Annotated in this window: 811 protein-coding genes, 19 tRNA genes, 3 rRNA genes, 3 other RNA genes, 25 pseudogenes, 1 riboswitch and 1 other annotated feature (3 of these 863 only partly in view); of the genes and pseudogenes, 320 read left to right on the top strand and 541 right to left on the bottom strand. The window is 54.8% G+C overall.

Annotated features, from left to right (window positions below):
• The 4 genes from bglF to DAI21_RS12390 form a co-directional block, all read right to left on the bottom strand.
• Window positions 1-1,362 carry the 5' portion of a PTS beta-glucoside transporter subunit IIABC gene (gene bglF, locus DAI21_RS12405; protein WP_107703230.1) on the bottom strand. The gene continues 501 nt to the left of window position 1, outside the view, so the window shows 1,362 of its 1,863 coding nt (coding positions 1-1,362); it begins with the start codon at window positions 1,360-1,362; its stop codon lies off the left edge, out of view.
• Window positions 1,363-1,499: 137 nt separating this feature from the next.
• The gene (gene licT / locus DAI21_RS12400) at window positions 1,500-2,333 is read right to left on the bottom strand and encodes a BglG family transcription antiterminator LicT (RefSeq protein WP_100779533.1); all 834 of its coding nucleotides are present in this window, start codon (window positions 2,331-2,333) and stop codon (window positions 1,500-1,502) included.
• A gap of 292 nt (window positions 2,334-2,625) precedes the next feature.
• Complete coding sequence (gene dusC / locus DAI21_RS12395; protein ID WP_102104858.1) at window positions 2,626-3,558, bottom strand: tRNA dihydrouridine(16) synthase DusC; 933 nt, start codon at window positions 3,556-3,558, stop codon at window positions 2,626-2,628.
• Window positions 3,559-3,630: 72 nt separating this feature from the next.
• The gene (locus tag DAI21_RS12390) at window positions 3,631-3,897 is read right to left on the bottom strand and encodes a hypothetical protein (protein ID WP_100779531.1); all 267 of its coding nucleotides are present in this window, start codon (window positions 3,895-3,897) and stop codon (window positions 3,631-3,633) included.
• Window positions 3,898-4,114: 217 nt separating this feature from the next.
• Here DAI21_RS12390 and DAI21_RS12385 point away from each other — a divergent pair, with 217 nt between their 5' ends.
• From DAI21_RS12385 to sanA, 4 genes are all read left to right on the top strand, one after another.
• Window positions 4,115-4,513: a CidA/LrgA family protein gene (locus DAI21_RS12385; RefSeq protein ID WP_100779530.1), complete on the top strand. Its 399-nt coding sequence runs from the start codon at window positions 4,115-4,117 to the stop codon at window positions 4,511-4,513.
• Window positions 4,510-5,205 (top strand): CidB/LrgB family autolysis modulator, encoded by a 696-nt coding sequence (locus DAI21_RS12380; protein ID WP_100779529.1) that lies wholly within the window; start codon window positions 4,510-4,512, stop codon window positions 5,203-5,205. The genes DAI21_RS12385 and DAI21_RS12380 overlap by 4 nt, the downstream gene beginning before the upstream one ends.
• Window positions 5,206-5,333: 128 nt before the next feature.
• Window positions 5,334-6,218 carry a cytidine deaminase gene (gene cdd / locus DAI21_RS12375; protein ID WP_107703229.1) on the top strand — a complete coding sequence of 295 codons (885 nt, stop codon included), beginning with the start codon at window positions 5,334-5,336 and terminating at the stop codon, window positions 6,216-6,218.
• Between the two features lie 128 nt (window positions 6,219-6,346).
• Window positions 6,347-7,066, top strand: a complete 720-nt coding sequence (sanA, locus tag DAI21_RS12370; protein WP_100779527.1) for an outer membrane permeability protein SanA — start codon at window positions 6,347-6,349, stop codon at window positions 7,064-7,066.
• A gap of 39 nt (window positions 7,067-7,105) precedes the next feature.
• Here sanA and mglC read toward each other — a convergent pair whose 3' ends face one another.
• The 7 genes from mglC to DAI21_RS12330 all read right to left on the bottom strand — a co-directional run bounded on the left by mglC (window position 7,106) and on the right by DAI21_RS12330 (window position 15,301).
• The gene (gene mglC, locus DAI21_RS12365; RefSeq protein ID WP_100779526.1) at window positions 7,106-8,116 is read right to left on the bottom strand and encodes a galactose/methyl galactoside ABC transporter permease MglC; all 1,011 of its coding nucleotides are present in this window, start codon (window positions 8,114-8,116) and stop codon (window positions 7,106-7,108) included.
• Window positions 8,117-8,131: 15 nt separating this feature from the next.
• The gene (gene mglA / locus DAI21_RS12360) at window positions 8,132-9,652 is read right to left on the bottom strand and encodes a galactose/methyl galactoside ABC transporter ATP-binding protein MglA (protein WP_107703228.1); all 1,521 of its coding nucleotides are present in this window, start codon (window positions 9,650-9,652) and stop codon (window positions 8,132-8,134) included.
• Between the two features lie 81 nt (window positions 9,653-9,733).
• A complete protein-coding gene (gene mglB / locus DAI21_RS12355) occupies window positions 9,734-10,732 on the bottom strand; it encodes a galactose/glucose ABC transporter substrate-binding protein MglB (RefSeq protein ID WP_063143782.1) in 999 nt (332 codons plus the stop codon).
• 295 nt (window positions 10,733-11,027) lie between these two features.
• Window positions 11,028-12,050, bottom strand: coding sequence for an HTH-type transcriptional regulator GalS (gene galS / locus DAI21_RS12350; RefSeq protein ID WP_100779524.1), 1,023 nt, complete (start codon window positions 12,048-12,050; stop codon window positions 11,028-11,030).
• A 155-nt stretch (window positions 12,051-12,205) separates the two neighbouring features.
• Entirely contained in the window at window positions 12,206-13,363 is a 1,158-nt protein-coding gene (gene yeiB, locus DAI21_RS12345; protein ID WP_107703227.1) for a DUF418 domain-containing protein YeiB, read from the bottom strand.
• Between the two features lie 16 nt (window positions 13,364-13,379).
• Window positions 13,380-14,048, bottom strand: coding sequence for a GTP cyclohydrolase I FolE (gene folE, locus DAI21_RS12340; RefSeq protein WP_100779522.1), 669 nt, complete (start codon window positions 14,046-14,048; stop codon window positions 13,380-13,382).
• Between the two features lie 104 nt (window positions 14,049-14,152).
• The gene (locus tag DAI21_RS12330) at window positions 14,153-15,301 is read right to left on the bottom strand and encodes a YbfB/YjiJ family MFS transporter (protein WP_107703226.1); all 1,149 of its coding nucleotides are present in this window, start codon (window positions 15,299-15,301) and stop codon (window positions 14,153-14,155) included.
• A 138-nt stretch (window positions 15,302-15,439) separates the two neighbouring features.
• Here DAI21_RS12330 and fghA point away from each other — a divergent pair, with 138 nt between their 5' ends.
• Complete coding sequence (fghA, locus tag DAI21_RS12325) at window positions 15,440-16,276, top strand: S-formylglutathione hydrolase (protein WP_107703225.1); 837 nt, start codon at window positions 15,440-15,442, stop codon at window positions 16,274-16,276.
• 95 nt (window positions 16,277-16,371) lie between these two features.
• Here the strand turns inward: fghA and cirA are convergent, their stop codons facing one another.
• From cirA to yieE, 3 genes are all read right to left on the bottom strand, one after another.
• A complete protein-coding gene (gene cirA / locus DAI21_RS12320; RefSeq protein ID WP_100779518.1) occupies window positions 16,372-18,342 on the bottom strand; it encodes a catecholate siderophore receptor CirA in 1,971 nt (656 codons plus the stop codon).
• Window positions 18,343-18,635: 293 nt separating this feature from the next.
• On the bottom strand, window positions 18,636-20,105 hold the full coding sequence (lysP, locus tag DAI21_RS12315; RefSeq protein ID WP_100779517.1) for a lysine-specific permease: 1,470 nt from the start codon (window positions 20,103-20,105) through the stop codon (window positions 18,636-18,638).
• Window positions 20,106-20,235: 130 nt separating this feature from the next.
• Window positions 20,236-21,102, bottom strand: a complete 867-nt coding sequence (yieE, locus tag DAI21_RS12310) for a DNA-binding transcriptional regulator YeiE (RefSeq protein ID WP_107703224.1) — start codon at window positions 21,100-21,102, stop codon at window positions 20,236-20,238.
• A 121-nt stretch (window positions 21,103-21,223) separates the two neighbouring features.
• Between yieE and DAI21_RS12305 the strand changes: the two genes are divergently transcribed.
• From DAI21_RS12305 to nfo, 4 genes are all read left to right on the top strand, one after another.
• Window positions 21,224-22,270 (top strand): YeiH family protein, encoded by a 1,047-nt coding sequence (locus tag DAI21_RS12305; protein ID WP_102104866.1) that lies wholly within the window; start codon window positions 21,224-21,226, stop codon window positions 22,268-22,270.
• A 176-nt stretch (window positions 22,271-22,446) separates the two neighbouring features.
• Complete coding sequence (locus DAI21_RS12300) at window positions 22,447-23,328, top strand: hypothetical protein (protein ID WP_107703223.1); 882 nt, start codon at window positions 22,447-22,449, stop codon at window positions 23,326-23,328.
• Between the two features lie 4 nt (window positions 23,329-23,332).
• Entirely contained in the window at window positions 23,333-23,773 is a 441-nt protein-coding gene (locus DAI21_RS12295) for a hypothetical protein (RefSeq protein ID WP_107703222.1), read from the top strand.
• 74 nt (window positions 23,774-23,847) lie between these two features.
• On the top strand, window positions 23,848-24,705 hold the full coding sequence (nfo, locus tag DAI21_RS12290) for a deoxyribonuclease IV (RefSeq protein ID WP_107703221.1): 858 nt from the start codon (window positions 23,848-23,850) through the stop codon (window positions 24,703-24,705).
• Window positions 24,706-24,780: 75 nt separating this feature from the next.
• Here the strand turns inward: nfo and fruA are convergent, their stop codons facing one another.
• Genes fruA through fruB form a run of 3 tightly spaced genes read right to left on the bottom strand, consistent with a single transcriptional unit; the run spans window position 24,781 to window position 28,557 of the window.
• Window positions 24,781-26,472 (bottom strand): PTS fructose transporter subunit IIBC, encoded by a 1,692-nt coding sequence (gene fruA / locus DAI21_RS12285; protein ID WP_107703220.1) that lies wholly within the window; start codon window positions 26,470-26,472, stop codon window positions 24,781-24,783.
• Between the two features lie 16 nt (window positions 26,473-26,488).
• Window positions 26,489-27,427, bottom strand: a complete 939-nt coding sequence (gene fruK / locus DAI21_RS12280) for a 1-phosphofructokinase (RefSeq protein WP_100779512.1) — start codon at window positions 27,425-27,427, stop codon at window positions 26,489-26,491.
• Entirely contained in the window at window positions 27,427-28,557 is a 1,131-nt protein-coding gene (gene fruB, locus DAI21_RS12275; RefSeq protein ID WP_107703219.1) for a fused PTS fructose transporter subunit IIA/HPr protein, read from the bottom strand. Before fruB ends, fruK begins: the two co-directional genes overlap by 1 nt.
• Window positions 28,558-28,909: 352 nt before the next feature.
• On the opposite strand from fruB, the gene setB reads away from it, so the two are divergent.
• Window positions 28,910-30,091 carry a sugar efflux transporter SetB gene (gene setB / locus DAI21_RS12270; RefSeq protein ID WP_107703218.1) on the top strand — a complete coding sequence of 394 codons (1,182 nt, stop codon included), beginning with the start codon at window positions 28,910-28,912 and terminating at the stop codon, window positions 30,089-30,091.
• Here the strand turns inward: setB and DAI21_RS12265 are convergent.
• Entirely contained in the window at window positions 30,088-30,342 is a 255-nt protein-coding gene (locus DAI21_RS12265) for a YkgJ family cysteine cluster protein (RefSeq protein WP_100779509.1), read from the bottom strand. The two genes, setB and DAI21_RS12265, sit on opposite strands and share 4 nt — an antisense overlap.
• 165 nt (window positions 30,343-30,507) lie before the next feature.
• On the opposite strand from DAI21_RS12265, the gene yeiP reads away from it, so the two are divergent.
• Complete coding sequence (gene yeiP / locus DAI21_RS12260; protein ID WP_095282688.1) at window positions 30,508-31,080, top strand: elongation factor P-like protein YeiP; 573 nt, start codon at window positions 30,508-30,510, stop codon at window positions 31,078-31,080.
• A gap of 125 nt (window positions 31,081-31,205) precedes the next feature.
• On the opposite strand, the gene uxuA is transcribed toward yeiP, so the two are convergent.
• Window positions 31,206-32,396: a mannonate dehydratase gene (gene uxuA / locus DAI21_RS12255; protein ID WP_107703217.1), complete on the bottom strand. Its 1,191-nt coding sequence runs from the start codon at window positions 32,394-32,396 to the stop codon at window positions 31,206-31,208.
• A gap of 204 nt (window positions 32,397-32,600) precedes the next feature.
• Here uxuA and DAI21_RS12250 point away from each other — a divergent pair, with 204 nt between their 5' ends.
• The 9 genes from DAI21_RS12250 (at window position 32,601) to yejF (ending at window position 44,281) form a co-directional block, all read left to right on the top strand.
• The gene (locus tag DAI21_RS12250; protein ID WP_107703216.1) at window positions 32,601-34,067 is read left to right on the top strand and encodes a mannitol dehydrogenase family protein; all 1,467 of its coding nucleotides are present in this window, start codon (window positions 32,601-32,603) and stop codon (window positions 34,065-34,067) included.
• 121 nt (window positions 34,068-34,188) lie between these two features.
• Window positions 34,189-35,175, top strand: coding sequence for a GTP-binding protein (locus DAI21_RS12245; protein ID WP_107703215.1), 987 nt, complete (start codon window positions 34,189-34,191; stop codon window positions 35,173-35,175).
• Between the two features lie 33 nt (window positions 35,176-35,208).
• Window positions 35,209-35,922 carry a phosphatase PAP2 family protein gene (locus DAI21_RS12240; protein ID WP_107704245.1) on the top strand — a complete coding sequence of 238 codons (714 nt, stop codon included), beginning with the start codon at window positions 35,209-35,211 and terminating at the stop codon, window positions 35,920-35,922.
• A gap of 416 nt (window positions 35,923-36,338) precedes the next feature.
• Window positions 36,339-36,908, top strand: a complete 570-nt coding sequence (gene mepS, locus DAI21_RS12235; RefSeq protein WP_100779505.1) for a bifunctional murein DD-endopeptidase/murein LD-carboxypeptidase — start codon at window positions 36,339-36,341, stop codon at window positions 36,906-36,908.
• 201 nt (window positions 36,909-37,109) lie between these two features.
• Window positions 37,110-38,666 carry a cyclic di-GMP phosphodiesterase gene (locus DAI21_RS12230; protein WP_100780845.1) on the top strand — a complete coding sequence of 519 codons (1,557 nt, stop codon included), beginning with the start codon at window positions 37,110-37,112 and terminating at the stop codon, window positions 38,664-38,666.
• Between the two features lie 89 nt (window positions 38,667-38,755).
• Complete coding sequence (locus tag DAI21_RS12225; RefSeq protein WP_107703214.1) at window positions 38,756-40,561, top strand: extracellular solute-binding protein; 1,806 nt, start codon at window positions 38,756-38,758, stop codon at window positions 40,559-40,561.
• Between the two features lie 9 nt (window positions 40,562-40,570).
• A complete protein-coding gene (locus DAI21_RS12220; protein ID WP_107703213.1) occupies window positions 40,571-41,665 on the top strand; it encodes a microcin C ABC transporter permease YejB in 1,095 nt (364 codons plus the stop codon).
• Entirely contained in the window at window positions 41,665-42,690 is a 1,026-nt protein-coding gene (locus DAI21_RS12215; protein ID WP_107703212.1) for an ABC transporter permease, read from the top strand. The genes DAI21_RS12220 and DAI21_RS12215 overlap by 1 nt, the downstream gene beginning before the upstream one ends.
• A 1-nt stretch (window position 42,691) precedes the next feature.
• The gene (gene yejF, locus DAI21_RS12210; RefSeq protein ID WP_107703211.1) at window positions 42,692-44,281 is read left to right on the top strand and encodes a microcin C ABC transporter ATP-binding protein YejF; all 1,590 of its coding nucleotides are present in this window, start codon (window positions 42,692-42,694) and stop codon (window positions 44,279-44,281) included.
• A 3-nt stretch (window positions 44,282-44,284) separates the two neighbouring features.
• On the opposite strand, the gene DAI21_RS12205 is transcribed toward yejF, so the two are convergent.
• From DAI21_RS12205 to rsuA, 3 genes are all read right to left on the bottom strand, one after another.
• Entirely contained in the window at window positions 44,285-44,629 is a 345-nt protein-coding gene (locus tag DAI21_RS12205; protein WP_100779500.1) for a YejG family protein, read from the bottom strand.
• A gap of 335 nt (window positions 44,630-44,964) precedes the next feature.
• Window positions 44,965-46,161 (bottom strand): Bcr/CflA family multidrug efflux MFS transporter, encoded by a 1,197-nt coding sequence (locus tag DAI21_RS12200; protein WP_100779499.1) that lies wholly within the window; start codon window positions 46,159-46,161, stop codon window positions 44,965-44,967.
• A 15-nt stretch (window positions 46,162-46,176) separates the two neighbouring features.
• Window positions 46,177-46,884, bottom strand: a complete 708-nt coding sequence (gene rsuA / locus DAI21_RS12195; protein ID WP_107703210.1) for a 16S rRNA pseudouridine(516) synthase RsuA — start codon at window positions 46,882-46,884, stop codon at window positions 46,177-46,179.
• Window positions 46,885-47,034: 150 nt separating this feature from the next.
• Here rsuA and DAI21_RS12190 point away from each other — a divergent pair, with 150 nt between their 5' ends.
• Both DAI21_RS12190 and rplY read left to right on the top strand, forming a co-directional pair.
• Window positions 47,035-48,795 (top strand): DEAD/DEAH box helicase, encoded by a 1,761-nt coding sequence (locus DAI21_RS12190; RefSeq protein ID WP_107703209.1) that lies wholly within the window; start codon window positions 47,035-47,037, stop codon window positions 48,793-48,795.
• Between the two features lie 124 nt (window positions 48,796-48,919).
• The gene (gene rplY / locus DAI21_RS12185) at window positions 48,920-49,204 is read left to right on the top strand and encodes a 50S ribosomal protein L25 (protein ID WP_100779496.1); all 285 of its coding nucleotides are present in this window, start codon (window positions 48,920-48,922) and stop codon (window positions 49,202-49,204) included.
• A gap of 50 nt (window positions 49,205-49,254) precedes the next feature.
• On the opposite strand, the gene yejK is transcribed toward rplY, so the two are convergent.
• Window positions 49,255-50,262, bottom strand: a complete 1,008-nt coding sequence (gene yejK / locus DAI21_RS12180) for a nucleoid-associated protein YejK (protein ID WP_107703208.1) — start codon at window positions 50,260-50,262, stop codon at window positions 49,255-49,257.
• Between the two features lie 134 nt (window positions 50,263-50,396).
• Between yejK and DAI21_RS12175 the strand changes: the two genes are divergently transcribed.
• From DAI21_RS12175 to DAI21_RS12155, 5 genes are all read left to right on the top strand, one after another.
• On the top strand, window positions 50,397-50,624 hold the full coding sequence (locus DAI21_RS12175; RefSeq protein ID WP_100779494.1) for a YejL family protein: 228 nt from the start codon (window positions 50,397-50,399) through the stop codon (window positions 50,622-50,624).
• A gap of 19 nt (window positions 50,625-50,643) precedes the next feature.
• The gene (gene yejM / locus DAI21_RS12170) at window positions 50,644-52,404 is read left to right on the top strand and encodes an LPS biosynthesis-modulating metalloenzyme YejM (RefSeq protein ID WP_107703207.1); all 1,761 of its coding nucleotides are present in this window, start codon (window positions 50,644-50,646) and stop codon (window positions 52,402-52,404) included.
• A gap of 72 nt (window positions 52,405-52,476) precedes the next feature.
• Window positions 52,477-52,553, top strand: a tRNA-Pro gene (locus DAI21_RS12165).
• A gap of 122 nt (window positions 52,554-52,675) precedes the next feature.
• Window positions 52,676-52,915 (top strand): DinI family protein, encoded by a 240-nt coding sequence (locus tag DAI21_RS12160; RefSeq protein ID WP_100779492.1) that lies wholly within the window; start codon window positions 52,676-52,678, stop codon window positions 52,913-52,915.
• Window positions 52,916-53,078: 163 nt separating this feature from the next.
• Entirely contained in the window at window positions 53,079-53,723 is a 645-nt protein-coding gene (locus tag DAI21_RS12155) for a helix-turn-helix domain-containing protein (RefSeq protein ID WP_107703206.1), read from the top strand.
• A 70-nt stretch (window positions 53,724-53,793) separates the two neighbouring features.
• Here the strand turns inward: DAI21_RS12155 and DAI21_RS12150 are convergent, their stop codons facing one another.
• On the bottom strand, window positions 53,794-54,696 hold the full coding sequence (locus DAI21_RS12150; RefSeq protein WP_107703205.1) for a hypothetical protein: 903 nt from the start codon (window positions 54,694-54,696) through the stop codon (window positions 53,794-53,796).
• Window positions 54,697-55,036: 340 nt separating this feature from the next.
• Window positions 55,037-55,296 (bottom strand): annotated as a pseudogene (locus tag DAI21_RS12145) (DUF2534 family protein).
• A gap of 204 nt (window positions 55,297-55,500) precedes the next feature.
• On the opposite strand from DAI21_RS12145, the gene eco reads away from it, so the two are divergent.
• Window positions 55,501-56,010 (top strand): serine protease inhibitor ecotin, encoded by a 510-nt coding sequence (gene eco, locus DAI21_RS12140; protein ID WP_100779488.1) that lies wholly within the window; start codon window positions 55,501-55,503, stop codon window positions 56,008-56,010.
• 46 nt (window positions 56,011-56,056) lie between these two features.
• Here the strand turns inward: eco and mqo are convergent, their stop codons facing one another.
• Entirely contained in the window at window positions 56,057-57,712 is a 1,656-nt protein-coding gene (gene mqo / locus DAI21_RS12135) for a malate dehydrogenase (quinone) (protein ID WP_102104882.1), read from the bottom strand.
• 190 nt (window positions 57,713-57,902) lie between these two features.
• On the opposite strand from mqo, the gene DAI21_RS12130 reads away from it, so the two are divergent.
• A complete protein-coding gene (locus DAI21_RS12130) occupies window positions 57,903-59,204 on the top strand; it encodes a SulP family inorganic anion transporter (RefSeq protein WP_107703204.1) in 1,302 nt (433 codons plus the stop codon).
• Here the strand turns inward: DAI21_RS12130 and mgtE are convergent.
• From mgtE to DAI21_RS12100, 6 genes are all read right to left on the bottom strand, one after another.
• A complete protein-coding gene (mgtE, locus tag DAI21_RS12125) occupies window positions 59,167-60,603 on the bottom strand; it encodes a magnesium transporter (protein ID WP_102104884.1) in 1,437 nt (478 codons plus the stop codon). The two genes, DAI21_RS12130 and mgtE, sit on opposite strands and share 38 nt — an antisense overlap.
• Before the next feature lie 158 nt (window positions 60,604-60,761).
• Window positions 60,762-62,405: a multidrug ABC transporter permease/ATP-binding protein gene (locus DAI21_RS12120; RefSeq protein ID WP_100779484.1), complete on the bottom strand. Its 1,644-nt coding sequence runs from the start codon at window positions 62,403-62,405 to the stop codon at window positions 60,762-60,764.
• A 76-nt stretch (window positions 62,406-62,481) separates the two neighbouring features.
• Window positions 62,482-63,132, bottom strand: coding sequence for a DNA oxidative demethylase AlkB (gene alkB, locus DAI21_RS12115; RefSeq protein WP_107703203.1), 651 nt, complete (start codon window positions 63,130-63,132; stop codon window positions 62,482-62,484).
• On the bottom strand, window positions 63,132-64,196 hold the full coding sequence (gene ada, locus DAI21_RS12110) for a bifunctional DNA-binding transcriptional regulator/O6-methylguanine-DNA methyltransferase Ada (protein ID WP_107703202.1): 1,065 nt from the start codon (window positions 64,194-64,196) through the stop codon (window positions 63,132-63,134). Before ada ends, alkB begins: the two co-directional genes overlap by 1 nt.
• 72 nt (window positions 64,197-64,268) lie before the next feature.
• On the bottom strand, window positions 64,269-65,324 hold the full coding sequence (gene apbE / locus DAI21_RS12105) for an FAD:protein FMN transferase ApbE (RefSeq protein ID WP_107703201.1): 1,056 nt from the start codon (window positions 65,322-65,324) through the stop codon (window positions 64,269-64,271).
• A 116-nt stretch (window positions 65,325-65,440) separates the two neighbouring features.
• Window positions 65,441-66,559 (bottom strand): porin OmpC, encoded by a 1,119-nt coding sequence (locus DAI21_RS12100; RefSeq protein ID WP_107703200.1) that lies wholly within the window; start codon window positions 66,557-66,559, stop codon window positions 65,441-65,443.
• 753 nt (window positions 66,560-67,312) lie between these two features.
• On the opposite strand from DAI21_RS12100, the gene rcsD reads away from it, so the two are divergent.
• The gene (rcsD, locus tag DAI21_RS12095; protein WP_102104889.1) at window positions 67,313-69,985 is read left to right on the top strand and encodes a phosphotransferase RcsD; all 2,673 of its coding nucleotides are present in this window, start codon (window positions 67,313-67,315) and stop codon (window positions 69,983-69,985) included.
• Between the two features lie 16 nt (window positions 69,986-70,001).
• Entirely contained in the window at window positions 70,002-70,652 is a 651-nt protein-coding gene (gene rcsB, locus DAI21_RS12090) for a response regulator transcription factor RcsB (protein WP_015959795.1), read from the top strand.
• A 49-nt stretch (window positions 70,653-70,701) separates the two neighbouring features.
• On the opposite strand, the gene rcsC is transcribed toward rcsB, so the two are convergent.
• Together rcsC and gyrA are read right to left on the bottom strand one after the other, a co-directional pair.
• Complete coding sequence (rcsC, locus tag DAI21_RS12085; RefSeq protein WP_100779477.1) at window positions 70,702-73,548, bottom strand: two-component system sensor histidine kinase RcsC; 2,847 nt, start codon at window positions 73,546-73,548, stop codon at window positions 70,702-70,704.
• A 131-nt stretch (window positions 73,549-73,679) separates the two neighbouring features.
• Window positions 73,680-76,316 (bottom strand): DNA topoisomerase (ATP-hydrolyzing) subunit A, encoded by a 2,637-nt coding sequence (gene gyrA / locus DAI21_RS12080; RefSeq protein ID WP_102104891.1) that lies wholly within the window; start codon window positions 76,314-76,316, stop codon window positions 73,680-73,682.
• Between the two features lie 146 nt (window positions 76,317-76,462).
• On the opposite strand from gyrA, the gene ubiG reads away from it, so the two are divergent.
• The 4 genes from ubiG (at window position 76,463) to yfaE (ending at window position 81,337) form a co-directional block, all read left to right on the top strand.
• Entirely contained in the window at window positions 76,463-77,191 is a 729-nt protein-coding gene (gene ubiG, locus DAI21_RS12075) for a bifunctional 2-polyprenyl-6-hydroxyphenol methylase/3-demethylubiquinol 3-O-methyltransferase UbiG (protein ID WP_100779475.1), read from the top strand.
• 357 nt (window positions 77,192-77,548) lie between these two features.
• Window positions 77,549-79,834 carry a class 1a ribonucleoside-diphosphate reductase subunit alpha gene (nrdA, locus tag DAI21_RS12070; RefSeq protein ID WP_100779474.1) on the top strand — a complete coding sequence of 762 codons (2,286 nt, stop codon included), beginning with the start codon at window positions 77,549-77,551 and terminating at the stop codon, window positions 79,832-79,834.
• 118 nt (window positions 79,835-79,952) lie between these two features.
• Window positions 79,953-81,083, top strand: coding sequence for a class Ia ribonucleoside-diphosphate reductase subunit beta (gene nrdB / locus DAI21_RS12065; RefSeq protein WP_100779473.1), 1,131 nt, complete (start codon window positions 79,953-79,955; stop codon window positions 81,081-81,083).
• Complete coding sequence (gene yfaE / locus DAI21_RS12060) at window positions 81,083-81,337, top strand: class I ribonucleotide reductase maintenance protein YfaE (protein ID WP_015959801.1); 255 nt, start codon at window positions 81,083-81,085, stop codon at window positions 81,335-81,337. Before nrdB ends, yfaE begins: the two co-directional genes overlap by 1 nt.
• Before the next feature lie 40 nt (window positions 81,338-81,377).
• Here yfaE and glpT read toward each other — a convergent pair whose 3' ends face one another.
• Window positions 81,378-82,730 (bottom strand): glycerol-3-phosphate transporter, encoded by a 1,353-nt coding sequence (glpT, locus tag DAI21_RS12055; protein ID WP_100779472.1) that lies wholly within the window; start codon window positions 82,728-82,730, stop codon window positions 81,378-81,380.
• Between the two features lie 256 nt (window positions 82,731-82,986).
• Between glpT and glpA the strand changes: the two genes are divergently transcribed.
• From glpA to glpC, 3 genes are read left to right on the top strand one after another with little or no spacing between them, the layout of a single operon-like run.
• Window positions 82,987-84,615: an anaerobic glycerol-3-phosphate dehydrogenase subunit A gene (glpA, locus tag DAI21_RS12050; protein ID WP_107703199.1), complete on the top strand. Its 1,629-nt coding sequence runs from the start codon at window positions 82,987-82,989 to the stop codon at window positions 84,613-84,615.
• Entirely contained in the window at window positions 84,605-85,864 is a 1,260-nt protein-coding gene (gene glpB / locus DAI21_RS12045; RefSeq protein ID WP_107703198.1) for a glycerol-3-phosphate dehydrogenase subunit GlpB, read from the top strand. Before glpA ends, glpB begins: the two co-directional genes overlap by 11 nt.
• Complete coding sequence (gene glpC / locus DAI21_RS12040) at window positions 85,861-87,051, top strand: anaerobic glycerol-3-phosphate dehydrogenase subunit GlpC (protein ID WP_107703197.1); 1,191 nt, start codon at window positions 85,861-85,863, stop codon at window positions 87,049-87,051. Before glpB ends, glpC begins: the two co-directional genes overlap by 4 nt.
• A 29-nt stretch (window positions 87,052-87,080) precedes the next feature.
• Here the strand turns inward: glpC and DAI21_RS12035 are convergent, their stop codons facing one another.
• The 10 genes and pseudogenes from DAI21_RS12035 to DAI21_RS11990 form a co-directional block, all read right to left on the bottom strand.
• Window positions 87,081-88,280, bottom strand: a complete 1,200-nt coding sequence (locus DAI21_RS12035; RefSeq protein WP_100779468.1) for a nicotinamide mononucleotide deamidase-related protein YfaY — start codon at window positions 88,278-88,280, stop codon at window positions 87,081-87,083.
• A gap of 92 nt (window positions 88,281-88,372) precedes the next feature.
• On the bottom strand, window positions 88,373-88,915 hold the full coding sequence (locus tag DAI21_RS12030) for a YfaZ family outer membrane protein (protein ID WP_100779467.1): 543 nt from the start codon (window positions 88,913-88,915) through the stop codon (window positions 88,373-88,375).
• Window positions 88,916-89,074: 159 nt separating this feature from the next.
• Complete coding sequence (menE, locus tag DAI21_RS12025; RefSeq protein WP_107703196.1) at window positions 89,075-90,436, bottom strand: o-succinylbenzoate--CoA ligase; 1,362 nt, start codon at window positions 90,434-90,436, stop codon at window positions 89,075-89,077.
• Complete coding sequence (menC, locus tag DAI21_RS12020; protein ID WP_107703195.1) at window positions 90,433-91,398, bottom strand: o-succinylbenzoate synthase; 966 nt, start codon at window positions 91,396-91,398, stop codon at window positions 90,433-90,435. The genes menE and menC overlap by 4 nt, the downstream gene beginning before the upstream one ends.
• Window positions 91,398-92,255, bottom strand: a complete 858-nt coding sequence (menB, locus tag DAI21_RS12015) for a 1,4-dihydroxy-2-naphthoyl-CoA synthase (protein WP_100779464.1) — start codon at window positions 92,253-92,255, stop codon at window positions 91,398-91,400. Before menB ends, menC begins: the two co-directional genes overlap by 1 nt.
• Complete coding sequence (gene menH / locus DAI21_RS12010; protein WP_107703194.1) at window positions 92,252-93,028, bottom strand: 2-succinyl-6-hydroxy-2,4-cyclohexadiene-1-carboxylate synthase; 777 nt, start codon at window positions 93,026-93,028, stop codon at window positions 92,252-92,254. Before menH ends, menB begins: the two co-directional genes overlap by 4 nt.
• On the bottom strand, window positions 93,025-94,695 hold the full coding sequence (gene menD / locus DAI21_RS12005) for a 2-succinyl-5-enolpyruvyl-6-hydroxy-3-cyclohexene-1-carboxylic-acid synthase (RefSeq protein WP_107703193.1): 1,671 nt from the start codon (window positions 94,693-94,695) through the stop codon (window positions 93,025-93,027). The genes menH and menD overlap by 4 nt, the downstream gene beginning before the upstream one ends.
• Before the next feature lie 88 nt (window positions 94,696-94,783).
• A pseudogene (gene menF / locus DAI21_RS12000) lies at window positions 94,784-96,078 on the bottom strand (isochorismate synthase MenF).
• Between the two features lie 96 nt (window positions 96,079-96,174).
• On the bottom strand, window positions 96,175-96,480 hold the full coding sequence (gene elaB, locus DAI21_RS11995) for a stress response protein ElaB (protein ID WP_100780844.1): 306 nt from the start codon (window positions 96,478-96,480) through the stop codon (window positions 96,175-96,177).
• 52 nt (window positions 96,481-96,532) lie between these two features.
• Window positions 96,533-96,994 carry a GNAT family N-acetyltransferase gene (locus tag DAI21_RS11990; protein WP_100779460.1) on the bottom strand — a complete coding sequence of 154 codons (462 nt, stop codon included), beginning with the start codon at window positions 96,992-96,994 and terminating at the stop codon, window positions 96,533-96,535.
• Between the two features lie 71 nt (window positions 96,995-97,065).
• On the opposite strand from DAI21_RS11990, the gene rnz reads away from it, so the two are divergent.
• The gene (rnz, locus tag DAI21_RS11985; RefSeq protein WP_107703192.1) at window positions 97,066-97,983 is read left to right on the top strand and encodes a ribonuclease Z; all 918 of its coding nucleotides are present in this window, start codon (window positions 97,066-97,068) and stop codon (window positions 97,981-97,983) included.
• A 64-nt stretch (window positions 97,984-98,047) separates the two neighbouring features.
• Window positions 98,048-99,052, top strand: a complete 1,005-nt coding sequence (locus DAI21_RS11980) for a chemotaxis protein (RefSeq protein ID WP_100779458.1) — start codon at window positions 98,048-98,050, stop codon at window positions 99,050-99,052.
• Between the two features lie 81 nt (window positions 99,053-99,133).
• Here DAI21_RS11980 and nuoN read toward each other — a convergent pair whose 3' ends face one another.
• The 14 genes and pseudogenes from nuoN to lrhA form a co-directional block, all read right to left on the bottom strand.
• Window positions 99,134-100,591 (bottom strand): NADH-quinone oxidoreductase subunit NuoN, encoded by a 1,458-nt coding sequence (gene nuoN, locus DAI21_RS11975; protein WP_100779457.1) that lies wholly within the window; start codon window positions 100,589-100,591, stop codon window positions 99,134-99,136.
• A gap of 6 nt (window positions 100,592-100,597) precedes the next feature.
• Entirely contained in the window at window positions 100,598-102,127 is a 1,530-nt protein-coding gene (gene nuoM, locus DAI21_RS11970) for an NADH-quinone oxidoreductase subunit M (protein ID WP_100779456.1), read from the bottom strand.
• 165 nt (window positions 102,128-102,292) lie between these two features.
• On the bottom strand, window positions 102,293-104,134 hold the full coding sequence (nuoL, locus tag DAI21_RS11965; RefSeq protein WP_107703191.1) for an NADH-quinone oxidoreductase subunit L: 1,842 nt from the start codon (window positions 104,132-104,134) through the stop codon (window positions 102,293-102,295).
• A complete protein-coding gene (gene nuoK / locus DAI21_RS11960) occupies window positions 104,131-104,433 on the bottom strand; it encodes an NADH-quinone oxidoreductase subunit NuoK (RefSeq protein WP_003861496.1) in 303 nt (100 codons plus the stop codon). The genes nuoL and nuoK overlap by 4 nt, the downstream gene beginning before the upstream one ends.
• Complete coding sequence (gene nuoJ / locus DAI21_RS11955; protein ID WP_100779454.1) at window positions 104,430-104,984, bottom strand: NADH-quinone oxidoreductase subunit J; 555 nt, start codon at window positions 104,982-104,984, stop codon at window positions 104,430-104,432. Before nuoJ ends, nuoK begins: the two co-directional genes overlap by 4 nt.
• A 10-nt stretch (window positions 104,985-104,994) precedes the next feature.
• Window positions 104,995-105,537, bottom strand: coding sequence for an NADH-quinone oxidoreductase subunit NuoI (gene nuoI / locus DAI21_RS11950; protein ID WP_000172742.1), 543 nt, complete (start codon window positions 105,535-105,537; stop codon window positions 104,995-104,997).
• 13 nt (window positions 105,538-105,550) lie between these two features.
• Window positions 105,551-106,528 carry an NADH-quinone oxidoreductase subunit NuoH gene (gene nuoH, locus DAI21_RS11945; protein ID WP_095282746.1) on the bottom strand — a complete coding sequence of 326 codons (978 nt, stop codon included), beginning with the start codon at window positions 106,526-106,528 and terminating at the stop codon, window positions 105,551-105,553.
• The gene (gene nuoG, locus DAI21_RS11940) at window positions 106,525-109,251 is read right to left on the bottom strand and encodes an NADH-quinone oxidoreductase subunit NuoG (protein WP_123427200.1); all 2,727 of its coding nucleotides are present in this window, start codon (window positions 109,249-109,251) and stop codon (window positions 106,525-106,527) included. The genes nuoH and nuoG overlap by 4 nt, the downstream gene beginning before the upstream one ends.
• Before the next feature lie 57 nt (window positions 109,252-109,308).
• Window positions 109,309-110,646, bottom strand: a complete 1,338-nt coding sequence (gene nuoF, locus DAI21_RS11935) for an NADH-quinone oxidoreductase subunit NuoF (protein WP_100779452.1) — start codon at window positions 110,644-110,646, stop codon at window positions 109,309-109,311.
• A complete protein-coding gene (gene nuoE / locus DAI21_RS11930) occupies window positions 110,643-111,143 on the bottom strand; it encodes an NADH-quinone oxidoreductase subunit NuoE (RefSeq protein ID WP_095282749.1) in 501 nt (166 codons plus the stop codon). Before nuoE ends, nuoF begins: the two co-directional genes overlap by 4 nt.
• Window positions 111,144-111,145: 2 nt before the next feature.
• Window positions 111,146-112,948 carry an NADH-quinone oxidoreductase subunit C/D gene (nuoC, locus tag DAI21_RS11925; RefSeq protein WP_100779451.1) on the bottom strand — a complete coding sequence of 601 codons (1,803 nt, stop codon included), beginning with the start codon at window positions 112,946-112,948 and terminating at the stop codon, window positions 111,146-111,148.
• Window positions 112,949-113,037: 89 nt separating this feature from the next.
• Window positions 113,038-113,712, bottom strand: a complete 675-nt coding sequence (gene nuoB, locus DAI21_RS11920; RefSeq protein WP_003861482.1) for an NADH-quinone oxidoreductase subunit NuoB — start codon at window positions 113,710-113,712, stop codon at window positions 113,038-113,040.
• Between the two features lie 15 nt (window positions 113,713-113,727).
• Window positions 113,728-114,168 carry an NADH-quinone oxidoreductase subunit NuoA gene (gene nuoA / locus DAI21_RS11915; RefSeq protein WP_102104904.1) on the bottom strand — a complete coding sequence of 147 codons (441 nt, stop codon included), beginning with the start codon at window positions 114,166-114,168 and terminating at the stop codon, window positions 113,728-113,730.
• Between the two features lie 631 nt (window positions 114,169-114,799).
• A pseudogene (gene lrhA, locus DAI21_RS11910) lies at window positions 114,800-115,737 on the bottom strand (transcriptional regulator LrhA).
• An 883-nt stretch (window positions 115,738-116,620) separates the two neighbouring features.
• Here lrhA and alaA point away from each other — a divergent pair.
• Entirely contained in the window at window positions 116,621-117,835 is a 1,215-nt protein-coding gene (gene alaA / locus DAI21_RS11905) for an alanine transaminase AlaA (RefSeq protein WP_100779448.1), read from the top strand.
• A gap of 94 nt (window positions 117,836-117,929) precedes the next feature.
• Window positions 117,930-118,529, top strand: a complete 600-nt coding sequence (gene yfbR, locus DAI21_RS11900) for a 5'-deoxynucleotidase (RefSeq protein WP_107703189.1) — start codon at window positions 117,930-117,932, stop codon at window positions 118,527-118,529.
• 72 nt (window positions 118,530-118,601) lie between these two features.
• Here the strand turns inward: yfbR and DAI21_RS11895 are convergent, their stop codons facing one another.
• The 4 genes from DAI21_RS11895 to yfbV form a co-directional block, all read right to left on the bottom strand.
• Window positions 118,602-120,434: an SLC13 family permease gene (locus tag DAI21_RS11895; protein ID WP_107703188.1), complete on the bottom strand. Its 1,833-nt coding sequence runs from the start codon at window positions 120,432-120,434 to the stop codon at window positions 118,602-118,604.
• 76 nt (window positions 120,435-120,510) lie between these two features.
• The gene (locus tag DAI21_RS11890) at window positions 120,511-121,170 is read right to left on the bottom strand and encodes a sugar phosphatase (RefSeq protein WP_107704244.1); all 660 of its coding nucleotides are present in this window, start codon (window positions 121,168-121,170) and stop codon (window positions 120,511-120,513) included.
• 10 nt (window positions 121,171-121,180) lie between these two features.
• Window positions 121,181-121,675 carry a YfbU family protein gene (locus DAI21_RS11885; RefSeq protein WP_095282756.1) on the bottom strand — a complete coding sequence of 165 codons (495 nt, stop codon included), beginning with the start codon at window positions 121,673-121,675 and terminating at the stop codon, window positions 121,181-121,183.
• A gap of 90 nt (window positions 121,676-121,765) precedes the next feature.
• A complete protein-coding gene (gene yfbV / locus DAI21_RS11880) occupies window positions 121,766-122,221 on the bottom strand; it encodes a terminus macrodomain insulation protein YfbV (RefSeq protein WP_100779445.1) in 456 nt (151 codons plus the stop codon).
• Between the two features lie 337 nt (window positions 122,222-122,558).
• Here yfbV and ackA point away from each other — a divergent pair, with 337 nt between their 5' ends.
• Window positions 122,559-123,761: an acetate kinase gene (gene ackA, locus DAI21_RS11875; RefSeq protein WP_100779444.1), complete on the top strand. Its 1,203-nt coding sequence runs from the start codon at window positions 122,559-122,561 to the stop codon at window positions 123,759-123,761.
• A gap of 76 nt (window positions 123,762-123,837) precedes the next feature.
• The gene (gene pta / locus DAI21_RS11870) at window positions 123,838-125,982 is read left to right on the top strand and encodes a phosphate acetyltransferase (RefSeq protein ID WP_100779443.1); all 2,145 of its coding nucleotides are present in this window, start codon (window positions 123,838-123,840) and stop codon (window positions 125,980-125,982) included.
• An 80-nt stretch (window positions 125,983-126,062) separates the two neighbouring features.
• Here the strand turns inward: pta and DAI21_RS11865 are convergent, their stop codons facing one another.
• From DAI21_RS11865 to DAI21_RS11845, 5 genes are all read right to left on the bottom strand, one after another.
• The gene (locus DAI21_RS11865; RefSeq protein WP_100779442.1) at window positions 126,063-127,016 is read right to left on the bottom strand and encodes a transketolase family protein; all 954 of its coding nucleotides are present in this window, start codon (window positions 127,014-127,016) and stop codon (window positions 126,063-126,065) included.
• Entirely contained in the window at window positions 127,009-127,839 is an 831-nt protein-coding gene (locus DAI21_RS11860) for a transketolase (protein WP_107703187.1), read from the bottom strand. The genes DAI21_RS11865 and DAI21_RS11860 overlap by 8 nt, the downstream gene beginning before the upstream one ends.
• Entirely contained in the window at window positions 127,836-129,227 is a 1,392-nt protein-coding gene (locus tag DAI21_RS11855; protein WP_107703186.1) for a PTS ascorbate transporter subunit IIC, read from the bottom strand. The genes DAI21_RS11860 and DAI21_RS11855 overlap by 4 nt, the downstream gene beginning before the upstream one ends.
• A 27-nt stretch (window positions 129,228-129,254) precedes the next feature.
• Entirely contained in the window at window positions 129,255-129,533 is a 279-nt protein-coding gene (locus DAI21_RS11850) for a PTS sugar transporter subunit IIB (RefSeq protein ID WP_100779439.1), read from the bottom strand.
• 79 nt (window positions 129,534-129,612) lie between these two features.
• Window positions 129,613-130,056 carry a PTS sugar transporter subunit IIA gene (locus DAI21_RS11845; protein ID WP_107703185.1) on the bottom strand — a complete coding sequence of 148 codons (444 nt, stop codon included), beginning with the start codon at window positions 130,054-130,056 and terminating at the stop codon, window positions 129,613-129,615.
• 237 nt (window positions 130,057-130,293) lie between these two features.
• On the opposite strand from DAI21_RS11845, the pseudogene DAI21_RS11840 reads away from it, so the two are divergent.
• Window positions 130,294-131,312: pseudogene (locus DAI21_RS11840) on the top strand (LacI family DNA-binding transcriptional regulator).
• A 3-nt stretch (window positions 131,313-131,315) separates the two neighbouring features.
• On the opposite strand, the gene yfcD reads toward DAI21_RS11840, so the two are convergent.
• The 3 genes from yfcD to yfcF are packed head-to-tail and all read right to left on the bottom strand — an operon-like array spanning window position 131,316 to window position 133,177.
• The gene (gene yfcD, locus DAI21_RS11835; RefSeq protein WP_100779436.1) at window positions 131,316-131,870 is read right to left on the bottom strand and encodes an NUDIX hydrolase YfcD; all 555 of its coding nucleotides are present in this window, start codon (window positions 131,868-131,870) and stop codon (window positions 131,316-131,318) included.
• Window positions 131,871-131,925: 55 nt separating this feature from the next.
• On the bottom strand, window positions 131,926-132,477 hold the full coding sequence (gene yfcE / locus DAI21_RS11830) for a phosphodiesterase (protein ID WP_159075414.1): 552 nt from the start codon (window positions 132,475-132,477) through the stop codon (window positions 131,926-131,928).
• A gap of 55 nt (window positions 132,478-132,532) precedes the next feature.
• Window positions 132,533-133,177: a glutathione transferase gene (gene yfcF, locus DAI21_RS11825; protein WP_102105008.1), complete on the bottom strand. Its 645-nt coding sequence runs from the start codon at window positions 133,175-133,177 to the stop codon at window positions 132,533-132,535.
• Window positions 133,178-133,315: 138 nt separating this feature from the next.
• On the opposite strand from yfcF, the gene yfcG reads away from it, so the two are divergent.
• The 4 genes from yfcG to DAI21_RS11805 all read left to right on the top strand — a co-directional run bounded on the left by yfcG (window position 133,316) and on the right by DAI21_RS11805 (window position 135,859).
• Window positions 133,316-133,945: a GSH-dependent disulfide bond oxidoreductase gene (gene yfcG / locus DAI21_RS11820; protein ID WP_100779434.1), complete on the top strand. Its 630-nt coding sequence runs from the start codon at window positions 133,316-133,318 to the stop codon at window positions 133,943-133,945.
• A 72-nt stretch (window positions 133,946-134,017) separates the two neighbouring features.
• The gene (gene folX / locus DAI21_RS11815; RefSeq protein WP_100779433.1) at window positions 134,018-134,380 is read left to right on the top strand and encodes a dihydroneopterin triphosphate 2'-epimerase; all 363 of its coding nucleotides are present in this window, start codon (window positions 134,018-134,020) and stop codon (window positions 134,378-134,380) included.
• An 18-nt stretch (window positions 134,381-134,398) separates the two neighbouring features.
• Window positions 134,399-135,292 (top strand): TIGR01777 family oxidoreductase, encoded by an 894-nt coding sequence (locus DAI21_RS11810; RefSeq protein ID WP_107703183.1) that lies wholly within the window; start codon window positions 134,399-134,401, stop codon window positions 135,290-135,292.
• A 57-nt stretch (window positions 135,293-135,349) separates the two neighbouring features.
• Window positions 135,350-135,859, top strand: coding sequence for a GNAT family N-acetyltransferase (locus DAI21_RS11805; protein ID WP_107703182.1), 510 nt, complete (start codon window positions 135,350-135,352; stop codon window positions 135,857-135,859).
• A gap of 81 nt (window positions 135,860-135,940) precedes the next feature.
• Here DAI21_RS11805 and hisP read toward each other — a convergent pair whose 3' ends face one another.
• From hisP to pdxB, 15 genes are all read right to left on the bottom strand, one after another.
• Window positions 135,941-136,714 (bottom strand): histidine ABC transporter ATP-binding protein HisP, encoded by a 774-nt coding sequence (gene hisP, locus DAI21_RS11800; protein WP_107703181.1) that lies wholly within the window; start codon window positions 136,712-136,714, stop codon window positions 135,941-135,943.
• 7 nt (window positions 136,715-136,721) lie between these two features.
• Window positions 136,722-137,438 carry an ABC transporter permease gene (locus DAI21_RS11795; protein ID WP_100779429.1) on the bottom strand — a complete coding sequence of 239 codons (717 nt, stop codon included), beginning with the start codon at window positions 137,436-137,438 and terminating at the stop codon, window positions 136,722-136,724.
• Complete coding sequence (locus DAI21_RS11790; RefSeq protein ID WP_102104913.1) at window positions 137,435-138,121, bottom strand: histidine ABC transporter permease HisQ; 687 nt, start codon at window positions 138,119-138,121, stop codon at window positions 137,435-137,437. Before DAI21_RS11790 ends, DAI21_RS11795 begins: the two co-directional genes overlap by 4 nt.
• 85 nt (window positions 138,122-138,206) lie before the next feature.
• Window positions 138,207-138,989, bottom strand: coding sequence for a histidine ABC transporter substrate-binding protein HisJ (gene hisJ, locus DAI21_RS11785; protein WP_107703180.1), 783 nt, complete (start codon window positions 138,987-138,989; stop codon window positions 138,207-138,209).
• 211 nt (window positions 138,990-139,200) lie between these two features.
• A complete protein-coding gene (argT, locus tag DAI21_RS11780; protein ID WP_095282776.1) occupies window positions 139,201-139,983 on the bottom strand; it encodes a lysine/arginine/ornithine ABC transporter substrate-binding protein ArgT in 783 nt (260 codons plus the stop codon).
• A 290-nt stretch (window positions 139,984-140,273) separates the two neighbouring features.
• Entirely contained in the window at window positions 140,274-140,843 is a 570-nt protein-coding gene (locus DAI21_RS11775; protein WP_107703179.1) for a UbiX family flavin prenyltransferase, read from the bottom strand.
• Between the two features lie 88 nt (window positions 140,844-140,931).
• Window positions 140,932-142,449: an amidophosphoribosyltransferase gene (purF, locus tag DAI21_RS11770; RefSeq protein ID WP_100779425.1), complete on the bottom strand. Its 1,518-nt coding sequence runs from the start codon at window positions 142,447-142,449 to the stop codon at window positions 140,932-140,934.
• A 36-nt stretch (window positions 142,450-142,485) separates the two neighbouring features.
• The gene (gene cvpA / locus DAI21_RS11765; protein WP_100779424.1) at window positions 142,486-142,974 is read right to left on the bottom strand and encodes a colicin V production protein; all 489 of its coding nucleotides are present in this window, start codon (window positions 142,972-142,974) and stop codon (window positions 142,486-142,488) included.
• 234 nt (window positions 142,975-143,208) lie between these two features.
• The gene (dedD, locus tag DAI21_RS11760; protein WP_107703178.1) at window positions 143,209-143,904 is read right to left on the bottom strand and encodes a cell division protein DedD; all 696 of its coding nucleotides are present in this window, start codon (window positions 143,902-143,904) and stop codon (window positions 143,209-143,211) included.
• Window positions 143,894-145,162 (bottom strand): bifunctional tetrahydrofolate synthase/dihydrofolate synthase, encoded by a 1,269-nt coding sequence (gene folC, locus DAI21_RS11755; protein WP_107704243.1) that lies wholly within the window; start codon window positions 145,160-145,162, stop codon window positions 143,894-143,896. The genes dedD and folC overlap by 11 nt, the downstream gene beginning before the upstream one ends.
• A gap of 138 nt (window positions 145,163-145,300) precedes the next feature.
• On the bottom strand, window positions 145,301-146,206 hold the full coding sequence (gene accD / locus DAI21_RS11750) for an acetyl-CoA carboxylase, carboxyltransferase subunit beta (RefSeq protein WP_100779422.1): 906 nt from the start codon (window positions 146,204-146,206) through the stop codon (window positions 145,301-145,303).
• A gap of 154 nt (window positions 146,207-146,360) precedes the next feature.
• Complete coding sequence (locus DAI21_RS11745; RefSeq protein WP_107703177.1) at window positions 146,361-147,020, bottom strand: DedA family protein; 660 nt, start codon at window positions 147,018-147,020, stop codon at window positions 146,361-146,363.
• Between the two features lie 27 nt (window positions 147,021-147,047).
• Window positions 147,048-147,860: a tRNA pseudouridine(38-40) synthase TruA gene (gene truA, locus DAI21_RS11740; protein ID WP_107703176.1), complete on the bottom strand. Its 813-nt coding sequence runs from the start codon at window positions 147,858-147,860 to the stop codon at window positions 147,048-147,050.
• Window positions 147,861-147,862: 2 nt separating this feature from the next.
• Window positions 147,863-148,873 carry an aspartate-semialdehyde dehydrogenase gene (locus DAI21_RS11735; RefSeq protein WP_107703175.1) on the bottom strand — a complete coding sequence of 337 codons (1,011 nt, stop codon included), beginning with the start codon at window positions 148,871-148,873 and terminating at the stop codon, window positions 147,863-147,865.
• Between the two features lie 67 nt (window positions 148,874-148,940).
• Window positions 148,941-150,077, bottom strand: a complete 1,137-nt coding sequence (gene pdxB / locus DAI21_RS11730) for a 4-phosphoerythronate dehydrogenase PdxB (protein WP_107703174.1) — start codon at window positions 150,075-150,077, stop codon at window positions 148,941-148,943.
• 117 nt (window positions 150,078-150,194) lie between these two features.
• Here pdxB and flk point away from each other — a divergent pair, with 117 nt between their 5' ends.
• Window positions 150,195-151,199 (top strand): flagella biosynthesis regulator Flk, encoded by a 1,005-nt coding sequence (gene flk / locus DAI21_RS11725; RefSeq protein ID WP_102104922.1) that lies wholly within the window; start codon window positions 150,195-150,197, stop codon window positions 151,197-151,199.
• Between the two features lie 67 nt (window positions 151,200-151,266).
• Here the strand turns inward: flk and DAI21_RS11720 are convergent, their stop codons facing one another.
• Window positions 151,267-152,445 (bottom strand): MFS transporter, encoded by a 1,179-nt coding sequence (locus DAI21_RS11720; RefSeq protein ID WP_107703173.1) that lies wholly within the window; start codon window positions 152,443-152,445, stop codon window positions 151,267-151,269.
• A 206-nt stretch (window positions 152,446-152,651) separates the two neighbouring features.
• Window positions 152,652-153,869: a beta-ketoacyl-ACP synthase I gene (fabB, locus tag DAI21_RS11715; protein ID WP_100779415.1), complete on the bottom strand. Its 1,218-nt coding sequence runs from the start codon at window positions 153,867-153,869 to the stop codon at window positions 152,652-152,654.
• Window positions 153,870-154,027: 158 nt separating this feature from the next.
• Between fabB and mnmC the strand changes: the two genes are divergently transcribed.
• Window positions 154,028-156,028, top strand: a complete 2,001-nt coding sequence (gene mnmC / locus DAI21_RS11710) for a bifunctional tRNA (5-methylaminomethyl-2-thiouridine)(34)-methyltransferase MnmD/FAD-dependent 5-carboxymethylaminomethyl-2-thiouridine(34) oxidoreductase MnmC (protein ID WP_199908221.1) — start codon at window positions 154,028-154,030, stop codon at window positions 156,026-156,028.
• A gap of 44 nt (window positions 156,029-156,072) precedes the next feature.
• Here mnmC and DAI21_RS11705 read toward each other — a convergent pair whose 3' ends face one another.
• The 6 genes from DAI21_RS11705 to prmB form a co-directional block, all read right to left on the bottom strand.
• On the bottom strand, window positions 156,073-156,351 hold the full coding sequence (locus DAI21_RS11705; protein ID WP_100779413.1) for a YfcL family protein: 279 nt from the start codon (window positions 156,349-156,351) through the stop codon (window positions 156,073-156,075).
• A 9-nt stretch (window positions 156,352-156,360) separates the two neighbouring features.
• Window positions 156,361-156,909: an elongation factor P hydroxylase gene (locus DAI21_RS11700; RefSeq protein WP_102104925.1), complete on the bottom strand. Its 549-nt coding sequence runs from the start codon at window positions 156,907-156,909 to the stop codon at window positions 156,361-156,363.
• Window positions 156,909-157,718: a sulfite exporter TauE/SafE family protein gene (locus DAI21_RS11695; protein WP_100779411.1), complete on the bottom strand. Its 810-nt coding sequence runs from the start codon at window positions 157,716-157,718 to the stop codon at window positions 156,909-156,911. The genes DAI21_RS11700 and DAI21_RS11695 overlap by 1 nt, the downstream gene beginning before the upstream one ends.
• A complete protein-coding gene (gene mepA, locus DAI21_RS11690; RefSeq protein ID WP_107703171.1) occupies window positions 157,718-158,542 on the bottom strand; it encodes a penicillin-insensitive murein endopeptidase in 825 nt (274 codons plus the stop codon). Before mepA ends, DAI21_RS11695 begins: the two co-directional genes overlap by 1 nt.
• 2 nt (window positions 158,543-158,544) lie before the next feature.
• Window positions 158,545-159,630 (bottom strand): chorismate synthase, encoded by a 1,086-nt coding sequence (gene aroC, locus DAI21_RS11685; protein WP_102104927.1) that lies wholly within the window; start codon window positions 159,628-159,630, stop codon window positions 158,545-158,547.
• 61 nt (window positions 159,631-159,691) lie between these two features.
• Window positions 159,692-160,624 carry a 50S ribosomal protein L3 N(5)-glutamine methyltransferase gene (gene prmB / locus DAI21_RS11680; protein WP_102104928.1) on the bottom strand — a complete coding sequence of 311 codons (933 nt, stop codon included), beginning with the start codon at window positions 160,622-160,624 and terminating at the stop codon, window positions 159,692-159,694.
• A 157-nt stretch (window positions 160,625-160,781) separates the two neighbouring features.
• Here prmB and smrB point away from each other — a divergent pair, with 157 nt between their 5' ends.
• On the top strand, window positions 160,782-161,333 hold the full coding sequence (smrB, locus tag DAI21_RS11675) for an endonuclease SmrB (RefSeq protein WP_095282796.1): 552 nt from the start codon (window positions 160,782-160,784) through the stop codon (window positions 161,331-161,333).
• A 45-nt stretch (window positions 161,334-161,378) separates the two neighbouring features.
• Here the strand turns inward: smrB and sixA are convergent, their stop codons facing one another.
• The 4 genes from sixA to DAI21_RS11655 form a co-directional block, all read right to left on the bottom strand.
• Window positions 161,379-161,864, bottom strand: a complete 486-nt coding sequence (sixA, locus tag DAI21_RS11670; RefSeq protein WP_100779407.1) for a phosphohistidine phosphatase SixA — start codon at window positions 161,862-161,864, stop codon at window positions 161,379-161,381.
• A gap of 209 nt (window positions 161,865-162,073) precedes the next feature.
• Window positions 162,074-164,221 (bottom strand): fatty acid oxidation complex subunit alpha FadJ, encoded by a 2,148-nt coding sequence (gene fadJ, locus DAI21_RS11665; protein WP_107703170.1) that lies wholly within the window; start codon window positions 164,219-164,221, stop codon window positions 162,074-162,076.
• Window positions 164,221-165,531, bottom strand: coding sequence for an acetyl-CoA C-acyltransferase FadI (fadI, locus tag DAI21_RS11660; protein WP_107703169.1), 1,311 nt, complete (start codon window positions 165,529-165,531; stop codon window positions 164,221-164,223). Before fadI ends, fadJ begins: the two co-directional genes overlap by 1 nt.
• Window positions 165,532-165,776: 245 nt before the next feature.
• Window positions 165,777-166,061 (bottom strand): YfcZ/YiiS family protein, encoded by a 285-nt coding sequence (locus DAI21_RS11655; RefSeq protein ID WP_107703168.1) that lies wholly within the window; start codon window positions 166,059-166,061, stop codon window positions 165,777-165,779.
• A 372-nt stretch (window positions 166,062-166,433) separates the two neighbouring features.
• On the opposite strand from DAI21_RS11655, the gene fadL reads away from it, so the two are divergent.
• Window positions 166,434-167,780 (top strand): long-chain fatty acid transporter FadL, encoded by a 1,347-nt coding sequence (gene fadL / locus DAI21_RS11650; protein WP_100779403.1) that lies wholly within the window; start codon window positions 166,434-166,436, stop codon window positions 167,778-167,780.
• Between the two features lie 46 nt (window positions 167,781-167,826).
• Here the strand turns inward: fadL and mlaA are convergent, their stop codons facing one another.
• Window positions 167,827-168,579, bottom strand: a complete 753-nt coding sequence (mlaA, locus tag DAI21_RS11645) for a phospholipid-binding lipoprotein MlaA (RefSeq protein ID WP_100779402.1) — start codon at window positions 168,577-168,579, stop codon at window positions 167,827-167,829.
• A gap of 316 nt (window positions 168,580-168,895) precedes the next feature.
• Here mlaA and DAI21_RS11640 point away from each other — a divergent pair, with 316 nt between their 5' ends.
• The 4 genes from DAI21_RS11640 (at window position 168,896) to ypdK (ending at window position 171,625) form a co-directional block, all read left to right on the top strand.
• The gene (locus tag DAI21_RS11640; RefSeq protein ID WP_100779401.1) at window positions 168,896-169,837 is read left to right on the top strand and encodes a formate/nitrite transporter family protein; all 942 of its coding nucleotides are present in this window, start codon (window positions 168,896-168,898) and stop codon (window positions 169,835-169,837) included.
• Window positions 169,838-169,912: 75 nt separating this feature from the next.
• A tRNA-Arg gene (locus DAI21_RS11635) sits at window positions 169,913-169,984 on the top strand.
• A gap of 252 nt (window positions 169,985-170,236) precedes the next feature.
• Window positions 170,237-171,196 carry a kdo(2)-lipid IV(A) palmitoleoyltransferase gene (gene lpxP / locus DAI21_RS11630; protein WP_107703167.1) on the top strand — a complete coding sequence of 320 codons (960 nt, stop codon included), beginning with the start codon at window positions 170,237-170,239 and terminating at the stop codon, window positions 171,194-171,196.
• A 357-nt stretch (window positions 171,197-171,553) separates the two neighbouring features.
• Window positions 171,554-171,625: a membrane protein YpdK gene (gene ypdK / locus DAI21_RS11625; protein WP_099458937.1), complete on the top strand. Its 72-nt coding sequence runs from the start codon at window positions 171,554-171,556 to the stop codon at window positions 171,623-171,625.
• Window positions 171,626-171,688: 63 nt separating this feature from the next.
• Here ypdK and alaC read toward each other — a convergent pair whose 3' ends face one another.
• Window positions 171,689-172,924 (bottom strand): alanine transaminase, encoded by a 1,236-nt coding sequence (gene alaC, locus DAI21_RS11620; RefSeq protein ID WP_100779399.1) that lies wholly within the window; start codon window positions 172,922-172,924, stop codon window positions 171,689-171,691.
• Between the two features lie 386 nt (window positions 172,925-173,310).
• Between alaC and DAI21_RS11615 the strand changes: the two genes are divergently transcribed.
• Both DAI21_RS11615 and DAI21_RS11610 read left to right on the top strand, forming a co-directional pair.
• On the top strand, window positions 173,311-175,008 hold the full coding sequence (locus tag DAI21_RS11615; RefSeq protein ID WP_102104932.1) for a sensor histidine kinase: 1,698 nt from the start codon (window positions 173,311-173,313) through the stop codon (window positions 175,006-175,008).
• 12 nt (window positions 175,009-175,020) lie between these two features.
• Window positions 175,021-175,758 (top strand): LytTR family DNA-binding domain-containing protein, encoded by a 738-nt coding sequence (locus DAI21_RS11610; RefSeq protein WP_107703166.1) that lies wholly within the window; start codon window positions 175,021-175,023, stop codon window positions 175,756-175,758.
• 36 nt (window positions 175,759-175,794) lie between these two features.
• Here the strand turns inward: DAI21_RS11610 and glk are convergent, their stop codons facing one another.
• Window positions 175,795-176,760: a glucokinase gene (gene glk, locus DAI21_RS11605; RefSeq protein WP_100779396.1), complete on the bottom strand. Its 966-nt coding sequence runs from the start codon at window positions 176,758-176,760 to the stop codon at window positions 175,795-175,797.
• A 205-nt stretch (window positions 176,761-176,965) separates the two neighbouring features.
• On the opposite strand from glk, the gene DAI21_RS11600 reads away from it, so the two are divergent.
• Window positions 176,966-178,201, top strand: coding sequence for an ion channel protein (locus tag DAI21_RS11600; RefSeq protein ID WP_107703165.1), 1,236 nt, complete (start codon window positions 176,966-176,968; stop codon window positions 178,199-178,201).
• Here the strand turns inward: DAI21_RS11600 and ipdC are convergent, their stop codons facing one another.
• A complete protein-coding gene (gene ipdC / locus DAI21_RS11595) occupies window positions 178,202-179,860 on the bottom strand; it encodes an indolepyruvate decarboxylase (RefSeq protein ID WP_107703164.1) in 1,659 nt (552 codons plus the stop codon).
• Between the two features lie 183 nt (window positions 179,861-180,043).
• On the opposite strand from ipdC, the pseudogene mgrA reads away from it, so the two are divergent.
• Window positions 180,044-181,041: pseudogene (gene mgrA / locus DAI21_RS11590) on the top strand (L-glyceraldehyde 3-phosphate reductase).
• Between the two features lie 125 nt (window positions 181,042-181,166).
• Entirely contained in the window at window positions 181,167-181,511 is a 345-nt protein-coding gene (gene ypeC, locus DAI21_RS11580; protein WP_100779391.1) for a DUF2502 domain-containing protein YpeC, read from the top strand.
• 57 nt (window positions 181,512-181,568) lie between these two features.
• Here ypeC and DAI21_RS11575 read toward each other — a convergent pair whose 3' ends face one another.
• Window positions 181,569-182,807 carry an Nramp family divalent metal transporter gene (locus DAI21_RS11575; protein ID WP_100779390.1) on the bottom strand — a complete coding sequence of 413 codons (1,239 nt, stop codon included), beginning with the start codon at window positions 182,805-182,807 and terminating at the stop codon, window positions 181,569-181,571.
• A gap of 351 nt (window positions 182,808-183,158) precedes the next feature.
• Between DAI21_RS11575 and nupC the strand changes: the two genes are divergently transcribed.
• Window positions 183,159-184,346, top strand: a complete 1,188-nt coding sequence (gene nupC, locus DAI21_RS11570) for a nucleoside permease NupC (protein ID WP_100779389.1) — start codon at window positions 183,159-183,161, stop codon at window positions 184,344-184,346.
• Between the two features lie 40 nt (window positions 184,347-184,386).
• Here the strand turns inward: nupC and DAI21_RS11565 are convergent, their stop codons facing one another.
• The 3 genes from DAI21_RS11565 to DAI21_RS11555 all read right to left on the bottom strand — a co-directional run bounded on the left by DAI21_RS11565 (window position 184,387) and on the right by DAI21_RS11555 (window position 186,984).
• Entirely contained in the window at window positions 184,387-186,582 is a 2,196-nt protein-coding gene (locus tag DAI21_RS11565) for an EAL domain-containing protein (protein WP_199908220.1), read from the bottom strand.
• A gap of 212 nt (window positions 186,583-186,794) precedes the next feature.
• Window positions 186,795-186,870: transfer RNA gene (locus tag DAI21_RS11560), tRNA-Ala, on the bottom strand.
• Window positions 186,871-186,908: 38 nt separating this feature from the next.
• A tRNA-Ala gene (locus DAI21_RS11555) sits at window positions 186,909-186,984 on the bottom strand.
• A gap of 217 nt (window positions 186,985-187,201) precedes the next feature.
• On the opposite strand from DAI21_RS11555, the gene DAI21_RS11550 reads away from it, so the two are divergent.
• Window positions 187,202-187,564 (top strand): YfeC-like transcriptional regulator, encoded by a 363-nt coding sequence (locus tag DAI21_RS11550; protein ID WP_100779387.1) that lies wholly within the window; start codon window positions 187,202-187,204, stop codon window positions 187,562-187,564.
• Window position 187,565: 1 nt separating this feature from the next.
• On the top strand, window positions 187,566-187,961 hold the full coding sequence (locus tag DAI21_RS11545; RefSeq protein ID WP_100779386.1) for a YfeC-like transcriptional regulator: 396 nt from the start codon (window positions 187,566-187,568) through the stop codon (window positions 187,959-187,961).
• A 50-nt stretch (window positions 187,962-188,011) separates the two neighbouring features.
• On the opposite strand, the gene gltX is transcribed toward DAI21_RS11545, so the two are convergent.
• The gene (gltX, locus tag DAI21_RS11540) at window positions 188,012-189,427 is read right to left on the bottom strand and encodes a glutamate--tRNA ligase (protein ID WP_107703161.1); all 1,416 of its coding nucleotides are present in this window, start codon (window positions 189,425-189,427) and stop codon (window positions 188,012-188,014) included.
• 258 nt (window positions 189,428-189,685) lie between these two features.
• On the opposite strand from gltX, the gene DAI21_RS11535 reads away from it, so the two are divergent.
• The 6 genes from DAI21_RS11535 to DAI21_RS11510 all read left to right on the top strand — a co-directional run bounded on the left by DAI21_RS11535 (window position 189,686) and on the right by DAI21_RS11510 (window position 190,708).
• A tRNA-Val gene (locus DAI21_RS11535) sits at window positions 189,686-189,761 on the top strand.
• Between the two features lie 44 nt (window positions 189,762-189,805).
• Window positions 189,806-189,881 (top strand) — tRNA-Val (locus DAI21_RS11530).
• Window positions 189,882-189,912: 31 nt separating this feature from the next.
• A tRNA-Val gene (locus DAI21_RS11525) sits at window positions 189,913-189,988 on the top strand.
• A 3-nt stretch (window positions 189,989-189,991) separates the two neighbouring features.
• A tRNA-Lys gene (locus DAI21_RS11520) sits at window positions 189,992-190,067 on the top strand.
• A gap of 31 nt (window positions 190,068-190,098) precedes the next feature.
• Window positions 190,099-190,223: non-coding RNA, RtT sRNA (locus tag DAI21_RS11515), on the top strand.
• A 137-nt stretch (window positions 190,224-190,360) separates the two neighbouring features.
• Window positions 190,361-190,708: a FlxA-like family protein gene (locus DAI21_RS11510; RefSeq protein ID WP_100779384.1), complete on the top strand. Its 348-nt coding sequence runs from the start codon at window positions 190,361-190,363 to the stop codon at window positions 190,706-190,708.
• Here DAI21_RS11510 and DAI21_RS11505 read toward each other — a convergent pair.
• Window positions 190,705-191,640: a LysR family transcriptional regulator gene (locus DAI21_RS11505; RefSeq protein ID WP_107703159.1), complete on the bottom strand. Its 936-nt coding sequence runs from the start codon at window positions 191,638-191,640 to the stop codon at window positions 190,705-190,707. The two genes, DAI21_RS11510 and DAI21_RS11505, sit on opposite strands and share 4 nt — an antisense overlap.
• A gap of 89 nt (window positions 191,641-191,729) precedes the next feature.
• On the opposite strand from DAI21_RS11505, the gene DAI21_RS11500 reads away from it, so the two are divergent.
• Window positions 191,730-192,725, top strand: coding sequence for a bile acid:sodium symporter family protein (locus DAI21_RS11500; RefSeq protein ID WP_100779382.1), 996 nt, complete (start codon window positions 191,730-191,732; stop codon window positions 192,723-192,725).
• Here DAI21_RS11500 and DAI21_RS11495 read toward each other — a convergent pair.
• From DAI21_RS11495 to zipA, 3 genes are all read right to left on the bottom strand, one after another.
• Window positions 192,722-192,937 carry a DUF3820 family protein gene (locus DAI21_RS11495; protein ID WP_107703158.1) on the bottom strand — a complete coding sequence of 72 codons (216 nt, stop codon included), beginning with the start codon at window positions 192,935-192,937 and terminating at the stop codon, window positions 192,722-192,724. The two genes, DAI21_RS11500 and DAI21_RS11495, sit on opposite strands and share 4 nt — an antisense overlap.
• A 1-nt stretch (window position 192,938) precedes the next feature.
• On the bottom strand, window positions 192,939-194,954 hold the full coding sequence (gene ligA, locus DAI21_RS11490) for an NAD-dependent DNA ligase LigA (protein WP_107703157.1): 2,016 nt from the start codon (window positions 194,952-194,954) through the stop codon (window positions 192,939-192,941).
• Between the two features lie 68 nt (window positions 194,955-195,022).
• Window positions 195,023-196,018, bottom strand: coding sequence for a cell division protein ZipA (gene zipA / locus DAI21_RS11485; protein ID WP_100779379.1), 996 nt, complete (start codon window positions 196,016-196,018; stop codon window positions 195,023-195,025).
• Between the two features lie 230 nt (window positions 196,019-196,248).
• Here zipA and cysZ point away from each other — a divergent pair, with 230 nt between their 5' ends.
• From cysZ to crr, 5 genes are all read left to right on the top strand, one after another.
• Window positions 196,249-197,010, top strand: coding sequence for a sulfate transporter CysZ (gene cysZ / locus DAI21_RS11480; RefSeq protein WP_100779378.1), 762 nt, complete (start codon window positions 196,249-196,251; stop codon window positions 197,008-197,010).
• Window positions 197,011-197,172: 162 nt separating this feature from the next.
• Complete coding sequence (cysK, locus tag DAI21_RS11475; protein ID WP_102104941.1) at window positions 197,173-198,144, top strand: cysteine synthase A; 972 nt, start codon at window positions 197,173-197,175, stop codon at window positions 198,142-198,144.
• A 317-nt stretch (window positions 198,145-198,461) separates the two neighbouring features.
• Window positions 198,462-198,719, top strand: coding sequence for a phosphocarrier protein Hpr (ptsH, locus tag DAI21_RS11470; protein ID WP_000487600.1), 258 nt, complete (start codon window positions 198,462-198,464; stop codon window positions 198,717-198,719).
• 43 nt (window positions 198,720-198,762) lie between these two features.
• The gene (gene ptsI, locus DAI21_RS11465; RefSeq protein ID WP_100779376.1) at window positions 198,763-200,490 is read left to right on the top strand and encodes a phosphoenolpyruvate-protein phosphotransferase PtsI; all 1,728 of its coding nucleotides are present in this window, start codon (window positions 198,763-198,765) and stop codon (window positions 200,488-200,490) included.
• Between the two features lie 40 nt (window positions 200,491-200,530).
• Window positions 200,531-201,040 (top strand): PTS glucose transporter subunit IIA, encoded by a 510-nt coding sequence (gene crr / locus DAI21_RS11460; RefSeq protein ID WP_049841435.1) that lies wholly within the window; start codon window positions 200,531-200,533, stop codon window positions 201,038-201,040.
• Window positions 201,041-201,084: 44 nt separating this feature from the next.
• On the opposite strand, the gene pdxK is transcribed toward crr, so the two are convergent.
• The 10 genes from pdxK to DAI21_RS11410 all read right to left on the bottom strand — a co-directional run bounded on the left by pdxK (window position 201,085) and on the right by DAI21_RS11410 (window position 209,571).
• Window positions 201,085-201,921 carry a pyridoxine/pyridoxal/pyridoxamine kinase gene (gene pdxK, locus DAI21_RS11455; RefSeq protein WP_107703156.1) on the bottom strand — a complete coding sequence of 279 codons (837 nt, stop codon included), beginning with the start codon at window positions 201,919-201,921 and terminating at the stop codon, window positions 201,085-201,087.
• Between the two features lie 5 nt (window positions 201,922-201,926).
• Window positions 201,927-202,838: a cysteine synthase CysM gene (gene cysM, locus DAI21_RS11450; RefSeq protein WP_107703155.1), complete on the bottom strand. Its 912-nt coding sequence runs from the start codon at window positions 202,836-202,838 to the stop codon at window positions 201,927-201,929.
• A gap of 115 nt (window positions 202,839-202,953) precedes the next feature.
• Window positions 202,954-204,048, bottom strand: coding sequence for a sulfate/thiosulfate ABC transporter ATP-binding protein CysA (gene cysA / locus DAI21_RS11445; protein ID WP_100779373.1), 1,095 nt, complete (start codon window positions 204,046-204,048; stop codon window positions 202,954-202,956).
• Window positions 204,038-204,913, bottom strand: coding sequence for a sulfate/thiosulfate ABC transporter permease CysW (gene cysW, locus DAI21_RS11440; RefSeq protein WP_100779372.1), 876 nt, complete (start codon window positions 204,911-204,913; stop codon window positions 204,038-204,040). The genes cysA and cysW overlap by 11 nt, the downstream gene beginning before the upstream one ends.
• Window positions 204,913-205,746, bottom strand: coding sequence for a sulfate/thiosulfate ABC transporter permease CysT (cysT, locus tag DAI21_RS11435; RefSeq protein ID WP_100779371.1), 834 nt, complete (start codon window positions 205,744-205,746; stop codon window positions 204,913-204,915). The genes cysW and cysT overlap by 1 nt, the downstream gene beginning before the upstream one ends.
• The gene (locus tag DAI21_RS11430; RefSeq protein ID WP_100779370.1) at window positions 205,746-206,762 is read right to left on the bottom strand and encodes a sulfate ABC transporter substrate-binding protein; all 1,017 of its coding nucleotides are present in this window, start codon (window positions 206,760-206,762) and stop codon (window positions 205,746-205,748) included. The genes cysT and DAI21_RS11430 overlap by 1 nt, the downstream gene beginning before the upstream one ends.
• A gap of 308 nt (window positions 206,763-207,070) precedes the next feature.
• Entirely contained in the window at window positions 207,071-207,970 is a 900-nt protein-coding gene (locus DAI21_RS11425) for a Dyp-type peroxidase (protein ID WP_107703154.1), read from the bottom strand.
• A 93-nt stretch (window positions 207,971-208,063) separates the two neighbouring features.
• Window positions 208,064-208,648 carry an RpoE-regulated lipoprotein gene (locus DAI21_RS11420; RefSeq protein ID WP_107703153.1) on the bottom strand — a complete coding sequence of 195 codons (585 nt, stop codon included), beginning with the start codon at window positions 208,646-208,648 and terminating at the stop codon, window positions 208,064-208,066.
• Between the two features lie 61 nt (window positions 208,649-208,709).
• On the bottom strand, window positions 208,710-209,159 hold the full coding sequence (locus tag DAI21_RS11415; protein WP_102104948.1) for a DUF2919 domain-containing protein: 450 nt from the start codon (window positions 209,157-209,159) through the stop codon (window positions 208,710-208,712).
• Window positions 209,146-209,571, bottom strand: coding sequence for a GNAT family acetyltransferase (locus tag DAI21_RS11410; RefSeq protein ID WP_047624910.1), 426 nt, complete (start codon window positions 209,569-209,571; stop codon window positions 209,146-209,148). The genes DAI21_RS11415 and DAI21_RS11410 overlap by 14 nt, the downstream gene beginning before the upstream one ends.
• A gap of 214 nt (window positions 209,572-209,785) precedes the next feature.
• Here DAI21_RS11410 and amiA point away from each other — a divergent pair, with 214 nt between their 5' ends.
• The gene (gene amiA, locus DAI21_RS11405; protein ID WP_102104949.1) at window positions 209,786-210,661 is read left to right on the top strand and encodes an N-acetylmuramoyl-L-alanine amidase AmiA; all 876 of its coding nucleotides are present in this window, start codon (window positions 209,786-209,788) and stop codon (window positions 210,659-210,661) included.
• A complete protein-coding gene (gene hemF, locus DAI21_RS11400) occupies window positions 210,658-211,557 on the top strand; it encodes an oxygen-dependent coproporphyrinogen oxidase (protein WP_100779365.1) in 900 nt (299 codons plus the stop codon). Before amiA ends, hemF begins: the two co-directional genes overlap by 4 nt.
• A gap of 27 nt (window positions 211,558-211,584) precedes the next feature.
• On the opposite strand, the gene maeB is transcribed toward hemF, so the two are convergent.
• Window positions 211,585-213,864 (bottom strand): NADP-dependent oxaloacetate-decarboxylating malate dehydrogenase, encoded by a 2,280-nt coding sequence (maeB, locus tag DAI21_RS11395; RefSeq protein WP_107703152.1) that lies wholly within the window; start codon window positions 213,862-213,864, stop codon window positions 211,585-211,587.
• Window positions 213,865-214,156: 292 nt separating this feature from the next.
• On the opposite strand from maeB, the gene tal reads away from it, so the two are divergent.
• The gene (tal, locus tag DAI21_RS11385; protein ID WP_107703151.1) at window positions 214,157-215,107 is read left to right on the top strand and encodes a transaldolase; all 951 of its coding nucleotides are present in this window, start codon (window positions 214,157-214,159) and stop codon (window positions 215,105-215,107) included.
• A gap of 19 nt (window positions 215,108-215,126) precedes the next feature.
• On the top strand, window positions 215,127-217,115 hold the full coding sequence (tkt, locus tag DAI21_RS11380) for a transketolase (RefSeq protein ID WP_107703150.1): 1,989 nt from the start codon (window positions 215,127-215,129) through the stop codon (window positions 217,113-217,115).
• A gap of 51 nt (window positions 217,116-217,166) precedes the next feature.
• Here the strand turns inward: tkt (DAI21_RS11380) and DAI21_RS11375 are convergent, their stop codons facing one another.
• From DAI21_RS11375 to aegA, 3 genes are all read right to left on the bottom strand, one after another.
• Entirely contained in the window at window positions 217,167-218,210 is a 1,044-nt protein-coding gene (locus DAI21_RS11375) for a DUF1176 domain-containing protein (RefSeq protein ID WP_107703149.1), read from the bottom strand.
• Window positions 218,211-218,334: 124 nt separating this feature from the next.
• Entirely contained in the window at window positions 218,335-218,907 is a 573-nt protein-coding gene (gene nudK, locus DAI21_RS11370) for a GDP-mannose pyrophosphatase NudK (protein WP_107703148.1), read from the bottom strand.
• A gap of 65 nt (window positions 218,908-218,972) precedes the next feature.
• Window positions 218,973-220,949, bottom strand: a complete 1,977-nt coding sequence (aegA, locus tag DAI21_RS11365; protein ID WP_107703147.1) for a formate-dependent uric acid utilization protein AegA — start codon at window positions 220,947-220,949, stop codon at window positions 218,973-218,975.
• Between the two features lie 178 nt (window positions 220,950-221,127).
• Between aegA and narQ the strand changes: the two genes are divergently transcribed.
• Together narQ and acrD are read left to right on the top strand one after the other, a co-directional pair.
• Complete coding sequence (gene narQ / locus DAI21_RS11360; RefSeq protein WP_107703146.1) at window positions 221,128-222,819, top strand: nitrate/nitrite two-component system sensor histidine kinase NarQ; 1,692 nt, start codon at window positions 221,128-221,130, stop codon at window positions 222,817-222,819.
• Window positions 222,820-223,018: 199 nt separating this feature from the next.
• Window positions 223,019-226,132 (top strand): multidrug efflux RND transporter permease AcrD, encoded by a 3,114-nt coding sequence (acrD, locus tag DAI21_RS11355; protein WP_100779356.1) that lies wholly within the window; start codon window positions 223,019-223,021, stop codon window positions 226,130-226,132.
• 114 nt (window positions 226,133-226,246) lie between these two features.
• Here the strand turns inward: acrD and ypfM are convergent, their stop codons facing one another.
• A complete protein-coding gene (ypfM, locus tag DAI21_RS11350; RefSeq protein WP_100780840.1) occupies window positions 226,247-226,306 on the bottom strand; it encodes a protein YpfM in 60 nt (19 codons plus the stop codon).
• Window positions 226,307-226,695: 389 nt separating this feature from the next.
• On the opposite strand from ypfM, the gene DAI21_RS11345 reads away from it, so the two are divergent.
• From DAI21_RS11345 to DAI21_RS11335, 3 genes are read left to right on the top strand one after another with little or no spacing between them, the layout of a single operon-like run.
• On the top strand, window positions 226,696-227,043 hold the full coding sequence (locus tag DAI21_RS11345) for an ArsC family reductase (protein ID WP_107703145.1): 348 nt from the start codon (window positions 226,696-226,698) through the stop codon (window positions 227,041-227,043).
• 10 nt (window positions 227,044-227,053) lie between these two features.
• Window positions 227,054-228,181 (top strand): succinyl-diaminopimelate desuccinylase, encoded by a 1,128-nt coding sequence (dapE, locus tag DAI21_RS11340; RefSeq protein WP_107703144.1) that lies wholly within the window; start codon window positions 227,054-227,056, stop codon window positions 228,179-228,181.
• Between the two features lie 25 nt (window positions 228,182-228,206).
• On the top strand, window positions 228,207-228,404 hold the full coding sequence (locus DAI21_RS11335; RefSeq protein ID WP_059179411.1) for a YpfN family protein: 198 nt from the start codon (window positions 228,207-228,209) through the stop codon (window positions 228,402-228,404).
• 37 nt (window positions 228,405-228,441) lie between these two features.
• Here the strand turns inward: DAI21_RS11335 and ypfH are convergent, their stop codons facing one another.
• The 6 genes from ypfH to dapA form a co-directional block, all read right to left on the bottom strand.
• Window positions 228,442-229,137, bottom strand: a complete 696-nt coding sequence (gene ypfH / locus DAI21_RS11330) for an esterase (protein ID WP_100779353.1) — start codon at window positions 229,135-229,137, stop codon at window positions 228,442-228,444.
• 73 nt (window positions 229,138-229,210) lie between these two features.
• Entirely contained in the window at window positions 229,211-231,238 is a 2,028-nt protein-coding gene (locus DAI21_RS11325) for a tRNA(Met) cytidine acetyltransferase TmcA (protein ID WP_107703143.1), read from the bottom strand.
• Window positions 231,238-232,107: a neutral zinc metallopeptidase gene (locus tag DAI21_RS11320; protein ID WP_100779351.1), complete on the bottom strand. Its 870-nt coding sequence runs from the start codon at window positions 232,105-232,107 to the stop codon at window positions 231,238-231,240. The genes DAI21_RS11325 and DAI21_RS11320 overlap by 1 nt, the downstream gene beginning before the upstream one ends.
• 120 nt (window positions 232,108-232,227) lie before the next feature.
• Window positions 232,228-232,941 (bottom strand): phosphoribosylaminoimidazolesuccinocarboxamide synthase, encoded by a 714-nt coding sequence (gene purC / locus DAI21_RS11315; RefSeq protein WP_095282862.1) that lies wholly within the window; start codon window positions 232,939-232,941, stop codon window positions 232,228-232,230.
• A gap of 110 nt (window positions 232,942-233,051) precedes the next feature.
• A complete protein-coding gene (gene bamC, locus DAI21_RS11310; protein WP_100779350.1) occupies window positions 233,052-234,086 on the bottom strand; it encodes an outer membrane protein assembly factor BamC in 1,035 nt (344 codons plus the stop codon).
• A 16-nt stretch (window positions 234,087-234,102) separates the two neighbouring features.
• The gene (dapA, locus tag DAI21_RS11305; protein ID WP_100779349.1) at window positions 234,103-234,981 is read right to left on the bottom strand and encodes a 4-hydroxy-tetrahydrodipicolinate synthase; all 879 of its coding nucleotides are present in this window, start codon (window positions 234,979-234,981) and stop codon (window positions 234,103-234,105) included.
• Window positions 234,982-235,126: 145 nt separating this feature from the next.
• On the opposite strand from dapA, the gene DAI21_RS11300 reads away from it, so the two are divergent.
• Together DAI21_RS11300 and bcp are read left to right on the top strand one after the other, a co-directional pair.
• On the top strand, window positions 235,127-235,687 hold the full coding sequence (locus DAI21_RS11300) for a glycine cleavage system transcriptional repressor (protein ID WP_100779348.1): 561 nt from the start codon (window positions 235,127-235,129) through the stop codon (window positions 235,685-235,687).
• The gene (bcp, locus tag DAI21_RS11295; RefSeq protein WP_100779347.1) at window positions 235,687-236,157 is read left to right on the top strand and encodes a thioredoxin-dependent thiol peroxidase; all 471 of its coding nucleotides are present in this window, start codon (window positions 235,687-235,689) and stop codon (window positions 236,155-236,157) included. The genes DAI21_RS11300 and bcp overlap by 1 nt, the downstream gene beginning before the upstream one ends.
• A gap of 39 nt (window positions 236,158-236,196) precedes the next feature.
• Here the strand turns inward: bcp and DAI21_RS11290 are convergent, their stop codons facing one another.
• Window positions 236,197-237,258 carry an AI-2E family transporter gene (locus tag DAI21_RS11290; RefSeq protein WP_100779346.1) on the bottom strand — a complete coding sequence of 354 codons (1,062 nt, stop codon included), beginning with the start codon at window positions 237,256-237,258 and terminating at the stop codon, window positions 236,197-236,199.
• 221 nt (window positions 237,259-237,479) lie between these two features.
• On the opposite strand from DAI21_RS11290, the gene bepA reads away from it, so the two are divergent.
• Together bepA and arsC are read left to right on the top strand one after the other, a co-directional pair.
• Window positions 237,480-238,943 (top strand): beta-barrel assembly-enhancing protease, encoded by a 1,464-nt coding sequence (gene bepA, locus DAI21_RS11285; RefSeq protein ID WP_100779345.1) that lies wholly within the window; start codon window positions 237,480-237,482, stop codon window positions 238,941-238,943.
• 12 nt (window positions 238,944-238,955) lie between these two features.
• The gene (gene arsC, locus DAI21_RS11280; RefSeq protein WP_107703142.1) at window positions 238,956-239,315 is read left to right on the top strand and encodes an arsenate reductase (glutaredoxin); all 360 of its coding nucleotides are present in this window, start codon (window positions 238,956-238,958) and stop codon (window positions 239,313-239,315) included.
• On the opposite strand, the gene DAI21_RS11275 is transcribed toward arsC, so the two are convergent.
• Window positions 239,312-240,136: a hypothetical protein gene (locus DAI21_RS11275; protein WP_107703141.1), complete on the bottom strand. Its 825-nt coding sequence runs from the start codon at window positions 240,134-240,136 to the stop codon at window positions 239,312-239,314. The genes arsC and DAI21_RS11275 overlap by 4 nt on opposite strands.
• Window positions 240,137-240,294: 158 nt before the next feature.
• On the opposite strand from DAI21_RS11275, the gene celB reads away from it, so the two are divergent.
• The 3 genes from celB to DAI21_RS11260 are packed head-to-tail and all read left to right on the top strand — an operon-like array spanning window position 240,295 to window position 244,001.
• Window positions 240,295-241,614 carry a PTS cellobiose transporter subunit IIC gene (gene celB / locus DAI21_RS11270; protein WP_107703140.1) on the top strand — a complete coding sequence of 440 codons (1,320 nt, stop codon included), beginning with the start codon at window positions 240,295-240,297 and terminating at the stop codon, window positions 241,612-241,614.
• Window positions 241,615-241,617: 3 nt separating this feature from the next.
• The gene (locus tag DAI21_RS11265) at window positions 241,618-242,577 is read left to right on the top strand and encodes a N(4)-(beta-N-acetylglucosaminyl)-L-asparaginase (RefSeq protein ID WP_100779341.1); all 960 of its coding nucleotides are present in this window, start codon (window positions 241,618-241,620) and stop codon (window positions 242,575-242,577) included.
• The gene (locus tag DAI21_RS11260) at window positions 242,574-244,001 is read left to right on the top strand and encodes a M17 family metallopeptidase (RefSeq protein ID WP_107703139.1); all 1,428 of its coding nucleotides are present in this window, start codon (window positions 242,574-242,576) and stop codon (window positions 243,999-244,001) included. Before DAI21_RS11265 ends, DAI21_RS11260 begins: the two co-directional genes overlap by 4 nt.
• A 46-nt stretch (window positions 244,002-244,047) precedes the next feature.
• Here DAI21_RS11260 and DAI21_RS11255 read toward each other — a convergent pair whose 3' ends face one another.
• From DAI21_RS11255 to DAI21_RS11240, 4 genes and pseudogenes are all read right to left on the bottom strand, one after another.
• On the bottom strand, window positions 244,048-244,749 hold the full coding sequence (locus tag DAI21_RS11255) for a DnaA inactivator Hda (RefSeq protein WP_213015986.1): 702 nt from the start codon (window positions 244,747-244,749) through the stop codon (window positions 244,048-244,050).
• A 96-nt stretch (window positions 244,750-244,845) separates the two neighbouring features.
• Window positions 244,846-246,134 (bottom strand): annotated as a pseudogene (uraA, locus tag DAI21_RS11250) (uracil permease).
• 87 nt (window positions 246,135-246,221) lie between these two features.
• Window positions 246,222-246,848: a uracil phosphoribosyltransferase gene (gene upp / locus DAI21_RS11245; protein ID WP_023308769.1), complete on the bottom strand. Its 627-nt coding sequence runs from the start codon at window positions 246,846-246,848 to the stop codon at window positions 246,222-246,224.
• 196 nt (window positions 246,849-247,044) lie between these two features.
• On the bottom strand, window positions 247,045-248,475 hold the full coding sequence (locus tag DAI21_RS11240) for a 6-phospho-beta-glucosidase (RefSeq protein ID WP_107703138.1): 1,431 nt from the start codon (window positions 248,473-248,475) through the stop codon (window positions 247,045-247,047).
• A gap of 276 nt (window positions 248,476-248,751) precedes the next feature.
• On the opposite strand from DAI21_RS11240, the gene purM reads away from it, so the two are divergent.
• From purM to ppx, 4 genes are all read left to right on the top strand, one after another.
• A complete protein-coding gene (purM, locus tag DAI21_RS11235; RefSeq protein WP_102104968.1) occupies window positions 248,752-249,789 on the top strand; it encodes a phosphoribosylformylglycinamidine cyclo-ligase in 1,038 nt (345 codons plus the stop codon).
• Complete coding sequence (gene purN / locus DAI21_RS11230) at window positions 249,786-250,427, top strand: phosphoribosylglycinamide formyltransferase (protein WP_100779336.1); 642 nt, start codon at window positions 249,786-249,788, stop codon at window positions 250,425-250,427. Before purM ends, purN begins: the two co-directional genes overlap by 4 nt.
• 229 nt (window positions 250,428-250,656) lie before the next feature.
• Window positions 250,657-252,717, top strand: a complete 2,061-nt coding sequence (ppk1, locus tag DAI21_RS11225; protein WP_100779335.1) for a polyphosphate kinase 1 — start codon at window positions 250,657-250,659, stop codon at window positions 252,715-252,717.
• Between the two features lie 3 nt (window positions 252,718-252,720).
• Window positions 252,721-254,262, top strand: coding sequence for an exopolyphosphatase (gene ppx, locus DAI21_RS11220; RefSeq protein WP_107703137.1), 1,542 nt, complete (start codon window positions 252,721-252,723; stop codon window positions 254,260-254,262).
• Between the two features lie 10 nt (window positions 254,263-254,272).
• On the opposite strand, the gene DAI21_RS11215 is transcribed toward ppx, so the two are convergent.
• Window positions 254,273-256,513, bottom strand: a complete 2,241-nt coding sequence (locus DAI21_RS11215; RefSeq protein WP_107703136.1) for an EAL domain-containing protein — start codon at window positions 256,511-256,513, stop codon at window positions 254,273-254,275.
• A 365-nt stretch (window positions 256,514-256,878) separates the two neighbouring features.
• On the opposite strand from DAI21_RS11215, the gene DAI21_RS11210 reads away from it, so the two are divergent.
• Complete coding sequence (locus DAI21_RS11210) at window positions 256,879-257,049, top strand: YfgG family protein (protein ID WP_370447030.1); 171 nt, start codon at window positions 256,879-256,881, stop codon at window positions 257,047-257,049.
• On the opposite strand, the gene DAI21_RS11205 is transcribed toward DAI21_RS11210, so the two are convergent.
• Window positions 257,039-257,929 carry a LysR family transcriptional regulator gene (locus DAI21_RS11205; protein WP_107703134.1) on the bottom strand — a complete coding sequence of 297 codons (891 nt, stop codon included), beginning with the start codon at window positions 257,927-257,929 and terminating at the stop codon, window positions 257,039-257,041. The genes DAI21_RS11210 and DAI21_RS11205 overlap by 11 nt on opposite strands.
• Window positions 257,930-258,027: 98 nt before the next feature.
• Here DAI21_RS11205 and DAI21_RS11200 point away from each other — a divergent pair.
• Window positions 258,028-259,217: pseudogene (locus DAI21_RS11200) on the top strand (MFS transporter).
• Between the two features lie 265 nt (window positions 259,218-259,482).
• Here the strand turns inward: DAI21_RS11200 and DAI21_RS11195 are convergent.
• Window positions 259,483-261,819 carry a YecA family protein gene (locus DAI21_RS11195; RefSeq protein WP_107703133.1) on the bottom strand — a complete coding sequence of 779 codons (2,337 nt, stop codon included), beginning with the start codon at window positions 261,817-261,819 and terminating at the stop codon, window positions 259,483-259,485.
• A 614-nt stretch (window positions 261,820-262,433) separates the two neighbouring features.
• On the opposite strand from DAI21_RS11195, the gene DAI21_RS11190 reads away from it, so the two are divergent.
• Window positions 262,434-263,282, top strand: coding sequence for an FRG domain-containing protein (locus tag DAI21_RS11190; protein WP_107703132.1), 849 nt, complete (start codon window positions 262,434-262,436; stop codon window positions 263,280-263,282).
• A gap of 120 nt (window positions 263,283-263,402) precedes the next feature.
• Window positions 263,403-264,083 (top strand): hypothetical protein, encoded by a 681-nt coding sequence (locus tag DAI21_RS23245; RefSeq protein WP_107703131.1) that lies wholly within the window; start codon window positions 263,403-263,405, stop codon window positions 264,081-264,083.
• 454 nt (window positions 264,084-264,537) lie between these two features.
• Here the strand turns inward: DAI21_RS23245 and DAI21_RS11180 are convergent, their stop codons facing one another.
• Window positions 264,538-266,646, bottom strand: a complete 2,109-nt coding sequence (locus DAI21_RS11180) for an SEC-C metal-binding domain-containing protein (protein WP_199908219.1) — start codon at window positions 266,644-266,646, stop codon at window positions 264,538-264,540.
• A 371-nt stretch (window positions 266,647-267,017) separates the two neighbouring features.
• Here DAI21_RS11180 and DAI21_RS11170 point away from each other — a divergent pair, with 371 nt between their 5' ends.
• Together DAI21_RS11170 and DAI21_RS11165 are read left to right on the top strand one after the other, a co-directional pair.
• On the top strand, window positions 267,018-268,649 hold the full coding sequence (locus DAI21_RS11170) for a hypothetical protein (RefSeq protein ID WP_159075413.1): 1,632 nt from the start codon (window positions 267,018-267,020) through the stop codon (window positions 268,647-268,649).
• Window positions 268,650-268,756: 107 nt separating this feature from the next.
• On the top strand, window positions 268,757-269,962 hold the full coding sequence (locus tag DAI21_RS11165; protein WP_107703128.1) for an IS91 family transposase: 1,206 nt from the start codon (window positions 268,757-268,759) through the stop codon (window positions 269,960-269,962).
• A gap of 143 nt (window positions 269,963-270,105) precedes the next feature.
• Here the strand turns inward: DAI21_RS11165 and DAI21_RS23240 are convergent, their stop codons facing one another.
• The 10 genes and pseudogenes from DAI21_RS23240 to DAI21_RS11125 all read right to left on the bottom strand — a co-directional run bounded on the left by DAI21_RS23240 (window position 270,106) and on the right by DAI21_RS11125 (window position 277,105).
• The gene (locus tag DAI21_RS23240) at window positions 270,106-270,672 is read right to left on the bottom strand and encodes a hypothetical protein (RefSeq protein ID WP_234419475.1); all 567 of its coding nucleotides are present in this window, start codon (window positions 270,670-270,672) and stop codon (window positions 270,106-270,108) included.
• Window positions 270,673-270,703: 31 nt separating this feature from the next.
• Complete coding sequence (locus DAI21_RS23235) at window positions 270,704-271,093, bottom strand: PIN domain-containing protein (protein ID WP_234419474.1); 390 nt, start codon at window positions 271,091-271,093, stop codon at window positions 270,704-270,706.
• Between the two features lie 157 nt (window positions 271,094-271,250).
• Complete coding sequence (locus DAI21_RS11155; protein WP_107703127.1) at window positions 271,251-271,685, bottom strand: HigA family addiction module antitoxin; 435 nt, start codon at window positions 271,683-271,685, stop codon at window positions 271,251-271,253.
• 82 nt (window positions 271,686-271,767) lie between these two features.
• Window positions 271,768-273,158: pseudogene (trbL, locus tag DAI21_RS11150) on the bottom strand (P-type conjugative transfer protein TrbL).
• Window positions 273,159-273,160: 2 nt separating this feature from the next.
• Window positions 273,161-273,334, bottom strand: a complete 174-nt coding sequence (locus tag DAI21_RS23060; protein WP_023308170.1) for a hypothetical protein — start codon at window positions 273,332-273,334, stop codon at window positions 273,161-273,163.
• Window positions 273,335-273,345: 11 nt separating this feature from the next.
• Window positions 273,346-274,141: pseudogene (gene trbJ, locus DAI21_RS11145) on the bottom strand (P-type conjugative transfer protein TrbJ).
• 81 nt (window positions 274,142-274,222) lie between these two features.
• Window positions 274,223-274,576, bottom strand: a complete 354-nt coding sequence (gene traJ, locus DAI21_RS11140; protein ID WP_000131725.1) for a conjugal transfer transcriptional regulator TraJ — start codon at window positions 274,574-274,576, stop codon at window positions 274,223-274,225.
• A 687-nt stretch (window positions 274,577-275,263) separates the two neighbouring features.
• Window positions 275,264-276,025 (bottom strand): hypothetical protein, encoded by a 762-nt coding sequence (locus tag DAI21_RS11135; RefSeq protein ID WP_000627836.1) that lies wholly within the window; start codon window positions 276,023-276,025, stop codon window positions 275,264-275,266.
• Window positions 276,012-276,869: a helicase RepA family protein gene (locus tag DAI21_RS11130; protein WP_000055832.1), complete on the bottom strand. Its 858-nt coding sequence runs from the start codon at window positions 276,867-276,869 to the stop codon at window positions 276,012-276,014. The genes DAI21_RS11135 and DAI21_RS11130 overlap by 14 nt, the downstream gene beginning before the upstream one ends.
• Window positions 276,870-276,874: 5 nt before the next feature.
• A complete protein-coding gene (locus tag DAI21_RS11125; protein ID WP_107704242.1) occupies window positions 276,875-277,105 on the bottom strand; it encodes an AlpA family transcriptional regulator in 231 nt (76 codons plus the stop codon).
• 86 nt (window positions 277,106-277,191) lie between these two features.
• Here DAI21_RS11125 and DAI21_RS11120 point away from each other — a divergent pair, with 86 nt between their 5' ends.
• Window positions 277,192-277,941, top strand: a complete 750-nt coding sequence (locus DAI21_RS11120; RefSeq protein ID WP_234419473.1) for a LuxR family transcriptional regulator — start codon at window positions 277,192-277,194, stop codon at window positions 277,939-277,941.
• A 789-nt stretch (window positions 277,942-278,730) separates the two neighbouring features.
• Here the strand turns inward: DAI21_RS11120 and DAI21_RS11115 are convergent.
• The 4 genes from DAI21_RS11115 to guaB form a co-directional block, all read right to left on the bottom strand.
• Window positions 278,731-279,360, bottom strand: a complete 630-nt coding sequence (locus DAI21_RS11115) for a hypothetical protein (RefSeq protein WP_107703126.1) — start codon at window positions 279,358-279,360, stop codon at window positions 278,731-278,733.
• Between the two features lie 123 nt (window positions 279,361-279,483).
• Window positions 279,484-280,674, bottom strand: a complete 1,191-nt coding sequence (locus DAI21_RS11110; protein WP_107703125.1) for a site-specific integrase — start codon at window positions 280,672-280,674, stop codon at window positions 279,484-279,486.
• Between the two features lie 307 nt (window positions 280,675-280,981).
• Window positions 280,982-282,559, bottom strand: a complete 1,578-nt coding sequence (guaA, locus tag DAI21_RS11105) for a glutamine-hydrolyzing GMP synthase (RefSeq protein WP_107703124.1) — start codon at window positions 282,557-282,559, stop codon at window positions 280,982-280,984.
• Window positions 282,560-282,621: 62 nt separating this feature from the next.
• The gene (gene guaB, locus DAI21_RS11100) at window positions 282,622-284,088 is read right to left on the bottom strand and encodes an IMP dehydrogenase (RefSeq protein WP_100779329.1); all 1,467 of its coding nucleotides are present in this window, start codon (window positions 284,086-284,088) and stop codon (window positions 282,622-282,624) included.
• A gap of 159 nt (window positions 284,089-284,247) precedes the next feature.
• On the opposite strand from guaB, the gene xseA reads away from it, so the two are divergent.
• On the top strand, window positions 284,248-285,621 hold the full coding sequence (xseA, locus tag DAI21_RS11095; RefSeq protein WP_107703123.1) for an exodeoxyribonuclease VII large subunit: 1,374 nt from the start codon (window positions 284,248-284,250) through the stop codon (window positions 285,619-285,621).
• Here the strand turns inward: xseA and DAI21_RS11090 are convergent.
• The 12 genes from DAI21_RS11090 to DAI21_RS11030 all read right to left on the bottom strand — a co-directional run bounded on the left by DAI21_RS11090 (window position 285,618) and on the right by DAI21_RS11030 (window position 303,455).
• A complete protein-coding gene (locus DAI21_RS11090; protein WP_107703122.1) occupies window positions 285,618-285,833 on the bottom strand; it encodes a zinc ribbon domain-containing protein in 216 nt (71 codons plus the stop codon). The genes xseA and DAI21_RS11090 overlap by 4 nt on opposite strands.
• A 44-nt stretch (window positions 285,834-285,877) precedes the next feature.
• Entirely contained in the window at window positions 285,878-286,969 is a 1,092-nt protein-coding gene (locus DAI21_RS11085; protein WP_107703121.1) for a Gfo/Idh/MocA family oxidoreductase, read from the bottom strand.
• Window positions 286,970-287,041: 72 nt separating this feature from the next.
• On the bottom strand, window positions 287,042-288,517 hold the full coding sequence (gene der / locus DAI21_RS11080) for a ribosome biogenesis GTPase Der (protein WP_107704241.1): 1,476 nt from the start codon (window positions 288,515-288,517) through the stop codon (window positions 287,042-287,044).
• Window positions 288,518-288,627: 110 nt separating this feature from the next.
• Window positions 288,628-289,806: an outer membrane protein assembly factor BamB gene (gene bamB / locus DAI21_RS11075; protein ID WP_107703120.1), complete on the bottom strand. Its 1,179-nt coding sequence runs from the start codon at window positions 289,804-289,806 to the stop codon at window positions 288,628-288,630.
• A gap of 10 nt (window positions 289,807-289,816) precedes the next feature.
• Window positions 289,817-290,437: a YfgM family protein gene (locus DAI21_RS11070; protein WP_100779324.1), complete on the bottom strand. Its 621-nt coding sequence runs from the start codon at window positions 290,435-290,437 to the stop codon at window positions 289,817-289,819.
• A gap of 13 nt (window positions 290,438-290,450) precedes the next feature.
• A complete protein-coding gene (hisS, locus tag DAI21_RS11065; protein ID WP_102104975.1) occupies window positions 290,451-291,725 on the bottom strand; it encodes a histidine--tRNA ligase in 1,275 nt (424 codons plus the stop codon).
• A gap of 80 nt (window positions 291,726-291,805) precedes the next feature.
• Entirely contained in the window at window positions 291,806-292,924 is a 1,119-nt protein-coding gene (gene ispG / locus DAI21_RS11060; protein WP_100779322.1) for a flavodoxin-dependent (E)-4-hydroxy-3-methylbut-2-enyl-diphosphate synthase, read from the bottom strand.
• Between the two features lie 26 nt (window positions 292,925-292,950).
• Window positions 292,951-293,961 carry a cytoskeleton protein RodZ gene (rodZ, locus tag DAI21_RS11055; protein ID WP_107703119.1) on the bottom strand — a complete coding sequence of 337 codons (1,011 nt, stop codon included), beginning with the start codon at window positions 293,959-293,961 and terminating at the stop codon, window positions 292,951-292,953.
• A gap of 298 nt (window positions 293,962-294,259) precedes the next feature.
• Window positions 294,260-295,426 (bottom strand): bifunctional tRNA (adenosine(37)-C2)-methyltransferase TrmG/ribosomal RNA large subunit methyltransferase RlmN, encoded by a 1,167-nt coding sequence (locus tag DAI21_RS11045; RefSeq protein WP_100779320.1) that lies wholly within the window; start codon window positions 295,424-295,426, stop codon window positions 294,260-294,262.
• Window positions 295,427-295,591: 165 nt separating this feature from the next.
• Window positions 295,592-296,023 carry a nucleoside-diphosphate kinase gene (gene ndk / locus DAI21_RS11040; protein WP_107703118.1) on the bottom strand — a complete coding sequence of 144 codons (432 nt, stop codon included), beginning with the start codon at window positions 296,021-296,023 and terminating at the stop codon, window positions 295,592-295,594.
• 156 nt (window positions 296,024-296,179) lie between these two features.
• The gene (gene pbpC / locus DAI21_RS11035) at window positions 296,180-298,504 is read right to left on the bottom strand and encodes a peptidoglycan glycosyltransferase PbpC (protein WP_107703117.1); all 2,325 of its coding nucleotides are present in this window, start codon (window positions 298,502-298,504) and stop codon (window positions 296,180-296,182) included.
• Window position 298,505: 1 nt separating this feature from the next.
• A complete protein-coding gene (locus tag DAI21_RS11030; RefSeq protein WP_107703116.1) occupies window positions 298,506-303,455 on the bottom strand; it encodes an alpha-2-macroglobulin in 4,950 nt (1,649 codons plus the stop codon).
• A 291-nt stretch (window positions 303,456-303,746) separates the two neighbouring features.
• Between DAI21_RS11030 and DAI21_RS11025 the strand changes: the two genes are divergently transcribed.
• The 4 genes from DAI21_RS11025 (at window position 303,747) to DAI21_RS11010 (ending at window position 308,374) form a co-directional block, all read left to right on the top strand.
• Window positions 303,747-305,291 carry a PTS transporter subunit EIIC gene (locus DAI21_RS11025; protein ID WP_107703115.1) on the top strand — a complete coding sequence of 515 codons (1,545 nt, stop codon included), beginning with the start codon at window positions 303,747-303,749 and terminating at the stop codon, window positions 305,289-305,291.
• 11 nt (window positions 305,292-305,302) lie between these two features.
• Entirely contained in the window at window positions 305,303-306,670 is a 1,368-nt protein-coding gene (locus DAI21_RS11020) for a 6-phospho-alpha-glucosidase (RefSeq protein WP_107703114.1), read from the top strand.
• A gap of 88 nt (window positions 306,671-306,758) precedes the next feature.
• Entirely contained in the window at window positions 306,759-307,604 is an 846-nt protein-coding gene (gene sseA, locus DAI21_RS11015; protein WP_107703113.1) for a 3-mercaptopyruvate sulfurtransferase, read from the top strand.
• Complete coding sequence (locus tag DAI21_RS11010) at window positions 307,604-308,374, top strand: MurR/RpiR family transcriptional regulator (protein WP_107703112.1); 771 nt, start codon at window positions 307,604-307,606, stop codon at window positions 308,372-308,374. The genes sseA and DAI21_RS11010 overlap by 1 nt, the downstream gene beginning before the upstream one ends.
• Window positions 308,375-308,392: 18 nt before the next feature.
• Here the strand turns inward: DAI21_RS11010 and sseB are convergent, their stop codons facing one another.
• From sseB to trmJ, 11 genes are all read right to left on the bottom strand, one after another.
• A complete protein-coding gene (gene sseB / locus DAI21_RS11005; RefSeq protein ID WP_100779313.1) occupies window positions 308,393-309,169 on the bottom strand; it encodes an enhanced serine sensitivity protein SseB in 777 nt (258 codons plus the stop codon).
• A 93-nt stretch (window positions 309,170-309,262) separates the two neighbouring features.
• Window positions 309,263-310,549 (bottom strand): aminopeptidase PepB, encoded by a 1,287-nt coding sequence (pepB, locus tag DAI21_RS11000; protein ID WP_100779312.1) that lies wholly within the window; start codon window positions 310,547-310,549, stop codon window positions 309,263-309,265.
• Window positions 310,550-310,617: 68 nt separating this feature from the next.
• Complete coding sequence (iscX, locus tag DAI21_RS10995) at window positions 310,618-310,821, bottom strand: Fe-S cluster assembly protein IscX (RefSeq protein ID WP_100779311.1); 204 nt, start codon at window positions 310,819-310,821, stop codon at window positions 310,618-310,620.
• A 10-nt stretch (window positions 310,822-310,831) separates the two neighbouring features.
• A complete protein-coding gene (fdx, locus tag DAI21_RS10990; protein ID WP_100779310.1) occupies window positions 310,832-311,167 on the bottom strand; it encodes an ISC system 2Fe-2S type ferredoxin in 336 nt (111 codons plus the stop codon).
• Window position 311,168: 1 nt separating this feature from the next.
• Window positions 311,169-313,019 carry a Fe-S protein assembly chaperone HscA gene (gene hscA / locus DAI21_RS10985; protein WP_100779309.1) on the bottom strand — a complete coding sequence of 617 codons (1,851 nt, stop codon included), beginning with the start codon at window positions 313,017-313,019 and terminating at the stop codon, window positions 311,169-311,171.
• Between the two features lie 15 nt (window positions 313,020-313,034).
• Window positions 313,035-313,550 carry a co-chaperone HscB gene (gene hscB / locus DAI21_RS10980; protein WP_102104982.1) on the bottom strand — a complete coding sequence of 172 codons (516 nt, stop codon included), beginning with the start codon at window positions 313,548-313,550 and terminating at the stop codon, window positions 313,035-313,037.
• A gap of 76 nt (window positions 313,551-313,626) precedes the next feature.
• Window positions 313,627-313,950, bottom strand: coding sequence for an iron-sulfur cluster assembly protein IscA (iscA, locus tag DAI21_RS10975; protein WP_100779307.1), 324 nt, complete (start codon window positions 313,948-313,950; stop codon window positions 313,627-313,629).
• Window positions 313,951-313,969: 19 nt separating this feature from the next.
• Window positions 313,970-314,356, bottom strand: a complete 387-nt coding sequence (iscU, locus tag DAI21_RS10970; protein WP_005120408.1) for a Fe-S cluster assembly scaffold IscU — start codon at window positions 314,354-314,356, stop codon at window positions 313,970-313,972.
• A gap of 22 nt (window positions 314,357-314,378) precedes the next feature.
• Complete coding sequence (locus DAI21_RS10965; protein WP_100779306.1) at window positions 314,379-315,593, bottom strand: IscS subfamily cysteine desulfurase; 1,215 nt, start codon at window positions 315,591-315,593, stop codon at window positions 314,379-314,381.
• Between the two features lie 119 nt (window positions 315,594-315,712).
• On the bottom strand, window positions 315,713-316,204 hold the full coding sequence (gene iscR / locus DAI21_RS10960) for a Fe-S cluster assembly transcriptional regulator IscR (RefSeq protein ID WP_100779305.1): 492 nt from the start codon (window positions 316,202-316,204) through the stop codon (window positions 315,713-315,715).
• Between the two features lie 235 nt (window positions 316,205-316,439).
• Complete coding sequence (trmJ, locus tag DAI21_RS10955) at window positions 316,440-317,177, bottom strand: tRNA (cytosine(32)/uridine(32)-2'-O)-methyltransferase TrmJ (protein WP_107703111.1); 738 nt, start codon at window positions 317,175-317,177, stop codon at window positions 316,440-316,442.
• 137 nt (window positions 317,178-317,314) lie between these two features.
• On the opposite strand from trmJ, the gene suhB reads away from it, so the two are divergent.
• Window positions 317,315-318,121, top strand: coding sequence for an inositol-1-monophosphatase (gene suhB / locus DAI21_RS10950; protein WP_100779303.1), 807 nt, complete (start codon window positions 317,315-317,317; stop codon window positions 318,119-318,121).
• Window positions 318,122-318,203: 82 nt separating this feature from the next.
• Here suhB and DAI21_RS10945 read toward each other — a convergent pair whose 3' ends face one another.
• Both DAI21_RS10945 and DAI21_RS10940 read right to left on the bottom strand, forming a co-directional pair.
• On the bottom strand, window positions 318,204-319,184 hold the full coding sequence (locus DAI21_RS10945; RefSeq protein WP_107703110.1) for a nickel/cobalt transporter: 981 nt from the start codon (window positions 319,182-319,184) through the stop codon (window positions 318,204-318,206).
• Window positions 319,175-319,813 carry a DUF1007 family protein gene (locus tag DAI21_RS10940; protein WP_107703109.1) on the bottom strand — a complete coding sequence of 213 codons (639 nt, stop codon included), beginning with the start codon at window positions 319,811-319,813 and terminating at the stop codon, window positions 319,175-319,177. The genes DAI21_RS10945 and DAI21_RS10940 overlap by 10 nt, the downstream gene beginning before the upstream one ends.
• A gap of 125 nt (window positions 319,814-319,938) precedes the next feature.
• Between DAI21_RS10940 and csiE the strand changes: the two genes are divergently transcribed.
• On the top strand, window positions 319,939-321,216 hold the full coding sequence (gene csiE / locus DAI21_RS10935; RefSeq protein WP_107703108.1) for a stationary phase inducible protein CsiE: 1,278 nt from the start codon (window positions 319,939-319,941) through the stop codon (window positions 321,214-321,216).
• Here the strand turns inward: csiE and DAI21_RS10930 are convergent.
• Both DAI21_RS10930 and DAI21_RS23230 read right to left on the bottom strand, forming a co-directional pair.
• The gene (locus tag DAI21_RS10930; protein ID WP_107703107.1) at window positions 321,211-322,359 is read right to left on the bottom strand and encodes a 3-phenylpropionate MFS transporter; all 1,149 of its coding nucleotides are present in this window, start codon (window positions 322,357-322,359) and stop codon (window positions 321,211-321,213) included. The genes csiE and DAI21_RS10930 overlap by 6 nt on opposite strands.
• A gap of 72 nt (window positions 322,360-322,431) precedes the next feature.
• Window positions 322,432-322,635, bottom strand: a complete 204-nt coding sequence (locus DAI21_RS23230) for a hypothetical protein (RefSeq protein ID WP_370447045.1) — start codon at window positions 322,633-322,635, stop codon at window positions 322,432-322,434.
• 224 nt (window positions 322,636-322,859) lie between these two features.
• On the opposite strand from DAI21_RS23230, the gene DAI21_RS10920 reads away from it, so the two are divergent.
• A complete protein-coding gene (locus DAI21_RS10920) occupies window positions 322,860-323,282 on the top strand; it encodes a DoxX family protein (RefSeq protein ID WP_107703106.1) in 423 nt (140 codons plus the stop codon).
• 48 nt (window positions 323,283-323,330) lie between these two features.
• Here the strand turns inward: DAI21_RS10920 and glyA are convergent, their stop codons facing one another.
• On the bottom strand, window positions 323,331-324,584 hold the full coding sequence (gene glyA / locus DAI21_RS10915) for a serine hydroxymethyltransferase (RefSeq protein ID WP_100779297.1): 1,254 nt from the start codon (window positions 324,582-324,584) through the stop codon (window positions 323,331-323,333).
• Between the two features lie 304 nt (window positions 324,585-324,888).
• On the opposite strand from glyA, the gene hmpA reads away from it, so the two are divergent.
• Window positions 324,889-326,067 (top strand): NO-inducible flavohemoprotein, encoded by a 1,179-nt coding sequence (hmpA, locus tag DAI21_RS10910; protein ID WP_107703105.1) that lies wholly within the window; start codon window positions 324,889-324,891, stop codon window positions 326,065-326,067.
• 78 nt (window positions 326,068-326,145) lie between these two features.
• Here hmpA and glnB read toward each other — a convergent pair whose 3' ends face one another.
• The 9 genes and pseudogenes from glnB to purL form a co-directional block, all read right to left on the bottom strand.
• Window positions 326,146-326,484, bottom strand: a complete 339-nt coding sequence (gene glnB, locus DAI21_RS10905) for a nitrogen regulatory protein P-II (protein WP_002914032.1) — start codon at window positions 326,482-326,484, stop codon at window positions 326,146-326,148.
• A gap of 80 nt (window positions 326,485-326,564) precedes the next feature.
• Entirely contained in the window at window positions 326,565-327,902 is a 1,338-nt protein-coding gene (gene glrR / locus DAI21_RS10900) for a two-component system response regulator GlrR (protein ID WP_100779295.1), read from the bottom strand.
• Window positions 327,899-328,663, bottom strand: a complete 765-nt coding sequence (qseG, locus tag DAI21_RS10895) for a two-component system QseEF-associated lipoprotein QseG (RefSeq protein ID WP_107703104.1) — start codon at window positions 328,661-328,663, stop codon at window positions 327,899-327,901. The genes glrR and qseG overlap by 4 nt, the downstream gene beginning before the upstream one ends.
• Window positions 328,660-330,091: pseudogene (qseE, locus tag DAI21_RS10890) on the bottom strand (two component system sensor histidine kinase QseE/GlrK). The gene qseG and the pseudogene qseE overlap by 4 nt, the downstream one beginning before the upstream one ends.
• A gap of 524 nt (window positions 330,092-330,615) precedes the next feature.
• Window positions 330,616-330,900 carry a type VI secretion system PAAR protein gene (locus DAI21_RS10885; RefSeq protein ID WP_107703103.1) on the bottom strand — a complete coding sequence of 95 codons (285 nt, stop codon included), beginning with the start codon at window positions 330,898-330,900 and terminating at the stop codon, window positions 330,616-330,618.
• Between the two features lie 88 nt (window positions 330,901-330,988).
• On the bottom strand, window positions 330,989-331,516 hold the full coding sequence (locus DAI21_RS10880) for a hypothetical protein (RefSeq protein WP_107703102.1): 528 nt from the start codon (window positions 331,514-331,516) through the stop codon (window positions 330,989-330,991).
• The gene (locus tag DAI21_RS10875) at window positions 331,513-332,070 is read right to left on the bottom strand and encodes a transglycosylase SLT domain-containing protein (RefSeq protein WP_107703101.1); all 558 of its coding nucleotides are present in this window, start codon (window positions 332,068-332,070) and stop codon (window positions 331,513-331,515) included. The genes DAI21_RS10880 and DAI21_RS10875 overlap by 4 nt, the downstream gene beginning before the upstream one ends.
• A 1-nt stretch (window position 332,071) precedes the next feature.
• Window positions 332,072-334,462 (bottom strand): type VI secretion system tip protein TssI/VgrG, encoded by a 2,391-nt coding sequence (gene tssI, locus DAI21_RS10870; protein ID WP_107703100.1) that lies wholly within the window; start codon window positions 334,460-334,462, stop codon window positions 332,072-332,074.
• Between the two features lie 318 nt (window positions 334,463-334,780).
• A complete protein-coding gene (gene purL, locus DAI21_RS10865) occupies window positions 334,781-338,668 on the bottom strand; it encodes a phosphoribosylformylglycinamidine synthase (protein ID WP_107703099.1) in 3,888 nt (1,295 codons plus the stop codon).
• A gap of 251 nt (window positions 338,669-338,919) precedes the next feature.
• Here purL and mltF point away from each other — a divergent pair.
• Window positions 338,920-340,485 (top strand): annotated as a pseudogene (gene mltF / locus DAI21_RS10860) (membrane-bound lytic murein transglycosylase MltF); the annotation flags it as partial.
• Here mltF and tadA read toward each other — a convergent pair.
• From tadA to murQ, 4 genes are read right to left on the bottom strand one after another with little or no spacing between them, the layout of a single operon-like run.
• The gene (gene tadA, locus DAI21_RS10855) at window positions 340,373-340,912 is read right to left on the bottom strand and encodes a tRNA adenosine(34) deaminase TadA (protein WP_107703097.1); all 540 of its coding nucleotides are present in this window, start codon (window positions 340,910-340,912) and stop codon (window positions 340,373-340,375) included. The pseudogene mltF and the gene tadA overlap by 113 nt on opposite strands.
• A 24-nt stretch (window positions 340,913-340,936) precedes the next feature.
• Window positions 340,937-341,572 (bottom strand): phosphatidylglycerophosphatase C, encoded by a 636-nt coding sequence (yfhb, locus tag DAI21_RS10850; protein WP_100779289.1) that lies wholly within the window; start codon window positions 341,570-341,572, stop codon window positions 340,937-340,939.
• A 3-nt stretch (window positions 341,573-341,575) separates the two neighbouring features.
• A complete protein-coding gene (locus DAI21_RS10845; RefSeq protein WP_107703096.1) occupies window positions 341,576-342,937 on the bottom strand; it encodes a PTS transporter subunit EIIC in 1,362 nt (453 codons plus the stop codon).
• 13 nt (window positions 342,938-342,950) lie between these two features.
• On the bottom strand, window positions 342,951-343,844 hold the full coding sequence (gene murQ / locus DAI21_RS10840; protein ID WP_102104993.1) for an N-acetylmuramic acid 6-phosphate etherase: 894 nt from the start codon (window positions 343,842-343,844) through the stop codon (window positions 342,951-342,953).
• A 116-nt stretch (window positions 343,845-343,960) separates the two neighbouring features.
• Between murQ and DAI21_RS10835 the strand changes: the two genes are divergently transcribed.
• Both DAI21_RS10835 and DAI21_RS10830 read left to right on the top strand, forming a co-directional pair.
• On the top strand, window positions 343,961-344,809 hold the full coding sequence (locus DAI21_RS10835; RefSeq protein ID WP_100779286.1) for a MurR/RpiR family transcriptional regulator: 849 nt from the start codon (window positions 343,961-343,963) through the stop codon (window positions 344,807-344,809).
• Window positions 344,810-344,865: 56 nt separating this feature from the next.
• Window positions 344,866-345,126 (top strand): YfhL family 4Fe-4S dicluster ferredoxin, encoded by a 261-nt coding sequence (locus tag DAI21_RS10830; protein WP_100779285.1) that lies wholly within the window; start codon window positions 344,866-344,868, stop codon window positions 345,124-345,126.
• Here DAI21_RS10830 and acpS read toward each other — a convergent pair.
• From acpS to rseD, 12 genes are all read right to left on the bottom strand, one after another.
• On the bottom strand, window positions 345,123-345,503 hold the full coding sequence (gene acpS / locus DAI21_RS10825; protein ID WP_100779284.1) for a holo-ACP synthase: 381 nt from the start codon (window positions 345,501-345,503) through the stop codon (window positions 345,123-345,125). The genes DAI21_RS10830 and acpS overlap by 4 nt on opposite strands.
• The gene (gene pdxJ, locus DAI21_RS10820) at window positions 345,503-346,234 is read right to left on the bottom strand and encodes a pyridoxine 5'-phosphate synthase (RefSeq protein ID WP_107703095.1); all 732 of its coding nucleotides are present in this window, start codon (window positions 346,232-346,234) and stop codon (window positions 345,503-345,505) included. Before pdxJ ends, acpS begins: the two co-directional genes overlap by 1 nt.
• 27 nt (window positions 346,235-346,261) lie before the next feature.
• Window positions 346,262-346,969, bottom strand: coding sequence for a DNA repair protein RecO (gene recO / locus DAI21_RS10815; protein WP_102104996.1), 708 nt, complete (start codon window positions 346,967-346,969; stop codon window positions 346,262-346,264).
• A gap of 11 nt (window positions 346,970-346,980) precedes the next feature.
• Window positions 346,981-347,886: a GTPase Era gene (gene era, locus DAI21_RS10810; RefSeq protein ID WP_100779281.1), complete on the bottom strand. Its 906-nt coding sequence runs from the start codon at window positions 347,884-347,886 to the stop codon at window positions 346,981-346,983.
• Complete coding sequence (rnc, locus tag DAI21_RS10805) at window positions 347,883-348,563, bottom strand: ribonuclease III (RefSeq protein WP_095284345.1); 681 nt, start codon at window positions 348,561-348,563, stop codon at window positions 347,883-347,885. The genes era and rnc overlap by 4 nt, the downstream gene beginning before the upstream one ends.
• Window positions 348,564-348,784: 221 nt before the next feature.
• Entirely contained in the window at window positions 348,785-349,747 is a 963-nt protein-coding gene (gene lepB / locus DAI21_RS10795; protein ID WP_100779280.1) for a signal peptidase I, read from the bottom strand.
• Between the two features lie 16 nt (window positions 349,748-349,763).
• Complete coding sequence (gene lepA, locus DAI21_RS10790) at window positions 349,764-351,563, bottom strand: translation elongation factor 4 (RefSeq protein ID WP_100779279.1); 1,800 nt, start codon at window positions 351,561-351,563, stop codon at window positions 349,764-349,766.
• A gap of 185 nt (window positions 351,564-351,748) precedes the next feature.
• Window positions 351,749-352,225, bottom strand: a complete 477-nt coding sequence (gene rseC, locus DAI21_RS10785) for a SoxR-reducing system protein RseC (RefSeq protein ID WP_107703094.1) — start codon at window positions 352,223-352,225, stop codon at window positions 351,749-351,751.
• Window positions 352,222-353,175 carry a sigma-E factor regulatory protein RseB gene (gene rseB, locus DAI21_RS10780; protein WP_100779277.1) on the bottom strand — a complete coding sequence of 318 codons (954 nt, stop codon included), beginning with the start codon at window positions 353,173-353,175 and terminating at the stop codon, window positions 352,222-352,224. The genes rseC and rseB overlap by 4 nt, the downstream gene beginning before the upstream one ends.
• Complete coding sequence (gene rseA, locus DAI21_RS10775) at window positions 353,175-353,828, bottom strand: anti-sigma-E factor RseA (protein WP_100779276.1); 654 nt, start codon at window positions 353,826-353,828, stop codon at window positions 353,175-353,177. Before rseA ends, rseB begins: the two co-directional genes overlap by 1 nt.
• 31 nt (window positions 353,829-353,859) lie before the next feature.
• Entirely contained in the window at window positions 353,860-354,435 is a 576-nt protein-coding gene (rpoE, locus tag DAI21_RS10770) for an RNA polymerase sigma factor RpoE (protein ID WP_100779275.1), read from the bottom strand.
• Window positions 354,432-354,536 (bottom strand): rpoE leader peptide RseD, encoded by a 105-nt coding sequence (gene rseD / locus DAI21_RS22960; RefSeq protein ID WP_228483504.1) that lies wholly within the window; start codon window positions 354,534-354,536, stop codon window positions 354,432-354,434. The genes rpoE and rseD overlap by 4 nt, the downstream gene beginning before the upstream one ends.
• 324 nt (window positions 354,537-354,860) lie before the next feature.
• On the opposite strand from rseD, the gene nadB reads away from it, so the two are divergent.
• Window positions 354,861-356,480: an L-aspartate oxidase gene (gene nadB, locus DAI21_RS10760; protein WP_107703093.1), complete on the top strand. Its 1,620-nt coding sequence runs from the start codon at window positions 354,861-354,863 to the stop codon at window positions 356,478-356,480.
• Here the strand turns inward: nadB and DAI21_RS10755 are convergent.
• Window positions 356,465-357,202, bottom strand: a complete 738-nt coding sequence (locus DAI21_RS10755) for a tRNA1(Val) (adenine(37)-N6)-methyltransferase (protein ID WP_107703092.1) — start codon at window positions 357,200-357,202, stop codon at window positions 356,465-356,467. The two genes, nadB and DAI21_RS10755, sit on opposite strands and share 16 nt — an antisense overlap.
• Before the next feature lie 131 nt (window positions 357,203-357,333).
• Between DAI21_RS10755 and srmB the strand changes: the two genes are divergently transcribed.
• Window positions 357,334-358,665, top strand: coding sequence for an ATP-dependent RNA helicase SrmB (gene srmB / locus DAI21_RS10750; protein WP_100779272.1), 1,332 nt, complete (start codon window positions 357,334-357,336; stop codon window positions 358,663-358,665).
• 53 nt (window positions 358,666-358,718) lie between these two features.
• Here the strand turns inward: srmB and grcA are convergent, their stop codons facing one another.
• Window positions 358,719-359,102, bottom strand: coding sequence for an autonomous glycyl radical cofactor GrcA (grcA, locus tag DAI21_RS10745; protein ID WP_100779271.1), 384 nt, complete (start codon window positions 359,100-359,102; stop codon window positions 358,719-358,721).
• Window positions 359,103-359,416: 314 nt separating this feature from the next.
• Here grcA and ung point away from each other — a divergent pair, with 314 nt between their 5' ends.
• On the top strand, window positions 359,417-360,106 hold the full coding sequence (ung, locus tag DAI21_RS10740) for a uracil-DNA glycosylase (protein WP_107703091.1): 690 nt from the start codon (window positions 359,417-359,419) through the stop codon (window positions 360,104-360,106).
• A gap of 66 nt (window positions 360,107-360,172) precedes the next feature.
• On the opposite strand, the gene DAI21_RS10735 is transcribed toward ung, so the two are convergent.
• Window positions 360,173-361,270: a tRNA/rRNA methyltransferase gene (locus tag DAI21_RS10735; protein ID WP_102105001.1), complete on the bottom strand. Its 1,098-nt coding sequence runs from the start codon at window positions 361,268-361,270 to the stop codon at window positions 360,173-360,175.
• A 206-nt stretch (window positions 361,271-361,476) separates the two neighbouring features.
• On the opposite strand from DAI21_RS10735, the gene trxC reads away from it, so the two are divergent.
• The 5 genes from trxC to DAI21_RS10710 all read left to right on the top strand — a co-directional run bounded on the left by trxC (window position 361,477) and on the right by DAI21_RS10710 (window position 367,203).
• Window positions 361,477-361,896 (top strand): thioredoxin TrxC, encoded by a 420-nt coding sequence (gene trxC, locus DAI21_RS10730; protein ID WP_100779268.1) that lies wholly within the window; start codon window positions 361,477-361,479, stop codon window positions 361,894-361,896.
• A 75-nt stretch (window positions 361,897-361,971) separates the two neighbouring features.
• Window positions 361,972-362,670 (top strand): tRNA-uridine aminocarboxypropyltransferase, encoded by a 699-nt coding sequence (gene tapT / locus DAI21_RS10725; protein ID WP_107703090.1) that lies wholly within the window; start codon window positions 361,972-361,974, stop codon window positions 362,668-362,670.
• 35 nt (window positions 362,671-362,705) lie between these two features.
• Entirely contained in the window at window positions 362,706-365,369 is a 2,664-nt protein-coding gene (gene pat, locus DAI21_RS10720; RefSeq protein WP_107703089.1) for a protein lysine acetyltransferase, read from the top strand.
• A 110-nt stretch (window positions 365,370-365,479) separates the two neighbouring features.
• The gene (gene pssA / locus DAI21_RS10715) at window positions 365,480-366,835 is read left to right on the top strand and encodes a CDP-diacylglycerol--serine O-phosphatidyltransferase (RefSeq protein WP_107703088.1); all 1,356 of its coding nucleotides are present in this window, start codon (window positions 365,480-365,482) and stop codon (window positions 366,833-366,835) included.
• A gap of 44 nt (window positions 366,836-366,879) precedes the next feature.
• On the top strand, window positions 366,880-367,203 hold the full coding sequence (locus DAI21_RS10710; RefSeq protein WP_100779264.1) for a YfiM family lipoprotein: 324 nt from the start codon (window positions 366,880-366,882) through the stop codon (window positions 367,201-367,203).
• On the opposite strand, the gene DAI21_RS10705 is transcribed toward DAI21_RS10710, so the two are convergent.
• From DAI21_RS10705 to rluD, 8 genes are all read right to left on the bottom strand, one after another.
• The gene (locus DAI21_RS10705; protein WP_107703087.1) at window positions 367,200-368,495 is read right to left on the bottom strand and encodes an MFS transporter; all 1,296 of its coding nucleotides are present in this window, start codon (window positions 368,493-368,495) and stop codon (window positions 367,200-367,202) included. The two genes, DAI21_RS10710 and DAI21_RS10705, sit on opposite strands and share 4 nt — an antisense overlap.
• A gap of 260 nt (window positions 368,496-368,755) precedes the next feature.
• Window positions 368,756-368,871, bottom strand: a 5S ribosomal RNA gene (gene rrf / locus DAI21_RS10700).
• 95 nt (window positions 368,872-368,966) lie between these two features.
• Window positions 368,967-371,873, bottom strand: a 23S ribosomal RNA gene (locus DAI21_RS10695).
• A gap of 219 nt (window positions 371,874-372,092) precedes the next feature.
• Window positions 372,093-372,168: transfer RNA gene (locus tag DAI21_RS10690), tRNA-Glu, on the bottom strand.
• 85 nt (window positions 372,169-372,253) lie between these two features.
• Window positions 372,254-373,793: ribosomal RNA gene (locus DAI21_RS10685) — 16S ribosomal RNA — on the bottom strand.
• Together the 16S, 23S and 5S rRNA genes with 1 tRNA gene alongside form the textbook arrangement of a ribosomal RNA operon.
• 456 nt (window positions 373,794-374,249) lie before the next feature.
• Window positions 374,250-376,823 (bottom strand): ATP-dependent chaperone ClpB, encoded by a 2,574-nt coding sequence (gene clpB / locus DAI21_RS10680; RefSeq protein ID WP_100779262.1) that lies wholly within the window; start codon window positions 376,821-376,823, stop codon window positions 374,250-374,252.
• 129 nt (window positions 376,824-376,952) lie between these two features.
• A complete protein-coding gene (gene yfiH / locus DAI21_RS10675; protein ID WP_107703086.1) occupies window positions 376,953-377,684 on the bottom strand; it encodes a purine nucleoside phosphorylase YfiH in 732 nt (243 codons plus the stop codon).
• Entirely contained in the window at window positions 377,681-378,661 is a 981-nt protein-coding gene (gene rluD, locus DAI21_RS10670) for a 23S rRNA pseudouridine(1911/1915/1917) synthase RluD (protein WP_102105361.1), read from the bottom strand. The genes yfiH and rluD overlap by 4 nt, the downstream gene beginning before the upstream one ends.
• Window positions 378,662-378,791: 130 nt before the next feature.
• On the opposite strand from rluD, the gene bamD reads away from it, so the two are divergent.
• The 3 genes from bamD to DAI21_RS10650 all read left to right on the top strand — a co-directional run bounded on the left by bamD (window position 378,792) and on the right by DAI21_RS10650 (window position 380,918).
• Complete coding sequence (bamD, locus tag DAI21_RS10660) at window positions 378,792-379,529, top strand: outer membrane protein assembly factor BamD (protein ID WP_100779259.1); 738 nt, start codon at window positions 378,792-378,794, stop codon at window positions 379,527-379,529.
• A 267-nt stretch (window positions 379,530-379,796) separates the two neighbouring features.
• A complete protein-coding gene (raiA, locus tag DAI21_RS10655; protein WP_095282963.1) occupies window positions 379,797-380,138 on the top strand; it encodes a ribosome-associated translation inhibitor RaiA in 342 nt (113 codons plus the stop codon).
• Window positions 380,139-380,432: 294 nt separating this feature from the next.
• Window positions 380,433-380,918 carry a hypothetical protein gene (locus DAI21_RS10650; protein WP_107703085.1) on the top strand — a complete coding sequence of 162 codons (486 nt, stop codon included), beginning with the start codon at window positions 380,433-380,435 and terminating at the stop codon, window positions 380,916-380,918.
• A 28-nt stretch (window positions 380,919-380,946) separates the two neighbouring features.
• Here the strand turns inward: DAI21_RS10650 and DAI21_RS10645 are convergent, their stop codons facing one another.
• The 21 genes from DAI21_RS10645 to DAI21_RS10535 form a co-directional block, all read right to left on the bottom strand.
• Window positions 380,947-381,186 (bottom strand): DNA polymerase V, encoded by a 240-nt coding sequence (locus tag DAI21_RS10645; RefSeq protein WP_085841466.1) that lies wholly within the window; start codon window positions 381,184-381,186, stop codon window positions 380,947-380,949.
• A 1,147-nt stretch (window positions 381,187-382,333) separates the two neighbouring features.
• Window positions 382,334-383,998 (bottom strand): hypothetical protein, encoded by a 1,665-nt coding sequence (locus DAI21_RS10635; RefSeq protein ID WP_107703083.1) that lies wholly within the window; start codon window positions 383,996-383,998, stop codon window positions 382,334-382,336.
• Window positions 383,995-384,543: a hypothetical protein gene (locus DAI21_RS10630; protein ID WP_107703082.1), complete on the bottom strand. Its 549-nt coding sequence runs from the start codon at window positions 384,541-384,543 to the stop codon at window positions 383,995-383,997. Before DAI21_RS10630 ends, DAI21_RS10635 begins: the two co-directional genes overlap by 4 nt.
• Entirely contained in the window at window positions 384,536-385,225 is a 690-nt protein-coding gene (locus tag DAI21_RS10625; RefSeq protein WP_107703081.1) for a hypothetical protein, read from the bottom strand. The genes DAI21_RS10630 and DAI21_RS10625 overlap by 8 nt, the downstream gene beginning before the upstream one ends.
• 9 nt (window positions 385,226-385,234) lie before the next feature.
• A complete protein-coding gene (locus DAI21_RS10620; RefSeq protein WP_107703080.1) occupies window positions 385,235-386,677 on the bottom strand; it encodes a phage tail protein in 1,443 nt (480 codons plus the stop codon).
• Window positions 386,678-386,680: 3 nt separating this feature from the next.
• A complete protein-coding gene (locus tag DAI21_RS10615; RefSeq protein ID WP_107703079.1) occupies window positions 386,681-388,351 on the bottom strand; it encodes a phage tail protein in 1,671 nt (556 codons plus the stop codon).
• Window positions 388,341-389,522: a baseplate J/gp47 family protein gene (locus tag DAI21_RS10610; protein ID WP_107703078.1), complete on the bottom strand. Its 1,182-nt coding sequence runs from the start codon at window positions 389,520-389,522 to the stop codon at window positions 388,341-388,343. The genes DAI21_RS10615 and DAI21_RS10610 overlap by 11 nt, the downstream gene beginning before the upstream one ends.
• The gene (locus DAI21_RS10605; RefSeq protein WP_107703077.1) at window positions 389,519-389,848 is read right to left on the bottom strand and encodes a DUF2590 family protein; all 330 of its coding nucleotides are present in this window, start codon (window positions 389,846-389,848) and stop codon (window positions 389,519-389,521) included. Before DAI21_RS10605 ends, DAI21_RS10610 begins: the two co-directional genes overlap by 4 nt.
• Entirely contained in the window at window positions 389,845-391,779 is a 1,935-nt protein-coding gene (locus DAI21_RS10600; protein ID WP_107703076.1) for a phage tail tape measure protein, read from the bottom strand. The genes DAI21_RS10605 and DAI21_RS10600 overlap by 4 nt, the downstream gene beginning before the upstream one ends.
• Before the next feature lie 214 nt (window positions 391,780-391,993).
• Window positions 391,994-392,263 carry a putative phage tail assembly chaperone gene (locus DAI21_RS10590; protein WP_107703075.1) on the bottom strand — a complete coding sequence of 90 codons (270 nt, stop codon included), beginning with the start codon at window positions 392,261-392,263 and terminating at the stop codon, window positions 391,994-391,996.
• 111 nt (window positions 392,264-392,374) lie between these two features.
• Entirely contained in the window at window positions 392,375-392,767 is a 393-nt protein-coding gene (locus tag DAI21_RS22955; RefSeq protein WP_159075412.1) for a hypothetical protein, read from the bottom strand.
• Window positions 392,764-393,102, bottom strand: coding sequence for a M15 family metallopeptidase (locus tag DAI21_RS10580; protein WP_107703073.1), 339 nt, complete (start codon window positions 393,100-393,102; stop codon window positions 392,764-392,766). Before DAI21_RS10580 ends, DAI21_RS22955 begins: the two co-directional genes overlap by 4 nt.
• Window positions 393,089-393,400: a hypothetical protein gene (locus tag DAI21_RS10575; protein ID WP_107703072.1), complete on the bottom strand. Its 312-nt coding sequence runs from the start codon at window positions 393,398-393,400 to the stop codon at window positions 393,089-393,091. The genes DAI21_RS10580 and DAI21_RS10575 overlap by 14 nt, the downstream gene beginning before the upstream one ends.
• Before the next feature lie 3 nt (window positions 393,401-393,403).
• A complete protein-coding gene (locus DAI21_RS10570) occupies window positions 393,404-393,859 on the bottom strand; it encodes a phage protein (protein WP_107703071.1) in 456 nt (151 codons plus the stop codon).
• 3 nt (window positions 393,860-393,862) lie between these two features.
• Window positions 393,863-395,056 (bottom strand): DUF2586 domain-containing protein, encoded by a 1,194-nt coding sequence (locus DAI21_RS10565; RefSeq protein ID WP_107703070.1) that lies wholly within the window; start codon window positions 395,054-395,056, stop codon window positions 393,863-393,865.
• Entirely contained in the window at window positions 395,053-395,748 is a 696-nt protein-coding gene (locus DAI21_RS10560; protein ID WP_107703069.1) for a hypothetical protein, read from the bottom strand. The genes DAI21_RS10565 and DAI21_RS10560 overlap by 4 nt, the downstream gene beginning before the upstream one ends.
• Window positions 395,735-396,229: a phage tail protein gene (locus tag DAI21_RS10555; RefSeq protein ID WP_107703068.1), complete on the bottom strand. Its 495-nt coding sequence runs from the start codon at window positions 396,227-396,229 to the stop codon at window positions 395,735-395,737. The genes DAI21_RS10560 and DAI21_RS10555 overlap by 14 nt, the downstream gene beginning before the upstream one ends.
• A complete protein-coding gene (locus DAI21_RS10550; RefSeq protein ID WP_107703067.1) occupies window positions 396,226-396,699 on the bottom strand; it encodes a head completion/stabilization protein in 474 nt (157 codons plus the stop codon). The genes DAI21_RS10555 and DAI21_RS10550 overlap by 4 nt, the downstream gene beginning before the upstream one ends.
• Window positions 396,700-396,801: 102 nt before the next feature.
• Window positions 396,802-397,509 carry a phage terminase small subunit gene (gene gpM, locus DAI21_RS10545; RefSeq protein ID WP_107703066.1) on the bottom strand — a complete coding sequence of 236 codons (708 nt, stop codon included), beginning with the start codon at window positions 397,507-397,509 and terminating at the stop codon, window positions 396,802-396,804.
• 3 nt (window positions 397,510-397,512) lie between these two features.
• Window positions 397,513-398,559 carry a phage major capsid protein, P2 family gene (locus DAI21_RS10540; protein ID WP_107703065.1) on the bottom strand — a complete coding sequence of 349 codons (1,047 nt, stop codon included), beginning with the start codon at window positions 398,557-398,559 and terminating at the stop codon, window positions 397,513-397,515.
• 24 nt (window positions 398,560-398,583) lie between these two features.
• Window positions 398,584-399,639, bottom strand: a complete 1,056-nt coding sequence (locus DAI21_RS10535) for a GPO family capsid scaffolding protein (RefSeq protein ID WP_107703064.1) — start codon at window positions 399,637-399,639, stop codon at window positions 398,584-398,586.
• Between the two features lie 155 nt (window positions 399,640-399,794).
• On the opposite strand from DAI21_RS10535, the gene DAI21_RS10530 reads away from it, so the two are divergent.
• The 3 genes and pseudogenes from DAI21_RS10530 (at window position 399,795) to DAI21_RS10520 (ending at window position 402,959) form a co-directional block, all read left to right on the top strand.
• Entirely contained in the window at window positions 399,795-401,600 is a 1,806-nt protein-coding gene (locus tag DAI21_RS10530) for a terminase large subunit domain-containing protein (RefSeq protein ID WP_107703063.1), read from the top strand.
• Window positions 401,597-402,642 (top strand): annotated as a pseudogene (locus DAI21_RS10525) (phage portal protein). Before DAI21_RS10530 ends, DAI21_RS10525 begins: the two are co-directional and overlap by 4 nt.
• Window positions 402,639-402,959 (top strand): ogr/Delta-like zinc finger family protein, encoded by a 321-nt coding sequence (locus DAI21_RS10520; protein ID WP_107703062.1) that lies wholly within the window; start codon window positions 402,639-402,641, stop codon window positions 402,957-402,959. The pseudogene DAI21_RS10525 and the gene DAI21_RS10520 overlap by 4 nt, the downstream one beginning before the upstream one ends.
• Before the next feature lie 81 nt (window positions 402,960-403,040).
• On the opposite strand, the gene DAI21_RS10515 is transcribed toward DAI21_RS10520, so the two are convergent.
• The 8 genes from DAI21_RS10515 to DAI21_RS10480 all read right to left on the bottom strand — a co-directional run bounded on the left by DAI21_RS10515 (window position 403,041) and on the right by DAI21_RS10480 (window position 408,947).
• Window positions 403,041-403,565, bottom strand: a complete 525-nt coding sequence (locus DAI21_RS10515) for an RloB domain-containing protein (RefSeq protein WP_107703061.1) — start codon at window positions 403,563-403,565, stop codon at window positions 403,041-403,043.
• Between the two features lie 19 nt (window positions 403,566-403,584).
• Window positions 403,585-404,808: an ATP/GTP-binding protein gene (locus DAI21_RS10510; protein ID WP_107703060.1), complete on the bottom strand. Its 1,224-nt coding sequence runs from the start codon at window positions 404,806-404,808 to the stop codon at window positions 403,585-403,587.
• Window positions 404,809-404,997: 189 nt separating this feature from the next.
• Window positions 404,998-407,691, bottom strand: coding sequence for a toprim domain-containing protein (locus DAI21_RS10505; protein WP_234419527.1), 2,694 nt, complete (start codon window positions 407,689-407,691; stop codon window positions 404,998-405,000).
• Window positions 407,688-407,924 carry a hypothetical protein gene (locus DAI21_RS10500; protein ID WP_107703059.1) on the bottom strand — a complete coding sequence of 79 codons (237 nt, stop codon included), beginning with the start codon at window positions 407,922-407,924 and terminating at the stop codon, window positions 407,688-407,690. Before DAI21_RS10500 ends, DAI21_RS10505 begins: the two co-directional genes overlap by 4 nt.
• A 17-nt stretch (window positions 407,925-407,941) precedes the next feature.
• Complete coding sequence (locus tag DAI21_RS10495) at window positions 407,942-408,163, bottom strand: hypothetical protein (RefSeq protein ID WP_107703058.1); 222 nt, start codon at window positions 408,161-408,163, stop codon at window positions 407,942-407,944.
• A complete protein-coding gene (locus DAI21_RS10490; protein ID WP_085841438.1) occupies window positions 408,157-408,399 on the bottom strand; it encodes a hypothetical protein in 243 nt (80 codons plus the stop codon). Before DAI21_RS10490 ends, DAI21_RS10495 begins: the two co-directional genes overlap by 7 nt.
• Before the next feature lie 10 nt (window positions 408,400-408,409).
• Window positions 408,410-408,652 (bottom strand): hypothetical protein, encoded by a 243-nt coding sequence (locus tag DAI21_RS10485; protein ID WP_107703057.1) that lies wholly within the window; start codon window positions 408,650-408,652, stop codon window positions 408,410-408,412.
• Window positions 408,642-408,947 carry a Cox family DNA-binding protein gene (locus DAI21_RS10480; protein ID WP_107703056.1) on the bottom strand — a complete coding sequence of 102 codons (306 nt, stop codon included), beginning with the start codon at window positions 408,945-408,947 and terminating at the stop codon, window positions 408,642-408,644. Before DAI21_RS10480 ends, DAI21_RS10485 begins: the two co-directional genes overlap by 11 nt.
• A gap of 111 nt (window positions 408,948-409,058) precedes the next feature.
• On the opposite strand from DAI21_RS10480, the gene DAI21_RS10475 reads away from it, so the two are divergent.
• From DAI21_RS10475 to pheA, 4 genes are all read left to right on the top strand, one after another.
• Window positions 409,059-409,355, top strand: coding sequence for a helix-turn-helix transcriptional regulator (locus DAI21_RS10475; protein ID WP_085841435.1), 297 nt, complete (start codon window positions 409,059-409,061; stop codon window positions 409,353-409,355).
• A 66-nt stretch (window positions 409,356-409,421) separates the two neighbouring features.
• Entirely contained in the window at window positions 409,422-410,414 is a 993-nt protein-coding gene (locus tag DAI21_RS10470) for a tyrosine-type recombinase/integrase (protein ID WP_107703055.1), read from the top strand.
• 182 nt (window positions 410,415-410,596) lie between these two features.
• Window positions 410,597-410,722: a sequence feature (Phe leader region), on the top strand.
• The gene (gene pheL, locus DAI21_RS10465; protein ID WP_100780835.1) at window positions 410,598-410,645 is read left to right on the top strand and encodes a pheA operon leader peptide PheL; all 48 of its coding nucleotides are present in this window, start codon (window positions 410,598-410,600) and stop codon (window positions 410,643-410,645) included. Its footprint overlaps the feature before it by 48 nt.
• A gap of 29 nt (window positions 410,723-410,751) precedes the next feature.
• Window positions 410,752-411,912: a bifunctional chorismate mutase/prephenate dehydratase gene (pheA, locus tag DAI21_RS10460; protein ID WP_102105362.1), complete on the top strand. Its 1,161-nt coding sequence runs from the start codon at window positions 410,752-410,754 to the stop codon at window positions 411,910-411,912.
• Here pheA and DAI21_RS10455 read toward each other — a convergent pair.
• Genes DAI21_RS10455 through aroF form a run of 3 tightly spaced genes read right to left on the bottom strand, consistent with a single transcriptional unit; the run spans window position 411,909 to window position 415,044 of the window.
• Window positions 411,909-412,781, bottom strand: a complete 873-nt coding sequence (locus DAI21_RS10455; protein ID WP_107703054.1) for an SMP-30/gluconolactonase/LRE family protein — start codon at window positions 412,779-412,781, stop codon at window positions 411,909-411,911. The two genes, pheA and DAI21_RS10455, sit on opposite strands and share 4 nt — an antisense overlap.
• A 60-nt stretch (window positions 412,782-412,841) precedes the next feature.
• Window positions 412,842-413,963, bottom strand: a complete 1,122-nt coding sequence (gene tyrA, locus DAI21_RS10450; RefSeq protein ID WP_107703053.1) for a bifunctional chorismate mutase/prephenate dehydrogenase — start codon at window positions 413,961-413,963, stop codon at window positions 412,842-412,844.
• A 10-nt stretch (window positions 413,964-413,973) separates the two neighbouring features.
• A complete protein-coding gene (gene aroF / locus DAI21_RS10445) occupies window positions 413,974-415,044 on the bottom strand; it encodes a 3-deoxy-7-phosphoheptulonate synthase AroF (RefSeq protein ID WP_102105365.1) in 1,071 nt (356 codons plus the stop codon).
• Between the two features lie 220 nt (window positions 415,045-415,264).
• On the opposite strand from aroF, the gene DAI21_RS10440 reads away from it, so the two are divergent.
• From DAI21_RS10440 to DAI21_RS10425, 4 genes are all read left to right on the top strand, one after another.
• A complete protein-coding gene (locus DAI21_RS10440; protein WP_100779254.1) occupies window positions 415,265-415,639 on the top strand; it encodes a DUF2799 domain-containing protein in 375 nt (124 codons plus the stop codon).
• 195 nt (window positions 415,640-415,834) lie between these two features.
• The gene (locus tag DAI21_RS10435) at window positions 415,835-416,320 is read left to right on the top strand and encodes a YfiR family protein (protein ID WP_199908239.1); all 486 of its coding nucleotides are present in this window, start codon (window positions 415,835-415,837) and stop codon (window positions 416,318-416,320) included.
• Entirely contained in the window at window positions 416,313-417,533 is a 1,221-nt protein-coding gene (gene dgcN / locus DAI21_RS10430) for a diguanylate cyclase DgcN (RefSeq protein ID WP_107703051.1), read from the top strand. The genes DAI21_RS10435 and dgcN overlap by 8 nt, the downstream gene beginning before the upstream one ends.
• A gap of 15 nt (window positions 417,534-417,548) precedes the next feature.
• Window positions 417,549-418,034, top strand: a complete 486-nt coding sequence (locus DAI21_RS10425) for an OmpA family protein (RefSeq protein WP_107703050.1) — start codon at window positions 417,549-417,551, stop codon at window positions 418,032-418,034.
• 3 nt (window positions 418,035-418,037) lie between these two features.
• On the opposite strand, the gene DAI21_RS10420 is transcribed toward DAI21_RS10425, so the two are convergent.
• The 7 genes from DAI21_RS10420 to ffh all read right to left on the bottom strand — a co-directional run bounded on the left by DAI21_RS10420 (window position 418,038) and on the right by ffh (window position 423,619).
• Window positions 418,038-419,402, bottom strand: a complete 1,365-nt coding sequence (locus tag DAI21_RS10420; RefSeq protein ID WP_107703049.1) for a PepSY domain-containing protein — start codon at window positions 419,400-419,402, stop codon at window positions 418,038-418,040.
• 57 nt (window positions 419,403-419,459) lie between these two features.
• Window positions 419,460-419,864 (bottom strand): DUF2946 domain-containing protein, encoded by a 405-nt coding sequence (locus DAI21_RS10415; RefSeq protein ID WP_107703048.1) that lies wholly within the window; start codon window positions 419,862-419,864, stop codon window positions 419,460-419,462.
• Window positions 419,865-419,993: 129 nt separating this feature from the next.
• The gene (rplS, locus tag DAI21_RS10410) at window positions 419,994-420,341 is read right to left on the bottom strand and encodes a 50S ribosomal protein L19 (RefSeq protein WP_095282974.1); all 348 of its coding nucleotides are present in this window, start codon (window positions 420,339-420,341) and stop codon (window positions 419,994-419,996) included.
• Window positions 420,342-420,385: 44 nt separating this feature from the next.
• Window positions 420,386-421,153, bottom strand: coding sequence for a tRNA (guanosine(37)-N1)-methyltransferase TrmD (trmD, locus tag DAI21_RS10405; protein WP_100779248.1), 768 nt, complete (start codon window positions 421,151-421,153; stop codon window positions 420,386-420,388).
• A gap of 31 nt (window positions 421,154-421,184) precedes the next feature.
• Complete coding sequence (gene rimM / locus DAI21_RS10400) at window positions 421,185-421,724, bottom strand: ribosome maturation factor RimM (protein ID WP_100779247.1); 540 nt, start codon at window positions 421,722-421,724, stop codon at window positions 421,185-421,187.
• Window positions 421,725-421,739: 15 nt separating this feature from the next.
• Entirely contained in the window at window positions 421,740-421,988 is a 249-nt protein-coding gene (gene rpsP / locus DAI21_RS10395; protein WP_014171249.1) for a 30S ribosomal protein S16, read from the bottom strand.
• Window positions 421,989-422,257: 269 nt separating this feature from the next.
• Window positions 422,258-423,619, bottom strand: a complete 1,362-nt coding sequence (gene ffh / locus DAI21_RS10390; RefSeq protein WP_100779246.1) for a signal recognition particle protein — start codon at window positions 423,617-423,619, stop codon at window positions 422,258-422,260.
• Between the two features lie 166 nt (window positions 423,620-423,785).
• Between ffh and DAI21_RS10385 the strand changes: the two genes are divergently transcribed.
• Together DAI21_RS10385 and DAI21_RS10380 are read left to right on the top strand one after the other, a co-directional pair.
• Window positions 423,786-424,577, top strand: a complete 792-nt coding sequence (locus DAI21_RS10385; protein WP_100780834.1) for an inner membrane protein YpjD — start codon at window positions 423,786-423,788, stop codon at window positions 424,575-424,577.
• 18 nt (window positions 424,578-424,595) lie between these two features.
• A complete protein-coding gene (locus DAI21_RS10380; RefSeq protein WP_107703047.1) occupies window positions 424,596-425,885 on the top strand; it encodes an HlyC/CorC family transporter in 1,290 nt (429 codons plus the stop codon).
• Between the two features lie 49 nt (window positions 425,886-425,934).
• Here the strand turns inward: DAI21_RS10380 and grpE are convergent, their stop codons facing one another.
• Window positions 425,935-426,528, bottom strand: coding sequence for a nucleotide exchange factor GrpE (grpE, locus tag DAI21_RS10375; protein WP_142503618.1), 594 nt, complete (start codon window positions 426,526-426,528; stop codon window positions 425,935-425,937).
• Between the two features lie 121 nt (window positions 426,529-426,649).
• Between grpE and nadK the strand changes: the two genes are divergently transcribed.
• The 3 genes from nadK (at window position 426,650) to bamE (ending at window position 429,755) form a co-directional block, all read left to right on the top strand.
• Window positions 426,650-427,528: an NAD(+) kinase gene (gene nadK, locus DAI21_RS10370; protein WP_015960089.1), complete on the top strand. Its 879-nt coding sequence runs from the start codon at window positions 426,650-426,652 to the stop codon at window positions 427,526-427,528.
• A gap of 85 nt (window positions 427,529-427,613) precedes the next feature.
• On the top strand, window positions 427,614-429,275 hold the full coding sequence (gene recN, locus DAI21_RS10365) for a DNA repair protein RecN (protein WP_107703046.1): 1,662 nt from the start codon (window positions 427,614-427,616) through the stop codon (window positions 429,273-429,275).
• Window positions 429,276-429,413: 138 nt separating this feature from the next.
• The gene (gene bamE, locus DAI21_RS10355; protein ID WP_100779241.1) at window positions 429,414-429,755 is read left to right on the top strand and encodes an outer membrane protein assembly factor BamE; all 342 of its coding nucleotides are present in this window, start codon (window positions 429,414-429,416) and stop codon (window positions 429,753-429,755) included.
• Window positions 429,756-429,818: 63 nt separating this feature from the next.
• Here the strand turns inward: bamE and DAI21_RS10350 are convergent, their stop codons facing one another.
• Window positions 429,819-430,106, bottom strand: coding sequence for an RnfH family protein (locus DAI21_RS10350; protein WP_107703045.1), 288 nt, complete (start codon window positions 430,104-430,106; stop codon window positions 429,819-429,821).
• Entirely contained in the window at window positions 430,096-430,533 is a 438-nt protein-coding gene (locus DAI21_RS10345) for a type II toxin-antitoxin system RatA family toxin (RefSeq protein WP_198520732.1), read from the bottom strand. Before DAI21_RS10345 ends, DAI21_RS10350 begins: the two co-directional genes overlap by 11 nt.
• Window positions 430,534-430,695: 162 nt before the next feature.
• Here DAI21_RS10345 and smpB point away from each other — a divergent pair, with 162 nt between their 5' ends.
• The 3 genes from smpB to DAI21_RS10330 all read left to right on the top strand — a co-directional run bounded on the left by smpB (window position 430,696) and on the right by DAI21_RS10330 (window position 432,588).
• The gene (gene smpB, locus DAI21_RS10340; protein ID WP_095282985.1) at window positions 430,696-431,178 is read left to right on the top strand and encodes an SsrA-binding protein SmpB; all 483 of its coding nucleotides are present in this window, start codon (window positions 430,696-430,698) and stop codon (window positions 431,176-431,178) included.
• Window positions 431,179-431,277: 99 nt separating this feature from the next.
• Window positions 431,278-431,640: a transfer-messenger RNA gene (gene ssrA, locus DAI21_RS10335) on the top strand.
• A 99-nt stretch (window positions 431,641-431,739) separates the two neighbouring features.
• Entirely contained in the window at window positions 431,740-432,588 is an 849-nt protein-coding gene (locus DAI21_RS10330; RefSeq protein WP_107703044.1) for a hypothetical protein, read from the top strand.
• A gap of 677 nt (window positions 432,589-433,265) precedes the next feature.
• On the opposite strand, the gene DAI21_RS10320 is transcribed toward DAI21_RS10330, so the two are convergent.
• The 22 genes from DAI21_RS10320 to DAI21_RS10210 form a co-directional block, all read right to left on the bottom strand.
• A complete protein-coding gene (locus tag DAI21_RS10320) occupies window positions 433,266-434,942 on the bottom strand; it encodes a hypothetical protein (protein WP_107703042.1) in 1,677 nt (558 codons plus the stop codon).
• A gap of 2 nt (window positions 434,943-434,944) precedes the next feature.
• Window positions 434,945-435,493, bottom strand: coding sequence for a hypothetical protein (locus DAI21_RS10315; protein WP_107703041.1), 549 nt, complete (start codon window positions 435,491-435,493; stop codon window positions 434,945-434,947).
• Window positions 435,465-436,190, bottom strand: a complete 726-nt coding sequence (locus tag DAI21_RS10310) for a hypothetical protein (RefSeq protein ID WP_107703040.1) — start codon at window positions 436,188-436,190, stop codon at window positions 435,465-435,467. The genes DAI21_RS10315 and DAI21_RS10310 overlap by 29 nt, the downstream gene beginning before the upstream one ends.
• Window positions 436,180-436,602, bottom strand: coding sequence for a tail fiber assembly protein (locus DAI21_RS10305; RefSeq protein WP_107703039.1), 423 nt, complete (start codon window positions 436,600-436,602; stop codon window positions 436,180-436,182). The genes DAI21_RS10310 and DAI21_RS10305 overlap by 11 nt, the downstream gene beginning before the upstream one ends.
• Window position 436,603: 1 nt before the next feature.
• Window positions 436,604-438,583: a phage tail protein gene (locus tag DAI21_RS10300; protein WP_107703038.1), complete on the bottom strand. Its 1,980-nt coding sequence runs from the start codon at window positions 438,581-438,583 to the stop codon at window positions 436,604-436,606.
• A 10-nt stretch (window positions 438,584-438,593) separates the two neighbouring features.
• Entirely contained in the window at window positions 438,594-439,181 is a 588-nt protein-coding gene (locus DAI21_RS10295) for a hypothetical protein (RefSeq protein WP_107703037.1), read from the bottom strand.
• Entirely contained in the window at window positions 439,174-440,358 is a 1,185-nt protein-coding gene (locus DAI21_RS10290) for a baseplate J/gp47 family protein (RefSeq protein ID WP_107703036.1), read from the bottom strand. The genes DAI21_RS10295 and DAI21_RS10290 overlap by 8 nt, the downstream gene beginning before the upstream one ends.
• Window positions 440,355-440,684, bottom strand: a complete 330-nt coding sequence (locus DAI21_RS10285; RefSeq protein WP_107703035.1) for a DUF2590 family protein — start codon at window positions 440,682-440,684, stop codon at window positions 440,355-440,357. The genes DAI21_RS10290 and DAI21_RS10285 overlap by 4 nt, the downstream gene beginning before the upstream one ends.
• On the bottom strand, window positions 440,681-442,771 hold the full coding sequence (locus DAI21_RS10280) for a phage tail tape measure protein (RefSeq protein WP_107703034.1): 2,091 nt from the start codon (window positions 442,769-442,771) through the stop codon (window positions 440,681-440,683). The genes DAI21_RS10285 and DAI21_RS10280 overlap by 4 nt, the downstream gene beginning before the upstream one ends.
• A gap of 187 nt (window positions 442,772-442,958) precedes the next feature.
• Complete coding sequence (locus DAI21_RS10275; protein ID WP_107703033.1) at window positions 442,959-443,219, bottom strand: putative phage tail assembly chaperone; 261 nt, start codon at window positions 443,217-443,219, stop codon at window positions 442,959-442,961.
• A gap of 119 nt (window positions 443,220-443,338) precedes the next feature.
• Window positions 443,339-443,707 carry a hypothetical protein gene (locus DAI21_RS10265; RefSeq protein ID WP_107703032.1) on the bottom strand — a complete coding sequence of 123 codons (369 nt, stop codon included), beginning with the start codon at window positions 443,705-443,707 and terminating at the stop codon, window positions 443,339-443,341.
• Window positions 443,707-444,048, bottom strand: coding sequence for a M15 family metallopeptidase (locus tag DAI21_RS10260; RefSeq protein ID WP_107703031.1), 342 nt, complete (start codon window positions 444,046-444,048; stop codon window positions 443,707-443,709). The genes DAI21_RS10265 and DAI21_RS10260 overlap by 1 nt, the downstream gene beginning before the upstream one ends.
• The gene (locus tag DAI21_RS10255; protein WP_107703030.1) at window positions 444,045-444,341 is read right to left on the bottom strand and encodes a phage holin family protein; all 297 of its coding nucleotides are present in this window, start codon (window positions 444,339-444,341) and stop codon (window positions 444,045-444,047) included. The genes DAI21_RS10260 and DAI21_RS10255 overlap by 4 nt, the downstream gene beginning before the upstream one ends.
• Before the next feature lie 9 nt (window positions 444,342-444,350).
• The gene (locus DAI21_RS10250; protein WP_107703029.1) at window positions 444,351-444,806 is read right to left on the bottom strand and encodes a phage protein; all 456 of its coding nucleotides are present in this window, start codon (window positions 444,804-444,806) and stop codon (window positions 444,351-444,353) included.
• Window positions 444,803-445,930, bottom strand: a complete 1,128-nt coding sequence (locus DAI21_RS10245; RefSeq protein WP_107703028.1) for a DUF2586 domain-containing protein — start codon at window positions 445,928-445,930, stop codon at window positions 444,803-444,805. The genes DAI21_RS10250 and DAI21_RS10245 overlap by 4 nt, the downstream gene beginning before the upstream one ends.
• A complete protein-coding gene (locus tag DAI21_RS10240) occupies window positions 445,927-446,634 on the bottom strand; it encodes a hypothetical protein (RefSeq protein ID WP_107703027.1) in 708 nt (235 codons plus the stop codon). The genes DAI21_RS10245 and DAI21_RS10240 overlap by 4 nt, the downstream gene beginning before the upstream one ends.
• Window positions 446,631-447,137, bottom strand: coding sequence for a phage tail protein (locus DAI21_RS10235; RefSeq protein ID WP_107703026.1), 507 nt, complete (start codon window positions 447,135-447,137; stop codon window positions 446,631-446,633). Before DAI21_RS10235 ends, DAI21_RS10240 begins: the two co-directional genes overlap by 4 nt.
• Window positions 447,134-447,586 (bottom strand): head completion/stabilization protein, encoded by a 453-nt coding sequence (locus DAI21_RS10230; protein ID WP_107703025.1) that lies wholly within the window; start codon window positions 447,584-447,586, stop codon window positions 447,134-447,136. The genes DAI21_RS10235 and DAI21_RS10230 overlap by 4 nt, the downstream gene beginning before the upstream one ends.
• Window positions 447,587-447,684: 98 nt before the next feature.
• The gene (locus DAI21_RS10225; RefSeq protein ID WP_107703024.1) at window positions 447,685-447,882 is read right to left on the bottom strand and encodes a hypothetical protein; all 198 of its coding nucleotides are present in this window, start codon (window positions 447,880-447,882) and stop codon (window positions 447,685-447,687) included.
• The gene (gene gpM, locus DAI21_RS10220) at window positions 447,860-448,588 is read right to left on the bottom strand and encodes a phage terminase small subunit (RefSeq protein WP_107703023.1); all 729 of its coding nucleotides are present in this window, start codon (window positions 448,586-448,588) and stop codon (window positions 447,860-447,862) included. The genes DAI21_RS10225 and gpM (DAI21_RS10220) overlap by 23 nt, the downstream gene beginning before the upstream one ends.
• Before the next feature lie 3 nt (window positions 448,589-448,591).
• Window positions 448,592-449,614 carry a phage major capsid protein, P2 family gene (locus tag DAI21_RS10215; protein ID WP_107703022.1) on the bottom strand — a complete coding sequence of 341 codons (1,023 nt, stop codon included), beginning with the start codon at window positions 449,612-449,614 and terminating at the stop codon, window positions 448,592-448,594.
• Window positions 449,615-449,672: 58 nt separating this feature from the next.
• On the bottom strand, window positions 449,673-450,470 hold the full coding sequence (locus DAI21_RS10210) for a GPO family capsid scaffolding protein (RefSeq protein WP_107703021.1): 798 nt from the start codon (window positions 450,468-450,470) through the stop codon (window positions 449,673-449,675).
• Window positions 450,471-450,642: 172 nt separating this feature from the next.
• On the opposite strand from DAI21_RS10210, the gene DAI21_RS10205 reads away from it, so the two are divergent.
• From DAI21_RS10205 to DAI21_RS10195, 3 genes are read left to right on the top strand one after another with little or no spacing between them, the layout of a single operon-like run.
• The gene (locus DAI21_RS10205; protein ID WP_107703020.1) at window positions 450,643-452,418 is read left to right on the top strand and encodes a terminase large subunit domain-containing protein; all 1,776 of its coding nucleotides are present in this window, start codon (window positions 450,643-450,645) and stop codon (window positions 452,416-452,418) included.
• The gene (locus DAI21_RS10200; protein WP_107703019.1) at window positions 452,415-453,467 is read left to right on the top strand and encodes a phage portal protein; all 1,053 of its coding nucleotides are present in this window, start codon (window positions 452,415-452,417) and stop codon (window positions 453,465-453,467) included. The genes DAI21_RS10205 and DAI21_RS10200 overlap by 4 nt, the downstream gene beginning before the upstream one ends.
• The gene (locus tag DAI21_RS10195; protein ID WP_107703018.1) at window positions 453,464-453,787 is read left to right on the top strand and encodes an ogr/Delta-like zinc finger family protein; all 324 of its coding nucleotides are present in this window, start codon (window positions 453,464-453,466) and stop codon (window positions 453,785-453,787) included. Before DAI21_RS10200 ends, DAI21_RS10195 begins: the two co-directional genes overlap by 4 nt.
• Here the strand turns inward: DAI21_RS10195 and DAI21_RS10190 are convergent.
• From DAI21_RS10190 to DAI21_RS10155, 8 genes are all read right to left on the bottom strand, one after another.
• On the bottom strand, window positions 453,761-453,973 hold the full coding sequence (locus DAI21_RS10190; RefSeq protein WP_107703017.1) for a hypothetical protein: 213 nt from the start codon (window positions 453,971-453,973) through the stop codon (window positions 453,761-453,763). The genes DAI21_RS10195 and DAI21_RS10190 overlap by 27 nt on opposite strands.
• Window positions 453,974-454,091: 118 nt before the next feature.
• Entirely contained in the window at window positions 454,092-456,113 is a 2,022-nt protein-coding gene (locus DAI21_RS10185) for a replication endonuclease (protein WP_107703016.1), read from the bottom strand.
• A complete protein-coding gene (locus DAI21_RS10180) occupies window positions 456,110-456,967 on the bottom strand; it encodes a Dam family site-specific DNA-(adenine-N6)-methyltransferase (protein WP_107703015.1) in 858 nt (285 codons plus the stop codon). Before DAI21_RS10180 ends, DAI21_RS10185 begins: the two co-directional genes overlap by 4 nt.
• Complete coding sequence (locus tag DAI21_RS10175) at window positions 456,958-457,191, bottom strand: DUF2732 family protein (protein ID WP_107703014.1); 234 nt, start codon at window positions 457,189-457,191, stop codon at window positions 456,958-456,960. The genes DAI21_RS10180 and DAI21_RS10175 overlap by 10 nt, the downstream gene beginning before the upstream one ends.
• 67 nt (window positions 457,192-457,258) lie before the next feature.
• Window positions 457,259-457,660, bottom strand: coding sequence for a hypothetical protein (locus DAI21_RS10170; RefSeq protein ID WP_107703013.1), 402 nt, complete (start codon window positions 457,658-457,660; stop codon window positions 457,259-457,261).
• Window positions 457,660-458,088: a hypothetical protein gene (locus DAI21_RS10165; protein WP_107703012.1), complete on the bottom strand. Its 429-nt coding sequence runs from the start codon at window positions 458,086-458,088 to the stop codon at window positions 457,660-457,662. The genes DAI21_RS10170 and DAI21_RS10165 overlap by 1 nt, the downstream gene beginning before the upstream one ends.
• Window positions 458,078-458,272 carry a phage filamentation protein Fil family protein gene (locus DAI21_RS10160; RefSeq protein ID WP_107703011.1) on the bottom strand — a complete coding sequence of 65 codons (195 nt, stop codon included), beginning with the start codon at window positions 458,270-458,272 and terminating at the stop codon, window positions 458,078-458,080. The genes DAI21_RS10165 and DAI21_RS10160 overlap by 11 nt, the downstream gene beginning before the upstream one ends.
• Window positions 458,273-458,281: 9 nt before the next feature.
• The gene (locus DAI21_RS10155) at window positions 458,282-458,785 is read right to left on the bottom strand and encodes a phage regulatory CII family protein (protein WP_107703010.1); all 504 of its coding nucleotides are present in this window, start codon (window positions 458,783-458,785) and stop codon (window positions 458,282-458,284) included.
• A gap of 396 nt (window positions 458,786-459,181) precedes the next feature.
• Here DAI21_RS10155 and DAI21_RS10145 point away from each other — a divergent pair, with 396 nt between their 5' ends.
• The 4 genes and pseudogenes from DAI21_RS10145 (at window position 459,182) to DAI21_RS10130 (ending at window position 463,494) form a co-directional block, all read left to right on the top strand.
• Complete coding sequence (locus tag DAI21_RS10145) at window positions 459,182-459,757, top strand: phage repressor protein CI (protein WP_234419526.1); 576 nt, start codon at window positions 459,182-459,184, stop codon at window positions 459,755-459,757.
• Window positions 459,757-460,815 (top strand): tyrosine-type recombinase/integrase, encoded by a 1,059-nt coding sequence (locus DAI21_RS10140; protein WP_107703007.1) that lies wholly within the window; start codon window positions 459,757-459,759, stop codon window positions 460,813-460,815. Before DAI21_RS10145 ends, DAI21_RS10140 begins: the two co-directional genes overlap by 1 nt.
• Before the next feature lie 18 nt (window positions 460,816-460,833).
• On the top strand, window positions 460,834-461,985 hold the full coding sequence (locus DAI21_RS10135; protein WP_107703006.1) for a hypothetical protein: 1,152 nt from the start codon (window positions 460,834-460,836) through the stop codon (window positions 461,983-461,985).
• 369 nt (window positions 461,986-462,354) lie between these two features.
• Window positions 462,355-463,494, top strand: a pseudogene (locus DAI21_RS10130) (integrase domain-containing protein).
• 73 nt (window positions 463,495-463,567) lie between these two features.
• Here the strand turns inward: DAI21_RS10130 and DAI21_RS10125 are convergent.
• The 7 genes and pseudogenes from DAI21_RS10125 to DAI21_RS10090 all read right to left on the bottom strand — a co-directional run bounded on the left by DAI21_RS10125 (window position 463,568) and on the right by DAI21_RS10090 (window position 469,519).
• The gene (locus tag DAI21_RS10125; protein ID WP_107703005.1) at window positions 463,568-466,147 is read right to left on the bottom strand and encodes a DEAD/DEAH box helicase; all 2,580 of its coding nucleotides are present in this window, start codon (window positions 466,145-466,147) and stop codon (window positions 463,568-463,570) included.
• 1 nt (window position 466,148) lies between these two features.
• Entirely contained in the window at window positions 466,149-467,093 is a 945-nt protein-coding gene (locus DAI21_RS10120) for a DUF1837 domain-containing protein (RefSeq protein WP_107703004.1), read from the bottom strand.
• 250 nt (window positions 467,094-467,343) lie between these two features.
• A pseudogene (locus DAI21_RS10110) lies at window positions 467,344-467,640 on the bottom strand (phage polarity suppression protein).
• 220 nt (window positions 467,641-467,860) lie between these two features.
• Window positions 467,861-468,052 (bottom strand): hypothetical protein, encoded by a 192-nt coding sequence (locus DAI21_RS10105; RefSeq protein ID WP_107703002.1) that lies wholly within the window; start codon window positions 468,050-468,052, stop codon window positions 467,861-467,863.
• Between the two features lie 41 nt (window positions 468,053-468,093).
• Window positions 468,094-468,804: a helix-turn-helix transcriptional regulator gene (locus DAI21_RS10100; protein WP_107703001.1), complete on the bottom strand. Its 711-nt coding sequence runs from the start codon at window positions 468,802-468,804 to the stop codon at window positions 468,094-468,096.
• Window positions 468,801-469,191, bottom strand: a pseudogene (locus DAI21_RS10095) (amino acid-binding protein). Before DAI21_RS10095 ends, DAI21_RS10100 begins: the two are co-directional and overlap by 4 nt.
• Entirely contained in the window at window positions 469,184-469,519 is a 336-nt protein-coding gene (locus tag DAI21_RS10090; RefSeq protein ID WP_107703000.1) for an antibiotic biosynthesis monooxygenase, read from the bottom strand. The pseudogene DAI21_RS10095 and the gene DAI21_RS10090 overlap by 8 nt, the downstream one beginning before the upstream one ends.
• A gap of 242 nt (window positions 469,520-469,761) precedes the next feature.
• Between DAI21_RS10090 and DAI21_RS10085 the strand changes: the two genes are divergently transcribed.
• Genes DAI21_RS10085 through DAI21_RS23475 form a run of 3 tightly spaced genes read left to right on the top strand, consistent with a single transcriptional unit; the run spans window position 469,762 to window position 472,111 of the window.
• Window positions 469,762-470,745 (top strand): DUF1852 domain-containing protein, encoded by a 984-nt coding sequence (locus DAI21_RS10085; protein WP_107702999.1) that lies wholly within the window; start codon window positions 469,762-469,764, stop codon window positions 470,743-470,745.
• Window positions 470,746-470,775: 30 nt separating this feature from the next.
• A complete protein-coding gene (locus DAI21_RS10080; RefSeq protein ID WP_100779234.1) occupies window positions 470,776-471,807 on the top strand; it encodes a methionine synthase in 1,032 nt (343 codons plus the stop codon).
• Between the two features lie 46 nt (window positions 471,808-471,853).
• On the top strand, window positions 471,854-472,111 hold the full coding sequence (locus tag DAI21_RS23475; RefSeq protein WP_107702998.1) for a YfaZ family outer membrane protein: 258 nt from the start codon (window positions 471,854-471,856) through the stop codon (window positions 472,109-472,111).
• Between the two features lie 328 nt (window positions 472,112-472,439).
• Here the strand turns inward: DAI21_RS23475 and DAI21_RS10070 are convergent, their stop codons facing one another.
• Window positions 472,440-472,652 (bottom strand): hypothetical protein, encoded by a 213-nt coding sequence (locus DAI21_RS10070; protein ID WP_107702997.1) that lies wholly within the window; start codon window positions 472,650-472,652, stop codon window positions 472,440-472,442.
• Between the two features lie 453 nt (window positions 472,653-473,105).
• Between DAI21_RS10070 and DAI21_RS10065 the strand changes: the two genes are divergently transcribed.
• The 5 genes from DAI21_RS10065 (at window position 473,106) to DAI21_RS10045 (ending at window position 477,114) form a co-directional block, all read left to right on the top strand.
• Complete coding sequence (locus DAI21_RS10065) at window positions 473,106-474,413, top strand: hypothetical protein (protein WP_107702996.1); 1,308 nt, start codon at window positions 473,106-473,108, stop codon at window positions 474,411-474,413.
• Between the two features lie 7 nt (window positions 474,414-474,420).
• A complete protein-coding gene (locus tag DAI21_RS10060) occupies window positions 474,421-475,101 on the top strand; it encodes an OmpA family protein (RefSeq protein WP_107702995.1) in 681 nt (226 codons plus the stop codon).
• Window positions 475,098-475,949, top strand: a complete 852-nt coding sequence (locus DAI21_RS10055; RefSeq protein ID WP_107702994.1) for an HNH endonuclease — start codon at window positions 475,098-475,100, stop codon at window positions 475,947-475,949. Before DAI21_RS10060 ends, DAI21_RS10055 begins: the two co-directional genes overlap by 4 nt.
• Window positions 475,950-476,090: 141 nt before the next feature.
• Window positions 476,091-476,447, top strand: a complete 357-nt coding sequence (locus tag DAI21_RS10050) for a hypothetical protein (RefSeq protein WP_102105384.1) — start codon at window positions 476,091-476,093, stop codon at window positions 476,445-476,447.
• A gap of 112 nt (window positions 476,448-476,559) precedes the next feature.
• Window positions 476,560-477,114, top strand: a complete 555-nt coding sequence (locus tag DAI21_RS10045; RefSeq protein WP_107702993.1) for a YceI family protein — start codon at window positions 476,560-476,562, stop codon at window positions 477,112-477,114.
• Here DAI21_RS10045 and DAI21_RS10040 read toward each other — a convergent pair.
• The 4 genes from DAI21_RS10040 to DAI21_RS10025 form a co-directional block, all read right to left on the bottom strand.
• Window positions 477,109-477,888: an anti-sigma factor gene (locus DAI21_RS10040; protein ID WP_107702992.1), complete on the bottom strand. Its 780-nt coding sequence runs from the start codon at window positions 477,886-477,888 to the stop codon at window positions 477,109-477,111. The two genes, DAI21_RS10045 and DAI21_RS10040, sit on opposite strands and share 6 nt — an antisense overlap.
• Window positions 477,885-478,361 carry a sigma-70 family RNA polymerase sigma factor gene (locus DAI21_RS10035; RefSeq protein ID WP_231276845.1) on the bottom strand — a complete coding sequence of 159 codons (477 nt, stop codon included), beginning with the start codon at window positions 478,359-478,361 and terminating at the stop codon, window positions 477,885-477,887. The genes DAI21_RS10040 and DAI21_RS10035 overlap by 4 nt, the downstream gene beginning before the upstream one ends.
• Window positions 478,362-478,421: 60 nt before the next feature.
• Window positions 478,422-478,967, bottom strand: coding sequence for a tetratricopeptide repeat protein (locus tag DAI21_RS10030; RefSeq protein ID WP_102105388.1), 546 nt, complete (start codon window positions 478,965-478,967; stop codon window positions 478,422-478,424).
• A 544-nt stretch (window positions 478,968-479,511) separates the two neighbouring features.
• Window positions 479,512-479,709, bottom strand: a complete 198-nt coding sequence (locus tag DAI21_RS10025) for a hypothetical protein (RefSeq protein WP_100779228.1) — start codon at window positions 479,707-479,709, stop codon at window positions 479,512-479,514.
• Window positions 479,710-479,744: 35 nt separating this feature from the next.
• On the opposite strand from DAI21_RS10025, the gene DAI21_RS10020 reads away from it, so the two are divergent.
• From DAI21_RS10020 to nudI, 5 genes are all read left to right on the top strand, one after another.
• On the top strand, window positions 479,745-490,928 hold the full coding sequence (locus DAI21_RS10020; RefSeq protein ID WP_107702990.1) for a BapA/Bap/LapF family large adhesin: 11,184 nt from the start codon (window positions 479,745-479,747) through the stop codon (window positions 490,926-490,928).
• Between the two features lie 77 nt (window positions 490,929-491,005).
• The gene (locus DAI21_RS10015) at window positions 491,006-492,409 is read left to right on the top strand and encodes a TolC family outer membrane protein (RefSeq protein WP_100779226.1); all 1,404 of its coding nucleotides are present in this window, start codon (window positions 491,006-491,008) and stop codon (window positions 492,407-492,409) included.
• The gene (locus tag DAI21_RS10010) at window positions 492,406-494,592 is read left to right on the top strand and encodes a type I secretion system permease/ATPase (RefSeq protein WP_107702989.1); all 2,187 of its coding nucleotides are present in this window, start codon (window positions 492,406-492,408) and stop codon (window positions 494,590-494,592) included. The genes DAI21_RS10015 and DAI21_RS10010 overlap by 4 nt, the downstream gene beginning before the upstream one ends.
• Window positions 494,593-494,602: 10 nt before the next feature.
• Window positions 494,603-495,772 carry an HlyD family efflux transporter periplasmic adaptor subunit gene (locus DAI21_RS10005; RefSeq protein WP_100780833.1) on the top strand — a complete coding sequence of 390 codons (1,170 nt, stop codon included), beginning with the start codon at window positions 494,603-494,605 and terminating at the stop codon, window positions 495,770-495,772.
• A gap of 336 nt (window positions 495,773-496,108) precedes the next feature.
• Window positions 496,109-496,534 carry a nucleoside triphosphatase NudI gene (nudI, locus tag DAI21_RS10000; protein WP_107702988.1) on the top strand — a complete coding sequence of 142 codons (426 nt, stop codon included), beginning with the start codon at window positions 496,109-496,111 and terminating at the stop codon, window positions 496,532-496,534.
• Here nudI and DAI21_RS09995 read toward each other — a convergent pair.
• Entirely contained in the window at window positions 496,506-497,240 is a 735-nt protein-coding gene (locus DAI21_RS09995) for a helix-turn-helix domain-containing protein (RefSeq protein WP_234419525.1), read from the bottom strand. The two genes, nudI and DAI21_RS09995, sit on opposite strands and share 29 nt — an antisense overlap.
• Before the next feature lie 98 nt (window positions 497,241-497,338).
• On the opposite strand from DAI21_RS09995, the gene DAI21_RS09990 reads away from it, so the two are divergent.
• Entirely contained in the window at window positions 497,339-497,758 is a 420-nt protein-coding gene (locus DAI21_RS09990) for a nuclear transport factor 2 family protein (protein WP_107702987.1), read from the top strand.
• On the opposite strand, the gene DAI21_RS09985 is transcribed toward DAI21_RS09990, so the two are convergent.
• From DAI21_RS09985 to DAI21_RS09970, 4 genes are all read right to left on the bottom strand, one after another.
• Complete coding sequence (locus DAI21_RS09985) at window positions 497,759-498,277, bottom strand: DUF6622 family protein (protein ID WP_107702986.1); 519 nt, start codon at window positions 498,275-498,277, stop codon at window positions 497,759-497,761.
• Between the two features lie 78 nt (window positions 498,278-498,355).
• Window positions 498,356-499,537 (bottom strand): PLP-dependent aminotransferase family protein, encoded by a 1,182-nt coding sequence (locus tag DAI21_RS09980; protein WP_107702985.1) that lies wholly within the window; start codon window positions 499,535-499,537, stop codon window positions 498,356-498,358.
• A 100-nt stretch (window positions 499,538-499,637) separates the two neighbouring features.
• Complete coding sequence (locus tag DAI21_RS09975; protein WP_100779218.1) at window positions 499,638-500,087, bottom strand: DUF421 domain-containing protein; 450 nt, start codon at window positions 500,085-500,087, stop codon at window positions 499,638-499,640.
• A 9-nt stretch (window positions 500,088-500,096) separates the two neighbouring features.
• The gene (locus DAI21_RS09970) at window positions 500,097-500,609 is read right to left on the bottom strand and encodes a hypothetical protein (protein WP_233210372.1); all 513 of its coding nucleotides are present in this window, start codon (window positions 500,607-500,609) and stop codon (window positions 500,097-500,099) included.
• Window positions 500,610-501,029: 420 nt separating this feature from the next.
• Between DAI21_RS09970 and DAI21_RS09965 the strand changes: the two genes are divergently transcribed.
• The 5 genes from DAI21_RS09965 to DAI21_RS09945 all read left to right on the top strand — a co-directional run bounded on the left by DAI21_RS09965 (window position 501,030) and on the right by DAI21_RS09945 (window position 512,440).
• On the top strand, window positions 501,030-502,709 hold the full coding sequence (locus tag DAI21_RS09965; protein WP_107702984.1) for a ShlB/FhaC/HecB family hemolysin secretion/activation protein: 1,680 nt from the start codon (window positions 501,030-501,032) through the stop codon (window positions 502,707-502,709).
• Window positions 502,709-503,257 carry a toxin-activating lysine-acyltransferase gene (locus tag DAI21_RS09960; protein WP_100779216.1) on the top strand — a complete coding sequence of 183 codons (549 nt, stop codon included), beginning with the start codon at window positions 502,709-502,711 and terminating at the stop codon, window positions 503,255-503,257. Before DAI21_RS09965 ends, DAI21_RS09960 begins: the two co-directional genes overlap by 1 nt.
• On the top strand, window positions 503,250-511,157 hold the full coding sequence (locus DAI21_RS09955; RefSeq protein ID WP_107702983.1) for a hemagglutinin repeat-containing protein: 7,908 nt from the start codon (window positions 503,250-503,252) through the stop codon (window positions 511,155-511,157). Before DAI21_RS09960 ends, DAI21_RS09955 begins: the two co-directional genes overlap by 8 nt.
• Window positions 511,158-511,283: 126 nt before the next feature.
• The gene (locus tag DAI21_RS09950) at window positions 511,284-511,646 is read left to right on the top strand and encodes a hypothetical protein (protein WP_102105397.1); all 363 of its coding nucleotides are present in this window, start codon (window positions 511,284-511,286) and stop codon (window positions 511,644-511,646) included.
• A gap of 233 nt (window positions 511,647-511,879) precedes the next feature.
• Window positions 511,880-512,440, top strand: a complete 561-nt coding sequence (locus tag DAI21_RS09945; RefSeq protein WP_107702982.1) for an Ail/Lom family outer membrane beta-barrel protein — start codon at window positions 511,880-511,882, stop codon at window positions 512,438-512,440.
• Between the two features lie 17 nt (window positions 512,441-512,457).
• Here the strand turns inward: DAI21_RS09945 and DAI21_RS09940 are convergent, their stop codons facing one another.
• Complete coding sequence (locus tag DAI21_RS09940; protein WP_100779212.1) at window positions 512,458-513,357, bottom strand: LysR family transcriptional regulator; 900 nt, start codon at window positions 513,355-513,357, stop codon at window positions 512,458-512,460.
• An 83-nt stretch (window positions 513,358-513,440) separates the two neighbouring features.
• On the opposite strand from DAI21_RS09940, the gene DAI21_RS09935 reads away from it, so the two are divergent.
• Window positions 513,441-514,058, top strand: coding sequence for a short chain dehydrogenase (locus tag DAI21_RS09935; RefSeq protein ID WP_107702981.1), 618 nt, complete (start codon window positions 513,441-513,443; stop codon window positions 514,056-514,058).
• Here the strand turns inward: DAI21_RS09935 and DAI21_RS09930 are convergent.
• The 7 genes from DAI21_RS09930 to DAI21_RS09900 form a co-directional block, all read right to left on the bottom strand.
• Window positions 514,052-514,786, bottom strand: coding sequence for a bifunctional 2-polyprenyl-6-hydroxyphenol methylase/3-demethylubiquinol 3-O-methyltransferase UbiG (locus tag DAI21_RS09930; protein ID WP_107702980.1), 735 nt, complete (start codon window positions 514,784-514,786; stop codon window positions 514,052-514,054). The genes DAI21_RS09935 and DAI21_RS09930 overlap by 7 nt on opposite strands.
• Window positions 514,787-514,878: 92 nt before the next feature.
• Window positions 514,879-516,258 (bottom strand): amidohydrolase family protein, encoded by a 1,380-nt coding sequence (locus tag DAI21_RS09925; protein ID WP_107702979.1) that lies wholly within the window; start codon window positions 516,256-516,258, stop codon window positions 514,879-514,881.
• A gap of 23 nt (window positions 516,259-516,281) precedes the next feature.
• Complete coding sequence (locus DAI21_RS09920) at window positions 516,282-517,232, bottom strand: carbamate kinase family protein (protein WP_107702978.1); 951 nt, start codon at window positions 517,230-517,232, stop codon at window positions 516,282-516,284.
• A gap of 86 nt (window positions 517,233-517,318) precedes the next feature.
• Complete coding sequence (locus tag DAI21_RS09915; RefSeq protein ID WP_107702977.1) at window positions 517,319-518,863, bottom strand: xanthine permease; 1,545 nt, start codon at window positions 518,861-518,863, stop codon at window positions 517,319-517,321.
• An 11-nt stretch (window positions 518,864-518,874) separates the two neighbouring features.
• Window positions 518,875-520,290 (bottom strand): DUF1116 domain-containing protein, encoded by a 1,416-nt coding sequence (locus tag DAI21_RS09910; protein WP_370447044.1) that lies wholly within the window; start codon window positions 520,288-520,290, stop codon window positions 518,875-518,877.
• Entirely contained in the window at window positions 520,290-521,831 is a 1,542-nt protein-coding gene (gene fdrA, locus DAI21_RS09905) for an acyl-CoA synthetase FdrA (RefSeq protein WP_107702976.1), read from the bottom strand. The genes DAI21_RS09910 and fdrA overlap by 1 nt, the downstream gene beginning before the upstream one ends.
• Window positions 521,832-521,939: 108 nt before the next feature.
• Complete coding sequence (locus DAI21_RS09900; RefSeq protein ID WP_100779204.1) at window positions 521,940-522,545, bottom strand: ankyrin repeat domain-containing protein; 606 nt, start codon at window positions 522,543-522,545, stop codon at window positions 521,940-521,942.
• Between the two features lie 366 nt (window positions 522,546-522,911).
• Between DAI21_RS09900 and DAI21_RS09895 the strand changes: the two genes are divergently transcribed.
• Window positions 522,912-523,841, top strand: coding sequence for a LysR substrate-binding domain-containing protein (locus DAI21_RS09895; protein ID WP_107702975.1), 930 nt, complete (start codon window positions 522,912-522,914; stop codon window positions 523,839-523,841).
• A 9-nt stretch (window positions 523,842-523,850) separates the two neighbouring features.
• Here DAI21_RS09895 and DAI21_RS09890 read toward each other — a convergent pair whose 3' ends face one another.
• Window positions 523,851-524,009 (bottom strand): YqaE/Pmp3 family membrane protein, encoded by a 159-nt coding sequence (locus DAI21_RS09890; protein WP_100779202.1) that lies wholly within the window; start codon window positions 524,007-524,009, stop codon window positions 523,851-523,853.
• Between the two features lie 220 nt (window positions 524,010-524,229).
• Between DAI21_RS09890 and DAI21_RS09885 the strand changes: the two genes are divergently transcribed.
• Window positions 524,230-524,409: a hypothetical protein gene (locus DAI21_RS09885; RefSeq protein WP_100779201.1), complete on the top strand. Its 180-nt coding sequence runs from the start codon at window positions 524,230-524,232 to the stop codon at window positions 524,407-524,409.
• Between the two features lie 40 nt (window positions 524,410-524,449).
• On the opposite strand, the gene stpA is transcribed toward DAI21_RS09885, so the two are convergent.
• Complete coding sequence (gene stpA, locus DAI21_RS09880; protein WP_100779200.1) at window positions 524,450-524,854, bottom strand: DNA-binding protein StpA; 405 nt, start codon at window positions 524,852-524,854, stop codon at window positions 524,450-524,452.
• Window positions 524,855-525,499: 645 nt separating this feature from the next.
• Between stpA and alaE the strand changes: the two genes are divergently transcribed.
• Window positions 525,500-525,949 carry an L-alanine exporter AlaE gene (gene alaE / locus DAI21_RS09875; RefSeq protein ID WP_107702974.1) on the top strand — a complete coding sequence of 150 codons (450 nt, stop codon included), beginning with the start codon at window positions 525,500-525,502 and terminating at the stop codon, window positions 525,947-525,949.
• Between the two features lie 32 nt (window positions 525,950-525,981).
• On the opposite strand, the gene DAI21_RS09870 is transcribed toward alaE, so the two are convergent.
• Complete coding sequence (locus DAI21_RS09870) at window positions 525,982-526,326, bottom strand: DUF2002 family protein (RefSeq protein ID WP_100779198.1); 345 nt, start codon at window positions 526,324-526,326, stop codon at window positions 525,982-525,984.
• A gap of 160 nt (window positions 526,327-526,486) precedes the next feature.
• On the opposite strand from DAI21_RS09870, the gene DAI21_RS09865 reads away from it, so the two are divergent.
• The 13 genes from DAI21_RS09865 to leuA all read left to right on the top strand — a co-directional run bounded on the left by DAI21_RS09865 (window position 526,487) and on the right by leuA (window position 541,353).
• Window positions 526,487-526,813, top strand: a complete 327-nt coding sequence (locus tag DAI21_RS09865) for a DUF883 domain-containing protein (RefSeq protein ID WP_100779197.1) — start codon at window positions 526,487-526,489, stop codon at window positions 526,811-526,813.
• A 259-nt stretch (window positions 526,814-527,072) separates the two neighbouring features.
• Complete coding sequence (gene nrdH, locus DAI21_RS09860; protein ID WP_100779196.1) at window positions 527,073-527,312, top strand: glutaredoxin-like protein NrdH; 240 nt, start codon at window positions 527,073-527,075, stop codon at window positions 527,310-527,312.
• The gene (gene nrdI, locus DAI21_RS09855; protein ID WP_100779195.1) at window positions 527,309-527,719 is read left to right on the top strand and encodes a class Ib ribonucleoside-diphosphate reductase assembly flavoprotein NrdI; all 411 of its coding nucleotides are present in this window, start codon (window positions 527,309-527,311) and stop codon (window positions 527,717-527,719) included. Before nrdH ends, nrdI begins: the two co-directional genes overlap by 4 nt.
• Window positions 527,692-529,836 carry a class 1b ribonucleoside-diphosphate reductase subunit alpha gene (gene nrdE, locus DAI21_RS09850; protein WP_107702973.1) on the top strand — a complete coding sequence of 715 codons (2,145 nt, stop codon included), beginning with the start codon at window positions 527,692-527,694 and terminating at the stop codon, window positions 529,834-529,836. The genes nrdI and nrdE overlap by 28 nt, the downstream gene beginning before the upstream one ends.
• Window positions 529,837-529,845: 9 nt before the next feature.
• Entirely contained in the window at window positions 529,846-530,805 is a 960-nt protein-coding gene (gene nrdF / locus DAI21_RS09845) for a class 1b ribonucleoside-diphosphate reductase subunit beta (RefSeq protein ID WP_107702972.1), read from the top strand.
• Between the two features lie 390 nt (window positions 530,806-531,195).
• A complete protein-coding gene (gene proV, locus DAI21_RS09840; protein WP_102105411.1) occupies window positions 531,196-532,398 on the top strand; it encodes a glycine betaine/L-proline ABC transporter ATP-binding protein ProV in 1,203 nt (400 codons plus the stop codon).
• Window positions 532,391-533,458, top strand: coding sequence for a glycine betaine/L-proline ABC transporter permease ProW (proW, locus tag DAI21_RS09835; protein WP_100779191.1), 1,068 nt, complete (start codon window positions 532,391-532,393; stop codon window positions 533,456-533,458). Before proV ends, proW begins: the two co-directional genes overlap by 8 nt.
• 9 nt (window positions 533,459-533,467) lie before the next feature.
• On the top strand, window positions 533,468-534,463 hold the full coding sequence (proX, locus tag DAI21_RS09830; RefSeq protein ID WP_107702971.1) for a glycine betaine/L-proline ABC transporter substrate-binding protein ProX: 996 nt from the start codon (window positions 533,468-533,470) through the stop codon (window positions 534,461-534,463).
• 173 nt (window positions 534,464-534,636) lie between these two features.
• Window positions 534,637-535,821 carry an MFS transporter gene (locus tag DAI21_RS09825; protein WP_107702970.1) on the top strand — a complete coding sequence of 395 codons (1,185 nt, stop codon included), beginning with the start codon at window positions 534,637-534,639 and terminating at the stop codon, window positions 535,819-535,821.
• 381 nt (window positions 535,822-536,202) lie between these two features.
• The gene (gene mprA / locus DAI21_RS09820) at window positions 536,203-536,733 is read left to right on the top strand and encodes a transcriptional repressor MprA (RefSeq protein WP_100779188.1); all 531 of its coding nucleotides are present in this window, start codon (window positions 536,203-536,205) and stop codon (window positions 536,731-536,733) included.
• Between the two features lie 128 nt (window positions 536,734-536,861).
• The gene (gene emrA, locus DAI21_RS09815) at window positions 536,862-538,037 is read left to right on the top strand and encodes a multidrug efflux MFS transporter periplasmic adaptor subunit EmrA (RefSeq protein WP_100779187.1); all 1,176 of its coding nucleotides are present in this window, start codon (window positions 536,862-536,864) and stop codon (window positions 538,035-538,037) included.
• A 16-nt stretch (window positions 538,038-538,053) separates the two neighbouring features.
• Window positions 538,054-539,592: a multidrug efflux MFS transporter permease subunit EmrB gene (gene emrB, locus DAI21_RS09810; protein ID WP_100779186.1), complete on the top strand. Its 1,539-nt coding sequence runs from the start codon at window positions 538,054-538,056 to the stop codon at window positions 539,590-539,592.
• Window positions 539,593-539,703: 111 nt separating this feature from the next.
• Entirely contained in the window at window positions 539,704-541,353 is a 1,650-nt protein-coding gene (gene leuA, locus DAI21_RS09805) for a 2-isopropylmalate synthase (protein WP_107702969.1), read from the top strand.
• Here leuA and DAI21_RS09800 read toward each other — a convergent pair.
• The 19 genes from DAI21_RS09800 to mltB all read right to left on the bottom strand — a co-directional run bounded on the left by DAI21_RS09800 (window position 541,350) and on the right by mltB (window position 556,018).
• Window positions 541,350-542,114, bottom strand: coding sequence for a helix-turn-helix domain-containing protein (locus DAI21_RS09800; RefSeq protein ID WP_107702968.1), 765 nt, complete (start codon window positions 542,112-542,114; stop codon window positions 541,350-541,352). The genes leuA and DAI21_RS09800 overlap by 4 nt on opposite strands.
• A gap of 100 nt (window positions 542,115-542,214) precedes the next feature.
• Window positions 542,215-542,730: an S-ribosylhomocysteine lyase gene (gene luxS, locus DAI21_RS09795; protein ID WP_107702967.1), complete on the bottom strand. Its 516-nt coding sequence runs from the start codon at window positions 542,728-542,730 to the stop codon at window positions 542,215-542,217.
• A gap of 152 nt (window positions 542,731-542,882) precedes the next feature.
• A complete protein-coding gene (gene gshA, locus DAI21_RS09790) occupies window positions 542,883-544,427 on the bottom strand; it encodes a glutamate--cysteine ligase (RefSeq protein WP_107704237.1) in 1,545 nt (514 codons plus the stop codon).
• A gap of 85 nt (window positions 544,428-544,512) precedes the next feature.
• The gene (locus DAI21_RS09785; protein WP_095283032.1) at window positions 544,513-544,941 is read right to left on the bottom strand and encodes a YqaA family protein; all 429 of its coding nucleotides are present in this window, start codon (window positions 544,939-544,941) and stop codon (window positions 544,513-544,515) included.
• Window positions 544,938-545,504, bottom strand: a complete 567-nt coding sequence (gene yqaB / locus DAI21_RS09780) for a fructose-1-phosphate/6-phosphogluconate phosphatase (RefSeq protein WP_100779182.1) — start codon at window positions 545,502-545,504, stop codon at window positions 544,938-544,940. Before yqaB ends, DAI21_RS09785 begins: the two co-directional genes overlap by 4 nt.
• A gap of 258 nt (window positions 545,505-545,762) precedes the next feature.
• Window positions 545,763-545,839: transfer RNA gene (locus tag DAI21_RS09775), tRNA-Arg, on the bottom strand.
• Between the two features lie 66 nt (window positions 545,840-545,905).
• Window positions 545,906-545,982 (bottom strand) — tRNA-Arg (locus DAI21_RS09770).
• 65 nt (window positions 545,983-546,047) lie between these two features.
• Window positions 546,048-546,124, bottom strand: a tRNA-Arg gene (locus tag DAI21_RS09765).
• A gap of 64 nt (window positions 546,125-546,188) precedes the next feature.
• Window positions 546,189-546,265: transfer RNA gene (locus tag DAI21_RS09760), tRNA-Arg, on the bottom strand.
• 4 nt (window positions 546,266-546,269) lie between these two features.
• Window positions 546,270-546,362, bottom strand: a tRNA-Ser gene (locus DAI21_RS09755).
• Window positions 546,363-546,704: 342 nt separating this feature from the next.
• On the bottom strand, window positions 546,705-546,890 hold the full coding sequence (csrA, locus tag DAI21_RS09750) for a carbon storage regulator CsrA (RefSeq protein WP_000906486.1): 186 nt from the start codon (window positions 546,888-546,890) through the stop codon (window positions 546,705-546,707).
• A 241-nt stretch (window positions 546,891-547,131) separates the two neighbouring features.
• A complete protein-coding gene (gene alaS, locus DAI21_RS09745) occupies window positions 547,132-549,759 on the bottom strand; it encodes an alanine--tRNA ligase (protein WP_102105415.1) in 2,628 nt (875 codons plus the stop codon).
• A gap of 131 nt (window positions 549,760-549,890) precedes the next feature.
• Window positions 549,891-550,391 (bottom strand): recombination regulator RecX, encoded by a 501-nt coding sequence (gene recX, locus DAI21_RS09740; RefSeq protein ID WP_107702966.1) that lies wholly within the window; start codon window positions 550,389-550,391, stop codon window positions 549,891-549,893.
• 67 nt (window positions 550,392-550,458) lie between these two features.
• Window positions 550,459-551,517, bottom strand: coding sequence for a recombinase RecA (gene recA, locus DAI21_RS09735; RefSeq protein ID WP_100779179.1), 1,059 nt, complete (start codon window positions 551,515-551,517; stop codon window positions 550,459-550,461).
• Window positions 551,518-551,600: 83 nt separating this feature from the next.
• Window positions 551,601-552,098, bottom strand: coding sequence for a nicotinamide-nucleotide amidase (gene pncC / locus DAI21_RS09730; protein WP_100780829.1), 498 nt, complete (start codon window positions 552,096-552,098; stop codon window positions 551,601-551,603).
• A 132-nt stretch (window positions 552,099-552,230) separates the two neighbouring features.
• A complete protein-coding gene (locus DAI21_RS09725; RefSeq protein ID WP_107702965.1) occupies window positions 552,231-553,109 on the bottom strand; it encodes a metal ABC transporter substrate-binding protein in 879 nt (292 codons plus the stop codon).
• Between the two features lie 14 nt (window positions 553,110-553,123).
• Window positions 553,124-553,972 carry a metal ABC transporter permease gene (locus DAI21_RS09720; protein WP_107702964.1) on the bottom strand — a complete coding sequence of 283 codons (849 nt, stop codon included), beginning with the start codon at window positions 553,970-553,972 and terminating at the stop codon, window positions 553,124-553,126.
• Window positions 553,969-554,622 (bottom strand): metal ABC transporter ATP-binding protein, encoded by a 654-nt coding sequence (locus DAI21_RS09715; RefSeq protein WP_107702963.1) that lies wholly within the window; start codon window positions 554,620-554,622, stop codon window positions 553,969-553,971. The genes DAI21_RS09720 and DAI21_RS09715 overlap by 4 nt, the downstream gene beginning before the upstream one ends.
• A 295-nt stretch (window positions 554,623-554,917) precedes the next feature.
• The gene (mltB, locus tag DAI21_RS09710) at window positions 554,918-556,018 is read right to left on the bottom strand and encodes a lytic murein transglycosylase B (RefSeq protein ID WP_181826754.1); all 1,101 of its coding nucleotides are present in this window, start codon (window positions 556,016-556,018) and stop codon (window positions 554,918-554,920) included.
• 274 nt (window positions 556,019-556,292) lie between these two features.
• On the opposite strand from mltB, the gene srlA reads away from it, so the two are divergent.
• The 7 genes from srlA (at window position 556,293) to gutQ (ending at window position 561,197) form a co-directional block, all read left to right on the top strand.
• A complete protein-coding gene (gene srlA, locus DAI21_RS09705; protein WP_023333189.1) occupies window positions 556,293-556,856 on the top strand; it encodes a PTS glucitol/sorbitol transporter subunit IIC in 564 nt (187 codons plus the stop codon).
• A complete protein-coding gene (locus DAI21_RS09700) occupies window positions 556,853-557,812 on the top strand; it encodes a PTS glucitol/sorbitol transporter subunit IIB (RefSeq protein WP_107702961.1) in 960 nt (319 codons plus the stop codon). The genes srlA and DAI21_RS09700 overlap by 4 nt, the downstream gene beginning before the upstream one ends.
• Window positions 557,813-557,824: 12 nt before the next feature.
• Window positions 557,825-558,187 carry a PTS glucitol/sorbitol transporter subunit IIA gene (srlB, locus tag DAI21_RS09695; protein ID WP_100779173.1) on the top strand — a complete coding sequence of 121 codons (363 nt, stop codon included), beginning with the start codon at window positions 557,825-557,827 and terminating at the stop codon, window positions 558,185-558,187.
• Between the two features lie 15 nt (window positions 558,188-558,202).
• A complete protein-coding gene (gene srlD, locus DAI21_RS09690; protein ID WP_100779172.1) occupies window positions 558,203-558,982 on the top strand; it encodes a sorbitol-6-phosphate dehydrogenase in 780 nt (259 codons plus the stop codon).
• Window positions 558,983-559,042: 60 nt separating this feature from the next.
• Window positions 559,043-559,402: a transcriptional regulator GutM gene (gene gutM, locus DAI21_RS09685; protein WP_100779171.1), complete on the top strand. Its 360-nt coding sequence runs from the start codon at window positions 559,043-559,045 to the stop codon at window positions 559,400-559,402.
• A gap of 63 nt (window positions 559,403-559,465) precedes the next feature.
• The gene (locus DAI21_RS09680) at window positions 559,466-560,239 is read left to right on the top strand and encodes a DNA-binding transcriptional repressor (protein WP_100779170.1); all 774 of its coding nucleotides are present in this window, start codon (window positions 559,466-559,468) and stop codon (window positions 560,237-560,239) included.
• Window positions 560,232-561,197, top strand: a complete 966-nt coding sequence (gene gutQ / locus DAI21_RS09675) for an arabinose-5-phosphate isomerase GutQ (protein WP_107702960.1) — start codon at window positions 560,232-560,234, stop codon at window positions 561,195-561,197. Before DAI21_RS09680 ends, gutQ begins: the two co-directional genes overlap by 8 nt.
• Here gutQ and norR read toward each other — a convergent pair.
• Window positions 561,194-562,708: a nitric oxide reductase transcriptional regulator NorR gene (norR, locus tag DAI21_RS09670; protein ID WP_107702959.1), complete on the bottom strand. Its 1,515-nt coding sequence runs from the start codon at window positions 562,706-562,708 to the stop codon at window positions 561,194-561,196. The genes gutQ and norR overlap by 4 nt on opposite strands.
• Window positions 562,709-562,894: 186 nt before the next feature.
• Between norR and norV the strand changes: the two genes are divergently transcribed.
• Both norV and norW read left to right on the top strand, forming a co-directional pair.
• On the top strand, window positions 562,895-564,343 hold the full coding sequence (norV, locus tag DAI21_RS09665; protein ID WP_107702958.1) for an anaerobic nitric oxide reductase flavorubredoxin: 1,449 nt from the start codon (window positions 562,895-562,897) through the stop codon (window positions 564,341-564,343).
• On the top strand, window positions 564,340-565,473 hold the full coding sequence (gene norW, locus DAI21_RS09660) for an NADH:flavorubredoxin reductase NorW (protein WP_107702957.1): 1,134 nt from the start codon (window positions 564,340-564,342) through the stop codon (window positions 565,471-565,473). Before norV ends, norW begins: the two co-directional genes overlap by 4 nt.
• Window positions 565,474-565,762: 289 nt before the next feature.
• On the opposite strand, the gene DAI21_RS09655 is transcribed toward norW, so the two are convergent.
• The 4 genes from DAI21_RS09655 to DAI21_RS09640 all read right to left on the bottom strand — a co-directional run bounded on the left by DAI21_RS09655 (window position 565,763) and on the right by DAI21_RS09640 (window position 570,718).
• Complete coding sequence (locus DAI21_RS09655) at window positions 565,763-566,797, bottom strand: HoxN/HupN/NixA family nickel/cobalt transporter (RefSeq protein ID WP_107702956.1); 1,035 nt, start codon at window positions 566,795-566,797, stop codon at window positions 565,763-565,765.
• Between the two features lies 1 nt (window position 566,798).
• A complete protein-coding gene (hypF, locus tag DAI21_RS09650; protein ID WP_107702955.1) occupies window positions 566,799-569,021 on the bottom strand; it encodes a carbamoyltransferase HypF in 2,223 nt (740 codons plus the stop codon).
• A 6-nt stretch (window positions 569,022-569,027) separates the two neighbouring features.
• A complete protein-coding gene (hydN, locus tag DAI21_RS09645; protein WP_107704236.1) occupies window positions 569,028-569,573 on the bottom strand; it encodes an electron transport protein HydN in 546 nt (181 codons plus the stop codon).
• A 131-nt stretch (window positions 569,574-569,704) separates the two neighbouring features.
• Window positions 569,705-570,718, bottom strand: coding sequence for a LacI family DNA-binding transcriptional regulator (locus tag DAI21_RS09640; RefSeq protein WP_102105427.1), 1,014 nt, complete (start codon window positions 570,716-570,718; stop codon window positions 569,705-569,707).
• A gap of 215 nt (window positions 570,719-570,933) precedes the next feature.
• On the opposite strand from DAI21_RS09640, the gene ascF reads away from it, so the two are divergent.
• Both ascF and DAI21_RS09630 read left to right on the top strand, forming a co-directional pair.
• A complete protein-coding gene (gene ascF / locus DAI21_RS09635; protein WP_107702954.1) occupies window positions 570,934-572,385 on the top strand; it encodes a PTS cellobiose/arbutin/salicin transporter subunit IIBC in 1,452 nt (483 codons plus the stop codon).
• 18 nt (window positions 572,386-572,403) lie between these two features.
• Entirely contained in the window at window positions 572,404-573,828 is a 1,425-nt protein-coding gene (locus tag DAI21_RS09630) for a 6-phospho-beta-glucosidase (protein ID WP_107704235.1), read from the top strand.
• Window positions 573,829-573,872: 44 nt separating this feature from the next.
• Here the strand turns inward: DAI21_RS09630 and hycI are convergent, their stop codons facing one another.
• From hycI to hycA, 9 genes are all read right to left on the bottom strand, one after another.
• Entirely contained in the window at window positions 573,873-574,328 is a 456-nt protein-coding gene (gene hycI / locus DAI21_RS09625; protein WP_107702953.1) for a hydrogenase maturation peptidase HycI, read from the bottom strand.
• Window positions 574,321-574,731: a formate hydrogenlyase maturation HycH family protein gene (locus tag DAI21_RS09620; protein WP_107702952.1), complete on the bottom strand. Its 411-nt coding sequence runs from the start codon at window positions 574,729-574,731 to the stop codon at window positions 574,321-574,323. Before DAI21_RS09620 ends, hycI begins: the two co-directional genes overlap by 8 nt.
• On the bottom strand, window positions 574,728-575,495 hold the full coding sequence (locus tag DAI21_RS09615) for an NADH-quinone oxidoreductase subunit B family protein (RefSeq protein ID WP_100779159.1): 768 nt from the start codon (window positions 575,493-575,495) through the stop codon (window positions 574,728-574,730). Before DAI21_RS09615 ends, DAI21_RS09620 begins: the two co-directional genes overlap by 4 nt.
• Window positions 575,495-576,037 (bottom strand): formate hydrogenlyase complex iron-sulfur subunit, encoded by a 543-nt coding sequence (locus DAI21_RS09610; RefSeq protein WP_100779158.1) that lies wholly within the window; start codon window positions 576,035-576,037, stop codon window positions 575,495-575,497. Before DAI21_RS09610 ends, DAI21_RS09615 begins: the two co-directional genes overlap by 1 nt.
• Window positions 576,038-576,046: 9 nt before the next feature.
• Complete coding sequence (locus DAI21_RS09605) at window positions 576,047-577,756, bottom strand: NADH-quinone oxidoreductase subunit C (RefSeq protein WP_102105431.1); 1,710 nt, start codon at window positions 577,754-577,756, stop codon at window positions 576,047-576,049.
• A gap of 17 nt (window positions 577,757-577,773) precedes the next feature.
• Window positions 577,774-578,697 carry a respiratory chain complex I subunit 1 family protein gene (locus DAI21_RS09600; protein WP_107702951.1) on the bottom strand — a complete coding sequence of 308 codons (924 nt, stop codon included), beginning with the start codon at window positions 578,695-578,697 and terminating at the stop codon, window positions 577,774-577,776.
• Between the two features lies 1 nt (window position 578,698).
• Window positions 578,699-580,525, bottom strand: coding sequence for a formate hydrogenlyase subunit 3 (gene hycC / locus DAI21_RS09595; RefSeq protein WP_107702950.1), 1,827 nt, complete (start codon window positions 580,523-580,525; stop codon window positions 578,699-578,701).
• Window positions 580,522-581,130 (bottom strand): 4Fe-4S dicluster domain-containing protein, encoded by a 609-nt coding sequence (locus DAI21_RS09590; RefSeq protein ID WP_100779154.1) that lies wholly within the window; start codon window positions 581,128-581,130, stop codon window positions 580,522-580,524. Before DAI21_RS09590 ends, hycC begins: the two co-directional genes overlap by 4 nt.
• A 71-nt stretch (window positions 581,131-581,201) precedes the next feature.
• On the bottom strand, window positions 581,202-581,657 hold the full coding sequence (gene hycA, locus DAI21_RS09585) for a formate hydrogenlyase regulator HycA (protein ID WP_100779153.1): 456 nt from the start codon (window positions 581,655-581,657) through the stop codon (window positions 581,202-581,204).
• Between the two features lie 210 nt (window positions 581,658-581,867).
• Here hycA and hypA point away from each other — a divergent pair, with 210 nt between their 5' ends.
• Genes hypA through flhA form a run of 6 tightly spaced genes read left to right on the top strand, consistent with a single transcriptional unit; the run spans window position 581,868 to window position 587,613 of the window.
• A complete protein-coding gene (gene hypA, locus DAI21_RS09580) occupies window positions 581,868-582,218 on the top strand; it encodes a hydrogenase maturation nickel metallochaperone HypA (RefSeq protein ID WP_107702949.1) in 351 nt (116 codons plus the stop codon).
• 3 nt (window positions 582,219-582,221) lie between these two features.
• On the top strand, window positions 582,222-583,085 hold the full coding sequence (hypB, locus tag DAI21_RS09575; RefSeq protein ID WP_107702948.1) for a hydrogenase nickel incorporation protein HypB: 864 nt from the start codon (window positions 582,222-582,224) through the stop codon (window positions 583,083-583,085).
• Window positions 583,076-583,348, top strand: a complete 273-nt coding sequence (locus DAI21_RS09570; protein WP_107702947.1) for a HypC/HybG/HupF family hydrogenase formation chaperone — start codon at window positions 583,076-583,078, stop codon at window positions 583,346-583,348. Before hypB ends, DAI21_RS09570 begins: the two co-directional genes overlap by 10 nt.
• 3 nt (window positions 583,349-583,351) lie before the next feature.
• Entirely contained in the window at window positions 583,352-584,473 is a 1,122-nt protein-coding gene (gene hypD, locus DAI21_RS09565) for a hydrogenase formation protein HypD (RefSeq protein WP_102105436.1), read from the top strand.
• Window positions 584,470-585,480, top strand: coding sequence for a hydrogenase expression/formation protein HypE (gene hypE, locus DAI21_RS09560; RefSeq protein WP_107702946.1), 1,011 nt, complete (start codon window positions 584,470-584,472; stop codon window positions 585,478-585,480). The genes hypD and hypE overlap by 4 nt, the downstream gene beginning before the upstream one ends.
• 60 nt (window positions 585,481-585,540) lie before the next feature.
• Window positions 585,541-587,613, top strand: a complete 2,073-nt coding sequence (gene flhA / locus DAI21_RS09555; protein WP_107702945.1) for a formate hydrogenlyase transcriptional activator FlhA — start codon at window positions 585,541-585,543, stop codon at window positions 587,611-587,613.
• A gap of 27 nt (window positions 587,614-587,640) precedes the next feature.
• Here the strand turns inward: flhA and DAI21_RS09550 are convergent, their stop codons facing one another.
• Window positions 587,641-587,985, bottom strand: a complete 345-nt coding sequence (locus DAI21_RS09550; protein ID WP_100779146.1) for a nitrous oxide-stimulated promoter family protein — start codon at window positions 587,983-587,985, stop codon at window positions 587,641-587,643.
• A 187-nt stretch (window positions 587,986-588,172) separates the two neighbouring features.
• Between DAI21_RS09550 and DAI21_RS09545 the strand changes: the two genes are divergently transcribed.
• Together DAI21_RS09545 and mutS are read left to right on the top strand one after the other, a co-directional pair.
• Window positions 588,173-588,403, top strand: coding sequence for a SymE family type I addiction module toxin (locus tag DAI21_RS09545; protein ID WP_100779145.1), 231 nt, complete (start codon window positions 588,173-588,175; stop codon window positions 588,401-588,403).
• 113 nt (window positions 588,404-588,516) lie between these two features.
• Window positions 588,517-591,078 carry a DNA mismatch repair protein MutS gene (gene mutS / locus DAI21_RS09540; protein WP_107702944.1) on the top strand — a complete coding sequence of 854 codons (2,562 nt, stop codon included), beginning with the start codon at window positions 588,517-588,519 and terminating at the stop codon, window positions 591,076-591,078.
• A 16-nt stretch (window positions 591,079-591,094) separates the two neighbouring features.
• Here the strand turns inward: mutS and DAI21_RS09535 are convergent, their stop codons facing one another.
• Window positions 591,095-591,982 carry a LysR family transcriptional regulator gene (locus DAI21_RS09535; protein ID WP_107702943.1) on the bottom strand — a complete coding sequence of 296 codons (888 nt, stop codon included), beginning with the start codon at window positions 591,980-591,982 and terminating at the stop codon, window positions 591,095-591,097.
• A 109-nt stretch (window positions 591,983-592,091) separates the two neighbouring features.
• On the opposite strand from DAI21_RS09535, the gene DAI21_RS09530 reads away from it, so the two are divergent.
• The gene (locus tag DAI21_RS09530) at window positions 592,092-593,300 is read left to right on the top strand and encodes an MFS transporter (RefSeq protein WP_107702942.1); all 1,209 of its coding nucleotides are present in this window, start codon (window positions 592,092-592,094) and stop codon (window positions 593,298-593,300) included.
• A complete protein-coding gene (locus tag DAI21_RS09525; RefSeq protein ID WP_107702941.1) occupies window positions 593,297-593,674 on the top strand; it encodes a DUF4440 domain-containing protein in 378 nt (125 codons plus the stop codon). Before DAI21_RS09530 ends, DAI21_RS09525 begins: the two co-directional genes overlap by 4 nt.
• 49 nt (window positions 593,675-593,723) lie before the next feature.
• Here DAI21_RS09525 and rpoS read toward each other — a convergent pair whose 3' ends face one another.
• The 13 genes from rpoS to cysG all read right to left on the bottom strand — a co-directional run bounded on the left by rpoS (window position 593,724) and on the right by cysG (window position 604,726).
• Window positions 593,724-594,716 (bottom strand): RNA polymerase sigma factor RpoS, encoded by a 993-nt coding sequence (gene rpoS, locus DAI21_RS09520; protein ID WP_095283101.1) that lies wholly within the window; start codon window positions 594,714-594,716, stop codon window positions 593,724-593,726.
• 60 nt (window positions 594,717-594,776) lie between these two features.
• The gene (gene nlpD, locus DAI21_RS09515; RefSeq protein WP_100779140.1) at window positions 594,777-595,901 is read right to left on the bottom strand and encodes a murein hydrolase activator NlpD; all 1,125 of its coding nucleotides are present in this window, start codon (window positions 595,899-595,901) and stop codon (window positions 594,777-594,779) included.
• Window positions 595,902-596,017: 116 nt separating this feature from the next.
• Window positions 596,018-596,644: a protein-L-isoaspartate(D-aspartate) O-methyltransferase gene (locus DAI21_RS09510; RefSeq protein WP_100779139.1), complete on the bottom strand. Its 627-nt coding sequence runs from the start codon at window positions 596,642-596,644 to the stop codon at window positions 596,018-596,020.
• Window positions 596,638-597,399, bottom strand: coding sequence for a 5'/3'-nucleotidase SurE (gene surE / locus DAI21_RS09505; RefSeq protein WP_100779138.1), 762 nt, complete (start codon window positions 597,397-597,399; stop codon window positions 596,638-596,640). The genes DAI21_RS09510 and surE overlap by 7 nt, the downstream gene beginning before the upstream one ends.
• Entirely contained in the window at window positions 597,380-598,429 is a 1,050-nt protein-coding gene (gene truD, locus DAI21_RS09500) for a tRNA pseudouridine(13) synthase TruD (protein ID WP_107702940.1), read from the bottom strand. The genes surE and truD overlap by 20 nt, the downstream gene beginning before the upstream one ends.
• Window positions 598,426-598,905: a 2-C-methyl-D-erythritol 2,4-cyclodiphosphate synthase gene (gene ispF / locus DAI21_RS09495; protein WP_017457714.1), complete on the bottom strand. Its 480-nt coding sequence runs from the start codon at window positions 598,903-598,905 to the stop codon at window positions 598,426-598,428. The genes truD and ispF overlap by 4 nt, the downstream gene beginning before the upstream one ends.
• Entirely contained in the window at window positions 598,905-599,615 is a 711-nt protein-coding gene (ispD, locus tag DAI21_RS09490) for a 2-C-methyl-D-erythritol 4-phosphate cytidylyltransferase (RefSeq protein ID WP_107702939.1), read from the bottom strand. Before ispD ends, ispF begins: the two co-directional genes overlap by 1 nt.
• A 19-nt stretch (window positions 599,616-599,634) precedes the next feature.
• Window positions 599,635-599,946: a cell division protein FtsB gene (gene ftsB, locus DAI21_RS09485; RefSeq protein WP_100779135.1), complete on the bottom strand. Its 312-nt coding sequence runs from the start codon at window positions 599,944-599,946 to the stop codon at window positions 599,635-599,637.
• 78 nt (window positions 599,947-600,024) lie between these two features.
• Entirely contained in the window at window positions 600,025-600,348 is a 324-nt protein-coding gene (locus DAI21_RS09480; RefSeq protein ID WP_100779134.1) for a DUF3561 family protein, read from the bottom strand.
• Between the two features lie 59 nt (window positions 600,349-600,407).
• Window positions 600,408-601,013, bottom strand: coding sequence for an adenylyl-sulfate kinase (gene cysC / locus DAI21_RS09475; protein ID WP_107702938.1), 606 nt, complete (start codon window positions 601,011-601,013; stop codon window positions 600,408-600,410).
• On the bottom strand, window positions 601,013-602,440 hold the full coding sequence (cysN, locus tag DAI21_RS09470; RefSeq protein ID WP_100779132.1) for a sulfate adenylyltransferase subunit CysN: 1,428 nt from the start codon (window positions 602,438-602,440) through the stop codon (window positions 601,013-601,015). The genes cysC and cysN overlap by 1 nt, the downstream gene beginning before the upstream one ends.
• 9 nt (window positions 602,441-602,449) lie before the next feature.
• Window positions 602,450-603,358: a sulfate adenylyltransferase subunit CysD gene (cysD, locus tag DAI21_RS09465; RefSeq protein ID WP_095283121.1), complete on the bottom strand. Its 909-nt coding sequence runs from the start codon at window positions 603,356-603,358 to the stop codon at window positions 602,450-602,452.
• Window positions 603,359-603,367: 9 nt separating this feature from the next.
• The gene (gene cysG, locus DAI21_RS09460; protein WP_107702937.1) at window positions 603,368-604,726 is read right to left on the bottom strand and encodes a siroheme synthase CysG; all 1,359 of its coding nucleotides are present in this window, start codon (window positions 604,724-604,726) and stop codon (window positions 603,368-603,370) included.
• Window positions 604,727-604,966: 240 nt separating this feature from the next.
• Here cysG and DAI21_RS09455 point away from each other — a divergent pair.
• The 3 genes and pseudogenes from DAI21_RS09455 to DAI21_RS09445 form a co-directional block, all read left to right on the top strand.
• Window positions 604,967-606,009 (top strand): annotated as a pseudogene (locus DAI21_RS09455) (aminopeptidase).
• A gap of 828 nt (window positions 606,010-606,837) precedes the next feature.
• Window positions 606,838-607,050, top strand: coding sequence for a cold shock protein CspG (gene cspG, locus DAI21_RS09450; protein ID WP_100779129.1), 213 nt, complete (start codon window positions 606,838-606,840; stop codon window positions 607,048-607,050).
• Window positions 607,051-607,169: 119 nt separating this feature from the next.
• Window positions 607,170-607,286, top strand: a pseudogene (locus tag DAI21_RS09445) (AraC family transcriptional regulator); the annotation flags it as partial.
• Between the two features lie 132 nt (window positions 607,287-607,418).
• Here DAI21_RS09445 and cysH read toward each other — a convergent pair.
• The 3 genes and pseudogenes from cysH to cysJ all read right to left on the bottom strand — a co-directional run bounded on the left by cysH (window position 607,419) and on the right by cysJ (window position 611,739).
• Window positions 607,419-608,153 carry a phosphoadenosine phosphosulfate reductase gene (gene cysH / locus DAI21_RS09440; RefSeq protein ID WP_100779128.1) on the bottom strand — a complete coding sequence of 245 codons (735 nt, stop codon included), beginning with the start codon at window positions 608,151-608,153 and terminating at the stop codon, window positions 607,419-607,421.
• A gap of 69 nt (window positions 608,154-608,222) precedes the next feature.
• A pseudogene (cysI, locus tag DAI21_RS09430) lies at window positions 608,223-609,934 on the bottom strand (assimilatory sulfite reductase (NADPH) hemoprotein subunit).
• Window positions 609,934-611,739 carry an NADPH-dependent assimilatory sulfite reductase flavoprotein subunit gene (cysJ, locus tag DAI21_RS09425; RefSeq protein WP_107702936.1) on the bottom strand — a complete coding sequence of 602 codons (1,806 nt, stop codon included), beginning with the start codon at window positions 611,737-611,739 and terminating at the stop codon, window positions 609,934-609,936. The pseudogene cysI and the gene cysJ overlap by 1 nt, the downstream one beginning before the upstream one ends.
• A gap of 309 nt (window positions 611,740-612,048) precedes the next feature.
• On the opposite strand from cysJ, the gene queD reads away from it, so the two are divergent.
• Entirely contained in the window at window positions 612,049-612,414 is a 366-nt protein-coding gene (gene queD, locus DAI21_RS09420) for a 6-carboxytetrahydropterin synthase QueD (protein WP_181826777.1), read from the top strand.
• A gap of 34 nt (window positions 612,415-612,448) precedes the next feature.
• Here the strand turns inward: queD and queE are convergent, their stop codons facing one another.
• The 3 genes from queE to DAI21_RS09405 all read right to left on the bottom strand — a co-directional run bounded on the left by queE (window position 612,449) and on the right by DAI21_RS09405 (window position 615,438).
• Entirely contained in the window at window positions 612,449-613,120 is a 672-nt protein-coding gene (gene queE, locus DAI21_RS09415) for a 7-carboxy-7-deazaguanine synthase QueE (RefSeq protein ID WP_107702935.1), read from the bottom strand.
• 72 nt (window positions 613,121-613,192) lie between these two features.
• Window positions 613,193-613,882 (bottom strand): N-acetylmannosamine-6-phosphate 2-epimerase, encoded by a 690-nt coding sequence (locus DAI21_RS09410; RefSeq protein ID WP_102105452.1) that lies wholly within the window; start codon window positions 613,880-613,882, stop codon window positions 613,193-613,195.
• Window positions 613,882-615,438, bottom strand: coding sequence for a PTS transporter subunit EIIC (locus tag DAI21_RS09405; protein WP_107702934.1), 1,557 nt, complete (start codon window positions 615,436-615,438; stop codon window positions 613,882-613,884). The genes DAI21_RS09410 and DAI21_RS09405 overlap by 1 nt, the downstream gene beginning before the upstream one ends.
• A gap of 166 nt (window positions 615,439-615,604) precedes the next feature.
• On the opposite strand from DAI21_RS09405, the gene DAI21_RS09400 reads away from it, so the two are divergent.
• Complete coding sequence (locus DAI21_RS09400) at window positions 615,605-616,429, top strand: MurR/RpiR family transcriptional regulator (protein WP_107702933.1); 825 nt, start codon at window positions 615,605-615,607, stop codon at window positions 616,427-616,429.
• Window positions 616,430-616,488: 59 nt separating this feature from the next.
• On the opposite strand, the gene eno is transcribed toward DAI21_RS09400, so the two are convergent.
• The 7 genes from eno to rlmD all read right to left on the bottom strand — a co-directional run bounded on the left by eno (window position 616,489) and on the right by rlmD (window position 625,459).
• Window positions 616,489-617,784 carry a phosphopyruvate hydratase gene (gene eno / locus DAI21_RS09395; protein ID WP_100779120.1) on the bottom strand — a complete coding sequence of 432 codons (1,296 nt, stop codon included), beginning with the start codon at window positions 617,782-617,784 and terminating at the stop codon, window positions 616,489-616,491.
• An 81-nt stretch (window positions 617,785-617,865) separates the two neighbouring features.
• Window positions 617,866-619,503 carry a glutamine hydrolyzing CTP synthase gene (pyrG, locus tag DAI21_RS09390; RefSeq protein ID WP_095283160.1) on the bottom strand — a complete coding sequence of 546 codons (1,638 nt, stop codon included), beginning with the start codon at window positions 619,501-619,503 and terminating at the stop codon, window positions 617,866-617,868.
• A 224-nt stretch (window positions 619,504-619,727) separates the two neighbouring features.
• Complete coding sequence (gene mazG, locus DAI21_RS09385) at window positions 619,728-620,537, bottom strand: nucleoside triphosphate pyrophosphohydrolase (RefSeq protein ID WP_102104648.1); 810 nt, start codon at window positions 620,535-620,537, stop codon at window positions 619,728-619,730.
• Window positions 620,538-620,605: 68 nt separating this feature from the next.
• Entirely contained in the window at window positions 620,606-620,929 is a 324-nt protein-coding gene (locus DAI21_RS09380) for a hypothetical protein (protein ID WP_107702932.1), read from the bottom strand.
• Between the two features lie 2 nt (window positions 620,930-620,931).
• Complete coding sequence (locus DAI21_RS09375) at window positions 620,932-621,714, bottom strand: DUF4225 domain-containing protein (protein WP_159075410.1); 783 nt, start codon at window positions 621,712-621,714, stop codon at window positions 620,932-620,934.
• 162 nt (window positions 621,715-621,876) lie between these two features.
• Window positions 621,877-624,108, bottom strand: coding sequence for a GTP diphosphokinase (gene relA, locus DAI21_RS09370; RefSeq protein WP_102104651.1), 2,232 nt, complete (start codon window positions 624,106-624,108; stop codon window positions 621,877-621,879).
• Between the two features lie 52 nt (window positions 624,109-624,160).
• Entirely contained in the window at window positions 624,161-625,459 is a 1,299-nt protein-coding gene (rlmD, locus tag DAI21_RS09365) for a 23S rRNA (uracil(1939)-C(5))-methyltransferase RlmD (protein ID WP_107702930.1), read from the bottom strand.
• A 57-nt stretch (window positions 625,460-625,516) separates the two neighbouring features.
• Here rlmD and barA point away from each other — a divergent pair, with 57 nt between their 5' ends.
• Window positions 625,517-628,276 (top strand): two-component sensor histidine kinase BarA, encoded by a 2,760-nt coding sequence (barA, locus tag DAI21_RS09360; protein ID WP_100779115.1) that lies wholly within the window; start codon window positions 625,517-625,519, stop codon window positions 628,274-628,276.
• A 58-nt stretch (window positions 628,277-628,334) separates the two neighbouring features.
• Here the strand turns inward: barA and DAI21_RS09355 are convergent, their stop codons facing one another.
• The 8 genes and pseudogenes from DAI21_RS09355 to syd all read right to left on the bottom strand — a co-directional run bounded on the left by DAI21_RS09355 (window position 628,335) and on the right by syd (window position 636,751).
• The gene (locus DAI21_RS09355; protein WP_107702929.1) at window positions 628,335-629,474 is read right to left on the bottom strand and encodes a glycerate kinase; all 1,140 of its coding nucleotides are present in this window, start codon (window positions 629,472-629,474) and stop codon (window positions 628,335-628,337) included.
• An 88-nt stretch (window positions 629,475-629,562) separates the two neighbouring features.
• A complete protein-coding gene (gene gudD, locus DAI21_RS09350; protein ID WP_107702928.1) occupies window positions 629,563-630,900 on the bottom strand; it encodes a glucarate dehydratase in 1,338 nt (445 codons plus the stop codon).
• A 16-nt stretch (window positions 630,901-630,916) separates the two neighbouring features.
• Complete coding sequence (locus tag DAI21_RS09345) at window positions 630,917-632,257, bottom strand: enolase C-terminal domain-like protein (RefSeq protein ID WP_102104848.1); 1,341 nt, start codon at window positions 632,255-632,257, stop codon at window positions 630,917-630,919.
• The gene (gene gudP / locus DAI21_RS09340) at window positions 632,257-633,612 is read right to left on the bottom strand and encodes a galactarate/glucarate/glycerate transporter GudP (protein WP_102104656.1); all 1,356 of its coding nucleotides are present in this window, start codon (window positions 633,610-633,612) and stop codon (window positions 632,257-632,259) included. Before gudP ends, DAI21_RS09345 begins: the two co-directional genes overlap by 1 nt.
• 387 nt (window positions 633,613-633,999) lie before the next feature.
• The gene (locus DAI21_RS09330; protein ID WP_107702927.1) at window positions 634,000-634,449 is read right to left on the bottom strand and encodes a flavodoxin; all 450 of its coding nucleotides are present in this window, start codon (window positions 634,447-634,449) and stop codon (window positions 634,000-634,002) included.
• Between the two features lie 24 nt (window positions 634,450-634,473).
• The gene (gene truC, locus DAI21_RS09325; protein ID WP_107702926.1) at window positions 634,474-635,250 is read right to left on the bottom strand and encodes a tRNA pseudouridine(65) synthase TruC; all 777 of its coding nucleotides are present in this window, start codon (window positions 635,248-635,250) and stop codon (window positions 634,474-634,476) included.
• Window positions 635,247-635,576 (bottom strand): YqcC family protein, encoded by a 330-nt coding sequence (locus DAI21_RS09320; RefSeq protein WP_102104849.1) that lies wholly within the window; start codon window positions 635,574-635,576, stop codon window positions 635,247-635,249. Before DAI21_RS09320 ends, truC begins: the two co-directional genes overlap by 4 nt.
• Before the next feature lie 630 nt (window positions 635,577-636,206).
• Window positions 636,207-636,751: pseudogene (syd, locus tag DAI21_RS09315) on the bottom strand (SecY-interacting protein).
• A 69-nt stretch (window positions 636,752-636,820) separates the two neighbouring features.
• Between syd and queF the strand changes: the two are divergent.
• From queF to xni, 5 genes are all read left to right on the top strand, one after another.
• Window positions 636,821-637,663 carry an NADPH-dependent 7-cyano-7-deazaguanine reductase QueF gene (gene queF / locus DAI21_RS09310; RefSeq protein ID WP_107702925.1) on the top strand — a complete coding sequence of 281 codons (843 nt, stop codon included), beginning with the start codon at window positions 636,821-636,823 and terminating at the stop codon, window positions 637,661-637,663.
• A 109-nt stretch (window positions 637,664-637,772) separates the two neighbouring features.
• A complete protein-coding gene (ppnN, locus tag DAI21_RS09305; protein WP_100779107.1) occupies window positions 637,773-639,137 on the top strand; it encodes a nucleotide 5'-monophosphate nucleosidase PpnN in 1,365 nt (454 codons plus the stop codon).
• 509 nt (window positions 639,138-639,646) lie between these two features.
• The gene (locus tag DAI21_RS09300; RefSeq protein WP_100779106.1) at window positions 639,647-640,936 is read left to right on the top strand and encodes an HAAAP family serine/threonine permease; all 1,290 of its coding nucleotides are present in this window, start codon (window positions 639,647-639,649) and stop codon (window positions 640,934-640,936) included.
• Window positions 640,937-640,997: 61 nt separating this feature from the next.
• Window positions 640,998-642,365, top strand: a complete 1,368-nt coding sequence (locus DAI21_RS09295) for an L-serine ammonia-lyase (RefSeq protein ID WP_102104661.1) — start codon at window positions 640,998-641,000, stop codon at window positions 642,363-642,365.
• 108 nt (window positions 642,366-642,473) lie between these two features.
• Window positions 642,474-643,229 carry a flap endonuclease Xni gene (xni, locus tag DAI21_RS09290; protein WP_102104662.1) on the top strand — a complete coding sequence of 252 codons (756 nt, stop codon included), beginning with the start codon at window positions 642,474-642,476 and terminating at the stop codon, window positions 643,227-643,229.
• A gap of 75 nt (window positions 643,230-643,304) precedes the next feature.
• Here xni and rlmM read toward each other — a convergent pair whose 3' ends face one another.
• From rlmM to DAI21_RS09270, 4 genes are all read right to left on the bottom strand, one after another.
• Window positions 643,305-644,405, bottom strand: coding sequence for a 23S rRNA (cytidine(2498)-2'-O)-methyltransferase RlmM (gene rlmM, locus DAI21_RS09285; protein WP_100779103.1), 1,101 nt, complete (start codon window positions 644,403-644,405; stop codon window positions 643,305-643,307).
• On the bottom strand, window positions 644,398-644,793 hold the full coding sequence (locus tag DAI21_RS09280; protein ID WP_100779102.1) for a DUF423 domain-containing protein: 396 nt from the start codon (window positions 644,791-644,793) through the stop codon (window positions 644,398-644,400). Before DAI21_RS09280 ends, rlmM begins: the two co-directional genes overlap by 8 nt.
• Before the next feature lie 45 nt (window positions 644,794-644,838).
• Window positions 644,839-645,753, bottom strand: a complete 915-nt coding sequence (gene gcvA, locus DAI21_RS09275; RefSeq protein WP_095283191.1) for a glycine cleavage system transcriptional regulator GcvA — start codon at window positions 645,751-645,753, stop codon at window positions 644,839-644,841.
• A 349-nt stretch (window positions 645,754-646,102) separates the two neighbouring features.
• Window positions 646,103-646,330, bottom strand: coding sequence for a YgdI/YgdR family lipoprotein (locus tag DAI21_RS09270; RefSeq protein ID WP_100779101.1), 228 nt, complete (start codon window positions 646,328-646,330; stop codon window positions 646,103-646,105).
• A 191-nt stretch (window positions 646,331-646,521) separates the two neighbouring features.
• Between DAI21_RS09270 and csdA the strand changes: the two genes are divergently transcribed.
• Together csdA and csdE are read left to right on the top strand one after the other, a co-directional pair.
• Window positions 646,522-647,727, top strand: coding sequence for a cysteine desulfurase CsdA (gene csdA / locus DAI21_RS09265; protein ID WP_107702924.1), 1,206 nt, complete (start codon window positions 646,522-646,524; stop codon window positions 647,725-647,727).
• Window positions 647,727-648,173 carry a cysteine desulfurase sulfur acceptor subunit CsdE gene (gene csdE / locus DAI21_RS09260; RefSeq protein WP_107702923.1) on the top strand — a complete coding sequence of 149 codons (447 nt, stop codon included), beginning with the start codon at window positions 647,727-647,729 and terminating at the stop codon, window positions 648,171-648,173. Before csdA ends, csdE begins: the two co-directional genes overlap by 1 nt.
• Here csdE and tcdA read toward each other — a convergent pair.
• Together tcdA and mltA are read right to left on the bottom strand one after the other, a co-directional pair.
• Window positions 648,164-648,970 (bottom strand): tRNA cyclic N6-threonylcarbamoyladenosine(37) synthase TcdA, encoded by an 807-nt coding sequence (gene tcdA, locus DAI21_RS09255; RefSeq protein WP_102104664.1) that lies wholly within the window; start codon window positions 648,968-648,970, stop codon window positions 648,164-648,166. The two genes, csdE and tcdA, sit on opposite strands and share 10 nt — an antisense overlap.
• A 97-nt stretch (window positions 648,971-649,067) precedes the next feature.
• Complete coding sequence (gene mltA, locus DAI21_RS09250) at window positions 649,068-650,165, bottom strand: murein transglycosylase A (RefSeq protein WP_100779097.1); 1,098 nt, start codon at window positions 650,163-650,165, stop codon at window positions 649,068-649,070.
• Between the two features lie 208 nt (window positions 650,166-650,373).
• Between mltA and DAI21_RS09245 the strand changes: the two genes are divergently transcribed.
• The 3 genes from DAI21_RS09245 to DAI21_RS09235 all read left to right on the top strand — a co-directional run bounded on the left by DAI21_RS09245 (window position 650,374) and on the right by DAI21_RS09235 (window position 650,702).
• A tRNA-Met gene (locus tag DAI21_RS09245) sits at window positions 650,374-650,450 on the top strand.
• Between the two features lie 55 nt (window positions 650,451-650,505).
• A tRNA-Met gene (locus DAI21_RS09240) sits at window positions 650,506-650,582 on the top strand.
• Between the two features lie 43 nt (window positions 650,583-650,625).
• A tRNA-Met gene (locus tag DAI21_RS09235) sits at window positions 650,626-650,702 on the top strand.
• Between the two features lie 89 nt (window positions 650,703-650,791).
• Here the strand turns inward: DAI21_RS09235 and amiC are convergent.
• Window positions 650,792-652,045, bottom strand: a complete 1,254-nt coding sequence (gene amiC, locus DAI21_RS09230; protein ID WP_107702922.1) for an N-acetylmuramoyl-L-alanine amidase AmiC — start codon at window positions 652,043-652,045, stop codon at window positions 650,792-650,794.
• Between the two features lie 228 nt (window positions 652,046-652,273).
• On the opposite strand from amiC, the gene argA reads away from it, so the two are divergent.
• Window positions 652,274-653,605, top strand: a complete 1,332-nt coding sequence (gene argA, locus DAI21_RS09225) for an amino-acid N-acetyltransferase (protein WP_100779095.1) — start codon at window positions 652,274-652,276, stop codon at window positions 653,603-653,605.
• A gap of 50 nt (window positions 653,606-653,655) precedes the next feature.
• On the opposite strand, the gene recD is transcribed toward argA, so the two are convergent.
• The 13 genes and pseudogenes from recD to rppH all read right to left on the bottom strand — a co-directional run bounded on the left by recD (window position 653,656) and on the right by rppH (window position 671,987).
• Entirely contained in the window at window positions 653,656-655,476 is a 1,821-nt protein-coding gene (gene recD, locus DAI21_RS09220) for an exodeoxyribonuclease V subunit alpha (protein WP_107702921.1), read from the bottom strand.
• Entirely contained in the window at window positions 655,473-659,018 is a 3,546-nt protein-coding gene (gene recB, locus DAI21_RS09215) for an exodeoxyribonuclease V subunit beta (RefSeq protein ID WP_107702920.1), read from the bottom strand. The genes recD and recB overlap by 4 nt, the downstream gene beginning before the upstream one ends.
• Window positions 659,015-661,897, bottom strand: a complete 2,883-nt coding sequence (gene ptrA, locus DAI21_RS09210; RefSeq protein WP_107702919.1) for a pitrilysin — start codon at window positions 661,895-661,897, stop codon at window positions 659,015-659,017. Before ptrA ends, recB begins: the two co-directional genes overlap by 4 nt.
• A 140-nt stretch (window positions 661,898-662,037) precedes the next feature.
• Window positions 662,038-662,238, bottom strand: coding sequence for a hypothetical protein (locus tag DAI21_RS23215; protein ID WP_234419523.1), 201 nt, complete (start codon window positions 662,236-662,238; stop codon window positions 662,038-662,040).
• 29 nt (window positions 662,239-662,267) lie between these two features.
• Window positions 662,268-665,362 (bottom strand): annotated as a pseudogene (gene recC, locus DAI21_RS09205) (exodeoxyribonuclease V subunit gamma).
• 60 nt (window positions 665,363-665,422) lie between these two features.
• Entirely contained in the window at window positions 665,423-665,746 is a 324-nt protein-coding gene (locus tag DAI21_RS09200; RefSeq protein WP_107702918.1) for a prepilin-type N-terminal cleavage/methylation domain-containing protein, read from the bottom strand.
• A complete protein-coding gene (locus tag DAI21_RS09195; RefSeq protein ID WP_107702917.1) occupies window positions 665,731-666,132 on the bottom strand; it encodes a DUF2509 family protein in 402 nt (133 codons plus the stop codon). Before DAI21_RS09195 ends, DAI21_RS09200 begins: the two co-directional genes overlap by 16 nt.
• On the bottom strand, window positions 666,129-666,692 hold the full coding sequence (locus DAI21_RS09190) for a prepilin peptidase-dependent protein (RefSeq protein ID WP_107702916.1): 564 nt from the start codon (window positions 666,690-666,692) through the stop codon (window positions 666,129-666,131). Before DAI21_RS09190 ends, DAI21_RS09195 begins: the two co-directional genes overlap by 4 nt.
• Window positions 666,686-667,147, bottom strand: coding sequence for a prepilin peptidase-dependent protein (locus DAI21_RS09185; protein ID WP_107702915.1), 462 nt, complete (start codon window positions 667,145-667,147; stop codon window positions 666,686-666,688). Before DAI21_RS09185 ends, DAI21_RS09190 begins: the two co-directional genes overlap by 7 nt.
• 184 nt (window positions 667,148-667,331) lie before the next feature.
• Window positions 667,332-668,126, bottom strand: coding sequence for a thymidylate synthase (thyA, locus tag DAI21_RS09180; RefSeq protein WP_100779086.1), 795 nt, complete (start codon window positions 668,124-668,126; stop codon window positions 667,332-667,334).
• 6 nt (window positions 668,127-668,132) lie between these two features.
• Window positions 668,133-669,008, bottom strand: a complete 876-nt coding sequence (gene lgt / locus DAI21_RS09175) for a prolipoprotein diacylglyceryl transferase (RefSeq protein ID WP_107702914.1) — start codon at window positions 669,006-669,008, stop codon at window positions 668,133-668,135.
• 189 nt (window positions 669,009-669,197) lie between these two features.
• Entirely contained in the window at window positions 669,198-671,444 is a 2,247-nt protein-coding gene (gene ptsP / locus DAI21_RS09170; RefSeq protein WP_100779084.1) for a phosphoenolpyruvate--protein phosphotransferase, read from the bottom strand.
• Between the two features lie 12 nt (window positions 671,445-671,456).
• Window positions 671,457-671,987 (bottom strand): RNA pyrophosphohydrolase, encoded by a 531-nt coding sequence (rppH, locus tag DAI21_RS09165; protein ID WP_100779083.1) that lies wholly within the window; start codon window positions 671,985-671,987, stop codon window positions 671,457-671,459.
• Window positions 671,988-672,441: 454 nt separating this feature from the next.
• On the opposite strand from rppH, the pseudogene DAI21_RS23210 reads away from it, so the two are divergent.
• The 4 genes and pseudogenes from DAI21_RS23210 to DAI21_RS09150 all read left to right on the top strand — a co-directional run.
• Window positions 672,442-672,519: pseudogene (locus DAI21_RS23210) on the top strand (hypothetical protein); the annotation flags it as partial.
• Window positions 672,520-672,671: 152 nt separating this feature from the next.
• Window positions 672,672-673,358 (top strand): DNA mismatch repair endonuclease MutH, encoded by a 687-nt coding sequence (gene mutH / locus DAI21_RS09160; protein ID WP_100779082.1) that lies wholly within the window; start codon window positions 672,672-672,674, stop codon window positions 673,356-673,358.
• A 135-nt stretch (window positions 673,359-673,493) separates the two neighbouring features.
• Window positions 673,494-673,712, top strand: coding sequence for a YgdI/YgdR family lipoprotein (locus tag DAI21_RS09155; RefSeq protein WP_100779081.1), 219 nt, complete (start codon window positions 673,494-673,496; stop codon window positions 673,710-673,712).
• A 133-nt stretch (window positions 673,713-673,845) separates the two neighbouring features.
• Entirely contained in the window at window positions 673,846-674,886 is a 1,041-nt protein-coding gene (locus DAI21_RS09150) for an NADP(H)-dependent aldo-keto reductase (protein WP_102104674.1), read from the top strand.
• Between the two features lie 52 nt (window positions 674,887-674,938).
• On the opposite strand, the gene lplT is transcribed toward DAI21_RS09150, so the two are convergent.
• The gene (gene lplT / locus DAI21_RS09145) at window positions 674,939-676,132 is read right to left on the bottom strand and encodes a lysophospholipid transporter LplT (protein ID WP_107702913.1); all 1,194 of its coding nucleotides are present in this window, start codon (window positions 676,130-676,132) and stop codon (window positions 674,939-674,941) included.
• Window positions 676,125-678,284: a bifunctional acyl-ACP--phospholipid O-acyltransferase/long-chain-fatty-acid--ACP ligase gene (gene aas, locus DAI21_RS09140; RefSeq protein ID WP_100779078.1), complete on the bottom strand. Its 2,160-nt coding sequence runs from the start codon at window positions 678,282-678,284 to the stop codon at window positions 676,125-676,127. Before aas ends, lplT begins: the two co-directional genes overlap by 8 nt.
• A gap of 625 nt (window positions 678,285-678,909) precedes the next feature.
• Here aas and galR point away from each other — a divergent pair.
• Window positions 678,910-679,926 carry an HTH-type transcriptional regulator GalR gene (gene galR, locus DAI21_RS09135; protein ID WP_100779077.1) on the top strand — a complete coding sequence of 339 codons (1,017 nt, stop codon included), beginning with the start codon at window positions 678,910-678,912 and terminating at the stop codon, window positions 679,924-679,926.
• Here the strand turns inward: galR and DAI21_RS09130 are convergent.
• The 4 genes from DAI21_RS09130 to DAI21_RS09115 form a co-directional block, all read right to left on the bottom strand.
• Window positions 679,887-680,363, bottom strand: a complete 477-nt coding sequence (locus DAI21_RS09130) for a GNAT family N-acetyltransferase (protein ID WP_107702912.1) — start codon at window positions 680,361-680,363, stop codon at window positions 679,887-679,889. The genes galR and DAI21_RS09130 overlap by 40 nt on opposite strands.
• On the bottom strand, window positions 680,360-681,133 hold the full coding sequence (locus DAI21_RS09125) for a GntR family transcriptional regulator (protein WP_100779075.1): 774 nt from the start codon (window positions 681,131-681,133) through the stop codon (window positions 680,360-680,362). Before DAI21_RS09125 ends, DAI21_RS09130 begins: the two co-directional genes overlap by 4 nt.
• A gap of 95 nt (window positions 681,134-681,228) precedes the next feature.
• A complete protein-coding gene (locus DAI21_RS09120) occupies window positions 681,229-682,656 on the bottom strand; it encodes a glycoside hydrolase family 1 protein (protein WP_107702911.1) in 1,428 nt (475 codons plus the stop codon).
• A 7-nt stretch (window positions 682,657-682,663) separates the two neighbouring features.
• Window positions 682,664-684,001, bottom strand: a complete 1,338-nt coding sequence (locus DAI21_RS09115) for a PTS sugar transporter subunit IIC (RefSeq protein ID WP_100779073.1) — start codon at window positions 683,999-684,001, stop codon at window positions 682,664-682,666.
• A 401-nt stretch (window positions 684,002-684,402) separates the two neighbouring features.
• On the opposite strand from DAI21_RS09115, the gene DAI21_RS09110 reads away from it, so the two are divergent.
• Complete coding sequence (locus tag DAI21_RS09110; RefSeq protein WP_107702910.1) at window positions 684,403-685,419, top strand: LacI family DNA-binding transcriptional regulator; 1,017 nt, start codon at window positions 684,403-684,405, stop codon at window positions 685,417-685,419.
• On the opposite strand, the gene lysA is transcribed toward DAI21_RS09110, so the two are convergent.
• Complete coding sequence (gene lysA, locus DAI21_RS09105; protein WP_102104679.1) at window positions 685,411-686,673, bottom strand: diaminopimelate decarboxylase; 1,263 nt, start codon at window positions 686,671-686,673, stop codon at window positions 685,411-685,413. The two genes, DAI21_RS09110 and lysA, sit on opposite strands and share 9 nt — an antisense overlap.
• Window positions 686,674-686,795: 122 nt before the next feature.
• Here lysA and DAI21_RS09100 point away from each other — a divergent pair, with 122 nt between their 5' ends.
• Window positions 686,796-687,716: a LysR family transcriptional regulator gene (locus DAI21_RS09100; RefSeq protein ID WP_107702909.1), complete on the top strand. Its 921-nt coding sequence runs from the start codon at window positions 686,796-686,798 to the stop codon at window positions 687,714-687,716.
• Window positions 687,717-687,720: 4 nt separating this feature from the next.
• Here DAI21_RS09100 and DAI21_RS09095 read toward each other — a convergent pair whose 3' ends face one another.
• Entirely contained in the window at window positions 687,721-688,413 is a 693-nt protein-coding gene (locus tag DAI21_RS09095; protein ID WP_107702908.1) for an aspartate/glutamate racemase, read from the bottom strand.
• Window positions 688,414-688,549: 136 nt separating this feature from the next.
• Here DAI21_RS09095 and DAI21_RS09090 point away from each other — a divergent pair, with 136 nt between their 5' ends.
• Entirely contained in the window at window positions 688,550-688,873 is a 324-nt protein-coding gene (locus DAI21_RS09090) for a cupin domain-containing protein (RefSeq protein ID WP_102104682.1), read from the top strand.
• Window positions 688,874-688,920: 47 nt separating this feature from the next.
• Here the strand turns inward: DAI21_RS09090 and wzz(fepE) are convergent, their stop codons facing one another.
• Entirely contained in the window at window positions 688,921-690,051 is a 1,131-nt protein-coding gene (gene wzz(fepE), locus DAI21_RS09085) for an LPS O-antigen length regulator Wzz(fepE) (RefSeq protein WP_107702907.1), read from the bottom strand.
• 546 nt (window positions 690,052-690,597) lie between these two features.
• On the opposite strand from wzz(fepE), the gene DAI21_RS09080 reads away from it, so the two are divergent.
• The 5 genes and pseudogenes from DAI21_RS09080 to DAI21_RS09060 all read left to right on the top strand — a co-directional run bounded on the left by DAI21_RS09080 (window position 690,598) and on the right by DAI21_RS09060 (window position 696,017).
• The gene (locus DAI21_RS09080; protein ID WP_100779065.1) at window positions 690,598-691,488 is read left to right on the top strand and encodes a carbohydrate ABC transporter permease; all 891 of its coding nucleotides are present in this window, start codon (window positions 690,598-690,600) and stop codon (window positions 691,486-691,488) included.
• The gene (locus DAI21_RS09075; RefSeq protein WP_100779064.1) at window positions 691,481-692,383 is read left to right on the top strand and encodes a carbohydrate ABC transporter permease; all 903 of its coding nucleotides are present in this window, start codon (window positions 691,481-691,483) and stop codon (window positions 692,381-692,383) included. The genes DAI21_RS09080 and DAI21_RS09075 overlap by 8 nt, the downstream gene beginning before the upstream one ends.
• A gap of 12 nt (window positions 692,384-692,395) precedes the next feature.
• Window positions 692,396-693,523 carry an ABC transporter ATP-binding protein gene (locus DAI21_RS09070; RefSeq protein ID WP_107702906.1) on the top strand — a complete coding sequence of 376 codons (1,128 nt, stop codon included), beginning with the start codon at window positions 692,396-692,398 and terminating at the stop codon, window positions 693,521-693,523.
• Window positions 693,524-693,537: 14 nt separating this feature from the next.
• Window positions 693,538-694,823: pseudogene (locus DAI21_RS09065) on the top strand (ABC transporter substrate-binding protein).
• 66 nt (window positions 694,824-694,889) lie between these two features.
• Complete coding sequence (locus DAI21_RS09060; RefSeq protein WP_107702905.1) at window positions 694,890-696,017, top strand: oligogalacturonate lyase family protein; 1,128 nt, start codon at window positions 694,890-694,892, stop codon at window positions 696,015-696,017.
• A 39-nt stretch (window positions 696,018-696,056) separates the two neighbouring features.
• Here DAI21_RS09060 and DAI21_RS09055 read toward each other — a convergent pair whose 3' ends face one another.
• From DAI21_RS09055 to kduI, 3 genes are all read right to left on the bottom strand, one after another.
• Window positions 696,057-697,475 (bottom strand): sugar porter family MFS transporter, encoded by a 1,419-nt coding sequence (locus DAI21_RS09055; RefSeq protein WP_255409579.1) that lies wholly within the window; start codon window positions 697,473-697,475, stop codon window positions 696,057-696,059.
• A gap of 310 nt (window positions 697,476-697,785) precedes the next feature.
• Window positions 697,786-698,547: a 2-dehydro-3-deoxy-D-gluconate 5-dehydrogenase KduD gene (gene kduD / locus DAI21_RS09050; RefSeq protein ID WP_100779059.1), complete on the bottom strand. Its 762-nt coding sequence runs from the start codon at window positions 698,545-698,547 to the stop codon at window positions 697,786-697,788.
• Window positions 698,548-698,610: 63 nt separating this feature from the next.
• Window positions 698,611-699,447: a 5-dehydro-4-deoxy-D-glucuronate isomerase gene (gene kduI, locus DAI21_RS09045; protein ID WP_100779058.1), complete on the bottom strand. Its 837-nt coding sequence runs from the start codon at window positions 699,445-699,447 to the stop codon at window positions 698,611-698,613.
• A gap of 457 nt (window positions 699,448-699,904) precedes the next feature.
• Between kduI and DAI21_RS09040 the strand changes: the two genes are divergently transcribed.
• Complete coding sequence (locus tag DAI21_RS09040; RefSeq protein WP_100779057.1) at window positions 699,905-701,080, top strand: oligogalacturonate lyase family protein; 1,176 nt, start codon at window positions 699,905-699,907, stop codon at window positions 701,078-701,080.
• Between the two features lie 178 nt (window positions 701,081-701,258).
• On the opposite strand, the gene DAI21_RS09035 is transcribed toward DAI21_RS09040, so the two are convergent.
• The 3 genes from DAI21_RS09035 to DAI21_RS09025 form a co-directional block, all read right to left on the bottom strand.
• A complete protein-coding gene (locus DAI21_RS09035) occupies window positions 701,259-701,942 on the bottom strand; it encodes an oligogalacturonate-specific porin KdgM family protein (protein WP_100779056.1) in 684 nt (227 codons plus the stop codon).
• Between the two features lie 324 nt (window positions 701,943-702,266).
• Window positions 702,267-703,445: an acetyl-CoA C-acetyltransferase gene (locus DAI21_RS09030; RefSeq protein WP_100779055.1), complete on the bottom strand. Its 1,179-nt coding sequence runs from the start codon at window positions 703,443-703,445 to the stop codon at window positions 702,267-702,269.
• Between the two features lie 94 nt (window positions 703,446-703,539).
• Window positions 703,540-704,406 (bottom strand): LysR family transcriptional regulator, encoded by an 867-nt coding sequence (locus DAI21_RS09025; protein ID WP_100779054.1) that lies wholly within the window; start codon window positions 704,404-704,406, stop codon window positions 703,540-703,542.
• Between the two features lie 103 nt (window positions 704,407-704,509).
• On the opposite strand from DAI21_RS09025, the gene DAI21_RS09020 reads away from it, so the two are divergent.
• Together DAI21_RS09020 and DAI21_RS09015 are read left to right on the top strand one after the other, a co-directional pair.
• On the top strand, window positions 704,510-704,968 hold the full coding sequence (locus DAI21_RS09020; RefSeq protein WP_102104688.1) for a multidrug/biocide efflux PACE transporter: 459 nt from the start codon (window positions 704,510-704,512) through the stop codon (window positions 704,966-704,968).
• Window positions 704,969-705,086: 118 nt separating this feature from the next.
• Window positions 705,087-706,316: an amino acid permease gene (locus DAI21_RS09015; RefSeq protein WP_107702904.1), complete on the top strand. Its 1,230-nt coding sequence runs from the start codon at window positions 705,087-705,089 to the stop codon at window positions 706,314-706,316.
• 37 nt (window positions 706,317-706,353) lie between these two features.
• On the opposite strand, the gene DAI21_RS09010 is transcribed toward DAI21_RS09015, so the two are convergent.
• On the bottom strand, window positions 706,354-706,881 hold the full coding sequence (locus DAI21_RS09010) for a GNAT family N-acetyltransferase (RefSeq protein WP_100779051.1): 528 nt from the start codon (window positions 706,879-706,881) through the stop codon (window positions 706,354-706,356).
• A 4-nt stretch (window positions 706,882-706,885) separates the two neighbouring features.
• Entirely contained in the window at window positions 706,886-707,356 is a 471-nt protein-coding gene (locus DAI21_RS09005) for an Lrp/AsnC family transcriptional regulator (protein ID WP_100779050.1), read from the bottom strand.
• Between the two features lie 114 nt (window positions 707,357-707,470).
• Between DAI21_RS09005 and DAI21_RS09000 the strand changes: the two genes are divergently transcribed.
• The gene (locus tag DAI21_RS09000; RefSeq protein WP_100779049.1) at window positions 707,471-708,082 is read left to right on the top strand and encodes a LysE family translocator; all 612 of its coding nucleotides are present in this window, start codon (window positions 707,471-707,473) and stop codon (window positions 708,080-708,082) included.
• A 29-nt stretch (window positions 708,083-708,111) separates the two neighbouring features.
• On the opposite strand, the gene DAI21_RS08995 is transcribed toward DAI21_RS09000, so the two are convergent.
• From DAI21_RS08995 to DAI21_RS08985, 3 genes are all read right to left on the bottom strand, one after another.
• Complete coding sequence (locus DAI21_RS08995) at window positions 708,112-708,384, bottom strand: GNAT family N-acetyltransferase (RefSeq protein WP_107702903.1); 273 nt, start codon at window positions 708,382-708,384, stop codon at window positions 708,112-708,114.
• Between the two features lie 10 nt (window positions 708,385-708,394).
• Window positions 708,395-708,625, bottom strand: a complete 231-nt coding sequence (gene yjdI, locus DAI21_RS08990; RefSeq protein ID WP_100779047.1) for a 4Fe-4S mono-cluster protein YjdI — start codon at window positions 708,623-708,625, stop codon at window positions 708,395-708,397.
• A 68-nt stretch (window positions 708,626-708,693) separates the two neighbouring features.
• Window positions 708,694-709,590: a LysR family transcriptional regulator gene (locus DAI21_RS08985; protein ID WP_107702902.1), complete on the bottom strand. Its 897-nt coding sequence runs from the start codon at window positions 709,588-709,590 to the stop codon at window positions 708,694-708,696.
• Between the two features lie 86 nt (window positions 709,591-709,676).
• Here DAI21_RS08985 and DAI21_RS08980 point away from each other — a divergent pair, with 86 nt between their 5' ends.
• Window positions 709,677-710,462, top strand: a complete 786-nt coding sequence (locus tag DAI21_RS08980) for an NAD(P)H-dependent oxidoreductase (protein WP_107702901.1) — start codon at window positions 709,677-709,679, stop codon at window positions 710,460-710,462.
• Between the two features lie 37 nt (window positions 710,463-710,499).
• Here the strand turns inward: DAI21_RS08980 and DAI21_RS08975 are convergent.
• Window positions 710,500-710,573, bottom strand: a tRNA-Gly gene (locus tag DAI21_RS08975).
• Between the two features lie 80 nt (window positions 710,574-710,653).
• The gene (gene actS / locus DAI21_RS08970) at window positions 710,654-711,400 is read right to left on the bottom strand and encodes an amidase activator ActS (RefSeq protein ID WP_255409576.1); all 747 of its coding nucleotides are present in this window, start codon (window positions 711,398-711,400) and stop codon (window positions 710,654-710,656) included.
• Window positions 711,401-711,559: 159 nt separating this feature from the next.
• Here actS and idi point away from each other — a divergent pair, with 159 nt between their 5' ends.
• Window positions 711,560-712,111: an isopentenyl-diphosphate Delta-isomerase gene (gene idi, locus DAI21_RS08965; RefSeq protein ID WP_107702900.1), complete on the top strand. Its 552-nt coding sequence runs from the start codon at window positions 711,560-711,562 to the stop codon at window positions 712,109-712,111.
• Between the two features lie 48 nt (window positions 712,112-712,159).
• Here idi and lysS read toward each other — a convergent pair whose 3' ends face one another.
• The 5 genes from lysS to xerD all read right to left on the bottom strand — a co-directional run bounded on the left by lysS (window position 712,160) and on the right by xerD (window position 718,253).
• Window positions 712,160-713,677 (bottom strand): lysine--tRNA ligase, encoded by a 1,518-nt coding sequence (gene lysS, locus DAI21_RS08960; RefSeq protein WP_100779042.1) that lies wholly within the window; start codon window positions 713,675-713,677, stop codon window positions 712,160-712,162.
• A 9-nt stretch (window positions 713,678-713,686) separates the two neighbouring features.
• Window positions 713,687-714,785, bottom strand: a protein-coding gene (gene prfB, locus DAI21_RS08955) for a peptide chain release factor 2 (RefSeq protein ID WP_100779041.1) whose coding sequence is annotated in 2 segments (ribosomal slippage) — window positions 713,687-714,709 and window positions 714,711-714,785 — 1,098 coding nt in all. Because the reading frame shifts where the segments join, the coding sequence is not laid out codon by codon here.
• A 90-nt stretch (window positions 714,786-714,875) separates the two neighbouring features.
• Complete coding sequence (gene recJ, locus DAI21_RS08950; RefSeq protein WP_107702899.1) at window positions 714,876-716,609, bottom strand: single-stranded-DNA-specific exonuclease RecJ; 1,734 nt, start codon at window positions 716,607-716,609, stop codon at window positions 714,876-714,878.
• 5 nt (window positions 716,610-716,614) lie between these two features.
• A complete protein-coding gene (dsbC, locus tag DAI21_RS08945) occupies window positions 716,615-717,328 on the bottom strand; it encodes a bifunctional protein-disulfide isomerase/oxidoreductase DsbC (RefSeq protein WP_107702898.1) in 714 nt (237 codons plus the stop codon).
• A gap of 28 nt (window positions 717,329-717,356) precedes the next feature.
• Window positions 717,357-718,253, bottom strand: coding sequence for a site-specific tyrosine recombinase XerD (xerD, locus tag DAI21_RS08940; protein ID WP_100779038.1), 897 nt, complete (start codon window positions 718,251-718,253; stop codon window positions 717,357-717,359).
• A gap of 100 nt (window positions 718,254-718,353) precedes the next feature.
• On the opposite strand from xerD, the gene fldB reads away from it, so the two are divergent.
• A complete protein-coding gene (gene fldB, locus DAI21_RS08935; RefSeq protein ID WP_100779037.1) occupies window positions 718,354-718,875 on the top strand; it encodes a flavodoxin FldB in 522 nt (173 codons plus the stop codon).
• A gap of 4 nt (window positions 718,876-718,879) precedes the next feature.
• On the opposite strand, the gene DAI21_RS08930 is transcribed toward fldB, so the two are convergent.
• On the bottom strand, window positions 718,880-719,293 hold the full coding sequence (locus DAI21_RS08930; RefSeq protein WP_100779036.1) for a protein YgfX: 414 nt from the start codon (window positions 719,291-719,293) through the stop codon (window positions 718,880-718,882).
• On the bottom strand, window positions 719,274-719,540 hold the full coding sequence (sdhE, locus tag DAI21_RS08925) for an FAD assembly factor SdhE (protein WP_095283258.1): 267 nt from the start codon (window positions 719,538-719,540) through the stop codon (window positions 719,274-719,276). Before sdhE ends, DAI21_RS08930 begins: the two co-directional genes overlap by 20 nt.
• 267 nt (window positions 719,541-719,807) lie before the next feature.
• Here sdhE and ygfZ point away from each other — a divergent pair, with 267 nt between their 5' ends.
• Entirely contained in the window at window positions 719,808-720,788 is a 981-nt protein-coding gene (ygfZ, locus tag DAI21_RS08920) for a tRNA-modifying protein YgfZ (protein ID WP_107702897.1), read from the top strand.
• Window positions 720,789-720,834: 46 nt separating this feature from the next.
• On the opposite strand, the gene DAI21_RS08915 is transcribed toward ygfZ, so the two are convergent.
• Together DAI21_RS08915 and yqfB are read right to left on the bottom strand one after the other, a co-directional pair.
• A complete protein-coding gene (locus DAI21_RS08915; protein ID WP_107702896.1) occupies window positions 720,835-721,494 on the bottom strand; it encodes a hemolysin III family protein in 660 nt (219 codons plus the stop codon).
• 163 nt (window positions 721,495-721,657) lie between these two features.
• Window positions 721,658-721,969: a N(4)-acetylcytidine aminohydrolase gene (gene yqfB, locus DAI21_RS08910; protein ID WP_107702895.1), complete on the bottom strand. Its 312-nt coding sequence runs from the start codon at window positions 721,967-721,969 to the stop codon at window positions 721,658-721,660.
• Window positions 721,970-722,021: 52 nt separating this feature from the next.
• Between yqfB and DAI21_RS08905 the strand changes: the two genes are divergently transcribed.
• Entirely contained in the window at window positions 722,022-722,753 is a 732-nt protein-coding gene (locus tag DAI21_RS08905) for a MurR/RpiR family transcriptional regulator (protein WP_102104699.1), read from the top strand.
• Window positions 722,754-722,869: 116 nt separating this feature from the next.
• Window positions 722,870-724,303: a 6-phospho-beta-glucosidase BglA gene (gene bglA / locus DAI21_RS08900; protein WP_102104700.1), complete on the top strand. Its 1,434-nt coding sequence runs from the start codon at window positions 722,870-722,872 to the stop codon at window positions 724,301-724,303.
• Window positions 724,304-724,378: 75 nt separating this feature from the next.
• On the opposite strand, the gene DAI21_RS08895 is transcribed toward bglA, so the two are convergent.
• The 8 genes from DAI21_RS08895 to DAI21_RS08860 all read right to left on the bottom strand — a co-directional run bounded on the left by DAI21_RS08895 (window position 724,379) and on the right by DAI21_RS08860 (window position 734,393).
• Window positions 724,379-725,122, bottom strand: coding sequence for an SDR family oxidoreductase (locus DAI21_RS08895; protein ID WP_107702894.1), 744 nt, complete (start codon window positions 725,120-725,122; stop codon window positions 724,379-724,381).
• 68 nt (window positions 725,123-725,190) lie between these two features.
• Entirely contained in the window at window positions 725,191-728,064 is a 2,874-nt protein-coding gene (gene gcvP / locus DAI21_RS08890; RefSeq protein ID WP_107702893.1) for an aminomethyl-transferring glycine dehydrogenase, read from the bottom strand.
• A gap of 69 nt (window positions 728,065-728,133) precedes the next feature.
• Window positions 728,134-728,523 (bottom strand): glycine cleavage system protein GcvH, encoded by a 390-nt coding sequence (gcvH, locus tag DAI21_RS08885; protein WP_100779029.1) that lies wholly within the window; start codon window positions 728,521-728,523, stop codon window positions 728,134-728,136.
• A 24-nt stretch (window positions 728,524-728,547) separates the two neighbouring features.
• A complete protein-coding gene (gene gcvT / locus DAI21_RS08880; RefSeq protein ID WP_102104702.1) occupies window positions 728,548-729,642 on the bottom strand; it encodes a glycine cleavage system aminomethyltransferase GcvT in 1,095 nt (364 codons plus the stop codon).
• A 445-nt stretch (window positions 729,643-730,087) separates the two neighbouring features.
• Window positions 730,088-731,290, bottom strand: coding sequence for an FAD-dependent 2-octaprenylphenol hydroxylase (ubiI, locus tag DAI21_RS08875; protein WP_107702892.1), 1,203 nt, complete (start codon window positions 731,288-731,290; stop codon window positions 730,088-730,090).
• A gap of 11 nt (window positions 731,291-731,301) precedes the next feature.
• Entirely contained in the window at window positions 731,302-732,480 is a 1,179-nt protein-coding gene (ubiH, locus tag DAI21_RS08870; RefSeq protein WP_107702891.1) for a 2-octaprenyl-6-methoxyphenyl hydroxylase, read from the bottom strand.
• Window positions 732,477-733,790, bottom strand: coding sequence for a Xaa-Pro aminopeptidase (gene pepP, locus DAI21_RS08865; protein ID WP_107702890.1), 1,314 nt, complete (start codon window positions 733,788-733,790; stop codon window positions 732,477-732,479). Before pepP ends, ubiH begins: the two co-directional genes overlap by 4 nt.
• A gap of 24 nt (window positions 733,791-733,814) precedes the next feature.
• Entirely contained in the window at window positions 733,815-734,393 is a 579-nt protein-coding gene (locus DAI21_RS08860; protein WP_123428885.1) for a YecA family protein, read from the bottom strand.
• A gap of 166 nt (window positions 734,394-734,559) precedes the next feature.
• Here DAI21_RS08860 and zapA point away from each other — a divergent pair, with 166 nt between their 5' ends.
• From zapA to DAI21_RS08840, 3 genes are all read left to right on the top strand, one after another.
• Window positions 734,560-734,889, top strand: coding sequence for a cell division protein ZapA (gene zapA, locus DAI21_RS08850; protein WP_100779023.1), 330 nt, complete (start codon window positions 734,560-734,562; stop codon window positions 734,887-734,889).
• A 41-nt stretch (window positions 734,890-734,930) separates the two neighbouring features.
• Window positions 734,931-735,114, top strand: a non-coding RNA gene (gene ssrS, locus DAI21_RS08845) — 6S RNA.
• A gap of 24 nt (window positions 735,115-735,138) precedes the next feature.
• Window positions 735,139-735,735 (top strand): 5-formyltetrahydrofolate cyclo-ligase, encoded by a 597-nt coding sequence (locus DAI21_RS08840; RefSeq protein WP_107702889.1) that lies wholly within the window; start codon window positions 735,139-735,141, stop codon window positions 735,733-735,735.
• 108 nt (window positions 735,736-735,843) lie between these two features.
• On the opposite strand, the gene serA is transcribed toward DAI21_RS08840, so the two are convergent.
• Together serA and rpiA are read right to left on the bottom strand one after the other, a co-directional pair.
• Complete coding sequence (gene serA, locus DAI21_RS08835; protein ID WP_100779021.1) at window positions 735,844-737,076, bottom strand: phosphoglycerate dehydrogenase; 1,233 nt, start codon at window positions 737,074-737,076, stop codon at window positions 735,844-735,846.
• Between the two features lie 263 nt (window positions 737,077-737,339).
• On the bottom strand, window positions 737,340-737,999 hold the full coding sequence (gene rpiA / locus DAI21_RS08830) for a ribose-5-phosphate isomerase RpiA (RefSeq protein WP_100779020.1): 660 nt from the start codon (window positions 737,997-737,999) through the stop codon (window positions 737,340-737,342).
• A gap of 189 nt (window positions 738,000-738,188) precedes the next feature.
• On the opposite strand from rpiA, the gene argP reads away from it, so the two are divergent.
• Window positions 738,189-739,082 carry a DNA-binding transcriptional regulator ArgP gene (gene argP / locus DAI21_RS08825; RefSeq protein ID WP_100779019.1) on the top strand — a complete coding sequence of 298 codons (894 nt, stop codon included), beginning with the start codon at window positions 738,189-738,191 and terminating at the stop codon, window positions 739,080-739,082.
• A gap of 37 nt (window positions 739,083-739,119) precedes the next feature.
• Here the strand turns inward: argP and DAI21_RS08820 are convergent, their stop codons facing one another.
• Both DAI21_RS08820 and argO read right to left on the bottom strand, forming a co-directional pair.
• Entirely contained in the window at window positions 739,120-739,860 is a 741-nt protein-coding gene (locus DAI21_RS08820; RefSeq protein ID WP_100779018.1) for an oxidative stress defense protein, read from the bottom strand.
• An 88-nt stretch (window positions 739,861-739,948) separates the two neighbouring features.
• A complete protein-coding gene (argO, locus tag DAI21_RS08815) occupies window positions 739,949-740,584 on the bottom strand; it encodes an arginine exporter ArgO (protein ID WP_100779017.1) in 636 nt (211 codons plus the stop codon).
• Between the two features lie 185 nt (window positions 740,585-740,769).
• Here argO and dctP point away from each other — a divergent pair, with 185 nt between their 5' ends.
• Window positions 740,770-741,819 (top strand): TRAP transporter substrate-binding protein DctP, encoded by a 1,050-nt coding sequence (gene dctP / locus DAI21_RS08810; protein ID WP_107702888.1) that lies wholly within the window; start codon window positions 740,770-740,772, stop codon window positions 741,817-741,819.
• A 49-nt stretch (window positions 741,820-741,868) separates the two neighbouring features.
• Here dctP and mscS read toward each other — a convergent pair whose 3' ends face one another.
• The 5 genes from mscS to tkt (DAI21_RS08785) all read right to left on the bottom strand — a co-directional run bounded on the left by mscS (window position 741,869) and on the right by tkt (DAI21_RS08785) (window position 748,778).
• Entirely contained in the window at window positions 741,869-742,729 is an 861-nt protein-coding gene (gene mscS / locus DAI21_RS08805; protein ID WP_100779015.1) for a small-conductance mechanosensitive channel MscS, read from the bottom strand.
• Window positions 742,730-742,916: 187 nt separating this feature from the next.
• Window positions 742,917-743,996, bottom strand: a complete 1,080-nt coding sequence (gene fbaA / locus DAI21_RS08800) for a class II fructose-bisphosphate aldolase (RefSeq protein ID WP_107702887.1) — start codon at window positions 743,994-743,996, stop codon at window positions 742,917-742,919.
• Window positions 743,997-744,088: 92 nt separating this feature from the next.
• Window positions 744,089-745,252 carry a phosphoglycerate kinase gene (gene pgk, locus DAI21_RS08795; RefSeq protein WP_100779013.1) on the bottom strand — a complete coding sequence of 388 codons (1,164 nt, stop codon included), beginning with the start codon at window positions 745,250-745,252 and terminating at the stop codon, window positions 744,089-744,091.
• Between the two features lie 49 nt (window positions 745,253-745,301).
• A complete protein-coding gene (gene epd / locus DAI21_RS08790) occupies window positions 745,302-746,321 on the bottom strand; it encodes an erythrose-4-phosphate dehydrogenase (RefSeq protein ID WP_107702886.1) in 1,020 nt (339 codons plus the stop codon).
• Window positions 746,322-746,786: 465 nt separating this feature from the next.
• Complete coding sequence (gene tkt, locus DAI21_RS08785; RefSeq protein ID WP_102104709.1) at window positions 746,787-748,778, bottom strand: transketolase; 1,992 nt, start codon at window positions 748,776-748,778, stop codon at window positions 746,787-746,789.
• A 271-nt stretch (window positions 748,779-749,049) separates the two neighbouring features.
• On the opposite strand from tkt (DAI21_RS08785), the gene DAI21_RS08780 reads away from it, so the two are divergent.
• Complete coding sequence (locus tag DAI21_RS08780; RefSeq protein ID WP_100779010.1) at window positions 749,050-749,808, top strand: M48 family metallopeptidase; 759 nt, start codon at window positions 749,050-749,052, stop codon at window positions 749,806-749,808.
• A 107-nt stretch (window positions 749,809-749,915) separates the two neighbouring features.
• Here DAI21_RS08780 and speB read toward each other — a convergent pair whose 3' ends face one another.
• The 3 genes from speB to yqgB all read right to left on the bottom strand — a co-directional run bounded on the left by speB (window position 749,916) and on the right by yqgB (window position 753,138).
• Window positions 749,916-750,836, bottom strand: a complete 921-nt coding sequence (speB, locus tag DAI21_RS08775; protein ID WP_002434404.1) for an agmatinase — start codon at window positions 750,834-750,836, stop codon at window positions 749,916-749,918.
• Between the two features lie 185 nt (window positions 750,837-751,021).
• Window positions 751,022-752,998 carry a biosynthetic arginine decarboxylase gene (gene speA, locus DAI21_RS08770; RefSeq protein ID WP_100779009.1) on the bottom strand — a complete coding sequence of 659 codons (1,977 nt, stop codon included), beginning with the start codon at window positions 752,996-752,998 and terminating at the stop codon, window positions 751,022-751,024.
• 8 nt (window positions 752,999-753,006) lie between these two features.
• Window positions 753,007-753,138, bottom strand: coding sequence for an acid stress response protein YqgB (yqgB, locus tag DAI21_RS08765; RefSeq protein WP_129035190.1), 132 nt, complete (start codon window positions 753,136-753,138; stop codon window positions 753,007-753,009).
• Between the two features lie 663 nt (window positions 753,139-753,801).
• On the opposite strand from yqgB, the gene metK reads away from it, so the two are divergent.
• The 8 genes from metK (at window position 753,802) to ruvX (ending at window position 761,080) form a co-directional block, all read left to right on the top strand.
• A complete protein-coding gene (metK, locus tag DAI21_RS08755) occupies window positions 753,802-754,953 on the top strand; it encodes a methionine adenosyltransferase (RefSeq protein ID WP_102104710.1) in 1,152 nt (383 codons plus the stop codon).
• 437 nt (window positions 754,954-755,390) lie between these two features.
• On the top strand, window positions 755,391-756,788 hold the full coding sequence (locus tag DAI21_RS08750; protein WP_100779007.1) for a sugar porter family MFS transporter: 1,398 nt from the start codon (window positions 755,391-755,393) through the stop codon (window positions 756,786-756,788).
• A 115-nt stretch (window positions 756,789-756,903) separates the two neighbouring features.
• Window positions 756,904-757,401, top strand: a complete 498-nt coding sequence (locus DAI21_RS08745; protein ID WP_107702885.1) for a SprT family zinc-dependent metalloprotease — start codon at window positions 756,904-756,906, stop codon at window positions 757,399-757,401.
• 94 nt (window positions 757,402-757,495) lie between these two features.
• Window positions 757,496-758,203 carry a deoxyribonuclease I gene (gene endA / locus DAI21_RS08740; protein WP_100779005.1) on the top strand — a complete coding sequence of 236 codons (708 nt, stop codon included), beginning with the start codon at window positions 757,496-757,498 and terminating at the stop codon, window positions 758,201-758,203.
• An 83-nt stretch (window positions 758,204-758,286) separates the two neighbouring features.
• Window positions 758,287-759,018, top strand: a complete 732-nt coding sequence (gene rsmE, locus DAI21_RS08735) for a 16S rRNA (uracil(1498)-N(3))-methyltransferase (RefSeq protein ID WP_107702884.1) — start codon at window positions 758,287-758,289, stop codon at window positions 759,016-759,018.
• A 20-nt stretch (window positions 759,019-759,038) separates the two neighbouring features.
• Window positions 759,039-759,986: a glutathione synthase gene (gshB, locus tag DAI21_RS08730; protein ID WP_100779003.1), complete on the top strand. Its 948-nt coding sequence runs from the start codon at window positions 759,039-759,041 to the stop codon at window positions 759,984-759,986.
• A gap of 117 nt (window positions 759,987-760,103) precedes the next feature.
• Window positions 760,104-760,664, top strand: a complete 561-nt coding sequence (locus tag DAI21_RS08725) for a YqgE/AlgH family protein (RefSeq protein WP_107702883.1) — start codon at window positions 760,104-760,106, stop codon at window positions 760,662-760,664.
• Window positions 760,664-761,080, top strand: coding sequence for a Holliday junction resolvase RuvX (gene ruvX, locus DAI21_RS08720; protein ID WP_100779001.1), 417 nt, complete (start codon window positions 760,664-760,666; stop codon window positions 761,078-761,080). Before DAI21_RS08725 ends, ruvX begins: the two co-directional genes overlap by 1 nt.
• A gap of 5 nt (window positions 761,081-761,085) precedes the next feature.
• On the opposite strand, the gene DAI21_RS08715 is transcribed toward ruvX, so the two are convergent.
• The gene (locus tag DAI21_RS08715; protein ID WP_107702882.1) at window positions 761,086-762,066 is read right to left on the bottom strand and encodes a type IV pilus twitching motility protein PilT; all 981 of its coding nucleotides are present in this window, start codon (window positions 762,064-762,066) and stop codon (window positions 761,086-761,088) included.
• An 18-nt stretch (window positions 762,067-762,084) separates the two neighbouring features.
• Here DAI21_RS08715 and DAI21_RS08710 point away from each other — a divergent pair, with 18 nt between their 5' ends.
• From DAI21_RS08710 to hemW, 5 genes are read left to right on the top strand one after another with little or no spacing between them, the layout of a single operon-like run.
• Window positions 762,085-762,789, top strand: a complete 705-nt coding sequence (locus tag DAI21_RS08710; RefSeq protein ID WP_107702881.1) for a YggS family pyridoxal phosphate-dependent enzyme — start codon at window positions 762,085-762,087, stop codon at window positions 762,787-762,789.
• Window positions 762,790-762,807: 18 nt separating this feature from the next.
• Window positions 762,808-763,374 carry a YggT family protein gene (locus DAI21_RS08705; RefSeq protein WP_100778998.1) on the top strand — a complete coding sequence of 189 codons (567 nt, stop codon included), beginning with the start codon at window positions 762,808-762,810 and terminating at the stop codon, window positions 763,372-763,374.
• Complete coding sequence (gene yggU / locus DAI21_RS08700; RefSeq protein ID WP_100778997.1) at window positions 763,371-763,667, top strand: DUF167 family protein YggU; 297 nt, start codon at window positions 763,371-763,373, stop codon at window positions 763,665-763,667. The genes DAI21_RS08705 and yggU overlap by 4 nt, the downstream gene beginning before the upstream one ends.
• Window positions 763,668-763,670: 3 nt before the next feature.
• Window positions 763,671-764,264, top strand: coding sequence for an XTP/dITP diphosphatase (locus tag DAI21_RS08695; RefSeq protein ID WP_100778996.1), 594 nt, complete (start codon window positions 763,671-763,673; stop codon window positions 764,262-764,264).
• A complete protein-coding gene (gene hemW, locus DAI21_RS08690; protein ID WP_107702880.1) occupies window positions 764,257-765,399 on the top strand; it encodes a radical SAM family heme chaperone HemW in 1,143 nt (380 codons plus the stop codon). Before DAI21_RS08695 ends, hemW begins: the two co-directional genes overlap by 8 nt.
• 58 nt (window positions 765,400-765,457) lie before the next feature.
• Here hemW and DAI21_RS08685 read toward each other — a convergent pair whose 3' ends face one another.
• From DAI21_RS08685 to trmB, 3 genes are read right to left on the bottom strand one after another with little or no spacing between them, the layout of a single operon-like run.
• A complete protein-coding gene (locus DAI21_RS08685; protein ID WP_100778994.1) occupies window positions 765,458-766,177 on the bottom strand; it encodes a DUF2884 domain-containing protein in 720 nt (239 codons plus the stop codon).
• A 49-nt stretch (window positions 766,178-766,226) separates the two neighbouring features.
• A complete protein-coding gene (locus tag DAI21_RS08680; RefSeq protein ID WP_095283305.1) occupies window positions 766,227-766,553 on the bottom strand; it encodes a YggL family protein in 327 nt (108 codons plus the stop codon).
• Window positions 766,550-767,269 (bottom strand): tRNA (guanosine(46)-N7)-methyltransferase TrmB, encoded by a 720-nt coding sequence (gene trmB / locus DAI21_RS08675; RefSeq protein ID WP_100778993.1) that lies wholly within the window; start codon window positions 767,267-767,269, stop codon window positions 766,550-766,552. Before trmB ends, DAI21_RS08680 begins: the two co-directional genes overlap by 4 nt.
• Before the next feature lie 138 nt (window positions 767,270-767,407).
• Between trmB and mutY the strand changes: the two genes are divergently transcribed.
• The 5 genes from mutY (at window position 767,408) to DAI21_RS08650 (ending at window position 772,219) form a co-directional block, all read left to right on the top strand.
• Window positions 767,408-768,466 carry an A/G-specific adenine glycosylase gene (mutY, locus tag DAI21_RS08670; protein WP_107702879.1) on the top strand — a complete coding sequence of 353 codons (1,059 nt, stop codon included), beginning with the start codon at window positions 767,408-767,410 and terminating at the stop codon, window positions 768,464-768,466.
• A gap of 26 nt (window positions 768,467-768,492) precedes the next feature.
• Window positions 768,493-768,765, top strand: a complete 273-nt coding sequence (locus DAI21_RS08665) for an oxidative damage protection protein (RefSeq protein ID WP_100778991.1) — start codon at window positions 768,493-768,495, stop codon at window positions 768,763-768,765.
• 55 nt (window positions 768,766-768,820) lie between these two features.
• The gene (gene mltC, locus DAI21_RS08660; RefSeq protein WP_107702878.1) at window positions 768,821-769,897 is read left to right on the top strand and encodes a membrane-bound lytic murein transglycosylase MltC; all 1,077 of its coding nucleotides are present in this window, start codon (window positions 768,821-768,823) and stop codon (window positions 769,895-769,897) included.
• A 230-nt stretch (window positions 769,898-770,127) separates the two neighbouring features.
• A complete protein-coding gene (locus tag DAI21_RS08655; protein WP_107702877.1) occupies window positions 770,128-771,384 on the top strand; it encodes a nucleoside permease in 1,257 nt (418 codons plus the stop codon).
• A 160-nt stretch (window positions 771,385-771,544) separates the two neighbouring features.
• On the top strand, window positions 771,545-772,219 hold the full coding sequence (locus tag DAI21_RS08650; protein ID WP_107702876.1) for a class I SAM-dependent methyltransferase: 675 nt from the start codon (window positions 771,545-771,547) through the stop codon (window positions 772,217-772,219).
• Between the two features lie 36 nt (window positions 772,220-772,255).
• Here the strand turns inward: DAI21_RS08650 and citG are convergent, their stop codons facing one another.
• The 8 genes and pseudogenes from citG to DAI21_RS08610 form a co-directional block, all read right to left on the bottom strand.
• A complete protein-coding gene (citG, locus tag DAI21_RS08645) occupies window positions 772,256-773,059 on the bottom strand; it encodes a triphosphoribosyl-dephospho-CoA synthase CitG (protein WP_107702875.1) in 804 nt (267 codons plus the stop codon).
• Complete coding sequence (citX, locus tag DAI21_RS08640; RefSeq protein WP_107702874.1) at window positions 773,037-773,576, bottom strand: citrate lyase holo-[acyl-carrier protein] synthase; 540 nt, start codon at window positions 773,574-773,576, stop codon at window positions 773,037-773,039. The genes citG and citX overlap by 23 nt, the downstream gene beginning before the upstream one ends.
• A gap of 2 nt (window positions 773,577-773,578) precedes the next feature.
• Window positions 773,579-775,098 (bottom strand): annotated as a pseudogene (citF, locus tag DAI21_RS08635) (citrate lyase subunit alpha).
• Window positions 775,099-775,108: 10 nt separating this feature from the next.
• Window positions 775,109-775,984, bottom strand: coding sequence for a citrate (pro-3S)-lyase subunit beta (citE, locus tag DAI21_RS08630; RefSeq protein WP_107702873.1), 876 nt, complete (start codon window positions 775,982-775,984; stop codon window positions 775,109-775,111).
• Window positions 775,981-776,274, bottom strand: coding sequence for a citrate lyase acyl carrier protein (gene citD, locus DAI21_RS08625; protein ID WP_100778984.1), 294 nt, complete (start codon window positions 776,272-776,274; stop codon window positions 775,981-775,983). Before citD ends, citE begins: the two co-directional genes overlap by 4 nt.
• A 16-nt stretch (window positions 776,275-776,290) precedes the next feature.
• Entirely contained in the window at window positions 776,291-777,325 is a 1,035-nt protein-coding gene (gene citC, locus DAI21_RS08620) for a [citrate (pro-3S)-lyase] ligase (protein WP_107702872.1), read from the bottom strand.
• Between the two features lie 13 nt (window positions 777,326-777,338).
• The gene (locus DAI21_RS08615; protein WP_107702871.1) at window positions 777,339-778,202 is read right to left on the bottom strand and encodes a fumarylacetoacetate hydrolase family protein; all 864 of its coding nucleotides are present in this window, start codon (window positions 778,200-778,202) and stop codon (window positions 777,339-777,341) included.
• Window positions 778,203-778,219: 17 nt separating this feature from the next.
• The gene (locus DAI21_RS08610; RefSeq protein ID WP_100778981.1) at window positions 778,220-779,581 is read right to left on the bottom strand and encodes a 2-hydroxycarboxylate transporter family protein; all 1,362 of its coding nucleotides are present in this window, start codon (window positions 779,579-779,581) and stop codon (window positions 778,220-778,222) included.
• 345 nt (window positions 779,582-779,926) lie between these two features.
• Here DAI21_RS08610 and DAI21_RS08605 point away from each other — a divergent pair, with 345 nt between their 5' ends.
• Together DAI21_RS08605 and DAI21_RS08600 are read left to right on the top strand one after the other, a co-directional pair.
• A complete protein-coding gene (locus DAI21_RS08605; protein ID WP_102104727.1) occupies window positions 779,927-781,564 on the top strand; it encodes a sensor histidine kinase in 1,638 nt (545 codons plus the stop codon).
• Window positions 781,554-782,246: a response regulator gene (locus DAI21_RS08600; protein WP_107702870.1), complete on the top strand. Its 693-nt coding sequence runs from the start codon at window positions 781,554-781,556 to the stop codon at window positions 782,244-782,246. Before DAI21_RS08605 ends, DAI21_RS08600 begins: the two co-directional genes overlap by 11 nt.
• 72 nt (window positions 782,247-782,318) lie before the next feature.
• On the opposite strand, the gene DAI21_RS08595 is transcribed toward DAI21_RS08600, so the two are convergent.
• The gene (locus DAI21_RS08595) at window positions 782,319-784,454 is read right to left on the bottom strand and encodes an ornithine decarboxylase (protein ID WP_107702869.1); all 2,136 of its coding nucleotides are present in this window, start codon (window positions 784,452-784,454) and stop codon (window positions 782,319-782,321) included.
• Window positions 784,455-784,644: 190 nt separating this feature from the next.
• Between DAI21_RS08595 and DAI21_RS08590 the strand changes: the two genes are divergently transcribed.
• The 3 genes from DAI21_RS08590 to DAI21_RS08580 all read left to right on the top strand — a co-directional run bounded on the left by DAI21_RS08590 (window position 784,645) and on the right by DAI21_RS08580 (window position 786,701).
• Window positions 784,645-785,358 carry a DUF554 domain-containing protein gene (locus tag DAI21_RS08590; RefSeq protein WP_107702868.1) on the top strand — a complete coding sequence of 238 codons (714 nt, stop codon included), beginning with the start codon at window positions 784,645-784,647 and terminating at the stop codon, window positions 785,356-785,358.
• 95 nt (window positions 785,359-785,453) lie between these two features.
• Window positions 785,454-785,529 (top strand) — tRNA-Phe (locus DAI21_RS08585).
• Between the two features lie 398 nt (window positions 785,530-785,927).
• A complete protein-coding gene (locus DAI21_RS08580) occupies window positions 785,928-786,701 on the top strand; it encodes a hypothetical protein (RefSeq protein ID WP_107702867.1) in 774 nt (257 codons plus the stop codon).
• A 190-nt stretch (window positions 786,702-786,891) separates the two neighbouring features.
• On the opposite strand, the gene DAI21_RS08575 is transcribed toward DAI21_RS08580, so the two are convergent.
• From DAI21_RS08575 to tssB, 15 genes are all read right to left on the bottom strand, one after another.
• Window positions 786,892-787,371: an Hcp family type VI secretion system effector gene (locus tag DAI21_RS08575; protein ID WP_107702866.1), complete on the bottom strand. Its 480-nt coding sequence runs from the start codon at window positions 787,369-787,371 to the stop codon at window positions 786,892-786,894.
• A 21-nt stretch (window positions 787,372-787,392) separates the two neighbouring features.
• A complete protein-coding gene (locus tag DAI21_RS08570) occupies window positions 787,393-788,721 on the bottom strand; it encodes a type VI secretion system ImpA family N-terminal domain-containing protein (RefSeq protein WP_107702865.1) in 1,329 nt (442 codons plus the stop codon).
• Window positions 788,722-788,731: 10 nt separating this feature from the next.
• Window positions 788,732-792,196: a type VI secretion system membrane subunit TssM gene (gene tssM / locus DAI21_RS08565; protein WP_107702864.1), complete on the bottom strand. Its 3,465-nt coding sequence runs from the start codon at window positions 792,194-792,196 to the stop codon at window positions 788,732-788,734.
• 75 nt (window positions 792,197-792,271) lie between these two features.
• Entirely contained in the window at window positions 792,272-793,669 is a 1,398-nt protein-coding gene (gene tssA, locus DAI21_RS08560) for a type VI secretion system protein TssA (protein ID WP_107702863.1), read from the bottom strand.
• A complete protein-coding gene (gene vasI, locus DAI21_RS08555) occupies window positions 793,669-794,367 on the bottom strand; it encodes a type VI secretion system-associated protein VasI (protein WP_107702862.1) in 699 nt (232 codons plus the stop codon). The genes tssA and vasI overlap by 1 nt, the downstream gene beginning before the upstream one ends.
• A complete protein-coding gene (gene tssH, locus DAI21_RS08550; RefSeq protein WP_107702861.1) occupies window positions 794,364-797,012 on the bottom strand; it encodes a type VI secretion system ATPase TssH in 2,649 nt (882 codons plus the stop codon). Before tssH ends, vasI begins: the two co-directional genes overlap by 4 nt.
• Before the next feature lie 8 nt (window positions 797,013-797,020).
• A complete protein-coding gene (gene icmH / locus DAI21_RS08545) occupies window positions 797,021-797,770 on the bottom strand; it encodes a type IVB secretion system protein IcmH/DotU (protein WP_107704234.1) in 750 nt (249 codons plus the stop codon).
• A 61-nt stretch (window positions 797,771-797,831) separates the two neighbouring features.
• Entirely contained in the window at window positions 797,832-799,175 is a 1,344-nt protein-coding gene (gene tssK, locus DAI21_RS08540) for a type VI secretion system baseplate subunit TssK (RefSeq protein WP_107702860.1), read from the bottom strand.
• A 2-nt stretch (window positions 799,176-799,177) separates the two neighbouring features.
• Complete coding sequence (tssJ, locus tag DAI21_RS08535) at window positions 799,178-799,702, bottom strand: type VI secretion system lipoprotein TssJ (RefSeq protein ID WP_100778967.1); 525 nt, start codon at window positions 799,700-799,702, stop codon at window positions 799,178-799,180.
• Window positions 799,699-800,997: a type VI secretion system-associated FHA domain protein TagH gene (tagH, locus tag DAI21_RS08530; protein ID WP_107702859.1), complete on the bottom strand. Its 1,299-nt coding sequence runs from the start codon at window positions 800,995-800,997 to the stop codon at window positions 799,699-799,701. The genes tssJ and tagH overlap by 4 nt, the downstream gene beginning before the upstream one ends.
• A gap of 16 nt (window positions 800,998-801,013) precedes the next feature.
• A complete protein-coding gene (gene tssG, locus DAI21_RS08525) occupies window positions 801,014-802,057 on the bottom strand; it encodes a type VI secretion system baseplate subunit TssG (protein ID WP_100780821.1) in 1,044 nt (347 codons plus the stop codon).
• Window positions 802,024-803,844: a type VI secretion system baseplate subunit TssF gene (gene tssF, locus DAI21_RS08520; protein WP_107702858.1), complete on the bottom strand. Its 1,821-nt coding sequence runs from the start codon at window positions 803,842-803,844 to the stop codon at window positions 802,024-802,026. Before tssF ends, tssG begins: the two co-directional genes overlap by 34 nt.
• 4 nt (window positions 803,845-803,848) lie before the next feature.
• On the bottom strand, window positions 803,849-804,268 hold the full coding sequence (tssE, locus tag DAI21_RS08515) for a type VI secretion system baseplate subunit TssE (RefSeq protein ID WP_199908246.1): 420 nt from the start codon (window positions 804,266-804,268) through the stop codon (window positions 803,849-803,851).
• Window positions 804,269-804,276: 8 nt separating this feature from the next.
• Window positions 804,277-805,761 (bottom strand): type VI secretion system contractile sheath large subunit, encoded by a 1,485-nt coding sequence (tssC, locus tag DAI21_RS08510; protein ID WP_146003461.1) that lies wholly within the window; start codon window positions 805,759-805,761, stop codon window positions 804,277-804,279.
• 20 nt (window positions 805,762-805,781) lie between these two features.
• Window positions 805,782-806,282: a type VI secretion system contractile sheath small subunit gene (gene tssB / locus DAI21_RS08505; protein ID WP_100778964.1), complete on the bottom strand. Its 501-nt coding sequence runs from the start codon at window positions 806,280-806,282 to the stop codon at window positions 805,782-805,784.
• A gap of 659 nt (window positions 806,283-806,941) precedes the next feature.
• Here tssB and DAI21_RS08500 point away from each other — a divergent pair.
• From DAI21_RS08500 to DAI21_RS23200, 9 genes and pseudogenes are all read left to right on the top strand, one after another.
• The gene (locus DAI21_RS08500; RefSeq protein ID WP_100778963.1) at window positions 806,942-807,460 is read left to right on the top strand and encodes an Hcp family type VI secretion system effector; all 519 of its coding nucleotides are present in this window, start codon (window positions 806,942-806,944) and stop codon (window positions 807,458-807,460) included.
• Window positions 807,461-807,857: 397 nt separating this feature from the next.
• On the top strand, window positions 807,858-808,322 hold the full coding sequence (locus DAI21_RS08495) for an adhesin (protein WP_102104742.1): 465 nt from the start codon (window positions 807,858-807,860) through the stop codon (window positions 808,320-808,322).
• Between the two features lie 531 nt (window positions 808,323-808,853).
• Window positions 808,854-809,606, top strand: a complete 753-nt coding sequence (locus tag DAI21_RS08485) for a DUF4225 domain-containing protein (protein WP_159075409.1) — start codon at window positions 808,854-808,856, stop codon at window positions 809,604-809,606.
• Between the two features lie 490 nt (window positions 809,607-810,096).
• On the top strand, window positions 810,097-812,088 hold the full coding sequence (gene tssI, locus DAI21_RS08475; protein ID WP_107702854.1) for a type VI secretion system tip protein VgrG: 1,992 nt from the start codon (window positions 810,097-810,099) through the stop codon (window positions 812,086-812,088).
• Between the two features lie 9 nt (window positions 812,089-812,097).
• Window positions 812,098-813,276, top strand: coding sequence for a DUF2169 domain-containing protein (locus DAI21_RS08470; RefSeq protein WP_107702853.1), 1,179 nt, complete (start codon window positions 812,098-812,100; stop codon window positions 813,274-813,276).
• A 2-nt stretch (window positions 813,277-813,278) separates the two neighbouring features.
• On the top strand, window positions 813,279-817,649 hold the full coding sequence (locus DAI21_RS08465) for a PAAR-like domain-containing protein (RefSeq protein WP_107702852.1): 4,371 nt from the start codon (window positions 813,279-813,281) through the stop codon (window positions 817,647-817,649).
• Window positions 817,650-817,660: 11 nt separating this feature from the next.
• Window positions 817,661-818,251: a hypothetical protein gene (locus DAI21_RS08460; protein ID WP_159075408.1), complete on the top strand. Its 591-nt coding sequence runs from the start codon at window positions 817,661-817,663 to the stop codon at window positions 818,249-818,251.
• 126 nt (window positions 818,252-818,377) lie between these two features.
• Window positions 818,378-818,515: pseudogene (locus DAI21_RS23470) on the top strand (RHS repeat domain-containing protein); the annotation flags it as partial.
• A gap of 96 nt (window positions 818,516-818,611) precedes the next feature.
• Window positions 818,612-819,118, top strand: a complete 507-nt coding sequence (locus DAI21_RS23200) for a hypothetical protein (protein WP_234419522.1) — start codon at window positions 818,612-818,614, stop codon at window positions 819,116-819,118.
• A gap of 73 nt (window positions 819,119-819,191) precedes the next feature.
• Here the strand turns inward: DAI21_RS23200 and DAI21_RS23195 are convergent, their stop codons facing one another.
• Together DAI21_RS23195 and DAI21_RS08450 are read right to left on the bottom strand one after the other, a co-directional pair.
• Window positions 819,192-819,359, bottom strand: a complete 168-nt coding sequence (locus tag DAI21_RS23195) for a hypothetical protein (RefSeq protein ID WP_234419521.1) — start codon at window positions 819,357-819,359, stop codon at window positions 819,192-819,194.
• A gap of 176 nt (window positions 819,360-819,535) precedes the next feature.
• A complete protein-coding gene (locus tag DAI21_RS08450; RefSeq protein ID WP_370447043.1) occupies window positions 819,536-820,189 on the bottom strand; it encodes an alpha/beta hydrolase family protein in 654 nt (217 codons plus the stop codon).
• Between the two features lie 376 nt (window positions 820,190-820,565).
• On the opposite strand from DAI21_RS08450, the gene DAI21_RS08445 reads away from it, so the two are divergent.
• Together DAI21_RS08445 and DAI21_RS08440 are read left to right on the top strand one after the other, a co-directional pair.
• Window positions 820,566-823,583 (top strand): autotransporter outer membrane beta-barrel domain-containing protein, encoded by a 3,018-nt coding sequence (locus DAI21_RS08445; protein ID WP_107702849.1) that lies wholly within the window; start codon window positions 820,566-820,568, stop codon window positions 823,581-823,583.
• Window positions 823,584-823,698: 115 nt separating this feature from the next.
• Window positions 823,699-824,313 carry a DUF2238 domain-containing protein gene (locus DAI21_RS08440; RefSeq protein WP_107702848.1) on the top strand — a complete coding sequence of 205 codons (615 nt, stop codon included), beginning with the start codon at window positions 823,699-823,701 and terminating at the stop codon, window positions 824,311-824,313.
• Here the strand turns inward: DAI21_RS08440 and DAI21_RS08435 are convergent.
• From DAI21_RS08435 to DAI21_RS08415, 5 genes are all read right to left on the bottom strand, one after another.
• Window positions 824,289-824,936 (bottom strand): DUF1109 domain-containing protein, encoded by a 648-nt coding sequence (locus DAI21_RS08435; protein WP_107702847.1) that lies wholly within the window; start codon window positions 824,934-824,936, stop codon window positions 824,289-824,291. The two genes, DAI21_RS08440 and DAI21_RS08435, sit on opposite strands and share 25 nt — an antisense overlap.
• Window positions 824,923-825,483, bottom strand: a complete 561-nt coding sequence (locus DAI21_RS08430) for an RNA polymerase sigma factor (RefSeq protein ID WP_107702846.1) — start codon at window positions 825,481-825,483, stop codon at window positions 824,923-824,925. Before DAI21_RS08430 ends, DAI21_RS08435 begins: the two co-directional genes overlap by 14 nt.
• A 19-nt stretch (window positions 825,484-825,502) precedes the next feature.
• A complete protein-coding gene (locus DAI21_RS08425) occupies window positions 825,503-826,735 on the bottom strand; it encodes a protein-disulfide reductase DsbD (RefSeq protein ID WP_102104757.1) in 1,233 nt (410 codons plus the stop codon).
• Window positions 826,736-826,766: 31 nt separating this feature from the next.
• Window positions 826,767-827,318, bottom strand: coding sequence for a peroxiredoxin (locus DAI21_RS08420; protein WP_100778946.1), 552 nt, complete (start codon window positions 827,316-827,318; stop codon window positions 826,767-826,769).
• 93 nt (window positions 827,319-827,411) lie between these two features.
• The gene (locus DAI21_RS08415; protein ID WP_370447042.1) at window positions 827,412-829,037 is read right to left on the bottom strand and encodes an EAL domain-containing protein; all 1,626 of its coding nucleotides are present in this window, start codon (window positions 829,035-829,037) and stop codon (window positions 827,412-827,414) included.
• Window positions 829,038-829,359: 322 nt separating this feature from the next.
• On the opposite strand from DAI21_RS08415, the gene DAI21_RS08410 reads away from it, so the two are divergent.
• Window positions 829,360-830,226, top strand: coding sequence for a MarR family transcriptional regulator (locus DAI21_RS08410; RefSeq protein ID WP_102104758.1), 867 nt, complete (start codon window positions 829,360-829,362; stop codon window positions 830,224-830,226).
• Window positions 830,227-830,281: 55 nt separating this feature from the next.
• Here DAI21_RS08410 and DAI21_RS08405 read toward each other — a convergent pair whose 3' ends face one another.
• From DAI21_RS08405 to DAI21_RS08360, 11 genes are all read right to left on the bottom strand, one after another.
• Window positions 830,282-831,457, bottom strand: coding sequence for an HlyD family type I secretion periplasmic adaptor subunit (locus DAI21_RS08405; protein ID WP_100778944.1), 1,176 nt, complete (start codon window positions 831,455-831,457; stop codon window positions 830,282-830,284).
• Entirely contained in the window at window positions 831,454-833,646 is a 2,193-nt protein-coding gene (locus DAI21_RS08400) for a type I secretion system permease/ATPase (RefSeq protein WP_102104759.1), read from the bottom strand. Before DAI21_RS08400 ends, DAI21_RS08405 begins: the two co-directional genes overlap by 4 nt.
• Before the next feature lie 177 nt (window positions 833,647-833,823).
• Window positions 833,824-837,057, bottom strand: a complete 3,234-nt coding sequence (locus DAI21_RS23465) for an Ig-like domain-containing protein (RefSeq protein ID WP_370447041.1) — start codon at window positions 837,055-837,057, stop codon at window positions 833,824-833,826.
• Window positions 837,054-848,237 (bottom strand): Ig-like domain-containing protein, encoded by an 11,184-nt coding sequence (locus DAI21_RS08395; RefSeq protein ID WP_370447040.1) that lies wholly within the window; start codon window positions 848,235-848,237, stop codon window positions 837,054-837,056. The genes DAI21_RS23465 and DAI21_RS08395 overlap by 4 nt, the downstream gene beginning before the upstream one ends.
• Before the next feature lie 123 nt (window positions 848,238-848,360).
• Window positions 848,361-849,620 (bottom strand): TolC family outer membrane protein, encoded by a 1,260-nt coding sequence (locus tag DAI21_RS08390; protein ID WP_228483243.1) that lies wholly within the window; start codon window positions 849,618-849,620, stop codon window positions 848,361-848,363.
• Between the two features lie 799 nt (window positions 849,621-850,419).
• Window positions 850,420-852,291: a bifunctional glutathionylspermidine amidase/synthase gene (gss, locus tag DAI21_RS08385; RefSeq protein WP_107702844.1), complete on the bottom strand. Its 1,872-nt coding sequence runs from the start codon at window positions 852,289-852,291 to the stop codon at window positions 850,420-850,422.
• A 159-nt stretch (window positions 852,292-852,450) separates the two neighbouring features.
• Complete coding sequence (locus DAI21_RS08380; protein WP_107702843.1) at window positions 852,451-853,428, bottom strand: ABC transporter ATP-binding protein; 978 nt, start codon at window positions 853,426-853,428, stop codon at window positions 852,451-852,453.
• Complete coding sequence (locus tag DAI21_RS08375) at window positions 853,425-854,402, bottom strand: ABC transporter ATP-binding protein (RefSeq protein ID WP_107702842.1); 978 nt, start codon at window positions 854,400-854,402, stop codon at window positions 853,425-853,427. The genes DAI21_RS08380 and DAI21_RS08375 overlap by 4 nt, the downstream gene beginning before the upstream one ends.
• The gene (locus DAI21_RS08370; RefSeq protein WP_107702841.1) at window positions 854,395-855,240 is read right to left on the bottom strand and encodes an ABC transporter permease; all 846 of its coding nucleotides are present in this window, start codon (window positions 855,238-855,240) and stop codon (window positions 854,395-854,397) included. The genes DAI21_RS08375 and DAI21_RS08370 overlap by 8 nt, the downstream gene beginning before the upstream one ends.
• Before the next feature lie 6 nt (window positions 855,241-855,246).
• Complete coding sequence (locus tag DAI21_RS08365; RefSeq protein ID WP_102104765.1) at window positions 855,247-856,200, bottom strand: ABC transporter permease; 954 nt, start codon at window positions 856,198-856,200, stop codon at window positions 855,247-855,249.
• 47 nt (window positions 856,201-856,247) lie between these two features.
• Window positions 856,248-857,837 carry an ABC transporter substrate-binding protein gene (locus tag DAI21_RS08360; protein WP_107702840.1) on the bottom strand — a complete coding sequence of 530 codons (1,590 nt, stop codon included), beginning with the start codon at window positions 857,835-857,837 and terminating at the stop codon, window positions 856,248-856,250.
• A gap of 247 nt (window positions 857,838-858,084) precedes the next feature.
• Between DAI21_RS08360 and yghU the strand changes: the two genes are divergently transcribed.
• Window positions 858,085-858,954: a glutathione-dependent disulfide-bond oxidoreductase gene (gene yghU / locus DAI21_RS08355; RefSeq protein ID WP_107702839.1), complete on the top strand. Its 870-nt coding sequence runs from the start codon at window positions 858,085-858,087 to the stop codon at window positions 858,952-858,954.
• Window positions 858,955-858,998: 44 nt separating this feature from the next.
• Here yghU and DAI21_RS08350 read toward each other — a convergent pair whose 3' ends face one another.
• Together DAI21_RS08350 and DAI21_RS08345 are read right to left on the bottom strand one after the other, a co-directional pair.
• Window positions 858,999-859,682: a molybdate ABC transporter substrate-binding protein gene (locus DAI21_RS08350; protein ID WP_107702838.1), complete on the bottom strand. Its 684-nt coding sequence runs from the start codon at window positions 859,680-859,682 to the stop codon at window positions 858,999-859,001.
• Window positions 859,682-860,734 (bottom strand): ABC transporter substrate-binding protein, encoded by a 1,053-nt coding sequence (locus DAI21_RS08345; RefSeq protein ID WP_107702837.1) that lies wholly within the window; start codon window positions 860,732-860,734, stop codon window positions 859,682-859,684. Before DAI21_RS08345 ends, DAI21_RS08350 begins: the two co-directional genes overlap by 1 nt.
• A 321-nt stretch (window positions 860,735-861,055) precedes the next feature.
• Between DAI21_RS08345 and DAI21_RS08340 the strand changes: the two genes are divergently transcribed.
• Both DAI21_RS08340 and fucR read left to right on the top strand, forming a co-directional pair.
• Window positions 861,056-862,039, top strand: coding sequence for a sensor domain-containing diguanylate cyclase (locus DAI21_RS08340; protein ID WP_107702836.1), 984 nt, complete (start codon window positions 861,056-861,058; stop codon window positions 862,037-862,039).
• Window positions 862,036-862,752 (top strand): L-fucose operon activator, encoded by a 717-nt coding sequence (fucR, locus tag DAI21_RS08335; protein WP_107702835.1) that lies wholly within the window; start codon window positions 862,036-862,038, stop codon window positions 862,750-862,752. Before DAI21_RS08340 ends, fucR begins: the two co-directional genes overlap by 4 nt.
• Here the strand turns inward: fucR and DAI21_RS08330 are convergent.
• The 3 genes from DAI21_RS08330 to yghX all read right to left on the bottom strand — a co-directional run bounded on the left by DAI21_RS08330 (window position 862,734) and on the right by yghX (window position 865,856).
• Entirely contained in the window at window positions 862,734-863,021 is a 288-nt protein-coding gene (locus tag DAI21_RS08330; RefSeq protein ID WP_095283363.1) for a DUF2623 family protein, read from the bottom strand. The two genes, fucR and DAI21_RS08330, sit on opposite strands and share 19 nt — an antisense overlap.
• 98 nt (window positions 863,022-863,119) lie before the next feature.
• On the bottom strand, window positions 863,120-864,757 hold the full coding sequence (locus DAI21_RS08325) for a methyl-accepting chemotaxis protein (protein ID WP_100778929.1): 1,638 nt from the start codon (window positions 864,755-864,757) through the stop codon (window positions 863,120-863,122).
• Window positions 864,758-864,968: 211 nt separating this feature from the next.
• Window positions 864,969-865,856 (bottom strand): YghX family hydrolase, encoded by an 888-nt coding sequence (yghX, locus tag DAI21_RS08320; RefSeq protein WP_107702834.1) that lies wholly within the window; start codon window positions 865,854-865,856, stop codon window positions 864,969-864,971.
• An 82-nt stretch (window positions 865,857-865,938) separates the two neighbouring features.
• On the opposite strand from yghX, the gene DAI21_RS08315 reads away from it, so the two are divergent.
• A complete protein-coding gene (locus DAI21_RS08315) occupies window positions 865,939-866,979 on the top strand; it encodes an aldo/keto reductase (RefSeq protein ID WP_107704232.1) in 1,041 nt (346 codons plus the stop codon).
• 70 nt (window positions 866,980-867,049) lie between these two features.
• Here the strand turns inward: DAI21_RS08315 and DAI21_RS08310 are convergent, their stop codons facing one another.
• Complete coding sequence (locus tag DAI21_RS08310; protein WP_100778927.1) at window positions 867,050-867,553, bottom strand: ESA_00282 family adhesion-associated protein; 504 nt, start codon at window positions 867,551-867,553, stop codon at window positions 867,050-867,052.
• A 102-nt stretch (window positions 867,554-867,655) separates the two neighbouring features.
• On the opposite strand from DAI21_RS08310, the gene DAI21_RS08305 reads away from it, so the two are divergent.
• From DAI21_RS08305 to DAI21_RS08295, 3 genes are all read left to right on the top strand, one after another.
• Window positions 867,656-868,060 (top strand): hypothetical protein, encoded by a 405-nt coding sequence (locus DAI21_RS08305; RefSeq protein WP_095283367.1) that lies wholly within the window; start codon window positions 867,656-867,658, stop codon window positions 868,058-868,060.
• Window positions 868,053-868,517: a cytoplasmic protein gene (locus DAI21_RS08300; RefSeq protein ID WP_100778926.1), complete on the top strand. Its 465-nt coding sequence runs from the start codon at window positions 868,053-868,055 to the stop codon at window positions 868,515-868,517. The genes DAI21_RS08305 and DAI21_RS08300 overlap by 8 nt, the downstream gene beginning before the upstream one ends.
• Window positions 868,518-868,607: 90 nt before the next feature.
• Window positions 868,608-869,504 (top strand): SDR family oxidoreductase, encoded by an 897-nt coding sequence (locus DAI21_RS08295; protein WP_100778925.1) that lies wholly within the window; start codon window positions 868,608-868,610, stop codon window positions 869,502-869,504.
• 128 nt (window positions 869,505-869,632) lie between these two features.
• Here the strand turns inward: DAI21_RS08295 and exbD are convergent, their stop codons facing one another.
• Window positions 869,633-870,058, bottom strand: coding sequence for a TonB system transport protein ExbD (exbD, locus tag DAI21_RS08290; RefSeq protein WP_107702833.1), 426 nt, complete (start codon window positions 870,056-870,058; stop codon window positions 869,633-869,635).
• Window positions 870,059-870,064: 6 nt separating this feature from the next.
• Entirely contained in the window at window positions 870,065-870,796 is a 732-nt protein-coding gene (gene exbB, locus DAI21_RS08285) for a tol-pal system-associated acyl-CoA thioesterase (protein WP_107702832.1), read from the bottom strand.
• Window positions 870,797-871,047: 251 nt separating this feature from the next.
• On the opposite strand from exbB, the gene metC reads away from it, so the two are divergent.
• Both metC and yghB read left to right on the top strand, forming a co-directional pair.
• Entirely contained in the window at window positions 871,048-872,235 is a 1,188-nt protein-coding gene (gene metC / locus DAI21_RS08275) for a cystathionine beta-lyase (protein WP_107702831.1), read from the top strand.
• A gap of 142 nt (window positions 872,236-872,377) precedes the next feature.
• On the top strand, window positions 872,378-873,037 hold the full coding sequence (gene yghB, locus DAI21_RS08270) for a DedA family general envelope maintenance protein YghB (protein ID WP_100778921.1): 660 nt from the start codon (window positions 872,378-872,380) through the stop codon (window positions 873,035-873,037).
• Window positions 873,038-873,073: 36 nt separating this feature from the next.
• Here the strand turns inward: yghB and DAI21_RS08265 are convergent, their stop codons facing one another.
• Window positions 873,074-873,973 (bottom strand): AraC family transcriptional regulator, encoded by a 900-nt coding sequence (locus DAI21_RS08265; protein ID WP_100778920.1) that lies wholly within the window; start codon window positions 873,971-873,973, stop codon window positions 873,074-873,076.
• Window positions 873,970-874,188, bottom strand: a complete 219-nt coding sequence (locus DAI21_RS08260; RefSeq protein WP_102104772.1) for a hypothetical protein — start codon at window positions 874,186-874,188, stop codon at window positions 873,970-873,972. The genes DAI21_RS08265 and DAI21_RS08260 overlap by 4 nt, the downstream gene beginning before the upstream one ends.
• Between DAI21_RS08260 and yqhD the strand changes: the two genes are divergently transcribed.
• Both yqhD and dkgA read left to right on the top strand, forming a co-directional pair.
• Window positions 874,168-875,331 carry an alcohol dehydrogenase gene (gene yqhD / locus DAI21_RS08255; protein WP_100778918.1) on the top strand — a complete coding sequence of 388 codons (1,164 nt, stop codon included), beginning with the start codon at window positions 874,168-874,170 and terminating at the stop codon, window positions 875,329-875,331. The two genes, DAI21_RS08260 and yqhD, sit on opposite strands and share 21 nt — an antisense overlap.
• A gap of 104 nt (window positions 875,332-875,435) precedes the next feature.
• Complete coding sequence (dkgA, locus tag DAI21_RS08250; RefSeq protein ID WP_100778917.1) at window positions 875,436-876,263, top strand: 2,5-didehydrogluconate reductase DkgA; 828 nt, start codon at window positions 875,436-875,438, stop codon at window positions 876,261-876,263.
• Window positions 876,264-876,319: 56 nt separating this feature from the next.
• Here dkgA and DAI21_RS08245 read toward each other — a convergent pair whose 3' ends face one another.
• The 5 genes from DAI21_RS08245 to DAI21_RS08225 form a co-directional block, all read right to left on the bottom strand.
• Window positions 876,320-878,491, bottom strand: a complete 2,172-nt coding sequence (locus DAI21_RS08245) for a YgiQ family radical SAM protein (RefSeq protein ID WP_107702830.1) — start codon at window positions 878,489-878,491, stop codon at window positions 876,320-876,322.
• Between the two features lie 182 nt (window positions 878,492-878,673).
• A complete protein-coding gene (ftsP, locus tag DAI21_RS08240) occupies window positions 878,674-880,086 on the bottom strand; it encodes a cell division protein FtsP (RefSeq protein WP_100778915.1) in 1,413 nt (470 codons plus the stop codon).
• Window positions 880,087-880,143: 57 nt separating this feature from the next.
• On the bottom strand, window positions 880,144-880,881 hold the full coding sequence (plsC, locus tag DAI21_RS08235) for a 1-acylglycerol-3-phosphate O-acyltransferase (RefSeq protein ID WP_100778914.1): 738 nt from the start codon (window positions 880,879-880,881) through the stop codon (window positions 880,144-880,146).
• Between the two features lie 122 nt (window positions 880,882-881,003).
• On the bottom strand, window positions 881,004-883,262 hold the full coding sequence (gene parC / locus DAI21_RS08230; protein WP_107702829.1) for a DNA topoisomerase IV subunit A: 2,259 nt from the start codon (window positions 883,260-883,262) through the stop codon (window positions 881,004-881,006).
• Window positions 883,263-883,381: 119 nt separating this feature from the next.
• The gene (locus DAI21_RS08225; protein WP_100778912.1) at window positions 883,382-883,783 is read right to left on the bottom strand and encodes a YgiW/YdeI family stress tolerance OB fold protein; all 402 of its coding nucleotides are present in this window, start codon (window positions 883,781-883,783) and stop codon (window positions 883,382-883,384) included.
• 150 nt (window positions 883,784-883,933) lie between these two features.
• On the opposite strand from DAI21_RS08225, the gene qseB reads away from it, so the two are divergent.
• The 4 genes from qseB to DAI21_RS08205 all read left to right on the top strand — a co-directional run bounded on the left by qseB (window position 883,934) and on the right by DAI21_RS08205 (window position 887,029).
• Window positions 883,934-884,593 (top strand): quorum sensing response regulator transcription factor QseB, encoded by a 660-nt coding sequence (qseB, locus tag DAI21_RS08220; RefSeq protein ID WP_102104774.1) that lies wholly within the window; start codon window positions 883,934-883,936, stop codon window positions 884,591-884,593.
• Window positions 884,590-885,939, top strand: a complete 1,350-nt coding sequence (gene qseC, locus DAI21_RS08215; protein ID WP_107702828.1) for a quorum sensing histidine kinase QseC — start codon at window positions 884,590-884,592, stop codon at window positions 885,937-885,939. The genes qseB and qseC overlap by 4 nt, the downstream gene beginning before the upstream one ends.
• A 106-nt stretch (window positions 885,940-886,045) precedes the next feature.
• Window positions 886,046-886,627: an NAD(P)H-dependent oxidoreductase gene (locus DAI21_RS08210; RefSeq protein ID WP_100778909.1), complete on the top strand. Its 582-nt coding sequence runs from the start codon at window positions 886,046-886,048 to the stop codon at window positions 886,625-886,627.
• Between the two features lie 87 nt (window positions 886,628-886,714).
• Entirely contained in the window at window positions 886,715-887,029 is a 315-nt protein-coding gene (locus DAI21_RS08205) for a putative quinol monooxygenase (protein ID WP_100778908.1), read from the top strand.
• 92 nt (window positions 887,030-887,121) lie between these two features.
• On the opposite strand, the gene DAI21_RS08200 is transcribed toward DAI21_RS08205, so the two are convergent.
• The 3 genes from DAI21_RS08200 to DAI21_RS08190 are packed head-to-tail and all read right to left on the bottom strand — an operon-like array spanning window position 887,122 to window position 891,454.
• A complete protein-coding gene (locus DAI21_RS08200; protein ID WP_107702827.1) occupies window positions 887,122-888,309 on the bottom strand; it encodes a glycoside hydrolase family 88 protein in 1,188 nt (395 codons plus the stop codon).
• Between the two features lie 28 nt (window positions 888,310-888,337).
• Window positions 888,338-889,603, bottom strand: a complete 1,266-nt coding sequence (locus DAI21_RS08195; protein ID WP_100778906.1) for an oligosaccharide MFS transporter — start codon at window positions 889,601-889,603, stop codon at window positions 888,338-888,340.
• Between the two features lie 33 nt (window positions 889,604-889,636).
• A complete protein-coding gene (locus DAI21_RS08190; protein WP_107702826.1) occupies window positions 889,637-891,454 on the bottom strand; it encodes a DUF2264 domain-containing protein in 1,818 nt (605 codons plus the stop codon).
• A gap of 166 nt (window positions 891,455-891,620) precedes the next feature.
• Between DAI21_RS08190 and DAI21_RS08185 the strand changes: the two are divergent.
• Window positions 891,621-892,459: pseudogene (locus tag DAI21_RS08185) on the top strand (helix-turn-helix domain-containing protein).
• A gap of 21 nt (window positions 892,460-892,480) precedes the next feature.
• On the opposite strand, the gene DAI21_RS08180 reads toward DAI21_RS08185, so the two are convergent.
• The 5 genes from DAI21_RS08180 to DAI21_RS08160 are packed head-to-tail and all read right to left on the bottom strand — an operon-like array spanning window position 892,481 to window position 897,166.
• On the bottom strand, window positions 892,481-893,368 hold the full coding sequence (locus DAI21_RS08180; protein WP_100778903.1) for a MurR/RpiR family transcriptional regulator: 888 nt from the start codon (window positions 893,366-893,368) through the stop codon (window positions 892,481-892,483).
• Window positions 893,365-894,312, bottom strand: a complete 948-nt coding sequence (locus DAI21_RS08175; RefSeq protein WP_107702825.1) for an iron-siderophore ABC transporter substrate-binding protein — start codon at window positions 894,310-894,312, stop codon at window positions 893,365-893,367. Before DAI21_RS08175 ends, DAI21_RS08180 begins: the two co-directional genes overlap by 4 nt.
• A gap of 12 nt (window positions 894,313-894,324) precedes the next feature.
• Window positions 894,325-895,377, bottom strand: a complete 1,053-nt coding sequence (locus DAI21_RS08170) for an iron ABC transporter permease (protein ID WP_234419520.1) — start codon at window positions 895,375-895,377, stop codon at window positions 894,325-894,327.
• Window positions 895,374-896,357 (bottom strand): iron ABC transporter permease, encoded by a 984-nt coding sequence (locus DAI21_RS08165; protein ID WP_107702824.1) that lies wholly within the window; start codon window positions 896,355-896,357, stop codon window positions 895,374-895,376. Before DAI21_RS08165 ends, DAI21_RS08170 begins: the two co-directional genes overlap by 4 nt.
• A complete protein-coding gene (locus DAI21_RS08160) occupies window positions 896,354-897,166 on the bottom strand; it encodes an ABC transporter ATP-binding protein (RefSeq protein ID WP_107702823.1) in 813 nt (270 codons plus the stop codon). Before DAI21_RS08160 ends, DAI21_RS08165 begins: the two co-directional genes overlap by 4 nt.
• 380 nt (window positions 897,167-897,546) lie before the next feature.
• Here DAI21_RS08160 and DAI21_RS08155 point away from each other — a divergent pair, with 380 nt between their 5' ends.
• Window positions 897,547-899,688, top strand: coding sequence for a TonB-dependent siderophore receptor (locus DAI21_RS08155; protein ID WP_107702822.1), 2,142 nt, complete (start codon window positions 897,547-897,549; stop codon window positions 899,686-899,688).
• 85 nt (window positions 899,689-899,773) lie between these two features.
• Here DAI21_RS08155 and parE read toward each other — a convergent pair whose 3' ends face one another.
• From parE to nudF, 5 genes are read right to left on the bottom strand one after another with little or no spacing between them, the layout of a single operon-like run.
• The gene (parE, locus tag DAI21_RS08150; protein ID WP_102104784.1) at window positions 899,774-901,666 is read right to left on the bottom strand and encodes a DNA topoisomerase IV subunit B; all 1,893 of its coding nucleotides are present in this window, start codon (window positions 901,664-901,666) and stop codon (window positions 899,774-899,776) included.
• 27 nt (window positions 901,667-901,693) lie between these two features.
• A complete protein-coding gene (yqiA, locus tag DAI21_RS08145) occupies window positions 901,694-902,275 on the bottom strand; it encodes an esterase YqiA (RefSeq protein ID WP_102104785.1) in 582 nt (193 codons plus the stop codon).
• On the bottom strand, window positions 902,275-903,102 hold the full coding sequence (cpdA, locus tag DAI21_RS08140) for a 3',5'-cyclic-AMP phosphodiesterase (protein WP_100778895.1): 828 nt from the start codon (window positions 903,100-903,102) through the stop codon (window positions 902,275-902,277). Before cpdA ends, yqiA begins: the two co-directional genes overlap by 1 nt.
• Before the next feature lie 27 nt (window positions 903,103-903,129).
• Window positions 903,130-903,552 carry a DUF1249 family protein gene (locus DAI21_RS08135; protein ID WP_102104786.1) on the bottom strand — a complete coding sequence of 141 codons (423 nt, stop codon included), beginning with the start codon at window positions 903,550-903,552 and terminating at the stop codon, window positions 903,130-903,132.
• The gene (gene nudF / locus DAI21_RS08130; RefSeq protein ID WP_100778894.1) at window positions 903,549-904,181 is read right to left on the bottom strand and encodes an ADP-ribose diphosphatase; all 633 of its coding nucleotides are present in this window, start codon (window positions 904,179-904,181) and stop codon (window positions 903,549-903,551) included. Before nudF ends, DAI21_RS08135 begins: the two co-directional genes overlap by 4 nt.
• 202 nt (window positions 904,182-904,383) lie before the next feature.
• On the opposite strand from nudF, the gene tolC reads away from it, so the two are divergent.
• From tolC to DAI21_RS08110, 3 genes are all read left to right on the top strand, one after another.
• Window positions 904,384-905,862: an outer membrane channel protein TolC gene (gene tolC / locus DAI21_RS08125; protein ID WP_102104788.1), complete on the top strand. Its 1,479-nt coding sequence runs from the start codon at window positions 904,384-904,386 to the stop codon at window positions 905,860-905,862.
• 158 nt (window positions 905,863-906,020) lie between these two features.
• Entirely contained in the window at window positions 906,021-906,686 is a 666-nt protein-coding gene (locus DAI21_RS08115) for a DUF1190 family protein (RefSeq protein ID WP_100778892.1), read from the top strand.
• A gap of 2 nt (window positions 906,687-906,688) precedes the next feature.
• Window positions 906,689-907,849 (top strand): glutathionylspermidine synthase family protein, encoded by a 1,161-nt coding sequence (locus DAI21_RS08110; RefSeq protein WP_102104789.1) that lies wholly within the window; start codon window positions 906,689-906,691, stop codon window positions 907,847-907,849.
• Window positions 907,850-907,938: 89 nt separating this feature from the next.
• Here DAI21_RS08110 and ygiD read toward each other — a convergent pair whose 3' ends face one another.
• Window positions 907,939-908,727: a 4,5-DOPA dioxygenase extradiol gene (ygiD, locus tag DAI21_RS08105; protein ID WP_107702821.1), complete on the bottom strand. Its 789-nt coding sequence runs from the start codon at window positions 908,725-908,727 to the stop codon at window positions 907,939-907,941.
• A 196-nt stretch (window positions 908,728-908,923) separates the two neighbouring features.
• Here ygiD and zupT point away from each other — a divergent pair, with 196 nt between their 5' ends.
• Window positions 908,924-909,697: a zinc transporter ZupT gene (gene zupT, locus DAI21_RS08100; RefSeq protein WP_100778889.1), complete on the top strand. Its 774-nt coding sequence runs from the start codon at window positions 908,924-908,926 to the stop codon at window positions 909,695-909,697.
• Window positions 909,698-909,728: 31 nt separating this feature from the next.
• Here zupT and ribB read toward each other — a convergent pair whose 3' ends face one another.
• Window positions 909,729-910,382: a 3,4-dihydroxy-2-butanone-4-phosphate synthase gene (gene ribB, locus DAI21_RS08095; protein ID WP_095283406.1), complete on the bottom strand. Its 654-nt coding sequence runs from the start codon at window positions 910,380-910,382 to the stop codon at window positions 909,729-909,731.
• A 105-nt stretch (window positions 910,383-910,487) separates the two neighbouring features.
• Window positions 910,488-910,638, bottom strand: a riboswitch (FMN riboswitch).
• Window positions 910,639-910,874: 236 nt separating this feature from the next.
• Between ribB and ubiK the strand changes: the two genes are divergently transcribed.
• Window positions 910,875-911,168: a ubiquinone biosynthesis accessory factor UbiK gene (gene ubiK, locus DAI21_RS08090; RefSeq protein WP_100778888.1), complete on the top strand. Its 294-nt coding sequence runs from the start codon at window positions 910,875-910,877 to the stop codon at window positions 911,166-911,168.
• Window positions 911,169-911,307: 139 nt separating this feature from the next.
• Here the strand turns inward: ubiK and hldE are convergent, their stop codons facing one another.
• From hldE to DAI21_RS08075, 3 genes are read right to left on the bottom strand one after another with little or no spacing between them, the layout of a single operon-like run.
• The gene (hldE, locus tag DAI21_RS08085) at window positions 911,308-912,738 is read right to left on the bottom strand and encodes a bifunctional D-glycero-beta-D-manno-heptose-7-phosphate kinase/D-glycero-beta-D-manno-heptose 1-phosphate adenylyltransferase HldE (RefSeq protein ID WP_107702820.1); all 1,431 of its coding nucleotides are present in this window, start codon (window positions 912,736-912,738) and stop codon (window positions 911,308-911,310) included.
• 40 nt (window positions 912,739-912,778) lie between these two features.
• Window positions 912,779-915,634, bottom strand: coding sequence for a bifunctional [glutamate--ammonia ligase]-adenylyl-L-tyrosine phosphorylase/[glutamate--ammonia-ligase] adenylyltransferase (glnE, locus tag DAI21_RS08080; protein WP_107702819.1), 2,856 nt, complete (start codon window positions 915,632-915,634; stop codon window positions 912,779-912,781).
• A 20-nt stretch (window positions 915,635-915,654) separates the two neighbouring features.
• Complete coding sequence (locus DAI21_RS08075) at window positions 915,655-916,956, bottom strand: inorganic triphosphatase (protein ID WP_102104792.1); 1,302 nt, start codon at window positions 916,954-916,956, stop codon at window positions 915,655-915,657.
• Between the two features lie 229 nt (window positions 916,957-917,185).
• Here DAI21_RS08075 and DAI21_RS08070 point away from each other — a divergent pair, with 229 nt between their 5' ends.
• Both DAI21_RS08070 and DAI21_RS08065 read left to right on the top strand, forming a co-directional pair.
• A complete protein-coding gene (locus DAI21_RS08070; protein WP_100780817.1) occupies window positions 917,186-917,806 on the top strand; it encodes a TIGR04211 family SH3 domain-containing protein in 621 nt (206 codons plus the stop codon).
• Between the two features lie 61 nt (window positions 917,807-917,867).
• Complete coding sequence (locus DAI21_RS08065) at window positions 917,868-919,109, top strand: multifunctional CCA addition/repair protein (RefSeq protein WP_107702818.1); 1,242 nt, start codon at window positions 917,868-917,870, stop codon at window positions 919,107-919,109.
• Between the two features lie 14 nt (window positions 919,110-919,123).
• Here DAI21_RS08065 and bacA read toward each other — a convergent pair whose 3' ends face one another.
• Window positions 919,124-919,945: an undecaprenyl-diphosphate phosphatase gene (bacA, locus tag DAI21_RS08060; RefSeq protein ID WP_100778883.1), complete on the bottom strand. Its 822-nt coding sequence runs from the start codon at window positions 919,943-919,945 to the stop codon at window positions 919,124-919,126.
• Between the two features lie 105 nt (window positions 919,946-920,050).
• Complete coding sequence (gene folB, locus DAI21_RS08055; RefSeq protein ID WP_102104794.1) at window positions 920,051-920,419, bottom strand: bifunctional dihydroneopterin aldolase/7,8-dihydroneopterin epimerase; 369 nt, start codon at window positions 920,417-920,419, stop codon at window positions 920,051-920,053.
• A 107-nt stretch (window positions 920,420-920,526) separates the two neighbouring features.
• On the opposite strand from folB, the gene plsY reads away from it, so the two are divergent.
• Complete coding sequence (gene plsY / locus DAI21_RS08050) at window positions 920,527-921,141, top strand: glycerol-3-phosphate 1-O-acyltransferase PlsY (RefSeq protein ID WP_100778881.1); 615 nt, start codon at window positions 920,527-920,529, stop codon at window positions 921,139-921,141.
• 135 nt (window positions 921,142-921,276) lie between these two features.
• Window positions 921,277-922,104, top strand: coding sequence for an urease accessory protein UreD (locus DAI21_RS08045; protein WP_107704230.1), 828 nt, complete (start codon window positions 921,277-921,279; stop codon window positions 922,102-922,104).
• A 9-nt stretch (window positions 922,105-922,113) separates the two neighbouring features.
• On the top strand, window positions 922,114-922,416 hold the full coding sequence (locus DAI21_RS08040) for an urease subunit gamma (protein ID WP_039031754.1): 303 nt from the start codon (window positions 922,114-922,116) through the stop codon (window positions 922,414-922,416).
• 10 nt (window positions 922,417-922,426) lie between these two features.
• Window positions 922,427-922,746: the 5' portion of an urease subunit beta gene (locus DAI21_RS08035; protein WP_102104796.1), read on the top strand. Its footprint extends 1 nt past the window's final position; the window shows 320 of its 321 coding nt (coding positions 1-320); it begins with the start codon at window positions 922,427-922,429; the stop codon is cut by the window's right edge — 2 of its three bases fall inside, at window positions 922,745-922,746.
• On the top strand, window positions 922,740-922,746 hold the start of the coding sequence (ureC, locus tag DAI21_RS08030) for an urease subunit alpha (protein ID WP_107702817.1). 1,697 nt of this gene lie beyond the right edge of the window; the window shows 7 of its 1,704 coding nt (coding positions 1-7); its start codon is at window positions 922,740-922,742; its stop codon lies beyond the right edge, outside the window. The genes DAI21_RS08035 and ureC overlap by 8 nt, the downstream gene beginning before the upstream one ends.

The following is a 922,746-nucleotide window of genomic DNA, read 5'->3' as shown; positions in this document are numbered from 1 at the left end:
CATCCCTGCAACCAGCGTCAGCACGCAACTCAAAATCAGAGCAACCACAGTTCCGATAATGCCCCCCCACAGCGAAGCATCAATGCCGCCCGGCGGGATCATCTGCGCAATGGTGAAGATATTGGCGAACCCGAAGGAGTAAACGTAGGCCTGGCTCAGGCCCACGATGGCCCCGCCAATCGACCCGGCCACGCAGCCAAAGATGAACGGTCGACGCAGCGGCAAGTTCACGCCATACACCGCAGGCTCGGTGATGCCAAAAATCCCCGCTGTTACCGATGAGCCCGCCAGCATTTTCAGACGCGCATCGCGCGTGCGCAGGAAGACCCCCAGCGCGGCACCCACCTGCCCCATCACCGCAGGCAGCAGCATCGGCAACATTGAGTCATGCCCCAGTACCGCCAGGTTATTGATCATCAGCGGCACCAGCCCCCAGTGCAGGCCGAAGATCACGCACACCTGCCACAGCGCACCCATCGCTGCGCCCGCCAGCCACGGGGCCAGGACATAAATCACCTGATATCCGTTAGCCAGCAGTTGGCTCAGCCAGGTCGCTACCGGCCCAATCACCAGGAAGGTCAGCGGGACGGTGACCGCTAAACAGATCAGCGGCGTAAAGAAGTTTTTCATCGACGGCGGCAGCAGTTTGCCGCTCTTTTTTTCCAGCCAGCAACTGACCCACGCCGCGAGAATAATCGGAATTACCGACGCGCTGTAGTTGAACCAGGTGACCGGAATACCGAGAAAAGCGTCCGCTACGGCACCGGTTTGTTGGCTGGCCTCAAACGCCTGAATCATCATCGGATGGGTCAGCGCGCCACCGATGACCATGGTGATAAACGGATTGCCACCAAATTTCTTCCCGGCCGTGTAGCCCAGCACCATCGGAAAGAAGAAGAACAAGGCATCGCTTGCCGCAAACCAGATTTTGTAGGTTCCGCTGTCGGGGCTGAGCCAGCCGCAAACCAGGGCTAGCGCCAGCAATCCTTTCAAAATACCGGATGCCGCCAGGATGCCAATAAACGGGGTAAAGATACCGGAGACAACGTCAATCAAGCGCCCGAGAAGATGACTCTTGTCTCCGGTCTCGTCTGCTGCCACTGGCGTATCGTCATGCAAACCGGCTTCAGCCCGCACCGCTTTCCAGACATCATTCACATGGTTTCCAATCACCACCTGAAACTGCCCGCCGCTTTCGACGACCATGATCACGCCCGGATTTTTCTTCAGCCCTTCGGCATCCGCTTTTTGATTTTCTTTCAGTTTGAAGCGAAGCCGGGTGGCGCAATGAACCAGACTGATGATGTTCTCTTTGCCCCCTACGTGGCTGAGAATATCCTTCGCCAAAGCTTGATATTCCATCTCGATTTCCTTTCTTCGATGCCCGCAGGCATCTGGTGACTGAGTTTAAAAATAAAAAAAACCCGAGAACGGCATCTCTTCAGATGCCGCGCTCAGGTTTTGCCTGCGTTATGCAGTAACAATCCAGATTTTGGAGCTTAACGCCCCTCTTTTCTCACTCGTTCAATATGAATGGTGAGAAACATAATTTCTTCCGTCGTCAGCTCGCGCTGATAACTTTTCTGCAGATACTGCGCGATTTTCTCGGCGCAAATCCAGGCTTTCGCGTAGTTGTCTTTTACCGCCGTATGCAGCGTCACATCGTCATCTTCCACGACGGTGCGGGTCAGCATCCGTTGAGCAAAGAACTTCAGGTGGGTGACAAAGCGCTGATAGCTAAGCGACTCTTCATCATATTCCAGCTGAAGCTGATACTTCACCAGCTGCAGGATCTCCTGCATAACGCGGGTGACGTGCATCACTTCGGGCATTTCGCTGTTGAGTTGCGCCGTGACCAGGTGAAGCGCGATAAACCCCGCCTCATCTTCGGCAAGCTCCACCCCCAGCCTGCTGGCGATAATCGCCCTTGCTTCCTGCCCCAGCTCAAACTCCTTCGGGTACAGACGTTTGATCTCCCACAACAGCACGTTTTTGATCGCCAGGCCTTTCTTTTGCCGTTCGATGGCAAAATGGCAGTGGTCGGTCAACGTGATGTAGAGACTGTCCTGCAATTTCCCCAGCCGCTGCGCCGCCAGCCCAATAATGCGGTCGCAGGTGGTCATTACCTCAAGGGGGATCTGACTGAGTAATTCCCCTAATCGACGCGCCAGCTCATCGCTTTGCAGTGCGAAAACCTTTTCGACTTTCTCAGCGTCAAGATCGTCACCGATGCGTTTCTGGAAGGCCAGCCCGCGCCCCATAACGACCTGTTCGCGCATGTGCTCATCCAGAACAACCACCACATTATTATTGAGAATTTTGGCGATTTTCATCAGAACCCCAGAAACAAAAAAACCTGACCTCCGGCAGATGCCAGAAAATCAGGTTTTGCCTGCCGCAGCAGTAACAATCCAGTTTTTGCACTCTATCAGTTTCAATCGCAGCCTCAATGTACTACGCGTAAAAACGTGATACAGATCGTTATTGAGGCAATTTTCAGTTTCGCCACCCAGCTCTCCTGCGCCAGCGGAACATATCGCTAAACGTAGCGCACATCGCCTTTAGTGAAACGTTATATGCCCTATGAAAGCCTGCGAGGGCAGTAACGCGACGATCCCGACGCTATTATTTGGCCTGAATGACCCGCGCAATGTCGGCTGATGTCTGCAGAGTCCGAATTTCCTGAAATAACCCCAGCGCTTCGTCATATTCTTTGCGTAAATAGCTCAGCCACTGTTTGATACGTGCCACGTGGTACAACCCGGTGTCGCCCTGCTTTTCCAGACGCGAATATTTTTGCAGCAGCGTAACCACATCCGGCCACGGCATACGCGGCTCGTTGTACTTCACCACCCGGCTCAGGTTAGGCACGTTCAGCGCCCCGCGCCCGATCATCACCGAATCGCAGCCCGTCTCTTTTATACAGGCCTGCGCGCTTTCGTAGTCCCAGATTTCGCCATTCGCGATCACCGGAATAGACAGACGCTTGCGGATCTCCCCAATCGCCTGCCAGTTGATGCGATCCGCTTTATAGCCGTCGTCTTTGGTGCGCCCGTGGACCACCAGCTCCGTCGCCCCGGCCTGCTGCACCGCATCGGCAATCTCAAACTGGCGGTCGTGACTGTCCCAGCCCAGACGCACTTTTACCGTCACCGGAAGATGGGCAGGCACCGCCTCACGCATCGCTTTCGCGCCGCGATAGATCAGCTCAGGATCTTTTAGCAACGTTGCGCCACCGCCACTGCCGTTGACCATTTTCGACGGACAGCCGCAGTTGAGATCGACACCGTAGGAACCCAGTTCAACCGCTCGGGCCGCGTTCTCCGCCAGCCATTCCGGGTATTGCCCCAGCAGCTGGATACGCACCAAGGTACCGGAGGTGGTCCGGCTCTGACGATGCAGCTCCGGGCAGAGTCGATAAAACGACTTTACTGGCAACAGCATATCGACCACCCGCAAAAACTCGGTGACGCAGAGATCGTAATCATTTACCTCAGTCAGCAGCTCGCGCACTAATGAGTCGAGCACGCCTTCCATCGGCGCCAGTAAAACACGCATTCTAAAACCCTGTGAAAAAAGACCCGCTATAGTAGCCGCTCTCTATAAAGGTGCAAAGGGCTTAACGCGCGTCTATTTCATCACGACGTAGGCCACCGCCGTCAGAACGACCACGATGAGCAGTGTGAACGTCGGGCCCAGCGCGAAGGCGTAGACGTTCAGCTCATCTTCTTTTTTGATATCGTTGTAACGCGCCAGCGCACTTTGGGCATCGGGCGCCGTGATCTCTTCAAACTCCTGCTCATAGCCCTGTGCTTCCAGGTGCGATGAGCCTTCCGCATTGCCCTTCTCTACGGCGAAAATCTGTGTCCCTTTCCGGAAAAAAATGAATTCTGACATTAGAATCTCCTGATCGCGGGAATGGCTTTTATCATATCACTGCTTCAAAAATAGTCACCGCAACTACACTGTTTTGTATGGCTTTTGCTGTGAATGCTGGGGAATTGCCTAACGTTCCAAAAAGGAATGTCTGGTATGCTCAAAAATCATGATGTGATCCGTAGCACGTTTCTATGTTTAATTGTATGATGAATGCGTTCCATCAAGGACTTTCACCATGATCAAAACTCTGAATACCCTCTGGCAGTACCTGCGTGCTTTTATTCTGATCTATGCCTGCCTGTATGCCGGGATTTTCATTTCTTCCCTGCTACCGATCACCATTCCCGGCAGCATTATCGGCATGCTGATTCTTTTTCTGCTGCTGGCGCTGCAAATTCTGCCCGCGAAGTGGGTCAACCCTGGCTGCTTCGTGCTGATCCGCTATATGGCGCTGCTGTTTGTGCCGATAGGCGTTGGCGTGATGCAATATTACGATCTGCTTAAAGCGCAGTACGGCCCGATTCTGGTCTCCTGCGCGGTGAGTACGCTGGTCGTGTTCCTGGTCGTGAGCTGGAGTTCGCATCTGGTGCATGGCGAACGCAAAGTCGTTGGGCAGAAAGGAAGTAAAAAATGATGGCCAATATCTGGTGGTCGCTGCCACTGACACTGGTGGTGTTTTTCGCCGCACGTAAACTTGCCGCGCGTTTCAAGATGCCGCTGCTCAACCCGCTGCTGGTGGCGATGGTGGTGATTATTCCGTTCCTGCTGCTCACCGGCATTCCTTACGAACGCTATTTTGCGGGCAGCAAAATTTTAAACGATCTGCTCCAGCCTGCCGTCGTGGCGCTGGCATTTCCGCTTTACGAGCAGCTGCACCAGATCCGCGCGCGCTGGAAATCGATCATCACCATCTGCCTGATTGGTAGCGTCGTCGCCATGGTAACGGGGACGTCAGTGGCGCTGCTGATGGGGGCGTCGCCGCAAATCGCCGCCTCTATTCTGCCGAAATCTGTGACCACGCCGATTGCGATGGCCGTGGGCGGAAGCATTGGTGGTATCCCGGCCATTAGCGCCATGTGCGTGATTTTTGTCGGGATCCTGGGTGCGGTGTTTGGCCATACGCTGCTCAATGTCATGCGTATCCGTACCAAAGCCGCCCGCGGACTGGCGATGGGTACGGCCTCCCACGCCCTCGGCACTGCGCGCTGCGCCGAGCTGGACTATCAGGAAGGCGCGTTCAGTTCGCTGGCGCTGGTGATTTGCGGGATCATGACCTCGCTGATCGCTCCGTTCCTGTTCCCGATTATTCTGGCGGTAGTGGGCTAAAATTTGCGATGCGTCGCGCAAATTTCATTTTGTTTTCATAAGTTGCATACATAATGAGAACTAGATCACATATAAAGCGCTATTGGCTCCGTACACTACCGATCCATTAACCTTTATGAGGCATTGCCATGCACCCACGTTTTCAAACTGCTTTTGCCCAGCTCGCAGAGAATTTGCAATCAGCCCTGGCTCCGGTTCTGGCGGATACGCACTTCCCCGCCCTGCTGGCTGCGGAGCAGGTCACGACGCTTAAACAGGCTACGGGACTGGACGAAGACGCGCTGGCTTTCGCACTACTGCCGCTGGCTGCCGCCTGCGCCAGAGCCGATCTCTCCCACTTTAACGTTGGCGCGATTGCGCGCGGCGTGAGCGGGACCTGGTATTTCGGCGGGAACATGGAGTTCCTTGGTGCGACCATGCAACAGACCGTCCATGCAGAACAGAGCGCCATCAGCCATGCCTGGCTGCGTGGTGAGAAAGCGCTGCAGGCCATCACCGTGAACTACACCCCTTGCGGTCATTGCCGTCAGTTTATGAATGAGCTGAACAGCGGTCTGCAACTGCGCATCAACCTGCCAGGCCGTGAGCCGCATACGCTGGGCGATTACCTGCCGGATGCCTTTGGCCCGAAAGACCTGGATATCAAAACTCTGCTGATGGACGACCAGGATCATGGCTACGCGTTAGCGGGCGATGACCTGGCGCAAGCGGCCATTGCGGCGGCAAACAAAAGTCATACGCCGTACAGCAAGTCGCCGAGCGGCGTGGCGCTGGAGCTGCGTGATGGCAAAATCTTCAGCGGCAGCTATGCCGAAAACGCGGCATTCAACCCGACGCTGCCACCGCTGCAAGGCGCCCTGAACCTGCTGAGCCTCAACGGGTACGACTACCCGGATATTCAGCGTGCGATTCTGGCAGAAAAGGCCGATGCGCCACTGATCCAGTGGGACGCCACCGCCGCCACCCTCAAGGCGCTCGGCTGTACCAGTATCGACCGTACGCTGCTGGCGTAATAGACCTGTGCGGGCAGAAATGCCCGCCTGCTGATGAAATTCCCCCCAATCAAACCGCTGTTTCTTGCGATTACCAGGCGGGTAAAGTAGCCTGAGTGAAATTTCCCTCCACGGAACGAGCCATCTTCATGTTAAAGCGCGTGTTTTACAGCCTGTGTGTCCTGGTCGGCATTCTGCTGTTGACTGTGCTCGGCCTCGACCGCTGGATGAGCTGGAAAACCGCCCCCTATATCTTTGACGATCTGCAGGATTTACCTTATCGCCAGGTGGGTGTGGTGCTGGGGACGGCCAAGTATTATCGCACCGGCGTGATTAATCAGTATTACCGCTACCGCATTCAGGGGGCGCTAAACGCCTATAACAGCGGCAAGGTCAATTACCTGCTGCTGAGCGGCGATAACGCCCAGCAAAGCTATAACGAGCCGATGACCATGCGCAAAGATTTGATTGCCGCTGGCGTCGATCCGGCGGATATCGTTCTCGACTATGCCGGATTCCGCACCCTGGACTCCATTGTGCGTACGCGTAAAGTCTTTGATACCAACGATTTTATTATCATTACCCAGCGCTTCCACTGCGAGCGTGCGCTGTTTATTGCCCTGCATATGGGGATTCAGGCGCAGTGCTATGCGGTTCCTTCTCCGAAAGATATGTGGAGCGTACGTGTGCGTGAGTTTGGCGCACGCTTTGGCGCGCTGGCGGATCTCTATCTCTTCAAACGTGAACCGCGCTTTTTAGGCCCGCTGGTGCCGATTCCGGAGATGCATCAGGTGCCCGAGGATGCGCAGGATTATCCGGCGGTTACTCCGGACCAACTGCTGGAATTGCAGAAGAAAGAGAAGAAATAAAAAAACCCGCTCGTGAGCGGGTTTTTCGTTTTGGCAAGATTACTTCTTACGCGCGTATTTCAGGGAATCCAACGCCACCGCAAAGATGATAATCGCCCCTTTGATAATGTACTGCCAGTACGGGTTCACACCGATATAGGTCAATCCGTAGTTGATAACGGTAAAGATGATTACACCCGTCACCACGCCCACCACCGTACCTACACCGCCGCTGAAGGAGACGCCGCCCACCACACAGGCTGCGATAGCATCCAGTTCGTACATGAAGCCGAGGTTGTTCGTCGCTGAGCCGATACGACCCGCTTCCAGCAAACCGCCGAAGGCATAGAACACGCCGGACAGGGCATAAATCATCAGCAGGTTCAGGGCCACGTTAACGCCGGACACTTTTGCTGCTTCCGGGTTACCGCCGATAGCGAAGATGTTTTTACCGAAGCGCGTTTTGTTCCACAGCACCCAGACAAAGGCCACGGCGATCAGCGCGTAGAAGGTGATGTAGGAGAGGCGGAAACTGCCCAGCGCCACAAAGCCCTGCGCGAAGGTCGAGAAGCCGCTGTCGAAACCAGAAATCGGGGATGCGCCAACGAAGTCGTAGTACAGGGAGTTGATACCGTAAACGATAATCATCGTACCCAGCGTGGTGATAAACGGCGTCACGTTCAGATAGGCGATGATAATACCGTTGATCAGACCGATGATGGCACCCACCACACAGACAATCAGCACCACCACAATAATTGGCATGGTGGCCATCTCCGGGAACACCTTGTTGGCGTTTTCCATCGACTGCAATAGCGTGGCGGCCACAACCGCCGCCAGACCTACCTGGCGCCCTGCTGACAGGTCCGTACCCTGAGTCACAATCAGCCCCGCCACGCCCAGCGCGATGATGATACGCACGGAGGACTGGGTCAAAATGTTACTCAAGTTAAGCAAACTTAAGAACGTAGGGTCCTGGAAAATAATAATGGCCAGTAATACTAAAAGAACGACGTAAATACCGCCCTCTTTCAGATAAGTGAGAAAACTTTTTTTATTTAACGCACTCATGAGGAGCCCCTGATCTTAAAGGTGCAAAGACGCAAGACGGAGAATTTCGTTTTGCGTTGTCGTTTTGGTGTCAACAATTCCGGCAACGAGACCATTGCTCATAACCAGAATACGATCTGTGATCCCTAACAATTCCGGCATTTCGGAAGAAATAATAATGATCCCTTTATTCTTTTTAGCCAGTTCAGCAATCAGCTGATAGATTTCAAATTTTGCACCCACGTCAATACCGCGCGTCGGCTCATCAAGCATTAAAATTTCTGGCTGCGTTAATAACCAGCGACCAATAATAACCTTCTGCTGGTTACCGCCGGAAAGTGAACCGATTTGTGTCTGGTGCCCTGGGGTTTTTACACGCATCGAGTCGATAACCCACTGGGTATCACTTTTCATGCGGGAAGTATCCAGCAGGCCCATCTTATTTTTATAGTTACGAATATTGGAGATTAACGAGTTGAAGTTAATATCCAGATAAGCATAAATACCCGTCGAACGACGCTCTTCGGTCACCAGGGCAAAGCCGTGGTTAATCGCTTCGTTGGCGTTATGGTTATTAATGCGCTTACCGTGCAGTGTAATGGTGCCGTCCGATTTTTCACGAATACCAAATAAGGTTTCCACGATATCGGTACGTTTCGCACCGACCAGGCCTGCGATACCCAGAATTTCGCCCTTATGCAGGTCGAAGGAGACATCGCGGATAGAGGGCTGGCGCAAAGAGGTGAGATTGCGAACTTCCAGAATCACTTCGCCCGGCGTGTTCTCTTTGTCCGGGAAGCGCTGGTTCAGGGAGCGGCCGACCATCATGGCGATGATCTTGTCCATATCCAGCCCTTCGAGAGGCTGAGTGGTGATCCACTGGCCGTCACGCAGAATGGTGATTTCATCGCACAGCTGGAAGATCTCTTCCATTTTATGCGAGATATAGACGATGCCACAGCCACGCTCTTTCAGCTTACGGATAATGGTGAAAAGGTGGTTCACCTCTTTTTCCGTCAGGGATGACGTTGGCTCATCCATAATCACGATTTTCGCGTTATAGGAGAATGCCTTGGCAATTTCAATCATCTGCATTTGTGAAACGGATAAGGTGCCTACGCGGGCGCGCGGGTCAATATCAATATCCAGTTCATCAAAAATCGCTTTGGTGTCGCGATACATTTTGTCCTGATCGACAAATACGCCTTTGGTTGGGTAACGACCCAGCCACATATTGTCCATAACAGAACGCTGAAGCACCAGGTTTAATTCCTGGTGAACCATCGAAATACCATTCTCCAGTGCTTCCTTGGCGGAATGGAAGTCGATCTCTTTCCCCTGAAAAAGAATGCTACCAGAATCTTTTTGATAGATACCAAAAAGGCATTTTAATAATGTTGATTTACCCGCACCATTCTCCCCCATCAACGCATGAATAGAGTGAGGACGTACTTTTAAATTAACATTGTCGAGAGCCTTAACGCCGGGAAAAGACTTGTTAATATTGCTCATTTCTAACAAGAATTCGCCTGACGACTGAGTATTTGTGCTGACCATAATTATACCTTGACGGCCTCGCATATCGCGTTATAAAAGGGCGCAACGAATTGCGCCCTGTGAGAACATGCAATCTCTAACTTATTTACCGATAAACTCAGCCAGGTTTGACTGGTCTACGCCCACGTAAGGAACGCGAACGATTTTGTTCTCGATTTTCCAGTTGGTGCCATCAGCCGCACCTTTGCCATCGGCCAGGTTTTTCGCCAGATCGAAGGTCGCTTTAGCCTGGTTATTCGCATCGTTCAGAACGGTACCGGCCATTGCGCCAGACTTAACCAGTGCCAGCGCTTCTGGCAGAGCATCCACGCCGAAGACAGGGATAGACGATTTGTTGTGGGCTTTCAGTGCTTCAACAGCACCCATTGCCATCGCATCGTTGTTGGCGATAACCACTTCGATTTTGTTCGCGTTCGGGCCAGACAGCCATGCGTCCATCTTATCTTTCGCCTGAGCGGTATCCCACATCGCGGTATCTAACGCCAGCTGCTGGGTTTTCAGACCTTTGTCGTTCAGCTCTTTGATCACATACGTGGTACGTGCTTCAGCATCCGGGTGGCCCGGCTCGCCTTTCAGCAGAACGAACTGAATCTGACCGTCTTTGTTCAGGTCCCAGTTCGGGTTCGCTGCCCAGTGTTTCGCGATCAGATCGCCCTGAATAATACCGGACTCTTTAGAGTCAGTACCGACATAGAAGGCTTTGTCATAGCTGTCCAGCGCTTTGCGGGAAGGCTCTTTGTTGAAGAAGACGATAGGCACATTCTGGCCGCGTGCTTTTTCAATAACGGTGCCTGCAGCTGCCGGGTCAACCAGGTTGATGGCCAGGGCTTTCACGCCTTTCGCCAGCAGAACGTCGATCTGGTCGTTCTGTTTGGACTGGTCGTTCTGGGAGTCATTCATCAGCAGCTGAACGTCTGGCGCTGCTTTAGCATCTTTCTCGATAGCTTTACGAACAACAGACATAAAGTTGTCGTCGTATTTATAGATTGTCACACCAATACGGGTATCCGCAGCGTGCGCAGCTGCACCAAAAAGCATGCTTGCCATAACAGCAGACAGAGTCAACACCTTCTTATTCATGGTATCTCCGGTTTTTTTTATGCAGGGTAGTTCTTGTGAATAACGGTCGGCGGGCAGATGTTAGAAAAACGTTACTGACAGCCGAAGTTCACTTATAAAATTTCTATCTTCCGTGTTCGGTAACGCTCCAGTAATGCGTTTTATTTGTCGTTTGGGGCACTTTGGCTATAGTGAAAGTGATTAATCACCGTTACATAGCGTTTCAGCTCCTAAAACGCTGACATCATAGTCAGCGGCTTGTTAAGATACTGTGAATTTACTCACAGATTGAAAACGGTTACATCACCTGACGTAATCAGTTAGTGATCGGAGCCACAATTTGTTTAACAGCCACAGAATGGCGGCGTACTAAAGTCGGCATGAAACAGTGTGTTGCGCTCAAATCCTGCTGCCCTGCGGCGCCCTGTAACGCCAGCTCCGTTGCCAGACGGGCCATGGACGCAATCGGATAGCGCACGGTAGTGAGCTGCGGGTCCGTGTAACGGGCAATCGGAATATCATCAAAACCAATCAATGACAGATGCTGCGGCACCGCAATGCCGTTGTCTTTCAGCGCAGTAAGCGCACCGGCGGCCATGCTGTCGTTGTAGGCAAAGACGGCGGTCAGTTGCAGATTACGTCCGAGCAGTTCGACCATCGCGGCCTCCCCTCCTGGCATGTCCGGCGAACCGGTACCAATCCAGCTGTCTGACGGCACAATCCCGGCTTCTTTCAGGGCGTTTTGCCAGCCTTCCCGTCGCATATCGTCATCTTCAATATGGTGGCTGGAGGCGAGATAACCGATGCGCTGATGGCCGTTATTGAGCAGCATGCGCGTCGCCATCATCGCCCCGCTGACGTTGTCCAGCGTGACACAGCGGTGGGCGTACCCCGGCACCACGCGGTTGATGAGAACCATGCCTGGTATTTGATCCATAAACCCCGCCAGCTCCTCATCGCTCAGGGCTTTTGAGTGGACAATCAGGGCGTTACATCGCTGGCGGATCAACACCTCAATGGCGTGACGCTCTTTTTCAGCCTCGTGGTAGCTGTTACCGATCAGCACATATTTGTGGTGCTGCTGGGCGACAACGTCCACGGCTTTCACCAGCGCACCAAAGAAGGCATCCGATACATCCATCACCACCACGCCAATGGTGTCGCTCACCTGGGTGGCGAGGGCCTGCGCATTGGCGTTGGGCCGATAGCCGAGCTGCGTCACCGCTTTCATCACGGTTTCACGCGTTTCAGGGCTGACCAGCGCGCTGTTGTTCAGCACGCGGGATACGGTAGCAACAGAAACACCCGCGATGCGGGCTACGTCACGAATGGTGATCATATTCACCATCCTTTAAAGGATTGCAGCAACTCACAGACACCCCCTGTGTTTAGCAAGGAGGCTATTCTGGCAGTGACAAGGAGGGGACTACGTGAAGAAGCTCACACAGATGAAAACGTTTACATCCGTTTTGTTAATGATTGTGATCCAGATCGTTATCTGGATGTTTTAGTCAATGATACACCTGCAGCACGTGCGGTTAATTGACGCCACAACCATTCCAGCGGTCCCTGGCGGAAGAAACGCAGCCAGATGACCGAAAACACCAGATTCACTGCCCAGACCGGAATAACAAACGCCAGCAGATGAAGGCGGTCGAATTTCATAAACAGACCGAAATGATAGAACAGCGTGGTGCAGATCAGGGTTTGCACCAGATAATTGCTCAGCGCCATCCGGCCAACGCAGGCCACGGCAGCCACCAGTCTGAAACGGGCTATCTGCGGCCAGAAGCCGAAAATCAGCGCCGCATAGCCGATGGTCTGGAACGGGGCGCTCAGCTCACGCGGGGCCTGTAACAAGAACGCGCACCAGCGGTAATCCCAGTCCAGCATCCATTGCGCGACAATCGCAGGCAGATTGATGATGACACCAGTCAGCACCAGCGCACACCCAGTCCGGCGGTAATGAGAGAGACTAAATTCCCCTTTCAGCCAGCCGGTGCGCATAAGTGCTGCGCCCATCAGCATCATTCCCGCTAGCTGCCAGCCATACTGCGCGCCGAGCGCGATCAGGTTATCGCCGAGCATATCCGCGCGATTGCTGATCGCCTCCACGCCGCCTTTTAGCTTCCAGAACTGTTCGTATTGCAGATTCGCCGCATCCGGGATCCATGAGCGGTTGGTCGACCCGCCAGAGATCATTCCCAGCAGCAACAGTACGCCGATGCCAATCAGATAGAGGATCGCCCCCGTATTGAACAAATTTTTTACGTCGTGGGCATCGCGGATCATTCGCCAGCAAATCAGACCGACTAATCCATAGGCCAGCAGAATATCGCCATCCCAGAAAAACAGGCCATGGATAAAGCCGAGCAGTACCAGCAGCGTCAGCCGCGACTGGATCCAGCGTTTGCCACGTTTGAGGAGCAGTTGCAGCCCTGCGCCGAAGAGGAGCGCAAAGAGCGTGAGGAATTTAACCTGCGCGAAGAGATCGAGAATCGCCCATGTCCAGGCGTCGCTGCGGGTAATATCGCCATACCAGGCGGGATTGAGATACGCCGCTTTGGGCAGTCCAAAAGCGGCGATATTCAGTAGCAGGATACCGAGAATGGCAACGCCACGTACAAAATCCAGCGTGACATTACGCTCCATTTATCCTGCCCTGTGGTTAGTTGTGGTGACGCACGGCGCGCAGGAACTCCTGGCGGGTGTTCTGGCTGGATTTAAACAGGCCACCCAGCGACGTGGTGGTGGTCGCGCTGGTTGCATCGCGAACGCCGCGCGCTTTGACGCAATAATGGACGGCATCAATAGATACAGCCACATTGTTGGTGCCAAGCAGCGTTTGCAGCGCCGTCAGAATCTGCTGCGTTAAGCGCTCTTGTACCTGCGGACGCTGGGCAAAGAACTGCACAATGCGGTTGATCTTGGACAGACCAATCACCGTATCTTTCGGGATATAGGCCACGGTCGCTTTGCCGTCGATGGTCACGAAATGGTGTTCGCAGGTGCTGGTCAGGGTGATATCGCGCACAGTCACCATTTCATCGACTTTCATTTTATTTTCGATGACGGTGATTTTTGGGAAATTAGCGTAATCGAGACCGGAAAAAATCTCATCGACATACATCTTGGCGATGCGATTCGGAGTTTCCATCAGGCTGTCGTCGCTCAGGTCGAGATTCAGCAACTGCATGATCTCGGTCATGTGCCCGGAAATAAGACGTTTGCGTGTTTCGTTGTCCAGTTCATTAACAGGCGGACGCAGCGGGGTTTCAAGACCACGCGCGACTAAAGCTTCGTGAACGAGAGCGGCTTCTTTACTGAGTGATGGCATTATTTTTCTCCTGCAGGTGTGGCTGCCTTTTGCCCTCTTTGAAGCAAAAGTGTGCGCTCATTGTGCGTGAGGTGGCGCACATAATCCAGTATTCACAGCGATAATTATTGCAATTGCTGCTGCCTTTCGGCCTGACGATCCCAGACCAGTGCTCCGCCGACAAACAACGCCAGCCCTGCAAGGCCCAGCGCCGGCTCAAGCTGATGGGTAAGCCAGGTCGAGAGCGCCGACGTGACTGGCCCAACCAATTGACCGAGCGCATATCCCGTAGTCAGTAAACCTGCCATATAACGGGTGTGGTTCGGGGCCAGTTCGCGGCCGCACAGCAGGGAGAGCTGCACGGCACAGAGAAACCCACCGCCCACCAGCAATGCGCCCGTTATCAGGCCACCGATCCCCGGCATCAGCCAGGCGGCAAACACGCCCAGCCCCTGCAACCAGAGGACAATCGACAGACGGCGGTTCGACGTCGAGACGTGGCGCAGGGCGATACTCAGCGCGATCCCGATGACAGACGCTGCGCCAAAGACGGGCCAGACAAACTGCGCAAACAGGCTGCCAGGGAAACGCACGGCCGCCATTTGCGATAAAAAGGTGGCCGGGAGAATGTAGCCAAACCCTGCCAGGCTGTAGCTCCAGACCAGGCGGCGCAAATCGGTGGTCAGCACCAGCGGCTCCGGCGCCGTTCCCGGCCGATGCAACTGCCCGCCGCGCGGGAGATAGCGCGCCACCAGCACGATAAGAATCAGCGCCAGCACGCCATAAATCTGCCACGCCGCGCCTGCTGAAAGCGAGCGTGCCTGAATATAGACCGCCAGCAGGCCGCTTAAAGCAATGCCCGCCCCCGGCCCGGCAAAGACCGCCGCGCTAAGCCCCGGCTTACCAAAATGAGCCAGCCGTTCGTTAGTCCAGGCGGCAATCAGCACCATCGACCAGCCGCTCATGCAGCCGATCGCTAAACGAATCAGGCCATGAATGATGGCGTTATCCGCGACGGCTGACAGCAGCGTCAGCGCTACCGCGCCGAAGATCCCGAGATAGAGACGCCCTTCAACAAAGCGGTGCGCCCGCATGGCATCCCACGCGCCAACTAAATAGCCCAGATAGTTCATGGCGGCCACCAGCCCGGCGCTGGTCAGCGTCAGCTGTCCGGCCGAAATCATCAGCGGAACCTGAGGCGTAAAAGCAAAGCGCCCTATCCCCATCGCCACCACCAAAACCACAAATCCGCTGAGCGCGATACGCAGCGCCATGATTGCCCCAATTGTTAAAATTTAGTTAATTCATGATGCAGCATATCGACTTAATGCGGAAGTGAAAGTTGCTCACAGGTGAATGAATAATCTGTATTATGGATTGAGTGAATATCGACACAAAATCAGGAGCCTTGCATGGAACTGCTCGAAGAGCACCGTTGTTTTGAAGGTCGGCAGCAGCGCTGGCGGCACGACTCCACCACGCTGAACTGCGCGATGACGTTCAGCATCTTTCTGCCGCCGGTCACCGGTAACGTTAAGCCGCCGGTGCTGTACTGGCTCTCCGGCCTGACCTGCAACGATGAGAACTTCACCACCAAAGCGGGTGCACAGCGCGTTGCGGCTGAATTAGGCATTGCGCTGGTGATGCCCGACACCAGCCCGCGCGGCGATGATGTCGCTGACGACGCCGGATACGATCTGGGTAAAGGAGCGGGTTTCTATCTGAATGCGACCCAACAGCCCTGGGCGAGCCACTACCGGATGTACGAATACATTCGCGACGAGCTGCCTGCTCTGATCCAGGCGCAGTTTGCCGTTAGTGACCGCGCGGCCATCAGCGGGCATTCGATGGGTGGACACGGCGCGTTAATTATGGCGCTTAAAAATCCGGGTAAATTCACCAGCGTCTCTGCCTTTGCGCCGATTGTGAACCCGACTCAGGTACCCTGGGGGCAGAAAGCGTTTTCGAATTATCTGGGCGATGATGCCACTACGTGGCAGGAATGGGATAGCTGTGCGCTGATGCAGGCAAGCCTTCCGGAACAGGCGATCCCGACGCTTATCGATCAGGGTGATGCCGATCAGTTCCTCGCCGATCAACTGCAGCCCGCAGTGCTGGCGGAAGTGGCGCGGCAGAAAAGCTGGCCTTTGACCCTGCGTATCCAGCCGGGGCACGATCATAGCTATTACTTTATTGCCTCGTTTATCGAGGATCATCTCCGCTTCCATGCGGAGTATTTACTGAAATAACCCAGCCTGTTGCCCGGTGCGCTACGCAAACCGGGCCAATACTGAGCGCAAGCGTAGGCCGGGAAAGGCATAACCTTCACCCGGCCAGCTCGCTATCAGAAGCGGTAATCCACTGCCATAAAGTAACGACGGCCATCTTCCGTATAGCTGTAATCGTCGCGGCTGAGATCTTTATCCAGCAGGTTTTGCACGCCTGCACGCAGTTTGACATTTTTCGTTGCCTGCCACGCTGCACCGGTATTCCAGACCACATACCCGCCTGGCGTTGCATCGCCGGCGGTGATGGCACGTTTTTCGCCGGAGTAGTTACCCTGCATATAGAAGGACCAGTCCTGCGTTGCCTGCCAGTCCACGGTTCCGTTCGCGGTATGGAATGGCAGCTCGGACAGCGGTTTGTTGCCGCCGTTGCTGATATCACGTCCGTCGTTATAGGTGTAATTCAGCGTCACTTTCCAGTCTTCGGCCAGCGGGAATTTCAGCTCGGTTTCCACGCCGCGAATACGCGCTTTGTTGACGTTGTAGTAGCGGAAAATCGGCTCACCGTCGGCATTCAGCCCAACGTAGTTTGGATAGTTCTGCGCCTGATTCACATTTGCGGTGCGGAGGATGCTGATACGATCATCCACATCGTTCTGGAAGGTGGTAATACTGGCCTGAACGCCCTCTAACCAGCCCTCTTCCCCGGCATAGTAAAGACCCAGCTCGAAGCTTTCGCTGGTTTCTGGTTTCAGATCCGGGCTACCGACAATTTCACAGGCACCACGGCACGAGCCGGTGGTCCAGTCCGGGCTTAACTGCAGTAAGGAGGGAGCTTTGAACGCCGTCGCCCAGCCGCCTTTCACCGTCACGGTGTCGGTTGCGCTATAGACCAGATACGCACGCGGGCTCCAGTGGTCGCCGTAGGTTTCGTGATCGTCCATACGCACGCCAGTGGTCAACGCCAGCGGTTCAAAAATACGCCATTCGTTTTCAATAAACAGCGCGTACTGGCTGGCAGAAGTGTTGCTGCTGGAGCCGCCGGTCAGGTTCACCGGATCTTTCAGTTTGTCATGTCGCCATTCGCCGCCGAAGGTCAGCAGCTGGTTAATTTCACCAAGCGGCAGGACATATTTCCCGTCGATACTGTTGCTTTCGGAGGTAATCGGGCTGCTGTTGCCAGGATTTTTGTTATCGACTTTCTCGCCGTAGAATTTCAGCTCGCTGTTGCCGACATCCCAGCGCCCGTTGTGGCTCAGGGAGTAGTTCTGGCGTTCGAGGCGGTTCTGGTCGAGAGAGTCTGAATCGCGGTCCTGACGGTCGAAACCGTAGCCTGCGGTGAAATCGTGGTTTTGATTCGGCGTCCAGGCGAATTCGACGTTAGCGTCGCGGCTGGTGAACCCTTCGATGCGCGGCGTTTCGCCCGTCGCAGAGGTTGAGGATTCCTGCTGGTCATCCTTTTCGCGTTTAGAGAGGCTACCGTAGGCTTTCAGCCCCAGCACGCCATCCACCAGCGGACCGCTGGTAAAGAACTGACCGTTGTAGGTATCACCGCGATCGCGATGTTCCTGAATCGTGGTGTCGGCGGTGAGGGTGCCGGTCCATTTCTGGCCGATTTTTTTGGTGATGATGTTTACCACCCCGCCCAGCGCATCGGACCCGTACAGCGATGACATCGGGCCGCGCACCACCTCGATACGCTCGATGGCATCGACCGGAACCCAGTTGAGATCGAAATCGTTATGGCGGAAGACGGCGTTGCGGGAGTTGACGCGCTTACCGTCCACCAGAATCAGGGTGTAGCTGCTGTCCAGCCCACGGATACTGACCCCTTTACGGTTATCCCCTTCGTTGGTGAGTTGCACACCTGGCACGTCCTGTAACACATCTTTCAGGTTCTGAACGGGTTTACGCTGCAGATCTTCCTGAGTAATGACGCTGATACTGGCCGGTGCATCTTTGAGGTTTTGTTCAGTGGCAGACGCCGTGACAACCAGGGTATCGCCGGACTCAGCCGCAATAACCGGTAACGCCAGGGACAGTGCAGACGCACAGAGTCCTCCCCGTACGAAGGGATTTAACCTAAACATTCCATATCTCCATGAGGTAAACACAACAATATCAAATAATTATTGCTCACAGTGCATTGCATACCGCCGGCTTCTTTGGCCAGTCGGCTGTGTGTTTCTTTGCAGGTGTGGCAGTAACGTCATCGTCTTTTCAAAAACGCGACGCTGACTCCTTCATCCTTTTGATAACGGCGATAACGATAAAACAAACGATAATTATTATCAATTCAATTGTTAACAATTATATCATTTATGCATACTGTGGGGATAAAAAAGCCCGCTCGAATGAGCGGGCTAAAAGAGAGGAAGTGCAATTATTGTTTGATTCGTCCAGGGAATTCCATTTCGCTGTAGCGGACGAATCGGGTTCCTTTCGTCAGTTTGTAACCAAACCAGATGATCAGGAACAGAGGGATACCAATGTACGTCGCCATGACGCCGCCCCAGTCGATGGTGTCTGACAGGAAGGCTTCGTAGTTCTGGCCGAGCGTGATGATCAGGCACAGAATGAAGGCGAAGATTGGCCCTAACGGGAAGAAACCAGAGCGGTACGGCAGATCGTTAATATCGTGCCCCTGCTTCACATAGCCGCGGCGGAAACGATAGTGGCTAATCGCAATCCCCAGCCAGGCGATAAAGCCGGTCATACCGGAGGTGTTCAGCAGCCACAGGTAAACCGTCTGGTTGCCGAACATCGACGTCAGGAAGCAGAGCCCCGCCACCACCGTGGTTGCATACAGCGCGTTGCGCGGAACACCGCCGCGAGACAGTTTAGAGAAAATACGTGGCGCTTTACCGTCGCAGGCCAGGGTGTAGAGCATACGCGTTGAAGCGTACATCCCTGAGTTCCCCGCCGACAGCACCGCCGTCAGGATCACCGCATTCATCACCGCTGCCGCAGAGAGCAGACCCGCATGCTGGAAGACCAGCGTGAACGGGCTGACGCTGATGTCTTTAACATCGTTACGCAGCAGGCTTGGATCGGTGTAAGGAATAATCAGGCTGATAATCAGGATCGCGAACACATAGAACAGCAGGATACGCCAGAACACCTGACGCACGGCGCGCGGAATGTTCTTCTCCGGATCTTCAGATTCACCCGCCGCGATACCAATCAGCTCGGTGCCCTGGAAGGAGAAGCCGACAATCATCGCCACACCGATCATTGCCGCAAAACCACCGGCGAACGGCGCTTCGCCAATCTGCCAGTTGCTCCAGCCCGCTGGCTGCGCCCCTTTGAAGATGCCGACAATCATCGCCACGCCGACGACGATAAAGATGATAACGGTCGCGACTTTAATCAGCGAGAACCAGTACTCCGCTTCGCCAAAACCGCGCACGGAGATGTAGTTCAGCAGGAAAATCACGGCCAGGAAGAGCGCGCTCCAGATCCAGCCTGGCGTGTCCGGGAACCACCAGTTCATGACCAGCTGTGCGGCCACGAGGTCAACGGCGATGGTCACCGCCCAGTTGTACCAGTAGTTCCAGCCCAGCGCGAAACCGAAGCCTTCTTCAACGTATTTTTGGCCGTAAGTGGAGAAAGAGCCGGATACCGGCATATAGGCTGCCAGTTCGCCCAGACTGGTCATCAGGAAGTACACCATCAGGCCAATCAGCATGTAAGAAAACAGCGCGCCACCCGGGCCTGCCGCTGAAATAGTTGCACCAGAGGCAACAAAAAGACCTGTACCGATAGAACCGCCAATGGCGATCATCGTCAGGTGACGCGCCTTAAGTTCGCGGCGTAGCGCGGGCGCTTCTGTGGTTTTAGTTTCGGAAACCATATGAAAATGCTGTCCATTCAAAAAATGAGGCGAGATTGTAGCAGACGATCCGCGAACCTTCCGGCAGAAATGCTCTGTTATAAGAGAGCTTCATGACGGCTCCGGAATTATAAGTAAAGCAGAGCCTGGACTAGATTTCGCAATAGCGCAAAAACCGCTGCAACGAATTCGAAAGGTGTTTTTGGCGGTGATGAATACACCACAGGGTGCGCACCAGCTTCGGCAGCGGAACCGGAATTTCAATCAAGGAACCGCTTTCGAGCTGCTCGGCGATGACCCGGCGGGAGAGACAGCTGATCCCAAGACCGTGTCGCACGGCGTGTTTAATCGCCTCGGAATTTCCCAGCTCCATGCCCAGCTGAAACTGCGGCAAATGCGAGAGCAAAAGATAATCGACGATTTCGCGCGTGCCTGAACCGTGCTCGCGTAAAATCCACGGCGCCTGCGCCAGGCGTTCCAGCGTCACCTCGCCCTGTAATAAGGAAGAGGCGGGAGAGGCAAATACCACCAGCTCATCTTCCAGCCAGGGTTCCGCAATGATATCCACGTTATGGCACGGCCCTTCGATAAGCCCGATGTCCACGCGGAAATCAATAATCGCATTAATCACATCCTGGCTGTTGCCGACGCTCATCTCCAGCGGCAATGCCGGGAAATCGCGGCGATAGCGGGCAATCACTTCCGGGAGAATATAGTTACCAATGGTGCTGCTGGCATACACACGGATCGCCCCGTTGTCCTCCCTAAACAACTGTTCAATCTCGATAGCCTGCTCCAGTAGCGCCAGCGCGCGCGGGTAAAGCAGACGCCCGTGTTCGTTCACCACCAGCCGCTTCCCTACCCTGTCGAAAAGCTGCACCCCGAGCTGCCCTTCCAGATCCGTCAGCGCGGCGCTGACCGCCGACTGAGACAAGGCCAGCCGCTGCGAAGCCTGGGTGGTCGACCCGCTTTTCAGCACTTCGGCGAAAACTTCCAGTTGACGTAATGTTATGTGCATCGTGGCCTTCCACCCGGTAAGCGCGCTGCTTACCACTTATAAAGATTAATTATAAATATATAATCAATTTTATTTTTAAGCCAGAGCGCCGTAACCTTTTAACCATTGAAAGGAGAAGGCTATGACTGAACTCACTGTGCATCATCATCGAACACTGTGGCATTACGTTCCGGGGCTTGCGCTGAGCGCACTGATCACCGGGGTGGCATTATGGGGTGGCAGTATTCCGGCCGTCGCCGGGGCAGGATTTAGCGCATTGACGCTCGCGATCCTGCTGGGGATGGTGGTCGGCAATACGGTCTACCCAAAAATCTGGTCCGCCTGCGACGGGGGTGTGCTGTTTGCCAAACAGCATTTGCTGCGCCTGGGTATCATTCTTTATGGTTTTCGCCTCACCTTTGCGCAGATTGCCGATGTCGGCGTGAGCGGCATTGCCATCGACGTGTTAACGCTGACCAGCACCTTTATGCTGGCCTGCTTTATCGGGCAAAAGGTCTTTGGCCTCGACAAACAAACCAGCTGGCTGATTGGCGCGGGGAGCAGTATTTGTGGGGCCGCGGCCGTGCTGGCAACAGAACCGGTGGTGAAAGCCGAGTCGAGTAAAGTGACCGTTGCGGTGGCGACGGTGGTGATCTTCGGTACGCTGGCGATATTCCTTTATCCGGCCATGTACCCGCTGCTGGCACACTGGTTCACGCCGGAGGCCTACGGTATCTATATTGGTTCGACCATGCATGAAGTTGCGCAGGTTGTGGCGGCCGGTCATGCCATCAATCCGGATGCCGAAAATGCGGCGGTGATTGCCAAAATGCTGCGCGTGATGATGCTGGCCCCGTTCCTGATTATTCTGGCGGCACGCGTAAAACAACTTTCGCCAGCAGGCAAAGGCGAGAAAAGCAAAATCACCATTCCCTGGTTCGCCGTTCTGTTTATTGTGGTGGCGGTGTTTAACTCGTTCCATCTGCTGCCAAAAGCGGTGGTCGACATGCTGATTACACTGGATACCGTCATGCTGGCGATGGCGATGGCCGCTCTGGGCGTCACCACCCATGTCAGCGCGCTGAAAAAAGCCGGGGCCAAACCGCTACTGATGGCACTGGTACTGTTTGTCTGGCTGATTGTGGGCGGCGGTGCGATCAACCTGGCGGTACATTATGCGTTAGCTTAATGCATCCATTTGATGAATATAAATAAATTCTGAATTGCGACTATCTCGTATCCCACTCTCAGTTTTGCCCGGGTAACCATGTTGAACTGCCGTCTTCTTTGAAGGCGGCAGTTTTCATTTTTTACCGTCCTAACCGGGCAATGACTTGGGTATACGGAGCATAAAGGATAATCATCATGGACAGATTTATAAATCAGCCTCCCACATGGGAAAATTACCTGGGCGATTTGTTACGAGGAAACGCCCCTGTTAATCAGCTTATTCCTGACCATCCCTATTTGCTAGATACGTTGAAACTCGAAGAGATTCTGCATAAAAACACCACGCATATTATGCTTTTGACGATGGATGAGGCTTATGCTGTTGCTGATACATTCTACAATTACGGAACAACCTATGCCGGAAATATTAAAGATACCGTGTCCGGTTTAACCAATATCTTTAAATTCACCAGCTTCATCGATGCCGACAAGCTGGTGTTTCGATTAAAAGGATTGGGTATTAAAGCAGTGCCCTATTTTCACAAAGGCGTCGCCTATATAAAAATCACAGGCTACCCTTCGGTTCGAAGAATTCTCAATGGTACACGTTACGCGGTTAACCATCCCAAAATACTGGAGATCGGTATCGGACAAGCGGGGATTCAGGCAGGGATCTTAAGCGGCGCGCGTTTCTGTATCTACTTCGCGGCAGCACAACGGGTAGTTGAGTACATTTTTTCTTCTGAGCACGATGTCGCGACCTTTATCGGCAACATTACAGCGGATGTGGCGAAAGTAATTGTCAGTGTTTTTATTACTAAAATGTTGATTTCGTTCACTGCAGCTATTGCGGGCGTATTCAGTGTGGTGATACCTATCTCTGCAGGAATATTCCTTACCGTTTTACTGGGATTTATAATTACAAGAAAACTTGTTAAGCTGGACGAAACCCATCAATTGTCCAGACGCTTAATTGAAAGTATTAAGGAAGGAATCAGAGAACAGCAAAAAATATTGGAGTGGAATATGCATCACAGCAGTTCATTTCTCTCGCCCTCAATGGATGGAGGTTTTTAGCGGTATGGACGTGGTTAAACTCAAAGGTTATGTCAGTGCAATAATATGCATTTTACTTTTGTCATATGCAATAGACTTTATCTTAGAAATAGGCTTAACCTTGATCAAGGCCCTTATTAACAGTGAGGATTATATATTTTATGACCCTAAAGATATTCCTCTTCTGCTCTGCATACCTGTAGCCATTTTTTTGGAGGTCGTATGCATTTGCGCACTTTTACCTTTCAAACCCAAAACTGCCCCATTTCTACAAAAACTCATGATCCCAGTAACAATATATGGCGTTGCCTCATTTGCGATTGGCTTTATTATCTCAATCATCATCTCCTTTTACCCTCTCGGCACTGACTACTATAAGTGCCACTCGACAAGTATCATTTCCTCCGGCAGTAGCTATGCCAAAAGCAAAGAGATATGCAGGCAACGAGGGTCTGGCGGCTACTAAGATCTTCTTGTTGGGGGGCGTAAAAAATCTGTTAACCCGCTATCATAAGCGTTTCGGGTTAACAGGAGTCCCTTATGAAATACGTTGGAGCGCACGTGAGCGCAGCAGGTGGTCTTGCGAATGCCGCCATTCGCGCCGCCGAAATCGAGGCGACAGCTTTCGCCCTGTTCACCAAAAATCAGCGCCAGTGGCGCGCTGCGCCGCTCACCACTGAAGTGATTGATGATTTCAAAGCCGCCTGCGAGAAGTATCACTTCGGGCCGGGCCAGATCCTTCCGCATGACAGCTACCTCATTAACCTGGGCCATCCGGTTCAGGAGGCGCTGGATAAATCGCGCGAGGCGTTTCTGGATGAACTTCAGCGCTGCGAACAGCTTGGCCTGACGCTGCTGAACTTCCATCCGGGTAGCCATCTGATGCAGATAGAGGAAGAGGCGTGTCTGGCACGGATCGCCGAATCCATCAATATTGCGCTGGCGCAGACCACCGGCGTCACCGCGGTAATCGAAAACACCGCAGGTCAGGGCAGCAATCTGGGATTCAAGTTTGAGCATCTGGCGGCGATTATCGACGGTGTGGAAGATAAATCCCGCGTCGGCGTCTGCATTGATACCTGCCACGCCTTTGCCGCCGGGTATGACCTGCGCACCCTTGAAGAGTGCGAGAAAACCTTCGCGGAGTTTGAACGTATTGTCGGCTTTAAGTATCTGCGCGGCATGCATTTGAATGATGCCAAAAGCGCGTTCGGCAGCCGCGTGGACCGCCATCACAGTCTGGGTGAGGGCAATATCGGCCACGACGCGTTCCGCTTTATCATGCAGGACGCCCGCTTTGACGGCATCCCAATGGTGCTGGAAACGGTGAATCCGGATATCTGGGCGGAAGAGATCGCCTGGCTGAAAGCCCAGCAAACGGCTGAACAAGCCGCATAAAAAAAGCCGGGTCGCGTAAGCACCCGGCTTTTTACTTTGTCGGTCGGGTAAGCGAAGCGCCACCCGACAAGACGTTTACGCTACTTTCGCAACCACTTCTGCTTCCGGGCGTTTCAGCACCGCGTAAGACAGACCCGCCACCAGCGTACCGGCGATAATCGCGAACAGATAACCCAGTACCGGGGTAATCGCGCCAGGAATCAGCAGAACAAACAGACCACCGTGCGGCGCCATCAGTTTCGCGCCAATCGCCATAGAGATAGCACCAGTTACCGCGCCGCCTGCGATACAGCAAGGCAGAACACGCATCGGATCACGCGCCGCGAACGGAATCGCACCTTCGGTGATGAAGCACAGTCCCAGTACCAGCGCCGCTTTACCGCCCTCTTGCTGCGCCTTATCGAACTTACGGCGTGCAATAATGGTCGCCAGACCCAGCGCCAGCGGTGGCACCATACCGGCAGCCATGATAGCGGCCATCGGGGCATACGTCTGAGTACTCAGCAGACCAACACCAAAGGCGTAAGCCGCTTTGTTGACCGGACCACCCATATCAGTACACATCATGCCGCCAAGGATTGCGCCCAGCAGTACCGCGTTCGCCGTACCCATGGTTTGCAGCCAGTGGGTCAGACCTTCCAGGATACCCGCAACCGGCTTACCAATCAGGTAAATCATACCCAGGCCAACCACCAGGCTGGAGATCAGTGGAATGATAAGGATCGGTTTCAGTGCTTCCATACTTTGCGGCAGCTTCAGCTTCGAGCTGATGGCCTTCGCGACGTAACCGGCCAGAAAACCGGCGATGATACCGCCGATAAAGCCCGAGCCAGTGCTCACAGCCAGCATACCGCCGATAAGACCCGGCGTCAGGCCCGGACGGTCAGCGATGGAGAACGCAATATAACCCGCCAGAACAGGCACCATCAGCGCGAACGCCGAGCCACCACCAATCTGCATCAACGCCGCCGCCAGCGTACCTGGCTCTTTAAAGGCTTCGATACCGAAAGCGAAGGAGAGTGCGATACACAGACCACCCGCAACCACCATCGGCAGCATGTAAGACACGCCGGTCAGCAGGTGACGATAAGCGCCCGCAGACTCTTTTTTGCCTTCGCTGGCGGAGGACTCTGATTTGCCCGTTGGCTGATAAGGTTTCGCTTCAGCCAGTGCTTTATCAAATTCCTGCGCCGTTTTCTTCAGCGCCAGGCCGGTAGAGGTGCGATACATCGGCTTACCGGCAAATTTCGCCAGGTCTACTTCGATATCTGCCGCCACCATGACCAGATCCGCTTCCGCCACCTCTTCCGGGGTGATCGCATTGCCTGCGCCCACGGAACCACGGGTTTCGACCTTCACCCACCAGCCGCGTTTTTTCGCTTCGGTTTCAATGGCTTCAGCCGCCATAAAGGTGTGCGCTACGCCCGTAGGGCAGGCAGTAATCGCCACGATGCGTTTCGGGCCGGTTGCCGTCGCGACTGCTGCGGTAGCAACAGGTACGCTGTAAACAGTTGCGTGGCCTTTCGCTTCGCTCAGGAACAGTTCGGGATGTGCCACCGCGCGATTGATATCGCCCAGCCACACTTTTTTGCCGTTCAGCGCACTGTCAGCCGGGACTTTATCACCCAGAACAATCGCCAGTTCGGCGTCATTTGGGTTGTCGACGAGTTCAACATGCGCATTGTGTGCCGCCGCGCCCAGCAAGGTCTTCGCCATATAGGCGCGAGCTTGTCCAAGTCCGGAATCAATGATCAGCAGCGTTTTCATTATGCCTCTCCTGCTGTTAGTTAAAAGGTTTTAAGTCAACGCGCGCCATCATCGCGGCCAACTGGGTACGTTCGGTAATTCCAACATTGCTCTGACTCACGGCCAGGGCGGCAACAGCGGTAGCAAGACGTAAGGTATGCTCACTGGATTCACGCATCAGCAGGCCGTAGATCAGACCGCCCACCATTGAATCCCCGGCACCTACGGTGCTGACCACTTCCACCGACGGTGGCTTGGCGATCCATTCGCCAGACGCGTTAACCCACAGCGCGCCTTCTGCACCCAGCGAAATCACCACGTGAGCGATACCCTGTTCACGCAGCGCATGGGCCGCTTCAATCACATCTTTCAATTCTGGCAGCTTACGGCCCGCCCAGATCTCCAGTTCGCGGCGATTTGGTTTCACCAGCCACGGAGAGGCTTTCAGACCCGCCACCAGCGCTTCACGGCTGCTGTCGAAAATAATGCACGGGCACTGGCTACGCAGACGCAGCATCCAGTCGGTGAAGGCTTCCGGGCTGACGCCTGACGGCAGACTGCCGCTGACGCAGACCATGTCGAACTGACCCAGCCAGCTCAGAGAGTCATTCACGAAACGCTCCCAGTCCGCGCCGGTGACTTCAAAACCAGAGAAGTTCAGGTCGGTAACTTCGCCGTCTTTTTCCGTCAGCTTGACGTTAATACGGGTACGGCCCTGAACGACCTGGAAACGGTTGGCGATGCCCAGCTCGCTGAACAGCTGCTGAAAACCGTCCTGGTTGTCTTTCCCAAGGAAACCGCCCACGGTCACGTCAATACCTAAGTCTTTCAGCACTTTCGCAACGTTGATGCCTTTACCGGCCGCGTGCAGGCCGGTGGTGCGCACGAGATTGACCTCACCGCGCTCAATTTCAGGGCAAAAACCGACGAGATCGTAAGCCGGGTTCAGCGTAATAGTGGCGACACGTCTGCTCATTATGCGCCCTCCCCCAGACCTGCCGCGATGGCTTCGCCAATCGCTTTCAGCGCCTGTTCAGCATCCGCACCCTGAGCGGTAAAGCGCAGTCGGTGGCCTTTTTTCACGCCCAGCGCGACGACTTTCATCAGGCTGCGGCCATTGGCGGGTTTGCCGGACCCATCGAGGTTGGTCACGGTAATGTCACTTTCGAATTGCTTAATGGTGTTGACCAGCAGAGTGCCAGGACGGGCGTGCAGGCCATGTTCGTTACGCACCACAAACTCAGCGCTCAGCAGGTCGTCGGTCAGTGCGTCATCACTGGTCAGCAGCGCCAGCAACGTGGCGGCATCCGCTTTCAGCAAATGTTCAGCTTTGTTGTTCAGCAGCAGATCGCTCAGGCGCTTCAGCACGACAACCGGCTGTTCATCGGCCATCGCAACCGTCACCAGCAGCGCGGCATGTTCACCATCGGCTTCAAATGCGCTCGCGGCACGGCTTACAGCAATCGCGCTGCGCAGATTACCTTCCGCACTGTCGTTCAGCCAGACGCCCTGACCCAGGTTCAGCGGCTTATCATTAATCACGCGGGCAACGAAGGCGGTGTCAACAGCACCCGCCTCTTTCAGACGACCGGCGTTCAGCGCCTGCAGAGTCACCAGATCGGTGGCCACCACGTCCAGCGTCAGCGTGTCGTTATCCAGCTTCAGCGCGTCGCTCTGTTTTTCACCCATCAGCAGCGCACGCAGCTCTTCTGCGGTGGTAGCAGATTGCAGCTGTTCAGCCACGGAGTCATCGCTCAGCACGTGCGTCAGCTGACGCAGCAGGCCCAGATGCTCATCGCTGCTGGCAGCAATCCCGATGGCCACGTAAGCCACCTGCCCTTCGCCCCACAAAATCCCCTGCGGGAACTGATAAACCTGAACCCCGGTTTTCAGCACCTGGTCGCGGGTATCCGTTGTGCCGTGCGGAATGGCAATGCCATTGCCGAGGAAGGTGGAGGTTTGCTGTTCGCGCGCCAGCATGCCGTCTACATAGCCGTCCGCCACGTTGCCTGCCTGCACGAGGGCAGCGGCAATCTTGCGAATGGCCTCTTCTTTATTACCGGCCTGTTCGCCCGGATGAATATCTTGCACTGATAACTGGAACATAGTTCTCCTCTCTCGCTGAATTGAATCGTTTCAGCCTTAATGAGAAAAAATGCGCTAACCTGCTCCGTCAGTTAAAACAAGATAGCGCTGAAACGTTTCAAGAAGTCTTACGCTTAATGTTCAGCCTTGCAAGAAAAGTCGTGTTTCCTGTTTCAGAATTTAGAAGTGCAGCACATTTCTCCCACATTTGCTGACGTGACAGTCACGTACATCCTTCAGCTTCAGCACACTTCAGCCAATATGATTTTGAAATGGCATTTTGATTTTTCGTGGGGAATTTGACCGCACCACCTGTTTATTTTCTGACAAGCGGCGTAAACTCCGCGACTCTTCAAATTACCGATAGCGAACCATGCACAACTCCCCCGCTGCCGCCTCACCAAAACCCTTTGATTTGACGTCATCGGCGTTTTTGATTGTTGCCTTTCTCACCGGTATCGCCGGCGCGTTACAGACGCCAACGCTGAGCCTGTTCCTGACCAATGAAGTTCACGCCCGTCCGGCGATGGTTGGCTTCTTCTTTACCGGCAGTGCCATCATCGGCATTCTCGTCAGCCAGTTTCTGGCAGGCCGCTCCGACCGAAAAGGCGATCGCAAAAGCCTGATTGTTTTCTGCTGCCTGCTCGGCGTGTTTGCCTGCGTGCTGTTCGCCTGGAACCGCAACTATTTTATCCTGCTGTTTGTCGGCGTGTTCTTGAGTAGCTTTGGTTCCACCGCGAACCCGCAGATGTTTGCCCTTGCACGGGAACACGCGGATCACACGGGGCGCGAAGCGGTAATGTTCAGCTCGATACTACGAGCCCAGGTGTCGCTGGCGTGGGTGATCGGCCCGCCGCTGGCTTACGCGCTGGCGATGGGCTTTGGTTTCACGGTGATGTATCTGAGCGCCGCCGTGGCGTTTGTCGTGTGTGGGATCATGGTCTGGTTTTTCCTGCCCACCATGCGCAAGGAGCCAAAACTGTCGACCGGCACGCTGGAAGCGCCGCGTCGCAACCGCCGCGATGCCCTCCTTCTGTTTATCGTCTGCACGCTGATGTGGGGCACCAACAGCCTCTATATCATCAATATGCCGCTGTTTATTATTGATGAGCTGCATCTGCCGGAAAAACTGGCAGGCATCATGATGGGTACAGCGGCAGGCCTGGAAATCCCGACAATGCTGATCGCCGGTTATTACGCGAAGCGTTTCGGAAAGCGTTTTTTAATGCGGATTGCGGCCGTTGCTGGTTTGCTGTTTTACATCGGAATGCTGACAGTGCACACCCCGGCGTTGCTGCTGGCGTTGCAGCTGCTGAACGCCATCTATATTGGCATTCTCGCGGGGATCGGCATGCTCTACTTCCAGGACTTAATGCCTGGCCAGGCAGGGGCAGCAACGACACTTTATACTAATACCACCCGCGTGGGCTGGATCATTGCGGGCTCGCTGGCAGGGGTTGTGGCGGAAATCTGGAGTTATCACTCGGTGTTCTGGATTGCGCTGGTGATGTGCATCATTACCACCGGCTGTCTGACGCGAATTAAAGATGTCTAGGGCGCGGTGAGCGCTTCCAGCTCAATCAAATAGATCATCGCCTGCTCGCGCGTGCTGCCGCACATCTCTTTTAAGGGCTGAAGCGCACCGCAGACTTTCGGGCGCAGCGGCGAACCAAAGATATTGCACAGATTGGTGTCAGAAAGCTGAACGCAGCGGGTGTTGGCAGGCTTGCCCTCTGGCATGCCTGGGATCGGGCTTGAGATGGACGGCGCGGTGCAGCACGCGCCACAGTCTGGACGACAATCCATAAACCCTCTCTGTCAGTGGCGGATGCCCGTATGGTCGGGCGTGGCGCGCACAGTAACACCTTTTGTGTATTGATAGCAAAAGCCACTAATTCCGCTTGCCTGAAAGGCTGCGCGCGAGTAATTTGGCGCGATATTTTTTACCTCCCAGTAGACAGGATTATTGCAATGCCAAGAGCGAACGAAATTAAGAAAGGTATGGTACTGAACTACAACAGCAAACTGCTGATTGTGAAAGATATCGATGTTCAGTCCCCAAGCGCCCGTGGCGCAGCGACACTGTACAAAATGCGCTTTGCCGATGTGCGTACCGGTCTGAAAGTCGAAGAGCGTTTCAAAGGCGACGATATCGTTGATACCGTGACCCTGACCCGCCGTTTCGTTGATTTCTCTTACATCGACGGCAACGAATACGTGTTCATGGATAAAGAAGACTACACGCCGTATATCTTCACCAAAGACCAGATTGAAGACGAACTGCAGTTTATTCCTGAAGGCGGTATGCCGGATATGCAGGTTCTGACCTGGGATGGCCAGCTGCTGGCACTCGAACTGCCGCAGACCGTGGATCTCGAAATCGTGGAAACGTCACCGGGCATTAAAGGGGCCTCTGCCAGCGCACGTAACAAACCTGCGACGCTGACTACGGGTCTGGTGGTGCAGGTTCCGGAATATCTGTCTGCCGGCGAGAAGATCCGCATCCATATCGAAGAAAAACGTTATATGGGTCGTGCTGACTAATGGTGTTTTGCCGGATGGCGGCTTCGTCTTATCCGGCTCACATAAAAAACGCATAAAAAAACCGACGAATTCGCCGGTTTTTTTGTAGGCCCGTTCAGCGTAGCGCCGCCGGGCATTAATGCCAGTTACAACAGTTCAGGGTACTTCGTCATCTTCAGCGCCAGCTCCACGCCGCGCACTTCCGCCATGCCTTTCAGGCGACCAATCGCCGAATAACCTGGGTTGGTTTTCTTACGCAGATCGTCCAGCATCTGATGTCCGTGGTCTGGACGGAACGGAATCGGACGCAAATCACCCGCTTTCTTACGACGTTGCTCTTCACCCAGAATCGCATCAACCACCGCCACCATATTCACGTCACCGCCGAGATGCGCCGCTTCGTGGAAGGTTTTCGGGTTATCTTCGCGACAGGTCGCGCGCAAGTGGGTGAAGTGAATGCGGTCGCCGAAGGTTTCGATCATGCGTACCAGATCGTTATCCGCGCGTACGCCGTAAGAACCGGTGCACATGGTGAAACCATTGTTAATGCTGTCGACGGTCTCTTTCAGCCATTGCATATCTTCAATGGTCGAGACGATGCGCGGCAGGCCGAGAATTGGGCGCGGTGGATCGTCCGGATGAACCGCCAGACGTAAACCGCAGGCTTCCGCCACCGGCACAATCGCGCGCAGGAAGTAGGCCATGTTTTCGCGCAGCTGATTTTTGTCGATGTCGCCGTATTCCGCCAGACGTGCGCGGAACTGATCCAGCGTGTACCCCTCTTCCGCACCCGGCAGGCCAGCAATGATATTACGGGTCAGCTTCTCGATATCCGCTTCCGTCGCCTCGTTAAACCATTTCAGCGCCTGCTGCTGCTCTTCGGCGGAATAGTCCGCGTCGGCGCCCGGACGCTTAAGGATGTGCAGTTCAAAGGCGGCAAAAGCAATCTGGTCGAAACGCAGGGCTTTAGAGCCGTCTGGCATCTGGTACTCAAGGTCGGTACGCGTCCAGTCCAGAATCGGCATAAAGTTGTAGCACACGGTATCAATACCGCAGGCCGCCAGATTGCGGATGCTTTGCTGATAGTTGGCAATCCAGGTGTCAAACTCGCCGGAATGGGTTTTGATGTCTTCGTGCACCGGGATACTTTCAACGACTGACCAGGTCAGCCCTTTTTCCGCCAGCACAGCCTGGCGTTTTTTAATCTCTTCCAGCGGCCAGACCTGACCGTTCGGAATATGGTGCAGTGCCGTGACAACACCCGTTGCGCCAGCCTGACGCACATCATCAAGAGAAACCGGATCATTCGGCCCGTACCAACGCCAGGTTTGTTCCATTGCCTCACCCTCTAAAGTTGTTATACCAATATGATTGTTGCAATGACGACTACCATACATGTTTGTTTCAGACGGTCAATACAGGCGGCAGCATTGATTGATCGAACTCACAGAATCTGGATATTTACGGCTTACCAATTCAATTTGCTGTCATATAACTTTACACTGCCATTGTTAATTAATGGTTAATCAGGTGTGTATTTCATGAAGACAATTGCCTCCACCGCGCTCCCTTCTCATGTGCAACTGCCGCAGTTCGATCGTCAGCAGCTGCGCTCCCGCATCGTTCATTTCGGTTTTGGTGCCTTCCATCGCGCGCATCAGGCGTTGTTAACAAACCGCGTGCTTAACGCCAAAGGGGGCGACTGGGGGATCTGTGAAATTAGCCTGTTCAGCGGCGATACGCTGATGAGCCAGCTGCGCGCCCAGGATCATCTGTTTACGGTGCTGGAGAAAGGGGCTGAGGGTAATCAGCCGATTATCGTCGGGGCAGTGCATGAGTGCCTCAATGCCAAACTCGATTCGCTGGCAGCCATTATTGAAAAGTTCTGCGAGCCGCAGGTGGCGATTGTGTCGCTCACCATCACCGAAAAAGGCTATTGCATCGATCCGGCGACGGGCCGACTGGATACGCAAAATGCGCGCATCGTTCACGATCTGGAAAATCCGTCTGAGCCGCACTCGGCGCCGGGGATTCTGGTTGAAGCCTTATACCGTCGCCACGCGCGCGGGCTGGCACCCTTTACCGTGCTCTCCTGCGACAATATTCCGGACAACGGTCATGTCGTGAAAAACGCGGTGCTGGGGATGGCGGAGAAACGCTCGCCTGAGCTTGCCGCCTGGATTGCTGAGCACGTCAGCTTCCCCGGTACCATGGTTGACCGCATTGTTCCTGCCGCCACCGACGCATCGCTCGCCGAGATTACCCAGGAACTCGGCGTGGAAGACCCTTGCGCCATCAGCTGCGAGCCGTTTATCCAGTGGGTGGTGGAAGATAACTTCGTTGCCGGTCGTCCGGAGTGGGAACTGGCGGGCGTGCAGATGGTGCAGGACGTTTTACCCTGGGAACAGATGAAGCTGCGTATGCTTAACGGCAGCCACTCCTTCCTGGCGTATCTCGGCTATCTTGCCGGTTACGCCCACATTAATGAGTGCATGGAGGACGACGCGTTCCAAGAAGCCGCGCGCCGCCTGATGCTGGATGAGCAGGCTCCCACTCTGCGGATTACTGACGTTGACCTGACGGGATATGCCGACAGCCTGATCGACCGCTTTGCCAACCCTGCACTACAGCATCGCACCTGGCAGATCGCGATGGATGGCAGCCAGAAATTGCCGCAGCGTATGCTTGAGGGCGTACGCGTTCATTTAGCACGTGAGAGCGCCTGGCCGCTGCTGGCGCTGGGGATCGCGGGCTGGATGCGCTACGTCAGCGGTGTGGATGATAACGGCAACGCCATTGATATTCGCGATCCTCTCAGCGATAAAATTCGTGCACTCGTAGAAACCAGTAGCGAAGAGGAGCGCGTCAGCGCCCTGCTGACGCTGGGTGAAATTTTTGGCACCGATCTGCCCCAGCATCCGCAGTTCGTCGAGGCCATTCGTGAGGCGTATCAACGTATTGCTCAGCACGGGGCGCGCCAGGCTGTGATTGACGCCGTGATGATTTAACCGATCATGCGCTTAAAGCGGACGGGGGACACTCCGTTCGCTCCTGCCCTTCCCAATACTCTTTTTTTTCGCCAGGATAATAATCATTGTTCGTGCATGATGATTATCTCCTGGAGTTCACGTGACCAAAACTAACCTGGTAACCGGCTTTCTCGGCAGCGGTAAAACCACCTCAATCCTTCATCTGCTGGCTAATAAGGATCCGGCGGAGAAATGGGCCATACTGGTTAACGAATTCGGCGAGATTGGGATTGACGGCGCACTGCTGGCTGACTCGGGCGCGCTGGTCAAAGAGATCCCCGGCGGATGCATGTGCTGCGTCAACGGCTTGCCGATGCAGGTCGGTCTCAACACCCTGCTGCGTCAGGGCAAACCGGACCGCTTAATCATTGAGCCGACCGGTTTAGGCCATCCCAAACAAATTCTCGATCTGCTTACCGCTCCGGTGTATGAGCCCTGGATCGATCTGCGTGCGACGCTGTGTATCCTCGACCCACGCCAGCTACTGGACGAGAAAGTAGTACGCAATGAAAACTTCCGCGACCAGCTGGCTGCCGCCGATATCATTGTGGCGAATAAAGAGGATCGCGCATCCCAGGAGAGCCGTGACGCCTTTGACTTCTGGTGGCAGAATTTTGGTCACGATCGCCAGTTCGTGCTGGCCACCCAGGGGAAAATTGATAATACCCTGCTCGACCTGCCGCGTCGGAATTTGACAGAATTGCCTGCCAGTGCCGCGCACTCACACGCGCATGTGGCGCAAAAAGGGCTGGCAGCCCTGAGCCTGCCAGAACATCAGCGCTGGCGTCGCAGCCTCAACAGCGGGCAGGGTTATCAGGCCTGTGGCTGGATTTTTGATGCCGATACCTGCTTTGACACCATTGGCATTCTGGAATGGGCACGCCTCGCGCCGGTGGATCGCGTGAAAGGCGTGATGCGCACACCGGACGGGCTGGTGCGCATTAACCGTCAGGGCGCCGATTTTTTCATTGAAACGCAAAATGTCGCCCCGCCCGACAGCCGAATAGAGTTAATTAGTGCGGTTAATACGGACTGGAACGCACTTCAGGCCAGCTTGTTGAAGCTTCGTTTAAGTTCGAGCCACTAACGTTGCCGGGACTTAACTGCTATGCATATGACGATGATTAAAAAAATCCCCCTGATATTACTGCTTAACGCCGCCGGTCTGGCGCTCTTCTTATCCTGGTATTTACCAGTGAACCATGGTTTCTGGTTCCCGGTGGATGCCGGTATTTTCCACTTCTTCAATGAACAGCTGGTGAAGAGCAAGGTGATCCTGTGGCTGGTGGCAATCACCAACAATCGCGCCTTCGATGGCTGTTCTCTGCTGGCGATGGGCTGCTTAATGCTCTCATTCTGGCTGAAAGAAGATGCGACAGGACGCCGCCGCATCATCCTGATTGGCCTGGTGATGCTGCTCACCGCCGTGGTGATAAACCAACTGGCGCAAGGGCTGATGCCGGTCAAACGCTCCAGCCCTTCACTCTTCTTCCCAAATATTCATCGGGTGAGTGAATTACTGAATATCTCGACCAAAGACGCATCGAAAGACAGTTTCCCTGGCGATCACGGAATGATGCTGCTTATTTTTGCCTCTTTCATGCTGCGCTATTTTGGCAAAAAAGCCTTTGCGGTTGCCCTGATTATTGTTGTGGTTTTTGCCTTCCCGCGCGTAATGATCGGCGCTCACTGGCTAACGGATATTGTCGTCGGTTCACTTTCTGCTGTGCTGATTGGTGTACCGTGGGTCTTAATGACACCACTCAGCGACCGTCTGATTGCGCTATTTGATCGCTATCTTCCGGGCAAAATGCAACAAACAGAAAACAAATAACCAACCTAAATTAACATCATCCATCAGGGATCATTTTCGATCCCTGATGTTTTTCCCGCCACCGCCGCCCTATTTTGTCATCTTCTCGTAATATCATTCATCAGCTAAATGAATGCGTTGCGTGAGTTTTAACCTAAACTGCCGCTATTTTAAGCAATCCCGGTTAATCACTTTCTCTATCACAATTTCTTATAAAAAATCGGATATTTTTGCTCGCATTGACTAAGGCGATCGGGTAATCTCGAACTCGTTTTGCCTCACAGAGATAATTATTCTCAGGGTGAATAAGTTTGTGCGTTAGAGCACAGATTTGACCATAAAGAATTGTCTCATTGTGCGCAGGTATTTAGTCTCGTCACGTTTGGCATTTTTATAACGATATTTATCGTTAAGGACTTCAAGGGAAAATAATCAAAATGGTCAAATCTCAACCGATTTTGAGATATATCTTGCGGGGAATCCCGGCAATAGCAGTTGCGGTACTGCTGTCTGCATGTAGTTCGACAAACACCGCGAAGAATATGCATCCTGAGACGCGTGTTGTGGGCATGGAAGATGCCTCGTCACTGCAAGCCTCTCAGGATGAATTTGAGAACATGGTACGTAATCTGGACGTGAAGTCCCGCATTATGGACCAGTATGCTGACTGGAAAGGTGTGCGCTATCGCCTTGGCGGCAGCACCAAAAAAGGTATCGATTGTTCCGGTTTTGTACAGCGTACATTCCGCGAGCAGTTTGGCTTAGATCTGCCTCGTTCGACTTACGAACAGCAGGAAATGGGTAAATCCATCTCGCGTACAAAATTGCGTACCGGTGATTTGGTTCTGTTCCGTGCAGGTTCTACAGGCCGACACGTGGGTATCTATATCGGCAACGACCAGTTTGTTCATGCCTCCACCAGCAGCGGTGTCACGATTTCCAGCATGAATGAACCCTACTGGAAGAAGCGCTACAACGAAGCGCGCCGTGTACTGAGTCGCAGTTAATCTGTTGTGTTGTTGGTTATCCCTTGGCTGACAACACAATAAAAAATAAGCACTGCTTCGGCAGTGTTTTTTTTTGCCCGTTTAACCCCGTGCGCTCTGCCTTCACAGATGACTGGTTGCAAAAAACCAGGCTATAGTCTTGTAAATACGTAAGATTAGTCGTCCTGCCGGAATCACGACGATCCAGGAACAATGACGTTTATGCTCACTCGTTTCTTTTCCACCAGCCGCAAAGTTCTGACAGGCAGCATCCTCGCGGGCATTATCGTTGCCCTACTCTGCGGAATGTTGCAGTTTTTTCTGAGCTATCATAAGCGGGAAGCAAAATTCGATACCCTGATCGTTGACCTTCGGGTCTACATGGAGAGCTATTTCTCTGAGCTGAAAACCTCGATTGATACCCTCCAACCCTTCACGCTGAGCAGTTGCCAGGATGTGAGTGCGGAGCTAACGTCCCGCGCCGCCTTTAGCGTTAACGTGCGCGCATTTTTACTGGTCCGCGATAACACCGCATTTTGTTCTTCCGCCACCGGGCCAATGCGTGTCACGATGAAGGAGCTGATACCCGATCTGGATACCACCAAATCCGTTGATATGGTGCTGCTGCCCGGTACGCCAATGCTGCCAGACAAGCCCGCTATCGCCATCTGGTATCAGAACCCGCTGGTCAAAGGCGACGGGGTATTTACGTCAATCAACATCAATTTAACGCCCTATTTGCTCTATACCTCACGTCAGGATGAGTTTGCCGGTATTGCGGTGATGATTGGCAATAAAGCGTTATCCACCTTCTCGAACCATCTGCTGAACGTCCAGGATATGCATGAAACCGCTATCCGCACCGCCATGCTGAAAACGGTTCCGCTCACCATCAAGGTGTATGCGCAGAAGTGGACGCCCTATGAAATTCTGTTCGCCCTGCTCTTCGGCCTGATATGCGGTATTGCGGCGGGAACCCTCTCTTTTTATATTCTCACCATCCGTTTGCATCCCGGAAAAGAGATCCTTTCGGCCATCAAACACGGTCAGTTCTATGTGGTGTATCAGCCGGTTGTTGATACAAAAGAGCTGAAGATGCAGGGCTGCGAAGTGCTGATGCGCTGGAAACACCCGACGATGGGTGAAATACCGCCGGATGCCTTTATCAACTTCGCAGAAGCGCAAAGGCTGATTGTCCCGCTGACGCTGCATCTTTTCGATCTGATCATCCGCGACGCGGCGCTGCTGCAAACCGTGCTGCCGCCGGGCGCCAAGCTGGGCATTAACATCGCGCCGGGCCATCTGCATTCGGACAGTTTTAAAGATGACATGCGCAACTTCGCGGCGTCGCTGCCGCCAGACCACTTCCAGGTGGTTCTGGAAATTACCGAACGCGACATGATTAATCAGCTCGAAGCGGCCCCGTTATTCGAATGGTTGCATCATGAAGGCTTTGAAATCGCGATAGATGATTTTGGCACCGGCCACAGTGCGCTGATTTATCTGGAGCGGTTCACGATGGATTATTTGAAAATCGATCGCGGTTTTGTGAACGCCATTGGTACGGAAACGGTCACATCTCCGGTGCTGGATGCCGTGCTGACGCTCGCCCGACGGCTGAACATGGTCACCGTTGCTGAAGGTGTCGAAACACCGGAGCAGGCCGCCTGGCTGCGCCAGCATGGGGTAAACTACCTTCAGGGCTACTGGATCAGCCGCCCAATGCCGCTGGCACAATTCCTGAAATGGCAGCCCGATTTCGTCAAGGACAGTGAATAATTTCACAATGACCGTTTCGTCACTTATGATTCAGCTACACCAGACGCCTCACTATGGGTGAGCCAGAATAAAAGAGGGATACGCTGCCAATGACTATGCGCTTTGTTTTGCTGTTAATGGCGTTATTCAGCGTGACCTGCCAGGCGCAGAGTATTAAAGAGAGCTACGCGTTCGCCGTGCTCGGCGAGCCGAAGTATGAAGCGAACTTTACCCACTTCGATTACGTCAATCCTGCGGCTCCCAAAGGCGGAGCCATCACCCTCTCCGCCCTCGGGACGTTTGATAACTTTAACCGTTTCGCCCTGCGCGGTGTCGCCGCCGAACGCACCGATGCCCTGTATGACACGCTGTTTGTCACCTCGGATGATGAGCCAGGCAGTTACTACCCGCTGATCGCTGATTCCGCGCGCTACGCGGATGATTTTTCCTGGGCGGAAGTCACCCTCAACCCACGCGCCCGTTTTCACGACGGTTCCCCGGTAAAAGCCAGCGATGTGGCCTTTACCTTCCACAAGTTTATGACCGAAGGGGTGCCGCAGTTCCGCCTGGTATTCAAGGGCGCGACCGTCAAAGCCATCGCCCCGCTGACCGTGCGCATCGAGCTGGCAGAGCCGGGTAAAGAGAGCATGCTGAGTCTTTTCTCACTCCCGGTAATGCCTGAATCGTTCTGGAAAAATCATAAGCTGAGCGACCCGATCGCCACGCCTCCGCTGGCGGGTGGCCCTTACCGCATCACCCACTGGAAAATGGGGCAATATCTGGTCTATTCCCGCGTCAAAGACTACTGGGCGGCTAATTTGCCGGTCAATCGGGGACGCTGGAATTTCGATACGATTCGCTACGACTACTATCTGGACGACAATGTCGCCTTCGAAGCCTTCAAGGCCGGGGCGTTTGATCTGCGCGCAGAAGTCAGCCCGAAAAACTGGGCGACGCGCTATATAGGCAAGAATTTTTCTAACCATTTCATCGTTAAAGACGAGCAAAAAAATGAATCCGCGCAGGATACACGCTGGCTGGCATTTAATATTCAGCGTCCGGTCTTTGCCGACCGGCGCGTGCGTCAGGCCATCACGCTGGCGTTTGACTTTGAATGGATGAACAAGGCGCTGTTTTACGGGGCTTACAGCCGCACCAACAGCTATTTCCAGAATACGGAATACGCAGCCCGCCAGTATCCCGATGCCGCCGAGCTGACCCTGCTTGCGCCCCTAAAAGCTGAAGTGCCGCCGGAAGTTTTCACCAGTATCTTTGAGCCACCAACCTCAAAAGGGGATGGCTACGACCGTGACAACTTGCTTAAAGCCAGCAAACTGCTTGACGACGCGGGCTGGGTGCTTAAAAACCAGAAACGGGTGAATACGCAGACCGGTAAACCCCTCAGCTTTGAGCTGCTGCTCTCCTCCGCCGGTAATAATCAGTGGGTATTGCCGTTCCAGCACAATCTGGAGCGTTTGGGCGTCACCGTGGAGATTCGTCAGGTCGATAACGCGCAAATCACTAACCGAATGCGCAACCGCGATTACGACATGATGCCGCGCGTCTGGCAGGCACAGCCGTGGCCAAACACCAATCTGCGCATCTCGTGGGCGTCGGAATACATCAACTCGACCTACAACGCGCCGGGCGTTAAAAGCCCGGTCATCGACAACCTGATAAACCAAATCATTGCCGCGCAGGGCGATAAGACGAAGCTGGTCCCTCTGGGCCGCGCGCTCGATCGCGTCCTGACCTGGAACTACTACATGCTGCCGATGTGGTTTATGGGGGAAGATCGACTGGCCTACTGGGACAAATTCTCTCAGCCATCCATTCGCCCGATCTATTCCCTGGGGCTAGATAACTGGTGGTATGACGTCAATAAAGCCGCAAAACTGCCCGCTGAACGGCGTTAAGGAATACAGATGGGTGCTTACCTGATTCGCCGTTTACTGCTGATAATCCCCACCCTGTGGGCGATTATCACCATTAACTTTTTCATTGTGCAGATTGCGCCGGGCGGCCCGGTCGATCAGGCTATTGCTGCCATTGAGTTTGGCAACAACAGCGGCCTACCGGGCGGCGGCGGCGAAGGCCTGCGCGCCAGCCACGCACAAACCGGCACCGGAAATATCAGTGAAAGCCATTATCGCGGGGGACGCGGATTAGATCCTGAGGTGATCGCTGAGATCACCCACCGCTACGGTTTCGACAAACCCATTCACGAGCGATATTTCAAAATGCTCTGGGACTATATCCGCTTCGATTTCGGCGACAGCCTGTTCCGCAGCGCCTCGGTAATTCAGCTCATCAAAGACAGCCTGCCGGTGTCGATCACCCTCGGATTGTGGGGGACGCTGATTATCTACCTGGTGTCGATTCCGCTTGGGATCCGCAAAGCGGTGCACAACGGCAGCCGTTTCGACATCTGGAGCAGCACCTTCATCATTATCGGGTACGCGATCCCGGCGTTTCTGTTCGCCGTGCTGTTGATTGTCTTTTTCGCTGGCGGCAGCTATTTCGACCTCTTCCCTCTGCGTGGACTGGTGTCAGCTGATTTCAGCTCGCTGCCCTGGTATCAGAAAATCACCGATTATCTCTGGCATATCACCCTGCCGGTGCTGGCGACGGTGATTGGCGGGTTTGCCGCCCTGACGATGCTGACCAAAAACGCCTTTCTGGATGAGATCCGCAAACAGTACGTGGTCACCGCGCGGGCTAAAGGGGTGAGCGAAAAACAGATCATGTGGAAACATGTGTTCCGCAACGCCATGCTGCTGGTCATCGCCGGCTTCCCGGCCACTTTTATCAGCATGTTTTTCACCGGCTCGCTGCTGATTGAGGTGATGTTCTCCCTCAATGGCCTCGGCCTGCTCGGCTACGAAGCCACCGTGTCGCGCGACTATCCCGTGATGTTTGGCACACTCTACATTTTCACCCTGATTGGCCTGCTGCTGAATATTGTCAGCGATATCAGCTATACGCTGGTCGATCCTCGTATTGATTTTGAGGGCCGCTGATGCCGCATTTAAGCCCCGTCAACCAGGCCCGCTGGGCACGTTTTCGCCACAATCGTCGCGGCTACTGGTCGCTGTGGATCTTCGCCATCCTGTTTATCCTGAGCCTCTGTTCAGAGCTGATTGCCAACGACAAACCGCTGCTGGTGCATTTCAACGATCGCTGGTACACGCCGGTACTCACCAACTACAGCGAAAGTGATTTTGGCGGGCCCTTTGCCACACCGGCTGACTATCAGGACCCGTGGCTGCGCGATCAGCTCGACAACCACGGCTGGGTGCTGTGGGCGCCCATTCGCTTTGGCGCGAACAGTATCAACTTCTCCACCTCTACTCCCTTCCCTTCTGCGCCCTCCGCGCAAAACTGGCTGGGGACGGATGCCAACGGCGGAGACGTGCTGGCACGCATTCTCTACGGCACGCGGATATCTATTCTCTTTGGCCTGATGCTAACGCTGTTTTCCAGCGTAATGGGAGTTGTCGCGGGAGCGGTACAGGGTTATTACGGCGGTAAAATCGATCTGTGGGGCCAGCGTTTTATCGAGGTCTGGTCGGGCATGCCGACGCTGTTTTTAATTATCTTGCTCTCGAGCGTGTTACAGCCCAACTTCTGGTGGCTGCTCGGTATCACTGTGCTGTTTGGCTGGATGGCGCTGGTAGGCGTGGTGCGCGCCGAGTTTTTGCGCACCCGTAACTTTGATTACATTCGTGCGGCGCAGGCGCTGGGGGTGAGCGATCGCAGCATCATTTTCCGCCACATGCTGCCCAACGCGGTGGTCGCGACCCTGACCTTCCTGCCCTTTATTCTGTGCAGTTCGATAACCACCCTCACCTCTCTTGATTTTCTCGGTTTCGGCTTGCCGCTTGGCTCACCGTCTCTGGGCGAGCTGTTGCTGCAGGGGAAAAACAATCTTCAGGCGCCCTGGCTGGGCATTACGGCGTTTCTGTCGGTGGCCATACTGCTCTCGTTACTGATTTTTATTGGCGAAGCGGTCCGCGATGCCTTTGATCCTAATAAGGCGGTATAAGATGACGCAGCCTCTGCTTAGCATCGAAAATCTCTCCATCGCATTCACTCAGCAAGGTGAAACGCGCGAAGTGGTGAGCGATTTATCCCTGCAAATCCAGGCGGGAGAGACGCTGGCGCTGGTGGGCGAATCCGGCTCTGGCAAAAGCGTCTCGGCGCTGTCTGTTCTGCGCCTGCTCCCCTCCCCGCCGGTGGTCTATCCGCAAGGCGATATTCTGTTTCACAACCAATCACTGCTTCACGCCGATGAACACACCCTGCGCGGCGTGCGCGGGAACAAAATCGCGATGATTTTCCAGGAGCCGATGGTCTCCCTCAATCCGCTGCATACTCTGGAAAAACAGCTCTACGAGGTGCTATCCCTGCACCGGGGAATGCGCAAAGAGGCCGCACGCGGCGAAATTCTGGACTGCCTTGAGCGTACCGGTATCCGCAACGCCGCCAGACGCCTGACCGATTTCCCCCATCAGCTGTCGGGCGGTGAGCGCCAGCGCGTGATGATTGCGATGGCGCTGCTGACACGCCCGGAGCTGCTGATTGCCGATGAGCCGACGACCGCGCTGGATGTCACCGTGCAGGCGCAAATCCTGCAGCTTTTGCGCGAACTGCGCGAAGAGCTGAATATGAGCCTGCTGTTTATCACTCATAACCTCAGCATCGTGAAGAAACTCGCGGATAACGTGGCGGTGATGCAAAACGGTCGCTGTGTGGAGCAGAACACGGCGACCGCCCTGTTCCACGCGCCGCAGCACCCTTACACACAGCGTTTGCTCGACAGCGAGCCGTCGGGCGATCCCGTCCCGCTGACCGCGGGCAGCAAACCGCTGCTGAACGTCGAAAACCTGGCCGTCGCGTTCCCGGTGCGTAAAGGTATTTTCCGCCGCGTGGTGGCGGAGAATACGGTGCTGAAGAACGTCAGCTTTTCTCTGCGCCCAGGCGAAACGCTGGGGCTGGTGGGGGAATCGGGTTCGGGGAAAAGCACTACCGGTCTGGCGCTGTTACGCCTGATTAATTCTCAGGGGACGATTCTGTTCGACGGCAAACCGCTTCACAGCTGGAACCGTCGCCAGATGTTGCCCGTTCGCCCACGGATGCAGGTGGTGTTTCAGGACCCGAACTCGTCTCTCAATCCGCGGCTGAACGTACTGCAAATCATCGAGGAGGGGTTGCGCGTTCATCAGCCTGCGCTGAGCGCCCGCCAGCGAGAAGAGGAAGTGATTCGGGTGATGCAGGAGGTGGGGCTGGATCCGGAAACGCGCTATCGCTACCCGGCGGCTTTTTCCGGTGGTCAACGCCAGCGCATCGCCATCTCAAGAGCCCTGATCCTGAAACCGGAGCTGATTATTCTGGATGAGCCGACATCGTCCCTGGACCGCACCGTGCAGGCGCAGATTCTGGCGCTATTGAAGGGACTCCAGGAAAAGCATCGCCTGGCCTATATCTTTATCAGCCACGATCTGCAGGTGGTGCGGGCGTTATGCCATCAGGTGATAGTGCTGCGACAGGGAGAGGTGGTCGAGCAAGGGGATTGTCAGCGCGTGTTTGCCGCGCCGACGCATGACTACACGCGTCAGCTGTTAGCGCTGCGCTGACGCTCAGAAAGGATGCTGGCCGGAGAACGGCTCGGCGATCGCGACGCCAAAGTTTTTCAGGCGGCAGGTCGCCGCAAATTCATCCTGGCTGTTCACAAACAGGCAGGGTTCGCCTTCACACTCCAGCACGGAGCTGACGACTTCGATATCGGTCAGTGCCTGGCTCAAACGCTCCATCACCGGCCATGCGTTTTCATCGTCCGGGCTGAGCAATTTCAGCGCCACCAGACAGTTATCGCCCTCTTTTCCACTTTGCGGAATCGGTTCAACTTTCGAACCTGCAAAACCCGCCGACCAGCGATAGCTCTGGGGCAAGCGATGGACTATGGAGAGTTGTAATGTATTCACGTTCTTTCCCCGGAAGCCAAAAAAGCCTTCACAATTTATTTACATTTATAGTAACACATCGTTGCTAACCTGCCGTTATTTTCCTGAAAAACCGTTCACAGCCGTATGTTACGGGCTTTAGCGTCTCATTTTTCAGGGCATTATTTAGTGAGTTACAGGCTCGCTTTGGCGGTATATGTACCCGTTTCTGCGATCTAACTCAACCTTTTTAACTACAACGATGTGACTTTTTACATAAATAGATTTTACATAAAAGAAACAAACAAGGGGTAAACAAACGCAGGTTTGGTTGACGCGTATCAAAAAAAGGGGCCGCATTGGCCCCTTTTTTGTTATCAGCTTGCCGTTTTTCGCGGCCGGCTGGCGTAGAGATAGAAGAGAATGGAGCAGGTCGCGCAAAACGCGATTGACCAAATCATCGGCCAGGCGGTGTTAAAGGTCGCCATGGAGAGCAGCGCCCCGACAATCGCACCAATCCCGAAGCGGAAGGTTCCCGCCAGCGATGACGCCGTCCCCGCCATATGCGGAAACTCATCGAGGATAACGGCCATCGCATTGGATGACACCATTGACACGCAGCCAACAAACGCCGCCACGCCGACCACCAGCGCCCAGAAACCGACGCCAAAGAAGGCGCTGAGCACCATCCAGACAGCCATCACAAACTGGATCCACAGCCCGGCGCGGAACATATTCAGCGCCCCTGCCCGACGAACAAAGCGGCTGTTAATGATGGTCATCACAAACAGGAACACGATGTTCAGGGCGAAGTAGTAGCCAAAATGCTGCGGCGAAACGTGGTTGATCTCGATGTAAACAAACGGCCCGGCGCTCAGGAATGAGAACATCCCCGCAAAGCTGAAGCCGCTCGCCAGCATATAGCTCAGCACACGTTTATGGCGAAACAGTGAGGCGAAGTTGCCGATGGTGGTGCGAATATGAAACTTCTGCCGACGTTCCACCGGCAAGGTTTCGTCAATAAAGAAGAAGATCATCGCCGACGCCAGCAGCGCCGCGATCGCCAGGATCCAGAAGATGGCGTGCCAGCTAAACCACACCAGCACCGCGCCACCGATCATCGGCGCCAGCAGTGGCGCGATGGTAGTGACCAGCATGACGAAGGACATCATGCGCGAGAACTCTTCTTTCGGATAGATATCGCGCATCAGGGCGTTAATCACCACGCTCGCCGCCGCAGCCGCCAGGCCGTGGAAGAATCGCATGATAATCAGATGATCGATGGTCTGCGCCAGCGCACAGGCCACCGCCGCCCCTGCAAACACCAGCGTTCCCCCGAGGATCACCGGCTTGCGGCCAATACTGTCTGCCATCGGGCCGTACAATAACTGCCCGACGGCGAAACCGAGGATATAGGTACTGAGCGTCATTTGCGCGCTGCCTGCCGGAACGCCAAACTGCGCGGAAATCACCGGCAGTGCGGGCAGGTACATATCGATCGACAGCGGCATCAGCATGGCCAGCAGGCCAAGAATAAATACGATGCTAATTGACGAGTGTGGCCTGGTGGTCACAGTTTGCTCCTGAAATTAGCGGGAAGGCATGCCAACGCTGGCAATCTCTTCTTCCGTCAACGGGCGGTATTCACCGGGTTCAAGCTCGGGATCGAGGGCGATTTCACCAATGCGTTCGCGGTGCAGCCCAACCACACGGTTGCCGACGGCGGCGAACATACGCTTCACCTGATGGTAACGGCCTTCGCTGATGGTCAGACGCACTTCGGTCGGGGTGAGCACGTCCAGCAGCGCGGGTTTGGTCAGATCTTTTTCATTATGCAGCTGCACGCCTTTGGTAAACTGCTCGGCGGTATCGTCAGACACCGGTGATTCGAGCGTAACCAGATAGGTTTTTTCGCAGTGATGACGCGGAGACGTAATGCGGTGCGACCACTGGCCGTCGTCGGTCATCAGCACCAGACCGGTGGTATCAATGTCCAGACGCCCCGCCGCATGCAGCTTGTGCGCGACAGGTTCATCCAGGAAATAGAGCACCGTCGGGTGATCCGGGTCATCCGTCGAGCACACGTACCCTTCCGGCTTGTTGAGCATGAAATAGCGCGGGCCATTCTGCTGGGTCAGCGTGTTGCCGTCGTACTCCACCTCATGTTCTGGCTGGAGTTTGAAAGCGCTCTCTTTCACAATATCGCCATCCACGGTAACGCGGCTGGCGCGAATTTCACGCCCGGCAATAGCGCGGCTTACGCCGAGTTGCTGAGCGATAAACTTATCAAGTCGCATGAAATCTTATAGCCTTTATGGTGCTGGAAGTCGGACAACATGTCCGAAAAAGAAGCAGTCAAGAACGGTCCAGTATAGCGGTCTGGTTGCGCCACTCAAGGGAAAAAGTTTCGTGGCATACTATGTGCGTGATAACAAAATAGAGAGCTCATGACTTTTACACTTCGCCCCTATCAGCAGGAAGCCGTTGACGCCACCCTCGCCTGGTTTCGCAAGCACACTGAACCTGCCGCCATCGTCCTGCCCACCGGAGCGGGCAAAAGCCTGGTAATTGCCGAACTGGCACGGCTGGCGCGTGGCCGGGTGCTGGTGCTGGCCCACGTCAAAGAGCTGGTAGCGCAAAACCATGCCAAATACTGTGCTCTGGGTCTTGAGGCCGATATCTTCGCCGCCGGGCTGAAACGCAAAGAGAGCCACGGCAAAGTGGTGTTTGGCAGCGTGCAGTCGGTCGCACGAAACCTGGCGCATTTTCGCAGTGAATTCTCACTATTGATTGTCGACGAGTGTCATCGGATCAGCGATGACGATGAGAGCCAGTATCAACAAATCCTTAATCATCTGAAAACGGTAAACCCGCAGGTTCGCCTGCTGGGGCTGACCGCTACGCCCTTCCGCCTCGGCAAAGGCTGGATCTATCAGTTCCATTATCACGGCATGGTGCGTGGCGACGAAAAAGCCCTGTTCCGCGATTGCATCTATGAGCTGCCCCTGCGTTACATGATTAAGCACGGTTATCTGACGCCGCCCGAGCGGCTGGATATGCCGGTCGTGCAGTATGATTTCAGCCGTTTGCAGGCCCAGAGTAACGGGCTGTTTAGCGAAGCGGATATGAACCAGGAGCTGAAAAAACAGCAGCGCATCACCCCGCATATCATCAGTCAGATTGAAGAGTTCGCCCAGACGCGCAAAGGGGTGATGATTTTCGCGGCCACCGTCGAGCACGCCAGAGAGATAACCGGCCTGCTTCCGGCCGACGACGCGGCGCTGATCACCGGTGAAACGCCAGGACCCGAGCGCGACACGCTGATTAATGCCTTTAAAGCACAGCAGTTCCGCTATCTGGTGAATGTCTCGGTGCTGACCACCGGGTTTGACGCCCCGCACGTGGATCTGATTGCGATTTTGCGCCCGACCGAATCTGTCAGCCTCTATCAGCAGATTGTTGGCCGTGGGCTGCGGCTGTCTCCCGGCAAGACCGACTGTCTGATTCTCGATTACGCCGGGAACCCGCACGATCTCTATTCACCGGAAGTGGGTACGCCAAAAGGCAAAAGCGGGAACGTCCCGGTGCAGGTTTTCTGTCCGGGCTGCGGTTTCGCCAATACCTTCTGGGGGAAAACCACTGCCGACGGAACCCTGATTGAGCATTTTGGCCGCCGCTGTCAGGGCTGGTTTGAGGATGACGACGGTCATCGCGAGCAGTGCGATTACCGTTTTCGCTTTAAAAACTGCCCGCAGTGTAACGCCGAAAATGATATTGCTGCGCGGCGCTGTCGCGAATGTGACACGGTGCTGGTCGATCCCGATGACATGCTGAAAGCCGCGCTGAAGCTGAAAGACGCGCTGGTGCTACGCTGCTCGGGCATGGCGCTGCAACCCGGCGCCGACGAGAAAGGCGAATGGCTGAAAATCACCTATTACGATGAGGACGGGGCGGACGTCAGCGAGCGTTTTCGTCTGCATACGCCCGCCCAGCGCACGGCTTTTGAACAGTTGTTTATTCGCCCGCATACCCGCACGCCAGGCGTGCCATTGCGCTGGATAACGGTCGCCGACATCGTCCATCAGCAGGTATTGTTGCGCCACCCGGATTTTGTCGTCGCGCGCAAAAAAGGCCAGTTCTGGCAGGTGCGCGAGAAGGTCTTCGATTACGAAGGGCGTTTCCGTCGGGCCAATGAATTGCGCGGTTAAGGGCACTTTTGATTGATGTGACGGGCGTTTGAGTATAAAATGCCGCCCGCTTCACATCCGTGAGGCAGAACACTCACCTGCTGCTGGGTCGCCTGTAGCAGGACTTATTTACAGAGAGAAATCAATGTTTACTATCAATGCAGAAGTACGTTCTGTGCAGGGTAAGGGTGCGAGCCGCCGCCTGCGCGCAGCTAACAAATTCCCGGCTATCATCTATGGTGGCGATGCTGCTCCAGTAGCAATCGAGATGGACCAGGACAAAGTCTGGAACCAGCAGACTAAAGAAGGTTTCTACACCGAAGTTCTGACTATCGTTATCGATGGCAAAGAAGAAAAAGTGAAAGTTCAGGCTGTTCAGCGTCACCCGTTCAAGCCAAAACTGTCTCACGTCGACTTCGTTCGCGCTTAATCGCCAACAAGTTGAGAAAAACCCCGCATTGCGGGGTTTTTTTATGGCTGTTATTTACCGCCAGACGTACGGCGTTGCAGCTGGTCGCGCAGGTTCGGCGGTGTACCTTTGATGGTTAAGGTGTCCGTCGCCGGGTCCCAGAAAATGCGCTCGCCCAGCAGCATGGCATCGAAGTTCACCGTTAACCCGCCGCCGCTACCGGCAAATTTGGTGAGCTGACGCAGGGTGCTGCGATCCCCCGGGAAGCTCTCTTCCAGCTCGTAGCCTTTATCCGCCGTAAACTCGTGGAAGCTGACCTCGCTGACGCCAGAAAGCTCTTTCGACAGCGACTCCAGCTCAATCTCTTCGCCCGCCTGCAGCTGTTCGTTGCAGTAGCTGTAAACCTGCTGACGCACGTTCTGACGCTCGGATTTATCGAGCTGCGCTTCTGCGGTGAAATCATCTACGGCTTGCAGCAGCCCTTTGTTCTGCGCTTTCGCGTTCAGACCTTCGCTGGCGCCGAGGAAGTCCATGAAGAAATCGGCGACTTTGCGGCCCACGCGCCCTTTCAGGAACGTCAGATATCGCGTTGATTCCGGGTTGGTTTCCCATTCAGTCAGATCGATTCGCGCCACGATATCGGCGTGGTTGATATCCAGATAATGTGTGGAGCTGATATCCATCTGCTCGTTGACACGCATGCTGCTCAGATTGCTGAGCACCGTGACCAGCAGATACTCCACGGCGAGATAGCGGTACTGACAAAACAGTACGATACCGCCGTCAGCGAACGGATATTTTGCCAGCTCGTCACGCAGACGCCCGGTTGCCGCGCGGCTAAACGCCAGAAAATCCTCTTCGCCCTGGCGTTGCAGACGCAGGCTTTCGGCCAGCTCACTCTCGTCGTTGAACATGCCATAGGCTTTATTTTTAGCGCTGTAGACGCGGTGTAGCTCCGCCATCATTTCCGTAACGGTAGGCGTTGGTTCCAGTAACGAATCGCGAAGCACCAGCTCCAGGGTTTGCTCATCACGCTTGATAAGCTGGTGCAAGGCAATCTGGTTGATATCCAGACTCATGATAAACTCTCCTTTAAGACCGGGCGGTATTCAACCACCACCCACGCATGTGTGCAATAGAAGATAAAAAAGGGGAAAAAAAGCTGTTGCTACGGTAATATGTTGCCCTCTCATCAACAAACTGATTTCGATTTATGCCACAACATTCCCGCTATAGTGATGAACACGTTGAACAACTGCTCAGTGAGCTGGTCAACGTACTTGAAAAACATAAAACGCCGACCGATCTCTCCCTGATGGTTCTGGGAAATATGGTCACCAACCTTATCAATACCAGCGTTGCTCCGGCCCAACGTCAGGCGATCGCAAAATCATTCGCCCACGCGTTGCAGTCCTCCGTCAGCGACGACCAGGCGCATTAAGGGAAACGAACGACAGTCTATGGTGACGAATCGTCAGCGCTACCGTGAAAAAGTCTCCCAGATGGTTAGCTGGGGGCACTGGTTTGCCTTGTTCAACATTCTGTTGGCCATGGTACTCGGCAGCCGTTATCTGTTAGTGGCCGACTGGCCGACGACCTTAACCGGGCGCATTTACTCCTGGATAAGCGTTGTCGGGCACTTTAGCTTTTTGGTCTTCGCCACCTATCTGCTGATTCTGTTCCCTCTGACGTTTATCGTGATGTCGCAGAGGCTGATGCGGTTTTTATCCGCAATTCTTGCCACTGTCGGCATGACCCTGCTGCTGATCGACAGCGAAGTTTTCACCCGTTTTCACCTCCATCTCAATCCCATCGTCTGGGAACTGGTGATCAATCCCGACCAGAACGAAACCGCGCGTGACTGGCAACTGATGTTTATCAGCGTGCCGATTATCCTGCTGATTGAGATGCTGTTTGCCACCTGGAGCTGGCAAAAACTGCGAAGCCTCACTCGCCGTCGCCACTATGCCCAGCCCGTTGCGGCCCTGTTTTTCGTCGCGTTTATCAGTTCCCATATTATGTACATCTGGGCGGATGCGAACTTCTATCGCCCGATTACTATGCAGCGCGCCAACCTGCCGCTCTCCTATCCGATGACGGCACGCCGCTTCCTGGAGAAACACGGCCTGCTGGATGCGCAGGAATATCAGCGCCGTCTGGTGGAGCAAGGTAATCCGGAAGCCGTGTCGGTCCAGTATCCGCTGAGCGAGTTACGTTATCGCGATATGGGTCAGGGCCAGAACGTTCTGCTTATTACCGTCGACGGTCTGAACTACTCCCGTTACGAGAAGCAGATGCCTGCGCTTGCACAGTTTGCCGAGCAGAACATTAACTTCACCCAGCATATGAGCTCGGGAAATAACACCGACGCCGGTATTTTTGGTCTGTTCTACGGTATCTCCGCAGGCTATATGGACGGCGTGCTTTCCGCCCGAACGCCTGCGGCGCTGATTACCTCCCTGAATCAACAGGGTTACCAGCTGGGACTGTTCTCCTCTGACGGTTTCAGCAGCCCGCTCTATCGCCAGGCACTGCTGTCTGATTTCTCACTGCCGCCGGCGCAAAATCAGACTGACGAACAGACTGCCGGTCAGTGGGTAAACTGGCTCAATCGTTACGCGCAAGAAGATAACCGCTGGTTCTCATGGGTGGCCTTTAACGGCACTAACCTTGATGACAGCAATCAAAAAGGCTTTGTCCGCCGCTACAGCCGCGCGGCCGGCAATGTCGACGATCAGATTGCGCGCGTGATTAACGCCCTGCGCGAATCCGGCAAGCTGGACAATACCGTGGTGATTATCACTGCGGGCCACGGCGTGCCGCTGGGCGATGAAGCGACGGACATGAACTGGTCGCGCCCTAACCTGCACGTTCCGCTGGTCGTACACTGGCCGGGCACACCGGCGCAGCGCATCAATATGCTGACAGATCACAAAGATGTGATGACCACGCTGATGCAACGTCTGCTGCACGTCAGCACACCGGCGAATGAGTATTCTCAGGGTCAGGATCTGTTCAGCGCTACGCGTCGCCATAACTGGGTGACGGCAGCGAGCAACAACACCCTGGCAGTGACTACGCCAGCACTGACGCTGGTGCTCAACAGCAACGGCAATTACCAGACGTATAACCTGCAGGGTGAGAAGATCCACGACCAAAAACCGCAGCTGAGCCTGTTGCTACAGGTGCTCACTGATGAGAAACGGTTTATCGCTAACTGATTAATTTTAAATCAGTTAGCGTGGAACACTCTTGCATTCAGAATGCAAACAGGTAGTATCTTTTTCATACGTCGGCACGTAGCGCAGCCTGGTAGCGCATCGTCATGGGGTGGCGAGGGTCGAGAGTTCAAATCTCTCCGTGCCGACCAAAATAGTAAAAAAACCAACCTTTTACGGTTGGTTTTTTTATGCCTGAACATCCGGACTGCTTGACTCTGAAGAGCGTAACCGCGAAGATGCTGTATATAAAAACAGTTATCATGAGGCAGTTATGTTTGTTGAACTCGTTTATGACAAGCGCAACGTTGCAGGTTTACCGGGCGCCAGTGACATCATCCTGAATGAATTAACAAAACGCGTGCACCGGATCTTCCCGGAGGCAGTGGTGAAAGTGAAACCTATGCAGGCGAACGGTTTGAACAGCGATGCCAGCAAAAGCGATCGCGAGAAACTCAACCGCATGCTGGAAGAGATGTTTGAAGAAGCGGATATGTGGATGGTTTCTGAGTAACCCCCCTGCACTTCTTTCTTACGACTATGACCCCTGGCGACTCATCCCAGGGGTCATTAAACAATGCTCACCATTCGTATAGTTGTTTTATGTCGCAGTGTGAGCATGTGATTGCGCGTTTCACAGCTTCTGCGATAATTACTTAAAAACGCCGGGCACCATCATGAATCCCAAAGCTGCCATGCCAATCCACACACTGACGCGTTTTAAACCGCACGCGCAGATTGACCGATTGATCCATCGCTTTCTTCCTCACGCACAGCTTAAACAATTTTCCGCACACCGTATCCTGCATCTTGATAGCCAGGGTGAGCGTCTGTGCTTAATTCTCCTCGAAGGGCTGGTGGATATTTCTCGTATTGATAACGGAACGCTAAAAGGAACGCTGAAAGCGCCCTTTGTGGCCGGAATATCACATCCTGAATATATGGGGAATGCGTTCCGATTGATGAGCGTCACCGCGGTGAATGTCGCTATTTTGCCTTACAAAACCGCCATGACGATCATTAAAGAGCAGAAAATGTGGGAAGATTACAGTAACTATCTTCTCTACATTATGGGCCTGCACTCCGCCTTGAGTCATTACAGTATAGGGCTACGCTCACGGGAGATTATCCGTGACTGTCTGGTTGACTTAATGAACGAAAGTGAGCAATACCGGCTGAAAACAAACTCATGCAAATATATTATGGAAAAAACAGGGCTTTCCCGCAGTGGCGTAATGAGTATTCTGGCTGAAATGAAAAGCGAAAATATCATCGGTATTCAGCGAGGTGTATTGACGTTTATTAACGACACCCCTCGTTAGCCCTTATTTATTGTTTTCTGTCATTAAAAAGGCCATCAATCGATGGCCTTTTAATTTACATTGATTCCCGTTACATATGGAAGCCACCGCCCGCACCCACATGCCCGCCAAAGGCGTGGTCATGCGCATTGTCCGCACCGGTTCCGGTTCCATGTTCGGATTGGGAAGAAGCCGTATTACGGTTATTACCGCCTTTCTTCGCATGCTGGAAAGCACTGTGGAACGGGATACTTACCTGAGTGGATGGGGTCAGCGTCGAAGCCTTAACCACACTTTTATGGCCTGCCGTATCCGTAATCTGGACCTGAGTATCTGGTTTCAGGGTATTTGCCGCGACGTTAATGGTTGCGCCAGTGTTTGGGCGCGTCGACGGACCAGAATAGCTGATTACACGCGCTGGTTCCGAATAGGTGGCCGTTCCGGAGCGTTTTACACCGTAATTCGACAGCTCCGCTTCGTGCTGTGCCATCTCCGCTTTCGCCACCGCTGCCGCCTGCTGATCCGCGACACTGCTGTCCAGATGCGTCGCAGGCCCAATCTGATGCGTTGGATAACCCGCAGGATTAGACTCTTTAATGATGCCCGGTGCCATTACCCAGCCCTTGCTGTGGCTGGCAGTGGCAGACGGAGAATTTAAACGCGCTTCAGCGATTTTCGCATCACGTTCAGCATTGGCCTGCGCTTTCTCCGCAGCATCTTTTTGGTTCTGCGCTTCTTGCTCTGCTGCGCGCTGATCGGCATAAGCCTCCGCGCGCATTTGGCCCGCAACATTCATCAGATCACGATCGTCTTGCATTGTAGTGTGAGTCACACTGTGGTTATTGTGAATAACCTGATCGTGGGCTGACTCCACGGCATGCTCAGCTTGAGCGACTTCAGCCTTCGCCTCATCAACTGTCATCGCATGAGCTGAAACAGAAAAAGAATACAGGACCACCAGAGAAATAATTGTTTTTTTCATCACATCACTCACTAAATTTATTCAACAGTAAACCCCGCCTTTAATTAGCGTTACGGGTTTATGATTATTTTCGAAGCCAGAAATGTTTACATTTAATCTTTTACGAAACAGAATTAAATTTGTGTGACAAAGGCTATAGATATTAATAAAGGAAAGCAATTATGCACTCTAATACAATCAATGAAAGTTTTTTATAGGATTGACTTTATTTAATGTATACATAATACGTGTTAATTAATGATATTTTTGACATGCATGAGGTTAACGCAAACGTAACGTTTTAACATTTTCAGAACGATTCAGGCATAAAAAAACCAACCCGAAGGTTGGCTTATTTATCATGGGCGATTATTCAATGCTTATCAGGGCCACCGAGGAAAAAGATCCCCAGCGGAATCGCCAGTAAAATGGTGAAGACCATGCTGTAAACAAAAATCATCGCGGATTGCAGGACGTACATACTGGTCGTCCACTGTGAGAGCGGAATATTGTACTGCTCAATCACACCGACGATTGTTGCCCGTCCGACGCCTGCGGCGGCAATCAGAAACACCACAAACAGCGCCAGTAAAAACTTCCTGCCTTCGGGGTTTTAAGCTTTGCGCGGACCATGTCTCTCTTTCCTTTACAGATGAATAACATTATTTAGCGCTAACCCTAACACGATCTCCCCTTTCATTCCATATCAGCATTTATCTCTGCCATACAACAACAAAAGCAGTGTGATCAACCGAGTGAAATCAAAATATAGGTAAATCCCACCAGGCAGCCGTCTGCACTATGCTAATCTTGCATCGATTGTTTGACATAAAAGGAATGACTGTGAAAAACACACCTAAATTTGCCATCGCCCTTCTGGCTGCTGCCTGCATGAGCACCAGCGCCTTCGCAAGCGAAACGCCGAAAGCGCAGCCTCTGGAAAAGATTGCGCCGTACCCGCAGGCGGAAAAAGGCATGAAGCGTCAGGTTATCCAGCTCCCGGCTCAGGAAGATGAGTCCGCGTTTAAAGTTGAGCTGCTGATTGGACAGAACCTGGAAGTGGACTGCAATCGTCATCGCCTTGGCGGCAAACTGGAAAGCAAAACCCTGGAAGGCTGGGGCTACGACTATTACGTCTTCGATAACGTGACGTCGCCGGTTTCTACAATGATGGCCTGCCCGGACGGGAAAAAAACGCAGCAGTTCGTGACAGCGTATCTCGGCGATAACAGCCTGCTGCGCTACAACAGCAAATTACCGATTGTGGTTTACACGCCCGAGAATATCGACGTGAAATACCGCGTCTGGAAAGCCGACGAGAAAGTCGAAAACGCAGTCGTGCGTTAAAAAAAAGCCGGGTAGTGATACCCGGCTTTTTTGTCCTTCATAGTATTTACAGCGCGATATCCGCGACCGGTTTAGATTCCGGCTGTGGTTTTGCCTGCGGTTGCGCCTGCGGTGCCACATCTGCTGCCTGCGGTTTTTCGTATTTGAGCTGGAGAACACCGCTGGTGTATTCCAGCTCTTGTTCCGTCGCTGCCACGTTACCGTTCAGTTTGGTGCCATAAGACGGAATAATGTTTTTCAGCTTCGCCTGCCATTCCGGGCTGGCGACTTTATCTTTAAACACTTTTTCCATCAGATGCAGCATGATCGGTGCCGCAGTGGATGCTCCAGGCGATGCGCCCAGCAGCGCGGCAATGGTCCCGTCTTTGTCGCTCACCACTTCCGTACCCAGACGCAGAACGCCGCCCTCTTTCGGATCGCGCTTGATGATCTGCACGCGCTGACCCGCCTGCCATAAACGCCAGTCGGCTTTTTTCGCCTGCGGGTAGTACTCTTGCAGGGCAGCAAAACGGTCATCATCGGAGAGCATCACCTGGCTAATCAGGTATTTCACCAGATCGAAGTTATCCAGGCCCACATCCACCATCGGCATAAAGTTCGAGGTGGTGGTGGAACTCAGCAGATCCCACAGGGAGCCGTTTTTCAGGAATTTCGTGGAGAAGGTCGCAAACGGCCCAAACAGCACCACGCGTTTGCCGTCCAGAATACGGGTATCGATGTGAGGAACAGACATCGGTGGAGCGCCAACGGAGGCCTGACCATACACTTTCGCCAGATGACGGTTCACCACTTCCGGGTTATCAGAGACCAGGAACTGGCCGCCAACCGGGAAGCCCGCGTAGTCGTCGGCTTCCGGAATACCGGACTCCTGCAACAGTTTCAGCGCAGCACCACCGGCCCCGATAAAGACGAACTTCGCCTTGATCACGTGCTCGGCTTCATTGTTTTTCAGATCGGCAACGGTCACGCTCCAGCTGTTATCCGCGTTACGCTTAAAGCCGCGCACTTCGGTGCTGACCTGCAGTTTGAAGTTGTCTTTCTTCTGCAATGCGCCCACCAGCTGACGGGTAATTTCGCCGTAGTTTACGTCGGTCCCGATTTCAGTACGGGTCGCGGCCACTTTCTGGTTCGGGTCACGCCCTTCCATCACCAGCGGCGCCCACTCTTTAATCTGCGCATGATCTTCGGAATATTTCATGCCACGGAACAGGCTGCTCTGCTGCAACGCGGCGTAGCGCGCGCGCAGGAAGTTGACGTTGTCGTCGCCCCACACAAAGCTCATGTGCGGAACGGTATTGATAAAGGAGTGCGGGTCGTGCATCACGCCGCTGTTCACCTGATGTGACCAGAACTGACGGGAGATCTGGAAGGCTTCGTTGATCTCAACCGCCTTCTCGATACTAATGGAACCGTCCTTTTTCTGCGGCGTATAGTTCAGTTCCATGAGTGCCGAGTGGCCCGTACCGGCGTTGTTCCAGCCGTTCGAACTCTCCTGCGCCACGCCGTCGAGGCGTTCAACCATGGTCATCGACCAGTCTGGCTGTAATTCCTGTAAATAGGTGCCCAGCGTGGCGCTCATAATGCCGCCGCCAATTAAAAGGACGTCCGTTTCCTGCTCTTTAGGCGTATCCGCTTTCGCCGCCATTGAGATGGCGCTCAGCCCTACGGCCATAGAAAAGAGCATGGCAGTCATTTTTTTCATCATTTATGCCTTACTTGTAGTCGTGCTTTTTACGTGGAAATTGCAGGTGAAATAAGCTGCGGGGGAACGTTAACAATTTTTAAACATTGTTTAAAGGTTAAGAAATTATTGTAATTGTGAAATTAAATGTTTGAATAATTGTGTGGGTATCAGGATTGCTGGCTGGCACCGCGCGGCTTTTCTGGCTACTATGCTGCACTTTGTGATCGCGCGCACGGAAGCCTGCCCTAACCTGCGAATAGCTATGTCATTACCACACACTTCTGCCCTGACGCCTGACGATGGTCGCGTCTCGAGCGTACTGCGCTCACCTAAAATGTTGATGCGCGAAACCTTAGCCGGCGTGATTACCGCCCTGGCGCTTATCCCCGAAGTGATCTCGTTTTCCGTGGTCGCCGGAGTGGACCCGAAGGTGAGTCTTATCGCCTCGGTGGTGCTCTGTCTGGCGATGTCCTTTTTAGGCGGCCGTCCGGCGATGGTTACCGCTGCTGCCGGTTCCGTCGCCCTGGTGATCGGCCCAATGGTGCATCTGCACGGGGTTCAGTACATTTTGCCCGCCGTGATCCTCGCCGGTCTCATTCAGATCCTGTTTGGCGTGCTCGGCATGGCGCGTCTGATGCGCTTTATTCCCCAGTCGGTGATGACCGGGTTTGTGAATGCCCTCGGCATTTTGATTTTCTTTGCCCAGGTGCCCCATTTCTGGACCAAAAGCCCGCTGATCGTCGGCCTGTTTGTGCTGACGCTGCTGATAGTCCTGTGGGCGCCTCGGGTTATCAAAAGCGTTCCCTCCCCGCTTATCGCCATTGTCGTTTTGACCCTCTTTACCGTGACCAGCGGGCAGATTCTGCCGACCGTCGGCGACGAAGGCTCCATGAGCGGCGGGCTACCGTGTCTGACGCAGCTGCTGGTGCCGCTGGACCTGCACACCCTGAGCATTATCTGGCCCTGCGCGCTCAGCATCGCCTTTGTCGGTCTGATGGAATCGTTGCTGACGGCAAAACTGGTGGATGAACTCACCCTGACGCCGTCGAGTAAACGCCGGGAGAGCATCGGGCTGGGGGTTGCGAATATGATGTCCGGCTTTTACGGCGGTATCGCCGGTTGCGCAATGATTGGGCAAACCATCGTTAACGTGGAGATGGGGAAAGGACGCAGCCGCATATCTACGCTGGCGGCGGGTGTGGTTTTGCTGATTCTGGTCACCGGCTTGAGCGAAGTCATGGCGCACATTCCGATGGCGGTGCTTGCCGGGATTATGGCGATTGTGGCGTTCAAGACCTTCAATTGGCATAGCATTCAGCCGGGAACCATGAAAGACGCGCCGATTGCTGAAACCCTGGTTATGCTGGTGACCGTTGCGGCCACCGTCTCAACCGGCAATCTGGCAATTGGCGTACTGGGCGGGATCATCGTGATGGTGATAATCCCTGCCCGGTTGAAGCGCAAGCACGCGGTTACAGCAGGAAAATCGTCGCCAGGCCAAGGAAAATAAAGAAGCCGCCGGTATCGGTAATGGCGGTGATCATCACGCTCGACCCCACCGCGGGGTCGCGCCCGAAGCGGGTCATCGTCAGCGGAATGATCACCCCCATCATCGATGCCACCAGCAGGTTGAGCACCATCGCCAGCATCATCACGCCACCCAGCGCCATATCGTCGTACAGCCACCAGGTAATGCCGCCCATAATCCCGCCCCACACCAGGCCGTTAATCAGCGCCACGCCCATCTCCCTGAAGATCAGGAACGTAAAGTTGCCGGGCTGGATTTTCTCCAGCGCCAGGGCGCGCACGATCATGGTGATGGTTTGATTCCCGGTGTTACCGCCAATCCCTGCCACGATTGGCATCAGGGAGGCCAGCGCCACCAGCTGTGAAATCGTGTGTTCAAAGCCATCGATCACCCGGGAGGCAATAAAAGCGGTGCAGAGGTTAATCGCCAGCCACGCCCAGCGCGTTTTGACCGCTTTGCCGACGGAGGCATGGACATCATCTTCGGCGCTCAAACCGCCTAACGCGCGCAGATCGTTGTCGGTCTCTTCATACACCACGTCAACGATCTCATCGATCGTCACGCGGCCCATCAGTTTGCCGACAGAATCCACAACTGCGGCGCTGATCAGGTTGTCACGTTCGAAGGTACGCGCCGCCTTTTCAGCGTCATCTTCCGGGGAGAAGACCATTGGCTCGTTATTCATGACCTCACTCACCCGACGCTGTGCATCGTTGAGCAGGATGGATTGCAGCGACAGCTCGCCAAGCAGGGTTTTGTCGCGCGCCGTGACAAACAGCTTATCGGTGTTTTCCGGCATTTTACCTTTGCGGCGCAGATAGCGCTGCACGGTGGCCAGCGTGACGTCCGGGCGCACCATGATCACCTCGAACTCCATGATCGCGCCGACGCTGTCCTGAGCGAAGTCCATTACCTGGCGTACGCGAGCACGCTCTTCCGCCGGGAGCGATGCCAGCAGGCGGCCCGTCAGGTTACGCGGCAGGTGTTGAACCAGGTAGATCTGCTCGTCAATATCCAGCGTCTGCACGGCATCGAGCAGTTCGCGGTCGCTCATATCATCGATGAGATCATCCCAGACGTTCTCCGAGGCCTCCAGGAGTACCTGACCACGCTCATGATCCTGCACCAGTCGCCACAGGGCGTGACGCTCTTCCGAAGGGAGAGACTCGAGGGTATCCGCCAGGTCCGGCGGTGGCAGATGGGCAACCAGCGCCCCTACCTCAGCAATATCGTCGGACAAGGTACCGACGTCATATTGCTCAGCCAGGGTTAATTTTCCGAGTAACGCCGACGTGACCGCTTTATCAGTGGTCAGAAGCCAGATAAGTCGGGCACGCTCCTGATCGCGCAGCCTTGCGCTGTTTTTGTTTATCAACGACATCAATCATAAATCCATGAAATAAGGTGATATCAAGCATAGCGTGGGGGAATGTAAATGATAATAAACAAATGGGCGGAATGGATAAAAAAGGAGCGGATAGCAGGTTTTGTCGTAAAACATGCCGGGTAAGGCGTGGCCGCCACCCGGCATGTTTACCTTTACGCGGTACGCGCCACGGCATCTCGCGAGGCGGCATCGCGCTCCTCGCCGGTCAGCTCGCTGAGCTGTCCGTCACGCATCTCCAGCAATCGGTCGGCGTGAATGAAGTAGTGATCGTCGTGACTGATGGCGAAAATCGTTTTGCCCATCGCCTGCATCAGCGGCAGCAGCACCTGATAAAACTCGCGGCGGAAGTGAGGGTCCTGGTCGGCCGCCCATTCATCCAGCAGAATGATGTCGCGCTCTTCCGCTAATGCCAGCAGCAGCGCCACGCGTTTTTTCTGCCCTTTCGACAGTTTGAGATTGAGGATTTTGCCGTCCTGAAGCTCCAGCTTGTGCGACATTTTCAGCTGTTCCAGCCACTTCGCGACCAGCTCAGGATTTGCCTGTTTGCCTTCCGGCCCTAACAGCTGATCGAACAGCCAGACATCCGTAAAGACTGCGGAGAAGAGCTTGCGATAATCTTCCGGTTTCTCAACGGACAGCGCTTTTCCGTCCAGCAGGATCTCACCCGACTGCGGCTGATACAGCCCCGTCAGCAGCATCGCCAGCGTGGATTTTCCGCTACCGTTGCCGCCAATCAGGAACAGCAGTTCGCCGCGATGGATGGTCAGATTGACCGGGCCGACGGCAAAGTTGTTATCCTGATAATGGAAAGTGACGTTACGGAGTTCCAGCGTTTTCCAGTCCGGGAAGGCGTCCGGGCGCGGGAACTCAGGGCGGAACGGCGCCAGCGCAAACTGATTCAGTTTTCTGAAGGCCACCTGTGCACTGAGCAGCGTTGGCAGCGCACCCACGGCGGAGAGCAGCGGCGTACGCAGGAACAGCAGCGTCAGGGAATAGGTCGCCGCCACGTTAGTGTCGGCCCAGCCGAGGCTGTTTGCCATCCAGAACACCAGACCGATCGCGCCCAGCATCATGATATTCGACCAGTTCACGGCGCTCAAGTGGAAGGTATCGGCGCGAATGATGTGATGGCGATATTCGCGCGCATCGGGAATATAGAGGTTGTTAAAGATGTGCTCGGCGCGCTCGCGGTTGAGGGTCAGCTCTTTGCGCCCTTCCAGCACTGTCTGGTAGTCGTTATAGAGCTTATCTTCTGTTTCACGCAGCACCGCCATGTGCTTATACACACGTGCCACCAGCAGGTAACCGCCCCAGATGGTGACCACAATCCATATCGCGGTCACGGCCAGCATTTTGGTCGACAGCCACGCAAGATAGGCGGCTGAGCCAAAGGTCAGAATGATACCCTGCACCAGCTCCGGCAAACGCACAAAGGCAATCGTAATCGCCCGCACATCGCTGGTCAGACCCGCCAACAGTGACGCACTGCCCAGTTGCTCGATGCGTTCAACCTGCGTATCGAGAATACGTTTGATAAATTCGCCGCGCAGGCGATAGACGAAATGGTGCCCCAGGGCCGTCAGCGCCAGCTGCGAGGCCAGCGTGACCGCCATCAGCAGCAGCAGCAGGCCGAGAAACTCTGGCAATACCGACAGTTTCGTATCGACCATTTCAATCAGACGGACGTTAATAAAGGCGATAAGCCCAATGCCCAGCGCGGCGCTGGCAAGGCTGAGCGCCATAACCGCGACAAACGGCCAGCGGTACTGACGCCAGACAAGGAGAAGTAGTTGCATGCAAAGCAATCCGGACAAGAAAAAACAGCCAGCAGTGTAAACTGCCCGACGGTTACATCAAGAATAATTCTTATTTTTATTCGCTATCCGACGCCTGGCGGAAGGTCAGGTTGTAGCGGTACTCCCCCGCCAGTGGATGAATGCCAGGTTTAAGGGGTTGAATCCCGTGATAAAAAAGCCGTGATTCCCCGCCCCACACCACCACGTCACCGTGCTCAAGCATCAGCCGCTTAAGCGGATCGCTGCGCTTCAGGCCGCCAAACTGGAAGACCGCAGGCAGGCCCAGCGAAACAGACACAATCGGCGCACGCAGATCCGGCTCGTCTTTGTCCTGATGTAGCGACAGCTTTGCTCCCGGCGCGTAGCGGTTGACCAGGCAGGCGTAGGGCTGAAAGTGCGGATAGCCCGCCGCGACTGCCGCGTCATGACAGAGCGAGCTGAACGCTGCGGGGATTAACGGCCAGGGCTGGCCCGTCACAGGATCGGTAGGTGAATAGAGATAACCGCGATCGTTTGTCGTCCAGCCAAGCGATCCGCAGTTCGTCATCGCCACGGACATGGTGTATCCGCCCGGCGTGACCATATGGCGGAACGGCGATAGCGCAGCGACCTCAGCAATTGCCTGAAACAACGCTTCGGCGCGCGCTAAAGCGAAGCGGCGCAAAATGGTGGCACCGGGCGCCAACGGTTCTTGCCAGGGATCGCTATCCGCAAACAGATCCAGCATTACTCCTCCTGATTTTTCGCTTCACGCTGCAGCAACTGCGCTTTGCGCGCCGTTCCCCAGCGATAGCCGGACAAGGCGCCGTCGTTTCGCACGACGCGGTGACAAGGGATAACGATCGCCAGTTTGTTGGCCGCACAGGCGCTTGCCACCGCCCGCACCGCGTTAGGTTTGCCGATGGCACTGGCGACCTGCTGATAGCTCGCTGTTTCACCGCAGGGGATCGCGCGCAGTGCCTGCCAGACCTGCTGCTGAAACGCGGTACCGCGAATATCCAGCGGCAGCGCCAGCGCCGTGCCGCTGTTATCCAGACTCGTAATCACCTGATGAAGCCTGCCCGCAAAGGTCCCCTCGGGCGTTTCCTGCTGTGCGTGCGGGAAAAGCGTATGAATCTCTTCTGCCAGGGCATCGTCATTATCGCCCAGTAAAATCGCACAGATCCCGCGCTCACTTTCCGCCACCAGGCAACGGCCCAGCTCGCAGTCGCTAATGGCGTAGCGCACGGTCACATCACTCCCGCCATTGCGATACTGTTTTGCGGTCATGCCCAACACGTCGTCTGCTTTTCGGTAGTAGCTGCTGCTGTCGGGGAAACCCGCGGCCAGTACGGAATCGGTAATGGTATCGCCCTGCGTCAGTGCGGCCCGTAAACGTCGCGCGCGCGCCGCCTGCTGCCAGGATTTCGGCGTCATCCCGGTGTGGGATTTAAACAACCGGTGAAAATGGAACGAACTCATCGCCACCGCTTCTGCCAGCGCAGTCAGGGTCAGCGTGGAGTCCTCTTCTAGCAGGCGGCAGGCTTGTTCGATTTTGGCCATTTTTGCGGCCTGAGGATCGGCTTTGTCCGGCGCGCAGCGTTTGCAGGGGCGAAACCCGGCCTGTTGAGCATGACGGGCATCGGGGAAGAAATGGACATTCTTGCGCAGCGCGTGGCGCGCCCGGCAGGAAGGGCGGCAAAAGATGCCGGTTGTCTGGACGGCAAAGACAAACTGGTTATCGGCACTGGAATCGCGGGCCAGCACTGCCAGCCAGCGTTCTTCATCGGTATTCAGGATCAGGTTTTTCATCATCGGCTCCTCTTACAAGCATACTCACACAATGCCGGAGTGCCACTGAACAAAAACCCGCAACCTTGCTTTTTAATTTTGTTCGCTAATTAAGAAGCTCTGGAACTGCGGCGACATCCAGGTTTTAAACGTCTCGCCCTCGCGGGTGATCATATACACTGCCAGCCCTTCCTGGCGCACCACCTCTTTCGCCTTCTCTGGCCCCAACACCATCAGCCCCGTATCCCAGGTATCAGCTTCCAGCGCAGTGGGAGCGATGACGGTAACGGAGACCAGGTTATGTTCGATCGGGCGACCGGTCTGCGGATCGATGACGTGAGAGAGGCGTTTCCCGTCCAGTTCGTAATAATTCCGATAGCTTCCGGAGGTACTGATGCCGTGGCCGTTAATATCCACCACCGCCTGGACTGCGTTCTGGGTGTCGGTCGGTTTTTGGATCGCCACGCGCCAGGGCTTATCGCTGGCATTCAGTCCACGGCTGACCAGCGCGCCACCGACCGAGACCAGATAGCGTGAGATCCCTTCCTGGGTCATCAGTGCGGCCAGATGATCCGCCGCGTAGCCCTCCCCGACCGTTGAAAGATCCACAAACAGATCGGGAATGTCTTTTTGCAGATACTGCTGACCGTATTGGTTGATCACCGTCAGATGCTGCAAACCGGTGCGGGCGCGGGCATCGTCGATTTGCGCCTGATCGGGGATTTTCTCCGGCTGTTTCGTCGGGCCAAAGCCCCATAAATTCACCAGCGGCCCGACGGTAATATCCATCGCCCCGTTGGTTTTATAGCCAATATGCAGCGCCTCGGTGACGATGTCGGCCATCGCCTCGCTTACGGGCCACAGGGAGGTGCTATTGGACAGATTGAAGCGCATCAGCGCAGAGTCATTTTTATAGGTCGAGAGCAGCTGATCGTCAGCGTCGAGCTGAGACTGAATTTTACCGCGCAGTTCGTCCGCGCGTCTGGCGTCAACATTCATGATGCTGACGCGCCAGAAGGTTCCCATGGTTTTCCCTTCCAGCACCGTAGCTGCAGGCGCAGCGGGTTTCACCGAAGGGGTGGAAGAGTCGCATGCCGCCAGTAAGAAAAAGCTCGCCAGAATGCCAGCGCGCCAAAAAGTCATGTCCATTCGTTATCATCCTCATGCCTGGGCGGCAAGAGTATATCAAACCCGGTCGCAGGTAAGACCCTAAAAAGAGAATAGAAAAAGGGGCCATAAGGCCCCTTTGTGTTACTGAGCGTATCTTAGAACTGGTAAACCAGACCCAGAGCGACGATATCATCAGTACCGATACCAGCCTGACGGGTGAAGTTGTTTTCATCCAGCAGGTTGATTTTGTAATCCACGTAGGTGGACATGTTTTTGTTGAAGTAGTAAGTCGCGCCAACATCAACATATTTCAGCAGATCCTGATCGCCGAAGTTGGTGGTGTTGTTGCTTACGTCCTTACCTTTAGACTGCAGGTAAGCCACGGATGGACGCAGACCGAAGTCGAACTGGTACTGAGCAACCACTTCGAAGTTCTGTGCTTTGTTAGCAAAACCGTAGATGTTGCTGCTGCTCTGGGAGTCGCCGAAACGGGTTGCGTTGTAAGTCTGGGAGTACTGTGCTGCCAGGTAAATGTTGTTGGCATCATATTTCAGACCACCGCTATACACTTCTGCGTGATCGCCTTCGCCGAATACGTCTGCTTTATTCTGATCAGCAGTACGTTTAGAGGAAGACATCGCACCACCCACGCTGAAGCCTTCGCCCAGGTTGTAGGTCAGGGATGCGCCGTAGCCGTCGCCGTTCTGTTTCAGAGTGCTACGACCGGTGTCGTTTTCGCCGTCAACGCTGCCGTTTTTACCCTGATACTGCAGAGCAAAGTTCAGGCCATCAACCAGACCGAAGAAGTCCTGGTTACGGTAGGTTGCAACGCCGTTAGCACGAGACTGCAGGAAGTTGTCAGCACCGTAGGTGTCGCCGCCGAATTCTGGCAGTACGTCAGTCCAGGAGGTGACATCGTAGATAACGCCGTAGTTACGACCGTAGTCGAAAGAACCTGCGTCAGCGAATTTCAGACCCGCGAAGGCCACACGAGTCCAGGACTGGTTGTCGCTCTCGTCGGTGTTGCCCTGAATCTGGTATTCCCACTGGCCGTAACCGGTCAGCTGATCGTTAACTTGAGTTTCGCCTTTGAAGCCGATACGCATGTAGGTCTGATCGCCATCAGCGCCTTTGTCATCGGAGAAATAGTGCAGACCGTCGACTTTACCGAACAGATCTAATTTGTTGCCGTCTTTGTTATAAATTTCAGCCGCATTTGCTGCGCCTGCTACCAGCAGAGCTGGTACCAGGAGGGACAGGACTTTAACTTTCATTTTATTAACCCTCTGTTATATGCCTTTATATGCCTTATTATTACCACTGCTTACTGATTAACCCTCTTAACCAGTCGGCAACTTCATTCTCCGCAAAATTACAGAATAATCCAATAAGAATATGATACGAAAACTTTGAAGATGTTTCATTCATCTACAAACATGTTTCAATTTGTAAATAAAGGGGAACTTTTTGATAGCACTAAGAGCTAAAAAATAAAGCACATTAAATCAAAACGTGAAAATAGATGATATATATCAGATAGATAGCCAAAGTAATCATTACCGCACTGATTGTCAAAACAAAAACCGTCGAGATCACTAAAATAACTCCCGCTATCATCATTAACTTTATTTATTACCGTCATTCAGTTTTGAATGTCTGTTTATCCCTAATTCAGCCGAGTGCACTGCATTCGGTTTTTTTTTACGCTTCTTTACGTAAACTGAATTTATCTGTGCTACCGCACTGAAATTATAACAACTATTAATTAATTCGATTATGTCCCTAAATTTCCTTTCCCGTCGCTTTAACAAATTTTAATTTCTTGTTAATTAGTGCTATTTTTCACATTCATTGCCAATTATTTGTACAATCCGATCGCGTTTGTACACTTTTAAATCTGCCTCGCCCTGCGCTATTTAAAGTCGAAAAAGTCCCGTCTGCTCTGGCTACGATGCTGGAAATTCAGGTATTACCCTTTATACTGCCCACTCCCCCTTACGTGCGGCCATATCGGGTTAAACATATCAATGAGTCAGTCTGAAACCACAGCAACAGGTAAGTTCTCCCTCCTTCCGGGGAGCATCACCCGCTTCTTCCTTCTCTTAATCATTGTGCTGCTGGTGACGATGGGAGTGATGGTGCAGAGCGCGGTCAATACCTGGCTGAAGGACAGGAGCTACCAGATTGTTGATATCACCCACGCGGTGCATAAGCGCATTGATACCTGGCGTTACGCCACCTGGCAGATTTATGACAACATTGCCGCCGCACCGGGAACCTCGTCGGGTGAGAATCTGCAGGAGACGCGTCTTAAGCAGGACGTGTATTACCTCGAAAAAACGCGCCGTAAAACCGAGGCCCTGATTTTTGGTTCGCACGATAGCGCCACGCTTGAGATGACCCAGCGGATGTCGACCTATCTCGACACGCTGTGGGGCGCAGAAACAGTGCCGTGGTCGATGTATTATCTCAACGGTCAGGATAACAGCATGATCCTGATCTCCACGCTACCGCTGAAAGATCTCTCGTCCGGGTTTAAAGAGTCCACCATCGGCTCGATCGTCGATTCCCGTCGCGCCGAAATGCTCCAGCAGGCCAACGCCCTGGATGAGCGCGAAAGTTTCTCCTCTCTGCGCCGCCTGGCGTGGCAGAACGGGCATTACTTTACCCTGCGCACCACCTTTAACCAGCCGGGACATCTGGCGACCGTCGTGGCCTTTGATTTGCCGATTAACGATCTGATCCCGCCTGACATGCCGTTGGACAGTTTCCGTCTGGAGCCAGACAGCTCCGCACAAAATCTGCGCGCATCAGCCGATAAGAAAGAGGGCCCGGAGAGTGCCACCATTACGTTCAATGGCTCGAAGATTGAGATCGCCTCTGCGCTGAACTCCACCGGGATGCGCCTGGTCTGGCAGGTGCCGTTTGGTACATTACTGCTGGATACTCTGCAAAATATTCTCCTGCCGCTGCTGCTGAATATCGGCCTGCTGGCGCTGGCGCTGTTTGGCTACAGCACCTTCCGCTTCCAGCCTGGCCGTCAAAGCGAAAGCGTGTCGTCATCCGGCTCAGGCAACGAACTGCGCGTCCTGCGGGCGCTGAATGAGGAGATTGTCTCCATCCTCCCGCTCGGGCTGCTGGTGCATGACCAGGAAGCCAATCGCACCATTATGAGCAACAAGATTGCCGATCATCTTCTGCCACACCTGAATTTGCAGAACATCACGGCGATGGCCGATCAGCACCAGGGCGTCATTCAGGCCACCATTAATAATGAACTGTATGAAATTCGTCAGTTCCGCAGCCAGGTTGCTTCCCGCACCCAAATCTTTATCATCCGCGATCAGGACCGTGAAGTGCTGGTGAACAAGAAACTCAAGCAGGCCCAGCGGCTGTATGAGAAGAACCAGCAGGGCCGCGCGGTCTTTATGCAAAACATCAGCGATGCGTTTAAGCGTCCGCTGAAAGCGCTGGCGAGCCAGGCCGCGAATATCAGCACGCCAGAAAGCCATCAGCTTGCCACTCAGGCGGATACGCTCGTGCGGATGGTGGATGAAATTCAGCTGGCTAACATGCTGGAAAACGACTCCTGGAGAGGGAACCCTACCCTGTTCTCGATTCAGGATCTGATCAACGAAGTGGTGCCTGAAGTCCTGCCGGTGATTAAGCGTAAAGGGCTGCAGCTGCTGATTAACAACCATCTACCCGCCAACGATAAACGCCACGGCGACCGCGATGCCCTACGCCGCATCGTGCTGATGCTGATTCAGTACTCCGTCACCACCACTCAAATCGGCAAAATTACGCTGGAAGTCAGCGCAGACGAATCCGCTCAAGACCGCCTGACGATCCGTATCCTGGATACGGGCGAAGGCGTGACGCTGAGCGAAGTCGACAATCTGCACTTCCCGTTCCTCAACGATACTCAGAGCGACAACTACGGCAAAGCCAATCCCCTCACCTTCTGGCTGTGCGATCAGCTGGCGCGTAAACTGGGCGGGCACCTGAATATCAAAGCCCGCGAGTCCCTTGGTACGCGCTATTCCCTGCACGTCAAAATGGCCGCGACCCCAGAGGAAGAGGACGAAGAGCGTCTGCTGGATGATGTGGTGATCATGGTGGATGTGACCTCGAACGAGATCCGCAACATTGTGGTTCGTCAGCTGGAAAACTGGGGCGCGTCCTGCATCACCCCGGACGACAGGCTCACAAGTCAAGAATATGATCTGTTTTTAACTGATAATCCGTCTAATCTTACTGCCTCGGGCTTGCTTTTAAGCGATGATGAGTCTGGCGTGCGCAAAATCGGCCCCGGCCAGATGCGCGTCAACTTCAATATGAGCAATGCGATGCAGGAAGCTGTACTACAACTAATAGAGGAACAGCTGGCACAAGAAGAGATCCTGGAGTCCCCGTTGGGTGGCGATGAAAATGCCGAACTCCATGCCAGCGGATACTATTCCCTCTTTGTAGATACAGTACCAGATGATGTTAAGCGGTTGTATACTGAGTCCGCTGCGAAGGATTTCGCGGCGCTGGCGCAGACAGCACACCGGCTTAAAGGGGTGTTTGCCATGCTTAATCTGGTTCCGGGCAAGCAGTTATGTGAAACGCTGGAACATCTTATTCGCGAGAAGGATGCTTCTGGCACAGAAAAATACATCAGCGACATTGACGCCTACGTCAAAAGCTTGCTGTAGCAAGGTAGCCTTATACATGAACAATATGAACGTAATTATTGCCGATGACCACCCGATTGTACTGTTCGGTATTCGCAAATCACTTGAACAGATCGAGTGGGTGAATGTTGTCGGTGAATTTGAAGACTCTACAGCACTTATCAATAACCTCCCGAAACTTGATGCCCATGTCCTCATCACCGATCTCTCCATGCCGGGAGATAAATACGGCGATGGGATCACGCTTATCAAATACATCAAGCGCCACTTCCCGAGCATTTCGATCATTGTTCTGACTATGAACAACAACCCGGCGATCTTAAGCGCCGTGCTGGAACTCGACATTGAAGGGATCGTGCTGAAACAAGGCGCGCCAACCGATCTGCCGAAAGCGCTTGCCGCCCTGCAGAAAGGCAAGAAATTTACCCCGGAAAGCGTCTCCCGTCTGCTGGAGAAAATCAGCGCCGGTGGTTACGGTGACAAGCGTTTGTCCCCGAAAGAGAGCGAAGTGTTGCGCCTGTTCGCGGAAGGTTTCCTGGTCACCGAGATTGCCAAGAAGCTGAACCGCAGCATTAAAACCATCAGTAGCCAGAAGAAATCGGCGATGATGAAGCTGGGTGTTGAAAATGACATCGCCCTGCTGAACTATCTCTCTTCTGTGACGCTGAGCGCGGTCGACAAAGACTGATTGCTCTTCGCTTAAAAAACCCGGCAGCGCTCGCGCTAGCCGGGTTTTTTTACGCCCTGTTTTTGCGCACGCGATCCGCGTAGACCGTCAGGGTCTGCTTGATCACATCCAGCGTCACCGGTTTCGACAGACAACTGTCCATTCCCGACTCCAGGCAGCGCTGCTTCTCTTCGGCCAGCGCATTCGCCGTCACGCCAATCACTGGCAGAGTCAGCCCCTGCTCGCGGATACGCTGCGTCAGGCGATAGCCATCCATGTTCGGCATGTTGACGTCGCTGAGCACAATATCAATATGATTTTTGCTGAGCACGTTAAGCGCATCGACGCCGTCGTTGGCCGTCAGACATTGATATCCCAGCGATCCGAGCTGATCGGCCAACAGACGCCGGTTAATCGGATGATCGTCGACCACCAGTATCATCATATCGTCATTCATTGCGACGGAAGAGTCCGGCGACGGCAGCGCTCTCACGCCGTCGCGCTCATCCACTTCAACGCGATAGATATGTGCCAGCAGATGCATCAGCTCGTGCGGCGTGGCGACGCTGTGCGTCCACTCTCCCGGCACACGCTCCTGCGGAATACCAATATGACGACGACAGAAGATAATCGCGGCTCTGCCTTTCCAGGACGGGTCCAGCTCTACGTCCGTAATCAGCGTGTCGTCGGCATCGGCGGGTTGCCCCTCGTAGCGCATCACGTGAAGGCCACGGTTGGTCAGCATCGACTCGAGGAAGGTATAGAGCGAGGCGTTATGCACCGCCAGCCAGATTGTTTTACCGCTCAAGCCATCCGCCGGGGCTTTCACCGGATACTTCGCCGAATAGAGCGGAATACGAATCGTAAACTGGCTGCCCATACCCGGCTCGGTGTCCACCGAGATATCGCCGTCCATCATGCTGATCAGCTGCTCGCAAATCGCAAGCCCAAGGCCTGTGCCCTGGAAGTTACGCTGTACGCCGGTTCCCACCTGGAAGAACGGGTCAAACAGTTTGACCACCTCTTTGGCCGGGATCCCGGTCCCCGTGTCGCGAACGCGAATACTCAAATAATCCCCGGCGCGGGAAACATGCAGGACGATACAGCCGATGTCGGTAAACTTGATCGCATTGCTCAGCAGGTTGGAAATTACCTGCTGCAGGCGCATCGGGTCGCCCTGCAATGTCACCGGCACATCCGGCTCGATAAAGCAGTAAAGTCCCAGCTGTTTGCGCACCACCAGCGGCATATAGTTAGCGCTGATGTGGTTCATCACCTCACGCGGCGAAAACTCGCTCGGCTCGATTTTCAGCTGCTCAGATTCAATTTTGGAGAAGTCAAGAATGTCGCTGATAATTTTCAGCAGCAGGCTCGACGAGTTGTTCATCGCCGTCACCAGACGGTCGACGCCCTTCGGCAGCTCTTTGGTTTGCAGCAGATCGAGGTTACCGATGATGCCGTACAGCGGCGTGCGCAGCTCATGGCTGACGGTGGCGAGGAACATGGATTTCGACTGGCTGGCCTGTTCTGCCGCCTGCGCCATTTCCTGCAAAGACTCTTCCATTTTCACGCGCGAGGAGACATCCACCAGCACGCAAATCGCCACGTTTTCGTTGCGATAGCGCGAGTGAACAAAACTGATCTGCAGGTTCGTGTGGTTGCTGGTGAGCACATCGACAAAATTGACCTGCTGCCCGCAGATGATTTGCGTCAGCCGCTGCCGGTCTTCGTGCGTCAGCATGTTCAGATAGTTATGCGCCAGTTCATTACTGAGAATATTCGTTCCGTCCTGGGTGCGCAGAATACAGATGCCGACGGGCGCCGAAGCGACGATTTTGCGGTTGAACTGCTCGTGCTCTTCCAGCCGCTGGGCGTCGCTCTCTGCCGGAATGAAAATCTTGCGCTCATACATCCGCGCCAGCGTAAACAGCGCAATGCCTACCAGCACGTTCAGCAGGATTGCGTTGAGGATCAGCATCCGGATGCGTTCCAGCACCATATCGACCGGCACGGAGTAGACAATACTCAGTGAAGACGGCGGCAGGCTTTTCTTCAGCACCAGGTCGCGGAACCCCGAGGTATAACCAAACCAGGAACGCTCCTGCATCCAGCGCGGATCGACTTTTAAACGATCCTCAGGACCGGTGAGTGAAATCAGCTTATGGCCATTTTCATCGAGAATGGTCACGCCCATCGGCAGGCTGCCCGGCGTGAAGAAGTTCTCCATGCGAATCGTCTGTTCGGTGCCCAGCAGCGCCTGCAGGCGGTTAGCCAGATAGACCGGCGTCAGGCCATAGAAATAGCCCACGCCTGGACGCGGACCCTGGCTAATCCAGAAAATATTGTTGCCGCGCTCATCCTGAGGGGCGTTATGGTATTTGAGAATACGTTCGTGCAGCTTTTTCAGCGCATCCTCGCGCTCGACGGGCATATCCCGCAGGCCAAAATCGGCCATGCAAAGGTTTTCGCTACCGATGAGGAACACGCGGTTAAGATCGTAGGCCGCAGAGAAATTATCGCGCCAGTAGCGCATAAACCAGGCCAGCGATTCGAGAGAGCCTCGCCAGGAGTTGCCCATCGCCGAGCAGTCGGAATCCGGGAACAACGGCTCAAAGTCCGGGACTTCCGATTTATCGTCGCGCCCGCGGGACGCCATAATCCCGTTTTCCGCCGTCAGACGGTTCTCCGCAATGTACTTCAGCTCTTTCATCACGTCGGACGTGCGCTGGATATAGCGCTGGGCCTGATCGGAGCTTAGGTTGAACTCCTGACGGATCTCGGACTCCTTTTGGTGCAGCGTGTTGACGATGTAAAACACCGAAAACAGCGCGACCAGTAACCAGAGCAATAACGCCAGCGCCCGGAATAAATAGCGAGAGACTTTAAGCGTGGTACGAAAGGAGACGAGGTATTTCAAGGGGGCGAAGCTCCGCCATCAGGGTCAAAAAGAATGTGGTTAAGGTAGCGGTAAACGCCGCTTGCCGCAATGTTCGCTTGTCTGCAAAAAAGAAAGGGCCGGAATCCGGCCCTTTTTTCTGTCAGGAGACATTACTCTTCGGCATCATCAGCCGCATCGTCGTCGGTGTCAGCTTCCGGCGCGATTTCGTCATCGCCTTCTGCCACACTTCCGTCGATGGAATCGAGCTCTTCGTCATCCACCGGCTCTGCAACACGCTGCAGGCCGACCACGTTTTCGTCTTCCGCTGTACGGATGAGGATCACGCCCTGGGTGTTACGACCCACAACGCTAATCTCAGACACGCGGGTACGCACCAGGGTGCCTGCGTCGGTGATCATCATGATCTGATCGCAGTCATCAACCTGTACCGCGCCGACAACGGAGCCGTTACGTTCGGTGACTTTAATGGAGATAACGCCCTGCGTACCGCGAGACTTGGTTGGGTATTCCCCTTCCGCCGTACGTTTACCGTAACCATTCTGCGTCACGGTCAGGATTGCCCCTTCGCCACGTGGAATAATCAGGGAAACAACGCTGTCTTCGCCTGCCAGTCGGATACCGCGAACACCGGTCGCGGTACGACCCATCGCGCGCACGGCGCTCTCTTTGAAGCGCACCACTTTACCGGCGGCAGAGAACAGCATGACATCGTCAGTACCGGAGGTCAGATCCACGCCGATCAGTTCATCGCCTTCGTTCAGGTTGACGGCAATGATGCCGGCAGAACGCGGACGACTGAACTCTTTCAGCGCGGTTTTCTTCACGGTCCCGCTGGCGGTCGCCATAAAGACGTTTACGCCTTCTGCGTACTCGCGGACCGGCAGAATCGCAGTGATGCGTTCGTTCGGCTCCAGCGGCAGCAGGTTGACGATTGGACGACCACGCGCCCCACGGCTCGCTTCCGGCAGCTGATAGACCTTCATCCAGTACAGACGGCCACGGCTGGAGAAGCAGAGGATCGTATCGTGGGTGTTGGCCACCAGCAGGCGGTCGATAAAGTCTTCTTCTTTAATACGTGCAGCTGATTTGCCTTTACCACCACGACGTTGTGCTTCGTAGTCGGTCAGCGGCTGATACTTCACGTAGCCCTGGTGAGACAGGGTCACAACCACATCTTCCTGGTTGATCAGATCTTCGATGTTGATATCCGCGCTGTTGGCGGTGATCTCAGTGCGACGCTCATCACCAAACTGATCGCGGACCAGTTCCAGCTCTTCACGAATCACTTCCATCAGACGATCTGCGCTACCGAGGATATGCAGCAGTTCAGCAATCTGCTCCAGCAGCTCTTTGTACTCGTCGAGCAGTTTTTCATGCTCAAGGCCAGTCAGTTTCTGCAGACGCAGATCCAGAATCGCCTGTGCCTGCTGTTCGGTCAGATAGTACTGACCGTCACGCACGCCGAACTCTGGCTCCAGCCACTCAGGGCGCGCAGCATCATCGCCAGCGCGTTCCAGCATGGCCGCGACGTTACCCAGCTCCCACGGACGGGCAACCAGGCCCGCTTTCGCTTCGGCAGGCGTTGGCGCACGACGGATCAGTTCGATGATCGGGTCGATGTTAGCCAGCGCAACAGCCAGCGCTTCGAGGATGTGGGCACGATCGCGTGCTTTACGCAGTTCGAAAATAGTACGGCGAGTCACCACTTCACGGCGGTGACGCACGAACGCGCTCAGAATCTCTTTCAGATTCATGATCTTCGGCTGACCATGGTGCAGTGCCACCATGTTGATACCGAAGGAAACCTGGAGCTGCGTCTGGGAGTAAAGGTTGTTAAGAACAACTTCACCCACCGCGTCACGTTTGATTTCAATCACGATGCGCATACCGTCTTTATCAGACTCGTCACGCAGCGCGCTGATACCTTCAACGCGTTTATCTTTTACCAGTTCCGCGATTTTCTCGATCAGGCGCGCTTTGTTCACCTGATACGGAATTTCGTGGACGATAATGGTTTCGCGACCCGTCTTCGCGTCAGCTTCCACTTCCGCGCGGGCACGAATATAAATTTTGCCACGACCGGTACGGTACGCTTCTTCGATACCGCGACGACCATTGATAATGGCGGCAGTCGGGAAGTCCGGGCCAGGGATGTGTTCCATCAGCCCTTCAATGCTGATCTCTTCATCGTCAATAAAGGCCAGGCAGCCGTTGATCACTTCCGTGATGTTGTGCGGCGGAATGTTGGTGGCCATACCGACGGCGATACCGGAAGAACCGTTCACCAGCAGGTTCGGGATCTTGGTCGGCATCACGTCTGGGATGCGCTCGGTGCCGTCGTAGTTATCGACGAAATCTACCGTCTCTTTTTCCAGGTCGGCCATCAGCTCATGGGCGATTTTCGACATACGGATTTCCGTATAACGCATCGCCGCCGCGGAGTCGCCATCGACAGAACCAAAGTTACCCTGGCCATCTACCAGCATGTAACGCAAGGAGAATGGCTGCGCCATACGCACGATAGTGTCATAAACGGCGGTATCACCATGAGGGTGGTATTTACCGATTACGTCACCAACGACACGGGCAGATTTTTTGTAGGCTTTATTCCAGTCATTGCCCAATACGTTCATGGCGTAAAGTACGCGACGGTGTACCGGCTTCAGGCCATCTCGGACGTCTGGCAGCGCACGGCCAACAATGACCGACATCGCATAGTCCAGATAGGAGCTCTTAAGCTCTTCCTCGATGTTAACCGGTGTAATTTCTCTCGCAAGGTCGCTCATCTAACCGCTATCCCTCTACTGTGTCCCGGATTCAAAGGTCGCAAATTATAACACAACCGCTATGAGACAGGTAAACCTGTATGCTTTATTCGCGGGGAGAGCCTGATATACTCGATCCTCTTGCGAAATAAGGAGTAAAAGCGCCCATGAATGCCGAAAAATCCCCGGTAGCTCACAACGTCGACCACGAAGAGATCGCCAAATTTGAAGCGGTGGCATCCCGCTGGTGGGATCTCGAAGGTGAGTTCAAACCTCTGCACCGTATTAACCCGCTGCGTCTGGGCTATATTGCGGAGCGTTCCGGCGGTCTGTTCGGTAAAAACGTGCTCGATGTCGGCTGTGGCGGCGGCATTCTGGCAGAGAGCATGGCGCGCGAAGGGGCTACGGTCACCGGGCTGGATATGGGCTTTGAGCCATTACAGGTCGCGCGTCTGCATGCGTTAGAAACCGGTATTCAGGTGGATTACGTTCAAGAGACGGTCGAAGAGCACGCGGCGAAGCACGCCCATCAGTATGACGTGGTCACCTGCATGGAAATGTTAGAGCACGTTCCTGACCCGCAGTCGGTGGTCAAGGCCTGCGCTGCGCTTGTCAAACCCGGTGGACAGGTCTTCTTCTCGACCATCAACCGTAACGGCAAGGCGTGGCTGATGGCGGTCGTAGGGGCGGAATATGTCCTGCGCATGGTGCCAAAAGGCACCCATGACGTGAAGAAATTTATCAAACCGGCTGAATTATTAGGCTGGGTCGACGGTACCTGGCTTAAAGAGCAGCACATCACTGGCTTGCACTACAATCCGCTAACGGACAAATTCAAACTCGCGCCGGGTGTAGATGTTAACTACATGTTGCACACAACCGCAAAAAACGACTAACGTCATCAACTATTCTTATAAAGATTGCGCGGCGTCATGTTGCGCAATTTTGACCTCTCGTTGAAGAAATCAGCACTCGATCAAATTTTGAATTTTTTTTCTTAATTATTGACATGTCGTCCAGGCCTTACAGCACGAGGACTTAGGCTTTTTTACCCTTTCACAACCTCAATTTAACCTCAAAATCAACCCTTGTACTGAAATGATTCGATACTAGAATACTCACCATATAGCGTTCTTTTAATCGCAAAACCCCTACATGTAGTATTTATCCACAGAGTTAGTCACAAGACCATTCTGTGGATAAGCGGGGGATATTTCTATTTCACGGTAATTCACGGACAGGTAAAAACCCACATGAATCAGAGTCTGCTGGTGACAAAGCGCGACGGTACCACTGAGCGTATCAATCTCGACAAAATCCATCGAGTTCTCGACTGGGCAGCAGAAGGACTGAATAACGTATCTATCTCCCAGGTTGAGCTGCGTTCTCACATTCAGTTCTACGACGGCATCAAAACCTCTGACATCCACGAGACCATCATCAAGGCGGCTGCTGACCTCATCTCCCGCGAAGCGCCTGATTATCAGTATCTCGCAGCACGTCTTGCCATTTTCCATCTGCGTAAAAAAGCCTACGGCCAGTTTGAGCCGCCAGCGCTGTATGATCACGTGGTCAAAATGGTTGAGCTGGGCAAATACGACACGCATCTGCTGGAAGACTATACGGAAGAAGAGTTCGAGCAGATGAACGGGTTTATCGATCACTGGCGTGACATGAACTTCTCCTACGCCGCGGTCAAACAGCTCGAAGGCAAATACCTGGTTCAGAACCGCGTAACGGGTGAAATCTACGAAAGCGCGCAGTTCCTGTACATTCTGGTCGCCGCATGCCTGTTCTCCGGCTATCCGCGTGAAACTCGCCTGAGCTATGTGAAGCGTTTCTATGATGCGGTTTCTACCTTTAAAATTTCTCTGCCTACGCCGATCATGTCTGGCGTGCGCACCCCAACTCGCCAGTTCAGCTCTTGCGTTCTGATCGAGTGCGGCGACAGCCTGGATTCCATTAACGCCACCTCCAGCGCCATTGTGAAATACGTCTCCCAGCGTGCCGGTATCGGTATCAACGCGGGCCGTATTCGTGCCTTGGGTAGCCCAATTCGCGGCGGTGAAGCGTTCCATACCGGCTGTATTCCGTTCTACAAACACTTCCAGACCGCAGTGAAATCCTGCTCTCAGGGCGGCGTTCGCGGCGGTGCAGCCACGCTGTTCTACCCAATGTGGCATCTGGAAGTAGAAAGCCTGCTGGTTCTGAAAAACAACCGTGGCGTTGAAGGCAACCGCGTTCGTCACATGGACTACGGCGTTCAGATCAACAAACTGATGTATACCCGCCTGCTGAAAGGCCAGGACATCACCCTGTTTAGTCCGTCCGACGTCCCAGGCCTGTACGATGCGTTCTTCGCCGATCAGGATGAGTTCGAGCGTCTGTATACCCAGTACGAAAACGACGACAGCATCCGCAAACAGCGCGTCAAAGCGGTGGACCTGTTCTCTCTGATGATGCAGGAACGTGCCTCAACTGGCCGTATCTACATTCAGAACGTGGACCACTGCAACACCCACAGCCCGTTTGATCCGGCCATCGCGCCCGTGCGCCAGTCTAACCTGTGCCTGGAGATCGCCCTGCCGACCAAACCGCTGTACGACGTTAACGACGAAAACGGTGAAATCGCGCTCTGTACTCTGTCTGCATTCAACCTGGGCGCAATCAAGAGCCTGTCCGAGCTGGAAGAGCTGGCTGTGCTGGCGGTTCGCGCGCTGGATGCCCTGCTGGATTATCAGGACTACCCAATCCCTGCGGCAAAACGCGGTGCCATGGGCCGTCGTACGCTGGGTATTGGCGTGATCAACTTTGCCTACTGGCTGGCGAAAAACGGTAAGCGTTACTCCGACGGCAGCGCCAATAACCTGACGCATGAAACTTTCGAAGCCATTCAGTATTACCTGATGAAAGCCTCGAATGAGCTGGCGAAAGAGCAAGGCGCGTGCCCGTGGTTCAACGAAACTACCTACGCGAAAGGCATTCTGCCGATCGATACCTACAAGAAAGATCTGGACGGTATCGTCAGCGAGCCGCTGCATCTCGACTGGGAAGGTCTGCGTGAATCGATCAAAACGCACGGTCTGCGTAACTCCACCCTTTCTGCGCTGATGCCGTCCGAGACCTCCTCGCAGATCTCTAACGCCACCAACGGCATTGAGCCGCCGCGCGGTCACGTGAGCATCAAAGCCTCGAAAGATGGCGTGCTGCGTCAGGTCGTGCCGGATTACGAAACGCTGGGGAATAACTACGAGCTGCTGTGGGAAATGCCGAATAACGACGGTTACCTGCAGCTGGTGGGTATCATGCAGAAGTTTATCGACCAGTCGATCTCTGCCAACACCAACTACGATCCGACGCGCTTCCCGTCAGGAAAAGTGCCGATGCAACAGTTGCTCAAAGATCTGCTGACCGCCTACAAGTTTGGTGTGAAAACCCTGTACTATCACAACACCCGTGACGGTGCAGAAGATGCGCAGGATGATATGGCGCCTTCAATCCAGGACGATGGCTGCGAAAGCGGCGCATGTAAGATCTAGTTTTGCCTTTTGCCGGATGGCGGCGTAAACGCCGTATCCGGCCTACATAATTTCGAGGTGTTGTAGGCCGGATACGCAAAGCGCTTTCCGGCATTACACTCCTACAGGACTCACTTCAATGGCATATACCACCTTTTCACAGACGAAAAACGACCAGCTCAAAGAGCCCATGTTCTTCGGGCAATCGGTCAACGTGGCACGCTACGATCAGCAAAAATATGACATCTTCGAAAAGCTGATCGAAAAGCAACTCTCCTTCTTCTGGCGTCCGGAAGAAGTGGATGTTTCACGCGATCGTATCGACTTTCAGGCACTGCCTGACCATGAAAAGCACATTTTCCTCAGCAACCTGAAGTATCAGACGCTGCTGGATTCCATTCAGGGTCGTAGCCCGAACGTGGCGTTGCTGCCGCTGATCTCTATTCCTGAACTGGAAACCTGGGTCGAAACCTGGGCGTTCTCCGAGACGATCCACTCGCGCTCCTACACCCACATCATCCGCAACATCGTGAACGATCCGGCGGTGGTGTTTGACGATATCGTTACCAACGAGCAAATCCAGAAACGTGCAGAGGGCATCGCCCACTACTACGACGAGCTGATCGAAATGACCAGCTACTGGCATCTGCTGGGCGAAGGCACCCACAACGTCAACGGTAAAACCGTGACCGTGAATCTGCGCGCCCTGAAAAAACAGCTGTACCTGTGCCTGATGAGCGTCAACGCGCTGGAAGCGATTCGCTTCTATGTCAGCTTTGCCTGCTCATTTGCCTTCGCCGAGCGCAAGCTGATGGAAGGTAACGCGAAAATTATCCGTCTGATCGCTCGCGACGAAGCCCTGCACCTGACCGGCACTCAGCACATGCTGAATCTGCTGCGCAGCGGCGTGGACGATCCGGAAATGGCAGAGATTGCCGAAGAGTGCAAACAGGAGTGCTACGACCTGTTTGTGCTGGCCGCTCAGCAGGAAAAAGAGTGGGCAGATTACCTGTTCCGCGACGGTTCCATGATCGGTCTGAACAAAGACATTCTGTGTCAGTACGTGGAGTACATCACCAACATCCGCATGCAGGCGGTGGGCCTTGAGCTTCCGTTTAAAACGCGTTCTAACCCAATTCCGTGGATCAACACCTGGCTGGTCTCCGACAACGTCCAGGTTGCGCCGCAGGAAGTGGAAGTGAGTTCTTACCTGGTCGGTCAGATTGATTCCGAAGTCAATACTGACGACCTGAGCGATTTCCAGCTCTGATGAGCCGCGTCACGCTAAGCCTTTCCGGCACAGAAGTTCTGTGCCGCGAAGAGCACCCTTCTTTGCTGGTCGCGCTTGAGTCGCATCAGGTGGAAGTCGAATACCAGTGTCGCGCCGGTTACTGCGGCTCCTGCCGCTGCCGTTTAGTGGCAGGCCAGGTCGACTGGCTCACCGAGCCGCTGGCGTTCATCAATGAAGGAGAAATTTTGCCCTGCTGTTGCCGGGCAAAAGGCGATATCGAAATCGAGATGTAATGCCTGCACGCACTAAATGCCCGCTTTCGCGGGCATTTTTTTATCCGCGTTTCTGCATCATCTCCGCGTGATGACGTTTTTCACCGAACATCACTACAATCAGCAGCAATACTGCCATTATGCTGCCGCCAATCATCACCATAAAGCCACCGTCCCAGCCGAAGAAATCTACCGTGTAACCAACGATAGCGCTGGCGGCGACCGATCCGCCAAGATAACCAAACAGACCGGTAAAGCCTGCGGCGGTCCCTGCTGCTTTCTTCGGCGCCAGTTCAAGGGCATGCAGGCCGATCAGCATTACCGGGCCATAAATCAGGAAGCCAATCACGATCATACAGGCCATATCCACGCCCGGATTTCCCGGAGGGTTGAGCCAGTAAACGATCGTGGCGATAGTCACCAGCGTCATAAAGAACACGCCCGTTGCACCGCGGTTGCCTTTGAACACTTTATCCGACATCCAGCCGCAAATCAGCGTGCCCGGGATCCCGGCATATTCATACAAGAAATAGGCCCAGGATGACTTATCCAGCGCGAAGTGCTTCACCTCTTTCAGATAGGTTGGCGACCAGTCAAGGATGCCGTACCGCAGCAGATAGACAAACACGTTCGCCACCGCGATGTACCACAGCAGTTTGTTCGGCAGGACGTATTTCATGAAGATTTGCTTCGCCGTCAGCTCCTCTTCGTGCTGTTCGCTGTAGTCGTCCGGATAGTCGTTTTTATACTCTTCAATTGGCGGCAGGCCGCAGGATTGCGGGGTATCGCGCATCAGCGCAAAAGCAATCATCGCCACCAGAATCGCGCCAAATGCAGGCATGTACAGCGCCGCTTTCCAGTCGTTAAACCACGCCATCCCTAACAGGAACAGCAGTGGCGGAATACCGCCGCCGACGTTATGGGCGCAGTTCCACACCGACACAATCCCGCCGCGCTCTTTCTGCGACCACCAGTGGACCATGGTACGTCCGCACGGTGGCCACCCCATACCCTGGAACCAGCCGCAGATAAACAACAACACAAACATCACTGCGATGCTGGAGGTCGCCCAGGGCACGAAGCCCATAAACAGCATTACCGCCGCAGCAAGAATCAGGCCTGCCGGTAAGAAGACGCGCGGATTCGAGCGGTCCGAGACCGACCCCATGATGAATTTCGAAAAACCGTAGGCAATTGAAATGCCGGATAGCGCGAAACCTAAGTCACCGCGCGAAAAACCCTGTTCAACCAGGTATGGCATCGCCAGGGCGAAGTTTTTGCGCACCAGATAGTAAGCGGCATAGCCGAAGAAAATTCCGAGGAAGATTTGCCAGCGCAGGCGGCGATAAAGCGGGTCAACTTCTGCCTCTGGCAGACGTGCCCGATGCGGAGCAGGTTTGAAGATACTGAGCATAACAGCCTCCGTGGCCATATTGTAAATTGCCAGGGCTTTTACTGCACCCCAGCTCCAGAGAGGTTGGGGATGTTAAATAATCACGATGATTGTTACTGTGAATCAACGCACGAATTGTTACAGAAATATGACACAGTGCGCAAAAAGGCGCACGGAATCACGTTTCATTTTCGAATTGCGCTCGTTTGTGTTCGAAATCAAACAAACCACATTTTTGATGTGGCTAAATGGTAAAAAACGAACATGAGGGAAGACAATGGCAATCCGCGATCCCAGTTATAGCGATGTGATTATCATTGGCGGCGGCGCAACGGGCGCCGGGATGGCGCGGGACTGCGCCCTGCGAGGCTTAAGCGTTACGCTGCTCGAACGTCACGATATCGCCACTGGTGCCACCGGGCGCAATCACGGCTTATTGCACAGCGGCGCGCGCTACGCCGTGACCGACAACGAATCCGCGCGCGAGTGCATCGCCGAAAACCAGATCCTCAAACGCATCGCCCGCCACTGCATTGAACCCACAGACGGCCTGTTTATCACGCTGCCAGAGGACGATCTGGCGTTTCAGAAAACCTTTATTACCGCCTGCACTAACGCGGGTATCAATGCCGAAGCGATAGATCCTCTGCTTGCCCGGCGCATCGAACCGGCGGTAAACCCGGCCCTGCTGGGCGCAGTGAAAGTGCCCGACGGCACCGTGGACCCCTTCCGCCTGACGGCGGCCAATATGCTCGATGCCCGCGAACACGGCGCGACCATTCTGACCGCGCATGAAGTTACAGGGCTTATCCGTGCAGGCGACTGCGTACGGGGCGTGCGTGTCTATGATCGCCTGTACGGGGAACACAGTGAGCTGTACGCAGGTGTGGTGGTCAACGCTGCCGGGATCTGGGGTCAGCACATTGCGGAGTATGCAGAGTTGTCCGTTCGCATGTTCCCCGCGAAAGGCTCGCTGCTGATCCTCGATCACCGTATCAACAATCACGTCATCAACCGCTGCCGCAAGCCGTCCGACGCCGACATCCTGGTGCCGGGCGATACCATCTCCCTGATTGGTACCACCTCCACGCACATTGATTACAACGATATCGACTGTAATCGGGTGACCGCCGAAGAGGTAGATATCCTGCTGCGTGAAGGGGAAAAACTGGCGCCTGTCATGGCGCAAACCCGCATTCTGCGCGCCTATGCCGGGGTACGCCCGCTGGTCGCCAGCGACGACGATCCGAGCGGGCGCAACGTCAGCCGTGGCATTGTGTTGCTCGATCACGCCGCGCGCGACGGGCTGGAAGGTTTCATTACCATCACTGGCGGCAAACTGATGACCTACCGGCTGATGGCGCAGTGGGCCACCGACGCCGTGTGCCGCAAACTCGGGAATACGCAGCCCTGCACCACTGCTGAGCGCCCGCTGCCAGGCTCGCAGGAGCCAACCGAAAAAACGCTGCAAAAAATCATCTCCCTGCCCGCGCCGCTGCGCGGATCGGCCATCTACCGCCATGGCGACCGCACGCCCGTCTGGCTGGGCCAGGGCCGCCTCAGCCGCAGCCTGGTGTGCGAATGCGAAGCCGTCACTGCGGGCGAAGTGCAGTATGCGGTGGAAAATCTGGCGGTTAACAACCTGCTCGATTTACGCCGCCGCACCCGCGTTGGGATGGGCACCTGTCAGGGCGAGCTGTGCGCCTGCCGCGCGGCGGGCCTGTTACAGCGTTTCAATGTCACCACCTCCGCGCAATCACTGACGCAGCTCAGCGAGTTCCTCAATGAGCGCTGGAAAGGGGTGCAGCCTGTCGCCTGGGGCGATGCGCTGCGCGAAAGCGAATTTACCCGCTGGGTCTACCAGGGGCTGTGCGGACTGGAAAAGGAGCAGCACGATGAAATTTGATACGGTGATTATTGGTGGCGGTCTCGCCGGGCTGCTGTGCGGCCTGAAGCTGACGCAAAGCGGCCAGCGCTGCGCCATTATCAGTCGCGGTCAAAGCGCGCTGCATTTTTCGTCCGGCTCCCTGGACCTGCTCGGCGCGATGGCCGACGGTTCGCCCGTCCAGAATCCGCTCACGGCGGTGCAAAACCCGGCGGCGTTGCCGCCTGAACACCCTTACCGCCGGGTGGGGGTTGAAAATATTGCCCGCTTCGCGCGAGAAACCGAAAGCCTGCTCGCCGCCAGCGGCGCGCGCTTAAAGGGCAATGCCGGGCAAAATCACGCCCGCGTCACGCCGCTCGGCACCCAGCGCAGCGCCTGGCTCAGTCCGGAAGAGGTGCCGGTCGCCCCCAGCCAGAACCAGCGCGTCTGCGTCATTGGCATCAGCGGATTTCTCGATTTTCAGGCCCATCTTGCCGCTGCGTCGCTGCGACACCAGGGTATTCACGCGGACACAGCGGAGATCGAGTTGCCGGAGCTGGATGTCCTGCGGGATAACGCCAGCGAGTTTCGCGCCGTGAATATTGCCCGGCTGCTGGACAACGACGTTCACTGGCCGATGATTTTTGACGCCTTACACCCTCTGGCGCAGGGCGTCGATGCCCTGTACATGCCGGCCTGTTTTGGCCTGACGGATAATCGTCTGTGGCGCTGGCTCAGCGATCGCCTCCCCTGCCCGCTCTGGCTGCTGCCGACGCTGCCGCCATCTGTGCCAGGAATTCGTCTGCACAATCAGCTTCAGCGGCAGTTTATCGCTCAGGGCGGCGTCTGGATGGCGGGGGATGAAGTCAAAAAAGTGTCACTTGAAGCGGGTAACGCCCATGCCGTCTGGACGCGAAACCATGAGGATATTCCGCTGCGTGCCCGTTTTGTGGTGCTGGCGAGCGGCAGTTTCTTCAGTAACGGGTTAATCAGCACCCGCGAAGGGATCCGCGAGGCGGTGATGGGGCTGGACGTGCGTCAGAGCGCCTCCCGCGCCGACTGGTATCAGAGCGATTTCTTCACACCCCAGCCGTGGCAGCAGTTCGGTGTCATCACCGATGATCATCTGCGCCCGCAGCTTTCCGGCGTGGCGATCGACAATCTTTACGCCATTGGCTCGGTGCTGGGCGGTTTTGACCCGATAGCCCAGGGCTGCGGCGGCGGTGTCTGCGCCATCACGGCGCTGGCCGTTGCCGAACAGATTTGCCAGCGAGCGGGAGAACAACCATGAACGATACCCGTTTTGAAAGCTGCATCAAATGCACCGTCTGCACCACCGTTTGCCCGGTGAGTAGCGTGAATCCGCGCTACCCGGGGCCGAAACAGGCCGGGCCGGACGGCGAGCGTCTGCGCCTGAAAGATGGCGCACTGTACGACGACGCACTGAAATACTGCATCAACTGCAAACGCTGTGAAGTCGCCTGCCCCTCTGATGTTAAAATCGGGGATATTATCCAGCGCGCGCGGGCGCAGTACAGTACGCAAAAACCGACCCTTCGTGATGCCATTTTGAGCCATACGGATCTGATGGGCAGCGTCTCCACGCCGTTCGCTCCGCTGGTGAATGCGGCGACCTCGCTGAAACCGGTGCGAAAGCTCCTCGACGTGGCGCTCAAAATCGATCATCACCGCACTCTGCCCAAATACTCCCACGGGACTTTCCGCCGCTGGTATAAAAGCGTTGCCGAGAGACAGGCGCAGTACACCGACCAGGCCGCGTTCTTCCACGGCTGTTACGTGAACTATAACCACCCGCAGTTGGGCAAAGATCTGGTCAGCGTGTTGAATGCAATGGGCACCGGCGTGCAGTTGCTGAATAAAGAGAAGTGCTGCGGCGTGCCGCTGATTGCCAACGGCTTTACCGACCGGGCGCGTAAACAGGCCCGGCACAACGTCACCTCCCTGCGCGAAACGATTGTCGACAAAGGGATCCCGGTCCTCGCCACGTCATCCACCTGCACCTTTACGCTGCGGGATGAATATCCGCATCTGCTGGACGTCGATAACAGCGGTTTGCGCGAGCACATCGAGCTGGCCACCCGTTTTATCTGGCGCAAACTGGATAGCGGGCAGACGCTGCCGTTGAAGAAATTACCGCTGAAAGTGGTGTATCACACACCCTGTCATATGGAAAAAATGGGCTGGGCGATTTATACGCTGGAGCTACTCAGGCTGATTCCGGGGCTGGAACTGACGGTGCTGGATTCGCGCTGCTGCGGGATTGCAGGGACCTACGGCTTTAAAAGCGAAAACTACCCGACGTCGCAGGCCATTGGTGCGCCGCTGTTCCGCCAGATCGAAGAGAGCGGCGCGGACCTGGTGGTGACCGACTGCGAAACCTGCAAATGGCAGATCGAGATGTCCACGAGCCTGCGCTGTGAACATCCAATCTCCCTGCTGGCGAAAGCGCTCAGCTAATCAGACCGGGGCGTTTTGCCCCGGTTTTTTCACTCGATAAACAGTGTTTCCACCACCTCAATCCAGCCATGATCGCTGGCGACCTCTTTGCCATTCAGCCAGCGGCGCAGCATATTCAACGCCATCATCGCGCACACCTCCTGGCGCACCTGCAGGCTGTAGCGCGTGGCGCTCATTTTTACGCGCAGAGCGTGAGTGCCCTGCGGTGTGGCGAGGGCAAAGTTGAGATGCTCATCTTCAAGGCCAGTCACCGCCAGCGCCAACCCGGCGAAATGGTTGACCCGACGATCGGCCGTCCAGTGGGCAGTTTGCGCGAGCGTCTCTTCCTGCGAAGGCACCACTTCACTCGCCAGCAGCGAGGCGTTAGCCCGCGAGAGTTGCAGCGCCAGCAAACCACCGGTGAACTGCTCGCTCAGGGTCAGGCTCAATTGACGCTCCTGAAGATGACGGGCGATTTGCGCCGGTAATCCTTCGGTGCCTTCAAAGATCAGATTCTCACCCGCTACGCGCTGCACCTCAGGCCATGCCGCCAGCATCGCCGCTTTTTGCGTCGCCGGGCCGGTCAGTTTCAGCTCGATTATGGGCATTGAGGAGCGGTAGCCCATTGATACCCCTTCCGGCAGCTCAAGGGGATCGAGGCTTTGCGCCAGATCGCTTTCCGAACGGCCAAAGGTGGTGAGGCGCAGGCAAATCGGCGGCTCCGGCAGTGTGAACCGCTCGCGCAGGCGCGGCATAATTTCCTGCTCGACCATCACTTTAAATTCAGAGGGAACGCCGGGGGTAAAGAACATCAGGCAGCGGTTAAGCTTGACTGCAAAACCGCAGGCCGTGCCAACTGGATTATTAATAAACTCGGCGCTGGCGGGGATTTCCGCCTGCTTGCGGTTGCTGGGCGCCATCACCCGGCCACGCTCGCTGAAGAAGCGCTCCATCTGCACCAGCCACTCTTTATGCAGCACCAGCCCTTCGCCTTTGGCCGTCGCCGCTGCCAGTGCGCTGAGGTCGTCGCTGGTTGGCCCGAGGCCACCGTTGACGATCAGGACATCCGCATGTTCGCTGCGCTCACGCAGCACGTTGACCAGCGACTCGAGGCTATCGCCGACGGTATTACGGCGCGTTAACGGTAATCCCTGCTCAAAGAAAAAATTGGCCAGCCAGGCCGCATTGGTATCGGTAATTTGTCCATGCAGCACTTCGTCGCCAGTGGACAACATTTCCACGCTTATCATCGTGTTCTCCCACTTATTTAGTGGAAACACTATAGCGCAATCAGATGTGGGGGAAGAGAGAAACAGGTGCGGCAGGACGCCGCACCCTAAAATCAGAATCCTGCGCTCACGCCCACGTACGGGCCATCGGCCAGCGCGTTGTCGCGGTTGCCGTCTTTACCGGCGAGGTTCAGGTAGCGATAACCGGCTTCGATGGTGATCGGACGCATGATCGTCCAGCGCGCACCGGCGTTGGCTTCTTCATAGCTGTCGATACCGCTGGAGAGGGAATCCGGAGAGTAGTAGTACTCACCAAACAGACCGAAGCTGTCGCCGATTTTCCACTGCAAACCGCCGCCCACTGCTGCTGCGTAGCCTTCGTCGCCGTCGTTCGGGTTAGTGTAGATACCTTTCCCGCCAACGGTCGCCAGGAATGGACCCAGCGGAATGTTCAGGCCCAGACCGAGGCTCGCGGCATCGCCGTCGTCATCGTTGTGAGTCCAGCCGCCGGTCATCGCCAGGCCAGACGTCTCTGTGCCCATGCCAAAACCGAGGTGGGTGTAATCCTTACCCGCCTGGCCGCTAAAAGAGATTGCATTTGCCGCCGCAGATACAAACATCAGGCCGCTCAGGCCCAGTAATGCCACTTTTTTCATTGTCGTGATCCCGCACTCATTTAAAATAGATATCCCAAAACCGCGCGATTTTAACCCGAGAAATCCAGGGATCAATGCGCTATCGGTGCGTATGACGTTTAGATTGTAACGATTTGAAACTTTCTGGCGTTAGCCCGCCGCAGCAGCTGCCTGAAAACGCTAGCCTTTCAGAAAAGCGTTCACCCACTGCTGCAGCGCCCGACGGGAGATTTTGATCCCACCGCTTTTCAGCTCAGCGGGCAGAACCAGCCAGTGTCGCGGCTGCTGGAAACGCGCCAGCTTATCGCCCACCCACTCCGGGAAGGTCGTGATATCCGCGTTTTCTGCGCATTCGACCACCGCCACCGGTCGCTGACCAAATTCGGCGTCGTCCAGCGGCACGATGAAAACCTGATGAATCAGCGGATGCCCGCTAATGACGCGCTCCAGCTCTTCCGGCTGAATGCCTTCTCCGCCGCTGAAAAAGAGATTATCCATGCGCCCGACAAGGGTCAGACGGCCGTCATGTAACTCTCCACGATCGCGGGTAGCAAACCAGCCTTGCGCATTGGCAAGCGGCGCTAATCCGCCGTCGCGCCAGTAGCCGCTGGCCATACTTTTGGCCCGGAGCCAGACCTCACCTTCAACAATCTGGACCTCGCGCCCCGGTAGCGCACTCCCGACATCCGGTTGCCCGTCGGCTTCTTTCGCACAAACTGTCGAGGCGAATTCCGTCAGCCCGTATCCGCACCAGGTTTTGATCCCCTGCTCTTGCGCCCGAAGGGTTAACTCAACGGGGATCGCCGCACCGCCCAGCAGGACGGCCCTAAGAGCGACAGGATCAGGGTGATTCAGCAAACGCCAGAGCTGCGTCGGCACCAGCGAGGCATGCGTGCAGCCCTCCAGCATCCGCTCAAGGGGCTGTTTTTCACGCACGGTTAATCGCGCGCCGGCCAGCAGCCAACGCCACAAAATCCCCTGTCCGGAGACATGAAAAAGAGGCAGGGAAAGCAGCCAGTCATCATCGTCGTCATAAGGCATCAGAGAGAGCACCCCCTGCGCGCTGGCAAGATGCGCGTCGCAGGTATGTACCGCCGCTTTTGGCAGACCGGTGGACCCGGAGGTGAGCGTCATGGACGCCAGCCGCGCAGGTTGCCAGGGGGCGGCGTAGTGACCTGCTGATTCGCGCATCAACACCGGTGGCAATCCGTCGAACTCGCCATCCAGCACCAGCGCAAAACGCAACGTCATCTGGGGAATTAATACATTCAGCAGCGGACGTGGAAGCTGCGGGTTGACGGGTAAAATCCGCGCGCCGCATTGCAGTAATGCCAGCCAGGCCAGCAGAGTGCTGGGATGGTTTTGCGCCATCAGCATTACCCCGTCGCCATCCTGCACGCCCTGCTGACGGAAGCCGCTTGCCAACGCATCAACGCGCTGGCACAGCTGATGCCAGGTCAGCGTGTCACTGTTCAGGCGCAGCGCGGGTTTGTCGGCTTTTTGCTGACACCAGTGCCGCCACGGCCAGTCGGTAAAGCTCATAGCAGTGGCTCCAGCGCCTCAACGTCCACCAGCGGGAGCGTATTCTCCGGCCAGCGACGCACCAGCTGGGCCTGCATCAGATTGAGCGTGTCCAGCCCCGGAATGGTCTGCGGGGTGAGCCACGCGGCAATCCGCGCCAGTTGCGTCAGGCCAAGGCTCGACTCAATGGAAGAACTTATCACCGCCGTCAGGCCGAGAGCGTGGGCCGCAGCCACCTGCTTGCGCACCTTATCCAGGCTGCCCGTCAGCGTCGGCTTGATCACCACCGCACTTACGCCCGGCTCGGCGAGAAACTGGAAATCCGCTTCACGCAGGCTTTCATCCCAGGCAATGGCAATTCCCGTCTCCTGCGCAAAGGCGCGCGAGTCGTCGCGGGTTTTGCACGGCTCTTCCATAAATGCGATGCGATCGCGATACGCCGGATTGACGTACTTCGCGAACTGCTGCGCCTTGAGCGGCGTCCACGCGCGGTTTGCATCCAGACGCAGACGCAAATCCGGAATCGCTTCGAGCAGCAAATTGACCACCATGCCATCGCGTACCGCTTCGTACAGGCCCACTTTGACCTTGGCGACTTTCTCGCCGGGCATAGCGCTAAGGGCGGCAAACAGTTCGTCCGGATCGCCCGAGCAGAGCGGCGCGGCGCGGTAATCCGCCGCGTCCGGCAGCGTGCCGTCCAGCTCGGCCAGCGCGCAGCTAATACCGAAGGCGGCAGAAGGCACCTCCGGCAGTGCCGGAGAAGCCCCTTCGCGCCAGGCATTCACCCAGCTCAGCAGCGCGGCCTGGGCGTCCTCAAGGGACTCAAGGCTAAAGCCCGGCAGAGGCGAGATTTCGCCCCAACCCTGCTGTTCGCCCTGCTGCAGATGGACGAAGAGACCGTCACGGGTTTTTAACCGCCGTTCACGCAGCACCACGCCCGCGTCCATGGGTATCTGCCAGCGGTAAACCTGCGCGCGACGCATTACGGATTCCGTTTGTATTTGCTGAAGTCCGGCTGGCGTTTTTCGTTAAACGCGTTGCGGCCTTCCTGCCCTTCTTCGGTCATGTAGAACAACATAGTGGCGTTACCCGCCAGCTCCTGCAGACCGGCCTGACCGTCGCAGTCGGCGTTCAGTGCCGCTTTCAGGCAGCGCAGCGCCATTGGGCTGTTTTGCAGCATTTCGCGACACCAGCGAACGGTCTCTTTTTCCAGATCGGCAATCGGCACCACCGTGTTGACGAGGCCCATATCCAGCGCCTCTTTGGCGTCGTACTGACGGCACAGGAACCAAATTTCACGCGCTTTTTTCTGACCGACAATGCGCGCCATATAGGACGCGCCCCAGCCGCCGTCGAAGGAGCCGACTTTCGGACCGGTCTGGCCGAAAATGGCGTTCTCAGCGGCAATCGTCAGATCACACATCATGTGCAGCACATGGCCGCCACCGATGGAGTAGCCAGCAACCATCGCCACGACCGGTTTTGGACAGGTGCGGATCTGGCGCTGGAAATCGAGCACATTCAGGTGATGTACGCCGGAGTCATCCTGATATCCGCCGTAGTCGCCGCGCACTTTCTGATCGCCGCCCGCGCAGAAAGCTTTGTCGCCTTCGCCGGTCAGAACGATCACGCCGACGTTATCGTCGTAACGTGCATCGGCCAGCGCCTGCATCATCTCTTTCACGGTCAGGGGACGAAACGCGTTACGCACCTGCGGACGGTTGATGGTGATTTTGGCAATGCCGTCCGTCGATTTGTGGTAACGAATATCCGTATAGCCTTCGGAGCAGTCTTGCCATTCAACGGGGGCATACAGCATTTGTTCATCAGGGTAGATCATAGGATGTCCTTTATTCGAAAACGCAGTATCTGCGCCAGACTCGCGGCAACCGCAGCGGGATTGTCCCGGTGGGCGTTGTGTCCGGCATTGGGAATCACATGGCGTTCGGCGTTAAGTTCAGCCGCGAGGGCTGCAAACTTCTCGTCGCGCTCGCCATACACATAGTGAAAAGGCGTCGTGCGGGCGTTCAGCGCCGCGCGTAAATCAGGTTGGTTCGCCAGGGATGTGGCCTGCAGCATGGCGGCAAGCGTCGCGCCATTATTTTGGCTGCGCAGGGCAATGAGTTCGTCACGCTGCGCGTCAGTCAGTGAGGCAAAAACCGGCTGCTGATACCAGGCACGAAACACTGACGGCAGCGGTTCATCGCGAAAACGTTGCGCCCAGCGGCGGTCAGATTCGGCTCGCGCCTCTCGCGCTGTCGCATCGCACAGGCCCGGATGACCGCCCTCGACAATCAGCCCCGCCAGCCCTTTCGGCTGCCGACAGGCATGAACCATCGCGACGCGGCCGCCGAGAGAGTACCCCACCAGCCAGTAGTTAAGCATGTTGTAACTAAGTAGAGTATTGGTCAGCAGCTGGCTCACGTCGCTGAACCCAGAGACGGCAATATCCTGTGAACCGCCGTGCCCTGGGAGATCCAGATACAGCTGCGGATGATCGGGCAACTTAGCGCCCACCGTCTGCCATTCGCGACAGTCGCCGGAAAAACCGTGCAGGAAGACCAGCCAGGGCAACCCTGGCTTACCGGCACGCCTTTCACCGGCCAGAATCATAGATGGCTCACCTGGGCGAGCAGGCTTTGCAGCGTCTGCGCGCCGTCGGAATCGTTGACCACCAGCTCAATCAGCGTGGTGCCCGGCTGCCGCCAGGCGCGACTGAGCGCGTCGTCAAGATCGGCCCAGCTCTCCGGGCGATGGTATTTGAGGCTAAACATCGCCGCGGCGTGTTCAAACTGCACGTTTTGCGGCATCAGATAGAATCGCTCGCGCTCGCTTTGCGGCGTCGGCAGCAGGGAGAAAATCTGCCCGCCGTTATTGTTCACCACAATCAGCACAAACGGCGCAGAGACCTGGCGCAGCAGTGCCAGCGCGTTCAGGTCATACAGCGCCGATAAATCCCCGACAATCGCCAGGGTCGATTTCGCGCTGGCGCGCTGCACGCCCGCCGCCGTAGAGATTAAACCGTCAATTCCGCTGGCGCCACGGTTGCTGTAAACCGGATACCCGGCCGGCAGTTTTGACAGGGCATCAATCAGACGCACCACCAGGCTGTTGCCGACAAACAGCTGGCCCTGCTCCGGCAGATAGTGGCGGATGCGGTGCGCCAGCTCAGCCTCGCCAAAGCCTTCGCACTGGCGGGAGGTTAACTCCCAGGCCTGGCGCGACAACGCCGGAATATCCGTCGCCCACGGCTGACGTTTTTCCGCCGGATGCGCATCCAGCCATTCGTCGATGGTGCTGACCAGACGACGCCCGCGATGGTGCGCCGGATCCAGCCGTCCTTCCAGCGGGTCCACCAGCCAGTACTCTTCCGGATCGCAGGTGGCCTGCCACTGTAACAGGCGCTTACCCGTAAGGCTTGAGCCGAGCTGAACCACGATTTGTGCCTGCGACAGTTCCGTTACCGCTTTGGCATTTCCCAGCCAGAGATCGGCGCACGGCAGCGGCTGCCCGGTTTGCGAAAGCACATCGCCAATCAGCGGCCAGCCCAGGTTTTGCGCCCATTCGGCCACCATCTTGCCTTCGGCGGCGCTCATGCGCCCGGCGAGAACGACGCCGCGTTTTTGTCGCCAGAAAAACCAGTCGCGCTGTCTGGCGCTTTCAAGATGCGTTTGTACGCGCAGCCAGGGTTTATCGCTGCGCCACCAGTTGCCGAGGGCTTGCTGCCACTCAACGCCGGTGTTGTCCATTTCGCCGTACAGCGGTTCGGCGAACGGGCAGTTGATATGCAGTGCGCCACTGCGCAGGGAGCCGAGCGCGTTATCAAGCGTCGACACCAGCCAGCTGGCGGGAATGTCCTGAGTCGGGCGCGGTAACGCGATCGACTGGGATGGATGAGAAGCAAAGATACCCGGCTGGCGGATCGCCTGGTTGGCGCCGCAGTCGATCAGCTCTGGCGGTCGGTCCGCGGTGAGGAGAATGAGTTTTTCGCCCGTCAGCCCGGCTTCAATCAGAGCCGGATAGAGATTTGCCACCGCCGTACCGGACGTCACAATCACCGCCACGGGTGCCTGGCTGACTTTTGCCAGCCCGAGCGCCAGATGACCAAGACCGCGTTCATCAAAATGGGTGTGATGAATAAACGCCCGGTTTTCTGCCGCCGCCAGCGTCAGCGGCGTAGAACGTGAGCCCGGCGCAATACACACATGCCTGACGCCATGGCGCGTCAGGGCTTCAAGAATGACCGTCGCCCAGCGGCGGTTAAAAGAACTTACTGACATGAAATTGTCCGGTATCAATATTAAGACACAGTATAAATAATAGAGAGTGATTGAATTTTGATATGAATCGGGAATGTGCGACTCAGTATTAATCCATAAGGAGCAGTGTTCTCAGCCCTGCGGCTTTGTTTTCTATCTCCTGCCACTCGTCCTCAGGCACGGACCCACTGACAATCCCTGCCCCGGCGTACAGTCTGACTGCTGAATCACTGACGCGCGCGCTGCGAAGCGCCACGCAAAACTCGCTTTGTGCCAAAGAGAGATATCCGGCCGATCCGGCGTACCACTCCCGGTCGAACGGTTCATGTGTATGAATAAAATCGCGCGCTGACAGGCGCGGCAAACCGGCGACAGCGGCCGTCGGCTGCAATAGCTGGAGGCACTGCTCGTCATCGGGGTGTTTTAACTCGGTCCAGATACAGCGGCGCAGATGCTGCACCTTGCGCAGACGAACGATTTGCGCCGGAAGCACTTCCAGCGCCTGGGTATGGTGCTGTAGCCGCTGACAGATGTCTTCCACCACCAGCATGTTTTCACGCTGGTTTTTGTCGTCGGCCAGCAGCCATTCGCCCAGATGCTGAGCCTGGCGATCGTCAGGATGGCTGGCCACGGTGCCCGCCAGCGCTTCGGTGCGAAGGTGGTTGCCGCGTCGACGCCATAAGCGCTCCGGCGAGGAGCCCATAAACGCGCTGTGGGCGTCGAATACCATGCAGAAATGGTAGCAGTTGAAGTTCAGCCGACGGCTGGCAGCCATCAGAGCGATAGCATTGATGCCCCGATCGAAGTGCAAATCCGTCGCCCGCGCCAGCACCACTTTTTCGAATGCACCGCTGGCAATGGTCTCGGTGGCCTGCGAAATCAGCCGCAGCCACTCCGGTTTTTCAGGCAGGTGCGTTTCGCGTACCTTGTGCGGAGCGAGCGGGGTGATTGTTCTGGCGGGTGAGAGCTGCTGTAAAAAGGCTCTCGCCTGCTGCACATCATCCGCAAGCGAATGGTCGCTCGACAGGTTCAGTCGCAGTGTCGCCACGCCCCCAGCCGCAGCCAGAGCAGGCGCGGCAGAAACAGGTGGCTCTTTTCAGGAGCAAACGCATTCAGGCCGCAAATGCGGGTGTCATCGGAAAGTTCGTGAGTCTGGAGAAACTGGCGGGCGAGCGAGAGTGACGAGAAATGGTGCACCGCGCCGAGGGCGGCCAGCTCTTCCTCACCACTACGCTGTTGCCAGTAAAACTGAGGATAGGCCACCTGAGCACCCAGCCAGGCAAGGGGATCGAAGGCATCGTTTAACGGGAAAGAGACGTCAACATGACGCGTGCCGGGTGTGGGCGGAAACGCTTGAGCCAGAAACTGACCAAGACGTTCAATCGCAATTGAAATCGAATGCACGCTGACCTCTCCCTGTTAAAACCTCACATTATACGGGGTACTTACCGTAAAAAGCAGTACCCACGTTTAGGGAGGGGTCACCGTTTTTGCATAAACTTAGCGGCGGGAGAGCAGAAGCCCCAGCACCAGGCCGGCAGCCGCCCCTACGCCAATGCCCTGCCACGGTTTTTCGTGCACGTAATCATCGGCACGATAGACCGCTTTTTTGGCGCGGTAATAGTAGTTGTCGGAGGCATTGCTGACGCGGTGTTTGACCTCTTCCAGCGCCTGTTCAGCACGCGCTTTCAGCTCAATATACTTTTGGTCTGCCGGGTCGCCTGAAGAGCGCAGCACCTCTTCCAGTGTTTCACTAAGCAGCGCCAGGTCGTCGTCGATACGGGAATCCCAGGATTGAAATGACATATTTTTCTCCATGTGAGTGCTTCAGTCCCTAACTATAGACAACGACAGGCTATTACGCCTGTTTCGCTTCCCTCGCCATGCCGATATGCGGAATACCGTCTTCGTCGTACACCTCTGTTACCGGGGCGAACCCAAAGTGGGCATAGAATGGCTGCAGATGCGCCTGTGCGCCGAGATATAACGCCTTGTCTGGCCACTGTTTTTTGCAGGATTCGAGCGTCTGTTCCATCAGCTTATAGCCGAGTTTTTCACCTCGCGCGTTGCTGCTGATGATCACCCGACCAATCACCACCGGGTCGAAATCGTCTTCACTTTTCAGAATCCTCGCATACGCCACCAGCGCGTCATCTTTCCAGCCGAGGATATGGCGGTTCTCACCGACCAGGTCATCGCCGTCGATATCCTGATAGGGGCAGGTCTGCTCGACGACAAACACTTCGCAACGTAATTTGAGTAACGCGTAAAGGGCGGAAACGGTCAGTTCACTGTGATGTAAATCTTGCCACTGGATCATGTCAGGCTCCTTCTTAAGTATCATCCCGTTATACTAAACACTTCTCGTGAGTCATAGAGTCTGATGATGTTATGGAACTGATTTTTCTCGGTACGTCCGCCGGTGTGCCAACCCGATCACGAAATGTGACGGCAATCCTGCTCGATTTACAGCACCCGACGCATGCGGGTTTATGGCTTTTCGACTGTGGTGAAGGGACGCAGCATCAGCTGTTACACACCGCGTATCACCCCGGCAAGCTGGATAAAATTTTTATCACTCATCTACACGGCGACCATCTGTTTGGTCTGCCAGGGCTGCTGTGCAGCCGCTCGATGGCCGGGAACGCCAGACCGCTGACGATCTACGGTCCGAAGGGCATTCGGGCGTTTGTCGAGACTACGCTGCGCCTGAGCGGATCGTGGACCGATTATCCGCTGGAGGTGATCGAGATCGCTGAAGGCGTGGTGTTCCAGGACGCGCGTTTTACGGTGACCGCGCAGCCGCTGAATCATCCGGTGGAGTGCTACGGCTATCGTGTGGATGAACACGATAAACCCGGCGCACTGGACGCCGCGGCGCTGATTGCCGACGGCATCAAACCAGGCCCGCTGTTCCAGCAGCTGAAAAATGGCGAAACCGTGACGCTGGATGACGGCCGCGTTGTTAACGGTCAGGCCTATCTCGCGGCCCCGGTTCCCGGTAAAAAAGTGGCGATCTTTGGCGATACGGCGCCCTGCCCTGAAGCGCTGCTTCTGGCGCACAACGTTGATCTGCTGGTCCACGAGGCGACGCTTGAGACGGCAATGGAAGAGAAAGCCAACAGCCGTGGGCACAGCTCTACGCGTCAGGCGGCAACCCTTGCCAGAGACGCAGGCGTGCAGAAACTGATCGTCACCCACGTCAGCTCTCGCTACGATGCCCAGGGCTGCGCGGCGCTGCTGGCGGAGTGCCGGGAAGTGTTCAAAGAGTGCGAGCTGGCCCACGATTTCATGCAGGTTTGCGTTTAGCCCTTCACTTTTCCCTCGGCGTGCCGATAACGATTAAAAGGCAAGCATCTCACTTGAGGGTAAAATGGATAATTTCCAGAAAGATATTGATGACAGGGCCAATCTGACCCTGTCGAACCGGTTTGAACTGTTGCTGTTCCGCCTCGGTACCTCGTTGAATGAGAACAAGTCTGAGCTGTTTGGCATTAACGTTTTTAAGCTGCGTGAAATTGTACCGATGCCGGAATTCACCAAGCCCGCGGGCATGAAGTCGCCGCTGATGGGTATGGTGAATATTCGCGATCAGGTGATCCCGGTCATCGATCTTTCGGCGGTGGCCGGCTGTAAACCCGCCACCGGTTTGAACATTCTGCTGATCACCGAGTACGCCCGTAGCGTGCAGGCGTTTGCCGTGGAGTCGGTAGAAAACATCATGCGTCTGGACTGGAAGCAGGTCCATGCAGCGGAAACCGCCGTCAGCGGACGCTACATCACCAGCATCGCCTGCCTCGATGAAGAGACGGATACCAACGATCTGGCGATGGTGCTCGACGTTGAGCAGATTTTGTATGACATCACCCCGGCGAACCACGATCTGCACGCCAATAATCTGAAAATCAGCAAATTCAACATCAAGCCTGGCGCGGTGGCGATTGTGGCGGAAGATTCTAAGGTTGCCCGCTCCATGTTGGAAAAAGGGCTGGAGGCGATGAACATCCCGGCCCAGCTGCATATCACCGGCAAAGAGGCGTGGGAAAAAATTGGCGTGCTGGCTGCACAGGCACAGGCCGAAGGCGTGCCGATCACCGATAAAATCGCGCTGGTGCTGACCGACCTCGAGATGCCGGAGATGGACGGGTTTACGCTGACGCGCAAAATCAAATCCGACGAGATCCTCAAGCATATTCCGGTGGTGATCCACTCCTCACTGTCCGGAAACGCCAACGAAGACCATATCCGCAAGGTGAAGGCCGATGGCTATGTGGCGAAGTTTGAGCTTAACGAGCTGTCATCGGTGATTGAGGAAGTGCTGGATCGGTCGATGAAGAAGATTGATGGGCCGCTGATTAGCCGCAAACAGCTGGCTTGATTTGAGTCTGATTGCCGGGTAGCGCTTTGCTCACCCGCAATAAAAAACCCGCCGAGGCGGGTTTTTTTATGTCTGAGACAATTACATCAGCGGCATCGCATGCTGCACCAGGGTGATCAGCGGCTGCGGATAGATACCGAAGATCAGTACCAGCAGCGCGGAGATCAGCACCACAATACCGCCGGCGCTGTACTGCCAGTTGGTTGGTGCATCGCGGTTCAGCTGCTGTGGCGCCGACAGATACAGGCTCACCGCCACACGCAGATAGTAGTACAGACCGATTGCGGAGCCGATAACCACCGCAGCCGTCAGCCACCACAGGCCAGACTGCACACCGACGGCCAGCACGTAGAACTTACCGATAAAGCCCAGCGTCATCGGGATACCCGCCAGTGACAGCATCATCACCGTCATTACCGCAGACAGAATCGGACGGTGCCAGAACAGACCACGGTAGGAGAACAGTGAATCGGCATCCGGACCACGGTATGGGCTGGACATCAGACTCACGACGCCGAACGCGCCGAGGCTGCTGAACAGGTAACCGGCCAGGTAAACACCGACGGTTTCCATCGACATGGAGCCGCTCTGCAGGGCAATCAGCGCCACCAGCAGATAACCCAGGTGGGAGATAGACGAATAACCAAGCAGACGCTTGATGTTGGTCTGGCTCAGCGCCATCAGGTTACCGAAGATGATGGAGGCGAAGGCGATAATGCCGAGCACCACGCGCACCGCTTCGCTGTCACCCACTGGAGCGTACAGGAACAGACGCATCACCACGCCGAAGATCGCGATTTTACTCGCTGTCGCCAGGAAGGTGGAGACAGGTGCCGGAGCGCCCTGATACACGTCTGGCGTCCACAGGTGGAACGGAACCAGAGAGAGTTTAAAGCCAAGACCGACAATCATCATGCCCAGACCCGCCAGCAGCAGCGGTTCGTGCAGCATGTTGTCGCCGAGGCTCTTACCGAGCGCCACAAACGACAGGTTACCGGACTGTGCGTACAACAGCGCCATACCAAATAGCAGGAAAGACGAGGCGGCAGCAGACAGAATCGTATACTTGATACTCGCTTCCAGAGAGCGCTTCTGACGGAACGCATAACCAATCAGGCCGAACAGCGGCAGTGAGATCAACTCAATACCGAGGAACAGGGCCGCGAGATGGTTCGCGTTCGCCAGCAGGATCCCGCCGAGGGCGGCAATCAGAACCAGCAGGTAAAACTCTTCTTTGTTGTCGTTGTAGCCTTCGAGCCATGGATACGCAAAGGTGCAGGTCGCCAGGCTCGCCAGCAGGACCAGCCCGGTGTACAGCATCGCAAAACCGTCAACGCGCATCAGCGGGGTGACATCCATTGCGCCCGCCTGGCCAACAAACCAGAGGGAGACTAACGCAGCGTTCAGACCTAAAACCGACAGTGTGGCATTCAGGAAGTGATTGCGTCGCCACGCAATGGAGAGCATCACAACCACCACCGTCAATCCGACGATCAGCAGCGGTAGCAGCGCGATCAGTTGTTGTGGAGTTATTGTCATGGCGATTTACAGCCTTGTATTAGAAGCAGAATTAACAAACCACTGCTGGATGTTACCCATCGCGGAATGCGAGGTATCCAGAATCGGCTGCGGATAGAAGCCCAGCAGCACCAGCAGTACGACCAGCAGCAGAACGATGAACAGTTCGCGCAGCGACATTCCCGGCAGTTCTTGCGCCGCAATTTGGCTCTTCGCTTTACCGAAGTAAGCGCGATGCAGCATCGCCAGCGAGTAAACGGACGCGAAGACCAGGCCGAAAGTGGAGATAACCGTAATGACCGGAACCACTTTAAAGCTGCCGAACAGAATCATGAATTCGCCGACAAAGTTACCGGTACCCGGCATACCCAGCGTCGCCACTGCGAAGAACATCGACAGGGCTGGCAACCACTTAATTTTGCTCCACAGACCGCCCATCATGCGCATGTCACGGGTATGCAGACGTTCGTACAGCTGACCACAGAGGATGAAGAGACCCGCCGCAGACAGACCGTGTGCAATCATCTGAATCACCGCCCCCTGGTACGCCAGCTGGCTGCCGGTGTAGATGGCAATCAGCACGAAGCCCATGTGGGAAACGGAGGTGTACGCGATAAGACGTTTGATGTCGTACTGCGTGAAAGCCATCCATGCGCCGTAGAAGATACCAATCACACCGAGCCACATCGCAATCGGTGCAAACTCCGCGGAGGCGTTCGGGAACAGCGGCAGCGCAAAGCGCAGCAGACCGTAGGCCGCGGTTTTCAGCAAGATCCCCGCCAGGTCAACGGAACCCGCCGTGGGTGCCTGAGAGTGCGCGTCTGGCAGCCAGCCGTGCAACGGAACCACCGGCATTTTCACCGCAAACGCAATGAAGAAGCCCAGCATCAGCAGGTATTCAACGCCGTGAGACATTGGCGTTTTCAGCAGGTCCTGATAGTTGAAGGTCCAGACACCGGTCGCGTTGTAGTGCACGAACACCAGCGCCAGGATAGCAATCAACATTACCAGACCACTCGCCTGGGTGTAGATGAAGAACTTGGTGGCCGCCGTGATACGCGTTTTACCGTCGGATGCCTTATGGCCCCACAGCGCGATCAGGAAGTACATCGGCACCAGCATCATCTCCCAGAAGAAGAAGAACAGGAACATGTCGATGGCAAGGAACACGCCGATAACGCCGCCCAGGATCCACATCAGGTTCAGGTGGAAGAAGCCCTGGTATTTTTGAATCTCGTTCCAGGAACAGAGCACCGCCAGAACGCCGAGCAGACCGGTCAGCACCACCATCAGCAGCGACAGACCGTCGATGGCGAGGTGGATTGTGATACCAAAGCGCGGTATCCATGGCAGGATAAATTCAGACTGCCACTGCGGAATACCCGCAGACTGCGTCAGAGAATAGCCGCCCTGCAACCACAGTTGCAGACCAAGCGCGAGCGTCAATCCCATGGTGATCAGCGCAATCCAGCGCGGCATCTTCACGCCAAAGCGTTCGGTCTGCCAGCACAGGAACCCACCAATGAAGGGAATTAATATTAGCCAGGGTAGTAACATGGCGATTTTTATTCCTTTTTAAGGCCCCAGCCGGGGCCGATTTTCAACGAATTCTCACGGAACATTCACTTCGGACTGGGTTTGTTATGTCGGGTGGCACTCACGCTTATCCGACCTACGCTCTTGTAGGCCCGGCTTGTACCACCGGGCAAACCCAATCTCAGATCAACGCAACACCATCAGCAGCGCCAGCACGACGACCGCACCAATGCTCATGGATGCCACATACCAGCGCAGATAGCCGTTCTCGCTCAACAGCAGGCCTTTACCTGCAAAGCGGGACAGCACTGCCGGGATGTTCATCATGGAGTTCATCGGATCGCGTTTCAGCAACCATGCAACGCCCAGGAACGGCTTAACGAAGATCATGTCGTACAGCCAGTCGAAGCCCCACGCGTTATACCACCAGGTGCCCAGCAGACGGCCTGGCGCACTGTTAGCAACAGCCGTCACCAGAGTACGTTTGCCCAGCCACAGCCATGCAGCAATCAAGATGCCTGCGATAGCGACCACACCGGAGGTGATTTCAAGCGTCAGAACGCGACCGTGCTCAAGCTCGGTAGTATCCGGCAGTACGCCCTGCAACGGTGGCACAATCATCGCGCCAACGAAGGTAGAGAGCACCAGCAGAACCAGCAGCGGCAGGTGGTGAGTAATCCCCTTCCCTGCGTGAGCGTGAATTTGTTCTTTACCGTGGAAGACGATGAAAATCATACGGAAGGTATACAGGGAGGTCATGAACGCACCGACCAGACCTGCCACCATCAGATTGATATGACCATTTGCCATGGCGCCCGCAAGGATTTCGTCCTTACTGAAGAAGCCCGCAGTGATGATCGGCAGTGCCGACAGCGCCGCGCCGCCCACCAGGAAGCAGACATACACCAGCGGAATCGATTTGCGCAGACCGCCCATCTTGAAGATGTTCTGCTCGTGATGGCACGCCAGAATGACGGAGCCGGACGAGAGGAACAGCAGCGCTTTAAAGAACGCGTGCGTCATCAGGTGGAAGATCGCTGCGTCCCATGCCTGCACGCCCAGCGCCAGGAACATGTAACCAATCTGGCTCATGGTGGAGTAAGCGAGAACGCGTTTGATGTCTGTCTGAACCAGCGCGGCAAAGCCCGCCAGCACCAGAGTTACCGCACCGACGATACCGACAAGATGCAGAATTTCCGGCGTCATCAGGAACAGGCCATGCGTACGTGCAATCAGGTAGACACCGGCGGTCACCATGGTCGCGGCGTGGATCAGCGCGGAGACAGGCGTTGGGCCTGCCATCGCGTCCGCAAGCCAGGTCTGCAACGGCAGCTGCGCGGATTTACCCACGGCACCACCCAGCAGCATCAGCGTTGCCCACGTCAGCATGTTGTTGCCTGCTTCGAAGTGCGCTGGCGCCAGTTCCACCATTTCGCGGAAGTTCAGCGTGCCCAGTTCGTTGTAAAGAATGAACAGTGCGAAAGCGAGGAATACGTCACCCACGCGGGTCACGACGAACGCTTTCATGGCGGCTGCGCCATTCTTCGGATCGGTGTAGTAGAAACCGATCAGCAGGTAAGAACAGAGACCCACGCCTTCCCAGCCGAGATACATCAGCAGCAGGTTATCACCCAGCACCAGAACAACCATGCTGGCGATAAACAGGTTGGTGTAGGCGAAGAAGCGGGAGTAACCCTCTTCACCGCGCATATACCAGGAGGCGAACATGTGGATCAGGAAACCAACGCCGGTGACCACGGAGAGCATGGTCAGGGAGAGACCATCCAGTACCAGGCTGAAACCGATGTTGAAATTGCCGACCGACATCCAGGTCCACAGCGGCAGGCTGAACACCTGCTTGCCGTTGTTAAAGAAGTCGATACCCGCGTAAGCGGTGACCAGCGCAGCTAGGCCGATAGAGCCGATGCCCACGGTGGCTGACAGATTTTCCGACCAGCGACCGCGGGAGAAAGCCAGCAGCACAAAGCCGATCAACGGGAAAATAATGGTTAAGGCAAGCATGTTCATCCACGCAACTCACTTACTGAATCGATGTTCAGGTTCTGGCGGCGACGATGGAGCTGCAGTAACAGCGCCAGGCCAATACTCGCTTCGGCAGCCGCAAGGCTGATGGCGAGAATATACATCACCTGACCATCGGTCTGGCCCCAGTAGCTACCGGCGACCACAAAGGCCAGCGCGGAAGCGTTGATCATGATTTCCAGACCGATCAGCATAAACAGCAGATTGCGGCGGATAACCAGACCGGTTAAGCCCAGAACGAACAAAATCGCGGCGAGGATCAGTCCATGTGTTAAGGGGATCATGCGCGCTCCTCCGTTTTTCTTTTCGCGCTGTCATTCGCACGGTTGCTCAGCACTTCGCCGGCACGATCTTCGCGGCCAACGTGGAAGGCAACGACCAGACCCGCCAGCAGCAGCATCGACGCCAGTTCAACGGCCAGTACGTACGGACCAAACAGCGTGATACCGACCGCTTTCGCGCTGATCGGCGTACCGTCGATACCCTGATCGTTCACGCCGAGAATCGCGTAAACGATCACTGCCAGCATGATGGCCGACAGAATCGCCGGGCCAATCCATACCTGCGGTTTCAACCACTGACGCTCTTGTTCAATTTCAGAGCCGCCCAGGTTCAGCATCATGACGACGAACACGAACAGAACCATAATGGCCCCGGCGTAGACGATGATCTCCAGCGCACCCGCAAAGTGGGCGCCCAGCGCGAAGAACACGCCGGAAATAGCCAGAAGCGAAATGATTAAGTAAAGCAACGCATGCACCGGATTGGTGTGCGTAATCACTCGCAGCGTGGCCAGGATGGCGATAAGGCCACAGATATAAAAAGCGAATTCCATTGCCCTCTCCTTACGGTAACAGGCTCTTGACGTCGATAGGCTTAGCTTCGTTCTCTGCTTCGCCCTTATCTTTGCCGTCGATTGCCATACCCGCCATCCGGTAGAAGTTATATTCCGGGTATTTGCCCGGACCGGAAATCAGCAGATCCTCTTTCTCGTACACCAGGTCCTGACGCTTGTACTCACCCAGTTCGAAATCTGGAGTCAGCTGAATCGCCGTGGTTGGGCACGCTTCTTCACACAGACCGCAGAAGATGCAGCGTGAGAAGTTAATGCGGAAGAACTCAGGGTACCAGCGGCCGTCTTTGGTCTCTGCTTTCTGCAAAGAGATACAGCCAACCGGACAGGCTACCGCACACAGGTTACAGGCAACGCAGCGCTCTTCGCCGTCCGGATCGCGGGTCAGCACGATACGGCCACGGTAGCGCGGCGGCAGATAGACCGGCTCTTCCGGATACATCTGGGTTTCGCGTTTTGCAAACGCGTGCAGGCCGATCATCCAGATACTGCGTACCTGGGTGCCGAAACCTACCAATAATTCTTTTAAGGTCATGGTCTATTGCCCCTTATGGCTGCTGCCAGAGAATGACAGCTGCCGTTACCAACAAGTTGACTAGCGTCAGCGGCAGGCACACTTTCCAGCCGAAGGACATTACCTGGTCATAACGCGGACGCGGTAATGAGGCGCGAATCAAAATGAACATCATCATGAAGAACGCGGTTTTCAGCGCGAACCAGATGAACGGCGGTAAGAACGGGCCATGCCAGCCACCAAAGAACAGCGTTACCATCAACGCGGAAATGGTGACGATACCGATGTACTCGCCCACAAAGAACAGACCGAATTTCATACCGGAATATTCAATGTGATAACCGTCGGCCAGTTCCTGCTCGGCTTCTGGCTGGTCAAACGGGTGACGGTGACACACCGCCACGCCCGCGATAGCAAAGGTGACAAAACCAAAGAACTGCGGAATAACGTTCCAGATGTCGGCCTGGTTGTTGACGATGTCGGTCATGTTGAATGAACCTGCCTGCGCCACCACGCCCATCAGGGAAAGACCCAGGAACACTTCGTAGCTCAGGGTTTGCGCAGACGCACGCATCGCACCGAGCAGCGAGTATTTATTGTTACTGGACCAGCCCGCAAACAGCACCGCGTACACCGCAAGACCCGCCATCATCAGGAAGAACAGGATCCCGATGTTCAGGTCAGCAACCACCCAGGTCGGACTGACCGGAACGATAGCAAAGGCCAGCAGCAGTGAGGTAAAGGCGATCATCGGTGCCAGAGTAAAGATGACGCGATCCGAGAATTTCGGGATCCAGTCTTCTTTAAAGAACATCTTGATCATGTCCGCGACCAGCTGGAGTGAACCACCCCAGCCCACGCGGTTCGGTCCGTAACGGTTCTGGAACAGACCGAGCAGACGACGTTCACCAAAGCTCATGAACGCGCCGCAGGTGACAACCACCAGCAGAATGACCACCGCCTTGAGAATGCTTAACAGAATTTCGATGAGATCCGGCGTTAACCAACTCATGCTTGTGCCTCCTGCAGATTATCAAGACGCGCGCCCGCCAGTACCGGAGCGATGCCCGGCAGACCCATCGGCAGACCCACCTGCCCTGCTGTCAGACCTTCGGCGATAACCAGCGGCAGACTGATGGTCTGGCCTTCATAGCTAAAGGAGACCTGGCTGCCCGCGTTGACGCCAAGCTTCGCGGCATCCGCCGGATTGAGCTTGATGTAAGGCTGCGGCATGCGCGTCTGGAATACCGGAGAGCGCTGGGACATCTCGTCGCTACCGAACAGATGGTAGTACGGCGCGATACGCCAGTTGCCTTCCTGCGCTTCGAAACTTGCCGGAACGGTCGTGAAGTACTCCAGACCCGTTTCGCTCGCTTCGATCAGACGAACACCTGGGTCACCGTGGCGCAGAGAGCCGCCCACTTCCGCCTGGAACTTGTTCCATGCCTGCGGGGAGTTCCAGCCTGGTGCCCATGCGAACGGAACCTGAGAGCGCGGTGCAGACGGCTGGTTGTTCCCTTCCATGGAGAAGGCGAACATCGTGTCTTTATCCTGCGGCTGACGCGGTTCGTGCACGCTGATGTTCGCGCGCATGGCGGTACGACCACTGTAACGGTGCGGTTCACGGGCCAGTTTCTGGCCGCGAATGCGGAAGCTCGCGTCCGGCGCGGCTTCTTTAATGCCCGCCAGCTGCGGCAGTTTTGCAACTACGGCATCGATCACATCATCGAGCTGCGTCCAGTCCACCTGACGGTTTTCTACGGTGCTGTGCAGCGAGTGCAGCCAGCGCCAGCTTTCCAGCATCACGGTGTTGCTGTCGTAATAAGACGGGTCATAAACCTGGAAGAAACGCTGTGCGCGACCTTCGTTGTTGATAACTGTACCGTCGCTTTCGGCGAAGCTTGCCGCAGAGAGCACGAGGTGCGCTTTGTCCATAATCGCGGTGCGCTGATGGTCGATTACCATCACCAACGGCGCTTTAGACAGAGCGGCATCCACGCGAGCCGCAGAAGCATGACGATGCAAGTCGTTCTCAAGCACGATAACGCCGTCAGCCGCACCCGATTCGAGTTCGCTTAACGCCGCTTCCAGAGAACCGCCGCCAATCAGTCCCAGACCGACGCTGTTCACTGCGCGCGCAATCATGGTCACACCCACGTCTGCCCCACGCCCTTTCAGCGCTTTAGCCACGTTTGCCGCAGCCTGAATCACATCAGGACTGCCGGCGTTGGTGCCGGAAATAATCAGTGGTTTTTTCGCACCGGCCAGAGCTTGAACGATCACGTCGATCTTGTTTTGCAGGTCACGATCCAGGCCTTCAACGGCCGGAGCACTGTTATCCAGCGCGTGAGCAATAGCAAAACCGAGGCGCGCCTGATCTTCCACCGGTGCGCGATAGGTCCACGCCGCGATGTCGTCCAGACGGGTGTTGTCGACGTTCGTCACAAACAGCGGATGTTTGGCACGCTGGCCGATGTTCAGGATTGCCGCAATCTGCCAGTCAGCCACTTTCTGGGCCGCTGCCATTTCACGTGCTTTACCTTTCACCGCCTGACGAACAGCCAGCGCAACGCGCGCACCGGTCTGAGTCAGATCTTCGCCCAGCACCAGCACCGCGTCATAGGATTCGATTTCGCGCAGCGCCGGGGTACGAATACCGCCTTCACGCAGCACTTTCAGCACCAGCTGCAGACGTTCCTGCTCGCCGTTGGCGATACCGGTGTAGAAGTTATCCGCACCCACCAGCTCACGCAGCGCAAAGTTGCTTTCGACGCTGGCGCGCGGGGAGCCGATACCGATCACTTTCTTCGACTGGCGCAGAATATCTGCCGCGCCCTGCATCGCTTGTTCAGCGTTGAGGGTGATCAGGTCATCGCCACGACGCTGAACCGGCTGACGCGGACGGTCTTTCAGGTTCACATAGCCATAGCCGAAACGACCACGGTCGCAGAGGAAGTAGTGGTTTACGGTACCGTTGTAACGGTTTTCGATACGACGCAGTTCACCATAGCGCTCGCCCGGGCTGGTGTTACAGCCAAGAGAACACTGCTGGCAGATGCTTGGCGCAAACTGCATGTCCCACTTACGGTTGTAACGCTCGGAGTGCGTTTTGTCGGTGAAGACGCCGGTCGGGCAGATTTCTACCAGGTTACCGGAGAATTCGCTTTCAAGCGTACCGTCTTCCGGACGACCAAAGTAGACGTTGTCATGTGCGCCATACACGCCCAGATCCTGACCGTCTGCGTAATCTTTGTAGTAACGCACGCAGCGGTAGCAGGCGATGCAGCGGTTCATTTCGTGAGAGATGAACGGCCCCAGATCCTGATTACGGTGGGTACGTTTGGTAAAGCGATAGCGACGGAAGCTATGACCGGTCATAACGGTCATATCCTGAAGATGGCAGTTACCGCCCTCTTCACAAACCGGACAGTCGTGCGGGTGGTTGGTCATCAACCATTCCACGACGCTCTCGCGGAACTGTTTCGCTTCTTCGTCTTCAATCGAAATAAAGGTGCCTTCGGTCGCTGGTGTCATACAGGACATCACCAGGCGCCCACGCGTGTCTTCCGCGTTTTGATATTGCTTCACCGCACACTGGCGGCAAGCACCGACGCTGCCCAGCGCCGGATGCCAGCAAAAATACGGAATATCAAGGCCGAGAGACAGACAAGCTTCTAGCAGGTTGTCGGCCCCGTTGACCTCGTATTCTTTGCCGTCTACATGAATCGTAGCCATTAGCATGCTTCCAGTTGGCTCAGTCAGGGACTGAGCGTTAATCAAAATTCAGTATCGCTACCAGCGCGCTTTCAGCAGGTTCGGCTGAATACCATTAATCAAATGGGTATTGCTGAACTGCTGCTTGATGCCTGCTTCGAATTCGTCGCGGAAATATTTAATCGCGCTCTGCAATGGCTCAACGGCACCTGGTGCGTGGGCACAGAAGGTTTTGCCCGGACCGAGGAATCGACACAGTTGCTCAAGTGTCTCGATATCGCCCGGCTGGCCTTCGCCGCGCTCGATAGCGCGCAGAATTTTCACGCTCCATGGCAAACCATCACGGCATGGCGTACACCAGCCGCAGGATTCGCGCGCGAAGAACTCTTCCAGGTTACGCACCAGCGACACCATGCCAATTTCATGGTCCACGGCCATCGCCAGCGCCGTACCCAGACGGCTGCCTGCTTTACCAATGCTTTCAAATTCCATTGGCAGATCGAGGTGGGCTTCGGTCAGGAAGTCGGTCCCTGCCCCACCCGGTTGCCAGGCTTTAAATTTCAGGCCATCGCGCATCCCGCCCGCATAGTCTTCGAGGATCTCGCGTGCGGTAGTACCGAACGGCAGCTCCCAAAGGCCAGGATTTTTGACGCGGCCGGAGAAGCCCATCAGCTTGGTGCCCGCGTCTTTGCTGGTCGAAATGTTCTGATACCACTCCACGCCGTTGGCGAGAATAGCCGGTACGTTACACAAGGTTTCGACGTTGTTGACACAGGTCGGTTTACCCCAGACGCCGGAACTTGCCGGGAATGGCGGCTTGGAGCGTGGGTTCGCGCGGCGGCCTTCGAGGGAGTTAATCAGTGCGGTCTCTTCACCACAGATATAACGCCCTGCGCCCGTGTGCACGAACAGCTCAAAATCAAAACCGGTGCCGAGAATGTTTTTGCCCAGCAGGCCCGCTTCGGTCGCTTCTGCAATCGCGCGGCGCAGGTGCTCTGCCGCTTCGATGTATTCGCCGCGCAGGAAGATGTAACCACGATAGGCTTTCAGCGCGAACGCGGAGATCAGCATGCCTTCCACCAGCAGGTGCGGCAGCTGCTCCATCAGCAGGCGGTCTTTATAGGTGCCTGGCTCCATTTCATCGGCGTTACACAGCAGGTAACGGATGTTCATGGATTCGTCTTTCGGCATCAGGCTCCACTTAAGACCGGTGGAGAAACCTGCACCGCCGCGCCCTTTCAGGCCGGAATCTTTAACCGCGTTAACGATCTCATCTGGAGCCATGCCTGAGAGCGCTTTACGCGCCCCTTCGTAACCGTTTTTGCTCTGGTATTCTTCGAGCCAAACTGGCTGTTTGTCATCGCGCAGACGCCAGGTCAGCGGATGGGTTTCAGCAGTGCGAATGACTGTTTTCATTTGTACCGCTCCAGCAGGTCAGGAATTGCTTCCGGCGTCAGATGGCTGTGAGTGTCCTCATCAATCATCATGCTCGGCCCCTTGTCGCAGTTACCCAGGCAGCAGGTTGGCAGCAACGTGAAACGACCGTCAAAGGTCGTCTGTCCTGGCTTGATATCGAGTTTCTTCTCGAGTGCAGCCTGGATGCCCTGATAACCAGTGATATGGCAAACGACGCTGTCGCAATAGCGAATAACGTGACGGCCCACCGGCTGGCGGAAGATCTGGCTGTAGAATGTTGCCACCCCTTCCACGTCGCTTGCCGGGATACCCAGCACGTCGGCGATCGCATAGATCGCGCCATCAGGTACCCAACCACGCTGTTTCTGGACGATTTTCAGCGCTTCAATGGATGCCGCACGCGGGTCTTCGTAGTGGTGCATTTCGTGCTCAATTGCCGCACGTTCTGCCGCACTCAGCTCAAAAGCCTCGGTTTGTGGTTGTTGATTCTCGTGCATAATTAGCGGTCCACATCTGACATAACAAAATCGATACTACCCAGATACACAATCAGGTCGGAGACCAGACTGCCGCGAATGGCGGACGGGATCTGCTGCAGGTGCGCATAGCTCGGCGTACGGATACGCGTACGGTAGCTCATGGTGCTGCCGTCACTGGTCAGGTAGTAACTGTTAATACCCTTGGTCGCTTCAATCATCTGGAAGGATTCGTTGGCCGGCATGACCGGGCCCCAGGAAACCTGCAGGAAGTGAGTGATCAGGGTTTCGATATGTTGCAGCGTGCGCTCTTTCGGTGGCGGCGTTGTCAGCGGGTGATCCGCTTTGAACGGGCCTTCCGGCATGTTGTTGAGGCACTGCTCAAGGATGCGCAGACTCTGGCGCAGCTCTTCTACTTTCAGCATCACGCGGGTGTAGCAGTCGGATACACCGCCGCCAACCGGGACTTCGAAGTCGAAGTTTTCGTAGCCAGAGTATGGACGGGCTTTACGCACGTCGAAATCAATACCCGTCGCACGCAGGCCAGCACCGGTGGTGCCCCACTCCAGCGCTTCTTTCGCGCCGTAAGCGGCCACGCCTTTGGAACGGCCAATCAGGATGGTGTTACGCAGCGCGGCTTTCTCGTAAGAGGCCAGACGCTTCGGCATCCAGTCGAGGAATTCGCGCAGCAGACGATCCCATCCGCGCGGCAGATCGTGTGCCACGCCGCCGATACGGAACCAGGCCGGGTGCATACGGAAACCAGTAATCGCTTCAACCAGATCGTAGATTTTCTGACGGTCGGTAAACGCGAAGAACACCGGCGTCATCGCCCCGACGTCCTGAATGAACGTGGAGATGTAGAGCAGGTGACTGTTGATACGGAACAGTTCTGACAGCATCACGCGGATAACGTTAACGCGATCCGGCACGGTGATACCTGCCAGTTTCTCAACGGCCAGCACGTAAGGCATTTCGTTCACGCAGCCGCCGAGGTATTCGATACGGTCGGTGTACGGAATGTAGCTGTGCCAGGACTGACGCTCGCCCATCTTCTCAGCACCACGGTGGTGGTAACCGACATCAGGCACGCAGTCGACAATCTCTTCGCCGTCGAGCTGAAGAATAATACGGAACGCACCGTGCGCAGACGGGTGGTTTGGACCGAGGTTGAGGAACATGAAGTCCTCGTTGTCGGTACCGCGCTTCATGCCCCAGTCTTCCGGCTTGAAAGTCAGCGCTTCCATCTCCAGATCCTGTTTGGCTTTGGTCAGCTCAAACGGGTCGAATTCGGTGGCGCGCGCCGGATAGTCTTTACGCAGCGGGTGGCCGGTCCAGGTCTGCGGCATCATGATGCGCGTCAGGTGCGGGTGGCCATCGAACGTCATGCCGAACATTTCCCAGGTTTCACGCTCATACCAGTTGGCGTTAGGGAAAAGTTTGGTGAGCGTCGGCAGATGCATGTCGTTTTCAGACAATGCCACCTTGAGCATGATATCCCGATTGCGGTCTATTGAGATCAGGTGGTAGAAAACGGAAAAATCCGCCGCGGGTAAACCGTGACGGTGGGTGCGAAGACGCTCATCCATGCCGTGTAAGTCAAACAGCATGACGTAAGGTTTAGGTAATTTCTTTAAGAAATCAACTGCTTCCAGCAATTGTTCACGCTTCACCCAAACAACGGGTACCCCGGTGCGGGTGGCCTGAACAGTAAAGGCATCCGGCCCAAAACGGTTGCGCAGTTCGCCAATGACCGGGTCATCGAGATGATCCCGGGTTTGCCATGCGGCATCTTGCGCGGTTAAGTCGGTCATATTGTTCACCATTGCAAATGGTCCGTGGTGACTGTTAAGCCTGGCTTCGCGCTATTTGTATAGTGATATGCGAAGGTTTGCCCCAGGCCCACAGGCGCAAATTAAATTTCGTCAGGCGTACGCAGATTGGTGACTGCAATACGTTCTCCGCGTTTACGCTCGCGCTCAGACTGCATATTGGCGCGGTACACGCCCTGGTCGCCCACGACCCAGGAAAGCGGACGGCGTTCTTTACCTATCGACTCCTGCAGCAGCATCAGCGCCTGCATGTAAGCTTCCGGACGCGGCGGGCAGCCAGGGATGTAAACATCCACCGGGATAAACTTATCGACGCCTTGCACAACGGAATAAATGTCGTACATACCACCTGAGTTTGCACAGGCACCCATGGAGATAACCCACTTCGGCTCGAGCATCTGGTCATAAAGACGCTGAATGACTGGCGCCATTTTGGTGAAGCAGGTTCCGGCCACCACCATCAGGTCAGCCTGACGAGGGGAAGCACGCAGTACCTCGGCACCAAAACGCGCAACGTCATGCACCGCAGTGAATGACGTCACCATTTCAACGTAGCAGCAAGAAAGACCAAAGTTGTATGGCCAGATAGAGTTCTTACGACCCCAGTTGACCATATCGTGCATGGCATGTTCGAGCTTGCCCATGTACACGCTTTTGTTGACTTCTTGCTCCAGGGGGTCGGTTACGATCTCCTGTTTTTGCAGGGGGTAACGGTCATTCTCACCGTTAGGATCTATGCGGGTGAGCGTATAATCCATCTTATTGCCTCGCTGTTACTGCTGACGATTAGAGTTACTGTTTTCCGGATTAACCAGTTCACGGCGTGAACGCACAGGTGTCCAGTCCAGCGCGCCGATGCGCACCAGGTACACCAGACCGGCCAGTAGCACTAAAATGAAAATTGCGGCTTCGACAAAGCCAGTCCATCCACTTTCGCGGATTGACGTTGACCATGCGAACAGGTAGAGCGCTTCAACGTCGAAAATGACGAAGAACATGGCCACCAGATAGAACTTGGCGGACAGGCGTAAGCGAGCAGTACCTACCGAATCGATACCCGATTCAAATGGGGTGTTTTTGTGCCTTGCGCGGGCGCGACCGCCCAGGAACCAGCCGCCGATTAACATCAGGCAGCACAGGCCAATGGCAACAATAAGAAAGATTGCGAATGCCCAGTGATGAGCGACGACTTCTGTGGATGTTGACATACTCATTGCTTACTCATCAAAAGTGATATCTACAGCTCTGCTCTTGCTGGCAGATGGACATCACATCGATTCATGGGGAGGAACAAATAACCTTACACCGACTGTCAGAAATGAGACATAGACAGCAAAATGATGTGGTTTTTTACTCCTTTCTATAACCTTTTGTCAACTTTAACAAAGGTTTCTTCACATTAAATCACATAGATCGATTCTCATTAACATTTCATGCCCTTTAACCCTGGTGGGTCGATGACTTTACGTCAACTGCATGCTGTTGAATCGTGTCCGTTTTGAAGTAAAAGAAATATTACCCTCCTATTTTGACAGGATTTGCTGCTGATTCCTCCCCCCAAATGGGAGTATTTTCTTGATCTGAGACACGCTTTTGTTAATCCAATCAAAAAAACGGCAACATTTTTGCTGGTTTTTTAACATCAGTGCCGCAGAGAAGATAACAAAACGCATTACGTTCAAAAATCGAGCAGAACCATACATCGCGATGATAATTAAGACTTATTTACAATAACCTCAAAGAGTATGGCGCTATTGTTGTCAAAAAAAAACCACTCCGCGGAAATACCGCACGAGTGGTTCTTTTTTACACTTACAAATTGTTACGACAATTATCGGATCGGGATCACTCAAAATCCCCTTCAACCACCAGGGAATCGCCCCCCCTTCGGGAGTAACATTCTCGAATTGCCATGGGTTGTGGTAGTTCACCATCGCTTCAAACACGATTTTTGCCAGCTCGTTGTTGCTGGATGAGTTATGGCAAAGCAGATATTCCGTGTCCGGCAGCGCAGGTAAACCATTAGATTTACCTAAGACGCGTAAATCCGGGCTCATCATCTCAACAGGGCGAGCGGTCACACCAAGGCCGGCTTTAACGGCAGCACGCACTGCAGGTAATGTGGAAGCCACGTACGCTAAACGCCACGGAATATTCGCTTCATTCAGAGCGGACAACACCATATCGCGGAACGGACTAGGATCGTCCAGCAATACCAGCGGAATAGGCTCGCCTTTTTGCAGCACATATTCTGCCGCGCAATACCAGTGCGTTGGCGACGTTCGCAATGTCAGACAATCAAATTGTCCAGGACAGTGCGTGGTAACAACCAGATCAACTTCATGGTCTTTAAGCATATCAATCATGAAGGCATTTCGTTTTACGCTGACATCCAGCGCAAGCTTCGGATAAACCGAACTGATCCGATTAAGTAAAAACGGCAATATCGTATCAGCAGATTCATCAGAAGCGCCTAACGTTAAAACGCCCTGAAGATTGCTAAACATTAATGACATACATGCTTCATCGTTGAAGCGTAAAATCTTCCTGGCGTAACCCAGTAACTGGATCCCGTGCTCAGTTAACAGTTTATTACGACCGTGGCGTGCAAAGAGCTCTTTGCCCACCAGTTGCTCCAGTCGCTGCATCTGTTGGCTGACCGCCGATTGCGTACGGCAGACAGCGGCAGCAGCGGCTGCAAAGGTGTTGAGATCAGCGACCGCAACAAACGTTCTCAGCAGATCGAGATCGAGATTTAGTATCGGACGATTTGCATTTATCATATCTATTCACTTACAAGTTGCTCGTGCGGAGCTGCCGACCGGCAGACTACCTGACAGATAGTTATTGGCTGGTGTATAGCAGAAGTCAGAAACAACGTTCCATGACGATATTTTTATTCTCTTAAATGTTCAGGATATTTTTAGATTTTGCTGATTTCAGTAAATTCCATTAAAGAACTTACTCATCATCACTCTTTTACTCGCAACACGGGCACAGCAGTAAAGGTGTTGCCTATCCAGTATAGTAGAGATAATTCTAACAATAACAATCAACTAATTCAGAAAAATCGAGGCAAAATACACAGTAATGTAAACATTCCTCTCTTTTCCTGAGACAACATCTTAACCCAAATCCACTTTATTTATAAGTATTATTACACCATTACTGATTAATCCATGTTGATTAACGGCTAAACTAATTTTATTAAAATTAACGAAAGTTAAGATTTAGGCATCATTAATAAATAAACATTAATGTAGATTAGGTTTATCCATTAATATTGCTTAACAATATTTTCACACGCGCAACCTCTGGCAGAATCCATCATTCACCAAAGATATTAAGAAGCATTCCGGTTTTACGAAAGGTCACCGGGAGAAATCATTGCGATCTCATCGTTTCTCTATCGTACAGCGGTTTTTGGCAGGGTAAAATACATTAAAAACCACCTGGTGCGAGATAATAAACTGCACACACCTCTCAACGCAACGCTTTACACGACCAAATCCCCTTTCTGATAGTTAAAAAGATTACCTCTTATTTTCGCATCCCGGCAAAATCTTCTTCTGTACACCCTTCAAAACGCAGCGCGGTGGGAGTACATTGTTCCGTGCTGACTTCCACGGCAGGGAGTGGCAATAACAGCTAAAAGGTCAACGATTCATGTCCCCTATCGAAAAATCCAGCAAATTAGATAACGTCTGTTACGACATCCGCGGTCCGGTTCTTAAAGAGGCTAAGCGCCTTGAAGAGGAAGGCAACAAAGTCCTGAAACTCAACATTGGTAACCCCGCGCCCTTTGGCTTTGACGCGCCGGATGAAATCCTCGTTGATGTGATCCGTAACCTGCCGACGGCGCAAGGCTACTGTGATTCTAAAGGACTCTACTCCGCCCGTAAGGCCATCATGCAGCACTATCAGGCCCGTGGGATGCGCGATGTCACCGTTGAAGATATCTATATTGGTAACGGCGTTTCTGAACTGATCGTCCAGGCGATGCAGGCTTTGCTTAACAGCGGCGATGAAATGCTGGTGCCTGCGCCGGACTATCCGCTGTGGACAGCGGCCGTTTCCCTTTCCAGCGGCAAAGCGGTGCACTATTTGTGCGATGAATCGTCCGACTGGTTCCCGGATCTCGACGATATCCGCGCCAAAATCACCCCGCGCACGCGCGGTATTGTGATTATCAACCCGAACAACCCAACGGGTGCCGTCTATTCCAAAGAGCTGTTGATGGAGATCGTTGAGATCGCCCGTCAGCACAACCTGATCATCTTTGCCGATGAGATTTACGACAAGATCCTCTACGACGCGGCGCAACACCACTCTATTGCTACGCTGGCTCCGGATCTGCTGACCGTCACCTTTAATGGCCTGTCGAAAACCTACCGCGTTGCCGGTTTCCGTCAGGGCTGGATGGTGCTGAACGGCCCGAAAAAACACGCCAAAGGCTATATCGAAGGGCTGGAAATGCTCGCCTCGATGCGCCTGTGTGCTAACGTTCCGGCGCAACACGCCATTCAGACAGCGCTCGGCGGTTATCAGAGCATCAGCGAATTTATCGTACCCGGCGGGCGTCTGTATGAGCAGCGTAACCGCGCATGGGAGTTGATTAACGATATTCCTGGCGTCTCCTGTGTGAAGCCGAACGGCGCGCTGTATATGTTCCCGAAAATCGATATTAAACGTTTCAATATTCACGACGACCAGAAAATGGTGCTCGACTTCCTGTTGCAGGAAAAAGTGCTGCTGGTGCAGGGAACCGCGTTTAACTGGCCGTGGCCGGACCACGTTCGTATCGTCACCCTGCCGCGCGAGGACGACCTCGAAATGGCGATCAGCCGGTTCGGACGCTTCCTCTCCGGTTATCATCAGTAAACCTCCATCAGGCTGCCGCGGGCAGCCTGATTTGCATCTTGCCTCCCCTCGCCGCACAATGAAATCTGTCGCAGTGCAAGACAAAAGGTTATCTATGAGTCAGAGTCATTTTTTTGCCCATCTCTCCCGCCTGAAGTTAATCAACCGCTGGCCGCTGATGCGCAACGTGCGCACAGAGAACGTGTCTGAACACAGTTTGCAGGTCGCCATGGTCGCGCACGCGCTGGCCGCTATCAAAAACCGTAAATTCAACGGGCAGATGAATCCTGAGCGCATCGCGCTGCTGGCGATGTACCACGACGCCTCTGAAGTTCTGACCGGGGATTTACCGACACCGGTTAAATATTTCAACTCGCAGATAGCGCAGGAATATAAGGCCATCGAGAAGATCGCCCAGCAAAAACTGGTGGATATGGTGCCGGAAGAACTGCGGGATATTTTTGCGCCGCTGATCGACGAACACCAGTGCACGGAAGAGGAAAGATTGCTGGTGAAACAGGCGGATGCCCTGTGCGCCTATCTCAAGTGTCTGGAAGAACTCTCCGCCGGCAATAATGAGTTTTTACTGGCGAAAACGCGGCTGGAAAAAACCCTCGAATCGCGTCGCAGCGAAGAGATGGATTATTTCATGGAGGTGTTCGTGCCGAGCTTCCATCTGTCGCTGGATGAAATCAGTCAGGATTCGCCGCTGTAAGCCTTTGCCGGGTATACAGCTGATACGCAAATGGAGCCGGGTCAGGCGAAGACGCCGCCCGGCGTAAAGTGGTCAGAACGGGAACAGCACCGGAATCAACACCACGCACACCAGCATTACCAGGATAGTGAACGGCACGCCGAGCTTCACGAAATCGCTGAATTTATAGTTCCCCGGCCCCAGCACCAGGGTATTCACCGGTGACGAAACGGGCGTCATAAACGCCGCCGACGCGGCCATTGCGACCATCATCGCAAACGGATACGGCGACACCCCCATCGATTTAGCCATCGCCAGCGCAATCGGCGCCATCAGCACCGCCGTCGCGGTATTGGAGATAAACAGCCCGATGGTGGCGCACATGACAAACAGACAAATCAGCATCATGTACGGGCCGTATCCCCCGCCGACGTCCATCAGCCCTTTCACCACCAGATCCACGCCACCCGTTTTTTGCAGCGCCAGCGCAAACGGCATCATACCGACGATCAGAATAATGCTCGGCCAGTGAATGGCTTTATAGGCACTTTCCGCGTCGATGCAGCGGAATTTCCCCATCAGCAGACAGGCAATAATGGCCGCGATCGGATTCGGAATTTCGTCCGTGAGCATCAGTGCGACCATCAGCACCAGACAGAAAATGGCATGCGGCGCCTGGCTGTGGGCCGGTGACGCGTCGCTCTCTTCGATGGGCATATTGAGCACCACAAAATCACGCCCTTTTTGCCCAAGCTGGCTGATCAGTTTCCAGTTGCCGACCACCAGGAAGATATCGCCCAGCTGCAGCGGCTCATCCACGACCGCCCCTTCCATCGCCACCCCGTCGCGTTTCAGGCCAACCACGTTCAGCCCATAGCGGGTACGAAACCCTATCTCTCGGACGGTTTTACCCAGCAATTCCGATTCGGGGATAAGAGAGACTTCCGCCATCCCCACGTCCAGCGCCTGGTCGGAGAAATACTCACCGCGAAGCACCATGGGCTCCAGCAGTTGTTCGGTGCAGAACTCACGCAGATCGACCTCCGCCGTCGACATATCAATCAGCAGAACATCGCGGGCACGAAACTCAGACACCCCGTTCACATTTACAATCACGCGACGGAACCGGCGCCAGCGCTCGACCCCGATGATATTCGCGCCGTAGCGCTCGCGCAGCTTGAGATCGTCAAGACGCTGACCAATTAGCGGCGAGCCGGGGCGAATCGCCAGACGACGCGCGCGTCCGGTAAGACGATACTCTTTGATCAGATCGCGAAAGGTGCGTCTGCGCCATCCATCGCGGTGTTTATGCTGGTTATCGCCCTTCAGGGCAAAGCGGGTCAGGAGCATATAAATCACCCCGAGCACCAGCACCACCAGCCCAATCGGCGTCACGCTGAAGAAACTGAACCCGGCATAGCCTTCGCGCAGCAGTTCACTGTTAACCACCAGGTTCGGCGGCGTGGCGACCAGAGTCATCATGCCGCTAATCAGCCCGGCAAAACTCAGCGGCATCATCAGTCGCGACGGTGAGGTCTGCATGCGCATCGAGACGCTTAACACCACCGGAATAAAGATCGCAACGACGCCGGTGGAGCTCATAAAGGCACCCAGCCCGGCGACCGTCAGCATCAGGTAGATGAGCATTTTGGTTTCGCTGCTGCCCGCCACTTTCACCAGCCAGGCCCCCATCACCGTGGCGACGCCGGTGCGCACCAGCCCGTCACCAATGATAAACAGCGCGGCAATCAAAATAACGTTGGGATCGCTAAAACCCGAGAAGGCTTCCGGGAGCGTTAAGGTGCCGCTCAGAACAAACGCGACGATAACCAGTAAAGCGACGGCGTCCATGCGCACTTTGCCGGTTGCAAAGAGAATGATGGCGATAGCAAGCAGGCTGAGCACCCAAATCAGTTCACCGTTCACAACATGTCCTTGTCAGGGAAAGGGAGTGGAATTTTGCCATAAAAAGGCCCCAACAATGTGGGGCCAAATCATGGGATTACATTTTTAAGGAGACGGTAACATTTCCGTCTGCGCCCTTGTGAACGGACAGCGCGGCAAGCGACGTGAGCACAAAGTCGACCTCGTCGAGCCGGGGCGAACCGGCGGGCACATTCACGGCAACCACATGGCTGCCGGCATTCAGCCCAGCCAGTACACCGGCGGCGGCATCTTCCACCACGACGCACTCGGCCGGATGGATGCCCAGCAATTCCGCGCCTAATAAGAAGGCGTCCGGTTCCGGTTTCCCGCGCTTCACGCGTTCGGCGGTGACGAACACTTCAGGCGTCGGCAGACCGGCAGCCTTATGGCGGGCGTGGGCGACGGGAATCGAACCTGAGGTCACGATAGCCCAGGGGATCTGCGCCTCTTCAAGATGATTGAGCAGCTCAAGCGCGCCCGGCAGGGCGACAATCCCTTCGACATCTGTTGCTTCGATCTGCTCCAGATACCTGAACTCCGCCTGAATCTCTTCTTCGGTTCGTCCGGGCAAGAAGTGACGTAAAGAGGTAATGGCCTGTTTGCCATGGATGAAATTCAATACGTCCTGATGGTCAATGCCATGCCTGTCGGCCCAATGGCACCACGAGCGCTCGACTACCGGCAGCGAATCCACCAGCGTACCGTCCAGATCAAACAGAAAACCTTTACACTGCACACTTACCCCCTCAGGCATTGATAATTTGCTGAATTTCGTTACTGCTTAAATGGTACTGACGCGGGCAAGCGTGCCACGCGCTTAACATACGCTGATATTTTTCCCACATCGGCGTCTGGGAATTAAAGCCATGGGTTCCGGCATCAAAATGGGTGTAACGCCCTTCGGTGTTGACCATGAAGCGAACATAGCTCAGGTAACGCGATTCGGTCGCCACGTCAAAACCGAGGAACGTCACGCGACGCTCATCAATGGTTTGAGCATCTTTCAGATTGGTCCAGGAAACATGCAGCGCGTGGTACATCTCCATAATGTCGATGACGGTGCGGCACGTCTCTTCCTTCAGTTCGCCAAACTCGCGGTCCAGCTCGCGCATCTGCAAGCCGAAGCCACGTTCAACGATAGTCTGCAGGCGGCGATAGCGCTCCGCGTTGTCGGGATCAAGCATAGTCATCATCTTGTACTGATTGGACAAAATCAGACGTTGAGCGTTGGTCATTTCCATCTTTCGACTCCTGTTGCGCGTTGCACTAAAAAAAAGACACGGTAACTGGTGGTTACTGTGCCTTCTTTTCGTGACCGTTTCGATGATCAATCACAAGTCATCAAGGAATGTTTTATCAAGTTGCTTGAAAGCCCGCTTGAGCGTATCCGCCAGCGCCTGATAATCCGGTTTGCCTTCAACCGGGGCCAGCGCCTGACCTGCTTCCTGAAGTTTCCCGCGCACTTCATAAAACCAGTGTAAAATAGTAGGTGGCAGCGGCGTGACAGAACGTTTACCCAACCACCACAATCCCTGCATCGGGAGACTGAGCGCAAACAGCGCGGTTGCCACTGCTGGGCCAAGCTGACCACCCAGCGCGATTTGCCAGCACAAGGTAAAGACGGCAATCGGCGGCATAAAACGGATCGCATAGCGGGTGATGCGGATAACGCGGTTATCTACAAACACTGGCGCAAGGCGCTTCTCCAGGGGCCACGTCTTTGCGTAATGCTGGCCCCGACGAAACAGACTCAAGAAGCTCACGGAGGGGTTCTCAGGTGTCGACATGGCTGTACCTCAACTTCACATATAAAAATTAAAATTTTCGTGCAAATCCACAACAAGCCATGACAACGTTCAAAATATTTTGTCATCGCTACCCAGTATCGGGTATTCTGTGCCAGCCTGATTGGGCCTTAGACGAGAATCGTTAACTCGTCAAATTATCGCATATTATGCCATTGTCTGAAAATCGTTCAAAATGGCATAAAATCATATGGATTTCTTTCATCATGCCAGAAAGTTCGTTTGGCATGATGTTAATCATAAATGTCTGGGTCATCTTGCGCTACGCTACGAGACTCACTGACGTTTTTTTAGCCACGTATCAATAATAGGTACTTCCATGTCGAGTAAGTTAGTACTGGTTCTGAACTGCGGTAGCTCCTCACTGAAATTCGCCATCATCGATGCGCTCAACGGTGAAGAGTACCTCTCTGGTTTGGCCGAATGTTTCCATCTTCCTGAAGCACGTCTGAAATGGAAAATGGACGGCAGCAAACAAGAAGCGGCTTTAGGTGCAGGCGCCGCTCACAGTGAAGCGCTGAACTTTATCGTTAACACTATTCTGGCACAAAAACCAGAACTGTCTGCTCAGCTGACTGCGATCGGCCACCGTGTAGTTCACGGCGGCGAGAAGTACACCGGCTCTGTAGTGATCGACGATTCCGTTATTCAGGGTATCAAAGACGCAGCCTCTTTTGCACCGCTGCACAACCCTGCACACCTGATCGGCATCGCGGAAGCGCTGAAATCCTTCCCGAATCTGAAAGACAAAAACGTCGCTGTCTTCGACACCGCGTTCCATCAGACCATGCCAGAAGAGTCTTACCTCTATGCCCTGCCGTACAGCCTGTACAAAGAGCACGGCGTTCGTCGTTACGGCGCACACGGCACCAGCCACTTCTATGTTACTCAGGAAGCGGCCAAGATTCTGAACAAACCTGTTGAAGAGCTGAACATCATCACTTGCCACCTGGGCAACGGTGGTTCTGTTTCTGCTATCCGCAACGGCGAGTGTGTTGATACTTCTATGGGTCTGACCCCGCTGGAAGGTCTGGTGATGGGTACACGTTCCGGTGACATCGACCCGGCGATCATCTTCCATCTGCACGACACCCTGGGCATGAGCGTTGATGCAATCAACAAAATGCTGACCAAAGAGTCTGGCCTGCTGGGTCTGACAGAAGTCACCAGCGACTGCCGTTACGTTGAAGACAACTACACCACCAAAGCTGACGCTAAACGTGCAATGGACGTTTACTGCCACCGTCTGGCGAAATACATCGGTTCTTACACTGCACTGATGGATGGTCGTCTGGATGCGGTTATCTTCACCGGTGGTATCGGTGAGAACGCGGCAATGGTTCGTGAACTGTCCCTGGGCAAACTGGGCGTTCTGGGCTTCGATGTTGATCACGAACGTAACCTGGCTGCCCGTTTCGGCAAGTCTGGCTTCATCAACAAAGAAGGCACCCGCCCGGCTCTGGTTATCCCAACCAACGAAGAGCTGGTCATCGCGCAAGACGCGAACCGTCTGACTGCCTGATTCCACACCGCCAGCAATGCTGGCGGTGCTGTTTTGTACCCCGCCCACTGCGGCGGTAACCAAAAGAGGATAAACCGTGTCCCGTACTATTATGCTGATCCCTACCGGAACCAGCGTCGGCCTGACCAGCGTCAGCCTTGGCGTTATCCGTGCTATGGAACGCAAAGGCGTTCGCCTGAGCGTCTTTAAGCCTATCGCCCAGCCTCGTGCCGGTGGCGATGCGCCAGACCAGACCACCGCCATCGTGCGTGCGAATTCCGGTCTGCCAGCGGCTGAACCGCTGAAAATGAGCCACGTTGAGTCTCTGCTCTCCAGCAATCAGTCCGATGTGCTGATGGAAGAGATCATCGCTAACTACCACGCGAACGCGAAGGACGCGGAAGTGGTTCTGGTTGAAGGTCTGGTTCCGACGCGCAAACATCAGTTTGCTCAGTCTCTGAACTACGAAATCGCCAAAACCTTGAACGCTGAAATCGTGTTCGTGATGTCCCAGGGTACCGATACCCCGGAACAGCTGAACGAGCGCATTGAGCTGACTCGCAGCAGCTTCGGCGGCGCGAAAAACAGCAACATCACCGGCGTTATCGTTAACAAACTGAACGCACCGGTTGATGAACAAGGCCGTACTCGCCCTGACCTGTCTGAAATTTTCGACGACTCTTCCAAAGCGAAGATCGTGAAAGTGGACCCTGCTCAGCTGAGCGCAAGCAGCCCGCTGCCAGTGCTGGGCGCGGTGCCGTGGAGCTTCGATCTGATCGCTACCCGTGCGATCGACATGGCGCGTCACCTGAATGCGACCGTGGTTAACGAAGGCGACATCAATACCCGCCGCGTGAAATCTGTGACCTTCTGTGCGCGCAGCATTCCGCACATGCTGGAACATTTCCGTGCAGGTTCCCTGCTGGTGACCTCCGCTGACCGTCCTGACGTGCTGGTTGCCGCCTGTTTGGCTGCGATGAACGGCGTTGAGATCGGTGCGATCCTGCTGACCGGCGCATACGAAATGGACCCTCGCGTAAGCAAGCTGTGCGAACGTGCGTTCGCCACCGGCCTGCCAGTATTCATGGTAAACACCAACACCTGGCAGACCTCTCTGAGCCTGCAGAGCTTCAACCTTGAAGTCCCGGTTGATGACCATGAGCGTATCGAGAAAGTTCAGGAATACGTGGCAAGCTACATCAACGCTGACTGGGTTGAGTCTCTGACCGCGACCTCCGAGCGTAGCCGTCGTCTGTCTCCACCAGCATTCCGCTACCAGCTGACCGAGCTGGCGCGTAAAGCCGGTAAACGCGTTGTTCTGCCAGAAGGCGACGAACCGCGTACCGTTAAAGCGGCTGCTATCTGTGCAGAGCGCGGCATCGCGACCTGCGTGCTGCTGGGTAACCCAGATGAAATCACCCGCGTTGCAGCGTCTCAGGGCGTTGAGCTGGGTTCAGGTATCGAAATCGTCGATCCAGAAGTGGTTCGCGAGAGCTATGTTGCCCGTCTGGTTGAGCTGCGTAAGAGCAAAGGCATGACCGAAGCCGTTGCGCGCGAACAGCTGGAAGACAACGTGGTACTGGGTACCCTGATGCTGGAGCAGGACGAAGTTGACGGTCTGGTTTCTGGTGCAGTTCACACCACCGCGAACACCATTCGTCCACCGCTGCAGCTGATCAAAACTGCACCAGGTAGCTCGCTGGTCTCTTCTGTGTTCTTCATGCTGCTGCCTGAACAGGTTTATGTTTACGGTGACTGTGCGATCAACCCAGACCCAACTGCAGAACAGCTGGCTGAGATTGCTATCCAGTCTGCGGACTCCGCAATTGCCTTCGGTATCGAACCGCGCGTTGCGATGCTCTCCTACTCCACCGGCACCTCTGGTGCAGGTAGCGACGTAGAGAAAGTGCGTGAAGCGACGCGTCTGGCGCAGGAAAAACGTCCTGACCTAATGATCGATGGCCCGCTGCAGTACGACGCCGCCGTGATGGCTGACGTTGCGAAATCCAAAGCACCGAACTCTCCGGTTGCAGGTCGCGCGACCGTGTTCATCTTCCCGGATCTGAACACCGGTAACACCACCTACAAAGCGGTACAGCGTTCTGCCGACCTGATCTCCATCGGGCCGATGCTGCAGGGTATGCGCAAGCCGGTGAACGACCTGTCCCGTGGCGCGCTGGTTGACGATATCGTCTACACCATCGCTCTGACCGCGATTCAGTCTTCACAGCAACAGCAGTAATGTTCTGAACGTTCTGTAAGCCCGGTAAGCGTTTGCACCACCGGGCAACAAAAAGGCGACCCTCTGGTCGCCTTTTTTAATTACAGCAGCTCTCGCGCCGCCGAGACAATATCGTGTGCCGTCAGGCCATACTCTTTCTGCAGGAAGTCCTGCGTTCCCACCTGACCATAACGCTCTTTCACGCCGACACGACGCATCGGGACCGGACAGGTTTCCACCAGCACTTCCGCCACCGCAGACCCCAGCCCGTTGTGAATACTGTGGTTTTCACAGGTCACAATCCGCCCGGTTTTCTCGGCGTAGTTTTTCACCAGCATCCGGTCGATAGGTTTCAGGGTAAACATGTCGATCACCGCCGCGCTGACCCCCTCCTGCTCGAGCTGACGGGCCGCTTCCAGCGCTTCTGCCACCATGATGCCGTTTGCAATCAGGGTGATATCGCTCCCCTCACGTAAAACGTTCCCTTTGCCAATGGTAAAGGTCGAACCCGGCGCATAGACGCTTGGTGCCTGCTTACGAATCGTACGCACCCAGTAGAAACCCTCGAGATCGATCAGCTGGCGCAGCACATCTTCGAACATCACCGCATCGGTCACTTCCAGCACCACCGAATGCGCCAGGCCGCGCACGATCCCCATATCCTCAAACGACATATGGGTGCCGCCGTTGTGACAGGCCGTGACACCGGCATCCGAGGCAATGACTTTGACGTTATTGCGCTGATAATCCAGCGACATAAACAGCTGGTCAAAGCAGCGGCGGCTGGCAAAGGCCGTAAACGTATGCACAAAGGGTTTGCGCCCGGTAAGCGACAGCCCGGCGGCCGTACCGATGACGTTGGCTTCCATAATGCCGCAGTTAATCACATGCTGCGGGTAATCCCGCGCCACGCCATCCATTGCCATTGAGCTCATCAGATCGGCTTCGAGAGCGATAATCTCACTTCCGGCTTCAATCTGGTTTGCCACGAAACCGGCGTAGACTTTACGCATCTCGATGGCATCTTTTTGTCCTGCGGGTGCAACCTTAATCATGTGCGGCCTCCAGTTGGCGAATCGTCTCATTCAGCGCGGCTTTGACGTCATCCGTCAGTCGCAGGTGGTGGGAGTTGCTTAGCTGCTCCAGATACGGCACGCCCTGCCCTTTGATGCTGTCGAGGATCACCACCAGCGGGCGGGCACCGGCGGCAGGCGGCAGTGAAACCGCCTCAAGCAGTCCGGCCACGTCGTCCCCCTTGACCGTCACCACGTCAAAGCCAAAGGCGCGGAACTTCCCTTCGAGATCGAACGCACAGATGATCTCATCCAGCTCGCCGTCGAGCTGCTGTTTGTTCCAGTCGACAAAAATGGTCAGATTGGTCAGCTGGTGGTGGGCGATAAACTGGAAGGCTTCCCAGCACTGCCCCTCGTTTAGTTCGCCGTCACCGACGATACTGAACACCCGGTTAGGACGCCCCGCCAGCTTATGCGACAGGGCCATCCCGCCAGCGATTGAAATTCCCTGCCCCAGCGAACCGGTAGTGGCATCCACGCCGCGCGTTTTCAGGCGATCCGGGTGGCTCGGCAAACGCGTGCCGTTCTGGTTCAGCGTGCTCAGTTCTTCCACCGGGAAATAGCCTTTGATCGCCAGCGTGCTGTAAAGCGCCGGGCCAGCGTGCCCCTTGGAGAGCACGAAGTAATCGCGCTCTGGCCAGTCGGGATCGGCCGGGTCGATTTTCATCACCGCGCCGTAAAGCACCGCCAGCGTTTCCACCACCGACATACTGCCGCCGTAATGACCGAACCCCAGCTGCGTTAAGGATTTGAGCGTTTCCAGGCGGATCTCACGCGCCAGTCGGGTGACTTCTTTCACATTCATGATTTAGCTCCGGTGTTTTCCTGCGCGTTACCGCCCGCAGAGTTGTTTTTAGCGAACACGTTGTAGGCCACCAGCGCGGCGAACAGCGCAACGACGAGACCGGTAATGGCGAACGGAGACAGATAGCGCGCCAGATTGCCCAGCACGATGCCCACTGCGCCAAAATCGGCGTCTGAGAAGGTGGTGTTAGCGAAACCAATCGCCCCCAGCACCGGCAGCAACATCACCGGCAGGAAGGTAATCAGCAGGCCGTTGGCAAAGGCCCCAATCATCGCACCGCGACGCCCGCCCGTAGCATTCCCGAACACCCCGGCAGTGGCACCGGTGAAGAAGTGAGGAACCACACCCGGCAGGATCAGCACCCAGCTAAACTGCCCACACAGGAACAGACCGACCAGACCGCCAAGGAAGCTGAACAGGAAACCAATCAGCACGGCGTTAGGCGCATAGGGATAGACCACCGGGCAGTCGAGGGCCGGACGCGCATTCGGGACCAGTTTTTCGGAAAAGCCGGTAAAAGCCGGGACAATCTCCGCCAGAATCAGACGCACACCCTGCAGGATGATGAACACCCCTGCCGCGAAGGTGATCGCCATGATAATTGCGTAAACCAGGTAGTTTTGACCGCCGCTGAAGGTCGCTTCGACATACTCACGTCCGGCGCTGACGGCCATAATCAGGTAGATGATCATCATGGTCAGCGAGATAGAGATTGAGCTGTCGCGCAGGAAGCTGAGGTTCTTTGGCAGATTCATCTCTTCCGTTGAGCGCGAGCCTTTCCCGCATTTGCTGCCGATCCAGCCGGAAAGCACGTAGCCCAGCGTACCGAAGTGGCCAAATGCGATATCGTCATTACCGGTGATGCGCTTCATGTAGCGTTGCGCCAGCGCCGGGAAGAACGCCATGACCAGACCGAGAATCAGCGAGCCGGTAAAGACCAGGCCGATACCCTCAAACCCGGCGACCGTCAGGATCACGCCGATCATGCAGGCCATGTAAAACGTGTGGTGCCCGGTCAGGAAGATATACTTCAGTCGGGTAAAGCGAGCGACAATAATATTCGCTACCATCCCGAAGGCCATAATCAGCGCCGTAGATGCGCCATATTTCTCCAGCGCAATGGACACAATAGCTTCGTTATTCGGAATAATGCCCTGAATATTAAAGGCGTGTTCAAACATTCCCCCTAAGGGATTTAAGGAGCCGACCAGCACCGTAGCACCGCCGCCCAGAACAATAAAACCGAGAATAGTTTTAATGGTGCCTTTCACCACATCCGAAAACGGTTTTTTCTGGGCTACCAGTCCAATTAAGGCAATTAATCCCACCAGCACTGAGGGTACTTTTAAAATATCAACAACGAAATTCAACGTTTCGAGTATAAACATATCCACCTCACCGTTTACAGGGTGTTATCAGGATGATTGTTTTGCGAACCAGGCGCTGAGTTGCGCTTCCAGTTCATTGATATCAATAATGTTGTTGATGACCACCAGCTGGCTTTCCGGCACGCTCGCACTGGCAGCGATATCTTTCGCCATCACGAACACATCGGCAGCACCCGGTGTGGCCGAAGAGAGATCGGAGTGTTCAACCTCAGCCTGGATATTTAATTTTTTTAGCACTTTTTTGATATTCATTTCGACCATGAAACTACTGCCCAGGCCGGAGCCGCAAATCGCCATAATTTTCATTGTTATGCCTTTTTTGAGTAGAGTGCGCCCGCATCACGCCTCAGCGTAATGAGTAAATTAATCGGAATGGGTAATAACGTCAGAAGCGCTCGATAATGGCTTTTATTTCCTCCCGCGTATTTACGTTATGCAGTTCGGCCAAATCATCGTCACTGGAAAATAACTCGGCCAGCGCGGAGATCATTTCGATATGGCTGTGTTTATCGGGTGCAGCCAGCATGATAATAATATCTACCGGATCAAACTCTCCGGCACCGAATGCAACTCCCTGCTTAAGTTTTAATAATGAGAGGCCAAGCCCTTTCGCCCCTTCTTCTGGTCGCGCATGCGGCATAGCCAGCCCTGGTGCCAGCACGTAATACGGTCCTAACTTATGATGCTGTTCGACAATCGCCGTCACATACTCCGGGGAGATCACGTTCATCTCCAGCAGCGGTCTGGCGCAAAGCTCCAGCGCCTGCGGCCAGTTTTCAACGCTCTCTTCCAGGGTGATGGTTGCATCATGTATCCATTTTTTGAGCATGTTTTCCTCCCGGCCTGATATCAACAATGAGCAAACTTTATGCAAGGCTATCACGGATAGCTGCGATCAAGATCACAAAGATAGCGCTACCAATTTCTAACATTCAAAATTGTGATAGCGCTATCAAATTACAAACCGCACCTTAAATCACAGTAAAAAAAGGGAGTTAAGGCGTATACTGATTTTTACGTGAAGTGAAGGAAGATAACAAAACGCGACTGGTCACCAGGAATTTGTATGTCTCTAACCCGAAAACGACGTAGTACCGGCAAAGTGACAATCTCTGATGTCGCTCAGCTTGCCGGAGTGGGTACTATGACGGTGTCCCGCGCATTGCGCACGCCAGAGCAGGTTTCCGATAAGCTACGAGAAAAAATTGATGCGGCGGTGCAGGAGCTGGGTTATATGCCTAATCTTGCAGCCAGCGCGCTGGCGTCAGCATCATCCAGGACCATTGCCATGGTCGTCCCCAATCTTGCAGAAGACGGGTGTTCCGATATGTTCGCCGGACTGCAGCAAATCCTGCAACCGGCCGGATACCAGATTATGCTGGCCGAATCTCAGCACCGTCCTGAGCAGGAAGAGAAACTGCTCGAAACACTGCTCGCCTCTAACATTGCGGCCGCCATTTTGCTCAGCGCGGAACACACGGATACCGTCCGCCACTGGCTGAAAAACGCCTCTATACCGGTGATGGAAATGGGGCGATGCGCGCCGATCCGCTGGATATGAATATTGGAATCGACAACGTCGCGGCGATGTACGAACTCACCGAACTGGTGATTCAGCGCGGCTATCAGAATATCGGGCTGCTGTGTGCCAATCAGGAGCAGTGGATTTTCCAGCAACATCTGCAAGGCTGGTATAAAGCGATGTTGCGCCACCATATGTCGCCGAATCGGGTGATTAATGCCGCACTGCCGCCAAATTTCTCCACGGGTGCGTCGCAACTGCCGGAGTTTTTACTCGCCTGGCCAGAACTGGATGCGCTGGTCTGCGTCTCCGACGAACTGGCGTGCGGCGTGTTGTATGAGTGTCAGCGCCGGCGCATCAAAGTACCGGATGACCTGGCGGTGGTGGGTTTTGGCGATAGCGACGTCAGCCGTGTCTGTCAGCCGCCGCTGACGACGATGGCGGTGCCACATCGTAAGATTGGTGTTGAAGCGGGACGCGCGCTGCTGGAGCGCTTGAATGACAGTGACTGGCGCGATCAGAAACCGATCGCCTCCAGTCTGTGTTTGCGGGAGAGCTGCTGAGGTTTACTCAGCCTGCTCCTGCTTCTCAGGTTTTGCGGACTCGTTTTTGGCGTTGCGGCTCATCCACAGCGCCAGAGCTTTCAGTGAATCCGGAGTGAACTCATCACAACGTGCGGTGATCTCTTCTGGCGTCATCCAGCTTACTTCGCTCACCTCTTCTTCCTGAAGCGCGAAGGGACCGTGGGACACGCAGCTAAACAATCCGCCCCACACGCGACAATGCGGGTCTTCAAAGTAGAACAGACCGTGCTCGGCAAAAGGCACACCGGCAATGCCCAGCTCCTCTTCTGCCTCACGACGCGCAGAGTCCAGCAGAATTTCATCGGCCTGCACTACGCCACCTGCCGTAGCATCGAGCATGCCCGGGAGAAAATCTTTCGTGTCAGTACGTCGCTGTACCAGGATCTTGCCCATTCCATCGTGAACAACGATGTAAGTTGCGCGGTGACGCAGACGTTCAGCCCGCATTTGCTCGCGGCTCGCCTGTGCAATCACTTCATTGTCTTCGCTGACAATGTCAACCCACTCTGTACTTGCCAAATGACTCTGCTCCACCATCGGGAACCCTTCTCGTTAAGCGCTCTTTTGGCGCGTTTGACTTTTGAGGTGTAACTTACGGATTAATGCTGACCTGCGCAATAACTTGCTGATCATTAAGTGCGATTACGCGTAATAGATTCTCCTCCAGCATGCCGTAGCTGGGGACATTCCCCCCTTTCGGAATACTGACGGAGCCAGGATTGAAATGCACGGTATCTCCGTGCCTCGACGCCACCGGAATATGAGTATGACCGTAAACCAGCACATCGCCAGTCGAGAGCGGCGGCAAATTATCCGGGCTAAAAAGATGTCCGTGGGTCAAAAACAGGCGGTTCTGACCCAGCAACACCTGCTGCCAGGGAGCAGTCATCGGGAAGTGAAGTAACATCTGATCAACTTCACTGTCGCAGTTGCCGCGCACCGCGATGATTTTATCCGCATACTGATTCAGTTTGTCCGCCACCTGCGCGGGAGCGTAGCCGTCCGGAAGCGCATTACGCGGCCCGTGGTTAAGCACATCGCCGAGGATAATCAGCCACTGCGCCCCGCTTTGCACAAAGCGTTCAAGCACGCGCTCCGTCGCGGGCAGCGATCCGTGAATATCCGATGCAAACATGAGTTTCATCAGTGACTCCTTTCAAATGATCACGGCCCTATCATACCTGAACCCACGGGGTTTATCAGCCTGCACGCTTTGCCGACAGCGCGACAAAACGCTGCACGGAGGCGCGCTGCCACTGGAAGGAGGCATAGTCGGCCAGCGCCTGCGGAACGGCGTCGCCATTCAGTACCAGGCGGTTAAGCATCAGCGCCAGATCCGCATCGGCAATACACCATTCGCCAAACAGGTTCGGGTTGCCGTGTTCCAGCAGTTTAGTGGCCGTTTCGAAGAGCTTACTGGCGCTCGCCTCACCCGCTTCGTTGAGCGCAGGCATTTTCGCGCCGCCAAAGATCACGTCCGTCGCACGCTGCTCACGAATCGGCACCAGATCGCTCCTGAGCCACGCCTGGATCTGTCGCGCCCGCGCGCGTTTTTGCAGATCGTGGGGATAGATACGCTCCCACTCCGGCGGCGCAAAGCGGTCTTCGAGATACTCATCAATGGCTGAGGATTCACTCAACTCAAACCCGTCGATTTCCAGCACCGGCACACGACGCGTCAGCGCATAACCCTGCCACTGCGGTTTAAGGTGATCGCCGCGATCCAGATCAACGGTTTTGAGGTTGAACGTCAGCCCCTTCTCCGCCAGCGCGACATACACACTCATAACATACGGCGAAAAAAAGTTGGCATCGGACCACAGGGTAATCGCAGGTTGGCTCATAACATCCTCATCGGCTGAACGGTTTTCATCCAACATATAATCTCTTTGCGTTCCTGTCACTTGATGAAAACTCACGATTTATGCGCAGCGCCTATACTCGTTTTTAAGGCCTGAAATAATCTAATGACAGGAGTTGAGATGATAGACCTCTATTTTGCCCCGACCCCTAACGGTCACAAGATCACGCTCTTTCTGGAAGAAACTCAGCTGGATTATCGCATTATCAAAGTGGATATCAGCAAAGGCGATCAGTTCCGGGCTGATTTTCTGGCCATTTCGCCCAACAATAAAATTCCCGCGATTGTCGATACCTCCCCTGTGGATGGCGGCAGGCCGCTGAGCCTGTTTGAATCGGGTGAGATCCTGCTCTATCTGGCGGAAAAAACCGGCAAATTGCTGAGCGGTGAGCTGCGTGAGCGCCACCACACGCTGCAATGGCTGTTCTGGCAGGCGAGCGGTCTGGGGCCGAGCCTGGGACAAAACCACCACTTTAACCATTTTGCCCCGCAGCCCATTCCTTACGCCATTGAGCGCTATCAGGTGGAAACACAGCGTCTTTACGGGGTGCTGAACAAGCGGCTGGAAAAATCACCGTGGCTAGGGGGCGACCATTACAGCATCGCGGATATCGCCTGCTGGCCGTGGATCAACGCCCATCTGCGTCAGCGAATCGATCTGGCCACTTACCCTGCCGTGAACAACTGGTTCGAGCGGATCCGCACCCGCCCGGCGACGGAGCGCGCGATGCAGAAGGCTCAGCAAATTTAGGTACCCGCCGGATTGGGCGCGCCCAAAATCCTCATGTATTATGGTGCGAATAACAAACAGAGGAAGCCTGCAATGTCTCAGCATGACGCTATTATTCGTATAAAAAACTTACGCTTACGCACTTTTATCGGTATCAAAGACGAAGAGATCGAAAATCGTCAGGACATCGTGATTAATGTCGTTATTCACTACCCGGCCGACAAGGCCCGCGCCAGTGAAGATATCAACGACGCCCTGAACTATCGCACCATTACCAAGAACATCATTAAGTACGTTGAGAATAACCGTTTCTCTTTGCTCGAAAAATTAACTCAGGATGTGCTCGATATCGCACGCGAACATCACTGGGTCACTTATGCTGAAGTAGAAATCGACAAACTTCACGCGCTGCGTTATGCCGACTCGGTCTCGATGACCCTAAGCTGGCAACGCTAAGCGCCTCCAGGAGGTGGTATGAAGATTCTGGTGACTGGCGGTACCGGCCTGATTGGCCGTCATCTCATTTCGCGCTTGCAGGTGCTGAAACACGACATCACCGTGGTGACGCGCAACGCGGATAAAGCGCGTCAGGTGCTCGGCAATAACGTCAGTATCTGGAAAGGGCTGGCTGAACAGCAGAATCTGGACGGTTTCGACGCCGTCATCAACCTCGCCGGTGAACCTATCGCCGACAAACGCTGGACCGAAGAGCAGAAACAGCGGCTGTGCGACAGCCGCTGGAACATCACTCAAAAGCTGGTCGATCTGTTCCACGCCAGCGCAACGCCTCCGTCGGTGCTGATTTCCGGCTCGGCGGCAGGCTATTACGGCGATCTCGGCGAAGTCGTCGTTACCGAAGAAGAGCCACCGCATAACGAATTTACCCACAAACTCTGCGCCCGCTGGGAGCAAATCGCCTGCGGGGCGCAGAGTGACGCCACCCGCGTTTGTCTGCTCAGAACCGGCGTGGTGCTAGCACCGAAGGGCGGAATTCTGGCGAAGATGCTCCCGGTGTTTAAACTTGGCCTGGGCGGCCCGATGGGCAACGGGCGCCAGTATCTGGCGTGGATTCATATCGACGATATGGTTAACGGTATTCTGTGGCTGCTGGATAACGATTTGCGCGGCCCGTTCAATATGGTTGCGCCCTACCCGGTGCGAAACGAACAGTTTGCCCATGCGCTGGGCCACGCCCTGAAACGCCCGGCGGTGCTTCGCGCCCCTGCGACGGCCATCCGCCTGCTGATGGGGGAATCATCGGTGCTGGTGCTGGGCGGGCAGCGCGCCCTGCCAAAACGGCTGGAGGCGTCGGGATTTGCCTTCCGCTGGTACGACTTAGAAGAAGCCCTGGGAGATGTGGTGGGTTAAATCTGCCGTGTCGCTTATGGTAGAGTCGTACGTCAGACTCCCCAGAATGGCGACACTATGGCGACAATCACCACTCCCCGACTTCAGCTTTCCCCCTTTAAACCCTCCGACTGGGCGTTCTTCCGCTCCCTGCGCGAAGATCGTGCGATCATGCGTTATATGGCGGCCATTGCGCCTGAAAAAGAGACCCGACGCCTGTTCGCCATTCGCCTGGCTGCGCCCCACACCTTTGTGATTCGCGCCCACGGCAACGACACACCGCTCGGCGATATTGGCCTGCAAATCAGCGCGAAGTTCCGTGAAGAGGCGGATATTGGCTATACGGTGATCCCTCAGGCCCAGGGCAAAGGCTATGCCAGCGAAGCGCTGCAAGCAGTGTGTGACTATGCGTTCAGCCAGGCGGACGTGAAAGCGATTAATGCCTATGTGCTGGCGGAGAACGCCGGTTCGGTGCGGGTGCTGGAGAAGCAGGGATTTGTGCGTACTCAGGTGCTGGAAAAGGCCTATGAGATTAACGGCGTGCGCTATGACGACTGGGTGTATCGGCTGGAGTGTGGTGCGGTGTGAATTGCCGGGCGGCACGGTCTTCGCCCGTCGATGATACGCGTTTTGCAGGCCCGGTAAACTCAACGCCACCGGGCAACGACATTACTTGAGCGAGCCTTTCAGGAACTGCTGCAAACGCGGGCTTTTCGGGTTCGCCAGCACCTCATCAGGATGCCCTTGCTCTTCGATGACACCCTGATGCAGGAAGATAACGTGGTTCGAGACGTTACGGGCAAAGCCCATCTCGTGCGTCACCACCACCATCGTTTTCCCCTCTTCGGCCAGCTTCTGCATAATGCGCAGCACTTCGCCCACCAGCTCAGGATCGAGCGCCGAGGTCGGCTCATCAAACAGCAGAACTTCCGGCTCCATCGCCAGCGCACGGGCGATGGAGACACGCTGCTGCTGACCGCCGGACAAATGCACCGGATACTTAATCTGCTGACGTTCGTCGATACCCACTTTCGCCAGGTATTTCACCGCACGTTCACACGCTTCCTGTTTGCTTAAGCCCAGCACCTGAATCGGCGCTTCCATGACGTTCTCCAGCACCGTCATATGGCTCCAGAGGTTAAAGTGCTGGAACACCATCGTCAAACGCGTGCGCAGCAGACGCAGCTGATTTTTATCCGCCACTTTCAGCTGCCCGTCTTTATCGCGCACCAGGTTAATATTTTGCCCGCTGACGATAATCGACCCTTCGCTCGGCTTTTCGAGGAAGTTAATGCAGCGCAGGAAGGTACTTTTTCCCGAACCGGATGAGCCAATAATACTGATCACATCGCCCGCATTCGCCTGCAGCGACACCCCTTTCAGCACTTCATGTTCGCCGTAGCGTTTGTGCAGATCGATAACGTTTAATTTATTTTCAGACATCGTTTTCTCAGTGCGTCGAAGTAGGTTTCATGTGCTGCAACCAGCGTTTTTCTGCCTTGCGGAACAGGCTAATCAGGACGTACGAAATAATCAAATACAGCACCGCGGCGATGCCGAAAGCGGTAAAGGGCTGGTAAGTCGCCGAGTTAATATCCCGCGCGATTTTCAGCAGGTCCGGCACCGTCGCGGTAAACGCCAGCGCGGTGGAGTGCAGCATCAGGATCACTTCGTTGCTGTATGCCGGCAGCGCGATACGCAGTGCGGAAGGCATAATAATGCAGCGATAGAGCTTCACCGATGAGAAACCATAGGCGCGCGCCGCTTCAATCTCACCGTAAGGCACAGAACGAATGGCACCGGCGAAGATTTCTGTGGTGTACGCGCAGGTATTTAGCGTCAGCGCCAGCACGGTACAGTTCAAGCCGCTGCGAAAGAACGCGTTCAGCATTTCTGTACCTTTGACTATTTCCAGCGTGTACATGCCGGAGTAAAAGACCAGCAGCTGGACGTACAGCGGCGTGCCGCGAAAAATATAGGTAAACAGCCAAATCGGGAAGCGAATGTATTTGTTTTCCGATACGCGGCCAATGGATAAAAACACCGCCAGAATCCCGCCCATCACCACAGACGAAATCAGCAGCCACAGGGTAATCGCCACGCCGGTAAAGCGATAGCCATCGGTCCACAGCAGCGATTTCCAGTATTCCTGAATAATCTCAATCACAGGTCAGCCCTCTTCACACCCACGGAGTAGCGACGTTCGAGAAGAAGCAGCACACCATTGGAGACGGTAGTAAACACCAGATAAATCACGCCGCACACGACGGCAAAATAGAAGGGTTCCCAGGTGCTCTTACCCGCAAGCTGCGTAGCTTTGACCACATCTTCCAGACCGAGGAGGGAAACCAGCGCCGTCGCTTTGAGGATCACCTGCCAGTTGTTACCGATGCCCGGTAAGGCAAAGCGCATCATGGCCGGGAACATAATCCGACGGAAAATTTGTGAGGAGGTAAAACCGAAGGCGGTGGCCGCCTCGATATGGCCTTTTGGTACGGCCATGTATGCGCCGCGGAAGGTTTCCGTGAAATAGGCGCCGTAAATAAAGCCAAGGGTGATAATACCGGCCACCATCGGGTCGATATCAATCTGCGACATTCCCACGGCATCCGTCACGCCGTTGAGCGCAATCTGCAGACCATAGAAAATGAGCAGCATCAGGACCAGATCGGGCACACCGCGAATCAGCGTGGTGTAGCCTTCAAAAATTAACGCCAGTACCCGATTACTTGAGAGTTTCGCTCCCGCACCCGCCAGGCCTATCAGCACCGCCAGCACCACTGAACTGATGGCCAGTTCGAGAGTAACAAGCGCGCCTTGTAAAATAACGCCAGAAAATCCGTACAGCATAAGGCCTGCCCTGTCGTGAGTGGTCACACCGTGTCTTTTCCCCTCCCGGAACGCGGGAGGGGCCGCACGTTATTTAACGGGGCGATTAGCCGCCGTAAACATCAAAGTCGAAGTATTTCTTCGCCAGTTTTTCGTAAGTGCCGTCTGCGCGCATTTCGGCAAAGGCTTTGTTCAGTGCTTCGCGCAGTTCGTTGTCCTCTTTACGCAGGCCCATGCCGGTGCCAACGCCAAAGAGTTTCTCGTCCTTAATGGACGGACCGCCGAACTTGTAATCTTTCCCTACAGGCTGCTTCAGGAAACCTTCGCTGGCGGCAACTTCGTCCTGGAACGCCGCGTCGATACGGCCAGCAGTCAGGTCAGCGTAGATATTTTCCTGGCCCTGGTAGGAGACGATCTCAATGCCTTTCGGCGCCCAGTGCTCATTGCCGTAGGTTTCCTGGGTGGTGCCCTGCAGCACGCCCACGCGTTTGCCTTTCAGTGACTCAAGCGTTGGCTGAATGTCAGAAGACTTAGCGACCACCAGACGAGAATCCGCCGCATAGAGTTTGTCGGTGAAGGCAATCTCCTGCTGACGTTTTTCGGTGATGGAGAGTGAGGACATAATCACGTCGATTTTCTTCGCTTTCAGCGACGGGATCAGCGCATCCAGTGGGTTCTCAACGTAGGTGCATTGGGTTTTGATGCGTTTGCACAGCTCATTGGCGATATCGATGTCAAAACCGACCAGTTCACCTTTCGAATTCTTCGATTCGAACGGGGCATAAGTCGGATCGGTACCGATACGGATTTTTTGTTGAATGGCGGCAAAAGCTGCGGTAGTGCTGGAAAACGCCAGCACCAGAGAAAGCGACAACACCAGTTTTTTCATGTTTATCCTCAACAGACTGTCTTCTTACGGGATTTTACAACGGGGGAGTGCCATTAATGTGCCATTAATCCCCCTGGCAAGGCAAAGTATAAAGCCCGCCAGATGGAAATTTTTGCATCATAAATGCTTAACTATGCACTAGGCGACCCAAAATGGTGCGTCTTTTGCACCATTTTGGATCATGCAGAGCGCAGTGCCCCGTCAGTGACGATTAATCCCCGTAGACGTTGAAGTCGAAGTACTTCTTCGCCAGCTTGTCGTAGGTGCCGTCTTTGCGCAGTTCAGCAAAGGCTTTGTCGAATGCCGCTTTCAGCTCTTTGTCGTCTTTACGTAAGCCAATCCCGGTGCCATCGCCGAAGTATTTTTTGTCTTTCACCGACGGGCCGGCAAAGGCGAACTCTTTACCTGCAGGTTGTTTCAGGAAGCCTTCGCTGGCGGCCACTTCATCCTGGAATGCGGCATCCAGACGCCCTGCTGCGAGGTCAGAGTAGATCAGATCCTGGTTCTGATAGGCAACCACATCGACGCCTTTTTCACGCCAGTCAGCATTAGCAAACCCTTCCTGAGTGGAGCCTTGCAGCACACCCACGTGTTTGCCTTTCAGCGACTCGATGGTCGGCTGAATCGGAGAGCCTTTCGCGGCAATCAGACGGGAATCTGCCGCGTAGAGCTTGTCAGAGAAGGCAATTTCCTGCTGACGTTTTTCGGTAATGGAGAGCGAGGAGATAATGGCATCGATTTTCTTGGCTTTCAGCGACGGGATTAACGCATCAAAATCGCTGCCCACCCATGTGCATTTCACCTGCATGCGCTTGCACATTTCATTACCCAAATCGATATCAAAGCCGACAAAGTCGCCTTTCGCATCCTTGGACGAGAATGGCGCGTAAGTGGCGTCTGTACCGATGCGCACTGTCTGAGGAAGTGCTGCATAGCTGCTCGCTGCCGCACTTAATCCCACCAGCAGAGACAGAGCCAGAACCGTCTTCTTCATACATTTACCCTCAAGTGTCGTGATTTTATTATGGTTTGTGTTGTGTGTTGGATAGCAGGCGTTCTCTTGCAGGTCTTATGCCATATTGCCGACTGGTCAAAAAATCGACGTTAAATATGTTAATAAAACGTTGCGATATTGCCTTAATAGTGAAGATAGCAGGTCTGCCAAACGAACCGGAGGGGGAAAAAGGGAAAAAAGGAATTAAATGTCGAGGATATGATCGCGGTTGCATAATTGCCCCGAGAAGGGGCAACCAGGCTTATCATGCACCCAAACGGGGCAACGGGTTATGCGCCGTGCCAGCGCGCGAAGAGATCTTCCGGCAGGTCGATATCAAACTGATCCAGTACGCGGTTTACGGTCTGGTTAATGACGTCGTCGAGGGTTTGCGGGCGATGATAGAACGCCGGAACCGGCGGCATAATGACCGCGCCCAGCTCCGCCGCCTGCGTCATCAGACGCAAATGGCCGAGATGCAGCGGCGTTTCGCGCACGCACAGCACCAGCATGCGGCGCTCTTTCAGCACCACGTCGGCCGCGCGGGTCACGAGAGTGTCCGTATAGCTGTTGACGATGCCTGAGAGGGTTTTAATGGAACAGGGCAGGATAACCATGCCGGCAGTTTTAAACGAGCCAGAGGAGATGCTGGCGGCGATATCGCGGGCATCGTGCACCACGTCGGCCAGAGCCTGAACATCGCGCAGAGAAAAATCGGTTTCGAGGGAAAGGGTCTGACGCGCCGCCTGGCTCATCACCAGATGGGTCTGGACATCCGCCACGTCGCGCAGCACCTGGAGCAGACGTACGCCGTAAATGGCACCACTGGCACCGGAGATCCCTACAATGAGTTGTTTCATGATTTCGCCCTTTCTTGCTTCAGGGCAGACTTTGCAGGATTTTACGTGGAGTTGCAAGTGAGGGCACCCGCCCTCACTTGCCGGGGCGTTAGCCTTCGTTGTGCATCTCTAAGCTTTCGAGATCGTTTTGCATCTGTACGGCTTTGGCATCGTCGTTACGCAGCGAGTCAAGGTAGTCGAGATACTGCTGATCGACGTCTTTGGTCACATAGATGCCGTTGAACACGGAGCACTCGAACTGCTGAATGTCCGGGTTTTCGGCGCGTACTGCGTCAATCAGATCGCTGAGATCCTGGAAAATCAGGCCGTCAGCGCCGATGATCTGGCGAATCTCGTCCACTTCACGACCGTGTGCGATCAGCTCGTTGGCGGTCGGCATATCGATACCGTAGACGTTCGGGAAACGAATTTCCGGCGCAGCAGAGGCCAGATAAACTTTCTTGGCACCGGCTTCACGCGCCATCTCGATAATCTGCTCGGAAGTGGTGCCACGTACGATGGAGTCATCCACCAGCAACACGTTCTTATCGCGGAACTCAGCGCGGTTGGCGTTGAGCTTACGACGCACGGACTTACGACGCAGCTGCTGACCAGGCATGATAAAGGTGCGGCCAACGTAGCGGTTTTTCACAAAGCCCTGACGGTACGGTTTACCCAGAATACGGGCCATCTCCAGTGCGATATCGCAGGAGGTTTCCGGAATCGGGATCACCACGTCGATATCCAGATCGTCCCACTCACGGGCGATCTTCTCACCGAGCTTGGTGCCCATATTCACGCGCGCACTGTACACGGAAATTTTGTCGATGAACGAGTCCGGGCGTGCAAAGTAAACATATTCGAACAGGCACGGATTGCTGACCGGGTTTTCCGCACACTGACGGGTAAACAGCTGGCCTTTTTCGGTGATGTAGACGGCTTCGCCCGGGGCGACATCGCGCAGGAACTCAAAGCCCAGGGTATCCAACGCCACGCTCTCGGAGGCGACCATATACTCGGTACGGCCATCACCCAAATCACGCTTACCCAGCACCAGTGGACGGATGCCGTTAGGGTCGCGGAATGCCACCATACCGTGGCCGATAATCATCGCCACGCAAGCATATGCGCCACGGATCTGGCGGTTTGTCGCGGCAATGGCGGCAAAAATGTTGTCTGCTTCCAGCGGATAATGGCGGAAGTTATCCAGCTCGCTGGCAAAGATATTGAGCAGGATTTCAGAATCAGAGGTGGTGTTAATGTGGCGACGCTTCTCTTCGAACAGCTTTTTACGCAGCTCATGCGCGTTGGTCAGGTTGCCATTGTGGGCAAGCGTGATGCCATACGGTGAGTTGACGTAGAACGGCTGTGCTTCAGAGGCGCTGGAACTGCCAGCAGTAGGATAACGAACGTGGCCAATCCCCATATTGCCTTGCAGGCGCTGCATATGGCGGGCTTCAAATACATCGTTGACCAGGCCATTCGCTTTGCGTAAACGGAAACAGTTGTTGGCATCAATGGTGATGATGCCTGCTGCATCCTGGCCACGGTGCTGAAGCACCGACAACGCGTCATAAATAGACTGGTTTACCGGCATGAAACCGGCGATACCGACAATACCGCACATTCGTCTTTTCCTCGTTAAGCCACATCTCAAAGCGTTTTACACTTTGGGCAAGAAACTCGACGAGCTTTGCAGATAGTCAAAGAACCATCTGATGATGAAGCTGAACTGTGGAATCAGCTGGGACTTGCTCCAGTCTTCGCTTTTTGAAAACCCGGTAAAGGTATCAAGGAAGAACAGTATCGCAGCCACGATCAGCGCGCCTCGCAGCGCACCAAAACAGATCCCCAGCACCCTGTCCGTTCCTGACAGACCGGTTTTCTCGACCAGCTGACCTATCACGTAGTTCACGATAGCGCCGACGATTAGCGTCGCGATAAACAGCACCGCGATGGCGATTCCATTTCGGACCAGTTCATCTTCAAAGCCCGTGAACCAGACAGACAGGTAAGTGTAGTAATGACTGGCGACAAAGAAAGCACAACCCCATGTCACCAGCGATAACGCTTCACGAACAAAGCCACGGATCAGGCTAACCAGACAGGAAAAACCTATCACCGCAATGATGGCGTAATCAATCCAGACCATATGTGTCCCACGATTAAACGCCCTGTCATCCAGTTCGGGGCGAATTCTAACAGAAAAAGAAAACGTTTGCGTAGGGATTTCCTTCCCGCGCGTAAATAAAAAAGGCGCTGAAAAAATGTTCAACGCCGCTGGGTTATTGCGCCTCTTTGGACGAATTCCCGCCTCTCATCCCGGCCCTCAAGACCGTATGGAGCAATCCCCTCACCCGGTGGGACGAGGGGGAACGCGCGCGCATCAGTTCGCGCTATAACTCATCACCACACCGCTCAGCCCGGAAATCTGCTTCAGCTCGCCGAGCGAGCCTTTCAGCTTATCTTTCGACGCATCCGGGCCCACCAGAATGCGGGTAATTTTACCCTGCACCGGGGTGGAAGGTGAAGTGTAAACCCGATATCCGGCACCGCGGAGTTTACCGACCACTTCATTGACTTTATCGGCATTTTTTAGCGCACCAAGCTGCACCACATACGCTTTACCGGTTGGCGCAGGCTTCTCTTCCTGAACCGGTTTTTCCGGTGGCGCTTCCGTCGCGGCGGCGATCTGCTCGCTGGCTTTATCGCGCTGCGGTTTCGGCTGCGGTTTTTCTACCGGTTTCACGGCAGGCTTTGGTTGTGCAACGGGTTCTGGAACCGGGTCCAGCTCACCGGCGTTACTCGCCACCAGACGAGAAGGATCGAGCGACGGCGCCGCCGCATCACCGGCGCGCACCTCTTCCGCCGCTCCTTCAGGAGGCTGAGCGGGTAGCGCCTGCGTGGCCGCAGGCAGCATGTCTGGCTCGTCGCGATCGCCGGGTTTTGGCACCAGCGGGATCGCCGCAAATTCATCCTGATAATGTTTTTTCTGCCCGTCGAGCAGTCCAGGGAGGAGAATCACTCCCAGCGCAACCAGCACAATGGTTCCTGTTAAACGGTTCTGAAACTTACTTGCCACCGGTTCTCCCCGCCTCCATTACTTCCATGACATGTGCCACCGTGTGGAATGATCCACACACCAGCACGGTATCTTCAGGTTTAGCATCCGCCATCGCGGCGCGCCATGCCAGCGCCACGTTTTCATAAGCTTCGCCCTTCGCGAGATGTTCCATCAGCTGCTCAGCCGACGCGCCTCGAGGCCCTTCCAGGGGAGCACAATACCAGCAATCGACCACAGTCTCCATGCAGGCCAGTGTGCCCGCAATATCTTTATCATGAAGCATACCGATAACCGCAAGTACGCGCCCGGTTTTTGGCAGGGATTTGAGGCGCTCAGCAAGATAGGCCGCTGCATGGGGGTTATGCGCCACGTCCAGAATCAAACGCGGTGATTCGCTGACAATCTGAAAACGCCCCGGCAAAAGCGCGTTCTGAATGCCGTCTCGTATCGCCTGTTCGCTCACCGCCAGACCACTGGCGCGGATAGCCGCCAGTGCGGTAGCCGCGTTCGGTTGCGGCACCTGTGGCAGCGGCAGATTGTCCAGCTCGCCCTGCGCGTCGCGAAAACGCCAGCTGTCGCCCGTTACGTCATATTGCCAGTCAACGCCACGACGCATCAGCTGTGCGCCCTTCTCCTTCGCCACGTCGGCGATAGTGTGCGGCATATCCGGTTCACCGACTACGGCAGGTTTGTTGGCGCGGAAAACACCTGCTTTTTCGCGGCCAATGCTTTCGCGGTCCGGTCCCAGCCAGTCCGTATGGTCGAGTGCAATACTGGTCACCACCGCGACATCGGCATCAACCATGTTAGTCGCATCTAAGCGTCCCCCTAAACCGACTTCGAGAATGACCACATCCAGCTGCGCCTGCTTAAACAGCCACAGGGCGGACAGCGTGCCGTATTCAAAATAGGAGAGCGAAATCTCGCCGCGCGCCGCTTCGATTTGCGCAAAAGAGGCTGTGTGGGCGGATTCCGGCAGTTCGCTATTCTGCACGCGCACACGTTCGGTGTAGCGGACCAGATGCGGCGAACTGTAAACACCCACCTTGTAACCGGCGGCCATCAGCATGGACTCCAGCGTGCGACAGGTGGTGCCTTTGCCGTTCGTTCCCGCTACGGTGAACACAAAGGGCGCGGGCTTGAGGACATCAAGACGCGCTCCCACCTCGCTCACGCGATCGAGGCCCATATCGATGGTTTTACTGTGCAGATTTTCCAGATAAGAAAGCCACGTGACCAGGGGTGACGTGGCTTGGGGAAGAGTATTTTTTTCCATGATACGCACTTTCATTTATGTATACACTTCGGCCTTTAAGCGGTCTCTGCGTTGGCGACGCCCTGATACTGCTCTGCTGGCTCGTGTATCAAATAAGTGAAAAGGGCAGCGCCATCTGGCCCTGCCCTTTTTGAGTTATCAGGCTTCGGGTTCCTGATCCGGCACAACCACGCCTTCACGCGGCTCGTCCGGGCTTGGCGACGGCAGATTCATCAGCTTCGCCAGGATGCTCGCCAGTTTCAGGCGCATTTCCGGGCGGCGAACGATCATGTCGATAGCGCCTTTTTCAATGAGGAACTCACTGCGCTGGAAGCCCGGCGGCAGTTTTTCACGAACGGTCTGTTCGATAACGCGTGGGCCGGCAAAGCCGATCAGCGCTTTCGGTTCAGCGATGTTCAGATCGCCCAGCATCGCAAAGCTCGCAGAGACGCCACCCATGGTTGGGTCGGTCAGCACGGAGATATACGGCAGACCGCGCTCCTGCATTTTGCCCAGGGCCGCAGAGGTTTTCGCCATCTGCATCAGGGACATCAGCGCTTCCTGCATACGTGCACCACCGGAGGCGGAGAAGCAGATCAGCGGGCAGTTGTCTTCCAGCGCCTGTTCAACGGCACGGATGAAACGCGCGCCGACGACAGAACCCATTGAGCCGCCCATAAAGGAGAACTCAAAGGCCACAGCGACAACCGGCATCTCGTGCAGAGTGCCTTTCATCACCACCAGCGCGTCTTTCTCGCCGGTCTCTTTCTGAGCAGAAGCCAGTCGATCTTTGTATTTTTTGGAGTCACGGAACTTCAGCACATCTTTTGGCTCAAGTTCGCTACCCAGTTCCACAAGCGAACCTTCGTCCAGCACGCTATGCAGGCGATTACGCGCCGACATACGCATGTGGTGGTCACACTTCGGGCAAACCTCAAGATTGCGTTCCAGCTCAGCGCGGTACAGGACCTGGCCGCAGCTGTCACACTTGGTCCACACCCCTTCAGGAATACTCGCCTTACGGGTTGGGGCTATGTTGCTTTTAATTCGTTCAATCCAGCTCATTGATAACCTTTCTGCCTGAACCTGGTCGTATGCCAGTTTTGCTGTAAGCGGCGCATAATGCCATTTTTGCCGCAAACAGACCATGAATGTTGCACATTAAAACATAACAGCCCGAAACTTTGGATAAAAAAGTGGTCGAACCGCAAATGCGTCTTTATTTTGCTTGCTTAGCCGCCGCGCGTTTGTGACGAATAATTTCAATCACACCCGGCAAGACTGAGAGCACAATAATGGCAACAATCAGTAACTTAAGATTTTCCTGCACAATAGGCAGATCGCCAAACAGGTAGCCCGCGTAGGTAAACAGCAGCACCCACAGCAGCGCGCCAATTACGTTATACGCCGCGAAATGACGATAGGACATATGCCCCATACCTGCCACAAACGGTGCAAAGGTGCGGACGATCGGCACAAAACGCGCCAGAATGATGGTTTTGCCACCATGACGTTCGTAGAACGCGTGCGTTTTGTCTAAATAGCTGCGACGGAAAATCTTCGAGTTCGGATTACTGAAAAGCCGTTCACCGAATACCCGCCCAATAGTGTAGTTCACCGCATCGCCGACGATAGCCGCAATGATCATCAGCACCACCATCAGGTGAACGTTGAGATCGTTGGTCGGCAGCGCAGAGAGCGCGCCCGCGACAAACAGCAGCGAATCGCCCGGCAAAAACGGCGTGACGACCAGGCCGGTTTCACAGAACAAAATCAGAAACAGAATGGCATACACCCAGACGCCGTACTGCGCGACCAGCTCCGCCAGATGAACATCGATATGCAGGATGAAATCAATGAGAAATCGTATTAAGTCCATATTGTCTAAGCCTTAATTGCAACTGCGTTAGTCCGCTAAAAACAGCGGGCCCATTGGCGGTTTTGGAAGGTCAAACCGATCCGGATAATCCACCGAGACCAGATACAGCCCTTCCGCTTTCGCCGTTGCTGCCGCAAGCGTTCTGTCCTTCGCTGCCAGCAGTTCTGCAATCCAGCTCTCCGGCTGGTGTCCGGCGCCTACTTCCATCAGGCTGCCAACGATATTCCGCACCATATGATGTACAAAGGCATTCGCTTTGATGTCCACCACCACATACGCGCCATAACGACTGACGTTAATGTGCATCACGTTTCGCCACGGGGTGCGCGACTGGCACTGAACCGCACGAAACGAGGTAAAGTCATTTTCGCCGAGCAACTGCTGCGCGGCACGGTGCATACGCTCTGCATCCAGCGGCTCATAAAAATGGGTCACGCCCTGGCTTAACACCGCCGGACGCAGACGCTGATTGTAGATGATGTAACGGTAGCGACGCGCCGTGGCACTAAAGCGCGCGTGAAAATCATCGGGCACATCTTTGACCCAACGCACCGCGATGTCACCAGGCAAATTCGCATTTACGCCGAGCGTCCAGGCCGCGTCTTTACGCACCGCAGTGGTTTCGAAATGCACCACCTGGCCCGTGCCGTGAACGCCCGCATCGGTACGACCGGCACACAGCACGTTGATCGGTTCGTTCGCCACCTGAGAGAGCGCTTTTTCCAGCTTTTCCTGAACGCTGCGCACTTCATTCTGACGCTGCCAGCCATAATATTTGCTGCCGTCGTATTCTATTCCGAGGGCAATTCTATGGACTGGCTTTTGCTCCACTTCAGACATCCTTACAGATACTCCTGCACCAGCTTCTCAGCGATTTTAACCGCCATCAGCGCGCCGCCGAAACGGACGTTGTCCGCCACAGACCAGAACTGCACCTGTTCAGGCATCCCGTAATCGTTACGCACGCAGCCGATGGAGAGACGCGCATTGCCCGTCGCATCGCCCACCTGGGTCGGGAACTCTGTCTCTTCGCTGAGGGAGATATCTTCGCCGCGCTCAAACGCATAGCGCGCCTCTTCCGCCGCCAGCGGGCGCAGAGCCTCAAAGCTCACCATCTGCGCGTGCCCGTAGAAGACCGGGGAACGCACGCAGCTGGCAGAGATCATCAGGCCGTCGTCCTGCAAAATTTTGCGGGTTTCGTCGACGATACGACGCTCTTCGCGCACGCTGCCATCACGATCGGCAAGCATTGGCATCAGGTTGAAAGCCAACTGGCGACCGAAGAAGTCGTCATCGTCCACCGGGATACCGTTCAGCAGTTTCGCGCTCTGCCCTGCCAGCGCGTCGACCGCTTTTTTGCCCTGCGCGGAAACAGAAAGCAGACTGGTTACGCTAATGCGCGACAGACCACCGTCGTCGATCAGCGGTTTCAGTGCCGTCAGCAGTTGGCTGGTCAGGCTGTCCGGGACAGCAATAATGTTGCGGTTGCGGTAGTCGGCCAGCACGAACGGGTTCACATCCGGCACCACCAGCGGCACGTCAGGCTCGAGGGCAAACAGACCGCTCAGGTCGATCACCAGGCAACCGGCGTTCGCCGCTTCTTCAGCGTAAGTCGCCGAGGCTTCAACGCCTGCCGCAAAGAACGCCAGTTGCACCTGCGTCCAGTCAAATTCTGCTACGTCCTGCGCGCGAACGGTTTTACCTTCGTAGCGCAGAGAGGTGCCCGCGCTTTCGGCGCGCGCCAGAGCATAGATTTCTCCCACCGGGAACTGACGCTCCGCAAGTGTTTCGAGCAGGGCTTCGCCCACAGCGCCAGTGGCACCCAGTACGGCAATATTCCAGCCTTCAGACATGGTGGTTTACTCCAGAAATGAAACAGCGTCCCTGCCAGATTATCCGGCAGAGAGCATGAGGAAAACATTAACGCGCCGGGTTATGCGTGGCAGTAAAACCCAGTTTATTCAGTAACGCCGCCGCATCAGTGTCGTCACAGATGACATACAGGGAGGACCACTCACGGCGCTCAAGATAATTCTTGCGAAGCCGGTCGAATTCACCCGGAATGCCGGCCACTTTTCGCAGCAGCGCGTCATCGCGGCGCACATCATACACTAAATGCACCAGCCTTTTTAGCGAAGACTCATCAAGCGGACCGTGCAGCGTAATGCGGCCAAATTCCGGCGCAGGCAGCAGCGTATCCAGCGCCACCTGCTGCGCCTGGCCGATAAAAGCGCTATAGGCTTCAAACACCTGCGTCGTACCGCGCGCTTTGCCTTCAAGCGTATAGCCCGCGATGTGCGCGGTAGCGACATCCACGCGATTCAGCAGCGCCACGTTGAGATCCGGCTCCGGCTCCCAGACATCCAGCACCACGTTCAGCTCCTGCCCCTCTTCCAGACATTTCAGCAGCGCGGTGTTATCCACCACCGGGCCACGGCAAGCATTTATCAGAATAGTGCCAGGCTTCAGGCGGCGAATTAACGCTTCATCGGCCAGATGCAGGGATTTGTACGGTCCGTCTTTAAACAGCGGCGTATGGAAGGTGATCACATCCGCCTGCTCGACCAGTTCATCCAGCGCGCGGAAGTCGCCTTCATCACCGCGATCGGCGCGTGGGGGATCGCACAGCAAGGTGCGGATACCGAGGGCTTCCAGACGTTTTTGCAACCGCCCGCCGACGTTACCGACGCCAACAATACCCACCGTGCGATCTTTCAGCGCAAAGCCGTCGCGCTCGCCCAGCATCAACAGTGAAGAGAAAACGTATTCCACCACAGCGATAGCGTTACAGCCCGGCGCGGCCGAGAATCCGATACCGGCCTGTGCGAGCCAGGCATCGTCCACGTGATCGGTTCCCGCCGTCGCTGTCCCTACAAATTTGACGTTTTTACCCGACAGCAGCGCCTCATTCACTTTGGTGACCGAGCGCACCATCAGGGCGTCAGCATCGGAGAGTTCTTCAAGGGGAATGGGACGACCGGGAACGGCCTTAACGTCGCCCAGGCGGCTAAACAGCTCACGGGCGTAAGGCATATTTTCATCAACGAGGATTTTCACGACAGAGTACCTGTTTGAGAGGAAGTTAACCGGCCAAGTGTGCCATAATCTCGCCGCCAGGCATACCCGAACGCTTTGCCTGGTTTACGGTGAGTAATGACTTTAAGGATTTTGACGATGCAGCCCATTTCAGGTACGCCGCCGCGCCCTCCCGGTGAAGGCCCAGTAACACCTTCCGCCATTGGCGAACAGCCGTTATCGACGCAGCAGCGCACGGTGCTGGAGCGACTGATCACCCGCCTGGTTGCGCTTACGTCGCAACAGAACGCGGAGGTGTGGGCGGGAGTGAAACATGATTTGGGGCTGAAAAACGACACGCCGCTGTTATCGCGCCACTTCCCTGCCGCCGAGCAAAACCTGAATCTGCGCCTGAATACCGCGCAGCAAAATCACACCACCCGCCAGATGGTGTCACAGCTCACCGAACTGTTAGGCCAGGGAAATAATCGTCAGGCGGTGAGTGATTTTATCCGTCAGCAGTTTGGTCAGACGGCCCTGAGCCAGCTCACACCGGACCAGCTGAAAACGGTGCTCACGCTGTTACAGAGCAATCAGCTCTCTATTCCGCAGCCGCAGCAACGCCCGGCGACGGAGCGCCCTCTGCAGCCTGCTGAGCATAATACTCTCAAGCAGATGGTCACCCGGCTGGCTGCTGCCACGGGCGAGTCAAACAAGCTTATCTGGCAATCCATGCTGGAACTTTCCGGTGTGAAAGCCGGTGAGTTGATCCCGGCGAAACAGTTTACCCATCTGGTGACCTGGCTTCAGGCGCGTCAGACGTTGAGTACCCAAAGCGCACCCACGCTCCATACCCTGCAGGCGGCGCTTAAACAGCCGCTGGAACCACGAGAATTTGAAGCGGTGCGTGAATATGCGCAGCAGAACTGGCAGGTAACGCCGCAGACGGTGCTGACCCCGGCCCAGATTCAGGATTTACTGAACCAGATCTTTATCCGCCGCGCCGAACGTGACGGCGGTGTGCCAGAAGCGCGCAATATTCAGCCGATCTACAGCCCGCTGTTCGCCCCGGTGGTGGACACCATAAAATCGATGTCTGCCCGCCCCGGCCTGATGTTTATCGCGCTGATGGTGGCGCTGGCATTGTTCTGGCTGGTTGCCTGAGTCGAAGTATCGCCACCCGACCTGCTAAATTACGGACTTTGCAGATCGGGTTACTCGACAATAACGTTTACTGCTTCCGGAATGCGATAACCGTTACCACTATCCCCACCACCGCCGATACGGCCCCTGCCAGAAACACCGACGGATAGCCGAACGACGTCGCCAGTACCCCTGCCAGCGGGCCGGTGATACCGTACGAGATATCCTGGAATGCCGCATAGCCGCCGAGTGCAGTTCCACGAACCTGCGGAGCCACGCGTTTCACCACCTCGACGCCGAGCGCCGGGAAGATTAGCGAGCAGCCGCAGCCGGTTAACGCCGCGCCCAGCAACGCAATCCACGCCACCGGTGCCTGCCACAACAGCAGCAGGCCGAGGGTCTCAATCATTAGCGAAACCACTGCCACTTTTACGCCGCCAAAACGGTCCGGCATCCAGCCGAACAGCACGCGCATCAGCACGAAGGCCCCACCGAATGCGGTTAAGGTGAAACCGGCCATTGCCCAGCCCCGGCTCATGAAGTAGAGCGAGACAAAGGTGCCAATCACGGCAAATCCAACGCCCTGCAGCGCCAGACCGAGGCCCGGTTTCCAGATTTGACCGACCACGCTCCACAGTGATGGGCGATCGCCTTTGTGAGCTGGCACTTTACGCACCGTGCCGTTAAAGGCCCACGCCACCAGCGGCAGCACCATGGTCGTCCCCGCCAGCGCGGCGAAACCGAAATGGCTGTGGATCAGCAGACCCAGCGGTGCGCCTGCGGCCAGTGCGCCGTAGATCGCCATCCCGTTCCAGGACATCACTTTCCCGGAACGCGTCGGCCCGACCAGCCCCATTCCCCAGGTGAGCGTCCCGGTCAGCAGTTGGCTTTCGCCAAAACCGAGAATTAAGCGCCCGACAATCAGCAGTGCGAATTTATAGATGGCGTCCACCGGCAGCAGCGCGGCCAGCAGCCATGCCCCGCCCGCCAGTCCGCAGGCAAACATACCCTGTAACGCGGAACGCTTAGCGCCATGCTGATCGGCCAGGCGTCCCGCATAGCCACGGGTTAATACGGTCGCCAGAAATTGAATCCCCACGGCGACACCCACCAGGGTATTGCCGTAGCCCAGCTCCTGATGCACAAACAACGGGATTACCGGCAGCGGCAGGCCGACGGTCATATAGGTAAGAAACACCGCGAAGGCGATGCGAAACAGCGAGACATTCGCTGAAGAGGTTTTTTCTGTTTGGGTTACTGCGGTCATGCATTACTCCGAAAATGAAGAGTAAGGCGGGGAAATGCCACGCCCCCTCTACCTGAGGATCAGGATTAAGGTGCGTTGGTTGACGTTAAACGCTTACGCATTATCAAAGTGATAATGTTGAAGCCGAAGTTTGCCTTTTCAGTCAATCAATTGTCAACGCATAAAAAAAGGAGCCATCAGGCTCCTTTTTTTCATCAACGGAAAACTTACGCTTTCAGCTTACGCATTACCAGGGTGGCGTTGGTGCCGCCGAAGCCGAAGCTGTTGGACATCACCGTCGTCAGCGCTTGCTCAGTCGGCTTGGTCACGATGTTCAGGCCAGCAGCCTGCTCGTCCAGCTCTTCAACGTTAATGCTTGGGGCGATAAAGCCGTGTTCCAGCATCAGCAGAGAGTAGATAGCTTCCTGCACGCCAGCGGCGCCCAGAGAGTGACCGGTCATCGCTTTCGTCGCGGAGATCGCCGGGCTGTTGTCGCCGAAGACTTCACGGATAGCACCCAGCTCTTTCACGTCGCCGACCGGAGTCGAGGTACCGTGGGAGTTCAGGTAGTCGATTGGGGTATCAACACCGTTCATCGCCAGCTTCATGCAGCGCACTGCGCCTTCGCCTGATGGAGCAACCATGTCTGCACCATCGGAAGTCGCGCCGTAGCCCACAACTTCAGCGTAGATGTGCGCGCCACGTGCCAGCGCGTGTTCCAGCTCTTCAACCACAACCATACCGCCGCCGCCTGCGATGATGAAACCGTCACGGTTCGCATCATAGGTACGGGACGCTTTTTCTGGCGTTTCGTTGTATTTGGTGGACAGTGCGCCCATCGCGTCGAATTCACACGCCATTTCCCAGCACAGCTCTTCGCCGCCGCCAGCAAATACGATGTCTTGTTTACCCAACTGGATCTGCTCTACCGCGCTGCCGATACAGTGTGCGGAGGTCGCACATGCGGAGCTGATGGAGTAGTTCACACCGTGGATTTTGAAGGGGGTCGCGAGGCACGCGGACACCGCTGACGCCATCGCTTTGGTCACAACGTAAGGACCGACCGCTTTCAGGCCGCGCGGGCTACGCATTGCGTCTGCGCCGAACACCTGAGATTTAGAAGAACCACCGGAACCTGCGATCAGGCCCACGCGTGGGTTGTTCTGATAAACGTCTTCTTTCAATCCAGCATCTTCTACAGCCTGCTGCATTGAGAGGTAAGCGTAGATAGAGGCATCGTTCATGAAACGGACCACTTTGCGGTCAATCAGACCGGTGGTGTCCAGTTTGACGTTACCCCACACGTGGCTACGCATACCAGAATCTTTGAATTCTTGAGAGAAAGTGATCCCCGAGCGTCCTTCACGCAGAGATTCCAGGACTTCCTGCTGGTTGTTACCGATGCTGGAAACGATGCCCAGGCCAGTAATCACTGCACGTTTCATTCAATACCTCTGTAAGTCATACTATATTAAGTTTCGAGTCGCACAATAGCGTACACTTGTACGCTGAACAAGTCCGATCAGCCAATTTCTGTGGAAATTTGCACCATCGAACACACATCGCTAAGATCCTGCCACTGCCTGTCAGACGAGTAACTTACGTGAAACAAAACGCCATACAACCCGCCAACCTTGAGTTCAACGCTGAGGGTACACCTGTTTCCCGAGATTTCGACGATGTCTACTTCTCTAATGATAACGGACTGGAAGAAACCCGTTATGTTTTCCTCGACGGAAACCAGCTCAACGCGCGTTTCCCTGTCCATCCGCGCAGCCAGTTTGTAGTGGCGGAGAGCGGTTTTGGCACCGGATTAAACTTCCTCACCCTCTGGCAGGCGTTTGTTCAGTTCCGTGCGGCGCACCCTGACGCTACGCTACAAAGATTACATTTCATCAGTTTCGAGAAATTCCCCCTCACCGCCCACGACCTGACCCTGGCCCATCAGCACTGGCCGGAACTTCGCGTCTGGGCCGAGCAGCTGCAGGCCCAGTGGCCACAGCCGATCGGCGGCTGTCATCGTTTGGTGTTAGACGGCGGTCAAGTCACACTGGATTTGTGGCTCGGGGATATCAACGAACTAACGGACAAACTCGACGATTCTCTGAATCAGAAAGTCGACGCCTGGTTTTTGGATGGTTTTGCCCCCGCGAAAAACCCGGACATGTGGAGCCCGCATCTGTTCGCGGCGATGGCGCGTCTGGCGCGTCCTGGCGCTACGCTCGCGACCTTTACCTCCGCCGGGTTCGTGCGCCGTGGTTTGCAGGACGCCGGTTTCACTATGTACAAAACCAAAGGATTTGGCCGCAAGCGAGAGATGCTGACAGGGGTGATGGAGCAGGATAATCCCCTACCTGAGCGGACCCCCTGGTTTGCCCGCAGCGGTGCGGAAAAACGTGAAACGGCGATTATTGGCGGTGGTATCGCCAGCGCACTGCTGTCACTTGCCCTGCTCCAGCGCGGCTGGCAGGTGACGTTGTACTGCGCTGATACCGCCCCCGCCACGGGTGCCTCCGGCAATCGCCAGGGAGCGCTGTATCCTCTGCTGACCGCCCACGATCCGGCACTTAGCCAGTTTTTCCCGGCCGCCTTTACCTTTGCCCGGCGTCTTTACGACAGCCTGCCTGTCACCTTTGACCATGCATGGTGCGGCGTCACACAGCTCGGCTGGGACGAAAAAAGCCAGCGCAAGATCGACCAGATGCTGAGTCTGGAATTACCGGCGCACATCGCGGAAGCCGTGGACGCCGAGCAGGTGCAGGCGTTAAGTGGCCTGGAAACGAACTGCGGCGGCATTCACTATCCGCAAGGCGGCTGGCTCTGCCCGGCGCAGCTTACGGCAGCGGCCATTGCGCTGGCCCAGTCGCAAGGGCTGACCGTGCATTATGAACATCAGCTGGAATCCCTGGATCGCATCGAAGGCGACTGGCAGCTGCGTTTTGCCCATGGTGCACAGGCCCGACACGCCGGAGTGGTGCTGACCAACGGCCATCGCATCAGCGATTTCCCGCAAACAGACAATCTGCCGGTCTATCCGGTTGGCGGACAGGTGAGCCATATTCCCACGACAGCCCAGCTCGGCAAGCTGCGTCAGGTCTTGTGTTACGACGGCTATCTGACTCCGCAAAACCCGACCAACGGTCATCACTGCATCGGAGCCAGCTATCATCGCGGCGAAGCGGACATTTGCTATAGCGAAGCGGATCAGCAGCAAAACCGCCAGCGCTTGATCGACTGCTTCCCCGGGGCTGAATGGGCGAAAGAGGTGGACGTGAGCGGCAGCGACGCGCGCTGCGGCGTGCGGTGTGCCACCCGCGATCACCTGCCGATGCTCGGCAATGTACCGGACTACGACGCGACGCTTGCGGCCTATCAGGATCTGGCAGAATCCAAAGAGAATGCCGTGCGTTCTCCCGTCTATCCAAACCTGTTTATGCTCGGTGCGCTCGGGTCGCGGGGATTGTGCACCGCGCCGCTGGCCGCTGAAATTCTGGCGTCGCAGATGAGCGATGAGCCGATCCCGATGGACGGTGTTACGCTTGCAGGATTGAACCCAAATCGGCTGTGGGTACGCAAATTACTGAAGGGTAAAAAGATAGGATAAGTTTTGGAGGCCCGGTAAGCGCAGCGCTACCGGGCAAAAAGCCACTACTTCAGATTAGCCTGCTGGAACAAATTGTCCCACATCCCCAGCACCAGTGACTGGTCGCGCGGAGAAAGCTCCCCCGCCTGAATAGCTTTTTCAAGACCACGGCTCACTTCAGCATGGACCGCTTCAGGTGAGTGATCGTCGCCCGCTTCCAGCTCGGCAACAGCAAGCGTCAGGTGACCACGCAGATAACCGCTGGCAAACAGTTCATCGTCACTGGCGTGTTCCACCATGTCATCAATTAACGCCAGGATGCGTGATTCAAATTCTGCGATCATCTTTTTTCCTCAGTTGAGATCTTCCGGCCACGGGAAGCATTCCGCCGTTATTGCCGGCGTGTGGTAATAATTCTGTAGTGCCTTGATAAAACGCGCCGGTCGCTCCGGGATGCCTTTCTCAAGATATTCCATCACCTGCGCGTGAACGCGGCGCTGGAAGGTAATACGATCCGGCTCGCAATCGCCTTCGAGATTGTCGCAGCTGACGTTGAACGGAAAACCTGCCGCCACGCAAAACAGCCAGTCGAAGGCCTGCGGTTTGACTTCCACATCTTCAAACTGCCCTTGCGTCGTGGCATCTCGCCCGTCCGGGCAGTACCAGTAACCGAAATCGACCAGTTCGCGGCGCGCTTTCCCGGCAATACACCAGTGGGAAATCTCGTGCAGACCGCTGGCATAAAACCCGTGGGCAAACACGATCCGGTTGTATGGCACATCTGCATCAGCAGGAAGATAGATCGGTTCGTCGTCGCCTTTAATCAGACGGGTATTAAAATCATCCGCAAAACAGCTGTCGAAGATCTCAATCAGCTGTTCATATTTATGCGTACTGTTCATTAGTTCATCCCCAACCAGTGGAGGATCTCCTGTCCGTGGCTGTCATAAAGTAGTTTGGCACTCATCACCGCCGACACAATCACAATCATCGGACGAATCAGTTTTTGCCCTTTGCTCAATACCAGACGCGAGCCGACGCGCGCGCCTAAAAACTGTCCGACCATCATCACAAAGCCGGTCGCCCAAATCACTTTCCCGCCAATGATAAACAGCAGCAGACCGCCCAGGTTTGAGGTGGCGTTGAGCACTTTTGCGTGGGCGGTGGATTTGGCGAGGTTAAAACCGGCCAGCGTCACAAACGCCAGGGCATAAAAAGAACCGGCACCCGGCCCGAAGAAGCCATCGTAAAAACCGACGCAGCCGCCCGCAATCAGGGCAAACGGCAGACCGTGCAGACGGCGCTGACGATCCTCTTCCCCTAATTTTGGCATCAGCAAAAAGTAGAGACCAATGCAGATCACGAGGATTGGCAAAATCTGGCGCAAAATATCCGATTGCACGTGCTGCACCAGCAGCGCGCCGCTGGTGGAGCCGATAAAGGTCATCAGAATATTGAGCTTTTGGTCGGCAAGACTGACCACTTTACGGCGAATAAAGTAGATGGAGGCAGAGAGCGAGCCGCCGCAGGCCTGCAGCTTATTGGTCGCCAGCGCCTGGGCCGGGCTCATGCCCGCCGCCAGCAGCGCAGGCACAGTCAGCAGGCCGCCTCCCCCCGCCAGCGCATCGATAAATCCCGCCAGCATCGCAACAAAAAACAGCACCGCCAGCAGCAGCGGTGACACCATAAACAGATCGACGAAATTATCCATTAAAGTACATGCTCATCCAGTAGCGCCTGGCAGGAAGGCGGCAACGGAGGCGGTGTCTTCTTCTCAGGCTTGGTGGTTCCAGGTTTTGCTGGCTCAAACCAGCTCTGGAGTTCTGCCCCGCAGCCATCTCCCGGCGGCGGTAACGGCTGATCTTCACATTCGAGGCTGTTGGCCGGGCAGCGCAGACGCACGTGCATATGCGCGCGATGCTGGAACCACGGGCGCACTTTACGCAGCCAGTCACGATCCGTTCCGGCGTCCAGACAGAGCTGCTGCTTGATCGCTGGATTGACGAAGATGCGCGTCACATCGTTATCTTTTGCCGCCAGCTTAATCATGCTGGAGACATCTGGCGACCACAGAGACGGCACCACGCTTTTGCCGTCACGGGCGACGAGATCCAATGCCTGGGGTTTAAGCAGCTGCGCCGAACTCCAGCGGGTTTTCGGCAGTTGCAGGAAAATATCCGCATCCAGACCCGACTGATGGCTGGCGTGTCCGCCATTGAAGCGACCGCCCGCTGGCATCCCCATATCGCCGATCAGCATCGTCCCCAGCCCCAGGTTATGCACCTGATTGCCCAGACGCTGGATAAACAGCACCAGATCCGGATGACCAAAGTAGCGACGCTGGTCGGTACGCATCACCTGATAGGTGTCGGATTGCAGCGGCAGATCCTGCGCGCCAACGATGCAGCCGTTAGCAAACGCGCCGATCGACTGGGCGCTGCCCGCGATCGGGTGGGTGATTTTTTGCCACGGCGTGGCTGCCAGACTGGCTCCGCTGGCAAGCAGAGCCAACAGAGCAATAGCGGTTTTTTTCATGTTTACCAGCGTGGAATGGTGGTCGTCACGTCCGCATTCTGCGCGCGCTGGCGCAGGAAATGATCCATTAGCACAATGGCCAGCATCGCTTCAGCGATCGGCACCGCACGGATACCCACACAAGGATCGTGACGCCCTTTGGTGATCATCTCAACTTCTTCGCCGAAGCGGTTAATGGTGCGCCCCGGTACGGTAATGCTGGAGGTCGGTTTCAGCGCGATGTTGGCCACAATCTGCTGACCACTGCTGATGCCGCCAAGAATGCCGCCCGCATGATTGCTCTGGAAACCCTCTTTCGTGATTTCGTCGCGGTTCTGGCTGCCGCGCAGCGCTACCACGTCAAAACCATCGCCAATTTCCACGCCTTTCACCGCATTGATGCTCATCATTGCGTGGGCGATATCTGCATCCAGACGATCGAAGACCGGCTCGCCCAGGCCCGGCGGAACGCCGTCAGCCACGACGGTCACTTTCGCGCCGATGGAGTCGCCCTCTTTTTTCAGGCCGCGCATCAGTTCGTCCAGTGCGTCAATTTTGTCGGCATCCGCGCAGAAGAACGGGTTCTGTTCAACCAGATCCCAGTCTTTGATCGCCAGCGGAATGTCGCCCATCTGGGTCAGGCAGCCGCGAATCACGATGCCAAATTTTTGCGCCAGATATTTTTTAGCGATAGCGCCCGCCGCCACGCGCATGGCTGTTTCACGCGCCGATGAGCGTCCGCCGCCGCGATAGTCGCGAAAACCGTATTTTTGTTCGTAGGTGTAATCGGCATGACCGGGGCGGAAAACATCTTTGATGGCGCCGTAGTCCTGCGAGCGCTGATCGGTATTTTCAATCAGCAGACCAATGCTGGTGCCGGTAGTGCGGCCTTCAAAGACACCGGAGAGAATTTTGACCTGATCCGGCTCGCGACGCTGCGTGGTGTAGCGCGAGGTGCCCGGACGGCGGCGATCGAGATCGTGCTGTAAATCCGCTTCGGTCAGTTCGATACCAGGTGGCACGCCGTCGACGATGCAACCCAGCGCCAGACCGTGTGATTCGCCGAAAGTCGTTACACGGAATAATTGTCCAATACTGTTTCCTGCCATCACGGCTCCGTTGTCGTTGTTCTGTGTTTGAGCAATGTGAAACGGGCCGAAGCCCGTTGGATTAATCTTTGTAAATGCTGAAGTGTTCACGCGCGGCGATGAGCTGCGCTTTGGTCAGCATGAAGACGCCTTCACCACCGTTGTCGAATTCAAGCCAGGTGAACGGCACGTCCGGGTACTGCTCCATCAGATGTACCATGCTGTTACCGACTTCACAAATCAGAATACCGTCGTCAGTCAGATAATCCGGCGCACAGGCCAGGATGCGGCGCGTCAGTTTCAGGCCGTCAGAACCGGAGGCCAGACCGAGTTCCGGCTCGTGGCGATATTCATTCGGCAGATCGGACATGTCTTCTGCATCCACGTACGGCGGATTGGTGACAATCAGATCGTATTGCAGTTTTGGCAGGTCGCGGAACAGGTCGGAGCGAATCGGCGTCACGTGGTGAATCAAACCGTGCTCTTCGATGTTGTGTTCGGTAACGGCCAGCGCGTCGGCGGAGATATCAACCGCATCCACTTCCGCTTCCGGGAAGGCATACGCGCAGGCAATCGCGATACAGCCGCTGCCCGTACACATATCCAGAATGTGCTGCGGTTGGTGGTCGATCAGGCCTGCAAAGTGGTTGTTGATCAGTTCGCCAATCGGCGAGCGCGGCACCAGCACACGTTCATCAACGTAAAATTCGTGACCGCAGAACCAGGCTTTGTTGGTGAGATAGGCGACCGGGATACGCTCGTTGACGCGGCGAATCACGCGCTCAACGATACGGTGTTTTTCGCTGGAGGTCAGACGCGCGGTGCGCATATCTTCAGGGATATCCAGCGGCAGATACAGGGATGGCAGCACCAGCTGAACCGCCTCATCCCACGGGTTGTCCGTTCCGTGGCCGTACCAGATGTTGGCGGCGCTAAAACGACTGACGGACCAACGCAACATGTCCTGAATGGTATGCAGTTCGTTTACTGCTTCATCGACAAATATTTTATCCATTATTCTCTCCAGGGCATGCTTGCATAATTTTCGGCGGCTAGTTTGCCATGAAGACGGCGATAAATCAGCATCGGGACGGCGTGGGAGAGGTGAAAAAATGCGTTTTGCTTGCGCCTCCCTCAGGTAAACTAAGGGAAATAAGAGATGAGACGGACTAATGAAAAAGAAAATGCCGCTTAGCGAGGAGGATCAAACGCTGTTTCGCCAGCTCATGAGCGGGACGCGCAAAATCACCCAGGACACCATTGTCCATCGCCCGATCCGCAAAAAAGTGACTGAAGTGCCGGTCAAACGGCTGCTGCAGGAACAGGCGGATAACAGCCACTATTTTTCAGACGAATTTCAGCCGCTGTTGAACACGCAGGGGGCAGTGAAATATGTGCGGGAAGATGTCAGCCATTTTGAGCTGAAAAAGTTACGTCGCGGGGATTATTCGCCGGAGCTGTTTCTCGATCTGCATGGTCTGACGCAAATGCAGGCGAAACAGGAGCTGGGCGCGCTCATTGCCGCGTGTCGTCGCGAGCACGTGTTCTGCACCTGTGTGATGCACGGCCATGGAAAGCATATTCTCAAACAGCAAACGCCGTTGTGGCTGGCTCAGCATCCACACGTGATGGCTTTTCATCAGGCGCCAAAAGAGTACGGCGGAGATGCCGCGCTGCTGGTGTTGATTGAAGTAGAAGAGTGGCAGCCACCGGAGCTGCCCTGACAGGCAGGCGGGTGGCACAGGCTACCCGCCAGATCATTCGTCACGTCAGATAGCTTTTGCCATCTTCAGGTTGCACGGACTCATTTGCCAGTTGAATACCCCTTTGCCCGCATCGTCGAGGGTGACGTTGGCAATTGCGGAGGTGGTGAACATCGGAGGCGTTTCGCCAGGGCACAGTTCAGACACCAGGTAGCCGACCAACGGCAGATGGGAAATCACCAGTGCGGAAGAGACACCTTCATTGCACAGCGCCTGAAGATACGCGCTGACGAGGCCCACATCCCCGCAGGGAGTAAGCTCAGGGAGAACATCGACGCTCTTCGGCAGGTTCATACACTCCCCTACCACATCCAGCGTCTGTTCGGCCCGCAGGAACGGACTCACCAGCACACGATCGATATCCACTTTTTGGCCTTTGAGCCAGGTCGCCATTTGACGGGATTCGTCACAACCACAGGTCGTCAAAGGACGAACAGAGTCACTGGCAGCATCGAGTGCCGCGTCGCCGTGACGCATGATAAAAACTTGCATATTGCACCGCTTTTGTTAACCAGGATCACCGGCGTTCACTACCCGCGAAAAGATCAAAAAGGTAGAAAACCCGATGGCCGGGCATTGTGCCTGATCCATCTGATGAATGAAACGCTGTTTTTTACCTTAATGGCGTAAGTATAGTCAATATCTGTTTACAAAATAGCCAAAACAGGTTCATTCACCGTCAGATATACTCTTGTTTGACCTTAAGTTACGAGGTCAGTTTCCTCTGCTGGCCAAAAGTGCAGGTTATTTTCTGCCATGCGCATTAATTGTTCACACGGGGTAAACCGTGGACCATAAAGCGAAGCCAGACGCTGCAATATTGCCACCACTTCACCCGCGCCAAGACTATCCATATAGCGGAACGGGCCACCCAGGAAAGGTGGAAAACCGATACCAAACACGGCACCAATATCGCCGTCTCGCGCACTTTTAACGACCTGCTCGTCAAAACAACGAGCCGCTTCGTTGAGCATCATCATGACGCAGCGCTCAGCGCATTGCTGTGCTGACAACTTCCCCTGGCCGCTGGCGTGAATAAGCCCATAGACCGAGGGGTCGACCTGTTTCTTGCTTTTACGCCCTTTAACTGCGTAAAGATAGAAGCCCCGTCCATTTTTTCTGCCTTTGCGATCATCATTCAAGATCGTAGAAACAATGTTTGCAGGCGGGCTAAAACGTTCTCCATAAGCAGCTTCCAGCACAGGTATAATTTTAGTGCCTGTATCAATTCCAACCTCATCCAAAAGTTGGATTGGGCCAACTGGAAAACCAAACTTGACCAGCGCATTGTCAATGTGTTCGATTTTCTCGCCTTCCGTCAGCAGGCGCATCGCCTCATTAATGTAGGGCGCAAGAATGCGGTTAACGTAAAAACCGGCCTTGTCGGCCACCACAATCGGTGTTTTGCCCTGCCGTTTGGCGAGCTTCACCACCGTGGCCACCGTTTGAGCGTTCGTCGAAGCGTGAGGTATGACCTCCACCAGCGGCATTTTTTCCACCGGACTAAAGAAGTGCAAACCGATCACCTGCTCCGGTCGCGCGGCACGTGCGGCGATATCGCCAATCGGCAGCGACGACGTATTTGAGGCAAAAATGGTGTGCGGCGCGCAGTGCTGTTCCACGTCGGCGACCATCTGCTGTTTCAGCGCCAGGTCTTCAAATACGGCTTCAATTACCAGGTCACGATGGTGAAAACCGCTGTAATCGGTGGTGCCTGAAATCAGCGCCAGCTCTCTGTCGCGCTCGCTGGCTTTGATATGGCGGCGTTTAACCTTTTGATCAAGGAGCTGCCAGCTGTATTGCAGCGCGTGATTAATGCCCTTTGCGTTGATGTCTTTGATTCGTATCGGCAATTTGCCTTTGCTTGCCGTGACAAACGCAATGCCACCGCCCATCAATCCCCCGCCCAAAACGCCTACAGAGGCCAGCGGCGCCGGTGACGCCTCGCTACCAGGATCTTTTTTCACGTCGGTACTGGCAAAGAAGATGCTGCGCAGTGCCTGCGACTCGGGCGTCATCGCCAGTTCGCCAAAGGCTTTGGCCTCAGCCGCATAACCGCTGCTGCTCCCTTGCGCCAGGCCGGTTTCAATCACCTCGAGAATGCGTTTGGTCGCCGGGTAGTTGCCTTTGGTTTTCTGTTCCGTTTTCTTACCGACCACATTAAACAGCAGCGCGCGCCCAAGCGGGCCGGCGAGAATACGCTCGCGAACCGGCAAATGACGGCTCGTTTGCCGCCCTTTTAATGCCAGCTCAACGGCCGCGTCCAGCAAAATGGAATGGGGAACCACTTCGTCCACCAGCCCGGCTTTCAGAGCCTGACGTGGTCGAAGCTGTTTACCGGTGAGTATCATTTCCAGCGCGGTACTCACGCCAATCAGACGCGGTAAACGCTGGGTGCCACCGGACCCCGGCAGTAGACCGAGCTGCACTTCCGGCAGACCGAGCACGGTTTTCGCATCATCCGTACAAATACGGCTGTGACACGCCAGCGCCAGCTCCAGGCCGCCGCCCAGGCAGGCACCGTGGATCGCTGCGATCACCGGGATCGGCAACGCGTGGATCTCGGCCATGATCTGCTGTCCCTGTCGGGCCAGCTCTTCCGCTTCCTGCGCGCTGCTGGCGCGGGCGATCATGTTGATATCTGCACCAGCGATAAAGTTATCGGGTTTGGCTGAGATAAAAATCAGCCCGCGAATGTCTTTGTTTTCGCGGATTTGCCTGAGGATCGCGCGCACCTGAACGCCGAATTCGGCCTTCAGGGTATTCATCTTTTCGCCCGGCACATCGATGGTGACGACGGCAATATTGTCCAGCCGGACCTTCAGGTCAAAAGCGGAAGGGGTTTCCATTATTCAGCCTCCAGAACCATCGCCGCGCCCAGTCCACCCGCCGCACAGGCGGTGACCAGACCAAAACCTCCGCCGCGACGGCGAAGCTCATGCAGCGTTTGCGTAATCATGCGTGCGCCGGTGGCAGCAAACGGATGGCCGTATGCGATAGATCCGCCCAGCACGTTAAATTTGCTCTCGTCCACTTCGCCCGTGGCATGCGCGCGGCCCAGCACATCGCGGGCAAAGCGTTCGCTGGCCAGCAGTTGCAGGTTGGCAAGCGTCTGCGCGGCAAAAGCCTCGTGCATATCTATTAAGGTTAAATCAGACAGCGTTAATCCGGCGCGCTCAAGCGCCAGCGGCGTGGACCAGGCCGGTCCCAGCAGCATATCCTGCCAGACATTGATAGCGGTAAAGGCGTAGCTGCGCAGGTAGCCCAGCGGCACCAGCCCCAGCTCTTTTGCCCGCGACTCGGTCATCAGGATCACTGCCGCCGCACCATCGGTCAAAGGCGTGCTGTTCGCCGCCGTGACGGTGCCGTGCTTGCGGTCAAACGCCGGACGTAATTTTGCATAATCAGCCAGCGTCGAACTGCCACGGATATTGTTATCTTCACTGAGCGGTTCGCGATACGGCGGGATATAGGCCGTCATCACTTCATCCGCCAGTTTTCCCTCGGACCACGCCAGCGCGGCACGCTGATGCGAGCGATGTGCCAGGGCATCTTGCTGTTCGCGGGTGATGCCGTAGGTTTTCGCCATTTGCTCTGCGGTATCGCCCATTCGCAGGCCGGTAGAATATTCCGCGACCGCTGGCGGCACCGGCGCCAGATCGCGCAGACGCAGGCGGGAGAAAAGTTTGAGACGCTGCCCCATGGTGCGGGCTTTGTTGACGTCCACCAGCACACGGGCCAGCTTTTTACTGACGCCAATCGGCAGAACGGAAGAGGAGTCGGCCCCGCCTGCAATACCGGCGCGAATGGTGCCGGTCATCAGGCTTTCCGCTACGTTAGCGACGGCCTGGAAGCTGGTCGCACAGGCGCGACTGACGCTGTAGGCATCGGTATGGACGTTCATTCCCGTCCCAAGCACGATTTCGCGGGCGATATTGGGTGCTTCCGGCATCTGGACGACCTGGCCAAAAACCAGTTGTTCGATGACCTCTGGGGGTATTTCGCTGCGAGCCAGCATCTCCCCCACTACCATTTTCCCCAGATCGACAGCCGGTATTCCGTGAAATGCCGTCGCCTGACGTGCAAACGGAGTACGTAATCCGCTGACAATGGCAATGCGGTCACCCTGGCGGGTGACGAGCGGTAGTGCCTGACTCATAAAAGTCCCCTGTAAATGACATAAGCGCAAAGTGGTCTGACCTGATAACAGTTTTAACCATTTTTTTACATAGAGCCAATCGGGGAAGCGAAAAAGTGCGAGCTAAGACACAGAGAAGAAAAGAAAATGCCCCTGGGTCACAGGGGCATTTGAGGTATTTTTTGCGGGTCGCATCTTTGCCTTACCCGGACTACGAAACTGCAGGTCGGGTAAGTAAAAAATCATCCGGCAACTTTACGGAGAAATTAACGCAGACCGAGCTGGAAAATCAGGGTTTCAGCTTCACACGCAAAGATAAAATCGATATCAAGCTTCACGCCACCGTCCACTTCAGTAAGGGTGGATTTGATTTCACAGGGATCGGATTCCACGTCGCGCGCGCGTTTGGTCAGCGCGGCTAAGGTTTCTTCTGCATCCGAACGTTTGCTAAATACGCGGCTGTAAGACGCGGTGCAATCGGTGTTATCCATAATGGTACCGACATCCATACAGCAGCAAACCGGGGTTTCATCAGCACTGCATTTACTCATAGCTCAAGTTCCTCTGCATTCGCGCACGGCGCGAGATAAACACGTTGCTGATATTTTACGCCCTGGCCGTGGGTCTCTCCAGCCGTTAATGGCGCAAACGGGGATAAGTGACCGTTATCACACTAAAAAATGATCTAACGCAAAAATCACCCTTTCTACTGAGTGCCGGTGGTCGCATTTTTGCCACAGAGATCTCGTTTCAAAAAACATCTTTGAAAAACTTCAGAAACATACTTGCAACATCCCATCTGGTCCGACCTATACTCTCGCCACTGGTCTGATTTCTAAGTGTTACCGCAGACCCTACACTTCGCGCTCCTGTTACTCTATGTAACATATATTGCATAAAAATAACTCAATGAGGTTATGGTCATGAGCCAGAAAACCCTGTTCAAAAAGACTGCGCTGGCAGTCGCAGTGGCAATCGTATCAACCTCCGCCTGGTCAGCGGGCTTCCAGCTTAACGAATTTTCTTCCTCTGGCCTTGGCCGTGCATATTCTGGGGAAGGTGCGATTGCCGATGACGCAGGCAACGTGAGCCGTAACCCGGCGCTGATCACTATGTTTGATCGCCCGACCTTCTCAATGGGTGCCGTTTATATCGATCCCGATGTGAACGTTACCGGGAAATCCAATTTAACCGGACAGAGTGCTAACCAGGACAATATCGCGCCCGTGGCGTGGGTACCTAACATGCACTTTGTTATGCCAATCAACGATCAATTTGGCTGGGGCGCATCCGTCACATCCAACTATGGTCTGGCAACAGAGTTTAACGACAGCTACGCGGCCGGCATTTATGGCGGTAAGACTGACCTGCAGACCATCAACCTCAACCTGAGCGGCGCCTATCGTCTGGACAGCAACTGGAGCTTCGGTGTGGGCTTTGATGCGGTTTACGCGAAAGCCAAAATCGAGCGCTATGCGGGTTCACTCGGTCCACTGCTGGCAGGCCAGCTGCAGGGGATGGTGCCTCCATCCATGCTGGACGGTATTAACTCCCCTGACGACCAGATTGCATATCTTAAGGGTGACGAGTGGGGCTTCGGCTGGAACGCCGGTATCCTTTATGAACTGGATAAAAACAACCGTTGGGGTCTGACCTACCGTTCTGAAGTGAAAATCGACTTCGACGGCGACTATAAAAGCTCCATTGACCCGAACCTGAGCAACATCTTCGCCAGCATGGGCCTGACCGGTCTGCCAGCGGGCACCGGCGGCAGAACCCAGAGTGGCGCGCTGACGCTGAACCTGCCAGAAATGTGGGAAGTGTCTGGTTATAACCGCGTGGCACCGCAGTGGGCTGTCCACTACAGCCTGACCTACACCAGCTGGAGTCAGTTCCAGGAACTGAAAGCCACCGGCAACGACGGTCAGACGCTGTTCTATAAAGATGAAAGCTTCAAAGATGCTTATCGTATCGCGCTGGGTACGACCTACTACTACGATAAGAACTGGACCTTCCGTACCGGTATCGCGTTCGATGACAGCCCGGTTCCTGCGGACAAACGCTCCATTTCTATCCCGGATCAGGACCGTCTGTGGCTGAGCGCCGGTATGACTTATGCGTTTAACGACGATGCGTCTATCGATGTGGGTGCTTCTTATATGCACGGTCAGAACGTCAGCTTCACCGAGGGTGAAGGCCCTGCTGCGTACACCTTTAAATCTGAAGGTAAAGCCTGGCTGTTCGGTACCAACTTTAACTACGCGTTCTAATCGCGTCAGCATTAAAAAAGGTGAGCATTTGCTCACCTTTTTTAATTTATTCTTTATCTATCTCTGAAAGTTCATTCTCGATAGCTTTGGCATTTGGATTGTCTTCCGGTTTCAGCTTACCGCCGTTGGCAATAAAGTCGTGATTCTGGAAGTAGGCTTCACGCACCATAATGTACGGGTCGGAAGACTGTCGGAGCAGGCCGTCGGAATCCAGCAACTGAGCGCGTGTCTCAATCCCTTCCACGGTCCATTTACCAATGGACAGCGGCCAGGTCAGCCAAGAGAGCACCGGATAGAGGGTATCGACCATATCGCCACCGTCGTCACGAACGGTAAAGCTGCCGTAGAATGGCAGATGCATATACGGACCATAGCCCACGCCATAACTGCCCAGCGTGCTACCAAAACGGTGCGGCTGTTCACGCTGCAGCTTCGGATTGGCCATTCCCGCCACATCAATAAAGCCACCCATCCCTAACAAGCTGTTCAGGAAGAAACGAGTGAAGTGCACCATCCCCTGATACGGGTCGCCCTGCAGGAAGAAGTTCACCATCACAGCGGGTTCTTCCAGGTTACTGGTGAAATTGCTCAAACCATTACGAGCAGGTTGCGGAACGTAATCACGCCATGCCACAGCAACCGGGCGGACCAAATACGGGTCCAGCACGTTGTAGTTAAAGCTATACATGGATCGGTTGAATCCTTCTAAAGGATCGGAGCGCCCCGTTTGCTCTCCAGAGCTGGCACAGCCCACGAGCAACGTCGTGCCCAGCGCAAGCGCCGACAGCCGAAATTTCATATATTTCTCCCTGTTAGTATGGCTATCGTTGACTGCCATCCGCGACAGAGCGCCTGGCGCTCTATGAATAGTCGTGCAAGTGATTGTAACAGCACGTTTCGGGATGTCCACGCACACAGTGACAGGCAATCATCTGCCATCACTCTGATCTCAGCATAGCCTGCTTTATCATTTCTTTTCGTCGGCAATTTTATCCTGTGTCAGAAGGTGATGTATCGCCTTTATTGCCATTGCCGGAAAAATAAGAGCTTCCCCACGGGCATTATCCGGAAAACCGCTACGATTATGGTAATGACAACGAAGCGAGACACCCCAGATGGATGAACTAAACGCAGAAAAAATTGATAAACATACTGATGAGCTGGAAGTGGAAAGTGAAGAAAAACAGCGGGGTGGCAAAATCGAAGTCGATGAAGACCATCTCCCCTCACGGGCCATGGCTATCCACGAGCATATCCGTCAGGACGGTGAAAAAGAGCTTGAGCGCGATGCGATGGCACTGTTCTGGTCAGCGATCGCCGCCGGATTATCGATGGGTGCCTCCCTGCTGGCAAAGGGGATCTTTCACGTGCAGCTGGAGGGGGTTCCGGGTGGATTCCTGCTTGAAAACCTTGGTTACACCTTTGGTTTTGTCATCGTCATTATGGCGCGTCAGCAGCTGTTCACGGAAAACACCGTGACGGCGGTGCTGCCGGTGATGCAAAAACCGACGTGGGGAAATTTTGGCCTTCTGATGCGCCTGTGGGGCGTGGTCCTGCTGGGGAATATTATCGGTACCGGCGTGGCAGCCTGGGCGTTCGAATATATGCCGATATTTGATGAACCCACCCGGGACGCATTCATTAAAATCGGTATGGACGTGATGAAAAATACCCCGGCTGAGATGTTCGCTAACGCCATTATCTCAGGCTGGATCATTGCCACTATGGTCTGGATGTTCCCCTCTGCGGGTGCGGCCAAAATCGTGGTAATTATCTTGATGACATGGCTTATCGCGCTGGGCGACACCACCCACATTGTCGTTGGTACGGTGGAGGTGCTGTATCTGGTGTTTAACGGCACCCAGCACTGGAGTGATTTCTTCTGGCCGTTCGCGCTGCCGACACTGGCAGGAAATATCTGCGGCGGGACCTTTATTTTCGCCCTGTTGAGCCATGCGCAAATCCGCAACGACATGTCCAACAAGCGTAAGGCCGAGCTGAAGGAAAAGGAAAAAGCCCGACAAAACAAGGACGAGAATCCAAAAAAAATCGACTAAATGGCGACACTTTAAGCAGTCAGGCGGTATCGAGCTTAACGCCCTGTGTAAATGAGGCTATACTCGTGCCGCTTCGTCCCCTTAGTTAAATGGATATAACGAGCCCCTCCTAAGGGCTAGTTGCAGGTTCGATTCCTGCAGGGGACACTTTCCTGCCCAGATCAATGCACGCCCATGAAATATCCACCGCCACGGCTTTTCCCCCATGAGATACACTTAACTGAAACGATTCCTGATTCGGCCTTTTTCCAGTAAAAACAAGTCATAGAAAAGCGCGTATAAGGGTGCTAATCTACGCAGCCCGCCTTGTACCGGAAGTGGTCTGGCAGCGCCGTAAAGTTGGGTAAGGCCTGCAACGATAATCCAAAACTACGGTCTAAATCAGCACGTTGTAACGCAATGTTTGCGCTACCTTCTCTGGCTTCACATAGGTTCACTACTTTGTCTCAATGCAAATTCGAAAGTGCATTTTTACACCCACGTTACTGGCTCACATGGTTTGGCCTTGGCCTGCTTTGGGTGCTCGTTCAATTGCCCTACCCCGCTATACAAATTCTTGGCTCAAGTTTAGGCAGCGCTTCCCGTGTTTTTCTGAAGCGTCGGGAGTCTATTGCCCGCAGAAACCTTGAGCTTTGTTTTCCTGATTACAGTGTCGAACAGCGCGAGAAGCTGATCGCCGAAAACTTCAAATCCATCGGAATGGCGCTGCTGGAGACCGGTATGGCCTGGTTCTGGCCGGACGAGCGCGTGCGTAAATGGTTCGACGTTGAAGGGCTGGAAAACCTGAAACAGGTTCAGGCACAAAATCGTGGCGTCATGGTGATCGGCGTACATTTTATGTCGCTTGAACTGGGGGGCCGCGTGATGGGTCTTTGCCAGCCCATGATGGCGACCTATCGCCCGCATAACAATTTACTGATGGAATGGGTACAGACGCGCGGCCGTATGCGCTCGAACAAAGCGATGATCAGCCGCAACAACCTGCGTGGGCTGGTGAATGCCCTGAAGAAAGGGGAACCGGTATGGTTCGCGCCCGATCAGGATTATGGGCGTAAAGGCAGCAGTTTCGCCCCGTTCTTCGCGGTGAAAGATGTCGCCACCACGAACGGGACATTCGTTATCTCGCGTCTTTCTGGTGCGCCGATGCTGACGGTGACCATGGTCAGAAAAGCCGATAAGTCTGGCTATCGTCTTTTTATCTCACCTGAGCTGCATAATTACCCACAGGATGAGCGCGAAGCCGCGACGTACATTAATAAAGTGATCGAAAGCGAAATCATGCGCGCGCCGGAGCAGTATCTGTGGGTGCATCGCCGGTTTAAGACCCGCCCTGTCGGCGAAACCTCGCTCTATATCTAGTCTCTTTATCAGGTTAGTTTCCCTAAGAAACTAACCTTTTCAGTCACCTGTAATCACCTGCCGTTACTTTCCATTCTCGCCTTCGCTCAACCTGTTTTATTACGCTGCGAAATTATACTGTCGCCGTTCCACGACACTCGTAAGTTACGGAAATGATACAAAAAAATGCCTCTTGTCACCCCCCATATTTAGGCGTACATTAGCGCCGTCTGGCAATAGGAACGCACAGAATTCTGGGCTGATGTCATCGACGTAGCGGGATAATTCTTATTTCCGGTCTGGTCTGATTTCAGCTCTCTATACTCAGTTGGACTCTGTTTTTTTATGGCGTATCTATTGATGCGCGGAGCGATGAACGTGAAATATTTCTTTATGGGCATTTCGGTGATTGTTTTAGTGTGGGCCGGAACCTTTGCCCTGATGATCTGAGCGAAGAAAATACAGTTAAAAAAACAGGAGCCATTGGCTCCTGTTTTTTTATGCAAAATCCGCCTAGTCAGATTCAGTCGAACTCTTCTTTTCCACCGGCAATAACCCGTCGGCGCGGAACATGCTTTTAATGCCTCTCACCGCCTGACGAATACGGTCGCTGTTTTCGATAAGAGCGAAGCGAACATGGGTATCGCCATAGTCACCGAAACCAATGCCCGGCGAGACGCAGACTTTGGCATCCTGCAGCATCTTTTTCGCAAACTCCAGCGACCCCATTGCTGCATAGTGCTCGGGGATTTTGGCCCAGACGTACATAGAGGCTTTCGGCACCTCGACCATCCAGCCCGCTTCGTGCAGGCCTTTCACCAGCACATCGCGGCGGCGTTTGTACTGTGCGGCGATGTCATGCACGCACTGCTGATCGCCTTCCAGGGCAGCAATCGCCGCGACCTGCAACGGCGTAAAGGTGCCGTAGTCGTGATAGCTCTTGATTCGCGCCAGCGCGTTGACCAGCGTTTTATTGCCGACCATAAAGCCGATACGCCAACCTGCCATGTTGTAGCTTTTTGACAGGGTGAAGAACTCCACGGCCACGTCGCGCGCACCTGGCACCTGCATTATGGAAGGCGCTTTCCAGCCGTCAAAAACGATATCAGCGTACGCCAGATCGTGCACCACCAGCACATCATAGCGCTTCGCCAGCGCGACCACTTTCTCGAAGAACTCCAGCTCGACGCACTGCGCCGTTGGGTTCGACGGGAATCCAAGGATCATCATTTTCGGTTTCGGGTAGCTCTCACGAATCGCGCGTTCCAGTTCGTTGAAAAAGTCGACGCCCTCCACCAGCGGCACGGAGCGAACCTGCGCCCCGGCGATCACCGCACCATAGATGTGGATTGGATAGCTCGGATTGGGCACCAGCACCGTATCACCGTGATCGAGCGTCGCCAGCATCAGGTGCGCCAGCCCCTCTTTCGAACCAATGGTAACGATGGCTTCGCTTTCAGGATCGATATCCACATGATAGCGATCCTGATACCAGCGGGAGATTGCCCGACGCAAACGCGGAATCCCGCGAGAGGTGGAATAGCCGTGTGTATCCGGGCGCTGCGCCACGGTGCACAGTTTTTCAACGATGTGCGGCGGCGTTGGCCCGTCAGGATTACCCATGCTGAAATCGATAATGTCTTCGCCGCGCCGACGCGCAGCCATTTTCAGTTCAGCAGTGATATTAAAAACATAAGGGGGGAGACGATCGATACGCGTAAAACGGCGTTCAGGACTGAATTCAGCCATAGATTCCTCAGATTCACGTTAGCGCCCGGACCGTCCGAGCGACGCTGCCACGAATGTGGCGTGCTTAGAAAATAGCCTGATTCAAATCCGGCTGTCGAGAGGGGAGTGAAAAAATAATGAGTCCCTTAAAACAGGAAGGGTGTTTCGGCTAAAAGCGGAAGTCGATTCAACAAAACCGTGTTGGCGATACCATTTTTTAACTCAATGATATCAATGGAGTTACAAACAGCCTGCCGCTGATGGCTAACCCGCGACGTATCCAGGCAAAAAAGTGCAATCCCCTTTGAAATGGAGGGCTTTTCCTCATTTGAGAAATCAGAGGGATGTCTGGTCATTGTGCGCAAGGTTTCCTATCATAGATTTTTCCCGTTTTCCCAGGTTCACTCGTGCACGAAATATTCAATATGCTGCTGGCGGTCTTCGATCGCGCGGCATTAATGCTGATTTGTCTCTTCTTCCTGATCCGCATCCGGCTCTTTCGCGAGCTTCTGCACAAATCCGCCCACTCACCGAAAGAGCTGCTGGCCGTCACGGCGATCTTCTCTTTGTTTGCCCTGTTCAGCACCTGGTCCGGCGTACGGGTGGAAGGTTCGCTGGTTAACGTGCGCATTATCGCCGTCATGTCGGGCGGCATTCTGTTTGGCCCGTGGGTGGGAATTATCACCGGCATTATTGCCGGTACGCACCGCTATCTGATTGATATCGGCGGCGTCACGGCGATCCCCTGCTTTATCACCAGCATTATCGCAGGTGCTTTGTCCGGCTGGATCAACCGTAAAATCCCGAAAAAACAGCACTGGCGAGCGGGGATCGCCGCCGGGATGCTGTGCGAAACCCTCACTATGATCCTCGTGGTGGCCTGGGCGCCCACGGTTGAGCTGGGGCTGGATATCGTCTCCAAAATCGGCATTCCGATGATTCTTGGCAGCGTCTGCATTGGCTTTATCGTATTGCTGGTGCAGAGCGTCGAGGGGGAAAAAGAGGCCAGCGCCGCACGTCAGGCAAAGCTGGCGCTCGATATTGCCAATAAAACGCTGCCGCTGTTCCGCCATGTCAACGCGGAGTCGCTGCGTCAGGTCTGCGATATTATTCGCCGCGATATCCACGCTGATGCGGTCGCCATCACCAATATCGATCACGTTCTGGCCTATGTCGGCGTGGGGGAAGATAACTACCGCGATAATGACGATACCATCAGCCCGACCACGCGCCAGGCGCTCAATAACGGTAAAATCATTATTAAAAACAATGATGAGGCACATCGAACACCTGAAATTCACTCCATGCTGGTCATTCCACTGTGGGAGAAAGGCGTGGTGACCGGCACGCTGAAAATTTATTACTGCCACGCGCACCAGATCACCTCTTCCTTACAGGAGATGGCGATTGGCCTGTCGCAGATTATCTCCACTCAACTGGAGGTGTCGCGCGCTGAGCAGCTGCGGGAAATGGCAAATAAGGCAGAACTGCGCGCGCTGCAAAGTAAGATCAATCCCCATTTTCTGTTTAACGCCCTGAACGCCATCTCTTCGTCGATTCGCATGAATCCGGACACCGCCCGTCAGTTGATTTTCAATTTGTCGCGCTATCTGCGCTACAACATCGAGCTGAAAGACGATGAGCAGATCGACATCAAAAAAGAGCTGTACCAGATTAAAGATTACATCGCGATTGAGCAGGCGCGCTTTGGCGATAAGCTCACGGTTATTTACGATATCGATGAAGAGGTGCACTGCGTGATCCCAAGCCTGCTGATCCAGCCGCTGGTGGAGAACGCCATAGTTCACGGTATCCAGCCGTGTAAAGGCAAAGGTGTGGTGACCATTAGTGTGGAAGAGTGCGGGAATCGCGTGCGGGTGGCGGTGCGGGACACCGGTCACGGCATCGATCCCAACGTGATTGCACGCGTGGAATCGAACGAAATGCCAGGCAATAAAATTGGTCTGCTGAATGTGCATCACCGCGTAAAATTACTGTACGGCGAAGGGCTGCATATCCGTCGCCTGGAGCCTGGCACGGAAATCGCTTTTTACGTCCCTAATGAACGGCTTCCCGTTCATACCCAGACGCTGTTGTTGCCTTAAACGGAGTGACCGATGAAAGTCATCATTGTGGAAGATGAGATCCTCGCCCAACAGGAATTAAGCTGGCTGATCAAAGAACACAGCCAGATGGAGATCGTGGGCACCTTTGAGGATGGCCTGGACGTGCTGAAGTTTTTGCAGCATAACCGCGTTGACGCCATTTTTCTGGACATCAATATCCCGTCGCTGGACGGCGTGCTGCTGGCGCAAAATATCAATCAGTTCGCCCACAAGCCGTTTATTGTGTTTGTCACCGCGTGGAAAGAGCATGCCGTTGAGGCCTTTGAGCTGGAAGCGTTCGACTACATTCTGAAACCCTATCAGGAGTCGCGCATTGTCAGCATGCTGCAAAAACTGGAGCTGGCCTGGCAGCAGCAAAACAGCCCGGCTGTCAGCCCTACGCCCGCCGCCACGCGCGAAAATGACACCCTGAATCTGATCAAGGATGAGCGGATTATCGTCACGCCGATGGATGATATTTATTACGCGGAAGCGCATGAAAAGATGACGTTCGTTTATACCCGCCGGGATTCATTTGTCATGCCGATGAATATCACCGAGTTTTGCGCCAAACTCCCCGCCTCGCACTTTTTCCGCTGCCACCGTTCGTTCTGCGTCAATCTCAATAAGATCCGCGAAATCGAACCCTGGTTTAACAATACCTATATTTTACGGCTGAAGGATCTGGATTTTCAGGTGCCGGTGAGTCGCAGCAAGGTGAAAGAGTTCAGGCAATTAATGCATTTTTGACGCCCTCTCCAGAAAGAAGAGGGCGGCGAGAGGTAATCAGAGATACTGCCCCAGCGTTTGACGCAGATGCGCGCCGGAACCCAGCAGGCCTGGGTTGTCATGCACGATCAGGAAAACGGGGATATCCTGCACGTAAGACTTGAAACGCCCTTTGTCTTCAAAACCGCCGCGGAAACCAGACGCTTTAAAGAACTCGAGGAAGCGCGGCACTATTCCACCGGCGATATAGACACCGCCAAAGGTGCCGAGATTCAGCGCCAGGTTGCCGCCAAAGCGCCCCATGATCACGCAGAACAGCGACAGCGCACGACGACAGTCGGTGCAGCTATCGGCCAGCGCGCGCTCGGTGACATCTTTCGGCTGCAGGTTTTCAGGCAAACGCCCATCGGATTTCACAATCGCACGATAAAGATAAACCAGCCCAGGACCGGAGAGCACACGTTCGGCGGAGACGTGCCCCAGCTCGGCGCGCAGCTCCTGCAGAATAATGCCCTCTTCTTCGCTGTTTGGCGCAAAGTCAACGTGACCGCCCTCGCCCGGCAGGCTCACCCAGCGTTTATCGACGTGAACCAGGTGCGAAACGCCCAGCCCGGTACCCGCACCGTAAACGGCAATCGGCTTACCTTCGACCGGCTCGGCCCCGCCGAACTGAATCAGATGTTCAGGCTTGAGCATCGGGATCGCCATGGAAACGGCCGTAAAATCGTTAATAATTTCCAGATGAGCGAAACCGAGATTCTTTTTCATCTCGGCAATGGAAAAGGCCCAGGTGTGGTTGGTCATCGCCACCCAGTCACCGGTAATCGGGCAGGCAATGGCGATACAGCCATCCTCGACGCTGACCTGACGCTCATCCAGATAGACGCGAACTACCGCTTCGAGGCTTGGATAATCCAGCCCTGAATAGGCCTTTGCCTGAGAGATTTCACCGGTATTAATATCGCATAGCGCCAGCCGGGCATTGGTGCCGCCCACATCGCCTACTAAAGCATATTTTGTCATTCTTCTACTGCTCCGCTAAAGTCAGAATAAATCTTTGGAACACTGTAAGTTCAAGGCGTGATAACAACAACGGCCTGAAGGCGAGTGGCCCAGGATTATCGATCTTCGTCACAGAATAACTTTACCGTTTCAGCACCTTTTGCACTATTGCCGTCAACCTGATTGTGCAAAGTCATGCTAATTATTTTTGTACAAGGAAATCATCATGCTCCATCCGCGCGCCAGAACCATGCTGCTGTTAGCAATACCTGCGCTGATTATTGGTATTGCGTCGAGTCTGGTGTTAATCGTGGTGATGAAAATCGCCTCGGTGCTGCAGACGTTATTGTGGTCTACGCTTCCGGGGCAGCTGGGTGTTGATGTGAGTTCTCCGGCGTGGATCATCCTGATGTTAACCCTGACTGGGCTGGCAGTCGGTCTGGTGATTCGCTTTAGTCCAGGACATGCCGGTCCCGATCCGGCGCTGGAGCCGCTGATTGGTGCACCGGTCAATCCGATGGCGCTGCCGGGCCTGATTCTTGCGCTGGTGATTGGCCTAGCGGGCGGCGTGAGCCTCGGGCCGGAACATCCCATTATGGCGGTGAATATCGCCCTTGCGGTGTACCTCGGCGCACGCATCCTGCCGCGCGTCGGCGCGCTGGACTGGACCATAATGGCGTCAGCGGGAACCATTGGTGCATTGTTTGGCACCCCCGTCGCCGCCGCGCTGATTTTTTCTCAAACCCTGAGTTCTGATAACGACGTGCCGCTGTGGGATCGCCTTTTCGCTCCACTGATGGCCGCCGCCGCCGGGGCACTGACCACCAGCCTGTTCTTCCAGCCTCACTTTTCGCTACCCATCCCCCACTACGGACACATGCAGCTGGCCGATATTTTCAGCGGCGCGATTGTTGCCGCCATCGCCATCGCGCTGGGTATGGTCGCCGTCTGGTGCCTGCCGCGTCTGCACCTGCTGGTGCACAAGCTGAAACACCCGGTGCTGATTCTGGGCGTGGGCGGTTTTTTGCTGGGCATTCTGGGGGCAATTGGCGGGCCTATTACCCTGTTTAAGGGGCTGGACGAGATGCAGCAGATGGCGTTCAGCCAGGTGTTTAGCGTGTCAGACTATTTCCTGTTTGCCGTAGTGAAGCTGGCTGCGGTGGTCGTGGCCGCCGCGTGCGGCTTTCGCGGCGGGAGAATTTTCCCGGCGGTGTTTATCGCCGTGGCATTGGGGCTGATGCTGCATGAGCACGTCGATGCGGTTCCGGCGGCAATTACCGTTTCCTGCTCGATTCTGGGGTTTGTACTGGTCGTCACGCGCGATGCGTGGCTAAGCCTGTTTATGGCGGTGGTCGTGGTGCCGGATACCAATCTGCTGCCGTTGCTTTGCATTGTGATGTTGCCCGCCTGGCTCCTGCTGGCGGGCAAACCGATGCTGATGGCCTGGCGGCCCAAGAAATAGTCAGGCGTTATTTCGCGCCTCCAGTGCCTGAGTGATGGCGCTCAACAGCGGAGGGATATCCTCTTTGGGCAGCATCACTTCGATCAGCGACAATTTTTCGCTATGCGCGACCTTCTCAAGGATCTCCGCCAGCTGGACCGTTTCGCTCACCCGCCAGCACTCAGCCTGACCATTCTGGCTCAGGGCTTGCGGGAGCTGCGTCCAGTTCCACAGCGCGATATCGTTATAGGGCTGTTTCGGCCCGTGGATCGCCCGCTCAACGGTGTAGCCTTCGTTATTGAGCACCAGAATTACTGGATGCTGATTATCGCGCAGCATCGAACCCATCTCCTGAATGGTCAGCTGCGCCGCGCCGTCGCCGGTCAGGACGATCACCCGCCGGTCCGGACACGCCGTTTGCGCGCCGAAAGCAGCCGCCAACGTGTAACCAATCGACCCCCACAGCGGCTGAACGATAAAGTTTACATCTGTAGGCAGGCGCAGCGCAGCCGCACCAAACGCGGAGGTGCCCTGGTCGGCGAGAATAATGTCGCCGGGGCGAATGAAGGTTTGCAGCGTGTGCCAGAAATTATCCTGCGTGAGCGTGCCCTCATGATAGTGATGTTCGAGCGGCGCCTGGCGAGACGGCGCGGCGTGATCTTTGACGTGCTGTTTACACAGCGCGGATAAGATCTCGACCGCTTTGCTCATCGGAATCCCGGTGAACCATCTCTCGCCCACGCGGGCGGCGTGCGGCTGAACTTCGATAGTGCGGGCCGCAGGAAGATTGTGGGTAAATCCGGCTGTCAGCGTATCGGTGAAACGCGTGCCGACGCAGATGACAGTCTCGGCCTCTTCAATCGCCTCTCTCACCCCCTCCGCGCTCGCCGAGCCGCTGTAGGTGCCGTAAAAACCGGGCTGACGTTCGTCAAAGATCCCTTTGCCCATCAGCATGGTGGCGTGGGCCATCGGGGTGTCATTCACCCATTTCTGCAGCGGCGCTTTCAGGCCGTAACGCAGTACCAGGAAATCGGCTAACAATGCGGTACGTTTGCTGCCAGCGATGCGTGCTTCCGCTGCATCGCGGAAGGCTTTAAGACAGGCGCTGTCGGGGTGAGAGGTGCGCTCAGTGAGAGCGTTTACAGGCGGTGTGGCCGGTTTTTTTGCCACGTCAGCAGGCAACATCAGGTACCCCGGACGACGCTCCCGCAGCATGATCGATAATACGCGATCGATTTCATAGCAGGCGTTTTGCTCCGTGAGAATGGCCTGCGCCACAGTCACCGGCTCACTCATCCGATAGAAATGACGGAACTCTCCGTCGCCCAGCGTGTGGTGGAGCAGTTCGCCTTTTTGCTGGGCGGCACTCCCCGGCGCGCCCACGATATGCAGTACCGGCACATACTCCGCAAAGCTGCCGGCAACGCCATTCATGGCGCTTAACTCCCCCACGCCAAAGGTGGTGAGCAATGCGGAAAAGCCCTTACAGCGAGCATAGCCATCGGCGGCATAGGCGGCGTTTAATTCGTTGGCACAGCCCACCCAGCGGATGTCGGGGCTGTCGATAACATGGTCGAGAAACTGCAAATTGTAGTCGCCTGGCACGCCGAACAGATGTTCAGCGCCGCAGTGTTTTAGTCGTTCCAGCAGGTAATCGGCGACGCAATAGGGGGTTCGCATAACAGGTGTCCTTCTGACGTTGACCTCACTTTGAGTATTAAAGAAGCGTGATGACTGTCCAGGAATGGCAGTAAGAAGGCACTGGAAAGAATGTTTTACGGAAAATGGCGGTGTAATCTGATTTACTGCGCGTGAGTGTAAACGTATACACTGATGGATTATTTCCGGTAAGAGGGTCTGAGCATGGTTTTTGATGCGGATAAAATGCGTTATCAGTCAATGCAGTATCGTCGTTGCGGCCAGAGCGGTCTGAAGCTGCCCGCCATTTCACTCGGCTTATGGCATAACTTTGGCGATACCACCTTAATTGACACCAGTCGTCAACTTTTACAGCGGGCCTTTGAGCTTGGCATCACCCACTTCGATCTGGCTAATAACTATGGCCCACCTCCCGGCTCCGCAGAATCAAACTTTGGTCGCATTTTTCGGGAGGATTTTCAGCCTTACCGCGACGAATTAATTATCTCGACGAAAGCGGGATACACCATGTGGGATGGTCCCTACGGTGACTGGGGCTCGCGTAAATACCTGATTGCCAGCCTCGATCAGAGCCTGAAACGTATGGGGCTGGAATACGTGGATATTTTCTATCACCACCGTCCGGACCCGGAAACACCGCTGCGAGAGACGATGAAAGCCCTCGACCACGTCGTGCGACAGGGAAAAGCGCTGTACGTCGGCTTGTCAAATTATCCGGCAGAACTGGCGCGACAGGCGATTGAGATCCTGGACGATCTCGGCACGCCGTGCCTGATCCACCAGCCTAAATACTCGATGTTTGAGCGTGCGCCTGAACAAGGGCTGCTGTCCGTACTGCAGGAAAAAGGGGTCGGCTGTATTCCGTTCTCTCCGCTGGCCGGGGGCAACTGACGGACCGTTATCTGAATGGGATTCCAGCGGATTCACGCGCCGCCAGCGGCAGCCGGTTCCTGAACCCGGATCAGATCACCGAAGAGAAAATCAGCCAGGTTCGCGAGTTGAACGCGCTGGCCGAAAGCCGGGGCCAAAAACTCTCGCAGATGGCGCTCGCCTGGGTGCTACGCCATGACGCAGTTACCACGGTACTGATTGGCGCCAGCAAAACGGCGCAAATCGAAGATGCGGTCGGCACACTGAAAAATCTCCACTTTACCGCTGACGAGCTGAATACGATTGACGTGATCCTGAGCCGGTCAAAATAAAACCGTTTTTAGCAAAAAGTGCTCCCCTCCATGAATTAGGAGTTGAGGCGATTAAACGGGGCTTTACGGCCCCGTAATATTGCGTTAACAGGCCGTCTACGGCCCCGATCGTGAAGGAGAAGAGAATGTTCAGGTCACTGATTCTTGCAGCTGTATTAATGGCTTCAGCACCGCTGGTCGCTAATGCGGGCGAAATCACCCTGTTGCCATCAGTAAAATTACAAATTGGCGATCGTGACAATTATGGTAACTACTGGGACGGCGGTGGCTGGCGCGACCGTGATTACTGGCACCGCAACTATGAATGGCGAAAAGACCGCTGGTGGAGGCACGATAATGGCCGTCACCGTGGCTGGGACAACCGCAAAGCCTATGAACGCGGCTACCGCGAAGGCTGGAGCGACCGGGACGATCGTCGTGGCCGACCGGGTCATGGACGCGGCCACGGACACGGTGGTCACCATCACTAAGTACACATCACTCAATACAAAAAGGAGCCAACTGGCTCCTTTTTTCATTCTGATAAATTACAGGCCCAGCGCGGTCCCAATCAGCAGCCACAGGTTCAGGGCCACCACCAGCACCACGATAACCCAGCCGATACGTTTGACCAGCCGGGTATTCACCAGATCGCCCATTAACGTCTGATTACTGGTAAAGATCAGCAGCGGCACCAGCGCCAGCGCGATACCGAAGCTCAGCAGCACCTGGCTCATCACCAGAATGCGCGTCGGGTCCAGTCCCATCAGGATCACAATAAACGACGGCATCATCGTCACGGAACGGCGCACCCACAGGGGAATATGAAAACGCACAAACCCCTGCATGACCACCTGCCCTGCCAGCGTCCCGACCACCGTTGACGAGAGGCCCGCTGCAACCAGGCTCAGACCAAAAATAGTCGCCGCCGCGTGGCTGAGAAGCGGTTCGAGCGTCAGATAAGCCTGGTCGAGATCGGCGATACCGGTGTGGCCGCTGAAATGGAAAGCCGCCGCTGCCGTCGCCATCATCGCCAGATTCACAAACCCGGCGATGGTCATCGCGATACCAACATCCCACTTGGTTGCCGAATAACGCTCCCGGCGTGAGCCCTCGTGGGCGTGCTGCGTCAGCGAGGAGTGCAGATAAATCACGTGCGGCATAATGGTCGCACCCAGTACGCCCGCCGCGAGGAAGACCGCTTCTGACGTCGGCAGAGTAGGAATAATCATGCCTTTACCCAGCTGCGCCAGATTTGGCTGGGAGAAGATCAGCTCGACAATATAGGCCGCGGCGACAAACAGCAGCAAGCCGCCAATCACCAGCTCAAGCGGTTTTTGACCACGGCGCTGAAGCATTAAAATCAGGAAAGTGGCGATCCCGGTGAGCACCGCCCCCTGGAGTAGCGACACGCCCAATATCAGTTTAAAGCCGATGGCCGCGCCGATAAATTCCGCCAGATCGGTGGCCATGGCGATAATTTCGGCCTGCACCCAGTAAAACCACACCACCGGACGCGGATAGTGATCGCGGATCTGTTCAGCGAGGTTTTTCCCCGTCGCGATCCCCAGTTTTGCGGAGAGCACCTGAATGAGCATCGCCATCAGGTTTGCCCAGACCACCACCCACAGCAATTTGTAGCCAAAGCTCGCCCCGGCCTGAATGTTGGTCGCAAAATTACCTGGATCGATATAGCCAATGGCAGCGATGAACGCAGGTCCCATTAACGCAAACCTCAGCTTGCGCGCTGCTCTGCCACTGCTACCCTCTACGCGACTGTTTGTCATTTCTGCCTCTGGAAATATAGCCTTTGCTATGTTTCATGCTATCAAAATGAGAATGATTATCAAGATCATTTAGAAGGTTTACAGTGATTTCTCTGATAGCTCTGAACGATAGGTGGGGCGGATGCAATGAAACGATCTCACAGAGCGTGAAATCGCGCAGTCATTTGTGAAGCGTAGCACACAAACGTAACTTTTCACTCATTTACATAACATAACGGAAATGTATGGTTGATCACTATTTTTGAGACTCGTCACAGGATGTAACTATAGTGTGGTCTTGATCTCGTTTTCTTTGTGCTTGTTACATAGAATGTGCACGGAAATTAAACCTGCCTCATATTTGGAGCAAATATGGACCGCGTCCTTCATTTTGTCCTGGCACTTGTTGTCGTTACTGCACTTGCATTGCTGGTCAGCACAGACCGCAAAAACATTCGTATTCGTTATGTTGTACAGCTGCTCGTCATTGAAGTTTTACTTGCGTGGTTCTTCCTGAACTCCAACGTAGGCCTGGGCTTCGTGAAAGGCTTCTCCGAGATGTTCGAAAAACTGCTCGGATTTGCTAACGAAGGGACGAACTTTGTCTTCGGCAGCATGAACGATCAAGGCCTGGCGTTCTTCTTCCTGAAAGTGCTTTGCCCAATCGTCTTTATCTCTGCGCTGATCGGTATCCTGCAGCACATCCGCGTTCTGCCGGTTGTGATTCGCGCGATCGGTTTCCTGTTATCCAAAGTCAACGGCATGGGTAAACTGGAATCTTTCAACGCAGTCAGCTCCCTGATTCTGGGTCAGTCCGAGAACTTTATCGCGTATAAAGATATCCTCGGCAAAATGTCCCGCAACCGCATGTACACCATGGCGGCTACCGCAATGTCTACTGTATCCATGTCTATCGTGGGCGCATACATGACAATGCTGGAACCAAAATACGTGGTGGCTGCGCTGGTTCTGAACATGTTCAGCACCTTTATCGTGCTGTCACTGATCAACCCGTACCGCGTTGACGCCAGCGAAGAAAATATCCAGATGTCTAACCTGCACGAAGGCCAGAGCTTCTTCGAAATGCTGGGCGAATACATTCTGGCAGGCTTCAAAGTGGCGATTATCGTGGCCGCGATGCTGATCGGCTTCATCGCCCTTATCGCTGCACTGAACGCCCTGTTCGCCGCTGTGCTGGGTATCTCCTTCCAGGGCATTCTGGGCTACATCTTCTACCCTGTTGCATGGGTGATGGGTGTTCCGGCTCACGAAGCGCTGCAGGTGGGCAGTATCATGGCCACCAAACTGGTTTCCAACGAATTCGTTGCCATGATGGATCTGCAGAAAATTGCCAGCACGCTCTCTCCGCGCGCGGAAGGCATTCTGTCTGTGTTCCTGGTTTCCTTCGCTAACTTCTCATCCATCGGCATCATCGCTGGTGCGATTAAAGGTCTGAACGAAGAGCAAGGTAACGTGGTTTCACGCTTCGGCCTGAAACTGGTTTACGGTTCAACGCTGGTGAGCGTACTGTCTGCGTCTATCGCTGCACTGGTACTGTAATCAGCATTAAAAAAGCCGGGGGTTTGTGCCCCCGGCTTTTTTACGCCTCCAGTTCGGCAAGCGGCTGCGGTTTCCCAATCAAATATCCCTGCAGATAATCGACCCCGATCTCAAGCAACAGCTGTCGCTGCGCCGGTGTTTCAACAAATTCGGCCACCACATACAGGGATTTGGTCTTCGCCAGATTGCAAATCGACGCCACAATCGTCGCGTCCATGCTGTCAGTACAGATATCTTTTACGAAACATCCGTCGATTTTGATGATGTCAGCCTGCAGGCGTTTTAGCCGTTCGTAGTTAGCGTACCCCGTACCAAAATCATCAATCGCAATTTTAAAACCATACTCGCGCATCTGCTGGATATTCTGGATGCTGGATTCTGAGTCCGAGAAGGCCTGCTCTTCCGTGACCTCCAGAATGACTGCCTGCGGCGCGATGGCGTAGCGCTCAAACAGGGCAATGATTTCGGCGGCGACGTCTTTTTGATTGAGCGTCATCGGCATCAGATTGACAGAAAAACGGGCACTGTTTGGCGGCGTGGCATGGGTGCTCAGCCAGATCAGCACCTTTTCTACCACGCAGAGGTCAAAACGATGGCTCAGGTTGAACTGGGCAATCAGCGGGATGAAACGATCGGGGGTAATGATTTCGCCGTCGCTCTCCAGTCGGGTGAGAATTTCGTGGTAGCCCTCACCCGCAGCATTCTGGATGGGCTGAGCATACAGACGCACGCCCCCCTCCTCCAGCGCCCGTTTTACCCGGCTCAGCATTAAGACGCGCTCCGTCGTTTGCCCTGAAACTCTCTCAACGCTATTCGTCAGCGCCAGCACTCTGTGCGTGACGCAGGATTGCTCTGAGAGCCAGCTCAGTTGTCCAAGCGTATGGTGAAGGTTTTCGCCATCCTGCCCTTCCAGCTCTCCCCAGGCTGCACCAAACTCGATGTCCAGCCCGGTGTTGTTCCAGTAAATCTTGCGGCTGTTCAACCGATCGACGATGTGCTGGAGGCGCTCTCCGGTGTCCGGGCCTGACAGCACCAGAATCAATTCACTGCCCGGCAGTTGGAAGAATTTTTCGTTCGTCTGCAATAACGGCTGAACTGACGAGGTAATGGCTCGCTTACAATAGATGCGCATCAACATCCCGTAATGGCGACTAAGAAACCCCAGATTTCCCATACGCAGACAGCAGATTTTGGCATCCGGATAGTGCTGCAAATAGTCTTCCAGGGCGCGCATATTGGCTAAACCTGTGAGCGGATCGGTTAGCGCCCTTTCGTGCCAGCCTTGCTTCAGCCACTCACTGCGATGATAGATTCGCGACATGTACATTAAACAGATCGCGAAAGAGATCAGGACCGACAGGACAAATGCAAGCGCATAGCCGTTTTGCACGCCGTTAAGAAAGTTTTTGTTATAGGTCAGCAGCAAGAAAACGGAAATTGCCCAGCTCAGGGAAACAAGCGCATAGCTCATCCGACTAATCGCGACGGTAAAAAGAATAAATATGAGGGGGACCAGATACCCGGAGATATAGTTTTCTTCAATCGGCGCGCACAAGATCAGCATCACCAGCGACAAACTCATCAGCCAGAGTAATGCAAATACGGGATTATTTTGAATAAGATACGGCTTAATGCTTCGTAACCAGAAGGTACGGGCATAGCGGGGATTAATTATCATTCTTAAGGGGTAATAGAACATCATCGTAAATATCAGGCTGGCACAAAACAGGCTCTGTATATCCACAATGTTATAAATTGGTGTCCCATCGCCAAAGAAGTTTGAAATGGAAAGCGGGAAATCAAAGAAATAACCGGCTAAGTACATCGACACTTTTATGCCGAGGGGAATGGCGAATCCCAGCCAGAAAATGCGTATCCCGATATGCTGGTTAGGTAGCCCGAATCGCCAGCGCCTGCCCAGCAGGACGCGCACCACGGCGCAGGCTGTAAACACCGACGCCGTCTGACAGAAGAGGATAACGACCTGCTGGAGTATCGTTAACTGAAACTGATAAAGATTCGTTAACGCAAAACTGAAAATAATGGGAAGCATAGCATGACGGCCAAACAAGAAGATCACTGCCAGCATCACGCTCAACGGCAGCCAGGCTAAATAGACGTAATGGCCATCCAGAAAGGTTTTCGGGGAAATGTAGCGAGAAAAAGGAACAATCACCAGGCACAAGATTTGCGCTAGCATAAATAATTGTAAATTATTACGTAGGTGACTTTTCATTCTTAGCAAGGCGCTATTTCCCAGGCGAATAATTGGCTGAATGAATGGTAAGTTTATTAATTGAGCGAATCAAGTTTCCGGGTTTAAATGCTCCGATTTATTGATTTCGATAAAGGTCTGAGAGCTAAACATACACGTGTGGCAACAAAAAAGGCAGGAGTTGATAACAAACGCATAAAAAAACCCCCGCCTTTCGGCGAGGGTCTGAATTTTGGTGGAGCTAAGCGGGATCGAACCGCTGACCTCTTGCATGCCATGCAAGCGCTCTCCCAGCTGAGCTATAGCCCCACAGTTCTTTACGTTCCAAACTCTCCTGGATAAGAATTTGGTGGAGCTAAGCGGGATCGAACCGCTGACCTCTTGCATGCCATGCAAGCGCTCTCCCAGCTGAGCTATAGCCCCAACGTAAAGCTGTCGTGTTGACGGGCGGCATAATATGAATTCCACCGCAGAGTGTCAACGGCAAAATCAGCCCTTCCCTTTCAATCGTCGAAAAATCAGGCAAATGAATCACATTGCGAAGCTGCTCGCAGCCAGTAGTTAAACCTGTCACGTTTTCGCATAAAAGGGTGCTATAACATGAAGCACTCATTAACCCTACTAATATTCAGGTAATTGCATGATCAAGGAACGAATGACGCCAGAGGAGTTATCCCGGCTCACTGGTTATAGCCGACAGACCATCAATAAATGGGTACGAAAAGAGGGTTGGAAAACATCACCAAAGCCAGGTGTTCAGGGCGGTAAAGCGCGTCTGGTCCACGTTAATGAAAAGGTGCGCGAGTTTATCCGCAGCGCGTCTCGCATTACTGAGGACTCTCAGCCCGCTGAAAACGTGTCCGACACGAGTTCGCTCACTTCTCTCCTGCTGACCCTGGCCAATGAAATGACACCGGATGAGCAAAAGCAGCTAACCACTTTACTACTGCGGGATGGGATTACCGGATTGCTACAACGTTTAGGGATACGCGACCAGAGTTGATATGAAAAGATTACGGAGCAAGATGACCACGGAAGAGCTGGCTGATAGCCTCGGGGTCGCCAAACAAACAGTAAACCGCTGGATACGTAAACAAGGATGGAAAACGGAAGCGCTGAACGGCGTGAAAGGCGGCCGGGCCAGGCTCATCCATATCGATTCCCGCGTGCGTGAACACCTTATCAGTCTCCCTGCGATGCGTAGCCGCCAGGCTATTTATCAGCTCGCTGAAGCGTCCGTTGAGTATGGCGAGGTGAAAACGACCAGCCTGTTGCGTCAGGTGACGGCTCCCCTGGAGAACATGACGCCACTCGAACAAGAGAGGCTCGCTGTATTGCTGGCACGTGAAGGTATTCAGGGATTCCTTACCCGGCTCGGTATTGCTGAAGAAGAGGCATAAAAAAACGGCAGGATAACCTGCCGTTTTGCCGCTCGTCTGTTGCAGGGTGATTACTGCTGGCTTTCGCGCTCAGCAATAAAGCCCAGGGCTTTGTTAATACGCGCAACGCTGCGGGTTTTGCCAATCGCGTGGACAGTAACATCCAGGCCCGGTGACTGACCCGCGCCGGTCACCGCCACACGCAGTGGCATGCCGACTTTACCCATGCCCACTTCCAGCTCATCGGCCGTTGCCTGAATCGCATGATGAACGTTTTCTGCGGTCCAGTCGGTCAGTGCCGCCAGCTTATCACGCACCACTTCGAGCGGCTGACGCGCAACCGGACGCAGGTGTTTTTTTGCGGCGTCAGCATCAAACTCGTCAAACTCTTCATAGAAATAACGGCAGCTTTCCGCAATCTCTTTCAGGGTTTTGCAGCGCTCACCCAGCAGTTTGACCAGATCCGCCAGTTCCGGACCGGTACGGGTATCAATATTTGCCTGCTCAATGTGCCACTGCAAATAGGTCGCAACGTACTCGGCTGGCATGGTGTTGATGTAGTGGTGGTTCAGCCACAGCAGTTTATCAGTGTTAAACGCACTGGCAGATTTGCTCACGGCATTCAGGGAGAACAGCTTGATCATCTCTTCACGGCTGAAGATCTCCTGATCGCCGCTGGACCAGCCCAGACGCACCAGGTAGTTAAGCAGTGCTTCTGGCAGATAGCCATCATCACGGTACTGCATCACGCTCACGGCACCGTGACGTTTGGACAGTTTTTTACCGTCGTCACCGTTAATCATCGACACGTGCGCATAAACCGGCACAGGCGCATTCAGCGCTTTCAGGATGTTGATCTGACGTGGCGTGTTGTTGATATGGTCTTCACCACGGATAACGTGAGTGATTTCCATATCCCAGTCATCCACTACAACGCAGAAGTTGTAGGTCGGTGAACCATCGGTACGGCGAATAATCAGATCGTCCAGCTCCTGATTGCTGAACTCAATCGGGCCACGGATCTGATCGTCAAAGATCACAGAGCCTTCCTGCGGGTTAGCAAAACGCACTACGCATGGTTCATCAGCAGCATGATGCTCATGGCTGTGGCGGCAGCGGCCATCGTAGCGAGGCTTATCGCCGTTCGCCATTTGCTCTTCACGCAGCGCTTCCAGACGCTCTTTGGAGCAGTAACATTTATACGCGGTGCCTGCGACCAGCATTTCATCAATGACGGCGTTATAGCGATCAAAACGTTTCGTCTGGAAATACGGGCCTTCATCCCACTCCAGGTTCAGCCAGTTCATGCCATCCATAATGGCTTCGATAGCTTCCGGTGTGGAACGCTCGAGATCGGTGTCTTCAATACGCAGCACGAACTCACCGCCGTGGTTACGTGCAAAAAGCCAGGAATAAAGAGCAGTACGGGCACCACCGACGTGCAGATAGCCTGTCGGGCTGGGCGCGAAGCGAGTTTTGATTTTCATGAAATGGCCTTACGTTATAAAGATGCCGACGACCGGCAAATGCTGGGAAAAAAACAATGGGCAATATTCTATCACTGTGGGGCGATTCCTCAATGATGTTGCCTGAATGACATGCAGGTTTGCGAAATTTGTTTAGAAATCATGCTGCGCGGGACATTTTGTGATCCGTTTGTTTAATTTTACGACGAACAAACAAAATCTTTAGAAAAGGCGTTGACTCATTTTCAACTCTCCCTATAATGCGACTCCACACAGCGGGGGTGATTAGCTCAGTTGGTAGAGCACCTCCTTTACACGGAGGGGGTCGGCGGTTCGAGCCCGTCATCACCCACCATCTACTTTACGTAGATACCGCAGTGTAGATAAGAATTTAAGATTGGGCGATTAGCTCAGTTGGTAGAGCATCTCCTTTACACGGAGGGGGTCGGCGGTTCGAGCCCGTCATCGCCCACCATTCTTAAATCTTGTTTTAGTAGTACCGAAATGGGTGATTAGCTCAGTTGGTAGAGCACCTCCTTTACACGGAGGGGGTCGGCGGTTCGAGCCCGTCATCACCCACCATTCGGGTCGTTAGCTCAGTTGGTAGAGCAGTTGACTTTTAATCAATTGGTCGCAGGTTCGAATCCTGCACGACCCACCAATGTAGAAAGGCGCCCTAAAGGCGCCTTTTTGCTATGCGCAATTCGGCAGGATGAGAACCTGCTGCAGGTTCGAGCCGAACGAAGTGAGACACCGGAGCCGCCTGCGGCGACGGCCCGAAGGGTGAGCGAAGCGAGTCATCCTGCACGACCCACCAATGTAGAAAGGCGCCCTAAAGGCGCCTTTTTGCTATCTGCCCTATTTTACACGCATCTCCCCTCCCAGATCTGGCAGGTTCCCTCAAGCTATGGATTTTTATGCCGATATGCTTGTTTTATGGCGAGAGGATTTAAAATGACAACAATCCAGGCATCAACTCCATCAGTGCAGACAGGCAGCACAAGCAGCGGCGGCGGTAGCTCCGGCAGCAGCGATATCGCGTCGCAAATCAGTCGTCTGACGTCGCAAATCACTAAGCTGACTCAGCAGCTGAAGGATGTTGCGAACGGCAGTGGCAGTACCGAAGACAAGAAAAAGCAGCAGGAACTTCTTCAGTCGCAAATCAAAATGCTACAGGCTCAGCTGGCGCAGTTACAGCGTGAGCAGGCCGAAGAAAGCCAGAAAAAACAAGAGCAAAAACAGGCCAGAGCAGAAGGCGTAAACTCACCTTCCGCAGAGCATCAGATCGATATCTACGTCTAATCGTTCGGCGCGTTAAATAACGGATCGCGTATGCGGGCCTCCATTAACCGCTGTGCCTGCATACGTACCACCTCCCAAAGCGCATGAGCCGCACCAGAGAGCGAGCGATTTTTTCGTCGCACCAGCATCAGCTTACGTTCAATACAGGGCGTGAAACGCTTCACGACTAAGCGGCTGCCCTGCGGCAGCGGTAAGGCCAGCGCAGGTAACACGCTGATCCCAATCCCGGCCTCCACCATCGGAAAGAGCGTGGCGGGATGACCAATCTCCTGAACGATCGTCGCATTCACCCGCTGCTGTGCCAGCGCCGCATCAATCAGCGGACGGCTCCCCGATGCATAATCCTGCAATACCAGATTTGCCCCCTGCAACGTCTGCCACGTCACTTGTGCCATTGCGGCCAGCGGGTCATCTTCGCGACACAGCAGTAAAAACGGCTCCGACAGCACCACTTCGCACTCCAGATCCGTCACCGGACCGGGATCGATCACAATCCCAAAATCGACGTCGCCTTGCCTGATACTCTCCAGAACCCACTGCTGCGGCCTGTCGTGAAGTACAAAATCGATATCGGGATAGCGACGGTTACTTTCAGCGATACATTGCGGGATCAGATGCGCTGAAATGGTCTGACTGGCGGCGACGCGCACCGTCCCGGAAAGTTGCTGCCCCACTCTGCCCACATCGCGCAAGGTGCTGTTTAGCTCATCCAGCAACCGTTCCAGACGCGCAGCCAGCTGTTGCCCCGCCTCGGTGAGCACCACCTCGCGGGTGGTGCGATCAAGCAGGCGCACGCCCGTCTGTGATTCCAGCTCTTTCACACTGTGGCTAACCGCCGACTGACTCAGGCCGATCATCTCTCCGGCGCGGCTAAAGCTGCGAGCCTGAGCGACGGTGACAAAAACGCGAAGCTGACGCAAAGAGTAATTCATCTGTTTAATTCATGAATGGATGCAATAAATCGATTTTATTTCTCAAAGGGAACAAAGCACAATAGCGAAATCTGATTTCAGGAGCATTTATGAAACTGTTTCGTGTTCTCGATCCCTTTACCCTCACGCTGATTGCTGTCGTTCTGCTGGCCTCTTTCTTCCCGGCACGCGGCAGTTTTGTTCCCTTCATTGAAGGCCTGACCACTGCGGCCATCGCCCTGCTGTTTTTTATGCACGGCGCAAAGCTGTCTCGTGAAGCCATTATCGCCGGGGGGAGCCACTGGCGGTTGCACCTGTGGGTGATGTGCAGCACCTTCATCTTGTTCCCGGTGCTGGGCGTGCTTTTCGCCTGGTGGGCGCCGGTCAACGTCGATCCGGCTCTCTATACTGGCTTCCTGTATCTGTGCATTCTGCCCGCGACCGTGCAGTCTGCTATCGCATTTACCTCGCTGGCAGGCGGTAACGTCGCCGCGGCGGTCTGTTCCGCCTCTGCGTCGAGTCTGTTGGGGATTTTTGTGTCACCGCTGCTGGTGGGCCTGCTGATGAACATGCACGGCGCTGAGGGCAATCTCGAGCAGGTCGGGAAAATCTGTCTGCAACTGCTGCTGCCGTTCGTGCTGGGACACCTTTCTCGCCCGTGGACGGGGGATTTCGTCGCCAGAAACAAAAAGTGGATTGGCAAAACCGACCAGACCTCCATCCTGTTAGTGGTCTACTCCGCCTTTGGCGAAGCCGTGGTGAACGGCATCTGGCATAAAGTTGGCATCGGCTCGCTTCTGTTCATCGCGCTCGTGAGCATCGTTCTGCTGGCGATTGTGATTGCGGTGAATACTTTTGCCGCCCGCAAGTTTGGCTTCAATAAAGCGGATGAAATTACCATCGTGTTCTGCGGCTCGAAGAAGAGTCTCGCCAATGGTATTCCGATGGCGAATATTCTCTTCCCGACGTCGGTGATTGGGATGATGGTGCTGCCGCTGATGATTTTCCACCAGATCCAGCTGATGGTCTGTGCGGTGATGGCGCGCCGTTACAAGCGCCAGACGGAAAAGCTGGCGCAGGAAGAGACCCGCGCCGCGAAAGCTTAAGGACGTTTGAGGGGCTGAACCAGATGGCTCAGCCCTTCGGTTTTGATGAGCAGCGTAATCGCCATCAGCTCACCCAGTCGCCCTGCCGGAAATTCATCTTTCCGCGCGAACCACAGCAAATACTCTTCCGGCACATCAATCAAACGACGGCCTTTGTATTTCCCGAACGGCATTTCGGTGTTGGCAATGTCGATGAGCTGTTTTTTCTCCACGTTACTCTCCTAACAGGCGCAGCATTTCCGCTTCGTCAATGACGTCAATGCCCAGCTCTTGTGCTTTCGCAAGCTTAGAGCCAGCCGCTTCGCCTGCAATCACCAGATCCGTTTTCTTCGACACGCTGCCCGCCACTTTTGCTCCCAGCGCCACCAGACGCGCTTTGGCGTCGTCACGGGAGAGCTGACTCAAACTGCCGGTGAGTACCACGGTTTTGCCAGCAAAGGGGCTGTCGATTTCGTCGGCGTTAACCACCACCGGGGCAGGCCAGTGAATGCCCTCCTCCAGCAGCTTGCCAATCACCTCACGGTTGCTCTCTTCCGCAAAAAAGTTAAAGACATGCGTCGCGACAACGATGCCTACGTCCGGTACTTTTTGCAGATCCTCAATCGAGGCTTTCTCAAGCTGCTCCAGGGTGCCGAAATGGGCTGCCAGCCCGGCGGCTGTCGCTTCACCAACTTCACGGATACCCAGCGCGTAAAGGAAACGGGCGAAGGTCGTCTCTTTGGCTTTTTCCAGCGCATTGACCACGTTTTGCGCCGATTTTGGCCCCATGCGATCCAGCCCGGTCAGCTTGCCCGCCGTCAGGCGAAACAGATCCGCAGGCGTGTGGACGTACTCTTTTTCGACCAACTGATCGATAATCTTATCGCCCATCCCGTCCACGTCCATCGCTCTGCGCGAGACGAAATGCTTGAGCGCTTCTTTGCGCTGCGCCCCACAAATTAACCCGCCGGTACAGCGCGTGACCGCCTCGCCTTCCACGCGTTCGACGTCGGAACCGCATACCGGGCAGTGGGCCGGGAATTCGATGGCGCGCGTGTCGTCAGGGCGCTCAGACTCGACGACGTTAACCACCTGCGGGATCACATCCCCCGCGCGGCGAATCACCACTTTATCGCCAATCCGAAGACCCAGACGCGCGATCTCGTCGGCGTTATGTAAGGTGGCATTACTCACCAGTACACCCGCAACCTGAACCGGCTCCAGACGTGCAACCGGCGTAATCGCCCCCGTACGCCCGACCTGGAACTCAACGTCGCGCACGAAGGTCATCTGCTCCTGAGCAGGGAATTTAAACGCCACCGCCCAGCGCGGCGCTCGCGCCACAAAACCTAATTGTTCCTGAAGCGCCAGCGAGTTCACTTTGATGACCACGCCATCGATATCAAACCCCAGCGTTGGGCGGTCTTCTTCAACCTGACGATAAAATGCCAGTACCGCTTCCGGTGAGTCGCAGAGCTGCACGCGATTGCTGACCGGCAGGCCCCACTCTTTAAACTGCAGCAGACGGCCCAGATGGGTATCAGGCAATTCGCCGCCTTCAAGAATCCCCACTCCGTAGCAGAAGAATGTCAGCGGTCGCTTTGCCGTGATGCGCGGATCTAGCTGGCGAATTGAGCCAGCAGCCGCATTACGCGGGTTAGCAAAGACTTTGCCACCGGTGCGGCGCGCTTCATCGTTAATCTTCTCAAAGCCCGCCTGCGGGAGGAACACTTCACCGCGCACTTCGAGTCGCGCCGGGATTTTATCGCCGCGCAGCTTTAACGGAATGGCGCGGATAGTACGTACGTTAGTGGTGATATCCTCACCCGTAGTGCCATCGCCGCGCGTAGCGGCCCGCACCAGAATACCGTTCTCATAAAGAATGCTGACCGCCAGGCCGTCGAGCTTCAGTTCGCAACACCAGGTCAAAACGTCGGCGCTTTTCAGGCGGTCCTGAACGCGCTTGTTGAACGCGAGAAAGCTCTCTTCGTCGAAGACGTTATCCAGCGACAACATTGGCACTTCATGACGTACCTGGCTGAAAGAGGCCAGCGGAGCGGCGCCGACGCGCTGCGTCGGTGAATCAGGGGTGATGAGATCGGGATGTTCTGTTTCCAGCTCGCGCAGTTCGCGCATCAGGCGGTCATACTCCGCATCCGGAACCTCCGGTGCGTCCATCACGTGATACAGGTATTCATGATGGCGAAGTGTGGTTCTTAGGTGAGTAATTTTTTGTTCGATTGAGTCCATAGCGCACCATCAATGAGAAAAACCCCCGACAGGCGGGGGTTGAGGAGACGTGGAAGAGAACGCAGAGATTACGCGTTAGCTTCCTTTACTTCGCGGATGCGATCCTGATATTCGCGCAGTTTCTGCGGCGTCATCATTCGACGCTGATCGTCGAGTACCACGCCACCGACTTCATCGGCGATATGCTGGGCGGATTGCAGCATCAGCTTAAAGTTTTGCAGTTCGTCCCCGTAGGACGGCACCTGCATAAAGATTGTGATGCCCGGCGTGGTGAAATCACCGGTCATTTCCGGATCAAAGGTTCCCGGATTAACCATATTCGCCAGACTGAACAGCGCAGGGCCACTTCCGTCCGGGCTAAGATGACGGTGGAAAATGTTCATGTCACCAAACTTGAAGCCCGCCTGCTGGATACTGTTGAGCAGCACGTCGCCATTGAGCTGAGTTCCGTGATGCGCGGCCACGTTCATAATGATGACCGTTTCCTTACGCTGCGGTTTTTCGACCACTGGCGCTTCTTCGATCACCGGTTCCGGTTCAACAAACGGCTCCGGTTCCGGCTGCGGCGCAGGTGGAGTATGAACAGTCTGCGGCGGCATTTCTGGCGTCAGCGGCTGAGCAGGACGCGGCGGTTGCACGGGTTGCGAAACGGGCTGAGGCTGCACCGGCTGCTGCACGGGTTGCTGTACAGGCGCTTGCGGTTGCGGCTGACGCACCGGCTCCTCCACAGGCTGTGGCGCGGGCTGGCGCGGCTGAGCTGACGCGTACGGCGGCTGATACTGATGCTGCGGAGGCTGACGAGGCGCTTCATGCTCCCCATGGCCTGCGGCAGGCGCAGCAGTATTGACGCGATGAACGCGCACTTCACCCACGCCTTCGTCGTCGTTATCGTCAATGACGTCATCGCCATCATCGTCGTGACGACTGGACTTCATGCGCTTCAGTGGGCGATCGCGAAACATCGAGGAGCGTTCTTTACGGCTGGTCCAGAAACCATGTACCAGTAAAGCGAGTATGGCGATCGCGCCAACAATGATTAATATCAGACGCAAATCCTGCATCATTATATTCTCTGTTGTTCTAACACCTTGCCACCACGGCAAACATTTACTCACTAAGAGTATTTGCCGATTACGTCAAGTGCAAGTGCGTGCAGAGCATTCAAAGCATAAAGATGAACGAAATCGTGCTTTTTGCTGTTTTTTCGAACATTTCCGAACTGGTTATTGGTCCACAACCCGATAATATAGGCGTGTAATTCCACTGGTTGTGAAAAAAGGAGTACAGCCTGGTTATGGTTTCGACATCAACAACGACTCCGCGCAGCGGTATCGGCTATTTTTCTCAGGGATGGAAACTGGTCACCCTGCCTGGGATCCGCCGCTTTGTGATTCTGCCTCTACTGATCAATATTTTACTGATGGGCGGCGCATTCTGGTGGCTGTTTACCCAACTCGAAAGCTGGGTTCCCTCTATCATGAGTCACGTCCCTGACTGGCTACAGTGGCTGAGCTATCTGCTGTGGCCGATTGTGGTCCTCTCCGTGCTGCTGGTTTTTGGCTATTTCTTCTCGACCATCGCCAACTGGATAGCCGCGCCGTTTAATGGGCTGCTGGCGGAGCAGCTCGAAGCACGTCTGACGGGCGCAACGCCACCAGACACCGGCGTGCTTGGTATCATGAAAGACGTACCGCGTATCATGAAACGTGAATGGCAGAAATTTGCCTGGTATCTGCCGCGCGCCATTGTTCTGCTCATCCTTTACTTTATCCCCGGAATTGGCCAGACCGTGGCGCCTGTGCTGTGGTTCCTGTTTAGCGCGTGGATGCTGGCTATCCAGTATTGCGACTACCCGTTTGATAACCACAAAGTGCCGTTCAAAGAGATGCGCACGGCCCTGCGCACGCAAAAAGTCACCAATATGCAGTTTGGTGCCCTGACCAGTCTCTTCACCATGATCCCTGTCCTGAACCTGTTCATCATGCCCGTCGCGGTCTGCGGCGCCACGGCGATGTGGGTGGATTGCTATCGTGCTAAGCACGCGTTATGGAAGTAATGCAAAACTGTGTAAACAAAGGGTGGCTTATGCCATCCTTATTCCATACTGATAGCCATTATTTCCTTGCAGCATATAGATATGCGATTTCCTTACTTCCCCATACTTATCCAACAGGTATGCTGGGACGGTATCCCAATTTCATACAGTTAAGGACAGGCCATGAGTAAGATTTACGAAGACAACTCGCTGACTATCGGTCATACGCCCCTGGTTCGACTGAACCGTATCGGTAATGGACGCATTCTGGCGAAGGTAGAATCACGTAACCCGAGCTTCAGCGTAAAATGCCGTATCGGTGCAAACATGATTTGGGATGCCGAAAAACGCGGTGTTCTGAAGCCTGGCGTCGAACTGGTTGAACCGACCAGCGGCAACACCGGGATCGCTCTGGCCTACGTCGCCGCTGCCCGCGGTTACAAACTGACCCTAACAATGCCAGAAACCATGAGCATCGAACGCCGCAAGCTGCTGAAAGCGCTGGGCGCGAATCTGGTGCTGACCGAAGGCGCGAAAGGCATGAAAGGTGCCATTCAGAAAGCCGAAGAAATCGTCGCCAGCGATCCGGCGAAATACCTGCTGCTGCAGCAGTTCAGCAACCCGGCAAACCCGGAAATCCACGAGAAAACCACCGGTCCGGAAATCTGGGAAGATACGGACGGCCAGGTTGATGTGTTTATCTCAGGCGTGGGTACCGGTGGTACGCTGACCGGCGTGAGCCGCTATATTAAAGGCACAAAAGGTAAAAAGGATCTGATCACCGTTGCCGTTGAGCCAACGGACTCCCCGGTTATCGCCCAGGCGCTGGCCGGCGAAGAGATCAAACCCGGTCCACATAAAATTCAGGGTATCGGCGCGGGCTTTATCCCGGGTAACTTGGATCTGAAGCTCATCGATAAAGTCGTTGCGATCACCAACGAAGAGGCGATCTCCACGGCGCGTCGCCTGATGGACGAAGAAGGTATTCTGGCCGGTATCTCCTCCGGCGCGGCAGTTGCTGCTGCCCTGAAGCTCCAGGAAGATGAAACCTTTACCAATAAGACTATTGTGGTTATTCTACCGTCCTCGGGTGAGCGTTATTTAAGCACTGCATTGTTTGCCGATCTGTTCACAGAAAAAGAACTGCAACAGTAATGCCAGCATGTTAATAACGCGTAAAAAAGCACCCAAACGGGTGCTTTTTTGTGGCCTGCGTCAAACTTTTACTCCTCCTGGCATTGATTCACCCCGTCGGGTCTGGTATTTAACCTGACAATTATTTTGAAGCGCGAAATTAATCAATGTGGGAAATACAGAAGCTGAATCGATTTTATGATTTGGTTCAAGTCTCGCTTTCACTGCATAATGTTTAATGACGAGCGAAACGTCAGCGCTAACAAGACAGGCTAAAGTTAAGCCTCCAGGCTAGACTTTAGTTCCACAACACTAAACCTATAAGTTGGGGAAATACAATGTTCCAGCAAGAAGTTACCATTACCGCTCCGAACGGTCTGCACACCCGCCCTGCTGCTCAGTTTGTTAAAGAAGCTAAAGGCTTCACTTCTGAGATCACTGTGACCTCCAACGGCAAAAGCGCTAGCGCGAAAAGCCTGTTCAAGCTGCAGACTCTGGGCCTGACTCAGGGTACCGTCGTTACCATCTCCGCAGAAGGCGAAGACGAGCAGAAAGCAGTTGAGCATCTGGTAAAACTGATGGCTGAGCTCGAGTAAGTTACGGGTTCTTTTCAATATCAGTCACAAGTAAGGTAGGGTTATGATTTCAGGCATTTTAGCATCCCCGGGTATCGCTTTCGGCAAAGCACTTCTGCTGAAAGAAGACGAGATCGTCATCGACCGGAAAAAAATTTCTGCCGACAAGGTTGATCAGGAAGTTGAGCGTTTTCTGAGCGGTCGTGCCAAGGCATCAGCGCAACTGGAAGCGATCAAAACTAAAGCTGGCGAAACTTTCGGTGAAGAAAAAGAAGCCATCTTCGAAGGGCATATCATGCTGCTCGAAGATGAGGAGCTGGAGCAGGAAATCATAGCCCTGATTAAAGATAAGGGCATGACGGCCGACGCGGCTGCACATGAAATTATCGAAGGTCAGGCGACTGCCCTCGAAGAACTGGATGATGAATACCTGAAAGAACGTGCGGCTGACGTACGTGACATCGGTAAGCGCCTGCTGCGCAACATCCTGGGTCTGGCGATCATCGACCTTAGCGCCATTCAGGACGAAGTTATCCTGGTTGCCGCTGATTTGACGCCGTCTGAAACCGCACAGCTGAACCTGAACAAGGTGCTGGGTTTCATCACCGACGCCGGTGGCCGTACCTCCCACACCTCTATCATGGCGCGTTCTCTGGAACTGCCTGCCATCGTGGGTACCGGTAGCGTCACCTCTCAGGTGAAAAACGACGACTATCTGATTCTGGATGCCGTAAATAATCTGGTTTACGTCAACCCAACCAACGAAGAGATCGAAAAGCTGCGTGCCGTTCAGGAGCAAGTTGCTACTGAGAAAGCGGAACTGGCTAAACTGAAAGATCTGCCAGCCATCACGCTGGACGGACATCAGGTTGAAGTGTGCGCGAACATCGGTACCGTACGTGACGTTGATGGGGCTGAGCGCAACGGCGCGGAAGGTGTTGGTCTGTACCGTACAGAATTCCTGTTCATGGACCGTGATGCACTGCCTACTGAAGAAGAGCAGTTTGCGGCATACAAAGCGGTTGCCGAAGCATGCGGCTCTCAGGCTGTTATCGTGCGTACCATGGACATCGGTGGCGACAAAGAGCTGCCGTACATGAACTTCCCGAAAGAAGAAAACCCATTCCTGGGCTGGCGTGCAGTGCGTATCGCCATGGACCGTAAAGAGATCCTTCGCGATCAGGTTCGTGCGATTCTGCGTGCTTCCGCTTTCGGTAAACTGCGCATCATGTTCCCAATGATCATCTCTGTTGAAGAAGTGCGTGCACTGAAGAAAGAGATCGAAATCTACAAACAGGAACTGCGCGACGAAGGTAAAGCCTTTGACGAAACCATCGAAGTGGGCGTGATGGTGGAAACACCAGCGGCAGCAACGATTGCTCGTCATTTGGCCAAAGAAGTCGACTTCTTTAGTATCGGCACCAATGATTTAACGCAGTACACCCTGGCAGTTGACCGTGGTAATGATATGATTTCACATCTCTACCAGCCAATGTCACCGTCCGTACTCACGCTAATCAAGCAAGTTATTGATGCTTCTCATGCTGAAGGTAAATGGACTGGCATGTGTGGTGAGCTTGCAGGCGACGAACGTGCTACACTTCTGTTGCTGGGTATGGGTCTGGACGAATTCTCTATGAGCGCCATTTCCATCCCGCGCATTAAGAAGATTATCCGTAACACGAACTTCGAAGATGCGAAGGTGTTAGCAGAGCAGGCTCTTGCTCAACCGACAACGGACGAGTTAATGACGCTGGTTAACAAGTTCATTGAAGAAAAAACAATCTGCTAATCCACGAGATGCGGCCCAAATTACTGCTTAGGAGAAGATCATGGGTTTGTTCGATAAACTGAAATCTCTGGTTTCTGATGATAAGAAAGACACCGGAACTATTGAGATTATTGCTCCGTTGTCTGGCGAAATCGTCAATATCGAAGACGTGCCGGATGTAGTTTTTGCCGAAAAAATCGTTGGTGATGGTATTGCTATCAAACCAACTGGTAACAAAATGGTTGCGCCAGTTGACGGCACCATCGGTAAAATTTTTGAAACCAACCATGCGTTCTCTATCGAATCTGATAGCGGTATCGAACTGTTCGTACACTTCGGTATCGACACCGTTGAGCTGAAAGGCGAAGGCTTCAAGCGTATCGCTGAAGAAGGCCAGCGTGTGAAAGTAGGCGATCCGGTCATCGAATTCGACCTGGCGCTGCTGGAAGAGAAAGCCAAGTCTACCCTGACTCCGGTTGTTATCTCCAACATGGACGAAATCAAAGAACTGATCAAACTGTCTGGCAGCGTTACCGTGGGTGAAACTCCGGTCATCCGCATCAAGAAGTAATTCTTGCCGCACAGAAAAATGGCGCCTTCGGGCGCCATTTTTGTTTATGCGGGGAGGATTAGCTCATCAAAGCCTTTTTCCTGGGTGTACTTCATCACCTCCGTCACACGGTCGCCTGCACGGCGTATCGCTTCAGCGACGTCCCTGCCCTGCACAATGCCGCTTACCAGCTCAGAGCAGAACAGATCCCCGGTCCCTTTCAGGTCGGTTGCGACGCGCGGATGATTCGTCACCGTCACACCATCCTTCGTTACCAGCACCACGTGAATGTTCTCAGGATCAGATTCCACCGGCGCACTGGTGATCGCCACCCACTTCAGTGAGTCAGACAGCAGACTTTGTGCAGCAGTAATTGCGCTCTCCGGCGTCCGGCACGGCTGACCGCTCAACACTTCAAGCTCAAAAACGTTCGGCGTAATACCCTGCGCCAGCGGCAGCAAATGCTCGCGATAGGCTTGCGGAATTTCGGGCTTCACGTAGATCCCGCTGTCGATATCACCAATGACCGGATCGACCAGCACGAGCAAATCAGGGTGTTTTTCTTTGATGGCTACCAGCCACTCAGCCAGAATGGCAATCTGGCTGGCACTGCCCATATAGCCCGTGGTCACCGCTTTCAGCTCGCGCAACACATCGCGCTCTTCAAGAGCTTTCAGATAGCCGCTGAACCAGTCGTCGGGGATTACACCGCCGTAAAAGGTGTCGTAATGCGGGGTATTGCTGAACAGCACCGTCGGAACGGCTGTGACGGTCAGCTGATGTTGCCTGATATTAGGCACCGCAATGCTATTGCCTACGCTGCCATATACCACCTGCGACTGCACCGCGACGATATCCGTCTGCTGCGCACGGGTTTTATCCCGAAATAAAATCATCTCCATGACGCTTAAATCCCCGCCCCCTGCGAATAACTCTCTTCACCAAAGACGCCAGTAGTCAGATAACGGTCGCCACGGTCGCAAATAATCGCTACCACAACCGCCCCCGGACAGGCCTGCGCCACGCGCAATGCTCCAGCTACCGCGCCACCCGAACTGACGCCACAGAAGATGCCTTCCCGCACCGCCAGTTCACGCATGGTATTTTCCGCTTCACGCTGATGAATATCCAGCACCTGGTCCACAAGCTGGGCATTAAAAATCCCCGGCATGTACTCCGCTGGCCAGCGGCGGATCCCCGGAATGCTGCTCCCCTCTTCCGGCTGCAGGCCCACAATGGTGACCGGTTTTTCCTGCTCACGCAGAAAACGGGAGACGCCGGTAATGGTGCCCGTGGTGCCCATACTGGAGACGAAGTGGCTGATGCGCCCTTCGGTCTGGCGCCAGATCTCCGGCCCGGTAGTGGTGTAGTGCGCGTAAGGGTTATCGGGATTATTAAACTGGTCCAGCAATGTGCCTTCGCCGCGCTGAGCCATGTCGAGAGCCAGATCGCGCGCCCCTTCCATCCCCTGCTCTTTGGTGACGAGGATCAGCTCAGCGCCATACGCGCGCATTGCGGCACGCCGCTCCTGGCTCATGTTGTCCGGCATCAGCAATTTCATGTGATAGCCTTTCAGCGCCGCAATCATCGCCAGCGCAATGCCGGTGTTACCGCTGGTCGCTTCAATCAGCACGTCGCCGGGCTTAATCTCCCCGCGCTTTTCCGCCTCAACAATCATCGACAATGCCGCGCGATCTTTAACGGAACCGGCAGGATTATTCCCCTCCAGTTTGACCCAGATTTCGCTGCCATTATCGGGATTCATGCGTTGCAGCCTGACCAGAGGGGTGTTGCCGATGGTTTGTTCTAATGTGTTCACGAATTCTGTCCAATAAAAAGCCCGGTGGCGCTTTCGCTTACCGGGCCTACAGGGATCGTTTTGTAGGCCGGGTAAGCGCAGCGCCACCCGGCAAATACCACGTCACTTTAACCTATCAGGCTGACTCCGCCAGAGCAAGATCCTCGCGCGACTCGATACGCTCGTTGCCGTGATAGATACGCGCATGCTGCAGGCCGACAAACAGGCGATCGCCCCGCGATGGCGCCTCTTCATCACGCATCACTACCGTCAATGGCTCGGTATACCAGCCCAGGGGTTGTACCACTAATTGGGTGTAATGCCCTTTAGGGCTAGCCTCAAGCACCTGCACCGGCAAAGGGGAATCGAGGCTGGTGCGGCGACTGACGTCTACTTCCCACGGGCGCAAGAACAGATCGACCGGTCCCTGATGGGCAGGCGTGTAACCCAGCGGCCAGCGGTGGGCGCCGACGTGGAATTGTCCACCGCGAATAGTGCCCTGCATGCGGTTCACTTCGCCCATAAACTCCAGAACGAAACGGGTCGCAGGCTCACGCCACAGCTGTTCCGGCTCATCAACTTGTTCGATATTCCCCTGGCTCATCACCACCACGCGATCGGCCACTTCCATCGCCTCTTCCTGGTCGTGCGTCACAAAGACGCTGGTAAATTTCAGCTCCTCGTGAAGCTGACGCAGCCAGCGACGCAGCTCTTTACGCACCTGCGCGTCCAGCGCGCCAAAAGGTTCGTCGAGCAGCAGGATTTGCGGCTCAACTGCCAGAGCACGAGCCAGCGCCACGCGCTGTTTCTGCCCACCGGAAAGCTGTGCCGGATAACGGTCGGCGAGATGGGCCAGCTGCACCATCTCCAGCAGTTTGGTTACTTTCGCTTTGATCGTCGCGGCATTCGGACGCTCGCGACGCGGCAGCACGGTCAGGCCAAAGGCGATGTTATCGAACACCGTCATATGGCGGAACAGGGCGTAATGCTGGAATACAAAACCGACTTTACGATCGCGAGCATGCAGGCGGCTGACATCGGTTCCGTGGAAGCGAATATGGCCGCTGGTCTGATGCTCAAGACCGGCAATAATACGCAGCAGCGTGGTTTTACCGGAGCCGGACGGCCCAAGTAGCGCCACCATCTGTCCGGAAGGGATATCCAGCGAGATATCGTTCAGCACCTGGGTGCGGCCGAAAGACTTCTTAATATTGGCAATCTCAATGCTCATGATTTCCCTCCTGCTGCAGGCGTTTCTCTTGATTCTCTAAACGCCACTGCACCACACTCTTTAAAAACAAGGTCAAAATAGCCATCAGCGTCAGCAGGGCTGCGGCGGTAAAGGAACCGACGGTGTTATAGTCCTGCTCCAGCAATTCAATCTGTAGTGGCAGCGACAGGGTTTCACCGCGAATGGAGCCGGAAACCACCGACACCGCGCCAAACTCACCAATCGCACGCGCGTTGGTCAGCACTACGCCGTACAGCAATGCCCAGCGGATGTTCGGCAGCGTCACGCGCTTGAACATCTGCCAGCCGGACGCGCCCAGCAGGATCGCCGCTTCATCTTCGTGGCTGCCCTGGCTCAACATCACCGGCACCAGCTCACGCACCACGAACGGACAGGTCACAAAAATCGTCACCAGCACCATGCCCGGCCAGGCGAACATGATTTGCAGGTTGTGTTCGTCCAGCCAGCCGCCCAGCGGACCGTTAGAACCGTAGAACAGGAGATAGATAAGACCGGCAACCACCGGCGATACGGCAAAGGGAATATCCAGCAGCGTCAGCAGGAGCTGGCGGCCAGGGAAGTTAAACCGCGTCACCAGCCACGCCAGCAAAATCCCGAACACCAGATTCACCGGCACGGTAATCAGGGCGATCATCACCGTCAGCCAGATCGCGTGCAGCATATCCGGGTCGGCCAGATTCTGCAGCGCGGGCATAATCCCTTTGCTGAACGCCTGCACGAAGATGTAAACCATCGGCACAACGAGAATAAAAGCCGACACCAGCACGCCGGTGCCAATCAGAAACCATTTTCCCCAGTTAATGCGGGGAGCGTCGTAGCGCTTCAATTGAGTAACTTCCGCCATCAGTGACCTACCACACGCCGACCAAAGCGACTTTGCAGAGTGTTAATCGAGAACAACAGCAGCAGCGACGCGGCCAGGATCACCGAGGCAATCGCGCTCGCCGCCGGATAGTCAAACTCCTGCAAACGAACAAAAATCATCAGCGAGGTCACTTCGGTTTTCCACGCGATGTTGCCCGCGATGAAAATCACTGCGCCAAATTCGCCGAGACTGCGGGTGAACGAAAGCGCTACGCCTGCCAGCAGCGCCGGAGAAAGCTCCGGTAACACCACTTTGCAGAAGCTCTGAATACGCGTCGCGCCGAGGGTTTCCGCGGCCTCTTCATATTCCGGGCCAAGCTCTTCCAGAACCGGCTGCACGGTACGCACGACGAACGGAATACTGGTAAAGGCCATCGCCACCGCGATCCCAAGCCAGGTATAGGTCACTTTGATGTCAAACTGCGCGAGCCACTGGCCGTAAAAACCGTTCACCGAAAACAGCGACGCGAGGGTCAAACCCGCCACCGCCGTCGGCAGCGCGAAGGGTAAATCCATCAGCGCGTCCAGCAGCGTGCGGCCGGGGAAACGATAGCGGGTTAAGATCCACGCCATCAGCAGGCCGAATACGCCGTTGAAAATCGATGCCACAAACGCCGACAGCAGCGTGACCTTATACGCCGCCACAACCTGCGGGTTAGTGATCACTTCCCAGTACTGGGCCCAGCTCATCTCAGAGAGCTGCATCACCAGCGCACTTAACGGCAACAACAAAATCAGACAGACGAACAGCAGGCTGGTCCCGAGGCTTAAGGTAAAGCCGGGCAGCACACGTCTGGAGGAGACTGCAAACATCACTTACGCCCCGCCGCCAACAGTTTGTCCAGCTCACCACCGGTGGTGAAGTGGGTTTTCATCACCTCAGGCCAGGAGCCAAACTGGTCTTCTACGCGGAACAGATCGGTCTGCGGGAACTTGTCTTTCAGCTTGTTCATCACGTCCGGGTTCGCCACGCGATAGTAATAATCGGTGATGATGGTTTGCGCCTGCGGACTGTAGAGATAGTTCAGGTACGCCTTCGCCGCTTTCTCCGTACCGTTGGCTTTGACGTTCTTGTCCACCCACGCGACCGGGAATTCAGCAAAGATATTGACCTTCGGCACCACCACTTCAAAGCCCTGGGCTTCGTACTGTTTACGGATGTTATTCACTTCCGATTCGAAGCTTATCAACACATCGCCCAGCCCGCGTTCCACGAAGGTGGTGGTCGCACCGCGACCGCCAGTATCGAACACTTCCACGTTTCTCAGGAACTGTGTCATAAACTGCTCGGTTTTGGCTTTATCGCCGCCGTCCGCTTTGTCGGCTGCACCCCAGGCCGCCAGATAGGTATAGCGCGCGTTACCGGAGGTTTTTGGATTCGGGAAGATCAGCTTCACGTCTGAACGCACCAGATCGTTCCAGTCATGGATGTTTTTCGGGTTGCCCTTACGCACCAGGAACGCCATGGTCGAGTAGAACGGCGAGCTGTTATTCGGCAGACGACTCTGCCAGTCCGCCGGGATCAGGTTGCCTTTGTCATGCAGAATCTGCACGTCAGTAATCTGGTTGTAGGTCACCACATCGGCTTTCAGACCCTGCAAAATCGCCAGCGCCTGCTTGGAAGAGCCGGCGTGTGATTGCTTGATGGTCAGCTTGTCGCCGTTGTTTTCTTTCGCCCACTGTTGTTCAAACGGCGGATTCAGGGCGGCAAACAGTTCGCGGGAGACATCATAGGAACTGTTAAGCAGCTCAGTCGCCTGCGCCTGCGCGACCAGCAACAGCGAAGCTGCCAGCGCCAGATATCCTTTTTTCAGTACAGTAACGGCCATTGCGCACCCTTCTAAATGTGATGACGTAGAGCGATCCCATCAGGCGTGATTGTTGCAGTCAGTTGGGCATGGACAGCGCGGAAGAACCGGAGCATACACGGTGTGCGTGAGGATTCTGAGCGCTGCCCGGGCCCAAACTGACAACTAAAATAGCCTGATGGGATGGCTCTTTCTTATAGCCATAATATTTATAACGAGTACGAAAGGAGTAACGGTTTTATATACCGTTTGGTGATTTACCAGCAGAAAAGGGAATAAGGGGCGGGGGTGAGTGCCGGGTGGCGCATGCGCTTACCCGGCCTACAGTATTACAGAGCCAGCAGACGCTCAACGGATGGCGCGAAGTAGTAGCCGCCGGTCACCGGTTTGGTGAAGCGCAGCATCGCGTCGCGCTTGCCATCGGTATCCCCAAACATGCTCAGAAGCTGCTGCTCGATGTTGTACAGACGCGCGCAGTAGGCGCAGAAGTACAGGCCGTGAGTGCCGCTCGCCGTTCCGTACGGCAGGCTCTGGCGCACTATCTTCAGCCCTTTACCGTCTTCTTTCAGATCGACACGGGTCAGGTGAGACGTTACCGGACGGGCATCGCCGTCGATCTCGTCATTGGCCTCTTTGGTTCGGCCAATCATCATCTCCTGGTCGTGAACACTCATGCGGTTAAGCTGCTTGAGGTTATGCTCCCAGCGCTGCACAAACACGTAGCTGCCGCCTGCGTCCACGCCGTCTTTGATTACCGCCACATCGCGACGCGTCTCTTCGCCCGCCGGGTTTTCGGTGCCATCAACGAAACCGCTCAGATCGCGCTCTTCTACCCAGCGGAAACCATGAATCTCTTCCTGCACCTTGATGCTGTCGCCAAAGGCTTCCACCGCCGCCTGCGCCACGGAGAAATTGACGTCATGACGCAGAGACAAAATATGGATCAGCACGTCGTACTGGGTAGCCGGCGCCAGACCTTTCCCGTAAGGGATAAAGTCTTTCAGCTCTTCTGCGCCTTCGCCGCCGCTCAGCTGACGCCAGACGTTATTACCAAAGGCAACTACCGCGCCGAGGTGCGCATCCGGGAATTTGGCCTGGAAGGTGGCCAGTTTATCGACAAATACTTTGCTGGCCGCACGCAGGGCATCCACATCCCCGTTAACATTGGCTTCAATCCAAATCGCCGCGCGGCAATGTTCTGGCAAAATGCCACTCTGAACCTGAGACATCGCTCCTCCTGAAAAAAAAGATGCCACGCGTTCGTGGCATTGATGGCGGCTATTATACCTGGATTTCAGCGAGGCGGTTTGTTCAGGCGCAAATTACTGCTGCCAGATAATTTTGCTCACGGTCCAGTTTTTGAGAGTGTCATCCGCCGGCATCAACCCTTCCGGGCCGCTCCACTCGCCGGTGAAGAGATAGCGAATATGCTGGCTGTCTTTGGCTTTACACTCCACCGCGACTTTCTCATCCGCAACCGCGCTTTCACAGTTGCCGAATGCTTTCTGATACAGCTCGCTAAATGGCGTACCGACTTTCACGCCGCTGTCAGTCTCCACATCGCGGTCCAGCACTTCAACGCGATTTACGGTGCCTTTATCGCCATTGATAATCAGCGCCAGCTTGTCGTCTTTCAGCGCTTCGAAGTAGTGCACAATGGCACCATTCTCCGTTTTCATGCCGCTACGCAGGCGGTAATCACTGCTTAAGGCGGATTCAATCGCGTCCTGATTCAGCGGCGTTGTCGCGTTAATATTTCCGACGCCCTTCTCAGTCACTTCGAATGAGGAGCCGAACCAGTTCCACGGATAGGCCGCCGACCAGTTAATGGAGGAGATTGACGAGAGCGTTGAACATCCGGTTAACACCAGCGGCAAAGCGCATAAAACTAAACGCAGCGATTTCATTGAAACGTCCTTTCTTGTTAATTCAACGCTTGTTGGAGTCCAGCATCGATAAAAAGTGCCTTTAATCTTTTTCTATCGTGAAACTGGCGCGCAGACGCGGGTGCGTCAGCAGCCACAGCAGCGCGACAATATCCGCCACGACCAGCGCAATACCGATTCCGCCGAGAGGCTCGCCGTAAAACCACAGCAATGGCTGCCAGCACAGCAGCACCACCTGGGCGAGAATCAACAGCCAGCGCAGGCTGTACCAGATGCGCGGAAAAAGCTGTCGCCGTCCGCTGAGTAAAAAGGCCAGCACCGCCGGGACGCCGGGCAACAGCCCGAGCCAGAAGTTATCGCGATCGGGATAAAACAGATTCAGCAGCGTACTTCCCTGATCGCGGGACGCCCCCGCCACCACAAACAAAACCCAGGTTCGAGCCTGAAGCAGCAGCACACACCAGAATAAAAAGGGCAATTTGACGCGGCCCTGACTGTCATAGTGGGCCGGGTGAAACTCAGTATTCTTCATCTTCGATCAGGCGCTTCCCTAAATTCAGGACATCGGCGTGCTCATATCCAAGACGCTCGTACATCCCCAACACCACATCATTATCTTCGCGCACCATGATCTGAATCTTAGGGCAGCCGCGGGCAATCAGTTTCTTTTCCAGGCGGTTGAGCAGCGCGTTGGCGATGCCGCGACCCCGATATTCCGGGTGAACGCCGAGGTAATAGGCCGAGCCGCGGTGGCCGTCGTAGCCGCCCATCACCGTCCCCACCACTTCACCGTTGACTTCGGCGACCAGGAACAGGCTGACGTCGTGATTGACCTTACGCTCGATATCCATTTCCGGATCGTTCCACGGACGCAACAGATCGCAGCGTTCCCAAAGGGTAATCACCTCTTCGAAATCTTCCTGGCGAAAAACGCGTATCTCCATGGTATTAACCGCCTTTTTGGGTTTAAAAACAGTGATTATGGCGCGAACGCCGCCAATAGCCAATAAGCGGCGAAAAATGTGCGAAAATTTGGCATAATGTCACTCTGTCACGTATTGAAATGAAAAGTAAAACAATTCTCAACAAGGACTGTCGTCACGCTAAACGCGATACGATATAACACCAGGACCCCCAATTTTTTACAATTCAGGCCGCATGAGCACATTCAAACCTTTAAAAACACTCACATCGCGTCGTCAGGTTCTCAAAGCGGGGCTGGCGGCCTTGACGTTAACAGGCATCGCACAGGCACAGGCTAAAGACGATAGCACCCTGAAAACCAGCAATGGACACAGTAAGCCCAAGGTAAAAAAAGCCGGGGCAAAACGGGTGGTGATGCTCGATCCGGGACACGGCGGAATCGACACCGGCGCAATTGGTCGCAACGGCTCGAAAGAGAAACATGTGGTGCTGGCGATCGCCAAAAACGTGCGCTCGATTCTGCGCAGTAACGGCATTGACGCGCGTCTGACGCGCAGCGGCGATACCTTTATCCCGCTGTATGACCGCGTAGAGATCGCCCACCAGCACGGCGCGGATCTGTTTATGTCGATTCACGCCGATGGATTTACCAACCCGAGCGCCGCGGGTGCGTCGGTATTTGCCCTCTCCAACCGCGGTGCGAGTAGCGCCATGGCGAAATACTTATCCGATCGCGAGAACCGCGCGGATGAAGTGGCGGGCAAAAAAACCACCGATAAAGACCATCTCCTGCAGCAGGTATTGTTCGATCTGGTTCAGACCGACACCATCAAAAATAGCCTGACGCTCGGGTCGCATATTCTAAAGAAGATCAAACCGGTGCATCGCCTGCACAGTAAAGGCACGGAACAGGCGGCGTTTGTGGTACTGAAATCACCGTCAATTCCGTCCGTGCTGGTCGAGACATCGTTCATCACAAACCCGGAAGAAGAGCGTCTGCTCGGCACCACCGCGTTTCGCCAGAAGATCGCCAACGCCATTGCCTCCGGAGTGATCAGTTACTTCAACTGGTTTGATAATCAAAAAGCGCATTCGACGAGACGTAAATGAAACCGAACTCTCAGCAGGTCAAAGCGTTTCTGCTGCAACTGCAGGATCAGATTTGCCAGAAACTGGCCGCCGTCGACGGGGGCGAATTTCAGGAAGACAACTGGCAGCGCGAGGCTGGCGGCGGCGGGCGCAGCCGCGTGCTGCGTAACGGCGGCGTGTTTGAGCAGGCAGGCGTTAACTTCTCTCACGTTCACGGCGACGCCATGCCGGCCTCAGCCACCGCACATCGCCCGGAGCTGGCCGGACGCAGTTTTGAAGCCATGGGCGTCTCATTGGTCGTTCATCCGCACAGCCCGTTTGTGCCCACCAGCCACGCCAACGTGCGCTTTTTCATCGCCGAGAAACCGGGTGCCGATCCGGTGTGGTGGTTTGGCGGCGGCTTCGATTTAACGCCCTACTACGGCTTTGAAGAGGACGCCGTTCACTGGCACCGCACCGCGCGCGATATTTGTCAGCCCTTTGGCGAAGAGGTTTATCCGAAGTACAAGAAGTGGTGCGATGACTATTTCTATCTCAAGCACCGGAACGAACAGCGCGGCATTGGCGGCTTGTTCTTTGACGATTTGAATGCGCCCGATTTTGATACGGCGTTCAGCTTTATGCAGGCGGTTGGCGAAGGCTATACGGACGCGTACCTGCCGATTGTCGAGCGGCGCAAAGGGACGGATTACGGCGTGCGCGAGCGTGAGTTCCAGCTTTATCGTCGCGGGCGTTACGTGGAGTTCAACCTGGTGTGGGATCGCGGCACGCTGTTTGGACTACAAACCGGCGGGCGCACGGAGTCGATTCTGATGTCGATGCCGCCGCTGGTGCGCTGGGAGTATAATTTCGAGCCAAAAGAAGGCAGCCCGGAGGCTGCCTTGAGTGAGTTTCTGAAAGTCCGCGAGTGGGTTTAACACCCGACAGCACAGACGACGCCGCGCTTACAGCGGCTGCGTCTGTGCTTCGACCACCGCCAGCGCAACCATGTTGACGATACGACGCACGGACGCAATCTGCGTTAACACATGTACCGGTTTTGCGACGCCCATCAGTACCGGCCCCACGGTCACCCCTTCAGAACTGGAAACACGCAGCAGGTTATAGCTGATACGCGCCGCTTCCACGTTCGGCATAATCAGCACGTTCGCCGAGCCTTTCAGCGGACTGTCCGGCATCCGCTCGTTACGGATACTCTCAACCAGCGCGGCATCGCCATGCATCTCACCATCAATCATCAGCTCCGGGGCGCGTTCACGCACCAGCTCCAGCGTCTGGCGCATTTTGCAGGCCGCCGCAGATTTGGATGAGCCAAAGTTAGAGTGCGACAGCAGCGCCACTTTCGGTTCGATACCAAAACGACGGACGGTTTCCGCCGCCATTACGGTGATTTCCGCCAGTTCCTCCGGCGTCGGATCGTCGTTGACGTAGGTATCGGCAATAAAGGTGTTACCGCTTGGCAGCAGCAGCGCATTCATCGCCCCCGCCGTATGCACGCCATCGCGATAGCCGAAGATCTCCTGCACCACGCTGAAGTGCTCGTGATAATCGCCAATCGTCCCGCAGATCAGGGCGTCAGCTTCGCCACGATGAACCATGATCGCCCCGATCACCGTGGTGTTGCTGATCACCGCGCGTTGCGCCTGCTCCTGGGTGATCCCCCGGCGTTTCATAATGCTGTAGTACTCGCTCCAGTACTCTTTGAAGCGCGGATCCGATTCGTTGTTCACGATCTCAAAATCGACACCCGGTTTGATCTGCAGACCAAGTTTCTGGATGCGCATTTCGATCACGCTCGGACGACCAATCAGGATCGGTTTCGCCAGCCCTAAGGTGATCAGCTCCTGCGTCGCATGCAGCACACGCGCCTCTTCGCCTTCGGCCAGCACCACGCGTTTAGCGTCGGCGCGCGCCTGCGAGAAGATCGGCTTCATGAACAGGTTCGTTTTGTAGACAAACTCGGTCAGCTTATCGATATAAGCGTCGAAGTCCTCAATCGGGCGCGTCGCCACGCCGGAATCCATCGCCGCTTTGGCAACGGCCGGGGCGATTTTGACGATTAAACGCGGGTCGAACGGTTTCGGAATGATGTAGTCCGGGCCGAAGCTCAGATCCTGATCGCCATACGCCGAGGCCACCACTTCGCTCTGCTCCGCATGGGCCAGCTCCGCAATCGCATGGACAGCCGCGAGCTTCATCTCTTCGTTAATCGCCGTGGCACCCACGTCCAGCGCACCGCGGAAGATGAACGGGAAGCACAGCACGTTGTTAACCTGGTTTGGATAGTCGGAACGGCCAGTACAGATAATGGCGTCTTCACGCACGGATTTCGCCAGCGGCGGCAGGATTTCCGGCTCCGGGTTTGCCAGCGCCAGAATCATAGGCGCACGCGCCATTTTCGTGACCATTTCCGGGGTCAGCACTTTCGGGCCAGAGCAGCCGAGGAAGATATCCGCCCCTTCAATCACATCGTCCAGCGTGCGTTTGCCGTCATCCACCACCGCGTAGGTGGCTTTGGTTTCCGCCATGTTCGGCTCGCGATCTTTATAGATAACGCCTTTCGAATCACAGACCACGATGTTGTGTTTCTGCATGCCCAGCGCCACCAGCAGGTTCATACAGGCAATCGCTGCCGCACCCGCGCCGGAAACGACCATGCGCACATCGGAGAGATTTTTCTCGACCACGCGCAATCCGTTCAGAATGGCCGCCGTGCTAATGATCGCCGTGCCGTGCTGGTCATCGTGGAACACGGGAATGTTCATACGTTCACGCAGTTTCTGCTCAATGTAGAAACATTCCGGCGCTTTGATGTCTTCAAGGTTGATGCCGCCAAAGGTTGGCTCCAGCGCGGCCACAACGTTAATAAATTTGTCCGGGTCCAGCTCATCCACTTCAATATCAAACACGTCGATACCGGCGAATTTCTTGAACAGTACGCCCTTCCCTTCCATCACCGGCTTACCGGCCAGCGCCCCGATATTGCCAAGCCCGAGCACCGCGGTGCCGTTGGAAATGACCGCCACCAGGTTGCCTCGAGCGGTGTATTTGTAGGCCGCTAACGGATCTTTTTCGATCTCAAGGCAAGGCGCGGCAACGCCGGGTGAATAGGCCAGCGCCAGATCGCGCTGGGTGGCGAGTGGCTTAGTGGGGGAAACCTGGATTTTGCCCGGTACAGGGAATTGATGAAAATCGAGGGCACTCTGTCTTAACTGATCATCCATCTTATTGTTCCTTTCACGTATCGATCAAAAAGGGTGGCGTACTCACGTTCCTGATGCTCACCCTGGAGTGGCGCATAGTATCGCCCCTGCGGACGGTTCAAACTTTGAAGGCAGCCAAACTCTCACCATCGCAGGGCAAAATTTGTTATCAATTTATAACAACCATGTTACCCACTCCCGAAAGCAATGCCTCCCCCGTCTGCTATGCTTTTTTGTTAAGTACGTCATGTATTTCGCAGAAGTGTGAACGAACGCACTCGCTTAACTCTGTTTTTTCTAAGGAGTCATTTCCATGAATCAATTAGACGGCATCAAACAATTCACCACGGTTGTCGCCGACAGCGGCGATATCGAGTCCATCCGCCACTATCAACCGGAAGATGCGACCACCAACCCGTCACTGCTGCTGAAGGCGGCCGGCCTTGCGCACTTTAGCCACCTGATCGATGACGCCATCGACTACGGCAAACAGCGCGGCAAAACTCAGGAGCAGAAAGTGGCGGAGGCCAGCGACAAACTGGCGGTCAATATCGGTGCGGAAATTCTGAAAAGCATCCCGGGACGCGTCTCGACGGAAGTGGACGCACGCCTGTCGTTCGACAAAGAAAAGAGCATCGCCAAAGCGCACCGCCTGGTGGAGCTGTACCAGGAGCAGGATATCGATAAATCGCGCATTCTGATTAAACTCGCCTCCACCTGGGAGGGCATTCGCGCCGCCGAAGTGCTGGAAAAAGAGGGGATCAACTGCAACCTGACGCTGCTGTTCTCCTTTGCCCAGGCACGTGCCTGCGCCGAAGCGGGCGTGTTCCTCGTCTCGCCGTTTGTTGGCCGTATATACGACTGGTATCAGGCGAAACAGCCAATGGACCCGTACGTGGTGGAAGAAGATCCGGGCGTGAAATCGGTGCGTAATATCTACGATTACTTCAAACAGCACCGCTATGAAACCATCGTGATGGGGGCCAGCTTCCGTCGCACCGAGCAGATCCTGGCGCTGGCAGGTTGCGACCGTCTGACCATCTCCCCTAATCTGCTAAAAGATCTGCAGGAAAAAGAAGAACCGGTGGTGCGTAAGCTCATCCCGACCTCAACCGTCCTGCCAAAACCGAAGCCGCTCACCGAAGCGGAGTTCCGCTGGGAACATAATCAGGACGCGATGGCCGTGGATAAACTGGCCGAAGGCATCCGCCTTTTCGCCGTTGACCAGCGCAAACTGGAAGATCTTCTCGCCGCCAAACTTTAATCATGCCATGGAGTGAATTATGTCCCGTAAAGAGCTAGCCAATGCCATTCGCGCCCTCAGCATGGATGCGGTACAAAAAGCCAATTCTGGCCACCCCGGCGCGCCGATGGGCATGGCCGATATCGCCGAAGTGCTGTGGAATGACTTCCTGAAACACAACCCGACGGACCCAACCTGGTATGACCGCGACCGCTTTATTCTCTCAAACGGTCACGCCTCGATGCTGTTGTATAGCCTGCTGCACCTTTCCGGCTACGACCTGCCGCTCGAAGAGCTGAAAAACTTCCGTCAGCTGCACTCTAAAACGCCGGGCCACCCGGAGTTGGGCTATACGCCGGGCGTGGAAACCACCACCGGTCCCCTCGGCCAGGGGCTGGCGAACGCCGTCGGGCTGGCGATTGCCGAACGCACGCTGGGCGCGCAGTTCAACCAGCCGGATCATGAGATTGTCGATCACTTCACCTACGTATTTATGGGCGACGGCTGTCTGATGGAGGGGATTTCCCACGAGGTCTGCTCGCTGGCGGGGACGCTTGGGCTTGGCAAACTGATCGGTTTTTACGATCACAACGGCATTTCCATCGACGGGGAGACCGAAGGCTGGTTCACCGACGATACGGCAAAACGCTTCGAGGCCTATCACTGGCATGTGGTGCATGAAATCGACGGCCACGACCCGGAAGCGATCAAGAAAGCGATTCTCGAAGCCCAGAGCGTGAAGGATAAACCGTCGCTGATTATCTGCCGTACGGTGATTGGCTTCGGCTCGCCTAACAAAGCGGGCAAAGAGGAGGCGCACGGCGCGGCGCTGGGTGAAGAGGAAGTGGCGCTGACGCGGCAGAAACTGGGCTGGAAGTACCCGGCCTTTGAGATCCCGAAAGAGATTTACAAAGCCTGGGACGCACGCGAGGACGGCGAAAAAGCCCAGCAGGCGTGGAATGAAAAATTCAGCGCTTACAAAAAGGCGCATCCTGATTTGGCGGCTGAGTTCTCACGACGCATGAGCGGCGGCCTGCCTGACGAATGGGAAGCGAAAACCCAGGCGCTGATTGACGATCTCCAGGCCAATCCGGCGAAAATCGCCACCCGTAAAGCGTCGCAAAATACCCTTAACGTCATAGGCCCGATTTTGCCGGAGCTGCTGGGCGGCTCGGCGGACTTGGCCCCAAGTAACCTGACAATCTGGTCCGGCTCGACCTCCCTGAAAGAGGATATCTCAGGAAACTATATCCACTACGGCGTGCGCGAGTTCGGGATGACGGCCATCGCGAATGGTATCGCCCATCACGGCGGATTTGTCCCTTACACCGCCACCTTCCTGATGTTCGTTGAGTATGCCCGTAATGCGGCGCGTATGGCGGCGCTGATGAAAGCGCGGCAGATTATGGTCTACACCCACGACTCCATCGGACTGGGGGAAGACGGCCCGACGCACCAGGCGGTTGAACAGCTCGCCAGCCTGCGCCTGACGCCAAACTTCAGCACCTGGCGGCCTTGCGATCAGGTCGAAGCGGCTGTCGGCTGGAAGCTGGCGGTGGAGCGCCACACCGGGCCGACGGCGCTGATCCTGTCGCGTCAGAATCTGGCGCAGATCGAGCGCACGCCGGAGCAGGTAAAAAATATCGCCCGTGGGGGTTACATCCTGAAAGACAGCGGCGGTAAGCCGGATGTGATTTTGATTGCGACAGGTTCGGAAATTGAAATCACGGTGAAAGCGGCGGAGAAGCTGACCGCCGAAGGACACGCTGTTCGCGTGGTGTCTCTGCCTTCGACGGATATTTTTGATGCGCAGGATGAGGCCTACCGGGAATCCGTGCTCCCTTCAAACGTCGCCGCGCGCGTGGCCGTGGAGGCGGGGATTGCCGACTATTGGTACAAATATGTCGGCCTGAAAGGGGCTATCGTCGGGATGACGGGGTACGGTGAATCGGCCCCAGCGGATAAGCTGTTCCCGTACTTTGGCTTTACGGTTGAGAACGTGGTCGAGAAGGCGCTCGGCGTGCTGTAGTTCGCACTGAAGCGCGCGCTGCTGCACGACAGTAAGACCGTACCGAGCAGATTAGCGCGTAATCCACAACGTGGGCCAGGCATCTGGCCCATGCCAGTTATCGCAGCTCGGCTCTTCGGCATACCGCACCAGACGAAAACGCTGGCCGTCAAAACGCCAGCGGGTCTGGATACCGCAGTCGCCCATGCCACGCCCTAACGCCAGCGTCGTCAGTTCACGCGTTTTCTCATCAAAGCGGGCATTCATCAGCTCCATCTCGCTGCTCTCGCTCGACGAGACAAACGGTAGACGCAGCCGCACGGTTCGGGCTGCAAACGGCTTTTTACGCGACACCAGCCACGCCAGATCCACCGTGTTGTAGGCCCCCGCTTCGCAGCTTATCATCAGCAACGCTTTGTCATCCGTTAAGGCCATCACCCGCACTTCGCGACGGTTAGGGTCGAGCGAGCACTGGCTGTTGTTCATGCGCCAGCTGCCGTAATCCAGCAGATCGTTCAGCTCTTCATGCGTCAGGGGCGTCGGCGTCGGATTGACCACTGCGACCTCTTTTAGCGCCGGAGCCGGTGGCACGCTCAGCGGCGGTTCGTCGCCCTTTTTAATCCACGCGGTTTCGTTTCCCACACGCTTTTGCTGGGAATCAATAAAAAGTAATGCCGCCTTCAGCCCGGCCAGAGAGACAATCTGTTTTCCGCCTTTGAGCGTCAGCGCCTCCCCTTCCTGAATGGTTTTCAGAAACGCGGCGATAGTCGCAGTATCATCGGTCACCAGATGCCATGGCGACAGCTTCCAGCGCTGCGCATCCAGCGACAACGGCGCACCGTCCAGCAGCAGACGCGGCGCGATGGGCGCTTCTTTCACAGGCGACGTTTCCAGCCCCCCCAGATCAATCCGCAGATTGGCATCCGTTTTGGCCCCCGCGCTGCGGCTTAGCGTCATCACCAGCCCCTGATGCTCACCGGTATTGCGCGCGACGCAAAAGTTCTGGTTGTTGCAGGTGACCTGCCAGTCAGAAAACGACTGCTGTGCAGGCGCCGCCCAAACCAGTGGCAGAGGCAGTATGCTGAGGAATAAAAAAAGAAGAATGCTGTGACGCATGGAAGGCACAATCCCGGAAGCAGAAACTCGAAAACTGGCTGTATCTTCGTGTTCTGTCCGGGGTTGCTCAATCGGATTTATCGGATAGATTTATCTGGATTATGATTTAGCGATAGTTTATTAATCAAGACATTAGGCCAGATAGCTGTAAATACTGGAGCAGTATCAACGCCTTACCATCACGAATTTCACCGGTTTTTACCATTTCCAGCGCCTGCGTATAAGGAATTTCCAGCACGTCGATGGCTTCGTCCTCAACGCCGCCGCCCGCGTTGCTGCGCTGTGCGTCGGTGTATTCGGCGATAAAGAAGTGGATAAGCTCCGTCACGCCGCCGGGGGACATGTACAGCTCGAACAGCTTCGTGACGTCTCCCACTTCAAAGCCCGTCTCTTCGATGGCTTCCTTGCGGATACAGACTTCGGGTTCGTCGTTATCCAGCAGCCCGGCGCAGGTTTCGATCAGGCGCCCGTCCGGGTTGCCATTCACCCAGGTCGCGATGCGGAACTGGCGGATCAGCACGACGGTTTGCTTTTCACGACTGTATAACAGGATGGTGGCACCGTTGCCGCGATCGTAGACTTCGCGCTTGTGGCGGACGACGTCGCCGTGATGAGTTAAATCGTAGGTAATGTTGCGCAGGACAAAATAATTTTCTGAGAGGATTTTATCTTTGATGATCTCAATTTTCAGGCTCATACGGGCTCCAGGACGTAATGAGTGATTCATAGTACGCCGAGAAGCCCGCTTTGTCGCCCCGCTGATTAGTGGGAGTTTGGCCATCTGATTTGCAGCCAGTCCATCATCCCTTGTGCGGCGTGACGCCCTTCGGCCATCGCCGTAACCACCAGATCAGCACCGCGCACCGCGTCACCGCCGGCAAAAATCTGCGGATGGCTGGTCTGGTAGCGATAGGGGCTGTCCACGCTCGCCACGATACGCCCCCAGTCGTCAACGTTCACCCCCTGCGCCTGTAGCCACGGCATCGAGTGCGGGTTAAAGCCAAACGCCATGATCACCGCATCAGCGGGCATCACAAACTCGCTCCCCTCGACAGGCACCGGACGCCGCCGCCCCTGCGCATCCGGTTCACCAAGCCGGGTGCGCAGCAGGCGAATGCCGTTCACCTTGCCCGACGCATCCAGAACCAGTTCGACGGGCTGCACGTTGAATTCAAAGTGCGCCCCCTCCTCTTTGGCGTTCTTGACCTCTTTTTTCGAGCCAGGCATGTTGGCCTCATCCCGACGATAGGCGCAGGTTACTTTTGCCGCCTGATGGCGCAGCGCGGTGCGCACGCAGTCCATCGCCGTATCCCCGCCGCCGAGTACCACCACGTTTAATCCGGCGACATCGATAAAGGGTTCGGACGCTGAGGGCGCCAGCCCCATCAGATGGCGGGTATTCGCCACCAGGAAAGGTAAGGCGTCGTACACGCCCGGCGCATCTTCGTGCGGAATGCCCGCTTTCATCGAGCGATAGGTGCCCACGCCGACAAACACCGCGTCGTATTCGCCGAGCAGCTGAGACATCGGCAGGTCTTTACCCACTTCACAGTTGAGTTCGAACTGTATTCCCATGGCGGTGAAAATCTCCCGTCGCCGTGCCAGAAGGGATTTATCCAGTTTGAACGCCGGAATGCCAAAGGTGAGTAATCCGCCGATCTCCGGGTGCCGGTCGTAGACCGTGACGCTCACGCCGTGGCGGATCAGCACGTCGGCACAGGCCAGCCCCGCCGGGCCTGCGCCAACAATCGCAATACGCTTATCGACAGGCGCGACGCCGGTCAAATCGGGCCGCCAGCCTGCCGCCAGCGCCTGGTCAGAGATGTAGCGTTCGATATTGCCAATGGTTACCGCGCCGGATTCATCGCGTACCGTGCAGGCCCCTTCGCACAACCGGTCCTGCGGACAGACGCGCCCGGTGATTTCTGGCAAACAGTTGGTCTGATGGGACAGTTCCACCGCCGCGTCGATATCCCCGGCTTTTACGCGCTCGATCCACTGAGGAATGTGGTTGTGCAGCGGACAGGTCCATTCGCAGATGGAGTGCTCTCCGCATTTCAGGCAGCGTGCCGCCTCGCGGCGCGCCTGCTCTGCACGAAACGGCAGATAGATTTCATCGAAATTGTCTGCACGCGCCTGCGGGCTGAGCTTGTCCGGCTCGCCGCGCGCCGTGAGGGCCTGCATTTGCTGGATTTTGGTGTGCGGTGACGCAACCGGCGTTGCCTCGCTGTGCCACGGCTGAGCCTCCTGGCAGGCAGCGCGCAAACGGCGGGCTTTCGCCAGACGATGCAGCACGTCTGGCGTCACCAGCGTCAGGGCATCTGCCGGACAATTCTCCACGCACGCCGGCCCCTGCGGCCTGTCGTGGCACAAATCGCATTTGTGTGCCGTGGCTTTGACCTGTCCGTCGGACACGGGCGTCACTACGATCTCCATCGTGCCAAACGGACAGGCGACCACACAGGCTTTGCAACCAATGCATTTTTGCTGATTCACCTGTACGCTGTCGTGGCTTTTAGCAATCGCCCCATTGGGGCAGCTTTGCGCGCAGGGGGCGTTTTCGCAATGATGACAAGTGACCGCGCTGCGCCGTTTACCCTCTTTCAGCACCGTAATGCGCGGGATAAACTGGCGCTGGCTTAAAACATGTTGTTCATGATTGTGCGCCATCACGCAGGCGACTTCGCAGGCATGACAGCCAATACATTGCAGGTTATCGGCCATAATAAAACGATTCATAAAGGCACCTGTTCTGGTAGCATTAACCCTATTTTTTATAAGAATATTGACGACCCCGATAGTCCCAGGCAATGGTCATTTGCCCAAGTTATGGGACTAATGACGACATCCCTGCGGCAGATCAATTTATTTCATCGCAGGTGAAATTGCGTTTCAGTTACATTCAGGAAGCCGAGTTGTGATCGTTAAACGTCCTGTATCAGGAAGCCTGGCCCGGGCTTTCATCTCCATTATTTTGCTCTCCGTTCTGACCAGCGGCATTGCGTTGATGACGCTTGCCAGCAGTCTGCGCGATGCCGAAGCCATTAATATTGCAGGCTCTTTACGCATGCAAAGTTACCGGCTCGGCTACGATCTGGAGCGCAACAGCGCTGATTTTTCCGCCCACCGTCTCCACTGGCAAAACACCCTGAACTTGCCCGTCCTGCAAGAACTCGATCGCTGGTATGTACCGGCGTCGGTGAAAACGGGATATCAGCAGCTGCAGCTGGCGTGGGCCGAGATGGACGACCATCTCGAAGCGGGAGATAAAACCTGGTATCAGGACCATATTCAGCAATATGTGGAGCGTATAGACACCTTCGTGCTGGCTCTTCAGCACTATGCAGAACATAAAATGCAACTGGTGGTCGCCATTTCCCTGGCGGGCGGCGTGGGGATTTTGCTGCTGGTGGTTATGACCCTGCGCGGGATCCGCCGGGAGGTGGCCGCACCGCTCAATCATCTGGTGTTCGCCAGCCAGAAAATGGAACAGGGGAATTTCGACATTCAGGCCGAGGACACGCACCTGCCCAACGAGCTGGGGCTGCTCTCGCGCACCTTCAACCATATGTCCGCCGAGCTACATAAACACTATCGCTCGCTGGAAATTACGGTCGAAGAGAAGACTCGTCACCTGAACGAAGCCCACCAGCAGCTCGAAATGCTGTTCAAGTGCTCTCAGGCGCTGAATACCAGCCAGATAGACCCCCATAGTTTCCGCCATATCATCCAGATGGTTCAGGAATACACGGGAATGAGCTATCTGGAACTGCAGGCCAGCGATAACTGGCAGCTGTGTGAAGGGGTGAAAAAAGCGGAACAGCAGACCTTCACCCTGCCGGTGGTTATGCAGGAGACGCGCTTCGGTGAGCTGCGCTGGCAGAGCGAAAACATCGTGCCGGAGCCGCTGATGAAAAACGTGGCGACGATGCTTGGGCGCGGGCTCTATTTCAATCAGGCGCAAAAGCATTTCCAGCAGTTGCTGCTGATGGAAGAGCGCGCCACCATTGCCCGCGAACTGCACGACTCGCTGGCGCAGGTGCTCTCCTACCTGCGCATTCAGCTGGCGCTGCTCAAGCGTGCGGTGCCGGACGATAACGTCCCGGCGCAGACCATCATCACCGACTTCTCGCGCGAGCTGAACAACGCCTGGCGCCAGCTCCGCGAGCTGTTGACCACCTTCCGCCTGACGCTGAACCACTCCAATCTTCCCGCGGCTTTGCAGGAGGCACTCGAAGGGCTACAAAGCCAGACCCGTGCGAAACTGGAGCTGGACTGTCGCCTCTCGTCCCTGGCGCTGGATGCGCAAAAGCAGGTTCATCTGCTGCAGATCGTGCGTGAGGCGGTGCTGAACGCCATCAAACACGCCGACGCGACGGTGATTACGGTCAGTTGCGTGACTGCACCGGATGGCGAGCACACGGTCTATATTCGGGATAATGGCATTGGGATTGGCGACGCCAGCGAACCGCCAGGACACTACGGTCTGAACATTATGCGCGAACGTGCGGAGCGACTGGGTGGCACGCTCGATTTTTCGCAGCCGCAAAACGGCGGGACGCAGGTGTGTATTCGTTTTCGCACGCCGGAACCTGAAGCGGGTAAATAACGGTAAATTGCCGAAAACCGTCATGCCGATGCGACGCCACCAGGTAATAATCGACAGGGCGGAAAGTTAACAAGGCGCTGTAAATGCGCATGATAATTTACACTATCTCCTTTTTTTCTCCACGTTTGGCATCCGCCTTGCCGCTAGAGTTAAGCGGGCAATAAACAACAACGATGCAAGCTTACGAGGTCTTACTTTAATGGCGAATTTTTTCATTGATCGCCCCATTTTTGCCTGGGTGCTGGCAATTATTTTATGTCTGACGGGCACTCTCGCTATTTTGTCTTTACCTGTGGAGCAATACCCCGACCTGGCTCCGCCGAACGTGCGTATTACCGCGAACTACCCGGGCGCATCGGCGCAAACGCTGGAAAATACGGTCACTCAGGTGATTGAACAGAACATGACCGGGCTGGATAACCTGATGTACATGTCGTCCCAGAGCAGCGCGACTGGCCAGGCGACGGTGACGTTAAGCTTTACCGCCGGTTCCGATCCCGATGAAGCGGTGCAGCAGGTACAAAACCAGCTGCAGTCGGCGATGCGTAAGCTGCCGCAGGCGGTGCAGAACCAGGGCGTGACGGTGCGTAAAACCGGCGATTCCAACATCCTGACCATCGCCTTCGTTTCGACCGACGGCTCGATGGATAAGCAGGATATCTCGGACTACGTTGCCAGTAATATTCAGGACCCCTTAAGCCGTATCAACGGCGTCGGCGATATCGACGCCTATGGCTCACAGTATTCCATGCGCATCTGGCTGGACCCGGCGAAGCTGAACAGCGTGCAGATGACCGCAACCGATGTGACTAACGCCATCAAATCCCAGAACGCGCAAATCGCCGTCGGGCAACTGGGCGGTACGCCGTCGGTGGATAAACAGGCGCTGAACGCCACCATCAACTCGCAATCCCTGCTCCAGACGCCGCAGCAGTTCCGCGATATCACCCTGCGCGTGAATCAGGACGGTTCCGAAGTGCGACTCGGCGACGTCGCCACCGTCGAAATGGGTGCCGAAAAGTACGACTACCTGAGCCGGTTTAACGGCAATCAGGCGTCGGGTATCGGGGTGAAACTGGCCTCCGGCGCGAACGAAATGGCGACCGCGAAGCTGGTCATCGACCGTCTGGATGAGCTGTCCCAGTATTTCCCGCATGGGCTGGAATACAAAGTTGCCTATGAAACCACCTCCTTCGTTAAAGCCTCGATTGAGGACGTGGTGAAAACGCTGCTCGAGGCCATCGCGCTGGTCTTCCTCGTGATGTACCTGTTCTTGCAAAACTTCCGCGCCACGCTCATTCCGACCATCGCCGTTCCCGTCGTACTGCTCGGCACCTTTGCCGTGCTCTATGCCTTTGGCTACAGCATCAACACCCTGACCATGTTTGCGATGGTGCTGGCGATCGGCCTGCTGGTGGACGATGCCATCGTGGTGGTGGAGAACGTCGAGCGCATCATGAGCGAAGAGGGGCTGTCGCCGCGGGAAGCGACGCGCAAATCGATGGGACAAATTCAGGGGGCACTGGTCGGCATCGCGATGGTGCTCTCCGCTGTGTTTGTGCCGATGGCCTTCTTTGGCGGCACCACCGGCGCAATTTACCGCCAGTTCTCGATAACAATCGTCTCGGCGATGGTGCTGTCGGTGCTGGTGGCGATGATCCTGACCCCTGCCCTCTGCGCAACCTTGCTCAAGCCGTTACACAAGGGGGAACAGCACGGGCAAAAAGGGTTCTTCGGCTGGTTTAACCGGATGTTCAACCGCAATGCAGCGCGATATGAAGCGGGTGTGGGGAAAATCCTGCACCGCAGCCTGCGCTGGATGCTGATTTACGTTCTGCTGCTCGGCGGGATGGTCTTCTTATTCCTGCGCCTGCCAACCTCGTTCCTGCCGCTGGAAGATCGGGGAATGTTTATCACCTCCGTGCAGCTCCCGAGCGGGGCCACCCAGCAGCAGACGCTGAAGGTGGTTGAGAACGTCGAATCCTATTTCTTCACCAAAGAGAAAGACAATATTGTGTCGGTGTTCTCCACGGTCGGTTCCGGCCCCGGCGGGAACGGGCAGAACGTCGCCCGTATGTTCGTGCGCCTGAAAAACTGGGACGAGCGCGACAGCACGACCGGCTCCTCTTTCGCCATTATCGAGCGTGCCACCAAAGCCTTTAGCCACATCAAAGAGGCGCGCGTTTTCGCCAGCAGCCCGGCGGCGATCAGCGGCCTCGGCAGTTCAGCTGGCTTTGATATGGAATTACAGGATCACGCCGGAGTCGGACACGATGCGCTGATGGCCGCGCGCGACCAGCTGCTCGAACTGGCGGGGAAAGATAAATCGCTTACCCGCGTGCGTCACAACGGTCTGGATGACAGCCCGCAGCTGCAGATTGATATCGATCAGCGCAAGGCGCAGGCGCTGGGCGTGTCTATTGATGATATCAACGACACGCTGCAAACCGCGTGGGGCTCCAGCTATGTGAACGACTTTATGGACCGGGGCCGCGTGAAGAAGGTCTACGTTCAGGCCGCCGCGCCGTATCGTATGCTGCCGGACGACATTAATCTCTGGTATGTGCGTAACAATTCCGGCGGCATGGTGCCCTTCTCCGCCTTTGCCACCTCTCACTGGGAGAGCGGCTCTCCACGACTTGAGCGTTACAACGGCTATTCGGCGCTCGAAATCGTCGGCGAAGCCGCGCCGGGCGTCAGTACCGGTACCGCCATGGACACCATGGAAAAACTGGTACAACAGCTACCGGCCGGTTTTGGCCTGGAGTGGACGGCCATGTCCTATCAGGAACGGCTGTCTGGCGCACAGGCCCCTGCTCTGTATGCCGTCTCATTGCTGGTCGTCTTCCTGTGTCTGGCCGCTCTGTATGAGAGCTGGTCGGTGCCGTTCTCGGTGATGCTGGTGGTACCGCTGGGTGTGATTGGCGCGCTGCTCGCCACCTGGATGCGAGGGCTTGAGAACGATGTCTACTTCCAGGTGGGGCTGTTGACGGTGATCGGGTTGTCGGCGAAGAACGCCATTCTGATCGTTGAGTTTGCCAATGAGATGAATTCGAAGGGCCACGATCTGCTGTCGTCCACGCTGCACGCCTGCCGTCAGCGTCTGCGCCCAATCCTGATGACCTCGCTGGCGTTCGTGTTTGGCGTCCTGCCGATGGCCACCAGTTCTGGCGCAGGTTCGAGCAGCCAGCACGCGGTCGGGACCGGCGTGATGGGGGGCATGATCTCCGCGACCATTCTCGCCATTTACTTCGTACCGCTGTTCTTTGTGCTGGTGCGCCAGCGCTTCCCGTTAAAAGAAAAGCCGGAGTAATCAGGCAATAAAAAAGGCGGCTTTGATAGCCGCCTTTTTAACGTGTGATTTGTTTGATACCTATCACATCATTTTTATAACTAAATTAAGTGCTCTTGCAGTTCTTCCTGAAGATCATTTACGAAGCATGTCTTCGATAAAATCTTTCCAGTTCCCCAGTTCACGTTCAATCATAACAACCTCTCTTATTATTATGCGTATTCTATGAGAATATATCGTCATTGTGAAGATAATTTAATCAATGGTTACGATTGTGTCCCCCGCTCCTGTGCTGGCCCTGAGACAAATATGGCGCGATTACCTTTAATTTTATGTGACCAATAGCAATATTTAGAAACAACCATACGAGCGGGTGATAATCTTATTCTGGACTGACTTTAAAAGAAATTTTACACGGCTGGACTTTTATGCGTAAAAAATGAAACACTATTCAGCGAACAGTTGTACGTTGAATTAATCGGCATAGCAGAATTAACGATAAGCTGAATGTGTTATATTTCTCTGAACAATTTAAAGTCGAAAAAATTGAACATTTGTTATTAATAAAGACAAAAGGATTCACGATGATTGTGATGTACGGCATTAAAAATTGCGACACCATCAAAAAAGCACGCCGCTTCCTTGAGGCAAACCACGTTGATTATCGCTTTCATGACTATCGCGCAGATGGCCTTGATGCGGAATTTCTGCATAGCGCCATCGCAGAACTGGGCTGGGAAGCGCTGCTGAATACCCGCGGGACCACCTGGCGAAAACTCGATGAATCAGTACGCAATACCATCACTGACGCCGACAGCGCAGCGAAATTAATGCTCGAAATGCCTGCGATCATCAAACGCCCATTGCTCTGTGCGCCTGGGCAGCCTATGCTGCTGGGTTTTAGTGAATCCAGTTATCAGACTTATATTTGAGGTGTAGTCTATGTCATGCCCGGTCATTGAGCTGACTCAGCAGCTTATTCGCCGTCCCTCCCTTAGCCCGGACGATGCAGGTTGTCAGGCATTAATGATTGAGCGCCTGCGCGCCATTGGTTTTACCGTTGAGCGTATGGATTTTGGCGACACCCAGAACTTCTGGGCATGGCGCGGCCAGGGCGAAACGCTGGCTTTTGCCGGACACACCGATATCGTCCCTGCGGGTGACGCCGATCGCTGGATCAATCCTCCTTTCGAACCCACTATCCGCGATGGCATGCTGTTTGGCCGCGGCGCTGCTGACATGAAAGGCTCGCTGGCTGCGATGGTGGTGGCCGCCGAACGCTTTGTCGCCCAGCACCCGAACCACAAAAATCGTCTCGCGTTTTTGATCACCTCCGACGAAGAAGCCAGCGCCAAAAATGGCACGGTGAAAGTGGTCGAAGCGCTGATGGAACGCCGCGAACGCCTGGATTATTGCCTGGTAGGCGAGCCGTCGAGCACGGAAGTGGTCGGTGACGTGGTGAAAAATGGCCGTCGCGGCTCACTGACCTGCAACCTGACCATCCACGGCGTGCAGGGCCACGTGGCCTATCCGCATCTCGCTGATAACCCGGTACATCGCGCGGCGCCAATGCTGAGCGAGCTGGTGGGGATCGAGTGGGATAAAGGCAATGAATTCTTCCCGCCGACCAGCATGCAGATCGCCAACGTCCAGGCGGGCACCGGCAGCAACAACGTTATTCCGGGCGATCTTTTCGTGCAGTTCAACTTCCGCTTTAGCACGGAACTGACCGACGAGATGATCAAATCCCGCGTGATTGCTCTGCTGGATAAATACGAACTGCGCTACACCCTGGACTGGTGGCTTTCCGGCCAGCCGTTCCTGACCCAGCGCGGCAAGCTGGTGGATGCGGTGGTAAACGCTATCGCGCACTATAATGAGATCAAACCGCAGCTCCTGACGACCGGTGGCACTTCAGACGGACGCTTTATCGCCCGCATGGGTGCGCAGGTTGTCGAACTGGGCCCAGTAAACGCCACCATTCATAAAATCAATGAATGCGTGAACGCGGCTGATTTGCAGCTACTGGCTCGTATGTATCAACGTATTATGGAGCAACTCGTCGCCTGACGACTGCTCTGAGAAGGAATAGCGAATGGACTGGCTGGCAAAATATTGGTGGATTCTGGTGTTGGTGTTTCTGGTAGGCGTGCTGCTGAACGTGATCAAAGATCTGAAGCGCGTAGACCATAAGAAGTTCCTCGCCAACAAACCTGAGCTTCCCCCGCATCGTGATTTTAACGATAAGTGGGACGATGACGACAACTGGCCGAAGAAAGACCAGAAGAAATAGTTTCAAAAACCCTCTCCCACGGGAGAGGGGTTTGAACTTACATAAACTCGACAATATCGTCGTCGTTTGGCTTGCTGCCGCTTAACGCTTCGTCGAAATAGTGCTTCGGAACGGTAAAGCGCAGGTGATCCAGCGCGAACTGCATGCTGCGATCGTCAATGGCGTGACCCAGTTCATCAACGATATCCAGCGTCACATCTCCCCCTTCACGAATCAGCGCTTCCTGAGCCGCCACCGCATGGGACAACTCAATCACGCGGTCTTCACCGCCGTGAATCAGGTGGATGGTGGTTGCTGTCGTGGCACTCTGTGGCAGAGTTGCAAAGCGGCCATTAAAGGCAATCACACGCGAGACCAGTCCGGGCTGTGCTTTCACGCTCTCCAGCGACATAATCGCCCCCTGCGAGAAACCAATCAGCGCGGTTGCTCCGGCACTTACGCCGCTCTGCTGTTGCCAGTAGCGTACGGTGTCGATAAAGGTCGGCATGATGGCATCGATGCGTGCCTGACGGTTCTCTTCCGTCACGCCCTGCACAGAAAACCACTGACGCCCCTGTGGGCCGCAAGGCTCTACGCCGCCAATGCTGACGATGAGTGCGTCGGGAAAAATCGGCGCAAACCAGCTGCCGATTTGCCCCATATTCACTGCATTATCACCGACGCCATGAAACAGCAGCAGCAGTTGTTGCGCTGGGGCAGAAGGGCTTTGGACAACAAAATGGTCATGTTTCATGGCAGTCTCCTTAATTGATAGTCAGGATTTTACGCCTCTGCGGGGTAATGACCATGCCACTTCATTGAAGAAGTCATTGAAAAAATTGCCATTGCAAAACGTCACTTTTGAGCCGCTCGCAGCGGCAGCGATCAAGCGATTCAAGGGCCTGCGCGGCCTCCTGGCGCTGTCGTATGAGTAACGTCTTACGTCCGTGAAGTGCCAGCTCGGCGCACAGTTGCGCGTCTTCTTTGCCCTCTTCCAGCCTGCCGCGCAGGGCCTCCAGCGGTATAGGTACCGCCAGCAGGAGGCGCGTGAGCGCTGCTGCAGACGTCGAGAGAGGACGATGGGCAAAGGCGAAACCACTTAACTCCAGCCAGTCATCATCATTAAGGGTAGTCTCCCAGCGATCGTCTACCGGGATCTTTTCGCCGTTCCAGCGTTCAATGATCCGCGCATCGCGGCACAGGCGCTGATGTTCCTGTGCGCACAGCGCCTGCCCCGCCTCGCTGATGGGCCGTAGCGCCATCGCCGTATAGCAGCCGCTGCTGGCCTCGCGATGACTGCCCATACGCACCAGCACAAAGCCGCAGCGCTGCCAGAAACGCCACAGCCCCTCGGTATAGCCAAAGCTGACGGAGAGATAATCCTGCTGTCGGTGCGCACCTGCGCTGCCCGTCAGCGCCTGGCCGATGCCCTCGCGCTGACGCGCCGGATGGACCGCTACGCGGGTAACGCGCCGCCCGACAAGTGTCGCCGCAAGCGGTGATCCTCCGTGGGCGGCAAGAGATTGCGCCACCAGATTGCCGCGCGGGCGTCGGTAGCCTGCCCACACGGCCTGGCTCAACGCCGGCGTTAACCCACCCTCGTCTACCAGCCACAGCGCCCCTGCCAGCGCTTTCCCGGTGCGGGCGACGGCAAAATGCTGGCCCGGTGCGTCCATCATCCGGCGCAAATCCAGGGGTGAGGTGCGGTAGTGCGCTGAGCACAAGAGCCGGTAGATATCAGCGGCAAGCTGCGGCTGGCTCTCCCAGGCGTTTTGTTCCAGGGAAATGATCTCGGGTGTACCGCCGGGTATCGCGTCGACGATGTCGTCATCAAATAACAACGCATCCGCTATCACGCGCTCAAGGGGGCAACCCGCCGCCCAGCGAATGGGGGCCGAGAGCGTGAAAGAGTGCAGGCCGCTAAAACGCGCGCAGAATTTGAGTAAAAAGCCGCGCCCCGTACCTTCGTAACCCTGCACTGTCGTCGTGAGTAATACGCGCGGAAAACGCGACACCAGCTGTTCCAGCAGCGGCCCGGGAATGGCGGCGGCTTCATCAACCACCAGCCAGTCGGCCTGCTGGTCCGAGGCGAGCAACGCATCCGGGGCCATAAAGTGATAGTGATTTTCCGCGAAGCGGGCGATGACGTCTGTTGCCCCTTTCGCAGGCGCAGTGACGATAGCCCGCCCCGAAATACGGCGTAACAGCATCCCTGCGAGCGCGGATTTCCCCCGCCCGCGCGGTGCCGTCACCACCGCTACGCCGGTTTCCATCCCGGTTAGTGCCGCCAGAATGTCAGCCTGTTCGCGCTGCGGCTCGCCGCTGGCAGGCTGCCAGTCGGGTGCCGAAGGCAAGGGGAAATCAGGTAAGGGCTGGTGTTCATGCCAGATCAACGCATCGGGATCGGCGCTCACCACCCGACAAAAATGGTGAACAAAATGCGGCGTCGCGATGGGGATATCGCTGTCGCTCCAGCGAAGCGAATCACTGTCGGTTTGACCGGGCCAGACGGCGAAGGGAGGCGTAAGTAACACCAGCAGGCTGCCCGCGCGTAATGTGCCGCTCAGCGCCGCAAAGGCTGCGACATCAAAACCGCAACGGGCATCGAAAATCGCGTGACGATACTCGCGTCCGAGCAGATTTTTTAGCGCTTGCGGCGCGCAGTGCGGCTCAACGGGCGCGTCGTTTCCAACCCACAGCCAGTCGCCGGAAAGCGCGTCGCGAAGCGTCAAAGCCTGTGTCTGCGACCACGTGTCGCTACCGCTGAGCACCAGCAACCGACGATGACCTTCCTGCTGTAACTGTGCGGCCAGTGGTTCAAACCAGGTGACCGCCTCTTCCCTGCCGCGCAACATCACATGGCTTTACCAAAGGTATTGCACTGAGCCGGATCGCCACTCGCAAAACCACGTTTAAACCAGGTGTAGCGTTCTTCGGAAGTGCCGTGGGTGAAGCTGTCTGGCACCACGCGCCCCTGGCTTTGCTGTTGCAGACGGTCGTCACCGATAGCCTGTGCGGCGTTGAGCGCCTCTTCCAGATCGCCCGACTCCAGCACGCCCTGTTGCTGCATGCTATGGCCCCAGACGCCTGCGAAGCAGTCGGCCTGCAGTTCCATACGCACGGACAAGCGGTTGATTTCGGTCTGGGAGGCGTTTTGCTGCAGCTGACGCACTTTCGGTTCGATGCCGAGCAGTTTTTGTACGTGGTGACCGACTTCATGCGCAATCACGTAGCCCTGGGCAAAATCGCCGTCAGCGCCAAGTTTGCGTTTCATGTCGTCATAGAAGGAGAGATCGATATAGACGGTGCTGTCTGCCGGGCAATAGAACGGTCCCATTACAGACTGTCCGGTGCCACATCCCGTGCGCGTCGCGCCACGGTACATCACCAGTTTTGGCTGCTGGTAAGTGCGGCCCATTTTTTCAAACTGCTGGCTCCACGTATCTTCAGTGGTCGCCAGAATGACAGAGGTGAATTTTGCGGCTTCATCTTCGTTCGGACTGATGGAGCGCTGAGATTGCTGTTGTTGTGGAACCGGCTCTCCGGTCATTAAACCGGTCAGATCGACACCGTAGTAGCCCGCCACCAGCACGATAATCAGCAGAACAATGCCACCTTTACCGCCGGGAAGTCGCATCCCGCCACCGCCCATCGACGGCCCCATGCCGCCACTGCTGCGCCTGTCTTCTACATTGTCACTTTCACGACGCCCTTGCCAGCGCATAACCACCTCGAAACTTTCTCAATATGAATAGAGTGATCGTAGGCGGTTAACGGACGGATTACCATAGGAAACAATGGTAACAAGCCAAAGGATGTTTCCACCCTTTGGCCCGCAAGGGAATTAATCGAGTTTAACGCCCAGACGATGCGCGACGGCTTCGTACGCTTCAATCAGGCCACCCAGGCTCTGACGGAAACGGTCTTTGTCCATTTTATCCAGGGTCTCTTTGTCCCACAGACGGCTGCCGTCCGGGGAGAACTCATCCCCCAGCACCACTTCACCTTTATACAGACCGAACTCCAGTTTGAAGTCGACCAGGATCAGGCCCGCGTCATCAAACAGCTTTTTCAGCACGTCGTTGGCTTTGTAAGTCAGCTCCTGCATGCGCGCCAGGTTCTCTTTGCTCACCCAACCGAAGGTTTCGCAGTAGGATTCGTTGACCATGGGATCGTGCATTTCGTCATTTTTCAGGAACAGGTCGAACAATGGCGGGTTCAGTTCGATGCCTTCTTCAATACCCAGACGTTTCACCAGGGAGCCTGCCGCGCGGTTACGCACCACGCATTCGACCGGGACCATATCCAGTTTTTTCACCAGACACTCCGTATCGGACAGCAACGCTTCCATCTGAGTCGGGATACCAGCTTCGGCGAGTTTGCTCATAATGAAATGGTTGAACTTGTTGTTTACCATGCCCTTACGATCGAACTGCTCAATGCGTGCGCCATCCCCTGCTGACGTATCATTGCGGAACTCGAGCACCAACAGATCCGGGTTTTCGGTGCTGTATACGGTCTTCGCTTTGCCACGATACAACTCAGCTTGCTTCTGCATCTTCATTACTCCTGGTGTGATGATATGTACAAAAATCTCGGGATATTATGCCACGCACACGTTTGCGTAGCACGAAAATAAAAAGGGCTGGATTAACCAGCCCTGTTTTTTTATTTGCTGAATGCAGCCTGGAAGACCGCGACCAGCGCATCGTTCTGCGACTGGGTCAGCGTGTGACCTTTCGGATCGATGAACTGCAAGCTGCTGCGGTTATCGAGGTCACCGACCTGAATTTTGTAATCGCCGGACGCGAGGCCAGGATCGCTGGCACCCAGTTCCTGCCATGCGCTATCGGAAAGCGGTTTGTAAGTGGCCGTGATGCTGCCCGTTGAACGGGTGCTGTCGGTCACTTTCATACCGGCTTTTTCAAGCACGGCTGGCAGACGCTGCCAGGTTTGCTGGAACGGTGCACGCACTACCAGCATTGGCAGACCGGTGTCATCCGCTGCGCTCTGCACATCGAAGGTCACGCCATTGCGGCTCTGCGCGGAGTTCGCTGCATCGGTCGCGTTTTTATCGAGACCAGAAGCAATCACGTTCAGCATTTCAGTGCTGTAGCGCTGCAGCGAGGCCGCATCCGCCACTGGCTTGCCAGCCTGCTCCAGGTTCAGCAGTTTGACCGTGACGGCCTGCTGATAACCCTGCGGTTTGACAGAGACTTGATAACGACCACGGTACTGCTGATCTTCATCCAGACGGTTCCATTCGATCCAGTCGGTCGTCAGACTCTGACTGGCGTCGTCACGCTTATCAATCGCGTAGTTCTTCGACTGAATCACGCTGACCACCTGCGGCCACAGGGTGTTGCCACGACCGTTTTCGACCAAAAGCGTAGCCGTGTCACCCGTAAACTGGGTGCGGGCACCGCTCACCAGCGCCAGTGGCTGTGCCGGTGGACGAATGTCCAGCGCTTTGCCTACTGCGCCACTGCTGTTAGTGACAGGAATGTTGTAATCGCCGTTTTGAATCGGCAGGATCATACCCGCTGGCGCATGAAGTTCAGCAAGCGGCGTTGCATCCAGATAGGATTCATCACCGCTCACCTGGCGCTTGTAGCGCGAGTCTGAACTACAGGCTGCGAGGAGCATAACAAGCGAAACACCCGCAACCTTCGCCAGGCGCGACTTCTGTACTGAGTAAGCCATCAAATCTCCCTAAACTCTACAGCAAACCGGCATGCTTCAGCGCCCCGGTGACCACTTCGCGACCGTGGTCGGTAATGGGGGTCATCGGCAGACGCAGCGTGTCGGTCGCTACAAGTCCCAACTCCTTACATGCCCATTTCACTGGGATCGGATTGGGTTCGACAAATAATTTTGTGTGCAGCGGCATCAGACGCTGGTTAATCAAGCGAGCTTCGTCGAAATGACCCGCCGCAGCCAGTTTGCACATTTCGGCCATATCGCGCGCGGCTACGTTAGACGTAACGGAAATCACGCCATGACCACCGAGCTGCATGAAGTCCAGCGCGGTCGCGTCATCACCACTGAGCAGGATAAAGTCGTCTGAAACCAGCTCTTTGATCTGGTGAACGCGGCTTAAGTTCCCGGTCGCCTCTTTAATTGCGATAATATTTTTAACTTTCGAGAGACGGCCTACGGTTTCCGGCAGCATATCGCAGCCAGTACGCGACGGCACATTATACAGAATTTGTGGCAAGTCAGTATGTTCAGCGATGGCTTTGAAATGCTGGAACAGACCTTCCTGCGTTGGGCGGTTGTAGTACGGGGTCACCGTCAGGCAGCCTACAATGCCGCTGTTGTTAAAACGCTGGGTCAGGCTGATGGCCTCGGCGGTTGCATTTGCACCCGTTCCGGCGATAACCGGGATACGCCCGTCAGCCAGTTCGACGGTCATCATCACCACATCGCCGTGTTCTTCATGGCTCAGGGTGGCAGATTCACCGGTAGTCCCTACGGAAACGATCGCCGACGTCCCGTTGGCGACATGGTAATCAATCAGTTTTTTCAGGCTTGACCGGCAGACATTACCTTTCTCATCCATCGGCGTAACAAGCGCAACAATACTTCCCGTGAACATGGGCCATCCTCTGTGCAAACAAGATTCTCAATGGTACGTTTGGAACTGTAATAAAAGCAAGCGACGTAAGGCGTCCAGGCTGTTGTATGCATGTTTTTTTTATGCTTTCCTTAGGATGACTTAACCACGCAAAGGAAGAACAGGTTTGACAACCTCATCACAACATTACCTGGTTATCACTGCGCTGGGTGCCGACAGAGCCGGTATTGTGAACACCATCACCCGCCACGTCAGCAGTTGCGGCTGTAATATCGAAGACAGCCGCCTTGCGATGCTGGGTGACGAGTTCACGTTTATCATGCTGTTGTCCGGGACATGGAACGCGATTACGCTCATTGAATCCACGTTGCCGCTGAAAGGCGCGGAGCTGGATTTGCTGATCGTGATGAAACGCACAACTGCGCGCCCGCGCCCGGCCATGCCGGCGACCGTCTGGGTGCAGGTTGAAGTCACCGATTCCCCGCACTTAATCGAACGTTTCACCGCACTGTTTGACAGCCACCAGATGAACATCGCTGAGCTTGTGTCCCGCACACAGCCCGGACCGCTGCCAAAATTATTTATTCAGATCACGGCACACAGCCCTGCCTCGCACGATGCGTCAAATATTGAGCAAGCGTTCAAAGCACTCTGTACAGAACTCAATGCACAAGGCAGTATAAACGTCGTCAATTATTCGCAGCACGAACAGGATGGAGTTGAGTAATGAATCCACTGAAAGCCGGTGACATCGCACCGAAATTTAGCCTGCCCGATCAAGACGGCGAGCAAGTAAATTTGACCGACTTCCAGGGACAGCGTGTTCTGGTCTATTTCTACCCGAAAGCCATGACGCCAGGGTGTACCGTACAGGCGTGCGGTTTACGCGATAACATGGATGATTTGAAAAAGGCCGGCGTAGACGTGCTGGGAATCAGCACCGACAAGTCAGAAAAACTGTCACGCTTCGCTGAAAAAGAGCTGCTGAACTTTACGCTGCTCTCCGATGAAGACCATCAGGTTTGCGAGCAATTTGGCGTCTGGGGTGAGAAGACCTTTATGGGCAAAACCTACGACGGCATTCATCGCATCAGCTTCCTGATTGATGCCGATGGCAAAGTTGAACATGTGTTTGATGATTTCAAAACCAGCAACCACCACGACGTGGTGCTCGACTGGCTGAAAGCGAACGCCTGATTAAACGAAAAATCCCGGTTCATTGAACCGGGATTTTTTTTATTCTTCCACCGCAGGCACATCCGGCCACGCATGCACGACCGCTTTAATCAGCGTCGCCAGCGGGATGGCAAAGAACACCCCCCAGAAGCCCCACAGCCCCCCAAAAATCACCACTGACAGGATGATCACCAGCGGGTGCAAATTCACCGCCTCCGAGAACAGCACCGGCACCAGCAGGTTGCCGTCCAGCCCCTGAATAATCAGGTAGACTGCGAAACAGCTCCAGAACTCTGTTCCCAGACCAAACTGGAACAGGGCCACGCCGACCACCGGAATCGTCACCACGAATGCGCCGATATAGGGAATCAGCACCGAGAAGCCCACCAGCACCGCCAGCAGCAGTGAATAATTCAGACCAAAGATCACAAACCCAATCCAGGTCGCGACGCCGACCACAATCATCTCCAGCACTTTGCCGCGAATGTAGTTGGTGATCTGCTGGTTCATCTCTTTCCACACCTGGCCCGCCAGGCCGCGATTGCGCGGCAAGATGCGGCGCACGGCGTTGAGCATCTGCTCTTTGTCCTTCACGAGGAAGAAGACCATCAGCGGCACCAGCACCAGATAGACCGCCAGCGTCAGCAGGCCCACCAGCGAGGCGAGGGAATATTTCACCACCGAATCGCCCATCGTCATGATGCGGGCGCGCATATTTTCCGCCATCGCATCAATAATGCCCGCATCCATCAGCGCCGGATAACGGCGTGGCAGCGTGGCGGCAAAATCGGAGAGTTTATTGAGCATCCCCGGCATATCGCGGATCAGGTAGATCCCCTGCTGCCAGGCAACCGGCATCACCACAAACGACATCAGCAACAGAATGCCGACGAACAGGATCAGCACAATGCTGGTTGCCCAGCGGCGGGAGCAGCCAATTTTTTCAAGACGCACTGTCGGCCATTCGAGAAGATAGGCCAGTACCAGGGCAACGAGCAGCGGCGCCAGCAGGCCGCTGAAGAAGAACAAAATACCGAACCCGGCGACCAGAATAACCAGCAAAGCAATAGCTTCGGGGTCGCTGAAACGGCGCCGATACCACTGCATTAACATTTCGAGCATACAACCCTTCCCTGAATCTGATGGCTGGAGCGAGAGGCGAATTGTATCTAACTGTCACACAAAAGACTTTCCATTTTTGACGCTGCGTCACGAAACGCAAAAGGCGGGCGTTTGGGATTTTCTTCAGGCCGTAACACGGCTACACTCGCAGAGCAGCAGAAGGTGAACGATATGCACGTTCTTCGGTCAAATGGGTACATCCAAAATACAGGGCAGAGGTTATGTTCAGGCAGTTGAAAAAAACTCTGGTTGCAACGCTTATTGCCGCGCTGACTGTCGGTCAAATGGTGCCAGCTTTCGCTGACACATCCGATACATTGCCGGATATGGGTACCTCAGCAGGAAGCACGCTCTCCATCGGACAGGAAATGCAGATGGGTGATTACTACGTGCGTCAGCTTCGCGGCAGCGCGCCGCTGATTAATGACCCGCTGCTGGTGCAATATATCAACGGCCTCGGCATGCGCCTTGTGGCCCACGCCGACTCCGTCAAAACCCCCTTCCACTTCTATTTAATTAATAACGACGAAATCAACGCCTTCGCCTTCTTCGGCGGTAACGTGGTGCTGCATTCGGCGTTATTCCGTTATTCCGACAACGAAAGCCAGCTTGCGTCGGTAATGGCGCACGAAATCTCCCACGTCACTCAGCGCCATCTGGCGCGTGCCATGGAAGATCAGAAAAAAAATGCGCCGCTGACCTGGGTCGGCGCGTTAGGTTCGATCCTGCTGGCGATGGCCAGCCCGCAGGCCGGGATGGCCGCCCTGACCGGGACGCTCGCGGGGACGCGTCAGGGGATGATCAGCTTTACCCAGCAGAACGAACAGGAAGCAGACCGCATCGGCATTCAGGTGCTCCAGCGCTCTGGTTTTGATCCGCAGGCGATGCCGACCTTCCTCGAAAAATTGCTCGATCAGGCGCGCTACTCCACTCGCCCACCGGAAATTCTGCTGACCCACCCCCTGCCAGAAAGCCGTCTTTCCGATGCGCGTAACCGTGCCAATCAGATGCGTCCGGTCGTCGTTCAGTCGTCGCAGGATTTCTACATGGCGAAGGTCAGAACCCTCGGCATGTATAATTCTGGCCGCAACCAGCTGACGAGCGACCTGCTCGATACGCTGACGAAAGGCAATGTGCGTGAGCAGAATGCAGCCCAGTACGGTCGTGCGCTGCAGGCGATGGAAGCCAGCAAATACGATGAGGCGCGCAAAGCGCTCCAGCCGCTGCTGGCCGCCGATCCTAACAATGCGTGGTACCTGGATCTCTCAACCGACATCGATTTGGGCCAGAAGAAAACCGCCGATGCGATTAACAGACTGAAAAACGCCAAAGATTTGCGCACCAATCCGGTGTTGCAGCTCAACCTGGCGAATGCTTACTTACAGGGCGGCCAGCCGAAAGAGGCGGCAACGATTCTGAATCGCTATACCTTTGACCATAAAGACGATCAAAACGGCTGGGATTTACTGGCGCAAACCGAAGGACAGCTTGGTAACCGCGACCAGGAGTTAGCCGCACGTGCCGAGGGCTTTGCCCTTGTTGGGCGCCTGGACCAGTCGATTTCCCTGTTAAGCAGCGCCAGTTCGCAGGTGAAACTGGGCAGTCTGCAGCAGGCGCGCTACGACGCCCGAATCGATCAGCTGCGCGCGCTGCAGCAACGGTTCAAGCCGTACGAAAAGATGTAATAAGGAGAAGTCATGTCAGACAAGGTTAAAATTTATCACAACCCTCGCTGCTCCAAGAGTCGCGACACCCTGAGCCTGCTGAAAGCGAACGGCATTGATCCCGACGTGGTGCTCTATCTGGAGACGCCGCCGGACGCCGCCACTCTTCGCCAGCTTCTGAGCATGCTGGGCATGGCGAGCGCACGTGAGCTGATGCGCCGGAAAGAAGATCTCTATAAATCCTTAAACCTGGACGATAGCCACCTCACGGAAGATGCGCTGATTCAGGCGATGGTTGAAAATCCAAAGTTGATTGAGCGCCCGATTGTGGTCGCTAACGGTGAAGCGCGCATTGGTCGCCCACCGGAAGATGTCCTCGAAATCCTCAACTAAAGGGTGCGCCGCAGTGCTTCAAGAAAGGCCTGCGGCGTACTGTCCCCCAGCTTTTTCTGCGCTTTGCCCTGATTATAGAATTCACAGATTCGCATCAATAACTCCCCTGCCGGTTCCACATTCACTCTGGGAATGATTTCACCCAGCGGGATCGCCACCTGTACGGCGCAGTGCTGTGCCGGGCTGTGTTTTATTGCCATCCCCTCAAGGCTCAACGACGCAGAAAACCCGAAAGTCTCAACAGATTGAATATCAGCCGGACAGGCTTCCAGCAGCTCTCTTGCCCAGTTTGCCACCAGCTGCGGTGAAATCCCCGCATAAAGCCTGGCAAAACACCAGCCGCTGACCGGCTCCCGCGCCCACAGCAGATGCTGTTCCCCACCGTCGTCCATATGCAATGAGAGCGGCAGATGGTGCAGTTCAAGCCGCTGCGGTAAGAGACCGGCTTTCAGCGCTTTTTTGCCCTGCAGTGGCGCGCCCTGACGCGAGGATGCAGCAGGTTTCAGATAGCGATTCAGCGTCGCCCGCGAAACGCTAATCCCCAGCCCTTCATTCACCAGCAGCAACAGTTCGTCCAGCGGCGCACCGGTGGCGTCACGCAGGGCGTTAATCAATGAAACCTGCTCTTGTCTCATCGCTTTGTATATCACTTTAGGCGTCGTGTGGTTGTCGGATATCTGCTCACGCTTGCGCCAGCGCCGGACGGTGGTGACTGAAATTCCCAGCTCCAGGGCCAGCTCTCTGTCGCTTTTATCAGACTGCTGAAGATAGCGACGGGTACGCGGTGTCGTGGTGGCATTGGCGTGCAGTTTGATTTCCATCGCGAGGCCTCAGTCAAATTTCTTATAACCAATCTTGTGAGATTTATATTAACAAAGCGATTACATTGTGACCTGATTCACCTTTCGGTCGCAACGCTTCACTGATAATCCTCAGACATAACATAAACAACGTCACACGATCTTGTACGGAGTTCACAATGAACAATGTTCTGGGATTTATGGAAGCAAAATTGATGCCGCTGGCAGCCAAAACGGCTCAGCAGCGCCATCTGGGTGCCATTCGTGGTGCATACGTTTCATTCATGCCGTTTATTATCGTCGGCTCGATCTTGCTGGTTATCTCCTCGTTCCCGAATCAAACCTATCAGCAGTTTATGTCGTCGGCCTTTGGCGAAAGCTGGAGCGCGATTATCGAGATTCCGTTTAACGCTGTTTTCTCGACGATGTCTCTGTTTATCAGCTTCCTGGTCGCCTTCCGTCTGGCGGAGCACTACGACGAAGACCGCATCTCGTGTGGGATTCTGGCGCTGGTCAGCTTCCTGATCCTCACGCCGTTTATCAAAGTGGCGGAAAACGGCGGTATTACCGTGATGCCGGTGGAGTGGATTGGCAGTAAAGGCCTGTTCGTGGCGATGATTGGCTCGCTGTTATGGACGGAGCTGTTCTGCTGGCTGAAGCGTAAAAATCTGGTGATTAAAATGCCGGAGGGCGTTCCGCCTGCAGTGCAGGAGTCGTTCGCCGCGCTGATCCCCGCCCTGGTGGTGATGATTCTGGTGCTGGTGATCCGCATTGGGTTTGAAAACACGCACTATCACACCATCCATCAGTTCATCTATGACGTGGTCGCAACGCCGGTGCGTCACTACGGCACCTCCTATTTCGGCGCACTGATGACGGTGTTCAGTATCACCATTTTGTGGTCAGTGGGCATTAACTCCGGTTCGATGATTAACGGCATTATCCGTCCGCTGTGGATGGAGAATCAGACCGACAATATCGCCGCCATTCAGGCGGGTGTGACGCCGCCGCACATTATTACCGAGCAGTTTTTCGACATGATCTGGATGGGCGGCGCGGGTGCCACGCTGTCGCTGGTCATCGCGATGCTGATTTTTGCCCGCAGTAAAAATATGCGGGAAGTGGCGCGGCTCGGCGCGGGCGCATCGGTGTTCAACATCAACGAACCGATTCTGTTCGGACTGCCGGTGATCATGAACCCGATCATGCTGATTCCCTTCAACCTGGTGCCGCTGGTGTTAGTCACCGTGCAGTACGCGGCCATGAAAATCGGCGCGGTCGCCGTGACCACCGGGGTGTTTATTCCCTGGACGCTGCCGCCGGTCATCAGCGGCTTTATCGTCACCGGGCATCTTAGCGGCAGCGTGATGCAGCTGCTCAACCTGCTGATCGGCGCGATGCTCTATCTGCCGTTTATGCGCATTCTGGACAAACAGTACCGCGCTGCGGAAATCGCTACCGCGACGCCAACCGAAACCACGCTGGCAAAACAGGAGTAAACCATGTGGGGAATTATCGCAACCTGGCGAATGGCGCTGGAAGGAGTGACGGAGTCTGCGTCTGCGCTGGCTGCGGGGAAGCCTGTCGCATCGGCAGTCGTGGATGCCGTTGCCGCCGTTGAAGACTTTCCGTATTACAAGTCCGTCGGCTACGGCGGGCTGCCCACGGAGAATGGCGAGGTGGAACTCGACGCCGCCTATATGGACGGCGACACGCTGGCCTTTGGCGCAGTGGGCAATCTGGTGGATATCGCCAACCCGGTGCGGGTGGCTCAGGCCTTGAGCCGTCAGCGCTATAACAGCCTGCTGGTGGGCCAGGGGGCGCGCGAGTGGGCGTTAAGCCAGGGCTTTAGTGACAAAACCATGCTCACCGACCGGGCAATGCAACACTACCGCAAGCGCTGTCGTGAAACGCTGGACAAGGGGCTCAGCCCGTACGACGGTCACGATACTGTCGGCATTATCGGGCTGGATAAGCAAGGCTCCATGAGCGTCGCGACCTCCACCAGCGGCCTGTTTATGAAAAAACGCGGGCGCATCGGGGATTCGCCGATTATCGGCTCCGGTTTTTATTGCGACAGCGAAACGGGGGCCGCCACCGCCACGGGCGTGGGCGAGGACCTGATGAAAGGCTGCACCAGCTACGAAATCGTGCGCCGCATGGCGCAGGGCATGACGCCACAGCAGGCGGCAGATTCCGTCGTCTTTGAACTGGAAGACAAGCTGATGTCACGCTTTGGCCGCGTGGGCGATCTTTCCGTGGTGTGCATGAATAACCGAGGCGAATTTGGCGCGGCGACCAACATCAAGACGTTCTCTTTTGTGGTCGCCACCGCCCGGCAGCCCCTGACCGTTTTTCGCACCGAACGTCTGCGTGAGAAAACCCACTATCAGGCCGTGGATGACGACTGGATGCAGGCCTATGCCACCCGCATTCGCGCGCCGATTGAGGAACAACCATGATTACCTGCCAGCTGATTACCTCCCTTGCCGAAGCCCGCCCACACAGCCATCTTCTGGCGCGCCACGCCTGTGCGCAGCTGCCGGAGACGGCGCTTATCAATGAGATGCGTGCACAGACAGGCGTAGCAGACACACGCTTCGGCTGTGCCCCTTTTGCCCGTATCACTCTGTTGCCAGAAGCGCTGTGGCAGGATTCCCTGACCGACGGTTTAGTGGCCGCGCTACGCCCGCTATTTGCCGCGCCCGTCAGCGAAAGCCTGGTGATTGATCTCTGCGATATTCACGACACCGTTCTGGGCCAGTTGCTGCGTTTCCTGTTCAATCAGGCGCATAACCTCAGCGATTTGCAGCTCAAGAAAACGGACGGTTCCGCCGTGCGGATTCGCCACATTGCCGCCCTGTGCCTGCCCGAGCAACGAGAGCGGTTAGCCAGCATCATCGAACAACAGCAGGCGGTTGCCAACGGGATGATTGCTGCACGGCGTCTGGCAGACACCCCATCCGACCGCTGTACACCACAGTACGTGGTCGACGAGGCGCAGACCCTGTGTGCCGCCTTCCCTGCCCTGCGCTGCGAGGTGCTTGATGAACAACAGATCGTCGGGCAAAGTCTTGGGCTGCTCCATGCCGTTGGAAAAGGCGCCACCTGCCCGCCGCGCCTGCTGGCGATTCATTACGACGGCGTCAGCGACGGTCCGGTTCGCTGCTATGTGGGCAAAGGCATTACCTTTGACACGGGCGGTCTGTGGCTGAAGGAAGGCGCAGGCATGTACACCATGAAGTACGACATGTGCGGCGCGGCCAACGTTTTGGGCCTGATGCTGACGGTGGCGGAGCTGAACCTGCCCGTGCGGATCATGGGCGTGCTGGCGCTGGCGGAAAACGCCATCGGCCCGGACGCAATGCAGCCGGGGACGGTAGCGCGGGCCTGTAACGGCCTGACGGTGGAGATCAATAATACCGACGCCGAAGGACGTCTGGTGCTGGCTGACGCTATCGCCTGGGCGAGTCAGCGTCATCCGCAGGCGCATTACATTATCGATATGGCGACGCTGACGGGTGCGGTGGTAAAAGCGCTGGGGTATGAGCTGAGCGGATTGATGACGCAAAGCGAAACCCTGCGGGAGCAGCTGACCCGCGCCGGGATCAGGAGCGGCGATGAGGTGTGGTCTCTGCCGCTGGATGCGCGGCTGAAAAAACAGACCGAAAGCACGATTGCCGATCTGTGCAATATGCCGACCAATAACGCGGCGATCAGTGCGTCAGCCGCATGGTTATTACACCATTTTTGCCCGCCAACGATTCCGTGGGCGCATCTGGATATCAGCGGAACGGCGTTATGGCGTGAAGGCGGAAGGAGCGTGGCGTCGGGAAGACCGATTCCATTATTGGTGGAGCATTTATTAGCAGACGTAAAACTGTAAGCCCGCACAAGCGACACGCCGCCGGGCCAGAAGGCCTGGTGGCGAATTAGAGCTTCAGCGTCTCTTTCACAAACGGAATGGTCAGTTTGCGCTGGGCAGTTATGGACGCATGATCGAGCTGATCCAGCGTATCAAACAGGGTGCGCATTTCCCGATCCAGCCGCTTTAACAGGAAACGCCCCACGTCTTCCGGCAGCTCAAACCCACGTAGCCGCGAGCGTAACTGCAGTGCCTGAAGTTTGTCTTCATCAGACAAGGGTTGCAGCTTGTAGATTTGTCCCCAGTCGAGACGAGACGCCAGATCCGGCAACCCCAAATTCAGCTGGCGCGGAGGACGATCGCCGGTGATCAGCAACCGGGTTTTCCCCGATTCCAGAATGCGGTTGTAGAGATTAAACATCGCCATTTCCCACGGCTCATCTCCGGCAATGCATTCAATATTGTCGATGCAAACCAGTGAAAGATGTTCCATACCGTCGAGCACTTCCGGGACAAACCAGGTGCGTTTATCCAGCGGCACGTAGCCTACCGCGTCACCGCGCTGGGAAAGTTCCGCACAGGCGGCGTGCAGCAGATGGCTGCGTCCCGCGCCTTCGCGTGACCAGATATAAATGTATCCGCTGTGCTCCTGGCGCAACACGTTTTGCAGTGCAGCCAGTAAAGAGGGGTTATCGCCCGGCCAGAAACTCGCGAAAGTTTCGTCGTCAGGAAGATAAAGTGGCAGAGAGAGCTGTGCCGGTCCGTTCAGAAATACCTCGATCAAGGTCTCACATAAAATCGGGAGGGAGTTTATCACGGAACCTGCAATGAGAGAACCGGGCGGATCGTCCGCCCGGTTTAACGATCAATGTGACGCTTTTTCGCTGTCAGCGGCGTCGAGAACTTCTTCTTCCGGGCGCAGCACAGAGATCAGTTTGAAGATCAGGCTCAGGCCTACGCCGACGATGGTGGCCAGCGCCATGCCTTTCAGCTCAGCGGCACCGATGTGCACTTTCGCGCCGCTCACACCGATAATCAGGATCACCGAGGTCAGGATCAGGTTCTGCGTTTTGTTGTAATCCACTTTGGATTCAATCAGCACGCGAATACCGGATGCGCCGATCACACCGTAGAGCAGCAGTGAGACACCGCCGATGACCGGGACCGGGATAATCTGGATCGCCGCCGCCAGTTTTCCGACGCAGGAGAGCAGAATCGCAAAGATCGCCGCCCGCCGATCACCCAGGTGCTGTAGACGCGAGTAATCGCCATTACGCCGATGTTCTCGCCGTAAGTGGTGTTTGGCGTGGAGCCGAAGAAGCCGGAAATCATGGTCGAAAGGCCGTTAGCAAACATCGAACGGTGCAGACCTGGGTCGCGGATCAGATCTTTTTTGACGATATTCGCCGTTACCACCAGGTGCCCAACGTGCTCGGCAATCACCACCAGCGCCGCTGGCAAAATGGTGAAGATCGCAAACCACTCAAAGCGCGGCGTGTAGAAGGTTGGCAGTGCAAACCAGTGCGCCTGTGCAATCGGAGTGGTATCCACCACACCCATCGCGAAGGAGAGCGCATAGCCCGCCAGCACCCCGATCAGAATCGGGATAATCGCCAGGAAACCACGGAACAGCACCGAGCCGAACACCGTCACGCCCAGGGTTACCAGCGAAATAATAATGGTTTTGGACTCAGGCGATTGCCCGTCCGCAGGCAGCAGCCCGGCCATATTGGCCGCCACGCCCGCCAGCTCCAGACCGATGACGGCAACGATTGCGCCCATTGCCGCAGGCGGGAACATCACATCCAGCCAGCCTGTCCCGGCTTTCTTCACAATGAAGGCCACCAGGCAGAACAGCGCACCGCACATGATAAAGCCGCCCAGCGCCACTTCGTAGCCTAATGGCAGCAGCAACAGGACCGGGGAAATAAACGCAAAGCTGGAACCCAGATACGCCGGGATTTTGCCTTTACAGATGAAAAGGTACAGCAGCGTGCCGACACCGTTGAACAGCAGCACGGTAGCCGGGTTAATGTGAAACAGGATTGGCACCAGCACGGTCGCACCAAACATGGCAAACAGATGCTGCAAACTAAGCGGGATCGTCTGCAAAAGCGGCGGTCTTTCACTCACCCCGATAGTACGGCGCGTCATAGTGTTTTCCTCTAAGTATTGTGAGTTGTTTGTGTTTTATTCAAAAAAAAGCCGACTATCAAAGTCGGCTTCTTTTTCGTTATTCGATTATTTCGTACCAAAAATCTTATCGCCGGCATCGCCCAGCCCCGGGATGATGTACCCGTGCTCGTTCAGCCCCTGGTCGATGGATGCGGTATACAGCTCAACGTCCGGATGCGCTTTTTCCAGCGCCGCGATACCTTCCGGTGCCGCAACCAGTACCAGCACTTTAATGCTGTTGCAGCCGGCGTTTTTCAGCAGGTCGATAGTGGCGATCATCGAGCCGCCGGTGGCGAGCATCGGGTCAACGACCAGCGCCATACGCTCGTCGATATTGGAAACCAGCTTCTGAAAATACGGAACCGGCTCGAGAGTCTCTTCATTACGGTAGATACCGACAACGCTGATACGCGCGCTCGGTACGTGCTCCAGCACGCCTTCCATCATGCCCAGACCTGCGCGCAGGATTGGCACCACGGTAATTTTTTTGCCTTTGATCTGCTCAACCTGGACCGGGCCGTTCCAGCCTTCGATGGTCACTTTTTCAGTTTCCAGGTCAGACGTTGCTTCGTAAGTCAATAAGCTTCCAACTTCAGAGGCCAGTTCGCGAAAACGCTTCGTGCTGATGTCATGCTCACGCATCAGGCCCAGCTTGTGTTTAACGAGTGGGTGTTTCACTTCCACAATCTTCATTCTCATTCTCCTCTGAGGTGGCTACCGCAAAAAAAATCGCCGGATTATACCGCTTTTTTCCAGGTTCGCCATACCCATCTTGCTTGACGTTGATCAATCAAAGTGGATTAGGGAGCGTTAGAGAGTATAAAACAGGAAAAAAAAGCCGGAGGGGAGTCCGGCTTTTTCGGGGGATAGTTACCGTGCGGTGCTGCGCTTACAGGTCTGCGCCGTTAGTGGCGATAACCTTCTGATACCAGTCGAATGATTTTTTCTTGCTGCGGTTCAGGGTGCCATTACCTTCGTTATCTTTATCGACAAAGATAAACCCGTAACGTTTTTTCATTTCGCCCGTGCCCGCCGACACCAGATCGATACAGCCCCACGGGGTATAGCCCATCAGATCCACGCCATCTTCAACGACCGCTTTTTTCATCTCACGGATGTGCGCATCGAGATAATCGATGCGGTACTGGTCGTTCACCGTGCCGTCGCTCTCCTGCACGTCGATGGCGCCAAAGCCGTTCTCGACGATAAACAGTGGCAGTTGATAGTGATCCCAGAACCAGTTCAGGGAGTAGCGCAGGCCCACCGGGTCAATCTGCCAGCCCCAGTCGGATTTCTGAACGTACGGGTTGGAGACCAGGCTTTTACTTTCGTCATAATCAAGCTGCGGGTTGTCCGGCGTCGCTTTGGTGGCGAAAGACATGTAATAGCTGAAACCGATGTAATCAACACAGCCCTGCTTCAGTGCCGCAATATCTTCTTCGGTAATATCCAGCTCAAAACCGCGACGCTCAAAGTAGTTAAGCAAGTGCTGCGGATATTTCCCGCGCACGTGCACGTCGGTGAACCAGTAGCGACGATGCATGGCGTTCATCGCCATCATGATGTCGTTTGGCGCGCAGCTCAGCGGATAGATTGGGCACATGGCAATCATGCAGCCAATTTGCAGGGACGGATTGATCTCACGCCCGGCTTTCACCGCCAGAGCGCTGGCCACCAGCTCATAGTGCGCGGCCTGGAACATCACCGGCTCGCGATCTTCGCCCGGCTCGTACTTCAGGCCGGAGTTAGTGAATGGCGCAAAATCTTCGTGGAAGTTAGCCTGGTTGTTGATCTCGTTGAAGGTCATCCAGTACTTCACTTTGTGCTGGTATCGCTTGAATACCACGGTCGCGAAACGCACAAACATGTCGATCAGCTTGCGATTACGCCAGCCGCCATATTCAGTCACCAGATGGAAAGGCATTTCGAAGTGCGAAAGAGTAATCACCGGCTCAATGCCATATTTCAGGCACTCGTCGAACAGGTCGTCGTAGAATTTCAGACCGGCTTCGTTCGGCTCCAGCTCATCGCCTTTGGGGAAAATACGCGTCCAGGCAATCGATGTGCGGAAGCATTTAAAGCCCAGTTCGGCGAAAAGTTTGATGTCTTCTTTGTAGCGATGGTAGAAGTCGATGGCTTCGTGGTTCGGATAGTTTTTACCCTGAATGACGCCCTGAGTGATTTCACGCGGGACACCGTGCGCGCCGACCGTCATTACGTCCGCAACGCTGATTCCTTTACCGCCCTCTTTCCAGCCACCTTCCAGCTGATGCGCCGCCACCGCGCCGCCCCACAGAAAACCTTCTTTGAATCCTGGCATGCCTTTTCCCTCATTCTGCGTTATTTTCTGCAAAAACAATTACAGAAACCGGTTTCAGTGAAATCATGTGCAATGCTCCTGGCGGTTGCAAGCACATTACCGAAACCGGTTTCATTTTCGTGAACGGTATCAAGTTTGTCGCCGCCCGATGTATAAATGTGTAAATTTTCAGCGACTTTTCATGACCGCAGAATAGGCTCGCAAACGTTTGCCTGGACTGTTAGAATTGCGCCGATTTTTCTTACTATGCAATGCAATCGCGTGGGGACTTAAGCCGTGACCAACAAAACTTCTCTCAGCTATAAAGATGCCGGTGTTGATATTGACGCAGGTAATGCGCTGGTTGACCGAATCAAAGGTGTGGTCAAAAAGACTCGCCGCCCTGAAGTGATGGGTGGTCTGGGTGGATTTGGCGCACTGTGCGCACTGCCGCAAAAATATCGTGAGCCTGTTCTGGTTTCTGGCACTGATGGCGTGGGAACAAAACTGCGTCTGGCGATGGATCTCAAACGCCACGACACCATCGGTATCGACCTGGTGGCCATGTGCGTGAACGACCTTGTGGTGCAGGGTGCTGAACCCCTCTTCTTCCTCGACTATTACGCGACCGGAAAACTTGACGTGGATACCGCATCCAGCGTGATTACCGGTATCGCTGAAGGCTGTCTGCAGTCCGGCTGTGCGCTGGTCGGCGGCGAAACGGCAGAAATGCCGGGGATGTATCACGGTGAAGATTACGACGTCGCAGGCTTCTGCGTCGGCGTAGTAGAAAAATCAGAAATTATCGACGGCAGCAAAGTGACCGATGGCGATGTGCTGATTGCACTCGGCTCCAGCGGCCCGCACTCCAACGGTTATTCCCTGGTGCGTAAGATCCTCGAAGTGAGCGGCTGCGATCCAGAAACCACGGAACTCGACGGCAAACCGCTGGCCGATCACCTGCTGGCTCCGACCCGCATCTACGTGAAAAACATTCTTGAGCTGATTGAGAACGTTGACGTGCACGCCATTGCACACCTGACCGGCGGCGGCTTCTGGGAAAACATCCCACGCGTTCTGCCTGACAATACTCAGGCGGTGATCGACGCGTCCTCCTGGCAGTGGCCAGCCGTGTTCAACTGGCTGCAAACTGCAGGTAACGTCAGCCAGCACGAAATGTATCGCACCTTCAACTGCGGCGTCGGCATGCTGATTGCTCTGCCCGCCAGCGAAGCAGACAACGCCATTGAGCTGATGAAGGCGAAGGGTGAAAACGCGTGGAAAATCGGTATCATCAAAGCTTCTGATTCCGAACAGCGCGTGGTCATTGAATGAAAAATATTGTGGTGCTCATTTCCGGTAACGGAAGTAATTTGCAGGCCATTATCGACGCCTGCAAACAGAAACAGATCAATGGCACCATTCGCGCAGTATTCAGCAACAAGGCCGATGCGTTCGGCCTTGAGCGTGCGCGGGATGCCCATATCCCGGCGCACGCGCTGGAAGCCTCTCAGTTTGCCAGTCGAGAAGCCTTCGACCGAGAGCTGGTGCAGGAGATCGACGCTTACGCGCCGGATGTCGTGGTGCTGGCCGGCTATATGCGTATCCTCAGCCCGGGGTTTGTTTCCCACTATTCCGGCCGTCTGCTGAACATCCACCCTTCTCTTCTGCCGAAATATCCAGGCCTGCATACCCACCGTCAGGTGCTGGAAAATGGCGATGAGGAGCATGGAACTTCCGTGCATTTCGTCACCGACGAGCTGGACGGCGGGCCGGTCATTCTGCAGGCAAAAATCCCGGTGTTTGACGGCGACGATGAAGACGACATCACCGAACGCGTTCAGTCGCAGGAGCACGCCATTTACCCGTTAGTGGTAAGCTGGTTTGTCGATGGACGTCTTGAGATGCGCGACAACGCCGCCTGGCTGGATGGCGTTAAGCTGCCCGCTCAGGGCTATGCGGCCGACGAGTAATCTGTTTTTCCCGGCGGCGCTGCGCTTGCAGAGCCGACGTTTTTGTCAGTCGGGTACGCGCCGCGCCGCCCGACACATCTTCATCCGCACCAACCCCTTAAAATCCCCCAGAAAAAAAATTAACTGTCATACTTTTCTGGCACAGTTGGACATCTCGTGTCAAAGCTCGCCATAATAGAATCGAGACGGATTTGCTGCGTCCCGTGATTGAAACGGAGTGTAAGTTGTAATGGGTCAGGAAAAGTTATACATCGAAAAAGAGCTAAGCTGGTTAGCATTCAACGAACGCGTGCTTCAGGAAGCGGCTGATAAAAGTAATCCGCTGATTGAGCGGATGCGTTTTCTGGGTATTTATTCCAATAACCTGGATGAATTTTATAAGGTCCGTTTTGCCGAACTGAAGCGGCGGATCATCATCAGCGAAGAGCAAGGCCTAAACTCCCATTCACGCCATCTGCTGGGTAAAATCCAGGCTCGTGTTCTGAAAGCCGACCAGGAATTTGACGGCTTGTATAACGAGCTGCTGCTGGAGATGGCGCGTAACCAAATCTTCCTGATTAACGAACGTCAGCTCTCCGCCAACCAACAGACCTGGCTGCGCCACTACTTCAAACATTATCTGCGCCAGCACATCACCCCTATTCTTATCAATCGCGAAACGGATCTGGTGCAGTTCCTGAAGGATGATTACACCTATCTGGCGGTGGAGATTATTCGCGGCGACTCCATTCGCTACGCGCTGCTGGAGATCCCATCGGATAAAGTGCCACGCTTTGTGAACCTGCCGCCGGAAACTCCGCGCAGACGCAAGCCGATGATCCTGCTGGATAACATCCTGCGCTACTGCCTCGACGACATTTTCAAAGGCTTCTTCGATTACGATGCGCTGAACGCCTATTCCATGAAAATGACCCGTGATGCCGAGTACGATCTGGTGCACGAGATGGAAGCCAGCCTCATGGAGCTGATGTCCTCCAGCCTGAAACAGCGTTTGACGGCCGAGCCGGTGCGCTTTGTTTATCAGCGCGACATGCCGGACGCCATGGTGGAAATGCTGCGCGACAAGCTCACCATCTCCCGCTACGACTCCATCGTACCGGGCGGACGCTATCACAACTTTAAAGACTTTATTAGCTTCCCGAACGTCGGCAAAGCCAATCTGGTCAACAAACCGCTGCCGCGCCTGCGCCATCTCTGGTTCGATAAGTTCCGTAACGGATTCGACGCCATTCGCGAGCGCGACGTGCTGCTTTACTATCCGTACCACACCTTTGAGCACGTACTTGAACTGCTGCGTCAGGCGTCGTTCGATCCGAACGTGCTGGCGATTAAAATCAACATCTACCGTGTGGCAAAAGACTCGCGCATTATCGATGCAATGATTCACGCCGCGCACAACGGTAAAAAAGTGACGGTGGTGGTTGAGCTGCAGGCGCGTTTCGACGAAGAGGCAAACATTCACTGGGCGCGTCGTCTGACGGAAGCCGGTGTGCACGTTATCTTCTCGGCGCCGGGGCTGAAAATTCACGCCAAACTGTTCCTGATCTCCCGTAAAGAAGGTGATGACGTGGTGCGCTACGCCCACATCGGGACCGGTAACTTCAACGAGAAAACCGCGCGACTGTATACGGACTACTCGCTGCTGACCGCCGACGCGCGCATCACCAACGAAGTGCGCCGGGTGTTTAACTTTATCGAGAACCCGTATCGTCCGGTGAGCTTCGACTATCTGCTGGTCTCCCCGCAGAACTCGCGCCGCCTGCTTTACGCGATGATCGACAAAGAGATTGCCGCCGCGCAAAAAGGCGAGCCGTCGGGCATTACCCTCAAACTTAATAACCTGGTCGACAAAGGCCTGGTGGATCGGCTGTATGCGGCCTCCAGCACCGGTGTACCGGTGAATCTACTGATTCGCGGCATGTGCTCGCTGATTCCAGAACTGGAAGGCATCAGCGAAAATATTCGCGTGACCAGCATCGTTGACCGTTATCTGGAACACGATCGCATCTATATTTTTGAAAATGGTGGCGACAAACAGGTGTATCTCTCTTCCGCGGACTGGATGACGCGTAATATTGATTACCGAATTGAAGTCGCGACGCCGCTGCTGGACCCACGTCTGAAGCAGCGGATCCTCGATATTATTGAGCTGCAACTGAGTGACACCGTTAAGGCTCGCTATATCGATAAAGAACTGAGTAACCGCTACGTGCAGCGCGGCAATCGCCGTAAAGTGCGCTCACAGCTGGCGATTTACGACTATATCAAATCACTCGAGCAACCTGATTAACCTATGCCGATAAATGATAAGACCCCACGCCCGCAGGAGTTTGCTGCGGTCGATTTAGGTTCTAACAGCTTTCATATGGTCATCGCCCGCGAGGTCGACGGCGCCATGCAGATCATCGGGCGCCTTAAGCAGCGCGTTCATCTTGCCGATGGTCTTGACGACAAAAACATGCTCAGCGAAGAGGCGATGGAGCGCGGTTTAGCCTGCCTGTCGCTGTTTGCTGAACGCCTGCAAGGGTTTTCCGCATCGAGCGTGTGTATTGTCGGAACGCACACGCTGCGCCAGGCGCTGAATGCGCCAGAGTTTCTCAAACGCGCGGAAAAAGTGATCCCCTACCCGATTGAAATCATTTCGGGTAACGAGGAAGCGCGTCTGATTTTTATGGGCGTGGAACATACCCAGCCGGAAAAAGGCCGCAAACTGGTAATCGATATCGGCGGCGGGTCGACTGAGCTGGTCATCGGCGAAGACTTCGAACCCAAACTGGTTGAAAGCCGCCGTATGGGCTGTGTCAGCTTTGCGCAGATGTATTTCCCTGGCGGCACCATTACCCGTGAAAATTTCCAGCGCGCGCGCATGGCGGCCGTTCAGAAACTGGAATCGCTTGCCTGGCAGTATCGTATTCAGGGCTGGAATGTTGCCCTCGGCGCGTCCGGTAGCATCAAAGCGGCACACGAAGTGCTGCTGGCGATGGGTGAAAAAGACGGGATTATCACTCCGGAACGGCTGGAAAAACTCCGCGAAGAGGTGCTCAAACACAAAAGTTTTGACTCCCTGAGCCTGCCGGGCTTGTCCGACGAACGTAAGGCGGTCTTCGTGCCTGGGCTGGCGATTCTGTGCGGTGTCTTCGATGCGCTGGCGATCCGCGAGCTGCGCCTGTCCGACGGGGCGTTGCGTGAAGGCGTGCTTTACGAAATGGAAGGTCGCTTCCGTCATCAGGATATTCGCAGCCGTACCGCGCAAAGCCTGGCGAATCAGTACAATATCGACCGTGAACAAGCGAAGCGCGTTCTGGAAACCACCACCCACATTTATGAACAGTGGGAAACGCAAAATCCGAAACTGGCGCATCCGCAGCTGGCTGCCCTGCTGAAGTGGGCGACGATGCTGCACGAAGTGGGCCTGAATATTAACCACAGCGGCATGCATCGCCACTCGGCCTATATTCTGCAAAACAGCGATCTGCCGGGCTTCAATCAGGAGCAACAAACGATGATGGCGACGCTGGTGCGCTATCACCGTAAGGCAATCAAACTGGACGATCTGCCGCGCTTTACGCTGTTCAAGAAAAAGCAGTTCCTGCCGCTCATTCAGCTTTTGCGCTTAGGCGTTTTGCTGAATAACCAGCGTCAGGCGACGACGACGCCGCCAACGCTTACCCTGAAAACCGACGACCATCACTGGACGCTGAGTTTCCCGCACGACTGGTTTAGCCAGAATGCGCTGGTGCTTTTAGATCTTGAAAAAGAGCAGCAGTACTGGGAGGGTGTGACCGGCTGGTTGCTTAAAATCGAAGAAGAGCAGTCGCCAGACGTGGCGGCGTAACCCTGTGTTCTCAGGCGTCCAGTGGTGACGCCTGAGAATCGAGCAGCTGTTCCAGCGGCTCAGGTTTACCAATTAAATATCCCTGCAGAAAATCTATCCCCAGCGCGCTAAGTGCGCTGCGAATCGCTTCACTTTCCACATATTCGGCCACCACCAGCATTTTCTTCATCCGCGCCAGATGGCAAATCGACGCCACAATCTGATAGTCCAGGCTGTTGTCAGCGATGTTACGAATAAAGCTGCCGTCAATTTTCAGGATATCGGCATCAACGCTTTTCAACCGGGCATAGCTGGCATAGCCCGTTCCAAAATCGTCGATGGCAATCAGACACCCTAACTTCTGCAGCTGTTTGACCATCTGATCCGCCAGATCCGCATTGCCAAAGCCGCTACACTCGGTAATTTCAAAGATCAGCTGCCAGGCTTCGATGCCGTATTTCTCCAGCAAACGGTGAACCTCAATGGGGAATTGCGATCGGCAGATGGTTGAAGACATGAGATTAATGGCAAAACGCTTGCCGGGCAGCCTGCCGCGATGCGCCGACATAAACTTCAGCGTACTTTCCAGCACCCAGAGATCCACGCGCGATGACAAGCCAAACTCCTGCGCCACGGGCAGGAATTTATCCGGCGTAATGAGTACGCCATTTTCGTCGGTCATGCGTAAGAGGATTTCGTGGTAGTGATCGCCGCGAACGCCCTGCACCCGTTGCGCCATGAGCTGAAATTCATTGTGCTCAAGCGCCCGCTGCAGTCGGTTCATCATCGCCACTTTATCCCGCAGGCTACGCTGTAAATTAGCCGCGCCGCGCTGTTTTAGGTTCTCAGGATGGTTGGTGAAGAGCGAGAAATCCGCAATGATGCTCAGCTCGCCCAGCAGCAAATAGAGATGGGTCACTGGCGAACGGACACAACAATAGCTGATACCCACCTGCGGTTGTAGCGGCACCCCGTCCCAGATAAAACGAAACTGTTTAATGAGTTCGTCGAGCGCTTCAATGCGCGCTACGTGTGACTCAGTGTTCAGCCGTATCGCCAGATCGCATCCGGACAGCTGATAAACGCACTCATTGGGCTGCAGGAAACTCTTAAGCCACTCCGCCAGCTTCTGTTTGTACTGAATTCGAAGCAGCACGCCGTAGTTGCGGCTCAGAACTTCAAGTTCCGGTACGCGCAGCATACAGAGCGTTGACCAGGGTGATTTAGACAACGCACGCGATAACGCCCGCAGATTCGGCATGTGCACAACCGGATCGAGAAAAGCCAGACGTCTGGCATGGCGCGTGATCACCCGCTGGCGCGTAGCCAGCATCGCCATGTAAATCACCACAAAAGAGAAGACCAGATAACTCGACGACGTAATCGCCAAGTGAATATCGTAGCCCTGGCCGAGCGGAATATAGTGGTAAAAATAGTGAATTGAGACCATCAGCACCGGCGTCCAGATGATCGACATCAGCTTATAGCCAAACCGCATTGAGCCCCACAGCATCACCGGCATCATCAGCGACAGCGTGTAGTTAGTGCTAAAAATTGAGCTGCTGTCGCTCATGGGTACCAGCAGCAGTGAAAGCAGGCCTGCCAGCGCGGCAAGCCAGAGAACAAACTCCGCCGCAGTGACTTTCTTATCAATCTGCGTTCGGATCTGTGATATGAGCGCTTTGAGATAACGCGGATGGCGGAACACGCGAATCACCAGATAGCTGAACGGCACTCCCGTCAATCCGCCGACCAGCAGCCCCTGAAAATTGATCAGGGTGCGAATGGTCAGCGGATTTAGCCCGGCCACGCTCTGTCGGGTTTCATAGACGCCGAGGTAAACGGCAAACTGGAACAACACTAAAAATAGCGTCGACGGGCACAAAACCTGCCAGAAAATACGTTGCGCCATCAGCTTTGTATTGCCGTATGCAACCATATTTCGCCGGGGAGCAAACACCCGGTATCCGCCCCAGCTCAGGGTGAGCGGAACGATAAAATGGCAGATGAGCGCCACGGTCTCATAGAGGCTGACAGTGTCGTAGTAACGTAAAAACAGCGCCAGAATGATGCCCGGCAGTGCTGCGAGGCCGAAAAACAGCATTGCGGAGAGCAGAAACGACAACGGCATGTAATAGAGTACGATGCTTCCGCCGTTTAACTGGGTATAAGTGCTCGCAACGTTCAGCAGAGGCAGAAAAATAACAGGCAACAGAAGGGGGAGCGCCCACCAGCGATCTTTGTTTTGCTGTAAAAAAGAGAGAATGTTCATAGGCGCCTGGTTAAGCCCCTTCATCCATAGGGTAATTTCAGACAGGCATCCAACCTGACATTTTGACGCACAGTATTTTCATGAGAAAACACCATGGAGGGAGGATTTTAGTGATCAATGCCGCGCAAGAATTGACCTAACGCAAGAATATGAATTCAAAAAACCAATTATTACAATTTTCTCGGGTGGTTTTCTGTTTTCTATCAGCCCGGTAAATTATTGAATTAATATCGATAACATCAACGAATCATTACATTGACGATTTTTTACACACTCCGAATTGACCCTTGCTTCCCGCTGTGACTTAATAGTCCCATCGCCCAAAAGGGTATACCCAGGAAAACACAGTGAGCCAGGCAACGCGTATGCACAAACGACATCGATTTAACACTCGAATGACCCGCATTATCTTGCTTATCAGCTTCCTGTTTTTCTTCGGCCGCTTCGTGTACTCCTCCATTGGCGCCTGGTATCACCATCAGGACAAAATTCAGTCTCAGCAAGTCACCCAGCCGCTGGACTCCGTTAACCATTAACCTTCTCGCGCAATAAACGAATCACTTCGGAAATTCCCTTACTGAGAATTTTGTCTTGCCGCATGACGATACCTAACTGACGATGCAAAATCGGGTTCAGCGACCGCACGCACAGCCCTTCGCGATCCGCTACGGTTTCGACCGCCATACGCGGGACAATGCTGTATCCCAATCCTGCGCGAACCATGCGTTTAATGGCTTCGATACTGCCCAGCTGCATCACAGGGCAGACCTCCAGATCGCATGTGTTAAACCAGCCATCGATTAAATCCCGCGTGCCACTCCCCGATTCGAAGGCTATCAGGGGAAGTGCGTGCAATATTTGCGGGCTAAACTGCGCTATCTCCTCGTCCTGCACCTGGGAAATTATCAGGACAAACTCTTCATCGAGTAGGGGCATCACCTCCAGCGCCCGACCGCTTGCCGGAAGGGTCACCAGCCCGATATCCAGACGGTTCTCCTCCACGGCGCGCACCACATCCAGCGTGTTTCCCGTCGTCACGCCGACGCGTAATAGCGGATGCTCCTCACGCAGCTGCTGTAGCAACGGCGGCAAAAGGTGAATACAGGCCGTGGCCCCCGTGCCCAGCGTAATAGTGCCACTGATCTCATGGCTAAACTCGCTGACCGACCGGATCGCCTCTTCCACTACCTGCTCAATACGATTGCCATGCTCAAGTAGCGCCAGCCCCGCAGCGGTGGCTTTGACCCCACGCCCGGTACGTTCGACCAGACGCGTTCGCAGAAATTGCTCAAGCTGGCGTACCTGCAGGCTCACCGCTGGTTGAGAAAGGCCCAATATATCCGCCGCAGCCGAAAAGCTGCCGCGCTGGATCACCAGCCGGAAGGTCGCCAGATTGCCCAGATTCAGCGTCGTCATCGCAAAGTTTCTCTTATAGGAGTCATAAACACAGAGGCCTGCCAGCACCTTACCGTGCGCAGTATGGTGATCACAACTGCCTGACGGAATGAAAAATAATGAAAACACCTGCCCTCCCCCGCCTGCTTCCTGTTGCTGCCGGAGGCAATCAGCTGATCAACTGGGGAATTACCTTTTACATGCCAGGGACCTTTGCCCACGCGATCGCCGCGGACATGCGCTGGTCGTCACCACAGATCTACCTTGGCCTGACCCTCGCCATGCTGGTGATGGCGACGGTGTCGCCTTTTGTCGCCAGGCTGCTGGCCCGATTTGGGGGGCAGCTCGTGGTGATGAGCGGCACGCTGATGCTCGCCGTGAGTTGTGCCGTCATGGCCTGCGTGCACGCGTTGCCTGGCTGGTACGCGGCGTGGCTACTGGCAGGGGTCGGCATGCGCCTGTCCCTGTACGATGCCCTGTTCGCCTCTCTGGTGAATCTCTACGGCCAGGGTGCCCGACGGACGATTTCACACGTCACGCTGGCGGGCGGGCTGGCCTCTGCCGTGTTCTGGCCGCTGGGCGCGAAACTGCTTACATTTATGAGCTGGCGTGACGCACTGCTGGTTTACTCCCTGGCTGGCCTGCTGAGTGCGGCGCTTATCCGCGTACTTCCAGGCCACAGGGTGCCGGTCGGCACAATGCGAAAAGCGACGGCGCCCGCCATTCATCAGGATCGCCGCAATGGCCTGAACTACGCCGCCTTCATTGCGCTCATTACCTTTGTTTCGAACGGCACATCCACGCACTTACCGGAATTTATCGCAAGTGTAGGGCTTCCGGCGTCCGTGGGGATGCTCTGGGGCATTGGCCAGACGGGCGCGCGATTTACGGAGGTGGTCGCCGGGTCACATCTCTCGCCGCTGCGACTGACGCTGATCACTGCCCTCGCCATGCCCTCTGTTTTTTGACCGGGCTCAGCGCCAGCACCTTTATCTGGGCGGCTGCCGGATTTGTGCTGGGCTATGGTGCCATCAACGGGCTGGTGACCATCGTAAAAGCCACGCTGCCGTTGCAGCTTTTTCCTGCTGAGGATTACGCGCGACGCACGGGCGTCTTGCTCATTCCGGCGCAGGTCATGGCAGCGGTATCGCCCTTTGCTTACGCATGGCTGAATCGGGAACTGGGTGTGTTCGGGGCAATGTGGGTGTCATGTGGATTGACGGTGATAATTGGGGGGCTGGCTGTAGGGCTTGTGGTTGTGCAGCGCCACAATAAAAAACCCTCTGGCGAGGCAGAGGGTTTTGTGTGACTAGAGGGGGAAAATTATTCCCACTCCATTATCAATTAAATTAAAATTATTCCAAATAACAGCCACTTAGAAAGTCGATCTTTCTCGATACCACAATCTATACCATGCGGAGTTTTTTTATTTTTTCTGTTCATCGACGTTTATTAAGCTCAGGCTCATGCTGAGAATACTCTCGCACAACATGAATAAAATCTTTAGTTAAAGGTAAAAATCAGGAAGTTACAAAAATTTATGCACAACCTCCTTTTGAACTCCTAAGCAGATTCTACCGTCCATGACATCTCTTGTATTTCATGCCACTGCCACATGGACAAGGGACATTACGGCCAATCTTTTTGCTCTTGCGACCAAAGTGGACTTGTTTTTCCCGTTCGAGATTGAACGTACGTACAGGATTGCCCATTCTCGCCGCGTCTTCATAAATGTGTGCGTTTTCTGCTGTTTGCTCCGTCGGTATGTAAACTTTGAAAGACCGCGCCTGGACATAAGTACCATCGGCACTAACTTCAGCCACAACGCCAATGATGTTAGTAGCCTTGACGCTCAACGCACCTGCGCTGGCCTTATTGTTCACCTTAGTCCAGTCAATTAGATGGCCATGCCGTTGAAGCCAAACGAAGAGCGGCACACCGTCCCCGCCCAGAACAAAGTAACGAACGGGATGCTGAATCAGTGTTTTGCGAAGATCGGTCAGCATCTTGGCCAGATTATTCCGGCCTTCCTCTCCTAGGTCACGGATATAACTCTCTGCTGAAAGCCAGCCGCTAGCTCGAGTGCTATCGAGTGCTCCAAGAAGCTTCAGAACCTCCTCCGGGAACTTCTGACTTGGGAACGGTTTACTTTCCCACTCTTCACCTTCGAAGGTCCTGTCAACGATGTCACTCATGCCATCCCAGATAACCATGTTCGCTTTCTCTTCCTTCAACTGCTCGATAATATCCTGATCGAAACGGTTCTTCTGCAGGTAAGAACCCAAGTGATCGAACTCGTCGAAGAGATGAGCCCCGCGAATTCCAGCCACGGCTTGCCGCACCTCCAAGTAATGGGCGAACTCCCCGGGTGTGGGCAAGAGTCGCTTGAGCACAAACAAATCGTCGATGGACAGCGAAATGAAAGCATGCTTTCCAAGTAAAGGCTCAACCTGCGGTAATTCTTTACAGTACGTGGAAAAAGGCGAGAACGACTCGACTGTCAACCCAATCGGCACCATCACCCGATAGTCAGAGCGACGCACACGGCAACACTCTTCGTATTTGCCATTCACGAGGTGATAGAGGGACACTTCATCCGCCGAATTCATATAATTGAAGAAGCGCGCACATTGTTTATATGCCTTGAGTACTAAGTCCTGCACTGATTGAGCATGGCGGCCAAAATCAAGCGCCGGTGATGCAATGGTGGCAGCTGCACCAGCCTTGGCCTCAACTAGTAACAGCACATCATCGACCAGGATTAGAGTATCGTTTTCGGACCACTGCTTGCTGTCAGGATCCTTGTAGTAAACCTCCTGGAGAACTGTGGCTCCCGGAAGCTGGGCATAGAGAATGTCAGCAAAGGCTGCTTCGCTCATCATTTTCTGCCGATCTTTAAAGGCCTTATTGTAATCCGGCTTTCGCTGAAGGAGGTTAAATAGGAGCGCACGATACCCCGCATCGCGAGCAAAACAGGGATCTACTGCGTAGTAGTCCGACCCAAGCTGAATTAGAGGTTTCTTACGTGCTGGCAGTGTCCGAAAGGGTGTCCCCTTAAAATCACCCGCGGCGAAGAACTCAGTATCTTCTCCTCGCTGGTATGACAAGTCTGCTAGCAATGTCGGTGGCAACTTCGTGTGACGGCTTACATTGGCAATACCACCGCGAAGCATATCCTCCATCGCCTCTCGTGCCGCTTTGGACTGCTCCTCATGTTCAGCAACCCATAACTCCATAGCGTCTTCCATAGACTTACCTTGCTCTATCGAAAAGGCCTTTGCCGCCTCAAACTGCTTCTTCATCTCCATAATTGCGTTGGCGTGCCCGGTACGAGTGGCGTCGGCCATAGCCTGAAAGCCTTCTGCAATATCGGTTGCACCAACACCATACACCTCCTCCAAAACATCATTGTGAGATGCTAGAACGTATCGATAAAACTCGCCTTCCAAAACTTGATAACGATTCCCACGGATCATGACCCAGGTGGATTTCGCACGGAATTCAATGTCGGCCGTGTTAGGACCGAAGATGCCATCTTTGGTACCAGCGGAGGTGAACATAGCAAAGAACATGGCCTGTTCTCTTAGTTTTCGGCCAAGTTCAAACAGCTCAGTGCACCGTACTTCGTCGAATTCCATATCCGCAGGTGCGGCATCAGATGCCAGAACAGCGTGAACATACTCCAGTAAGAACTGGGTTTCATTAAACTCGTCATCGGGACCATCCTCTTGAACTTGCTTTTCACCCCCAATTTGGTTGCCCATTATCTTCATCATGTGCTGAGCGTAGATGTATCCGAGCAAATCATGCGGAGGCATTTTTGCAACCAACTCACGCATTCGGGCAGCGATGGACTCCATATCCTTCAATAAAGAAGCAGCACCCCTCTTTCGATCTTCTTCCATATTCATTCTTATCACCCCGTTTTGAACTACGATCTTTCGAGCACCATAATGCCCACTCGTCAATCATATCAGCTCAGTCCTGCATCTTGGCTTTACGCTGTTCACGATAATCAGCTTTCTTGTAGATGGTCCTTGAACTGGTTACGTCGAGGTTTCGACTCATCTGTAGTGGATAATTTTTGTCGGAATTATCCGTGACGATTCATCCTTGACCTGCTTTCCCTAATAGCAGGTTGTGAGCATCGTTGATGCAAGAGTGCTTATGCATTCATAGCCTAGCACCACGCAATCTCAAGTCTTGCAGGTTATAAGAGCTTAAAAATTTATCCCAATGCCGAGTCAAAGTAAGTTGCACTGACTTTTGTTGCTAAAAAGCCAACTTACGGCTCCCCCAATATCGTATGGTTCCAGCTTCTTGACCATTTTTTTTACAAGTCCTTGACCTACTATGCCTAATAGCAGATTATGAATCTTGTTGTGTATTTATGGTTATATGGAGATGCTCTGCAATATGCTTGAAGTGGAATTGAAGGCTCCTGAGCATAACAAGGATTAAGTATGCATTTCCAAAAAATATTGCATCCACTAAAAAACACTGCTATAAAAAAATAGGATTACCAATGGCATTTGAAAATGTTAATATTGTCGGTTCGAGATGGATACATGAGAATAACTTTAAAATCTTAGATGTAGAAGAGTCTCACGCCTTAATAATGGCTGCTGGCTATTTAAAACATAACTCGCTTGAAGGCATTTATTTTAGAGGGCAAGGATTTATATATCCTAGCCTACGCCCTTCCTTGTATAGAAATATTGATTCTGACTCTGCGAAATATAATCGTGAAACCAGGATGAATGCCAAGATAAATGAATATCGCGAAGCATGTAATATATTTTCAAGATTCGGTGATTATGCAGCCGAACCGCTGTTACAACATTATGGATTGCAAACAACTTGGCTTGATATCGTTGATAACATTTGGGTTGCATTATGGTTTGCATGCTATGAGGCAAAGTGTACTCGAGATGGTCATTTCATACATTTTCAAAAGAGAATAATTAATGATAATAATAAATATGCATATATCTATCTTATAGGTGCAGATTTAGATTATCGCACGAAGGCTAAACCTGGATATTGGCATGGTCCAAATACTGAGTTAGTTGATTTAAGAATAGCTGCGCCATCGTATTTCTTAAGACCGCATGCCCAGCATGGTTTATTGTTTCGTTGTAAAGGTTCTGAGGGTATAGGGCGTCCATTAGATTATTCTCGACAAATAAGAGGTGTTGTAAGAATCCCGCTAGAGAAGGCATTTGACTGGTTAGGAAATGGGCATACTGTAGGTATTCACTCCCTGTTCCCTCCAGCATTTTATGACAATGGTTACAAAATTCTCCTACAATCTGGGGTTACATTTGACCCTCGTGATAAAGTAATTGGCGTTGTTCATTCAGTGGGTGCTTAATTAATGACAAAGTAAACGAATGGACGTTCAACGATTCAGTTTGGTATTTTTAAATTATTTATATATTACGACATCGTACTTAGTGCTACTGTTTTCGATGTTATCAATAAAAGAGGTCGTATGGAAAAGTGCTATATGTGTGACTCTGAAGGAACTACAAATGAGCATGTTCCTCCAAAATGTATATTTCCTGAAAAAAAAGACATTCCTGATGGAGAGGATTATAAAAAAAACCTTATAACTGTACCTTCTTGTGAACAGCATAATACGCAAAAATCAAAAGATGATATGTATCTTTTGTTTTTCTTAGCTGTAAATATCATTTCAAATGAACTTGCTCAGAAGCAATTCGGCACGAAAATCATGAGAGCGATAAATCGGTCCCCCCATGTATTTACAGAATTCACCAAGAAAAGTACGCCTGTTATCTTAAAAGAAAAAGATGGTGAAATTATTCATACAACTGCTATAGAAATAGATCGTGAGCGATTTGACTCTGCAATTAAACATATTTCCCATGCTTTGTATTACCATAAATTTAGAGAAACATTCATTGGTGACATTCAAGTTATTACTAGTGGCTTGGTAGATTTATCAAATGAAGACAGTGTTGAGGTTAACGATAAAATTCAAAACCTTGGTCAAATGGTCGATAAGTTTTTAACTAGCGTGCCCTCTGAAGGTGATAACCCTGAAATATTTAATTATAAATTATTAAAAGAAGATGAGTTCCAACAAGTGATTATTCAGATGAATTTTTATTGTAACTTCAATGTCGTTTCTATAATGAGATACTCCTAATCGATATTGATAATACCGTGCAGAAACTGGCAAAATATATCAACATATATTTTGTCAGTCCTCACCACCATTATAAAGACTGTTTTTACACCTTATAACTTTCAACCAATCAAATCATAAACAGTATGAAAACACATTCAAATTTTTTCGTAAATTGGCAGATCAATTAATTCACAACAATACACTTTATTTAATTCATGATATCAAAGATGTTAATTAAGAATGCACAAAAAATTCACGCGATACTTTCAGTTATACCTAAAGCCCCACAAAAACACGAGAATACGCAAACTAAGATGTATTTCATCTGCCTATCATAACCAAGCACACCTTAATGGAAAATCACCTTACCAAAAACATCAACAATAAAATAAAATTTAAATTTAAATTTAAATTAAAATAGTTAAAAGTCAAATCACAATTAATAAAAATTAAAAACTCATATTCTACCAACCTATTTTAAACAGCATTTTTTGTACTTGATTCCACTTCCGCAGTGACACGGTTCATTTCGCCCAAGCTTCATTCGCCAACCTTCTCGTAAAAATTGAGGAAGAGCATCACTTACTCTAGTTGCCGGCTTCATGTCAGCTGTAAGTCGTTCCATTTCGTCAGACGCCACCCATGGATAATCCAACGTCACGCCGAACTGGACTTGCCCATTCGGACTTACAGAAACGCCAAACCATTGAGCTGCCTGTTGCTGATACTTGCGTTTTGCACAGTGAGCTTCCAACACAGCAATCGCTTCATGAGATGTCCTTGGATTACAATGAAAGCTGACTCCACAAGGTGGAGTGCTCGAGGCAAGAGTAACATCATGCCGCTTACCATCGAACTGCGCTTTCCGCATGATAGTTTCAAGTATGCGGTGAACATTTCTACAAGCATCCTCATTCATTGAAAGCAAGTGGAACCCGAGTTCAAGTGTTGCCGGGTCTGCTCTATTCTCTATTTCTTTAATCAAGTCCTCATAACGTGTTCGTCGCATTTTCGTGAGTATGCCTGCCGGGGTATAATCACCTTGAAGATTATCCCTGCGAACTAACATCGCCGCATCTAAATCTTGTGCTACTGAATCTTCAAGCATCACTAGGTCGTATTTTTCATCTAGCCAGAGATTCTGCTTAAGATGATAGCCAAGCACGGTTAACTCGTGCCCACTCATCAACTTATCCGATACTGCCACTCTTAATTTCACATAGCTAAGAAAACGCAATGGCGTTGCCAGCATTTCCGTCAACGTATCTAGGAGGAAAACGTCCATTACGAACGGAGGACGGATGACATTGGTGGTCTGGAATTTCAATGACTGACTTGCCTGAAAGGCAAGTGCAGGATAGTGCTCCGACACAAGGCTGAACAAAAAGATATCTTTGATGCTAGTCGGAAGAGCTATGTCTTTCTTGTTGTCATCCACCAACCGGCATCCTCCAGCAAGCAGTTCATTCGCACACACCCACCCCTGATTATACGAATCCTGAATGGCGGCAGCGAAGTCGGCCTTTAGCTGGTTATCGTTGCCCTTGCGTGCTGCGATAGTTAGCTTTTTAGCCTTAGCCTGCAGAACGATGAGTCGATCTCCGTATATGACCAGAACATCAACCTCAGCAACAATATCTTTACCACGATATAGGTTTACATTCGCATGAACATGTTCACTGCCGAAGACCCTAGATAGGCGGCGTGCAGCAAATTGTTCAGTAAAAGCTCCGCGATGCTCAGCAGCTTTCGGGCGATAAGCCTTGTCGTCCCACATCCAAAAGAATGGAGATTCGTATAATGCCTCGTAAATGGCGTAATGTGAAAAGAGAAGCACAGTTCCATGCCCGGTCGGTATGAGCGGTCGGGCAGCGACCTCATTGAAATCCCCAACCTCCTTAAACCCATCGTTATGCCCTGAAAAGAGAAATGCAGCAAAGAAGGCTTGAACTATATTTGCCTCAACACCACTGTGGAATACTACTTCGTCTAGCGAGAACTCGAATGCTGGCAACCAAGTCGGTAGAGAACCTTCATCTGCTCGAAAATCCGCGAGAAGTTTCGTTCCCTTCTCATCCATCAAAGTGCACATTGTCTTCGCTATGGTGCGCGCCTGACCAGAAGTGAAACCTTTGTTCTTAAGTAGCCATTCATCATCCGCCCCAAATTTTTCTGGCACTAAGTCTCTATACTGGAAAGCATAAGCTGATTCTGTACCGTAAAAGATTGGTTCTCGCATCCCTGGCCCATGCCACGGGTTTGGAGGCTCCCCTCCCTGCGTTATCGCTTCAAACATAGAAGCAAAGATTGGATAGGACATTGCGTTGTGAAGCTCCTGCATAAGCGCATCAGTACGCTGGACATAGCCATCAATTACAGCTTTAGGTTGCTTGGTTAGGTCCAACGGTCCTTTTACCACGAGACCAAGCAACGTCGTAAGCTCCGTCCGTATAAGGCGCTCATCACTGAACAATCGATCCATGTCAGATGGCTTTAGCGTTCCCTTAATATGAATGGCGTTATCGCGATTACAAATTTGCGCAATCGCATGAACGTAGCGCCCTTGCAGGGCGAGCGTCACGGCTCTGCCGTTCCGATGGTGTTCATGCCCTGAGCTCCGTTTTATACTCTGCGGCATGTATATTCCGCGTCCCACAAAGTTGCTCTTCACCGTCGATGACGCCTGGAACCTGTTCCTCGTCAGGTTCCGCGACAACGTCACTCCCTGGACCCGCCTCTGTGTCGAGCACATGCTCGCCTGCGGTAGGGGCGCTACGTTCTGCAGGAGTCCGATGACAGTCGCCGGCCGACGGCGCGCTGACGCATTCGGCGGACGGGATTAAGAAGTGGCTGGCCCGCTCCATACCCAAAAAGTTTCGGCGGGAGGCTGGAAACAGTGTTATTAATCATCTCGGTGGGTTTAACAGATAAAGCAGGCCACAGGGTTTATCAATGAATGCAGGTAAAAATGGAGTTTTTATGTCAGAAAGTAACGAGTGCAAAAACGACAGTGCTGATGAGTTTGCGAATAAGAATATTCTTTTATCGCATAAAGAATATTACGGTAAGCCCGGTTCTGCAGATGAAATACTCAAGAATAAGGTCAGTAAAGAAACTCTTTCACAGCTTTCAATATTGTCATTTTTGAGCAATGAGGAAAAAAAGTTCAGGCGCTTTTGCTTAGGGAATTTATCGGGGAAGAGAGGTGATTTCAGCAATGGTTTTATATATGGCAGGATTCAGGTGCTTGAATGCTGGAAGCTGATTCTCTCCAGTGAAAATCCTGACAGGTGGGCTGGAAATAGCATGAGTGCCAGCGATTCATTAAATGCCCTGCATCAGTTATTAACGCATATAAATGATTACGACGTTCATGAGGATACTGGAACTTACTTTGTAAAGAATGCCATTCAAACCGCCAGAGATGATTTCAAGTTTAAATTGTATCGGGCGCATAAGATATTTTGCAGTGGGAAGAATATCGCCAGTTATGTCAGTGCGTATGAAAGAGACACCGGTTTTTCTGTAGAAGCTTACGTTAATGTAATTTTCGCTATAGTTCTTCGGATCCGGATGATGCGTAACTCCGAAGACTTCAGGGTACTGGAATTTTCAGAGTGGGTTATAGATCTGCACCAGTTCAGTCATGACACGGGCGTTGAGCTTAGTTTACTGACATCCATCATGGAGTCGGTATCCTTCGACCTTCGGGAAGGGGCTGAATTTTCTGTCTCCACTCTCAATAACCTGAATGACTATAGTCTTTTCAGAAATAAACCTTTTCTGAGGCTTTCGCCAACAGAATATTTACCCGTTGAAGGGCGCCTTGTTGAAGAACTGGTTTTCGATAATCTCTTTCATAAGGTTCATCTTCACTCAGGGAAAAACGAAGGGTTCATGAAGGACTTCGGGGCTGATTTTGAACATTACGTTCAGGGATTATGTAGAGATGCCTGCGCTATAAAAGGGGATGGTCGGTATGAATACATTCCTGAGTTTTCGTATGGTAAATCTAAATCAAAATCACCGGATGCAATGATCCTGTGTCCTAAGAATAAAACGCTTCTTGCCCTTGAGGTGAAATCGGCAAGATATTTAGATGTAATACTTACTGGTGATAATCAAACTGAAGCTATAGAGAAAAGTTTAGATAAACTATTATTTACACCGTGGGAGCAAGTTTATAAATCTATAGGCAAGATAGTAAAGCAAAAGCGTCATCCTAAAATAACACAAGGCAATGCCTATATGTTTGCCATCATAACAATGAATGAAATCCCGCTGTCTTACATAACGCCTAGAATGATTTTTAATAGTGTAGATAGTAGTAGAAGCTTTTATTCTCTTGGCATTCATACCTTTGAGTTGCTTTTAGCAATTTTGACTCAGTCGCACGATTATAATATATATGATCTTTTACTTTACGCTTACGATCAAAGGTTCAAAGATAAAGAGAAAGTATCCATAAAAACAACGTTATTGAGAATTTACAGATCTTATGACGACTCAAGCTTACTTGACGCTGCTGTTGCAAAGTTTATAGTCGAAAAACAAGAAGAATTTTTTGACAGCTACAGGCCATAAGGGTTCTGTTGCATTAAGGCTTCGTCTGGTGCCACTGCTGGACGAGCGTCACCGCTTCGCGGTTCCGGGGGTTTGCATGTCCCGAGCCCGACTTTATACTCTGCGGCATGTATATTCCCCGCCCTGCCAAACTGCTCTTCACCGTCGATGACGGCTGGAACAGGTATCTCGGTTCGAATGGCGACAGCATAACGCCCTGGACCCGACTCTGCGTAGAGCGCATGCTCGCCTGCGGCACCGCCGCCATGGGCGTTCGCCGCTACTGCTGCGCATCGGCAGACTGCACCCACTCCCGCTTTTTCTGCCAGAGCTGCAAGTCAAAGGCCTGCAGCTCCTGCGGCTTCAAAGCCACGGAGCAGTGGGTGTCGCAGCAGAGCCACATCCTCCCCGACTGCGACTGGCAGCACATTACCTTTACCATGCCCCATCTGCTATGGCCGTTTTTTAACAACCACTGGCCCCTGCTCAACCAGCTTTTTCAGGCCGCCACCCGGGCCATGCTCCGCTGGGCACGTAAGCAGGGCGTGGAAGTCGGCATCTTCTGCGCCCTGCATACCTACGGCCGCCAGCTCAACCAGCATCCGCACATTCATGTCTCCGTCACACGCGGCGGACTTGATGTAAAACACGGCGTCTGGCGAGACCTCTTCTTTAAAAAGCATGCCGTGGAGGAGATCTGGCGCGGTGCCGTCATCCGCCTGCTGCGGGAAAGTTATGACCAGATCAACCCCGCCAGCCTGCCCGGCTATGGTCACCTCCGGGATGAAAAACAGTGGCGCCGCTATCTGGATGCGCAGTACGGGCGCTACTGGAAGGTCCACTTCGCGAAAAAGACCCGGGGTGCCTGGCGGTATCTCGGGCGGTATCTGAAGCGGCCACCGGTATCGGCGGCGAAGCTGAGACACTACAGCGGCGGCGCCGTGGTGCACCACTATTACGATCACCGCACGCAGCAGCACCGGAAACAGACGCTGACCCAGGAAGAGATGCTCAGGCGCTACATCAGCCACGTGCCGGCGAAGCATTTTAAAATGGTGCGCTACTACGGCTTTTTGTCCAACCGGAAACGGGGCGAGCTGCTGCCGAAGGTGTATGACGCCCTGCAGATGGAAGCGCGGGAAAAACCAGAGCAGCCGGGCTTCGCCGCGCTGATGAAGGAATTTCTGCGCACAGATCCCTACAAATGCATTCTGTGCGGTAACCGGCTGCGCTTCAGCGGCGCAGAGGCTGGTAGGCATGCGACCGAATTAGTGGCAGAAAGGCTGCACGGCATCGACCGGAAACGATGGCTTCTGGCACAGGCTGCAGGATAAGTGCGCCTGAAAAATGGGTGTCAGGTCAAAAAGTCACCGAAAACCGCATTTTATCGCCATAAGTGGCATTATCGCCCGCTATCACTGCTCTCCAGAATACTATGTTGATGGTCAGGATATTTTTAAAACGCTTTTCCAGTCTCCTAACCATCAAGCATGTCCCACTCATCCCCCAAGACCCACCGCAAGGCAGAGAGCTTCCCATTGAGCATCCCCCATTCAAAGTCGCTCCAAGGCCCAGTATCTTCATATTTATCCCTGACCCGTTGAGCTGCAATCTTTGCTTGGTCGAGGATATCTTCGTGAATCACATCATTGCCGTGGCGTTTTGTGCCAGCAGGTACTACCTCTATATCACCATTATCTAGGTGATACATCATGTTCATATGCCGGTTGTACCAAACTTTATCGAAGAGCTCGTCCATCGCAGACATGATTTCCTGAAGCCCACGAGTTTCGTCCTCCCAAGCAAAGCTATTCTCATAGTGAAATTCTTCAAGATCGAGCAGATCCTCGATGGCAGAGCTTGTGGCGTTAAAGAATAAAGAGCTGTTGCCGTCAAAAATATCTGCGAAATCGTCGTGTGGCTGCCTGTGGTCTTTGCCGGAAAAATCCGTCACATTGTGAGTGACAAATCTAAAGGTTTCGTACTCACTTATGTGCGACAGCCGAAACTCCTGGAAAGTCTCTGCTAACATTGCATCAGCCACACTATTCTTCTGCTTATGGAACGGTGCCTTCTTAGCGATAGCCCGCTCTGATTTTTGCGGTATGAGAGATTATAACTTCGTGGGCCATGTCAAAAAGTTTGGTAACACGATTTACTGTATTTTGATTAACTTCGGAAAGGATAGGCAATCTGTGATTAACATCATCCAAGGTCCTGAGCGCAGTATCTTTACCATCACCGCCAAAAGACTCAACTACCCCTTTAATTACTCGGAATTCACTGGAAAGTCGTTTGCACGTAGCCTCAATCACCCTATCTTTATTTCGTTCGAACTCGGCACGTATCAGATCGGGCAGTAGTATTTTGATACTCCCATCCTCTACCAGATGTTCGATGGCAGTAAGCATTGGCAATTCAGCTTTTTTAGAGGAAATATCAAGCCAAACACATGTATCGAGCATTATTAGATGCATTGAAACTCCCAGAAGTTATGAAAGTCAAAGACCTTTATTCTATAAGATCGTTACCTAATAATCTAAGGTGTTTCAAGATGCTATGACTTGAAGAACTACTTTCAGACACTTGAGGGGCTGCGCAGATATTATGGCATATGAGTTATTATTTCTGCCGTCGTTCCTTCCGATCTTGCAACATCTGCAGATTGCTCCAAAAATCCTCGTCAGTACCAAATATGACAGCAAGAACGCGAGCCTCATCATCCGTAAGACGACGCAAACCGCAGATAATATCGTCAATATACTGCTTGCAGATACCCATAGCTTCCGCCAATTCATCATGAGACATGTTCAGCGGTTTCAAAAATTCCTCTACCAGCATCTCTCCCACTGTCACAGGCCCGACGTTATCTGATTTTGTGTAGTGCGCAAAAATCTCAGAACGCCCCTGCTCATACGTCAGCTCACCTGAAATAATACGTGCCTTAATGGACTCATAGAGCGCAGTACCACTGGGGTCCATTCCTTCAAGTCTCAGGGAAGCCTCTGCTTTGCGAAAGCCCTCAATACGTAACTGTGAATCGGGAGTCCTGGACATATTTTTTCCTTTTAGTTCCGTGAGTTAGGCTAGCTCAGTGAAAGCGTCAGCTCACGCTACCTCGTTAACTGACGCGCGCGATTCAAGATTTATTATTGCCGGATAAGCTATCTCCGGCAAAATCATCATGTTCGCGGTTATCCCGACGAGTAGCTGTTTGTTTACGTATCTGAGTCGCCAACTCCCCTCCAAAAGTCTGTTGAGCTCGGGAAGAATTGCTACTTCGCTTCATTTTCTGGTACTCAGCAGCTCCGTTGGCCATGATGCTTCCCATATGGCTTGCCATGCGACCAGCTCGTGAGAATGAAGCAAACCCCTGACTTCCTCCGCTGGCGCTAACTGAATTGCTCCCTGCTGACGAACCACCGGAACTGCCTGAGGGTTGGCCTCCAGAAGTATCTACAGAACCGGTATCTTCCCCGCCGCCAAATCCTCCACCGGAACCGCTTCCACCGCCTGAGCCAGATTCCTCGGCCATGGCAGCTTGCGCAGACTCAAACGCTGCCTTTAATGCAGAGGCTCCGCCGCTGACTTGAGCTGATGCCCCCATTGCCATTGCTCCTGCACCGCTGATGGCAGTAGCGGCAGCGCCGGTAATCATACCCGCCCCAAATCCACCAATCCCTTGTAAAGAAGCCCCTCCTACAACACCTGATAACAACAGTGGTAGCTTATTCGTTAATACTAACAGGATAAATGACGCCAGAAGCAAAACGATAAGACTATTAAGATCAGGAACATCATCTCTAATAAGAGAAAAATATTGATCTATAAATGATTGTCCAATCCCAATAATTAATGTCATCGTGAATAATTGAAGGCCAATCGATAAAACAGTTCGTAAGTAATTAATTGCTATATCAGAGGTCCATTTCGAACCACCAAATCCAAGCAATATAACTCCTGCATAACATAACACCCATGCAGAAACCAACATGATTAGCATATTTACCGCTATAAGGGACATCACTACCAAAACGATTATCGCGACTGTTATCATAATGGTGGATATCATTGGCGACCAAATTGATGCGGCTGAACTGACCTTGGTTAATATTGCAAACGCCATATCAACTATACTTGAGGGCGAAATACCAGTACTTATTCCTAAAGCGTTTGCTGCAAGTTGTCTCATTGAATTAATGATGGATTGCGATATGGATGGGCCGTTGATTAAAAGATAATAAAAAAACCAATGACGGCAAAAAAGCGAACTATTTCAGCAAGTACGCCTGTCAACCCTTCCCCTTGCATCGCCATCATACCAAATGTCCAAACCATACTTATTAATACCAGCCCCCAGAAGAGCCAATTTGCATAGTCAGCAATTACTGTTGTCCATGTACTGGCTACTTGTTGAAACTTATCTAATAAAGAATCAAGTAGCCCGCTACTATCTAATTGACCAGCATAGGCATTTATAGAAAAGAAAAGTATGATACCTAAAAAGGTGAGCTTACTTACTATTTTCATGATTACCATTCTCGTTTAGGGCTTGGTTTATTATTACTCCGTAGAGCACATTTATCGTATTTATTTTCATCAAATTTATTATCTGGCGTCGATAAACAATCTTTATCATTTTTATCGCAAGAACATATGGCCAATAAACTGATCAGAATAAATACAATCAAAAGATTATCTTTCATTCTGCGTTTCCTCACCAAATTCGCTTCGGGCTTGGTGTATTCTCTCCAGCTAACGCTTTTTCATCAGCGGCTATCTGTTGTGATTCTTTATCTGCCTGAGTCTGTGCCAGCCGTTGCTGCAGCGTTTTGCTGGGCTACCAGGAGAGAGCGGATTTGCAGTAACTGGTTTGTCTGTGCACTGGCAAGCTGGTTTGCCGCCTGAATAGCTTCCATTTGCCCTTGTGCGCCGGTTGCCTGAGTTTGCAAATCTGCCAGGTTATCAGCATCGCTTTGCAGTGTTTCTTGCTGTTCATCAAGAGCCTTAAAAACGGCGTCATTGGCCTTTTTACGCGCCTCAGAGCTGTTCTGTTCTGCTTTACGCAGTGCGCTGATTTCATCTGCAGTACATTCAACATTACTGTTAAAGCACGGTGATGAGCGGTAGTAATTCACGTCCTGATAACGTTTCAGATATGAATCAAGACTCCCGGCCTGATTTTTGTAGTAATTAAGAGTGTCCTGCGCCTGCAACAATTTGTTGATGGTTGAATTGGCCTGATCCCAGATATAGGCTGCAGGTGCGACGGTATTTTTGAGCATGTTTTCATACTGCTGCAGCTGCGTCTGGTACTGCTGGATCTGTTTAGTCACAGCCTGAACGTTGTTAACTGCGCTGATTGTGGTCTGAACCACATTAGTGCCATCAATAACGGGAATTCCGGCTTTAACCGGTAATGCCATGACGGACGCCACGAAAGGAACTATTAAAGCTTTTTTAGCGGCTAAAATCCCTCTTTCTAATGAAACCACTCGGAACATTAAATTCATTTGCTCACCTCTTTTTCATCAGTTCAGTAATATTTAACACACTGTCTTTTAACAGACGCAGGTATATAGGAAACCACACATTTATTTATCCAAGATTTTATCCATAATGTTCCTTAGTTCTTGGCGAGTTGATTCTATTTTCGCAAGCAAGGTTCTTATCAGTGTGGGTGAAAAATCAACTGTTCGAGGATCATTTGCGAGCCATAATTTAAGTAATCCGCCAAGTCTTCCAAGATCAGCATTTACTCGGCTAAGTTCATTAACCTGTTCTATATCAACCATTGACTCCACATCGTAACCCATACCGACTTTACGCAAATAGGCCGCGACACTCAGACCGGCAGCGGCGGCATTTGCTTCAATCTGCATCTTCTCTTCCGGTAAGCAGTAAACCTTGATCGGTGTGGAATTTTTCCGCGTCTGATTGTCAGTCATCTCGTCTCCATATAGGCGGTAGCCGATTAGCCTCGCAGAGCAGGACTCCCGTTGAGCAGCCCCGCTGCGAATAAGGGAAGGTAAAGTAGAAGCACCGTTTACGGTGGGCCTACTTTACATGTCCTGCCCTCCAGTTGCCGTAGTATATCTGTGCACATCAATGTGTATTTCAGTGTACAGGATGTGTTTTCTTAGCGTATTAATATAGGATTACTCGAGTAAATTTCTGCAGCAAATGTGTTTTTTGCAAGGAAACTATATTCCTCCCTTTTGAAAATGACCTTTAGTAGTTATAAATGGACGTCCACCAACTGTATTTATGTTTCGATATATTGTAAGAAGTCTTTTATTTTCTGATGCACTTTTTACTTACCTTGTCAGAGCATGTGCATTGCAGATTTTAGCGGCTAAAATCTGCCTCCCTATGCCTAAAGCTAGGGGCGTACCTCATATGTCATAAAATCTACCTCAAGTGTCAATATACCAAACGTGTAAGTAATCTCTTCTTCTGGCGTACAACCATCGGCCTTTGGCCGATTCTAGATTTGAAAGCGCCTGCTCAGGCAGGTGATTTCAAAGCCTGAAGATACTGATTGATCCTGAATAACCTGCACACCAGTTAAAAAATCAGGCCTCTGTAGCACACTGGCGGGCCGTTACAGCACATCGCCGGGCCGTAACGACACGCTACCGGGCCGTTGTAGCTCGTTTTATCCTAGAATTTTGTATCTCAATGCCAATCGCTAGAAATTGTTTGCTATCTTCTTTTAATCTCCGCCGATAGTTACGTAATGTCATATTATTAGTACCTTCACCACTGACAGCTAAAATTAATGTATCAATATGCCAGCCGCCTTTAGGATCGTGCTTATGTGTTAATATATGACGTGCAACTGCTTGGCTAATACCATGCTGGAGACGAGCAATAGGACCTGGATCATGATGAAAATGCAAATCTCGCTTCAACAACATTACCAATGCAACACCCAAGCGTACTCTCCATAGGTTACGTTCACCACCAGTTAGAGGATTACGCCTAGTCATTGGTGAGGGTACGACATGGTCAATTAAACCGCCTAGAATGCAATAACCGTTTTTTTCTAAATCTGGCGTTACTATTTCAACAGTTGCCACACGAAGATCAACAAGTAGTTTTTTAATTCGATCATAACTGTATTGTGCATCGGATAGAGTTCGGCGTACTTTCGCTGGATCTACTAATAACTCGATTCCTCCATCAGAAATTTCTCGACGTTTCTCGGCCACATAGAGCATTGTTTCCACAATATCCGCATGACGTTGTCCTAGTCTTCCGGTAACTCGACAACGACCAAAACTAGTCTCCATCCACTGCCCCTTCAGCGCCAAGGGACGTTGACTTGGTTGGTACAGAATGACTCTAGCCTGCAGAGCTGTGCTAGTCGGTGTAACTTTATTACCAGTTATCATTTTCTGCACCACTCAATGAAGACATACATTCTTTTGCTATTTGTTTTTTATTCTTCGATTTGAGTTGCGTTATCCTTAACACTCCCCCCTCATGTCTCTGTAACCAACGATCTGGCGTACGTTCTCCATAATTCGCTTTATTTATTCCAAATCTAACAAATTGACCTCGAACATCATCAGAAATACCATACGTCTTCGCTTCTAAGGCGGTCATGCCCGCCAGATAAGATTGCCACCGTATATTATCAACCAGGACGCTACTACCCCTGCTTGCCTGCTGTATATCACCAACTCCCATCGTGGCAGAGCCTTTGTTTGAATGGTGTAGAAATATAATCGAACACCCAGTATCAGCAGCAATACCTTCTAGCTTTCCAATGACTTTGGACATTGCTCCGCTATTATTTTCATCTTCCTGGTGGAAACGGCGAAGAGTATCCAAAATTATTAACCGTCTACTTTTTGAAATCTCATTAATCAAGTTGCTCCAACCTGGCGAGAAAATATTTGGACACTTCCCTACCAAAGGTTCGACAAGTAGCTTATCAGCAACAATCTGCTGCTGACGTGCTGTTAGATATTTTCCCAAAAAATATAGACGATGGTGAATGATGGTTGCAGAGTCCTCCACAGGTAAATATGCCACTAACCCCGTTGGATATTCACCAAAGTTTAAAAGATCTACACCACAAGTAATCTGCACAGCCAGTTGTAATGCCAGCATTGACTTTCCAACGCCTCCCGGAGAAACAATCGCTCCGATAGTACCAATAGCCAAATTAGGCAAGACGTAATCAATTGGTTGCGGCTTAGCTTCAAATGCTTCCATTATGTTCAATGACATTGCTGTTACCTACCTAAAACAATACCGGGTCTGGCTGCTTTAAACATTGCTGATTTACGATCCGCAATCCACTGTTCCACTTCGGATAACTGCCATGCAACATTTCGGCTAGTAAGTGCTATACGGCGAGGAAACTCGCCTCGCTGTTCAAGGTTATAAATAGTGCGGGTTGACAATGGGATCATTTCCAGAAGTGTTTTTCTGTTAATGAGCGTGCTATGTGCCTTTGTTTGCATCTGCCTTCCTCCTGTTTCCAATCAGGCCTATACAATGCCAAGCATTACCACTTGCTAAAACCTATTCATTGGCTAAAATGGTTGACATGAAAATTACTATCTGGGAAGGCTGTGACCTCACAGTTGCAGCTGCAATTAAATTATTTGTAGAGCGTAGTTCTCCGTACTCCATATTTTCACGGAGGTATCCAATACTGCGTCTCATACAGGAAGTTATTGATCCAGCAGTAGCTGATTATGTAAATTCCCTGCCACCAAGTCATAAAGACTACATTTCTGGAGTAAATCTAGGATTTAGTGAAGTACTTAAAAAATTGGGTTTAAACGTCGTAGCACAGGCACAAAGACTTCTTTTGCGTAATTTCGTTCTGACTTTAGATCAACAAACTTCTCTTGATAAATGCTTTACCGCTACGATTGAGTCTCTTATTGAATTAGTCAGTGAATGCGCATCCAAGCGGCCGAAGAAATCCTCTCCTGCAAAAGGAGTAACTATAAATTCACAGCGTAAGCTCGGTTATTGCGAGTTCTGCGGTAATCTAACCGAATTTTCCAAGTTGATCAGTGAGATATCAGAATTTGTTGCTAACGATACTGAGTTCCCCGTTCATGAAAAACAGGTCCTTAGTCATCGATATTGTTCTGACCATAGGCCCAAACTCACCAATGGTCTATGGAATCCCAAATACAGACAAGGAAAGCGGTCTCTCGAACAGTTCAATAAAGAATTAATAAGGCTTAGACGGCAATGCGCTAAACCTCATAAAGCTAACGCAAACACAGGGAATATATTGATTGATACATATTTCATGAGTGGATGCAGGGTCAAACTTTAACCCCAGCAGATCTAGATAAACTTAGGAATATCGCCAGACGAATGGTTGACTCCAAATTCACTGATACTAAGAAAAAAATAATCATATTAAAACACCAAGGTTTTAACCAGTTTGAAACCGCACAGGTTTTAGAAAAAAATCACTACACAACTATGACAAAGCAGGCTGTGTCCAAGGCCTTAGCGTCTGTGAGGAAAGAATTTTATATTTAAAATAGTATATCCACGAGCTATTATGGTGGCAGTTTAAGTCTTAATACCATCCACTTTATTGAATTATAACCAGCCACTTACGAAGGTTTTTCGCGATTACCCTGCTTCAAATTGATGATTTTGAAAATACAGTATTATAGTTTATTGTTTGTAGCGCAGCTGTAAGCGTTATGCAAAACGGATCACAGTGATACGACCTCACCAGTAAATCACTGAAGCCGATCTGTAATGACATAGAACGAATTGGTTTTATGGTTATGCAATGGCTCATCCCCTTACTTGTCCCTGACCATAAAAAGCATTCGCTTTCCTGAAAGCAAGTCTAAGCCAAGGGGCGTTTACAGTTGTCTTATCTTGACTCATTAGGTACTGGCTTAATGATTAGAATCATGTCGGTGGCATTTAGGTCCAAATATGCCCAAAATTTTAGCAGCTAAAATTCGTCTTCTCATGTAGGGTCAAGAAGCTTATGACTTAACCTATTGATTATGTGAATTACCTTGTGAGTAATACTAGTAGGATGGAATCTTCCAAAACTCTGACAATTCACTCTGAATGCATGGTAACAAAGAACAGTTTAAACCATGGTCTGTTCAGCGTTAAATTTCTCAAGATAGACTTCCATTTCGCGAGTCCACCTGGGGGTAGGTACCGAGGTGATCATTAGCCAAGGAAACCACCATACAAGCATGAAGAGTAACATAAGCGGTGCGATCATTTCGACCGAAGAATGAGAAACTATATACATAATGAATAATATTAGTAGAACTGTGTTTACAATCTGACCTACCAGAAAAAGACGCCAGCGAAAACAATGCCATTTCCTGTTGAACACAATCCGTCCATCCCGTTCTTCGAGCCAGTTACGCCACGGCTTGAGATAACCAGCCCGCAACCCATAACGATCACACATTATTACAGCCAAATCCTGCAGCCGATAATTATACAAGCCTGTGAGCCGATAAAGGCTGCGCTGACGAAGCTCAAGCTTTGCCAGACGGACCGCATTTTTATTCAAATATGGCTGTGTCAGCATTTGCTCTAGCCGGCGCTTCCTAAGATTGAGTAGTCCACGAAATACACTTCCAGATTCAGCATTAATTACTCTGTGACGAACTACACCGAGTGCAATATAGATACACAGCAATAGCCAGCCGGTCTTAGGGTATTGATTCATCCATTGTATAATTACAGACAACTCAGGCACTTTTATTTTTCCTTTTTATGCAATCCAGATAAAACCAGTAAAGATTCAGTAAATTTTAGCGGCTAAAATTGCTCTCCTAGCGTAGAAAAAAGAAGCACACCCACTTAACTTACTGATTATTAACTACTTACTAGTCCATTCATCAATCATATTCGCCCAATCTTGTAGCATCTCAGCCCTCTGCTCACGATATTCTGCCTTGTTATAAACAGCTCGTACCCCTTTTTGTTCATGGGCAAGGCTCTTCTCAATCCAGTCAGTATTGTACCCGGCCTCATGTAGCAAGGTGCTGGCTGTACGCCGTAAGTCATGGGGACCAAACTTAGGCAACAACTCCCCTTCTTTCTGAGCCAGGCGATACGTCAGTGTCAAAACCCGGTTTAAAGTAGCGCTACTCATTGGCGCATCGGAATCGTACCGCGAAGGAAGGATAAAATCAGAGCTACCGGCAAAGGTTTTGAGAGCAATCATAATATCCATTGCCTGTCTGGAAAGAAAAACCAAATGTGGATTACGTCGTTTCATCCTTTCCTTTGGTATCGTCCATAATGCCTCACTAAAATTGATCTCGTTCCAGGTTGCGTTAGTAAGCTCACTTTTACGTACCATCGTTAACAGCAAAAGTTTAACCGCTGCTCTGATTGATGGCGTCGTTCCTACCCGTTCCATGTACCGATACTTCAGACCAATTTCAATTGGCGTCAATGCCCTGTCACGAGGCTCAAATTTCGCTATGCTTGCAGGCCGCACCAGATCAGCGGGATTCTCAACCTTCTGACCGCGCTCAATAGCCCAGCGATAGACTTGCAATACAATCTCTCTGACGTGCACAGCTGTCGCCGGTGCCCCTCTCTCGACAATGTTATCGGTTAATGCGCGTAAGTCTTCATGTGTAATCTCGGTCAATTTCTGCTGCGCAAATTTTGACTTCAACTCCCTTTGATATACTGAACGCCGCATATCACGCGTCGATTCAGCCATTTGATAGCCGCGTAACCATTTCTCAGCCCATGCACCAAAAGTCTCCGCATCTTTGATACGCGCTTTATCTCTAGCTTTTTCCCTCGCTGGCGATCTTCCACCGGCAACCATTTTTTTGGCTTCATTGAGCCGTTCACGCGCTTCTGCAAGCGTGATCCCTCCCACACCATAGCGGCCAAAAGTAACGGTCTCCTGTCTTCCGTTTATTGAATAGTTATAACGAAATGAGATCGTTCCAGCCGGAGTGACCGCAACATACAGACCATCACGGTCATTAACTTTATAGAGTTTCTCCTTCGGCTTAAGGTGACGCAGCCTAGTGTCAGTCAACATGGTTTATTGTTTTCCTTTATCAAAAAATACCATGTTGTAAAAAATCCAGAAAAGTTGTTTAACTCTCTGTTTTTAATTGAGTTATAAAAAACAAATACCATAACTCAACCGAAATTTATTACATGGTACTTTTTCAAACCTGAATTCAAAACCAGAGAGTACCATCAAAAATTCCATTGAAAAAACCGTGCTTCCCGTTGCTAACAGCTGCCAGAAAGTGCCAGACATAAAAACAAAAAAGCCCGCAGTTACGCGGGCTTAGAGGTACTTTACTGCTTTTACGTGCAGGCTGTTGCCAGACGCGAAATCATTCCCACTCAATTGTCGCCGGTGGCTTACCGCTGATGTCATAAACGACACGAGAAATCCCGTTCACTTCGTTGATGATGCGGTTAGAGACACGGCCGAGGAAGTCATACGGCAGGTGTGCCCAGTGTGCGGTCATAAAGTCGATGGTTTCGACGGCACGCAGGGAGACAACCCAGTCGTACTTACGGCCATCACCCATGACGCCGACGGAGCGTACTGGCAGGAACACAGTGAACGCCTGGCTCACTTTGTTATATAGGTCGGCTTTATGCAGCTCTTCGATGAAGATTGCATCCGCACGACGCAGCAGGTCGCAGTACTCTTTCTTCACTTCGCCCAGCACGCGCACGCCCAGACCTGGACCCGGGAACGGGTGACGGTAAAGCATGTCGTACGGCAGGCCCAGCTCCAGACCAATTTTACGCACTTCGTCTTTGAACAGCTCACGCAGTGGTTCAACCAGACCCATCTTCATCTCTTTCGGCAGGCCGCCCACGTTGTGGTGAGATTTGATGACGTGTGCTTTACCCGTTGTGGAAGCAGCGGATTCGATCACGTCCGGGTAGATGGTGCCTTGCGCCAGCCATTTCACGTCTTCCAGGCGCAGCGCCTGTTCGTCGAACACTTCAACAAACACACGGCCAATGATTTTACGTTTGGCTTCCGGATCGTTTTCGCCCGCCAGTGCGGACAGGAAGCGCTCTTCGCCTTCAACGTGAACGATGTTCAGACCGAAATGGTCGCCGAACATGTCCATCACCTGCTGGGCTTCATTCAGGCGCAGCAGACCATTGTCCACGAAGACGCAGGTTAGGTTTTTGCCGATAGCACGGTGCAGCAGCATCGCGGTCACGGAGGAGTCAACGCCACCGGACAGGCCAAGGATCACTTTATCGTCGCCAACCTGTTTGCGGATACGCTCTACGGCATCGTCGATGATTTTCGCCGGGGTCCAGAGCGCTTCACACTGGCAGATATCGCGAACGAAGCGGTCCAGCATACGCATACCCTGACGGGTGTGGGTCACTTCTGGGTGGAACTGCACGCCGTAGAAGCGTTTTTCTTCGTTCGCCATAATGGCAAACGGGCAGCTTTCGGTGCTGGCAACGGTTACGAAATCGGAAGGAATCGCGGTCACTTTATCGCCGTGGCTCATCCAGACGTCGAGCAGCGGTTTGCCTTCAGCGGTCAGGGAATCTTCGATACCGCGAACCAGGGCGCTGTCGGTCAGCACTTCGACCTGCGCGTAGCCAAACTCACGTTCGTTAGAGGATTCAACGTGGCCGCCCAGCTGCATTGCCATGGTCTGCATGCCGTAGCAGACGCCGAAGACAGGAACACCGGCTTCAAAGACGTATTGCGGGGCGCGCGGGCTGTTATGTTCGGTGGTGCTTTCCGGGCCGCCGGAAAGGATGATGCCGCTTGGATTGAATTCACGGATTTGTGCTTCCGTGACATCCCACGCCCACAGCTCACAGTAAACGCCAAGTTCACGCACGCGACGTGCCACCAGCTGAGTGTACTGAGAACCGAAATCCAGGATAAGAATGCGATGTTTATGAATGTTTTCCGTCATTGACGCTAATTCCGAGGCAAGTGAAACAAAGCGCCCGGCATTGAGCCGGGCGCGGAAACTTATCAGGAGCCCAGACGGTAGTTCGGGGACTCTTTGGTGATCGTCACGTCGTGAACGTGGCTTTCCTGGATACCCGCACCGCTGATACGTACAAATTCCGCTTTAGTACGCAGCAGGTCGATAGTACCACAGCCGGTCAGGCCCATACAGGAACGCAGGCCGCCCATCTGCTGGTGGATAATCTCTTTCAGACGGCCTTTGTACGCCACGCGACCTTCGATGCCTTCCGGTACCAGTTTGTCGGCTGCGTTATCCGTCTGGAAGTAACGGTCTGAAGAACCTTTGGACATCGCGCCCAGGGAACCCATACCACGGTAAGATTTATAAGAACGGCCCTGGAACAGTTCGATTTCGCCCGGAGACTCTTCGGTACCGGCCAGCATAGAGCCAACCATCACCGCCGCTGCACCTGCCGCGATGGCTTTCGCGATATCGCCAGAGAAGCGGATACCGCCGTCGGCGATAACCGGAATACCGGTGCCTTCCAGCGCTTCTACCGCGTCAGAAACGGCGGTGATCTGCGGAACGCCCACGCCAGTTACGATACGCGTCGTACAGATGGAGCCAGGGCCGATACCCACTTTGACAGCGCTGCAACCGGCATCAGCCAGAGCACGGGCACCCGCGCCGGTTGCGACGTTACCGCCGATGATCTGCAGATCAGGGTATTTTGCACGGGTATCGCGAATACGTTGCAGAACGCCTTCGGAATGACCGTGAGAGGAGTCGATCAGCAGAATGTCAACGCCCGCAGCGACCAGCGCATCAACGCGCTCTTCGTTGCCAGCGCCTGCACCCACCGCAGCGCCTACGCGCAGACGGCCACGCTCGTCTTTACAGGCGTTGGGTTTACGTTCTGCTTTCTGGAAATCTTTTACGGTGATCATGCCACGCAGGTGGAAGCTGTTATCCACAACCAGCGCTTTTTCAACGCGTTTTTCGTGCATTTTAGCCAGCACGACTTCACGGGTTTCGCCTTCACGCACGGTCACCAGACGCTCTTTCGGCGTCATGTAGACGCTGACAGGCTGGTTCAGGTCGGTCACGAAGCGCACGTCACGGCCAGTAATGATACCCACCAGTTCGTTGTCTTCAGTCACGACCGGGTAGCCCGCAAAGCCATTACGCTCGGTCAGCGCTTTCACTTCGTGCAGGGTAGTGGTTGGCAGAACGGTCTGGGGATCGGAAACAATGCCGGATTCATGTTTTTTCACGCGGCGAACTTCATCCGCCTGACGCTCGATAGACATGTTTTTGTGAATAAAGCCGATGCCACCTTCCTGTGCCAGGGCAATTGCCAGGCGCGCTTCAGTCACGGTGTCCATAGCCGCAGAGAGCATAGGAATGTTCAGGCGAATGGTTTTAGTCAACTGCGTGCTGAGATCGGCAGTATTCGGCAGAACGGTGGAATGAGCGGGAACGAGGAGGACGTCGTCAAACGTCAGTGCTTCTTTAGCGATACGTAGCATGGGCAATATCTCTGACCTGGGTGGTTAAATATTGCCGTGGCATTATACAGAGCGTAACCGATTGCATCCACACTTTTTTATAAAAAATGCTTGCGATTGCCTCCGGGCAGGTTACTATCGACTGAATAACTTGCTGATTTAGAATTTGATCCCGCTCACATGTTATCCTCCCAAAGCCCCTCAATTTTTACCGTTAGCCGCCTCAATCAATCGGTTCGTTTGCTGCTCGAGCAGGAAATGGGACAGGTCTGGATCAGCGGAGAGATCTCTAATTTCACGCAGCCGTCATCCGGGCACTGGTATTTTACGCTGAAAGACGACACCGCTCAGGTGCGCTGTGCCATGTTCCGCAACAGCAATCGTCGGGTGACGTTCCGCCCTCAGCACGGCCAGCAGGTTCTGGTTCGCGCCAATATCACGTTGTATGAACCGCGCGGTGATTATCAGATCATCGTCGAGAGCATGCAGCCGGCGGGTGAAGGCTTGCTGCAGCAGAAATACGAGCAGCTGAAAGCAAAACTGTCAGCGGAAGGCCTGTTCGATCAGCAGTTCAAGAAATCCCTGCCCTCTCCCGCCCATTGCGTCGGGGTGATAACCTCTAAAACCGGTGCGGCGCTGCACGATATTTTACACGTGCTGAAGCGTCGCGACCCGTCGCTGCCCGTTGTGATTTACCCGACTGCCGTGCAGGGCGACGATGCGCCGGGCCAGATTGTGCGCGCCATTGCGCTGGCAAACGCGCGCCAGGAGTGTGACGTGTTAATCGTTGGGCGCGGCGGTGGTTCTCTGGAAGATCTGTGGAGTTTCAACGACGAGCGCGTGGCGCGGGCGATTTTCGACAGCGTTATTCCCATTGTCAGCGCAGTCGGACACGAAACTGACGTCACCATCGCTGATTTTGTCGCGGACATGCGCGCGCCAACGCCATCTGCCGCCGCCGAAATCGTGAGCCGCAACCAGCTAGAACTATCGCGCCAGTTGCAGAACGGCCAGCAGCGTCTGGAAATGGCGATGGACTATTTCCTCGCCAACCGTAATCGGCGTTTTACCCAATTGCAGCATCAGCTACAGCAGCAGCACCCGCAGCTGCGTCTGGCACGTCAGCAAACGGTGCTTGAGCGTCTGCACCAGCGGATGAATTTTGCTCTGGATAATCAACTCAAGCGCGCGGTTTCGCGCCAGCAGCGGATAACCCAGCGCCTGAATCAGCAAAACCCGCAGCCGCGCATCTATCGCGCGCAGACACGCATGCAGCAGCTTGAATATCGTCTGGGTGAGAACATCCGCGCACGCCTGAGCAGTACCCGTGAGCGTTTTGGTAACGCGGTGACGCATCTGGAAGCCGTTAGCCCGCTTTCAACGCTGGCGCGCGGCTACAGTGTGACCACGGCGACAGACGGCACGGTGCTGAAGCAGACCAAACAGGTGAAAGCCGGTGACGTGCTGACAACCCGCCTGGCCGACGGCTGGGTAGAAAGTGAAGTGAAAGGTATCACTCCCGCGAAAAAGACACGCAAGAAAAAGCCGGTTTAAACCGGCTTGAATTCAACGCGTTTCTTCGAAATCAGGCCGTGCCCGTTCTGGCAAAAATAATCGACCGCACCGCAGGCTTTCAACACCTGAAGCGGCTGATGGCAATCAGGGCATAGCGCTTTCAGCGCGATATCTTTATCGCAGCTCTCGCAGTGCACCATTCCGTTTACGGGTTCCAGCTCTGCATGGCAATCCGGACAGATGATAGACATCGTGACTCCTTAAAAAGGTTTTGAGGTATTTTACCACGCCGCGATCAGTGTGGGCCACGCAGCTGTTGCTGTAATTTCAGCAGGAGTTCGACCTCTTCCAGTCGCCGCTGCGTGGTCAATGTCACCTCTTCTGGCGCCCTCTCGTACAGGCTCTTTTCCCCCAAAATATGCTCTGCCAGACAGTGGGCGTAGATGGCCCCCGGAAGCGTCCAGCGCTGCACGTTTTTGCCGTCAATCAGTTCGAGAACATCCTCGGTGCCGCGTCGGTCGTGGCTGATAATGCGCCCGTCGCGTAGATGCAGCCGAAGCCCTTTTTGCCCACCGGCAGGCCCGGCATATTTGTTCAGCCAGATATCCACCGGAGTACCGCTCACATGACCCTGAAGATGAGCTTCGCCTTCAGCAGTGAGCAGATCGCCTTTGGCAATTGGGCGGCCGAGACGATCTGTCGCGGTTATCACCTGCAAAGACAGTGCGTGATTTCCGCCGAGCGCGCGCACGGTTTCTCGCATCATCGCCAGCACATGGGTACCGATATCAATGATGACACCGTCCGGGTGGCGAAGCTGGCGGGTATCAGGCTCACCGGTGGCAAAATTCAGCGCGACAGGTTCTCCCGCAGCGTTGAAGCCGCTAGGCTCCTGAAGAAATCCTTCGATTTTGACGATCTCATCAAGTGAATTGACCACCCGGCCTGCCGTCTGATTCTCCCGTTCCGGCTGCCAGGCCGGGTTCAGAATGCCCAACGCGAGTTGCATGGCACCGCTTCGCGCCATCCAGTGATCGAGCGCCAGCACGCGAGCAGCGGCTTCAGGTTTTGCGAGCAGTGTTTTGAGTCTTTCGATTTGGGAAAGCGTCGCGACAACCGGTTTTTCCACCACGATACGCGGAATCGGTGAGGATAAGGCCAGCTCAAGCGCATCGAGGTGATGCAATGAAGAGGTGGTGACAAACAGGGTGTCTATCGGACTGGCCAGCAGTTGCTCCAGGGACGTGCAGCGCACCACGCCCGCAAGCTCGCGCTCGGGGCGAAGATCGAAACCGACGCAATGTAAGGGAGTATCGAAAATCTGTCGCAATGCCGGTAAATAGGCCGTCTCAACCACGGCACCAAGCCCAATAAACCCTAACTGCATGTTCCACTCCGTTCATGAGTTGTGGAGGACAAAAGGCAAAAAACCCGACTCAGTCGGGTTTTTAGTGTGCAATTATTTGCCTTTCTTGATGTGTTTAATCAAGCGCTTACGCTTACGCATCTGGTTCGGCGTTAGCGTGTTGCGTTTGTTCGCAAACGGGTTATCCCCTTCCTTGAACTGAATGCGGATAGGTGTACCCATCACATCCAGCGATTTACGGAAGTAGTTCATCAGATAACGCTTGTAGGAATCCGGCAGATCTTTCACCTGATTACCGTGAATCACCACGATTGGCGGGTTGTAACCACCGGCGTGGGCGTATTTCAGCTTCACGCGACGGCCTCGCACCAACGGCGGCTGATGGTCTTCCGCTGCCATAGTCATGATGCGCGTCAGCATGGCGGTACTTACACGACGGGTGGAACTGTCGTAGGCTTCGCGAACGGATTCGAACAGGTTGCCCACGCCGCTGCCGTGCAGCGCAGAGATGAAGTGCACACGGGCAAAGTCGATGAAGCCCAGACGGAAGTCCAGCATCTCTTTGACTTGCTCACGCACTTCGTTGCTCAGGCCGTCCCATTTGTTGACGACGATAACAAGTGAGCGCCCACTATTGAGGATAAAGCCCAGCAGCGACAGGTCCTGATCGGAGATGCCTTCGCGCGCGTCGATGACCAGCATCACCACGTTCGCATCTTCAATCGCCTGCAGCGTTTTGATAACGGAGAATTTTTCCACTACATCGGTGATTTTCCCGCGCTTACGCACGCCCGCGGTGTCGATGAGCACATATTCGCGCTCGTCACGTTGCATCGGGATGTAAATACTGTCACGCGTGGTGCCCGGCATGTCGTAGACCACCACGCGGTCTTCGCCGAGAATACGGTTGGTCAGTGTGGACTTACCTACGTTCGGACGACCGACGATAGCGAGTTTGATCGGCAGATCCTGCGGATTAAAATCATCCTCAGGTTCTTCTTCTGCGCCCTCTTGATCGGCTTCGAACTGCGCCCAGTATTCAGCGTCTTCGTCCACTTCTTCCGGCGGGTTTACTTCGTCAACCCACGGCAGCAGAACGGTTTCGAGCAGGCTGGTGACACCGCGGCCATGAGACGCGGCAATCGGGTAGATTTCACCGAGGCCCAGGGCCCAGAAATCCGCTACCGCCTGATCGGCATCAATACCGTCAGTTTTGTTCGCCACCAGGAAGGTTGGCTTTTCGCGAGAACGCAGGTGTTTGGCGATAGCCGTATCGGCAGGCATCAGGCCCGCACGTGCGTCTACCATGAACAGAACAATGTCCGCTTCTTCAATCGCCAGCAGAGATTGCTCTGCCATGCGCGTTTCCACACCGTCTTCTGTACCGTCGATACCACCCGTATCGATACAGATAAACTCGCGACCTTCCACTTCAGCACGACCGTACTTACGGTCACGAGTCAGCCCCGGGAAATCCGCCACCAGCGCATCACGGGTGCGTGTTAAACGGTTAAAAAGAGTGGATTTTCCAACGTTCGGGCGCCCGACAAGCGCGACCACAGGTACCATGTTTGAAGCCTCATAAAATTCAAATAAACGTCGCAGTTGCGGCGTTTTTATAAAAGTCAAAACGGCCCCTGAGTTAACAGGAGCCGTTTATTATACTACAAACGAGACGATTAACGCGTGATCGCGTAGAGCGTACCGTCTTTTGCCTGGATCAGCAGTTTGCCGTCAGCCACAACCGGATCGGTCAGGAAACCAGAGCTGTCGACTTTTTCCTGCGCCACGAAGCGACCCGTTTCCGGATCAATCCAGTGCATATAACCTTCGCTATCGCCTACGACCAGGCTGCCATTGTACAGCGCAGGTGCGGTCAGTAGACGGTGCAGCAGATCGCTCTGCGTCCACAGCGTGACACCACCGTCGGTGTTCAGCGCCAGCAGACGGTCGTTCTGATCCACCAGGTAGATGCGGTTGCCCTCGACCACGAAATCGTTCACTGAACCCAGCTCACGTTTCCACATAACCTGGCCGCTGCGCAGATCCAGCGCCGTCAGGTTGCCGTTGTAAGCCAGCGCATAAACCACGTTGTCCACGATAACGGGCGTGGTATCGACGTCGCTCAGACGGTCAATTTCAGTCGGACCGGTTGCCTGGGAGATACGCTGCTGCCAGATCATCTGACCCTGCTGCATCAGCACGGCGCTGACGCGACCGTTATCACCGCCCACGATAGCCGCACCAAACGCGGTCGCAGGGGCAGATTCGCCGCGCAGAGACAGAGCAGGCATGTCCAGGTTCACAGTCCATTTCACGGCACCGTCAGCTTCGTTCAGCGCCTGCAGCTGGCCGTTGCTGGTATGAATCAGCACCAGGCCGTCGCTCACAACCGGACGAGACAGGGCTTCACCCGCTACGCGAGTTTGCCATGCAATAGAACCGTCGCTGGCGTTCAGCGCATAGACCTGCGCTTTTTCGCTACCGATATAAACATGACCACCGGAAACGGTCACGCCGCCCGAGAGCAGTGCCGGCGTACGGGAGAACCAACCGTCTTTTTCGGCCAGATTGACCGACCAGACTTCTTTCCCGTCATCGGCGTTGAACGCGCGCACGGTGCCTTTGCGATCAGCCGCATAGACAACGCTATCGGCATACGCCGGATGCAGGTTGGAATAGAAATCACCGATTCCATCACCCACGGAAGAGCTCCACGCGGTTGACGGGGTAAACTGATTTTCAACAGTCGGCAGCGGGGACATTTTTACAACATCTTCTTCGCCACTGAACAGTGAACAGCCACTCAATAACGCAACAGAAAGCAGTCCTGGCAGAAGTAATTTACGCAATTGCATCGGGTCCCTCTCAGACGGACAAATTATTTATTTTCATCTGCATCATTTCGCTCAGCGCAGGTGAGGCGTTACTTTTCACGCCCGCTTCCCACGCGCTGCGCGCGCCTTGTTTGTCGCCTTTGCTCAGCAGAGCTTCACCACGCAGGTCGGCAACGATGGCTGCAAAACCTTCACCTTTGACAGTGTCGAGGGTTTTCAGCGCGTCGTCGGCTTTGTTCTGCTGTACCTGAATACGCGCCAGGCGCAGATTAATCACCGCTTTCAGATTGTCATCGCTGGCTGCTGCGAGACCCTGAGTCAGCTGCGCGGCGGCTTTATCCAGTTCATTTTTATCAACGAACTGCTGAGCCACTTCGAGCGATGCCAGTGCACCGTAAGTATTTTTGTTGTCAGCAGCAAATTTCTCCGCAGCAGCCAACGTTTGCGGCTGATCGGCACGAATTGCGCTCACGGTATTTTCATAGGACAGGGAAGCATCACGCGCGGAATCAGCCTGATGGCTATTCCAGTAACGCCAACCCATCAGCGCGCCCACACCCAAAATCACCCCAACGGCCAGGGCTTTGCCATTTTCGGCAAAGAAGCGTTTAATCGCATCAACCTGGTCGTTTTCGTTCTCGTACATTTCCACGCTGTTCTTCCCCTTAGCCCAGTAAAGTGCGCAAGTGCGCGGCAACGCTATCCTGCGTTACGGTTGTTTGCTCACCAGAGCGCAGGTCTTTTACCACCACTTCGCCAGCAGCCACTTCGGACTCGCCCAGCACCAGTGCGATACTTGCGCCCCATTTATCGGCACGGGCAAACTGCTTTTTGAAGTTGCCACCACCATGGTTAGTCATCAGCTTAACGCCCGGCAGCGCATCGCGCAGACGTTCGGCAAACTGCATTGCCGCAGACTGCGTATCCGCACCTGAGGCCACCAGGTATATATCGACAACGGAATCTGCTTTAAATTCCGGATTAACTGCCTGAACCAGCAAAACAAGTCGTTCAAGACCCATTGCGAAACCTACTGCAGGTGCAGCACGGCCACCCAGCTGTTCCACCAGACCGTCATAACGACCGCCTGCACACACGGTACCCTGAGAACCCAGGCTGGTGGTGACCCACTCAAATACCGTGCGGTTATAGTAATCCAGACCGCGCACCAGACGCTGGTTCACGGTGTAAGCAATACCGGCCGCTTCCAGCAGTTTGCACAGGCCAGCGAAATGCTCGCGAGAATCGTCATCCAGATAGTCACCCAGCGCCGGGGCATCGTTCAGCAGCGCCTGCACTTCCGGGTTCTTGGAATCCAGAACGCGCAGCGGATTGCTGTACATGCGACGCTGGCAGTCTTCATCCAGCTTATCTTTGTGCTGTTCCAGGAATGCAACTAACGCATCACGGTAGTTCGCGCGCGCTTCCAGGGAACCAATGGAGTTCAGCTCCAGCGCAACGTGCTGGGAAATCCCCAGCTCACGCCACCAGCGTGCCGTCAGCATGATCAGCTCAGCGTCGATATCCGGACCTTGCAGGCCAAAGACTTCAACACCCAGCTGATTAAACTGGCGATAACGGCCTTTTTGCGGGCGTTCGTGGCGGAACATTGGGCCGATATACCACAGACGCTGCTCCTGATTGTACAGGAGACCATGTTCGATGCCGGCGCGTACACAACCTGCCGTACCTTCCGGACGCAGCGTCAGGCTATCGCCGTTGCGGTCTTCAAAGGTATACATCTCTTTTTCAACGACGTCGGTCACTTCGCCGATCGCGCGTTTAAATAACGGGGTCTGCTCTACAATCGGCAAACGGATTTCGCTGTAACCGTAGCTGCCGAGCACCTGTTTCAGAGTGCCTTCAATGCGCTGCCAGATGGCGGTTTCGCCAGGCAGATAATCGTTCATGCCGCGGATGGCTTGAATGTTTTTTGCCACGTTTATTCTCTTTCTATATACAAAAAAAACCCAAAGAATGGGTTCAATCATACATGGGAAGCCTGACGCTTCCCATCACGTTATTTTTCAACTTGCTGAATGCTGATGCGCTGAGCTTCGTCCAGCATCGTCGCTTTTGCGCGGATGCGGGCTTCCAGCTGATCGATCATGTCGTTGTTGTCCAGACGGTCTTTACGGATCCCATCTTCATAGAGGCCGCTTTTCTTGTTGCCGCCGGTCACGCCAAGCGTTGACACCAGCGCTTCACCAGGACCGTTCACCACGCAGCCGATAATAGAGACATCCATCGGCGTGATCAGATCTTCCAGACGCTGCTCCAGCGCGTTGACCGTACCGATAACGTCAAATTCCTGACGCGAACAGGTTGGGCACGCAATGAAGTTAATCCCGCGAGCACGAATGCGCAGGGATTTCAGAATGTCGAAACCGACTTTGATCTCTTCCACCGGATCGGCTGCCAGCGATACACGCAGCGTGTCGCCGATCCCTTCGGAAAGCAGCAGCCCAAGGCCGATCGCCGACTTCACAGAACCACTGCGCAAGCCACCGGCTTCGGTGATTCCAAGGTGCAGCGGCTGATCGATTTGCTTCGCCAGCAGGCGATAGGATTCAACGGCCAGGAAAACGTCAGACGCTTTCACACTGACTTTGAACTGATCGAAGTTGAGACGATCGAGATGATCCACATGGCGCATGGCTGATTCCAGCAGCGCCTGCGGCGTCGGTTCGCCGTATTTTTCCTGCAGATCTTTTTCCAGCGATCCGGCGTTAACGCCGATGCGGATAGGAATATTTTTATCGCGGGCGCAGTCAACGACCGAACGAATACGCTCTTCGCTGCCGATGTTACCTGGGTTGATACGCAGACAATCCACACCATATTCCGCGACTTTCAGCGCGATTCGGTAATCGAAGTGGATATCGGCAACCAGCGGAACATTAACCTGCTGCTTGATGAGTTTGAATGCCTCGGCGGCATCCATGGTCGGCACGGAGACGCGGACAATATCCGCACCTACGCGCTCTAATGCTTTGATTTGATTGACCGTCGCCTCAACATCCGTGGTACGGGTGTTGGTCATCGACTGAACGGCGATGGGTGCACCATCACCAATCGGCACATTCCCAACGTAAATCCGCTTAGATTTTCTACGTTGAATCGGAGCCTGATTATGCATGAAAAGTCTCCCGCGTTACTCGCCTGTTACTGTGCTGCTGATTGTTCGGCATTAACGGTAAGACGCGCAACCTGGTTAGTTCTGATAAAACGGCTCAGATCGACAGGTTTTCCTTGATACTGGATCTGCACCGCAGCCGGAGCACCGATTTTAAGCTTATACGGAGCCTGACCGGTTAGATTTAATGTGCCATCTTTACGCTGCAGGCCACTGAACAGTTTTTTACCTGTTGCATCCGTCACTTCCAGCCAGCAGTCGGCAGAGAAGTTCATCACCAGCGCGTTAGGATCGGCAGTGGTTGCCCCTGCGACGCCAGCCTGGTCGGTTGGCAGCGGCTGTGTAGCGTTCGCCGTAGCGGCAGGCGTTGTCGCCGCTGGAGCGTTATCCACATTCGCCTGAGACGGTGCGACAACAGCATTTTGCGCTGTTGTCTGGTCCGGTGTGGTGGCCGGGGCTGGCGTTTGGGCAGGTTCAACAGCCTGAGAATCGGTAGCAGCAGTTTGCGGTTCGCCGGAAGTGGCGCTGCTGTCGGTGTTTAACGGCACGCTTTGCGCGCCGTCGTTACCGGAATTGTTTAGCTCGGCAGAGGACTGGTCAGCCATTGTAGTGATCTCTTCCTGCTGCGCTTTGTGGTTTTGCCACCACCATGCGCCCGTCAGACCAATTACCACAAACAGTACCAGCCAGGTAAAGCTCATCAGCCAGCCATCACGTTTTTTGCGACGTTTGCCCAGAGAGAAGGTCTGCATTGGCGCGACTTTCGCCGCACGTACCGGTGCCTGTTTTTCCATCATTGGCAACAGTTCTTCTTCAGGGATATGCACCAGTTTTGCATAAGAGCGGATGTAACCACGCAGAAACGTTGAAGCAAGATCGGCCGGAGCCTTGTCTTCTTCAATATCGCGAACCGTGGAAACCTTCAGGCACAAGCGTTCTGCAACAGCTTGCTGGCTGAGTCCGAGTTGTTCACGGGCATTGCGAAGACGAACGCCCGTGGAGAGTGCTTCATTTTGGTCGTGAGTGGCTTCAGTATTCATTCGCTACAACTACTTACTGGTACGTGTAAATTAGGGTTCAGGCGCCGGTGAGTCACAATGCCACCCGCACCGCGAAACTTCTGGTCATTTAACCTTGGACAGACAGTTAGTATAAGACTGTCCGGCTTTAGTTGACAGTGCAGCGCTACTCATGAGGCTAAACTGTTGTTGCGACGTTACATACTGCCTTAAAGTCGTCTGAAACGCACCGTAATTATTCAGCAATCACAATCTACGTGGCTGAATATTCAGTAAGCTAATGCGTCACGGTACAAACCTGCACCGCGACGCATACAAATCACACAGCTTTGACCTCAATCGCCTCACCCTGCATGCGCTTACGCAGCGTACGCTTGGTACGGTCGATCACATCACCGGCCAGCTGGCCGCAGGCGGCATCGATATCATCACCACGGGTTTTACGCACGATGGTGGTGAAACCGTACTCCATCAGTACCTTGGAGAAACGATCGATACGGCTGTTAGAACTACGGCCATACGGCGCCCCCGGGAACGGGTTCCATGGGATCAGGTTAATTTTGCACGGCGTGTCTTTCAGCAATTCAGCCAGCTGATGCGCATGATCGGTTTCGTCATTCACATGATCCAGCATCACATATTCGATGGTCACGCGGCCCTGGTTGGCGTTGGACTTTTCGAGGTAGCGACGCACGCCCGCGAGGAAGGTTTCGATATTGTACTTTTTGTTGATCGGCACAATTTCGTCACGAATTTCGTCGTTCGGTGCATGCAGGGAGATCGCCAGCGCCACGTCAATCATGTCGCCCAGTTTATCCAGCGCAGGCACAACCCCAGAGGTGGAGAGGGTCACGCGACGTTTGGACAAACCAAAGCCGAAGTCATCAAGCATGATTTCCATCGCCGGAACGACGTTGGTCAGGTTCAGCAGTGGCTCGCCCATGCCCATCATCACCACGTTGGTGATAGGACGTGTGCCGGTCACTTTTGCCGCGCCGACGATTTTCGCCGCGCGCCATACCTGGCCGATAATTTCAGACACGCGTAGGTTACGGTTAAAGCCCTGCTGCGCCGTCGAGCAGAATTTGCACTCCAGTGCACAACCAACCTGAGAGGAGACGCACAGAGTCGCGCGATCTTCTTCCGGGATGTACACGGTTTCAACGCGCTGATCGCCAACTGCAATCGCCCATTTGATGGTGCCGTCAGAAGAACGCTGCTCTTCCACCACTTCCGGTGCGCGGATTTCAGCGACTTCTTTGAGTTTGTTACGCAGCACTTTGTTGATGTCAGTCATGTCATCAAAGTTGTCGCTGCAATAGTGGTACATCCATTTCATGACCTGATCGGCACGAAACGGCTTCTCGCCCATCTCTTTGAAAAACTCGCGCATCTGCTGACGGTTCAGATCCAGCAGGTTAATTTTTCCATTTTTATTAGGAACCGCGGCAATGGCGACTTCAGAGGTGTTAACTAGTTCAGACATAATATTTTCCGGCCTCGTTGTTACACGTTATGGCCCGTGGAGGGTTGAAAAGAAACGCCCCGGTGAGCGCTTTGCTCTTCCGGGGCGTTGCATTGTACAAAGTCTGGCGCAGGGATGCCACGTTTGCACGCGACTTTTACCAAATTTATACCCTTCCCTGAGGAATTAGCGGGTACGAGCGCACACTTCGCCTTCGGCGAAGAAGTAAGCGATTTCGCGCGCAGCAGATTCTACAGAGTCGGAACCGTGGGTGCCGTTCTCGGTGAAGCTGTCCGCGTAATCTGCACGCAGGGTGCCAGCCAGTGCGTTAGCCGGGTTAGTTGCACCCATCAGATCGCGGTGACGCTGTACTGCGTTTTCGCTTTCCAGTACGGAAACCACGATTGGACCGGAGGTCATGAACTCAACCAGGCCGTCGAAGAAAGGTTTGCCGTCGTGCTCAGCGTAGAAACCGCGAGCCTGTTCAACGGTCAGATGCAGCATTTTGGTGCCAACGATTTTGAACCCTGCAGATTCAAAGCGAGCAAAGATGCTGCCAATAACGTTTTTTGCCACCGCGTTTGGTTTGATGATGGAAAAAGTACGTTCAATAGCCATGATAACCTCTGTGTTATGTTCTGTTGTTTTGCATACATCTGTATAAGATGGCGCGGATTATAGAGAGCAAAAACGCCATTGCCTATGGTTCAACGTAACATTTTTTTAAAATAAGACGAGTTTTAGCAACAGCTCACATCCCGGATGGGTTTTTCGCTACTGCAGGGTGAAATTGACCGTAGCGACTTGCCCCGTCTCATCCATTACCAGTAACTGGTAATCCCCTGCTTTATCAAGCTGTAAAGTGTAAGCGCGCCCTTTCACATTCAGCGGTTCGCCATTCAGGAACCACCAGCGCTCACTGTCGCTGCCAATTGCCTGTAGCGGCAGCGATACGCGTGACTCACCGGGCAGGCGTTTGATCAATGCCCCCTCACGTACACCGGAGAGCATCAACGGCGCAGGGGAATCTTGTGCCAGCGGAGGACAGGTGGTTGACGGTGCCGGAACGCCTACCGCCCGGCGTTCAGAAGCGGGAAGCCAGGGTTCAAGCGGTAGCGGCCAGACGTCGAGGATTTTCTCCTGCGCGCCGGGGCAATCAGCCGCGACGCGTTTGCCCTGGTTATCCAGCCAGACCGGAAAGCGAATCCCGCGAATCCCCTCTTGCTCTGGCAATAACAGCGTGGGCGGCTGACTGCCGTCAAGCAACCAGGTCGCGAGCCTGCGACGGCAGTTCTCACTCCCTTCAGGCAGGGATTGCCCGCCGGGCCAGCAGATCACACCGCGACTGACCGAAGCCGGGCGCGGATCGCGCGGCAAGCGCCCTTCATCCACCGTTGAACTCGACTGCAGCATGTTATTGACCTGGTTCAGCAATGGCACGGCGCTGGCGAATCCAAACTGCCCGGCAACGGGTGTCCCGTCCGGGCGTCCGGTCCAGATCCCAATGATGTAGCGCGCGTTCAGGCCAATGGCCCAGGCATCACGATAGCCATAGCTGGTACCGGTTTTCCACGCCAGCGGTGCAACCTGCGGCAGTGCGCTATCCGGCAGCGGCTGCGCTTCGTTGCCTAAAATTCGACGAATGATCCACGCCGCGCCAGGCGAAAGCAGCGGACGCTCAATCAACGGATCGCCCGGCTGCAGGCGTAACCGACCCGCTTTCCCATGACGGGCAAAGGCGCTGTAAGCGGCGGTAATGTCTGAGAGCCGCGCCCCCGCACCGCCCAGGATCAGCGATAAATTAGGCTGTGCGCCAGGCGGAAGGATCAGGCGTAAACCGACATTGCTCAGCATTCCGGTGAAACGTTTTGGGCCATAAGCCTCCAGCACTTGCACGGCGGGAAGGTTCAGGGAGCGCACCAGCGCCTCGCTCATGCTGACGGGGCCGTGAAAACCACTGTCGAAATTACCCGGTCGGTAATCTCCCGTGCGCCGCGGAACATCCTGTAACAAAGAGGCAGGATGGATCAGGCCTTCATCGAGTGCCATTCCGTAGACAAAGGGTTTCAGCACCGATCCCGGCGATCGGATCGCGCTCACCATATCGACATGGCTAAAACGACTGTCATCATTAATATCCACCGAGCCAACCCAACCGCGAACTTTCATTGTGGTGTGATCAACAACGATCATCGCCAGTGAGCTACGCGGCGGAAGCCTGGATTTCCAGTTCATCGCCAGTTCTTCCATCTGACGTTGCAGCGAAGCATCCAGCGTAGTGACAATTTTGTTGTCGCGACTTTTACTCAGCATCATGCGGGAAAATAGCGGAGCCAGCTGCGGCATTTGCCGGGGAGCAAGCCAGACCGGCTCTTCACGCGACTCTTTAACCTGCTGCGCACTCCAGACGCCCTGCGTCACCATGCGCTCGAGCACTTTATTACGCGCGGCCTCCGCGCGCTCTGGCCAGCGGTCCGGACGCAGACGGCTCGGTGCCTGAGGAAGAACGGCCAGCAACGCAGCCTCTGAGTAGCTTAACTGCGCCGGTGATTTCCCGAGATAGGCCCAGCTGGCCGCACCGACGCCCTGTAACGTCCCCCCAAAGGGCGCACGGTTGAGATAGAGCGTGAGGATCTCGCGTTTTGACAGGTGCCATTCCAGCTGCATCGCCCGCCATAGCTGACGCACTTTACCGCCAAAAGTACGTGGATGCGGATCAAGCAGTCGTGCCACCTGCATGGTAAGGGTACTGCCGCCCGAAATCACTTTACCAGAACTCAGATCCTGCCAGGCTGCACGCAAAACGGAGAAGGGATTGACGCCGGGATGATCCCAGAACCAGCGATCTTCATACTGGATCAGGGCTTCGAGGTAGCGCGGAGAGACATCTTCAATGGTGACCGGATAGCGCCAGATGCCGTCGCTATCGGCAAAACGCCAGAGGGGTGTACCTTTCTCATCGACCACCACCCGCGCAGGGTTGACCTCTTTTAAAGGCAACGGCCACAGGCGATCGGCGACAACAATCAGCGCCCATACAATAAGAATCGCTCCCGCCAGCCAAAGCCAACGGGAGCGAATGAGTCGAGATAACGTCACCTTACGGAACAACAATCAGCGGGCCGCTTGCTGCGCCCGTTGCCCGCCACTGCGGAACATACATGGATTCCACCATCGGTACCGGTACCTGATACGTTCCCGGTGTAACGGCACGCGCCAGATACACCAGCGTCACAGGCTGCCCTTCATTCACGGGCACCGCAGCAACAAAGCGGTCGTCGCGGAACTCCATATGCTGAATGTCCGCCTGTTGCATCTGGTTGAGCAGGTTCTGTACTTCGCTGCCGCTATCCTGAAGGCTGGCGCTGCTGCTGGCCAGGTTCTGGTTTTCCAGCTCAAGCCCTGCCGGAAGTAAATCGACCACCAGCGCATCCGGGACATTCTGATTTGCCTTCACTTCCAGCCACACCAGCACCAGCTCACCGCTCTTCAGAGAAGAGAGCGATTTGCTGCTGCCATCGGTTGCGAGAATATGACGCTCGATTTGCAGGACGTTGGACGATGGCTCCGGTGCATAATCCGGATAGCCCGTGCTGTCGAGACGGACCCACAGCGGCGTGGTGCCACTGTTGGTGACCTGCAATGCGCCCAACTGATCGCCACTCACATTTTGTGTCTGAGCCTTATCGCCGCTCAGCGCTTTATCCGAGAGGCTGGTGGTTGCCTGCCAGGCACCTGAAAGTGTCGGCAATAGACGACCGGCCAGGAACAGCGCGTTGCTTTCCTGTGTTGAGAGCCAGCGCTGGCTGAACGCCTGCTGAGACAACGTATTCAGCAGCGTGTTCTGCGCATCCGGCAGCAGTTTGTACTCTTCCAGCAGGGAGAGCATCAGAGCGTTGTCACGCAGCTGGCTGCCATAATCCGCCATCCAGTTTTTGCTGTCACTCCGCGAAGTTTTCAAGGCTAGATCCAGCGCCTGCTGGCTGCGTGGCGCATCCCCCATCAGTTTCAACGCCATCCCCAGCTGCATCAACGGCAGACCCGAACCGGTCTGCGCACGACGCTCCCAGATTTCACGCAGTGCACCCAGCGGTGCTTTTTGCTGGCGGGCCAACACCAGTGCCGCATAGGCCTGAACTGCAAATTTACTCGCCTGCGTATCATCGCTGTAGCGAATAGACATCATGCCAGGATCCTGCAGATAGCGCAGAAGACGGTTGTTGGCATTGTTCACCGCCTCGGCCGGAACGCTGTAACCCTGCTCACCCGCACGGACCAGGAAATCGGTGACGTAGGCCGTCAGCCAATACTCTTCCGGGCCATTTTTATCCCACAGGGCAAAACCGCCGTCATCACGCTGCATTTGCAGCAAACGGGAGATGCCGATATCAATAGCCGCACGGCGTTTGTCATCCGTATCGCCTTTGATGCCGAGGGCAGTCAGCTGCGCCGCGTTGGTATAGAGCGACGGGAACAGACCGCTTGCGGTTTGTTCCAAGCAACCGTATGGATAGGCCTGCAATTCGCGGATATAACGCGCCAGGTTCAGCGGCGGTTTACCGCTGAGCAGCAGTTGACCTTGCAGGGTAGCCGGTGAGAATCCCGTGATGTGCTGAGCCGGTGCCGTCCAGCTTTCGCCTGGGTTTAGCATGGTTCCCGTATTCACTGTTTGTGCCGGGAACGCCGGACGCACGCCAATTTTCCAGCTCTTGTTCTGCGGTGCGAAAGTTTCTCCTGGCAACTGAAGGCCAGTCACCTGCGCGGTGATTTCACCATCACCGTAACCGTCCAGGGCTCTCACCGGAACAAACAGCGTGGTTCGCGTGCCCGGTTCAAGCTGAACGGGCTGCGGTTGTGCGCCTTCAAGCTCCATCAATCCCGATGCGCTCAACGCGACGTTTAGCGTCTGCGGTTTGTCGGTGAGGTTAGTCAGATCCAGCGTCAGCCTTGTTGCGTCACCACTGGCCAGGAAGCGTGGCGTGTTGAGTTCGGTAATCACCGGCGCGGCAACAATCACTTTGCCCTCGCTGCTACCAAAATCATCCGCCGTCCAGGCCTGCGCCATGACACGCAGCTCGCCGTTGAAGTCGCCAATCGGCAGAGTAATCGTCCCTTCGCCATTGGCATCCAGCGCCACAGGCTGCGCCTGCTGGGCAATAATGGTGACATGATTCACCGGCGGTTTACCGCCGCGTTTCAGCTCATCTCCGTCACCACCAAAGCGCAGCGCCGCCATCCTTCCCTGCCCTTCAATCACCTGACCGTAAATGTCGTAGATATCTGCGCCGTAACGCTTCTGACCAAAGAACGCTTCCCACGGATCGGGCGTGACATAATCGGTAATGTTCAGTACGCCGCTATCAACAGCGGAGACCAGCACGTTCACTTTCTGTGGCACGCTGCCGTCTTTCACGCTGGCTTTGACCTTCACTGACAGCGTCTGATTCGGGCGAATTTTCTGCGGTGTATCCAGAGCCAGCGTCAGTCGACGATTTTCATCGCCCATCGGCAGATGCAGAATGCCCACCGCGCGTTTCGGCGTGGCGGATTTGGATTTATCCCCCGGGCGTACCACCAGGGTGCTGAGGTAAAGATCGTGACGCTTCCAGGCTTTATCGACCGGAATGGAGAGATCCAGCCCGTTCGCAGGGACGTCGATCTCTTTCCACCATAGCGGACCTTCGTTGGATTCGATCATCGCGTAGCCTTTACCCGCTGCCGGTGCTGCAACATGCAGTTTAATGGTGTCACCAGGCTGATAAGCGGGTTTGTCGAGTTTCAGCATGACGCGGTCAGGGCGCGCGGCCCCGGTGCCGTCACTGTTATCCTGCCAGCTGTAACCGGCCCAGAAACGCACGCTGCTGACCATATCGTCAGGGGCTTTGACTTCCAGACGGTAAGAACCCCACTCAACGGGGAAGGTCACTTTGCCCGTTTCGTCGGCCTTGAGCGTCAGTGTCTGCTCGCCCTCCACCAGATCTTTCTGATCGAACTGAGACAACCAGCCGTCGCTTTCAGACCAGTTCCAGTAGTAGTCGCGGCGCTCGCGGATCAGGCGCACCTGAAGATCCGATACGGCTTTTTTCGCGCCGCTGGCGTCGGCATAAACAATGTCAAAACTGGCGTTACCGTTTTCATCGACAATCGGCTGGTTTACCGTGGTGTCCGTGCGATAGTCATACACCGCTTTGCTGGCGAACTGAGGGCGGATACCCGGCAGCGCAGCAGCAGGCCAGATGGCCTGTTCTGCACGGCGCGTGATCGGCCTACCACCAGACTCCAGCAGGCTGGCCTGCAGAATCAGCTGCAGCGGAGAATGCACCTCCTTCCACTGGCTTTCCGTGGCAACCTGACCGCGCCCCTGCTCGTTCAGCGTCAATTGCACTTCATCGAGGCTGCGGCTGAGATTCTCCTCCGCAATATCACCGAACTGGAATCCCGGCAACGCGCTGACCGCTTCACGCAGCGGACGCAGGAAAAGCTGGCCCTGCAGACTGTTGCCGTTAGCCGGTGCACCATACAGGTAGTAGCCGACAACGTCGAAATTGACCTCATCCTGTACCGAAACCGGCGTTTTCTGCCCGGTCAGATTCAGTGCCATACGTTCTGGCATGAAATCTTCGACGTGGAAATCCCACAAACGCTGCTGATTGTCGCCCGTATTCGCACGCACATGCCACATGCCGGTCTGGGCGCCGCTTTCCAGCGGATAGTTGAAGCGATAAAGACCATTTTCAGGCTGGCTGACGACGGTTCGCGCCACCTGCCCATCTGGGCGCAGCACTTCCAGCTTCACAGGCTGATCGGCCAGCGGTTTGCCGTCGCTGTCGCGCAGCAGACCGTTGAGGATCACGGTCTCCCCCGGACGATAGAGATCGCGCGGGCCAAACATAAAGAACTGCTTGCTGTAACCAGGCCCGCCTGCGATATCAAATTCCGCCAGATCCAGCGCCGGGAGTTTAAGATCCAGTAGCGTCGTCTGGCCGTCTTTACGGGCCAGAATCAGCGCCGCCTCTTTGTCCGTTTCGAGTTTCGCATGGCCGTCGCCATCGCTGGTACCCTGCGCCAGCGTCTGGCCTTTGTCATTCAGCAGCAGGACTTCAACACCGGACTGCGCCGCGCCGTTTTCTAAGCTCTGAGTGAAGATATCGAGACGATTGTGATAGCGGTGCGCAGACAAGCCCACGTCACTGAGGGTGAAGAGCGTGGCAGCATTGCTGTAGTTGTAATGCCCCGCCTGATTCATCACCGCGATATAGACGCCGGACTGCTGCAACGGTTTGATATCGCGCAGCGGCAGCAGAAGTTTTTCGCGGGTATTGCGCGCCGGATTGAGATCGAAGCGCCCGGTATAGACCAGCTCGGCCATCTTAAGCAGATTATCTGATTCCCAGTTGCTCAGGGAGTTACGGTACTCCCACTGGCTCACAAATGAGGCCAGCGATTCCGGCTTCACGCGGTAGAAGTTTACATCCACGTTGTTGACGTTCAGCGCCATCACCGGCAGGCCTTCGACCACTTTACCCGGCAGGAGCGAGCCCCTGCTGGCAAAGCCGACAGTCGGTTCAATATCCCGAGTGGTGATCGCTTTTTCGTAGTCGATGCCAAAGGTCGCTTTGTTCAACGCCTGCAAATCGCGCTCCACGGTGACCACCAGATTGCGATTCGGCTCCAGATGGCGCAGGCGCAGCTCTTTCAGATTTGGCGCGAGCTCCCAGGCACCGTCCACTTTGCCGCTCTTTTTATCGACGACGTGAACCGTGCGGGCAAAATCCTGATCGGGGTTGAGCGGAACCGAAAACGTCAGAACCAGAGTGGATGCGCCATCGAGCTGAACTTCCGAGGCATCGAGCAGCGTGAGCGCTTTGCCCTCACTCTGCGCGGCGAGTTTCGCGAGCTTATCCGCATCCGGTTTGGCGGGCGCTTCTGATGTGGTGGTGGAAGCCGCGGGTGCGGCCGCCTGAGGTTTATCGTCGTTGTTATCGCAACCAACGAGCGTAAACGTAGTGAGAAGCGCGAGCGAGAGCGCAGCTAAGCGAAACGGTGTCATCCTTTATCCCTGTTCGTGGAACCTGTTAGTCGTCATCCGAATAAGTATTATCCGCAAGTTTCACGAATACAAAAGTCCAATCTTAGAATCTGGAAAGCGCCTCGCAGATTACTCCGACTCACCTGCGGCTGCGATACCGATCATCGTTCAGATCACAGTGCTAAAGGTTACATGTAACCTTTGGCGTCATTTGTTTTTAAAACAATAAGATAGCTAGATATCCAGACAGATCACCTGCTAATTTACATCTTAGACGCACGCTGAGTGCGCGGTTCACTAAGAGAGATAGCCATGAAACGAGCCGTGAACGCCCTACAAAATTTCGGAAAATCACTTTACGGACCGGTACTTATCTTACCGATTGTCGGGCTGTTTATCGCCTTCGGCAACGTGCTGGGTAACGGTAATCTTGCCGAGTATGTGCCGTTTCTCGGCCATCCTCTGATTCAACACATTGGCCAGCTGATTGCTAAATCGGCGGTCTCGGTGCTGGTCAATCTGGCGCTGGTCTTTGCAGTAGGCATTCCTGTTGGCCTCGCCACGCGGGATAAAGGTTACGCGGCGCTTATCGGTCTGGTGACTTTTGTGGTGTTTATCAACGCCATGAATGTGACGCTCCAGCTACAAGGGCATCTCGCCCCCGCCGATCAGATGAAAGCCGCCGGACAGAGCATGGTATTAGGCGTGCAGGTTCTGGAGATGGGCGTTTTCGCCGGTATTCTGACCGGTGCCCTGTCTGGATATCTGTACAACAAATACTCCGGCGTACAGTTTAACGGCGCTATGGCGATCTACTCCGGGCACTGTTTCGTGGCGATTATCATGCTGCCTGTGTCGATGCTGCTTGGCGTGGTGATGAGCGAACTGTGGCCATTTGCCCAGCACGGCATTAGCGCCATGGCGTTAGCCATTAAAGGTTCTGGTCCGTTTGGCGTGGCGATTTACGGTTTCCTTGAGCGCATTCTGGTGCCAACCGGCCTGCATCACCTGGTCTATACGCCGTTCCTGTACACCGAACTGGGCGGGACGCAGGAGGTGTGCGGCACCGTCTATCAGGGCGCACGGAACATCTACTTCGCCGAAATGGCCTGCCCGGAAGTGAAACAGCTCAGCAGCACGGTTGTGTGGGATGCACGCGGAATAAGCAAAATGTTTGGCCTGCCTGCCGCGGCGCTGGCGATGTATATGACTGCCCGACCGGAGCGCAAAGCGCTGGCGAAAGCCATCCTGATCCCGGCAGCGCTGACCTCTCTGCTGGTCGGCGTAACCGAACCGCTCGAATTCTCCTTCCTGTTTGTCGCCCCGCTGCTGTTTGTGGTGCACGCGGTGCTGACCGGGATTGGCATGATGCTGTTCTATCTGTTTGGCGTTCATGCCATCGGCGCCAACGGCATTATCGATTTCATTCTCTACAACCTGCCGCTGGGCACGGAGAAGTCCAACTGGCCGATGTATATCGTCGTCGGGCTGATTATGTTCGCGCTCTATTTCATCGTGTTCCGCTTCCTGATCCTGCGTTTCAACATGAAAACGCCGGGCCGTGAGGACGACGAACAAGAAACTCGTCTGTACAGCAAGCAGGAGTATCAGGCGAAAGGCAGCAACGACGGGCTGGGCGAGTCCATCGTGGTCGGTCTCGGCGGGCGAGAAAATATTGAAGTGGTGGATAACTGCTACACCCGACTGCGCGTCACCGTGAAAGATGTCGAGATCATTGATGAGCCACGGCTCAAGGCGACGGGTGCAAAAGGAATTATCAAACAAGGTAACAACGTTCAGGTGGTCTACGGGCTGCACGTCAAAAAAATGCGAGAAGCCGTTGAGACGTTTCTCTGAAGGAGCCAAACATGTTTAAACCTCCCTTTATTCTCTCCATTGCCGGTGGTGGCAGCACCTACACACCCGGCATTGTGAAAAGCCTGATGGTCCAGCTGCAGGATTTCCCGCTGGCGGAAATCCGCCTCTACGACATCGACGCCGCGCGCCAGGACACCATCGCGCCTGTGGTCGAGAAAGTAATTCGCGACCACAGCCAGAGCATTAAATTCACCGTGACGCACGACCCGGAAGTGGCCTTCAGCGGCGCCCATTTTGTGTTCGCCCAGATGCGCGTCGGTCAGTATAAAATGCGCGAGCAGGACGAGAAGATCCCCTTGCGCCACGGCGTCGTCGGGCAGGAAACCTGCGGCCCAGGCGGGCTGGCATACGGGCTACGCACAATTCTGCCGATGGTCGAACTGATCGATCTGGTAGAGCGTTATGCACACGAGAAAGCGTGGATCGTGAACTACTCCAACCCGGCGGCAATTGTGGCTGAAGGCGTACGCCGCCTGCGTCCTAACGCGCGCGTGCTGAACATCTGCGATATGCCGGTGGCAGCGATGCGTAATATGGGCGCGATTCTGGGCGTCGATCGTCACAAGCTGGAAGTGGACTATTTCGGCCTGAACCACTTCGGTTGGTTTACTCGCGTGCTGGTCGATGGCGTGGACAGATTGCCTGAGCTGCGCCGCCACATCGCAAAATATGGTCTGCTGACGGAAGATGCAGCCAAAACCGACCCGCAGCACTCAGATCCCTCATGGGTGAAAACCTGGCGCAACATCAAGCCGATCATGGATAACTTCCCGGAATATCTGCCGAACCCGTATCTGCAGTATTACCTGATGCCAAATCAGATTGTTGAGCATCAAAACCCGGATTATACCCGTGCCAACGAAGTGATGAACGGGCGCGAGAAAAAGCTGTTTGCCGCCGCCGAAGAGTATAAGCGTACCGGGATTTTGTCCGATGCCTTCCACGTCGGCGTGCACGGCGAGTTTATTGTCGATGTGGCCCGTTCGCTGGCGTTCAACCTGCGTCAGCGCCATCTGGTGATGGTCGAAAACCGAGGGGCGATCACCAACCTGCCGTACGACGCGGTAGTGGAAGTCCCGGCCTATATCACCTCCGAAGGGCCTGAGCCGATCCGTGTGGGCCAGGTGCCACTGTTCCATCAGACGTTGCTGCAACAACAGCTCGCCTCTGAGCAACTGCTGGTGGAAGCGACCATCGAAGGCAGCTACGAAAAGGCGCTGCAGGCATTCACCCTGAACCGCACCGTGCCGACGATGGAACATGCAAAAGCCATTCTCGATGAGATGATCGAGGCCAACCGCGACTACTGGCCCGCGCTGCAAAAAGCCTGGCAGGACGGCGAAGCGGTGAAAAAATAGGGGGTTGCTCGCGAGTTGAACGTGGTTTGCTTGTCGGTGTCAGATAAAACACCGACAATCCTTTTTTAAGGAAAAAATGGAGGCACCCATGTCCACCTCATATTTTGTCGCAGCCGACTGGCTTCTCGAACATAGCGACGATCCGGAAGTGCAAATCCTCGACGCGCGCATGGCCCCGCCAGGGCAGGAGCATCGCGACGTTCCCGCTGAATACCGCGCCGGACATCTTCCGGGCGCGGTCTTTTTTGATATCGAAGCCCTCTCCGATCACACCTCTCCCCTGCCCCATATGATGCCGCGCCCGGAAGCTTTTGCCGTGGCCATGCGTGAGCTGGGCGTGAGCGGCGATAAACATCTGGTGGTTTACGATGAGGGCAATCTGTTCTCCGCTCCGCGCGCATGGTGGATGCTGAAAACCTTCGGCGTAGAGAATGTGTCTATTCTGGCCGGTGGCCTGGCAGGCTGGCAGCGCAATGAACTGCCGCTTCAGCAAGGGGACGTCTCTCTACCAGAAGGCGACTTTGACGCGACGCTGGACCCAAACGCCGTGAAACGTCTCACCGACGTTCTGCTGGTGAGCCACGAGAAAACGGCGCAAATTGTCGATGCCCGACCGGCGCCACGCTTTGCAGCCCAGGCTGATGAACCCCGTCCAGGCCTGAAACGCGGACACATTCCCGGCGCACTCAACGTGCCGTGGGGCGATCTGGTGTTTGAAGGCGAGCTGAAAACCACCGATGAACTGAGCGAGATTTTTGCCCGCCAGGGGGTGGATTTGCATAAGCCTGTGGTTGCCAGCTGTGGCTCCGGCGTGACCGCCTGCGTGGTGATTCTGGCGCTGGCAACGCTCGGCGTGACCGACGTGACGCTGTACGACGGTGCGTGGAGCGAATGGGGCGCCCGGGACGATCTGCCGATTGAACCTGCTCAGTAATGGATAACCGACTGGCAACACTGCTCACGCGCGGGGAATCCCTGACCCGCGCGGAATATCGCGTCCTGGCCCACCTCACGGAGCATCCGCTGCTGGTGGGCAATATCACGGTACGCGAGCTGGCGCAGGCGACCTTTGTCTCGACGGCCACCATTATGCGCCTGTGCCAGAAGCTGGGGTTTAGCGGTTTTAGCGAGTTTATCTGGCACTGCAAACAGCTGCTGACCGACACACCGCACATTGCGGCGCAGGCGCAGGATTTGCCTCACCTGCCCGCCCTGTTCAGCCAGTTTATCGCCAACTATCAGCAGACGTTTCAGTGGGTCACGGAAGAGAAGCGCCGTCAGTTTGCCACGCTGCTGCGCGAGAAAGAGAGTTTCTTTCTCTACGGTGCCGGGTTTTCCTATTTGTTCGCGGAGTACCTGACGAAAAAACTGCAGGTGCTGGGCAAAACGGCCTTTATCTCCGGGCCGGGCGACAGCCGGAATATTTTTCTGAGCAACGCCGCGCGTTACCAGGTGTTTATCGCGGTATCGCGCAGCGGTGAAACAGAGCAGGTGCTGGATAAAGCGCGGATCGCCAAAAACGTCGGCATGACGGTGATTGCCTTTACCCGCGCGTCAGCGAATACGCTTGCCGGGATAGCGGATTTGCATTTCGCATTGTATGACGAAGCCGTGCATTATGCCGCCGAGGCCGCAGGCGTGACGTCATTTGAATCGAATCTGGTTTTGCTGATGGATTTGTTACTGCTGGAAGCAACGGGGTGAGTGCTCACCCCGAGAATATTAAATAATGCGGGTGGTTTTCAGATCGCGCAGGAATCCGCCCCAGCGACGTTCATAGAACGGCGTGATGTGCTCGGTAATAAAGTGGCTAATGCCCTTCTCACCTTTCACGACCTGGCAGATATCAATCGGCTCATCGCCCGGCAGCGTGTCGGTCGCAACGCTTCCCGCCGCCTGAATGATCTCGTCGATGTCACCATCGGCTTCAATCCCAATCAGTAGCACGGGCTGTTCTTCTGCGCTCTCTTTGATAGAGCACAGAAACGCGCGTTTCACCGGCTTGATGGTTTTGAACAGAGTGGTCAGAGAGTCGATCATCTGCGCCGGAGGCTCAGCCACTTCAGACAACAGCAGCGTTTCGCCACCCTCCAGCACTTCCTGCGTGCTAAGCGGGTTGCCCTCTTCGCCAATCAGATGGCTGATTTCACGCGGAGTAAACTCTTTCCCGGTCGGCAGTTTTGCATTGAGGAAGAGCGTTTCACCGAGAGTCATTTCAAACAGCGTGCGCACGGGCATGACGACAAACGCCTGTTCGTCTTCCACCGCTTGCTGCAGGGCTTCCAGCGAGGTGAAAAACGGGATAACAGACGTGCCGTCGTCCTTTTCCCAGTGCAGCAGATCCAGCGCGCTGTCTTCCACAACCTGCTCGCCTTCAGCCGCCGTTCCCGGAACCCAGACGGTGGACTCCAGCAGGGTGCGGAAAAATGCCGGACGGTGGGCTGGCTCAGTGGCCGCCTGCTCCAGCAGGGTTTCTAATTCGTTTTTGGTTTCGGACATAGTTTCGTTACGTTAATCGCCCGGCGGCGCAGCGCTTGCACGGGCCTACGGGGTTTGTAGGCCGGGCAGCGGCTACGCTACCCGGCAGGAGGACTACTCAGCAGTCAACAAATTCGCAATCGTACGTACACCCAGACCGGTAGCGCCCGCAGACCACTGTTCCACGCCCGCTTTGCGGTAGGTGGCGGAGCAGTCGATGTGCAGCCAGCCTTCGTGATAGTTCTCAACGAAGTGGGACAGGAAGCCTGCGGCGGTGCTTGCGCCAGCCGGATACGCTGCGCTTGCGGTGTTGTTCAGCTCGGCAAAGTTAGACGGCAACTGGCTGCGGTGGAATTCCGCCAGCGGCAGACGCCAGAAAGGTTCGTTCTCAGCGGCGGCGCTCGCCAGCAGGCGTGCGGCCAGTTTGTCGTCGAAGCTGAACAGCGCGTGATAGTCGTTACCCAGAGCGGTTTTCGCCGCACCTGTCAGGGTCGCCATATCGATGATCAGCTCAGGTTTCTGCGCAGAGGCGTCAATCAGACCATCCGCCAGCACCAGACGGCCTTCGGCGTCGGTGTTCATCACTTCGACATTTTTACCGTTACGGTAGCGAATGATATCGCCCAGCTTGAACGCATTGCCGCTCACCATGTTGTCTGCACAGCACAGGTACAGTTTTACGCGCTTGTTCAGACCGCGGGTGATAGCGAATGCAAGTGCGCCGGTAATGGTTGCCGCGCCCCCCATGTCGGACTTCATCGAGTCCATAAACGCGCTCTGCTTCAGGCTGTAACCGCCGGTATCAAAGGTAATGCCTTTGCCGACCAGACACGCGTAAACCGGCGCTTCTTTGTCGCCGGTCGGGTTGAAATCGAGAGCCAGCAGCACCGGTGGTCGCTCAGAGCCGCGCCCTACAGTGTGAATTCCCATGTAGTTTTGCTCGCGCAGATCTTCACCTTTGGTGATGCGATAAGACATTTTATCGCCCGCGACTTTGCACAGCAGATCGACTGCGCGCTGCGCCAGCTGTTCAGGGCCCAGCTCTTCCGCCGGAGCGTTAATGGTGTCGCGCACCCAGTCGATGATGGTCAGACGGTTTTCCAGCTCTTTCTGCGCGGATTCGTCGAGGTTTGCCCACTCGACTTTACGGGTGCCTTTCGGGCCTTTGTAACCCGCCCAGAATGCCCAGCTGCGATCCGTGTCCCAGCCTTCTCCGGCCAGAGTGACGTGCTTGATGCCCAGGCCGTCAATTTTACGCGCGGCGCGCTGGATCAGACCCAAATCGTCGGAATCGTTCAGGTGCAGGGTGATGCCGTCATTGTTAATGCTGTAGGTGGCTTTGTCGCCCCAGCGTGCGTCAGCAGGCTGTGTAGAGAGCGTAATTTTCATCGCTTCGGTCATTTTATTTTTCCTTATTCGCAACGAGCAAACGGGCCGCCAGAAGGCAGCCCGTATGATCTTTCTTTCTGTTAAACGTCTGCTTCATCTAACCAGACTAACAGAATCGCCTCCAGAATTTTTTCATTGGATGCGCTGGGATCATCGTCAAAATCTTCCAGATCGCAGATCCACTGATGCATATCGGTGAATCGTACGGTCTTCGGATCCAGATCCGGGTTGGCGTCGTACAGCGCCTCGCCGATTTCGCGGCTGTCGGTCCACTTCAGTCCCATACTACCCCTGTTAATGCTCACGCGCATGGTTGATAGTGTAACGCGGGATTTCGACCACCAGGTCTTCATCGGTGACGCGCGCCTGGCAGCTTAAACGGCTGTCTGGCTCCAGACCCCATGCTTTATCCAGCATGTCGTCTTCGTCTTCGGTGCTTTCCGCGAGGGAGTCAAAACCTTCACGCACGATGCAGTGGCAGGTGGTGCAGGCACAGGATTTTTCACAGGCGTGTTCCACTTCGATACCGTTGCGCAGGGCAACGTCGAGGATGGTTTCGCCGGTCTCAGCTTCCAGAACTGCGCCATCCGGACAGAGGTCCGCATGAGGCAGAAAAACAATCTTTGGCATATTAAACCTCGTCCACGGACTGGCCTTTCAGCGCGACACGGACAGACTGATCCATGCGGCGAGCGGCGAAATCCTGGGTTTGTTTATCAACGTTTTTAATCGCTTGTTCTATTGCGTCAGCGTCATCGCCAACCGCCACTGCGCGTAGCTGCGCAACGGCGTCGTCAATGGCCTGGCGCTCTGCGGCACTTAACAGCGCGGCATCGGCAGTGAGTGCGCCTTCCAGACTTTCCAGCACGCGCGCGGCTTCCACTTTCTGTTCCGCCAGCATACGTGCCTTAACATCCTGTTCGGCATAGCTCATTGAATCCTGAATCATGGAGGCGATTTCGCCGTCGGTCAGACCGTAAGACGGTTTCACCTGGATGGATGACTCCACGCCGGTCGATTTTTCCATCGCCGTGACGCTGAGCAGACCATCGGCATCCACCTGGAAGGTGACGCGGATATGCGCCCCGCCTGCTGGCAGCGCAGGAATACCGCGCAGCGCGAAGCGCGCCAGCGAACGGCAATCCTGGACCAGCTCGCGCTCGCCCTGCATCACGTGGATAGACATCGCAGTCTGGCCATCTTTGAAAGTGGTGAACTCCTGCGCGCGCGCCACGGGAATGGTGGTGTTACGGGGGATCACTTTCTCGACCAGGCCGCCCATGGTTTCCAGCCCCAGAGAGAGCGGAATCACATCGAGCAGCAGCATTTCGCTGTCCGGCTTGTTACCGACCAGAATATCTGCCTGAATTGCGGCCCCAATCGCCACCACTTTATCCGGGTCGATGGAGGTGAGCGGCGTGCGGCCAAAGAATTCGCCCACGCGTTCACGTACCAGCGGTACGCGCGTTGAACCGCCGACCATCACCACTTCCAGCACTTCGCTCGCGTCGACGTTGGCGTCTTTCAGCGCACGACGACAGGCCAGCAACGTGCGTTTTACAAGCGCAGCAATCAGTTCGTTGAACTGCTCGCGGGTGATTTCGCCGCGCCAGCCCGCCACGTCAACGGTGACAGACTGTGCGTCGCTAAGCGCAATTTTGGCGTCGATAGCGGCATCCAGCAGTTCGCGCTGAACGCGCACGTCGCTGCGATCGGGAATACCCGCCTGCTCGCGAATGTAATCCGCCAGCAGGTGGTCGAAGTCATCGCCGCCGAGGGCTGAATCGCCGCCGGTCGCCAGCACTTCAAACACGCCACGGCTGAGGCGAAGAATGGAGATATCAAAGGTGCCGCCGCCGAGATCGTAAACGGCAATCACCCCTTCCTGGCCGGAATCGAGACCGTAAGCAATCGCCGCAGCGGTTGGTTCGTTGAGCAAGCGCAGCACATGCAGGCCCGCCAGACGCGCAGCGTCTTTCGTGCCCTGACGCTGTGCGTCGTCAAAATAGGCTGGAACGGTGATAACAACGCCATCCAGTTCGCCTTCGAGCGTCTCGGTCGCGCGTGCCGCGAGCGCTTTGAGAATATCGGCAGAGACGCGAACCGGGTTGAGCAACCCAGCGTCGGTGGCAATCATCGGCAGGCCGTTAACACTGGCCTGCAGCTGATAAGGCAGATGCGGGTAACGCGTTTGAATATCGGCCAGCGAGCGGCCCATCATCCGTTTTACCGAGCTGATGGTATTGGCCGGATCTTTCGCGGCATTGGCGCGCGCGTCATATCCCACCGAATGGCCCTGCTGCTGGTAGTAAACGACAGAGGGCAGCAGATGACGCCCTTCGGCGTCTGCCAGCGTTTCCGCCTGGCCGCTGCGTACGGTCGCTACGAGGGAATTGGTGGTGCCTAAATCAATGCCCACCGCCAGACGACGCTGGTGCGGTGCGGCGCTCAGACCAGGCTCACTAATTTGTAATAAGGCCATGTTAAGCTTCCAAAATCAGAAATCGAGCAGCTTTTCTTCGAGTTGTTCAGCACTGCTTCGCAGTTTATCGAGAAAACGCAGCTTGCGTACAGTATCTGCCGCCACGTCCCACGTCTCGTTATTCAGTTGTTCAACCATCTGCTGATGGCGGGTATCGAACATCGCTTTCACCCGTTTGATGAAGCTTTCAAGACGCACTTCGTCTTTCGCCTGTTCGATCTCATCCAGCTCTTCGCGAAGCTCCAGCTGTTCCATCAGGAAAGCGGTGTCGCGTACCGTGTGTTGTTCACTTGCCAGATCAAAACCGTGCAGCGAGAGCAGATATTCCGCACGCGCTAAGGGACTGCGCAGCGTTTGCCACGCCTGATTAATGGTGGCTGACTGCGAAACGGCAGCCAGTTGCTCCGCCTGGGACCCGCTGGCAAATTTATCAGGATGGAATTGACGTTGCAGATCCTGAAAACGAACCGTCAGGGCCTGGATATCGATCGGGTACTGGGCGGGCAACCCGAAGAGGGTGAAGTAATCCATAACAATCTCAGGGTTAGCCAGTTAGAACAAACCCCACACGTAGCCAGGCCACGGTGGGGTTTCGGTTAACGCGCAGTTAAACGTGGAAGCTTTCGCCGCAACCGCACTCGTCTTTTACGTTCGGGTTAGTGAATTTAAACCCTTCGTTCAGGCCTTCTTTGACGAAGTCCAGCTGAGTGCCGTTGAGGAATTGCAGGCTCTTGCCATCGACTACTACCTTCACGCCTTTGTCTTCAAACACGGTGTCATCAGTCGCCGGTGCGTCAACAAATTCCAGTACATAAGCCATCCCGGAACAACCGGAGGTACGTACGCCCAGTCGCAGGCCAAAGCCTTTACCACGGTTCGCCAGGAAGGCGCTTACTCGCGCGGCAGCGCTGTCGCTAAGGGTAATCGACATAACAAAACCTCAACTCTTCTTATTTCGCTTCACGTTTGCTTTTGTAATCCGCAATAGCGGCTTTGATCGCGTCTTCTGCCAGAATAGAGCAGTGAATTTTCACCGGTGGCAGTTCGAGTTCGTCAGCAATATCGGTATTTTTAATTGCCTGTGCTTCGTCCAGAGACTTGCCCTTCACCCACTCAGTGACCAGGGAGCTGGAAGCGATAGCAGAACCGCAACCGTAAGTCTTGAAACGCGCGTCTTCAATGATACCTTCATTGTTGACTTTAATCTGCAACTTCATCACGTCGCCACACGCTGGCGCGCCAACCATGCCGCTACCAACGCTTTCGTCGCTGTTGTCGAAAGAGCCAACGTTGCGTGGGTTCTCGTAATGATCAATAACTTTTTCGCTGTAAGCCATGTTGAATTCTCCTTCGTACCGATTAGTGATGTGACCATTCAATGCTGTTCAGATCCACGCCCTGTTTGAACATTTCCCACAGTGGAGAAAGGTCACGCAGACGGCCAATGGAGTTACGAACCAGCTTGATGGTGTAGTCAATCTCTTCTTCGGTAGTGAAGCGACCTAAAGAGAAACGGATAGAACTGTGTGCCAGCTCGTCGGTCATGCCCAGTGCACGCAGCACGTAGGATGGCTCGAGGCTTGCAGAAGTACAGGCAGAACCGGAAGAGACCGCGAGGTCTTTCAGCGCCATAATCAGCGATTCGCCTTCAACATAGTTGAAGCTGACGTTGAGAATGTTCGGAGCGCCCTGCTCGAGATCGCCGTTCAGATAGACTTCTTCCATATCTTTCACGCCGTCCCACAGACGGTTACGCAGCGTGCGCAGGCGCGCCATCTCGCTTTCCATCTCTTCTTTCGCGATACGGTAGGCTTCGCCCATGCCCACGATCTGGTGAACAGGCAGAGTTCCTGAACGCATGCCGCGCTCATGACCGCCGCCGTGCATCTGTGCTTCGATGCGGATACGTGGTTTACGACGAACGTACAGCGCGCCGATACCTTTCGGGCCATAAATTTTGTGGCCGGAGAAGGACATCAGGTCCACTTTCAGCTGGCTCAGATCGATAGGCAGTTTGCCCACGCTCTGGGTCGCGTCAACGTGATAGATGATGCCGCGCGCACGGCAGAGTTCGCCGATAGTCGCGATATCCTGAACCACGCCGATTTCGTTGTTAACGTGCATGATGGACACCAGAATGGTGTCGTCACGCATGGCCGCTTCGAGCTCTTTCAGGTCGATAATACCGTTGCTCTGAGGGGCGAGATAGGTGACGTCAAAACCTTCACGCTCAAGCTGGCGACAGGTGTCCAGCACGGCTTTGTGTTCGGTTTTGCTGGTGATAATGTGCTTGCCTTTTTTCTGATAGAAGTTGGCAGCGCCTTTGATCGCCAGGTTGTCGGATTCGGTTGCACCGGAGGTGAAAACAATTTCACGCGGGTCGGCGCCAACCAGCTCAGCAATCTGATTACGGGCGATATCAACCGCCTCTTCAGCATGCCAGCCAAAACGGTGAGAACGGGAAGCTGGGTTACCAAAGTTTCCGTCCAGGGTCAGACACTGCATCATTTTCTCGGCAACACGCGGGTCCACCGGCGTGGTTGCGGAGTAATCGAGATAGATCGGTAATTTCATTGCTCTATAAACTCCGTACATCGCTTCAATGCAAGGAATCAGGCTAACCGGCTGGATGTACGGCCGAGTACACGGGGCAACGGGTGCCCCGGCCTGATTCGAAAAATCTTATCGTTTTTTTACGCGCGCAGTTTAACGTCGATTGCGTCTTGCGCGCGGGTGCTGCGTTGGTTTTCGTGATTATGCTGGCGGCCAGACACTTCCATAACTTCCTGGTTATTAACCAGTTCACCGAGGGTGATGTTATTCAGGAAGCCGGTCAGACGGTCGCTCAGATCGCGCCACAGCGCATGGGTCAGGCATTTATCGCCGCCCTGACAGCCGCCTTTGCCCTGGCAACGGGTCGCATCAACAGACTCATCAACAGCACTAATGACTTCGCCAACTGCAATACTGCCCGCGTCTTTACCCAGCAGATATCCGCCGCCTGGGCCGCGAACGCTGGAAACCAGTCCATTTTTACGCAATCTGGAGAACAGCTGTTCCAGATAAGAGAGGGAAATACCCTGACGTTCAGAAATATCAGCCAACGGAACCGGGCCCGATTCAGAGTTGAGCGCAACGTCCAGCATCGCGGTCACAGCATAACGCCCTTTAGATGTCAGTCTCATGTCTTACTTAACCTCAAACTCGCCCCTGCCCGGGGTTTTTTATTGTAAAATGGGGGGTATTGCATAGCAGGGCCAAGTCTGACATTCCCGACTAAATTGGTCAACTATTTACTTGACTGTTTTAGTCAAGTATTTAGCCTTATGTGCGCTCTAAGCCTTGTCGGGTGGCGCTTTGCTCACCCGACTGACCAGAACGTCGGCCCACTCAAGCGAAGCGCAGCCGGGCAATCAGGCGTTACGGTTGCTTATTCTTCTGCTCAATAATCGACGCCAGCATCCCGCGCAGAATGTTCAGCTCCTGCGTTTCCGGGCGGGCGCGGGTAAACAGACGGCGCAGCTTGTTCATCACCTGGCCTGGATGCGACGCGCGAATAAAGCCCGTCGTCAGCAGCGTTTGCTCAAGGTGTTCGTAGAAACGCTCTAAATCGTCCACCAGCGGATACGCAGCGTCTTCTTCCTGCTCCGGGGTGACGCCTTTTTCCTGGGTCGCCAGCCACGCCATACGCACTTCGTAGGCAATAACCTGCACCGCCATCGCCAGGTTCAGGGAGCTGTATTCCGGGTTCGCGGCAATCGCCACGTGGTAATGACACTTCTGCAGCTCGTCGTTGGTCAGGCCAACGCGTTCACGACCAAACACCAGAGCGATCGGCGCCTGCTGCGCTTCAGCAACGCTTTTCAGGCCGCATTCGCGCGGATCGAGCATCGGCCACGGCAGCGTACGTGAACGTGCGCTGGTGCCGACGACCAGGCTACAGCCCGCCAGCGCTTCATCAAGGGTATCGACGATCTGAGCATTGCCGATCACGTCGCTCGCCCCTGCTGCCAGTGCAATGGCCTGCGAGTCTGGTTTAACCAGCGGATTGACCAGCCACAGATTGGTTAAACCCATGGTTTTCATTGCGCGGGCGACAGAGCCCATATTGCCGGTGTGCGATGTTTCGACCAGTACGATTCGGATGTTTTGCAGCATAATTAGTTTTGTCTGAAGCCAGTGTCTGAAGAATATTCGGCCATATTATCATAAACGAGAGACATGATCCGAACTCGCTGCTATACTCTGGGCCGTTTTCGTTTCCCCTGTTCTTTAACATCCAGTGAGAGTAACCGATGCAACATCCTATGTTGACCATCGCCGTGCGCGCAGCGCGCAAGGCGGGTAATGTAATTGCCAAACACTACGAAACTCCAGATTCTGTAGAAACCAGCCAGAAAGGCAGCAATGACTTTGTGACTAACGTCGATAAAGCCGCAGAAGCGATTATTATCGAAACCATTCGCAAATCTTACCCGCAGCACACCATCATCACCGAAGAAAGCGGTGAACACGCAGGCGAAGATCAGGATGTTCAATGGGTAATCGATCCACTGGATGGCACCACCAACTTCGTTAAACGCCTTCCTCATTTTTCTGTTTCTATCGCTGTACGCATCAAAGGCCGTACTGAAGTGGCCGTTGTTTACGATCCAATGCGTAACGAACTGTTCACGGCTACCCGTGGTCAGGGCGCACAGCTGAACGGCTACCGTCTGCGCGGCAGCAACTCTCGCGATCTGGATGGCACGATTCTGGCGACCGGTTTCCCGTTCAAGGCGAAACAGCACGCTCAGACCTACATGAAAATCCTCGGCAAGCTCTACACCGAATGCGCGGATTTCCGTCGCACCGGTTCTGCTGCGCTGGATCTGGCCTACGTTGCCGCTGGCCGCGTTGATGGTTATTTCGAAATCGCGCTGAAGCCGTGGGATTTTGCTGCAGGCGAGCTGATTGCCCGTGAAGCAGGCGCACTGGTATGCGATTTCACCGGCGGTCACAACTACATGCTGAGCGGTAACATCGTGGCCGGTAACCCGCGTGTGGTGAAAGCTATGCTGGCAAACATGCGTGACGAACTGAGTGAAGCGCTGAAGCGTTAATTCCGTCTGTTGTGCCCGGTGGCACTGTACTTCCCGGGCCTACGATCCTGTAGGCCGGATAAGTGCAGTGCCATCGTTCGTTTTAGAACGGCCGTAACCCCCGCCCTACCGGCACCGCACTGATCCACATCGTCACCGCCGCCACCAGTAAAATCACCCCGCCCGCTAACGCCAGCGTCGTCCAGCCAATCTGCCGCCACAGTACCGGCGTTGTGTTGCCGCTCAGTTTGACCGCCAGCTGACGAAAACTGTGGACCAACAATGCCAGCGAGGTAATCGTCAGTGACGTTCCCGCCGCCATCGCCAGAGCGGATACTACGCCCCAGCTAAATACTCCAATCACCTTACTGAACAGCAGCACCATGATCGCCCCGGAACAGGGCCGCATTCCCATCGACAGAATAATCATCAGCCGCGCGCGCCAGTCATCTGTGCTCTGTAGCTGCTCCTGCGTCGGCAGGTGTTGATGCCCGCAGCCACAGTGTGCGTCGTGAACATGATGCGCCGTGAAGGCTTTAAACGTTGGTTTTCGAAGTAATGCCCGCAGTTTTTTGATCGCCCGCCAGCAGAGCAGCACCCCCAGCACGCCCACCAGTGCATAACTGCCCTTCTCCAGCCAGAAGCTGCTCATGTGCAGCTGTCGGGCAGGCAGTTGCAGCACCGTCAGCACCACAACCACCAGCGCAATCGCCACCAGCCCCTGCAACAACGAAGAGGCAAGCGTTAAACCGATACTGGATTTGAGCTTTGAAGGGTGAGTCGCAAGCCAGGTGGTGATGACGATCTTGCCGTGCCCTGGCCCCAGCGCATGCAGCACACCGTACAAAAAGCTGAAGATCAGCAGCGAGCCGCCCGCTTTGGTCGGGTTTTCCGCCACGGCCTTGAGCAGCCCGCTCATTTGCTGATTCACGTCGCGCTGCCAGAGGATGCTTTTCATCATCACCTGCGGCCACGCCTGCCAGAGCCATAACGCCCCGATGGCCGCTAAGATCAGAAACAGTGCCAGCGGCCACAGGTGCAGCCAGCGGCGTTTTTTGCTGAGTGAAGTGGAGATCACTGACATTGCACGATCACCTGCTGCGCAAACTGTTTACCCAGATCCATGTCTTCCGGCGGCGCATCCGCTTTATCGAGAGAGAGCGCAAAATTCATCGTCTCTTCGCTGGGTTTTGGCGTATGAACCGCAATCGTGCAGCGCTTTTGCAGCACCGCGGGCAGCGTTGCGTCTTTGTCTTCGGCATAACTCATGTCGACGTAGTAGCTCGGGTCAAATGTTGAAAACGTATACTTCTGCCCTGCCAACGGCTGAGGTTCGGCCAGCGGCAGAATAAAGGTTAACACCGCCTGGTGTCCGTCGCGCTCCATGCCGTAGGTCGTGGGGCGATTAAGAAATTTCACTTTCTGGCCGTTGTGCCAGAACTCGGTGAAGTAGTGCTGACCGAGTACGTTGGCCATCACTTCCGCCGCCAGTTTTTTCCAGATCTCATCGCCCGGTTTCGCATCGCCCGCGTCATAGAGTAGATCGGCTGATGTAATTTCATCCATCGTCCAGCGCATTTTCAGCCCGCTCAGGTGCGTATCGTCTGCGACAATCTCCGTCTGCAGGCTGATAAAACTGTGAGGATGCGCGACGGCGGCAGAAGATAAAACCGCCAAAAATAGCGCCGTGGCGCTGTGTTTAACTATTTGCATCGATTCCTCACGTCAAAAATTCTGTGATGTTCTCCCGCATTCCTGACGGAAAGACCCACGGGTGCGCTTTCCTGCGCACATCCTTTAGCTATTCTTATCGAATACTCCTACTGGATACTCGACAGATGATGACGACCCTCGAAAACCCATCTGTGCTTTCCAGTTCGCAGCGCCGCTGCCAGGTGCTTTTGATGCTTTACCTGCCAGGTATTGCCGTGACCCCGCAAAGTATTGTTGATATCAATGGGGTGGACGACGACATTGCACGGCAAGATATAGCCGAGACACGCGATGAGATCCAGCGCTATCACCGGCTGAACATCGTGACGCATCATGACGGCAGCTACCGAATTGAAGGTACGACGCTCGATCAACGTTTATGCCTGCTGCACTGGTTGCGACGGGCATTGCGGCTGTGTCCGCATTTTATTACACAACAGTTTACCCCGGCGCTCAAAACCGAGCTTAAACAACTCGGCATTGCGCGTACGCTGTATGACGATACCAATTTGCGCGCGCTGATCAACTTCTGTTCGCGCCGCCTGCAGCGCCACTTCGAGTGCCGCGACGTACAGTTTTTGCAGCTCTATCTGCAGTATTGCCTGATCCAGCATCATCTGGGGCAGACGCCGCAGTTCTCCGCTGTTCAGCGCCACTGGGCGCATTCGCGCGGTGAATATCTGGCAGCACAGGAGATCGTCCGCCACTGGCAGCGCCGCGTGCGGCAAAGCCCCCATGCCGATGAGCCGCTGTTTCTGTCGCTGCTGTTTATGATGCTGCGCACGCCCGATCCGCTGCGCGATGCGCATCAGCTGGATCAACGCCTGCGCCACGCCATCTCTCGAATGATTGGGCGCTTTCGCGGGCAAACAGGAATGCGTTTTAGCGACGAACAGGGGCTGACGGATCAGCTGTACATCCATCTTTCCCAGGCGCTGGACCGCTCGCTGTTTGGCGTTGGTATCGACAACAGTCTGCCCGAAGAGATCGGTCGCCTCTATCCGCGCCTGATGCGTACTACCCGGGATGTGCTGTTTGAAGTGGAGGCAGAATTTGGCCTGCGGTTTTCCGATGAGGAGATGAGCCTGGTGGCGGTGATTTTCGGCGCCTGGCTGATGCAGGAGACCGACCTGCATGAAAAACAGGTGGTGCTGTTAACGGGCGATGATAAAGCCTGCGAAGTGATGATTGAAGAGCAGCTGCGCGAGCTGACGCTGCTGCCGCTGAATATCCGCTATGTGTCGCTCCAGACGTTTCAGAAGGACGGCGCACCGCGCGAAGCGGCGCTGATTATTACTCCGTACCCTACCGCCCTGCCGCTGTTCTCGCCGCCGCTCATTCATGCCGTTGAGACGTTGAATGCGCAGCAGCAGGAACATATTCGCGCCATGCTGGAATCATAACGCTTCGCTGCGCGCTGCCACTTTGGGACGAACCACCATAGCCGGCAGCGCCACGAGCGCCATCACCCAGAATACGCCGTGGCCGAGGTGCTGATAGAGGAAGCCCGCAAACACCGTCATCACGGCGATACTGCCGCCCATCGCCACCGCCGAATAGACCGCCTGGATACGAATCACTTCGCTGCCCTGACGCGCAGCGATGTAGCGCATCGCCGCCAGATGGCACACGGTAAAGGTACCGCAGTGCAGGATCTGAGCCACAATCAGCCAGGGGAGATCGGTGGTCCAGCCCATAATGCCCCAGCGCAACACGCCACAGACGGCGGAGAGCAGCAGCAGATCGCGCGCACCAAAACGGCGGAACAGCTTCTTGCTGAGAGCAAAGATAATGACTTCCGCCACCACGCCCAGCGACCAGAGATAACCCACCGCCGACGCGGAATACCCCGCCCCCTGCCAGTAAATGGCGCTAAAACCGTAGTAGGCCGCGTGAGCGCCCTGCAACAGACAGACGCAGGCCAGAAAACGCCAGCTCTGTTTAATCAGTGAACGCCAGGCGGCCCAGCCGGTGCTCTCCTGGTGACGGCTTTCGCCCTGCGGTTTCACCGACGGCTGCAGCAACATCCCCAGCAGCATTGAGGCAATACCGACGCTTAACAGCGCCAGAATGGCCCGATAGTCGTAAAGACTGACCAGTTTGCCCACCAGCGCCGAGCCAATCACAAAGGCGATGGACCCCCACAGGCGCACGCGTCCGTAGTCCATCGTCACCTGTTTTTGCCAGGTGTTCGCCAGTGCGTCCGTCAGCGGTACCAGCGGCGAGAAGAAGAGGTTAAAGCCGACCATCACCACCATCAGCCACGCAAACTGCTGATTCACCCAGAAGCCCGCGAGGAACACCAGCGTCAGTAGCGCGAGGATGCGCATGGCCTTAATCAACAGAGAGGGATCGCTGACGCGTGGCGCAATCAGCAGGCTGCCCAGGAATCGCGCCACCAGGCCTGCACCCAGCAGAATGCCGATGGTTTCCGGCGTCAGGCCGATACCTTTGAGCCAGACGCTCCAGAAAGGCAGAAAAATACCGTAGCTAAAAAAGTAGGTAAAATAGCTGAGCGCCAGCCAGCGCGTGGAATGCAAACCCATGAATCCCTCCCGTTTTGGAGGCGCTAGTCTGGCGCTAAAAAGGGGCCGACGCAAGCGGCTATTAACAGCTGATTAACAGGAATTTGCCGTTGATTCGGCGGCAATTTCTGTGGCTAAACGGGTGCGCTCATCCAGGGCTAACGCTGCTAAACCTGGTTGTCCGGCCTGATGACGGGCATTCACCGGATGGCGCTGAGGTTCGAGGCATAAGCGTGGTTCACCCGACATTCGAAACAGCATCAGCCACGGAGTTTGCGATGATATTGTGATAGCCATCACATTACCTCTGACAGACAGCGGCTGTTTATTCGCTCCTGAAACGCTTACGCCGACGGAGTATCGAGATTGCATTCAGGCCGCCCAAAGCGGGAACGGGGCGAAATGCACGGGGACCTGGAGCAGACTTGCGAAGGGTTAAGCGGCTGATAATTTGGTCTTATGGCGGAGTTACCGGTTGTGTATTAGCTTTATGATAAGCCCCATCCAATAACGAGCCTGCCATGAACACTCTACGCTATTTCGATTTCGGACAGTCCCGCCCGCTGGTACTGCTGATTGCACGTATCGCGATTGTTGTGTTGTTTATTATTTTTGGTATTCCGAAAATGACCGGTTTTGATGGAACGGTGCAATATATGACGTCGCTCGGCGCACCGATGCCGATGCTGGCGGCCATTATTGCGGTGATTATGGAAGTGCCCGCCGCGATTCTGATTGTGCTCGGGTTCTTCACCCGGCCGCTGGCGCTGCTCTTTGTCCTCTATACGCTTGGTACAGCGGTGATTGGTCACCACTACTGGGATATGAGCGGTGATGCGGTTATGCCTAACATGATTAACTTCTACAAGAATATCAGCATTGCCGGCGCGTTTTTGTTGCTGGCCGTGACCGGGCCGGGGGCGATATCCATCGACCGTCGCTAGATAACATAAAGGCCGCTTACGCGGCCTTTATTATTTCTGCGAGCAGAATTACGCGTAGACAGGGAAACGTGCGCAGATATCCAGCACTTTACCTTTAACACGTTCGATCACAGCTTCATCGTTGATGTTGTCGAGAACATCACACATCCAGCCAGCCAGCTCTTTCACTTCCGCTTCTTTGAAACCGCGGCGAGTAACAGCCGGAGAACCGATACGGATACCGGAGGTCACAAACGGGCTCTTCGGATCGTTTGGTACGCTGTTTTTGTTAACGGTGATGTTTGCACGGCCCAGCGCGGCGTCGGCTTCTTTACCGGTCAGGTTTTTATCAACCAGATCCAGCAAGAACAGGTGGTTCTCAGTGCCGCCAGAAACCACTTTGTAACCGCGGTTCAGGAACACTTCCACCATCGCTTTCGCGTTTTTCGCCACTTGTTGCTGGTAAACTTTGAACTCTGGCTCCATCGCTTCTTTCAGGGCAACGGCTTTTGCTGCGATAACGTGCATCAGCGGGCCGCCCTGAGCGCTTGGGAAGACGGCAGAGTTCAGTTTTTTGTACAGATCTTCGTCACCACCTTTCGCCAGGATCAGGCCGCCGCGCGGACCTGCCAGGGTTTTGTGGGTCGTGGTGGTGACAACGTGTGCATGTGGAACCGGGTTCGGGTAAACACCTGCTGCAATCAGACCGGCGACGTGCGCCATATCAACGAACAGGTATGCGCCGATGCTGTCTGCGATTTCACGCATTTTTGCCCAGTCAACCACGCCGGAGTAAGCAGAGAAACCGCCGATGATCATCTTCGGTTTATGAGTCTGCGCCTGCTTCGCCATGTCTTCGTAGTCAATTTTACCGGACTCATCAATACCATAAGGGATGATGTTGTACAGTTTACCGGAGAAGTTAACCGGGGAACCGTGAGTCAGGTGGCCACCTTGCGCCAGGTTCATACCGAGAACGGTATCGCCCGGCTGCAGCAGCGCGGTGTAAACCGCGAAGTTCGCCTGAGAACCAGAGTGCGGCTGTACGTTCGCGTAGTCAGCGCCAAACAGCTCTTTAGCACGGTCAATCGCCAGTTGTTCAACGATATCAACGTATTCGCAACCGCCGTAGTAGCGTTTGCCCGGGTAACCTTCTGCATATTTGTTGGTCAGCTGAGAACCCTGCGCCTGCATTACGCGCGGGCTGGTGTAGTTCTCGGAGGCGATCAGTTCGATGTGCTCTTCCTGACGTACTTTTTCCTGCTCCATAGCCTGCCACAGTTCGGCATCATAATCGGCAATGTTCATTTCACGCTTTAACATCCGCATCTCCTGACTCAGCTAACAATAAAATTTTGGCCTGAAAAGGCTGTCCTGATAGACGACGGGCAACAGTATAACCGAATAGTGTTGCGATAACAGGTCTTGACAAAGGATTTTACGCAAACGTTTACCTACCCGCCACGCAAGGGTTTGAGGAATAAAGACCTCGCGATTTTCAATGGATTTCTTTTCAGGTTTGTGATGCAACTATTTCATCATGCAAAGAACCATTTACAAAGCAGGGCTATTTTTTATAAGATGCATTTGAAATGCATCATTAGAGTAACAATCGAAGGAAGTTGCTATGTTAGACGCTCAAACCATCGCTACCGTTAAAGCCACTATTCCCCTGCTGGTCGAAACCGGACCGAAACTGACCGCACATTTTTACGATCGTATGTTCGCTCACAACCCGGAGCTGAAAGAGATTTTCAATATGAGCAACCAGCGCAACGGCGATCAGCGCGAGGCGCTGTTTAACGCCATCGCCGCGTATGCCAGCAATATTGAAAATCTGGCCGCGCTGCTGCCTGCGGTTGAGAAAATTGCCCAGAAGCACACCAGTTTCCAGATTAAACCTGAGCAGTACGATATCGTCGGCAGCCATCTGCTGGCGACGCTCGACGAGATGTTCAGCCCAGGCCAGGAAGTGCTGGACGCCTGGGGCAAAGCCTATGGCGTGCTGGCGAATGTGTTTATCAATCGTGAAGCGCAAATCTACAGCGAACACGCGACGAAAAACGGCGGCTGGGAAGGTACGCGCGCGTTTCGTATCGCCGATAAAACCCCGCGCAGTGCCCTGATCACCAGCTTTGAATTTGAACCCGTCGATGGGCTTCCGGTTGCAGATTATCAGCCGGGTCAGTATCTCGGCGTATGGCTAAAACCCGAAGGGTTCCCGCATCAGGAAATTCGTCAGTACTCTCTGACCCGTAAAGCGAATGGAAAAGGCTATCGTATTGCGGTGAAACGTGAAGACGGCGGTCAGGTTTCTCACTGGTTGCACAATCACGCCAGCGTCGGCGACGTGGTGCATCTGGCGGCACCAGCGGGTGATTTCTTTATGGCGGTAGAAGCGAACACGCCTGTCACGCTGATCTCTGCGGGTGTCGGTCAAACGCCGATGCTGGCGATGCTCGATACCCTCGCAGCGGCAAACCACAGTGCGCAGGTGAACTGGTTCCACGCGGCGGAAAACGGCCAGGTGCATGCCTTTGCGCAAGACGTTAAAACGCTGGGTGCCACGCTGCCGCGCTTCACCTCTCACATCTGGTATAACAAACCGGAAAGCGATGACGTGTTTGATAGCGCAGGGCTGATGGATTTACGGACTCAGGAAGGGGCGTTCAGCGATCCGGCCATGCAGTTTTATCTTTGCGGTCCGGTCGGCTTTATGCAGTTTGCCGCGAAGCAGCTGGTTGAATTGGGCGTTAAAGCAGAGCAGATCCATTACGAATGCTTTGGTCCACACAAAGTGCTGTAACGCAAAAAGCCCCTTTCAGAGGGGCTTTTTATTACGCCTGGCAGTTCGCTCTACCAGGCCTGTGACATCGACGCCGTCTTAAATCGCCGCGTCGTCTTCTTCACCGGTACGAATACGGATGACGCGCGCCACGTCGAAGACGAAGATCTTGCCGTCACCGATTTTACCGGTCTGCGCCGTGCGGATAATAGTATCCACGCAGGTATCGACGATATCGTCAGTCACCACAATTTCGATTTTCACTTTCGGCAGGAAATCCACCATGTACTCTGCGCCACGGTACAACTCGGTATGACCTTTCTGGCGACCAAAGCCTTTCACTTCGGTGACTGTCATCCCGGTGATACCGACTTCCGCCAGCGCTTCACGCACATCATCCAGTTTGAAAGGTTTAATAATCGCATCAATCTTTTTCATGGTGGGTCCTTAAACGCTCGCCTGTCTGTAGCCTCGTAATCGATTGCTCACAGTATCATAGTCAGTCAAATTTTGCGGTACTACTCTTTAAAATCGTTCGCTTCCAGCTCATGCCGCGACAGCAGTTTGTAGAACTCAGTGCGGTTACGCCCGGCCATGCGCGCAGCGTGGGTGACGTTACCCTTGGTAATCTGCAACAGTTTGCGCAGATAGTTGAGTTCGAACTGGTTACGCGCCTCGACAAACGTGGGCAGCGCGGTGTTTTCCCCTTCCAGCGCCTGATCCACCAGCGCATCGCTGATCACCGGCGAAGAGGTCAGCGCCACGCACTGCTCAATCACGTTGACCAGTTGACGCACGTTGCCCGGCCAGCTGGCGGTCATCAGGCGTTTCATGGCGTCGGTGGAGAACGCGCGCACGAAGGGTTTGTGGCGATCGGCTGACTGGCGCAAAAGATGGTTCGCCAGCAGGGGAATATCTTCGGAACGTTCCGCCAGAGCGGGGATTTTCAGGTTTACGACATTAAGACGGTAGTAGAGATCTTCACGAAACTCTTTGCGCTCCATCGCTTTCGGCAGGTCGCGGTGCGTGGCCGAAATGATGCGCACATTAATATCGATATCCCGGTTGCTGCCGAGTGGGCGCACTTTGCGCTCCTGTAACACGCGCAGCAGCTTGACCTGCAGCGGCGCAGGCATATCACCAATTTCATCAAGAAACAGCGTGCCGCCTTCCGCCGCCTGGAAAAGCCCTTCACGACTGCTGACCGCGCCGGTAAAGGCCCCGCGCGCATGACCAAAGAGTTCAGACTCCAGCAGCTGTTCCGGCAACGCGCCGCAGTTGATGGCGATAAAGGCATTTTTACTGCGCGGGCTGGCGTTGTGGATCGCCTGGGCCAGAATCTCTTTCCCGGTACCGCTCTGGCCGTTAATCAGCAAGCTGACGTCCGACTGGGCCACCATCCGCGCCTGCTCCAGCAAGCGCAGCATCACCGGGCTGCGGGTTACAATGGATTCGCGCCACTTCTCATCCACCGACGGGGCTGAGTGTTCCAGCGCATCGTCGATGGCTTTGTACAGCGCGTCTTTGTCCACCGGCTTGGTCAGGAAGCTAAACACCCCCTGCTGCGTGGCGGCGACCGCGTCAGGTATCGAGCCGTGGGCGGTGAGGATAATCACCGGCATCCCAGGCTGCAGCTTCTGAATTTCCACAAACAGCTGCATCCCGTCCATCTCGTCCATGCGCAGATCGCTAATCACCAGATCGACCTTCTCGCGCCCCAGCGCTTTCAGTCCTTCAGCGCCGCTTTCGGCGGTGACCACGCTGTAGCCTTCGCTGACCAGACGCATTCCTAGCAGCTTGAGCAGGCCGGGATCGTCATCCACCAGCAGGAGATGGGCAGGTTTGCGGCTTGTCATGGCTTCACATCCTCTTGTTTCGGCGTCTCGCTCTCCTGCTCCGGCGTTTTGGCGGGCTGCGCAGTGCCTTTCGTATTATCCGGCAAATAGTTGCTGGACGGCTTGCGGGTGGAGAGCTGACGTTCGATATCCGTCAGGTTTTCCAGCTTGCGGGTGGTCGTATCAAGCTGGGAACGTAAGTATTGCTGCTGCTGGCGCAGGGTATCCAGTTCGCCGTCTGCGGACTGTTGCAGTTTGCTGTAGCGGAAGCGCTCTTCGGCGAGCTGCAGCTGTAGCACCTGCCCGTCACGCCACAGCTGATACAGAGGGCGGATCTGCGCCGGGATCTGCGGGCTGAGCGCATCCATCCGCGACGTATTGTTGCGACGCTCTACGGGATTAATTTTGGCATTGGCCAGCAGAATGCCGCGCTTAAAGGTGTCCTGCCAGGTGTCGTCGGCCCACTGATGCGCCTGCGCGCGCGCCACAGCTGGCGCGAGACGCTCGGCGCAATCCATGCCGCGCAGCCAGAACAGCGGGTTCGATTCGACATCATGGCCGTTGAGCTGCCAGATATCATCGCAATCGGTGGAGAGGAAATCCGCCAGCTGATGTTCAGGTAATTTATCTTCTTGTTTATCGCTGATCGCACTTTTTGGCGTGTGCGCCACGCAGCCCGCCAGCAGCAGGCATGGCAGACCTAAGCGTAAAATTTTACTGGAAAACGTCGCGTTAACCGCGCGGAAAAAGACGTGTGACATACTCACCAGACTTAGATTCATTTCATTGATTTTTCCGGCTCAAGGGGCAGCTCAATGCGAAAACAGACATCAGCGCGATCGTCGTGGGAGATATATAACTCCCCGTGCATCCGCCGTATGCAATCGCGGGCAATGCTTAAGCCCAAACCGCTCCCTTTAACCGCACCTTTTCGCTGATGACTTCCCTGGAAAAAGGGCTCAAAAATCATCTTCTGTTCGTCATCCGGGATGGGACTACCGGTGTTGGCGACGTCAATACAGACCCGTGAATTGTGGGTAAAACTGCGAATATAAATGTTACCGGATTCAGTACCATAGTGCACCGCATTGGAATAAAGATTATCCAGCACACTCATTAATAGCATAGGTTCGGCAAAACAGACCGGCTCCTGGAGATCCAGGTCGGTATGCATCATTTTAGCTCGCGCAGGCAGGCTGTGGGCAGAGAGCACCATATCCACCAGCGGCTCAATCTCGACGTTTTCCAGCTCGACGGCACCGTCGGCCAGTTTGCGATTGTAATCAAGCAGTTGCTCAATCAGCTTCTGCAGATTGCGGCTGCTGTCATCGAGAATCTCAACAATTTCTTTTTGCTCGGGGTCAGCGGCCCCGCCACTTCGTCAGCCAGCAGCTCGGTGCCTTCGCGCATACTGGCGAGCGGCGTTTTCAGCTCATGGGAGATATGACGTAAAAATTGATGGCGCTGTGATTCCAGCCACTGTAGGCGCTCGGAGAGCCAGATGATGCGCTGACCGACGGATCGCAGCTCTCGCGGGCCTTTAAACACCACGGTGTTGCCGAGGGATTTGCCCTCCCCAGACGGTTAATCATCCGTTCGATGCCCTTCACCGGGCCGATGATCATGCGGGTAAACAGCAGCACCAGACCGAGGCTGACCAGAAACAGCACCAGCGCCTGCCAGCCAAAGAACTGACCGCGTTCGGCGATCTCCTGCTGCAGCTGTTGTCCGCGAGAGAATATAACGGTGCGCGTGGACTGCACCATCTCGGTATTGGCGTTAGCAAAGGCTTCGAGGCGTGCGGTCGCGACCTCGTCCGGCCCGCTGTTTTTGCACTGCAGTTGCGCCAGATCGTTAAGATCCTGGCGCAGCGCCTGATAAAGTTTGTCGTCGGGGAGAACGCCCGCATGTGCGTCCAGCATTTCGCTGTAGCGCTTGCGCTGGTTCTGATAGACCTTCGCCAGCGTGCGGTCGTCGAGCACGCAATACTGGCGGTAGCTACGCTCCATTTCCAGCGCGGCATTGGTCATCGCCTCGCTGCGGCGGGCATCGATCAGCGTTGTGCGGTTGGTTTGCGCCGCCTGAGCGCTGAGGGCATTGAGGCTCTGCCACGCCTGCCAGGCCAGAACCAGCAAAGGTAACAGGATCAGCAGGAATGCCATCATAACGAGCTGTCGCAGGGAGCGAGGGAAAATTGACCAGCGTTTCAACGCATGACTCTCTCAATGTGGGTGTTGAGTGATGCTAACTGAGTCAGCCCGTCAGATACAACAAAGCCGGGTAAAAACCCGGCTTTGTTGCGAAAAGAGGCGGTGCCTTACTCGACGTTTCGCCCTGGGTCTGATAAAGCATCGCTATAATCAGTAGTTGGACGGCAGGCACCTTGTTGTGCGTCATTCGAAGTTTATGTAGCGCGTCCCGAAGGGGCTGACATAAGAGGGTGAATGAGCCACTGGTTAATATTATGCAACAGCCATGCCATAATGCAAAACAAATTATTAACCACATGATATACTTTAATATTTATATCTGTCTTCGAGCTCTCAGTTCTGATTATTTTTCCACCACCCTGTCACCAAAAAGAGACACATCTAAACCATTAAAAATAAAACCATTATAATCAACACCATAAATGTCTCCTTCTGAAGACACCTCAAATACACGGCTGTCGCCTTTTTCCGACACCATTGATGATGAAAATCACATTCCATCTCTAAAGTGCCGCCTTCAGCGGTTAACCGATATTGACGGTTCCAGTACTCACTATCACTCCTCCACAATCTACAGCATCGCCAGCCCGCGCCGCAGGCATTCCATCAATAAACACTGTCGCAGAACCAGTAGAAATTTGACGCGGGTGGGGTGGATGATCTCGTTTACTATGAGCTGTCAAAGGATCTCCCAGTCGGGCAGCGGGTAGACCATCGACAAACACCGTTGGTGACGCTGCTGTAATAGCCGTTTCATGATAACCATCGTGCTTAGTCCCTTTATCACCTAGTTTGGCTGCGACAGGCATATGTATATTCCTTATTCGTTGAAATTATTATTCATTGAGTTTGTATAAATAGCCATTATGTTGAATACAATTTTTACTTAAGTCGGTTTTATTTAACCGGATAAATGTCATAACCCTCTTTCTTTGGCAACTCATTTGACGTATGAGCTTCTTTATTCTTACTGTCGTAAATTATATACTTACCATTCCACTCACCAACATTATTATCATTCCTAATGATTATTAATATTTCATCTTTTCCGAACCAAATAGACTCAGGCGTATTTCTTTCTGAAAAACAAAGACCCTCAAATAAAACACTCGATTGATGATTTTTTTTCAACCCCGTAACCAAACATCCTTTTAGATAGGGAGAACCATAGTTTAAATTAAAAATCATAGTGTGGTTTATACATTTTGAAAGTACTAGCTCACCATAATAATCACTGTCAGTATCTAAGAAAGCACTAAACATACGATTTTCAAAAGTGAGATAAGGTCTATCTCCGTCAACAGTATTTAGTGCAACCAATTTCACAACATTACCGCTATTTAGCTCACATTTTGCCATTGTTTTGATTGATTGAGAATGGCAATAAAACGAAATAATCCATAGCAGAGCTATATAAATCTTCATTTCACCATATCCCTAAGCAATTGCATATTATCAGGTTGAAGTTCTAATTTGTCTGCGCAGCTCTTAATTTTTTTATAGTAAACGCCATTTTCTTTTCCTCGAAATTTTTTGTACGCTTGAATCAAGTCCCCATTAGCTTTATCAATCCAATATTGCATATACTCTGTACCTAGCGTAACATTATCATTTTCATTATATATCTTTTCTGATTCATAAAAGGAATCGGCCTCAGAAAATGCTTCTGCAGCTCTTTTATCACTGGGCATCTTACCTGTATTTTTTTGCAGCCTATATTTATATACCTGTCTGACAGCATTTTTTTGCATCTGCATTAACCCTTTGGCACTGTGAACACCCTCACCACTCCGTTCGTTAAACCTTGATTCCATATATATCTGGCAAATTATCAAATCATCACTAAGAGAAGAGCTGTTGTTTGCTTTGACAATTTCCCTAATTTCTTTCAATCGAAGGGCATCATCAACTATTATTTCTTTGGGGCTTGTACTTTTAACGAACACTTCACTCTGTTTTTTTAGAACTTTACTTTTCATATCATTCATCCCACTCAGGATTAATCGGCGTCACATGTGGCTCATATATAGAGATAGTTGCAATATACTCACTATCGGAAGTCATTAAATCTGTACATCCTCTTTCATCAGTTACTCCTTTAATACGACTTCCATTTTCCATTACAATTTCATAAGGAAATTCCGCTAGCGGTTTACCATCGTTCTCATTAATAATGGCAAAGTGAAGGTTATATAATTCATCATTACTTTTTGAGTAATACTTTTCCCCATCATCCTTGCCGCCAGGCGAATCACTCTCGCCCTCTTTTTCATCCCATGGTGAGTCAGTTGATGTAGAATTGCTATCCGCAATTCTACCAATATAATCAGGAGCTATCGTCCGCACAATATTTCTGGCACTCCCTCCACTATTTAGGTTTATTTTCGGCCCATTAATGTCCACACCGCCTGCGTGAATTACGATGAATGAACTACCGGCGTTTAAGCTAATACTGCCACTGCTCTTCAGTACAATATCCCCTTGCACATGTATCCCCAGCGCACCGCTGATTTTCTGTGCAAGATCGCCCTTCACTTGCAGACTGCATTTTCCCTCAACCAAGCTTGAATGGTTGCCAGAGGTTTTATGGTGCTGAGTGCCGTCGACTGTCACTTTCCGGTCGTTCACCACGTAGAGTACGTCGTTGTGATCAATACTCATCACTCGATCATTTGTGATTCTAACCGTCTGATCGTTGTGAACGGAGATTCTCTGATTATGCGCTACTGTGATGTTTTGATCGTGCCCATCGGCATTTTTTTTACCTACCTGAATAGTCTGGCCGAGGCCCACATTAATACTTTGGTTGTTACCGATCGTTTCGGTATGGTCCACTTTTACATCTGTGGTGCGATTATGCAGAACATCCGTATCCATATTTTTCTGCGCATGGATATATACAAGCTCCCGACCGGTCGCATCGTCAAATTTCAGCTCGTTAAAACCATCTCCCTTATAAGTTTTTGAGCGGACGATCATCTGCGTCTTCGTCCCGGGCAGGAGACCCGGCGTTCTGTTGTTGTTGTGATAGGTGCGCCCCATTATGATCGGCTGATCAGGATCACCGTTGAGAAAATCAACTATTACCTCATGCCCCACGCGCGGGATGGCAATGTTCCCGTAATTAGCACCAGCCCAGGCCTGTACGACCCGTATCCAACATGAGCTGTGTTCGTCTGACCGATTATATCGATCCCAGCGGAAACTCACTCGAACCCGCCCATGCTCATCGCAAAAGATCTCCTCACCTTCCGGACCGGTGACAATAGCGCTCTGAGGGCCATCTACAGACGGTTTAGGTAGTGGGGCCGATCGCCATGTACGATCCGCAGGGATCACTTCAAGCCGATTTTCTAATGTTGTACCCTCACCTGTACTTCCGAGCAGAGCCTGGGGCTGGCTGCCGCGCAGCCAGCTTCTCACCACCTGCCATTCCCGATTAAGCGACTTAGAGGGGTGTTTGTTCAGCGTGAAACACTTACCGGGGAAAAGAGCAGGTGAGTTACTGGTGCAGAGGGCGGTCTCTGCGTCGCTGCGCCAGCCTTCAAGTTGATAGCGGGCAAAATCCGCTCCGTGTTGTTCGTCCTTAAAGCGACCCGGATAATCAAAGATTTCATACTGCCAACGCTGGCCATTCAATGGATCACCATGTTGTTCATAAAAGGCTGACCAGATGGGACATTCGAAGGTGTAATCTTTTGTCGCTACAGAAGAAGGACGAATCTGCGCACGATAACGAAATTCGCTGATGCAAGCAGCAATAGTGGCCACGCTATTCGGGTTAAAAGATAGGGCGTCTAGCTTATCTACCGCAAACACATCATCAATTAAAGAAAGCACATTCTTTCCGCTCTGTGTCTGATCAAAGTAAAAAATCCCTTCCTCCGCCCACAAACGTGTCAGAAACGCGAGATCGCTTTCACCATATTGGACGCAAAACTCTCGTGCAGGATGAACTTCATGAAAAGTTGATTGCCAGCCAGTGATGCCATTTTCTCTTAGTAAAGTGGCAGTTATAGTCTGGATATCCTGTTGTTGAAAAATCCGAAAGTTCTGCCGCAAGCTGGCACGCCAGAGTGGTGGATGAATACGAAGGCTATACTGCTGCTGCCATTTATTACTTTCTTTCATGCCAAAGAGGGCTATCAAGCCGCAGACTTCATGCAGTTTGTCACTACCCTGCCAGATTGTGAGAGTGGCCTCTTTTTCCAATAACTGCTGGGCCGTAAGATCAAATACCTTACTGGTCAACTCAACATCCAGAACAAAAGGTAAAGAATAATGACGGGACAACGAAAAGCTGTAAACGGCAAAGACCCATGATTTCTGCCCCTCCACTTCCAGTGTAAAGCGCAATCCTTGCTCTGACATAAGCATCCTCCTGATGAATTCGAAAATCCGTAGCATTTTTGAGGAAGTTAGAGATAAAGGTTTTATAAAGTCATTTTTGTGATTGGCGTCGGGAAGAGTAAAAAAAATTTATTTATTTTCAGACAGTTAATTCATTTTACATATAAGAAAGAAATTTTAATCCAGTGGGTGAATGATTTAGATCTACGTTTGAGCCTTGAAAAAAGCTCTCCTTGACAGAGAGCTTTGAAGGGATTGTCCGGGAGCGCTCACCGGGCCTCCGATTTAAGCCTTTTGAAGGCCGGGCAAACACAGTGCCGCCAGGCATTGACAGGCTGATTAACCTAACTGCTTACGCGCATTGCGGAAGATACGCATCCACGGGCTGTCTTCGCCCCAGTTTTCCGGGTGCCAGGAGTTGCTGACGGTACGGAATACACGCTCCGGGTGCGGCATCATGATGGTGGCGCGGCCGCTTTCGCTGGTCACGGCGGTAATACCGTTTGCTGAGCCGTTAGGGTTTGCCGGGTAGGTTTCCGTCACTTTGCCGAAGTGATCGACGAAGCGCAGTGCCACCAGCCCTTTGCTTTCGAGCGTAGCCAGATGCGCAGCATCGCGCACTTCCACCTGCCCTTCACCGTGTGAAACCGCAATCGGCATCTGCGAGCCCACCATTCCCTGCAGCAGCAGAGACGGGCTTTGGGTCACTTCAACCAGGCTAAAGCGTGCCTCGAAGCGGTCGGACTGGTTACGCACAAAGCGCGGCCAGGCGTCGCTGCCAGGGATCAGCTCACGCAGATTCGACATCATCTGGCAGCCGTTACACACGCCCAACGCCAGCGTCTGCGGACGGTGGAAGAAGGTTTCGAACTCATCGCGCACACGATTGTTGAACAGAATGGATTTCGCCCAACCCTCACCTGCCCCCAGCACGTCGCCGTAAGAGAAACCGCCGCAGGCGACCAGTGCCTGGAAATCGTCCAGCCCGGTGCGCCCAGCCAGCAGGTCGCTCATGTGGACGTCGATAGCATCAAAGCCCGCACGGTGGAACGCTGCCGCCATTTCCACGTGGGAGTTCACGCCCTGCTCGCGCAGAACCGCCACTTTCGGACGCGCGCCGGTCGCAATGTAAGGTGCCGCCACGTCTTCGTTAATGTCGAAGGAGAGCTTCACGTTCAGACCCGGATCGCTGTCATTTGCTTTGGCTTCATGCTCCTGATCGGCGCACTCAGGGTTATCGCGCAGACGCTGCATCTGCCAGGTGGTTTCGGCCCACCACATACGCAACGTGGAGCGGCTTTCGCTGAACACCGCGTGACCGTCCGCTTCAATCACGAAGCGATCGCCGCTGACGGCTTTCCCCAGATAGTGTACGCAATCCGCCAGACCATGCTGCGCAAGTAGCGCTTCAACGGCATCGCGGTCAGCAGCACGGACCTGAATGACCGCGCCCAGCTCTTCGTTAAACAGCGCCGCCAGACGGTCGTCGCCCAGCGAAGCGATATCTGCTTGCACACCGCAGTGGCCGGTGAAAGCCATCTCGGCCAGTGTCACCAGCAGGCCGCCGTCTGAACGGTCGTGATAGGCCAGCAGTTTGCGATCGGCTACCAGCGCCTGAATAGCGTCGTAGAAGCCTTTCAGCTGCGCCACGTCGCGCACATCTGCCGGTTTGTCGCCCAGTTGACGATAAACCTGCGCCAGCGCGGTCGCGCCGAGAGCGTTTTGGCCTTTACCGAGATCAATCAGCAGCAGGGCGTTATCTTCCGTAGCCAGCTGTGGCGTGATGGTGTGACGCACATCTTCCACGCGGGCAAAAGCGGTGATAACCAGCGACAGCGGAGAGGTCATTTCGCGCTGCTCGTTGCCCTCCTGCCAGCGGGTTTTCATCGACATAGAATCTTTGCCGACCGGAATGGTGAGACCCAGCGCCGGACAGAGTTCTTCGCCGACCGCCTTTACGGCTTCATACAGACCCGCGTCTTCGCCCGGGTGCCCGGCTGCGGCCATCCAGTTTGCGGAGAGTTTGATGCGTTTGATATCGCCAATCTGGGTCGCAGCGATGTTGGTCAGCGCTTCGCCGACCGCCAGACGGGCAGAGGCGGCGAAGTCCAGCAGTGCAACCGGGGTACGTTCGCCCAGCGCCATCGCTTCGCCGTAGTAGCTGTCGAGGCTCGCTGTGGTCACCGCGCAGTTCGCCACCGGGATCTGCCATGGCCCAACCATCTGATCGCGGGCCACCATACCGGTCACCGAGCGGTCGCCGATGGTCACGAGGAAGGTTTTTTCCGCTACCGCCGGGAGGTGCAGGACGCGATTCACGGCATCAGCAATGGCGATCCCGCGCACATCCAGCGCTTTGCCTGCGGCTTTACGGGTTTGCACGTTGCGGGTCATCTTCGGCGTTTTGCCCAGCAGCACGTCAAGCGGCAGATCAATCGGCTGATTGTCGAAGTGCGGATCGTTCATGGTGAGATGCAGCTCTTCCGTCGCTTCACCAATGACCGCGTACGGTGCGCGCTCGCGGCGGCACAGTTCGTCGAACAGCGGCAACTGGTCCGGAGAGACCGCCAGCACGTAGCGTTCCTGAGATTCATTACACCAGATTTCCAGCGGACTCATGCCTGGCTCATCGCTCAGGATATCGCGCAGGTTGAAACGCCCCCCACGGCCGCCGTCGCTCACCAGCTCCGGCATGGCGTTAGAGAGACCGCCCGCACCGACGTCGTGAATGAACAGAATAGGGTTGGCATCGCCAAGCTGCCAGCAGCGGTCGATCACCTCCTGGCAACGACGCTCCATTTCAGGGTTGTCGCGCTGTACGGAAGCAAAATCGAGGTCTGCGTCAGACTGACCAGAGGCCATCGAAGAGGCCGCCCCGCCGCCCAGACCGATGTTCATTGCCGGGCCGCCGAGAACGATCAGTTTCGCGCCGACGGTGATCTCACCTTTCTGCACGTGATCGGCGCGGATGTTGCCGATCCCGCCTGCCAGCATGATGGGCTTGTGGTAGCCGCGCAGCTCTTCGCCGTTGTGGCTGTCGACTTTCTCTTCATAGGTACGGAAGTAGCCGTTCAGCGCCGGGCGACCAAATTCGTTGTTAAACGCCGCGCCGCCCAGTGGGCCTTCGGTCATGATGTCTAGCGCGGTGACAATGCGCTCTGGCTTGCCGAAATCTTCTTCCCACGGCTGTTCAAAGCCAGGAATACGCAGGTTAGAGACGGAGAAACCGACCAGGCCCGCTTTTGGTTTTGCCCCGCGTCCGGTTGCGCCTTCGTCACGGATTTCTCCGCCGGAACCGGTCGCTGCGCCCGGCCATGGCGAAATCGCCGTCGGGTGGTTGTGCGTTTCCACTTTCATCAGGATATGCGCAGGCTCCTGATGGAATGCATAGCGCCCTGCTTCGCGATCGGCGAAGAAGCGGCCCACCTCAGAACCTTCCATCACTGCCGCGTTGTCTTTATAGGCAGACAAGACGTGGTCAGGCGTTTGTTCCATGGTGTTTTTAATCATTTTGAACAGCGACTTCGGCTGTTCTTCGCCGTCGATAACCCAGTCGGCGTTGAAAATCTTATGGCGGCAGTGCTCGGAGTTGGCCTGCGCGAACATATAGAGTTCGATGTCGTTCGGGTTGCGGTTCAGCTTCACGAACGCATCCTGCAGGTAGTCAATCTCGTCATCTGCCAGCGCCAGACCCAGACGCAGGTTGGCATCAATCAGCGCCTGGCGGCCTTCACCCAGCAGATCCACGCTCTGAACGGGCGCAGGCTGATGGTGAGAGAACAGCTGTTGTGCATCATCCAGCGACGCGAAGACGCTTTCCATCATGCGGTCGTGCAGCTCAGCGGTAACGGCCTGCCATTGTTCAGCGGTCAACGTCGAGGCTTCAACGTAATACGCCACGCCGCGCTCCAGACGATTAATCTGGCTCAGGCCGCAGTTGTGGGCAATGTCAGTGGCTTTAGAAGACCAGGGGGAGATGGTGCCAGGGCGAGGCGTCGCAAGGATCAGTTTGCCGGTTGGCGTATGGCTGCTCAGGCTCGGGCCATACTTGAGCAGACGTTCAAGCTGCTCGCGCTGCTGCGCATCTAAGGGAGCATTCAGGTCAGCAAAATGGACATACTCAGCGTAAATATTGCTTACCGGAAGGTCGGCAGCCTGAAAACGTGCCAGCAGTTTGTTAATACGGAAGGCAGACAGTGCAGGCGAACCACGCAGAATTTCCATCATAAGTCTCTCGTCTTCGAAGCGCCTGAGGCGCTTACAGTGTGCGCAAGGGGAAAACGGGCGTCATTATAGAGAATCCTGAGCGCCGACGAAACCGTTTGCGTCGAAATAAAATCATCTCGCATTTTTATCCATAGGTGTGACCTGTCTCTCTAATTTGTTGCCAACTGTCGTAAGTTTGCGCAAAATGCCGCTCAATCAATGGCAAACCTTATTCTTAACATGGCTACAGCACACTGAGGCAACGCACGGCGCAGAGAATTAACTAATTGAAAAAATTAAAGATTAATTATCTGCTCATCGGCATTGTAACCTTGCTGCTGGCAGCGGCCCTGTGGCCTTCAATCCCCTGGTTCGGCAAAGCCGAAAACCGTATCGCCGCGATCCAGTCGCGGGGGGAGCTGCGTGTCAGTACCATCAGCTCTCCACTCACCTACAACAACGTTAACGGCAAAATTACCGGTCTCGATTACGAACTGGCGCAGCAGTTTGCCGACTACCTTGGCGTGAAACTCAAAATCACCGTTCGCCAGAATATCAGCCAGCTGTTTGACGACCTGGATAATGGCGATGCCGATATGCTCGCCGCCGGGCTGGTCTATAACAGCGAGCGCAGCAAGAACTATCAGCCAGGGCCGACCTACTACTCCGTTTCTCAGCAACTCGTCTATCGCGTGGGCGGTGTGCGCCCGCGTACGCTTGCTGCCCTTAACGATCAGCAGCTCACCATCGCGCCAGGCCATGTGGTGATTGACGATTTGCGCTCCCTGAAAGAGAAGAAATACCCGGATCTCAGCTGGAAGGTGGATGACAAACTCGGCACTACGGCACTACTGGAACAGGTAAAAGATAAAAAGCTGGCGTACACCATCGCCGATTCCGTGGCGATCAGTCTGTTCCAGCGCGTGCATCCGGAGCTGGCCGTGGCGCTGGACGTGACCGACGAACAGCCCGTCACCTGGTTTAGCCCTCTCGACGAAGATCAAACCCTCGCCGCCGCGATCCTTGATTTCTTCAATTCGATGAATGAAGACGGCACCCTCGCGCGGCTTGAGGAGAAGTATCTCGGTCACGGCGGTGATTTCGATTACGTCGATACCCGCAGCTTCCTGCGCGCGGTCGACAGTGTGCTGCCGGAACTCCAGCCGCTGTTCGAGAAATACGCCCAGGCGATCGACTGGCGCCTGCTGGCGGCGATTTCTTACCAGGAATCTCACTGGGACGCCCAGGCGACCTCACCCACCGGCGTGCGTGGCCTGATGATGCTCACCAAGAATACGGCGCAAAGCCTCGGCCTGACGGATCGCACCGACGCGGAACAGAGCATTAGCGGCGGCGCGCGTTATCTGCAGGATATGATGGCGAAAGTGCCGGAAACGGTGCCGGAAGAGGAGCGGATCTGGTTTGCACTGGCGGCCTACAACATGGGTTACGCGCATATACTCGACGCCCGCGCGTTGACCGCCAAGACCAAAGGCAATCCTGACAGCTGGTCTGACGTTAAACAGCGTCTGCCGTTGCTGAGCCAGAAGCCCTGGTACAATAAACTCACGTACGGATATGCGCGCGGGCACGAAGCCTACGCGTATGTGGAAAATATCCGCAAGTATCAGATAAGCCTGGAAGGTTATCTGCAGGAGAAAGAGAAGGAAGTGATGGAGGCCGAGCAGCTGGCGCAGAGCTATCCGGTGGTATCACCGAATGAGCTTAATCACCCGACGACTTCAATTCTGCCTTTTGTTGCTTTTTCTGCTGACGGCGCATTCGAAAGAAATCGCTTAGTAGCCCCGAACACTCTGGTGCAAGTACCCCACCGATAATCTGGACCTGGTGGTTCATGCCCGGATGACCGAGTACGTCCATTAAGGAACCCGCCGCGCCTGTCTTTTCATCCCGTGCGCCATACACCAGCGTCCCGATGCGGCTGTGCACCATCGCACCAGAACACATCACGCAGGGTTCCAGCGTGACATACAGCGTTGTATCCAGCAAACGGTAGTTCTGCAGTACCAGCCCGCCCTGACGCAGAGCCATGATTTCGGCATGCGCAGTCGGATCGTGGCGCCCTATCGGACGGTTCCACCCTTCGCCAATCACCTGATTGTTATGCACCAGAACGGCACCCACGGGCACTTCGCCCTCATCCCAGGCGCGTTTTGCAAGGGAGAGCGCATGGCGCATCCAGTATTCATGATTGAGTTCAAGGTCAGACAACGAAAGGTACTCCAGTCGGAAAGCGGGCGGCATTATACACACCCGTTATGATTAACACTATTCCAGTTGCTGAAGTTCGCCTGAAGGGGTGACGCGCCAGCGGTGCTGGCAGAAATAGAGCAGCGGGTTGTCCTGCTTGCTGTCGCTGTAGCCACTGTAAAGGCGCAGCGGCGTGCCGATTTTTTTCTCGAGCTGCACCACTTTCTCGTGCCCCAGACAGCGCAGCGTCAGCACCCATCCGCCGTAGGCGCGCCCCATTTGAGTAGCAATCAGATTCACGCGCGGCAACCATGGCGTGTCAAAATAGACCTGCTCCACCAGCGGCTGCGGCGAGCCGGTGATAAGCCAGATATCGGCGTCACTGGCGTTGAGGTACTCCGTCAGCCGGTCCTGAACCACCGGAAACGCGGTGACGTGCCCGCGAAACCAGTGGACGAAATCCTGTTGCAGCTGGCTGAGCCGCGCGTCGCTGTGCCCAAAGGTGCAGCCCCATAACAGCAGGCTCATTGGCCAACGCGCCGCGCGCCCTTTTATCAACAGTGCGATCCCGATAATCGGCAAAAGTGGCAGCACGAGCAGTGCGTTCAAGGGCTGGCGACGCAACAGATAGCGCATAAAACTGCCAAACATATCCTGCTGATGAAGCGTTCCATCCAAATCGAAAAAGACAACGCGGCGCTCGTGATTAACCAAACCTTACTCCTCTGGATCGTGGAATCCTAACAGCCAGGTAAACAAGAACCCGGCGATAATCGCTACCAAACAGCCTAACAGATAGAGCATGACTTTTCCGGTCACGATGGTTAATGCCAGCGGTAAACCGGAAATCCCGAAAGTAATAACGGTAGCCACTTTCCAGTAGCTGATCAACGCCCCACCCATCGCGCCCCCCAGACAGGCCGCGAGGAATGGTTTGCCAAGCGGCAATGTGACGCCGAAAATCAGCGGCTCACCGATGCCCAGCAATCCAACCGGCAATGCACCTTTGATCACTTTTTTCAGCCGGTCGTTGCGGGTTTTCAGCAGGATAGCAATCGCAGCACCGACCTGCCCCATCCCCGCCATCGACAGAATCGGCAGCAGCGCGTTGTAGCCGTGCGCCTGCACAAGCTCCACGTGAATCGGCACAAGCCCCTGATGCAGCCCGGTTAACACCAGCGGCAGGAAGGTCCCGGACAGCACCGCCCCCACCAGCAAACCACCACGATCGATAGCCATCGACGCCCCGTGCGCAATCGCCTCGGAGATCCAGCCGCCTAACGGCTGCAAGGCCACAATCGCCACCGTACCGGTGATCAGGGTGGTCAGCAGCGGATTGAGTATCAGCTCAATCGAACCCGGCAGCAGGCTGCGCAGACGCTTCTCGACCCAGCACATCAGGGCGACGACCAGCAGCACCGCGATGACACCGCCGCGTCCGGGCTGGAGCGCTTCGCCAAACAGGGTGATTTGCGCCAGCTGCGGGCTGGAGAGGATCCCCGCCATCACGCCGCCCATCGCCATCGAACCGCCGTAGACTTTCGCCGCGTTGACGCCCACCAGAATGTTCATGATGGCAAACACCGCGCTACCAAAGATGCCCAGAATCCCGAGCAGGTTTGGATATTGGGTCGCAAAATCGCCGACGATATCCGGGCGTTTGAGGATATTGATAATCCCGGTAATCAGACCCGACGCGATAAACGCCGGGATCAGGGGAATAAAGACGTTGGCCAACTGGCGCAGCGCATCGCTCATTGGGGCTTTGTATTTGGCTTTGGCCTGCGCTTTGTTGCGATCCACATCGCCTAAAATCTCAGCGCTTTCACCGATCATCAGCGCACGCATCGCATCTACGACCTGCGCGGCTTTGCCTGGTCCGACAATCAGCTGGTGCTGTGCGCCCTGCTTTACGTAGCCGCTGACGCCGGGGAGCTTTTTCAGACGCGCCAGATCGAGCTGGCCGTCGTCCTGAACTTCGACCCGCACGCGCGTCATGCAGTTTTCGAGACGGCGGATGTTTTTCTCCCCGCCAATCCCCTGCAAGATGTCGCTGGCGAGCGCTGCTGTTTTTTCCATATACGCCTCAGTTTTAGTTTTGTAATGCAGCCCGCAAGAATCCCTGATGGGCTTCCAGTTTTGCGCGTGCTGCTGTGGCGTCCAGTCCGCTCAGAATCATCAGAATGGCCGGTTTAACGTCGTGATCGGTTTGTTGGAGAACAGCTTCAGCTTCTTCGCGGCTGGCGCCGGTGGCTTCCACAACCATACGGCAGGCACGATCCACCAGCTTGATGTTGGTGGCTTTCATGTCCACCATCAGGTTCTGGTAGACCTTGCCGAATTTCACCATTGCCCCCGTGGAGATCATGTTGAGTACCAGCTTTTGCGCGGTGCCCGATTTCAGGCGCGTCGATCCGGTCAGCGCTTCTGGCCCCACGACAGGAGAGATGGCAATCGCCGCAACCTGTGCAATCGGCGAACCGGGATTACAGGAGATCGCCACCGTCGTGCAGCCCAGCTGTTTGGCGTATTCCAGACCGCCGATGACATATGGCGTGCGCCCGGATGCCGCCAGGCCGACCACCAAATCGTTTTTGGTCAGGCTCAGGGCGGCGAGATCATCCGCGCCCAGCTGTTTATCGTCCTCAGCCCCTTCAACCGCTTTCAACAGCGCCCCCGGCCCACCGGCAATCAGCCCAATCACCAGACCGTGCGGCACGCCAAAGGTCGGCGGGCATTCAGAGGCATCCAGTACCCCGAGACGTCCGCTGGTCCCCGCCCCCATGTAAATAATGCGTCCACCGGCTTTCAGCGCGGCGGCGGCGGCATCAACCGCTTTTGCCACCTCAGGCAATGTCTCTTTCACTGCCAGCGCGACCAGCGTATCCTGTTGATTAAAACGGTTAACAAGATCGAGTGTGGAGAGCGCATCGAGATCCATGGTTTGCGGATTACGGGTTTCTGAAACGAGTGAGCCAAGATTCATTTTTTGTCCCTCAGGAATTTTTAATTCATATTAACCGTACTATAATGGAATATAAAATTCATTCAGGCGAGCAAAATTCTGTTTTGCAGCAGCAATCACATTTCGCCAGGAGGCGTATGAACTGTTTAATTCGTATTCGCCAGCGGTACGCGGGCTTTGCCCAGAGCGATAAAAAACTCGCGGATTTCCTGCTTTCCCAGCCCGATCATGCGCGTCATCTTAGTTCTCAGCAGCTGGCAAGTGAAGCGGGCGTGAGCCAGTCCAGCGTGGTGAAATTCGCGCAAAAGATTGGTTTTAAAGGTTTTCCGGCACTAAAACTGGCGATCAGCGAAGCGCTGGTCAACAATCCAAATCCGCAATCGATGCCGTTGCACAATCAGATTCGCGGCGACGATCCGATGCGTCTGGTCGGTGAAAAGCTGATCAAAGAGAACGTGACGGCGATGCACGCTACGCTCGACGTGAACAGCGAAGAGAAGCTGCTTGAAAGCGTGGCAATGCTGCGCGCGGCGCGGCGAATTATTCTGACCGGCATTGGCGCGTCGGGGCTGGTGGCGCGTAATTTTGGCTGGAAACTGACTAAGATTGGCTATAACGCCGTGGTTGAACAGGACATGCACGCCCTGCTGTCTACCGTGCAGGCGATGGACCCGAATGATTTGCTGTTAGCCATCTCCTATTCGGGAGAACGCCGGGAGATCAATCTGGCGTCTGATGAAACGCTGCGCGTCGGGGGTAAAATCCTGGCGATTACCGGTTTTAACCCGAATGCCCTGCAGCAGCGAGCCACGCGCTGCTTGTACACCATCGCCGAAGAACAGGCCACCCGCAGCGCGGCGATTTCCTCTACCAGCGCCCAGATGATGCTGACGGATCTGCTCTTTGTGGCACTGGTACAGCAGGATCTGGAACATGCGCCGGGACGCATTCGTCACAGCGAAGAGCTGGTAAAAAAACTGGTTTGAGCAGGGAATGAGCGTATAATGCCCGCCCTGTTTGTGATGTTTCTGAGATTTTCCTGATGGCGCTGTTAATCACCAAAAAATGCATCAATTGCGATATGTGCGAACCCGAATGCCCTAACGAGGCCATTTCGATGGGTGATAGCATTTATGAGATTAACAGTGATCGCTGCACCGAGTGCATCGGCCATTACGAAACGCCGACCTGTCAGAAAGTGTGCCCGATCCCTAACACCATTCTCAAAGATCCGGCCCATGCCGAATCAGAAGAGCAGCTGTGGGATAAGTTCGTGCAGCTGCATCACGCGGACAAACTCTAGCTTTCGATGATCACCGTGGCGCAGGCGTAATGACGTTCATCCGCCAGCGTAACGTGCATATGGTTCACACCGAGTCTTTCTGCAAGCTTTTGCGCCTCGCCCCATAACCGCAGACGGGGTTTGCCCAGCTCATCGTTAAACACTTCGAACTGATTAAACGCCAGCCCGTTACGAATCCCGGTCCCGAAGGCTTTCGCCGCTGCTTCTTTTACCGCAAAGCGCTTCGCCAGAAAACGCACCGGCTGTTGGTGCGCTTCCCAGATGGCCCATTCGTTGTCGCTGAGCACCCGTTTTGCCAGGCGATCGCCACTACGGGCGATCACCGCTTCGATACGGGCAATCTCAACGATGTCCGTGCCTAAGCCCAGAATCGCCATTACTGACGCGCTTCCAGCATCAGACGTTTCATCTCGGCAACGGCCTCTTTCAGACCGCTCATCACCGCGCGACCGATAATCGCGTGGCCGATATTCAGCTCATGCATTGCCGGGATCTGAGCGATCGCCTTGACGTTATGATAGGTCAGGCCGTGACCGGCGTTGACTTTCAGGCCCAGGCTCGCGGCATAGCGGGCTGCGTTGGCAATGCGATCCAGCTCTTTGGCCTGGGTGTCTTCGTCTTTGGCATCCGCGTAGCAACCGGTGTGAATTTCGATGTACGGCGCACCGACTTCCGCAGCGGCCTTGATCTGTTCGACATCCGCATCGATAAACAGAGAAACCAGGATACCGGCATCGGCGAGGCGTTGGCAGGCATCCTGCATTTTGTCACGCTGACCGGCGACATCCAGCCCGCCTTCGGTGGTCACTTCCTGACGTTTTTCCGGCACCAGGCAGCAGAAATGCGGCTGGGTTTCACAGGCGATCGCCAGCATCTCTTCCGTAACCGCCATCTCCAGATTCATGCGCGTGTCCAGCGTCTGGCGCAGGATGCGTACGTCACGATCGGTGATGTGGCGGCGGTCTTCACGCAGGTGAACGGTAATGCCGTCGGCGCCAGCCTGCTCGGCGATAAATGCCGCCTGAACCGGATCAGGATAAGCCGTACCGCGCGCATTACGCAGCGTGGCAATGTGATCGATGTTGACGCCTAACAGTAATTCAGCCATGACAATCCTCGGTTTTCTCATTGTTCATTAACGCTTTGGCACAAACTGCCTGAATAATTCGCGGCTCTTTAAGGGCTTGCCTCCAAGATACGGCTTGAGGGCAATTCGGGTAAAGCGTTTTGCCGCGCGTAAGGTATCCTGGTCAGGAAATTCTCGCTCATAGAGCGCCCTGAGATGCCGCCCGGTGAACGTTGTGTTGTCGATCACCACGCTGGCAATAAACCCCTTCTCTTCGCGATAGCGATAGGTCATGGCGTCCTCTACGGATTCGCCGCTTCCCGCACAATGCAAAAAATCGACGCCGTAACCGAGGTGACCAAGCAGCGCCAGCTCAAACCGGCGTAATGCGGGTTCGGGTGTGCCTGTTGCGCCAGCCAGCGCCTGGATGCAGTGCAGATAATCGAAAAAGAGTTCGGAGAAGCGTGTTTCGTGTTCAAGGACGCGTGAGATGAGTTCGTTGACGTACAAACCGCTATAGAGCGTGATGCCTGACAGAGGAAGCGCCAGGGAGACGGCTTCGGCACTGCGCAGGGTTTTGACTTCGCCGCGTCCGCCAAAGCGAACCAACAGCGGGGTGAAGGGTTGTAACGCGCCCTTCAGGTTAGAGCGTTTGGAACGTGCGCCTTTTGCAACCAGGCGCACGCGACCCGACTCTTCCGTGAAGACGTCCAGCATCAGGCTGGTTTCGCTCCACGGACGGCTGTGAAGGACAAAGGCTCGCTGCCATCCATCCACGATGTTGTGTCTTAGACGTCGTCGCCGTAACCGAGACTACGCAGGGCGCGCTCGTCATCAGCCCAGCCTGATTTCACCTTCACCCACAGCTCCAGGTGAACCGGTGCTTCAAACATCTCCTGCATGTCTTTACGCGCTTCGATGCCGATGGTTTTGATTTTGGCGCCTTTGTTGCCAATCACCATCTTCTTCTGCCCTTCTCGCTCAACGAGGATCAGCCCATTGATGTCGTACCCGCCACGCTCGTTGGTCTGGAAACGTTCGATTTCCACGGTAACGGAGTACGGCAGTTCGGCACCGAGGAAACGCATCAGTTTTTCACGGATGATTTCAGAGGCCATAAAGCGCTGGGAACGGTCGGTGATGTAATCTTCAGGGAAGTGATGGATCGCTTCCGGCAGATGTTTACGCACGATACCGGCGATGGTATCGACGTTCATGCCCGTTTCCGCAGACAGGGGAACGATGTCGAGGAAGTTCATCTGGCTTGCCAGGAACTGCAGGTGCGGCAGCAAATCGGCTTTTTCCTGCACGTTGTCAACTTTGTTGACCGCAAGAATCACCGGCGATTTGCCATCGCGCAGTTTGTTCAGAACCATCTCATCGTCTGGCGTCCAGCGGGTGCCTTCCACCACGAAGATGATCAGTTCAACATCACCGATAGAGCTGCTCGCCGCTTTGTTCATCAGGCGGTTGATGGCACGCTTCTCTTCCATATGCAGGCCTGGGGTATCGACGTAAATCGCCTGATACGCGCCTTCCGTGTGGATGCCGACGATACGGTGACGCGTGGTTTGCGCCTTACGGGATGTAATGGATATTTTCTGCCCAAGCAGATTGTTCAGCAGGGTTGATTTGCCGACGTTAGGACGTCCGACAATGGCAACAAAACCGCAGTAACTCTTTTCTTCGCTCATTCCAGCTCCAGCATTTTTAACGCCTGTTCGGCGGCAGCCTGTTCCGCCTTGCGACGGCTAGAACCTGTGCCAACCACCGGTTCACTCAGGCCGCTAACCTGGCAATGGATGGTAAATTCCTGATCGTGTGCTTCGCCGCGCACCTGCACCACCAGATAAGATGGCAGAGGGAGGTGGCGACCCTGCAGATATTCCTGCAAACGAGTCTTAGGATCTTTTTGTTTATCGCCTGGGCTTATTTCGTCCAGACGCGTTTGATACCAGTTCAGAATGAGTTGCTCTACCGTCTGAATATCGCTGTCGAGGAAAACACCACCGATTAATGCTTCGACAGTATCCGCGAGAATTGATTCACGGCGAAAACCACCGCTTTTCAGTTCACCCGGCCCAAGTCGCAGGCATTCGCCCAGTTCAAACTCGCGTGCAATCTCGGCAAGCGTGTTGCCGCGCACCAGCGTAGCGCGCATACGGCTCATATCACCTTCATCCACACGAGGGAAACGGTGATAAAGCGCATTTGCGATCACGTAACTTAAAATGGAGTCACCTAAAAACTCGAGGCGCTCATTGTGTTTGCTGCTGGCACTGCGGTGGGTTAATGCCTGTTGCAACAACTCCTGATGCTGAAAAGTGTAGCCCAGCTTCCGTTGAAGCCGATTAATTACGATGGGGTTCATGCGATACCAGTAAATGAATGCGTCAAAAATGCAGCACACGAAACCGACCTGATAAGACCAACGCGGTTTCGTGTGCCGTGGCACTGAGTCAGCGCCAACCTTAAACTTCGGGGGAATATTCTATACGCAACGACAGGGTATGTCGTTAGCCAGGAGAGATTATCTCTTAAATAATTCACGTAACCCTCATTTATGAGGGTCACGTGTGCAATTATCAGGAATTAATGGATTCCGCCAATGCGATTCAGACGAACGCCGGTCGGCCACTCCCCTTCCTGTTTTTCGAAGCTCATCCAGATCGCGGTCGCTTTACCGACCAGATTCGCTTCCGGAACAAAGCCCCAGTAACGGCTGTCCGCAGAGTTGTCGCGGTTATCACCCATCATGAAGTAATGTCCTGGCGGAACGATCCAGGTGGCGAGCTGCTGGCCTGGCTGCTGGTAGTACATACCCAGCTGATCCTGCGCGATCGGAACCGTCAAAATGCGATGCGTCACGTCACCCAGGGTCTCTTTACGCTCAACCAGACGAATTCCGTTCTCTTTGGTTTCGCCTTTCGGCATCTGGAAGAAACCGCTGGTCGCTTCGCCGCCGTTACGACGGGCAAAGGTCTGCACAAAGTCGCTCGGCTCCACGTTCGAATAGGTGATCGGCAGCGCATTTTCACACGCCGTACCGGAGCTACAGCCCGGCTGAACGGTCACTTCTTTCGCGACAGGATCGTAACTCACTTTATCGCCTGGCAAGCCGACGGCACGCTTGATGTAATCCAGACGCGGATCTTCAGGGTATTTGAAGACCACAATATCACCGCGTTTTGGATGACCGGTTTCGATTAACGTTTTCTGATAGATAGGATCTTTAATGCCATAGGCATATTTCTCTACCAGAATAAAATCGCCAATCAGCAGCGTAGGCATCATCGAACCGGACGGGATCTGGAAAGGTTCGTAAATAAACGAACGCACCACCAGAACAATCGCCAGAACCGGGAATACGGAAGCCCCTGTTTCCAGCCAGCCCGGTTTCGGGCTGACTTTCTTCATGGTTTTCGCATCCAGCTGTTCACCCGTAATAGACTGACGTTCGCGACGTTTCGGGGCGAAGATAAACTTATCCAGACACCACAACAGCCCCGTCACCAGGGTCGCTATGACCAGGATCAGGGCAAACATGTTCGCCATGCCAACTCCTTAAGGATTATTTTCCGTCTTTACCCACGTGCAGAATGGCAAGGAACGCTTCCTGCGGCAGCTCAACGTTACCGACCTGCTTCATACGTTTTTTACCATCTTTCTGTTTCTGCAACAGTTTCTTCTTACGGCTTACGTCGCCGCCGTAGCATTTCGCCAGGACGTTTTTACGCAGCTGTTTCACCGTAGAGCGGGCAATAATGTGGTTGCCGATGGCGGCCTGAATCGCGATATCAAATTGCTGACGCGGGATCAGCTCTTTCATTTTCTCGACCAGTTCACGGCCACGGTACGGCGCATTATCGTTGTGGGTGATCAGCGCCAGCGCATCAACACGCTCGCCGTTGATCAGCACATCCACACGCACCATGTTGGACGCCTGGAAACGTTTAAAGTTGTAGTCCAGCGACGCATAGCCACGAGAGGTAGACTTCAGACGGTCGAAGAAGTCGAGCACCACTTCCGCCATCGGGATTTCATAGGTCAGCGCCACCTGGTTACCGTGGTAAACCATGTTGGTCTGCACGCCACGCTTCTCGATACAGAGCGTAATGACGTTGCCCAGGAACTCCTGTGGCAGCAGCATGTGACACTCCGCGATCGGCTCACGCAGCTCTTCAATATTGTTCAGCGGCGGCAGCTTGGACGGGCTGTCGACGTAGATAACGTCTTTGTTGGTGGTCTGGACTTCATACACTACGGTCGGCGCCGTGGTGATCAGATCCAGATCGTATTCACGCTCAAGACGCTCCTGAATGATCTCCATGTGCAGCAGACCCAAGAAGCCACAGCGGAAGCCGAAGCCCAGCGCAGTAGAGCTTTCTGGTTCATAGAACAGGGAAGCATCGTTCAGGCTCAGCTTGCCGAGCGCATCACGGAAGTTTTCGTAATCGTCAGAGCTGACCGGGAACAGACCTGCATAAACCTGAGGCTTCACTTTTTTGAAGCCTGGTAGCGCTTTATCAGCCGGATTACGTGCCTGAGTCAGGGTATCGCCTACTGGCGCACCCAGGATGTCTTTGATGGCGCAAACCAGCCAGCCAACTTCGCCGCATTTCAGTTCAGTACGATCAACCTGTTTCGGTGTGAAGATACCCAGACGGTCAGCGTTGTACACCTGACCGGTGCTCATCACTTTGATTTTGTCGCCTTTACGCATGGTGCCGTTTTTAATACGCACCAGCGATACCACGCCAAGGTAGTTATCGAACCAGGAGTCGATGATCAGCGCCTGCAGCGGCGCATCTGCGTCACCTTCTGGTGCCGGGATATCGCGCACCAGACGCTCCAGCACATCAGGAACACCGACACCGGTCTTCGCCGAGCAGCGCACTGCGTCTGTGGCGTCAATACCGACAATGTCTTCAATCTCTTCCGCCACGCGCTCTGGATCTGCAGCCGGCAGGTCGATTTTGTTAAGCACCGGCACCACTTCGAGATCCATTTCCATCGCGGTGTAGCAGTTGGCCAGGGTCTGAGCTTCTACGCCCTGCCCGGCATCAACCACCAGCAGCGCGCCTTCGCAGGCTGCCAGCGAACGAGAAACTTCATAAGAGAAGTCAACGTGGCCTGGGGTGTCGATGAAATTCAGTTGATATGTTTCACCATCAAGGGCTTTGTAGTCGAGCGTTACGCTCTGCGCTTTGATGGTGATACCACGTTCGCGTTCCAGGTCCATGGAGTCCAGTACCTGGGCTTCCATTTCACGATCAGACAGGCCACCGCAAATCTGGATAATACGGTCAGAAAGCGTCGACTTACCGTGGTCAATGTGAGCAATGATCGAAAAGTTACGTATGTTCTTCATATAGTTAAATAATTATGCCTTACGAATTCCTGGAGGCCGCTGTTCTTAGCCTGACGTTTTTCAGTGCGAAAACGCAGCATTCTACACTACATCTTCGTCACCAGGAAATGCTGTTAAAGCCAAGCATAGCGTCAGAGAAGGACGTTTTGTTTTATGGGATGTAAATAAAGATAAAGCCCGATGAATTATCGGGCTTCTGAAGAGAGCGTTTCCACACGCAGCATGTCTGGCGGAAGCCCCACGCTGAGGATAACAGGCTGCCAGGCTTCTTTCTCAGCAAGCTTTTGAGAAAAACCGCGCGCCAGCATAAACCCGCCCACGCCGCCCAGCACACCGCCGCTCATTGCCGCGAGATCGGTGCCAAACAGCATCTGGAAAATTCCGGCGACCACAAACAAGCCCACCAGCGGGGAGAGATACACCAGCATGGCGGACCCCAGCAGGCTGCCTTCAGCAATCCCCAGTTCCACCTTTTGCCCAACAGTAAGCGGTTCTGCACTTTGCACAGAGATGGTGTGCGTGGTTTGCGGCCCCAGCTTATTCAGCACCCGGCTACCGCAGCCAGCGCGCGAGGCGCAGCTGTTGCATGACGCTTTCACGTCACAGCTCACTAGCGCAACGCCATTTTGCCACGAGACAACGGTGGCCCATTCTTTGATCATTGTGCGGCCCTGAATTTAATGCTGTCAGCAATGCGTTTCGCCGTCTGCGGTGGCAGTTCACCCACAATCGTGATTTCGGCGTTATCCCGCAGCGTAGTACTCACGGTCCGGCGTCCGGTACGAAGCATTTGCTCGCTGCTGTTGGCAGACGCCCGATTGATGTTCACCGAGAAGCTGAACAAGCCGTCAGAATAGAGACGCGACTCGACCGGCGTTTCAATGGTCGGAAGCTGACGACGGCTACTGGATATCTCGCTGAAACCTTGTGGGATCCACGCTGGCACCCAGTTGAAATTCACCGTATCGCCCGCAGGCACTGACAGAAGCGGCGGAAGGCTCGCTTTCGCCAAATTCTGCATGCTGTTACCCACCTGGCCGTTCACCGTAAAGGAAATCACGCGGAACTGCTCCAGCGTTTCGCCGTCCCGATCGAGGAGATCGACACGCATCGGCAGTTTGCTCTCCGCATCCATCCACACGATGTAGCTATAGCGTGTGCCGTCTCTTGCCACGACACGAATCACTTCACAAAGCCGGTCCGCAATGCGCGTACGGCCAACGGAAATGAAATCGTAGTAAGGCGACAGACGTTTGAAGTCGGTATAAACGAGGGCCGGGAGTGAGTCGACAATGTAATCACCATTAAGCGTAAACGGCTCAAGGCCTGGCTCAAAGTAGCTGATTTCATTACCGCGCTGTACAACCTCACGGCGCGGACCGTCGAGTTGTAAAAGCTGGGCGAGCGGCTGGTTATCAAGACGGGCATGGCGGTAGCGTAACGACTCTACACCTTGCTTGTTGATACTGATAAAGGCCAACTCGTAGTTGAGTGACTGGCTCGCCATATTCATCTGCTGCAACAACGCCCCGGACGATAAATCAGCCGAGGCGTTGGTAGAGAAGAACAGGCTACCCGCCACTAAGGACATGGCGCACCAAAGTTGCTTCATTACTGCGATTGCGTTCCTAAAGTTTGGTTTCCTGGCACTTGCACACCAGCCTGCTGGGTCTGTGCCTGCTCAAACTGGAGCTGCTCAGAGTGCAGACGACGCTGCAACTCATAGTCCTGCAGCATCGCATTAATGCGACGACGCTGTTCCTGGACCTGCTGTTGCTGGCCCGGGCTGACTGAGGCATCGGCAGATGGCACACCCAAGCTAACCGGACTTGCTTTACCCATCATCGGCAGTGTATTGAACACTGGCGCTTCAGGCTGCTGGTTAGCTTCTGATTGACCGTTATAGTGCTGGACGCCAACGATAACTGCAAGCGATACGCATGCAGCCACGCCCATTTGGGTTAATTGGCTCGCCCACGGGCGCACTTTTTTCCAGAATGGCATCTTCTGCCATTGATGTGGCGCAGGTTGAGCTTCAGGGATCAGCGGAGTGGTCTGATGTACAGGCTCGTTCTCAATTGCCGCCATTACGCGTGCTGAGATATCGAAATGGAGAACATCGCCCGTATCACCACGCATAGAGTCGCGGATGAGATGGTAACTCTCCCAGGTCTTTTGCATCTCGGGAGAGTGAGAGAGCTCGTTAAGCAGCTCACTGTCCAGCGTTTCACCATCCATTAAAGCGGAAAGTTTTTCTTTCTGCATGCCTAATACCTTTTCCAGTATCCCGCTATCGTCAACGCCTGATAAGCGGTTGAACTTTATTATCAATAGCTTCTCGCGCACGGAAGATTCGCGAACGAACCGTTCCGACCGGACAGTCCATGATAGCCGCTATCTCTTCATAGCTAAGTCCATCAAGCTCCCGCAAGGTAATTGCCATGCGTAAATCTTCCGGGAGTGCCTCGATCGTGCGAAAAACGATTTGTCTCAGTTCTTCTGACAACATTAAGTTCTCAGGGTTCGAAATTTCTTTCAATGCGCCGCCGCTTTCGAAGTTTTCAGCGTCTATTGCGTCAACATCTGTTGAAGGCGGACGACGGCCCTGAGCGACCAGATAATTCTTTGCTGTATTGACTGCAATACGATACAGCCAGGTGTAAAAAGCACTATCCCCCCGGAAAGAATCCAGCGCGCGATAGGCCTTTATGAAAGACTCTTGCACTACATCAGGAACATCTCCTGACGGTACATAGCGGGATACCAGACTCGCCACTTTATGCTGATAGCGAACCACCAGTAAGTTAAAGGCTTTCTGATCTCCCTTCTGGACCCGTTCAACCAGGACCTGGTCCGTTAACTGCTCGCTCATCCGAGGTAATGTCTCCCCAAACCTAAATTCCACGCGTTATCGAAACGCCACTCTAAAAACACTGCAATGTGAGCAAGCACGAGGTTAGAGGGTCTATTCATCATTAAGTTCCGTTACGCGTCTGTTTTTGTCCATCGTGTCGCAGACTGTTCATTTTCTCTCATTATAAGTCTGTTAACGATACGTACCCAATTTCTGATGAGAAATGGTATTTTTGCTGCCAGAAGAGTACCGCAACACAGGGTTTATTTCACCACATAATCTGAAGCTAACGATCTGCTTCGCAAAATATTTTCGTTCTTTTACGCCTTTTTTGAGGTTGTGTTTAAGTTTAGGCTGCGCAACAGCATTCAAAAAAAACGTGCGATTCATCGCATTCGGGTGCTATTCTGGCCAAACACTGTTTAGTAAATTAAACAAACATCATGAACACAACTCCAGAACTGCATTGTGATGTACTGATTATTGGCAGCGGCGCTGCCGGGCTCTCTCTGGCGCTTCGACTGGCCTCGCATCAGAAAGTGATCGTACTGAGTAAAGGGCCGATGAGCGAAGGCTCGACGTTCTATGCTCAGGGCGGTATTGCTGCGGTATTTGATGAAACCGACAGCATTGCGTCGCACGTGGAAGACACGCTGATCGCTGGCGCAGGCATTGTCGATGAACACGCCGCAGAATTTGTGGCCAGCAACGCCCGTCACTGTGTGCAATGGCTTATCGATCAGGGCGTTTTGTTCGACACGCACGTTCAGCCGAATGGCGAAGAGGGGTATCACCTCACCCGTGAAGGCGGTCATAGCCACCGCCGCATCCTGCACGCAGCAGATGCAACGGGCAAAGAGGTCGAAACCACTTTAGTCGCTCAGGCACGTAATCACCCCAATATTCAGGTACTTGAACGCAGCAATGCGGTGGACTTGATTATCTCCGATAAAATTGGTCTACCTGGCACGCGACGCGTTGTGGGAGCGTGGGTCTGGAACCGGAATAAAGAGACGGTTGAGACCTGTCAGGCTAAATCGGTGGTGCTGGCAACAGGTGGCGCATCGAAGGTGTATCAGTACACGACGAATCCGGATATCTCTTCAGGAGACGGGATCGCCATGGCGTGGCGTGCAGGTTGCCGCGTCGCCAATCTGGAGTTTAACCAGTTCCACCCGACCGCCCTGTTCCATCCGCAGGCGCGTAATTTTCTGCTTACCGAAGCCCTGCGTGGTGAAGGCGCGCATCTCAAGCGCCCCGACGGCACGCGCTTTATGCCAGACTTCGACCCGCGTGGTGAACTGGCCCCGCGCGATATCGTCGCTCGCGCCATTGACCACGAAATGAAACGTCTCGGCGTCGACTGTATGTATCTCGACATCAGCCACAAGCCCGCCGATTTTGTGCGCCAGCACTTCCCGACTATCTATGAAAAATTGCTGGGGCTTGGGATTGATCTCACCAAAGAGCCGGTGCCGATCGTCCCTGCGGCGCACTATACCTGCGGCGGCGTGATGGTGGACGATCATGGCCGTACGGACGTGGATGGTCTGTACGCCATCGGTGAGGTGAGTTATACCGGGCTTCACGGTGCGAACCGTATGGCGTCAAATTCGCTGCTGGAGTGCCTGGTTTACGGCTGGTCTGCCGCAGAAGATATCATCAAACGGATGCCCTACGCCCGTGAGGTGGCACACCTGCCTGCCTGGGATGAAAGCCGGGTGGATAATCCGGATGAACTGGTGGTCATCCAGCACAACTGGCATGAACTGCGGCTCTTTATGTGGGATTACGTCGGAATTGTACGCACCACCAAACGTCTGGAGCGCGCCCTACGCCGGATTACGATGCTGCAGCAGGAAATTGACGAGTATTACGCCAATTTCCGCGTGTCTAACAATCTGCTGGAGTTGCGCAATCTGGTCCAGGTGGCGGAGCTGATTGTCCGCTGTGCGATGATGCGAAAAGAGAGTCGGGGCCTGCATTACACGCTGGACTACCCCGATCAACTGGAGGAGTCTGGTCCGTCGGTGCTGTCCCCTCTCGTTCACATAAACAGATAAAACGCCTGGGTCAGCGCCGTGTAGGCTTCGGAATAACGCTGATCTGGCCCGCGAATCACCATCCTGTCGCTAAAGCACTCACCCTCTTTTGGGGAGAGTGCTAATAAAACGCGGTGCGGAAGTCTTGCATCGTTATCGGCGATATCCGTTCGCAGGCGTAAGTACCAGCCGATATCGAGCGCTTTTTTGATAAACGCGTTACCGGTACTTTCAGGCAGAACAACGCAGAAAAATCCCTCTTCTGAGATCAAATTCGCCGCCGCCATTAACAGGGCGGTGTGATCCAGCGAACCGGTGTATCGCGCCTGATCGCGTTCCGGTGTCGCGCATTCGACACCAGGCTCAAAGTAAGGCGGGTTGCTGACTATCAGATCGTAGCGCGCCGTTTGCTCCGGCGCCCATGTGAGGATATCGGCGCATTCCACCTGAACGCGAGACGCCCAAGGCGATTCGGCGGCATTCTCGCTGGCCTGACTGGCGGCCTGCGCATCAAGTTCAACAGCATCGATAGTGACGTGCTGCTCCGTGCGTTGCGCCAGCATCAGCGCCAGTAATCCACTTCCACTACCAATATCCAGAATTCGCTTAACCTTCGCGACGGGCGCCCACGCTCCCAGTAATATACCGTCAGTGCCGACTTTCATCGCACAGCGATCATGGGCTACAAAGAACTGTTTAAACGTAAAACCATCGCGGCGCAGCTGCGCTTTGGGTTGAGACATGTCAAAGCAACCTTCTTAAATAAAACCGGATTAGCATAGGGGAAAGCGAAGTGGTGGAAAAGGGATATCCACAAACAGATGAAGATTGCAGCCATAACGTCTATAATCAGCGCCCCACACAGAGGTAGAACATGACTGTAACGACTTTTTCCGAACTTGAACTCGATGAGTGCCTGCTGGAAGCTCTCCAGAATAAAGGCTTCACACGCCCAACTGCCATCCAGGCGGCTGCTATTCCGCCTGCGTTAGAAGGCCGTGATGTACTCGGTTCTGCGCCGACAGGCACCGGTAAAACGGCGGCATACCTGCTGCCCGTCTTGCAGCATCTGATCGATTTCCCTCGCAAGAAATCTGGCCCACCGCGCATTCTTATTCTGACCCCAACACGTGAACTGGCCGTGCAGGTGGCAGAACATGCGCGTGAACTGGCCGCGAATACGCATCTGGATATCGCTACCATCACCGGCGGTGTTGCCTATATGAACCACGCCGAAGTGTTCAGTGAGAACCAGGATATCGTGGTGGCGACAACCGGACGCCTGATGCAGTACATCAAAGAAGAGAACTTTGACTGCCGTGCGGTGGAAACGCTGATCCTTGATGAAGCTGACCGCATGCTGGAACTCGGTTTTGCGCAGGACATCGAACACATTGCGGGCGAAACGCGCTGGCGCAAACAGACGATGCTGTTCTCCGCCACCCTGGAAGGTGATGCAATTAAAGACTTCGCTGAGCGTCTGCTCAACGAACCAGCGGAAGTGTCTGCGACGCCATCCACGCGCGAGCGCAAAAAGATTCACCAGTGGTATTACCGTGCCGATAACCTTGAGCACAAAGTCGAGTTGCTGAAACATCTGCTGAAACAAGATGATACCACCCGTACCATCGTGTTTGTGCGTAAGCGCGAGCGTGTGCATGAGCTGGCGAACATGCTGCGTTCAGCCGGTATCGATAACTGCTATCTTGAAGGCGATATGCCGCAGGCGAAGCGTACCGAGGGGATTAAGCGTCTGACTGAAGGTCGCGTCAATGTGCTGGTTGCCACCGACGTCGCAGCGCGCGGTATCGATATTCCTGATGTCAGCCATGTCATTAACTTCGACATGCCGCGTACCGGTGACACCTACCTGCACCGTATCGGTCGTACCGGCCGTGCGGGTCGTAAAGGGATCGCTATCTCGCTGGTAGAAGCACACGACTACATGCTGCTGCTGAAAGTTGGGCGTTATATCGAAGAGCCATTGAAAGCTCGCGTCATTGACGAACTGCGTCCGACCACGCGCCCACCGAGCGAAAAGATGACGGGCAAACCGTCCAAGAAAGTGCTCGCGAAACGCGAAGAGAAGAAAAAAGAGCAGGCGAAAGAGAAGCCGCGCGTGAAGAACCGCCATCGCGATGCCAAAAACATTGGTAAGCGCCGTAAGCCAAGCGGTACGCCGCCAACGTCGCAGAACGAAGAGTAAAAAAAAAGCCGGGTTAATCACCCGGCTTTTTTATTCCCCCAAAACCTCAAGCCTTACAAGCTTTCAGTAAAGGTACGCGCGATAACGTCACGCTGCTGTTCTGGGGTCAGAGAGTTGAAGCGTACCGCGTAGCCAGAAACACGGATAGTCAGCTGCGGGTATTTTTCTGGGTTCTTAACCGCATCTTCCAGGGTTTCACGACGCAGAACGTTAACGTTCAGGTGCTGACCGCCTTCCACGCGAACTTCCGGCTGGATGTCCATTGGGATTTCGCGGTATTCGATTTCGCCCAGTTTGTTGACCGGAACGATTTCGTCTTCAGCAAAACCGGCTTTAGCAACCACACAACGTGCTTCGCCTTTTTCGCTGTCCAGCAGCCAGAAAGAGTTCAGCAGGTCGTCGTTAGCAGCTTTAGTAATTTGGATACCTGTAATCATGTCATGCCTCCAGGGCTACATTAATTAATGAATGTCGGCCTCTCGCGGCCAATTGGTAAAACCATTGTTGCTTGAGTGTATATATATCAGCCGGCACCCCATGATTCTTTGATTTAAATCAACAAAAACCGCAACCACACAAATAGTGTGGTTTGATTTTGTTGTTTCAGATCAATTTTACCGAGCCAACTTCCTGCCCTGATTTGAGTATTTCAAATTAAATTGAAAGACTTAGCTGTAAATGTCGCGCGGAATTTTGCTCCCTTACCTGAAAAGGTTAAGCTAGGCGCAATTGAGATATGCAGGAGAGCATGATGACGACCCCTTTGACATGGCATGACGTGCTGGCAGATGAAAAGCAACAGCCTTATTTTGTGAATACGCTCAGTACCGTCGCGCAGGAGCGGCAATCCGGTCAAACGATCTATCCTCCCCAGAAGGATGTGTTTAACGCCTTTCGTTACACCGAACTGAATGATGTGAAAGTGGTCATTCTGGGTCAGGATCCCTACCACGGCCCTGGACAGGCGCACGGTCTGGCGTTTTCGGTTCGTCCTGGGATCGCAACACCCCCTTCCCTGCTGAATATGTATAAAGAGCTGGAAGGCTCGATGCCAGGCTTTACCCGTCCGGCGCACGGTTATCTTGAAAGCTGGGCGCGTCAGGGCGTACTGCTGCTCAATACCGTGTTAACGGTTCGCGCGGGACAGGCTCACTCCCACGCCAGTCTTGGCTGGGAAACCTTTACGGATAAAGTCATCAGCCTTATCAATGAACATTGTGAAGGCGTGGTGTTTTTACTGTGGGGCGCACATGCGCAGAAGAAAGGGGCAATTATCGATGCCCAGCGTCATCATGTTCTGAAAGCGCCGCATCCCTCTCCACTGTCGGCTCACCGCGGATTTTTTGGCTGTAACCACTTTGTTCTGACCAATGAATGGCTGAAAAAACGCAATGAAGCGCCAATCGACTGGATGCCCGTGTTACCGGCTGAAAGCGAGTGATTTTTCGGAAGGGATAAAAATAATTATGCCCGGCTATCACCGGGCATAATTGTAGACAACGCAATATTATGCTTTGTTCTGACGCCACCATTCAGCCAGCAGGACGCCGGTTGCAACGGAAACGTTGAGGCTTTCTACTTTACCTGTTCCGTCGATTGAGACGCTCAGATCGGCAGTAGAGAGCGCGGCATCGGACAGACCATCACGTTCCTGACCCAGTACCAATACCATTTTGCGCGGCAGCGTCGCTTTGAACAGCGGCGTACCTTTATGACTGGAGGTGGTCACGATGGAGTAACCCGCCTGGCGGAACTCTTCAATGGCATCCAGAACGCTTTCGCCAGTAATCGGCTGCACGTGTTCCGCACCGCCTTCGGCTGTACGAATCGCGGCACCGGATTCGACAATCGCCGCATCCTGCAACAACACACCTTTCACGCCGAAATGGGCACAGCTACGCATCATCGCACCCAGGTTGTGCGGGTTGCCCACATCTTCCAGTGCCAGTACGCAGTCATCGGCATCAGCCTGGCTGACCCATTGCTGCACCGTAGTGCCGTTACGTTTTTTGATCAGGAAGCAGACGCCGCCGTGATGTTCAGTACCGGATGCTTTGGTCAGCTCCGCGTCATCTACCACATGGTAGGCTTTGCGGTTTGCTGCCATCCAGCGCAGGGCCTCTTTGAAACGCGGCGTGACGCTCTGGATAAACCAGGCGCGAACGATGCATTCAGGACGGCTCTGGAACAGGGCCTGACAGGCGTTTTCGCCATAGACACGGGTCTCTTCCGCGCGTTGACGGCGCAGGACTTCCGGATCGATAAAGCTCTTACCACTGATTCCGCCGTGATCGGCTTTTGCCGGTGCCTCTTCACCCGGTGCACGGGAAACGGTGCGCCATGGGGATGCATCACGAGGGAAATCATCGCGTGGACGGTCATCGCGACGGCGATCGTCACGCTTACGGTCATCACGTTTGCGGTCATCACCGCGGTTATTTCTGTCATCGCGGGCGGGGCGACGGCCACCGTCTGCACGAGATGGTCCCGGACGGCCCCCACCCTTTCCGGTACGCGGATTTTGGGTGCGTTTGTCAGAATCATCATCACTGCGGACATACATCACTTTGACCTTGCCGCTTTTATTCTTCAGTTCGTCGTTCATGCTTTTCTCCACCAGCGCTGCGCGAAGCGCGCAGATTACCCGATGTGTCAGCGCATAGCCATTATTTCATACAAAAGCCTGTGACTATTGTTCCCATTGAATAAAACGCATTGTCGTTTCAAACAAGCTCAATGATAATATGTAACATATCAGAAACATTATCGGCGCTTTGCCGCTTTGTCCCACTGCTCTATCAGAGGTTAGTTATGAATACCGTATGTGCCAACTGCCAGGCTCTCAATCGCATTCCGGATGACCGAATTGATGATGGAGCGAAATGCGGGCGTTGCGGTCATGAGCTTTTCGATGGCGACGTGATTAACGCAACCGGTGAAACCCTCGATAAATTACTGAAAGACGATCTGCCGGTAGTCGTGGACTTCTGGGCACCCTGGTGCGGCCCATGCCGTAACTTTGCGCCTATTTTTGAAGATGTCGCCGAAGAGCGCAGCGGTAAAATGCGCTTTGTGAAGGTCAATACAGAAGCGGAACGCGAGCTGAGTGCGCGATTCCGTATTCGCAGCATTCCCACCATCATGATTTTCAAAAAGGGTGAAGTCGTGGATATGCTCAACGGTGCCGTACCAAAGGCACCTTTCGAAAGCTGGCTGAACGAAACGCTCTGACAATCACAATCACGGGGCACTGCTTGTGCCCCGCTGTTCCCTCTGCGAGAATGGCGTTTTTTCTGCGCCTCTTCCATGACAGATAACGCCGTACTTCAATTGCGCGCCGAACGCCTGGCGCGTGCGACCCGCCCTTTTCTTGCCCGTGGCAACCGCATTCGTCGCTGCCAGCGCTGCCTGTTGCCGCTAAAACAGTGTCTGTGTGAGACGCTGGCTGCGAGCCACGCACAGAGCCGTTTCTGCCTGGTGATGTTTGACACCGAGCCGATGAAACCCAGCAATACCGGACGGTTAATCGCCGATATTCTGCCGAATACGGCCGCGTTTCAGTGGTCCCGCACCGAGCCGCCGCAGGCACTGCTCGATCTGGTCGCCAGTCCCGATTATCAACCCATGGTGGTGTTTCCCGCCTCCTATGCCGGTGAAAGCCGCAGGGTGATCGCCGCGCCGCCCACCGGCAAACCGCCGCTGTTTATTATGCTGGACGGTACCTGGACCGAAGCGCGAAAAATGTTCCGCAAAAGCCCGTATCTGGATGCACTGCCGGTGATCTCCGTCGATCTCTCCCGCGTGTCAGCCTATCGCCTGCGTGAAGCCCATGCCGAGGGACAATATTGTACGGCGGAGGTGGCTATCGCCCTGTTAGATCTGGCGAATGACACCGAGGCTGCCAGCGCCCTGGGCCGCCATTTTTCCTGTTTCCGCGAGCGTTACCTGGCAGGAAAACCCACACATCAGGCCAGCATCACAGCAGAAGAGCCGGAAAGCGTTTAAAATCATCAGGTCACTCGCGTTAACAGGAGACTTGTATGAGCCAGCGAGGGCTAGAAGCGCTACTCCGCCCTAAATCCATCGCCGTGATCGGAGCCTCGATGAAGCCCGATCGCGCCGGATATTTAATGATGCGCAACCTGCTGGCCGGGGGCTTTAATGGCCCTGTCATGCCTGTCACTCCCGCTTATAAAGCCGTTCAGGGCGTCCTCGCATGGCCGGACATACAGAGCCTGCCGTTTGTCCCCGATCTTGCCATCCTGTGTACGCACGCCAAACGCAATCTCGCCCTGCTGGACGCGCTGGGTGAGAAAGGTTGTAAAACCTGCATTATTCTCTCTTCGCCGCCAGAACAGCAGGCCGAACTGCTGGCTAGCGCGAGCCGGTACCAGATGCGTTTGCTTGGGCCTAATAGTCTTGGGTTGCTGGCGCCGTGGCAGGGACTTAATGCCAGCTTTTCTCCAGTGCCGATTCGAAAAGGCAAACTGGCGTTTATCTCTCAGTCTGCCGCCGTGTCCAACACTATTCTTGACTGGGCGCAGCAGCGTGAAATGGGCTTTTCATATTTCATCGCGCTGGGCGATAGCCTGGATATTGATGTCGACGAGCTGCTCGATTTCCTCGCGCGCGACAGTAAAACCAGCGCGATACTTCTCTATCTGGAGCACTTAACTGATGCCCGACGTTTTGTTTCTGCTGCGCGTAGCGCATCACGTAATAAACCGATTCTGGTGATCAAAAGTGGCCGTAGTCCCGCAGCGCAGAAATTGTTGCACTCTCACTCAGGCATGGACCCGGCCTGGGATGCGGCCATTCAGCGCGCCGGTTTGCTGCGCGTGCAGGATACCCACGAGCTTTTCTCGGCCGTAGAAACCCTGAGCCATATGCGCCCGCTGCGTGGCGAAAGGCTGATGATTTTAAGTAACGGTGCAGCCCCCGCAGCGCTCGCCCTCGATGAGCTGTGGTTGCGTAACGGGAAACTTGCCACCCTGAGTGATGAGACGATTCAGAGGCTTAAAGAAGCGCTGCCTGCCAGCGTCACGCCGGGAAACCCGCTGGATCTGCGGGATGACGCCAGTAGCGAGCGCTATGTCAACGCTATCTCCCTGTTGCTGGATAGCCAGGATTTTGACGCGCTGATGGTGATTCATTCCCCCAGCGCCGTCGCTCCCGGTAGTCAAAGCGCACGCGCACTGATTGATGCCGTCAAAAACCATCCACGTGGCAAATATGTCACGCTGTTAACCAACTGGTGCGGAGAATACTCTTCTCAGGAAGCGCGGCGTTTGTTCAGCGAGGCAGGACTGCCCACCTACCGCACGCCGGAAGGCACCATTACTGCGTTTATGCATATGGTGGAGTACCGCCGCAACCAAAAGCAACTGCGTGAAACGCCCGCATTGCCCGGCAATCTGGCCGCTAATGCGACCGAAGCGCACAACCTGTTACGCCAGGCCATTGAGGACGGTGCGTCTTCTCTGGATACCCATGAAGTACGCCCCATTCTGGATGCCTATGGTATGCAGACTTTACCGACCTGGATTGCGAGCGACAGCGCCGAGGCGGTGCATATTGCCGAACAGATTGGTTATCCGGTGGCGTTAAAACTTCGTTCGCCAGATATTCCGCATAAGTCGGATGTGCAGGGGGTGATGCTTTATCTGCGCACCGCCGCGGAAGTACAACAGGCCGCCGAGGCGATTTTTGACCGCGTAAAAATGGCCTGGCCGCAGGCGCGAGTTCACGGGCTTCTGGTACAAAGCATGGCGAATCGCGCCGGAGCGCAGGAATTACGAGTCGTGGTCGAACATGATCCGGTCTTTGGCCCGTTGATTATGCTGGGTGAAGGCGGTGTTGAGTGGCGACCGGCAGAACAGGCCGTGGTTGCCCTGCCGCCGCTGAATATGAATCTGGCTCGCTATCTGGTGATTCAGGCTATTAAGAGCAAAAAGATCCGCGGTCGCAGCGCGCTCCAGCCTTTAGATATTATCGGGCTGAGCCAGTTTCTGGTCCAGGTCTCTAACCTGATCGTCGATTGTGCTGAGATTCAGCGGCTGGATATTCATCCGCTGCTGGCGTCGGGCAATGAATTTATCGCGCTGGATGTCACACTGGATATTGCGCCCTTTACAGGTGATCGCGAAAGCAGACTGGCTATTCGCCCGTACCCTCTGCAACTGGAAGAGTGGGTGGAGATGAAAAATGGCGAGCAGGTGCTGTTTCGCCCGATCCTGCCCGAAGATGAACCTCAGTTGCGAGCCTTTATCGCTCAGGTGACGAAAGAAGATTTGTACTATCGCTACTTTAGCGAAATCAGCGAATTTACCCATGAAGATTTAGCCAATATGACCCAGATCGACTACGATCGGGAAATGGCGTTTGTTGCCGTTCGCCATCGTGATGAAGGCGATGAGATCCTGGGTGTCACGCGGGCAATTTCCGATCCTGACAACGTGGATGCCGAGTTTGCCGTGCTGGTCCGCTCCGATCTGAAAGGCCTTGGTCTCGGTCGGCGTTTGCTGGAAAAACTGATTGGCTATACCCGAGATCACGGTTTGCTCTGCCTGAATGGCATTACTATGCCGAATAACCGCGGCATGATTACCCTGGCGCGTAAACTTGGATTCGACGTAGATATTCAGCTGGATGAGGGAATTGTCGCCCTCTCGCTCCGCCTGGCATCGACGTCTGCTCAAGAGTAAGGTACTGGAAATGTTGACCACTTTCGTCAGTTCTGGTGGTATCATTGTCCGCTTATGTTGTCTGCAGATGCCAGATAACCCTTCAATGAACAGAGAAGATACGCACTGTGATGTTGTCAAAATTTAAGCGTAATAAACATCAACAACACCTTGCTCAACTACCGAAGATTTCTCAGTCAGTTGATGATGTCGAGTTCTTTTATGCTCCCGCCCATTTCAGGGAGACGCTTCTGGAAAAGATTGCGAGTGCCACGCAACGTATTTGCATTGTGGCGCTTTATCTCGAACAGGATGAAGGTGGACGCGCGATTTTAAGCGCGGTCTATGAAGCTAAACGCCAGCGCCCGGAACTTGACGTTCGTATACTGGTTGACTGGCACCGTGCACAGCGCGGACGAATTGGCGCTGCCGCATCCAACACCAATGCCGACTGGTACTGCCGTATGGCACAGGAAAACCCAGGCGTTGACGTCCGTGTGTATGGTGTTCCTGTCAATACGCGCGAAGCCCTGGGCGTTCTGCATTTCAAAGGATTCATCATTGATGACAGCGTGCTGTACAGCGGCGCCAGCCTCAATGACGTTTACCTGCATCAGCTCGATAAGTATCGCTACGACCGCTACCATCTGGTTCGCAATGCACAGATGGCGGACATCATGTTTAACTGGGTCGATCAAAACCTGGTTCATGGTCGTGGCGTCAATCGTCTTGACGATCCGAATCGTCCAAAAAGCCCGGAAATCAAAAACGACATCCGCCTTTTCCGTCAGGAATTGCGCGATGCGGTTTATCATTTCCAGGGAGACGCAAATAATGAACAGCTGTCCGTTACGCCGCTGGTCGGGCTAGGAAAATCCAGCCTGCTGAACAAGACCATCTATCATCTGATGCCGTGTACTGAGCAGAAGCTGACGATCTGTACGCCGTACTTCAACTTACCGGCAATCCTGGTGCGTAATATTATCCAGCTGCTGCGCGATGGTAAAAAAGTCGAAATCATCGTTGGGGATAAAACCGCAAATGACTTCTTTATTCCGGAAGATCAGCCGTTCAAAATTATCGGTGCGTTGCCCTATCTTTATGAAATCAACCTGCGTCGCTTCCTGAGCCGCCTGCAGTATTACGTCAACACCGATCAACTGGTGGTGCGCCTCTGGAAAGACGAAGACAACAGCTATCATCTGAAGGGGATGTGGGTTGATGATGACTGGATGCTGCTGACCGGGAATAACCTCAACCCGCGCGCCTGGCGCCTGGATCTGGAAAACGCCATTCTGATCCACGATCCGCGACATGAGCTTTCAGCCCAGCGTGAACGTGAACTTGAGCTGATTCGTACCCATACGACTACCGTTCGCCATTACCGCGATTTGCAAAGTATTGCGGACTACCCGGTGAAAGTGCGTAAGCTTATCCGCCGTTTACGCCGTATTCGTATTGACCGTCTGATTAGCCGCATTCTGTAACGACCAGGCCCTGTCAGTGACGGGGCTTTTTTTTGGAGTCTGTTATGCGCGTTTTGCTCCTGCTCATTTCCCTATTACTTTCAGGCTGCAGTCATATGGCTAATGACAGCTGGCAGGGTCAGGATAAAGCCCAGCACTTTATCGCCTCAGCGATGCTTTCCGCCGCCGGTAATGAATACGCGCAGCACCAGGGTGTGAGCCGCGATCGCAGCGCCGTCTACGGATTCATGTTCTCCGTCAGTCTTGGCGCATCGAAAGAGTTATGGGACAGCCGCCCTGCAGGGAGCGGCTGGAGCTGGAAAGATTTTGCCTGGGATGTTGCCGGTGCCACCACCGGCTATGCGGTGTGGCAACTGGCACATTATTAAAGACGAATGCCTTTCCCTTTGCGGTGTAGCATCAGTGAGACAATAAACGCCAACGCCCCCATCACGGTGACATACCAGAAAAAGGTGTTTTCACTGCCTACCGATTTCAGTGTTAACGCGACATATTCTGCCGAACCGCCGAAGAGTGCATTAGCAACCGCATACGACAATCCCACTCCCAGAGCGCGGACCTGAGCAGGGAACATTTCTGCTTTCAATATTCCGCTTATCGACGTGTAAAAACTCACGATAATCATCGCTACCATCACAAGTGCGAAGGCTGCATAGGGAGATGATACATGTTGCAGCGCGGACAAGACTGGGACTGTACAAAGCGCGGATAACCCACCAAAGATGAGCATGGATGTCCGCCGCCCGATTCTGTCTGATAGTGCGCCAATCAATGGCTGAATCAGCATGAACACAAATAAAGCCGCCGTCATGACGATACTGGCCACATTGGCGTGCATCCCAGTGGTATTCACCAGGTACTTTTGCATATAAGTGGTGAACGTGTAAAAGCTCAGCGAACCGCCAGCGGTAAACCCTAACACCATGACAAATGCTTTTCGGTTACGCCATAACCCTTTCAACGAACCTGCTTCTTTCAGCGCCCTCACCTCTTTTTGCGAGGTTTCATCAAGCTGTCGGCGCAGCCACAGAGCCACGACCGCCAGAACCGCTCCCATCGCAAAAGGTATGCGCCATCCCCAAGAATGCAATTGCTCATCCGTCAGCACCTGCTGCAGAACAACCACCACTAAAATAGCCAGCAACTGCCCGCCGATCAGTGTGACGTACTGGAAGGAGGCGTAAAAACCTTTCCGCCCTTCCACAGCAACTTCACTCATGTAGGTAGCACTTGTACCGTATTCACCGCCGACGGAAAGGCCCTGGAACAATCGAGCCAGTAATAACAGCGCAGGTGCCCACGTACCGATCGTGTCATATCCCGGCAGACAGGCAATCACCAGCGATCCGAGGCACATCATGCAGACAGAGATCAGCATTGAGGTTTTACGCCCTTGTCTGTCTGCAATTCGGCCAAACAGCCAACCGCCAATTGGACGCATCAGAAATCCTGCAGCAAATACCCCTGCGGTTTGGAGCAACTGGGTAGTCGTGTTGCCGGACGGAAAAAAGATATGAGCAAAATAGAGGGAACAAAACGAGTAAACGTAGAAGTCGAACCATTCAACCAGGTTGCCGGATGACGCGCTGACAATCGCCCATACTCTGCGCCGGGTATCGCTGTCAGCCAGCGTCCCGTGCGATGTGATACCTTCGGTCATTTAAGTGTGCTCCTGCCATAAGACTTAAGCGTGTTGGACGCTAAGATCCAATCATTTAGTAAATGAAATGTTATATTTTTGTTATATTTAACATTGTGATTTGAATCACACATTTACTTAGCAGGGTAATCGATTAGGAGGAATACCAGGAATGGAACTGAGTGGTGAGAAAGTTTCACGGAGGGAAGCAGAGGAACAAATAAGAAAGGACAAAAACGCAAAAAGGCCATCCTTGCGGATGGCCTCTTCACTTAATTGATGCCTGGCAGTTCCCTACTCTCACATGGGGAGACCCCACACTACCATCGGCGCTACGGCGTTTCACTTCTGAGTTCGGCATGGGGTCAGGTGGGACCACCGCGCTAAAGCCGCCAGGCAAATTCTGTATCAACACGCATTCCTGCGCATTAATTAATCTGTATCAGCTGAAAATCGACTGTCTCTGCTTCGCCAAAACATCTTCGGCGTTGTAAGGTTAAGCCTCACGGTTCATTAGTACTGGTTAGCTCAATACATCGCTGCACTTACACACCCAGCCTATCAACGTCGTAGTCTTCAACGTTCCTTCAGGACTCTCAAGGAGTCAGGGAGAACTCATCTCGGGGCAAGTTTCGTGCTTAGATGCTTTCAGCACTTATCTTTTCCGCATTTAGCTACCGGGCAATGCCATTGGCATGACAACCCGAACACCAGTGATGCGTCCACTCCGGTCCTCTCGTACTAGGAGCAGCCCCCCTCAATTCTCCAGCGCCCACGGCAGATAGGGACCGAACTGTCTCACGACGTTCTAAACCCAGCTCGCGTACCACTTTAAACGGCGAACAGCCGTACCCTTGGGACCTACTTCAGCCCCAGGATGTGATGAGCCGACATCGAGGTGCCAAACACCGCCGTCGATATGAACTCTTGGGCGGTATCAGCCTGTTATCCCCGGAGTACCTTTTATCCGTTGAGCGATGGCCCTTCCATTCAGAACCACCGGATCACTATGACCTGCTTTCGCACCTGCTCGAGCCGTCACTCTCGCAGTCAAGCTAGCTTATGCCATTGCACTAACCTCCTGATGTCCGACCAGGATTAGCTAACCTTCGTGCTCCTCCGTTACTCTTTAGGAGGAGACCGCCCCAGTCAAACTACCCACCAGACACTGTCCGCAACCCGGATCACGGGTCTACGTTAGAACACCAGCCATTAAAGGGTGGTATTTCAAGGTTGGCTCCACGCAGACTGGCGTCCACGCTTCAAAGCCTCCCACCTATCCTACACATCAAGGACCAGTGTTCAGTGTCAAGCTATAGTAAAGGTTCACGGGGTCTTTCCGTCTTGCCGCGGGTACACTGCATCTTCACAGCGAGTTCAATTTCACTGAGTCTCGGGTGGAGACAGCCTGGCCATCATTACGCCATTCGTGCAGGTCGGAACTTACCCGACAAGGAATTTCGCTACCTTAGGACCGTTATAGTTACGGCCGCCGTTTACCGGGGCTTCGATCAAGAGCTTCGCGTTGCCGCTAACCCCATCAATTAACCTTCCGGCACCGGGCAGGCGTCACACCGTATACGTCCACTTTCGTGTTTGCACAGTGCTGTGTTTTTAATAAACAGTTGCAGCCAGCTGGTATCTTCGACTGGTTTCAGCTCCGTCCGCAGGGACTTCACCTACACACCAGCGTGCCTTCTCCCGAAGTTACGGCACCATTTTGCCTAGTTCCTTCACCCGAGTTCTCTCAAGCGCCTTGGTATTCTCTACCTGACCACCTGTGTCGGTTTGGGGTACGATTTGATGTTACCTGATGCTTAGAGGCTTTTCCTGGAAGCAGGGCATTTGTTACTTCAGCACCGTAGTGCCTCGTCATCACACCTCAGCGTTAAAAAGGTACCGGATTTACCTGGAACCTCCGCCTACATGCTTAAACCGGGACAACCGTCGCCCGGCTAACATAGCCTTCTCCGTCCCCCCTTCGCAGTAACACCAAGTACAGGAATATTAACCTGTTTCCCATCGACTACGCCTTTCGGCCTCGCCTTAGGGGTCGACTCACCCTGCCCCGATTAACGTTGGACAGGAACCCTTGGTCTTCCGGCGAGCGGGCTTTTCACCCGCTTTATCGTTACTTATGTCAGCATTCGCACTTCTGATACCTCCAGCATGCCTCACAGCACACCTTCAACGGCTTACAGAACGCTCCCCTACCCAACAACGCATAAGCGTCGCTGCCGCAGCTTCGGTGCATGGTTTAGCCCCGTTACATCTTCCGCGCAGGCCGACTCGACCAGTGAGCTATTACGCTTTCTTTAAATGATGGCTGCTTCTAAGCCAACATCCTGGCTGTCTGTGCCTTCCCACATCGTTTCCCACTTAACCATGACTTTGGGACCTTAGCTGGCGGTCTGGGTTGTTTCCCTCTTCACGACGGACGTTAGCACCCGCCGTGTGTCTCCCGTGATAACATTCTTCGGTATTCGTAGTTTGCATCGGGTTGGTAAGCCGGGATGGCCCCCTAGCCGAAACAGTGCTCTACCCCCGAAGATGAGTTCACGAGGCGCTACCTAAATAGCTTTCGGGGAGAACCAGCTATCTCCCGGTTTGATTGGCCTTTCACCCCCAGCCACAAGTCATCCGCTAATTTTTCAACATTAGTCGGTTCGGTCCTCCAGTTAGTGTTACCCAACCTTCAACCTGCCCATGGCTAGATCACCGGGTTTCGGGTCTATACCCTGCAACTTAACGCCCAGTTAAGACTCGGTTTCCCTTCGGCTCCCCTATACGGTTAACCTTGCTACAGAATATAAGTCGCTGACCCATTATACAAAAGGTACGCAGTCACCCCATAAAAGAGGCTCCCACTGCTTGTACGTACACGGTTTCAGGTTCTTTTTCACTCCCCTCGCCGGGGTTCTTTTCGCCTTTCCCTCACGGTACTGGTTCACTATCGGTCAGTCAGGAGTATTTAGCCTTGGAGGATGGTCCCCCCATATTCAGACAGGATACCACGTGTCCCGCCCTACTCTTCGAGTTCACAACGTGTGCATTTTTGTGTACGGGACTTTCACCCTGTATCGTGCGACTTTCCAGACGCTTCCACTAACACACGCGCTGATTCAGACTCTGGGCTCCTCCCCGTTCGCTCGCCGCTACTGGGGGAATCTCGGTTGATTTCTTTTCCTCGGGGTACTTAGATGTTTCAGTTCCCCCGGTTCGCCTCATGCCACTATGTATTCATGACATGATAGTGTGTCGGAACACACTGGGTTTCCCCATTCGGGTATCGCCGGGTCAAAGGTTCATATCACCTCGCCGACGCTTATCGCAGATTAGCACGCCCTTCATCGCCTCTGACTGCCAGGGCATCCACCGTGTACGCTTAGTCGCTTAACCTCACAACCCGAAGATGTTTCGTAAAACACCCTCGTGTCGCGAAAATTTGAGAGACTCGAACACACCGTCATCCTGTTCTTATTACGGAGAACAGACGCAGCGTGTCGTTTCAATTTTCAGCTTGATCCAGATTTTTAAAGAGCAAATATCTCAAACATGATTCCTGAGAATCAGTTTTGAGATATTAAGGCAGGTGACTTTCACTCACAAACCAGCAAGTGGCGTCCCCTAGGGGATTCGAACCCCTGTTACCGCCGTGAAAGGGCGGTGTCCTGGGCCTCTAGACGAAGGGGACACTGAAGTCTCAATCGCAAGACGCCTTGCTATTTACTTTTCATCAGACAATCTGTGTGGACACTACAAAGGCAGGTTCTTTCAGGTAAGGAGGTGATCCAACCGCAGGTTCCCCTACGGTTACCTTGTTACGACTTCACCCCAGTCATGAATCACAAAGTGGTAAGCGCCCTCCCGAAGGTTAAGCTACCTACTTCTTTTGCAACCCACTCCCATGGTGTGACGGGCGGTGTGTACAAGGCCCGGGAACGTATTCACCGTAGCATTCTGATCTACGATTACTAGCGATTCCGACTTCATGGAGTCGAGTTGCAGACTCCAATCCGGACTACGACGTACTTTATGAGGTCCGCTTGCTCTCGCGAGGTCGCTTCTCTTTGTATACGCCATTGTAGCACGTGTGTAGCCCTACTCGTAAGGGCCATGATGACTTGACGTCATCCCCACCTTCCTCCAGTTTATCACTGGCAGTCTCCTTTGAGTTCCCGGCCGAACCGCTGGCAACAAAGGATAAGGGTTGCGCTCGTTGCGGGACTTAACCCAACATTTCACAACACGAGCTGACGACAGCCATGCAGCACCTGTCTCAGAGTTCCCGAAGGCACCAAAGCATCTCTGCTAAGTTCTCTGGATGTCAAGAGTAGGTAAGGTTCTTCGCGTTGCATCGAATTAAACCACATGCTCCACCGCTTGTGCGGGCCCCCGTCAATTCATTTGAGTTTTAACCTTGCGGCCGTACTCCCCAGGCGGTCGACTTAACGCGTTAGCTCCGGAAGCCACTCCTCAAGGGAACAACCTCCAAGTCGACATCGTTTACGGCGTGGACTACCAGGGTATCTAATCCTGTTTGCTCCCCACGCTTTCGCACCTGAGCGTCAGTCTTTGTCCAGGGGGCCGCCTTCGCCACCGGTATTCCTCCAGATCTCTACGCATTTCACCGCTACACCTGGAATTCTACCCCCCTCTACAAGACTCTAGCCTGCCAGTTTCGAATGCAGTTCCCAGGTTGAGCCCGGGGATTTCACATCCGACTTGACAGACCGCCTGCGTGCGCTTTACGCCCAGTAATTCCGATTAACGCTTGCACCCTCCGTATTACCGCGGCTGCTGGCACGGAGTTAGCCGGTGCTTCTTCTGCGAGTAACGTCAATCACTGTGGTTATTAACCACAATGCCTTCCTCCTCGCTGAAAGTACTTTACAACCCGAAGGCCTTCTTCATACACGCGGCATGGCTGCATCAGGCTTGCGCCCATTGTGCAATATTCCCCACTGCTGCCTCCCGTAGGAGTCTGGACCGTGTCTCAGTTCCAGTGTGGCTGGTCATCCTCTCAGACCAGCTAGGGATCGTCGCCTAGGTGAGCCGTTACCCCACCTACTAGCTAATCCCATCTGGGCACATCTGATGGCAAGAGGCCCGAAGGTCCCCCTCTTTGGTCTTGCGACGTTATGCGGTATTAGCTACCGTTTCCAGTAGTTATCCCCCTCCATCAGGCAGTTTCCCAGACATTACTCACCCGTCCGCCGCTCGTCACCCGAGAGCAAGCTCTCTGTGCTACCGCTCGACTTGCATGTGTTAGGCCTGCCGCCAGCGTTCAATCTGAGCCATGATCAAACTCTTCAATTTAAGTTTGATGCTCGTGAATTAAACTTCGTAATGAATTACGTATGTTCACTCAGAGACTTTGGTATTCATTTAGCGTCTTTCGACGTTTAGAATCCATGTCACTTTGAGTGCCCACACAGATTGTCTGATAAATTGTTAAAGAGCAGTGCAACGCGGCTTTCGCTCACCGTTGCGAGGTCCCGTATAATACGTTTTCCTCATTCAGAGTCAAGCGTTTAATTTCGCTTTTCGCTGTCGGCGTTCATCGCTGAACCCCTGCTGTCCCGGCGGCTTGCGTGCCGTTGTTCCGTGTCAGTGGTGGCGCATTATAGGGAGTTATTCTGAGGCTGCAAGTCTAAATCAGAAAATAATGACTGACTGCTCACTTTCCAGGCAAATTAAACCTCGAACGCTAAGTCTTGCCTGGTTTTTAAACAAAAACGAGCCCCGAAAGGCTCGTTTTTGATGTTTTGTGACTTACTGCACTGCCACAATTTTGTCTTCGTTGACTTCCAGACGAATCACTTTCCCTGGGACAAGCTCCCCAGAAAGGATTTGCTGCGCCAGCGGGTTTTCGATCTGCTGCTGGATAGCACGTTTCAGAGGACGTGCCCCGTAAACCGGATCGTAACCATTTGCACTCAGCAGCTTCAGCGCGTCGTCAGAGATGTGGATTTCATAGCCACGATCCTCAAGACGTTTATACAAACGCTGCAACTGAATCTGGGCAATAGACGCAATGTGTTTTTCCCCCAGAGGGTGGAACACAACAACTTCATCTATACGGTTAATGAATTCCGGACGGAAGCTCTGGCTAACCACGCCCAATACCAGATCCTTCATATGACCGTAATCCAGTTCGCCGAAACGTTCCTGAATCAAATCGGAACCCAGGTTCGAGGTCATGATGACCACAGTGTTGCGGAAATCGACCGTTCTCCCCTGCCCGTCAGTCAGACGTCCATCATCCAGAACCTGCAACAAGATGTTGAAGACATCCGGATGCGCTTTTTCCACTTCATCTAATAAGATGACGGAATAGGGGCGACGACGCACTGCTTCAGTTAAGTAACCGCCCTCTTCATAGCCGACATATCCTGGAGGCGCACCGACCAGACGCGAGACGGAGTGTTTCTCCATAAACTCGGACATATCAATACGCACCATCGCGTCGTCGCTATCGAACATAAAGTTCGCCAGTGTCTTACACAGCTCGGTTTTACCAACACCGGTCGGCCCCAGGAACAGGAACGAACCGATCGGGCGATTAGGATCCGATAAGCCCGCACGGCTACGACGAATCGCATTTGATACGGCTTCGACGGCTTCATCCTGACCGATCACACGATGGTGCAGATCATGCTCCATCCGCAGCAGTTTTTCGCGCTCCCCTTCCAGCATGCGAGCAACCGGAATACCCGTCCAGCGCGCCAGCACATCGGCAATTTCCACGTCCGTTACTTTATTACGCAGCAGACGCATGGTTTTGCCTTCTGACTGGGTTGCCATCTCCAGCTGTTTTTCCAGTTCCGGAATTTTGCCGTACTGCAACTCAGACATACGTGCCAGATCGCCCACGCGACGCGCCTGCTCAATGGCGATTTTCGCCTGCTCAAGCTCAGCCTTGATCGTCTGCGTGCCAGAAAGCGACGCCTTCTCAGCTTTCCACTCTTCTTCTAATTCAGAATACTGACGCTCTTTGTCGTCCAGTTCCTCATTAAGCATATCCAGACGCTTTTTACTCGCTTCATCAGACTCTTTCTTCAGCGCCTGCTGTTCAAGCTTGAGCTGAATGATTCTGCGGTCGAGTCTATCTAACTCTTCCGGCTTGGAATCAATCTGCATACGAATGCTGGACGCCGCCTCATCGATCAGGTCGATGGCCTTATCCGGCAGCTGTCGGTCGGCAATATAACGGTGAGACAGTGTCGCCGCCGCTACGATAGCCGGGTCAGTAATCTGCACATGGTGATGCAGTTCATAACGCTCTTTCAGGCCACGTAAGATGGCAATGGTGTCTTCCACCGTCGGTTCCGCTACGAACACTTTCTGGAATCGACGTTCCAGCGCAGCATCTTTCTCGATGTACTGTCGATACTCATCGAGCGTTGTCGCACCGACACAGTGCAGTTCACCACGCGCCAGAGCTGGTTTCAGCATGTTCCCGGCATCCATGGCCCCGTCGGCCTTACCGGCACCGACCATGGTGTGCAGTTCGTCGATAAACAGGATGACATTGCCTTCCTGTTTCGCCAGGTCGTTAAGCACGCCTTTTAAACGCTCTTCGAATTCACCGCGGTATTTCGCCCCCGCCACCAGCGACCCCATATCCAGGGCCAGCACGCGACGGCCTTTCAGCCCTTCCGGCACTTCGCCGTTAACAATTCGCTGCGCCAGACCTTCAACGATGGCGGTTTTACCGACACCGGGTTCACCGATCAGTACCGGGTTGTTTTTGGTACGACGTTGCAATACCTGAATAGTGCGGCGAATTTCTTCGTCGCGGCCAATCACCGGATCAAGCTTGCCTTGTTCCGCACGCTCAGTCAGATCGACCGTATATTTTTTCAAAGCCTGACGTTGGTCTTCGGCTCCCTGATCGTTCACGCTTTCACCTCCACGCATTTTTTCAATCGCCTGAGTCACATTGGCGGTTGTCGCACCGGATGATTTCAGCAGATCGGTCAGCGTACCGCGTGATTCAAGCGCCGCCAGAACAAACAGTTCTGACGAGATAAAGTTGTCCCCACGTTTTTGCGCCAGCTTGTCGCAAAGATTCAGCACGCGCACCAGATCCTGAGACGGCTGAACATCCCCACCGGTGCCTTCCACCTGTGGCAAACGACTCAGCGCCTGATCGACGGCTGTGCGCAGTTCGCCAGCATTAATGCCAGCAGACGTGAGTAAAGGACGTACCGATCCCCCTTCCTGATTCAGCAAGGCGCTCATTAAATGAAGAGGTTCGATAAATTGGTTGTCGTGCCCCAGTGCGAGAGACTGGGCATCGGCGAGAGCAAGCTGGAATTTATTAGTAAGACGATCCAGACGCATAACTCCTCCCATAACAGGTCAAATTTGCTACTGGAGATTAAATGAGGTCATCCCTCAATTATTCAAGGTTAATGACCTGAATTATACGAAAAGAAAACAGCGCGTTCCGGATCGTCTTGATTCGTTAGGTTATATCAGCCAAATGAAACTTGCCATACGACCTGTCGTGTTGTCGCGACGATAGGAGAAAAAATCACCCTTTTCGGTGAAGGTACAGCGATCGCCACCGAAGATTTGCGTCACACCGACATTGCCAAGCCGCTGGCGGGCAAGCTGATAGATATCGGCCAGGTATTTATCCCCTTTCGGCTGAAACGCACTGACGGCCTGCGAGTCTTTGTCGATAAAGGCGTCACGCACTTCTGGCCCGACTTCAAAGGCCTGTGGCCCAATCGCCGGACCGAGCCAGGCAATAATATTGCCCGGACGATCGCCAAAACACGCAACCGTCTCTTCAAGTACGCCCGCACACAGCCCGCGCCAGCCAGCATGGGCTGCTGCCACTTCGGTACCCGCGCGGTTGCAAAACAGAACAGGCAAACAATCGGCGGTCATTACGGCACAGACTGTCCCGGGAGTCTTACTGTAAGAGGCGTCGGCACGTTTTGAAGCATAGGGTTCGCCCGTCAGCCTCAACACATCTTTGCCGTGCACCTGCTCAAGCCAGACCGGTTTTGATGGCAGATTTCCTGCCGCAAACATACGCTTGCGGTTCTCTTCGACATGTTCCTGGTTATCGCCACAGTGGGCACCAAGATTTAATGACGCCCACGCGTCGTGACTGACGCCACCTACACGGGTAGAGCTACAGGCTGCCACGCCTTCAGGAATTGGCCACTCCGGGACAATCAGTTTGGTCATAACCAGTCCACTTTATCCTTATGTTCTTCAAAGTCCGCACGCATCGCGTCAATCAACTCGACCATATCCTGAGGAATTGGTGCATGCCATTCCATCTCGATACCTGTGATCGGGTGATAGAGACGCAGCATGGTCGCGTGTAATGCCTGGCGATCGAATTTACGCAGAGTGCTGATAAATTCTTCCGACGCGCCCTTCGGCGGACGCGGACGACCACCGTAAACCTGATCGCCCACCAGCGGATGGGTAATGTGCGACATGTGCACACGAATCTGGTGGGTACGGCCGGTTTCCAGACGCAGACGCAGACGCGTATGAATGCGGAAATGTTCCATAATGCGGTAGTGCGTTACCGCAGGTTTCCCCATCGGATGCACTGACATATGGGTACGCTTGGTCGGGTGACGGCTAATCGGCTCTTCAACCGTGCCGCCAGATGTCATATGACCAATCGCGACGGCTTCATATTCACGGGTGATTTCACGCAGCTGCAGCGATTCCACCAGACGCGTCTGGGCAGGAACCGTTTTCGCGACCACCATCAGACCGGTAGTGTCTTTATCCAGACGGTGAACGATGCCCGCACGCGGAACGTCAACAATCGGCGGATAATAATGAAGCAGCGCATTCAGTACGGTGCCGTCAGGATTACCGGCGCCAGGATGCACGACCAGGCCGCGCGGTTTGTTGATCACCAGAATGTCATCATCTTCATAGACGATTTCTAACGGGATCTCTTGTGCCTCAAAGCGGACTTCTTCTTCTATTTCAGCATTGATGGCGACGGCTTCCCCACCTAACACTTTCTCTTTTGGCTTGTCCCATACTTTGCCGTTAACCAGCACGCGCTGGTCAAGAATCCATTCTTTTATGCGTGAACGCGAATAATCAGGGAACATTTCGGCCAAAGCTTGATCTAAGCGTTGACCGAGCTGATTTTCGGAGACTGTTGCGGTGAGTTCTACTCGTTGTGCCATAGACTGCTTCTTCGTTTAACGTTGGGTTTTACGGCTTTGCCGTATAATATAGTGTGCTATTGTAGCTGGTCTTAATCGGGAGCAGGAAAGAGATTCTCCCGGACAAACATTTGAGGAAAGTCAAAACGTCATGACGCGCATGAAATATCTGGTGGCAGCGGCCACGTTGAGCCTGGCTTTGGTGGGCTGCTCCGGTTCAAATGAACAGGTCCCTGACAATCCGCCGAATGAAATCTATGCGACTGCACAACAAAAACTGCAGGACGGTAACTGGAAACAGGCGATAACGCAACTGGAAGCGCTGGATAATCGTTATCCATTTGGTCCGTATTCCCAACAGGTACAATTAGATCTCATCTACGCCTACTACAAAAATGCCGATCTGCCGCTGGCTCAGGCTACCATCGATCGCTTCATCCGTCTGAACCCGACTCATCCGAACATTGATTATGTCATGTACATGCGCGGCCTGACCAACATGGCTCTGGATGACAGTGCTCTGCAAGGTTTCTTCGGTGTTGATCGTTCTGACCGCGACCCGCAGCACGCGCGTGACGCATTCAATGACTTCTCCAAGCTGGTGCGCGGCTACCCGAACAGTCAGTACATCACCGATGCCACCAAGCGTCTGGTGTTCCTGAAAGATCGTCTGTCCAAGTATGAGTACTCCGTTGCCGAGTACTATACGCGTCGTGGCGCATGGGTGGCAGTGGTTAACCGTGTCGAAGGCATGCTGCGTGATTACCCGGACACACAAGCCACCCGCGATGGTTTGAAGCTGATGGAAAACGCGTACCGCCAGATGCAGATGAACGCACAGGCTGAGAAAGTGGCGAAGATTATCGCCGCGAACAGCAGCAATACCTGATCGTTCCCAAACGTAAAACGGCAGCCCAAGGGCTGCCGTTTTTTTATCCATTTCGCCATCCGCTGAAGCGGTTTGATGCCGACGAATCCTATCAACTATGGCTGCAATTCCTGAGTTCGACAAGGTAAAAATCACCTGTTCCTGTCTTTCCTCACAAAAAAGCTTCCTTGACAAAAAGTGACAAAATAACGTGATTTAGATCACACATTTTGACATTAGGACAGGTATGCTGGAATCACCAAGACGGAAAGACAAGAGGTAAAATTTATGACAATGAACATTACCAGTAAACAAATGGAAATTACTCCGGCAATTCGCCAGCACGTCGCAGACCGTCTCGCCAAACTGGATAAATGGCAAACTCATTTGATTAACCCGCATATCATTCTGTCTAAGGAACCACAGGGTTTTACCGCTGACGCAACTATCAATACTCCTAACGGCCATCTGGTCGCCAGCGCTAAACACGAAGATATGTACACCGCTATCAACGATTTGATCAACAAGCTGGAACGGCAGCTCAATAAAGTGCAACACAAAGGCGAAGCCCGTCGCGCCACCACCTCGGTGAAAGACGCAAGCTATGCCGAAGAAGTTGAAGAAGAGTAATCCTTTAAATTGAGTGTACCGCCAACGCGCCTCCGGGCGCGTTTTTTGTTTGGTTAAGAGATTGATTATTAATCACTTTTATTTTCCAGTGTCCAATTAATGCCACGTCTGTGCCATTTGCTTACCCGTTTTTCCCCGAAACATCCTAATGATGTAGCCCATTTAACCAACGTTTAAATTAGATTGCTCTTTTTTTGATCTAACTCTTTCCTTATAACGGTTGTTTTCCTAACTCTTGTAGCGAATAAAATAAATTCATAAATTTCAACTCCCTATATCAAAAGGAGTTGTTTTATGGCGCTTTCGAAATGCAAAGAGTGCAAAAAAGAGGTTTCAAGTGAGGCTAAAGCCTGCCCGCATTGTGGTGTCTCCTCCCCCGTACCAAAAAAGGGCGGTTGCCTCGTTCTTATAGTCTTAGTTGGAGTGATAACGTTTTTGATTTCCCGTTGTGGTGAGAACGATGCAAAGGAGAAGAAGCAGGCATGCGATGCAGGAGATAAGGCATGTATCTCAGAGAAATATAAGCGAGAGGCGTGGAATTTATGCAAGCCAATCATTGAACGCTCAGCAAAATTTGATTATGAGTTTACGGATAATTGGCTTGATGGAGGTTTTACACGCTATGTAGTGCAGGACGATCAAACTATCCGGTATTACGGCGACAAGGTTAAGTTTGCAAATGGCTTTAACGCTAAAACACCAATGACTTATCTCTGCCATTACGACATCAAAGCTAAAAAAATCACTGACTTTTCAATATCACAAGGGCGAATTAACTAAATTTGAGGAGTGGCTCGTTAACGAGCCACTATAATCCGCCGTTAGGATTGAACAGCATAAATAGCCGATCTTCCCCCTCCGTGGTTGAGATATCCTTAAACGTGGTGATGTATACCTCGATCCACTGGTTTGCCTGTCGCGGTGTCCAATCCCAATTAAAGCGCCTGAGCTCGCGTACAAAATCACTGGTCTGCACCGTTCTGCGGCCGTTCTGCTCTATCTTAATGGCTTTCTTAAAAGCCCCTTCTATCTCGTATGTGCGCGGCATAAATCCCCCCTCATCAAGCACTGTATATAAACACAGTATAAATCATGACAATCTGTCGGCATAGCCTGCCCGGGTGATTATCTGCCAACCGTCTGAATTGTTAACTAATTTGATTCCCCTCCGGGCATTGAGCGGGTGGGGGCGTCGGAAAACCATCACAACAATCACAGGCCTGCAAAACAGAATGTAAGCCTATGATTTTATATGCTTAATCTTGTGATGGTCATTTCATCACAAACCATCACAGAACCATCACCAAAACATCACAGCCTTTAAAATCAGTCAGTTATAAGCAGCCATTTGTGAGAGAAAAAAACATCACAACGTGATGATATTGTGAGGCTTTTGTGATGTTTTCAGATTTAGATATTTATTAATAATATCAATAATATAATTAATATATTTCTTCGTTGTGATGTTTGTGATGCTTTTCCGATACCCTCCCCCTCTACTTTTTAAAGGCTCTCTATAGGGTGCTTTTTGGCCTGTTTTGTTGGTGTATCTGTTACATAACCGTTTATATGCTGTGGTCATTGTCATGGTGATTAAGGCGAGGTTACCGTCACAAGCAAAATCACCGGCGAACCGACGCAATGCTGGATTTTCCGCTGCCGCCTGGCCGAGCCTCAGACCGTTGCACGCCAGAATTAACGCCGCACTATTTTGCCACCGCTCAGCACCCACCTATCCAGTGCTGGCGCGGTGTGCCGCCCTCGCGTGATTTATTACCCGTTATGGCCAGAATGACGGAATTATCATTTCTGTAAATTTAATCAATCACTTACAAAAATCATGGATCCGTGGCGACCAGTGATAACCGGCAAGGCGTGGCAAAAACGTGCAAACGTTGCCAAACGGGATTGGGCGCAGCGCCCCTTATACCGCGCGGCCTGAGCCCATGAATGGCACAAAAAAAATATGGCAAAACAATCTGCACGCGAAAACCGCAGGCGCGGGGGGCGTAGCGCCTTTTCCGTCTGTCTCGGCGATTACGCCGCGCGTTTCTGCGGCCTCAGCTGCGCACTGTTAAACGCAACGTAACGAGGTGGTGTAAATGCGTGTGCGAATGAAGTGACGCACCACAGGCGCGCTGAGGGCGTTGCCAGGAGGGGGCAAAAGAAAGCCCACCGAAGTGGGCTAGTGAGGGTCAGGCGATGAGCTTTTTATATTTCGCTGAGAGCTGCCCGGGTCGCTGGGCGTTGGCGCTTATTGCGCCTGAGTTGGTCGGCGTGCCCGTATTGCTGTGCGCGTGCTGCGCGGTGAGCTCTGCCAACTCCTGCAGCACGTCGAGCGTATCGGTGAGGCAGTCGAGGATATTGATCTCCCCGTCGCCTATATTGACCGTCTGGCCATTGATAACCTGAGCGGCCGCCACGCTTTTTCGAATGCCGGTTATTTTCTCTGTCAGCGCGCCCCCGACCGTCAGGACGGCATCGCTTTCAATATCCTGCTGCAGTTGCTTCGCCTGTAGCGCGAATTTGTTCTCAGCGCCGATACAGTAATCACCATCCGAGAGCTGCAGAACGGCACCGGCCATTAGCGTGACCGAGCCCAAAACGGTGAGCGAATCGTTGCCTTTCACGGTTGTGGTGCGCGTGGTGGTCTGTCGGCTTTCGCTGTCGCTCACCACCACTCTGCTAGCGCTGCTCTCCTCAATCGCCTGGTCTGTCTCACGTTGCCAGCTCCCTTCGCGGGTGATTCTCTGGCTCACGCCGGCGCGCTGCTGCTGCAGCTGCTCGCCGGGTTGTATTGCTGGCAGCGTCTGGCCATCCTGCAGCGTCTGCCGAATCATCGGCTTATCTGGCCGACCGTCAGAAAATCCCACCTCAACGATGGCACCCTCTGCAGGGAACTGAAAAAGGCCGCCCTCGTTGCCGGCGAACGGTACCGGCAGCGGCACGGCAATGAGCTCAGGCATATCGGCATCATTGCCGTCAGCGTCAAGCAGCTGCAGATTGGCGGCATAGCGCGGCCGGAATGGATCGTGAACGTCACCCAGCGCCGCCGCATCAGGCGAACCGGTTACGCGCGCGCGCCGTGGCAAATGCAGACCGGCAGAAAGCTCGGGATAGGCTTTATCAATCTGCCGCTTTTCTGGGGATTCCCATGCAGGCTGACCGGCGCTGTTTTTTGGCGTCCAGCGCAGCTGCATGTCGCCGTTCTCAATCTCCACCTGGGTGATGCGTTGCCCGTTCACCACCACGCCCGGACGAATTGCGGGAATGATGGCCAGCTTCACGCCGTTGCCGGCGCTGCCCATTTTGATAAAGTCCGTCGGGATCTCAACGTCTGCCCGGGCAAAACGTGAATCGTTATAACTCCCGACGTAAATCACGCCGTCAGGCAGCTGCTGCCAGCAGTAATCAGGGATCGAGAATGCCCCGCCGAGGCTGTCGAGTAGCGCAAACCCTTTGCCTGCACTTTTGAAGTGGGGGATTTTGGTATCAGCATACTCCGCAGCCGGTACCGAAAACTGCAGGTCTGTGAGCGCTGAGAGAGCCGCGCAGACTTCCCGCAGCGTCGGGTGCTGCAGCGACACCGGCCAGACTTTGTTTAGCGAGCCAGCCAGCTCGCGCACAAACAGGCGTTTAAAACCGCGCTCGGCATCACCGCAACGCTCCACGTATCCGGTAAACCAGCGATAAACATTCTCACCCACGCCCAGATCAAAGCGAACCAGCGAGCCGGTACAATCTGCATCGAGCTCAGCCGTGAGATATCCCCGGCCGCACGCACCGAGTTCAAGTAGCAGGTGATAGTCAGAAACATGCACCAAATCAGCGCCAATCTTTAGCGCTGCAGTCGTTTTCATACCTCACCCCCGTCATATGAACCGATGGCCGTATCGACCTTTTTGAGCACCTTCTCAAACCAGCTGAGCTCCTCCGGTGTATCGGTCGCGGCCGTTGTTCCCTGTGTCGTCTGCACCTTTGAGCCGTTACTACCGGCGCGCATTTCGGCTTTTTTCTCTGCCACACTGAAATATTCGCGCAGGCTGAATGACACCTGCCAGGCAAGCAGGTCGGATGCCTTTGAAGCCGAAACATCACCGGTGAAAGTAGCCTCACGAAATTTTATCTTTCTGGCCGTATCATGGTTGACGCGATAACGCGCATTATTGCCGGCGCTGTCCTGCGCCTCTGCCAGCGCATACAGGAGGGTGAGCTGCTCCTCGTCGTCGTAAGGGATCAAGCCTGTCACCTTCAGCTCTTTGGCCTTAATCCCCTGTTGCGCGCTGGCCGTGCTCGATGCCTGCCCGGACTGGTCTTTGTCCTGAATGCGCATCGACACGGACACCTCAAGATTTTTCATGCGAATGGCCTGGCCGCTGAGGGCAAAATCAATCCGGTCATTCATCTTTCAGCATCCCCCGCAGCATTGATAAATCGTCACCCGCAAACACCAGGCACAATGTAAACACGTGGTCTGGTGCGGGAATATCATCACGCATTTCACGTATGGCGCCGGCCGAATTGCGAACGGTCGACACCGTTCGAACGGCCAGACTCTGGCCAGAAAGCTGCTGCAGCTGCTGTTGCGCGTCGGCCAGAAGATTCGCGCGCTGCGTTTTAAAGGCTGCGAGCGCCTCACCGATGCCCGGGAGTGAACCGCCTGCAGCTGAAATGAGTGCCTGAGCCGCGCCGGCCTGGCGCATTGTTGGCACCGAAAGCGCTGCGGCTGCAGGCAGACCGCCCGCCATTGCGGGGATCTGCATTCGCGTTTCAAGGAGGTTTAAGGCCGAACCGGCGCGCCGCCAGACCTGCGTGAGCTGGGTGACGGGAAAAATGGCGGCGGCAGCTGCCAGCACATCAACAAACGCCGGCAGCGTTGGTGCACTGAATAACATTGCGGTCACGTCCAGACTGGATGGCGCACCGGCCAGCTTTTTGGCCGCCCATTCGATGGCGTTCTCTGGGCTCAGGTACACGCCAGAGCTTTCCTTTTTTCCCGCGCCTGGCGTCCACGGGCTTATGGCCAGCACGCTGCAGATAATTGCCCCGGCGTCGCCGGTCACGGTTAGTTTTTTTGATTGCCACATACGCCGCCCTTATGCCGTTCTCAGCCAGCCGCGCAGCGTGACGAAGCTGCTCACCACGGAAAAAGGTTTATCACCGCCAGTTTTGCCGATTTCCCCCTCAAGCTCATGGTCATGCTCGCCTGCTTCCTGGGTATCATCCTGCTCAATACCGAGGCGCGTGTTGTCCACGGAAACCCTGGTGGAATCCTGCGTACCTCCCTTCTGATATTTATCGTATCCGTGTTTATGCCCGCCGGCTTTTTTGGTTTTTAAGCCAGTGAGGGTGTGACCGTGTGAGGGGATATTGTCAACGGACAGCGTAACGTTGTCGCTGCCGCCAGTCTGCAGGGGCTCTGCGCCAATCATGATAGTTCTGGCGCTATAATTGCCGCTCATATCTGACCATTGGGTGCCCGGCCAGCTCTCGGCAGGGTTTACAGCCGAACTGGTGAGGAATACATCACCCACGCGATGCGGGCATCGCTTATCAACTTCCTCGGCTGAATAAATACCGAGGTTTTCCCGCGCTTTCTGCTTGTCATCAATATCCGAGAGGTTATTCGCCCGGTGCAGATATCGCTTATCCGATTCTTCCTTGCTGTAGACGTCGAGCTCATCAACGACCTGCTCAAGCGCCTGCAGGGGAAACGGCGGGCGCAGGTCGGTAATGTTGCCGGCAGCATCAGTCTGAGCAATCGCAAACACATAATGCTGAAAGCCGTCTTTTTCGTATCTTTCAAGCTCAGGCGCGACGCGCAGCGAATACGTAACGGACCAGGCCCCGGTCGGCGTTCCCTGCCAGGTTGCATCAACCCAGACTTTAGTCGCGTTCGCCAGCGGCCCCGGTGAGGTGACTGCAGCGGCATGGCACCGCAGGCCGTGAACGTAGCCCAGCCCCGGCGCGACGTTAAATTTCCCGTCTGCAGCTGTCACCAGAAAGCCGTCACCGTCAAACGCAGCCACGCCGTAAACATCGATATTTTCTGCGCGCACGCGCTCATCAGAGCCGGCGTGACGCTCACTGTAGTCAATCTGCCAGGTTTCCTGTGTGACGCTGATTTGCGTGGCCTCTGCCGCGCCGGCAAACTCCATCACCATGTTACGGATGAGGCTGTTACCCTGCTGGCCACCGCTGGTTTTGATTTTCTGCTGCTCCTCGCAGTGCACAATCATCAGTACCGTGCCGGTGACGCTGTCAGCCAGCCCCACCCAGTTATATGACCAGTTGCCAATTGAGCTATCGAGGACAACGGAGTACACCACGGCATTTTCACTGACCTTTCCCATTCGGGTGATAGTGTGCGCGTGGGATATGTGCGCATCAGCGGGCATCCCTTCGCCCGGATCAATCTCTTCGCTCGCGTCCAGCCCGGGGATGAGAGCAAAAATCATCTGGTCGGGCACGGCTGGCTCACTGGCCAGAATCTTGTTTACGTTCCATTCCTGGAACGCATCAGTAATTACACTCGACATTAATTATTCTCCTGTTCCCTGGCCAGCGGCGGGTGACATTCGCCAGCCGGATGGAATCTCACTGTAATCAGACAGACTGGTGCACCAGGTAAACATCTGGTTGTGTACGGTAATGGCTGGCATTTTATTCATTAGTTCCGTCCCATAGCCGGTGACCAGTACGCAGCTGTAAAACAAAAGACCTGCATTCGTAATACGGGGGTAACTCTCCGCGCTGAAAATATCGTTAATGTCAGTGGTCAGCTGGTCGCAGTTCATAAAACACGCGTTAAGGTTGGTGAGCGTTTCGCTGCAGGCAGCCATGAGCCCCTTTTCCACGACACTGAGAGGGCAATATCCAAAAAGACGATAGGCATTACTTAGCCGCCTGGCTCCGCTCAGAAACCCGGCCGGCAGGCTTGCCAGATTTGTCTGCCTGAATGCCCCCTCCATGTTGGTTACGGGTGTGTCACCCGTCAGGAAATCATCCGGTAGTGCTTGGACGTTCGAACATTCGGAAAGGAAATAACTCAGATCGGTTGCATTTGGCAGCACAAAAGCACCAGGGGAAATGTCACTGAGCAGGCTTTGCCTGTAAAAGGCATAACTGGCACTGGATCGCGTGCCGCAAAAATGGTGAATTTTTTCTACCCTGTTGGTATGGCTGATTGTGGCTTGCCGGCTGAAGGTTACCGTTTCGCTGTTGTAAACTGTCAGGGTATGAGTCTCGCCAGTGGTCAGCCTGTCAGGATCTGGCGCGTACCCCGATTGTATTGACGTCGTTGAATAATGTTCGCCGATATCGCCATCACCCCAGTCAACCAGCACGCCGTTAGAAGCGGTCATGTAAAAGACTGGTGAAGTGGCAGAGCTGAGAATAAAGTCGACCTTTGCACCAGCCACCACTCTGGCCGTAATGGTCGCCGTTCTGCCGCCCTCAGTGGTTTTGAGCGTGACCGCCGCGGTACCGAAATCCAACCCCCTGAGCGTCACAAACCCGTCGCCCACCTCGGCAGAGCAGAAACCCGGCTCATCAACGTCGGCGGTAAACGTGGCGTCATCCACCCCGGCGGGCAGCACGTCCACGCGGATCGTTTTCACCTCCCCGGGCAGCAGCCAGACCTCATCAAGCTCGGGCACAATGGCGCTCGGCCTTAATGTGAGCTTGTAATAATCAAACCAGGTCACGCAGTCAAAATGCCCGGGGTGAATGTAATCCGTGTTCTCATTCATGACGTCGAAAAAATAACGCCTGCAGGTGCGGCCATACTGCCTAACCAGGCGCATCATGAGCGTGTTGTCGCGGCTCAGCTGCTCGTCGTTAATGCGTATCAGGATCACATCCCATTCATCCTGCAGCTGGCGCTCGAGCTGCTCAATCTTGCCAATCTCAAGGCGCTCAAATATCCGGGAAAAGCCCGCCATGCAGCCGGCGTCCCGCGCATTCACAAAGGCATATTTCACGCGCAGACGGAAAAGGCTCAGCGATTCGCCCGGGAAGCGCTCAACGTCGCGCTGGTAGGCAAGCAGGGCGAGCAGCTGCTCGTCGCAGGTATCAACGTCAATCTGCGCCAGGGGGAACATGAGCCAGTCGCGCACGCGCTCCCACCACGTTTTTGAGGCGTGGGCGAGCGTCAGCGGCTCGCCTTTATTCATCCAGACCGGCAGATTGATATCAGGAAATTTATTCTCCATAGCCCACCTCAAGCGCGCCGAGGCGCGGCACGTTCAAATCACTGAGAATGTCGCCGGCGTCAAACACAACCGATTCAACGTCTTTAAAGGTCTGGTGGATTTCTTCGCCCAGACGCGACATCGAGAAGCGCGAAAAAGGCCAGGTTTTCTGCACGTCGTAATCATTATTTTCGCGGAACGCGCAGCGAATGAGATCGGCAATATCGAGGCGCAGCCGCTCCAGCGCCTCCTCTTTGAGCAGTGACGAACTGTAGAGGTAGATTGTGGCGCTCAGGTTGTGGACGGTTTCAGGCAGCTTCAGCGCGAGAACGTCATCACCGTGGCCGTGATTGCCCTGCGTCATCACGTAGTCATTCACCGTTTCGATGAAGGGCTCGCTTGACACGCCGGCATCGAGCAGCAAAAACACGTTGGCGGTACCAGGACCGCGCGGGGCGTCATGCTGAAAATAAATGCGGTCGGTAGTGATGCCGGCAATGCCGCTAATCATCCCACGGTAAACGGCATCAATATGATACTGCCCCACCAGGTTAAACTGGTTTTTGGTGCGGTCGCGCAGCTCGTCGTCGCTCTCCTCATCCGCGCCCGGGGTAATGAGCCAGTTTTCTTCGTTGACCACGCTTGCGATCCCATCGATGGCCACCGGCAGAATGCGGAAATATCCCGGCGCAAGGTTGCTCGCCGCGCCCTCATCGGTTGCCGTGACCGGCACAAGCGCGCTGGCCGCGCCAGCTGAAAGGGTGAAATCCTCCGACGTTTCGAGCTGGTGAACCCTGCCGTTAATGCGCTCAGTCTGAATGACCGTTCCCGCCGGTACCGTGATTTCACGGTCGGGATCCGATTTAGTGAAACGAATTACGCCGGCCGCTGCCGTGGCATCCTTGCGGGAAAGATTCACCGCCCAGGCGAACAGGTCCAGAAACATGCCCGACGCCGAGGCCAGAAACATGTTGGCCATAACGATATTGACCAGCGCATCCTTGAGCCACATCACCGGCGCGGTAACAATGGCCGTGATAAGTCGCCAGAACGGACTCATGCGCGAGGTGTTCGTAATCAGGCCGGCGTCTTTAACGATCTCATTAAACTCATCGCGCGCCTGCGCCTCGGTAACGGGCATTCCGTTCTGCGCCAGAATGCTTTCATAATCCGGGTCTGGTCTGTTGCTCATAGCGTCAGTTCCTTCTCAATGCAGCCAAAATCTCGCGTCGTGGCGGTGATGAAATATTTCCCGAGTTTCAGCTCAGTCAGCTGCGCCGTGCCTGGCACAAGGCGATCATCTGACTCAACAAGCAGCTCCAGCTGCTGCGCGATGTCGTAGCGCAGCGTTGGGCTGCGCTCACCGACGAGCAGCTTCGCCAGCTCAGACTCAATAATCATGTGCACCACGTCCTGCGCGATACTCTCGCGGTTATTGCAGCGCACCGGCTCATTGCCCGAGTCGAGCACAAAATTGCCGTCGATGATTTTGAGGTCGAAATAGAGTTCTTTACTCATCCTGCGTATAGCTCCCGGGACTCAATCAGGGAGTCGAACGTTTCGCGGTTCTGCGGGTACACGTTGACCTGTCCGATGGTTTTGCTGTTGTCGGTTTTCACAGTGCTGCCGCCCATTGTCTTACCCGCGCCGCCCTGGTCGAGCTGTGGCGGGGTGAGGCCAGCGACCGGCGACAGTTTTGGCGGCTCAATCTCCGCGTCACCGCCGACGGTATCGATATTCACCCCAGGAATTTTGTTAAGCTTCCCGATCATCCAGTTTATTGAGTTCATCGTGGTGCCTTTGAGCCATGCCCAGAGCCCGGTAAAAACGCCCTTAACCTTGTCGACGGCCGTGCCGGCCATCGTGCCGAACGCGTCAAGCACGCCAGAAATAAACTGGAAGGGCGCGCTGTCCATAATGGCGGCCTTGAGCTCATCCCAGTGGCTCACGGCGTACCAGATACCCGCCGCCAGCGCGGCGATGGCCAGCACAATCAGCGTGATCGGACTCATTAAGAACTGCATGGCCACGCCTGCAAACATCGTTGCCGCGCCATACACCTTCATGGCGATGGCGCCCACGCCGAGCGCCGCGCTCCAGGCCAGCGTGGCGACCTTGCAGACGCCCGACCAGAGCATAAAAGCTTTGGCCTGCACGCCGAGTGCCAGTAATCCGATCCGCGTCGGCAGCAGGCTGAGATTGAGAAGCGAGAAAGCCTTGCCCATGCCGAGTAACGCCGCGACGGCTTTCACACCGGACATCAGCGCGAAAAGAGAAGTGATTGCAGTCAGCGCTGCGATGCCAGTCACCAGATAACCCAGCCAGCGGGTGATATTCGGGAACATCTCAAGCCAGCGGGCAAAACCGCTGGCCAACTGGGTGACTTTGTTGATAACCGGATCAAAGACCGGCAGCAGCGCACCACCAAACGCGTTTTTAATACGATTGCCACTCTGATCTAACTTGTCCCAGGTATCGGCCACTTTCTCAGCCATCGTTTTTGCGCCACCCAGCCCCTGTGTGCCGGCAAGCGCCTTAATCTGTTTACGCAGCTTGTCAGCCGTTCCCCACGAGCGAATAAGCGCCGCAGAGCCCTTGCCAAAGGCCTTATTGAGTTTTTCCTGCAGGGGAATGTTGCCGGCTACCGTGTCGCCATATTTGGCCTGCAGCCGGTCGAGGATGTCAGGGAACGCGAGCAGCTGCCCCTGCGCATCGGTGAAGCTCACGCCCAGCTCTTTGGCACCGGCTTTAGCGTTTTTCAGGAAAGCGTCATACACGCCGCCGGCATTGCTGCCGAGGCTGTTGCCGAGATTGCCCAGCACGGCAAACTGCTCGTCCATGCCGATGCCGTAGCCCGTGCCGGTTCCTTTCGCGCCCTGCAGCAGCGCCTGAATGTGCGCCATATCCTGCCCGGTGTTCTGCACAAGCCAGGCTGTTTTTGAGGCGATATTCTCAGCAAAGGCCACGTTGCCCATGCGATCCACATCTGAGGTAAATTGACCGGCCAGCGCGCCAATGTAACCGGCCGCGTCATTCGCTGAGGTCTTGAGTGCTGCAGCAAGGGTGTTAGTGGCAAGCGCGACGCGCGGAAGCTCGGCATCGCTGAGGCCACCGAGTACCGAGCGGATTTCTGTCACCGAGTCGATAAAACCGACGGCCGACACGCCGAATTCAGTGCTGAACTGCGCCGCTTCCTGCCGGATAGCTTTCAGGGCATCCGCGCCCACATTGCGCGTGGCAAGCATATCGAGCGCTGACTGCACCTCATTGGCGGGCAGCAGCAAGCCATTCAGCGCCTTTGCCGTTCCCCATACACCAAACGCGCCACCGGCGACGCGTTTTAGTGCTGCAGAGGTACTTCTGGAAAACTTATCAACGGACTGCTGCGCCTGCCCGAGCGGGGCAGAGAGGCCGTTTCTGAGGTTCAGGGCAAAGGATAATTCTTTCATGAGCTGCGCTTCCCGGTGAGAGCGAACGCGACGCCCTCGGCGGTTGCGTTAACGTTTTGTTCATACAGCCATTCAGCAAGCCAGGCCGCCCGGCCGAGATTAACCGCGCTGTCGGGGGGCTCGTCGTCATAGTCTGCCGGCACCGGTAAAAGATGCCGGCGCAGGCAGACGCGCTGCTCGTAGCTGTTTTCTCTGATATGAGCGGTTATTCGCTCTATTTCTTTACTTCGATATCAAGCGCCGGCGCGTATTCATCATTGACGACCTGCGAGATTTGCATCCCTACGCCCGGGCGTTTCAGCAGCTCTTTGAGCGCGTCACGCGAGTCTGGCGTGACAATCTTCACGAGGTACTCATTGACCACGCCCACCGCATTTTTTTCACGCGCGCTGGAGTTAATCAGCTGGTTATAGGCGGTCAGATTCGGCTCGAAATGCAGCTCGGTGCCAGCAACGGTCAGGGTAATAATTTGCTTATCGGCCATGGGATATTCTCTCTTTGTTTAATTTCACGTACTAACTGGTTATGACGCGCCGCGCAGTCGGTGTACATGCTGCGCAGCGGGCGCATCACGCCATCAAAATCAGCCCCGGTTTTACCGTTTAATCTCGGCAGCGTTTCCGGGCATTCCTGTGTCAGATTCGCCTGATAAGGCGCGCTCGGCAGCTTCACTGGTTTCATTGAACAGCCGCATATAATCATCAGTAGCGCACTCGCTACCGAAAATCGGATTGTTAATTTCCAGGCTAAAAACACGCTCCCCCCGTAATTCATTGGCATGCAGCTGCTGCAGGCGTTTTTCCAGCTTGTTGGCTGAGGCATCGGAAATGTCATTGATAAGGCGCTGGCGCTCGCTCTCAGAGCTCAGGATTGCCCCATCAAGACGGTGCTCAAGTGCGCTCTCAACTTTCCAGGTTGCCGCCGCGCCGACCGTCAGGCCGATGATCAAGGACGGCAGAAGATTCGAAAGCCAGCCCCTAATCATCATTTCACCCCGTTGTGCTCAAGGCTGAAGTGGTTGCCGTCAGGCTTGCTGAAACGCCCGCCCCAAACGCCGCCCAAAGACTCCCAGTATTCACCCAGCGGCCTGTAAGCCTCGGTTGACTCCTGGTATTTCCCATCTATAAAAAGATTGAAATCAATGGCCAGGCGCAAAATATGCAAGCTGTTGACGATGCCTTTCCCGGCCTGCGCATTAAGCTGTGCCTGGGTCGGTGTTCTGTAGGCATCCCCAAGGGTCAGGCCGTAGCCGTTCTTATCTGCCCACCCAATGAACTGGCCGATCATCACGGTGAATTTTTGCTGTTTTTCACTCAGTGTCATCGCGTTTGCTCCCGTCAAAAAGTCGTTTAAACAATCCCCTTACGCCGGCTTTAATGGGCTCCTCCAGAAAGGAGTAACCCAGCACGGCGACCAGTGAGGCGAGCCCCACAAGAGTGACATCTTCCACATCAGGCTTGTGCGCCCTTGCCGCCAGTACGGCCAGCGATGCCAGCGCACCCAGCAGGCACCGGCTGACAAGCACGCGCGGGGTAAGCTTTTCGTCGCTGTTAAGTAACCGGTAAAGCTCACCGGCCACGCCGATGGCGACAAGCAGCGCGATCAACGTTGCGCTGCTCACGGTTCACCCCACAATGCCGCGCAGGTCGCTCTCGCTCAGGATTGGCACGCCATCAATGCGTACAAACTCCGGGGCGGTCACGAGGTACTTGAGTTTTTTCGTCGCCTTTTCTCCACCTTTCGGATCAAAGTTAAGCGGCGCAGTCACGATCAGCTTGCAGCCGAACGCCTCCACCTTTGTTGATAGGCCGCCGGCGCTGGCATAAAAAAGCATGTCGAGCGGCTGAAGGGCGCGCCAGCCACCTGCCGCGCGTGCCTGCTCATTGAGGGAGGCAAAATTTTTCTCATCGAGCTCAATTTCACCCTCTGCGGCCACGTCCCCGTTAACATATCCATCAGGCACGCCACGAGACTGCGCCACGGCCGTGTTATCCGTGATATCCAGTGATACAGATTCAACATGGATCAAATCCGTGCCGACCGTGACATCGAAATCCATGCCGCCAATGCGCTGTGTCATTCGTTACTCCTCCAGTGAACGATCAAGGCCGATATTGACGGTGATTTGCTTAGGGCAGCCGTAAGGCGTCGCCATAATGCCAATCACCACATGCGTTTTTGTGAGCCAGGTAATGGTCACATCACCCTCTTTAGGCGGCTCAACTTCGCCCGGGAAGGTCACGCCGCCGAGCTGGGTCGTGCGCGACATCTCGCGCAGCGTCCTGCCGAAATAGTTTTTGTGCGTTTCAATGCTCACCGGCGTGGTATTGAGCGTGCGGTTGGCCACCTTTGGAATGGCTAACAGGCGAGTGCGGCGCGCGACCTTATCCATGATCCGCAGATGCTCAATCGCCTCGTAATCGCCGCCCTTTGCCTCCAGCGTGCGGCCGTCAGCCCAGTACATGCCCTCATAGTCTGCCCACCACATCGGCACGCTGTAGCGAATGGCCTCAAACGCCTTGAGATAGGCGAGGCTGATTTCCACCCCGTCCTTATCGACCGGCAGATCGCTGCTGCCGATGCCGAGCCCCAGCAGCTCACCCGTTGCCACGCGCGCAGGGCTGTCTGCGACCGTGACGGCGCGATTACACAGGCGACCGGCCAACACGCCCGCTTCGTTACCCCAGAGCGACGGCACGAGCTGCACGGCGTCGGCTTTGATACCTTCCTGCAGGTCGTTTAAAAATTCCCGATAACCCGCCCAGTCGAGCGGTTTTTCGAGCGCCGTCGGGCTGGCCACTGTGGTGATAAACCAGACGCGACGCCCGAGCGAACTAATAACCGAGGCGCGCAGCGCCTGCAGCGCATTGATGCGGATCTGACCTGCAGATTTGTCTGTGATGTCATCACACAGCAGCACGCCCTCAACGCCGACCTTGCTCAATGCCAGCTCGATGCCGCTGAGCCAGTCGGGTGCTGTCAAGACTGGCTCGTCGGGGTTCTCCGGGTCGTCTTCGGTTTCGCCCTCAGCCAACAGGACGTATGCGCCCCAGTTCTGGCCACCGTTCAGCTGTGCCGCACGTACCTGCTCCAGCAAATTCGGTGAGGCCTTTTCCAGCACGTCGTCAATATCGGACTCTGCACTGACGGCGAGCAGCGGGTGAGAATTCCCGAGAGGCTCGCCTGCCAGGCCGACGAACAGCATGATCTGCTCGACGCCAGACACCTCGCCCGAGTTGCCGTTAATCGCGTTAATGTCCACGCTTGGCCATGTCATGAGTTTTTCCCCTTAATGTCCTGCGCGTTAACCTGCCAGCCGAAATCAATGGCCTGCAGCTGCCGCGCCATAATCTTGTTAAATTCCGCATCGCTGACGCCCAGAAAGGCGCGAGCGGGTAAAACTATCTTCCAGGTGCTCTTTGGCGTACCGCCGCTTAATTTGCGGATAATCAGCCCGGCCTGAGCACGGGAAAGGTTCTGCACTATCCAGGAGGCTGACGCCTTAACCCAGCGCCCGCCCTCGCGGCGTTTATAGCCGAGCTTTCGCAGTGCGCTTGCCTGCTTGCGGGTCGCCTGGCCGTTCTGTACCGGCGTGGGCAGATTCGCCGCGCTCACGGTTGTGGTTGCGCCCTGCGCATGAATGCCACCGAGAACGCCGGCCGAAAGCGCCTTGCCGCCTTTGCCCCTGAGGTAAACCACAACGGCCTCACGCTCGGGCATGTCGCGCACGGCCAGCAATCGGGGCAGGCCGCGCAGCATTTTTTGCTTGCCGCGCTTACGCTTTGGCCACGGCGTGCCGTCCGGGGATTGCTGCTGACGCTGGTTGCGTTTTGCGGCCGTAATAATCCCGTTTTTGGCAATACGCCAGAGCAGGCGCTGGCGCTTGCGTGGGGGTAAATCCCGCCTGGCCAGCTCGCGCTTTAACTCGCTCAGCTGGCGACGATCAAGACCGCCGTCAATCTTCAGCATCACCGCCGCCCTTAATGCCGGTCATGACCTCAAACGTTTCTGCCGTCCAGACCTCCGGGCAAACCGGCGTCCAGCGCCTGCCGTAGAGCTCGATTTCACCCTGCGGGTGCTCCTCGATAACAAGTTCCTCGGCCAGCTCAAGGGTGATCGTCACATCGCCGCGCCCCTGCTCGGTATCGAGAGAGGGGTCAACGGACGGTGCCGGCAGCTGCAGCTCGTCATGAAACGCGTTTGCATAACCCTCGATCCATGCCATCACCAGCGTGTAAAGCAGTACCGGCGGGTATTCACGGTACGGATAGGCGTACCAGCTGAGCTCAATTGTTTGCCGCGCAAGGCCGCACCGGCGCTGCCCCGCGCCCAGGTCTTTTGATGAATAGACAAGCTGCACGTCCACGGTTTCGGACTGAAATGTGCCGTGTATGCGCGCAGGCATTGTCCTGAGCAGATACCCGGTAAGGCTTTCAAGCTGGCCACTCATATTTTGTAAATCCCCACGCGCCCGTAACCCTGCATATTGCGCAGCACAAGCGAGGCCTCAGCCAGCAGGCTCTCGCGCGTGTCGCTTCCCTCCTGCCCGGGTATCGTGTCGCGCCGGCCAATGGTCTGAAATTCCCCCATCAGGTCGGCTTTCGCCCGGGCGTAAACCGCTTTTTTGTACTGCGCAGTGAGCTCGTTTTCGTCGCCGGCGCTCGCGCCCGGCACATCCTTCGCCGTCGCATAACCTTTGGCGCTATGGGTGCGCACAACATCGCCCAGGGCGTCGTTGATTTCCTTCACGCTGGCAAGCAGTGCAATCACCATCACGCTGTTATCCATGTTTGGCGGCAGCGCGCGCTGCTTCTGAAACTCTGCGAGATTCAGGTCAGGCCAGAAAGAGATGCCGTTTTTAACGGGGACGTTCTGGTATTCAATTCCCCGACCGCTAAACGGCATTGACGGGTGATTCATCGCTTACACTCCTGTTAGAAAGCGGGCTGACCGGTTTCCACGGCCCGAAAAGCTCCTCAGAGCTCAACACCTCCACCGCGCCCGCTCTGCCGGGGGCAGTCGTTACTCGCGACTGAGCGCACGAATGCGCGCGGTCACTTTATCCAGCAGGGTGCCAACCCCTGCCTTTTTGCTGGTTGAACTGGCCTTCTGCAGCAATTCCTGCGCGAGCTCCAGCGTATCGAGATTGCTGAATGCTGCCGGTTTGGCCTGCAGGCCATCTTCACCGCGCAGAACGAGATGCGCGGCCAGCTTGTAATATTTGGCTGTGATTTCTTCATGCAGCTGCCAGGACTCGACCACGAGTTTGAACACACGCGAGAAATACGGCTCGACGCTGCGGCCGGCGGCATACTCCGACTCTGCCCATTCGCGCATGGTATCGGCCACGAACGCGCCCATTGAGCTGGAAAAGTTATCCGGCATAGGCTGCTGCTGCTCGATGGCCTTGAGCGCGTAGTCGATGCCGGCATCAAAATCGCCAACGTCAAAGAGCCAGATTGCACACCCAACAAGCGGGGGATACGGGTAAACCTCACCGGCATCGAGATAGCGTTTAACCTGCGGCAGCCACTTTGGCAGCAGCCTGTCGCGCTTGATTTCGGCGCGTACTGCAAAAGACTCACCCGCCTCACTCAGAGAGCGACGGTCGAGCTCAAAATCGAACTCGGCCGCGCGCCGGTCCTGCGCTGAGCAGCTCATCTGCTTACCTTCCCGCAGCCGTTTGAGCGCCTGCTGGCTTTTTTGCCAGCGTTTTGCCGGTGTAACCATGTTTTACTCCTCGCCGCCCGGTGTCGGTTCTGGCTCTTTTTCTGCATCAGGATCCAGCACTTCGATGTGGTCAAACGAGGCATAAAGCTCGTCGTACTCAACGCCAAAACCTTCATAACGCAGATAGTTGTTCTCAAAGCGCTTGCGGTCGTCGTTCCAGTCGGCGCGGCGGTAGCCGGTGCCTTTCTGGTTGTAGACGTGCAGGTTCCAGAGAGTCGTGACAATCAGCTGCCCGTCCGGGATAAACGGCGGGGAGTAGAGCGTCATGCCCGCCACTTTGCGGTTAATCAGCTGTGCGGCCACCTTCTCGCTCGGGGCGTCAATCTCGTTGAGCAGAGAGGTGGTATCAGCAGCGATAAGGTCGCGGCCGGCGAGCACAACTAAATCAGGGCGGTTGCGGAATGCAGGATGAATAAGCGTCTGGCGCAGGTCGTTCGCTGCAGCGTCCAGGCCGATAAAATCAGCGCCGTTGCGTGGTCGGGCAATCGTAATGTCATCAGTGATAACCTGGCCCGGTGAGCGCTCCTTGACGATGGCCTGCCAGCCCTTGTTGACGTCCTCGCCGTTCGGGTATTTCTCTGGATCGGTATCACCTTCCGAAACGTGCGTACCGTTAAAGCCCACACGCAAAATATCGTGCCCAAAGGAAACGTTGACGAATGCCTGAATTTTCTGGAAAAACTCGTCCTCGCTGCCGGCGTTCGCCCACGCAACAATCGTGGAATAATCAAGGTGCGCGCCCGAATCAGTCTCAACCAGCTGGTATTTATTCCCGCTGTTATCGAGCCTGCGACTAAAGCGCCCCTCAGCCTTGCGGCCAGTAAACAGACCGGGGTTGCCGGTGGCCACCACCTGCCCGGTGATATTGTTTACCGTGAGCATATTGAGCAGCGGCAGAAACTCACTGCTTTCGACAACGGCCTTACGCAGGTTCGTGTCCATTGGCGGGGTGATCGAGAACATCTGGCGCGAATTTTTCACGCCGTAGGTTTCCGCCATCGCTACAGTAAAACTTTCCAGTAGCGATCTTGTTTCGGGGGTCAGTAACATTGTTTACTCCTGGGTGTAATCCGTTTACAGCACGGTGCGTTTAGCTTCAGAACCGCCAGGGGCATTACCCGGCAGCGGCGTTTTGCTGGCTCCGACCGCAGCGGAAAGCAGAGTAATGACCTGATCGAGCTTGTCGTCCTGGCTCCCTGCAGGCTTTTCAGACGGCTTTTGTGCCGGTTTACGGTTAGCGCTGAACGCCAGCATGGCGCGACGACGGCGCGCTGAGAACTGCCGATTGCCTTTGCCCATATCGTCAATCAGTGCGGTGAGCTCGGCGCGGCGCGCGGTGAACTCCTCTTTTGCTACCTCATCCTCAGGGTTCTCGGCCACGTCTTCGGCAAGTACCACCACTTCTTCAGCCAGCAGGGCAATATCTTCCGCCTGCTCGCGCACCTCGTCGGCGGCCTCATCAACATCGCCGGTTGTGCGCCCTTTGGCTGCATCGGTCATAGCCTTTGCGGCCTTCAGCATTTGCTGCAACGTATCTTTCAATTCTTCCGCATTCATCGGATCCGTCTCCTCGGCTGGTTTTTCAGGTGTATATTTACGGGTAGTCATTCCAGAAATAATCCGGTCAATTAATGACGGCTGTTTATCCGGTAATAACTCACCGAGAGAAAATTGATTTGAATTACCAAACCGTATGCCCTGATTACGCATCTGGGCACTGAATTTCATCATGTCCGTGCCAACGCTTGCCGGCACATCGGTGGCGGCGACCGCCTGCAAATAAGTGAACCCCTGCCCCTGAAAGTTTTCCCAAAACTCGCAGGAGGTGAAAAGTTTCTGAGATTCCTTATTCGCATTAATTAAAAACTGGTTTGGAGCAAATTTCGCGTACAGCTTTAAATCACCGTCAACGCGCTCAGTTTTAAGCTCTTTAACGATGCCGTAATTAGGCGTATAAAATTCACGCTCTTTGAGCGACTCGGTATGATGCGGCCAGATGAGCGCCACGTAAAAGCTGGTGTCGTAGCGTTCTGCCGCTTCAAGCAGCCAGGACTCTTCAATCGGACGCCCGTCGATAGACGTTCCCGCCGTGCATATACAAATCCAGTCAGAGACTAATTGCGTCGTCATAACTCAGCCCTTATTCATTCAATGGTTGAATTATTTATTAATTATTACCAACACGCACCGCATTTAATTCGTAAATATTAGGATAACCGCCATTAACTTAATTAATCCAAACAATAGTTAGCAATTACGAATGAAATAATCGACATAATAAGCGCATGGCAAAATATAAAGAAGAAATCAGATTTGCGGCAAAAACTCTTTATGTCAGGCGCATGACGCCTGCGGAAATATCAAAAGAGTTAAATATACCGCAGAGAACTATCTATAACTGGGCGGAAAAATTCGGCTGGGCAGACCTGATCGCGCACGATTCCATTGAGGAGGCCATTTCTCGCCGTTATATCGCGCTGAGTGATAAGAGTAATAAAACCGAGCTCGAGCTGCAGGAGCTGCGCGACCTCATCGCGCATCACGTAAAAATCATCGGGCAGCGCAATAAACACGCCGAGCGCATGGCTGAGATAAACGCCAGGGCGCAGCGCGACACCCCGGGCGCCACCGATGAGAGCGGTGAGCGTAAGCGCAAGAAATACCGCAAAAATGACGTGTCCGGGCTCACGGCCGAGCAGCTGGACACCTTCGCGCGCGAACATCTTTTCGATTACCAGCTCTACTGCCGCAACCACAAGTATGAGGACTGGCGTTTTATTCTCAAATCTCGCCAGATAGGCATGACTTACTACTTTGCCTTTGAGGCGTTCGAGGATGCGGTCACAACGGGCGATCACCAGGTGTTTTTTTCTGCATCTAAGGCGCAGGCAGAGATTTTCAAACAGTACATTTTTGAGATTGCTGAGCAGCATTTCGGCATCACGCTGAGCGGCGCCGGCAACAAGGTGAAACTGAGTAATGGCGCGGTTCTTCGCTTTCTCTCAACCAACTCAAGCACGGCTCAGGGATTTAACGGCCACCTTTATGGTGATGAGGTGTTCTGGATCCCGCGCTTCAAAAAGCTGCACGACGTGGCCAGCGCCATGACCACGCAGTCACGATTCAGGACAACGTATTTCTCTACCCCGAGCGCGAAAACGCATGAGGCCTATGACGTCTGGACGGGCGACCACTGGAAGGACGGCGATCCGAAACGTAAGGTGATCCCGTTCCCGACCGACAAAGCGCTGCAAGGTGCCGGCCAGCGCTGCCCGGATACGCTCTGGCGATACGTCATCACGATGGAAATGGCCATCGCTGGCGGTCTCGGTAAGCTGGTTGATATTAAGCGCCTGCGAAATCGCTACAACGAAACCACATTTAACATGCTCTACATGTGCGTTTTCGTTGACAGCAAAGACGCCGTTTTCAAATTCACAGAGCTGCAGCGCTGCGCCGTTGATGCGGCGCGCTGGGGAGACTATGACCCCACGGCCGACCGGCCGTTTGGTGATCGTGAGGTCTGGGCAGGGTTCGATCCGGCACGAACGGGCGACAACTCCACCTTTGTGCTGATTGCTCCGCCCTTATATGCCGTGGAGCGGTTCAGGGTGCTGGCGGTCTACCACTGGCAGGGGTTGAGCTTTTCGCATCAGGCGAAACAGATAAAAGAGATTATGCGGCGATTCAATATCACGCATATCGGGATTGATATCACTGGCATCGGGCGCGGCGTGTATGAGCTCGTTTCAAAATTCGCTCCACGCGAGGCAAGGCCGATTCACTACACCCTGGACAGCAAAAATGATCTCGTTCTGAAGATGATCGACACGATTGACCGTAACCGCATTGAGTGGGGGGCTGATGCCATTGATGAGGTGAGCGGCGACCGCGCAGAGATTATTCCGAGCTTTATGGCCATCAGACGAGCAATAACGAAAGGCGGAGGAAAAATGACATTTGTCGCCGAGCGCTCAGAGAAAACCGGCCACGCCGACATCTTTTTTGCCATCTCACACGCAATGATTAACGAGCCGCTCGATTATGAATTTGAGCGCCCTTCCACCTGGACTTTTGGAAAAGCAGCATGAAGAAGCGGAACAAAACACATAAGGTGCAGGTAGCAGCTGCGCCGGCACAAAAACAGGAGTTATCCCTCGGACGCAGTAGCGTGATAACGTTCGGCGAGCCAGAGCCCATCCTCACCACCGGCACCGACTATTACAACATCTGGTATGACAACAAGGCTGACCACTGGCGACTCCCTATCGACCGTGTTGCGCTTTCGCAGCTGGTCAATCTCAACGGCCAGCACGGTGGCGTTATGTACGCCAGGCGCAATATGTTTACGTCCGGCTATGTGAGCGGCGGCCTCAATCATGACCAGATTGAGGCGGGAATATTCGACTATCTGCTCTGCGGGGATCTGGCTATCGTTAAACTGCGTAATTTCTTCGGCAACGTGATTGGACTGCACCCGCTGCCGTCGCTGTACTTGCGCAGACGAAAGTCCGGTGATTACGTGGTTCTGCAGGAAGGTGAGCCTCTGATCTACCCGACCGAGGATATCATTTTCATTAAATCGCATGACCCGCTGCAGCAGGTTTACGGCCTCCCGGATTACATCGGCGGCATTCACTCCGTACTGCTTAACTCAGAGGCCACTATCTTTCGTCGTCGCTACTACCACAATGGTGCGCATATGGGCTTTATTCTCTACACCAACGATCCGAATATCACCGCCGAGGTGGAGGATGAGATCAAATCCAAAATTGAGCAGTCAAAAGGCGTAGGCAACTTCTCTAATCTCTATGTGAATATCCCCGGGGCAACCCAGAGGGCGTGAAACTCATCAACATTGGTGAGGTGACGGCCAAAGATGAATTTTCGAACGTCAAAAACATCACGGCGCAGGACGTTCTGACAGCTCATCGCTTCCCTGCTGGCATTGCCGGCATCATTCCGCAGAACGCCGCAGGCCTGGGCGATCCGGTAAAGGCTGAGGCAACATACAAAAAGAATGAGATCGCGCCACTGCAGCGAAAATTCATGCGCGCAGTGAATGACGATCCAGAAATCCCACAAAGATTGCATTTAACTTTCGCAATTGACGAGGAAAGCAGCGAAAAATGACCGAAGAGGCGCTAAAATCGTGGGATTGTGTAAGCGATCACGCAGGAGCGATAAATATGCGCGTTTTGAAACTATTTTGCCCTGAGTGCAAATCCCCCGCGGTAATTCGCAGGTCAGTGTCTAAGGATGACAAATTCAGTGATCTGTATTGCGCGTGCTCAAACGTTGAGTGTGGCCATACCTACGTCTTAAATCTGACGTTTTCACACACTTTGAGCCCCAGCTCAATGGCAACGGACAGGCTTGTAAAAGAGCTTGTTGGCCAGTTGAGCCCAAAGCAGCGACAATTTGCCCTCGATTTGCTACAGACCAGTTAACAAAAAAACCGCAGCTGCGGTTTTTTTCATTCTAAAAGTCTATTCGGTATGTAGTTGTGAAAATTCATTGTGGTTTTTAATTTATATAACGTTGGAACGTTGCTCTTTCCCTTTAAGCGAATCGATAATAAATTGAATTTTAGAGTTTGTTGTGCCTGTAAGCAAAGCGTGTGTATAGACATTTGCGTAGCTATCACGCTCAGTGCAAGATCCTGAAAGGACTGGATGAAGTAATTTTTTACAGCCACTGTTAGTAGGCGACTTTACTTTTCCAATCACATCGAGCAGTAATCCCTCAAGACATGGATCAGAACCCACAAGATTTAAGCCAGCAGACATAGCTTTTTGTACATATGTTCTTGGCCATTGAATGTCCGTATCCAGTAAAACAATTACAAAATCATATCCATCACACTTTTTACAAGAAATTGCATGTGAAATTACATGTTCTGGACCTTTACCTCCGGCCGTGACAATAGTTATTTTGAAAGCTCCATTTGAAAAGAGAGATTTTAGGTGCGAAAGGAATGCTTTCTCGGCATACCCTTCGCCTACCAATAACAAGGTTTTACTAATGGCGCGGCGCACCACTTTCTTCTTAGCCATTTCAAAATCCCTTTTTGCTTTAGAAGTTAATGTTTGGTACACCGCCCAATGCACCTGTTATGTACTTAGAGTACAGGTTATCTTGACTTCTTAAACCCTGAACATCATCTAAGCGCCATGCCTCACTTACACTATCTGTCTTTTCGACCAAGTAAACATTGTGTTTTTTTACAGACTTAAGTATCTCTGCTGTATGGCAACTAAAGATTAGCTGCGATGCACTTTTGTTAGTGCCATCATTGGCAAACATGTCAAGCAACTCTCGAATCATATATGGGTGAAGGTCACTATCCAGCTCATCTATAACAGCTACACCACCATAATGTAGCGCAGAAACAAGTTTATAAATGAAGTAGTAACAGGCCTGAGTACCAGTTGATTCCATTATAAATGGCACCTCAAACTCTTCACCATCATGCGAATGAATACCATATGGCAATACTTTAGTTTCAGACTCACCCGTTACCTTATCAATTACTTCCTCTTTTTTTATTCTGATATCCTTTAATCCAAAATCCATTCTTGTAAGATATTTTTTTGCTTTTTCGAAAACCTCAGGCTCGGCGTTATAACACTCTGTAGCATTTAAGACTTTGCCATAATCAAAACTAGACTTACCAAAAACATTCAAGTTGTTTTCGATACTGTAAAATATATAACTCATTGCACCAGCCAGAATGTTATTTTCTTTTCTTTGAAAGTAAGATATAGCTGATGCATTCTGTGGTACAGTTTTCAACTCACTAACTGGAAAATCACTAGCGTTACTTTTTACTTTGTAACCCTTCAATTCTTCGTCATATTTTCTAGAAAAGACAGAAGAAAACAATCTACTAGATTTATATTTTAGCTCCTCATGCAAAACTCTTTTCTTATTGAAGCTTAAGAAATATTTAAACTCTGTATGATCTGCATCTTCTTCAGTTATTCTGCTATCAACAAAACAGATTTCAATTTCTGATGGCTCCTTTTTATTGCATATATGAGGATAAATAGGTAGCAAATCCGAGTTATCCATAGATTTAAATGATTCGCTGCAGAACCAACTAAGAAATGCAAGAGGCTTAATCATATTTGATTTGCCTGAACCATTAGCACCCATAACTGCAAGAACCTTGGTAATCCGGTCTTTACCCCAATGTTGATCAAGAGGTGACTCTGAAGAGTTTTCCTTTAAAGTTAGATCAACAAATTGCTCATCTTTGAATGAGTAGAAGTTTTTAAAGCGATACCATTTGATCATACTCGCCCCACTTAGACTTTTTTTTGTTTAATATGGCCCACTATCTCAGTTTAGTAAGTGAATGTCCATCACTAAGTAGGGGTAGCACAAAATGTCAACTATTTTTGCATACACTTGAGAAAACCTGCCTGACAGCTGCTTATGCTGCAGTAGTCAGACAGCCTATCTTCGAAAAAAAGACACTGCTTTCTACGCTTTAATTCTGAATATCCAACAATGATAAAATTCAGGCTTGCGCATCTCTTTTGATTTGCCGGTGTTGTAGCTATCGCTCACCGAACTGCGCACTGAGGCTGTACGAACGAATTCACGCTCGCGGCCACTTTTGAGTAATTTTTTAATCTCTGACAACGTGAACGGCAGACGCTGCCGGTAGGTGTTTGCCACCTCCTCAAAGTGGTTGAAGTTAATCGCTACCTCATCAACCTTGTCTACTGGCGCGTGGTTAATTCCGTGCTGCTCCTGGTCATTGAGGTAGTCGAACAGTTCCCAGAACTCCTGTACCAGAGGATGATCGAGACTCAGGGCGCGCTGGCGTTCTGCAGCAAGGGTGAAGATGTAATTGCGCGTCTGCTCGATATGGGATGGGTGAACCGGTACAACTTGCGCCAGAGCCATCAAAAAGCCGATTACCTGCGAGTGGGTTTTAATGACACGCCGGTGTCTTATGTCTGCATGGATGGCCATATCGGCCATCGCCTTGCGATAATGATGATCGTATTCCTGCAGGACTGCTGCCTCTTTTTGTGTGGCCTCAATGAAAAATCCCGAAACATCGCTCATAGGCATCTGCTCGAGTCGCTCCGCGGCCGCCTGGGTGATATCAGTCTGGTTTGATTTGTCGGTAAACATACTGACAACACGCGACATCATGGCTTCTGAGGCATCAATGGCAGCATTCTGAGCAAAAAGCAGTGCCGCTCTGAATGGTGGCTCATATGTTTCGTTGTTGTTGGTTTTAATACCCAGAGCACGGGATGCGCGGCCGTTATATAGGGGTTTCAGTTCGTCGTAATCAAAGGTGCGCAGCTTGGATGGCTTATCGTTTGAATTGTTGCGATCCCCCTCAATTAGCACCACCGGCAAATTGGCGACCTGAGAGAAGTTTCGGCCGCGAGCTGCAGACGTGGAATTACTCGGATCAAACCCTTCATATTCCTCACGACCGCAGAGCTTCCAGAGAAACTCGATAAGCGTACTTTTACCAGCGCCAGGCTCGCCATGTATCTCAAGGAACGGGAAGGATTTATGCATTTCACGCGCCTGCTCTGCGAACAGGGAGCCGAGCCAGAACGCCAGAGCGGTGTAACCCTTGACGCCGAACGCCGCCCAGATATCGTTGAGCCAGCCGGTCGTAAATTGGCTCAGGTCGGTATTGATAACGAGTGAGGGGGTTAAGCTCAGGCTTTTGACGCTGGCCTTTTGGATCTCGAAATAATCCTCATCATTAAGGTGAAAAACTTGGCCGCCGCTCACCGCTGCGCCATTCATAATCCACGCGCAAAACTCTTTGTTATAGCCGATGAAATTCTGCGTTTTAACTTCTTTTATCATCTGCAGTGAGCGCAGCAGGGTGTCCAGCTGCTTGGTGCTGCCGGTATAAGTGCCGCCCTTAGCGATATGCAGAAGGCGTTTTTTAAACTCGGCAGAGCTAGCAAGCTGGTTGGCGGTAAAGGTGCCTTTAATGGCTGGGGCATGGGGCATATTGACGCGCAGATAGTACCAGGATTCATCGGTGGGCTCTGAGCGCTGGAAATAAAGCGGCCTAAATTCGCAGTTTGATATCTCCTCGATCATGCCGGTTTCTTTAATGGCTTTTCGCCTCGCATCCTCCTCATTTGCGCATTTCGCATCGTACTCAAGAATGCGCTCAAAGGCGCTCATATACTTATTGAAATCAAGCTGAAACCAGTAGGTGCGAAACCCATAATTGAAATGAAACGATGTGCGCTCGGTATGCTGATAAATCAAAAGCGCCTTTGCACTCGGTGAGTCAGCCAGTAACAAGCGACCATTATGGCGGTATTGCTTCCAGTCTTTAGGTGTAAGCCTGTCGCGCTGTAGTAAGTCATTCCAGTCAAGATGGCCGCCGTTCTCCGTGGGCAGCGCCGCGCTAACTTCCCAGCCATCCTCTGCAGCTCGCTTTGCAAACTTAACGATGTGACTGCGGCCTGCCCTGTCGTCGTCAAAAGCCCAGATAAGCCGAGGGCGCTTTTTTGGGTCCGGGATTGCATCGGCCAGCATGCTGAGCAGCATTGACGGGTAATTATTGCTGCTGAGCGTCGCAACGGCATAGAGCCCGGCCTGCACCAGGCTCATGGCATTAAAAATGCCCTCTGTGATAAATATCTTGTCAGCCTTGCGCAGATCCATTCCTGGCGACTCCCACCAGTAGCCAGCATAAGACCCGATGAAATTGGCTTTTTGGTCAAACCGTTCTGGCTCATCAATGATGCGCTCCCATTTCTTGCCGTTGGCCAGCGTAAACCTCACCGTGGCGCTGCCCATGCCATCACGCGCGAATGATTCCTGCGTGTAACAGCCTTTGAAAGCGACTAAATCGAGGCCTCTGGCATCGCGCAGGTATGCATCAGCAGCTGCGTGGGGGTTTTGTGGGGTTGACTCGAAACGGCGCGACCAATTTTCAAAGAGATCGGGGTAAAGGCTGCGCACGGTTATCTCTTTGCCGCACTTATTTTCTCGGCCACACTTAATCAGATAAGGACGCTCCGTGCTTATGTACATTTCACGCTTATTGCAGTCAGGGCATAAGCCCTGCTGCAGATACTTCTCACGTTCTTTAAAGTCAAAATCCTGCACCAGACGCCGCAGAGCCTCAGCTCTAACATGCTCACTCATTGTTGTTAATGGGATGCCGGTCATAATTTTGACTCCTTGTTATATGTTTCATGCGTCATTAGCTGCCAGTGGCGGCCATTGTCCTTGCTCAGAATGCGCCAGCGTTTACCTAAGCGAATAACGAGATAATGGTGCGGTTTAATTCTTGAGTAGTTTTTGCGACCACGTATAAACGCGCTGAGCTCAATGCTGGCGCTTTTCCATATGCGAGCTGGCGCCGTGCGCCCTGAAAGTGTTGGTAAACTAAAATCAGACATAAACCGCCCTTATTTATTTACAAAACCAGATTCCAGAAATAAAGCGCTGAATAGTAAGACCAGCCAGCAGCGAGAATAAAAGCATCAAGCAACACAACAAAAACCACTGCAGAATAACCAGAGCATTTGGTTGAATCCTTAAGCGCCCCGCCATATCTGAAACGATGATAAATAAACAACGTAATAAATAAGCCGGCGAATAAGGCAAAATTTAATGATGTGATTTGTACGATTAACATGCGCACTCCGTCAGGTCGATGGGTTGCGGCACCTCGCCATCAATAACCTGCATCAGTATTGGCTTTAGTGCTGCTGTTGCCTCATCATCACCTGAGCAGAATGCCGTGCCATAGACGTGATGAATGCCATTTTGCAAGACATTGAAAGAAAGCGAGCGACTACTGCTTTCAAACTCATTATTAAAATAAAAGTCCTCAAGCAGTTTATTAACCTGCTCGGCGTAAATCCTTTTCATGGCTTTATCTCTATTGCAATATTGAGTCAGGTTTATTTCCGGTTTGCTTCCAGTAGTCGGCAGCCGCTTTAATTATTGTGGCCTCCTCGCTGCCTGCATATGCAGCAGCGCTAGCAACATTAATTAACTCACAACAAGCGCAGTCTATTTCTGCTGGGGAGTTTGCTAAAAATCTTGGGCGGTGCTGCCTTAATTCGTACATTTGAATAACAGCATTTGCTGCTGCAATAAAATGCTTTTGATTACTCATCATCAGCTTTTCCTTTTCCCGGATTCCATTGTGATTGCTCAGTCGATAACCGGTCTTTCCACGCATGCCATTCCGCATTGGCCGCACTAACCAAATGCCGTGCGTAGCTGTTCCATTCTGAGAGCACGATATACACCTCGCCTTTCCCCTCCGGCTTGGCGGGATCGCGCATACGGATCACCGGCAATTTTCCCTCCTGAGCCATCCGGCGAACTGCTGCGGGGGTTTTCCCAATACTGCTGGCAAAAAGCTCCGGTGTGACGAGGTCAGCAGCGGCGCTTTCCGTGGCTTCTTTCATCTGTGTTATCCTTCGTCGGTTTAGGTTCCCAGAACGTTGTAGAGTGTTCTGGGGTGTATTTCTAATGGGTAACATATTACCCATTTGAAGAATAGGTGAGATGTTACCCATATGTCAAGTTTAGGCATTAAGATCCGAGAGATGCGAGAGAGTGAGGGGCTTACAAGGGCGGCTTTGGCAGAGCTGTTGGATGTGCCTTACGAAACATTAAAAAGCTATGAAACGAAAGGCGTTCAGCTCACTGAGGGGGTTATCAGTAAAATCACTAATCACCCAAGATTTGAGAAGTACACTCTCTGGCTAATGACAGGTAAAACAGCACCTTCTGCGGGGCAAGTCTCTCCGCCTCTCTCCCCTGATGGGCAAGGCAAAATAAAATCATCCCGATCAGGTCGGAAAGCTGGTTAAAAATCTGGTTTTTGTGGGCGATAGCTCAAAATTTAAAAAACGATGACTACCAGAAAGGATGGGCTTATGTCGATTAAAAAACTAGAGGATGGCCGTTATCTGGTAGATGTGCGCCCAAAAGGGAGCCTCGGCAAAAGAATCCGCAAAAAGTTTAATTTCAAATCTCAGGCTCAAAGTTATGAGCGCTACGCCCTAACAACCATGCATTCGAAAGAATGGATCGGAAAACCACCAGACCGACGAACCCTGCTCGAACTAATAGAACTGTGGTGGCGATACCACGGCAGTAGCCACAAATATGGCGATGACTATAAAAAGCGGCTTGAAAAAATAGACAGGGATATGGGGCACCCTCGCGCCTACATGCTCACTAGGGCTTTTCTTGTCGAATACAGAGCGACGCGATTACAGAGCGGCGTTACACCGAAAACAGTTAACCGGGATTTGGTCATTTTGTCCGGCGTGTTCCGTGTGCTTAGCGAGGTTGACGAGTACCACCACGATAACCCCATAAGCGGCCTAAAAAAACTCAAGGCGCCCAGCAAAGGTATGGGTTTTCTATCTCAGGATGAGATCGAAATGCTTCTCTCTGAACTGGATGAGGAGGACAGAAAGATAACTCTATTCTGCCTGCATACGGGCGCGAGGTGGGGTGAGGCTGAAGGTCTGCGCGTCGAACATGTGATCGGCAACCGCGCAATCTTTTTAGAAACAAAGACTGACAAAGAGCGGGCTGTGCCAATCTCGCAGGAATTGGCGGATCTCATTTTAACCAAAAAATCCGGCCGTGTATTTGAGTCGAATTACGCAAAGGTTAGAGAGGTCATTAAGCGAGTAAAGCCTGACTTACCAAAGGGCCAGGCAGTGCACGTTCTGCGCCATACTTTCGCCACTCACTTTATGATGAACGGCGGCAGCATCATTACGCTGCAGAGGATCCTCGGCCACAAGGATATCAAGCAAACTATGGCCTATGCGCACTTTGCGCCTGACTACCTAACCGATGCCATCAGGTTTAATCCGATGCGGGGGAGTGTCCAGATAGTGTCCACCGACTAGGAATTAATAGGATGTTTTAGGGCGTATTTGGATAAATTACAAACGAGATAAAATTTTAACTAACTGATTTAAATGCATTTTATATTTTTTTATTTTTTCCAGTACGCCCCTCCGGGCGCGTTTTTTATTGACAGCATCAAAACAGTACGGGTACTTTAACGGTATCAACAACAGGATGAATTCATGAACCAGACCCCGTTTTTCTTCGCATTCTTTTTTACCTTCCCCTGAATGGGAGGCGTTTCGTCGTGTGATAAAGAATGCGAAGACGAACAACAAGGCCTCCCACACCGGGGGGCCTTTTTTATTGATAACAATAAACGAAATAGGCAACGCTATGACATCGGAAAACCCGTTACTGGATCTGCGAGTAAAAATCAGCGCGCTGGATGAGAAATTACTGGCGCTGCTGGCTGAACGCCGCACGCTCGCCGTTGAAGTGGGTAAAGCCAAGCTGGACTCCCACCGCCCGGTACGTGATATCGACCGTGAGCGCGATCTGCTGGAGCGCCTGATCCAGCTGGGTAAAGCCCATCACCTCGATGCACACTACATCACTCGTCTGTTCCAGTTGATCATTGAAGATTCCGTTCTGACCCAGCAAGCGCTGCTGCAACAACATCTGAATAAAACCAATCCGCACTCCGCGCGCGTCGCATTTTTGGGACCTAAAGGCTCTTACTCGCACCTGGCTGCACGCCAGTATGCCGCCCGCCATTTCGAGGAGTTTATCGAGAGTGGCTGCGCCAAATTCGCCGATATCTTTAACCAGGTTGAAACCGGTCAGGCAGACTACGCCGTGGTGCCGATTGAGAACACCAGTTCCGGGGCGATTAATGACGTCTACGATCTGCTTCAGCACACCAGCCTGTCGCTGGTCGGCGAAATGACCATTCCAATTGATCACTGCGTGCTGGTCTCAGGCTCAACCGACCTGAATCAAATTGATACCGTATACAGCCACCCGCAGCCATTCCAGCAGTGCAGCCAGTTCCTGAACCGCTATCCGAACTGGAAAATTGAGTACACCGAAAGCACCTCAGCGGCGATGGAAAAAGTGGCGCAGGCCAACTCTCCGCGCGTGGCGGCTCTCGGTAGCGAAGCCGGTGGCGCGCTGTATGGCCTGCAGGTGCTGGAGCGCAACCTGGCTAACCAGACGCAGAACATCACCCGCTTCGTGGTGCTGGCACGTAAAGCGATTGATGTGTCCGAGCAGGTCCCGGCTAAAACCACTCTGCTGATGGCGACCGGCCAGCAGGCGGGTGCGCTGGTTGAAGCCCTGCTGGTGTTACGTAATCACAACCTGATTATGACCAAACTGGAATCCCGCCCGATCAACGGCAATCCGTGGGAAGAGATGTTCTATCTCGATATCCAGGCCAACCTCAAATCAGCGTCCATGCAGAAAGCCCTGCGCGAACTGGGCGAGATCACCCGTTCGATGAAAGTGCTGGGCTGTTATCCGGGCGAGAACGTGGTCCCGGTCGATCCGGTTTAACGCTCAATAAACGGGCCTTTCTTCATTCCTGCCACACTGACGGGCAGGGTGAAGATGGCGCCCGATAGCGGATATTTCGTCACTTCGTCACGATCCATATTTTCACGCGTGGTGGTGATAAACAGGGTTTTCATATCATCCCCGCCGAAACAGACCATCGTCGGACAGCGCACTGGCAAGCGATACTCTTCCAGCTGTTCCCCATGCGGAGTAAACCGCGCAATACGCCAGCCATCAAACAATGCGCTCCAGTAGCAGCCTTCAGTATCCATCGCGGCGCCATCCGGTATTCCCTCGCCCTGTTCGAAGCGGCGGAACACTTCGCGGGCACCCGGCTCCCCCTTTTCGTCCAGCGGTGTACGGTAAATCACGCGGTTCGGCGTATCTGAAGTCATCATCCACTGCCTGTCCGGACTAAAGGCCAGGCCGTTGTGCCCGTGGATATCACACTGAATGACTTTCGGCGTCAGATCGTTATCAATGCGCATCAGCATCGCGCCATTGTAATCCCCCGGTCCCCAGAATGTTCCCGCGTAAAAACGCCCGATATGATCGGTGCCGCCGTCGTTAAAACGCGCCAGTTGAGGATTAGACGGGTTATCGCAGACTTTTCGCTGGAGCAGGCCGTGCTTATCCGTTAGCCAGATCGCGTTACGCATCGCGACGATAAAACCGCCCTTCTCGCGTAAGGCAAAACACCCGACCTCCTCATGAAATGAGAGAACAGAATGTTGACCCGAAGAGAGATGATAACGATGAATTTCACCTTCCAGAATATCGGCCCAATAGAGCGCGTTTTCGCTTTCGCTCCAGGTCGGGCATTCCGGTAAGTGCCCGGTGTAGTCGAATAAAACCTGCGGTTCAGCCATGACAAATCCCCAAAATGAAAAAAGCCAGCAGTGCTGGCTTTTAGTATATACATCATCAGATTACTGGCGACTATCGTTCGCCTGACGCAATAAGGTGCGGCTCTCACTCTGGAAACGCTTCGCGTAATCCCCAAACCAGTGCTCAACCTTACGGAAACTGTCGATAAAGGCCTGCTTATCGCCATGCTCCAGCAGCGCTATCGCTTCACCAAACCGCTGGTAGTAGCGCTTGATCAGCGCCAGATTATTTTCTGACGACATAATGATGTCAGCATACAGCTGCGGATCCTGCGCAAACAGACGCCCAACCATAGCCAGCTCCAGGCGGTAAATTGGCGAGGAGAGTGCCAGCAACTGCTCCAGCTGGACGTTCTCTTCCGCCAGATGCAGGCCATAGGCAAAGGTCGCAAAGTGACGCAGTGCCTGAATGAACGCCATATTCTGATCGTGCTCCACCGCGCTAATACGATGCAGACGTGCACCCCAGACCTGAATCTGTTCCAGGAACCACTGGTACGCTTCCGGCTGACGACCATCGCAGTAGACCACGACCTGTTTCGCCAGGCTGCCGCTATCCGGGCCGAACATCGGGTGTAAACCCAGTACCGGTCCGTTATGGGCCGCCAGCATCGCCTGCAGCGGACCATTCTTCACGGACGCCAGATCCACCAGAATACAATCTTCCGGCAGAGACGGCAGTTTGCCGATAATCTCTTCGGTCACATGAATCGGCACGCTGACGATAACCATGCCTGCGTCGGCCATCAGCTCTGGCGCACGTGCCCAGTCCTCTTTTTCAAGAATGCGCACCTGATAACCAGAAAGCGTCAGCATCTTCTCAAACAGACGCCCCATCTGGCCGCCGCCGCCAACGATCACCACCGGTCGCAGCGACGGACAGAGGGTTTTAAAGCCCTTATCGTTTTCGCTGGAGTAGGACTCACGCATCACGCGGCGCAGCACATCTTCAATCAGATCGGGAGAGACGCCCATGAGCTGTGCCTCATCACGCCGGGAGGCGAGCATCGACGCTTCACGCTCTGGCACGTAAATCGGCAGGCCGTATTTACTTTTCACTTCCCCGACTTCGGCAACCAGTGACATCCGGCGCGCCAGCAAATCCAGGAGCGCCTTATCCACCTCATCTATTTGATCGCGCAGTGCGGTCAATTCTGCAACCATAACTAACCTCTTAAGCCAGACGCGTCGCCAGCTGGCCGTTCAAATCTTTGTGGATCTCACGCAGCAGCGCATCCGTCGCTTCCCAGCTGATGCAGGCGTCGGTTACTGAGACACCGTGTTTCATTGCGCTACGCGGCTGTTCAGATGACTGATTACCCTCGTGGATATTACTCTCAATCATCAGGCCGATAATCGAACGGTTACCGTCTTTGATTTGTGCGACAACGGATTCCGCTACCGCAGGCTGGCGACGGTAATCTTTGTTGGAATTACCATGGCTGCAATCTACCATCAGAGCCGGGCGCAGTCCTGCCTGTTCCATCTCTTTTTCGCACTGGGCGACATCCGCCGGGCTGTAGTTAGGTGCTTTACCGCCGCGCAGGATAACGTGGCCATCCGGGTTGCCCTGGGTCTGGAGCAGACAAACCTGACCGGCCTGGTTGATGCCGACAAAACGGTGCGGCATCGCCGCAGCGCGCATGGCGTTAATCGCGGTCGCAAGGCTTCCGTCGGTCCCATTTTTAAAACCAACCGGCATCGACAGGCCAGACGCCATCTCGCGGTGAGTCTGTGATTCTGTGGTGCGAGCACCAATCGCGGACCAGCTAAACAGATCGCCCAGGTATTGCGGGCTGTTCGGATCGAGTGCCTCTGTCGCCAGCGGTAGCCCCATGCTCACCAGTTCAACCAGCAGACGACGCGCAATCTTCAGACCGGCTTCCACATCAAACGAGCCATCCATGTGTGGATCGTTAATCAACCCCTTCCAGCCAACGGTGGTACGAGGTTTTTCAAAATAGACGCGCATGACCAGGTAGAGGCTATCGCTGACCTCCTCTGCTAATGCTTTAAATCGACGAGCATATTCAATCGCAGTTTCAGGATCGTGAATGGAGCATGGCCCGCACACCACCAGCAGACGCGGATCGCGACCGGCAATGATGTCAGAGATAGTCTGGCGGGAGTGCTCAATCTGCGCCTCCTGTTCAGAACTCAGCGGGAATTCCAGCTTCAACTGATCTGGCGTGATCAAAACCTGTTCGTCGGTAATATGTACGTTATTCAGCGCGTCTTTTTGCATGATGGCGATCCTGTAATGCTCGTTTGCGATAGTGGTTTCCTCGATGAGGTGAACACACAATATCACATCAAGTAAAGATTTCAATCCAAAATTCGTAAACATTACTTTACAATCGCCATTTTCAGGCAAAAAATGTCCGCTTATTTCGTAAATATAAAATTACACTCTGATTGTTGATTGCCAGGCTATGCTGAAGAAAAAGAAGAAAAGGCGAATCACTATGCGTTCAATTGCTCTCGCGCTGCTGGCGATATTATTGACAGGCTGTCAAATCAACCCTTATACCTTCCAGCCCACCTGGACCGGCACCAGCTGGTTTACCGCCGGCAAAGAAGATGCCATGAATGGTGTATCAATAAAAAGTAACGAAACTCTCGCGGATAATTTTAACGATCCTGACGTCGATCGCAGTGAATACCTGCGCGGTTATGCTGATGGTCAGAAAAAAGTCTGCACCGAAGATTTTGTCTATGCGTGGGGTCTGTCCGGTAAAATATTCCCAGCCAGTTGTGATACGGCAGAAAATGCCGACCTGCTGCGTAAATCCTGGCAAAAAGGTATGGATGAAGGTATGCGCGGCTCGAGACTTAATTAATTTAATAACTTAATAATTTCATTCAATTACAACTCAGATTTAGCTTAAGTCACAACAAATTCCACATAATGACTACTCAGGTAAACAATGGTATTCTTCCTGCAATATTTAAGGATATATATTTCCAGAGTGGTATGGCGGATTCTGGTGAGACATTTTTTTACGTTCCCTTTGTGCCATCTGATTCTGGCACTCATGCTGTGCATTATCTGCGGGCAAAGTTTCGCGACAACATTGACAGAAAAAGAGAAGTCAGTGCGTTCGATCGTCTCTGGCATCGTCAGCTATTCCCGTTGGCCTGCGCTTTCTGGCCAGCCTAAACTCTGTATTTTTTCGTCTTCTCGTTTCGCCCAGGTACTGAGTGACAGCGGTTCTGCTGCTTTACCCTACACACCCTTGATTGTGCAAAATGAGTCTGAAGCATTACATGCCACCTGCGATGCCGTTTATTTTGGAAACGAGTCACCTGCTGCTCAACTTGAATTATTCAGGAATTATCAGGGCCGCGCGTTACTATTAATCGCCGAGCAAAACCTGGAATGTGTTATTGGCAGTGCTTTTTGTCTGATAATTAATGAAGAAACAGTGAGATTTTCTGTCAATCTGGATGCCCTGTCTCGCAGTGGCGTAAGAGTGAATCCGGATGTGTTAATGCTTGCCCGGAATAAGAAGCATGAATAAGGAACTTTCTTCAACGCCACGGCCGACGTTTAAAAGAACGTTGCGGCGCATCAGTATGATTAGCGTAGTAATTACCATGACGCTGATATGGTTATTATTGTGTATTGCGTCAGTGGTTACATTAAAACAATACGCACAAAAAAACCTCGAATTAACCAGCGCGACCATGAGCCGAAGCCTGGAAGCCTCATTAGTATTTAATGATGCCACCGCCGCCAATGAAACGCTTGCCACACTGGGTAGACAGGGGCAATTTTCCGTTGCCGAGGTGCTCGACATCCATCAGCAGCGTTTTGCCTACTGGTCGTGGACCCCTGATGATGATACCGACACCCTGAGCACGCTGGTCAGTCGCATGCTGTTCCCCGTCCCTGCCGCACAGCCCGTGGTGCATAACGGCAAGGTGATTGGTGAAGTGCGCATTACCGCGCGCGACAGCCTGATTAGCCATTTCCTCTGGACGTCTTTTGCCGTGCTGACAGGCTGTATTCTTTTCGCCGCTTTTGTGGCGCTGACCATTACCCGTTCATTGCACAACGGAGTCGTCACCGCACTGCAAAATATCACCGACGTGGTGCATGACGTTAAAACGAACCGTAATTTCTCGCGCCGCGTCGAAGAGGAGCGTATCGAAGAGTTCCATCGCTTTGGGCAGGATTTCAACAGCCTGCTCGACGAAATGGAGGAGTGGCAGCTCAAGCTGCAGGCCCGGAACGCACAGCTGATGCGCACCGCGATGCACGATCCGCTCACCGGGCTGGCGAACCGCGCTGCATTCCGCAGCAGCATCGCGGCGCTGATGAATGACGCTTCTGCACAGATGAATTCCGCCCTGCTGTTCCTGGATGGCGATAACTTCAAGCAGATCAACGATACCTGGGGGCACGCGGCAGGTGACTGCGTGCTGATAGAAGTCGCCAGCAGAATGGTGGAATTTGGCGGGAAACGTTATCAGTCATACCGTCTGGGCGGCGATGAATTTGCCATGATCCTGTATGGCATTCACTCTGCGGCAGACGTTCAACAGATTTGCACTGCGCTTTCGCAGCAGTTTCTCCAGCCGTACGACCTGCACAACGGACATACGGCACACATGTCACTCAGCATTGGCTTCGCTCTGGCGTGGGAAAATACCTCGGTAGAGGCATTACTGGAGCAAGCCGACCGCAATATGTATCAAGTGAAAAACCAGCGTCCGACAATAATTTTGTAATAAAAGGAACACGTTATGTTAAGGCGATATCTCGCTCCAGTTTTACTGGCTACAACGATTCTGGCAGGCTGCCAGGCACCACCTCAGGGGAAATTCACCCCGGAACAGATTGCGGCAATGAAATCCTACGGTTTTAACGAAACGAACGGCGACTGGTCCCTCGGCCTGTCGGCGAAGATTTTATTCGGCAAGAATGAATATCAGCTGCGTCCGGAAAGCGAGCAACAGATCCAGACCATGGCGACACGTCTGGCCGCAACCGGACTGGTCCATGCCCGTATGGACGGGCACACGGACAATTACGGGGAAGAAAGTTACAACCAATCCCTCTCGCTTAAACGCGCGAACGTCGTGGCTGATTCCTGGGCAAAAGGGGCGAATATCCCGCGCAGCAACCTCACGACTCAGGGCTTAGGTAAAAAATATCCGGTCGCCAGCAATGCTACAGCTCAGGGGCGTGCTGAAAACCGCCGCGTTGCAGTGGTCATCAGCACGCCTTAATCACTATTTGGTGGATTCCGACAGCGTCAACAGGCACTGCGCGCGCCAGCGCAGCCAATCAATCAGCACGAAAAATGCCAGACTGACGCCCATCACCGGCATCATGATCCCCAGCATCACGCCGATAAAGAGCGTGACTCCTCGCCCACTGGCGGGGAGAGCAAGCCAGCACTGACAAAGCGTGAGCACCGGATTGCCGGTGGCCTGAACCGGACGACGCATCCACCACATCCAATACCCCCACGCGATCAACACGCACAGCGCTACGCCGAAAACGATCAGGATCAGCTGATTCACCAGACCGAACAAAATCCCCATATGGAAATCCACGCCCCAGCGGGTCAGCTTCGCCATCAGCGGGAAGTCCGCGAAACGCGTCCGATCGAGGATCTGCATTGAGTGCGGATCAACGGCAACCGCGTCCACCTGCGTGGGCCAGCCACGATCGATTTCCGTGACTGTCCAGGCCTGTTCAGCCATTTTAGCGGGGCGAATTTCCAGCTTGTTCGCATTAATCCCCTCGCTCCTGGCCGCATGCAGGACGCTGTCAAAGAGCGTCAGATCCATGGCCATATCCGGCATCATCGCATCGTGGTGGCCGCGATGTTCAGCATGAGGATCGACTTCTGCCGCGGGACCGCGCAGCTGTGTATTGACCTGCGGCGTCAGCCAGTTCATCTCTTTACGTAGCTTATCGACGTTGCCACCCGCCCATTGTGACCAGGTAAGCCCGGTCGCAGAAAATAGTAACATTCCCCCCAGCAGACCCCAGCCGAGCGCGACATGCACGCGACGGCGGTTCTGGAATCGATTATTGATACGTCGCTTCGGGCGGGTATAACACCACAGCGCAATCCCGCCTATGGCGGCGATCCACATCCAGGACGCGGCCAGCTCACTGTATAAACGCCCGATATCCCCCAGCATCAGGGAGCTATGCAGATAGTCAATGGTCTGGCGCAGCGGCAAAATTCCGCTGGTGCCGTAGACCGTCATATCGCCGCGTACCTCCAGGCTCACGGGATCGATAAAAATCGCCCGATTCTCCGACGGCCCGAGCATCGGGTCGGTAAACATCACGCGCGTGGTTTCACCGGGGATCAGCCCCGGTCGTACGGCCTGTAGACGAAGTTGGTCCCCAATGGCTTTCTCCGCGACTGCAATTTGCTCGGCCAGAGGTTGAGCTTCACCAGTGGTATCGCTAAACAGCGCATGTTTGTACAACATGTTTTCGAGCTGCGGTGTCGCCACGTAGAGCGTTCCCGTTAGTGCAGCGAAAAAAATGAACGGGCCAACAAACAACCCGATATAGAAATGAAGACGTCGCAGCAGGTTTCCCCATGCTGCGCGTGGCGTGCTGACAGTCATACTTTTCCTTTTTGCAGGCAAAACGTTATCGATGCGCAAAAGCGCATTCTTTATGATTTAAAGGGAAAAAGCTGACCGCTGCGGTGGCGCGCGGGTATCAGGATACAACCAGGGGAAAAAGTGCCAGTGGCTCACCGCCTGTCGCGACGGTTTAACGCGATGTCGCAATAGCACAGCGCACAACAGCACGCTCAGCGCCAGCATCAGGCCCGGCACATGGGCCATTAGCACACAATAGCCACAGGCTTCGGCGTGATCGACAGGCATTGATTGCGGCGACTCACCATGATGTTCTGCCATCGACGTCTGGCTCATATCATGATGCATCCCCGGCATTGCGCTCATGGGATCTTTTTGTAGCGAAATGGAGATCAGCGGCGCGACCACGATCAGCAGGATCGCAAACAGCGCGGTCCAGGCCGCTGTGCGTTTCAAGGCTGACTGATGCAGTGCGTTATTCACTTACCCTCCGCTAGAGAGCGGCTATTGTAAATGATTTATGAAACGAAGGTTAACAGGCGGCGCGGATTTACATAAAAAAGGGCCGGCCTTGCGGCCAGCCCTTTTAACAGGATGTTGCTTAAGCGAGTCTTAGTTCAGACGCTCTTTGATACGAGCAGACTTACCAGTACGCTCACGCAGGTAGTACAGTTTAGCTTTACGTACAGCACCACGACGTTTGACAGTAATGCTGTCAACTACTGGAGAGTGAGTCTGGAAGACACGCTCAACACCTTCGCCGTTGGAAATTTTACGAACAGTGAATGCAGAGTGCAGACCGCGGTTACGAATAGCGATAACCACGCCCTCGAATGCCTGCAGACGTTTTTTGGAACCTTCAACAACCCATACTTTCACTTCCACGGAATCACCCGGACGGAATGAAGGTACGTCCTGCTTCATCTGCTCTTGTTCAATTTGCTTAATAATGTTGCTCATAATTTAATCTCTTATCCTGGGTAAACTGATATATCGGGAGCGTTTTACGCTTGCCCATCATGTTTATGTTGCTGTTGTGCGTGCTCTTTTTGGAACTCCGCCAGCAACCTTACTTGCTCTTCAGTCAGAGCCAGGTTTTCCAGAAGTTCAGGTCTTCTAAGCCAGGTTCGGCCCAGCGACTGCTTCAAACGCCAGCGACGTATCTCGGCATGGTTCCCCGACAGCAATACCGCCGGTACTTCCATCCCTTCTAACACTTCAGGGCGGGTATAGTGTGGACAGTCCAGCAATCCATCAGCAAAAGAGTCTTCTGTTGCTGAAGCTTCATGGCCCAGTACACCCGGAATAAACCGGGCAACGGAGTCAATCAGCGTCATTGCCGGTAACTCACCACCGCTGAGAACGTAATCGCCGATTGACCATTCTTCATCAATTTCGGTCTGAATTACGCGCTCATCTATCCCTTCATAGCGACCACATACCAGAATCAGCTTTTGATTCGTGGCCAGTTCGCTTACGCCTGCTTGATCAAGCTTGCGTCCCTGAGGTGACAGATAAATCACCTTTGCGCCTTCACCTGCCGCGGCTTTTGCTGTATGGATGGCGTCCCGTAAGGGTTGCACCATCATTAACATCCCCGGTCCGCCGCCGTAAGGACGTTCGTCCACGGTACGGTGCCGGTCATGCGTGAAGTCACGAGGACTCCAGCTTTCGATGTTCAGCAGGCCTTTTTTTACTGCCCGGCCAGTTACCCCGTAATCAGTAATCGCGCGGAACATTTCAGGAAACAGGCTAATTATGCCAATCCACATAGCGCCGTCTTTTACCGTTTATCCGGAGAATTTAAAAACCAGGATCCCAATCTACTTCGATAGTTCGCGTAGTGAGATCGACTTTCTTGATAACCTGCCCATCGAGGAACGGAACCAGCCGCTCCTTGATGCCAAACGCATCTTTCAGGTTTGCCTTAATGACGAGAACGTCATTTGACCCGGTTTCCATCATATCGATGACTTTACCCAGGCCATAGCCTTCAGTGGTGACAACCTGGCAACCCATAAGGTCTTTCCAGTAATAATCACCCTCTTCCAGCGAAGGCAGCTGCGATGAATCGACGACAATTTCGCAATTAGTCAGCAGATTCGCCGCATCGCGATCGTCAACGCCTTTCAGCTTGATCACGATATCCTGATTGTGGTGGCGCCAGCTTTCCAGCTCGACCGCTTCCCACTTACCACCTTTCTGGATAAACCAGGGCTGGTAGTTAAAAATGCTTTCAGCGTCTTCAGTGGAGGAAAACACTCTGAGCCAACCACGGATACCGTAGCAAGAACCCATTTTTCCCAATACGATCGGTTCAACAGGTGCTTTATTGCTCATCATGACCACCGTGACAGATTAAGCTGCTTTGTTTGCTGCTTTGATAAGCGTAGCAACGCGATCGGAAACAGTAGCGCCCTGGCCAACCCAGTGAGCGATACGATCCAGATCCAGACGGGTTTCTTCTTCAGAACCGCTAGCGATCGGGTTGAAGAAACCAACGCGCTCGATGAAGCGACCGTTGCGTGCATTACGGCTGTCAGTCACAACAACCTGGTAGAACGGACGCTTTTTTGCGCCGTGACGTGCTAAACGAATAGTTACCATAACATCCTCTTGTGTGAATAAAACACAGGGCCCCATCGAGGAACGGAGCCCAGTGTCATATTAAAAGCCCGAAAATTTTACTGATTTCTGGGGAAAATGCAATCAGCATATGCTTCACATATGCCAAACAAGGGTTATAAGGCGTATATCGGTGCAGCCAGTTTAGTTTCGGCGTGCGCGCAGAAAGCGGAGCGTACACGTAGTACGTGAGCATTTCGAGCACACCCCGGAGCTAAAATGGCAAACAAGATAGCCTTATATCCCTTGTTTCAGCGGCCTGGGAATCCCGGCGGCATCATGCCCTTCATCCCACGCATCATTTTCGCCATTCCACCCTTCTTCATTTTCTTCATCATGCGCTGCATGTCGTCGAACTGCTTCAGAAGGCGGTTTACATCCTGCACCTGCATCCCGCAACCAGCGGCGATGCGGCGTTTGCGCGACCCTTTGATGATTTCAGGCTTCGCACGCTCTTTCAGCGTCATCGAGTTGATGATCGCCTCCATCCGAACCAGCACTTTGTCATCCATCTGCGCTTTTACGTTATCAGGGATCTGGCCCATGCCCGGCAGCTTGCCCATCAGGCTGGCCATGCCGCCCATGTTTTTCATCTGACGGAGCTGTTCCAGGAAGTCGGTCAGATCGAAACCGTCGCCTTTTTTCAGCTTGCTCGCCAGCTTCTCAGCCTGCGCGCGGTCAACTTTGCTCTCGATATCTTCGATCAGCGACAGCACGTCGCCCATGCCCAGAATACGGGAAGCAATACGATCCGGATGGAACGGCTCCAGCGCTTCGGTCTTCTCGCCGACGCCGAGGAATTTAATCGGTTTACCGGTGATATGACGAATCGAGAGCGCCGCACCACCGCGGGCATCACCGTCGACTTTGGTCAGCACGACACCGGTTAATGGCAGCGCTTCGTTAAACGCTTTTGCGGTATTCGCCGCATCCTGACCGGTCATTGCATCAACAACAAACAGGGTCTCTACCGGATTAATCGCGGCGTGAACCTGTTTGATTTCGTCCATCATCGCTTCGTCGACGTGCAGACGACCGGCGGTATCCACCAGCAGCACGTCGTAGAATTTCAGCTTCGCTTCTTTCAGCGCCGCATTAACGATATCAACGGGCTTCTGCGCGACGTCGGACGGGAAGAAATCCACACCAACCTGCTGAGCCAGTGTTTCAAGCTGTTTGATCGCCGCCGGGCGATAAACGTCGGCAGAGACGACCAGCACTTTTTTCTTATGCTTTTCACGCAGGAATTTACCCAGCTTACCTACGCTGGTGGTTTTACCCGCCCCCTGCAGACCGGCCATCAACACCACCGCTGGCGGCTGTGCGGCCAGGTTCAGCACCTGGTTCTCTTCGCCCATTGCCGCAACCAGCTCGTTGCGCACAATTTTGACGAACTCCTGACCTGGGGTCAGGCTCTTATTCACTTCATGACCAACCGCTTTCTCTTTTACGCGGCTGATGAACTCGCGCACAACGGGCAACGCCACGTCGGCTTCGAGCAACGCCATGCGCACTTCGCGCAGCGTTTCTTTCACATTGTCTTCGGTAAGGCGCCCACGGCCGCTGATGTTGCGCAGCGAGCGCGACAAACGATCGGTTAAATTATCAAACATTGTCTCTCGCCTGAGGTAGAAACGTTAGGTCGCTAGCGCGACACGTACACAGAATTTTGCCGCAGTATAACATGAAGGCGCCTTTGTTGTTATGCAACGGTTGGAGCGCGCGTCACGTAACGTTATACTGCTTATCTTTCTTATTAAGACAACTGTCGACGCCTATATGCCTGTTTTCGCACTGATCGCCCTTGTTGCCTACTCTTTCAGCCTTGCGCTGATCATTCCCGGCCTGTTGCAAAAAAACAGCGCCTGGCGACGGATGGCTATTTTGTCGGCAGTTATCGCACTGGTAAGCCATGCGTTCGCACTGGAATCACGTATTATTCCGGGCGACGGCAGCGTACAAAATCTGAGCGTGCTGAACGTCGGCTCGTTGGTCAGCCTGATGATTTGTACGGTGATGACCATTGTCGCGTCGAAGAATCGCGGCTGGCTGCTGCTCCCCATTGTCTACGCTTTCGCGCTGATCAATCTGGCGTTCGCGACCTTCGTACCAAACGAGTTCATTACGCATCTGGAAACCACGCCGGGCATGATGGTCCACATCGGCCTGTCGCTGTTCTCCTACGCCACGCTAATCATTGCGGCGCTGTACGCCATGCAGCTGGCGTGGATCGACTACCAGTTGAAAAACAAAAAGCTGGTTTTCAACCAGGAAATGCCACCGCTGATGGTCATTGAGCGTAAGATGTTCCACATCACTCAGATTGGTGTGGTGCTACTGACGCTGACGCTCTGCACAGGTCTGTTTTATATGCAGAACCTGTTCAGCATTGAGAATATTGATAAAGCCGTTCTCTCTATCATCGCGTGGTTTGTCTATATTGTCCTGTTATGGGGCCACTATCACCAGGGCTGGCGCGGTCGTCGCGTCGTCTGGTTTAACGTAGCTGGCGCTGGCATCCTGACACTGGCCTACTTTGGTAGCCGCGTCATACAGCAGTTCGTCGGCTAAGCAACAAAGGAGTTCCCCCTGGAACACATCTCCACCACCACGCTGATCGTCACCCTGATCGTCATGGTGGTCATCTCCGCCTACTTCTCCGGCTCAGAAACCGGCATGATGACCCTGAACCGCTACCGGTTACGTCATCGCGCCAAACAAGGCAACCGTGCCGCCCGACGCGTTGAAAAGCTGCTGCGCAAGCCCGATCGTCTGATTAGCCTGGTGCTGATCGGCAACAACCTGGTCAATATTCTCGCCTCCGCGCTGGGCACTATTGTTGGGATGCGCCTCTATGGCAACGCCGGTGTCGCGATTGCGACCGGTGTACTGACGTTTGTCGTCCTGGTGTTTGCTGAAGTCCTGCCGAAAACCATCGCCGCCCTCTACCCGGAGAAAGTCGCCTACCCGAGCAGCTTCCTGCTCGGCCCGCTGCTGATCCTGATGATGCCTCTGGTCTGGCTGCTCAACATGGTTACCCGCCTACTGATGCGCATGGTCGGTATAAAAGCCGACGTGGTGATCAGCAGCGCACTGAGCAAAGACGAGCTGCGCACCATCGTGCATGAATCCCGCTCGCAGATTTCGCGCCGGAATCAGGACATGCTGCTGTCGGTGCTGGATCTGGAAAAAGTGAGCGTTGACGACATCATGGTGCCGCGTAATGAAATCGTGGGTATCGACATCAACGACGACTGGAAAGCCATCGTCCGCCAGCTGACCCACTCTCCCCATGGCCGCATCGTGCTGTACCGTGATTCACTGAATGACGCCATCAGCATGCTGCGCGTGCGCGAAGCCTATCGCCTGATGACCGAGAAAAAAGAGTTCACTAAAGAGGTGATGCTCCGCGCCGCCGATGAACTCTATATCATTCCGGAAGGCACGCCGCTGAGTACGCAGCTGGTGAAATTCCAGCGTAATAAAAAGAAAGTGGGCCTGGTGGTCAACGAATATGGCGATATCCAGGGGCTGGTGACGGTTGAAGATATTCTGGAAGAGATCGTCGGCGATTTTACGACGTCAATGTCGCCATCGCTCGCGGAAGAGGTCACGCCACAAAACGACGGTTCGGTGCTGATCGACGGCAGCGCCAACGTGCGTGAACTCAACAAAGCCTTTAACTGGCATCTGCCGGAAGACGACGCTCGCACCATTAACGGTATGATTCTTGAAGCACTGGAAGAGATCCCGGCATCCGGCACCCGTGTGCGCATCAGCCAGTACGATATTGATATCCTGGACGTGCAGGACAATATGATCAAACAGGTGAAGGTTATCCCGGTCAAACCACTGCGGGATAGCGTAGCCGAACGCTAGTGTGTAGGCCGGGTGAGGCAATGCCGCCACCCGGCACTACAGAGGCAAATTACGCCTTCGCTTTCGCGACAGTAACCATCGCAGCACGAATAGTACGGCCGTTCAGCGTATAGCCTTTCTGCATCACAGCCAGCACGTTGCCAGCAGTAACATCTTCAGATTCAACCATCGCAATCGCCTGGTGGACGTTAGGGTCCAGCGCTACGTTGGTATCAGCAACCACTTCAACACCGAACTTACGCACCACGTCGAGCATGGATTTCAGCGTCAGCTCAAGGCCTTCGACCATCGCCGCCATGTCCGGGTTAGCTTTATCAGCCACTTCCAGCGCACGATCCAGGCTATCAATCACCGGCAGCAGCTCGTTGACGAATTTCTCCAGCGCGAACTTATGCGCCTTTTCCACGTCCAGCTCGGTACGGCGACGCAGGTTTTCCATTTCCGCTTTGATACGCAGCACGCTTTCGCGCTCGCGATTCTGGGCTTCAGTTAACTGAGCTTCCAGATTCGCAATTTTTTCATCGCGCGGATCCACCTGCTCAGCAGAAGCATCCGGCTCTACAGCCTCAACTTCTTCGTGCTGTTCCATGATAATTTCTTCCGGGGCTTGCCCCTCAGGCGTTTTCTGTTCTTTACTACTCATGAATTTCTCCGCGTTTTTCTGCATTCATCTCGCTAACTTCGCTTATTATGGGGATCAGTTTCCGGGATTCAAGGGAACAAAGCATATTGTCACCATCAATCGGCACAAGGACCTCCAGAAAATGAATAATCATTTCAAGTGTATTGGGATTGTCGGACATCCACGTCACCCTACGGCGCTGACGACACATGAAATGTTGTATCGCTGGCTGTGCGCAAAAGGCTACGAAGTGATGGTGGAGCAGCAAATTGCGCAGGAATTGCAGCTCAAAAATGTGAAGACCGGCACGCTGGCGGAAATTGGCCAGCAGGCGGATCTCGCCGTAGTCGTCGGCGGTGACGGCAACATGCTCGGCGCGGCTCGCACTCTGGCACGCTACGATATTAAAGTTATTGGTATCAACCGCGGTAACCTGGGCTTCCTGACCGACCTCGATCCCGACAACGCCCATCAGCAGCTAGCCGACGTTCTGGACGGCCATTACATCAGCGAAAAACGCTTTTTGCTCGAAGCGCAGGTATGCCAGCAGGACTGTCAGAAACGGATCAGCACGGCCATCAACGAAGTGGTCCTGCATCCGGGAAAAGTCGCCCATATGATTGAATTCGAAGTCTATATCGATGAAGTCTTCGCCTTCTCCCAGCGCTCTGACGGGCTAATCATCTCGACGCCAACCGGCTCGACCGCCTATTCCCTCTCCGCTGGCGGGCCTATTCTGACCCCCTCGCTGGATGCCATCACTCTGGTGCCGATGTTCCCGCATACCCTTTCGGCCCGCCCACTGGTTATCAACAGCAGCAGCACCATCCGCCTGCGCTTCTCGCACCGCCGCAATGATCTCGAAATCAGCTGCGACAGCCAGATTGCGTTACCGATACAGGAAGGCGAAGACGTGTTAATTCGGCGCTGTGACTACCACCTGAATCTGATACATCCGAAAGACTACAGCTATTTCAATACATTAAGTTCTAAGCTCGGCTGGTCAAAAAAATTATTCTAAATTTGCATCCAGCACTTTACTGGATAAAAAACCAGTTTATACTGTATGAAAACACAGTTATGGTTTTTCATACAGGAAAACAATTATGCTGGCACAACTGACCATCAGCAACTTTGCCATTGTTCGTGAGCTTGAGATCGACTTCCAGAGCGGAATGACGGCCATTACCGGTGAAACCGGTGCAGGTAAATCTATTGCCATTGATGCGCTCGGCTTGTGTCTCGGCGGTCGCGCAGAAGGCGACATCGTGCGCACCGGCGCTAGCCGCGCCGATCTCTGCGCGCGCTTTTCCTTAAAAGATACCCCTGCCGCGCTGCGCTGGCTTGAAGTCAATCAACTCGAAGATGGACGTGAGTGTTTACTTCGCCGCGTCATCAGCAGCGATGGCCGCTCTCGCGGCTTTATTAACGGGACTGCGGTTCCCCTTTCTCAGCTGCGTGAGCTGGGCCAGCTATTGATTCAAATTCATGGCCAGCACGCGCATCAGCAGCTCATTAAACCGGAACAGCAAAAAGCCCTGCTAGATGGCTATGCCGGTGAGTACGCGCTCACTCAGTTGATGGCTGAACACTATCGTCAGTGGCATCAAAGCTGCCGCGAACTGGCACAGCATCAGCAGCAAAGTCAGGAGCGCGCGGCGCGCGCCGAACTGCTGAACTATCAGTTGAAGGAACTCAACGAATTCAACCCACAGCCGGGTGAGTTTGAGCAGATCGACGAAGAGTACAAACGGCTCGCCAACAGCGGGCATTTAATCTCGACCAGCCAGCAAGCGCTGAATCTGCTGGCTGATGGCGAAGATACCAACCTGCAGAGCCAGCTCTACACTGTGCGCCAACAGGTTACCGAACTGGTCAGTCTCGACAGCAAGTTGTCTGGCGTGCTCGACATGCTGGAAGAGGCGGCGATTCAAATTTCAGAAGCCGGTGAAGAGTTGCGTCACTATTGTGAGCGCCTGGATCTCGACCCTAACCGCTTATTCGAGCTGGAGCAGCGCATCTCCCGGCAGATCTCCCTGGCACGTAAACACTACGTCACACCAGAAGAGCTGCCGAACTATCACCAGTCGTTGCTGGATGAACAGCAGCAGCTCGACGATCAGGCCGACTCGCTGGAAACGCTGTCCCTGGCGGTGAATGTCCATCATCAACAGGCGCTGGCCACGGCGAAGCAGCTTCACGATGTTCGCCAACATTATGCTCAGGAGTTGGGTCAGCACATCACGGACAGCATGCATGCGCTGTCTATGCCACACGGTGTCTTCACCATCGACGTGAAATTTGAAGTCAATCATCTCACCGCCGAAGGGGCAGACCGCATTGAGTTCCGCGTGACCACCAACCCAGGCCAGCCTTTACAGGCCATTTCCAAGGTCGCCTCTGGTGGGGAACTCTCGCGCATCGCTCTGGCGATTCAGGTGATCACGGCGCGTAAAATGGAAACCCCGGCGCTGATCTTCGACGAAGTGGACGTGGGGATCAGTGGCCCGACCGCCGCCGTCGTTGGCAAATTGTTACGTCAGTTAGGTGAATCCACTCAGGTCATGTGTGTCACCCACCTGCCGCAGGTAGCCGGTTGTGGGCATCACCATTTCTATGTCTGCAAAGAAACCGACGGTGAAATGACGGAAACGCATATGCACCCGCTGGATAAAAAGGCGCGCCTGCAGGAGCTGGCACGTCTGCTTGGCGGGAGTGAAGTGACGCGCAATACGCTGGCGAATGCGAAAGAACTGCTGGCCGCATAAACTTTTTCGGGATCTCAGGGTCATACAGAACAACAAAAACGCCGTCAGACCGGTTTCAAAGTGGGGCAAGGTCTATTATCATCGGCATATAACATATGAGCCGCGTATTGCTCGGGCCCGAAAAGGAATCAAATCACTATGCGCTGTAAAACGCTGACCGCTGTCGCAGCGGTTCTTCTGATGTTGACCGCAGGTTGTTCCACTCTGGAGCGAGTGGTTTATCGTCCTGACATCAACCAGGGGAACTACCTCACACCTAACGATGTGTCTAAAGTTCGTGTCGGTATGACACAACAGCAGGTCGCTTATGCACTGGGAACCCCGATGATGTCCGATCCGTTCGGCACTAACACCTGGTTCTATGTCTTCCGCCAGCAGCCTGGCCATGAAGGCGTTACGCAGCAGACGCTGACCCTGACCTTCAACAGCAGCGGTGTGTTAACCAACATTGATAACAAACCGGCGCTTACCAAACAGTAAGGTCTCAGAAATGCAAAAAGGTGCTCACTGAGCACCTTTTTTGTATCTTAACGTCGCTTCGCCCTACTTCCCGGCCTTCTCCGCACGCTGACGGCGCAGCTCTTTCGGATCGGCAATCAATGGTCGATAAATCTCAACGCGATCGCCATCATTCACAACATCCATCAGTTTAACCGGACGACTGTAAATACCGACTTTATTCTGCGAAAGATCGATATCGCTGCGCAGTTCCAGCAGACCAGAGGCACGAATCGCTTCTTCAACGGTGGCCCCCTCGTCCAGCTTCACCCGCTGCAGGTATTGTTTTTCAGGCAGGGCGTAAGCCACTTCCACCGTGATTTTAGGCGACACTGTAAACCTCTTTGGCGCGCACGGTGAATGCCTGAACCATATTGGAGGCCAGCTCTTTAAAGATGCGGCCAAACGCCAGTTCAATCAGCTTATTGGTGAACTCGAAATCCAGATGAAACTCGATGCGACAAGCATCAGCGCTCAGTGGCGTAAACTTCCAGCCACCCATCAGGGTTTTGAACGGCCCATCCACCAGTTGCATCAAAATACTTTGATTGTTGGTCAGCGTATTACGGGTCGTGAACGTTTTGCTGATCCCCGCTTTCGACACATCCACGGCGGCAGTCATCTGCGTCGGGCCAGCATCCAGCACCCGGCTACCGGTACATCCCGGAATAAACTGCGGATAGGACTGGACGTCATTCACTAACTGGTACATTTGTTCCACGCTGTAGGGCACAAGCGCAGTACGGCTAATCTGAGGCATAGCATTTTCCATGGTCACACAACGGACAAATAATAACATTTATCCCCTGTTAAAAAAACGCTAAGCCTTATCTCGTGCTAAGATAGCGCGTTGGACCTCACAGGATGCAATCGCAATGAGGTTACTTTTTGAACTCAGATTACCTATGGCTTCACGACACTTATGACGAAGAAAAAAGCACATAAACCTGGCTCGGCAACCATTGCGCTGAACAAGCGTGCCCGCCATGAGTACTTCATTGAAGAAGAATTCGAAGCTGGCCTTGCGTTGCAGGGCTGGGAAGTCAAATCCCTGCGCGCAGGTAAAGCCAATATCAGCGACAGCTATGTGATTCTGATTGATGGCGAAGCCTTCCTGTTTGGCGCAAACTTTACGCCGCTGGCCGTCGCCTCTTCTCACTACGTTTGCGACCCGACGCGCACGCGTAAACTGCTACTCAATCAGCGCGAACTGGCTTCACTTTTTGGCCGCATTAACCGCGAAGGTTACACCGTCGTCGCCCTGTCTCTGTACTGGAAAAATGCCTGGTGCAAAGTGAAAATCGGCGTGGCGAAGGGTAAAAAACAGCACGACAAGCGTGATGACGTGAAAGACCGTGAATGGCAGGTCGACAAAGCGCGTATCATGAAGCACGCAGGCCGTTAATTTCTGCCTGAATTTTGTACTTTTCACACTGATTTAAGAACTTATCGTTCCACGCTGGCATCACCGATGCCAGTTCTGGTATACTGGGTTCAACACATTGGGGCTGATTCTGGATTCGACGGGATTTGCGAAACCCAAGGTGCATGCCGAGGGGCGGTTTGCCTCGTAAAAAGCCGCAAAAAAATAGTCGCAAACGACGAAAACTACGCTTTAGCAGCTTAATAACCTGCTAAGAGCCCTCTCTCCCTAGCCTCCGCTCTTAGGACGGGGATCAAGAGAGGTCAAACCCAAAAGAGATCGCATGGATGTCCTGCCTGGGGCTGAAGTGTTAAAACTAATCAGGCTAGTCTGGTAGTGGCGTGTCTGTCCGCAGGTGCCAGGCGAATGTAAAGACTGACTAAGCATGTAGTACCGAGGATGTAGGAATTTCGGACGGGGGTTCAAATCCCCCCAGCTCCACCAAATAAAACAAGGGGTTACGTGAAAGCGTAGCCCCTTTTTAATGTCCATTGTCCACTTAGCGTCCACCTGTGTTCTGGTTCCACCTGTAAGGATGAAGATATGAGCTTTCCAGATACGCTGTTCAAGGCATTAGATTATGTAACCACTTCTCGCCGGGCGCTCAGGCTGGTTTTCATATTGTTAGGAATCGCTCTTGCCTTGAAATTCATCTTCCCTCAGCTAAGTGCTTTGGTCCCGATGTCAAATCAACAAATTGGTGGGATATCCATTAATGTTCACTTTTTCATCAGCGGCGCGTTGGGAATGTGCTCTGGCGCTCTTACCTTCAATTTATTCGAGTGGCTAATACGACGAGCAATTATATTTCGTGATAACCGCGAGTTGGTAAAAGAGAATCTGCGACACCTTGAACTTTCAGCGCAACGTGATGAGCAAAAGAAAAAAGAGTTTACGGAATCGTTCCGAACTGCCTATCCAATGCTAGACAATGGATGCAAACTCATTCTTAATTCATTACGCCGCAGTCCTGAGAGTCTGTATCCTAGAGATGAGTCTACATTTTATCTGAAACAAAATGGCTGGATTGAACCAACGATCTCACTGCCGAATGGCTATTTCATTTTCAAAATAAACAAAGACATATCATCTACAATTGATCAAATGATTTCTGAAGAAATTGAAGAATATTCAATCGCATTTATCAATTCTCATAAAGCAGGTTGTCAAAAAATCCTTGAACTATTGAAAATACGATCATCAAACAGTGAAACAAGCCCATTACCCTACGTAGAATACGTAGAATGCTGGAATGAAATAAATCATTGTTTTTCAATAACAACAGGAAGTTCTACTATTACCCTTAGTTTTCGCCCTAGTTACCATGAAAAATTCGAAAGTAAATTAAAAATACCTATATCCAAGCAAGTAACATTCAACATCATAAAATAAACATTCAAAATGCATAGATTGCTATCTGAGCCGAATCCCAATAGATTCGGCTCGCTCATTGAGCCAAACAAACCTTAGACTTCAAGCAAAGCCTGCTGCCTGATGTTATGCGTTCAGCTTTTTTCAGTACAATTTAGTTCTGCATTTCATGGCCAGCCCACGTCCAATCTGACTTCTATCAACTTTCCACAGTTACGTTTGCATAATGAATTTGATTTTTCCACTTCACACAAAATAAAAAATATCTTTTTTATCTGATAGTTACGACTTTCATTAGATCCTCCATAGATCCTTTTTACTGAAAAACACTGAAATTCTTTTCAATCTTTTCAGTTTGAGTTTAACGCAAAGCCTCCAGCACTGGCGCGGTCTGGCTATCCGGTTTGTAGAAAAATAAAACTGAAAAATTTCTACGATCCAAAAACCGCAGGCGGGTGCGGTGTAGTGCGATTTTGGTCTGCGGAAGATTTATTTTGTCATGCTGTGACGCTCTCAGCGCCCCGCTGTGGGTACGATCTATTTTGACTGCTGCGGTTGCTGTCGTAAGGAGAGGACGCGGCAGAGCGCTGCGGGTTGGGCGTGATGCTATCCCCGCAAGGGGATAAAAAAAGATTATCCCCGGCAAGGGATAAAGGGCATAAAAAAACCCGCTTGCGCGGGCTGTGATGGGAGGGCAGTTACTTACCTATGACAGGTGAATATTTCGTGTTGAGGGTGTCAGCTTTTGTTCCGCTGTTCCGAATGGCGGCCGCATTGGTCGGCGCACCCGTATTACTGTGGCTGTGGCTCGCTGTCTGTTCTGCCAGCTCTTTCACCACATCCAGCGTGTCCAGCATCAGCTGCGCCACGTTGATACTGCCGGAACCAATCCAGACTACCGGGGCAATAATCTGCTGCTGAACTGCTGCCACGCTTTTACGTATCTGGCCAATCTTCTCGATCAGGTCTTTGCCCGTTGTCACAGTCTGAGTCCCGGCAATATCGGCTTCATCATCGCCGCCCACGCTGGCCACCCGGTTATTCACTGCCTGGCTGTAATCGCCAGTGCATACCTGCTGAATGGCTCCGGCCATAAGCGTGGACGTTCCCAGCACAGTGACTTTATCCGTGGCCTTAATCGTGGTTTCCCGGCTGACCAGCTCGCGCTGTTCAGTATCGGCTTTGACAACCCGCGCCATTGACGCTTCGCTGATCGTCTGGTCAGTCTGCCTCACCCAGTCACCCGCCTGGGTGACACGCTGCGAAACTTCCGCACGCTGCTGCTGTAACTGCTCGCCAGGCTGAATATCCGGGAGGCTGGTTCCGTCCGGGATGGTCTGGCGTACAAACGGTTTATCTGGCCGTCCGTCTGTAAATGCCACCTCAACCAGCGTTCCTTCAGGCGGAAACTGGAACATGCCGGAGTCATTACCGGCCATCGGAACCGGCAGCGGAACCGCCGAATACACAGGCGTGTTTTTATCCGGTTTGCCGTCAGCGTCAAGCAGCTGCACGTCGACGGCATAACGCGGACGGAACGGATCGGAGAAATTCCCGCTTTTCACCGCCTCCACGGGATTCATGACACGGGCAAATTTGGGCAAATGCAGACCGGAAGCCAGCTCCGGGTAATGACTCTCAATCTGGCGCTGTACGGGTGTTTTTTGCAATGCCTGACCTGTGGCGCGGTTGCGCGGTGTCCACGTCACGGCCATCGTGTCATTTTCCAGGTGGACTTTCGTCACCCTCTCACCGTTCAGCTGCACACCTGGGCGCAGACTTTGCACCACGGGCAGTGTCATGGAATTGCCCCCGGCCACTCCCTGACTAAATTTGTGGGGGATCTCAACCGGGCGATCAGCAAACAGCGCCTTTTCTGCCCCGCCAACATACACACCGCCATCCGGCAGCTGATACCAGATGTAATCCGTGATACCGAAAGCTTTGCCCAGATTGTCCAGCAACTGATAACCCGTCCCACTGTGCGTCAAGTGCGGAATCGGACGATCTGAATAGTCGGCATCCGGCACGCTGAAGGTCAGCCCGCTATGTTCCGTCAGCCAGCTGGCCACACTGCGCAGCGTGGGATGCTGAAAGGAACATGGCCAGAGGCGTTCGAATACGCCAACCAGCTCACGAACAAACAACCGCTGAAAACCATTTTCCGCAGGCTGCGAGCGCTCCACATACCCGGTGAACCATCGCAGCACCAGATCGGTATACCCCACATCGATGCGAACCAGTTTCCCGGTATAGTCCTGCGTCGTCCCCGCCGTGATAAACCCCCTGCCGCAGCTGTTCAGCTCCAGCACCAGGCTGGCATCAGCCAGATGGATTTCATCCGTTGAAAGGTACAAGCGTTTAATGGGCTTCATTTTTACCCCAGTGCTTCATTGACGGGTTTAAGCACCTTACGCTCAAACCACGTCATTTTTTCTTCATCTTCGCCAGCTGCCTGGCTCCCGTTCTGGCCAGCACCGCTTCCCGCCGTTTGTTTTACTGCCGTGGTTTTGCCGCTCGCCCTGGCCTCACGTTTTTCCTGCACGCTGATATGTTCCGAAAGCGTAAACGTCACCAGCCAGGACATGCGGCCATCCTGTGGCGGCGCATCCAGCGTTCCGGTAAACGTCGCCTCACGAAAATTCACGGCGCGTGCTGCCTCATGCGAGACACGGTATTTCTGGCGCTGGCCGCTGGCATCCGTCGCGCTGCCCAGCTCAAAGATGCGGCGCAGGATCTCAGGATTTTTGAAGGGAACCTCCCCGGACACACGCAGCTCTTTCCCCTTAATGCCCTGCTCTGATTTGGTCGTGGCGCTGGTCTGGCCGGACTGGTCTTTATCCTGAAATTGCTGGGAAACCGTGACGCGCATGTTTTTCAGCAGAACGGCTTCCCCGTTAAGCGCCAGTGTCGGATTCGATGTCATGGATCATTCCTTTTATGCCGTCGAGATTGTCGCCAACCAGCATCATGGCAGCGGTATAAATTGCTGACTGAAGCGGAATCCCCTTCACCAGCTCCGGGAGTGTGGACGGCAGATCGCCGCTGGCCGTGAACACCCACGCCCTGGCGCTTTTTCCCTGTAAATCAGACAGTCCACTGGCAATGCCTGAAATCAGGCTTTCACGCTGCTGCTGAAAATCCCCCATCAGCTTTTTGACCGTGGATATATCAGCCGTGGCGGCTGCTTCCTGCCGGGCTTTTTGTACCGCTGCGGCGGCCAGCGCCGTGCGGCTGGTCGGAACGGAAAGCGGGATCGCAGAGGGCAAACTCTGGCTGTATTTCGCCGGGATTTGCATTTTCTCCGCAGCCAGCTGCGCGGCAGACTCTGCCAGTCTCCGCACCTGGGTAAAGGCCGGACTGGGGAACACGTCCACCAGTTGATTCAGGCTGGCCATGAAATTGTCATGTGTCTGACCAGACACCATCATGATCACGATATCCGCCGCCCCGCCCGTCCCGGCCAGCTTTTCAGCCAGGTAGCTGATGGCATTCACCGGGCTGAGGTAAGCACCGTTCTCTGTCTGTTGCCCCAGTCCGTAAACCCACGGGTGGGCCGGGATCACGGAACAATTCAGCGCCCCTACTGAATCACTGAAGGCAATACGGGCTTCACGCCACATCAGAAGGCACCTCTGGCCAGACCGGGCGACTCAGATCGACGCGGTTCAGCATGACGCGGTATTTTTTCCACGCCATAAGCAGCGCGGATTCAGCATCAGTCGCAACCTCCAGATCAGCAGCATCCTGTAACGGTGCAATCTTCTGGCTGGCCGTTTTCATAAGCGCTAATTTTTTTTCTTCGGCAATAGACATTAGTTCTTCAGCGGTGGGTACAGATATACTTTTCAATACTGGCCGCCCGTACTCGTCAGGCGTAATTTCTTTCCCATTACCCTGATTATTAATCAAATAGTTATACCAACCCTCTGACACCTCAACGCCATCATGAGGCCAGCACCCCGCCTGTTCATAAGAGGCTTTCGCGCTGTAAGGGTAAAATCCGTTCGTGGCCGCACTATAAAAAATCGTCATATCATTTACCCATCGCTATAAAGCCAACCGTATTTTTTGCCGCAGCTTTGACCACAAACCCTGTGGTACTGACACTGGAAGCTCCCACGTCACCGTATGCGCCGCCGTTGACTGTAAGCGCAAGCGAGGGAACCAGGCTAAAGGCCACCGGGAATGTGAAACTCTGCCCGTCAGTGCTTACCGCGACTTTTCCATACTGAATCAGCATTCCGGTGTTCGTATCCCGAAACCATCCGTTTGCCGCCAGTGAGGCGGAGTTTATTTTCTGAAAACGCGCATCTGATTCGGTTTTGGTGTAGGCCTGCCCTGCCGGGGTATAGCTGCCTTTTGGCTGATATTTATTATCACCTTCAGCCTTTGTGTATGCCCCGACGTTCGCGGCAGGGATGGTGATATCAGCCGTACCGTCAAATGCCACACCTGCAATTTTGCGGGCTGTCTGCAACTTGGTTGCAGAAACAGCATTGCCATTACTCGCTAACGCTCCAATTTCGGCAGGAGTCGGTTTGTTCGCACCATCATATTGTTTGGTCCATGCGGTCCAAACACCGCCATAAATAGTGCGGATATAGCTGCGGGAATTGTTATAAACACGGTAAATCTGAGTAAAACCAGCGTGCTTATAAACTTCCAGCGACCCGGCAACCGCTTCGGGATAATTTTTCCCTGCTGAAGCCTGCGCGTTAGCTGCCTGGAAATAGAGGCCTGGCGTGGTGTAGGCGTTTAAATCAGCGGCATTTCCAATCGCCTCAGCCTGGCCGTTGAAAATATCCTGCGCGGTCACGCTAATGTCAGCTGTCAGCGGCCGACCATTCACTTTACGGCCAGAGGGTACACGCCCGTTGGCATTATCATTTACCGCCTTAATCGCCTTAGGCGTCGCAGCAAAAGCTTCAGATGTGCTATCCGTCACGCTGGTAAGCTGGACAATGCCCTTTTGTGCGGTAGTGGCATCCTGTGCGGTGTATTTACCAGAGGCCAGATCAAAGACAGCTTTCACCGCCTTGGGTGTTGCAGCCATAGATTCAGATACGCTGTTTGTGGCGCTGCTTAACTGGGTAAAGCCTTTCGCTGCCGTGGTTGCATCAGGGTGATTCCGTGACTGCTCATGTTTTTTTAGCGCATCACTGGCGGTCTGATCGTTAAGCGTCCCTTTCGGGCGCAGATCGGTAATGTTGCCATCTGCATCAATGCTGGCTACCGCAAACACGTAATGCTGCACCCCGCTCTGGACGTAATCCGCAAGGTTTGCCGCCAGGGTAATTTTAGTGGTAACACCCCAGACGCTGGTCAGCGTTCCCGTCCAGGCCACATCCAGCCAGACTTTTACGGGCTTAGTTGTCACAGTAATATTCTGGTTAGCGGGCAGCTGCGCACGCAGACCACGGACATATCCCGCCCCGGCAGTTACAAAGAACTGCGAACCGTTTTTCGCAACCAGATAGCCATCCTCCAGAAATGCTGCAACGCCGTACAGGTCTGTATTTTCCAGACGCTGGCGTTCATCAATCCCGGTCATTCGGGCGGTAAAATCAATTTGCCAGGTTTCAGCTGGCGTGTTGATTGCGGTTTCTGCCTGTGCGCCGTCGAACTCCATCAGAAACGAACGGGTAAGTACGTTCCCCTGCTGGCCATCTTTCGTTTTCAGCTTTTGCTGAACCGGGGCATGAACAATCATGGCCAGCGTGTTACTTGCCTTGTTAATCAGTCCAACCCAGTTAAACGAAAAATCACCCACTTCTGCACCCAGTACAACGGAATGCACCACGGCATTGTCGTTTACCACCCCTTTACGGGTGACTGCCTGGCGGTGAACGATTTGCGCAGCGGGCGGCAGCGTTTCATTGCGGTCAATCGGTTTACTGGCATCCAGCCCCGGCACATTGGCAAAAACAAATTCATCCAGCAGGACGGCTTCGCCCGTTACTGCCTGGCTGGCTTTCCACTGCTCAAAGGCCAGTGTGATCACAGTCTGTGACATATCTTGCTCCCTATAAACTTGCGCTAAACGTTGCGCTGCTGGCGTCCGTCGCATTCAGGCGAGCCGGATACACCACATATTCCCCCTGATCCCATCCCGCATGGATAGCCAGGCTTTCAGACGTGATCACTTCAAACTGATAACGGCGGCAGGTTCTGCCGTACTGGCGGATAATCTGAATCATCAGTTGCGTGTTATCCGCCACCTGGCTGTCTGTCACTCGCACCAGGATCACATCCCAGTCAATCTCTGGCTGGCGTTCGACCAGCTCCACATACCCAATACCCAGCCGCGCAAAAATGTTAATAAATCCCTCAACCGAACCCGCATCACGGGCATTGATAAAGGCGTAGGCCACCCGCTTGCGGTACAGCGATAAGGGTTCACCGCTGAAGCGGGTAATGTCCCGGTCATAGGCGATTAGATTCAGAATCGGTTCAATGCAGGTCAGCGGATCAAATTGCCGCAGCGGCCACGTAATCCAGCCGTACACATCCGCCCAGAACGTCCGCGCGGTTTTCAGTAACGCCAGCGGCTCGCCCTTGTTCATCCAGGACGGCAGCGCCAGACTGGCCAGTTTCTTCAGAAAATCAGTCATCTTTCAGGCTCACCGTTAATGTGTTCAGACGTGGCACACTCAGATCGCTGGTAATGTCTTTCAGGGAAAACTCAATCGAATCCGAATCCGGGAAAGTTTTATGCACCTCCCGCGCCAGCTGCGAGAAGGAAAAGCGGGAGTATGGCCACGTTTTTTTCACGTCATAATCGGTGTTTTCCCTGAAGGCGCAGCGGATCAGGTTTTCAATACCTTTTCTCAGCGCGTCCTGTTGCTCCGTTACAACGTTGCTCAGATTCCGCACGTACACCGTGACACTCAGATCGTGACGGGTTTCCGGCATGGCAAAGCACTGCATATCATCCCCGTGGCCGTGATGGCCCTGCGTGTTGATATAGTCATTTACCGCTTCAATAAACGGCTCGGACGTTACCCCGCTGTCCAGAAGCAGATACGCGTTCGCAGTGCCTGGACCACGGGGCGCATCGTGCAAAAAGAAAATGCGGTCAATACTCAGCCCTGCCACACTGGCAATCATCGAACGGTAAACCGCATCCGTGTGATAATTCCCCACCAGGTTGAACTGGTTCCGGCAGCGTTCGCGCAGCTCGTCATCGCTCTCCTCATTCGCCCCCGGCACGGTCAGCCAGTCCTCTTCGCTGGCCACATGACTGATACCGTCAACGGCCACGGGTAAAATACGAAAGTAGCCGGGCGCAAGGTTGTATGCGCCGCCCGTTCCGGTGGCCTTAACCGACAGTAACGCGCTGGCGGTCCCGGATGGGATCACCACATCGGCCACGGTGGCAACGGCGTACACTTTGCCGTTTATCCGTTCGGTCTGGATAACGGTTCCCGCTGTCACTGTGACGGCCTGGTTTACATCTTCTTTGTAAAAGCGGATCACCCCTTCCGCAGCGCTGGCGGGTTTCGCCGTGACGTTCACCGCCCACGCCAGCAGACGCAACATCTGCCCCCCTGCCGTGGCCACAAACATATTGGTCATGACCACAGACACCAGTGCATCCTTCAGCCACATCACCGGTGCGGTGACAATGGCGGTGATAAGCCGCCAGAACGGAGACATGCGCGAGGTATTCGTGATCAGCCCTTCCTGCGCGGCAATGGCGTTAAACCGGGTGCGCACCGCCTCTTCAGTGACGGGCATCCCGCTGGCCTTCACCACCTCTTCAAAATCCACCTGCGGCTTTTCTGTCATAAGTCCACCTGCGCTGAAATTCCGCCAAAGTCATATGTGCTGGCCGTTACCCATAATCGCTTCTGGCTTTCCTCACTGACTTCCACAGTGCCAGGCACAATCCGTTCATCGCTTTCGATCATCAGCTCCAGCTGCGTGAAAATATCAGCGCGTAAAGTCGGGCTGCGCTCGCCAATTAACTGCGTGGCCAGACCGCTTTCAAGAATGCTGTGAATAATGTCCTGCCCGATACTTTTGCGGTTATTACACAGTTCAGGCTCTTTTCCGGTATTCAGAACAAAATTACCGTTTTCAATCAGCAGATCGATGTAAAGCAAATCACTCATGGGTTTAGCTCCTGCCATTCCTGCAATTGTCCCGGCGAAAATGTTTCTTTTGGATAGATATTTACCGTTTCAATTTTTCGGCTGTTATCCGTCACAGATTTAGAATTACTATTAATCGTTTTACTGATACCGCCACGTTCAACGCCTTTCAGCTCACCGCCAGTCAAAAGCGTATTTGGTGCAAATGCTGGCGGCGGCATTTCCATTACGGGCTGTTCAATATATTTCACGTTATAAGGCACTGAAGGCACATTCACAGCCGAGGCGCTTTTGTTAACAACTGTAGGCGGCAGCGCTCCTTTTTTATTATTCGTTCCGGACTCAGCAGCCAGTGCAATATTCACACCTGGAATTTTATTGAGTTTCCCTACTATCCAGTTCCATGACTTCAAAAAACTCCCTTTAATGGTCTGCCAGACATTATCAAACATCGTCACTATGCCGATTGCCATTCCGCTTAACACTTCAGATGGAGAAAATCCGGAGAGGAGAGCAATAAATCCATTCCAGCCGTCACTGATAAACTGCCAGGCACTGGAAAAAATACCCGCCAGCCACTGCACCACAGAGGCCACCATTGCAAAGGCTTCCGTATTCATGACCGCAGATTTAACAGCATCCCAGTGTTGAATCAGGAGGTAACAACCCGCAGCCAGCAAAGCAATCGCCCCGATAATCAGCAGGATCGGCCAGCTCATGAGATTGATACCTACCCCGGCCATAATCGCCGCCATGCGCACCGCCAGCAGAATGCCGCGTAATGCCCCCAGTGTCGCGTTCCAGGCCAGAACGGCCTTCTGTGCCAGCCAGATAGTGGCGGTATAAATACGGGTGACGGAAGCGAGGACAACCCAGATACCCCGCAATCCGCCCATGACAAAGGCAGATACCCCCATCAGGATATTCACGATAGCGCCCACAGCGGCAAACCCCAGCAGCGCCATAGTGGCGTACCCCACAGCCCGCGCGATATTTGGAAACATCTGCATCCAGCGTGCAAAGGTCTGCCCCATATCTGCCAGGCGATTCAGCAGCGGATAAAGCACCGGGATCAGCGTCAGGCCGATAACGGTTTTAATGGCCGTCAGAATCGCGATAAACCGATCCCAGGGTTTCACCATTTTCGCCGCCATTTCCTGCGTGCGCTTCAGCCCGTCAGCCCCGCCCAGCTCAGTGATATTTCGCTGTAATAACGCCACATTGCCGTAAAGGTGTTTAACCACTGCCGAACTGTCACCAAAGGCGGCATCCAGCTCCGCCTGGGCTTTCAGGTTCCCCTCCAGGCTCTTGCCATATTTGGCCTGTAGCTTTATCAGCATTTCGGGCATGGACAGCATTTTTCCGGTCGCGTCGGTAAAGGACAGCCCCAGTTTTTTACCGCCTTCAATCGCGCCCGTCATAAAGCCTTCGTAGGCGCTGCTCGCTTCCGTTCCCAGTGTGCGGCTCAGCTGCCCCAGCACGGCCAGCTGTTCATCCAGTCCGACACCGTAGTTTGTGCCCACCCCGCGCGCGCCTTCCATGAGGTCTTTGATAGTGGCCATTTCCGCGCCGAACGTTTTACGCATAAACACCATCTTGCCCGCCAGTTGCTCTGCAAACTGGACTTTTCCCAGGCGCTCCGCATCAGCGGAAAAGTTACCGAACATCTGCCCCATAAATTCCGACGTTTCAGCGGCGGTGGATTTCAGGGCAAACGCCAGCACGTTGGCGACTTTGGTTACTTTCGGCAGCTCACTGCCCGTCAGCCCGGCAATGGAGGCGTTGATTTCTTCTGTGGATTTCACGAATTCCACGGCGCTGGCGCCGTAGGTTGTGCTGAATGTCAGCGCGTCACGCTGTACGGTTTTGAGCGTGGAATTGTCGATACCTTTTGCGGCCGCATCATTCAGCGCGTCATACATCTCGATGGCCGGAGACAGCGCACCTTTGATGGCCATCCCCGTTCCGGCCAGCGCCAGCGCACCGCCGCCAATCTGCATAAACGCTGCTTTTGATTTTTCCGCAAAGCCTGTCACATTGCCCTGCACCTGTTTTAGCGGGCGAGACAATTTATCGATCAGGCTTAATGTAAAATCTAACTGTTTCATTCTGTGCCTTTAAAAGCAGTGCTTATTCCACTTGCCGTAGCAATACGCATATTTTCCCAGAAACGATTATCCAGCCAGACGGCGGCGGCGATATCGTCAATAGAATCTTCCCCGTGGGGTAAATAATGGCGGCGTAAAATTAAATACTGGTCGAGTCCATTTTGCTCAATTGCCCGGACTCGCTTTGTCAGTTTTTTACTTCAATTTCCAGCTCAGGCGCGTAAATTTCATTTACTTTACCTGCCAGTTGCAGCGCTGCGCCCGGACGCTTTAAGAGTTCAGCCAGCGCCTCTTTACTTTCTGGCTCCACAATACGGGTGAGATAGTTGTGCGCCGGGGCGACTTTGTTATCCATCGCCATTTCATTAATGAATTTGTTATAGGCGGTCTGGTTAGGCGCGAAAATAATCTCTTTACCGCATACAACGAATTTAATCTGCTGTTCCATTTAATACACTCTCTCGTTTATTCATTTCGTCAATCAGCGCATTATGACGCGCTGCGCATACAGAATATAAATCCTGATATTCAATTGCCGGGGCGGCGATATCCGCCCCAGTATTCCCTTTAATACGCGGAAGATTTTCCGTTGGGCATTTTCGCTTCAGGCTTTCCTGATAGGGTATGTTCGGTATTTTCGACGGTGGCGTTAAACATGCGGATAAAGTCAGCAGACACGCACACATTAGTAAATACCGGCTTAACAATTTCAGTCCTGATTTCTTTAGGTCTGCCACTTTCCAGCGCCTCCAGTTTTTCTTCCAGTTCCCTGGCGGAATCGCTGGCAATACCCTGCATGGCCACACGGGACTTTTCCCCCGCAACCTGGGCGGCAGAATTGATCGCCAGCTCCAGACTGTCACGCCGCCAGTCAGCGGTCAGCCAGCCCCAGACAAACGCCAGCGCAACCACAACAAGCCACTGGCCGTTTGTCATCAGCGCACCCCGTTATGTTCCAGGCTGAAGTGGTTGCCGTCCGGGCGGGATTTGAATCGTCCGCCCCATGTACCGCCCAGCGATTCCCAGTATTCACCCAGTGGCAGGTAATCTTCTGTCCTGGTCTTGTACTGACCATTCACGAACAGATTTAAATCCACGGCCAGGCGCTGCGTGTGAAGACTGTTTGCAATACCAGTGCCCTTTTTGGCGTTCAACGCTGCGCATTCCGGCGTTCGCTGAACTTCACCAAACGTCAGACGATAACCATGCTCATCCGCCCAGTGGATCAGATTGGCCACCATGACGGTAAACAACTGCTGCTTTTCACTCAGTGTCATTTCGTCGCTCCTTTCCCAAAAATCCCGGCAAAGCCCCTTTTACGCAGCCAGGCCTCAACAACGTTCTGGCCCAGAATCCCCAGACCGGAACCAAACCCCAGCAGGGCCAGCGGGTGAATATCCGGCACAAAATAGAGCGCCACTCCGGCAACCAGTGACAGACCGCCGCCAACAATTACGCGTCCCAGCACCAGACGAACCGTGATCGGTTCATCGCTGTTAAGCATCTTGCCCAGGGCAATCAGTGCCCCCATGACAACCAGCGCGATGAACCCCTTTTCATAATCCTGCATCCCTGCCCCTTACCCGATCAGGTTTTCCGTGGCTTCCGCTTCCAGATACGGAACCCCGTTGATATTTACGAATTTCGGACTGGTCACGAAATATTTGATTTTATGCGTGGACACGCCGCCACCCTTCGGATCGATATCCAGCAGATTGCTCAGTTGTAGCTTGCAGCCGAACGTTTCCACCTTGACCTCTTCACTGCCCGCTTTGGCATAGAAAAGGAAATCCACTGGCTCAATACCGCGCCACGAACCCGCCGAACGCGCCTTTGCAGTCAGTACGCCCAGCACTTTGGAACTGACTTCAATCTCACCCTCTGCGGACACATCACCATCAACATGACCATCCGGCACACCGCGAGTCTGCGCAGCGGCGCTGTTGTCCGTGATATCGAGCGAAATTTTTTCAATGTGGATCAAATCGCCGTCAACGTAAGAATCAAACGACATCCCCGAAATACGCTTACTCATGCGGTGGCCTCCAGGCTGGCATCAAGTAACAGGCTGATCGTGATTTGGAGCGGCACTTCCCACGTGCGCACCACAATGTAAATTTCCACGGCCTTTTTGTTCTTCCAGACTATGGTCACATCGCCATCCTGCGGCGGCTTCACTTCCCCAGGGAATGACACGCCGTTAATGCTGGCCGCCGTGGACATTTCACGCAGTGGACGTGCAAACAGCGTCTGGTGTGCGGCAATGCTGCCCGGCGTGCTGTTCAGCGAACGATCCGCAATTTTGCCAATGGCCAGCAGACGGACGCGGCGGGCCGCTTTGTCAGCCACGCGCAGCGTTTCAATAGACTGATAATCACCGCCTTCCACATCCAGCGTGCGGCCGTCAGACCAGTAAAAGCCGTCATAATCCGGATACCACATCGGCACACTGAATCGCTGCATTTCCAGCGCCTGAAGCGTGGCCAGTTCCAGCACAGCACCCGTACCATCCAGCGGCAGTTCATCACTGCCCAGGCTAATGAGTGCCCCGGTTTTCACCCGCGCGGGACTGTCCGCAACGGTCACGGCGCGACTGCACAGCCGCCCGGCCAGCACACCCGGGTCATTTCCCCAGAGACGGGGAACCAACTGCACCGCTTTCTCCGCAATGCCTTCCTGAAGCGTGGACAGGCGAGTGAGATAGTCAGCCTGCGCCTCTTCATCCTGCATTCCCTGCGTGGCCAGAATGAACCACACCCAGCGGCCATAATTGGCGATAAGTTCTGCGCGTAGCGTGATGGCCTGGTTAATTTCCGCTTTCGTTGAAATGTCATCACTCAGCACCACACCTTCAACCGAGCACGACACCTGCGCGGCCTTGACGGCTTGCGCCCACGCACCCGGCTCGCTGTCAGCAGCCAGCACGTGAACAAATCCCCACCAGTTCTGGCCAGCGTTCGCCATTGCCGCCAGCACATCACTTTTCAGCTGGCTGTCATCCTCACCAAGCAGCGCATCAAAATCGCTCTGGGTGTTAATGGCCAGTGTCTTTCCTGCGTTTTTGGTTCCCGTTCCGATAAACAGCACCGAGCGTTCCACCTCATTGGTTTCCCCCAGTAGCTGGTTTACCTGGTTCACGGTCACATTTGGCCAGGTCATGTTCTCCCCCTGATATCCTGCGCATTTACATCCCAGCCAAAGCCAATGGCCTGAAGCTGGCGTGCCAGCGCCTTGTTAAAGTCTTCATCACCCATTCCCAGAAATGCACGGGAGGGGAGATCGATAGTCCAGCTTGTTTTCACGGCCTTACCACTTAACTTGCGAATAAGTAAACCTGCCTGTCCGTAGGGCATTTCACTGGTAATTTCCCGGATAGTGGGTTTTTTCCAGCGCTTACCCCGGCGCACCCGGTAGCCCAGGGCACGCAGTTTTTTGCCCTGCGCGGCGGTGGCCATCTTCCCTGGCTGCGCTTTGCCCGGCTGGCTGGCGCGACTCACGCGCACCCGCATTCCGGCTTGCTGTGAGTACCCCACCGTGCCAGCAGGTACAGGGGTTTCACCGTTCCGGTAGCCACCACCCTGCAAATAGATCCGCACGGCCTGAATCTCCGGCATTTCCCGCACATGCAGCAGTTTCGGCATGTTGCGCAGCATCTTCCCTTTGCGCTTCGTTTTACGCCCTGCCCAGGCTCCGCCGTCCGGGTCTTCCTGATTGCGCACGTTGCGTTTAGCGGCGGCGATCACGCCATATTTCGCCATGCGCCACAGCAGCCGCTGGCGCTTTTTGGGCGGCAACTCCATGCTGGCCAGCGCTTCCTTCAGCTCTGCCAGCTGGCGTTTGTTAAGCTCGCCCCCGGCAATCACGGCACTTCACCCACGGGCGCACCCGATTCATCCACGCCGTAAATGGTGGCGGTCAGCGCCGTCCAGATTTCTGGCTCAACCAGCGACCAGCGTTTGCCCTGCCAGGGGATTAGCCCTTTTTCGTCCTCACGGATCACCAGCTCCTCCGCCATTGGCACTGTCAGCACGATATCGGCAGTTTCTTCATCGGCCACCGACACATCCCACTGCGGATCGGCTTCAGTGATACCGATATCATCCAGCAGTTCCCTGTCTGCCTCATCCAGCCAGGCGGCCATCAGGGACATCAGCAGCTGCGGCGGACACAGGCGATACGGGAAACGCTCCCAGCTCAGTACCGCGTCATAACGGATCACCGCCTGGCGGTATTGCCCCATGCCAATATCTTTTGCAGCCGGTACGAACTCCATTTCATCCAGCACGCTGCTAAAGGACTGCATCGCGCGGGCGGGTACGTTGTCTGTAAAAAACGCCGTCAGGTTTTGAAGCTGCGTCTGGCTCATACTTTTTTCACCGTTGCCCTTTTCAGTCCTTTCATGCGGCGGATAACCACAGAGGCTTCAGTCAGCAAACCTGCACGGGTTTCCGTGCTTTCCTGCCCAGGGTGAGAATCACGCCGCCCCACGGTGGCAAACTCCCCCATCAGATCGGCCTTTGCTCTGGCAAATACGGCTTTGATGTACTGCGCACACAGAGCATTTAGCTGCCCCATTCGCGCCCCCGGCGCATCCGCTGCGCTCAGAACTCCCTTCGCCTTCCAGCTGGCTTCCACCGTTTCTAGCTCCGCATTGACTTCCGCCACCGCAGCAAGAACGGCCTGGGCTACCGTGTCCGCGTCAACGTCTGCCGGGATAGCCCGCTGCGCCTGAAAATCTTTCAGATTCAGATCAGGCCAGAATCCTTCGTTTTCCAGCGGTGCATCCTGGTAATCAATTGGCTTTCCGCTAAACATGGCTCCCCCGAATAAATAGGCGGGCTGTCCGGTTTCCACGGCGCAGCGTCACGTCGTGTTGCTGCCCTCCACCGCGCCCGCCTGGCCTGCGGTAGTCTTTAAGGCTGAACGGGTGTCAGCTCGTTTTCATCAAACCAGGAATCCACGGCGCGGCCATCAGCGGCCAGATAGTGGATCAGGTACTGATTGCGGCAGTTGGTGTATTCAGCGCGGGCTTTAACATGCCCCGCTTCACCGCTGATAGTGACTTTCACCTGCTGCCCCAGCGCGTGTTTAAACTTGATGACTGTTCCCATCTTTAGATTCCTTTTCGAGGCGTCGAATACGAGCGGCAATGGTCTGGCGCTGTGTCTTGACGCTGATTTTTAAATAATGCTTTTCAGCAGTGGCCAGCAATTCATCGGCTTTTTTCAGCGTGTCGATATCGTCAACGCTTGCCGCTGTTTTCTGCCCGTCATCGCCGCGTAACAATTCCAGCCCGGCGAACTTGAACCACTTCGCAGTCACCTGCTCATGCAGCCGCCATTTGGTTGTTACGTTCTCAAACGTGCGGGAGAAATACGGCTCAATGCTTTCCCCGCGCCCCGCAGACTCCTCCGCCCAGGCCAGCATCGTATCGGCCACGAACGTTGGGAAATTGCTGCGCAGTCGCTCTGGCGTGGCCTGTTGCTGCTCGATAGCGATATCAGCCCAGTCGAGCGCCTTATCGAGATCGTCCACATCAAACAGCCAGATCACGCACCAGGCCAGAACCGGATTCGCGAACACCTGGCCGCTGGCCAGATACGCTTCCACAGTCGGAACCCATTTCGGCAGCAGCACGTTACGCTTATGCTCAACGCGATCAGCAATCAGCGGGAGGCTTCGCAGCTGCTCCACATCCGTTTCCAGCGCCTTAATCAGCAGGTGCATACTTTCCGTAGTTCCAACGGCCAGGCTCTGCTTCAGCTTCTGTTCCATGGCAATGCGCTGGCTGTGACGTTGCGCGGGAGAAAGTGACATTGATTAGCCCTCCCCAGGCTCTGCGACTTTGCCGATGGTCACGGCATCTTCATCAATCGCCGCATACAGTTCCGGCACTTCAACCGCATAGCCTTCGTTACGCAGATAGCTGTTCTCAAACTGCTTGCGATCATCTTCAAAGCGGGCTTTACGCTGACGCGTATTGCGCTGGGTGTAGATGTGCAGGTTAGAAAGCGGTGTCACCACCATGCGTTTGCCCGGCATAAACGGCGGGATAATCGCCTGACGGCCAGCAATGGTGTTACCCAGCATCTGAGCCGCAATCTTTTCAGTCGGGCGGTCAGCAGCCTGGAAAAGGCGGTACTGTTCAGCAGCAACCAGGTCAGCGCCTACCAGCACCACCAGGCGCGGGTCATTGCGGAACTGTGCCGGGATTTTGGCGTTAATCAGATCAGAGGCCATCGCATCCAGTGATTTGTAATCACCCGCTTCATCCAGCACCACCGGATCGGTCATGATTTGATTGCCATCCAACAGCGTTTTCATGCGCTCATGCCAACCAATGTTCACATCTTCGCCGTTTGGATTGGCATCTGGATCAGTGGTTTTGGCGCGGGATTTACCGTTAAAGCCAACACGCAGCATATCCATGGCAAACGCTTGGGTGCTGAAGGTCTGCACCAGGTTATAAAACTCGTTTTCTTCTTTCCCGGCGTTCGCCCAGACGGAGAGTAGATCCCAGCGCAGTGCCGCACAGCTGTCTGTTTCAACGAGTGAATAGTCATTGCCGTCAACGCCAACCTGGCGCACGAAACGGCCTTTCTCACTGCGCCCGGTATGAAGTGCGGATGCGCCGACAGAAATCACCTGGCCGCTCAACTGGTCAACGTCCAGCGTAGTAATCCAGTTCAGGAACTCGACGGACTCCAGCAACGCCAGACGTAAAGCATTTTCCTGCGGATCATTCAGGGCAAAATAACGGCCTGGATTTTGCGTACCAAACTGCTGCGCCATCCCCGCCGAATATTTATCCAGTAATTCCCGCGCACGGTTATTCAGTAACATAAGACTCCCTCGCAATTAAGCGATATTAAAATTGCAGTGCTTAGTCGCGTTGCGTTAATTACAGATATTTAAACTGACCGGATTTAGCTGGAAGCTGACGCTGTTTGCGTTGGCCCCCTTTACCACCCAGATCGTTAAATCGGGTAACAATTTCTTTGGCATTATCACGAATAGCGGCAAATTCTTCCGTATCGACCACTTCAGTAATAGTGTCAACATCGTCCTGCACGGTACTAAGCTGGGTTTCAATTGCCCCTACGCGCGCTTCCAGATCGTTCAGTGCGCTGGCCAGCGCCTGTAATTTATCGTCATCCGCTGGCGGGTTATCCTGCGGGTCTTGCTCTTCAAACTTCGGTTTCAAACCAAAATATTTTTGCCAGCCTTTCATATTTTCTTCCTGTGTAATTTTACCGTTACGGGAAATCACACAACTGTAATATCCCTGTTTGTTTAATTTGCGCCGACTAAAGCGCAGCCGTGTAGTTCCTACGCTTGCCGGGTTGTCAGTAACGGCCAGCCCTTTCAGATAGGTTTGCTCCCCTCCGCGCCAGTTCAGTTCTGGCTCTACGGAGAAATAAAGCAACTGACCTTCATCATTGGCGTAAATCAGACGCTTATTAGGACACAGGCTGACAAACAGCCGCGCCAGTCCGTCTTCACCGTCCTGCCACATCGCTTCAAGCACTTCGCCAAAATTCCCGGCATAGCGCTCATGTTCTGGCCAGAGTAGTGCGGCATAATGTTTAGCGTCATAGGTTTCCCCCATGTCGATAATCCATTGCCGTTCCAGGATTCGCCCGTCAACCGTATCGCCTTCGGTAGCAACACACAGCCAGCCAGTTTTTAAATGCGACACATATTTCCCCCTCTGTCGATTAACTGTTTCCCTTGCTGTGGATTTGATTATTGCTAATTAAACGCACCCCCGCATTACGCTTTATTCTGTTCAGTTCGGTTATAAGCCATTGCCGAACTAACACGAATTAACCCCGCCGTTTTTTCATCAGCAGCACGGCATAATTAAATCTATGGCTAAATACTCAGACGAATTAAAAGGCGTTGTTCGCGCACTTTACCTGCGCCGCTATACGCCAAAAGAAATTGCATCAGAATTAAATCTGCCGAATGCGCGGATCGTTTACTACTGGGCTGAAAAATACAAATGGGCTGATTTACTCAGTTTTGAAAGCACAGAGGAAGCGATTGAACGCCGCTACCAGCTGTTGGCCGGGCGTGACAATAAATCGGATGTGGATTTAAAAGAAATGGATTTGCTGATTGCACACGCCACGAAACTGCGTGCGCAAAGCAATAAGCATAAAGAGAAACTGGCCAGCAGCCAGGGGGAACGGCAGGCAGCTGCGCGAGGGGATAACGAGGATGAACCCCGCACCAAACGTAAGTACAAGAAAAACGATATCTCGTCACTGACTCAGGAAGATTTTGACTCCTGGGCAGAAGAGACACTTTTCGGGTATCAAAAACATCTTCGCCTGAACATCAGCCAGCAGGTCAGAAACATTCTCAAAAGCCGTCAGATCGGTGCGACCTGGTACTTTGCATTTGAGGCGTTTGAAAACGCCGTCATGACGGGCGATCCGCAAATCTTCCTGTCAGCGTCGAAAGCACAGGCTGAAGTGTTCCGATCTTACATCGTCAACATTGCAGAGCTGTATTTCGGTATCGTGCTGACAGGGAACCCGATCCGCTTAAGCAACGGCGCAGAGCTGCGTTTCCTCTCCACCAACAAGAACACCGCGCAGTCATACAGTGGCCATCTCTACTGTGACGAATATTTCTGGGTTCCCAACTTCGCCAGACTGAACGAAGTGGCCAGTGCGATGGCCACACACGACAAATGGCGTACCACGTACTTTTCCACGCCTTCAGCCAAAACCCACCAGGCATACCCGTTCTGGACAGGTGAAGAATGGAAACAGGGCAATAAGAAACGAACCGGCATTAAATTTCCTGGCTTTGACGAAATGCGCGACGGTGGCCGAATTTGCCCGGATGGCCAGTGGCGCTATGTCATCACAATGGAGGATGCCATTGCGGGCGGCTTTAACAGAGCCAGCATTGAGAAACTGCGTAACCGCTACAACACCGCCACATTCAACATGCTCTATATGTGCGTGTTCGTGGACAGTAAAGATTCTGTGTTCAGCTTTTCCGACCTGGAAGCGTGCGGCGTGGAGGTGGACACCTGGCAGGATCACAATCCAGACGCTAAACGGCCATTTGGAGACAGGCCTGTGTGGGGAGGGTTTGACCCGGCACGCAGCGGTGATTTGTCGTGTTTTGTGATAGTCGCGCCGCCGATGTTCGCCGTGGAGAAATTCCGCGTGCTGAAGGTGATTTACTGGAAAGGCATGAACTTCCGCTACCAGGCAAAGCAGATCAAACAGCTGTTTGACCAGTACAACTTCACTTATCTGGGCGTGGATGTCACCGGGATCGGCCAGGGGGTGTTTGACAACATCCAGCACTTTGCCATGCGCGTAGTCGTCCCTATTCGTTACGACATGAACACCAAAAACCAGCTGGTACTGAAAGCCGCCGATGTGGTGGAAAGCCAGCGCATAGAGTGGGACAAAAATCTGAAAGAGATCCCCGCCAGTTTTATGTCAGTACGGCGCACCACGACACAGAGCGGTAACGCCATGACCTTTGTTGCAGACCGCAGCCAGGACACTGGCCACGCAGAGGCGTTTTGGGCGATTACGCACGCCCTGCATAACGAACCCCTCAACTACGAAAACAAACCACAATCCCGCTGGGGTGTAAGGAAACAGGCAGCATGAGCAAAAAGAAACGCTTCGTTAAACGTGAACAACGCGGCGATAAATCAAAAAAGATGAGCATCATCAGTTTCGGCAAACCAGAGCCGGTACTGACAACCGGAACCGATTACCGGGAAATCTGGTACGACAACGCCGCCGATCACTACACCCAACCGATTGACCGTCTGGCGCTGGCGCAGCTTATCAACCTGAACGGCCAGCACGGCGGGATTATCCACGCTCGTAAAAACATGGTGACGGCGGATTACCTGGGCGGCGGCCTGACGTATGACGAGCTGGAGGCAACGGTGTTTGATTACCTGACGTTCGGGGATATTGCTGTGGCCAAAATTCGTAATGGCTGGGGTGATGTGATCGGGCTTCAGCCGCTGCCGGGGTTGTACCTTCGCCGCCGAAAAGAGCGGGAAAACGCAGAGACAGTGCCAGGCGACTACGTAGTTTTACAGGAAGGTGAACCGCTGGCCTTTCCGCCTGAAGATATCATTTTCATCAAAATGTATGACCCCCAACAGCACATTTATGGTCTGCCGGACTATATCGGCGGTGTTCACTCCGCGCTGCTGAACAGTGAGGCGGTTATTTTCCGCCGTCGCTACTACCACAACGGCGCTCACACGGGCGGGATTCTTTACACCCGCGACCCCAGCATGACGGATGAAATGGAAGAAGAGATTGAACAGCAGCTGCGTGACAGCAAAGGGATCGGCAACTTCTCCACCATCCTGGTAAACATTCCGGGCGGGGACGGTGACGCGATCAAGTTTATTGAGATGGGGGATATTTCTGCCAAAGATGAATTTGCCAGCGTGAAGAACATCAGCGCCCAGGACATTCTGAACGCGCACCGCTTTCCTGCCGGGCTGGCGGGTATCGTTCCGCAGAACACTGCCGGACTGGGCGACCCGGAGAAGGTTGAACGCACCTACAAAAAGAATGAAGTTCTGCCGATTCAGCGCCGCCTGGCAATGGCCATCAAATCCGATCCGGAAGTTCCGGCACATCTGCATTTGAATTTTGCTGTGGAAACAACAGAGAAGGGTGCAGCATGAGGCAAAAAAGGCTAAAATCCAGGCATTATTTAACAGCCGGAGAGCGGAATATGAGAGTCCTGAAGATTGAATGCCCGGAGTGCGGCTCAAAGGCGGTTATTCGTAAAACGAACCGAAAACATCGCCAGATTGCAGATATTTACTGCGCCTGTGCTGATGTGGAGTGTGGGCACACCTTTGTTATGAATTTGACGTTTTCCCACACTCTTAGCCCCAGCGCTAAAACGGGTGACGCTTTAGTGCAAACCTTGCTCCAGAATCTGTCACCCGGTCAGAAACAAATGGCTCTGGATTTACTGAAAGCTGCACCCGCTGCCTGAAACGCCCCCTGACTGGGGGTATTTTTTTTCATATTCATCCAGCTTTCTTCCCAGCTCCGCTGTCATTTCACCTAACCAGGCAAGCGCAACATCTTTTTCATCTTCAGAGCAATCTGCGGTTGCCATAAGTTTTGCAACCAAAGCGATCCGTTGAAAGGCAACGGTCTCGACAAATAAATCCTGCACAGCATCCTCCCACGCAAACAACTGTATAGATACACAGTATACATAAAAGCACGATTTGTGAAATGATAATTCACGTGAATAGAAATTTACGTATTACATATCACGCACTTACAGACCCTCATTGCCAGCCTGGCCATTGTTCATCTTCTGGCTTACTCCTTTTTTCCTGCAATCGCCCTTCTCTATAAATCAGGGCTGAATGTCCAAACCTCAGTCCACCGCCACGCTTCAGAATATCTAATTCTTCATCTGTTCCGGCAAATCCTCTCTGGTTCAGTTCCAGTTTTAACCGCCTCCGGTTTCCACCCTCCGTACAGTTATTGACAGAACTCCAAGGGTATTTAAGGTCAAAGGAAAAACCCGCCTCCGCTGGCGCTTCGGCCAACTTCGCAACCTTCTGCCATTTCACCAGACGGGTACAAATTTCCGAGTCTGGGATTAAAGGCGAATAGATACCCTGTATGCGCTGAACATCTTCTGCGTACTCATTACCCTGCTCTGTGATTTCATAGGCCAGACGAACAACCAGATCACGACGCGCAACCAGTGCGCCGCCCTGCAACTGTGTATAGGCAGCCCAGTCCCCCACATCTGCCGCCGCCAGTACCGCATCCATTCTGCGATCAGTAAGACGCTGATCACCCAGGCGGCGGAGTTCGCGCCAGACGGTTACAGGCGCACCGCCAATCTGTTGGAACTGACGAATACGCCAGCGGGAAGCCCATGCGGTCACAGATTTGGCCATTTCACGCAGGTTTTCCCCGGTTTCGTCATCCTGTTCGCCATCCAAAGAAAAACCGTCGATATTTTTGGAAATGTATTTGGCGATGTAACCCGTAGCCGACCCCTTAGCGGGATCGATAGGCTCAACGTGAAAACGCGCCTTAAGCGCGTTGGGTGTCTGCAACTCTTCAGAGTCGGCAAGGCGGGCGTGATAGCAAAGAATATCGCGCACAGCTTCCACATGTTCCGGGCGCATAAACAGCAGCATGTGCCAGTGCGGTGTACCATCGTGGTGGGGTTCCACTACACGGAAACCAAAAACATGAATCCCGGCGCGTGAGATTGCCGCGCGGACTTTCGCCCAGACGTTGCATAGATAGCGCTGCGTGTCCTGTGGGCTGGCACCGTTCCACTGAGAAACAAAACCTCCCTTACTGTGTACTGCGTGATAACGCGATGGCGCAGTGATAGTGTAGAACTCTCCCGCCAGCCCCTCTTCATTTGCTAAATCTTCAAACCCACGCATACGCACCATCAGTTCACAGCGACGGATCGCCGGGTTAGCAACACTGCGGTGCACCATGCTGTCCAGTGCAATACGGTTGCCTTCATCGTTCATCAGATCAAACTTTTTGAAGAACTCCAGATTGCGCTTTTTCTGTTCAACCCATTCCCCCAGGGTTTTACGGGAAACATACGCGCTGGCTGACTTCTGCACCTGGCCAACGGCGATGGCCAGATGTTCACGTTGCAGATCACGGGCACGTTTCAGACGTTGATACCACCACTCTGGTGCCATCATTCGCAAAATGCCGGACTCTGCTTTACGGGTTTCCAGTTGGCCTTCGTTTGCCTCATGCTCTGCCCAGTAAGGCGGCTGATTGTTCAGCATGAGAGAGAGTGAACACATGGCGCGGTAAGCCTCCAGCGTGCGCTGGTGCATTTCCCTTTCGTCTTTTGGTTTGCCTTTCAACTGGTCGGTGAAGTCATAAAACATTTGAGCCATCCAGCCAGACACCTGGCCAGACAGCTTTTTGAGTTCGGTGCGGTCAAGCGACGGTAAACGTTGCAATAACTTACCAAAGGAGAGATCGCTTACATCAGCGGCCAGTTGGTAACGCGCGGCCACTTTCCGCAGACGTGGCAATACATTCCCGCCGATGGTTTTACGCAGGAATGTATTGGCACGGCGGCGGCCATCACGGCCAGCCAGTAGCTTTTCGTAACGGTTGCCGAAATACCCGCCCAGCCAGTCTGGTATCTCATGAAGGTATTGTGAGCGCCATTCGTAATCCTGCGGATTAACCGCCCACAAACGGCGCTCTGTAATCGTCGCATCAGCTGGGGTTCCCGGCGCAAAGGTATCACGCCGCCAGGTATTGACGGCGTGATGCTGGCCATTAGCAACGAGCGTCATGCGCAAGCCTTTGCAATGGAATCCAACGGGGATTTCAGGATTAGTTCTGCGGCAGATTTCTGGCTTGCAGCTGCGGCACCAACACTGCGGGGCGCTTTGACTTTCACCACTTCAAATCCGGCGTACAGGTAATGCACCATTTCCAGATCGCTGTTTGACGCAACAACACTCACGCCCTTTTCAGCGAGGCGGCGCAGCTTTCTGGCCAGCCGCCCCTGATCAAGATGTGAAAAGCCGTTTTCCGTGTATGAGGTGAAATTTCCTGATTCCGTCAGGTATGGCGGATCGCAATAGACCACATCCCCAGCACGAACCAAGGCCAACGTTTCGGAGTAATGCGCGGTGATAAACGTCGCGCGCTTCGCCTTTTCAGCAAATGCGCGGACTTCATCAAGCGGGAAATAGTTTTTCTTGTACTTCCCGAACGGAACATTGAACTGGCCACGGCGGTTGTAACGGCAAAGCCCGTTAAAGCCGTGGCGGTTCAGGTACATGAAACGGGCAGCGGCTTCAACGCTTTCAGCGCCGAAAGCTTTTCCTGACAGATTGAAAGCATCCCGGATGGCATAGTAGTAAACAGCGCGACTTTCCTGATCGCCCACTGCCCCGGCAGAAAACAGGATCTCCAGTTCATTCAGAAATGCGTCTGTGTGGTATGCCATCGCCTTATACAGATTGACTAAATCCGGGTTCAGGTCAGCAATCAGGTATTCGTCATAGTCCGTATTCATCATGACGGCGCATGAGCCAGCAAATGGCTCAACCAGTCTCTTGCCTTCCGGAAAGTGGTGACGTAGCTGCGGCATCAGGCGGACTTTGCTGCCCACCCATTTAAGAGGGGATTTTACTGCCATGCCGCACCGCCTTTGCTGCAAATTGCCAAAGCCTCTTCACGAATTAGCTCAACGATTTCAGCGGCGCTCAGACCTTCATTTGCAGCATACGTGGCCAGCTTATCCAGACGGGTTGAACACAAATCAGCGGATGCCGCCTTGCCCTCTTGCGTAGCTTTCGCCAGCATCGCCAGCAGGTCAGTGCCAGCTTTTGTGGCGGGCAGATCAGAACGTGTCATTTGCATTTTGGTTTCCTTAAGGCAAAAGAATCCCCGGCCACCGCAGGGATGGCAAAAAAATTCAGGCGGTGAATTAGTGGAAAGAGACTGTAACGGGCGCGGCTGAGTAGCTCGGCGCGGGTATCTGGTGCAGCTCGTAGGTATTGCGCCACCACTCCTGGATCAGCGCTTTGACTTCCCCGGCACCCAATGACCCGGCGATGTAGTACATGGAACGAATGCCAGCCAGTGCTTCAACCTGCTGGTACCGGCTTTCCGCTTCACGATAGACACAGCACCAGTACGCAACATTCACGGCCAGCCAGTGGCGTTTGTTTGTCATATGCTCAGTGTCGTTAAAGAAAAACGGATGTAAGGCCACACGGCCATTTTTAACGGTACTTTTCTCCATAAAGAGAATGGCGTAATTGTGTGGAACACCCCACGCAGCCAGCTCCTGTCCCAGTTCTTTGGCGTTTACAGAGATAATGGACATTAATGATTCTCCTGCTGTTGCATCTTATGAACGATATGAGGCGCGATAATCATCTGCACTCCATTACTGCTGTGGATCGGATTCGCCTTTTTCACCTGGCTGTTAGCGCTGCGCTTTGAAAAATCGCTGTCGCTCAGACTCCCGAACCCTTCAAACGTCAGACGCGCCCTGGATATGCCCTGGCGCAGCTGAATCATTGCCCGATAGTCCAGGCGTTCGAATAACTCTGACCAGTAGCATTTGCATAGATGGGCTTTGAAAACGTCCATCCCGGAAGCAACTGCGGCCGCATGTAAAACAACCCCGCGCCATTCTGGTGTTAACTTGTCCCACCATTCGGCGGCTTCACTTTTCTCACTCCAGTATTTACGGCGGATATTCCCCAGCCACTTAAGGCCAATTTCCTGCTGCTTTTCGCTAATGGCCATAACGCCCCCTGACAATCCCGAACAAACGAAACCACCACGAACGACGAGACGAACGGGTATTAAATTTGTATTGGTGGCCTGGGTTCCAGCGCTGGCCGTTTGGCAGTTCAATCCAGCCAGTTGAGCCGCTGGCCAGTTGCACGGCCGGAGACTCTTTTTTCAGGTAAGTAACGAACGCTTTCATGGTTATCCCTCACATCATGCTGCTGGCGCTGGTAGTTACTATATCGACGGCAGCAGCAAGAACCGGCGCGGACTGGAGGCGGCTTTCTACGGTGTAAGCCAGAACGGAAAGGGAACGGATAGCATCACGGGCACGATCAAGAATTTGTGTGCGGCGCGCGGCGGTCATGTGCTCAGTTGAAACAGCTTCCCCAGCAATCGCGCCCACATTTGCAGTGGCGCTCAGTGCACAAAATTGCATATTTGCTTCAGTAGCGTTATTGACCGGAACGGATGGTAAACAGTTAATCTGCCCCAACATCCCATCCAGTAAACGGGCATCTTCCGTGTAATCAGTGATAGCCAGCAACTCGTCACAGGTCAGGCGGTGCGGCTGAACAGGGTTCAACTTATTGCGCAGAATTTGCGGACGAATACCAACAGCAGCGGCCACATCTTCAAGGTTGTGTGCCAACGCAAACGCTCGGCAAGCTGCATCAAAGTGAGCATGTTTAGAAGTCTGATAATCAAACATTGTTTCAACCTCACGCCATATACAAAATGAACATTGAAATTCGCTCAAAATGAGAGTTAGTTGTCTGCATTCCAGGCGTGCCAATCTACAAAGACGTGTTCCTTTGGTCGGATTTTTGGTTTGATTTTCAGTTTCCCGGAATGAACCCAGTATCGCGCCGTGCGTAATTTGATGCCTACTCGGTCGCAAAAAGCCGCAATTGGCACCCAGCGGCTTTCTGTATAGGTTGCGGAGGTAGTTTTCATAAGGCAAAATCTCACTTTGAAGTACCCACCATTTGCAGATGGTGGCAATGGTTAACAAAAAACGACATTTAATCACAGCAACGAACTACAAACGAGCACCGCAAATGCTATGTGTGCGTTTGTAGTTTGTCAACCATTAAGAACTACAAAGATGCAAAACTACAATATCAAGACAGGTGCCAGAGAAGCTGTAGCCCGTATCTGCGAGGTTTACGGGTTCACCTCCCGCCTTCAGCTAGCTCAGTATCTTGAAATGTCACCGAGTGCCTTAGGCACGAGGATAATGCGAGACAATTTTCCAGCAGACCTCGTTTTAAGATGTGCTTTAGAAACAGGGGCTTCTATCTACTGGCTTACAACCGGAGAGGGGGCTACATTCGACCATTTGGCTAGCGATACAGTTAGAATTCCAGCGTATAAAATTATCAGCAACGAATTATCGCGCCAGCCCTCGTACATCTTCGACAAGGTACTTTTACCGAACTACACAGGCGAACTACAAATAGTTATTGATGACAAAATAACCTACTTTGTAGATTCCGGAACCCATCAAGTTAGTGATGGTAAGTATCTGATCGAATATTCAGGTACTAAGAGCATTAAGGAATTGACTCTTTTACCAGGCAATAAACTGCGTATTGATTGGGGTAAATATCCCGTGGACTGTGACGTGACCGACGTTACATTGCTGGGTAAAGTTGTTGCCATATACTTGGTTAACGAATAATGGCAGTACGGAAAATTGACAGTGGGGAATGGCTATGTGATGTGCGCCCAAACGGTGTACAAGGCAAACGCATCAGGAAAAAGTTCGCCACTAAGGGTGAAGCACTAGCATATGAAAAATATATAGCTTCTGAACTTGAGGAAAAACCTTGGCTGGGCGAGAAACAGGACAATAGAAGATTAGCTGATCTTATAGAGCAGTGGCATGATTTATATGGCCGTACCCTCACCGACACTGAACGTATGATGTCAAAGCTCAAGGCCATTTGCGCTGGTATGGGTAACCCAATAGCCGCAAACATAACTGCGGCTGATTTCAGTGAATATCGAGAAGGCCGATTAAAAGGAGTGATTCCGGATATAAATGGAAGATGTATGCCGATCAGACCTCAGACTGTTAATCATGAGCAACGCAATCTTTCTGCCGTTTTCGGTACTTTAAAAAAGCTTGGGCACTGGGCACTACCTAATCCTCTATCAGGCATTCCTACATTTAAAGTTAATGAGAAAATGGTCTCATTTCTCTACCCTAATGAGATTTTAGAACTGTTGAATCTTTTAGCAGAATCAAGTAGCTCAAGTGTATTGTTAGTAGCAAAAATTTGCCTAGCGACTGGCGCAAGATGGAGCGAAGCTGAAGGTTTGGAAGGTTCACAAATTACGCCTTATAGGATTACTTATCGGAATACCAAAAATAAGAAGGTTAGATCCATCCCTATATCAAAAGAACTATATGATTCGATTCCAAAAAAACGTGGTAAATTATTCACACCATGTCGAAAGACATTTGAACGAATTGTAGATAAATCAAACATAGAGTTACCTGAAGGTCAGTGTACACATATTTTACGCCATACTTTTGCAAGTCATTTTATGATGAATGGTGGCAATATATTAGTATTAAAAGAAATACTCGGTCACTCAGATATAAAAATGACAATGGTTTATGCTCATTTTGCTCCAACACATTTGGAAGATGCAGTAGCGAAAAACCCACTCGCAAATCTGGATAATAGTAATTCAAATAAAACACTTTCTGTCCAATCAAATTTAATCTAACTCAATATGGAGCATGTAATGATTAGCTTCACAGAACCATTGGTAAAACGTAAATTCAACCAAGCTTATGACTACATCCTAGAGAATCATGAAAAAAAATATAAGGATGCACTGTCCCAAAGAAAACCGAATGATAGTGAATTTATAAGTTTGATGTATGTCTCAGTTTGGAAGGAATTGAAAGAGTTTTACACTAATGCAGAACTTTTTGATCGTAGGACGGAATTCTCACGAGAATATGTTGATGATCTTTTACTTGATGAAGAAATATACAAATCAGATATTAAGTATCATTTACATAATTCCTTAAGGTTTGTTTGGGAGTATCATCTATCAATTCACAGCACTACAACTCCTCTTGGGAAAATATGTTTTGATAGTGAAAAAATACGTTATCTTGATAGTATAAATGAGATCACATGGAATGTAGCAAGCGGCGGATATACCCCAGCTTTTAGTTGGATTGTGGATATAATGCCTTATGATATATATAGACAATTTATTGCATCCTCTGACTTCCAAAAGGCCAGAAGTTTAACATCCGATATAGATTTAGAGAAAGCAAAATTAAAAAATGAAGTCGAAAATATCATTTTGCAAGCAGGAAGCAGCATCGAATATCTCGACAATGTACGACAAGAGGCAAAAGATTTAGGAGAGCGTTTAACGAATATTAAAAGAGAAGGCAATTTTAAACTCTTAGCCAAGGCTTTTTCTACATTAAGAACAGGAAAAAGCTCTGAGGTTGTATATGCACAACTCAGAATGTGGACATTTGTTGCATTTCTTATTTTATTGCCTATGTTTTCTTTTTGGCATTTTCAACAAAAACTAAATAACCCTGATTTCTTCACTCTAGTGAAATATATCCCTTTAATCAGCCTAGAGATTTTATTTTTTTACTTCATGCGTCTTTTTTATATCGAAGTTAAGTCACTTAAAAGCCAGTTAGTTCAGATTGATCTCAGGCTTAATCTTTGTGAATTCATATATGATTACATTGAAACCAGAGGTAAAACACACTCTGATAAAGTTAATGACTCCTGGAAGGCATTTGAATCACTCATATTCAGCCCAATTCAGCCAAATGAAGACAAAATCCCCTCAGTGATGGATGGAACGGATGTTTTGGCTGATCTGGCTGGTAAAATTCTAAAAGCCAGGCAGTGAGTGTCTAATCTATATAAAAGATCCACAAAATGACCACTCAGGCTGTCAAAGGCTGTTAAAGCGTGTCAGTCACTGTCAGATATGTTATTGAAATAACATGTATATTCTTGTTTTTACATATCCTATTGGAGAATGTAGGAATTTCGGACGGGGGTTCAAATCCCCCAGCTCCACCAAAATTCTCCATCGGTGATTACCAGAGTCATCCGATGAAGTCCTGAAAGCCCGCACGGCGCAAGCCCTGCGGGCTTTTTTGTGCCTGTAATTGTCCGGGACGATCCGCCTGAATCCAGTAAAATTGGTACACCTTTAGGTACACGCTATACAGTGGTCCATTAATCGTGTACCAATTATGGAAGAGATCCAGACATGGCGCGCATCACACGCCCCCTCACTAATAATGAAATTCTTAAAGCTAAACCCCGCGAAAAAGACTTTACCTTGCACGATGGTGATGGCCTGTTCTTACTCGTTAAAACCTCTGGTAAAAAACTTTGGCGTTTTCGCTACCAGCGACCACGCAGTGCCAACCGCACAAATCTGAGCCTTGGCGCATATCCTGCCCTTACGCTTGCAGCAGCACGCCAGATACGCGATCAGCATTTGTCTCTCTTAGCTCAGGGCATCGATCCTCAGCAGCAACAAGAAATTGTCTCAGAGCAGCGCCAAATAGAGCTAGACAGCGTTTTCTCTACAGTTGCTGCCAATTGGTTCCAACTTAAGAGCAAAAGTCTCACATCGGATTATGCAAAAGATATTTGGCGCTCTTTAGAAAAAGACGTGTTCCCTGCTATTGGGGAGATACCAGTTCAGGAGATCAAAGCCAGAACGATTATTGAAGCACTGGAGCCAATCAAAGCGCGTGGAGCACTGGAGACGGTTCGCCGTTTAGTTCAGCGTATTAATGAAATTATGATTTATGCAGTTAAAACTGGTTTATTGATGCAAATCCCGCATCAGGGGTCGGTATGGCTTATGAAAAACCCAAAAAGCAGAATATGCCAACACTACGACCGGAAGTACTGCCAAGACTAATGCGCTCGTTAGTTATTTCAAATCTGTCTATTTCAACTCGCTGTCTGATTGAGTGGCAACTCCTTACCCTCGTTCGCCCTTCCGAAGCCCTGGATCACGATGGGTAGAGATCGATCTCAACGCGAAAATGTGGACAATTCCAGCTGAAAGGATGAAGGCGAAACGTGAACACATCGTTCCATTATCTCCACAAGCAGTAGATATTCTTGAAGTGATGAAACCTATCAGCGCAAGCAGAGAATATATATTTCCGAGCCGAAACGATCCAACGCAACCTATGAATAGCCAAACAGCAAACGCTGCGTTAAAGCGGATGGGATATGGTGGAAAATTAGTTGCCCATGGATTACGTGCTATAGCAAGTACGGCATTAAATCAAGCTGCCTTCAATTCTGATGTTATTGAAGCCGCGTTAGCTCACACAATAAGAATGAAATACGGCGTGCTTATAATCGTTCTACTTATATTGAATAAGGAAAGGAGCTGATGCTTTGGTGGGGCGACTTAGTCCGAAATAAAAATTAAAGGAGGGTCCCCCCTCCTTTAATTATAACGTAACACCATTTACTACGGCATAAATTTCAAGTTTCACCAATGCCGGCAACTCATCTAATACATTAGTATTTTCAGTAATCCACTGCATACAAGATAATTCATCTAAACTATCGCTCGTTATATACTCAGAAATCATAACAGCAGAAGTTCGCGAAAAACCAAGACTAATCAAAGAAATTTGCGTCTTGATACTTACACCCAACTCTAAAAATACACCTACATCATCAATATATTCTAAAAGATCAGCTCGGCCTTGTGTAATATAGAAATGTCTTAATAGGTCGTTATAACAAGAGAGTAATTTTGGTGCTTGATATCTAGCAACCTTCTCAACATCTTCCATAACACCTCTTATAACAGCAGGTTCCTTATATTCTTTCTTTTTCTTTTTTAAATAAGAGATTCTTTCTGAAATAAGCCTAGCAAGGGGATACCCACGCATCCAATTAATTACAAGAAGAGCAAGTACAAATGCACCTTTAGAATTATAACCCAAGTCTAAACTCATCGTATCAGATATTCGAGTAAAAGCAGCTATATATGATGAAAGTGCATCATCACTTGATGGATCTGCTAAAAGTAAATTTTCATATGAATCCTTGTCGCAACTTTTAAACCTCTCCCATAAACTTTGCATTAATATTGGGCTGATTCCTGGATTACGGGATACAATATCGAGAGGAAAACTGAGGCAATCTAACACATCCGTAATTTTTGAATCTAGTTCATCTATTTTCTCTAATTCATACTTCTCAATATACGGGTTATTTATCAGCCCATCGTGAAGATAATGAGAAATACACAAATAACTAAACAATCCTTGTAATTTAGGATTTGCTCGAGTCATTCCATAATGATGGGGGGAGTCGATATAACTGTATATTTCATCAATATCATCATTTAAAGAGTCAGTAGCACGTGTTATTTTAATGTTTTTCTTATTGATTGGTGGCGTACCATTCCAAATTTTTTCATTATTAGTGTCAACACATATTACATTTCCTTGGAACTCTTTTCCCCAACGACCGGCCCTTCCAGCAAGATTCCAAAAGTCCTCTTCTTTCATTGGCTTACCACTTCCTTTTTTGGGACCGCGAATGAAAATGTTTTTACATGCCATATTTACACCTTCAACAAGTGTTGAAGTACAAATCAAATATTTTATTTTCCCTTTACTAAATAACCTTTCAATCTCTGTCTTTATTATCAATGGCATATTGCCGTAGTGAAAAGCCACCCCTTTTTTTAAGGTAAAGTTTAGTGCAAACCTTTCATGAATAACCTTTTCGCTCAGTTCGATTAAGTTCAGAAGTTCCTCATCTTCATAATTTTCAGTAAGGCCGTCTGCGATCTGCTTGGCTGTTTTTTCTGCATCTGCTGCGCCATTCACGTAAACAACATTTCCTGACGCATGATAGCCAAGACTTAAAGCAATAAAGGAGAGCCTTTTACTATCTGCAGAGGGTATATTTTCTAAATCGAAGTCGCCTATAAACTCTCTTTCTCCACGAAAGAAAAAAAACATTTTCCATTTCTTAGGAGTATTAGGTCGCTGCTCTACCCAAATTAAATTCTGATTAACTGTGACATAGCTACTTTTTATTACACTTGTTTTTCCATTATAAGGAGCATCTAATAACAATAATTCTGGATTGGATGTGAATGGGCTAGCAAAAATCACTTTTAAATGCCTATTTCTTGCACATGTCATTTCCAATACATATTGCAAGAAAATACCCCGAAGTGAATCACCTATTTTGTGCGCCTCATCTATTATTAACAAATCAACAATCGGGCATTCATTGAGTGCGTTATAGAATATATTTAACCGTTCTTGTGTAAAAATATAAATATTAGTTTTCGAACTATCATAAGATGTCTTAAGCGGTAATGTCTGTATGTTAACACTACCAGTCCGATATGGGTCAATTCTAGTTATAATTGATTCGTATACTTCACTTATGAGCGCTCTCGTCGGCACAAGATAAACAACTAAACTTTTTTCCTGCCTAGATATATAATCCTCAACCCATGACTCTAAAATAAATGATTTACCAACTGAAGTAGGGGCAGAAACACTAATCCATTCATTTTGCTGTGCTCGCTCCCAAAACTCAGATTGAAATTTATTTGCATAAATATATTTATCGTTCCCAACTTCAATTGTATGTTCTATTTTTCTCTTTGTTGTCTCTAACTGTCCTGCTAAAGGTAGTCGCCTCTCAAAACCTTCATTCAAATAACCTTTTTTAACAGCTAGCTCAACTGTAGCGTTATTAGCTAGCGTATCTAAAATCAATGCTGCACTATCTTTCCTTTGCTCACTACTTTCATTGATTAAACAGTATTGTGATATCCTCAGAGCAGAATCTTGGCAAAGTTCATCATTTGAACGAGATAAAATACTTCCACAAGTTAATAAATAGCCAATATCTGTTTCAGCTAAACACTTTTCATCAACTGCTCTTACCGCTGGAAATTGGCTCACAACTGAATCAATCGTGAGTTTCTTCAACCTTTTAATAAAACCATTATTATTTACTAACCAATTAGGGAGTTCTTTCATGCTCATGTTACTCTCCAACCAAAGTTTCCAATAAAGCCGTTCTGAAGCTATCGACAGATGGAAATGGGACTAAAAAAACATGCAATGAAATCCCATGTATACTTTCTTCTATTATTCTTTTCTTTATCCTATCTCTCCAACCATCTATCTTTTCGCTGAAGCATTCAGCTAACCCATCAATATTTAATCTGTTCGGTTCTGTTGGATAGTCATTTATATCAAATCCAACCAAGCAGATCCCTCTGTACTCTAACTTATTAAAATCTGGTTCATCTGGATCTAGAAATCTCTTTAGAGCACTTTCTAAAACTGGATCGTCAACATTCATGAAATCGCTTAAAAGTTGCATATCCCTTTCTTCTGAGCTACCAGATCCATATGAACTCATTATTATGGGGGAAATACTTTTCATGCACTGATAGATAGCTTGTGTTAGATCCGAGTATAGCTTTGACTCTCCCCAGTATAAACATAGTTTTTGGTTTTCCTTATCAACACCTATGTGTACGCCATCAGCTCCGTGGTAATGCATTTCAGGATTAGTTTTAAGGTTCATCTTGCATATGATTTGGGGGAGTTTTAAAAATTTTTCCGCAAACAAAAATAATATTAATTCCCCACCCTCACCGCTATTTGAGAGGCTAGTGAAAAGCCCCATTGCCTGCATGAACAACTTAGTAATTTTCAGCGTCGAACCTGTCTCCTGCTGATACTTAATAGCTTCATTTATTTTTTTACGTGGAATGGAATAGTCAATAACTTTACCCACAAGAAATTGAACTAATGCGTCTACTTTTGGGCGACCATTTCCATCCAAGTTTATACAATGAAAATGACATGCAGCCGAAGTCCCTTCAATTAAGTAATCAGATTTAAGTTCATGAAAGTAGCTATAGATAGTCTCACCGTCATTTCTTACTAATTTCTCTAAAGCAGTTTGTAACGCGTCCATATCGTATCCTGTGCTGAAGTCGCAAATTTTGTTTTAGAAGATAACTCTTATTGCTTTTTTATGAAATACCTTGCGCGCAATGCTCTCCCCGCCACGCCTGCCCGCTTGAGGGGCCGCTTTTAATGCAGGTGCATCAGCAACCTCAGGCAGCGCCAGAACTGGTGCTGCCGGGGGAAGCGGGAGTGTGAAAACGCATGCAAAACCATGCACCTTACGCATGCATGGCTTAATTCAGGGAAAATGGCGGGATTTACGGGGATTTTCTGACGGGCTGCTGCGCGGCCAGTTCTGCGCGTTTATTCACGTAATTCTGGTTTTGAGCGGGTGTGTATTTTTCAGGATTATCATCCCGCGAAACCGCGTCAGGCCTGAATCCGGTGGCCTTTAGAGTGTCATTATCCTGTGCGCAAGAATTAATTTTTTCACCGGCGGCCAGCCACACCGACAGCGCCTCACGCAGATAATCGACACGCAGCGTGTGATGGCGGGATTCTCTCTGTCATAACCCATTAATTCAGGCGGCTAGCTCTGCGCCGTGCACCTGCATAAGATCATTCAGCCGGTGACGGATACTGATGGGCTGCATGTTTCATGCGAGCGAACATATCGACCGGCCCCCTGATTAATTTCCTACCTTTTCATGTCGATAACATCGCGCAGTCTTTACAGACTCCGGCCACAACTGTCATCAATGGTGGCAATGAGTGCGTGGTGTTCCTGCTCGGCTTAACTAACACTCCAAAATCTTCAATCGATGATTACCAGAGTCATCCGATGAAGTCCTGAAAGCCCGCACGGCGCAAGCCCTGCGGGCTTTTTTGTGCCTTGAATTTGTCCCAAGACGTCCGAAGAAAACGAATTAAATCCGACCCTTTTAGGCCCGATAAGCCTTGCTGCCCCCCTATCTCCAATCCTGTCTTCTCCCCCATCGCGCAAAAAGAAAATCCTGCGATACCCATAAACGCCCCCGCGTCACTCCATCCTTTTATCCAGAATGGTGCTACTCCAGATCCAAACTAAACAGTCGACTCAGAGCGGTCTTGCCGCTGCGGGTTACGGTCACTTCGCGATAGCCCTGCGTGTGGGTGATCCACTTTTTCTGCAGTAACAGTGTCATGAGTGCCTGCCCCGCATCCCCGCCCAGATGAAAACGTCGTTCGCTCCAGTCGAGGCACGGGCAGCAAGGCTTGCGGCGCGGACGCGGATTAAGCACTGCGCCAATACGTTGAAAATGCGCTCTCCCGGCGGGCGTCAGCGCATTGCCGTCAGCCTCAATCCAGTGGTCATGAAGCATGAAATCATAGATGTTTACCGCCAGTTCGCCGGCCAAATGGTCATAACAGGTTCGGGCGTAACGTAAAACGACCGGCGTAGTCGGGGTAAAAGCAGTCTGGCTGCGCATGGAAACGCTCATGAGGTTTTCCAGCAGCCCGGCGATATGATGGCCCGCCAGACTGTAATAGCGGTGGCGTCCCTGCGTCAGGCAAATCACCAGCCCGTTGCTGAGAAGCCGGGCAAGATGTCCGCTGGTAGTGGAGGCAGCGATGCCCGCCACCGCACTGAGTTCCGTGGCTGTCCACGCGCGCCCGTCCATCAGGGCGCACAAAATAGTGACCCGTGACGGGTCAGAGATGGCGGAAGCGACCAGTGACATGGATTGTTCAAGAGACGCATCCGGCCCACTGTCGTGTTCGTTGTGAAGAACTTTCATGCAGCGTGTATTGCCCATTTTTGGGTGACTTCAGCCGCCCGGATATCGTCATCCGTGAGCAGAATAAGCCGGTTATCGTGATCGCTGTACTGTACCAGAATGCGAATGCCATTCTGTGCCAAAGTATCCGCGATTTCTCCCAATTCGCCCGGCTGCTTCTGGGGTAATTTCCTTATCAGCGGACGCGACAATTTTCTCACGTTAAAGCCTGCGTCAGTCAGAACCTGGCGGGCTTTCTCGCCGTTTTCTATCAGAAAATGCGCGTGCCCGCCGTCCGGAGTGGTAAATACCCCCCCCTTCCAGCCCGACACCGTTAAGACCGAGCACGCGTCCGAAGGAAGCCAGAGAATACGAAGTATTATCGAGAACAACGTGAATGTCATACATGCTGTTGCGCTCCTTTGCTCGAAGATGTCTCAGACGAGTAATCACGAAATACCCGGGCCACGCGTATTCTGTAGTATGAAAAAATCGACTGTTTGCCCTCTTTCTGGGCTGCCAGATGCATCATATTCTGCTTCCATCCGGCGACCGCCTCCTCATCTTCCCACCATGATAACGAAAGAATTTTTCCGGGCGTGCTCAGGCTCTGGAACCGTTCAATGGAGATAAATCCCGCTGTGTCCGACAACAACGGCTTCAGTTCTGCTGCCAGTTCAAGATAGCGCTCACGCGCTTCGGGTAGTGCGTCTGCCTCAAAAAGTACTGCGATCATCTTGCTGCCCTCTCATGAATTTCACTCAGCATATTGCCGGTAAAAAGGGGATGCTTCGGCCAGCGCCGAAGTATCCCGGTGAAGCGCAGGCAGGATCATGAATTTGTCTCATGTTTGGTGAATTTAAATCACTGTTTTTCACTCAATGACTCAGGCATAAAAGATACATCGCAATGTATCCATAAAAATTCGAAGACTACTGAAATATTATTAATTTTCAGCAGCCAGGACACCTGATAAAAATGAAAAAAGACATTACATTCACGCTTAAGACAATTCGTTTTGACGAAGATTATAACCCTTCAAAAAATACGCGTATTACCACTAACTTTGCCAATCTGGCCAGGGGTGAGAAACGTCAGGAAAACCTTCGCAATACCCTGGCGATGATCGATAACCGCTTTAATTCTCTGGCGCAATGGGACAACCCCACAAGTGACCGCTACACCGTTGAGCTGGACATCATTACGGCTCAGCTGAATATCAAGGGCGAAGGAGTGTCCGACGCCTTCCCGGTGATTGAAATTTTAAAAACCAGTATCCTTGATAAAAAAACCAATCAGCGTTTTGAAGGCATTTTAGGAAATAATTTTTCCTCGTATGTGCGCGATTATGATTTCAGCGTGGTATTGCCTGAACATAATAAAGACAAAGCAGGATTTAGCCTGCCGGATAACTTTGGCGTATTACACGGTGATATATTTAAACGTTTTATTAGTTCTGATACTTACAAAGCGCGCTTCAGTAAAACGCCGGTTATTTGCCTGAGTGTGTCGAGCAAAAACACCTATTATCGCACCGGTACTCAGCACCCGGTTCTAGGCATCGAATATCAGCAGGATGCCCCTTCCCTGACGGATGACTACTTCGCCAAAATGGGGTTGCGCGCCCGCTACTTCATGCCTGAAAACAGCGTTGCGCCATTGGCATTTTACTTCAGTGGCGATTTACTCAGCGATTACACCAATCTTGAGCTGATCAGCACCATCAGTACGATGGAGACTTTCCAGAAGATTTATCGCCCTGAAATTTACAATGCTAATTCCCGGGCGGGGAAACAGTATCAACCAAGTTTGAATTTCCAGGATTATTCATTAACCCGCATTGTTTATGACCGGGAAGAGCGTAGCCAGCTGGCTGTTGAGCAAGGGAAATTTACCGAAGAACAATTTATTAAACCTTATCAAAACGTTCTTAAACAATGGTCTGCTGAACCCGTTATCTGATTTATCCATAAAAATATAAGGTCACCTGTGATGAAAAAATTATTACCCACATCGACTGCGGGCAGTTTGCCTAAGCCCTCCTGGATTGCGCAGCCAGAGACACTCTGGTCGCCGTGGAAGCTGGAAGGTCAGGAATTAGTTGACGGTAAACTCGATGCCCTGCGTTTATGTCTGGAAGATCAGCAACAGGCAGGCATTGATATCGTCAGTGACGGCGAGCAAACGCGCCAGCACTTCGTCACGACATTTATCGAGCATCTCGAGGGCGTGGATTTCGAGAAGCGTGAGATCGTGAAGATTCGCAACCGCTATGATGCGAGTGTGCCGACCGTCGTGGGCCCGGTGAGCCGCAAGAAATCCGTTTTCGTTGAAGATGCGAAGTTCCTGCGCAAGCAAACCACCCAACCGATCAAATGGGCCCTGCCGGGACCGATGACCATGATCGACACGCTGTATGACAATCACTATAAAAGCCGCGAAAAGCTTGCCTGGGAATTCGCTAAAATTCTCAATGAAGAAGCGAAAGAATTAGAAGCGGTGGGCATCGATATTATCCAGTTTGATGAGCCGGCCTTTAACGTATTTTTCGATGAAGTAAATGACTGGGGTATCGCCACATTAGAAAGAGCCATTGAAGGGCTGAAGTGTGAAACGGCTGTCCACATCTGCTACGGCTACGGCATTAAAGCCAACACAGACTGGAAAAAAACGCTGGGCACTGAGTGGAGACAGTACGAAGAGATTTTCCCGAAACTGCAAAAATCGAATATCGATATTATTTCTCTGGAGTGCCATCACTCGCATGTTCCGATGGAGCTGATGGAGCTTATTCGTGGCAAAAAGGTGATGGTCGGTGCCATCGACGTGGCTACTAATACGATAGAGACGCCGGAAGAAGTCGCTGCTACGCTTCGAAAAGCGCTGCAGTATGTTGATGCCGACAAACTTTATCCGTGCACCAACTGCGGCATGATCCCGCTACCGCGTGGCGTCGCACGAGGCAAGCTGGATGCATTAAGCGCCGGTGCAGAAATCGTGCGCAGAGAATTGCAGGCGAAATAACGTCGCCGGAGAGCACAAAGCTTAAAAAAACTGTCTGAGTTGAGCGATCCCACAGTCGCCAACTCACCCCTCCCGATATCTCTTTTTACCTCAACTTTTCCCTGATGAATTAAGACATCGTGTAAAATTTTATTACGAAGCAGATACCGGGTTGAGTTGCATGCCTTTCACACTTATAAAACTCAACGCTTGTTATCGATATATTGTCATTGACGGCACAGCAGAAAACCCAAATAAGAATATTAACAATGGTGCATATTTACTTGCTACAATAGATTTGCAATTGAATATTTCCTCCTGCTAAAAGCATACTTTAAAGTTATATTAACAATGCACCATCATATAATCCTCAGAGTTCTAAAAAATGCAATTTTTATTACATTTTCTCGTTTTCACCACATTAGGATGCTTACTGACCGGTTATGTGATTGCTGGCCGTACGATCATTATTATCCAGATATGCTATGATAGATTCCGGTTCGATATAACTATGTTCCTGAAACCCACATCATATCCACGATCAACAATGTGCGTCGAGGCTGCAAATCTGGCGGCAATATCTCCTTTCAACGTATGGAGATGATTAATGATATTGCTGTCCAGCTCGTTATGAATTACACGGGCATCCGGTTTCATCGCCTCTTCAGGAAAGATAATTGACCCCCAAGGGTGTAACTGACGTTAATTTTGTCGACTGTGATATCGGCGGATTCATAGGATTCTGCGGCGACTACGGCAATCACTTTGCTGCGATAGGCGATCTCATTATGAATAATCTCCGAGATAATCGCAGAGTAGTCAGGAACGATCACTCCAGGCAGCGCTGGACGGGAATAGCTTTCCATGGCGCAATCTGTGGCTGTGCCATCTCTTATGGAAGCGGGAATTTATATGACGTTATGTGAAGTCAATTCGGAGAACGCCATACAGAAGGGAGAAGTGAGATTGAAGGGTGAGACCAGTGTGTATCAAAAAGATAAAGGAAGTATCACTCTGATAACCCTTTGAGGTTGTAAAGCATAATTTAACTCATCTCAAAAAAATGTTAACTATGGCTAAACTCTACTATTCCCTCATAGATCATTATCACCAAAAATACGGAATTAATAAAAATTGAAAAAAACTAATGTGTCTATTTCTTAACCAACTTCAATAATTCTTAGATTCAAATACATTAGACGTCATTAAAGAGAGGGAGTATCATTGATGCGCTGGATGAGACACACCCAATCAGCTCAATTAACAACCATGGTTTATCTTCATCCCTTTAATGTAGACATTAACCTTAAGCCGAAATAATGAATAAAAGATATTCCCTTCTGCTATTGCTTGCAACTCTCACCCCCTATACAGCAAGTGCTGGAACCTTTAGTACCATCACTTCTGACCCTATCACAAATGTTTTCCTGGTAGTGAATATCGTATTGACGTTTATTTTTGCGTTTATCCGCTTCGACAGGTTTGCTGTTGTGCACGGCCCTGAAGTTCTTACGACTGTAGGGATCCTCGGATGCTTCACGGGAATTGCAGCTTCGCTTCTAAATTTTGATGCTTCAAATGTGGCAGAGAGTGTGCCTCATTTACTCGAGGGTGTAAAAACAGCATTTCTTGCCTCACTGAGTGGTGTGGGTGGCTCTTTAATTATTAGGATGCGCCATTATCTTCAAAAAAAACCTATCAAACAGAGTTCAGGTACACCCAAGGCAGCAAGCCTGGATGATGTGGTTGCCGCGACACAGGCCCTTCAACTCAGTCTTTCCGGAAGCGAAGAAGGTAGCTTGCTGACACAACTTAAACTGATGCGTCAGGAACAAGTCGATGAATTACGTTCGCTCAGAACTTCTTTTGAGACATTTTCCCAAAAAATGGCTGAAGACGGTTCTAAAGCGTTGATTGAAGCCCTCAAAGAAGTCATACGGGACTTCAACACGCAAATTAATGAACAGTTTGGTGAGAACTTTAAACATTTAAATGCCAGTGTGGAAAAACTCGTTATCTGGCAACAGCAATATAAAGAGGAGCTGGATAAGCTTCAGCTCATGCAAAAATCATCAGCAGAAGATCTCAACAACGCTGCTTCTGGTCTGTCTTTATTTATCGATAGAGCCGCTAATTTTGCTCAAACAGCAGACGCGCTCGAAATAACACTCAAAGGGTTGGCTCAGCAACATCAGCAAATCGAGGAATCGCAACTGTCGATGATTGAAGTCTTGTCGCAGATGAAAGATATTACGCCGCAATTTTCGCAAAAAATTGATGATATGACGGAATCTATGTCGAAAGGAGTCATGAAAATCCAAGCGGATGTTGGCGACGTAGTGAAAAACTTCGGCGTACAGGTCCAGTCTTCGTCATCAGAAATGAAGCAGCTACTAACTGAAACACTTCGAAAATCACAATCTGATGTCAACGAAGAACTCAAAAAATCGATGGATTCTGTCCGTCAGAGCGTTATTACGCTCGATAAAGGTTTACAAGAAGAGTTGACCAAAAGCCTTGAATCTCTTGGTCGTCAGCTTGCATCTCTCTCAGAGAAATTTGTTTCCGACTACACCCCTCTAACTGAACGTCTGCGCGAAGTGGTTCGTATCGCCGCGGTTAAATGAGATATACATGAATATCGAACAGAGCAATCAATCCTATTGGATACCGCTGGCTGACCTTATGACTGGACTGATGATGGTATTCATGCTGTTAACCGCCGCCTTTATGCTTCGCGTCGAGCAAACAACAACCCTTGTCGTTAAAGAATATGAAATGACCAAACGGGATATGCAGCTTGCTTTGCAAAAGGAGTTTTCTAAAGATTTAAAACAGTGGAATGCTGAGATATTAGGGGATATGACCATACGTTTTAACGATCCCTCTGTGCTGTTTGCAACAGGCTCATCCGAACTTCGTCCTCGTTTCAAACAAGTACTTGAGGAGTTTTTTCCACGCTATATCGCATTGCTCAATTCTGGCCAGTTTAAGGATGCCGTTAAAGAGATCCGAATTGAAGGACATACAAGCGCGTTCTGGGGTGGAGCCTTAGATGAGAAGCAGGCTTATTTTCGAAATATGGAATTATCTCAAGCCAGAACAAGAAGCGCGCTCGAATATCTGATGTCATTACCTAAAGTGCAAAATAACGAAAAATGGCTTGTGCAGCATATGACAGCAAACGGGCTCTCATCCTCTCATCCTCTCTCAGCAGAAGCCTCTGAAACGGCAAACCAACGTGTCGAGTTTCGCATTGTCACGAATGCGAGCGAGAAAATGGATTTAATTGCAGATAAGTTATCGAAGAAATGAGTTTCAAACTGCCGAATTTCCTTAACTGGGCATTACTAAATACTTTGCGTAATGAGATGAAGGCTCCGCTCTCGGAGAATTTTACACCGGACCCAGAGTTTAAACCGATCGATCTCACCATCCCTGAGCTCCTCAGGAGCACTGGTGTTGACATTAATATCGATGAAATCAGTATCCTTGACGATGGAACGTTAACATACAAGGGTTATCGGGTCTTACTCTACATCAGGGATATTCCGTCTATAGCCGGGCGAGACAATATGCCGAAATATCATCTGACATATTGTAAGACACTAGAAACTATGCATAAGAATTCCCGATTTAATCGATACGTCGTCGCAAATAGTGATAGTGGTGAATTTCAAGTTAATATCATCGATAGCGGGATTCAAAGTCAGACTGTGAGATTGAACGTCTGCCAAAACTGCCTTGATAAGATTCACTGGCAGGGATTTGACATACAAAAAGTAGCTCGCACAAAACGTCTACAACTTGTATCCCAGTTTGCACTCGTTGATTTCTTTAAAGCATACCCGCGAGACCTAATTTCTGTAAAACCATCACACACCTCAGATACTGCGCCGCTGAATGACTACACAGTAGACTGGCCTAACATATCAAAAAGCATCAAGATAAAGCATGGATACCAATGTGAAACTTGCAATGTTGTCCTCCGGAATAGTGAGTCCAAATATCTTCACGTCCATCACCGAAATGGTCAAAAAAATGACAACCGAGATTCAAATCTTGCGGTGATGTGCGTTGCCTGCCATGCCGAACAACCCATGCACGGGCATATGAAGTTTACCCCTGATTATAAAGCCTTTATAGCGCGACGCCCCTTATGATGAAGGCATGAGATTGTGAGCAAAGAAAACTGTATTTCCAACACCCTTGATCCACTTACAGTTTTTTCCTAGAGCCATGCCGCTTCGCTCGTGCCATTCTTAATCACGCTCATAACATGAATAACGTGAATTGAGGATATTATGAAAAAGACAATTATTGCATTATCTGCACTTCTGCTGGCTTCACCAGTTTTTGCCGCAACCACACACGCAACCGACGACACCGTTGCCGCCGCGAAAGCGAACGCCAATGATGCGAAACAAAAACTGCATGAAGAGCAGAACAAAGGTGAAGAGCTGAAGCTCAAATCCAAACACGCCGCTGAAGGTAAAAGCGAAAGCTTCGGCAGCAAAGTGAGTGAAGACTCCCAGAAAGCCTGGCATAAAACCAAAGAAGGCACCGAGAAGGGCTGGGATGCCACTAAAGAAGGGACGGAGAAAGGCTGGAACAAAACCAAAGAAGGCGCTTCGTCGCTGGAAAAGAAAGTCACTGAATAAGTTTTCTCCCCCCTATAAAGGCCGCCCTCGCGGCCTTTTTTATTTCTGATCCCTTCGAATAAATCTCCCGCCCTGCGCGTTTACACCTTGCCCGCCTACTGGAGATCGCCTCATGATTCGCTCTGTCACCCTGCTCATGGTTATGCTGCTGTGCCCTGCCCTCTACGCAATGCCGGTTACTTATGCCATTAACAGCGAAAAAACGCCCATTACCCTCTCGTGGCATGCCTTTGGCGGCATCCTTTCCTGGGCGAATCTCAATGGCGTGACGGGAAACGTCACCCTGGACCCGACCAATGAGTTTGCCGATCGCATTGATGTCACCATTCCCGTCGCCACGCTGGTGGCCTCCAACCGTCTGCTCACCTGGCAGCTCAAGAGCGATATGTTTTTCGATGCCGCACGCTACCCTACGATCAGGTTCAGCAGTACCCGGGTGGTGGCGCTGGGCGATGGCCATTACAGAGTGTTTGGCTCGCTAAAGGTCAAAGACATTCAGCGCCCGGTGATCCTGGAAGCGACTCTGGATGAAGACAACGCGGCGGAGGCAATCTCCCTTAATGCCACCACCGCCATCTCACGCTCCGCCTACCACATGGATAAATTCGCGATGGTGGTAGATGACCGCATCGCGATAAAAATTGCGATCGACGCCCACGCGTCATAAAAGTCTTAATTGCAGCTGGCGTGCGTTGGCGGTGAGCGCCTTCGACGGGGTGCGACCAATCAGCACATACTGATAGTCACTGTCGTTCCACCAGGCAATATTCATGCTGTGCCGCTGCTCGTTTTTGATATCCGTGACAACGGCCTTCTCAAGGGGCGAAATGCACAGCGCCAGCGGGCCGAAATCCGCGTGCAGCCAGACGATCTGCGCGATAGCGGTGCTGTCATAGCGCAGCATCCGCACCATCTTCAGCTCGGCGCCCGCAAGTGCCAGCTGCTGCTCATTCACTTTGAGGCCGATATCCTGGGCGGTTCGCTGGAGCCCCTGGGCAATCACCGGCGGCGAGTTGTCGACATCCAGCAGGGTTTCAGCGCTGTAAAGCGACATATACTGAGCCTCAAGATCGCGAATCTGCTCGTTCTCACTCATTATCACCGCCATAGGGCGCGCCAGATATCCCAGCCCGGAACCGATCGCCAGGAAACTCAGTGAGGCGGCAATCAGCGCGCGTCGGCTGACGCCTGCGCGCGCGCCTGCAAGATAGTTATCCAGCCGCTGCTGCATCTGCGCTTCAGGTGCCTCTTTCAGCAACGGGGCAAACGCCTGCTTATAGTCCTGATGGCTGTTTTTCAGTGTCTCCATGCGCTGTGCCAGGGAGGTATCGCCACACAGTTGCTCTTCAAAAACACGGGCGTCGGCGCTCTCCATCTCACCATCCAGCCAGGCGATAATCGCATCGTCGTGATAAGGGGGCGTAAAACGTAACGAGTTCATGAGCGTTTCTCCTTCGCCACCGGACGGACATCCACCGTTTTGGCGAGCCGCGCCCGAGCCGTTGCCAGTCGGCTCATGATGGTGCCGATGGGAACCGACAGCGTATCCGCCGCCTCCTGGTAGGTAAATCCTTCGACATAGACTAAAAACAGCGTGTTGCGCTGGGCTTCCGGGAGGTCATTCACCCGCTGCATGATTTGCTGATAATGCAGACGATCGTCATCCTGCCCGTGGGTATCCGGGGCGATCAGATCTTCGCCAGGGACAAACCCCTGCCCCTGGCGGACGTGGCGCGCGCGCAGTTCCGAGATCCAGATCGAGTGCAAAATCGAGAACAGCCAACGGTCGATCCGCGTGCCCGGCGTATATTGCGCGCTCCTTTCGAGCGCGCGGACGCAGGTCGACTGAACCAGCTCTTCAGCCAGATCCCGGTTACGCGACAGCACCAGTCCGTAGCGCCAGAGACGCGTCAGATGTACCGCCAGCTGTTGGCGAACGTCACTGGTTGTGATTTTCTACCCCTCCCGCAGAGATCAGGACTCCGGATGCCCGTCGATTGCTGCCTGCAGATCGCGGTACTCTTCGCAATCCTGGCCGCAAATCCCGGCAATGACTTTAAGCTGCTCTTTCGCCAGATCCGGGCGACCTTTTACCATCCATGCTTCCCCCAGATACTCCCGCGCTTTGGCATAGTTGGGCTGCAGGGCGAGCGATCGCTGGTAATAGCCAATGCCTTCATCCGTGCGCCCCAGTTTGCGGGTCGCATAGCCACGGTAGTTCCACGCCTCGGCCGTGTTGGCGTTTTTTAACGTATCCAGCAGGTTCAATGCCGCCTGATACTCGCCTTTTTTCGCGAGGTGGTACGCATAATTGGTTTTGTCCTCATCGCTGAGGCTGCTGGTTTTCTCCGGGACACACTTCTTACTCACACTGTCGTAGACCTGCCCTGAGGGGCAGTCCGGCGTTTTGCTTTCAGTATCAGTATTGCCCATGGCAAAGCCCTGCGGGGTCTGTAACAAAAATAACAGCACCGGGATAGCCAGAGGACGGGTGAAGGTACGGACTGAGGATGCGTTCATTTTGTACTCCTGGTGAAGGTTGGCAGGTCAACAAGGAGTAAACGCCCGAGCGTCCGATTCTATTCGCAGAAAATGCAGTTGAAATGACAGCCGAAATCATACTTATGGCCTATGCCATCCGTAATAAGTGAACGGTAGATTCAGATAATAATTAACGCAGGCTTAATTCCTGTCTCTAATAGCACACTCTTCACCGCCCGCCATTTTTATTTTTAATTCGGTCGCAAACATAATATATCGTATAAATAATTTCTTAACCCCACCTGAATTAACAATTAAGCCCACCTTAATTAAATACCCATTTACATTCAAAAATATCAAATATATTCAAATAAATGCTTTGGTATTATATTTAACAAATGACAGGCGAAAAACAGCAAAGCCTTATACCGCAAGGCCCAGCACCCTCGCACGAGCTGTACAAACCGGCAGAAAACTATTCAATTCAGAAGGGGTTAACTTGTCCATAATTGGCGCTTCATTTGCATATTCCGTTATTTATAGCTATATCATTTTCAGACCATTCAAATAATATCTTTATAAATCACAGGGCTTTATATAACACAAAAAACGCCGAATACAAGTTAACCCATAGCAAATAAATCGATTCATCTGATGTTGCCACTAATTGCTGGCGGGCATCGGCCGCTCTGAAGATAACAACGGTGAGCACTATTTTAAAAATAGCGACTCCGCCGGGGGCGCTCTGTACCCGCAGAAAGATGATGGCTTCGTCTTGCACGCCATATCAATAAAAATCTGTTGGGAGTCATCAATATGAGCCAAATCTCTGTCATTTCGAAACTTACTGGCGTGGAAACCACCACCGAAGGCACTCAGGTTACTCTGGATCACTCCTCTATTGTGAAGCTCCACGTGGGGCGAGGCGACATTTCACACTACACGCGCAGCGGCGAAGACCTGATCGTGACCCTGAATTCGGGCGAAACCATCACCCTCAAAAACTTCTACGTCGGAGACGCTCAGGGTGCCAGCCAGCTGGTGCTGGAAGAAGGCAACGGTGCGCTGTGGTGGATTGAAGATCCCACCGCCGCCACAGAACACTATGAAGCGATTTCATCGATTGATGCGCTGATGGCCTCCTCCGGTGATACGGGCGGCGCGGCGATCTGGCCATGGGTGCTCGGTGGCGTCGCTGTCGCGGGTGGGATCGCGCTTGCCGCTGGCGGCGGCGGTGGCGGAGGGGGTGGCGGAGACGATGATAACGGCAACGGCAACCCAGGCAATCCGGGGAACCCGTCTGACCCGGATACCACGCCGCCTGACGCGCCGACCAATCTGCAGTTCTCGGCAGACGGCAATATCGTCACCGGGACGGCAGAACCGAACAGCACCATCACCCTGAAAGATGCGAACGGAAACCTGGTCGGCACCGGTAAAACCGGCAGCGACGGTAAGTTCACCATTGAACTGGGCACCCCGCTCAACAACGGCGAGCAGATTACTGCCACCGCGACCGACTCCTCCGGCAACGTCAGTAAAGAGGCCCATGCCACCGCCCCGGACCTGGTCACGCCCGACGCACCGGACATTTTAATCGTTAACGACGATGTCGGCAGCGAAACCGGCCCGCTGGATAACGGGCAGCGAACCGATGATGCGCGCCCTACCCTGAGCGGTATCGGTGAAGCCGGAACCACCATCACCGTCTTCGATAACGGCACCAAAATCGGCACCACCAAAGTGGATGCCAACGGCAACTGGAGTTTCACGCCGCCTAGCGCGCTGGCTAACGGCAGCCACACCCTGACCACCACCGCGACCGATGCGGCAGGCCACACCAGCCCGCCTTCTGCGGGGATCACCATTGTGGTGGATACCGTCGCGCCAACGGCCCCTGTGATCTCCAGCGTCACGGATGACGTTAATCCCGTCACCGGGCCGGTGAACAATGGCGGCAGCACCAACGATCAGCGCCCGCAGCTCACGGGTACCGCCGAAGCCAATTCAACGGTCACGATCTACGATAACGGCATTGCGATTGGCACCGTCACCGCTGCCGCGAACGGCAGTTGGAGCTTTACCCCGTCGGTCAATCTGAGTGAAGGCAGCCATGTGCTGACGGTGCGCGCCACGGATGTGGCGGGCAATACCGGCCCCGCCTCACCGGGCTTTACGATTAATGTCGATGTGACTGCGCCCGCCGCGCCATCGGCCTTTGTGGTGAACGATGAAGTCGGCTCCATACGCGGCGCGGTTACAGCAGGCCAGACAACCGACGCCAGCCAGCCGAGGCTCACGGGCCGTGGCGATCCGGGCAGCACGATTATTATTTACGATAACGGCGTGGAAGTGGGCAGAGTCACCGTCGGCCCGAACGGGCTGTGGAGCGTAGCGCCTGACGGCCCGCTGGCGGAAGGCCCCCACTCCGTCACCGTGCTTGAAATTGACGCCGCCGGTAATCAGAGCGGGTTGTCCCAGCAGATTAACTTTATCGTCGACACGATCGCGCCAGGCCAGCCGACCGTCACCCTCAATCCTGCCGGGAACCAGGTCACCGGTACGGCTGAACCGAACAGCACGATCACCATCAGCAACGGCACCGGTGTGATCGGCACAGGCGTTGCGGATGGCAACGGCAACTACACCATCACCCTGAATACCGTACAAAATAACGGGCAAACCCTCTCGGTCGTCGCCTCCGACGCTGCCGGAAATGCCAGTATCCCGGGCACGGTCACCGCCAGTGACAGCATTGCGCCTAACCCGCCAACAGGGCTGACGGTCTCAGGTGACGGAACCAGCGTTAGCGGAAACGCCGAGCCAAACAGCACCGTCACCATCAAAGACACCGGCGGCGGCGTGATTGGCACCGGCACCACCGATGCTAACGGCCATTTCACCGTCCCGGTCTCCCCACCGCAAACCAATGGCGAAGTGCTGGATGTGATCGCAAGCGACGCCGCGGGTAACGACAGCCAGCCAGGGCACGCCGACGCGCCGGATACAACCGATCCGCTGGCACCAACGAATCTGGTGGTTTCTGACGATGGCACGACCGTCACCGGCCAGGCCGAACCGGGCAGCACGGTAAGCATTAAAGGGCCGGATGGCGTGGAGATCGGCAGCGGCAAAACGGGCGACAACGGCGATTTTTCCGTTACCCTTTCGCCGCCGCAAGTTAACGGCGAAAAGCTGACGGCTGACGCCACGGACCTTGCCAACAACACCGGCCCCACGGCTCCGGTAACGGCACCGGATACCACCCCGGCGCAAACGCCGGAGATCACCTCGGTCTACGATGACGCCCTCAATGTTGTGGGTGATGTCGCCAACGGCGGCCTGACTAACGACCCGACGCCGACCATTCGCGGCACCGGCGAGCCGGGCACCACGCTCTATCTGTTCAGCGGTTCCGATCAAATCGGGACCCTCGTCATTCCCCAAAGCGGTAACTGGGAATTTACGCCATCGGTGCACCTGCGCGAGGGCGGTCACGTCCTGACGGCCACCGCCATCGACGCCGCCGGAAATGCCAGCGGCACGTCGAACAGCTGGAGCATTACGGTTGATAGCGTGCTCCCTGCCGCACCGGTGATCACCTCCGTCGTTGACGATGTCCCGGGCAGAACCGGCCCGCTGGATACGGGTGAAATCACAAACGACTCCCGTCCGACGCTCAACGGTACGGGCGAACCGGGCGCCACCATCAGCATTCGTCTGGACGGCGTGCAGATTGGCACCGCGCTGGTCAGCAGCGGCGGGGCATGGACCTTTACCCCGACGCTGGCGCTCCCACAGGGCGGGCCGCATACGTTGACCGCCGTCGCTATCGATCAGGCTGGGAACGTCGGCACGGTTTCAAACGGTTTCCAGATCATCGTAGACACCACGCCACCACCGGCGCCGTCGATCGGTACGGTCACAGATAATTCCGGCGCTGTCACCGGCCCGGTCACCAGCGGAACACCGACGGACGAAACCCTTCCTGCAATGACGGGGACCGCCCCGCCGGATACGATTATTACCGTTTACGACGGCACGACCCTGCTCGGCACTGCCACGCTTGACGGTAACGGTGGCTGGAGCTTTACCCCCACCACTCCGCTCACCAACGGCACTCACTCCCTGACGGTGGTCGCAACCGACTCCGCAGGCAACGCCACCGCCTCACCGCCGTTTAGTCTGGTGGTGGATACCGTGGCCCCTGCGACGCCAGATTCTCCGGACGTCACCGTGAACCCGGACGGCCTGCCGACCGGCACTCCGCTCAATCCGGGCGAAGCCACCCGCGACACCACGCCGACCTTAAGCGGCACCGGTACGCCGGGCGATACGGTCACGATCTACATTGATGGCGTCAAACAGCCCGATGTGGTTACCGTTCAGCAGGACGGAACATGGAGCTGGACGCCGACTCAGGCGCTGCCAAACGGCTCTTACGATGTCGCCCTGACGGTCACCAATCAAGACGGCGCGGGCAACGAAAGTGCGCCATCCCAGCCGGTCACCATCGTGATTGATACGGACCCGCCTGCCACGCCAACCGCACCGGTCGTCACCGATAACGTCAGCCAAATCACCGGGCCGGTCGATAACGGCGACAGCACCAACGATTCGCGTCCGGTGCTGAGCGGCACCGGTGTGGCGAACGACGTGATTATTATTTACGACAGCGTCGGCGGTGCGCCGAAGCAGGAGGTCGGGCGCGTCACCGTTGGCGCGGACGGCAGCTGGAGCTGGCGGCCAGACACCCCGCTGACGCAAACCACCCATGCCTTCACCACCACCGCCACGGACGAAGCGGGGAATATCTCGGACGTCTCCCCGGTGGTGACCATTACCGTGGATACCACGCCTCCGTTGACGCCGGCAATCACCGCAGGCACCGTCGCGAGCGGCGGTTCGACGTCAGACACCACGCCGACCATCAGCGGAACGGGCACCAGCGGCGACACGGTAATTATCTATAACAACGGGGTCGAAGTTGACCGCGTCAATGTCACCAACGGCACCTGGACCTGGACCAGCCCAACCGTCGCTGACGGCGCGCTGAACCTGACCGTCTCCTCCGTCGATGCGGCGGGTAACGTCAGCGGCACCAGCCCGGTGTACACCATCACGGTGGATACGGTCGCCCCGACGACGCCGCAGATTGATACTATCTCCAGCAGCACGCTGGCCAACGGTGTGCTGTACACCAATGACAACACGCCAACCATCAGCGGGAAAACAGAGGTCGGGAGCACCATCACCGTCTCTGTTGACGGGGGTGCGCCGCTACAGGCCACCGTGGATGCTAACGGCAACTGGACACTGACGCTGCCAGACGGCTCGGCGCTAAGCGATGCGCCTCATACCATTATCGTCACGGCCACTGACGCCGCCGGGAACGCCACCCCAAGCGCGCCGGTTACCGTAACCGTTGATACGGATGCGCCAGACGCGCCGGTCGTCAGCAATCTCGCAATCGAAGGGACACCGTTGACCGGGACCGCAGAAGCCGGTTCCACGGTGATCGTTAAAGGGGAAAATGGCGTTGAACTAGGCCGTGGTGTGGCCGATGCGGGCGGCAATTACTCCATCGCCCTTTCACCGGCGCAGACCAACGAAACCACGCTCACCGTCACGGCCAGCGATGCGGCAGGCAACGTCAGCGGCCCAACGGATTATCAAGTTACAGACACGCCGGATCTGCCACCCGTCCCGACCATCACGTCGATCATTGATGACAACGGTACGAATGGCACCGTCGAAGTGAAAGGCGCAAGTTCCAACGACACCACGCCAGTCCTGAGCGGGACCGCACCGCCGAACAGCATTGTGACCCTCTACCTTGACGGGGGTCTGGTGCCGTACGCCGTCGTCACCGCCAGCCCAACCGGCGAGTGGACGGCCAGCTCGCTGATCCCGCTCGGCGAGGGGCCACACAGCTTTGCCGCCACCACCACCGTGGGCGGTTTGACGAGCGGTCTCTCCCCGGCGGCTACCGTCACCATCGATCTCACCGCGCCTGGCACACCGGTGCTCGGCGCAGTGACCGATGATGTCGGTCCTGGTACCGGGCCGCTGACCAGCGGTCAAACCACCAACGACAGTCGCCCAACCCTGAGCGGCACCGCAACGGCGGGCGACACCATTACCATCTACAACAACGGTACCGCCATTGGCACCGTTGTTGTCGGATCGACGGGCACCTGGAGCTTCACGCCAGGCGGTGCGCTGGGAGAAGGCAACCACGCCCTGACCATTTCCGCCACCGATCCGGCGGGGAATGAAAGCGCACAATCACCGGCATTCAACATTGTGGTCGATACTGTCTCCACCACGCCGGTCATCGTCGGGGCAGACGATAATGTCGGCACCGTGACCGGGAATGTCCAAACCGGTGGCACCACCAACGACACCACGCCGACCCTTTCGGGCACGGCAGAAGCCAACAGCAGCGTGGCGATTTTTGAAGGCAGCAACCAGATTGGCACTGCCACCGCCAACAACCTGGGGAACTGGACCTTCACCCCCACCACGCCGCTCTCCGAAGGCTCACACACCTTTACGGTGGTCGCGACCGATCCACAAGGCAACGTCAGCACCAGCTCCAACAGCTATAACGTGATTGTCGATCTGACCCCACCTGCGGTGCCGGTGCTCAGCACCGTCGCCGATGATATTCAGGGCGGCGTGGTCGGGAACCTGACCGCAGGACAGGTCACTAACGACGCCACGCCAACCTTCACCGGCACGGGCGTCACGGGCAGCACCGTTCATATTCTGAATAACGGCGTAGAAATTGGCACCGCAGAGGTCATTAACGGTTCGTGGACCTTTATGCCGCCAAACGGGCTGACGGATGGCCTGTACAACATCAGGGTCAATGCCACCGATGCAGCGGGTAACGTCTCCGCTAACTCGCCGGTCTTCTCCTTCACCGTCGACACCACGCCGCCAGATGCGCCGGTGCTTACCACGGTGCAGGATGACGTCGGCCCGGTCACCGGCACGATTCCTGAAAACGGCACCACCAATGACAACCGTCCAACCTTCAACGGTACCGGCGAAGTCGGGGCGACCGTCACCCTGCTCAACGACGGACAACCCTTCGGCACCGCAGTGGTGAACGCCCAGGGGAACTGGACCTTCACGCCAACCGCACCGATGGCTGACGGGCCACACACCATCACCCTCAGCACCACCGACGCGGCGGGCAATACCAGCACCACCTCCACCACCTTCGATCTGACGGTGGATACCCAGCCGCCAGCGGCACCGACCATTATTAACGCCACCGATGACGTCGGCAGCGTGCTGAACCCGGTTCTGTCCGGGCAGACCACCGACGATACCCGGCCTCAGCTGAACGGCTCGGCGGCGAACAACGCCACGATCATCATCTATGAAAACGGCGTACAGGTCGGCACCGTACAGGCTAACGGCTCGGGCGAATGGAGCTTCACCCCGCCGAACCCGCTGAGCAACGGCAGCCATACCTGGACTGCCACCGCGACCGACGCGGCGGGCAACGTCAGCGTGGCCTCGCCAGGCTTCACGGTGATCGTCGATACGGTTGCACCGCTGGCACCGGTTATCACTCAGGCGCTTGACGATGCAGGAACCGTCACTGGCCCGCTCGGCAGCGGCCAGACCACCGACGACACGCTCCCGCGCCTGATCGGGACCAGCGAGCCGAACGCCAGCATCAATATCCTTGAAAATGGCCTGGTGATCGCCACCACCACGGCGGACGCCAGCGGGAACTGGGCGGTGACGCTCACCACCGCACTTGGGGCGGGACCGCATACCTTTATCGCCCAGGCGACCGACGCGGCGGGCAACAACAGCGATCCGTCGGCAACCTTTACCCTGAATGTCGACCTCACGCCGCCGGCCGTTCCGGTACTGGTTTCCGTGGTGGATGACGTCGGAACCGTGACCAACCTGACCAGCGGCCAGCTCACCAACGATGCACAGCCGACGCTCACCGGGACAGCCGAAGCGGGATCGACGGTGAAAATCTTTGATAACGGCGTGCTGATTGGCACCGTCACGGCCACCGGAGGTGCGTGGTCCTTTACGCCGTCACCGGCGCTGGGCGACGGGCTGCATCCGCTGACCATCACCGCCACCGACGCCGCGGGTAACGCCAGTGGCCCGACAACGGCCTTTGTGGTTAACGTCGATGCCACTGCACCAACCGCGCCGGTGATCGCCTCTGTCGTGGATGATGTCGGTACTGTCACCGGGCCGGTGATTAACGGTAACCCGACCAACGACACCCAGCCGACGCTGAGCGGGACCAGTGAGCCTAACGCGGTGGTGCGGATTTATGACGGCACGACGCTGGTCGGCACCGTCACCGCTGACACCAACGGCAACTGGACTCTGCCACAGACCACCACCACGCTGACCAACGGTCAGCACAACTTTACCGCGACCGCCACCGACGCGGCGGGCAATACCAGCGCTCCATCGTCCATCACCTCGATTGTGGTGGATACGGTTGCGCCGGGGCTGCCGGGCACGCTGGCCGTAATCAGTAACGGCACCCACGTCACGGGCCTTGCGGAAGCGGGCAGCACTGTCACCATTACCAGCAGCACCGGAACAGTGCTCGGCACGGCGACGGCGGACGGCAGCGGGGCCTTCAACGTCACCATTTCACCGGCGCAGACCAACGGCGAAACGCTGCTGGCCTTTGCCACCGATAAAGCCGGGAACGCAGGCAATACCCAGAGCGTCACCGCGCCATTCACCAACCTGCCGAATGCGCCGCTGATCACCACCGTCAATGACAACGTGGGGACCATTACCGGCAATCTGACCAACGGCAAAGCCACGGATGACACAACGCCAACCCTGAGCGGGACGGCGCAGCCTAACTCCACCATCACCCTGTATAACAACGGCGTGGCGATGGGCACCACGACCACGGATATCAACGGTAACTGGACCTTCACTACGCCTGCACTGAGCGAAGGTTCTCACGCGTTTACCGCCACGGCGACCAACGTCATCGGCGGCACCGGGCCGGTCTCGATTCCGACCACCGTTATCGTCGATACCGTCGCACCGAATGCGCCGAACGGAACCTTTAACGCCGACGGCAGCGTGCTGACGGGCAGCGCAGAAGCGGGCAGCACCGTGACGATTCGCCTGGCGGATGGCACCCTGGTGACCACCACGGCGAACGCCGGAGGCACCTACAGTTACACCTTCCTCAATAAACAGACGGAAGGCCAGACCCTGCAAATCACCGCCACCGACGCGGCAGGCAACACCTCGGCGCCAGGCTCTGCGCTGGCGCCGGTTGTGCCGCTTTCGGCCAGTTCCAACGTTGAGGAGCTGGCGCTCACCTCCGACGCCACGGTGACCAACGCCCAGTACAGCGATTACGGATTCCTGCTGGTCGGGGCGCTCGGTAACGTGCTCACCCTGCTCGGCAACGATACGGCGCAGGTCGGCTTTACCGTGGGTGCAGGCGGGAATGCGGATATTTCGATTAACGCCGATGCTACAGGCGTGGTGCTGTCGCTGCTCAACACCCTGGAAGTGGTGGTGCAGCGCTGGGATGCGGTCAACGGCACCTGGACCACGGTGGTGGATACCGGTCTGCCGCAGTTCGCCAACCTGCTGACACTGGGCGCCAACGGCGTCACCCTTAACATGACCGGGCTGACCGAGGGCCAGTACCGCGTACTCAGCTACAACACCAACCTGCTGGCGACCGGGTCGTACACCAGTCTTGACGTGGATGTCACCGAAACCAGCGCCGGGACGGTAACGGGGGTGACCACCCAGTCCGGTAACGTCATTCTGGACAATGACCCAACTACCGGCAGCGACAACGCCCCGGCAGGCACTCGCATCACCGCCGTCACTGATTCCCAGGGTCACACGGTTAACGTGACGGCGGATGGCACGGTGATCCAGGGCCAGTACGGTACGCTGACGATTAACCTCAACGGGAGCTACACCTACACCCTCACCAACACCAGCGCCGCGATTCTGGGCCGGACCGAGAGCTTCACCTACACCATCGGGCATAACGGTTCCACCGCCTCGGCGCAGCTGGTGATCTCCCTTGGGGCCAACACCGTCACCAACAGCGTCACGGCGGTCGATGACTCTGCGAGTTTCACCTTCGACACCAGCGTTCACGCCATCAACAACGGCACGTCGTCCCAGGGCGGCTTCACCGTGGTGGGCGTCAATCTGGGCAACACGCTGAGCCTCAATCTGCTCGATGATTTGAGCAATCCGATCATCTATAACGTGGCGGAAGGCACCACCCGCACCATGACCATCCAGGCCTCCGTCGGCGGCGTGGCGCTGGCTTCGGTGTTCGATCTCTACGTCTATAAATTCAACGACGCGACGCAAACCTTCGAGCAGATGCGCGTTCAGCCAGGCTGGCTGCGCGCGCCGCTGCTCGGCGGTACGTCGGGCACCCTGACGCTCAACCTGCCGGCCGGGGAGTACCTGTTCCTGCTGAACACCGCAGCCGGGATCACGGCGCTGACGGCCTACACCCTTAACGTGCTGGAAGACCATGTCTACACCGTCTCGAGCGTCGGCGGCAGCACCACCGGCGACGTGCTGGCGGATGATATTATTCCGGCGGGTACCCACGTCACGGCGGTGAACGGCGTGGCGGTCAACGGTACGGGCGTCACCACCATTCAGGGGGAATATGGCACCCTGACCATCAATGCGGACGGTAAATACACCTATACCCTGAACAGCGGCGTTGGGGCCGATCACATCAAGACGCCGGACACCTTCGTCTATACGGTGACCGCGCCAAACGGCGATAAAGACACGGCGTCCCTCAACATCACTCCAACCCCACGGGCGATGGATGCGGTCAACGATGTGAGCGCGGTGATGGATGTGACGTCGGTGCACCATACGGCGGCCTACTCGGACACCACCGTCGGCAACGCCACCTGGACGGCGGCTCTGCTGGCGGCTACCCAGGGCAGCGGCAGCGGCACCTTCGTGGTCGACGCCAACACCGCCCTGCATAACGTGGTGCTTCACTTTAACGTCGCCTCGCTGCTCTCGCTCGGCGGCCTGACGGTGGACTGGGTGCTGTCGAACGGTGCCACCACCGTGCGCAGCGGTTCGTTCAACGGCGGATTACTGCTGGGCGGCACCGCAACCATCAACCTGAACGGGCTGGATCTGGAGGCGGGCACTTACACCCTCTCCTACACCGGGAAGATGGGCGCGCTGGCGGTGGGGCAAATCACCATCACCCCGGACGTAGTGGGGACCACCTACTCGCTCAATCAGTTCGATTCCACTAGCGGACACACCGTTAACGGCAACATCTTTGACGGCACCGATTCGCAGGGGGCGATGGATCAGCTGCACTCGGTGGATACCCGTCTGAGCATCACCGGCTACAACGGCGTGACCACCACCCTCGACCCGTACACCACCAGCGCCGCGAATGTGACCATTCAGGGGCACTACGGCACGCTCTCCATCGGCGCTGACGGTCATTACACCTACACGCTCAACACCGGCGTGTCGCTCTCCAGCATCACCTCGAAGGAGGTCTTTAACTACACCCTGACGGACACGGCAGGGAAAACGGACAGCGCGTCGCTGACCATCAACATGGCGCCGCAGTTCATCAGCTCTGAGCATAACGACGTGATCAATGGGACGGCCTACGGCGATACCCTGATTTATCAGGTGCTGAACAACACCGTGGGTAACGCCACGGCGGGCAACAGCACCGGGGATCACTGGACCAACTTCTCCATCAGCCAGGGGGACAAAATTGATATCGGCGATCTGCTGGTGGGCTGGAACGGACAGGCATCCACGCTTGGGAACTACGTGCATGTCACCACCAGCGGTAACAACACTGTGATCTCCATCGATCGTGACGGTACGGGGAGCACCTACACTAATACGACGCTGGTCACTCTGGACAACGTACAGAGTAGCTACGACGAACTGGTTAATCAGCACCACAACATCATTACCTGATAGCACAACACAACTGACCCGGGCGTTCAGCGCCCGGGCATCAAGAATAAAAAGTACAAATTTATTAGGGACATGACATGGGAAAGAAGATGCCTTACTGGTGGCTCTCGTGCTGCCTGATATCTGTGCCCGTTCTCGCGGCTAATCCTGCGGGCGTAATCAACACCGGCCTGCTGAGTGAAGAACAGGAGCTGCCGTCCCTGAATGGCCGCGTTGCGCCCGTCGCCAACAAAGCCGCTCCGGGTACGCTGCTGCTGGGCGATGCCGTAAACCGCGCCGTCAGCTGGCATCCGACCATCAGCGAAGCGGTCGGTAAACTCTACGAACAATCAGAACAGGTCGACGTCGCCAAATCGAAATACTATCCGCAGGTCAACGCGGGAATGGACGGCGGCTATACCCACGACGGCAGCGACAACGGCTTTACCCCGTCGCTGGTGCTCTCTGTTTCACAAATGCTTTACGACTTTGGCAAAGTGGCAAGCCAGGTGCGAGCCGAAAGCGCGGGCGTGGCGCAGCAGCAGGCCAACGTGCTGGTGAGCATTGATACCATCGCCCACGATACCGCCCTGGCAATGGTGCAGGTGCAGACCTGGCAGCAAATGGTGGAGACCGCCAAAGAGCAGCTGGATGCGCTGTCGTCCATCGGCTCGCTGGCGCGTCAGCGCAACGACGAAGGGGCAAGCTCCCTTTCGGACGTGGTGCAGACCGATGCCCGTATCGAAGGCGCGCGGGCGCAGCTGATGCAGTATCAGGCCAGCCTCGACAGCTCCCGCGCCACGCTGATGAGCTTTCTCGGCTGGAACAGCCTGAACACCATCAGCAACGATTTCCCGGCAAAACTGGCCCGCAGCTGCGACGTCGCCGAGCCGGACGACCGTCTGGTGCCCGCCGTGCTCTCCGCGTGGGCGCAGGCCAACGTCGCGCAGGCCAACCTCGACTATGCTAACGCGCAAATGACGCCGACCGTCTCACTGGAGCCGGAAGTGCGCCACTACCTCAACGACCGCTATGCGGGCAACGATTCGCTGGATCGCACCCAGTATTCCGCGTGGGTCAAAGTGCAGATGCCGCTCTATCAGGGCGGTGGTCTTACCGCCCGCCGCAACGCCGCCGGACATGCCGTCGAAGCCGCGCAGTCGACCATTCAACGCACCCGCCTTGACGTGCGCCAGAAGCTGCTTGAATCACGCAGCCAGGTGATGAGCCTGCTGAGCACCCTGCAAATCCAGGCCCGGCAGGAGGCGCTCAGCGTCCGCACCCGCGAACTCTATCAACAGCAATATCTCGATCTCGGCTCACGGCCGCTGCTCGACGTGCTCAACGCCGAGCAGGAGGTGTATCAGGCGCGTTTTACCCAGCAGCAAACCGCCGGACAGCTCCACCAGCTGGAGCTGAGCTGCCTGTACAACACGGGCCTTTTGCGTCATTCGTTCGATCTTGAGAACCGCACCATTCAGACTGTGGAGATCCAGCCATGAAGCAAACCGATAATCCGCAGGACGAAAGTATTCCCGAAGAGACGCTGGAGCACTGGGCGCAGGCGTTTGGCTACGTCGCCAGCCGCTATCGCGTGGCCTGCTCCCCAGGCGCACTGGTGGCCGGGGCGCCATGGCTGAAGGGCAAACCCATGGTACCGGCGCTGACTCAACTGGCGCGCGAGGCAGGACTTTCCTTTCAGTTGCTGACCGCCACGGAGCAGTCCATCAACAGTTGGAAACTGCCGGTAGTGGTGGAGCTTAACGAGGGCAAAATCGGCGTCATTGAACATTTCGACGGCGACGACACTCTTGATATCAACTTCATCGACACCACACCGCACAACAACCGCGTGTCGATGACCGCTCTGCTGCCCGCCATTCGTCACGTGGTCGCCCTGCGCCCGCTGGCGGCGCTAAAAGACAGCCGCGTGGATGCCTATATTTCCAAATACCGCCCCGACTGGCTCTACCGGCTGGTGATGCGCGACATGCGTCCCTATACCTGGGTGATGCTGGCGGCGCTGTTCATCAACGTCCTCTCCCTCTCCGGGATCGTGTTCTCAATGCAGGTTTACGACCGGGTGATCCCCGCCCAGTCCTATCCGACGCTTTACGTGCTGACCATCGGCGTGCTGATCGCCACGCTGTTTGGCTTTGTGCTGCGTGTCGCGCGCGGTCATATCATGGATCTGCTGGGAAAACGCGCCGATCTGCGGGTGTCGGATCGGGTGTTTGGCCACGCCCTGCGCCTGCGTAACAGCGCGATCCCGCGCTCAACCGGGAGCTTTATTTCGCAGCTGCGCGAGCTGGAGCAGATCCGCGAGATGGTCACCTCCTCTACCATCTCCACCATCGTCGATCTGCCGTTCTTCTTCCTGTTCGTGGTGGTGCTGGCGATCATCGCGCCGCAATTAGCCTGGATCGCCCCCGTCGCTGCCGTGCTGATGGTGCTGCCCGGCCTGCTGCTGCAGAAAAAACTCGCGGCGCTGGCGAAGCAGTCGGCCCATGAATCGACCCTGCGCAACGCGGTGCTGGTCGAGAGCGTGCAGGGGCTGGAGGACATCAAGCTGATGCAGGCGGAAAACCGCTTTTTGCAGCAGTGGAACAGCTATATCCAGATCACCGCCGAGTCCGGCCTGCGCACCCGCGAACTGACGCAAAACCTGATCAGCTGGGGGATGACCATTCAAAGCCTGGTGTACGCCGGGGTGATCGTGGTCGGCGCGCCGATGGTGATCGACGGAACCTTAACCACCGGTTCGGTGGTGGCGGCCTCGATGCTGGCGTCGCGAATGATCGCCCCGATGGCGACCCTGTGCGGCGTGCTGGCGCGCTGGCAGCAGGTGAAAGCCGCCAAAGAGGGGCTGGACAGCATCATGCAGTTGCCAACGGAAAACCAGCGCGAAGAGACGCCGATCCGCCAGGACGTGCTGCGCGGGCACTACCTGTTCGATCAGGCGCAGTTTCGCTATCACCCGGAAGATCCGCGTATGGCCCTGCGCATTAACCGCCTGGAGATCAAACCCGGCGAGAAAGTGGCGATCCTCGGGCGTAACGGCGCAGGGAAATCCACCCTGTTACAGGCGCTGTCGGGCGGAATGGATCTGGCAGGCGGCGAGCTGCGGCTCGACAACCTTAGCCTGCCGCATCTGGACGTCGCGGACCTGCGGCGCAACGTCGGCTTTATGACCCAGAACGCACGGCTGTTCTACGGCACTCTGCGAGAGAACATCACGCTTGGGATGCCGCGCGCCACGGATGAAGAGATCTTCGCCGTGCTGGAGATGTGCGGCGCGGCGAGCTTTGTGCAAAAGCTGCCGAAAGGTCTCGACTATCCGATCATGGAGAACGGCGTGGGGCTGTCCGGCGGGCAGCGTCAGTCGATTTTGCTGGCGCGTATGTTCCTGCGCGATCCCAATATCGTGCTGCTCGATGAACCGACCGCCTCGCTGGATGAGCACACGGAGCGCGAGTTTCTTCAGCATCTCGGCGCGTGGCTCGGCAACCGGACGCTGATCGTCGCCACCCACCGCGTGCCGGTGCTGGAGCTGGTGGAGCGCGTGGTGGTGCTGAAAGAGGGCATGCTGGTGATGGACGCGCCAAAAGCGCAGGCCCTGAGCAACAGCCGCATGCAGCAACAGGCAAACGGACGGGAGTGGAAAAATGAAAATCAGTCAGCGTGATGTCGCGGCGATGGACGATCTCGATAACGCTCTCGACTCCGAAAGCGGTTACTCCGGCGCGCGGCGCATCGTGATCCTCTCCCTGCTGCTGTTTATTATCGTCGGCGTGTGGGCGTGGTTTGGCATTCTCGACGAGGTTTCAACCGGGACGGGGAAAGTGATCCCCAGCTCGCGCGAGCAGGTGTTGCAGTCCCTCGATGGCGGGATCCTGACCGAACTGAACGTGCGCGAAGGCAACGTGGTGCAGGCGGGCCAGGTGCTGGCGCGACTCGATCCCACACGTTCAGAATCTAACGTCGGTGAAAGCGCGGCGCGCTATCGTGCATCGCTGGCCTCCAGCGTGCGCCTCACCGCCGAAGTGAACGATCTGCCGCTGGTCTTTCCCCCCTCCCTGAAACAGTGGCCGGAGCTGATCGCCGCCGAAACCCGGCTCTACACCTCGCGCCGCGCGCAGCTGGAGGACACTCAGCGCGAGCTGAAAGCTGCCCTGAGCCTCGCGAACAAAGAGCTGGCTATCACCCAGCGGCTGATCAAAACCGGAGCGGCCAGCCACGTGGAGGAGTTACGCCTGCAGCGGCAAAAAAGCGATCTGGAACTGAAGCTGACGGACGTGCGCTCGCAATACTACGTGCAGGCCCGCGAGGCGCTGTCGAAAGCCAACGCGGAAGTCGATATGGTTTCGGCGGTGCTGAAAGGCCGCGAGGATTCCGTGACGCGCCTGACCGTACGATCGCCGGTGCGTGGGATCGTGAAAAACATCAAGGTGACGACCATCGGCGGGGTTATCCCCCCGAACGGCGAGCTGATGGAGATTGTGCCGGTGGACGATCACCTGCTGATCGAAACCCGCCTGTCACCGCGCGATATCGCCTTTATCCACCCGGAGCAAAAAGCGCTGGTTAAAATCACCGCCTACGATTACGCCATCTACGGAGGGCTGCACGGCGTGGTCGAAACCATTTCGCCGGACACCATTCAGGACGAAGCCAAACCCGAAGTGTTCTATTACCGGGTGTTTATCCGCACCAGCCAGGATTATCTGGTCAATAAAGCGGGCCGCAAATTCTCGATTGTGCCTGGGATGATTGCCACGGTGGATATCAAAACCGGAGAGAAATCGGTGATGGATTATATGATTAAGCCGTTTAACCGGGCGAAAGAGGCGCTGCGGGAGCGGTAGAGTACCAGCATTAGTTTGTGCATATTCGATCCCCTCATCCCCACCGGGAGAGGGGTTCAAAGAGAGAAAACCTGCGCCAGGGGGGATAAACCAATTCACCTTGGGTTTCTTGCTTCTCTGTCACGACGATACCCGTGAATGTGCAGAGTAACGTTTAAAGATATTTAAACGTATTGATATGTCGGCCCCCTCCCTCAAAACGTATCGGTGACATTACGCTTACCAGGCCTACATGACTCCGCATATCGGGGAAGCGCAGTAACATCCGACACGTTTTATTTTTCCCCCCTGAACTCTGCTACAGTAGCGCCAACATAAAAAATTCAGGGAGTGAACATGCGCCAGAGAACGATTGTTTGTCCGATTATCCAGAATGACGGGGCTTATCTGCTGTGCAAAATGGCGGCGGATCGCGGTGTGTTTCCCGGCCAGTGGGCGCTGTCGGGCGGCGGTATGGAACCGGGTGAAACCATGGAGCAGGCGCTGCGGCGCGAAATTCGCGAAGAGCTGGGCGATGCGCTTGAGATCACCGCCGTCAAACCCTGGGCGTTTCGCGATGATATCCGGGTGAAAACCTATGCCGACGGCAGTAGCGAAGAGATCTATATGATTTACCTTATCTTCGACTGCGTCAGCGCCAACCGCGATGTGACCTTTAACGAAGAGTTTCAGGAGATCGCGTGGGTGCAGCCGGAGGCCATAAAAACGCTGGATCTCAACGAAGCCACCCGTTTTACGTTTGCGCAGAAGGGTTTGTTGTAACCCCCCACTGTCCCGGCGTTCTGCCGGTGTAGGTGCGAAAGACCTCAATGAATGCGCTGACGCTGTTGTAGCCGCACGACAGCGCAATCCATCCGACGGGTTTTCCCTCCTCCAGCCACTCCATCGCCCTGATCACACGGGCCAGCTGCCGCCAGTTCACAAAATTCATGCCCGTCGCGGCGCTAAACTGCCGGTGAAACGTGCGCACGCTCATCCCGGACTGGCGTGCATACTCTTCCACCGGGAGCACATCGTCCACGGCGTTCAGTAGCGTGCGCGCGATTTTCAGTAAACGCGGGTGAGCGGGCATCGGCAGCCGAAAGCGATCCTGCCGGGACAGAGCCAGCTCGCGGGTGAGCATGGAGATCATCAGCGGATCTGCGCCCTCGCCCGCCAGGCACAGCCGCAGGAACAGCGCCTCGCACAGCTTTTCCGGTTCGAAAACCGCCGGTTGCTCGGGCAGGGCTGAACAACAGGCTGAATCCAGATACAGAGACTGGCCCTCAATGGCGCTTTCCGACAGCGCGGCATGACGCAACCCCGGCGGGATCCAGCCGATATGCTCTCGCGGCACCACCCAGCGCCCCTTTTCGGTCTCGATAATCAGCAGGCCCGAGGTCATACGGCAGAGCTGGCCGGTGGCGTGAGCATGCCAGTCGGTTCGATAGCCCGATGGATGGCGAAGAGGTTCAGCGGTCATCAACATAGTTTGGCCGAAAATCGTTATTGATTGCCTGATTACAGAAACTACGCCAGATTCTGTCAAGGATAATGTGCTCTCACCCCCTTTAAAGGAGCACAACAATGTCCCTTATTACTGACCTGCAGGCTGCCACTGACGAACCATCCTGCCGCGCCCTCACCCAACGGCTGTTAACCGATCTTTTCGCGGGAACGCTGGCTCCGGCAGAGATTTTCTCGAATGACTACCAGCAGCATACGGACGGTAACGCGCTCAATTTCGCTGAATTTGTACGGCATTTAGATCACGTCCGCACGCAAACCAAGAGGATCACCTTCAAGGTCGAGCAGGCATGCTGCACGCCGCATCTGCTGGCAGACCGCCATATCGTCACCGTAAGCAAAACGGACGGACAAACGTCAGAAATTGAGGTGTACCTGTTTGCCCGCCTGCGCGAGGGGAAAATCTGGCGGATAGATGAAGTGACCCGAGTGATAAAGGGCGACCACGCCGACAAATCCCTTGCCAGCGCGACGTCGTAGTTAACTCACTTGCTGCTGTGAAGTGAAGCGATACACGCGCACATAGCGGGTAAATTTTCCGACAAACACGCCCGCAAAAACGCCCCCGGAGATAATCGCAAATGCGCTCATACCGGGCTGCTGCAGCGTGGTGGGGGAGACGGTAGTCATCACCCCCAGCACATATTTCACGCCAAACGCCAGCATCATCAGCGGCAGCGCCGAGTAGTCGGCCTGCCGGTACAGACTGCGCGGAGGTTCCGCGCGCGTTACCGCCGTCTGTTTGATGAGTAAATAGCCCAGCGCTGCGCCTGCCAGCAAACCGGCGATCCACAGGGCGCTGCTGGCGACGGTGAGTTTGCGGAACACCACCAGATCGTAGATATCCCAGAAAAGAAAAATGGCGGGGATAATCGCGAGCTTTTCCAGCGTCACGATGGCGGGTTTGCGTGCTTTAATGCCGCGAGTGATGAGAAAGACAAACAGCACCCACACCCAGACGGGCGTATGGGTAACCACACCGGTGAGGAATTCAGTCATGGGTTTTACCGTCAGTGATATTTCGCACCGGGTAATTATTACGCATGATAGCGGCTACGCCATCATGCGTAAGGCTGTTCAGAGCGAAATTTTCAGGCGGCGAACCGCCTCTTTCAGCTGCTCATCCGTGGCCGTGACAAACGACATGCGCAGCGTCGCGCGGTCGGGTTCGCTGCAATAGAAGAACTCACCGGGCACGAACACCACGCCGTTCGCCAGCGTCTTCGCCAGCCATTCGGTGGTATTAAGACCGTTGTTGAATTTCGCCCACAGGAACATCCCGCCCTTCGGTTTATGGAAGGTCAGCACATCACCCAGCTCTTTTTCCAGCTCATTTGCAAAGGTCTGATATTTCTGGCGATAGGCATCGCGAATCAGCGCAATCTGCCCGGCCAGACGCCCGGTTTGCAGATATTCGTAAGTCATCAGCTGCGACAAGGTGCTGGTATGCAAATCAGTGGTTTGCTTGAGATTCACCACCGCCCGTTTCAGCCACTCAGGCACCACCAGCCAGCCGACGCGCGTGCCGGGTGCGAGGATTTTGGAGAACGTCGAGGTATAGACGACGTTATCTTCGTTGCCTATCGCTTTGGCATGGGCCATCAGCGGGCGGAACACGTCAGAGGTGTAGTTGATTTCGCTGTAGGGGTCGTCTTCGATAATCACGAAATCATAGCGTTTTGATAGCTCGACCAGCTGTTTGCGGCGGTTTTCGGAGAGCGTCACGCCGCCTGGGTTGCCAAACGTCGGCACGATATAGACGGCTTTGATGGTTTTGCGGCTGACCAGGGCTTCCAGTTCATCAACTTTCATCCCTTCCCCATCGGTGCCGACAGATTCAAGATGGGCCTGCGCCAGACTAAAGACCTGCAGCGCGGCAAGATAGGTCGGACGCTCCACAACCACGGTATCGCCGGGATTGATCAGCGCGCGGGCCAGAATATCCAGCGACTGCTGGGAGCCGGAGGTGACCACCACGTCATCGGCCTGACAAGCGATTCCACGGTCGGCGCAGATCTGCCCGATCGCGTCGCGCAGTCCCGGATAGCCTTCACTCAGACCGTACTGGAATGCTTCGCCGAAATGGCGGGATAACACGGCATCTGCCGCAATCTGTAACCCTTCGTGATCGAAAAGATCGGGATTGGGAATGCCGCCGCCGAGGGAGATCACACCCGGCATTTTGCTGTGTTTTAATAATTCACGGATGGCGGAGGATTGCAGGCTCTGCACGCTGCTGGCGAGTTTGTTTTTAGACATACTGTCGATACCCTGTTTTTCTGTTTTTTTAGTGACTACATGGTGTTAGTAACACATCTGCGGGGCAGTGATCATCACATTTACTGCTTTTTTGCCCGGATTAATCACGCTCTTGCGGAATGATTGAAATGTGACCGTTGCGCTCCAGAATGGCGTATTTGATTTTGCTGAACTCGGTGATGCCCTGGTTCTGCCGCGCTGCAACCAGAATATCATCGCAGGAGACATCCACTTTCCGCAGCTTATCCGCCAGGGGCATCCCATTTTCCACCAGGATCACCGGAGAGCCATCGAGCACGTCCTCCGCCCCGGCAAAGGTTTTCTTCATCAGGCCAAAGAGAATATCCACCACCACCAGCGTCACGATGGTGATCATCGCGCCAGTCACCGAAAAATCATTCCCCAGCAGCGCCTGCTGTGTGGCTTCGCTGATAATCAGCAATAAGATCAGATCAAAGCTGGTCATCTGCAATAACGCCCGACGCCCCGCCACTTTAAACACCACCAGCAAAATCAGGTAGATCGCCAGTGCCCGAAAGACCATCTCCATATTGCGCTCCTAGGGATAAATAAACTGCCAGAAAGCGATTTCCGGCTCATCGTTAACGGTTATCCGGTTCACCGCTTTTCCGGGCGTCGTGGGCGTGAGGTACAGGGTCACAGAGAAATCACGCTGACTTTTGATTGTGTTGTAAACCAGGACGAGGGCTTTTCCCTGGCTGTACATCCGATCGGGCTGGGGTGAGAGGGTGCCGGGCTGGAAATTATCCCTGACATCGCCGTCGAAACGAAAAATATAGTGTCCGGTATTTGATGGGGGGACTGTTGCCCTAAGTTTAAATTCTGTTTGCAGACGCCCAAAACGCTCGTAATAAAGGTGTAATGTCTGGTTATTATTTGTTTTTTCTGCCGAACTGAAATATCCCGTAGAAAAGAAACCGCCCAGCGCCAGCAGTAAAATAAGTAATAAAACCGCAAATCCCACCTGGCGAAATCGCGCCTCCAGGGTGAGGGCAAAACGATTTTCCTTCACGCCAGGTAATGCCTCTTGTTCGTCTTTCAGACTCGACATTTATCACCTCAACCGTTTCGCCTGCCTTTTATGGGCCATTGAGTATTAAGCCTAATCCTCTGTGCCCCTCGTCTTCTATGCCGGAAGAACGCACGGAAATCTGCCTTAATAGTAAGTCAGATCCGCCGTTTCGGGAGGGCAGCCTGCATTTATCTCTTTCCCCTGCCCGCTATGTGTGTCGCAGGCATTCAGAATAAAGGGATTTATTTCACTTAACGTGACCAGGGGTATATAGCGATATCGTTCTTCTCAATCCTTTTTATTCCCGCGCGCAGACTCACCTACCAGAATTAGGGATAACGCACACCGGTATATCCCGTCCTTTAGGATTAATCCCCCTTTTATTCACTCTTCAATATTTAAACAATCTTACACAAATTCACATTGCATCCATTTTGCTTACACAGCACGGAATGTCCGATGATAGCCCGATCCCAATTCGCCATAATAATATCAACCGCCGCAGGGTTGTCTTTCCTGCTTCCTGCTCACGCCGCCGAGCCGGATAATCAATTTATTATTCAGCAGCAACGCCAGAAAGCGCTGGAACAGCAACTTACCCCGCCCGTGCCCGATGTGCGTCTCTCCGAGCCGTCATCCAGCTTTGGCAAAATCGCCTTTCCTGTCGAAACGCCCTGCTTTCCCATTCGCAATGTGACCCTCACCGGGCAGGACGCGCTTCCCCGCTGGCTACCGCTGCAGCGAATTGCCGACCAGGCGCAGGGCCGTTGTCTGGGCGGAAAAGGCATCAACCTGCTTATGAGCACGATGCAAAACCGCCTCGTCGACCACGGCTGGATCACCACCCGCGTGCTGGCGCCCACTCAGGATCTTAAGAGCGGCACGCTGAAGCTAGCAATTGTGCCGGGCTATATCCGCCACGTCCGGCTCACAGAGGACAGCGACGATTATATTCAGCTCTACAGCAGCTTCCCGGCGCACGAGGGTAACCTGCTGGATCTACGCGATATCGAACAGGGGCTGGAGAACCTTCAGCGCTTGCCGACCGTAGAAGCCAGCATGGAAATTGTTCCCGGCGAACAGCCCGGCGAAAGCGACGTGGTGATCACCCGCAAGCAGTCAAAAATGTGGCGGCTGGGCTTGTCATTGGATGACGCGGGCACCGAGACCACCGGGCGCTATCAGGGCGGCGTGACGCTGTCGCTGGATAATCCTTTCTCACTCAGCGATCTGCTGTACGTCTCCGCCAGCCACGACCTCAACGATCGCGGCGGCAAAGGCAGCAAGAACTACACTGGCCACTATTCTGTGCCGTTTGGCTACTGGACGCTGGGCGTGACCGGCAGTGATTACGATTATCACCAGACCGTTGCAGGCCAGAATCAGGATTACCGCTACAGCGGTAAAAGCAAAAACCTGGACGTACAGCTCAGCCGCGTGCTGCACCGCAGCGGTTCACAGAAAACGACCCTGACGGCGGACGTGCTGGCGCGAGAAACGCGCAACTATGTGGATGACACGGAAGTGGGCGTCCAGCGCAGGCAGACGGCGGGCTGGCGTCTGGGGTTACAGCACCGCCACTATATCGGCCAGGCCAGCGTGGATGCGGGGGTGAGCTATCAGCGCGGCACCCGCTGGTTCGGCGCTCAGCCGGCACCCGAGGAGGCGTTTGGCGAGGCCACGGCGCTCAGCAAAATCCTCCAGCTCAACGCTCAGCTCGATTTGCCGTTTGAAATCGGCACGCAGCAGTTCCGTTACAACGTTCAGTACCTGCGCCAGATAAGTAACACACCGCTGACGCCGCAGGATCAATTCGCCATCGGCAACCGCTGGACGGTGCGCGGCTTTGACGGTGAGCGCACCCTAAACGCCAGCCACGGCTGGTATGTGCGTAACGATCTGGGCTGGAGCACGCCGCTGCCCAATCAGGAGCTTTACCTGGGTGCCGACTACGGTGAAGTCGGCGGCTACAGTTCGGACCCGTTGATCGGCAAACATCTGGCCGGGGGCGTTGTGGGGCTGCGCGGGAGCGCCTTCAACACCGGCTATGACCTGTTTGCAGGCACGCCATTCTCAAAACCTGACGGGTTCCACACCAGTTCCCTCACTCTGGGGTTCAACCTCAACTGGAGCTGGTAATGCGCATAGGCAATCTGGATATCAAAGCCCCGCTGCTCCTCGGGGGCGAACAAAACGAAGCCGAAGTGTTGGGGGCCACAGTCTGGCTGTGGATGCACTCGCCCATGCACCGGGATGCGCCGCTGCATGCCCTGCCGACGCTCCTGCTTCCCATCATCAAACGCCAGCAGTACGTGCTGGTGGTGGAGAACGAACGCCCGGTGTTCTTTCTTAGCTGGGCGTGGCTGAACGAAGAGGCGGAAGCCCGCTTCCTCACGCGTCCGTCCATTGAGATGAAAGAAGAGGACTGGGATAGCGGCGACCGCATCTGGTTTTGCGACTGGATTGCCCCCTTCGGCCATACCCGCGCCATGCAAACCTTGATTCGCCACGACCTCTTTGCCGAACACTGCTGGCGGGCGCTGTATCACCGTGGTGCCGAGCGCGGCAAGCGCGTCGTGATGTTCCACGGCAAACACGTCACCCGAGAAGCCGCACAACGCTGGCAACTGAACCACCCGCTCGCCGCCCCGCTGCCGCAAGCGTTTAAAGGAACGACCCATGAATAAGAATCTGTATCGTATCGTCTTCAACAAAGCGCGCGGCATGCTGATGGTGGTGGCGGATATTGCCCGTTCGGGTCGCGCCGGGACCACGCGGGCCGCCGGGATTGGCCATACCCACAGCCAGCTTATCGGTAAAATCAGTGCCATGAGTCTGAGTCTCTGGCTGGCGATGGGTGCGATACAGACGGCGCAGGCCAACATTGTGGCCAACGCGGGGGCGCCAAAAAACCAGCAGCCGACGGTGATCACCAGCGCCAACGGTACGCCGCAGGTCAACATACAGACCCCTTCCAAAGCCGGGGTGTCGCGCAATAACTACACCCAGTTTGACGTCAGCCAGAAAGGCGCAATCCTCAATAACTCGCATAAAAATACCCAGACGCAGCTGGGCGGCATGGTGTCGGGCAACCCGTGGCTCGCCAAGGGCGAAGCGAAAGTGATTCTGAACGAAGTCAGCTCCCGCGACCCGAGCAAACTGAACGGCATGATTGAAGTCGCAGGGAAAAAAGCGCAGGTGGTGATCGCCAACCCGTCAGGTATTACCTGTAGCGGGTGCGGGTTTATCAACGCCAACCGCGCGACGCTCACCACCGGCCAGGCGCAGATGACCAACGGCAATCTCACCGGGTATAACGTGGAACGCGGTGAAGTGGTCGTTGACGGTGCCGGGATGGACACCTCCGGCGCGGATTACACCGATATCATCGCCCGCTCGGTCAAAGTGAATGCCGGGCTGTGGGCCAAGGATCTGAAAGTCACCACCGGGCGCAACAACGTCGATGCCGCGCATGAACGCATTGAAAAAGGCGCCGATGACATCGCCACGCGACCGCAGCTGGCGGTGGATGTCGCCAGTCTCGGCGGGATGTATGCCGGTAAAATCCGCATGGTCGGGACGGAAAAAGGGGTCGGCGTGCGTAACGCCGGGGCGATGGGTGCCCAGGCCGGTAGCGTGACCCTCACCGCCGACGGGCGCATCGAAAACAGCGGCGTCATTCGGGGCAGTGAAAACGTGGCGGTGCAGACCGCCAGCGAATTCGCTAACCGGGGCGCGCTCACGGCGGGCAATAACGCCCAGGTGAAAGCCGCTACGCTCACCAGTGAGAAAAACAGCGTGCTGGCCGCCGGGGTGAAAAACAACGGCAAACTGGCAAGCGCAGGGAATTTAACCCTGAGCAGCAACGGTCAACTGAACGCCCACGGCCAGACGCTGGCAGGCGGCGATATCAGCGTCACAGGTCAGGGGGTAGATATCAGCGGCAGCCAGACCCAGGGCAAACGGGTATTGCTCGACGGCGGCGCAGGCGATCTCAGCACCGCCAGCGCGCAGGTCAGTGCCAACGAACTCACGGCCCGGGCCGGAAAACGCCTTAACAACAGCGGCGGTTCCCTCAGCGCCGAGACGGTTACTCTCAGTGCGCATGACCTCTCCAACCAACAGGGAAAAGTGATTCAGAGCGGGAAAAACGCGCTGGCGATGGATCTCAAGGGCGAGATCGATAACCAGCAGGGGCAGATCGCCGCGACGCAGGGTGTGTCGCTACACGCGCAATCGCTGAACAACACGGGCGGCCAGGTGGTTGCTGTGGCGGGGAAAACCCGCATCGATACCGGCTCCCTGAATAACGAGCGGGGGCTTATCTCCGCCGCCGCAGGCGACGGTGAGATCCACAGCGCGCAGACGCTTCGCAACACCGGAGGGCGCATCGAAGCGGCGAAAAGCCAGCACATCGACGCCGCCGGAGTCGATAACCAGCAGGGGGTGATTGTGGCCGATGGCGCGACAATCGCGCTGAACGACGGCAGCCTGAACAACCAGTCCGGCGCCCTGCTCTCCCACGGCGCGCTCAGCGTCACCAGCGGCGCGCTGGATAATCAGAACGGTTTTCTCGCCAGTCAGGGTGCCTTAACGCTGGACGGCAGCGACATGGATAACCGCTCTGGTCAGATCGGTTCTAACCAGAGTGTCACCGCCCGCTTTAACACGCTGGTGAATCAGGGCGGTGCGATAAAAGCCGTCGATGCGATGACGCTCACCGGCGGAGTGCTGGATAACAACCACGGCGAGACTTTCGCCGGGAAAAGCCTCGCCTTCAGCGGCGAAACGCTCAACAACGCTGGCGGGCAGCTGGCGGCAGGTGAAAGCCTGACGCTCGCGCCTGCCAGCCAGTTACTCAATCAGGCCGGACTGTTGCAGGGCGATGGCGTTCAGATCACCACGGCCAGCCTGAGTAATAACAGCGGGACGCTCAACAGCCTGGGATCGCTTGATCTCTCCACCGGTACGCTCGATAACCAGGCGGGTACGCTGGCGGCGAAAGGTGCGGCAGACATCGCCACACTCCAGATGGACAACCGCAGCGGCGGGCGCGTGATTGGCGAATCCGCCACTGCGCTGCACTCGGATAACCTGCAAAACAGCGGCGGGCAGATCCAGTCGGTGGGCGATCTGCTGCTCGACAGCGCGCGCGGCGTGGTGGATAACGTCTCCGGTTTGATTCGCGGCGGGCAGAGCGTGACGCTAAATGCGATCACCTTCGTCAATCAGAACACGCTGGCTGAAAACCAGGGCCTTGAAGGCCAACAGGTGACGCTGAACACCGACGCGATCGCCAACCAGAACGGCAGCCTGCTGGCCGACACGACCCTGACCATTCGCAATACCGGTACGCTGGACAACAGTTCCGGCGCGCTGGCGTCATCCGGCTTGCTGGATATTGCCGGTAGTGGACTGAACCTCATCAACCAGGGGGGAACGGCGAAAGCAGGTCAAACGCTGAATCTGCATGCGCAAACTATCGACGGCAGCGGCCAGTTGCTCTCGCTCGGGAATATGGATCTGAGCAGCGAAAACGGCCTGAACAACAGCGGCGCGGTCATCGCTAACGGCAATCTCACCTTCACGACTCCGGGCGCTCTGAGCAACAGCGGGAAACTGCTGGCGGGCAGTGCGCTCAACGTGCAGAGCGCCAGTCTCACCAATAGCGCCAGCGGCGAAATCAACGCCGGCACCAATACCCTGACCACCACCGGCACGCTGGTGAACTACGGCCTGATCGATGGCATCCACACCCGCATTAATGCCGAAACGCTGAATAATATCGGCACCGGGCGTCTCTATGGCGATGCGGTGGGCGTTAACGCCATCACCTTTAACAATCTGGCGGAAAACGGTACGGCGGCAACGCTTGCCGGACGCGAGCGCGTGGACCTCGGCGTGCAGACCCTCAACAACCAGGCGCACGCCCTGATCTACAGCGCCGGCACCCTGTGGGTCGGCGGCGCGCTGGACGAGAGCGGCGCCGCGATCGGACGCGCGGCGGCAATCAATAACCACAGCGCCACCATCGAGTCCGCCGGGGATATGTCGCTCGCTGCCGGGCAGATCAACAACATCAATGACGATTTCGCGACCGAGATCGTGCTGGTTTCTCAGGAGCCGTTAACCGAGTACCAGCACTCAGGCTCCACCAACCGCTGGAAAGCCGGCGATGAGGGTGTCTGGATAGATGGCAACTCCTCAGACGGCCTGCGCAACCTCAATACGCCGGAGCTGAGCGGCCACGGGCACGACGATTTCAACGAGTATAACTACACCCGCACTATCGAAGAGACCCGCATCAAACAGAGCGATCCGGCGAAAATTCTCTCGGGCGGCAACATGACGCTGACGGGCGATCGGCTGTTTAACGATAAGAGCCAGGTTATTGCAGGCGGAACACTCTCGACCGACGCCATGGGCACGGTGCTCAACGACGATGTCGCGGGCGAGCGGCACACCACCGACGCGGGTTACGTGACGCATTACTACCGCATCCGCCACAAAGGTGACGACGAACAGGGGCGTCGCAGCACTCTCTACACCCCGCCGACCGCGATCCAGAGCATTGCCTTAAAGCCTGGCCAACTGGTGAGTAACGGCAGCGTCGAGGGCAGCAACCTGAGCATCACGCCGCTGGTATTGCAGGGCACGGATACGGCGATCGGCCAGGCGGGAGGCGTCAGCGCGTCGCCGCAGCAGACCGTATCCCCCGGCGAGCCGGTCACGCCACCGGCGGGTCAGCAGTTTGAAGTGACGCCTGCCGACGGTGCCATTCGCATTATCGGTCCAAACACTACCCTGCCGGATAACAGCCTGTTTAAGGTCAATCCGTCATCGGACGTGCCTTATCTGGTGGAAACAGACCCGCGCTTCACTAACGAAAAGCAGTGGCTCGGCAGCGACTATATGCAAAACGCCTTAACCGGTGACAGCGACAACACCCTGAAGCGCCTGGGCGATGGGTATTACGAGCAGCGTCTGGTGCGCGAACAGGTGATTGGCATCACCGGCCAGCGCTATCTGGACGGGTTTAGCAACGACGAAGAGCAGTTTAAATCCCTAATGGATAAAGGGATCACCTTCGGGAAACAGTATTCGCTGAAGCTCGGCGTGGCACTGACACCAGAACAGATGGCGCTCCTCACGGGCGATATCGTCTGGCTGGTGAATACCCGGGTGAAAATGCCGGACGGCTCGATGCAAAACGTGCTGGTGCCGCAGGTCTACGCCAAAGTGAAACAGGGTGATATTGACGGCTCTGGCGCGCTGATTGCCGGGAACAACGTATCGATGAAGCTCAATGGCGATCTGTTTAACAGCGGTACCATTGCCGGACGCAAAGTGCTTCAGCTCGATGCGAATAACATCACCAACCAGACCGGCACCCTGCAGGCGGCAGACGTTAACCTCAACGCCCGTACGGATATCAATAATATTGGCGGGGCCATCGTGGGCGGCAGCAGCCTGCAGGCCACGGCGGGCCGGGATATCAACGTCACCAGCACCGTGAACAGCGCAGAGAGTGTTAACGGTGAAAACCGCTTTACCCGCACCACCATCGACAGCGTATCCGGCATCTACGTTCAGGACGATGACGGCAAACTGGCGCTGCAGTCCGGGCGCGATATTACCCTGACAGGCGCGCAGGTGATCGCCAGCGGCGAGAACGGCAAAGCGCAGCTGGTGGCCGGGCGGGATCTGAATTTGAACACGGTCACCACCGCCCGCAGCGATAGCCTGATCTGGGATGCAGACAACACCCTCAACCAGCGCAGCGTCGATCAGACCGGTAGCAGCATCAGCGGTACCGGCGGCGTGACGCTGGCGGCAGGAAATGACATCAACGCGCGCGGAGCCTCGGTTAAATCCGACGGGGCGCTGGCGCTCGGTGCAGCACGCGATATCAATATCGAAGGCGTGCTCAACGAAAGCCAGCTCGACGAGCGGCATAAAGTGGTGGGAGGCAACGGCTGGATGTCGAAAACCACCACCACGACCCGCGACACGGTGGACAAACAGACCGTTCAGGGCAGCGAACTGAGCGCCAATACCGTGCAAGTCATCGCCGGAAATGACCTGACGGTCGCGGGAAGTAGCGTCGTCGGCAGCGGAAACGTTGCGCTTAAAGCCGGTAACGATCTGACCCTCACCAGCATGGGCGGACGCAATGACCAGACGCATCTCAGGCAGGAGAAAAAATCGGGGCTGTTAAGCTCCGGTGGGATTGGCTTTACCGTCGGCTCCCATAAAGAGACCACCGATCAGGCCAGCCAGGCGCTGGCGGGCCAGGGGGCGATGGTGGGCAGTCTGCAGGGCGATACGGTGATGCTGGCAGGCAACGACTACCGTCAGACCGGCAGTTCGGTCTCCTCCCCTAACGGCAACGTCGCCATTCAGGGGAAAAACGTCACCATCGAGGCAGCGCAGGACACCTATGCGTCACAGTACAAACGGACCGTCGAGCAAAAAGGCTTTACCCTGGCCGTTAACGTGCCGGTGGTGATGGCGGCTCGCGGCGCGCTGGAAACCGCGCAGGACGTGGGCAAAAGCAACGACGACCGTATCAACATGCTGGCTGCCGCCAATGCGGCATGGGACAGCGCCCGTGCTGCCAGCGCAATGATGAACACCGCGCAGGGGCTGATGGCAAACGGCGCGCAGGCCGTGGCGCAGAACGTGAGCGTGTCGCTCACCTATGGCCAAAGCAAGCAGACCAATACGGAAGAGGTCAACAGCACCAGCGCGCTGGCAAGCACCGTTAACGCCGGTAAACAGGCGGTGGTGGTGGCAACCGGCGGCGAACAGTCGAATATCAATATCGTTGGCTCCGATGTCAGCGGCAAACAGGGCACCACCCTCTTTGCCGACAACGACGTTAATATTGTGGCGGCAAAACAGGAGCGCCACGAGCGGGACGATAACCAGTCCAGCGGCTGGAATGCCGGTGTGGCAGTGAGCTACGGCCAGGGCGGAGCCTCGTTTGGCGTCACCGCCGGCGCGAACGTCGGCAAAGGCCACGGCAACGGCGATGAGGTCTCCTGGCGCAACAGCCATGTCGGTGATATGGACGGTCAGACCCAGATCATCAGCGGCGGCACTACCACCCTGCGTGGCGGCCAGCTGCTGGGCAAAGGGGTGGATATCACCGCCGACAACCTGAATATCGAAAGCCTGCAGGACACCATGAAATACGACGGTAAGCAGATGAATGCCGGGGGACAGGTCACAGTGGGCTTCGGCTTTGCGGCATCAGGCAATTACGGGCAGTCGAAGGTCAATGCCGACTACGCCTCGGTGCAGGAGCAATCCGGCGTGTTCGCGGGGACCGATGGCTATCAGATCAACGTGAAGGATCACACGGACCTTAAGGGGGGCCTGATCACCTCCAGCGAAAGCGCAGAGCTGGCGGGAAATAACCAGTTCAGCACCGGCACGCTGAGCTGGAGCGATATTCATAACAGCTCGGAGTACGAAGGCAACGGGTTTGCCGTCGGGGGAGCCACCAGCATGAATACCGATTTTGGGCTGGGCGATAACGCCACGCCGCAAAGCAGCAAAACCGTACGCACCGACGATGGTTCTTATGTCCCGGCGCAGGGCTATGCCTCCCTCAACAAGAGCACGAGTTTTGGGATTGGGCATGACAGCGGCAGCGACAGCTCCGTCACCCGTAGCGGGATCAACACCGAGAATGTCACAATCACCCGCCCTGACGGGCAAACACAGCCGATCGACGGCATTAAAACGGATATCACCACCGAAACGGCGGCGGCGAATTCCGGTCGCCTTGAGAATAACTTCGATAAAGACGACGTGTTTAAAGAGCTGAATTTGCAGGTGCGCGTGACGCGTGATTTCAAAGAAAATGCGAATAATCAGATTGGGCAACTGCTGGACGCGCAGCAGGCGACGGCACAAGCGGCGTTGAAACAGGCTATAGATTCGGGCGATAAAGCGAAGCAACAAGAGGCGCTGACGGCAGTCTATAAACTGCAATATCAGCGACGCTTCCTGCAAACCCTGGTGGGGATCGTCGCCGGATCGCCGGATACCGCCATCACTCAGGGCACGCTGGCACTGGCCGCCACAAAAATGCGTGAAGAGACCATCAAAAACTCCCTGATCTTTGAGGGTATAGCAGACACCGAAAAGTCCTACAGCAACGTTTCAGGCGAGAGCAATGGTCTCTATGATGGCATTAAAGCCGGCGGTGTCAGGGTTGGTCTGGACGTGATCTGTGGTACAGCCAATGAACGCTGCTCGACGGCTGATGACGCGGGCAAAGTGCTTCTGCGTGATGAAAATGGCAGGGTCATTTATAAAGGCAATGCCGAATATCCGACCATCGATGCTTTCCTGAAAAAAAGCCCTGAAGCGGCAAGCCTCTTTGGACCTACGGGTGGATTCCAGGGAACCGGAGGATTATTGGTCCCATTCGGCGAATACAAGCCGGGCACATTCTGGGGGATATTGGTGACACCATCGTCGAGTCTTATGCCGGTACGCATGATTATATCGGCGGTCAAGTGCCTGGTTTTTATGACAGCGAAGGGAATACTTCCCGCGGGCGCAACCCGTTAACGGAAACCGCGGCAAATACCTGGACCGTTGTCGCGATTCCTCTGGCCACGCCTTTCGCCATGTCCGAAATGGTTTCGCCTGAGTTGCTGGACTTTATCTTTAATGCATCCAAATGAGGTTAAAACAATGACATTACGTCGCGGCTTACTTTTACTTTGTCCTCTTTACTTAACCGGATGCGTTGTTGCCGATCTGGATTCGACGAATTATCAGTACGTCCCCTATGTCCAGACCATCCAGAAAAAAGGCACTCTCGGACATACCAATACGGCGCAGCGCAAACAGGATCTTTACGCCTGTGGTTTAGACAAAAAAATTGATCCTGACACGCAGCCATTTAACCGTAATCAGCTTGTCGGAGGCGAAACGATGGCACAGCACGACAAGCGAATCGCCCATCTTGAGAATTGCATGATGGAAAAAGGCTATGTGTTACTCGATTTTGGTCAATGTGGCCCCTTAAAAGCCCCGACCGGAAAATGTAATTAACGAAATAAAAGCGCCAGCGGATTGCGCCCTAAATAAAACCACTCCCTCCCCTACCAATATAGGGGAGGGAAACACCAGGAATATTCCGGGCTTTAGGATTAATCCCCATTTCATCACCTGCCAAAAAAACCAACAATTTTAACCGTTTCATTTGCCATGGAATGTCCATGACATATTTGCCGGATGACACCGGCGTGACCCACAATAAAATAACGGCACAAGGATTACGGAAAATGAAAAAAATATCTCTGGCGGTATTCGTGGCGGCAAGCCTTGCCAGCGGCGCAGCTCTTGCGGATAACCAGACGGTTTCTCTTGGCTATGCGCAGAGCAAAGTTGAGAACTTTAAAAATATTCGCGGTGTTAACGCGCAATATCGTTACGAATGGGACTCCCCGCTCAGCGTCATCGGTTCTTTCACCTATATGAGCGGCGATGACGACCAGAAATATTATGTCGATTCTGATTCCGTCAAAAATCATATCGACGTGAAATATTATTCCCTGATGGCCGGTCCGGCTTATCGCATTAATGAATATGTTTCGTTATATGCGCTGGGCGGGGTGGCACATACCAAAGCCGATGTGGATACCAAATGGGTGAACGCGGGCGACGGCTATACGCAAAAAGACAGCCTCTCTGAAAAATCGACCTCTTTTGCTTACGGCGCGGGGGTGCAATTTAACCCAACCGATGAACTGGCGGTTAACGTCGGTTACGAAGGGACGAACGCCGATATCGACGGCAGCCACTCGATTAATGGCTGGAACGTCGGCGTCGGGTATCGCTTCTAATTCTGCCCTGCCCCTCTCTACGGGAGAGGGGCTATTGTCGACACATGCTGAACAAGGTGTGCAATAAACTGCGTCAGTTTCGGCAACGGGCGTAAATCCTGGCGCCAGAGAAGGTGCACTGGTCTCGGCTGCGGTGTGAAAGGCGCCAGCACGCGGATCAACCGCCCACTCGCCAGCTCGTCGGCCACCAGCACTTCCGGTTGTAATAACAAACCCGCCCCGGCCACCGCCGCCGTGCGTAACCCATATCCGTCGTTACAGCGCAGGATCGCATCGCGCTTCCAGCGCACTTCCCCTTCCACGCCCGGCAGCCGCCACTCGTTGCGCGCGGTCCAGACCGTATGCGACAGGCACAGATGATCGACCAGATCGGCAGGCGTTTGCGGCGTGCCGTGGCGCGCCAGATAGTCCGGCGCCGCGCAGATCACCATCCGGTACGGACAGAGATATTTCGCGACCAGATCGTCGTTACGAATATCACCGATACGGATCGCCAGATCGAAGCCCTCGTTGACCATGTCCACCATCCTGTTAGTCAGATCCAGCTCGACGCGCACCTCCGGCCACGCCTGAAGAAAGGTCGCCGTGAGCGGCGCGATGACACACCCGCCAAAGGAGGTCGGCGCGCTGACGCGCAGCGTGCCAGCCGGGGCTGCACGCAGGCGCTCCACGGCGCTTTCGGCAATCGACACCTGCTCCAGCACCCGTTTCGCCTCGTCGTAAAACACCCGCCCGGCGTCTGTCAGGCTCTGGCGGCGCGTGTTGCGCTCCAGCAGACGCGTGCCAAGCTGCGTCTCCAGCAGGGCAATGTATTTTCCAACCATCACCGCCGACATCTCCAGCCGACTCGCCGCCAGCGTAAAACTGCCGCTTTCGACCACGGCGATAAAAGTCTCCATGCCGCGAAGCTTATCCATATTGCAAACCCCTGGTTAGTAATGCTCTAACTTTAGCCCAGTTTATCCGAATTCTGTTTTATTAAAGAATGGAGGCTCACAACATGAAGGAGTCTGCTATGAAAATCGTCATTATTGGTGCCAGCGGTACGGTTGGCCGCGCCGTGACAGAAGAGCTCAGCCGTAAACACGAGGTCATTCGCGTTGGCCGCACGCAGGGTGATGAGCAGGTGGATATTACCTCGCAGGAGAGCGTGCAGGCCCTGTTCGAAAAAATCGGCCCGGTGGATGCGATTGTCTCGGCCAGCGGCGGGCTGCACTTTGGCCCTCTGGCGACCATGAAAGACAGCGACTTCAACCAAGGTTTGCAGGACAAGCTGCTGGGGCAAGTGCGCCTGGCGCTTACCGGACAGCACTACCTGAACGAAGGTGGGTCCATTACCCTGATCAGCGGGATTGTCGCCCACGAACCGATTGCCCAGGGGGTGAACGCCACCACCGTGAATGTGGCGCTCGAAGGGTTTGTGCGCGCTGCGGCTTGCGAACTGCCGCGCGGCATTCGTATCAACCTGATTAGCCCGACGGTGCTGACCGAATCCGCCGAAGCCTACGATGGATTCTTCCCCGGCTTTGAAAGCGTGCCTGCCGCCACCGTCGCGCTGGCCTATCGCCGCAGCGTGGAAGGCGTGCAAAGTGGTCGGGTCTATAAAGTCGGTTACTGAGGCTTAACGGCGGCGATCAACACCAGCATCGGTCGCTCCGCTTCTTCGGCCAGCGCGGGCCAGGCGTCAATCTGCGCCTGCGTTGGACCCCACTCGTTGACTTCGCGAAGGCTTAAACCTGCATGAATCAGCGCATTCAGCGTCGTGCCAAGCGTGCGGTGATATTTGATCACGCCGTCCGCCAGCCAGTTGCTGACGCGCTGTCCCTCCTGCTGATACTGATTCACTCCCCAGAACCGCCCGCCGTTGTCATCCGTCAGCCAGCCCTGGCGCGAAGCACAGGTGTAGATCGGATGCTCCATCGAAAAGACCAGGCTGCCGCCGGGTTTGAGCGCGCGCTGAACATGGCGAAAAAGTGTATCGAGTTCCGGCAGATAGTGCAGCGCAAGCGAGCTGTAAACCAGATCGAGGCTGTTGTCTTCCAGTTTCACATCCTCGAGATCGCGGCGTTGATACGTGATGGCGGGATCGGCGGTAAGCTCGGCGGCACGGGCGAGCATTTTCTCGGAGATATCGACGCCCGTCACCTGCGCCGCGCCGAGTTCACGCGCGCAGCGGCAGAACCAGCCGTAACCGCAGCCCAGATCGATGACCGTTTTACCGGCCAGATCGGGTAGCATGGATTTGAGCGTCGGCCATTCGGGTGCGCCGTCCAGCCCCTGCACCGAACGCGGAAGCTGGGCGTAGCCCTCGAAAAACGCCGGATTGTCGTAGATATTTTGTGCCATCGCAGATCCCTCTTGGTGAATATGCGTAGCAGTATATCGCAGGGTTTGGGTTTTGTTGGCCGGGTAAGGCGTAACCGTCACCCGGCGCACTGTTAGCTCACGGTGCCCCACACCAGGTTCCCGTTATGGAACGTCGCGGTTCGCGGGGAAATGCGCGCAACGGCTTCTGCCGAGCAGGAGGCGTCCACCAGCACAAAACTCGCGGCATCCTGCGCTTTCGGCCACACGCGTTCGCCTTTGTCGTTCAGTGGCAGTACGTTGCCAGTCGCAATGCCCAACGCGCGGGACAGCGTTTGCTCGTTCGGACGGATGTAGAGCTGCGCATACAGGTTCGCTTTTTCCAGCATGTCTCCCAGACCGTACGGCGACCAGTGGTCGATCACGCTGTCGGTGCCCGTCATCACAAATACGCCTTTGTCGCGCAGCTGTTTGAGCGGCATGTGTAAGGTGCCAATCGGCACGGTCGAGGCGACGGTGATTTGCTGCGCCGCCATGCGCGTGGCGAGGGCATCCACTTGCTGTTCGTTAAGCGTCGCCAGCGCAAAGCCGTGGCTGATGGTCAGCTTTCCCTTTAACGCTGGGGTTTTCTCGACCGTCTCCACCATATAATTCACTGCCGCCACGCCTGCGGGGCTGGTCTCATGCAGGTGGATATCCACCCCTTTGTCATAATCCAGCGCGATCTGGAACATGGTATCGAGAGATTTTTCCATCGCGCCGTCGACGTTAGTCGGGTCCAGCCCGCCGACGTAGTGCGCCCCGGCCTGCATCGCTTCACGCATCAGCGGTTCGCATTTTGACAGCAGCAGCCCATGCTGCGGGAACGCAACAATTTCGCAGTCAAAACCGGGCTTACGCCGCGCCAGCACCGCCTGCAGGTTTTCCAGATTCTTCAGGCCGGAGGTCGGTTCGATATTGCAGTGGCTGCGGGCGATGGTCGAGCCTTTGGACTGAATCAGGTCAATCAGCTTTTCCGCACGTTCCTGCGTATAAGGCTGTAGCTCGGGCAGCAGTTTTTGTTCGAGGCGGATCATGTCCTGAATAGTGGTGCCCGCCGGGCGATTCAGCGAGCGCCACGGGCCGCCGTAGAAGGTCTTGTCCAGATGGATGTGCATGTCGCGCATCGCCGGGAGCATCAGCTTGCCTCCCGCATCGTAATGGGGCAGCGCGCTGTCGGCATGGCTTTTGTTGTCACGCAGGGCGACGATTTTGCCGTCCTGGATCTCCAGGGTTTTAAGCTCGGTGCGGGTGCTGGTTGCCACATCGCCGTCGACGTTAAATCCGGCCTCCAGCAGCACGTTGTCGAGGTAGTAATGTTTCGCGGTGATGTTCATCGTTTTGCCCGTCTCGCAGGTGTTCTTCGCTGTCTCAGCAGCATACGCGACGGAGCCGGTCGCGCCAAACAGCGCGCAGGCAGTGACCATTTTGCCGCTCTGGCTGATAAACTCACGGCGGCTTTTATTCTCTTTCATCGTATCTTCCTTTTAGTGCTCTTTTACGCATTCACAATGTGAGTGCCGGTCTCACCGCGCAGCGCCGCAGGCAGGCAGTCTGGCGAGGTAATGATGACCCGTTTGCCGCCCTGTTTCAGGAACGCCAGACTGGCGACTATTTTCGGCAACATACTGCCCGCCGGGAAATGGCCCTCTTCCATGTAGCGCGTCATCTGCGCCACGCTTACGGTATCCAGCGCCTGCTGGTTCGGCTTGCCAAAGTTGATGCACACCTTCTCAACGCCGGTGGTGATCACCAGTACATCGGCGGCGATTTCGCGCGCCAGCAACGCGGTGGAGAGATCTTTATCAATCACCGCGTCGACGCTCTGATAGTCCCCCTCTTGAGTGCGGATCACCGGAATCCCGCCGCCACCGGCGCCGATCACCACAAACCCTTTTTGCGTCAGCGCTTTGATGGCGTCGGCTTCAACGATGCGCACCGGCTGCGGCGAGGCGACCACGCGACGATAGCCGCGCCCGGAATCCTCGACAAAGTGCCAGTCCGGATGGGCGAGCTGCAGCTCATCGCGCTGGGCTTCGCTGAAGAAGGCACCGATAGGTTTAGTCGGATGAGTAAAGCCGGGATCGTGTTGATCCACTTCCACCTGGGTGACCACCGTCACCGCCTTTTGCTCCCCGCGCGCTGCGAGACGGTTGTTCAGCGCCTGCTGGATCAGATAGCCGATCCCGCCCTGCGTGTCGGCCACGCAGTTGGCGAGCGGCGTCAGGGGCAGCCCTTCGCGCTCGTGGGCAATCTCTGCACGCCTGAGATCAAGCCCCACCTGCGGGCCGTTGCCGTGGGTGAGGGCGATGTCGTAGTCGGAGGCGAGCATCTCTAATACCGATTCCGCCACCGCTTTGACCGCCTGCGCCTGATGCTCTATCGACTGACTGGCGTTATCTTTGATAATGCTGTTACCACCGATGGCGACGACCATGAGTTCTTTCATTGTGTTTCCTTTATGGGTGCGGTCTGGCCCCCTCACCCGGCCCTTTTCCCTCTGGAAGAGGATAAGGGTGAGGGGATCAGGCATTATCAGGACTCAGAAACCGGCGCGACCGACCGCGCGACTTCGCGGCTGTCCAGCACATGTTTCACCACGAACATCCCGCTCATCATCAGGTACGCCGTCACAAACATCAGCGAACTGCCTTCGGCAAATCCCACCACCGGCGCGTGAATCACGCCGAACAGTGCCAGCAGCGCCCCCACCGCCGCGGCAATCGCTCCGCGCAGAGGTTTATTGATGATGGCGAAGATCGCGATACAACCCCAGAGCATGCTGGCGAGCGGTGCGCCGTTGCCCAGATGCACCAGCCCTTCGTAGTAGATGCCTTTGCTGTGCAGCACGTCGGTGCCGATTTTTGTCGCATTGGTTCCCGCCGCCCCCATCACGCTGTTCATCATGGTCAGCGCCCAGTTGGCGATCCACGGGAACAGACAGATAAAGATGACGGGCACCTCCACTTTGGGCGTTTCCCTCACCACCTGGTTGGCGGTGACGACGCCGATAAACACCAGAATCGGCACGATGGCGGTCATCGGAATGATGGCGAGCATAAATGCCCCCAGCCCGAACAGCGGTACGATGAACATGGTGACGCCCGACGCCAGGGTGTAGCCAATGCTTGCGCCCATCGCTTTCCAGCCTGCGTGACCGACGTAGACCGTCACCGGGAACGGGTTGCCCATCAGACAGCCGAGCATGGAGGCCAGACCGTTCGCCAGCATCACCTTGCGGGTCGGGTATTCGTCCCCCGCCGCGTGGGCGCTTTCGATGTTTTCGAGGTCAAAGATATAGTTCGCCAGCCCCAGTGGAACCGCCGAGGCCAGATACGGCAGGGCGTGCGGCAGACCTTGCATGAAACTGTCAACGTGGATTTCCGGCGGGTTAAAGCCGAACGATGACATGGACGCTTTGATCGCTTCCGGGCTTTGCAGACCGGAGATCCACGCCAGTGCCGTCCCGGCGATCAACAGCAATAGACCGGTCGGGATGCGGGCGAAGATCGGTTTTTTGCCGAACCAGTTGATGAAGATCAGCAGCAGCACGATGAAGGAGACCGTCGGCGCTTCGAACGCCTGCAGCATCGGGTTCATCGCCAGCAGCAGCAGACCTAAACCGGACAGGCACGACAGCAGCACGGTGCGCGGGATCATCTTGCGGATGGTTTCGCCTAAAAATGAGCCGCCCGCCAGAATCATCGCTTCAACAAAGCACCACACCAGACCAATCTGAATGGCGAAATCCGCATCGCCGGTCTGCTGATAAACCGGCATCAGCACCAGGAACGTCACCGTGAAAATGGACGGCGCGCTTGGGCCAGAGGGCAGAGCCGTCACATCCGTGCGCCCGGTCTGGCGCTGCATCTGCAGGCCAAACCACGCGTAGCAGATGCTGGCGACCAGCACCGCCAGCCCGAAGGCTGGCGCGATACGTCCATAAACAATCTCTTTCGGGATGCCAACGACAAAAATGAGCAGCCCCATCATGGTCAGCAAATTGGTCAGGTTGTTGGTCATCAGGCCGAAATAGGCCGCCCAGTCACCTCTTTTCCACTCCAGTTTCATGCTTTTCATGGATGCTTGCCTTATAAAAAGTAGCGATCGCGGAAGGTCAACAGCGCCTTTTCAAAACAGCTAAATGGCGGGTGAACGATGCCCGCCCCAATCATGCCGATCCCGGCGTCTTTGTGGGCAATGGCGGTGTTGATCACCGGCAGGATGCCGCTGGCGGCAACTTTAGTGATATCAATCGCCGTCGGGATGCCCATAAACGAGAGCAGCGGAATGGTGACGTTCGGGTTTTCGCCGAGGGTGATTTCGCGCATCTGACGCGAGAAGTCGATGGCTTCGTCCACCGTACCGCCCACCAGCGCGACAATTGCCGGAGCCGTCGCCATCGCGAACCCGCCGATGCCGTAGGTTTCGGTGATGGCGCTGTCGCCGATATCCAGACCGGAGTCCTCCGGCTTGTAACCGGCAAACATTGGGCCGATCACCTGCTGCGCCGGGCCGGTAAACCACTGCCCCGGCAGGCCGGAAATGCGCAGGCCGAATTCATAGCCGTTGCGCGCCATGGTGGTGACGACGGTGCTGAATTCGATACCGTGCGCCGCATCCAGCGCGGCTTTGCACATTGCCATCCACGTCGGGCCGGAGAAGTAGTCGCTGCTCGCCACGAACTCGAACACCTGACGCTGCTGCTCCACCGGATAACCGGCCTGAATCAGCCCCGGCGTCAGGGCCTGGATCAGCAGCGTGGTGCCCGCGTTATTGCGGTTGTGGCACTCGTCGCCCATGTGCAGCGCCTGGGCCAGCATTAAGCGCAGATCGATTTCGCCGATGATTTTCATCGCATCGCGCAGCATCGGGCCGAGCACGTCGCGCATCCAGTTCAGACGGTCGATCACGCTCTGATCGTTGGCCCCCATGCGCAGGATTTTTGCCATCTGCTCACTGAGGTTGGTGAACGCGCGATTACCGTAGGTTTTGTTCTCGACGATGTGCATAAACATCGACGCCGACGTGACGCCCGCCATTGAGCCGACGCAGTCGTGTTCGTGGCACGGCGAGAACGTGATTTTCCCGGAGGCCGCCAGGCGTTCGGCGTCGCTCAGAGAATCAGCCAGCCCTTCAAACACCAGCGCCCCCGTCACCGCACCGCGCATCGCGCCGCACATGTTTTCCCACGCCACCGGTGGCCCGGCGTGCAGAATGGTCGTAGGGGTCATGCCAGGCACCACGTTGATGGCCTGGTCGAAGCCCACCAGCACCGGATGGGACTGAATAATCCGCTCCAATGCCAGTTTGTTGGCGGCGGCAATTTTCCCGGCAAGGGTCGGCTGTGCCAGCTGATCCAGCGCCTCGACCACCTGCAGATTGCCCTGCCCCGGCGGCGTCCAGTCGAGCTGCGTGACCGGGACGTGCTGTTTTTTCAGATCGTCGCTGAACAGGGCTATGCCTACGTTAATGACGTTCAACGGCTGGTTAAATAAGGTTTTCATCAGGCTTTCTCTCCTTTGCAGACAAATTCACGCGCCAGTAATCCGGTGTTAGTGCTGCTGCTCGCCCAGATCACACCTGCGTCTGTCAGCAGCTGGCACTGCTGCGACAGGGACGGAGTATCCAGGTCGGTGCCCAGCACGTAGCCGAGGATCTCGAGCGGGCGGTTGTCCGCTTTGGCGATGGCCTGCGCCTCTTTGATGGCGTCGATCATCACCCCGACCGGATCCTCGTGAGAGCCGAAACCGAGCACGAAATCCATCACGATGACGCCCACTTCCGGGTCGCGCGCCTCCTGCAACAGGCGGCTGATGCGGTTGGTCGGATCGATCATCGGGTGCGGTTTGCCGTTGGTGAAATCATCGTCGCCAAAATCGAGGAAAGTGTGGGCCTGGCTGACGTTGAGATCCGCCAGACGTTTGGTCGGGTCCGGCTGAATGTTACTGTAGACGTCGTCGAATTTTTCCAGCGCCGCGAACATCGCTTCGTCACACAGGGTGCCGCCGCAGAACAGACCGCGAATGTACTTTTGCTGTGGCGTGAGGCGAGCGCGTACCTCTTCAATTAATGGCCAGTTGAGCGGGTGGAGATCGAGAGACTCTTTTTTGATGCCCGTGAGCAGAACCGCTTTCAGGGCCGCCTCTTTGGTGCCGCGCGCGAACTGCAAACCCGCTTCATCGGCTGGCGGTTCGTTGCGACCGAGGAAGCAGACAACTACCGGTTTGCGGCAGGCGCGGGCGCGGGCCAGCACGTTTTCGGCCACCTTCTGCGCAGGCGGTTTGGAGATGAGCGCGATCACTTCAGTGGCTTCGTCGGCTTCCAGCATATCGATGGCGTCGAGCATCATCAGGCCGCCGATCTTTTCGCTCAAATCGCGCCCGCCGGTGCCGATCAGCTGTGAAATTCCGCCGCCAAACTCATGAATTCGCGCGCTCAGCTCCTGGCTGCCGGTCCCCGACGCGCCGACGATGCCAATCGGCCCGCGACGAACCGCGTTGCCAAAGCACAGTGCTGCGCCGTTGATAATGGCGGTTCCGCAGTCGGGTCCCATCATCAGCAGACCTTTCTGGTGCGCCAGCTGCTTGAGGGCCAGTTCGTCGTCGAGGCTGACGTTGTCGGAGAAGAGCATCACGTTGAGATCGTTTTCCAGCGCCTGGCGTGCTTCGCGGGCGGCGAACAGGCCGTTGACGGAGATCACCGCCAGGTTACTGTCGGGGCGATGCGTTTTGGCGCTGGCGAGGGTAGCGAAACGGGCTTCGTGCGCGCCGCCGCTCTCTTTACGAGTAAATAAGGTTTCGATGGCAGCCAGCGTTTCGTCACTGGCGGCCTCGCCTTTAATCACAATCATCAGGTCGCCGTTTTTAGCGTCCTGCAATTCCGGCGTTAATAATCCCAGGTTTTTTAATACGCCTTTATTCATTTCAGTCGCCATCGCCACAAACGCCTGTTCCACACCGGGCAATTTATTGGCTTTGGTCGAGACCGACATCAGTGAGACAGAATCAAAATAGGTATTCTTTTTAATAACGATTTTGGTGGGCATGTTTTCCTCCCGAATGCGGGCAAAAGGGGGCCGCCATCATGATTAAGGCATGATGGTAAACGTGAAAAAATTCAGGTCAGGCAAGCCCGAAACGGCTTGCCGAATACATTACGCGCCGGCGGCTAACAGCAGTTCAGCAATCGCGTGATAGCCTTTTTCGCGCGCCAGTTCGAGCGGGGTTTTCCCGTATTTGTCGGTCATGTGCGGATTGGCGCCGTGGTCGAGGAGTAATTTGACGATCTCCTGCTGTTTCGCCCCGCCGTCGTTGAGGACGATGGCTTCCAGCAAGGGCGTCCAGCCGACAAAGTTGGTGTGGTTTACGTTGATATCCGTATGCGCCAGCAGTTCACGGACAATCTCCACGTGGCCTTTTTCGCTCGCAGGGGTAATCCCCACGCCGCCAAAGCGTGACAGGCGATCGAGATCCGGATTGGCCGGCAGGACGATGCGCAGCAAGGTGAGGTCATTCGTCAGACAGCTAATTAAGAACGGGTTAAAACAGGTCTGGTCCTGTTTATCGATATCCGCACCGGCGGAAATAAGGAATTCAACGCAAGGATAATGCTTTTTCAGGCTGGCAATAATAATGGCGGTTCTTTTCTGGCGATTGGTGGCATTGATGTCCACCCCTTTTTCCAGACAGGCTTTGAGTGCATCCAGATTGCCCTGCTCTGCCGCCAGCAGAAATTCAGTAACGAGTTCATTTGCAGACATATTCAGACTCCGATGTTTTCATTTCTGATGACCTGAGAATAGCAACAGCCCCGTGATAAAAGAATCCGCTTAAATTTCATTCATCGTAAGGACAGTGATTATTGAATGGAAATCAACAGTCGGGCCAAAACGTGCGTCGGTGCAATGTTTTTCTTATCGTTGACGCCCTTTTCCGCCGTAAAAGCGCATTCTGCTTATATCTCGACACGCCTTGCCTGGCGCGGCCTGAAACAAAATAGCAGAAGTGTGATAGTGCTCAAATGAGATGTAACTGCAGTGTTAAATATTGTTCAAAACTGATTGCCGTTGCGGGCGATTACAAATAGATTCAACAATACCGCTGGGGCTTATGTGAGGGGCTGCGCCATGAATTCGATATTTACCGAAGAGAACCTGCTGGCCTTTACCGCCGCCGCACGCTTCGGCAGTTTTAGCAAAGCGGCCGAAGAGCTGGGCGTGACCACTTCTGCCATTAGCTACACCATCAAACGGATGGAGACGGGGCTGGACGTGGTGCTGTTCGTGCGCAATACGCGCAGCATCGAGCTGACGGAGTCCGGGTTTTACTTTTACCGTAAAGCGACGGATTTGCTCAATGACTTCCACGCCATCAAACGCGGGATTGATACCATTTCACAGGGTATCGAAGCGCGGGTGCGGATCTGTATCAACCAGCTGTTATACACACCGCGTCATACCGCCCGGCTGTTGCAGGTCTTAAAAAAACAGTTCCCCACCTGCCAGATCACCGTCACCACCGAGGTGTATAACGGCGTGTGGGATTCGATCATTAATAATCAGGCCAATATTGCGATTGGCGCGCCGGATACGCTGCTCGACGGCGGCGGGATTGATTACACGGAAATCGGCGCGATTCGCTGGGTTTTTGCTATCTCTCCCCAGCACCCGCTGGCGTTTTCCCCCGAGCCGATTGCCGAGAGCCAGCTGCGCCTCTATCCCAACATCATGGTCGAAGACACGGCGCATACGATCAATAAAAAAGTGGGCTGGTTGCTGCACGGGCAGGAGGCGATTCTGGTGCCGGACTTTAACACCAAATGTCAGTGTCAGATTTTGGGCGAGGGAATTGGATTTTTACCGGAACATATGGCGCGCGAAGCGGTAGAAGATGGATTACTGGTGACGCGACGCATTAACAATCCGCGCCAGGACTCGCGCATGCTGCTGGCTACGCAGCATGCGGCGACCGGCCAGGTGACCCGCTGGATCAAACAGCAGTTTGGGTCTCAGGGGGTACTGACCGGGATATATAGCGATTTACTGTGGCGTGATTAACGCGCGTTTTTAATCGCGGCTCTGCACCCAGAAGGCGTGAATAAGCCCCGGAATGTAACCCAGCAGTGTCAGAATGATATTCAGAATAAACGCCCAGCCGAAACCTTTACCGAGCAGAACACCCAGTGGCGGGATCAGAATAGTAATAACGATACGCCAGAAACCCATACTTTCTCCATTCAAGCTAAAAAAAGAACATTGTTAAAAAAAGTTTTAACGTTAAGCGTAGCGAGTTTACCGTGTCGTGCCATTCCTTAAGCCTGCTTTTACGCTCCTTTACCCTTTTTACAATCACTTAGACTAACGATTAAGGGGTATTCACGCGTTACACCTGTACCCGGCTGATGACGTGGGCTAAGGTAAGAAATACCAAAACGAGGAGGACATTATGTTTACTGTTGGAGATGTTGTGCAGCCACGTATGGGCGGGCCAAAGCTGAAAGTCGTTGAAGTGCATGACGATCAAATTGTTGCCGTGCAGGCGAGCAATGAGCAGGGAGAGAAGTTTACGCTGAAGGCGGCGGATGTGGCTTTATATAAAGAAGACGGCGATTTCGGCGTCTGCTGAAAGCTCAGGGCGGTGAGATACCGCCCTGATGTGAAATCACTTAGATTAAGAAATCATCCAGTGACTGGCCATTTGCCAGCGCAGTGGCGATTGGCTTAGGCGTACGGCCCTGGCCGGTCCAGGTTTTCACTTCGCCGTTTGCGTCAGTGAAACGGTACTTCGCTTCACGCGCCTGACGTTTTTGCGGCTGGCTGGCACCTTTCAGAACGTCTTTACCCAGCAGATCTTCTGGAGAAATACCGTCAGCTTTCATCAGCTCTAACAGAGCATTAATTTTCTGCTGCTGTTCAGCCTGCTGACTCTGCATTTCATCTTGCTCATTACGTTTTTCTTCCGTAACAATGCGGAATTTTTCCAGCATTTCTTCAAGCACATCAACAGAAAACTCGCGCGCCATTGCGCGAAGGGTACGGATATTATTAAGATTTTGTAACATTGAAGACATATTACTGAAGACCTTTTATGAGTTGATTCAATGAGCAATAGTTCAATATGGTAATCCACTTTACTTTGAATATCCAGCGAGATTCCTCCCAGACTTTTATTAAGGATATTCAACAATATTTAATTAATTATCCTTACCTTTATTTGCATTGCATTCAATATTGCTTTTGTTTATCTCACACTTTCTATTTCTTCTGAGCAGGTTTTTGACCAAACGCTGCCCCTCTCTCGCGCAATGCTGAATAATCACTCAACTGTTAAGCATAACTAAACAAGATAACGATCAGAACAATTCACCACTAAACAGGCGAAAATAGAACATTAATAACACGTCGCGACGTTTTTACCCGTTCGGAAGTTGAGTCTGCTGAGACGATAATTTTCTCGAATACATCTCATTGATCGCACTCACTCATTTAATTGATTTACAAGCATATTTACAAGATAAAAACAGAAAGCACCGCCGCAGTGAAAAAGCGGGATGTTTTAGAGCATTTCATGGACAAAAGGCCATTAAATAAATATTTTTCACTCATTGTGACTTTTAAAGCAGAGAGATACTCTATACACATTCAACAAACCAACCTAAAGCACCACACGCTGCAGGTAAAATCGATTATTTGTGTTCTTTTCAAGGAGTTCGGACATGTTCTCACCGCAGTCTCGCCTGCGCCATGCAGTTGCAGACACTTTCGCGATGGTCGTCTACTGTTCCGTAGTGAACATGCTGATCGAGATATTCCTCTCCGGAATGTCTTTTGAGCAGTCCCTTTCTTCCAGACTGGTGGCCATTCCGGTCAACATTCTTATTGCATGGCCGTATGGTTTTTACCGTGACGCCGTTATGCGCCTGGCGCGCCGTTTTAGCCCGTCGGGCTGGCTCAAAAATCTGGCAGACGTGCTGGCTTACGTCACCTTCCAGTCACCGGTGTATGTGGCGATTTTGCTGACCGTCGGCGCAGACTGGCATCAGATTGCGGCTGCCGTCAGCTCGAATATTGTGGTGTCGATGTTGATGGGTGCGGCCTATGGCTACTTCCTGGACTACTGTCGCCGCCTGTTTAAAGTCAGCCAGTATCATCAGTCTCAGGCGTAAAGTGCTGCGACTGGCCGCTGCCAGTCGCACGTTTATTGCGGTTCGCCAAACAGACCTGTCAGAAATCGCTCCAGCGCCATGCGGGAGCTAAAACCATGCGGAATACCGTAATGCTGGTGCCGTTCTCCGGCTAAATACAGCGGAAATTCCTGATAATGATCGCAGGTTTTGATATCCGTGGCAGGTTCAGCAAACGACAAACTACGGTCTTTTAGGGTGGGGTGAATAATCAGCGCAGTGCGTCCCATTCGGGCTTCGCGGTTAACATAGACATAATTATCGCCACGGCGATATCCGTATGTTTTTTGAGTCACTGCATCCATGATGAAACCCGCTTTTTCAAGAACGCGCGCCACCTCATCGGGTCGTAAATACATATTTTATCCTCGTTATCTTTTCCTGCGGGCCAACCTTACAATAATCATCGTTGGCAACGCTTTCAGATAAATCCATAAAGGCCACGATAAGTCGTGACTCGCTTCAGATATTAAAAACCTGGACTAAACTGTGTGTGAACGCAAAATTATGGAGGATCGTATGTTTAACAGACCGAACCGAAACGATATTAATGACGACGCTCAGGATATTCGTAACGATGTCAGCCAATTAGCCGACACACTGGAGGATGTATTGAAATCCTGGGGCTCTGATGCAAAGGATGAGGCGGATGTCGCCAGACGTAAGGCTCAGTCTCTGCTGCGTGAAACCCGCGCCCGGATGCATGGCCGCTCACGCACCACGCAGGCCGCCTGCGATGCGATTGGCTGTGCCAATACCTTTATCCGTGAAAAACCGTTGTACGCTGTGGGGACCGTTGCCGCAGTAGGGATTTTTATCGGTGCCTTGCTGACGCTGCGTAAATAACCTTAAAACGCGTCATTTGCTGACCCTCGTTCGCCTCTGCGATCGGGGGTTTTTATTTTTACGGTCAAAAAAACGCCAGAAGCCGCGTGCAGCCTGCCCCTCCTCGCATCGCTCATTATCAAGGCAAAATCAATTGATAAATCCCATATCTTGTATGGTTGAAACTTACATCAACTACATCTAGTATTCCCTCTAACAAGACACACAACCCGACGCGCTCATTCGCGCCGCTCCTTCATTCTAAATGGAAATACGAATCATGAGCATTACTATTTACACTCGTAACGACTGTGTTCAGTGCCACGCCACGAAACGTGCAATGGAAAACCGTGGCGTCGCGTTTGAGATGGTGAATGTGGACTTGCAGCCCGATGCGGCAGACGCCCTGCGCGCGCAAGGATTTCGTCAGCTTCCGGTGGTGATCGCCGGGGAAACCAGCTGGTCAGGCTTTCGCCCGGACATGATTAATCGCCTGCAAACGCAGGCCGTCAGCGCATGAGCCTGCTCGTCTACTTCTCCAGCAGCTCGGAAAATACGCTGCGCTTTATCGAGCGTCTCGGGCTGCCCGCCGTGCGTATTCCGCTTAACGAGCGCGAGCGCATTCAGGTAGACGAGCCTTATATTCTGGTGGTCCCCAGCTATGGCGGCGGTGGAACGGCGGGCGCGGTGCCCCGTCAGGCAATCCGCTTTCTTAATGATCCCCACAACCGGGCGCTGATTCGCGGTGTGATCGCCGCAGGCAATCGCAATTTTGGCGACGCGTTCTGCCGTGCCGGGGATGTTATCTCTCAAAAGTGCGGCGTGCCGTATCTCTATCGTTTTGAACTGATGGGGACACAGCAGGACGTAGAGAACGTGCGTAAAGGAGTGAACGAATTTTGGCAACGACAACCGCAGAACGCGTAGTGCAAGGCTCAACGGATTACCATGCCCTGAACGCTATGCTGAACCTCTACGATTGCGAGGGGAATATTCAGTTTGGCAAAGACCACGAGGCGGTGGAGGCCTTTTTTGCCGCCCACGTCCGCCCGAACACGCTCTCTTTTGCCAGCCAGCAAGCGCGCCTCGACTATCTGGTCAACGAAGGTTATTACGAAGCGCGAGTGCTGACGCGCTACGATCGCGACTTTGTGGTGAAACTGTTTGAACGCGCCCACGCCAGCGGTTTCCGTTTCCAGACGTTCCTCGGCGCCTGGAAGTATTACACCAGCTACACGCTCAAAACCTTCGACGGCAAACGCTATCTGGAAAGTTTTGAAGATCGCGTCTGTATGGTGGCCTTAACGCTCGCGCAGGGTGATGAAGCGCTGGCACAACAGCTGACGGACGAGATCCTCTCGGGCCGCTTCCAGCCCGCCACGCCGACATTCCTCAACTGCGGGAAAGCCCAGCGCGGTGAACTGGTCTCCTGCTTCCTGCTGCGCATCGAAGACAATATGGAGTCGATTGGCCGGGCGGTGAACTCGGCCCTGCAGCTTTCCAAACGCGGGGGCGGCGTCGCGTTTCTGCTGTCGAATCTGCGGGAGTCCGGCGCGCCGATCAAGCGCATCGAAAACCAGTCTTCTGGCGTGATCCCAGTGATGAAAATGCTGGAAGATGCGTTTTCCTACGCTAACCAGCTGGGGGCGCGTCAGGGCGCGGGCGCGGTGTATCTTCACGCCCATCACCCGGACATCCTGCGGTTTCTCGATACCAAACGCGAAAACGCCGACGAAAAAATCCGCATCAAAACGCTGTCCCTTGGGGTGGTGATCCCGGATATCACCTTCCAGCTGGCGAAAGAGAATGCCGAGATGGCCCTCTTCTCGCCTTATGACATTGAGCGCATCTACGGCAAGCCATTTGGCGATGTGGCCATTAGCGAGCTGTACGACGAACTGGTCGCTGACGATCGCATTCGCAAAAAAACCATTAATGCCCGCGACTTCTTCCAGACTCTGGCCGAGATCCAGTTCGAGTCCGGCTACCCGTACATTATGTATGAAGATACGGTGAACCGCGCTAACCCGATTGCCGGGCGCATCAACATGAGCAACCTGTGCTCGGAGATTTTGCAGGTCAACAGCGCGTCGACTTACGACGAGAATCTGGATTACGCTGAAACAGGCAAAGATATCTCCTGCAACCTTGGCTCACTGAATATTGCCCACACCATGGATTCCCCGAATTTTGGCCGCACTGTGGAAACCGCGATTCGTGGCCTGACGGCGGTGTCGGACATGAGCCACATCCGCAGCGTGCCGTCGATCGAAGCCGGGAATGCCGCGTCTCACGCCATCGGGCTGGGGCAGATGAATTTGCACGGCTATCTGGCGCGCGAAGGCATTCCTTACGGCAGTGCCGAAGGGCTGGATTTCACGAATTTCTATTTCTACACCATCACCTGGCATGCCCTGCATACCTCAATGATGCTGGCCCGCGAGCGTAACCAGCGCTTCGCCGGGTTTGAGCAGTCGCGCTACGCCAGCGGAGAGTATTTTAATCAGTATCTTGAAAGTGACTGGCAGCCGAAAACCGAGAAAGTGCGGGCGTTGTTTGCCCGTGCCGGGGTCCCGATTCCGACGCGCGAGATGTGGCAGCAGCTGCGTGCCGACGTCATGCAGCACGGCATCTACAACCAGAACCTGCAGGCGGTGCCGCCTACCGGATCGATTTCCTATATCAACCACGCGACGTCGAGCATTCACCCTATCGTCTCAAAGATTGAGATCCGCAAGGAAGGCAAAACCGGACGCGTCTACTATCCCGCGCCGTTTATGACCAACGAGAACCTGGCGCTCTATCAGGATGCCTATGAAATCGGCCCGGAGAAGATTATTGATACCTACGCCGAGGCGACCCGCCATGTGGATCAGGGGCTGTCGCTGACGTTGTTCTTCCCCGATACCGCCACCACGCGCGATATCAACAAGGCGCAGATTTACGCCTGGAAGAAAGGCATCAAAACTCTGTACTACATTCGCCTGCGTCAGCTTGCGCTGGAAGGCACCGAAATTGAAGGCTGCGTGTCCTGCGCGCTGTAAGGAGAAAGGATGAAACTGTCACGCGTAAGCGCCGTTAACTGGAACAAAATTCAGGACGATAAAGATCTGGAGGTGTGGAACCGCCTGACCAGCAACTTCTGGCTGCCGGAAAAAGTGCCGCTTTCCAACGATATTCCGGCGTGGGCCACCCTCAGCCACGCCGAACAGCAGCTGACCATCCGCGTGTTTACCGGGCTGACGCTGCTGGACACTATTCAGAACACCGTCGGTGCCCCGGCGCTGATGGCGGATTCGCTGACGCCTCACGAAGAGGCGGTGATGTCGAATATCAGCTTTATGGAGGCGGTCCACGCCCGTTCCTACAGCTCGATTTTCTCGACGCTGTGCCAGACCAAAGATGTGGATGCGGCCTATACCTGGAGCGAAGAGAGCGCCCCGCTCCAGCGCAAAGCCCAGCTGGTGCTGGAGTATTACCAGGCCGATGAGCCGCTGAAGAAGAAAATCGCCAGCGTGTTCCTGGAATCTTTCCTATTCTATTCTGGCTTCTGGCTGCCGATGTACTGGTCGAGTCGCGGCAAGCTGACCAACACCGCCGATTTGATTCGCCTGATCATCCGCGACGAAGCGGTTCACGGGTATTACATCGGCTATAAATATCAGAAAGGGCTGGAGAAAATTAGCGACGCAAAACGCGAGGAGCTGAAAGGTTTTGCGCTGGATTTGCTGATGGATCTTTATGACAACGAGCTGAGCTACACGGAAGAGCTGTATGCGGGGACCGGCTGGGAGGAGGATGTCAAAGCGTTCCTCTGCTACAACGCCAACAAAGCGCTGATGAATCTCGGCTACGAGGCGCTGTTCCCACCGGAGATGGCGGAGGTGAATCCGGCGATTCTGGCGGCGCTCTCGCCGAATGCCGACGAAAACCACGACTTCTTCTCCGGGTCCGGCTCATCCTACGTGATGGGTAAAGCGGTGGAAACGGAGGATGAGGACTGGGATTTTTAGCGCGGTATTTTCCCCTTCATTTTAACCCTCTCCCTTGCGGGAGAGGGAATCGTCAAATCGCCAGACCTAACGCTCGTTAATTTAATATAAATCCCATTTTCTCCCCACAAATATTCCCTGTAATCTATACTGTAATTTCAGCGTCATATTCTCCTGAATCATTCCGATCCAGAAGAAATTCCCCGACCGCGCGGCAAAAATCTCAGAAAAATTCGACACCCGCTCAGCCCTTACCTCATGGGAAATTCAGCCATTTCACCACGGGCAAAATTCGTGCCACGCGCGGCACAAGGGTTGTCTCAGATTCTCAGTATGTTAGGGTATGGCCAGTTCATTATTTTTAATGGTATTGATATCGACGCTAATAAATAACGGGAATTACTCTATTGCATGGCAATTAAATTAGAAGTTAAAAATCTCTATAAAGTATTTGGCGAGCATCCACAGCGCGCGTTCAAATATATTGAAAAAGGACTTTCAAAAGAACAAATCCTGGAGAAGACAGGATTATCCCTTGGCGTTAAAGACGCCAGTCTGGCAATTGAAGAAGGCGAGATTTTCGTCATCATGGGGTTATCCGGCTCGGGTAAATCCACTATGGTTCGCCTTCTCAATCGCCTGATTGAACCCACCCGCGGACAGGTGCTGATAGATGGCGTTGATATCGCCAGAATATCTGACGCCGAGCTTCGTGAGGTGCGCAGGAAAAAGATTGCGATGGTCTTCCAGTCATTCGCGCTAATGCCACATATGACGGTACTGGATAATACCGCTTTCGGTATGGAATTAGCGGGAATCCCTGCGGCGATTCGCCAGGAAAAAGCGCTGGATGCATTACGCCAGGTGGGACTGGAAAATTATGCCCACGGCTATCCGGATGAACTTTCTGGCGGTATGCGTCAGCGCGTCGGTTTAGCCCGCGCATTAGCCATCAATCCCGATATTTTATTAATGGATGAAGCCTTCTCAGCGCTCGATCCATTAATTCGTACCGAGATGCAGGATGAGCTGGTAAAACTGCAGGCAAAACATCAGCGAACCGTGGTCTTTATTTCCCACGATCTCGATGAAGCGATGCGTATTGGCGATCGTATTGCCATTATGCAAAATGGCGAAGTGGTGCAGGTCGGCACGCCGGACGAAATTCTGAATAATCCGGCCAATGATTATGTGCGCACCTTCTTCCGGGGCGTGGATATTAGCCAGGTGTTTAGCGCGAAAGATATTTCCCGCCGTGCGCTGGATGGCATTATTCGCCGCACGCCAGGTTTTGGCCCGCGCTCGGCGCTGAAACTGCTGCAGGACGAAGACCGCGAATATGGCTATGTCATTGAGCGCGGTAATAAATTTGTAGGTATTGTCTCCATCGACTCTCTGAAAAAAGCGCTTAGCGAAAACCAGGGAATCGATGCGGCGTTACTCGACGCTCCGCTTGCCGTGGACGCCGAAACGCCGCTCAGCGAGTTGCTCTCTCACGTCGGCCAGGCACCCTGCGCGGTTCCGGTCATTGGAGAAGAACAACAGTACGTCGGCATCATCTCAAAACGCATGTTGCTGCAGGCTTTAGATCGCGAGGGGGCAAACAATGGCTGATCAATCTAATCCGTGGGGAACCACAGAAGCGGCAGATAGCGCCGCACAATCGGCAGACGCATGGGGAACTTCTGCGCCCGCGCCCGCTGACGGCGGTAGCACCGCCGACTGGCTCAACAGCGCTCCGGCGCCCGCACCAGAACATTTCAATATTATGGACCCGTTCCATAAAACCCTGATCCCGCTGGACAGCTGGGTGACCGAAGGCATCGACTGGGTGGTAACCCACTTCCGTCCGGTGTTCCAGGGCATTCGCGTCCCGGTGGATTACATCCTCAACGGCTTCCAGCAGATGATGCTCGGAATGCCCGCGCCTGTTGCCATTGCGCTGTTCGCACTCATTGCGTGGCAGTTCGGCAGTGCAGGTATGGGGATCGCCACGCTCATTTCACTGATTTTGATTGGTGCTATCGGTGCCTGGTCTCAGGCGATGATTACTCTGGCGCTGGTGCTCACCGCCCTGCTGTTCTGCGTAGTGATCGGTTTGCCGATGGGCATATGGCTGGCACGCAGCCCGAGGGCGGCGAAAATTATTCGTCCGCTGCTGGATGCGATGCAGACCACGCCGGCGTTTGTCTATCTGGTGCCTATCGTAATGCTGTTCGGGATCGGTAACGTACCGGGCGTGGTAGTGACCATTATCTTCGCCCTGCCGCCGATTATCCGTCTGACCATTCTGGGGATTAACCAGGTGCCAGCCGATCTGATCGAGGCGTCACGCTCGTTCGGCGCCAGCCCGCGTCAGATGCTGTTTAAAGTGCAGCTCCCGCTGGCGATGCCCACCATTATGGCAGGCGTGAACCAGACGCTGATGCTCGCCCTCTCGATGGTGGTGATCGCCTCAATGATTGCCGTGGGTGGCCTCGGCCAGATGGTACTGCGCGGTATCGGTCGTCTCGATATGGGACTGGCCACCGTGGGCGGTGTCGGGATCGTGATCCTCGCCATTATTCTTGACCGCCTGACTCAGGCAGTCGGTCGCGATTCACGCAGTCGCGGCAACCGTCGCTGGTACAGCACCGGCCCGGTCGGGTTGATTACCCGTCCATTCATTAAATAAGGAACAACGATGCGACATAACATCCTTTTTGCCACAGCGTTTGCCACCCTTGTCTCTACCAGCGCATTCGCCGCTGACCTGCCGGGTAAAGGCATTACCGTTCAACCGGTACAGAGCACAATTTCGGAAGAGTCCTTCCAGACCATGATCGTCAGCCGCGCCCTGGAAAAATTGGGTTATACGGTCAATAAGCCGAGCGAAGTGGATTACAACGTCGGTTACACCTCGATTGCCTCTGGCGATGCGACCTTCACCGCCGTGAACTGGCAGCCGCTGCATGATGATATGTATGCCGCCGCCGGCGGGAGTAAGAAGTTTTACCGCGAAGGGACCTTCGTGACCGGCGCTGCGCAGGGCTATTTGGTCGACAAGAAAACCGCCGACAAATACCACATCACCAATGTTGAGCAGCTTAAAGATCCGAAGATCGCCAAACTGTTCGACACCAACGGTGACGGCAAAGCCGACATGATGGGCTGCTCGCCGGGCTGGGGCTGTGAGGCGGTGATTAACCACCAGAACAAAGCCTTCGATCTGGAAAAGACCGTCGACGTGAGCCACGGTAACTACTCCGCGATGATGGCAGATACCATCGCCCGCTTTAAAGAGGGTAAACCGGTGATCTACTACACCTGGACGCCGTACTGGGTGAGCGACGTGCTGAAGCCAGGTAAAGACGTGGTGTGGCTGCAGGTGCCGTTCTCTTCTCTGCCAGGTGAGCAGAAAGATATCGACACCAAGCTGCCGAACGGCATGAACTACGGTTTCCCGGTGAATACCATGCATATCGTTGCGAACAAAGCCTGGGCTGAGAAAAACCCGGCGGCGGCGAAGCTGTTCTCGGTGATGAAACTGCCGCTGGCTGATATCAACGCGCAGAACGCGATGATGCATGAAGGCAAATCGTCTGAAGCCGATGTCCAGGGTCACGTTGACGGCTGGATCAAAGCCCACCAGCAGCAGTTTGATGGCTGGGTGAACGAGGCGCTGGCAACGCAGAAGTAACGCTTTTCCCTTACCTCGCCCTCTCCCGTCGGGAGGGGGTTAGGGTAAGGGCATCAAACTCCCCCCAGGCCTAAACCGCACAAACCACCACGCAACAAATCCCCAACATTCACATTCATCCGTTATGATGGTTTCTGAAAAAATAATCACTTAACTCACGATTCCTGACTCTCATGACGAAAACTTCTCAAGGGCTTAGCCCGGCACTTATTCTGCTCATGTCTGTGGCTACCGGCCTTGCGGTGGCCAGTAACTACTATGCGCAACCTTTGCTCGACACCATCGCTCGCGCCTTTTCGCTCTCCGCTAGTTCCGCCGGTTTTATTGTAACGGCCGCCCAGCTCGGCTACGCCGCGGGCCTGCTGTTCCTCGTGCCGCTCGGCGATATGTTTGAACGCCGCAGACTGATCGTCACCATGACGCTGCTGGCAGCGGGCGGGATGTTAATTACGGCCTCCAGCCAGTCGCTGGGGATGATGATCCTCGGTACGGCGCTGACCGGATTGTTCTCGGTCGTGGCCCAGATCCTCGTGCCGCTGGCCGCCACGCTCGCGGCACCAGAAAAGCGCGGCAAAGTGGTAGGAACGATCATGAGCGGCCTGCTGCTGGGGATTTTGCTGGCGCGAACCGTTGCCGGGCTGCTGGCAAGTCTTGGCGGCTGGCGCACGGTCTACTGGGTCGCCAGCGTGCTGATGGTCGTGATGGCCTTTGCCCTGTGGCGCGGCCTGCCAAAAGTGAAGCAGGAGAACCATCTTAACTACCCTCAGCTTCTCGGCTCGGTGTTCAGCCTGTTCACCCAGGATAAACTTCTGAGAACGCGCGCGCTGTTGGGGTGTTTCACCTTTGCCAACTTCAGCATTCTGTGGACCTCAATGGCCTTCCTGCTGGCCTCGCCGCCGTTCAACTATTCCGAAGGGGTGATTGGCCTGTTTGGTCTGGCGGGTGCGGCCGGTGCGCTGGGCGCTCGCCCTGCCGGTGGTCTGGCGGATAAAGGCAAATCCCATCTGACAACCTCCGCCGGGCTGGTCATGCTGCTTCTCTCCTGGGCGGCGATCTGGTACGGGCATATCTCGGTGCTGTCGCTGATTGTCGGGATTCTGGTCCTCGACCTGACCGTACAGGGCGTGCACATCACTAACCAGACGGTGATCTATCGCGTGAAGCCCGACGCACGTAACCGCCTGACTGCCGGTTACATGACCAGCTACTTTATCGGCGGTGCGGCAGGCTCCCTGATCTCGGCGTCCGCGTGGCAGCATTACGGCTGGACCGGCGTGTGCGTGGTCGGTACCCTTGTTGCAGCCGTTAACCTGCTCATCTGGTGGCGCGGCTATCACCTCCAGGAAGCCATTATCTAAGCTTTACATCGGTTTGGGGCTTCTTAGGGTGTTAAGCAGCCCCGCACTCTGTTAAGGTGAGCGTAATTATTTATCCCAGAAATTTTACTGTGGGTGACATATTAGAATACCGCATGAATAGTTCAGACCTACTGGCTGCTCCCGGCCCCATCAGATTGCCGACATTTCCGTTCTGTTTGAAACCTCATGCTGTTTCTCATCACCCGACCCCGTCTTTCGTGGGCGTTAGCCCTTTCATTTCTGTGCTTACCGGGTCACGGATTCGCCCGGCACTTTCTGACAGTGATATCAGTTTGGCGGATATAACCGCACAAATAATTCATTTACATTATTTGTCACTGTCGTTACTATATCGACTGTAATTAATGAGGTCATGCCCAAATGGATAGTTCGTTTACCCCAATTGAACAAATGCTTAAATTTCGCGCCAGTCGCTACGAGGACTTCCCGTATCAGGAGATCCTGTTAACCCGTCTTTGCATGCACATGCAGGGTAAGCTGCTGGATAACCGCAATAAAATGCTGAAAGCTCAAGGGATTAACGAGACGTTGTTTATGGCGTTAATTACCCTGGAATCTCAGGAAGATCACAGTATTCAGCCCTCTGAATTGAGCTGCGCCCTGGGTTCTTCTCGTACTAACGCGACCCGCATCGCGGATGAGCTGGAAAAACGCGGCTGGATTGAACGCCGTGAAAGCGACAACGATCGCCGTTGCCTGCATCTGCAACTGACCGATAAAGGTCATGAATTCCTGCGTGGGGTGCTTCCACCTCAGCACAACTGTCTGCATCAGCTCTGGTCTGCCCTGAGCACGACCGAGCGCGACCAGCTAGAGCACATCACTCGCAAGCTCCTCACCCGTCTGGATCAGATGGACGAAGAGGGCGCCATTCTCGAGGCGCTAAGCTAACGCGACGACACGCTCAACCATCCAGATTACATAAGAAATACTGATAGGCCAGCACGTTACACTGCTGGCCTTTCTGACAACAGGTCGGCCCAGCCGATGTGAAAATAAGAAGATCGTGGAGAACTACAATGAGCGCAAATGCGGAGAACACTCCCCCGCAGCAACCGGTCAACACTAAGAAAGGCAAACGCAAAAGCGCCCTTCTGCTGCTGACTTTGCTCTTTATTATTATTGCCGTGGCATATGGGATCTATTGGTTTTTAGTACTGCGTCATATTGAAGAGACCGATGACGCATACGTGGCAGGGAACCAGGTTCAGATTATGGCGCAGGTGTCGGGCAGCGTGACGAAAGTCTGGGCTGACAATACCGACTTTGTGCAAAAAGGAGATGTGCTGGTCACGCTCGACCCGACCGATGCGCAGCAGGCGTTTGAAAAAGCGCAGACGCAGCTGGCCTCAAGCGTGCGTCAAACCCGTCAGTCGATGATCAACAGCAAGCAGTTGCAGGCGAGCATCGACGTGCAGAAAACCGCCCTGGCGCAGGCGCAGAGCGACCTGAATCGTCGCGTACCGCTCGGCACCGCCAACCTGATTGGCCGTGAAGAGCTGCAACACGCGCGTGACGCCGTGGCCAGCGCGCAGGCGCAGCTTGACGTGGCAATCCAGCAGTACAACGCCAACCAGGCGATGATTCTGGGTACTCATCTTGAAGAGCAGCCTGCCGTTAAACAGGCGGCAACCGAAGTGCGTAACGCCTGGCTTGCCCTGCAACGTACTAAAATTGTCAGCCCGATGACCGGTTACGTCTCCCGTCGTTCCGTTCAGCCTGGCGCACAGATTAGCACCACGACGCCGCTGATGGCGGTGGTTCCGGCGAACAATCTGTGGGTAGATGCCAACTTCAAAGAGACGCAGCTGGCCCACATGCGTATCGGCCAGACCGCGACTATCGTCAGTGATATTTACGGCGACGACGTGAAGTACACCGGTAAAGTGGTCGGTCTGGATATGGGTACCGGCAGCGCGTTCTCCCTGCTGCCTGCGCAGAACGCCACCGGTAACTGGATCAAAGTGGTTCAGCGTCTGCCGGTTCGTATTGAACTGGACGCGAAACAGCTGACGGATCACCCGCTGCGTATCGGTCTGTCGACCCTGGTAACGGTAGATACCGCTGACCGCGAAGGTCAGATGCTGGCGAATCAGGTCCGAAACCATCCGGCCTATGAAAGCAACGCCCGTGAAATCAGCCTTGATCCGGTCAACAAGCTGATTGACGACATCGTGAAAGCGAACGCCGGTTAATCCGAAGGTGAGCGGTATGCAACAGCAAAAACCGCTGGAGGGGGCGCAGCTGGTCATTATGACCATTGCGCTGTCGCTGGCGACATTCATGCAGGTGCTGGACTCCACCATCGCAAACGTGGCGATCCCGACCATCGCCGGTAACCTTGGCTCGTCTCTGAGCCAGGGGACCTGGGTGATCACCTCGTTTGGGGTCGCGAATGCGATCTCCATTCCGATTACCGGGTGGCTTGCGAAACGCGTCGGGGAAGTTCGACTGTTCCTGTGGTCAACGGTGTTGTTCGTCATCGCCTCCTGGGCGTGCGGCATGTCCAACAGCCTGACCATGCTGATCTTCTTCCGTGTGATTCAGGGGATTGTCGCCGGGCCGTTAATCCCGCTCTCCCAAAGCTTGCTGCTGAATAACTACCCGCCCGCCAAGCGCTCAATCGCTCTGGCGCTGTGGTCGATGACCGTGATCGTCGCGCCGATCTGTGGCCCGATCCTCGGTGGGTATATCAGCGACAACTACCACTGGGGCTGGATCTTCTTCATCAACGTGCCAATCGGTGCGTTAGTGGTGCTGATGACGCTGCAATCCCTGCGCGGTCGGGAAACCAAAACCGAGCAGCGGCGAATCGACGGCGTGGGCCTGGCACTGCTGGTGTTAGGGATCGGCAGCCTGCAGATCATGCTGGACCGGGGTAAAGAGCTGGACTGGTTTGCGTCGCAGGAGATCATTGTCCTTACCGTGGTCGCCGTGGTGGCAATCAGCTTCCTGATTGTCTGGGAGCTGACGGACGATAACCCGATAGTCGATCTGTCGCTCTTTAAGTCGCGAAACTTCACCATCGGCTGCCTGTGTATCAGTCTCGCCTATATGCTCTATTTCGGCGCGATTGTTCTGCTGCCGCAGCTGTTGCAGGAGGTATACGGCTACACGGCAACCTGGGCGGGTCTGGCTTCGGCACCGGTCGGTTTGATTCCGGTCCTGCTGTCGCCGATTATTGGCCGCTTTGCCCATAAGCTCGACATGCGTCGACTGGTGACCTTCAGCTTTATTATGTATGCGGTGTGCTTCTACTGGCGTGCGTACACCTTCGAACCGGGAATGGACTTTGGCGCGTCCGCGTGGCCGCAGTTTATTCAGGGCTTCGCCGTGGCGTGCTTCTTTATGCCACTCACCACCATCACGCTCTCTGGCTTACCGCCGGAACGGATGGCGGCGGCATCGAGCCTGTCGAACTTCACCCGTACGCTGGCAGGCTCCATCGGGACGTCTATCACCACGACCCTGTGGACTAACCGCGAGTCGCTGCACCATGCGCAGCTGACGGAATCGGTGAACCCGTTTAACCCGAACGCCCAGCAGATGTACTCCGAGTTGCAAAGTATGGGGATGACGGAGCAGCAGGCGTCTGGCTGGATTGCCCAGCAGATCACCAACCAGGGATTGATTATCTCTGCCAACGAAATCTTCTGGATTTCTGCGGGTATTTTCATTCTGTTGCTGGGGTTGATCTGGTTTGCCAAACCGCCGTTCGGCGCGGGCGGTGGCGGCGGTGGCGCGCACTAACGCGCCGCTTCGCCGGGAAAGTTGTCCATTTCTCTACAGCTTCTGTCAGTCCTGATAAAGCAGCGCTCCTGAAATCGCTTCACGATAGTGAAAAGACAACAGGAGCGCATCATGCTGAAAAACCCCGCACAAAAATACCAACCCTATACGCCTGTCTCCCTGCCCGACCGTCGCTGGCCGGAGCAACGCATCACCCAGGCACCGCGCTGGCTCTCCACCGATTTACGCGATGGCAATCAGGCGCTGGCTGAACCGATGGACAGCGCGCGTAAACTGCAGTTCTGGGATTTGCTCCTCGGCTGTGGTTTTAAGGAGATTGAAGTCGCCTTCCCCTCCGCCTCGCAGACCGATTTCAATTTTGTCCGCCAGCTGATTGAAGAGAACCGCATTCCCGATGATGTCACTATTCAGGTGCTCACCCAGGCGCGGGAAGAGTTGATAACCCGCACTTTCGAATCCTTACGCGGGGCAAAACAGGCAACGATTCATCTGTATAACGCCACCGCGCCCCTGTTCCGCCGCCTGGTGTTTGGCATGGATAAAGCTCAGATTATTGCACTGGCCGTGCGCTCAACGCGCCAGATCCGCACCTTGTGCGAGGAAAACCCGCAGACACACTGGCAATACGAATACTCCCCGGAGACCTTCTGCTTTACCGAGCCGGAATTTGCGCTGGAGATTTGTGAAGCCGTTGCGGAGATCTGGCAGCCGTGCGCGCAAAGGCCGATGATCATCAATCTGCCAGCAACCGTGGAAGTCAGCACGCCGAACGTCTACGCCGATCAGATTGAGTATTTTTGCCGCCACTTTAGCCGCCGCCGCGATGTGTGCATTAGCGTTCACCCGCATAACGATCGCGGCACGGGCGTGGCAAGCGCAGAACTGGCGGTGATGGCAGGGGCCGATCGCGTGGAGGGCTGTCTGTTTGGCAACGGCGAACGCACGGGGAATGTCTGTCTGGTCACGCTGGCGATGAATTTATACAGCCAGGGTGTTAGCCCTCACCTCGATTTCAGCAACATGACCCAGGTCGTCGAGGTGGTGGAGAGCTGCAATCAGCTGCCCGTTCATCCGCGCCATCCATGGGCTGGGCGTCTGGCGTATACCGCCTTTTCCGGCTCCCATCAGGATGCGATCAAAAAAGGCTTCGATGCCCGTAAACCGCATGAACGCTGGGAGATGCCCTATCTGCCGGTCGATCCGCAGGATATCGGCTGTTCCTACGAGGCGGTTATTCGCGTCAACAGCCAGTCGGGGAAAAGCGGCAGCGCATGGCTGATTGAGCAAAATCACGGACTCAAACTGCCCCGCGCCCTGCAGCAAGATTTCAGCCAGCACGTACAGCAGGAAACAGACAGCCACGGCAAAGAGATGACACAAAACGCGCTGTGGCAGCTTTTTCGGGCGCGTTACGGCCTGGTGGCAACGCCCCATTTTGCCCTGCAAAGCTACCGCAGTGAGAGTCAGCAGGACGGGCAGCTGCGCTTAACCGCCACTGTCGCCGTAGATGGCGGGACGCGCCAGCTTGAGGGCCAGGGCAACGGTCTGTTATCGGCGGCGGCCAGCGGGATGCGTCTCTGGCTGAGTGCGCCGTTTGTGATTAAGGATTATCACGAACACTCGCTGGGCGAGCGCAGCGATAGCCGCTCGGTGGCCTATATTCGCTGTCTGTTTCAGGATGGCAGTAGCCGCTGGGGTGTGGGCATCGATAACGACGTGGCGCGCGCCTCGCTTCAGGCGCTGTTAAACGCGGTCGGTTAAGCGTCTTTGAAATAGTCGCTGGGTGAGATCCCTATCACCCGGCGGAACATCGCCGTGAACGCGCTGTGGCTGCCGTAGCCCAGATCGAGCGCCACGCGCAGCACCGGCTGGCCCTGCGCCAGACGCACCAGCGCTTCCAGCAGGCGCGCCCGCCGCGTCCATTCCCCGTAGCTCAACCCGGTCTGCTGCTGAAAATGGCGGTTCAGGGTACGTTCGCTCATGCTGGTGAGGCTGGCGGCCTGCGCGCTGCTCCAGTTATTCTCTGGCGCGCGGCGGATTTGCTGACAGAGCTGGCGCAGCGTGTCCGTCTCCGGTTCAGGCAAACAGAATGGCAGCACCGGCATCAGGCGGATTTCGTCGAGGATCAACTCATAAACGCGCTCGTCGCGGCTACCGGGAGAATACGATTCAGGCAGATCGAATGCGCTGACGATCAGTTCACGCAGTAATGGGGAGATCTGTACGATCTGGCACGAAGCGGGGAGATCGGCGCGGGCCAGGGGATCGATAAACAGCGTGCGTGCCGCCACCTTACCGGTGATACGGATGGCATGCTGTGTTCCGGCGGGCAGCCAGACGCCACGCCCCGGCGGGACCACCCAGCAGCCTGCCTTGGTATCGACCCGCACTACGCCACTCAGGCTGTGCAACAGCTGGGCACAATCGTGCTGATGCCACGGCTCGCTGTCGCCGTGCTGATAGTCATGGGCGAAAGGAACCAACGGGCGATGGGTAAAGGAGAAGGTTGAGGTTGTCGTCATAGGGTCTTGCCGGATGGCAGCTGCGCCGTATCCGGCCTACCTGTCGATATTTCGGTAGGCCTGGTAGACACAGCGCCACCGGGCATCTGCGGGCATCATGCTAGATGTGCAGTTCCTGCAGAGTTTCTTTCGGCAGCGCCAGCTCTTCATTGCTGTTCACGCGAACGTCACGATCGATGATGTGACGCGCGATTTCCTGCGCTTCTTCCAGAGAGTGCATCTGATAAGTGCCGCACTGGTAGATGTTCAGCTCAGGGATCTGGTTCTGCTCTTTCACTTTCAGCACGTCGGCCATCGCCGCTTTCCAGGCATTTGCCACGCGCGTTTCATCTGGCTGGCCAATCAGGCTCATGTAGAAACCGGTACGACAGCCCATTGGAGAGATGTCGATGATTTCCACGCCGTTGCCGTTCAGGTGATCGCGCATGAAACCGGCGAACAGGTGCTCCAGAGTGTGAATGCCTTTTTCTGGCATCACTTCTTTGTTCGGCACGCAGAAACGCAGGTCGAATACGGTGATTGTGTCGCCGTGCGGGGTATGCATGGTTTTCGCAACACGTACTGCAGGTGCTTCCATACGGGTATGGTCGACAGTGAAGCTATCTAATAACGGCATACGTCACCTCCGATAGTGATTATTTTTAAAATAAAATGAACTCTTTCTTCCACTGCGCGTCTGAGTATATGAAAGACGCGCATTTGTTATCATCATCCCTGATTTCAGAGATGTATATTTTGGCCACAGCGATGTGGCCTTTTTCTTTTCTGTCAGGCGTTCTTCGCCAGAAACTCTTCAAACGACTCGGTATCCGCAGCTTCGATTTCACGCTGACGCACCACCGATGCCTCACGCTCCGCCACGAAATCCTCTTCGCTTAAAACTTCCAGCGGCTCCTGCTGCAGCATGTCGCGATACTGTGCGGCAAGCGAACGGCCGGTTCCACCGATACCTTGATCAATCATAGAACGCAGAATGCGCGCTGAGAACGTCAGTTCCGGGTTATCAAACGATTCGACCAGCTGATCGCACACCTTTTGATACTCCTCGCCGCCGTAAACGCTGTCCATCGTCTGCGCTACACGTTTGAGATCGCGGAACAGATCTTTGCCGACTTTCGCCAGCGGGAATTGCGCCGTTTCACAGCCGATACCCAGCGTCAGGCCAGGCTTGCGCCCTTCCAGGATCACACGATTCCAGTTGGTGCGCGTACAGAGCAGTTCATCAGAACTCATCTCTGGCGCATCCGCGAGTACGCACCAGACCATAAACAGATCCAGGAAACGCACCTGCTGCTCGTCGACGCCAATAGGCGAGAACGGGTTGATGTCCAGCGAGCGCACTTCAATGTACTCAATGCCGCCGCGCTCCAGCGCATCTGACGGCGCTTCGCCGCTACGCGTAACGCGTTTCGGGCGGATCGGTGCGTACAGCTCGTTTTCAATCTGCAGCACATTGCTGTTGATCTGCAGGCGCTTACCGTCTTTCTCAAGGCCGATTTTCTCGTACTCTTCCGACGGTGTTTTGATCGCTCGCTTCAAGCCTGCCACATATTCGTGCAATTCGTTAAACGTAATTCCGAGATTGCTTTGCGACTTATTGGTATAACCAAGGTCACTCAGGCGCAGAGAGGTGGCGTACGGCAGGTAATACATGCCGCAATCGGTCTTCTCAAACGGCAGTGTGGTCGGTTTGCCCTGCAAGAACGAGGAGCAAATCGCCGGTGAGGCACCGAACAGGTACGGAATCACCCAGCCAAAGCGGTAGTAGTTGCGGATCAGACGGAAATACCCCGCCGAGATCGCCTCTTTATCCGTTTCGCCGCACTTCGCCTGCCAGAACGCCATCGGCAGCGAGAAGTTGTAATGCACGCCGGAGATGGTCTGCATTAGCGCGCCGTAGCGGTTTTTCAGACCTTCGCGATAGAGCGTTTTCAGACGGCCAATGTTCGAGGTGCCGTATTGCGCCAGCTCAATATCCTGCCCCTGCTCGATATAACACGGCATGCTCAGCGGCCACATGCGCTCATCGCCCAAATGACGGGCGGTAAAGCGGTGAACGTCACGCATCAGAGTCAGCATGTGGTCAATGTCGCCATCGACGGGCGTAATGAACTCAAGCAGCGCTTCGGCGAAGTCGGTGGTGATCCATTTATGTGTCAGCGCAGAGCCTAGCTCTTTCGGATGGCCGGTTGTTGCCAGACTGCCATCTTCATTCACGCGCAGTGTTTCGCGCTCAAGCCCACGCTGAATCCCCTTCAGGGCCTGAGGGTGTTTTTCCAGCCAGGCCAGCGCCTGTGATACGTCCGGGATCAAATTGACCTCCCGCCTGTCAAAATAAGAGTTATCCAGCATAAATTGTAATGGTTGACGATTGAAGGTCGCTTTTTCATTCCACCAATTAGTGCCACCACGTCATGCCCTGCAGGGTTGCCAGTGCCACGAGGACATAGCGCAACGCCTTGCCAAGGCATAAAAAAAAGAGCACTGGTCCCCAGGAGATGCGCATCCATCCCGCCAGCAGACACAGTAAATCGCCTATAACAGGCATCCAGCTTAGTAAAAGCGTGGCAGCACCATAGCGTTTAAGCCAGCCTGCTGCCTTTTCCTGCCAGCGTGATGTTTTACGCAGCGGAAAGAAACGCCCAAGAATAACGTTAGTCAGCCCTCCAAGGCTATTACCCATTGTTGCTATTACTACCAACAGCCAGGGCTGACTCACACCAGATAACAGCATCGCGACCAGCACAACTTCCGAATTACCCGGTAAGAGTGTGGCACTTAAAAAACTGCTGGCAAATAAAGAGGCGAGTGACAGCAGGTCACTCACAGCAGGCGAACATCCACAGCATCCATTCCGGCGTCACGCGCGGCCTGAATGCCAAAGTCTGCATCCTCAAACACCACGCACTTATGCGCCGGAACGCCCATCAGTTCCGCGCAAAGCAGAAAGGTGTCCGGAGCGGGTTTGTGGTTTTGAACATGATCGGCGGCGACAACCGCTGAGAAATAGTGACGCAAGCCCAGATGATTGAGCAGCGCTTCCGCAACAGCACTTTCACTTCCCGTGCCAACGGACATCGGACGACGACCGTGCCACTCTTTGACAACGTCAATTAGCGGAAGCGGACGAACGGTGTCTAAAAGCATGGCTTTGACGGCATCGGTTTTTTCACGGGCCAGCAGATGGGGGTCGAGATCGGCGTGGTTTAGCTCAATCACGGCCTGAGCGATTCGCCAGGTGGGTGAGCCATTCAGCGCAACCATCGCCTGTAAGTCGAACGTCATGCCATAACGACCCAGAACGTCATTCCAGGCTTTACGGTGTGTGGGTTCGGTATCCAGGATGGTGCCATCCATGTCGAAGATCAGACCGTCATACTGTGCGTACATCGTGCTCTCGCCAAACGATTAACAAGACATTACTTTATCGTAAACGAGGATTTTTGTCGCTGATTCTGGTTGTAATACAAAGGGGATGGTGAGTAATTGAACTGTGGGGGAGATACTGAGGAGAAATGGTGCATCCGGGAGGATTACTCGGCTGCGCCTCACCCGACGGGCCGTTGCTAAAGCAACGTTATCCTCCCTGGTACTCGCGAGCATCTCGCAGACCTTGAAACAACAGCGTGGCTGCTATCTCGGAGAATATGGTGCATCCGGGAGGATTCGAACCTCCGACCGCTCGGTTCGTAGCCGAGTACTCTATCCAGCTGAGCTACGGATGCATCAGGGTGTACTGCTTTTACTGCTTGATACGTCATATCACTTCTAAAGCAATATGAAGTAATAGATGGTGCATCCGGGAGGATTCGAACCTCCGACCGCTCGGTTCGTAGCCGAGTACTCTATCCAGCTGAGCTACGGATGCATCGGGATTTACTATTTTACTGCTTGATACGTCATATCACTTCTAAAGCAATATGAAGTAATAGATGGTGCATCCGGGAGGATTCGAACCTCCGACCGCTCGGTTCGTAGCCGAGTACTCTATCCAGCTGAGCTACGGATGCATCAGGGGGTACTGCTTTTACTGCTGATTCAATGTCACTCAACAAGCCGCAACACTGAGAATGATGGTGCATCCGGGAGGATTCGAACCTCCGACCGCTCGGTTCGTAGCCGAGTACTCTATCCAGCTGAGCTACGGATGCAAAATGGCGGTGAGGCGGGGATTCGAACCCCGGATGCAGCTTTTGACCGCATACTCCCTTAGCAGGGGAGCGCCTTCAGCCTCTCGGCCACCTCACCACACAACGCCTCTTTCGAGTGCTTCGAGTAACTCGTTAAGAGCTTCTCGTCGCTGCGTGGCGCATATATTACTTTCTGGGACTTATAAGTCAAACAATTTTCCACAAGCTTTTATCGTTTGCACAAATCACACTCAATTCGCATGTAAAAGCCGCAAAGAGGGTGTTTTATAAACGGATTTTGCGGGCATCAGCACAGAAATCCTCGGGCAAAATTGCGGTCTTTGAGCGAGATAAGGGTTTGAGAGAGACAAAAAACGGAAGGAATGAAATCGAACGGTAACTTTATGCAGGAAGAATATCGAGAGCGTTGCGTCTCGCCGGGCGGCGAGACGCGATAATATCAGTAACTGGACTGCTGGGATTTTTCAGCCTGGATACGCTGGTAGATCTCTTCACGATGGACAGAGACTTCTTTAGGGGCGTTCACACCAATACGTACCTGGTTACCCTTCACCCCTAAAACTGTCACGGTGACCTCATCCCCAATCATGAGGGTCTCACCAACTCGACGAGTCAGAATCAGCATTCTTTGCTCCTTGAAAGATTAAAAGAGTCGGGTCTCTTGTATCCCGGCATTATCCATCATATAACGCCAAAAAGTAAGCGATGACAAACACGTAATGTGTAAGCAGTCACGGCATCACATTCTGTTAAACGTAAGTTTAGCCGATATACACAAACTCAACCTGACTTTATCGTTAGCGATAGCGTAGTGATAAAAACGCCATAACGGTGAGGTTATGGCGTTTTTTTACGCTTTGTAATTATTACAGTTTAGCGCTTACCCAGCTTTCAACGCTGGCCAATGCTGCTGGAAGTGCTGACACATCCGTACCACCGGCTTGTGCCATGTCGGGACGACCACCACCTTTGCCACCCACTTGCTGAGCGACCATACCAATCAGTTCCCCTGCTTTCACGCGGTCAGTCACATCCTTAGAGACGCCCGCAATCAGAGAAACCTTACCTTCAGCCGCTGTCGCCAGAACGATAACCGTTGAACCGAGCTGGTTCTTGAGATCATCAACCATGGTACGAAGCATCTTAGGTTCAACGCCTGCCAGTTCGCTGACTAGCAGTTTAACACCTTTAATTTCAACCGCTTTGCTGGAGAGATTTGCGCTCTCCTGCACCGCAGCCTGTTCTTTCAACTGCTGCAGCTCTTTTTCCAGCTGACGAGTACGTTCCAGCGCGCTACGTACTTTCTCACCCAGATTGTGGCTGTCACCTTTAAGCAACTGGGCAATGTCGTGCAGTTGGTCGCTTTCAGCATGCAGGCTGGCGATCGCACCTTCACCGGTCACGGCTTCGATACGACGTACGCCAGCGGCAGTGCCTGATTCAGACAGGATACGGAACAGGCCGATATCACCCGTACGTGAGGCGTGAGTACCGCCGCACAGTTCGGTGGAGAAATCACCCATGCTCAGGACGCGAACGCGCTCGTCGTATTTCTCGCCGAACAACGCCATCGCCCCTTTCGCTTTCGCTGCTTCGAGATCCATGATGTGGGTCTCGATTGGCAGGTTACGGCGAATCTGGGCGTTGACCATATCTTCCACCGCGCGGATTTCGGACGGTTTCATCGCTTCGAAATGCGAGAAGTCAAAGCGCAGCACTTTGTCATTCACCAGAGAACCTTTCTGAGCAACGTGCGTACCCAGCACATCGCGCAGGGCGGCATGCATCAGGTGCGTTGCAGAGTGGTTCAGACGAATGCGCGCGCGGCGAGCTTCATCCACTTCGGCTTTCACGCCAGCGCCGACTTTCAGGGAACCTGAAGCCAGTTTGCCGACGTGACCAATTGCCTGGCCGTATTTCTGGGTGTCAGTGACGGTGAAGGCAAAATCGCTACCTTTTAGCTCACCTTTATCGCCCACCTGGCCGCCAGACTCCGCGTAGAACGGCGTTTTATCCAGAACGACAACCGCATCCTGGCCTGCGCTGATGCTGTCCACGGCTTTGCCGTCAACAAACAGTGCGGTCACTTTACCGGTCAGTTCCAGATGGTCGTAGCCCTGGAATTCAGAAGCGCTATCGACGCGAATCATCGCGTTGTAGTCTGCGCCGAAACCGCTGGATTCACGCGCACGGCGGCGCTGCTCTTCCATTGCGGCTTCAAAGCCCGCTTCGTCGACTTTAATATTACGTTCACGGCAGACGTCAGCAGTCAGATCGACCGGGAAGCCGTAGGTATCGTACAGACGGAATGCGGTGTCGCCATCCAGCGTATCGCCGGACAGTTTAGAGAGTTCTTCGTCAAGCAGCGCCAGACCGCGCTCAAGGGTACGCGCAAACTGCTCTTCTTCGGTTTTCAGCACCTGCTCAACCTGCGCCTGCTGGCGTTTCAGTTCGTCGCCCGCCGCACCCATGACGCCAATCAGTGGCCCCACCAGTTTATAGAAGAAGGTGTCCTTCGCGCCCAGCATGTTGCCGTGACGGATCGCACGACGAATGATACGACGCAGCACGTAGCCACGGTTTTCATTCGACGGGATAACGCCGTCAGCAATCAGGAAGGCACAGGAACGAATGTGGTCTGCAATGACGCGCAGAGATTTGTTGCTCAGATCGGTCGCACCGGTCACTTCAGCCACGGATTTAATCAGGGTGCTGAACAGATCGATGTCGTAGTTGGAGTTCACGTGCTGCAGAACCGCGGCGATACGCTCCAGACCCATACCGGTATCTACGGATGGCTTCGGCAGTGGCTCCATGGTGCCGTCAACCTGACGGTTGAACTGCATGAAGACGATGTTCCAGATCTCAATGTAGCGATCGCCGTCTTCTTCTGCGGTGCCCGGAGGTCCACCCCAGATGTGGTCGCCGTGATCGTAGAAGATCTCGGTACAAGGGCCGCATGGACCGGTGTCACCCATCTGCCAGAAGTTGTCAGACGCGTATGGCGCGCCCTTGTTATCGCCGATGCGAATAATGCGCTCACGCGGGATACCGACTTCTTTTTCCCAGATTTCGTAAGCTTCATCATCGGTTTCGTAGACGGTCACCCACAGACGCTCTTTCGGCAGGTTGAACCAGTTTTCACCGGTCAGCAGTTCCCACGCGTATTGAATGGCATCGTGTTTAAAGTAGTCGCCGAAGCTGAAGTTACCCAGCATCTCGAAGAAAGTATGGTGACGTGCGGTGTAACCGACGTTTTCCAGATCGTTGTGTTTACCGCCCGCACGCACGCAACGCTGTGACGTTGTGGCGCGGGAATAATTACGCTTGTCGAGACCAAGGAAAACATCCTTGAACTGGTTCATCCCGGCGTTGGTAAACAGAAGAGTCGGGTCATTGTTCGGTACCAGGGAGCTGCTGGCAACAACCTGGTGTCCCTTACTATGGAAAAAGTCGAGAAACGCCTGACGGATCTCAGCGGTGCTCTTGCTCATAATTATCCTGAAATCAAGCTAACGAAATGTCGCAGCCAGCCTGTCTCTGTTGATGCCTGGACGGACTGACTACTGGAAAAAGTGGGAATAAGATAAGTTTTCTTGCAAGGGAAGTAAAATCCCGCATGCGCTCAATCGGCAAAATTACGCCATATATCCTGAATATCTTCCATCAGGAAGCCGCGGTACAACAAAAATCGTTGGATTTTAACTTTTTCTGAAAATTCACGCGGCAGGGGTTCACCGTATTTACGAATCGCCTGCTCGCGGGCCAACTCACACCAGTCAATGTCGCACTCACGCATGGCCTCATCGATGGCCGCACGCGCGATACCTTTTTGGTTTAGCTCCTGACGGATCCTTGCCGGGCCATAACCCTTGCGGCTCCGGCTGGCGATGAAGCGCGTGACAAAACGACTGTCATCGAGATAGCGGTATTCATAGCACCAGGCAATGACGCGATCATAATCTTCTGCCGTAGCGTCGATTGCTTCCGGGCCGTTTTTTCCCATCACGGGCGCGGAGAGTTTGCGGCGCAGCTCTTGCTCGCTGTTATCGCGTACTGCAAGAATGCGCACAGCTCGATCCAGTAAACGGGCGTAGGCAGGGCGGCGCGAGGTGTTTTCACTCATAACAAACCAGCTGTTTTATAAATGCAAAAAGGGCCGCAATCGCAGCCCTTGTTTTTAGACGAAGAGATTAGAAATCTTCTTTGGTTTCTTCAGCATCAGCGCTATCGACAACGAAGTCAGGCTTAGAGTCCTGGTTGTTGAGAAGCAGTTCGCGCACTTTCTTCTCAATTTCTTTCGCTGCCGCCGGGTTTTCTTTCAGCCAGGAGATTGCGTTTGCTTTGCCCTGACCAATTTTGTCGCCGTTGTAGCTGTACCAGGCGCCCGCTTTTTCAATCAGCTTCTCTTTCACGCCCAGATCCACCAGCTCGCCGAAGAAGTTGATGCCTTCGCCGTAGAGGATCTGGAACTCAGCCTGCTTGAACGGCGCAGCGATTTTGTTCTTCACGACCTTCACGCGGGTTTCGCTACCAACGACGTTATCGCCCTCTTTCACCGCACCGATACGGCGGATATCCAGACGGACAGAGGCGTAGAACTTCAGCGCGTTACCACCGGTAGTGGTTTCCGGGTTACCGAACATGACGCCAATCTTCATACGGATCTGGTTGATGAAAATCAGAAGCGTATTGGATTGCTTCAGGTTACCAGCCAGTTTACGCATCGCCTGGCTCATCATACGTGCCGCGAGGCCCATGTGAGAGTCGCCGATTTCGCCTTCGATTTCCGCTTTTGGCGTCAGCGCAGCAACGGAGTCGACAACCAGTACATCTACAGCACCTGAACGCGCCAGGGCGTCACAGATTTCCAGTGCCTGCTCACCCGTATCTGGCTGAGAGCAGAGCAGGTTGTCGATATCAACGCCCAGTTTACGTGCATAGACTGGGTCCAGCGCGTGTTCGGCGTCGATGAACGCACAGGTTTTACCTTCGCGCTGTGCGGCTGCAATGACCTGCAGCGTCAGGGTCGTTTTACCTGAAGATTCCGGGCCGTAGATTTCTACGATACGGCCCATTGGCAGGCCGCCCGCACCCAGTGCGATATCCAGAGAAAGCGAACCGGTGGAGATGGTTTCCACGTCCATGGAACGGTCTTCACCCAGGCGCATGATGGAGCCTTTACCAAATTGTTTTTCAATCTGGCCGAGTGCTGCCGCCAACGCTTTCTGTTTGTTTTCGTCGATAGCCATTATTACTCCTGTCATGCCGGGGATGTGCGCCGGATAGTGAATTCTGTTCTGTTGGTGCAATTATACTGTATGGTCATACAGTATCAAGTGTTTTGTAGAAATTGTTGCCAGAGCATTTTTAACGCATATTCCGTCGCCTGTCGGCGCACGCTTTCACGATCACCGCTGAAGCATTCGCGGAAGGTGAGGCCCTGCCCCTGGGAAGTGGCAAAACCAAACCAGACGGTGCCCACAGGTTTGACATCACTGCCACCGTCCGGCCCGGCAATACCGCTGATGGCGATCGCGTAGTCCGCACGCGCCGCTTTGAGCGCGCCAATCGCCATTTCCACCACCACCGGTTCGCTGACAGCGCCATGCTGTTCCAGCGTCGATTCGCGCACGCCAATCATCTGCGCTTTGGCTTCGTTACTGTAGGTCACAAAACTGCGTTCGAACCAGGCGGAGCTTCCCGCAATATCCGTAATCACTTTTGCCACCCAGCCGCCGGTGCAGGATTCAGCCGTCGTCAGCGTCGCGCCGCGCTGCTTCAACGCCAGGCCCACAACTTCGCTCAGCTGCATCAATTCATGGTCAGTCATCATCGCTTTAGGCTCCTGAAAAACATGCAGCACAAGATAGCACTTTCTCATGGGATATGGGGATGAGGTTCCGGTTTTACGAGGAGGCTTCAGAAAAAAGCCGATGCGGTCGCATCGGCGTGGAAAGGCTGATTATTTCATGCTGTCGGCGAGGGTATTGACGTTGTGGCGAAACGCATTCACGTAAGTATCCGCCACGCCGCCTTTGGCGGAAAGCGCTTCGGGATAAAGCTCTCCACCCGGCTGCGCGCCCGTCGCGCTGGCAATCTGCTTCACCAGACGCGGATCGAGCTGGTTCTCCATAAACCAGGTTTTGACGCCATCGGCTTTAATCTGGTTGATGATCTCCGCCACCTGTGCGGCGCTGGCTTCGCTCTCAGAGGAAAGGCCTTGCGGGGCCATAAATGTCACGCCGTAAGCGCGGCTGAAATAGCCGAAGGCATCATGGCTGGTGAGGACTTTGCGCTTCTCCTGCGGGATCTGGCTGAAGCGCGATTTCGCCCATCCGTCGAGCTGTGTCAGCTGCGTAATATAGGGTTTGCCCGTGGCCTCCAGCGCCGCTTTCTCATCCGGATCGGCACTGACCAGCCCTGCCAGAATATTTTGAGCATACAGCGCGCCATTCGCAGCGCTATTCCAGGCATGCGGATCGGTCACGGTTTTGCCGTCCTCCTCCAGCGTATGGGTTTCCACCCCTTTTGATGCCACGACCAGCGTGCCTTTAAAACCTGACGCTTTAACCAGGCGATCCAGCCACCCTTCCAGCCCAAGGCCATTCACAACCACCACGTCCGCTTTGCTGAGCGCCGCGCTGTCTTTTGGCGACGGCTCGAAGGTGTGCGGATCGCCGTCCGGCCTCACCAGCGTCGTCACTTTTACATGGTCGCCGCCCACTTCTTGCGTGATGTCACCCAAAATAGAAAAACTGGTTACCACGTTCAGCGTTTTTGCCAGCGCGCCTTGCGACAACAGCCCCAGTGCAAGCGCCATCATTACCCCTGTCTTCTTCATCATTTCCCCTTGCGTTAAAAATGCGCGCGCAGCCTGCTGCGCGAGCCACATAAAACCGAAATAAGGAACCAGCCGCTGGCCGTCAGCACAATGGAAGGCCCGGCGGGGAGGCTCACTGCCCACGACAGGCTCAATCCGAGCCAGGCGCAGAACACGCCGCTGACGCCTGCCATCAGCAGAAGCCCCGGTAAGGTGCGCATCCAGCAGCGAGCGGCAACAGCAGGCAGCATCATCAGCCCTACCGCCATCAGCGTGCCGAGGACCTGGAATCCGGCGACCAGATTCAGCACCAACAGCGCCAGGAATAAACCGTGGAGTAGCGCGGGCAGCCAGCGTTTGTTGGCCTGCAGCCACGCGATGTCAAACGCCTCCGTGACCAGCCCGCGGTAAAACAGGGCCAGCAGCATTAAGGTCAGGGCGCAGACACCGGCGACAAACAGGGCCGCGCTGTTATCCACCGCCAGAATCGAGCCAAAAAGCAGATGCAACAGATTGACATTCGAACCGCGCAGCGAAACCAGGGTCACACCCAGCGCCAGTGAGCCCAGGTACAGCCCGGCGAAACTGGCATCCTCTTTCAGGGGCGTGCGTCGGCTGACTAAACCTGCCACCAGCGCCACGACGATCCCGGCGAGAAACCCGCCGATACTCATCGCCAGCAGAGACATTCCATTGACCAGATACCCCACCGCCACGCCCGGTAAAATGGCGTGCGACAGCGCATCGCCCATCAGACTCATACGCCGCAGCAACAGAAAAACACCGAGCATTGTGGTGCTGACGGACAACGCCAGGCACACCACCAGTGCGCGGCGCATAAAGCCGTATTCGATAAACGGCTGGAAGAAAATATGCCAGATCATGCGACTCTCACCCGCTCCGCGCCCCAGTGGGGTACCGCCGTATCCAGCCGCAACGTCTGCGGGAAATGGCGCGATACACGCTCGCTGTCATGCAGCACCGCCAGCACCGTTTGCCCGCTCAGATACATTTCCAGCATCAATTCCATCAGCACATTACAGGTAGCTTCATCGACCCCCGTGAACGGCTCATCCAGCATCACCAGCGGCGCCTCCTGCACCAGCACTCTGGCGAACAACATGCGCTGAAACTGGCCGCCCGATAGCTCGTCGATGGTGGCGGCTGCAAGATCCTGCAGGCCGACGCGCTCCAGGGCATGGGCGATTTTCAGACGGGTTTCGCGTCGAAAAGCCGCCAGCAGCGAAATCTGTGGCCAGCAACCCATACTCACTACGTCCTGAACCGTCAGGGGGAACTGCGCCTCCAGCATATGACGCTGCGCCAGCCAGCCGATCGTCGGGCGTTTCTCGCGCCAGCGAAATCCCCCGCTAACCGGCGGAATAAATCCCGCCAGGGTTTTGAGGAGTGTCGATTTGCCGCAGCCGTTCGCACCGACAATCGCCGTCATACTGCCGCGTTCGATCACGCCATTCAGCGTCTGCGTGACGGGCTGGCGGTCATACCCTGCCACCAGATTTTGCAGTTCAATCATGGGAGAACCACCGCCCAGCGCACCGCCAGGCCAATCAGCGCAATCAGAATCGCCGCGAGTAACAGGCGATTGAGCGCAGAAAGAGAGAAGAGAGACATCGTTGCACCACCATTAAATGTTATAACATAACAATAATGAAATGCGATGCAGATGTAAACGCGAATAAAAGAGTGGGAGTGTGGCGAAATGTTTCTGTCGAAAGCGAGTGTTGCCCGGTGACGATTCGCTTAACGGGCAATACTCGTGGAGGGTGCGGGCCGGGTAAGACGAAACCGCTACCCGGCAAAATGCAAGATTACTGACTAAACGGTGATGCCGCCGGTACGCGCGCCAGCGAAACCGCCTGGCCCAGCTGCCACACCGCCATCGCGTAGTGCGTGCTGTGGTTGTAACGGGTGATGGTGTAGAAGTTCGGCAAACCGTACCAGTATTGGTAGCCAGTGCCGATATCCAGACGCAGCAGGCTGGCCGTCTGATGATCACCCAACGGCTGCATCGGCGTTAAACCCGCCGCTGCCAGCTGCGACACGCTGTATTTCGTTTTGAAACCATTCTCAAGCCCAGGCGCCTGGCCGTTCGCCTGCACCGCCACCGGATCGCCCTTCACCCAGCCGTGCGCTTTGAAGTAGTTCGCCACGCTGCCAATGGCATCCACCGGATCCCACAGGTTGATATGCCCGTCGCCGTTAAAGTCGACGGCGTACTCTTTATAGGAGGACGGCATAAACTGGCCGTAGCCCATCGCCCCCGCAAAGGAACCTTTCAGATCGAGCGGATCGTCCTGCTCGTCACGCGCCATCAGCAGGAAGGTTTCCAGTTCAGACTGGAAGTATTCCGCGCGACGCGGATAGTTAAAGGAGAGCGTCGCCAGCGCATCGAGAATACGGGTTTTGCCCATCACGCGGCCCCAGCGGGTTTCCACGCCGATAATCCCGACGATTATTTCCGGCGGTACGCCGTACACCTGCCACGCGCGCGTCAGCGCATCTTCGTATTGATTCCAGAACGCCACGCCGTTTTGCACGTTATCCGGGGTAATAAACTGTTTGCGATAGCGCAGCCACGCGCCGTTTGGCCCGGTCGGCACTTGCGCCGTCGGTGCCTGGCGGTCCATCAGACGCAGCACATAGTCCAGACGCTTCGCCTGAGACAAGATCTCGTGGAGTTGCTGTTTATTGAAACCATGTTTGTTCACCATTTTATCGATGAACTGCTCGGCGGCCGCGTTGTTGGCGAAATCCCCGCCCATCTGCATCATGTTGTGCTGCGGCTCAAGGAGAAAACCACCCGATGGGGCGCCCGCCGTCTGTTGAACTTCCTCTGTTTTCGGCTTACTGCTACAGGCAGCAAGCATAATCAGCGCGGGTAAGAGCGCTGCGTAACGACGCTTGACCATGAGACATCCATTTAACGAATTCGATAAGTGGCAAGTATGGTAAAGCATCCGCAATGCCTCAAGGAAGCGGTACTCACCTCCCCCGCAAAATCTTTACGCTCCCCCACGCAAATTGGTGTTTTTTTCATCCAAAAAGTCGTCTCCCCATCAATTAACTTTCAAAATAATCCATTTTTCTTTCATTGTGAGATCTAATTAACACTTTAAAACCTTTCAAAGTGATTATTATTAGCCGCAGTCAGACAAAAACAAAAAAGCCCCACAGGAGAGAAGAATGATAGAAACCATCACCCACGGCGCCGAGTGGTTTATCGGGCTGTTTCAGAAAGGCGGAGAGGTGTTCACCGGTATGGTGACCGGCATCCTGCCCCTGCTGATAAGCCTCTTAGTGATCATGAATGCGTTGATTAACTTTATCGGCCAGCAGCGTATCGAACGCTTCGCTCAGCGCTGCGCCGGAAACCCGCTGTCCCGCTATCTTGTTCTGCCCTTCATCGGAACCTTTGTTTTCTGCAACCCGATGACCTTAAGCCTCGGCCGCTTTATGCCAGAAAAGTACAAGCCGAGTTATTACGCCGCCGCATCCTATAGCTGCCACTCCATGAACGGCCTGTTCCCACACATCAACCCCGGCGAACTGTTTGTTTACCTCGGCATTGCCAGCGGCCTGACCACACTTGGCCTGCCGCTCGGCCCGCTGGCGGTGAGCTATCTGCTGGTTGGCCTGGTCACCAACTTCTTCCGCGGCTGGGTGACGGATCTCACCACCGCCATTTTTGAGAAAAAAATGGGCATCCAGCTTGAACAGAAAGTCCATCTTTCAGGAGCCACAGCATGAGCCGTATTCGTATTGAAAAAGGTGAAGGCGGCTGGGGCGGCCCGCTGGAGTTCGATGCCGTTGCAGGCAAGAAAATCGTCTATATCACAGCAGGCACGCGCCCGGCGATTGTCGACAAGCTGCGCGATCTGACCGGCTGGGAAGCGGTCGATGGCTTCAAAGAGGGCGAGCCGCCTGAAGCGGAAATTGGGATAGCGGTGATCGACTGCGGCGGCACGCTGCGCTGCGGCATCTATCCGAAGCGCCGTATTCCGACAGTGAATATTCACGCAACCGGTAAGTCAGGCCCGCTGGCGCAGTACATCCTCGAAGACATTTATGTGTCCGGCGTCAGAGAAGAAAACATTAGCCTGGTTGATGGCTCCCCTGCTCAGCCAAAAGCCGCGCCGCGGGATTACGACACCAGTAAAAAAATCACCGAGCAGAGCGACGGCCTGCTGGCGAAAGTGGGTATGGGAATGGGGTCGGCCGTCGCGGTGCTGTTCCAGTCAGGGCGAGACACCATCGACACCGTTCTGAAAACCATTCTGCCGTTTATGGCGTTCGTTTCGGCGCTTATTGGCATCATCATGGCGTCCGGTCTGGGCGACTGGATTGCCCATGGCCTCGCCCCGCTCGCCAGTCATCCGATTGGGCTGGTGACGCTGGCGCTGATCTGCTCCTTCCCGCTCCTGTCGCCGTTCCTCGGGCCGGGTGCGGTGATTGCACAGGTTATCGGCGTGCTGATCGGCGTGCAAATTGGGCTGGGCAATATCCCTCCACACCTTGCCCTTCCGGCTCTGTTTGCGATTAACGCCCAGGCGGCGTGCGACTTCATTCCCGTTGGGCTGTCCCTTGCGGAAGCGCGTCAGGACACCGTGCGCGTGGGCGTGCCGTCCGTGCTGGTCAGCCGTTTCCTGACGGGGGCCCCGACGGTGCTGATTGCCTGGTTTGTCTCCGGCTTTATTTATCAATAAGAGGTTCCTGCGATGACCGTGATTTACCAAACCACCATTACCCGCATCGGCCAGAGCGCAGCCGATGCGTTGAGCGACCAGATGCTGATTACCTTCCGCGAAGGGGCGCCTGCGGATATCGAAGAGTTTTGCTTTATCCACTGCCACGGCGAGCTACAGGGCGAGCTGAAGGTCGGCAGCCAGCTGGAGCTGGGTGACGCGCGCTATGCCGTTACCGCCGTCGGCGACGTAGCCGAACAAAACCTGCGCGAGCTGGGGCACATCACGTTGCGTTTCGACGGCCAGCCGCAGGCGGAATACCCCGGCACGGTTCACGTGGATGGCCCGGTGCCGCAGGCTGTTACCACCGGCTGCACATTAAAATTTGTTGCGTAATTTAAGGAGAATCACATGAGTCAGGTTGCCGTTGTCATTGGTGGAGGCCAAACCTTAGGCGAGTTCCTCTGCCGTGGGCTTGCTGCAGAAGGGTACCGCGTGGCGGTTGTGGATATTCAGAGTGAAAAAGCCGCCCGCGTGGCGGACACCATTAACACTGAGTTTGGTGAAGGGATGGCATATGGTTTTGGTGCCGATGCCACCAGCGAGCAGAGCGTGATGGCGCTCGCCCAGGGCGTGGACGAGATTTTTGGCCGCGCCGACCTGCTGGTTTACAGCGCGGGAATAGCGAAAGCGGCCTTCATCAGCGACTTCGCGCTGGGGGATTTTGACCGTTCGTTGCAGGTAAACCTGGTGGGCTATTTCCTCTGCGCACGCGAGTTTTCCCGCCTGATGATCCGCGACGGCATTCAGGGGCGCATCATTCAGATCAACTCAAAATCCGGCAAAGTGGGCAGCAAGCATAACTCCGGCTACAGCGCGGCGAAATTTGGCGGCGTCGGGCTGACCCAGTCTCTGGCGCTGGATCTGGCCGAATACGGGATTACCGTGCATTCACTGATGCTTGGCAACCTGCTGAAATCGCCAATGTTCCAGTCTCTGCTGCCGCAATACGCTACCAAGCTTGGCATTAACGCTGATGAGGTGGAGCAGTATTACATCGATAAAGTGCCTTTGAAGCGCGGCTGCGACTATCAGGACGTATTAAATATGCTGCTGTTTTATGCCAGCCCGAAAGCCTCTTATTGCACCGGGCAGTCAATTAACGTTACCGGCGGGCAGGTGATGTTCTGATTAAACAGGCTAGCGCCCCCTCTCCCCTCAAAAGGGAGAGGGAATACCAAAGGAGCTAAAATGGTTACCGCACTCATCACCGTCGCTGCCATCGCCTGGATCTGCCAGATGGCGTTTGGCGGCTGGCAAATTCACCAGTTCAACCGGGCGTTCGATGCCCTGTGTCAGAAAGGCCGCGTGGGCGTTGGGCGCTCAGGCGGACGCTTCAAACCCCGCGTGGTGGTGGCAATTGCGCTGGACGAAGACAACAACGTCTGCGACTCACTGATCATGCGCGGGATGACTGTATTCGCCCGACCGGCGAAAATCCAGGCAATCAACGGCATTTCATTGCAGGAATTACAGCCTGATGTGATCTTTCCCCATGATTCACTCTGTCAGAATGCACTATCATTAGCGCTTAATCTGAAACATGGATAATTTCGTTTTGAAAGCTATAGGCTTGCGAAATTATCATTTCGCAACGTAAGGAACGAAGCGCCTATGAAACCACGTCAGCGGCAGGCGGCCATTCTGGAGCATCTGCAAAAGCAGGGAAAATGCTCGGTAGAGGATTTGGCCCACTACTTTGACACCACCGGCACGACAATACGCAAGGACCTGGTATTGCTCGAAAACTCTGGCGCAGTCATTCGAACCTATGGCGGAGTAGTACTCAACAAAGACGAAGCCGATCCGCCGATTGACCATAAAACTCTGATCAATACCCACCAGAAAGCGCTGATTGCCGAAGCCGCCGTCCAGTTTATTCACGATGGCGACTCTATCATTCTCGATGCGGGCAGCACTGTCCTGCAGATGATCCCGATGCTCAGCCGCTTTAATAACATCACGGTGATGACCAACAGCCTGCACATCGTCAATGCCCTGTCCGAGTTTGACAGCGAGCAAACCATCCTGATGCCTGGCGGCACCTTCCGTAAAAAATCGGCGTCTTTTCACGGCCAGCTGGCGGAGAACGCCTTCGACCATTTCAGCTTTGATAAACTCTTTATGGGCACGGACGGTATTGATCTGAACGCGGGCGTGACCACCTTCAACGAGGTGTTCAGCGTCAGCAAGGCCATGTGCAATGCCGCACGGGAGGTGATCCTGATGGCGGACTCGTCCAAGTTTGGTCGCAAAAGCCCCAATATTGTCTGTAGCCTTGAAAGCGTCGATACGCTGATTACCGACGCAGGCATCGACCCGGTGTTCAAAAAAGCGCTGGAAGAGAAAGGAATCGACGTGATCGTAACCGGAGAGAGAAATGAGTGATTTTCTGCTAAACACAGGCCGTCAGACGTTAATGCTGGAGCTTCAGGAAGCCAGCCGCCTGCCGGAAAGGCTGGGCGACGATTTTGTGCGCGCGGCCAATACCATCATCCACTGCGAAGGCAAAGTGATTGTCGCGGGCATCGGGAAATCCGGTCATATCGGTAAGAAAATAGCCGCCACCCTCGCCAGCACCGGCACGCCCGCGTTTTTTGTTCATCCCGCCGAAGCGCTGCATGGCGATCTGGGGATGATTGAAAGCCGTGACGTGATGCTGTTTATCTCCTACTCCGGCTCAGCGAAAGAGCTGGATCTGATCATTCCGCGTCTTCAGGAAAAATCGGTCGCCCTGCTGGCAATGACCGGAAAATCGCGCTCGCCGCTGGCGCTGGCCGCCAAAGCCACGCTGGATATCTCCGTGGAGCGCGAAGCCTGCCCGATGCACCTCGCGCCAACGTCCAGCACCGTCAACACCCTGATGATGGGCGATGCGCTGGCGATGGCAGTCATGCAGGCGCGCGGTTTTAACGAAGAAGATTTTGCCCGCTCACACCCAGCCGGCGCCCTGGGCGCACGTTTGCTGAACAAAGTGCATCATCTGATGCGTACGGACGACGCCATCCCGCAGGTAAAACTCACCACCAGCGTGATGGACGCAATGCTCGAACTGAGCCGCACCGGGCTGGGGCTGGTTGCCGTGTGTGATGACAACGGGCTGGTCAAAGGGGTCTTTACCGACGGCGACCTGCGTCGCTGGCTGGTGGGCGGCGGCAAGCTGGAAGCGGTCGTCAGCGATGCCATGACCACCGGCGGCCTGACGCTCAACGCCGAGAGCCGCGCGATCGAAGCCAAAGAAGTGCTGATGAAGCGCAAAATCACCGCCGCCCCGGTGGTCGATGACAGCGGCAAACTGTGCGGCGCCATCAACCTGCAGGACTTCTATCAGGCCGGAATTATCTAACCCTTCAGCCCAAGACGTTTCGCCAGCCGGTGCAGGTTGGCGACGTCCGTCTCTAACGCCCGCGCGCAGGCCGCCCAGCTACGGTTATTCTGCTCCAGCGCGCGGGTAATCATCTGACGTTGAAACGCTTCCGTGGCCTCACGCAGGTTGGCATTGCTCATCGCTGGCACGTCCGGCTGCGAGACAGGCACCGCCTCGTCGTGCAACGCAAAATGCGCCGCGTGGATCACCACCTCATCGCCGATGCGCGTCGCGCGCGCCAGCACCACCGCACGATGGATCGCATGCTCCAGCTCGCGCACATTGCCCGGCCAGCCATAATTCAGCAGATGCCTGCGCGCTCCGGGGCTTAACACCACGCGCGACAGTCCCATTTTCAAGCGGCACTGCTCGCAGAAATAGCCCGCCAGCAGAACCACATCCTCGCCACGCTCGCGCAGCGGCGGCACGAAGAGCGGGAACACGCTTAAGCGATGGAACAGATCGGCGCGGAAATTGCCCGCCAGCACCTCTTCGCGCAGATCGCGGTTGGTCGCCGCCAGCACGCGCACATCTACCCGCAGGCTGTGGTCGTCACCCACGCGCTGAATATCGCCGTACTGCAACACGCGCAGCAGTTTGGCCTGCAACGCCAGCGACAGCTCACCAATTTCATCGAGGAACAGCGTGCCGTTGTCGGCCATTTCAAACTTACCGCTGCGGTTGCTGATGGCCCCGGTAAACGCCCCTTTCACGTGGCCGAACAGCTCGCTCTCCGCCACGCTTTCCGGCAGCGCGGCGCAGTTCAGATACACCAGCGGATTAACCGCGCGCGGCGAGCCTTCGTGGATCGCCTTCGCCACCAGCTCTTTCCCGGTGCCGGTTTCCCCGCTGATTAAGACGTTCAGATCCGACGCCGCGACAATCTCGATCTCTTTTTTCAACTGCGCCATACCCGGCGACAGGCCAATCATTTCCGTGTGCGCGACCTGCTCAAACACCGCCGGACTGCCCGGCAATATGTTCTGGCTCTCCAGCTGCTCAATCAGCAGCGCGTTATTAAGCGCCCCGGCGGCCAGCGCGGCAATCAACCGCAGCTCTTCGTCGCTGAAGGTATCGAACTGATCCGGCTGCAGGCCGTCGAGGGTCAGCGCGCCAATCAAATTCTGCCCGGCAAACAGCGGCAAACCGATACAGGCATGGACCTTCAGGCTCTCCTGGCCGGGAATCAGGCCGTCGTAGGGATCGGGCAGATCGCTGTCCGCCGGGAAACGTACCACGTCACCCGCACGGGCGATGGTCTCCAGACGCGGATGGCCCTCCAGGGTAAAGCGCCGCCCCAGCACGTCCTGCGCCAGCCCGTCGATCGCCAGAGGAATAAACTGTCGCCCTTCGTAGCGCAGCAGCGCCGAGGCATCGCACTCCAGCACATGACGCAGGGTTGAAATTAACCGCTGGAAACGATCCTGATGGCCGATACCGGTCTGTAATTCAATGGCGATCTTCGCCAGCACATCTACGGAAAAGCTCATTTGCGCCTCGCTGTCATTTTGACAATTCATACTGTCATATTCACCATAAAACAGATAGTCATTCTGACTACCCCTTGCGAGTAATATTTTTAAAAACCATTAAATATCAATAACTTTAAAAACTGGCACGCAACTTGATATATGCACATCAACTTATCGAAACACACTGTATTTATTGAGGTTGCTATGTCTATTCTGGTTAAAAATAATATTCATTGGGTGGGTCAACGTGACTGGGAAGTGCGCGATTTTCACGGCACCGAATACAAAACCCTGCGCGGCAGCAGCTATAACAGCTATCTCATCCGCGAAGGCAAAAACGTCCTGATCGATACCGTTGATCATAAATTCAGCCGCGAGTTCGTGCAGAACCTGCGCAGCGAAATCGATCTGGCTGACATCGATTACATTATTATTAACCATGCGGAAGAAGACCACGCGGGCGCCCTGACCGAGCTGATGTCTTATATTCCCAACACGCCAATCTACTGCACCACCAACGCCATCGACTCCATTAACGGCCACCATCACCACCCTGAATGGAATTTTCATACGGTGAAAACCGGTGACTCGCTGGATATCGGCAACGGCAAACAGCTGATTTTCGTCGAAACCCCGATGCTGCACTGGCCCGACAGCATGATGACCTACATGACCGCCGATGCGGTGCTGTTCAGCAATGACGCCTTTGGTCAGCACTACTGTGATGAACGTCTGTTTAACGACGAAGTGGATCAGACTGAACTGTTCGAACAGTGCCAGCGCTACTACGCCAACATCCTGACGCCGTTCAGCCGTCTGGTAACGCCAAAAATCACCGAAATCCTCGGTTTCAATCTGCCAGTCGATATGATCGCCACCTCGCACGGCGTGGTCTGGCGCGATAATCCAACCCAAATCGTGGAGCTGTATCTGAAATGGGCGGCGGATTATCAGGAAGATCGCATCACGCTGTTCTACGACACCATGTCCAACAACACCCGCATGATGGCGGACGCCATTGCCCAGGGCATTAACGAAGTCGACCCGAACGTGGCGGTGAAAATCTTCAACGTGGCGCGCAGCGATAAAAACGAAATCCTGACCAACGTCTTCCGCTCCAAGGGCGTGCTGGTCGGCACCTCCACCATGAATAACGTGATGATGCCGAAAATCGCCGGTCTGGTTGAAGAGATGACCGGTCTGCGTTTTCGTAACAAACGCGCCAGCGCGTTTGGCTCCCACGGCTGGAGCGGCGGTGCGGTAGATCGTCTCTCCACGCGTCTGCAGGATGCCGGTTTTGAAATGTCGATGAGCCTGAAAGCCAAATGGCGCCCGGATATCGACGCACTTGAAGTCTGCCGCCAGCATGGCCGTGATATCGCACGTCAGTGGGCGCTCGCTCCACTGCCGGAAGCAACAGCGAAAACCCCAGAACAACAAGAAGCCTGCGCCTGTGCCGCCGCACAAGCCGCCGATCTTGGCCCGAGCATGCAGTGCAGCGTCTGCCAGTGGATTTACGATCCTGCCCTCGGCGAACCTTTGCAGGATGTCGCTCCAGGCACCCCGTGGCGCGACGTGCCGGATAATTTCCTGTGCCCGGAATGTTCCCTCGGGAAAGACGTGTTCGACGAACTGGCGACGGAGGCAAAATGAATCACGGCATTGTCATCATTGGCTCGGGCTTTGCCGCCCGGCAGCTGGTGAAAAATATCCGAAAACAGGATGGGAACGTGCCGCTGACGCTTATCGCCGCCGACAGCATGGACGAGTACAACAAACCCGATTTGAGCCATGTTATCAGCCAGCATCAGCGTGCCGACGACCTCACCCGCCAGACGGCGGGGGAGTTCGCCGAACAGTTTAATTTGCGACTGTTTCCGCATACCTGGGTCACGGAGATCGACGCCAGCGCCCATGTGGTGAAGGGCAAAGATAATCAGTGGCACTACGACAAACTGGTGCTGGCGACGGGGGCATCCGCCTTTGTACCGCCCGTTGAGGGACGCGAGCTGATGCTGACCCTCAACAGTCAGCAGGAGTACCGCGCCTGTGAAACCCGGCTTCGTGACGCAAAGCGGGTGATGATTGTCGGCGGCGGTCTGATTGGCACCGAACTGGCGATGGATTTTTGCCGCGCCGGGAAAGCCGTCACTCTGGTCGATCACGCAGCGAGCATTCTGTCTGCGCTGATGCCAGCGGAAGTGAGCAGTCGCTTACAGCATCGTCTGACGGAGATGGGCGTCCATCTGCTGCTGAATTCTCAGCTCCAGAGCCTGACGACAACCGACAGCGGCATTCGCGCGACTCTCGATCGTAAGCGCAGCGTTGAGGTCGATGCCGTGATCGCCGCGACGGGCCTGCTTCCGGAAACGGCGCTGGCCCAGCACGCCGGGGCAGAAACGGGGCGCGGAGTGAAGGTGGACAGCTATTTACAAACCAGCCAGCCCGATGTTTTCGCCCTGGGTGACTGTGCGGAAATCAATGGCCAGGTCCTGCCGTTCCTGCAGCCGATTCAGATCAGCGCAATGTATCTGGCAAAAAACCTGCTGGGGAATAACACGCCACTCAAACTGCCGGCGATGCTGGTGAAGGTCAAAACGCCTGAACTGCCGCTGCACCTCGCGGGCGAAACGCAGCGACAGGATTTACACTGGCACATGGCCATTGAGCCACAGGGAATGGTCGCAAAAGGCGTTGATGGCGACGGTGAGCTGCGCGCCTTTGTGGTCAGCGAAGATCGGATGAAGGAGGCTTTCTCCCTGCTGAAGTCGTTACCCGTTTAACCCTCACACCTCTGCCACGCTGACTTAACCTTAGGATTTTATTATCCGCAGCCCCGATGTCCCGGGGCTTTTTTTTGCGCATTCTATTCACAAGGTAAATACATAATAGATAAATCATCGCCATCAATCCCTATTTCATTATTTATATGAATATATAAACCCGAGCGAATGAATATATTTATGATAGATATTCATTCGGCTTGGAATATATAATTATTTTATTAATGATAAATAAATCATCAGGGATAATTTAATTTAAACAGCGATAAAAAAGCAATTTTTGCTTAGATTATTTTTTTAAATAATGCTCGGAAGCGTCAGAGACCCCCAGCGCGTCATAGCCGCGCCAGCGGTAGTTCAGCATTGACAGACACCAACAGACAATAAACAAACCAATAACAATAAAACCGGCGTTACCGAGATTATTATTAACACTACCCACCAGGCTCCAGACGCCCCCACTTAATTCAAATTTATCTTTTATTAGCCCGAGCGCTTCCAGCCCGCCAATAAAGAGCGCGACGACAACCGACGTGCCGGTAATGGTCATATTGTAATAAAGTTTGCGCTGCGGTTTATTGAATGCCCAGCCGTACGCGCCGATCATCAATAAATTATCCAGCGTATCCACTAACGCCATACCGCTGGCAAACAGCGCCGGGAAAATCATGATCGACCACACCAACATACCGTTCGAGGCGCTGGCGGCAGAAATGCCCAGCACGCCAATTTCAGTGGCGGTATCAAATCCCAGGCCAAACAGAAAACCGACCAGGTACATCTGCCAGCTTTTGCTTACCAGACGGAACGTGGCGCCAAACAACCAGCTCATGATCCCACCCGACACCGGCGCGTCCCCCTCGCCGCCCGTCGTATGACCGTTTTTCAGCGCCTGAAAGCTGCGCCAGACGCCGAGCAAAATCACCGTGTTGATCAGCGCCATCGCCAGTAAAAAGGTCGCGGAAACGGCGGTGCCAATGAGACTACCGGTCTCATGAAACCACGCCATGTTCTTTTGAAACGCCGTCGCCGTGGCGGCAATGGCGACGGAGGCCAGCACCACAATGGTCGAATGGCCCAGCGAAAACCACGCCCCCACGCCAGACGGGCGTTTGCCCTGCTGCATCAGCTTGCGGGTGACCGTATCGATCGCGGCGATATGATCCGCATCGACCGCATGCCGCAGACCGTAGCACCACGCCAGCAGGCTTGCCGCCATCAGCGTGGTACTGCCGCTAAACGTGTGCCAGGCCCAGCCCCAGGCCAGACCATTCGCGGCCAGCAGGATCATCAGAAGCGGTTCGTTGCGAATCCGTCGTTGCATGTCAGTTCCTGTGAGAAAGGGTGCGGGCGGCAGCGACGACCGCCTGCCCGAATGAAATGGCCCCGTCGCCTGCAGGCAATTTTTCAGGGAACAGAAGCGTGAATTCAGAAAGATAAAACTGCAGGCGCGCCCGCAGCAGCCGATTGTGCAGCACGCCGCCGCTGAAGCAGAGCGTCGATATCGCCAGACGTCGGGCGTGATGAGCCATCAGTGCCGCCAGCCCTTTCGCCAGCGCGTCATGGAATGCCCACGCCCGTTCGGCGGGCGCCGCCTGCCAGTCGAGCCACTGCTGCCAGAAGGTGGACAGATCTCCCACATCCAGCGTGACCGGATGCTGCACACCTGAACAGGTCGCGGCCAGTGCTTCAAGCTGACAGGCCGCTTCGCCTTCGTAATGCTGCCTGTCGGACACGATATCCAGCGCACAGGCCACGGCGTCAAACAGTCGCCCACAGGATGAGGCCAGCGGCGCGTTGATTCCACGCGCCACCGCCGTCGCCAGCAGTGTCCAGTTGTGCGCCAGAACGGCGCGCATTTCCGCGCGCTTTTGCCAGTCAGGAATAAACGCCAGCCCCTGTGCAAGTAAATTCCGCCACGGTTCGACCGCGGCCAGATCGCCGCCGGGCAACGCCACGGCGGGCAACCCACCGAGGTGCTCGCATGCCAGATAGTTCACCCGCAGGCACTCGCCGCCCCACAGCGCGCCGTTTTCGCCCATCCCGATGCCGTCAAGCGTCAGCGCAATCACATCGCCTGCGTTCAGCGGCCAGCCATTTTCCGCCAGGCATGCCGCCGCGTGGGCGTGGTGGTGGAGCACCGTCTGTTTCGGCAGCGCCAGCGCTTCGGCCCACTGGGCAGAGCGGTAGCCCGGATGGGCATCGTACACCACAAATTCCGGGTGGAAATCATACATTTGTTGAATGACCGCCAGCGCGCCGCGCCACTGATGCTCCACGCCGTCATCACTCAGATCGCCAAAATGCTGGCTGATAACCGCCTGCCCGCCGCGCACCAGACAGAAGGTATTTTTCATCTCCGCGCCGAGGCACAGCATCGGCGGGATATCCTTAAATCCTTCAGGCAGCGGAATGGCGTCCGGCACGTAACCCCGCGCGCGGCGAAGCATTGCGCCCTGCTCGTCCAGAACCGAATCATCCATGCGTTGCAGAATGTCGCGGTTATGCAGCAGAAAACCGTCGGCGATATCGCGCAGGTCATCCAGCGCCTGATCATTGCTCAGCGCGGGGGGTTTACCGCTGAGATTCCCGGAAGTCATCACCAGCGGGCGCGCGCAGTCGTCCATCAGCAGATGTTGCAGCGGGCTGGAGGCCAGCATCACGCCGATGCAATCCAGGCCCGGCGCAATGTTCTGCGGCAGTTCCGGTAGCAGGCGCTTTGCGGTCAACACGATGGGGGCGGCGGGCGATTGCAGACACTCCCGAAGGGGCACAGGCAACTCGTCAATACAAGGCAGCATCACCGCTAATGGTTTGGTCGGGCGACGTTTTCGCTCGCGCAGCCGCGCCACCGCCTGCGCGTTTTGCGCGTCGCAGGCTAGATGAAAACCGCCCAACCCTTTGATTGCCACGATCCCACCGTTTTTCAGCATCTCAACGGCTGCGGATAACGCGGCATCTCGTGTCAGATGGACGCCCGCTGCACGCCACTCCAGCTGCGGCCCACAGTCCGGGCATGCCACCGGCTGGGCGTGAAAGCGCCGATCCGCCGGATTGCGGTATTCGCTCTCACAGGGGGCGCATAACGGGAAAGCGGCCATCGCCGTATCCGGTCGGTCATAGGGCATGGCGCGAATAATGGTGAAACGCGGGCCGCAGTGGGTGCAGTTGATAAACGGATAGCGGTAGCGGCGCTCGCGCGGATCGCGCATCTCAGCCAGGCAGGCCGGACAGGTCGCCGCATCCGGCACGATTTGCGTCGCCATCGCCCCGCCCGCGCTGTGGCGGATGGTGAATTCTGTCGGCATTTCGGGCCAGGTCAACGGCCGAGTTTCAATGGTATCAATGCGCGCCAACGGCGGGCACTGTGCTAACAAACGTGTCTGAAACGCTGTCGGATCACCAGCCAGACGCACCAACACGCCTTCGCCGTCGTTACAGACGTCACCGCGAAGGCCAAGCTGATTAGCCAGCTGCCAGACAAAGGGGCGGAAACCCACCCCCTGCACTTTTCCGCGCACCCGCAGCTGCGCGCCGTTACAGCTCATCGCGGCTTAAAACAGCATTGATGACGATGTATCGAACGCCGCGCGACGGCGCTTCTCGGCACTCATCTGTTCAAGCTTGTTACGATCGACGCAGACCAGAGCGTGCGTCGGGCAGGCTTCGATACACGCCGGGCCGCTTTCGCGATGGTTGCACAGGTCGCATTTGTTCGCTTCGGCTTTGTCGGCACGCACACTCAGGCCCGCACCGCTGTTGCGTACCACCGGGCGCACAACCACTTCCATCGCACCATACGGACAGGCCACCACGCAGGTTTTACAGCCGATGCAGCGCTGCTGCATCACCTGCACAAAGCCGTTTTCGCGGCTGATGGCACCGTTAGGGCAGACATTGGCGCAGGGGGCGTCTTCACACTGGCGGCAGATGGCCGCCGTTGAGATATTCACGCCCTTAATGACATGAATACGTGGCAGGAAAGATTCTGGGGTCAGGGAGGCGCAATCCTGCTCCGCCTGATGGGACACAACACACGCCACCTCACAGGTGCGACAGCCAATACATTTACTGGCATCGGCCATAATAAAACGGTTCATCTGCTTCTCCAGCATTAAGTTATGCGGCGAAACATACATAAAACGTGCCACATTTTAATTAACTGATTTCACTGAATTTAATCAGTGTCCCTCGGTGTCATCGACACGAATGACGATGACACCTGTCGACGTCAGACGCGAACGTTGGCGATGACGGAATCACGCAGGATCAGCTCACCGGGGAAGGCTTGCTGATAGCTGAACTCGCCGCCATCGAGCATAAAAATCAGGCGGCTGATGGTCTCTTTGATCATCTCCGTCACCGGAATGCGCACGCTGGAGAGCGACGGCACGATGTAGGGCGCGATCGCGACATCATCAAATCCCACCACCGACACTTCGCCCGGCGTGGCGATCCCGCTGTCGTGAAGCTGCTTCAGCGCACCAATGGCCATATCGTCATTGCTGGCGACCAGCGCGGTGAATTGCGCTTTGCGCGCCAGCAGCGTGGTGACTCCCGCCGCCCCGCTTTCCGGAGTCCATTTCCCCTCCACCAGCAATTCGTCGCGCAGCGGGATCTGATGCTGCGCCAGCGCCGCTCTGTACCCAGAAAGACGTTCGATACCGGTGGGAGAGTCGAGCGAGCCGGTGATAAACGCGATATCACGATGGCCCATTTCAATCAGCTGTGAGACCGCATCCTGGCAGGAGGCTTTATGATCTGACCAGACGCACTGGCTGCTGTTTTTACGCAGACGACGGTTAAGCACCATGATCGGCTGCTCCTGTTTTTCGATGATCTCATCCATCTCATCAACGCTTAAAAAACGCGGATAGATGATGATCGCGTCGCAGCGCATATCGAGCAGATACTGGATCGCCTCGCGCTCTTCATCGGCGCTGTGCTTGCCGTCCGCGAGGATCAGCTGACGCCCTTTTTCTTCCGTCATGCGTGCCGCGTGGAACAGCAGTTCGCTGAAATACACGCCGTGGTAAAGGGTGTTCGTCACTACCAGCCCCAGGGTTTGGGTGCGTTTGGTCGCCAGGTTTCGCGCCAGCAGATTGGGGCGGTAGCCGCTCTCTTCAATCGCCTGAAAAACCCGGTCTTTTGTCTCCTGGCTCACGTAGCCATTGCCCGAAAGCACCCGAGAAACCGTTGCCTTCGACACCCCTGCCCGCTTCGCCACTTCAAGCATCGTGGTCATCTGATTATTCCCTTTAAACCTGATGCGCCGAAGTGTACTGCACTGCACGAAAATTGTCGCAGCGCGAATCTCACGCTTTTAAACACTCAAAGTGATCGTTATCACGAATGTAAAAAATGCACGAATCACCATCTTGTTTCATACAAAGAAACTCATCATGATTTTGTGGAACCGGTTTCCTACATGTTCTCACAACTACAACAGGATCACTTCCGATGGCCAAAAATTATGCCGCGCTGGCGAAAGACATTGTCAACGCGCTCGGCGGGAAAGATAACATCGTCGCCGTCACCCACTGTATGACGCGCCTGCGCTTTGTGCTGCAGGACGAAAGCGCCATCGACAGCGCCACGCTCAAAAGCCTCTCCGGCGTGCTCGGCGTGGTGCGTAACGATAACCAGTGTCAGGTGATCATCGGCAACACCGTTTCTCAGGCCTACCGCGAGGTGGTGAACCTGCTGCCTGCCGGGATGCGCCCTGCCGAGCCGCAAGGCCCGCAAAAACTGACACTTCGCCGCATCGGCGCTGGTGTGCTCGACGCACTGATCGGCACCATGTCCCCGCTGATCCCGGCGATCATCGGCGGCTCGATGGTGAAACTGCTGGCAATGATCCTGGAGATGACCGGCGCGCTGCCGAAAGGCGCCCCGACGCTCACGATTCTGACGGTGATCGGTGACGGAGCCTTCTTCTTCCTGCCGCTGATGGTGGCCGCGTCTGCCGCCGTGAAATTCAAAACCAACATGTCGCTGGCGATTGCCATCGCTGGCGTGCTGGTGCATCCGAGCTTTATTGAGCTGATGGCGAAAGCCGCCCAGGGCGAGCACGTCGAGTTCGCATTTATCCCGGTGACGGCGGTGAAATACACCTACACGGTGATCCCGGCGCTGGTCATGACCTGGTGCCTGTCGTACATCGAACGCTGGGTGGACAAGATCACGCCAGCGGTCACCAAAAACTTCCTGAAACCGATGCTGATCGTGCTGATTGCCGCCCCGCTGGCGATTGTGCTGATTGGGCCGCTGGGTATCTGGATTGGTAGCGCGATTTCGTCGCTGGTCTACACCATTCACGGCTATCTGGGCTGGCTGTCGGTGGCCATTATGGGCGCACTCTGGCCGCTGCTGGTAATGACCGGTATGCACCGCGTCTTTACGCCAACGATTATTCAGACCATCGCCGAAACCGGCAAAGAAGGGATGGTGATGCCGTCGGAAATCGGCGCGAACCTCTCTCTTGGCGGTTCTTCGCTGGCGGTGGCGTGGAAAACCAAAAACCCGGAACTGCGCCAGACGGCGCTCGCCGCAGCGGCGTCTGCCATCATGGCGGGGATTTCTGAACCGGCACTTTACGGCGTGGCGATTCGCCTGAAACGCCCGTTGATTGCAAGCCTGATCAGCGGCTTTATCTGCGGCGCGATCGCCGGTATGGCGGGGCTTGCCAGCCACTCAATGGCGGCACCGGGCCTGTTCACCAGCGTACAATTCTTCGATCCAGCCAATCCGATGACCATCGTCTGGGTGTTTGGCGTGATGGCCCTGGCCGTGGTGCTTTCGTTTGTTCTGACGCTGATCCTCGGCTTTGAGGATATCCCGGTGGAAGACGAGGCCGAGAAAGCACGCGCCCTGCAAACCGCACCGGTTCCGGCACAAGAAGCACGAGCATAAATGAATAACGAGGTAAAAATGTCTGTTTTTCCAGAAGGATTTTTATGGGGCGGCGCACTGGCCGCCAACCAGAGTGAAGGTGCTTACCGTGAAGGCGGTAAAGGGCTGACCACCGTCGATATGATCCCCCATGGCGCAAACCGCATGGCGGTGAAAGTCGGTAAGGAAAAACGTTTCTCGCTGCGCGACGACGAGTTTTACCCAAGCCACGAGGCGATAGATTTTTACCATCGCTACAAAGAAGACATCGCACTGATGGCGGAGATGGGCTTTACGGTGTTCCGCACCTCGATTGCCTGGAGCCGCCTCTACCCGAACGGCGACGAGCCGCTGCCGAATCAGGCCGGTATCGCCTTTTACCGCGCGGTGTTTGAAGAGTGCAAAAAGTACAATATCGAGCCGCTGGTGACCCTGTGCCACTTCGATGTGCCGATGCATCTGGTCACCGAATATGGCTCCTGGCGCAACCGCAAAATGGTCGATTTCTTCGCCCGCTACGCGCGCACCTGCTTTGAAGAGTTCAATGGTCTGGTGAAATACTGGCTGACCTTCAACGAGATCAACATCATGCTGCACAGCCCGTTCTCGGGCGCGGGGCTGGTCTTTGAAGAGAATGAAAACGAAGATCAGGTGAAATACCAGGCCGCACACCACGAGCTGGTGGCGAGCGCACTGGCGACCAAAATCGCCCATGAAGTGAATCCGGAAAACCAGGTCGGCTGTATGCTGGCAGGCGGCAGTTTCTACCCGTACTCCTGCAAGCCAGAAGACGTGTGGACGGCACTGGAAAAAGATCGCGAAAACCTGTTCTTTATAGACGTTCAGGCGCGCGGCACCTATCCGGCTTACTCGGCGCGCGTGTTCCGCGACAAAGGGGTGACGATTGTTAAAGACCCGGCCGACGACCAGATCCTGAAACATACCGTCGATTTTGTGTCGTTCAGTTATTACGCGTCACGCTGCGCCTCAGCGGAGATGAACGCCAATAACACCAGCGCGGCAAACATCGTTAAATCCCTGCGCAACCCGCACATTGAGGTGAGCGAATGGGGCTGGGGCATTGACCCGCTGGGCCTGCGCATCACCATGAACATGATGTATGACCGCTACCAGAAACCGCTGTTCCTGGTGGAAAACGGCCTCGGGGCGAAAGACGAGATCGACGCCAGCGGCGAGATCAACGACGATTACCGCATCAGCTATCTGCGCGAGCATATCCGCGCAATGGGCGATGCGATTGAAGACGGCGTGCCACTAATGGGCTACACCACCTGGGGCTGTATCGATCTGGTGGCAGCCTCCACGGGCGAGATGAGCAAGCGCTACGGGTTTGTGTATGTCGATCGTGACGACGCAGGCAACGGTACGCTGGATCGTAAACGCAAGAAATCGTTCTGGTGGTATAAGAAAGTGATTGCGAGCAACGGGGCGGATTTAGCGTAACGGAGTTATGCCCGGTGGCACGTCGCGCACCGGGCATTCACTTCTCAGAGCTGTGCAAACCCCCCGTCCCCTGCCCATCCTGCAAGCCGGGAATAGACCGTTTCTACCGCCGCTTTTATCGCGGGAGTCATCGGATAATAAAAGCCGACAATATCCGGCTGAATGCCCAAAAACAGCACCTCGCCCACGTCGTCTTTAATCTGATCGACCAGATAGTTGAGCGGCATATTGTGGGTGGTCATCATGAACATCTCAGCAATATCGTCCGGGTCGATGAGGCGGATTTCGCCCGGGTTTAGCCCCATGTCGGTGGCATCGACAATCAGCAGCCGGTCCGGGCGCAGCTCGCGAAGGGCAACCACGTCATTTTCCGGCGCGCTGCCGCCGTCGATCACCTGCCAGTTACCCTGCGGATTTGCGAAGCACATTTCCGCCAGCAGCGGGCCTGCGCCGTCGTCGCCCATCATGCTGTTACCCACACACAGTAAAACGTCAGTCACGTAATCTCCTCACCATCAGGTAGATGGCGCTCTCCTGATGAATATCATGCAGCATACTGAGCACCGTTTTGCTCCACGCCTGCTGCTCAGGGGTTTGCACTGCGAGCGCCGCATCGAAGGCATTCGCCAGCATGGCGATATGATTGCTGTCGATGATGATCTCGCCATACTTCGGCACACCTTCCATTTTGCGTCGTGCCGTGCTGCCCGCCTCCAGCGTGCCGATCCACGCCAGATAGTCCTGCCACGGACAGCTCAGCGCCGCCTCTAAACAGTCGATCACCCCGAGATGGTGGCCAATCGCCAGGCTGTAATAGACCACCTGCTGGGCCGCATCCGGCGTCGCGTCGTTCTCATCGATAAATTTACGGCTCAGCTGACTGAACACCACCTTTTCACTCATCGGATACGCGCCTCATCCACCACCTGGTCCAGGTTTGCCACGATCTCGTTCAGACGCGGATCTTTCTCCGCCTCCAGCCAGCGTGCCACCTGATGCTCGCCCTGGCTCAACAGACGGAGATAGTCATCAGCAATCTGGCGGCCATAGCGATACCCGGCGAGGCGTCGCGCCGTGCGATCGACCTTCACGCGCAGAGGCTGCACCATATCCGGATGCAAAATCTGCGCGGGCTGATTGTCCAGCTCACCCGGGGCGCGAGCGTGAATTTTCTGCTCCAGCAGACCCAGCGCCATAGCAAAACCGTACAGCGTCGCCGCGGGCGTCGGCGGGCAGCCAGGGATATACACATCCACCGGCACGATTTTGTCGGTGCCGCCCCACACGCAGTAGAGATCGTGGAAGATCCCGCCGCTGTTGCCGCAGGCGCCGTAGGAGATACAAATTTTGGGATCCGGCGCCGATTGCCAGGCGCGCAGCGCCGGAGATCGCATCGCGCGCGTCACCGCGCCGGTAAACAGCAGAATGTCCGCATGGCGCGGGGATGGCACCACTTTGATACCAAAACGTTCGGCATCAAACAGCGGCGACAGGGTGGCGAAGATTTCGATTTCGCAGCCGTTGCAGCCGCCGCAGTCCACGCGGTAGACGTAGGCGGAACGTTTGATGTTTTTCAGCAGGGAGGCTTTCATGCTCGCGATGGATTCGTCCACCGTCATCGGCACCGGAATGCCGTTATCGTCGCGCGGGCCGAGTAAATTATTCATCAGCTGGCTTCTCTCATGTGGCGGGTGATATCAATGCGGTCGGACGGCAGCAGGCATTTCTGACGCTTGCATTCCGGGCAGGTTTCAAACCCTTCCCGGTGCATTTCGGCGCGCGCATCACCGTTGTGTTTCAGCAACGCAATGGCGTAGTCGATCTCTTTTTGTACGGCGAACGGATGCTGGCAAACGCGGCAGTGGCACAGGTCAAAACGCGACTGCTGGAGGAAATCCTCTTTTTTCCACACCGCCAGCTCGTACTCCTGCGACAGCTTAATCGCCGCCGTCGGGCAGACCTCTTCACAGCGGCCACAAAAAATGCAGCGCCCGAGGTTGAACTGCCAGGCCAGCTGATTCGTTGCCAGATCTGTCTCTACCGTCAGGGCATTCGACGGGCAGGCGTTAACGCACGCCGCGCAGCCAATGCACTGCTGGGGGTTGTGCTCTGGTTTGCCGCGAAAGTTTTTGTCGACCGGCATCGGCTCAAGCGGATAACGGCTGGTGACCGTACCGGTTTTGATCACTTTTTTGATAAAGGTAAACATGACGGTTCCTTATTTCAGCGGCGAGTTCTTGCGCTCGATGCTGTAGCGTTCAAGCTCTTTGTACGGCACCACCTGGCTTTTCTTCTTGCGCACATCCACCACCGTCATGCGGTCGGTACAGGAGTAGCAAGGATCGAGGCTGCCGATGATCAGCGGCGCATCAGAGACCGTATTGCCGCGCAGCATGTAGCGCAGGGTCGGCCAGTTGGCGTAGGTCGCCGCACGGCAGCGCCAGCGGTAGAGCTTCTGGTTGTCGCCAGTCATGCTCCAGTGGATATCATCCCCGCGTGGCGCCTCGGCGAACCCGAGCGCAAAACGGTTCGGGATGTAGGTAAAGCCTTCCACCGCCAGCGGACCGCCGGGCAGATTATCCAGACCAAAGTCGATCATATTCAGGGCGGTAAAGACTTCGTTGATGCGCACTTTCAGACGCGAGATAACGTCGCAGCCCTGCTCGCTGTGTACGGTCATCGGCAACAGACCGTAACCGACAAACGGGTGATCGGCGCGGGTATCGCGGGCGTGACCGCTGGCGCGCACCATTGGGCCGACGTTGCTGAAGTCGCGGGCGATCTGCGGATCGAGACGGCCCACGCCGACGGTGCGCTGCTCGATATTCGGCGTGCTCAGAAGCATATCCACCAGATCCTGCACATCGCGGCGCATCTGCTGTGCCAGCAGGCGGGTCTGGATCATGTCGTCTTTCAGCAGATCGCGGCGAATCCCGCCGATCAGGTTCAGGCCGTAAGTTTTACGCGCCCCGGTGAGGATTTCCGCCATCTTCATCGATGCTTCACGCACGCGGAAGAACTGCATAAACCCGGAATCAAAGCCGACGAAGTGACAGGCGAGGCCGAGGTTCAGCAGGTGCGAGTGCAAGCGTTCGACCTCCAGCAGAATGGCGCGGATCATCTGCGCCCGCTCAGGCACCACAATGCCCATGCCGTTTTCCACCGAGGTGGTATATGCGGTGCTGTGGGCAAAGCCGCAGATGCCACACACGCGATCCGACAGGAAGGTGACTTCGTTGTAACCCATACGGGTTTCCGCCAGTTTTTCCATGCCGCGATGGACGTAGAACAGGCGGTAATCGGCGTCGATAATGTTTTCGCCGTCGACAAACAGGCGGAAGTGGCCCGGTTCATCGGAGGTGACGTGCAGCGGGCCAATCGGCACCACGTTGTTCTTTTTGCTGCCGAGTTCGTTGATGAACTCGTAGGTTTCGCTGTCGGTCGTCGGCGCCGGACGCTGGCGATAATCCATGCTGTCTTTGCGCAGCGGATAGAGTTCATCCGGCCAGTCGTCGGGCAGCACCAGACGGCGTTCATCCGGCAGGCCAACCGCCACCAGGCCGTACATGTCGCGCACTTCGCGCTCGCCCCAGACGGCGGCAGGCACGCGCGGCGTGACGGACGGGTATTCCGGTTTATTCGGATCAACTTCGACGCGCACCGTGAGCCAGCACTTCACTCCCTGCTCCATCGACAGCACGTAGTAAACCGCGTAGTTGCCGCACAGCTGACGCTCATCGTTGCCGAACAGTACCGATAGCCAGCCGCCCTGCTGGTAATAGAGAAACTCCACCACTTCCGGCAGGTAGTTCACCTTGATGGTGACGGTGATCTGGTCTTTGGTCTGCCAGCTCTCCTCCAGCACCACGCCGGGAAACGCCTGATGCAGTGCGGCAAGATACTGTTGACCTACTTTTTCTTCAGACATGCTAAGACTCTCTGTAATCACGCCACCAGCAAGGAGACGAAGGCTAAAAATGCGAACCCAAAACCGGCCCAGGTGATGCGCGACGTGGCGTTGAAACGCAGTCGCGCCATGCTGTTTTCAAACAGCGCGATAATCAGCACCCCCGCCACCAGCTTGAGCACGGCGATAACCACTGCCAGCAGCAAACCCGCCGCCGAGAAATGTGTCATCTGCCCCCACGGGAAGAAGACGCCGACAAACATTTGCAGGACCACCAGCTGTTTAAGGCTGATGCCCCACTTCAGCACCGCAAAGCCGTAGCCGCTGTACTCCGTGAGCGGCCCTTCCTGCAGCTCCTGCTCCGCTTCCGCGAGGTCAAAGGGCAGCTTTCCCATCTCAATAAAGGTGGCGAAAGCACAGGCGCAGAGCGCCAGCAGCAGCGGAACGGTGCGCGTAACCGGCCAGTGATAAACCGTGTCAGTGATAAAGCTGATATGGGTGGAACCCGCGACCTGCGCGGCCACCCACAGGCCCAGCAGCAGGATCGGTTCCACCAGCACGCCGAGCATCGCTTCACGGCTGGCGCCGATACCGGTAAACGGACTGCCCGTATCCAGCCCTGCAATCGCAAAGAAAAAGCGCGCGATAGCGAAGAGGTAGATCAGGGTGATCAGATCGCCGAGCACCGGCAGAGGCGACGCGACGGTCACCACCGGCAGCGCGGTGGCGATGGTCAGCATCACGCCGACCATCACGAACGGCGTCAGGCGGAACACCCAGCCGGACGCATCCGGGGCGATGCTCTGACGGCCCATCAGTTTGATGAGATCGCGGTACTCCTGAAGCACGCCCGGACCACGACGGTTGTGCATCCGGGCGCGGGCCACGCGGGTAATGCCCGAAAGCAGTGGCGCAACGGCGAATAACACCAGCGCCTGAAGTAATGCCAGTAACAGACTCATGTCAGGCTCCTCGTGAAATCACAATCACCACCAGCACCGCCAGCTCGATCACGGCGAGACGACGGAACAGCGTCGGCGCAGCCGCGCTTTGCCAGCCGGGAATCACTTTCACCGGGTTCAGCGCGTGGCGCAGTTTCAGGACAAAGGCGAAGTTCTCTTTCACCGGCATTGCAAAACCGTGGGCGGTGATGACCATCGATTGTTCATGCTCGTACCCGCATGCCCATGCCGTACCGCGTGAGCGCGCAGGCAGACGGTCGCGTTTGAAGAACATCATCAGCACCAGCGGCAACAGCGGCGCGGCGATCAGCAGCAGGGCAATCATCGGCTGGGAAACGGCGGTGTGCGCGGTCGTGAGCGGTAGCGGAACCGCACTCCCCAGCAGCGGCAGCAGCCACGGCGCGGCAACCCCACCCGCGATGCAGCACAGGGCCAGCAGAACCACGCTTGCGGTCATCAGTGCCGGTGCACTGCGGGCATTTTCTGCCTCCGGAGTACGCGGTGCGCCAAGGAAGGTGACGCCGTAGACTTTCGCCATACACATCACCGCCAGCGCGCCGGTGATCGCGAGGCCGACCGCCAGCATTGGCCCGAGCAGACGAGCAATAAAGAGGTCGCTCTGACCCAGCGCAAAGAAGGACTGATAGATCACCCACTCACCGGCAAAACCGTTGAGCGGCGGAAGTGCGGCCATCGCCATCAACCCCACCAGCATCGCGAGCGAAATCAGCGGCATTTTTTTACCGATACCGCCCAGCTTTTCGATATCGCGATGCCCGGTGCGGAACCAGACGCTGCCCGCCCCCAGGAACAGAGTGCTTTTAAACAGGCTATGGTTAACCAGATGGTACAGCCCGCCGATAAACCCGGCGGCGACCAGCGCCGGATGGTTCAGTGCCAGCCCCGTTACACCCGCGCCTAAGCCAAGCAGGATGATGCCGATGTTTTCCAGGGTGTGATACGCCAGCAGACGCTGGATGTTGTGCTCCATCAGGGCGTACAGCCCGCCGACAAAAGCGGTGATCATCCCGGCAATCAACAGCACCACGCCCCACCACAGCGGCGGTTGGCCACCGATAAGCGAAAGCGTGAGGATGCCAAACAGACCGACTTTCATCACCACCGTCGAGAACAGCGTCGCGGCGGGCGCTGACGCAGTGGCGTGTGCCTGCGGCACCCAGCCGTGCAGCGGAATAATCCCCGCCAGCAGACCAAAGCCGACCACGCCAGAAAGCCAGATATCGGCCCCAAACGGCAGCAACTGCGCGCGGGCACTCAGCAGATCCAGGTCAAGCGTGCCGTAGCGCTGCCACACCAGCCAGCAGGTGAGCGCCAGCAAAAGGGTGCCGAGACGCCCCAGGAAAAACCACAGTTTCCCGGATGGGCTGCATCCCGTTAGGAACACCCCGCACAGCGCCATGATCTCCGCCATTACGACCAGCGCGGCCAGGTTGCTGGCCACCACGGTACAGACGGCGGCGGCGAGCAGCAGATTGACCAGCAGGCCGTTCGGTTTGGTCTGCGGGTGACGGTGCCAGTCAATATTAAACAGACTGACAAACAGCCCGCACAGGCCAAAGGTCACCAGCCAGATCGCATTCAGCGGCGTGAGCTGAAGAGTGTGGCGAATCAGCGGCATCACGCCTTCTGCATGGACACCCTGCGTCAACACCATGAATCCGGCTATCGCCGTGATGACACTCCCCGCCGCGCCGCCGATTCCGGCAATCCATCCGCTGAGGGGTTTGTGAAAAGAGAAGACCAGCGCCAGCACCGCCGTCGCAGCAAAGCAGGCTACGGCGCTGTTAATCAGATAGACAGCGTTCATTTCGCCCCCTCGTTTTGCGCCTGAAACAGCGACAGATCGCCAAAGTCGGTATTAATGGTCAGTTCGCGTTTGCGCTTACTGGTGCGAGCGATATCGTGGATATTGACCAGAATCAGCGCTTTAGTTGGGCAGGTGCGTACGCAGGCGGGGCCTTGTTCGTCAAAGCTGCACAGATCGCACTTCACCGCCACGGCGCGCACGCCCGGCACCCAGTCCAGCAGGGTACTGACGCGAGCCGGTGCGGGAGGCGCTGGTGGCGCTTTTGGCGAATTGGCATTGGCCGGAATATGCAGCGGGCGGCTGCCAGAAAATTCAATCGCGCCAAACGGACAGGCGATGCCGCACAGTTTGCAGCTTACGCACAGGCTTTCGTTCAGCTGAACAGCGCCATCGATACGGTTGATGGCATTCACAGGACAGACGCCCGCACAGGGGGCGTCCTCACATTGATGGCAGAGCTGCGGGGCAGACTCTTTTTCATTACGCATAACGCGCAGGCGCGGCATGGACTGCAGCCCGTGCAGGCGGTGTGTTTCGGAACACGCCGCTTCACAGGTGTGGCAGCCAATACAGACCGTCGAGTCAGCAATTACAAAACGGTTCACCGGGTAGTCCTCAGGACAGTGTCATTTTTGACGACGGACGTGCCATATCGACACATCTCGACACGCAAGCATCAGGCCGTGTGCGGTTCGCTGGTAAGCGACTGCAAATTCACCGGCAAATTGTGCTCGACCGCGGAATAGAGGCCGTTGTAAACCGGCGCGATTTTTTCCAGATAGTGTTCAAGCACCTGGTGGCGATCGCGGGTGCTGACGTGGCCGTCAACCATGCCGTCGATCATCAGCTGCGCCTGTGCAATCCGCTGTCTGTCGCCGTCTTTGGTCTCGACGTGATACTCAATGACGTGGCTGTTAAAGGCATCGGCCAGGGTGACGTAAATCGTAAAGTGGCCGAACAGGATGAAGCACAAATCCTCTTGCGCCGCACAGCTCATCGCGTGGTGCAGATGGGCTTTTGACAGGGTGATGCCCTGAACCAGTGAGTTGCAGTAGAGGTGCCACTGCTCCTGTAATTGTTGATGGCGTTGCGCAATGTAATCCGCTTTTTCGCTAAGTTCCCAAATAGTCATCTCAGGTATCCGGTTAATGGAGATAGCGGCTGTTAAGCAGATTTTGTGCCAGTTTTTATCTCACTGATAATTAATGATTTATAAATAAAACAGACTGTCAAAATGCGTGTGTCGACGTGTCATTTCGTCAGCGCCGTCATCGACACTCCCTTTCCTAAATTAGGCTGGCATCGTTATTGCATCACCGCCCCAAATCACCGAGGAGGCGTCATGCACGAAATCACCCTCTGCCAGCGAGCGCTGGAACTTATCGAACAGCAGGCGAAGCAGCACCACGCAAAACGCGTCACCGGCGTATGGCTCAAAGTCGGGGCATTTTCCTGTGTCGAACCGGGTGCCCTCACCTTTTGCTTTGAGCTGGTGTGTCGCGACACGCTGGCAGAAGGCTGCGAGCTGCATCTCGAAGAGCAGCAGGCCGAATGCTGGTGCGAGACCTGCCAGCAGTACGTCACGTTGCTGTCATCGAAAGTGCGAAGCTGCCCGCAGTGTCAGAACACCGGGCTTCGCATCGTCGCGGACGACGGTTTGCAGATCCAGCGCCTCGAAATAGACCAGGAGTAAATCATGTGTAGTACCTGCGGTTGCGCCGAAGGCAACCTGTATATCGAAGGGGACGAGCATCGCCCCCACTCCGCGTTTCGCTCCGCGCCCTTCTCTCCCGCCCCGCGCAAAGTGGCGGCACTGACCGGCATCACTTTTGCCCCGAAGCAGTCTGACGCGGGCGATCTGCACTACGGCCACGGCGAAGCGGGCACGCATGCGCCGGGCATGAGCCAGCGCAAAATGCTGGAGGTCGAAATCAACGTGCTGGATAAGAACAACCAGCTCGCCGCCTGCAACCGTGCGCGTTTCGCCGCTCGCCAGCAATTAGTGCTGAACCTGGTGTCCAGCCCCGGTTCCGGTAAAACCACGCTGCTGACGGAAACCCTGAAGCGTCTGAATCACCGCGTCTCCTGCGCGGTAATCGAAGGCGATCAGCAGACCGTTAATGACGCGGCGCGCATTCGTGAAACCGGCACCCCGGCCATTCAAGTGAATACCGGCAAAGGCTGTCACCTGGATGCGCAGATGATTGCCGACGCCGCGCCGCGTCTGCCTCTTGCCGATAACGGCATTCTGTTTATCGAAAACGTCGGCAACCTCGTCTGCCCGGCCAGTTTTGATCTCGGCGAACGGCATAAAGTGGCGGTGCTGTCGGTGACGGAGGGCGAGGACAAGCCGCTGAAATATCCGCATATGTTTGCCGCCGCCTCGCTGATGTTGCTTAACAAAGTCGACCTTCTGCCCTATCTCAATTTTGACGTTGAGAAGTGCCTGGCCTTTGCCCGGGAAGTAAACCCGGAGATTGAAATTTTGCTGGTTTCCGCCACCAAGGGCGACGGCATGGAGAGCTGGCTGGCCTGGCTGGAGAACGAACGATGTGCATAGGCGTTCCGGGACAAATCCGCGATATCGACGGTAATCAGGCCAAAGTGGACGTCTGCGGCATACTGCGCGATGTCGATTTAACGCTGGTGGGCACTGTAGACGAAAACGGTGCCTCGCGCCTCGGCCAGTGGGTTCTGGTGCACGTCGGTTTTGCCATGAGCGTGATTAACGAAGCCGAGGCCCGGGACACCCTGGCGGCGCTGCAAAATATGTTTGAAGTGGAGCCAGACGTCGGCGCCCTGCTGTTTGGCGAGGAGCGATAAATCATGCGCTACGTTGATGAATATCGCGCGCCGGAACAGGTGATGCAGCTTATCGCGCACCTGAAAACGCGCGCTGCCCGGCTGGATTACACCGCAGAGCGCCCGCTGCGCATCATGGAAGTGTGCGGCGGCCACACCCATGCGATCTTTAAATTCGGTCTCGATCAGCTCCTGCCCGATAACATCGAATTTATCCACGGCCCTGGCTGTCCGGTGTGCGTGCTGCCGATGGGCCGCATCGATAGCTGCATTGAGATTGCCCGCCAGCCGGACGTCATTTTTTGCACCTTCGGCGACGCGATGCGCGTGCCGGGGAAAAACGGTTCGCTGATGCAGGCCCGCGCACACGGCGCGGATGTGCGTATTGTCTACTCGCCGATGGATGCCCTGAAGCTGGCGGCAGAGAATCCGGCGCGCAAAGTGGTCTTTTTCGGCCTGGGGTTTGAAACAACCATGCCTGCCACGGCCATCACCCTACAGCAAGCAAAAAAGCAGAATCTGACCAACTTTTTCTTTTTCTGTCAGCACATTACGCTTATCCCGACCCTGCGCAGCCTGCTGGACGAACCCGACAACGGGATCGATGCGTTTCTGGCACCGGGCCACGTCAGCATGGTGATAGGCACCGAGGCCTATGGGTTTATCGCCGCAGAGTATCATCGCCCATTAGTGGTAGCTGGATTCGAACCACTTGATCTACTACAAGGCGTGAACATGCTGGTTGAGCAGAAAATAGCAGCCTTGAGTTCGGTAGAAAATCAGTACCGCCGCGTGGTCCCCGATGCGGGCAACCGGCTGGCGCAGCAGGCCATCGCCGAAGTGTTTAGCGTCGAAGGCGACAGCGAATGGCGCGGACTGGGTTTGATCGCGCAGTCCGGCGTGCATCTGACCGCCGCGTATCAGGCATTCGACGCCGAAGCGCATTTCCGCCCGCAGCCGCAGCAGGTGTGCGACGATCCCCGTGCCCGCTGTGGGGCGGTGTTAACCGGCAAATGCAAACCGCATCAATGCCCGTTATTTGGCAACACCTGTAATCCGCAAACGGCGTTTGGCGCGCTGATGGTCTCGTCCGAAGGGGCCTGCGCCGCGTGGTATCAGTACCGCAATCAGGAGTGTGAAGCATGAAGACGGTGGAAATGGCCCACGGCAGCGGCGGCCAGGCGATGCAGCAGCTAATTGGGCGGCTGTTTATGGCGGCCTTCGATAACCCCTGGCTGGCTGAGCAGGAAGATCAGGCGCGTATCGCGCTCTCTTCCCTCACCGCGCAGGGTGACCGGCTGGCGTTTTCCACCGACAGCTACGTCATCGACCCGCTGTTTTTCCCCGGCGGTGATATCGGCAAGCTGGCGGTGTGCGGCACGGCGAATGATGTGGCGGTAAGCGGGGCAATTCCACGCTATCTCTCCTGCGGCTTTATCCTCGAAGAGGGTCTGCCGATGGAAACGTTAACCACCGTCGTCAACAGCATGGCGCAGACCGCACGCGACGCAGGCATCGCCATTGTCACCGGCGATACCAAAGTGGTGCAGCGCGGTGCGGCAGACAAACTGTTTATCAATACCGCAGGCATGGGCGCGATCCCGGCGGAGATCCACTGGAGCGCGCAGCAGCTTACCGTCGGTGATGTGCTGCTGGTGAGCGGCACGCTGGGCTGTCACGGCGCGACGATCCTGAATCTGCGCGAAGGGCTGGGGCTGGACGGCGAACTGCGCAGCGACTGCGCGGTGCTGACACCGCTTATCCAGACTTTGCGCAACTGCGCAGGCGTAAAAGCCCTGCGCGATGCCACGCGCGGTGGCGTAAATGCGGTCGCCCATGAGTTCGCAGCCACCAGCGGCTGCGGCATTGAGCTGGTAGAAAGCCAACTGCCCGTCAAACCGGCGGTGCGCGGGCTGTGCGAACTGCTTGGCCTGGATCCGCTAAACTTTGCCAACGAAGGCAAACTGCTGATTGGCGTTGAACGCAGCGCAGCCGAAAACATACTGGCACAGCTGCGTAGCCATCCGCTGGGGCAGAACGCCGCGATCGTTGGGGAGGTGGTGGAGCGCAAAGGGGTGCGACTGACCGGCCTGTATGGCATCAAGCGCACACTGGATTTACCACACTCAGAACCGTTACCCCGAATTTGCTAGAACCGCGCGAAAAGCGGTCAGCACTGTTTCTCTTTTTTTGCCAGTTTCTTTGGAAGCGATATGTCGTATACACCGATGAGCGATCTTGGACAGCAAGGGCTGTTTGATATTACGCGTACACTTTTACAGCAGCCCGACCTGGGTTCACTGAGCGATGCCCTCACACGGCTGGTCAGGCAGTCAGCCCTCGCAGACAGCGCCGCGATTGTGCTCTGGAACAGCACCAGTCATCGCGCCAGCTACTATGCTACGCGCGATAACGGCAAGCCTGTCGAATATGAAGATGAAACGGTGCTGGCGCACGGCCCTGTGCGTCGTATTCTGTCGCGCCCGGACGCTCTGCACTGCAATTTCGACGAGTTTCGCCAGGCCTGGCCACGGCTTGCAGAAAGCCCGCTGTATGCGCCCTTCGGTCATTACGGCCTGCTGCCACTGGCGGTGGATGGGCGTATCTTTGGCGGCTGTGAGTTTATCCGTAACGCCGATCAGCCGTGGAGCGAGGCGGAGTACGAGCGCCTGCATACCTTTACGCAAATTGTCAGCGTGGTGGCGGAGCAGATCCACAGCCGGGTCACGGATAATGTCGACTACGATCTGCTGAGCCGCGAGCGTGATAACTTCCGCATTCTGGTCGCCATCACTAACGCGGTGCTCTCCCGGCTGGACATGGACGAGCTGGTGAGCGAAGTCGCCAAAGAGATCCATCACTACTTCAAAATAGACGCCATCAGCATCGTGCTGCGGGGTCATCGTAAGGGCAAACTGACCATTCATTCCACGCACTATCTGGATGAAACTAACCCGGCCCATGAGCAGAGCGAAGTTGACGAAGCCGGAACCTTGTCCGAACAGGTGTTTAAAAACAAAGAGATGCTGCTGCTCAATCTGAGCGAGCGCGACGAACTGGCCCCCTACGAGCGAATGCTGTTTAACTCCTGGGGCAACCAGATCCAGACCCTGTGCCTGCTGCCGCTGATGTCCGGCAACACCATGCTCGGCGTACTGAAACTGGCCCAGTGTGAAGAGCACATCTTTACCACCACCAACTTAAAGCTGCTGCGCCAGATTGCCGAGCGCATCGCCATCGCCCTCGATAATGCGCTGGCGTATCAGGAGATTCACCGCCTGAAAGAGCGGCTGGTGGATGAGAACCTGGCCCTGACGGAACAGCTGAACAATGTCGACAGCGAATTCGGCGAGATCATTGGCCGCAGCGACGCGATGTTCAGCGTGCTCAAGCAGGTGGAGATGGTGGCCCAGAGCGACAGCACGGTGCTGATCCTCGGCGAAACCGGCACCGGTAAAGAGCTGATCGCCCGCGCGATCCACAATCTGAGCAACCGCAACAGCCGCCGAATGGTGAAAATGAACTGCGCGGCGATGCCGGCAGGACTGCTCGAGAGCGATCTGTTTGGTCACGAACGCGGGGCGTTTACGGGCGCAAGTACCCAGCGCATCGGTCGTTTTGAACTGGCCGATAAAAGCTCGCTGTTCCTCGATGAAGTGGGCGATATGCCGCTGGAGTTGCAGCCAAAACTGCTGCGCGTGCTGCAGGAACAGGAGTTCGAACGCCTCGGCAGTAACAAACTGATCCAGACCGACGTGCGCCTGATCGCCGCCACTAACCGCGATCTGAAAAAGATGGTTGCCGATCGCGAGTTCCGTAACGATCTCTACTATCGCCTGAACGTGTTCCCGATTTGCCTGCCTCCCTTGCGCGAACGCCCGGACGACATTCCGCTGCTGGTCAAAGCTTTTACCGCCAAAATCGCCCGCCGGATGGGGCGCAATATCGACAGTATTCCGGCGGAAACCCTGCGCACGCTCTCCGCGATGGAGTGGCCGGGTAACGTCCGTGAGCTGGAAAACGTTATTGAGCGGGCAGTGCTGTTAACGCGCGGCAACGTGTTACAGCTCTCTCTGCCGGAGCTGATGGTTGCAGAAAATCCGCTGCCTGCGGCAGAACTTCCGCAGGAGGGTGAGGACGAATACCAGCTGATTGTCCGCATTCTTAAAGAGACCAACGGCGTGGTCGCCGGGCCGAAGGGTGCCGCCCAGCGCCTGGGGCTGAAGCGCACCACGCTGCTTTCACGCATGAAACGGCTGGGTATTGAGAAGGATATGCTGGTCTAGACGAAATATGCCGTGCCCGGCACGGCATCACGTCTTCGGACGATATTTTTCCGGCAGCTCTGGCACCGGGCGGCGATCGTCAATCAGATGACGAATCGTCAAAATCGGGTGACGCCACAGCATTCGCGGCCCTGCCCAGCGCATAATCTGCTTCATCTCTTCGCGTTTTGCGGGCTGGTAACAGTGCACCGGGCATTGCTTGCAGGCGGGCTTCTCTTCACCAAACACGCATTTATCCAGACGTTTTTCCGCATAGGCTTTCAGCGCCTGATAATGCCCTGCCTCATGTGTGGCCGCCGGGCATTGCTGTTCATACAGCGCAATCATTTTCCCGATAGTCTCTTTTTCGCGGGAGAGGCGTTTTCCTGACATGTCACGTTACCGGTTAATAAAGTGCATTTATAATACATTTTTATATCCCCTGTTTCAGCCCGATTTCATCATTTGCATTTCATTTTCTGAAGGCCGCTTCCAGTTTTAAACCGACTCCCGGCGCATTTTACTGGTATTTTATACAGGTAAATCTAAAGCCATCCTGGCCGCTGTTAAGGGAGTTTTTATGTCTGACATGATCATTGCTCAACCCCATCGCCATCTTAAAGTGGGCTACTACAGAAAGCGTCACGAAGATCGGAAGACCAAAATTCCGAAGCGCTACAGCGTACATCCCGCCCTCAGCCTGAAAGGCGACTGGCTGGAACAGGCAGGATTTAAAACAAATTCGCAGGTGCGGGTGAGGGTCGAACACGGGAAATTGCTCATTGAGCTGATGGATGAAGCGGCGGCGTAAACTCGCGACTTTTTACTGCTCCACGCCATTTTTTCATGCGACAATAGAGGGAATTAACGAGCTGTGGGTCGCTCAAAACGCAACAATTTCAAAGAAATGGATATCATAACTCCATGAGCACAATCGACAATTTAACCGCGCATACCCCGATGATGCAGCAGTACCTGAAACTGAAAGCTCAGCATCCGGAAATTCTGCTGTTTTATCGTATGGGCGACTTTTACGAGCTTTTCTATGACGATGCCAAACGGGCGTCGCAGCTGCTCGACATCTCTCTGACCAAACGTGGCGCGTCAGCAGGTGAACCGATCCCGATGGCCGGGATCCCGCATCATGCAGTGGAAAACTATCTGGCGAAGCTGGTGAATCAGGGTGAATCCGTTGCCATCTGTGAACAGATAGGCGATCCGGCGACCTCCAAAGGCCCCGTCGAGCGCAAGGTTGTGCGCATCGTTACGCCGGGTACCATCAGCGACGAAGCGCTGTTACAGGAGCGTCAGGATAACCTGCTCGCCGCCATCTGGCAGGACAGCAAAGGCTACGGCTACGCCACGCTGGATATTAGCTCCGGGCGTTTTCGCCTGAGCGAACCCGCCGACCGTGAAACCATGGCGGCAGAGCTGCAACGCACCAATCCGGCGGAACTGCTTTACGCCGAAGATTTCGCCGAGATGGCCCTGATTGAAGGGCGTCGTGGTCTGCGCCGTCGACCGCTGTGGGAGTTCGAAATTGACACGGCTCGCCAGCAGTTAAACCTGCAGTTTGGCACCCGCGACCTGATTGGCTTTGGTGTAGAGAACGCCCCGCGCGGTCTCTGCGCTGCAGGCTGCCTGCTGCAGTATGTGAAAGACACGCAGCGCACCACCCTGCCGCACATTCGCTCAATTACCATGGAGCGTCAGCAGGACAGCATCATCATGGATGCCGCTACGCGCCGTAATCTGGAGATCACTCAGAATCTGGCCGGTGGGGTTGAAAACACGCTCGCGGCGGTGCTCGACAGTACCGTCACGCCGATGGGCAGCCGTATGCTTAAACGCTGGCTGCATATGCCGGTGCGCGATACGGCAGTGCTGAAAAGCCGCCAGCAGACCATTGGCGCGCTGCAGGACCGCTTTACAGAACTACAGCCCGTGCTGCGCCAGGTAGGCGATCTGGAACGTATTCTGGCCCGTCTCGCGCTGCGCACTGCGCGTCCGCGCGATCTGGCCCGTATGCGCCACGCCTTCCAGCAATTACCTGAACTGCGCGCGCAGCTGGCGGAAGTCGACAGCGCGCCGGTGCAAAAGCTGCGCGAAAGCATGGGTGAATTTACCGAGCTGCGCGAGCTGCTGGAGCGCGCGGTTGTGGAAGCACCGCCGGTGCTGGTTCGCGACGGCGGTGTGATTGCCCCGGGTTACAACGAAGAGCTGGACGAATGGCGTGCCCTGGCAGACGGGGCCACTGATTATCTGGATAAGCTTGAGATCCGCGAGCGTGAGCGTCTGGGCCTGGATACCCTGAAAGTCGGCTACAATGCGATTCACGGCTATTACATTCAAATCAGCCGTGGACAGAGTCACATGGCGCCGATTCACTACGTTCGTCGCCAGACGCTAAAGAATGCTGAACGCTACATCATTCCAGAGCTGAAAGAGTACGAAGACAAAGTTCTCACCTCAAAAGGCAAAGCCCTGGCGCTGGAAAAACAGCTTTATGAAGAGCTGTTCGACACGCTCCTGCCGCACCTGGCTGATATGCAGTTGAGCGCAAGCGCGCTCGCCGAGCTGGATGTGCTGGTGAACCTGGCGGAACGCGCTGATACGCTCAATTACACCTGTCCAACATTCAGCGACAAACCAGGTATACGCATTGCCGAAGGGCGTCATCCGGTGGTTGAGCAGGTGCTCAACGAGCCGTTTATCGCCAACCCGCTGAACCTCTCCGCCCAGCGTCGCATGCTGATCATCACCGGCCCGAACATGGGCGGTAAAAGTACCTATATGCGTCAGACTGCGCTTATCGCCCTGCTGGCTTATATCGGCAGCTATGTTCCGGCGCAGAGCGTGGAGATCGGTCCTATCGATCGCATCTTCACCCGCGTGGGCGCAGCGGACGATCTGGCCAGCGGCCGCTCGACCTTCATGGTCGAGATGACCGAAACCGCCAACATTCTGCACAACGCGACGGAAAACAGCCTGGTGCTGATGGATGAGATCGGCCGTGGTACCTCTACCTACGATGGTCTTTCCCTTGCATGGGCGTGCGCTGAAAGTCTGGCTAATAAGATCAAAGCCCTGACCCTGTTTGCGACGCACTACTTTGAACTGACGCAACTGCCAGAGAAAATGGAGGGTGTCGCCAACGTTCATCTGGATGCGCTGGAGCACGGCGATACCATCGCTTTCATGCATACGGTGCAGGACGGAGCGGCCAGCAAAAGCTACGGCCTGGCCGTTGCCGCGCTGGCGGGCGTGCCAAAAGAGGTGATTAAACGCGCGCGCCAGAAACTCCGCGAGCTGGAAAGCCTGTCGCCGAACGCTGCTGCGACGCAGATTGACGGCTCACAGATGTCGTTGCTGACGCTGGCAGAAGAGACCTCCCCGGCGCTCGAAGCGCTGGAGAATCTCGATCCAGATTCTCTGACACCGCGTCAGGCGCTGGAGTGGATCTATCGCCTGAAGAATCTGGCGTAAATTATCTCAGGCAGCATTAACCGGCTCGGGTGCGCAGATAGTCGATAAACACGCGCACCTTAGCCGAGACATGCTGCGCATCGGGATAGACCGCATAAATGCCCTGCTGCGCAAAGGTGTAGTCGGGTAAGACGTGTATCAGCCGCCCCTTTTCCAGTGCGCTTTTTACCAGCCATTCTGGCAGCAATGCCACGCCCGCTCCCGCGAGCGCAAAGGCCATCAGCGCCTGGGCGCTGTCGGCAAACAATCGCGCAGGGCGCGTGATCTCTAACAGCGCTTTTTTCCCACAGGCATCCGTCACCTGCCAGCGTAATGGCGCAGGAAGGCGGTCATGAATCAACCACTCGGCCTGCGCCAGTGCGTCCAGCGAATCAACCGGGTGTGCAGAGAGCCATTCAGGGGCAGCCACGGGCAAAATCGCGAAACGGGAAATCTGCGCGGCGTGATAGCGAGAGTCGGCCAGCGTCCCCAGTCTAATGGCGACGTCAAAACGTTCTGCAATCAAATCGGCATGATGCGACGACGCAACGTGGCGTATCCGTAAATCCGGATGAAGCCGACTGAACTCCGCCAGAACCGGGATAATCACCTGCGCGCCATACTCCGGCGTGGAGGTGATTCGCAGCTCACCGCTCAGCCCTACGTGGCTGGCCCTGACTTCATCCTGCAAATTCTCCGCCGCTTTTAACAGCTCGACACCGCGCTGATAAAAGAGCGCGCCCGCTTCCGTGAGGGTGATTCTACGCGTAGAGCGCAGGAGTAACGTTACACCCAGCTCATTCTCCAGCTGGCGAATATTAAAACTGACAACGGCTTTGGTTTGCCCAAGCGTAGTGGCCGCCGCGGTAAAACTGCCGGTATCCACCACCGCCACGAAAATCGTCATTCGTTGTAGATTGAGCATTGCTGAGTGCCATTACTGTCAAAATTATTTTGACAGTATATCGCCAGCGATGCCGTTTATCCCACGCTTTCTGGCAGATACATTACCGCTCCTTAACAGAGGGTAAATCATGACGTATCGCCATAAAGTCGCCATCGTGTTTCTGCTGGGCTTTTTTCTCGACCTCATCAATATGTTTATCGCCAGCGTCGCCTTCCCGGCGATGGCGGTGGAGCTAAACGCATCCGCCCCTGCGCTGGCATGGGTCAGTAATGGCTACATTGCAGGCATGACGCTGGTCATCCCTTTTAGCGCCCTTATCACCCGCAGGATTGGTGCAAAGCGCCTTTTTATTCTCTCCCTGACCCTGTTCTGTGCTGCGGCGTCCGCCGCCGGGCTGGCGGAGTCACTGAGCCATCTTATCTTCTGGCGGGTGATTCAGGGAGCGGGCGGTGGTCTGCTGATCCCGGTTGGGCAGGCCCTGGCGTGGCAACAGTTTAAACCCCACGAGCGGGCCGGATTATCGACAGCGGTGATGCTGGTCGCTCTGCTCGCTCCCGCGAGTGCGCCGGCGCTGGGTGGAGTGCTTATTCAGTTCTTTAGCTGGCGATGGATCTTTTTTGCACCGCTGCCGCTTGCGGTCGTCACGCTGCTGCTGGCCTGCCTGTGGCTCAAAAACGACACCACGCCATCAGGGCCTGCTCGTTTACTGCATTTGCCGCTGCTGTCCGACCCGCTGCTACGCTTCGCGATGCTGATCTATTTATGCGTTCCGGGGATTTTCATTGGCGTGAACGTGGTCGGCCTGTTTTATCTGCAGAGTGTGGTGAAGATGACCCCGGCGGCAACGGGTGCGCTGATGCTCCCCTGGTCGCTCGCCTCGTTTATCGCCATTTCCGCTACCGGCAAATATTTCAACCGTCTTGGCCCACGCCCGTTGATAATCACCGGCTGTCTGCTGCAGGCGGCGGGAATCGCGGGTTTAGCAGTAGTATCAGCGACAACCCCTGAATACATCATCATCGCCCTCTTCGTACTGATGGGAGCTGGTGGCAGTCTGTGCAGCAGCACCGCTCAAAGCACCGCTTTTCTCAACGTGGCCTTTGACGAAATGCCGGACGCCAGCGCGCTGTGGAATATCAATCGCCAGCTGAGTTTCCTTCTGGGGGCTACGCTGCTGGCCGTGATGTTGAGCACTCTGCAACAGATTTTCACCCCCCTTCAGGCCTGGCACGGGACATTCATTCTTGCAGGCCTCATCACGCTTGTACCGCTGTTTAGCGCGATCCGACTGAACAACCAGCAGGTACTTATCCACCTTCATAAGGAACCATCATGAATCTGTTTAAAGATGAAATCATCGACGCGCACATTGCCATTGAAAACTGGCTCGGCAAAGGCGAAGGCGATCACGACGCGCTAATGGCGCATTTCTGCGAGGGATTTACCATGGTGACACCGACCGGGGCATGCCTGGATTATCCTGCCCTGAGCGCGTTCTTTCTGGCACAGCGCGGCAGCCGTCCGGGGCTTTCCATTTTAGTCGACAATGTGGACGTGCTGGAGGCGTGGCCGAATGGCGCAGTGCTACGTTATCGCGAAGTGCAGCATCAGCCTTCAACGCCAACGACCCCGAGATGGTCAACCGTGGTATTACGTCAACAAGGGGATAGCGTGCTCTGGCGCCATCTTCACGAAACAGTCGAACGTTAGAAAAGAAAAAGGCCCGTCTCTCGACGGGCCTTTTTTGATGAAAAGGTGCTTATTCGCGGAACAGCGCTTCGATATTCAGCCCTTGTCCCTGCAGGATTTCACGCAGGCGACGCAAACCTTCTACCTGAATCTGACGAACACGTTCACGAGTCAGGCCAATCTCACGGCCAACATCTTCCAGTGTCGCAGCTTCATACCCCAGCAGACCGAAACGACGTGCCAGCACTTCACGCTGTTTGGCGTTCAGTTCGAACAGCCATTTGACGATGCTCTGTTTCATATCATCGTCTTGCGTGGTGTCTTCCGGGCCGTTGTCTTTTTCATCGGCCAGGATGTCCAGCAGCGCTTTTTCGGAATCGCCACCCAGCGGGGTGTCGACGGAGGTAATGCGCTCGTTAAGACGCAGCATACGGCTTACGTCATCAACCGGTTTATCGAGCTGCTCGGCAATCTCTTCCGCACTTGGCTCGTGATCCAGTTTATGGGACAACTCACGTGCAGTACGCAGATAGACGTTCAACTCTTTGACGATGTGAATCGGCAGGCGGATCGTACGGGTTTGGTTCATAATCGCCCGTTCGATAGTCTGACGAATCCACCAGGTCGCGTACGTAGAGAAACGGAACCCACGTTCTGGGTCAAACTTCTCAACGGCGCGGATCAGGCCCAGGTTGCCCTCTTCAATCAGATCCAGCAGTGCCAGACCACGATTGCTGTAACGACGAGCAATTTTCACCACCAGACGCAGGTTACTTTCGATCATGCGGCGGCGTGAGGCTACATCTCCACGCAATGCGCGACGCGCGAAATAGACTTCTTCTTCGGCCGTTAACAGTGGGGAATAACCAATCTCCCCAAGGTAAAGCTGAGTCGCGTCAAGCACACGCTGTGTGGCGCCCTGCGATAACAGCTCTTCTTCAGCTAAATCGTTATCACTGGGTTCCTCTTCAACCAAGGCTTTCTCATCAAAAGACTCGGCTCCGTTCTCATCAAATTCCGCATCTTCATTTAAATCATGAACTTTCAGCGTATTCTGACTCATAAGGTGGCTCCTACCCGTGATCCCTGAACGAGACACCCTGAAGTGGTATGTCCCGTCAAATTATCGCTGCGGTAAATATTGCAGCGGGTTTACGGATTTCCCCTTGTAACGAATTTCAAAATGCAAGCGTGTAGAACTGGTGCCGGTGCTACCCATGGTAGCGATTTTTTGCCCCGCCTTGATTTCTTGTTGTTCCCGGACCAGCATTGTATCGTTATGGGCGTAGGCACTCAGGTAATCATCGTTATGTTTGATGATAATAAGATTACCGTAACCGCGCAGAGCGTTACCGGCATATACAACGCGTCCATCTGCGGTCGCGATGATTGCCTGTCCCTTACTTCCTGCGATATCGATCCCTTTGTTTCCCCCCTCGGAGGAAGAGAAGTTCTCGATAACCTTGCCATCAGTCGGCCAACGCCAGGTTGAAATTGGCGCACTGGCGGTTTGACTGCTGGCAGTCGGTACGGAAGAGCTAACCACAGGTGCCGTAACCGGTGCTGTGACGACAGTCGCAGACGGCTTATTATTCGGCAACATTTTGTTAGCACTCTGTTCACCTGAGTCTTCAGAATACGTAATTGTTGGTTGTGAAGCAACCACCGCGCTGGTATTTTGCGCAGGTTTCACACTATTGTTTTGCGCGGTGACATCCGCGGCTGAAACAGAGTTGCCTGGGGTCAGCGGCGTACCGGTCGCATTACCAACCTGCAGCGTCTGGCCGACTTCCAGGCCATACGGGGCTTGTACGTTATTTCGCTGGGCGAGGTCACGGAAATCGTTCCCGGTGATCCACGCGATATAGAATAGCGTATCGCCACGTTTTACGGTGTAGGTGCTGCCGCCCGTATAACTTCCTTTCGGAATGTTCCCATACTTGCGGTTATAGACTATGCGGCCATTCTCGGTCTGCACAGGTTGTTGCACTGGCTGAATCTGAGTTGGCTGCGTGATCGGCGTTTGAACAGGCTGGATCTGCGGAGTTTGCTGCGGTGCCGCAGTGCCCATTTTAGGCGGAGGCGTAATCAGCATTCCACCGGAAGTATTCCCCGAATTGCTGCTCCCGCCAACTGAGCTCACTGGCGCAGGGGGGTTATTAGAACTCGTGCAACCTGCCAGCCAAAGCGAAACCAATGACAATGCCGCGACACGGCTGATGGTGAATTTCGGGCTTCCCGCGCTCATTTATCCCCCAGGAATGTGTTAACTACCAGTGACTTAAAATTAACCGTGATGGCTCGAACCTTTTGCGCCACACCATACGCTGAATTTTTCCGAATAACCCTGGAAAATTCCGAGTATCAGGCAAGCTCTCCCTTAACAAGAGGCACAAAACGCACGGCTTCAACGGTATCGATAATGAACTCGCCGCCCCGTCGACAAACACGCTTCAGAAGCTGTTGTTCATCGCCCACCGGCAAAACGAGAATACCGCCATCGTCCAGCTGCGCCAGAAGCGCGGCCGGGATCTCAAGCGGTGCTGCCGTCACGATAATGGCATCAAATGGCGCACGGGCCTGCCAGCCCTGCCAGCCATCGCCGTGACGAGTGGAAACGTTATGTAAATCAAGCTGTTTAAGGCGACGACGGGCGTGCCACTGCAAGCCTTTAATTCGCTCGACGGAGCAGACGTGATGGACGAGATGGGCCAGAATCGCCGTCTGATACCCTGAACCAGTGCCGATTTCCAGCACCCGGGATTCCGGCGTCAGCTCCAGCAGCTCCGTCATGCGCGCAACCATATACGGCTGTGAAATCGTCTGCCCTTGCCCGATCGGCAAGGCTACGTTTTCCCACGCTTTGTGTTCAAACGCCTCATCCACAAATTTCTCACGCGGAACCTGTGAGATTGCCTCAAGCACACGCTCGTCGGTGATGCCCTGAGTGCGTAATTGAGTCAGAAGAGCTTGTACACGTTTACTTACCATTGTGTGTTCACCCCGGCACGTTCCAGCCAGCCTGAGACCACATCTTGCGCGTTATAGGCGGTTAAATCTACGTGCAGCGGCGTAACGGACACATAGCCTGCATCCACCGCCGCAAAGTCCGTATCTGGCCCGGCGTCGCACTGCTCGCCAGGAGGACCAATCCAGTAAAGCGTATTTCCGCGCGGATCTTGCTGAGGGATAACCTGATCGGCTGGATGGCGACTGCCACAGCGCGTCACACGAATACCTTTGATCTCGGCAAGAGGCAGATCCGGCACGTTGATATTCAGAATGCGACCGGTGCGCAGCGGCTCACGGCTGAGGGCGCGCAGGATCGAACAGGTGACGGCAGCAGCCGTATCGTAATGGGTGTAACCATTGAGCGAGACCGCCAGCGCCGGGAACCCGAGATGACGCCCCTCCATCGCTGCCGCAACCGTTCCGGAGTAGATCACGTCATCGCCCAGATTTGGGCCAGCGTTGATGCCTGAGACCACCACGTCCGGGCGCGGGCGCATCAGTGCGTTCACGCCGAGGAAAACGCAGTCCGTTGGCGTCCCCATCTGCACCGCGATATCGCCGTTTTCATAGGTAAAAGTGCGAAGGGACGACTCCAGCGTTAATGAGTTGGAGGCACCGCTGCGGTTACGATCGGGAGCAACAACCTGCACCTCGGCAAACTCGCGAAGGTGTTTAGCCAGCGTCTGAATTCCAGGCGCATGGATCCCATCATCGTTACTCAGCAATATTCGCATAGTCACCCGACGTATTGATTAGTTCCCTGACAACACTGGTGGCAAAGCTCCCTGCCGGCAGCCAGAAACGTAACTCTACGGTTACGTCATCCCACCAGTTCCAGCTTAGCTGCTGCGGATAGAGCAGCATCGCGCGGCGTGCCGCTTCAACTTTCTCCCGCACCAGCAATGATTGTAATTCTGTCGCCTCTGCAACCGCCGCCTGCTCCGCGACCAGCGCGTCGCCCTGCGTTCCCCACTCTCCCGAGCCGGGCAGCGCGGCGGTAATCAACAGCGTTTTATTCTCGACGCGTGCCTGCAGATCGGCCATTTCATCGCTTGTGGCGACGAACCAACTGCCGCGTCCCGCTAATTGTAGCGCATCGCCGACAACAACTTGATTCGCGTCCGTTTTTTTCAGTCGTTCGCTCACAATCTGATTAAACAACGCACTGCGGGCTGCAGACAACCAAAAACTGCGTTTATTCCTGTCGCGAACCGGGGCATTGCTCTGCGCCCAGCGCAGCGCGCCCTGCAAATTGCTGCCGCCAATCCCGAAACGCTGGGTACCGAAATAGTTCGGCACGCCCTGCTCGTTAATGGCCGTCAGACGTTTTTCGACGTCATCACGGTCTGTGACTTCACGCAGCACAAGAGTAAACGTATTGCCCTGAAGCGCCCCCAAGCGCAGCTTGCGCTTGTGGCGGGCGTACTCCAGCACTTTACAGCCTTCAAGCTCAAATTTGCTTAAATCAGGCATCGCATTGCCCGGCACGCGCGCGCACAGCCACTGTTCCGTGACCGCATGTTTGTCTTTTTGCCCCGCAAAGCTCACTTCACGGGCATGAATCTTGAGGAATTTTGCCAGCGCATCGGCCACAAAACGGGTGTTGCAGCCGTTTTTCAGAATACGCACCAGAATATGCTCGCCTTCGCCGTCCGGCTCAAAGCCGAGATCTTCCACGACCACGAAATCTTCTGGGCTGGCTTTCAGCAGGCCATTTCCCTGTGGTTTGCCGTGCAGATACGTCAGGTTAGCAAAGTCGATCATTTGGCCGCCTTCACCAGCAGCGCCACAGCCTCACAGGCGATGCCTTCGCCGCGACCGGTAAAGCCGAGCTTCTCGGTGGTGGTCGCTTTGACGTTAACGTCATCCATATGGCAGCCGAGATCTTCAGCGATAAAAACGCGCATCTGCGGAATGTGCGGCAGCATTTTTGGCGCCTGAGCGATGATCGTCACATCGACATTACCGAGGGTATAGCCCTTCGCCTGAATCCGGCGCCAGGCTTCACGCAGCAGCTCGCGGCTGTCCGCGCCTTTAAACGCCGGATCGGTGTCCGGGAACAGTTTACCGATATCGCCCAGCGCCGCCGCACCGAGCAGAGCATCGGTTAAGGCATGCAGCGCAACATCGCCATCAGAGTGCGCGAGCAAGCCTTTCTCGAAGGGAATGCGTACGCCGCCAATGATAATCGGGCCAACGCCGCCAAAGGCGTGTACGTCAAAACCGTGTCCAATTCGCATTATGCCTTCTCCTGAGGGATCGTACGGGTAAGATAAAATTCCGCGAGCTGTAAGTCTTCCGGGCGCGTCACTTTTATATTATCAGCGCGCCCCTCAATCAGCTCAGGGTGAAAACCGCAATACTCCAGCGCCGAGGCTTCGTCGGTGATGGTGGCGCCTTCATTGAGGGCGCGGGTTAAACAGCTTTTGAGCAGTTCGCGGGGGAAAAACTGGGGGGTCAGCGCGTGCCATAAATCGACGCGCTCAACGGTATGAGCGATAGCTTGCACGCCCGGCTCTGCGCGCTTCATGGTGTCGCGCACGGGCGAGGCCAGAATGCCACCCGTGGCGCTGGTTTCGCTGAGCTTAAGCAGACGGGCCAGATCGTCCTGATGCAGGCAGGGGCGTGCAGCGTCGTGCACCAGCACCCACTCGGCATCACCCGCCGCGCGAAGGCCTGCAAGAACGGAGTCGGCGCGCTCTGTGCCACCATCAACGACGGTAATCTGTGGGTGATTTGCCAGCGGTAGATCGGCAAAACGGGCATCGCCCGGACTGATGGCGATCACGACGCGCGTCACCCGTGGATGCGCCAGCAGCGCCGCGACGGAGTGTTCAAGGATCGTTTTATCGCCAATGGAAAGGTACTGCTTAGGACACTCTGTTTGCATGCGCCGACCGAAACCTGCTGCCGGTACCACAGCGCATACATCCGAAAAAGTCACTGCCATGTCGTAATCCTGGGCCTGATTATCGATTGTTTTGTGCTGAGCCCTGACTGCGTTTAGACGCATCCGGCACCAGACGATAAAAAGTCTCGCCCGGCTTAGTCATACTGAGTTCGTTGCGTGCGCGTTCCTCAATCGCTTCTTGCCCGCCATTGAGGTCGTCAATTTCGGCAAAGAGTTGATCGTTTCGCGCTTTGAGTTTTGCGTTTGTTGCCTGCTGTGCCGTGACGTCATCATTGACGCGACTGTAGTCGTGAAGACCGTTCTTACCGAACCACAGCGAATACTGTAGCCAGACCAGCAAAGCCAGCAACAGCAGTGTTAATTTACCCATCCAGCCCCCTGAAAAACGGCATCATCATCCCATAACTTTCCGTTCGACTCTACTCTGGGGTTTTAATTATGTCGCAAGTTAGCCCATCAGCCATAAAAACAGCAGGCCGAAAATGATGACCACGGTGGCAATGGTGATAATGGTGCTGTAGAACAGGCGGCCATTCAGCAGCGAGTGCAGCGCAATGCCAACCACAACCGCGACGGGCATCAGCGCGAGAAAGAAAGGCCAGGTGTAGAGGAAGAAAAACAGCGTATTGCGGCCATAGATCAGAAACGGGATGCCGAGCGCCAGCAACCACGAGACGAAGCCGACCACGGCCCCAGGAAGTGACCAGGTCGTGTCGTCATCAGTCGATACGGTGTCCGACGTGGTGATAATGTAATTCTCACTGTTACGCATAGCAGATCCTGTGACCATGACACATCTTACGGGCAGCGAGCTATCCGTTCGATACCGTCTCAGGATCTGATAATATCGCCCTGTCTGAGCAGGTCTAATAATTGGCCTACTAAATTTGTTACCAATTGTTGACCTTCCAGGTGAATCTCTGGTGATTCAGGGGCTTCGTAAACCGAGTCAATGCCGGTGAAATTACGCAGCTCACCCGCACGGGCCTTTTTATAAAGCCCTTTCGGATCGCGCGCTTCGCACACCTCAAGCGGCGTATCGACAAACACTTCGATAAACCGCTCGTGACCCACGCGCTCGCGCACCATCTGTCGCTCGGCGCGATGTGGCGAGATAAAGGCGGTTAATACGACCAGCCCTGCATCAGCCATCAGGCTCGCCACTTCCCCTACGCGGCGAATGTTCTCTTTACGATCGTCATCGCTAAATCCCAAATCGCTGCACAGGCCGTGGCGCACGTTGTCGCCATCGAGCAGATAGGTACTGACCCCCTGCTGATGCAGCGCCTCTTCCAGCGCCCCGGCCACGGTGGATTTACCGGAACCAGACAGCCCGGTAAACCACAGCACAACCCCACGATGACCGTGGAGTTGTTCGCGCGCGGCAACGGTTACCGGATGAGGATGCCAGACGACGTTCTCATCGTGCTGCGCCATTATTTTCCTCCCAGCAAATCGCGTGCGCCCCAGTGCGGGAAGTGTTTGCGGACCAGCGCGTTCAGCTCCAGCTCAAAGGCGCTAAATTCAGAAGGCGCTGCGGTTGCCTGCTCGTGCGGCTCGCGCACCATCCCGGCACCCACGGTGACGTTAGTCAGTCTGTCGATAAAGATCAGGCCGCCCGTCACTGGGTTTTGCTGATATTTGTCGAGCACCAGCGGCTCATCAAAAGTGAGATCCACCAGACCAATACCGTTCAGCGGCAATTCTGAAACCTGGTGCTGCGCCAGATTGTTGATGTCCACCTGGTAATGAATGCTATCGACGCGCGCACGGGTTTTCTTGCCCGCGATTTTGATGTCATAGCTTTGGCCCGCTGTCAGCGGTTGCTCCGCCATCCACACCACGTCCAGGGACGCGCTTTGCACGGCCGGCACGCTCTCCTGCGCATCCAGCAGCAAATCACCGCGGCTAATATCAATCTCGTCCTTCAGTACCAGAGTCACCGCTTCGCCCGCGCCCGCTTCCGGCAAATCGCCGTCGAAGGTGACGATACGGGCAATGGTCGATTCCACACCGGACGGCAGCGCTTTCACGCGCTGGCCAACCTTCACCACGCCGGAAGCAATCGTCCCGGAGAAGCCACGGAAATCGAGGTTTGGACGGTTGACATATTGCACCGGGAAGCGCATCGGCTGGCTTTCCACGGGGCGTTGAATTTCGACGGTTTCCAGCACTTCCAGCAGCGTCGGGCCGCTGTACCACGGCATGTTCACGCTCTGGGAGGCCACGTTATCGCCCTCCAGCGCGGAGAGCGGCACAAAGCGAATATCCAGATTGCCCGGCAGCTGCGCGGCGAAAGTCAGATAGCTCTGGCGGATCTCCTCGAATTTTTCTTCGCTGAAATTCACCAAATCCATTTTGTTGACTGCCACCACCAGGTGTTTGATGCCGAGCAGCGTGGAGATAAAGCTGTGGCGACGGGTCTGATCGAGCACGCCTTTGCGCGCGTCCATCAGCAGGATTGCCAGCTCACAGGTCGAGGCGCCCGTGGCCATGTTACGGGTGTACTGCTCATGCCCTGGGGTGTCGGCAATGATGAATTTGCGCTTTTCGGTAGAGAAATAGCGGTACGCCACGTCGATGGTAATCCCCTGCTCGCGTTCAGCCTGCAGGCCATCCACCAGCAGCGCCAGATCGAGTTTTTCGCCCTGGGTGCCGTGACGTTTGCTGTCATTGTGCAGGGAGGAGAGCTGGTCTTCGTAAATCTGTCGCGTGTCATGCAGCAGTCGTCCAATCAGGGTGCTTTTCCCGTCATCGACGCTGCCGCAGGTCAGAAAGCGCAGCAGGCTTTTGTGCTGCTGGGCGTGCAGGTAAGCTTCCACGCCGCCTTCATCAGCAATTTGTTGTGCAATAGTGGTGTTCATGGCGGCTCCTTAGAAATAACCCTGACGTTTCTTCAGCTCCATTGAGCCTGCCTGGTCGCGGTCGATCATGCGCCCCTGTCGCTCACTGGTGGTGGAGACCAGCATCTCTTCGATAATCTCCGGCAGCGTCTGCGCGTTTGATTCCACTGCACCTGTCAACGGCCAGCAGCCCAGCGTACGGAAGCGGACCATCTGTTTTTTGATCACTTCGCCCGGCTGCAAATCGATACGATCGTCGTCGATCATCATCAGCATTCCGTCGCGTTCCAGCACCGGACGCTCTGCCGCCAGATACAGCGGAACGATTTCGATATTTTCCAGATAGATATACTGCCAGATATCCAGCTCGGTCCAGTTGGAGAGCGGGAAGACGCGGATGCTTTCGCCTTTATTAATCTGGCCGTTGTAGTTGTGCCACAGCTCCGGGCGCTGGTTTTTCGGGTCCCAGCGGTGGAAGCGGTCGCGGAAAGAATAGATTCGCTCTTTGGCGCGGGATTTCTCTTCGTCACGGCGCGCGCCGCCGAAGGCCGCATCAAAACCGTATTTGTTCAGAGCCTGCTTCAGCCCTTCGGTTTTCATGATATCCGTGTGTTTCGCGCTGCCGTGGACGAACGGATTGATGCCCATCGCCACCCCTTCCGGGTTTTTGTGCACCAGCAGCTCGCAGCCGTAGGCTTTGGCGGTACGGTCGCGGAACTCGTACATTTCGCGGAATTTCCAGCCAGTATCCACGTGAAGCAGCGGGAACGGCAAAGTGCCCGGATAAAACGCTTTACGCGCCAGATGCAGCATGACGCTGGAATCTTTCCCGATCGAGTACATCATCACCGGGTTCGAAAATTCGGCAGCCACCTCGCGGATAATATGGATGCTTTCCGCTTCAAGTTGCCGCAGGTGGGTAAGTCGTTTTTGGTCCATAACCATTCCTTAAGCCAGATTCACCACAGAAGAGTTGAATCCCTCCTGCTGTTGGTTGTGTTGAAACCAGGCGAGCGTCTGATGCAGCTCCACCACCTCTCCCACCACAATCAGGGCGGGCATGGGGGCATTTTTCGCCAGGTTTGCAAGTTGTTGTAAGGTTCCGGTCGCGACGTGCTGGTCGACGCGTGTCCCGCGTGAAATCACCGCCACCGGCGTCGCTTTATCGCGCCCATGACGAATCAACTGTTCGCTGATGTCAGCGGCTTTCAGAGTGCCCATGTAGATCGCCAGCGTCTGACGGCTTTGCGCCAGCTGGGCCCAGTCAAACGGCGCGCTGTCTGCTTTGTAGTGTCCGGTAACGAACGTGACGCTCTGGGCATAATCGCGGTGAGTGAGCGGGATACCGGCGTAGGCGGTGACCGCCGATGCCGCCGTGATACCCGGGACCACCTGAAACGACACGCCCGCCTGCGCGGCTGCCTGCAACTCTTCGCCGCCGCGCCCGAAAATAAACGGGTCGCCGCCTTTGAGGCGTACCACGGATTTCCCGGCTTTCGCGGCATCAATCAGCATCTGATTGGTCTCATGCTGCGCCACTGAGTGTTCGCCCGCGCGTTTGCCGACGCAGATTTGCTCGGCATCGCGACGGATAAGCTCACGCACCTCGTCGCTTACCAGATGATCGTAAAAGACCACGTCGGCCTGCTGAATAACCTGCAGACCGCGCAGCGTCAGCAGCCCGGCGTCACCCGGCCCGGCACCGACTAAAATAATTTCGCCCTGCTGCTGATGTGAAGCGTGAAGGGAGTCCTCCAGTTCGCGTTTGGCAGCCTGTTCGTTTCCCGCCGCCATCAGGCTGGCAAAACGCCCGCGAAAGGCTTTATCCCAAAAACGACGGCGATCGGCGGTAGTGGTACGGTACGCTTTCAGTCGTTCACGAAAGCCACCCGCCACTTCAGCCATACGCCCGAGGCTTACAGGTAATAACGCTTCCAGTTTTTCACGCAGCATGCGCGCCAGCACGGGCGCGTTGCCGCCGGATGAGATTGCAATCAGCAGCGGGGAACGGTCGACAATCGACGGGAAGATAAATGAGCACAAGGGCTGATCGTCCACCACGTTCACCAGCCGATGACGGGCATTGGCCGCCTCGAACACCCGACTGTTCAGCGCCGGATCGTCCGTCGCCGCGATGGCCAGCACCACCTGATCAAGCTGTGATTCATCGAATTCTGACGCCGTAACACTCTGCACCTGCGCGCCGGCCCGCTGTAAAAAAGCGATTTTGCGATCGGCGATTTCGCCCGTCCCGACAACCAGCACCGGACGGTCTTTCAATAAAGCAAACAGCGGCAGATAGTCCACGATGCGGTAACTCGTCTCAACAACAGGAATAGTGGGACTATAGGGGGCGGCTTAGAGTGAATGAAATTACGAATTGGAATGAGTAGTTACTCAATGGAATAACGAGTTGAGAAAGCTAATATCAAAAAGTGCTTAACCTGCGAAATAACGGGCATTTAAGAGCAAATGAAATTGTGTAAGCGCCGTCACAGTTTCATACTAGGCAGGTTAAAATTTTGTTCGATTTTTTAAGGACTCACTATGTTTTGCGCAATGCGCCACCGTATCGCTGCCCTGGCGATCGGCGTTTGCTGTATCCTCCCGGCTCAGGCAACCACTCAACCTTTGGGTGAAATCGCATCCACTCAGGCGCGCCATATTGCCACGGTATTTCCAGGACGAATGACGGGCACGCCTGCAGAGATGCTGTCGGCAGACTATCTGCGCCAGCAGTTTGCACAGATGGGCTACCAGAACGACATTCGGGCCTTCCACAGCCGCTACATTTTTACGTCGCGCAATAACAGCAAAAACTGGCATAACGTGACCGGCAGTACGGTTATCGCGGCCCACGAAGGCAAATCGGCGCAGCAAATTATTATTATGGCGCATCTCGATACCTTCGCCCCCAGAGCGATGCGGACATTGATAATAATCTCGGCGGCCTGACGCTTCAGGGTATCGACGATAATGCGGCTGGCCTTGGCGTGATGCTGGAGCTGGCCGAACGGATGAAAGATGTTCCGACCCAGTACGGGATTCGCTTTGTCGCCACCAGCGGCGAAGAGGAAGGCAAACTCGGGGCGGAGAACCTGCTCAACCGCATGAGCGCGGCGGAAAAGAAAAATACCCTGCTGGTGATCAATCTCGATAATCTGATCGTCGGCGATAAGCTCTATTTCAACAGCGGCAAAAGCACCCCCAACTCTGTACGCAAACTGACGCGCGACCGCGCGCTGGCCATTGCCCGCAGCCACGGTATTCTGGCGGCAGTCAATCCTGGGCGCAATCCGGCTTACCCCAAAGGCACCGGCTGCTGTAGCGACGGCGAAGTGTTTGATAAAGCGGGCATTCCCGTGCTGTACGTCGAGGCGACGAACTGGAACTTAGGGGACAAAAACGGCTATCAGCAGCGCGCTAAATCGAAAGCCTTCCCGGATGGCACCAGTTGGCACGATGTGAGACTGGATAACCAGCAGCACATTGATAAAGTGCAGCCTCAGCGCATTGAGCACCGCAGCCGTGACGTGGTGAAAGTGATGCTGCCGCTGGTGAAAGAGTTGACGAAAGCGGGTAAAGCGTAAACGGAAAGCGAAAGAATGGGGGCAAGAGGTCATATACTGCCCCCCAAAAAAGCTGGACAGAATAGTCGAGGCATTAAAGAAAGAGTCCATGTGATATACGGGCTCTATTTTGTTTCCTGCCTATCTAAAAAATCAATTCTGCAACCGTATCTTCCATTCCGCTGGTTGCTGACTTTTCTGCTTCAGCAATAACTTTGATGGATTAACACCCTTCATACACTCTCCCGAGGATGTTATGTCTGAAAAGAGTCATTTACCGCTGCTGGACGATCACAAGCCGTTACGATGAAGAGAAATAGTTGCTGGCGCTCGAAGCACGAAAACCGCCCCTACTTAAGCCATAAAACGTGTCGAATGTTTCAGGACGTGAAGCGGACGTTTCCAGTAGATTGGTACAATAAATAATGGGAGGCTTTTTAGTATTAATGCCCAATATTATCTGTAGTGAACGGGTACATTTGAAAGCAGTATAAATAGCAGTATCACTTTATAAGCCCATTAATGTTAAATCAGAAGTCTGTAGTATCTTAAAAGCCCTGTCTGTAATGGTCAGGGCTTTTAAGATGACTGCCCTTTTGAATTGTAAATTTCCCCAACAGATTACTGACAAAAATAATCTTGCTTATCAAGTCATATGAGCCCACTATGCGTCATCGGTTTGGCATACAGACCTTATGAAAGCAGTTTTAGTAAAGCAGTCCTCATTTCAAGCGTGTTCCTTAGATACTCTTCTGCATGAGCCTCCTCCTAAGTGCCCAATAAGTCCTCATCTGCAAGCAGGCCATGTTTGCCACCGCGTGTGGCTTAAGAAAATTTAAGGAAGTAAATATGTCTAATAAAATGACTGGTTTAGTAAAATGGTTTAACTCTGAAAAAGGCTTCGGCTTCATTTCGCCAGAAGACGGTAGCAAAGATGTCTTCGTACATTTTTCTGCTATCCAGAGCAACGATTACAAAACACTAGATGAAGGGCAGAAGGTTGAGTTCTCAATTGAGAATGGTGCCAAAGGTCCTGCAGCTGCCAACGTTATCACGCTGTAATAGCTGATAATGACACGAATACTTACGATAGCGATGACGGCATCAGCCTGAGCAGATAAGTTAACGTGATAAAAAAACCCGCCTTGAGCGGGTTTTTTTATGTTTCAGGCATAAGGGGGGCGGTGGTAAAAGTGGGCTATGAGAGTGCGTCCCAGTTTAGCCGCGAGTACAGCAGGGAGTTTGGTGAGTCGCCGCAACGAGATATCAGACGTCTGCGAGGAGAAATAAGCCAGTAAAATCCCCTCAGCACCTGTTTATAAGGATTCTTACGTCTCCTCTGTACGCAGTCATCCTTTACGGAATGAGTCTCGCAATAAAAAAAGCCCCTGCTCGTGACAAGCAGAGGCATATGACAGCGGACCGGTGAATCAGCCTTCGTGCAACCCGCACTCACGCTTAAGCCCAAAGAATCGCGTCTCTTCTTCCGCCATTCCTGGCTCCCATTTGCGGGTGGTGTGGGTGTCGCCCACCGACAGGTAGCCCTGATCCCACAGGGGATGGTATTTCAGCCCGTGCTGCTGCAGATACTGATAAACGGTGCGGTTATCCCAGTCGATAATCGGCAGGACTTTAAATACGCCGCGCTGGATCCCAAGTACCGGCAGACTGGCCCGGCTACCGGACTGTTCGCGGCGCAGGCCGGCAAACCAGGTTTTCGCATTCAGCTCGCTGAGCGCCCGGTTCATCGGCTCAACTTTGTTGATCTCATTGTATTTCTCAATGCCCTCAACACCCTGCTCCCACAGTTTGCCGTAGCGCGCTTCCTGCCACGCTGCGCTCTGCTCCGCACGATAGACCTTAAGATTCAGCTGGAGCTTATCCGTCAGCTCATCAATAAACTGATAGGTTTCCGGAAACAGATAGCCGGTATCGGTGAGGATCACCGGAATGTCCGGGCGGATCTGATTCACCAGATGCAAACTCACCGCCGCCTGAATGCCAAAGCTCGACGAGAGCACATAGTCGCCCGGCAAATTTTCCAGCGCCCACGCGACGCGGCCCTGCGCATCGCGTTTTTCAAGCATGGCGTTCGTTTCCGCCAGCGCCAGGATACGTTCCACTTTGGGCAGATCGTTAAGGGCGTTTAGATCGAGTCTGGACATAAGTTCCTCACTGTTTGCCTTGCCTCATGGCGCTTCGCTTATCAGGCGCGCGCCACCGGGCGATCAGGATTACTCCCAGAAATCTCGCGCTGGATCGAGCACCGGGCGAATAATGCCCGCGCGTACCGTAAAGTCGCCGAAGCCTTCACCCGCTTCGCGCTCTTTCGCCCAGCGTCCGACCAGTTCATCGATGGAATCGAGAATTTCCGGCTCGGTAATGTTTTCGCGATACATACGCGGAATGCGCGTCCCGCTGCGATTCCCGCCAAGATGGACGTTGTAGCGGCCCGGCGCTTTACCCACCAGCCCCAGCTCCGCCAGCATCGCGCGGCCACAGCCGTTCGGGCAGCCCGTCACACGCATCACAATGTGTTCGTCGCCGATGCCGTGTTTCTCCAGCACCGCTTCCACTTTGTCGGTGAAAGAGGGCAGGAAGCGTTCGGCCTCAGCCATCGCCAGCGGACAGGTCGGGAAGGAGACGCAGGCCATTGAGTTTTCACGCTGCGGTTTAACCGCATCCATCAGCGTATGCTCGCGCGCCAGCTTCTCGATCTTCGCTTTCTGACTTTCCGGCACGCCGGCAATGATCAGGTTCTGGTTCGCCGTGATGCGGAACTCGCCTTTATGGATCTTAGCAATTTCCAGCAAACCGGTTTTCAGCGGACGGCCTGGATAATCCAGAATACGGCCATTCTCGATAAACAGCGTCAGGTGCCATTTATTGTCGATGCCTTTTACCCAGCCGATGCGATCGCCGCGACCGGTGAACTCATACGGTCGGATTGGCTCAAATTTGATCCCTGCGCGACGTTCCACTTCCGCTTTAAATGTCTCAACGCCGACGCGCTCAAGGGTATATTTGGTCTTCGCGTTTTTACGATCCGTACGGTTGCCCCAGTCGCGCTGGGTCGTGACTACCGCTTCCGCCACCGCCAGGGTGTGCTCCAGAGGCAGATAACCAAACTCGCTCGCCGTGCGGGCGTAGGTTTTCTTGTTGCCGTGCTCAATCGACAGCCCCCGCCCACCAGCAGGTTAAAGCCCACCAGTTTTCCGTTCTCGGCAATCGCCACGAAGTTCATGTCGTTGGCGTGAAGATCGATATCGTTCTGCGGCGGGATCACCACGGTCGTTTTGAATTTACGTGGCAGATAGGTCTGGCCGAGGATCGGCTCCTCGTCAGTGGTCGCGACCTTTTCCTGATCGAGCCAGATCTCCGCATAGGCGCGGGTGCGCGGCAGCAGATGCTCAGAGATCTTTTTCGCCCATTCGTAAGCTTCCGCATGCAGCTCAGACTCGAACGGGTTCGAGGTGCAAAGCACGTTACGGTTCATGTCGTTGGCGGTCGCCAGCGCGTCCAGGCCTACGGAGTGCAGCATCTGGTGAACCGGCTTCACGTTCTTCTTCAGAATGCCGTGGAACTGGAAGGTCTGACGGTTGGTCAGACGAATGCTGCCGTAGATCGTGTTGTCATGAGCAAATTTATCAATCGCCTGCCACTGTTGGGTGGTGATCACCCCACCCGGCAGACGACAGCGCAGCAGCATCGCGTGACGCGGCTCCAGCTTTTGCTCAGCACGCTCGGCGCGAATATCGCGGTCGTCCTGCTGGTACATGCCGTGGAAGCGGATCAGCAGGAAGTTGTCGCCGTTGAAACCGCCGGTCAGACCGTCATTTAAATCTTCGGCAATGGTGCCGCGCAGGTAGTTGCTCTCTACCTTCATGCGCTCGGCGTCCGTCAGTTTGCCTTCGACCACCAGTGGGCCAGGGTGTTTTTCGCTCATTAGTAGACATCTCGCTGATAACGGCGCTCTACGCGCAGCTCACTTAAAAATTCGTCCGCCGTTTCGGCATCCATACCACCGAATTCGGCAATCACTTCCAGCAAAGCCTGCTCGACGTCTTTCGCCATGCGATTTGCGTCGCCACAGACATAAAGATGGGCACCGTCATTGATCCAGCGCCACAGCTCTGCGCCCTGTTCGCGCAGTTTGTCTTGTACGTATATTTTTTGTTGCTGGTCACGGGACCAGGCCAGATCGATGCGGTTCAGCACGCCCTCTTTGACGTAGCGTTGCCACTCGACCTGGTAAAGGAAATCTTCGGTAAAGTGCGGATTGCCGAAGAACAGCCAGTTTTTGCCCGGCGCTTCATCTGCCGCGCGCTGCTGAAGGAAGGCGCGGAACGGGGCGATGCCGGTGCCAGGACCAATCATGATCACCGGTGTTTCCGGATTGGCCGGGAGGCGGAAGTTGTCGTTGTGCTCGATGAACACACGCACTTCGCCCTCTTCTTCCACACGATCGGCGAGGAAACTGGATGCCCCACCCGCGCGGGCGCGGCCTTCGATTTCATAACGTACCGCGCCGACGGTGATGTGTACCTCGTTTTCCACTTCGGCCTGTGACGAGGCGATCGAGTAGAGGCGCGGCGTCAACGGACGTAGCAGGCCGATGAGCGCCTCTGCATCCAGCTGCGCGGGCGCGAAACGCACCATATCCACAATTGGCGTGGTCGCGGCGTACTGCTGCAGTTTGGCTTTATCACCCACCAAAGGCAGCAGGGTTTCGCTGCGCGTCAGCGTGGCGTAGTTCTCAACGATATTGGCGGTATTGACCGTCAGTTCAAAGTGCCACTGCAGCGCCTCGGAGAGCGGCAGGGATTTGCCGTCCACGGTGACAGTTTCAGTGCCTTTCAGCCACAGCAGCTCCACCAGCTCTTTGACCAGCAGCGGATCGTTCTGATACCAGACGCCGAGCGCATCGCCGGGCTGGTAGCATAAACCGGAATCACCCAGATCGATTTCGATGTGGCGCACGTCTTTTTCGGAGTCGCGGCCGGTGATTTTCTGGTTCACAGACAGGCTCGCCGTCAGCGGTTCTTCTTTAGTGTAAGGGCTGGTCAGTACCTGATTCACCGCACCCGATGCCGTTGCAACGGCCTGCGCGGGGGAGTCTTTCGGCACGCGAGCTTTCAGCACTTCCACAATGCGCGCGCGCCATTCAGCGGCGGCAGGCTGGTATTCAACGTCAGCGTCGACGCGATCCAGCAGGCGCTCCGCGCCCAGCTCCGCGAGCTTATTGTCAAAATCTTTGCCGGACTGGCAGAAGAATTCGTACGAGGTATCGCCAAGGCCAAAGACGGCAAACGCGGTGCCATCGAGTTTTGGCGCTTTTTTCGAGAACAGGAATTTATGCAGCGCGACCGCTTCTTCGGCCGGTTCGCCTTCGCCCTGCGTGGAGGCGACCACAACCAACAGTTTTTCTGACGCGATTTGTTTGAATTTATAATCCCCGGCGTTGACCAGGTTCACGTTCAGTTGGGCGGCCAGCAGATCGTCGCGCAGTGCTTCCGCTACGCGCCGGGCGTTGCCGGTCTGCGAGGCAGAGATAAGTGTTATCGCCGGGATTTCAACGGCGGCAGGCGCTGCGGTGACAACAGCCCCAGGTTGTTGATTGAGCATCCCCCAGAAATAGCCGGAGACCCAGGCAAGCTGAACAGGTGAAAAATCGGTGGTGGCCGCCTGAAGGCGCGCCAGTTGCTCCGGGTTCAGGGGAAGCAAATTCGAAGGTGGGGCCTGTATTGTCATGCGTTGTTATGTTCCAGTAGCAAAGCGGAATTTATGCAAAAAGACCAAACTAGAGATAAGGTTAACGGCGGGGATAATAACAATTAAAGAAGGGATGGAAATAATAAATAACCAAAAGAACTAACCGCTTTTAGTCATGGTTCTTAACATTAAAACCGATAAAGCAAGCCACTGAATTTATTAAATTTAATGAGCATAAGCGATGAGAAAATCTCTCATCCGGGACAAGGGCCGTTTTAGTTAATGCTAAAAAAGGGTCTTTCCGGTACTATGCGGCGGTTTTTTCCGCATTCGTATTACTGAGAGCACATGATGTCCACCACACTGTTTAAAGATTTCATCTTCGAAGCCGCCCATCGCCTGCCGCATGTTCCTGAGGGACATAAATGCGGTCGTCTGCACGGACACTCATTCATGGTGCGTCTTGAAATTACCGGTGAAGTCGATCCGCATACTGGCTGGATCATGGACTTTTCCGAGCTGAAAGCCGCCTTCAAGCCGACCTACGATCGTCTGGATCACTACTACCTGAACGATATTCCGGGGCTTGAAAATCCAACCAGCGAAGTGCTGGCGAAATGGATCTGGGATCAGATGAAGCCACTGGTTCCCCTGCTGAGCTCGGTGATGATCAAAGAGACCTGTACAGCGGGCTGCGTTTATCGCGGCGAGTAAGACAAAAAAGCCCGGATATCCGGGCTTTTTTATATCAGGCAATATTCAGATACTTATGCGTCTGCATCGACAAACGCCAGTTGCGCGCGATACAGGTTTCGATGCATAGCCGAGTGGCGTCCTCTTTCTGACTGATTGGCTGCAGGGCGATAATGCGCTGCTTTTCATCCGTCAGGGTCGCCAGCAGTTCATCCAGCGCTTCAATGTCACGCACGCGCCCTACCGGGTGTTTAATCTCATCCGCGCGCTCCAGCGCCTGAGAGAGCACGTCATATCCGCCGCGCATATTCACTTTTGGCGATACGGTCACCCAGGTCGAGTGCGAGCATCTGACTTCATGGGTACCGCTGGTTTCGATCTGGCAGCTGTAGCCGTTCTTCTCCAGCAGCTCCGTGAGCGGCATTAAATCGTGGATGCAGGGTTCACCACCGGTAATCACGATGTGGCGCGCGGTCCAGCTCTGACGGCCAATGATCGCCAGCAGATCTTCGGCACTCCCGGCACCCCATTTATCGCTCTCTTTGGTTTTTGCCAGAATACTAAACAGCGACACTTCCCGATCTGCGAGTTTATCCCACGTATGTTTGGTATCACACCAGGCACAGCCGACCGGGCATCCCTGTAAACGAATAAAAATAGCAGGAACGCCGGTGAAGTAACCCTCGCCTTGCAGGGTCTGGAACATCTCGTTAATCGGGTACTGCATAGTCATCTCAGTTAAGGGGATAAACGTTAAGTATCGCAGATCCCCGCCTAAGTATCATGCCCGATCGGTGCTTTACGCCTCAATCGCCGCCACAAAGCGCGCCGTAATCTGCTGAGGACGGGTGATTGCACCACCCACCACCACGGTATGCGCGCCCAGGGCGAGGCATCGTGCGGCCCGTTCTGGCGTGTCGACATTCCCTTCGGCCACCACCGGCACCGTCACTGCCGCAAGGACGTCGCGTAAAAAGGCGCAGTCGTTATCTGGCAGAGACTGGCCTGCCGTCTGCGCCGTGTAGCCGTGAAGGGTAGTGCCCACGCAGTCGAAGCCCAAATCCTGCGCCGTTTTGGCCTCCGCAACGGTGGCGATATCCGCCATCAGCAGCAGGGAGGGATAACGCGCACGAATCTGTGCGACGAGATCGGCCAGCGTCTCTCCGTTCGGACGCGGGCGCGCGGTGGCGTCGAGGGCTATAATTTCCGGTGTCACCGTCATCAGTTCGTCGATCTCTTTCATGGTCGCGGTGATAAACACCTCGCTGTCCGGATAATCACGCTTAATGATGCCTATCACCGGTAAAGAGACGCTCGCCTGGATTGCCGCGATATCCACCACGCTGTTGGCGCGAATAGCGACCGCCCCACCCTGCGCCGCCGCCAGCGCCATGCGAGACATGATAAACGGGCTGTGCAGCGGTTCATTTTCCAGTGCCTGACAGGAGACGATCAATTTGCCTTTCAATACATCCAGTATCGTTTTCATTACGCTAAACTCTCTTCGACTTCGTTTTTAATGATGGTGACGTGCGGACCGTAAATCACCTGAACGCCGTTCCCGCGCACAATCACCCCGCGCGCGCCGGTCGCTTTTAGCGCCGCTTCGTTGACCTTACCGCCGTCCTTCACGGTGACGCGCAGACGTGTGGCGCAGCAGTCCACCTCTTCCAGATTTTCCCGACCGCCTAATCCTGCAATCACCGCCGCTGCGCGTTCGCTTTGTGGAAGCGCACTCTCAACCACGGCCTCTTTCTCACGGCCCGGCGTGGCGAACCGGAAACGGTTTATCAGGTAACGGAAGGTGAAGTAGTAGAGGAAGAACCACGGAACGCCGACCAGCGGGACGTACATCCAGTGGGTTTTGGCTTCGCCTTGCAGAACGCCAAACAGCATGAAATCGATAAAACCGCCCGAGAAGGTCTGCCCGATGGTGATGTGCAGAATATGGGCGATCATGAACGCCAGCCCATCAAAGAAGGCATGGATGACGTATAACACCGGCGCGACAAACAGGAATGAGAACTCAATCGGCTCGGTGATCCCGGTCAGGAAGGAGGTCAACGCTGCCGAGAGCAGAAGCCCGGCTACGCGCTTTTTGTTCTCCGGTTTAGCCGTGTGGTACATCGCCAGACAGGCGCCCAGCAGGCCGAACATCATCGTAATAAAGCGCCCGGACATGAAGCGCGAGGTGCCGATATAAAACTGCTGGGTATTCGGATCGGCGAGCTGCGCAAAGAAGATGCGCTGCGTGCCTTCCACCAGTTGGCCGTTGACGATTTCGCTCCCGCCCAGTGCGGTTGTCCAGAACGGCAGATAGAAGATATGGTGCAGACCAAACGGGCCGAGCATGCGCAGGATAAAACCGTACAAAAACGTGCCGAGATAACCCGTCGCGTCCACCAGCCCGCCCAGTCCAAATATCATTTTCTGGAAATGAGGCCACACAACCGTCATCAGCGCGCCAACCACAATCGCCGCCAGCGAGCTAATAATCGGCACAAAGCGGGAACCGCCGAAGAAGCCGAGGAACTGCGGCAGAGCGATTTTATTAAAGCGATGGTGTAGCGTGCAGGTCACCAGGCCAATCACCACGCCGCCAAAGACGCCGGTTTCCAGCGTCTGGATCCCGAGCGTCATCCCCTGTCCCACCGCGCCGGGATTTTCATGGGCCAGCGTGCCGGTGAGGATCAGCAGCGCATTGATGGTGGCATTCATCACCAGGAATGCGAGCAGCGCCGCAAGCCCGGCGGTGCCTTTATCCGTTTTCGCCAGCCCGACCGCAACACCCACCGCAAACAGCACCGAGAGGTTGGCAAAGACAATCGATCCGGCGCTACTCATGATGGTAAAGATGGCCTGAAGCCAGCCGACATCCAGGAACGGATATGCCGTCAGCGTATTGGGGTTGGACAACGCCCCGCCAATTCCCAGCAGCAAGCCCGCCGCGGGCAATACCGCTATCGGCAGCATGAACGATTTACCGAACCGCTGCGCCTTTTCAAACCACGCCCCTGAAGAGGCACCACTAAACATCTGCATCATATTTTCACTTCCCCCGAGTAATGATGAAAATTTTTACCACATAAATTATATAAACTGAAAATTATCACCAAAGATCGGGAAGCGGATCATACTTTTTTAAAATGACTGGCATCTCTCCCCCGCTTTCCGCCACACTAGCCGCAGAGAAACGCATTAAGGATCTTGCATGTCAGAAAATGAAAATCTGCTGCTGAGGCTGCGCCAGAGCGTCTCGGGATACAGCCCCACTCAGCAAAAACTGGGAGAGTTCGTCTTAAACGATCCCGCGAAAGTGCTTTATCTGACGATCACCGAACTGGCGCGCGAAAGTGAAACCAGTGAGGCGAGCGTGACGCGCTTATGCCGCGCGCTGGGCTGTAAGGGATATACGGAATTCAAAATGGCGCTGGCGCTGGATGTACAGCGGATCCAGGCACCTGCCAGAAAAGGCGATGAGATCGACGAGGTGGTGGAAGAGTCGGTGCAGGCGCTGCGCGATACCGCCCAGTTGCTCGACAGAGAGGTGCTGCTGAAGGCGGCGCAGGCGCTTCATCAGTCGCGGTCAGTCTACATTTATGGCGTCGCGGCCAGCGCCATTATCGGGGACTATCTGCACTACAAATTATTGCGGCTGGGGAAACCGGTGCAACTGTTCAGCGATATGCATCGGGCATCAATGAACGCGACGACACTCACTCAGGACGATCTGGTGGTGGCGATTTCAAGTTCTGGTTCGACGCGTGACTTACTGCATGTGGTGAAGCTGGCGCGTAAGCGTGGAGCTAAAGTGCTGGCGCTGAGCAACACGCCGCGCAGCCCGCTGGCATCGATAAGCGAAATGCTGCTGGTGGCAGCGAAACCGGAAGGGCCGCTGAGTGCCGGGGCGTTAAATGCCAAAGTGGGTGTGATGCTGCTGGTGGAACTGCTGGCAACCAGTCTGATTACCCTCGACGATCACTATGGCGATGTCAGTCAGCAGACGGCCAGTGCCACTCTCCCCTTGCTGCTGTAAATCAGACATAAAAAAACCCGCCGAAGCGGGTTTTTTCTTAAGAGTGAAAGCTCAGTAGATTACTGACCTTTGATCTCTTTACGACCGTTGTACGGAGCTTTTTCGCCCAGTGCTTCTTCGATACGAATCAGCTGGTTGTATTTAGCTACGCGATCAGAACGGCTCATAGAACCTGTTTTGATCTGGCCTGCAGCGGTACCAACAGCCAGGTCGGCGATGGTAGCGTCTTCAGTTTCGCCTGAACGGTGAGAGATAACGGCAGTGTAGCCAGCGTCTTTCGCCATTTTGATCGCAGCCAGAGTTTCGGTCAGAGAACCGATCTGGTTGAATTTGATCAGGATGGAGTTAACGATGCCTTTGTCGATACCTTCTTTCAGGATCTTGGTGTTGGTTACGAACAGATCGTCACCAACCAGCTGGATTTTGTCGCCCAGAACTTTAGTCTGGTATGCGAAACCGTCCCAGTCAGATTCGTCCAGACCGTCTTCGATAGAGACGATTGGGTACTGTTTGGTCAGATCTTCCAGGAAGTGAGTGAACTCTTCGGAGGAGAATGCTTTGTTGCCTTCGCCAGCCAGAACGTATTTACCGTCTTTGTAGAATTCAGATGCTGCACAGTCCATCGCCAGGGTGATGTCGGTGCCCAGCTCGTAGCCCGCTGCTTTTACTGCTTCAGCGATAACAGCCAGAGCTTCTGCGTTAGAACCCAGGTTAGGCGCGTAGCCACCTTCGTCACCAACAGCAGTGTTCATGCCTTTAGCTTTCAGAACTTTAGCCAGGTTGTGGAACACTTCAGAACCCATACGAACCGCTTCTTTCAGGGATTTCGCGCCAACTGGCTGAATCATGAATTCCTGAATATCAACGTTGTTGTCCGCGTGCTCACCACCGTTGATGATGTTCATCATCGGAACCGGCATGGAGTATTTGCCTGGGGTGCCGTTCAGTTCAGCGATGTGCTCATACAGCGGCTGACCTTTAGACGCTGCAGCCGCTTTGGCGTTAGCCAGAGACACAGCCAGGATTGCGTTCGCACCGAAGTTAGATTTGTTTTCAGTACCGTCCAGGTCGATCATGATTTTATCGATGCCAGCCTGGTCTTTGGCGTCTTTGCCAAGGATTGCCTGAGCGATAGGACCGTTAACCGCGCCAACAGCTTTGGTTACGCCTTTACCCAGGAAACGGGATTTGTCGCCATCGCGCAGTTCCAGCGCTTCGCGGGAACCAGTAGAAGCACCTGACGGAGCAGCTGCCATACCGACGAAACCACCTTCCAGGTGAACTTCGGCTTCAACGGTCGGGTTACCACGGGAGTCGATGATTTCACGACCGATGACTTTAACGATTTTGGACATTAGATTTTCCTCAGTACAAGTTAAACTAAAACTCCAGACAAACAACGCGTACCGATGGTACGCGTTGCCGTTCTAACTTTTTTACTTCGCCTGACGCTTCTGGTATTCGCTCGCGGCTTTCACAAAGCCTGCAAACAGCGGATGTCCGTCACGCGGCGTTGAAGTAAATTCCGGGTGGAATTGACAGGCGACGAACCACGGATGGTTTGGCACCTCAATGATCTCGACTAACTGATCATCCCCGGAGCGGCCCGCGATACGCAGACCCGCAGCTTCGATTTGTTTCAACAGCATATTGTTGACTTCGTAGCGGTGACGATGGCGTTCAGTGATGGTTGGCGCACCATACATTTTGCGAACCAGACTATCGTCAGACACCTGGCAAGCCTGAGCGCCAAGACGCATCGTGCCACCCAGATCGCTCTTCTCAGTACGGACTTCGACGTTGCCGTCTTCATCACGCCATTCTGTAATAAGCGCCACAACAGGGTACTTACAGTCTGGCACAAATTCCGTAGAGTTCGCGTTTTCCATCCCGACTACGTTACGAGCGAACTCGATCAACGCAACCTGCATACCCAGGCAAATGCCGAGGTAAGGAATATTGTTTTCACGCGCAAAGCGTGCGGTAGCGATCTTGCCTTCAACACCGCGGTAGCCGAAGCCGCCAGGGATCAGAATAGCATCCAGATCTTTCAGAATTTCGACACCGCGGGTTTCAACATCCTGCGAATCAATCAGCTTGATGTTAACGGTTACGCGATTCTTCAGACCACCGTGTTTCAGCGCTTCAATCACTGACTTATAGGCATCCGGCAGTTCAATGTACTTGCCGACCATACCGATAGTCACTTCGCCTGCCGGATTAGCTTCTTCGTAGATAACCTGTTCCCATTCTGACAGATTAGCTTCCGGACAGTTCAAGCTGAATCGTTTACAAATATAATCGTCCAGACCCTGTGATTTCAACAGGCCCGGGATTTTATAAATGGAATCGACGTCTTTCAGAGAAATCACAGCCTTTTCAGCAACGTTACAGAACAATGCAATTTTCGCGCGCTCGTTGGCCGGAACGGCACGATCGGAGCGGCAGATCAGGATATCCGGCTGGATACCGATAGAGAGCAGTTCTTTCACGGAGTGCTGCGTCGGTTTGGTTTTCACTTCACCGGCCGCCGCCATGTATGGCACCAGCGTCAGGTGCATGAACAGCGCGTGTTCACGACCAATATCAACCGCCAGCTGACGAATCGCTTCCAGGAATGGCAGAGATTCGATATCACCCACGGTACCGCCAATTTCAACCAGCACAACGTCGTGGCCTTCGCCACCTGCGATGATGCGCTCTTTGATAGCGTTGGTGATGTGCGGGATAACCTGAACGGTTGCGCCTAAGTAATCGCCACGGCGTTCTTTACGCAGAACGTCAGAGTAGATACGACCCGTGGTGAAGTTGTTGCGGCGACTCATTTTAGTACGGATGAAGCGCTCGTAGTGACCTAAGTCCAAATCGGTTTCAGCGCCGTCTTCGGTAACGAACACTTCGCCGTGCTGGATTGGGCTCATGGTGCCTGGATCGACGTTGATGTACGGATCCAGTTTCATCATAGTCACATTGAGGCCACGGGCTTCAAGAATGGCCGCGAGAGAGGCTGCGGCAATGCCTTTACCCAGAGAGGATACAACCCCGCCGGTCACAAAAATATAGTTCGTTGTCATGCTGAACCTGAGAAGTTAGGTTGGAACGATGGAATAACCAAGACGGGAAAGTAGTATACCCGAACACGGCGAGCGCCACAAACTTTCATTCTCCGTCTCCTGTCTCAGGCTTTGACAAACATAGGGAGTGAGAAAATAGCCCCTTTTGGGTAAATGTTTTTGACGCAAATCAAGCGCTTGTCATTTAAAAAATCACACAAATTGCGCTTGATCGCAAAAATCCGTTAGAGATCATGTTCCTGGCGTTTTACTTCCTGCCATACCTCTTCCATCAAATCGAGGTCCACGCCGGTCATTTCCAGGCCTCGTGCCGCAACAATCCGCTCGACTTCGCGGAAGCGACGTTCGAATTTGAGGTTGGCTTTTTGCAACGCCGTTTCGGCTTTGACGCCCAAATGGCGCGAGAGGTTGACCGTGGCAAACAGCAGATCGCCCATCTCCTCTTCCAGGCGAGCTTCATCCACCACCGCCTGCTTAGCTTCATCCATCACTTCGTCGATCTCTTCGTACACTTTGTCGAGCACCGGGCCAAGAGAGGTCCAGTCAAAGCCCACGGCGGAGCAACGCTTCTGAATTTTATGCGCACGCATCAGGGACGGCAGACTTAATGGGATATCGTCCAGCGCGGAGTGTTGTGCTTTTTCAGCGCGTTCAGCGCTTTTGATTTGCTCCCAGCGAACCAGCACTTCTTCACTGTTGCCAGCGGTCGCGTCGCCAAAAATATGCGGATGGCGACGTTCGAGTTTGTCGCTGATGGCGGCACAGATATCATTAAAATCAAAGCGCCCCTCTTCCTGCGCCATCTGCGCATAAAACACCACCTGGAAAAGGAGATCACCCAGTTCACCGCGCAGATCGTCAAAATCTTCGCGCGAGATAGCGTCCAGCACTTCGTAGGTTTCTTCGAGGGTGTAAGGGGCGATGGTGGCGAAGGTCTGCTCTTTATCCCACGGACAGCCGTTTTCCGGGTCACGTAAACGTTTCATAATACCGAGCAGGCGGTCGAGTTGGTTTTTATTGGTGGTGACAGTCATACGGCCTCTTTATCATCTTCACTTTCGCTAATGATAACGTGTTGCCAGATGACTGCCATCCCCTCGCACTATATTCGGCAGATTAATAATCCATTCAGGGTGACGAACAAAATAACACCGTAACGGATCGTTTCGTAATCAGCTATGTAGTGCGCACGCAAAATACTATAGCCATAGCCGTGATAACCCACCACGTCGTAGTATCCTGTGACAATGTGAATAGCACAGCAAAGCGTTGTGACAATAATCAATAAAAACCGACAGAGTGTACTCGAATTACCTTTCACCAGACGATACAAAAAATAACAACCAATAAAAACAACCGCCCCCATTAAATAATACACTATGACTGGAAACCAGGGTTTTGATAAAAGAATGAAATCTTGATCCATGCTTAATGCCTCACGTCATTTTCATTGTAAGCAGGCATCAATGATAAAACAGTCACTTCATCGCTAATGATCTCAAGCATAAAAACAGGTTTCGTCATGTCAGTCACTCCTCTGACATAGTCTGTCTGGTGTAATCGAATGCCAAACAGACTCCATGACTTTTCTCTCGGCGTAGGAATTTTTCTGGCCATGCCATATCCGGACAGGACAAGATCGATTGTGCCGTATGCAATGTCCCCTAGAGTCTCATTAAAGCCAGTCTTTTTCGCTGCATAATGATATGCGTCTCTGAGTGGGCCGGACGCCTCTTCATAAGCAACAAGATAATAGCCGTTCTCATAGGTATTGTTCAGTCCTTGCAGAATCATGGCAGCTCCAGGTACTGTTGCACCTCCAACCGTTGATACACATAGCCCCACACCGCTAATAACCTGACCTATACCTGCCAGAAAACCTATTATTTTGGTGTATAACTTATATAACTCCGCTGCTCTTTTATCTTTATACTCTTGTTCAGCCATCCACCGTGAATAAATTTTATTATTCATAATCACCGAACGCTGATAATTAAGAACATCCGATTTATATTTTAATATTTCCTCACCACCCGACCATGAAAGGCAATCCATCTTAATTTCAATTTCTATCTGTCGGACCACATCGTCAATTCGGCTAAAATAGTCTGTATCTTTAAAGTAAAAAGGTTCTGTCATCCATAAATGCTGTGCTATCGAAAAAAATTTATCTTTCTGAGTTTCAAACTCTTCCTTTGATCCATAAAGCATAAGTGCCTCCACTGCGGTTAAACAACAATTACACATTTAAATGTAAATACCGGAGAGAGTTTACTGCGCATACGCGTAAATTTGAGTGTTGAGGAAAAAATTCGGAAATGTGCCCACCTCAGCGGAGAGGCCACCGAAAAAAATTCAGTGGCCTCTGGCTTATTACCCGCCGTGCAGACGTCGAGCGTCAATCACATCCGGCACCTGATTCAGCTTGCCAAGCACGCGGCCCAGCACCTGCAGGTTGTAGATTTCGATAGTCATATCGATAGTCGCAAGCTGCTCGCGGGTATCGCTGCGGCTGGCGACGCCAAGGACATTAACCTTTTCGTTGGCGAGGATGGTGGTGATATCGCGCAGCAAACCGCTGCGATCGTTGGCGGTGACACGCACCACCAGCGAGTAGCCCGCGGAATAGCTTTCGCCCCACACCGCATCCACAATACGTTCTGGTGCGTGAGACTGCAGTTCTGCCAGCTGTTCGCAGTCGGAGCGGTGAATGGAGATTCCGCGCCCTTGGGTGATAAAGCCCACGATATCATCACCAGGTATTGGCTGGCAGCAGCGAGCGATGTGGTGCATCAGATTGCCGACGCCCTCCACTACCACGCGGCCATTGTCTTTGCTGCGATGCTGCGGAGTATAGGTTTTCTGCTGAAGCTGTTTCAGTGCCGCCGCATCCTGCTCCTCCGCGCTCGGTTTGTTAAACTGAGACTGCAGGAAGTTCACCATCTGGTTGAGGCGAATATCGCCCCCGCCGATAGCCGCCAGCAGCTCATCAAGCTCATTGAAGTTGTAGCGCGGCAGCAGGTGCTTTTCCGCCTCTTTGATGCTGATACCTAAATGCTCAAGCTCATCATCGAGGATCTGGCGACCCGCCAGGATATTCTTGTCGCGATCCTGTTTACGGAACCACGCGTGAATTTTGGAGCGTCCACGGCTGGTGGTGACATACCCCAGGTTCGGGTTCAGCCAGTCGCGGCTCGGGTTTGGCTGTTTCTGGGTGATGATTTCAATCTGATCGCCCATCTGCAGCTGATAGGTAAAGGGCACGATGCGCCCGCCGATCTTCGCGCCGATGCAGCGATGCCCCACGTCGCTGTGGATGTGGTAGGCAAAATCGAGGGGAGTAGACCCGGCAGGCAGATCGACAACGTCGCCTTTTGGCGTAAAGACGTAGACCCGATCGTCGAAGACCTGGCTGCGGACTTCGTCGAGCATTTCGCCGGAGTCGGCCATCTCTTCCTGCCACGCAATCAACTTACGCAGCCACGCAATGCGGTCTTCATGGCCGGTGCGCGTTCCGCTGGATGGGCCTTCTTTGTATTTCCAGTGCGCCGCGACGCCCAGCTCGGCGTCTTCGTGCATTTGTTTGGTACGAATCTGAATCTCGACCGTTTTCCCGCCCGGCCCGAGCACTACCGTATGAATCGACTGGTAACCGTTCGGTTTCGGGTTCGCCACGTAGTCGTCGAACTCATCAGGCAGATGGCGGAAGTGAGTATGCACTATCCCCAGCGCGGCGTAGCAGTCCTGCAGGCGATCGGCAACGATGCGCACTGCACGCACGTCGAACAACTCGTCAAAAGCGAGATGTTTTTTCTGCATTTTGCGCCAGATGCTGTAGATGTGCTTCGGACGACCATAGACCTCCGCCCGCACGTTCTCTTCTTTCATCGACTGGCGCAATCCGCCCACGAACTCGTCGATATAGTGTTCACGATCGATACGGCGTTCGTGCAACAGTTTGGCAATGCGTTTATATTCTGCCGGGTGCAAGTAACGGAAGCAGTAATCCTCAAGCTCCCATTTCAGCTGGCCGATACCTAAGCGGTTCGCGAGGGGCGCGTAGATATTGGTACACTCTTTCGCAGCCAGCACGCGTTCATCTTCCGGCGCGTCTTTCACTTCACGCAGGTGTGCGATGCGCTCGGCAAGCTTAATCACCACGCAGCGGAAATCATCCACCATCGCGAGCAGCATGCGACGGACGTTATCTACCTGTTCCGAGGAGACGGAATCTGTCTGGGCGGCTTTTAGCTGGCGGATGGCGGCCATATCGCGCACGCCGTGAATAAGCGCCACAACCGGCTTACCGACGCTGTCACGCAGCACGTCTTCGCTCACCACTTCGGCATCCGCCAGCGGGAAGAGCAGCGCGGCCTGCAGCGTTTCGAGATCCATGTTGAGCATGGAGAGGATTTCAACCATCTCAATGCCGCGCCACAACAGCAGTTCGGCATCGGCATGTCCCTGCGTTGTGCGCAGACAATAGGCCCAGGTTTCGGTTAAGCGTTCACACGACTGCTGGCTGGAAATCCCCAGACTTGCGATCCATTTTTGTGGGTCAAACTCACCAGCTTTATTGAGATGTGCACTTCTTACCGCAACCATCGTCCTCTCCTTTAGGGACAAGGGCCTGTCGAATTCGACAAGCCGAAATTCGTTAGTTCTGCTCGAACAACACCATTGATTCCAGATGCCCAGTGTGCGGGAACATGTCCAGCATTGCCAGACGCTGAATCTGGTAACCCGCGCCCAATAAAGCCTCGCTGTCGCGGGCGAGCGTGGCCGGGTTACAGGAAACATAGACCACGCGTTTTGGCGCGAGTTTAATTATATGCTGCATTACGCCAGGCGCACCGGCGCGAGCCGGATCGAGCAGGATTTTATCGAAACCGTGCTTTGCCCACGGCTGCCGGGTGACATCTTCTTCCAGATTTTCATGAAAAAATGTCACATTGTGCAACGCGTTGCGCTGCGCATTTTCCTGCCCTTTTGCCACCAGCGCCTCGACGCCTTCTACGCCGACAACGCTGGCCGCCCGTTTTGCAAGCGGCAGGGTGAAATTCCCCATCCCGCAAAACAGATCCAGTACCCGGTCACCGGGCTGAACATCCAGCCACGCGATTGCGGTGGTGACCATCTGCTGGTTTACGCCGTCGTTTACCTGAATGAAGTCGCGCGGACTGAACGTTAAGCGTAGCCCGTCCGACAGATACCAGGGAGTTTCACCTGTAACCTGCTCAAGTATCTCGCTTTGTGGCGCAAGAAAAAGCGCCAGCTCGTGAGAATGCGAAAAGCGTTCCAGTTTTTCGCGGTCTTTGGCAGAAAGTGGCGCAGTGTGACGCAGCACCATCAGCGGGCCGTTATCGGCCAGTACCAGTTCCACATGCCCCAGCGAACGCACGCTCTGTAGATCAGACAGGCAGTTGCGCAGGTCCGGGAGCAATGCTTCAAGACGGGGCACCAAAACGGGGCACTGATTCACGTCAACAATGTCACTGGCGCTGCTCTTGCGAAAACCCATCTCCAGCTTTTGCGTTTTCGGTTGATAGTTCAGGCTCAGACGAGCGCGACGGCGGTAGCCCCATGGCTCGCCGGCGATGATGTCGTTCACATCATGCTTGATAAGGCGTGCCAGCGCGGTGCTTTTGCTGCGCTGTTGCAGGGCAACGCTGGCATGCTGCTGTTGACAGCCGCCGCACACGCCAAAATGCGGGCAGCGGGGCGCTGTGCGTTCCGCGCTATCATTAAGGCGACGCTTCACTTTGCCGCGAGCAAACTTGTTCTTGTCTTCCGTCAGGGTGACTTCGGCACGCTCAGTGGGTAATAATCCGGGGATAAACACCGTCTTACCATTATGACGCGCAACGCCCTGGCCGAAGGGGTCAAGGTCGGTGACATCAACAGTTATGATCTGACGCGTCGTCACGCGTCGCTTTGCAGAGTAGAATTGCGCCATTGCCGAGAATTTTCTCAAATAAACATAATGACTCTAATTGTCCCATAACGGAACTCCATGACCAACTACAGCCTGCGCGCGCGCATGATGATTTTGATCCTCGCCCCGACCGTTTTAATCGGTTTGCTGCTGAGCATCTTCTTCGTTGTGCACCGTTACAATGACTTGCAGCGTCAACTGGAAGATGCGGGAGCCAGCATCATCGAACCGTTGGCCGTCTCCAGCGAATACGGTATGAACCTGCAAAACCGTGATTCCCTCGGCCAGTTAATCAGCGTTTTGCATCGGCGGCATTCAGAAATCGTGCGCGCCATTTCGGTCTATGACGAGAATAACCGGCTGTTTGTCACGTCGAATTTTCATCTCGATCCCGGCGAGCTTAAAATCCCCGACGGTACGCCTTTCCCGCGCCATCTGAGCGTGGTGCGACGCGGCGACATCATGATCCTACGTACGCCCATTATCTCGGAAAGCTATTCACCTGATGAATCGGCCATATCAGATGCCAAGGCCAGTAATAATATACTGGGATATGTGGCGCTGGAGTTGGATCTCAAGTCGGTGCGCCTGCAACAGTACAAAGAAATTTTCATCTCCAGCGTCATGATGCTGTTCTGTATCGGCATTGCGCTGATTTTCGGCTGGCGATTGATGCGTGACGTCACCAGCCCGATTCGCAATATGGTAAACACCGTCGACCGTATCCGTCGCGGGCAGCTCGATAGCCGCGTCGAAGGGTTTATGCTCGGCGAGCTGGATATGCTGAAAAACGGCATCAACTCGATGGCAATGTCGCTGGCGGCCTATCACGAAGAGATGCAGCACAACGTCGACCAGGCGACCTCCGATCTGCGCGAAACCTTAGAGCAGATGGAGATCCAGAACGTCGAGCTGGATCTGGCCAAGAAACGCGCCCAGGAAGCGGCGCGTATTAAATCTGAGTTCCTGGCGAATATGTCCCACGAGCTGCGTACGCCGCTGAACGGGGTGATTGGCTTTACCCGCCTGACGCTCAAATCGGAGCTTAATCCGACCCAGCGCGATCACCTGCACACCATCGAGCGTTCCGCCAATAACCTGCTGGCGATCATCAACGATGTTCTCGACTTCTCCAAGCTGGAGGCGGGCAAGCTCATCCTCGAAAGTATTCCCTTCCCGCTGCGCAGTACGCTGGATGAGGTGGTCACTCTGTTGGCCCACTCCTCCCATGATAAAGGCCTTGAGCTAACGCTGAACATCAAAAACGACGTGCCGGATAACGTCATCGGCGATCCTCTACGCCTGCAGCAGGTGATCACTAACCTGGTGGGCAACGCGATCAAATTTACCGAGAGCGGCAACATCGATGTGCTGGTTGAGCGCCGGGCGATAAGCAATAACAAAGTGCAGATCGAGGTGCAGATCCGCGATACGGGCATTGGTATTCCCGAGCGCGATCAGTCGCGGCTGTTCCAGGCGTTCCGGCAGGCTGATGCCAGCATCTCGCGTCGCCACGGCGGGACAGGTCTGGGGCTGGTGATCACCCAGAAACTGGTGAAAGAGATGGGTGGCGATATCTCCTTCCACAGCCAGCCGAATCGTGGCTCGACCTTCTGGTTCCATATTAATCTCGATCTGAACCCGAACGTGGTGACGGACGGACCGATGACGGATTGCCTGCGCGGTAAGCGTCTGGCCTATATCGAACCCAACGCCGCAGCCGCGCAGAGCACGTTGGATGTGCTCAGCACCACGCCGCTGGAGGTGATTTACAGCCCGACGTTCTCGGCGCTGGCAGTCGATCATTACGATATTCTGCTGATGGGCATTCCCGTGACGTTCACCGGTGAGCTGACCATGCAGCAGGAGCGGCTGGCGAAGGCCGCATCGATGACCGATTACCTGCTCCTGGCTTTGCCGTGCCACGCGCAGCTTAACGCGGAAGAGCTGAAAAACGACGGTGCAGCCGCCTGTCTGTTAAAGCCCCTTACCGCCACGCGCCTGCTGCCTGCGCTGACGGAATACTGCCGTATTAATCATCAGGCGATCCCTGTCTCGAGTGACGATCACAAGCTGCCCATGAGCGTGATGGCGGTGGATGACAATCCGGCTAACCTGAAACTCATCGGTGTTTTGCTGGAGGATCAGGTACATCACGTTGAGCTGTGCACCAGCGGCCCGCAGGCGGTTGAACAGGCCAAACAGATGCAGTTCGATCTGATCCTGATGGATATTCAGATGCCGGGCATGGACGGCATCCGCGCCTGTGAGCTGATTCGCCAGCTGCCGCATCAGCAGCAGACGCCGGTGATCGCGGTGACCGCTCACGCCATGGCCGGGCAAAAAGAGAAACTGCTCAGCGCCGGGATGAATGATTATCTGGCTAAACCGATCGATGAAGAGAAGCTGCACAGCCTGCTGCTGCGCTATAAACCGGGCTTCGCAACCGGAGTGTCTTTAGCGACGCCAGAACCGGCAGAGTTCAGCGTAAACCCGAACGCCACGCTCGACTGGCAGCTGGCGCTGCGTCAGGCGGCCGGAAAACCCGATCTGGCTCGCGAAATGCTGCAAATGCTGGTCGCGTTCCTGCCGGAAATCCGTAACAAAGTGGAAGAACAGCTGGTCGGGGAACACCCGGACGATCTCCTCGAAGCGATTCATAAACTGCACGGCAGCTGCAGCTACAGCGGGGTTCCGCGTCTGAAAAGCCTTTGTCATTTGCTGGAACAGCAGCTGCGCTCGGGCACAGCGGAATCTGAGCTGGAGCCGGAGTTTCTCGAGTTGCTGGATGAGATGGATAATGTGACGCGGGAAGCGAGGAAAGTATTAGGGGGGTAGTTTTCTGCTTTAGACCCATCTGCCCGGCCCTCTCCGTGTGAGAGAGGGCCGGGAAAAACTACGCGCTCATGCCCATTTTCAACACTGCAGCAATATTCCGCGCTGCCATCCGCACATTCTCTTCTGCATTTTTCAGCGCCTCTTCCAGCGTACAGACGGTGTAAATCACGCTAAATACCGCGTCGATACCGTGCTCATGCACCACGCCGACATCTGCCGTCAGACTGCCCGCAATTCCAATAACCGGCTTGTTGTAACGTTTGGCGACTTTCGCCACGCCGACGGGAACTTTGCCATGGATCGTCTGGCTGTCGATGCGTCCTTCGCCGGTGATCACCAGGTCTGCATCGGCGACGTGGTTATCCAGATGCAGCGCATCGGTGACAATCTCAATGCCCTGACGCAACTCTGCGCCGCAAAACGCATACAGCGCAGCGCCCATTCCGCCAGCCGCCCCGCCACCTTCCAGATTGAGGACGTCGATGTCCAGGTCGCGGGCGATAATTTTCGCGTAATGGGCCAGAGATTCATCGAGCCGGGCGATCATCTCCGGCGTCGCCCCTTTTTGCGGGCCAAACACCGCCGATGCCCCTTCTTTGCCCGTCAGCGGATTGGTTACGTCGCAGGCCACTTCAATGCGACAGTTAGCCAGGCGGGTATCCAGCTCGCTGATATCAATCCGCGCAAGTTTCTCCAGCTCGCCGCCGCCCATGCCAATAGGATTATCTTCGGCATCCAGTAGCTTCGCACCGAGTGCCTGCACCATTCCGGCTCCGCCGTCGTTGGTGGCGCTGCCGCCGATGCCGATGATGATGTGTTTAACGCCTGCATCAAGGGCGTGGCGAATCAGTTCGCCTGTCCCCCATGAAGTGGTTTTTAACGGATTGCGTAAGGAAGGCGCCACCATCTCAAGGCCGCTCGCCGCCGCCATTTCAATGAATGCGCTCTGCTCGTCGCCGGATAACCCGTAGAACCCTTCCACGTTTTCGCCTAAGGGGCCCGTGACCCGCACCTTGATAATACCGCCCTGTGTGGCTGCGACCATCGCCTCCACCGTCCCTTCGCCGCCGTCGGCAACGGGCAGTTTGACGTAGTGCGCGTCGGGGAAAATCTCGCGAAATCCCTGCTCGATTGCCGTCGCCACTTCAAGAGCACTCAAACTCTCCTTGTACGAGTCCGGTGCGATTACTATTTTCATAAGCCATCCTTACGCCTGTTGACTGGATTGAGCATACACCCGCGCTGAAAACAAAAATGCCGACTCCCGCAGGAACCGGCATTCACACTTAGCGCACCATGCACGGTCGCTTGTTGTTAAACGTCCAGTCCGGGATGAGATACTGCATCGCCATCGCGTCGTCGCGCGCGCCCAGGCCATGCTTTTGATACAGTTCGTGCGCTTTCATCAGTTGATCCATATCCAGCTCTACGCCCAGACCCGGCGTGGTCGGCACTTGCACCATTCCGCCTTTGATTTCGAACGGCTGTTTGGTCAGGCGCTGATTGCCCTCCTGCCAGATCCAGTGAGTATCAATCGCCGTAATGTTGCCCGGCGCGGCGGCGGCCACATGGGTGAACATTGCCAGTGAAATATCAAAGTGGTTGTTGGAGTGCGAGCCCCAGGTCAGCCCGAACTCATGGCACATCTGCGCCACGCGCACGGAGCCTTGCATTGTCCAGAAGTGCGGGTCCGCCAGTGGAATATCGACGGACTGCAGCGACAGCGTATGGCCCATCTGACGCCAGTCGGTGGCGATCATATTGGTCGCCGTTGGCAGTCCGGTGGCGCGACGGAACTCGGCCATCACCTCACGTCCGGAGAACCCCTGCTCCGCACCGCACGGATCTTCTGCATACGCCAGTACGCCTTTCAGCTGTTTGCCAATGCCGATCGCTTCATTAAGGGACCAGGCCCCGTTCGGATCCAGCGTTACGCGCGCCTGCGGGAAGCGTTTCGCCAGCGCGACAATCGACTCGGCCTCTTCTTCGCCCGCCAGCACGCCGCCCTTCAGTTTGAAATCGTTAAAGCCGTATTTTTCGTAAGCGGCTTCCGCCAGGCGTACCACCGCATCCGGCGTCATGGCTTCATCGTGACGAAGGCGATACCAGTCGCATTTTTCGTCCGGCTGGCTCTGGTACTCCAGCGGCGTGAGTTTGCGATCGCCGACGAAGAACAGATAGCCAAGCATTTCGACTTCACTGCGCTGCTGGCCTTCCCCCAGCAGCGATGCCACGTTAACCCCTAAATGCTGCCCCAGCAGATCCAGCATCGCGGCTTCGATCCCCGTCACCACGTGAATGGTAGTACGCAGATCGAAGGTTTGCAGCCCACGTCCGCCCGCATCGCGGTCCGCAAAGGTGGCGCGCACGGCGTTTAAGACATTTTTGTATTCGCCCAGGGTTTTGCCCACCACCAGCGGGATCGCCTCTTCCAGGGTTTTGCGGATCTTCTCGCCGCCAGGGATTTCGCCCACGCCCGTGTGGCCGGAGTTGTCTTTGATAATCACAATGTTGCGGGTAAAGAACGGAGCATGGGCGCCGCTCAGGTTCATCAGCATGCTGTCGTGGCCCGCGACGGGAACAATCTGCATGGCAGTGACGACAGGTGTAGAGAAAGTGGTCATGGTGCAATCCTTTTAATTAGTGACGACCAAACGCCGGGCGTTTGCGGTCAAATGTCCAGCCGGGAACGAGATACTGCATTGGGCCTGCGTCGTTGCGCGCGCCACCTGGCAGTGTCTTATACAGTTCGTGGGCCTTGTGGATCTGATCCCAGTCCAGCTCCACGCCCAGCCCCGGCGCATCCGGGACGGCAATCTTGCCGTCTTTTATCTCCAGAGGATTTTTGGTCAGGCGCGCGTCGCCCTCCTGCCAGATCCAGTGCGTATCGATAGCCGTGGGTGTGCCGGGAGCCGCGGCCCCCACGTGAGTAAACATCGCCAGTGAGATATCGAAATGGTTATTCGAGTGACAGCCCCAGGTCAGGCCCCAGTCGTCGCACAGCTGCGCGACACGCACCGCGCCGGAGAGCGTCCAGAAGTGCGGGTCTGCCAGCGGAATGTCCACGGAATTGAGCATCACCGCGTGGCCCATTTCGCGCCAGTTCGTGGCGATCATATTGGTTGCCACTGGCAGCCCTGTCGCGCGGCGAAATTCCGCCATCACTTCGCGACCAGAGAAACCCTGCTCGGCCCCGCACGGATCTTCCGCGTAAGTGAGCACGTCGTTAAGGCCTTTGCAGAGCGAAATCGCCTCGTCCAGTCGCCAGGCACCGTTAGGATCAACGGTGATTCGCGCATCCGGGAAACGCTTTTTCAGGGCTCGGGCGCTGTCGATCTCCTGCTCGCCAGGCAGGACGCCGCCCTTGAGTTTGAAATCCTTAAAGCCGTAGCGATCCTGTGCCGCCTCGGCTAAGCGAACCACCGCCTCGCTGGTGAGCGCTTCCTGATGACGCAGGTGATACCAGTCATGATTGCCTGGCGTGCTGGAGAGATAGGGCAGATCGGTTTTCTTGCGATCGCCCACGTAGAACAGATACCCGAGCACGGTGACGGCATCACGCTGTTTGCCCGGCCCCAGCAGTTCGCACACCGGCACGTTCAGCGCTTTGCCGAGCAGATCGAGTAGCGCCGCTTCGAGCGCAGCCACTGCATTCACCCGCAGCTCGAACGTCCAGGCCCCTTTGCCGAAGGTATCAAAATCGGCGGCCTGATTGCCTTTGTGTACCTGCTGCACCACCTTGTTCAGTCGCGCGACCTGTTGGCCGACAACCATCGGAACGGCGTCCAGCAACGTCTGGAGAATCACCTCACCGCCAGGCGCTTCACCTACACCAGTGTTCCCGGCGTTATCCGTGAGCACCACAATATTGCGCGTAAAGTACGCGTTATGGGCACCCCCGATGTTGAGCAGCATGCTGTCGTAACCGGCCACCGGAATGACCTGCATGTCGGTAATGACTGGACTTGACTGTGTATTCATCATGCACGCCCCGCGACCGGTTTCAGCTCAACGCGTTTGATGTCGCCCACCAGCACCAGATAGCTGAGAACCGCCACCAGCGCATGAACGCCTACGTAAATCAGTGCGCCATTGAAGGAGCCGGTGGTTCCGACGATATAGCCGATGGCGATAGGGGTAACGATGCCGGAAATGTTACCGAACATATTGAATAGACCGCCACTCAGGCCGCTGATCTCTTTCGGCGCGGTATCTGCCATCACCGCCCAGCCCAGCGCACCAATTCCTTTGCCAAAGAAGGCCATCGCCATAAAGCCAATAATCATCCATTCGGCACTCACATAGTTGCAGAACACCATCGTCATGGAGAGCAGCATGCCCAGTACAATCGGGGTTTTACGCGCGATATTCAGCGAACCGGTGCGGCGCATCAGCCAGTCGGAGATCACCCCGCCCAGCACGCCACCGATAAAGCCGCACACCGCCGGAACCGAGGCCACAAATCCCGCTTTCAGAATCGACATTCCGCGCGCCTGCACCAGATAGACCGGGAACCAGGTGATGAAAAAGTAGGTTAAGGCGTTGATGCAGTATTGCCCAAGGTAGATGCCAATCATCATCCGTGAGCCAATCAGCTGTTTGATCTGGCCCCACTTCTGGCTGAACGGCACTTTGGCTTTGTCATTTTTCTGATCCATGTTGATCAGCGCACCGCCTTCAGCGATGTACTCCAGCTCTTTCTTATTCACGCCCGGATGTTGATTCGGTTCGTGGATCACTTTTAGCCAGACAAAGCTGATGATGATCCCCAGTCCGCCCATAAAGAAGAAGACGTGTGACCAGCCCACTTCGTGGGTCAGCCAGCCCATAATCGGTGCGAAGATGACCGTCGCGAAATACTGGGCGGAGTTAAAAATGGCCACCGCCGTGCCCCTCTCCTGCGCCGGGAACCAGGCCGCGACGATACGGCTGTTGCCAGGGAAGGAGGGCGCTTCTGCCAGCCCGACCAGGAAACGTAAGGTAAAGAGGGCGACGATAATGCCGAAGCCGCTGAAAATATCGACGAAGCCCTGCAGCAGCGTAAACATCGACCAGATAAAGATGGACCAGAAGTAAACGCGTTTGGAACCGAAGCGGTCAAGCAGCCAGCCGCCGGGGATTTGGCCAATCACATAGGCCCAAGAAAATGCGGAGAAGACATATCCCATGCCGACCGGGTCAAGCCCGATGTCTTTTGCCATTTCAGAGCCGGCAATCGACAGCGTGGCGCGGTCGCCATAGTTGAAGGACGTGACGATAAACAGCATCACCACTATCCAGTAGCGAGCATTGGTGCGCTTCTCAGCGCTGCTCGCCGCTTGGCTTAATGTACTCATTGTTGCACTCCTGAATCTTGGCTTGCGCCAGGTTCATTCTGTACGACATAACCTGTAGGGTAATCAGAATGAGAGGTTAGTGTTTTGCAGTTTTGGTACGGCATTTCTGGTACGGATCAGAGCCGTTTTATGGTTTCTAACTGCTTTTTTTGGTAACTGACGGGAAAAGTATATGTAAGAGGAGGCAGCAGCCTCACCGTGCATCAACACAACATTGGCGCACGAGTTAGAGGTTGTTTGTGGCAAAAGCCCAGGGGAGTGGAAGATGGTTCACGAAAATGGGGAAGAATGTGAGCCAGATTACCTGGCGGCGCTGCGCTTGCACAGGCCTACATTGTAGGCCGAGGTTTGAGGCCGGGTAAGGCGTTACAGCCCCCCGGCGAAGGGTTATTTGAGCAACGCGCCCCACTGCTCAACCCACGGATTAGATTCGCTTTCTGGCTCCGGGTGTTCAACGGCGTCGATCAGCAGCATCTCACCCACGCGCTGCGCGCTTTGCTCCTGCAGCAGAGCGTCAAACTGCTTACCGCCCCCGCAGAAATGGGTGTAGCTGCTGTCACCGAGGGCGATAATGCCGTAGCGCGTATCGGGCTGATAGCCCAGCGTGTCTTTGATTGCCTGGAAGAGCGGCACAATGCTGTCTGGCAGATCGCCCTGCCCGGTTGTTGACGTCACCACCAGCACGTACTGATCTTTATATTTTTCCCAATCGGAAAGCGTGGGATCTTCATAGACCGTCGCTTTGTGACCCTGACTTAACAGAATCGCCTCGGCCTCCTCGGCCACCAGCAGCGAGTTACCGTACATTGTGCCGACAAAAATGCCTACTTCAGCCATGCTTCACTCCCTTCATTATCGCTATTACTGTTCATCCTGAACGTTGCTCGCCACAAACTCAACCCTTTCATTTTCGGGGAGTTGTCCCATCCAGCCAAACTGTGACAGCGCCTGCATCCAGACGTCATCCAGCCCCGCACGGATCACCAGCGGCTCGCCGGTGAAGGGGTGGGTCAGGCTGAGTTGGCTGGCGTGCAGCATCAGGCGGTTGCAGCCAAAATGCTCGGCGGCGCTGCGGTTCTGGCGCAAATCGCCGTGCTTGCTGTCGCCAATGATCGGATGACGCAGATGGGAGAGATGGCGACGCAGCTGGTGCTTGCGCCCGGTATGAGGCTCAAGCTCTACCAGCCCGTAGCGCGTGGTCGGGAATTTACCCGTGGCAACGGGCATTTCGACCGTCGCCAGACCGCGATAATCTGTCACTGCTGGCTGCGGCTCTTTATCGTCACGGGCAAATTTATCGGCGATTTTATCCAGCTCTTCGACCAGCGGATAATCAAGCGTCGCTTCGTCCATTAGCCAGCCGCGCACGATGGCGTGATAACGTTTTTGAATCTGATGCTGTTCGAACTGCTGAGACAAAAGGCGTCCGGCTTCGCTGGAAAGCCCCATCAACAGGACGCCTGAGGTAGGCCTATCAAGACGGTGGACGGTAAACACGTGCTGACCAATCTGATCACGCACGGTTTGCATCACCACGACTTTCTCGTCGCGATCCAGCCAGCTACGGTGAACCAGCCAGCCAGACGGTTTATTGACCGCGACCAGCCACTCGTCCTGGTAGAGGATCTCAATGGTCATGCCTGGCCGCCGGAAAACAGCGTGTCCAGGCGTTGCAGTTCAATCAGCACGACATCGCGCGCCGGGTGCTGCGCATCAAGCGCCATTTCATAATAGGGGCAGATGGCAAAATCGTGGGGCAGCGGATGGCCGCCATCCAGCAGCGCGTGCAGGCGCGGGATGAGCACCCACTGCAGCCATTCAAACGGCTCTAGGGTGTCCAGACAGAATGGCTGGGTACTGGCGAAGGCCTCTTGCTGCGGCGCCGTTTCCTGCCACAGCTGATGGAGGCGCATCAGAGCTTCGATAGCGTGCAACTGCGCACGAACGCTGTCGTTATGCGTCATAAAAACCTCAACTGAAAAACTGAACGGCGCGCAGCATAGCATTCCGGGGCGCAGAAATAAAAAAAGGGAGCACTGTATAAACAGTGCTCCCGGTTCGTTTCGCAGCATTCCAGCTACAATTTGTGCTCCCTGCTCGTCCGTGACAACTTTTCCAGTGGCCGTGAGGCCTGATCGTCCGTAACCGCGCATCCTGCTCACATCATCCTGATGTGAATGTTTCATCCTGAAACGTCCTGGCCTTCCTGACCCACCGGGCATCATGTCCGGTTCTCATTCTCCGTCCTGGAGGTGTCCCTTACGCATCCTGCGTGATCCTTTTGCTTCAGTCCTGAAGCCTTCCTGCCGCGCCATCCTGACGTGTCCTGTGTGAGTAACGTCATCATCCTGATGTTCGTTTCTCGTGTCGTCATCCTGTCGACGGGATATAGAATCCCCTATTACGCTTCGTCTTACAACCCACCTAATCAGGCTTACCGTTATCACTGTTGCGATGACAACGCGGCATTTACAATCTAACCATATGAAATAAATCGTTATTAAATGAATAACTGATTACGTCATGCGGTTATATGACGGCGATCTCTCACAAGCCTTGTAAGAGATCTCTCACAAAGTCTGTAGCATAACGGATTACAAAACGGGGTCGAGCTGATTAAGGAATTCCGCAAGTGAGGGGCGAGAACATCGCGTTTGCGGGTGCCGAGCGTCTCTTTGATCACTTCGCCGTTCAGGTTAGCAACAGCGATCACATCCAGTTCGCTGTCGAGCGTCGCGATAAACAGCGTCGGTGGAAGCTTCAGGCGTTTTTGCGTAACGAGATGTCCAATCAAGTTCTCCTGAACTCGCTGGAAATCCTCTTCGCTCCAGGTCTGTAGCAGCGTCATCGTTTCATTGCCGAAACGGGCGCGCATATCCCCGGCAAACTGTGTGGTGTAAAACGCATGAACGGCTGGTTGTACCACAATGTCCATGGCGCGCTCAACCGCATTTACATTCTGCTGTTCCGTGAAGGGCTGTGGCTGCCAGATGATTTTATCGTCGAGCGTCGTAATAATGCACGGTGATGGCACGCCGTATAACTCTTCACTTTGCGGCCATGTGTCATGCTGTTGATGCCATGCATCGCAGTAGCGCGTCGTGAACGCTGTCAGGGCATTTGCAGTCTCAATATCCACCGATTTCTCTCTTCACGTAAGACAGGATAAACTTGTGCCTATAGTTTACCTGCAAAGTGACAATGAAACATGTCTTACGAAAATCATCAGGCGTTATCAGGCTTAACGCTGGGCAAAACCACTGATTACCGCGATACCTACGACGCCACCCTGCTACAGGGCGTTCCACGCAGTCTAAACCGCGATCCACTTGGGCTGTCCGCGAATGCACTGCCGTTTGTCGGCGGTGATATCTGGACGCTTTACGAACTCTCCTGGCTCAACGCGCGCGGTTTGCCGCAGGTCGCCGTGGGCCACGTTGAGCTGGATTACGCCAGCGTGAATCTGGTGGAGTCCAAAAGCTTTAAGCTCTATCTCAACAGCTTTAACCAGACACGTTTTGACTCCTGGGAAGAGGTGCAGCGCACGCTGGCGCGCGATCTGAGTGCCTGCGCGCAGGGTGACGTGACCGTGGCGCTGTATCATCTGAATGAACTGGAAGGTCAGCCGGTGGCGCATTTCCACGGCACCTGCATTGACGATCAGGAGATCGAGATTGAGAGTTACGAATTCAGCACCGATTATCTGCAAAACGCGGCGGGCGAAAAAGTCGTTGAAGAGACGCTGGTCAGCCATCTGCTGAAATCCAACTGTCTGATCACCCACCAGCCTGACTGGGGCTCAGTGCAAATTCAGTATCGCGGCCCGAAAATTGACCGGGAAAAACTGCTGCGTTATCTGGTGTCGTTCCGCCATCACAACGAGTTTCACGAGCAGTGCGTCGAGCGCATCTTCAATGATATCCAGCGCTTCTGCCAGCCGGAGAAACTGAGCGTGTACGCCCGTTACACCCGTCGCGGCGGGCTGGACATTAACCCGTGGCGCACCAATACCGACTTTGTTCCGGCCACCGGACGCCTGGTTCGTCAGTAAATTTGTGAAATATGCGGGCTGTATTCCGCGTCTAAGGTTGTGAAACGTCATAAGCCAGGGCTATTGTAATCAACAGGGAAAGAAGATCTTTATCCCGTAAGGAGCTCACTTGATTACACATATTAGCCCGCTTGGCTCAATGGATATGTTGTCGCAGCTGGAAGTGGACATGCTTAAACGCACGGCCAGCAGTGACCTGTATCAACTGTTTCGCAACTGTTCACTTGCCGTTCTGAACTCCGGAAGTCTGACAGATAACAGTAAAGAGTTGCTGTCTCGCTTTGAAAGCTTTGATATCAACGTGTTGCGCCGCGAGCGTGGCGTGAAGCTTGAAGTGATAAATCCGCCGGAAGAGGCCTTTGTCGATGGGCGGATCATTCGCTCTCTGCAGGCCAACCTGTTCGCCGTGTTGCGCGACATCCTGTTTGTTAACGGACAAATTCACAATGCCGGGCGCTTCCAGCACCTTAATCTGGAAAGCTCGGCACACATGACCAACCTGGTCTTTTCCATTCTGCGTAATGCTCGCGCCCTGCACGTTGGCGAGGCACCTAACATGGTTGTCTGCTGGGGCGGCCACTCCATTAACGAAACTGAATACCTCTACGCACGCCGCGTAGGCACCCAGCTCGGCCTGCGCGAACTGAATATCTGCACCGGTTGTGGTCCTGGCGCGATGGAAGCGCCAATGAAAGGCGCAGCGGTCGGCCACGCGCAGCAGCGCTATAAAGAAGGCCGTTTCATTGGTATGACGGAGCCTTCCATTATCGCGGCCGAGCCACCGAACCCGCTGGTGAATGAGCTGATCATCATGCCGGATATCGAAAAACGTCTCGAAGCCTTCGTGCGTATCGCACACGGGATCATTATCTTCCCGGGCGGTGTCGGAACGGCGGAAGAGCTGCTTTATCTGCTGGGTATTCTGATGAATCCGGCGAATAAAAATCAGGTCTTGCCGCTTATCCTCACCGGGCCAAAAGAGAGCGCTGATTACTTCCGCGTGCTGGACGAGTTTATCGTGCACACCCTGGGCGAAGCGGCGCGTAGCCACTACCGCATTATCATTGACGATGCGGCAGAAGTGGCGCGTCAGATGAAAAAGGCGATGCCGCTGGTCAAAGAGAACCGCCGTGATACGGGCGATGCGTACAGCTTTAACTGGTCGATTCGTATCGCGCCAGACCTTCAGAAGCCGTTCGAACCATCCCACGAGAATATGGCAAACCTGAAACTGTATCCGGATCAGCCCGTTGAAGTGCTGGCCGCGGATCTGCGTCGTGCGTTCTCCGGCATCGTGGCCGGTAACGTAAAAGAGGTAGGCATTCGCGCCATCGAAGAGTACGGTCCGTACAAAATCCACGGCGACAGCCAGATGATGCGCCGCATGGACGATCTGCTGCAGGGCTTTGTCGCCCAGCACCGTATGAAGCTGCCCGGCTCGGCCTATATCCCCTGTTATGAGATTTGCGCCTGACCGTCAGTTGCTTTCACTCAATTTAAGCCGGGCACTGCCCGGCTTTTTCATTTCTTCTGATAAAACATAGGCATTACTTATCTTATTTACATTTCCGACTCGAACGCAAACGATTACCTTGATTTTCAAACCGTGATTTATCAGCCTTAATCCAAATTACCTGCAAGAAAAAACTAAAAATCGCCATCTTTACAGCGGAAGCCACGTATCTCGCTGTCCGATCTTTCACGCCGTATGTCGTTAATGGTAGCCTTCGCGCCCGTAAATCCGCTTTGACGTTTTATTAACAGTTTTTTGGTCTAAATATGCCCACTTCAAAAGTGGATTATTGCATTTGGGATCAGGATCACTGATACATTCATTACTTAAATGTATCTTTCCGCCCGCCAATAGTTACGGGCAAAAATTATAAAAAAACCGTCATTGAACGAATTTCATATTACCGTCGGGCCCTTTTTCATCGGAATTGACTAAAAAGCCTGACTAATTGCTTCCTCCAGGAGAAATAGATGGAAACCACTCAAACCAGCACCATTGCTTCGACAGAATCCCGAAGTGGATGGCGCAAAACGGACACCATGTGGATGCTGGGCCTGTACGGTACAGCAATCGGCGCAGGTGTCCTGTTCCTGCCGATCAACGCAGGCGTTGGCGGTCTGATTCCGCTGATCATCATGGCTATCATTGCCTTCCCGATGACTTACTTTGCACACCGCGGCCTGACCCGTTTTGTGCTGTCCGGTAAAAACCCAGGCGAAGACATCACTGAAGTTGTTGAAGAGCACTTCGGCGTTGGCGCAGGTAAACTGATTACCCTGCTCTACTTCTTCGCGATTTACCCGATTCTGCTGGTTTACAGCGTGGCGATTACCAACACCGTTGAAAGCTTCATGACGCACCAGCTGCACATGACGCCGCCACCGCGCGCTATTCTGTCTCTGATCCTGATCGTGGGTATGATGACCATCGTTCGTTTCGGCGAGCAGATGATCGTTAAAGCGATGAGCGTTCTGGTCTTCCCGTTCGTGATTGCCCTGATGGTGCTGGCTTTCTACCTGGTTCCACAGTGGAACGGTGCAGCGCTGGAAACCCTCTCCCTTAGCAGCGCATCGGCAACCGGTAACGGCCTGTTGATGACTCTGTGGCTGGCGATTCCGGTGATGGTCTTCTCCTTCAACCACTCCCCGATCATCTCCTCTTTCGCTGTGGCGAAACGTGAAGAGTACGGTCAGGGCGCAGAGAAGAAGTGCTCCAGCATCCTGGCTCGCGCTCACATCATGATGGTTATTACCGTAATGTTCTTCGTGTTCAGCTGCGTACTGAGCCTCTCCCCGGCGGATCTGGCAGCAGCGAAAGCACAGAACATCTCGATTCTGTCTTACCTGGCTAACCACTTTAACGCACCGCTGATTGCCTGGATGGCGCCAATCATCGCGATTATCGCTATCACCAAATCCTTCCTCGGCCACTACCTTGGCGCACGTGAAGGCTTTAACGGTATGGTGATCAAATCCCTGCGCGGTAAAGGCAAAAGCATTGAAGTTAACAAACTGAACAAAATCACTGCACTGTTCATGCTGTTGACGACCTGGGCTGTGGCGACCATGAACCCGAGCATCCTCGGCATGATCGAAACCCTGGGCGGTCCAATCATCGCGATGATTCTGTTCCTGATGCCGATGTACGCGATTCAGAAAGTCCCGGCAATGCGTAAATACAGCGGCCACATCAGCAACGTCTTCGTTGTGATTATGGGTCTGATTGCCATCTCCGCGATTTTCTTCTCTCTGTTCAGCTAATACCTCCTGCGCCGTCTTCGGACGGCGCACTCCTCCTCTGACTGATAGCAAGGGACGCATCATGATTAGCGTATTCGATATCTTCAAAATCGGTATTGGACCTTCCAGCTCTCATACTGTCGGGCCAATGAAAGCCGGTAAACAATTCACGGATGACTTGATTTCACGCGGCATTCTGCACGACGTCACACGCGTGGTTGTCGATGTTTACGGCTCCCTGTCTCTGACGGGTAAAGGCCACCATACTGACATCGCCATTATTATGGGCCTGGCGGGGAATCTGCCGGACACCGTTGATATTGACGCAATTCCTGGATTCATTCAGGACGTGAATACTCATGGCCGCCTGCTGCTGGCAAACGGTGACCATGAAGTCGAGTTCCCGGTTGATAAGTGCATGAACTTCCATGCCGACAACCTCTCCCTGCACGAGAACGGTATGCGTATTACCGCGCTGGCAGGCGAAAAGGCGATTTACAGCCAAACCTATTACTCCATCGGCGGCGGTTTTATCGTCGACGAAGACCACTTTGGTCAGGCCAGCAACTCTTCCGTTGAGGTACCTTACCCGTACAAAAATGCGGCGGATTTACAGCGTCATTGTCAGGAAAGCGGCTTGTCACTTTCTGGTCTGATGATGAAAAATGAGCTGGCGTTGCACAGCAAAGAAGAGCTGGAACAGCACTTCAAAAACGTCTGGGATGTGATGCGCGGCGGTATCGAGCGCGGCATCACCACCGAAGGCGTGCTGCCGGGCAAACTGCGCGTACCGCGTCGTGCTGCGGCGTTGCGTCGTATGTTGGTGAGCACCGACAAAACCACCACCGACCCGATGGCGGTCGTTGACTGGATCAACATGTTCGCGCTGGCGGTTAACGAAGAAAACGCCGCAGGCGGACGTGTGGTCACCGCACCGACTAACGGCGCGTGCGGTATCGTTCCGGCGGTGCTGGCGTACTACGATAAGTTTATCCGTGAAGTGAACGCTAACTCGCTGGCGCGCTATCTGCTCGTCACCAGCGCGATTGGCTCACTGTATAAGATGAATGCCTCGATCTCTGGCGCTGAAGTGGGCTGCCAGGGTGAAGTCGGCGTGGCTTGTTCCATGGCGGCAGCGGGTCTGACGGAACTGCTGGGCGGTAGCCCAACGCAGGTCTGTATCGCGGCGGAAATCGGCATGGAGCACAACCTCGGACTGACCTGTGACCCGGTTGCTGGTCAGGTGCAGGTACCGTGCATCGAGCGTAACGCGATTGCCTCCGTTAAAGCGGTGAACGCCGCGCGTATGGCCCTGCGCCGTACCAGCGAGCCGCGCGTTTGCCTCGATAAGGTTATTGAAACCATGTACGAGACCGGCAAAGATATGAATGCCAAATACCGCGAAACCTCTCGCGGCGGGCTGGCCATGAAAATCGTGACCTGCGATTAAACCTGTGCGCCTCGCTTTTGCGGGGCGCCTTCCCATTTCCCACGCCTCTCGTAGTTTCATCCTGCTGACAGTGTTACCCTTTATTCATTAAAAGAAGGGAGATTATCTGTGGCTGTTCATTTGCTTATTGTCGACGCGCTCAACCTGATTCGCCGTATTCATGCGGTGCAAGGCACACCCTGCAAAGACACTTGCCTGCATGCGCTGGAGCAGCTTATTCGCCACAGCCAGCCCACTCACGCAGTGGCCGTTTTCGACGACGAAGCGCGTAACACAGGCTGGCGGCACCAGCGTTTACCGGATTACAAAGCCGGACGCGCACCGATGCCCGACGATCTCCACGCCGAAATGCCCGCCATTCGCGCCGCCTTTGAAACGCGCGGTGTACCGTGCTGGGGCGCGCATGGCAACGAAGCCGACGATTTGGCCGCGACGCTGGCGATAAAAGTTGCGGGCGCCGGGCATCAGGCCACCATCGTCTCCACCGACAAGGGCTACTGCCAGCTACTCTCACCGACCATTCGTATTCGCGATTACTTTCAAAAGCGCTGGCTCGATGCCCCTTTTATCGCCAGTGAATTTGGCGTCTCGCCGCAACAGCTGCCTGACTACTGGGGGCTTGCCGGGATCAGCAGCTCAAAAGTGCCGGGCGTGGCCGGGATTGGCCCTAAAAGTGCAGCGCAGCTGTTAACGGATTTTCAGGATCTGGAAGGGATTTACGCCCATCTGGAGAATGTTCCCGAGAAGTGGCGCAAGAAGCTGGAAGCGCATAAAGAGATGGCGTTTATCTGCCGGGATGTGGCGCGGTTACAGACGGATTTGCAGTTAGACGGGAATTTGCAGCAGTTGCGGCTGGAGCGGTAGGTTCAGGTCAGAAAGTTGCCGGAGGACCTGGAGTGTGCCCGATAAGCATAGCGCTACCGGGCACACAGACAGGCGTTATCGCTCGTCGCGACGTCCACCCACGGCAGCCCACCAGCGGCGGACGTGCACGGTCACTTCTTCACGGTCGTGATAAAGCTGACGCGCTTGGATTTCAGCATTGATCCCTTGGGCATTCAGCTGTTCCTGGATATACGCCAGATTCTGAGAGACCTCTTCATAGCGCTTTTTCATCGGCAGCTTAAGGTTGAAGATCGTCTCGCGGCACCAGCCGTTCACCAGCCAGGTGGCCATCAGCGCGGCCACTTTCGCCGGTTTCTCCACCATATCGCACACCATCCAGGTGATGTTGTTACGGGTTGGGCGATAGCGGAAACCATCTTCACGCAGCCAGGTCACCTGCCCGGTATCCATCAGGCTTTGCGCCATAGGGCCGTTATCGACAGACGAAACCCACATGTTGCGTTTGACCAGCTGATAGGTCCAGCCGCCAGGGCAAGCGCCCAGATCCACGGCATACATCCCGTTCGCCAGGCGCTCATCCCACTCATCGGCAGGAATAAAGACGTGGAACGCCTCTTCCAGTTTGAGCGTAGAACGGCTTGGCGCATCGGACGGGAATTTAAGACGCGGGATACCCATATAAAACGGCGAGTTGTTCGTCGTGTAGGAGTAACCGGTATAACAACAGCCCGGCGCAATAAAGAAGACATGCACCACCGGACGTTTTGGCGTCTCGTAGTTTGTCAGCACGCCCACCTCACGCAGCGCAGCGCGCAGCGGAACGGTGAACTTGCGGCAAAACTTCATTAGCTCTTTGCTTTCGTTGGTGTCAGCCACTTCAACACGCAGATCGCCGCCCTTCTCCACCACGCCCTGCAGCATGCCGGAGATAGGGGAAATACGATCTTCTGGCGGCAAATCGGTCAGCAGTTCGCCCGCGGCAAACATCTGACGGGCAAAAATCAACGAGCTGAACGGTAACTTGCTAACGATCTTATCCGCATCGTCAGGCTGATAGCATTCGAACACCACATAGCCCGAGTGCTCTTTGACGCGGGCAAAGCCGAAGACTTCCAGACGTGACGCTTTGTCAGTAATTTCCGCGGCGCACTCTTTCTCAAACCCCGGGCGACAATATAAAACAACCTTACTCATGAACAACGCCCCTGCGTTTCAGACGGATAGCTCCGATAAACATCAATACCCACCCGGCGAGGAAACTGACGCCGCCGACGGGTGTAACAAACGCCCAAAGGCGCAAATGTGAAAGTGCGAGGCAGTACAAACTGCCGCTGAACAGAACGGTCCCCAGTGCCAGGAAAACGCTGCTCCAGTAGAACCAAATGCTAATGCGACGCTGCATTGCCACCGCCAGCCCAAAAATAGCCAGCGTATGAAATGCCTGATACTCAAGGCCGGTTTGAATCCAGCCCATTTCGACGACCCCTAAGGTCTTGCTCAACACATGCGCGCCGAACGCGCCCAGTGCGACAAAAATAAAGCCACTCACCGCGGCAAAAATCAGCATGAAACGGCTGGTCATGTTTCTGTCCTAAAGTTATGCGTGCCCGGCACACAAAAGAGATGATTACTCATAACGAAAGCGGAATTTTTCTTGTTCATGTGCCGCCTTCGCCAGTATCCACTGCCGGAAGGCGGCTATTTTACCCAGTTCTGCCTGACTGTCATGACAAACCAGATAAAACGCATTCTTGCTGACCAGAACATCATTAAACGGGCAGACCAGGCGGCCTGCCTCAATTTCGGACTGCGCCATCACGTTGTTTGCCAACGCCACGCCCTGTCCGTGAATGGCAGCCTGTAACACCATCGCGCTGTGGCTAAAGATGGGGCCATGCTGCACATTAATATGATTAAGACCCAACTGGCGGGTATAAGTTTGCCAGTCGCGGCGAGAAGCATCATGTAAAAGTGTATGTTGCGCCAGATCGGCAGGCGTTTTCAACGCTTTGTCGCCCGTCAGCAGCAGCGGCGAGCACACCGGCAGGAGATATTCTGCGTATAATTTTTCAACACGCAAGCCCGGCCAGTTGCCGCGACCGTAAAAAATAGCGACGTCGACATCGTCCGCCAGTTTGTCTTCCTGACGGTCCACCGCCTGGATCCTGACGTCGATTCCCGGATAAGCTGAGTTAAAGCTAGAGAGTCGTGGCACCAGCCAGTGAATGGCAAAACTGGGCAATAAACTGACCGTCAGCGCACCTTTAGCGCTTCGCGCCTGCAGTTTGCGCGTCGCCTCAGTGAGCTGGGAAAAAATGTCTTTGATATCCTGAAAATAGCTCTGCCCTTCTTCCGTCAGAAGCAGGGAGCGGTTGCGGCGGCGAAACAGCTTAAGCCCCAGGAAATCCTCCAGAGACTTGATTTGATGACTTACTGCGGCCTGCGTCACAAAAAGCTCATCGGCCGCGCGCGTGAAGCTCAGATGGCGTGCTGCAGCATCAAAAACGCGTAATGCATTTAGGGGTGGTAATCGCTTCGACATGGGTATTAGGCTTAGATGTTAAAGGTATTTAACACATAGGAAACAACGTTTAACCTATTAGTTTTTTTTATCTGAGCCATTATAATTTGTCCGTTGAGGAACTACCAGCAAATACCTATAGTGGCGGCACTTCCTGAGCCGGAACGAAAAGCTTTTTTTGGAATGCGTGTTCTGAAGGGCTTTTGGCTTACGGTTGTGATGTTGTGTTGTTGTGTTTGCAATTGGTCTGCAATTCAGATCACGGTAGCGAAGCTACCCTTTTTTCACTTCCTGTACATTTACCCTGTCTGTCCATAGTGATTAATGTAGCACCGCCTATTTGCGGTGCTTTTTTTTGGTCTAAAATCTGTTACTTATCCAGTTCAACCATCTCTTTCACGTCAGTACGGTTGATCTGCTGCTTGTTCCCGTTCGCATCTTTATACGAGATCATCCCGGTCTCATTATCGGTTTTTGGCTTCCCGTCAGAGACGATAGTTCGGCCATCATTGGTATGCATCACGTAGTTGTTACCAGAACATGCGCTCAGGGCAAAAGTAAATACACAGGCAGAAATGATTGCGGCAGTCTTGTTCATAATTTTCTCCTTTAGCAATTAATGCTATTCAATCCTAGTTTTAAAACAGGCTAAAACATTCACCTAACACTATTCAGCATAACCTGCTTCTCAAGACCTGCCAGGACAAACAGACAATTCCGATAGCGATCAACAACCTTGCCCTGCCGCCGAAATTGCGCGACGATCTCCATATTGATATGAGGAATTCCATGAACGCTTTCAGTCCTGCGCATTTTCGCGCACAGTTTCCGGCGCTGGCCGATGCCGGTGTTTATCTCGACAGTGCCGCCACAGCGCTCAAGCCGCAGGCCGTGATTGACGCGACAAATCAGTTCTACAGCCTGAGTGCCGGGAATGTGCATCGCAGCCAGTTTGCCGAAGCGCAGCGTTTGACCGCGCGCTACGAGGCCGCCCGCGATCAGGTCGCGCGTCTGCTCAACGCCGAAAGCGGTAAAAATATCGTCTGGACGCGTGGCACCACCGAGGCAATCAATATGGTCGCCCAGTGCTACGCTCGTCCGCTCCTGCAACCGGGCGACGAGATTATCGTGAGCGAGGCCGAGCACCATGCCAATTTAGTGCCGTGGCTGATGGTCGCGGAACAAACGAGCGCCCGGATCGTAAAACTGCCGTTGGGCGCGGATTTACTGCCCGATGTCGGGCGTTTACCCGAGCTCATCACCCCGCGCAGCCGAATTCTGGCCCTCGGGCAAATGTCGAATGTCACCGGCGGTTGCCCGGATCTGGCCCGTGCCGTTGAAATGGCACACCGCCACGGCATGGTTGTGATGGTCGACGGCGCGCAGGGCGTTGTGCATTTCCCGGCTGATGTCCGCAAACTGGATATCGACTTTTACGCTTTTTCCGGTCACAAGCTTTATGGCCCAACCGGGATCGGCGCGCTGTATGGCAAACCGGAACTGCTGGCACAAATGACCCCGTGGCTGGGCGGCGGAAAGATGATCACCGAAGTGACCTTTGACGGTTTCAAAACCCAGGAGATCCCTTACCGCCTCGAAGCCGGTACGCCAAACGTGGCGGGCGTGATAGGGCTGAGCGCCGCACTGGAGTGGCTTGCAGAGACGGACGTCGAACAAGCCGAAAGCTGGAGCCGTGGGCTGGCCACACTTGCAGAAGAAGAGTTAAAAAAACGTCCCGGATTCCGCTCGTTCCGCGTCCAGGATTCCAGCCTGCTGGCGTTTGATTTTGCCTGTGTTCACCACAGCGATATGGTGACCCTGCTGGCTGGATACGGTATCGCCCTGCGCGCCGGACAGCACTGTGCACAGCCGCTGCTTGCGGCACTCGGCGTCAGTGGCACGCTGCGCGCCTCGTTTGCCCCCTACAACACGCAAAGCGACGTTCATGCCCTGGTGGCGGCCGTCGATCGCGCCCTTGAACTCCTGGTGGATTAATGACGAGCTCATCCTTAGCCGGACACCCTTTCGGCAGCGTGATCACTGAAGAGACGCTGAGAAAAACGTTCCTCCCGCTCACCCAGTGGGAAGATAAATACCGTCAGCTGATTTTACTGGGCAAGCAACTCCCCACACTTTCTGATGCGTTAAAAGCGCAGGCGAAAGAAATTCCAGGCTGCGAAAATCGCGTCTGGCTGGGTGTGACGACATCCGGGGAGACGCTGCATTTCTTTGGCGACAGCGAAGGGCGTATCGTGCGCGGTTTACTTGCAGTGCTGCTCACCGCCGTGGAAGGCAAAAGCGCCCGGCAATTGCTGGATGGCGATCCGTTGGCGCTGTTTGACGAGCTGGGGCTGCGCGGACAACTGAGCGCCTCACGCAGCCAGGGCCTGTCCGCACTCAGCGAAGCGGTGCTGAACGCCGCCCGTCAGGTTCAGGCCTGACGGTTGGCTTTGGCCATCATTTTCTTCAGGGCGTGAGAGACAGCGACAAAACCAAAGGTTGCGGTGACCATTGTCGCCGCGCCAAAGCCTGAGGCGCAGTCCATTCGTTTCGGCCCTTCCGCGGTGCTTTTCATGGCACAGACGGAGCCATCTGCCTGCGGATAGACCAGCGCTTCAGTTGAGAACACGCAGTCTACCCCCAGCTTACCTTTACTGTTTTTCACCACGTTAAAATCGTTTTTCAGCCTTTCACGCAGTTTAGCCGCCAGCGGATCCTGAATGGTTTTCGCCAGATCCGTCACCTGGATCTGCGTCGGATCGATTTGACCGCCCGCTCCGCCTGTGGTCACTAATGGGATCTTGTAGCGACGGCAATAGGCAATCAGGGCCGCTTTCGGACGTACGCTGTCGATTGCGTCAATCACGTAGCTAAAGCCGGTGCCCAGGTATTGCGCCACATTATCGGCGGTGACGAAATCATCAATCACCGTGACACGACATTCCGGGTTAATCAGGCGGATGCGCTCTGCCATCACTTCTGCTTTCGCCAGGCCAACGTTATCGCGCAGGGCGTGGATCTGACGGTTGGTGTTGGTGACGCACACATCATCCATATCAATAAGGGTAATCGCGCCAATACCGGTACGCGCCAGCGCCTCGGCCGCCCAGGAGCCGACTCCACCAATACCGACCACGCAGACGTGCGCATCCGCAAACAGTTGCAGGGCTTTTTCACCATATAAACGCGCCGTACCGCCAAAACGTTGACGCCAGGCATCGCTGATTAACGCAGACATAAGACCTCAGGATGTAAAAAGGGTGAGGTTTTATCCTCACCCTGCCCTTCTCCATCACAGGAGAAGGCGGTAAATATTACGCGCTAGATTACCACAATCAGCCGCTGAAAACGTTGCCAGCACTTGCTGCGGGTTTGAGCACCCATACGCGTCCATAATGGTTATACCAGCCCGCACGATGGCCCGCATCCGCACCAATGCCCTGATAAATATCGAAGTGCTGGCCTTTAATGGCCCCACCGACATCCAGCGCCACCATCAGGCGTAATTCATACTGACCGCTGAATTTGCCGTTGTTGTCCAGGGTCGGCACTTCTGCCAACAGCGTGGTGCCCGGCGGAATAATAGAACGATCGGAAGCCACGGATGCACGTCCAATCAGCGGAACCGCGCTGGCCCCTTTCACCGGTGCGTAATTTTGCGGTTTAAAGAAGACGAAGGACGGGTTCTGCTCCAGCAGCTCACGCACTTCCGCTTCGCTGTGCTTTTCGCCCCACTCGCGAATAGCCTGCATCGACATATCTTCTTTCTTAACTTCCCCGCGATCGATCAGCACTTTGCCGATACTGCGATAGGCGTGGCCATTTTTACCGGAATAGCTAAAGAAGTTGAGAGGTGAACCATCACCAAAATCTATATACCCGCTGCCCTGCACATCCATGATGAAGTTATCCATCAGCGAGTTACTGTAGGCCAGCACATACGTTTCATTCAGCGCACCGGAATAGATCTCTGCGCGAGACGGCAGGCGGCCACGTTTTGGCGGCATGCGGTAAATAGGATACTGGAACTCGCCCTGACGGGTGTGTCGCGCCTGAACCACCGGCGTGTAGTAACCGGTGAACTGGACGTTACCGTAGTTATCGGCCCCTTCCATCTGCCAGGCATCAATGCCGTACTGGCGCATGGTGCGCGTATCCCCGCCTGCACGCAGCCAGTCCTGAACGGCGTTGTAGACGCTGTTCTGCGAGCCATACAGACGCGGTGACGCGGTGCGGATCTGGCTGACCTGCTCAGCGAAGTCACCCGCGTTGATCGGCGCACCCACGGCATCCGGCTGGTTAACTAAAGAGAAAGGCTGGGTGAATTTCCCGTCTTTATATTGCTGACCGCGATCGGTCGGTTTAGAGGAGCAGGCCGCAAGAATCGCTACCATTGCGCCCGTCATCAGATACTTCGCCCATCGTCCTTTCATTATATCTCGTCTTAAAGTTGCCCTGAGTCTCTATAAAGAAGATAACAAACCCCTCAGGCTATTGAAATCTGATAGCGCATCCTGAGGCAGGATTTGCGCATTAATCGTCCGAACAGGGCGATGTCGTTCATTTTACATACTAATTTTGGTATTTATGAGAAAAAGGGTTGCATCAAAAACCTATCCGAGTATAGTGCGCATCCACGGACGCGGGGTGGAGCAGCCTGGTAGCTCGTCGGGCTCATAACCCGAAGGTCGTCAGTTCAAATCTGGCCCCCGCAACCAATTAAAATTTGATGCAGTAAATTTCTACGATGTTTTTGCTCAGTAGAAAGACGGACGCGGGGTGGAGCAGCCTGGTAGCTCGTCGGGCTCATAACCCGAAGGTCGTCGGTTCAAATCCGGCCCCCGCAACCAATCAAGTTTTAAGCAGTAGTACGTAAAATAGAAGAAAGACGGACGCGGGGTGGAGCAGCCCGGTAGCTCGTCGGGCTCATAACCCGAAGGTCGTCAGTTCAAATCTGGCCCCCGCAACCAACTCTTCGAAAAACAATAGACACCCTCAAGGGTGTTTTTTTGTATCTGCCGTTTGTGGATTTGCCGGGCGTGAACCCGGCTCATAACATCTATCCTCTTCTGGCCAGCGTCGCGCCATCCGAGAAATACGCCTTAATCCCCGCCAGAATCGACTCTGCCACTTCCTGCTGGAATTTCGCGGTCTTGAGCTTACGCTCCTCTTCGACGTTACTGATAAACGCCGTTTCGACCAGAATCGACGGGATATCCGGCGCCTTCAGCACCGCAAAGCCCGCCTGCTCAACGCTGTTTTTATGCAGCTTGTTCACATTCCCGAGTTTACTCAGCACCGCTTTACCAAATTTCAGGCTGTCGGTGATGGTGAGCGACTGCACCATGTCGAACATCGTGTGATCGACATAGCGATCGCCACTCTTGCTCACCCCACCAATAAGGTCAGAGGCGTTCTGGGAATCCGCCAGCAGTCGCGCCGCGGTACTGGTCGCCCCTTTGGTCGACAGGGCAAAGACCGACGAACCGCTCGGCTGTCTGCTGGTAAAGGCATCGGCGTGAATAGAAACAAACAGGTCAGCGCGCTGTTTCTGCGCTTTCGCCACGCGCACTTTCAGCGGAATGAACACATCTTCATTACGCGTCATGTACGCCCGCATGTTGCCCTCTTTATCGATCAACGCCTTCAGACGGCGGCCAATCTGCAACACCACGTCTTTTTCACGCGTTCGATATTTCCCGACCGCTCCGGAGTCTTCTCCGCCGTGGCCCGGATCGAGCATGATCACAATCGGGCGATCGCGCCCCGCTTTACCCGGCTGCGGGCCACTCTGCGCAGGAGGAACCTGCCTCTCAAGATCGCCTTTGTTGTAATCTTCCAGCAAGGCGAGGAGTGGATCCTGAATGTCCGTCGCATTAGCCGGATAGAGATCCATCACCAGACGCTCCTTAAAACCGGCCACCGGTGCCAGGGCAAACAGCTGCGGTTTAACGTTCTGCTTCAGCTCGAACACCATGCGCACGGTTTGCGGATCAAACTGGCCGACGCGGGCAGATTTAATGTAAGGATCATCGCCACGGATCTGCGCTCCCATGCCTTTCAGCACCGAGTTCAGATTCACGCCCTCGATATCCACCACCACACGCTCAGGATTGCTCAATGCAAACTGTTTGTATTTCAGTACCTGATTAGACTCTACCGTCACGCGCGTATAGGTCGAAGACGGCCAGACACGCACCGCCACCACCTGACTGATGGCGGCGAATGCAACCTGGCTGACGCTCAGCAACCACATCGCCCCGGCCCCTTGTAACAAGCGGCGGCGGCTTATTGTTGATTTGGATCCCGACATGCTTCTCCCGAGCAAGAAAACGAATTTATCTACAAAACGTCCAAATTGACCGAAAACTTTAGCGAATGATGCATAACCTGTCATCTATAAAAGGGTAAACAATCATGCAGTAAGGCACGCATCACTTAATTTTTTCTCTGGTTTGCACTGAATTTAGGGTTGCGCGCGCGGCAATAATCGAATAAAAATACAGAAAATACGAATAAACATTCACTGAGGGGTTGTGCCGTGGTAAAGGAACGTAGAACCGAACTGGTCCAGGGATTCCGCCATTCTGTTCCCTACATCAATACCCATCGGGGAAAAACGTTTGTCATCATGCTGGGTGGCGAAGCCATTGAGCATGAGAACTTTTCCAGTATTGTCAATGACATCGGCCTGCTGCACAGCCTCGGCATTCGCCTGGTGGTCGTCTACGGCGCGCGTCCCCAGATCGACGCCAATCTGGCGGCCCACCACCACGAGCCGATTTATCACAAGCACACCCGCGTGACTGACGCCAAAACCCTGGAGCTGGTTAAGCAAGCAGCCGGGCTTTTGCAGCTCGATATCACTGCGCGTCTGTCGATGAGCCTCAACAATACGCCGCTTCAGGGCGCGCATATCAACGTGGTCAGCGGCAATTTTATTATTTCCCAGCCGTTGGGCGTGGATGATGGCGTGGATTATTGCCACAGCGGGCGTATCCGTCGTATCGACGAAGAGGCGATTCATCGCCAGCTCGATAACGGCGCGATTGTGCTGATGGGACCAGTTGCCGTCTCCGTGACGGGCGAAAGTTTTAACCTCACCTCCGAAGAGGTGGCAACGCAACTGGCGATCAAACTCAAAGCCGAGAAAATGATCGGTTTCTGCTCCTCGCAGGGCGTGTTTAACGAACAAGGGGATATCGTCTCGGAGCTTTTCCCGAACGAAGCCCAGGCGCGCGTCGAAGCGCTGGAAGCAGAAGGCGATTACCACTCCGGCACCGTGCGTTTCCTGCGCGGGGCGGTCAAAGCCTGTCGCAGCGGCGTGCGTCGCAGCCACCTGATCAGTTATCAGGAAGACGGTGCCCTGTTGCAGGAACTGTTCTCGCGCGACGGTATTGGTACGCAGATTGTGATGGAGAGTGCGGAACAGATTCGTCGCGCCACGATCAACGATATTGGCGGGATTCTGGAGCTTATTCGGCCGCTGGAGCAGCAAGGGATTCTGGTCCGTCGCTCCCGCGAGCAACTGGAGATGGAGATCGACAAGTTCACCATCATCCAGCGCGACAACCTGACTATCGCCTGCGCGGCGCTCTATCCCTTCCCGGAAGAGAAAATCGGTGAGATGGCCTGCGTGGCAGTGCATCCAGATTACCGCAGTTCCTCGCGCGGCGAAGTGCTGCTTGAGCGGGTCGCCGCCCAGGCACGTCAGATCGGCCTGAATAAATTATTTGTCCTGACCACCCGCAGCATTCACTGGTTCCAGGAACGCGGCTTTACACCGGTCGATATTGATTTGCTGCCGGAGAGTAAAAAAGAGATGTACAACTATCAGCGACGTTCGAAAGTGCTGATGGCGGACTTGAGTTAACCCTACAGGCCATGCGCTTCCCTCTCCCGAACAGAGAGGGAGCCAAACAATCAGGCAGATTCAAACACCGCGCTTAACCCGCTTCGCCGCTCGGTACGCGTCGTCACGGCTTGCGCCAGCACACGCTCGTCGGCATACAGCGACAGCCTTTTCCGCGCGCGGGTGATGGCGGTATACACCAGCTCGCGCGTCACTACCGGCGACATTTGCGCGGGCAGAATCAGCACCGCGTGATCAAATTCCGAACCCTGCGATTTGTGCACCGTCATCGCCCACGCCGTTTCGTGTTCCGGCAGACGGCTTGGCTGCACTGATTTCACTGTACCATCCGGCATCTGGAACCAGACGCGCAACCCCTGGCCGCGATCGAGCGCAATGCCGATATCACCGTTAAACAGCCCAAGAGCGCTGTCGTTACGGGAGATCATCACCGGGCGCCCCTCATACCAGCGGGAATGCGGCTGGCGGAAGATTTTCCGCTTCTGCGCTAACGCCAGCTCCAGCCGTTCATTCAGCCCGGTGACGCCAAACGGCCCTTCGCGCAGCGCGCACAAAAGCTGATACTCACCGAAGGCCGCAATCACAGCTTCGGGTGCATCTTGCTGCTGCACGCTCAGAAGGAAACGCTGATAACCCTGCAATGCATCCTCGAGCATGGCGAGATACTCTTCGCCCGTCTGGAGTGGCTTTTTCTCAATGTCGTCAAATGTGCCGTTAAATACCGTTCTGATGGCCGCACGATCGCCGCGGTTAACGGCGGCGGCGAGCTGGCCGATACCGGAATCGCTGCCAAAACGGTAGCTTTTTTGCAACAGGCACAGGCTGTCGCGCAAGGCGCCCGCCCGTTCTTCTGTGTGCCCTTCTATCGGGCAGCCGGTCAGGTGCGACAGCTCCTGCGCGCGCGTGAGGGTATAGCCTGCGCTGGCATAATTGCAGATATCCCCCAGCACGGCTCCCGCCTCAACCGAGGCCAGCTGATCGCGATCGCCCAGGAAAATCACACGAGCGTGCGGCGGTAGCGCGTCGATCAGGCGCGACATCATCGTCAAGTCGATCATCGAAGCTTCGTCGACCACCAGCACATCCAGGTGCAGCGGATTCCCTGCATGATAGCGCAGACGCTGGCTGCCCGGCTGGGCGCCAAGCAGGCGGTGCAAAGTGCTGGCCTCATTCGGGAACAGCTTGCGCTGGGCATCATTCAGCGGCAGTTTTTGCAGCGTGCTGCCCAGTGATTCCGTCAATCTTGCCGCCGCTTTGCCCGTGGGAGCAGCCAGCCGGATACGGCATTTCTGCTCGCCCGCCATCTGAATCAGCGCCGCCAGCAGTTTTGCCACGGTGGTGGTTTTCCCCGTCCCTGGCCCGCCAGAAATCACCGAAATGCGCCGCGTCAGGGCTACCGCCGCCGCCACTTTTTGCCAGTTCATCGTTTCTGAGTCACCGAACAGGTCATTCAGGGTTTGAATCAATGCCCTATCGTCATAGGGCAGCGGCTGATTAGAATCATTAAAGAAATGCGCAATCGCCAGCTCGTTACGCCACATGCGATTGAGATAGAGCCGGTCATGACAAAGAATTAAGGGCGTCGGGATATCACCGTGACTGACGGCGTCAGAGCGCAGTAGCACGTCTTGCCAGTCCGTCGTTTCGCCGAGGAGCGCGAAACAGGCCTGCAGCGGAGCGGGCATTTTCTCATCCGGTACCAGGCGTGACAGGGGCAAGCACACATGGCCTTCACCGGCATCTTTGCTGAGGATCGCGGCGGCCAGCATGACCGCAGCATCGTTATAAGCCACCATCATGGCAAACTGCGCGTCCAGAGGGCGCAGCGCACGCTGCTCTACCGCCTCAAGTAACCGATCTTTCATAGTCATTGGGCCACCTCTTCCGTGCTCGCGGCAAACAGTCTGTCCATTTTATCAACCAACAACGGATCCGGGCGCGTGGTAAATATCCCCGACTGCGGATCCCGGGCGTCAACGCCACGTAAAAACAGATAAATCACACCGCCGAAATGGTCTTCATAGTTGTAATCCGCGATGCGGTGGCGCAGGTAGCGGTGCAGCGCCAGGGTATAGAGTTGATACTGCAAATCATAGCGGTGCGACTGCATTGCGGCGGCCATTGCCTGGCGGGTATAGGCCTCGCTGTTTTCGCCCAGCCAGTTGGATTTGTAATCCAACAGGTAGTAGCGCCCCTCATGGCGGAACACCAAATCGATAAAGCCTTTCAGCATCCCGCTCACCTGGCGGAAATTGAGCGCCGGGCTGTTCTTCGACAACGGATCGTGCTCGCGAATAATCGCATCCAGTGCGTTCGCTGTCAGCGGCCCGGCAATCGGGAGATAGAACTCCATCTCAACCTGTTTTTCTTTTGCCGTGAGTTGGCTTAGGGAGATCCCCGAATCATTAAGCGGCGCCTCTAAAATCGCCGTGATCCACGCGGTAAGTACCGGCTGCCACTGAGCGTCGTACCCGCCTTTTTGCAGCATCTCCAGCACCCACTCCGGCGACACCGGCTGCGTAAAATCGAGCGTTTCAAACAGGCTATGTAAAAACGTGCCTGGCGACGCACCGCGCGGGAACTGATGCGGTGTAAGCTCGGGTTCTGCCGCAACCTCACCCACGCCCGACGCATCTACGTCGAGTTTAGGCATCAGATCCTGCGCAATGTTTTGTCCGTGCTGCTGGAGACCGGAATAGCTGGTGACTCGCCAGTCGTCCATCAGCGCACGCGTAATCTGCCGCGCGCCTAAATCGGGCACCGATGGCTCTGGCATCTGCCAGCGGGAAAGATCGGGCTGACCGGGGATCTGCAGGGCAATATTTTCATCACATAACGCGTCGAGACACTGGCGCAGCCCGGCGGCATCTTTGGGCTCACCTTTTTGAATCAGCCTCCCGAGCGCACTTTGATGGAAATCGCTCTCCCCCGCCTTCTCGCCGCGACGGCGGAACAGCGGCGCAATGCCCAGGCTGCAATGCCAGACGGAGCGCGTCAGGGCGACATACAGCAGGCGTAAATCTTCCGCCAGACGCTCCGCCTCGGCAAGCTCAATACTAGAATCGGCTTTGCTGAGATCGAGCACCGGCTCAAACGACACGCGATCGTGATAGAACGCCTGATCCTGCGCACGATAGTTGGCGATAAACGGCAGACAAACCAGCGGATATTCCAGCCCTTTTGATTTGTGGATCGTCACGATTTTTACCAGATGTTTGTCGCTTTCGAGACGCATCTGCTGACTGGCCGCATTGCTGTTAGGATCGGCGATATGCTGCGACAGCCAACGCACCAGCGCATGTTCGCTCTCAAGCTGCGATCCCGCTTCCTGTAAAAGCTCGCTGATGTGCAAAATGTCGGTCAGGCGGCGTTCACCGCCTGCGGTCGCCAGCATATTTTCAGCGACATGACGCTGAGCCATCAGTTCGCGCAGCATCGCCATGACGCCGCGTTTTTGCCAGCGCTCACGATAATGCGCAAACTCCTCAACCACCGCATCCCATGCGCTTTCGTCGTTATTCAGCGCATCAATATCACGCGCGTTAAGACCGAGCATTGAGCTTGCCAGTGCACTGCGCAACGTACTCTCCCGCTCAGGCGTCAGCACGGCCTGCAACAGCCATAGCATCTCCTGCGCTTCGAGCGTTTCAAACACGCTGTCGCGATTAGAGAGGTAAACAGAAGGGATCGCGAGCAGCGTGAGGGCATCGCGCACCAGCGACGCCTCCTGACGACTGCGCACCAGCACGGTAATGTCCGAGGCGCTGACCGCTTTAGCGGTGTTACCTTTCCACAGTAGCGCTTCGCCCTGCGCACCGGCGCTGAGCCAGTCGCGGATCTGCGCCGCGCACTGCTGCGCCATCACGTTCTGATAATCACTGACGCCACAGCCTTCGCCGTCCATCAGCCAAAAGTTCATCGCAGGCTGAACGTCGCCACGGAGCTCAAAGCGCAGTGCGCTGTTTTTCTCAGCCGACTTAACGGGCGAAAACGGAATTTCCTTGAACATGAAAGCCGCATCCATACGCTCAAAAAGCGTATTTACGCTCGCCACCATTCCCGGCGCGGAACGCCAGTTGGTGTCCAGCGTATAGTGCGCTTCGACCTCTCCGCGGGCTTTCATGTAGGTGAAGATATCCGCGCCGCGAAAGGCGTAGATGGCCTGTTTAGGATCACCAATCAGTAACAGTGCCGTTTCGGGCTGTCTGCGCCAGATACGGCGAAATATACGGTATTGTTGCGGGTCGGTATCCTGGAATTCATCGATCATTGCTACCGGGAAGCGGGCGCGGATCGCCGCTGCCAGCGCGTCGCCATTTTCACTGCCGAGTGCCGCATCCAGACGGCTTAGCATATCGTCGAAACCCAGCTCGCCACGACGACGTTTTTCACGCGCAACGGTTTCGCGGATCTCGGCCATCGCACGGGTGATCATCAGATCGTTAAGGGTCAGCGGCTGCGCCAGCAGCGTTTCTATCGCGACAAATAACGGATGTTCAGGGACGATACCGTCAGCTTTGGTGCGCTCCACCAGGAAGCTCTGAGAAAATTTCTCCAGCGCATCGGGCAGCTGATAGCTGCGCGTCTCCTCCTGCGCCCAGGCGCTGATTTTTTCGATCCATTTCGCCTGATTGCCACGGTTAAATTTGCGGCGGTCAATGCCGGAATTTTCAAGAATAGCGTCAATATCGGCAACCGACTCGCACCATTTTTGCTTCAGGGCGGCTATCAGCGAAATAATTTTCTCGTGCCGTGCAGCCAGCGTTTCATCCGCAGGCGGCGGGGATTTTATCGCCGGTGCTTCGCCTTGCAGGTAGCGTTCGATAGCGCGTAAAAGTTCTTCCGGCCCTTTCCATAAGGCATGCACCGCTTCGGCGATATCACGCGGGAGCGGATAGCAATGGCGGCGCCAGAAGTCCGCGCACGCCCGGTGGCGCAGTTCCGATTCATCCTCAATGAGTTGCTGTTCAAAGAGCATGCCCGATTCAAACGCATTCAGGCTCAGCATGCGCTGACAAAAACCGTGAATGGTAAAGACGGCGGCTTCGTCCATTTGACGCTCGGCCAGAAGCAGCCATTGAGCGGCCTGCTGTTTGTCAGCGATCTCTTCAAGGAGGCGAGCGTAAAGTGGGTTGTCTGTGGTCTGGCGCAGGCAGGCGATGCGCAGTTCGTGTATGTTCGCACGAATACGTCCCCGCAGCTCAGCGGTCGCCGCTTCGGTGAAGGTCACCACCAGCAATTGTTCCACGCTGAGCGGGCGCCCAAACGCAGCATTGCCGCCCAGTCCTAACAGAAGGCGCAGGTAGAGGGCAGCAATGGTGAAGGTTTTTCCCGTTCCCGCTGAGGCTTCAATCAATCGTTCGCCCTGTAGCGGCAAACGTAAGGGATCAAGGGACTCAGCGGTATCGGTCATTCTTTCTTACTCCAGGGCATCGATTTCTGCAGTGCGCTGACGCTCTCCCAGACTTTCCAGCCCTGCGGATTCACATAATCCACTTTCCCGTTCTGGCTGCCGGAAACCTGAGACAAGCATGCCATGCCTTGCGGCTTCACCACCGCCTGGTGGAAGAAGTCAGCAACCTTTTGAGGCGTCAGCAGTTTTATCTCGGCCACTACTTTATCACGTGAATCAAAGGTCATATTACCCTGATCGAAATCTTTGCTGAGCTGAGACGCTTCTTCGCCCAAGGTTTGCGGAGCCTGCTGCACCTGCGCGATCACGGCCTGCTGAATTTGAGCAAACTCTTCCGGCGTCATTTTGCGCAGTTTCTCTTCAGCCTGTGGGAAAAAGGCCTGATACCGCTGCCAAAGATAAGCGGGCTGTTTATCGCTGCTCTGCAACAAGAAGCCCAGTCCCCACTGGCGACCCACATTCATCGAGAATGCAAACACCGCATAGCCAAGCTGCTCTTCAGTACGCAACTGATTGTAGAACCACGGCTGGATGATCTGCCCCAGCACCGCGCTGTAGGCGGAGCTGGCATACTCATCGTAGCCGGTCGGCACAAATACTGCGGCCAGCGCAGAGTCCGTGCTGCTCCCCGCCTTTTCAAAGATCACATTCTGCTGTTTTTCTACCAGCACATTCTGGTTACGGCACCACTCATTGCCGTTGGCACCCAGCTGTTTGCGAACATTCTGCGCGAGAGTTTTAGCCTGATCTTCGCTCATGTTGCCGACAACCAGAAACTCGGGGCGCGAATGGGTTTTCAGGGCCGTCCGGTAATCCATCACCTCTTTCAGGGTGATTGACGGCAGCAACGCGCGGCGCGTTTCACGCTGGAAGTACGGAATTTGCGACAGCATCTGCACAGGCATAATCGCCTGGTCAAAGGCTTTGCCTTTTTCCGCCGAATCCATCATCTGCGCATACCAGGATTTGGCCTGCTCCAGCTGCTCTTCGGTCGCCGTGTAGCTGAAATACCCCTCCAGCAGCGCCTGGAAAAGCTGCGGTAAACGCTGGGTGTAACCGTTAGCATTGACCATTAGCCCGTTGTTGGCGTTGGTGGAGAAACTGATCCCACCGACAGCCGCCTGATTGCTGAGCTGATCCAGGGCGATCCCCGCCAGATAGTCATTGAGCGCAAACATCACCTGGTTTTTGGCGCTGTCCATGGCCTGCGGATTGCGCAGCACCACGCTGACATCGGCTTTCGGCTCACTGGCAAAATAGCGGCTTGGGGTGTAAACCACACGTAACGTCGGTTCGTTAACGATCAGTTCCGGATGCGGGTATTCCTTTGCAGGCTTGATGAGCGTGAAATCGTCAGGAATGTACGGATTGAGTTCAGGCAATTTCAACGCAATCTGGCCGGACTCTTTCTGCCAGTCAGCGAAGGTTTGCGCGCTGATTTTATTCACCTGATACGGCGCATCGACAAAGTACGCAGTTTTGTTGTGCGGCTCTTTCGGGCTGATATACCAGATGCGGGCGTTCTGCGGGGTCATCATCGCCAGACGCGCTTTGATGGCATCAGCGTCATAACGATCGGCAATGTTCACCGCATCCAGCGTATTTTCCACCGGAACGCGAATCATGGTGTCAGCCAGCCATTCAACATAGTCCATATCGCGGGTGATCGACGGGTAGCGGAAATCGAGATCCAGCACGTGGGCCAGTTCGTCAAAGTAACTTTTATCCACACCGTTATCGCGCAGCAACGACAGATAGCTGAAGATCGCCGCAACCACTTGATCGCGGTGCGCAAGGCCTTTGTCGGTCAGGGTTGCCGAGATCGCGAGAACACCGCTGTTGCCGTTGACGACAGGATCGGAATCAGCGCGGATCCCCTCTACCAGCCCCTGCTTCTGCAGCCAGTCAGAGAGCGTGCCCGGGCTGCGATTACCGATCAGATAGGTGAGGAGCTCATCCGTTTTGCTGCGAAACTGTGCGGTATTGTTATCAATACGGAACTCGACACGCAGCACTTTACGCGGCATTGCAGGCACATAGTGAATGATGATCCCTTTTTGCTCATCCGTGACCACTGGCGTGGTGATCTCCGGCTTTTCAATATTTTTATTCGGCACACGACCATAGGTTTGTGCCGCAAGACGCGCCAGCTCCGGCAGCGGTTTGTTGCTGTAGACCACCGCTTTCATCAGATTGGCGGAATAGTATTTATCACGAAAGGCGTGTAAGGCATCGAGAACCGGGCTGCCGGGTTTATCGCTCAGGGTTTCCAGGTTACCCCCTGAAAAACGCGAGCCTGGGTGCGCCGGGTTAATTGTTTCGGCACTGACCTGCGCCATGCGCATACCGTCTCGCGTGCGCGCCATGGTCAGTTCGGCATTGACGGCGTTACGCTCGCGATCGGCATACTTTTTATCCAGTAAAGGCGACGCGATAGCATCGGCGAGACGGTCAACCGCCCCTTCCAGCGCATCGTTTTCGACTTCAAGATAGAACGCAGTGCGATAAGGTGCCGTGCTGGCATTGTGGCTGCCACCGTGCATTTTGAGGAATTCAGAGAGGCTATCCGGCTGCGGATATTTTTTAGACCCCATCAGCGTCATGTGTTCAAGGTAATGGGCAAGACCTGGATGCGAATCGGGGTCTTCCAGCGAGCCGACGGGTACGACCAGCGCAGAGAGCGATTTAATCGCCTGCGGATCGGAGACCAGCAGCACGGTCATCCCGTTATCAAGACGAATAGCCTGATACTGGCGGATGTCTTTTTCGCTCTTATGGATTTTTTCCTGAACGGGCTGCCAACCGGTATCTGCCTGAGTGAGGGGTGCCCAGAGGGCGACAAACAAAACAAACGCTTTTAACAAGGTGCTGCCTGGCATTCACTACCTCTTCATCACGGCTACATCATTAACAATTTGCGTGCTGGGCACGCCAGCATCTTTTTATGTTGGTACATCAGTCCGTGACAAGATGGGCATAATAAATGAACGCTTTCTCCTGCGCAATTTTTATACAATCATCAGGACTGATTATATTTAAACAAAGGTAACAGATAGCGTTGAGCCTCTTGTGTAATGGCGTCGAAATACTCCGGCTCAAGGGTTCTCCATAACCGCTGATACCAGACATCATCACCCTCTCCGCACACCATCATATTTCCTTCATACGCCTGTAAAAACTTGCTGCGCGCTTTTTGCAGCGAGGCGTCATCCGTTAACATGGCATCATTCTGCGCGTCGTAACAGGCTTTTATCCACGCCCCCCACTTTCTGGCAGCAACAGCAGCGGCTTATTCATCCCCTGGCGATAGCCCTCGATATAGGGTTCGAGACAGGCCAGAGCCTGATCGGACGCCATTGGTGGGAAGCGCCATTCGCCGTCTTTACGGACGAATAAACGGCTTTCACCTTCGTTACCGCCCGCACAGTAGACAAGATGTTCGAGCCAGAGTTGCAAACCTTGTGACACACTGAGCATGGCAGGACGCCAGCGCAGTAGCCCGTCCGGCTGCACCTGCTGTAGCCAGCCCGTGAGCTGAATACCGTTGCAGGTCAGATCGATTTCAAGGCTTTTTCCCGGCTGACGGAATTCAATGACGCGGTCGGCCAGAGCCTGCATCTCCTGACACTGCATATCCCAGGCGATCTCCCCGAAGGCGCCATACGGGAGCTGGCCTGCGGCCCGATAGCGACGAAACAGCGTTTGTGCATTTTCCTCTTCAACCAGCGCATTAAGCAGCTGTTGATTCAGCTGATAGCGGCTTAATCCATTGAGGGTGAAAGGTTCTGCATCAGGGATCTCGCTCTCTTCGGAGCGGAAATTCACCTGCAACCGCTGCTGGAAAAACGCGCGTACCGGGTGCGCCCAAAACCGTTGCAACTGCTCAAAAGTGAGCGTCTCAAGCAAACGAGGCTCAAGCTCCTGAATGAAATCCGTATGGGCTTGCCCCTCTTTCCTCGCAGCGGGCAGCCATTCGCGGGCATAGCTTTGCTGTTCGTTATCGACGTAGTTAGCCGGATCGAACGGCATGCGGGTGTGGAGACAGGTGATGTGAGCTTTTACCCGCTGTTCGCTTTCGTCGCAATTAAGCGCCTCATCACCCGGTAGATAGTGGCTTTGCCCAATGTAATCGACCAGTTCCTGCACCAGTACTGACGGGAAGCGCTCGCTGTTATCCTGAATGGAATGCCCGATATAGCTGATATAGAGCTTTTGCTGGGCCGAAATCAACGCCTCGAGGAAGAGGTAACGGTCATCGTCACGTCGGCTACGGTCACCACGCTTCGGCTGCTGGCTCATCAGATCAAAGCCCAGCGGCGCCAAAGCACGCGGATAGATACCATCGTTCATTCCGAGCAGGCAAACGACTTTGAACGGAATCGAACGCATTGGCATCAGCGTACAAATATTGACGGGACCAGCAAGGAAGCGCTGGCTAATACGTTCCTGATCCAGGCGCTGCGTCAGTTCATCGCGTAGCAAGGAGAGCGGAATAGCCTCGCCATAATGAGATGAAATACCTTCGTCGATAATGGCCTGCCACTGCTGTTCGATAAGCGCCATCGCCGCTTCGGTGTCCGTGTCGGGCAGGAAGAAATCATTCAACATTTCCCGGCACAGTGGCTGCCATTCATCCAGAGTGCGGGACTGCATCAGTTCGCGCCGCCAGCGATTAAGCTGCATTAACAGTGAAGCCAGATGGCCGACCAGTTCGGCAATCAGCCCTGAGGATTCATCGTAAGGCAGGACCTCATTCCACTCCCCCTGATGGCTCTCCATTGCATAGCCCAGCAGCATACGCGTCAGGCCGAACTGCCAGGTGTGTTGCCCCGTCGGCGGGAGCTCGAACTCCTGGACGTTATCATCGTCAATCCCCCAGCGAACGCCCGATTCATTGACCCACTGGCGCAGATAGCGCAGCCCCTCTTCGTCGATGTCGAAGCGAGCGGCCAGCACCGGAACATCCAGCAGCGCCAGTACGTCTTCCGAAATAAAGCGGCTATCGGGCAGAGCAAGCAGGCTGATAAACGCCTGCAAAGCCGGATGCGACTGGCGCGCCCGGCGGTCGGAAACGGCATAAGGCAGATATCGCTCGCCGGTGGCGCTACCAAACACCGCCTGAATAAACGGGCTGTAGCTGTCGATATCCGCGACCATGACCACAATATCGCGCGGCGTCAGTTCAGGATCGTCCTGCAACATCGCCAGCAGCTTGTCATGAAGCACTTCAACTTCGCGCTGCGGGCTGTGGCACACATGTACGGTAACGCTGCGATCCTCTGGATCCAGTTTTCGCTTCTTATCGCTGCGGGCAAACTCTTCGGCGGTGATCCCCGCGATGGCGCGGTTCTCCAGATCGAGAATATCCAGTTGCACGTTATGCAGCAGGCTGTCAGGAGTGATCTCCGCAAAGGCATCCACATCGCCTTCTCCGGACGAGGTGATATCGGACAGCATGTGAATGTAGTCACGCCCCAGTTTTCCCCAGGAGGCCAGCAGCGGATTCGGTAAGTTTTGAATGCCTTCTTCATCAAAGAGCTGCGCGGCATTGTCGCTGTCTTTGAAGAGCGGGATCGCGCGCTCTTCAAAGATCCGCCGCCGTTGGCGAGCAACAAGACGAGCGAGCCATTTAGGGTCCTGAATATCCCCCAGTAATGGCGACACGGGTTGGTGAACAGAATGTGGATATCGACATGCTTACCCAGGGCTTTTAACGCGCTCAGGTAAACAGGTGGCAGAGCGGAAATCCCGCATATAAAGACGCGCGACGGTAACCCGGCAGGCGGTTCAGAGGCCTTTTCGAGGGTTGAGATAAACCGCTCGTATAGGTTGGCACGGTGCCACTGTGGCTGGCCCAGTTTTTCGGTGTGTTCCACCAGCGCTTTCCACAGCGGGGCCTGCCAGATTTGCGCCTCAGGCAGGCCGTCAATCAGCTCACCCTTTTCCCAGGACGTCAGCCATTCCGGGCGATAGACCAGATACTGGTCATACAGATCCGCCGTCCGCGAGGCCAGCTGGAACAGTTTACGTTTGTCGGTATCATCGCTCAGATAGTGGCGCAGCATGGCGAACGCATCGCTCGCCAGCATATCCGGCAGCAGCGACATTAGCTTCCAGCTCATGCTTTGCTTATTGAATTCGCTTTTTTTGGGGATGTCAGGCAGAACGCGGACAAACATCTCCCAGATAAAACTCGCCGGAAGCGGGAACTCGATATTTGCCGCAATACCGAATTTTTGCGCCAGGGACATTTGCAGCCACTGAGCCATACCGGTGCTTTGCACCAGCACCATTTCTGGCTCAAAGGGATCGGCAGAATGCTCGCGCTCGACGATAAACTCCATTAATGCTTCCAGCACATCCAGACGATTTGAGTGGTAGACCCGTAACATAGACGCTCCCGACTACTGACTAAGCGGGCAATGCAGGCGTGTCATTTGACCCTGCCGCCCCAAAGGCGAAATTATAGTGACCGAGATGCTGACACATCCAGCCTGTATTGTCTGCCCCCTGTTAATCCGCCAGCCATCCGGCAACGTCCCCTGTGACAGCTGGGTCTGGCTCCAGGCAGAGTGCCAGAGCTGGCGATACTGATTGAAAACTGTAAATCGCGCTGCCAGCGCCCGATGATAGCCAGACAGCGCAGTAATGACGATAACCATCAGCATCATCGCTAACAGCACTTCCACCATACTAAATCCCCTTTGCCGGGCTAAGGTAGCTGACACAATGCGCTCTCCTTCAGTGGACAAAAATCGCTCCAGCCATGGCGGGAAAACACTACTCGCCCGTCCTGGATTATCCCGCCGCGCCACAGCAGCAGCTCACCACTCCCCGCAATAAGCAGGACGCGGTTGTCTTCAGTAACGCGCAGACAGACTCGCCCTTGCAGCCCTTTTTTGCACTGAATACCTGGCCCCACCGGCCAAAGCTGCCTTTTGCCCCACTCCAGCGCCGACTGGACGTTGGCCTGCTGTAAAATCAGCTGCCGCTCACGGCTCACCATCCGCGTAAAAGCATCGAGCTGCAGATTAAGGCCGGTAAGGATCAGGCTGCCGATCACAAGGAGCAACAGGACCAGCGCAAGCGATGACATCCCCCGCTGACGTTTCACAGATTAAATCCTGTGACGCGATGCGTGACCTGTATTGGCTCGGCGTGTGGACGTGCTGTGGAAACTGCCAGCTCGATACTTAGCTCAGGCGCAAAGCCAGTGTGCTCAATTTTGCTCACCATGAAGTGAGTCACCAACACACGTTCAGGTTCGGTTAGTTTCTCCCAGCCTTTTCCTTCGCAGCTTGTGGCTCCCCGCTGAGTTTCAAGTGCGCCAGCTTCCAGGCGAAACCCTGTTTGCTCCGCCTCTGTCGAGGGGGCATTCTCCCAGCGGCCATTGCTGTTGGCATCCCATTGCACAATGACACAGCGCCCTGCCCTACCCATCGTCAACGCGGGCCCCTGACAAGAGCCGTTGCAGTATCCGGCCCTTTGCAGTTGCTTGCCGATAGCAGTGGCTCTGAGCCAGACCTCTTCTTCTAGCTCCTGCTGTTGCTCTTGCTTGAGAATGGCTCGCTGTAACGCCGGCATAAAACGCGCGGTACTCAGCAGCAAAATACTGCTAATTGCCATCGCGATGAGTACCTCGGTCAGCGAGAAGCCGCGCTGGTTTTTTAACATGTTCCCTTCCCTGTGCTGTTGCACATCCTGATACGCCCGGTGTTCGACACGATAATCAGCCATTCTCCCGCTGGGCTTTTGATGCGTATCCTCCCAGGCCAGGCGGTATCCCGTAATCCATAAAACGCCAGGGATTTCGTCAGTTCTGCAATCGTGACTTCAGGCCATGGCAAATTGAGGACCAGCCCGCTCTGAGTCTGGCAGTCCGCACTTTTCGTCGTCGCAAGACATGCCTTTTCGCCGTCCTTATTCACCACGATGAGATGATCCCGGTTATAGCCGTTCGCATCGTTGCGAAGCTGTACCAAGTAGTCACGTACCTGATGGGCGGTTTGCCACAGGCGTTGCTGTTGCTGCCAACTCTGCCAGCCCGACAGCCCTGTGGCGCTGAGAATGACGACAAGGGAAATTGCCACCATGGTTTCGATAAGCGTAAAGCCGCGTTGTTTTTTCATGCCCGCAGTGTGGCGGGAAGCGCCCAGAAAAACGACAGCAGAAAGTGAAGATTACGAGGCGCTTTCCTGTGAAAAGCATCCGTTGCATTACGTTGCAAAAATGCTGGAAAGCCGCTCGTAAATGTGAAATCTGGGCAAAAAAAACCGGCGCTAAAGAGCACCGGTTGTGTCAGGATTTGATCTATCAGATAGCGACAGGAGCTTTGATACCTGGGTGGGGATCGTAGCCTTCAATCTCGAAATCGTCGAAGCGATAGTCAAAGATGGATTCCGGCTTACGCTTGATAACCAGCTTCGGCAGTGCGCGCGGTTCGCGAGTCAGCTGCAGGTGTGTTTGTTCCATGTGATTGCTGTACAGGTGCGTATCGCCACCGGTCCAGACAAAATCACCGACTTCAAGGTCGCACTGCTGCGCCATCATATGAACCAGTAATGCATAGCTGGCGATGTTGAACGGCAGACCGAGGAACACGTCGCAAGAGCGCTGATAGAGCTGGCAGGACAGTTTGCCGTCAGCGACATAGAACTGGAAGAAGGCGTGGCAAGGCGCCAGCGCCATTTTGTCCAGCTCGCCGACGTTCCAGGCTGAGACGATAATGCGACGTGAATCGGGATCGTTTTTCAGCTGGTTCAGCACGGTCGTAATCTGGTCAATGTGGCGGCCATCTGGCGTTGGCCACGCGCGCCACTGTTTGCCGTAGACCGGGCCGAGGTCGCCGTTCTCATCTGCCCATTCGTCCCAAATCGAGACGTTGTTTTCGTGCAGATAGGCCACATTGGTATCGCCTTGCAGGAACCAGAGCAGTTCATGAATGATCGAGCGCAAATGGCAGCGCTTGGTCGTCACCAGCGGAAAACCTTCCTGCAGGTTAAAGCGCATCTGGTGGCCAAAAATAGAGAGCGTTCCGGTGCCGGTGCGATCGTTTTTTGGCGTGCCCTCGTCGAGCACTTTTTTCATCAATTCAAGATACTGTTTCATGGTTCCTCAGGAAAGCTGTTGCTGTGGACGACGACGATACGCCCAAATCATCATTATGATACCCGCGACAATCATCGGGATGGAGAGAATCTGCCCCATGCTGATGTACTGTACCCATTCACCGGTGAATTGCTGATCCGGCTGGCGGAAGAATTCAACGATGATCCGGAACGCACCATAACCAATCAGGAACAGCCCGGAGACGGCACCCATTGGACGCGGTTTGCGGATAAAGAGATTCAGAATGATAAACAGCACCACACCCTCAAGCGCCAGCTCATACAGCTGAGACATGTGGCGCGGCAGTGAGCCGTAGGTGTCGAAGATAGACTGCCACTCTGGGTGGGAAGGCAGCAGCGCAAGGTCTTCCGCACGTGAGTTCGGGAACAGCATCGTAAAGGAGACACTCGGATCGACACGACCCCACAGTTCTCCGTTAATGAAGTTGCCGAGACGACCTGCGCCCAGACCAAACGGGATCAGTGGGGCAATAAAATCAGCCACCTGGAAGAAGTTGCGTTTGGTGCGTTTGGCGAAGATGACCATCACCAGAATCACACCTATCAGACCGCCGTGGAAGGACATGCCTCCGTCCCAGACGCGGAATAGGTAAAGCGGATCGTTCAGGAAAATCGGGAAGTTGTAGAACAGCACATAGCCGATACGCCCACCGAGGAATACCCCGAGGAACCCGGCATAGAGTAGGTTTTCAACTTCGTTTTTCGTCCATCCGCTGCCCGGACGACTGGCGCGACGACCCGCAAGCCACATGGCAAAGATGAAGCCGACCAGGTACATAAGACCGTACCAGTGAAGCGCAACGGGACCGATTGAGAAAATGACCGGATCAAATTCCGGAAAATGCAGATAACCACTGTTCATCTGTCACCACAAGATGTTGTTATTCCGCTGAAAGTGGACAGCGAAAAATAAGCGCGCGCAGGGTTAACCCACGCTCCAAAGTTGCGAATCATAGCACAAGGCAGGCGCGGAGGATGCGCCTGAGATGTAAAAGATGTGTATAGAGAATGGAGCAGAGTGTCGCTCCATTCGTGTAGTGAATGGGAAAGGTTAGCGACCACCGCGGATCAAACCGCCCATGCCGCGACGCTCCATAAAGGCCGCGACCTGGTGACGGACTTCCGTCGCCAGCTGTGCCTCAAGGCTGCGTTTTGCCAGTTCCTGAGCATCTTCGATTTCGATGTGGCGCAGCAAATATTTCACACGCGCCACCGAGCGACCGTTCATCGACAGATGACGGAAGCCAAGACCGATCAGGATCGCCACACACATGGAATCCCCTGCCATTTCACCGCACAGGCGCAGGTCGATTCCGTATAGTTCGGCGTCACGCGCAATCATCGCCAGCGCACGCAGCATCGCCGGGTGCAGGCTGTCGTAAATGCTCGCGACGCGCGTATTGTTCCGATCCACCGCCAGAATGTACTGGGTCAGATCGTTCGTACCGACCGAGATGAAATCCACACGGTTGGCCAGCTGTGGCAGCATAAAGACCATCGATGGGACTTCAAGCATCACGCCGAGGCGCGGTTTGGGAATCGCATAACCGATCATCTCTTCCACTTCGCGCCCAGCACGTTCGATCAAGCGACGCGCTTCGTCGACTTCGTCCAGACTGGTCACCATCGGCAGAAGAATGCTGAGATTTCCGGTGGCCGCGTTAGCACGCAGCATGGCGCGTACCTGCACCAGGAAAATCTCCGGCTGATCGAGCGTAATGCGGATCCCACGCCAGCCGAGGCACGGGTTTTCTTCACTGATGGGCATGTACGGCAACTGTTTATCCGCGCCAACATCCAGCGTTCGCAGGGTGACGGGCTTGTCGTTAAACATCTGTAACATTCCCTGATACTGCGCCACCTGCTCCTCTTCGGAAGGGAAGCCGCTTTGCAACATGAACGGAATTTCAGTGCGGTACAGGCCAATGCCGTCGATACGGCTGCCGAGCTTCTCTTCGTGCGCCGGACTAAGGCCCGCGTTGAGCATCACCTTAACCCGCTCGCCGCTTTTCAACTGCGCGGGCAGATCGACGTCATCTTCCGCCAGGCGGCTTAATTCATTTTCTTCACTGATTAATCGCTGATATTCCTGCAGCAGTACCGGCTCAGGATCGACCAGCAGCTCACCGCGATAACCGTCGACCACCAGGGTGCGGCGTTGCAGCACCGAAGGCTGAATATCCGCGCCCATGACGGTGGGAATACCCAACGCGCGCACCATAATGGCCGCGTGGGAGTTGGCCGCGCCATCGCGCACCACGACGCCTGCCAGCCGGTCATGCGGCAGTTCGGCGAGAGTGGTTGCCGACAGTTCATCGGCGACCAGCACAAAGCGTTTCGGCCAGGCATTTTCGCCCTGAATGGTGTCGTCGAGATGGAACAGCAGACGCTGGCCCAGACTTCGCAGATCGCCCGCACGCTCTTTCAGATAACCGTCTGTCAGGGAGGCAAACTGCTCGGCGAACCGTTCGATGACCTTTTTCACCGCCCATTCCGCCACCGATCCTTTGTCTACTTCGGCGAAGAGTTCGCGGCGCAGGCGCGCATCGGACAGCAGGTGGGAATAAAGATCAAAAATCGCTGCCGTCTCTTTCTGCGCGCCTGCGGCAAAACGCTTACTGTAGCGGCGGAATTCGTTGGAAGCCTCTTCCAGTGCACCGGTAAGGCGTTCGCGTTCAAGGGCAGCGTCCAGCGTGGAGGCTTCGTACACCTGCTCCATGAGCGGCAACGTGGCGTCCATCCACCCTTCGGCGATGGCCACGCCCGGCGATGCGGGCAGCGCACGGATACGCGTCTGGCGATACTGGCCAAACAGCGCAGCTAACTGAGACTGGGAGAGGATTGCGGCCATTTGCGTGGCCAGCGTCACGAGGAATGACTCCTCGCTTTCGTCAAACTGGCGAAGCTCACGCTGCTGCACCACCAGTATTCCAAGAAGCTGGCGGCGCTGAATGATAGGGACACCTAAAAACGCGCGAAAACGCTCTTCCTTGACGGAAGGGATGTATTTAAAGCTGGGGTGTTTTTGCGCATCGGCGAGGTTGATAGGTTCCGCCAGCCGTCCAACGAGGCCAACGATCCCTTCATCAAAGGCGAGCGCAACGGTGCGACCACGCGGTTTTTTCAACCCACGTGTCGCCATCAGGTAATAACAGCGTCGATCGTGGTCGGCCAGATACACCGAACAGACTTCGGTTTCCATCGCAAGACAGATGTCGGTCACCAGAATGTCCAGCGCCTCATTGAGGCGCGGAGCACTGGCAACCTTTTCGACTATTTCTCGCAAGCGGGTGAGCATGATGTGCGTTGCTTAACCTCTTTTACGTCGCCAGGCAGGTGGGCTTTGCGGTTTAGGAGGGGCCTCCTGAAACGCAATCACCACACTTGCAAACTCTTTCATCACCCTGCGGTAAACGTCGCGCTTAAAGGACACGACCTGACGAACGGGATACCAGTAGCTTACCCAACGCCAGCCATCGAACTCTGGCGTACTGCTGGTTTGCATATTGATTTCCGAGTCGTTGCTCACCAATTGCAGAAGAAACCACTTTTGTTTCTGGCCGATACAAACCGGCTTTGTGTCCCAACGCACCAAACGTTTCGGTAACTTGTAACGCAACCAGTTGCGGGTCGAAGCCAGGATGCGAACATCTTTTCGGCTTAAGCCGACTTCTTCGAACAGCTCCCGATACATCGCTTGTTCTGGGGACTCTCCTGGATTGATCCCGCCTTGCGGGAATTGCCAGGAGTGCTGACCATACCGTCTTGCCCACATAACCTGGCCCTGACGATTACAAATTACGATACCTACATTCGGGCGGTAGCCATCGTCATCAATCACCGGACTACCTCAAACTAAACCTTATATATGATCGATTGTTTCATACTCCTGTGAGGCGGTAAACCACTCTCTTACAGGGCTGCGAACGAATAACATTTGAATAACTCACAATTTTCACTCAAGTTATAAACAGATGACGGACGCAAAGGGCCATTTTATTCACTTTTTCTGTGGATATAGTTGTGAAGAAGTATGGAATTACCGCTGGACAACATTGCAGGAAGGAAATCACCTCGCAATCTCACTGCTAAATAAATCACTATATTTCATTACCTTAACGGGTAACACCAGTGAATAACACGCCATAACGTGACGATCATCACATGAGAGATCCGCGTGCTGATGAAAGATCGAACAGCGTCGGTTTTATCCACAGATTGTGCCAATAACTTAGACACTATTTGTGTGAAAATTCGATTTTCGTCGCACGTCAAGGCTGTAAATTGAAACAGTAGTGAGGGTTATTCCCAGTTATCCCACTTTTCTGTGGATAACATGGTGTAAGATCCTGTTCATTGTCAGTGACCAGTTTTGAACAACCCGATTTTACCCTTTTTATCCGGCAGTGGATTTGTCTTAAAAACGCTGATAAATCATAAGCCTGCCATATCGCCAAAGAAATAGTTAAACTCTATCCACAAGGTCTGCTTTTACGGTTCATTTTTTAATCAAAGGTTTAACGTTATGCTTCCGCTCCTTCCACTCACCTCCCCTCCGGCTACAGAAGCGCAGTTGTTGCAGCAGGCGCAACGCGTCGCGGGCTACTCGCTCGGCGAGCTGGCGGCCATGGCGGGCTTGCCGATTCCTGCGGATCTGAAACGGGATAAAGGCTGGATCGGTGTGTTGCTGGAGCGCTGGCTTGGCGCGAGCGCGGGCAGTAAGCCCGAGCAGGATTTTGCCGCACTGGGGGTGGAGCTTAAAACCATCCCCATTGATCGCCAGGGAAAACCACTGGAAACCACCTTTGTCTGCGTTGCGCCGCTCACCGGGAATACGGGTGTGACCTGGGAAATGAGCCACGTACGCCATAAGCTCAAGCGCGTGCTGTGGGTGCCCATCGAAGGCGACAGAGCTATTCCCCTTGCGGATCGCCGCGTGGGTGCGCCACTGCTTTGGAGCCCAAACGAAGAGGAAGAGCGGCAGCTTTCGCAGGACTGGGAGGAGCTAATGGATATGATCGTGCTGGGTCAGGTCGAGCGGATTACCGCGCGTCATGGCGAGGTGATGCAGTTACGCCCGAAAGCCGCTAACAGCAAGGCGCTGACCGAGGCGATTGGCGCTCAGGGAGAACCGATCCTGACGCTGCCGCGCGGCTTCTATTTAAAGAAGAACTTCACCGGTGCTCTGCTGGCCCGTCACTTTTTCGCTTAAACGCGGTTTTTAGCCGAAGTTTGAACTGAATCAAACACATTCACCTGATGTTTAAGATTTTACTGCTTCCTCCTGACGCTTTCTCAGGTTATTACTACACTATGATGTGATACGAGCCAGGTGAGGATGATAACGATGAAAAAATGGGCAGTGATAATCTCAGCGGTGGGTTTAGCGTTTGCGGTTTCAGGTTGTAGTAGTGATTACGTTATGGCGACAAAAGACGGTCGAATGATACTGACTGACGGCAAACCTGAAGTCGACGACGATACCGGCCTTGTAAGCTACAACGATCAGCAGGGCAATAAGATGCAGATCAATCGCGACGAAGTTTCGCAAATCATCGAAAGATAAACAGTTAAAGGTCAGTTGCTTACTGGCCTTTTTGATTTTTTTCTTCCCCTTTTGCTCCCCCTCTGCCATGTTTATAGTCCTTCGTCGGGGAGAGTCCTGACGCCGTCAATTTACACAGTATAGGAAGCCGGCTATGCATTATCACCGTATCCCCCACAGCACTCTGGAGATCAGCCAACTGGGGTTGGGCACGATGACATTCGGTGAACAAAACAGCGAAGCCGATGCCCATGCGCAACTCGATTACGCCGTCAGCCAGGGGATCAACCTGATTGATGTGGCCGAAATGTACCCGGTGCCCCCGCGCCCGGAAACCCAGGGATTGACCGAAACCTACGTTGGCAATTGGCTGGCGAAAAACGGCAATCGCGAAAAGCTGGTGCTGGCGTCGAAAGTCAGCGGCCCGTCGCGCAATAACGACGCGGGCATTCGTCCGAATCAGATTCTGGATCGCAAAAATATCCGCGCCGCGCTGGATGCCAGCCTGAAGCGCCTGCAGACCGACTATCTCGATTTATACCAGGTTCACTGGCCTCAGCGCCCGACCAACTGCTTCGGCAAGCTGGGCTATACCTGGAGCGACAGCGCGCCGGTGGTGACCCTGCTCGAAACCCTGGAAGCTCTGACCGAGTGTCAGCGCGCCGGTAAGATCCGCTACATTGGCGTCTCGAACGAAACGGCGTTCGGCGTGATGCGCTATCTGCATCTGGCCGATAAGCACGATTTGCCGCGCATTGTGACCATTCAGAACCCTTACAGCCTGGTTAACCGCAGTTATGAAGTGGGTTTGGCGGAAGTGACGCAGTATGAAGGCGTTGAGCTGCTGGCTTATTCCTGCCTCGGCTTCGGGACGTTGACCGGGAAATACCTCAACGGCGCAAAACCTGCCGGGGCACGTAATACCCTGTTCAGCCGTTTTACCCGCTACAGCGGTGAGCAAACGCAGAAAGCCGTTGCGGCGTATGTTGATATCGCGAAACGTCACGGTCTGGACCCGGCACAGATGGCATTAGCCTTTGTGCGTCGTCAGCCATTCGTGGCAAGCACCCTGCTGGGTGCCACCACAATGGAGCAATTGAAAACGAACATCGACAGTTTCCATCTGGAGTTGAGCGAAGAGGTGCTGGCGGAGATTGAGGCGGTGCATCAGGTTTACACCTATCCGGCACCGTAACGCGTTTTGATCTGGGATGCCGGGTAAGGCGAAGTCGCCACCCGGCAATCCGTTACCGACGACGCTGCCAGAGCCACAGCCCGGCAATTGCCAGCGCAAACAACCCGCCGAACCCGACACCGATGCCCACGACCGGTAATCCCACTTTAACCGCCAGGGAATACAGCCCCAGCATCAGCAGCATCGCAGTGTTTTCACCGAGATTTTGCACCGCAATCGCATTACCCGCCCCGACGGTCTGTTTACCACGCTCCTGCAGGAGTGCGTTCAGCGGTACCACAAAGAAACCACCGAGCATCCCAATCAGGATCAGCAGCACGTAAGCCGGCAGCAGCGCATGTTGTAGGGAGAAAAACAGCACGCCGACGCCAATCAAAATCCCCGCAGGCATACAGCGCGATACGGTTTCCAGGGTGACCAGCTTCGCAGCCACACCGGCCCCGACCACAATCCCCACAGCGACCATCGCGTTGAGATAGGTGGGCGTGGCGTTATCGGTGATCCCGAGCGCCGTCGGCACCCACAATACCAGCAGGAAGCGCAGCGTCACGCCCGCGCCCCAGAACATGCTGGTGCCCAGCAGTGAGAAGCGTGTTTCGCCGTTACGCCACAGCACGCGGCAGGCATTGAAGAAACTGGCCGTCATCGGCGTAAAGCGCCAGGATTGCCCCGGACGCGCCACGGGCAGCGTCGGGATAAACAGGTTCGCCACGACTGCGCCCGCATACACCAGCGCACACACGCCCAGCGCGGCCAGCACATGCCAGTCAGCCAGCACGCCGCCGGCGACGGAGCCGAGCAGAATAGCGGCAATCGTCGAGGACTCCATCAGGCCGTTGGCTTTGACCAGTTTGTCGCCGGTGGTCAGCTCCCCCAGAATCCCGTATTTCGCCGGTGAATACGCCGCAGCACCAATCCCCACCAGCGTATAGCCGAAGAAGGGATTAAAGCCGAAGCAGATACTCGCCGCGCCCAGCAGTTTGAGACTGTTGGCGAACATCATCACGCGCCCTTTAGGGAAGCTGTCAGCCACCTGCCCGACAAACGGCGCAAAAATGATGTAAGCACCCACAAACACCATCTGCAGGATGGGCTGGCTCCAGTCCGGATAAAACTCGGCTTTCAACAGCGCCAGCGTAGCAAACAGCAGCGCGTTATCGCCAAAGGCCGAAAGGAACTGAGCGCTGGTCACTGCCATCATGCCCTTCGACCACAGGGAGGTGTTAGTGTGTACTGACTCACGCATTATGCTGTTCCGCCTCATCAACCATGCCTTTCAGCGCGACAAAATCGGGTTTACCGCTGCCGAGCACCGGTAACTGCTTCAGATAACGAATATCGCGCGGCACGGCCAGCTCAGGCACGCCATGCTCGCGGGCGTAGTGCAGAAGCTGCTCGCGTTTCAGTTCGCTGTCGGTGGTAAAGAGCACCAGCGCTTCGCCTTTGCTGGCGTCGCTCTTAATCGCCGTGGCATGCATTTTGTCGGCAGAGACTGCCGTCGCCAGCTGCTCTACCATTTCCAGTGAGACCATCTCCCCGGCGATTTTGGCAAAGCGTTTGGCGCGGCCTTTGATTTGCACGAAGCCCTGCTCATCAAAGCGCACAATATCGCCCGTGTCATACCAGCCGGTTTCGACCTCGCCCTGCGCGTTTTCCGCCGTCGGCGCTTCAAGCACGCCTGGGTTTTCCACACGCAGATAGCCATTCATCACGTTTGGCCCTTTCAGCTGCAGGCGACCGCCATCTTCAATGCCCGGCACCGCTAACAGACGTGCGTCCATGCCCGGCAGAATGCGCCCGACCGTGCCAGGCTTCGCCGCCATCGGCACGTTAATCGATACCACCGGGGCACACTCTGTCACGCCGTAACCCTCAAGAATGCGCAGACCAAACTTGTCCTGCCAGATTTGACGGGTGCTGTCCTGCAGTTTCTCTGCTCCTGCCACCACGTAGCGCACGCGGAAGAAATCATACGGATTGGCGAAACGCGCATAGTTGCCAAGAAACGTTGAGGTGCCAAACAGCACCGTACAGTTACGGTCATACACCAGTTCCGGTACAACACGGTAATGCAGCGGGCTGGGATAAAGGAACACCTCGGCGCCCGTGAACAGCGGCGTAAACAGACCGACCGTCAGGCCAAAGGAGTGGAAAAGCGGCAGCGCCGACATAAAGCGATCGTTCGCGGTGAAGTCGGCAATGGTTTTGATCTGCTCGACGTTCGCCAGAATACTTTTATGCGAGTGAACAACCCCCTTCGGATTGCCTTCAGAACCGGAGGTAAACAGAATAATGGCCGCATCTTCCGGCTGCTGTTTAACCTGCGCCAGACGTGGCGCCAGCAGATGGGCAAAGATCCACAGCTTATCGGCAAGGGTAACGTCAGCTTTCAGATCTTCGAGGAACACCCAGCGCACCTGCTTGAGCTGCTCCGGCAGATGCCAGAGTTTGCCTTTGTCGAGGAACTGGCGCGAAGTGAAAACGGTTTTGATCTCCGCAGCCGTTATCGCGCTGGTCAGCCCTTTGACACCCGCCGTGTAGTTCATCATCGCCGGAATGCGTCCGCGCGAGACCGCACCGAAAATCACCGCAGCGCTGATCCCGGCGTTAGGCAGCATCAGACCAATTTTTTCCCCGTGCTGGCTGTATTTTTCCAGAATACGGCCCACAAACAGGGTCTTGGTCAGCAGCTTGCGGTAGGTATCGGGCGTGAAATTGATATCTTCAACGCAGTTTTTCTTCGCGCCAAAACGGTCCTGCGCTGAGAGAAGCGATTCATATAAGGTTTCGCGCGGGCGCACGGCCATGCGCGCTTCCATCATAATTTGATGGAGCATTTCGCCTGCGATCTTGCGGCGATCCCGTGCGCGCGGTGCTTCAGGCATCGGCAGCGTGGTCGGAGGCAAAATGTGGAGGGTGATTTGCGGGAACAGGCGCTGCTTCACCAGCCCTTTCAGACGACTGAAATAGGTCAGCTCTGCCCCTTCGATGCGAAGCGGCACCACGGTGGCTTTTGATTTCGCTGCGACAAACCCCGCGCCGTCGTAGATTTTCATCAGCGAGCCGGTCACGGTCAGACGCCCTTCCGGGAAGATCACCACCGGACGGCCCTGCTCGATCAGGCGCACCAGATGTTTAATCATCATCGGTTTGGTCGGATCGAGGGGAACAAAATCAATCAGCGGCGCCAGCCAGCGCATAAACCACTTCTGGCTGATGGAGCTGTAGACCGCGAAGACCGGGCGGCCAGGCAGGAAAAGTGCCAGCAAAACGCCATCAATAAAGGAGACGTGGTTTGGGGTGATGAGCACGCGCTCGCCGCGCAATGACTGAGTGTCCCCCGTCAGGCGGACGCGAAAGAGGATACGAAACAAGGTACGGAAGAACCCAAATAGCATTTCAACTCCCTTTGCCTGTTAAATTTTAGGGTTACGCTAAATTGTGGCAGATTACACGAGAAGTGCAGGCGGGAGGAGAGGTAGCGTATTTCAGGCGAAAAAAAACCTGCGCATCCGCGCAGGCTGGTGCAAGAGATGAGTACGAAACCGTACCAAGAATTCTCACCAATCAATACCTCTGGGATCTTGATTGTGGCTGCTGGCAATCCGCTTCGCCAGCGCGAAAACGCAAGGGAATGAGCCTAAGTGCAACCAGGTGTGAAAAATATCGATTGCTGTTACATGTTGAAGTTACAGACAAAAAAAACCTGCGTATGGACGCAGGTTGGTGTAATTCGTGTTAATCAACCGGAGTCGATTTCACCTATCAATACCTCTGGGATCTCGACTTTAGCAATCTGTTCACATTCTCCACCAGCAGACAATCGCAACAGCCTGCCGCAAAGTGTAAGCAAAGGTTCGCTTTGACATTATTCTGACACGCTTCCCCGTGTAACGATTACACTGTTTTCCCATGTTCTGCGTCACGTTTGCGAGGTGCATTGCGGGCCAGCCCTTGAATGCACCTCGGTTTTCCGCAACACTATTGAGTGTGTAAACGCTTACCCCCTAAAGAAGGTATTTAATGGCGACAATTAAGGATGTGGCTCGTCTGTCGGGTGTTTCTGTGGCGACCGTCTCTCGCGTCATCAACAATTCACCCAAAGCCAGCGATGCGTCCCGTCAGGCCGTGCAAAGCGCCATGGAAACCCTGAACTATCATCCCAACGCCAACGCGCGCGCCCTGGCGCAGCAGTCGACGGAAACCGTGGGTCTGGTGGTTGGCGACGTGTCGGATCCCTTTTTCGGCGCGATGGTCAAAGCGGTTGAACAAGTGGCGTACCAGACCGGCAATTTCCTGCTGATCGGCAACGGCTACCATAACGAACAAAAAGAGCGCCAGGCCATTGAGCAGCTGATACGCCATCGCTGCGCCGCCCTGGTGGTTCACGCCAAAGTCCTCCCTGACGCCGAACTGCTGCATCTGATGAAGCAGATCCCCGGCATGGTTCTGATTAACCGCATTATCCCCGGCTATGAGAAACGCTGCGTGGCGCTGGACGATCGCTACGGCGCCTGGCTTGCCACACGTCACCTGATCCAGCAGGGTCATACGCGCATTGGTTATCTCTGTTCAAACCACCAGATTTCCGATGCCGAAGATCGTCTGCGCGGCTATTACGATGCCCTGCGCGAAAGCGGCCTGCCGTGCAACGACCGTCTGGTCACCTATGGCGAACCGGACGAGAGCGGCGGCGAGCAGGCGATGACGGAGCTGTTAGGTCGTGGGCGGAATTTCACCGCCGTGGCCTGCTATAACGACTCGATGGCCGCGGGTGCGATGGGTGTGCTGAACGATAACGGTATCGACGTACCGGCAGAAATTTCGCTGATTGGTTTCGATGATGTGCTGGTCGCGCGCTATGTGCGCCCGCGCTTAACCACCGTGCGCTATCCGATTGTGACTATGGCAACGCAGGCCGCAGAACTGGCGCTGGCGCTGGCCGAAAAACGCCCGCCGCCAGATATCACTCACCTGTTCAGCCCGACGCTGGTTCGCCGTCACTCCGTGGTTGCCCCCGCAGATCCGGTCAGCGAATAGCGATAGAGATGGACGGTTTTATTCGGGTATTCCAGCGCATCGCCGATGTACTGCCAGCCGTAGCGCTCATAAAAGTCCCGGCAGGCTGACCAGAGATGCAGCTCGGAATACCCGGCTTTTGCGGCATAGCCCATCACATGCTCCTGCAACTGCCCCGCCAGCCCTTTCCCGCGCGCGGCGTCGTCAACGTACAGCGCCGCCAGCCACGGAAAGAGATCCTGGCGCGTCATCAAATCACAGCGCCATAATCCGACCGTGCCCAGCAGTGTTTGGCCCTCGACCGCCACAAACGTGAGCGGCAGTGCGCCCGGCGTCTGGCTATGTTCGATGATGCTGGCAAAGAATTCACGCGGTAAACCGTCACCAAACGCCTGCCATAGCCAGTCGGTTACGCGCTGGGCATGGTGCGCAGCGGCATAAAGGGGAATGATCTTCACACCAGTTTTCCCTGGAAAAGCGGGACAGATTCAAAAAGATAGCCGTCAAAATCCGGCGCGTCTTCATCCGACAGCTCCAGCAGACTTTTTTTGACGTTTTCCAGGTGCTGGAACATGGCCTGCCACGCCCCCATCACGTCGCGACGACGCAGGGCCGCGAGAATGGTCTGGCGATCGCCAAGCCACTTCAGGCGATACGCGCGGCTGGCGATGTGAACGTTGAACTGCTGCCACAGCGGGCTGCTGTCCATGTGGTGCCAGACGCTCTCGACAGTCGCCAGCAGCATCTGGTTTTGCGTTGCGCCTGCCAGCACCAGGTGAAACATTTTGTTGTTATCCTGGCTGTGATCGTCGGCGGCAATCGCGCGCTGCTCCTGCTCGATGATGCGACGCAGATTATCAATATCCGCGCGGGTCGCCATTTTCGCGGCAAAGGCGGCAATATTGCTTTCGAGCAGCTGGCGCGCCTGTAAAATCTCAAACGGGCCGACGTCGCTATTTAAAAAGCGCTCTTCCTCGTTTTCGTGCTCTTCGGGGATGCGCATCACGTAAACACCGGAACCCTGACGGATATCGACGGTACCCTGCAACTCCAGCATGAGTAAGGCTTCGCGCACGATGGTGCGGCTGACGCCGTACGTCTCGGCGATATTGCGCTCAGGCGGCAGACGGGACCCCACAGGATAGTGACCGTCGATGATTTGCGTGCGCAGATCATCGCCAATCTCCTGGTACTGTTTTTTTTCTGGCGGAACGACGGCCTTCTCCACGATTTCACCTGTACTGACAGTTGAGTTGACGCTCGGGCCGGGCATCCTCCCGGCCAGTTGGCGGCTATTTTACCAGAACCTGCGTCGTGATTAGCCTATTTCCATTCATCATCGACAGTCAGCGTCAGCGTGCGTTCATCGCGCAGCTTTCGGAACCACGCCGCCGACTTTTTCGCCCGGCGGGCGCGGTTATCGGCCAGATCGATTTCAATCAGGCCATAGCGGTTTTTGAACGCGTTCATCGGCGAGACGTTATCGGTGAACGCCCACAGCATGTAGCCGTGGCAGTTCGCTCCCTCTTCGCGCGCCAGTAGCGTGTAATAGAGGTGCTCGCTGATAAACGCGATACGATAATCGTCGGCAATAACCCCGTCGCCGCCCCGGAACTGCCCTTCGTTTTCCACCCCCATTCCGCTTTCCGCCACAAACCACGGGATGTTGCGATAGTCGTTTTTGATACGCATCGCCATGTCGTAGATGATTCGTGGATAAATTTCCCAGCCGCGCGAGGCGTTCATTTTGCGCCCCGGCAGCTCGAACGGTTCGTAGTAGTAGGCCGGATGGAAGGGCGTTTCCGGATGCCAGGCCCGCGACGGGGCTTTGACCCGGTGCGGATAATAAAGGTTGATCCCCAGCTCATCGACGGTGTTTTCGGCAATGATTGCCAGCTCATCCGCGCTGTACTCCCACTGCACATGGTGCTGCTCAAGTAAGGTAAACAGCGCCTGTGGATAGCGCCCATGTACCAGCGGGTCGAGAAAGACGCAGTTATAGAACAGATCGTAGATCTCTGCCGCGCGCACGTCATGGGGCGCTTTCGAGCGCGGATAGGTCACTTCCGGATTCAGGATACAGCCCACGGTTCCCCGGTAGCCTTTCTCACGGAACAGCTTCACCACTTTCGCCGTCGCCAGCACTTTGTGATGGTTCCACTGCATCCAGGTGCCTGTGTTCTGCTCGTAGGGCCAGCGCAGCGCGTCGAGATAAACACGCGTCTGCACCACAATCGGCTCGTTGAAGGTGAACCAGCGCGTCACTTTCCCGTGATAACGTGCAAACACTTTTTCGGCGTAACGCACAAAGAGTTCCACCACCTGCTTTGAGGCCCAGCCGCCGTAGGTTTCCAGCAGCGCGCCCGGTAGCTCGTAGTGCTCCAGGCAGATCATCGGCTCGATGCCCTGAAGGTGCATTTCGTCGAACAGAGCGTCGTAATACGCCGCGTACTCTTCATCGACGGTCACGTTTTCGTAATCGGTCAAAAACCGCGACCAGTTGATAGAGGTGCGATAGTGCGTCAGCCCGGCCTGTTTCATCAGCGCCACGTCTTCGCGGAAGCGGTTGATAAAATCGGTCGCCACCGCCGGGCCGTAGCCGTTATGCCAGACGTGACGATCGTTTTTGTACCAGAGATCGATCCACGAATCCTGCCCCTCTTTTTTGCCGCTCCAGCTTTCCGTTTGCCAGGCCGACGCAGCGGCACCCAGAATAAAATCCTGCGGGATCGAGATGTGTTTTGTGCTCATGAGATCCTCATACGTTATTTGTCGCTTGCTGGCTTTGCGCCTGCAGGGCCGCCTGCTCCGCGCGGCGTGAGGCCATTTTCACGAACGGCAGATAGATCAGCACGGCGGTGACGATACAGATCAGCTGGGTGATCACCGCTCCCATCGATCCCGCCGTCGACAGCCAGGCGTTAATCAGCGGAGGCGTAGTCCACGGCACCATCACCACGGCTTTTCCGGCGAAACCGGTGACGGTCGCGAAATAGCCAATCGAGCCGGTCACCAGCGGAGTGATGATGAACGGGATCGCAAGGATGGGGTTGAGCATAATTGGCATACCGAAGATCACTGGCTCGTTGATGTTAAAAATCCCCGGCCCGATAGAGAGCTTGGCGATCTCACGCATCTCTTTGCGCTTCGTGCCAATCATCACCGCGATCAGCAGGCCGATGGTCAAACCCGATCCGCCGATGCTCATGTACACATCCCAGAACGGCATGGTAATGATGTTGGGGATCTCTTTGCCCTGCTCAAAGGCGCTCATGTTGACGGTGATCGCCCCCAGCAGCAGCGGCTCGCGGATCGGTTTGATCATCTGATTACCGTGGATGCCGATCACCCAGAAAAGCTGCGCGACGAACATCAGCAACAGAATACCCGGCAGGCTCTGCACCACGCGCTCAAGCGGCTGCTGCACCACCTGATAGACCGCGTCATACAGGTACATACCGGTCAGTTGATGGAAGATAAAACCGAAGGTCGCTATGGCGGTGGTGGTGATAATCGCCGGGATCAGCGCCGAGAACGACGCTGAAACGTTTGGCGGGACCGTATCAGGCATTTTGATTTTCAGCCCTGGACGGTTTTCCAGCCAGCAGTAAACCTCTACGGAGAGAATGGCAATAAACATGCCGAGGAACAGGCTGCGGGTATCCGAGAACTGGCGTAGCAGCACATCTTTCACCACGTGCATCTGCCCGTCGACCAGCATTTCGACGGTGGTCGGCGTGACACAGATAAAGCAGATCACTGCCAGCAGGCCCGGAAACAGCGATTTGATACCGTTGATACGCCCAAGCTCAATACCAATTAAGAACACCGCGCCAATGTTGAGAAAATTCAGCGTGGCGTAGTTTATCGCGCTGGTGATCGGCTTAAGCGCCGCCAGAAACGAGAGGGACTGGAAGCTCGCGAGGCCGTTTTTTGGGTCCAGCACCATGTTGGAAATCAGCACCGAGAAGGCGCCCACAATGATGACTGGCATTAAGGTAATGAACGAGGATTTTATCGCCATGATATAGCGATAGCTGTTGAATTTAGTGGCGAAACTGCCCAGAGCGTCGATCAGTTTTTCCTGCACTGCCATAAGGTAATACCTCAGTAAAAGGGCTTTTATACCCGTCGCCTTTCACGTTGCAGGCTTTTGGCTGCACCCACTCACCCAAACCGCTGCCTAACGTAAGTGCATCGGGATGGGTACGGGTGCCGCCTTCCTGCCACATGAAGCCGCCTGGATAGAGAATAAGGTGTACAGCCGGATACTATTGGCATACCAAAAATAGCTTCAGGTCGCTCAGGGTTCTGTGATTCAACTCTCAATGCGGCCAGAGGTATTCCAAATCATGATTTTTCACCACTTTGGTATGCCAGTTACCCCGTTTTATGCTGAACCGTGATCGCGATAGGGATTTTCCCCTCGCCGTCTCGCTTATGCGCCTGAGGGTCTGTGATAAACTGCGGACGATTACGTGAATGCAGGAATGTCTAATGGCAACAATGCTGGATGTCTCACTACGCGCGGGTGTGTCGAAAGCCACGGTTTCGCGCGTGCTGAATGGCACAGGTCAGGTCAAAGAGAGTACGCGTCAGCAGGTATTTAACGCGATGGAAGAGCTGGGCTATCGCCCAAATTTCCTCGCGCAGTCGCTGGCGAACCAGACCAGCAACAGCATTGGTCTGGTGGTCTCAACCTTTGACGGTTTTTACTTTGGTCGTCTGCTGCAGCAGGCGTCGCGCCAGACGGAAACGCACGGCAAGCAGCTGATCGTCACCGACGGCCATGACGCGCCTGAGCGTGAAGAGCAGGCAGTGCAAATGCTGGCAGACCGCCAGTGCGACGCCATTGTGCTGTACACGCGCTATATGAGCGAAAAAGCGATCATGAAGCTTATCAACAGCGTGAAAATGCCGCTGGTGGTGATTAACCGCGACGTCAGTCTGGCGCGCGATCGATGCGTGTTTTTCGAGCAGCAGGAAGCGGCGTTTAAAGCGGTCGATTATCTGATTAGCCAGGGCCATCGGGAGATCGCCTGCATTACAGTGCCGATTCATACGCCAACGGGTAAAGCACGTCTGATGGGCTATCGTCAGGCGCTGGAAAAACACGGCATTGCCTGGGACGATCGTCGGGTGAAGTATGGGGATGCGGGCATGACGCGGGGATATGAGTTGTGCAACGAGCTGCTCAGCGAGAAAGTCCCGTTTACCGCCCTGTTCGCCTGTAACGATGATATGGCGCTCGGATCGTCCAAAGCGCTGCATCAGGCCGGGCTGCATATTCCGCAGGACATTTCGCTGTTTGGTTTTGACGACGCGCCGAGCGCCAAATGGCTGGAACCCGCCCTCTCCACTGTCTATCTGCCAATCGATAATATGATCGTCACGGCTATAGATCAGGCGGTTCGGCTGGCTAACCACCAGCCGATCGAGACGATCCCGCCGTTTACCGGCACGCTCATGTTGCGCGATTCGGTCACGACAGGGCCGTTTTACACCTCAAAATAGTTCGAGCGCGAGCAGCTCTTCAATGGTCTGGCGACGGCGAATCAGCCGCGCCACGCCGTTATCGAACAGCACTTCTGGCAGCAACGGACGGCTGTTGTAGTTAGACGACATCGACGCGCCATACGCCCCCGTATCGTGCAGCACCAGGTAATCTCCCGGCGCAACGACAGGCAACGCGCGAGTTTCCACTTTACCCCCTTCCTGCTGGGTAAAGACATCGCCCGATTCGCACAGCGGACCGGCGACCACGGTATCAACCCGCGGCGCCTGCGTTAAATCACGACCATCCGCCGCCAGCGCGGTAATGTGGTGATAGCTGCCGTACATCGCCGGGCGCATCAGATCGTTAAAGCCTGCATCCACCAGCACGAAGTGTCGGCTCCCCATCGCCTTCACGCTGCGGACCTGAGTAACCAGCACACCGGACTCTGCCACCAGGAAACGTCCCGGCTCGATTTCCAGTTTGACCGCATGGCCCAGATGGGCGGCAATTTTATCGCGCGCCGCGCTCCAGAGGCCGTAGTAGTGATCTGTATCGATCGCCTCTTCCCCTTCGCGATACGGGATCGACAGGCCGCCACCGGCGGAGATCGCCTCCAGATCCTGACCGAATTCGATCACCTGGCGCACCATCGCGCCGCACACCTGCTCAAGATGACCGTAGTCGACGCCGGAACCGATGTGCATGTGAATGCCCACCAGCGTCAGGTTGTAGCGCTGCAGCACTTCCAGCGCCGCAGGGAGGTCGGTATACCAGATGCCGTGCTTGCTGTTTTCACCGCCGGTGTTGGTTTTCTGGCTGTGCCCGTGACCAAAACCTGGATTGACTCGCAGCCACACGCGGTGGCCCGGCGAAACTTGCCCCAGCTGTTCCAGCATATCCACCGAACCGGCGTTGACCGGGATCTGCAGCTCATGCACGCGGGCGAGCGTCGCGCTGTCAATCACGTCAGCGGTGAAGACAATCGCTTCGCTGTCGTGCTTCGGATCATACCCCGCCGCCAGCGCACGTTCGATTTCACCCAGCGAAACGGAATCCACTTTCACGCCCTGCTCGCGCATCAGACGCAGAATATGGATATTAGAGCAGGCTTTCTGCGCGAAACGCACCACGTCAAACTGATGCAGCGCCGCAATCTTTTCGCGAACGATCTGCGCGTCATAAACCCAGACCGGGCAGCCAAACTCAGCGGGTAAGCGCAGCAGGTTCTCGGCATTCAGATCGGTATCGGTACTGTTCAGTGGGCGTGGCATGGTGTTCTCCGGGTAACGTCATTTTTTTAACATTACGCCACAGCGCGAAGAGAATAAAAAATATCGTTTTATCGCGAGTCTATGCAAAAATGATATGGCTTACCGATCAAAACAGGTGCCCTATGCCCGCCGTTAACCTACGCCATATCGAAATTTTTCACGCGGTGATGACCACCGGTAATCTGACCGAAGCCGCGCAGATGCTGCACACCTCGCAGCCCACGGTGAGCCGCGAGCTGGCGCGGTTTGAAAAAGTGTTAGGGCTTACGCTGTTTGAGCGTACGCGCGGCAGGCTGCATCCGACGGTGCAGGGTTTGCGCTTGTTCGAAGAAGTTCAGCGCTCGTGGTACGGCCTGGACCGCATCGTCAGTGCAGCGGAGAGTCTGCGGGAATTCCGCCAGGGCGAGCTGTCGATTGTCTGCCTGCCGGTCTTTTCCCAGTCGTTCCTGCCGCCGCTGATTCAGCCGTTTCTCGCCCGCTATCCCGACGTCAACCTCACTATTGTGCCGCAGGAGTCGCCGCTGCTTGAAGAGTGGCTCTCGGCACAGCGCCACGATTTAGGCCTGACCGAAACCCTGGTCACACCTGCGGGAACGGAGCGCACTGAACTGCTGTCTCTGGATGAAGTCTGCGTGCTGCCTGAGGGCCACCGCCTTGCCAGCAAAAACGTGCTGACACCGGCGGATTTCCACGGCGAAAACTATATCAGCCTGTCACAGACCGACAGCTACCGACAGCTGCTGGATACGCTGTTCCAGGAACATCAGGTGAAACGACGGATGGTGGTGGAGACCCACAGCGCGGCGTCCATTTGCGCGATGGTGCGGGCGGGCGTGGGAATTGCGGTGGTGAATCCGCTCACGGCGCTGGACTATGCCGCAAGCGGGATTGTGATCCGCCGTTTTAGCATTTCCGTTCCCTTTACCGTGAGCCTGATTCGTCCGCTGCATCGTCCGGCGTCTGCGCTGGTCGATGCATTTACGGCGCATCTGGTGGAGCACTCCCACCGGGTGGAGCAGCAGTTACCGGACCTGCAAAACTAGCCACTTACGACAGCATAAACTCGACGGCATCGGCGGCATGAATTGCCGTGGTGTCAAAGACCGGGAGCGCGCTGTCGTCAGCCGGAACCAGCAGGCCAATCTCGGTGCAGCCAAAGATCACCCCTTCAGCGCCCTGCTCCTCGAGTTTATCGATCACGCCGAGATAATAGTGGCGGGAGGCGTCGCTGAAGGTACCGAGGCACAACTCTTCAAAGATGATCTGGTTGATGCGTGCCCTGTCGGCCTCGGAGGGGATCAGACTTTCAATGCCGAACTGTGACTCCAGCCGCCCGCGATAGAAATCCTGCTCCATGGTGTAGCGTGTCCCCAGGAGCGCCACGCGCGTCATCCCGCCGGCGGTTATGGCCCGCCCGGTGGCATCGGCGATATGCAGGAACGGCAGCGAGCAGCTTTCCTCAATATGTGACGCCACTTTGTGCATGGTGTTGGTACAGAGCAAAATGCCATCCGCGCCCGCACGCTCCAGCCCGAGGGCGGCTTGTGCGAGGATCTCCCCCGCTTTATCCCACTCGCCGCTGGCCTGGCAGGCCTCTATCTCATGGAAATCGACGCTGTGCAGCAGCAGGCTCGCCGAATGCAGGCCGCCGAGACGTTGTTTGATGCCTTCATTAATCAGGCGATAATAAGGAATGGTGGACTCCCAGCTCATTCCTCCCAGCAGACCAATCGTTTTCATATGTTCTCCTGTTCAGATTTCTCCAGTGAAGCAAACTTGTGATCCTGTTTCCAGTTATTTGGCTTGCCGTTTCCTTTTCACTCGCGCTGATATAAATTAATTAAAACAATGTTTCACTAATTAACAGGACACCACGATGTTTATTTTCCACAAAGAGACACAGCTTGAGGATCTGGGCAATGGCGTGACGCGTCGTATTCTGGCGCATGACGGCAAGATGATGGCGGTGGAAGTCAATTTTGAGCAGGGCGCGATTGGGCCGATGCACAACCATCCGCACGAACAACTAACCTACGTGCTCTCCGGCGAATTCGAGTTCACCATTGGTGAAGAGAAGCACGTGGTGACGGCGGGCGACACTCTCTATAAAGAGCCGCACGTGATGCACGGCTGCGTGTGCCTGAAACCTGGCACGCTGCTGGATACCTTCACCCCCGTGCGCGAAGATTTCCTGAAATAAATAAAAAAGGGCGGTCGTTACCCCGCCCTTCTCGTCATCAATGCGATTTAGTTCGTCGCCAGTTCATGCTCTGGTAGCGGTGAACGTGCATGCATTGCCTCACGAATCAGCACGCTGCCACAAGCCACGATTCCGCCGATCAGAGCGGCCAGGATAATGATCAGTGCCTTGCCCGGTCCGTCTTTTTTCACCGGCATCGACGGCGAAAGCTGATACTTGAACGGTTCGAAATTCACATCATTGATGGAGAGCTTCTCCAGCTGAGCCAGATGGTATTCGCGGTTCTGGAAATCGGCATTCAGCTCGGCCACATCTTTCAACGATTTCTCAATTCGCAGCTTCTGCGCAATCCCGTCCGCGCCCAGCGCGATGGAGTAATCAGGATCATCTTTTACCGCCTGACCGTTGCTGTAGACCGGCTTTTTGATTCCGGCGGCGTTCGCCACTTCCAGAGAGTAGTTAAGGCGCTGAAGATTGGTGTTATGGATCGTCGTCAGACGGACACGGTCCAGCTCCAGCCGCTCTTTTTCCATCTGCGTTTTCAGTTCCAGCGCGTTACGCACGTTGAGCATCGTCTCTTTCTCAACTATGGCAGAGATGTAATCGATGTACCCTTTCAGGACGATCTGCGCGTCTTGCGCCGTCGGCGCGCTAAAACTCAACGTCCATGACGCGTAGGGCGCTTTATCGGAATTTTTGGCTGCTGCGTTGTCGGTCGCGGTCATGCGTTCGGCAATATTCACCGCCGCGCGATGCAAGTCTTGCGGATCGATCTCAGCATCTTTTAACTGCGCCATCACGAAGGGGGAGGTCTTCAGATACTCTTCCAGCAGCGACTGAGACTGAAACTTTTTGATAAACAGGTTAAAGACGTCCGAACGCTTAACGCTGACATCGACATCCAGCACCTGCAGCGCGATCAGCATTTTCTGCACGTCACTCCACTGGGTTTGCTCCGCGGGAGTCACTACCGCTTTACTGGTCCACTTTTGCGGCATCAGGAAGGCGGCGATAAGCCCCACGACAGCAAAAGCGAAAACCACAGCGATAATCCGCTTTCTGGCGGCAAATAAGATTTCGAAGAGCCCCAGGAGGTCAATTTCTTTCTGGGCAACGACCGGGGGTGGATAACTGGCAAAATGCAGCTCCGTGCTTTTTTTGATATCCATAGCAGACATTCTAATTCTTCTGGTTGAGTTGCAGTGAAATCCTGCCAATCACAGTTAGGGGAAATGGATGATACCCGAAACTAAGAATCATCTGAATGCGCGTTAGCAAAAAATGAGGAATGCGCTACGAAATTTAGTAGTTAGTCGCAATGAGTTATTGAATGTTACAAAGACACATGTTTCACCCGTCACCGATCTCCTCCTTCGGCTTTTCTTCTGTCTAAAAGTCAAAATTGCCAGCCACCTCACCTTATTGAAACAGCGTTTCGACAGCGATCACATTTCCATCATTAATAGAATGACGCAGAAACAAATCGCAATAAAATAAATTAAAACGATGTTTTACAAATCAAGAACAACGGTTCGTTTGTTTTTGAAACCCAGACAAGGCGTGTCCAAATGGAATGATAAAACATCTTATTTATCAGCAGGTAAATGGAGTAGACCTCGTGCGACGCACACCGAACACTCGCTTCCCCGTCTCGTAAAACCGATGCGGGTAGCAGCACCACCAGCAGATTCCGTTTTAAACCATTGATTGCCAGGTAGGTATGTATGAATGAAAACAAAATGCTGGGGCTAGCGTGGATATCACCCTACATAATCGGGTTGATAATCTTTACCGCGTTTCCCTTTGTTTCATCTTTCTTTCTCAGTTTCACTGATTACGATCTGATGAGCCCGCCGGTATTTAACGGCATTGAAAACTACCGCTACATGTTTACAGAAGATACCCTCTTCTGGAAATCCATGGGCGTCACTTTTGCCTATGTATTTTTGACCATCCCGCTGAAGCTGGCCTTTGCGCTGGGAATTGCGTTTGTCCTGAACTTTAAATTACGCGGCATTGGATTCTTCCGAACGGCCTATTATATTCCGTCAATCCTCGGCAGCTCCGTCGCTATTGCCGTTCTGTGGCGCGCGCTTTTTGCGATTGATGGCCTGCTGAACAGCTTTATCGGCGTATTTGGTCTGGACCCGGTGAACTGGCTCGGTGAACCGTCTCTGGCGCTGATGTCCGTCACCTTACTGCGCGTCTGGCAGTTTGGTTCCGCGATGGTCATCTTCCTGGCTGCTCTGCAAAACGTTCCGCAGTCTCAGTATGAAGCGGCGATGATCGACGGCGCTTCCAAATGGCAGATGTTCATGAAAGTGACCGTGCCGCTCATTACGCCAGTGATCTTCTTCAACTTCATTATGCAGACCACCCAGGCGTTCCAGGAATTTACCGGTCCGTACGTGATAACGGGCGGTGGACCAACCTATTCGACCTATCTGTTCTCGCTTTACATCTACGACACCGCCTTCAAGTACTTTGATATGGGTTACGGCGCAGCGCTGGCCTGGATCCTGTTCCTGGTCGTCGCGGTCTTTGCCGCTATCGCCTTTAAATCTTCGAAATACTGGGTGTTCTACTCTGCCGATAAGGGAGGCAAAAATGGCTGATATTCAGGAACTCTCCACGGCGAGAAGCATCGCGGAACGCGAAGTGGCCCGCACGCTGCGCAAAGAGAAAATCAACGCCAGTATCCGCTACGTGATCCTGCTGTTTGTCGGCCTGCTGATGCTCTATCCGCTGGTGTGGATGTTCTCGGCGTCGTTCAAACCGAACCACGAGATCTTCACCACCCTGAGCCTGTGGCCCGCACACGCCACCTGGGACGGCTTTATCAACGGCTGGAAAACCGGTACCGAGTACAACTTTGGCCATTACATGCTGAACACCTTTAAGTATGTGATCCCGAAAGTGATTCTGACCATTATCTCCTCCACCATCGTGGCGTACGGCTTTGCCCGCTTCGAGATCCCCTGGAAGAAATTCTGGTTCGCCACGCTCATCACCACCATGCTCCTGCCGAGCACCGTACTGCTGATCCCGCAGTACCTGATGTTCCGCGAAATGGGCATGCTGAACAGCTATATGCCGCTGTACCTGCCGCTGGCGTTCGCCACCCAAGGGTTCTTCGTCTTCATGCTGATTCAGTTCCTGCGCGGTGTTCCGCGTGACATGGAAGAGGCCGCACAGATCGACGGCTGCAACTCCCTGCAGGTGCTGTGGTATGTGGTGGTGCCGATTCTGAAACCGGCCATTATCTCCGTCGCATTGTTCCAGTTCATGTGGTCAATGAACGACTTCATCGGGCCGCTGATTTATGTCTACAGCGTGGATAAATACCCGATTGCACTGGCTCTGAAAATGTCCATCGACGTCACCGAAGGTGCGCCGTGGAACGAAATTCTGGCAATGGCGAGCATCTCCATTCTGCCATCCATCATTGTCTTCTTCCTGGCACAGCGCTACTTCGTACAGGGCGTAACCAGCAGCGGAATTAAAGGTTAAGAGGGAAATATCATGGCTGAAGTTATTTTCAACAAACTGGAAAAGGTTTACTCCAACGGCTTCAAAGCGGTACATGCTATCGACCTGAAAATCGCTGAAGGGGAATTTATGGTGATCGTCGGGCCATCCGGCTGCGCCAAATCGACCACTCTGCGTATGCTGGCGGGTCTTGAGACCATCAGCGGTGGCGAAGTCCGCATCGGTGAGAAGATCGTCAACAACCTCGCGCCAAAAGAGCGCGGAATTGCGATGGTGTTCCAGAACTACGCGCTCTATCCGCACATGACCGTGCGTGAAAACCTGGCCTTCGGTCTGAAGCTCAGCAAAATGCCGAAAGATCAGATTGAAGCACAGGTCAACGAAGCCGCGAAAATCCTCGAACTGGAAGAGTTGCTGGACCGTTTACCGCGCCAGCTCTCCGGTGGTCAGGCACAGCGTGTGGCCGTGGGTCGCGCCATCGTCAAAAAACCTGACGTGTTCCTGTTCGATGAACCGCTCTCCAACCTCGACGCCAAGCTGCGCGCCTCGATGCGTATCCGTATTTCTGACCTGCACAAACAGCTGAAGAAATCCGGTAAACCGGCGACCACCGTTTACGTCACCCACGATCAGACGGAAGCGATGACCATGGGCGACCGCATCTGCGTGATGAAACTCGGTCACATCATGCAGGTGGATACCCCGGACAACCTCTACCACAAACCGAAAAACATGTTCGTGGCCGGGTTTATCGGCGCGCCTGAGATGAATATTCGCGCCACTCGACTGGTCGATCAGCAGGGCCGTCTGGCGCTGAGCATCGGCGATGAAACGATGCCATTAAGCGAAACCCTGCACGACAAAGTGGTCGGCCATCAGGCGCAAGACACCTTCTACGGCATCCGCCCGGAATTCGTCTCTGTCTCTGACGAGCCGTTCGCAGAAGGTAGCTGCAGCGGCGAGCTGGTACGCGTAGAGAACATGGGTCACGAGTTCTTCGTCTACCTGAAAGTCTCTGATTACGAACTGACTGCCCGAATTCCTTCCGATGAAGCTAAGCCTATGATTGATAAAGGACTTCATCGTAAGGTGTATTTCAAGTTTGATATGAATAAGTGCCACATTTTTGATGCAAAAACTGAACTGAACATCTCAATCTAACTGGAGTTATAAAAATGAAAAAAGTGCTTTTAAGCGCAGCAATCTCCGCTACCCTGGGCCTTACTGCTTTGCCATCGATGGCGCAAGATGTTGATTTACGTATGTCCTGGTGGGGGGTAATGGCCGCCATCAGGTTACCCTGAAAGCGTTAGAAGAGTTCCACAAACAGCACCCGGACATTAACGTCAAAGCCGAGTACACCGGCTGGGACGGCCACCTGTCGCGTCTGACCACCCAGATTGCAGGCGGCACCGAGCCGGACGTCATGCAGACTAACTGGAACTGGCTGCCGATCTTCTCGAAAACCGGCGACGGCTTCTACGATCTCAACAAAATGAAAGACGTGATCGACTTAAGTCAGTTCGATGCCAAAGAGCTGCAGTCCACCACTGTCGACGGCAAGCTGAACGGTATCCCGATCTCCGTGACCGCGCGCGTGTTCTATTTTAACGATGAGACCTGGAAAAAAGCGGGCGTCGAATACCCGAAAACCTGGGACGAGCTGAAAGCCGCCGGTAAAGCCTTTGAGAGCAAACTGGGTAAACAGTATTACCCGGTGGTCCTGGAACATCAGGACACCCTGGCACTGCTGAACTCCTACATGATTCAGAAATACAACGTTCCGGCCGTTGACGAAAAAGCGAAAAAATTCTCCTACAGCAAAGAGCAGTGGGTGGAATTCTTCCAGACTTACAAAGATCTGGTGGATAGCCACGTGATGCCAGACACCAAATACTACGCGTCATTCGGCAAGAGCAACATGTACGAAATGAAGCCGTGGATCCAGGGTGAATGGGGCGGTACTTACATGTGGAACTCCACCATTAACAAGTATTCCGACAACCTGAAGCCACCGGCGAAACTGGAGCTGGGCAGCTACCCAATGCTGCCAGGCGCAACGGATGCGGGCCTGTTCTTCAAACCGGCGCAGATGCTCTCCATCGGTAAATCGAGCAAAAACCCGGAAGCCGCAGCAAAAGTCATTAACTTCCTGCTGAACAGCAAAGAAGGGGTGGATACGCTGGGTCTGGAGCGCGGCGTGCCGCTGAGTAAAGTGGCGGTGAAATACCTGACAGAAGACGGCACAATCAAAGAGAACGATCCGGCCGTCGCGGGCCTGCGCCTGGCGCAGTCTCTGCCAGCTAAACTCTCTGTCTCGCCATACTTTGACGACCCGCAGATCGTGGCGCAGTTCGGCACCTCCCTGCAGTACCTCGACTACGGTCAGAAATCCGTGGAAGAGACCGCAACCGACTTCCAGCGTCAGGCTGAACGTATCCTGAAACGCGCGATGCGCTAATTCCTGTGACCTTCCCTACCCTGCTACCTCCGGTGGCAGGGTATTTTTTTATCCGGAGAACACGCTATGAAAGGCAAAATCATCCCGCTGAATTTTCGCACGCGCCAGGACAGTGTAACGGGGCACGAGGTGATACGGATGACGCCCCCGCACATCATTTGTCATCGCAACTACTTCTATCAAAAGTGTTTTACTCAGGACGGCAGCAAGCTGATTTTTGGCGGCGCGTTTGAGGGCCACTGGAACTACTACCTGCTGGATATCGCCAGAGAGCAGGCCACCCAGCTCACCGACGGGGCGGGTGATAACACCTTTGGCGGGTTCTTATCTCATGATGATAACGCGCTGTGGTATGTGAAAAACAACCGCGAACTGCGGCGCGTCTGTCTCGACAGTTTCGAAGAGCAGATTGTGTATGCGGTCGACGACGAGTGGGTGGCGTATGGCACCTGGGTCGCGAATTCAGACTGCACAAAACTGGTCGGGGTCGAAATCAAAAAGCGTGACTGGCAGCCGTTGACCGACTGGAGCAAGTTCCGCGCGTTTTACTTTACCCAGCCCGAATGCCGCCTGATCAATATTGATCTACGCACCGGCGAGCAGCAGGTGATTTTGCAGGAAAAACGCTGGCTCGGGCATCCGATCTATCGTCCGTTTGACGACAGCACAGTGGCGTTTTGCCACGAAGGACCGCGCGATGCCATCGACGCCCGCATGTGGCTCATCAAACACGATGGCAGCCAGCTTCGCAAGGTGCGCCAGCATGCGCCGGGGGAAAGTTTTACCCATGAATTCTGGGTGCCGGATGGTTCCGCACTCTATTACGTCGCGCACAAGGAGAACGATCCTCAGCGCTATCTTTGCAGCGCCGATCCGCTGACGCTGGAAAATCGTCAGCTGATGGCAATCCCGCCCTGTTCGCATCTGATGAGTAACCACGACGGCTCGCTGATCGTGGGCGACGGCGCGCCGCACAATACGGGTGATATCAGCCTGAACGATCCTTTTATCTGGGTATTTAATATTGCGACCGGAACGCAATACGCCGTTTGCCAGCATAACACCAGCTGGAAAGTGCTTGATGGGGACCGCCAGGTGACGCATCCACACCCGTCGTTTTCGCCGGATAATCAGTGGGTGTTGTATACGTCGGATGAGGAAGGGATGCCGGCGTTGTATTTAGCGCGAGTGTAAAAAAAGCCCGGCAGGCGTAGCGCCGCCGGGCAGCAAAAATCAGACGCCGATATTGCGTAACTTCTCCCCCGCCATCAGCTTGCGTTCGATATGTTCCAGCGTGACGTTTTTGGTTTCAGGAATCAGCCAGAAGGTGATGCCGATAAACGCCACATTCAGCACCGTATAGAGCCAGAAGGTTCCCGCTGCGCCGATGGAGTCGAGCAGCGTCAGGAAGGTCGCGCCGATAATCATGTTCGACACCCAGTTGGTGGTAGTGGAACAGGTGATACCAAAGTCGCGGCACTTCAGCGGTTGAATTTCCGAGCACAGGATCCACACCACCGGCGCAGCGCTCATCGCGTAACCCGCGATGCACATCATGGTCATGCCGACGGAGAGCCAGGAGAGACTGCTGGAGGCCGTGCCGTTATCGAACTGCATCAGACAGTAGCCGAGGATCAGCGTTCCGAGCGCCATCACGCTGAAACCAATTTTCAGCGCCGGTTTGCGCCCCGCTTTATCGACGGTAAATACGGCGATAAAGGTGGCGAACATAAAGGTCAGGCCCACCACCAGCGTGGCGATCATCTGCTGTTCGGTGGTGGTAAAACCGGCCATTTTGAAAATGCGCGGCGCGTAATACATGATGATGTTCATCCCGGTAAACTGCTGCATCGCCTGCAGCAGCATCCCAAGAAATACCGCGCGGCGCACGTTGCGGTTGGCTTTAAACAGCGACCAGCCGCCCTGCTTCAGCTTCAGGCTTTCGCGGATTTCATTCAGCTCTTCGCGCGCTTTTTCCGAGGTATCGCGCAGCATCCGCAGCACTTCTTCCGCCTCCACGTGGCGCCCCTTTTGTGCCAGCCAGCGCGGGCTGTTTGGCAAGAAAATCACCAGCACCATCAGCAGTACGGCGGGGAGCGCCAGCACGCCCAGCATTGCGCGCCAGTTGCCGCTATAGCTGAAATAGGTATCCGAAAGAAATGCCAGCACGATACCCAGCGTCACCATCAGCTGGTACATGCTGATCATTTTACCGCGCACGTTTTCACTCGCCATTTCAGAGAGGTAGAGCGGGGCCGTGTAGGATGCAATCCCCACCGCTACGCCCAGCAGCACCCGGGAAAGCAGTAACGCTTCAACGCCTGTGGCAAACGCGGAACCGAGCGAACCGGCGACAAACAGCACTGCCCCCACCATCAGGCTGTATTTGCGCCCCAGCCGGAAAGAGAGCCAGCCGTTGAACAGGGCACCCAGCGCCGCGCCGAGCATCATGCTGCTCACCACCCACTCCTGCAGACGGCTGCTAAGCGTAAAGTGGTCGGTGATAAACGGCAGCGCACCGGCGATCACGCCGATATCCAGCCCAAACAGTAAACCGGCCACCGCCGCTGAAACGGACACGAACAGATTCATTCTGCGGGTATCGCGCAGGGCGCGGGGCATAAAGGTAGAGTCATTGATAGATGTCATAATTTCCTGCCTGAACAGCGTTAAGACGTTAACTGAAATTACGAGAAAGCCAGCAAAAGTGTCAGGCTGTTAGACGCGAAGTTATGGATTATTTGGCTGGGCAGTAGCGATCTGTGATGGACATTACAATTTCAACTCTGGGTAATTAATCACCATTTATTATTAATGCATTAATTTATAAGCAATAAAGTTGTGATATGCATCCATCATGGATTTTCACTATGGATTTTATGACTTTGCGAATATGGACAAGCTGATTTTTTGGCAAAAAAAACCTCCGCACCAGGCAGAGGTTTTCTTTATAAGGCGAGAATTAACGCGCCAGCCAGCCACCGTCCACCGCAACGGTGTAGCCGTTGATGTAGTCAGATGCCGGGGAGGCCAGGAAGACAATCGGCCCCATCAGATCGCTTGGCAGACCCCAACGGCCCGCCGGGATGCGGTCGAGAATTTCCGCGCTACGCTGTTCATCCGCACGCAGCTGCTGGGTGTTGTTGGTCGCCATATAGCCTGGTGCAATCGCGTTGACGTTGATGTTGTGCTTCGCCCACTCGTTTGCCAGCAGACGGGTCACGCCCATCACGGCGCTTTTTGACGCGGTGTAAGACGGCACACGGATGCCACCCTGGAAAGAGAGCATGGAGGCGATATTGATGATCTTGCCGCCGTTACCCTGGGCGATAAAGTGTTTCGCCGCCGCCTGAGACATGAAGAACACGCTCTTAATGTTCAGGTTCATCACGTCATCCCAGTCGCGCTCGCTGAAGTTGATCGCGTCTTCACGACGAATCAGACCGGCGTTGTTGACCAGCACATCGATATGACCAAATTCAGCCACGGCGCGATCCAGCAGTTCAGGGATCACGTCGATTTTGCGCAGGTCCGCAGTCAGGCTCAGGAAGCGACGACCCAGCGCAGTCACGCGCTCGATGGTTTCAGTCGGTTCAACAATGTTGATCCCCACGATATCACAGCCCGCTTCCGCCAGACCCAGCGCCATACCCTGGCCCAGACCGGTGTCACACCCGGTTACGACCGCTACTTTACCCTGCAGAGAAAATGCATCCAGAATCATGTTTGTTCCTTAATCTTTCAGAGCCTGTCACGAACAGGCAGGTTTATGCTTCACTGCCCGCGACTAGCGCAGATCCTTAACAGCGACGTGGTCCATGTCATCGAAGACCTGATTTTCACCGACCATACCCCAGATGAAGGTATAGGCTTTGGTGCCAACACCGGAGTGAATGGACCAGCTCGGCGAAATCACGGCCTGCTCGTTTTGCATCACGATATGGCGCGTCTCTTGTGGCTGCCCCATCATGTGAAACACGCAGGCGTCTTCGTCCATATTGAAATAGAAATACACTTCCATGCGGCGCTCATGGGTATGGCACGGCATGGTGTTCCACAGGTTGCCTGGGTCCAGTTCGGTCAGGCCCATGCTGAGCTGGCAGGTTTCCAGCACATCAGGAACGAAGTATTTGTTGATGGTGCGGCGGTTGCTGGTGAGGTTGTCACCGAGGGTGACTGGCGCAACATCCGCTGGAGTGACTTTTTTGGTTGGGTATGCCGTATGCGCCGGTGCGCAGTTGTAGTAGAACTTCGCCGGTTTGCTGCTATCGATGCTTGCGAACACCACTTCCTGCGCGCCTTTGCCGACATACAGGGCATCGCGGTGACCGATTTCATAGCAGGTGCCGTCTACCGTGATAGTGCCCGGTCCGCCGATGTTAATCACACCCAGCTCGCGACGCTCCAGGAAGTAGCTGACGCCCAGCTGTTTACCCACTTCGCCACCCACGGAAACGGTTTTGGTGGTTGGCATGATCCCGCCGACGATGATGCGGTCGATGTGGCTGTACACCATGGTGTATTCATCAGCCACAAACACCTTCTCAACTAAAAACTCATCGCGCAGACCCTGAGTATCCAGTGTTTTAGCGTGCGCGCTGTGGATGCTTTGTCTGACGTCCACATTTACCTCCAGAATTGATCGTGCCCGAGGGCAAGGATGATTAACGAAACAACGTTCCGTTTTCTCTATGAGCACATAGTATCCGCTGCGAAATGGGTTTTCAATTACATTTAAAACGATGTTTCACTTTTTCTGCATCTTAATAACAGAAGTGTAGTTTGGATCACGATTGTTAAGCGTTGACAGGGATACAGAGGTGGCACACGGAAAACAGGTGCAGAATATTTATCATAGTAAACAATCAATTATAAAACCTTTAAGATTTGACCGCAGAGAAAACATTCCAGGTTCAAAATCAAAGATAGCCCTCACGACAAACAATTATTCTTACAAAGTGCGCCATCAGTCACACACATTGAAACGATGTTTTGATAATTTAACACTCAGTTTTTAACTTATCTCACATTCAGATCTGACTGGCAGAAAGTATCCTGCGGTCATATTAAAGGAGCGCATCATGGCTAAAGGTATGCGGGTCAAGCTGAACTATGACGTCAGCCGCGATCCGGATACAGGCGTGGAAATTACCCGCCTGACCCCACCGGAAGTAACCTGTCATCGAAACTACTTTTATCAGAAGTGCTTCTTTAATGATGGCAGCCATCTGCTGTTCGCCGGAGAGTTCGACGGCCACTGGAACTACTATCTGCTGGATCTGAAAAAAGCCGAAGCGGTGCAGCTGACGGAAGGCGCGGGTGACAATACGTTTGGCGGTTTTCTCTCGCCGGACGATAAGTCCCTTTATTACGTCAAAAACGACCGCACTCTGCTGGAAGTGAATCTGGACACGCTGGTCGAGCGCGAAGTGTATCGCGTCTCCGACGAGTGGGTCGGCTACGGCACCTGGGTCGCCAACAGCGATTGCACCAAACTGGTCGGGATCGAGATCGCCAAAAGCGACTGGACGCCACTGAACGACTGGAAAATTTTCCATGACTTCTTCCACAAAGGGCCACACTGCCGCCTGCTGCGTGTGGATCTGAAAACCGGTGAAAGCGCGACCATTCACGAAGAGAAAAACTGGCTCGGCCACCCTATCTATCGCCCGTTCGACGACAATACTGTCGCCTTCTGCCACGAAGGCCCGCACGACCTGGTGGATGCGCGGATGTGGATGGTGAACGAAGACGGCAGCAATGTGCGCAAAGTGAAAGAGCATGCCGAAGGCGAAAGCTGCACGCACGAATTCTGGGTGCCAAACGGCTCTGCGCTGGTGTATGTCTCGTATCTGAAAGGTCAGCAGGGTCGCACCATTTACAGCTTTAACCCGGACACCGGCGTCAACGACGCGGTCATGCAGATGCCAGCCTGTTCTCATTTGATGAGCAACTTTGACGGCACGCTGCTGGTCGGCGACGGTTCTGGTACGCCGGTGGATGTGAAAGACACCAGCGGTTACACCATCGATAACGATCCTTATCTGTACGCCTTTGACGTGGCGAAAAAAGCGCACTTCCGCATCGCCCGTCACGATACCTCCTGGGCCACCGTGGCAAACAGCCGGCAGGTGACCCACCCGCATCCATCCTTTACTCCGGATGATAAAGCGGTGCTGTTCAGTTCCGATAAAGACGGCAAACCTGCTCTCTATATCGCGAAACTCCCCGAGCAACCTGAAATGTTGCATGCATGATTTAAGTTAGTGTTTCTGTAACTGGCCTTGCCCTCCTCCTGGAGGGCTTTTTTTTGGTTTGAAGAACATCTGTTTGCTCGTGATTTCGACCCGACCAGGTGAATTCCCCCTGCCGATAGGCATAAAAAAACCGGCTCATGCGAGCCGGCTTTTTCCCGGAGGTACTGTTTATTATTTTTTAGAAGGAATATGCAACACCTAAACGGAAACGCGTCTGACGTTCGTCGGTCTCTTTCACGCCCACGTTGCCCACTTCCACATATGGCGCCCAGTTTTTATCCCATTTGTATGCCAGCTTAGCGTTATATTCGTTGGAGTAATCTTTATTATTATTACGAATCATCCCTTCTGAACTCTTCGCGTAGACATAGTTCAGCTCGGTACGGAAATCACCCATTACCCAGCCTACCCACGCATCGCCACGGTTAACTTTATCGTCGTCTTTATTTGAGCTTGAAGGATAGCGCGTATATTCGTAACGATAACGGGCCGCCACATAGAAGCCACTGTCGAAACTGTATTGCAAATGCAGATTCGGTTTATAGATGGTGCGGCTGTCATTACTTTCGATGGTAAATGCCGGTGTCAGCGCAATATTGTCGGTGGCTTTCCAGCGCCAGCTAATCTGGTCTTCGTGGCCGTTACCGACGACATCCGCAAAAGGCTGGTCGGCTTTATCGCCGCCTGATTTCCATTTTGCTTCAACGGAAAAACCTAAGCCATTGGCGAAGCGGTGTGACACGGAAACACGGTCGGCGTTTGAGCCGCTGTCGATGTATTCGTGACGTAAATCTACGGTAACAGCCTGAGCTGCGAAAGACGCACCAACGAGAGAAGCAAGGACCAGAGATTTTTTAAACATGACAAAACCCTCAAATAAAATTATGTTTCGTTTTTATGAAATTGCATTTTATTTTTTAAATAACGATATTTTAGTGATCGAGATCGTAATTATTTGTTTCAATTTTTTTGGCAAAGATCGACGTGACACCCATCAACAAACATCGGGTATTAAAAGGGAATTTCAGGTTTAAGATCACAAAAAGAGGATATTTGATCAGAATATGAAATTTCTGGATTTAACTGGAGGCTTTAGAATCATCTCATAAGCGTAAAAATAGATTTCAGCGCACACAAAAAAGCCTCCAATAAGGAGGCTTCTAAAAAGAGACCTATTTCAGTCCGGTTATCTTTCGATGGCGAGCGCCACGCCCTGCCCGCCACCAATGCACAAGGTCGCTAGCCCTTTGCGGGCATTGCGCTTGGTCATCTCATGCACCAGCGAAACTAAAATACGGCAGCCGGATGCGCCAATCGGGTGCCCAAGCGCAATCGCCCCACCGTTGACGTTCACCCGGCTCGGATCCCACTCCAGCATTTTCCCCACCGATATCGCCTGTGCGGCAAACGCTTCATTCACTTCAATCAGATCCACATCGCTGAGCTGCCAGCCCGCGCGCTCAAGACAGCGGCGCGTGGCATATACGGGAGCGATGCCCATCAGGGCAGGATCGACGCCCACGCTGGCGAACGCTTTGATGCGCGCCAGCACCGGCAGATTCAACTCTTCGGCTTTGCTTTCGCTCATCATCATCACCGCCGCTGCGCCGTCGTTGATCGACGAGGCGTTGCCCGCCGTTACCGAACCGAGCGTTTCAAAGGCAGGATTGAGTTTAGCCAGCCCTTCCGCGCTGGCATCCGTGCGCGGCTGTTCATCCGTATCGATAATCAGCAGCTCGCCGTTGTGGCGCAGAGTGTCCACCGGCACGATTTCATCGCGAAAACGCCCTGAGTCGATGGCGGCACGCGCTTTTTGCTGTGAACTGAGCGCGTAGGCATCCTGAAGCTCACGGCTGATGCCGTATTCCCGCGCCAGGTTTTCTGCGGTCACGCCCATATGGTAATCATTGAATGCATCCCACAGGCCGTCATGCACCAGGCTATCGAGCAGCTGGCTGTTGCCGAGCTGTGCGCCGGTGCGGCTGTCCGTCAGGACGTGCGGCGCGCGGCTCATGTTCTCCTGGCCGCCGGCGATGATCACATCGGCCTCGCCGCACTGAATCGCCTGCGTCGCCAGATGCAGTGCTTTCAGACCCGAACCGCAGACGTCGTTGATGGTGATCGCCGACACGGTATTCGGCAGCCCGCCTTTCAGTGCCGCCTGACGCGCAGGGTTCTGCCCGGCACCCGCCGTCAGCACCTGGCCCAGGATCACTTCATCTATTTCATGGGCGGGAATTCCACTGCGTTCGACCAGCGCCCTGACGACCACGCTCCCCAGCTCCACTGCAGAATGGCGAGCCAGCGCGCCCTGGAAACAGCCGATTGCCGTACGCAACGCCCCCACGATCACGACCTCTTTCATCTCTACCTCTGCGCAAAATGACACCGCTGATAGTAGATGCATTGTTATCAACAATTAACGTAATTGTTTAAAAAAAGTGAGTTTTGTCACAGGATTAGCGCGCGTCCTGCAGATACTGGCGCAGCCAGCTTCCGGCGACGCCTGGCGGGCTTCGTTTGTTCCACAGAAGATCGATGGCGATGGTGCGCGGCCAGCCGGGAACGTTGATTTGTACCAGGCTTTTCGCCGCGGCGAACTCTTCCACCAGCGCACAGGGCAGCGCGCACCAGCCGAAGCCCTGCACCGCCATGCTGAGGAGCAGCAAATAGTTAGGCGCAGACCAGATGGGGCCGCGCACCTGGGTGGTTTCCCGTTCCAGATAAGTGCTCAGCTGCAGTTCGCGCCAGCCGTGCAGCTCATCCACCTCCACTCTTCCCTGCGCCGCTAGCGGGTGGGTGGTGGCAACATAGATCGCCATCTGGGTTTGCATCGGCAGGCGGATCACGCCGATCCCGGTGGGATAAATATCGCGCGCTTCCGTAAGGCCGACCTGCGCACGCTCTTTTTGCAGCAGATCGATGACGTCCTCTTCCTCGCCAATCAAACACTCAAATTCCGTGTGCGGAAAGCGCTTGTCGAACTGGATCATCAGATCCTCCAGCACGTCCGGGTTGAGCGTGTCCGAGAGCACAAAGGTCAGCCGCGCTTCCGTCTGGGCAGTCAGGGAGACGGCCAGTTCGTCCAGACGCGCACTGGCGGCCAGAATCGACTGCACGTAACCCAGCACCTGCTCGCCCTGTTCGGTTAACACTGGCTGACGGGCGGATCGGTCAAACAGGGCAAATCCCAGATCTGCTTCCAGATTGGCAATCGCGGTGCTGACAGTGGACTGGCTTTTGCGCAGGCGTCGCGCCGCAGCGGAGAACGAACCGGTAGCCACGGTTTCGACAAAAGCGGTAAGGGCTTCGGGAGAGTAGCGCATGATGTATCTATTTTATCGATGGATAGTATCTTTTATATATCACAAATTACGATAAAAATAGGCCACATCAACGCCCATTCCGGCGAATTCATGAGGTCAGGTTATGCAACACAATGTACAAAAACGAAAACTGCCGGAGCGTATCTTCCACGCGGTGTGCTTCGAAGGGATTGCCACGGCAATTCTGGCGCCTACCGCCGCCTGGTTAATGCAGCGTTCGATGATGGAAATGGGTGGACTCACCATCATCCTGGCGACCACAGCGATGGTCTGGAACATTATCTATAACTATGGATTTGACCGTTTGTGGCCCGTTCACCGCGTAACCCGCACGGCAAAAGTGCGTGCGTTCCATGCTCTGGGCTTTGAGTGCGGCTTTATCGTAATCGGGGTGTCGATCGTCTCGGCGGTGCTCGGCGTAACGCTCCTGCAGGCATTTACCCTGGAGATCGGTTTCTTCCTGTTCTTCCTGCCGTACACCATGTTCTATAACTGGGCGTACGACACGCTGCGCGAAAAAGTCATCAAGCGCCGCCAGCAACGACGCGCCCTGGCGAACTAATCCCTCTAAGGCCGGAATTTTCTTCCGGCCTGACCTGCGACGTCAACTGCGCCTTCAACGCATAATTATGGTAAATTACCCTCCTTTTTGTTCGTTTTATAGTTGATACGTTGCTCTAATGTCGAAAATTTGGTCAAAAGAAGAGACTCTCTGGAGTTTCGCCCTCTATGGCACTGCCGTGGGCGCAGGAACCCTGTTCTTGCCCATTCAGCTCGGCTCCGCAGGCGCGATTGTCCTGCTCATTACGGCCCTTGTGGCTTATCCTTTAACCTACTGGCCGCACAAAGCGCTGGCCCAGTTTATCCTGTCGTCAAACGCCAAAGGCAGTGAAGGGATCACCAGCGCGGTGACGCACTACTACGGCAAAAAGATCGGCAACCTGATCACCACGCTCTATTTTGTCGCCTTCTTCGTGGTGGTGCTGATTTACGCCGTGGCGATCACCAACTCGATAACAGAACAGCTGGCGAAACATCTGACCGTCGACACCACCGTGCGCGTGCTGGTGAGTCTTGGCGTGGTGATGGTGCTGAATCTGATCTTCTTAACGGGCCGTCATATCACCCTCAAGGTGATGGGTTTTCTGGTCTTCCCGCTGATCGCCTACTTCCTGTTTGTGTCCCTGTATCTCACCGGCAGCTGGCAGCCGTCGCTGCTGACCAGCCAGATGGCGTTCGATCAGCACACGCTGCACCAGGTATGGATTTCTATTCCAGTGATGGTTTTCGCTTTTAGCCATACGCCAATCATCTCCACTTTCGCCGTCGACAGACGTGAAAAGTACGGTGATGCGGCCATGGGTAAATGCAAAAAAATCATGAAGGTCGCGTACCTGATTATTTGCCTGAGCGTGCTGTTCTTTGTCTTCAGCTGCCTGCTGTCGATTCCGCCGTCGTACATTGTGGCGGCCAAAGAAGAGGGCGTGACAATTCTCTCGGCCCTCTCGATGATGCCATCTTCCCCGGCATGGTTGGGTATTTCGGGCATTGTGGTGGCGATTGTGGCGATGTCGAAATCTTTCCTCGGCACCTATTTTGGGGTCATTGAAGGGGCGACGGAGATCGTTAAATCGTCGCTGCATCAGGTGGGCATTAAGAAGAGCCGCGCCTTTAACCGCGCGGTATCAATCATGGTGGTGTCGTTTATTACCTTTGTGGTCTGTTTCATCAACCCGAACGCGATTTCGATGATTTACGCCATCAGCGGGCCTTTGATCGCCATGATTCTGTTCATCATGCCGACGCTCTCCACCTATCTTATCCCGACGCTGAAACCTTATCGCTCTTTCGGCAATCTGCTGACGCTGATCGTCGGCGTGCTGTGCGTGTCGGTCATGTTTGTCGGTTAGCCCTCATGCAGGCCCGGTGAGCGCTTCGCTTTCCGGGCTACACTTGCCGCGCTATGCGATAGAGTACATGCTCCGCCAGACGATGATCGGGGGCGAGCGCAGGATGCAAAAACTCGCCCTCTTTTATCATCCCCAGGCGTTTCATCAGGTTCTCTGACGGCGCATTCAGCACCGAGGTAAATGAGACCACCTCGCTCAGCCCCAGCGTTTTAAAGCCATACTCCAGCGCCGCCGTGGCCGCCTCGTACGCCAGCCCCTGATGCCAGAACGGTTTTGCCAGACGCCAGCCAATCTCCGTGCAGGGTGAAAAGGCAAAACGGTCAGGCTGAGGGTGCAGCCCCAGACTACCGACAAACTCCCCCGTCGCGGTTAACTCAACGGCCCAGAACCCCCAGCCGCGTTCGGCGATGCCTTCTTGAAATCGCGCGGCAAGATTGTCGCTCTCTTCCCGCGTCAAGGTCGCCGGGAAAAATCGCATGACGTCGCTGTCGCCATTGAGTGCCGCAAAAGGGGCGAGATCTTCTGGCCTCCACTGCCGGAGCAGCAGTCGTGGTGTCTCTATCATCGGGTTATCCTTGTTTTAAGGTGTCGAGGGGGAAGGGCCGGTCCTGCACGACGGTTTTCATCACCAGCGTCGAGCGCAAATGCTGCACGCCAGGCATTGCCGATAATTTCTCATCGTACAGTTTCTGGAACGCGGGGAGATCGCGCGTGACCACATGCATTAAATAGTCAGGATCGCCGAACAGACGCTGCGCCAGCACGATCTGCGGGATCTCTTCCACCGCCGCCTCAAAGGCGCTGACGGCCCGCTTGTCGCCCTCTTTTAACGTCGCAAAAACAATCGCCACAAAATTGAAGCCCATTTTCGCGGGATCGAGATTTGCGCGATAGCCCGTAATCGCCCCGCTCTGCTCAAGGGCGCGCACGCGTCGGTGACAGGGCGAAAGGCTTAAGTTTACCCGTTCGGCCAGTTCCGTAAGCGACAGACGGCCATCCACCTGTAGCTCAGCAAGTATTTTTCGATCGATGCTATCCATTTAGAAGAGTTTCTCATTTTAGCCCTGTTTTCAGCATAACATTGGAAGCTCATTTCGCCTGGATGTCGATATTCTTTCTTTCCGCTAATATCGTTTTTGAAGAGTGATCAAAGAATGGAAATGAGTATCGTCGTCGGGTTCTGGCTGGTCTCTTTTCTGCTGATAATGACGCCAGGCGCCGACTGGGCTTATGCCATCAGCGCGGGGATCAACGGGCGGCGCGTGGTACCGGCAGTGATGGGGCTGATGTCCGGGCATTTGCTGGCGACGGTTATTGTGGTGGCGGGTGTCGGGGTGTTGATCGCCGGGCATCCTCTGGCGCTGTCGCTGCTGACCGTCCTGGGTGCCGTCTATTTGCTGTGGCTGGGCGTGACGATTTTGCGCCATCCGGCCACGGTCAGCGCCGCTGAGCAGCAGGACGGAAGCTGGAACCAGTGGGCGCTTAAAGGGCTTTGTATCAGCGGACTGAACCCGAAAGTGTTCCTGCTGTTTCTGGCGCTACTTCCGCAATTTACCGACCCCAAAGGCAGCTGGTCGGTGCCTGTACAGATGTCCGCGCTGGCGATGATGCACCTGCTCACCTGCACGCTGATCTACCTGCTGGTGGGCTACGGTTCACGGGCGCTATTAGCCACACGCCCGCAGGCGGCGCGGGTAGTGGGCATGATTTCCGGTGGGGTGATGGTGGTCATATCCGTCATTCTGATTTACGGACAGTTCAGATAAAAAAACACCGGCGGGAGCCGGTGCTGAAGTCAGGCGCGGATATCGTCGTATTCGCGCGTTTTATCAAACTCGTGTTTGGCAAACGGGCACAGCGGGATAACTTTGCGTTTCTCCGCGCGCATTTTCTCGACCACTTTCGCCACCAGCTGTTTACCTACGCGCTGCCCTTTCAGGCTGGCATCGACGTCCGTGTGCTCGATAATGCTTAGATGTTCCCCGGTCGGAACAAACACAATTTCAGCAACCTGATTCCCTTGTGCATCGTTGACGTAAAACTTGTTATGGCCTTCCAGAATATCCATGGTTCCTCGCTTATTTCTGGCGGTACTTCAGGGCACCGCTCGGGCAGGTATCAATCACTCTCTTGACCGTCTCGACATCCACTTCATCCGGGATGATCCACGGCTTACGCTTCAGATTAAACAGCTTGCTGCTGCCGCGCACGCAGTTTCCTGAGTGCTGGCATATCCCCGTATTGAAGTAGACATCGATCTTTTCCCCGGTATAGGCCCGGTATCCCGCGTCCAGTAAATCCTTATCCATGACATTGCCTCTGTTATTGTTATGCGTTCGGGATAAGCATAGCGCTGATATCACGAGGTGACTATGGCTCAGCCGAGCTGTGTCATCAGCATCTGACGCAGCCAGACGTGGCCCGCATCGCGATGCAACCGTTCATGCCAAAGCATCAGCATATCAAAGCCTTCCACGTCGACAGGCGGCGCTGAGACAGTTAATCCCGCCACATTACGCGTGAGCCTTTCCGGCACCACCGCCACCAGATCGGTTTTCAACAGCGCCTCGACCAGGAACAGGAAATGCGGCACCGACAGCACGACTTTTCGCGCCAGCCCGCTGCGGGCCAGCGCCACGTCAGTCGCAGCCCAGAAGCCGCCGCCATCCGGAGAGACTATCGCGTGTTCGAGCTGTGAAAACTCCTTTGCCGTGACGCCCGTTCGGAGCGCCGGATGGTCGCGACGCCCTGCCAGAACATAGCGCTCGCTGAATATCACCCGCTGATGCAGTGACGCGGGCGCCCCCTCCCGGGTATGAAAAATCAGATCGATATCGCCCTGCTCAGCCTGCCGCAAAATCCGCTGAGGATTAAGCTCATACACGGCGAGACGCGAGAGCGGCGCTGCCTGTCGGAGCGCTTCCAGCGCGGGCAGCAGGATTGCCGTCGCCATGTAGTCCGTTGCCGCTACGCGCCAGGTATTCTCCGTTTTCTCTGGTTCGAACGATGCCGCCGGGGCGACCACCGACTCCAGAGCTGCCAGCGCCTGACGCAGCGGTTCCCGCAGGGCGTCGGCTCGGGCCGTTGGCCTCATCCCGCGCGGCCCCGGCAGAAGCAGCGGATCGTTAAAAACATCCCGTAACCGGGCCAGCTGGACGCTGACGGAGGGCTGGGAGAGGTTCAAGCGCCTCGCTGCCCGGGTCACATTCAGCTCGTCGAGGAGCACCTGCAGCGTGAGGAGGAGATTGAGATCGAGCTGCGAGAAATTAATCATGGCAATACCTGTCATTGCGGTAATCAATTTTTACTATAACGGAGATTTCCCTATTCTGACGGGACTTTCTCTATCAGGAATCGCTCATGAATGTATTAATTGTCTTTGCCCATCCCGAACCTCGCTCGCTTAACGGACAGCTGAAAGATGAGGCTGTCAGACATCTGCAGCAGACCGGTCATCAGGTGCACGTTTCTGATCTCTATGGCATGAAGTGGAAGACCGTCCTGGATACCGAAGATTCACTCGCCCCGTTGCGCGGTGAACGTTTTGATCCTTCCGTAGACTCCCGCTTTGCCTACGACAACGCCCTACAAGCAGCGGATATCGCCGCTGAGCAGGAAAAATTACGCTGGGCCGATGCCGTGATTTTCCAGTTTCCGCTGTGGTGGTTCTCAATGCCTGCCATCATGAAAGGCTGGTTTGACCGGGTGTACGCCAACGGTTTTGCCTACGGCGTGGGCGAGCACAGCGACCACCACTGGGGCGATCGGTACGGCGAGGGGAATCTGTCCGGTAAACGCGCGATGCTGTTGGTCACCACCGGCGGCTGGGAATCGCACTACGCTCCGCGCGGCATAAACGGTGCTATCGACGATATTCTGTTTCCAATCCAGCACGGGATGCTTTTCTACCCAGGCTTTACGGTGCTGCCGCCAATGCTGATTTACCGCACCGGGAAAACCGACGACGCTAAGTATGCCGGTTACCGCCAGCAGCTGACTGACAGGCTGGACACCTTATGGCACACAGAGCCGCTGAATTATCGTCGTCAGAACGCCGGAGATTATGAGATTCCTGCGTTAACCCTACGTCCGGACCTTGCGAAAGGAAAAACGGGACTGGGAATACATTTGCAAGACAGTGATTGATGCTGGTGTGAGTGTTTTGAACTGGGTGGGGTAGAGCTGGAGCGGGCGAAGGGAATCGAACCCTCGTATAGAGCTTGGGAAGCTCTCGTTCTACCATTGAACTACGCCCGCTTTGAGGTGCGTAAGGCATTATAGACCTTACGCATGTTCACACAAGCCTCCCGACTGCTAACCGGTGAATAATTAACCGCTTAGCATTTCGGTTTGCTGCCCTGCGCCGGAAGGTAGCGCTGGGGATCAATCGCCGTTGCGCGATAGCGAATCTGGAAATGCAGCGCAACGGAACTGGCTCCCGTGCTGCCCATGGTCGCGATTTTCTGTCCGGCTTTTACGTTTTGTCCGTTATTCACCAGCAGCGTATCGTTGTGCGCGTAAGCGGTAATGTAGTCCTCACCGTGCTTAATCATGATCAGGTTGCCGTAACCGCGCAGCTGGTCACCCACGTAAACCACCTTCCCTGCACCCGACGCATAGACCGGCGTTCCGCGCGCATTCGCAATATCAATGCCTTTGTTGCCACCTTCTGCGGTGGAGTACGGCATAATCACTTTCCCACTGGCAGGCCACACCCAGCAGCGTTGCCCGACCGGCGGCCAGGACGATTGCGGCACCGCGTAAGACGGCGTCACTTTGGCGGTTTTACCTTTCGAGGAAGAGGATTTTTTCGCCGTAGAGCTACCGCTATTGAGCCTGAGCTTTTGCCCTATCTCGATGGTATAAGGTGCAGAAATATTGTTCAGGCGAGCCAGGTCTTTCACGCTCGTTCCGGTTGAGCGCGAGATTTTATAGAGTGTGTCGCCGCGCTTAACGGTGTAGACCGCGCCGGAGTAGCTTCCCGAATCCGCTGATTTACTGCCCGAACAGCCTGCCAGCATGAGCGTCAGCATCAGGCAAAAAAGGGCAATCAGGGGATTTCTTGTCAGGCTTCCTGCAAACAAAGCGGCTCCTCGGTCAGCGTAAATGGCGTCCTATGATAGCAGCCTGAATTCTGTTGCCAATCTTTGCTGTAAAGACTCTTTCCGCATTCAGCATTCAAGCCGCCAGCCAAAGAGTGAGATATAATGTTGCCATCCCGTCGTTCGGGTACTGGAGTCGGAATGAGCACACAAGAACACGTCATTTTGGTTAACGCCCAGGGAGAGGTCATCGGCACTCAGGAAAAGTATGCCGCCCACACATCGCATACCCCTCTGCATCTGGCTTTCTCTTCGTGGTTGTTTAACACCCAGGGGGAGTGCCTTGTCACACGTCGCGCCCTGAGCAAAAAAGCCTGGCCCGGCGTCTGGACCAACTCCGTCTGCGGCCACCCGCAAACCGGCGAACGTACCGAACACGCGCTTATTCGCCGCTGTCGGTATGAAATTGGCGCCGAAATCACAGATCTGACGCCCATCGCGCTGGATTTTCGCTACTGCGAAACGGACCCCTCAGGGATCGTCGAAAACGAAATTTGCCCGGTATATGCCGCAAAGCTGGTCAGCCCGCTGAATCTCAATCCCGATGAAGTGATGGCGGTTCAGTGGGTTGATCTGGAGTCGCTGTTCCACGCTATCGCCGCGACGCCGTGGGCCTTTAGCCCATGGATGGTGTCGCAGGTCGCCATCGCCCATAAAGCACTCAGGCAGTTCGCCGCCGATCTAAGGTCATAAAAAAAGCCCCGACGCGATGAACGCCGGGGCTTTTTGCATCTCAGTGACTTATTTTACCGGGCGCATCGCCGGGAACAGAATCACGTCGCGGATGGTGTGGCTGTTGGTGAACAGCATGACCATACGGTCGATACCGATACCCAGACCTGCCGTTGGCGGCAAGCCGTGTTCCAGCGCGGTTACGTAGTCTTCGTCGAAGAACATCGCTTCGTCGTCGCCTGCGGCTTTCGCATCAACCTGATCCTGGAAGCGCTGCGCCTGGTCCTGCGCATCGTTCAGCTCGCTAAAGCCGTTACCGATTTCGCGGCCACCGATGAAGAACTCAAAGCGATCGGTGATTTCCGGGTTTTCGTCGTTACGACGCGCCAGCGGAGAGACTTCTGCCGGATACTCAGTGATGAAGGTTGGCTGAATCAGGTGCGCTTCGGCCACTTCTTCGAAGATCTCGGTCACGATACGGCCCAGACCCCAGCTCTTCTCAACTTTAATACCGATGCTGTCAGCGATAGCTTTAGCGGAATCGAAGTTATCCAGATCGGCCATGTTGGTCTCTGGACGGTACTTCTTGATAGCTTCGCGCATGGTCAGTTTGACGAACGGCTTACCAAAGTCGAACACTTCGTCGCCGTAAGGCACTTCAGTGGTGCCGAGAATATCCTGCGCCAGGGTACGGAACAGTGACTCAGTCAGCTCGATCAGATCTTTGTAATCTGCGTAAGCCATGTAGAGTTCCATCATGGTGAACTCTGGGTTATGGCGAACGGAGATGCCTTCGTTACGGAAGTTACGGTTGATTTCGAACACGCGTTCGAAGCCGCCAACCACCAGACGTTTCAGGTACAGTTCCGGCGCGATACGCAGGTACATGTCCAGATCCAGCGCGTTGTGATGGGTGATGAACGGACGCGCAGACGCGCCGCCTGGGATCACCTGCATCATTGGCGTTTCAACTTCCATAAAATCACGGCCAACCATGAACTGACGGATACCCGCCATAATCTGGGAACGGATTTTGAAGGTTTTACGGGATTCATCGTTAGAGATGAGATCCAGGTAACGCTGACGGTAACGCGCTTCCTGATCCTGCAGACCGTGGAATTTATCCGGCAGCGGACGCAATGCTTTGGTCAGCAAACGCAGTTCGGTACAGTGGATAGACAGCTCGCCCGTCTTGGTCTTGAACAACTTGCCTTTCGCACCCAGGATATCGCCCAGGTCCCACTTCTTGAACTGCTCGTTGTAGATGCCTTCTGGCAGATCGTCACGGGAAACGTACAGCTGAATACGGCCGCCGACGTCCTGTAAAGTCACGAAAGACGCCTTACCCATCACACGACGAGTCATCATGCGGCCTGCAACGGACACTTCTACGTTCAGCGCTTCCAGCTCTTCGTTTTCTTTCGCGTCGAAGTCAGCGTGCAGCTGGTCTGAGGTATGATCGCGACGAAAATCGTTCGGGAATGGGATACCCTGCTCACGCAGTGCAGCCAGCTTCTCGCGACGGGTTTTCAGTTCGTTATTAAGATCGACTACCGCGTCAGTGCCCTGTGCTTGTTGTTCAGACATGTTGGTTCCTCATAACCCTGCTTTCAAACTTGCTTCGATAAATTGGTCCAGGCTGCCGTCCAGCACCGCCTGCGTGTTGCGGGTTTCAACCCCGGTACGCAGATCTTTGATACGGGAGTCATCGAGGACGTAAGAACGAATCTGGCTGCCCCAGCCGATGTCAGATTTGTTATCTTCCATCACCTGTTTCTCAGCATTCTTCTTCTGCATTTCCAGCTCATAAAGCTTCGCTTTCATCTGCTTCATGGCCTGGTCTTTGTTCTTATGCTGCGAACGGTCGTTCTGGCACTGTGTCACCAGTCCGGTTGGAATATGGGTGATACGCACCGCAGATTCCGTACGGTTAACGTGCTGACCACCCGCACCGGATGCGCGGTAAACGTCGATACGCAGATCGGCCGGATTGATTTCGATGTCGATATCATCTTCCACTTCCGGATAAACAAACGCGGAGCTGAAAGAGGTATGACGACGGCCGCCGGAATCGAACGGGCTTTTACGTACCAGGCGATGAACGCCCGTTTCGGTACGCAGCCAGCCATAAGCGTAATCACCGATGATTTTGATGGTCACAGATTTAATACCCGCGACTTCACCTTCAGACTCTTCAATGATTTCGGTTTTGAAACCGCGCGCTTCTGCCCAACGCAGATACATACGCATCAGCATGCTCGCCCAGTCCTGGGCTTCTGTCCCGCCAGAACCGGCCTGGATATCGAGATAGCAGTCGGCGTTGTCGTACTCGCCAGAGAACATGCGGCGGAATTCGAGCTGCGCCAGTTTATCTTCCAGCACGTCGAGTTCGGCGATGGTTTCGTTAAAGGTCTCTTCGTCGTCGGCTTCGACGGCTAATTCCAGCAGGCCGGACACATCTTCCAGCCCCTGAGACATTTGATCCAGGGTTTCAACGATGGCTTCGAGGGAGGAACGCTCTTTACCCAGCGCCTGTGCGCGTTCAGGTTCGTTCCAGACGTCGGGCTGTTCCAGCTCGGCGTTTACTTCTTCAAGACGCTCTTTCTTGGCATCGTAGTCAAAGATACCCCCGAAGAACGCTGGAGCGCTCCGTGAGGTCTTGAATGCGGTTTTTTACCGGATTAATTTCAAACATGGTCTTTTTTCTTTATTGGACTAGTCAAAATGCGGTGATAAGAGCGGGATTGTACCGAATCCACGCCCTTTTTTATAGAGAATAGTGACGCTAAATTGGCCAGATATGATCGATGATAATCTGCAAACTGCGATTGCCGCGAAACTCGTTAATATCCAGTTTGTAGGCCAGTTCGACCTCGCGCACGCCGCTGTCGGGCCAGACGGTGGTATCGACGTTAAAGGCGATACCATCCAGCAGCGGACCGCCGTTCACCGGCTCGACCATCACTTTCAGATGGCGCTCGCCCACCAGACGCTGTTGCAGCAGGCGAAAACGCCCGTCGAACAGCGGCTCCGGGAACATCTGCCCCCACGGCCCGGCGTCGCGCAGCATCTGCGCCACGTCCATGGTCATCTCCGCCGCAGACAGCGCGCCGTCAGAGACCACTTCACCCTGCAGCAGTGACGGATCCAGCCAGTCGGTCACCAGCGCGCTGAACAGGCGCTGAAATTCGTCGAATTTCGCCTCTTCCAGCGATAAACCGGCCGCCATCGCGTGGCCGCCAAACTTGATCATCAAATTGGGATGGAGTGTGTCGAGACGCTCCAGCGCATCGCGCATGTGCAGCCCCTGGATGGAACGGCCTGAGCCTTTCAGCGTGCCGTCTCCCGCAGGTGCAAACGCGATCACCGGACGGTGAAAACGCTCTTTGATGCGCGAGGCCAAAATCCCGACCACGCCCTGATGCCACTCCGGGTGGTACATCGCCAGGCCGCCGGGTAGTGTCTCGGTGCTGCGCTCAAGTTTTTCGCACAGGGTCAGGGCTTCGGCCTGCATCCCCTGTTCGATCTCTTTGCGCGTCTGGTTCAGCGCGTCCAGCTCATTGGCCAGCACGCGCGCTTCGCCGATGTTGTCACAGAGCAGAAGCGCCACGCCAACGGACATATCATCGAGCCGCCCTGCCGCATTAAGACGCGGGCCGAGCGCAAAACCGAGATCGCTGGCCGCCAGCTTGAGGGGATCGCGATTGGAGATTTCGAGCAGCGCTTTAATCCCCGGACGGCATTTCCCCGCCCGGATACGCCCCAGCCCTTGCCAGGTCAAAATACGGTTATTGGTATCCAGCGGCACCACGTCCGCCACCGTGCCGAGCGCCACCAAATCGAGGTATTCGGCCAGATTCGGAATCGCAATTCCGCGCGCCTCAAACCAGCCCTTATCACGCAGCAGCGCGCGCAGGGCCAGCATCAGGTAAAAAGCCACACCTACACCTGCCAGCGATTTCGATGGGAAATCACAGTCGCGCAGATTGGGGTTAATGATGGCTTCAGCTGCCGGCAGCGTTTCACCCGGCAGGTGGTGATCGGTGACGATAACCGGGATCCCGAGATCGTGTGCCCGATCGACGCCGGCATGGGATGAGATCCCGTTATCGACGGTCAGGATCATCTGCGCGCCGCGCGCGTGCGCCTGATCGACCACTTCCGGGCTGAGACCATAACCGTCTTCAAAACGGTTTGGCACCAGATAGGTGACGTTATCGCAGCCCAGCGCGCGCAGGCTGAGGACGCTCAGGGCGGTACTGGTCGCGCCATCGGCGTCAAAATCGCCGACCACGACAATACGGGTCCCTTCACGCAGTGCGTCATAGAGCAATTCTGTCGCTTTTTCGACGCCGCTGAGCTGCTGCCACGGCAGCATCCCTTTGACGCTGCGCTCCAGTTCGCTGGCCGCGCGAACGCCGCGCCCCGCGTACAGACGGCGCAGAAGCGGCGACAGGTCAGCTGGTAAATCAACGCTTTCATCCACCTCGCGGCGGCGCAATTTTGTCTTAGTTTTCACGCGGATTATTTACCGCCAAACTGTTTTTGATGGGCGTCGAGGAACTCTTTCATCTCTTTTGGTCCCTGATAGCCCGGCACGACGTACCCGTTGCTCAGCACAATGGCTGGCGTGCCGGTGACGCCAAACTGCACGCCCAGCGCGTAATGGTTGGCGATATCAATATCGCAGGAGGCCGGTTTCACGCCTTTACCGTTCATGGCGTCATCAAAGGCTTTGTTACGATCTTTCGCACACCAGATGGCTTTCATATCCTGCTCTGGCTGGCTCTGCACGCCCGCGCGCGGGAACGCCAGATAACGCACGGTGATCCCCAGCGCGTTGTAGTCTTTCATCTCTTCATGCAGCTTGTGGCAGTAGCCACAGGTGATATCAGTGAACACGGTGATCACGTGTTTTTCCTGCGCCGCTTTGTAAACGATCATCTCTTTTTCCAGCGCGTTCAGGTTTTTCATCAGCAGCTGGTTGGTCACGTTCACCGGCTGCGCGCCGCTCACGTCATACATTGGGCCCTGAATGAAGTGCTTGCCGTCTTCGGTCACATACAGCACACCGCTGTTGGTCAGCACGGTTTTCATTCCGGCAACGGGCGCAGGCTGGATATCACTGCTGGTCACGCCGAGTTTTGCCAGCGACTGTTTGATCGCTGCGTCATCAGCATGGGCAAAACCGGTAAAAGAGGCTGCCAGCAGGGAGAACAGCACTAAAGATTTTTTCATTTTCAATCCTATCACTATGGTTCGGCACTCACGCTCGTGGGTGGTGCTGTTGGTGTAGCTGCCGCAGGCGTTCTGTCGCTACATGGGTGTAGATTTGCGTCGTAGAAAGATCGCTGTGCCCCAGCAGCATCTGCACCACCCGCAAATCGGCGCCATGGTTGAGCAAATGCGTCGCAAAGGCATGACGCAGAACGTGCGGCGAAAGTTTTTCACTGTCGATGCCTGCCAGTGTGGCGTAATGTTTAATGCGATGCCAGAAGGTTTGTCGCGTCATCTGCTGCGCGCGCTGGCTGGGGAACAGAACATCAATCGATACACCGTTCAGAAGCCACGGGCGTCCGTGCTCCAGGTAGTTTTCCACCCAGTAGACCGCCTCTTCGCCGAGCGGCACCAGCCGTTCTTTATTTCCCTTGCCGATCACCCGCACTACGCCCTGACGCAAGCTGATGTCGCTCATGGTTAAACCGACAAGTTCCGAGACGCGCAGCCCGGTGGCATACAACACCTCAAGCATGGCTTTATCGCGTAACTCCAGCGGGAGGTCAACCGCCGGGGATTGTAAAAGCCGATCGACCTGGGCCTCGCTGAGATCTTTCGGGAGACGCTGCGGAAGCTTGGGCGACGCCAGCAGCGCGCTGGGATCGTCCGCACGCAGCTTCTCGCGATACATATGCTGGAACAGGCGGCGCATCGCACTCAGCAAGCGGGCAGAGCTGGTGGCTTTATAGCCGCCCTCCATGCGTTCGGCCAATAAGGCCTGGAGATCGTCGTGCTGCGCCTGTTCAAGGGACAGGTCACGGTGCGCCAGCCACTCCACCAGCAGGGTTAAATCGCGGCGATAAGCGCTGAGCGTATTCTCCGCCAGATTTTTTTCCAGCCACAGCGCATCGAGAAATTGTTCGATGAGGGCGAGATCCTTTTCCACGTCTGCTCCTGTGATTCTGCTATCGGCCATTATGACGTAATGGTACAGGTTTCTGGTACACTACGCGCAAAGTCAAAGCAAGTATTGAGAAGTTTACGCGATGAATATTGGTCTGTTTTATGGTTCCAGCACCTGCTACACCGAAATGGCCGCGGAGAAAATTCGCGACATCATTGGCCCGGAACTGGTGACTCTGCACAATCTTAAAGACGACGCGCCCACAGAGATGGAGCAGTACGACGTTCTGATCCTTGGCATTCCGACCTGGGATTTTGGTGAATTACAGGAAGACTGGGAAGCCATCTGGGATCAGCTCGATTCGCTTAATCTTGAAGGCAAAATCATTGCGCTGTACGGCATGGGCGATCAGCTGGGTTATGGCGAATGGTTCCTGGATGCGCTCGGGATGCTGCATGATAAACTCGCGCCGAAGGGCGTCACGTTTATCGGCTACTGGCCGACAGAAGGCTACGAGTTCACAAGCGTCAAACCGATCATTGCTGATGGCGAACTCTTTGTCGGACTGGCGCTGGATGAAACCAACCAGTACGATCTCAGTGAAGATCGCCTGCAAAACTGGTGCGAGCAAATTCTGGGCGAAATGGCAGAGAAGTTTAGCTGATTTCTTAGCGTCCTGGCGTCGGCTGCTGCATCACCATCCGGCGCAAATCTCGCCACTCGCTGGCATCCATACTGTCTGCTGACAGCCAAAGATGCTGGCAACGCGCCCCTTCCTCTTTACGCAGGCGGAACATCATCCCGGAATTCAGCATCCAGGGTGTGCCGACGATCTCCCACTCTTTGCCCTGCCAGCGCAACCGCGAGTCCATCAGCAGTTTGATCTCACCCTGACGGGCGTTGATACGCCGCTGACTGCGCACACTGTCGAACACCACCAGCGAAAGAAGCAGCATCCAGAGCGGTGTATAGCTAAGCGGCCACGGCATCAGCAAAATAAAAGCCGCCACAATGCCGTGGAGTAAAAGAGACATCCACTGTGAGCGCCACGAGACGCGCAGATCAGATTGCCACAGGACCACGTTCCCGATTCCGTGTTTGAATTAATTGCACCATCCGCTGCAACTCGGTGTCGGCGGGTTTGCCATGATTCATCAGCCAGTTGAATAAATCCGGATCGTCACTCTCCAGCAGGCGGATAAACAGACGTTTATCATCATCGCTTAAGCTGTCGTACTCATATTCGAAGAAGGGCATGACGGAAATATCAAGTTCACGCATGCCGCGACGGCACGCCCAGTGGATACGGGCCTTGTTGTTAATGTCCATGTCGATTTCCTGCTTAACGTTTCTTCTACCTCTAAGAGGGACGATTTCTAGTGTAACGTGTTTTTTGCTGTTTCATTACTGGAATATGAACAACTGGAAGCACGCTTCCAGAATAAACCCTGCAATCTAAGCGGATTACTCTGTTCTGCGTAGCGCTACGCAAGAACAGCGATAAGGCACAATTGGGCTGCTGAAAGCGCTTGCAATGACTACAGTCTCTTTTACCATTAGGCATTATCGAAGCGTTATGCAATTCAGGACATCACTATGGCTTTTACTCCATTTTCTCCTCGCCAGCCTGTCGCCTCTGCGCGTCTGCCGCTGACGCTGATTTCTCTTGATGACTGGGCGCTGGCGACCCTCACCGGCGCGGATGCCGAAAAGTATCTGCAAGGCCAGGTGACCGCCGACGTGGGCCAGATGACTGAGCACCAGCATCTGCTGGCGGCGCATTGCGATCCTAAAGGTAAGATGTGGAGCAATCTGCGCCTGTTCCGTCGTCAGGACGGTTTCGCCCTGATCGAACGCCGCAGCCTGCGCGATGCCCAGCTCACTGAGCTGAAGAAATATGCGGTGTTTTCCAAGGTCACTATCGCCGCAGATGACGAACACGTTCTGCTGGGCGTTGCCGGTTTCCAGGCGCGCGCGGCGCTGAAAAATCTGTTCAACGAACTGCCGGATGCGGAAAAACAGCTGGTGAGCGAAGGCGTTACCTCGATTCTGTGGTTTGAACACCCTGCCGAACGCTTCCTGTTGGTCACCGATGTGGCCACCGCCGAGCGCGTCACGGAAGCGCTGCGCGGTGAAGCGCAGTTCAACAACAGCCAGCAGTGGCTGGCCCTGAACATCGAAGCCGGGTTGGCGGTTATCGATGCCGTTAACAGCGCGCAGTTTATCCCGCAGGCAACGAACCTGCAGGCGCTGGGCGGCATCAGCTTTAAGAAAGGCTGCTACACCGGTCAGGAGATGGTGGCGCGTGCGAAATTCCGCGGGGCCAACAAACGCGCCCTGTGGTATCTGGCAGGCCACGCCAGCCGCGTACCGGAAGCCGGAGAAGATCTGGAGCTGAAAATGGGCGACAATTGGCGTCGTACGGGCACCGTGTTGGCCGCCGTTCAGTTGGATGATGGTCGTCTGCTGGTGCAGGTGGTGATGAATAACGACATGGAGCCGGACAGCGTGTTCCGCGTGCGTGACGATGCCAACACCCTGAGCATTGAGCCGCTGCCGTATTCGTTAGAAGAGTGAGTGTTTAGTTTTTTTGCCCGGCAAGCGTAACGCCGCCGGGCACAAATCAAACCTGTCCGACGTACAGATAAATCGCCAGGAAGTGACACACGCTGCCGCCTAACACAAAGCAGTGCCAGATAGCGTGGTTGTAAGGAATGCGTTTGCAGACGTAGAAAATCACCCCCAGGGAATAGACCACACCGCCCACCGCCAGCAGCGTTACGCCGCCCGCCGCTAACTTCACCGCCAGCTGATAGACCACAATCAGCGACAGCCAGCCCATCGTCAGATAGGTCACCAGTGAAAGCACTTTAAAACGGTGCGCAATGGTGAGCTTAAACAAGATCCCCAGCAGCGCCAGGCTCCAGATGACAATCATCAGGCCGCGCGACAGAGGCGAGTTTAACCCTACCAGTAAAAACGGGGTGTACGTCCCGGCAATCAACAGATAGATCGCGCAGTGGTCGAATTTCTTCAGCCATCGTTTTGCCCGCTGATGCGGAATGGCGTGATACAGGGTCGAGGCGAGGAAAAGCAGGATCATACTCCCGCCGTACAAGCTGTAGCTGGTGATCGCCATCGCGTTCGCGTTGGTGTCGAAAGCCTGAACCAACAACAACACCAGGCCCACAATGCCGAACACCAGGCCGATGCCATGGCTGATACTGTTGGCTATTTCCTCAGCCAGTGAATATCCCTGCGCAGTTAATGGTTTGCTAACCATAGAGGACTCCGGGAAAACATAAGATCATGATGTATCGCTTAACTATGCTAACTGAGAATGATTTCAGTGAACACCTGTTAGCTAAAATAAATCCAAATCCCAGATTAGTCCTTAAAAATCATTAAATTAAAAACGATTTTCACCTAACAGATGTGAGTTTTAATCAAAGGCATTTAAAATCAATCACATAAAACTGACTTTGATTCGGATAGATCTCTGCAATCACCTGTTTAAGCGCCCCAAGTGACATATTCTCCTGCTGCGCATGTTTTTCCGTTAGCGTATCCAGCGTGACGGCCGATGTTCCCACCACTTCGATGGTGCAAAAATAGGCGTCGTCTTCAAAGCGTCCGACGCGCAAAATATCACCCGTTTTAAAATGTGATTCAGACTCGTCACGAATGGTGATGGTTTTACGTCCGCCCAGAATGTCATCCTGGAAGCGCTGAAAAAAAGTGATGTCGTTAGGCTGCATGTTATTATTCCCTGAAGATGAAGTCTGATGAGTGAGTTTAGCCACTGTGAGCATGTTCTCCCATTCCGCCATTGCCAGTCTCAACAATCTGGAGATGATGGTCTACAACTATGTCATCAAAAACCGCGACAAGGTGACCTACATGACAATCCGCGAGCTGGCGGATGCGGCTGGCGTGTCCACCACCACCGTGCTGCGTTTTTGTCGCAAGCTCAACTGTGACGGCTATTCCGAATTCCGCGTGCGGTTTAAATTATATTTAGAACAAAACGAACCGCAGCAGGCGAATTTCGGCACCAGTGAAATTATCAGTTTTTTTAAAAGCGTTAACAACGAAGAATTTGATGCGTTATTAGAGCAGGCGGTCGATATTATATTATCGTCAGAGCGTATTATTTTTGTCGGCGCGGGCACGTCCGGATCGCTTGCAAAATATGGCGCGAGATTCTTCTCAAACATCGGTAAATTCAGTAACCATATCGACGATCCTTATTTTCCGGTAACGAACGATATGGCGAAAAATGCGCTGGCGATTGTCTTGTCCGTCTCAGGCGAAACGGAAGAGATCCTGCGCTTCGCCAGCCAGTTCAGCCTGCATCACTGTAAAGTGCTCTCTATCACCAGCCACGAGCACTCGCGCCTGGCAAAACTGGCGGACTTTAATCTCTCCTGGCATGTGCCGCAAACCCGTATTGCAGGCGTCTACGATATTACGACTCAAATTCCGGTGATTTATATTCTTGAATCAATTGGCCGTAAACTGGCGAAGAAACTGGCGGAATAAAACGCCCTGTTTTTTTGATGTAACATATTACATTCCAGGCTAATTGTTATATCGTGACATTTAATTCTGCTTTGCTAGACTCGAAATCAATAGATCCTAAGACGAGCATAGCAAACATGAAAAAACTCACCTTACCAAAAGATTTTTTATGGGGCGGCGCGGTAGCGGCGCACCAGGTTGAAGGCGGCTGGAATAAAGGCGGCAAAGGGCCAAGCATTTGCGACGTGCTGACCGGCGGCGCCCACGGCGTTCCGCGTGAAATCACTCAGGAAGTAGTACCGGGCAAATATTATCCGAACCACGAAGCCATCGACTTCCACGGTCATTACAAAGAAGACATCAAGCTGTTTGCCGAAATGGGCTTCAAATGTTTCCGTACTTCTATCGCCTGGACGCGAATCTTCCCGAAAGGCGACGAAACTCAGCCGAATGAAGAAGGGCTGAAGTTCTACGACGACATGTTCGATGAGCTGCTGAAGTACAACATCGAACCGGTCATCACCCTCTCCCACTTCGAAATGCCGCTGCATCTGGTGCAGGAATACGGCGGGTGGACCAACCGCAAAGTGGTGGATTTCTTTGTACGCTTTGCCGAAGTGGTCTTCGAGCGCTACAAGAGCAAGGTCAAATACTGGATGACCTTTAACGAAATCAACAACCAGCGTAACTGGCGCGCACCGCTGTTCGGCTACTGCTGCTCCGGCGTGGTCTATACCGAGCATGAAAACCCGGAAGAGACCATGTATCAGGTGCTGCACCATCAGTTCGTTGCCAGCGCGCTGGCCGTGAAGGCCGCGCGTCGCATCAATCCAGAAATGAAAGTCGGCTGCATGCTGGCGATGGTGGCGCTCTATCCGTTCTCCTGCAAACCAGAAGACGTGATGTTCGCTCAGGAATCCATGCGTGAACGCTATGTCTTCACCGACGTACAGCTGCGCGGCTACTACCCAAGCTACGTGCTGAACGAGTGGGAACGCCGTGGCTTTACCATCAACATGGAAGCGGGTGACGAGCAGATCCTGCGTGAAGGCACCTGTGATTACTTAGGTTTCAGCTACTACATGACGAACGCCGTCAAAGCCGAAGGCGGAACCGGTGACGCGATTTCCGGCTTCGAAGGCAGCGTGCCGAACCCGCACGTGAAAGCCTCCGACTGGGGCTGGCAGATTGACCCGGTCGGCCTGCGCTATGCTCTTTGCGAGCTGTATGAGCGCTATCAGAAACCGCTGTTTATCGTTGAGAACGGCTTTGGCGCGTACGATAAGGTCGAAGAAGACGGCAGTATCAACGATGACTACCGTATCGACTATCTGCGCGCGCACGTGGAAGAGATGATGAAAGCCGTGACCTATGATGGCGTGGACCTGATGGGATACACCCCGTGGGGTTGCATCGACTGCGTCTCCTTCACCACCGGCCAGTACAGCAAGCGCTACGGCTTTATCTATGTGAACAAGCACGATGACGGCACGGGCGATATGTCCCGCTCCCGTAAGAAGAGCTTTGCGTGGTACAAAGAGGTGATTGCCAGCAACGGCGAGAACATCTAAATACCCGGTCGGCGCTTAGCTTGCGCCGACCAGCACTCTCCAGCCCGGTCAGCGCAACGCCACCGGGCATTATCACTACTTCCCGCCCGCTAACTCGATAAAACTGCCCGTCACATACGACGCTTTCTCGCTGAGCAGCCAGACAATCGCCTGTGCTACCTCTTCCGGCTGGCCGCCGCGCTGCATCGGTAAAGCGGATTTCACCCGATCCACACGACCTGGCTCACCGCCGGACGCATGGATATCGGTGTAAATCAGGCCGGGACGCACGCCGTTGACCCGAATACCGTACGCCGCTACCTCCAGCGCCAGCCCGGTCGTGAGTGAATCCACCGCCCCTTTCGACGCCGCATAATCAACGTACTCGCCCGGAGCCCCCAGACGCGATGCTGCCGAGGAGACATTCACAATCGCCCCGCCTTTGCCTTGATGTTTGAAGGACATGCGTTTTACCGCTTCACGACAGCAGAGGAAATAGCCCGTAACGTTGGTCGCCAGCACGCGGTTGATGCGCTCGGCCGAGAGATTTTCGATGGTGCTCTGCTCACACAAAATCCCGGCGTTGTTGACGAGTGCCGCCAGCGGCTCTCCCTCGCGGTCAATGCTGTCAAACATCGCCAGCACCTGCGTCTCGTCGCTGATATCCGCGCGCACGGCAAAGGCTTTGCCACCTGCATCGGTAATCTGAGCGATCACATCCGTCGCGGCCTTAATATTGTGGTGATAATTCACCGCCACGGTGTAGCCTTCGCCTGCCAGCTGCAGGGCTGTCGCTCGGCCAATTCCCCGGCTCGCGCCGGTAACCAGTGCAATTGCCATATATTTCTCCCAATAAAAAAGCCGGGTGGCGGCTACGCCTTACCCGGCCTCCTGTCAAAGCTTAAGTATTACTGATATTCGCTCATTGGCACGCAAGAACAGAACAGATTACGATCGCCGTAGACATCGTCGAGACGTTTCACGGTCGGCCAGTATTTGTTCGCCACACCTGCCGGGAAGACAGCCTGCTCACGGGTATAACCGTGGTTCCACTCTGCCACCAGCTCGTTTTGAGTGTGCGGGGCGTTCACCAGCGGGTTATCTTCCAGCGGCCATTGGCCCTGTTTCACACGGTCGATTTCCGCGCGGATCGCCAGCATCGCGTCGATAAAGCGGTCCAGTTCGACTTTGCTTTCCGATTCAGTTGGTTCAACCATCAGCGTACCCGCCACCGGGAAGGACATGGTTGGCGCGTGGAAGCCGTAGTCGATCAGGCGTTTAGCAATATCCAGTTCGCTAATCCCGGTCTCTTCTTTCAGCGGACGAATATCGAGAATACATTCGTGCGCCACGCGGCCATCGCGACCGGTGTAAAGCACCGGATAAGCGTCTTTCAGGCGAGTTGCGATGTAGTTCGCATTCAGAATCGCCACCTGGCTTGCCTGCTTCAGCCCTTCCGCGCCCATCATGCGGATATACATCCAGCTGATTGGCAGAATGGATGCGCTACCAAACGGTGCCGCAGAGACCGCGCCCTGACGGGTCAGCATGCCTTCAATCTGCACCACGCTGTGCCCTGGAACGAACGGTGCCAGGTGCGCTTTCACGCCGATTGGTCCCATACCCGGGCCGCCACCGCCGTGCGGAATACAGAAAGTTTTATGCAGGTTCAGGTGCGAAACGTCCGCGCCGATGAAACCTGGAGAAGTAATGCCCACCTGCGCGTTCATGTTTGCGCCGTCGAGGTAAACCTGACCGCCAAATTGATGCACCACTTCGCACACTTCGCGGATGGTCTCTTCGTACACGCCGTGAGTGGACGGGTAAGTCACCATGATGCAGGAGAGCTTGTCACCCGCTTGCTCTGCTTTCGCACGCAGATCGGCCAGATCGATGTTGCCGTTTTTATCACAGGCAACAACGACCACTTCCATTCCCGCCATCTGCGCAGACGCCGGGTTAGTGCCGTGGGCAGAGCTTGGGATCAGGCAGATATCACGATGCCCTTCGTTACGGCTTTCGTGATAGTGACGAATCGCCAGCAGACCGGCGTATTCACCCTGCGCGCCGGAGTTTGGCTGCATGCAGAGCGCGTCGTAGCCGGTCAGTTTCACCAGCCAGTCGGAGAGCTGACCGATCATCTGATGGTAGCCTTCCGCCTGATCGGCCGGGCAGAACGGGTGCAGTTCAGAGAACTCAGGCCAGGTAATCGGGATCATTTCCGCAGCGGCATTGAGCTTCATGGTACAAGAGCCCAGCGGGATCATCGCCTGGTTCAGCGCCAGATCTTTGCGCTCCAGAGAGTGCATGTAACGCATCATCTCGGTTTCGCTGTGATAGCGGTTAAACACCGGATGGGCCAGGATCGCGTCATCACGCAGCATGCTTTCCTGAATGGAGCGGCTGTCGTGCGCCACCTCTTTATCCAGGTTAGCGACGTCCAGACCGTGGTCATCACCCAGCAGTACGCTGAACAGCGCCTGGATGTCTTCACGGGTAGTGGTTTCGTTCAGGGTGATACCCACTGCGTTCAGAATATCGCTACGCAGATTGATTTCGGCAGCTTCGGCACGCGCCAGCACGCCCGCTTTGTCAGCCACTTCCATACACAGGGTGTCGAAGAAGTGTGCGTGACGCAGCTTGAGGCCTTTCTGCTGCAAGCCCGCCGCCAGAATATCGGCAAAACGGTGAATGCGGGTAGCGATGCGTTTCAGGCCGACCGGGCCGTGGAACACGGCGTACAGGCTGGCGATGTTGGCCAGCAGCACCTGAGAGGTACAAATGTTGGAGTTCGCTTTCTCGCGGCGGATATGCTGCTCGCGCGTCTGCATCGCCATGCGCAGCGCGGTGTTACCGGCAGCGTCTTTCGACACACCGATAATACGGCCTGGCATGGAGCGTTTGAATTCGTCTTTCGCGGCGAAGAAGGCCGCGTGCGGACCACCGTAGCCCATCGGCACGCCGAAGCGCTGTGCTGAGCCGAAGACAATATCTGCGCCCTGTTTGCCAGGGGCGGTGAGCAATACCAGCGCCATAAAATCAGCGGCCACGCTGACCACAATTTTGCGGGATTTCAGCTCAGTAATCAGGCTGCTGTAGTCGTGAACTTCACCGGTGGTGCCAACCTGCTGCAACAGCACGCCAAACACATCCTGGTGATCCAGAACCTTTTCCGCATCGTCAACAATCACGTCAAACCCGAAGGTTTCCGCACGGGTGCGGACCACGTCCAGCGTCTGGGGATGAATGTCTGCCGCCACGAAGAAGCGGTTAGCGTTTTTCAGCTTGCTGACGCGCTTAGCCATCGCCATCGCTTCAGCAGCGGCGGTCGCTTCGTCAAGCAGAGATGCAGAGGCAATATCCAGCCCTGTCAGATCCAGCGTCACCTGCTGGAAGTTCAGCAGCGCCTCCAGGCGGCCCTGAGACACTTCCGGCTGATAAGGCGTGTAGGCGGTGTACCAGCCTGGGTTTTCCAGCATGTTGCGCAGGATCACCGGCGGTAACTGCACCGGGGTGTAGCCCATGCCAATGTAAGACTTAAAGCGCTTGTTGAGACCGGCGATTGCCTTCAGCTCTGCCAGCGCGGCGTATTCAGTGGTCGCGTCACCTACCTGCGGCGGCGTGGCGAGCTGAATGTCTTTGGGCACGATCTGGCCGATCAGTGCGTTTAACGAATCCGCGCCAACTGTCTTCAGCATCTCCTGCTGTTGCTGAGCATCCGGCCCAATGTGACGTTCAATGAAGGCGCCACGGTTTTCAAGCTGGCTTAAAGTCTGTGTCATGAGCGATGGTTCCTAAACGTGCGGTGATATTAGGATCCCCTCCCCCTTTCGGGAGAGGGTGAAAAGCAATTACTCGTCTTCTAACAGTGCTGCGTACGCGGTTGCATCCAGCAGAGCTTCAACTTCTGCTTCGTCGTTCGCTTTGATTTTGAAAATCCAGCCGCCGGTGTACGGCTCGCTGTTAACCAGCTCCGGGGAGTCGCTCAGGGCGTCGTTTACGGCCACGATTTCGCCGCCCACTGGCGCGTAAATGTCAGACGCGGCTTTCACCGACTCTGCAACAGCGCAGTCGTCGCCCGCGCTCACGGTCGCGCCGACGTCCGGCAGGTCCACAAACACCATGTCACCCAGCAACTCTTGTGCGTGCTCGGTGATCCCAACGGTGTAAGTCCCGTCGGCTTCTTTGCGCAGCCATTCGTGTTCTTTGCTGTATTTCAGTTCTGCTGGCACATTGCTCATTGGAATTCTCCTGATAAAAAATGATTAGGCGACCGGTTTACCGGCGCGAACAAAAATCGGTTTAGTCACGCTGACCGGCATTTCACGGTTGCGGATCTGCACCACGGCAGTCTCGCCAATCCCGGCCGGTACGCGCGCCAGCGCAATGCTGTAGCCCAGCGTCGGTGAGAATGTGCCGCTGGTAATGATGCCTTCATGAAGATTGCCGCTGGCATCGGTGAAACGCACAGGCAGCTCGTTACGCAGCACACCCTTCTCTTTCATCACCAGGCCGACCAGCTGATCGGTGCCTTTCTCACGCTGCAGTTCCAGCGCTTCACGGCCAATAAAATCGCGGTCAGCCGGTTCCCATGCGATGGTCCAGCCCATATTGGCAGCCAGCGGAGAGATACCTTCATCCATCTCCTGACCGTAGAGGTTCATCCCGGCTTCCAGACGCAGCGTATCGCGCGCGCCCAGGCCCGCAGGTTTGACACCGGCTTCAACCAGCGCACGCCAGAAATCGGCGGCTTTCTCGTTCGGCATCGCAATTTCATAGCCCGCTTCACCGGTGTAGCCGGTCGTCGCGATGAACAGATCGCCTGCCTGAACGCCGAAGAACGGCTTCATACCTTCGGTCGCTTTACGTTGCTCTTCGCTGAACAGAGAAGCGGCTTTAGCCTGCGCGTTAGGACCCTGAACGGCGATCAGAGAAAGATCGTCACGTACGGTGATATCAACGGCGTATTTGGCGGCGTGTTCAGAAATCCAGGAGAGGTCTTTTTCGCGGGTGGCGGAGTTAACAACGAGGCGGAAGAAATCTTCAGTGAAGTAATAAACGATCAGGTCATCAATCACGCCGCCGGAGGCATTCAGCATCCCGGTGTAGAGCGCTTTGCCTGGCGTTTTGAGTTTGGCGACATCGTTCGCCAACAGATAACGCAGAAACTCCCGGGTGCGACTGCCGCGGAGATCGACAATGGTCATGTGGGAAACGTCGAACATCCCGGCATCGGTGCGCACGGCGTGGTGCTCATCGATCTGCGAGCCGTAATGCAGCGGCATCATCCAGCCATGGAAATCCACCATGCGCGCGCCGCATAACGTGTGTTGTTCGTACAAAGGAGTCTGTTGAGCCATCTTGTCCTCGTTGATTTAGCAGAGCGGGGCAATCTTGTGTTTCGCGCGAAATTTCACCACGAAACCCGGCGTCGGTATCACTCCTGGACGCCGACGCAAACGTTCTCTTTCCCCTGAACTTACCACCGAAATCGGCGATTAACCATAAGCTAAAGCGGGTCATCACATTAGCTTATGACCAAAAAACGCTGAAAAGCCTACAGAGTTATTCACTGGCAAAATGCGATTTACCCCGCATTAAATTAACTTTAATTTCACAATATTTAGCACAGGCTGATATTTTCTGTGGAAAAACGCGGCTAATTTCCGTCATGAGAAAAACACGACATTAGATAATCTAATGCGAAAAGAGGCGTGGAATTAGAATATTTCAAACGAGGGAAACATCCCGGCACAAAGGCCGGGAGAGGAAAGTGTGATGGGGGTCTAATTTAACGTTTAGTGCTTAACGCAGCCACTCAGGGAGATCGTTTAACCCCATCGCCTGGCGAAGGAGCTGCGGTTTGACGCCGGGAAGCGTATCCGCCAGTTTCAGTCCAACATCGCGCAGCAGTTTTTTCGCCGGATTGTTACCGGCAAACAGCTCGCGGAAGCCCTGCATCCCCGCCAGCATCATCGCCGCGCTGTGTTTGCGGCTGCGCTCGTAGCGGCGCAGGTACAAATGCTGACCAATGTCTTTGCCTTCACGATGCAGACGACGCAGTTCGTCGATAAGTTCTGCGGCATCCATAAAGCCCAGATTCACGCCCTGCCCGGCCAGCGGATGAATAGTGTGTGCGGCATCGCCCACCAGCGCCAGACGGTGCGAGGCAAACTGCCGCGCGTAGCGTCCGGTCAGCGGGAAAAGCTGGCGTTCACTTTCCAGCGTACACAGCCCAAGACGGTTATCAAAGGCCATGCACAGCGCCTGATTAAATGCGTCAGGCGTCGCCGCCTCCATCTGCTGCGCTTTTTCCGGTACCAGTGACCAGACGATGGAGCACAGATGCGGATCGCTTAACGGTAGAAACGCCAGGATGCCGTCATTGTGGAAAATCTGACGCGCGACACCGCCGTGAGGTTCGGTCGTGCGGATCGTGGCCACCAGCGCATGATGACGATAATCCCAGAAGGTGAGCGGAATATCCGCTTTGTTACGCAGCCAGGAGTTTGCGCCATCGGCACCCACGACCAGCCGCGCGGTCAGCATATCGCCGCTTTGCAGTGTTAGAAACGCCTCGTTTTCGCCCCAGGCGATCTGTTGCACCTGCGCGGGCGCCATCAGGGTGACGTCGGAACAGCTCTGGGCTTTACGCCACAGAGCGTGGTGAATCACCGCGTTTTCAACGATATGGCCCAGATGACTGTAGCCCATGCTTTCATCGTCAAACGCGATATGGCCGAAGCTGTCTTTGTCCCACACTTCCATCCCGTGGTAGCAGCTGGCGCGAAACGCGGTGATCTCTGACCAGACGCCGAGATGCGTTAACAGCTTTTCACTGGCGGCGTTAATGGCCGACACGCGTAGCTCTGGCGGTGCGTCCTGCGCAACAGGCTGCGGCGGCTTATGTTCAAGCACCGCCACACGCAGGCCGCTGCCCTGTAAACCACAGGCCAGCGCCAGCCCCACCATTCCGCCGCCGACAATGGCAACATCAACATTCTGCACTTAGTAACTCCTTAACGAGCGACCCAACCGAGAGTTCGCTGCGCCAGCACGTCGCGTGCCGGAATGAATAGTTCCATCGCCATCAGGCCCGCGTTGCGCCCGGCTACCAGCGGCGCCCAGCGATTCGCGAACAGATGCACCAGGCCATCGGTCACTCCGATGGTCGCCTCTTTATCTGCCTGACGGCGTTTCTGATACTGACAAAGCACGGAGTAAGCACCGCAATCGTCGCGATCCTGCCATGCCTGCGCCAGCGTCTCCGCCAGGCTCATGACATCGCGTAATCCTAAGTTAAACCCCTGCCCGGCAATCGGATGCAGGGTTTGCGCCGCATTCCCGACTAACGCCACACGATGAGACACGGAGCGCGATGCGGTGGTCAATGCCAGCGGATAGGCGGCGCGTTTCCCGGCGTGGGTGATTCGCCCTAAACGCCAGCCAAAGGCTTTTTGCAGCTCATCGCAAAAACGCGCATCTGACCAGGCCATCACGTCATCCATAGCATCCAATGCGTGGCACCAGACCAGCGAACTGCGGCCAGCCGACATGGGCAGCATCGCCAGTGGGCCGTGCTCGGTAAACCGTTCAAAGGCGCGGCCCTGATGAGGCACAGCGGTGGAAACATTGGCGATCACCGCCGCCTGACCATAAGGCTGCTGCTGCCATTCGATACCGCATTGGGTGGCAAGTGCAGAACGGGAGCCGTCTGCGGCCACCAGCAGTTTGCCGTCCAGCACGTTGCCGTTATCCAGCGTCACACTCACCCCAGCGTCACTGCGGGTGAAGCTTGCGACGCGCGCCGGGCAGTGCAGCGTCACGCCAGGCGCATCCTGCAATAAGCGGAACAGGCGCTGCCCCACGTCGTGCAGTTCGACCACCTGCCCGAGGGCATTAATGTGGTAATCCTGGGCATCGAGCGTAACAAAACCGGCGTGGCCGCGATCGCTGACGTGAACGGTTTTGATTGACGTCGCACACTCGGCAATCGCCTGCCAGATACCCAAGCGCGACAGGTGCTGGCAGGTCCCCTGCGCCAGCGCAATCGCGCGGGCATCAAAGCCTGGATGCTGCGCCGTCTGCGGCGCAACGGCTTCAACCAGGTGAACGGGGAGCTGGCCGTGCGTCAGCTGTGAGATGGCCAGCGCGAGCGTCGCCCCCGTCATGCCACCGCCCACAATGATCACGCTCATACGCGCGCCGCCGCCATCAGAGCTTCGATCTCATCGGCCTTTTTGACCACGGAAGCCGTGAGGTTTTCGTTGCCGTTTTCGGTGATTACGATGTCGTCTTCAATACGAATACCAATCCCGCGATACTCGGCAGGGACATCCGCATCGGGCGCGATATACAGGCCCGGTTCGACGGTTAACACCATGCCCGGCTCAAGGGTGCGCGAACGCTCCGGACCGTAGCCGCCGACATCGTGGACATCCAGCCCCAGCCAGTGGCTCAGGCCGTGCATAAAGAACGCGCGGTGGGCGTTGTCGGCAATCAACTCTTCCACGTCGCCCTTGAGGATGCCCAGTTTCACCAGCCCGTTCACCATGATGCGGATCACCGAGCCAGTCACGTCCTGAATGGAGGTTCCCGGACGGAACAGCGTTAACGCGGTTTCCAGTGATTCCAGCACGATGTCGTAAACAGCGCGCTGCGCAGGGCTAAATTTGCCGTTCACCGGGAAGGTGCGGGTGATGTCACCGGCGTAACCGCGATATTCACAACCGGCGTCGATCAGCACCAGATCGCCGTCGCGCAGTTCGCTTTCGTTTTCGGTGTAGTGCAGGATGCAGCCATTTTCCCCACCGCCCACAATCGTGTTGTAGGACGGGAAGCGCGCCCCGTGGCGGTTGAATTCATGAAGAATTTCGCCTTCGAGCTGATACTCGAACATCCCCGGACGGCACTTTTCCATGGCGCGGGTATGGGCCAGCGCACTGATTTCACCCGCGCGGCGCATCACATCCAGCTCTTCCGGCGATTTAAACAGCCGCATTTCATGAACGATTGGGCGCCAGTCCGTCAGGGACGCGGGTGCCGATAAATTCTGACGAGAGCCTTTACGCAGTTTTTCCAGCGCCGCAAACACCAGTTCATCGGCGTAAGCGTATTCGCCCTGAGCGTGATACACCACGTCCAGACCGTTGAGGAGTTGATAGAGCTGCTCGTTGATTTCGCTGAAAGCCAGCGCGCGTTCCACGCCGAGTTTCTCTGGCGCGGCGTCTTGCCCTAAGCGGCGGCCAAACCAGATTTCGGCAGTCAGATCGCGAACGCGGTTAAAGAGAACGCTGTGGTTGTGGGTGTCATCGCTCTTAATCAGCACCAGTACCGCTTCAGGCTCATTAAAGCCGGTGAAGTACCAGAAATCGCTGCTCTGGCGATAGGGATATTCGCTGTCATTGCTGCGTGTGGCTTCCGGTGCGGCAAAAATCAGTGCCGCGCTGCCCGGCTGCATGTGGGCTAAAAGCGCCTGGCGGCGGCGAAGAAACTCCTGTTGAGTCATGACACCCTCCTGTGCGTTCTTTTTTTAATGTAAGGTCGGTTTGCGGACTTCCGGTGCGGTCGGCTGTGAGCGCGTAAAAGTGTCGTGGCACAGCAGCGCCGCGACGCGTACGTACTCGATAATCTCTTCGACGGACATTTCCAGCTCTTCCTGATCTTCGTCTTCGTCGTAGCCCAGCTGCGCGATGTTGCGCAGATCGTCGATCGCTTCACCCGCTTCGCCAGTGACTTTATCGAGCTTAGGCTGCGTAACGCCCAGACCCAGCAGATAGTGGTTTACCCAGCCTGCCAGCGCATCGGCACGATCGAAGACGCTAACGTCGTCGCCATCAGGCAGATAAAGCTGAAAAAGGAAGCCATCGTCCTCCAGAGAATCACTGGTCGCCGAGTGCATTTTGCGCAGGGCTTCAGCAAGCTCGTGACCAAAGGCCAGACCTTCGTTCGTCAGGTCATGAAGCAGCGGCTGCCATGAGCTGTCGCTGTTTCCGCCGCACAGCATGCCACTGATCAGACCGTGCATTTCAGCAGGGGTCAAACCCACGCCCTGCTGGTTAAGTAACTGGCTTACTTCGTTGTAACCAGGCATTTCGTTCTGTATAGACATGCGCATTCGTCATCGTTGGAGGAATATTCATGATATGCTACCACTTTGGACCCTGGAGATACCAGAAAAGGGCTTGTATCTTCATATCAGGGTAGCTATAGTGTCGCCCCTTCGCAGCCCCCGGGCCATGTGCGAAGGTCGCGCAGTCAATCAGCAGGAAGGTGGCATGTCTGCACAACCCGTCGATCTCCAAATTTTTGGCCGTTCGCTGCGAGTGAATTGTCCGCCTGAACAAAGGGATGCTTTGAATCAGGCTGCGGATGATTTGAATCAGCGGTTGCAAGATCTAAAAGAACGCACTAGAGTCACAAATACTGAGCAGCTGGTTTTCATCGCCGCGTTGAACATCAGCTATGAATTAACTCAGGAAAAAGCGAAGACCCGCGACTACGCGGCGAGCATGGAGCAACGCATTAAAATGCTCCAACAGACCATTGAACAAGCGCTGCTTGATCAGGGTCGCACTCCCGAAAGGCCGGTGCAAAAGTTTGAATAACACTTTGCAGTTGACTATGGTAGAGTGACTGTGAAGACAAAATTTCTCTGAGATGTTCGCAAGCGGGCCAGTCCCCTGAGCCGATATTTCATACCACAAGAATGTGGCGCTCCATGGTCGGTGAGCATGCTCGGTTCGTCCGAGAAGCCTTAAGACTATGACGACACATTCACCTTGAACCAAGGGTTCAAGGGTTACAGCCTGCGGCGGCATCTCGGAGATTCCCCTTCTTTACTACCTTCAAGCATCATGACTCAATTTCCTGAAGTCCCTGCTTCCCGACAAGACATCCGTCAGTTAATCCGCAAACATCGTCGAGCGCTTTCGCCCGAACAACAAACGCATTTCGCCCAGCTCGCTGCCGCCCGTATGATGGCGTATCCCCCTGTGGTTATGGCCCATACCGTCGCCCTGTTTCTGTCGTTTGACGGCGAGCTGGATACCCAACCGCTGATCGAACAACTCTGGCGCGCCGGGAAAAAGGTCTATCTGCCGGTGCTGCACCCGTTCAGTCCGGGCAATCTGCTGTTTTTGCACTACCATCCGCACAGCGAACTGGTGGTGAACCGTCTGAAAATTAGCGAACCCAAACTCGATGTGCGCGATGTCCTCCCCCTGAGCGAGCTGGACGTGCTGATCACGCCGCTGGTGGCTTTTGATGAAAGCGGTCAACGTCTGGGGATGGGCGGAGGATTTTACGATCGCACGCTGCAAAACTGGCAGCAGTATGGTTTGCAGCCGGTGGGCTATGCCCATGATTGTCAGGGCGTAAAAGCGCTGCCGGTGGAAAAATGGGATATTCCGCTGCCCGCAGTGGTGACGCCTTCGAAAGTGTGGGAGTGGTGAAATAAACAATAAAGCCGGGTGGCGGCTACGCCATACCCGGCTTACGATTTGTATTCGCCAGAGAGGTCGGGTAAGGCGTCAGCGCCACCCGACACAGCAAACCGCAGATTAGTACAACAGACGCGCGCGAATCGTACCCGGGATCGCCTTCATGCTCAGCAGCGCTTTCTCCGCCACATCTTCATCTGCTTCGATATCAATAACCACATAGCCCATCTGCGAGTTAGTTTGCAGATACTGCGCGGCGATGTTGACGCTCTGCTCGGCAAAAATCTGGTTAATCGCGGTCAGCACACCTGGACGGTTTTCGTGGATATGCAGCAGACGGCGACCGCCGTGCAGCGGCAGAGACACTTCCGGGAAGTTCACCGCAGACAGCGTAGAACCGTTATCGGAATACTTGCTCAGTTTACCCGCCACTTCCAGACCGATGTTCTCCTGCGCTTCCTGAGTCGAACCGCCAATGTGCGGCGTCAGGATCACGTTGTCGAATTCACACAGCGGAGAGGTAAACGGATCGCTGTTGGTGGCAGGTTCTGTCGGGAAGACGTCGATAGCCGCGCCCGCCAGATGCTTACGCTTCAGGGCATCGCACAGGGCAGGAATATCCACTACCGTACCGCGAGCGGCATTGATCAGCAGTGCGCCCGGTTTCATCAGCGCCAGCTCTTCCGCACCCATCATATTTTTGGTGGAGGCGTTTTCCGGCACGTGCAGGCTCACCACATCGCTCATGTTCAGCAGATCGGAAAGATGCTGCACCTGGGTCGCGTTACCCAGCGGCAGTTTGTTTTCGATATCGTAGAAGAAGACATTCATGCCGAGAGATTCGGCCAGAATTCCCAGCTGCGTCCCGATATGGCCGTAGCCGATAATCCCCAGCTTTTTACCGCGCGCTTCGAACGAGCCGGACGCCAGCTTGTTCCACACACCGCGGTGGGCTTTGGCGTTCGCCTCCGGAATACCGCGCAGCAGGAGCAGCAGCTCGCCAATCACTAACTCCGCCACGGAACGGGTGTTGGAGAAAGGTGCGTTAAAGACCGGCACGCCGCGTTTGGCTGCCGCATTCAGATCAACCTGATTGGTACCGATGCAGAAGCAGCCGATAGCCACCAGCTTCTCAGCGCAGGCAATAACCTCTTCAGTCAGGTGAGTACGGGATCGCAGGCCAATGAAATGGGCATCACGGATGGATTCTTTCAGCTGCTCAGTATCCAGCGCGCCTTTGTGGAATTCGATGTTGGTGTACCCTGCTGCACGAAGGTTATCGAGTGCTTTCTGATGCACCCCTTCGACGAGCAGAAACTTAATCTTGTCTTTTTCCAGTGATACCTTTGCCATTTACCCGACCCTGTTTTGTCTGAACTGATGTTGTGCTGGATTTAAATCCGCTCCCGCCAACATATCAAAAAAAACTATTGCAGCAATATGAACGTTTGCGTCGTCACTCTGAAGAAAAGTCATCCAGGGCGAAATGTCAGAGGAAAATGCTGTGGATAATCAGGAAAGCGGCAGGATCGTCAGAACAGGTCAAAAAACGTGACACAAGTCACCGAATTTCGCTTTTGAAAAAATATTTAGCGGGGGAACGCTCCCCCGTCAGATCATTTTACGATGGTTTTCACGCCGTCAGCGGTGCCAATCAGCGCCACATCCGCGCCACGGTTGGCGAATAGCCCTACCGTCACTACGCCTGGGATGGCGTTAATGGCATTTTCCATCGCCACGGCGTCCATGATCTCCATACCGTGAACGTCGAGGATAACGTTACCGTTGTCAGTCACCACGCCCTGGCGATATTCCGGACGACCGCCCAGTTTCACCAGCTGACGCGCCACTGCGCTGCGCGCCATCGGAATGACTTCAACCGGCAGCGGGAAGTTACCGAGAATATCCACCTGCTTAGACGCATCCGCGATACAGATGAATTTATCCGCGACGGAAGCGATGATCTTTTCACGCGTCAGGGCAGCACCGCCGCCTTTAATCATCTGCATATGGCCGTTGATCTCATCAGCGCCATCAACGTAAATCCCCAGACGATCGACTTCGTTAAGATCGAAGACCGTAATGCCGAGACTTTTCAGCTTTTCCGTGGAAGCATCGGAGCTGGATACTGCGCCCTCGATCTGCCCTTTCATCGTGCCGAGCGCATCAATAAAATGTGCGGCGGTCGAGCCAGTACCGACACCGACAATGGTACCGGGTTGTACGTACTGGAGAGCGGCCCATCCTACTGCTTTTTTCAGTTCATCCTGCGTCATGATCTTTTTGCCTGTGGTGTGAAAACTCAGGGCGTATTATAGAACAGGCAGGCAGGGAATGTCCCTGTGACCGGTGTCACATTACCGAGCAAAGCCCTGACAGATCCGATGTGGTCGGAATTGGTCTGTCACAAAGGTAAATTTGTGTCATAGTGCAGAATCAGCAAAATTCAGGAGTACTGCCCCGCAATGAAACGTCCGGACTACAGAACACTACAGGCGCTTGATGCCGTCATTCGTGAACGAGGTTTTGAGCGCGCAGCGCAGAAGCTGTGCATCACTCAATCCGCCGTATCACAGCGAATCAAACAGCTTGAGAATATGTTCGGACAACCGCTGCTGGTGCGTACCGTTCCGCCACGTCCGACGGAACAAGGGCAGAAGTTGCTGGCCCTGCTGCGTCAGGTTGAGCTGCTGGAAGAGGAGTGGCTGGGCGATGAACAGACCGGTTCCACGCCGCTGCTGCTCTCGCTGGCGGTGAACGCCGACAGTCTGGCCACCTGGCTGCTGCCCGCCCTCTCCTCGGTGCTGGCCGATTCGCCTATCCGCCTCAATCTGCAGGTGGAAGATGAAACCCGTACTCAGGAGCGGCTGCGTCGTGGCGAAGTGGTGGGTGCAGTCAGTATCCAGCCACAGGCGTTGCCAAGCTGCCTGGTCGATCAGCTCGGTGCGCTGGACTATCTTTTTGTCGGCTCAAAAGAGTTTGCTGAGCGTTATTTCCCGAATGGCGTCACCCGTGCCGCGCTGCTGAAAGCCCCTGCCGTGGCCTTCGATCATCTCGACGATATGCATCAGGCGTTCTTACAACAGAACTTCGACCTACCGCCGGGCAGCGTGCCCTGTCATATCGTGAATTCGTCTGAAGCCTTCGTGCAGCTGGCCCGTCAGGGGACGACCTGCTGTATGATCCCGCATTTGCAGATTGAGAAAGAGTTGAAGAGCGGTGAACTTATCGACTTAACGCCGGGGCTGTATCAGCGTCGGATGTTGTACTGGCACCGTTTTGCGCCGGAGAGCCGCATGATGCGCAACGTCACCGATGCACTGCTGGCCTACGGGCATAAGGTGTTGAGACAGGATTAATAAAAAAGCCGGGTTACCCCGGCTTTTTTGTCATTGATTACTGCGCAGGCGCCTGCTGTTGCTGCTGGCCCTGTGCCGGTTCCAGCTGGAAGACCACATCCACCTGATCGTCGAACTGAATGGTCGGCTGCTCGTAAGTTTCCTGAGCGGAAACCGGCGCAGCATCGGCCTTCATCATGCGAACCATTGGGCTTGGCTGGTAGTTAGAGACGTGGTAACGCACGCTATACACCGGGCCGAGCTTCGATTTGAAGCCAGAAGCCAGCTGCTCTGCCTGACGTACTGCGTCGTCAATCGCCGCTTTGCGCGCTTCGTCTTTGTATTTCTCCGGTTGCGCAACGCCCAGTGACACGGAGCGGATTTCGTTCAGACCCGCTTTCAGCGCGCCATCCAGCAGCGAGTTCAGCTTATCGAGCTGACGTACAGTCACTTCCACCGTACGCACGGCGCGATAGCCTTTCAGAATGCTTTTACCATTCTGATAGTCGTAATCTGGCTGGGTGCGAAGATTCGCCGAGTTAATGTCTTTCTTAGCAACGCCGTTCTGCTCAAGGAAAGAGAGATATTGCGCAACGCGATCGTCGGCCTGTTTCTTGGCTGACGCAGCATCTTTTGCCGCCACGTTCACTTCAATCGCAAGGGTTGCAACATCGGGAGCAGCGTCCACGCTTGCTGTACCGGAAGTGACAATGTGCGGTCCATTTGGCAATTCGTTTGCCTGTACCGATACTGCACCAAAACTGACTAATGCCGCCAGGGCCATCACTTTAAACTTCACTGTTATTCCTCCATGTTGCGAAGTGCCCACCTAAGGGCGCATGCCAGCAAGCTTAGCGCGTCTGCTTCAGTTGTCCATAAGACAACGCTTAGTTGAACAATACCTGTACGTGACTAATGCCCTCTTTCGCCAGCTGGAACGCGATAAACCACATCACCACGCCGACGAGAATATTAATGATGCGCTGCGCTTTGGCGGTGCGTAAGCGCGGAGCAAGCCAGGCGGCAAGTATCGCCAGACCAAAAAACCACAGGAAGGAAGCGCTCACGGTTCCCAGCGCGAACCAGCGTTTAGGTTCGACATCCAGCTGACCGCCCAGGCTGCCGAGCACCACGAAGGTATCCAGATAAACGTGTGGATTAAGCCAGGTCACCGCCAGCATGGTGGCGATGATCTTCCAGCGTCCCTGCTTCATCACTTCTGCGCTGGCAAGTTCCAGGTTACTGCTCATGGCGGTTTTCAGAGCGCCAAAACCGTACCACAGCAGGAACGCTACGCCACCCCAGGTCACCAGCGCCAGCAGCCACGGCGATTGCATCAGTAGCGCGCTGCCGCCAAAAATCCCGGCGCAAATGAGCAGCAAATCGCTGACGGCGCAGAGCATGGCGATCATCAGGTGATACTGTCGACGAATCCCTTGGTTCATGACGAACGCATTTTGGGGACCGAGCGGTAAAATCATGGCTGCGCCTAGCGCAAGACCTTGAAAGTAATAAGATAACATGGAGAAATACTCTTACACGATTGTCGTTACGGCAGACTATACTGCGAGATCTTCATTAGAGGAAATTGATAATATTAATCCCTAATTAGCCACCCTAATGATGCCGTATTGAGATTCTGACAAACGTTTTAACTCCGGATTTAGCGTATGCTGAAGGTATCAGCAACCGTACCAAAGGAATGGATATGAAGCATAACGCGAAGGCTTTACTTTACTGCGCCGCATGGGTGTTTACCTGCTTGTGGGCTGCCACCGCCAGCGCGACCACTACCTTACGCTATACCGATCATGAACCGTACGGAAACATGCGTACCCGGCTCATAAAAGAGACTTTTTTTAGAGCGATTGAGACGGAATCCCTCGGTCGCCTGAAAATCGACGCCCACTGGAACGGCGAGCTGTCCACCAGCTATAACGCACTAACGACCATCAGCCAGGGCGGTGTTGCGGATATGGGCACTGTCGTCCCCGAATACACGCCCGATCTCCTTCCACGGCACCAGATATTTAAGAGCTTCCCTCTTGGGCCTGCCAGCGGTAATGCCCAGGCTGCCGCCTTTCAGCGCATCTTCAAGGATTATCGCCAGTTCGGGAACGAGCTTGAAAAAAATAACGTGATAAACCTGCAGTTTTTCCTCGGGTATCCGGTAGGTTTTTTCACCACCCAACCCAATGTGAAACTCGATCAGTTGAACGCAAGTAAATGGCGAACGGCCAGTTTCTGGCATCAGTCATTTTTACGTAACGCGGGTGGCGTTCCGGTGAATATGCCGTGGAATGAGCACATTACCGATGCGCTGAAGGGCGGGCAGCTTGACGGCCTGATGGTTAACCTCGACAGCGGGCACGATATTCACGCCGAGCGGACCGCGCCTTATATTCAGCTTTCTCCTTCCCTGTGGCTCGGACACGTATATCTGCTGGTGATGAATAAAGCGGTGTGGGACAGCCTCGACGTCAAGGATCGCGGTGCCATCAGACGTGCGGCCGCCGCTACGCAAAAACGTCTTGGCGCAGCGCAAGAGGCTAATCTGGCCGAGATGACCAACGCGATGAAACGAGAAGGCGCGACCATTCATTACCTGACAAACGACGAGCTGAAAGCCTGGCAAACCGCCACCGGGTACCAGCAGGTTCAGGCCGAATGGGTCACTCAGCAGGAAAACAAAGGAATCAGTGATGCGGGACTGTTGATGCAGGGCGTCAGCAGCATTATTAACCAGACACTGAGATAAAAAAACGCCCGCCGGTATTCACGCGCGGGCGTTGTTTGTCAGAACGGGTTTATTCGCTCGCGTGTTCTTTCACGCGCTTGAAGTTCACGTCCATCTGCGGATACGGGAAGCTAATACCGTTGGCGTCAAATTCACGCTTAATGCGCTCCAGCACGTCCCAGTAAACTTCCTGCAAGTCGCTGCTTTTGCTCCAGATGCGTACCACGAAATTGATCGACGAAGCACCGAGTTCGTTCAGACGAACAGTTCTCTCGCGGTCCTGGATGATACGAACATCCGACTCAATGATATTCGTCAGCAGCGCTTTCACCTTATCGATATCGGAATCATACGCCACGCTGATCAACAGTTCGTTGCGACGTACCGGTTCGCGGGAAAAGTTAATGATGTTTCCGGCGATGATTTTACCGTTCGGCACCACAACGATACGGCCATCAACGGTGCGCAGGGTGGTGGAGAAAATCTGCACCTGCAGCACGGTCCCGGCAATGCCGCCTAAATCGACGTATTCACCGGAGCGGAACGGGCGGAAAGTCACCAGCAGCACGCCTGCGGCGAGGTTCGACAGTGAACCCTGCAGGGCCAGACCGATAGCCAGACCCGCAGCACCGAGTACCGCGATGACGGAGGCCGTCTGTACACCGACGCGCCCAAGCGCAGCAATCAGCGTAAAGGCAATCAGGCCGTAGCGCACCAGCGCGGAGAGGAAATCTGCCACCGTGGCATCAATCTGACGCGCGCGCATCACGCGGTTGATCGCATTGGACACCACGCGTGCCACGATCATCCCGACGATAATAATCGCAATCGCCGCCACGATATTCACCGCATAACTCAGCAGTAGCGCCTGGTTGCGCACCAGCCAGGTGCCCGCGTTGTTGATGCCATCTACTACACCGAGATCATCCATTCATTCTTCCTTTTGCTAATCCAGACAAAAAATCCATCTCACTGGGAGACAGGCAGGTCAGTAAAGGGTAAACAAAAAGTGCTGATTATGCCAAACAGATCACACAATCGGCAGTGGCAGCCCGTTGAAAAGGCATAAAAAAAGGCCCGCAAATGCGGACCTTTTTAACGCTTTTCAGCAACTCAAATTACAGAACGTCAACCGCGTTCAGTTCTTTGAATGCCTGCTCCAGACGGGTAATCATAGAAGTCTGGGCAGCACGCAGCCATACGCGTGGATCGTAGTATTTCTTGTTCGGCTGGTCTTCGCCTTTCGGGTTGCCCAGCTGGCCTTGCAGGTAAGCTTCGTTGGTTTTGTAGTACTGCAGGATGCCGTCCCAGGTTGCCCATTGGGTATCGGTATCGATGTTCATTTTCACTACACCGTAGCTTACGGAATCTTTGATTTCCTGAGCAGAAGAACCGGAACCGCCGTGGAAGACGAAGTTCAGGCTGTTGTGCGGCAGGTTGTGTTTCTTAGAAACATATTCCTGAGAATCGCGCAGGATAGTTGGAGTCAGAACCACGTTACCTGGCTTGTAAACGCCGTGTACGTTACCGAAAGATGCCGCGATGGTGAAACGTGGGCTGATTTTGCTCAGCTCGGTGTACGCGTAATCAACATCTTCTGGCTGGGTGTACAGTGCAGAAGCGTCCATGTGGCTGTTGTCCACGCCGTCTTCTTCACCACCGGTGCAACCCAGTTCGATTTCCAGGGTCATGCCCATTTTGGACATGCGCGCCAGGTATTTGGAGCAGATTTCGATGTTTTCGTGCAGTGACTCTTCAGACAGGTCGATCATGTGAGAAGAGAACAGTGGCTTACCGGTTGCTGAGAAGTGTTTTTCACCCGCGTCCAGCAGACCGTCGATCCATGGCAGCAGTTTTTTCGCGCAGTGGTCGGTGTGCAGGATAACTGGAACACCGTAGTGCTCAGCCATCTGGTGTACGTGGTGCGCACCAGAGATAGCGCCCAGGATTGCTGCGCCCTGAGGAACATCAGTTTTAACGCCTTTACCCGCGATGAACGCAGCGCCGCCGTTAGAGAACTGTACGATAACCGGAGCTTTAACTTTTGCAGCGGTTTCCAGTACGGCGTTAATGGAGTCGGTACCCACGCAGTTAACTGCCGGCAGAGCAAAGTTGTTTTCTTTTGCTACCTGGAACACTTTCTGAACGTCATCACCAGTGATCACGCCAGGTTTTACGAAATCAAAAATTTTAGACATGTTACGTAGTCCTGTATCTTCGGCCGTTAGAAAAGGTGCGAGCTCTAAAAAGCACGCTGAAATTTGGGCAGGTTTCCCTGCCCATGAATGGCTTACTTCTTAGCGCGCTCTTCGAGCATTGCTACTGCTGGCAGAACTTTGCCTTCCACGAATTCGAGGAATGCGCCGCCACCAGTGGAGATGTAGGAAATTTTGTCGGAAATACCGAACAGGTCGATAGCCGCCAGAGTGTCGCCGCCGCCTGCGATGGAGAACGCTTCGCTGTCTGCGATTGCGTTAGCCACGATTTCAGTCCCTTTACGGAAGTTAGGGAATTCGAACACGCCAACCGGGCCATTCCACAGAATGGTTTTCGCGTTTTTCAGGATGTCAGCCAGTTTCTGTGCAGACACGTCGCCCAGGTCCAGAATCTGCTCTTCATCTTTGATGTCGTTAACAGACTTCAGCGTCGCGGTCGCTGTTTCAGAGAACTCGGTTGCTACGCGCACGTCAGTTGGGACTGGGATATCGCAAGTGGTCAGAAGGCGTTTAGCTTCGTCAACCAGGTCTGCTTCATACAGGGATTTACCCACGTTGTGGCCTTGAGCGGCAACGAAGGTGTTCGCGATACCACCACCAACGATCAGCTGGTCAGCGATTTTAGACAGGGAATCCAGAACGGTCAGTTTGGTAGACACTTTAGAACCACCAACGATAGCAACCATTGGACGTGCGGGTTCTTTCAGTGCTTTACCCAGTGCTTCCAGTTCGTCAGCCAGCAGTGGACCTGCGCAAGCTACGTCTGCGAATTTACCGATACCGTGGGTAGAAGCCTGAGCACGGTGAGCCGTACCGAATGCATCCATCACGAAGACGTCGCACAGTGCAGCGTATTTTTTGGACAGTGCTTCGTCGTCTTTCTTCTCGCCTTTGTTAAAGCGAACGTTTTCCAGAACAACCAGTTCACCTGCAGCCACTTCAACGCCGTCCAGGTAGTCTTTAACCAGACGTACCGGGCTGGACAGTTTGTCTTTCAGGTAATTAACAACCGGCAGCAGAGAGAATTCTTCGTTGTACTCGCCTTCGGTCGGACGACCCAGGTGAGAGGTTACCATCACTTTCGCACCCTGTTTCAGTGCCAGTTCGATGGTTGGCAGAGAAGCACGAATACGCGCATCGCTGGTCACTTTGCCATCTTTAACAGGTACGTTCAGATCGGCACGGATGAAAACGCGTTTACCTGCCAGATCCAGATCGGTCATCTTAATTACAGACATGGTGAATCCTCTCGTTGATTCTTAAAGTTTTGCATGCGCACTTTGCGCCCTACCTGAAACCTTGTGCGGCCATGGCTAACGTGGTGTCGAGCATCCTGTTAGCAAAGCCCCATTCATTATCGCACCACACCAGCGTTTTGATGAGGTGAGCACCGCTGACCCGCGTCTGTGTACCATCGACAATGGCACTGTGCGGATCGTGGTTAAAATCTACTGAGACCAACGGTAATTCCGTATAGTCAACTATACCATGAAATGCACCCTGTGCCGCTTTTTGCAGCAACAGGTTGACTTCACTGGCTTTTACCGGTTTTTTAACCGTGACACTGAGGTCAATCGCGGTGACATTTATGGTCGGCACGCGAACCGCAATGGCTTCAAAACGGTCGTTAAACTGCGGAAAAATTCGGGTAATTCCGGCCGCCAGTTTCGTATCCACCGGAATGATTGACTGACTCGCCGCACGTGTGCGACGCAAGTCCGGGTGATACGCGTCGATAACCTGCTGATCGTGCATGGCGGAGTGAATCGTGGTTACTGTGCCCGATTCGATGCCATACGCATCGTCTAGCAGTTTGATGACCGGAATAATGCAGTTTGTGGTGCAGGAGGCATTAGAGACAATACGGTGTTCGGCTTGCAGCTCAAGATGGTTCACGCCGTAGACGACGGTTGCGTCGAGATCGTGACCACCGGGATGGGAAAACAGGACTTTCTTCGCGCCTGCTGCCAGATGCGCCTCGCCGTGTTCGCGATTGCCGTACACGCCGGTACAATCCAGCACCACATCCACACCCAATTCACGCCACGGCAGCGCGTCAATGCTGCGCTCATGCAGGACGCGAATCACATCATCGCCGACGAACAGTTGCTCTCTTTCCTGGCGTACATCCCAGGCAAAGCGCCCATGGCTGGTATCGTATTTCAACAAATGCGCCATACCCGCCGCGTCTGCCAGTTCATTGACAGCCACTACGGTGATTTCCGCCCGACGTCCTGATTCATATAATGCGCGAACCACGTTACGTCCGATGCGACCAAAGCCATTAATCGCTACGCTTACGGTCATAGGTCTCCTGCAAGGCTATCCCTGAGATTGAGGTGGCTGAAAGAGTAATCCAGCTACGCTCAGAGGGGAATCCTTGCCTGTCACAAACTGCGACTGATTGGTCAATTGTCGAACATTTAATCGACTGAAACGCTTCAGCAAGAATAAGCGAAACGGGGAATAAAAGGAACGTTCGCCCGGAGGGATTCGCCATTTATCTGACTTGCGTCACATTTCTTCGGCCATTTTCCGCGGAATTATTCCACTCCGGCGAAAACATATTCGCCCTGGTCGTCATCCGTGGCGTCAGGTCCACTGTGCGACTATCGCAAAGTACAGGCGCCACGTTTGGACCCTCAGTGCGCAAATTAAAGGCTACTCTCTTCCTTCGGCAGTTTTTCCCCATAAAAAAACCAGGCGGTATTGCTACCCACCTGGTTTTTTTATAGCGCCCGGCAAGACTCTCGCCGCCGGGCGTTTACGCGATTACAGCAGTTCTTTCGCTTTCGCGACTACGTTCTCAACGGTGAAGCCAAACTCTTCGAACAGCAGTTCTGCAGGTGCAGATTCGCCGAAGGTGGTCATACCGACGATGGCGCCGTTCAGGCCCACGTATTTGAACCAGTAGTCAGCGATACCCGCTTCCACAGCCACGCGCGCAGAAACGGCTTTCGGCAGTACGGATTCACGGTAAGCCGCATCCTGTTTGTCGAACGCGTCGGTAGACGGCATGGAGACCACGCGCGCTTTCACGCCTTCTGCAGACAGTTGATCCCACGCAGCAACCGCCAGCTCAACTTCAGAACCGGTCGCGATGATAATCAGCTGTGGCTGACCTGCGCAGTCTTTCAGCACGTAACCACCGCGAGCGATGTTAGCCAGCTGCTCTTCGGTACGATCCTGCTGTGCCAGGTTCTGACGAGAGAGAATCAGCGCGGTTGGACCGTCCTGACGCTCAACGCCATATTTCCACGCTACCGCAGACTCAACCTGGTCACATGGACGCCATGTGGACATGTTCGGGGTCACGCGCAGAGAAGCCACCTGCTCAACCGGCTGGTGAGTCGGGCCATCTTCGCCCAGACCGATAGAGTCATGGGTATAGACCATTACCTGACGCTGTTTCATCAGCGCAGCCATACGCACGGCATTACGCGCATATTCTACGAACATCAGGAAGGTAGAGGTGTACGGCAGGAAGCCACCGTGCAGAGAGATACCGTTCGCAATGGCGGTCATACCGAATTCACGCACACCGTAATGGATGTAGTTACCGGCGGTATCTTCGTTGATCGCTTTAGAACCAGACCAGATCGTCAGGTTAGACGGTGCCAGGTCAGCAGAGCCGCCGAGGAATTCTGGCAGCAGTGGACCGAAAGCTTCGATCGCATTCTGAGACGCTTTACGGCTGGCAATTTTAGCCGGGTTAGCTTGCAGCTTAGCGATGATCTCTTTCGCTTTCGCGTCGAAATCTTCCGGCATGTCACCTTTCATACGACGGGTGAATTCTGCCGCTTCCTGCGGGAAGGCTTTTGCGTAAGCTGCGAATTTCTCATTCCAGACGGACTCTTTCGCCTGGCCTGCTTCTTTGGCATCCCACTGAGCGTAAATCTCAGACGGGATTTCAAATGGCGCGTATTTCCAGCCCAGCTGTTCGCGGGTCAGTGCAATTTCTGCGTCGCCCAGCGGTGCGCCGTGAGAATCGTGAGTACCCGCTTTGTTTGGAGAACCGAAACCGATGATGGTTTTGCACATCAGCAGGGATGGTTTGTCAGTCACGGCACGCGCTTCTTCTACTGCACGTTTAATCGCGTCTGCATCGTGGCCGTCAACACCACGCACAACGTGCCAGCCGTAGGCTTCGAAACGTTTTGCGGTGTCGTCAGTGAACCAGCCTTCAACGTGACCATCAATGGAGATGCCGTTGTCGTCGTAGAACGCAACCAGTTTACCCAGTTTCAGAGTACCGGCCAGGGAGCACACTTCGTGAGAAATGCCTTCCATCATGCAGCCGTCGCCCATGAAAGCGTAGGTGAAGTGATCAACGATATCGTGACCTGGACGGTTGAACTGCGCCGCCAGCGTTTTCTCTGCAATCGCCATACCGACCGCATTCGCAATACCCTGACCCAGTGGACCGGTTGTGGTCTCAACGCCCGCGGTATAACCCACTTCCGGGTGACCTGGGGTTTTGGAGTGGAGCTGACGGAAGTTCTTCAGCTCTTCGATTGGCAGCGCATAACCCGTGAGGTGCAGCAGGCTGTAGATCAGCATAGAGCCGTGGCCGTTGGACAGCACGAAGCGGTCGCGGTCAGCCCAAGATGGGTTCTGCGGGTTATGGTTCAGGAAATCACGCCACAGGACTTCGGCAATGTCAGCCATACCCATAGGGGCACCCGGGTGACCGGATTTGGCTTTCTGTACTGCGTCCATGCTCAGCGCACGAATAGCATTAGCAAGCTCTTTACGTGAGGACATTTTAACTCCAGATCGGACTGTTAAAGGCCGCGCCCTTGACGACAGCGCGTTTTGGGCTATGCCAGAAAAAAGTGCCAACAATGTAACCCAAGCGACAAAGCATGTACATGGAGCATTCTTTTGCCCTTTAAGAAATCTCTGGATCACGCTCGCATGTTGCGCAATCTACTCGCCCGGGGCTCCAGATATTCCTTATACTTAGCGCGACTGCGGCTTCGCTGCCGGAGCATTTTTCAGACTTTTTTCAGTTAACGAGTACGGAAGCAACATCATGAAAATGCGTGCAATAGTGCTGGCCCTGGGTACGACGCTCCTGCTGAGCGGTTGTCAGAATATGGATTCAAACGGTCTGATGAGCTCTGGCGCAGAAGCCTTCCAGGCTTATTCCCTGAGCGATGCGCAGGTCGTCGCGCTGAGCGACCAGGCGTGTAAAGAGATGGACGGAAAAGCGACCATCGCACCGGCCAGTAGCACTTACGCGCAGCGTCTGAACAAGATTGCCGCCGCGCTGGGCGATAACATCAATGGCCAGGCAGTGAATTACAAAGTCTATATGGCGAAAGACGTGAACGCGTTTGCGATGGCGAACGGCTGTATCCGCGTTTACAGCGGGCTGATGGACATGATGACGGACAACGAAGTCGAAGCGGTGATCGGCCATGAAATGGGCCACGTCGCACTCGGCCACGTGAAGAAAGGTATGCAGGTGGCGCTCGGCACCAATGCCGTGCGTGCGGCGGCAGCCTCTGCAGGCGGTATCGTTGGCAGTCTGTCCCAATCCCAGCTGGGCGATGTGGGCGAAAAACTGGTTAACTCCCAGTTCTCCCAACGTCAGGAATCAGAAGCGGACGACTACTCCTACGATCTGTTACGCAAACGCGGGATCAATCCGTCAGGCTTAGCCACCAGCTTTGAGAAACTGGCAAAGCTGGAAGAAGGCCGTCAAAGCTCAATGTTTGACGATCACCCGGCGTCCGCAGAGCGTGCGCAGCATATCCGCGATCGCATGGCGGCAGACGGGATCAAATAATCCCCTTCAGAAAAGCCAGTAACGACACGGGCAGCGCACCGTCACCCGGGAGTACGTGAGGGTGACGGGCACTGCCCGGTTTCAAAATGGCGAGTCAAACAGCCCGATTACTCGCCTTTTTTGGCTGCCTGAATGTACAGCATTTCCAGCGCCAGTGTTGCAGCGGCCAGAGCCGTGATTTCAGACTGATCGTACGCTGGCGCCACTTCTACCACGTCCATCCCCACGATGTTCAGGTCTTTCAGGCCGCGAACCAGTTTGATCGCACGGTCAGACGTCAGGCCACCAATGACCGGCGTACCGGTGCCCGGTGCAAACGCGGGGTCCAGGCAGTCGATATCAAAGGTCAGGTAGACAGGCATGTCGCCGACAATCTGCTTCACCTGCGCGATAATGTCGTCCACGCCGCGATCGTTCACCTGGCAGGCGTCCAGCACGGTGAAGCCGTTGTCTTTGTCGAATTCAGTACGGATACCGATCTGCACAGAGTGGTTTGGATCGATCAGGCCTTCGTTCGGCGCGGTGTAGAACATGGTGCCATGGTCAAACTCGCAGCCGTTCGCGTAGGTGTCGGTGTGGGCATCGAAATGCACCAGCGCCATTTTACCGAAATGTTTCGCGTGCGCGCGCAGCAGCGGCAGCGTCACAAAGTGGTCACCGCCGAAGGAGAGCATGCGCTTACCGGCAGCCAGCAGTTTTTCTGCGTGCGCCTGCAGTTTTTCGCTCATTTCACGTGCGTCGCCGAAGGCATACACCAGATCGCCGCAGTCGACGACGTTCAGGCGCTCACGCATATCGAAGTTCCACGGGAAACGGTTGTGCTCCCAGGCCAGGTTGGTAGAGACCTGACGAATGGCCGCCGGACCGTGACGGCCACCGGCACGACCGGAGGTTGCCATATCAAACGGAACGCCGGTGATCACCCAGTCAGCGTCGCTGTCGTACGGCTGGAAGTTCATCGGGAGACGTAAAAAACCAAACGCGTTAGATACCAGAGAGTTGTCGTACTGATGACCTAAAGTGCTCATGTCCTGACCTCATGTAGAGTCGATGCATTAAAAATAGATGAAAAAAAATCCCCTCCGCGTCGTTAAACCCGACGAGGAAGGGATTGATTCGGAAACTGCATGTTGGTGCGAATTATCGCCGTTAATTCGTACAGGTTCAAGTATCCCGTAGGCCCGATAAGCGCAGCGCCACCGGGCATTAACGGTTACTCGTCTTCCAGATAGGTATACCCGTACAGACCCGCTTCAAACTCTTCCAGGAACTGTTGCTGCAGCGCAGCGTCCAGATCGGTGTTTTTCACCTGATCGCGGAACTGAGTCAGCAGTTTTTTCGGATCCAGCTGCACGTATTCCAGCATGTCCGCCACGGTGTCGCCCTCGTCGGAAAGCTCCACTTCGACGTTGCCGTCAGGGAAGACAAAGACGTCAACCGCTTCGGTATCACCGAACAGGTTGTGCATGTTGCCTAAAATTTCCTGATACGCACCGACCATAAAGAAGCCCAGCATTGGCGGGTTCTCAGGATCGTACTCCGGCATTGGCATGGTGGTGGCAATCCCGTCGCCGTCCACGTAGTGATCGATAGCGCCGTCGGAATCACAGGTGATGTCCAGCAGCACTGCGCGACGTTCCGGCGCATGATTCAGCCCTTCCAGCGGCAGTACCGGGAACAGCTGATCGATACCCCAGGCATCCGGCATCGACTGGAACAGCGAGAAGTTGACGTAAATCTTATCCGCCATACGTTCCTGCAGTTCGTCGATAATCGGACGGTGCGCACGGTTGCTCGGGTCGAGCTGTTTCTGCACTTCGTGGCACATATTCAGATACAGCTGCTCTGCCCACGCGCGTTCCTGCAGGCTAAAGGTGCCTGATGAATAGCCGACGTGAATGTCATGCAGATCCATCTGGCTGTCGTGCAGCCATTCACGCAGGGAGCGACGGGTGCCCGGCTCATGCATCTCCTGCCAGGTTTCCCACATGTTTTGCAGAGCACGAGGCGCATCGTCCTGCGGTGGCGTCGCTTCCGTATTCTCGCTGCGTTCAACACCGATAATATTGGAAACCAGCACCGTATGGTGCGCGGTAACCGCACGGCCAGACTCGGTGATCACCGTTGGATGCGGCAAACCGTTCTCTTCACAGGCATCACCAATCGCCCAGATAATGTTGTTCGCGTACTCGTTCAGGCCGTAGTTCACGGAGCAGTCAGACTGCGAGCGCGTTCCTTCGTAGTCCACACCCAGACCGCCGCCGACATCGAAGCACTCAATGTTGACGCCAAGCTTATGCAGCTCGACATAGAAGCGAGCCGATTCACGTACGCCCGTGGCGATATCGCGAATATTGGCCATCTGCGAACCGAGGTGGAAGTGCAGAAGCTGGATACTGTCCAGACGCCCGCGTTCGCGCAGCATTTCCACCAGCTGCAGAACCTGCCCCGCCGCCAGACCGAATTTGGATTTTTCGCCGCCGGAGGACTGCCATTTACCGGAGCCTTGCGAAGCCAGACGCGCACGCACGCCCAGGCGCGGCACCACGTTCAGACGCTCGGCCTCTTCCAGCACAATGGCGATTTCCGTCATCTTCTCGATAACCAGATAGACCTTGTGGCCCATCTTCTCGCCAATCAGCGCCAGACGAATGTATTCACGGTCTTTATAACCGTTACAGACGATCACCGAGCGCGTCATACCGGCGTGCGCCAGTACCGCCATCAGTTCCGCTTTAGAACCGGCTTCCAGACCCAGTGGTTCACCGGAATGGATCAGCGATTCAATGACACGACGGTGCTGGTTTACCTTGATTGGATAGACCAGGAAGTAGTCGCCCTTGTATCCATAAGACTCACGCGCGCGCTTGAACGCCGCATTAATGGAGCGCAAACGGTGTTGCAGGATCTGCGGGAAGCAGAACAGTGCAGGCAGACGTTGCCCTTGCGCTTCGCGCGCTTTCACCAGTTTGGCAAGATCCACGCGAGCTTCCGGTACGTCAGGATCAGGGCAAACGCTGATATGGCCCAGTTCGTTGACGTCGTAGTAGTTATTACCCCACCAGGCAATATTGTATGTGCGCAGCATCTTGCTGGCCTCTTCGGAGCTCATCGCAACCTCCTGCATAGAACGTAGTACACCCTGTCCGCCCGCTGACGAAGGCGAAACCGAAGACATGTCGTCAGACATAGCGAACCTCAACTCTTTGTATTAAGTGTAAAACAGTTGACTACTATCGCAGTGTCACACCGCGATAACAACCCATAAACGGCCCCGCATTCCAGCAGAGTGTGCTGAAATTCAGACCGTGCGACCGGTTTCTTATTCATATCATTGTAAAACACGTAACCGAACTCTGTATGACAAGGTTCGGCGAAACCACGAGATAACTCCTGAATTAACAAGAGCGCCCTTGTTCAGTTTTCACAAAGCGGATGACCGGCCCTGGAATCCTGAGAAGCACCGAAATGGGTATAACATCGGCAGGTTTGCAGATTAGAAATGCGAGTTGCGGGAAACAGACGCACGCCAGAACAGCGTAACTGAGTTAGCGGAAAACGAGAGTTCATTATCGGGTATCACCTCCACGGCCGCCTTCAGAAGACGAACCTCAAGCCAAAGCTAAGTGTTCACTGCTCAACCCGGCTGGAAGTGGCGACACGATGAAATCATCGAGCGCTTTTTTGTATGAGCCGCGCGCCGCGTTTTATACCCACATCACTCCCAAAATGCAAAGTATAAATGCGCGCCTTGCCAGTCCCGTCAGGAAAAATTTCCACCTGCGTTTTCAGCACAGTGAGACCTTAGTCAAAAAAAACTGGAAATCGGGCGAAGAAGTGACCTAAAATAGCCGTCCAGATGTTAATCCATCTATACTGATTAACACTCAGACTGCCGGTGTCATTTACCTGCCGGTCTTGGTAGAATCGTCTTCTACGGCCATTCCGCACAGCAGTTTGAGCTTACCAAATTATCCTTAGGTGAAATAAAACATGGCAAAACACCTGTTTACGTCCGAGTCTGTATCAGAAGGGCATCCTGATAAAATCGCTGACCAAATCTCCGATGCAGTGCTGGATGCGATCCTGGAGCAGGATCCTAAAGCGCGCGTGGCGTGCGAAACCTATGTCAAAACGGGCATGGTTCTGGTAGGTGGTGAGATCACCACCAGTGCATGGGTTGATATCGAAGAGATCACCCGTAACACCGTGCGTGAAATCGGCTACGTGCATTCTGATATGGGCTTTGATGCCAACTCTTGCGCCGTATTAAGCGCAATTGGCAAACAGTCCCCGGACATCAATCAGGGCGTCGATCGTACCGATCCGCTTGAGCAAGGTGCTGGCGACCAGGGCCTGATGTTTGGCTACGCAACCAACGAAACCGACGTGCTGATGCCTGCACCCATCACTTACGCGCACCGTCTGGTGCAGCGTCAGGCTGAAGTGCGTAAAAACGGCGCGCTGCCGTGGCTGCGTCCGGATGCAAAAAGCCAGATCACTTTCCAGTATGACGACGGCAAAATCGTCGGTATCGACGCGGTCGTACTGTCGACTCAGCACTCCGAAGACGTTTCGCTGAAAACGCTGCAGGAAGCGGTCATGGAAGAGATCATCAAGCCGGTTCTGCCTGCAGAATGGCTGAATGCCTCCACCAAGTACCACATCAACCCAACCGGCCGTTTTGTTATTGGTGGCCCAATGGGCGACTGCGGTCTGACCGGTCGTAAGATTATCGTTGATACCTACGGCGGCATGGCTCGTCACGGTGGCGGCGCGTTCTCCGGTAAAGATCCGTCTAAAGTTGACCGTTCTGCTGCGTACGCTGCACGTTATGTGGCGAAAAACATCGTGGCTGCGGGCCTGGCAGATCGTTGTGAAATTCAGGTTTCCTACGCAATCGGCGTGGCAGAACCTACCTCCATCATGGTTGAAACGTTCGGTACCGAGAAAATCTCTACCGAACAGCTGACCCTGCTGGTGCGCGAGTTCTTCGACCTGCGTCCATACGGCCTGATCCAGATGCTGGATCTGCTGCACCCAATCTACAAAGAAACCGCTGCATACGGTCACTTTGGTCGCGAACATTTCCCATGGGAAAAAACCGACAAAGCCGCCCTGCTGCGTGACGCTGCCGGTCTGTAATTAGCGACTGATAGCGTTTTTAAAGGCCAGCCTCGTGCTGGCCTTTTGCATTTCTGCTCCCGGAATTTTGCCCGCCCGCGCTTCGCTTTTGTGAGCTACATTTCTTTAACGCCTGTACGCGTTAGAGACCGCCGCCACCCGGCAAACCACTCCTATTGAAACCGCTTACACCACGCGATAAAAGCACTTCTTTCAGAATAATCTCTTTGCATGTTCTGCCTTCATCTGCTGTTACATTTCATTTCAGTTAAGTCTGAAACTGCGTTAAACGGGATGCACATCAACAGAATTAACACTATATTTTCAGAGCTTTAATAAAACTGACAGTTATAAGTGAGTGTAACCGATTACACCAATGTGAGTAGCGTCACATATTTTTACGCCGTACTAACCTACCCTTTACATCGATAAAACTGATAACCCAACTGGAGGGCATAATGCCTGACAATAATAAACAGGGGCGTACGTCCAACAAGGCGATGACATTCTTTGTCTGCTTCCTCGCAGCCCTGGCAGGACTTCTTTTCGGCCTGGATATCGGCGTCATTGCCGGTGCTTTACCCTTCATCACCGATGAATTCCAGATCAGCCCACATACCCAGGAATGGGTGGTGAGCTCCATGATGTTCGGCGCTGCCGTCGGTGCCGTTGGCAGCGGCTGGCTCTCCTACCGTCTCGGACGTAAAAAGAGCCTGATGATCGGCGCGATTCTGTTTGTCGCCGGTTCACTCTGCTCCGCCGCCGCACCTAACGTCGAAGTGCTGATCATCTCCCGCGTACTGCTCGGTCTGGCGGTTGGCGTGGCGTCGTACACTGCCCCACTGTATCTGTCTGAAATCGCGCCAGAGAAAATTCGCGGCAGCATGATCTCCATGTATCAGCTGATGATCACCATCGGTATTCTTGGCGCGTACCTTTCCGATACGGCCTTCAGCTACAGCGGCGCCTGGCGCTGGATGCTGGGCGTGATTATCATCCCGGCCATTTTGCTGCTGATCGGTGTCTTCTTCCTGCCGGACAGCCCGCGCTGGTACGCCGCGAAACGTCGCTTCCATGATGCGGAACGCGTTCTGATGCGCCTGCGTGATACCAGTGCTGAAGCCAAAAACGAGCTTGATGAGATCCGCGAAAGCCTGAAGGTCAAACAGACCGGCTGGGCGCTGTTTAAAGAGAACAGCAACTTCCGTCGCGCGGTGTTCCTCGGTGTGCTGCTACAGGTGATGCAGCAGTTCACCGGGATGAACGTCATCATGTACTACGCGCCAAAAATCTTTGAGCTGGCCGGGTATACCAACACCACCGAGCAGATGTGGGGCACCGTGATCGTTGGTCTGACCAACGTGCTGGCGACCTTTATCGCAATCGGTCTGGTTGACCGTTGGGGCCGTAAGCCAACGCTGACCTTAGGTTTCCTGGTGATGGCTATCGGGATGGGCGTGCTGGGGACCATGATGCATATGGGCATTCACTCCGCGACCGCGCAGTACTTTGCCGTCGCGATGCTGCTGATGTTTATCGTCGGTTTTGCGATGAGTGCCGGTCCGCTGATTTGGGTGCTGTGTTCCGAAATCCAGCCGCTGAAAGGGCGTGATTTTGGTATCACCTGCTCAACGGCCACGAACTGGATTGCCAACATGATCGTCGGCGCAACGTTCCTGACCATGCTGAATACCCTCGGCAATGCCAATACCTTCTGGGTATACGGCGGTCTGAACCTGTTCTTTATTGTTCTGACACTGTGGCTGGTTCCGGAAACCAAACACGTCTCTCTGGAACATATCGAACGCAACCTGATGAAAGGCCGTCCACTGCGTGAGATTGGGGCGCAGAACTAAGATTATTGTGGCCTGATGCCCTCCCCCATTACACGGGGAGAGGGTAATACACGAAAAGCCTTCTCCACCGGAGAAGGCTTTACTGTTTATATCCACCGCATTATCCTCTGGCCCTATGAAAACCCCACGTCTTCCCATCGCCCTCCAGCAAGCCGTTATGCGCGCATTGCGGGATAAACTCGCGCAGGCCAACCTGAAGCTCGGGCGAAATTACCCTGAACCTAAACTGGTCTATCAGCAGCGCGGGACGTCGGCGGGCACCGCCTGGCTGGAATCCTACGAGATCCGTCTCAATCCAGTGCTGATGATGGAAAACCAGCAGGCATTTATCGACGAAGTTGTCCCTCATGAGCTGGCGCATCTGCTGGTGTGGAAACACTTTGGCCGCGTGGCTCCACATGGCAAAGAGTGGAAATGGATGATGGAAGCGGTGCTGGGTGTTCCCGCCCGCCGTACGCACCAGTTTGAGCTGGAATCGGTGCGGCGAAATACCTTCCCCTACCACTGCCAGTGCCAGCAGCACCAGCTGACCGTTCGCAGACATAATCGTGTGGTACGCGGCGAGGCCATCTACCGCTGCGTAAAATGCGGCGAGCCGCTGGTCGCAGAATAATCAATTGAACAATCAGGAACTTTCCTGATCTGACTGATTGCATACTGGAACATCTTTCGCTACGTTGCGGGCTCGTTTTGACACGGAGTTTGAGATGTCCCGTCACTATTCTTTCGCTGTTGCCTTTCTGGCGACGGTGCTCGCAGGCCCTGCGCTGGCCGAAGGTATTAACAGTTTTTCCCAGGCAAAAGCCGCAGGCGTCAAAGTGAACGCCGACGCGCCGGGTGATTTCTACTGCGGATGTAAAATTAACTGGCAGGGCAAAAAAGGGGTCGTTGACCTCGAATCCTGCGGCTACAAAGTGCGTAAAAATGAAAACCGCGCCAACCGTATCGAATGGGAACACGTGGTGCCGGCATGGCAGTTCGGCCATCAGCGCCAGTGCTGGCAGGATGGCGGGCGTAAAAACTGCGCCAAAGATCCCGTCTATCGCCAGATTGAAAGTGATATGCACAACCTGCAGCCCGCCGTGGGTGAGGTCAACGGCGACCGCGCCAACTTCATGTACAGCCAGTGGAACGGCGGCGAAGGTCAGTACGGCCAGTGCACAATGAAAGTCGATTTCAAAGAGAAAGTGGCCGAGCCGCCAGCCCGCGCGCGCGGCAGTATCGCCCGCACCTACTTCTATATGCGCGATCGCTACGACCTGAACCTCTCCCGCCAACAAACCCAGCTTTTTAACGCCTGGGATAAGCTGTATCCGGTCACCGACTGGGAGTGTGAGCGCGATAACCGCATCGCCAAAGTCCAGGGGAATCACAACCCGTACGTGCAGCGGGCTTGCCAGGCGCAAAAGAGCTAACCTACACTAGCGGCAATTGCTATTTTACCCCTCACTTCGCCCACTCTTTAAGGGAGTGGGAAGTTTTAGATGGAATACTGACTATGCGCATCCCTCGCATCTATCACCCTGAACCGATCACCGCAGGCCACGAAATCGCCCTCTCCGACGAAGCCGCGAACCATGTAGGCCGCGTATTGCGCATGGGCGCGGGCCAGGCCGTGCAGCTTTTCAACGGCAGCAACCAGGTGTTCGACGCCGAAATCACTCGCGCCGATAAAAAGAGTGTGCAGGTGAATGTGTTGCGAGGCGAAGTGGATGACCGCGAATCCCCGCTGCATATCCATCTGGGCCAGGTGATGTCGCGCGGTGAAAAAATGGAATTCACCATTCAGAAATCGATCGAACTGGGTGTAAGCCTCATTACGCCACTTTTTTCTGAGCGCTGTGGCGTTAAACTGGATGCTGAACGTCTGAACAAAAAGATTCAGCAATGGCAGAAAATCGCCATCTCCGCGTGCGAACAGTGCGGCCGCAACCGCATTCCGACGATCCGCCCGCCCATGGATTTAGAGGCGTGGTGTGCCGAACAAGAGAGCGGCTTAAAGCTTAATCTTCACCCGCGCGCCAGCGCCAGCATTAATACGCTGCCGCTGCCGGTGGAAAGCGTGCGACTGCTGATCGGCCCGGAAGGCGGGTTGTCGGCAGACGAAATTGCCATGACCGCACGTTATGAATTTACTGATATTCTGTTGGGACCTCGCGTTCTACGTACTGAGACGACTGCACTCACAGCCATCACTGCACTCCAGGTGCGTTTTGGCGATCTGGGTTGAAGCATTAACGGAGAAGAACAATGATCAAGCTCGGCATCGTGATGGACCCCATCGCAAGCATTAACATCAAGAAAGATTCCAGCTTCGCTATGCTGCTGGAAGCACAGCGTCGCGGCTACCAGCTTCATTACATGGAGATGGCCGATCTGTACCTGAATAATGGTGAAGCCCGCGCGCGGACGCGCATCGTGAACGTCGAGCAAAATTACGATAAATGGTACGAATTCGGATCTGAGCAGGACATTCCCCTCGCCGAACTCGATGTGATCCTGATGCGTAAAGATCCCCCGTTCGACACCGAATTCATCTACTGCACCTATATTCTTGAGCGCGCAGAAGAGAAAGGCACGCTGATTGTTAACAAACCGCAGAGCCTGCGCGACTGTAACGAGAAGCTTTATACCGCCTGGTTCTCTGACCTGACGCCAGAAACGCTCGTCACCCGTAATAAAGCACAGCTGAAAGCTTTCTGGCAGAAACATGGCGATATCATTCTGAAGCCGCTGGACGGAATGGGCGGCGCGTCGATCTTCCGCGTGAAAGAAGGCGATCCAAACCTCGGCGTTATTGCTGAAACCCTGACCGAGCACGGCACCCGCTACTGCATGGCGCAGAACTATATACCGGCTATTGTGGACGGCGATAAACGCGTGCTGGTCGTTGATGGCGAGCCGGTACCTTATTGCCTGGCGCGTATTCCGCAGGGCGGCGAAACGCGTGGCAATCTGGCGGCCGGTGGCCGTGGCGAGCCGCGCCCGCTGACGGAAAGCGACTGGGAAATCGCGCGCCGCGTCGGCCCGATGCTGAAGGCCAAAGGGCTGATTTTTGTCGGTCTGGATATTATCGGCGACCGTCTGACGGAAGTGAACGTCACCAGCCCGACCTGTATCCGCGAAATCGAAGCCGAGTTCCCGGTCTCGATTACCGGTATGCTGATGGACGCGATTGAAAAACGTCTGAAGCAGTAACGCTCTCGCACATGCCGCCGGTCATTCACCTGCGGCGATGTCAATAGTGACAAGGCCCAGCTTTCTCCGCATACTGGGCCTTGTCGCTTTTTAAACCAGGAATCAGAACCTCTGACAATGAATTTACAGCATCACTTTCTTATTGCCATGCCTGCTCTCCAGGACCCGATTTTCCGTCGAGCTGTCGTGTATATCTGTGAATACAGCGAAGACGGCGCAATGGGGATTATCATCAACAAACCGCTGGAAAACCTGCAAATCGAGGGCATTCTTGAGAAGCTCAAGATCACGCCTGAAGAGCGCGCCCCGGAAATCCGCCTGGATAAGCCGGTGATGCTCGGTGGCCCGCTGGCAGAAGATCGCGGCTTTATTTTGCATACGCCTCCGGGTTTCTCCTCCAGCATTCGCGTTTCCGATAATACGGTGATCACCACTTCGCGCGACGTTCTGGAAACCCTCGGCACGCACAATCAGCCTTCCGAAGTGCTGGTCGCGCTGGGCTACTCCTCCTGGGAGAAAGGCCAGCTTGAGCAGGAAATTCTCGATAACGCGTGGCTCACGGCCCCGGCGGATCTGAATATTCTGTTTAAAGCCCCGATCGCCGATCGCTGGCGTGAAGCGGCAAAACTCATTGGTATCGACATCCAGACCATGCCTGGTGTGGCGGGGCATGCATAATGAGCGGAACGCTTCTCTCCTTTGATTTCGGCACCCGAAGTATTGGCGTGGCGATTGGTCAGCGCATTACCGGCACGGCACGCCCCTTAACGGCGATCAAAGCTCAGGACGGTACCCCCGACTGGGCCATTATCGAGCGCCTGCTGAAAGAGTGGCAGCCCGAAGCCGTGATCGTTGGGCTACCGCTCAACATGGACGGCACCGAGCAGCCGCTCACCGCCCGTGCGCGCAAGTTTGCAAATAAGATCCATGGCCGCTTTGGCGTCGTCGTTAAGCTGCACGATGAACGTCTGAGCACCGTTGAAGCCCGCGCAGGTCTGTTTGAGCATGGCGGATTCCGCGCGCTGAACAAAGGTAGCGTCGATTCTGCCTCAGCGGTGATTATTCTCGAAAGCTACTTCGAGCAAGGGTTTTAATTTCGCTAAAGCCTTCCCTGCGCTTTGCGCTCTGCAAGGCTTTGGTCGAAATTCTGCATACCCGCCTGCTGCCCGGTCTGGATTACACCGGGCAACTGCCAGGTTTTCCCTTCGCGGATAAGATTGGCCGACGCCGGTGTGTTCACCAGCATCTCAAACAGCGCTAAGCGCCCGCCCTGAAGGTCCCGTACCAGTTTTTGTGCCAGCACCGCACGCAGGCTTCCTGCCAGTTGGTTTCGCACCGGATCTTTCTCTTCAGCCGGAAAGGTGTCCACCAGCCGTTCAATGGCCTGAGCCGCCCCGCGCGTGTGCAGCGTCGCCAGCACCAGATGCCCGGTCTCCGCGGCCGTGAGCGCCAGGCGGATCGTTTCGCTATCGCGCAGTTCACCCAATAAAATGACATCCGGATCTTCACGCAGCGCCGCCCGCAGCGCCTGAGCAAATGACGGGCAGTGCAGGCCAATTTCCCGCTGCTGAATCAGGCACCGCTGGCTTTGATAGACGTACTCCACCGGATCTTCCAGCGTCAGAATATGGCCGTCGGAATAGTGGTTGAGATAATCCACCATCGCCGCAAGCGTGGTGGATTTGCCGCTGCCGGTGGCTCCCGTCACCAGAATCAGGCCATTGTCACTGGAGAGCAGATCGGGAATGACGCGCGGCGCGCCAAGCGTTGAGAGCTGCGGGCACTCCTCCGGCAGAAGTCTCAGCGTCAGCGAGACGCCATGGATATGCACAAACGCGCTGGCACGCAGACGCTTGCCACTGAGCAAGGTCACCGCGAAATCCACGTGTCCATTTGCCCACCAGGCGCCCTGCTGTTCGTCATTCAGCCATGTTTTTAACAGCTGCGCGACATCAGGCGGAGGAAAGGGTGCCGGCTCAAGTTTGCCTAATCTACGCCAGCGCGGTGGCGAATCGCTGCACAGGTGTAGATCCGAGACATTATGCTTTACACTAAGGGCCACAATTTCTTCCATATCCATACAACCATCCTCGGACTCATGAACGACATTGCGCATAACCTGGCACAGGTCAGGGACAAAATCTCAGCCGCTGCAACGCGTTGCGGCCGTGCTTCAGAAGAAGTTTCGTTGCTTGCAGTGAGTAAAACGAAGCCTGCGAGCGCCATCGCAGAAGCCATCGACGCAGGGCAGCGTGCTTTTGGCGAAAACTACGTTCAGGAAGGTGTGGACAAAATTCGCTATTTCCAGCAAACCGGGAATACGAATCTTGAGTGGCACTTTATCGGCCCATTGCAGTCGAACAAAAGTCGGCTGGTTGCTGAGCATTTTGACTGGTGTCATACGGTCGATCGTCTGCGCATTGCAACACGGTTGAGCGATCAACGCCCTGCCGACATGGCACCGCTTAACATCCTGATTCAAATCAATATTAGCGATGAGAACAGTAAGTCTGGTATCACTTTGGCTGAGCTGGATGCGCTGGCCGAACAGGTGTCTGAGCTGCCCGGTTTGACCCTGCGCGGGCTGATGGCGATTCCGGCGCCGGAAACGAGTTACGACAGGCAGTTTGCCGTAGCACAGCAAATGGCTGTAGCATTTGAGGCGCTTAAAGCGCGCTACACGACCGTAGACACGCTTTCACTGGGCATGTCGGACGATATGGAAGCCGCCATCGCGGCAGGCAGCACTATGGTGCGCATCGGTACAGCCATTTTCGGTGCGCGCGATTACACCCCAAAATAAGGAAACCTGAGGAACGCCATGAAGACGTTGACTTTCCTGCTCTCAACGGTCATTGAGCTGTATACGATGGCGCTGCTGTTACGCGTCTGGATGCAGTGGGCTCGTTGTGATTTTTATAACCCATTCTCACAGTTTGTCGTGAAAATCACACAACCTGTTATTGGGCCGCTGCGCCGCATTATCCCACCGATGGGGCCGATCGACAGCGCCTCTCTGCTGGTGGCGTTTGTGCTCAGTATCATCAAAGCTATCGTGCTGTTTATGGTGGTCACCTTCCAGCCGATCATCTGGATCGCAGCGGTGCTGATTCTGCTGAAAACCATTGGCCTGCTGATCTTCTGGGTGCTGCTGGTGATGGCGGTGATGAGCTGGGTGAGTCGCGGTCGTAGTCCGGTTGAATACGCCATGATTCAACTGACGGAGCCGCTCCTGCGCCCTATTCGCAATCTGTTGCCAGCCATGGGCGGGATCGATTTTTCGCCGATGATTCTGGTGCTGCTGCTGTATGTCCTGAACATGGGCATCGCTGAACTGTTACAGTCAACGGGCAACATGCTGCTGCCGGGGCTGTGGATGGCGCTATGAGTGCCGTCAGTCACCTCGCCGACGGGCTGGTTTTGCGGCTGTATATTCAGCCTAAAGCCAGCCGCGACAGCATCGTGGGATTACATGGCGACGAGCTAAAAGTCGCCATTACCGCCCCTCCCGTGGACGGCCAGGCGAACGCGCATTTGACCAAATATCTGGCAAAACAGTTTCGCGTCGCCAAAAGCCAGGTCATCATTGAAAAGGGTGAGCTGGGGCGTCATAAACAGGTAAAAATCCTCAACCCGCAACACATCCCGACGGAAGTCGCGGCACTGTCACAACAGGATTAACGTATGCAGAAAGTTGTTCTCGCGACCGGTAACGCCGGTAAAGTGCGCGAGCTGGCCTCGCTATTAAATGATTTTGGTCTGGATGTGGTCGCGCAGACTGAGCTGGGCGTCGAGTCCGCGGAAGAGACCGGCCTGACGTTTATCGAAAACGCGATTCTGAAAGCGCGTCATGCGGCACAGGTCACTGGCCTTCCGGCTATCGCGGATGATTCCGGGCTGGCGGTGGATGCGCTGGGCGGCGCGCCGGGCATTTACTCTGCACGCTATTCTGGCGTAGACGCCACCGACCAGCAGAATCTGGAAAAGCTGCTGGAGACGCTGAAAGCGGTGCCGGACGAGCAGCGCCAGGCGCAGTTCCACTGCGTGCTGGTCTATATGCGTCATGCGGAAGATCCCACGCCGATTGTCTGCCACGGCAGCTGGCCTGGCGTGATTGCCCGCGAATCATCAGGAAATGGCGGCTTTGGCTACGATCCGATTTTCTTTGTCCCCTCTGAGGGCAAAACCGCAGCGGAACTGACCCGCGAAGAAAAAAGCGCGATTTCCCATCGTGGACGCGCGTTGAAACTGTTACTGGAAGCATTACGTAATGGCTAATTTGCCACCTCTGAGTCTTTATATTCACATCCCGTGGTGCGTGCAGAAATGCCCGTACTGCGATTTCAATTCGCACGCGCTGAAAGGCGAAGTGCCGCATGACGACTACGTTCAGCATCTGTTGACCGATCTGGATGCCGACGTACCTTACGCACAGGAACGTGAAGTTAAGACCATTTTTATTGGTGGCGGTACACCGAGCCTGCTTTCTGGCCCGGCGATGCAGACGCTGCTGGACGGCGTGCGTGCGCGCCTGAATCTGGCAGCCGATGCGGAAATCACAATGGAAGCCAACCCCGGCACCGTTGAAGCCGATCGTTTTATCGAGTATCAGCGCGCCGGAGTGAACCGTATCTCGATTGGCGTACAGAGCTTTAGCGAGCCTAAGCTCAAGCGTCTGGGGCGTATTCACGGCCCGGAAGAGGCGAAACGGGCGGCGCACCTGGCAACCGGTCTGGGGCTTCGCAGCTTTAACCTCGATTTGATGCACGGCTTGCCCGATCAGTCTCTGGAAGAGGCACTGGACGATTTGCGCCAGGCTATCGAGCTGAACCCGCCGCATCTCTCCTGGTATCAGCTGACCATTGAGCCAAATACCCTGTTTGGTTCGCGCCCGCCGGTCCTGCCCGACGACGACGCCCTGTGGGATATTTTCGAACAAGGCCATCAGCTGCTGACGGCTGCGGGTTATCAGCAGTACGAAACGTCCGCCTACGCGAAGCCCGGCTACCAGTGTCAGCACAACCTCAACTACTGGCGCTTTGGCGATTACCTGGGTATCGGCTGCGGTGCACACGGCAAAGTGACTTTCCCTGACGGGCGTATTTTGCGTACCGCGAAAACCCGTCATCCACGCGGGTATATGGAGGGGCGCTATCTGGAACGTCAGCACGACGTGGCGGTAGACGATAAACCCTTTGAGTTCTTCATGAACCGTTTCCGTCTGCTGGAAGCGGCCCCACGCGCGGAGTTTTCGCTTTATACCGGCTTGCCGGAAAGCGTGATTCGACCACAGATTGATGCCGCGCTGGCGAAAGGGTATCTGACGGAATGCGACGCGTACTGGCAGATTACTGAACACGGGAAACTGTTCTTAAACTCCCTGCTCGAGCTGTTCCTCGCCGAAGAGTCCTGACGCGCAGAATCAAAAGCGTAAAGAGATCCACTCCCGGGGAGGGAGTGGATACGAATAATTACTTCAGCGTACTCACCAGCGCCTTCCGGCTGTCTTCCAGGGTTACCACGCGTTGACAGACGTCTTTGCCGAATTTCTGGAAATCCGCTTCCTGATTCTTCCATTCGTTCTGGATCGAGGTCTGCAATCCGCCCAGGCTGCCTAATACGCCCTGCAGTGGATTACCGCCGCCTTTCAGCACGGCTTTCGCCCCCATCTCATTGATGCTGTCCTGCAGAATGCCGCCCATCGCCTGATTCACCAGGTTCTGTCCATCTGCGCGCACCTGATCGATGGCTTTATAGTGGAACGTCAGACCATCCGTGCGGTGCTCGATGATACGGTTCATCTGCTCTTTCAACTGGGCGTCCAGCTTGGTCAGACGGGTGCGCATATTGCTGCTCTCACCCACCTCTTTGGCGATGATCTTATCCAGCGCCACACGGCCTTTCTCAACGCGCGTCAGGGCGCCTTCGTCGATCCAGGGCAGCGCTGAGCGCAGATCCGCCTGATAATCTTTCGCCTGCTCGCGTTGGGCCGCGCTCAGGGTGTATTGCTTGCCGTTGTACATCACGTTGCCATCCGGCGTGATCACCAGATTGCCGTTCTCACCTTTTACCTGAACGGTTTGCGGGCTGAGAATCACATCGTCGCGCGGTGTGACTTCACATTTGTAGTCCGCATGGGCAGTTAACGCGGTGGTCATCAATGCCACAGCCAGCAGCGTTTTGCGCATCATAATTATCCCTCAAGACAAAACGGGCCGGCATTTGCCGGCCCTTTGCTAGTTAGTCCCACCAAATGTCGAAAAGTTCGCTAACGCGGACCTCTTCGAATTTGCGGTCTTCCAGCCATTTACGCACAAGGGCCTGCTGCTCTTCGGTGCACTTACCGATCTCTTGCTTGCAGATCAGCCCTTCCCAGGAGAGATAGCCGCTGCCATCAAACGCCAGTTTGTTTGGCTCGATCACTTCATCGATAAAGGCGTCAACTTCCTTATCGATGGTTTCTACGCTAGTACCTTCCGGGAAACGCCATGCGACGGAAAAACCAACTTCCTGGAATTCCTCGATGTGCATTTTTTTACGCAGACGACGGCTACGGTTTGCCATTATTTAACCCTCTCGAACATTAAGTCCCATACACCGTGACCAAGACGATGGCCACGCTGTTCAAATTTCGTTACCGGACGTGAATCCGGTCGCGGTACATAGTCGTTGCTCTCAGACTGGTTTTTATACCCGTCGAGCGACGACATCACTTCCAGCATGTGTTCCGCGTAAGGTTCCCAGTCGGTGGCCATATGGAAGACACCGCCCAGTTTTAGCTTACTTTTCACAAGCTCAGCAAATTCTGCCTGAACGATACGGCGCTTATTATGACGTGCTTTGTGCCACGGGTCAGGGAAAAAGAGCTGAACCATGTTCAAAGAATTGTCAGGAATCATTTTGTGCAGCACTTCGACCGCATCGTGGCACATGACACGCAGGTTCTCTACGCCCTCTTCGTGCGCGGTCGCAAGGCATGCGCCCACGCCCGGTGAGTGCACTTCAATGCCAAGAAAATTTTGCTCCGGACGCGCTTTCGCCATGGTCACAAGCGATGAGCCCATGCCAAAACCGATCTCCAGCGTGATCGGCGCATCGCGGCCAAACAGGGCGGCGAAGTCGACTGGCTGTTCGCTGAACTCAACGCCCATCACCGGCCAGTAGTTATCCAGCGCATGTTGCTGCCCTTTTGTCAGGCGCCCCTGACGGCGGACAAAGCTGCGAATACGGCGCAGTGGGCGACCGTTTTCATCAAATTCCGGTGAAATGACGTCGTTTTTCATAAAAGAGTAGTCTGCTTGTGAGAATGTTCGGGAAACGGGCATTATCCAAAGTTAAGCCCTGTATGCAAGCATGGGAAAGATCCGGTTTACAGTCGCATGGCGCTGTGCTGCAATCTGCGTCCCTGATTAAGCGAATCGATGACCATGCAAGCCTCTCAATTTTCAGCCCAGGTGCTGGACTGGTACGACAAATACGGGCGTAAAACCCTGCCCTGGCAAATTGAAAAAACGCCCTACAAAGTATGGCTCTCCGAGGTGATGTTGCAACAAACGCAGGTCGCGACCGTGATTCCCTACTTTGACCGTTTTATGGCGCGGTTTCCGACGGTAACCGATCTCGCCAACGCGCCGCTCGACGAGGTGCTGCACCTGTGGACCGGCCTTGGCTATTACGCCCGTGCGCGCAATCTGCATAAGGCAGCGCAGCAGGTCGCGACTCTGCATAACGGTAAATTCCCGGAAACCTTCGACGAAGTGGCCGCCCTGCCCGGCGTCGGGCGTTCCACGGCGGGCGCGGTGCTTTCTCTCTCCCTAGGCAAACATTTCCCGATTCTCGATGGCAACGTCAAACGCGTGCTGGCCCGCTGCTATGCGGTCGGCGGCTGGCCGGGTAAGAAAGAGGTCGAGAAGCGCTTATGGGAGATCAGTGAAGCGGTGACGCCCGCGAAAGGCGTCGAGCGTTTTAACCAGGCGATGATGGATTTAGGGGCAATCGTCTGCACGCGTTCCAAACCGAAATGCGAGCTGTGCCCGGTCAATAATCTTTGCGTGGCCTATGCCAATCATTCATGGGCGCAATATCCCGGCAAAAAACCGAAGCAGACCCTGCCAGAACGTACCGGCTTTTTACTGCTGATGCAGCATGGCGACGAGGTGTTTCTTGCGCAGCGTCCGCCGAGCGGTTTATGGGGTGGGTTGTACTGCTTCCCGCAGTTTGACAGCGAAGAGGGGCTGCGTGAGTGGCTGGCGCAGCGACAGATAAGCGCCGATAAACTCCAGCAGCTGACGGCGTTTCGCCACACGTTCAGCCATTTCCATCTGGATATTGTGCCAATGTGGCTTCCCGTGTCCTCCTTCGCCTCTTGCATGGATGAAGGCGTGGCTCTCTGGTATAACTTAGCGCAACCGCCATCCGTCGGGCTGGCAGCTCCCGTGGAGCGCCTGTTACAGCAATTACGTGCCGGAGCAGTCGTTTAGCTTCGACAAGACAACGAGGAATCAGAATGGCCAGAACAATTTTTTGTACCTATCTGCAGCGCGACGCCGAAGGGCAGGATTTCCAGCTCTATCCGGGTGAACTGGGTAAGCGCATCTATAACGAGATCTCCAAAGAGGCGTGGGCGCAGTGGCAGCAGAAGCAGACCATGCTCATCAACGAGAAAAAACTCACCATGATGAACCCGGAACACCGCAAACTGCTGGAACAGGAGATGGTGAACTTCCTGTTTGAAGGCAAAGATGTGCACATTGAAGGCTACACGCCGCCGGAAAAATAACAGCGTGCGGGGGTAACCCCGCAGTTTAGCAAACACAACACGCAATCCCGGAATGATGAAAAAATTACTAGCGCTAGCCCTTGTTGCGCCGTTGCTTGTCTCTTGTTCCAGTAAAAAAGGCGATAGCTATAACGAAGCCTGGGTTAAGGACACGAACGGTTTTGACATTCTGATGGGGCAGTTTGCCCACAACATCGAGAATATTTGGGGATTTAACGAAGTTCTTATCGCGGGACCGAAGGACTACGTTAAATATACCGACGCCTACCAGACCCGTAGCCACATCAACTTTGATGACGGTACGATCACGATCGAAACCATCGCGGGAACCGAACCTGCGGCGCACTTACGTCAGGCCATCGTCAAAACCCTGCTAATGGGTGACGACCCTGGCACTATCGATCTCTATTCCGATGCCGACGATATCACCATCTCCAAAGAGCCGTTCCTGTACGGGCAGGTCGTTGACCAGACCGGGCAGTCGATTCGCTGGGAAGGCCGCGCCACCTCTTTCGCCGATTACCTGCTGAAAACGCGTCTGAAAAGCCGCAGCAACGGCCTGAAAATTATCTACAGCGTGACCATCAATCTGGTGCCGAACCACCTCGACAAGCGTGCGCATAAGTACGTGGGCATGGTGCGTGAGGCGTCGCGTAAATATGGCGTGGATGAGTCGCTGATTCTGGCGATTATGCAGACCGAATCCTCCTTTAACCCGTACGCGGTGAGCCGGTCCGATGCGTTAGGACTGATGCAGGTTGTCCAGCACAGCGCCGGGAAAGATGTGTTCCGTTCGCAGGGCAGATCCGGCATGCCTAGCCGCAGCTTCCTGTTTGATCCGGCCAGCAATATTGATACCGGCACCGCCTATCTGGCGATGCTGAGCAATGTCTATCTGGGCGGGATTGATAACCCGACGTCGCGTCGCTATGCGGTGATCACCGCGTACAACGGCGGTGCAGGCAGCGTACTGCGCGTGTTCTCGAATGATAAAATTCAGGCCGCGAACATCATCAACAGCATGTCGCCAGGGGACGTTTACTCAACCCTGACCACTCGCCACCCGTCTGCGGAATCCCGTCGTTATCTGTATAAGGTGAATACGGCGCAGAAGAATTATCGTCGCCGCTAGTTTTCCCCTGCCCCTCTCCCGTCGGGAGAGGGGCAATAATCCCCATACTGCCGCCCCATCCATACGAAAATGTTATTTGCATCACAATCTAAACTGCAAATTAATGAGGATTGCATTTTTTTGCGGGAGGTAACAAAACATAACCTCGCCTGCTGATAGAATTGCATCAAATAACAACCCTGAATGTTCCCATAACAACATATCTCCCGCTCAATTGTGAGGAAAGTAACATGAACCTTAAGCTGCAGCTTAAAATATTGTCGTTTCTGCAGTTCTGTCTGTGGGGTAGCTGGCTAACCACGCTCGGCTCCTACATGTTTGTGACGCTCAAGTTCGACGGTGCGTCTATCGGTGCCGTATACAGCTCGCTGGGTATTGCAGCGGTCTTTATGCCAACGCTTCTGGGGATCGTGGCGGATAAATGGATAAGCGCGAAATGGCTTTACGCGCTCTGTCATCTGGTAGGGGCGGGTACGCTATTTATGGCGGCCGGAGTGACCACGCCAGGGGCGATGTTTATGGTGATCCTGCTGAACTCGCTGGCCTATATGCCAACGCTTGGCCTGATCAACACTATCTCCTACTACCGCATTAAGTCTGCGGGCCTGGATATCGTAACCGACTTCCCGCCAATCCGTATCTGGGGCACCATCGGCTTTATCATGGCGATGTGGGGCGTGAGCTTCGCAGGCTTTGAACTGAGCCACATGCAGCTCTACATCGGTGCTAGCCTCTCTGTACTGCTGGCCCTGTTCACCCTGACGCTCCCGCACATTCCGGTTTCTAACCAGCAGCAAAAACAGAGCTGGAGCTCCATGCTCGGCCTGGATGCGTTCGCGCTGTTTAAAAACAAACGCATGGCGATCTTCTTTATCTTCTCCATGCTGCTGGGCGCAGAGCTGCAAATCACTAACATGTTCGGGAACACCTTCCTGCACAGCTTCGACAACAACCCGCTGTTCTCCGGTAGCTTTATCGTTGAGCACGCGTCGGTAATGATGTCGATTTCACAGATCTCTGAAACCCTGTTCATCCTGACCATCCCGTTCTTCCTGAGCCGCTACGGTATCAAAAACGTGATGCTTATCAGTATCTTTGCGTGGATGTTGCGCTTCGGTCTGTTCGCCTACGGCGACCCAACGCCGTTCGGCACCGTGCTGCTGGTTCTGTCGATGATTGTTTACGGCTGCGCCTTCGACTTCTTCAACATCTCCGGTTCGGTGTTTGTCGAAAAAGAAGTTAAGCCTGAAATCCGCGCCAGTGCTCAGGGTATGTTCCTGATGATGACCAACGGTTTCGGCTGTATTCTCGGCGGCATCGTGAGCGGTAAAGTTGTTGAGATGTACACCACCAACGGGATTACCGACTGGCAGCCAGTGTGGCTGATCTTCGCCGGTTACTCTCTGGTGCTGTTCTTCGCCTTCATCGCTCTGTTCAAATACAAACACGTCCGCGTTCCGAATGGCGCACAGCCAATCGCGCATTAATCCTCCCTTCCCTCTCCCAAACAGGGAGAGGGTTCCCCCCTTCTATCCTGATAAATACCTATAAAAAAGGGACCTATTTAGCGCCTCATTTTTAACCTATTGTGGCAAATTTGTTGCTATCGACATTCCGTCATTCCTGATGCACAAATAAGGTTAAAAGATGCTAGATATCGCTGACTTGAAAGTTTTCTTCCAGGACCCTGAGATAAAAAAAATTATCGATACGACCTGGGATAGTGTTGGCGACACGCTGGCGCGGGCACAAGCCGAGTTGCCGGAAGAGCTGGCCATGGCGCGTCGGGAGCTTTCATTTCACGACCACGTGAAATGCCTCGGTTATCTTTGCTGGCTGCTTGAGCATAATAATGTTGCGGGCGATATCATTGAGATTGGCGTCTGGAAGGGCAAATCCACGTCGTTTATGAACGAAATTTGTCAGCATAAACGCCGCATGATCGGCATTGATCCGATGGAATTAACCTGTCAGGAAAGTGAGCTGCGCTTCTATCACGAGCGTCTTTTCCCGGAAGTAAACCTGATACGCGGATATTCGGAGCTGAGCATCGAACGCGTTCTGGCACTCAATCCTCAGACTGTACTTTTGCACATCGACGGCGGCCATGAAGGGCGTCACGTCCTGATCGACTTCCTGCTCTACTCCCCAACCGTAGTGCCTGGCGGCTTTATTGTCTTTGACGATTATCGCGATCACCAGTACTCGCCACAGGTCGGCCCGGCGGTCGACTTACTGCGTGCGGGTGGTTACTTCAACGGCTTCGACGTGATTGGCAGCCTGCCTGGATTTGAAAACAGCTATCTGCTCCAGAAGCGCTAATCCCTTGACTCATCTCCCGTCGGGAGATGAGTCTTTTCATCCGCACCCATCCAGAACAATTCCCACCGACAGTAAATCTGCGCTGCCTCCAGGGCTTAGACGGCGGGCGATCAGCGCGTTATCCATTTCATTCAGAATCTTTCGATCCCAACCGTTCGCCAGCACATCTTTCGCGTATCCCTGGACATAGCACAGCCCGTCCAGGCCGCCGCGCGACACCAGATTACTGTCCTGATTCACCGCCATTAACCGCAGCAGCAGATCGTGGAGTTGATGACGATTCCACTGGGGCAGAACCTTCCTGACCGTCGCGAATCCGCTTTGAGCCTCGCCGCGCGCCCCCGTTAAGCCCAGCTCCTGGTACTGGCGCTCACCGGCGGTTGCCCTCCCGCTGCGCCCGGCCAGTTCACGTTCCACCAGCCCCTGGCAAATGTTACTTATCTCACAGCAGAGACTGTCTGAAGTGACAGGGTTTACGCGCCCGGCTGCAAAACAGAGCAGCCCCAGCGCGAAAATCCCGCCTTTGTGGGTGTTAACTCCGCCCGTCGCCGCGTACATCGCCTGCTCACAGGCGATTCCCATCGGGCGAATCAGGCTCAACTGTTCCGCCGCGGGTTTTCCGGCATGTTCCGCGCCCAGTTCCGCAAAGCGCGAGAACCACGGCACTATGGCGGCGATGCTGCGGGTAAAAAGTGCGTGATCCATATCGCGATGGGAGCCGTTATTGCGCTTATCCACCAGCCCCGGTTTTGGCGTGAGTTCCAGTTCCATCCACAGAGCCTCCTCTGCGAGCTGCGGCACATCTGTGACACGCGGTTTAGTCGCGAGCAAACCAGTCATCGATCATCTTCTCCACGCGGGCCACCACCTGCTCCACCGGATGCTGACGCGAGCGGGAACAGGCGTGCGCCGGTTCATCGCAGATCAGGCAGCGGCGCATGTTCTCACCGAGCGAGCGCCGTCCGACATGCCCGGCGTTGGGGCAGATCACATCCAGATCCCACAGTCGTCCGAGAGGATGCGTCTGTTCAAGCTCGGCACAGTGAGCTTTAATTTCTGGCGCCTGATGCGCCACGCACCACATGGCTTCTGGTCCCGTGGGCAGCCACAGCACCTGGCGGTCCAGCACCTGCCAGCGGTGCTCCCACAGCAGTTGATCGCACATCTGCAGCGCCACGCCCATGGTATTGCGATAGCGCAGAGAGTCTTTGATATCACCGGGCGTTACCAGCGTCAGGGAAATCACCGGTTGTTGATAATGTGTAAGCCAGTCAGCCTGACGCGCGGCGCGATTCTCTTTCGCCGCCAGCATCTGCGTAAGGCTGACACCCGAATGAACGGGTGTCGCGATGGTCATGATTATGACTCCTTAACCTGTCGGACGGTGTCGATCACGCTGCCGTCACGGTAGCGGATCACCCCGACGATTTTGTCGGTAAATTCGATGGGTTTGGGTTCGCCGGTCAGCGAAATCGCCCGCGCGTACAGGGCCTCGATATCGACAATTTTCAGCCCCGCCGCTTCCAGCCGTTCGCGAATTTCCGCACGCGCAGGATTGACGGCGATACCGTGATCGGTCACCAGCACGTCGATACTCTCCCCCGGCGTTAAGCGCGTGGTCACCCGTTTCACCACCGTCGGAATACGGCTGCGCAACAGCGGTGCGACGACAATGGTCAGATTCGCGGCGGCGGCCACATCACAATGTCCGCCCGATGCCCCGCGCATTACCCCATCAGAGCCGGTAATGACGTTGACGTTGAAATCCACGTCGATCTCCAGCGCGCTTAAGATCACCACATCAAGCTGATCGCAGCTCGCCGCCTTGCTGCCCGGATTGGCGTAAACGTTAGTGGAGATCTCCACGTGATTCGGATTGCGAGCCAGTGAAGCCGCGGCCTGTCCGTCAAAGCACTGGGTATCGAGCAGTTTTTCGATCAGCCCTTTTTCATGCAGATCGACCAGACTACCGGTGATCCCCCCAGCGCGAAACGCGCTTTCACGTGGCTTCGCGCCATCTTTTCGCCCATAAAGCGGGTGCAGGCGGTGGCCGCCGCGCCGGAGCCGGTCTGCATCGAGAAGCCGTTTTTGAAATAGCCGGAGTGCTCGATTACATCCGCCGCATAGCGGGCAATCATCAGCTCACGCGGATTGCTGGTGACGCGCGCCGCGCCGACGCTGATCTTCTCCGGATCGCCGACACTCTCAACCTGCACCACATAGTCCACCCGATCCTGCACCAGGCTTGCAGGCATGTTCGGGAACGGCACCAGATCTTCTGTGAGCAGCACCACCTTGCGGGCAAAATGGGCGTCGACCATCGCATAGCCCAGCGAACCGCAGCTGGATTTGCCGTGAGTCCCATTGGCATTGCCAAACTCGTCGCTGCACGGCACACCGAGAAACGCGACGTCGATATTCAGCTCGCCGTCCTGCAGGAGCTTCACGCGTCCGCCGTGGGAGTGAATTTGTACCGGTTCTTCCATCAACCCGTGAGAGATGGCATCCGCCAGTTTGCCGCGCATCCCGGAGGTATAAATACGGGTAATTACACCGTTTTTGATATGTTCGATCAGCGCATCGTTGCAGGTCATCAGGGAGCTGGACGCCAGGGTCAGGTTTTTAAAGCCCATGTGCGCGAGCAGCGCGACCACGTTGTTGATGACCCGGTCGCCTTCGCGAAACGCATGGTGGAACGAAATGGTCATCCCGTCCTGCAAACCGCTGCGCTTCACCGCCTCTTCCAGGGTTTCGCACAGTTTGCGGCGGTGTTTGGCGTCGACATCCGCCAGCCAAGGCGTATCACTGTGGGCGGTATCAAAAGGTTTAAGTTCCCGCAGATGAGGGAAGTTCAGGTGGAGCAGTTCTGTCTGATTCATTGTGTCTTCCTTAGCGACGCACGCCGGAGGCAGCCGCGCGTTCCAGCACCATTTGCGCATGGTTAATAATCGGCGCATCCACCATTTTGCCGTTGAGCGACACCACGCCCAGACCGTTGCGTTCGCCCTCTTCTGCCGCTTCAATCACTAATTTCGCGTGATCCACTTCCTGCTGCGTCGGCGCGTAGGCGTTATGCAGCAGGTCTATCTGGCGCGGGTTAATCAGGGACTTGCCGTTAAAGCCCATCTTGCGGATCAGATTGACCTCGCGCAGGAACCCGGCTTCGTCGTTTACGTCCGACCACACCACGTCGAAGGCGTCGATCCCGGCGGCGCGTGCGGCGTGCAGCACGGCACAGCGGGCGTAGAACAGTTCGGTGCCGTCGCCGCGTTCGGTTTGCATATCCATCACATAGTCAAACGCCGCCAGCGCAATGCCGATCAGGCGCGGTGAGCTGCGGGCTATGGCCACGGCGTTAATCACCCCAATCGCCGATTCAATCGCCGCCATCACGCGGGTCGAACCGATTTCGCGGCCGCACTCGCGCTCAATGCGTTCCAGATGGCCTTCCAGCTCAAAGATATCTTCCGGGGTGTCAGTTTTTGGCAGGCGGATCACGTCCACGCCCGCACGAACCGCCGCCTCCAGATCCAGCAGGCCAAACGGCGTGCTCAGCGGATTAATACGCACCACGGTTTCGATATCCTGATACATCGGGTGCTGCAGCGCATGGAAGACCAGCAGCCGCGCAGTGTCTTTTTCGCGCAGGGCCACCGCATCTTCGAGGTCAAACATGATGGAGTCCGGACGATAGATAAACGCGGTAGAGAGCATGGCGGCGTTGGCGCCGGGTAAAAACAGCATACTGCGACGGAGTTTGTTCATGACATTTTGCTCCAGTCGATCTGCTGCGAGTCTGAAGCGCGGATCACCGCACTCTGCAGGCGGGCGCGGATCACACAGTCCAGCGCACCTTTATCCTCAACGATAATTAACCCCTGGCGCACATCCATGGCGCGCAGCGTTTCGTCGACCACCTGGCGAATTTGCTCGCCAAACTGCTTAATCACTTCACTGTGGATGACAATCTCCAGCTCGCCGTCGGCGGGGGCGATTTTCACCATCAGGTCGCTGGACTCCTGCGTTCCGGCCAGCGCCTCCCTTACAATATTCATGATAAATTCCTGATAGTTATGCGACTTCCGCGCGCGCGTGATCTTTCACGTAGTGCGCTTTGAGATGCGCGAAAGTGGATTCCGGGACAATCTCCCGGATACGAGAAAACTGCTGTGTTTTGAGCAAGCGGCGCACTTCCGACGCCGAAATGGTGTTGCCTGTTACCTTGATGCGCGGCATCTCCACTACTTCTATCGCCGGGGCCAGCAGCTGATGCAGCGTCTGGTTGTACTGGCGGGTGATGTCGCAAAACGGCTCCGAGCCGATAAAACGATGGGTGATCCCAAGCGCAGGGGCGATAAAGTCGCGGAAGATCAGCACGTCGATTTCACTCCACGCCTGCTGCACTTTGCCGCTCTCTTTAAGGAAATAGGCCGGGAACGTGGCGCGGGAGATGATGTACTGCGATCCCTCATGCACCGAGACATTCGGCAGATGTGCCACACCGGCGCGCACCATCTCCAGACGGGCGCAGAACGGGAAGAACGAAGCGTCCTCGCGCACCACGAAGAGGTGCAGCCAGTCACACTGCTTCGCCGCCTGCTCCACCAGATGACGATGGCCGAGGGTGAACGGATTGGCGTTCATCACAATCGCGCCAATCGTCTCCCCGCATCTGCGGCTGCGCTGCAGCGAGCGGCAGTAGCGCTCGATCCCCTGTGGGGTGTTCTCCAGCAGCACGGCGTTATTGCCGCTCTGGGCAATCGGCCAGAAACCGCTGCGGGCGAAGCGCTCTTTATTGCACGGGCGGGTGCAGAGAAAGAGATGAAAATGACCACGCGCCAGCGCGGCATTTTCCACTTCCGCCAGCAGGCGGGCGCTGAGATTCGCGCCCCTCAGCTTTTCATCCACCGCCACGCACTTGATGACGTTGGCAGCCAGCCCCGCACATCCCACCAGCTGTGAACCGGACCAGGCCTCTATAAACAGCGTAATGTCGTTGTCCAGCCCCAGGCCGCTGTCCGCCAGCAGATAACGGATCTGGCTTAAGCGTTCCGGGTGTTGCGCGACGATCGTCTGACGAAAGTCGATAGGGAGTTGCGAGTGCATGCTGCCGCCTTGATCAGTGCGCTGCCGCCAGGGTTTGCGCGGGTGCTTCCATAATCACATTGCTCAGATGACCGATGTTTTCGATCTCAACCTCAATGCGATCGCCCTCTTGCATAAACAGCGGCGGAGTACGTTTTTTGCCGACGCCCCCCGGCGAGCCGGTGATGATCACGTCACCCGGGCTGAGACGGGTAAAGGTACTGATGTACTCGATCAGCTCCGCGACTTTGTGGATCATGCTGCTGGTGTTGTCTTCCTGCACCATGCGGCCATTGAGCCAGGTGCGGATTGCCAGCTGGTGCGGGTCCGGGATCTCATCGGTTGTCGCCATCCACGGGCCAAACGCTCCGGTCTGCCGCCAGTTTTTCCCGGCGGTGAACCAGGTGTGCTGCCAGTCGCGGGCGGAACCGTCCATGTAGCAGCTGTAACCGCCGACGTGACTAAGAGCGTCTTCGCGAGGGATGTTCTCGCCGCCTTTGCCGATGATCACCGCAAGCTCACCTTCGTAGTCGAATTCGCACGAGTGGCGCGGTTTTAATACCGGTGAGTTATGTCCGGTCTGGGAATCGGCAAAGCGAACAAACAGCGTTGGTGCCGGGTTGTGCTGGTCAAACTCCTTGCGCTTGTCGGCGTAATTCATCCCCACACAGAGGATTTTTTCCGGCTGCTCAATCACCGGCAAAAAGGTGATGGCGCTCATCGGGATATCTGCAACATCGTTGAGATAGCGCGTGGCATCCGCCAGGCCGTTGCCCTGCAACAGCGCCTTGAGGTCGCTGTAGCGATCGCCCAGACGGCGACCTAAATCCACCACACCTTCGGCCTGCACGATGCCGTAGCTGCGTTTACCCTGATACAGAAAACTTGCGAGTTTCATTGTTCTTTCCTGAAGACTTAGACGAGGAAGTTGCCCAGAACCAGCAGCGAGATAGAGACGTTAATCGCGCCGCCAATTCGGGTAGCAATTTGGGCGAACGGCATCAGGCTCATACGGTTGCCTGCGGTCAGAATCGCCACGTCACCCGTACCGCCCTGCCCGCTCTGACAGCAGGAGACGATGGCGACATCAATAGGGTGCATACCAATCTTTTTACCGACGAAGAACCCGGTGGCCACCAGCGCCGAGACGGTGCTGACAATCACCAGCAGATTGCTCACAGTGAATGCGTTCACCAGCTCTTGCCATGGGGTGATCGCCACGCCAACGGCAAACAGAATTGGGTAGGTCACGGAGGTCTGGAAGAATTTGTACACCACCTGCGAACCTTCCAGCAGGCGTGGAGAGGCGCCGTTGCAGAGCTTAACCAGTACCGCCACAAACAGCATGCCAACCGGAGCAGGCAGGCCAATTAGCTTGTGACCGAGCATACCCAGCATATAGAGCAGCACCGCCAGCAGCGCACCGGAGGCAATGGTGGTCACATCCGCTTTGCCGGAGAAGGCTGGCTGCGACACACTGGCGTCTGCATTGGCGCGGTTTGGCATCAGCTGGCCTTCTCCCGTGAGGTGCGGATAGCGTTTGCCGAGCTGGTTCAGGCAGCCGGAGATGATGATGGCGGTTAAGCCGCCGAGCATAACCATCGGCAGCACACGGCCAAGGGCAACGCCCTGATCCATATGCAGCAGCGTGGCGTAACCGATGGAGAGTGGGATCGCCCCTTCACCGACGCCGCCCGCCATGATCGGCAGAATGATAAAGAAGAAGATCTGGAACGGCTCAAGGCCGAGCGCCATGCCGACGCCCATCCCGACGATCATGCCGACAATTTCACCGCACAGCATCGGGAAGAAAATGCGCAGGAAGCCCTGAATCAGCACCGTGCGGTTCATGCTCATGATGCTGCCGACAATGATGCAGCAGATGTAGAGATAAAGAATGTTGGTGGATTTGTAGAATTTGGTCGTGGACTCGACCACCACATCCGGCAGCAGACCGTAGTACACCATCGCTGACGGAATAAAGGTGGCGCAAATTGCCGCCGCGCCGAGTTTGCCGACAATCGGCAGACGCTTGCCGAACTCACCGCAGGCAAAACCGAAGAACGCCAGCGTGGCGACCATCACCACGATATCGCTCGGCAGTTTACCGCCCAGACAATCCACGGCGATCAACGCACCGGCTAACACAAACAGCGGCAGGGGAATGATCCCGACTTTCCAGGTATCCATAATGTGCCACCAGCGCTCTTTAAGCGACGGCCGCTGAATTTCAATCGGGTCGTGGGTAACAGAGAAAGAATCGTCAGTAGTGCTCATAATTAAGCCTCTTGGTTATTTGTGCGTTCAGCTTAGAGTCACAAAGGCTTACTTTATGTGAGGAAAGGCATATTAAAACCGAAGTTTTTATGGCCTCTATGGTTTTAATGGTTTCTTTTATTTAATGTGATTAACACCTTATTTATTGCCGTGGTTTTTATGGTTTCTTTTCCGGAATGTACAAACAAATAACATTGATTAAATTAGCCTTAAGACAAGCCTTATTTTGACATTTTCTTTTGCTGGTCGCGCTGTGCAAGGGATCACAAGTTTCGGGCAAAGCCCGCATCAGGCCGGGAAAAGATGATATATTGGCAAAACCCATTGATACCCTGCGTGATAGTCATGAAAGTGTCGTTTCAGATAAAGCTATTTATTTCGCTGGTCGTCTTTTTCTCAGTGCTGTTTGCATTACTGGGCGGATATTATTATGTCGACGTCGGCAGACAGCTATATCAGGAAATGAGCACGCGCGCCAAAATACAGGCGGAGGAGATTGCGCTTATTCCTAATCTGCGTAAAGAGGTGGAAGAAAAGGATATCAAAGCCATCCATGATTTTATGCACCAAATAGCCTCCCACAGCGATGCCAGTTTTATTGTCATTGGTGATAATAAAGGGCTGCATCTGTTTCATTCGGTGTTTGAAGACCGCATCGGTAAAACGCTGGTCGGTGGGGATAACGACGCCGTGCTCCACGGGAAAAGCACCACCACCATCCGCAAAGGGGGTTTAGGGATTTCCCTGCGCAGTAAAGCGCCAATTTTCAACGATGCCGGGCAGGTGGTAGGGATTGTCTCCGTGGGGTATCTCACCAGTTACCTCGACACCATTACCGTGAGCAAAGTGGTGAACATCCTGATTGCCGCGGTGCTGCTGCTGATCGCCCTGTTCGTCTTCTCGTGGTTTTTCACCCGCAGTATTAAGAAACAGATTTTCTCTCTTGAGCCGCGCGAGATCGGCCTGCTGGTGCGCCAGCAAAAGGCAATGATGGAGTCGATCTACGAAGGGGTGATCGCCATCGACGATAACTATCGGATCGAAGTGATCAACCAGGCGGCGCGCACGCTTCTCGGTTTGCCGCAACCGGCGCGGGAACTGCGCGGGCAGCTGATTAGCCAGGTGATCGCCCCGGTGGCGTTTTTTACCCCCCAGACCATGCTGGCGAAGGATACTCACGATGAGATCTGCCGCTTTAACGATCTGACGGTGATCGCCAGTCGCGTGCGGATCATGCTGGAGGATTCCCTTCAGGGCTGGGTGATCACCTTCCGCGATCGCAACGAGATCGACTCCCTGAGCGCCCAGTTGAGCCAGGTAAAACGCTACGTCGATAACCTGCGGATCATGCGCCACGAGCAGTTGAACCGCATGACGACGCTCTCCGGGCTGCTGCATATGGGGCGCTACGAAGAGGCGATTGGCTACATTCAGGCGCAATCAGAACATGCCCAGGAGCTGCTGGACTTTATCTCCTCTCGCTTTAGCTCGCCGACCCTGTGCGGCCTGTTGCTGGGGAAAGCGGCGCGGGCGCGTGAGAAAGGCGTCGAGCTAAACTTCGATCCCGCCTGCCGGATGGACAAGCCTTTCGCTCCGCTGCTGGAAGCAGAGCTGATTTCTATCATCGGTAATCTGCTCGACAACGCCATCGAAGCGACCCAGCGCGCCCCGCTCCCCCACGATCCGGTGGAAGTGCTGATTAAACTCAACGATCGGGAGCTGATTATTGAAGTGGCGGACCGCGGGGTCGGCATCCGGCCTGAGATCCGCGAGCGGATCTTTGAGCGCGGTATTACCACCAAAACGCGTGGCGATCACGGTATCGGCCTGTACCTGATCGACAGTTATGTCACCCAGGCTGGCGGCTCCATTGAGGTTGCCGATAACACGCCCCGGGGCGCTATTTTCTCGCTGTTTATTCCCGCCACGGGCACTCCCCCGCGCCCTGTTCAGGAACTGGAAGAGACTGACTATGCAACATGAACATATCGACGTACTGATCGTTGAAGATGAGAACGAGCTGGCACAACTTCACGCAGAGCTGATTAGCAAACATCCGCGCCTCAGACTGGTGGGTATCGCGTCATCCCTCGCCGAGGCGCAGTCCCTGCTTTGCAGCCTGCAACCACAGCTGATTTTACTGGATAACTATTTGCCCGACGGCAAAGGCATCACCTTGATCAGCAATCCTCTACTGGTGCACGCCAACTGCTCGGTGATTTTCATTACCGCGGCCAGCGATATGGACACCTGTAGCCTGGCGATCCGCAACGGCGCATTCGACTATATTCTGAAACCGGTGTCGTGGAAGCGGCTGAGCCAGTCCCTGGAACGCTTCGTGCAGTTTGCAGAGCAGCAGCGGGTTTGGAAGATTGTCGATCAGCAAAACGTCGATTCGCTGTATCAGCTGCAGGCCAAAAACTACCGCCAGGATAACGGCAGCAAAGGAATCGAAGAGAACACTCTGGCGCGGGTACAAACGCTATTCAACGACAAAGCGACACACTGTTTTTCCGTCGACGAGGTGGTTAACGAGACGGGATTAAGCAAAACCACCACGCGGCGCTATCTGGAACACTGTGTGGAAGCGGGTTTTTTGAGCGTGGAGATGCTCTACGGGAAGATTGGCCATCCGCGGCGGATGTACCGGCGGAGTGTGGAGTGAAAGAAGCCGGGCGGCGCTTGCGCCTACCCGGCCTGGTATCATGCTCCCGCCCCCGAAAGGGAGAGGAAAAATCTACTTCAACACATACCCGTACAAGCGCTTGATCCCGTCGGCATCCTTCTCGCTGTACACGCCCTGGAGTTCTGGCGAGAAGCCCGGCAGCAGATTCACGCCCTCTTCCAGCGCCAGGAAATAGCGCTGGACCGCTCCGCCCCATACTTCCCCCGGAACCACGCACAGCACACCCGGCGGATACGGCAGCGCGCCTTCGGCCGCAATGCGCCCTTCGGCTTCGCTGATGCGCACCAGTTCCACGTCGCCACGAATGTAGGCCTGATTGGCATCCTGCGGATTCATCACTACCGCAGGCAGGCTCGCTTTGCGGAACATCGCTTTTTGCAGATCTTTAACGTTGAAGCTGACGTACAGATCGTGCATCTCCTGACAGAGGTCGCGAATCGAATAGTCACGATAGCGGACCGGATACTTGTTGAAGATGGTCGGCAGGACCTCGGCAAGCGGCGTGTCGTCTTCGATATGCTGCTCAAACTGCCCCAGCATCGCCACCAGCTGCGCCATCTTCTCCGCACTCTCAGCCGGTGTCAGCAGGAACAAAATCGAGTTCAGATCGCACTTCTCCGGCACGATGCCGTTTTCACGCAGGTAGTGAGCAAGGATCGTGGCTGGGATGCCGAAATCCGTGTAATCACCGGTTTGTGCGTCGATGCCCGGCGTGGTCAGCAGCAGTTTGCAAGGATCGACAAAATACTGCTCGTCAGCATAGCCTTCAAAACCGTGCCATTTCGCGCCCGGTTCAAAGCTGAAGAATCGACGCTCGCTGGCAATGGCGTGCGTCGGATGATCCTGCCACGGACGCCCCGCCACCACCGGTGGAATAAAGGGTTTGATCATCTTGCAGTTGGCAATAATCGCCTTGCGCGCGTCGATGCCAAGCTCAACGCACTCCGCCCACAGCCTGCGCCCGCTCTCCCCTTCATGGATTTTGGCGTTGATATCCAGCGCAGCAAACAGCGGATAAAACGGGCTGGTAGAGGCGTGCAGCATAAACGCATTGTTCAGGCGCTTGTGCGGGCAGAATCGCGCCTGGCCACGGATATGATTATCCTTTTTATGGATCTGCGACGTTTGCGAGAACCCGGCCTGCTGCTTGTGCACCGATTGGGTCACAAATATTCCAGGATCGTTCTCGTTCAGTTCCAGTAACAGCGGCGAACTGTCGGCCATCATCGGGATAAACTGCTCGTAACCGACCCAGGCGGAGTCAAACAGGATGTAGTCGCACAGATGGCCGATCTTGTCGATCACCTGACGGGCGTTGTAGATCGTGCCATCGTAGGTGCCGAGCTGGATCACCGCCAGGCGGAACGGACGCGCATCCTGGGCCTTATCGGGCGCCACTTCGCGGATCATTTCACGCAGGTAAGCATCGTCAAAACAGTGCTCGTCGATGCCGCCGATAAAACCAAACGGATTACGCGCGGCTTCCAGATACACCGGTGTGGCCCCCGCCTGAATCAGCGCCCCATGGTGGTTAGATTTATGGTTATTGCGGTCGAACAGCACCAGATCGCCGCGCGTCAGCAGCGCATTGGTGACCACTTTATTGGCGGCAGACGTTCCGTTAAGCACAAAGTAGGTTTTATCCGCGTTAAAGACTTTTGCCGCGAACTTTTGCGCATCTTTGGCAGAACCTTCATGAATAAGCAGATCCCCGAGTTTGACGTCTGCATTGCACATATCTGCGCGAAAAACGTTCTCACCAAAAAAGTCGAAGAACTGACGTCCTGCCGGGTGCTTCCTCAAAAAGGCACCATGCTGATGACCCGGGCAGGCGAAGGTGCTGTTGTTCATCGCCACATACTGACTCAGGGTGTCAAAAAAGGGTGGCAGTAAGTTCTCTTCATAGCCACAGGCTGCTGCTTCCAGTTCCAGGAACTCCTGTGCTTTACCGCTAATCACACCGGTTACACCGTCTGGCGCGACATCTGGCTCTTGCGAGAAGATGAATACCGGAATCTGGAATCCCGTACGTTTCAGTAACGCGAGAATACCGCTGCGGCTTTCGGCCAACGTCATGACGACTGCCGCCACGTCCGTAAAATCGGTGTTATCCAGCGTCACCTTTTCCCGGTGAGTGGACAGCGCGGACACCAGCTCATGGCTGACGGCAATTTTTAGTGATTTCATAGGCGTAAATACCCGTTTCAAGGGGAGAAGAAATCCAGACAGGAGGGGAAAATTCGCGCAATAATGTCACCTTTCATTTTGAGGTGCAAGAAACAAACTTTATGCACTTCTCAGTGGGAAAGCAGGCAGCTTATGGCCTCCATCATGTAATAATAATGCAAGATCAATGATTAAATAGCGGGAGTGTATTTTGGTTATTGGACCCTTTATCAATGCCGGAGCCGTACTGCTGGGTGGCGTGCTGGGCGCGGTATTAAGCCAGAGATTACCTGAACGTATTCGCACTTCGATGCCCTCCATCTTTGGACTGGCATCCCTCGGAATCGGTATTTTGCTGGTTATCAAGTGCGCCAATTTACCTGTGATGGTGCTGGCGACGCTGCTCGGCGCGCTGATTGGTGAGTTTTGCTATCTGGAGAAAGGGATTAATGGTGCCGTGAGTAAAGCCAAAAATCTCATCTCCCGCCCGGGGAAAGTGGCTAGCGGTTCCCATGAGACGTTTATTCAGAACTATGTGGCGATCATTATTCTGTTCTGCGCCAGCGGCACGGGGATTTTTGGCTCGATGCAGGAAGGGATGACTGGCGACCCCAGCATTCTGATCGCCAAGGCTTTTCTCGACTTCTTTACCGCCACCATTTTCGCTACCACGCTCGGGATTGCCGTCGCCGCGATCTGTGTGCCGATGCTGATGATTCAACTGGCGCTCGCCACCTGTGCCGCGCTGATTCTCCCGTTAACGACACCAGCGATGATGGCCGACTTCACCGCCGTGGGTGGCCTGCTGCTGCTGGCAACGGGGCTTCGCATCTGCGGCATTAAGATGTTTGCGGTGGTGAATATGCTCCCCGCGCTGGTGCTCGCCATGCCGCTCTCCGCGCTGTGGACCCACTTTTTTGCCTAAGTTGCCAGCAAACTGGTGAGAGAGTGTGCAGTCCGTTGCGAAATCGATAAATTTCGTTGACGGAAGGGCCCCAATCGGGTTTAATGCGCCCCGTTGCCCGGATAGCTCAGTCGGTAGAGCAGGGGATTGAAAATCCCCGTGTCCTTGGTTCGATTCCGAGTCCGGGCACCACTATTTAGAAAAACCAGCCTTAGGGCTGGTTTTTTGCTTTCTGGGGTTTAGAAGCCCCCATCCTGGTCGATCCTTTCATGTTCACGCTGCCATGTTGGCGCTATCTAACAATGCCGATCATCGGCTGATGGATGCGGGTATGAAAACGGATGCATCCCGCGGGCGCGAAGTCACCCCACTGGCGAAGAACAGGCGTCATTTGCCGCCGCTTATGTTGCTATGAGTTATTTTTACCCTGGTAAGAATCAATAATATTTAAGACCATAATAAAAACACCCCGCACAATAAATATATTGAGCACATGAATATATATTATGTTTTATCCTGCTCTGTCACAGGTATATAATCAGTAAAATATCACCGCCACATAATTTCATTGTAAATCAGGGAGCGAATACATGAATTTCAGGACAATAGCACTCTTATGCGCGTCAGCCTATTTTCTATCGGGTTGCGCGCCACATTCCCCTATTGATGAAAAGAAAACGGGGACCACGGGGAAAGAGAGCGCCACCAGTAAAAGCGCTTCCCTACAGCTGACGGACAAAGATATTTTTGGCAATGAAACGACGCTTGCGGTTTCTGAAGAGGATATTCAGGCTGCGCTTGAGGAAGATGAATTCCGGGTGCCACTCAATTCAAGAGTTATTCTCGTACAGTCCGGCAGTCGTGCACCAGAGACGCTTATGCAGCAGGAGATGAGTCAATATTATTCCGTGGCAACTTTTTCCGGCATTCCTGACAGACAGAAAGTGGTTTCCTGTAACAAAGAAAAAGATGAGAACAGTGAAGCAACGATTGCAGAAAACATGAACTGGATGCAGGCACTTCGATATATTGCTGCAAAAGGCCATCAGAAGGCCATCATCGTTTATCAGGATCTCCTGCAGTCAGGAAAATATGATCCGACAACAAAAAACATAATCTGGTCGGATTACAAAAACGAAAAACTAACAGAGGCGACCTCACTTCGTTACCTGGTGCGTTTCACGCTAGTGGATGTGGCGACGGGCGAATGGGCGACCTGGTCACCGGTCAATTATGAGTACAACGTTACGATCCCTCAGACTAACAAGAAAGAAATTATTGATACCACCGACCAACAGGTATCCCAACTTAAGCAAAGAACGTACGCGTTAATGGTTAAAAATCTGGTGAATCGTTATCAGTAGACAGGCTATATCTGCCGCCAGAAATTTTCTGGCGGCAGGTAAAATTATAAATATTCTCCAGCTCAGTAATTAAAGACTGATAAAACAACCCCGCCATAATAATAAGATGTAAGAATAGATATTTTTATTAAACAACAACAGCTTTGAGTTTCACTATTCCACGCGACCAATATACCTAATTTAAATTTTGTTAAAAAATCCTTTCTTCCCACAAGCTATATGCACTGGTTCCCGCTATGCAGTGTTCCTGGGTAATACTTTCATAAGTGAAGGATACCGACTCTTCTGGCTGGCCCTGACTGTTGTTAATAGTGTGCGGCAACTCACTATGTATGCTTGAGATGCGGGCCTTAATCAGTTTTACTTTGTAATACAACTCATTAATACCAAAACGGTTAGTGCGATAATATTCAAAATCGCATGTCAGACACTCATTTTCAGTAATGGACTTACTCAGCAAAGGGGATGATTTATCTACCGGCTTCTGAATGCTTAATGCGAGATGATTAACATTCTGCGCCCTGGTCAGACCGTGATTAAGCGCCAGCACCATAATCTGATCCGTGTGCGCTAATTGCGCCTTATTTCCAATGGAGTCCAGCGAAGAACAGCCAGCCGAGATCAGCCCCTGAAGTTCACCGTTAAGAGTTAGATAAACAAGATTTGCCATAATAAGTTCCTCGGGTCCGGATTATTTCCCGGCACTGGTTTCGTTAGCTGCCGTTTCTGGCAGAGAATGATTTTTTAGCAATAGCCAGCGGCTTGCTACGCCCTCCAGCCGCTCGTTAATTTCTGTTTCCAGCGCTTGCGTATTCTGCCCCTGCGTCTGGGCATCCTGATATTGCGTGAGCAAGGACTCCAGAGGAGTTTCCTCACCTAGCCCTCGCTCTGCCTGCCAGACCACATTTTTAATGTAGGAGAGTGTCAGCCCCTCCTTTTCGCGTTTCATCACCAGATCAGCAAAGGCGCGTAAATCCTGTCGCGTCTGCAGCCAGCCCCGCAGCTGCGGGCTGCTACTGGCGCGTGTTTTCACCGTCTCATTCCACCACGCGGTAGCCTTTTGCTGCTGCTGACTCTCCGGCCAGCGGCTACTCGCAGTGCGAGCCATCAGCATTCCTGTTTCCAGCGGTTGCAGTGAGGAAGTCCCTAACTGTTGTTGCAGGCGATGCTGATAGCTATCCAGCATGGGCGAAACCAGCCATAGCGATGCGGCTCCTGGCCCGCTATCCTTAACCTGCGAAAGGATCTGCTGCGACGGATAAAACTGCCACCAACAGAGCGCAACAACGATCGCTGCGCTACAGGCGATACCCGCAATAAACCCTTTAATCGCGCTGCCCGTTTTTTTTGCCGGACTGCGCACCGCCACCGTGATTTCCGGCAGTTCGGGCAGCGGAGGCATCGCGTCTGTCGAAGCTGACGAGATGCTCTCCGGCGCGTAAACCAAAGTTCTGACCGTGTTCTGCGTCTGGGTTTCGGCAATGCTCTTAGGCTGCGGCTCCAGCCGTTTACGCGTGTTCTGCACAAAATAGAGCAGATTCTCAACGCGTGGCTGACGCTTAAGCTCCACCTGCTGGAGTTTGTCGCAGATGAGCTGCAACGCACGTTCCGCGCGATACAGCAGTGGCAGATCGGCTGGCGCGAAGGACATTTGCTGTCGCAGAATATTGCCGGTGCGAATATTCAGCCAGTCGAGCATTTCTGTACGTGCTGCACCGCCCTGCGGCCAGAATTTGTCCCACTCGTGGCAAATCATCGCCGCCAGCAGTTCCACGCCCTCACAAAAGCCTGCCAGACCCTGAGTGCGGGTTCGCGCCAGGGTGAAGTAGGTTGCCGTATGCAGATCCACACCGTTGGTTTTGAAAATCGACAATGCCAGAGACGCCACCAGCCGCCAGTTCAGCTCCGGCTGTGACGGATGATTCGCTTTATTAATCTCCTCCCGGATTGCGCTGAACTCGGGCAGGTCACGAGGATCGCTGCCTGTAACGATGGTCTGTGAGAGTACGTCATTCTTCATCCCTGCCTCCTTAGTAGAGCGTGTCCGGTAACGCGAACTGACTGAACAACCCGCCTGCGAATGGATTGTCCTCCGTATCTGTGTGTACGCGATAAACCATCGCCCCGCCGTCTACGGTAAAGCGGATGCTGAACGTACCGTCCTGCACACCCGTTAGCTGCCCCGCCCCGAACAGGCGGAACTGAGCCCACGGACCGCTGAAGCTGATGCTGCGAGGGGAATTGCCGCTGGTGCCGATAAGCGTCAGTTTGCTTTCATTGCCTTCACGCATATTGTTCGGCCACACCAGATGCGCGGTGGAATTGCGCCCCTGGCTGTAATCCACTAACTGGCCGTCGAGATTCAGCACGCTGCGGCGTTTGTTGCCGGATAAAGACACGGTCTCTACCGCAAATTGCGCACCTAAGCCGTTCTGTTTGCTGAAGAAAATATCGCGAATTTTTTGTGCGGCTTCCAGTTGCTGGCGGATATCCTCTCGGATGATCACCGCACTGTCACCGTCTTCCAGGCTGAGGTCGTTTTCCATAAACAGGCGCAGATTCTGCTGATAAAACGCGTCCAGCACGCCATCCGGTTTAAAGAAACGTTCAAAGGCATCCAGTGAGGCGTCCTGCTGCGCACCCGGATTGAACGGATAGTTGTTCGCCAGCTGTTCGTTGAAGGGTTTCACTACGGTGTCGCGCCAGTCCACTTCCATGTAGTGAACGGCTTCCACCATCACCACATGCCAGGCCTGGTCAGCGAGTTTACCCACCCAGCGGTTAAGCGGCGCGGGCAGCGTTTTAGCCATCTGACGGGTGGCAAAAATCGGGTCGCTGCTGTTCTGATCCAGCCGAAGCTGTACCGCTTTGAGCGCCGATTTTCCGGGGACCGGTGCATTCTGTATTGCCAGCAAATAACGATGCAGTTCCGTTAATTGCTGATAGACCGCCTGCATCGTGCTTTCTTTCTCTTTCTGCACCGCCAGCGCGCTGTTTTCCGGCGCGAATTCATGCCCGAGACGGGTCAGCAGACGGTAATCCGGCTCAGCCAGCGCCTCTTCCCGCTCTTTATCGGAGAGCTTTTCTGAGAGGACTGCGGGTTGGGTGTTGTCGCGCAGAGCTGTCAACGCCCGCTGGAGGGGCTGATCGCCACTGATCACCTGCTCCAGCGCACCCGTCAGCTGCGCGATAGATTCATAATCGCGGACATTAAGGTTATCCATTCCAACCCGCCAGGTGGCGGTGTAATCGCTGAGGTATTGCTCCGTAAGCTGACGCTGGATTTCCGTCCTGTCAGCCTGGCTGTACTTAACGCTGCGGGTGAGGTTCAAAACCCAGCTATCCATCGCTGTGAGTTCCACCAGTTCGTCGCGCTGTTTCACAAAGTAACTCTGCAAGCCATAGCGGGTGAGGAACTGCGGAACGATCAGCTTGTTATCGTCAGCCGAGGTAAACACCCGCTCAAAGCTTGGCCCTACCTGATCGCGCAGGTTCAAATCTGCAGGTAACACCCCCAGCGCACGCGTTTTCAGGCTTTGATAAACGCGCTGGTATACCGGAAGTTTGCTGAGTTCTTTTTGTGCACCAGCAACAGGACTGCCATAGGGTGCCCATCGACTGATGGCATCGCTATCGCCCTTCTCCCGCTCTGCATGCCAGTCGGTATGCGCCAGCGCATAGTCGAGATGGGACATTAGCTGCACCTGGATATCGCGCTGACCGTGGAATTTTTCACTCCAGCGCTTCGCCATATATTGCTTCACCACTTCATCGCTGCGCCCACTTTTGTCTTCCAGCATGCGGATCACACGCAGAATAGCGAGTTTCTCCTCGCTTTCGGGTGGCGCCGAATTCATCTCTTTGACCAGACCGTTCAACAAAGAAGGCAGATAGCGCTGCTCAAGCAGTTGCAGATAGGTCTGCTCCACATAGGGACCAATACGTCTGCCCTGATACAGACCCAGATCCGCCAGACGACTGCGATCGCCCCAGTCGCCGTAGGCCAAAGTGGCATCGCGTACAGGATTAAGCAGAGGCAATTGCAGATTGCCAAACTCATCCATCCCCTGCGGAGGCTGCACGGCCATAAAGGCTTTCGCCTGCTTCAGCACCTGAATGCCGGAGGCGTAGTTGGCATTGTAATAGTGATGCCAGCCTGTTATCAGCAGTATCACTCCCGCGCCGCCTGCGACAGAGAAAATCGTCAGGCGACGGCGAGCGTTGATAAGCCAGGCATGGCTTTCGCCCGCCAGGTTTGGCTCCGCCAGCAGCACCTGTGGGAACAAATTACGGGTAAAATAGGGGGCTGTATCCACCAGCGGCCAGGCGCTGAGTGGGCTACTCCCAAGCCCGTATTGACGGGCTGCGGACTGCATAAAAATGTCATCCATCTGGCCACGTTGCAGTGACGACGTGAGATAGACACCGCGCAGCATAACGTCCATGTTTTCGCCGTCCAGCAAGCCGTCAAGCAGTGCAACAAGAGGAGCCAGGCTCCCTTGCATCTGACGAGCAAAACTGAAAAGGGAGCTGCGGTCATGGCTCTGCGCCAGCATCAGATCTGGCAGAGCATGATTAATCAGGTCGCCCCATACCTGCCAGAAGTTGTCCAGCTCGGCACGCCAATCGTCACTCTCATGGGCGCCACGCGTAAACGTCACCCCAAGGATGCTGTCGCGGCCCTGTTTATCCAGCGACTGAAATAGCGCTGCAAAACCATGTAACAAATCGAGCCGGGTGAGGACAACATACACCGGCAGCTGGCAATGAAGGTGCTGGCGCACATCCTGTAAACGACTGCGCAACATCTGCAAGAGGTATTCACGGCGGCGCTTATCAGCCGTCAGGAGATCGAGAAAATCGAGAGTCAGAATGAGGCCATTGAGGGGCTGGCGGGCGCGTTTCTGAACCAGCCAGTCAAGCATATGCTCCCATAAACGGCGGTGCAGCACATCCGCCTCAGGCTGCTCACAGAGTGAACCGCTGACGTCAAAAATGACCGCCTGTTTTCCGACGTGAGGCGTGAGATACAACCGCTGTTCGGCGCCGCGTGCGGTTTCCGGAGTATAAATAACATCCGACGCAAAGCCTTCGCGAAGCAGCGCGGTTTTGCCACTTCCTGCAGGACCGATAACCATATACCACGGCAGTTGCCAGAGATAACGACGACTGTCGAGATGGCGTTGCAGGCGCAGTAGCCAGCGATCGAGGTAGCGCTGCTGAGCATTCAGCTCCACGCTTATCGGATCCTGAGTTTCCTCACGCTGCTGTTTCTGCTGTCGCTCAAGCTGTTGCAAACGTTTCATCACCCTTATAGTGAGCCATGCCAGCGCGATAAATCCCCATACGGCTGTCGCCAGCCAACGGCGGGTCAGCGGCTGCAGCCAGTGCTCTTCGTAGAGTGTCCATGTCGGGCCTTTCCACCAGATCCATACCAGTAGAAAAATCCACGCCAGCACCAGTAACCAAAAGGCGGAAACCTTAAAGCGAGGCATGGCCGGTCTGAGGGCAGATTTCAGCCCGCTGAAGAGTCGGGGTGTTGGTAATCTCACAAAAGCTCCTGTTTATTCTTACTTTTCTGCCATGAATTTATGTTCTAGCTGCTCCAGCAGGGAGGGTTCCCAGTCTGTAAGCCGCATTTGTGATCCCGCGCTGAACAGCATCCGATACTGTTGCTGCGCCAGTTTGCCCATCCCGGCCTCTTCCATAAACTGTGCTCCAAAGTACTGACGGTAGAACTGTTCGCGAGGCGACCCTTCGGGCAGCGAATCCAGATACTGCAGCGCCGTTTCCAGCCCCTGATCGGCAAACAAGGTCCGGGCGGCCTGAAGCTCCTCGCCGTTTTCTGAGACATACGCGCTCTGGCTGGCAGAAGCAGGAACCAGCCACTGCTTCGTCTGTTCGCTCATAAAGGGCGTGCGGTCGTTAAACAGCAGCTCCGAAAGCGAAGGAAGACGCGCAACAAAACGGGTAACTTCGTCGAGGATGGCTTCTGCCACTGCGAGATATCCGAGGCGCAGTGCAATCTGCGCGGAGAGGTAATGGCCATCCAGCCAGTATGGCGCGAGTAATATGCTTTTCTCGACCTGCAGCCAGAGCGCGAAATCTGCGTTGCCAAAACGGGTCTGATAATCGGCAACCCTGTCCGCCGGAATGGCCGCCAGCGGCGTTCGACCGTCACTTTCGGCCTGCGGCGTAGCCGTAATGGTTTGCCAGATCGCGTGACGTCGCAGACGATAGCCGTGCGGTGAGTCCGGCTGACGTTCACAGAGAATATCGGCCACCTCCAGCAGCGTGCTGCGCCAGGCATCATCGTCATGGGTTTTGATGGTCACCCGCGGTGCCGGAGTGCTGACCGGAGCGGTATCGGGCGAAGCGGCGTGGGGCGCGTTCGATGCAGCGCGTGCGGATGTATCCGCAGCAGCGTCGCGACACTCGCGCTGGTAGAGGGCAAAGAGTTCATCCGTTGCCTGCGCCAGTTCAGGCGCATGCTGTGTCTGCCAGCACTGCGCCAGTTTTGCCAGCTCGCCCAGAAGTTCGTCACGCTGTTCGGTGGTTGCACGGCCAGCAAAGCCTGCGACGCCCGCGTCAAAACGTTTTATGACCTGCCCGGCAAAGCGCTTTTTATGCGCCATATTTTGCGGTGCCGCCACGGCCCAAAAGTGCTCGACATAGAGAGCCAACAGGCGCATCGCCAGCAGCGGATCGCCCGCATGCTGAAGGGTTCTGAGCAGGTGCGCCAGTAGGCGGAAATCTTTGCTTTCGCATGCCAGCAACACCAGCCCCCGACGCTGAATATCCGGGATATCCAGCTGGCTATGAGCCAGCGAGCCGAGTTTAACGATCTCACCCTCGATAAACTCCCACTCCGGGTTATCGTCTTTCAGGCCCTCACTCAGCTTGTCTCCCGGCAGATTTTCCAGCAGATGCGAAATCCAGGTCTGTGGATTATTCAGATCTAAAGGCATTAATAATCTCCCGCCCAATGGCACGCATCACGCAGTGGTGCGATGGCCTGTGCCAGCCCGTTAATGTCAAAGGTCAGCTTGCCGGCGGGGCTCCCCGCCCCCGTATCCAGGGTCAGTGTTTTGGCGCTAAGCAGCTGTTTGATTTCACTAATCCCGGACAGCCCCCGACTGGCTTCCAGCAACACGCCGTTCTCACGGACAAACCAGTGGCTGTTGAACGTCCTGCCATCAGCATTCAGGGTGACCGCGATGTCATGAACATCCAGCGAATGCATCAAAGCCACCTGCATCCGGGTGATGTTATCCATGCAACTGAACATCAGTACCGGACGCGGCGGGACGCTGCCGATAGCCGGGGTCGTGATAACAACGGTTGGATGCTCGCCCGGCGTTTGCACGACCAGCAATGAAGTGGTGTTACCGTCGCGGTGTTTTTCCTGCTCCGTGGCGAGCATCCAGGCTTCTCCCTGATAGCGCGCTTTAACCAATGCCCCCTCGAAGCCTCCCGGCGAGACGGGCGCGAGCAGATGGTCGTAGCAGTCAAGACGCTCCAGAGCTGCCTTTTGTTGACGGCAGGACTGCATCGCCTGCAGGGTTACCTGAGCATCAGACATGGGCACCGTTTCCGCATGTGCAAATCCCGCACAGCTTCCCACCAGCAGAGCCGCAATCAGCCAGGGAAGGCGTGGCTGGCTCATATAACGACACCATCCTCAGGCAGGGTAGATACGGGATCGCTGTCGCACGATGCATCTTCCACACAAGTGGTAAACGCGCCATTCTCAGCCGACAGTCGGATCAGGGAAATCGCGGTGTTGGCCGCCATTTTCTGTAGCAGCAGCAGCGAAAGCGGCGGCAGCAACTCGCCGTCGATCACGGATTCCAGCATTCTGGCGCCATTCTCGGCGCGGGTGACGCGCTGCATAATTTCATCGGTCACCTCCGGTTCGATAATGACCTCAGCATCAAAGCGGCTACGCAGAACGCTGTCCAGTCGCGCAAGCTTTCCGGCGATAATCGTGATAAGTGTCTCTTGGGTCAGCGGCAGATAGGGCACCACTTCCATGCGTGCAAGCAGAGCGGGTTTGAAGAAATCTGCCAGCACTGGATATAACGCGTCCTGCATCAACGCCGGGTTATCAGCATGTTCGACAATCACCTGATAACCGAGGTTGGAGGTGAGGAAAAATACGATGTTTTTGCAGTCAATCAGACGGCCTTCACCGTCCGCCATTTCGCCCTTATCAAACGCCTGATAGAACAGATTCAGCACGTCCGGGTGAGCCTTTTCTACTTCGTCAAGGAGCACGACCGAGTAGGGTTTCTGACGAATGGCTTCGGTCAGCACGCCCCCTTCTCCGTAGCCCACGTAGCCAGGAGGCGAGCCGATCAGCCTTGAAACCGTGTGCTTTTCCTGGAACTCCGACATATTGATGGTCGTGAGATACTGACGTCCGCCGTAGAGTAGCTCCGTCAGTTGCAGCACAGTTTCGGTTTTGCCTACACCGCTCGGACCGGCTAACAGGAACGCCCCCTGAGGCCGCCCGGGACGGCGCAGGTCAGCACGGGCGGTCAGCAGATGTTTATGCAAACTGGCAATCGCCAGCTGCTGGCCTTTTATGCTTTCGCCCAGCCAGAGCGGAAGATCGGTAATCACCGACATCTCGCTCTGCGACAGGCGGTTAAGCGGCACGCCGGTCCATTCGGCTATCACCGCTGCAATCTGCTTTTTATCGACGTGGGGCGAAACCAGTAGCTGATCGTTATGCAAGGCGTCCAGCTCTGCCGTCAGCCGTTTCAGGCGCTCGGCGTGAGACGGCGTTTTCTCCTCGGTAGTGAGTAATTGCTGACGCAGGGCAATAATCTCCTGCACCAGCGTCTGCTGCTGGTGCCAGGCGTCCTCCAGCGTTCGCAACGCCTGCTGCGCATTCTCATACTGCGCTTGCACCTCATCTCGGCGCGCCGTCTCGGTGCGTAGCCCGATGCGGATTTCGCGTTCAAGCTGGCAGATTTCCGCCTCACACTGGTGGCATAACGTCGTCAGGGCAGAAATTTTTTTTGGCGGCGAAGAGAGATTAATCGCCACCCTTGCACAGGCGGTATCCAGCACATCGATAGCTTTGTCAGGTAACTGACGCCCGGAAAGATAGCGCTCGCTTAACGTCGCGGCCGCCTGAAGTGCCTCATCGTCGATCAGTACACCATGCGATTGTTCATATACGGCCGACAGACCGCGGAGAATGATCGTGGCTTCGGCCGCATTCGGCTCACTGACCTTCACCAACTGAAAACGACGCGACAGTGCAGCGTCCTTCTCAAAATATTTTTTGTATTCGCCCCAGGTCGTTGCGGCGATAGTTTTCAGCTCACCACGCGCCAGCGCTGGTTTGAGAAGGTTAGAAATATCCAGCCCGCCCTGCTGGTTGCCGGCACCTATCAGCGTATGCGCTTCATCAATAAACAGAATGACTGGAACGGGGGATGAAATGACTTCAGCCATCAACCCTTTGAAGCGTTTTTCAAACTCACCTTTCACGGATGCTCCAGCCTGCAATGCCCCAAGATCCAGATTCATGATGCGGGTGTTTTTGAGTTTATCCGGGACCTGGCCTGCAACAATGCGCAGAGCCAGCCCTTCGATTAACGCGCTTTTACCCACACCGGCCTCACCCACCACGACAGGGTTGTTCTTGCGGCGACGGCTAAGAATATCGATCATCAGATCGATTTCGTGATCGCGACACAGCACCGGATCAAGCCGCCCCTGACGGGCGTCCTCGGTCATGTTCCTGGCATAACGCGCAAGCAAGCTATCGCTGGCATCCGTCGCCACGCTGACGTTTTTTCCGTCGTCATCCTGTATCACGGTTTCAGCAGACTCACGCGTCCACTGCGAAAAATCCTGCTGCAAGCGATCGCGGTTAATACCGGTCAGTTGCCGGGCAGCCGCGGGAGGGACGTAACGTAGCGGCGAGTGCAGAAGCGCCAGCAGCAGCACGCCGCCCCGTAATTCGCTCATCTGCATTTCCGTTGAAGCCAGCAGCCAGGCCTCTTTTAACCACTCCACAAGCATAGGGGAGAAGGCCGGATAGCTGTCTGTAGAGCGCACGGTGGCATAATTTTCGACCGTTAACGCCTGACGCAGTGTCGCCACATCAAGATCGGCTTGTTCCGCAATCACTCGCAGATCGCTGCGAACAGATGACAGCATTTGCAGGAGCACATGTGCCACGGTGATTTCCGCCGCCTGCTGGGTCATACACTCTGCCGCAGCGGCCTCCAGCGCCTGTCGTGAAAACAGATTCAGCCGCTTTACCAGCACGGGAAGATCAATCTGGATCATAGACGTCCTTATCGCAGTAATTTATTTAACTGATGCAAAATGTCCTGCGTCTGACTGTCGAGGCGCAGTAAATAGAACAGATAAAACAGTGCCAGCACGGCAATCCCGCCGAACAACACCTGTTTAATGGTCAAGCGCTTAATAAGCTGATAACGCCCTCCCTGCGTTTTTTTGTCCTGATGTAGCAGTGGGAAAGCCGCGTCGCCGCGAAGTTTATGAAGGACGTGATACAGACGGCGGTATATCTGTTCAAATTCGCCCTGATTCTGTACGGCAACCTTGTAGCGCCCACGGAAACCCAGCGAGAAACAGAGGTACAAAAATTCGAGTAAATCCTGGTAGCGTTTGGGCTCGCGAATCAGGCGTTCGAGCAGAATAAACACCTTCTCGCCGCCCCAGGCTTCATTATGGAAATGCACCAGCAGGGACTGCTTTATCCACTCGTTCTTGTTCGACCAGCCATTGCCAAGCGCCGCCTCGTCAATAAATGTGCAGAGCACATAGCGAAACGAGACGATCACGCCTGGCTCATAGCCCTGCTCTTGCAGCAATTGCTCTACCGCCTGAACGTCCGTCACAACCCGGGAAAAGAGGTGTTCAGGCATCGACTGGCTGTTCATCCCCGCCACGCGCATCACCATTCCCAGCAACGGGGTGGCCGCATCGATCATCGGATTGAGACTGTTACCACGCAGAGCGAGCCGGTACTGGCGATGGGACGTTTCCCCGCCAGCCTCATGCGAAATCGCATTGCCCATTTCCTCGGGGTAGACCGAGTTATTGCTGCCGGAATAAAAGTCAGGCTGTTCGCTCATCGTCTCAACCTCTTATCGCCCACAGCTGCATATCCAGTTCCGGGAAGGTGCCGGAAATGTGCAGCGCCATCGCCCCGGCTTTCGCCACGTCCTGCCAGGCCGCGGCCCCTTTATCCAGGTCGAAATAGACGTAACCATCGTGATAAGGAAGCTGGCGAGGCGCTGCAGTGCGAGGCGACAGCGGTACGCCAGGCACCTGGACACTGACCACATTGCGGATTTTGTCGGTCGCAGCGATTTTCGACTGCTGAGTGAACTGGAGAATGATCTGGTTCTGCGGCATCCGCGCGCGGACGGCCAGTACGAAGGAGCCCGACTGCAGCAGCGTCGGATCGTTAACCGTGGCGATATACACCCCATCGGAAAAGATCAGCGGCAGGTTCTGAGCCCGTGGCATCAGCACGGTGTTAAGCGCCCGACGCAGCTCCAGAATCACCGTTTTAAAAGACTGCGTGAGATTCCGGTGGTTGTAGACATCGACCGGACACGGCAGACGGCTGTTCTCGGTAAAGGTCATCAGCTCACCCAGCAGACGCACCAGATCCAGATAAAAGGTTTCCGGATGCAGCGTATGCAGATGGGTGCGATGGGTGAAGTGCATCTGGCTGCGGTTCAGCATCTGCAACATCATAAATTCTGCCACATCGGCGATACCGCTCTGCTCCGGCGAGCCAATGCGCTTTGCCAGTTCGCTGGCGCGGTTACTGATTAGCCCCTGAACGTCCCCGGCAAACCCGTTCAGCACAGGGCTCACCCGAATCGCCTGACAAGTGGGGATAAAGCCTTCATCCAGTACCAGCGCACCATTGGGCTGCTGACTGCGAATGCGGCATAACGGTAAGGTGACCATCGCGCTGAGATCGTCCGCGCCGCTCACAATTTTTGGCGCCAGCTGCCCCAGAACAAGCTGCTGGACATCGCCATCATCTGAGTGCAAATCACGAATATCGCTGCGGGCCAGCCGGTAACGCTCCGTGCTTTGTCCAGCACTCTGGCGGCTCTCAATTTCGCAGGTGATATCACTGATGACCGGCAGTGCGAGGTAGATGTCATGGCTTCCGGGCTTTGACAGATCGACAGGATGGTAGGGCAAAGGAAGCTGGTCCTGCTCCGGGATACTGAACACCGTGCCATCAGGCATGCAGCCGCTGGCAAAGTCGAGCATCAGCTTCCCCTGAGCCAGCAACTCTGAATTCACTGACAGCGCTGTAAATCCCCAGCTAAAGTCAGCCTGTGCATTGATGCGCTGGTTCAGCAGATATTCCTGATTACGCTGCTGTTGCTGGAAGTGCTGCGGCAGGGCGAATAATCCCTCTTGCCAGATCACCTTATTTTTCATCGTCGCCATCGTCAGTCTTCCTCTTTTTTCATTTCGATACTGCTCTGCCGCACATGCACCAGCACACGGTATTGGTGGCCCGTACCTTCCACTGGTTCGATCTGCTTCCATTCGGAGGACTGGTCATCCGAGAAGTAGGCAACAATGCCAATAAACTGCGTTTTTTCGTCCAGTTTCACCGGCGGCAGGGTTTTGAGCGTGTCCGGCAGCAGGCTGAAATCCTGGTGATCGATATAGTTTTTCCCTAACACATCCGGTAACGGTGTGCTGGCTATCTGGTCATAGTCAGCGGCCTGCAGCTTTGAATCGTCGCTGAGGTAGACCAGTTGCACATCCACAGGGGCGGCTTCCCCCTCTGCGTTGGTATTGGTATCCGGTTCAGTGAGAAGCGTGACGGTCACCTCCGACGGTTGTACCGCCTGCTTTCCGACCTGAATATCCGGATTACTGATCACCTGGCCGAGTTTTTTCGCCGTTTCGCAGCCGGTTAAAACCACGCTCATTAGAACGCAGGCCAGAAACGCCCTCCTGATCATGCTTCCGACTCCCGTTGCTTCTCTCTCAATACCCGGTCATAAACCTGGGCATACACTTCGTTAAACAGCATCTCGAAACCCTGCTGACGGCTGGACGCCAGTTCGTCGTAGTAGTGGCTATACATTTGCCATGCGCCGGCATCGTCCAGCGGCTGGCGCAATTCATGGCTGCGACGATACTGAACAAAACGGCGCATCAGACTCTGGGGAGAAAAGGCGTCAAGCAGGACACGCAGAGATTCGATAATAGCCCCGCGATTGGCTTCTTCATGATGGCGAATGTTGCGCAGGCTTTCGCGTACTGCGGCAGGAGCAGCAAGGTGAACGGGGCTTTTACCCTCGGCAAACATCACATCCAGCACCGTGGTGTAGTCCATATTCAGACGCAACGGGTTATCTTCCAGCGGACGCAGATGCTTGTCAGACAGGCTGTTACGTTGATGTTGAAGCTCAAGCAGCCCTTGTAGTGCGGCCTGCAATGTCCTCCCAGCCTCTTCCAAAAAATCATCCGCCTCCTGTGAATTGCGCACAGAAAGCGAGCAACCTAACCCACGCATAAGCGGCGTGACGGCGAGATGGCGATGTGTCATTTCACCCTGCGCGCCCGCTTCATCATGACTCTCGTGAGAATCGGCATACATCGGCGGCAGATCCATAAACTGATTTTCCAGCCCGCTATTACTGGGCGGAGCGGAAAGCGTGGCGGTGGTTCGGAGAGGAGCCGATCCCGACAGCAGATCACCCGCAGTGGTCAGACTTTCTGTTTGCAACGCCTGAAGAGGATCGGTAGAAAAGCCGTTCACTACAGTGTCTGCGAGCTGATGTCGGTGAGGCATTCCCGGATACGTCGGTTGCCCGTCAGTGGTGAGTAGCGCATCAGCCAGGCGATCGCGGTTAGTCACGATGGTTTCCGGGGCGGCCATCTGCTCGCTATAGCTGACGAGTTTTCCTTCGTGCAGGAACACTTTTAATGCCAGCGCCCCAAGTCCAATCTCATCGCCCTGACGCAACCGCACTAATCCAGATTCCACGGACACCGGAGCCAGATTGATCATCAACCCTGGCATCAGGCTACGAAGACAGAAGGTGCCATCATGGAGAACCACTTCGCAGGCACGGCCAGCGATAGATCCTGCTCGATCCTGTACCGGCCAGCGGCACGCCGTAGCGTGGCCGATATCTCCGCCCTCGGCAGAAAACAGGCATTTTGCAGCCCTTCCACTCTCCAGCTCATTGCCGTTCATGACCTGCAACGTGAGTGACAGCACGGAAGAGTGCTTTTTCTCCTCAGCCATATGCGATTCCATAAAATTAATCCCTGATATGAAGGGTGATAGAGGGCGGCACTTTCGGCTGTCCGATAAACGCCGTGCGCCCGATACAGGATCGGGCGCTGTCGCCTAACAGCATGCCTTTCGCCTGCTCGGGAGCCAGATCCAGACGCAAATCCCAGGCGAACTGATCGCGCAGTAAAAAAGAGACAAACATTGTCAATGCCTGGTGATTTCCACCGTCTGGCAAAAATGAGAGATAACGCTCCATCGAGAGATTGCTGATCCGCAGAAGAAATTTTCCGCTGCGATCGGGCACTCTGGCTCCGAGGGTAAAATTGACACCGATGACTGAGCGCCCCGGCACATATCCGGCGGTTCTGTTTTTGGGATTTCGCACACCCAGCCGATTCTGCTGGGCAGGATCGACAGGCACTTTGCGTAGCTGCCAGCTCTCGATACGGACCTCCGGCAGATCAAAACAGTGAGAAACCAGATTGCACACCACGTCCGGCGAGCGCCCCGGCGTAGCAAGTATCCCGGCGTAGGCCAGCATCTTGCTATGGTTGATGGCAAGCCTGGCGCGCACACTGGGATTGCCCAGCCCTACAAGGGCATACATACGCTGCGAAAAAGTGTCCGTGCCACCGTTACGAAAACAGATGTAATAGCGGTACTTACGCCAGGCATGATAGGCAAACTGCGTCCATCGATGGCTGAACAGATCGAGAAACTCTTTCAGCCCCTCTTCATTTTGTGCCGACTCCTGCGCCATTCTGTCCAGGTAGTAACCGGGCAGTGGCGACTGGCTACCGGAGAAACCCAGGAATTTGGTCGTCAGGTTGAACTGCCCGGTCTCGTTACGACTGAGCGTACTCAGGTCACTTCCAGGGAAAGCAATACTGGCATCGGATTTGAACAGCGCCACTTCCTGTTCCGGTTCCGTACGCAAGGATGGCTCCTGGTCCGTACCGCCATACCGCCGATATAACGATTCCATCAGCACAAAAAAGTTTGTCCCGCGCACATCCGGGAGATTTGCTGTTTCCCTTACATCAGGGCGTGCTGGCCGGTATGTTGCCATTCCCAGGACTCCTGACTTTCGGTGTTGATAATTTTGAGGCAGTGAAACGAATTGATGCTGGCATACAGCGCAAAGAAATAGGACAGCACCGTCCCCAGCAGATAGATCTCACCTTCACAGACAAAGGGGGCCGGATTTATCCACAGCGTGGTGGACAACCCTCGAACCGGCACGCCCTTAAACAGGCGGTCGACCGGACGGGACGCCATTTTTTCAATAGCATCCAGTTTCTGCGAAGAGAGTCGGGCCTGCTGCGGGTGGTGAATACCGGGTAAATCAAACGTGCGCAGAACCTGAATCAACGCTTCCCTGTCCAGCAGCGAGAGATAGTTCAGATTCATGCAGGAGATCAGCGACCAGTGCATATTGCCGTCCGTCATCGGATAAAGCGGACGGGTTGGCCGCATCACATTACTGAAGGACGCAACGGCTGGATTCTTATTAACGGCCTCGCAGATATCACCGATATGCAACGACGCAGGTAACATGCGATTGGTGCAGACAAGCGAGGCCGTGAAAACTTCGCCATCCAGTCGGGTGTGTTCTGGTATGTCTCCGTTCGCGTGAACAAATGCAATCGAATGCTCCAGACCTTGATGAAATAATGACGTTTTTGTTCGGTGGTGCCAGTAAACGACTTCACGCTGACGGTTGTACTCTATCTGGTGCTGAAATCCCTCAAACTCAGGCCAGAGGCGAAACTTTCTGCTCTGTCCGGAACCGCTCTCTTTGCTCGAAACCGAGGTTATCTGGAAAATATCATAGGATTCCGGGTTCTGTTGACTGGCGCGCAACGGGTACTGCGGCGCACTGTCATCCGGTCTGACAGGTTCAGAGTGGTGCGCGAAAAGATTGACCGCAGGCGTACAGTAGGGACGTAAAGAAGCCTTGCGCAGCTTGATATCTGCCGGTAGTGGCAGATTAAAATGCAGGCGCAACGTAAACGCACCGACCGGAAAATCGTCTGGCAGTGGCGCGGCATCCTTCACGTGGAAGAAGAAAAAGCTCTCCGGATAGCAGAAATACTCCTGCAGTACCCGGTAACCGACATGAACGTTTTTCGGCCATGGCAACAGCGCATCTTCTGGTTCAAATCCGGCGGCCTCAAGCCACAGATCCGATAACGCTAAACGCCGCTCACCGGCAACCAGTTCGGCATCCACCAGATGTTCACTGAACCATAAATAGAGCTGATGACGGGTGTAGTCGTCTTCATTACCCAACCAAAAAGTCAGTTTATTCAGATCAATCGCGCGGGGAGAAATGTTGCCTTCGGTGAAAAAATCAATCTCAATGGCACCTGCTTTTAGGCTGCTGGTGTTTCTCACATCCTGAACCAACAGAGGTTGTAGCCAGGTATCACGTGCCAGAGTGAAATGACAAACCGGCAACGAGGTGTTCTCTCCGCTGGTCAGTGCGCCCTGAGCACCAGTCTGCGAGCGGTCACTCTTTCCGGTTTTAATCAACTCATCGCGGCACACCTGAACGAATGTTTGCAGCTCTTTACGGGGCTGATATTCAATGACCGTCATCGCCGGCACCGGACGCAGATAATTTGGCCACAGCATGTTGATGAGCCCATGCGTGAACTCGGGGAATTCATCTTCCAGCTTTTGCCGCAGGCCACCTGAGAGGAAGGCGAACGCTTCCAGCAGACGTTCCACATCCGGATCGCCCTCTTTCTCGGCCAAAAAGCGAGCCAGGTAGGGTTTCTCCTGTGCCAGCAATTTGCCGAGCTGACGCAGATAATCCAGCTCTTCGCGGTAGTAACGCTCTTCAAAGGCCATCGGGTTACTCCACTTTCCAGTGCCGGTGGTTATCCAGTAGGATGTCAAACTCCAGGACATCCTGGCTGTTGCTGAAATCTATCGTTGCCACAATATGAAACCGCAGTTCCAGCGGCAGGCAGGCATCCTCTGCGATAGCCGCCACTACCACGTCCGAAATCCGCGGTTCATAGCCCAAAATAGACTCCCTGATCGCCTTAACCATCCAGTCGCGAATGTTCAACGAATCGGGGGATTGACTATTAAAATCATCAATCCCCAGATCCGGCGAACCGTAACAACTGCCGGAACGGGTATTGAGGACGTTACGAAGGGTATCGCGCACCGAATTTAGCAGCGACGCCTTAGGTCGCTGGCGCAGAGGTGGATTCGCCGCCTCGCGGATACGCTCAAACAAACTGCCCCCAGATTCCCGTTCCATTATCATGGTGCTTAATCCCTGTCTAAGCGGCCGACTAATGACAGCTCAAACGATGCTCCCATGTATTTGAAATGCGGACGCACGCTAAGCGCCACCTGGTACCAGCCCGGCTCCCCTTCCACATCCGATACCTCAATTTTCGCCTGACGCAGCGGTTTGCGACTGCGAACTTCAGATGGCGGATTTTCCTGATCGGCCACGTACTGGCGAATCCAGGTATTGAGTTCACGCTCGAGGTCGCCACGTTCTTTCCATGAGCCGAGCTGTTCGCGCTGAAGCACTTTGATGTAATGAGCTAGTCTGTTGATAACAAACAGGTAAGGCAGCTGTGTTCCTAACTTATAGTTAGTTTCCGCTTCCTTTCCTTCCACTGTGTTAGGGAACACCTTTGGTTTCTGAACTGAATTAGCCGAGAAAAAGGCAGCATTATCAGAACCTTTACGCATCGTCAGCGTAATGAACCCCTGCTCTGCCAGTTCGTATTCACGACGATCGGTAATCAGAATTTCGGTCGGCACTTTTGCCTGAAGTTGCCCCATGGCTTCATACAGATGCACCGGTAAATCTTTCACCGCGCCGCCGCTTTGTGGGCCAACGATATTCGGACACCAGCGGGTCGATGCAAAACTCTCCGCCATGTTGGCGGCCAGAAGAAACGCCGTGTTACCCCAAAGATAGTGTTCGTGGCTCTTGCTGACATCTTCGTGATAGTTAAAGCTTTTGATGGGATTTTCATTCGGGACATAAGGATGTCGCAGCAAAAAGCGCGGTGCCGTCAGACCAAGATTTCGGGCATCTTCTGATTCACGCAGCGATCGCCATTTGGTGTATGCCGGCCCTTCAAAAATGGCAGCAACATCCTTGATCCCAGGCAGTTCGGTAAACGAATCAAGTCCGAAAAATGTCGGAGAAACGGATGAGAGGAATGGGCTGTGCGCCATTGCACTGACGGCGCTGATATATTGCAGCAGCTTCATATCGGCCGTCGTGTTATCGAAGCTATAGTTGCCGATAACCGCCGCGACAGGCTCGCCGCCAAACTGCCCGAAACCACTGGAGTATACGTGGCGGTAGAAACCAGACTGGGTAATTTCCGGCGCAAACGAAAAATCGTCCAACAGCTCTTCTTTTGTGACGTGCAGCAGATGAATTTTGATGTTTTCCCGTGGATCGGCATGATCCACCAGGAGTTTCAGTGAGCGCAGAAACGACTCCAGCTCCTGGAATTCTGGCGCATGAAGGATCATATCCATCTGACGCCCCATGCGCTCATCAATATCAGCAATCATGCCGTTGACGGCCAGGATATCGACGGATTCGGCCTCTTCATCATTCTGTAGAAGAGCCGTAATAAAGGCTGTTACGCCCTGGCGCGCAATATCGTAACTTTCTGACTCCGGCTTGAAACGGGTCTGCGCCATGATGTCATCCAACAATGTGGGCGCGGCGACCTGTACAGAGGAAGCAGAGGCTTCCGGTAAGGTGATATCTGACATAGTGAAATCCTTGTACAAAGTTATTTCCGACCTGCGATGCCCAGTTCCGCAATCAGTTGTTCACGGCTTTGTTCGTTATCCAGTAGAGCTTTTAGCTGCGCGCGGAAAGCCGGGATATTTCCCATTGGGCCGCGTAACGCCACCAGGGCCTCGCGTAGCTCAAGCATTTTTCGCATTTCGGGTATCTGGGCAGCAATGTTGTCTGGTGCGAGATCGGACAGTGATTTCACTTTCAGCCTGACGCCCATGCGCTCATCGTGATTTTCACTGAGCGTGGAGGGAACGGCGAACTCACGGCCAATACCTGCTTGTTCTAACACCGCATTGAAATTGTTACGATTGATGGCAACAGGCTGCCGCTCATCAAGCGGCGTCTCATCCGAACCGCCTGTCAGATTACCGGTGACCAGCAGGTTAAGCGGCAGCTCAACTTCAGCTGTCTGGGAGCCTGTTTTGGGGGTGAATTTAATATTAATGCGCTCCCGTGGAGCGATGCTGCCGTCATTTTTTTGGCTGCTCATAAAAAATAGTCCTTCAGGTTATCGACCAGGCCATCAATGCAGCATATTCCGCACCACTAAAAACACCGGAAATGCCGCCGAAGTGGCGGTTAAATAGATTAAAACGCCTTATCAACCCATATCCTACGCGAAAACAACATTCCCGAAATACTTCGATTCCGGATAATTCCGCTCTATATGCCAGATATAAAATGCGTGCTACAAAGGTTCAAGATACAATGCGAAGCGTAAGAGCACAACCTAATAGGTAATAGATTTTCACAGTACAACTCACATTTATAATTTCGCTAAATGATTGATATAAAATGCATTCATGGATTAATTGGAATATTTGCGAAACTTGAGAATTGCCTTATAAAAGCCCAACAACAAAATAAACCAGGAGATTGACTTACCATTGCCCATGATTCAATCTGCTCATTAATTTCATCGCAGCGAAATATACTAAAGAATTATACATAGCGATAAACCATATAATCAAAATAATGAATTAAACATAGCTAAAAATTATTTGATGGCTACTACTTATTTGCATCGCCGGTAGCAGGGATGTACGAACATGGCAGATGTCGGGTAAGAGCCGTTTCAAAATTTGCCTGTCGAGGACTAAAGGCAGGTGATTGTCAGCAGTCATTTATACATTAACAAGGAGTTTAAAAATGCCTACACCGTGTTACATCTCAATCACGGGTCAGACCCAGGGAAATATTACCGCAGGTGCATTTACTGCCCCTTCGGTTGGTAACATTTACGTGCAGGGCCACGAAGATGAGATGCTGGTGCAAGAATTTCATCATAACGTGACTGTCCCTACCGACCCTCAGTCCGGCCAGCCATCTGGTCAACGTGCCCACAAGCCGTTCATCTTTACCGTGGCACTGAACAAAGCTGTACCTTTACTGTATAACGCGCTGGCTTCCGGCGAAATGCTGCCAACCACCGAGTTGCACTGGTGGCGTACTTCAGTGGAAGGCAAGCAGGAACACTTCTTCACCACTCGCCTGACCGATTCCACCATTGTGGATATCGACTGCACTATGCCTCACTGCCAGGACGCGGAGAAGCGCGAGTTTACTCAGCTGATTAAGGTCTCCCTCGCCTACCGTAAAATCGAGTGGGAGCATGTTAAGTCTGGCACTTCTGGTGCTGATGACTGGCGTGCGCCGCTGGAAGCATAAGTTGATACCCAGCATCCGGTTCTTAGGGACCGGATGCTGTTTTTGTATTGCACCTCAAAAATGGTTGTCAGTAATAAGAAACGCTTTTTGGGAGATGGCGGATGCCGGAGACTTTGGCGGTAGCGTGCTTAAAGACAAGTGAAACAGCACCTTCAACATGGAGAAATTCGAGTAGTTCATACTTGATCGGATAGTTTATAAAAAAGCAGTTAATTGCCAGAAGAGCTGTTACAAAGTGACCCGTCTATGTTTTTTCTTGAGTCTTGTAAAAATGAAGCATCAACGATTAACTGGGATAGTGAAAGCCTAACAAAGACGTTTCGATATAAAAAGCCTAGCCTCTTACCATACTATTTTAAAAAACACATTTAGCCTTTAAATCTAAAGACTGGTATCTATGTTCAAAAATATAGTGTTTTTTGTCACCATGTTCGTGCTGGCTCCTATTTACTGCATTGCAAATGAACCCGAAGTAAATTCTTTAGATGACCTTATTGTGAATAGTTTTAAAGTGGATGAAATTCCTGATCTAGGGCATCCAGTTTGCACTCTCAGCCTCTACGACATTAAGAAAGATGATTATTACAACTATGTGGAAGGAAGTATTTGTCCTGTCGGTGGAAAAATCTGTAAATACTCAGCCATTATGAAAATCAATAACAAAATAAACATACTTAAAGAAGTACCGTCAGACAAAAAAGGTATAACATTTCAAAACTCACAATTTTATATAATCTCAAAACATACTGAAGTTAAAGAGTCAGAAATGAACCCTGAAGGAACCAACATTGAATCCATCATTTCTATTAACATCAAAAATAGAGTTAAAAAATTTAATATGACTGGATATTGCGGGATTTAAATACAGTCAAAACACTGAATAAAAACATAATGGACAATAACGATCCCTCGATTTTTTAACGGGCGCGTAGTCGCATTATCGTTTCTCAATGCTCAAAAATATGCATTTTCAATTTTTTAAATTCAGTGAACTTAAAAAATGCAAAAATACAGCTTACGCATGAAAATATCTCAAACTCACAACTGGGTGCTAGAGTGAATTAGGATAACTAAATAATAAAAAATTCAACAGAATTCTTATTAGTGCTAATGCATAAAGCAGTAGGTATTCTCTCAAACGATAAATAATTTTAAGCTTGACAATAAATATGTCAAAACCGGTGGTGGGCAGGAAATGTATTTCCACGTTCCTTGCGACAAGCGAAAATTTGTAATACCACTTGATACCCCTAGCTATAAATATGGTCATCTTCAGTAGATATCTGTTTATTAAAAATATTCTTACACATGTAGCATGCGATATTGCATTAACTACATTATGCACAAATTCTTTTTATCCATATAAAACAGTGGACAAGTCACAATGATCATTATGGAAAAACAAAATGAACTTATTCAAGTGATGAATAATGTTGCAAATAAGTACATGAAATGGAGTCTTGCAAAAGATCATTTTATCAGTGATACCATTAATTTTTCCTCACAGATTGATAGTGATTTATTTTCTGGGAAACTATCACAATCCGAGGCAAGAGAAGCTTTGGATAATGAAATAACATCACTAAGAAAACAAAACGATGAACTAGAGAAAAATCAGGTTAGGCAAGCCATTATCCTTCGCCCTATAAGCCAAGAGAAAGTCAGAGGAAGCGGTGGAAGAGAAACTATTAATGTTGACCTATTTATTGCAGGGGCGGGATTTATTGCAGGGGGCTTACAGATTGTCACTGGTGTTGGAATGATTAGCACTGGTGCCGGAGCGATCCCTGGAACATTACTAACAGCTCACGGGGTTAACAACCTTATTGAAAATGGTTATTACTTGCTTTATCGAGAGAGCTGTACCGGTCCAGTACGCTTTATGTACGAAGAAGCGGGAGATTTTTTTGGAATAGATATTAAAGATTCCGATGTTATTTATACTTTTGTTGACGTGGCATTATCGATGAATGGTTTACTTGAGTATAAATTACCAGAAGAAGCACAGAGACTTTACCGTTACATTAACGCAGATTTGCTATGGGGTATAAAAAAGATGGGGATTACTCTTATGGGCCCTGGCGATTTATTTATAGAGATCACGGGTGATATAAATACCGTAGTGGGTCAATGGAGGGCATATTAATGGAAGTTATCATTGAGGCTGCAGGATACAAGTTAAACATTTTATATATTGCTCTATCATGCCTAGGGTTACATATTAATTTCACTGTCGTAAAAATTTTATTAAAGTCCCAAATGACGACACATCATTTTTATGCCATAACAACATCGACAATATTACCTTTTTTTCACTTCTACGTTTTTAACTTTGGAAGAATACCTTTTTGGGATATAGACCTTGGTAATAACATCCCACTCTATTACATTTCTTTTGGATTAGCATGGATTAGTTCACTTCCTTACATCATCGCAAGAAGGCTGTACAGTTAAAGCCTATCATAAAACCACTATAACACAATAAATATAAAATTATTGACCCAGCATCAAACAAAGATTAATGCTAAATAACACACTTACAAACCTTACACTTCATCAAAGCATTTCAAAACCCGACAAATTAACCCCGCTATATTTACCGTTATTATAGAAAATCATTTGAAAGGGAGACAAATATGTCATTAAAAGGACTACGTTTCACGTTTGACGTGGATGGACAACCTTCTGAAACATTTGCAGTCGTGAGTTTCTGGTTGAAACAACGTCTTTCTTTTCCATTTATGTTGGATGTAGATGTTGCCAGCAAATCCTTCAATCAGGAAGCAAACAACCTACTAGAAAAAAAAGTCACCCTCACTATTTGGCAGGGGTCAGAGGCGCTGCGTTATGTCACTGGAGTAGTTTCAAGTTTTGGGATGAAAGAAAATAATCGCTGGCAGATGCTGTATCATTTTTGTATTCAGCCGCCACTCTGGCGCTGTGGACTACGGCAGAATTTCCGCATATTTCAGCAACAAGATATTGAAGCTATTTCATCAACACTTCTCAGTGAGAACGGTGTTATCGACTGGGCACCCTCTTTTAATGCGGGCCACTCTTCTCGTGAATTCTGTGTCCAATACGGTGAAAACGATCTGGCATTTTTATCCCGTCTTTGGGCGGAAGAAGGGATCTTCTTTTATGATAAACACGCACCAGATGGACCTAATCAAAAATTGATGTTATGCGATGATACTGCTGGCCTGTCCCCACTCAACGACACGATTATCTTCAATCCGAATATAACTACAGAAGTGAATAGTGAGTGTATCAGTGCATTTCAATACGATGCAGGAGTACGTGCCTCATCAGTCGTAAGTAAAGATTATACATTCAAAGTACCCGACTGGGAGGGAACGTTTAATCAGCAAGGCGAAAACCTGAATAATCAGCTCACGCAATATGAAGTTTATGATTACCCTGGTCGTTTTAAGGATGAGCAGCACGGACAGGATTTTAGTCGCTATCAATTGGATGGTTTTCGTAATAGCTCTGAGACTGCCGGAGGGATCAGTAACTCACCCAATTTGTGGCCAGGAACTCGCTTTATTCTCAAAAACCATCCTCAGGAAACCCTCAACCGAGAATGGCAGGTGATCAGAAGCACGCTGGTGGGCCAACAGCCACAGGCATTGCATGGGAGTTCAGGCACAGGCACCACATTGACGAATCAATTTTCGGTCATCCCTGCTGACCGAACCTGGCGGCCCCGTCCCCTGCCTAAACCCAAAGTCGATGGCCCACAAAGTGCGATCGTCACTGGACCGGCTGGTGAGGAAATCTTCTGCGATGAGCATGGACGTGTCCGCGTGAAGTTTCACTGGGACAGATATAACCCTAAGAATGAGAGCAGTTCATGCTGGGTACGCGTGTCGCAGGCATGGGCCGGTACCGGATTTGGCAACCTTGCCATTCCGCGCATCAATCAGGAGGTCATTGTTGATTTCCTGAATGGTGATCCTGACCAACCTATCATTATGGGTCGAACCTATCACCAGGATAACCGCTCTCCTGGCGGCCTGCCCGGTACGAAAACGCAGATGACCATCCGCTCAAAAACCTACAAAGGTGAAGGTTTCAATGAACTGCGTTTTGAGGATGCGACAGGGAAAGAGCAGCTCTATATGCACGCACAAAAGGACATGCAAACAGAGGTGTTGCATGACCGAACGACGACGGTTAATCACGATCACACTGAAACCGTATCCAATAACCAGACTGTCACCGTAGGCGTCGGACAGACGATAAATGTGGGTGGCAAAAATGAAGGTGGACACGACCAAAAGGTCACCGTCGCCCATGATCAGACGATCACCGTGCAGAACAAGCAGACGCTAAATGTCACGCAGGATCGTGAAAAAAGCGTCGGTGGCGACCACACAGCCACAATCACCGGCAACGACACCGCGACCGTCAAAAAAGATCAGTCCGTGACTGTTCACCAAAACTACACCCTCGATGTCGCGAAAATCACCACCATCAAATCAGGCGAGAAAATCGAACTGATCTGTGGAGCCAGTTCCATCACCCTTGAACAAGGTGGAAAAGTGACGATCTCCGGCACGGAATTTGATTTCACTGCCGGTGGCATTGTTCAAATCAAAGGTAAAGACGTCAATCTCAACTGAGGCACGAAAATGGAATTTCGTAATCTGACGCCGTTTTCAGTGATGGAATATGCGATGGACGACAAGCATAACGAACGTCATCGCGTCGTCGCCATGAAAACCGGCTTCCGGCTTGTCCAGGATGATAATGGTCAGTGGCAGATGCAATTAATGGAAAACCCACCGATGCCATTATGCATCGAAGATGAGTTTGCCGGTGAAATGAACTGCTCGCCTGTCCTGCGCGAGAGTGACCTCGCCCCCCTGAAACCCGCTTGCGACATCATCATTAACGGAACGGCCCATACCCCAGACGGAATCCCTGCCGCTGAAATGACGGCAGGAGTACTAATACGCGCATCGTCAGGTGACATTGTATTAGATAAGAAACTACGGGTGACGGGTCGGCGTTTCTACCAGCGCCAGGCTTTAACCGGGCAATGGTACGAAACAGAACCAGAGCCATTCAACTCACTACCGCTGGACTACCGCTTTGCATTTGGCGGTGAATGCAGGGTGGATACTGACAGCAATTTCGCCGAGCGCATCCCTGAAAAATATCACCTAAATGAGGAGCAGCGACGTACCCACCCAGACCAGAAATATCCTCCGCTGGCACACACTGCCTGCCTGTCGAATCCATTGGGAATGGGATATACCCAGGCGTGGTATCTGCGCGCCGCTGACATTCAGCAGATAGAAGCCCCACGCATTATGAGGCTGGATAGCCCGTTTACCCTTAGCCATTTTATGGCCTGTCTGGACGGAAAAGCCGACTGGTTTACTCAAGAATTTCAGCCTACTGGTTTTAACGCTGTTGGGCGTACATGGTTGCCACGACTCGCACTGGCAGGTACCTACGATCAGGCGTGGCTGGAAACGCAGCACCCTGCCCTGCCAAATGATTTTGAATTCGGTTACTGGAACTACGCTCCTCATGACCAGCAAATACCTTACCCCACGCAGGGTATGACAATCACCCTTAATGGGCTGCATCCGAATGGCGATATAAACTTCACGTTGCCTGCAAACCAGGCCGTTATTTTGCTGCGAATGCATACAGGCGCGTGGGTGCCGCAGAGGATGTGGGTTGACACCTTACACATTGATACTCAGGAGCTCACCGTAGCACAGACCTGGCGATATCTACTGCCATCCAATTCAGCGGTTCGGGTCATGGAAGCCCGTTACAGTATCTCAGGAGAATAATCATGGCCCGGAATTATATGGCCCGCCAGGATGGAACATGGATAGTGGTCAGTGTCAGTCCAGATGTGTGTAAAACCCCGATTGGTCCCTCCACGCCGCCCATCCCCTATCCAGTGACAGCAAATCTGGGAAATGCCGTACTCGTCGTACCGTCAGTTAAAGCTAACGGATGTCCAGTTGTGGTTCTGGAGCAGAGCTTTGTCCCCTCTACCAAAGGAGATGAGGCTGGAGTCGCTAAAGGAGTTCAAAGCGGTACGGTTGGCGATATCTGTGAACCACTGGAGTCAAGTACTACCGTACGCGCAGGGGGGAAACTCGTTCTAAGACACAATGATATGTTCTGGATGAACGCGCGAAATACGACCGGGATCATTATAGGCCAACCTCCTGCGGCCAATGTTATGGCGAGTGAAGCAGACCCGGAAGTCAAACCCGAAACACCAGATGAGCAGAGTTTCATGAATGCCTTGTTTAAGGCATATCGATATGAGGCAAATTCCCGACACCTGGCAACACAGGATATGGCTGATTCCGCAAAGGCCGTGAAGGACATTTTTGTCGATCACACTCCAGATAATGTGATGAACAGCCAGGCCATCGGCGGAATGCTCAATGGTTCCAGTTATTACAACACCACCCCAGAAGCTGCCCGAAATATGGCCGAGCAAATCGGAGGTGAAGCGCTCGATACCTTTAATACCATGGATACACCGGAGAACAGAGCGCTGATGACAGCCGCTCAAGGTCTATTCATGGCTTATGCGCTAAGAACAGCGGGTGGCGCAGATATGGATGGAGCCATCATTAAAGGAGAAACAGTAGCTAACAAAGGTGAAGGTCATACTCCAGAATTTTCATTATGTACACGTAAGGGCGATCCAGTAGATGTAGGCAGCGGTGATTTTATTCAACATCACAGCGTATTGGCCTTGCCGGGAACCTTGCCCCTGAATCTCACGCGACTCTATCGTTCTCGCACCACTACCTCCGGACTGTTTGGCGATAAATGGGCTGATGACTGGTCATCTTCTCTGACTGTCCATGATAAAAATCTTCATTTTTCCGATCACAAGGGTTCCGTACTTTACTATCCCATCCCAAAGGACGGACTTTTTCATGCCGCAGTAAACTCCCGCCAGTCCCGTTACCGACTTTCCGGTGATATGCGGAGTGAACTGACTGTCTTTGACCGTCGCACGCAGCAGACGCAGTTTTTTTCCCCCGCTGCTGATGACCTCTGGTTACTCTCCGCTCTAACGGATAATTACGGCAACCGAATTGATTTTCTCCGCACCGATGGCCTGCTGACCGAGATCCGCCACAGCGACGGCTACACGCTCGCCCTCGAGTGGCAACATCAACAGCTGATGAGCATTGACCTGGTGACCCCTCAACACCAGCGTCTCGTGACCTGTCAGTATGACCGCCATGGCTTCCTGACCGAATGTGACACCTTCCAGTTCACCCATTTATGGCATGAATACTCTACTGAAGGTTACATGACCCGCTGGCGGGATACCGACAAAACTTGCGTGAATATCCTCTACGATCCGCAGGGCCGCGTCATCAGCACCGTCTCCACGGAAGGCTATTACGACGATCGCTTTATCTACAAAGATGACGAATGCTGCACCCTCTACCAGGACGCAGAGGGAGGCGAGACGCATTTCTGGTACAACGAAGATGGGCTCGTCACCCACAGTACTGACCCGCTAGGGCGGGAAGAGCACTTTCAGTGGGAGAATACACGACTGCTATCCCGCACCGACGCCCTCGGACGCACCACGGAATATCAGTATAACGATGAAGGCGATATCAGCCATGTTGCCCTCCCCGGCGGCTACAGCCTCTGGTATGAATATAACGTTGCCGGGCAGCTAACTCGCCTGACCGCTCCGGGCGAGCAGATCTGGCAGTGGGCTTACGACGACCACGGTAGCATGGTCTGCCTGACTGACCCACAGGGACGCGTCCAGCAGTTCAGTTACAGCGACCAGGGTGATTTGCTGCAACGAATTATGCCCGGCGGCGCAACCTGGCGCTGGAGCCATGACGCGCTACATCAAGTGCGAGAAACCCTCGCCCCGAATGGCGGTATCACGCACACCGAACAGGATTTTCTCGGGCGGCTGTTAAGTGTGCAGGACCCGCTCGGCTTCACCACCCAGTTTCGCCACAGTAAACATCACGCCGGGCCACAGGGCAGCGTGGAAGAAATCAGCCGCCCGGACGGCGTCCGGGAGCTGATTCGCCATAACAGCGAAAAGCTCCCGGAGCACTTCACAGACGGTGAAGGCAAAACCACTTCTTACGAATACGGTGCCTTTGACCTGCTCATGGCGATGACCCGCCCCGATGGCGAACGCCTGGCATGCCGGTACGATAAACTCACTCGCCTGACTGAAATCATTAACGCCGAAGGCGAACGTTACCGACTCACCTATGACAAAGCCGGACAGCTGATTGCTGAAACTGACTTCACTGGGCGCACGCTGACGTACGAATACGATAATGCAGGTCGCTGTATCCGCACCCGCTTCCCGGACGGCACCTGCCTGAACCGCCGCTACAATATCACCGACCAGGTCACAGATGAGCAAGTGACGCGGGGCGATAGCAACCACACTCTCAGCACCACCACTTTTCGCTATGACACTCTGTGCCGTCTGGTAGAGGCAAAAAATGATGCGGCGACGGTCACGTATGATTATGACGGCGCAAGCCGTCTCATCGCCGAAACCCTCAACGGCAGACGCACGGAGTACCAGTATGATACTGATCGTGACACGGTATCTCATCGCATCACTGGCGGACTGACTGAACTCTTCACCCGCGGCGTGACGGGTGAGCTGAAACAGTGGCAACTTAACGGCCATGCTCCCCTGACATTCACCCATGATCTGCGCGGCCAGGAAACGTCCCGCCAGAGCGACGCCGGGTTTTACCAGCAACTCAGCTACACGCAGACCGGCATGCTGACAAAGCAGAAAGCCGGGAATCAGAACACCAGACCGGATGAGCTTAACAGCAGTCTGGCGCGGGAATGGCTGTACGACAAAGCCTACAACCTGACCATGATTGCCGACTCCCTGCGCGGCACTGCGGTGCACAGCCTGACGGCAAACGACCAGATAAGCCATGCCACCTGGACCGGCAGCCAGTGTATGCCGATGCGCGAAGAGCGCTTCACCTACGACAAAAATCTCAACATCACCCGCCGCCAGACCTGGATAAACGAGGTGATGGAAAGCGAAGCACACCAGCAGCAACGGCATGGTCGGGTATCATTCCGGGAACACAAGGCCTGGCGGCATACCACTTCACGTATCAACCCGGATACCGGAAAACCGGAGGAAGGAAAATTTGTCCGGGTGGTAAACGCGCATAACACCAGCTGGAAGTACGATGTGAACGGTCGTCTGGTGGAGAAACTGGTCGATAAAGGCGGCTACCGCCCTCTTCTCTGGCGCTACCGCTGGGACGCCCGGAGCCAGCTCTCAGGTATCGAAACGCCGGATGGCGAATGCTGGGAATACAAATACGACCCGTTCGGCCGGCGCATCAGTAAACGCTGCACCAGCCACAACAAACCAGGGATGGATTTTCACTGGAACGGCGACCAGCTCACCGACGAAATTCCGGTCGGTTCTGACGGTAAAGCGGATGATGAAAACGCCATTCGCTGGATATACGAACCAGGCAGCTTTACACCGCTGGCGCGCTACGAAAGGGGAAATCTGTACTATGCGGTAACGGATACGGTCGGGCGCATCCAGGAACTGCTGACCGAAGACGGCACCATCGTCTGGCGGGGAAAACAGCAACTGTGGGGCCGGGAAGAGAGTGCAAATGATGCCAACGTCTCATACAGACTGCGTTTTCCGGGTCAGTACGAGGATGAAGAATCCGGGTTGTATTACAACCGGTTCCGGTACTATGATTGTGAGACTGGGCAGTATATAAGTCCGGACCCGATTGGGTTATTGGGTGGGGTAAATCCTTACGGGTATGTTCATAATCCGTTGGGGTGGATTGACCCGCTGGGGTTGGCTTGTTGTGCAATAAAAGCTAGAAGCCGGAATGAAGCTTTCAGACTTGCTAAAGAATATGCCCAAGTTCCTCGTATTTCTCGTGGTGGCCTTAATATTTCATTAGACGACCTGAAGGTGACCAGTCGTGGGGAAAATTGGGAGAAAATGAAAGCTGCTGGCGGTCAGAAATTGGGACGCAGAAATCCATCGGGTAAAAATGAATGGTTTGAGCATCCCGACGGACACCCAGATGCGGGAGAGCCGGGCATTCCAGATTATCATTCAGGCGGTCATATACATGCTATTGATCCACAAGGCAATGAAAAGGTATTTACATGGTAAGGTGCAAGTCTATGTCCATTGAGCGAGTAATTAAATTCCCTCTTCCTATTTGGATGGCAGATAATTTTATACGAGCAAAAGAATTATGTACCGAACCATACTGTATATGCTATCAAAGGGATGTGGACAATAACGGTTTTGGCCCTTACGGTTTCTCTACAGATAAGTCACAAAAAATAATATCCGGTGTCTTTAGTAACATTTCCCATTTGGATGCCGAGCGAAATAGTATCAAAGAACAAAAAAACATTAATATTGACGGAGTCTATTTCTATGGCGAAAGAAGCAATAACCTGATACTTGAACATAATAAATTCCACTCATTCAAAGCCAAGAATAAAATGAGAACAAAAAGAGGGCTAAGTGCAGAACCATTACCTGCAGAGCCATTTCTCTTTAATTTTATCAAAGATGGAATTTATGACTCCAACAAGCTCAATTATTTAATAATTAATGGCTATAACTTCTTTTTGAGTAAGTTTAACACGCCTCAAGCAGGGCAGACTCTATGTTTATTTGAACCAAATGTTTGGCATAAAATAAAACTACACTGTGAATTGAATGAGGTGCATACGCAAGAGTTTAACTCCCCGAACAATTAAATCATTGGTAATAATCTTACACGTTATGAATAATGACCGAAACGGTCTTACATATATACGCGGCCATTTTAAACTTAGCAGCTATTACAAACGCACTTAGTCACTTAACGCCACACCGGCGAACGCCTGGCATGCCGGTACGATAAACTCACTCGCCTGACTGAAATCGTTAACGCCGAAGGCGAACGTTACCGACTCACCTATGACAAAGCCGGACAGCTGATTGCTGAAACTGACTTTACTGGGCGCACGCTGACGTACGAATACGATAATGCAGGTCGCTGTATCCGCACCCGCTTCCCGGACGGTGCCTGCCTGAACCGCCGCTACAATGTCACCGACCAGGTCACAGATGAGCAAGTGACGCGGGACGATAGCAACCACACGCTCAGCACCACCACTTTTCGCTATGACACTCTGTGCCGTCTGGTAGAGGCAAAAAATGATGCGGCGACGGTCACGTATTACTATGACGGCGCAAGCCGTCTCATCGCCGAAACTCTCAACGGCAGACGCACGGAGTATCAGTATGATACTGATCGTGACACGGTATCTCAGCGCATCACTGGCGGACTGACTGAACACTTCACCCGCGGCGTGACGGGTGAGCTGAAACAGTGGCAACTTAACGGCCATGCTCCCCTGACATTCACCCATGATCTGCGCGGCCAGGAAACTTCCCGCCAGAGCGACGCCGGGTTTTACCAGCAACTCAGCTACACACAGATCGGCATGCTGACAAAGCAAAAAGCCGGGAATCAGAACACCGGGTCGGATGAGCTTAACAGCAGTCTGGCGCGGGAATGGCTGTACGACAAAGCCTACAACCTGACCATGATTGCCGACTCACTGCGGTGCACTGCCTGACGGCAAACGACCATATAAGCCATGCAACCTGGACCGGTAGCCAGTGTATGCCGATGCGTGAAGAGCGCTTCACCTACGACCAAAATCTCAACATCACCCGTCGCCAGACCTGGATAACAGCCATACTTTCGTTACCACGAATGGGAAAAATACAGCCTTCTGAAATTTTAACGGTATAGGCCATATCCATATCAAATCCAACATCACGCAACTCTTTATCTATGAAATGAATCTTAGGCATGCAATTGTCGCCCTGATATAGAAATATCACATGTATCTTCCGGGCCGCATATGAGCAGGCGCTGAAAACGACATACCTACGTCAACCAGACAGCAAGCATTGCAGCAGTCGCAGGTTGAGGGGGCAGGAAAACGTATCGATAGCGTTCTCAAAATTTTATTTAATTAAACGCTCCATTAACAGGCTGGCACGCCTTTCGCCACCCATTGCGGCCAGAGGGCTGCCCAGTCGGAGCCATGCGCCATGCCGCTTACCACTGCCGTGTGGGCGCAGGTTCCGCCTGTCGCCTGCACAAAACGACGGGCGACCTCGGGGGGAACTGTTTCATCCGCGTCGCCGCTAAGATGTAGCTGCGGAATGTCCCCTAACCTGCTGGCATGGTCGATAGCGCTCAGTGCGTCAGGCATCGCGCTCACATTATGCAACTCGTTGACATAATTGACATCGAGATTACCCGCCACGGTGCGCAGCACCCGGACATCTCCACGCCGTTCGGCCAGTAGCGCCGCGATATTACCCCCGCCAGAATATCCCGTTAATTCAAGCGTCACGCCTGGATAACGCGCCGTGAACTGGCTTAGCGCCTCGTCAATCGCCTTCAATACCTGCGGGGAGAAACGATCGGCGGTCCACCAGCGAACACTGCAATACGCAGGCAACGGCGGCCCTATAAACTGACATGGCCGGCCCAGATAGAGCACGCTGGCGTGAGTATCAGCGGCAGCCAGCTTCAGGCCAACGGGATTACGCGGAGTAGGATCCTCCGAGGGCCGCGTGCGGCTTTGCCAGGCAAATCCATCCCCTTCGATGTAGACATGCAGTGACGTCACGGTGGGTGCAATTCGACTCCAGCTGGCAATCAAAAAGGAATCTGTCTGAACATTTTCTCTGGTAAGACCTGCATCCTGCGCAATCTGGCTTGCCGTCTCCCGGGGTTCGACAGAAACGCAGCCCGTGAATAAAAAAGATAAATTAATCAATAAGGCTGCAAAGAATATATTCTGTTTAACCCGCAAAGCCATATCTCACCCTAAGTTAAATTAAAAACAACACAAAATTTATGGAATTATTTCTCGATGAAATAATTAAGCAAAGCTTATTGTTTTTTGCAACAAATTGTATATTCTGCGCCCGAACAATATCGGATTAATCCGAAGTTTCTCCATCTGCATTTTTACAACAATCGCAACTTTGTGACGGCTCACCATGAGAAAAAAATACCTTAGCCAGCTGATTTCTTTGCTGGTGGCTTCAACAGCGGCACAGGGGCTGCTGACGACCCATTCTATTGCAGCATCAGAAGTTATCATCGACGCACCAATGTCCGGCCTTCAGGTGCTCGGCTCAAACGATGTTATTCGCGTGACCAATACCGGCTCCCTTAGCGGCGCACCCACAACCGCGTTAACGCTGCAACAGGGGGCGACGGTCACTACATTCACCAACGAGGGCCTGATCACTGATATTAGCGATAATAATCTGCCCTTCAGTATGAATGTGGTTCAAATTGACGGTGCGGCCGGTACGTTTGAAAATAACGGCATCATCCAAAGCGTTAATCAATACCATTATGGCAGCATCGTCGAACTGAGTGCGTCGGGCGTCGTGGATAATTTTATTAACCGTGGCACGATTCAAAATTCGCTGAATAATTTTAATATGGGGATGGATAATACCGGCTCCGTCGAAAATAACGGCCATATTCTTAATCTGACGAACACGGAAACCGGAACCATTACCGGCTATCGCGGTATTAATAACCTCGGCACTATTGATAGTCTCACCAATGCCGGCGTAATTACCGCTGCGAATAACAATTTTATGCCGATGCCCGGACAAAACGGCGCGATTTATAATCGCGGGATCATTGGTACGCTACATAATACAGGCACGCTCCAGACCGGCACCCTCAATTATTTCGGCAGCGCCGGGGTGATTAACTGGGGAACGATCAACACCCTTATCAATGACAATCTGATTAGCGGTAGCGCAGACGCCATTACCAACTATGGCACCGTAGGCACCCTTGAAAACAATGGCCGCATCGCTGCGATCAACAATGGTATTTTCGCCAGCAGCTCCGACGGCAACGCTATCGCCGAGATCGTGAACAACGGCGAAATCTCGGGCGGCTATTACGGTATTTACCTTGCCAGCTACAGCAACCAGAATCCAGCCACTCAAATCATCAATAACGGCACCCTGAGCGGCGGCAACACCGCCCTGTATATCTACACGGATACCAACGCCAGCGCGGATATTACGCTGACCAACAACGGTGTGGTGAAAGGCGATATTTACTCCCAAAGCGCAGCACCGTTACTCATCAATGGCGGTAGCACGACCACGGGAACCTTAACCGGCCAGAACGGGACAGGCACCCTCACCAGCCAGCACTCAGACGTCATCTTTGGCACCGGTTCACTGCTGCTGAACGATAACGTGAATGCGGCCACGGTCCAGAACCGTGGCGCGTCCTTGCAGGTCAATACAGACATAACAATTGCAGGGGATTACCACCAGAAAGCCGCGGCAGCGCTGATTTCAGGTATCTCCGATCTGGCAACCCAGAACGGCACGCTGATGGCCGACAGCGGCTATGGTCGTCTGAATGTTACTGGCAATGCGACAATCGAAGAAGGTTCCAGCATCAACCTGGTCCGCACGGGTGGCACGTATCAGTTCGCGGAAGGCCAGCGCTATGTGGTGATCAATGCCGCGGGATCGGGCACCGATTACAACGCCGATAAGCTGAACTACAGCGCGATCGGCTACCGTGGCGCCGTGAGTGGCTCCGTTTATGAGACAGGGACGGACAAAGCGCTGGTCTTGACCGTGGGCGCCGAGCCTCCGGTTGTGACGCCGCCTGTTGTCACGCCACCTGTTGTGACACCACCGGTTGTAACACCGCCAGTTGTAACACCACCGGTTGTAACACCACCCGTTGTGACACCACCGGTTGTAACCCCACCCGTCGTGACGCCACCGGTTGTAACACCACCCGTTGTGACGCCGCCGGTTGTAACACCACCCGTTGTCACACCGCCAGTGGTGACGCCGCCGACTCAGCCAACGCCAAAACCTGCGCTGGCGACGATCCCAAGCGCCAGCGCGGCATTGGGCGGTCTGGCGAACTACATCGGGATCTCCTCTCCGCAGCTGTTGGATCTGTATAACGCCTCGTTAGCCATCCAGGGCAAAGACGAAGCCAACCGCGCGGGCGAGAAACTCTCCCCAGGCCAGAACATCAACACCAGCTCTGCCGCCGCCGTGGCGACCTCTACCGCTCAGGCGGTTGTGGGCGCGCACATTGATGCCGTGCGTAATCCGCACACCTCCGGCACCAGCGGCGTCGCGACCGGTGATGACTACACAAGCAACTGGATTGTCTGGGGTCAGCCGTTTGGCGGCTATGCGCGTCAGGACAGCAGCGCTGAAATCAGCGGCTACACGGCGAAATTTGGCGGCCTGATTCTGGGCGCCGACCGCTCGCTGGGTGACGACTGGCGTCTGGGCGCGGCCGTGAACTACAGCAACACCTCCGTGCATGGTAAAGGCAATCTGAGCGGTAACACCTCCACCGCCGACAACTACGGCATCATCGGTTACGCCGGGTACACGGGCGATCCGTGGTATCTGAACCTCTCTGCCGGTGTAAACCGCCAGAACTACAGCTCGGTTCGTCGCGCAGACTTCACCGGCTTCTCCGGCGCTGCGCAGGGTAAATTCAACGGTCAGTCCGTCACCCTGCAAACGGAGTTCGGCTATCCGGTCACGCTGCCTGCCGACGTTGTCGTCACGCCGATTGCCAGCCTGACGTACGGGTATCAGCATGTGGATGACTATAAAGAGACTGGCGGTAACGGCATGGCGCTGGATGTGGGCAGTACCCACTCCCAGTCTGTGGTGAGCGATATCGGTGCCCGCATCGAGAAAACCTTCGCAACCGGTCTCGGCAGCCTGACGCCGTTCGCGCAGGTCTCGTGGATTCATCAGTACGATAATCGTCAGGTGAGCAGCCATGCGACCTACGCTGCCGATGCCGTCGGTGAAACCAGCTTTATCACCAAAGGCGCATCGCCGGTGGAAGATATGGCGGGTGTGGCGATCGGCAGCACGCTTTACGACGCCAACGATCTGAGCCTGGACGCGCGCTACGATCTGCAAGCAGGCGAGCGCTATCAGGCGCATACCTTCAGCCTGCGGTTGCGTAAGATGTTCTAATTGCTGTGAATAAAACGGGGCCGCACATGGCCCCGTTTTTTTATCATGCGCGGCAAAACATTGAGTTTTTCATCGGGCGCGTTAATAGTAGTTCTTTTCCTGATAAGAAAATGCCATGAGCCAAACTGCACTCTCCTCTGCATTAAAGGGCGGCGCGCTGCTCCTGCTGCTGATCTTGATTTATACCGGCCTGTTTACCGGGGACCGCGTCACCTGGCTGATGGAAGTCACTCCCGTGGTCATCGTGGTGCCACTGCTGCTCGCTACCCAAAAACGCTACCCGCTCACTCCCCTGCTTTACACGCTGATCTTCTTCCACGCGATCATTCTGATGGTCGGCGGAATGTACACTTACGCCAAAGTGCCCATCGGTTTTGAAGTTCAGGAGTGGCTGAATCTGAGCCGTAACCCGTACGATAAACTCGGACACTTTTTCCAGGGGCTGGTGCCTGCCCTGGCGGCGCGTGAGATCCTGGTGCGCGGCGGTTACGTGAATGGCCGTAAAATGACGGGCTTTCTGGTGTGCTGCATCGCGCTGGCCATCAGCGCGACCTACGAGCTGATCGAATGGTGGGCGGCGCTGGCGATGGGACAAGGCGCGGATGATTTTCTCGGCACGCAGGGCGATCCCTGGGACACCCAGTCAGATATGTTCTGTGCCCTGCTCGGCGCGCTCACCACTGTCCTGCTGCTGGGGCGTTTTCATCAGCGGCAGCTGGAACGCATCTGAGGAATCGCCACCCATCTCCACCCCAAGCCGACCGTGGCGACCACAATTGTCAGGGTCGCTGCCATGTGCAGGGCGAAATCGAGGGGATGCACTTCGACGGAATGGCAAAACGACAATAGCGTCAGCGCCATGCAGGCGACGCCGGCCCCTGCCGAGGCGAGACTTTGCAGGGGATGGAGGCTGCGGGTACGGCGCAGATAGCCGATAACCAGCAGCATCATCGGCGCGCTGACGGTCATCATAAAGACGTAGCAATTCACCGCGTCACGGTGGTGAATCTGGGACGACTGGCCCAGGTTCGCCAGCACGCAGCCCAGCCACACGATCAGCAGCGGCATAAACCCCTTCCAGCTCAGGGGACGACGCCCGGCGATGCTGAGTAAAAACGCATTGCGGATCGCCAGCACCCCCATCACAAACGTCAGCCCCAGTTGCAGCAGGGCCAGCAGTGCGCCCTCCTGGGACCAGTCCGTCGCCACACGCTGCAACAGCAAACTGCAAAGCCATCCGCTCGGCAACGCCATTAACGTCCACGCCAGCACGCGCCAGCCATCGCGCCACGGGCGGGTGACGGGCTGCGCCTGCCGAGTCAGTTTTTCGATTAACAGCTCATGATCGGTCATGATTCGCTCCCATCCGGCGAAGATTGGTAATAGCCCTGTGCAGCAGGGATTTCACCGCAGAGATCGTCAGATTGTGACGGCTTGCCGCCTGCGCAAGCGTCATCTCCTGCAGATGAATATGTTCCACGATTTGCCGCTGGTGGGCGGGCAGCCTGTTGAGGATCAGCGCCAGCTCCTCCTGCTCGTCCTGATGTTCCACGCTCTCGACAGCCGCGACGTTGGCCAGCGCCTCTTCCGTATCCGTTTCCCTGCGTAACTTCCGCCCCTGATGGCGCAGCGCATCGACCGCCCGAGCCTGAGTAATCGCCATCAGCCAGGGTAAAAAGGGGCAGTCTGGATCGTAGGTATGGCGAACCCGATGCACCGTCAGCAGCACATCCTGGATGACATCTTCCACCAGCGCCGGATCGAACACCTGTCGGCGCACTATCGCGCGGATAGCCGGAACGATCGCCCGCAATAACTGCGTATAGGCGTGACGATCGCCAGCCTGCGCTTTTGTCATCAGCTCAGGCCAGGCCTCGCGCGGGGCAAGTCCGTTATCCATGTTCCGCCATGACGTTACCTCATGCTTTTTTGCCAGCCGCCTGATTCAGGGCATTCACCACGATTGAGGGCGTCAGCACCTGCGGGAGCACGTGCGGCGCGCTTCCGTCTGCCGGATAGACCACGTACAGCGGCAGACCGCCCTGGCCGAACGTGTTCATCGCATCATCGATGTCCGCGTTAAATTTGGTGGAGTCTGCCACCATATACACTGCGCCAGTGCGGGCCATCGCCTCTTTCACCGCCTGCGTTGAGAGCGAAGTGCGATCGTTCACCTGACAGGTGATGCACCACGACGCGGTAAAGTTTACGAAGATCGCTTTGCCGTGACCGCGCAGGGCCTCCACGTTCTGCGGAGACCACTTCACGGGCGCCGCGTTATCCGCCACTGCGGTCACAGGCGCCGTTGATCCTGCGTTGATCGCCCTCGGTAACGGCACGATGGCGACAACAAAAAACGCCACCGTGATAGCCAGCAGCACTTTGTAAGAGTGACCGAGATAACGTCTGCGCTGCGCGATACCGTACAGCCACGCGGCAAAGCTCACCACCACTGCGCTCGCCAGCATCACCGCCAGCGCCGTGGTGCCAGCCTGCTGCGCCAGCACCCACACCAGCCAGGCAAAGGCGCCCAGCATCGGAAACGCCAGCCCACGCTTGAGCACATCCATCCACGCACCAGGGCGCGGCAGGCGACGGGCAATTGCCGGGAACAGGGAGACGAGGGTAAAGGGGGCGGCAAAACCGAGCGCCAGCGCGAAGAAAATGGCCAGTGAAACCGCAGGCGGCTGCACCAGAGCGTAGCCCACGGCACCCGCCATAAACGGAGCGGAGCACGGCGTGGCCACCACAATCGCCAGCGCGCCGGTCAGGGCAGAACGAACAAACGCTCCGCGACCGACAGAGATCTCCCCTGCCCGCTGCAGCGACAGCCCGACCTCAAATACACCGAGCAGGTTGAGCGCAGCCCCGAGAATAATCAGCGCCAGAACCGCAATCACCAGCGGCGACTGCAGCTGAAATCCCCATCCCACGGCGGTGCCCCCGGCGCGCAGCGCCAGCAGCAGCGCCGCCAGCGCCATCATGGTGAAAATCACCCCGAGCAGAAAACCCAGCCCTTCGGTTCGTGCGCTTTTCGTGTCGCCCTGATGGCGCATGATCCCCAGCGCTTTCAGGGAGATCACCGGGAAAACACAGGGCATGAAATTCAGGATCACGCCGCCCAGAAAGGCGGCAAAAATGGCGGTTAACATAGCAAACCTCGAATGCGAACGTCGGCGTTAATCAGGAGTGCGATTTCGCATATTGCTTCACGGCGTCCATCGTTTTCTGAATGTGCGCATCCGGGTTGCGGTCGGTGTAGCTCAGCAGAATTTTGCCATCCGGGGCGATGACGAATGAGGTGCGATCGGAGAGGGTTTTACCGTTCATCTGCATCAGCGTTTCATACTCGGCCGCCACTTTCGCGCCAGGATCGGCTGCCACCGCAAACTTATCGCGGCACTCCAGTTTCGAGAATTCATCCACCTGGTCGACGTTCCCGGCGGTTACCCCCACCACCGTGGCGCCCAGTTTTTTGAAGTCATCCGTCGCTTCGGCGAAGGCGTGGGCTTCCAGCGTGCAGCCCTTGGTAAACGCCGCCGGGAAGAAATAAAGCACCACCGGCCCTTTTTGCAGCGCCTGCTGTAAGGTGAACGTCAGCGGTTTACCGCCGAGCGCGCCCTGAAGGGTAAAATCGGGCGCTTTCGCTCCGGCTTCGAGCGCGGCCTGGGTGTTCATGGAAAACAGTGAAAGGGTCAGTACGGCGGCGGCAGACGCGATTTTCAAACGTTTCATGGTCAACTCCATCAGGGAAAAGGGGGCTATCTGAATAATAGTTCGTTAGCCCGCGAGCAAAAGTTTCGCCCGACCATAAAAAATGTATCGCTGTTAGCTAAATTTACGCACCAGAAAATCGAGATCCTCTTCTTTTACCGCTCTGGCAAGGTAATACCCTTGAAAACTTTTGATGCCAGCGGCGGATAAGGTATTAAATTTTTCCTCGCTGTCCACCCCTTCGGCGACACAGGCAACGCCAGTAATATCGCTGTAATACTGCATCGCTTTAATCAGACTGAAATCACTGTCATTTGCGGCAAATTTATCAACGATATCTTTATCCAGTTTCAGGCCATCAAAGGGAATTTGTCTCACCGGGAACATAACGTGATCGCTTGAAAAACAGTCATCTAAAAACAGTCTGCACCCCGTTTGGCGCAGGCGCTGCATAGTGTCCGCAATCCCTTTATCCAGCGTTACATCAATCGTTTCGGCGAACTCAAACACCAGTTTTTCTGCCCAGTGTTCATCACTTAACATTTCAACGGCTTTTTTTGCCATCCCTGGTAAGGCATTTCCGGATGCCAGTTCAGGAGGAATATTAACGGAGAAATAATATTTTCCATTATATTTGTTAATCCCGCGAACGGCGGCATCAATAACCAGAGCCATCAGCTGCAACCAGATATTTTTATCATGCAAGTTCGCCAGAAAATCTGCTGGTTTAAGGATGACGCCTTTACGATTCCAGCGCAGTAATATTTCAAAGCCAACGCCTCTTTTATCACTGTCGGTAATAATCTGATACACCGGAAATATTTCTTTATTTATCAGCGCGGTGGTGAAACGCCCGTCTAAATAAGCATTATCATGACTCACAGGCTCGCCTGAAACAGCGAATGTCGCCCGAAACAGCGCGCCACGGCTTAAAAAGGTATTGATCAGCTGTAATTTTCGCAGGCCCTCTTTGCGATAAACGTATATCGTTTTGATCGCCAGACCACAGGCTTTTGCCTGGGCTTTGACCGACACGCCACGATAGAAAGAGAGCACAGAATCTAACTCCCGGCTCGTCAAACCCTTTTCAAAACAATCTTTTACTTTTCTCTCAAGGAACGCGGCCTCTTCCAGCGGCGGGAACACTGCCGTCACAATATCCTGACAGGGATGCGATAAATTCGCGACGCGTATATTTCTGAGTTTATTTTTATCCCTGATCAAACTGTACAATGTGCGGTAAAGCCAGTTTGCCGGTAATTGACTGTAAATAAGGACGGTGACTTTCGCAGGTTTGGCGTTGAGCAAGACGATCATTTTTTTCAACGAACCTAAAATTTCGCAGATATCTCCTTTAAGGAATACAGAAATCGTAGCACCTGCACTGGCGTACACCGCATTCAGTTCTTCCTGGGATGGCTCATCACCATCGACCATAATACGGTAAGCGCAGATCCCGCTGTTATTCAGAAGCATTTCATACCCTTGCCAGGCATAGCTGCAGGAAGAAATGACGTATCGATTCTGAAAACGTTTCAGGTAGTTGGCACGTGCATCCCAGGCCATGATAATCTCCAGCGAAATATAAATGAGGGTAAAAATGTTTATTGCGAAAAGACGATAGCTGTCAAAATCAATGACCAGAAATAAAAAAGAATGATGTTTGCGAACGCCTTTGACACCTTCACCACTGCGTCTCTGAATAGCGAGATCATAACAAACCAGGAATGTTATCACCATAGATTTAATATCGTATTTTTGTATAAAACAGGTGTCTCCTGTGTTTTTTGTTTAAAACAAAAACATTACTCATCGCGACAGGTGGACATATTTACGTTAATTACCCAACGTATTTAACGTAAAGATGTTCATTCAGTAAACATCCACACATTCATTCAACTTCATTTCTTCATCATCTGCCCACCACGCAAATACACACTTCCTGAATATTATTCATAAATACCAAAAGTAAATTCCACTTATCACATGTATAATAGTGACGCTAAACATTCAATAGAGAAATGAATACCCCCATTGGCTCGTCTCAACATAGGACAACCGTATGGATATCCATATATCATCAAGGGCTTTACTGCTTCGAAGGGATGTGATTAAAAATAATCCAAGATTCAGCGAAGCAATAAAACAACACTTCACCATTAATGATGCCATCTACAAAAAACAACCGCTGTTCTACAAAACGATGCTCCAGGAGTCACGGTTCAATATTGTGTTATCGATGTGCTGTTTTGTTTTTGGCGATCAGGCCTCTTCAGTATCAGAAATAAAAGAGTTATGTACCCGATATAAAATTGCCAGTCCAAACAGTGTCATAGCCATCATCACTTTACTCAGAACCACCAACAGAATTAAAACCTGGCGGTGCACCGAGGATCGGCGCAAGACCATCATCGAACCAACAAAAAAAGGATTAGACGAACTTAAAAATTATATGTCCGGGGCCTTTTTACCCGTAAGCACTTTATATCCTGATTACAACGTCAATATTAACCTGCTGGATAATGATACGCTCAGACACAGTTTTTTCCGGCGGGCCGCAGAATATCTTTTTCGTGGTGTTACCTTTAAAAAGATTTTGCCAGAGGTAGGATTATTTATTGAGAAAGATGGCGGGCGCATGATCATGCTGTATCTTTATCTGCAGGCGATGAAGAATAAAAATGCTCACGGTGCAACTATTGATTATTCAGCCAGCGTGCTGGCAAAAGAGTTTTTCGTTTCCAGAATTCATGTAAATCGGATCATGAAATCCGCTCAGGAGGCCGGGTACCTGAAAGAGAGAGAAGATGGACGCATCAGTATTTATCCAAACTTCTTACAGCTGGTCGAAAACTATGCCGGACTTTACTTTGCCTACGTCACGCATTATCTGAACATACATCCTAAAGAGCGACTGTCTTCTGTCTGATTAAACTCCACCGGAAAATTGAACTGGCGAGCGGTTTTCCGATCGCCAGTATTCATTATCTTTCGCGCAGAGCCTCTTTGGTTTTATTCAACGGTTTCAGCAGGTAGTCAATGATGGTTTTACTGCCCGTTTTAATATCCACCGTCGCAATCATCCCCGGAAAAACAGGAAATTCTTTCCCCTGCTTATTCGTCAGGTGATTACTCGTGGTTCTGATATAGACCCGGTAATAGTAAACATCTCTTTTAACATCATCCTGAATCGTATCAGGAGAAATCATGGTCACTTCGCCTTCCAGCCCGCCATAGATGGAGTAGTCATAGGCCGTCACTTTGACCAGCGCTTTTTGCCCCGGATGGATAAAGGCCACATCGCGCGGGGAGATTTTGGCTTCAATCACCATCTGATCGTCGAGCGGCACCAGGCTCAACAATTTTCCATTTGGCGGGATCACGCCCCCGACGGTGGTGACATCAATATCTTTAACAATTCCGCGAACCGGCGCGTTGAATGTCAGACGGGTGAGGGAATCTTCACGCCCTTTCATCACCGAACGCTGGGCTTCGATTTCGGCATTCGCCTTGGCTAACTCTTCACGGGCGCGAACGTAGTACTGGTTTTGCATTTCCGTGATTTTATTCTCAAGCTCATTTTTTTGACGCTCAAGACGCAGAACTTCCACCTTGCTTGCCGCCCCCTGGGTGACCAGCGGTCGGGTCAATGATAGCTCGCGCTGGATAAGCGTGACCCCCTGACGCAAACCGGTAAGCCCTTTTTCCAGGCTGTCGCGACGAGAGTGATACAGCGCGGTCTCCTGTTTGACCAGCTCAACGTCATCGTCCAGCTCTTGCGGGAAGACCAGCGCACTTTGATTGGCCTCCGCGTTCAGGCGCGCGGCCGTTGCCATCGCGGCATTCAGCCGGGATTCACTCTCCAGCACGCTGGACTCGGTTTTGGTGCGATCCAGCTGCGCAAGCTGTTGCCCACGCTCGACGATATCCCCCTCGCGCACCAGCAGCTTATGAATAATCCCCCCTTCCAGCGACTGAATAACCTGCTCATGCGAAGAGGGGATCACTTTACCGCTCCCGGTGGTCACTTCATCAAGCTGGAACATACTTGCCCAGATCGTAAAGAGGGCAAAGAGCGCAAACAGAGACCAGGCAACCAGCGTTGAGCGCGGGAGTTTAGGCTCCTGCAGACGGCTGTTGAAACGAGAAAAATCACTCATGCCATCCCCTCCTCGGTTGCGGCCTTCGCGGGAGCGGACGGCTTCATTTTCACGGTGCGCTGCGCCGCCTTCTGCGGGGCCATACCATGGTTATTCAGGATCTTATCGCGCGGGCCATCCATAATAATTTTGCCGTTTTCCAGCACGATGATGCGATCGACCAGTTCCAGAATCGGCAGACGATGCGTGGCCACCACCAGCGTTCGCCCGTCGCCGAGCCAGTTTTTGAGATGATGGATAAACTGCTTTTCGCTCACTTCATCAAGCCAGGCGGTCGGCTCATCAAGCAGCAGGATATTCGGTGCGGTGAGTAACGCGCGCGTCAGCAACAGGGCCTGTCGCTGGCCGCCGGACAATCCGGCCCCGCCTTCGCTGATCACATAGTTCAGCCCCATTTTTTGCTTGCGAACAAACTCCAGCGCCCCGCTGACGGTTAATGCCTGATGAATCTCCTCGTCAGTCGCCAGCGGATTCCCCATCACAATGTTGTCGCGCACGGAGCCAAAGAACAGGCGCGCCTGCTGGCTGAGGAACTGCATATCGCGGCGCAGATCGGCCGTGTCGAGGTGATTCAGCGCCACATCATCGAGCAAAATGGTGCCCTGCTGCGGTTCCTGCATCCCCGCCAGAAGCTGTAACAGCGTGCTTTTGCCGGAACCATTGCGCCCCAGAATCGCAATCCGCTCGCCCGCATTGATGGTCAAACGGGGGATGTTCAGGACGTTTTGCTTCTCTTCTTCGTCATAATAAAAGCCGACCTCCTCCAGCACGTAGTGGCCGCGCAGATGGGCTTTATGCACCTTTTTACCCTGCAGGGGATCGTCAATCGGACGCTGCATCAGGTCGTCCAGCCCCTTGCGGGCCACTTTTGCCGACTGCCAGCGCGACAACACGCCGGAAATTTGCGACAGCGGCGCGATAGTGCGCGAAGCGAGAATCGATGTCCCCACCAGCGCACCGGTGGTCATGTCACCGCTGATCACCAGATAACAGCCAATCAGCAGGACCACAGCATAGACAATCGACTGAACTTCCTGCGTCCACGTCAGAAGCAGGCCGGTGAGCCAGCGCTGTTTCATCCCGACGCTCGCGGCCACGTCGTTCGAATTGTTCCACTGGTTCTGAAAACGCTGCTCCGCGCGCATCAGTTTGATGTCTTCGATGCCCTGCACCGCCTCGACCAGCGTGGCGTTACGAATGGCCGATTCGCGCATCCCTTCCGTGGAGAGCTTTCCGAGCGGACGCTGGATCAACAGACCCGGAATCAGCAGCAGCGGCACCGCAAGCAGCACCACCAGCACCAGCGGGCCGCCGATCATCCACAGAATGAAAACGAACAGCAGGAAAAACGGCAGATCGGAAATCGCCGCAATCGTCGTGGAGGTGATCAGCTCACGAACGGACTCCAGCTCGCGGATCTGAGCGATAAAGGAGCCGGTTGATTTTGAGCGGGCGCCGTTTTTAATGCGCAGGGCATGGGCGAATACCCGCTCCGAAATACGCAGATCGGCACGCTTCCCGATCACGTCTGAGATGTGCACCCGCAGCATACGCATCACAAACTCGAAGGTGATGGCGAGCATCACGCCGCCAAACAGCACCCACAGGGTGGCCTCAGACTGGGACGGCACCACGCGATCGTAAACCTGCATGGAAAACACCATCCCAGAAAGGGCCAGCACGTTCGCCACCAGCGCCACCAGCATGATGTCGCTGTAGCGACGCCAGTCTTTCAGCGCCAGCTGCCAGAACCAGTTCTTTTCATAAGGTTTGATGTAGTCATCGACCCTCGCGTCGGGCGTCGATTCCAGCGGGCGCAGCACGATTAACCCCGTCAAACGGGTACCCAGCGCGTCGCGCGTCAGGCTCGTTTCCAGTCCACCGTCACCGCTGAACTGCAGGCTGACGTTGCCCTCTTTGTCCATCCGGTTGATGACCGCAACTTGCCCGCCATCAAACTCCGCTAACAGCGGCAGTCGCCACGGATCAATCAGTGCTGCATCCGCCGGCACAACGCGCAGCCTAAGCCCGAGCTGGCGTGCCATATCGTTGAGCACCTGCTCTCGCGGAGAGTGGCTCTCGTGATGAATCGTGACCCGGACGTGTTCTTGCGAATAGTCCAGCCGGTAATGTTTTGCAACGAGCACCATGGCTTCAAGCCAGGGTTCGTACTGCGGGTGAGTCTTCATTTTGCAACGTCCTGTTCAGGGCGGCGATGTCGCTCTGAAATGATATCCCTGTGGAACGGCCAGAATGTAAACCCTTTCTGAACGCGTCGACAAAAATACCTTAATATTTATGTGGTTAGTCGTATTACTGTAAAGATACGAAAAATGCCGCGAGAATCGCTTCTCGCGGCCTGAGGTTTACGCAACTAACAGCTGATGGTTTGCCAGCAGGGTGGCCAGATCCGTCTGTACCCCGTTCAGAGTGACCACCGTGGTCGGATCGAACTGGCTGCCCGTTCCGTCGCGGTCGATCTGAATTTCGGTGTTACTGCCGTTCTGCACCACGCGCAGGTAATCCGTAATATTCCCTGCGCTGCTGTCCAGAGTGGCGACACCGTTGACATAGCTCGCCGAGGCGGTGCCGGTATACCCGCTGTCGGATAACAGCTCGCGCAGGTCGATACGGTCGGTATCCGCCGTCCCTTCCCAGGTCCCGACGGTAAAGCCGTTAACCTGATCGCTGCCGTTACCGCCCGTGGCGTCTGCGGCGTTGATGAGCTTGTACAACAGCGTGTCGTGCCCGCCGCTGCCAATATTGAAGGTGTCGTTCCCGCCACGGCCTTCGAACTGGTTATCCCCGCTGTTGCCGGTGATCACGTCGTCGAAGTCTGAGCCAGCAATCCCTTCAATATTCTTCAGGGTGGTGGTGTTAAACCCGGTGTTCTGGGCCGTCGTGACGCTCAGGTCCACCGTGATGCCCGCGCTCGCATTGCGGTAATCGACCACATCCATCCCGCCGGTGTTGCTCCAGGTATCGTGATCCGACGTGGTGCTCCAGCCGCCGGAACCGTTGTAGGTATAACTTCCTTCTTCGGCGATAAAGGTGTCGTTATAGCCGGTCCCGGTCAGCGTTCCGCTGTGACCACCCGTGGCGGCATCGGCTGTCAGCACATAGCCTTCTTTGCCGTTGCCTGCTTCCAGTCCGTCCCAGGTCACGTTGGCGGAAGCACCGTTGGTGAACTTCACAATCTCTGCGGAGTAGGTTTCATCCGGATTCAGGCCGTAGAAACTGACCAGCGCCGAGCTGTCATTCACCCCGAAACCAGACTGGGCGTTGATGATTTGCGACGCCACCAGCTCACCGCGCGCGTTGTACAGATTCACGGTGTTGCCGTAATAGCTGTTGATGCCTTCGCTATCGACAATACGCAGGTGCATGGCCGTGCCGTCTGCAATGGTCTGTTTGTTCTGCACATAGACCACTTTGCCGTTCTGCTGAGACACCAGCAGATCCTTCGCGCCATCCCAGTTGTAATCCACCGCCGCAATCCCGGTGACATTCACCAGGCCAGTTGCCAGCTGGCTTGACGTCCACGTCGTTCCGTTATTGTTGTTGGTGAACAACGTCGCGGTTTGCGAGCCGCCGTAGGTGCTGAACTTGATCACGTCCATTTGGCCGTCACCGTTCCAGTCCACCGCCGCTGACAGATAACCCGCCGTGGCGTTTGAGGCTTCCACCGCACTCTTCGAGGCCGACAGCTGGCCGTTACCGTCGTTGTAATAGATCACACCACCGGTATTGCCGTAGCTGCTGCCGAGATAGAGATCCATATACCCGTCGCCGTTGAAATCAGCCCAGGTCATCGACGCCGCCGTGGTGGTGTTTGCCGCGTTCACCACAAACACGTTGGTGATGTTTTGCCCGACCGTGAGCGTGCCATTCCCGCCGTTGTTGATGACCGTCATCGAGTACGCACCGCTGCGGTTGGTGTGCTGGACGATATCCACGGTGCCGTCGTTGTTAATGTCCACCCCGGAGATTTCACGTCCTGAGTCAAACTGGCCGTAGAAACCGCCTTCCCCGCCAGTTCCATCCGGTGTCAGCGTCCCGTTGTTGTTGATCAAGTAGGTCAGGGAGTCCATCCCGGCATCGCCGTAGGCCATGTCCAGATAACCATCACCGGTCTTGTCGTAGGCAATCACGCCGCCGTACCAGATAGTGGTGCCCATCGCCAGCTGGCTGGCGGTGTAGCTAGTGCCGTTGTAGGTCCACATCACCTGCGTTGAACCGGCGTAGGTGGTCTCGGTGGCGAAAATATCCGCGGTACCGTTTCGGTCAAAATCTGCCGCCGTCTGGCTCACCACGTTATAGCCACGGGTGTTGGTCAGGGCGGTATTGCTGTAGGTCGACATATCGCTGCTGGAATAGGAGCGTCCGTTGGCGATGATATTCCACAGCCCGCTGCTGTTCATGCCGAGCGTCATAGTGGAGTTGTCGCTGCTGCCGGTGGTGCTGGCCCAGTCGGTATTCACCGAGTCGGTTCCGATGGTCAGGCTGCCGGTGGTGGTGCCTGTCGTGTTGCCATTACCCGCGCTGCTCTTCACCTGCGCCGTCACGCTGTAGCTGCTGGCAGCCAGCGCATCGCCGTCCGGTATCTGCACATACCAGGTGTTGTGATTCGGGTCGACCACCACCGCACCGCCGGTTTCGGAGGTGTAGGTTTTGCCGTTAACCGTGACCACCAGATACTCGCCGTTGGTCAGATCAGCGGACAAGGTGCCGCTCAGGATCGGCGTGGTGTCCGACGTGGTCTGCCCGGTAATCGCCGCCGTAGTGGTCGGAATGCTGGTATCGACGCGCAGCACGAAATCATCGGAATCCGTGGTGTTCCCCGCCGTGTCGGTGACACGCAGCACGTAGGTGTGGTTTCCGTCAATCAGACCGCTGTCCTGGAAGTACCAGCTGGTCGCCCCGTTCATCGTGACCTGACCCAGCTTCACGCCGTCGCGGTACAGTTCGGCAACTTCCCCCGCCGCCAGGGCCTGATTCAGCGTCCCGTTGATCTGTGGCGTGGTGTCATCGGTGGCGACAGACGACCCGAAATCGCTCTGGCGCTCACCTTCGTTGTCCGTGTAGCTCACCACGGTACCCTGCGTGACAGGCGGTGTGGTATCAACCGTCACCACCTGCTGCGCGGTCGAGCCGACGTTGCCCGCCTCATCGATAATGCGCACCTGGTAGGTGTGGTCACCTTCCGGGAGCACGCGAGGATCGGTGTAGCTCCACTGCGTCTGCGTCACCGTGGCATCGGTCCAGGTGGCACCGCCATCCATACTAATCTGCACGCGCTCGTCGCTGGCAAGCGCTCTGCCAAGCGATCCGCTGACCGTCAGGGTGGTATCGTTGGTGATAAAATCACTCGCGGATTGCCCGGTGTCATCGCTGATGGCATCAACCGTAATGCCGTATTGCGGTGCCTGGGTATCGACAGTCACCACCTGCGAGGTGGTCGCGCCCACGTTGCCCGCCTGATCCACCACGCGAACCTGATAGCTATGGTCGCCATCCCCCAGCGTACGCGTGTCGGCATACTGCCATTGGGTGCCGTTGACCGTGGCATAGACCCAGGTCTGCCCACCGTCGAGACTCACCTGGACAAACTCATTCGCCCCGAGCGTTGCCCCAGCGTGCCATGCAGCGTGTAAGAGGTTTCGCTGGTCAGGAAGTCATTGTTATCAAAGCCGGTATCGACGGTGATGTTATCCACCGTAACGGTAATCGCCGCATCAGGCGCAATCGTATCGACGGTCACCTGCTGATGAGCGGAATCGCCCACGTTACCCGCCGTATCAATGACGCGTACCCAGTAGTCGTAAGTCTGGTTTTGCAGCGTGCGACCGTCCGCGTAGTACCAGCTATTGCCTACCACGGTGACGTTCTGCCAGGTATTGCCGCCATCGAGGCTAATCTGCACGTACTCGCCGTCCGACAGCGTCGCGCCCAGCGAGCCGTGCAGGGTCAGGGAGGTATCCTGGGTGACAAAGTCACTGTTGCTCAGCCCGGTGTCGTCGCTGATGCTGTCGATGGTGACGGTTTTACTCGCGTCCGGCACCACCGTATCAATGGTCACCACCTGGCTGGTGGTGGCGCTGATGTTGCCTGCGTCGTCAATCACGCGCAGCTGATAGTTGTAATCGCCGTCGGCCAGCGTGCGGCCATCGACCCAGGTCCAGCCCAGGCCGCTCACGCTCACGTTGGTCCAGGTCACGCCGCCATCGATGCTGATTTGCGCATGTTCGCCGTTGCCCAACGCCGCGCCCAGCGTCCCTTTCAGGGTGATCTGGTTATCGCTGGTAATAAAGTCGCTGCCGGACAGCCCCGTATCCTGGGTCACGGAATCCACGGTAATGGTGGTGGAGGCCGGTGCGGTGAGATCGACCACCACGTTCTGGCTGTCGGTCGCGCCCACGTTACCCGCGTTATCCACCACCCGGACCTGATACGTGTAAGTCCCGTCCGTCAGCGTGCGGCCATCGGTATAGCGCCATTGCGTGCCGGTGACCGTCAGATCGCTCCAGGTCACGCCGCCATCAAGGCTAATCTGCGCCTTCTCGTTATTGCCGAGCTGCGCGGTCAGGGAGCCGTTGACGATAACCTGATTATCGTTAGTGATGAAATCGCTGCTGCTCAGGCCGGTGTCGTTGTGCAGAGAATCAATGCTGATCCCCATCGACGGCGCAGTCAGATCCACCGTCACGTTATGGCTATCGCTGGCGCTGTTGCCGATGGTGTTGCTGACCTCGGCTTGAATGACATACGCGCCACCGTCGGCCAGAGCGGTCACATCCGCGCTGCCCAGGGTGTATTCCCAGCTGCCGTCGTTTTGAACGGTTGTGGTGTAAGTTTTACCGTTCAGCGTGAGGGTGACCGTCCGGCCCGCAGGCGCGTCGGTGGTGCCGCTGATCACCAGCGGGGTGCCGTGCTCTGCGGCGTTGACAATGTCATCGTCGGCAAAGGTGTTGATGCTGATGGTCGGCACGTCACCGTTCAGGGTCACGTCATGCGTGGTGCTGCCAGGGTTTCCGGCTTTATCGCTGACGGAGGCGGTAATGGTGTAATCACCGTCGCTCAGGCCGAGGAAATCGCGCCCGGAGACAAACACCGACCATTTACCGTCGGCGTCAACCATCGCCTGATAGCTGTGGCCGTTGAAGGTCACCGTCACCCTCTGGCCCTGTTCGGCGGTCGTTGTGCCGCTGAAGGTTTGCCCCGCCAGCTGTTCGCTGTTGTTCACGATATCGTCGCCCGCCACGGTATCAATGGTAATGACCGGCGCAACGGTATCCACCGTCAGGGTATGGGTGGTCTGCCCGCCGTTACCGGCTTTATCGCTTACCGACGCAGTGACGGTTAACGCCCCTTCGTTCAGCGCCGCGAGATCCGTTGCCGGAACATTCAGCGTCCAGGTTCCGTCGCTGGCGATCTGGGCGGTATAGGTCTTGCTGCCCAGCGTGACGGTGACCATTTGTCCCGCTTCCGCGCTGGACGAACCGTGGATCGTCAGCGGCTGCTGCTGCTCGACGGCGTTCAGAACATCGTCGCCCGCGAGCGTGGCGATACTGATCACCGGCGGCGTGGTATCGACGCTCACCGTGTGGGTGGCTGACGCACTGTTACCCGCGCTGTCCTGGGCGGAGACGGAGACCTGATAGTGTGCGCCATCCGCCAGCCCCGCGACGTCTGCCGCAGGAACAGTGGTCGTCCAGGAGCCATCGCTCTGGATGTTCGCCGTATAGTTTTTACCATTCAGCGTAACGGTCACCTGCGTCCCGCTGGCGAACTGGGTGCTTGAGCCGCTGATGGTCAGCGCGCTGCCCGCTTCCGCCGCGTTAATCACATCATCGCCGCTGATGGTCGCCACCGTCAGCGAGACGGAAGCGGTGTTCACCACCACGTCGTGCGTCTCGGTGCTGCTGTTACCCGCGCTGTCCGTCACGGTGGCGCTGATGGTCACCGTACCGTCCTGCAACGCTGAAATCACGCTGGCTGGCACACCGACGCTCCACTTGCCGCTGGCATCCACCGTGGTGATGTACTGCTGGCCGCCGATCGTGATAATGAGCTTATCGCCCACCGCCGCGCCCGTCGCCGTACCGCTGACAATCTGCGCCTGTCCGTGCTCAACGCTGTTGATGACGTTATCGCCCGCCACCGTATTGAAGCTGATAACGGGCGGCGTGGTATCGAGAGTGATCGCCTTGCTGGCGCTGCCTGGGTTTCCGGCGTTATCGCTCACGCTGACCTGCACCGAATAGCCGTTATCCGCCATCGCCGCCAGATCGCCCGCCGGAACAGAGAGGTTCCAGCTACCGCCAGCCTCTACCTGGGCAGTGTACGTTTTACCGCCCAGCATGACGGTCACCGTCTGGCCCACTTCTGCGGTAGTGGTTCCGGAAATCACAACCCCTGCGGCGGCTTCGCTACCGTTAATGACGTTATCCCCGGCGACCGTATCAATCGTGACGGTCGGCGCAGTGCTGTCGACGCTGTACTCGCGTCCCGCCGAGGCGCTGTTGCCGTTAACGTTGGTGACGCTCACCTGCACGCTGGCGTCGCCCTCTTTCAGTCCGTTCAGATCCGCCGAAGGCACCGTGACGGTCCATTTACCGTCCGCATCCACCTTCGCGGTATAGGCTTTCCCGCCAAAGGTGATGTTGACCGTCTGATTCGCTTCGACGTTCGTGGTGCTGCCAGAGAGGACAAGGTCCGCCCCTTTTTCCGCCGCGTTGATCACATCGTCTGTCGTAATGGCATCGATACTGATCGCCACGTCCGCCAGATCGACTTTCACGTCATGGTTGATCGAGACCGGATTCCCGGCGCTGCTCTGGCCGGCCACCGTAATGGTGATATTGCCTGCCGCCAGCGCACCGACATCTGCCGCAGGGACAGCGGCGCTCCAGGTGCCGTCCGCCAGCACCGTCGCCGGATAGGTTTTGCCGTTGACGGTCACGGTCAGGGCGCTGCCCGCCGGGAGGCCATCGCTGTCGCCGGTGATAATCAGGTTCTGCCCGTGTTCGATGCGGTTGATCACGTCATCGCCCGCCACGGTATCCACGCGCAGGCCCGGCAGGCTGGCGTCGATGGTGATGTCACGCTCGCCGGAACCGCTGTTACCCACGCCGTTAGTGACGGAGGCGGTGACGGTCAGATCGCCGTTGCCCAGCGCAGTCAGCACGTCCGCCGGGACGTTCACCGACCAGCTCAGATCGTTCTGCACCGTGGTGGTGTAGGTGTTGCCGCCAATGGTGACGGTCACGGTGTTGCCCTGCTGCGCGTTCACCACCGTGCCGCTGATGGTCTGGCCCGCCGCCACTTCGTCGGCGTTGATCACGTTGTCCGTAGCAATCGCATTAATAGTGACGCCTGGCAGCGCCGTATCCACCTGCAGGTTTGCACTGCCGCTGATGCTGTTGCCCACGCCGTTGGTGGCGCTGGCGTTAAGGGTATAGTTTGCTTCGCCGAGACCCGCGAGGTCGGCTGCCGGTATTGTCAGGCTCCAGCGGCCATCTGCGGCCGTTGTGGCGGTGTACTGCTTACCGTTCAGCGTGACCGTCACCCGTGTGCCTTCGGCCAGGTTTGCGCTGATCCCGTCGACGCTCAGGTCGTTACCTTTTTCTACGGCATTCAGCACGTTATCGCCGGAAATGGCATTGAAGCCCAGAGACGGCAAACCGGTATCGACAGTTACGTTATGGCTGCCGCTGCCGGTGTTGCCTGCTGCATCGGTGACGTTCACGGAGACCGTCACCGTGCCATCGCTGAGCGCAGAAATCACGCTGGCTGGCACGCCAACACTCCAGTTGCCGCTGGCATCCAGCACCGTGGTGTACGTCTGGCCGCCGATGGTCACAGTGACGCTATCGCCTGCCGCCGCGCCGGTGGCTGAACCACTGATGATTTGCGCCTGAGCGTGCTCGGCCACGTTAATGACGTCATCGCCCGCGATGGTATTGATGGTGATCACCGGAACGGTGACATCCACCGTCAGGTTGCGATCAACCGACGCCGGGTTACCGGCTTTGTCAGCCACCGAGGCGTGGATCGTGGTAACGCCGTCCGCCAGACTCGCCACATCCGCCGCCGGAACGTCCAGCGTCCAGCTACCGTCTGCGCCCACCGTGGTGGTGTAAGTTTTATTGTTCAGCGTCACGACGACCGGCTGGCCCGCTTCCGCCGTGCTGGTGCCGCCGATCGTCAGATCAGCTTGCGCTTCTGCCGCGTTGAGAATGTCGTCCGCCGCAACAGTGTTGATCGTCACGCCCGGCGCGGTGCTGTCGACGCTGTATTCGCGTCCCGCCGAGGCGCTGTTGCCGTTAACGTTGGTGACGCTCACCTGCACGCTGGCATCGCCCTCTTTCAGACCGTTAAGATCTGCCGAAGGTACCGTGACGGTCCATTTCCCGTCCGCATCCACCTGCGCGGTATAGGCTTTCCCGCCAAAGGTAATATCGACCGTCTGGTTCGCTTCGACGTTCGTGGTGCTACCGGAAAGCACCAGGTCCGCCCCTTTTTCCGCCGCATTGATCACATCGTCTGTCGTAATGGCATCAATGCTGATCGCCACGTCCGCCAGATCGACTTTCACGTCATGGTTGATGGAGACCGGATTCCCGGCGCTGCTCTGGCCGGCCACCGTAATGGTGATGTTGCCTGCCGCCAGCGCACCGACGTCTGCCGCAGGAACGGCAGCGCTCCAGGTGCCGTCCGCCAGCACCGTCGCCGGATAGGTTTTGCCGTTGACGGTCACGGTCAGGGCGCTGCCCGCCGGGAGGCCGTCGCTGTCGCCGGTGATAATCAGGTTCTGCCCGTGTTCGATGCGGTTGATCACGTCATCGCCCGCCACGGTATCCACGCGCAGGCCCGGCAGGCTGGCGTCGATGGTGATGTCGCGCTCGCCGGAACCGCTGTTGCCCACGCCATTGGTGACGGAGGCGGTGACGGTCAGATCGCCGTTGCCCAGCGCCGTCAGCACGTCCGCCGGGACGTTCACCGACCAGCTCAGATCGTTCTGCACCGTGGTGGTGTAGGTGTTACCACCAATGGTGACGGTCACGGTGTTGCCCTGCTGGGCGTTCACCACCGTGCCGCTGATGGTCTGGCCCGCCGCCACTTCGTCGGCGTTGATCACGTTGTCCGTAGCAATGGCGTTGATGGTGACGCCTGGCAGCACGGATTCCACGTTAACCGTATGCACCGCGCTCCCGCTGTTGCCTGCGCTGTCGGTTGCCGACGCGCTAATGTCATACAGCGCTTCGCCCAGCGCCCCGACCTGATCCGCCGGAACGGTGGTGGTCCATTTACCCTCGCCATTGACGATGGCGCTGTAGGCTTTGCCATTGAGCATCACCGTCACCATCGCGCCAGCCGCCAGGCCCGTCGCGGTACCACTGATCGTCAGCTCCTGGGCTTTTTCGGCGTTGTTGATAACGTCGTCACCGGAGACCGTATCAATGGTCAAGACCGGCGCAGTGAGGTTGACCGCCACGTCATGGGTGGTGGTGTCGCTGTTACCCGCTTTGTCCGTCAGCGTTGCCGTGAGGGTATGATCGCCCGCGATCAAGGCTCCCACGTCTGCCGCCGGAACGCCCACGATCCAGTTGCCAGAGGCATCCAGCGTGGCGGTGTAAGATTTGTTGTTGAGGGTGACGGTCACGACATCGCCCGCTTCAGCGCCCGTCACGTGGCCCGTGACGATCAACGCCTGGCCGTGCTCGGTGCTGTTGATGATGTCATCGCCGGAAAGGGTATCGATGGTTAACTGCGGCACCGTGGCGTCCACCAGCACGTCACGATCGGCGCTCGCCGGGTTGCCCGCTTTGTCGGCCACGGATGCGGTCACGGTGTACTGACCGTCGCTGATTCCGGCCATATCGGCCGCCGGAACGGTGACGCTCCAGTTGCCCCCCGCCAGAACCGTGGTGGTGTACTCTTTTCCGTTCAGCGTGACGGTTACGGGTTGACCCGCTTCGGCGTTGGTCGTCCCGTTCACCACCAGCTCCTGCTGCGCTTCCGCCGCATTGACGATGTTGTTATCGCTGATGATCTCGATAGAAAGTGACGGCGCGGTAGCATCGACGCTGTACTCGCGGCCTGCCGAGGCGCTGTTGCCGTTGACGTTGGTGACGCTCACCTGCACGCTGGCATCTCCGTCTTTGAGACCCGCCAGATCCGCAGATGGCACGGTGTACGTCCAGTTGCCGTTGGCATCGACGGTCGTGGTATAGGTTTTGCCCCCAAAGGTCAGGGTGACCGTCTGGTTCGCTTCGACGTTCGCCGTGGTGCCGGAGAGCACCAGATCGGTCCCTTTCTCCGCCGCGTTGATCACATCGTTGCTGGCAATCGCGTCAATACTGATTGCCACATCCGCCAGATCGACCTTCACGTCATGGCTGATGGAGACCGGATTTCCGGCGCTGCTCTGGCCTGCCACCGTGATGGTGACGTTGCCTGCCGCCAGCGCACCGACGTCAGCCGCAGGAACGGCGGCGCTCCAGGAGCCGTCCGCGAGGACCGTCGCCGGATAGGTTTTGCCGTTGACCGTTACGGTCAGCGCGGAGCCTGCCGACAGGCCGGTACTGGTGCCCGTCACCATCAGGTGCTGGCCGTGTTCAACGATGTTAATCACATCGTCGCCCGCCACCGTGTCCACGCGCAGCCCCGGCAGATTGGCGTCGATAGTGATATCGCGCTCACCCGTACCGGTATTGCCATGACCATTCGTGACCGACGCTTCTACCGTCAGATCGCCGTTGCCGATTGCGCTCAGCACGTCTGCCGGGACATCCACAGACCAGCTGAGATCGCTTTTAACGGTCGTGGTGTAAGTATTGCCGCCGATAGTCACCGTAACGGTATCGCCGTTCGCCGCGCCGCTGACTTTACCGCTGAGGGTCTGCCCGGTCGCCACTTCCGAGGCGTTAATAATATCGTCGCTGGCGATGGCATTGAGGGTGATCACCGGCAGGGCGCTGTCGACCAGCACGTCGTGCGTGGTGCTGCTGTTATTGCCCGCACTGTCCGTGACGCTGGCCGTCACGGTGTAATTCGCTTCACCCAGCGCGCTGACCGCCGAGGCCGGAACGGTTACCGTCCAGTTCCCGCTGTCATCGGCGATGGCGGTGTATTGGATGCCGTTGAGCGTGACGGTGATCACCGTGCCCTGCGGCTGGTCGCTGGTGCCAGAAAGAGCCAGATCTGCACCTTTTTCAGCCGCATTGATCACGTCGTCATCGGCAAGCGTGTTAATCGCAATCACCGGTTTTGCAGTGTTCACCACCACATCCACCGAATTACTGCCCGTATTGCCGGCACTGTCAGTCACGGAGACGTCGATTGTCCAGGTTCCGTCTGCCAGCCCCTGAATCACGGAGGCGGGCAGGCCCAGGCTCCAGTTGCCCGCCGCATCCACTGCGGTGGTGTAATTCACGCCGTCAATGGTGACGGTCACCAGATTGCCTGCGGCCGCGCCCGTCACCGAGCCACTTAAAATCTGCGCCTGCGAGTGGGCGGTGTAGTTCACGGTGTTGGTGTCGGTGACAAAATCATTAATCGTCACCTGCGGAACCGTAGCGTCGACCAGGCCGATTCGGTCGGTGCTGGCGCTGTTTCCGGCCACGTCGCTGACGCTCGCGTTGATCGTCACGTTGCCGTCGGCGAGGGCACCCACATCGGCGGCAGGAACGCTCAGCTGCCAGCTGCCGTCATTCTGCACGATAGCCTGATAGGTTTTGCCGTTCAGGGTGAGGGTCACGGTCTGGCCCGCTTGCGCACTGGTGCTGCCGCTTAAAATCAGATCCTGCTGCGCTTCTGCAGCGTTGATGATGTTGTCGTCCGTCAGGTTGTCGATAGCAATCGTCGGTGGCTGGGTGTCCACCGTGATCACGCGTGACGCATCGGCGCTGTTGCCGCTGGTGTTGGCTACGCTCACGCTAACCTGCGCGCGCCCGTCGCTCAGCCCGTCCATCGCACTGGAAGGGACCGTCAGGCTCCAGGAGCCGTCCTGCTGAACCTGGGCCGTGAAGGTCTGATCGGCAAATTTCACTACCACCGTCTGGCCCGCTTCGACGCCCTGCGTCTGGCCGGAAAGGGTAAGATCAGCCGCTTTCTCGGCGGCATTCAGCATGTCATCAAGGGTCACCGTGTCGATGGACACGGCGACAGGAGAGAGATTCAGTTCAATGGGATGTTCAGCAGAAACGGTATTGCCCCACTGATCCTGCGCGCTGGCCACAACCAGAATATCGCCCGCGGTCCAGTTTTGCAGGTCAGCCGCCGGGACACCGATCTGCCAGCTGCCGTTGGCGGCAATGACCGCCGGATAATCGATATTGTTGATGGTGACGGTCATCTGTGAGCCTGGCGCCAGGTGGCTGCTTGAGCCGGTGACAGTCAGATCCTGGTGCTGCTCGATGGCGTTAATAACGTCGTCGCCAGAGATGGTGTTGACGCGCAGGCCCGGCAAGGCGGCGTTAATATTAATATCGCGCTCGCCGGTGCCCGTATTGCCGTGGGCGTTGGTCACCGATGCCGTGAAGGTCAGATCGCCGTCGCCAAACGCGTTCAGATCGGCGGACGGAATCGATACATTCCAGCTCAGGTCGTTGCCGACGATGGCAGTGTAGCTTTTGCCGCCGACGGTAATGGAGACGGTGTCGCCCGCAGCCGCACCAACGACGCGGCCACTGAGCGTCTGGTCAACGGCGACTTCCGCATTGTTGACCAGATTATCGCCCGCAAAGGTATTGATGATCACCTGCGGCAGCGCCGTATCCACCAGCAGCATGGCGTCCGCGCTGCCGACGTTGCCCACGCTGTCCGTTCCGCTCACGCTTACGGTGTAGAGGGTATTCGCCAGATTCAGCACATCGGCCACCGGCACCTGCACCGACCAGACGCCGTTCTCCACGGTGGCCTGGTAGCTGATGTTATTCAGGGTTACGGTTACCGCGCTGCCGTTCGGCAGATTACTGGTGCCGCTGAGATCGAGTGGCAGCATCGCTTCCTGGGCATTCAGCACGTTGTCCTGGCTGATAGGGTCGATCGTTAACTCAGGTGCTGCACCGCTCAGGGTAAAATCATGAGTGGCATTCCCGGTGTTACCGGCCGCATCCGTCACCGCGACGGAGAGCGTAAAGTGGCCTTCGCCGAGCGCACGGATGTCGTTCGCCGGAACGCCTACGCTCCAGCTGCCATCGGCTTGCACGACGCCCGTATAGTGCTTACCGCCCAGCGTCACGGTAACCACGTCACCTTCGGCTGCGCCGCTCGCGCGACCGGAAATAATCTGCGCCTGACCCTGCTCATCGGCATTGATCACGTCATCACCCGCGACGGCGTTCACCGTCACGACAGGGGCTACGGTATCGACGCTGAAATCAGCGGTGGTGGAGGTGGGATTTCCGGCTTTGTCGTTGACGTTTACCGTGACCGTATGGGAACCCTCAGCGAGTGCGTTGACGTCGCTGTTATTCAGGGTCAGGGACCATGTGCCGTCACTGCCGACGGTGGTGGTGTAGTTTTTACCGTTGAGGGAGACCGTGACAATTTGCCCGGCCTCGGCGTTGGTTTTACCGCTCAGCGTTAACGGCTGGCCGTGCTCGGCGGCGTTGAGAATGTTGTCCTGCGAAATGGCATCCACGGAGAGCGTCGGCGCGTGGGCATCCACGTTCAGCGTCTGATTTCCGGTGACGGTATTGCCCGCCGCGTCTTTGCCGGTCACGGTGACCGTCCAAGTGCCGTCCGCCAATGCCTTCGCATCAGCCGCCGGAACTTTGACGCTCCATGCGCCGTTCGCGCCCACTTCGGTGGTGTAGGTCTTGCCGTTCAGCGTGACGGTCAGGTCGGTGCCCTGCGCGAGATTTTTGCTGCTGCCGGACAGGGCAAACCCAGCGGACTGCTCACTGGCATTGATGACGTTATCTCCGGCAGTGGTGCTCAGCGTCACGCTGGCATCGGCGGTGACCACATTCACGGTGATGCTGCCCGCAGAAGTCGTTTTGCTGCCGTCGATTTGCACTACCGACCAGGTGTGTTCGCCATCGGCTTGCGTCGGCAGTTTTACCGTCCAGGTGCCATTGGTGCCGACCATCGCGCTGGCGATGGTGTTGCCGCTGCTGTCCTTGATCTGAATGGTCGCGCCCGGCTGGCCGGTGCCGCTAAAGGTCGGGGTGTTATCGTCCGTGACCTCTTTTGCACTCAGCACACCCTGCTTGTCACCCTGTTTATCCGTCACGAGGAAGGTCGGCGTCGCGCTTTCGACCTCTTTGGTGTTGTCGATGACTTTGGTTTTGGTGTCACCATCACCGCCGTGCGCCAGCAGCGCGCCAATCGCCCCGCCGCCTAACGCGGCCCCTGCGATCCAGCCCCATGGGGCATCGCTTAAGCTACTGGCCTGCTCCAGGAATGGCTCGATGGTGGAAATCGGCGTGGCCTGCGCGCTTAATTCCACCGCCGCCATCCCCGCGGCCTCTTCCGTCTCTGCAAAGGTGATATGAGTCAGTTCCTGCTGGTCGTTAAACACCAGTTCGGAATGGTTTTTACCCTCGGGATCGTCGAGAAAATAGTTATTGCATCGAATCACGCTGCCATCTTTCATGTAAATCAGCAGATCCTTACCCTGGCGCATATAACGTGCGACATCCTGGGCCGATCCGTGGATTTCAATGACACTGGGTGCAGAAACAGATACCGAGAGATTTCCCTCTCCGGTCAATACTGTTTTCTCAGCGGTTTTGCGAATAATGACATCGACAATCTTAGCGTTACTCATATTTCTCTCCTTGCAGGTACACGGGTGCCTGTGAGTATTTCTATCCTGAGGATGTGACTATCCCCGGGAATGAAAATCTCCCATTCTTCTTGAACTTATATCCGCAGCGTCAGCCGCGTTTCTCTAACTTAAATCAGGTAATTTGGCCGCAGCGTTTTTTTCAATTCCAATACGTTGCATGAGATTATCAACGGCTGACGCATAATTAACTGCACTCGCCCAGCTATCATATTCTGCTGATATTTTGGAGGAGGTTGCCTGCCAGACATCTTGTTCGACGCTCAGGAGATCGTTAATACTTCGCTTACCGAGGGTATATTCATTTTTATAAACTTCACGGGCGCGTAACGCATTTTCCAGCTGGACATTTCCGGCCTCCATTCGGCCACGCGCCCCGCTCCAGTCTGCCATTGCGACTGAGGCTTTTTGCAGGACATCAAAGCGAGCCTGATCCACCTGCGAAGCGGCCATAGCACGCGCCCCTTCAGCCTGGCGAACCCTGGCGGACACCGCGCCGCCCTGGTAGAGCGGAGCATCAATATTCAGCTGGATCTGGTCGTCCCAATAGGAGCGATTATCCGATTCATAGCGCGTTCTTCCCCCTTTCAGGCTCAGGGTCGGCCAGTGCTGGGATTTCGCCCGTTCAATGCCGTACTGGGCAGAACTCTCCATGGTTCTCGCCGCCAGAACGGAGGGGATCAGCGTGTAGTCGATGCTATCAAGGGAATCCTGCTGCACCTCAAGCGTGGCCGGTAACGGGGAGAGCTGTTGTGCATCAATCCCCGTCAGAACCGACAGCCTGGCGCGGGCACTTTTCAGCGCCGCGTTGTATTGCTCAAGGGTCGCCTGCATTCCCGCCACGCGGGTTTGCGTTTGCAGCTCATCAGAGGTGGAGCTAAGGCCCGCACTGGAGCGTAATTTCGCCAGCTGTTGCACATTTTTCAGGGCGAGGATGTTCTCCTGCGCGGCCTGGGTCAGGTCTGTATAGCGTTTCACGTCCACATAGCTCAGCGCAGTTTTCTCTGCGACCGACGATAACGTCGCCATCAGCTGATACCGGTAGCTGTCGTGCTGGGCGGAAGACTGGCTGATCGCGCTATTGGTTTTGCCAAAGTCGTACACAAGCTGCGTCAGGCTCAAGCCCCACGCCGCCGAATTTTTCAGCGAACCGCTGGAGTCCGTCGTCTGGCTATGGCCCGTATTGCCGTTCAGTGAAATTTGCGGCATCCACCCGCTTCGGGCTTCATCAATCTGGGCCTGACCAATCCCCATCTGAGCGGCTTGCTGGCTCACGGAGGGATCGCGATCGAAAGCAAAAAGAATGCTCTCTTTTAATGACGTGCGTGCGACGGGAGCGCTGCCAATCGTCCCGTTATTTGCCATCGATGTGGACATCGTGGCCGCAAATAAAACAAGGGCGGCAGGTATCTGGGTATATTTAAACGCTCTCAAGATAGATCTCCCTTACTATTCCACCCCTGAGGATGGTGTATATCGTTTTCTTCGCCTCCCCCACTTAGCCAGTGGTAAAAATCTTACACGTAAGAATTTTTCAACGTTTAATGAATGTGCGAAAAAGCCTAAGCACCAATTTTCACTAACGGAAATCAGTAGCAGATAATCGTTTTTAAGAATTTACTTATTCAACATTTCTTAACGGCGAGCATAACAAAATGTCTTAAGTGGAACTATACCCACAATGTTAACAAGGTGTTAATGCTAAGAGAAAAAATGCGGTTTCCAGACAAACCGTGAAAATAGGGCCTAAATCGGCCTGGAATAAACGCATTGTTATTTAAGAAAATATTTAAAATACCTGCCTGTACATTTTTGCGTTTATTTCTCAATGAATATGACACAAAGATTTTCAAAGAAATGTCAGTTTTAGTGCCGTGGTTATTATTTAAACAACAAAGAAAAAATAATCCCTTAAGAAACAGGATACTGCGCCATCAATTGTTAATAATTGGCATTTAACACCAGTAATTTCTTTATAAGCAGTCATTCAATCTAAATGTGAAAAAATAAACAGAACAATAACAATATATCAGGTGAATTATTAGCACATTCGGGATAACTCATTACGTTTATTCATCAATCGATGGCATCAGCCCCAAAACGGCAATAAAAAACCCGCAGGAGAATCTGCGGGTTTTACCGTTTCGACGCGCGTTGTGCCGGATTAGCTCTCCTTATCCTTCTCCACAATCAACGGCTCGATATCGCTCTCTTTCTTGATCACCAGCGAATCATCCCCGCGCAGGCAGGTGCCGCCGTAGTTGCCGCCGACGGTAAAGGTGCAGACCTGGATGTATTTCCCGTCCACTTTCGGCAGGCACCACAGCTGCTGGTAGATATTTTTACGATCCGTGAATTTACCGCTGGATTTATCCAGCAGCTCCTCTTCGGCGCTGATCAGATCGATATTGCTGCCGCAGCGACCGGCGATAGGTTTCACCGCATAGCCGGTTTTGGTGAGCAGTTCGTTGACTTCGAAATCCGTATCCAGCAGGTAACGGTGGTTCGGGAACAACTGCCACAGCACCGGCAGAATCGCTTTGTTGCCGGGGATCACGGTCCACAGCGGTTCAAATACCAGCACTTCCGGGCGCAGCAGTACGTCAATTAAACGCACCTCTTGCTGGGGATGACCGGTGCGAATCGGCACGGCGGCGTATTCGGTTTCGCTCACTTCACGCACCTGCTCGATCGCCGTTTCCCACGCCCAGGTTTTCCAGACACAGTTCACCGCGCGACCTTCGTCATCGATAAGCTGCCCTGCCGCATCCCAGCTCAGCGCTTCCAGACCGTGCAGAATTTTGGTGTCAAAACCCGCCTGCATCAGCGAGCGCTGGATAAAGAGCGCGTGATAATCCTCTTCGATATCGTTGTCCTGCATGATATGCACGAACGGACGCGCGTGGCTGTGTTTCCACGCGCCGGTCAGCTCTTCGAGCAAGCCTTCCGCCGGGTTATGCCCGGTGCCGCGATAGCCATTTTTCACCCACTCTTCGAGGATCAAACCGCCTTCCGTATGGCAGGAGGCGGAATCGGCGTTGTACTCGTACACCTTCAGCCCGCGCTCATCCATACAAAAATCCATACGACCGGTGATCATATGGTGACGACGCCACTGCCAGGAGAGGCGCAGGCGCGGCCAGAGGATTTTCGGGATGTCGAAAAGCGCGAGTAAGTTGTCGTCTTTCAGCACTTTATCGGTGGCGTGGAGATACATCAGATGCAGCTCGTTGGTGGCCTTGATCAGCTCCTGCTCGGCACTTTCGGTGATGGTGAAATACTGGCAGGGATCTTTATTGATCACATGCCCGTTGGCGCGAACGTAAGCCTGCTGGAGAGCATCCTTTTCGTTGAGCCATTTCCCGTCGAACTGGCGCTTGTTGGGCAGTCGCGCCCCGCTGATTTTCAGCTGCTCACCGCCGATTTCCGGCTGCGGCAGGCTGTACTCTGTGTCGTCGGTCTGGATCATCCAGCCCAGAATAGTGGTATCCGTGAAGGTGTCGTGCAGGGTGTAGCAGCCTTTTTCGACGGACAGGCGCAGCTCGCGCGTCCACTGCTGCCCGACCGGCAGCGGCGAATGGAGTACGTTCTGCTCGGCAATGCGCACTTTATCGCCCATCAGCTGAGTGATAACGGCCACATGGCCGGTCTCATGAAACTCACCGCCCTTTTGCCAGATGAGCAGCGAACCGGCTTTTGGCGCGCGTTTCGATCCGTTAGCAAACGCCTGCAGCGGCAGGATGGTATCGTTCACCACGGCGCGCAGGAAGCGCAGGGAGAAGATTTCCCACGCCATGCCGACGTCGGTAAATACCATGCCGTAGTTGAGGAACAGGAAGCGGCGCGCGAACTCCACGCACTGCCATTTGTGGCCCATGTATTCGTTGCCGATATAGCTACGAAACTCCGCGTCTTCGGGGTACTGGCGCGGGTCAAGACTGCTGTAGTTCGAGGAGTAAATTGCCACGCCACCCGGCGCATAACCTAACAACGTCCCAAACGGAGCGTCACTGCTTAGCTTTCCATTATTTCGCATGAATCCAACCTAAAAAGGCAGGCGGCAAGATGATGAGGGTTGTCGTCTGCGTGTTGACATGAATCAGACAGAAGAGGATTTATCATACACCTGATAAAGAGACAATTCACAGTGCGAGCCGGGCACGCCTTCGCGCCGCCCGGCGTTGTTCGCGGCACCTTAAACCTTAAATAACCAACAGGCCGCAAAATGCCCCGGCGAGATCTCCTGCATCGCAGGCTCCTGCGAGCGGCAAACCGGCATGACGTTCGGGCAACGGCTGCAAAATTTACAGCCAGGAAGTACCGACGTGGGGCCGGGGATCTCCCCGCGCAGGGTTGCCTGCTCAAGATGGCGGATGCGCGGATCGGGCAGCGGAACGGCGGCCAGCAGCGCGCGCGTATAGGGGTGCGCCGGATGGGAATAAAGCTCGCCCGCCGGGGCCACTTCCACCAGCTTTCCGAGGTACATCACCCCGATACGGCTGGAGATATGGCGCACCATCGACAGATCGTGGGCGATAAACAGATAGGTCAGCCCCAGCTCCTGCTGCAGGTCCTGCAAAATATTCACCACCTGCGCCTGCACCGACACATCCAGCGCCGAGAGCGGTTCATCGCACAGCACAAACTCCGGGCGTACCGACAGAGCACGCGCAATGCTGATGCGCTGACGCTGACCGCCGCTGAATTCATGGGGGAAGCGCTGCAGATGTTCCTGTTTAAGCCCCACTTTATAGAGCAGGGTTTCCGTACGTTCCCGCTGCTCCTCGCGGCTGTAACCGTGGATCTGCATCGGTTCGGCCACCAGCTGCTGCACCGTCATACCCGGATTGAGCGACGAGTACGGGTCCTGGAAAATGGCCTGCATTCTTTTACGCAGCGGCTTGAGCTGTTTTTCGCTGGCCTGCGCAATCTCCTGTCCGGCAAAGTGAATTTCGCCGGAGGTGATATCAAACAGGCGCAGCATTGCGCGCCCAAGCGTCGATTTTCCGCAGCCTGATTCGCCCACCAGACCAAAGGTTTCTCCGCGCTGAATATCAAAACTCACGCCGTCGACCGCTTTCACCGCCACGCCTTTGCGCAGCAGCCCACCCTGAACCGGATAGTGTTTACGCAGTTCACGTACGCTCACTAAAGGGGCATTTTGCTCGCTCATGCCTGAACCTCCTTATCAGCCCATAACCAGCAGGCCGCACGGTGGCCCTCGCCAACGGAATAAAATGCGGGTTGTCGCTCACATTGCGGCATCCGTTTCGGACAGCGCTCGGCAAACGGGCAGCCCGGCGGCGGATCGAGCAGGCCAGGCGGCGTTCCTTCAATAGGTGACAGGCGGTGATTTGCCTCGTCCGCGCGCGGCAGGGAGGCCAATAACCCCTGGGTGTACGGGTGCGCCGGACGATAAAAAATATCCTCCACACTCCCCTCTTCCATCACCTGCCCGCCGTACATCACCACGACACGGCTGCACACCTGCGCCACCACGCCGAGATCGTGGGTGATCAGCAGAATGGCAGTCTGAGTCTGTTGTTGCAGGCTTTTCAGCAGGCGCAGGATTTGCGCCTGAATGGTCACATCCAGCGCGGTTGTTGGTTCGTCGGCGATCAGCAGTTTCGGGTTGCAGGAGAGCGCAATGGCGATCATCACGCGCTGGCGCATCCCGCCGCTAAACTCGTGGGGAAACTGATCGTAACGGCGCTCCGCTTCGGCAATCCCCACCTGATCGAGCATGGCAATGGCCGCCGCTTTTGCCGCCTTTTTGGACAGCCCTTTGTTGCGAATGAGGATCTCCGACATCTGCCTGCCGATGGTCACCACCGGGTTTAGGGCGGTCATCGGGTCCTGGAAAATCATCGCAATGTCGTTGCCACGGATCTTGCGCATTTGCTCGGGGGTCTTCTTCGCCAGATCGTCATTCTGAAAGCGAATACTGCCGCCGGAGATGTGCCCGTTGCTGCCGAGCAGCTGAATGATCGATTTGCAGGTGACGCTTTTCCCGCACCCGGATTCGCCGACGATGCCGACCAGCTCCCCGGCCTGCACATGAAAACTCACGCCGCGCACCGCCTGTACGTTACCGTCGCGGGTGCGAAACGAAGTGTGCAGATTATCGAGTTCTAATAAGTTATTCATCGCGGTTCGCTCCCGGCTCAAAAGCGGTGCGGAATACGTCACCGAGCACGTTAAAACTAAACACCGTCAGCAAAATCAAAATGCCGGGGAACATCGCCAGCCATGAGGCTTCGCCGATGTACGACTGGGCGTTGTTGAGCATACTTCCCCACGACGCAGCGGGCGCCTGCACGCCCAGCCCGAGGAAACTGAGGGTCGATTCCATCAGAATGGCCGATGCGATATTCAGCGTCGCCGCCACAATAATCGTCGGCAGCACGCCGGGAATAATATGGCGCAGAATAATGCGCAGCGGATGCTCGCCGGACGCGCGGGCATACAGAACATACTCACGCTCTTTGACGCTGAGCGTTTCGGCACGCACCAGGCGCGACATGCTCATCCAGGTCAACAGGCTAATAATCAGGATGATGTTATCCACGCCCGGCTTGAGGTAGGCGTTCACCACCAGCAGCAGGAAAAACGCCGGAATGGCCATCAGAATATCGACGACGCGCATCATCAGGTTATCGAGCCAGCCGCCAAAATAGCCGCTGATGGTACCGACAAGCGTGCCGATCAGCGTGGAAAAAAGCATCGCCAGAAAACCGACCATCAGGGAGATCTGCCCGCCGTACAGGGCGCGGGTGAAGTAATCGCGCCCGTATTCGTCGGTGCCAAACCAGTGCGCCGCGTCAGGCGGCAGAGTGCGCGCGCCAAGGGACATCTGATCCGGATCGTAAGGGCTTAGCCCTGCGCACAGGGCGGAGACGATAAAAATAAAGAGAACAAAGAGTGAAAACTGCGCCGGACGGTTGCGGCGCAGCTGGTGGCGTACTTGTTGCCAGCGTCTGCTCATCCGGGGTTACCTCAGGGTACGAATACGGGGATCGGCGAAGCGATAGAGCAGATCGGCGATCAGATTGCCGACGATCAGCATCATCGACGACAGCATGATGATCGCCATGATCAGCGGGTAGTCCAGCGAGGTGATCGACTGAATACCCAGCAGCCCCATCCCCGGCCACGAAAAGACGCTTTCGGTTACGTAGGCCCCTACGACCAGCTCGCCAAACGACAGGCCAAACAGGGTGATCACCGGCAACAGTACGTTTTTCAGCACATGGCGGAACAGGATACTGGTGCGCGTGGCGCCATACGCCAGCTGGGTTTGCACATAGTCGGCGGAGAGCTGCGAAATGGTGTTCGAGCGGATATAGCGCACGTAGCTGGAGAGGTTATAGAAGGTCAGCGCAATGCACGGCAGCACGCCGTGACGCACTACGTCCAGCCAGTTGTCCTCCATACCGATAGTGCGCATCCCCATGCTGGGGAACCAGTTCAGCTGCACGGCAAAAATGGTGATCAGCAGAATACCGAACCAGAAAATAGGTACGGAAATACCGATATAGGCGAATAAGTTCAGGATGTGATCCAGCCAGCGGTGTTTGAACGCGCCCGCGAGCAGCCCCAGCGGAATGGCGAGGAGGATCGCCATCACCAGCGACGCACCCATCAGCCCAAGCGTGGCCGGAATGCGTTCGCCGATCATCTCCAGCACCGGGCGATGGTAAATCAGCGAATAGCCCAGATCGCCCTGCAAAACGTTTTTCAGCCACAGAATGTATTGCGTCACCAGGGGCTTATCCAGCCCCATGCTCTGGCGGATACGTTCGATATCTTCCGGGGCCATTCTCGGCGTGATGTACGCCGCCACCGGATCGCCGGGCGCGAGTTTGACCAGCAAAAACGCCACCAGCGAAATAAAGAAAAGCATCGGCAGCAGTTGCAGCAGCCGACGCGTCAGTAATGTGTTCACGACATGCCCTTAAAAAAACACCCCGACCAGTTGGCCGGGGCAACGACTTATTTTTGATAGATTTTTGAAAGGTCCTGGAACATATAAACCGGTTTCGGTTCGGCTTCCTGCGTCCCGCCAAAGCGTTTGTCCACTGCGACTGTCGCATTGGTGTAGGCGATGGGGTAGTAGGTCATGTCGTTGGCGACGGTCTGCTGAATTTGCTTGTAGATTTCAGCACGTTTGCCGCTGTCGGTTTCTACTGCGCCTTTGTCCCACAGGGCGTCGAACTGCGGGTTTTTATAGTGCGCATAGTTGTAGGCTTCGTTGCTCATGAACAGGGATTTGTAGCCATCCGGCTCCGCGCCCATGATGTAACCGCCGAGGTTCAGCTCCCACGCGGTATTGTTCATATCCAGGCTGCGCTGAGACATGGCGTTGGAGTCGAGCGGCATCAGTTCCACATTCACGCCAATGCCTTTCAGCTGCTGCTGAATGTAGAGCGCCATGCTCTCCTGGGTTTTGTTGGTGTTCACATAGGCCAGGCGCAGCTTGAGATCGGCTGGCGCGCCGGACGCTTTCAGCAGTTCTTTGGCTTTTTGCTGATCGAACGTGTACTGCTCAACGTCGTTGGTCTGATAAAGCGTGTCCGGCGTCAGGAATGAGCTGGCCGGTTTAGCATAATCCAGCGAGGTGAACGCGGTTTGGGTCAGTTCGTCTTTGTTGATGGCATAGGCAATCGCCTGACGAAGCGGTTTGCTTTTCATCACCGGCACGTTCTGGTTGAAGGTCATATACGCCAGACGGCCTTCCGGATAGACCACAAAATCAAATTTGCCGGTATTCTTCAGGCGGCTGACGTCCTGCGGGTCCACCATCTTCAGATTGATTTCGCCGTTTTGCAGCGCAAGGTTTGCGGAGTTGCTGTCTTTGGCAAAGCGATAGGTCACGGAGTCGAGCTTCGCTTTTCCGTTCCAGTATTCGTCAAAACGGGTCAGGGCGTAATATTGCCCCGCGCGGTACTCTTTAAACTTGAACGGACCGGAACCTACCGGCGCATCGTTTTTGGTGCTCTTTTCCAGATCCGCTTCTTTTGCGAACACGTGTTCCGGAATCGGGTAGATCTGCACCAGCGTTCCGGTAAAGGCGGCGCTGACCTGCGGCAACGTGAACTTCACGGTGCGATCGTCGACTTTACTCACTTCGACAGGCTTTCCGCCGTAGGTGAACATGCTGCGGAAGAAGCTGTGCTGCTTGGCTTCGAGGAGCTTATTAAAGGTGAAGACCACGTCGGAGGCGGTCAGCGGCTGGCCGTCCTGCCATTTCAGATTCGGTTTTAAGGTCAGGGTATAGCTGAGATTATCGGCGGACGGCATCAGGCTTTCGGCCAGGCCCCATTCGATTTTTCCGTCGTTAAAACTGTAGAGTGGCGCGTACAGCGCCTGCATGATGGTCAGCGTGGTACGGTCGCTGGCGTAGAGTGGGTTTACGGCCAGCGGGTCGCCGGACGTGATACCGATAATGAGCGAGCCACCCTCTTTTGGCGCATCACTTTTTGCTGCTGGCGCGTTCGCCGTTTCATTCTTTTTAGCATCGTCACAGCCCGCTGCGGCCAATGCCATGGACACCAGAACAGCAGATAACAGTAGCTTGCGCATATCTCACTCACTCCTTGCCTCAATAATATTAAATACTGAAAAGTTCTTTTTATTCAGGAGCATCATATTCAGCTTTGTCATATTGCGCATTAACAATGAAAATGCGATTTTCGATTAAGCTTATAACCAATTTGATATATATAAGCGCCAGAAGGAATAGGGCCTAATCAATTGCGCTCGCAACGTTAAAGGGTTCACGAATCTCCTGCTACACTGCCTCAACACATCACTAAAAAGGCAGATCAACATGTCAGACAACACCTACCAGCCACCGAAAGTGTGGGAATGGAAACAGAACAGTAACGGCGGCGCGTTCGCCAATATCAACCGCCCGGTTTCTGGCGCGACGCATGAGAAAACGCTGCCAGTGGGCGCGCATCCCCTGCAACTCTACTCCCTCGGCACGCCAAACGGCCAGAAAGTGACAATCATGCTGGAAGAGCTGCTGGCGCTTGGTGTGACAGGCGCGGAGTATGACGCGTGGCTGATCCGCATCGGCGAAGGCGATCAGTTCTCCAGCGGGTTTGTGGACGTGAACCCAAACTCGAAAATTCCGGCACTTCGTGACCACTCTGTGAACCCGCCACTGCGCGTATTTGAATCCGGGAATATCCTGCTTTATCTGGCAGAAAAATTCGGTCACTTCCTGCCAAAAGATCCGGCGGGACGCACCGAAACCCTGAACTGGCTGTTCTGGCTGCAAGGCTCTGCCCCGTTTCTTGGCGGCGGTTTCGGCCATTTCTTTAACTATGCGCCAGTGAAAATTGAGTACGCGATTGACCGTTTCACCATGGAATCAAAACGCCTGCTCGACGTTCTGGATAAGCAGCTGGGGCGCGGTCGTTTTGTCGCGGGAGATGAGTACAGCATCGCCGATATCGCCATCTGGCCATGGTTCGGCAACGTGGTGCTTGGCAACGTATACAACGCCGCCGAGTTCCTGGATGCAGGCAGTTACAAGAACGTTCAGCGCTGGGCGAAAGAAGTTGCCGAGCGCCCGGCGGTGAAACGCGGTCGCATCGTCAACCGTACCTTTGGCGAGCCGAGCGAACAGCTGCATGAGCGCCATGCCGCCAGCGACTTCGACACCCAGACCGAAGACAAACGTCAGGCGTAATGCGCTGACAGATTGCCCGGTGGCGCTGCGCTCACCGGGCAAAATTACACGCCGAAACCGCCCTGCAGCAAAATCGCTTTTGCCTGATCCGACTGTAAATAATCCGCCAGCACCAGCCCCTGGGGCGTCATTACCGCGCTTGCATATTCCGCTTGCGGGTTAAAAGGCGCAGGTATGTTCAGCACGCTCAGGCCGGCAATCTGACGAAGCGCGGGCGCGTAGCTGGCGTAGCCGATAAACAGATCCGCCTGATCACTTTCAATGATCCACTCTGCCGCCAGTTTACCCGGCGGAACCGGCGCAGACGCGCGCCCACCGACCAGCGCCATCGCCCGCTCCCGCACAGGGATGCCCGCCTCGCCCATACGTGTGAACAGCTCCTGGGTGTAGTCGCCGGAGGGATCGCACCCCGCCGTTGAGGTGCCGAGACGCAAATCTGGACGCGTAAGCAGCGAGAACCAGTCATCGTCGTCGCGAAGCACCTCACTGCGCGCTGTCAGGCAGAGCTGATTGCGGGCAAATACCGCTACGGAAGATGCCAGCCCCTTTAAGAGCAACGCCTGAGGATGGGCGACATTTGCTGACGCAAACAGGTCACACGGCTCCCCGGCTTCAATCCGTTCCCGCAGCAATCCGGCCGGACCAAACTGCGTCTCAACCGGATGCGGGAAATGGGCCAGTAGTTGCGGCCATATACCGCGCAGGCTGCCCGCTGCCAGCACGCGCATCAGTCGATACCCTGGTAATGGGTGCGGTAGAAACGCTGATACCATTCGTCGGCGATTTTGCGCATATCAACGTCTTTAAACTTCTCAGGATAGAGTTTTTTCGCCATCCACAGTTCGCCAATGCCCATTGCTTCCGGCATCGGGTAGCCCCAGGCTTTGGCGTAGTCCGGCATCAGGTAGACGCGATGATTTTTCACGGCGTCGATCACCTGCCACTGGGCCGAACCCTTGATTTCATCGACCACCGATGGATAGCGATCCTGCACAAAGATGACCTGCGGATCCCAGGCGATAACCTGCTCCATCGCCACGGTTTTAAAACCCTGAATGGTCGCTGCCGCCACGTTGACTGCGCCCGCATGAGCCATCATCAGGCCGGTGTATTTCCCCGAACCGTAGGTGGTGAGTTCCGGATTGGCCATATAGGCGCGAATACGTTTCTCTGCAGGGATATCTTTCAGACGGTCGCTGACCATCTTGCGCCCTTTATCGGTGGCGGCGATCAGATCGTTGGCTTCCTGCGGTTTGTTGACGATCTCACCGATCAGGGTGATCCCCTCGCGCAGACCCAGATCGTAGGCTTTTTCTTCGTCGGCGATAGTTGGGTTCAGCTTCGCTTTTTCGCCCGGCGCGTCGTGGCGCAGGGAGATGGCGATCACCGGGATACCCAGGCTGCTGATTTTGTCGATCATCTCCTGCGGCGCATAGTTGGTGACAAACACCACCTGTGGATGCAGAGCGATCAGTTTTTCCGGGTCCACATGGGTGAGATCGCCGAGCGTCGCTTTCTGGTTTAGCTCAGGTGCCAGGCGGGCGTAGCCCTCGCCAAGCTGCTGTTTCCAGTTCGCCATCACGCCGACAATTTTGTCGGTCGCGTTCATTTGCACCAGTAAGTTCAGCGTCTGATGCTGAAGCACTACCACGCGGTCAACCTTATCGGGAACGGTGACGGTGCGGCCAATTTGATCGGTTATCTGGCGGGATGCCTCAGAAGATAACGGGAGTAAAATCAGTAAACTAAAGGTAACTGCCTGCCAAAATCGATTGTTCATAATGCCCTCGCACTTTCGTTATACACCGGATTATATAACGATTTGTGACGCAGATCTTCGCCTGCTTTGTGGGTAGGCATTATTGCCATGAAAAAATGAACACCCCGGCATTAAATAATTCCCGGACCGGTGATGTCTTTTGCAAATAAAATGCAAAGGGCGAGAGTGAAAAAATAATCCGCTGCGAAAAATTATTTCACCGCTATTTTCTTAAAAGAAAACAGATGTACTTATTGCAAATCACGCTCTTTTTTCAACAGCATATTTACAACCGACGCTAAACTGGCAAGAATAATTTTTATTTCCCCTAAGAAACGTCCCATGTCAGAACAGGCGCTACGACAGCAGATTCAGAATCTGAAAAAGCATAACGCCCGGCTTGCCAGACTGGCGCGTGACGCCCGCAGTAAGCTTAGCGCTGCGCTGGACGGCACGGGCCTGTGTCTGTGGCAGCTCGACGTGCCCAGTGGGAAGCTAATTATCTACAATCGCCGCTGGGGCTCGATGCTGGGGTACCAGCCGAAAGAGCTGAGTGCGCAGTTCGACGTCTGGCGCGAGCACCTTCATGCCGATGATAAACAGATGGTGTTGGATGCGTTTTATGACCATCTCCACGGCAAAACCCCGTTCTACGAAGCCCTGCACCGCATGCAGCATAAAAATGGCACCGTCAGTTGGGTGCTCGATCGCGGGCGTGTCAGCGAATGGGATGAGCACGGGAATCCGCTCAAGGTCACCGGCACCCACATTGATATGACGAAGGAAAAGCAATACGAGGAGCAACTCGCGCTGCTGGCGAACCACGATCCGCTGACCGGCCTTGCCAATCGTCATGCGCTAATCAAACAGTTCCGAGCTCTGAAAGAGCAGGGTCCACTCTGCGTGGCTTTTATCGATCTGGATGATTTCAAAACCGTTAACGACACCTTTGGCCATCGCAGCGGCGATGAGCTGCTGATTCAACTGAGCCAGCGTCTGCGCGAAACCTGCCCGCAGGGTTCTGTCGTCGGGCGTCTGGGCGGCGATGAGTTTGTTCTGCTGTTGCCCTTCCCGCTCTCCAGTCTGTGGGTGAACAGCACCGCGCACAGCTGTTTGCGCGCGGCGCTGACCCCTTTCGAGCTGGATAATGGCCAGGCGCAGGTGGGGGCGTCGATTGGAATAGATGAGGTTCAGCCGCAGGATGATTTCGTTAACGCCCTGCGCCGCGCCGATCAGTCGATGTACCAGATCAAACACACCGGAAAGAACGGCGTGGCGATCGGCTCCACGCTTATCTCGATTTCCCGTACCGGAACAGACGCGTGAAGGCCAGCCGCCAGCAGAGCATTATCCAGCTACTGAGTGATTGCGACGGGCTGACCACCGACGCGCTGGCAGAACAGCTGGCGGTCAGCAAAGAGACTATTCGCCGCGATTTGAAAGGGTTGCAGCAGCAGGGGAAAATTGTGCGTCACCATGGCCGCGCGCGGGCCATTCACCCGGACAACCGCGACGGCGGTGAGCCGTTTGGCGCACGCCTAAAGAGCCATTATGCCGATAAAGTGGATATCGCCCATCGCGCGCTGGACTGGGTCAGCAGCGGAATGACTCTTGCCCTCGACGCCAGCTCGACCTGTTTTCATCTGGCGCGCCAGCTTCCGGACATCGACCTGACGGTGTTCACTAATAGCCTGCCCATCTGCCACGAAATGGCGAAACGCGAGCGCATCACGCTTATCTGCACCGGCGGCACGCTGGATCGTAAGTATCGTTGTTACGTCAATCCGGCGCTGATCTCCCTGCTGAAAGGCGTGGAGATCGACCTGTTTATCTTTTCCTGTGAGGGGGTGGACGAACAGGGCGATATGTGGGACCCGGCCGAACACAGCGCGCTCTTTAAAACGCAGTTGTTACGCCGCGCCAGCCAGTCGCTGCTGTTGATTGATAAGAGTAAATTTCAGCGTGCGAGCGAAGTCAAAATCGGCTCGCTGTCGCAGGTGACGCAGATGATTACCGATGCTCACCCTTCCAGACGGTAGCCCGCCATAAAGTAGCGCAGCGTGGTACTCGACTGATTTTCTTTGAAAAAATCCATCACCATATCGCGGTCCAGCCCGTAGCGGCGTGTCAGGATACCGGCCTCCCACGCACTGAGCTGGCGATCCCCGGTTTTCTCAAACATCCGGTGCGAAAAACCGAGCACAAATCCCCGTTTATAGTCAGAGCAGAAATGCGCGACGTTCTTTGCGGTATCCGCCTGCGCCGCGCGCATCCCCGCCATCAACCCTTTGCCAAAATGGTTTTCCATTGATTTACCCTCAATCGCTATATATTAAATTATATAGCGATATTTTGAGCGATGGCTAGTGGAAATTAAGGCCGCACGGGGCGGCCTTTAGGGATGAATCAGAACGAAACCCACTCATCGGGCGTACCCGATGCGTTAGGCCGCATGGGCGCTTTCGGCGACGCGGCAGGCGCACCGTTTTGCGGTTCCTGCGCAGACAGGCGGAATTTCTGCACTGAGCGTTGTAACTCTTCCGTCTGACGTTCCAGCGCCGAGGCGGCGGCGGAAACCTGCTCCACCAGGGAGGCGTTCTGCTGCGTTACGCCGTCCATCTGGGTGATCGCCACACCGACCTGGGAAATGCCTTTGCTCTGCTCTTCCGACGCCGACGCGATCTGCTTCATGATGGTGGTCACTTCGGTCACGGCACGCAGGATCGCTTCCATGGTGGTCCCGGTATCGCTGACGATTTTCGAACCCTGCTCGACGCGTGAAACGGAATCGGCGATCAGGCCTTCGATCTCCTTCGCCGCATTTGCGCTTCGGCTGGCCAGGTTACGCACTTCGCCTGCCACCACGGCAAATCCACGGCCCTGTTCACCGGCACGCGCCGCTTCAACCGCCGCGTTGAGTGCCAGAATATTGGTCTGGAACGCGATGCTGTTGATGACGGTAGTGATCTCGGCAATCTTCTTCGAGCTGGCGGAAATTCCGCTCATGGTGGTAACCACGTCATCCACCAGCGAACCGCCACGGCTTGCGGTAGTGGAGGCAACATCGGCCAGCTGGCTCGCCTGACGCGCATTTTCGGCGTTGAGTTTCACCGTGGCGGTGAGCTGTTCCATGCTCGCGGCGGTCTCTTCCAGTGCGGCGGCCTGCTCTTCGGTGCGTGAAGAGAGATCGTTATTTCCGCTGGAAATTTCAGTGGCTCCGCGCCAGATATTCTCGCTACCGGAACGGATCGAGCTGACCGCTTCGCGCAGGCTGTCCTGCATCGCGGTTAACAGAGGCACCAGTCGGCCCACGCAGTTACGCCCAAATGGCGTAATGGGCTGGCTGAGATCGCCCTGCGCAATCTGGCGGAAATGCTCACGAATGCGATCCAGCGGTTTCACCAGCATCGCCACCAGGTAACGGTCGGTGAAGAGGAGGATCAGCAGACCGATAATCGTCGCGGCGATAATCACAACGCGCGTCATGCTCGTCAGGCTGTCCACCACGTCACGCGTACTGTCGAGCGTGCTGGCGGCGGAAGTATTGAATTTATCCGCCGCGGCACCGAAAGCGCGGCTCAGCGGTGGCGTGACGTTGTTGGCCTGCTGACGATATCCCTCGATCGTCCCCTGTTGCGCCTGCTGCATTTGCAGGGCAATCCCCTGATCCAGTAACGCCTGCCAGCTGCTAATCACTTCAGCAGAGACGCTTTCGTCCATCGGGCCTGGCGAGATGGCCTTCATCTCGTTCAGCTTCTTGCTCATATTCTCCAGCGCCTGCTGCGCGGGGGCTAAATCGGGATTTCCACCCGCAACTTTGGCTTCCATTGCGCGGCTGAGGCGCGTGACAAAGCGGAAATATTGATCGTTACCCTGACTCAAAATAGTCATTTGTTTCACGATCTGGCGATCGATGTCATTACCGTCTGAGACCCTGGAAAGTGACCAGGTGCTGTAAAGCCCAACCCCTGCCCACATCAAACAAAAAATACCCAGAATCGTCAGCATGACGAACCGGATAGTAAAATTACGAAGCATTTGCATAAAAGTATCCTTGCCGTTAGGGAAAACTCGCTTGAGACGAGTCTTATCTTCGTTATCGGCAATGCCTACACTTTAAGGAGTATTTTTATAAAAACTTGCACATCTTAACTTTTAAAAAAATAGTATTGCCTAATACCCTTATAATTAGCACGCAAATATAATAGAAAAAGACCGGAATTTTCCGGCCCTTTTTTGAAACATTAAATTCATATTACTTCAAATATTTCTCAAACCATCCCAGAGTCCGTTTCCATGCCAGCTCCGCTGCGGGCTCGTCATAACGTGGGGTTGAGTCATTATGGAAGCCATGATTTACGCCGGGGTAAATATAGGCTTCATAGACTTTATTATTCGCTTTCAGAGCGGCTTCGTACGCTGGCCAGCCTTCGTTGATGTTTTTATCCAGCTCGGCATAGTGCAGCAGCAGCGGCGCGTTGATTTTCGGGACATCCGCCGCGGCGGGCTGGCGGCCATAAAACGGCACCGCGCACTCCAGCTCCGGATAGGCCACCGCGGCGGCATTCGAGACGCCGCCGCCGTAGCAAAATCCGGTAATCCCCACGTTGCCCGTCGCATCGGGATGCTTTTTCATAAACTCCACGGCGGCAAAGAAATCGTTCATTAATTTGGTGGGGTCCACTTTCTGCTGCAGCACTTTCCCCTCTTCATCATTCCCAGGATATCCGCCGACGGAACTTAATCCATCCGGTGCCAGCGCAATATATCCCGCCTTCGCTACCCGGCGAGCAACGTCTTCGATATACGGATTTAAACCGCGGTTTTCATGGACAACGACCACCGCTGGCACTTTTCCCGTCGTCTTCGCAGGCTTCACCAGATAACCCCGCACTTCACCGTGTCCGTTGGGTGAAGGGTAGTGGATGTATTCCGGCAAAATATCGGGATCGGTAAATTTCACCTGTTCGGCAAGGGCGTAATTCGGTTTGAGCATATTGAATAACGCCAGCGCCGTGACACCGCCTGCCGCGTAGCGCGCCGCAAGATTGAGAAACTCGCGTTTGGTTATTTTGCCGTGGGCGTAATAGTCATAGTAATCGAGCAATTCTTGCGGAAAATCTTTCGCGGTCAGCCGGGTCATCGCATATCTCCAGGAATTGTGATTTTATAAGGATAGAATGAAAACGCTGTTTCGAAAATTCATCACTAAAAAAGGAGATATCATGTCCTGGACCCCTACTTCAAGCCGCTACGACACCATGCAGTACCGTTACTGCGGGAAGAGCGGCCTGCGTTTGCCCGCGCTATCACTTGGATTGTGGCACAGCTTTGGTCACGTTCAGGCGCTGGACAGCCAGCGCGCACTGCTGCGCAAAGCCTTTGATTCAGGTATTACCCATTTTGATCTCGCGAATAACTACGGTCCGCCTCCAGGCAGCGCGGAAGAGAATTTTGGTCGTCTGCTGCGCGAGGATTTTGCCGCGTATCGCGATGAACTGATTATCTCCACCAAAGCCGGGTACGACATGTGGCCTGGCCCGTACGGGTCTGGCGGTTCGCGGAAGTATCTGCTCGCCAGTCTCGACCAGAGCCTGAAACGCATGGGCGTAGAGTATGTCGATATTTTCTATTCCCACCGCGTTGACGAAAACACGCCGATGGAAGAGACCGCCGCCGCGCTGGCACAGGCTGTTCAGAGCGGGAAAGCGCTCTACGTGGGGATTTCCTCTTATTCGCCGGAACGCACGCAGAAAATGACTGAACTGCTGCGCGAGTGGAAAATTCCGCTGCTGATCCATCAGCCGTCCTACAACCTGTTAAACCGTTGGGTGGATAAAAGCGGCCTGCTGGATACCCTCGTGGCAAACGGCACCGGCTGTATTGCTTTTACGCCGCTGGCGCAGGGGCTGCTGACGGGCAAATACCTGAACGGTATTCCGGATGGTTCGCGTATGCAGCGTGAAGGCAAAAAGGTGCGCGGGTTGACGGAGAAGATGCTGACCGACGCGAACCTGAACAGCCTGCGACTGCTCAATGAAATGGCGCAGGCGCGCGGGCAGTCAATGGCGCAGATGGCCCTGAGCTGGCTGCTAAAAGATGAGCGCGTGACGTCTGTGCTCATCGGTGCCAGCCGCCCTGAGCAGATCGAAGAGAACATTCAGGCGCTGCAAAATCTGCACTTTAGCGACGATGAGTTGAAGAGGATTGATCAGCATGTCGCGGATGGAGAGTTGAATTTGTGGCAGACATCGTCAGATAAATAGAGAACGCGGCGTGATGCCCTCCGTCGCCTCTCATGGCCCGGTAAGCGTCGCGCCACCGGGCCTGCAAAGCCTACACCGTCGCAGGATCCACCACCGGGCGCTCGTACTCCGGCCAGACCAGCACCACCAGCTCCGGATAGGCTTCCAGACTGAATTCGCGGAAACACTGACGTAAATTCAGCACGTCCAGATCGGAATGCGAGACCTTCTCACCATTCAGGCAGCGCTTTTTGATATTGTCATAATATTTATAGACCGCCGAGTTCAGATCGCTGCAGCGACGCTGGGCTTCAAAAAGACCAGGTCTGTCGTTTATTTCCGTCATCTTCATCCGCTTAATTGTGGCATGAAGAAAGTCGATATATTCATGATTGACGCGCCAGTACCATACCGGCGTTATCGCATTCATCAGCAGTGAGAAATGGTCCTCACCCTCTTCTTTGGTCATCGGAATCGGCTGGGATGACTCGCCAGTTTGCTGTAAGTCTTTCGTTTTATTGAACTCACGCATCAATAAAAGAACACCAGCGGTAAGCAATAGCAATGTAATGACAGAATAAAAAATGCTGTTCATGGGATGGCTCCATTTTTTTTGATTTTAAATTTGCCTCATGTTATTGTCAACGAATCTCACGCCCTATTTGAACCTACCCTGTTGAAATTAAAGGATATTAAAATGCTGCCCGACAATCTTGTGCCGGTCCGGTACCACATCGCCTCTGTGGTCCCTAAATCGGCGGAAGCAGAAAGCAATGCTAATTTCACTCAGGGAAAAAGAAAACTATCCGATTTTGAGGCTGACATATTAATTGGTGTTACCCGTACCGGTAAATCACGTAATATGCTGTTAGAAGAGCATGACCGCCATATAAAAGATCGGCTATTTCGCGTGGTGAAGATTGAAGCCTTTGCCCACCTGCTTAACGACCTGCAGGCCGAGGGAGAAATAGACGCTCAAACATTAAGTCAAATAATGGCTGAAAAAACCGAAGAAATAAACGAAGCTGGCAACGAAATTTGGCTTAATCTAATTACCCGAGAAAAAAACAACCCTATTTTTTATAAACTAGAGGATGATTAACGTGAAAGAAGTTGAAGATAATAACGTTTATTTGACTTTAGATAACCATAAAAGCGATGAGTTTATCTTAAAGCAAAATCTCGACGCATTAATAAAACATAAAAATGACGAGATGACCCGCATTGCGCAAGATATGGTATCGATCCCGGCCGCGCTGGTTCGCCTGAAGTGGGAAAATCGCCGCGAGATCTACTCGTTGCAGGTGAAAGAAGAGATTTATGGCGCGATGATTAACGCGGTCATCTCCCTCAAGCCCGAACTGAAAGATAAAATCATGGGCCGCATTGAGAGTAACTACCAGCATCTGCTCTCCAGAGAGGCCTCCACGCTGCGTTTGACGCGCAAACTGGCTGACGGTGGCTATCACACCTCGAACGTCACGACCGTCGCTCTCGATGAAGATGCGCTGGCGGCAAAAGTGGACGCCCCTTCCCACGCGCCTGCAGAGCCGAAATAGCCTCACCAGTCAGATTCCCCCGAATACGACAACCTCCTCCTCTCGCTCTTCTACACTTAATGGCCTAACTCACCCAACAGGAGAGGCCTTATGTCAAAACATCAGACACATATCCAGGACCCAACCACCCAGTACTACACCGGCGACTACCCTAAGCAAAAGCAGCCAGCGCCTGGCGTGCAAGCGAAGATGACGCCCGTGCCCGACTGCGGCGAGAAGAGCTACAAAGGTAGCGGCAGGCTCCAGGATCGTAAGGCACTGGTGACAGGGGGTGATTCCGGTATCGGGCGCGCCGCCGCCATTGCTTACGCGCGTGAAGGCGCTGACGTGGCGATTAACTATCTGCCAGCGGAAGAAGAGGACGCCCAGGAGGTCAAACAGCTGATCGAAGAGGCGGGCCGAAAAGCGGTGCTGATTCCAGGCGATCTGAGCGATGAGTCCTTTGCCCGCTCGCTGGTGCATAAAGCCCGCGAAGCGCTGGGCGGGCTGGATACGCTGGCGCTGGTTGCCGGTAAACAGGTCGCTGTCGAGAAGATTGCCGATTTGACCACCGAACAGTTTACGCAAACCTACGCGGTGAACGTGCTGGCACTTTTCTGGATCACACAGGAGGCAATTCCCGTCCTGCCAGCCGGTTCCAGCATCGTGACCACCTCGTCCATTCAGGCCTATCAGCCAAGCCCGCATCTGCTCGATTACGCCTCGACGAAAGCGGCGATACTGAACTACAGCCGTGGGCTGGCAAAACAGGTGGCAGAGAAAGGCATTCGCGTAAACGTGGTTGCCCCTGGCCCGATCTGGACGGCACTGCAAATTTCTGGCGGCCAGACGCAGGAGAAAATTCCGCAGTTTGGTCAGAAGACGCCGATGAAACGTGCGGGGCAGCCTGCTGAACTGGCTGGAGTGTATGTCTATCTGGCGAGTCAGGAGTCGAGCTACGTTACGGCGGAAGTGCACGGCGTGTGCGGTGGGGAGCATTTAGGATAATGCTGTCGGTCTGCCCGGAGGTGCTACGTAAATGGCGCCTGCGGGTTTGTCCCGCCTGATACTTTCTCTTACACGTTACTCACGAAAGAGAGAAAACAAAACGGCAACTTGCGTTGCCGTTTTTACGTTTATTTCGCCACCGTTTTCTCTTCGCCGACCAGTCCGATTTTGAGATAGCCCGCCTGGTGCAGCGTATCCATCACTCTCATCATGGTTTCGTAGTCGACGGTTTTATCCGCGCGGAAGAAGACGGTAGTGTCTTTTTTGCCCTGGGTCAGCGCATCCAGTGCCGGAATAACGGATTGATCGGTGACCGGGTCGTTGCCCAGGAACATCGATTTATCAGCTTTCACCGACAGGTAAATCGGTTTTTCCGGACGCGGCTGCGGCTGGCTGGAAGAGGCCGGCAGATTCACCTTCACGTCCACCGTCGCCAGAGGCGCGGCCACCATGAAGATAATCAGCAGAACCAGCATAACGTCGATAAACGGCGTTACGTTGATTTCGTGCATTTCGCCGTTATCGTCCAGATTTTCATTAAGACGCATTGCCATAACGTATCAACCTACACGCAGTTTCGAAGCAGAATGTACCGGCTTAACGGAGCTGGCGCTGAGGTCGAGATCGCGGCTTTGCAGCAGCAGAACCTGTGCGGCAACATCACCGAGCGTGGCTTTGTAGCTGCCAATCATACGCGCGAAGATGTTATAGATAACCACCGCCGGAATAGCAGCGATAAGGCCGATAGCCGTTGCCAGCAGCGCTTCCGCGATGCCCGGTGCCACTACGGCGAGGTTGGTGGTTTGCGTCTGAGCAATACCGATGAAGCTGTTCATGATGCCCCACACGGTACCAAACAGACCCACGAACGGGGAGATCGCACCGATAGTTGCCAGATAACCATTTCCGCGGCCCATGTGACGGCCCACGGCGGCAACGCGACGTTCCAGGCGGAAGCCCGTACGCTCTTTAATGCCTTCGTTATCTTCACTGCCTGCGGAGAGTTCCAGTTCGTTCTGAGCTTCGTTGACTAATTGGGTGGTCAGGCTTTTCGCATGGAACGCGGAGGTGATGTCAAGTGCCTGATTCAGCGAGCGTGCTTCAGCCAGCTGCTGTTGCTCGCGCTTGAGGCGGCGCTTTTGAGAAATCAGCTCAACGCTTTTGCTGAAGAAAATTGCCCAGGTGATCACGGACGCCAGAATCAGGCCGATCATCACAATCTTAACCACGATGTCAGCATGTTGATACATGCCCCAAACGGAGAGATCCGTCTGCATCAAATTATTACCCACTCTGTATCTCCAGGACGCAAATCACAAATTCTGAGCATAATAATATCAAAACCACGTCGAATTGATAGTAGTTCTCATTAGTATTTGCATAGTGCCGTAAATTTCGCTCATTTTCCTTGCGCTTACGCAGTAAAAATTTCTTATGCGTATTTTTCATAAAATATTGTGCTTATTCGCTAAGCATCCGGGTGCAGATTTTCGCAATCGTGGTAGTCTGGACGTCCAGACGGATAAAAACAGGTTTAGCGAACATGACAGAGAAGCATCTTGATACCACGCTTGTGCAGGCAGGACGCAGTAAAAAGTACACTCAGGGTTCGGTAAATAGCGTGATTCAACGCGCCTCCTCGCTGGTCTTCGATACTGTTGAGGCCAAGAAACACGCCACCCGCAACCGCGCGAAAGGCGAGCTGTTTTACGGGCGTCGCGGCACTTTGACCCATTTCTCATTGCAGGAAGCGATGTGCGAGCTGGAAGGCGGCGTCGGCTGTGCCCTGTTCCCGTGCGGTGCTGCTGCGGTAGCGAATACGATTCTGGCGTTCGTTGAACAGGGCGATCATATCCTGATGACCAACACCGCCTATGAGCCAAGCCAGGATTTCTGCACCAAAATTCTGACCCGTCTGGGTGTCACCACCGGCTGGTTCGATCCGCTGATCGGCGAAGGTATTGCGGAGCTTATCCAGCCGAATACGCGCATTGTGTTCCTGGAATCTCCCGGCTCTATCACCATGGAAGTGCATGACGTTCCGGCGATTGTCCGCGCGGTGCGTCGCGTGGCGCCAGAAGCTATCATCATGATCGATAACACCTGGGCGGCGGGCGTGCTGTTTAAAGCCCTCGATTTTGACATCGATATCTCGATTCAGGCGGCAACGAAATACCTGATTGGCCACTCAGACGGCATGATTGGCACGGCGGTGTCTAACGCCCGCTGCTGGGATCAACTGCGCGAAAATGCGTACCTGATGGGGCAGATGGTAGATGCTGATACCGCTTATATGACCAGTCGCGGGCTTCGTACGCTGGGCGTGCGTCTACGTCAGCATCACGAAAGCAGTCTGAAAGTGGCCGAATGGCTGGCGCAACATCCGCAAGTCGCTCGCGTGAATCACCCTGCACTACCGGGCAGCAAAGGCCACGAATTCTGGAAACGTGACTTTACGGGCAGCAGCGGTCTGTTCTCATTTGTTCTCAATAAGCGACTGAGTAACGACGAGCTGGCCGCCTACCTGGATAACTTCTCGCTCTTTAGCATGGCTTACTCCTGGGGCGGCTTTGAATCGCTCATTCTGCCGAATCAGCCTGAACAACTTGCCGGTTTGCGCCCGGGCGGAGAAATCGACTTTACCGGCACACTGATCCGACTGCACATCGGTTTAGAAAATGTTGATGATCTGATCGCGGATTTATCGGCAGGTTTCGAACGCATCGTGTAGAGTGCGGGCTGTAAATGTACTCCCGGACCGTTTTACAGACACGTGCAGCAGAAAAGACTGCATTTGTTGGGTCCCCGATCAACCCCACTGGGCGAAATCAGGAGTACAATAGCCACATATCAGTTGTTCCACAGGAAAGTCCATGGCTGTCATTCAAGATATTATCGCTGCGCTCTGGCAACACGACTTTGCAGCGCTGGCGGACCCGCACGTTGTAGGTGTTGTTTATTTCGTTATGTTCGCCACGCTTTTTCTGGAAAACGGTCTGCTGCCCGCCTCGTTTCTTCCGGGCGACAGCCTGCTGTTATTAGCCGGGGCGTTAATCGGTAAAGGCGTTATGGACTTCGCCCCCACGATCGTGATTTTAACGTCAGCCGCCAGCCTCGGCTGCTGGTTGAGCTATGTGCAGGGCCGCTGGCTCGGCAATACGCGTGTGGTAAAAGGCTGGCTGGCGCAACTGCCCGTGAAATACCACGAGCGCGCCACCTGCATGTTTGACCGCCACGGCCTGCTGGCTCTGCTCGCCGGACGTTTTCTGGCGTTTATTCGCACCCTGCTGCCAACGATGGCCGGGATTTCTGGCCTGTCGAACCGCCGCTTCCAGTTCTTCAACTGGCTGAGCGCCCTGCTGTGGGTCGGCGTTGTGACCTCTTTGGGTTATGCCCTAAGCATGATCCCGTTTGTGAAGCACCACGAAGATCAGGTGATGACTTTCCTGATGATCCTGCCGATTTTCCTGCTGGTTGCAGGCCTCGTCGGGACGCTGTTTGTGGTGATCAAGAAGAAATGCTGTAACGTCTAATTTCTTCCGCCCTCTCCCTCCCAGGGAGAGGACGCTTTACATTCCCTGCATCGTTCTGATACGCGCCGCATCTTCCCCCGGCGTCACGCCAAAATAGCGTTTAAATTCACGGCTGAACTGCGACGCACTTTCATACCCAACGCGCATCGCCGCAGCGCTGGCTTTCATCCCATCGTGAATCATCAGCATCCGCGCTTTGTGCAGGCGATAGCTTTTCAGGTACTGCAACGGCGACGTGCTGGTGACGGATTTAAAGTTATGGTGGAACGCCGAGACGCTCATATTGGCCTCTGACGCCAGCTCATCCACGCTCAGGTTTTCGGTGTACTGGCTCTCAATACGTTTTAATACGCGGCTGATGAGGCTGAAATGGGTCTGACGGCTCACCAGCGCCAGCAGCGCCCCGCCTCCCGGTCCCATCAGAACGTGATAGAGGATCTCGCGGATTATCTGCTTGCCGAGAATACGTGCGTCGAGCGGGCGTTCCATAACGTCCAGCAGGCGCTCAATGGCGCACAGAATCTCATCGGAGAGCGTCGCGGAGTTAATGCCGCTCGCCGCCATCGCGGGCTGGAACAGTTCGTCTTCGCCGATATCCATCAGCAGTTCCTGAAGCTGGAGAATATCGACGTTGACGCGAATGCCCGCCAGCGGAACGGCCTCAGTCGCATAGGTTTCACATTCAAAGGGTAAAGGTACTGTGAGGAGTAAATATTCGTTGGTGTCGTAACGGAACACGCGCTCATTGATATAGCCAATTTTATGGCCTGAAAAGAGAAATACGATGCCGGGCTGGTACATCACCGGCGTGCGCGTGCCGGGCTGTGTGCCGTATAAAAGACGGATATCCGGCAACAGCTCAGTGAGCGTATTTTCTTTATCTTTCAGTCTGTTAATTTGCCCCGTCAATTGCAGGCAAATCTCATCGCGGTTCATTCAGGTTTACTCCCGATACGGTTTCCATTGTTGCCAGTTTGCGCACCTTTTCGCATTTTCTCCAGCCCTCTGTAGAAATGGGCAAGACAACGGCAGGAATGTGCATTGAGAGGCGTGCCTTCGATGGCCACAATGGGCACCATCAGGCAGCCATCGACGCCGCCACGTTTTTCACCCACATAAGGGAACGAGCAATGAATAATTTTAATCTGCATACCCCAACCCGCATTCTGTTTGGTAAAGACGCCATCGCCGATCTGCGCGACCAGATCCCAGCTGGGGCGCGCGTCCTGATCACTTACGGTGGCGGTAGCGTCAAAAAAACCGGCGTGCTGGACCAGGTGTACAGTGCGCTGGAAGGCGTGGACGTACGTGAGTTCGGCGGCATCGAGCCAAACCCGTCCTACGAAACGCTGATGAACGCAGTTAACATCGCCCGTGAAGAGAACATCACCTTCCTGCTGGCGGTCGGCGGCGGTTCAGTTCTCGACGGCACCAAGTTCATCGCGGCTGCGGCCCATTACGCCGACGGCGTGGACCCGTGGGAAATCCTGCAGACCGGCGGCAGCAAAATCACCAGCGCCATCCCTATGGGCTCTGTACTGACTCTGCCTGCGACCGGTTCTGAATCCAACAAAGGCGCGGTCATCTCCCGTAAAACCACCGGTGACAAACAGGCCTTCATGAACGAACACGTTCAGCCTGTGTTTGCGGTGCTCGACCCGGTTTACACCTACACCCTGCCGCCACGTCAGGTGGCTAACGGCGTAGTGGATGCCTTCGTTCACACGGTTGAGCAGTACGTCACTTACCCGGTCAACGGCAAAATTCAGGATCGCTTCGCGGAAGGCATTCTGCTGACGCTGGTAGAAGACGGCCCGAAAGCGCTGCAAGAGCCAGAAAACTACGATGTGCGCGCAAACGTGATGTGGGCCGCGACTCAGGCGTTGAACGGTCTGATTGGCGCAGGCGTGCCGCAGGACTGGGCGACCCATATGCTGGGCCACGAACTGACCGCGATGCACGGCCTCGATCACGCCCAGACGCTGGCGGTGGTTCTGCCTGCCCTGTGGAATGAAAAACGCGACACCAAACGTGCCAAACTGCTGCAGTATGCAGAGCGCGTATGGAACATCACTTCCGGTTCTGAAGACGAGCGTATCGACGCGGCAATCGCGGCGACCCGTAACTTCTTCGAGCAGCTGGGCGTGCCGACTCGCCTCTCCGGTTACGGCCTGGATGGCAGCTCTATCCCTGCCCTGCTGGCCAAACTCGAAGAGCACGGCATGACGCAACTGGGCGAGAATCACGACATTACGCTGGACGTCAGCCGTCGCATTTACGAAGCGGCCCGCTAAGCGTTTTTGTCATCCCGCCTTTCGTTTTTTGACATTTCGTCCAGACTTAATGCACACCACATCACCGGGGACACCCCCGGTGATGAGCAAATGGAGGAGGAAAAATGGCAAACCAAACCGTAATTAAGCTTCAGGACGGCAACGTCATGCCCCAGCTGGGACTGGGCGTATGGAAAGCCGGTAATGACGAGGTCGTGTCCGCCATTCACAAAGCACTGGAAGTCGGCTATCGGTCTATCGATACCGCCGCCGCGTACAAAAATGAAGACGGCGTCGGCAAAGCGTTGGCCAGCGCCAGCATCCCGCGCGATGAGTTATTCATCACCACTAAACTGTGGAACGACGACCAGAAACGCCCACGCGAAGCCCTGCTGGAAAGCCTGGAAAAACTCCAGCTCGATTTCGTCGATCTCTATCTGATGCACTGGCCAGTTCCGGCAATCGATCACTACGTTGAGGCCTGGAAAGGTCTGATCGATCTGCAAAAAGAGGGGCTGGTGAAGAGCATTGGCGTCTGTAATTTCCAGATCCATCATCTGCAGCGGCTGATTGATGAAACGGGCGTCGCGCCGGTGATCAACCAGATTGAGCTGCATCCGCTCATGCAGCAGCGTCAGCTGCACTCCTGGAACGCCACGCACAAAATTCAGACCGAATCCTGGAGCCCGCTGGCTCAGGGTGGCGAAGGCGTGTTCGATCAGAAAATTATTCGCGACCTGGCCGAGAAGTACGGCAAAACCGCCGCGCAGATCGTCATTCGCTGGCATCTGGACAGCGGTCTGGTGGTGATCCCGAAATCGGTCACCCCGGCGCGTATCGCCGAGAACTTCGACGTCTGGGATTTCCGCCTGGATAAAGAGGAGTTAAGCGAGATAGCGAAGCTGGATCAGGGCAAGCGGTTGGGGCCAGATCCGGATCAGTTTGGGGGGTAACACCCTCGTTCAAAAGCCCGACAAACGTCGGGCTTTTTTATTGCCGGACGACAGGCTTAGCGCCCTGCCACTTTCCCGCGTTTTTTGTTCGCCACCGGCGTCTGGCGCTGATGCGCAACAGGCGTGTGTTTGGTCAGTGCCGGACGCGTATTGCGGTTCTGGCGACGCGCTTCGCGCATCTCATCGAGCGTCGGCGCAGGCACCAGGCATTCGCGGCGCGAGCCAATCAGATGCTTTTTACCCATATCTTCCAGCGCCTGACGGATCAGCGGCCAGTTGGCCGGATCGTGATATCGCAGCAGTGCTTTATGCAGTCGACGCTGTTTGTCACCTTTCGGCACCACCACATCTTCACTCTTGTAACCAATTTTACTCAGCGGGTTCTTGCCGGTGTAATACATGGTCGTCGAGTTAGCGAGCGGCGACGGATAAAAGTTCTGCACCTGATCGAGACGGAAACGACGCTGCTTCAGCCACAGAGCCAGATTCACCATATCCTCATCGCGCGTACCAGGGTGCGCAGAGATGAAATAGGGAATCAGGTACTGCTCTTTACCCGCCTGTTTCGAATAGGTGTCAAACAGCTCTTTAAAGCGATCGTAGCTGCCCATGCCCGGCTTCATCATTTTCGACAGCGGGCCTTCTTCCGTATGCTCAGGGGCGATCTTCAGATAGCCGCCAACGTGATGGGTCGCCAGCTCTTTGATGTAGCGCGGATCTTCCACGGCGATGTCGTAACGCACGCCGGAGGCGATAAGGATCTTCTTGACGCCTTTCAGATCGCGGGCGCGACGATACAGGTTGATCGTCGGCTGGTGGTTGGTGTCCATGTGCTGACAAATATCCGGATAGACGCACGACAGACGGCGGCAGGTCTGCTCCGCGCGCGGTGATTTGCAGCGCAGCATATACATGTTGGCGGTCGGGCCGCCCAGATCGGAGATCACGCCGGTAAAGCCCGGAACCGTGTCGCGAATGGCTTCGATCTCGTTAACGATCGAATCCTCAGAGCGGCTCTGAATAATGCGCCCTTCGTGCTCGGTGATCGAACAGAACGAGCAGCCGCCGAAGCAGCCGCGCATGATGTTGATCGAGAAGCGGATCATCTCGTAGGCAGGAATTCGGCTATTGCCATAGGAAGGATGCGGCACGCGTTTGTACGGCAGTGCAAACACGCTGTCCATCTCTTCGGTTGAGAGCGGAATGGCTGGCGGGTTAACCCAGATATAGCGCTCGCCGTGCTTTTGCATCAACGCTCGTGCGCAGCCTGGGTTAGTTTCATGATGCAGAATGCGTGACGCGTGCGCGTAAAGCACCTTGTCGCTTTTCACTTTTTCAAAGGACGGCAACAGAACGTAGGTTTTTTCCCACGGTTTTGGGCGCGGCGGCTGCACGACTACGGCTTTGGCTTCGGCTTTCTTCGGTTCGACCGGTTTGTTGTCCGCACACGGCAAATCTTCGCCATACGGGTGCGGGATCGGGTCGATTTTGCCCGGCATATCGATGATACGGGAATCCACCCCGCTCCAGCCCGGCAGCGCTTCTTTCACCATGATCGCCGTGTTACGCACATCGCGGATGTTACCGACAGGTTCGCCCTGCGCCAGACGGTGCGCCACTTCCACCAGCGGACGCTCGCCGTTGCCGAAGATCAGCATATCGGCTTTGGAATCCACCAGCACCGAACGGCGCACGGTATCAGACCAGTAATCGTAGTGCGCGGTACGGCGCAGGCTCGCTTCGATTCCCCCCAGGATGACCGGCACGTCTTTCCATGCTTCTTTGCAGCGCTGGGTATACACCAGCGTGGCGCGATCCGGACGCTTACCGGCGACGTTATCGGCGGTGTAGGCATCGTCGTGGCGCAGTTTGCGATCGGCGGTGTAGCGGTTGATCATCGAGTCCATGTTCCCGGCAGTAACACCGAAGAATAGGTTGGGTTTGCCGAGGCTCATGAACGCATCTTTGCTGTTCCAGTCTGGCTGGGAGATGATCCCTACGCGGAAGCCTTGCGCCTCCAGCATACGGCCACAAATGGCCATGCCGAAGCTCGGGTGATCGACGTACGCATCGCCCGTCACCAGAATAATATCGCAGCTGTCCCAGCCCAGTTGGTCCATCTCTTCGCGGGACATCGGCAGGAATGGCGCCGGTCCGAAGCAGGCTGCCCAGTACTGGGGCCAGGAGAAGAGGTCTCGATCCGGCTGGATCAGGGATATTGCGCTCATAATGCTTCCGAAGAAAAAATAGACAAAGGGCGGGGATTATACGCTGGATTTATACATGAAATGAAGGGGTATTATGCGGGCATTTTCGCCGCTCGCCCGGTAGCGCTGCGCTTAGCGTGCCTGGGTTCGCGGATTCTGTAAGCCGGGTAAGGCGAAGTCACCGCCCGGCCTGTAAAAGCGTGCTACACCAGCGGATTCACCAGCAGCTGCCCTACGGAACCGCGATCCGACATCTCCAGCGTCTGGCTGTGGAACAGGAACGGGAAGTGCGGCCACGAAGGCTGTCCGTAGTAGACCAGCAGCTCTACCTGCCCATCGACCCAGACCGTGTCTTTCCAGCCGCGATCTTCCGGGAACGGCATCGCGCCGTTGACGTTACGGATCAGGAAACTCACCCCTTCGATATGGAACGCCTGCGGCATCTCCGCACGCACCGTCCAGCGCTCCCAGGTGCCCTGCTGCGCTGTAATATCGATACGATTGACGTCCCACAGCGCACCGTTGATCCCCGGATCGTCGCCGAGGCTGATATCACGACTGCGCACCGGCGTCCCGCTCAGGATCTCCTCCGGCAGCAAACGCATCGGCAGGCTGTCCGTCACCAGCGGTAACAGGCCCGTCGGACGCAGGGTCAACACCAGCGTAGACACCAGAATGCTCGACGGCTCGAAGAAGCCGCGAATACGATCCACGATGCTCGCCGCCTCGCCGCAGGTAATCGACACTTCATCCCCGTTGGTCATATCGACGAGGATTTCACGCCGTTCACCCGGCGCCAGCGCCAGCTGTTTGACGGAAACTGGCGCAGGTAAAAAGCCTTGATCGCCGGAGATCACATGCAGCGCGCGGCCATCGCTCATCTGCAGCTGATAGCGCCTGGAGTTGGACGCATTCAGCAGACGCAGACGGACCCAGCCGCGAGAGACTTCGACGTACGGGCTTTGCGCGCCGTTCACCATCAGCGTATCGCCGACAAAACCGCCGCTGCCCGGCTCGCTGTACTCCGGCGAGCCAAAGTTATCGAGGCGTTTGTCCTGAATGATGACCGGGAAATCATCGACACCGTAGTGGTTCGGGATCGGCAGCGATTTACTCACATCGTCTTCCACCAGCCACATTCCGGCCAGACCGTTGTAGACCTGCTGCGCCGTGCGGTTTGGCGTGTTCGCGTGATACCACAGGGTCGCGGCACTCTGGCGAATCGGCAGTACGGGTGCCCAGTCCGCGCTCGGCGTCATCATGCGCGCCGCGCCGCCCATCAGTGGGCCGGGGACCTGCAATCCGCTGATGGTCATGGCGACGTTTTCCGCCAGGCGGTTGCTGTAAATGAGCTTTACATCATCCCCGCTCCAGACGCGGATCGTCGGCCCAAGATAGCGGCCATTCACCCCCCAGACCGATGCGCGCGTGCCTTGGGTAAAGGACCAGTGCGTGCGCTGCATGGTAAGGAAAAGCGGTTGCCCACGACGAGATTCCAGTAACGGCGGAATAGGCAGCGGCTGTTGCTGCCCGGCGGCGTTGGCTGTCAGCGGAACCGCGCCAGCACAAAGGGCGATTCCCGAAGCCTGAATAAACTGACGCCGACTGAGTGACATATTTGCTCCATGTGAAACGACGATAAAACGCGGGAATTCATTTCCCTGAAACTCCGGTTAAATCTTGCCGGAGGCTTCTCTCTCTGCGACTTCTTTGTCGAGCACTTCGATTTGACGCGCCATCAGCTCACGGCAATGGGCAGCCAGTTCACGCACCTGGTCTTTACCGTATTTGCTGGTGTCCACGGGTGGCAGCATCTCAACAATTACCAGCCCGTTTTTCAGGCGGTTAAGGTTAATTTTATTCGAAGTATTGGAAACACACACAGGAATAATTGGCACACCTGCAGCAATTGCGGCGTGAAACGCGCCAGTTTTAAACGGCAGCAGGCCGCGACCACGGCTGCGCGTCCCTTCCGGGAACATCCAGATAGAGATTTTGCGTTTCTTAAAGTGATTGACCACTTCGGCAATGGTGCTGTGCGCTTTGGCGCGGTTATTACGATCGATCAGCAAGTTACCCGTGAGCCAGTACAGCAGGCCGAAGAACGGCACCCACAGCAGGCTCTTTTTACCCACCGTGACCGTTGGCGGCAGCACGATGTTCGCGGCGGTGACCATATCGTAGTTATTCTGATGATTACCGATATAGATGGCGTTGCCGAAATTTTCTGCGCCTTCCGGCAAGCGGGTTTCGACCTTCAGGCCATACAGCGGCGCCAGTCGACCAAACATGCGGCCAAAGGTGGAGACATGCTTCGGGTTGCGCGGGCTGAACAGGCAGTAAATGCAGCCGAACACGCAAACCAGAATGCAGTAGATAACGGTGAGAATTGCACGAACAATGAATAGCATAGCGACCTCAGAAGCCCTAACAGCTGACAATTATATACTCCAATGCCAGCCAGGTAAGGACTTTGTGTAAAGACAGATAATTTTAGCGAGAACCCCCTCCCGAACAGAGGGGGAGAGGCACATTACTCTTCGCTATCGCCCGATTTCGCACGCAGTGGAGAGTCAATCTCCACGCGGTCGATACGCTGCAGCCCGCGCATCAGCGAGCCGCGACGCCCGCGCTCGCCCACCACTTTCTGCAACTCTTCCGGACGCAGTTTGATCTTACGCTTGCCGACATGAATGGTCAGCGTGCTTAGCGGCGGCAGAATGAAGAGATGCGCCAGACCGTCTTCGCCTTTTGCGGCTTCCGCCGCCGGGATATTGATAATCTTGTTGCCCTTGCCTTTCGACAGCTGCGGCAGGTCGCTGACCGGGAACATCAGCATCCGTCCAGCCTGGGTGATCGCCAGCAGCATATCGCTGTCGTTCTCAATCACCAGCGGCGGCATAACGTGGGCGTTATCCGGCAGGCTGATCATCGCTTTACCCGCGCGGTTACGGGCAATCAGATCGTTGAAGGTACAGATGAAACCGTAACCGGCATCGGAGGCCATCAGCAGCTTCTGCTCTTCACCTTCCATCAGCATATGATCAACGGTCGCACCCGGTGGCAGCGTCAGCTTGCCGGTGATCGGCTCGCCCTGCCCGCGCGCCGACGGCAACGTGATCGGGTCGATGGCGTAGCTGCGCCCGGTGGAATCAAGGAACACCACCGGCTGGTTACTCTTGCCTTTCACCGCCGATTTGAAGCTATCGCCGGATTTGTAGCTCAGGCCCGGCGCGTCGATATCGTGGCCTTTCGCGCTACGCACCCAGCCGCTCTGGGACAGCACGATAGTCACCGGCTCAGACGGCTGCATGTCGTGCTCGTTCATCGCTTTCGCTTCTTCGCGCTCCTGCAGCGGTGAACGACGGTCGTCGCCGAAGGCTTCCGCATCCGCCTGCAACTCTTTGTTCAGCAAATTGCTCATCTTGCGTTCTGACGCCAGAATCGCCTGCAGCTGATCGCGCTCTTTCGCCAGCTCATTCTGTTCGCCGCGAATTTTCACCTCTTCCAGTTTGGCGAGGTGGCGCAATTTCAGTTCGAGGATCGCTTCAGCCTGGGTTTCGCTAATGCCAAAACGCGACATCAGTGCGGGCTTCGGCTCATCCTCGGTGCGAATGATCTCAATCACTTCATCGATATTGAGGAACGCCACCAGCAAACCTTCGAGGATATGCAGGCGCTTAAGGACTTTTTCCAGACGATAGTTCAGACGACGGCGTACCGTATCGCGACGGAACGCCAGCCACTCAGTCAGGATCTCCAGCAGGTTTTTCACCGACGGACGACCATCCAGACCGATCATGTTCAGGTTGATGCGGTAGCTTTTTTCCAGATCGGTAGTGGCGAACAGGTGGTTCATCACCTGGTCCATATCGACGCGGTTAGAGCGTGGGACAATCACCAGACGCGTCGGGTTTTCGTGGTCCGATTCGTCGCGAAGGTCGTCGACCATCGGCAGCTTTTTATTGCGCATCTGGGCGGCGATCTGCTCCAGCACTTTCGCGCCGGACACCTGGTGCGGCAGCGCGGTAATGACCACGGCGCCGTCTTCTTTATTCCACACCGCGCGCATGCGCACAGATCCGCGACCGTTCTGGTAGATTTTGCGGATTTCAGCGCGGGAGGTGATGATCTCCGCTTCGGTCGGATAGTCCGGCCCTTGCACGATATCCAGCAGTTCATCCAGCGTGGTTTTCGGCTGTTCAATCAGGGTAATGGCGGCTTTCGCCACTTCGCGCAGGTTGTGCGGCGGAATATCCGTCGCCATGCCAACCGCGATGCCGGTGGTGCCGTTCAGCAGGATATTCGGCAGACGGGCAGGCAGCATTTTCGGCTCCTGCATCGTGCCGTCGAAGTTTGGCACCCAGTCCACCGTGCCCTGGCCGAGTTCGCCGAGCAGCAGTTCTGCATATTTTGATAAGCGCGATTCGGTGTAACGCATCGCGGCGAAGGATTTCGGATCGTCCGGTGCCCCCCAGTTTCCCTGGCCATCGACCAGCGGATAACGGTAGGAGAACGGCTGCGCCATCAACACCATCGCTTCGTAACAGGCGCTGTCGCCGTGCGGATGGTATTTACCCAGCACGTCACCTACGGTACGGGCGGATTTTTTGAATTTGGCGCTGGCGTTCAGGCCCAGCTCAGACATCGCGTAAACGATGCGACGCTGAACAGGTTTCAGGCCATCGCCGATAAACGGCAGTGCCCTGTCCATGATGACGTACATGGAATAGTTCAGATAGGCGTTTTCAGTGAATTCATGTAGCGCGAGGCGCTCTGCCATATCGCTCATTAAATGTCATTCCTCAACTCAGAAACCTGTGGGTTTCAGGCAATATTGCCGCAGATACTACCCTATCTGACGAGTTGAGTCACAAAGAAAAAGGGCCGCAGAATCGGCCCTTTTCGTCATTATTTGTTCAGTTTGATAACTTGTTTGACGTCGATTTCAAACTCATTCCACTCTTTATCGACCTTACCCTGAATCTCGACCTGATCCTGCGGGGTGATGGTCTGTCCGTTCCAGCGTTTGTGGTCAATTTCCACATTCACCGTACCGGTGGTGTCGCGGAACAGGTAGCGGTCGTCGGACAGGCGCTCGGTAATGTTACCGCGCAGTTTGACCCAGCTGTCGTCCTTCTGATCTTTGACTTTGGCCGCGGTGGTCAGGTTAGCGTTATTGTCCACAAATCCGCCCTGCTGGGTTTGGGTTTGTGCAGGCGTTGCAGATGGACCGTTAAAGCCGCCTTCTGCAGCAAATACCGGAGCCGTGGTCATCATCATGATTGCCGTAATAGCTGCGAATTTTTTCATCGTTATCTCTCCCTTTAATGTTGTTTAGAACGCCATTAAACAGGGTAAACCTTAACAACTTCTTAAGGGGAAAATTTAAATTTTTTTGCTGTACAGCATGATGTCACAGGGGGTTTACTGCACATAAACCGCAGCATCAAGGAGGGGAACATGCGCATCTTACTGGTAGAAGACGACAGGCTGATTGGCGACGGCATCAAAGCGGGCTTAAGCAAAATGGGCTTTAGCGTTGACTGGTTTACCGACGGCAGCACAGGCAAGGCCGCGCTCTATACCGCCCCTTTCGATGCGGTGGTACTCGACCTGACGCTACCGGGCATGGACGGCCTCGACATCCTGCGCGACTGGCGCGAAAACGGGCGCAGCGAGCCGGTGCTGATCCTCACCGCGCGCGATGCCCTCGATCAGCGCGTCGAAGGTCTGCGTCTCGGCGCCGACGACTATCTGTGCAAACCCTTTGCCCTGGTCGAAGTGGCGGCGCGGCTCGAAGCACTGCTGCGCCGCAGCCACGGCAAATCCCGCAGCGAACTGCGCCACGGCAACGTGACGCTGGACCCCACAAGCCTGGTTGCTACGCTTAATGGCGAAACGCTGGCCCTTAAACCGAAAGAGTTCGCCCTGCTGGAGCTGCTGATGCGTAACGCCGGGCGCGTGCTGCCGCGCAAGCTTATCGAAGAAAAGCTCTATACCTGGGACGACGACGTCTCCAGCAACGCCGTCGAAGTCCACGTTCACCATTTACGCCGCAAGCTCGGCAGCCATTTTATCCGCACCGTTCACGGCATCGGCTATACCCTGGGTGACGCATGAAGCTGACACAACGCTTAAGCCTGAAACTGCGCCTGACGCTACTTTTTCTCGTGCTGTCCCTCGGCGCATGGCTGGCGGCAAGCGTGGTGGCCTGGCAGCAGACCACTCACAAGCTCGATAAACTGTTCGATACCCAGCAGATGCTGTTTGCCAAACGGCTGATGACCATGGATCTCGACGAGCTTAACGCGCCGGTGCGGATGAGCGATGTGCCCAAAAAAGCCAAACACGGCCATCTTGATGACGACGCGCTGGCGTTTGCCATCTACGCCAGCGACGGGAAAATGCTGCTGAACGACGGTGAAAATGGCCGGGATATTCCTTATCACTACCGTCGCGACGGTTTTACCGACGGGCGGCTGAAGGATGATAACGACGCGTGGCGTTTCCTGTGGCTGACCGCGCCGAACGGGAAATACCGGATTGTCGTCGGGCAAGAGTGGGAGTATCGCCAGGAGATGGCGCTGGATATTGTCACTTCGCAGCTGACTCCATGGCTGGTGGCGCTGCCGCTGATGCTGCTTTTGCTGATTGTTTTACTCGCGCGCGAACTGCGCCCTCTGAAAAACCTCGCCCTGACCTTGCGCCGTCGTTCGCCCGACGCCACTGACCGGCTGGCAACCGATGGGCTGCCGACGGAGGTGCGCCCGCTGCTCGACGCCCTGAACCATCTTTTTGCCCGCACGCAGGAGATGATGACCCGCGAGCGGCGCTTTACCTCCGATGCCGCCCACGAACTGCGCAGCCCGCTCACCGCTCTGAAGGTGCAAACCGAAGTGGCGCAACTGTCGCTGGACGATCCCGAGGCGCAGGCGAAAGCGCTCAACCAGCTTCACGCAGGCATCGACCGTGCCTCGCGGCTGGTGGATCAGCTCCTCACGCTGTCGCGCCTCGACTCACTGGAAAACCTCGATGATGTCCAGACGATCGCGATGGCCGATCTGCTGCAATCGTCGGTGATGGACAGTTACCATTCGGCGCAGCAGGCGGGCATCGAATTGCGCCTCAACATTCACGCGCCTCAGGTGGCGCGTTCGGGCCAGCCGCTGCTGCTGAGCCTGCTGGTGCGCAACCTGCTGGATAACGCCGTGCGCTACAGCCCGCGTGGAAGCGTGGTGAATGTCACGCTGGATGCGCAGAGTTTTACCGTACGCGACAACGGGCCGGGGATTTCGCCGGACGCGCTGGCGCGCATCGGCGAGCGTTTTTATCGTCCTCCGGGTCAGGAGCAGACCGGCAGCGGGCTGGGATTATCCATCGTCAAACGCATCGCGACGCTGCACGGCATGCGGGTAACGCTCGCCAATGCGCGCGAAGGCGGGTTTGAAGTGACAATAGGCTGGTAGTTGGATTATTGCGCTATAAGCAAAAGACTTTGCACATTTTGCTCATTTTTCCGCACCGTTATTACGGGTAACATGACTGCCAAACTTGCCAGTCTGAGGACAAATTATGAGCAATATTCTGATTATCAACGGTGCGAAAAAATTCGCCCACTCTAACGGCCAACTGAATGACACCCTGACCGAGGTCGCGGATGGTTTCCTGCGCGACGCCGGGCATGATGTTAAAGTGGTTCGCGCCGACAGCGATTACGACGTCAAAACCGAAGTGCAGAATTTCCTGTGGGCCGACGTGATTGTCTGGCAGATGCCAGGCTGGTGGATGGGCGCGCCGTGGACCGTCAAAAAGTACATGGACGATGTCTTCACCGAAGGTCACGGTTCCCTGTACGCCAGCGATGGCCGTACCCGCTCCGACGCCTCTAAAAAATACGGTTCCGGCGGTCTGCTGCACGGTAAAAAATACATGCTGTCCCTGACCTGGAACGCGCCGCTGGATGCCTTCACCGATGAAGATCAGTTCTTCCACGGCGTTGGCGTGGACGGGGCTTACCTGCCGTTCCATAAAGCCAATCAGTTCCTGGCGCTGGAGCCACTGCCGACCTTTATCGTCAACGACGTGATTAAAATGCCGGACGTGCCGCGCTATATCGCAGAATATCGCAAGCATCTGGCTGAGATTTTTGCTTAACTGGTTATTCAATTAAGACCCAATTAATTCGAGTTGCAGCCAACGCAGCTGCAACTTGAAGTATGCCGGGTAGAGAAGGAGTTAACCATGCTTACCGTTATTGCTGAAATTCGCACTCGTCCAGGTCAACATCACCGTCAGGCGGTGCTGGATGAATTCGTGAAAATTATCCCGACCGTTCTGAAAGAAGAAGGCTGCCACGGCTATGCGCCGATGGTGGACGCTGCCGCAGGCGTAAGCTTCCAGACCACCGCGCCCGATTCGATCATCATGGTTGAACTGTGGGAAACCGTGGCACACCTGGAAGCGCATCTGCAAACCGCGCACATGAAAGCGTGGAGCGAAGCGGTGAAAGGGAACGTTCTGGAAACGCATATCCGTATTCTGGAGCAAGGGGTTTAAGTTTTTGTATTTTGCCGGGCGACACCGCGTTTACCCGGCATTCAAAACCTGAGCCAGAGGCCCGGTAAGCTTAGCGCCACCGGGCTTTTTTATTACCAGTACAACTTCCAGCTTTGGGTAAAACGCACCAGCGCCTCCACGTAGAAGTAATCCCCCCAGCTCGCGCACTCATCCACGCCCTTATTGCTCGCCAGATGGTAAACCGAGTGCTTCAGCAGCCCGTTACCCTTCTCGTCTTTGCCCATCAGATAGTGACGGGTCAACGATGACATCATCCCTTTCGCCCACTCCAGATAGCGCTCGCGATCCGGGTCCGTCACCGGCAGGTGCTTCACCAGTTCCAGCAGGCCGCACACCGCAATCGCCGCCGACGATGAATCGCGCAGGGCATCGGTGCCCACCAGCGCCAGATCCCAGTGACAAACGTAATCCTCCGGCAGGCGGTTCAGGAAATAGTTCGCCAGCCGTTTCGACAGGGCGATCATCGTCTCGTCGCCGGTATAGATGTAGCTCAGCAGGAAACCGTAAATTCCCCACGCCTGGCCGCGCGACCAGCAGGAGTCATCCGCGTAGCCCTGCTGCGTATTGCCGTAGCGCGGCGCACCGGTTTTGACGTCCATGTAGTAGGTGTGGAACGTCGACGCGTCCTCGCGGATCAGGTAGGTCGCCGCCTGCATCACATGCGCTTTCGCCGCGTCGGCAAAGCGCGGATCGCCGGTCTGCTCCGTCGCCCAGTAGAGCAACGGCAGGTTCATGTTGCAGTCGATGATCATTCGTCCGGCCTGCTCCGGGTCGGACAGATCGCCCCACGCCTGGATGATCTTCGCCTTCTCGTGGAAGCGCTCAAGCAGCGCTTCGGCGGCCAGCAGCGAGAAACCACGCGCTTCGCGATTGCCCGTCAGACGCCAGGCCGCCACGCACGACAGGGTATAGAGGAAGCCTAAATCGTGGGTATTGGTATCATGGCGCCCGGCGATGCGCAGGCCAAACGAGCGGACGTTTTTCTCGGCCAGCGCACGGAATTTCTCGTCACCGCTCATCTCCCACGCCAGCCAAAGCTGCCCGGTCCAGAAACTGGTGGTCCATTCCACGTTTTCCGTCAGGGGATAAAAGCCCTCTACACAGGTTTCAGCCGGAAATTTTTCACCGAACTCCGTTAAATGACGGCTAATCAGTTCGAGGACATGATTCCGCGCCGAGCTTAGTTCATCACTGAACACGCGCGCATCAACGGGTGCAGGAATATCGGACAGGCGTTCCTCTGCGATACGATTTAACATATTTCGGTTCCTTCTTTGACAGCAAAAATTAGCGTGATGGATTTTGTTCTGCGATGTTGATGGCCTGCGCGCCGCGCCATTTGCTCTGGCAGGCAGATAAGGTAAAGGCAGAAATAAGGGTAAATGTCAGCGCCGTGGCACCCATGATGATATAAGTCTGCTCAAAGCCGATACGGTCATACATATATCCGGCAGGCGATGACACCACCACATTTCCGACATACAGCATCGCCTGATAGCCTAATAAATACATGGTAGCGTTGACGCGTTTGTCGAAATGCTCGGCGATATATTTAAATACCGACACTAGCAGCAGACAGATTTCCAGACCGTATAACGGTTTCAGAATCGAAATTAACAGGTGGGAATCGCACATGCCGGAAATAATCAGGCGTGCGCCCACCACTAATCCCACAATTAATAATCCGCGTTTGGCACCTATAAAGTTAACGAACAGCGGGATCACCATATACATCAGGAATTCCATCCCCGACTGTACCGTGCCCAGATAGCCAAAGACCGCGTTGCCCTGATGCACATCGTCGAAGAAGGTGACGAAGTAGCGCGAGAACTGCTGCTCAGCAATAAACATCATCCACGCCACGCCAGCCACATACAGGCAGAAGGCCCAAAACTTGCGGTTACGCAGCAGCGCGTAGACGTCCGACGGCGCGATTTTCTCTTTGGTCAGCACTTCCCCGGCATGAACGGAGTTAGTGTTCACTTTCAGGTTTAGCAGGACAATCAGCATGATGACCGAGGCGACGCTGCCCATAATAAAGTTATACGCCGGAGAGAGGTTAAACAGCAGGCCGGAGAAGGATGACGCTACCGCCCAGCCGAGGGAGCCCCACATACGAATCTGACCAAACTCCATGCCGTTCAACCGGCTAAAGCGATCGGAATAGGATTCGCACGCCGCCACGCCCGCATACCAGGCAAAGCTTAAATAGAGCGCACCGATAATAATCCCGAGCAGTGTGTTGGACATCAATAGTGGCTGGTAGACGTAAATAAAGAACGGTGCCATCAGGGCCGACATGGCCACTACAAAATAGAGTAGATATTTGCTCATCCCGATTTTATCGAGAATATAGCCGTAAATAGGTTTCAGAATAACGGAGAAGACACCGTTAACCGCAAATACCGTACCAATCACCGAACCGCTCAGGTTCGCTTTTTGGCCGAGCCAGATGGCCAGCAGGCCAATACTGGCCGACCAGGTAAAGAAATAGAGAAAAATAAAGGTACTAATTTTGTAGTATTCGGTTTTATTCGTTGAGCTGATTTTCATAGAATCCTCGCCAACAGGTAGGGTCCAGAGTGTTTATATAAAGAACGACAACTGACGTTCGCTGCCCGGTTCGTGAATCACGACCTGGTTATTGTTTATTTTCAGCCGCGGCGTGACCGCGTAGTTTTTCTGCTCCCCGGAAGCGGTGACAGCGCAGCAGAGCCAGCTTTCCCCGACCGGAATTTGTGTGGCAAGCACGGGAATCGATGCGCATTGCGCAAACATCACGCTGCTGTTCGGCGGCGTAACAATGCTGTCGGGCTGGCGCGAAAGATTGGGCGACAGATCGACAATCACGCTGCTGCCAATTTCCGCATTCAGAACACAGCCGCGCGCCTGCAGGCGATGCGCCGTTTTGATCACCGCAAAGCCCCCTTCCACCGTCTGCAAGGTGCGCGCGCTATTGATGCGATGCAGACGCAGATGCCACTCGCCGAACGGCACCAGCCAGGTGTCGATCTGCACGTCGTGCCACGGCGACCAGCGCGAGAAAATGAAGTTCTCATCAACGCGCACCGCGTCGCAGTCGCGCCGACCCCGGAAATAGTTATCGCCATCACTGAGCAGCAGCATCGAGTCGCAGGCCGCGTGTTTGATGCCGTAGCGCCCGCGTTCAATGGTGAAACCAAAGCGGCTTGAGTAGGCAAATTTGGTGTACTTCGCCTCGGTGTTGACGTAATTGTTCAGCTCCAGCTGCCCGGCGGTGAGCAGGGTCGCGTGCTGTGAATTGTCGGCGTGGATCAGGATCTGCTGCGCGTTGGGGATAACGTGTTTTTCAGCGCGTTCCGGCAAAGGCTGTTCCTGTGCCTGCCAGAACGGATGATCTTCACCCAGCGCCAGGATCAGGTAGGTTTTCAGCGCCCAGTACGGCGATCCCGGCGAGTTGTAATCCTCGCACATCGCCAGATTGGGATAGGCAAATCCGAGCGTCAGAATACCGTCGCGATCGAGGATCGGCTGCTGCTGCCACCAGCGCAGATGACGCAGAATGATCCCTTTCACAATGCCCGGTGTGAATACATCCAGCTCAGAAAACGCCACCGCGCTCCAGAACGCGACCATCGCAAAACGGTAGGTCAGGCTGCGGCCAAAGGGGATCGATGCCCCGTCGGCGGCAGACATAAAGATAAAATCGTCGGCAAACTGGCGTGCGCGATCGCGCAGCACTGCGGCCCGCGCCTCGTCGCCGCTCAGGGTGGCGTAGATCAGGCCATAGAAGTGGAACGCCATCGAGATGTAATAGTCTTTCGGGCGGCCCACGCCATCGGAATACCAGCCGTCGCCGAGGTAGTAAGCGTCCATCAGCGCAAAGCGACGATCGATGGCAGACTGGTCGAAAGGCAGTCCGGCGCGTTTAAAACCAAGCTGGACCATAATGGCAAAATAGTTCCAGTTGCTGTCCGGCATCTGGGCATCAGTGATCTGATTCAGCCAGGCGTGCAGGTTCTGCACCTCCCGCTCGCTGAAGAGATCCGTGAGCCGGTTCTGCAACAGCGCGAGCCCAAGGCCATAGGCCGCCATCTCCACCAGACGCTGATCGTAAGGCGCGGTTTCGCCCCAGTAACCGGCGCTTTGCGGGTCCGTCCCCTGTTTAATCGCAGTGATGTATTTCTCGCTGTAAGGCGTGCGCTCGCCGGAAGCCAGCAGTGGAAACAGCCCCCACAGGGCACGCGACAGCCCTTCCATTTCGGCAATATCCGTCGCGTAGTGCGCGCAGGTATCACCCAGCGAAATGCGTGAACTGCCCGGCGCAAACTGCTTGTCCAGCGCGCCTAACAGGGTATTTAGCTCCGCCACCACATCCTGACGGGAAGACAACGGATTTGATGTTTCTTTCTTTGCCGCCCACATACGCTCGTCCTCGTAATCATCTGCGGCAAAGAATAGTGAATGCATAACCCTCAGAAATGTTAGCCGTGTCACAGGGAAGAGAGATAAATAAACCTGAAGTTGAGAAAATTTAAAAAGGTGGTTTATAACGAGAAAGAGACGGGGAAAAGTTGAGTTTTATTGCACTATGCGCGACACGCCAAAATCCGACCATCTGGAGCTGATCGCCCTGAATGACACCATCGTGTCGTTCAGCCGCCTGTTCGCCAATACGGTGCGCTACCACCACTGGCATCAGTGTCTGGAAATTCTCTATGTCGAAGAGGGATTTGGCGTGGCGATTGTCGATAACCGCCACTACACCATGCGCCCCGGACGGCTGTTTTTTTTCCGCCGTTCACCCTGCATAAGGTGATGGTGGATGAACAGGCCGAAGCGATTTATCGCCGCACCATTATTCATCTCGATCATCACGCCGTACTGAAAGTGCTGCGAGATTTTCCGCAGGCGCAGCAGCGGCTGCAAAAACTGTCGCGACGCGGCGGGCCGGCCTGGGTCGCTGATGTTGCTCACTGTCAGGTGCACATCCATCACCTGCTGAGCTGCTACCAGCCGCCGATGAACAGTGAAAGCATCGCCAGCCTGCTGATTGCGCTGTTTGCCATGCTGCCGGACGACAGCGACGGCGCGCCCGGCAGCAGCCACGGCATCGCCAGCCAGGTGATGTTCTGGCTGGATGAGAACTATCAGGTTAAATTTAGCCTCGATGCGCTGGCGGCGGAACTGGGTAAATCCCGCAGCTACGTTTCCCGCAAATTCCATCTGGAAACGGGCGAGAAAATTCATGATTACCTGAATACGCTGCGGCTGCGAAAAGCCTGTGAATGCCTGTTACACAGCGAAGAGAGCGTGCGGGATATCGGTGCGCGGGTCGGATTTTCTGACGTGACCTACTTTATCAGCGCCTTCAGGAAGGGCATCGGCGAGACGCCCCTTCAGTACCGAAAAAATCATTCGGGCCGTTGAGCGGTATTTTGCCCGGCAGCTTCACGCGCTTTTCTTCCCCGGCTTTAATCCACGGTGAAATTCATTGATGCGCTTCATGGACTTAATCGTGCGCTGCGGCGCGGTGGAGGCCACCGACAGCACAATCATCTCCAGGCACAGCATCACCGTACCATGCAGCGGGATTTTGCCTTTTTCATTGCCGCGCGGAACGTGGATCACCACGCTCGCCTCTTTGCTGAAACGCGAATCGACGGCGTTGGTGAGCAGGATAGTTGGGATCCCCAGACGCCGGGCTTCGCGAAGGGTCGTCTGCCCTTCCCGGTGCGCGGATTTTTGCGCCATCATCACCAGCACATCCCCGCGCTGGAGTTCGATCAGCTGCTCGGCAAGGTTAATTCCGGTGCGGTTCAGTGCCGTCGCTGGCAGGCCAATGCGGCTGAACAGTCGCGCGGTATATTCCGCCAGAATTCCCGACGCGCCGATGCCAAAAATCGCCACCTGCCGCGCTTCGCCCAGCAACGCCACCGCCTGCGCCAGTGCGTAGCGGTTGGCCGGTTCAGACAGCACTTCGCAGGTGTGCTGATGCCCTTCGAGGACGAAATCGATACTGGAATTGACGTCGCTGGTCAGCGCTTTCACCGTGGTGGTGATCTTTTCGCTGGAGCTGAGCGTGGGGCCAAACCAGTGCTCAAGCGTCTGTTTGAGGTCGCGTAAACCGGCAAAACCCAGCGCCTGAATCGCCCGCACCACGGTGGCGTCAGAGGTTTTCAGCAGCGCGGCAATCTCCATCGCCGTCTGCTCCATCACCGCTTCGCGATTATCGTTGATGTAGCTGGCCACCAACAGCAGACGCGGCGTCAGCTGATGCCCGCGAGCACGAAAACGCTCGCCGTAGAGATCGACCCGCGATTTATCTTTTCTGATCATTTCGCCTCCGGCAGCGGACGCCCGGCGATTTGCGACTGCACCTGCGCCGCCATTAATCCCAGCGAGGCAAAGGAGTTGGAGATCGCCTCCTCGCGTGAGATCAGCACGTAATGCCCGGTGCGACAGGCATTAAGGAACTGGCACCAGCCGGGCATCACCGCCTCCATCGCTGCCAGCTCATCCTGCGGTTTACCGCCCGTATCGCCACGCCAGGTGGCGAAGACGAAATCCGCATCCAGCTCCGGCAGACGCTCAGCGCTGACGTCGATACGCCCGCCTTCAGGAATCGCGTCGATGAGTTTCGGGAAGGTGAATCCGGCATCGCGCAGCACGCGCCCTAAAGAGTGATAGCTGTGCATCACGGTGATTTTGCCCTGATTAGCCTGAATCACCGCGACGCTGATTTTATACGTATCAATCGTCGCTTTTAACGCCTTGATCTGCTCCTGATAGCGACGTTCAAGAATTTTCAGCCGTGCCTGCGTGCCGGTTAACTGCGCCAGCTTGCGGTAGATTTCCGGCGCCCCGCCGTCGAGGTGATCGATGCTCACCGTCGGCGCGATTTTCTCCAGCATCGCGACAGGCGTATTGCGGGTTGGTTCGGTGATGATCAGATCCGGCCTGGCGGCGGCGATGGCTTCAATATCGATATCAGCGGTGCCGATAAACTGAATCGCAGAGTTATCAAAATCCACGCCGGTCAGCAGCCCGCCGGAGCGAATAAAATGGCTGCCGTCCGGGCGCGTACGTCCGTGGCTCGCCACCGGCGGCACGCCGAGTTCAATCAGCGGAATGGTGATGTCAAGATCGTGCAGCGAGATGATGCGTTTCGGGTGCAGCGGCACCGTGACCGTGCGCCCCAGATCGTCAGTAAAGGTTTGAACAGGCTCAGCGGCGCTTGCGGAAAAGCCCGCCAGCAGCAACAACATTAACACTACGCGCATAACACTCCCCTTTTAAAACCGGTCCCGGCGCGCCCAGAGCAGCACCAGGAAAAACGGCCCGCCAATCAGCGAGATAACAATGCCCGCAGGCAGTTGCAGCGGCAAAAACGCCAGCCGCCCGACATTATCTGCCAGCAGAACCAACAGCGCGCCCAGCGCCGCACTGCCCACAAGCAACGTGGTCTGGCCGCCGCGCAGCAGAAAACGCGCCATGTGCGGCGCAATCAAACCGACAAATCCAATGCTCCCGACGCATGACACACAGGCGGCTGTCAGCAGCACCGGGGCCAGCACGCGAATCAGCGCCAGACGTGCGGTGCGCACACCCAGCCCGGTGGCCGTCTGGTTACCGAGCAGCGCGACATCTGCCGCGCGGGCCGTCAACAGCAGCAGCGCAAACCCGGGCAGCGCCCAGCCTGCCGCCACGCTCACCAGCGACCAGCTGGCGGCATGCAGGCTACCAGCCAGCCACAGCAGCGCGGTCTGCACGTCGCGCACGTCTGCCGTCGTCATAAAGACGCCCATTCCAGCGGCGAAGGTCCAGGAGACGCCGATGCCAATCAGGATAAAACGCGGACGAGAAATATCGCGGGCGAGCACCACCACCAGCAGCGCCGTCAGTAGCCCGCCCGCCATCCCCACGACCGGACGCCAGAACACTGACATCGCCGGGAACTGGAAAATCAGCAGCAGTACCGCCACGCTACATCCCTCTTTCACGCCGATCAGCCCCGGATCGGCCAGACCGTTGCGGGTGATGGACTGCATTGCCGCGCCCGCCATGCCCAGCATCGCCCCGCAAAGCACAGCCATCAGCAGGCGCGGCAGACGGATATCCTGCACAATGTAGCGCGCGTCGGGGCTAAGAGCGTCAGGAGAAAACAGCGCGCGGGCCACGTCTGAAGTGGGAACCGGAAGCGTGCCGTGGGTCAGGCCCATGACCAGCAGCGCGGAGATCAACGCGGTTAAAACGGCTAACCACGCCAGCGCTTTGGGGCGGATTAGGGTTGAAAATCGGCCCCAACGCAGCGGGCGCAATTCGGCGCGCAGCACGGCCCGGCTCATCGGAACATCCTCGCGGCAATCAGAATAAACACGGGCGCACCCACCAGCGCGGTCATCACGCCGGTCGCCAGTTCGTGGGGCATAAACAGGGTGCGCGCGGCGATATCTGCCAGCAGTAACACCAGCGCGCCGCAGCAGGCCGAGAGCGGCACCATGACGCGCAAATCCACCGACACCAGACGGCGAATCAGCTGCGGAACGACGAGGCCGATAAACCCAATCGGCCCGGCGATCGACACGGCGGCACCGCACAGTAACGCGATGGCGATCAGCGCGAGTATCCGCGTGCGGATAAGGGACACGCCTAGCCCCTGCGCCATGCGATCGCCCAGCGCCAGCATGTTCAGGGAAGGTGAAATAGCTATGGAAAGGGCCAATCCGCCCGCCGCGACCCAGGCGGCGTTTTGCGTGGCCGCCCAGCTTAACCCTGCCAGATCGCCCGCCAGCCAGGTGCGCATCGCCAGCAGGGTTTGTTCATCAAGGATCAGCACCGCTGCGGTGATGGATGAGGCGAACGCCGACAGCGCTACGCCGCAGAGCGTCACTTTCATCGGCGTCAGGCCAGTGCGACCGGCAGACGACAGCGTGAGCACCAGCAGGAACAGGAGTGCCGCGCCCGCCGCCGCAATCAGCGGCCGCCCAAACGGCAGCGCCAGCCCGAGGGCGCTGGTTAAAACCACTGCCAGTGCGGCTCCGGCGTTTAGCCCCAGAATATGCGGTTCACCCAGTGGATTGCGGATCACCGCCTGCAGCAGTACACCCGCCACGCCGAGTGCAGCGCCGGTAGTAAGTGCTGCCACCAGACGCAGCAGGCGCAGGTTGATGATCACATTGTGATCGAAGTTGCGCGGGTCAAACGCCAGAAACGCCTGCACCACGGTCTGCGGGGCGATAAACCGCGCGCCGAGGCCCAGATGGATAATCGCGCCCATAAGCAGCAGCGCCAAAAACAGGGCAGAAGTCAGTCCTGTGCGCATCATGCTTTTTCGCTACCGCGACGAAACGGGATAAAGAACGGTTTGCCGGTCATCGGGTTGATCGACATTTGCACATCGACGTCAAACACCGTTTTGATGAGTTCCGGCGTGCAGACGTCGCCCTCATGAAGCACGCCCTGCACTTTGCCTTCGCGTAAGAAAACCAGCGTATCGCCGTAGTTCACCGCAAAATTAAGATCGTGGAGCACCACCACCACCGTACGGCCGTGGTGACGGGTGAGATCGTGCAGGAGTTCGAGGATCTCCACCTGATAGCGCAGATCGAGAAAAGTCGTCGGCTCGTCCAGCAGAATCACTGGCGTTTGCTGCGCCAGTGCCATTGCGATCCAGCAGCGCTGGCGCTGACCGCCCGAGAGACTCTCGACGGGCAGATGGGCGAAGGCTTGCGTGCCGGTCAGACGCAGCGCCTCTTCCACGGCCTGTTCGTCGGCATCGCTCCACTGGCGCATAAAATTCTGCCAGGGAAAACGCCCGCGCGAGATCAGCTCAAATACCGTTAGCCCTTCCGGCAGCAAAGGCGATTGCGGCAGAATGCCCAGTTCGCGTGAAACTGCTTTGGTTGGCTGGTCGTGCAGGACTTTGCCGTCGAGCAACACCGCGCCGCCCATCGGCTGCAACAGACGCGCCATCGTACTAAGAAGCGTCGATTTCCCGCAGCCGTTCGCCCCGACCAGCACGGTCATTTTTTCAGAAGGGATAGTGAGGGAAATATCATCGACGATGATTTTTTTCTGATAGCCAGCAGAGAGGTTTTCGACAACCAACCCCTGCTTTGTCGCGTTATGAGCCACGTGTGCGCCAACTTAATCAAATAACAAATAAATAAAAATAAATCTCATTCTCTTTTGTGAGTTTGCCGCTGCGCCATGTAGTAGTCAAGGGGATAAACACCCTGAAAAAACCAGGGATTAGTCGATCGATACGCATGTTCCACGAAAGTCATTAATTGATTATTTTCAGTCAATTACATTTTTTAGCAGCATCCCAGATCAGGCGATTTTTTGCTGTAGCCGAATTTTGCTTTTTTCCATTTACTACTACATTCCTGCATGATTGAATGATTCTCAATTACATACCCGACTCCGCACAGGCAAACGGGTAGCGCTTTACGGGCAATGACACACCATCTTCACCCGCGACCATGCGCGGGTATTTCGGGAAAACAGATCCAATGGCTATGTACACACCTTCATTCTCTGGGATTAAAGGGCGCGCGCTCTTTTCACTGCTGTTCCTCGCGCCACTGGCGCAGGCGGCTGACAGCACCACCGCGAAAGACGGCGAAACGCTGACCGTCACCGCCGATCCTTCCGCGAAAACCGATGCCACTAACGGCTATCAGCCGCTGAACACCTCCACCGCCACGCTCACGACTATGCCGATGCTGGACATCCCGCAGGTGGTCAATACCGTGAGCGATCAGGTACTGGAAGATCAGCACGCCACCACACTCGACGAGGCGCTGTACAACGTCAGCAACGTGGTGCAAACCAACACCCTCGGCGGGACGCAGGATGCGTTTGTGCGCCGTGGTTTTGGCGCAAACCGTGACGGGTCGATCATGACCAACGGCCTGCGCACCGTGCTCCCGCGCAGCTTTAATGCCTCGACGGAGCGCGTCGAAGTGCTGAAAGGCCCGGCGTCGACGCTGTACGGCATCCTCGATCCAGGCGGGCTGATTAACGTGGTAACGAAGCGCCCGGAAAGAGAGTTCGGCGGTTCGATCTCGGCGACCTCCACCAGCTTTGGCGGCGGCACCGGGCAGCTCGATGTGACCGGCCCAATTGAAGGCACACGTCTGGCGTATCGCCTGACGGGTGAGTATCAGAGAGAGGATTACTGGCGTAATTTCGGCAAAGAGCGCAGCACCTTTATCGCGCCGTCTCTGACCTGGTTTGGCGATGATGCTACCGTCACGGTGCTCTATTCGCATCGCGATTATCAGACGCCATTCGATCGCGGAACGATCTTCGATTTAACGACCAAACAGCCGGTCGATGTGGATCGCAAGACGCGCTTTGACGAACCGTTCAACATTACCGACGGTGAATCCGATCTGGCCCAGCTGAACGCGGAGTACCGTCTCAACAGCCAGTGGACCGCCAAATTCGACTACAGCTTTAGCCAGGATAAATACACGGATAACCAGGCGCGCGTGATGGCCTACGATTCCGCCACCGGCAATCTGACCCGCCGCGTGGACGCCACGCAAGGCTCGACTCAGCGCATGCACTCCACCCGTGCGGATCTGCAGGGGAACGTGGATATTGCCGGGTTTTACAATGAGATCCTGACCGGCGTCTCTTATGAGAATTACGATCTGCTGCGCACGGATATGATCCGCTGTAAGAACGTTAAAGATTTCAATATCTACAACCCGTCCTACGGCAATCTGAGCAAATGCACGACCGTGTCGGCGTCGGACAGCGATCAGACCATTAAGCAGGAGAGCTATTCCGCCTACGTGCAGGATGCCCTCTATCTGACGGATAAATGGATCGCCGTCACCGGCCTGCGCTATCAGTCCTACACGCAGTATGCGGGGAAAGGCCGTCCGTTTAACGTCAATACCGACAGCCGCGACGACCAGTGGACGCCGAAAGCGGGGCTGGTTTACAAGCTCACGCCGTCGGTGTCGCTTTTCGCCAACTACTCGCAGACGTTTATGCCGCAATCGTCTATCGCCAGCTACATTGGTAACCTGCCGCCGGAAACATCCAATGCCTACGAAGTGGGCGCGAAGTTTGACCTGTTCGACGGAATTACCGCTAATATCGCGCTGTTTGATATCCATAAACGCAACGTGCTTTACACTGAGAGCGTCGGTGATGAGACGGTGGCGAAAACCGCCGGACGCGTGCGTTCGCAGGGCGTGGAAGTGGATCTGGCAGGCCGGTTAACCGAGAACACGAATGTGATCGCCAGCTATGGCTACACGGACGCGAAGGTGCTGGAAGATCCGGATTACGCCGGTAAACCGCTGCCAAACGTACCGCGTCACACAGGTTCTCTGTTCCTGACTTACGACATTAACAATGTGATCGGCGGGAATACCCTGACGCTCGGCGGCGGCGGGCATGGCGTGAGTCGTCGCTCCGCCACCAACGGCGCAGATTATTATCTGCCGGGCTACGTGGTGGCCGACGCTTTTGCAGCATACAAACTGAAGCTGCAGTATCCGGTGACGCTCCAGCTGAACGTGAAAAACCTGTTTGATAAGACCTATTACACGTCGTCGATTGGCACCAATAACCTGGGGAACCAGATTGGCGATCCGCGTGAAGTGCAGTTTACGGTGAAGATGGATTTTTGATGTAAAAAAGCCCGGTAGCGCGCTACGCTTACCGGGCTTAGAATTTATTCCCACTCCCTTTCGGGAGTGAGTCAGCATGAGAACATCAGGCCTCAATATCCGCCATATCGCCTTTTTCCTGCAACCAGTTGCGTCGGTCTTCGGAACGCTTCTTGGCTAACAGCATATCCATCATTGCGTTGGTCTGCTGCTCGTCTTCGTCGCTGATAATCAGCTGCACCAGACGGCGAGTATTGGGGTCCAGCGTGGTTTCACGCAGCTGCATCGGGTTCATTTCGCCCAGCCCTTTAAAGCGCTGCACGTTAGGTTTGCCTTTCTTGCGCTTCAGTTGCTCCAGCACACCCGCTTTCTCTTCTTCCGTCAGGGCGTAATAGACCTCTTTGCCGAGGTCGATACGGTACAGCGGCGGCAGCGCAACGTGAACGTGACCGTTCTTCACCAGCGCGCGGAAGTGTTTCACAAACAGGGCGCACAGCAGCGTGGCGATGTGCAGACCATCGGAGTCCGCATCCGCGAGGATACAGATCTTGCCGTAACGCAGCTGGCTTAAATCGTCGCTGTCCGGATCGATGCCGATCGCAACCGAGATATCATGCACCTCCTGAGACGCCAGTACCTCATCGGAGGAGACTTCCCAGGTGTTTAGGATCTTACCCTTCAGCGGCATGATCGCCTGATATTCACGGTCGCGCGCCTGCTTGGCTGAGCCGCCCGCCGAGTCACCTTCGACGAGGAACAGTTCGGTGCGATTCAAATCCTGCGCCGTGCAGTCGGCCAGTTTACCCGGCAGAGCCGGACCGCTGGTCAGCTTTTTACGCACCACTTTCTTCGCCGCGCGCATACGGCGCTGGGCGCTGGAAATCGCCATTTCAGCCAGCATTTCTGCCGTCTGAATGTTCTGGTTCAGCCACAGGCTGAAGGCGTCTTTGACCACGCCGGAGACAAAGGCCGCGCATTGGCGCGAAGAGAGACGCTCTTTGGTCTGACCGGCAAACTGTGGGTCCTGCATTTTGACCGACAGGACATACGCGCAGCGATCCCAGATATCTTCCGCCGACAGCTTCACGCCGCGCGGCAGGATATTGCGGTATTCGCAAAACTCACGCATCGCATCCAGCAGCCCCTGACGCAGACCGTTGACGTGCGTACCGCCCTGCATCGTCGGGATCAGGTTGACGTAGCTTTCTGTCAGCAGCTCGCCGCCTTCGGGCAGCCACAAGAGCGCCCAGTCGACCGCTTCCGTATCACCGGAGAAGTTACCGAGGAACGGTTTTTCTGGCAGGGTTGGCAGGCCGTTAATCGCTTCGCCCAGATAGTCGTTCAGACCATCCTGATAGCACCAGCGCTGCTCGCTGCCGTTCACTTCGTCTTTGAAGGTAATTTCAACGCCAGGGCACAGCACCGCTTTCGCTTTCAGAATGTGCGTTAAGCGCGAAACGGAGAAACGTGGGCTGTCGAAGAAGCTTTCGTCGGGCCAGAAATGGACGCTGGTCCCGGTATTGCGTTTGCCGCAGGTGCCGATGACCTGCAGGTCCTGAACTTTGTCGCCGTTTTCAAAGGCGATGTTGTAGACCTGGCCGTCGCGGCGCACGGTCACTTCCACGCGCTTAGAGAGGGCGTTGACCACGGAGATCCCCACGCCGTGCAGGCCGCCGGAGAACTGGTAGTTTTTATTGGAGAACTTACCGCCCGCGTGCAGACGGCAAAGGATCAGTTCAACAGCAGGGACACCCTCTTCCGGGTGAATATCGACAGGCATACCGCGCCCGTCGTCGATCACTTCGAGGGACTGGTCGGCATGCAGGATCACATCGATGCGTTTGGCATGGCCTGCCAGCGCTTCGTCCACACTGTTATCAATAACTTCCTGGCCCAGGTGGTTTGGGCGAGTGGTATCGGTGTACATCCCAGGGCGGCGGCGAACCGGCTCAAGCCCGGTGAGTACCTCAATGGCATCAGCGTTATAGGTTTGCGTCATGATTTAGCTAGCAATTCGCATTGGTTGTCAGAGGCTGTGCAGCCCAAGAAAATCGACAATCTGGGTGAAATGATTCTCAAAGTCCGTGAAAGCATGGTTTCCGCCTTCTTCTACAGTCTGGCGGCAAGAGGCGTAATACGCCACCGCCTGGCGGTAATCCAGCACTTCATCACCCGTCTGTTGCAGCAGCCAGAGGAGATCTGGCGCGTCAAGCGGGTCTATTTGCATCACTTTGAGGTCGTAAATATGGCGAGACTCTAGCACATATTGCTGCCCGGTGTAGGGGTTCTCGTTCTGGCCGAGAAAGTCCGTCAACAGCTCAAACGGGCGTACCGCCGGGTTGACGACGACCGCTGGCAGCATAAAGCATTGGGACAACCAGGTGGCGTAATAACCGCCGAGCGACGAGCCAACAACGCCGAAGGATTCGCCGCCGTGTTCCATCACGATGGACTCCAGCATCTCTGCCGCATCCGCCGGATACGGCGGCAGCTGCGGGACAATCATCTCGATATGCGGATGATGTTCGCTGAGCCACTGGCGAAACTGGGTCGCCTTTGCGGAGCGCGGCGAGCTGTTAAACCCGTGCAGATAAAGGAGCGTAGACATCAGTATCCTTCTGAAGCAGTGTCAGGACGGAACTGTGCCCCTTCCAGACGACACACTTCCGTGGTCAGCCGGCCATCCGCATGGAGTTCCAGCCAGCGCCATCCCGGCGCGATGGTATCTAAGGTGAAGTTGGCGCAGTGCGGTTTAAACTGCACGCAGGTCGACGGCGTCGCCAGCAGACGGCGGCCATTCCAGTCGAGATCCTGTTCCTGATGAATGTGTCCGCACAGCAGATTGTTCACATGGGGATATTTCGACAGCACGCGGTCGAGCGCGGCAGAGTTGCGCAGGCTGTGCTGATCGAGCCAGCTGCATCCCGCCGGGAGCGGATGGTGATGCAGCAACAGCAGGGTATGGCGTTCAGGTGCATCAATGAGTTTGCTTTCGAGCCACTCCAGCTGGAAATCGCTCAGCTCGCCGTGCGGTACGCCGAAGACCTGGGTATCCAGCAGCAGAATTTGCCAGTGATCGCCCACGAACACACGCTTGGCCGGTGAAATACCCGCGTCCTGAAGCGCGCTGTACATGGCGGGCTGAAAGTCATGATTACCCGGTAACCAGACGCAAGGCACGCTGAAGCTCGCGATCCCTGTAGCAAAATGCTGATAGGCCGCGGCGCTTTGATCCTGTGCCAAATCCCCCGTCGCAACGATCAAATCACAGTCGCGATTTTCGAGGTGAATGGCATCAAGTACAGCCTGATAACTCTCCCAGGTATTCACACCCAGCAGCGTTTCATGCTTTTCGGCGAACAGGTGAGTATCAGTAATTTGTAATATCCTGACTGGCGCCCCACCAGCAACAGTCAGGTTCAACAGGCTTTCCAAATGGTGTCCTTAGGTAGGTTTATGACGCTAACAAACCGGAATCGCCATTGCTCCATGTGCTAAACAATATCTTAGCCAGTCAGCTAAAAACTGGTTAATTTGATGCTTTTCGTCGCGTTGATGCAACTTTTTATTAGGATAATCATATCGCGCTTTGAAGCGAAAGATCTGCTGACTCGAACACACTTCAGCCACCATCGCGTCGTGATAAAGCCTGACGGTCATCGACGGCAGGCTCCAGTAGCTGACGGACGGCGCCGTTTGTTTAATCTCGACCAGCGTAGTGTAGCGAGTGGATTCCACAATCGTTAATCGATATTGCGCATTGCTCACCTGATAGCTCACCGTTTCGCCGGCCGCATCGGTGCGCGGCAACAGGCGACGTAATTGTGCGAAGTTGGTCTCGCACAGACGCATCATTTCTGGGAAGTCAGGTGTATAACGCTTCATTTTTTCCACTCTTTTCGTAAGTCTTGATAATGCAGCTGTAGCCATTGCAAAGCGATGACAGACGCTGCGTTGTCGATTTTCCCCTCATTGACCCATTGATAAGCCTGCTCCCGACTCACCACATGAACACGAATATCTTCGTTTTCATCTGCCAGACCGTGAATACCTTGTGCGGTCGTGGCGTCCACTTCACCCACCAGAATGGAAGAGCGCTCGGTGGTGCCACCTGGGCTTGCCAGATAGCTCAGCACCGGTTTGGTCCGGCCGACAATCAGCCCGGCTTCTTCCTGCGCCTCGCGGCGGGCGACCTCTTCCGGCGTTTCGCCCTCTTCGATCATTCCCGCGACGATCTCCAGCAGCCATGGGCTTTCGCTGGTATCCAGCGCGGCAATTCGAATCTGTTCAATCAATACCACTTCGTCACGCACTGGGTCAAAGGGTAGCAAGACTGCGGCATGCCCGCGCTCAAAAATTTCACGTCGAACTTCGCCACTCATTTCACCGTTAAACAGGCGATGCCTAAAACGGTAAAGTTCCAGTGAAAAAAAACCGCTATAAAGCGTTTCCCGTGCAATAATTTCTACATCGTTTTTAGAGAGCGTCACTGGCAACTTATCTGGTTTTTGCATGGCGATATCCTGGTCACAATTGTGTTGAAATCATGAATTTCAAGGCTGTTTGGCTGCCGTTTGACAGGCTATATGATAGATTGGTGCAAATTACCGCCAGATGGCACGTAACGCCAACCTTTTGGCGTGGATGATTCTGTTAGAATCGGCAATTATTTTTAATTAGATCAGCGCTAATACTGCTTCACAACAAGGAATGCAAATGAAGAAATTGCTCCCCATCCTTATCGGCCTGAGCCTGACGGGCTTCAGCGCGATGAGCCAGGCAGAAAACCTGTTACAGGTTTATCAGCAAGCACGTCTGGGCAACCCTGAGCTGCGTAAGTCAGCCGCCGACCGTGATGCTGCGTTCGAAAAGATTAATGAAGCACGTAGCCCGCTGCTGCCGCAATTGGGTTTAGGTGCAGATTATACCTACAGCAATGGATTCCGTGACAGCAACGGTGTGAACTCCAATGTCACCAGCGCCTCACTGCAATTAACGCAGACCTTGTTTGATATGTCCAAATGGCGTGCCCTCTCCTTGCAGGAAAAGAGCGCCGGTATTCAGGACGTAACCTATCAGACCGATCAGCAAACGCTGATCCTGAACACCGCTACCGCTTACTTCAACGTGCTGAGCGCGATCGACTCGCTCTCCTACACCGAAGCGCAGAAACAGGCGATTTACCGTCAGTTGGACCAAACCACCCAGCGTTTCAACGTAGGCCTGGTCGCCATCACTGACGTGCAGAACGCCCGTTCACAGTACGACAGCGTGCTGGCGAACGAAGTAACTGCCCGTAACAACCTCGACAACGCACTCGAATCTCTGCGTCAGGTGACCGGCAATTACTACCCAGAGCTGGCGTCTCTGAACGTTGATAACTTCAAGACTGACAAACCTCAGGCAGTTAACGCCCTGCTGAAAGAAGCTGAAAACCGTAACCTGGCGCTGCTGCAGGCTCGTCTGAGCCAGGATCTGGCGCGCGAGCAAATCCGCCAGGCGCAGGATGGTCATCTGCCAACCGTGGGGCTGACCGCATCGACGGGTGTTTCTGATACTACCTATAGTGGCTCAAAAACCAACACCACCCAATTCGATGACAGCAACCAGGGCCAGAACAAAATCGGCCTGAACTTCTCTTTGCCTCTTTACCAGGGCGGCATGGTGAACTCTCAGGTTAAACAGGCACAGTACAACTTTGTTGGCGCGAGCGAGCAGCTTGAAAGCGCGCACCGCAATGTTGTTCAGACCGTTCGCTCTTCCTTTAACAACGTGAACGCCTCCATCAGCAGCATCAACGCTTACAAACAGGCCGTTGTGTCTGCACAAAGCTCCCTGGATGCGATGGAAGCAGGTTACTCCGTCGGTACGCGTACTATCGTTGATGTGCTGGATGCGACCACCACGCTGTATAACGCGAAGCAACAGCTCTCCAGCGCTCGTTATAATTACCTGATTAACCAGCTGAATATTAAATCTGCGCTGGGTACGCTGAACGAGCAGGATCTGCAAATGCTGAACAGCACGCTGGGTAAACCGGTTTCAACAACGCCTGAAAGCGTTGCCCCGGAAAACCCGCAGCAGGACGCCAGCGCTGATGGCTACAATGCCAACAGCACCGCCCCTGCCGCTGAGCCAGCCGCGGCACGCACCACCACAACAAATAGCACCGGAAACAACCCGTTCCGTAACTAATTGTTGAATAATCCCTCTCCCTTTCGGGAGAGGGTCACATTTGAACGTAAGCCAACGTAAAGATCCCCCGAATCCCCCTCTGCGCTTCATTTTCGACCACTCATCCTCTATCCTGAGCCTTATTTACTTCGTTCTACCACTGGGTCCTGGAAGACAAAATGAAACGGACAAAAACGATCAATCACGCTTCGTTCCGCAAAAACTGGAACGCACGCCATCTCACCCCTGTCGCCCTGGCGTTCACCGCCGTATTTATGCTGGCAGGCTGTGAGCAATCCGATGAAACAGTCTCGATGTATCAGAATGCCGATGACTGCTCGTCAGCCACCGGTAAAAGCGCGGAATGTACCACTGCCTATAATAATGCTCTGAAAGAAGCAGAACGTACTGCGCCGAAATACGCCACCCGTGAAGACTGTATCGCCGAGTTCGGTGAAGGTCAGTGCCAGCAGGCACCGGCTCAGGCTGGCATGGCACCTGAAAACCAGGCGCAGGCCCAGTCCAGCGGCAGCTTCTGGATGCCGCTGATGGCAGGCTACATGATGGGCCGCATGATGGGCGGTGGAATGGGCTTCCAGCAGCAGCCGCTGTTCAGCTCCAAAAATCCATCCAGCCCGGCCTACGGTAAATACACCGATGCGAGCGGCAAAAACTACGGCGCAGCGACGCCAGGCCGTTCGATGACGGTTCCGAAAACCGCGATGGCGCCAAAACCTGCGACCACCAGCACCGTGACGCGCGGTGGCTTTGGCGACTCCGTGGCGAAACAAGCGACCATGCAGCGTAGCGCGACAGGTTCCACCACGCGCTCAATGGGCGGCTGATAATGGAACGAGTCAGTATTGTCGAGCGCCCGGACTGGCGCGAAAAAGCCACCGAATATGGTTTCAACTTCCACACCATGTACGGCGAACCGTACTGGTGTGAAGATGCCTATTACAAGCTCACCCTCGCCCAAGTCGAAAAACTGGAAGAGGTGACTGCCGAACTGCACCAGATGTGCCTCAAGGTGGTGGAAAAGGTGGTTGCCAGCGATGAGCTGATGACCAAATTCCGCATTCCAAAGCATACCTGGGGTTTTGTACGTCACGCCTGGCAGACCCACCAGCCTTCGCTCTATTCACGCCTCGATCTGGCGTGGGACGGCGTAAGCGATCCTAAGCTGCTGGAAAATAACGCCGATACGCCAACCTCGCTGTACGAAGCAGCGTTCTTCCAGTGGATCTGGCTTGAAGATCAGGCGGCGGCGGGCAATCTGCCGGAAGGCAGCGATCAGTTCAACTCCTTGCAGGAAAAATTGATCGAGCGCTTCGCTGAACTGCGCGAGCAGCACGGATTTAATTATCTGCATCTGGCCTGCTGTCGCGATACCGTTGAAGATCGCGGGACCGTGCAATATCTGCAGGACTGCGCAGCCGAAGCGGAAGTGGCCACTGAGTTCCTGTATATCGAAGATATCGGTTTAGGCGAGCGCGGCCAGTTTACGGATACGCAGGACCAGGTGATTAGCAATCTGTTCAAGCTCTATCCGTGGGAATACATGCTGCGCGAAGTGTTCTCTACCAAGCTGGAAGACGCGGGCGTGCGCTGGCTGGAACCGGCCTGGAAGAGCATTATCTCTAACAAAGCGCTGCTGCCGATGCTGTGGGAGATGTTCCCGAATCACCCTAACCTGCTGCCTGCGTATTTCGCCGAAGATGATTATCCGCCGATGGATAAATACGTCATTAAGCCGATCTTCTCCCGCGAAGGGGCGAACGTTTCCATTATTGAAAACGGCAAAACCCTCGAAGCGGCGGAAGGCCCGTACGGCGAAGAAGGAATGATCGTGCAGGAGTTCTATCCGCTGCCGAAATTTGGCGACAGCTATGTGCTGATTGGCAGCTGGCTTATCAACGATCAGCCTGCGGGGATTGGGATTCGCGAAGATCGCGCGTTGATCACCCAGGATCTGTCGCGCTTCTATCCGCATATTTTTGTGGAGTGATGGATTTGCCGGGTAGTGGCTTCGCCTTACCCGGCCTGCAAAATGCACGAACCTGAAGCCCGGTAAGCGCAGCGCTACCGGGCTTTTCGTTAGCCAATTTGCACCGACAGCATACTCAAACTGCCCATCTCGATGCCCTCCACCGGCACGGTCACCGGTTCACTGCCGTCCCACGCGCCCAGCACGTACAGCAGCGGCAGGAAGTGCTCCGCCGTTGGATTAGAGAGCGAACCGCCCTCGTGATCCAGATAGTTCACCAGCGGATGTTCTTCCGCAGGTCCTTGCCAGGTGAGATTGGCTTTTACAAAATCATTGAACGACGTGGCCCATGGGTATGGCGTGTTTTCACCGTGCCAGCGGGCAGTGCGCAGGTTATGCACCACGTTACCGCTCGCCACCAGCATGATGCCTTCACCGCGCAGTTTTGCCAGCTTGCGACCGATCTCAAGATGCCACGCCGCCGGTTTAGTGCTGTCGATACTCAGCTGCACCATGGGGATATCGGCATCCGGATACATTTTGATCAGCACGCCCCAGGAGCCGTGGTCGAAACCCCAGGCCTCTTTATCCAGCGTCACCGGAACAGGCGCCAGCAGTTCCACCAGCTGTTGTGCCAGCGCTGGCGAACCCGGTGCAGGGTAATGGGTGTCATACAGCGCCTGCGGGAAGCCGCCAAAATCATGAATGGTTTTCGGTGCTTCCATGGCCGTGACGCCGGTGCCACGCGTAAACCAGTGTGCAGAGATCACCACGATGGCCTTCGGACGCGGCAACGTCTCGCCCAGGTGACGCCAGGCACGCGTATAGACGTTATCTTCCAGAACGTTCATCGGACTACCGTGGCCCAAAAACAGTGCTGGCATACGAGAAGAAGTCATGGTGATATCCTTACATAGGGTGTTTATTTAATGTCACTACATTACCCGCTATCTGCACAACAAGAACTCAGATAAGCGTGATGAAGATCTTCAGAAAATTTGAATGTAAGAAATATGTAAAGCCGTGAATGCCCTCTCGCTTTGCAGCAGATTAGTCATTAACATTAATGAGAATCATTATCATAAGGAGCATTGAATGTCAGTACCCTTGATTCTGACGATACTTGCGGGTGCCGCCACCTTCATCGGTGCCATTCTTGGCGTGCTCGGACAAAAGCCTTCGAACCGCGTGCTGGCGTTTTCTCTCGGCTTTGCCGCCGGGATTATGCTGCTGATCTCCCTGATGGAGATGCTGCCTGCGGCACTCGGTACCGAGGGGATGTCGCCGGTTCTCGGCTACGGCATGTTCGTCGTGGGCCTTCTGGGCTATTTCGGTCTCGACCGGATGTTACCCCATGCGCATCCGCAGGATCTGATGCAGAAAAGCGTCAAACCGTCGCACGGCAACATCAAACGCACGGCCATTTTGCTCACCCTCGGCATCAGTCTGCACAACTTCCCTGAAGGCGTCGCCACCTACGTGACGGCGAGCAATAACCTTGAGCTGGGCTTTGGGATTGCGCTGGCGGTGGCGTTGCACAATATTCCTGAAGGACTGGCCGTCGCTGGCCCGGTTTATGCTGCGACAGGCTCAAAACGCACGGCGGTTTTTTGGGCCGGGATTTCGGGTCTGGCGGAGATATTAGGCGGCGTGCTGGCGTGGCTGATTCTGGGCAGCATGATCTCCCCGGTGGTAATGGCCGCAATTATGGCTGCGGTGGCGGGGATTATGGTCGCGCTGTCCGTAGACGAACTGATGCCGCTGGCGAAAGAGATCGACCCTAACAATAACCCCAGCTACGGCGTGCTATGTGGAATGTCGGTGATGGGATTAAGTCTGGTACTGCTACAAACAGCAGGAATCGGATAAAAAAACGCCGGGATAACCCGGCGTTTTTTATTTAGCTGGCTTTACGTTCATGCGCCTGGCGGTAGGCCACCAGATCTTCGATGGTCACCACAGCCATATTGTGTTTCTTCGCAAACTCGATGCACTCCGGCGCACGCGCCATGGTGCCGTCATCGTTGGTCAGTTCACACAGCACACCCGCAGATTTAAAGCCTGCCAGCGTCACCAGATCGATGGTCGCTTCAGTGTGGCCGCCGCGCGTCAACACGCCGCCCGGCTGCGCGCGCAGTGGGAAAACGTGGCCAGGACGGTTCAGGTCTGATGGCTTAGCATTATCCGCGGTGGCGGCACGCACGGTCGTCAGGCGGTCAGCAGCAGAAACGCCGGTGGTCACACCGTGCGCGGCTTCGATGGTCACGGTAAAACCGGTACCGAATGCGCTGGTGTTGTTTTCGACCATCATCGGCAGATCGAGCTGTTTACGACGTTCGTCGGTCAGACAAAGACACACGATGCCACTGCCGTGACGAATGGTCAGCGCCATCTGTTCAACGGTCATGGTTTCAGCGGCGAAAATCATATCGCCTTCGTTTTCACGGTCTTCATCATCGAGAACCATCACACCGCGATGTTCACGGAGTGCGGTAAGAGCAAGCTCTACACGGTCAGTAGAGGTGCCAAATGCGGAAAGTAGCGTCTGATTCATGGTAAAAAAACCTCATTAAAATTATGGTTACCAGAATCAGGGCAGTCTTAGGAGCACCGCGTAAGCGGTAAAAAAATAACGTGAGCGGGCCTTGCCCGGCTTGATCGTTACTCTCTCCCATCCGGACTCTAACCGTCGGCTCCGGAATTACACCGGATCTGCTGACCTTTGAGTTTTCACCCAAAGCGCTCGCGGGCTTTCAGCGCAAGGCTGATTTACCGCCGGTGGGGAATTTCGCCCCGCCCTGAGAATAAGCGAGATAACTATAACGCTATTGATTATGCTGGGCAATGCATAAGCATCAAACAATTCTGGATTTGCATTTCATCATCCAAATTGCCTGGGCGTCGACGGCCCCTCCAACCCCGTTCACATCGTTAACGTGACTTTGGGTGGATTTCACGCTAACCGCATCGCAAATGATTTTGTGCAAAAGATCGCGGGTAACGCGCTACAATGTTCGCTAACACCTTCTGATCAAGGGAAACGACCATGATTGACCCGAAAAAAATTGAACAAATTGCCCGTCAGGTTCATGAATCTATGCCGAAAGGTATTCGTGAGTTTGGCGATGACGTCGAGAAGAAAATCCGCCAGGTGCTGCAGTCGCAGCTGACGCGTCTTGATCTGGTGAGCCGTGAAGAGTTCGACGTGCAGACGCAAGTGCTGCTGCGCACCCGCGAAAAGCTGGCGCTGCTGGAGCAACGCCTGACCGAACTGGAAAACCGCAGCCAGCCCGCAGAAGTGAAACCGGCACCGGCGATTCCGCCCGTCGACGAAGCATAAAAAAGCCGGGTGGCGCCTGCGCCTTCCCCGGCCTGCAAATCGGAAAAAAAAACGGCAACCTCAGTTGCCGTTTTTTGTATTTGCACCCTCTCACTGTGGAGAAGGTTAAGTGAGAGCATCAGCCCGCACCAATCCCATTTTACTGTCTGTCTTTCTGGATCTTCTTAATGATGTTGGTGGTAGAACACCCGTCCTCAAAATTGAGTACCATCACTTCGCCGCCGTTGGCCCAGACCTCTTCACTCCCCGCAATCTGCTCCGGCTTATAGTCGCCGCCCTTCACCAGCAGATCCGGCAGAATGCCAGCAATCAGACGCTGTGGCGTGTCTTCTTCAAAAGAGACCACCCAGTCGACCGCTTCCAGCGCGCCGAGCACAATCATGCGCTGCTCCAGTGGGTTCACCGGACGCGTTTCGCCCTTAAGCCGTTTGGTAGACGCATCGCTGTTCACCGCGACAATCAGACGATCGCCAAGCTTACGCGCATTCGCCAGATACGAAACGTGGCCGGCGTGCAGAATGTCGAAGACGCCGTTGGTCATGACCACTTTCTCGCCGCGCTTGCGCGCCGCAGCCACCGCAGTTTTCAGTTCGTCCTCACTCATCACGCCAAAACCGGTATCCGCACGTCCGCGTACCGCATTTTCCAGCTCGATCGGCGAAACGGTAGACGTCCCCAGCTTACCGACCACGACGCCTGCCGCCGCGTTGGCAAAGTAGCAAGCCTCTTCCAGTGAATTGCCCGCCGCCAGCGTCGCCGCCAGCACGCCAATCACCGTATCGCCTGCACCGGTCACGTCGTACACTTCCTGCGCCTGGGTCGGCATATGCAGCGGCGCTTTGCCCGGCTGAAGCAGCGTCATGCCCTGCTCAGAGCGGGTCACCAGCAGCGCGGAGAAGTCGAAATCGGCGATGATTTTCATCCCGCGCTCCACGATCTCTTCTTCGTTTTTGCACTTGCCCGCCACCGCTTCAAATTCGGAGAGGTTAGGCGTCAGCAGCGTCGCGCCGCGATAGCGTTCAAAATCGGTCCCTTTCGGGTCGATCAGCACCGGCACACCCGCTTTACGCGCCAGCTGAATCATCTGCTGTACGCTGGCAAGCGCACCTTTGGCGTAGTCAGACAGCACCAGTGCGCCGATATTGCCCAGCGCCTGCGCGATACGCTCGTGTAGCGGCTCAGGATCAACACCTTCAAAACCTTCTTCGAAGTCGAGGCGGATCAGCTGCTGGTTGCGGGACAGCACGCGCAGTTTGGTGATGGTTGGATGCGTTGGCACAGAAACGAAATCACACTTCACGTTCACGTCGGCCAGCGTTTTGCTGAGCGCGCGTGCCGCATCGTCAATGCCGGTCAGCCCTACCAGACGCGAATGCGCGCCGAGAGAAGCAATATTCATCGCCACGTTTGCCGCGCCGCCGGGACGCTCTTCAATGGTATCGACCTTCACGACCGGGACCGGTGCTTCCGGGGAGATGCGGCTTGTCGGCCCGTACCAGTAGCGGTCCAGCATCACATCACCGACAACCATAACTCCAGCACGTTCAAACTCTGGCAGTGTTACTTTCATTCCTGACTCCAGAAAGATTCACAATTTGCGCGCGATAATATCACACTTGTTTTGTTACGCACGGTTCCACCAGCCACTTCTGCCAGCTGGTTCGAACGCGTTCTCGCTCAATGCTGAAACATTCCGCCGCCACATGGCCCGGCTGTTCATGTAACGCCAGATGATGCAATTCATCGCGAAGCGTGGTGTAGGCGTGGGTCAACGCCTGCGCTTCTTGCTCATCCATAATGTCGTTTTGCGCCAGCAGTTCCAGAATGCGCACGTTATCAGACCAGCGCGTCAGCTTCGGCTTGTCGTGCGCATGACGAAGCACCAGATACTGAGTAATAAACTCGATATCGGTGATCCCGCCCTCATCGGCTTTGATATCAAAGCGATCGCGATGCTTGTTTCCGAGATGGGCGCGCATCTTCTCACGCATCTCTCGTACTTCGGTTTGCAGAGTTTCGCCCTCACGCGTTGCGGTAAGCACATCACGGCGAATGGCGTCGAACTGCGTTTTCAGCTGCGGATCGCCGTACACCACACGGGCACGCACCAGCGCCTGATGCTCCCACGTCCAGGCTTCGTTTTGCTGATAATCCGCAAACGACTCGGTAGACGTGACCAGCATCCCCGCCGCCCCGGACGGGCGCAGGCGCGCGTCCACTTCGTACAAAATACCGGAGGAGGTGCGGGTGCTGAAGAGGTGCATAATGCGCTGCGCCAGACGCAGGTAGAACTGACGCCCGTCGATTTCGCGGTCGCCGTCGGTCATGACATCCACCGGGCAATCGTGCAGGAAAATCAGATCCAGATCGGAGCTGTAGCCCAGCTCCCAGCCGCCCAGTTTGCCGTAGCCGACCACGGCAAAACCCCGTCCTTCGCGATCCGCCAGATGTTTTGGCTGACCGTAGCGCACGACCATTTGGCTCCAGGCCTGCTGGACCACCGCGTCGATGATCGCTTCCGCCAGCCAGGTTAAATGGTCGCTGACTTTCATCACCGGCAGGGTGCCCGCGATATCGGCCGCCGCCACGCGCAGCATCTGCGCCTGTTTAAACTGACGCAGCGCTTCGAGCTGTTGCTCTTCGTCCTCTTCCGGCACGCGCAGCAGATACTGACGCAGTTCGTCGCGATACGCATCCATCGCTGTCGGTTGATAGAGGGTGTTAGGGTCAAGCAGCTCATCCAGCAGCAGCGGGTAGCGCGCCAGTTTGCTCGCCACCATCGGCGACGCGGCGCAGAGTGAAATTAAATGTTTGAGCGCACCGGGGAATTCACTCAGCAGTTCAAGATAGGTCGTGCGGGTGATGATGCCGGTGAGCAGCGGCGTCAGGCGCGACAACGGAATCGGCGCATCCGCACGCGAACAGACATTGCTCAGCAGGTGCGGCATCAGGTGGTCGAGCACCTGTCGCCCGCGCGGGCCGATGGCGCGCTTGTTCATCTCCATGCGGAAATCGGCGATCAGCGCCACCACGCGATGACGGTCGTCGTCGCTCAAATGGGCCAGTACCGGCGTGGTGTCATCTTCCTGCAGCGCATCCTGCCACAGCTCGCGCCAGTGTTCGGACAGCGTATCGTCCGGCGATTCGCTCTCGTCATCGCCAATCAAATCATTAAAGATGCGTCGAACGCCCGCCATATGGGCGTCCAGCGTCTCCGTCAGCCCCTGCCAGTCGTCAACGCGCATGCCCCAGGCCAGCCGCGCGCGGTTCAGATCGTCGCCCGGCAGCGTCTGGGTCTGTTCGTCATTGATGCTTTGCAGCAGGTTTTCGAGGCGACGCAGATAAAGGTAGGCATCGTGCAGAGTCTGGGCGTCACCCTCCGGCAGCAGATGCAGCTGTTCTAGGGCGTTAAGCGTCGGCAGCAGCGAGCGGGACTGCAGGGACGGCTCACGCCCACCGCGAATCAGCTGGAACACCTGCACGATAAATTCGATTTCCCGGATGCCGCCCGCGCCGAGCTTGATGTTGTCTTTCAGGCCCCGGCGGCGCACCTCGCGGGCAATCATCCCTTTCATATTACGCAGGGACTGAATGACGCTGAAATCGATATAGCGGCGGAACACGAACGGGCGCAGCATGGCGCGCAATTCGCTGGCGTAAATGTCGTCTTTGTCGCCCATGATCCGTGCTTTGACCATCGCGTAGCGCTCCCAGTCGCGCCCCTGCTCCTGGTAATAATCTTCCAGCGCGGCAAAGCTCAGCACCAGCGGGCCGCTATCACCGAACGGGCGCAGGCGCATATCCACGCGATAGACGAAACCGTCCTGGGTTGGCTGATCCAGAGCTTTGATTAGCCGCTGGCCGAGACGGGTGAAGAACTGCGCGTTATCCAGTTCGCGGCGGCCCCCACGGGTCGCGCCCTTTTCCGGCCAGGCGAAGATCAGGTCGATATCCGACGAGAAATTCAGCTCACCGCCGCCCAGTTTCCCCATGCCTAAAATCATCAGCGGCTGCGGCGTGCCCTCTTCACTGCACGGCGTGCCCCACTCTTTGCAGCAGGCGTCGTACAGCCAGTCGCGTGCGGCGACAATCAGCGTTTCCGCCAGACAGCTCAGCTGCTGCAGAGTGCTCTCTTCGCTCACCAGCGCCAGCGACTGCGCCCAGGCGATACGCACCATCACGCGACGGCGGAACTGGCGTAAAACGCGCATCAGCGTCGGCTCGTCTGCCACCTCTGCCAGCGCGTCGCTCAGCCACTGAGCGTAGTGCTGCCATTCGTCGGCCTGCGGCGGTGCCGCTTCCAGTTCAGCCAGCCAGTCAGGATTCGCGGTAATGCTCTCCTGCACAAAATCACTAAAAGTAAGCACTTGCTGCGCCTGCTCACTCAGTGAGGCGGCGGGTAATGACTCCGGCAGACGCGCACAAACCGTCTGCCAGTGCTGCTGAAGCTGTGAAGAAAGCGGCATCATGGGGTTCCTTGCCTGAGTTAACGTTTTCCGCTGTGCAGCCAGAACGGCTCTTGCGAAATAGCCTCGTTACGGAAATGTTCAATTTCAATACGCTGGCGCGTCTCAATGGCATGGCGAAGCCCCTGCCAGTTCTCCAGCCACGCCTGCGCTTTCGGCCCATCGTAACTTCCCGATAGCAGCAGAACGCTGTCGATATCACGGTTCAGACGTACCAGCTGATCGCTGTACTGATCGCCCAGCGGGCGGTCAAAAATGGTTTTCAGCTCGGAGTTGCTGCGGGACAAATGGGTATCCGCAAAACGCTTAAACGACTCGGCGATTTTCTTCTGGGTTTTATCATCCAGAAAACGCTGCCAGCCGCGCGTCACCAGGAATTCCGTTAACGCCAGTTTGGCGGCCGCAGTTTGCGGGCTGTAGACCGCCGTTTCGGCAGAGACGTCAGTGGCCATCAGCGTTTCGGTCTGGGTCAGGAAATCACGTAAGTGAGTGCTCGCTTTACGCGGTACGACGCCGCCAAACAGCGTCAGGGTGCTGCGTACCAGGCCCATCGCCGCAATCACATGTTTTTTCGCGTCGCTCACGCCGCGTATCCACAGCTCCTCGTGGTACTGCCACTGGCTCAGGGCCAGCTCCAGCGAGGCTTCCAGACCCTGCTCAACGCTGGATTTAGGTGCCACGTGCAGGATGGTGGTGGCTTTCACCTGACGCGGCGCATTTCCCGCCGCCAGATGGTAGCCGCGCGCGGCCTTGCTCAGGCTGCCCTGACGCAGACCCGACTGGCCCACCAGCTTACGTGCCAGTTTGAGCACGTCGTCAGCGCTGCCTTCCAGCAGTTCAAGCTCCAGCTCGCAAATCGGTTCCTGGAACTCACCCGCTTTCACTTCGCCCCGATCGAGGGCAATTTCGATGCGGCTTTTGCCTTCGTTCACCAGCCATTTTTCACGCCAGAAATCGGTGCTGAACAGCGGCTGAACCTGCGCTGACAGCCCGTCCGGCAGCTCACCGTTCGGCCAGACTTCTGCCGGAAGACGATTCAGCTCAAGTTCTGGCTTTTCAATGTCGATATTGTATTCAGGACGCTGATGCAAACCGCCCACCACACGCCCGGCAATTTTCATCGTCATTTCATAGCGCCCGTTCGCACCACGGATGCGCAGCCCCATATCGTGACGACGCAGCCAGTTATCCGCCGTTTCGTAATAGATATTGAGGAGTTGCACCGGCTCGTGGTGCTCGCTGGTCAGCTGATTCAGATGGTTACGCAGCGCATCAACGCTGCCCGTTTCGACGATAAATTTTAATTCGATCTCTTGTGCCATAGCCCTGTACTTTCGGTTGCGTCACAGCCGCGTCAATGAAGGCGAACTTCCTCGCCATTTGTTTGTCAGTACATAGTATTTTGCGCCAAATTGCCACGCAATGAGCAATTTGAGGGGTGTAAAAGTCTGAAGCCGTGACACAGATGATTCCGATTGCTGACGAATGCTTTGCGTGGAGACACTGTTGCCACTACTATCGTTCCACTTTTTATGAAAATAACGACTAATGATGCTTAAATTACGCCTGATTGGACTGACTTTACTTGCTTTCAGCGCCGCGACTGCGGTCCACGCTGAAGAGAAACGTTATGTTTCCGACGAATTGAACACCTGGGTACGTAGCGGCCCTGGAGATAATTATCGCCTCGTGGGTACGGTGAATGCCGGCGAGGAAGTGGTTCTGTTACAAACAAATCAGGACAGTAATTACGGTCAGGTGCGCGACAGTACCGGCCGTACGTCGTGGATCCCGCTGAAAGAGCTGAGCACCGTTCCGAGCCTGCGCACCCGCGTGCCGGATCTGGAAAATCAGGTGAAAACCCTGACCGATAAGCTGACTAATATCGACACCACCTGGAACCAGCGCACGGCTGAAATGCAGCAGAAAGTGGCCCAGAGTGACAGCGTGATCAACGGCCTGAAAGAAGAGAACCAGAAGCTTAAAAACGAGCTGATTGTGGCGCAGAAAAAAGTGAGCGCCGCCAATCTGCAGCTCGATGACAAACAGCGCACCATCATCATGCAGTGGTTTATGTATGGCGGCGGCGTGCTGGGCGTAGGTCTGGTACTCGGTCTGGTTCTGCCACATCTGATCCCAAGCCGTAAGCGTAAAGATCGCTGGATGAACTAATTCGTCTTATTCACCATACTTACGTATTATCAGGTGAAAAGAGAATTGGGGAGTTTACGGCGTGAAGATTTATCTGGTCGGTGGTGCGGTTCGTGATGCGTTGTTAGGTCTGCCGGTCAAAGATAAAGACTGGGTCGTGGTGGGCGCCACGCCAGAAGAGATGCTTAACGCGGGCTACCAGCAGGTAGGCCGCGATTTTCCTGTGTTTCTTCACCCTAAAAGCCGCGAAGAGTACGCCCTGGCGCGCACGGAGCGCAAAGCCGGTTTTGGTTACACCGGTTTTACCTGCTATGCCGCGCCGGACGTTACGCTCGAGCAGGATCTGCTGCGCCGCGATCTGACGATTAACGCCCTGGCACAGGACGACGACGGTCATATCGTCGACGCCTACGGCGGCCAGAACGATCTGCACAACCGAATTTTACGCCACGTCTCCCCGGCCTTCTCTGAAGATCCGCTGCGCGTCCTGCGCGTGGCGCGCTTCGCTGCCCGTTATGCCCATCTGAGCTTCCGCATCGCCGACGAAACCATGGCCTTAATGACCGCCATGACCGACGCGGGCGAGCTGGAACATCTCACGCCGGAACGCGTCTGGAAAGAGACGGAGAACGCCCTTACTACCCGTAATCCGCAGGTCTTTTTTCAGGTGCTCCGCGACTGCGGCGCCCTGAAGGTGCTGTTCCCGGAAATCGACGCCCTGTTTGGCGTCCCGGCTCCGGCGAAGTGGCATCCGGAAATCGATACCGGCGTTCATACCCTGATGACGTTAAGCATGGCGGCGATGCTCAGCCCGGACGTGGATGTGCGTTTCGCGACGCTCTGTCACGATCTGGGCAAAGGATTAACGCCGAAAGCGCTCTGGCCGCGCCATCACGGGCACGGCCCGGCGGGCGTCAAACTGGTAGACAATATTTGCCAGCGCCTGCGCGTGCCCAATGAGATCCGCGATCTGGCGAAGCTGGTCGCTGAATTCCACGACCTGATCCACACCTTCCCGATCCTCAAACCGGCCACCATCGTGAAGCTGTTCGACAGCATTGATGCGTGGCGAAAACCGCAGCGCGTCGAGCAGATCGCCCTGACCAGCGAAGCGGACGTACGTGGGCGCACCGGCTTTGAAGCCTGCGACTATCCGCAAGGACGTTTGCTGCGCGAAGCGTGGGAGATCGCCAGAGCGGTGCCGACGAAAGACGTGGTTGAAGCCGGATTTAAAGGCCCGGCAATCCGCGACGAGTTAACGAAACGGCGGATTCAGGCGGTAACGGACTGGAAGGAAACGCGTTGCCCTCAGCCAAAAGACTGAGGGCAGTGAGTGGCTTAGAAGAAGACCACGTAAACGGCCGCTGCGACGATAAAGCGGTAGATCGCAAACGGGATGAACGAGATACGTTTGATGATCTGCAGGAAGGTTTTGATCGCCACCAGCGCGACCAGGAACGCGGTCACAAAGCCCACGGCGAACATCGGAATGTCACCCACCGTCAGGAAGTGGAAGCTCTTATAGAGATCCAGCGCGGTGGCACCCATCATCATCGGCACCGCCAGCAGGAACGAGAACTCCGACGCCGCATAGCGGCTCACGCCCATCAGCATCCCGCCGGAAATGGTTGCCCCTGAACGGGAAAAGCCCGGCCAGAGCGCCAGACACTGGAAGCAGCCGATGATAAACGCCTGGCGGTAGGTCATATCGTCCAGACCCGGCGCTTTCGGCTCTTTAGGTTTCAGCAGTTCCGCCGCTATCAGCAGCACACCGCCGACCACCAGCGCATACATCACGTTAATTGGGTTAAACAGCGATTTGATCGTGTCGTGGAAAACCAGCCCCAGCACCACCGCCGGAACCATCCCAAGCAGGATGTGAATCAGCGTCAGACGCCCTTTCCCTTCGCCTTCGTGCTGCGGCGGGCGGCCAAAGTGAATGCCGATAAGACCGAACAGGCGACGCCAGAACATCACCACCACGGCCAGAATGGAACCCAGTTGAATGACCACTTCAAACGTTTTTGCCGTTTCGCCTTCAAAGCCGAGCAAATGACCGACAATGATCATGTGTCCGGTACTGGAAACGGGCAAAAATTCCGTCAATCCTTCGACCACACCCAGTATTGCCGCCACCAGCAGCGAGTGTACATCGCTCATCTATTAACCCTTCTAAAAATGTAAAAAACGGCGAACCTCAATGGACGCCGTGAAAGAGACAGCTTTAAGACCGGTATAACCGAAAATGGTTTAGCGATTATGACGTTAAATCTTTGCTTTAAGATTTTTGCCACGCTCAATGATCACGCCGACGTTCGCCGCGCGCGCCACGGCACCCGGTTTGCTGAGTTTAATGCGCACCCACGGCGAATTGAAACGGCTTAACAGCAGTTCAGCCACCTCTTCCGCTACGCGCTCCACCAGCGCGAAACGTTGCCCTTCGACATGCTTCACCACCGTTTCGCTGATATCCGCATAGCTCAGGCAGTCTTTAACATCATCACTTTTTGCGGCCAGGCGGTTATCCCAGCCCATTTCGATATCGAACACCAGCTTCTGCTCGATGGTCTGTTCCCAGTCGTAAACACCAATTGTGGTGATTACCGAAAGTTGCTCTATAAATACAATATCCATCACGACCTGCCTGCTTTTTGGCTAAACCGGATACCACTTCCGGCGAATTATGCGTATTATCCACAGATGCAGAGAATACAGATACATTTTCAAAACGGAACAGCGTTATGAGTGCAATCGCGCCTGGAATGATCTTCCTCGCTTACCTTTGCGGCTCAATCTCCAGCGCCATTCTGGTCTGCCGCATCGCCGGATTGCCTGACCCTCGCGTCAGCGGTTCCGGGAATCCAGGGGCGACCAATGTATTACGAATTGGCGGCAAGGGAGCAGCCGTAGCGGTATTGATCTTTGATGTTCTGAAAGGGATGTTACCCGTCTGGGGCGCCTATGCGCTGGGCGTCACGCCGTTCTGGCTGGGGCTTATCGCCATCGCTGCCTGTCTGGGCCACATCTGGCCAATATTCTTTGGTTTTAAAGGCGGCAAAGGCGTCGCCACTGCGTTTGGCGCAATCGCCCCCATCGGCTGGGATTTGACCGGCGTGATGGCTGGCACCTGGCTGCTGAGCGTATTGTTGAGCGGCTACTCGTCGCTGGGCGCAATTGTCAGTGCGCTGATCGCCCCGTTTTATGTCTGGTGGTTTAAACCCCAGTTCACCTTCCCGGTCTCCATGCTCTCCTGCCTGATTCTCCTGCGTCATCACGACAACATTCAGCGTCTGTGGCGCCGCCAGGAAACAAAAATCTGGACCCGATTTAAGAGAAAGAAAAAAGATCCGCAGTAGTTCGGACCACGAGAATTCCAGAAACCGGCTCAGAAATGAGCCGGTTTTTTTCATCTATCCATAAGCGACTCATATGACAGGGTTCATTTCTGCCAGGGCATACTGAAGCAGAAAATGGCGAGCGGATGGATGAGCATGTTAGCAACCCAGGTGACTGATAACGCGTATAAAGGCTGGCAGGCGTCGCTTGCGTTGCAGTTTCGCCACACCCCGCAAAAAACCGTCCTGCACTCGGCGCGACACATCGGCCCCCTTACCGTTCAACGCCCGTTTTATCCCGAAGACGAAACCTGCCATCTCTATCTATTGCACCCGCCCGGTGGCATTGTCGGCGGCGATTCGCTCGATATTTCAGTCCAGCTTGCAGCGAACAGCCATGCGCTGATCACCATGCCGGGTGCCAGCAAGTTTTACCGTAGCGGCGGCGCGCAGGCGCATCTTAATCAGCTTTTTTATGTTGAGGAGCAGGCGACGCTTGAGTGGCTGCCGCAGGACACGATTTTTTTCCCCGGCGCTGACGCCCGGCTTAGCTCGGTGTTCCATCTGCATCACTCCAGTACCCTGCTGGCGTGGGAGCTGCTGTGCCTGGGCCGTCCGGTGATCGGTGAAACCTTCAGCCACGGCACCCTGGAAAGTCGGCTGGAGGTGTGGCTCGACGACGAACCGTTGCTCGTGGAACGTCAGCATCTGCGCGACGGCGATCTCACGCCGGTAGCGGCTCATCCATGGACAGGCACCCTGCTCTGTTATCCGGCAAACGAAGCTCTGCTGGACGGCGTGCGCGAACGGCTGGCAGCGCTTGGGAATTTTGCCGGAGCAACGCTCACCGATGGCCTGCTGTCGGTGCGTTTTCTCTCTCACGACAACCTGATTTGCCAGCAGGCGATGCGCGATATCTGGCAATACCTGCGACCGCAGGTTACCGCTAAAGCGCCTCACGCCCCCCGAATCTGGCAGACCTAAGAGAATCCTATGGAACTGACTCCCAGAGAAAAAGACAAGCTGTTGCTGTTCACCGCCGCGCTGGTCGCGGAGCGCCGCCTCGCACGTGGCGTCAAACTTAATTACCCGGAATCGGTCGCGCTGATCAGCGCCTTCATTATGGAAGGGGCGCGCGACGGGCAAACCGTGGCGGAGCTGATGGAAGCGGGTCGCCATGTGCTGACGCGCGCGCAGGTGATGGAGGGCGTGCCGGAGATGATCCCGGATATTCAGGTGGAAGCCACCTTCCCGGACGGCTCTAAGCTCGTCACCGTTCACAACCCGATCCTGTGAGGGGAAACCGATGATCCCAGGCGAATATCAGATTAAACCCGGCCAGATCGCCCTTAACGTGGGGCGCAAAACCCAGCGCACGATCGTCGAAAATCACGGCGATCGACCGATTCAGGTGGGATCGCATTACCACTTTTACGAAGTGAACCCGGCCCTGAAATTCGATCGCGAATCCACAAAAGGCTATCGCCTTAACATTCCGGCGGGCACTGCGGTGCGCTTCGAACCGGGGCAAAAGCGCGAAGTGACGCTGGTACAGGTCGCCGGGGCACAGCGCATTTTCGGTTTTCGCGGGGAAGTGATGGGCGAGCTGGAGGACCACAATGGCTG

The organism is Lelliottia sp. WB101 (assembly GCF_003051885.1).
Taxonomy (GTDB): domain Bacteria; phylum Pseudomonadota; class Gammaproteobacteria; order Enterobacterales; family Enterobacteriaceae; genus Enterobacter; species Enterobacter nimipressuralis.
The sequence above is the reverse complement of the archived record's forward strand: the minus strand, read 5'-3'. Positions and strand labels throughout refer to the sequence as shown.

Bases quoted from the DNA above. Each gene is read 5' to 3' on its own strand.
- licT (WP_100779533.1), bottom strand. From the start codon at position 2,333: ATGAAAATCGCCAAAATTCTCAATAATAATGTGGTGGTTGTTCTGGAT.
- dusC (WP_102104858.1), bottom strand. From the start codon at position 3,558: ATGCGTGTTTTACTGGCGCCGATGGAAGGCGTGCTCGACTCATTAGTG.
- DAI21_RS12390 (WP_100779531.1), bottom strand. From the start codon at position 3,897: ATGTCAGAATTCATTTTTTTCCGGAAAGGGACACAGATTTTCGCCGTA.
- DAI21_RS12385 (WP_100779530.1), top strand. From the start codon at position 4,115: ATGATCAAAACTCTGAATACCCTCTGGCAGTACCTGCGTGCTTTTATT.
- DAI21_RS12380 (WP_100779529.1), top strand. From the start codon at position 4,510: ATGATGGCCAATATCTGGTGGTCGCTGCCACTGACACTGGTGGTGTTT.
- cdd (WP_107703229.1), top strand. From the start codon at position 5,334: ATGCACCCACGTTTTCAAACTGCTTTTGCCCAGCTCGCAGAGAATTTG.
- sanA (WP_100779527.1), top strand. From the start codon at position 6,347: ATGTTAAAGCGCGTGTTTTACAGCCTGTGTGTCCTGGTCGGCATTCTG.
- mglC (WP_100779526.1), bottom strand. From the start codon at position 8,116: ATGAGTGCGTTAAATAAAAAAAGTTTTCTCACTTATCTGAAAGAGGGC.
- mglA (WP_107703228.1), bottom strand. From the start codon at position 9,652: ATGGTCAGCACAAATACTCAGTCGTCAGGCGAATTCTTGTTAGAAATG.
- mglB (WP_063143782.1), bottom strand. From the start codon at position 10,732: ATGAATAAGAAGGTGTTGACTCTGTCTGCTGTTATGGCAAGCATGCTT.
- galS (WP_100779524.1), bottom strand. From the start codon at position 12,050: ATGATCACCATTCGTGACGTAGCCCGCATCGCGGGTGTTTCTGTTGCT.
- yeiB (WP_107703227.1), bottom strand. From the start codon at position 13,363: ATGGAGCGTAATGTCACGCTGGATTTTGTACGTGGCGTTGCCATTCTC.
- folE (WP_100779522.1), bottom strand. From the start codon at position 14,048: ATGCCATCACTCAGTAAAGAAGCCGCTCTCGTTCACGAAGCTTTAGTC.
- DAI21_RS12330 (WP_107703226.1), bottom strand. From the start codon at position 15,301: ATGGCGCTGCGTATCGCGCTCAGCGGATTTGTGGTTTTGGTGGTGGCG.
- fghA (WP_107703225.1), top strand. From the start codon at position 15,440: ATGGAACTGCTCGAAGAGCACCGTTGTTTTGAAGGTCGGCAGCAGCGC.
- cirA (WP_100779518.1), bottom strand. From the start codon at position 18,342: ATGTTTAGGTTAAATCCCTTCGTACGGGGAGGACTCTGTGCGTCTGCA.
- lysP (WP_100779517.1), bottom strand. From the start codon at position 20,105: ATGGTTTCCGAAACTAAAACCACAGAAGCGCCCGCGCTACGCCGCGAA.
- yieE (WP_107703224.1), bottom strand. From the start codon at position 21,102: ATGCACATAACATTACGTCAACTGGAAGTTTTCGCCGAAGTGCTGAAA.
- DAI21_RS12305 (WP_102104866.1), top strand. From the start codon at position 21,224: ATGACTGAACTCACTGTGCATCATCATCGAACACTGTGGCATTACGTT.
- DAI21_RS12300 (WP_107703223.1), top strand. From the start codon at position 22,447: ATGGACAGATTTATAAATCAGCCTCCCACATGGGAAAATTACCTGGGC.
- DAI21_RS12295 (WP_107703222.1), top strand. From the start codon at position 23,333: ATGGACGTGGTTAAACTCAAAGGTTATGTCAGTGCAATAATATGCATT.
- nfo (WP_107703221.1), top strand. From the start codon at position 23,848: ATGAAATACGTTGGAGCGCACGTGAGCGCAGCAGGTGGTCTTGCGAAT.
- fruA (WP_107703220.1), bottom strand. From the start codon at position 26,472: ATGAAAACGCTGCTGATCATTGATTCCGGACTTGGACAAGCTCGCGCC.
- fruK (WP_100779512.1), bottom strand. From the start codon at position 27,427: ATGAGCAGACGTGTCGCCACTATTACGCTGAACCCGGCTTACGATCTC.
- fruB (WP_107703219.1), bottom strand. From the start codon at position 28,557: ATGTTCCAGTTATCAGTGCAAGATATTCATCCGGGCGAACAGGCCGGT.
- setB (WP_107703218.1), top strand. From the start codon at position 28,910: ATGCACAACTCCCCCGCTGCCGCCTCACCAAAACCCTTTGATTTGACG.
- DAI21_RS12265 (WP_100779509.1), bottom strand. From the start codon at position 30,342: ATGGATTGTCGTCCAGACTGTGGCGCGTGCTGCACCGCGCCGTCCATC.
- yeiP (WP_095282688.1), top strand. From the start codon at position 30,508: ATGCCAAGAGCGAACGAAATTAAGAAAGGTATGGTACTGAACTACAAC.
- uxuA (WP_107703217.1), bottom strand. From the start codon at position 32,396: ATGGAACAAACCTGGCGTTGGTACGGGCCGAATGATCCGGTTTCTCTT.
- DAI21_RS12250 (WP_107703216.1), top strand. From the start codon at position 32,601: ATGAAGACAATTGCCTCCACCGCGCTCCCTTCTCATGTGCAACTGCCG.
- DAI21_RS12240 (WP_107704245.1), top strand. From the start codon at position 35,209: ATGATTAAAAAAATCCCCCTGATATTACTGCTTAACGCCGCCGGTCTG.
- mepS (WP_100779505.1), top strand. From the start codon at position 36,339: ATGGTCAAATCTCAACCGATTTTGAGATATATCTTGCGGGGAATCCCG.
- DAI21_RS12230 (WP_100780845.1), top strand. From the start codon at position 37,110: ATGCTCACTCGTTTCTTTTCCACCAGCCGCAAAGTTCTGACAGGCAGC.
- DAI21_RS12225 (WP_107703214.1), top strand. From the start codon at position 38,756: ATGACTATGCGCTTTGTTTTGCTGTTAATGGCGTTATTCAGCGTGACC.
- DAI21_RS12220 (WP_107703213.1), top strand. From the start codon at position 40,571: ATGGGTGCTTACCTGATTCGCCGTTTACTGCTGATAATCCCCACCCTG.
- DAI21_RS12215 (WP_107703212.1), top strand. From the start codon at position 41,665: ATGCCGCATTTAAGCCCCGTCAACCAGGCCCGCTGGGCACGTTTTCGC.
- yejF (WP_107703211.1), top strand. From the start codon at position 42,692: ATGACGCAGCCTCTGCTTAGCATCGAAAATCTCTCCATCGCATTCACT.
- rsuA (WP_107703210.1), bottom strand. From the start codon at position 46,884: ATGCGACTTGATAAGTTTATCGCTCAGCAACTCGGCGTAAGCCGCGCT.
- DAI21_RS12190 (WP_107703209.1), top strand. From the start codon at position 47,035: ATGACTTTTACACTTCGCCCCTATCAGCAGGAAGCCGTTGACGCCACC.
- rplY (WP_100779496.1), top strand. From the start codon at position 48,920: ATGTTTACTATCAATGCAGAAGTACGTTCTGTGCAGGGTAAGGGTGCG.
- yejK (WP_107703208.1), bottom strand. From the start codon at position 50,262: ATGAGTCTGGATATCAACCAGATTGCCTTGCACCAGCTTATCAAGCGT.
- DAI21_RS12175 (WP_100779494.1), top strand. From the start codon at position 50,397: ATGCCACAACATTCCCGCTATAGTGATGAACACGTTGAACAACTGCTC.
- yejM (WP_107703207.1), top strand. From the start codon at position 50,644: ATGGTGACGAATCGTCAGCGCTACCGTGAAAAAGTCTCCCAGATGGTT.
- DAI21_RS12160 (WP_100779492.1), top strand. From the start codon at position 52,676: ATGTTTGTTGAACTCGTTTATGACAAGCGCAACGTTGCAGGTTTACCG.
- DAI21_RS12155 (WP_107703206.1), top strand. From the start codon at position 53,079: ATGAATCCCAAAGCTGCCATGCCAATCCACACACTGACGCGTTTTAAA.
- eco (WP_100779488.1), top strand. From the start codon at position 55,501: ATGACTGTGAAAAACACACCTAAATTTGCCATCGCCCTTCTGGCTGCT.
- mqo (WP_102104882.1), bottom strand. From the start codon at position 57,712: ATGAAAAAAATGACTGCCATGCTCTTTTCTATGGCCGTAGGGCTGAGC.
- DAI21_RS12130 (WP_107703204.1), top strand. From the start codon at position 57,903: ATGCTGCACTTTGTGATCGCGCGCACGGAAGCCTGCCCTAACCTGCGA.
- mgtE (WP_102104884.1), bottom strand. From the start codon at position 60,603: ATGTCGTTGATAAACAAAAACAGCGCAAGGCTGCGCGATCAGGAGCGT.
- DAI21_RS12120 (WP_100779484.1), bottom strand. From the start codon at position 62,405: ATGCAACTACTTCTCCTTGTCTGGCGTCAGTACCGCTGGCCGTTTGTC.
- alkB (WP_107703203.1), bottom strand. From the start codon at position 63,132: ATGCTGGATCTGTTTGCGGATAGCGATCCCTGGCAAGAACCGTTGGCG.
- ada (WP_107703202.1), bottom strand. From the start codon at position 64,196: ATGAAAAACCTGATCCTGAATACCGATGAAGAACGCTGGCTGGCAGTG.
- apbE (WP_107703201.1), bottom strand. From the start codon at position 65,324: ATGGACATGACTTTTTGGCGCGCTGGCATTCTGGCGAGCTTTTTCTTA.
- DAI21_RS12100 (WP_107703200.1), bottom strand. From the start codon at position 66,559: ATGAAAGTTAAAGTCCTGTCCCTCCTGGTACCAGCTCTGCTGGTAGCA.
- rcsD (WP_102104889.1), top strand. From the start codon at position 67,313: ATGAGTCAGTCTGAAACCACAGCAACAGGTAAGTTCTCCCTCCTTCCG.
- rcsB (WP_015959795.1), top strand. From the start codon at position 70,002: ATGAACAATATGAACGTAATTATTGCCGATGACCACCCGATTGTACTG.
- gyrA (WP_102104891.1), bottom strand. From the start codon at position 76,316: ATGAGCGACCTTGCGAGAGAAATTACACCGGTTAACATCGAGGAAGAG.
- ubiG (WP_100779475.1), top strand. From the start codon at position 76,463: ATGAATGCCGAAAAATCCCCGGTAGCTCACAACGTCGACCACGAAGAG.
- nrdA (WP_100779474.1), top strand. From the start codon at position 77,549: ATGAATCAGAGTCTGCTGGTGACAAAGCGCGACGGTACCACTGAGCGT.
- nrdB (WP_100779473.1), top strand. From the start codon at position 79,953: ATGGCATATACCACCTTTTCACAGACGAAAAACGACCAGCTCAAAGAG.
- yfaE (WP_015959801.1), top strand. From the start codon at position 81,083: ATGAGCCGCGTCACGCTAAGCCTTTCCGGCACAGAAGTTCTGTGCCGC.
- glpT (WP_100779472.1), bottom strand. From the start codon at position 82,730: ATGCTCAGTATCTTCAAACCTGCTCCGCATCGGGCACGTCTGCCAGAG.
- glpA (WP_107703199.1), top strand. From the start codon at position 82,987: ATGGCAATCCGCGATCCCAGTTATAGCGATGTGATTATCATTGGCGGC.
- glpB (WP_107703198.1), top strand. From the start codon at position 84,605: ATGAAATTTGATACGGTGATTATTGGTGGCGGTCTCGCCGGGCTGCTG.
- glpC (WP_107703197.1), top strand. From the start codon at position 85,861: ATGAACGATACCCGTTTTGAAAGCTGCATCAAATGCACCGTCTGCACC.
- DAI21_RS12035 (WP_100779468.1), bottom strand. From the start codon at position 88,280: ATGATAAGCGTGGAAATGTTGTCCACTGGCGACGAAGTGCTGCATGGA.
- DAI21_RS12030 (WP_100779467.1), bottom strand. From the start codon at position 88,915: ATGAAAAAAGTGGCATTACTGGGCCTGAGCGGCCTGATGTTTGTATCT.
- menE (WP_107703196.1), bottom strand. From the start codon at position 90,436: ATGAGCTTTACCGACTGGCCGTGGCGGCACTGGTGTCAGCAAAAAGCC.
- menC (WP_107703195.1), bottom strand. From the start codon at position 91,398: ATGCGTCGCGCGCAGGTTTACCGCTGGCAGATACCCATGGACGCGGGC.
- menB (WP_100779464.1), bottom strand. From the start codon at position 92,255: ATGATCTACCCTGATGAACAAATGCTGTATGCCCCCGTTGAATGGCAA.
- menH (WP_107703194.1), bottom strand. From the start codon at position 93,028: ATGATTCTGGCCGGTGAAAGGCGTGCCGGTAAGCCAGGGTTGCCCTGG.
- menD (WP_107703193.1), bottom strand. From the start codon at position 94,695: ATGTCAGTAAGTTCTTTTAACCGCCGCTGGGCGACGGTCATTCTTGAA.
- elaB (WP_100780844.1), bottom strand. From the start codon at position 96,480: ATGTCATTTCAATCCTGGGATTCCCGTATCGACGACGACCTGGCGCTG.
- DAI21_RS11990 (WP_100779460.1), bottom strand. From the start codon at position 96,994: ATGATCCAGTGGCAAGATTTACATCACAGTGAACTGACCGTTTCCGCC.
- rnz (WP_107703192.1), top strand. From the start codon at position 97,066: ATGGAACTGATTTTTCTCGGTACGTCCGCCGGTGTGCCAACCCGATCA.
- DAI21_RS11980 (WP_100779458.1), top strand. From the start codon at position 98,048: ATGGATAATTTCCAGAAAGATATTGATGACAGGGCCAATCTGACCCTG.
- nuoN (WP_100779457.1), bottom strand. From the start codon at position 100,591: ATGACAATAACTCCACAACAACTGATCGCGCTGCTACCGCTGCTGATC.
- nuoM (WP_100779456.1), bottom strand. From the start codon at position 102,127: ATGTTACTACCCTGGCTAATATTAATTCCCTTCATTGGTGGGTTCCTG.
- nuoL (WP_107703191.1), bottom strand. From the start codon at position 104,134: ATGAACATGCTTGCCTTAACCATTATTTTCCCGTTGATCGGCTTTGTG.
- nuoK (WP_003861496.1), bottom strand. From the start codon at position 104,433: ATGATCCCCTTAACACATGGACTGATCCTCGCCGCGATTTTGTTCGTT.
- nuoJ (WP_100779454.1), bottom strand. From the start codon at position 104,984: ATGGAATTCGCTTTTTATATCTGTGGCCTTATCGCCATCCTGGCCACG.
- nuoI (WP_000172742.1), bottom strand. From the start codon at position 105,537: ATGACCTTAAAAGAATTATTGGTAGGTTTCGGCACCCAGGTACGCAGT.
- nuoH (WP_095282746.1), bottom strand. From the start codon at position 106,528: ATGAGTTGGTTAACGCCGGATCTCATCGAAATTCTGTTAAGCATTCTC.
- nuoG (WP_123427200.1), bottom strand. From the start codon at position 109,251: ATGGCTACGATTCATGTAGACGGCAAAGAATACGAGGTCAACGGGGCC.
- nuoF (WP_100779452.1), bottom strand. From the start codon at position 110,646: ATGAAAACAGTCATTCGCACTGCTGAAACCCATCCGCTGACCTGGCGT.
- nuoE (WP_095282749.1), bottom strand. From the start codon at position 111,143: ATGCACGAGAATCAACAACCACAAACCGAGGCTTTTGAGCTGAGTGCG.
- nuoC (WP_100779451.1), bottom strand. From the start codon at position 112,948: ATGGTGAACAATATGACCGACTTAACCGCGCAAGATGCCGCATGGCAA.
- nuoB (WP_003861482.1), bottom strand. From the start codon at position 113,712: ATGGATTATACGCTCACCCGCATAGATCCTAACGGTGAGAATGACCGT.
- nuoA (WP_102104904.1), bottom strand. From the start codon at position 114,168: ATGAGTATGTCAACATCCACAGAAGTCGTCGCTCATCACTGGGCATTC.
- alaA (WP_100779448.1), top strand. From the start codon at position 116,621: ATGTCCCCTATCGAAAAATCCAGCAAATTAGATAACGTCTGTTACGAC.
- yfbR (WP_107703189.1), top strand. From the start codon at position 117,930: ATGAGTCAGAGTCATTTTTTTGCCCATCTCTCCCGCCTGAAGTTAATC.
- DAI21_RS11885 (WP_095282756.1), bottom strand. From the start codon at position 121,675: ATGGAAATGACCAACGCTCAACGTCTGATTTTGTCCAATCAGTACAAG.
- yfbV (WP_100779445.1), bottom strand. From the start codon at position 122,221: ATGTCGACACCTGAGAACCCCTCCGTGAGCTTCTTGAGTCTGTTTCGT.
- ackA (WP_100779444.1), top strand. From the start codon at position 122,559: ATGTCGAGTAAGTTAGTACTGGTTCTGAACTGCGGTAGCTCCTCACTG.
- DAI21_RS11865 (WP_100779442.1), bottom strand. From the start codon at position 127,016: ATGATTAAGGTTGCACCCGCAGGACAAAAAGATGCCATCGAGATGCGT.
- DAI21_RS11860 (WP_107703187.1), bottom strand. From the start codon at position 127,839: ATGAATGTGAAAGAAGTCACCCGACTGGCGCGTGAGATCCGCCTGGAA.
- DAI21_RS11855 (WP_107703186.1), bottom strand. From the start codon at position 129,227: ATGTTTATACTCGAAACGTTGAATTTCGTTGTTGATATTTTAAAAGTA.
- DAI21_RS11850 (WP_100779439.1), bottom strand. From the start codon at position 129,533: ATGAAAATTATGGCGATTTGCGGCTCCGGCCTGGGCAGTAGTTTCATG.
- DAI21_RS11845 (WP_107703185.1), bottom strand. From the start codon at position 130,056: ATGCTCAAAAAATGGATACATGATGCAACCATCACCCTGGAAGAGAGC.
- yfcD (WP_100779436.1), bottom strand. From the start codon at position 131,870: ATGGTGGAGCAGAGTCATTTGGCAAGTACAGAGTGGGTTGACATTGTC.
- yfcE (WP_159075414.1), bottom strand. From the start codon at position 132,477: ATGAAACTCATGTTTGCATCGGATATTCACGGATCGCTGCCCGCGACG.
- yfcF (WP_102105008.1), bottom strand. From the start codon at position 133,177: ATGAGCCAACCTGCGATTACCCTGTGGTCCGATGCCAACTTTTTTTCG.
- yfcG (WP_100779434.1), top strand. From the start codon at position 133,316: ATGATAGACCTCTATTTTGCCCCGACCCCTAACGGTCACAAGATCACG.
- folX (WP_100779433.1), top strand. From the start codon at position 134,018: ATGTCTCAGCATGACGCTATTATTCGTATAAAAAACTTACGCTTACGC.
- DAI21_RS11810 (WP_107703183.1), top strand. From the start codon at position 134,399: ATGAAGATTCTGGTGACTGGCGGTACCGGCCTGATTGGCCGTCATCTC.
- DAI21_RS11805 (WP_107703182.1), top strand. From the start codon at position 135,350: ATGGCGACAATCACCACTCCCCGACTTCAGCTTTCCCCCTTTAAACCC.
- hisP (WP_107703181.1), bottom strand. From the start codon at position 136,714: ATGTCTGAAAATAAATTAAACGTTATCGATCTGCACAAACGCTACGGC.
- DAI21_RS11790 (WP_102104913.1), bottom strand. From the start codon at position 138,121: ATGCTGTACGGATTTTCTGGCGTTATTTTACAAGGCGCGCTTGTTACT.
- hisJ (WP_107703180.1), bottom strand. From the start codon at position 138,989: ATGAAAAAACTGGTGTTGTCGCTTTCTCTGGTGCTGGCGTTTTCCAGC.
- argT (WP_095282776.1), bottom strand. From the start codon at position 139,983: ATGAAGAAGACGGTTCTGGCTCTGTCTCTGCTGGTGGGATTAAGTGCG.
- DAI21_RS11775 (WP_107703179.1), bottom strand. From the start codon at position 140,843: ATGAAACAACTCATTGTAGGGATCTCCGGTGCCAGTGGTGCCATTTAC.
- purF (WP_100779425.1), bottom strand. From the start codon at position 142,449: ATGTGCGGTATTGTCGGTATCGCCGGTTTCATGCCGGTAAACCAGTCT.
- cvpA (WP_100779424.1), bottom strand. From the start codon at position 142,974: ATGGTCTGGATTGATTACGCCATCATTGCGGTGATAGGTTTTTCCTGT.
- folC (WP_107704243.1), bottom strand. From the start codon at position 145,162: ATGGAAAAAAATACTCTTCCCCAAGCCACGTCACCCCTGGTCACGTGG.
- accD (WP_100779422.1), bottom strand. From the start codon at position 146,206: ATGAGCTGGATTGAACGAATTAAAAGCAACATAGCCCCAACCCGTAAG.
- DAI21_RS11745 (WP_107703177.1), bottom strand. From the start codon at position 147,020: ATGGACTTAATACGATTTCTCATTGATTTCATCCTGCATATCGATGTT.
- truA (WP_107703176.1), bottom strand. From the start codon at position 147,860: ATGTCTGAAGTGGAGCAAAAGCCAGTCCATAGAATTGCCCTCGGAATA.
- DAI21_RS11735 (WP_107703175.1), bottom strand. From the start codon at position 148,873: ATGTCTGAAGGCTGGAATATTGCCGTACTGGGTGCCACTGGCGCTGTG.
- flk (WP_102104922.1), top strand. From the start codon at position 150,195: ATGCAGCCCATTTCAGGTACGCCGCCGCGCCCTCCCGGTGAAGGCCCA.
- DAI21_RS11720 (WP_107703173.1), bottom strand. From the start codon at position 152,445: ATGACCGCAGTAACCCAAACAGAAAAAACCTCTTCAGCGAATGTCTCG.
- fabB (WP_100779415.1), bottom strand. From the start codon at position 153,869: ATGAAACGTGCAGTGATTACTGGCCTGGGCATCGTTTCCAGCATCGGT.
- DAI21_RS11705 (WP_100779413.1), bottom strand. From the start codon at position 156,351: ATGATCGCAGAATTTGAATCACGCATCCTGGCGTTAATTGATGACATG.
- DAI21_RS11700 (WP_102104925.1), bottom strand. From the start codon at position 156,909: ATGAACAGTACGCATAAATATGAACAGCTGATTGAGATCTTCGACAGC.
- DAI21_RS11695 (WP_100779411.1), bottom strand. From the start codon at position 157,718: ATGGATAATTTCGTCGATCTGTTTATGGTGTCACCGCTGCTGCTGGCG.
- mepA (WP_107703171.1), bottom strand. From the start codon at position 158,542: ATGAAAAAAACCGCTATTGCTCTGTTGGCTCTGCTTGCCAGCGGAGCC.
- aroC (WP_102104927.1), bottom strand. From the start codon at position 159,630: ATGGCAGGAAACAGTATTGGACAATTATTCCGTGTAACGACTTTCGGC.
- prmB (WP_102104928.1), bottom strand. From the start codon at position 160,624: ATGGATAAAATATTTGTCGATGAAGCAGTAAACGAACTGCATACCATT.
- smrB (WP_095282796.1), top strand. From the start codon at position 160,782: ATGAAAAAGAAAATGCCGCTTAGCGAGGAGGATCAAACGCTGTTTCGC.
- sixA (WP_100779407.1), bottom strand. From the start codon at position 161,864: ATGCAAGTTTTTATCATGCGTCACGGCGACGCGGCACTCGATGCTGCC.
- fadJ (WP_107703170.1), bottom strand. From the start codon at position 164,221: ATGGAAACCCCTTCCGCTTTTGACCTGAAGGTCCGGCTGGACAATATT.
- fadI (WP_107703169.1), bottom strand. From the start codon at position 165,531: ATGAGTCAGGCACTACCGCTCGTCACCCGCCAGGGTGACCGCATTGCC.
- DAI21_RS11655 (WP_107703168.1), bottom strand. From the start codon at position 166,061: ATGAGTAAATGCAGTGCTGATGAAACCCCGGTTTGCTGCTGTATGGAT.
- fadL (WP_100779403.1), top strand. From the start codon at position 166,434: ATGAGCCAGAAAACCCTGTTCAAAAAGACTGCGCTGGCAGTCGCAGTG.
- mlaA (WP_100779402.1), bottom strand. From the start codon at position 168,579: ATGAAATTTCGGCTGTCGGCGCTTGCGCTGGGCACGACGTTGCTCGTG.
- DAI21_RS11640 (WP_100779401.1), top strand. From the start codon at position 168,896: ATGGATGAACTAAACGCAGAAAAAATTGATAAACATACTGATGAGCTG.
- lpxP (WP_107703167.1), top strand. From the start codon at position 170,237: ATGTTTGCGCTACCTTCTCTGGCTTCACATAGGTTCACTACTTTGTCT.
- alaC (WP_100779399.1), bottom strand. From the start codon at position 172,924: ATGGCTGAATTCAGTCCTGAACGCCGTTTTACGCGTATCGATCGTCTC.
- DAI21_RS11610 (WP_107703166.1), top strand. From the start codon at position 175,021: ATGAAAGTCATCATTGTGGAAGATGAGATCCTCGCCCAACAGGAATTA.
- glk (WP_100779396.1), bottom strand. From the start codon at position 176,760: ATGACAAAATATGCTTTAGTAGGCGATGTGGGCGGCACCAATGCCCGG.
- DAI21_RS11600 (WP_107703165.1), top strand. From the start codon at position 176,966: ATGCTCCATCCGCGCGCCAGAACCATGCTGCTGTTAGCAATACCTGCG.
- ipdC (WP_107703164.1), bottom strand. From the start codon at position 179,860: ATGCGAACCCCCTATTGCGTCGCCGATTACCTGCTGGAACGACTAAAA.
- ypeC (WP_100779391.1), top strand. From the start codon at position 181,167: ATGTTCAGGTCACTGATTCTTGCAGCTGTATTAATGGCTTCAGCACCG.
- DAI21_RS11575 (WP_100779390.1), bottom strand. From the start codon at position 182,807: ATGACAAACAGTCGCGTAGAGGGTAGCAGTGGCAGAGCAGCGCGCAAG.
- nupC (WP_100779389.1), top strand. From the start codon at position 183,159: ATGGACCGCGTCCTTCATTTTGTCCTGGCACTTGTTGTCGTTACTGCA.
- DAI21_RS11565 (WP_199908220.1), bottom strand. From the start codon at position 186,582: ATGAAAAGTCACCTACGTAATAATTTACAATTATTTATGCTAGCGCAA.
- DAI21_RS11550 (WP_100779387.1), top strand. From the start codon at position 187,202: ATGATCAAGGAACGAATGACGCCAGAGGAGTTATCCCGGCTCACTGGT.
- DAI21_RS11545 (WP_100779386.1), top strand. From the start codon at position 187,566: ATGAAAAGATTACGGAGCAAGATGACCACGGAAGAGCTGGCTGATAGC.
- gltX (WP_107703161.1), bottom strand. From the start codon at position 189,427: ATGAAAATCAAAACTCGCTTCGCGCCCAGCCCGACAGGCTATCTGCAC.
- DAI21_RS11510 (WP_100779384.1), top strand. From the start codon at position 190,361: ATGACAACAATCCAGGCATCAACTCCATCAGTGCAGACAGGCAGCACA.
- DAI21_RS11505 (WP_107703159.1), bottom strand. From the start codon at position 191,640: ATGAATTACTCTTTGCGTCAGCTTCGCGTTTTTGTCACCGTCGCTCAG.
- DAI21_RS11500 (WP_100779382.1), top strand. From the start codon at position 191,730: ATGAAACTGTTTCGTGTTCTCGATCCCTTTACCCTCACGCTGATTGCT.
- ligA (WP_107703157.1), bottom strand. From the start codon at position 194,954: ATGGACTCAATCGAACAAAAAATTACTCACCTAAGAACCACACTTCGC.
- zipA (WP_100779379.1), bottom strand. From the start codon at position 196,018: ATGATGCAGGATTTGCGTCTGATATTAATCATTGTTGGCGCGATCGCC.
- cysZ (WP_100779378.1), top strand. From the start codon at position 196,249: ATGGTTTCGACATCAACAACGACTCCGCGCAGCGGTATCGGCTATTTT.
- cysK (WP_102104941.1), top strand. From the start codon at position 197,173: ATGAGTAAGATTTACGAAGACAACTCGCTGACTATCGGTCATACGCCC.
- ptsH (WP_000487600.1), top strand. From the start codon at position 198,462: ATGTTCCAGCAAGAAGTTACCATTACCGCTCCGAACGGTCTGCACACC.
- ptsI (WP_100779376.1), top strand. From the start codon at position 198,763: ATGATTTCAGGCATTTTAGCATCCCCGGGTATCGCTTTCGGCAAAGCA.
- crr (WP_049841435.1), top strand. From the start codon at position 200,531: ATGGGTTTGTTCGATAAACTGAAATCTCTGGTTTCTGATGATAAGAAA.
- pdxK (WP_107703156.1), bottom strand. From the start codon at position 201,921: ATGGAGATGATTTTATTTCGGGATAAAACCCGTGCGCAGCAGACGGAT.
- cysA (WP_100779373.1), bottom strand. From the start codon at position 204,048: ATGAGCATTGAGATTGCCAATATTAAGAAGTCTTTCGGCCGCACCCAG.
- cysW (WP_100779372.1), bottom strand. From the start codon at position 204,913: ATGGCGGAAGTTACTCAATTGAAGCGCTACGACGCTCCCCGCATTAAC.
- cysT (WP_100779371.1), bottom strand. From the start codon at position 205,746: ATGTTTGCAGTCTCCTCCAGACGTGTGCTGCCCGGCTTTACCTTAAGC.
- DAI21_RS11430 (WP_100779370.1), bottom strand. From the start codon at position 206,762: ATGGCCGTTACTGTACTGAAAAAAGGATATCTGGCGCTGGCAGCTTCG.
- DAI21_RS11425 (WP_107703154.1), bottom strand. From the start codon at position 207,970: ATGTCTCAGGTTCAGAGTGGCATTTTGCCAGAACATTGCCGCGCGGCG.
- DAI21_RS11420 (WP_107703153.1), bottom strand. From the start codon at position 208,648: ATGAAATCGCTGCGTTTAGTTTTATGCGCTTTGCCGCTGGTGTTAACC.
- DAI21_RS11415 (WP_102104948.1), bottom strand. From the start codon at position 209,159: ATGAAGAATACTGAGTTTCACCCGGCCCACTATGACAGTCAGGGCCGC.
- DAI21_RS11410 (WP_047624910.1), bottom strand. From the start codon at position 209,571: ATGGAGATACGCGTTTTTCGCCAGGAAGATTTCGAAGAGGTGATTACC.
- amiA (WP_102104949.1), top strand. From the start codon at position 209,786: ATGAGCACATTCAAACCTTTAAAAACACTCACATCGCGTCGTCAGGTT.
- hemF (WP_100779365.1), top strand. From the start codon at position 210,658: ATGAAACCGAACTCTCAGCAGGTCAAAGCGTTTCTGCTGCAACTGCAG.
- maeB (WP_107703152.1), bottom strand. From the start codon at position 213,864: ATGGATGATCAGTTAAGACAGAGTGCCCTCGATTTTCATCAATTCCCT.
- tal (WP_107703151.1), top strand. From the start codon at position 214,157: ATGAATCAATTAGACGGCATCAAACAATTCACCACGGTTGTCGCCGAC.
- tkt (WP_107703150.1), top strand. From the start codon at position 215,127: ATGTCCCGTAAAGAGCTAGCCAATGCCATTCGCGCCCTCAGCATGGAT.
- DAI21_RS11375 (WP_107703149.1), bottom strand. From the start codon at position 218,210: ATGCGTCACAGCATTCTTCTTTTTTTATTCCTCAGCATACTGCCTCTG.
- nudK (WP_107703148.1), bottom strand. From the start codon at position 218,907: ATGAGCCTGAAAATTGAGATCATCAAAGATAAAATCCTCTCAGAAAAT.
- aegA (WP_107703147.1), bottom strand. From the start codon at position 220,949: ATGAATCGTTTTATTATGGCCGATAACCTGCAATGTATTGGCTGTCAT.
- acrD (WP_100779356.1), top strand. From the start codon at position 223,019: ATGGCGAATTTTTTCATTGATCGCCCCATTTTTGCCTGGGTGCTGGCA.
- DAI21_RS11345 (WP_107703145.1), top strand. From the start codon at position 226,696: ATGATTGTGATGTACGGCATTAAAAATTGCGACACCATCAAAAAAGCA.
- dapE (WP_107703144.1), top strand. From the start codon at position 227,054: ATGTCATGCCCGGTCATTGAGCTGACTCAGCAGCTTATTCGCCGTCCC.
- DAI21_RS11335 (WP_059179411.1), top strand. From the start codon at position 228,207: ATGGACTGGCTGGCAAAATATTGGTGGATTCTGGTGTTGGTGTTTCTG.
- ypfH (WP_100779353.1), bottom strand. From the start codon at position 229,137: ATGAAACATGACCATTTTGTTGTCCAAAGCCCTTCTGCCCCAGCGCAA.
- DAI21_RS11325 (WP_107703143.1), bottom strand. From the start codon at position 231,238: ATGTTGCGCGGCAGGGAAGAGGCGGTCACCTGGTTTGAACCACTGGCC.
- DAI21_RS11320 (WP_100779351.1), bottom strand. From the start codon at position 232,107: ATGCGCTGGCAAGGGCGTCGTGAAAGTGACAATGTAGAAGACAGGCGC.
- purC (WP_095282862.1), bottom strand. From the start codon at position 232,941: ATGCAGAAGCAAGCTGAGTTGTATCGTGGCAAAGCGAAGACCGTATAC.
- bamC (WP_100779350.1), bottom strand. From the start codon at position 234,086: ATGGCTTACTCAGTACAGAAGTCGCGCCTGGCGAAGGTTGCGGGTGTT.
- dapA (WP_100779349.1), bottom strand. From the start codon at position 234,981: ATGTTCACGGGAAGTATTGTTGCGCTTGTTACGCCGATGGATGAGAAA.
- bcp (WP_100779347.1), top strand. From the start codon at position 235,687: ATGAATCCACTGAAAGCCGGTGACATCGCACCGAAATTTAGCCTGCCC.
- DAI21_RS11290 (WP_100779346.1), bottom strand. From the start codon at position 237,258: ATGCTCGAAATGTTAATGCAGTGGTATCGGCGCCGTTTCAGCGACCCC.
- bepA (WP_100779345.1), top strand. From the start codon at position 237,480: ATGTTCAGGCAGTTGAAAAAAACTCTGGTTGCAACGCTTATTGCCGCG.
- arsC (WP_107703142.1), top strand. From the start codon at position 238,956: ATGTCAGACAAGGTTAAAATTTATCACAACCCTCGCTGCTCCAAGAGT.
- DAI21_RS11275 (WP_107703141.1), bottom strand. From the start codon at position 240,136: ATGGAAATCAAACTGCACGCCAATGCCACCACGACACCGCGTACCCGT.
- celB (WP_107703140.1), top strand. From the start codon at position 240,295: ATGAACAATGTTCTGGGATTTATGGAAGCAAAATTGATGCCGCTGGCA.
- DAI21_RS11265 (WP_100779341.1), top strand. From the start codon at position 241,618: ATGTGGGGAATTATCGCAACCTGGCGAATGGCGCTGGAAGGAGTGACG.
- DAI21_RS11260 (WP_107703139.1), top strand. From the start codon at position 242,574: ATGATTACCTGCCAGCTGATTACCTCCCTTGCCGAAGCCCGCCCACAC.
- upp (WP_023308769.1), bottom strand. From the start codon at position 246,848: ATGAAGATTGTGGAAGTGAAACACCCACTCGTTAAACACAAGCTGGGC.
- DAI21_RS11240 (WP_107703138.1), bottom strand. From the start codon at position 248,475: ATGCCAGGATTCAAAGAAGGTTTTCTGTGGGGCGGCGCGGTGGCGGCG.
- purN (WP_100779336.1), top strand. From the start codon at position 249,786: ATGAAAAATATTGTGGTGCTCATTTCCGGTAACGGAAGTAATTTGCAG.
- ppk1 (WP_100779335.1), top strand. From the start codon at position 250,657: ATGGGTCAGGAAAAGTTATACATCGAAAAAGAGCTAAGCTGGTTAGCA.
- ppx (WP_107703137.1), top strand. From the start codon at position 252,721: ATGCCGATAAATGATAAGACCCCACGCCCGCAGGAGTTTGCTGCGGTC.
- DAI21_RS11215 (WP_107703136.1), bottom strand. From the start codon at position 256,513: ATGAACATTCTCTCTTTTTTACAGCAAAACAAAGATCGCTGGTGGGCG.
- DAI21_RS11210 (WP_370447030.1), top strand. From the start codon at position 256,879: ATGCACAAACGACATCGATTTAACACTCGAATGACCCGCATTATCTTG.
- DAI21_RS11205 (WP_107703134.1), bottom strand. From the start codon at position 257,929: ATGACGACGCTGAATCTGGGCAATCTGGCGACCTTCCGGCTGGTGATC.
- DAI21_RS11195 (WP_107703133.1), bottom strand. From the start codon at position 261,819: ATGAATATGGAAGAAGATCGAAAGAGGGGTGCTGCTTCTTTATTGAAG.
- DAI21_RS11190 (WP_107703132.1), top strand. From the start codon at position 262,434: ATGGCATTTGAAAATGTTAATATTGTCGGTTCGAGATGGATACATGAG.
- DAI21_RS23245 (WP_107703131.1), top strand. From the start codon at position 263,403: ATGGAAAAGTGCTATATGTGTGACTCTGAAGGAACTACAAATGAGCAT.
- DAI21_RS11170 (WP_159075413.1), top strand. From the start codon at position 267,018: ATGAATGCAGGTAAAAATGGAGTTTTTATGTCAGAAAGTAACGAGTGC.
- DAI21_RS11165 (WP_107703128.1), top strand. From the start codon at position 268,757: ATGTATATTCCCCGCCCTGCCAAACTGCTCTTCACCGTCGATGACGGC.
- DAI21_RS23235 (WP_234419474.1), bottom strand. From the start codon at position 271,093: ATGCTCGATACATGTGTTTGGCTTGATATTTCCTCTAAAAAAGCTGAA.
- DAI21_RS11155 (WP_107703127.1), bottom strand. From the start codon at position 271,685: ATGTCCAGGACTCCCGATTCACAGTTACGTATTGAGGGCTTTCGCAAA.
- DAI21_RS23060 (WP_023308170.1), bottom strand. From the start codon at position 273,334: ATGAAAGATAATCTTTTGATTGTATTTATTCTGATCAGTTTATTGGCC.
- traJ (WP_000131725.1), bottom strand. From the start codon at position 274,576: ATGACTGACAATCAGACGCGGAAAAATTCCACACCGATCAAGGTTTAC.
- DAI21_RS11135 (WP_000627836.1), bottom strand. From the start codon at position 276,025: ATGATAACTGGTAATAAAGTTACACCGACTAGCACAGCTCTGCAGGCT.
- DAI21_RS11130 (WP_000055832.1), bottom strand. From the start codon at position 276,869: ATGTCATTGAACATAATGGAAGCATTTGAAGCTAAGCCGCAACCAATT.
- DAI21_RS11125 (WP_107704242.1), bottom strand. From the start codon at position 277,105: ATGCAAACAAAGGCACATAGCACGCTCATTAACAGAAAAACACTTCTG.
- DAI21_RS11120 (WP_234419473.1), top strand. From the start codon at position 277,192: ATGAAAATTACTATCTGGGAAGGCTGTGACCTCACAGTTGCAGCTGCA.
- DAI21_RS11110 (WP_107703125.1), bottom strand. From the start codon at position 280,674: ATGTTGACTGACACTAGGCTGCGTCACCTTAAGCCGAAGGAGAAACTC.
- guaA (WP_107703124.1), bottom strand. From the start codon at position 282,559: ATGACGGAAAACATTCATAAACATCGCATTCTTATCCTGGATTTCGGT.
- guaB (WP_100779329.1), bottom strand. From the start codon at position 284,088: ATGCTACGTATCGCTAAAGAAGCACTGACGTTTGACGACGTCCTCCTC.
- xseA (WP_107703123.1), top strand. From the start codon at position 284,248: ATGTTATCCTCCCAAAGCCCCTCAATTTTTACCGTTAGCCGCCTCAAT.
- DAI21_RS11090 (WP_107703122.1), bottom strand. From the start codon at position 285,833: ATGTCTATCATCTGTCCGGATTGCCATGCAGAGCTGGAACCCGTAAAC.
- DAI21_RS11085 (WP_107703121.1), bottom strand. From the start codon at position 286,969: ATGCAGTTAGGGTTTATTGGGCTTGGTGCCGTGGTTGAGACGGCCTAT.
- der (WP_107704241.1), bottom strand. From the start codon at position 288,517: ATGGTACCTGTGGTCGCGCTTGTCGGGCGCCCGAACGTTGGAAAATCC.
- bamB (WP_107703120.1), bottom strand. From the start codon at position 289,806: ATGCAATTGCGTAAATTACTTCTGCCAGGACTGCTTTCTGTTGCGTTA.
- ispG (WP_100779322.1), bottom strand. From the start codon at position 292,924: ATGCATAATCAGGCTCCGATTCAACGTAGAAAATCTAAGCGGATTTAC.
- rodZ (WP_107703119.1), bottom strand. From the start codon at position 293,961: ATGAATACTGAAGCCACTCACGACCAAAATGAAGCACTCTCCACGGGC.
- DAI21_RS11045 (WP_100779320.1), bottom strand. From the start codon at position 295,426: ATGTCTGAACTAGTTAACACCTCTGAAGTCGCCATTGCCGCGGTTCCT.
- ndk (WP_107703118.1), bottom strand. From the start codon at position 296,023: ATGGCTATTGAACGTACTTTTTCCATCATCAAACCAAACGCGGTGGCA.
- DAI21_RS11030 (WP_107703116.1), bottom strand. From the start codon at position 303,455: ATGACACCGTTTCGCTTAGCTGCGCTCTCGCTCGCGCTTCTCACTACG.
- DAI21_RS11025 (WP_107703115.1), top strand. From the start codon at position 303,747: ATGAAACGAGCCGTGAACGCCCTACAAAATTTCGGAAAATCACTTTAC.
- DAI21_RS11020 (WP_107703114.1), top strand. From the start codon at position 305,303: ATGTTTAAACCTCCCTTTATTCTCTCCATTGCCGGTGGTGGCAGCACC.
- sseA (WP_107703113.1), top strand. From the start codon at position 306,759: ATGTCCACCTCATATTTTGTCGCAGCCGACTGGCTTCTCGAACATAGC.
- DAI21_RS11010 (WP_107703112.1), top strand. From the start codon at position 307,604: ATGGATAACCGACTGGCAACACTGCTCACGCGCGGGGAATCCCTGACC.
- sseB (WP_100779313.1), bottom strand. From the start codon at position 309,169: ATGTCCGAAACCAAAAACGAATTAGAAACCCTGCTGGAGCAGGCGGCC.
- pepB (WP_100779312.1), bottom strand. From the start codon at position 310,549: ATGACCGAAGCGATGAAAATTACGCTCTCTACACAGCCTGCTGACGCA.
- iscX (WP_100779311.1), bottom strand. From the start codon at position 310,821: ATGGGACTGAAGTGGACCGACAGCCGCGAAATCGGCGAGGCGCTGTAC.
- fdx (WP_100779310.1), bottom strand. From the start codon at position 311,167: ATGCCAAAGATTGTTTTTCTGCCTCATGCGGACCTCTGTCCGGATGGC.
- hscA (WP_100779309.1), bottom strand. From the start codon at position 313,019: ATGGCCTTATTACAAATTAGTGAGCCTGGTCTGAGCGCCGCACCGCAC.
- hscB (WP_102104982.1), bottom strand. From the start codon at position 313,550: ATGGATTACTTCACCCTCTTCGGGTTGCCCGCCCAGTACCCGATCGAT.
- iscA (WP_100779307.1), bottom strand. From the start codon at position 313,950: ATGTCGATTACCCTTAGCGACAGCGCTGCCGCGCGAGTAAGCGCCTTC.
- iscU (WP_005120408.1), bottom strand. From the start codon at position 314,356: ATGGCTTACAGCGAAAAAGTTATTGATCATTACGAGAACCCACGCAAC.
- DAI21_RS10965 (WP_100779306.1), bottom strand. From the start codon at position 315,593: ATGAAATTACCGATCTATCTCGATTACTCCGCAACCACGCCGGTGGAC.
- iscR (WP_100779305.1), bottom strand. From the start codon at position 316,204: ATGAGACTGACATCTAAAGGGCGTTATGCTGTGACCGCGATGCTGGAC.
- trmJ (WP_107703111.1), bottom strand. From the start codon at position 317,177: ATGCTGCAAAACATCCGAATCGTACTGGTCGAAACATCGCACACCGGC.
- suhB (WP_100779303.1), top strand. From the start codon at position 317,315: ATGCAACATCCTATGTTGACCATCGCCGTGCGCGCAGCGCGCAAGGCG.
- DAI21_RS10945 (WP_107703110.1), bottom strand. From the start codon at position 319,184: ATGTCAGTGATCTCCACTTCACTCAGCAAAAAACGCCGCTGGCTGCAC.
- DAI21_RS10940 (WP_107703109.1), bottom strand. From the start codon at position 319,813: ATGCAAATAGTTAAACACAGCGCCACGGCGCTATTTTTGGCGGTTTTA.
- csiE (WP_107703108.1), top strand. From the start codon at position 319,939: ATGATGACGACCCTCGAAAACCCATCTGTGCTTTCCAGTTCGCAGCGC.
- DAI21_RS10930 (WP_107703107.1), bottom strand. From the start codon at position 322,359: ATGGGTTTGCATTCCACGCGCTGGCTGGCGCTCAGCTATTTTACCTAC.
- DAI21_RS23230 (WP_370447045.1), bottom strand. From the start codon at position 322,635: ATGGCTATCACAATATCATCGCAAACTCCGTGGCTGATGCTGTTTCGA.
- DAI21_RS10920 (WP_107703106.1), top strand. From the start codon at position 322,860: ATGAACACTCTACGCTATTTCGATTTCGGACAGTCCCGCCCGCTGGTA.
- glyA (WP_100779297.1), bottom strand. From the start codon at position 324,584: ATGTTAAAGCGTGAAATGAACATTGCCGATTATGATGCCGAACTGTGG.
- hmpA (WP_107703105.1), top strand. From the start codon at position 324,889: ATGTTAGACGCTCAAACCATCGCTACCGTTAAAGCCACTATTCCCCTG.
- glnB (WP_002914032.1), bottom strand. From the start codon at position 326,484: ATGAAAAAGATTGATGCGATTATTAAACCTTTCAAACTGGATGATGTG.
- glrR (WP_100779295.1), bottom strand. From the start codon at position 327,902: ATGACAAGCCGCAAACCTGCCCATCTCCTGCTGGTGGATGACGATCCC.
- qseG (WP_107703104.1), bottom strand. From the start codon at position 328,663: ATGAATCTAAGTCTGGTGAGTATGTCACACGTCTTTTTCCGCGCGGTT.
- DAI21_RS10885 (WP_107703103.1), bottom strand. From the start codon at position 330,900: ATGCCTGTCGCAGCCAAACTAGGTGATAAAGGGACTAAGCACGATGGT.
- DAI21_RS10880 (WP_107703102.1), bottom strand. From the start codon at position 331,516: ATGAAGATTTATATAGCTCTGCTATGGATTATTTCGTTTTATTGCCAT.
- DAI21_RS10875 (WP_107703101.1), bottom strand. From the start codon at position 332,070: ATGAAAAGTAAAGTTCTAAAAAAACAGAGTGAAGTGTTCGTTAAAAGT.
- tssI (WP_107703100.1), bottom strand. From the start codon at position 334,462: ATGTCAGAGCAAGGATTGCGCTTTACACTGGAAGTGGAGGGGCAGAAA.
- purL (WP_107703099.1), bottom strand. From the start codon at position 338,668: ATGATGGAAATTCTGCGTGGTTCGCCTGCACTGTCTGCCTTCCGTATT.
- tadA (WP_107703097.1), bottom strand. From the start codon at position 340,912: ATGCCGCCCGCTTTCCGACTGGAGTACCTTTCGTTGTCTGACCTTGAA.
- DAI21_RS10845 (WP_107703096.1), bottom strand. From the start codon at position 342,937: ATGGAAAAAACAGCAGCGCTCGCCAGCGACATCTTGCAGGGGATTGGC.
- murQ (WP_102104993.1), bottom strand. From the start codon at position 343,844: ATGAATCTTGGCTCACTCGTTTCAGAAACCCGTAATCCGCAAACCATG.
- DAI21_RS10835 (WP_100779286.1), top strand. From the start codon at position 343,961: ATGAACTGTTTAATTCGTATTCGCCAGCGGTACGCGGGCTTTGCCCAG.
- DAI21_RS10830 (WP_100779285.1), top strand. From the start codon at position 344,866: ATGGCGCTGTTAATCACCAAAAAATGCATCAATTGCGATATGTGCGAA.
- acpS (WP_100779284.1), bottom strand. From the start codon at position 345,503: ATGGCGATTCTGGGCTTAGGCACGGACATCGTTGAGATTGCCCGTATC.
- pdxJ (WP_107703095.1), bottom strand. From the start codon at position 346,234: ATGGCTGAATTACTGTTAGGCGTCAACATCGATCACATTGCCACGCTG.
- era (WP_100779281.1), bottom strand. From the start codon at position 347,886: ATGAGCGAAGAAAAGAGTTACTGCGGTTTTGTTGCCATTGTCGGACGT.
- rnc (WP_095284345.1), bottom strand. From the start codon at position 348,563: ATGAACCCCATCGTAATTAATCGGCTTCAACGGAAGCTGGGCTACACT.
- lepB (WP_100779280.1), bottom strand. From the start codon at position 349,747: ATGGCGAACATGTTTGCCCTGATCCTGGTCATAGCGACCCTGGTGACG.
- lepA (WP_100779279.1), bottom strand. From the start codon at position 351,563: ATGAAGAACATACGTAACTTTTCGATCATTGCTCACATTGACCACGGT.
- rseC (WP_107703094.1), bottom strand. From the start codon at position 352,225: ATGATCAAAGAATGGGCCACCGTTGTCTCGTGGCAAAATGGCGTTGCG.
- rseB (WP_100779277.1), bottom strand. From the start codon at position 353,175: ATGAAGCAACTTTGGTGCGCCATGTCCTTAGTGGCGGGTAGCCTGTTC.
- rseA (WP_100779276.1), bottom strand. From the start codon at position 353,828: ATGCAGAAAGAAAAACTTTCCGCTTTAATGGATGGTGAAACGCTGGAC.
- rpoE (WP_100779275.1), bottom strand. From the start codon at position 354,435: ATGAGCGAGCAGTTAACGGACCAGGTCCTGGTTGAACGGGTCCAGAAG.
- rseD (WP_228483504.1), bottom strand. From the start codon at position 354,536: ATGAATAGACCCTCTAACCTCGTGCTTGCTCACATTGCAGTGTTTTTA.
- nadB (WP_107703093.1), top strand. From the start codon at position 354,861: ATGAACACAACTCCAGAACTGCATTGTGATGTACTGATTATTGGCAGC.
- DAI21_RS10755 (WP_107703092.1), bottom strand. From the start codon at position 357,202: ATGTCTCAACCCAAAGCGCAGCTGCGCCGCGATGGTTTTACGTTTAAA.
- srmB (WP_100779272.1), top strand. From the start codon at position 357,334: ATGACTGTAACGACTTTTTCCGAACTTGAACTCGATGAGTGCCTGCTG.
- grcA (WP_100779271.1), bottom strand. From the start codon at position 359,102: ATGATTACAGGTATCCAAATTACTAAAGCTGCTAACGACGACCTGCTG.
- ung (WP_107703091.1), top strand. From the start codon at position 359,417: ATGACGACCCCTTTGACATGGCATGACGTGCTGGCAGATGAAAAGCAA.
- DAI21_RS10735 (WP_102105001.1), bottom strand. From the start codon at position 361,270: ATGAACGACGAACTGAAGAATAAAAGCGGCAAGGTCAAAGTGATGTAT.
- trxC (WP_100779268.1), top strand. From the start codon at position 361,477: ATGAATACCGTATGTGCCAACTGCCAGGCTCTCAATCGCATTCCGGAT.
- tapT (WP_107703090.1), top strand. From the start codon at position 361,972: ATGACAGATAACGCCGTACTTCAATTGCGCGCCGAACGCCTGGCGCGT.
- pat (WP_107703089.1), top strand. From the start codon at position 362,706: ATGAGCCAGCGAGGGCTAGAAGCGCTACTCCGCCCTAAATCCATCGCC.
- pssA (WP_107703088.1), top strand. From the start codon at position 365,480: ATGTTGTCAAAATTTAAGCGTAATAAACATCAACAACACCTTGCTCAA.
- DAI21_RS10710 (WP_100779264.1), top strand. From the start codon at position 366,880: ATGCGCGTTTTGCTCCTGCTCATTTCCCTATTACTTTCAGGCTGCAGT.
- DAI21_RS10705 (WP_107703087.1), bottom strand. From the start codon at position 368,495: ATGACCGAAGGTATCACATCGCACGGGACGCTGGCTGACAGCGATACC.
- clpB (WP_100779262.1), bottom strand. From the start codon at position 376,823: ATGCGTCTGGATCGTCTTACTAATAAATTCCAGCTTGCTCTCGCCGAT.
- yfiH (WP_107703086.1), bottom strand. From the start codon at position 377,684: ATGACCAAACTGATTGTCCCGGAGTGGCCAATTCCTGAAGGCGTGGCA.
- rluD (WP_102105361.1), bottom strand. From the start codon at position 378,661: ATGGCACAACGAGTAGAACTCACCGCAACAGTCTCCGAAAATCAGCTC.
- bamD (WP_100779259.1), top strand. From the start codon at position 378,792: ATGACGCGCATGAAATATCTGGTGGCAGCGGCCACGTTGAGCCTGGCT.
- raiA (WP_095282963.1), top strand. From the start codon at position 379,797: ATGACAATGAACATTACCAGTAAACAAATGGAAATTACTCCGGCAATT.
- DAI21_RS10650 (WP_107703085.1), top strand. From the start codon at position 380,433: ATGGCGCTTTCGAAATGCAAAGAGTGCAAAAAAGAGGTTTCAAGTGAG.
- DAI21_RS10645 (WP_085841466.1), bottom strand. From the start codon at position 381,186: ATGCCGCGCACATACGAGATAGAAGGGGCTTTTAAGAAAGCCATTAAG.
- DAI21_RS10635 (WP_107703083.1), bottom strand. From the start codon at position 383,998: ATGAAAACGACTGCAGCGCTAAAGATTGGCGCTGATTTGGTGCATGTT.
- DAI21_RS10630 (WP_107703082.1), bottom strand. From the start codon at position 384,543: ATGAATGACCGGATTGATTTTGCCCTCAGCGGCCAGGCCATTCGCATG.
- DAI21_RS10625 (WP_107703081.1), bottom strand. From the start codon at position 385,225: ATGTGGCAATCAAAAAAACTAACCGTGACCGGCGACGCCGGGGCAATT.
- DAI21_RS10620 (WP_107703080.1), bottom strand. From the start codon at position 386,677: ATGTCGAGTGTAATTACTGATGCGTTCCAGGAATGGAACGTAAACAAG.
- DAI21_RS10615 (WP_107703079.1), bottom strand. From the start codon at position 388,351: ATGGAGAATAAATTTCCTGATATCAATCTGCCGGTCTGGATGAATAAA.
- DAI21_RS10610 (WP_107703078.1), bottom strand. From the start codon at position 389,522: ATGAGCAACAGACCAGACCCGGATTATGAAAGCATTCTGGCGCAGAAC.
- DAI21_RS10605 (WP_107703077.1), bottom strand. From the start codon at position 389,848: ATGAGTAAAGAACTCTATTTCGACCTCAAAATCATCGACGGCAATTTT.
- DAI21_RS10600 (WP_107703076.1), bottom strand. From the start codon at position 391,779: ATGAAAGAATTATCCTTTGCCCTGAACCTCAGAAACGGCCTCTCTGCC.
- DAI21_RS10590 (WP_107703075.1), bottom strand. From the start codon at position 392,263: ATGGCCGATAAGCAAATTATTACCCTGACCGTTGCTGGCACCGAGCTG.
- DAI21_RS22955 (WP_159075412.1), bottom strand. From the start codon at position 392,767: ATGATGATTAGGGGCTGGCTTTCGAATCTTCTGCCGTCCTTGATCATC.
- DAI21_RS10580 (WP_107703073.1), bottom strand. From the start codon at position 393,102: ATGACACTGAGTGAAAAACAGCAAAAATTCACCGTGATGATCGGCCAG.
- DAI21_RS10570 (WP_107703071.1), bottom strand. From the start codon at position 393,859: ATGACACAGCGCATTGGCGGCATGGATTTCGATGTCACGGTCGGCACG.
- DAI21_RS10565 (WP_107703070.1), bottom strand. From the start codon at position 395,056: ATGACATGGCCAAGCGTGGACATTAACGCGATTAACGGCAACTCGGGC.
- DAI21_RS10560 (WP_107703069.1), bottom strand. From the start codon at position 395,748: ATGCTGAAGATTGACGGCGGTCTTGATCGTCGCCAGCTGAGCGAGTTA.
- DAI21_RS10555 (WP_107703068.1), bottom strand. From the start codon at position 396,229: ATGAGTGGCCAGCTTGAAAGCCTTACCGGGTATCTGCTCAGGACAATG.
- DAI21_RS10550 (WP_107703067.1), bottom strand. From the start codon at position 396,699: ATGAATCACCCGTCAATGCCGTTTAGCGGTCGGGGAATTGAATACCAG.
- gpM (WP_107703066.1), bottom strand. From the start codon at position 397,509: ATGGTTACACCGGCAAAACGCTGGCAAAAAAGCCAGCAGGCGCTCAAA.
- DAI21_RS10540 (WP_107703065.1), bottom strand. From the start codon at position 398,559: ATGTTACTGACCCCCGAAACAAGATCGCTACTGGAAAGTTTTACTGTA.
- DAI21_RS10535 (WP_107703064.1), bottom strand. From the start codon at position 399,639: ATGACGACGCAATTAGTCTCTGACTGGATTTGTATATGCACGGCGGGA.
- DAI21_RS10530 (WP_107703063.1), top strand. From the start codon at position 399,795: ATGGCAAAATATAAAGAAGAAATCAGATTTGCGGCAAAAACTCTTTAT.
- DAI21_RS10520 (WP_107703062.1), top strand. From the start codon at position 402,639: ATGACCGAAGAGGCGCTAAAATCGTGGGATTGTGTAAGCGATCACGCA.
- DAI21_RS10515 (WP_107703061.1), bottom strand. From the start codon at position 403,565: ATGGCTAAGAAGAAAGTGGTGCGCCGCGCCATTAGTAAAACCTTGTTA.
- DAI21_RS10510 (WP_107703060.1), bottom strand. From the start codon at position 404,808: ATGATCAAATGGTATCGCTTTAAAAACTTCTACTCATTCAAAGATGAG.
- DAI21_RS10505 (WP_234419527.1), bottom strand. From the start codon at position 407,691: ATGACCGGCATCCCATTAACAACAATGAGTGAGCATGTTAGAGCTGAG.
- DAI21_RS10500 (WP_107703059.1), bottom strand. From the start codon at position 407,924: ATGTCTGATTTTAGTTTACCAACACTTTCAGGGCGCACGGCGCCAGCT.
- DAI21_RS10495 (WP_107703058.1), bottom strand. From the start codon at position 408,163: ATGTTAATCGTACAAATCACATCATTAAATTTTGCCTTATTCGCCGGC.
- DAI21_RS10490 (WP_085841438.1), bottom strand. From the start codon at position 408,399: ATGAAAAGGATTTACGCCGAGCAGGTTAATAAACTGCTTGAGGACTTT.
- DAI21_RS10485 (WP_107703057.1), bottom strand. From the start codon at position 408,652: ATGATGAGTAATCAAAAGCATTTTATTGCAGCAGCAAATGCTGTTATT.
- DAI21_RS10480 (WP_107703056.1), bottom strand. From the start codon at position 408,947: ATGAAAGAAGCCACGGAAAGCGCCGCTGCTGACCTCGTCACACCGGAG.
- DAI21_RS10475 (WP_085841435.1), top strand. From the start codon at position 409,059: ATGTCAAGTTTAGGCATTAAGATCCGAGAGATGCGAGAGAGTGAGGGG.
- DAI21_RS10470 (WP_107703055.1), top strand. From the start codon at position 409,422: ATGTCGATTAAAAAACTAGAGGATGGCCGTTATCTGGTAGATGTGCGC.
- pheA (WP_102105362.1), top strand. From the start codon at position 410,752: ATGACATCGGAAAACCCGTTACTGGATCTGCGAGTAAAAATCAGCGCG.
- DAI21_RS10455 (WP_107703054.1), bottom strand. From the start codon at position 412,781: ATGGCTGAACCGCAGGTTTTATTCGACTACACCGGGCACTTACCGGAA.
- tyrA (WP_107703053.1), bottom strand. From the start codon at position 413,963: ATGGTTGCAGAATTGACCGCACTGCGCGATCAAATAGATGAGGTGGAT.
- aroF (WP_102105365.1), bottom strand. From the start codon at position 415,044: ATGCAAAAAGACGCGCTGAATAACGTACATATTACCGACGAACAGGTT.
- DAI21_RS10440 (WP_100779254.1), top strand. From the start codon at position 415,265: ATGCGTTCAATTGCTCTCGCGCTGCTGGCGATATTATTGACAGGCTGT.
- DAI21_RS10435 (WP_199908239.1), top strand. From the start codon at position 415,835: ATGCTGTGCATTATCTGCGGGCAAAGTTTCGCGACAACATTGACAGAA.
- dgcN (WP_107703051.1), top strand. From the start codon at position 416,313: ATGAATAAGGAACTTTCTTCAACGCCACGGCCGACGTTTAAAAGAACG.
- DAI21_RS10425 (WP_107703050.1), top strand. From the start codon at position 417,549: ATGTTAAGGCGATATCTCGCTCCAGTTTTACTGGCTACAACGATTCTG.
- DAI21_RS10420 (WP_107703049.1), bottom strand. From the start codon at position 419,402: ATGACTGTCAGCACGCCACGCGCAGCATGGGGAAACCTGCTGCGACGT.
- rplS (WP_095282974.1), bottom strand. From the start codon at position 420,341: ATGAGCAACATTATTAAGCAAATTGAACAAGAGCAGATGAAGCAGGAC.
- trmD (WP_100779248.1), bottom strand. From the start codon at position 421,153: ATGTGGATTGGCATAATTAGCCTGTTTCCTGAAATGTTCCGCGCGATT.
- rimM (WP_100779247.1), bottom strand. From the start codon at position 421,724: ATGATGAGCAATAAAGCACCTGTTGAACCGATCGTATTGGGAAAAATG.
- rpsP (WP_014171249.1), bottom strand. From the start codon at position 421,988: ATGGTAACTATTCGTTTAGCACGTCACGGCGCAAAAAAGCGTCCGTTC.
- ffh (WP_100779246.1), bottom strand. From the start codon at position 423,619: ATGTTTGATAATTTAACCGATCGTTTGTCGCGCTCGCTGCGCAACATC.
- DAI21_RS10385 (WP_100780834.1), top strand. From the start codon at position 423,786: ATGCCTGTTTTCGCACTGATCGCCCTTGTTGCCTACTCTTTCAGCCTT.
- grpE (WP_142503618.1), bottom strand. From the start codon at position 426,528: ATGAGTAGTAAAGAACAGAAAACGCCTGAGGGGCAAGCCCCGGAAGAA.
- nadK (WP_015960089.1), top strand. From the start codon at position 426,650: ATGAATAATCATTTCAAGTGTATTGGGATTGTCGGACATCCACGTCAC.
- recN (WP_107703046.1), top strand. From the start codon at position 427,614: ATGCTGGCACAACTGACCATCAGCAACTTTGCCATTGTTCGTGAGCTT.
- bamE (WP_100779241.1), top strand. From the start codon at position 429,414: ATGCGCTGTAAAACGCTGACCGCTGTCGCAGCGGTTCTTCTGATGTTG.
- DAI21_RS10345 (WP_198520732.1), bottom strand. From the start codon at position 430,533: ATGCCTCAGATTAGCCGTACTGCGCTTGTGCCCTACAGCGTGGAACAA.
- smpB (WP_095282985.1), top strand. From the start codon at position 430,696: ATGACGAAGAAAAAAGCACATAAACCTGGCTCGGCAACCATTGCGCTG.
- DAI21_RS10330 (WP_107703044.1), top strand. From the start codon at position 431,740: ATGAGCTTTCCAGATACGCTGTTCAAGGCATTAGATTATGTAACCACT.
- DAI21_RS10320 (WP_107703042.1), bottom strand. From the start codon at position 434,942: ATGAAGCCCATTAAACGCTTGTACCTTTCAACGGATGAAATCCATCTG.
- DAI21_RS10315 (WP_107703041.1), bottom strand. From the start codon at position 435,493: ATGACATCGAATCCGACACTGGCGCTTAACGGGGAAGCCGTTCTGCTG.
- DAI21_RS10310 (WP_107703040.1), bottom strand. From the start codon at position 436,190: ATGTGGCGTGAAGCCCGTATTGCCTTCAGTGATTCAGTAGGGGCGCTG.
- DAI21_RS10305 (WP_107703039.1), bottom strand. From the start codon at position 436,602: ATGACGATTTTTTATAGTGCGGCCACGAACGGATTTTACCCTTACAGC.
- DAI21_RS10300 (WP_107703038.1), bottom strand. From the start codon at position 438,583: ATGTCACAGACTGTGATCACACTGGCCTTTGAGCAGTGGAAAGCCAGC.
- DAI21_RS10295 (WP_107703037.1), bottom strand. From the start codon at position 439,181: ATGACTGATTTTCTGAAGAAACTGGCCAGTCTGGCGCTGCCGTCCTGG.
- DAI21_RS10290 (WP_107703036.1), bottom strand. From the start codon at position 440,358: ATGACAGAAAAGCCGCAGGTGGATTTTGAAGAGGTGGTGAAGGCCAGC.
- DAI21_RS10285 (WP_107703035.1), bottom strand. From the start codon at position 440,684: ATGAGTGATTTGCTTTACATCGATCTGCTGATTGAAAACGGTAATTTT.
- DAI21_RS10280 (WP_107703034.1), bottom strand. From the start codon at position 442,771: ATGAAACAGTTAGATTTTACATTAAGCCTGATCGATAAATTGTCTCGC.
- DAI21_RS10275 (WP_107703033.1), bottom strand. From the start codon at position 443,219: ATGGAACAGCAGATTAAATTCGTTGTATGCGGTAAAGAGATTATTTTC.
- DAI21_RS10265 (WP_107703032.1), bottom strand. From the start codon at position 443,707: ATGACAAACGGCCAGTGGCTTGTTGTGGTTGCGCTGGCGTTTGTCTGG.
- DAI21_RS10260 (WP_107703031.1), bottom strand. From the start codon at position 444,048: ATGACACTGAGTGAAAAGCAGCAGTTGTTTACCGTCATGGTGGCCAAT.
- DAI21_RS10255 (WP_107703030.1), bottom strand. From the start codon at position 444,341: ATGCAGGATTATGAAAAGGGGTTCATCGCGCTGGTTGTCATGGGGGCA.
- DAI21_RS10250 (WP_107703029.1), bottom strand. From the start codon at position 444,806: ATGAGTAAGCGTATTTCGGGGATGTCGTTTGATTCTTACGTTGACGGC.
- DAI21_RS10245 (WP_107703028.1), bottom strand. From the start codon at position 445,930: ATGACCTGGCCAAATGTGACCGTGAACCAGGTAAACCAGCTACTGGGG.
- DAI21_RS10235 (WP_107703026.1), bottom strand. From the start codon at position 447,137: ATGAGCCAGACGCAGCTTCAAAACCTGACGGCGTTTTTTACAGACAAC.
- DAI21_RS10230 (WP_107703025.1), bottom strand. From the start codon at position 447,586: ATGTTTAGCGGAAAGCCAATTGATTACCAGGATGCACCGCTGGAAAAC.
- DAI21_RS10225 (WP_107703024.1), bottom strand. From the start codon at position 447,882: ATGGGAACAGTCATCAAGTTTAAACACGCGCTGGGGCAGCAGGTGAAA.
- gpM (WP_107703023.1), bottom strand. From the start codon at position 448,588: ATGTCACTTTCTCCCGCGCAACGTCACAGCCAGCGCATTGCCATGGAA.
- DAI21_RS10215 (WP_107703022.1), bottom strand. From the start codon at position 449,614: ATGTTACTGAATAACCGTGCGCGGGAATTACTGGATAAATATTCGGCG.
- DAI21_RS10205 (WP_107703020.1), top strand. From the start codon at position 450,643: ATGGCTAAATACTCAGACGAATTAAAAGGCGTTGTTCGCGCACTTTAC.
- DAI21_RS10200 (WP_107703019.1), top strand. From the start codon at position 452,415: ATGAGCAAAAAGAAACGCTTCGTTAAACGTGAACAACGCGGCGATAAA.
- DAI21_RS10195 (WP_107703018.1), top strand. From the start codon at position 453,464: ATGAGGCAAAAAAGGCTAAAATCCAGGCATTATTTAACAGCCGGAGAG.
- DAI21_RS10185 (WP_107703016.1), bottom strand. From the start codon at position 456,113: ATGACGCTCGTTGCTAATGGCCAGCATCACGCCGTCAATACCTGGCGG.
- DAI21_RS10180 (WP_107703015.1), bottom strand. From the start codon at position 456,967: ATGGCAGTAAAATCCCCTCTTAAATGGGTGGGCAGCAAAGTCCGCCTG.
- DAI21_RS10175 (WP_107703014.1), bottom strand. From the start codon at position 457,191: ATGCAAATGACACGTTCTGATCTGCCCGCCACAAAAGCTGGCACTGAC.
- DAI21_RS10170 (WP_107703013.1), bottom strand. From the start codon at position 457,660: ATGTCCATTATCTCTGTAAACGCCAAAGAACTGGGACAGGAGCTGGCT.
- DAI21_RS10165 (WP_107703012.1), bottom strand. From the start codon at position 458,088: ATGGCCATTAGCGAAAAGCAGCAGGAAATTGGCCTTAAGTGGCTGGGG.
- DAI21_RS10160 (WP_107703011.1), bottom strand. From the start codon at position 458,272: ATGAAAGCGTTCGTTACTTACCTGAAAAAAGAGTCTCCGGCCGTGCAA.
- DAI21_RS10155 (WP_107703010.1), bottom strand. From the start codon at position 458,785: ATGTTTGATTATCAGACTTCTAAACATGCTCACTTTGATGCAGCTTGC.
- DAI21_RS10145 (WP_234419526.1), top strand. From the start codon at position 459,182: ATGCAAAACTACAATATCAAGACAGGTGCCAGAGAAGCTGTAGCCCGT.
- DAI21_RS10140 (WP_107703007.1), top strand. From the start codon at position 459,757: ATGGCAGTACGGAAAATTGACAGTGGGGAATGGCTATGTGATGTGCGC.
- DAI21_RS10135 (WP_107703006.1), top strand. From the start codon at position 460,834: ATGATTAGCTTCACAGAACCATTGGTAAAACGTAAATTCAACCAAGCT.
- DAI21_RS10125 (WP_107703005.1), bottom strand. From the start codon at position 466,147: ATGAGCATGAAAGAACTCCCTAATTGGTTAGTAAATAATAATGGTTTT.
- DAI21_RS10120 (WP_107703004.1), bottom strand. From the start codon at position 467,093: ATGGACGCGTTACAAACTGCTTTAGAGAAATTAGTAAGAAATGACGGT.
- DAI21_RS10105 (WP_107703002.1), bottom strand. From the start codon at position 468,052: ATGGGTATCGCAGGATTTTCTTTTTGCGCGATGGGGGAGAAGACAGGA.
- DAI21_RS10100 (WP_107703001.1), bottom strand. From the start codon at position 468,804: ATGAAAGTTCTTCACAACGAACACGACAGTGGGCCGGATGCGTCTCTT.
- DAI21_RS10090 (WP_107703000.1), bottom strand. From the start codon at position 469,519: ATGATCGCAGTACTTTTTGAGGCAGACGCACTACCCGAAGCGCGTGAG.
- DAI21_RS10085 (WP_107702999.1), top strand. From the start codon at position 469,762: ATGAAAAAAGACATTACATTCACGCTTAAGACAATTCGTTTTGACGAA.
- DAI21_RS10080 (WP_100779234.1), top strand. From the start codon at position 470,776: ATGAAAAAATTATTACCCACATCGACTGCGGGCAGTTTGCCTAAGCCC.
- DAI21_RS10070 (WP_107702997.1), bottom strand. From the start codon at position 472,652: ATGGAAAGCTATTCCCGTCCAGCGCTGCCTGGAGTGATCGTTCCTGAC.
- DAI21_RS10065 (WP_107702996.1), top strand. From the start codon at position 473,106: ATGAATAAAAGATATTCCCTTCTGCTATTGCTTGCAACTCTCACCCCC.
- DAI21_RS10060 (WP_107702995.1), top strand. From the start codon at position 474,421: ATGAATATCGAACAGAGCAATCAATCCTATTGGATACCGCTGGCTGAC.
- DAI21_RS10055 (WP_107702994.1), top strand. From the start codon at position 475,098: ATGAGTTTCAAACTGCCGAATTTCCTTAACTGGGCATTACTAAATACT.
- DAI21_RS10050 (WP_102105384.1), top strand. From the start codon at position 476,091: ATGAAAAAGACAATTATTGCATTATCTGCACTTCTGCTGGCTTCACCA.
- DAI21_RS10045 (WP_107702993.1), top strand. From the start codon at position 476,560: ATGATTCGCTCTGTCACCCTGCTCATGGTTATGCTGCTGTGCCCTGCC.
- DAI21_RS10040 (WP_107702992.1), bottom strand. From the start codon at position 477,888: ATGAACTCGTTACGTTTTACGCCCCCTTATCACGACGATGCGATTATC.
- DAI21_RS10030 (WP_102105388.1), bottom strand. From the start codon at position 478,967: ATGAACGCATCCTCAGTCCGTACCTTCACCCGTCCTCTGGCTATCCCG.
- DAI21_RS10020 (WP_107702990.1), top strand. From the start codon at position 479,745: ATGAGCCAAATCTCTGTCATTTCGAAACTTACTGGCGTGGAAACCACC.
- DAI21_RS10015 (WP_100779226.1), top strand. From the start codon at position 491,006: ATGGGAAAGAAGATGCCTTACTGGTGGCTCTCGTGCTGCCTGATATCT.
- DAI21_RS10010 (WP_107702989.1), top strand. From the start codon at position 492,406: ATGAAGCAAACCGATAATCCGCAGGACGAAAGTATTCCCGAAGAGACG.
- DAI21_RS10005 (WP_100780833.1), top strand. From the start codon at position 494,603: ATGGACGATCTCGATAACGCTCTCGACTCCGAAAGCGGTTACTCCGGC.
- nudI (WP_107702988.1), top strand. From the start codon at position 496,109: ATGCGCCAGAGAACGATTGTTTGTCCGATTATCCAGAATGACGGGGCT.
- DAI21_RS09995 (WP_234419525.1), bottom strand. From the start codon at position 497,240: ATGTTGATGACCGCTGAACCTCTTCGCCATCCATCGGGCTATCGAACC.
- DAI21_RS09990 (WP_107702987.1), top strand. From the start codon at position 497,339: ATGTCCCTTATTACTGACCTGCAGGCTGCCACTGACGAACCATCCTGC.
- DAI21_RS09985 (WP_107702986.1), bottom strand. From the start codon at position 498,277: ATGACTGAATTCCTCACCGGTGTGGTTACCCATACGCCCGTCTGGGTG.
- DAI21_RS09980 (WP_107702985.1), bottom strand. From the start codon at position 499,537: ATGTCTAAAAACAAACTCGCCAGCAGCGTGCAGAGCCTGCAATCCTCC.
- DAI21_RS09975 (WP_100779218.1), bottom strand. From the start codon at position 500,087: ATGGAGATGGTCTTTCGGGCACTGGCGATCTACCTGATTTTGCTGGTG.
- DAI21_RS09970 (WP_233210372.1), bottom strand. From the start codon at position 500,609: ATGTCGAGTCTGAAAGACGAACAAGAGGCATTACCTGGCGTGAAGGAA.
- DAI21_RS09965 (WP_107702984.1), top strand. From the start codon at position 501,030: ATGATAGCCCGATCCCAATTCGCCATAATAATATCAACCGCCGCAGGG.
- DAI21_RS09960 (WP_100779216.1), top strand. From the start codon at position 502,709: ATGCGCATAGGCAATCTGGATATCAAAGCCCCGCTGCTCCTCGGGGGC.
- DAI21_RS09955 (WP_107702983.1), top strand. From the start codon at position 503,250: ATGAATAAGAATCTGTATCGTATCGTCTTCAACAAAGCGCGCGGCATG.
- DAI21_RS09950 (WP_102105397.1), top strand. From the start codon at position 511,284: ATGACATTACGTCGCGGCTTACTTTTACTTTGTCCTCTTTACTTAACC.
- DAI21_RS09945 (WP_107702982.1), top strand. From the start codon at position 511,880: ATGAAAAAAATATCTCTGGCGGTATTCGTGGCGGCAAGCCTTGCCAGC.
- DAI21_RS09940 (WP_100779212.1), bottom strand. From the start codon at position 513,357: ATGGATAAGCTTCGCGGCATGGAGACTTTTATCGCCGTGGTCGAAAGC.
- DAI21_RS09935 (WP_107702981.1), top strand. From the start codon at position 513,441: ATGAAGGAGTCTGCTATGAAAATCGTCATTATTGGTGCCAGCGGTACG.
- DAI21_RS09930 (WP_107702980.1), bottom strand. From the start codon at position 514,786: ATGGCACAAAATATCTACGACAATCCGGCGTTTTTCGAGGGCTACGCC.
- DAI21_RS09925 (WP_107702979.1), bottom strand. From the start codon at position 516,258: ATGAAAGAGAATAAAAGCCGCCGTGAGTTTATCAGCCAGAGCGGCAAA.
- DAI21_RS09920 (WP_107702978.1), bottom strand. From the start codon at position 517,232: ATGAAAGAACTCATGGTCGTCGCCATCGGTGGTAACAGCATTATCAAA.
- DAI21_RS09915 (WP_107702977.1), bottom strand. From the start codon at position 518,863: ATGAAAAGCATGAAACTGGAGTGGAAAAGAGGTGACTGGGCGGCCTAT.
- DAI21_RS09910 (WP_370447044.1), bottom strand. From the start codon at position 520,290: ATGAAAACCTTATTTAACCAGCCGTTGAACGTCATTAACGTAGGCATA.
- fdrA (WP_107702976.1), bottom strand. From the start codon at position 521,831: ATGCCCACCAAAATCGTTATTAAAAAGAATACCTATTTTGATTCTGTC.
- DAI21_RS09900 (WP_100779204.1), bottom strand. From the start codon at position 522,545: ATGTCTGCAAATGAACTCGTTACTGAATTTCTGCTGGCGGCAGAGCAG.
- DAI21_RS09895 (WP_107702975.1), top strand. From the start codon at position 522,912: ATGAATTCGATATTTACCGAAGAGAACCTGCTGGCCTTTACCGCCGCC.
- DAI21_RS09890 (WP_100779202.1), bottom strand. From the start codon at position 524,009: ATGGGTTTCTGGCGTATCGTTATTACTATTCTGATCCCGCCACTGGGT.
- DAI21_RS09885 (WP_100779201.1), top strand. From the start codon at position 524,230: ATGTTTACTGTTGGAGATGTTGTGCAGCCACGTATGGGCGGGCCAAAG.
- stpA (WP_100779200.1), bottom strand. From the start codon at position 524,854: ATGTCTTCAATGTTACAAAATCTTAATAATATCCGTACCCTTCGCGCA.
- alaE (WP_107702974.1), top strand. From the start codon at position 525,500: ATGTTCTCACCGCAGTCTCGCCTGCGCCATGCAGTTGCAGACACTTTC.
- DAI21_RS09870 (WP_100779198.1), bottom strand. From the start codon at position 526,326: ATGTATTTACGACCCGATGAGGTGGCGCGCGTTCTTGAAAAAGCGGGT.
- DAI21_RS09865 (WP_100779197.1), top strand. From the start codon at position 526,487: ATGTTTAACAGACCGAACCGAAACGATATTAATGACGACGCTCAGGAT.
- nrdH (WP_100779196.1), top strand. From the start codon at position 527,073: ATGAGCATTACTATTTACACTCGTAACGACTGTGTTCAGTGCCACGCC.
- nrdI (WP_100779195.1), top strand. From the start codon at position 527,309: ATGAGCCTGCTCGTCTACTTCTCCAGCAGCTCGGAAAATACGCTGCGC.
- nrdF (WP_107702972.1), top strand. From the start codon at position 529,846: ATGAAACTGTCACGCGTAAGCGCCGTTAACTGGAACAAAATTCAGGAC.
- proV (WP_102105411.1), top strand. From the start codon at position 531,196: ATGGCAATTAAATTAGAAGTTAAAAATCTCTATAAAGTATTTGGCGAG.
- proW (WP_100779191.1), top strand. From the start codon at position 532,391: ATGGCTGATCAATCTAATCCGTGGGGAACCACAGAAGCGGCAGATAGC.
- proX (WP_107702971.1), top strand. From the start codon at position 533,468: ATGCGACATAACATCCTTTTTGCCACAGCGTTTGCCACCCTTGTCTCT.
- DAI21_RS09825 (WP_107702970.1), top strand. From the start codon at position 534,637: ATGACGAAAACTTCTCAAGGGCTTAGCCCGGCACTTATTCTGCTCATG.
- mprA (WP_100779188.1), top strand. From the start codon at position 536,203: ATGGATAGTTCGTTTACCCCAATTGAACAAATGCTTAAATTTCGCGCC.
- emrA (WP_100779187.1), top strand. From the start codon at position 536,862: ATGAGCGCAAATGCGGAGAACACTCCCCCGCAGCAACCGGTCAACACT.
- emrB (WP_100779186.1), top strand. From the start codon at position 538,054: ATGCAACAGCAAAAACCGCTGGAGGGGGCGCAGCTGGTCATTATGACC.
- leuA (WP_107702969.1), top strand. From the start codon at position 539,704: ATGCTGAAAAACCCCGCACAAAAATACCAACCCTATACGCCTGTCTCC.
- DAI21_RS09800 (WP_107702968.1), bottom strand. From the start codon at position 542,114: ATGACGACAACCTCAACCTTCTCCTTTACCCATCGCCCGTTGGTTCCT.
- luxS (WP_107702967.1), bottom strand. From the start codon at position 542,730: ATGCCGTTATTAGATAGCTTCACTGTCGACCATACCCGTATGGAAGCA.
- yqaB (WP_100779182.1), bottom strand. From the start codon at position 545,504: ATGTACGCACAGTATGACGGTCTGATCTTCGACATGGATGGCACCATC.
- csrA (WP_000906486.1), bottom strand. From the start codon at position 546,890: ATGCTGATTCTGACTCGTCGAGTTGGTGAGACCCTCATGATTGGGGAT.
- alaS (WP_102105415.1), bottom strand. From the start codon at position 549,759: ATGAGCAAGAGCACCGCTGAGATCCGTCAGGCGTTTCTCGACTTTTTC.
- recX (WP_107702966.1), bottom strand. From the start codon at position 550,391: ATGAGTGAAAACACCTCGCGCCGCCCTGCCTACGCCCGTTTACTGGAT.
- recA (WP_100779179.1), bottom strand. From the start codon at position 551,517: ATGGCTATCGACGAAAACAAACAGAAAGCGTTGGCGGCAGCACTCGGC.
- pncC (WP_100780829.1), bottom strand. From the start codon at position 552,098: ATGACTGACCATGAATTGATGCAGCTGAGCGAAGTTGTGGGCCTGGCG.
- DAI21_RS09725 (WP_107702965.1), bottom strand. From the start codon at position 553,109: ATGAAGAAGACAGGGGTAATGATGGCGCTTGCACTGGGGCTGTTGTCG.
- DAI21_RS09720 (WP_107702964.1), bottom strand. From the start codon at position 553,972: ATGATCTGGCATATTTTCTTCCAGCCGTTTATCGAATACGGCTTTATG.
- DAI21_RS09715 (WP_107702963.1), bottom strand. From the start codon at position 554,622: ATGATTGAACTGCAAAATCTGGTGGCAGGGTATGACCGCCAGCCCGTC.
- mltB (WP_181826754.1), bottom strand. From the start codon at position 556,018: ATGGTCAAGCGTCGTTACGCAGCGCTCTTACCCGCGCTGATTATGCTT.
- srlA (WP_023333189.1), top strand. From the start codon at position 556,293: ATGATAGAAACCATCACCCACGGCGCCGAGTGGTTTATCGGGCTGTTT.
- DAI21_RS09700 (WP_107702961.1), top strand. From the start codon at position 556,853: ATGAGCCGTATTCGTATTGAAAAAGGTGAAGGCGGCTGGGGCGGCCCG.
- srlB (WP_100779173.1), top strand. From the start codon at position 557,825: ATGACCGTGATTTACCAAACCACCATTACCCGCATCGGCCAGAGCGCA.
- srlD (WP_100779172.1), top strand. From the start codon at position 558,203: ATGAGTCAGGTTGCCGTTGTCATTGGTGGAGGCCAAACCTTAGGCGAG.
- gutM (WP_100779171.1), top strand. From the start codon at position 559,043: ATGGTTACCGCACTCATCACCGTCGCTGCCATCGCCTGGATCTGCCAG.
- DAI21_RS09680 (WP_100779170.1), top strand. From the start codon at position 559,466: ATGAAACCACGTCAGCGGCAGGCGGCCATTCTGGAGCATCTGCAAAAG.
- gutQ (WP_107702960.1), top strand. From the start codon at position 560,232: ATGAGTGATTTTCTGCTAAACACAGGCCGTCAGACGTTAATGCTGGAG.
- norR (WP_107702959.1), bottom strand. From the start codon at position 562,708: ATGAGCTTTTCCGTAGATGTGCTGGCGAAGATCGCCATTGAATTACAG.
- norV (WP_107702958.1), top strand. From the start codon at position 562,895: ATGTCTATTCTGGTTAAAAATAATATTCATTGGGTGGGTCAACGTGAC.
- norW (WP_107702957.1), top strand. From the start codon at position 564,340: ATGAATCACGGCATTGTCATCATTGGCTCGGGCTTTGCCGCCCGGCAG.
- DAI21_RS09655 (WP_107702956.1), bottom strand. From the start codon at position 566,797: ATGCAACGACGGATTCGCAACGAACCGCTTCTGATGATCCTGCTGGCC.
- hypF (WP_107702955.1), bottom strand. From the start codon at position 569,021: ATGAGCTGTAACGGCGCGCAGCTGCGGGTGCGCGGAAAAGTGCAGGGG.
- hydN (WP_107704236.1), bottom strand. From the start codon at position 569,573: ATGAACCGTTTTATTATGGCCGATGCCAGTAAATGTATTGGCTGTCGC.
- DAI21_RS09640 (WP_102105427.1), bottom strand. From the start codon at position 570,718: ATGACCACGATGCTTGAAGTGGCGAAGCGGGCAGGGGTGTCGAAGGCA.
- ascF (WP_107702954.1), top strand. From the start codon at position 570,934: ATGGCCAAAAATTATGCCGCGCTGGCGAAAGACATTGTCAACGCGCTC.
- DAI21_RS09630 (WP_107704235.1), top strand. From the start codon at position 572,404: ATGTCTGTTTTTCCAGAAGGATTTTTATGGGGCGGCGCACTGGCCGCC.
- DAI21_RS09620 (WP_107702952.1), bottom strand. From the start codon at position 574,731: ATGAGTGAAAAGGTGGTGTTCAGTCAGCTGAGCCGTAAATTTATCGAT.
- DAI21_RS09615 (WP_100779159.1), bottom strand. From the start codon at position 575,495: ATGAATAATTTACTCGGCCCGCGCGACGATAACGGCATTCCGGTGCCG.
- DAI21_RS09610 (WP_100779158.1), bottom strand. From the start codon at position 576,037: ATGTTTACCTTTATCAAAAAAGTGATCAAAACCGGTACGGTCACCAGC.
- DAI21_RS09605 (WP_102105431.1), bottom strand. From the start codon at position 577,756: ATGTCTGAAGAAAAAGTAGGTCAACAGTATCTTGCCGCACTGCATCAG.
- DAI21_RS09600 (WP_107702951.1), bottom strand. From the start codon at position 578,697: ATGAGTCTGTTACTGGCATTACTTCAGGCGCTGGTGTTATTCGCCGTT.
- hycC (WP_107702950.1), bottom strand. From the start codon at position 580,525: ATGAACGCTGTCTATCTGATTAACAGCGCCGTAGCCTGCTTTGCTGCG.
- hycA (WP_100779153.1), bottom strand. From the start codon at position 581,657: ATGACTATTTGGGAACTTAGCGAAAAAGCGGATTACATTGCGCAACGC.
- hypA (WP_107702949.1), top strand. From the start codon at position 581,868: ATGCACGAAATCACCCTCTGCCAGCGAGCGCTGGAACTTATCGAACAG.
- hypB (WP_107702948.1), top strand. From the start codon at position 582,222: ATGTGTAGTACCTGCGGTTGCGCCGAAGGCAACCTGTATATCGAAGGG.
- DAI21_RS09570 (WP_107702947.1), top strand. From the start codon at position 583,076: ATGTGCATAGGCGTTCCGGGACAAATCCGCGATATCGACGGTAATCAG.
- hypD (WP_102105436.1), top strand. From the start codon at position 583,352: ATGCGCTACGTTGATGAATATCGCGCGCCGGAACAGGTGATGCAGCTT.
- hypE (WP_107702946.1), top strand. From the start codon at position 584,470: ATGAAGACGGTGGAAATGGCCCACGGCAGCGGCGGCCAGGCGATGCAG.
- flhA (WP_107702945.1), top strand. From the start codon at position 585,541: ATGTCGTATACACCGATGAGCGATCTTGGACAGCAAGGGCTGTTTGAT.
- DAI21_RS09550 (WP_100779146.1), bottom strand. From the start codon at position 587,985: ATGTCAGGAAAACGCCTCTCCCGCGAAAAAGAGACTATCGGGAAAATG.
- DAI21_RS09545 (WP_100779145.1), top strand. From the start codon at position 588,173: ATGTCTGACATGATCATTGCTCAACCCCATCGCCATCTTAAAGTGGGC.
- mutS (WP_107702944.1), top strand. From the start codon at position 588,517: ATGAGCACAATCGACAATTTAACCGCGCATACCCCGATGATGCAGCAG.
- DAI21_RS09535 (WP_107702943.1), bottom strand. From the start codon at position 591,982: ATGCTCAATCTACAACGAATGACGATTTTCGTGGCGGTGGTGGATACC.
- DAI21_RS09530 (WP_107702942.1), top strand. From the start codon at position 592,092: ATGACGTATCGCCATAAAGTCGCCATCGTGTTTCTGCTGGGCTTTTTT.
- DAI21_RS09525 (WP_107702941.1), top strand. From the start codon at position 593,297: ATGAATCTGTTTAAAGATGAAATCATCGACGCGCACATTGCCATTGAA.
- rpoS (WP_095283101.1), bottom strand. From the start codon at position 594,716: ATGAGTCAGAATACGCTGAAAGTTCATGATTTAAATGAAGATGCGGAA.
- nlpD (WP_100779140.1), bottom strand. From the start codon at position 595,901: ATGAGCGCGGGAAGCCCGAAATTCACCATCAGCCGTGTCGCGGCATTG.
- DAI21_RS09510 (WP_100779139.1), bottom strand. From the start codon at position 596,644: ATGGTAAGTAAACGTGTACAAGCTCTTCTGACTCAATTACGCACTCAG.
- surE (WP_100779138.1), bottom strand. From the start codon at position 597,399: ATGCGAATATTGCTGAGTAACGATGATGGGATCCATGCGCCTGGAATT.
- truD (WP_107702940.1), bottom strand. From the start codon at position 598,429: ATGATCGACTTTGCTAACCTGACGTATCTGCACGGCAAACCACAGGGA.
- ispF (WP_017457714.1), bottom strand. From the start codon at position 598,905: ATGCGAATTGGACACGGTTTTGACGTACACGCCTTTGGCGGCGTTGGC.
- ispD (WP_107702939.1), bottom strand. From the start codon at position 599,615: ATGGCAGTGACTTTTTCGGATGTATGCGCTGTGGTACCGGCAGCAGGT.
- ftsB (WP_100779135.1), bottom strand. From the start codon at position 599,946: ATGGGTAAATTAACACTGCTGTTGCTGGCTTTGCTGGTCTGGCTACAG.
- DAI21_RS09480 (WP_100779134.1), bottom strand. From the start codon at position 600,348: ATGCGTAACAGTGAGAATTACATTATCACCACGTCGGACACCGTATCG.
- cysC (WP_107702938.1), bottom strand. From the start codon at position 601,013: ATGGCGCAGCACGATGAGAACGTCGTCTGGCATCCTCATCCGGTAACC.
- cysN (WP_100779132.1), bottom strand. From the start codon at position 602,440: ATGAACACCACTATTGCACAACAAATTGCTGATGAAGGCGGCGTGGAA.
- cysD (WP_095283121.1), bottom strand. From the start codon at position 603,358: ATGGACCAAAAACGACTTACCCACCTGCGGCAACTTGAAGCGGAAAGC.
- cspG (WP_100779129.1), top strand. From the start codon at position 606,838: ATGTCTAATAAAATGACTGGTTTAGTAAAATGGTTTAACTCTGAAAAA.
- cysH (WP_100779128.1), bottom strand. From the start codon at position 608,153: ATGTCCAGACTCGATCTAAACGCCCTTAACGATCTGCCCAAAGTGGAA.
- cysJ (WP_107702936.1), bottom strand. From the start codon at position 611,739: ATGACAATACAGGCCCCACCTTCGAATTTGCTTCCCCTGAACCCGGAG.
- queD (WP_181826777.1), top strand. From the start codon at position 612,049: ATGATGTCCACCACACTGTTTAAAGATTTCATCTTCGAAGCCGCCCAT.
- queE (WP_107702935.1), bottom strand. From the start codon at position 613,120: ATGCAGTACCCGATTAACGAGATGTTCCAGACCCTGCAAGGCGAGGGT.
- DAI21_RS09410 (WP_102105452.1), bottom strand. From the start codon at position 613,882: ATGAAAACGATACTGGATGTATTGAAAGGCAAATTGATCGTCTCCTGT.
- DAI21_RS09405 (WP_107702934.1), bottom strand. From the start codon at position 615,438: ATGATGCAGATGTTTAGTGGTGCCTCTTCAGGGGCGTGGTTTGAAAAG.
- DAI21_RS09400 (WP_107702933.1), top strand. From the start codon at position 615,605: ATGTCAGAAAATGAAAATCTGCTGCTGAGGCTGCGCCAGAGCGTCTCG.
- eno (WP_100779120.1), bottom strand. From the start codon at position 617,784: ATGTCCAAAATCGTTAAAGTCATCGGTCGTGAAATCATCGACTCCCGT.
- pyrG (WP_095283160.1), bottom strand. From the start codon at position 619,503: ATGACAACGAACTATATTTTTGTGACCGGCGGGGTTGTATCCTCTCTG.
- mazG (WP_102104648.1), bottom strand. From the start codon at position 620,537: ATGACTGTCACCACCAATAAAAACCAACTCGACCGCCTGCTCGGTATT.
- DAI21_RS09380 (WP_107702932.1), bottom strand. From the start codon at position 620,929: ATGGATCAAGATTTCATTCTTTTATCAAAACCCTGGTTTCCAGTCATA.
- DAI21_RS09375 (WP_159075410.1), bottom strand. From the start codon at position 621,714: ATGCTTTATGGATCAAAGGAAGAGTTTGAAACTCAGAAAGATAAATTT.
- relA (WP_102104651.1), bottom strand. From the start codon at position 624,108: ATGGTTGCGGTAAGAAGTGCACATCTCAATAAAGCTGGTGAGTTTGAC.
- rlmD (WP_107702930.1), bottom strand. From the start codon at position 625,459: ATGGCGCAATTCTACTCTGCAAAGCGACGCGTGACGACGCGTCAGATC.
- barA (WP_100779115.1), top strand. From the start codon at position 625,517: ATGACCAACTACAGCCTGCGCGCGCGCATGATGATTTTGATCCTCGCC.
- DAI21_RS09355 (WP_107702929.1), bottom strand. From the start codon at position 629,474: ATGAAAATAGTAATCGCACCGGACTCGTACAAGGAGAGTTTGAGTGCT.
- gudD (WP_107702928.1), bottom strand. From the start codon at position 630,900: ATGACCACTTTCTCTACACCTGTCGTCACTGCCATGCAGATTGTTCCC.
- DAI21_RS09345 (WP_102104848.1), bottom strand. From the start codon at position 632,257: ATGAATACACAGTCAAGTCCAGTCATTACCGACATGCAGGTCATTCCG.
- gudP (WP_102104656.1), bottom strand. From the start codon at position 633,612: ATGAGTACATTAAGCCAAGCGGCGAGCAGCGCTGAGAAGCGCACCAAT.
- DAI21_RS09330 (WP_107702927.1), bottom strand. From the start codon at position 634,449: ATGGCTGAAGTAGGCATTTTTGTCGGCACAATGTACGGTAACTCGCTG.
- truC (WP_107702926.1), bottom strand. From the start codon at position 635,250: ATGACCATTGAGATCCTCTACCAGGACGAGTGGCTGGTCGCGGTCAAT.
- DAI21_RS09320 (WP_102104849.1), bottom strand. From the start codon at position 635,576: ATGACGCATAACGACAGCGTTCGTGCGCAGTTGCACGCTATCGAAGCT.
- queF (WP_107702925.1), top strand. From the start codon at position 636,821: ATGTCTTACGAAAATCATCAGGCGTTATCAGGCTTAACGCTGGGCAAA.
- DAI21_RS09300 (WP_100779106.1), top strand. From the start codon at position 639,647: ATGGAAACCACTCAAACCAGCACCATTGCTTCGACAGAATCCCGAAGT.
- DAI21_RS09295 (WP_102104661.1), top strand. From the start codon at position 640,998: ATGATTAGCGTATTCGATATCTTCAAAATCGGTATTGGACCTTCCAGC.
- rlmM (WP_100779103.1), bottom strand. From the start codon at position 644,405: ATGAGTAAGGTTGTTTTATATTGTCGCCCGGGGTTTGAGAAAGAGTGC.
- DAI21_RS09280 (WP_100779102.1), bottom strand. From the start codon at position 644,793: ATGACCAGCCGTTTCATGCTGATTTTTGCCGCGGTGAGTGGCTTTATT.
- gcvA (WP_095283191.1), bottom strand. From the start codon at position 645,753: ATGTCGAAGCGATTACCACCCCTAAATGCATTACGCGTTTTTGATGCT.
- DAI21_RS09270 (WP_100779101.1), bottom strand. From the start codon at position 646,330: ATGAACAAGACTGCCGCAATCATTTCTGCCTGTGTATTTACTTTTGCC.
- csdA (WP_107702924.1), top strand. From the start codon at position 646,522: ATGAACGCTTTCAGTCCTGCGCATTTTCGCGCACAGTTTCCGGCGCTG.
- csdE (WP_107702923.1), top strand. From the start codon at position 647,727: ATGACGAGCTCATCCTTAGCCGGACACCCTTTCGGCAGCGTGATCACT.
- tcdA (WP_102104664.1), bottom strand. From the start codon at position 648,970: ATGTCTGCGTTAATCAGCGATGCCTGGCGTCAACGTTTTGGCGGTACG.
- mltA (WP_100779097.1), bottom strand. From the start codon at position 650,165: ATGAAAGGACGATGGGCGAAGTATCTGATGACGGGCGCAATGGTAGCG.
- amiC (WP_107702922.1), bottom strand. From the start codon at position 652,045: ATGTCGGGATCCAAATCAACAATAAGCCGCCGCCGCTTGTTACAAGGG.
- recD (WP_107702921.1), bottom strand. From the start codon at position 655,476: ATGACTATGAAAGATCGGTTACTTGAGGCGGTAGAGCAGCGTGCGCTG.
- recB (WP_107702920.1), bottom strand. From the start codon at position 659,018: ATGACCGATACCGCTGAGTCCCTTGATCCCTTACGTTTGCCGCTACAG.
- ptrA (WP_107702919.1), bottom strand. From the start codon at position 661,897: ATGCCAGGCAGCACCTTGTTAAAAGCGTTTGTTTTGTTTGTCGCCCTC.
- DAI21_RS23215 (WP_234419523.1), bottom strand. From the start codon at position 662,238: ATGTTAACGGATGACGCCTCGCTGCAAAAAGCGCGCAGCAAGTTTTTA.
- DAI21_RS09190 (WP_107702916.1), bottom strand. From the start codon at position 666,692: ATGTTAAAAAACCAGCGCGGCTTCTCGCTGACCGAGGTACTCATCGCG.
- DAI21_RS09185 (WP_107702915.1), bottom strand. From the start codon at position 667,147: ATGAAAAAACAACGCGGCTTTACGCTTATCGAAACCATGGTGGCAATT.
- thyA (WP_100779086.1), bottom strand. From the start codon at position 668,126: ATGAAACAGTATCTTGAATTGATGAAAAAAGTGCTCGACGAGGGCACG.
- lgt (WP_107702914.1), bottom strand. From the start codon at position 669,008: ATGAACAGTGGTTATCTGCATTTTCCGGAATTTGATCCGGTCATTTTC.
- ptsP (WP_100779084.1), bottom strand. From the start codon at position 671,444: ATGCTCACCCGCTTGCGAGAAATAGTCGAAAAGGTTGCCAGTGCTCCG.
- mutH (WP_100779082.1), top strand. From the start codon at position 672,672: ATGCTTCCGCTCCTTCCACTCACCTCCCCTCCGGCTACAGAAGCGCAG.
- DAI21_RS09155 (WP_100779081.1), top strand. From the start codon at position 673,494: ATGAAAAAATGGGCAGTGATAATCTCAGCGGTGGGTTTAGCGTTTGCG.
- DAI21_RS09150 (WP_102104674.1), top strand. From the start codon at position 673,846: ATGCATTATCACCGTATCCCCCACAGCACTCTGGAGATCAGCCAACTG.
- lplT (WP_107702913.1), bottom strand. From the start codon at position 676,132: ATGCGTGAGTCAGTACACACTAACACCTCCCTGTGGTCGAAGGGCATG.
- aas (WP_100779078.1), bottom strand. From the start codon at position 678,284: ATGCTATTTGGGTTCTTCCGTACCTTGTTTCGTATCCTCTTTCGCGTC.
- galR (WP_100779077.1), top strand. From the start codon at position 678,910: ATGGCGACAATTAAGGATGTGGCTCGTCTGTCGGGTGTTTCTGTGGCG.
- DAI21_RS09120 (WP_107702911.1), bottom strand. From the start codon at position 682,656: ATGAGCACAAAACACATCTCGATCCCGCAGGATTTTATTCTGGGTGCC.
- DAI21_RS09115 (WP_100779073.1), bottom strand. From the start codon at position 684,001: ATGGCAGTGCAGGAAAAACTGATCGACGCTCTGGGCAGTTTCGCCACT.
- DAI21_RS09110 (WP_107702910.1), top strand. From the start codon at position 684,403: ATGGCAACAATGCTGGATGTCTCACTACGCGCGGGTGTGTCGAAAGCC.
- lysA (WP_102104679.1), bottom strand. From the start codon at position 686,673: ATGCCACGCCCACTGAACAGTACCGATACCGATCTGAATGCCGAGAAC.
- DAI21_RS09100 (WP_107702909.1), top strand. From the start codon at position 686,796: ATGCCCGCCGTTAACCTACGCCATATCGAAATTTTTCACGCGGTGATG.
- DAI21_RS09095 (WP_107702908.1), bottom strand. From the start codon at position 688,413: ATGAAAACGATTGGTCTGCTGGGAGGAATGAGCTGGGAGTCCACCATT.
- DAI21_RS09090 (WP_102104682.1), top strand. From the start codon at position 688,550: ATGTTTATTTTCCACAAAGAGACACAGCTTGAGGATCTGGGCAATGGC.
- DAI21_RS09080 (WP_100779065.1), top strand. From the start codon at position 690,598: ATGAATGAAAACAAAATGCTGGGGCTAGCGTGGATATCACCCTACATA.
- DAI21_RS09075 (WP_100779064.1), top strand. From the start codon at position 691,481: ATGGCTGATATTCAGGAACTCTCCACGGCGAGAAGCATCGCGGAACGC.
- DAI21_RS09070 (WP_107702906.1), top strand. From the start codon at position 692,396: ATGGCTGAAGTTATTTTCAACAAACTGGAAAAGGTTTACTCCAACGGC.
- DAI21_RS09060 (WP_107702905.1), top strand. From the start codon at position 694,890: ATGAAAGGCAAAATCATCCCGCTGAATTTTCGCACGCGCCAGGACAGT.
- kduD (WP_100779059.1), bottom strand. From the start codon at position 698,547: ATGATTCTGGATGCATTTTCTCTGCAGGGTAAAGTAGCGGTCGTAACC.
- DAI21_RS09040 (WP_100779057.1), top strand. From the start codon at position 699,905: ATGGCTAAAGGTATGCGGGTCAAGCTGAACTATGACGTCAGCCGCGAT.
- DAI21_RS09035 (WP_100779056.1), bottom strand. From the start codon at position 701,942: ATGTTTAAAAAATCTCTGGTCCTTGCTTCTCTCGTTGGTGCGTCTTTC.
- DAI21_RS09030 (WP_100779055.1), bottom strand. From the start codon at position 703,445: ATGAAAGAGGTCGTGATCGTGGGGGCGTTGCGTACGGCAATCGGCTGT.
- DAI21_RS09025 (WP_100779054.1), bottom strand. From the start codon at position 704,406: ATGCGCTACTCTCCCGAAGCCCTTACCGCTTTTGTCGAAACCGTGGCT.
- DAI21_RS09020 (WP_102104688.1), top strand. From the start codon at position 704,510: ATGCAACACAATGTACAAAAACGAAAACTGCCGGAGCGTATCTTCCAC.
- DAI21_RS09015 (WP_107702904.1), top strand. From the start codon at position 705,087: ATGTCGAAAATTTGGTCAAAAGAAGAGACTCTCTGGAGTTTCGCCCTC.
- DAI21_RS09010 (WP_100779051.1), bottom strand. From the start codon at position 706,881: ATGATAGAGACACCACGACTGCTGCTCCGGCAGTGGAGGCCAGAAGAT.
- DAI21_RS09005 (WP_100779050.1), bottom strand. From the start codon at position 707,356: ATGGATAGCATCGATCGAAAAATACTTGCTGAGCTACAGGTGGATGGC.
- DAI21_RS09000 (WP_100779049.1), top strand. From the start codon at position 707,471: ATGGAAATGAGTATCGTCGTCGGGTTCTGGCTGGTCTCTTTTCTGCTG.
- DAI21_RS08995 (WP_107702903.1), bottom strand. From the start codon at position 708,384: ATGGATATTCTGGAAGGCCATAACAAGTTTTACGTCAACGATGCACAA.
- yjdI (WP_100779047.1), bottom strand. From the start codon at position 708,625: ATGGATAAGGATTTACTGGACGCGGGATACCGGGCCTATACCGGGGAA.
- DAI21_RS08985 (WP_107702902.1), bottom strand. From the start codon at position 709,590: ATGATTAATTTCTCGCAGCTCGATCTCAATCTCCTCCTCACGCTGCAG.
- DAI21_RS08980 (WP_107702901.1), top strand. From the start codon at position 709,677: ATGAATGTATTAATTGTCTTTGCCCATCCCGAACCTCGCTCGCTTAAC.
- idi (WP_107702900.1), top strand. From the start codon at position 711,560: ATGAGCACACAAGAACACGTCATTTTGGTTAACGCCCAGGGAGAGGTC.
- lysS (WP_100779042.1), bottom strand. From the start codon at position 713,677: ATGTCTGAACAACAAGCACAGGGCACTGACGCGGTAGTCGATCTTAAT.
- dsbC (WP_107702898.1), bottom strand. From the start codon at position 717,328: ATGAAAAAATCTTTAGTGCTGTTCTCCCTGCTGGCAGCCTCTTTTACC.
- fldB (WP_100779037.1), top strand. From the start codon at position 718,354: ATGAATATTGGTCTGTTTTATGGTTCCAGCACCTGCTACACCGAAATG.
- sdhE (WP_095283258.1), bottom strand. From the start codon at position 719,540: ATGGACATTAACAACAAGGCCCGTATCCACTGGGCGTGCCGTCGCGGC.
- ygfZ (WP_107702897.1), top strand. From the start codon at position 719,808: ATGGCTTTTACTCCATTTTCTCCTCGCCAGCCTGTCGCCTCTGCGCGT.
- DAI21_RS08915 (WP_107702896.1), bottom strand. From the start codon at position 721,494: ATGGTTAGCAAACCATTAACTGCGCAGGGATATTCACTGGCTGAGGAA.
- yqfB (WP_107702895.1), bottom strand. From the start codon at position 721,969: ATGCAGCCTAACGACATCACTTTTTTTCAGCGCTTCCAGGATGACATT.
- DAI21_RS08905 (WP_102104699.1), top strand. From the start codon at position 722,022: ATGTTCTCCCATTCCGCCATTGCCAGTCTCAACAATCTGGAGATGATG.
- bglA (WP_102104700.1), top strand. From the start codon at position 722,870: ATGAAAAAACTCACCTTACCAAAAGATTTTTTATGGGGCGGCGCGGTA.
- DAI21_RS08895 (WP_107702894.1), bottom strand. From the start codon at position 725,122: ATGGCAATTGCACTGGTTACCGGCGCGAGCCGGGGAATTGGCCGAGCG.
- gcvP (WP_107702893.1), bottom strand. From the start codon at position 728,064: ATGACACAGACTTTAAGCCAGCTTGAAAACCGTGGCGCCTTCATTGAA.
- gcvH (WP_100779029.1), bottom strand. From the start codon at position 728,523: ATGAGCAATGTGCCAGCAGAACTGAAATACAGCAAAGAACACGAATGG.
- gcvT (WP_102104702.1), bottom strand. From the start codon at position 729,642: ATGGCTCAACAGACTCCTTTGTACGAACAACACACGTTATGCGGCGCG.
- ubiH (WP_107702891.1), bottom strand. From the start codon at position 732,480: ATGAGCGTGATCATTGTGGGCGGTGGCATGACGGGGGCGACGCTCGCG.
- pepP (WP_107702890.1), bottom strand. From the start codon at position 733,790: ATGACTCAACAGGAGTTTCTTCGCCGCCGCCAGGCGCTTTTAGCCCAC.
- DAI21_RS08860 (WP_123428885.1), bottom strand. From the start codon at position 734,393: ATGTCTATACAGAACGAAATGCCTGGTTACAACGAAGTAAGCCAGTTA.
- zapA (WP_100779023.1), top strand. From the start codon at position 734,560: ATGTCTGCACAACCCGTCGATCTCCAAATTTTTGGCCGTTCGCTGCGA.
- DAI21_RS08840 (WP_107702889.1), top strand. From the start codon at position 735,139: ATGACTCAATTTCCTGAAGTCCCTGCTTCCCGACAAGACATCCGTCAG.
- serA (WP_100779021.1), bottom strand. From the start codon at position 737,076: ATGGCAAAGGTATCACTGGAAAAAGACAAGATTAAGTTTCTGCTCGTC.
- rpiA (WP_100779020.1), bottom strand. From the start codon at position 737,999: ATGACGCAGGATGAACTGAAAAAAGCAGTAGGATGGGCCGCTCTCCAG.
- argP (WP_100779019.1), top strand. From the start codon at position 738,189: ATGAAACGTCCGGACTACAGAACACTACAGGCGCTTGATGCCGTCATT.
- argO (WP_100779017.1), bottom strand. From the start codon at position 740,584: ATGTTATCTTATTACTTTCAAGGTCTTGCGCTAGGCGCAGCCATGATT.
- dctP (WP_107702888.1), top strand. From the start codon at position 740,770: ATGAAGCATAACGCGAAGGCTTTACTTTACTGCGCCGCATGGGTGTTT.
- mscS (WP_100779015.1), bottom strand. From the start codon at position 742,729: ATGGATGATCTCGGTGTAGTAGATGGCATCAACAACGCGGGCACCTGG.
- fbaA (WP_107702887.1), bottom strand. From the start codon at position 743,996: ATGTCTAAAATTTTTGATTTCGTAAAACCTGGCGTGATCACTGGTGAT.
- pgk (WP_100779013.1), bottom strand. From the start codon at position 745,252: ATGTCTGTAATTAAGATGACCGATCTGGATCTGGCAGGTAAACGCGTT.
- epd (WP_107702886.1), bottom strand. From the start codon at position 746,321: ATGACCGTAAGCGTAGCGATTAATGGCTTTGGTCGCATCGGACGTAAC.
- tkt (WP_102104709.1), bottom strand. From the start codon at position 748,778: ATGTCCTCACGTAAAGAGCTTGCTAATGCTATTCGTGCGCTGAGCATG.
- DAI21_RS08780 (WP_100779010.1), top strand. From the start codon at position 749,050: ATGAAAATGCGTGCAATAGTGCTGGCCCTGGGTACGACGCTCCTGCTG.
- speB (WP_002434404.1), bottom strand. From the start codon at position 750,836: ATGAGCACTTTAGGTCATCAGTACGACAACTCTCTGGTATCTAACGCG.
- speA (WP_100779009.1), bottom strand. From the start codon at position 752,998: ATGTCTGACGACATGTCTTCGGTTTCGCCTTCGTCAGCGGGCGGACAG.
- yqgB (WP_129035190.1), bottom strand. From the start codon at position 753,138: ATGAATAAGAAACCGGTCGCACGGTCTGAATTTCAGCACACTCTGCTG.
- metK (WP_102104710.1), top strand. From the start codon at position 753,802: ATGGCAAAACACCTGTTTACGTCCGAGTCTGTATCAGAAGGGCATCCT.
- DAI21_RS08750 (WP_100779007.1), top strand. From the start codon at position 755,391: ATGCCTGACAATAATAAACAGGGGCGTACGTCCAACAAGGCGATGACA.
- DAI21_RS08745 (WP_107702885.1), top strand. From the start codon at position 756,904: ATGAAAACCCCACGTCTTCCCATCGCCCTCCAGCAAGCCGTTATGCGC.
- endA (WP_100779005.1), top strand. From the start codon at position 757,496: ATGTCCCGTCACTATTCTTTCGCTGTTGCCTTTCTGGCGACGGTGCTC.
- rsmE (WP_107702884.1), top strand. From the start codon at position 758,287: ATGCGCATCCCTCGCATCTATCACCCTGAACCGATCACCGCAGGCCAC.
- gshB (WP_100779003.1), top strand. From the start codon at position 759,039: ATGATCAAGCTCGGCATCGTGATGGACCCCATCGCAAGCATTAACATC.
- DAI21_RS08725 (WP_107702883.1), top strand. From the start codon at position 760,104: ATGAATTTACAGCATCACTTTCTTATTGCCATGCCTGCTCTCCAGGAC.
- ruvX (WP_100779001.1), top strand. From the start codon at position 760,664: ATGAGCGGAACGCTTCTCTCCTTTGATTTCGGCACCCGAAGTATTGGC.
- DAI21_RS08715 (WP_107702882.1), bottom strand. From the start codon at position 762,066: ATGGATATGGAAGAAATTGTGGCCCTTAGTGTAAAGCATAATGTCTCG.
- DAI21_RS08710 (WP_107702881.1), top strand. From the start codon at position 762,085: ATGAACGACATTGCGCATAACCTGGCACAGGTCAGGGACAAAATCTCA.
- DAI21_RS08705 (WP_100778998.1), top strand. From the start codon at position 762,808: ATGAAGACGTTGACTTTCCTGCTCTCAACGGTCATTGAGCTGTATACG.
- yggU (WP_100778997.1), top strand. From the start codon at position 763,371: ATGAGTGCCGTCAGTCACCTCGCCGACGGGCTGGTTTTGCGGCTGTAT.
- DAI21_RS08695 (WP_100778996.1), top strand. From the start codon at position 763,671: ATGCAGAAAGTTGTTCTCGCGACCGGTAACGCCGGTAAAGTGCGCGAG.
- hemW (WP_107702880.1), top strand. From the start codon at position 764,257: ATGGCTAATTTGCCACCTCTGAGTCTTTATATTCACATCCCGTGGTGC.
- DAI21_RS08685 (WP_100778994.1), bottom strand. From the start codon at position 766,177: ATGATGCGCAAAACGCTGCTGGCTGTGGCATTGATGACCACCGCGTTA.
- trmB (WP_100778993.1), bottom strand. From the start codon at position 767,269: ATGAAAAACGACGTCATTTCACCGGAATTTGATGAAAACGGTCGCCCA.
- mutY (WP_107702879.1), top strand. From the start codon at position 767,408: ATGACCATGCAAGCCTCTCAATTTTCAGCCCAGGTGCTGGACTGGTAC.
- DAI21_RS08665 (WP_100778991.1), top strand. From the start codon at position 768,493: ATGGCCAGAACAATTTTTTGTACCTATCTGCAGCGCGACGCCGAAGGG.
- mltC (WP_107702878.1), top strand. From the start codon at position 768,821: ATGAAAAAATTACTAGCGCTAGCCCTTGTTGCGCCGTTGCTTGTCTCT.
- DAI21_RS08655 (WP_107702877.1), top strand. From the start codon at position 770,128: ATGAACCTTAAGCTGCAGCTTAAAATATTGTCGTTTCTGCAGTTCTGT.
- DAI21_RS08650 (WP_107702876.1), top strand. From the start codon at position 771,545: ATGCTAGATATCGCTGACTTGAAAGTTTTCTTCCAGGACCCTGAGATA.
- citG (WP_107702875.1), bottom strand. From the start codon at position 773,059: ATGACTGGTTTGCTCGCGACTAAACCGCGTGTCACAGATGTGCCGCAG.
- citX (WP_107702874.1), bottom strand. From the start codon at position 773,576: ATGACCATCGCGACACCCGTTCATTCGGGTGTCAGCCTTACGCAGATG.
- citE (WP_107702873.1), bottom strand. From the start codon at position 775,984: ATGAACAAACTCCGTCGCAGTATGCTGTTTTTACCCGGCGCCAACGCC.
- citD (WP_100778984.1), bottom strand. From the start codon at position 776,274: ATGAATATTGTAAGGGAGGCGCTGGCCGGAACGCAGGAGTCCAGCGAC.
- citC (WP_107702872.1), bottom strand. From the start codon at position 777,325: ATGCACTCGCAACTCCCTATCGACTTTCGTCAGACGATCGTCGCGCAA.
- DAI21_RS08615 (WP_107702871.1), bottom strand. From the start codon at position 778,202: ATGAAACTCGCAAGTTTTCTGTATCAGGGTAAACGCAGCTACGGCATC.
- DAI21_RS08610 (WP_100778981.1), bottom strand. From the start codon at position 779,581: ATGAGCACTACTGACGATTCTTTCTCTGTTACCCACGACCCGATTGAA.
- DAI21_RS08605 (WP_102104727.1), top strand. From the start codon at position 779,927: ATGAAAGTGTCGTTTCAGATAAAGCTATTTATTTCGCTGGTCGTCTTT.
- DAI21_RS08600 (WP_107702870.1), top strand. From the start codon at position 781,554: ATGCAACATGAACATATCGACGTACTGATCGTTGAAGATGAGAACGAG.
- DAI21_RS08595 (WP_107702869.1), bottom strand. From the start codon at position 784,454: ATGAAATCACTAAAAATTGCCGTCAGCCATGAGCTGGTGTCCGCGCTG.
- DAI21_RS08580 (WP_107702867.1), top strand. From the start codon at position 785,928: ATGAATTTCAGGACAATAGCACTCTTATGCGCGTCAGCCTATTTTCTA.
- DAI21_RS08575 (WP_107702866.1), bottom strand. From the start codon at position 787,371: ATGGCAAATCTTGTTTATCTAACTCTTAACGGTGAACTTCAGGGGCTG.
- DAI21_RS08570 (WP_107702865.1), bottom strand. From the start codon at position 788,721: ATGAAGAATGACGTACTCTCACAGACCATCGTTACAGGCAGCGATCCT.
- tssM (WP_107702864.1), bottom strand. From the start codon at position 792,196: ATGCCTCGCTTTAAGGTTTCCGCCTTTTGGTTACTGGTGCTGGCGTGG.
- tssA (WP_107702863.1), bottom strand. From the start codon at position 793,669: ATGCCTTTAGATCTGAATAATCCACAGACCTGGATTTCGCATCTGCTG.
- vasI (WP_107702862.1), bottom strand. From the start codon at position 794,367: ATGAGCCAGCCACGCCTTCCCTGGCTGATTGCGGCTCTGCTGGTGGGA.
- tssH (WP_107702861.1), bottom strand. From the start codon at position 797,012: ATGATCCAGATTGATCTTCCCGTGCTGGTAAAGCGGCTGAATCTGTTT.
- icmH (WP_107704234.1), bottom strand. From the start codon at position 797,770: ATGGGCAATGCGATTTCGCATGAGGCTGGCGGGGAAACGTCCCATCGC.
- tssK (WP_107702860.1), bottom strand. From the start codon at position 799,175: ATGGCGACGATGAAAAATAAGGTGATCTGGCAAGAGGGATTATTCGCC.
- tssJ (WP_100778967.1), bottom strand. From the start codon at position 799,702: ATGATCAGGAGGGCGTTTCTGGCCTGCGTTCTAATGAGCGTGGTTTTA.
- tagH (WP_107702859.1), bottom strand. From the start codon at position 800,997: ATGGCTGAGGAGAAAAAGCACTCTTCCGTGCTGTCACTCACGTTGCAG.
- tssG (WP_100780821.1), bottom strand. From the start codon at position 802,057: ATGGCAACATACCGGCCAGCACGCCCTGATGTAAGGGAAACAGCAAAT.
- tssF (WP_107702858.1), bottom strand. From the start codon at position 803,844: ATGGCCTTTGAAGAGCGTTACTACCGCGAAGAGCTGGATTATCTGCGT.
- tssC (WP_146003461.1), bottom strand. From the start codon at position 805,761: ATGTCAGATATCACCTTACCGGAAGCCTCTGCTTCCTCTGTACAGGTC.
- tssB (WP_100778964.1), bottom strand. From the start codon at position 806,282: ATGAGCAGCCAAAAAAATGACGGCAGCATCGCTCCACGGGAGCGCATT.
- DAI21_RS08500 (WP_100778963.1), top strand. From the start codon at position 806,942: ATGCCTACACCGTGTTACATCTCAATCACGGGTCAGACCCAGGGAAAT.
- DAI21_RS08495 (WP_102104742.1), top strand. From the start codon at position 807,858: ATGTTCAAAAATATAGTGTTTTTTGTCACCATGTTCGTGCTGGCTCCT.
- DAI21_RS08485 (WP_159075409.1), top strand. From the start codon at position 808,854: ATGGAAAAACAAAATGAACTTATTCAAGTGATGAATAATGTTGCAAAT.
- tssI (WP_107702854.1), top strand. From the start codon at position 810,097: ATGTCATTAAAAGGACTACGTTTCACGTTTGACGTGGATGGACAACCT.
- DAI21_RS08470 (WP_107702853.1), top strand. From the start codon at position 812,098: ATGGAATTTCGTAATCTGACGCCGTTTTCAGTGATGGAATATGCGATG.
- DAI21_RS08465 (WP_107702852.1), top strand. From the start codon at position 813,279: ATGGCCCGGAATTATATGGCCCGCCAGGATGGAACATGGATAGTGGTC.
- DAI21_RS08460 (WP_159075408.1), top strand. From the start codon at position 817,661: ATGTCCATTGAGCGAGTAATTAAATTCCCTCTTCCTATTTGGATGGCA.
- DAI21_RS23195 (WP_234419521.1), bottom strand. From the start codon at position 819,359: ATGCCTAAGATTCATTTCATAGATAAAGAGTTGCGTGATGTTGGATTT.
- DAI21_RS08445 (WP_107702849.1), top strand. From the start codon at position 820,566: ATGAGAAAAAAATACCTTAGCCAGCTGATTTCTTTGCTGGTGGCTTCA.
- DAI21_RS08440 (WP_107702848.1), top strand. From the start codon at position 823,699: ATGAGCCAAACTGCACTCTCCTCTGCATTAAAGGGCGGCGCGCTGCTC.
- DAI21_RS08435 (WP_107702847.1), bottom strand. From the start codon at position 824,936: ATGACCGATCATGAGCTGTTAATCGAAAAACTGACTCGGCAGGCGCAG.
- DAI21_RS08430 (WP_107702846.1), bottom strand. From the start codon at position 825,483: ATGGATAACGGACTTGCCCCGCGCGAGGCCTGGCCTGAGCTGATGACA.
- DAI21_RS08425 (WP_102104757.1), bottom strand. From the start codon at position 826,735: ATGTTAACCGCCATTTTTGCCGCCTTTCTGGGCGGCGTGATCCTGAAT.
- DAI21_RS08420 (WP_100778946.1), bottom strand. From the start codon at position 827,318: ATGAAACGTTTGAAAATCGCGTCTGCCGCCGCCGTACTGACCCTTTCA.
- DAI21_RS08415 (WP_370447042.1), bottom strand. From the start codon at position 829,037: ATGGTGATAACATTCCTGGTTTGTTATGATCTCGCTATTCAGAGACGC.
- DAI21_RS08410 (WP_102104758.1), top strand. From the start codon at position 829,360: ATGGATATCCATATATCATCAAGGGCTTTACTGCTTCGAAGGGATGTG.
- DAI21_RS08405 (WP_100778944.1), bottom strand. From the start codon at position 831,457: ATGAGTGATTTTTCTCGTTTCAACAGCCGTCTGCAGGAGCCTAAACTC.
- DAI21_RS08400 (WP_102104759.1), bottom strand. From the start codon at position 833,646: ATGAAGACTCACCCGCAGTACGAACCCTGGCTTGAAGCCATGGTGCTC.
- DAI21_RS08395 (WP_370447040.1), bottom strand. From the start codon at position 848,237: ATGAGTAACGCTAAGATTGTCGATGTCATTATTCGCAAAACCGCTGAG.
- DAI21_RS08390 (WP_228483243.1), bottom strand. From the start codon at position 849,620: ATGGCAAATAACGGGACGATTGGCAGCGCTCCCGTCGCACGCACGTCA.
- gss (WP_107702844.1), bottom strand. From the start codon at position 852,291: ATGCGAAATAATGGAAAGCTAAGCAGTGACGCTCCGTTTGGGACGTTG.
- DAI21_RS08380 (WP_107702843.1), bottom strand. From the start codon at position 853,428: ATGAGCGAGCAAAATGCCCCTTTAGTGAGCGTACGTGAACTGCGTAAA.
- DAI21_RS08375 (WP_107702842.1), bottom strand. From the start codon at position 854,402: ATGAATAACTTATTAGAACTCGATAATCTGCACACTTCGTTTCGCACC.
- DAI21_RS08370 (WP_107702841.1), bottom strand. From the start codon at position 855,240: ATGAGCAGACGCTGGCAACAAGTACGCCACCAGCTGCGCCGCAACCGT.
- DAI21_RS08360 (WP_107702840.1), bottom strand. From the start codon at position 857,837: ATGCGCAAGCTACTGTTATCTGCTGTTCTGGTGTCCATGGCATTGGCC.
- yghU (WP_107702839.1), top strand. From the start codon at position 858,085: ATGTCAGACAACACCTACCAGCCACCGAAAGTGTGGGAATGGAAACAG.
- DAI21_RS08350 (WP_107702838.1), bottom strand. From the start codon at position 859,682: ATGCGCGTGCTGGCAGCGGGCAGCCTGCGCGGTATATGGCCGCAACTA.
- DAI21_RS08345 (WP_107702837.1), bottom strand. From the start codon at position 860,734: ATGAACAATCGATTTTGGCAGGCAGTTACCTTTAGTTTACTGATTTTA.
- DAI21_RS08340 (WP_107702836.1), top strand. From the start codon at position 861,056: ATGTCAGAACAGGCGCTACGACAGCAGATTCAGAATCTGAAAAAGCAT.
- DAI21_RS08330 (WP_095283363.1), bottom strand. From the start codon at position 863,021: ATGGAAAACCATTTTGGCAAAGGGTTGATGGCGGGGATGCGCGCGGCG.
- DAI21_RS08325 (WP_100778929.1), bottom strand. From the start codon at position 864,757: ATGCAAATGCTTCGTAATTTTACTATCCGGTTCGTCATGCTGACGATT.
- yghX (WP_107702834.1), bottom strand. From the start codon at position 865,856: ATGACCCGGCTGACCGCGAAAGATTTTCCGCAAGAATTGCTCGATTAC.
- DAI21_RS08315 (WP_107704232.1), top strand. From the start codon at position 865,939: ATGTCCTGGACCCCTACTTCAAGCCGCTACGACACCATGCAGTACCGT.
- DAI21_RS08310 (WP_100778927.1), bottom strand. From the start codon at position 867,553: ATGAACAGCATTTTTTATTCTGTCATTACATTGCTATTGCTTACCGCT.
- DAI21_RS08305 (WP_095283367.1), top strand. From the start codon at position 867,656: ATGCTGCCCGACAATCTTGTGCCGGTCCGGTACCACATCGCCTCTGTG.
- DAI21_RS08300 (WP_100778926.1), top strand. From the start codon at position 868,053: ATGATTAACGTGAAAGAAGTTGAAGATAATAACGTTTATTTGACTTTA.
- DAI21_RS08295 (WP_100778925.1), top strand. From the start codon at position 868,608: ATGTCAAAACATCAGACACATATCCAGGACCCAACCACCCAGTACTAC.
- exbD (WP_107702833.1), bottom strand. From the start codon at position 870,058: ATGGCAATGCGTCTTAATGAAAATCTGGACGATAACGGCGAAATGCAC.
- metC (WP_107702831.1), top strand. From the start codon at position 871,048: ATGACAGAGAAGCATCTTGATACCACGCTTGTGCAGGCAGGACGCAGT.
- yghB (WP_100778921.1), top strand. From the start codon at position 872,378: ATGGCTGTCATTCAAGATATTATCGCTGCGCTCTGGCAACACGACTTT.
- DAI21_RS08265 (WP_100778920.1), bottom strand. From the start codon at position 873,973: ATGAACCGCGATGAGATTTGCCTGCAATTGACGGGGCAAATTAACAGA.
- yqhD (WP_100778918.1), top strand. From the start codon at position 874,168: ATGAATAATTTTAATCTGCATACCCCAACCCGCATTCTGTTTGGTAAA.
- DAI21_RS08260 (WP_102104772.1), bottom strand. From the start codon at position 874,188: ATGCAGATTAAAATTATTCATTGCTCGTTCCCTTATGTGGGTGAAAAA.
- dkgA (WP_100778917.1), top strand. From the start codon at position 875,436: ATGGCAAACCAAACCGTAATTAAGCTTCAGGACGGCAACGTCATGCCC.
- DAI21_RS08245 (WP_107702830.1), bottom strand. From the start codon at position 878,491: ATGAGCGCAATATCCCTGATCCAGCCGGATCGAGACCTCTTCTCCTGG.
- ftsP (WP_100778915.1), bottom strand. From the start codon at position 880,086: ATGTCACTCAGTCGGCGTCAGTTTATTCAGGCTTCGGGAATCGCCCTT.
- plsC (WP_100778914.1), bottom strand. From the start codon at position 880,881: ATGCTATTCATTGTTCGTGCAATTCTCACCGTTATCTACTGCATTCTG.
- parC (WP_107702829.1), bottom strand. From the start codon at position 883,262: ATGAGCGATATGGCAGAGCGCCTCGCGCTACATGAATTCACTGAAAAC.
- DAI21_RS08225 (WP_100778912.1), bottom strand. From the start codon at position 883,783: ATGAAAAAATTCGCAGCTATTACGGCAATCATGATGATGACCACGGCT.
- qseB (WP_102104774.1), top strand. From the start codon at position 883,934: ATGCGCATCTTACTGGTAGAAGACGACAGGCTGATTGGCGACGGCATC.
- qseC (WP_107702828.1), top strand. From the start codon at position 884,590: ATGAAGCTGACACAACGCTTAAGCCTGAAACTGCGCCTGACGCTACTT.
- DAI21_RS08210 (WP_100778909.1), top strand. From the start codon at position 886,046: ATGAGCAATATTCTGATTATCAACGGTGCGAAAAAATTCGCCCACTCT.
- DAI21_RS08205 (WP_100778908.1), top strand. From the start codon at position 886,715: ATGCTTACCGTTATTGCTGAAATTCGCACTCGTCCAGGTCAACATCAC.
- DAI21_RS08200 (WP_107702827.1), bottom strand. From the start codon at position 888,309: ATGTTAAATCGTATCGCAGAGGAACGCCTGTCCGATATTCCTGCACCC.
- DAI21_RS08195 (WP_100778906.1), bottom strand. From the start codon at position 889,603: ATGAAAATCAGCTCAACGAATAAAACCGAATACTACAAAATTAGTACC.
- DAI21_RS08190 (WP_107702826.1), bottom strand. From the start codon at position 891,454: ATGTGGGCGGCAAAGAAAGAAACATCAAATCCGTTGTCTTCCCGTCAG.
- DAI21_RS08180 (WP_100778903.1), bottom strand. From the start codon at position 893,368: ATGATCAGAAAAGATAAATCGCGGGTCGATCTCTACGGCGAGCGTTTT.
- DAI21_RS08175 (WP_107702825.1), bottom strand. From the start codon at position 894,312: ATGCGCGTAGTGTTAATGTTGTTGCTGCTGGCGGGCTTTTCCGCAAGC.
- DAI21_RS08170 (WP_234419520.1), bottom strand. From the start codon at position 895,377: ATGAGCCGGGCCGTGCTGCGCGCCGAATTGCGCCCGCTGCGTTGGGGC.
- DAI21_RS08165 (WP_107702824.1), bottom strand. From the start codon at position 896,357: ATGATGCGCACAGGACTGACTTCTGCCCTGTTTTTGGCGCTGCTGCTT.
- DAI21_RS08155 (WP_107702822.1), top strand. From the start codon at position 897,547: ATGGCTATGTACACACCTTCATTCTCTGGGATTAAAGGGCGCGCGCTC.
- parE (WP_102104784.1), bottom strand. From the start codon at position 901,666: ATGACGCAAACCTATAACGCTGATGCCATTGAGGTACTCACCGGGCTT.
- yqiA (WP_102104785.1), bottom strand. From the start codon at position 902,275: ATGTCTACGCTCCTTTATCTGCACGGGTTTAACAGCTCGCCGCGCTCC.
- DAI21_RS08135 (WP_102104786.1), bottom strand. From the start codon at position 903,552: ATGAAGCGTTATACACCTGACTTCCCAGAAATGATGCGTCTGTGCGAG.
- nudF (WP_100778894.1), bottom strand. From the start codon at position 904,181: ATGCAAAAACCAGATAAGTTGCCAGTGACGCTCTCTAAAAACGATGTA.
- tolC (WP_102104788.1), top strand. From the start codon at position 904,384: ATGAAGAAATTGCTCCCCATCCTTATCGGCCTGAGCCTGACGGGCTTC.
- DAI21_RS08115 (WP_100778892.1), top strand. From the start codon at position 906,021: ATGAAACGGACAAAAACGATCAATCACGCTTCGTTCCGCAAAAACTGG.
- DAI21_RS08110 (WP_102104789.1), top strand. From the start codon at position 906,689: ATGGAACGAGTCAGTATTGTCGAGCGCCCGGACTGGCGCGAAAAAGCC.
- ygiD (WP_107702821.1), bottom strand. From the start codon at position 908,727: ATGACTTCTTCTCGTATGCCAGCACTGTTTTTGGGCCACGGTAGTCCG.
- zupT (WP_100778889.1), top strand. From the start codon at position 908,924: ATGTCAGTACCCTTGATTCTGACGATACTTGCGGGTGCCGCCACCTTC.
- ribB (WP_095283406.1), bottom strand. From the start codon at position 910,382: ATGAATCAGACGCTACTTTCCGCATTTGGCACCTCTACTGACCGTGTA.
- ubiK (WP_100778888.1), top strand. From the start codon at position 910,875: ATGATTGACCCGAAAAAAATTGAACAAATTGCCCGTCAGGTTCATGAA.
- hldE (WP_107702820.1), bottom strand. From the start codon at position 912,738: ATGAAAGTAACACTGCCAGAGTTTGAACGTGCTGGAGTTATGGTTGTC.
- glnE (WP_107702819.1), bottom strand. From the start codon at position 915,634: ATGCCGCTTTCTTCACAGCTTCAGCAGCACTGGCAGACGGTTTGTGCG.
- DAI21_RS08075 (WP_102104792.1), bottom strand. From the start codon at position 916,956: ATGGCACAAGAGATCGAATTAAAATTTATCGTCGAAACGGGCAGCGTT.
- DAI21_RS08070 (WP_100780817.1), top strand. From the start codon at position 917,186: ATGCTTAAATTACGCCTGATTGGACTGACTTTACTTGCTTTCAGCGCC.
- bacA (WP_100778883.1), bottom strand. From the start codon at position 919,945: ATGAGCGATGTACACTCGCTGCTGGTGGCGGCAATACTGGGTGTGGTC.
- folB (WP_102104794.1), bottom strand. From the start codon at position 920,419: ATGGATATTGTATTTATAGAGCAACTTTCGGTAATCACCACAATTGGT.
- plsY (WP_100778881.1), top strand. From the start codon at position 920,527: ATGAGTGCAATCGCGCCTGGAATGATCTTCCTCGCTTACCTTTGCGGC.
- DAI21_RS08045 (WP_107704230.1), top strand. From the start codon at position 921,277: ATGTTAGCAACCCAGGTGACTGATAACGCGTATAAAGGCTGGCAGGCG.
- DAI21_RS08040 (WP_039031754.1), top strand. From the start codon at position 922,114: ATGGAACTGACTCCCAGAGAAAAAGACAAGCTGTTGCTGTTCACCGCC.